The sequence below is a fragment of the Pinisolibacter sp. DMC19 genome (genome assembly GCF_056313985.1).
The window spans coordinates 112,490-951,031 of record NZ_JBQUZF010000001.1 but is presented as its reverse complement, the minus strand read 5'-3'; the positions used below and the strand labels follow the sequence as shown (position 1 = coordinate 951,031).

743 protein-coding genes, 11 tRNA genes, 1 other RNA gene, 4 pseudogenes and 3 riboswitches (1 of these 762 running past the window's edge) are annotated in these 838,542 nt (G+C 69.1%); of the genes and pseudogenes, 370 read left to right on the top strand and 389 right to left on the bottom strand.

All coding sequences use genetic code 11. From position 1 onward, the window contains the following. Window positions 1-98: 98 nt before the first annotated feature. The 3 genes from ACT53U_RS04315 (at window position 99) to chrA (ending at window position 3,926) form a co-directional block, all read left to right on the top strand. A complete protein-coding gene (locus ACT53U_RS04315; RefSeq protein WP_476153021.1) occupies window positions 99-332 on the top strand; it encodes a hypothetical protein in 234 nt (77 codons plus the stop codon). A 342-nt stretch (window positions 333-674) separates the two neighbouring features. Beyond that, window positions 675-2,654: a methyl-accepting chemotaxis protein gene (locus tag ACT53U_RS04310; RefSeq protein WP_476153019.1), complete on the top strand. Its 1,980-nt coding sequence runs from the start codon at window positions 675-677 to the stop codon at window positions 2,652-2,654. Window positions 2,655-2,717: 63 nt separating this feature from the next. Next, on the top strand, window positions 2,718-3,926 hold the full coding sequence (gene chrA / locus ACT53U_RS04305) for a chromate efflux transporter (protein ID WP_476153018.1): 1,209 nt from the start codon (window positions 2,718-2,720) through the stop codon (window positions 3,924-3,926). A gap of 45 nt (window positions 3,927-3,971) precedes the next feature. On the opposite strand, the gene ACT53U_RS04300 is transcribed toward chrA, so the two are convergent. The 3 genes from ACT53U_RS04300 to ACT53U_RS04290 are packed head-to-tail and all read right to left on the bottom strand — an operon-like array spanning window position 3,972 to window position 6,080. Then, window positions 3,972-4,406: an NUDIX hydrolase gene (locus ACT53U_RS04300; RefSeq protein WP_476153016.1), complete on the bottom strand. Its 435-nt coding sequence runs from the start codon at window positions 4,404-4,406 to the stop codon at window positions 3,972-3,974. Next, the gene (locus ACT53U_RS04295; RefSeq protein ID WP_476153014.1) at window positions 4,406-5,407 is read right to left on the bottom strand and encodes an inorganic phosphate transporter; all 1,002 of its coding nucleotides are present in this window, start codon (window positions 5,405-5,407) and stop codon (window positions 4,406-4,408) included. Before ACT53U_RS04295 ends, ACT53U_RS04300 begins: the two co-directional genes overlap by 1 nt. A 28-nt stretch (window positions 5,408-5,435) precedes the next feature. Further along, window positions 5,436-6,080 carry a DUF47 domain-containing protein gene (locus ACT53U_RS04290; RefSeq protein ID WP_476153012.1) on the bottom strand — a complete coding sequence of 215 codons (645 nt, stop codon included), beginning with the start codon at window positions 6,078-6,080 and terminating at the stop codon, window positions 5,436-5,438. Between the two features lie 208 nt (window positions 6,081-6,288). On the opposite strand from ACT53U_RS04290, the gene ACT53U_RS04285 reads away from it, so the two are divergent. From ACT53U_RS04285 to ACT53U_RS04275, 3 genes are all read left to right on the top strand, one after another. Beyond that, window positions 6,289-7,347, top strand: coding sequence for an AbrB family transcriptional regulator (locus ACT53U_RS04285; RefSeq protein WP_476153010.1), 1,059 nt, complete (start codon window positions 6,289-6,291; stop codon window positions 7,345-7,347). A gap of 71 nt (window positions 7,348-7,418) precedes the next feature. Further along, window positions 7,419-8,816, top strand: coding sequence for an FAD-binding oxidoreductase (locus ACT53U_RS04280; RefSeq protein WP_476153008.1), 1,398 nt, complete (start codon window positions 7,419-7,421; stop codon window positions 8,814-8,816). A 22-nt stretch (window positions 8,817-8,838) separates the two neighbouring features. Next, complete coding sequence (locus ACT53U_RS04275; RefSeq protein ID WP_476153006.1) at window positions 8,839-12,201, top strand: AsmA family protein; 3,363 nt, start codon at window positions 8,839-8,841, stop codon at window positions 12,199-12,201. 39 nt (window positions 12,202-12,240) lie between these two features. On the opposite strand, the gene ACT53U_RS04270 is transcribed toward ACT53U_RS04275, so the two are convergent. The 5 genes from ACT53U_RS04270 to ACT53U_RS04250 form a co-directional block, all read right to left on the bottom strand. Then, a complete protein-coding gene (locus tag ACT53U_RS04270; RefSeq protein ID WP_476137788.1) occupies window positions 12,241-12,453 on the bottom strand; it encodes a ribbon-helix-helix domain-containing protein in 213 nt (70 codons plus the stop codon). A 16-nt stretch (window positions 12,454-12,469) separates the two neighbouring features. Then, window positions 12,470-12,688 carry a DUF4169 family protein gene (locus ACT53U_RS04265; RefSeq protein WP_476153004.1) on the bottom strand — a complete coding sequence of 73 codons (219 nt, stop codon included), beginning with the start codon at window positions 12,686-12,688 and terminating at the stop codon, window positions 12,470-12,472. 24 nt (window positions 12,689-12,712) lie between these two features. Further along, the gene (locus ACT53U_RS04260) at window positions 12,713-13,273 is read right to left on the bottom strand and encodes an SspB family protein (RefSeq protein WP_476153002.1); all 561 of its coding nucleotides are present in this window, start codon (window positions 13,271-13,273) and stop codon (window positions 12,713-12,715) included. Window positions 13,274-13,374: 101 nt separating this feature from the next. Beyond that, window positions 13,375-13,738, bottom strand: a transfer-messenger RNA (tmRNA) gene (gene ssrA / locus ACT53U_RS04255). A 27-nt stretch (window positions 13,739-13,765) separates the two neighbouring features. Next, window positions 13,766-14,065 carry a hypothetical protein gene (locus ACT53U_RS04250; RefSeq protein WP_476153000.1) on the bottom strand — a complete coding sequence of 100 codons (300 nt, stop codon included), beginning with the start codon at window positions 14,063-14,065 and terminating at the stop codon, window positions 13,766-13,768. A gap of 173 nt (window positions 14,066-14,238) precedes the next feature. On the opposite strand from ACT53U_RS04250, the gene ACT53U_RS04245 reads away from it, so the two are divergent. Beyond that, entirely contained in the window at window positions 14,239-15,174 is a 936-nt protein-coding gene (locus ACT53U_RS04245) for a LysR substrate-binding domain-containing protein (RefSeq protein ID WP_476152998.1), read from the top strand. A 25-nt stretch (window positions 15,175-15,199) separates the two neighbouring features. Here ACT53U_RS04245 and ACT53U_RS04240 read toward each other — a convergent pair whose 3' ends face one another. Beyond that, window positions 15,200-15,586 carry a VOC family protein gene (locus tag ACT53U_RS04240; RefSeq protein ID WP_476152997.1) on the bottom strand — a complete coding sequence of 129 codons (387 nt, stop codon included), beginning with the start codon at window positions 15,584-15,586 and terminating at the stop codon, window positions 15,200-15,202. Between the two features lie 189 nt (window positions 15,587-15,775). Here ACT53U_RS04240 and ACT53U_RS04235 point away from each other — a divergent pair, with 189 nt between their 5' ends. The 7 genes from ACT53U_RS04235 to ACT53U_RS04205 all read left to right on the top strand — a co-directional run bounded on the left by ACT53U_RS04235 (window position 15,776) and on the right by ACT53U_RS04205 (window position 21,627). Further along, on the top strand, window positions 15,776-16,570 hold the full coding sequence (locus ACT53U_RS04235) for a thymidylate synthase (protein WP_476152995.1): 795 nt from the start codon (window positions 15,776-15,778) through the stop codon (window positions 16,568-16,570). Then, window positions 16,567-17,061, top strand: a complete 495-nt coding sequence (locus ACT53U_RS04230; protein ID WP_476152993.1) for an N-acetyltransferase family protein — start codon at window positions 16,567-16,569, stop codon at window positions 17,059-17,061. The genes ACT53U_RS04235 and ACT53U_RS04230 overlap by 4 nt, the downstream gene beginning before the upstream one ends. After that, window positions 17,058-17,591, top strand: coding sequence for a dihydrofolate reductase (locus ACT53U_RS04225; RefSeq protein ID WP_476152991.1), 534 nt, complete (start codon window positions 17,058-17,060; stop codon window positions 17,589-17,591). Before ACT53U_RS04230 ends, ACT53U_RS04225 begins: the two co-directional genes overlap by 4 nt. Before the next feature lie 146 nt (window positions 17,592-17,737). Further along, window positions 17,738-18,889: an FtsH protease activity modulator HflK gene (gene hflK / locus ACT53U_RS04220; protein ID WP_476152989.1), complete on the top strand. Its 1,152-nt coding sequence runs from the start codon at window positions 17,738-17,740 to the stop codon at window positions 18,887-18,889. Next, the gene (hflC, locus tag ACT53U_RS04215) at window positions 18,889-19,779 is read left to right on the top strand and encodes a protease modulator HflC (RefSeq protein WP_476152987.1); all 891 of its coding nucleotides are present in this window, start codon (window positions 18,889-18,891) and stop codon (window positions 19,777-19,779) included. Before hflK ends, hflC begins: the two co-directional genes overlap by 1 nt. Before the next feature lies 1 nt (window position 19,780). After that, a complete protein-coding gene (locus ACT53U_RS04210; RefSeq protein WP_476152985.1) occupies window positions 19,781-19,984 on the top strand; it encodes a DUF2065 domain-containing protein in 204 nt (67 codons plus the stop codon). A 65-nt stretch (window positions 19,985-20,049) separates the two neighbouring features. Then, window positions 20,050-21,627 carry a DegQ family serine endoprotease gene (locus ACT53U_RS04205; protein WP_476152983.1) on the top strand — a complete coding sequence of 526 codons (1,578 nt, stop codon included), beginning with the start codon at window positions 20,050-20,052 and terminating at the stop codon, window positions 21,625-21,627. Between the two features lie 60 nt (window positions 21,628-21,687). On the opposite strand, the gene ACT53U_RS04200 is transcribed toward ACT53U_RS04205, so the two are convergent. Beyond that, window positions 21,688-22,779, bottom strand: coding sequence for an FUSC family protein (locus ACT53U_RS04200; RefSeq protein WP_476152981.1), 1,092 nt, complete (start codon window positions 22,777-22,779; stop codon window positions 21,688-21,690). A gap of 29 nt (window positions 22,780-22,808) precedes the next feature. Then, the gene (serB, locus tag ACT53U_RS04195; RefSeq protein WP_476152979.1) at window positions 22,809-23,699 is read right to left on the bottom strand and encodes a phosphoserine phosphatase SerB; all 891 of its coding nucleotides are present in this window, start codon (window positions 23,697-23,699) and stop codon (window positions 22,809-22,811) included. A 48-nt stretch (window positions 23,700-23,747) separates the two neighbouring features. Here serB and miaA point away from each other — a divergent pair, with 48 nt between their 5' ends. Further along, entirely contained in the window at window positions 23,748-24,677 is a 930-nt protein-coding gene (gene miaA, locus ACT53U_RS04190; RefSeq protein WP_476152978.1) for a tRNA (adenosine(37)-N6)-dimethylallyltransferase MiaA, read from the top strand. A 22-nt stretch (window positions 24,678-24,699) separates the two neighbouring features. On the opposite strand, the gene ACT53U_RS04185 is transcribed toward miaA, so the two are convergent. Beyond that, window positions 24,700-25,554, bottom strand: a complete 855-nt coding sequence (locus tag ACT53U_RS04185) for a ParA family protein (RefSeq protein WP_476152977.1) — start codon at window positions 25,552-25,554, stop codon at window positions 24,700-24,702. A 518-nt stretch (window positions 25,555-26,072) separates the two neighbouring features. Here ACT53U_RS04185 and ACT53U_RS04180 point away from each other — a divergent pair. From ACT53U_RS04180 to ACT53U_RS04165, 4 genes are all read left to right on the top strand, one after another. Beyond that, complete coding sequence (locus tag ACT53U_RS04180) at window positions 26,073-27,833, top strand: acetolactate synthase 3 large subunit (RefSeq protein WP_476152976.1); 1,761 nt, start codon at window positions 26,073-26,075, stop codon at window positions 27,831-27,833. An 82-nt stretch (window positions 27,834-27,915) separates the two neighbouring features. Then, the gene (gene ilvN / locus ACT53U_RS04175) at window positions 27,916-28,452 is read left to right on the top strand and encodes an acetolactate synthase small subunit (protein WP_476137805.1); all 537 of its coding nucleotides are present in this window, start codon (window positions 27,916-27,918) and stop codon (window positions 28,450-28,452) included. Window positions 28,453-28,498: 46 nt separating this feature from the next. Beyond that, window positions 28,499-29,419 carry a hypothetical protein gene (locus ACT53U_RS04170; protein ID WP_476152975.1) on the top strand — a complete coding sequence of 307 codons (921 nt, stop codon included), beginning with the start codon at window positions 28,499-28,501 and terminating at the stop codon, window positions 29,417-29,419. 114 nt (window positions 29,420-29,533) lie between these two features. Then, window positions 29,534-31,168, top strand: coding sequence for a hypothetical protein (locus tag ACT53U_RS04165; RefSeq protein WP_476152974.1), 1,635 nt, complete (start codon window positions 29,534-29,536; stop codon window positions 31,166-31,168). Window position 31,169: 1 nt separating this feature from the next. On the opposite strand, the gene ACT53U_RS04160 is transcribed toward ACT53U_RS04165, so the two are convergent. Next, complete coding sequence (locus tag ACT53U_RS04160; RefSeq protein ID WP_476152972.1) at window positions 31,170-31,640, bottom strand: protoglobin domain-containing protein; 471 nt, start codon at window positions 31,638-31,640, stop codon at window positions 31,170-31,172. Between the two features lie 384 nt (window positions 31,641-32,024). Here ACT53U_RS04160 and ACT53U_RS04155 point away from each other — a divergent pair, with 384 nt between their 5' ends. Then, window positions 32,025-32,708 (top strand): TetR/AcrR family transcriptional regulator, encoded by a 684-nt coding sequence (locus ACT53U_RS04155; RefSeq protein ID WP_476152970.1) that lies wholly within the window; start codon window positions 32,025-32,027, stop codon window positions 32,706-32,708. A 58-nt stretch (window positions 32,709-32,766) separates the two neighbouring features. Next, window positions 32,767-33,786, top strand: a complete 1,020-nt coding sequence (gene ilvC, locus ACT53U_RS04150) for a ketol-acid reductoisomerase (protein ID WP_476152968.1) — start codon at window positions 32,767-32,769, stop codon at window positions 33,784-33,786. Window positions 33,787-34,062: 276 nt separating this feature from the next. On the opposite strand, the gene ACT53U_RS04145 is transcribed toward ilvC, so the two are convergent. The 5 genes from ACT53U_RS04145 to ACT53U_RS04125 all read right to left on the bottom strand — a co-directional run bounded on the left by ACT53U_RS04145 (window position 34,063) and on the right by ACT53U_RS04125 (window position 37,685). After that, window positions 34,063-34,572, bottom strand: coding sequence for a hypothetical protein (locus ACT53U_RS04145; protein WP_476152966.1), 510 nt, complete (start codon window positions 34,570-34,572; stop codon window positions 34,063-34,065). After that, entirely contained in the window at window positions 34,569-35,066 is a 498-nt protein-coding gene (locus tag ACT53U_RS04140) for a hypothetical protein (RefSeq protein ID WP_476152965.1), read from the bottom strand. The genes ACT53U_RS04145 and ACT53U_RS04140 overlap by 4 nt, the downstream gene beginning before the upstream one ends. 65 nt (window positions 35,067-35,131) lie before the next feature. Continuing rightward, window positions 35,132-35,674, bottom strand: coding sequence for a hypothetical protein (locus ACT53U_RS04135; RefSeq protein WP_476152963.1), 543 nt, complete (start codon window positions 35,672-35,674; stop codon window positions 35,132-35,134). A gap of 54 nt (window positions 35,675-35,728) precedes the next feature. Continuing rightward, the gene (pgi, locus tag ACT53U_RS04130; RefSeq protein WP_476152961.1) at window positions 35,729-37,372 is read right to left on the bottom strand and encodes a glucose-6-phosphate isomerase; all 1,644 of its coding nucleotides are present in this window, start codon (window positions 37,370-37,372) and stop codon (window positions 35,729-35,731) included. Between the two features lie 76 nt (window positions 37,373-37,448). Further along, window positions 37,449-37,685 carry an Lrp/AsnC ligand binding domain-containing protein gene (locus tag ACT53U_RS04125; RefSeq protein WP_476137815.1) on the bottom strand — a complete coding sequence of 79 codons (237 nt, stop codon included), beginning with the start codon at window positions 37,683-37,685 and terminating at the stop codon, window positions 37,449-37,451. A gap of 244 nt (window positions 37,686-37,929) precedes the next feature. Further along, window positions 37,930-38,034: riboswitch (TPP riboswitch) on the top strand. Between ACT53U_RS04125 and thiM the strand changes: the two genes are divergently transcribed. The 6 genes from thiM to ACT53U_RS04095 all read left to right on the top strand — a co-directional run bounded on the left by thiM (window position 38,023) and on the right by ACT53U_RS04095 (window position 43,385). Beyond that, entirely contained in the window at window positions 38,023-38,826 is an 804-nt protein-coding gene (gene thiM, locus ACT53U_RS04120; protein WP_476152959.1) for a hydroxyethylthiazole kinase, read from the top strand. (Overlaps the previous riboswitch by 12 nt.) Beyond that, window positions 38,823-39,482, top strand: coding sequence for a thiamine phosphate synthase (gene thiE / locus ACT53U_RS04115; protein WP_476152957.1), 660 nt, complete (start codon window positions 38,823-38,825; stop codon window positions 39,480-39,482). The genes thiM and thiE overlap by 4 nt, the downstream gene beginning before the upstream one ends. 44 nt (window positions 39,483-39,526) lie before the next feature. Continuing rightward, window positions 39,527-40,336: a bifunctional hydroxymethylpyrimidine kinase/phosphomethylpyrimidine kinase gene (thiD, locus tag ACT53U_RS04110; protein ID WP_476152955.1), complete on the top strand. Its 810-nt coding sequence runs from the start codon at window positions 39,527-39,529 to the stop codon at window positions 40,334-40,336. 25 nt (window positions 40,337-40,361) lie between these two features. Then, window positions 40,362-41,441 (top strand): TRAP transporter substrate-binding protein, encoded by a 1,080-nt coding sequence (locus ACT53U_RS04105; RefSeq protein WP_476152953.1) that lies wholly within the window; start codon window positions 40,362-40,364, stop codon window positions 41,439-41,441. A gap of 91 nt (window positions 41,442-41,532) precedes the next feature. After that, window positions 41,533-42,345 (top strand): UDP-2,3-diacylglucosamine diphosphatase, encoded by an 813-nt coding sequence (locus tag ACT53U_RS04100; protein ID WP_476137820.1) that lies wholly within the window; start codon window positions 41,533-41,535, stop codon window positions 42,343-42,345. Continuing rightward, on the top strand, window positions 42,342-43,385 hold the full coding sequence (locus ACT53U_RS04095; RefSeq protein WP_476152952.1) for a glycosyltransferase family 4 protein: 1,044 nt from the start codon (window positions 42,342-42,344) through the stop codon (window positions 43,383-43,385). Before ACT53U_RS04100 ends, ACT53U_RS04095 begins: the two co-directional genes overlap by 4 nt. Window positions 43,386-43,453: 68 nt before the next feature. Here the strand turns inward: ACT53U_RS04095 and ACT53U_RS04090 are convergent, their stop codons facing one another. Then, window positions 43,454-44,569, bottom strand: coding sequence for a protein phosphatase CheZ (locus tag ACT53U_RS04090; protein ID WP_476152950.1), 1,116 nt, complete (start codon window positions 44,567-44,569; stop codon window positions 43,454-43,456). Between the two features lie 140 nt (window positions 44,570-44,709). Here ACT53U_RS04090 and ACT53U_RS04085 point away from each other — a divergent pair, with 140 nt between their 5' ends. Further along, on the top strand, window positions 44,710-45,888 hold the full coding sequence (locus ACT53U_RS04085) for an MFS transporter (protein WP_476152948.1): 1,179 nt from the start codon (window positions 44,710-44,712) through the stop codon (window positions 45,886-45,888). A 39-nt stretch (window positions 45,889-45,927) separates the two neighbouring features. Here ACT53U_RS04085 and dgcA read toward each other — a convergent pair whose 3' ends face one another. Beyond that, entirely contained in the window at window positions 45,928-46,914 is a 987-nt protein-coding gene (gene dgcA / locus ACT53U_RS04080) for an N-acetyl-D-Glu racemase DgcA (protein ID WP_476152946.1), read from the bottom strand. Between the two features lie 2 nt (window positions 46,915-46,916). Next, window positions 46,917-47,930, bottom strand: coding sequence for an N-acetyltransferase DgcN (gene dgcN, locus ACT53U_RS04075; RefSeq protein WP_476152944.1), 1,014 nt, complete (start codon window positions 47,928-47,930; stop codon window positions 46,917-46,919). 220 nt (window positions 47,931-48,150) lie between these two features. Between dgcN and ACT53U_RS04070 the strand changes: the two genes are divergently transcribed. From ACT53U_RS04070 to msrP, 5 genes are all read left to right on the top strand, one after another. Next, window positions 48,151-49,314: an ABC transporter permease gene (locus ACT53U_RS04070; protein WP_476152943.1), complete on the top strand. Its 1,164-nt coding sequence runs from the start codon at window positions 48,151-48,153 to the stop codon at window positions 49,312-49,314. A gap of 2 nt (window positions 49,315-49,316) precedes the next feature. Then, window positions 49,317-50,150, top strand: coding sequence for an ABC transporter ATP-binding protein (locus ACT53U_RS04065; protein ID WP_476152941.1), 834 nt, complete (start codon window positions 49,317-49,319; stop codon window positions 50,148-50,150). 1 nt (window position 50,151) lies between these two features. Next, complete coding sequence (locus tag ACT53U_RS04060) at window positions 50,152-51,225, top strand: MlaD family protein (protein WP_476152939.1); 1,074 nt, start codon at window positions 50,152-50,154, stop codon at window positions 51,223-51,225. After that, window positions 51,222-51,830: an ABC-type transport auxiliary lipoprotein family protein gene (locus ACT53U_RS04055; RefSeq protein ID WP_476152937.1), complete on the top strand. Its 609-nt coding sequence runs from the start codon at window positions 51,222-51,224 to the stop codon at window positions 51,828-51,830. The genes ACT53U_RS04060 and ACT53U_RS04055 overlap by 4 nt, the downstream gene beginning before the upstream one ends. Before the next feature lie 103 nt (window positions 51,831-51,933). Beyond that, the gene (msrP, locus tag ACT53U_RS04050; RefSeq protein WP_476152936.1) at window positions 51,934-52,890 is read left to right on the top strand and encodes a protein-methionine-sulfoxide reductase catalytic subunit MsrP; all 957 of its coding nucleotides are present in this window, start codon (window positions 51,934-51,936) and stop codon (window positions 52,888-52,890) included. A gap of 37 nt (window positions 52,891-52,927) precedes the next feature. Here the strand turns inward: msrP and ACT53U_RS04045 are convergent, their stop codons facing one another. From ACT53U_RS04045 to ACT53U_RS04035, 3 genes are all read right to left on the bottom strand, one after another. Next, the gene (locus tag ACT53U_RS04045) at window positions 52,928-53,818 is read right to left on the bottom strand and encodes a LysR family transcriptional regulator (RefSeq protein ID WP_476152933.1); all 891 of its coding nucleotides are present in this window, start codon (window positions 53,816-53,818) and stop codon (window positions 52,928-52,930) included. Window positions 53,819-53,870: 52 nt separating this feature from the next. Beyond that, window positions 53,871-54,818: a thioredoxin-disulfide reductase gene (trxB, locus tag ACT53U_RS04040; protein WP_476152932.1), complete on the bottom strand. Its 948-nt coding sequence runs from the start codon at window positions 54,816-54,818 to the stop codon at window positions 53,871-53,873. Between the two features lie 89 nt (window positions 54,819-54,907). Next, window positions 54,908-55,813 (bottom strand): lysophospholipid acyltransferase family protein, encoded by a 906-nt coding sequence (locus ACT53U_RS04035; RefSeq protein ID WP_476152930.1) that lies wholly within the window; start codon window positions 55,811-55,813, stop codon window positions 54,908-54,910. Window positions 55,814-55,989: 176 nt separating this feature from the next. On the opposite strand from ACT53U_RS04035, the gene rfaD reads away from it, so the two are divergent. From rfaD to ACT53U_RS04015, 4 genes are read left to right on the top strand one after another with little or no spacing between them, the layout of a single operon-like run. Further along, window positions 55,990-56,934: an ADP-glyceromanno-heptose 6-epimerase gene (gene rfaD, locus ACT53U_RS04030; RefSeq protein WP_476152928.1), complete on the top strand. Its 945-nt coding sequence runs from the start codon at window positions 55,990-55,992 to the stop codon at window positions 56,932-56,934. Then, complete coding sequence (gene waaF, locus ACT53U_RS04025; protein ID WP_476152926.1) at window positions 56,910-57,911, top strand: lipopolysaccharide heptosyltransferase II; 1,002 nt, start codon at window positions 56,910-56,912, stop codon at window positions 57,909-57,911. The genes rfaD and waaF overlap by 25 nt, the downstream gene beginning before the upstream one ends. Then, window positions 57,908-58,927 (top strand): lipopolysaccharide heptosyltransferase I, encoded by a 1,020-nt coding sequence (waaC, locus tag ACT53U_RS04020; RefSeq protein ID WP_476152924.1) that lies wholly within the window; start codon window positions 57,908-57,910, stop codon window positions 58,925-58,927. Before waaF ends, waaC begins: the two co-directional genes overlap by 4 nt. Further along, the gene (locus ACT53U_RS04015; protein ID WP_476152922.1) at window positions 58,924-59,673 is read left to right on the top strand and encodes a glycosyltransferase family 2 protein; all 750 of its coding nucleotides are present in this window, start codon (window positions 58,924-58,926) and stop codon (window positions 59,671-59,673) included. The genes waaC and ACT53U_RS04015 overlap by 4 nt, the downstream gene beginning before the upstream one ends. Before the next feature lie 183 nt (window positions 59,674-59,856). Here the strand turns inward: ACT53U_RS04015 and ACT53U_RS04010 are convergent, their stop codons facing one another. From ACT53U_RS04010 to carB, 3 genes are all read right to left on the bottom strand, one after another. Next, window positions 59,857-60,222, bottom strand: a complete 366-nt coding sequence (locus tag ACT53U_RS04010; protein WP_476152920.1) for a diacylglycerol kinase — start codon at window positions 60,220-60,222, stop codon at window positions 59,857-59,859. Between the two features lie 74 nt (window positions 60,223-60,296). Then, window positions 60,297-60,770, bottom strand: a complete 474-nt coding sequence (gene greA, locus ACT53U_RS04005; RefSeq protein WP_476137839.1) for a transcription elongation factor GreA — start codon at window positions 60,768-60,770, stop codon at window positions 60,297-60,299. A 301-nt stretch (window positions 60,771-61,071) separates the two neighbouring features. Beyond that, window positions 61,072-64,548 (bottom strand): carbamoyl-phosphate synthase large subunit, encoded by a 3,477-nt coding sequence (gene carB, locus ACT53U_RS04000; RefSeq protein ID WP_476152918.1) that lies wholly within the window; start codon window positions 64,546-64,548, stop codon window positions 61,072-61,074. Between the two features lie 583 nt (window positions 64,549-65,131). Here carB and ACT53U_RS03995 point away from each other — a divergent pair. The 3 genes and pseudogenes from ACT53U_RS03995 to ypfJ all read left to right on the top strand — a co-directional run. Next, window positions 65,132-66,700: pseudogene (locus ACT53U_RS03995) on the top strand (methyl-accepting chemotaxis protein); the annotation flags it as partial. 312 nt (window positions 66,701-67,012) lie between these two features. Beyond that, window positions 67,013-68,689 carry a methyl-accepting chemotaxis protein gene (locus tag ACT53U_RS03990; protein WP_476152916.1) on the top strand — a complete coding sequence of 559 codons (1,677 nt, stop codon included), beginning with the start codon at window positions 67,013-67,015 and terminating at the stop codon, window positions 68,687-68,689. A gap of 82 nt (window positions 68,690-68,771) precedes the next feature. Continuing rightward, a complete protein-coding gene (gene ypfJ, locus ACT53U_RS03985) occupies window positions 68,772-69,737 on the top strand; it encodes a KPN_02809 family neutral zinc metallopeptidase (protein ID WP_476152914.1) in 966 nt (321 codons plus the stop codon). On the opposite strand, the gene ACT53U_RS03980 is transcribed toward ypfJ, so the two are convergent. After that, window positions 69,718-70,620, bottom strand: a complete 903-nt coding sequence (locus tag ACT53U_RS03980) for a DMT family transporter (RefSeq protein ID WP_476152912.1) — start codon at window positions 70,618-70,620, stop codon at window positions 69,718-69,720. The genes ypfJ and ACT53U_RS03980 overlap by 20 nt on opposite strands. Before the next feature lie 125 nt (window positions 70,621-70,745). On the opposite strand from ACT53U_RS03980, the gene ACT53U_RS03975 reads away from it, so the two are divergent. Next, complete coding sequence (locus tag ACT53U_RS03975) at window positions 70,746-72,143, top strand: aminotransferase-like domain-containing protein (RefSeq protein WP_476152910.1); 1,398 nt, start codon at window positions 70,746-70,748, stop codon at window positions 72,141-72,143. Between the two features lie 176 nt (window positions 72,144-72,319). On the opposite strand, the gene carA is transcribed toward ACT53U_RS03975, so the two are convergent. Further along, entirely contained in the window at window positions 72,320-73,519 is a 1,200-nt protein-coding gene (gene carA / locus ACT53U_RS03970; protein WP_476152908.1) for a glutamine-hydrolyzing carbamoyl-phosphate synthase small subunit, read from the bottom strand. Between the two features lie 289 nt (window positions 73,520-73,808). Here carA and ACT53U_RS03965 point away from each other — a divergent pair, with 289 nt between their 5' ends. From ACT53U_RS03965 to ACT53U_RS03950, 4 genes are all read left to right on the top strand, one after another. After that, a complete protein-coding gene (locus tag ACT53U_RS03965) occupies window positions 73,809-74,279 on the top strand; it encodes a GatB/YqeY domain-containing protein (protein ID WP_476152907.1) in 471 nt (156 codons plus the stop codon). A gap of 69 nt (window positions 74,280-74,348) precedes the next feature. After that, window positions 74,349-75,890 carry an acid phosphatase gene (acpA, locus tag ACT53U_RS03960; RefSeq protein WP_476152906.1) on the top strand — a complete coding sequence of 514 codons (1,542 nt, stop codon included), beginning with the start codon at window positions 74,349-74,351 and terminating at the stop codon, window positions 75,888-75,890. A gap of 319 nt (window positions 75,891-76,209) precedes the next feature. Continuing rightward, a complete protein-coding gene (locus ACT53U_RS03955; protein ID WP_476152904.1) occupies window positions 76,210-77,205 on the top strand; it encodes a cytochrome-c peroxidase in 996 nt (331 codons plus the stop codon). Window positions 77,206-77,566: 361 nt separating this feature from the next. After that, entirely contained in the window at window positions 77,567-78,040 is a 474-nt protein-coding gene (locus tag ACT53U_RS03950) for a Fur family transcriptional regulator (RefSeq protein ID WP_476152902.1), read from the top strand. 44 nt (window positions 78,041-78,084) lie between these two features. On the opposite strand, the gene ACT53U_RS03945 is transcribed toward ACT53U_RS03950, so the two are convergent. Next, window positions 78,085-78,444 carry a BrnA antitoxin family protein gene (locus ACT53U_RS03945; RefSeq protein WP_476152900.1) on the bottom strand — a complete coding sequence of 120 codons (360 nt, stop codon included), beginning with the start codon at window positions 78,442-78,444 and terminating at the stop codon, window positions 78,085-78,087. Next, entirely contained in the window at window positions 78,398-78,709 is a 312-nt protein-coding gene (locus ACT53U_RS03940; RefSeq protein WP_476152898.1) for a BrnT family toxin, read from the bottom strand. The genes ACT53U_RS03945 and ACT53U_RS03940 overlap by 47 nt, the downstream gene beginning before the upstream one ends. 236 nt (window positions 78,710-78,945) lie before the next feature. On the opposite strand from ACT53U_RS03940, the gene dnaG reads away from it, so the two are divergent. The 4 genes from dnaG to panD all read left to right on the top strand — a co-directional run bounded on the left by dnaG (window position 78,946) and on the right by panD (window position 84,158). After that, window positions 78,946-80,910: a DNA primase gene (dnaG, locus tag ACT53U_RS03935; protein WP_476152896.1), complete on the top strand. Its 1,965-nt coding sequence runs from the start codon at window positions 78,946-78,948 to the stop codon at window positions 80,908-80,910. Window positions 80,911-81,318: 408 nt separating this feature from the next. Beyond that, on the top strand, window positions 81,319-83,307 hold the full coding sequence (gene rpoD / locus ACT53U_RS03930; RefSeq protein WP_476152895.1) for an RNA polymerase sigma factor RpoD: 1,989 nt from the start codon (window positions 81,319-81,321) through the stop codon (window positions 83,305-83,307). Window positions 83,308-83,379: 72 nt separating this feature from the next. Further along, window positions 83,380-83,670: an HlyU family transcriptional regulator gene (locus ACT53U_RS03925; RefSeq protein ID WP_476152894.1), complete on the top strand. Its 291-nt coding sequence runs from the start codon at window positions 83,380-83,382 to the stop codon at window positions 83,668-83,670. A gap of 137 nt (window positions 83,671-83,807) precedes the next feature. Continuing rightward, window positions 83,808-84,158 carry an aspartate 1-decarboxylase gene (gene panD, locus ACT53U_RS03920; RefSeq protein ID WP_476152892.1) on the top strand — a complete coding sequence of 117 codons (351 nt, stop codon included), beginning with the start codon at window positions 83,808-83,810 and terminating at the stop codon, window positions 84,156-84,158. A gap of 4 nt (window positions 84,159-84,162) precedes the next feature. Here panD and ACT53U_RS03915 read toward each other — a convergent pair whose 3' ends face one another. Then, entirely contained in the window at window positions 84,163-84,531 is a 369-nt protein-coding gene (locus ACT53U_RS03915; protein WP_476152891.1) for a hypothetical protein, read from the bottom strand. Between the two features lie 179 nt (window positions 84,532-84,710). Between ACT53U_RS03915 and ACT53U_RS03910 the strand changes: the two genes are divergently transcribed. Further along, the gene (locus ACT53U_RS03910) at window positions 84,711-85,106 is read left to right on the top strand and encodes an acyl-CoA thioesterase (RefSeq protein WP_476152889.1); all 396 of its coding nucleotides are present in this window, start codon (window positions 84,711-84,713) and stop codon (window positions 85,104-85,106) included. A gap of 58 nt (window positions 85,107-85,164) precedes the next feature. Next, window positions 85,165-85,779 (top strand): LysE family translocator, encoded by a 615-nt coding sequence (locus ACT53U_RS03905; RefSeq protein WP_476152888.1) that lies wholly within the window; start codon window positions 85,165-85,167, stop codon window positions 85,777-85,779. A 61-nt stretch (window positions 85,780-85,840) separates the two neighbouring features. Here the strand turns inward: ACT53U_RS03905 and ACT53U_RS03900 are convergent, their stop codons facing one another. Together ACT53U_RS03900 and ACT53U_RS03895 are read right to left on the bottom strand one after the other, a co-directional pair. Continuing rightward, window positions 85,841-86,422 carry a septal ring lytic transglycosylase RlpA family protein gene (locus tag ACT53U_RS03900; protein WP_476152886.1) on the bottom strand — a complete coding sequence of 194 codons (582 nt, stop codon included), beginning with the start codon at window positions 86,420-86,422 and terminating at the stop codon, window positions 85,841-85,843. Between the two features lie 287 nt (window positions 86,423-86,709). Beyond that, a complete protein-coding gene (locus ACT53U_RS03895; protein ID WP_476152885.1) occupies window positions 86,710-87,489 on the bottom strand; it encodes an SIMPL domain-containing protein in 780 nt (259 codons plus the stop codon). A 331-nt stretch (window positions 87,490-87,820) separates the two neighbouring features. Between ACT53U_RS03895 and ACT53U_RS03890 the strand changes: the two genes are divergently transcribed. Continuing rightward, window positions 87,821-87,896: transfer RNA gene (locus ACT53U_RS03890), tRNA-Ile, on the top strand. 22 nt (window positions 87,897-87,918) lie between these two features. On the opposite strand, the gene ACT53U_RS03885 is transcribed toward ACT53U_RS03890, so the two are convergent. After that, window positions 87,919-88,167 (bottom strand): hypothetical protein, encoded by a 249-nt coding sequence (locus tag ACT53U_RS03885; RefSeq protein ID WP_476152884.1) that lies wholly within the window; start codon window positions 88,165-88,167, stop codon window positions 87,919-87,921. Between the two features lie 14 nt (window positions 88,168-88,181). After that, window positions 88,182-89,162 carry a hypothetical protein gene (locus ACT53U_RS03880; protein WP_476152883.1) on the bottom strand — a complete coding sequence of 327 codons (981 nt, stop codon included), beginning with the start codon at window positions 89,160-89,162 and terminating at the stop codon, window positions 88,182-88,184. A 229-nt stretch (window positions 89,163-89,391) separates the two neighbouring features. Between ACT53U_RS03880 and ACT53U_RS03875 the strand changes: the two genes are divergently transcribed. Then, window positions 89,392-90,414 (top strand): adenosine deaminase, encoded by a 1,023-nt coding sequence (locus ACT53U_RS03875; protein WP_476152881.1) that lies wholly within the window; start codon window positions 89,392-89,394, stop codon window positions 90,412-90,414. A 203-nt stretch (window positions 90,415-90,617) separates the two neighbouring features. Here the strand turns inward: ACT53U_RS03875 and ACT53U_RS03870 are convergent, their stop codons facing one another. Beyond that, window positions 90,618-91,346, bottom strand: coding sequence for a FadR/GntR family transcriptional regulator (locus ACT53U_RS03870; RefSeq protein WP_476152880.1), 729 nt, complete (start codon window positions 91,344-91,346; stop codon window positions 90,618-90,620). A gap of 220 nt (window positions 91,347-91,566) precedes the next feature. On the opposite strand from ACT53U_RS03870, the gene ACT53U_RS03865 reads away from it, so the two are divergent. The 3 genes from ACT53U_RS03865 to ACT53U_RS03855 all read left to right on the top strand — a co-directional run bounded on the left by ACT53U_RS03865 (window position 91,567) and on the right by ACT53U_RS03855 (window position 95,102). After that, window positions 91,567-93,297 (top strand): L-lactate permease, encoded by a 1,731-nt coding sequence (locus ACT53U_RS03865; protein ID WP_476152879.1) that lies wholly within the window; start codon window positions 91,567-91,569, stop codon window positions 93,295-93,297. An 88-nt stretch (window positions 93,298-93,385) separates the two neighbouring features. Beyond that, a complete protein-coding gene (gene lldD / locus ACT53U_RS03860; protein WP_476152877.1) occupies window positions 93,386-94,516 on the top strand; it encodes an FMN-dependent L-lactate dehydrogenase LldD in 1,131 nt (376 codons plus the stop codon). Between the two features lie 286 nt (window positions 94,517-94,802). After that, entirely contained in the window at window positions 94,803-95,102 is a 300-nt protein-coding gene (locus ACT53U_RS03855) for a hypothetical protein (RefSeq protein ID WP_476152876.1), read from the top strand. A 115-nt stretch (window positions 95,103-95,217) separates the two neighbouring features. Here ACT53U_RS03855 and garD read toward each other — a convergent pair whose 3' ends face one another. The 4 genes from garD to garL all read right to left on the bottom strand — a co-directional run bounded on the left by garD (window position 95,218) and on the right by garL (window position 99,502). Then, window positions 95,218-96,765 carry a galactarate dehydratase gene (gene garD / locus ACT53U_RS03850; RefSeq protein ID WP_476152875.1) on the bottom strand — a complete coding sequence of 516 codons (1,548 nt, stop codon included), beginning with the start codon at window positions 96,763-96,765 and terminating at the stop codon, window positions 95,218-95,220. A gap of 40 nt (window positions 96,766-96,805) precedes the next feature. Further along, entirely contained in the window at window positions 96,806-97,651 is an 846-nt protein-coding gene (locus tag ACT53U_RS03845; RefSeq protein WP_476152873.1) for an aldo/keto reductase, read from the bottom strand. Between the two features lie 106 nt (window positions 97,652-97,757). Next, the gene (gene glxR, locus ACT53U_RS03840; RefSeq protein ID WP_476152871.1) at window positions 97,758-98,639 is read right to left on the bottom strand and encodes a 2-hydroxy-3-oxopropionate reductase; all 882 of its coding nucleotides are present in this window, start codon (window positions 98,637-98,639) and stop codon (window positions 97,758-97,760) included. 83 nt (window positions 98,640-98,722) lie between these two features. Beyond that, window positions 98,723-99,502, bottom strand: a complete 780-nt coding sequence (gene garL / locus ACT53U_RS03835; protein WP_476152870.1) for a 2-dehydro-3-deoxyglucarate aldolase — start codon at window positions 99,500-99,502, stop codon at window positions 98,723-98,725. A gap of 394 nt (window positions 99,503-99,896) precedes the next feature. Here garL and ACT53U_RS03830 point away from each other — a divergent pair, with 394 nt between their 5' ends. After that, complete coding sequence (locus ACT53U_RS03830; RefSeq protein ID WP_476152868.1) at window positions 99,897-100,637, top strand: FadR/GntR family transcriptional regulator; 741 nt, start codon at window positions 99,897-99,899, stop codon at window positions 100,635-100,637. Between the two features lie 34 nt (window positions 100,638-100,671). On the opposite strand, the gene ACT53U_RS03825 is transcribed toward ACT53U_RS03830, so the two are convergent. From ACT53U_RS03825 to gudD, 4 genes are all read right to left on the bottom strand, one after another. Continuing rightward, window positions 100,672-101,751: a LacI family DNA-binding transcriptional regulator gene (locus tag ACT53U_RS03825; RefSeq protein WP_476152866.1), complete on the bottom strand. Its 1,080-nt coding sequence runs from the start codon at window positions 101,749-101,751 to the stop codon at window positions 100,672-100,674. A gap of 168 nt (window positions 101,752-101,919) precedes the next feature. Next, entirely contained in the window at window positions 101,920-102,996 is a 1,077-nt protein-coding gene (locus tag ACT53U_RS03820) for a mannonate dehydratase (RefSeq protein ID WP_476152864.1), read from the bottom strand. A gap of 76 nt (window positions 102,997-103,072) precedes the next feature. Next, a complete protein-coding gene (locus ACT53U_RS03815) occupies window positions 103,073-104,431 on the bottom strand; it encodes an MFS transporter (protein WP_476152862.1) in 1,359 nt (452 codons plus the stop codon). Window positions 104,432-104,948: 517 nt separating this feature from the next. Further along, on the bottom strand, window positions 104,949-106,301 hold the full coding sequence (gudD, locus tag ACT53U_RS03810; RefSeq protein WP_476152860.1) for a glucarate dehydratase: 1,353 nt from the start codon (window positions 106,299-106,301) through the stop codon (window positions 104,949-104,951). Window positions 106,302-106,711: 410 nt separating this feature from the next. On the opposite strand from gudD, the gene ACT53U_RS03805 reads away from it, so the two are divergent. Both ACT53U_RS03805 and ACT53U_RS03800 read left to right on the top strand, forming a co-directional pair. Continuing rightward, window positions 106,712-110,596: a caspase family protein gene (locus ACT53U_RS03805; protein ID WP_476152858.1), complete on the top strand. Its 3,885-nt coding sequence runs from the start codon at window positions 106,712-106,714 to the stop codon at window positions 110,594-110,596. A gap of 78 nt (window positions 110,597-110,674) precedes the next feature. Continuing rightward, window positions 110,675-111,217: a YcxB family protein gene (locus ACT53U_RS03800; protein WP_476152856.1), complete on the top strand. Its 543-nt coding sequence runs from the start codon at window positions 110,675-110,677 to the stop codon at window positions 111,215-111,217. Here ACT53U_RS03800 and ACT53U_RS03795 read toward each other — a convergent pair. The 3 genes from ACT53U_RS03795 to ACT53U_RS03785 are packed head-to-tail and all read right to left on the bottom strand — an operon-like array spanning window position 111,201 to window position 113,829. Then, on the bottom strand, window positions 111,201-111,710 hold the full coding sequence (locus ACT53U_RS03795) for a GDYXXLXY domain-containing protein (protein WP_476152854.1): 510 nt from the start codon (window positions 111,708-111,710) through the stop codon (window positions 111,201-111,203). The two genes, ACT53U_RS03800 and ACT53U_RS03795, sit on opposite strands and share 17 nt — an antisense overlap. Then, on the bottom strand, window positions 111,707-112,813 hold the full coding sequence (locus tag ACT53U_RS03790; protein WP_476152853.1) for a DUF4401 domain-containing protein: 1,107 nt from the start codon (window positions 112,811-112,813) through the stop codon (window positions 111,707-111,709). Before ACT53U_RS03790 ends, ACT53U_RS03795 begins: the two co-directional genes overlap by 4 nt. Then, window positions 112,810-113,829: a DUF2157 domain-containing protein gene (locus ACT53U_RS03785; protein ID WP_476152852.1), complete on the bottom strand. Its 1,020-nt coding sequence runs from the start codon at window positions 113,827-113,829 to the stop codon at window positions 112,810-112,812. The genes ACT53U_RS03790 and ACT53U_RS03785 overlap by 4 nt, the downstream gene beginning before the upstream one ends. Before the next feature lie 71 nt (window positions 113,830-113,900). Between ACT53U_RS03785 and ACT53U_RS03780 the strand changes: the two genes are divergently transcribed. Beyond that, window positions 113,901-114,443, top strand: a complete 543-nt coding sequence (locus tag ACT53U_RS03780; RefSeq protein ID WP_476152850.1) for a hypothetical protein — start codon at window positions 113,901-113,903, stop codon at window positions 114,441-114,443. A 193-nt stretch (window positions 114,444-114,636) separates the two neighbouring features. Here the strand turns inward: ACT53U_RS03780 and ACT53U_RS03775 are convergent, their stop codons facing one another. Continuing rightward, window positions 114,637-115,320 carry a hypothetical protein gene (locus ACT53U_RS03775; protein ID WP_476152849.1) on the bottom strand — a complete coding sequence of 228 codons (684 nt, stop codon included), beginning with the start codon at window positions 115,318-115,320 and terminating at the stop codon, window positions 114,637-114,639. Window positions 115,321-115,462: 142 nt separating this feature from the next. Beyond that, window positions 115,463-116,089: a hypothetical protein gene (locus ACT53U_RS03770; protein ID WP_476152847.1), complete on the bottom strand. Its 627-nt coding sequence runs from the start codon at window positions 116,087-116,089 to the stop codon at window positions 115,463-115,465. A gap of 274 nt (window positions 116,090-116,363) precedes the next feature. On the opposite strand from ACT53U_RS03770, the gene ACT53U_RS03765 reads away from it, so the two are divergent. From ACT53U_RS03765 to ACT53U_RS03755, 3 genes are read left to right on the top strand one after another with little or no spacing between them, the layout of a single operon-like run. Continuing rightward, window positions 116,364-117,722 carry a S1C family serine protease gene (locus tag ACT53U_RS03765; protein ID WP_476152845.1) on the top strand — a complete coding sequence of 453 codons (1,359 nt, stop codon included), beginning with the start codon at window positions 116,364-116,366 and terminating at the stop codon, window positions 117,720-117,722. A gap of 15 nt (window positions 117,723-117,737) precedes the next feature. Further along, window positions 117,738-118,424, top strand: a complete 687-nt coding sequence (locus ACT53U_RS03760) for a response regulator transcription factor (protein ID WP_476152843.1) — start codon at window positions 117,738-117,740, stop codon at window positions 118,422-118,424. Beyond that, window positions 118,421-119,803, top strand: a complete 1,383-nt coding sequence (locus ACT53U_RS03755; protein WP_476152841.1) for a sensor histidine kinase — start codon at window positions 118,421-118,423, stop codon at window positions 119,801-119,803. The genes ACT53U_RS03760 and ACT53U_RS03755 overlap by 4 nt, the downstream gene beginning before the upstream one ends. A gap of 198 nt (window positions 119,804-120,001) precedes the next feature. On the opposite strand, the gene ACT53U_RS03750 is transcribed toward ACT53U_RS03755, so the two are convergent. Continuing rightward, on the bottom strand, window positions 120,002-122,335 hold the full coding sequence (locus ACT53U_RS03750; protein WP_476152839.1) for a caspase family protein: 2,334 nt from the start codon (window positions 122,333-122,335) through the stop codon (window positions 120,002-120,004). Between the two features lie 204 nt (window positions 122,336-122,539). On the opposite strand from ACT53U_RS03750, the gene ACT53U_RS03745 reads away from it, so the two are divergent. Then, window positions 122,540-124,036, top strand: a complete 1,497-nt coding sequence (locus tag ACT53U_RS03745; RefSeq protein WP_476152837.1) for a patatin-like phospholipase family protein — start codon at window positions 122,540-122,542, stop codon at window positions 124,034-124,036. Between the two features lie 7 nt (window positions 124,037-124,043). Here the strand turns inward: ACT53U_RS03745 and ACT53U_RS03740 are convergent, their stop codons facing one another. Further along, a complete protein-coding gene (locus tag ACT53U_RS03740; protein WP_476152835.1) occupies window positions 124,044-125,045 on the bottom strand; it encodes a glycosyltransferase family 2 protein in 1,002 nt (333 codons plus the stop codon). 116 nt (window positions 125,046-125,161) lie between these two features. On the opposite strand from ACT53U_RS03740, the gene ACT53U_RS03735 reads away from it, so the two are divergent. Then, window positions 125,162-126,331, top strand: coding sequence for a hypothetical protein (locus tag ACT53U_RS03735; protein ID WP_476152833.1), 1,170 nt, complete (start codon window positions 125,162-125,164; stop codon window positions 126,329-126,331). Further along, window positions 126,328-126,951: a hypothetical protein gene (locus tag ACT53U_RS03730; RefSeq protein ID WP_476152831.1), complete on the top strand. Its 624-nt coding sequence runs from the start codon at window positions 126,328-126,330 to the stop codon at window positions 126,949-126,951. The genes ACT53U_RS03735 and ACT53U_RS03730 overlap by 4 nt, the downstream gene beginning before the upstream one ends. Before the next feature lie 6 nt (window positions 126,952-126,957). Here ACT53U_RS03730 and ACT53U_RS03725 read toward each other — a convergent pair whose 3' ends face one another. Beyond that, window positions 126,958-127,866 carry a LysR family transcriptional regulator gene (locus tag ACT53U_RS03725; protein WP_476152829.1) on the bottom strand — a complete coding sequence of 303 codons (909 nt, stop codon included), beginning with the start codon at window positions 127,864-127,866 and terminating at the stop codon, window positions 126,958-126,960. Window positions 127,867-128,189: 323 nt separating this feature from the next. Between ACT53U_RS03725 and ACT53U_RS03720 the strand changes: the two genes are divergently transcribed. Further along, window positions 128,190-129,491 carry a Glu/Leu/Phe/Val family dehydrogenase gene (locus ACT53U_RS03720; protein ID WP_476152827.1) on the top strand — a complete coding sequence of 434 codons (1,302 nt, stop codon included), beginning with the start codon at window positions 128,190-128,192 and terminating at the stop codon, window positions 129,489-129,491. Between the two features lie 194 nt (window positions 129,492-129,685). Here the strand turns inward: ACT53U_RS03720 and ppc are convergent, their stop codons facing one another. The 8 genes and pseudogenes from ppc to ACT53U_RS03680 form a co-directional block, all read right to left on the bottom strand. Next, a complete protein-coding gene (gene ppc, locus ACT53U_RS03715; RefSeq protein ID WP_476152825.1) occupies window positions 129,686-132,433 on the bottom strand; it encodes a phosphoenolpyruvate carboxylase in 2,748 nt (915 codons plus the stop codon). A gap of 211 nt (window positions 132,434-132,644) precedes the next feature. After that, the gene (gene yjfF, locus ACT53U_RS03710; protein ID WP_476152823.1) at window positions 132,645-133,616 is read right to left on the bottom strand and encodes a galactofuranose ABC transporter, permease protein YjfF; all 972 of its coding nucleotides are present in this window, start codon (window positions 133,614-133,616) and stop codon (window positions 132,645-132,647) included. Next, window positions 133,613-134,579 (bottom strand): annotated as a pseudogene (locus tag ACT53U_RS03705) (ABC transporter permease). Before ACT53U_RS03705 ends, yjfF begins: the two are co-directional and overlap by 4 nt. A gap of 109 nt (window positions 134,580-134,688) precedes the next feature. Then, window positions 134,689-136,194 (bottom strand): sugar ABC transporter ATP-binding protein, encoded by a 1,506-nt coding sequence (locus tag ACT53U_RS03700; RefSeq protein ID WP_476152821.1) that lies wholly within the window; start codon window positions 136,192-136,194, stop codon window positions 134,689-134,691. Window positions 136,195-136,318: 124 nt separating this feature from the next. Further along, window positions 136,319-137,269, bottom strand: coding sequence for an ABC transporter substrate-binding protein (locus ACT53U_RS03695; protein ID WP_476152819.1), 951 nt, complete (start codon window positions 137,267-137,269; stop codon window positions 136,319-136,321). A 700-nt stretch (window positions 137,270-137,969) separates the two neighbouring features. Continuing rightward, the gene (locus ACT53U_RS03690) at window positions 137,970-139,712 is read right to left on the bottom strand and encodes an HAD-IIIC family phosphatase (RefSeq protein ID WP_476152817.1); all 1,743 of its coding nucleotides are present in this window, start codon (window positions 139,710-139,712) and stop codon (window positions 137,970-137,972) included. 95 nt (window positions 139,713-139,807) lie between these two features. After that, window positions 139,808-141,100 carry a glycosyltransferase family 87 protein gene (locus ACT53U_RS03685; protein ID WP_476152815.1) on the bottom strand — a complete coding sequence of 431 codons (1,293 nt, stop codon included), beginning with the start codon at window positions 141,098-141,100 and terminating at the stop codon, window positions 139,808-139,810. A gap of 100 nt (window positions 141,101-141,200) precedes the next feature. Continuing rightward, window positions 141,201-141,662, bottom strand: a complete 462-nt coding sequence (locus tag ACT53U_RS03680) for an Lrp/AsnC family transcriptional regulator (protein WP_476137890.1) — start codon at window positions 141,660-141,662, stop codon at window positions 141,201-141,203. 49 nt (window positions 141,663-141,711) lie between these two features. Between ACT53U_RS03680 and ACT53U_RS03675 the strand changes: the two genes are divergently transcribed. From ACT53U_RS03675 to ACT53U_RS03625, 11 genes are all read left to right on the top strand, one after another. Continuing rightward, the gene (locus ACT53U_RS03675; RefSeq protein WP_476152813.1) at window positions 141,712-142,554 is read left to right on the top strand and encodes an aspartate/glutamate racemase family protein; all 843 of its coding nucleotides are present in this window, start codon (window positions 141,712-141,714) and stop codon (window positions 142,552-142,554) included. Window positions 142,555-142,580: 26 nt separating this feature from the next. After that, window positions 142,581-143,885, top strand: a complete 1,305-nt coding sequence (locus tag ACT53U_RS03670) for an NAD(P)/FAD-dependent oxidoreductase (RefSeq protein ID WP_476152811.1) — start codon at window positions 142,581-142,583, stop codon at window positions 143,883-143,885. Window positions 143,886-143,905: 20 nt separating this feature from the next. After that, complete coding sequence (locus ACT53U_RS03665; RefSeq protein WP_476152809.1) at window positions 143,906-144,418, top strand: L-2-amino-thiazoline-4-carboxylic acid hydrolase; 513 nt, start codon at window positions 143,906-143,908, stop codon at window positions 144,416-144,418. A 46-nt stretch (window positions 144,419-144,464) separates the two neighbouring features. Further along, window positions 144,465-144,971, top strand: coding sequence for an L-2-amino-thiazoline-4-carboxylic acid hydrolase (locus tag ACT53U_RS03660; protein ID WP_476152808.1), 507 nt, complete (start codon window positions 144,465-144,467; stop codon window positions 144,969-144,971). Between the two features lie 67 nt (window positions 144,972-145,038). Continuing rightward, window positions 145,039-146,154 (top strand): ABC transporter substrate-binding protein, encoded by a 1,116-nt coding sequence (locus ACT53U_RS03655; protein ID WP_476152806.1) that lies wholly within the window; start codon window positions 145,039-145,041, stop codon window positions 146,152-146,154. A gap of 290 nt (window positions 146,155-146,444) precedes the next feature. Beyond that, window positions 146,445-147,359 carry a branched-chain amino acid ABC transporter permease gene (locus ACT53U_RS03650; RefSeq protein WP_476152804.1) on the top strand — a complete coding sequence of 305 codons (915 nt, stop codon included), beginning with the start codon at window positions 146,445-146,447 and terminating at the stop codon, window positions 147,357-147,359. A 13-nt stretch (window positions 147,360-147,372) separates the two neighbouring features. Further along, a complete protein-coding gene (locus ACT53U_RS03645; RefSeq protein WP_476152802.1) occupies window positions 147,373-148,371 on the top strand; it encodes a branched-chain amino acid ABC transporter permease in 999 nt (332 codons plus the stop codon). After that, window positions 148,368-149,120, top strand: a complete 753-nt coding sequence (locus tag ACT53U_RS03640; protein ID WP_476152800.1) for an ABC transporter ATP-binding protein — start codon at window positions 148,368-148,370, stop codon at window positions 149,118-149,120. The genes ACT53U_RS03645 and ACT53U_RS03640 overlap by 4 nt, the downstream gene beginning before the upstream one ends. Before the next feature lie 2 nt (window positions 149,121-149,122). After that, window positions 149,123-149,857: an ABC transporter ATP-binding protein gene (locus ACT53U_RS03635; RefSeq protein WP_476153057.1), complete on the top strand. Its 735-nt coding sequence runs from the start codon at window positions 149,123-149,125 to the stop codon at window positions 149,855-149,857. Next, window positions 149,854-150,339, top strand: a complete 486-nt coding sequence (locus ACT53U_RS03630) for an L-2-amino-thiazoline-4-carboxylic acid hydrolase (protein WP_476152798.1) — start codon at window positions 149,854-149,856, stop codon at window positions 150,337-150,339. The genes ACT53U_RS03635 and ACT53U_RS03630 overlap by 4 nt, the downstream gene beginning before the upstream one ends. Beyond that, a complete protein-coding gene (locus tag ACT53U_RS03625) occupies window positions 150,336-151,511 on the top strand; it encodes a M20 aminoacylase family protein (RefSeq protein ID WP_476152796.1) in 1,176 nt (391 codons plus the stop codon). The genes ACT53U_RS03630 and ACT53U_RS03625 overlap by 4 nt, the downstream gene beginning before the upstream one ends. Before the next feature lie 228 nt (window positions 151,512-151,739). Here ACT53U_RS03625 and ACT53U_RS03620 read toward each other — a convergent pair whose 3' ends face one another. The 12 genes from ACT53U_RS03620 to ACT53U_RS03565 all read right to left on the bottom strand — a co-directional run bounded on the left by ACT53U_RS03620 (window position 151,740) and on the right by ACT53U_RS03565 (window position 163,439). After that, on the bottom strand, window positions 151,740-153,191 hold the full coding sequence (locus tag ACT53U_RS03620; RefSeq protein ID WP_476152795.1) for a heterodisulfide reductase-related iron-sulfur binding cluster: 1,452 nt from the start codon (window positions 153,189-153,191) through the stop codon (window positions 151,740-151,742). Window positions 153,192-153,286: 95 nt separating this feature from the next. Continuing rightward, a complete protein-coding gene (locus tag ACT53U_RS03615) occupies window positions 153,287-153,595 on the bottom strand; it encodes a hypothetical protein (protein WP_476152793.1) in 309 nt (102 codons plus the stop codon). Then, window positions 153,592-154,356 carry a HesA/MoeB/ThiF family protein gene (locus ACT53U_RS03610; protein ID WP_476152791.1) on the bottom strand — a complete coding sequence of 255 codons (765 nt, stop codon included), beginning with the start codon at window positions 154,354-154,356 and terminating at the stop codon, window positions 153,592-153,594. The genes ACT53U_RS03615 and ACT53U_RS03610 overlap by 4 nt, the downstream gene beginning before the upstream one ends. Window positions 154,357-154,359: 3 nt before the next feature. Continuing rightward, entirely contained in the window at window positions 154,360-154,584 is a 225-nt protein-coding gene (locus tag ACT53U_RS03605; RefSeq protein WP_476137903.1) for a MoaD/ThiS family protein, read from the bottom strand. A gap of 45 nt (window positions 154,585-154,629) precedes the next feature. Beyond that, window positions 154,630-156,360 carry an aldehyde ferredoxin oxidoreductase C-terminal domain-containing protein gene (locus ACT53U_RS03600; protein ID WP_476152789.1) on the bottom strand — a complete coding sequence of 577 codons (1,731 nt, stop codon included), beginning with the start codon at window positions 156,358-156,360 and terminating at the stop codon, window positions 154,630-154,632. Between the two features lie 431 nt (window positions 156,361-156,791). After that, window positions 156,792-157,529, bottom strand: coding sequence for an energy-coupling factor ABC transporter ATP-binding protein (locus ACT53U_RS03595; protein ID WP_476152788.1), 738 nt, complete (start codon window positions 157,527-157,529; stop codon window positions 156,792-156,794). After that, on the bottom strand, window positions 157,526-158,290 hold the full coding sequence (gene cbiQ / locus ACT53U_RS03590; RefSeq protein ID WP_476152786.1) for a cobalt ECF transporter T component CbiQ: 765 nt from the start codon (window positions 158,288-158,290) through the stop codon (window positions 157,526-157,528). The genes ACT53U_RS03595 and cbiQ overlap by 4 nt, the downstream gene beginning before the upstream one ends. Further along, window positions 158,287-158,952 carry a cobalamin biosynthesis protein CbiM gene (locus tag ACT53U_RS03585; RefSeq protein ID WP_476152785.1) on the bottom strand — a complete coding sequence of 222 codons (666 nt, stop codon included), beginning with the start codon at window positions 158,950-158,952 and terminating at the stop codon, window positions 158,287-158,289. Before ACT53U_RS03585 ends, cbiQ begins: the two co-directional genes overlap by 4 nt. Window position 158,953: 1 nt before the next feature. Continuing rightward, window positions 158,954-159,574, bottom strand: a complete 621-nt coding sequence (cbiM, locus tag ACT53U_RS03580; protein WP_476152784.1) for a cobalt transporter CbiM — start codon at window positions 159,572-159,574, stop codon at window positions 158,954-158,956. A 16-nt stretch (window positions 159,575-159,590) separates the two neighbouring features. Further along, window positions 159,591-160,370 carry a DUF4198 domain-containing protein gene (locus ACT53U_RS03575; protein WP_476152783.1) on the bottom strand — a complete coding sequence of 260 codons (780 nt, stop codon included), beginning with the start codon at window positions 160,368-160,370 and terminating at the stop codon, window positions 159,591-159,593. Between the two features lie 337 nt (window positions 160,371-160,707). Beyond that, window positions 160,708-162,009, bottom strand: coding sequence for a sigma-54-dependent transcriptional regulator (locus ACT53U_RS03570; RefSeq protein WP_476152782.1), 1,302 nt, complete (start codon window positions 162,007-162,009; stop codon window positions 160,708-160,710). After that, the gene (locus ACT53U_RS03565) at window positions 162,006-163,439 is read right to left on the bottom strand and encodes a sensor histidine kinase (RefSeq protein WP_476152779.1); all 1,434 of its coding nucleotides are present in this window, start codon (window positions 163,437-163,439) and stop codon (window positions 162,006-162,008) included. The genes ACT53U_RS03570 and ACT53U_RS03565 overlap by 4 nt, the downstream gene beginning before the upstream one ends. A 219-nt stretch (window positions 163,440-163,658) precedes the next feature. Here ACT53U_RS03565 and ACT53U_RS03560 point away from each other — a divergent pair, with 219 nt between their 5' ends. From ACT53U_RS03560 to ACT53U_RS03480, 17 genes are all read left to right on the top strand, one after another. Then, window positions 163,659-164,189 (top strand): invasion associated locus B family protein, encoded by a 531-nt coding sequence (locus ACT53U_RS03560; protein ID WP_476152777.1) that lies wholly within the window; start codon window positions 163,659-163,661, stop codon window positions 164,187-164,189. Between the two features lie 465 nt (window positions 164,190-164,654). Next, window positions 164,655-164,978: a hypothetical protein gene (locus tag ACT53U_RS03555; protein WP_476152775.1), complete on the top strand. Its 324-nt coding sequence runs from the start codon at window positions 164,655-164,657 to the stop codon at window positions 164,976-164,978. A 225-nt stretch (window positions 164,979-165,203) separates the two neighbouring features. Beyond that, window positions 165,204-165,449 carry a hypothetical protein gene (locus ACT53U_RS03550; protein WP_476152773.1) on the top strand — a complete coding sequence of 82 codons (246 nt, stop codon included), beginning with the start codon at window positions 165,204-165,206 and terminating at the stop codon, window positions 165,447-165,449. A gap of 45 nt (window positions 165,450-165,494) precedes the next feature. After that, on the top strand, window positions 165,495-165,623 hold the full coding sequence (locus ACT53U_RS03545; RefSeq protein ID WP_476152772.1) for a hypothetical protein: 129 nt from the start codon (window positions 165,495-165,497) through the stop codon (window positions 165,621-165,623). 13 nt (window positions 165,624-165,636) lie between these two features. Then, complete coding sequence (gene otsB, locus ACT53U_RS03540; protein ID WP_476152770.1) at window positions 165,637-166,413, top strand: trehalose-phosphatase; 777 nt, start codon at window positions 165,637-165,639, stop codon at window positions 166,411-166,413. Further along, a complete protein-coding gene (locus tag ACT53U_RS03535) occupies window positions 166,410-168,197 on the top strand; it encodes a glycoside hydrolase family 15 protein (protein WP_476152768.1) in 1,788 nt (595 codons plus the stop codon). The genes otsB and ACT53U_RS03535 overlap by 4 nt, the downstream gene beginning before the upstream one ends. After that, window positions 168,194-170,458: an alpha,alpha-trehalose-phosphate synthase (UDP-forming) gene (locus tag ACT53U_RS03530; RefSeq protein WP_476152767.1), complete on the top strand. Its 2,265-nt coding sequence runs from the start codon at window positions 168,194-168,196 to the stop codon at window positions 170,456-170,458. Before ACT53U_RS03535 ends, ACT53U_RS03530 begins: the two co-directional genes overlap by 4 nt. A 182-nt stretch (window positions 170,459-170,640) precedes the next feature. Then, window positions 170,641-171,240: a Crp/Fnr family transcriptional regulator gene (locus tag ACT53U_RS03525; protein ID WP_476152765.1), complete on the top strand. Its 600-nt coding sequence runs from the start codon at window positions 170,641-170,643 to the stop codon at window positions 171,238-171,240. A gap of 439 nt (window positions 171,241-171,679) precedes the next feature. Continuing rightward, window positions 171,680-173,866 (top strand): TonB-dependent siderophore receptor, encoded by a 2,187-nt coding sequence (locus ACT53U_RS03520; RefSeq protein WP_476152763.1) that lies wholly within the window; start codon window positions 171,680-171,682, stop codon window positions 173,864-173,866. A gap of 51 nt (window positions 173,867-173,917) precedes the next feature. Then, window positions 173,918-174,952 (top strand): ABC transporter substrate-binding protein, encoded by a 1,035-nt coding sequence (locus ACT53U_RS03515; RefSeq protein ID WP_476152761.1) that lies wholly within the window; start codon window positions 173,918-173,920, stop codon window positions 174,950-174,952. Beyond that, entirely contained in the window at window positions 174,949-175,593 is a 645-nt protein-coding gene (locus ACT53U_RS03510) for a MotA/TolQ/ExbB proton channel family protein (protein WP_476152759.1), read from the top strand. The genes ACT53U_RS03515 and ACT53U_RS03510 overlap by 4 nt, the downstream gene beginning before the upstream one ends. Then, window positions 175,590-176,075, top strand: a complete 486-nt coding sequence (locus ACT53U_RS03505) for an ExbD/TolR family protein (protein WP_476152757.1) — start codon at window positions 175,590-175,592, stop codon at window positions 176,073-176,075. The genes ACT53U_RS03510 and ACT53U_RS03505 overlap by 4 nt, the downstream gene beginning before the upstream one ends. Continuing rightward, the gene (locus ACT53U_RS03500) at window positions 176,072-176,887 is read left to right on the top strand and encodes a TonB family protein (RefSeq protein ID WP_476152755.1); all 816 of its coding nucleotides are present in this window, start codon (window positions 176,072-176,074) and stop codon (window positions 176,885-176,887) included. The genes ACT53U_RS03505 and ACT53U_RS03500 overlap by 4 nt, the downstream gene beginning before the upstream one ends. A 34-nt stretch (window positions 176,888-176,921) precedes the next feature. Next, window positions 176,922-178,019: a FecCD family ABC transporter permease gene (locus tag ACT53U_RS03495; protein WP_476152753.1), complete on the top strand. Its 1,098-nt coding sequence runs from the start codon at window positions 176,922-176,924 to the stop codon at window positions 178,017-178,019. Further along, entirely contained in the window at window positions 178,016-178,810 is a 795-nt protein-coding gene (locus ACT53U_RS03490) for an ABC transporter ATP-binding protein (protein ID WP_476152751.1), read from the top strand. The genes ACT53U_RS03495 and ACT53U_RS03490 overlap by 4 nt, the downstream gene beginning before the upstream one ends. Before the next feature lie 222 nt (window positions 178,811-179,032). Beyond that, the gene (locus tag ACT53U_RS03485; protein WP_476152749.1) at window positions 179,033-179,947 is read left to right on the top strand and encodes an AraC family transcriptional regulator; all 915 of its coding nucleotides are present in this window, start codon (window positions 179,033-179,035) and stop codon (window positions 179,945-179,947) included. Between the two features lie 134 nt (window positions 179,948-180,081). Continuing rightward, the gene (locus ACT53U_RS03480; RefSeq protein WP_476153055.1) at window positions 180,082-180,831 is read left to right on the top strand and encodes an SDR family oxidoreductase; all 750 of its coding nucleotides are present in this window, start codon (window positions 180,082-180,084) and stop codon (window positions 180,829-180,831) included. Window positions 180,832-181,051: 220 nt separating this feature from the next. Here the strand turns inward: ACT53U_RS03480 and ACT53U_RS03475 are convergent. After that, window positions 181,052-181,128: transfer RNA gene (locus ACT53U_RS03475), tRNA-Arg, on the bottom strand. 182 nt (window positions 181,129-181,310) lie between these two features. Next, entirely contained in the window at window positions 181,311-181,607 is a 297-nt protein-coding gene (locus ACT53U_RS03470) for a hypothetical protein (protein ID WP_476152748.1), read from the bottom strand. 169 nt (window positions 181,608-181,776) lie between these two features. Between ACT53U_RS03470 and ACT53U_RS03465 the strand changes: the two genes are divergently transcribed. Beyond that, entirely contained in the window at window positions 181,777-182,169 is a 393-nt protein-coding gene (locus ACT53U_RS03465; protein WP_476152746.1) for a rhodanese-like domain-containing protein, read from the top strand. A 93-nt stretch (window positions 182,170-182,262) separates the two neighbouring features. Here the strand turns inward: ACT53U_RS03465 and ACT53U_RS03460 are convergent, their stop codons facing one another. Next, window positions 182,263-183,483, bottom strand: a complete 1,221-nt coding sequence (locus ACT53U_RS03460; protein ID WP_476152744.1) for a 6-phosphofructokinase — start codon at window positions 183,481-183,483, stop codon at window positions 182,263-182,265. A gap of 387 nt (window positions 183,484-183,870) precedes the next feature. Here ACT53U_RS03460 and ACT53U_RS03455 point away from each other — a divergent pair, with 387 nt between their 5' ends. Further along, on the top strand, window positions 183,871-185,694 hold the full coding sequence (locus ACT53U_RS03455) for a DEAD/DEAH box helicase (protein ID WP_476152742.1): 1,824 nt from the start codon (window positions 183,871-183,873) through the stop codon (window positions 185,692-185,694). A gap of 173 nt (window positions 185,695-185,867) precedes the next feature. Here ACT53U_RS03455 and ACT53U_RS03450 read toward each other — a convergent pair whose 3' ends face one another. Further along, window positions 185,868-186,932 carry a glycosyltransferase gene (locus tag ACT53U_RS03450; RefSeq protein WP_476152740.1) on the bottom strand — a complete coding sequence of 355 codons (1,065 nt, stop codon included), beginning with the start codon at window positions 186,930-186,932 and terminating at the stop codon, window positions 185,868-185,870. Window positions 186,933-187,025: 93 nt separating this feature from the next. Here ACT53U_RS03450 and ACT53U_RS03445 point away from each other — a divergent pair, with 93 nt between their 5' ends. The 3 genes from ACT53U_RS03445 (at window position 187,026) to ACT53U_RS03435 (ending at window position 190,342) form a co-directional block, all read left to right on the top strand. Beyond that, complete coding sequence (locus ACT53U_RS03445; protein ID WP_476152738.1) at window positions 187,026-187,451, top strand: hypothetical protein; 426 nt, start codon at window positions 187,026-187,028, stop codon at window positions 187,449-187,451. Window positions 187,452-188,058: 607 nt separating this feature from the next. Continuing rightward, on the top strand, window positions 188,059-190,149 hold the full coding sequence (locus tag ACT53U_RS03440; RefSeq protein WP_476152736.1) for a carbon starvation CstA family protein: 2,091 nt from the start codon (window positions 188,059-188,061) through the stop codon (window positions 190,147-190,149). Next, complete coding sequence (locus tag ACT53U_RS03435; protein ID WP_476152735.1) at window positions 190,115-190,342, top strand: YbdD/YjiX family protein; 228 nt, start codon at window positions 190,115-190,117, stop codon at window positions 190,340-190,342. The genes ACT53U_RS03440 and ACT53U_RS03435 overlap by 35 nt, the downstream gene beginning before the upstream one ends. 62 nt (window positions 190,343-190,404) lie before the next feature. Here ACT53U_RS03435 and ACT53U_RS03430 read toward each other — a convergent pair whose 3' ends face one another. Beyond that, window positions 190,405-190,902, bottom strand: coding sequence for a hypothetical protein (locus ACT53U_RS03430; protein ID WP_476152733.1), 498 nt, complete (start codon window positions 190,900-190,902; stop codon window positions 190,405-190,407). 128 nt (window positions 190,903-191,030) lie between these two features. Between ACT53U_RS03430 and ACT53U_RS03425 the strand changes: the two genes are divergently transcribed. Continuing rightward, window positions 191,031-191,363: a (2Fe-2S) ferredoxin domain-containing protein gene (locus tag ACT53U_RS03425; protein ID WP_476152731.1), complete on the top strand. Its 333-nt coding sequence runs from the start codon at window positions 191,031-191,033 to the stop codon at window positions 191,361-191,363. Window positions 191,364-191,444: 81 nt separating this feature from the next. Here the strand turns inward: ACT53U_RS03425 and ACT53U_RS03420 are convergent, their stop codons facing one another. From ACT53U_RS03420 to ACT53U_RS03395, 6 genes are all read right to left on the bottom strand, one after another. After that, window positions 191,445-191,945, bottom strand: coding sequence for an Hsp20/alpha crystallin family protein (locus ACT53U_RS03420; RefSeq protein ID WP_476152729.1), 501 nt, complete (start codon window positions 191,943-191,945; stop codon window positions 191,445-191,447). A gap of 167 nt (window positions 191,946-192,112) precedes the next feature. After that, the gene (locus ACT53U_RS03415) at window positions 192,113-193,414 is read right to left on the bottom strand and encodes an ammonium transporter (protein ID WP_476152727.1); all 1,302 of its coding nucleotides are present in this window, start codon (window positions 193,412-193,414) and stop codon (window positions 192,113-192,115) included. 119 nt (window positions 193,415-193,533) lie between these two features. Beyond that, the gene (locus ACT53U_RS03410; RefSeq protein WP_476152725.1) at window positions 193,534-193,872 is read right to left on the bottom strand and encodes a P-II family nitrogen regulator; all 339 of its coding nucleotides are present in this window, start codon (window positions 193,870-193,872) and stop codon (window positions 193,534-193,536) included. 303 nt (window positions 193,873-194,175) lie between these two features. Beyond that, a complete protein-coding gene (locus ACT53U_RS03405) occupies window positions 194,176-194,325 on the bottom strand; it encodes a hypothetical protein (protein ID WP_476152723.1) in 150 nt (49 codons plus the stop codon). 100 nt (window positions 194,326-194,425) lie between these two features. Then, a complete protein-coding gene (locus tag ACT53U_RS03400) occupies window positions 194,426-195,637 on the bottom strand; it encodes an MFS transporter (protein ID WP_476152721.1) in 1,212 nt (403 codons plus the stop codon). After that, window positions 195,634-196,194, bottom strand: a complete 561-nt coding sequence (locus tag ACT53U_RS03395; RefSeq protein WP_476152720.1) for an N-acetyltransferase family protein — start codon at window positions 196,192-196,194, stop codon at window positions 195,634-195,636. The genes ACT53U_RS03400 and ACT53U_RS03395 overlap by 4 nt, the downstream gene beginning before the upstream one ends. A 107-nt stretch (window positions 196,195-196,301) precedes the next feature. Between ACT53U_RS03395 and ACT53U_RS03390 the strand changes: the two genes are divergently transcribed. Then, the gene (locus tag ACT53U_RS03390; protein ID WP_476152719.1) at window positions 196,302-197,234 is read left to right on the top strand and encodes a LysR family transcriptional regulator; all 933 of its coding nucleotides are present in this window, start codon (window positions 196,302-196,304) and stop codon (window positions 197,232-197,234) included. On the opposite strand, the gene ACT53U_RS03385 is transcribed toward ACT53U_RS03390, so the two are convergent. The 3 genes from ACT53U_RS03385 to ACT53U_RS03375 all read right to left on the bottom strand — a co-directional run bounded on the left by ACT53U_RS03385 (window position 197,192) and on the right by ACT53U_RS03375 (window position 201,678). Beyond that, complete coding sequence (locus ACT53U_RS03385; protein WP_476152718.1) at window positions 197,192-197,656, bottom strand: DUF4442 domain-containing protein; 465 nt, start codon at window positions 197,654-197,656, stop codon at window positions 197,192-197,194. The two genes, ACT53U_RS03390 and ACT53U_RS03385, sit on opposite strands and share 43 nt — an antisense overlap. A gap of 370 nt (window positions 197,657-198,026) precedes the next feature. Beyond that, window positions 198,027-199,499 carry an HlyD family type I secretion periplasmic adaptor subunit gene (locus ACT53U_RS03380; protein WP_476152717.1) on the bottom strand — a complete coding sequence of 491 codons (1,473 nt, stop codon included), beginning with the start codon at window positions 199,497-199,499 and terminating at the stop codon, window positions 198,027-198,029. 1 nt (window position 199,500) lies between these two features. Continuing rightward, window positions 199,501-201,678, bottom strand: a complete 2,178-nt coding sequence (locus ACT53U_RS03375; RefSeq protein WP_476152715.1) for a type I secretion system permease/ATPase — start codon at window positions 201,676-201,678, stop codon at window positions 199,501-199,503. Window positions 201,679-201,984: 306 nt separating this feature from the next. Here ACT53U_RS03375 and ACT53U_RS03370 point away from each other — a divergent pair, with 306 nt between their 5' ends. Then, on the top strand, window positions 201,985-205,356 hold the full coding sequence (locus tag ACT53U_RS03370) for a C2 family cysteine protease (protein WP_476152713.1): 3,372 nt from the start codon (window positions 201,985-201,987) through the stop codon (window positions 205,354-205,356). Window positions 205,357-205,490: 134 nt separating this feature from the next. Here the strand turns inward: ACT53U_RS03370 and ACT53U_RS03365 are convergent. The 9 genes from ACT53U_RS03365 to ACT53U_RS03325 all read right to left on the bottom strand — a co-directional run bounded on the left by ACT53U_RS03365 (window position 205,491) and on the right by ACT53U_RS03325 (window position 211,288). Beyond that, window positions 205,491-205,566: transfer RNA gene (locus ACT53U_RS03365), tRNA-Phe, on the bottom strand. Between the two features lie 212 nt (window positions 205,567-205,778). Beyond that, window positions 205,779-205,964 carry a DNA gyrase inhibitor YacG gene (gene yacG, locus ACT53U_RS03360; RefSeq protein ID WP_476152712.1) on the bottom strand — a complete coding sequence of 62 codons (186 nt, stop codon included), beginning with the start codon at window positions 205,962-205,964 and terminating at the stop codon, window positions 205,779-205,781. A 2-nt stretch (window positions 205,965-205,966) separates the two neighbouring features. Next, a complete protein-coding gene (locus ACT53U_RS03355) occupies window positions 205,967-206,602 on the bottom strand; it encodes a Maf-like protein (protein WP_476152711.1) in 636 nt (211 codons plus the stop codon). A 99-nt stretch (window positions 206,603-206,701) separates the two neighbouring features. Then, window positions 206,702-207,148 carry an arsenate-mycothiol transferase ArsC gene (locus ACT53U_RS03350; protein WP_476137947.1) on the bottom strand — a complete coding sequence of 149 codons (447 nt, stop codon included), beginning with the start codon at window positions 207,146-207,148 and terminating at the stop codon, window positions 206,702-206,704. Between the two features lie 5 nt (window positions 207,149-207,153). Next, window positions 207,154-207,645, bottom strand: a complete 492-nt coding sequence (locus ACT53U_RS03345; protein ID WP_476152709.1) for a UPF0262 family protein — start codon at window positions 207,643-207,645, stop codon at window positions 207,154-207,156. A 54-nt stretch (window positions 207,646-207,699) separates the two neighbouring features. After that, window positions 207,700-208,992: a histidinol dehydrogenase gene (gene hisD / locus ACT53U_RS03340; RefSeq protein WP_476152708.1), complete on the bottom strand. Its 1,293-nt coding sequence runs from the start codon at window positions 208,990-208,992 to the stop codon at window positions 207,700-207,702. A 123-nt stretch (window positions 208,993-209,115) separates the two neighbouring features. After that, complete coding sequence (locus ACT53U_RS03335; protein WP_476152706.1) at window positions 209,116-209,550, bottom strand: DUF2948 family protein; 435 nt, start codon at window positions 209,548-209,550, stop codon at window positions 209,116-209,118. A gap of 76 nt (window positions 209,551-209,626) precedes the next feature. Beyond that, window positions 209,627-210,928: a UDP-N-acetylglucosamine 1-carboxyvinyltransferase gene (gene murA, locus ACT53U_RS03330; RefSeq protein ID WP_476152705.1), complete on the bottom strand. Its 1,302-nt coding sequence runs from the start codon at window positions 210,926-210,928 to the stop codon at window positions 209,627-209,629. 189 nt (window positions 210,929-211,117) lie between these two features. After that, window positions 211,118-211,288, bottom strand: a complete 171-nt coding sequence (locus ACT53U_RS03325; protein WP_476152703.1) for a hypothetical protein — start codon at window positions 211,286-211,288, stop codon at window positions 211,118-211,120. A gap of 266 nt (window positions 211,289-211,554) precedes the next feature. On the opposite strand from ACT53U_RS03325, the gene ACT53U_RS03320 reads away from it, so the two are divergent. After that, window positions 211,555-211,629, top strand: a tRNA-Thr gene (locus tag ACT53U_RS03320). A 117-nt stretch (window positions 211,630-211,746) separates the two neighbouring features. On the opposite strand, the gene ACT53U_RS03315 is transcribed toward ACT53U_RS03320, so the two are convergent. Continuing rightward, complete coding sequence (locus ACT53U_RS03315; protein ID WP_476152701.1) at window positions 211,747-212,913, bottom strand: nucleotide sugar dehydrogenase; 1,167 nt, start codon at window positions 212,911-212,913, stop codon at window positions 211,747-211,749. Between the two features lie 241 nt (window positions 212,914-213,154). Here ACT53U_RS03315 and ACT53U_RS03310 point away from each other — a divergent pair, with 241 nt between their 5' ends. After that, window positions 213,155-214,120, top strand: a complete 966-nt coding sequence (locus ACT53U_RS03310) for a UDP-glucuronic acid decarboxylase family protein (protein WP_476152700.1) — start codon at window positions 213,155-213,157, stop codon at window positions 214,118-214,120. 215 nt (window positions 214,121-214,335) lie between these two features. On the opposite strand, the gene ACT53U_RS03305 is transcribed toward ACT53U_RS03310, so the two are convergent. Both ACT53U_RS03305 and ACT53U_RS03300 read right to left on the bottom strand, forming a co-directional pair. Next, window positions 214,336-215,421: a glycosyltransferase family 61 protein gene (locus ACT53U_RS03305; RefSeq protein WP_476152699.1), complete on the bottom strand. Its 1,086-nt coding sequence runs from the start codon at window positions 215,419-215,421 to the stop codon at window positions 214,336-214,338. Window positions 215,422-215,638: 217 nt separating this feature from the next. Then, window positions 215,639-220,381, bottom strand: a complete 4,743-nt coding sequence (locus ACT53U_RS03300; RefSeq protein WP_476152698.1) for an apolipoprotein A-IV repeat region-like domain-containing protein — start codon at window positions 220,379-220,381, stop codon at window positions 215,639-215,641. Between the two features lie 479 nt (window positions 220,382-220,860). Here ACT53U_RS03300 and ACT53U_RS03295 point away from each other — a divergent pair, with 479 nt between their 5' ends. The 3 genes from ACT53U_RS03295 to ACT53U_RS03285 all read left to right on the top strand — a co-directional run bounded on the left by ACT53U_RS03295 (window position 220,861) and on the right by ACT53U_RS03285 (window position 222,880). Continuing rightward, window positions 220,861-221,226 carry an Hpt domain-containing protein gene (locus tag ACT53U_RS03295; RefSeq protein WP_476152696.1) on the top strand — a complete coding sequence of 122 codons (366 nt, stop codon included), beginning with the start codon at window positions 220,861-220,863 and terminating at the stop codon, window positions 221,224-221,226. 164 nt (window positions 221,227-221,390) lie between these two features. Further along, window positions 221,391-221,711, top strand: coding sequence for a 2Fe-2S iron-sulfur cluster-binding protein (locus ACT53U_RS03290; RefSeq protein WP_476152694.1), 321 nt, complete (start codon window positions 221,391-221,393; stop codon window positions 221,709-221,711). A gap of 140 nt (window positions 221,712-221,851) precedes the next feature. Continuing rightward, on the top strand, window positions 221,852-222,880 hold the full coding sequence (locus tag ACT53U_RS03285) for an NAD(P)/FAD-dependent oxidoreductase (protein ID WP_476152692.1): 1,029 nt from the start codon (window positions 221,852-221,854) through the stop codon (window positions 222,878-222,880). Between the two features lie 275 nt (window positions 222,881-223,155). Here ACT53U_RS03285 and ggt read toward each other — a convergent pair whose 3' ends face one another. Beyond that, window positions 223,156-224,907 (bottom strand): gamma-glutamyltransferase, encoded by a 1,752-nt coding sequence (gene ggt / locus ACT53U_RS03280; RefSeq protein ID WP_476152691.1) that lies wholly within the window; start codon window positions 224,905-224,907, stop codon window positions 223,156-223,158. Window positions 224,908-225,040: 133 nt separating this feature from the next. Between ggt and ACT53U_RS03275 the strand changes: the two genes are divergently transcribed. The 4 genes from ACT53U_RS03275 (at window position 225,041) to ACT53U_RS03260 (ending at window position 229,832) form a co-directional block, all read left to right on the top strand. Continuing rightward, window positions 225,041-225,589: a cysteine hydrolase family protein gene (locus tag ACT53U_RS03275; RefSeq protein ID WP_476152689.1), complete on the top strand. Its 549-nt coding sequence runs from the start codon at window positions 225,041-225,043 to the stop codon at window positions 225,587-225,589. Between the two features lie 33 nt (window positions 225,590-225,622). Then, window positions 225,623-226,990, top strand: coding sequence for a tetratricopeptide repeat protein (locus ACT53U_RS03270; RefSeq protein ID WP_476152688.1), 1,368 nt, complete (start codon window positions 225,623-225,625; stop codon window positions 226,988-226,990). A 6-nt stretch (window positions 226,991-226,996) separates the two neighbouring features. Then, a complete protein-coding gene (locus tag ACT53U_RS03265; protein WP_476152687.1) occupies window positions 226,997-228,172 on the top strand; it encodes a vWA domain-containing protein in 1,176 nt (391 codons plus the stop codon). A 70-nt stretch (window positions 228,173-228,242) separates the two neighbouring features. Then, window positions 228,243-229,832: a hypothetical protein gene (locus tag ACT53U_RS03260; RefSeq protein ID WP_476152686.1), complete on the top strand. Its 1,590-nt coding sequence runs from the start codon at window positions 228,243-228,245 to the stop codon at window positions 229,830-229,832. A 3-nt stretch (window positions 229,833-229,835) separates the two neighbouring features. Here ACT53U_RS03260 and ACT53U_RS03255 read toward each other — a convergent pair whose 3' ends face one another. Next, window positions 229,836-230,912: a DUF707 domain-containing protein gene (locus ACT53U_RS03255; RefSeq protein ID WP_476152684.1), complete on the bottom strand. Its 1,077-nt coding sequence runs from the start codon at window positions 230,910-230,912 to the stop codon at window positions 229,836-229,838. A gap of 172 nt (window positions 230,913-231,084) precedes the next feature. Between ACT53U_RS03255 and ACT53U_RS03250 the strand changes: the two genes are divergently transcribed. The 3 genes from ACT53U_RS03250 to rfbH are packed head-to-tail and all read left to right on the top strand — an operon-like array spanning window position 231,085 to window position 233,875. After that, window positions 231,085-232,017, top strand: a complete 933-nt coding sequence (locus ACT53U_RS03250; RefSeq protein WP_476152682.1) for an NAD-dependent epimerase/dehydratase family protein — start codon at window positions 231,085-231,087, stop codon at window positions 232,015-232,017. Continuing rightward, window positions 231,996-232,568, top strand: coding sequence for a dTDP-4-dehydrorhamnose 3,5-epimerase family protein (locus tag ACT53U_RS03245; RefSeq protein WP_476152681.1), 573 nt, complete (start codon window positions 231,996-231,998; stop codon window positions 232,566-232,568). Before ACT53U_RS03250 ends, ACT53U_RS03245 begins: the two co-directional genes overlap by 22 nt. Continuing rightward, a complete protein-coding gene (rfbH, locus tag ACT53U_RS03240) occupies window positions 232,565-233,875 on the top strand; it encodes a lipopolysaccharide biosynthesis protein RfbH (protein ID WP_476152680.1) in 1,311 nt (436 codons plus the stop codon). The genes ACT53U_RS03245 and rfbH overlap by 4 nt, the downstream gene beginning before the upstream one ends. 43 nt (window positions 233,876-233,918) lie before the next feature. Here the strand turns inward: rfbH and ACT53U_RS03235 are convergent, their stop codons facing one another. From ACT53U_RS03235 to ACT53U_RS03210, 6 genes are all read right to left on the bottom strand, one after another. Further along, on the bottom strand, window positions 233,919-234,971 hold the full coding sequence (locus tag ACT53U_RS03235) for an NAD-dependent epimerase/dehydratase family protein (protein WP_476152678.1): 1,053 nt from the start codon (window positions 234,969-234,971) through the stop codon (window positions 233,919-233,921). A 28-nt stretch (window positions 234,972-234,999) separates the two neighbouring features. Continuing rightward, on the bottom strand, window positions 235,000-235,770 hold the full coding sequence (gene rfbF, locus ACT53U_RS03230) for a glucose-1-phosphate cytidylyltransferase (RefSeq protein WP_476152676.1): 771 nt from the start codon (window positions 235,768-235,770) through the stop codon (window positions 235,000-235,002). Window positions 235,771-235,905: 135 nt separating this feature from the next. Further along, window positions 235,906-236,331: a universal stress protein gene (locus tag ACT53U_RS03225; protein WP_476152674.1), complete on the bottom strand. Its 426-nt coding sequence runs from the start codon at window positions 236,329-236,331 to the stop codon at window positions 235,906-235,908. Window positions 236,332-236,525: 194 nt separating this feature from the next. After that, entirely contained in the window at window positions 236,526-237,563 is a 1,038-nt protein-coding gene (locus ACT53U_RS03220) for a YcjF family protein (RefSeq protein WP_476152672.1), read from the bottom strand. Then, a complete protein-coding gene (locus ACT53U_RS03215) occupies window positions 237,560-239,152 on the bottom strand; it encodes a YcjX family GTP-binding protein (RefSeq protein ID WP_476153053.1) in 1,593 nt (530 codons plus the stop codon). Before ACT53U_RS03215 ends, ACT53U_RS03220 begins: the two co-directional genes overlap by 4 nt. 170 nt (window positions 239,153-239,322) lie before the next feature. Continuing rightward, complete coding sequence (locus ACT53U_RS03210; protein ID WP_476152671.1) at window positions 239,323-239,880, bottom strand: SixA phosphatase family protein; 558 nt, start codon at window positions 239,878-239,880, stop codon at window positions 239,323-239,325. Window positions 239,881-240,055: 175 nt separating this feature from the next. Here ACT53U_RS03210 and ACT53U_RS03205 point away from each other — a divergent pair, with 175 nt between their 5' ends. Beyond that, window positions 240,056-240,286: an FmdB family zinc ribbon protein gene (locus tag ACT53U_RS03205; protein ID WP_476152670.1), complete on the top strand. Its 231-nt coding sequence runs from the start codon at window positions 240,056-240,058 to the stop codon at window positions 240,284-240,286. Window positions 240,287-240,333: 47 nt separating this feature from the next. Here ACT53U_RS03205 and ACT53U_RS03200 read toward each other — a convergent pair whose 3' ends face one another. Both ACT53U_RS03200 and ACT53U_RS03195 read right to left on the bottom strand, forming a co-directional pair. Continuing rightward, a complete protein-coding gene (locus ACT53U_RS03200; RefSeq protein WP_476152668.1) occupies window positions 240,334-240,564 on the bottom strand; it encodes a helix-turn-helix domain-containing protein in 231 nt (76 codons plus the stop codon). Window positions 240,565-240,572: 8 nt separating this feature from the next. Continuing rightward, complete coding sequence (locus tag ACT53U_RS03195; RefSeq protein ID WP_476152667.1) at window positions 240,573-241,133, bottom strand: DUF2975 domain-containing protein; 561 nt, start codon at window positions 241,131-241,133, stop codon at window positions 240,573-240,575. 83 nt (window positions 241,134-241,216) lie between these two features. Here ACT53U_RS03195 and ACT53U_RS03190 point away from each other — a divergent pair, with 83 nt between their 5' ends. Then, window positions 241,217-241,858 carry a hypothetical protein gene (locus ACT53U_RS03190; protein WP_476152665.1) on the top strand — a complete coding sequence of 214 codons (642 nt, stop codon included), beginning with the start codon at window positions 241,217-241,219 and terminating at the stop codon, window positions 241,856-241,858. A 4-nt stretch (window positions 241,859-241,862) separates the two neighbouring features. Here the strand turns inward: ACT53U_RS03190 and ACT53U_RS03185 are convergent, their stop codons facing one another. Next, a complete protein-coding gene (locus ACT53U_RS03185; protein WP_476152663.1) occupies window positions 241,863-242,708 on the bottom strand; it encodes an AAA family ATPase in 846 nt (281 codons plus the stop codon). Window positions 242,709-242,936: 228 nt separating this feature from the next. Here ACT53U_RS03185 and ACT53U_RS03180 point away from each other — a divergent pair, with 228 nt between their 5' ends. From ACT53U_RS03180 to ACT53U_RS03160, 5 genes are all read left to right on the top strand, one after another. Further along, window positions 242,937-244,277: a flagellar hook protein FlgE gene (locus tag ACT53U_RS03180; protein WP_476152662.1), complete on the top strand. Its 1,341-nt coding sequence runs from the start codon at window positions 242,937-242,939 to the stop codon at window positions 244,275-244,277. 40 nt (window positions 244,278-244,317) lie between these two features. After that, entirely contained in the window at window positions 244,318-246,111 is a 1,794-nt protein-coding gene (gene flgK, locus ACT53U_RS03175) for a flagellar hook-associated protein FlgK (RefSeq protein WP_476152661.1), read from the top strand. 14 nt (window positions 246,112-246,125) lie between these two features. After that, window positions 246,126-247,628, top strand: a complete 1,503-nt coding sequence (locus ACT53U_RS03170) for a hypothetical protein (RefSeq protein WP_476152659.1) — start codon at window positions 246,126-246,128, stop codon at window positions 247,626-247,628. A gap of 100 nt (window positions 247,629-247,728) precedes the next feature. Further along, a complete protein-coding gene (locus tag ACT53U_RS03165; RefSeq protein ID WP_476152657.1) occupies window positions 247,729-248,556 on the top strand; it encodes a hypothetical protein in 828 nt (275 codons plus the stop codon). A gap of 15 nt (window positions 248,557-248,571) precedes the next feature. Further along, window positions 248,572-249,435, top strand: coding sequence for a hypothetical protein (locus tag ACT53U_RS03160; RefSeq protein WP_476152655.1), 864 nt, complete (start codon window positions 248,572-248,574; stop codon window positions 249,433-249,435). 83 nt (window positions 249,436-249,518) lie between these two features. Here the strand turns inward: ACT53U_RS03160 and ACT53U_RS03155 are convergent, their stop codons facing one another. Both ACT53U_RS03155 and ACT53U_RS03150 read right to left on the bottom strand, forming a co-directional pair. After that, a complete protein-coding gene (locus ACT53U_RS03155) occupies window positions 249,519-250,706 on the bottom strand; it encodes a flagellin (protein ID WP_476152653.1) in 1,188 nt (395 codons plus the stop codon). 274 nt (window positions 250,707-250,980) lie between these two features. Then, window positions 250,981-251,145 carry a hypothetical protein gene (locus tag ACT53U_RS03150; RefSeq protein ID WP_476152651.1) on the bottom strand — a complete coding sequence of 55 codons (165 nt, stop codon included), beginning with the start codon at window positions 251,143-251,145 and terminating at the stop codon, window positions 250,981-250,983. Between the two features lie 449 nt (window positions 251,146-251,594). On the opposite strand from ACT53U_RS03150, the gene ACT53U_RS03145 reads away from it, so the two are divergent. The 3 genes from ACT53U_RS03145 (at window position 251,595) to flaF (ending at window position 253,651) form a co-directional block, all read left to right on the top strand. After that, window positions 251,595-252,788: a flagellin gene (locus ACT53U_RS03145; protein WP_476152649.1), complete on the top strand. Its 1,194-nt coding sequence runs from the start codon at window positions 251,595-251,597 to the stop codon at window positions 252,786-252,788. A 121-nt stretch (window positions 252,789-252,909) separates the two neighbouring features. After that, on the top strand, window positions 252,910-253,293 hold the full coding sequence (locus ACT53U_RS03140; protein ID WP_476152647.1) for a flagellar biosynthesis repressor FlbT: 384 nt from the start codon (window positions 252,910-252,912) through the stop codon (window positions 253,291-253,293). Further along, window positions 253,286-253,651: a flagellar biosynthesis regulator FlaF gene (flaF, locus tag ACT53U_RS03135; protein ID WP_476152645.1), complete on the top strand. Its 366-nt coding sequence runs from the start codon at window positions 253,286-253,288 to the stop codon at window positions 253,649-253,651. Before ACT53U_RS03140 ends, flaF begins: the two co-directional genes overlap by 8 nt. Window positions 253,652-253,806: 155 nt before the next feature. Here the strand turns inward: flaF and ACT53U_RS03130 are convergent, their stop codons facing one another. From ACT53U_RS03130 to ACT53U_RS03120, 3 genes are read right to left on the bottom strand one after another with little or no spacing between them, the layout of a single operon-like run. Beyond that, complete coding sequence (locus tag ACT53U_RS03130; protein ID WP_476152643.1) at window positions 253,807-254,304, bottom strand: hypothetical protein; 498 nt, start codon at window positions 254,302-254,304, stop codon at window positions 253,807-253,809. Next, on the bottom strand, window positions 254,301-254,627 hold the full coding sequence (locus tag ACT53U_RS03125) for a rod-binding protein (protein ID WP_476152641.1): 327 nt from the start codon (window positions 254,625-254,627) through the stop codon (window positions 254,301-254,303). The genes ACT53U_RS03130 and ACT53U_RS03125 overlap by 4 nt, the downstream gene beginning before the upstream one ends. After that, the gene (locus tag ACT53U_RS03120) at window positions 254,627-255,751 is read right to left on the bottom strand and encodes a flagellar basal body P-ring protein FlgI (protein WP_476152640.1); all 1,125 of its coding nucleotides are present in this window, start codon (window positions 255,749-255,751) and stop codon (window positions 254,627-254,629) included. The genes ACT53U_RS03125 and ACT53U_RS03120 overlap by 1 nt, the downstream gene beginning before the upstream one ends. 220 nt (window positions 255,752-255,971) lie before the next feature. On the opposite strand from ACT53U_RS03120, the gene ACT53U_RS03115 reads away from it, so the two are divergent. Together ACT53U_RS03115 and dksA are read left to right on the top strand one after the other, a co-directional pair. After that, window positions 255,972-256,403, top strand: a complete 432-nt coding sequence (locus ACT53U_RS03115; RefSeq protein WP_476152638.1) for a flagellar assembly protein FliX — start codon at window positions 255,972-255,974, stop codon at window positions 256,401-256,403. Between the two features lie 179 nt (window positions 256,404-256,582). Then, on the top strand, window positions 256,583-256,996 hold the full coding sequence (gene dksA / locus ACT53U_RS03110; protein ID WP_476138842.1) for an RNA polymerase-binding protein DksA: 414 nt from the start codon (window positions 256,583-256,585) through the stop codon (window positions 256,994-256,996). A 349-nt stretch (window positions 256,997-257,345) separates the two neighbouring features. Here dksA and flgH read toward each other — a convergent pair whose 3' ends face one another. From flgH to flgF, 4 genes are read right to left on the bottom strand one after another with little or no spacing between them, the layout of a single operon-like run. Continuing rightward, window positions 257,346-258,107: a flagellar basal body L-ring protein FlgH gene (gene flgH / locus ACT53U_RS03105; protein ID WP_476152636.1), complete on the bottom strand. Its 762-nt coding sequence runs from the start codon at window positions 258,105-258,107 to the stop codon at window positions 257,346-257,348. Further along, the gene (flgA, locus tag ACT53U_RS03100) at window positions 258,107-259,183 is read right to left on the bottom strand and encodes a flagellar basal body P-ring formation chaperone FlgA (RefSeq protein WP_476152635.1); all 1,077 of its coding nucleotides are present in this window, start codon (window positions 259,181-259,183) and stop codon (window positions 258,107-258,109) included. Before flgA ends, flgH begins: the two co-directional genes overlap by 1 nt. An 11-nt stretch (window positions 259,184-259,194) precedes the next feature. Beyond that, a complete protein-coding gene (flgG, locus tag ACT53U_RS03095) occupies window positions 259,195-259,980 on the bottom strand; it encodes a flagellar basal-body rod protein FlgG (RefSeq protein ID WP_476138818.1) in 786 nt (261 codons plus the stop codon). 14 nt (window positions 259,981-259,994) lie between these two features. Continuing rightward, entirely contained in the window at window positions 259,995-260,729 is a 735-nt protein-coding gene (gene flgF, locus ACT53U_RS03090) for a flagellar basal-body rod protein FlgF (RefSeq protein WP_476152634.1), read from the bottom strand. Window positions 260,730-261,005: 276 nt separating this feature from the next. On the opposite strand from flgF, the gene ACT53U_RS03085 reads away from it, so the two are divergent. From ACT53U_RS03085 to ACT53U_RS03065, 5 genes are all read left to right on the top strand, one after another. Beyond that, the gene (locus tag ACT53U_RS03085) at window positions 261,006-261,518 is read left to right on the top strand and encodes a flagellar basal body-associated FliL family protein (RefSeq protein ID WP_476152633.1); all 513 of its coding nucleotides are present in this window, start codon (window positions 261,006-261,008) and stop codon (window positions 261,516-261,518) included. A gap of 9 nt (window positions 261,519-261,527) precedes the next feature. Beyond that, on the top strand, window positions 261,528-262,757 hold the full coding sequence (gene fliM, locus ACT53U_RS03080; RefSeq protein ID WP_476152632.1) for a flagellar motor switch protein FliM: 1,230 nt from the start codon (window positions 261,528-261,530) through the stop codon (window positions 262,755-262,757). Continuing rightward, entirely contained in the window at window positions 262,754-263,260 is a 507-nt protein-coding gene (locus tag ACT53U_RS03075; protein WP_476152631.1) for a DUF6468 domain-containing protein, read from the top strand. Before fliM ends, ACT53U_RS03075 begins: the two co-directional genes overlap by 4 nt. After that, on the top strand, window positions 263,257-264,024 hold the full coding sequence (locus ACT53U_RS03070) for a MotE family protein (protein WP_476152630.1): 768 nt from the start codon (window positions 263,257-263,259) through the stop codon (window positions 264,022-264,024). Before ACT53U_RS03075 ends, ACT53U_RS03070 begins: the two co-directional genes overlap by 4 nt. Before the next feature lie 101 nt (window positions 264,025-264,125). Then, window positions 264,126-267,953, top strand: coding sequence for a tetratricopeptide repeat protein (locus ACT53U_RS03065; RefSeq protein ID WP_476152629.1), 3,828 nt, complete (start codon window positions 264,126-264,128; stop codon window positions 267,951-267,953). A gap of 31 nt (window positions 267,954-267,984) precedes the next feature. Here ACT53U_RS03065 and fliP read toward each other — a convergent pair whose 3' ends face one another. Together fliP and ACT53U_RS03055 are read right to left on the bottom strand one after the other, a co-directional pair. Next, complete coding sequence (gene fliP / locus ACT53U_RS03060) at window positions 267,985-268,764, bottom strand: flagellar type III secretion system pore protein FliP (RefSeq protein ID WP_476152628.1); 780 nt, start codon at window positions 268,762-268,764, stop codon at window positions 267,985-267,987. Next, window positions 268,761-270,275 carry a hypothetical protein gene (locus ACT53U_RS03055; protein WP_476152626.1) on the bottom strand — a complete coding sequence of 505 codons (1,515 nt, stop codon included), beginning with the start codon at window positions 270,273-270,275 and terminating at the stop codon, window positions 268,761-268,763. Before ACT53U_RS03055 ends, fliP begins: the two co-directional genes overlap by 4 nt. A gap of 320 nt (window positions 270,276-270,595) precedes the next feature. On the opposite strand from ACT53U_RS03055, the gene flgB reads away from it, so the two are divergent. The 7 genes from flgB (at window position 270,596) to cckA (ending at window position 276,606) form a co-directional block, all read left to right on the top strand. Next, window positions 270,596-271,012, top strand: coding sequence for a flagellar basal body rod protein FlgB (gene flgB / locus ACT53U_RS03050; RefSeq protein ID WP_476152625.1), 417 nt, complete (start codon window positions 270,596-270,598; stop codon window positions 271,010-271,012). Between the two features lie 18 nt (window positions 271,013-271,030). Further along, entirely contained in the window at window positions 271,031-271,447 is a 417-nt protein-coding gene (gene flgC / locus ACT53U_RS03045) for a flagellar basal body rod protein FlgC (protein ID WP_476152623.1), read from the top strand. A 23-nt stretch (window positions 271,448-271,470) separates the two neighbouring features. Continuing rightward, window positions 271,471-271,779 (top strand): flagellar hook-basal body complex protein FliE, encoded by a 309-nt coding sequence (gene fliE / locus ACT53U_RS03040; RefSeq protein ID WP_476152622.1) that lies wholly within the window; start codon window positions 271,471-271,473, stop codon window positions 271,777-271,779. A gap of 33 nt (window positions 271,780-271,812) precedes the next feature. Next, entirely contained in the window at window positions 271,813-272,079 is a 267-nt protein-coding gene (gene fliQ, locus ACT53U_RS03035; protein ID WP_476152620.1) for a flagellar biosynthesis protein FliQ, read from the top strand. 5 nt (window positions 272,080-272,084) lie between these two features. Continuing rightward, complete coding sequence (gene fliR, locus ACT53U_RS03030; RefSeq protein WP_476153052.1) at window positions 272,085-272,849, top strand: flagellar biosynthetic protein FliR; 765 nt, start codon at window positions 272,085-272,087, stop codon at window positions 272,847-272,849. A 3-nt stretch (window positions 272,850-272,852) separates the two neighbouring features. After that, window positions 272,853-273,923, top strand: coding sequence for a flagellar biosynthesis protein FlhB (gene flhB / locus ACT53U_RS03025; protein ID WP_476152619.1), 1,071 nt, complete (start codon window positions 272,853-272,855; stop codon window positions 273,921-273,923). A 106-nt stretch (window positions 273,924-274,029) separates the two neighbouring features. After that, window positions 274,030-276,606, top strand: a complete 2,577-nt coding sequence (gene cckA, locus ACT53U_RS03020; RefSeq protein WP_476152617.1) for a cell cycle histidine kinase CckA — start codon at window positions 274,030-274,032, stop codon at window positions 276,604-276,606. Window positions 276,607-276,654: 48 nt separating this feature from the next. On the opposite strand, the gene ACT53U_RS03015 is transcribed toward cckA, so the two are convergent. Beyond that, window positions 276,655-278,745, bottom strand: a complete 2,091-nt coding sequence (locus ACT53U_RS03015) for a hypothetical protein (protein WP_476152615.1) — start codon at window positions 278,743-278,745, stop codon at window positions 276,655-276,657. Between the two features lie 344 nt (window positions 278,746-279,089). Between ACT53U_RS03015 and ACT53U_RS03010 the strand changes: the two genes are divergently transcribed. The 4 genes from ACT53U_RS03010 to ACT53U_RS02995 all read left to right on the top strand — a co-directional run bounded on the left by ACT53U_RS03010 (window position 279,090) and on the right by ACT53U_RS02995 (window position 285,990). Next, the gene (locus ACT53U_RS03010) at window positions 279,090-280,538 is read left to right on the top strand and encodes a tryptophanase (RefSeq protein ID WP_476152613.1); all 1,449 of its coding nucleotides are present in this window, start codon (window positions 279,090-279,092) and stop codon (window positions 280,536-280,538) included. A 223-nt stretch (window positions 280,539-280,761) separates the two neighbouring features. After that, entirely contained in the window at window positions 280,762-281,841 is a 1,080-nt protein-coding gene (gene recA / locus ACT53U_RS03005; RefSeq protein ID WP_476138782.1) for a recombinase RecA, read from the top strand. Between the two features lie 227 nt (window positions 281,842-282,068). Continuing rightward, a complete protein-coding gene (alaS, locus tag ACT53U_RS03000) occupies window positions 282,069-284,732 on the top strand; it encodes an alanine--tRNA ligase (RefSeq protein ID WP_476152611.1) in 2,664 nt (887 codons plus the stop codon). 22 nt (window positions 284,733-284,754) lie between these two features. Beyond that, on the top strand, window positions 284,755-285,990 hold the full coding sequence (locus tag ACT53U_RS02995; protein ID WP_476152609.1) for a cyclic nucleotide-gated ion channel: 1,236 nt from the start codon (window positions 284,755-284,757) through the stop codon (window positions 285,988-285,990). Here the strand turns inward: ACT53U_RS02995 and ACT53U_RS02990 are convergent, their stop codons facing one another. Continuing rightward, the gene (locus tag ACT53U_RS02990; protein WP_476152607.1) at window positions 285,991-287,670 is read right to left on the bottom strand and encodes a hypothetical protein; all 1,680 of its coding nucleotides are present in this window, start codon (window positions 287,668-287,670) and stop codon (window positions 285,991-285,993) included. A 104-nt stretch (window positions 287,671-287,774) separates the two neighbouring features. Continuing rightward, window positions 287,775-288,221, bottom strand: a complete 447-nt coding sequence (locus ACT53U_RS02985; protein ID WP_476152605.1) for a hypothetical protein — start codon at window positions 288,219-288,221, stop codon at window positions 287,775-287,777. 308 nt (window positions 288,222-288,529) lie between these two features. Here ACT53U_RS02985 and ACT53U_RS02980 point away from each other — a divergent pair, with 308 nt between their 5' ends. Then, on the top strand, window positions 288,530-288,907 hold the full coding sequence (locus ACT53U_RS02980; protein WP_476152603.1) for a hypothetical protein: 378 nt from the start codon (window positions 288,530-288,532) through the stop codon (window positions 288,905-288,907). A 168-nt stretch (window positions 288,908-289,075) separates the two neighbouring features. Here ACT53U_RS02980 and ACT53U_RS02975 read toward each other — a convergent pair whose 3' ends face one another. Continuing rightward, entirely contained in the window at window positions 289,076-290,296 is a 1,221-nt protein-coding gene (locus tag ACT53U_RS02975; protein WP_476152602.1) for an NADP-dependent isocitrate dehydrogenase, read from the bottom strand. Between the two features lie 237 nt (window positions 290,297-290,533). Between ACT53U_RS02975 and ACT53U_RS02970 the strand changes: the two genes are divergently transcribed. The 6 genes from ACT53U_RS02970 (at window position 290,534) to rpsD (ending at window position 296,703) form a co-directional block, all read left to right on the top strand. Beyond that, a complete protein-coding gene (locus ACT53U_RS02970) occupies window positions 290,534-292,180 on the top strand; it encodes a DNA methyltransferase (protein WP_476152600.1) in 1,647 nt (548 codons plus the stop codon). 57 nt (window positions 292,181-292,237) lie between these two features. Then, on the top strand, window positions 292,238-293,050 hold the full coding sequence (locus ACT53U_RS02965) for an RNA methyltransferase (protein WP_476152598.1): 813 nt from the start codon (window positions 292,238-292,240) through the stop codon (window positions 293,048-293,050). Window positions 293,051-293,252: 202 nt separating this feature from the next. Further along, the gene (gene murI, locus ACT53U_RS02960) at window positions 293,253-294,098 is read left to right on the top strand and encodes a glutamate racemase (RefSeq protein WP_476152597.1); all 846 of its coding nucleotides are present in this window, start codon (window positions 293,253-293,255) and stop codon (window positions 294,096-294,098) included. 370 nt (window positions 294,099-294,468) lie between these two features. After that, on the top strand, window positions 294,469-295,086 hold the full coding sequence (locus tag ACT53U_RS02955) for a TetR/AcrR family transcriptional regulator (protein WP_476152596.1): 618 nt from the start codon (window positions 294,469-294,471) through the stop codon (window positions 295,084-295,086). Window positions 295,087-295,088: 2 nt separating this feature from the next. Beyond that, on the top strand, window positions 295,089-295,856 hold the full coding sequence (locus tag ACT53U_RS02950; protein ID WP_476153051.1) for a VOC family protein: 768 nt from the start codon (window positions 295,089-295,091) through the stop codon (window positions 295,854-295,856). A gap of 229 nt (window positions 295,857-296,085) precedes the next feature. Continuing rightward, on the top strand, window positions 296,086-296,703 hold the full coding sequence (rpsD, locus tag ACT53U_RS02945; protein WP_476152594.1) for a 30S ribosomal protein S4: 618 nt from the start codon (window positions 296,086-296,088) through the stop codon (window positions 296,701-296,703). A gap of 170 nt (window positions 296,704-296,873) precedes the next feature. Here rpsD and ACT53U_RS02940 read toward each other — a convergent pair whose 3' ends face one another. Further along, window positions 296,874-297,089, bottom strand: a complete 216-nt coding sequence (locus ACT53U_RS02940; RefSeq protein ID WP_476152592.1) for a hypothetical protein — start codon at window positions 297,087-297,089, stop codon at window positions 296,874-296,876. Window positions 297,090-297,566: 477 nt separating this feature from the next. Here ACT53U_RS02940 and ACT53U_RS02935 point away from each other — a divergent pair, with 477 nt between their 5' ends. Next, window positions 297,567-298,082 carry a Fur family transcriptional regulator gene (locus tag ACT53U_RS02935; RefSeq protein ID WP_476152590.1) on the top strand — a complete coding sequence of 172 codons (516 nt, stop codon included), beginning with the start codon at window positions 297,567-297,569 and terminating at the stop codon, window positions 298,080-298,082. A 19-nt stretch (window positions 298,083-298,101) separates the two neighbouring features. Here the strand turns inward: ACT53U_RS02935 and ACT53U_RS02930 are convergent, their stop codons facing one another. The 7 genes from ACT53U_RS02930 to purC form a co-directional block, all read right to left on the bottom strand. Then, window positions 298,102-299,685: a hypothetical protein gene (locus tag ACT53U_RS02930; protein WP_476152589.1), complete on the bottom strand. Its 1,584-nt coding sequence runs from the start codon at window positions 299,683-299,685 to the stop codon at window positions 298,102-298,104. Between the two features lie 152 nt (window positions 299,686-299,837). Next, window positions 299,838-300,164, bottom strand: a complete 327-nt coding sequence (gene grxD, locus ACT53U_RS02925; protein ID WP_476138752.1) for a Grx4 family monothiol glutaredoxin — start codon at window positions 300,162-300,164, stop codon at window positions 299,838-299,840. A 60-nt stretch (window positions 300,165-300,224) separates the two neighbouring features. Beyond that, window positions 300,225-300,458 carry a BolA family protein gene (locus ACT53U_RS02920; RefSeq protein WP_476138750.1) on the bottom strand — a complete coding sequence of 78 codons (234 nt, stop codon included), beginning with the start codon at window positions 300,456-300,458 and terminating at the stop codon, window positions 300,225-300,227. 81 nt (window positions 300,459-300,539) lie between these two features. Next, window positions 300,540-302,759 carry a phosphoribosylformylglycinamidine synthase subunit PurL gene (gene purL / locus ACT53U_RS02915; RefSeq protein ID WP_476152587.1) on the bottom strand — a complete coding sequence of 740 codons (2,220 nt, stop codon included), beginning with the start codon at window positions 302,757-302,759 and terminating at the stop codon, window positions 300,540-300,542. 99 nt (window positions 302,760-302,858) lie between these two features. Continuing rightward, on the bottom strand, window positions 302,859-303,545 hold the full coding sequence (gene purQ / locus ACT53U_RS02910; protein ID WP_476152586.1) for a phosphoribosylformylglycinamidine synthase subunit PurQ: 687 nt from the start codon (window positions 303,543-303,545) through the stop codon (window positions 302,859-302,861). A 67-nt stretch (window positions 303,546-303,612) separates the two neighbouring features. Further along, window positions 303,613-303,852: a phosphoribosylformylglycinamidine synthase subunit PurS gene (purS, locus tag ACT53U_RS02905; protein ID WP_476152585.1), complete on the bottom strand. Its 240-nt coding sequence runs from the start codon at window positions 303,850-303,852 to the stop codon at window positions 303,613-303,615. A gap of 245 nt (window positions 303,853-304,097) precedes the next feature. After that, window positions 304,098-304,895, bottom strand: coding sequence for a phosphoribosylaminoimidazolesuccinocarboxamide synthase (gene purC, locus ACT53U_RS02900; protein ID WP_476138742.1), 798 nt, complete (start codon window positions 304,893-304,895; stop codon window positions 304,098-304,100). 384 nt (window positions 304,896-305,279) lie between these two features. Between purC and ACT53U_RS02895 the strand changes: the two genes are divergently transcribed. Both ACT53U_RS02895 and ACT53U_RS02890 read left to right on the top strand, forming a co-directional pair. Then, window positions 305,280-305,600: a DUF1476 domain-containing protein gene (locus ACT53U_RS02895; RefSeq protein WP_476152584.1), complete on the top strand. Its 321-nt coding sequence runs from the start codon at window positions 305,280-305,282 to the stop codon at window positions 305,598-305,600. A 75-nt stretch (window positions 305,601-305,675) separates the two neighbouring features. Beyond that, on the top strand, window positions 305,676-306,479 hold the full coding sequence (locus tag ACT53U_RS02890; protein WP_476152582.1) for an HpcH/HpaI aldolase family protein: 804 nt from the start codon (window positions 305,676-305,678) through the stop codon (window positions 306,477-306,479). Window positions 306,480-306,507: 28 nt separating this feature from the next. Here the strand turns inward: ACT53U_RS02890 and ACT53U_RS02885 are convergent, their stop codons facing one another. From ACT53U_RS02885 to purB, 4 genes are all read right to left on the bottom strand, one after another. Then, window positions 306,508-307,050, bottom strand: coding sequence for a hypothetical protein (locus ACT53U_RS02885; protein ID WP_476152580.1), 543 nt, complete (start codon window positions 307,048-307,050; stop codon window positions 306,508-306,510). Between the two features lie 19 nt (window positions 307,051-307,069). After that, window positions 307,070-307,573, bottom strand: coding sequence for a hypothetical protein (locus ACT53U_RS02880; RefSeq protein ID WP_476152578.1), 504 nt, complete (start codon window positions 307,571-307,573; stop codon window positions 307,070-307,072). Beyond that, entirely contained in the window at window positions 307,570-308,517 is a 948-nt protein-coding gene (locus tag ACT53U_RS02875; protein WP_476152576.1) for a minor capsid protein, read from the bottom strand. The genes ACT53U_RS02880 and ACT53U_RS02875 overlap by 4 nt, the downstream gene beginning before the upstream one ends. Before the next feature lie 171 nt (window positions 308,518-308,688). After that, window positions 308,689-310,011 (bottom strand): adenylosuccinate lyase, encoded by a 1,323-nt coding sequence (purB, locus tag ACT53U_RS02870; protein WP_476152575.1) that lies wholly within the window; start codon window positions 310,009-310,011, stop codon window positions 308,689-308,691. 189 nt (window positions 310,012-310,200) lie between these two features. Here purB and ACT53U_RS02865 point away from each other — a divergent pair, with 189 nt between their 5' ends. Together ACT53U_RS02865 and ACT53U_RS02860 are read left to right on the top strand one after the other, a co-directional pair. Next, window positions 310,201-311,451: an NAD(P)/FAD-dependent oxidoreductase gene (locus tag ACT53U_RS02865; protein ID WP_476152573.1), complete on the top strand. Its 1,251-nt coding sequence runs from the start codon at window positions 310,201-310,203 to the stop codon at window positions 311,449-311,451. Beyond that, window positions 311,448-311,828, top strand: a complete 381-nt coding sequence (locus ACT53U_RS02860; RefSeq protein ID WP_476152571.1) for a hypothetical protein — start codon at window positions 311,448-311,450, stop codon at window positions 311,826-311,828. Before ACT53U_RS02865 ends, ACT53U_RS02860 begins: the two co-directional genes overlap by 4 nt. A 115-nt stretch (window positions 311,829-311,943) precedes the next feature. Here the strand turns inward: ACT53U_RS02860 and ACT53U_RS02855 are convergent, their stop codons facing one another. Then, complete coding sequence (locus tag ACT53U_RS02855; protein ID WP_476152570.1) at window positions 311,944-312,423, bottom strand: Lrp/AsnC family transcriptional regulator; 480 nt, start codon at window positions 312,421-312,423, stop codon at window positions 311,944-311,946. Between the two features lie 203 nt (window positions 312,424-312,626). On the opposite strand from ACT53U_RS02855, the gene ACT53U_RS02850 reads away from it, so the two are divergent. Continuing rightward, window positions 312,627-316,124, top strand: coding sequence for an indolepyruvate ferredoxin oxidoreductase family protein (locus tag ACT53U_RS02850; protein WP_476152568.1), 3,498 nt, complete (start codon window positions 312,627-312,629; stop codon window positions 316,122-316,124). A 23-nt stretch (window positions 316,125-316,147) separates the two neighbouring features. On the opposite strand, the gene ACT53U_RS02845 is transcribed toward ACT53U_RS02850, so the two are convergent. The 7 genes from ACT53U_RS02845 to ACT53U_RS02815 all read right to left on the bottom strand — a co-directional run bounded on the left by ACT53U_RS02845 (window position 316,148) and on the right by ACT53U_RS02815 (window position 323,165). Further along, window positions 316,148-317,197, bottom strand: coding sequence for a P1 family peptidase (locus ACT53U_RS02845; protein ID WP_476152566.1), 1,050 nt, complete (start codon window positions 317,195-317,197; stop codon window positions 316,148-316,150). Window positions 317,198-317,337: 140 nt separating this feature from the next. Continuing rightward, entirely contained in the window at window positions 317,338-318,453 is a 1,116-nt protein-coding gene (locus ACT53U_RS02840) for a branched-chain amino acid ABC transporter substrate-binding protein (RefSeq protein ID WP_476152564.1), read from the bottom strand. A 432-nt stretch (window positions 318,454-318,885) separates the two neighbouring features. Then, a complete protein-coding gene (locus ACT53U_RS02835) occupies window positions 318,886-319,233 on the bottom strand; it encodes a DUF6867 family protein (protein ID WP_476153049.1) in 348 nt (115 codons plus the stop codon). 17 nt (window positions 319,234-319,250) lie between these two features. Continuing rightward, complete coding sequence (locus ACT53U_RS02830) at window positions 319,251-319,976, bottom strand: ABC transporter ATP-binding protein (protein WP_476152563.1); 726 nt, start codon at window positions 319,974-319,976, stop codon at window positions 319,251-319,253. Then, window positions 319,973-320,884 carry an ABC transporter ATP-binding protein gene (locus ACT53U_RS02825; RefSeq protein ID WP_476152561.1) on the bottom strand — a complete coding sequence of 304 codons (912 nt, stop codon included), beginning with the start codon at window positions 320,882-320,884 and terminating at the stop codon, window positions 319,973-319,975. The genes ACT53U_RS02830 and ACT53U_RS02825 overlap by 4 nt, the downstream gene beginning before the upstream one ends. Continuing rightward, window positions 320,884-322,245, bottom strand: a complete 1,362-nt coding sequence (livM, locus tag ACT53U_RS02820; protein WP_476152559.1) for a high-affinity branched-chain amino acid ABC transporter permease LivM — start codon at window positions 322,243-322,245, stop codon at window positions 320,884-320,886. Before livM ends, ACT53U_RS02825 begins: the two co-directional genes overlap by 1 nt. Before the next feature lie 2 nt (window positions 322,246-322,247). Then, on the bottom strand, window positions 322,248-323,165 hold the full coding sequence (locus ACT53U_RS02815; RefSeq protein WP_476152557.1) for an ABC transporter permease subunit: 918 nt from the start codon (window positions 323,163-323,165) through the stop codon (window positions 322,248-322,250). A gap of 525 nt (window positions 323,166-323,690) precedes the next feature. Here ACT53U_RS02815 and ACT53U_RS02810 point away from each other — a divergent pair. Together ACT53U_RS02810 and ACT53U_RS02805 are read left to right on the top strand one after the other, a co-directional pair. Beyond that, window positions 323,691-324,230, top strand: coding sequence for a flavin reductase (locus ACT53U_RS02810; RefSeq protein WP_476152556.1), 540 nt, complete (start codon window positions 323,691-323,693; stop codon window positions 324,228-324,230). An 83-nt stretch (window positions 324,231-324,313) separates the two neighbouring features. Then, complete coding sequence (locus ACT53U_RS02805; RefSeq protein WP_476152555.1) at window positions 324,314-324,643, top strand: c-type cytochrome; 330 nt, start codon at window positions 324,314-324,316, stop codon at window positions 324,641-324,643. A gap of 13 nt (window positions 324,644-324,656) precedes the next feature. Here ACT53U_RS02805 and ACT53U_RS02800 read toward each other — a convergent pair whose 3' ends face one another. From ACT53U_RS02800 to groES, 3 genes are all read right to left on the bottom strand, one after another. After that, the gene (locus tag ACT53U_RS02800) at window positions 324,657-326,264 is read right to left on the bottom strand and encodes a multicopper oxidase domain-containing protein (protein ID WP_476152553.1); all 1,608 of its coding nucleotides are present in this window, start codon (window positions 326,262-326,264) and stop codon (window positions 324,657-324,659) included. Between the two features lie 400 nt (window positions 326,265-326,664). Continuing rightward, on the bottom strand, window positions 326,665-328,299 hold the full coding sequence (groL, locus tag ACT53U_RS02795) for a chaperonin GroEL (RefSeq protein ID WP_476152552.1): 1,635 nt from the start codon (window positions 328,297-328,299) through the stop codon (window positions 326,665-326,667). A gap of 62 nt (window positions 328,300-328,361) precedes the next feature. Then, entirely contained in the window at window positions 328,362-328,649 is a 288-nt protein-coding gene (gene groES / locus ACT53U_RS02790) for a co-chaperone GroES (protein WP_476152551.1), read from the bottom strand. A gap of 410 nt (window positions 328,650-329,059) precedes the next feature. Here groES and ACT53U_RS02785 point away from each other — a divergent pair, with 410 nt between their 5' ends. Then, on the top strand, window positions 329,060-329,341 hold the full coding sequence (locus tag ACT53U_RS02785; protein WP_476152549.1) for an usg protein: 282 nt from the start codon (window positions 329,060-329,062) through the stop codon (window positions 329,339-329,341). 438 nt (window positions 329,342-329,779) lie between these two features. Next, window positions 329,780-331,459, top strand: a complete 1,680-nt coding sequence (locus tag ACT53U_RS02780; RefSeq protein WP_476152547.1) for a methyl-accepting chemotaxis protein — start codon at window positions 329,780-329,782, stop codon at window positions 331,457-331,459. A 79-nt stretch (window positions 331,460-331,538) separates the two neighbouring features. On the opposite strand, the gene ACT53U_RS02775 is transcribed toward ACT53U_RS02780, so the two are convergent. The 4 genes from ACT53U_RS02775 to ACT53U_RS02760 form a co-directional block, all read right to left on the bottom strand. After that, complete coding sequence (locus ACT53U_RS02775) at window positions 331,539-332,282, bottom strand: proteasome-type protease (RefSeq protein ID WP_476152546.1); 744 nt, start codon at window positions 332,280-332,282, stop codon at window positions 331,539-331,541. A 126-nt stretch (window positions 332,283-332,408) separates the two neighbouring features. Next, the gene (locus ACT53U_RS02770) at window positions 332,409-333,221 is read right to left on the bottom strand and encodes a transglutaminase family protein (protein WP_476152545.1); all 813 of its coding nucleotides are present in this window, start codon (window positions 333,219-333,221) and stop codon (window positions 332,409-332,411) included. Between the two features lie 44 nt (window positions 333,222-333,265). Next, entirely contained in the window at window positions 333,266-334,210 is a 945-nt protein-coding gene (locus tag ACT53U_RS02765) for an alpha-E domain-containing protein (RefSeq protein WP_476152544.1), read from the bottom strand. 72 nt (window positions 334,211-334,282) lie between these two features. Next, window positions 334,283-335,761, bottom strand: a complete 1,479-nt coding sequence (locus ACT53U_RS02760) for a circularly permuted type 2 ATP-grasp protein (RefSeq protein WP_476152543.1) — start codon at window positions 335,759-335,761, stop codon at window positions 334,283-334,285. A gap of 341 nt (window positions 335,762-336,102) precedes the next feature. Between ACT53U_RS02760 and ACT53U_RS02755 the strand changes: the two genes are divergently transcribed. From ACT53U_RS02755 to ACT53U_RS02740, 4 genes are all read left to right on the top strand, one after another. Continuing rightward, window positions 336,103-336,414, top strand: a complete 312-nt coding sequence (locus ACT53U_RS02755) for a hypothetical protein (RefSeq protein ID WP_476152541.1) — start codon at window positions 336,103-336,105, stop codon at window positions 336,412-336,414. Window positions 336,415-336,505: 91 nt separating this feature from the next. Beyond that, complete coding sequence (locus tag ACT53U_RS02750) at window positions 336,506-337,195, top strand: RNase A-like domain-containing protein (protein ID WP_476152540.1); 690 nt, start codon at window positions 336,506-336,508, stop codon at window positions 337,193-337,195. A 10-nt stretch (window positions 337,196-337,205) separates the two neighbouring features. Next, the gene (locus ACT53U_RS02745) at window positions 337,206-337,517 is read left to right on the top strand and encodes a hypothetical protein (RefSeq protein WP_476152538.1); all 312 of its coding nucleotides are present in this window, start codon (window positions 337,206-337,208) and stop codon (window positions 337,515-337,517) included. A gap of 81 nt (window positions 337,518-337,598) precedes the next feature. Next, window positions 337,599-338,309 carry a hypothetical protein gene (locus ACT53U_RS02740; protein ID WP_476152536.1) on the top strand — a complete coding sequence of 237 codons (711 nt, stop codon included), beginning with the start codon at window positions 337,599-337,601 and terminating at the stop codon, window positions 338,307-338,309. On the opposite strand, the gene radC is transcribed toward ACT53U_RS02740, so the two are convergent. From radC to ACT53U_RS02705, 7 genes are all read right to left on the bottom strand, one after another. After that, window positions 338,257-338,982: a RadC family protein gene (radC, locus tag ACT53U_RS02735; RefSeq protein WP_476152534.1), complete on the bottom strand. Its 726-nt coding sequence runs from the start codon at window positions 338,980-338,982 to the stop codon at window positions 338,257-338,259. The two genes, ACT53U_RS02740 and radC, sit on opposite strands and share 53 nt — an antisense overlap. A 47-nt stretch (window positions 338,983-339,029) precedes the next feature. Next, complete coding sequence (gene map, locus ACT53U_RS02730; RefSeq protein WP_476152532.1) at window positions 339,030-339,857, bottom strand: type I methionyl aminopeptidase; 828 nt, start codon at window positions 339,855-339,857, stop codon at window positions 339,030-339,032. A gap of 105 nt (window positions 339,858-339,962) precedes the next feature. Continuing rightward, window positions 339,963-340,670 carry a DNA/RNA nuclease SfsA gene (gene sfsA / locus ACT53U_RS02725; protein WP_476152531.1) on the bottom strand — a complete coding sequence of 236 codons (708 nt, stop codon included), beginning with the start codon at window positions 340,668-340,670 and terminating at the stop codon, window positions 339,963-339,965. Between the two features lie 21 nt (window positions 340,671-340,691). Continuing rightward, window positions 340,692-342,284 (bottom strand): glycosyltransferase family 39 protein, encoded by a 1,593-nt coding sequence (locus ACT53U_RS02720; RefSeq protein WP_476152529.1) that lies wholly within the window; start codon window positions 342,282-342,284, stop codon window positions 340,692-340,694. 127 nt (window positions 342,285-342,411) lie between these two features. Continuing rightward, entirely contained in the window at window positions 342,412-342,747 is a 336-nt protein-coding gene (locus ACT53U_RS02715) for a rhodanese-like domain-containing protein (protein WP_476152528.1), read from the bottom strand. A 181-nt stretch (window positions 342,748-342,928) separates the two neighbouring features. Then, window positions 342,929-343,813, bottom strand: coding sequence for an aldose 1-epimerase family protein (locus ACT53U_RS02710; protein WP_476152526.1), 885 nt, complete (start codon window positions 343,811-343,813; stop codon window positions 342,929-342,931). Between the two features lie 10 nt (window positions 343,814-343,823). Continuing rightward, complete coding sequence (locus ACT53U_RS02705) at window positions 343,824-344,129, bottom strand: monooxygenase (protein WP_476152524.1); 306 nt, start codon at window positions 344,127-344,129, stop codon at window positions 343,824-343,826. 178 nt (window positions 344,130-344,307) lie between these two features. Here ACT53U_RS02705 and ACT53U_RS02700 point away from each other — a divergent pair, with 178 nt between their 5' ends. From ACT53U_RS02700 to ACT53U_RS02690, 3 genes are all read left to right on the top strand, one after another. After that, a complete protein-coding gene (locus ACT53U_RS02700; RefSeq protein WP_476152522.1) occupies window positions 344,308-344,697 on the top strand; it encodes a CidA/LrgA family protein in 390 nt (129 codons plus the stop codon). Beyond that, window positions 344,694-345,407, top strand: coding sequence for an LrgB family protein (locus ACT53U_RS02695; protein ID WP_476152520.1), 714 nt, complete (start codon window positions 344,694-344,696; stop codon window positions 345,405-345,407). The genes ACT53U_RS02700 and ACT53U_RS02695 overlap by 4 nt, the downstream gene beginning before the upstream one ends. 95 nt (window positions 345,408-345,502) lie before the next feature. Next, on the top strand, window positions 345,503-346,105 hold the full coding sequence (locus ACT53U_RS02690; protein ID WP_476152519.1) for a hypothetical protein: 603 nt from the start codon (window positions 345,503-345,505) through the stop codon (window positions 346,103-346,105). A 7-nt stretch (window positions 346,106-346,112) separates the two neighbouring features. On the opposite strand, the gene ACT53U_RS02685 is transcribed toward ACT53U_RS02690, so the two are convergent. After that, window positions 346,113-346,197: transfer RNA gene (locus ACT53U_RS02685), tRNA-Leu, on the bottom strand. A gap of 232 nt (window positions 346,198-346,429) precedes the next feature. On the opposite strand from ACT53U_RS02685, the gene ACT53U_RS02680 reads away from it, so the two are divergent. Next, complete coding sequence (locus tag ACT53U_RS02680; protein WP_476152517.1) at window positions 346,430-347,611, top strand: vWA domain-containing protein; 1,182 nt, start codon at window positions 346,430-346,432, stop codon at window positions 347,609-347,611. A gap of 266 nt (window positions 347,612-347,877) precedes the next feature. Further along, on the top strand, window positions 347,878-348,600 hold the full coding sequence (locus ACT53U_RS02675) for a nucleotide-binding protein (protein ID WP_476152515.1): 723 nt from the start codon (window positions 347,878-347,880) through the stop codon (window positions 348,598-348,600). A gap of 92 nt (window positions 348,601-348,692) precedes the next feature. On the opposite strand, the gene ACT53U_RS02670 is transcribed toward ACT53U_RS02675, so the two are convergent. The 5 genes from ACT53U_RS02670 to ACT53U_RS02650 form a co-directional block, all read right to left on the bottom strand. Then, window positions 348,693-349,046 carry a hypothetical protein gene (locus ACT53U_RS02670; RefSeq protein ID WP_476152513.1) on the bottom strand — a complete coding sequence of 118 codons (354 nt, stop codon included), beginning with the start codon at window positions 349,044-349,046 and terminating at the stop codon, window positions 348,693-348,695. Window positions 349,047-349,117: 71 nt separating this feature from the next. After that, complete coding sequence (gene gpt / locus ACT53U_RS02665) at window positions 349,118-349,621, bottom strand: xanthine phosphoribosyltransferase (protein WP_476136224.1); 504 nt, start codon at window positions 349,619-349,621, stop codon at window positions 349,118-349,120. A 4-nt stretch (window positions 349,622-349,625) separates the two neighbouring features. Further along, the gene (locus ACT53U_RS02660; protein WP_476153048.1) at window positions 349,626-350,348 is read right to left on the bottom strand and encodes a competence/damage-inducible protein A; all 723 of its coding nucleotides are present in this window, start codon (window positions 350,346-350,348) and stop codon (window positions 349,626-349,628) included. Between the two features lie 181 nt (window positions 350,349-350,529). Then, window positions 350,530-351,720, bottom strand: a complete 1,191-nt coding sequence (locus tag ACT53U_RS02655) for an FAD-dependent monooxygenase (RefSeq protein ID WP_476152512.1) — start codon at window positions 351,718-351,720, stop codon at window positions 350,530-350,532. A gap of 84 nt (window positions 351,721-351,804) precedes the next feature. Beyond that, a complete protein-coding gene (locus ACT53U_RS02650) occupies window positions 351,805-352,056 on the bottom strand; it encodes a zinc-finger domain-containing protein (RefSeq protein WP_476152510.1) in 252 nt (83 codons plus the stop codon). A 209-nt stretch (window positions 352,057-352,265) separates the two neighbouring features. Here ACT53U_RS02650 and ACT53U_RS02645 point away from each other — a divergent pair, with 209 nt between their 5' ends. Further along, entirely contained in the window at window positions 352,266-353,033 is a 768-nt protein-coding gene (locus ACT53U_RS02645; protein WP_476152508.1) for an alpha/beta fold hydrolase, read from the top strand. A gap of 26 nt (window positions 353,034-353,059) precedes the next feature. Here ACT53U_RS02645 and ACT53U_RS02640 read toward each other — a convergent pair whose 3' ends face one another. Together ACT53U_RS02640 and ACT53U_RS02635 are read right to left on the bottom strand one after the other, a co-directional pair. After that, window positions 353,060-354,823 (bottom strand): ABC transporter ATP-binding protein, encoded by a 1,764-nt coding sequence (locus tag ACT53U_RS02640; RefSeq protein WP_476152506.1) that lies wholly within the window; start codon window positions 354,821-354,823, stop codon window positions 353,060-353,062. Window positions 354,824-354,963: 140 nt separating this feature from the next. Beyond that, on the bottom strand, window positions 354,964-355,785 hold the full coding sequence (locus ACT53U_RS02635; RefSeq protein ID WP_476152505.1) for an enoyl-CoA hydratase: 822 nt from the start codon (window positions 355,783-355,785) through the stop codon (window positions 354,964-354,966). Between the two features lie 124 nt (window positions 355,786-355,909). On the opposite strand from ACT53U_RS02635, the gene cysE reads away from it, so the two are divergent. Both cysE and ACT53U_RS02625 read left to right on the top strand, forming a co-directional pair. After that, on the top strand, window positions 355,910-356,728 hold the full coding sequence (cysE, locus tag ACT53U_RS02630; RefSeq protein WP_476152503.1) for a serine O-acetyltransferase: 819 nt from the start codon (window positions 355,910-355,912) through the stop codon (window positions 356,726-356,728). A gap of 150 nt (window positions 356,729-356,878) precedes the next feature. Next, window positions 356,879-357,091 (top strand): DUF3126 family protein, encoded by a 213-nt coding sequence (locus ACT53U_RS02625; protein WP_476136237.1) that lies wholly within the window; start codon window positions 356,879-356,881, stop codon window positions 357,089-357,091. Window positions 357,092-357,128: 37 nt separating this feature from the next. On the opposite strand, the gene ACT53U_RS02620 is transcribed toward ACT53U_RS02625, so the two are convergent. Then, on the bottom strand, window positions 357,129-357,794 hold the full coding sequence (locus tag ACT53U_RS02620) for a hypothetical protein (RefSeq protein ID WP_476152501.1): 666 nt from the start codon (window positions 357,792-357,794) through the stop codon (window positions 357,129-357,131). A 139-nt stretch (window positions 357,795-357,933) separates the two neighbouring features. Here ACT53U_RS02620 and ACT53U_RS02615 point away from each other — a divergent pair, with 139 nt between their 5' ends. Continuing rightward, complete coding sequence (locus ACT53U_RS02615) at window positions 357,934-358,263, top strand: DUF6949 family protein (protein WP_476152499.1); 330 nt, start codon at window positions 357,934-357,936, stop codon at window positions 358,261-358,263. A gap of 191 nt (window positions 358,264-358,454) precedes the next feature. Beyond that, entirely contained in the window at window positions 358,455-358,982 is a 528-nt protein-coding gene (locus ACT53U_RS02610; protein WP_476152497.1) for a gamma carbonic anhydrase family protein, read from the top strand. 390 nt (window positions 358,983-359,372) lie between these two features. Here ACT53U_RS02610 and ACT53U_RS02605 read toward each other — a convergent pair whose 3' ends face one another. Further along, complete coding sequence (locus ACT53U_RS02605) at window positions 359,373-359,987, bottom strand: PilZ domain-containing protein (protein ID WP_476152495.1); 615 nt, start codon at window positions 359,985-359,987, stop codon at window positions 359,373-359,375. 92 nt (window positions 359,988-360,079) lie between these two features. Next, window positions 360,080-360,775 (bottom strand): PAS domain-containing protein, encoded by a 696-nt coding sequence (locus ACT53U_RS02600; RefSeq protein WP_476152493.1) that lies wholly within the window; start codon window positions 360,773-360,775, stop codon window positions 360,080-360,082. Between the two features lie 335 nt (window positions 360,776-361,110). On the opposite strand from ACT53U_RS02600, the gene ACT53U_RS02595 reads away from it, so the two are divergent. Together ACT53U_RS02595 and ACT53U_RS02590 are read left to right on the top strand one after the other, a co-directional pair. Continuing rightward, window positions 361,111-361,821 (top strand): rhomboid family intramembrane serine protease, encoded by a 711-nt coding sequence (locus ACT53U_RS02595; RefSeq protein ID WP_476152491.1) that lies wholly within the window; start codon window positions 361,111-361,113, stop codon window positions 361,819-361,821. A gap of 184 nt (window positions 361,822-362,005) precedes the next feature. After that, window positions 362,006-362,437: a CBS domain-containing protein gene (locus tag ACT53U_RS02590; RefSeq protein WP_476152490.1), complete on the top strand. Its 432-nt coding sequence runs from the start codon at window positions 362,006-362,008 to the stop codon at window positions 362,435-362,437. Window positions 362,438-362,517: 80 nt separating this feature from the next. Here ACT53U_RS02590 and ACT53U_RS02585 read toward each other — a convergent pair whose 3' ends face one another. From ACT53U_RS02585 to ACT53U_RS02570, 4 genes are all read right to left on the bottom strand, one after another. Continuing rightward, window positions 362,518-363,474, bottom strand: a complete 957-nt coding sequence (locus ACT53U_RS02585; protein ID WP_476152489.1) for a patatin-like phospholipase family protein — start codon at window positions 363,472-363,474, stop codon at window positions 362,518-362,520. Between the two features lie 174 nt (window positions 363,475-363,648). Further along, entirely contained in the window at window positions 363,649-364,170 is a 522-nt protein-coding gene (gene hisI, locus ACT53U_RS02580) for a phosphoribosyl-AMP cyclohydrolase (RefSeq protein ID WP_476152487.1), read from the bottom strand. A gap of 80 nt (window positions 364,171-364,250) precedes the next feature. Continuing rightward, a complete protein-coding gene (gene parE / locus ACT53U_RS02575) occupies window positions 364,251-366,308 on the bottom strand; it encodes a DNA topoisomerase IV subunit B (protein ID WP_476152486.1) in 2,058 nt (685 codons plus the stop codon). Window positions 366,309-366,495: 187 nt separating this feature from the next. Beyond that, the gene (locus tag ACT53U_RS02570; protein ID WP_476152485.1) at window positions 366,496-367,113 is read right to left on the bottom strand and encodes an HD domain-containing protein; all 618 of its coding nucleotides are present in this window, start codon (window positions 367,111-367,113) and stop codon (window positions 366,496-366,498) included. Window positions 367,114-367,216: 103 nt separating this feature from the next. Between ACT53U_RS02570 and yidD the strand changes: the two genes are divergently transcribed. Next, window positions 367,217-367,648, top strand: a complete 432-nt coding sequence (yidD, locus tag ACT53U_RS02565; RefSeq protein ID WP_476152483.1) for a membrane protein insertion efficiency factor YidD — start codon at window positions 367,217-367,219, stop codon at window positions 367,646-367,648. Window positions 367,649-367,724: 76 nt separating this feature from the next. Further along, on the top strand, window positions 367,725-369,731 hold the full coding sequence (gene thrS / locus ACT53U_RS02560; protein WP_476152481.1) for a threonine--tRNA ligase: 2,007 nt from the start codon (window positions 367,725-367,727) through the stop codon (window positions 369,729-369,731). A 282-nt stretch (window positions 369,732-370,013) separates the two neighbouring features. Here the strand turns inward: thrS and ACT53U_RS02555 are convergent, their stop codons facing one another. Beyond that, complete coding sequence (locus ACT53U_RS02555; RefSeq protein WP_476152479.1) at window positions 370,014-370,448, bottom strand: iron-sulfur cluster assembly scaffold protein; 435 nt, start codon at window positions 370,446-370,448, stop codon at window positions 370,014-370,016. Between the two features lie 265 nt (window positions 370,449-370,713). Here ACT53U_RS02555 and folE point away from each other — a divergent pair, with 265 nt between their 5' ends. Continuing rightward, complete coding sequence (gene folE / locus ACT53U_RS02550) at window positions 370,714-371,346, top strand: GTP cyclohydrolase I FolE (protein WP_476152478.1); 633 nt, start codon at window positions 370,714-370,716, stop codon at window positions 371,344-371,346. 78 nt (window positions 371,347-371,424) lie between these two features. On the opposite strand, the gene ACT53U_RS02545 is transcribed toward folE, so the two are convergent. Next, window positions 371,425-372,222: an enoyl-CoA hydratase gene (locus ACT53U_RS02545; RefSeq protein ID WP_476152476.1), complete on the bottom strand. Its 798-nt coding sequence runs from the start codon at window positions 372,220-372,222 to the stop codon at window positions 371,425-371,427. Window positions 372,223-372,351: 129 nt separating this feature from the next. Here ACT53U_RS02545 and ACT53U_RS02540 point away from each other — a divergent pair, with 129 nt between their 5' ends. From ACT53U_RS02540 to bluB, 8 genes are all read left to right on the top strand, one after another. Then, window positions 372,352-372,819 carry a PaaI family thioesterase gene (locus ACT53U_RS02540; RefSeq protein ID WP_476152474.1) on the top strand — a complete coding sequence of 156 codons (468 nt, stop codon included), beginning with the start codon at window positions 372,352-372,354 and terminating at the stop codon, window positions 372,817-372,819. Between the two features lie 233 nt (window positions 372,820-373,052). After that, entirely contained in the window at window positions 373,053-373,514 is a 462-nt protein-coding gene (rplM, locus tag ACT53U_RS02535) for a 50S ribosomal protein L13 (protein ID WP_476136271.1), read from the top strand. A 2-nt stretch (window positions 373,515-373,516) separates the two neighbouring features. After that, complete coding sequence (rpsI, locus tag ACT53U_RS02530; protein WP_476152472.1) at window positions 373,517-374,002, top strand: 30S ribosomal protein S9; 486 nt, start codon at window positions 373,517-373,519, stop codon at window positions 374,000-374,002. A gap of 209 nt (window positions 374,003-374,211) precedes the next feature. Further along, window positions 374,212-375,096, top strand: a complete 885-nt coding sequence (locus ACT53U_RS02525; protein ID WP_476152470.1) for a hypothetical protein — start codon at window positions 374,212-374,214, stop codon at window positions 375,094-375,096. 44 nt (window positions 375,097-375,140) lie between these two features. After that, window positions 375,141-376,124: an agmatinase gene (gene speB / locus ACT53U_RS02520; RefSeq protein ID WP_476152468.1), complete on the top strand. Its 984-nt coding sequence runs from the start codon at window positions 375,141-375,143 to the stop codon at window positions 376,122-376,124. Window positions 376,125-376,212: 88 nt separating this feature from the next. Next, a complete protein-coding gene (gene argC / locus ACT53U_RS02515) occupies window positions 376,213-377,256 on the top strand; it encodes an N-acetyl-gamma-glutamyl-phosphate reductase (RefSeq protein WP_476152466.1) in 1,044 nt (347 codons plus the stop codon). 368 nt (window positions 377,257-377,624) lie between these two features. Further along, entirely contained in the window at window positions 377,625-378,950 is a 1,326-nt protein-coding gene (locus ACT53U_RS02510) for a dicarboxylate/amino acid:cation symporter (RefSeq protein WP_476153046.1), read from the top strand. A gap of 92 nt (window positions 378,951-379,042) precedes the next feature. Next, window positions 379,043-379,232: riboswitch (cobalamin riboswitch) on the top strand. 134 nt (window positions 379,233-379,366) lie between these two features. Then, window positions 379,367-380,080 carry a 5,6-dimethylbenzimidazole synthase gene (gene bluB / locus ACT53U_RS02505; RefSeq protein WP_476153044.1) on the top strand — a complete coding sequence of 238 codons (714 nt, stop codon included), beginning with the start codon at window positions 379,367-379,369 and terminating at the stop codon, window positions 380,078-380,080. On the opposite strand, the gene ACT53U_RS02500 is transcribed toward bluB, so the two are convergent. Together ACT53U_RS02500 and phaC are read right to left on the bottom strand one after the other, a co-directional pair. Then, a complete protein-coding gene (locus ACT53U_RS02500; RefSeq protein ID WP_476152464.1) occupies window positions 380,035-381,513 on the bottom strand; it encodes a hypothetical protein in 1,479 nt (492 codons plus the stop codon). The two genes, bluB and ACT53U_RS02500, sit on opposite strands and share 46 nt — an antisense overlap. A 147-nt stretch (window positions 381,514-381,660) precedes the next feature. After that, window positions 381,661-383,463, bottom strand: a complete 1,803-nt coding sequence (gene phaC / locus ACT53U_RS02495) for a class I poly(R)-hydroxyalkanoic acid synthase (protein ID WP_476152462.1) — start codon at window positions 383,461-383,463, stop codon at window positions 381,661-381,663. Window positions 383,464-383,674: 211 nt separating this feature from the next. On the opposite strand from phaC, the gene ACT53U_RS02490 reads away from it, so the two are divergent. The 6 genes from ACT53U_RS02490 to ACT53U_RS02465 all read left to right on the top strand — a co-directional run bounded on the left by ACT53U_RS02490 (window position 383,675) and on the right by ACT53U_RS02465 (window position 390,239). Then, window positions 383,675-384,127 carry a hypothetical protein gene (locus ACT53U_RS02490; RefSeq protein WP_476152461.1) on the top strand — a complete coding sequence of 151 codons (453 nt, stop codon included), beginning with the start codon at window positions 383,675-383,677 and terminating at the stop codon, window positions 384,125-384,127. A 263-nt stretch (window positions 384,128-384,390) separates the two neighbouring features. Further along, on the top strand, window positions 384,391-385,608 hold the full coding sequence (locus ACT53U_RS02485) for an LL-diaminopimelate aminotransferase (protein ID WP_476152459.1): 1,218 nt from the start codon (window positions 384,391-384,393) through the stop codon (window positions 385,606-385,608). Window positions 385,609-385,682: 74 nt separating this feature from the next. After that, window positions 385,683-387,008 (top strand): homoserine dehydrogenase, encoded by a 1,326-nt coding sequence (locus tag ACT53U_RS02480; protein ID WP_476152457.1) that lies wholly within the window; start codon window positions 385,683-385,685, stop codon window positions 387,006-387,008. Window positions 387,009-387,052: 44 nt separating this feature from the next. Further along, window positions 387,053-388,060 (top strand): class II fructose-bisphosphatase, encoded by a 1,008-nt coding sequence (glpX, locus tag ACT53U_RS02475; protein WP_476152455.1) that lies wholly within the window; start codon window positions 387,053-387,055, stop codon window positions 388,058-388,060. A gap of 94 nt (window positions 388,061-388,154) precedes the next feature. Next, entirely contained in the window at window positions 388,155-389,978 is a 1,824-nt protein-coding gene (gene recJ, locus ACT53U_RS02470; RefSeq protein WP_476152454.1) for a single-stranded-DNA-specific exonuclease RecJ, read from the top strand. A gap of 102 nt (window positions 389,979-390,080) precedes the next feature. Further along, window positions 390,081-390,239 (top strand): hypothetical protein, encoded by a 159-nt coding sequence (locus ACT53U_RS02465; RefSeq protein WP_476136290.1) that lies wholly within the window; start codon window positions 390,081-390,083, stop codon window positions 390,237-390,239. A gap of 78 nt (window positions 390,240-390,317) precedes the next feature. Here ACT53U_RS02465 and ACT53U_RS02460 read toward each other — a convergent pair whose 3' ends face one another. Continuing rightward, window positions 390,318-390,533 carry a hypothetical protein gene (locus tag ACT53U_RS02460; RefSeq protein WP_476152453.1) on the bottom strand — a complete coding sequence of 72 codons (216 nt, stop codon included), beginning with the start codon at window positions 390,531-390,533 and terminating at the stop codon, window positions 390,318-390,320. A 9-nt stretch (window positions 390,534-390,542) separates the two neighbouring features. Next, window positions 390,543-391,934, bottom strand: coding sequence for an aspartate aminotransferase family protein (locus ACT53U_RS02455; protein ID WP_476152451.1), 1,392 nt, complete (start codon window positions 391,932-391,934; stop codon window positions 390,543-390,545). Window positions 391,935-392,362: 428 nt separating this feature from the next. Between ACT53U_RS02455 and fliK the strand changes: the two genes are divergently transcribed. Next, entirely contained in the window at window positions 392,363-394,849 is a 2,487-nt protein-coding gene (gene fliK, locus ACT53U_RS02450) for a flagellar hook-length control protein FliK (protein WP_476152450.1), read from the top strand. Between the two features lie 7 nt (window positions 394,850-394,856). Continuing rightward, window positions 394,857-395,126, top strand: a complete 270-nt coding sequence (locus tag ACT53U_RS02445) for an EscU/YscU/HrcU family type III secretion system export apparatus switch protein (RefSeq protein WP_476136296.1) — start codon at window positions 394,857-394,859, stop codon at window positions 395,124-395,126. Window positions 395,127-395,315: 189 nt separating this feature from the next. Here the strand turns inward: ACT53U_RS02445 and argE are convergent, their stop codons facing one another. The 3 genes from argE to ACT53U_RS02430 form a co-directional block, all read right to left on the bottom strand. Next, window positions 395,316-396,476, bottom strand: coding sequence for an acetylornithine deacetylase (gene argE / locus ACT53U_RS02440; protein WP_476152449.1), 1,161 nt, complete (start codon window positions 396,474-396,476; stop codon window positions 395,316-395,318). A gap of 105 nt (window positions 396,477-396,581) precedes the next feature. Further along, window positions 396,582-398,996 (bottom strand): hypothetical protein, encoded by a 2,415-nt coding sequence (locus ACT53U_RS02435; protein WP_476152447.1) that lies wholly within the window; start codon window positions 398,994-398,996, stop codon window positions 396,582-396,584. Then, entirely contained in the window at window positions 398,993-400,015 is a 1,023-nt protein-coding gene (locus ACT53U_RS02430) for a glycosyltransferase family 2 protein (RefSeq protein ID WP_476152445.1), read from the bottom strand. The genes ACT53U_RS02435 and ACT53U_RS02430 overlap by 4 nt, the downstream gene beginning before the upstream one ends. A 192-nt stretch (window positions 400,016-400,207) precedes the next feature. Between ACT53U_RS02430 and ACT53U_RS02425 the strand changes: the two genes are divergently transcribed. Beyond that, on the top strand, window positions 400,208-401,059 hold the full coding sequence (locus tag ACT53U_RS02425; protein ID WP_476152443.1) for a ChbG/HpnK family deacetylase: 852 nt from the start codon (window positions 400,208-400,210) through the stop codon (window positions 401,057-401,059). Between the two features lie 2 nt (window positions 401,060-401,061). On the opposite strand, the gene ACT53U_RS02420 is transcribed toward ACT53U_RS02425, so the two are convergent. From ACT53U_RS02420 to ACT53U_RS02410, 3 genes are all read right to left on the bottom strand, one after another. After that, the gene (locus tag ACT53U_RS02420; protein WP_476152441.1) at window positions 401,062-402,384 is read right to left on the bottom strand and encodes a GGDEF domain-containing protein; all 1,323 of its coding nucleotides are present in this window, start codon (window positions 402,382-402,384) and stop codon (window positions 401,062-401,064) included. Window positions 402,385-402,524: 140 nt separating this feature from the next. Next, window positions 402,525-404,249, bottom strand: coding sequence for an AMP-binding protein (locus tag ACT53U_RS02415; RefSeq protein WP_476152439.1), 1,725 nt, complete (start codon window positions 404,247-404,249; stop codon window positions 402,525-402,527). Further along, on the bottom strand, window positions 404,246-405,985 hold the full coding sequence (locus ACT53U_RS02410; RefSeq protein ID WP_476153043.1) for an extracellular solute-binding protein: 1,740 nt from the start codon (window positions 405,983-405,985) through the stop codon (window positions 404,246-404,248). Before ACT53U_RS02410 ends, ACT53U_RS02415 begins: the two co-directional genes overlap by 4 nt. 502 nt (window positions 405,986-406,487) lie before the next feature. On the opposite strand from ACT53U_RS02410, the gene ACT53U_RS02405 reads away from it, so the two are divergent. Together ACT53U_RS02405 and ACT53U_RS02400 are read left to right on the top strand one after the other, a co-directional pair. After that, a complete protein-coding gene (locus tag ACT53U_RS02405; protein WP_476152438.1) occupies window positions 406,488-407,300 on the top strand; it encodes an invasion associated locus B family protein in 813 nt (270 codons plus the stop codon). A gap of 204 nt (window positions 407,301-407,504) precedes the next feature. Further along, a complete protein-coding gene (locus ACT53U_RS02400; RefSeq protein ID WP_476152436.1) occupies window positions 407,505-408,005 on the top strand; it encodes a DUF4405 domain-containing protein in 501 nt (166 codons plus the stop codon). 220 nt (window positions 408,006-408,225) lie between these two features. On the opposite strand, the gene urtE is transcribed toward ACT53U_RS02400, so the two are convergent. The 5 genes from urtE to urtA form a co-directional block, all read right to left on the bottom strand. Further along, the gene (urtE, locus tag ACT53U_RS02395) at window positions 408,226-408,921 is read right to left on the bottom strand and encodes an urea ABC transporter ATP-binding subunit UrtE (protein ID WP_476152434.1); all 696 of its coding nucleotides are present in this window, start codon (window positions 408,919-408,921) and stop codon (window positions 408,226-408,228) included. A gap of 3 nt (window positions 408,922-408,924) precedes the next feature. Continuing rightward, window positions 408,925-409,686 carry an urea ABC transporter ATP-binding protein UrtD gene (gene urtD / locus ACT53U_RS02390; protein WP_476152432.1) on the bottom strand — a complete coding sequence of 254 codons (762 nt, stop codon included), beginning with the start codon at window positions 409,684-409,686 and terminating at the stop codon, window positions 408,925-408,927. A gap of 231 nt (window positions 409,687-409,917) precedes the next feature. Further along, window positions 409,918-411,057 carry an urea ABC transporter permease subunit UrtC gene (gene urtC, locus ACT53U_RS02385; protein ID WP_476152431.1) on the bottom strand — a complete coding sequence of 380 codons (1,140 nt, stop codon included), beginning with the start codon at window positions 411,055-411,057 and terminating at the stop codon, window positions 409,918-409,920. Further along, complete coding sequence (gene urtB / locus ACT53U_RS02380; RefSeq protein ID WP_476152429.1) at window positions 411,054-412,664, bottom strand: urea ABC transporter permease subunit UrtB; 1,611 nt, start codon at window positions 412,662-412,664, stop codon at window positions 411,054-411,056. Before urtB ends, urtC begins: the two co-directional genes overlap by 4 nt. Before the next feature lie 108 nt (window positions 412,665-412,772). Continuing rightward, a complete protein-coding gene (gene urtA, locus ACT53U_RS02375) occupies window positions 412,773-414,059 on the bottom strand; it encodes an urea ABC transporter substrate-binding protein (RefSeq protein ID WP_476152427.1) in 1,287 nt (428 codons plus the stop codon). Window positions 414,060-414,383: 324 nt separating this feature from the next. On the opposite strand from urtA, the gene ACT53U_RS02370 reads away from it, so the two are divergent. The 4 genes from ACT53U_RS02370 to ACT53U_RS02355 all read left to right on the top strand — a co-directional run bounded on the left by ACT53U_RS02370 (window position 414,384) and on the right by ACT53U_RS02355 (window position 420,519). Then, window positions 414,384-414,794 carry a methylglyoxal synthase gene (locus ACT53U_RS02370; RefSeq protein ID WP_476152425.1) on the top strand — a complete coding sequence of 137 codons (411 nt, stop codon included), beginning with the start codon at window positions 414,384-414,386 and terminating at the stop codon, window positions 414,792-414,794. Window positions 414,795-415,098: 304 nt separating this feature from the next. Then, window positions 415,099-418,509 carry a hybrid sensor histidine kinase/response regulator gene (locus ACT53U_RS02365; protein WP_476152423.1) on the top strand — a complete coding sequence of 1,137 codons (3,411 nt, stop codon included), beginning with the start codon at window positions 415,099-415,101 and terminating at the stop codon, window positions 418,507-418,509. After that, on the top strand, window positions 418,499-419,419 hold the full coding sequence (locus ACT53U_RS02360) for a response regulator (RefSeq protein WP_476152421.1): 921 nt from the start codon (window positions 418,499-418,501) through the stop codon (window positions 419,417-419,419). Before ACT53U_RS02365 ends, ACT53U_RS02360 begins: the two co-directional genes overlap by 11 nt. A 77-nt stretch (window positions 419,420-419,496) precedes the next feature. After that, window positions 419,497-420,519 (top strand): SLAC1 family transporter, encoded by a 1,023-nt coding sequence (locus ACT53U_RS02355; RefSeq protein WP_476152419.1) that lies wholly within the window; start codon window positions 419,497-419,499, stop codon window positions 420,517-420,519. 73 nt (window positions 420,520-420,592) lie between these two features. Here ACT53U_RS02355 and hspQ read toward each other — a convergent pair whose 3' ends face one another. Together hspQ and ACT53U_RS02345 are read right to left on the bottom strand one after the other, a co-directional pair. Continuing rightward, on the bottom strand, window positions 420,593-420,934 hold the full coding sequence (gene hspQ, locus ACT53U_RS02350) for a heat shock protein HspQ (protein WP_476152417.1): 342 nt from the start codon (window positions 420,932-420,934) through the stop codon (window positions 420,593-420,595). Between the two features lie 240 nt (window positions 420,935-421,174). Further along, entirely contained in the window at window positions 421,175-422,227 is a 1,053-nt protein-coding gene (locus ACT53U_RS02345; protein WP_476152416.1) for an HpcH/HpaI aldolase/citrate lyase family protein, read from the bottom strand. 248 nt (window positions 422,228-422,475) lie between these two features. On the opposite strand from ACT53U_RS02345, the gene ACT53U_RS02340 reads away from it, so the two are divergent. Further along, a complete protein-coding gene (locus ACT53U_RS02340; protein ID WP_476152414.1) occupies window positions 422,476-423,438 on the top strand; it encodes an AEC family transporter in 963 nt (320 codons plus the stop codon). A 15-nt stretch (window positions 423,439-423,453) separates the two neighbouring features. Here ACT53U_RS02340 and ACT53U_RS02335 read toward each other — a convergent pair whose 3' ends face one another. Continuing rightward, window positions 423,454-424,689 (bottom strand): UbiH/UbiF family hydroxylase, encoded by a 1,236-nt coding sequence (locus tag ACT53U_RS02335; RefSeq protein WP_476152412.1) that lies wholly within the window; start codon window positions 424,687-424,689, stop codon window positions 423,454-423,456. Window positions 424,690-424,987: 298 nt separating this feature from the next. On the opposite strand from ACT53U_RS02335, the gene ACT53U_RS02330 reads away from it, so the two are divergent. From ACT53U_RS02330 to ACT53U_RS02320, 3 genes are all read left to right on the top strand, one after another. After that, the gene (locus ACT53U_RS02330) at window positions 424,988-425,431 is read left to right on the top strand and encodes a DUF4440 domain-containing protein (RefSeq protein ID WP_476152410.1); all 444 of its coding nucleotides are present in this window, start codon (window positions 424,988-424,990) and stop codon (window positions 425,429-425,431) included. Window positions 425,432-425,554: 123 nt separating this feature from the next. Continuing rightward, window positions 425,555-426,508 (top strand): DUF2182 domain-containing protein, encoded by a 954-nt coding sequence (locus tag ACT53U_RS02325; RefSeq protein WP_476152409.1) that lies wholly within the window; start codon window positions 425,555-425,557, stop codon window positions 426,506-426,508. Between the two features lie 28 nt (window positions 426,509-426,536). Further along, window positions 426,537-427,301, top strand: a complete 765-nt coding sequence (locus ACT53U_RS02320; protein WP_476153041.1) for a TerC family protein — start codon at window positions 426,537-426,539, stop codon at window positions 427,299-427,301. Between the two features lie 414 nt (window positions 427,302-427,715). Here ACT53U_RS02320 and ACT53U_RS02315 read toward each other — a convergent pair whose 3' ends face one another. Next, window positions 427,716-429,389: a SulP family inorganic anion transporter gene (locus ACT53U_RS02315; protein ID WP_476152407.1), complete on the bottom strand. Its 1,674-nt coding sequence runs from the start codon at window positions 429,387-429,389 to the stop codon at window positions 427,716-427,718. A 225-nt stretch (window positions 429,390-429,614) separates the two neighbouring features. On the opposite strand from ACT53U_RS02315, the gene ACT53U_RS02310 reads away from it, so the two are divergent. The 3 genes from ACT53U_RS02310 (at window position 429,615) to ACT53U_RS02300 (ending at window position 431,990) form a co-directional block, all read left to right on the top strand. Then, entirely contained in the window at window positions 429,615-430,592 is a 978-nt protein-coding gene (locus ACT53U_RS02310) for a quinone oxidoreductase family protein (protein WP_476152405.1), read from the top strand. 121 nt (window positions 430,593-430,713) lie between these two features. Beyond that, a complete protein-coding gene (locus ACT53U_RS02305; protein ID WP_476152403.1) occupies window positions 430,714-431,334 on the top strand; it encodes an alpha/beta hydrolase in 621 nt (206 codons plus the stop codon). A gap of 65 nt (window positions 431,335-431,399) precedes the next feature. Further along, complete coding sequence (locus ACT53U_RS02300; RefSeq protein WP_476152401.1) at window positions 431,400-431,990, top strand: TMEM175 family protein; 591 nt, start codon at window positions 431,400-431,402, stop codon at window positions 431,988-431,990. Window positions 431,991-432,202: 212 nt separating this feature from the next. Here the strand turns inward: ACT53U_RS02300 and rimO are convergent, their stop codons facing one another. Genes rimO through ACT53U_RS02285 form a run of 3 tightly spaced genes read right to left on the bottom strand, consistent with a single transcriptional unit; the run spans window position 432,203 to window position 436,095 of the window. Further along, window positions 432,203-433,534, bottom strand: coding sequence for a 30S ribosomal protein S12 methylthiotransferase RimO (gene rimO / locus ACT53U_RS02295; RefSeq protein WP_476152399.1), 1,332 nt, complete (start codon window positions 433,532-433,534; stop codon window positions 432,203-432,205). Window positions 433,535-433,592: 58 nt separating this feature from the next. After that, on the bottom strand, window positions 433,593-434,330 hold the full coding sequence (locus ACT53U_RS02290) for a sirohydrochlorin chelatase (RefSeq protein WP_476152397.1): 738 nt from the start codon (window positions 434,328-434,330) through the stop codon (window positions 433,593-433,595). Between the two features lie 52 nt (window positions 434,331-434,382). Next, a complete protein-coding gene (locus tag ACT53U_RS02285; protein WP_476152396.1) occupies window positions 434,383-436,095 on the bottom strand; it encodes a hypothetical protein in 1,713 nt (570 codons plus the stop codon). A 223-nt stretch (window positions 436,096-436,318) separates the two neighbouring features. Here ACT53U_RS02285 and ACT53U_RS02280 point away from each other — a divergent pair, with 223 nt between their 5' ends. Further along, a complete protein-coding gene (locus tag ACT53U_RS02280; RefSeq protein WP_476152395.1) occupies window positions 436,319-437,050 on the top strand; it encodes an alpha/beta hydrolase in 732 nt (243 codons plus the stop codon). Between the two features lie 71 nt (window positions 437,051-437,121). Here ACT53U_RS02280 and ACT53U_RS02275 read toward each other — a convergent pair. Further along, window positions 437,122-437,197: transfer RNA gene (locus tag ACT53U_RS02275), tRNA-Asn, on the bottom strand. Window positions 437,198-437,373: 176 nt separating this feature from the next. On the opposite strand from ACT53U_RS02275, the gene cobU reads away from it, so the two are divergent. The 8 genes from cobU to ACT53U_RS02235 all read left to right on the top strand — a co-directional run bounded on the left by cobU (window position 437,374) and on the right by ACT53U_RS02235 (window position 446,315). Beyond that, entirely contained in the window at window positions 437,374-437,913 is a 540-nt protein-coding gene (gene cobU, locus ACT53U_RS02270; RefSeq protein ID WP_476152394.1) for a bifunctional adenosylcobinamide kinase/adenosylcobinamide-phosphate guanylyltransferase, read from the top strand. 132 nt (window positions 437,914-438,045) lie between these two features. Then, window positions 438,046-438,330 (top strand): hypothetical protein, encoded by a 285-nt coding sequence (locus tag ACT53U_RS02265; protein ID WP_476152392.1) that lies wholly within the window; start codon window positions 438,046-438,048, stop codon window positions 438,328-438,330. A 123-nt stretch (window positions 438,331-438,453) separates the two neighbouring features. Then, a tRNA-Cys gene (locus ACT53U_RS02260) sits at window positions 438,454-438,527 on the top strand. A gap of 176 nt (window positions 438,528-438,703) precedes the next feature. Further along, window positions 438,704-439,342 carry a protein-L-isoaspartate O-methyltransferase family protein gene (locus ACT53U_RS02255; RefSeq protein ID WP_476152390.1) on the top strand — a complete coding sequence of 213 codons (639 nt, stop codon included), beginning with the start codon at window positions 438,704-438,706 and terminating at the stop codon, window positions 439,340-439,342. 322 nt (window positions 439,343-439,664) lie between these two features. Then, a complete protein-coding gene (locus ACT53U_RS02250; RefSeq protein WP_476152388.1) occupies window positions 439,665-440,993 on the top strand; it encodes a TolC family outer membrane protein in 1,329 nt (442 codons plus the stop codon). A gap of 154 nt (window positions 440,994-441,147) precedes the next feature. Then, the gene (locus ACT53U_RS02245; protein WP_476152386.1) at window positions 441,148-441,843 is read left to right on the top strand and encodes a PopZ family protein; all 696 of its coding nucleotides are present in this window, start codon (window positions 441,148-441,150) and stop codon (window positions 441,841-441,843) included. Window positions 441,844-441,985: 142 nt separating this feature from the next. Then, entirely contained in the window at window positions 441,986-444,829 is a 2,844-nt protein-coding gene (locus tag ACT53U_RS02240; protein WP_476152384.1) for a valine--tRNA ligase, read from the top strand. Window positions 444,830-445,349: 520 nt separating this feature from the next. Further along, window positions 445,350-446,315: a tetratricopeptide repeat protein gene (locus tag ACT53U_RS02235; protein WP_476152382.1), complete on the top strand. Its 966-nt coding sequence runs from the start codon at window positions 445,350-445,352 to the stop codon at window positions 446,313-446,315. A gap of 310 nt (window positions 446,316-446,625) precedes the next feature. Here the strand turns inward: ACT53U_RS02235 and ACT53U_RS02230 are convergent, their stop codons facing one another. The 5 genes from ACT53U_RS02230 to ACT53U_RS02210 form a co-directional block, all read right to left on the bottom strand. Beyond that, window positions 446,626-447,084, bottom strand: coding sequence for a GFA family protein (locus ACT53U_RS02230; RefSeq protein WP_476152380.1), 459 nt, complete (start codon window positions 447,082-447,084; stop codon window positions 446,626-446,628). A 13-nt stretch (window positions 447,085-447,097) separates the two neighbouring features. Further along, window positions 447,098-447,880 (bottom strand): exodeoxyribonuclease III, encoded by a 783-nt coding sequence (gene xth / locus ACT53U_RS02225; protein WP_476152378.1) that lies wholly within the window; start codon window positions 447,878-447,880, stop codon window positions 447,098-447,100. 144 nt (window positions 447,881-448,024) lie between these two features. Continuing rightward, complete coding sequence (locus ACT53U_RS02220; RefSeq protein WP_476152376.1) at window positions 448,025-448,288, bottom strand: hypothetical protein; 264 nt, start codon at window positions 448,286-448,288, stop codon at window positions 448,025-448,027. Between the two features lie 47 nt (window positions 448,289-448,335). Further along, complete coding sequence (locus ACT53U_RS02215; RefSeq protein WP_476152374.1) at window positions 448,336-448,566, bottom strand: hypothetical protein; 231 nt, start codon at window positions 448,564-448,566, stop codon at window positions 448,336-448,338. Between the two features lie 50 nt (window positions 448,567-448,616). After that, window positions 448,617-448,847, bottom strand: a complete 231-nt coding sequence (locus ACT53U_RS02210) for a hypothetical protein (protein WP_476152372.1) — start codon at window positions 448,845-448,847, stop codon at window positions 448,617-448,619. A 270-nt stretch (window positions 448,848-449,117) separates the two neighbouring features. Here ACT53U_RS02210 and ACT53U_RS02205 point away from each other — a divergent pair, with 270 nt between their 5' ends. Then, window positions 449,118-449,936 carry a hypothetical protein gene (locus ACT53U_RS02205; protein WP_476152370.1) on the top strand — a complete coding sequence of 273 codons (819 nt, stop codon included), beginning with the start codon at window positions 449,118-449,120 and terminating at the stop codon, window positions 449,934-449,936. Window positions 449,937-449,970: 34 nt separating this feature from the next. Here ACT53U_RS02205 and erpA read toward each other — a convergent pair whose 3' ends face one another. After that, window positions 449,971-450,309 (bottom strand): iron-sulfur cluster insertion protein ErpA, encoded by a 339-nt coding sequence (gene erpA / locus ACT53U_RS02200; RefSeq protein WP_476152368.1) that lies wholly within the window; start codon window positions 450,307-450,309, stop codon window positions 449,971-449,973. A gap of 181 nt (window positions 450,310-450,490) precedes the next feature. Between erpA and ACT53U_RS02195 the strand changes: the two genes are divergently transcribed. From ACT53U_RS02195 to nifA, 12 genes are all read left to right on the top strand, one after another. After that, entirely contained in the window at window positions 450,491-451,723 is a 1,233-nt protein-coding gene (locus tag ACT53U_RS02195) for a deoxyguanosinetriphosphate triphosphohydrolase (protein WP_476152366.1), read from the top strand. A gap of 203 nt (window positions 451,724-451,926) precedes the next feature. Then, a complete protein-coding gene (argS, locus tag ACT53U_RS02190; protein WP_476152364.1) occupies window positions 451,927-453,687 on the top strand; it encodes an arginine--tRNA ligase in 1,761 nt (586 codons plus the stop codon). Window positions 453,688-453,759: 72 nt separating this feature from the next. Beyond that, window positions 453,760-455,832 (top strand): SPOR domain-containing protein, encoded by a 2,073-nt coding sequence (locus ACT53U_RS02185; protein ID WP_476152362.1) that lies wholly within the window; start codon window positions 453,760-453,762, stop codon window positions 455,830-455,832. An 88-nt stretch (window positions 455,833-455,920) separates the two neighbouring features. Then, complete coding sequence (nagZ, locus tag ACT53U_RS02180) at window positions 455,921-456,940, top strand: beta-N-acetylhexosaminidase (protein WP_476152360.1); 1,020 nt, start codon at window positions 455,921-455,923, stop codon at window positions 456,938-456,940. A 25-nt stretch (window positions 456,941-456,965) separates the two neighbouring features. Next, on the top strand, window positions 456,966-457,868 hold the full coding sequence (locus tag ACT53U_RS02175) for a segregation and condensation protein A (protein WP_476152358.1): 903 nt from the start codon (window positions 456,966-456,968) through the stop codon (window positions 457,866-457,868). Then, window positions 457,865-458,584 (top strand): SMC-Scp complex subunit ScpB, encoded by a 720-nt coding sequence (scpB, locus tag ACT53U_RS02170; RefSeq protein ID WP_476152356.1) that lies wholly within the window; start codon window positions 457,865-457,867, stop codon window positions 458,582-458,584. The genes ACT53U_RS02175 and scpB overlap by 4 nt, the downstream gene beginning before the upstream one ends. Window positions 458,585-458,704: 120 nt before the next feature. Continuing rightward, window positions 458,705-458,932: a twin-arginine translocase TatA/TatE family subunit gene (locus ACT53U_RS02165; RefSeq protein ID WP_476136382.1), complete on the top strand. Its 228-nt coding sequence runs from the start codon at window positions 458,705-458,707 to the stop codon at window positions 458,930-458,932. 135 nt (window positions 458,933-459,067) lie between these two features. Next, window positions 459,068-459,649, top strand: a complete 582-nt coding sequence (gene tatB / locus ACT53U_RS02160; protein ID WP_476152354.1) for a Sec-independent protein translocase protein TatB — start codon at window positions 459,068-459,070, stop codon at window positions 459,647-459,649. After that, on the top strand, window positions 459,646-460,461 hold the full coding sequence (tatC, locus tag ACT53U_RS02155) for a twin-arginine translocase subunit TatC (RefSeq protein ID WP_476152352.1): 816 nt from the start codon (window positions 459,646-459,648) through the stop codon (window positions 460,459-460,461). The genes tatB and tatC overlap by 4 nt, the downstream gene beginning before the upstream one ends. Window positions 460,462-460,521: 60 nt before the next feature. Beyond that, the gene (gene serS, locus ACT53U_RS02150; RefSeq protein WP_476152350.1) at window positions 460,522-461,799 is read left to right on the top strand and encodes a serine--tRNA ligase; all 1,278 of its coding nucleotides are present in this window, start codon (window positions 460,522-460,524) and stop codon (window positions 461,797-461,799) included. A gap of 669 nt (window positions 461,800-462,468) precedes the next feature. Next, on the top strand, window positions 462,469-463,230 hold the full coding sequence (locus ACT53U_RS02145; protein ID WP_476153039.1) for an SDR family NAD(P)-dependent oxidoreductase: 762 nt from the start codon (window positions 462,469-462,471) through the stop codon (window positions 463,228-463,230). A gap of 336 nt (window positions 463,231-463,566) precedes the next feature. Beyond that, a complete protein-coding gene (gene nifA / locus ACT53U_RS02140; RefSeq protein WP_476153038.1) occupies window positions 463,567-465,336 on the top strand; it encodes a nif-specific transcriptional activator NifA in 1,770 nt (589 codons plus the stop codon). A 106-nt stretch (window positions 465,337-465,442) separates the two neighbouring features. Here nifA and ACT53U_RS02135 read toward each other — a convergent pair whose 3' ends face one another. Together ACT53U_RS02135 and cobA are read right to left on the bottom strand one after the other, a co-directional pair. Further along, complete coding sequence (locus tag ACT53U_RS02135) at window positions 465,443-466,771, bottom strand: cobyrinate a,c-diamide synthase (RefSeq protein WP_476152348.1); 1,329 nt, start codon at window positions 466,769-466,771, stop codon at window positions 465,443-465,445. Further along, the gene (cobA, locus tag ACT53U_RS02130; protein WP_476152346.1) at window positions 466,768-467,592 is read right to left on the bottom strand and encodes a uroporphyrinogen-III C-methyltransferase; all 825 of its coding nucleotides are present in this window, start codon (window positions 467,590-467,592) and stop codon (window positions 466,768-466,770) included. Before cobA ends, ACT53U_RS02135 begins: the two co-directional genes overlap by 4 nt. A 63-nt stretch (window positions 467,593-467,655) precedes the next feature. On the opposite strand from cobA, the gene ACT53U_RS02125 reads away from it, so the two are divergent. Next, complete coding sequence (locus ACT53U_RS02125; protein ID WP_476152344.1) at window positions 467,656-468,774, top strand: cobalt-precorrin-5B (C(1))-methyltransferase; 1,119 nt, start codon at window positions 467,656-467,658, stop codon at window positions 468,772-468,774. A 308-nt stretch (window positions 468,775-469,082) separates the two neighbouring features. Here the strand turns inward: ACT53U_RS02125 and cobM are convergent, their stop codons facing one another. Genes cobM through cbiE form a run of 3 tightly spaced genes read right to left on the bottom strand, consistent with a single transcriptional unit; the run spans window position 469,083 to window position 471,629 of the window. Next, entirely contained in the window at window positions 469,083-469,853 is a 771-nt protein-coding gene (gene cobM, locus ACT53U_RS02120; RefSeq protein ID WP_476152342.1) for a precorrin-4 C(11)-methyltransferase, read from the bottom strand. 43 nt (window positions 469,854-469,896) lie between these two features. Beyond that, window positions 469,897-470,301 carry a cobalamin biosynthesis protein gene (locus tag ACT53U_RS02115; RefSeq protein ID WP_476152340.1) on the bottom strand — a complete coding sequence of 135 codons (405 nt, stop codon included), beginning with the start codon at window positions 470,299-470,301 and terminating at the stop codon, window positions 469,897-469,899. After that, window positions 470,298-471,629: a precorrin-6y C5,15-methyltransferase (decarboxylating) subunit CbiE gene (gene cbiE, locus ACT53U_RS02110; RefSeq protein WP_476152338.1), complete on the bottom strand. Its 1,332-nt coding sequence runs from the start codon at window positions 471,627-471,629 to the stop codon at window positions 470,298-470,300. The genes ACT53U_RS02115 and cbiE overlap by 4 nt, the downstream gene beginning before the upstream one ends. 23 nt (window positions 471,630-471,652) lie before the next feature. Here cbiE and ACT53U_RS02105 point away from each other — a divergent pair, with 23 nt between their 5' ends. Further along, the gene (locus ACT53U_RS02105) at window positions 471,653-472,402 is read left to right on the top strand and encodes a cobalt-precorrin-6A reductase (protein ID WP_476152336.1); all 750 of its coding nucleotides are present in this window, start codon (window positions 471,653-471,655) and stop codon (window positions 472,400-472,402) included. Window positions 472,403-472,632: 230 nt separating this feature from the next. Here ACT53U_RS02105 and cobJ read toward each other — a convergent pair whose 3' ends face one another. The 7 genes from cobJ to ACT53U_RS02070 are packed head-to-tail and all read right to left on the bottom strand — an operon-like array spanning window position 472,633 to window position 481,126. Continuing rightward, on the bottom strand, window positions 472,633-473,403 hold the full coding sequence (cobJ, locus tag ACT53U_RS02100) for a precorrin-3B C(17)-methyltransferase (protein ID WP_476152334.1): 771 nt from the start codon (window positions 473,401-473,403) through the stop codon (window positions 472,633-472,635). Continuing rightward, complete coding sequence (locus ACT53U_RS02095) at window positions 473,400-474,131, bottom strand: precorrin-2 C(20)-methyltransferase (RefSeq protein WP_476152332.1); 732 nt, start codon at window positions 474,129-474,131, stop codon at window positions 473,400-473,402. The genes cobJ and ACT53U_RS02095 overlap by 4 nt, the downstream gene beginning before the upstream one ends. Before the next feature lie 2 nt (window positions 474,132-474,133). Continuing rightward, window positions 474,134-474,793, bottom strand: a complete 660-nt coding sequence (locus ACT53U_RS02090) for a precorrin-8X methylmutase (RefSeq protein WP_476152330.1) — start codon at window positions 474,791-474,793, stop codon at window positions 474,134-474,136. A gap of 10 nt (window positions 474,794-474,803) precedes the next feature. Then, window positions 474,804-476,114, bottom strand: coding sequence for a precorrin-3B synthase (gene cobG / locus ACT53U_RS02085; RefSeq protein ID WP_476152328.1), 1,311 nt, complete (start codon window positions 476,112-476,114; stop codon window positions 474,804-474,806). Next, window positions 476,111-479,665: a cobaltochelatase subunit CobN gene (gene cobN, locus ACT53U_RS02080; RefSeq protein ID WP_476152326.1), complete on the bottom strand. Its 3,555-nt coding sequence runs from the start codon at window positions 479,663-479,665 to the stop codon at window positions 476,111-476,113. Before cobN ends, cobG begins: the two co-directional genes overlap by 4 nt. A 10-nt stretch (window positions 479,666-479,675) precedes the next feature. Further along, complete coding sequence (gene cobW / locus ACT53U_RS02075) at window positions 479,676-480,713, bottom strand: cobalamin biosynthesis protein CobW (protein ID WP_476152325.1); 1,038 nt, start codon at window positions 480,711-480,713, stop codon at window positions 479,676-479,678. Beyond that, entirely contained in the window at window positions 480,710-481,126 is a 417-nt protein-coding gene (locus ACT53U_RS02070; protein ID WP_476152324.1) for a DUF1636 family protein, read from the bottom strand. The genes cobW and ACT53U_RS02070 overlap by 4 nt, the downstream gene beginning before the upstream one ends. A 34-nt stretch (window positions 481,127-481,160) precedes the next feature. Then, a riboswitch (cobalamin riboswitch) is annotated at window positions 481,161-481,373 on the bottom strand. Between the two features lie 558 nt (window positions 481,374-481,931). Here ACT53U_RS02070 and ACT53U_RS02065 point away from each other — a divergent pair. The 7 genes from ACT53U_RS02065 to ACT53U_RS02035 all read left to right on the top strand — a co-directional run bounded on the left by ACT53U_RS02065 (window position 481,932) and on the right by ACT53U_RS02035 (window position 495,922). Beyond that, on the top strand, window positions 481,932-483,500 hold the full coding sequence (locus ACT53U_RS02065; RefSeq protein WP_476152323.1) for an acetyl-CoA hydrolase/transferase family protein: 1,569 nt from the start codon (window positions 481,932-481,934) through the stop codon (window positions 483,498-483,500). Window positions 483,501-483,661: 161 nt separating this feature from the next. Next, the gene (locus ACT53U_RS02060; protein ID WP_476152321.1) at window positions 483,662-486,139 is read left to right on the top strand and encodes a glycogen/starch/alpha-glucan phosphorylase; all 2,478 of its coding nucleotides are present in this window, start codon (window positions 483,662-483,664) and stop codon (window positions 486,137-486,139) included. A 124-nt stretch (window positions 486,140-486,263) separates the two neighbouring features. Continuing rightward, window positions 486,264-488,477: a 1,4-alpha-glucan branching protein GlgB gene (glgB, locus tag ACT53U_RS02055; protein ID WP_476152320.1), complete on the top strand. Its 2,214-nt coding sequence runs from the start codon at window positions 486,264-486,266 to the stop codon at window positions 488,475-488,477. A gap of 55 nt (window positions 488,478-488,532) precedes the next feature. After that, entirely contained in the window at window positions 488,533-489,819 is a 1,287-nt protein-coding gene (gene glgC, locus ACT53U_RS02050; RefSeq protein ID WP_476152318.1) for a glucose-1-phosphate adenylyltransferase, read from the top strand. Window positions 489,820-489,843: 24 nt separating this feature from the next. After that, the gene (glgA, locus tag ACT53U_RS02045) at window positions 489,844-491,307 is read left to right on the top strand and encodes a glycogen synthase GlgA (RefSeq protein WP_476152316.1); all 1,464 of its coding nucleotides are present in this window, start codon (window positions 489,844-489,846) and stop codon (window positions 491,305-491,307) included. A gap of 49 nt (window positions 491,308-491,356) precedes the next feature. Beyond that, complete coding sequence (gene glgX, locus ACT53U_RS02040; RefSeq protein ID WP_476152314.1) at window positions 491,357-495,577, top strand: glycogen debranching protein GlgX; 4,221 nt, start codon at window positions 491,357-491,359, stop codon at window positions 495,575-495,577. Window positions 495,578-495,712: 135 nt separating this feature from the next. After that, on the top strand, window positions 495,713-495,922 hold the full coding sequence (locus ACT53U_RS02035) for a TOBE domain-containing protein (protein WP_476152313.1): 210 nt from the start codon (window positions 495,713-495,715) through the stop codon (window positions 495,920-495,922). Window positions 495,923-496,016: 94 nt separating this feature from the next. Here ACT53U_RS02035 and ACT53U_RS02030 read toward each other — a convergent pair whose 3' ends face one another. After that, window positions 496,017-496,586: a DUF2087 domain-containing protein gene (locus ACT53U_RS02030; RefSeq protein ID WP_476152312.1), complete on the bottom strand. Its 570-nt coding sequence runs from the start codon at window positions 496,584-496,586 to the stop codon at window positions 496,017-496,019. A gap of 351 nt (window positions 496,587-496,937) precedes the next feature. Between ACT53U_RS02030 and ACT53U_RS02025 the strand changes: the two genes are divergently transcribed. After that, the gene (locus tag ACT53U_RS02025; RefSeq protein WP_476152310.1) at window positions 496,938-497,756 is read left to right on the top strand and encodes a molybdate ABC transporter substrate-binding protein; all 819 of its coding nucleotides are present in this window, start codon (window positions 496,938-496,940) and stop codon (window positions 497,754-497,756) included. Window positions 497,757-497,759: 3 nt separating this feature from the next. Here ACT53U_RS02025 and tyrS read toward each other — a convergent pair whose 3' ends face one another. Beyond that, window positions 497,760-499,007: a tyrosine--tRNA ligase gene (gene tyrS / locus ACT53U_RS02020; RefSeq protein WP_476152309.1), complete on the bottom strand. Its 1,248-nt coding sequence runs from the start codon at window positions 499,005-499,007 to the stop codon at window positions 497,760-497,762. 111 nt (window positions 499,008-499,118) lie between these two features. Here tyrS and ACT53U_RS02015 point away from each other — a divergent pair, with 111 nt between their 5' ends. Together ACT53U_RS02015 and ACT53U_RS02010 are read left to right on the top strand one after the other, a co-directional pair. Continuing rightward, window positions 499,119-500,234 (top strand): anhydro-N-acetylmuramic acid kinase, encoded by a 1,116-nt coding sequence (locus ACT53U_RS02015; protein WP_476152308.1) that lies wholly within the window; start codon window positions 499,119-499,121, stop codon window positions 500,232-500,234. Between the two features lie 3 nt (window positions 500,235-500,237). Then, entirely contained in the window at window positions 500,238-500,603 is a 366-nt protein-coding gene (locus tag ACT53U_RS02010) for a hypothetical protein (protein WP_476152307.1), read from the top strand. 4 nt (window positions 500,604-500,607) lie between these two features. On the opposite strand, the gene dapB (ACT53U_RS02005) is transcribed toward ACT53U_RS02010, so the two are convergent. The 3 genes from dapB (ACT53U_RS02005) to ACT53U_RS01995 form a co-directional block, all read right to left on the bottom strand. Beyond that, window positions 500,608-501,414, bottom strand: coding sequence for a 4-hydroxy-tetrahydrodipicolinate reductase (gene dapB, locus ACT53U_RS02005; protein WP_476152306.1), 807 nt, complete (start codon window positions 501,412-501,414; stop codon window positions 500,608-500,610). Between the two features lie 106 nt (window positions 501,415-501,520). Further along, the gene (locus tag ACT53U_RS02000) at window positions 501,521-502,177 is read right to left on the bottom strand and encodes an alpha/beta hydrolase (protein WP_476152305.1); all 657 of its coding nucleotides are present in this window, start codon (window positions 502,175-502,177) and stop codon (window positions 501,521-501,523) included. A gap of 210 nt (window positions 502,178-502,387) precedes the next feature. Further along, on the bottom strand, window positions 502,388-504,982 hold the full coding sequence (locus tag ACT53U_RS01995; protein ID WP_476152304.1) for an Rne/Rng family ribonuclease: 2,595 nt from the start codon (window positions 504,980-504,982) through the stop codon (window positions 502,388-502,390). A gap of 831 nt (window positions 504,983-505,813) precedes the next feature. Between ACT53U_RS01995 and ACT53U_RS01990 the strand changes: the two genes are divergently transcribed. The 3 genes from ACT53U_RS01990 to bla all read left to right on the top strand — a co-directional run bounded on the left by ACT53U_RS01990 (window position 505,814) and on the right by bla (window position 510,495). After that, entirely contained in the window at window positions 505,814-506,791 is a 978-nt protein-coding gene (locus ACT53U_RS01990; RefSeq protein WP_476152303.1) for an N-acetylmuramoyl-L-alanine amidase family protein, read from the top strand. A 293-nt stretch (window positions 506,792-507,084) separates the two neighbouring features. Beyond that, on the top strand, window positions 507,085-509,559 hold the full coding sequence (locus ACT53U_RS01985; protein WP_476152301.1) for a penicillin-binding protein 1A: 2,475 nt from the start codon (window positions 507,085-507,087) through the stop codon (window positions 509,557-509,559). Window positions 509,560-509,625: 66 nt separating this feature from the next. After that, a complete protein-coding gene (gene bla, locus ACT53U_RS01980) occupies window positions 509,626-510,495 on the top strand; it encodes a class A beta-lactamase (RefSeq protein WP_476152299.1) in 870 nt (289 codons plus the stop codon). A gap of 203 nt (window positions 510,496-510,698) precedes the next feature. On the opposite strand, the gene ACT53U_RS01975 is transcribed toward bla, so the two are convergent. After that, window positions 510,699-514,442: an AAA family ATPase gene (locus tag ACT53U_RS01975; RefSeq protein ID WP_476152298.1), complete on the bottom strand. Its 3,744-nt coding sequence runs from the start codon at window positions 514,440-514,442 to the stop codon at window positions 510,699-510,701. A gap of 1 nt (window position 514,443) precedes the next feature. Further along, the gene (locus ACT53U_RS01970) at window positions 514,444-515,682 is read right to left on the bottom strand and encodes an exonuclease SbcCD subunit D (RefSeq protein ID WP_476152296.1); all 1,239 of its coding nucleotides are present in this window, start codon (window positions 515,680-515,682) and stop codon (window positions 514,444-514,446) included. A 186-nt stretch (window positions 515,683-515,868) separates the two neighbouring features. Between ACT53U_RS01970 and ACT53U_RS01965 the strand changes: the two genes are divergently transcribed. The 12 genes from ACT53U_RS01965 to tenA all read left to right on the top strand — a co-directional run bounded on the left by ACT53U_RS01965 (window position 515,869) and on the right by tenA (window position 526,518). Continuing rightward, the gene (locus ACT53U_RS01965; protein ID WP_476152294.1) at window positions 515,869-517,488 is read left to right on the top strand and encodes an FMN-binding glutamate synthase family protein; all 1,620 of its coding nucleotides are present in this window, start codon (window positions 515,869-515,871) and stop codon (window positions 517,486-517,488) included. Window positions 517,489-517,600: 112 nt separating this feature from the next. Further along, window positions 517,601-517,858 (top strand): hypothetical protein, encoded by a 258-nt coding sequence (locus tag ACT53U_RS01960; protein WP_476152293.1) that lies wholly within the window; start codon window positions 517,601-517,603, stop codon window positions 517,856-517,858. A 105-nt stretch (window positions 517,859-517,963) separates the two neighbouring features. Beyond that, the gene (locus tag ACT53U_RS01955) at window positions 517,964-518,221 is read left to right on the top strand and encodes a PilZ domain-containing protein (protein WP_476152292.1); all 258 of its coding nucleotides are present in this window, start codon (window positions 517,964-517,966) and stop codon (window positions 518,219-518,221) included. A gap of 89 nt (window positions 518,222-518,310) precedes the next feature. After that, a complete protein-coding gene (locus ACT53U_RS01950) occupies window positions 518,311-519,474 on the top strand; it encodes a cysteine desulfurase family protein (RefSeq protein ID WP_476152290.1) in 1,164 nt (387 codons plus the stop codon). 131 nt (window positions 519,475-519,605) lie between these two features. Then, a complete protein-coding gene (sufB, locus tag ACT53U_RS01945; protein WP_476152288.1) occupies window positions 519,606-521,075 on the top strand; it encodes a Fe-S cluster assembly protein SufB in 1,470 nt (489 codons plus the stop codon). Window positions 521,076-521,142: 67 nt separating this feature from the next. Further along, on the top strand, window positions 521,143-521,715 hold the full coding sequence (locus tag ACT53U_RS01940; RefSeq protein ID WP_476152287.1) for a hypothetical protein: 573 nt from the start codon (window positions 521,143-521,145) through the stop codon (window positions 521,713-521,715). 30 nt (window positions 521,716-521,745) lie between these two features. Further along, complete coding sequence (gene sufC / locus ACT53U_RS01935) at window positions 521,746-522,501, top strand: Fe-S cluster assembly ATPase SufC (RefSeq protein WP_476152285.1); 756 nt, start codon at window positions 521,746-521,748, stop codon at window positions 522,499-522,501. A gap of 10 nt (window positions 522,502-522,511) precedes the next feature. Beyond that, window positions 522,512-523,849, top strand: a complete 1,338-nt coding sequence (gene sufD / locus ACT53U_RS01930) for a Fe-S cluster assembly protein SufD (protein ID WP_476152284.1) — start codon at window positions 522,512-522,514, stop codon at window positions 523,847-523,849. Beyond that, a complete protein-coding gene (locus ACT53U_RS01925; protein WP_476152283.1) occupies window positions 523,846-525,081 on the top strand; it encodes a cysteine desulfurase in 1,236 nt (411 codons plus the stop codon). The genes sufD and ACT53U_RS01925 overlap by 4 nt, the downstream gene beginning before the upstream one ends. Before the next feature lie 11 nt (window positions 525,082-525,092). After that, window positions 525,093-525,479 carry an SUF system Fe-S cluster assembly protein gene (locus ACT53U_RS01920; protein WP_476152282.1) on the top strand — a complete coding sequence of 129 codons (387 nt, stop codon included), beginning with the start codon at window positions 525,093-525,095 and terminating at the stop codon, window positions 525,477-525,479. Window positions 525,480-525,493: 14 nt separating this feature from the next. Beyond that, window positions 525,494-525,856 carry a HesB/IscA family protein gene (locus ACT53U_RS01915; protein WP_476152280.1) on the top strand — a complete coding sequence of 121 codons (363 nt, stop codon included), beginning with the start codon at window positions 525,494-525,496 and terminating at the stop codon, window positions 525,854-525,856. Then, window positions 525,856-526,518 (top strand): thiaminase II, encoded by a 663-nt coding sequence (gene tenA, locus ACT53U_RS01910; protein ID WP_476152279.1) that lies wholly within the window; start codon window positions 525,856-525,858, stop codon window positions 526,516-526,518. Before ACT53U_RS01915 ends, tenA begins: the two co-directional genes overlap by 1 nt. A 52-nt stretch (window positions 526,519-526,570) precedes the next feature. Here the strand turns inward: tenA and ACT53U_RS01905 are convergent, their stop codons facing one another. Continuing rightward, window positions 526,571-528,637 carry a methyl-accepting chemotaxis protein gene (locus tag ACT53U_RS01905; protein ID WP_476152277.1) on the bottom strand — a complete coding sequence of 689 codons (2,067 nt, stop codon included), beginning with the start codon at window positions 528,635-528,637 and terminating at the stop codon, window positions 526,571-526,573. Between the two features lie 283 nt (window positions 528,638-528,920). On the opposite strand from ACT53U_RS01905, the gene ACT53U_RS01900 reads away from it, so the two are divergent. The 3 genes from ACT53U_RS01900 to ACT53U_RS01890 all read left to right on the top strand — a co-directional run bounded on the left by ACT53U_RS01900 (window position 528,921) and on the right by ACT53U_RS01890 (window position 530,516). Beyond that, window positions 528,921-529,559 carry a LysE family translocator gene (locus ACT53U_RS01900; RefSeq protein WP_476152275.1) on the top strand — a complete coding sequence of 213 codons (639 nt, stop codon included), beginning with the start codon at window positions 528,921-528,923 and terminating at the stop codon, window positions 529,557-529,559. 4 nt (window positions 529,560-529,563) lie between these two features. Next, window positions 529,564-529,926, top strand: coding sequence for a TfoX/Sxy family protein (locus ACT53U_RS01895; RefSeq protein WP_476152273.1), 363 nt, complete (start codon window positions 529,564-529,566; stop codon window positions 529,924-529,926). Window positions 529,927-530,039: 113 nt separating this feature from the next. Then, entirely contained in the window at window positions 530,040-530,516 is a 477-nt protein-coding gene (locus ACT53U_RS01890) for a peptidylprolyl isomerase (protein WP_476152271.1), read from the top strand. Window positions 530,517-530,587: 71 nt separating this feature from the next. Here ACT53U_RS01890 and ACT53U_RS01885 read toward each other — a convergent pair whose 3' ends face one another. After that, window positions 530,588-531,220, bottom strand: coding sequence for a LysE family translocator (locus ACT53U_RS01885; RefSeq protein WP_476152269.1), 633 nt, complete (start codon window positions 531,218-531,220; stop codon window positions 530,588-530,590). Between the two features lie 129 nt (window positions 531,221-531,349). Here ACT53U_RS01885 and queA point away from each other — a divergent pair, with 129 nt between their 5' ends. Together queA and tgt are read left to right on the top strand one after the other, a co-directional pair. Further along, entirely contained in the window at window positions 531,350-532,432 is a 1,083-nt protein-coding gene (gene queA / locus ACT53U_RS01880) for a tRNA preQ1(34) S-adenosylmethionine ribosyltransferase-isomerase QueA (RefSeq protein ID WP_476152267.1), read from the top strand. Beyond that, the gene (gene tgt, locus ACT53U_RS01875; protein WP_476152265.1) at window positions 532,429-533,577 is read left to right on the top strand and encodes a tRNA guanosine(34) transglycosylase Tgt; all 1,149 of its coding nucleotides are present in this window, start codon (window positions 532,429-532,431) and stop codon (window positions 533,575-533,577) included. The genes queA and tgt overlap by 4 nt, the downstream gene beginning before the upstream one ends. 94 nt (window positions 533,578-533,671) lie before the next feature. Here the strand turns inward: tgt and ACT53U_RS01870 are convergent, their stop codons facing one another. The 5 genes from ACT53U_RS01870 to ACT53U_RS01850 form a co-directional block, all read right to left on the bottom strand. Next, window positions 533,672-534,262, bottom strand: a complete 591-nt coding sequence (locus tag ACT53U_RS01870; protein WP_476152263.1) for an acetate uptake transporter — start codon at window positions 534,260-534,262, stop codon at window positions 533,672-533,674. A 290-nt stretch (window positions 534,263-534,552) separates the two neighbouring features. Then, window positions 534,553-535,020, bottom strand: coding sequence for a hypothetical protein (locus ACT53U_RS01865; protein ID WP_476152262.1), 468 nt, complete (start codon window positions 535,018-535,020; stop codon window positions 534,553-534,555). Window positions 535,021-535,116: 96 nt separating this feature from the next. Next, window positions 535,117-537,402: a glucans biosynthesis glucosyltransferase MdoH gene (gene mdoH, locus ACT53U_RS01860; protein WP_476152261.1), complete on the bottom strand. Its 2,286-nt coding sequence runs from the start codon at window positions 537,400-537,402 to the stop codon at window positions 535,117-535,119. Window positions 537,403-537,430: 28 nt separating this feature from the next. Then, on the bottom strand, window positions 537,431-538,954 hold the full coding sequence (locus ACT53U_RS01855; RefSeq protein WP_476152259.1) for an OpgD/OpgG family glucan biosynthesis protein: 1,524 nt from the start codon (window positions 538,952-538,954) through the stop codon (window positions 537,431-537,433). 314 nt (window positions 538,955-539,268) lie between these two features. Beyond that, window positions 539,269-539,709 (bottom strand): BA14K family protein, encoded by a 441-nt coding sequence (locus ACT53U_RS01850; RefSeq protein ID WP_476152257.1) that lies wholly within the window; start codon window positions 539,707-539,709, stop codon window positions 539,269-539,271. Between the two features lie 140 nt (window positions 539,710-539,849). Here ACT53U_RS01850 and ACT53U_RS01845 point away from each other — a divergent pair. Beyond that, window positions 539,850-540,056 (top strand): annotated as a pseudogene (locus ACT53U_RS01845) (preprotein translocase subunit SecA); the annotation flags it as partial. 245 nt (window positions 540,057-540,301) lie between these two features. Next, entirely contained in the window at window positions 540,302-542,698 is a 2,397-nt protein-coding gene (locus ACT53U_RS01840) for a hybrid sensor histidine kinase/response regulator (protein WP_476152256.1), read from the top strand. Here the strand turns inward: ACT53U_RS01840 and ACT53U_RS01835 are convergent. Continuing rightward, window positions 542,680-543,378, bottom strand: coding sequence for a response regulator (locus ACT53U_RS01835; RefSeq protein WP_476152254.1), 699 nt, complete (start codon window positions 543,376-543,378; stop codon window positions 542,680-542,682). The genes ACT53U_RS01840 and ACT53U_RS01835 overlap by 19 nt on opposite strands. A 163-nt stretch (window positions 543,379-543,541) precedes the next feature. Here ACT53U_RS01835 and ACT53U_RS01830 point away from each other — a divergent pair, with 163 nt between their 5' ends. The 4 genes from ACT53U_RS01830 to mobB all read left to right on the top strand — a co-directional run bounded on the left by ACT53U_RS01830 (window position 543,542) and on the right by mobB (window position 548,628). Further along, a complete protein-coding gene (locus ACT53U_RS01830; RefSeq protein ID WP_476152252.1) occupies window positions 543,542-544,705 on the top strand; it encodes a NapC/NirT family cytochrome c in 1,164 nt (387 codons plus the stop codon). After that, window positions 544,702-545,376 (top strand): TorD/DmsD family molecular chaperone, encoded by a 675-nt coding sequence (locus tag ACT53U_RS01825; RefSeq protein WP_476152251.1) that lies wholly within the window; start codon window positions 544,702-544,704, stop codon window positions 545,374-545,376. The genes ACT53U_RS01830 and ACT53U_RS01825 overlap by 4 nt, the downstream gene beginning before the upstream one ends. A 35-nt stretch (window positions 545,377-545,411) precedes the next feature. Next, window positions 545,412-547,883, top strand: coding sequence for a trimethylamine-N-oxide reductase TorA (gene torA, locus ACT53U_RS01820; RefSeq protein ID WP_476152250.1), 2,472 nt, complete (start codon window positions 545,412-545,414; stop codon window positions 547,881-547,883). Window positions 547,884-548,100: 217 nt separating this feature from the next. Continuing rightward, window positions 548,101-548,628: a molybdopterin-guanine dinucleotide biosynthesis protein B gene (mobB, locus tag ACT53U_RS01815; RefSeq protein WP_476152249.1), complete on the top strand. Its 528-nt coding sequence runs from the start codon at window positions 548,101-548,103 to the stop codon at window positions 548,626-548,628. A gap of 185 nt (window positions 548,629-548,813) precedes the next feature. On the opposite strand, the gene ACT53U_RS01810 is transcribed toward mobB, so the two are convergent. Genes ACT53U_RS01810 through ACT53U_RS01795 form a run of 4 tightly spaced genes read right to left on the bottom strand, consistent with a single transcriptional unit; the run spans window position 548,814 to window position 552,430 of the window. After that, complete coding sequence (locus tag ACT53U_RS01810) at window positions 548,814-549,536, bottom strand: ABC transporter ATP-binding protein (protein ID WP_476152247.1); 723 nt, start codon at window positions 549,534-549,536, stop codon at window positions 548,814-548,816. A gap of 1 nt (window position 549,537) precedes the next feature. Next, window positions 549,538-550,674, bottom strand: coding sequence for an ABC transporter permease (locus tag ACT53U_RS01805; protein ID WP_476152245.1), 1,137 nt, complete (start codon window positions 550,672-550,674; stop codon window positions 549,538-549,540). Next, window positions 550,671-551,840 carry an efflux RND transporter periplasmic adaptor subunit gene (locus ACT53U_RS01800; protein ID WP_476152244.1) on the bottom strand — a complete coding sequence of 390 codons (1,170 nt, stop codon included), beginning with the start codon at window positions 551,838-551,840 and terminating at the stop codon, window positions 550,671-550,673. Before ACT53U_RS01800 ends, ACT53U_RS01805 begins: the two co-directional genes overlap by 4 nt. After that, on the bottom strand, window positions 551,837-552,430 hold the full coding sequence (locus ACT53U_RS01795) for a TetR/AcrR family transcriptional regulator (RefSeq protein WP_476152242.1): 594 nt from the start codon (window positions 552,428-552,430) through the stop codon (window positions 551,837-551,839). The genes ACT53U_RS01800 and ACT53U_RS01795 overlap by 4 nt, the downstream gene beginning before the upstream one ends. A 548-nt stretch (window positions 552,431-552,978) precedes the next feature. Between ACT53U_RS01795 and ACT53U_RS01790 the strand changes: the two genes are divergently transcribed. Both ACT53U_RS01790 and ACT53U_RS01785 read left to right on the top strand, forming a co-directional pair. Next, on the top strand, window positions 552,979-553,548 hold the full coding sequence (locus ACT53U_RS01790) for a sigma-70 family RNA polymerase sigma factor (protein WP_476152240.1): 570 nt from the start codon (window positions 552,979-552,981) through the stop codon (window positions 553,546-553,548). After that, a complete protein-coding gene (locus ACT53U_RS01785; RefSeq protein WP_476152239.1) occupies window positions 553,545-554,213 on the top strand; it encodes a ChrR family anti-sigma-E factor in 669 nt (222 codons plus the stop codon). Before ACT53U_RS01790 ends, ACT53U_RS01785 begins: the two co-directional genes overlap by 4 nt. Window positions 554,214-554,286: 73 nt before the next feature. Here the strand turns inward: ACT53U_RS01785 and ACT53U_RS01780 are convergent, their stop codons facing one another. The 12 genes from ACT53U_RS01780 to phnG all read right to left on the bottom strand — a co-directional run bounded on the left by ACT53U_RS01780 (window position 554,287) and on the right by phnG (window position 564,668). Continuing rightward, the gene (locus ACT53U_RS01780; RefSeq protein ID WP_476152238.1) at window positions 554,287-555,084 is read right to left on the bottom strand and encodes a DUF1365 domain-containing protein; all 798 of its coding nucleotides are present in this window, start codon (window positions 555,082-555,084) and stop codon (window positions 554,287-554,289) included. Then, window positions 555,081-556,436 carry an NAD(P)/FAD-dependent oxidoreductase gene (locus tag ACT53U_RS01775; protein WP_476152237.1) on the bottom strand — a complete coding sequence of 452 codons (1,356 nt, stop codon included), beginning with the start codon at window positions 556,434-556,436 and terminating at the stop codon, window positions 555,081-555,083. Before ACT53U_RS01775 ends, ACT53U_RS01780 begins: the two co-directional genes overlap by 4 nt. 420 nt (window positions 556,437-556,856) lie before the next feature. Continuing rightward, on the bottom strand, window positions 556,857-557,552 hold the full coding sequence (locus tag ACT53U_RS01770) for a DUF1045 domain-containing protein (RefSeq protein ID WP_476152236.1): 696 nt from the start codon (window positions 557,550-557,552) through the stop codon (window positions 556,857-556,859). A 17-nt stretch (window positions 557,553-557,569) separates the two neighbouring features. Then, entirely contained in the window at window positions 557,570-558,169 is a 600-nt protein-coding gene (gene phnN / locus ACT53U_RS01765) for a phosphonate metabolism protein/1,5-bisphosphokinase (PRPP-forming) PhnN (RefSeq protein ID WP_476152234.1), read from the bottom strand. Then, window positions 558,169-559,356, bottom strand: coding sequence for an alpha-D-ribose 1-methylphosphonate 5-triphosphate diphosphatase (locus ACT53U_RS01760; RefSeq protein WP_476152233.1), 1,188 nt, complete (start codon window positions 559,354-559,356; stop codon window positions 558,169-558,171). Before ACT53U_RS01760 ends, phnN begins: the two co-directional genes overlap by 1 nt. Beyond that, window positions 559,353-559,997 (bottom strand): DapH/DapD/GlmU-related protein, encoded by a 645-nt coding sequence (locus tag ACT53U_RS01755; protein ID WP_476152231.1) that lies wholly within the window; start codon window positions 559,995-559,997, stop codon window positions 559,353-559,355. The genes ACT53U_RS01760 and ACT53U_RS01755 overlap by 4 nt, the downstream gene beginning before the upstream one ends. Next, window positions 559,994-560,710, bottom strand: a complete 717-nt coding sequence (phnL, locus tag ACT53U_RS01750; RefSeq protein WP_476152230.1) for a phosphonate C-P lyase system protein PhnL — start codon at window positions 560,708-560,710, stop codon at window positions 559,994-559,996. Before phnL ends, ACT53U_RS01755 begins: the two co-directional genes overlap by 4 nt. 8 nt (window positions 560,711-560,718) lie before the next feature. Continuing rightward, window positions 560,719-561,495 carry a phosphonate C-P lyase system protein PhnK gene (phnK, locus tag ACT53U_RS01745; RefSeq protein WP_476152229.1) on the bottom strand — a complete coding sequence of 259 codons (777 nt, stop codon included), beginning with the start codon at window positions 561,493-561,495 and terminating at the stop codon, window positions 560,719-560,721. Continuing rightward, window positions 561,492-562,388, bottom strand: a complete 897-nt coding sequence (locus ACT53U_RS01740; protein WP_476152227.1) for an alpha-D-ribose 1-methylphosphonate 5-phosphate C-P-lyase PhnJ — start codon at window positions 562,386-562,388, stop codon at window positions 561,492-561,494. The genes phnK and ACT53U_RS01740 overlap by 4 nt, the downstream gene beginning before the upstream one ends. Then, on the bottom strand, window positions 562,385-563,542 hold the full coding sequence (locus ACT53U_RS01735; RefSeq protein WP_476152225.1) for a carbon-phosphorus lyase complex subunit: 1,158 nt from the start codon (window positions 563,540-563,542) through the stop codon (window positions 562,385-562,387). Before ACT53U_RS01735 ends, ACT53U_RS01740 begins: the two co-directional genes overlap by 4 nt. Further along, window positions 563,542-564,174 (bottom strand): phosphonate C-P lyase system protein PhnH, encoded by a 633-nt coding sequence (gene phnH / locus ACT53U_RS01730; RefSeq protein ID WP_476152223.1) that lies wholly within the window; start codon window positions 564,172-564,174, stop codon window positions 563,542-563,544. Before phnH ends, ACT53U_RS01735 begins: the two co-directional genes overlap by 1 nt. After that, complete coding sequence (gene phnG, locus ACT53U_RS01725; protein WP_476152222.1) at window positions 564,171-564,668, bottom strand: phosphonate C-P lyase system protein PhnG; 498 nt, start codon at window positions 564,666-564,668, stop codon at window positions 564,171-564,173. The genes phnH and phnG overlap by 4 nt, the downstream gene beginning before the upstream one ends. Window positions 564,669-564,791: 123 nt before the next feature. Between phnG and phnF the strand changes: the two genes are divergently transcribed. Then, a complete protein-coding gene (gene phnF, locus ACT53U_RS01720; protein ID WP_476152220.1) occupies window positions 564,792-565,532 on the top strand; it encodes a phosphonate metabolism transcriptional regulator PhnF in 741 nt (246 codons plus the stop codon). Between the two features lie 193 nt (window positions 565,533-565,725). On the opposite strand, the gene phnE (ACT53U_RS01715) is transcribed toward phnF, so the two are convergent. The 4 genes from phnE (ACT53U_RS01715) to phnC form a co-directional block, all read right to left on the bottom strand. Beyond that, on the bottom strand, window positions 565,726-566,655 hold the full coding sequence (phnE, locus tag ACT53U_RS01715; RefSeq protein ID WP_476152218.1) for a phosphonate ABC transporter, permease protein PhnE: 930 nt from the start codon (window positions 566,653-566,655) through the stop codon (window positions 565,726-565,728). After that, the gene (gene phnE / locus ACT53U_RS01710) at window positions 566,652-567,548 is read right to left on the bottom strand and encodes a phosphonate ABC transporter, permease protein PhnE (protein WP_476152216.1); all 897 of its coding nucleotides are present in this window, start codon (window positions 567,546-567,548) and stop codon (window positions 566,652-566,654) included. Before phnE (ACT53U_RS01710) ends, phnE (ACT53U_RS01715) begins: the two co-directional genes overlap by 4 nt. Before the next feature lie 85 nt (window positions 567,549-567,633). After that, a complete protein-coding gene (gene phnD / locus ACT53U_RS01705; protein ID WP_476152214.1) occupies window positions 567,634-568,548 on the bottom strand; it encodes a phosphonate ABC transporter substrate-binding protein in 915 nt (304 codons plus the stop codon). Window positions 568,549-568,616: 68 nt separating this feature from the next. After that, on the bottom strand, window positions 568,617-569,444 hold the full coding sequence (gene phnC / locus ACT53U_RS01700) for a phosphonate ABC transporter ATP-binding protein (protein ID WP_476152212.1): 828 nt from the start codon (window positions 569,442-569,444) through the stop codon (window positions 568,617-568,619). Window positions 569,445-569,699: 255 nt separating this feature from the next. Here phnC and ACT53U_RS01695 point away from each other — a divergent pair, with 255 nt between their 5' ends. Continuing rightward, entirely contained in the window at window positions 569,700-570,866 is a 1,167-nt protein-coding gene (locus tag ACT53U_RS01695) for an alpha-D-ribose 1-methylphosphonate 5-triphosphate diphosphatase (RefSeq protein WP_476152210.1), read from the top strand. Between the two features lie 19 nt (window positions 570,867-570,885). Here the strand turns inward: ACT53U_RS01695 and ACT53U_RS01690 are convergent, their stop codons facing one another. Together ACT53U_RS01690 and ACT53U_RS01685 are read right to left on the bottom strand one after the other, a co-directional pair. Next, a complete protein-coding gene (locus tag ACT53U_RS01690; protein WP_476152208.1) occupies window positions 570,886-571,524 on the bottom strand; it encodes an NrsF family protein in 639 nt (212 codons plus the stop codon). Continuing rightward, window positions 571,521-572,078 carry a sigma-70 family RNA polymerase sigma factor gene (locus tag ACT53U_RS01685; protein WP_476152206.1) on the bottom strand — a complete coding sequence of 186 codons (558 nt, stop codon included), beginning with the start codon at window positions 572,076-572,078 and terminating at the stop codon, window positions 571,521-571,523. The genes ACT53U_RS01690 and ACT53U_RS01685 overlap by 4 nt, the downstream gene beginning before the upstream one ends. A 207-nt stretch (window positions 572,079-572,285) precedes the next feature. Between ACT53U_RS01685 and ACT53U_RS01680 the strand changes: the two genes are divergently transcribed. The 5 genes from ACT53U_RS01680 (at window position 572,286) to ACT53U_RS01660 (ending at window position 575,142) form a co-directional block, all read left to right on the top strand. Then, on the top strand, window positions 572,286-572,561 hold the full coding sequence (locus ACT53U_RS01680) for a BufA1 family periplasmic bufferin-type metallophore (protein ID WP_476136557.1): 276 nt from the start codon (window positions 572,286-572,288) through the stop codon (window positions 572,559-572,561). Window positions 572,562-572,586: 25 nt separating this feature from the next. Further along, on the top strand, window positions 572,587-572,877 hold the full coding sequence (locus ACT53U_RS01675; protein WP_476152204.1) for a BufA1 family periplasmic bufferin-type metallophore: 291 nt from the start codon (window positions 572,587-572,589) through the stop codon (window positions 572,875-572,877). Window positions 572,878-572,943: 66 nt separating this feature from the next. Then, window positions 572,944-573,843, top strand: coding sequence for an MNIO family bufferin maturase (gene bufB, locus ACT53U_RS01670; protein WP_476152202.1), 900 nt, complete (start codon window positions 572,944-572,946; stop codon window positions 573,841-573,843). Continuing rightward, window positions 573,833-574,624, top strand: a complete 792-nt coding sequence (locus tag ACT53U_RS01665; protein WP_476152200.1) for an HvfC/BufC family peptide modification chaperone — start codon at window positions 573,833-573,835, stop codon at window positions 574,622-574,624. Before bufB ends, ACT53U_RS01665 begins: the two co-directional genes overlap by 11 nt. Then, window positions 574,621-575,142, top strand: a complete 522-nt coding sequence (locus ACT53U_RS01660; protein WP_476152198.1) for a DoxX family protein — start codon at window positions 574,621-574,623, stop codon at window positions 575,140-575,142. The genes ACT53U_RS01665 and ACT53U_RS01660 overlap by 4 nt, the downstream gene beginning before the upstream one ends. Here ACT53U_RS01660 and ACT53U_RS01655 read toward each other — a convergent pair. From ACT53U_RS01655 to ACT53U_RS01610, 10 genes are all read right to left on the bottom strand, one after another. Next, a complete protein-coding gene (locus tag ACT53U_RS01655) occupies window positions 575,124-576,377 on the bottom strand; it encodes a molybdopterin molybdotransferase MoeA (RefSeq protein ID WP_476152196.1) in 1,254 nt (417 codons plus the stop codon). The genes ACT53U_RS01660 and ACT53U_RS01655 overlap by 19 nt on opposite strands. 37 nt (window positions 576,378-576,414) lie before the next feature. Next, the gene (locus ACT53U_RS01650) at window positions 576,415-577,260 is read right to left on the bottom strand and encodes an ABC transporter substrate-binding protein (RefSeq protein ID WP_476152194.1); all 846 of its coding nucleotides are present in this window, start codon (window positions 577,258-577,260) and stop codon (window positions 576,415-576,417) included. A gap of 19 nt (window positions 577,261-577,279) precedes the next feature. Continuing rightward, the gene (locus ACT53U_RS01645) at window positions 577,280-578,008 is read right to left on the bottom strand and encodes an ATP-binding cassette domain-containing protein (RefSeq protein WP_476152193.1); all 729 of its coding nucleotides are present in this window, start codon (window positions 578,006-578,008) and stop codon (window positions 577,280-577,282) included. A 4-nt stretch (window positions 578,009-578,012) separates the two neighbouring features. Next, complete coding sequence (locus ACT53U_RS01640; protein WP_476153037.1) at window positions 578,013-578,708, bottom strand: ABC transporter permease; 696 nt, start codon at window positions 578,706-578,708, stop codon at window positions 578,013-578,015. A 136-nt stretch (window positions 578,709-578,844) separates the two neighbouring features. Beyond that, window positions 578,845-579,384 carry a DUF2478 domain-containing protein gene (locus tag ACT53U_RS01635; protein ID WP_476152191.1) on the bottom strand — a complete coding sequence of 180 codons (540 nt, stop codon included), beginning with the start codon at window positions 579,382-579,384 and terminating at the stop codon, window positions 578,845-578,847. 248 nt (window positions 579,385-579,632) lie between these two features. Next, complete coding sequence (locus tag ACT53U_RS01630) at window positions 579,633-579,944, bottom strand: hypothetical protein (RefSeq protein ID WP_476152189.1); 312 nt, start codon at window positions 579,942-579,944, stop codon at window positions 579,633-579,635. A 1-nt stretch (window position 579,945) separates the two neighbouring features. Next, entirely contained in the window at window positions 579,946-580,245 is a 300-nt protein-coding gene (locus ACT53U_RS01625; protein WP_476152187.1) for a MoaD/ThiS family protein, read from the bottom strand. Between the two features lie 30 nt (window positions 580,246-580,275). Next, window positions 580,276-581,589, bottom strand: coding sequence for an NAD(P)/FAD-dependent oxidoreductase (locus ACT53U_RS01620; RefSeq protein ID WP_476152186.1), 1,314 nt, complete (start codon window positions 581,587-581,589; stop codon window positions 580,276-580,278). 121 nt (window positions 581,590-581,710) lie between these two features. Continuing rightward, window positions 581,711-583,558: an aldehyde ferredoxin oxidoreductase family protein gene (locus ACT53U_RS01615; protein ID WP_476152185.1), complete on the bottom strand. Its 1,848-nt coding sequence runs from the start codon at window positions 583,556-583,558 to the stop codon at window positions 581,711-581,713. A 19-nt stretch (window positions 583,559-583,577) separates the two neighbouring features. Next, a complete protein-coding gene (locus ACT53U_RS01610) occupies window positions 583,578-584,054 on the bottom strand; it encodes a 4Fe-4S dicluster domain-containing protein (RefSeq protein ID WP_476152183.1) in 477 nt (158 codons plus the stop codon). A 348-nt stretch (window positions 584,055-584,402) separates the two neighbouring features. On the opposite strand from ACT53U_RS01610, the gene ACT53U_RS01605 reads away from it, so the two are divergent. Then, on the top strand, window positions 584,403-584,774 hold the full coding sequence (locus tag ACT53U_RS01605) for a winged helix-turn-helix domain-containing protein (protein WP_476152181.1): 372 nt from the start codon (window positions 584,403-584,405) through the stop codon (window positions 584,772-584,774). Between the two features lie 24 nt (window positions 584,775-584,798). On the opposite strand, the gene ACT53U_RS01600 is transcribed toward ACT53U_RS01605, so the two are convergent. Further along, window positions 584,799-586,718, bottom strand: coding sequence for a molybdopterin biosynthesis protein (locus tag ACT53U_RS01600; protein WP_476152179.1), 1,920 nt, complete (start codon window positions 586,716-586,718; stop codon window positions 584,799-584,801). A gap of 22 nt (window positions 586,719-586,740) precedes the next feature. Continuing rightward, on the bottom strand, window positions 586,741-587,877 hold the full coding sequence (locus tag ACT53U_RS01595; protein WP_476152177.1) for a hypothetical protein: 1,137 nt from the start codon (window positions 587,875-587,877) through the stop codon (window positions 586,741-586,743). Window positions 587,878-588,076: 199 nt separating this feature from the next. Here ACT53U_RS01595 and ACT53U_RS01590 point away from each other — a divergent pair, with 199 nt between their 5' ends. Next, window positions 588,077-588,427, top strand: coding sequence for a MoaD/ThiS family protein (locus tag ACT53U_RS01590; protein WP_476152175.1), 351 nt, complete (start codon window positions 588,077-588,079; stop codon window positions 588,425-588,427). 83 nt (window positions 588,428-588,510) lie between these two features. Further along, complete coding sequence (locus ACT53U_RS01585) at window positions 588,511-589,272, top strand: EAL domain-containing protein (protein WP_476152173.1); 762 nt, start codon at window positions 588,511-588,513, stop codon at window positions 589,270-589,272. A gap of 64 nt (window positions 589,273-589,336) precedes the next feature. On the opposite strand, the gene ACT53U_RS01580 is transcribed toward ACT53U_RS01585, so the two are convergent. Both ACT53U_RS01580 and ACT53U_RS01575 read right to left on the bottom strand, forming a co-directional pair. Further along, complete coding sequence (locus ACT53U_RS01580) at window positions 589,337-590,590, bottom strand: pilus assembly protein TadG-related protein (RefSeq protein WP_476152171.1); 1,254 nt, start codon at window positions 590,588-590,590, stop codon at window positions 589,337-589,339. Continuing rightward, window positions 590,587-591,036 (bottom strand): response regulator, encoded by a 450-nt coding sequence (locus tag ACT53U_RS01575; protein ID WP_476152169.1) that lies wholly within the window; start codon window positions 591,034-591,036, stop codon window positions 590,587-590,589. Before ACT53U_RS01575 ends, ACT53U_RS01580 begins: the two co-directional genes overlap by 4 nt. Window positions 591,037-591,216: 180 nt before the next feature. On the opposite strand from ACT53U_RS01575, the gene ACT53U_RS01570 reads away from it, so the two are divergent. Both ACT53U_RS01570 and ACT53U_RS01565 read left to right on the top strand, forming a co-directional pair. Continuing rightward, window positions 591,217-593,916 (top strand): ATP-binding protein, encoded by a 2,700-nt coding sequence (locus tag ACT53U_RS01570; RefSeq protein ID WP_476152168.1) that lies wholly within the window; start codon window positions 591,217-591,219, stop codon window positions 593,914-593,916. 391 nt (window positions 593,917-594,307) lie between these two features. Beyond that, entirely contained in the window at window positions 594,308-598,975 is a 4,668-nt protein-coding gene (locus ACT53U_RS01565) for a 2-oxoacid:acceptor oxidoreductase family protein (protein ID WP_476152167.1), read from the top strand. 45 nt (window positions 598,976-599,020) lie between these two features. Here the strand turns inward: ACT53U_RS01565 and ACT53U_RS01560 are convergent, their stop codons facing one another. Next, on the bottom strand, window positions 599,021-600,250 hold the full coding sequence (locus tag ACT53U_RS01560) for a cyclin-dependent kinase inhibitor 3 family protein (protein ID WP_476152165.1): 1,230 nt from the start codon (window positions 600,248-600,250) through the stop codon (window positions 599,021-599,023). A 175-nt stretch (window positions 600,251-600,425) separates the two neighbouring features. On the opposite strand from ACT53U_RS01560, the gene ACT53U_RS01555 reads away from it, so the two are divergent. Further along, window positions 600,426-601,094 carry a response regulator gene (locus tag ACT53U_RS01555; protein ID WP_476152164.1) on the top strand — a complete coding sequence of 223 codons (669 nt, stop codon included), beginning with the start codon at window positions 600,426-600,428 and terminating at the stop codon, window positions 601,092-601,094. Next, on the top strand, window positions 601,091-602,470 hold the full coding sequence (locus tag ACT53U_RS01550; RefSeq protein ID WP_476152163.1) for a sensor histidine kinase: 1,380 nt from the start codon (window positions 601,091-601,093) through the stop codon (window positions 602,468-602,470). The genes ACT53U_RS01555 and ACT53U_RS01550 overlap by 4 nt, the downstream gene beginning before the upstream one ends. 60 nt (window positions 602,471-602,530) lie before the next feature. On the opposite strand, the gene ACT53U_RS01545 is transcribed toward ACT53U_RS01550, so the two are convergent. From ACT53U_RS01545 to deoC, 10 genes are all read right to left on the bottom strand, one after another. Then, complete coding sequence (locus ACT53U_RS01545) at window positions 602,531-603,397, bottom strand: ABC transporter permease (RefSeq protein ID WP_476152162.1); 867 nt, start codon at window positions 603,395-603,397, stop codon at window positions 602,531-602,533. A gap of 10 nt (window positions 603,398-603,407) precedes the next feature. After that, complete coding sequence (locus ACT53U_RS01540; RefSeq protein WP_476152160.1) at window positions 603,408-604,223, bottom strand: ABC transporter ATP-binding protein; 816 nt, start codon at window positions 604,221-604,223, stop codon at window positions 603,408-603,410. 93 nt (window positions 604,224-604,316) lie between these two features. Further along, complete coding sequence (locus ACT53U_RS01535) at window positions 604,317-605,318, bottom strand: ABC transporter substrate-binding protein (RefSeq protein ID WP_476152159.1); 1,002 nt, start codon at window positions 605,316-605,318, stop codon at window positions 604,317-604,319. A 238-nt stretch (window positions 605,319-605,556) separates the two neighbouring features. Continuing rightward, on the bottom strand, window positions 605,557-606,477 hold the full coding sequence (rbsK, locus tag ACT53U_RS01530; protein ID WP_476152157.1) for a ribokinase: 921 nt from the start codon (window positions 606,475-606,477) through the stop codon (window positions 605,557-605,559). A 16-nt stretch (window positions 606,478-606,493) separates the two neighbouring features. Further along, a complete protein-coding gene (locus ACT53U_RS01525; protein WP_476152155.1) occupies window positions 606,494-607,576 on the bottom strand; it encodes an aldose 1-epimerase family protein in 1,083 nt (360 codons plus the stop codon). Window positions 607,577-607,639: 63 nt separating this feature from the next. After that, entirely contained in the window at window positions 607,640-608,638 is a 999-nt protein-coding gene (locus ACT53U_RS01520; protein ID WP_476152154.1) for an ABC transporter permease, read from the bottom strand. Window positions 608,639-608,653: 15 nt separating this feature from the next. Beyond that, window positions 608,654-609,631, bottom strand: a complete 978-nt coding sequence (locus ACT53U_RS01515; RefSeq protein ID WP_476152152.1) for an ABC transporter permease — start codon at window positions 609,629-609,631, stop codon at window positions 608,654-608,656. Between the two features lie 8 nt (window positions 609,632-609,639). Next, window positions 609,640-611,184 (bottom strand): sugar ABC transporter ATP-binding protein, encoded by a 1,545-nt coding sequence (locus ACT53U_RS01510; protein ID WP_476152150.1) that lies wholly within the window; start codon window positions 611,182-611,184, stop codon window positions 609,640-609,642. Window positions 611,185-611,257: 73 nt separating this feature from the next. Beyond that, window positions 611,258-612,310 carry a substrate-binding domain-containing protein gene (locus ACT53U_RS01505; RefSeq protein WP_476152148.1) on the bottom strand — a complete coding sequence of 351 codons (1,053 nt, stop codon included), beginning with the start codon at window positions 612,308-612,310 and terminating at the stop codon, window positions 611,258-611,260. Between the two features lie 112 nt (window positions 612,311-612,422). Next, the gene (gene deoC / locus ACT53U_RS01500; RefSeq protein WP_476152147.1) at window positions 612,423-613,079 is read right to left on the bottom strand and encodes a deoxyribose-phosphate aldolase; all 657 of its coding nucleotides are present in this window, start codon (window positions 613,077-613,079) and stop codon (window positions 612,423-612,425) included. 230 nt (window positions 613,080-613,309) lie between these two features. On the opposite strand from deoC, the gene ACT53U_RS01495 reads away from it, so the two are divergent. Beyond that, complete coding sequence (locus tag ACT53U_RS01495) at window positions 613,310-614,077, top strand: DeoR/GlpR family DNA-binding transcription regulator (RefSeq protein ID WP_476152145.1); 768 nt, start codon at window positions 613,310-613,312, stop codon at window positions 614,075-614,077. Between the two features lie 155 nt (window positions 614,078-614,232). Here ACT53U_RS01495 and ACT53U_RS01490 read toward each other — a convergent pair whose 3' ends face one another. Beyond that, window positions 614,233-617,928, bottom strand: coding sequence for a vitamin B12-dependent ribonucleotide reductase (locus ACT53U_RS01490; RefSeq protein WP_476152143.1), 3,696 nt, complete (start codon window positions 617,926-617,928; stop codon window positions 614,233-614,235). A gap of 632 nt (window positions 617,929-618,560) precedes the next feature. Here ACT53U_RS01490 and ACT53U_RS01485 point away from each other — a divergent pair. The 3 genes from ACT53U_RS01485 to ACT53U_RS01475 all read left to right on the top strand — a co-directional run bounded on the left by ACT53U_RS01485 (window position 618,561) and on the right by ACT53U_RS01475 (window position 620,713). After that, window positions 618,561-619,259, top strand: a complete 699-nt coding sequence (locus ACT53U_RS01485; protein ID WP_476152141.1) for a response regulator — start codon at window positions 618,561-618,563, stop codon at window positions 619,257-619,259. Window positions 619,260-619,391: 132 nt separating this feature from the next. Beyond that, complete coding sequence (locus ACT53U_RS01480; RefSeq protein ID WP_476152140.1) at window positions 619,392-619,802, top strand: NADH:ubiquinone oxidoreductase subunit NDUFA12; 411 nt, start codon at window positions 619,392-619,394, stop codon at window positions 619,800-619,802. 116 nt (window positions 619,803-619,918) lie between these two features. Further along, complete coding sequence (locus tag ACT53U_RS01475; protein ID WP_476152139.1) at window positions 619,919-620,713, top strand: DUF2155 domain-containing protein; 795 nt, start codon at window positions 619,919-619,921, stop codon at window positions 620,711-620,713. A gap of 215 nt (window positions 620,714-620,928) precedes the next feature. On the opposite strand, the gene aat is transcribed toward ACT53U_RS01475, so the two are convergent. The 5 genes from aat to ACT53U_RS01450 all read right to left on the bottom strand — a co-directional run bounded on the left by aat (window position 620,929) and on the right by ACT53U_RS01450 (window position 625,003). Further along, entirely contained in the window at window positions 620,929-621,624 is a 696-nt protein-coding gene (aat, locus tag ACT53U_RS01470; protein WP_476152137.1) for a leucyl/phenylalanyl-tRNA--protein transferase, read from the bottom strand. 73 nt (window positions 621,625-621,697) lie between these two features. Continuing rightward, window positions 621,698-623,047 (bottom strand): acetyl-CoA carboxylase biotin carboxylase subunit, encoded by a 1,350-nt coding sequence (accC, locus tag ACT53U_RS01465; RefSeq protein ID WP_476152135.1) that lies wholly within the window; start codon window positions 623,045-623,047, stop codon window positions 621,698-621,700. A gap of 20 nt (window positions 623,048-623,067) precedes the next feature. After that, a complete protein-coding gene (gene accB, locus ACT53U_RS01460) occupies window positions 623,068-623,556 on the bottom strand; it encodes an acetyl-CoA carboxylase biotin carboxyl carrier protein (protein WP_476152133.1) in 489 nt (162 codons plus the stop codon). A gap of 8 nt (window positions 623,557-623,564) precedes the next feature. Further along, the gene (gene aroQ / locus ACT53U_RS01455) at window positions 623,565-624,041 is read right to left on the bottom strand and encodes a type II 3-dehydroquinate dehydratase (RefSeq protein WP_476152132.1); all 477 of its coding nucleotides are present in this window, start codon (window positions 624,039-624,041) and stop codon (window positions 623,565-623,567) included. A gap of 203 nt (window positions 624,042-624,244) precedes the next feature. Then, window positions 624,245-625,003 (bottom strand): DsbA family protein, encoded by a 759-nt coding sequence (locus ACT53U_RS01450; RefSeq protein WP_476152130.1) that lies wholly within the window; start codon window positions 625,001-625,003, stop codon window positions 624,245-624,247. Window positions 625,004-625,234: 231 nt separating this feature from the next. On the opposite strand from ACT53U_RS01450, the gene ACT53U_RS01445 reads away from it, so the two are divergent. After that, window positions 625,235-626,182 (top strand): 2-hydroxyacid dehydrogenase, encoded by a 948-nt coding sequence (locus ACT53U_RS01445; RefSeq protein WP_476152128.1) that lies wholly within the window; start codon window positions 625,235-625,237, stop codon window positions 626,180-626,182. Window positions 626,183-626,239: 57 nt separating this feature from the next. After that, window positions 626,240-627,409, top strand: coding sequence for a pyridoxal phosphate-dependent aminotransferase (locus tag ACT53U_RS01440; RefSeq protein ID WP_476152126.1), 1,170 nt, complete (start codon window positions 626,240-626,242; stop codon window positions 627,407-627,409). A 16-nt stretch (window positions 627,410-627,425) separates the two neighbouring features. Here the strand turns inward: ACT53U_RS01440 and ACT53U_RS01435 are convergent, their stop codons facing one another. From ACT53U_RS01435 to ACT53U_RS01425, 3 genes are all read right to left on the bottom strand, one after another. Further along, a complete protein-coding gene (locus tag ACT53U_RS01435) occupies window positions 627,426-628,580 on the bottom strand; it encodes a YbfB/YjiJ family MFS transporter (RefSeq protein ID WP_476152124.1) in 1,155 nt (384 codons plus the stop codon). Between the two features lie 339 nt (window positions 628,581-628,919). After that, window positions 628,920-629,771 carry a 2-oxoacid:ferredoxin oxidoreductase subunit beta gene (locus ACT53U_RS01430; RefSeq protein ID WP_476152122.1) on the bottom strand — a complete coding sequence of 284 codons (852 nt, stop codon included), beginning with the start codon at window positions 629,769-629,771 and terminating at the stop codon, window positions 628,920-628,922. Beyond that, on the bottom strand, window positions 629,768-631,507 hold the full coding sequence (locus tag ACT53U_RS01425) for a 2-oxoacid:acceptor oxidoreductase subunit alpha (RefSeq protein WP_476152120.1): 1,740 nt from the start codon (window positions 631,505-631,507) through the stop codon (window positions 629,768-629,770). Before ACT53U_RS01425 ends, ACT53U_RS01430 begins: the two co-directional genes overlap by 4 nt. A 381-nt stretch (window positions 631,508-631,888) precedes the next feature. Here ACT53U_RS01425 and ACT53U_RS01420 point away from each other — a divergent pair, with 381 nt between their 5' ends. Both ACT53U_RS01420 and ACT53U_RS01415 read left to right on the top strand, forming a co-directional pair. Continuing rightward, window positions 631,889-632,170 (top strand): hypothetical protein, encoded by a 282-nt coding sequence (locus ACT53U_RS01420; RefSeq protein WP_476152119.1) that lies wholly within the window; start codon window positions 631,889-631,891, stop codon window positions 632,168-632,170. A gap of 97 nt (window positions 632,171-632,267) precedes the next feature. Continuing rightward, complete coding sequence (locus ACT53U_RS01415) at window positions 632,268-633,134, top strand: phosphatase PAP2 family protein (RefSeq protein ID WP_476152118.1); 867 nt, start codon at window positions 632,268-632,270, stop codon at window positions 633,132-633,134. Here the strand turns inward: ACT53U_RS01415 and metC are convergent. Then, window positions 633,122-634,348, bottom strand: coding sequence for a cystathionine beta-lyase (gene metC / locus ACT53U_RS01410; protein ID WP_476152116.1), 1,227 nt, complete (start codon window positions 634,346-634,348; stop codon window positions 633,122-633,124). The two genes, ACT53U_RS01415 and metC, sit on opposite strands and share 13 nt — an antisense overlap. Window positions 634,349-634,620: 272 nt before the next feature. Here metC and ACT53U_RS01405 point away from each other — a divergent pair, with 272 nt between their 5' ends. The 4 genes from ACT53U_RS01405 to ACT53U_RS01390 all read left to right on the top strand — a co-directional run bounded on the left by ACT53U_RS01405 (window position 634,621) and on the right by ACT53U_RS01390 (window position 638,878). After that, window positions 634,621-635,637, top strand: a complete 1,017-nt coding sequence (locus tag ACT53U_RS01405; RefSeq protein ID WP_476152114.1) for an amino acid ABC transporter substrate-binding protein — start codon at window positions 634,621-634,623, stop codon at window positions 635,635-635,637. A gap of 86 nt (window positions 635,638-635,723) precedes the next feature. Beyond that, window positions 635,724-636,932 (top strand): amino acid ABC transporter permease, encoded by a 1,209-nt coding sequence (locus tag ACT53U_RS01400; protein ID WP_476152112.1) that lies wholly within the window; start codon window positions 635,724-635,726, stop codon window positions 636,930-636,932. 4 nt (window positions 636,933-636,936) lie between these two features. Then, a complete protein-coding gene (locus tag ACT53U_RS01395; RefSeq protein ID WP_476152111.1) occupies window positions 636,937-638,076 on the top strand; it encodes an amino acid ABC transporter permease in 1,140 nt (379 codons plus the stop codon). A 19-nt stretch (window positions 638,077-638,095) separates the two neighbouring features. After that, window positions 638,096-638,878: an amino acid ABC transporter ATP-binding protein gene (locus ACT53U_RS01390; RefSeq protein ID WP_476136665.1), complete on the top strand. Its 783-nt coding sequence runs from the start codon at window positions 638,096-638,098 to the stop codon at window positions 638,876-638,878. Between the two features lie 157 nt (window positions 638,879-639,035). Here ACT53U_RS01390 and gltA read toward each other — a convergent pair whose 3' ends face one another. Both gltA and gltX read right to left on the bottom strand, forming a co-directional pair. Continuing rightward, entirely contained in the window at window positions 639,036-640,328 is a 1,293-nt protein-coding gene (gene gltA / locus ACT53U_RS01385) for a citrate synthase (protein WP_476152110.1), read from the bottom strand. 306 nt (window positions 640,329-640,634) lie between these two features. Beyond that, on the bottom strand, window positions 640,635-642,059 hold the full coding sequence (gltX, locus tag ACT53U_RS01380) for a glutamate--tRNA ligase (RefSeq protein ID WP_476152108.1): 1,425 nt from the start codon (window positions 642,057-642,059) through the stop codon (window positions 640,635-640,637). A gap of 106 nt (window positions 642,060-642,165) precedes the next feature. Between gltX and ACT53U_RS01375 the strand changes: the two genes are divergently transcribed. Further along, complete coding sequence (locus ACT53U_RS01375; RefSeq protein ID WP_476152107.1) at window positions 642,166-644,829, top strand: ComEC/Rec2 family competence protein; 2,664 nt, start codon at window positions 642,166-642,168, stop codon at window positions 644,827-644,829. A 102-nt stretch (window positions 644,830-644,931) separates the two neighbouring features. On the opposite strand, the gene lexA is transcribed toward ACT53U_RS01375, so the two are convergent. The 6 genes from lexA to ACT53U_RS01345 all read right to left on the bottom strand — a co-directional run bounded on the left by lexA (window position 644,932) and on the right by ACT53U_RS01345 (window position 650,274). After that, complete coding sequence (gene lexA / locus ACT53U_RS01370; RefSeq protein WP_476152106.1) at window positions 644,932-645,660, bottom strand: transcriptional repressor LexA; 729 nt, start codon at window positions 645,658-645,660, stop codon at window positions 644,932-644,934. A gap of 460 nt (window positions 645,661-646,120) precedes the next feature. Continuing rightward, a complete protein-coding gene (locus ACT53U_RS01365) occupies window positions 646,121-647,335 on the bottom strand; it encodes a molybdopterin molybdotransferase MoeA (RefSeq protein ID WP_476152104.1) in 1,215 nt (404 codons plus the stop codon). 4 nt (window positions 647,336-647,339) lie between these two features. Continuing rightward, the gene (gene moaC, locus ACT53U_RS01360; RefSeq protein WP_476152103.1) at window positions 647,340-647,828 is read right to left on the bottom strand and encodes a cyclic pyranopterin monophosphate synthase MoaC; all 489 of its coding nucleotides are present in this window, start codon (window positions 647,826-647,828) and stop codon (window positions 647,340-647,342) included. 4 nt (window positions 647,829-647,832) lie between these two features. Further along, window positions 647,833-648,624: an indole-3-glycerol phosphate synthase TrpC gene (trpC, locus tag ACT53U_RS01355; protein ID WP_476152101.1), complete on the bottom strand. Its 792-nt coding sequence runs from the start codon at window positions 648,622-648,624 to the stop codon at window positions 647,833-647,835. Window positions 648,625-648,632: 8 nt separating this feature from the next. Then, window positions 648,633-649,646, bottom strand: coding sequence for an anthranilate phosphoribosyltransferase (gene trpD / locus ACT53U_RS01350; protein ID WP_476152099.1), 1,014 nt, complete (start codon window positions 649,644-649,646; stop codon window positions 648,633-648,635). A 22-nt stretch (window positions 649,647-649,668) separates the two neighbouring features. After that, window positions 649,669-650,274, bottom strand: coding sequence for an anthranilate synthase component II (locus tag ACT53U_RS01345; RefSeq protein WP_476153035.1), 606 nt, complete (start codon window positions 650,272-650,274; stop codon window positions 649,669-649,671). 228 nt (window positions 650,275-650,502) lie between these two features. On the opposite strand from ACT53U_RS01345, the gene ACT53U_RS01340 reads away from it, so the two are divergent. Both ACT53U_RS01340 and ACT53U_RS01335 read left to right on the top strand, forming a co-directional pair. Then, on the top strand, window positions 650,503-651,216 hold the full coding sequence (locus tag ACT53U_RS01340; protein ID WP_476152097.1) for a hypothetical protein: 714 nt from the start codon (window positions 650,503-650,505) through the stop codon (window positions 651,214-651,216). Between the two features lie 122 nt (window positions 651,217-651,338). Beyond that, window positions 651,339-652,640: a TadE/TadG family type IV pilus assembly protein gene (locus ACT53U_RS01335; protein WP_476152095.1), complete on the top strand. Its 1,302-nt coding sequence runs from the start codon at window positions 651,339-651,341 to the stop codon at window positions 652,638-652,640. Between the two features lie 54 nt (window positions 652,641-652,694). Here the strand turns inward: ACT53U_RS01335 and ACT53U_RS01330 are convergent, their stop codons facing one another. From ACT53U_RS01330 to ACT53U_RS01320, 3 genes are read right to left on the bottom strand one after another with little or no spacing between them, the layout of a single operon-like run. Continuing rightward, window positions 652,695-653,249 carry a hypothetical protein gene (locus ACT53U_RS01330; protein WP_476152093.1) on the bottom strand — a complete coding sequence of 185 codons (555 nt, stop codon included), beginning with the start codon at window positions 653,247-653,249 and terminating at the stop codon, window positions 652,695-652,697. A 15-nt stretch (window positions 653,250-653,264) separates the two neighbouring features. Beyond that, window positions 653,265-654,782 carry an anthranilate synthase component I gene (trpE, locus tag ACT53U_RS01325; RefSeq protein WP_476152091.1) on the bottom strand — a complete coding sequence of 506 codons (1,518 nt, stop codon included), beginning with the start codon at window positions 654,780-654,782 and terminating at the stop codon, window positions 653,265-653,267. 16 nt (window positions 654,783-654,798) lie between these two features. Beyond that, complete coding sequence (locus tag ACT53U_RS01320) at window positions 654,799-656,694, bottom strand: peptidylprolyl isomerase (protein WP_476152089.1); 1,896 nt, start codon at window positions 656,692-656,694, stop codon at window positions 654,799-654,801. A 237-nt stretch (window positions 656,695-656,931) separates the two neighbouring features. On the opposite strand from ACT53U_RS01320, the gene ACT53U_RS01315 reads away from it, so the two are divergent. Further along, the gene (locus tag ACT53U_RS01315) at window positions 656,932-657,432 is read left to right on the top strand and encodes a hypothetical protein (RefSeq protein ID WP_476152087.1); all 501 of its coding nucleotides are present in this window, start codon (window positions 656,932-656,934) and stop codon (window positions 657,430-657,432) included. A 126-nt stretch (window positions 657,433-657,558) separates the two neighbouring features. Further along, entirely contained in the window at window positions 657,559-658,299 is a 741-nt protein-coding gene (gene tpiA / locus ACT53U_RS01310; protein WP_476152086.1) for a triose-phosphate isomerase, read from the top strand. 282 nt (window positions 658,300-658,581) lie between these two features. Here tpiA and ACT53U_RS01305 read toward each other — a convergent pair whose 3' ends face one another. Next, window positions 658,582-658,992 (bottom strand): DoxX family protein, encoded by a 411-nt coding sequence (locus ACT53U_RS01305; RefSeq protein ID WP_476152084.1) that lies wholly within the window; start codon window positions 658,990-658,992, stop codon window positions 658,582-658,584. A 353-nt stretch (window positions 658,993-659,345) separates the two neighbouring features. On the opposite strand from ACT53U_RS01305, the gene secG reads away from it, so the two are divergent. The 5 genes from secG (at window position 659,346) to kdsA (ending at window position 663,799) form a co-directional block, all read left to right on the top strand. Next, complete coding sequence (secG, locus tag ACT53U_RS01300) at window positions 659,346-659,762, top strand: preprotein translocase subunit SecG (protein WP_476152082.1); 417 nt, start codon at window positions 659,346-659,348, stop codon at window positions 659,760-659,762. A gap of 160 nt (window positions 659,763-659,922) precedes the next feature. Further along, window positions 659,923-661,551 (top strand): CTP synthase, encoded by a 1,629-nt coding sequence (locus tag ACT53U_RS01295; protein ID WP_476152080.1) that lies wholly within the window; start codon window positions 659,923-659,925, stop codon window positions 661,549-661,551. 22 nt (window positions 661,552-661,573) lie between these two features. Continuing rightward, the gene (locus tag ACT53U_RS01290; RefSeq protein ID WP_476152078.1) at window positions 661,574-661,993 is read left to right on the top strand and encodes a DUF350 domain-containing protein; all 420 of its coding nucleotides are present in this window, start codon (window positions 661,574-661,576) and stop codon (window positions 661,991-661,993) included. 29 nt (window positions 661,994-662,022) lie between these two features. Continuing rightward, window positions 662,023-662,925, top strand: a complete 903-nt coding sequence (locus ACT53U_RS01285) for a VOC family protein (RefSeq protein WP_476152076.1) — start codon at window positions 662,023-662,025, stop codon at window positions 662,923-662,925. A gap of 43 nt (window positions 662,926-662,968) precedes the next feature. Then, window positions 662,969-663,799 (top strand): 3-deoxy-8-phosphooctulonate synthase, encoded by an 831-nt coding sequence (gene kdsA / locus ACT53U_RS01280; RefSeq protein ID WP_476152074.1) that lies wholly within the window; start codon window positions 662,969-662,971, stop codon window positions 663,797-663,799. A gap of 201 nt (window positions 663,800-664,000) precedes the next feature. On the opposite strand, the gene ACT53U_RS01275 is transcribed toward kdsA, so the two are convergent. Continuing rightward, window positions 664,001-664,519 carry a CinA family protein gene (locus tag ACT53U_RS01275; protein WP_476152072.1) on the bottom strand — a complete coding sequence of 173 codons (519 nt, stop codon included), beginning with the start codon at window positions 664,517-664,519 and terminating at the stop codon, window positions 664,001-664,003. Between the two features lie 11 nt (window positions 664,520-664,530). Next, complete coding sequence (locus ACT53U_RS01270; RefSeq protein WP_476152070.1) at window positions 664,531-665,730, bottom strand: bifunctional 2-C-methyl-D-erythritol 4-phosphate cytidylyltransferase/2-C-methyl-D-erythritol 2,4-cyclodiphosphate synthase; 1,200 nt, start codon at window positions 665,728-665,730, stop codon at window positions 664,531-664,533. A gap of 287 nt (window positions 665,731-666,017) precedes the next feature. Here ACT53U_RS01270 and ACT53U_RS01265 point away from each other — a divergent pair, with 287 nt between their 5' ends. The 9 genes from ACT53U_RS01265 to hflX all read left to right on the top strand — a co-directional run bounded on the left by ACT53U_RS01265 (window position 666,018) and on the right by hflX (window position 677,131). Beyond that, window positions 666,018-667,004, top strand: a complete 987-nt coding sequence (locus ACT53U_RS01265; RefSeq protein ID WP_476152069.1) for a tRNA dihydrouridine synthase — start codon at window positions 666,018-666,020, stop codon at window positions 667,002-667,004. Continuing rightward, entirely contained in the window at window positions 667,001-668,140 is a 1,140-nt protein-coding gene (locus ACT53U_RS01260; RefSeq protein ID WP_476152067.1) for a two-component system sensor histidine kinase NtrB, read from the top strand. The genes ACT53U_RS01265 and ACT53U_RS01260 overlap by 4 nt, the downstream gene beginning before the upstream one ends. Window positions 668,141-668,162: 22 nt before the next feature. Beyond that, window positions 668,163-669,605 carry a nitrogen regulation protein NR(I) gene (gene ntrC, locus ACT53U_RS01255; RefSeq protein WP_476136723.1) on the top strand — a complete coding sequence of 481 codons (1,443 nt, stop codon included), beginning with the start codon at window positions 668,163-668,165 and terminating at the stop codon, window positions 669,603-669,605. A gap of 21 nt (window positions 669,606-669,626) precedes the next feature. After that, window positions 669,627-670,253, top strand: coding sequence for a LysE family translocator (locus ACT53U_RS01250; protein ID WP_476152066.1), 627 nt, complete (start codon window positions 669,627-669,629; stop codon window positions 670,251-670,253). Between the two features lie 143 nt (window positions 670,254-670,396). Continuing rightward, on the top strand, window positions 670,397-672,778 hold the full coding sequence (locus ACT53U_RS01245; protein WP_476152064.1) for a sensor histidine kinase NtrY-like: 2,382 nt from the start codon (window positions 670,397-670,399) through the stop codon (window positions 672,776-672,778). 6 nt (window positions 672,779-672,784) lie between these two features. Then, the gene (ntrX, locus tag ACT53U_RS01240; protein ID WP_476152062.1) at window positions 672,785-674,152 is read left to right on the top strand and encodes a nitrogen assimilation response regulator NtrX; all 1,368 of its coding nucleotides are present in this window, start codon (window positions 672,785-672,787) and stop codon (window positions 674,150-674,152) included. Window positions 674,153-674,172: 20 nt separating this feature from the next. Beyond that, a complete protein-coding gene (locus ACT53U_RS01235) occupies window positions 674,173-675,036 on the top strand; it encodes a D-amino-acid transaminase (protein WP_476152060.1) in 864 nt (287 codons plus the stop codon). A gap of 249 nt (window positions 675,037-675,285) precedes the next feature. Continuing rightward, a complete protein-coding gene (gene hfq / locus ACT53U_RS01230) occupies window positions 675,286-675,525 on the top strand; it encodes an RNA chaperone Hfq (RefSeq protein WP_476136733.1) in 240 nt (79 codons plus the stop codon). 196 nt (window positions 675,526-675,721) lie between these two features. Then, entirely contained in the window at window positions 675,722-677,131 is a 1,410-nt protein-coding gene (gene hflX / locus ACT53U_RS01225; protein ID WP_476153033.1) for a GTPase HflX, read from the top strand. On the opposite strand, the gene ACT53U_RS01220 is transcribed toward hflX, so the two are convergent. From ACT53U_RS01220 to ACT53U_RS01190, 7 genes are all read right to left on the bottom strand, one after another. After that, window positions 677,113-677,598, bottom strand: coding sequence for a hypothetical protein (locus ACT53U_RS01220; RefSeq protein ID WP_476152058.1), 486 nt, complete (start codon window positions 677,596-677,598; stop codon window positions 677,113-677,115). The two genes, hflX and ACT53U_RS01220, sit on opposite strands and share 19 nt — an antisense overlap. 103 nt (window positions 677,599-677,701) lie before the next feature. Then, the gene (locus tag ACT53U_RS01215) at window positions 677,702-679,489 is read right to left on the bottom strand and encodes an acyl-CoA dehydrogenase (RefSeq protein WP_476152056.1); all 1,788 of its coding nucleotides are present in this window, start codon (window positions 679,487-679,489) and stop codon (window positions 677,702-677,704) included. 171 nt (window positions 679,490-679,660) lie between these two features. Beyond that, the gene (locus tag ACT53U_RS01210) at window positions 679,661-681,289 is read right to left on the bottom strand and encodes an acyl-CoA synthetase (protein ID WP_476152054.1); all 1,629 of its coding nucleotides are present in this window, start codon (window positions 681,287-681,289) and stop codon (window positions 679,661-679,663) included. 171 nt (window positions 681,290-681,460) lie between these two features. Then, window positions 681,461-682,183 (bottom strand): response regulator transcription factor, encoded by a 723-nt coding sequence (locus tag ACT53U_RS01205; RefSeq protein WP_476152053.1) that lies wholly within the window; start codon window positions 682,181-682,183, stop codon window positions 681,461-681,463. Then, window positions 682,183-685,050 (bottom strand): cache domain-containing protein, encoded by a 2,868-nt coding sequence (locus ACT53U_RS01200; protein ID WP_476152052.1) that lies wholly within the window; start codon window positions 685,048-685,050, stop codon window positions 682,183-682,185. Before ACT53U_RS01200 ends, ACT53U_RS01205 begins: the two co-directional genes overlap by 1 nt. A gap of 167 nt (window positions 685,051-685,217) precedes the next feature. After that, complete coding sequence (gene actP, locus ACT53U_RS01195; RefSeq protein WP_476152050.1) at window positions 685,218-686,885, bottom strand: cation/acetate symporter ActP; 1,668 nt, start codon at window positions 686,883-686,885, stop codon at window positions 685,218-685,220. Next, window positions 686,885-687,196 (bottom strand): DUF485 domain-containing protein, encoded by a 312-nt coding sequence (locus ACT53U_RS01190; protein ID WP_476152049.1) that lies wholly within the window; start codon window positions 687,194-687,196, stop codon window positions 686,885-686,887. The genes actP and ACT53U_RS01190 overlap by 1 nt, the downstream gene beginning before the upstream one ends. Before the next feature lie 648 nt (window positions 687,197-687,844). Between ACT53U_RS01190 and ACT53U_RS01185 the strand changes: the two genes are divergently transcribed. Beyond that, the gene (locus ACT53U_RS01185; protein WP_476152047.1) at window positions 687,845-688,246 is read left to right on the top strand and encodes a group II truncated hemoglobin; all 402 of its coding nucleotides are present in this window, start codon (window positions 687,845-687,847) and stop codon (window positions 688,244-688,246) included. A gap of 127 nt (window positions 688,247-688,373) precedes the next feature. On the opposite strand, the gene ccoG is transcribed toward ACT53U_RS01185, so the two are convergent. Continuing rightward, the gene (gene ccoG / locus ACT53U_RS01180) at window positions 688,374-689,843 is read right to left on the bottom strand and encodes a cytochrome c oxidase accessory protein CcoG (protein ID WP_476152045.1); all 1,470 of its coding nucleotides are present in this window, start codon (window positions 689,841-689,843) and stop codon (window positions 688,374-688,376) included. 396 nt (window positions 689,844-690,239) lie between these two features. Here ccoG and ACT53U_RS01175 point away from each other — a divergent pair, with 396 nt between their 5' ends. Then, entirely contained in the window at window positions 690,240-690,950 is a 711-nt protein-coding gene (locus ACT53U_RS01175; protein WP_476152043.1) for a DUF502 domain-containing protein, read from the top strand. Here ACT53U_RS01175 and ACT53U_RS01170 read toward each other — a convergent pair. The 6 genes and pseudogenes from ACT53U_RS01170 to mfd all read right to left on the bottom strand — a co-directional run bounded on the left by ACT53U_RS01170 (window position 690,892) and on the right by mfd (window position 700,020). Beyond that, window positions 690,892-691,638: a DUF1003 domain-containing protein gene (locus ACT53U_RS01170; protein ID WP_476152041.1), complete on the bottom strand. Its 747-nt coding sequence runs from the start codon at window positions 691,636-691,638 to the stop codon at window positions 690,892-690,894. The two genes, ACT53U_RS01175 and ACT53U_RS01170, sit on opposite strands and share 59 nt — an antisense overlap. Before the next feature lie 17 nt (window positions 691,639-691,655). Next, window positions 691,656-693,761 carry an ATP-dependent DNA helicase RecG gene (gene recG, locus ACT53U_RS01165; protein ID WP_476152039.1) on the bottom strand — a complete coding sequence of 702 codons (2,106 nt, stop codon included), beginning with the start codon at window positions 693,759-693,761 and terminating at the stop codon, window positions 691,656-691,658. Between the two features lie 103 nt (window positions 693,762-693,864). Then, complete coding sequence (locus tag ACT53U_RS01160) at window positions 693,865-694,242, bottom strand: nuclear transport factor 2 family protein (RefSeq protein WP_476153032.1); 378 nt, start codon at window positions 694,240-694,242, stop codon at window positions 693,865-693,867. Between the two features lie 66 nt (window positions 694,243-694,308). Then, window positions 694,309-695,076 (bottom strand): annotated as a pseudogene (dapB, locus tag ACT53U_RS01155) (4-hydroxy-tetrahydrodipicolinate reductase); the annotation flags it as partial. A gap of 131 nt (window positions 695,077-695,207) precedes the next feature. Further along, window positions 695,208-696,266 carry a histidinol-phosphate transaminase gene (gene hisC, locus ACT53U_RS01150; RefSeq protein ID WP_476152038.1) on the bottom strand — a complete coding sequence of 353 codons (1,059 nt, stop codon included), beginning with the start codon at window positions 696,264-696,266 and terminating at the stop codon, window positions 695,208-695,210. A gap of 70 nt (window positions 696,267-696,336) precedes the next feature. Continuing rightward, entirely contained in the window at window positions 696,337-700,020 is a 3,684-nt protein-coding gene (gene mfd, locus ACT53U_RS01145) for a transcription-repair coupling factor (protein WP_476152036.1), read from the bottom strand. A gap of 234 nt (window positions 700,021-700,254) precedes the next feature. Between mfd and ACT53U_RS01140 the strand changes: the two genes are divergently transcribed. After that, the gene (locus ACT53U_RS01140) at window positions 700,255-701,049 is read left to right on the top strand and encodes an SH3 domain-containing protein (RefSeq protein WP_476152034.1); all 795 of its coding nucleotides are present in this window, start codon (window positions 700,255-700,257) and stop codon (window positions 701,047-701,049) included. Between the two features lie 20 nt (window positions 701,050-701,069). Here the strand turns inward: ACT53U_RS01140 and ACT53U_RS01135 are convergent, their stop codons facing one another. Together ACT53U_RS01135 and ACT53U_RS01130 are read right to left on the bottom strand one after the other, a co-directional pair. Further along, a complete protein-coding gene (locus ACT53U_RS01135) occupies window positions 701,070-701,351 on the bottom strand; it encodes an FAD assembly factor SdhE (protein ID WP_476152032.1) in 282 nt (93 codons plus the stop codon). A 212-nt stretch (window positions 701,352-701,563) separates the two neighbouring features. After that, window positions 701,564-702,004, bottom strand: a complete 441-nt coding sequence (locus ACT53U_RS01130) for a hypothetical protein (protein WP_476152030.1) — start codon at window positions 702,002-702,004, stop codon at window positions 701,564-701,566. A 273-nt stretch (window positions 702,005-702,277) separates the two neighbouring features. Between ACT53U_RS01130 and ACT53U_RS01125 the strand changes: the two genes are divergently transcribed. Next, a complete protein-coding gene (locus ACT53U_RS01125; protein WP_476152029.1) occupies window positions 702,278-703,363 on the top strand; it encodes a type I restriction endonuclease in 1,086 nt (361 codons plus the stop codon). Here ACT53U_RS01125 and mazG read toward each other — a convergent pair. After that, a complete protein-coding gene (mazG, locus tag ACT53U_RS01120) occupies window positions 703,357-704,193 on the bottom strand; it encodes a nucleoside triphosphate pyrophosphohydrolase (protein ID WP_476152027.1) in 837 nt (278 codons plus the stop codon). The two genes, ACT53U_RS01125 and mazG, sit on opposite strands and share 7 nt — an antisense overlap. Window positions 704,194-704,306: 113 nt before the next feature. On the opposite strand from mazG, the gene arfB reads away from it, so the two are divergent. Further along, window positions 704,307-704,741, top strand: coding sequence for an alternative ribosome rescue aminoacyl-tRNA hydrolase ArfB (gene arfB / locus ACT53U_RS01115; RefSeq protein ID WP_476136766.1), 435 nt, complete (start codon window positions 704,307-704,309; stop codon window positions 704,739-704,741). Between the two features lie 34 nt (window positions 704,742-704,775). On the opposite strand, the gene ACT53U_RS01110 is transcribed toward arfB, so the two are convergent. Then, entirely contained in the window at window positions 704,776-705,447 is a 672-nt protein-coding gene (locus ACT53U_RS01110; RefSeq protein WP_476152026.1) for a DUF1345 domain-containing protein, read from the bottom strand. Between the two features lie 625 nt (window positions 705,448-706,072). Between ACT53U_RS01110 and ACT53U_RS01105 the strand changes: the two genes are divergently transcribed. Further along, complete coding sequence (locus tag ACT53U_RS01105) at window positions 706,073-706,603, top strand: hypothetical protein (protein ID WP_476152024.1); 531 nt, start codon at window positions 706,073-706,075, stop codon at window positions 706,601-706,603. Between the two features lie 24 nt (window positions 706,604-706,627). Here the strand turns inward: ACT53U_RS01105 and ACT53U_RS01100 are convergent, their stop codons facing one another. From ACT53U_RS01100 to ACT53U_RS01065, 8 genes are all read right to left on the bottom strand, one after another. Further along, the gene (locus ACT53U_RS01100) at window positions 706,628-707,437 is read right to left on the bottom strand and encodes an MBL fold metallo-hydrolase (protein WP_476152022.1); all 810 of its coding nucleotides are present in this window, start codon (window positions 707,435-707,437) and stop codon (window positions 706,628-706,630) included. A 35-nt stretch (window positions 707,438-707,472) separates the two neighbouring features. Then, window positions 707,473-708,264 carry a TatD family hydrolase gene (locus ACT53U_RS01095; RefSeq protein WP_476153030.1) on the bottom strand — a complete coding sequence of 264 codons (792 nt, stop codon included), beginning with the start codon at window positions 708,262-708,264 and terminating at the stop codon, window positions 707,473-707,475. 16 nt (window positions 708,265-708,280) lie between these two features. Further along, window positions 708,281-709,849: a methionine--tRNA ligase gene (gene metG, locus ACT53U_RS01090; RefSeq protein WP_476152020.1), complete on the bottom strand. Its 1,569-nt coding sequence runs from the start codon at window positions 709,847-709,849 to the stop codon at window positions 708,281-708,283. A gap of 103 nt (window positions 709,850-709,952) precedes the next feature. Then, on the bottom strand, window positions 709,953-711,023 hold the full coding sequence (locus ACT53U_RS01085; protein ID WP_476152018.1) for a DNA polymerase III subunit delta': 1,071 nt from the start codon (window positions 711,021-711,023) through the stop codon (window positions 709,953-709,955). 2 nt (window positions 711,024-711,025) lie between these two features. After that, entirely contained in the window at window positions 711,026-711,721 is a 696-nt protein-coding gene (gene tmk, locus ACT53U_RS01080; RefSeq protein ID WP_476152016.1) for a dTMP kinase, read from the bottom strand. Continuing rightward, a complete protein-coding gene (locus tag ACT53U_RS01075) occupies window positions 711,718-712,950 on the bottom strand; it encodes a D-alanyl-D-alanine carboxypeptidase family protein (protein ID WP_476152014.1) in 1,233 nt (410 codons plus the stop codon). The genes tmk and ACT53U_RS01075 overlap by 4 nt, the downstream gene beginning before the upstream one ends. A 142-nt stretch (window positions 712,951-713,092) precedes the next feature. After that, complete coding sequence (locus ACT53U_RS01070) at window positions 713,093-714,193, bottom strand: septal ring lytic transglycosylase RlpA family protein (RefSeq protein WP_476152013.1); 1,101 nt, start codon at window positions 714,191-714,193, stop codon at window positions 713,093-713,095. A gap of 186 nt (window positions 714,194-714,379) precedes the next feature. Continuing rightward, complete coding sequence (locus ACT53U_RS01065; RefSeq protein ID WP_476152012.1) at window positions 714,380-714,982, bottom strand: TetR/AcrR family transcriptional regulator; 603 nt, start codon at window positions 714,980-714,982, stop codon at window positions 714,380-714,382. A 101-nt stretch (window positions 714,983-715,083) separates the two neighbouring features. Between ACT53U_RS01065 and ACT53U_RS01060 the strand changes: the two genes are divergently transcribed. Then, window positions 715,084-716,034, top strand: coding sequence for a CE1 family esterase (locus ACT53U_RS01060; RefSeq protein ID WP_476152011.1), 951 nt, complete (start codon window positions 715,084-715,086; stop codon window positions 716,032-716,034). A 33-nt stretch (window positions 716,035-716,067) separates the two neighbouring features. Here ACT53U_RS01060 and ACT53U_RS01055 read toward each other — a convergent pair whose 3' ends face one another. The 6 genes from ACT53U_RS01055 to ACT53U_RS01030 all read right to left on the bottom strand — a co-directional run bounded on the left by ACT53U_RS01055 (window position 716,068) and on the right by ACT53U_RS01030 (window position 719,127). Then, a complete protein-coding gene (locus ACT53U_RS01055; protein ID WP_476152010.1) occupies window positions 716,068-716,361 on the bottom strand; it encodes a HigA family addiction module antitoxin in 294 nt (97 codons plus the stop codon). Window positions 716,362-716,383: 22 nt separating this feature from the next. After that, complete coding sequence (locus ACT53U_RS01050; protein WP_476153028.1) at window positions 716,384-716,662, bottom strand: type II toxin-antitoxin system RelE/ParE family toxin; 279 nt, start codon at window positions 716,660-716,662, stop codon at window positions 716,384-716,386. Window positions 716,663-716,852: 190 nt separating this feature from the next. After that, window positions 716,853-717,410 carry a hypothetical protein gene (locus ACT53U_RS01045; protein WP_476152009.1) on the bottom strand — a complete coding sequence of 186 codons (558 nt, stop codon included), beginning with the start codon at window positions 717,408-717,410 and terminating at the stop codon, window positions 716,853-716,855. Between the two features lie 130 nt (window positions 717,411-717,540). Next, window positions 717,541-717,630, bottom strand: a tRNA-Ser gene (locus ACT53U_RS01040). A 172-nt stretch (window positions 717,631-717,802) separates the two neighbouring features. Next, the gene (locus ACT53U_RS01035) at window positions 717,803-717,937 is read right to left on the bottom strand and encodes a hypothetical protein (protein WP_476152008.1); all 135 of its coding nucleotides are present in this window, start codon (window positions 717,935-717,937) and stop codon (window positions 717,803-717,805) included. A gap of 26 nt (window positions 717,938-717,963) precedes the next feature. After that, window positions 717,964-719,127 (bottom strand): hypothetical protein, encoded by a 1,164-nt coding sequence (locus ACT53U_RS01030; RefSeq protein ID WP_476152006.1) that lies wholly within the window; start codon window positions 719,125-719,127, stop codon window positions 717,964-717,966. Window positions 719,128-719,315: 188 nt separating this feature from the next. On the opposite strand from ACT53U_RS01030, the gene ACT53U_RS01025 reads away from it, so the two are divergent. Further along, entirely contained in the window at window positions 719,316-720,902 is a 1,587-nt protein-coding gene (locus tag ACT53U_RS01025; protein ID WP_476152005.1) for a helicase HerA domain-containing protein, read from the top strand. A gap of 401 nt (window positions 720,903-721,303) precedes the next feature. Here ACT53U_RS01025 and ACT53U_RS01020 read toward each other — a convergent pair whose 3' ends face one another. From ACT53U_RS01020 to ACT53U_RS00915, 22 genes are all read right to left on the bottom strand, one after another. Further along, window positions 721,304-721,894: a hypothetical protein gene (locus tag ACT53U_RS01020; RefSeq protein ID WP_476152004.1), complete on the bottom strand. Its 591-nt coding sequence runs from the start codon at window positions 721,892-721,894 to the stop codon at window positions 721,304-721,306. A 104-nt stretch (window positions 721,895-721,998) separates the two neighbouring features. Beyond that, window positions 721,999-724,101: a molybdopterin oxidoreductase family protein gene (locus tag ACT53U_RS01015; protein ID WP_476152003.1), complete on the bottom strand. Its 2,103-nt coding sequence runs from the start codon at window positions 724,099-724,101 to the stop codon at window positions 721,999-722,001. 106 nt (window positions 724,102-724,207) lie between these two features. Then, the gene (locus ACT53U_RS01010) at window positions 724,208-724,477 is read right to left on the bottom strand and encodes a DUF1467 family protein (protein ID WP_476152002.1); all 270 of its coding nucleotides are present in this window, start codon (window positions 724,475-724,477) and stop codon (window positions 724,208-724,210) included. 134 nt (window positions 724,478-724,611) lie between these two features. Continuing rightward, the gene (gene mce / locus ACT53U_RS01005; RefSeq protein WP_476152000.1) at window positions 724,612-725,016 is read right to left on the bottom strand and encodes a methylmalonyl-CoA epimerase; all 405 of its coding nucleotides are present in this window, start codon (window positions 725,014-725,016) and stop codon (window positions 724,612-724,614) included. Window positions 725,017-725,278: 262 nt separating this feature from the next. Further along, window positions 725,279-726,961 carry a ribonuclease J gene (locus tag ACT53U_RS01000; RefSeq protein WP_476151999.1) on the bottom strand — a complete coding sequence of 561 codons (1,683 nt, stop codon included), beginning with the start codon at window positions 726,959-726,961 and terminating at the stop codon, window positions 725,279-725,281. Between the two features lie 2 nt (window positions 726,962-726,963). After that, a complete protein-coding gene (locus ACT53U_RS00995; RefSeq protein ID WP_476151998.1) occupies window positions 726,964-727,764 on the bottom strand; it encodes a biotin--[acetyl-CoA-carboxylase] ligase in 801 nt (266 codons plus the stop codon). After that, entirely contained in the window at window positions 727,764-729,188 is a 1,425-nt protein-coding gene (gene nuoN, locus ACT53U_RS00990) for an NADH-quinone oxidoreductase subunit NuoN (RefSeq protein WP_476151997.1), read from the bottom strand. Before nuoN ends, ACT53U_RS00995 begins: the two co-directional genes overlap by 1 nt. A 127-nt stretch (window positions 729,189-729,315) precedes the next feature. Beyond that, window positions 729,316-730,827, bottom strand: coding sequence for an NADH-quinone oxidoreductase subunit M (locus tag ACT53U_RS00985; RefSeq protein WP_476151995.1), 1,512 nt, complete (start codon window positions 730,825-730,827; stop codon window positions 729,316-729,318). Then, window positions 730,827-732,923, bottom strand: coding sequence for an NADH-quinone oxidoreductase subunit L (nuoL, locus tag ACT53U_RS00980; RefSeq protein ID WP_476151993.1), 2,097 nt, complete (start codon window positions 732,921-732,923; stop codon window positions 730,827-730,829). Before nuoL ends, ACT53U_RS00985 begins: the two co-directional genes overlap by 1 nt. A 7-nt stretch (window positions 732,924-732,930) precedes the next feature. Continuing rightward, a complete protein-coding gene (gene nuoK, locus ACT53U_RS00975; protein ID WP_476136811.1) occupies window positions 732,931-733,239 on the bottom strand; it encodes an NADH-quinone oxidoreductase subunit NuoK in 309 nt (102 codons plus the stop codon). A gap of 144 nt (window positions 733,240-733,383) precedes the next feature. Next, window positions 733,384-733,992 carry an NADH-quinone oxidoreductase subunit J gene (locus ACT53U_RS00970; RefSeq protein ID WP_476151991.1) on the bottom strand — a complete coding sequence of 203 codons (609 nt, stop codon included), beginning with the start codon at window positions 733,990-733,992 and terminating at the stop codon, window positions 733,384-733,386. A gap of 44 nt (window positions 733,993-734,036) precedes the next feature. Continuing rightward, window positions 734,037-734,525, bottom strand: a complete 489-nt coding sequence (nuoI, locus tag ACT53U_RS00965) for an NADH-quinone oxidoreductase subunit NuoI (protein WP_476151989.1) — start codon at window positions 734,523-734,525, stop codon at window positions 734,037-734,039. Window positions 734,526-734,579: 54 nt separating this feature from the next. After that, on the bottom strand, window positions 734,580-734,819 hold the full coding sequence (locus ACT53U_RS00960; RefSeq protein ID WP_476151988.1) for a hypothetical protein: 240 nt from the start codon (window positions 734,817-734,819) through the stop codon (window positions 734,580-734,582). Window positions 734,820-734,841: 22 nt separating this feature from the next. Continuing rightward, complete coding sequence (gene nuoH / locus ACT53U_RS00955; RefSeq protein ID WP_476151986.1) at window positions 734,842-735,891, bottom strand: NADH-quinone oxidoreductase subunit NuoH; 1,050 nt, start codon at window positions 735,889-735,891, stop codon at window positions 734,842-734,844. Between the two features lie 13 nt (window positions 735,892-735,904). Then, window positions 735,905-738,004: an NADH-quinone oxidoreductase subunit NuoG gene (nuoG, locus tag ACT53U_RS00950; protein WP_476151985.1), complete on the bottom strand. Its 2,100-nt coding sequence runs from the start codon at window positions 738,002-738,004 to the stop codon at window positions 735,905-735,907. Window positions 738,005-738,013: 9 nt separating this feature from the next. Further along, window positions 738,014-739,300 carry an NADH-quinone oxidoreductase subunit NuoF gene (nuoF, locus tag ACT53U_RS00945; protein ID WP_476151984.1) on the bottom strand — a complete coding sequence of 429 codons (1,287 nt, stop codon included), beginning with the start codon at window positions 739,298-739,300 and terminating at the stop codon, window positions 738,014-738,016. Window positions 739,301-739,383: 83 nt separating this feature from the next. Next, window positions 739,384-740,043, bottom strand: coding sequence for an NADH-quinone oxidoreductase subunit NuoE (gene nuoE, locus ACT53U_RS00940; protein ID WP_476151983.1), 660 nt, complete (start codon window positions 740,041-740,043; stop codon window positions 739,384-739,386). After that, the gene (locus ACT53U_RS00935; protein ID WP_476136827.1) at window positions 740,040-740,300 is read right to left on the bottom strand and encodes a hypothetical protein; all 261 of its coding nucleotides are present in this window, start codon (window positions 740,298-740,300) and stop codon (window positions 740,040-740,042) included. The genes nuoE and ACT53U_RS00935 overlap by 4 nt, the downstream gene beginning before the upstream one ends. Next, window positions 740,297-741,487, bottom strand: coding sequence for an NADH-quinone oxidoreductase subunit D (locus ACT53U_RS00930; RefSeq protein ID WP_476151982.1), 1,191 nt, complete (start codon window positions 741,485-741,487; stop codon window positions 740,297-740,299). The genes ACT53U_RS00935 and ACT53U_RS00930 overlap by 4 nt, the downstream gene beginning before the upstream one ends. Before the next feature lie 76 nt (window positions 741,488-741,563). Next, entirely contained in the window at window positions 741,564-742,166 is a 603-nt protein-coding gene (locus tag ACT53U_RS00925) for an NADH-quinone oxidoreductase subunit C (protein ID WP_476151981.1), read from the bottom strand. Window positions 742,167-742,255: 89 nt separating this feature from the next. Beyond that, on the bottom strand, window positions 742,256-742,837 hold the full coding sequence (locus ACT53U_RS00920; RefSeq protein ID WP_476151980.1) for a NuoB/complex I 20 kDa subunit family protein: 582 nt from the start codon (window positions 742,835-742,837) through the stop codon (window positions 742,256-742,258). Further along, complete coding sequence (locus ACT53U_RS00915) at window positions 742,828-743,193, bottom strand: NADH-quinone oxidoreductase subunit A (protein ID WP_476136834.1); 366 nt, start codon at window positions 743,191-743,193, stop codon at window positions 742,828-742,830. Before ACT53U_RS00915 ends, ACT53U_RS00920 begins: the two co-directional genes overlap by 10 nt. 549 nt (window positions 743,194-743,742) lie before the next feature. Here ACT53U_RS00915 and ACT53U_RS00910 point away from each other — a divergent pair. Then, window positions 743,743-743,819, top strand: a tRNA-Asp gene (locus ACT53U_RS00910). A 164-nt stretch (window positions 743,820-743,983) separates the two neighbouring features. On the opposite strand, the gene ACT53U_RS00905 is transcribed toward ACT53U_RS00910, so the two are convergent. Beyond that, window positions 743,984-744,760 (bottom strand): sulfite exporter TauE/SafE family protein, encoded by a 777-nt coding sequence (locus tag ACT53U_RS00905; protein WP_476151979.1) that lies wholly within the window; start codon window positions 744,758-744,760, stop codon window positions 743,984-743,986. 345 nt (window positions 744,761-745,105) lie between these two features. Here ACT53U_RS00905 and ACT53U_RS00900 point away from each other — a divergent pair, with 345 nt between their 5' ends. After that, window positions 745,106-745,891 (top strand): class II glutamine amidotransferase, encoded by a 786-nt coding sequence (locus ACT53U_RS00900; RefSeq protein ID WP_476151978.1) that lies wholly within the window; start codon window positions 745,106-745,108, stop codon window positions 745,889-745,891. Between the two features lie 143 nt (window positions 745,892-746,034). After that, window positions 746,035-747,276 carry a glycosyltransferase family 4 protein gene (locus ACT53U_RS00895; protein WP_476151977.1) on the top strand — a complete coding sequence of 414 codons (1,242 nt, stop codon included), beginning with the start codon at window positions 746,035-746,037 and terminating at the stop codon, window positions 747,274-747,276. Here ACT53U_RS00895 and ACT53U_RS00890 read toward each other — a convergent pair. The 3 genes from ACT53U_RS00890 to ACT53U_RS00880 form a co-directional block, all read right to left on the bottom strand. Then, entirely contained in the window at window positions 747,262-748,632 is a 1,371-nt protein-coding gene (locus ACT53U_RS00890; RefSeq protein WP_476151975.1) for an aspartate aminotransferase family protein, read from the bottom strand. The two genes, ACT53U_RS00895 and ACT53U_RS00890, sit on opposite strands and share 15 nt — an antisense overlap. A 322-nt stretch (window positions 748,633-748,954) precedes the next feature. After that, window positions 748,955-749,644 carry a CDP-alcohol phosphatidyltransferase family protein gene (locus ACT53U_RS00885; protein ID WP_476151974.1) on the bottom strand — a complete coding sequence of 230 codons (690 nt, stop codon included), beginning with the start codon at window positions 749,642-749,644 and terminating at the stop codon, window positions 748,955-748,957. Between the two features lie 149 nt (window positions 749,645-749,793). Further along, window positions 749,794-750,045 (bottom strand): hypothetical protein, encoded by a 252-nt coding sequence (locus tag ACT53U_RS00880; protein WP_476136844.1) that lies wholly within the window; start codon window positions 750,043-750,045, stop codon window positions 749,794-749,796. A gap of 145 nt (window positions 750,046-750,190) precedes the next feature. Here ACT53U_RS00880 and ACT53U_RS00875 point away from each other — a divergent pair, with 145 nt between their 5' ends. The 12 genes from ACT53U_RS00875 to ACT53U_RS00820 all read left to right on the top strand — a co-directional run bounded on the left by ACT53U_RS00875 (window position 750,191) and on the right by ACT53U_RS00820 (window position 763,069). After that, window positions 750,191-751,858: a sensor histidine kinase gene (locus tag ACT53U_RS00875; protein WP_476151972.1), complete on the top strand. Its 1,668-nt coding sequence runs from the start codon at window positions 750,191-750,193 to the stop codon at window positions 751,856-751,858. Window position 751,859: 1 nt separating this feature from the next. Continuing rightward, on the top strand, window positions 751,860-753,218 hold the full coding sequence (locus ACT53U_RS00870) for a sigma-54-dependent transcriptional regulator (protein WP_476151970.1): 1,359 nt from the start codon (window positions 751,860-751,862) through the stop codon (window positions 753,216-753,218). 171 nt (window positions 753,219-753,389) lie between these two features. Then, window positions 753,390-754,739, top strand: a complete 1,350-nt coding sequence (locus ACT53U_RS00865) for an ABC transporter substrate-binding protein (RefSeq protein ID WP_476151969.1) — start codon at window positions 753,390-753,392, stop codon at window positions 754,737-754,739. A 6-nt stretch (window positions 754,740-754,745) separates the two neighbouring features. Further along, window positions 754,746-756,056 carry an ABC transporter substrate-binding protein gene (locus tag ACT53U_RS00860; RefSeq protein ID WP_476151967.1) on the top strand — a complete coding sequence of 437 codons (1,311 nt, stop codon included), beginning with the start codon at window positions 754,746-754,748 and terminating at the stop codon, window positions 756,054-756,056. Between the two features lie 98 nt (window positions 756,057-756,154). Further along, the gene (locus ACT53U_RS00855; RefSeq protein ID WP_476151965.1) at window positions 756,155-757,054 is read left to right on the top strand and encodes a branched-chain amino acid ABC transporter permease; all 900 of its coding nucleotides are present in this window, start codon (window positions 756,155-756,157) and stop codon (window positions 757,052-757,054) included. 2 nt (window positions 757,055-757,056) lie between these two features. Beyond that, window positions 757,057-758,004 carry a branched-chain amino acid ABC transporter permease gene (locus tag ACT53U_RS00850; RefSeq protein ID WP_476151963.1) on the top strand — a complete coding sequence of 316 codons (948 nt, stop codon included), beginning with the start codon at window positions 757,057-757,059 and terminating at the stop codon, window positions 758,002-758,004. Continuing rightward, window positions 758,001-758,771 carry an ABC transporter ATP-binding protein gene (locus ACT53U_RS00845; RefSeq protein WP_476151962.1) on the top strand — a complete coding sequence of 257 codons (771 nt, stop codon included), beginning with the start codon at window positions 758,001-758,003 and terminating at the stop codon, window positions 758,769-758,771. Before ACT53U_RS00850 ends, ACT53U_RS00845 begins: the two co-directional genes overlap by 4 nt. Then, the gene (locus ACT53U_RS00840; RefSeq protein ID WP_476151960.1) at window positions 758,768-759,415 is read left to right on the top strand and encodes an ATP-binding cassette domain-containing protein; all 648 of its coding nucleotides are present in this window, start codon (window positions 758,768-758,770) and stop codon (window positions 759,413-759,415) included. The genes ACT53U_RS00845 and ACT53U_RS00840 overlap by 4 nt, the downstream gene beginning before the upstream one ends. 17 nt (window positions 759,416-759,432) lie before the next feature. Beyond that, complete coding sequence (locus ACT53U_RS00835) at window positions 759,433-760,569, top strand: iron-containing alcohol dehydrogenase (protein ID WP_476151959.1); 1,137 nt, start codon at window positions 759,433-759,435, stop codon at window positions 760,567-760,569. Between the two features lie 7 nt (window positions 760,570-760,576). Next, window positions 760,577-761,017 carry an acyl-CoA thioesterase gene (locus tag ACT53U_RS00830; RefSeq protein ID WP_476151958.1) on the top strand — a complete coding sequence of 147 codons (441 nt, stop codon included), beginning with the start codon at window positions 760,577-760,579 and terminating at the stop codon, window positions 761,015-761,017. 50 nt (window positions 761,018-761,067) lie between these two features. Then, entirely contained in the window at window positions 761,068-762,222 is a 1,155-nt protein-coding gene (locus ACT53U_RS00825) for an iron-containing alcohol dehydrogenase (protein WP_476151957.1), read from the top strand. Window positions 762,223-762,568: 346 nt separating this feature from the next. Continuing rightward, complete coding sequence (locus ACT53U_RS00820) at window positions 762,569-763,069, top strand: GNAT family N-acetyltransferase (protein WP_476151956.1); 501 nt, start codon at window positions 762,569-762,571, stop codon at window positions 763,067-763,069. A gap of 66 nt (window positions 763,070-763,135) precedes the next feature. Here ACT53U_RS00820 and ACT53U_RS00815 read toward each other — a convergent pair whose 3' ends face one another. The 3 genes from ACT53U_RS00815 to glmU form a co-directional block, all read right to left on the bottom strand. Further along, on the bottom strand, window positions 763,136-764,200 hold the full coding sequence (locus ACT53U_RS00815; protein ID WP_476151955.1) for a DMT family transporter: 1,065 nt from the start codon (window positions 764,198-764,200) through the stop codon (window positions 763,136-763,138). Between the two features lie 49 nt (window positions 764,201-764,249). Further along, the gene (gene glmS, locus ACT53U_RS00810) at window positions 764,250-766,079 is read right to left on the bottom strand and encodes a glutamine--fructose-6-phosphate transaminase (isomerizing) (RefSeq protein WP_476153026.1); all 1,830 of its coding nucleotides are present in this window, start codon (window positions 766,077-766,079) and stop codon (window positions 764,250-764,252) included. A gap of 147 nt (window positions 766,080-766,226) precedes the next feature. Further along, on the bottom strand, window positions 766,227-767,582 hold the full coding sequence (glmU, locus tag ACT53U_RS00805; RefSeq protein ID WP_476151953.1) for a bifunctional UDP-N-acetylglucosamine diphosphorylase/glucosamine-1-phosphate N-acetyltransferase GlmU: 1,356 nt from the start codon (window positions 767,580-767,582) through the stop codon (window positions 766,227-766,229). A gap of 181 nt (window positions 767,583-767,763) precedes the next feature. Between glmU and ACT53U_RS00800 the strand changes: the two genes are divergently transcribed. Next, entirely contained in the window at window positions 767,764-768,810 is a 1,047-nt protein-coding gene (locus ACT53U_RS00800; protein WP_476151952.1) for an SPOR domain-containing protein, read from the top strand. Window positions 768,811-768,858: 48 nt separating this feature from the next. On the opposite strand, the gene ACT53U_RS00795 is transcribed toward ACT53U_RS00800, so the two are convergent. Further along, entirely contained in the window at window positions 768,859-769,593 is a 735-nt protein-coding gene (locus ACT53U_RS00795) for a cytochrome c biogenesis CcdA family protein (protein ID WP_476151951.1), read from the bottom strand. 220 nt (window positions 769,594-769,813) lie between these two features. On the opposite strand from ACT53U_RS00795, the gene ACT53U_RS00790 reads away from it, so the two are divergent. Further along, a tRNA-Lys gene (locus ACT53U_RS00790) sits at window positions 769,814-769,888 on the top strand. 63 nt (window positions 769,889-769,951) lie between these two features. Here the strand turns inward: ACT53U_RS00790 and ACT53U_RS00785 are convergent. After that, window positions 769,952-770,092, bottom strand: a complete 141-nt coding sequence (locus tag ACT53U_RS00785; protein ID WP_476151949.1) for a hypothetical protein — start codon at window positions 770,090-770,092, stop codon at window positions 769,952-769,954. Window positions 770,093-770,274: 182 nt separating this feature from the next. Between ACT53U_RS00785 and hldE the strand changes: the two genes are divergently transcribed. Further along, window positions 770,275-771,714 carry a bifunctional D-glycero-beta-D-manno-heptose-7-phosphate kinase/D-glycero-beta-D-manno-heptose 1-phosphate adenylyltransferase HldE gene (gene hldE / locus ACT53U_RS00780; RefSeq protein WP_476151948.1) on the top strand — a complete coding sequence of 480 codons (1,440 nt, stop codon included), beginning with the start codon at window positions 770,275-770,277 and terminating at the stop codon, window positions 771,712-771,714. A gap of 86 nt (window positions 771,715-771,800) precedes the next feature. Here the strand turns inward: hldE and serA are convergent, their stop codons facing one another. Next, on the bottom strand, window positions 771,801-773,039 hold the full coding sequence (gene serA, locus ACT53U_RS00775; RefSeq protein ID WP_476151946.1) for a phosphoglycerate dehydrogenase: 1,239 nt from the start codon (window positions 773,037-773,039) through the stop codon (window positions 771,801-771,803). Window positions 773,040-773,274: 235 nt separating this feature from the next. Between serA and ACT53U_RS00770 the strand changes: the two genes are divergently transcribed. Then, a complete protein-coding gene (locus ACT53U_RS00770) occupies window positions 773,275-776,514 on the top strand; it encodes an autotransporter outer membrane beta-barrel domain-containing protein (RefSeq protein WP_476151945.1) in 3,240 nt (1,079 codons plus the stop codon). A gap of 30 nt (window positions 776,515-776,544) precedes the next feature. Here the strand turns inward: ACT53U_RS00770 and ACT53U_RS00765 are convergent, their stop codons facing one another. Both ACT53U_RS00765 and ACT53U_RS00760 read right to left on the bottom strand, forming a co-directional pair. Continuing rightward, window positions 776,545-777,354 carry a TrmH family RNA methyltransferase gene (locus tag ACT53U_RS00765; protein ID WP_476151943.1) on the bottom strand — a complete coding sequence of 270 codons (810 nt, stop codon included), beginning with the start codon at window positions 777,352-777,354 and terminating at the stop codon, window positions 776,545-776,547. A 123-nt stretch (window positions 777,355-777,477) separates the two neighbouring features. Further along, window positions 777,478-783,531: a fibronectin type III domain-containing protein gene (locus ACT53U_RS00760; RefSeq protein ID WP_476151941.1), complete on the bottom strand. Its 6,054-nt coding sequence runs from the start codon at window positions 783,529-783,531 to the stop codon at window positions 777,478-777,480. 518 nt (window positions 783,532-784,049) lie between these two features. On the opposite strand from ACT53U_RS00760, the gene ACT53U_RS00755 reads away from it, so the two are divergent. The 4 genes from ACT53U_RS00755 to ACT53U_RS00740 are packed head-to-tail and all read left to right on the top strand — an operon-like array spanning window position 784,050 to window position 786,325. Then, window positions 784,050-784,559 (top strand): phage tail protein, encoded by a 510-nt coding sequence (locus ACT53U_RS00755; RefSeq protein ID WP_476151939.1) that lies wholly within the window; start codon window positions 784,050-784,052, stop codon window positions 784,557-784,559. A gap of 47 nt (window positions 784,560-784,606) precedes the next feature. Then, complete coding sequence (locus ACT53U_RS00750) at window positions 784,607-785,143, top strand: phage tail protein (protein ID WP_476151938.1); 537 nt, start codon at window positions 784,607-784,609, stop codon at window positions 785,141-785,143. A gap of 46 nt (window positions 785,144-785,189) precedes the next feature. Next, window positions 785,190-785,726 (top strand): phage tail protein, encoded by a 537-nt coding sequence (locus ACT53U_RS00745; RefSeq protein WP_476151936.1) that lies wholly within the window; start codon window positions 785,190-785,192, stop codon window positions 785,724-785,726. Between the two features lie 59 nt (window positions 785,727-785,785). After that, window positions 785,786-786,325, top strand: a complete 540-nt coding sequence (locus ACT53U_RS00740) for a GNAT family N-acetyltransferase (RefSeq protein WP_476151934.1) — start codon at window positions 785,786-785,788, stop codon at window positions 786,323-786,325. 106 nt (window positions 786,326-786,431) lie between these two features. On the opposite strand, the gene ACT53U_RS00735 is transcribed toward ACT53U_RS00740, so the two are convergent. Together ACT53U_RS00735 and ACT53U_RS00730 are read right to left on the bottom strand one after the other, a co-directional pair. Further along, a tRNA-Glu gene (locus tag ACT53U_RS00735) sits at window positions 786,432-786,506 on the bottom strand. Window positions 786,507-786,624: 118 nt separating this feature from the next. Continuing rightward, the gene (locus ACT53U_RS00730; protein WP_476151932.1) at window positions 786,625-787,563 is read right to left on the bottom strand and encodes a LysR family transcriptional regulator; all 939 of its coding nucleotides are present in this window, start codon (window positions 787,561-787,563) and stop codon (window positions 786,625-786,627) included. Between the two features lie 97 nt (window positions 787,564-787,660). Here ACT53U_RS00730 and ACT53U_RS00725 point away from each other — a divergent pair, with 97 nt between their 5' ends. The 7 genes from ACT53U_RS00725 (at window position 787,661) to rpe (ending at window position 796,177) form a co-directional block, all read left to right on the top strand. Continuing rightward, window positions 787,661-789,133 carry a form I ribulose bisphosphate carboxylase large subunit gene (locus ACT53U_RS00725; protein ID WP_476151930.1) on the top strand — a complete coding sequence of 491 codons (1,473 nt, stop codon included), beginning with the start codon at window positions 787,661-787,663 and terminating at the stop codon, window positions 789,131-789,133. Between the two features lie 89 nt (window positions 789,134-789,222). Continuing rightward, window positions 789,223-789,618, top strand: a complete 396-nt coding sequence (locus ACT53U_RS00720) for a ribulose bisphosphate carboxylase small subunit (RefSeq protein WP_476136907.1) — start codon at window positions 789,223-789,225, stop codon at window positions 789,616-789,618. Between the two features lie 238 nt (window positions 789,619-789,856). Further along, window positions 789,857-790,771, top strand: a complete 915-nt coding sequence (cbbX, locus tag ACT53U_RS00715; protein ID WP_476151928.1) for a CbbX protein — start codon at window positions 789,857-789,859, stop codon at window positions 790,769-790,771. Between the two features lie 93 nt (window positions 790,772-790,864). Next, window positions 790,865-791,923 (top strand): class 1 fructose-bisphosphatase, encoded by a 1,059-nt coding sequence (locus ACT53U_RS00710; protein ID WP_476151926.1) that lies wholly within the window; start codon window positions 790,865-790,867, stop codon window positions 791,921-791,923. Between the two features lie 62 nt (window positions 791,924-791,985). Further along, complete coding sequence (locus tag ACT53U_RS00705; protein ID WP_476151924.1) at window positions 791,986-792,861, top strand: phosphoribulokinase; 876 nt, start codon at window positions 791,986-791,988, stop codon at window positions 792,859-792,861. Between the two features lie 292 nt (window positions 792,862-793,153). Further along, window positions 793,154-795,166: a transketolase gene (tkt, locus tag ACT53U_RS00700; protein ID WP_476151922.1), complete on the top strand. Its 2,013-nt coding sequence runs from the start codon at window positions 793,154-793,156 to the stop codon at window positions 795,164-795,166. A gap of 318 nt (window positions 795,167-795,484) precedes the next feature. Beyond that, entirely contained in the window at window positions 795,485-796,177 is a 693-nt protein-coding gene (gene rpe, locus ACT53U_RS00695; protein ID WP_476153024.1) for a ribulose-phosphate 3-epimerase, read from the top strand. Between the two features lie 200 nt (window positions 796,178-796,377). Here the strand turns inward: rpe and ACT53U_RS00690 are convergent, their stop codons facing one another. Continuing rightward, window positions 796,378-797,298, bottom strand: coding sequence for a glycosyltransferase family 2 protein (locus ACT53U_RS00690; RefSeq protein ID WP_476151920.1), 921 nt, complete (start codon window positions 797,296-797,298; stop codon window positions 796,378-796,380). A gap of 491 nt (window positions 797,299-797,789) precedes the next feature. Here ACT53U_RS00690 and ACT53U_RS00685 point away from each other — a divergent pair, with 491 nt between their 5' ends. The 9 genes from ACT53U_RS00685 to ACT53U_RS00645 all read left to right on the top strand — a co-directional run bounded on the left by ACT53U_RS00685 (window position 797,790) and on the right by ACT53U_RS00645 (window position 809,960). Beyond that, window positions 797,790-798,668 (top strand): hypothetical protein, encoded by an 879-nt coding sequence (locus ACT53U_RS00685; RefSeq protein ID WP_476151918.1) that lies wholly within the window; start codon window positions 797,790-797,792, stop codon window positions 798,666-798,668. Then, a complete protein-coding gene (locus ACT53U_RS00680; RefSeq protein WP_476151916.1) occupies window positions 798,553-800,121 on the top strand; it encodes a Y-family DNA polymerase in 1,569 nt (522 codons plus the stop codon). Before ACT53U_RS00685 ends, ACT53U_RS00680 begins: the two co-directional genes overlap by 116 nt. 181 nt (window positions 800,122-800,302) lie before the next feature. Continuing rightward, window positions 800,303-803,566 carry an error-prone DNA polymerase gene (locus ACT53U_RS00675; protein ID WP_476151914.1) on the top strand — a complete coding sequence of 1,088 codons (3,264 nt, stop codon included), beginning with the start codon at window positions 800,303-800,305 and terminating at the stop codon, window positions 803,564-803,566. A gap of 97 nt (window positions 803,567-803,663) precedes the next feature. Further along, window positions 803,664-804,023, top strand: a complete 360-nt coding sequence (locus tag ACT53U_RS00670) for a VHL beta domain-containing protein (protein ID WP_476151912.1) — start codon at window positions 803,664-803,666, stop codon at window positions 804,021-804,023. Window positions 804,024-804,072: 49 nt separating this feature from the next. Then, on the top strand, window positions 804,073-805,278 hold the full coding sequence (locus tag ACT53U_RS00665) for a TMEM43 family protein (RefSeq protein ID WP_476151910.1): 1,206 nt from the start codon (window positions 804,073-804,075) through the stop codon (window positions 805,276-805,278). A 161-nt stretch (window positions 805,279-805,439) separates the two neighbouring features. Beyond that, window positions 805,440-806,726 (top strand): 4-aminobutyrate--2-oxoglutarate transaminase, encoded by a 1,287-nt coding sequence (gene gabT / locus ACT53U_RS00660; RefSeq protein WP_476151908.1) that lies wholly within the window; start codon window positions 805,440-805,442, stop codon window positions 806,724-806,726. Window positions 806,727-806,855: 129 nt separating this feature from the next. Further along, on the top strand, window positions 806,856-808,337 hold the full coding sequence (locus ACT53U_RS00655) for an NAD-dependent succinate-semialdehyde dehydrogenase (protein WP_476151906.1): 1,482 nt from the start codon (window positions 806,856-806,858) through the stop codon (window positions 808,335-808,337). Window positions 808,338-808,614: 277 nt separating this feature from the next. Next, on the top strand, window positions 808,615-809,073 hold the full coding sequence (locus tag ACT53U_RS00650; protein WP_476151904.1) for a hypothetical protein: 459 nt from the start codon (window positions 808,615-808,617) through the stop codon (window positions 809,071-809,073). Between the two features lie 626 nt (window positions 809,074-809,699). Then, on the top strand, window positions 809,700-809,960 hold the full coding sequence (locus ACT53U_RS00645) for a hypothetical protein (RefSeq protein ID WP_476151902.1): 261 nt from the start codon (window positions 809,700-809,702) through the stop codon (window positions 809,958-809,960). A 19-nt stretch (window positions 809,961-809,979) separates the two neighbouring features. Here the strand turns inward: ACT53U_RS00645 and ACT53U_RS00640 are convergent, their stop codons facing one another. Continuing rightward, window positions 809,980-810,390, bottom strand: coding sequence for a DUF2147 domain-containing protein (locus ACT53U_RS00640; RefSeq protein WP_476151900.1), 411 nt, complete (start codon window positions 810,388-810,390; stop codon window positions 809,980-809,982). 159 nt (window positions 810,391-810,549) lie between these two features. Next, on the bottom strand, window positions 810,550-812,313 hold the full coding sequence (locus ACT53U_RS00635) for a methyl-accepting chemotaxis protein (RefSeq protein WP_476151898.1): 1,764 nt from the start codon (window positions 812,311-812,313) through the stop codon (window positions 810,550-810,552). A gap of 272 nt (window positions 812,314-812,585) precedes the next feature. Between ACT53U_RS00635 and ACT53U_RS00630 the strand changes: the two genes are divergently transcribed. From ACT53U_RS00630 to sseA, 5 genes are all read left to right on the top strand, one after another. Further along, window positions 812,586-814,025: a cryptochrome/photolyase family protein gene (locus ACT53U_RS00630; RefSeq protein ID WP_476151896.1), complete on the top strand. Its 1,440-nt coding sequence runs from the start codon at window positions 812,586-812,588 to the stop codon at window positions 814,023-814,025. A gap of 171 nt (window positions 814,026-814,196) precedes the next feature. Further along, window positions 814,197-815,783 carry an MFS transporter gene (locus tag ACT53U_RS00625; RefSeq protein WP_476151894.1) on the top strand — a complete coding sequence of 529 codons (1,587 nt, stop codon included), beginning with the start codon at window positions 814,197-814,199 and terminating at the stop codon, window positions 815,781-815,783. 143 nt (window positions 815,784-815,926) lie between these two features. After that, on the top strand, window positions 815,927-816,988 hold the full coding sequence (locus tag ACT53U_RS00620; RefSeq protein ID WP_476151892.1) for a cysteine synthase A: 1,062 nt from the start codon (window positions 815,927-815,929) through the stop codon (window positions 816,986-816,988). 39 nt (window positions 816,989-817,027) lie between these two features. Continuing rightward, window positions 817,028-817,762, top strand: coding sequence for an alanyl-tRNA editing protein (locus tag ACT53U_RS00615; RefSeq protein WP_476151890.1), 735 nt, complete (start codon window positions 817,028-817,030; stop codon window positions 817,760-817,762). 20 nt (window positions 817,763-817,782) lie between these two features. Continuing rightward, window positions 817,783-818,634 carry a 3-mercaptopyruvate sulfurtransferase gene (gene sseA, locus ACT53U_RS00610; RefSeq protein ID WP_476151888.1) on the top strand — a complete coding sequence of 284 codons (852 nt, stop codon included), beginning with the start codon at window positions 817,783-817,785 and terminating at the stop codon, window positions 818,632-818,634. Between the two features lie 212 nt (window positions 818,635-818,846). Here the strand turns inward: sseA and lpxB are convergent, their stop codons facing one another. The 13 genes from lpxB to rpsB form a co-directional block, all read right to left on the bottom strand. After that, window positions 818,847-820,052 carry a lipid-A-disaccharide synthase gene (lpxB, locus tag ACT53U_RS00605; RefSeq protein WP_476151886.1) on the bottom strand — a complete coding sequence of 402 codons (1,206 nt, stop codon included), beginning with the start codon at window positions 820,050-820,052 and terminating at the stop codon, window positions 818,847-818,849. Further along, on the bottom strand, window positions 820,049-820,894 hold the full coding sequence (locus ACT53U_RS00600; protein WP_476151884.1) for an LpxI family protein: 846 nt from the start codon (window positions 820,892-820,894) through the stop codon (window positions 820,049-820,051). Before ACT53U_RS00600 ends, lpxB begins: the two co-directional genes overlap by 4 nt. 7 nt (window positions 820,895-820,901) lie before the next feature. Continuing rightward, a complete protein-coding gene (gene lpxA / locus ACT53U_RS00595) occupies window positions 820,902-821,687 on the bottom strand; it encodes an acyl-ACP--UDP-N-acetylglucosamine O-acyltransferase (protein ID WP_476151882.1) in 786 nt (261 codons plus the stop codon). 97 nt (window positions 821,688-821,784) lie between these two features. Beyond that, a complete protein-coding gene (gene fabZ / locus ACT53U_RS00590) occupies window positions 821,785-822,255 on the bottom strand; it encodes a 3-hydroxyacyl-ACP dehydratase FabZ (RefSeq protein WP_476136956.1) in 471 nt (156 codons plus the stop codon). A gap of 64 nt (window positions 822,256-822,319) precedes the next feature. Further along, the gene (lpxD, locus tag ACT53U_RS00585; RefSeq protein WP_476151881.1) at window positions 822,320-823,369 is read right to left on the bottom strand and encodes a UDP-3-O-(3-hydroxymyristoyl)glucosamine N-acyltransferase; all 1,050 of its coding nucleotides are present in this window, start codon (window positions 823,367-823,369) and stop codon (window positions 822,320-822,322) included. 108 nt (window positions 823,370-823,477) lie between these two features. After that, complete coding sequence (gene bamA, locus ACT53U_RS00580) at window positions 823,478-825,829, bottom strand: outer membrane protein assembly factor BamA (RefSeq protein ID WP_476151880.1); 2,352 nt, start codon at window positions 825,827-825,829, stop codon at window positions 823,478-823,480. 286 nt (window positions 825,830-826,115) lie between these two features. Next, on the bottom strand, window positions 826,116-827,258 hold the full coding sequence (locus ACT53U_RS00575) for a M50 family metallopeptidase (RefSeq protein WP_476151878.1): 1,143 nt from the start codon (window positions 827,256-827,258) through the stop codon (window positions 826,116-826,118). 109 nt (window positions 827,259-827,367) lie between these two features. Beyond that, the gene (locus ACT53U_RS00570; protein WP_476151877.1) at window positions 827,368-828,219 is read right to left on the bottom strand and encodes a phosphatidate cytidylyltransferase; all 852 of its coding nucleotides are present in this window, start codon (window positions 828,217-828,219) and stop codon (window positions 827,368-827,370) included. Then, on the bottom strand, window positions 828,216-828,980 hold the full coding sequence (locus ACT53U_RS00565) for an isoprenyl transferase (protein ID WP_476151876.1): 765 nt from the start codon (window positions 828,978-828,980) through the stop codon (window positions 828,216-828,218). Before ACT53U_RS00565 ends, ACT53U_RS00570 begins: the two co-directional genes overlap by 4 nt. Before the next feature lie 38 nt (window positions 828,981-829,018). Beyond that, a complete protein-coding gene (frr, locus tag ACT53U_RS00560) occupies window positions 829,019-829,576 on the bottom strand; it encodes a ribosome recycling factor (protein ID WP_476151874.1) in 558 nt (185 codons plus the stop codon). Between the two features lie 132 nt (window positions 829,577-829,708). Continuing rightward, a complete protein-coding gene (pyrH, locus tag ACT53U_RS00555) occupies window positions 829,709-830,437 on the bottom strand; it encodes a UMP kinase (RefSeq protein WP_476151872.1) in 729 nt (242 codons plus the stop codon). Window positions 830,438-830,602: 165 nt separating this feature from the next. Then, window positions 830,603-831,532, bottom strand: a complete 930-nt coding sequence (gene tsf / locus ACT53U_RS00550; protein WP_476151871.1) for a translation elongation factor Ts — start codon at window positions 831,530-831,532, stop codon at window positions 830,603-830,605. A 187-nt stretch (window positions 831,533-831,719) separates the two neighbouring features. After that, window positions 831,720-832,490: a 30S ribosomal protein S2 gene (gene rpsB, locus ACT53U_RS00545; RefSeq protein ID WP_476151869.1), complete on the bottom strand. Its 771-nt coding sequence runs from the start codon at window positions 832,488-832,490 to the stop codon at window positions 831,720-831,722. Window positions 832,491-832,859: 369 nt separating this feature from the next. Between rpsB and ACT53U_RS00540 the strand changes: the two genes are divergently transcribed. Next, window positions 832,860-833,603, top strand: a complete 744-nt coding sequence (locus ACT53U_RS00540) for a hypothetical protein (protein WP_476151867.1) — start codon at window positions 832,860-832,862, stop codon at window positions 833,601-833,603. An 85-nt stretch (window positions 833,604-833,688) separates the two neighbouring features. Here the strand turns inward: ACT53U_RS00540 and ACT53U_RS00535 are convergent, their stop codons facing one another. Next, the gene (locus tag ACT53U_RS00535; protein WP_476151865.1) at window positions 833,689-835,425 is read right to left on the bottom strand and encodes a TIGR03768 family metallophosphoesterase; all 1,737 of its coding nucleotides are present in this window, start codon (window positions 835,423-835,425) and stop codon (window positions 833,689-833,691) included. 535 nt (window positions 835,426-835,960) lie between these two features. On the opposite strand from ACT53U_RS00535, the gene ACT53U_RS00530 reads away from it, so the two are divergent. Next, window positions 835,961-838,036, top strand: coding sequence for a putative bifunctional diguanylate cyclase/phosphodiesterase (locus ACT53U_RS00530; RefSeq protein WP_476151863.1), 2,076 nt, complete (start codon window positions 835,961-835,963; stop codon window positions 838,034-838,036). Between the two features lie 16 nt (window positions 838,037-838,052). Here ACT53U_RS00530 and ACT53U_RS00525 read toward each other — a convergent pair whose 3' ends face one another. Continuing rightward, window positions 838,053-838,542: the 3' portion of an SGNH/GDSL hydrolase family protein gene (locus ACT53U_RS00525; RefSeq protein ID WP_476151861.1), read on the bottom strand. 320 nt of this gene lie beyond the right edge of the window; the window shows 490 of its 810 coding nt (coding positions 321-810); its start codon lies beyond the right edge, outside the window; it ends in the stop codon at window positions 838,053-838,055.

The following is an 838,542-nucleotide window of genomic DNA, read 5'->3' as shown; positions in this document are numbered from 1 at the left end:
CCGCGCACCCCGCCCAACAAGGCAATCCCATCCGCCAGAGCGAACTCAGAACTGGATAAAACTTGGGGGCAACGTCAGAGGCCGCGAAACTCTATGCGGTGGCCAATTCGATCCCCTTCGTCGGGCCGCTGACCATCGACGGCGAGGTCAAGAAGTTCCTGTTCTGCGGGTCGCCGCCGCCGGCTCCCGCGGCCGGGGAGACCGCGCTCAAGCCTTGCATCCCGTTGCCGCCGGCCGCGTTGCAGGCGGCGACCATCGTCCAGAACCTCCTCTCCATCCTCCTCGTCTTCTTCATCGGCCTGGCGCTCAGGAACTATTTCCGGCTGAAGTGACGCTCGCGCCCTCGGCCCCTGCCGCCGCCCCCGGGAACCGACCACCGCGGCCCGTTGCGTCGGCGGGTCCCGTCGCCCCGCCACCCCGCGATCCACCGCGGGCGGGCCTCGCGGCGGAGGGGGTGATCATTCGTCGCGGTAACCCGCTACTGTCGCAATTTACATCGAATTTTACTGAGTGACGTTGCGTAATTGACTCTGATTTGGGCAGCTGCCGACGTATTCGGCGCAGACCCTCGGAAACATCGGAAGAAATCGGCTCACCACCGGGATTCGATTAACCGCGGATAAACCCGTTGGGCGTGTCATGAGGGCACCCAACAATGCTTCCCGGGGTCCGTCATGGCATTGCGTTTTTCCGATCTGCGGATCGGCTTCCAAGTTGCGTCGATCACGGCGGTGGCCGTCGCGGCCTTCGTCGTGGTGGCGACCGTCCAGGTGACCGGCAACAACGAGCGCGACGTCGCGCTGGTCGAGGCCGAGGCCAATCGGGCGCTCGCCGACGAGGTCGGCGGACTGGAGACGACGCTGCTCCAGCTCAGGCGCGCCGAGAAGAACTTCCTGATACGGCTCGACCAGAAGTCGCTCGAAGAACACGATGCCGGCCGCAAGGCCGCGATGGCGAACCTCACGCGCCTCGGCGAGTTGGTGAAGGAGGGCGAGCGCGCCCGTATCGCCGGGACGCTCACCGAGATCTCGACCGGCATCGCCAGCTATTTCGGCGCCTTCGACAAGCTGGTCTCGGCCAAGAAGAAGCTCGGCCTGACGCCGGAGAGCGGCTATCAGGGCGATCTGCGCCGCGCCGCCCACCAGACCGAGGCGGTGATCGCCGGTCTCGGCGCCGGTGCCGATCTCGAGACCATCCTCCTCAAGGCGCGTCGCCACGAGAAGGACTACATGATGCGCGGCGACGCCAAGTATCTCGAGGGCTTCGATCGCCAGCTCACCCTCATCGTCGACCGCGCCGAGTCGCTCGACCTGCCGCCGACGGAGCGCGACGATCTGGTGCGTCTGGCGACGATCTATCGCTCGGGCTTCAACGCCTGGGTCGCCGGCGCGAAGCGCGTGAACGACGCCGAGAACCAGATGGCGCAGGTCCATCGCGGCATCGAGCCGAAGATGGCGGAGATCGAGACCGCCGCCACCGCCCTGCGCAAGGCTTCCGAGACGCAGGCCGCCGCGATCGCCAAGCATGTCGAGCGCCAGATGCAGCTCACCCTGCTCGGCGCCGTGCTGGCGCTGGTCGGCCTGTCCTTCGTCATCGGGCGGGCGATCTCGCGGCCGATTTCCGGCATGACCGACGCCATGGGTCGTCTCGCCGGCGGCGATCTCGAGGTCGTGGTGCCCGGCCGCGACGCCGGCAACGAGATCGGCCGCATGGCCAAGGCGGTCGAGGTGTTCCGCGACAATGCCCGCGAGCGTCTGGCGCTCGAGGCGGCGCAGCGCGAGGCCGACGCCCATGCGGCGGCGGAGCGGCGCGCGGCGATGCTGGCGCTGGCCGATCGCTTCGAGGCGCAGGTCGGCGGCATCGTGACGACCGTCTCTTCGGCCGCGACCGAACTCGAGGCGGCGGCGAGCACGCTGTCGTCGTCGTCGGAAGAGGTGTCCGCCCAGTCGGTGGCGGTCGCAGCTGCCGCCGAAGAGGCCACCGCCAACGTCCAGAACGTGGCGGCGGCGACCGAGGAATTCTCCGCGACCGTGGCCGAGGTCGGCCGTCAGGTCGAACGTTCGGCCGCGACCGCGGCGGCGGCGTTGACGCAAGCCGAGGCGTCGACCGATCAGGTGCGCAGCCTCGCGGCGGCGGCCGATCAGATCGGCACCATCGTCCAGCTGATCTCCGACATCGCGGCGCAGACCAATCTCCTCGCCCTCAACGCCACGATCGAGGCGGCGCGCGCCGGTGAGGCCGGTCGCGGCTTCGCGGTGGTGGCGCAGGAGGTCAAGGGGCTCGCCGAGCAGACCGCCAAGGCGACCGGCGAGATCGGCCGGCAGGTCTCCACCATCCAGACCTCGACCCATCGCGCGGCCGACGCGATCGAGGCGATCGGCTCCACCATCAACACGATGAACGCCATCGCCGGATCGATCGCCGCGGCGGTCGAGGAACAGGGCGCGACCACGGTCGAGATCTCGCGCAGCGTCCAGGAAGCCGCCCATGGTGCTTCCGACGTCAGCGCCAACATCGGCGGCGTCAGCACCGCCGCCTCGTCGTCGAGCGCGGCTTCGACGCAGGTCCTGTCGTCGGCGGGCGAGCTCGCCCGCGAGGCGGAAGGGCTGCGTGCGGCGGTCGAGATCTTCCTCGCCGAAGTGCGCGCCGCCTGAGGCGAAGCGTTCACGCCGCCGTCGTCGACGGTCTATTCTCTCCCGCGAAGGGCGGGGGAGACCATGGGCGGGACGACGGATCGTGAGAAGAACCCCGAGGGACGGGTGGGCGAGGTCTTCCTCGCCTTCCTGCGTCTGGGGCTGACGGCCTTCGGCGGGCCGATCGCCCATCTCGGCTATTTCCGCGAGGAATTCGTCGTCCGCCGGCACTGGCACGACGATGCCACCCACGCCGATCTCGTCGCGCTCTGCCAGTTTCTCCCCGGTCCCGCCTCGTCGCAGGTCGGCATGGCGATCGGCCTCCTGCGCGCCGGACGGCTCGGTGCACTCGCCGCCTTCGTCGGCTTCACCCTGCCGTCGGCGCTGATCATGCTCACTGCTGCGGCCGGGCTCGGCCTCGCCGGGGCGGGCTCCGGCGGCTGGCTGCACGGGTTGGCGGTCGTCGCGGTGGCGGTGGTGGCGGTGGCACTCCTCGGCATGGCGCGGACGCTGGCGGCGACGCGCGAGACGGCGGCGATCGCCGTCCTCGGCATGGGGGTCGCGACGGCACTCGCCGGGCCGCTCGGCCAGATCGGCGCCATCGTCGTCGGCGGGGCCGCCGGAGGTCTCCTCGGATCGCGCATGCCGCGGCGGGGGGCTGGCGGCGATCTTTCGACACCGATCGGTCGGCGCGAGGCGATCGGCTGGCTGGCGCTGCTTCTCGCCGGATCGGTGCTGTTGCCGTCGTGGGCGACGGGCGGCGGCGTCGGCGCGCTGATCGACGGGTTCTGGCGGGCGGGAACGCTGGTCTTCGGCGGCGGTCACGTGGTGCTGCCGTTGCTCGAGGCGGGCTTCGTCGAGACCGGGCGGGTGGCGCCGGAGGCCTTCCTCGCCGGTTACGGCCTCGTCCAGGCGGTGCCGGGGCCGCTCTTCACCTTCGCAGCCTTCCTCGGATCGGTGGCGACGATCGGGCCGGGCGGCTGGCTCGGCGGCACGATCGCGCTTCTGGCGATCTTCGCGCCGTCCTGGCTGCTGGTCGCGGGGCTGCTGCCGTTCTGGCGCGATCTCCGGCGCTCGGCGCGGGTCGCGGCGGTCGCCGCCGGCATCGACGCGGCGGTGGTCGGTCTGCTCGCCGCCGCCTTCCACGATCCGGTCTTCACCGGTGGCATCCGGTCGAGCGGCGACGCGGTGATCGCGACGGCGGCCTTCGTCGCGCTGGCGGTGTGGCGGCTGCCGCCGTGGGTCGTGGTGGCGGCGGGGGCGGCGATCGGTGTCGTCCGGGGTTTCGCGTGAGGCCCGGGCGGCCGAGGCTCACGCCGGGTCCTGTTGTTGCGAGGCTCACGCCTCGGGAGCGAAACGGGCGATCAGCGTCGCCAGTTCCGGCTCTTCGACGAGGAGGCTCGCGTCGGCGACGGTGAACCAGCGCACGTCGCGTTCGCCCTTCTCCTTCCAGTCGTCGAGGGTCTTCGCCACCTTCAGCGCGTAGACCTCGACCCGCAGCAGTTCGAAGCGATCGATCAGTCGCTTGAAGTAGTCGAAGGTGCCGACCGGCGCCTTGCCCGGTCTGCCGGTGAGGCCGGCTTCCTGCTCGGCCTCGAGGCGGGCGGCGTCGCGGTCGGAGCGGTTGCGCATCGGCCAACCCTTGGGCACCGTCCAGCGGCGGGTCTCGCGGGTCGTCACCAGACAGACCTCGAGGCGGCCGTCGACGATCCGCCAGGGCAGGGCGGCGATCTGTCGGCGCGGAACGGTGGGTTCTGCCGACGCCTTCGCCATCAGAACAGCCCCACCAGCCACCAGGAGGCGGCCGAGATCGCGGCCGAGGCCGGGATCGTCACCACCCAGGCGACGACGATCGAGGAGGCGACGTTCCAGCGCACCGCGGAGGTGCGCCGCGCCGCGCCGACGCCGACGATCGAGCCGGTGATGGTGTGGGTGGTCGACACCGGAATGCCGAGCCAGGTGGCGAAGAACAGCGTCATCGCGCCGCCGGTCTCGGCGCAGAAGCCCTGCATCGGCGTCAGCCGCGTGATCTTCGAGCCCATGGTGTGGACGATCTTCCAGCCGCCGAAGAGCGTGCCCATGCCCATCGCCGCCTGACACGAGAGCACCACCCAGAAGGGGACGTGGAACTCGCCGCCGAGGTAGCCCTGCGACCAGAGCAGCACGGCGATGATGCCCATGGTCTTCTGCGCGTCGTTGCCGCCGTGGCCGAGCGAATAGAGCGAGGCGGAGAGGAACTGCAACGAGCGGAAGGAGCGGTCGACCGCGAAGGGGGTGAAGGGTCGGCAGATCCAACTGACGACCGCCACCAGCAGCAGCGCCAGGATGAAGCCGAGCAGCGGCGACAGCACGATCGCGGCGGTGGTCTGGAGAAAGCCCGACATGACGACGGCGGCGATGCCGGCCTTGGCGGTGCCGGCGCCGATCAGGCCGCCGACGAGGGCGTGCGACGACGACGACGGGATGCCGAGGAGCCAGGTGACGACGTTCCAGGTGATCGCCCCGGTCAGCGCGCCGAAGACGACGCGCGGGTCGATCACCGAGGCCTCGACGATGCCCTTGCCGAGCGTCTGGGCGACGTGCAGGCCGAAGAACATGAAGGCGATGAAGTTGAAGAACGCCGCCCAGAGGACGGCATACTGCGGCGACAGCACGCGGGTCGAGACGATCGTGGCGATCGAATTCGCCGCGTCGTGCAGGCCGTTCAGGAAGTCGAAGGCGAGCGCGACGGCGATCAGGCCGACGAGGAGGGGCAGGGCCAGCGTGGCGTCCATGGAACTCTCTTCGGTCTCGGCAGGTCGATCAGACGTGCTCGATGACGATGCCGGAAATCTCGTTGGCCACGTCTTCGAACCGGTCGGCGACGCGCTCGAGGTGGCTGTAGATCTCGGCACCGATCGTATAGGCCATCGGGTCGGAATTGCGATGGGCGACGAAGAGTTCCTTCAGGCCGCGATCGTGCAGCTTGTCGGCGCGGCCCTCGAGTTCGGTGATCTTGACCGCGTAGGCGTTCAGCTCGGCGACGTTGGCGCCGATCTTCCTGAGCAGTGGGATCGCCTGGACGGTCAGCTCGGCCGCCTCGACGGCGATCGCCGCCATCTCGCGCATCGACTCGGTGAACGCGGTCACCTCGAAGAGGAGGATCGCCTTGGAGGTCTGGTGCATCTGGTCGATGGCGTCGTCCATCGACTCGATCAGATCCTTGATGTCGACCCGGTCGAAGGGCGTGATGAAGGATCGGCGCACCGCCAGCAGGACCTCGGCCGTGATGTCGTCGGCGGCGTTCTCGTGGCGCTTCACCTCGGCCGCGGCGGCGGCGATGTCGGGGGCACCGGCGAGCAGGGTGTGCAGCGCCTTCGCGCCGTCGAGCAGAACACGGGCATGGGCCTCGAAGTGATCGAAGAACCCGTCTTCCTTGGGCATGATCGCCCGGAACCAGGACAGCATGGAGATGATCCGCGGTCGTTTCGTCGCGCGGAATTAATGACATTTCCGTGACGAAGGCGAGTCCGAAGTGCTGCCGATCCCCCGAGAAACGCGCCGAAGCGCGCCATGCGCGCCGCGAGGAGCTCCTCGACGCGCTGCGACGCTTGACCGCGGCGGAGCTTCGTGGTCGATCGCGGTCGCCCGCGACGGCGGGCGAAGGAGCGCGCGGATGACGGGTCCGAAGAGTTTGAACGGTGTTGCCGGCTGGGCGATCCTGGCGGCGGCGTCGCTCGTCGTGGCGCTCGGCTTCGAGGAGGCGCGGCTGCCCGCCTCCTTCCTGATCGGACCGCTGCTCGCGGCGATCGGCGTTCGCCTCGCGGGTATCGAACTCGCCGTGCCGCGGCGGGTCTTCCTCTCCTCCCAGGCGGTGGTCGGCGCCATGCTCGGCACCGCGCTGACGCCGTCGATCGTCGCCACCTTCCGGCACGAATGGCCGATCCTGCTCGGCGCCGTCGCGCTGATGGTGGCGACGGCGACGTTTCTCGGCTGGGCGCTGTCGCGCTTCGGCATCGTGCCGGGAACGACCGGCGTCTGGGGCTCCTCGCCGGGCGCGGCTTCGGCCATGGTGGTGCAGGCCGCCCACTACGGCGCCGACGTCCAGCTCGTCGCCTTCATGCAATATGTCCGCGTGCTCTTCGTCGCCTCGACGGCGTCCGTCGCGGCGCGGCTCTTCATCGGCGTCGAGGCGATGCCCGCCCCGCCGGTGCTGTTTCCACCGATCCATCCCGGCCCCTTCGCCCTGACGATCGCGCTGGTCGTGGTCATGGGCGTGCTCGGCGTGCTGTCGCGGGTGCCGTCGGGGGCGATGATCGGACCGCTGGTCGTCGGCGCGGTGCTGCACGGCTCGGACGTCTTCGCGATGGAACTGCCGACCTGGCTGCTGGTCACCGCCTATACCGGCCTCGGCTGGACGATCGGTCTCGGCTTCACCCGCGCCTCGGTCGTCCACGCGGCGCGCGCGCTGCCGTGGATCGCCGCGTCGATCGTCGTCCTGATGGCGGTCTCGGCGGTGGTGGCGCTGGAGCTTCACCAGCGGCTCGGCATCGATCCGCTGACGGCGTGGCTCGCCACCTCGCCGGGCGGCATGGACACGATCGCCGTCATCGCCGCCTCGACGCCGGTCGACGTCTCCTTCGTGCTGGCGCTGCAGGCGGTGCGGTTCTTCGTCCTGGTGGCGATCGGGCCGGCCCTGTCGCGCATGGTCGCACGCACGCTCGAGCGGGGCTGAGGCGCCGTCTCGACCTTTCGTCCGTCACGATCGGCTGATAGGGTCCGCCTTCCTTTTTCTCGGAGACGACGATGAGCGGACGCGTGCGCGACGAGGCGGCGATTTCGGCAGCGGTGACGGCCTTGCAGGCCCGGTTCGGCGAGCGGGTTTCGACCGCCGCCTCGATGCGCGAACAACACGGCCACACGCTGACCTGGATCCCCAATCAGCCGCCGGACGCGGTGGTCTTCGCCCGTTCCGAGGCCGAGGTGGTCGAGATCGTCAAGATCTGCGCCGCTCATCGCTGCCCGATCGTGCCCTTCGGTGCCGGCACTTCGCTCGAGGGTCATCTCAACGCGGCCTTCGGTGGCGTCTCGGTCGATGTCTCGGCGATGGACCGCATCGTCGCGGTCCACCCGGAAGATCTCGACGTGGTGGTCGAACCCGGCATTCGCCGCAAGGCGCTGAACGAGCAGCTGCGCGACACCGGCCTGTTCTTCCCGATCGACCCCGGCGCCGACGCGACGCTCGGCGGCATGGCGGCGACGCGGGCGTCCGGCACCAATGCGGTGCGCTACGGCACGATGAAGGACACGGTGATCGCCATGCGCGTCGTCACCGCCTCCGGCGAGGTGGTCGTCACCTCGCGCCGCGCCAAGAAGTCGGCGACCGGCTACGATCTCACCCGCCTCTTCGTCGGTTCGGAAGGCACGCTCGGCATCATCACCGAGCTGACGCTGCGCCTCTCCGGCATCCCGGAGGCGATCTCGGGCGGCATCTGCCCGTTCCCGAACGTCGCGGCGGCGGCCGATGCGGTGATCGCCACCATCCAGTCGGGCATCCCGGTCGCCCGCATCGAGATCCTCGACGAGGCGCAGGTGAAGGCCTGCAACGCCTATTCGAAACTGTCGCTGCCCGAGACGCCGCTCCTCCTGCTCGAGTTCCACGGCACCGAGGCCGGCGTCGCCGAACAGTCGACCCGCTTCGGCGAGATCGCCGAGGACCTCGGCGGCGGGCCCTTCACCTGGGCGACGGTGGCGGAGGAGCGCACCAGGCTCTGGTCCGCGCGCCACGACGCCTATTGGGCGGGCATGGCGATGCGTCCGGGCTGCCAGACCTTCTCGACCGACGTCTGCGTGCCGATCTCGCGGCTGGCGGAGTGCATCGCCGAGACCAAGCGCGACATCGAGGCCTCGGGTCTCGTCGCGCCGATCGTCGGCCACGTCGGCGACGGCAACTTCCACGTCCTGCCGCTGTTCGATCCGAACGACGCCGCCGAGATCGACACGGTGAAGGCCTTCGTCGGCCGGCTCGTCGAGCGGGCGCTGGCGATGGAGGGGACGGCGTCGGGCGAGCACGGCGTCGGCACCGGCAAGATGAAGTATCTCGAAGCCGAGCACGGTCGTCCCGCCCTCGACGCCATGGCGGCGATCAAGCAGGCGCTCGACCCGCAGGGCATCATGAACCCCGGAAAGATCGTCACGATCTGATGCGGAACCGGCGGAGGGCGCGGTGAACTCGGCCTATATCGGCATCGGGGTCGCCATCATCCTGGCGCTGGTCGCAGCGCTGGTCGGGCCGCTCTTCGTCGACTGGAGCGCGCATCGCGCCGTGTTCGAGCGCGAGGCGAGCCGCATCGTCGGCGCCCCCGTCACCGTGCTCGGCGACGTCGACGCGCGTCTGCTGCCGAGCCCTCGCGTCCGTTTCGGCGACGTGGTGGTGGGCGACGTCGCCCGCCCGCTCGCCCGCGTCGGCCGGTTCGAACTCGATCTCGACGTCGCGGCGCTGACGCACGGCGACGTGCGCGTCGCCGAACTGGTGCTCGAACGCCCCGGGCTCGATCTGGCGATCGACGCGGACGGTCGCGTCACCGGTCTTCCCGCCGCCGGCGGCGATCTCGCCGGCATCGGCATCGAGACGGCGCGGATCGTCGACGGCACGCTGCGCCTCGCCGACCGCCGTTCCGGTCGGCAGGAGAGCGTGACGGCGATCGCCGGCCGCGGCCGGGTCGAAGGCAACGGCGGCCAGTGGCGGCTCGACGTCGAGGGCGATCACGGCGGCAGACATCTGCGGTTCGAAGTGGCGGCACGTCCCGACGGGGCGACGACACGGCTGCGGGCGCTGCTCGCCTCGCCTGCGGACACGGCGAGCGTTCTCCTCCTGGGCACGATCGACGGGGCCGACCGGCCGACCTTCGCGGGTACCGTGTCGCTCGAGCGTCGCGACGGCGGTGTGCCGGTCGCGAGTGCGACCGGGCGGCTCGAGGCCGACGTCTCCGGCGCGCGGGTCGAGGATCTGGCGCTGACGCTCGGGGCGGCCGGCGACGAGACCAAGTTCACCGGACGGCTGGCTGCGACGTTCGGCAAGAGCGCTACCTTCGAGGCGGTGCTGGCGACGCCGCGGATCGATCTCGACCGCGGCGAGACGGGAGGCGGCGCGCGGGCGCGCGTCGCGGCGTTGGCCGAACGGCTCGGCGGATCGCAAGCGCCGGTCGTGCTCCCGGCGGGCTTGCGGGTGACGCTCGGCGTCGACGCGCTGACGCTCGGCGGGCGGGTGCTCTCCGACGTTTCCGTCGAGGCGCGCGGGCGGCCGGGCGGGGTGGCGATCGATCGGCTCGCGGCGCGCCTTCCCGGTGGTGGAAAGCTCGATGTCTCGGGTCGGCTCGATCCGGCGGCATCGCGTTTCGACGGTACCGGCATGCTCGCCGTCGCCGAGCCGGAAGACCTCGCCGCCTGGTGGGCGGGCGAGGCGGCGGGGACGCGGCGGATCGGGGCGATCGAGGTCACCGGCCCCTTCGTCCTGTCGCGCGACGGTTTCTTCGGCCGTGATCTCGAGATCGCGGTGGGACCCGAACGGGCACGCGGGCGGATCGAACGGCGGGCCGACGGACTGACGCGGCTCGGGCTCGTCGCCGAGCGACTCGACGGGCGCCGCCTCTTCGGCCTCGCGGCGGCCGCGACCGCGGTGGGCGGGGCGCCGGGTGTCGAGCGGTCGATCGACGTCGATCTCGACGTCGCGGCCGTGACCCTCGGCGGGCCGACGGCGCGCGGGGTGCGCGCCGGGCTCAGGATCGCGCCGGGCGAATGGGCGATCGACCGGTTGGCGGTCGCCGACCTTCTGGGGGCGAAGCTGGAAGCTGGCGGGCGGATCGCCGACCCCTTCGCCGCGCCGCGCGGGCGGATCGAGGCGAAGCTCTCGGCGACCGACGCGGCCCGCACCGCGCGGGCACTCGCCGCCGCCTTCGCGCCGGATGCCGCCGATCCGTGGGAGGCGGCGGGCGCCGCCGCCGGTTCGTTCGACCTCGATCTCGTCGTCGAGGGCGCCGCGGCCGAGGCCGGCAGCCGGGTGAAGGCGACGCTCGCGGGCCGCGCCGCCGGCGGGCGGCTTTCCGGCGATCTCGATTTCGAAGGCCGCCCCGACGACGTCGCGAGCGGTCGCATCGACGGGCGGTTGGCGCTTTCCGACGCGCGCCTGGGCCGCGAGGCGACGAAGCGCTTCGGCCTCGCGGCGGGCGACGGCATCCGTCTGTCGGGCACGATCGCCGGGCGGCCGTCGGAGGGCCTGCGCTTTTCGCTCGACGCCGGCTTCGGCGATCGCCGTTTGACGATCGAGGGGCACGACGGGCGGGATGCCTCGGGCGCACGCGAATGGGCGGCGACGGGGCGGCTCGCCTCGCCGGATCTCGCCGCACTCGGCGCCCTCGTCGGCCGGCCGGGCCTCGCCTTCGAACGGCGCCTGCCGGTCGATGTCTCGGCCTCGGTTCGTGGGCACGGCGGGCAATGGCGGGTGGAGCAGGCCGAGGGCACGGTCGTCGGCATCCGCGCCACGGCGCAGGGGCTCGTCGACCTCACGGGCGTGCGGCCGAAGTTTTCCGGCGAGATCGGGATCGATCGCGGTGAGGCGGCGACGCTTCTCTTCGGCCTCGCCGGACTTCCCTTCGATCTCGAGGCGACGGCGCGGGCGGCGACGCTCGACGTCGGTGAGGCCTTCGCGCTGACCGGGCTCGCGGGCCGGGTGTCGAGCGCGGACGGGTCGGTGCGACTCGCCGATCTCGCCGCGACCTACGGATCGCTCGCGCTCACCGGCGGCCTCGAGGCGCGGCGGGCGGGCGACGGGCTGGCGCTGTCGGGACGGATCGCGGGGGAGGGCATCTCCCTCGTCGCGGGGACGGCGCGGCCGGCGCTCGAGGGGCGGCTTTCCGGCGAGGTCGCCTTCGAGACCCATGGCGCGAGCGGTCGCGACTTCGTGGCGCGGGCCGGCGGCAGCGGGCGGATGACGCTCGCCGCGGCGCGCCTCCTCGGCGTCGATCCGGCGGCGACGGCGCATCGGCCGGCGGGGCCTACGCTCGAGCCCGCCGAGGCGCTGGCGGCGATGAAGGGAAGGGCCACCGCCTTCGAGGCGACCGACGTGCCGCTCCTCCTCGACGGCGGGCAGCTGCGTCTGCCGCGGGTCGATCTCGCGGCCGGGGCGGTCCGGATCGGCGCGCGCGCCGGGCTCGACGTGGCGACGGGAAAGCTCGACGGGGCGATCACGGTGGAGCCCACGGGCGAGGCCGCGGTGCGGCTGGCGACGCCGATCTCGCGGGCGGTGCCGGCGGTCGACGTGGTGCTCGGTGGGAACGTCCTTTCGCCGCTTCTCTCCATCGACGAGGCGCCGCTCGCGGCGCATCTTCTGCTCGAGCGCACCGAACGCGAGATCGAGGCGAGCGACGTCGAACGCCAGGGGCGGATCGAACGGCTGCGCGCGCGCTCGATCCTCGACCGCATCGAGGCACGACGGCGCGCGCGGGAGGCGGCCGAGGCGGCGAAGATCATGCCGCCTGTGGCGCTTCCCGAGGCGAAGGCACCGGTCGGGCCGGCGGTCGGCGCACCGTGACGTCGAAGGCGGTCGGCGACGCGTGACGTCGCCGCGCCCTCAGGCGGCGCGTTGCATCCAGTGGGCCAACACGGCGACGCGAATGGCGGAGGCGAGGTTGCGGGTCGGGGTGCGTGTTCCGTCGATCTCGGCGACGAGCGCGGAGAGCGAGGAACCGCGTGCCGCGGCGATGGCTTCGAGTGCCGCCCAGAATTCGGGTTCCAGTGCGACCGAGGTGCGATGGCCGGCAATGGTCATGGAACGTTTGTCCATGGCAGCCTCCTCGGGATCAGCCGCGAGAGGCGTCGTCCTCCGATCGAGGCGGCGCAGGGATCTCTTCGCGGCGGTGGGAGTCGAGGCGGCGCTGGTCGATCCGGTCGATCATCGTGACGGTCTCGCGTTCGGAGCGCGTCCGGCCGAACTTGGCACGGTTCTCCTCGGCGCGGCGCTTGTCTTCCGCGCGGGCGCGTTCCTTGCGAGCCTTCGAGAGCGACAGGATTTCGGTCATGACCGCCTCATGCCCTCGAGCTGATCACTTCTTGCGGAACTTGTCGAGTGAGACAACCGTCGCTCCGGTATCAGACGGAGGCGCGGCCGGTTCGACAGCCGTTGCGGCGGGGGCGGCGGGCTTGTCCTCGACCTTGACGACGACCGGTTCGGGGGCCGGCGGGGTCGGGATGACCGAGGGCTCGACCGGCACCAGACGGGCACCGTCGGCGGCCTCCTCGCCGGCTTCCGAGATCACCTCGAACTGCAGGCCGAACTCGACCGAGGGGTCGACGAAGCCCTTCACCGAATTGAACGGCACGTGCAGCCGCTCCGGGATGCCGGAGAAGGACAGGCCGACCTCGAAATACTGGTCGTTGACCTCGAGGTCCCAGTACTGGTGCTGGAGCACCACCGTCATCTCGGTCGGATAGCGCTGACGCAGGCGGCCGGAGAGCCGCACGCCGGGGTGGCGCGTGTCGAAGGAGACGTAGAAGTGATGGTCGCCCGGCAGACCGGTCTTGGCGATCTCCCCCATGACCTTGCGGACGACACCGCGCAGGGCTTCCTGCACGAGAACGTCGTAACGGATGAGATCCTGGGTCATGGCGGTTCGCTTTCGGCTCGGCTCGTGCGGTGTCCGTCCTCTCTTCTAGCGCAAGACGCGCGGATTCGCCACGCGGGCGATCGGAGGGGGGCGGAGAAGGAAGTGAGGGCTTCTGTTGCCAGGTGCCCCCGAACCCCGCCTAGACGCTGCTACACGTCAGGACTTGTTGACCGGAGTCAGAGACCGCTCACGCGGCCACTGCAACCGGAGCATAGTTGTCGTTGGCAACTATAATTTTGACCCGATGACGGCGGTATCATGCCGAGCGAAAGACCGGATTTTAGACCCTCGTCGATCCTGGTTCGCCCCCGCCGGAACCCACCGCGGCTGGTCGCGATGGGCTCGGGTGGAGGCGCCGGGTACTGCCCCCGGGTCCGATAGGCTTATTGCGCCGTTCGTTTATCGCCATAGCCGCCTTGCGACGGCACGACGAATATAGGCGAGGGCGGAGCCTACGAAAAGACCCCGCCGTCGTTTCTCCCGAAGATCGGCTCACAGCGTCGGGCTCGCCCAGCGATCGGCGTGATCGGCGCGGCGCGCGCGGGCCCGGGCGGCGAGCGAACGGGTCGCGGCGCGCGGGTCGTCGTCGAGGCCGACGAGATCGTGCGGGGCGAGGCCGATGTCGGCGAGGCCGGTCGCGTCCAGGCTGCGCAGCACCGCCAGATCGGCCGCGGCGCGGCGACGGCCGAGCAGGGCTGCGAGGGCGTTCGTGACGGTCTCGGCGAAGCGGCGGCCGAGCGAGGGGGCCCAGTCGTCGCGACCGCGGGCGATTTCGAGTGCGGCGTCGCGCATGGCCGTGTTCTCCCGTTCGCGAAGGCGGTGGCCTTCGACGTTTCCGTGGTCCCGATGGTCGGGGATCGACCGCTCTCCGGCCGACGATGACAGGATGCGCGCGTCCAATTGATCAGACAAACGAAAAGGTCTAATCTCCCTCATCAGTGAGATTGAACATTCGAGGTGTCGTCATGGACGTGCTGCGGGATGGAGCGAACGCGGGCGGTGCCGCCCTGGGCGGTTCGGCGATGCTGGAGATCGACCTCCTCAAGACCTTCGCGGCGATCGCCCGCACCGGCTCGTTCAGTCGGGCGGCGCAGGCGGTGCATCGCACGCCCTCGGCGGTCTCGATGCAGATGAAGCGGCTCGAGGAGATCGTCGGGCGTCCGCTCTTCGCCAAGGACGGGCGCTCGGTGGTCTTCACGGAAGCGGGCGACGACCTGCTCGGCTATGCCCGGCGGATCCTGCGCCTCAACGAGGAGGCGTTGATGCGCTTCCGCTGCGCCGACACCGCCGGCATGGTCCGGCTCGGCACGCCCGACGACTACGCGACGCGCTTCCTGCCGCGCATTCTCGCTCGTTTCGCGGCGAGCCATCCGCTCGTCCAGGTCGACGTCGACTGTCGGCCGAGCACCGAGCTCGTCTCTCGGCTCGACGCCGGCCAGATCGACATCGCGCTGGTCTCGGCGGGGATGGGCTGCTCCGTTCCGTTCACCGGGACGATCGTCCATCGCGAGAAGCTGGTCTGGGCCGGCGTGCGCCACGGCGAGGCGCATCAGCGTCGGCCGCTGCCGCTCGCCGTCTCCGGCACGACCTGCTGCTGGCGGATGCGGGCGACCGACGCGCTCGATCAGATGGGCGTGCCCTACCGGGTCGCCTATTCGAGCCAGCACTACGTCGGTCAGATGGCGGCGGTGCTCGCCGATCTCGCCGTGGCGCCGCTGCCGCGCAGCGTCATCGACGGTGAACTGGTGCCGATCGACGAGCGCGACCTGCCGCCGATCGGGCACTACGAGGTGCAGATGATGCGCAGCCCGCGGGCGAACGGCGCGGCGGTCGACGCGCTCGCCGGCCACATCGTCCAGAGCTTCCACGAGGAAGAGATCGAGCAGATGGCGGCCGAGTGAGGCCGCACGCCGTTCGACCGAGTTCTCAGGCGACGATCTCCACCAGCGCCCCTTCGGGCGAGCGGGCGACCGCTTCGAAGTAGCCGTCGCCGGTGGTGCGCGGCGGCGAGATCAGCGCGTTCTCCGAGGCGAGCCGTTCGGCGGCGCTGCGCACCGCGGCTTCCGAGCCGAGCGAGACGGCGACATGGGCCCAGCCGATGCGCTCGCCGGGATCGGCCTTCTCGCCCTCGACCCAGGGACCGGTCATCAGTTCGAGCGCCGCGCCGGAGGCGAAGCGGACGAAGCGCGAGCGGAAGCCCGGGCGGTTGCGGCTGACGTATTCCTCCCCGACGGTCGCGCCGAAGTGGCGGGACCAGAAGTCGGCCGAGGCGTCGAGATCGTGCGTCCAGAGGGCGACGTGGGCGATGCACATGGCGGGCTCCCCGATTCGTTTCGTCCGCCGCTCCATCGCCCGGCATCGCGGCACGAACGTGGCGACGGCGGGGCGCATCGAAACCAGTGGATCGCTGGTATCATCGGCGAGTCGATCGCCCCACATGTGGTAGTCGTCGACGGTCTCCCCGAGGCGTCACGACCGGCGGCAGAGCGAGGATCGCGTCCGATGCAGCAATATCTCGACCTCATGCGGAAGATCCGCGACGAGGGCGCCACCAAGACCGACCGCACCGGCACCGGTACGCGCTCGATCTTCGGCCATCAGATGCGCTTCGATCTCTCGGCCGGCTTCCCGGCGCTGACCACCAAGAAGCTGCATCTGAAGTCGATCGTCCACGAGCTGCTGTGGTTCCTGAGAGGCGACACCAACATCGCCTATCTCAAGGAAAACGGCGTTTCCATCTGGGACGAATGGGCGGACGAGAAGGGCGATCTCGGCCCGGTCTACGGCCATCAGTGGCGCTCCTGGCCGACGGCCGACGGCGGCACCATCGACCAGATCGCGCAGGTCCAGGAGATGATCCGGCGTTCGCCCGACAGCCGGCGGCTGATCGTCTCGGCTTGGAACCCGGCCGACGTCGAGCGCATGGCGCTGCCGCCGTGCCACTGTCTGTTCCAGTTCTACGTCGCCGACGGAAAGCTCTCCTGCCAGCTCTACCAGCGCTCGGCCGACGTCTTCCTCGGCGTGCCCTTCAACATCGCCTCCTATGCGCTCCTCACCATGATGATGGCGCAGGCGACGGGGCTGAAGGCCGGCGACTTCGTCCATTCCTTCGGCGACACGCATCTCTATCTGAACCACCTCGATCAGGTGGAGACGCAGCTTTCGCGCACGCCGCGACGGCTGCCGACGATGAGGATCGACCCGAGCGTGAAGGACGTCTTCGACTTCCGCTTCGAGCATTTCGAGCTCGTCGACTACGATCCCCATCCCCACATCAAGGCGCCGGTGGCGGTATGACAGAGATCTCCATCCGTCCCGCCCGTCCCGGCGAAGCGGGCGTCGTCCTCGGCTTCGTGACGAAGCTCGCGGTCTACGAGAAACTCGAGCACGAGGTGCACGCCACCGAGGCGATGCTCGACGCGGCCCTCTTCGGGCCGAACCCGAGGGTCTTCTGCGACTTCGTCGAAGAGGACGGGGTGCCGGTCGGCATGGCGCTGTGGTTCTACAACTTCTCGACCTTCGAGGGGCGGCACGGGATCTATCTCGAGGATCTCTTCGTCGACCCCGAGAAGCGCGGGAAGGGCTACGGCAAAGCGCTGCTGGTGCATCTCGCCAAGCGCTGCGTCGCGGACGGCCTCGGGCGGTTCGAGTGGTGGGTGCTCGACTGGAACGCCCCGTCGATCGCCTTCTACGAGGCGCTCGGTGCGCGGCCGATGAACGACTGGACGGTGATGCGGGTCGACGGCGAGGCGCTCGTCCGGCTGGCGGCGGAGGGCGGTGCGCGATGACCATCGAGATCGTGGCGATCGTCGCGGCGGGGGCGAACGGGGTGATCGGCCGCGACGGCGACCTGCCGTGGCGCATTCCCTCCGACCTCAAGCACTTCAAGGCGCTGACGCTGGGCCGGCCGATGATCATGGGCCGGCGCACCTGGGCCTCGATCGGCAAGGCGCTGCCGGGACGAACCACCATCGTCGTCACCCGCGATCCCGCCTTCCGCGCCGAGGGCGCCGAGGTGGCGGCGAGCCTCGAGGCGGCGATGACGCGGGGTCGTGTGATCGCGGAGCGCGACGGCGTCGACACGGTCGCCATCGTCGGCGGCGGCGAGATCTATGCCCAGGCGCTGCCCCTGTGCGATCGCATCGAGCTGACGGAGGTGAAGCTCTCGCCCGATCCGGCGGGCGCCGTCTCCTTCCCCCGGCTCGATCCGGCCGTGTGGGTCGAGACCGCGCGGGTCGCCGGCGAAAGGGGGCCGCGCGACGACGCGGATTTCGATTTTGTTTCCCTCGCCCGACGGAAGACGGCGGTTCCGGGCTGATCGCGGCCAAATCGTCGCTCTGCGACGGGGCCGCGCGTTGAAACCATCCGACGCGATACCTATACAACGGGAAGTGCCATGGCGCGGCGTGGACGGTGAGGCCTTCGGGTCTCGCCGTCCGCGCGCGCATCAGACGAGGAAACCAGATGCCTTGGAGCAACCAGAACGGCGGTGGCGGATGGAAGGGCGGCGGCAACGGCGGCCCTTGGGGTCAGCCGCCGCGGGGCCCCTCCGGTGGCGGCAACCAGCCGCCCGATCTCGAGGAGCTGCTCCGGCGCAGTCAGGAACAACTCAAGAGCTGGCTGCCGGGTGGCGGCAGCGGCGGTGGCCGTGACGGTTTCGGCGCCAAGGGCGTGGCGCTCGGCGTCGTCGCCGCCGCGGCGCTGTGGCTGGCGACCGGCTTCTACCGGGTCGAGCCCGACGAACTCGGCGTCGAGCTGGTGCTCGGCCGCGTGATGTCGCAGACGACACCGGGCCTCAACTACAATCTGCCCTATCCGATCGGTCAGGTGTTCACGCCGAAGGTCCTCGCGGTGCGCGAAGTCTCGGTCGGCATGCGCGAGAGCGAGTTCGCGCGCGGTTCGGCGGGCCGCGATCAGGCCGACGAGAGCCTGATGCTGACCGGCGACGAGAACATGATCGACGTCGCCTTCCGCGTGCAGTGGAACGTCAAGGACGCCAAGGCCTATCTCTTCAACATCCAGAACCCGGAAGCGACCGTGAAGGCGGTGGCCGAGAGCGCGATGCGCGAAGTGGTCGGCCGCAACACGATCGAATACATCCTGACCGAGAACCAGCGCCGCATCGAGACCGACGTGCGCCAGTTGATGCAGAAGACGCTCGACAGCTATCAGGCCGGCGTCGAGGTGCGTCTGGTCAACATGTATCGGGTCAACCCGCCGACGCAGGTCATCGACTCCTTCCGCGACGTGCAGGCCGCCCGCATCGACGCCGAGCGTCTGCAGAACGAGGCGCAGGCCTATGCCAACCGGGTCGTCCCGGAAGCGCGCGGTCAGGCCGCCTCGATCACGGCGCAGGCCAACGCCTACAAGCGCCGCATCGTCGAAGAGGCGCGCGGCCAGGCCGACCGCTTCAACTCGGTGCTGACGGAATACAGGCTCGCCCCGGACGTGACGCGTGAACGGCTCTATCTCGAGACGATGGAACGCGTCTTCTCCGGCGTCGACAAGGTCCTCGTCGATCAGGGCAAGGGCGGGGAGGGGGCGATCCAGCCCTATCTGCCGCTCGATCAGCTCGGCCGCCGGCCGGCTGCCAAGACTCAGGCGGGAGGCCAGTGATGAAGAACGGATTTCTCGGCCTCGCCGGCATCGCGGTGGTGATCGTCATCGCCTTCGTCTCGGGCGTCGCCTTCGTCGTGACCCCCACCACCCAGGCGCTCGTGCTCCAGTTCGGTCAGGTCAAGCGGCCGATCGTCGAGCCGGGCCTCTATTTCAAGGTGCCCTTCGTCCAGAACGTCGAGTATCTCGACAAGCGCATCCTCGACATCGACCTCGACCCGCAGGAGCTCATCGCCTCCGACAAGAAGCGGCTCGTGGCGGACGCCTTCGCGCGCTACCGCATCGTCGATCCGGTGCAGTTCTACCAGTCGGTCCGCACCGTGGCGGGCGGCAATCAGCGCCTCAACACCTTCGTGTCGTCGGCGGTGCGCGCCGTGCTCGCCGACGCGACCTTCTTCGAGGTGGTCCGCGACGACCGCGCCGGCCTGATGGAGAAGATCCGCAAACAGGTCGACGAGGAGGCCAAGGGCATCGGCGTGCAGGTGGTCGACGTCAAGCTGCGTCGCGCCGACCTGCCGCAGAAGAACTCGGAGGCCGTGTTCCAGCGGATGCAGACCGAGCGCCAGCGCGAGGCGACCGAGCTGCGCGCCAAGGGCGGCGAAGAGGCGAGCCGCATCCGCGCCAAGGCCGACGCCGAGAAGGAGATCGTGCTGGCGGAAGCCGCGCGCGATGCCGACCGCTCGCGTGGCGAGGGCGATGCCGAGCGCATCAAGATCCTCGCCGAGGCCTACAACAAGGACGCGTCGTTCTTCGCCTTCTACCGCTCGATGCAGGCCTACGAGGCTTCGATGAAGGGCAACGACACCCGCGTCCTGGTGGCGCCGTCGTCGTCGGAGTTCTTCCGCTTCCTCGCCGATCCCAAGGGCGGCGCCGTGGCGGGAGCCAAGTGAGATGTCGCTCGCGCCGGGCGCGAGCGACTTCGTCACCGCGATCGGGCTCGTCCTCGTCATCGAGGGCGGGCTCTACGCGCTCGCGCCCGGCGCGATGAAGCGGATGTTCGAGGCGGCACGCGACTGGGACGAGGGCGCCTTCCGCAAGATCGGCCTCGGCGCCGCGGTCCTCGGGATCGTCGTCGTCTGGATGGTCCGCGGCTGAGCGCGACGGCGCCTTCGCACCCCGACATTCTTCCGCCGTGATCGATTGCACGATCCGGGACGGCAATGAACCGAAGAACGGCCCTGGTGCCGGACAAGGGAAGGACACTCTCCGCGATGATCATCCGCGCCTCCTCCGTGCTCTCTTCCGCGACGACCCGTCTGGCTCTGGCCCTGGTGCTCGCCGGCGGGGTCGCCGTCTCGACCGCCGAGGCCCAGCAGGCCCAGCCGCAGGCGAACGGCCAGACGACGACGTCGCGACCGACCCGTTCCGGGCCGGCCTCGGTCGCCGACCTCGCCGAACGGCTGCAGGACGCGGTGGTCAACATCTCGACCTCGCAGACGCTGCCGGCCGAGCGCAACATCCAGATGCCCAAGGCGCCGGACGGCTCGCCGCTGCAGGAGTTCTTCGACGAATTCTTCAAGCGCCAGCAGGGGCTCGGCGGCGGTCAGCCGCGCAAGGTCCAGTCGCTCGGCTCGGGCTTCGTGATCGATGCCTCCGGCCTCGTCGTCACCAACAACCACGTCATCGAAGGCGCCGACGAGGTGACGGTGATCCTCACCGACAACACTCGCCTCAAGGCCGAGGTGGTGGGTCGCGACAAGAAGACCGACGTGGCGTTGCTCCGCATCAAGCCGGCGAAGCCTCTCAAGTTCGTCGAGTTCGGCGACAGCGATCAGGCCCGTGTCGGCGACTGGGTGATGGCGATCGGCAATCCGCTCGGGCTGGGCGGTTCGGTGACGATCGGCATCGTCTCGGCACGCAACCGCGACATCCACGCCGGTCCCTACGACAACTTCATCCAGACCGACGCGGCGATCAACAAGGGCAACTCGGGCGGCCCGCTGTTCGACATGGACGGCAAGGTGGTCGGCATCAACACGGCGATCGCCTCGCCCAACGGCGGCTCGATCGGCATCGGCTTCGCCCTGCCGTCGAAGACCGCGATGGCGGTGGTCGATCAGCTGAAGCAGTTCGGTGAGACCCGCCGCGGTTGGCTCGGCGTGCGCATCCAGGCGGTCACCGACGACATCGCCGAGGGTCTCGGCCTGAAGGAGGCCAAGGGCGCGCTGGTCGCCGGCATCTCCGAGGGTGGCCCCTCGGCCAAGGCCGGCATCCAGGCGGGCGACGTCATCGTCAAGTTCGACGGCAAGGACGTGCCCAACGTCCGCGAGCTGCCGCGCATGGTCGCCGACACCGCGATCGACAAGAAGGTGCCGGTGACGCTGCTGCGCAAGGGCAAGGAAGTGACCGTCGAGGTCCAGCTCGGCCGCCTCGAGGAGGGCGAGAAGAAGGAAGCCGACAAGACCGGCAAGGGCGGCTCGACCGTCGCCCCGACCGCGAAGTCGGTCGCCGGCATGACGCTCGGCGCGCTCGACGGCGAGGCTCGCGCCAAGTTCAAGATCAAGGATCAGGTGGCCAAGGGCGTCGTCGTCACGGCGGTCGATCCGTCGTCCGCCGCAGCGGAGAAGAAGATCGAGCCGGGCAACGTCATCCTCGAAGTGGCGCAGGAGGAGGTTGCCTCCGCCGACGACGTCGCCAAGAAGGTCGAGGCAGCCAAGAAGGACGGGCGCAAGCGGGTGCTGCTGCTGGTCCAGTCGGCCGAAGGCGAGATGCGCTTCGTGACGATCGACGCCAACTGAGGCGGACCGAGATCCGAGACATGCGGGCGGCGCCGGAGCGATCCGGCGCCGTTCGTCGTTTCAGCCGACGGCGTGGCGGAAGCGCTTCGCCACTGCGCGGGCGGCATCGCCGACCGCCTTGCGGCAGCGCGGCGAATAGAGCACCACGGCGCCGAAGAGCCCGAGGAGCGAGCCCAGGCAGATGTCGACGAAGCGGGCGGCCAAGAGCGCCGTCGGCATGCCGCCGTGGCCGAGCGAGGTCGCGTCGGCGAGCAGGATGGTCAGCGGCGTGATGAAGACCGCGGCGAAGGCGTAGTGGCGGACGATCGCGGTCTCGATGACGAAGGCGAGCGACATCATCACCACGGCGATCGTCCACGGCTCGAGCGGCAGCGACAGGATCGCCACCGCGACGATCATGCCGAGCGCGGTGCCGAGGATGCGGTGGAGATGGCGCGTCCACACCGCGCGCAGCGAGGCGCCCTGGATGACGGCGAGGCAGCTGGTCGGCACCCAGTAGGCGCGATCCATCTGCAGGAACTGGGCGACAGCCATGGCGACGCCGACGCTGGCGCCGATGATCAGCGGCTCGAGGACGACGTCGTCGAAGTCGTCGTTGGGCGCCGGGATCGGCTGGGCCGGCCGACGGCGCAACGCGAAGAGGCTGTAGAAGAAGGCGATGACGGCGGCGAGGATCGTGCCCATCGCGAGCAGGCCGACCATCAGCGGGATGTCGGGAACCGGTGTCGGCGCGTAGAGCGCGATCGACGCCGCCATGACGAAGAACAGCGGACCGGGCGGCGCCACGCGGTAGAAGCGGCAGAGCATGGTCACCAGTGTCGTCAGCGCCGTCACCACCGGGATGACGAGAACGGGAACGTGGTGGCTCATGGCGCCGAGCGCGTAGCAGGCGGTCATGGTGAAGGCGAGCGCCATCAGCGCCGCCATGCGGTGGTGGAGCGCCGTCGCCGGCAGATAGAGGAACACCTGTCCGCCGAGCGCCGAGACGAGGCCGTAGTCGAGCCGGCCGAACCAGGCGCCGACGAAGAGCGGCAGGCCGGAGGAGAGCGCCGCGGCGAAGGGCATCTGCCAGGGACGATCGGACGCCCGCACGGTGACGAGGAGACGCCATTCCTCCTTCAGGAAGGCGGCGGCTCGTTCGAAGATCGACATCGGCATTCTCTCGGTGGCGCGGCCCGCCCTCAGCGGCTGACGAACTCGCTGCGGCGGTAGCCCTGGATGTAGAGCAGCGCGGTCAGGTCGCCGTGGTCGATGCGGGCATGGGCCTCCGCCGCGACCTTGGGCTTGGCGTGGAAGGCGACGCCGAGACCGGCCTCGCGGATCATGGCGAGATCGTTGGCGCCGTCGCCGACGGCGAGCGTCAGCGCCCGCGGCACCTTCTTGGTCGCCGAAAGTTCGCGCAAGGAAGCGAGCTTCGCCTCCTGGCCGAGGATCGGTTCGCCGACCGTGCCGGTGAGCTTGCCGTCCTGCTCGATCAGCGTGTTGGACCGGTGTTCGTGGAAGCCGATCATCTGCGAGATCGGGCCGGTGAAGACGGTGAAGCCGCCGGAGACGAGGGCGGCATAGGCGCCGTTCGCCCGCATGGTGCGGACCAGCTCGATCGCGCCGGGGGTGAGGCGGATGCGCTCGGCGATGACCTTGGAGACGACGTTGGCGGGCAGGCCCTTCAACAGGCCGACGCGCTCGCGCAGGGCGGATTCGAACTCGATCTCGCCGCGCATGGCGCGTTCGGTGATCGCGGCGATCTTCTCCTTCAGGCCGAGTTCGGCGGCGAGCTCGTCGATGCATTCCTGGCCGATCATGGTGGAATCCATGTCGGCGACGAGCAGGCCCTTGGCGCGTCCGTCGGCCTTCTGCACCACGACGTCGACCGGGGCGTCGAGGGCGATGCGCAGCTCTTCGGCGATCCGTTTCTCGTGGCCGACGTCGGCGGCGAAGCGGATGTCGGCGGCGACGCCGGTCGCCAGCCAATCGATCGTCGTGCCCGCGAGCCGGTCGCGCGCCGCCTCGGCGAGCTTGTCGGTCAGCGCCGGCGCGGTCGGGGACGAGATCAGGGTTGCAACATGGGTCATGACGGAGGACAAGCTCCCGATCGGGGACATCCGGAAGAGGTCGAGACGATGAGCGGATCGCCCGCGCGCGCGGTGCTTATCGCAGGACCGACGGCCAGCGGCAAGTCGGCGCTGGCGCTGCGCCTCGCCGAGCGGCTCGGCGGCGTGGTGATCAATGCCGACAGCATGCAGATCTACGACGGGCTGTCCGTCCTGACGGCACGGCCGACGGCCGAGGAAGAGGCGCGCGTCGCCCACCGGCTCTACGGCCACGTCGATCCCGCACGCCCCTTCTCGGTCGCCGACTGGCTCGCCGACGTGAACGTTCAACTGGAGGCACTTCGTCTTCACGAAGAGAGTCCACCGGCGATCTTCGTCGGCGGCACCGGTCTCTATTTCGAGAGTCTCCTCAAGGGGCTGGCTCCGGTTCCTCCGGTTCATGCAGAGATTCGGGCGCACTGGCGGGCGCGTGCCGAGGCGGTCGGAGCGGCCGAACTTCATCGTGAACTGCAACTCCGCGACCCCCTCATGGCGGAGCGCCTCGGGGCTACCGACACCCAGCGGCTGACCCGGGCGCTGGAGGTGATCGAGGCGACCGGGCGCTCGCTGGCCGACTGGCAGAACGATCCGCATTCGCCGCCGCTGGTCGATGGGACGCAAGCCGTCCGCATCGTGCTGGAGCCGGAGCGATCGGTGCTGCACGAGCGCATCGAACGGCGCTTCCATCTCATGGTCGAGGCGGGGGCGATCGACGAGGCGCTCGCCTTCGCCGCGCGCGGGCTCTCGCCGGACATGCCGGCGACGCGGGCGATCGGGGTGGCGGCGATGGTGGCGGTCGGGCGCGGCGAGATCGCGCTCGAGGAAGGCATCCGCCGGGGGATCGTCGAGAGCCGGCAATATGCCAAGCGTCAGTCGACCTGGTTCCGCGGCCGGATGGGAGACTGGCTGCGCGGCGAGGCCGATGCGCTCGAGGCGGCGGCGGTCGCGGCCTTCGGCTGACCGGACGGACGGCGAAGCGCCGTCACGACACCACGGCGCGCCTGAGCGAGACGGGGACGTGGAGTGCGGGCTCGGACGGTGTCGACGGCAGGTCGTGCGGCATGCAGCGGCGCAGAATCTCGTCGGCGAGCCGGGCGAAGTCGCCGACCGCGCGCGCCCGCGGCCGCCACGCCCGCAGCGGCATGTCGCGTCCGAAGGCCTCGGCGACCGCGACGTCGACGCGCACGCCGCCGGCGATCTGGCCGAGGCCGTGGCGACGGGCCAACTGGGCGAGGACCTCCTTCTGCATCGACGAGCGGAGATCGACCCGGCTGGGCACGATCAGGGCATCGGTCGCTCCGGTCCGGAGCTCGGCGACGACGCCGTGATAGGCACGCAGGAACTGGCCGACGCCGTCGAGCGAGAGATGGTCGAGGAGGGTGGGCACCAGCACCGTGTCGGCCGCCATCAGGCCGGCGATGATGATGCGCGGCGAGGAGGGTGGCGTGTCGATCAGGATCAGGTCGTAGCCCCGGGCGACCGGTGCCAGCGCCTTGGCGAGCCGGCGCGGGTCGGAGACGCGGACGTCGCCGTCGAAGAGACGGTCGGCGGGCGCCAGATCGATGCTGGTGTGGTCGGTCGGGACGATCGCCGCGGCGAGGACCGCCGAACCGGAGCGCAGGACGTCGTGGGCGGTGGCCGTGCGGGGCGCCGCGACGCGGCCGAGACCGAGGCCGGCGTGGCCCTGGGCATCGAGATCGACGACGAGGACGCGGCGACCGCGCGCGGCGAACTCGGCGGCGAGATTGACGACGGTGGTCGACTTGGCGGTGCCGCCCTTCTTGTTGGCGACGACCAGGACACGGGCACGGTCGGCGCGCTCGCACGCGTCTTCCACGGTCGTGAAGTCTCCTGCCGTCTCCTCGTACATCGCGGTCGAACTCTCCGGGAACGAATCGTCCGGTGGCCCGCAGACCACCGAAGACCCGTCGACGATAGCATCGAAATGCCGGCCGTGACGCGGCAATCGCTGCGACGAGACGCAGCATCCGCCGGATTCCATGGAGGAATTCCGGTTCCGTTACGGCATGTGGGGCACCCCCGATCCCGTGCCGGTGCGGCGCGTGGTCACGGTTTCGCGGCCGCCGTCGGACGTCCCCCTTGACCTGTCGAGCGGGCACGTCTAGTTTTCGCACCGACTTCATCCGAAAGGACTCGTGCCGCCATGTCGCGCACCAGCATTCTCGTACTCGTATCGCGCGCCGCTGCCGGAGCCTGACAGGCTTCGACAATCGACAGCGAGCGCGCGCACAGGCCCCCCACCGGGGCCTTTTTTATTGCCCGGAATTCAACGACGTACCCCGACAACCCGAGAAGATCGCGCGTCGAGAGCGGCGCCAGAAGCGGAGAAGACCGATGTCACGGCAGATGACCGGAGCGGAAATGGTGATCGCGGCCCTGCAGGATCAGGGTGTCGACGTGCTCTTCGGCTATCCGGGCGGATCGGTGCTGCCGATCTACGACGAGATCTTCAAGCAGGACAAGGTTCGCCACGTGCTCGTCCGCCACGAGCAGGGCGCGGTCCATGCCGCCGAAGGCTATGCGCGGTCGACCGGCAAGGTCGGCGCCGTCCTCGTCACCTCCGGTCCGGGTGCCACCAATGCCGTCACCGGCCTCGCCGACGCGCTGCTGGACAGCATTCCGGTCGTCTGCATCACCGGTCAGGTCCCGACCCATCTGATCGGCAACGACGCCTTCCAGGAGTGCGACACCGTCGGCATCACCCGTCCCTGCACCAAGCACAACTGGCTGGTGAAGCGGATCGAGGACCTGCCGCGCATCCTGCACGAGGCCTTCCACGTCGCGAAGTCGGGCCGCCCCGGCCCGGTCGTCGTCGACATCCCGAAGGACGTCCAGTTCGCCACCGGCACCTACGTCGGCCCGAAGAACATCGCCCACAAGACCTATCGTCCGAAGATCAAGGGCGACATGGCGGCGATCCGTCAGGCCGTCGACATGATCGGCAAGGCCAAGCGCCCGGTGTTCTATTCCGGCGGCGGCGTCATCAACTCGGGGCCCTCGGCGACGCAGCTGCTGCGTGAGATCGTCCGCTCGACCGGCCATCCGATCACCTCGACGCTGATGGGTCTCGGCGCCTATCCGGCCGACGATCAGCAGTTCCTGGGCATGCTCGGCATGCACGGGACCTACGAGGCCAACATGGCGATGCACGAGGCGGACCTGATCGTCTGCGTCGGCGCCCGCTTCGACGACCGCATCACCGGCCGTCTCGACGCCTTCGCGCCGCTGGCCAAGAAGATCCACATCGACATCGATCCCTCGTCGATCAACAAGATCGTCAAGGTCGACTGCGCCATCGTCGGCGACGTCGCGCACGTGCTCGAGGACATGATCCGCGTGCTGCGCGAGACCCAGCCCGCGATGGACAAGCCGGCGCTGGAGAAGTGGTGGAAACGGATCGAGACCTGGCGGGCGCGCAAGTGCCTCTCCTACAAGGCTTCGGACGAGATCATCAAGCCGCAGTACGCCATCCAGCGTCTCTACGAGCTGACCCGCGGCCACGACACCTACATCACGACCGAGGTCGGTCAGCACCAGATGTGGGCGGCGCAGTTCTTCAAGTTCGACGAGCCGAACCGCTGGATGACCTCGGGCGGCCTCGGCACCATGGGCTACGGCATCCCGGCGGCGGTCGGCGTGCAGATGGCCCATCCGAAGAGCCTCGTCATCGACATCGCCGGCGAGGCCTCGGTGATGATGACGATGCAGGAGATCTCGACGGCGGTTCAGTACCGTCTGCCGATCAAGATCTTCATCCTGAACAACCACTACATGGGCATGGTCCGGCAGTGGCAGGAGCTGCTGCACGGCGGCCGCTATTCGGAGAGCTATTCGGAGGCGCTGCCCGACTTCGTCAAGCTCGCCGAGGCGATGGGCGGCGTCGGCATCCGCTGCGACAAGCCGGCCGATCTCGACGCGGCGATCAAGCAGATGATCGACACGCCGAAGCCGGTGATCTTCGACTGCATCGTCGATCCGGCCGAGAACTGCTTCCCGATGATCCCGTCGGGCAAGGCCCACAACGAGATGCTCTTCGGCGAAGCGGTCGAGGACATCGGCAGCGTCATCGACGAGAAGGGCAAGATGCTGGTGTGACGCGAGGATCGAGCCGGTCGCCTGCGGGCCGCCGGCTCTCTTCGTGCCTTTCGATCACGCATCCAACACGACGGGTCTCCCCATGAACACCTCGCACTATCCCTCGCAGCACATCTTCCAGTCGGCCGAGACGCACACGCTTTCGGTGATCGTCGACAACGAACCGGGCGTTCTAGCCCGCGTCGTCGGCCTCTTCTCGGGCCGCGGCTACAACATCGAGAGCTTGACCGTCTCGGAGACCGAACACGAGGCGCACCTTTCGCGTATCACCATCGTGACGACGGGTACGCCGATGGTCATCGAGCAGATCAAGAACCAGCTCGCCCGTCTGGTGCCGGTGCACCGGGTCGTCGACCTGACCGTCAACGGCCGGGTGCTCGCCCGCGAGCTGGCGCTGATCAAGGTGAAGGGCAAGGGCGAGGCCCGCGTCGAGGCGCTGCGTCTCGCCGACGCCTTCCGCGCCCGGGTGGTCGACGCCAACACCGAGAGCTTCGTCTTCGAGCTCACCGGCAAGGGCGACAAGATCGACGAATTCGTCGGCTTGATGCGGCCGCTCGGCCTCGTGGAATATTCCCGCACCGGCGTCGCCGCGATCGCGCGCGGGCCGGACGCCATGTGACGATCGGCTCGCCCGGTCGAGGCGACGGGTCGAGATCGGGGACGGCATGATCGACTGGATGATCCGAGGCCTCGGCCTCTTCTGGTTCGTCGGCGGCGCCGTGGCCATTCGGGCCGCCGCCGAGGACCGTTTCTTCGATGCGGCAGGCGCCGCCCTCGGCGAAGGCTGGGGGCGGCGTCGGCGTGTCCGGGCCGGCGTCCGGGCGCTCGGCGCGCTGCTGACGACGGCGAGCGGAGCGGCCCTGCTGCTGCTCGATCGCGCCGCGCCCTGGCTGATGATCGCCAATCTGGTCGTCCAGACGGCGTGGCACACGGCGGCGCCGCGGCTCTTCCCGATCGACGACGAGAGCCTTCCGGGCCGGACACGCGAACGCAACGCGCTCGTCGTCTGGGGCGCGGCGACGGTGCTCCTCGTCGCGATGGTCCTCGACCGCGCGGTCGTGCTCGCGGGCAATCCGATGGCGGAGGCGGCGATCATGCTGGCGATCGTCGCGGGGATGGCGTGGCAGAGCCGCGAGATCCTCCATGGGGCGACGTCCTGGCGTCCACCGGAGCCTTCGGTCTCCATGGACGAGACTGCGGGCGCCGCGTCCATCGATGCGGAGGCCCAGGGCAACGGCATCGGGCCGCGGCGCTGGCTGATCGCGCCGACGATCGACGGTCTCTTCCTCGTCGACCTCGACGGCGAGGACAAGTGGTTCGTCGACGCGGTCGATCTGCCGGCGGCGCTGAAGGCGCGGCTCGAAGCCTTCGGGGCGGACGTGATCGCGCTGCTGGAGCCTCATCGTACGATCGCGGATCTGTGGGTGCTGCCGAGGACTGCGATCCCCGATCTGGAACGGCGGGCGGTGGAGCTCGCGACCGCGCTCGAGCCGCATGCGCGCGACGGCGAGGCGATGTGGTGGCTGCCGCCGGCCGCCGACGTCACGATCGAGGACCTCGAGCCGCCGCCCCATCCGGCGCTCTGATCCGCTTCCCGAAACGGCGGATCGGCTGCCGCGGTGTCGCCATCGTCTCGGGATTGTATCGCCGCGAGCCGCGCCGAGTCGCGGTGACGCCAACCGCCCGAGTGTTCCCCGTCCATGACCGAAGACCGTCCCGCCGCCGAGGGAGCGACGCCGTCGTCCCTCACCCGCGTCCTCGACTTCCTGCTCGAGCACGAGTTCGCCGTCGCCTTCTGGCTTATGGCGGTGCTCGTCATGACGCCGGTCTTCCTGGTCGACGTGCCGCCGCTCGCCGACTACGTCAATCACCTCGCGCGGATGCGGGTGATCGCGGTCGAGGGCGTCGATCCGTACCTGACCGAGTTCTACGAGATCCAGTGGCAGCTCATCCCCAATCTGGCGATGGATCTGGTCGTGCCGGTTCTGAACCGGGTGCTCGACATCTATCGCTCGGGGCAGGTCTTCACCGCGCTCACCATCCTCGCCATGGTGACCGGGCCGATGATCGTGCAGAAGGCGCTGTTCGGGCGGATGAGCGCCTTCTCGCTGGTCGCCTTCGTGGTCGTCTACAACGGCCTCTTCCTCTTCGGCATGATGAACTTCCTGCTCGGCGTCGGCCTCGCCATGTGGGGGCTCGCCGCCTGGATCGCGCTCTCGGAACGCCCGCTCGTGCTGCGCATGGTGGTGTCGGCGGCCTTCTGCTTCGTGCTCTACGTCTGCCATCTCTATGCCGTCGGCCTCTACGGGCTGGCGATCGGCTCGTTCGAACTGTGGGCCTGGGCGAAGCGCGGCTTCCGCGTCGATCGCGGCCTGGCGGGCGCGCTCGCGGCGCTGATCGTTCCGGTGCTGCCGGTGGTGCCGCTGCTGCTGGCCTCCTCGACGTGGGGGCTCGCCGGCGAATACGCCTGGCTGCCGCAGTCGAAGATGGACGGGCTGTCGCTGGTCTTCCGCACCTATTCCGACGTCCACGATCTGGCGCTGATGACGGCGGGCGGCGCGGCGCTGGGTTATGCGCTGCATCGCCGGCTGCTGTCGTTCCACGGCGCCATCCTGCCGCTCCTGGTGTTCGGCATGGCCGTCTTCCTGGCCATGCCCTACACGCTCTTCGGTTCGGAAATGGCCGACCAGCGCATGCCGATCGCCATGTTGTTCCTGGGGCTCGGCTTCGTCCGGTTCGAGCCGGAGGACCGCTGGACCAAGGCCGGCTTCATGGCGCTGGTGGTCGGCTTCACGCTGCTCCGGGTCGCCGACGTCGCCGTCGAGTGGAAGAAGATCGACACGATCTATGCCGACATGCGCAGGTCGCTCGCCACCGTGCCGCGCGGCGCCAAGATCCTGGTCGCCGTCGCCGACGAACCGAAGGGACCGGAGACCGAACAGGACGCGATCAGCCATGCGCCCTGCATCGCCATGATCGAGCGCTCTGCGCTGGTCTCCACGGCGTTTGCGGTCAAGGGCAAGCAGATCATGTCGGTGCGCCCCGCCTATCACGCCCAGGTCGACACCGAGGACGGCAACCCGCCGACGATCTCGCGTCTGGTCGCCTCCGCCTATGTCCACGACGACGCGCTGCCGCGCGACAATTTCTGGGACAAGTGGACGGCCGAGGACGACTACGTCATCGTGCTCCACACCTTTCGCGACGACGACAATCCGGACGTGGACGACCTCGATCTGGTCCACGACGGTCACGGCTTCCAGCTCTATCGGGTGAAGAAGGAAGCCCAGCAGGGTCAGCGTGCACCGATCGAGCCGCGTCGTCCGCCGGCGTGAGTCAGTCGACCAGCGTCGCCTCCCAGCCGAGCAGCGCGGTCGACATGTCGAGCATCACCAGACGCAGGGTGGCGGCGACGAGCAGGCTGCGCTCGGTCGGGTCGGCGATGTCGGCCCCGGCCAGATCGGCGGCCAGCCGCGCGGCGATCCAGCCGTAGCCCTGAATGTAGATCCGTGGGTAGATCTTCCGCTCGCGATGGACGATGCCGATGCGGGTGACCCGGCGGACGTAGTCGTCGTCGACGCCCTCCTCGAACAGGCGTCGCCAATGGTCCTTCTGGGTGCGGCGCAGGCGGTCGATGTCGACGCCGGCGAGGCGCGTCGCCGTCGGCCCGGTGAGGAGGTGGGCGTAGAAATCGTCGATCAGCGCATCGACCAGCGCGGAGAGCAGATCGGCATGGGCGCGCGCGCGTGCGACGTCGGCATCGGTCAATCCGACCGTGATCATGTTTCTTGCGACTTCGGTCTTCATCGGAACGCAAGCCTCGTTCTGTCACGGAAACTGCGGAGCGTTCATGTCGGCGTCGGCGCCTGCCAAGGCGAGGCCGGCGCCGACGCGTCCTCATGTACATCGGAACAATACAATGAATGGTTGATTTCCTCTACGGAACGTGCAGCTTTTCGCGGTCCGTGGACGCCGCCGCCGGCCGGTCCACCACCGTCTTTCGTTTCATGCGATGCGAGCGCCCTTGACCGCGTCGGACGGCGGCGGTAGGACAGCGATCGTGAGCCGTACCGTACAGTACGGTACGCTGCACTGCGGCAAGACGGCAGACCGCGCGAGCGGTTCGCGGGGCGCCCGGCGGCGGAACCTCATCACCGGCCGATCGCGGCCCGGCACCAGGAGACGACAGGCGTGACGTCGCAATCCCACCCGGAAGAGTTCGCCCCGACGGAGCGCCAGATCGGCGTTCTCGACGCGGTGCTGCGTCTTCTGGTCGAGGAGGGCGACCGCGTCACCACGACCGCGGTGGCGCGGGCGGCGTCGTGCTCCAAGGAGACGCTCTACAAGTGGTTCGGTGACCGCGACGGTCTGCTCGCCGCGACGGTGCGCTGGCAGGCGGCGCGGGTGCGGGTCGGGCCGATCGACCGGTCGCGGCTCGATCGCGACAGTCTTTCCGAGCGGCTCGAGGAATTCGCGGTCAACTGGCTGACGGTGATCGGTTCCGACACCTCGGTCGCGCTCAACCGCGTGGCGATCGGCGCCGCCGCCAAGGCCTCGGCCAAGGGCGGGCGGGGCGGCCGGCCGCTCGATCCGGCATCACTCGGGGCGATCGTGCTGGAGAACGGCCGTTTCGCCATGGGGCGGCGGCTGAAGCCGGTGCTCGAGGCGGGGCGCGCGGCGGGGCTCCTCGGCTTCGACGACACGGAAGAGGCCTTCCGCACCTTCTTCGGGCTCGTCGCCCGCGACGTCCAGATCCGGCTGCTCCTCGGCGATCGGATCGATCTTTCGCCCGACACGATCCGGCGCGACGCCGGCCGTGCGGTCGCACAGTTCCTCGCCCTTCACGGGGCGGAACGGGCGGGGTCCACCGCCTGACTTCGAGACCGGCGGGTTCGCCCGCCATGAGCCAGCCCAGCAGGGAAGGAAAAGGGAAATGCGCGTCTATTACGACTCCGATGCCGACATCAATCTGATCAAGGGCAAGAAGGTCGTCATCGTCGGTTACGGCTCGCAGGGCCGCGCCCACGCGATGAACCTCAAGGATTCGGGCGTCAAGGACATCCGCATCGCGCTCAAGGCCGGCTCCACCACCGCCGCCAAGGTGCAGGCCGACGGCCTCCAGGTCCTGACCGTGGCGGAAGCCGCCGCCTGGGGCGACCTCCTGATGATGGCGACCCCGGACGAGCTGCAGGCCGACATCTACAAGGCCGAGATCGCCCCCTACATCCGTGACGGCGCCGCGATCGCCTTCGCCCACGGCCTCAGCGTCCACTTCGGCCTGATCGAGCCGAAGAAGACCGTCGACGTCGTCATGATCGCGCCGAAGGGCCCGGGTCACACCGTGCGCGGCGAGTATCAGAAGGGCGGCGGCGTGCCGTGCCTGATCGCCGTCCATCAGGACGCCACCGGCAACGCCCACGATCTGGCTCTGTCCTACGCCTGCGGCGTCGGCGGCGGCCGTTCGGGCGTCATCGAGACCAACTTCCGCGAAGAGTGCGAGACCGATCTGTTCGGCGAGCAGGTCGTCCTGTGCGGCGGCCTCGTCGAGCTGATCCGCGCCGGCTTCGAGACCCTGGTCGAGGCGGGCTATGCCCCCGAGATGGCCTATTTCGAGTGCCTGCACGAAGTGAAGCTGATCGTCGACCTCATCTACGAGGGCGGCATCGCCAACATGAACTACTCGATCTCCAACACCGCCGAGTGGGGCGAGTACGTCACTGGCCCGCGCATCATCACGTCCGAGACCAAGGCCGAGATGAAGAAGGTGCTCAAGGACATCCAGACCGGTAAGTTCACCTCGGACTGGATGCAGGAGTATCGCGCCGGCGCCGCCCGCTTCAAGGGCATCCGCCGCGTCAACGACGAGCATCAGATCGAGGCCGTCGGCGCCAAGCTGCGCGCCATGATGCCGTGGATCGGCAAGAACAAGCTGGTCGACAAGGCGAAGAACTGAGCCTCTCCGCGCGAGAGACGACGAGGAAAGGCCGGGCGAGAGCCCGGCCTTTTCGCGTTTTCGGGGCAAGCCGATCGTGTGAACTCCAGACATCGGGCCTTTCGCAAAGGCCCTTCATGTCGAGGCGCGAGCGTCAGCGAGCCTCGAAACGCGAAGGGCCGAGTGGCACGGCCCGTCGACGACTTCGCCCTTCGAGGCCCGGCCTTTGGCCGGGCACCTCAGGGTGAAGCCGAACAGCGAGGGAAATGTGGGAGACTTTGTCGTTCGGGGCAGGTTTCACCCGTGGCGCAGATCGTCCCAGATGCGGTCGACGAGGCGGGCGGCGAGGTAGTCGACGCGGTCGCCGCGTTCCTCGTGGAAGCGGCCGCCGGCGTCGACGTCTAGGACGCGCTCGACCTGGGTGCGGCGCAGCGGACCGTGGCCGCCGGCGGCGGGCGCGAAGCGCCATTCGGCGACGGCGACGTCCTTCACCGGCTCGGGGCGGAAGGGACCCGAGGCGACCGCGGCCGGGCGCTCGGCGAGATGGAGCGCGACGAGCGCGATCTCGAGGCGGGGGAGGGACGGGTTACCGACCTCGACCGCGCGGGCGAAGACGTCGTCGACCACGATCCGCGCAGTCGCGGCGAAGCGGCGGCGGTCGGCCTCCTCGAAGGAGCCGGCGAGGCCGTCGGCGTCGATCGCCACCTCGCGGAAGCGATCGGCGATCATCGGCCGAAGACCGCCGACCATGCAGCCGGCGAGGGGCCAGGCGAGGAGGCCGGCGAGGACGCCGCGACGATGCATCATGGCTCGAATTCGCGGCGAGCCCAGCCGGCGGCGAGGCGGAGGAGATCGGCGAGACGGCGATCCTCGTTGTCCGGCGCGTTCCACGGGCCGGAGCTCGGTGGGCGCGAGACGTCGAAGCGGCGGGTCTCGCGCCGGCCGCCGACCGCGATCGAGATGCGACCGACGAACTGGTCTTCGGACCCGCCGGGGAAGAGGCTGTTGCCCTCCGACGTGTCGGAGGTCAGCAGGATCTCGTCGACGTGGAGGACGAGGTCGGCAGCGGCGGGGTCGCGCGGCGCCATGCGCTCGGCGAAGGCGTCGGCGAGGGCGCGCTTCGCCATCGCCTCGACCTTGACCGCGTAGTTCGGCAGGCCGCGTTCGACGAGGCCGGAGACGTCGGCGCGCACCGAGCGGTAGCGCGTCGCGGTGATCGGTCCGCCCTGGGCACGGGCGATGCCGGCGAGCGGCAGTGCGGCGGCGGCGAGGAGCAGGGCGCGGCGGGAAAGCGTCGTCATGGATCACTCCGAATGATCCGGCCGCCGTCTCGGCGACGGACGGCCGGACGTTCTCGCGGACGAGGTCAGGCGCCGAACTCGCGCCGCGCCCAGCCGACGAAGGCCTTGGCGACGGCATCGATGCGGCGCTGGTCGGCGTCGGGCAGGTTGCGCCCGCCGGCGGCCTCGGCCTTGGTGTTGGCCGAGACACGGCGGCTGAACGAACCGTAGACGAGACGCCCCTCGATCCAGTCCTCGTCGTCGGCGGCGCCGAAGGTGCCGAAGGGGATCGTGCGCCAGCGCCCGGCCAAGTAGACCGGGAAGTTGCAGGCATCGATGCGGATGGTCAGCACCGGCGCCTTGCGGTCGCGCGGGTCGACGAGATCGGCGAAGGCGGGACCGGCGGCGCGGCGCACCGCCTCGCCGACGCGGGCCGCCCAATGGGGTACGCCGGCGGCGGCCATCGGCGAAGTGTCGACCTTCACCGCGCGGAAGCGGCGGGTAGGCAGCCGCGACTCGGTGCCGAGCGCCTCGTCGACGGTCAGCCGTTCGGCGCAGCCGCCGAGCGGGGCCAGCGCGAGGGCCGCGACCAGCGCGCGGCGAGTGAGGGTCTTCGACGTGTCCGTCATCGTTTCGTCCTTCGTGTCATGACCGGTCTCGTCGCGACGCCTCCCCGCGTCGCGTCAGTCTTCGGCGCGCAGCATCTGGAAATGGTCGATCAGGCCCAGCGTCGAGCCGTCGCGACCGCCGGCGGGGATCTCGCCCTTGACCATCGGCAGCAGTTCGGTCGCCAGCTGCTTGCCGAGCTCGACGCCCCACTGGTCGAAGGAATTGACGTCGAAGATCACGCCCTGGACGAAGACCTTGTGTTCGTAGAGCGCGAGCAGACGTCCGAGCGTGAAGGGATCGAGCCGGCGATAGAGCAGGGTGTTCGACGGCCGGTTGCCGGGGAACACCTTGTGCGGCGTCAGCGCGTCGATCTCGGCCTTGGGGAGGCCGGCGGCGACGAGTTCGGCGCGCACCACGCGTTCCTTCTTGCCCTTCATCAGCGCCTCGGCCTGGGCGAGGCAGTTGGCGACGAGCTTGGCGTGATGGTCGCCCATCGCCTCGTTGGGCTCGGCCGCCAGCAGGAAGTCGACCGGGATGACGTCGGTGCCCTGGTGGATCAGCTGGAAGAAGGCGTGCTGGCCGTTGGTGCCGGGTTCGCCCCACACCACCGGGCCGGTCGGCCCTTCGACCGGACGGCCGTCGCGGCGCGTCTGCTTGCCGTTCGACTCCATGTCCAGCTGCTGGAGATGGGCGGCGAAGCGGGAGAGCCGCTGATCGTAGGGGATGACGGCCTGGGTCGGCATGCGCATCAGCGAGCGATACCAGACGCCGATCAGCGCCAGCAGCACGGGCAGGTTGCGCTCGAGCGGGGCCTCGAGGAAGTGGTCGTCCATCGCCGCGCCGCCGGCGAGGAAGGCGCGGAAATTGTCCGGTCCGATCGCGAGCATCACCGGCAGGCCGATCGCCGACCACACCGAATAGCGGCCGCCGACCCAGTCCCAGAAGCCGAAGATGCGGTCCTCGGCGATGCCGAAGGCCTTGACCTTGGGAATGGCGGTGGAGATGGCGGCGAAATGGTCGCCGATCGCCTTCTCGCCGAGGGCTGCGACCAGCCAGTCGCGGGCGGACGCCGCGTTGGTCATGGTCTCGAGCGTGGTGAAGGTCTTCGAGGCGATCAGGAACAACGTCGTCTCGGGATCGAGGCCCTTCAGCGTGTCGTGCAGATGGGCGCCGTCGACATTGGAGACGTAGTGGACGCGGGGGCCGTCGTGCCAGGGGGCGAGCGCCAGCGTCACCATCGCCGGGCCGAGGTCCGAGCCGCCGATGCCGAGGTTGACGACGTCGGTGAAGGCTTTGCCGGTGGCGCCGCGGATCGTGCCGCCGCGCACTGCGTTCGCGAAGGCCGTCATGGCGACGAGCACCGCCTCGACGTCGGCGGTGACGTCGCGGCCGTCGACCGCGAAGGGACGGCGGCGATCGGGGTTGCGCAGCGCGACGTGGAGGACGGCGCGGCCCTCGGTGGCGTTGATCTTCTCGCCCGCGAACATCGCGGCGCGGCGCTCGACCAGCTTGGAGGCGCGGGCGAGCGCCAGCAGCAGCTGCATCGTCTCGTCGTTGACGCGATTCTTCGAATAGTCGAGCAGCAGGTCGTCGTGGCGGGCCGAGAAACGGGCGAATCGGTCGGCGTCGGCGGCGAAGAGATCGACGATCCGGGCCGCGCGCATGGTTTCGGCGTGGGCGCGGAGAGCCTGGAAGGCGACGTTGCGCTTTTCGGTCATGGGGTGACCTCGTTCGAGGGCTCGCCGCAAGGGTGGGCGACGACGGGCGCCGGCGAGCGGACGCCCGTCCGGGACGTCAGAATGCCTTGAAGGTGATGACGGTCTTGGTGTCGACGATCCCCGGCACGGTCTGGACCTTCTGGTTGACGAAGTGACCGATGTCGGCCTCGTCCTCGACGTAGAACTTCGCGATCAGGTCGTGATCGCCGGCGGTCGAATAGATCTCCGAGGCGATCTCGGCATCGGCGATGGCGGTGGCCACCTCGTAGGATCGACCGAGCGCGCACTTGATGAGGACGAAGAAGGGTTTCATCTGTTTTTTCCGTTCCTTCGGATGTGGCGCCAGTCGACCAGATGCAGCCGGCGAGGGCAAGAGCGGAGCGCTGCGGATCGACGTCGCGGAGCCCTTCGTCCCCCGTCGCGGCCGGAAATGCGGTCGGCGCGATCATCGGCGGCGACATGGGCGAAGGCGTGGCGACGATGGTCGAACGGTCGTCGGAGCCGGGCTTTTTCACACCCCCTTGCCATCGCTCGATCGCCGGCTTAACTCTTTGGTACAAATCTCATCGGGGTGCCCGGCGCGTTCGGGCTGAGAGGCTCAGGCCAACCCATAGAACCTGATCCGGGTCGTGCCGGCGGAGGGACTTGAGATGTCGATGACGGATACCCATACCCTCTCTCCCGTCGGCAAGGCCAAGACGCTCGCTCCGCGACGCGTCGCCGAGATTCTCGCCCGTCTTCGCGAGCGCCGGCCGCGCATTCACGTGCTGACCTCGCCGGTCGCCCAGACCTTCACCGCCAACATGCTGCTGGCGGTCGGGGCCGAGCCGTCGATGACTTTCGCGCCCGAGGAGGTGCCGGCCTTCGTCGCGGCCTCCGACGCGCTGCTGATCAATCTCGGCATGCTCGACCGCGTGCGGCGCGACGCCTCGCTGACGGCGGTCGAGGTCGCCAAGGATTCGGGCGTGCCGTGGACGCTCGACCCGGTGAAGATCCAGATCTCGCCGTCGCGGCTCGAGTTCGCCCGCCGGCTGATCGATCTCGAGCCCGATCTCGTCCACGTCAATCACGCCGAGTTCGCCGGCCTCTCCGGCCTCGAGACCACCGACGAGAACGTCCGCGACTTCGCCGTCCACTTCGTCTCGACGCTCGCCGTCACCGGCGAGGTCGACATCGTCACCGACGGGACGCGGACGATCCGCGTCGCCAACGGCCATCCGCTGATGGATCGCGTCACTGCAATCGGTTGCGCGGGCTTCGCGGTCGCCACCGCCTTCCGTGCGGTCGAGCCCGATCCGGTCGTCGCCGGAGCGGCGGCGCTGGTGGCGATGGGGGTGGCGGGCGAGACGGCGGCCGCCGCGGCGCACGGGCCGGGCTCCTTCGCCGTCGAGATCGTCGACGCGCTGCACGCGCTCGACGAGGAAACCATCATCGCACGAGCCGAGATCCGATGACCGTCGACATCCGTTGTCATGCCATCCTCGATCCCGAACACGTGCGCGGGCGGGATCTCGCCGATCTGGCGCGCGCCGCGGCTTCGGGTGGGGCGACCATCGTCCAGCTGCGCGACAAGCACGGCACGACCCGCGAGATGGTGGCGCGCGCCCGCGCGGTCGTCGCCGCGCTGGAAGGCACCGGCGTGCCGCTCATCGTCAACGACCGCGTCGACGTGGCGCTGGCCTCGGGTGCGGCGGGCGTCCACGTCGGCCAGGACGACATGGCGGCGGAGGATGCGCGCCGGCTGCTCGGGCCCACGGCGATCGTCGGCCTGACGGTCAAGAACGAGCGCCATGCCGAGACGGTGCCGGTCGCGGCGGTCGACTACGTCTGCATCGGCGGCGTCTTCGCCACCGTTTCCAAGCACAATCCGGATGCGCCGGTCGGCCTCGACGGGCTGGCGCGGCTGGCATCGATCGTGCGGCGGATGCGGGGCGATCTGCCGGTCGGGGCGATCGCCGGCATTCGCGCCGACAACGCCGGCGAAGTGATCGCCGCGGGTGCCGACGGCGTCGCGGTGATCTCGGAGATCTTCATGGCCGACGACCCGCAGGCGGCGACGGCACGACTGGCGGAGGAAGTGGCGGCGGCTCTGGCCGTGCGCCGCCGGTGACGGATGGAGACCGCGGCACCTGCCGCGGTGGGGGAGGAAACGACGTGACGGCCAAGGCACTCACCATCGCCGGCTCGGATTCGGGTGGCGGTGCCGGCATCCAGGCGGATCTGAAGACCTTTTCGGCGCTCGGCGTCTACGGCGCCAGCGTGATCACCGCGCTGACGGCACAGAACACCCGCGGCGTCACCGGCGTGCACGACGTGCCGGTCGACTTCGTCACGGCGCAGATCGACGCGGTCTTCTCCGACATCGGCTTCGATGCGGTGAAGATCGGCATGTTGTCGCAAGGTGCGGTGATCCGCGCCGTGCGTGCCGGGCTCGACCGCTGGCGGGCGTCGAACGTGGTGCTCGATCCGGTGATGGTGGCGACCTCGGGCGATCTGCTGCTCGCCGAGGACGCGGTCGCGACGCTGCGCGAGGTGCTGCTGCCGCGCGCCACGGTGATCACGCCCAATCTCGCCGAGGCCGCCGTGCTGACCGGAAGGCCGCGGGCGACGAACCGCGACGAGATGGTCGATCAGGGCCGGGCGCTCGTCGCCATGGGGGCGCAGGCCGTGCTGGTGAAGGGGGGCCATTTCGAGGGCGAGGCGGCCGACGACGTGCTGGTCGATGCGCGCTCGGCGCAGTGGTTCTCGGCACCGCGCCACCACACCCGCAACACCCACGGCACCGGCTGCACGCTCTCCTCGGCCATCGCCGCGGGGCTGGCGCAGGGGCTCGATCTCGGTCAGTCGGTGCGCGCCGCCAAGGCCTATCTCACGGCGGCGATCCGCACCTCGGATCGTCTCGGCGTCGGTCAGGGCCACGGCCCGGTCGATCATTTCCACGCCTGGTGGTCGGACCGCGCCTGAGGCGGCCGACGAGACGGAGCCTTCGATGACCGGATCTTCTCCCACCCGCCGCGCGGCGCTCGGCGCGCTGGCGCTCTCCGCCGGTGCCGGCCTCGCCCGCCCGGCGATCGCCCGCGGTCTCGTCGAATGGCGGATGGTCACCTCCTGGCCGAAGAACCTGCCGGGGCCGGGCGTCTCGGCGGAACGGCTGGCGCGGTCGATCGAGCGGCTCTCCGACGGGCGGCTGACGGTCAAGGTGCTGGCGGCGGGCGAACTGGTGCCGGCGCTCGAGGTGTTCGACGCGGTCTCCGGCGGTACCGCCGAGATCGGCCACACCGCGGCGATCTACTGGGCCGGCAAGATGCCGGCGGCGCCGATCTTCACCTCGCTGCCCTTCGGCCTGACGCCGCTCGAGCATCTCTCCTGGCTGGAGCAGGGCGGCGGACAGGCGCTGTGGGACGAGCTCTACGCCCCCTTCGGGGTGAAGCCCTTCGTTGCCGGCAACACCGGCGTGTCGATGGCGGGCTGGTTCCGGCGCGAACTCGCCACACCCGACGACGTGCGCGGCCTCAAGATCCGCATCGTCGGCCTGGGCGCCGAGATCTGGCGGCGCATGGGGGCGACGCCGGTGGCGCTGGCGCCGGGCGAGGTGTTCCAGGCGTTCCAGTCGGGCGTGGTCGACGCGGCCGAGCTGCTGGCGCCGGCCTCCGACCTCGCCGTCGGCCTGCACCGGCTGACGCCGCACTACTACGGCCCGGGCTTCGACAAGCCGAACGGCGCGGGCGAGGCGATCGTCTCGATCCGCGCGCTCGAGGCGCTCGATCCCGACCTCAGGGCGATCGTCGCGGCGGCGGCGCGCGAGGAACACGCCGCCGCGCTCGCCCAGGCCGAATGGGCCAATGCCGTGGCGCTCGAGGCGATGATCGCGCAGCACCGGGTCGCGGTGCGCTCGGTGCCCGAGGCGATCGTCTCGGCGGCGCGCGGCCACGCCGAGGCGATCGTCGCCGAGATCGGCGCCAAGGACGCGCTGTCGGGCCGGATCGTCGCCTCCTACGGCGCGGGCAAGGCGCGGGCGCGGCTGTGGGCGCGGGCCAACTGGGCACCCTTCATCGAAGCGCGGGCCTGACGCGCCGATCCCGAATGCGACGGACCGTCATGAAACCGTGACGGGACTCTGGTTCTTCGAAGTCGAACGTGACGAAGACCGGAGCCGAGCCATGACGGCAGGGGCAGAACCACGGCGCTCGAAGGCGCTGTTTCTTTCGGACATCCATCTCGGCACCCGCGGGTGCCGGGCGGATCTGCTGCTCGACTTTCTCAAGCATCACGAGGCCGACACGATCTATCTGGTCGGCGACATCGTCGACGGCTGGCGCCTGAAGCGTGGCTGGTACTGGCCACAGGCCCACAACGACGTCGTGCAGAAGCTCTTGCGCAAGGGTCGCAAGGGCGCCCGCATCGTCTACGTGCCGGGCAATCACGACGAGTTCCTGCGCGACTATCTCGGCGTCCACTTCGGCGTCGTCGAGGTGATGGACCACGCCATCCACGTCGGTGTCGACGGGCGGCGCCATCTCGTCATGCACGGCGATCAGTTCGACGTGGTGGTGCGCAATGCCAAGTGGCTCGCCCATCTCGGCGACGGCGCCTACACGCTGGCGCTCGGCATCAACACCGCACTCGACGCCGTGCGGCGTCGCCTCGGTTTTCCCTACTGGTCGCTGTCGGCCTGGGCCAAGCTCAAGGTCAAGAACGCGGTCGACTTCATCGGCCGCTTCGAGGACACGCTGGCGGCGGAGGCCCGTCGGGTCGGCGCCGACGGCGTGGTCTGCGGCCACATCCATCATGCCACGATCGGCGAACGAGGCGGCGTCTCCTACATGAACACCGGTGACTGGGTGGAGAGCTGCACGGCGCTCCTCGAGAACGACGACGGCTCCTTCGAGATCGTCACCTGGCGCCAGCGCGGCACCGACATCGCCGACGACGCGTCGGACGAGGCCTCCGAGGAGGCACTCGAGGCGGCATGAGCAGAATTCTCGTGGTGACGGATGCCTGGCGTCCGCAGATCAACGGCGTGGTGCGCACGCTCGAACGGTTGGCCGACGAACTGGCGGCGCTCGGTCACGAGGTGGTCTTCCTGACGCCGCTCGACTGGCGCACCCTGCCGTGCCCGTCCTATCCCGAAATCCGGCTGTCGCTGACGACGCCCGGCGCGGTCCGGCGCAAGATCGCGGCGCTGGCGCCCGATCACGTCCACATCGCCACCGAGGGGCCGCTCGGCGTCCTGGCGCGGCGGGCGGTTCTCGCCGGGGCGGCGGACGGGTTCACGACGAGCTATCACACCCGCTTCCCCGAATACGTCGGCTCGCGCTGGCCCTTCGTGCCGATCGGACCGATCCGGCGCTGGCTGCGCAGCTTCCACGAGGCGGCGGACGCCTGCATGGTGGCGACGGAGAGCCTGAAGCGGGAACTGACCGAGCAGGGCCACACCAATCTGGTGATCTGGTCGCGCGGCGTCGACACCACGATCTACCATCCGCGCGACGACCTCGACGAGGTCTATGCCGGTCTGCCGCGGCCGATCTTCCTCAACGTCGGGCGCGTCGCGGTCGAGAAGAACCTCGAGGCCTTCCTGGCGCTCGACCTGCCGGGCACCAAGGTGGTGATCGGCGACGGTCCGGCGCTCGACGGGCTGAAGGCGAAGTTCCCGGCGGCCCGTTTCCTCGGCGCCAAGGTCGGCGAGGATCTGGCGCGGCACTATGCGGCGGCAGACGTCTTCGTCTTCCCCTCGCTCACCGACACGTTCGGCAACGTCGTGGTCGAGGCGCTGGCCTCCGGCCTGCCGGTCGCCGCCTATCCGGTGACCGGGCCGATCGACATCCTCGGCGGGACCACCGGCGGCGTCCTCCACGAGGATCTGCGCGAGGCGGCGCTCGCGGCGCTGACGATCGACCGGGCCGAAGCCGTGGCGCTCGCCCGTCGCTTCGACTGGGCGACCTCGGCCCATCAGTTCGTCGATGCGATCGAGGCCAAGGAACGACGCGCGCGCGAACTCGCGGCCGAGTGATCGGCGAGATGCACGAAGACCCTCGGTCGATCGCTCGGCCGAGGGTCTTCGTCGTTCGAAACCTGGGATCAGCCGAAGGTGATCAGCCGGTGGGCGGTGGAGAACTCGGCGACCGGGTCGACCGACGGCACCACGGCGAGGGCGACCTCGGCGTCCTCGACGGCCAGTTCGACGGCGCCGGTCTCGACCACCATCATCGTGTTGCCGACCGCGACCATCGTCGTCTCGGCGAAGACCTCGTCGTCGGCGAGCGCGGTCTCGCCCATCGGCACGGCCCGATCGGCGCCCTGCGGCATCGGGGCGAAGACGTTGGCGGCGACGCGCTCGACCGCGTCGGAGGCGAAGACGTCGGCACCGGCGAAGACGTCGGCACCGTCGGTGATCGCCTCGTCCTCCGCCTCGTCCGCCGCGAGGTCGAACATGTCCGCCTCGATCGCCTCGTCCTGCGTCGTATCGCCCATCAGCTCGTCGACGCCGCCCTGGTCGACGCCGCGGCCGTGCAGCTGCGGGCCGTTGAGGAGGTGGGCGTCGGGCCGCTCGTCCATCGGGTCGAAGGGCTGGTCGGCGCGCTCGACATCCGCCATGACGTCGGCGAGCGCCTCGCCGAGACCCCAGATGTCCATCATCGCGTTGATGCGGCTCTCGAGGTAGCGCAGCACGGTGACGACCTTGCGGGTCCGCTGGCCGGTGAGGTCCTGGAAGGAACAGGCGGTGTAGATGTCGGTGGCGTGGACGTCGAGCTTCTCGCAGAGCTCGTCGGCGGCGCCGGCCTCGCGCAGGGTCCAGGCGGCTTCCTGGATGCCTTCGGCGGCGTGGAGGATCTCGTTGGTGGCGGTCTCGGTCTGGTCGACGATGGCGTCGAGCTCGTGGCTGGCGTCGGCGAAGCGGCCGCCGTGTTCGGTGTCGAGCTTCATCTGGGCGATTTCCTGCTTGGTGCGGGAAATCGCCTCGGCCATGTCGGCGAGGTCGAGACGGATACGGTCGATGTCGGGCGCGGCGCGTTCGCGACGGATCGTCTTCTCGATGCGGTCGAGCGAGGCGAGGACGATCTCGGTGTCGCAGTTGCGATTGCGACGGGCATGTTCTGCGAGGAACCAGCGGCCACGCTGGGTTTCCATCACCGCGGCTTCGATCGCGTCGTAGTCTTCGATGGCGAGAGGAGTGACCGGCGCGGGCGTCGACATGGTGGCGTGCTCTCGGGGGCTTGCGCGTCGTCGAGGGGGCGATCCGCCGGGAGGGCAGACCGGGCGAGACCATCCCCCCGTCTTAGCTCGCGAATCTCTCGGGATCAGTTTATGGGTTCGTGAAAATCTGAGCAATCGTGATGAAATCGTCTTCCACTCCGTTCCTGATCTCGACGTTCTACGCGGCATCCTTCGTGCCCATCGGCGTGCATCTGCCGTTCTATCCCGTCTTGCTGGCGGCGCGCGGGCAGGATGCGGCGGCGATCGCCGTCATCACGACGCTGCCGATCGTGCTGCGCGTCACCACGGCCTCGGCGCTCGGCGCCTTCGCCGACCGGATCGGCGACCGCCGGCTGGCGCTGATCGTCTATTGCGCGGTGGCGCTGGCGGGGGCGCTGCTGGTCGGCGCGATCGGCGGGTTCTGGGGCCTGCTGGTCGCGACCCTCGTCATGAGCGCCCCGTGGAACGGCGTCCTGCCGGTCTCCGACGCGCTGGCGACCGGCGCGGTCCGGCGCGGCGAGGCGGTCTACGGACGGATGCGGGTGTGGGGCTCGATCTCCTTCGTCGCCGTCAATCTGGCGGCCGGCTGGGTGGCGACGCGCCACGGCGCCCACGGGATCTGGCTCTTCCTCGTCGGCGGCATGGGTCTCCAGTTCGTCGCCGCCTTCTTCCTGCCGCGCGACCGGGCGGAGAAGAGCGAGGCGAGGCCGGCCGGCCCGAGCATGCTCGGCGCCATGCGGGAACTCGCCGGCGACCGGGTGCTGATGGCGGTGCTGATCGGCGTCGCGCTGATGCAGGGCAGCCACGCCATGCTCTACGGCTTCTCGTCGATCCACTGGGCCTCGCTCGGCTTCTCCGGCGACGAGATCGGCGCGCTGTGGGCGCTCGGGGTGATCGGCGAGATCGCGCTCTTCGCCGCCTCGGGCAAGGTGCTCACCCATGTCTCGCCGCGCATGCTGGTGGCGATCGGCGGCATCGGCGGCACGGTGCGCTGGACGCTCTTCCCGCTGCTCGACGGCACCTTCTGGCCCTGGATCTTCCTGCAGACGCTGCATGCGGCGAGCTTCGCCGCCGTCCACCTCGGCGTCATGACGGTGATCGCCCGCCGCGTCGAGGACGGCCGCGCCGCCACCGTGCAGGGCATGATGGTGTCGGGGAACGGATTCACGATGGCGCTGGCGACGCTGGCGAGCGGGCCGCTCTACCAACACTTCGGCGGCGGCGGTTTCGCCGCCATGTCGGTGCTGGCCGCGGTCGGCGGCGTCGTACTGGTCCGCGCGACGGGGGCGGTGCGGCAGGGACAGCCCCACCGCGCCTGACGTCCGGAGATCGACCTCGGGCGCGGAGCGCCCGGGGGCTCAGCCCCAGAGCGCCGACACGGGCGGGTAGACCAGCGAGCCCTCGTAGGTGAGGCCGCCGTCGCGGTCGCGGGCGAGGAGCAGCGGCCCGTCGAGATCGACGACGTCCGCCCCTTGCGCCAGCAGCACGGCCGGGGCCATCGCCAGCGACGAGCCGACCATGCAGCCGACCATCAGCTTGAATTTGCGCTCGCGCGCCGCCCGCACCAGCCGCAGTGCTTCGGTGAGGCCGCCGGTCTTGTCGAGCTTGACGTTGATCGCGGCGTAGCGTTTCGCCAGCGCGTCGAGGTCCTCGACGGTGTGGAGGCTCTCGTCGGCGCAGATCGGGATCGGGCTCGAAAGCCCCTCGAGCGCGTCGTCGGCGCCGGCCGGCAGCGGCTGTTCGATCAACTCGACGCCGGCCTTCACGGCGGCGGCGAGATTGGCGGGAAGCGTCGCCTCGCGCCAGGCCTCGTTGGCGTCGACCACCAGACGAGAGTTCGGTGCGCCCTCGCGGACGGCGGCGATGCGCTCGGGGTCGCCCTCGCCGCCGAGCTTGACCTTGAGCAGCGGTCGGGCGGAGGCGGTCTTCGCGGCATCACACATGCTCTCGGGCGTGCCGAGGCTCAGCGTGTAGCAGGTGACGAGTGGGCCGGGCTCGGGCAGCCCCGCCGCGACGCGGACGGGGATGCCGGAGCGCTTGGCCTCGTAGTCCCACAGCGCGCAGTCGAGCGCGTTGCGGGCGGCTCCGGCGGGCAGGAGCGCCTGGGCCTTCGCCCGGTCGAAACCGGGGGCGGCGACCGCGGCGGCGCATTTCTCCAGCTCGGCGACGACGCCCTCGACGGTCTCGCCGTAGCGGGCATAGGGCACGCATTCGGCGCGGCCGGTCGCGGTGCCGTCGCTCACCGTGGCGGTGACGACGACGGCCTCGGTGCGGCTGCCGCGCGAGATGGTGAAGGCGCCGGCGATCGGGAAGCGTTCGACGGCGACGGTCAGGGCGAGGGCCATGATCAGCCCGCGGGGAAGAGTTCGAGGAGACGATCGACGATCGGTCCGACGCCGAAGCGCACCGGGTCGGAGGCCGGCAGCGCATGGAGCCGGGCGGCCGATTCGCAGACGCTGCGGGCATCGGCGTCCGACAGGTGCTCGGTGTTGATGGCGATGCCGACCGGGCGGATGCCGGGGTTGGTCAGCTTGCCCATGGCGATGGTCGCCTCGATCACTTCGGAGATCGTCGGCAGCGGGTGTTCGACGCCGCGCATCTTCGAGCGGGTCGGCTCGTGGCAGATGACGAAGGCATCGGCCTGGGCGCCGTGCAAGAGGCCGAGCGACACGCCGGCGAAGCTCGGGTGGAAGAGCGAGCCCTGGCCCTCGATGACGTCCCAATGGTGGGGGTCGGCGGCCGGGGCGATCCATTCGACCGCGCCGGAGATGAAGTCGGCGACGACGGCGTCGATCGCCGCACCGCGGCCGGAGATGAAGACGCCGGTCTGGCCGGTGGCGCGGAAGTCGGCTGAAAGGCCGCGGGCGCGCATCTCGCGCTCGAGCGCGAGGGCGGTGTACTTCTTGCCGACCGAACAGTCGGTGCCGACGGTGAGGAGCCGCAGGCCGGGGCGCTTCGTGCCCTTGCCGGTGGCGAAACGCTCGGAGGTGTGGCGGACGTCGTGCAGCTTGCGGCCGGTCTTGGCGGCGGCCTCGGCGATCGCCGGGATCGAGGCGAGGCGGACATGCAGGCCGGTCGCGACGTCGAGGCCGGCCTCGAGGGCGGCGACGATGGTCGAGATCCAGTGCTCGGGCAGCACGCCGCCGGCGTTGACGACGCCGACCACCATGGTCTTCACGCCGGCCGCGACGGCCTGCGCCACGGTCATGTCCGGGATCTTGGCATCGGCGGCGCAGCCGGGCAGGCGTAACTGGCCGAGGCACCACTCGGGGCGCCAGTCGACGATGCCGAGCGCCGTCTTGGCGGCGAGCGCGTCGTGGACGTCACCGAGGAAGAGGAGATAGGGGCGGGCGATTTCCATGGACGATCTCCTCGCGATCGGCGTCGCATCCTGGTCACTCTACGGTGACAAAAGCTTCGCCGTGCTTGCGGACCCCGGTCTCGGGGCGGCACACTTCGACGTCGATTCATAAGTGGCCTCGACGCCGCCCGACAAGTCTCCTCGACGGGGGCGGGCCATGCGTCAGACGCCGAGGAGAGGGCCGATCGCCGACATGGGTCGCGATCCGCCGGGAGCGGGAATGAACGAGGCCTCGGCCGCCGACAGCTGGACGGGAACACTGCCGACGCTCGCCCTCGAGCCCGGTGCGGGGCGGCTCGTCGTGCGCCCGGCGGGCGACTGGACGATCCGCACGGTCGGCGCGATCGAGGCGGAGGTCGACGAGGCGGCGGCACATCTGGCGGCCGGGAGCGATGCGTTGCTGCTCGATCTCTCCGCCGTCGGACGACTCGATACCGCCGGCGCGCTGTTCTTCCACCGCATCGCCGAAGCGGTGCCGGACGAGCGGCGGACGATCGAGGGGCTCGACGCCACGCGGCGGGTGCTCTGCGACGAGGTGGCGCAGGCCGATCGCAAGCCGCCGCCGCCGGCGCTCGGGCCGGGGCCGGTGATCTGCGCGCTGACCGATCTCGGTCGGCTCGGCGTCTCCTTCTGGCGCGAGCTGCGCGAGGGGCTGACGTTGCTCGGCGGCATCGCCACGGTGATCGGGCGGACCGTCGTCGAGCCGCGGAGGATGCGTTTCATCCCCTTCGTGCATCAGGTCCAGCGCACGACGATCGACGCGCTGCCGATCATCGCGCTGATGAGCTTCCTGATCGGCTGCATCATCGCCCAACAGGGCGCCTTCTATTTCCGCCGCTTCGGCGCCGACATCTATGTCGTCGACATGGTCGGCGTGCTGACGCTGCGCGAGATCGCGGTGATCCTGACCGCGGTGATGGTGGCGGGCCGCTCCGGCTCGGCCTTCACCGCCGAACTCGGCTCGATGAAGATGCGCGAGGAGATCGACGCGCTGAAGGTCACCGGTCTCGATCCGGTCGAGGTCCTGGTGGTGCCGCGGGTGCTGGCGCTGATGCTGGCCCTGCCGATCCTGGTCTTCGTCGCCGATCTGGCGGCGATCTTCGGGGCGGCGATCGTCTGCAACGCCTATGCGGACATCCCGACAGCCACCTTCCTCAACCGGCTGCACGGCGCGGTCGGCTTCAAGACCTTCTTCGTCGGCGTCACCAAGGCGCCGTTCATGGCGATGATCATCGCCATGGTCAGCTGCCTCGAGGGGCTGCAGGTCGCCGGCAGCGCCGAATCGCTCGGCCGCCACACGACGATGGCGGTGGTGAAGTCGATCTTCATCGTCATCTTGGTCGACGGCATCTTCGCCATGTTCTACGCCTCGGTGGGGGTATGACCATGGCCGGAACCGGGCGCGACGAACCGATCATCCGCTGCCGCGGCGTGACCGTGGGCTTCGGCGACAAGCTGATCCTCGAGAATCTCGATCTCGACGTGAAGGCGGGCGAGATCCTCGGCTTCGTCGGCGGCTCGGGCACCGGCAAGTCGGTGCTGATGCGCACCATTCTCGGCCTCAACCGACGCCGTGCCGGCACGATCGAGGTGATGGGCCACGACCTCGACCGGGTCGAACCTTCGGTCAAGATGCAGGTGGAGCGCTCCTGGGGCGTCCTCTTCCAGCACGGCGCGCTGTTCTCCTCGCTCAACGTGCTGCAGAACGTCCAGGTGCCGATGCGCGAGCACATGCATCTGTCGCAGCGGACGATGGACGAGCTGGCAAGGCTGAAACTCGCGATGGTCGGCCTGCCGCCGGACGCGGCGGACAAACATCCGTCGGAATTGTCGGGCGGCATGATCAAGCGCGCGTCGCTCGCCCGCGCACTGGCGCTCGATCCGGCGATCGTCTTCCTCGACGAACCGACCTCGGGTCTCGACCCGATCGGCGCCGGCGATTTCGACGATCTGATCGCCAAACTGCGCGATACGCTGGGATTGACGGTCTTCATGGTGACCCACGACCTCGACAGTCTGCGGTCGGTGTGCGACCGAATAGCTGTGCTCGGGAATCGGCGCGTTCTCGTGGAGGGGCCGCTCTCGACCATGCTGACCTTCGACCATCCGTGGGTGAAGGCCTATTTCCGGGGTGCCCGGGCGCGCGGGATCGTCGATACGCCCGATGTGCATGACGGATTGGCGCACGGCACGGCCGAAGCGCCGGGGGGAACCGAGTGAGATGGAGACCAGGGCCAATCTCGTCGCCGTCGGCCTCTTCGTGCTCGCGTTGATCGCGGCGGGCTTCGGCTCGGCCTTCTGGCTGCTCAAGGGCTCGGATTCGACCGGGCGGGCCGGGATCACCGTGGTCTTCCCCGGCTCGGTCTCCGGCCTGGTCACCGGCGCCAACGTCACCTTCAACGGCATCAAGGTCGGCGAAGTGTCGCGGCTCTCCTTCTCGCCCGACGATCCGGAGCGGGTGGTGGCGCGCGTCACCGTCGACACGACGACGCCGATCAAGGTCGACAGCCACGTCTCGCTCGGCTACCAGGGCCTGACGGGCGCCTCCTTCGTGCAGATCTGGGGCGGTTCGGCGGCGGCCAAGGCGCTGTTGACGATACCCGACAACGACCGGGTGATGCTGGCCGAGCGCTCCTCGGTGCAGGACATCATGGAAGGTGCCCAGCGGGTGCTCGCCCGCGTCGACAGCGCGGTCGGCACCATCGACCAGCTGGTCAAGGACAACGCCAAGTCGGTCGAGACGACCACGCGGAACATCGAGGCCTTCTCCAACGTGCTCGCCGAGAACAAGGACGGCGTGCGCGACTTCATGGCCTCGGTCGGCAAGGCGGCGGACGTCCTGACGAAGATCTCCGCCCGCGCCGAGACGCTCGTCGCTCATGTCGACGACCTCGTCGTGTCGGTCGACAAGAAGAAGGTCTCATCGATCGTCGACCACGCCGACGCCACCATGGCGCGGCTCGACGAGGCCTCCAAGCGGGTCGACGGCATCCTCGCCAAGCTCGATGGGCTGGCGGGCTCCGACGAGGGCAAGGGGCTGGCGGTCAAGGCGACGGACTTCCTCACCGAGGCCAAGGAGGCCGCCAAGGCGATCCGCGAAGCGGCGACCGCCTTCCAGGGCAAGGCCGGCGACATCGGCGCCGGCGTGCGCGACCTGCGCGACCTCGTCTCCGACGGCCGCCGCGCCATCGGCACGATCGACCGGGCGGTGGGCAATCTCGATCGCGATCCCAAGCGGTTGATCTTCGGCGGTCCGGGGGGCAACGTGCCGGAGTATTCGGGGAATCGTCGATGAATTTCGTGGCGGGGGCAGACGGCATGGCGAAGACGGTGCGCTCGCTCGCGGGCGTCGCGCTGGCGGCCGTCGTGCTCGCCGGCTGCTCGGCGCTCGGCTCCTCGGCGCTCGACACCTACGACCTCACCGCGCCGACCGTCGCGGCCCGCGCCAAGGGCCGCACCCTTCAGGTTCTGGTGCCCGAGCCGGTGGTCGACCGCGCCTACGACACCGAACGGCTGCTCGTCCGGTCGAGCCCGACGGAGATCGCCTATTTCTCCGGCGTGCAATGGTCCGACCGCCTGCCGCGGCTGGTCCAGTCGCGCCTCGTGCAGACGCTCGAGCGCTCGGGCCGCTTCCGCGCCGCAGGACGACCGGGGCAGGGGCTCGCCATCGATCGCCAGCTGGTCGTCGACATCCGCGCCTTCGACTATCGCCCGAACGAGGGCAAGGTGGTGGTGGCGCTCGGGGTCAAGACGATGGACGACCGCAGCGGTCGCGTCCTCTCGACGATGGAACACGCGGCCGAGGAACCGGCAGGCGGCGATGCCAAGTCGGTCACCGCGGCCTTCGACGCGGCGCTCGGACGCGTGCTGACGGCGATCGTCACCGGCGCCGACGGTTGATGCGATCACGTCAATTCGATCGATCGTGATCGAGAAAATTGCAACGAATATGCGTCAATCTCCGTAGGACGTCGCGTGGGGGCGACATCCCGAGGAGAACGACATGCGCTTCCTGAAGCGACCGTGGGAACTGGGCGAGAACGACGTCACGCCCGAGACGCTCTTCGTCGAGCGGCGGAAACTGCTCGGCGGTGCGGCCGGCGCGCTGGCGGCGGGCCTCGTCGGCCTGCCGCGAATGGCGACGGCGGCGGTGCCGACGATCGAGAAGCTGCTGCCGGCCAAGGCCAACCCGGCCTTTCCGGCGACCGAGCAGATCACGCCGGAATTCGACGCGACCAATTACAACAATTTCTACGAGTTCGGCTTCGACAAGGCGATCCAGCCGGAGGCGTCGAAGCTCAAGGTGTCGCCCTGGGCGATCATCGTCGACGGACTGGTCGACAAGCCCTTCAAGATCGACATCGACGATCTCCTGAAGAAGGTGACGCTCGAGGAGCGGATCTATCGCCATCGCTGCGTCGAGACCTGGTCGGCGGTGGTGCCGTGGACCGGCTTCCCGCTCGCCGAACTCGTCGCCATGGCCTCGCCCAAGGCGGAGGCGAAGTTCCTCCAGATGGAGAGCTTCTCGGCGCCCGACGTCGCCCGCCAGCAGCGTGCGGCGCGCTATCCCTGGCCCTACACCGAGGGCCTGTCGATCGCCGAGGCGAAGAACGACATGGCCTTCCTGGCGGTCGGCATGTACGGCAAGCCGATCCCCAACCAGAACGGCGCGCCGATCCGGCTGGCGGTGCCGTGGAAGTACGGGTTCAAGGCGGTGAAGTCGATCGTCCGCTTCTCCTTCGTCGCCAAGCGGCCGCGCACCTTCTGGGAGGACCTGGGGCCGCAGGAATACGGCTTCTGGGCCAACATCAACCCCAAGGTCGCCCATCCGCGCTGGAGCCAGGCGACGGAACGCCGTCTCGGCACCAACGAGACGGTGCCGACGCTGCTCTACAACGGCTACGAGGCGCAGGTCGCCGAGCTCTACAAGGGGCTCGAGAAGGAACGGATCTTCTACTGAAGCGAAGGGCCGCGGCGATGATCGCCGCGGCCCTCGTTCAGAACGTCCAGCGTTCCGCCTTGGAGATCAGGAAGTCGCGGAAGACCTTGACGCGGGCGGTGTTCCGCATCTCCTCCGGATAGACGAAGTAGCAGTCGAAGGCCGGGACGTCGGCTTCCGGGATCAGCTGCACCAGATCCGAATTGGCGTCGATCAGATAGTCGGGCAGAAGCGCGACGCCGACGCCGCGCTGCACCGCGCGCTTGATCGCCAGCACCGAATTGATCTTCAGGCACGGCCGGCGCGGCGCGTTGAGCGGACGGCCGGCGGTCTCCAGCCAGTTCATGTCGCGCAGGTAGACCGGGGCCGACGAGCCGAAGGTGATGATGCGGTGGTTGTCGAGCTCCTCGATCGTCTCGGGGTTGCCGTGGCGCTTGAGATAGGTCGACGACGCGTAGAGATGATAGTGGATGGCGAAGAGCTTGCGCTGGATCAGGTCCGGCTGCACCGGCTGGCGCACGCGCAGCGCCACGTCGGCCTCGCGCATGGCGAGGTCGAGTTCCTGATCGTCGAGGATCAGTTCGAGTTCCACTTCCGGGTAGAGCTCGACGAACTCGTGGATGCGCGAGGTCAGCCACGAGGTGCCCAGCCCGACGGTCGTGGTGACGCGCAGCGTGCCGGTCGGCTTCTCGCGGGTCTCGACGAGGCGGGAGCGCGCCTGCTCGAGCTTCAGCATCACCTCGCGGGCGGTACGGAAGAGCAGCTCGCCCTGTTCGGTCAGGATCAGGCCGCGGGCGTGGCGGTGGAACAGCGGCACGCCGAGGTCGGTCTCGAGCGCCGAGACCTGACGGCTGACCGCCGACTGGCTCATCTCGAGGAACTCGCCCGCATGGGTGAAGGAACCCGCGTCGGCGGCGGCGTGAAAGATCCTCAGCTTGTCCCAATCCACGGCACTTCCCCCCAATTCTCGTCCCGTCCGGTCGGGCGTCTTCGACGCCTCCTCAGGCGCCGTGACCGGCCAGGTACTTTTCCGCCTCGAGAGCGGCCATGCAGCCCATACCGGCGGCGGTGACCGCCTGGCGATAGACGTCGTCGCAGACGTCGCCGGCGGCGAAGACGCCGGGGATCGTGGTCCGCGACGTGCCCGGTTCGACCCAGAGATAGCCCGAGGGTTTCAGCTTCAGCTGGCCCTCGAAGAGTTCGACCGCCGGCTTGTGGCCGATCGCCACGAAGAAGCCGTCGCAAGCGACGTCGCGCTTCGCGCCGGTCGTCACGTCCTGGATGCGGACGCCGGTGACCGACGGCGGAATGCCGGGGGTGCCGAGAACCTCGTCGACCGCGGCGTTCCAGATCACCTCGATCTTCGGATGCGCGAAGAGGCGCTGCTGCAGCACCTTCTCGGCGCGGAACGAATCGCGGCGATGGATGATCGTGACCTTCGAGGCGTGGTTGGTGAGGTAGAGCGCCTCTTCGACGGCCGAATTGCCGCCGCCGACGACCACCACTTCCTTGCCGCGGTAGAAGAAACCGTCGCAGGTGGCGCAGGCCGAGACGCCGAAGCCGCGGAACTTCTCCTCCGACGGGATGCCGAGCCACTTCGCCTGGGCGCCGGTGGCGATGATCAGCACGTCGCAGGTCCAGGCGGTGCCGCTGTCGGTCTCGAGCCGGAAGGGGCGAGACGAGAGATCGGCCTTGGTCACCGTGTCGGTGACGAATTCGGTGCCGCAGTGCTCGGCCTGGAGCCGCATCTGCTCGACCAGCCAGGGGCCCTGGATCGGTTCGGCGAAGCCCGGATAGTTCTCGACCTCGGTCGTGACGGTCAGCTGGCCGCCGATCTGGATGCCGGCGATCAGCACCGGTTCCAGCATGGCGCGGGCGGCATAGATGGCGGCGGTATAACCGGCCGGGCCGGAACCGATCACGAGAACACGGGCGTGACGAGAGGACATCGAATCTCCACCGGGAGCGAAGAAGGCAGGCATCCCGTCACATATAGTCCGAAAGGATGATAAACCCAAACCCCCGGATGAAAAAAGCTCTATGTTCCCCACCATTTGCGGTGCGCCCACATCCACTGGGCGGGGTATTCGCGAATCCAACGCTCGTAGACGTCGTGGATCGCCTGCGTCGTCGCCTGGATGTCGGCCTTCTGGTCGTCGCTGCGCGTGACGTCGATCTCGACCGCGTCGATCTCGAAACGGGCGCCGTCGCGGCGGATGGTGCGGGCGACGACGATCGGCAGGCCGAGCTTGCGGGCGAGCATCGCCGGGAAGGGATTGGCGTGGGCGTCGCGGCCGAAGAAGGAGACGGTGATGCGGGTGTCGTCGCGCAGGTCGCCGAGGACGGCGAGGGTGGCGCCCGACTTGGCGGCGCTCATCATCTTCAGCGCCACGGTGCGGTCGAGCGGCATCAGCCCGTCGCCGTAGAGGGCGCGGCGGCGTTCGACCAGCCAGCGCTCGACCGCCGGGTTGCGCAGCGGCTTGTAGACGGCGCGCAGGTCGACGCCGGCGCGGGCGAGCGGCACCGAGACGACCTCCCAGTTGCCGGCGTGCAGCGACACGAAGAAGGCGCCGTGGAGGGCCTTGTCGATGATGCCGTCGTGATCGGTCCAGGCGACGCGCTCGGGCTCGGCGAGGAGCTGCGGCAGCAGGATGGTCTCGGCGGCGGTGCGGCCGAGGTTCTCCCACATGTCGCCGAGCACTTCGCGCCGCTTGTCGGCGCTCCAGTCGGGGAAGGCCATCGCCAGATGGCGGTCGGCGCGGGCGTGGCGGGAATTGAGCGGGGCGAAGAGGCGCCAGGCGCGACCCATCAGCGCGGAGGCGCGGTCGACCCCGAGGCGGCCGAGCAACCAGGCGATCGCCACCAGCGCGCCGTGCTGCAGCGCGTGGGAGAGACGGCGGCGACCGTCGCGGTCGAAGAGGTCGGCGAAGACGTTGGTCGTCATGGCACTCGCGGATTTCGGGCGCGGGCGCGCCGCGGATGGCGGAATACTCCAGGAACGACGCGCCGACAAGGCGAGGGGTTTTCCGGCTCTCGCGCGCCGCGGTGGACCTCGTGGCCGGGCTCGTCTAGAGAGGGAGCGAAATGCGAGGGCGCGATGCCCCTTCCCGGAGAGGTCCGATGATCGTGGTGACGGGCGGAGCCGGAATGATCGGCTCCAATCTGGTGATGGCCTTGAACGCGGAAGGCCGCGACGACATCCTCGTCGTCGACGATCTGACCGACGGCACCAAGTTCGTCAATCTCGTCGAAGCCGACATCGCCGACTATCAGGACAAGGACACGTTCCTCGCCCGCATCCTCGCCGACGAGGACATGGGCATCGAGGTGATCTTCCATCAGGGCGCCTGCTCGGCCACCACCGAGTGGAACGGCAAGTTCGTGATGGAGGTCAACTACGCCTATTCCCAGGCGCTGTTCCTCTACTGCCAGAAGCGCAGGATCCCCTTCCTCTACGCCTCGTCCGCCGCGACCTACGGCGGCGGTTCGGTCTTCCGCGAGGAGCGCGAGTTCGAGGCGCCGCTCAACGTCTACGGCTGGTCGAAGAAGCTCTTCGACGACTGGGTCCGTCGGCGCTGGGACCGCCTCGAGGCGCCCGTCGTGGGCCTGCGCTACTTCAACGTCTACGGGCCGCGCGAGGGCCACAAGGGATCGATGGCCTCGGTCGCCTTCCACCTCTTCAACCAGGTGAAGCGCGGCGAGAACCCCAAGCTCTTCGGCGCCCACGACGGCTACGGTCCGGGCGAGCAGAGCCGCGACTTCGTCCATGTCGAGGACGTGGCGGCCGTCAACCTGTGGGCCTGGCACGCCGGCGCCTCGGGCATCTTCAACTGCGGCACCGGCCGGTCGCAGCCCTTCCGCACGGTGGCCGAGGGCGTCATCGAGGGGCTCGGGCAGGGCGCGATCGAATACATCGACTTCCCCGACCATCTGAAGGGGCGTTACCAGAGCTTCACTGAGGCCGACATCTCGAAGCTCAGAGGGGCCGGCTACAACGGTGCGTTCCGCGACGTGGAGACCGGCGTTCGGGAGTATGTGGCATGGCTCGCCGCCAGATCCTCGTGATCGGCCCGCGCTGGGTCGGCGACATGGTCATGGCCCAGTGCCTGTTCACGGCGCTGAAGCAGCGCGATCCGGACTGCGACATCGACGTCGTGGCGCCGACCTGGGCGACGCCGCTGCTCGACCGCATGCCGGAAGTGCGCACCCGCATCGACGCACCCTTCAAGCCGAAGGAATTCGGTCTCGGCGTGCGCTGGCGGCTGGGGCGTTCGCTCTCGGGCCTCTACGACGAGGCCTATGTCCTGCCGGGGTCGTGGAAGTCGGCGCTGGTGCCGTTCTTCGCGCGCATCCGCTACCGGGTCGGCTATCGCAAGGAGATGCGATACGGCCTGCTCAACTGCATGCCGGACCTGCCCAAGGCGATCAAACGCAAGACGGCGGAGACCTATTTCCGCCTCTCCGGCGTCGACGGGCCGCGCCCGGTGCCGAAGCTGACGGTCGACGAGGCCAACCGCGACCGGCTCTTCGCCGAACACGGGCTGGCGGCGGGAGCCTACGTCGCCTTCATGCCCGGCGCCGAATACGGCCCGGCCAAGCGGTGGCCGTCGCGCCACTATGCGGCGCTGGCGCGCGAGCGGATGGAAAAGGGCGACCGCGTCGTGCTGCTCGGCAGCCCGAAGGATGCCGAAGTCGGCGCCGAGATCGTTTCCCTCGCCCCCGGGGTGATCGACCTCACCGGCAAGACCCGGCTCGAGGACGCGATCGACATCCTCTCGGCGGCGCGTTTCGCGGTCTGCAACGACAGTGGCCTGATGCATGTCGCCGCCGCGGTCGGGACGCCGGTCGTCGCGGTCTATGGTTCGACCTCGGCGGAGAACACGCCGCCGCTCTCCGATCGCGCCGAGATCGTGTCGTTGAAGCTTCCCTGCTCGCCCTGCCACCAGAAGATCTGCCCGCTCGGCCATCTCGACTGTCTCGAAAAGCTCGAGCCGCCGGCGGTCGCCGCCGCGGCCGAACGGGTGTCGGGGGCGGGCGCATGAAGGTGCTGCTGGTCAAGACCTCGTCGATGGGCGACGTCATCCACACCTTCGCGGCGGTGACGGACGCGCTCGCGGCGCTGCCGGATCTGACGATCGACTGGCTGGTCGAGGAGGGCTTCGCCGACATCGCGCGGCTGCATCCGGGCGTGCGCCGGGTGGTGCCGGTGGCGGTCCGACGCTGGCGCAAGGCGCTGCTCGCCGCCCAGACGCGGGCCGAGATCGGCGCGGTGAAGAACCTGCTGCGGCACGAGACCTACGACGTCGTCCTCGACGCGCAGGGCCTCGTCAAGAGCGCCTGGCTCGCCCGTTTCGCCCGGCGGCCGATCGAGGGGTTCGACGGCAGTTCGGCGCGCGAATGGCCGGCGAGCCTGGTCTATGCCCGGGCGCATCCGGTTTCCCGCGAGGCACATGCGGTGGAGCGCACCCGGCGGCTCTTCGGCGCGGTGCTCGGCTATGAACCCGATCTTGCGCATTTCGCCTCCGGCCTCGAGCGGGCGGGGGAGGGCAGTGCGGACGTCTTCCTGCTGCACGGCACGACCTGGGCGACCAAGCGCTGGCCGACGGTGCACTGGATCGAGCTCGCCCGCCTCCTCGTCGCCCGCGGTCTGACGCCGGTCGTCACCCAGGCGGACGCGGCGGAGGAAGTGGTCGCGACGGCGATCGCGGCGGCGGTCCCGGGCGTCGTGCATCTGGCGAAGACCAAACTCGGCGTGCTCGCCGAACGCATCGCCGCGGCGCGGGCGGTGGTCGGCGTCGACACCGGGCTGACGCATCTCTCCGCCGCCTTCGGCGTGCCGACGGTGGCGCTCTTCTCCTCGACGGCGCCGGGGCTGACCGGTCCGGTCGGGCAGGCGACGGACGTCGTCGCCAGCACCGCCGACTGCGCCCCCTGCCGCGCACGCACCTGCCGCATCACGCCGGGCGCCGCGGTGCTGCCTTGTCACGACACGATGCGGCCGGCCCGCGTCGTCGAGACGCTCGACCGGCTGATCGCCGCGAGAAAGGTCGCCCCATGAGCGCCGAACCGCGGCTTTCCGCCATCCTGATCACCAGGAACGAGGCTTCGGATCTGCCCGATTGCCTCGCCTCGCTCGCCTTCTGCGACGAGATCGTGGTGGTCGACAGCGGGTCGACCGACGAAACGGTCGAGATCGCGCGTGCCGCCGGCGCGGTGGTGATCGAGACCGCGGACTGGCCCGGTTTCGGGCCGCAGAAGCAGCGGGCGCTGGAGCGTGCCACCGGCGACTTCGTGCTCTCCATCGATGCCGACGAGCGCATTCCGGAAGGTCTCGCGAGCGAGATCCGCGCGGCGATCGGCGGCGGCGGCGTCCATGGCTGGCGGATCAACCGGCGTTCGAGCTTCCTCGGACGGTTCCTCATGCACGGCGGTTGGTACCCCGACCGGATCCTGCGGCTCGCCCGGCGCGACGTCGCCCGCTTCACCCCCGACCGGGTGCACGAGCGGATGGAGGTCGCGGGCGCGGTCGGCGATCTCGCCGCCGACATGATCCACCATTCCTACCGCTCGATCGACGAGGTGCTCGACAAGGGCCGGCGCTATGCGCTGGCGTCGGCCGCCGAGCGTCGCGCGCGGGGGAAGACGGGCGGGCTCGCCTCGGCGATCGGCCGCGGGCTCTGGGCCTTCGTCAGGCACTACCTGTTGAAGCAGGGCTTTCGCGACGGGACGCACGGCTTCGTCGCCGCGCTCGCCAAGGCGCAGGAGACCTTCTGGCGCTGGCTGGCGGTCGGCTGGGAGAAGTGACGCGGTCTCGGGTGTGGAGTCGGCGTCCGTGCGCGATGCTTCGAGACGCGGGTCTTCGACCCGCTCCTCAGCATGAGGCGCTTTTCATATTCGATACAAACACATACGCCTCATGCTGAGGAGCGCCGAAGGCGCATCTCGAAGCATCGCGCACCAAGGCACGGCCCGGCGCGCCCCGCTGCCTCACAGCAGCACGAGGGCCCAGACCGCGGCGGCGAGGACGAAGGACATCAGCACGGCGAGCGAGCCGAGGTCCTTGGCCATGCGGACGTTGTGGTTCTCTTCCGCCGTGACGGCGTCGCAGGCGCGTTCGATCGCGGTGTTGGCGATCTCGACCACCAGGATCAGGATGAGGACGCCGACCAGCAACGCACGCTCGACGCGGCCGTGGCCGAGCCACAGGGCGAGCGGCGTCGCCGCGACGACGAGAGCCAGTTCCTGGACGAAGGCGGGTTCGGCGAGCGCCCAGCGCAGGCCGGCCATGGAATTGCGCGCCGCCGCGAGGATGCGGCTCGGGCCGAGACTGCGGTCGGGCTCGTGAAAGGCCATGGAGAGCATCCGGCGGGCAGGGAGAGCGCGGGCGGCAGGGCCGGGCGCGCGGGACGCGCGCCCGTGGGCAGGGATCAGGCGAAACGGACGCCGATGATCTCGTAGGAGCGGGCGCCGCCGGGGGCCATGACCTCGACGGTGTCGCCGACGTCCTTGCCGATCAGCGCGCGGGCGATCGGCGAGGAGATCGAGATCTTGCCCTGCTTCACGTCGGCCTCCATGTCGCCGACGATCTGGTACTTCTTCTCTTCCTCGGTGTCCTCGTCGACGAGGGTGACCGTGGCGCCGAACTTGACCTTGGTGCCGGTGAGCTTGGCGACGTCGATGATCTCGGCGCGGCCGAGCTTGTCCTCGAGCTCCGCGATGCGGCCCTCGTTGAGGCTCTGCTGCTCCTTGGCGGAGTGATACTCGGCGTTCTCCGAAAGGTCGCCGTGGGCGCGCGCTTCCGAAATCGCCTGGATGATGCGCGGGCGCTCGACCTGCTGACGGTGCTTCAGCTCGGTCTCGAGAGCGGCATGGCCGCCCGCGGTCATCGGGATCTTCTCCATCGTCTCGGACTTCCTCGTTCGCGTTTCTCGGGCGTTCACGATACGGAGCAGCCGGCCTCGGGCACGGGCGCTCACAAAAGAAAAGCGCGAGCCCCTCGCGGAGCCCGCAACTTCAAACGAAAACGCAACGCGATCATAACCGCGCGAACGTCTCGCTTCAAGCACCGCACCGGCGGCCGATGGCCGGGTTCCCCGCGACTTTTCGGCTAGGTGGGGCTTCGTCGTCGAACATCGGGCATTCAACGAAAACGCCCGCCGGGAGGTCCCGACGGGCGCATCGCGTGTCGGAAGGATCGGCCGATCAGGCGGGTTCCTTGAAGTAGTCCTGCAGCGGGCGGACCGTCAGCTCGCCGGCGGCATAGGCGACGATCGCCTCCGCCGCCGCCATCGCGCCGGCCAGCGTGGTGTAGTAGGGCACCTTGTGCAGCAGCGCGGCGCGACGCAGCGAGCGGCTGTCGGCCAGCGCCTGGGCGCCCTCGGTGGTGTTGATCACCAGCTGCACGCCGCCGTTCTTGATGACGTCGACGATATGCGGGCGACCTTCCAGCACCTTGTTGATCTTCGCCGCCGGCACGCCGTGGTCGTTGAGATGACGCTGGGTGCCCGAGGTGGCGATGATCTTGAAGCCGGCATCGACGAGGGCGCGCATCGAGGCGACGATGCGGTCCTTGTCGTCCTCGCGGACCGAGACGAAGACCGTGCCGGCGGTCGGCACGCGGGTGCCGGAGCCGAGCTGCGACTTGGCGAAGGCGGTGGCGAAGTCGGTGTCGAGGCCCATGACCTCGCCGGTCGACTTCATCTCCGGACCGAGCACCGTGTCGACGCCGGGGAAGCGGGCGAAGGGGAAGACCGCCTCCTTCACCGCGATGTGCTTCAGGTTCTTCTTCTTCAGGCCGAAGGAGGCGAGCGCCTCGCCGGCCATGACGCGGGAGGCGATCTTGGCGACCGGCTCGCCGATGGTCTTGGCGACGAAGGGCACCGTGCGGGAGGCGCGCGGGTTGACCTCGAGGATGAAGACCACGCCGTCCTTGACCGCGTACTGCACGTTCATCAGGCCGCCGACGTCGAGCGCGAGCGCGAGTTCACGGGTCTGACGCTCGATCTCGGCGACCACGTCGGCCGGCAGCGTGTGGGTCGGGAGCGAGCAGGCCGAGTCACCCGAATGGATGCCCGCCTCCTCGATGTGCTCCATGATGCCGGCGATGTAGACGTCCTTGCCGTCGGCGAGCGCGTCGACGTCGACCTCGATCGCACCCGACAGGTAGCGGTCGAAGAGCAGCGGCGACTTGCCGAGCACCATGTTGATCTGGCCGGTCTTGTCGTTGGGGTAGCGCGCCTTGACGTCGGCGGGGACCATGCCGGGGAGCGTGCCGTTGAGATAGGCGTCGAAGCCGACCTCGTCGCGGACGATCTCCATGGCGCGGCCGCCGAGCACGTAGGACGGACGGACCACCAGCGGGAAGCCGAGCTTCTCGGCGACGAGACGCGACTGCTCGATCGAATAGGCGATGCCGTTCTCGGGCTGGCGCAGGCCGAGCTTGTCGAGCAGGCGCTTGAAGCGGTCGCGGTCCTCGGCGAGGTCGATGGCGTCGGGCGAGGTGCCGAGGATCGGGATCCCGGCCTTCTCCAGCGCCTCGGCGAGCTTCAGCGGCGTCTGGCCGCCGAACTGGACGATGACGCCCTTCAGCGTGCCGTTCTGCTTCTCCGTCTCGAGGATCTCGAGCACGTCTTCCGAGGTCAGCGGCTCGAAATAGAGGCGGTCGGAGGTGTCGTAGTCGGTCGACACGGTCTCCGGGTTGCAGTTGACCATGATGGTCTCGTAGCCGACGTCACGCAGCGCGAAGGAGGCGTGGCAGCAGCAGTAGTCGAACTCGATGCCCTGGCCGATGCGGTTGGGGCCGCCGCCGAGGATGACCACCTTGGTGCGCTCGGACGGGCGCGCCTCGTCCGCCGGGGCACCGGCGAAGGGCATCTCGTAGGTCGAGTACATGTAGGCGGTCGGTGCGGCGAATTCGGCGGCGCAGGTGTCGATGCGCTTGAAGACCGGACGCACGCCGAGGCCGCGACGCAGCGCCTTCACGTCCGCCTCGGTCTTGCCGGTGAGCTCGGCGAGGCGGGCGTCGGAGAAGCCCATGGCCTTGAGGCCGCGGAAGGAACCGGCGGTCTTGGGCAGGCCGTGGGCACGGATCTTCGCCTCGGTGTCGACGATGCCGCGGATCTGCTCGAGGAACCACGGGTCGATCTTGCACGAGGCGTGGATCTGCTCGTCGGAGACGCCGACGCGCATGGCCTGGGCGACGTGGCGCAGGCGGTCGGGCGTCGGCGTGCCGAGGGCGGCGCGCACGGCGTTCTTGTCGTCGCCCTGGCCGAGGCCGGGGATCTCGATCTCGTTGAGGCCGGAGAGGCCGGTCTCGAGACCACGCAGCGCCTTCTGGAGAGACTCCTGGAAGGTGCGGCCGATCGCCATGACCTCGCCGACCGACTTCATCGCGGTGGTCAGCGTCGGCTCGGCGCCGGGGAACTTCTCGAAGGCGAAGCGCGGGATCTTCGTCACGACGTAGTCGATCGTCGGCTCGAAGGAGGCCGGGGTCGCGCCACCGGTGATGTCGTTGGCCAGTTCGTCGAGCGTGTAGCCGACGGCGAGGCGGGCGGCGACCTTGGCGATCGGGAAGCCGGTCGCCTTCGACGCCAGCGCCGAGGACCGCGACACGCGCGGGTTCATCTCGATGACGATCATGCGGCCGGTTTCGGGGTCGATGGCGAACTGCACGTTCGAACCGCCGGTCTCGACGCCGATCTCGCGGAGAACCGCGATCGAGGCGTCACGCATGATCTGGTATTCCTTGTCGGTCAGCGTCAGCGCCGGGGCGATGGTGATCGAATCGCCGGTGTGGACGCCCATCGGATCGACGTTCTCGATCGAGCAGATGATGATGCAGTTGTCCGCGCGGTCGCGGACCACCTCCATCTCGTATTCCTTCCAGCCCAGCACCGATTCCTCGACCAGAACCTCGTTGGTCGGCGAGGCCTCGACGCCCGACATGACGCAGTCGTAGAGCTCTTCGAGCGTGTAGGCGATGCCGCCGCCGGTGCCGCCCATGGTGAAGGACGGGCGGATGATCGCCGGCAGGCCGGTGACCTTGAAGGCCTCGAGCGCCTGGAGGCGGGCGGTCAGATTGTATTCCTCGCGACGCGCCTGTTCGCCGGCGGCCCACTGGCCCTCGAAGGTCGCGAGCGCCTTGGCGCGGGCTTCCGGATCGACGACCGCGGCGGCGGCCGAGCGGCCGGCCTCGTGCTCGGCGCGGAACTTCTGCTTCAGGGCGGAGGTGTTGACGAAGGCGGCGCGCGGCGTATCGAGGCCGATCTTGGTCATCGCCTCGCGGAACAGCTCGCGGTCCTCGGCCTTGTCGATGGCTTCCGCCGTGGCGCCGATCATCTCGACGCCGTACTTCTCGAGCACGCCCATCTTGCGCAGGCTGAGCGCACAGTTCAGCGCCGTCTGGCCGCCCATGGTCGGCAGCAGCGCGTCGGGGCGCTCCTTCTCGATGATCTTGGCGACCACTTCCGGGGTGATCGGCTCGACGTAGGTCGCGTCCGCCAGTTCCGGGTCGGTCATGATCGTCGCCGGATTGGAGTTGACCAGGATGATCCGATAGCCCTCGCTCTTCAGTGCCTTGCAGGCTTGCGTGCCCGAATAGTCGAACTCGCAGGCCTGTCCGATGACGATCGGGCCGGCGCCGATGATGAGGATGCTCTTGATGTCGGTTCTCTTGGGCATGCGTGCTCGCGACCATGCCGACGCGATCGCAGCGGCTGCGGCTCGCGTCGGTTCGTTGTGACGGGTCAAGTCGGAAGTGCGTCCAGACCGGGCCGGTATATAGGGGAAAGCACGTCGCGAGGGAAGGGGCGAGGCGTGCCGATCGGGGTTCTCCCACCGAAACCCGGTCACGCGCCGCCGCGAACCGGCATGACGGCGCCTTCGAGGTATTCGGCTACGTAACGTCAGGCCGTTCTTCTGCCCTGCGGACGGTTCCGCGGTGAATCTATTGACGGATTGCATATCGCCGGACGCTCATTAATCGGTGATTTACCGACTTCGTTCATTTGTTTCTCGAACGCTTTCGTTTCGGCGATCGCGCGACGACATCGATTGCACGCGATGCGTGTCGAAAGGCCATCGCCGCGGGGCGGCGGGATTGCCGGACGACAGGCTCGTCACGACGACTGCATCGGAGAAACGCATGTCGAAGCTCCATTCCATCTCGTCCAAGATCTACTTTCTCGTCGCTCTGGCGATGGTGGCGATCGCGGGCATCGGCTATGCCGCCCACGTCAATCTCACGGCCTCGCTCTACGGCCAGAAGGAACTCGAGCTCAAGCACGAGGTCGAGACGGTCGCGGCGATGGTCAACGGCTTCCGGACGCGCGCCGACAAGGGCGAGATGACGCAAGAAGCAGCCCGCGCCGCCGCCAAGGAGGCGATCCGGCCGATCCGCTTCGGCGATGACTCCAACTACTTCTTCCTCTACGAGCTCGACGGCACCAACATCCTGCTGCCCGGCAAGCCGGAACTCGAGGGCAAGAACCTCATCGGCATGAAGGACCCGACCGGGCGACTGGTCATCGCCGGCCTGATCGACACGGCCAAGCGCGGTGGCGGCGTCTTCGTCTACGAGTGGGTGAAGCCCGGCGACAAGGACGCCACCACCAAATTCGCCTATTCCGCCAAGATCGAAGGCTGGAACTGGATGCTCGGCACCGGCTTCCACGTCGCCGACGTCGAGGCGAAGCTCGCCTCCGATTCGCGCATCCTGACGCTGGCGATCGTCGCCGGCATCGTCCTGATCGGCCTCGTCGCCTTCGTGGTGACGCGCGGCGTGACCAAGCCGCTGGCGGCCCTGACCGCCTCGATGAACCGGCTGGCCGGCGGCGATCTCGACGCCGAGGTTGCGGGCGCGGCGCGGCGCGACGAGATCGGCCTGATCGCCCGGGCGGTGGCCGCCTTCCGCGATCTCCTGAAGCGTCGGGTGGCCGAGGACGCCGCCGCCGAGGCACGGGCGCGGGCGGATGCCGAACGGATGCGGCGCGAGGCACTCGCAGGCCTCGCCAGCGATCTCGAGGGCACCGTCAAGCTCACCGCCGGCGGTATCGAGAAGGCGGCGACCGGCTTCGAAGTCGCGGCGGGGGATCTGTCGCGGGTGTCGGATCTCACCCGTCGCCAGGCCGAGACCAGCGCGTCGGCGGGCCGGTCGGCGCGCGACAACGTCCAGGCGGTGTCGAGTGCGGCGGAAGAACTCTCAGCCTCGATCGCCGAGATCGTGGCGCAGGTCGACCATGCGGCCGCGCTGTCGAGCGGCGCGGTGCGCCACACGGCGCATGCGACCGAGGTCATCCACGGGCTCGACGCGGCCTCCGCCGAGATCGGCCAGGTGGTGGCGCTGATCGAGGAGATCGCGTCGCAGACCAATCTCCTCGCGCTCAACGCGACGATCGAGGCGGCGCGTGCCGGCGAGGCCGGCCGCGGCTTCGCGGTCGTCGCCTCCGAGGTCAAGGCGCTGGCGGGGCAGACCTCCAAGGCGACCGAGGAGATCTCGCGCCGCATCGGCGTCATCCAGCAGGCGACGCGCGAGGCGGTCGAGGCGACCGGTTCGGTCGGCGACAGCATCGGGCAGGTGAGTGTCATCTCGACCTCGATCGCCGGCACGCTGGAACAGCAGAACGCCGCCGTCGCCGAGATCACCCGCGCCATCTCCGGTACGCTCGCCGCCGTCGGCAATCTCGCCGAGGACATGGAGCGGCTGATGAGCGACGCGGCCACCGGCGACGGAAAGTCGCGCGAGGTGGCGGACGCGGCGCGACGGATGCGCGGCGACACCGAGACCCTGCAGGGTCAGGTCGACCGCCTGATGCGCGAGCTGCGCGCCGCCTGACCGGCGACGATCACCGCGAGACGACGTTTCACCCGAGGGGCCATCCGGCCCCTCGGGTTTTTTGTCCTTTTCCCGAGACGACATGTCGCAATGATGCCCATCGTGTCGCAATAAAATACATCTATTCTCATGTCGAAATTTGCGACACATGCGCTTTCTCTGAAATGATGACTTTTGCATTGCATCTGTAATTTCGATAAAATCTACAATGTCATTGAAAATTCATTTTCAAGCGATTTGAATTTAACGTTCGATTAGGGCGCTGTCTGAGACTTTCGTCGCACTCGAATACATCAGATGAGGTGTGGTGCGATGCGGATCGGACTGTCGGCCAAGCTCGTCGTCACGGCGTCGTTGACGGGCATCGTGGCGATCGCGGTGGCGGCCTTCGCCGTGGTGCGGATCGACGCGGAGGTGCTGCGTTCCCGCGAGATCGAGGCGGAGTGGGCGCGGGCCCTCGCCGCGGAGACGATCGGGCGCGAGATCGAGCACGTGGCGGCGATCGGGGCTTCGGCCTTCACCGCGAGCGAGCCGGCGGCGGGACGGCGGGCCCTGGACGCCACGGGTGCGGCGGTCGACGCCCTGGCGCGTCGTCGCGGCGATCTCGTCGCGGCGCTCGGCGGCGAGGCCGATCCGCGCATCCGCAAGGCGGCGATGCGTTTCGACGACTTCGTCGCGTTCCAGAAGGACACGGTCGACCTCGGGCGGACACTGTCGCTGAAGGCGGCGGCGCTGCAGGCGGCCGACCCGTCGACGCAGGCCAACCGCGAGGCGATCCTCGCCGAGATCGGCGACGTCGTCGGCCGGCTCGGCCGCGAGGCCCAGACGCGGACGCAGGCGGCGGCCGTCGTCCGCGAGGAGACCCGCGACATCCTGATCATCGGCCCGGCGCTCGCCATCGCGCTCGCCTCGGCGATCTGCTGGTATCTGATCCTCTGCCAGATCCGCCTGCCGCTCGAGCGGCTGCGACGGTCGATGGCGGCGATGGCCGGCGGCGATCTCGACGTGGCGCTGCCGGGGCTCGGCCGGCGCGACGAGATCGGCGAGATGGCCGGCGCGCTCGCCGGCTTCCGCGACGGGCTGAGGGCGGTCGAGGAGATGCGGGCGGTCGAGCGCGACCGTATCGACGGTGAAGTGGCGCGCCGCGCCGTCTTCGAACGCGAGACCGCGGCCTTCGAGGCCGGCGTGCGCGGCGTGGTCGAGGAGGTCTCGACCGCCGCCGCGCGGCTCGAGGCGGTCGCCACCGAGATGGCGGCGGCGGCGGAGACGACGCGGAAGCGGTCGCACGACGTGTCGGCGGCGGCGGACGAGGCCTCGCGCGAGGTCACCAGCGTCGCCACGACGACCGATCGGCTCGCCGCCTCGATCGCGACGATCGGCGAGCGGGCGGCGGAATCGGCGGCGATGGCGCGGCGGGCGGCCGATCAGGTCGAACGATCGGTCGAGGCGACCCGGTCGCTCTCGACCGAGGCCGAGCGGATCGGCGAGATCGTCGACTTCATCGGTACGATCGCGGCGCAGACCAATCTCCTCGCCCTCAACGCGACGATCGAGGCGGCGCGTGCCGGTCAGGCCGGCGTCGGCTTCGCGGTCGTCGCCAACGAGGTCAAGCAGCTCGCCAACCAGACGGCGGACGCGACGGCGCGCATCGCCGCGCAGGTCGGCGCCATCCGGTCGTCGACCGAAGGATCGGCGGCGGCGGTGGGCGACGTGTTGGCGACGATCCGCTCGCTCGACGGTGCGGCGGAGGGCATCGCCGGTGCGGTCGAGACCCAGGGCGTGGCGACGCGCGACATCGCGCGCTCGGTCTCGCGCGCCGCAGCGGAAGCACGCGCGGTCGGCGACGGTCTGACCGCGGTCGAGGCGGCGGGCGAACGCAGTGCCTCCGCCGTCGCCGACGTGCTCGACGCCTCGCGGGCGCTGGCCGGCAGCGCCGAGCGCATGTCGCTGGAGATCGGCGCCTTCCTCGGACGCGTGCGCCGCGCCTGAGCGCTTTCGCCGGGCGCGTGGCCTGCGATATAAGGAGGGGCGGCGCGTCGCACCCTGCGGCCCGCACCATCGGGAGACGGCGATGCGCTGGGACGGGCACCGCGAGAGCGGCAACATCGAGGATCGGCGCGACGACGGCGGCCTCAGTGGCGACGATACGGGCTCCGGCGGTGGCGGCTATTCCGGCGGCGGCTTCGGCGGTCTGCCGATCAACATCGGCGGCGGCGGCATCGGAACCATCGTGATCATGCTGATCGTCGCCTGGGTGCTCGGCATCAATCCGTTGACGCTGCTCTCCGGCATGCCGGTCGGGCCGGGGACGTCGTCCTCGTCCTATCGCGCTCCGCCGCCCCAGCCGCGCCAGACTGCGGCGCGCAAGGACGAACTCACCCGCTTCGTCGCCGTGGTGCTCGGCGACACCGAGGACCGCTGGAAGGAGATCCTGCCGGCGCAGGCCGCCGATCTCAATCCGCGCGCCGCCGGCATGCGCTACGAGGAGCCGAAGCTGGTGCTCTTCTCCGGCGCCACGCGCTCGCCCTGCGGCCAGGCGGACGCCTCGTCCGGTCCGTTCTATTGCCCGTCCGATCGCAAGGTCTACATCGACCTCGCCTTCTACGACGAGCTCAAGACGCGGTTTCGCGCGCCGGGCGACTTCGCCCAGGCCTATGTGATCGCCCACGAGATCGGCCATCACATCCAGAACCAGCTCGGCATCCTGCCGGCCTTCAATCAGGCCCGCGCCCGGATGAGCGAGCGCGAGCAGAACCGCGCCTCGGTGAAGGTGGAGCTGCAGGCCGACTGTTTCGCCGGCGTCTGGGCGCACTACGCCCAGAAGGAGCGCGACTTCATCGAGCCGGGCGACATCGACGAGGCGCTGAACGCCGCCAGCCGCATCGGCGACGATTCGATCCAGAAGACCATGACCGGCCGCGTCGTGCCCGACAGCTTCACCCACGGTACCTCGGCGCAGCGCCAGCGCTGGTTCAAGGCCGGTTTCGAGGGCGGTCGCCTCGGCGCCTGCGACACGTTCAAGGCGCCGACGCTCTGAGTGCTTCGGGCGCCGGCTTCGGCCGCGCGGCGGCCATGCGGGCGCCGACGATGCAGCCGACGACGGCGACGGTGGCGGCGATCAGGCCGAGGCCGATGGTCTCGCCGAGCAGGAGCCCTGCGAGAATCAGCCCGAGGAAGGGCTGGAGCAGTTGGAGCTGCGACACCGCCGCGACGCCGCCGCGCTCGAGGCCGCGATACCAGAAGACGAAGCCGAGCCACTGGCTGATCGCCGCCGTATAGGCGAGGCCGCCGATCGACGAGGTCGGAACGAGGCTCCAGTCGGGCCACGCGCGCAGCGTGCCGACGAGCGCCCAGGGCAGGGCGAGGATCACCGCCCAGGAGATCACGCGCCAGCCGCCGAGCCGGGTCGAGAGGCGCGCACCCTCGGCGTAGCCGAGGCCGGCCGAGACGACCGCCGCCATGATGAAACCGTCGCCGCGGAGCGTGCCCGAGAGCGAGCCGGAGAGGGCATAGGTGGCGACGACCGCGCTGCCGGCCAAGGCGAAGAGCCAGAAGGTGGGCCGTGGCGCGGTCGCGCCGCGGGCGATGGCGAAGGCGGCGGTGAAGAGCGGCAGGAGGCCGATGAAGAGGGTCGCCCGTCCGGCGCCGATCTCGCGCAGCGCCAGCGCCGAGAACAGCGGGAAGCCGACCACCACCGTCGCCGCGACGATCGCCAGCGCCACGAACTCGCGCGGGCGCGGCAGCGGCTTCGGCGCGACGGCCAGCGCGATGCCGGCGAGGAGCGCGGCACCGGTGGCGCGGGCGTGGGTCGAGAACAGCGGATCGAGCCCGATCACCGCGAAACGGGTCGCCACAAGCGATCCGGAAAACATCGTCACGCCGATCAGTCCGTCGATCAGCCCGGCCCTACGCCCGTCCATCTGCCTCTCCATGCCTGCCGCACCTCTCGCGGCCGGTCCCATAATGGCGTGACGGGCGCGGGCGATCGAGGTACGATCGCAGTACGGTTGATCAAACCGTACCGGTACATTCGGCAGGACGGTCCATGGACATCGGTATCGACAGGGACGCGCATCCGACGCTGGTGGCGGCCGTGGTGGCGGCGGTCGAACGGGCGATCGACGAGCGGCGGCTGACGCCGGGCGCGCGGCTGCCGTCGATCCGGCGCTTCGCCGAGGCGCAGGGCCTGTCGAAATCGACGGTGGTCGAGGCCTACGACCGGCTGGTGGCGGCGGGCCGGGCGGTGTCGCGGCCGGGCTCGGGCTTCACCGTGGCGGCGGCGCAGCGCGCGATGATCGAGCCGGGACCGATCGTCGATCGCGACATCGACCCGTCCTGGGTGATGCGGCAGTCGCTCGAACTCGATCCGTCGGTGCCGAAACCCGGCTGCGGCTGGTTGCCGAGCGAGTGGCTGGAGGAAGCGGGCATCCGCCGGGCGCTCCGGGCGGTGGCGCGCGATCCCGCCGCGCGGCTGGTCGACTACGGCCATCCGCTCGGCCATCCGGGCCTGAGACGTCAGATCGCCATCCGCCTCGGCGAACGCGGCATCGCGGTCGAGCCGTCGCAGCTGCTGCTGACGGCCGGGGCCTCGGCGGCGGTCGATCTGGTGCTGCGGCGTCTCGTCGAGCCGGGCGACACGGTCTTCGTCGACGACCCCTGCTACTACAACTTCCGCGCCAAGCTGAAGCTGCACCGGGCGCGCGTCGTCGGCATCCCCTTCCATGCCGACGGGCCGGACCTCGAGGCCTTCGCCCGCGCGGCGGCGGTCGAACGGCCGAAGGTCTATCTGACCAATTCCGGGCCGCACAATCCGACCGGCGGGCGGATCGGGCCGGCGACGGCGCATCGGCTGCTGAACCTCGCGGCGACCCACGACTTCGCGGTGATCGAAGACGACGTCTTCTCCGACTTCGAGGGCCGGCCGTCGCCACGCATGGCGGCGCTCGACGGGCTGGAGCGGGTCGTCCACGTCGGCTCCTTCTCCAAGACGCTGTCGTCGGCGATCCGCATGGGCTGGATCGCGGCGCGGCCGGGGCTGATCGAGGAACTGACCGAGATGAAGCTCGCGACGTCCTTCACCAACGACGATCTGGCGGCGCAGGTGATCCATCGCCTGCTCGCCGACGGCAGCTATCGCCGCCACGTCGAGGGCCTGCGTCGCCGCATCGCCGAGGCGCGCGGACGGGTGGTGCGGTCGCTCGAGCGGGTGGGGCTTCGCCCGCGCGGCGGGGCGGAGGAGGGGATCTTCGTCTGGGTGGAACTGCCCGAGGGCATCGACGCGGCGGAGATCTCGAAACGGGCGGCGGCGGCCGGCATCGTCTTCGCGCCGGGCAACGTCTTCTCGCCGTCGCTCTCGGCCGGCCGTTTCCTGCGCTTCAACGTCGCCCAGTCGAGCGATCCACGCATCTGGACCTTCCTGCGTGGGGCGCTGGAAGGGCGGTGAGGCCGCGGCTCGGGCGTGGGTGCGCGATGCTTCGAGACGCGGGCCTGAGGCCCGCTCCTCAGCATGAGGCGCTTTTCATGGTTTTCACAAACGACATACGCCTCATGCTGAGGAGGGCGCCCACAGGGCGCCCGTCTCGAAGCATCGCGCACATGATCGCCGCGAGGGCTTGCCCGTCAGGCCCGCTCGGGCAGCTGGTTCTGGCCCTTCTTCGCCCGGATCAGGTTCATGAAGCGGGTGAAGAGATAGTGGCTGTCGCGCGGGCCGGGCGAGGCTTCCGGGTGGTACTGCACCGAGAAGATCGGCTTCCCCTCGACCGCGATGCCGCAGTTCGATCCGTCGAAGAGCGAGACGTGGGTCTCCTTCACACCGGCCGGCAGCGTGTCGCGATCGACCGCGAAGCCGTGGTTCATCGAGGTGATCTCGACCTTGTCGGTGGTGAAGTCCTTCACCGGATGGTTGGCGCCGTGGTGGCCCTGATGCATCTTCATGGTCTCGGCGCCGAGCGCCAGGGCGAGCATCTGGTGGCCGAGGCAGATGCCGAAGGTGGGCACGCCCGCGTCGATCACCGCCTTGATGGTGGGAACGGCATATTTGCCGGTCTCGGCCGGGTCGCCCGGGCCGTTCGACAGGAAGACGCCGTCGGGCTTCAGCGCCAGGACCTCGTCGGCCGAGGCGGTCGCCGGCAGCACCGTGACCTTGGCGCCGGCATCGGCGAGAAGGCGCAGGATGTTGCGCTTGACGCCGAAGTCGAGGGCGACGACGTGGTGGAGCGGCGCATCCTGCTTGCCGTGACCCTTGCCGAGCGACCAGGTGGTCTCGTCCCAGGTGAAGGCGGCCTTGGAGCCGACCATCGGCACGAGGTCCATGCCGAGCAGGCCCGGCCAGGCGGCCGCTTCCTTCTTCAGCGCCTCGAGGTCGAAGACGCCGTCGGGGGCGTGGGCGATCACCGCGTTGGGCATGCCCTTTTCGCGGATGAGGGCGGTCAGCGCGCGGGTGTCGACGCCGGCGATGCCGACGATGCCGCGGGCCTTCAGCCAGGCGTCGAGATGCTGTTGCGAGCGCCAGTTGGACGGCTCGGTGATCGAGGCCTTGAGGACGACGCCGCAGGCGCCGCGCACCCGATCCATCTCGACCGTCTCGATGTCCTCGCCGTTGACGCCGACGTTGCCGACGTGCGGGAAGGTGAAGGTGACGATCTGGCCGGCGTAGGAGGGGTCCGTCAGGATCTCCTGATAGCCGGTGATGGCGGTGTTGAAGCAGACCTCGCCGACCGCGTGGCCGACCGCGCCGAGGCCGACGCCTTCGATCACGGTCCCGTCGGCCAGCACCAGGAGTGCGGTCGGCTTGGCTTCCGCCCAGACGTCGTCGGTCATGTCGTTCGTCCCGAAATGGGGTCCGGTCGGAGGGCGAGCGTGCGCGGGCCGCAGGCTCGTCCGGGCGCGCGACGTCCGACCCCGCGAAGGTCGCCGCTCGCTCGTTCCGGCGGGATATAGGGGGAAGGCGGAAGCCGGTCAACCGAGAAGGGGCGCGGGGCAGCCAGTCGGGCGGCGGCGTGTCCGCCTCGCCGGGGGGGCGCCTTTCGCGAAGGGCGTGCCATCGTCGCGCGGAATGCGCTAGAGAGAGGCGACGACGCGCCCGAAGGCGCGGTTCCGATCTCGGTGAATGCAGGAGAAGACGATGCGCGAGGAGATCAACGCGGCGGTCAAGGCCGCCATGAAGGCCGGCGAGAAGGCGCGCCTGACCACTCTGCGCATGATGGGTGCCGCCATCAAGGACAAGGACATCGCGGTGCGCGCCGACGGCCGGGCCGACGGCATCGGCGACGGCGAGATCGCCGAGCTCTTCGCCAAGCTGGTCAAGAGCCGCGAGGATTCGGCCAAGCTCTACGACGACGGCGGCCGTCCCGAACTCGCCGCCAAGGAGCGCGAGGAGATCGCCGTCATCCGCGAGTTCATGCCGCGTCAGATGGACGAGGCGGAGGCGAAGGCAGCGATCAAGGCGCTGGTCGCCGAGCTCGGCGCGGCCGGGCCGAAGGACATGGGCCGCGTCATGGCCGCGCTCAAGGAGCGGTTCTCCGGCAAGATGGACTTCTCCAAGGCCTCGGGTCTGGTGAAGGCGGCGCTCGTCGGCTGAAGACGCCGTCTTGGTGGTGTCACCGGGGCGTGCTCCGTAGGCGGTCGAGTCCGTTCCAGGAGGCATCCCATGAAGCCGTCGTTCACGTCTTCCGCGTTCTTCGCCGCCGTCTGCGGGGCGGCGGCGTCGCTGCCCGCAGCGCCCGCCGTCGCCGCTCCGCCCGGTTGGGACGCCATCCGCACCGTGGTGGTGATCTATGCGGAGAACCGCAGCTTCGACAATCTCTACGGCACCTTCCCCGGCGCCGACGGGGTGACCGCGGAGGTGCGGGCCAAGGCGACGCAGGTCGATCGCGACGGCAAGCCGCTCGCCAAGCTGCCGCCGACCTGGGGCGGCATGACGCCGAAGGGCGTCGCGCCCGAGATCGCCGAGGCGAAGACCGCGGATCTTCCCAACGGCGTCTTCGCCCTCGACGATCCCAAGGGCTTCGCTCTGCCGATCGACGTGCGCACCCGCGACCTCGTCCATCGCTTCTACCAGAACCAGATGCAGATCGCCGGCGGCAACGCCGGCTTCGCCGCCTGGTCGGACGCCGGTGGTCTGGTGATGGGCACCTACGACGGCTCGAAGCTGCCGATGTGGGACGTGGCGCGGAAATACGTGCTGGCCGATCGCTTCTTCCAGGGCGCCTTCGGCGGCTCGTTCCTCAATCACGTCGAACTGATCTGCGCCTGCGCGCCCTATTATCCCAACGCCGACCAGAGCCCCGCCAAGGGGCAGCTCTCGGCGGTGAAGGCAGACGGCGTGACGCTGGAGACGGCGCTCGATTCGCCCGCCTCGGCGCTCTCCGGGGCGCCGAAGTTCCTCAAGGACGGGGCGCTGACGCCCGACTTCTACGCCGTCAACACCATGCAGCCGCCCTATCAGCCGAGCGGCGTGCGCCCGGCGCCGGGCGGCGACCCGGCCTTCGCCGACCCCGCCGCCGCGCCGGTCCTGCCGCCGCAGACGATGGCGAACATCGGCGATCTCCTCTCGGCCAAGGGCGTCGACTGGGCGTGGTATGCGGGCGCCTGGGGCGACGCGCTGGCGGGCGGCGTCGCCAAGCCGCCGGCGGTCTTCCAGTTCCACCACCAGCCGTTCAACTATTTCGCCTCGACGGCGCCGGGTACGCCGGCGCGCGCCGCGCATCTGAAGGACGGTGGCCTCGCCGGCGCCGACTTCCTCGCCGACATCGATGCCGGTCGCCTGCCGGCGGTGACCTTCTACAAGCCGCAGGGCTCGCTCAACGAGCACCCCGGCTATGCCGAAGTGGCGAGCGGCGACGCCCATCTCGCCGACATCGTCGCCCATCTCGAGAAGAGCCCGCAGTGGCCGGGCATGCTGGTCGTCGTCACCTATGACGAGAACGGCGGCTTCTGGGACCACGTCGTGCCGCCCAAGGCCGACCGTTTCGGTCCGGGCACCCGCGTGCCGGCGATCATCGTCTCGCCCTTCGCCAGGAAGGGCACCGTCGACCACACGCCCTACGACACGACGTCGATCCTGCGCTTCGTCACCAAGCGCTTCGATCTGCCGGTGCTCGACGGTCTCGCGGCGCGCGACGCGGCGCTGAAGGCGGCGGGCGAGCCGCCGCTCGGCGATCTCTCGGCGGCGCTCGACCTGCCGAAGTGACGGGACGGGTGGGCGGCGCCGTCCGCCCACGGGTGAGGGAACGGGTGGGCGCTACGCCCGCCCACCCCGTCGCCCTCGGCTCATCCGCCCGCATTCGCTCGGCTTTTCGGCCGTGTGCGGCAGAACGACACGCGCGGCACATATGTCGCAGACGGTTTTGATCTGGAGCAAGTCTTAGACCGCGTCCAAATGGCATCACGCGTCCAGATCGGACCGACGCGTCGGCTTCTCTGGACGGAGAGGGCAGGCACAAGAACATCGGACGATCCCGGGAGGAGGGGCCGCCGGAGCTTTCCGGCTATCCGATGGAGTTCGTCTCATGACGCGCCCGATGTCTCTGATCTTCGCATCCCTAGCCGCTCTCGCGACGTCGACCGTCGTCGCGCGCGCCGAAGAACCGATCCAGCCGATCCCTCCGGCCAAGATCACCAACGCCGCCCTCGTCGAGCTCGGCAAGAAGCTCTATTTCGACCCCCGCCTGTCGAAGTCGGGCTTCATCTCCTGCAACTCGTGCCACAACCTGTCGATGGGCGGCACGGACAATCTGCCGACCTCGATCGGCGACCACTGGCAGCAGGGGCCGATCAACGCCCCGACCGTGCTGAATTCGAAGATGAACCTGGCCCAGTTCTGGGACGGCCGCGCCAAGGACCTCAAGGCACAGGCCGGCGGGCCGATCGCCAATCCCGGCGAGATGGCCTTCACCCATGCGCTGGCGATCGAGGTGCTGGAATCGATCCCGGCCTATGGCGCCGAGTTCGAGAAGGCCTTCGGCAAGCCGGGCATCGACATCGACCGGGTGACGACCGCCATCGCCGCCTTCGAGGACACGCTGGTCACGCCGAATTCGCGCTTCGACAAGTGGCTCGGGGGCGACAAGAAGGCGCTCTCCAAGCAGGAACTCGCCGGCTACGAGCTGTTCAAGGACAGTGGCTGCATCGCCTGCCACAACGGCCCGGCGGTCGGTGGCGCCTCGTTCCAGAAGATGGGCGTGGTCGCGCCCTACCAGACCAAGAGCAAGGCCGAAGGCCTCTCCGCCGTCACCGGCAAGGATGCCGACCGCTTCAACTTCAAGGTTCCGACGCTCCGGAACGTCGAGATGACCTATCCCTACTTCCACGACGGCGCCTACTGGAGCCTGACGGACGTCGTCGACCTGATGGGTCGCCTGCAGCTCGGCAAGACCTTCACGGCGGAAGAGAACGCCTCGATCGTCGCCTTCCTCAAGACGCTGACCGGCGATCAACCGGACTTCAAGCTGCCGATCCTGCCGCCCTCGACCGACAAGACGCCTCACCCGAAGCCCTTCGGCTGAGGACGAGAGACGACCCGGCCGAAGCCCCTCGGCCGAGGACGATGGAAGACCCGGCCGAAGCCCTGCGGTCGAAAATCGTGATCGATCCCGGCGCGCGAGCGTGCCGGGGTCCGAGTGAAACGGCCGACGCGCACGCCGCCTCTTTCCGCGTGTCGGCCGTATCCTTCCGCCGGCCGGCCGGCGCTCGCTCGGACGGGGAGCGGGGCCGCCGCCGACGGGATCTTCCGGGCCGGCGTCGGACGGAAGAACGCGAAGGGACGGGGCTTCGACACTCGTTCTAAGGGATTGACCTCATCTACCGGCGAGAACTTCGACGTGCCATCCTGAAATTCTTCGCCGCCGCAATCGGGACTTCGAGATCATGGGACGTGCTTCCTTCCTTTCGCCGCTGCTGACCGAGATCATGCTTCCCGAGACGCAGCGCAACGGCGAAGTGGGCGACGAACTGCTCGCCGATCGGCTGCGCCGCGCCGGTATCGCGCTGACGCTGCAGCGCCTCGTCATCGCCCGCGTGCTGCTCGCCCATCCGATCCACCTGACGGCGGATCAGGTCTGGGGTCGGGCGAAGGAACTGATGCCGGAGATCAGCCGGGCGACGGTCTACAACACGCTCGATCTCTTCGAGCGCTCCGGCCTGCTGCGCCGCCTGATCATCGATGCCGACAAGGTGGTCTTCGATTCGAACACCCAGCCGCATCACCACCTCTACGACAGCTCGACCGGCGAGGTGTTCGACATCGCCCCCGGCGAGATCAAGGTGATCGGCATGCCGAGCCTGCCGGCCGGCGTCGAGCTGGAAGACGTCGACGTGGTGGTCCGCGTCCGCCGTCGCTGACGTCGACGAGGGCAGGGCGCCGAGCGTCCGCCCACCGCGACACATCATTCCGCCGCGTCGGGCTTGCGCCTGGCGCGGCGTTTCTGCGTGTGCGCCATGTAGGAGCGCAGCACGGCGTTGATCCGCTTCTGATAACCGGGGCCGGCCTCCTTGAAGAAGGCGAGCACGTCGTCGTCGAGGCGGATCGAGATCGGCGTCTTGGACGGGGGCACGACGAGGACGGCGTTGTCCCAGTCGGGGTCCATGTCCTCCTGCCAATCGGGATCGGACCGCATCGCCTTCTCGATGTCGGCATCGGTGAGCGCGTCGACGCGCGCCCAGTCGGTCTTGCCCTTCAGTTCGCCGGCGGCGTGCTTCTCACGGATCTCCGCGAGCGAATAGCGCACGATACGCTCGTTCTTCATTCTTCCTCGCTCTTCGCGCCGAAATGATCCGGATGGCGTTGCCGCGCAGGGTGTAGATCACCGCGACGAGGCGCCCTCCGACGAGACCAGTCGCCTGACGGCGCGGCTCGGCCCTGTATTTCAACGCGAAATCCAAATGCGGCTCGAGGAAGATCGCGAGCACGTCCTCGAAGTCGAGGCTGTGCTTGTCGATGTTCGACAGCCGCTTCTTCTCGTCCCACTCGAAGCCGTCGGCATCGAGGGCTGTATCGTATTGGTCGCTCATACGAACTCCCTAGGGGAGATCGACGCTCCAAATTGTGGAGCGCTACTCCCGATTCCGGTTGTCATTCATGGCGTACGCTCTCCTCTGTTCAATCAATCCATCCATCATCTGTGCGTCGTCATCGGCACGCCACCGTGATGAGATATATTTGTATATACAAATTTGGATGTCAATAGGCTCCCCTCCGTGATGGAGCGACGGTCGCTTCCCATCACTCCATCCCCTATACTCCCCCCATGAAATACCCGCCGCACGTCCTCGATGAGATCCGGGCGCGGCTTCCGGTTTCGGAAGTCGTGGGGAGGCGCGTGCGCCTGAAGAAGCAGGGGCGGGAATTCGCCGGTCTGTCGCCCTTCAATCCGGAGAAGACGCCGTCCTTCTTCGTCAATGATCAGAAGGGCTTCTATCACTGCTTCTCGTCCGGCAAGCACGGCGACGTGTTCCGTTTCCTGATGGAGACGGAGGGCCTGACCTTCCCCGAGGCCGTCGAGCGACTGGCCGGCGAGGCGGGCGTCAGCCTGCCCAAGCCCGACGTGCGCGAGGAGCGGCGCGAGCGCCATCGCGCCAGCCTCGCCGACGTCTGCGAGATGGCGGCGCGCTTCTTCGAGGAGAACCTGCGGCTCGGTCCCGGCGCCAACGCGCGGGCCTATGTCGAGAAGCGCCGGCTCGAGGCGCGCACGGTGCGCGAGTTCCGCGTCGGCTATGCGCCGGCCGAACGCGAGGCGCTGAAGCGGCATCTGCTGGCCAAGGGCGTCGACGAACCGTCGATGGTCGACGCCGGCCTCCTCATCAAGCCGGACGACGGTCGGCCGACCTACGATCGCTTCCGCAATCGGCTGATGATCCCGATCCAGGACGAGCGCGGTCGGGTGGTCGCCTTCGGCGGCCGGGCGCTCACCAGCGAGGACAATCCGAAGTATCTCAACTCGCCGGAGACCGAGCTCTTCCACAAGGGTTTCATGCTGTTCAACGGCCACCGCGCGCGGGCGGCGGCCTATGATCAGGGCTCGGTCATCGTGGTCGAGGGTTATCTCGACGCCATCGCCGTCTGGCAGGCCGGCATTCCGGCGGTGGTGGCGACGCTCGGCACCGCCTTCACCGAGGACCAGATCCAGCGCATGTGGCGCTTCGCCGCCGAGCCGCTCGTCTGCTTCGACGGCGACCGCGCCGGCATCAAGGCGGCGCATCGGGCGATCGACCGCATCCTGCCGCATCTGAAGTCGGGCTTCTCGTTCAACTTCGTCTTCCTGCCCGACGGCAAGGACCCCGACGAACTCGTCCAGTTGGGCGGGGCGGAGGCCTTCCGCGCCGAGATGGCGCGTGCCGTGCCGCTCGCCGACGTGCTGTGGGACCGCGAGACGCAAGGCGCGGCGATCGACACGCCGGAGCGCAAGGCGGCGCTCGAGAAGCGGCTCGAGGACCTCGTCCACGAGATCAAGGACCCCCGCGTCCAGCGCGCCTATCAGCTGCGCTTCCGGCTGAAACTCTCCAATCTGTTCTGGACCAGCGAGCGCGGCGAGAGCCGCGGTGGCGGCGGCTGGCAGGGCAAGGGCGGCCGCGGGACCCAAGCCCAGCAGACGATGCCGCCGATGACCGGCGGCGATCTCGTCGGCATCGAACGGGTGGTGCTCGGCCTCTGCGTCGCCTTTCCCGACCTCTTCGAGGTGGCGGCGGAGCGGGTGCTGGCGCTCGACTTCGGGCTCGAGCCGCACGAGGCCTTCAAGCGCGAGCTGCACCGGATGGCGACGGAGGTCTCGGAGATCTCCGTCTCGTCCTTCTACGAGGGGATCGACCCGCGCTTCTTCTTCCTGCTCGAGGAGCTGCACGGCTCGGAAGTGGTCGATGCCGAGGGGCGGGTGATCGAGCCGAGCGGCGGGCGGCTCCGGTCACGCTTCAAGGTGCTCGCCCATCACCCGCCGGAGACCTGGGTGGAGGGCTGCCTCTGGCACTTCCTCGACCGGCTGGAGCTTCGACAGATGGAACGCGACCTCGACCGCGAGGTGGCGATGATCGGCGCCGACGCCGACGAGACGGTGGAGGCGCGCATCCTCGGCATGTCGCGCGACATCGCCCGCCGCAAGGAGGAATACGCCCGCCGCGAGCAGGAGCTGGCGGAAGAGGCGAAGGAAATCCGCCGTTCGCACGGCGAGCTGGTGCCGGCCGGCGGCATCTCGGCCGGCGGGACCCCGCGCGGGCGGTGAGGCCCGGGTCCGGGAAGGTCCGCAGTGGCGGTTTTCGGCGAACCTCGTATGGGCATGATTCGCCTCGATCGAAGAATCATGCGACGAATCACCCTTGCGCAAAGTGATTCGCCCGTTACATATCCCCGTGGATTTCTCTCGCATCGGCGCCGCAATGGATGTGCGCGGGCGGACGGGATCCGGAATTGCGGGCGTTTCCCGTGACTTGCCTCTCTTGCCGCCGGTTGTCCGGAGGCCGGTGGGGCCGGGTGCGTCGGTCGAACAGTGTCAATCGGAGCTTAACCCGAGCACCGTAATCCAACCCTTCGGCGCGTCGAACGCGATCGCTCCCCTCCGGTTTCGTCGATGACGAGGCCGTCGAGGGCGGGGCATCCGTCGGCGGGCAACGGCAATTCCAGGAGACCATCGATGGCAACCAAGGCAGGCGAGACGGAAGAGACCGAGGCCCAGGCCCCCGAGACCCAGGACGGTCCGCTTCTCGATCTCTCGGATGCCGCCGTCAAGCGGATGATCAAGCTCGCCAAGAAGCGCGGCTTCGTCACCTATGACGAACTCAACGAGGTGCTGCCCTCCGAGCAGGTCGCCTCCGAGCAGATCGAAGACATTCTCGCGATGCTCAACGAGATGGGCATCAACGTCGTCGAGACCGAAGAGGCCGAGGCGGAAGAGGGCGAGGGCAAGGCCGAGGACGAGGAGGCCGAGGGCGGCGATCTCGTCGAATCGACCGGTGCCTCGGTGCCGGCGCGTGCCGCCGCGCGCGAGCCGGCCGACCGCACCGACGATCCGGTCCGCATGTATCTGCGCGAGATGGGCTCTGTCGAGCTTCTGTCGCGCGAGGGCGAAATCGCCATCGCCAAGCGCATCGAGGCCGGTCGCGAGGCGATGATCGCCGGCCTCTGCGAGAGCCCGCTGACGCTGCAGGCCGTCATCTTCTGGCGCGACGAGCTCAACGACGGCAAGATCTTGCTGCGCGACATCATCGACCTCGAGGCGACCTACGCCGGTCCCGACGGCAAGAACGCCGGCGGACCGCCGATGGTGCCCGTCGACGGCGAGGAGACCGAGCCGGAAGAGGAGGCCGCCGCCGCCGAAGGCGAGGCCGAAGACGGCGAAGACGACATGGAGGGCAACGTCTCCCTGTCGGCGATGGAAGCGGAACTGAAGCCGAAGGTGCTGGAGATCTTCGATCTCATCGCCGACGACTACAAGAAGCTCGCCCGTCTGCAGGAGCAGCTGGTCGAGGGCCGTCTCAAGAGCGAGACGCTGTCGCCCTCCCAGGAGCGCCGCTACAAGAAGCTCAAGGAAGACCTGATCCTCCAGGTCAAGAGCCTGTCGCTCAATCAGGCCCGTATCGACAGCCTCGTCGAGCAGCTCTACGACATCAACAAGAAGCTGATGGGCTTCGAGGGTCGCCTGCTGCGCCTCGCCGAGAGCTATCGCGTCGGTCGCGACGACTTCCTCAAGAACTATCAGGGTTCCGAACTCGATCCGCATTGGCTGCGTCGCGTCGCCAACCTCGGCACGCGCGGCTGGCGCGAGTTCGTGAAGTCGGAAGGCGACACGATCAAGGAATTCCGCACCGCGATCCAGAACCTCGCCTCCGAGACCGGGCTCGAGATCGTCGAGTTCCGCCGCATCGTCCACATGGTGCAGAAGGGCGAGCGCGAGGCGCGGCAGGCGAAGAAGGAAATGGTCGAGGCGAACCTGCGTCTCGTCATCTCGATCGCCAAGAAATACACCAACCGCGGCCTGCAGTTCCTGGATCTGATCCAGGAAGGCAACATCGGCCTGATGAAGGCGGTCGACAAGTTCGAGTACCGCCGCGGCTACAAGTTCTCGACCTATGCCACCTGGTGGATCCGGCAGGCGATCACCCGTTCGATCGCCGACCAGGCCCGCACGATCCGCATCCCGGTCCACATGATCGAGACGATCAACAAGATCGTCCGCACGTCGCGCCAGATGCTGCACGAGATCGGCCGCGAGCCGACCCCGGAGGAGCTGGCCGAGAAGCTCGCCATGCCGCTCGAGAAGGTGCGCAAGGTCCTCAAGATCGCCAAGGAGCCGATCTCGCTCGAAACGCCGATCGGCGACGAGGAAGATTCGCACCTCGGCGACTTCATCGAGGACAAGAACGCGATCCTGCCGATCGACGCGGCGATCCAGTCGAACCTGCGCGAGACGACGACCCGCGTTCTGGCCTCGCTGACGCCGCGCGAAGAGCGCGTGCTGCGCATGCGCTTCGGCATCGGCATGAACACCGACCACACTCTGGAAGAGGTCGGCCAGCAGTTCTCGGTGACGCGTGAACGCATCCGTCAGATCGAGGCGAAGGCGCTCAGGAAGCTGAAGCACCCGTCGCGGTCGCGGAAGCTCCGGTCGTTCCTCGACAACTGATCGAACCCGCGATCGGCCCCGGCAAGTCCGGGGCCGATCCGTTTCTGCCCCCGAGCAGGCGAGGTGTTCCCGATGTCCCTCCTCAAGCGTCTCTTCGGTCTCGGCGGCGGTGCGGCGGCCTCGAAGGCCGAGCCGGAAGCGCCGGCGGTCGAATGTGCCGGTCACGTCATCCGCGCCACGCCCTACAAGGACGGCGGCCAGTGGCAGCTCTGTGGCGTGATCTCCAAGACGATCGACGGCGTCGCCAAGGAGCATCGCTTCGTCCGTGCCGATCGTTTCGTCGACCGCGACACGGCGATCGAGATGGCCTTCGTCAAGGGCCGCCTCCTCGTCGAACAGCTCGGCGATCGGCTCTACGACTGAGAAATACGGCGGAAAACCGCTGCTGTCGGACGGTCGTCCGGGAGGCTTTCGGGCTGGCCATCACGGCCGCGAAGGTTTAGAAGCCCAATCCCCGGAGACGCCTCGACGGCGTCGCGACCGACCGAAGGGCCCCTCCCATGCTTCTCACGATGATGCGCGCGAAACTCCACCGCGCCACGGTCACCCGTGCCGATCTCCATTACGAGGGCTCGATCTCGATCGATCGCGACCTGATGGATGCGGTCGGGTTTCTCGCCAACGAGCAGGTCGACGTGCTCGACATCGACAACGGCGCCCGCTTCACGACCTATGTCATCGAGGCGCCGCGCGGGTCGAAGGTGATCGGCGTCAACGGCGCGGCGGCGCGCCTCGTCCAGACCGGCGACAAGGTGATCGTGCTCTCCTACGCCCAGATGACGCGCGAGGAGGCGGAGGCCCACGTGCCCACCGTCGCGCTGATGGACGAGGGCAACGTCATCAAGGGGTGAGGCCTCACACCAGCCCGGCGAAGCCGAGGCCGGCGACCACGGAAAACAGCGTCCACTGCGGGAATTCGCCGAAGCCGAGGCGGTGGCGGACGACCATGACGATGTTCCAGGCCGCCGAGGCGAGCGCCATCGCCGTCGCCGCGACCGCCAGCTCCGGCCCGCGCCCCGTCACGGCCGGCCAGAGATAGAACGCCGCCAGCGCCACGAGCTCGATGGAGACGAGGTGCCAGCACAGGTGGGCACCGTATTTGATCTGTCGATCGTCGATCGCCGACGCCATCAGCGGCCGGTCGATGTCGCGCCCGCCAAAGACGACGTGCACGGCGGCGGTGAAGGCGGCCGCGAGGCCGGCGGCGATCCACCAGAGGTTCATGCGTTCTCCCCATCTTCCATCCGAAGGTGTGGCCATCATGGCGAGCGCGAGAGACACGCGCGAGACGGGTGCGTGAGACCCGGTGTCGCAGCTCCGACGTTCGCCATGGTGACGGCACGACCGTTTCTTCCCGGCGGCGACTTGCTCTAACCTGTCGGTGAGAGAGGAGCCCGTCGCGCATGACCGAAGAGACCGAGATCGAGAACCCTCGCGGCGAACTCACCGTCCGCGTCATCGCCATGCCGTCGGACACCAACGCCAACGGCGACATCTTCGGCGGTTGGGTGCTGTCGCAGATGGACGCCGCCGGCGGCATCCGCGGCGTCGAGCGGGCGCAGGGCCGCGTCGTCACCATCAAGGTCGACACGTTGACCTTCATCCGGCCGGTGAAGGTCGGCGATGTGCTCTGCGTCTACACCGACGTCGAGGGCATCGGCCGCACCTCGATGAAGATCCACATCGAGGCCTGGGCGCGCCGCTTCCTCACCGCCACCCGCGAGAAGGTGACGGACGCGACCTTCACCTTCGTCGCGGTGGACGACGACGGCCGGCCGCGGCCGATCCCGGTATCGTGATTTCGAAGGCGTCGTCGCGGCGTGGCAGTCTGCCGGCTCGACACGCGGAGACCTCGCCATGTTCGGATGGGAATTTCTTCTGACCACGCTGATCGTCGTCGCTTCGCCCGGCACCGGCGTCGTCTACACGCTGGCGGTGGCGCTGGGCGCGGGGCGGCGGGCGAGCATCGTCGCCGCCTTCGGCTGTACGCTCGGCATCGTGCCACACCTCTTCGCCGCCCTCGTCGGGCTCGCCGCGCTGCTGCACGCCTCGGCCGTGGCCTTCGCCGCGGTGAAGTGGGCGGGCGTCGGTTACCTGCTCTACATGGCGTGGCGGACGCTGCGCGACGGCGGCATGCTGCGGGTCGAGGCCTCCGGCCCCGTGCGGTCGGATCGGGCGATCGTGCGCGACGGCATCGTGCTCAATCTCCTGAACCCCAAGCTCTCGATCTTCTTCGTCGCCTTCCTGCCGCAGTTCATGAAGGCGGACGATCCGACACCGATCGTCACCATGCTGGGGCTCGGCGGGGTCTTCATGGCGCTGACCTTCGCCGTCTTCGCCGTCTACGGCGTCTTCGCCGCGGCGATGCGCGACCGGGTCGTCTCCAAGCCCTCGGTGATGCGGGCGCTGCGCGGCTCGTTTGCCGCCGCCTTCGTCGGCCTCGGCGCCAAGCTCGCGCTGACCGAGCGCTGAGAAGACGAAAAGGCCCCGGACGATGCCGGGGCCCTTCGATCTTCGTCGGTCGCGAGTCGCGTCAGTTGGCGGCGCGATTGCGGTTCACGAGGTAGGCGTCGCGCTCCTCGAGCGCGACCTTGACCTCGTCGCTCTGGGCGGCCGTCGCCTCGGCCGGCTTCGCGGCGTGGCGGTCCTTGCGGCCGGTCGGGACGGAGCCGGTGGTCTCCGGCTCCTCGGCGGCGGCGACACGGGTCGACGCGGCGTTCTCGCCGGCGGTGACCGTCTCGAGCGATACGCGGGTCAGGCCCGAACCGACGAAGCCGAGTTCGCTCGCGGCCGCCTGCGACAGGTCGATGATGCGACCGCGGACGAAGGGGCCGCGATCGTTGATGCGAACGACCACCGTGCGGCCGTTCTTCAGATTGGTGACACGCATGTGGGAGCCCAGCGGAGCGGTCCGGTGGGCGGCCGTCATGGCATGCATGTTGAAGCGCTCGCCCGAGGCGGTGGGACCGCCATGTTCGGAGCGACCGTAGAACGAAGCGACACCTTCGGCCGCACCGGCCGGCAGCGACGCCGCGAAGAAGAGAGCGCCGCCGAGGAACGCCGAACGCACGACTCCACGCTGCCGCGATGCGGCATCGTCACGGGTGATGATCATTCCGATTTCTCCAAGTCACGGAGCGGACCGGGCGCATGCGCCTACTCGTCCTGCTCGCGGCGACGGCGGGAACCGGGGACGCGCCCCAAGCCGTTCCATCAGACCGTCTGTCAAGACCGGCACCGACCCTCATTTCTCGACGGGTGGTACATGCCGGCTCGCGGGACGCCGGACGACGTATCGGACGTCGGCCGGTGCCGTGATTCCCGGCGCGGCGCCTCTCGCTGCCACGATCCGGGTTATCCCCCGGCGTCTCGCACCGACGCCCTCGGGGGGAATTCCGATGTCTACTTCGTCTCGCGCGGTGCCAGTTCCCAGGTGATGGTCACGGTCGCGGAGATCGACCGGCTGCCGGCCTCGACGGGCACGGCGCGGTCGGAAGCCATGGCGGCCTTGGCGAAGACGCGCGGCATCATCGGCCGGTCGGACGGCTGTTCGCCGATCGACAGGACGCGCACCAGACGCTCGCCGGCGGCGCCGGCCAGAAGCTCGGCGCGCGCCCGCGCGGCGGCGACGGCGGCGAGGCGGGCCTCGTCGCGGCGCTTGTCGGCGTCGGAGACGTCGAAGGCGATGCCGGAGACGGAGTTGGCGCCGCGAGCGACGAGGCGCTCGAGCAGCGGGCCGAGGTCGGCGAGGCGGCGGACCTTCAGCGAGAACTGGTTGGTGACGGTGTAGCCGGTGATGCGGGCGGAACCGGACGAGGCGGTCGACGACGCCCAGACGGGCTGGACCGAGAAATCGACGGTGGCGACGTCGGCCTTGTCGAGACCGGCGGCGCGGGCCTCGGCGACGAGCGCGCCCGCCGCCTCGTCGGCCTTCTTCATCGCCTCGGCGGTGGTGCGGCCTTCCGAGACGATGCCGACCGAGACGTCGGCGATGTCGGGCGTGGCGGACACTTCGCCGGTGGCGGTGACGACGAGGGTGGGGACGACCGGTTCGGCGGCGATCGCGGGACGCGTCAGGGCGAGCGCGGAGAGAAGTGCGATGGTGCCGGCCCGCATCCGATGGATACGTTCCGTCTTGGTGAGCGGCACTTCCTTCGACGTTGCGACGTTCGCGATCTTCAAACCGTGCGACCTCTCGGCTCCGAAACAAAAGCCGCTCGCATGAATCCCTCCACGCAAACGGCTCGACCTGAGGAGATTGCTCAGAAAAAAATGTTCACAAAGTGGCAAGCCGTCTTGCGCAGCCGGCGGCACCCTCCGTGAGGGGCGAGTCGGGGCCGCTTCGACGCCGTCTCGGTGACGCCCGGGGGCCGTCGGCGCGACCACGCGCCACCGCCGGAGCGTGCGTCTCGTCGTCGATGCATCTTGTCAGTCCGCGGTCGATCTGCGAAGACGGCGGCACCCTCGAGGACGGCGGTGTGGCGCCGCCCGCGAGGCCGGCGACCCGGTCGTCGGGCCCGTAGCTCAACGGTCAGAGCTGGCCGCTCATAACGGCTAGGTTGGGGGTTCGAATCCCTCCGGGCCCACCACCCCCCCATCCACGGCCGCGTTTCATCGACTCGAACCGGTGCTGCCGCCCGGGTCGGAGATGTCGATGATCCACGGCCGTAGCGCAGGATGTTCCTCGGCGATCGCCTGGAGTTCGCGGATCGTCGATTTGCTGACCGTAACCCGCAGCTTCCCGGCCGCGGCGGCCTCCTGCAGAGCTTTGTCGATCGCGGGCTCCGCATGGACGTTGCGAAAGAAGTCGGAAAAACGGGCGAGCGCTACGCCCGAACGCCCGGTGGTCTTCGTCGCCATGGTTCAGTCCTCCCTCAGCGCACCAATTGGAAGCGGATCTGTCTGCCGAGATAGCTCGACAGGCCGAAGCGCGCGGCGGTTTCGGCATCGATTCTCGCAGGCCTCACGGCCGGCGCAGCAAAGGTGGAGCGGTTCCATGACTCGAACACGAGTTGCTGCAGTGCTTCCCGATCGCCGGCCGCCGTCAGGTTGACGGTCAACTTGTGGACGTCCGACCGCGAGTTGTCGGACTTCAGCGACGCCTTGGTCAGCGTCACCGGCGCGTTGACGGGCGTATAGGTTATCGAGGGTTCGAAGCCGCCACCGACGTCGGTGGTGAACACCAGTTGCTCGGTCATGGTCGACGAGGTCGAAGCGCGCTTGGTGACCGGTGCGTCGGTCAGCGTCAGGTCGAAGAATGCCCGGACGGTGCGGTTCAGGCCGACGTTTCCGGCAATCGGGTAGACCTTGTTGTCGATCGTCGTGTCGATCTCGTCGCAATAGCGCGGTTGCAGGTCCCAGAGCTTTTCGAACGTGTCGGACGTGTCGAAGGTGCGAATGTTCTGCCGGCTGCGGTTGGCATGGGCGGTCAGACCGAGCGCACCGACGGAGCTGGCCAAGGCGCGGGTCAGTCCGATGTCGGCCGACAGGTCGTTGGTTTCGGTGATGTCGAACTCGAAGTTGTAGGCGAGGCCGGCCTTCATCGTCGTCTCGAAAACGGTGGAGAAGCCGGCGAGGCGCGGTTCGCGCTTGAGTTCGGCCCGAACGACTGGAAGCGAGCGCGGGTCGTCCTTCAGGCGCCGCCCGAAATCGTGCAGCATGGCGACGCCGGGAGCCGAATTCGGATCGGCCGAATGACGGGCGAGCAGCCAATCGCCGAGCACTTCGGCAACGGCATCGCGGGCCTCGCAGCGGACGTGGCGGACGATGTTGTGCGTGCTGACACCGGTGAAGTCGATCGGATCGGGATGCGTGGTGCATCCGGACAGAACGATGACGGAAGCCGACGCGAGCAAGACGGACGATCTCATGGCTCTTCCCCCCGGAAAGTCTGGAATTCCCCCGGATCGGATTGAACCACCGACGCTCTCTGCGAGCAATGAAAAGGTTAAACAACCATTTACTTTCTCGCCATACGGGAAATGTCGTCTGTCGGACTTGTGACCGCGGAAGGGGGCGCCGACCGAGCGTCGACAGGCGTCTCCGATCCGGCGATGATCGCGCGACCCGCCTTCGGAGATTCCCATGCCCGCGCTCGATCCCGCCTTCGCGTCCTTCCTCGTCGGCCTGCCCAAGGCCGAGCTCCACGTCCACATCGAGGGGACGCTCGAGCCCGAGACGATCTTCGCGCTCGCGATGCGCAACGGCGTGGCGCTCGCCTACCCAAACGTCGAGGCGCTCAGGGCGGCCTATGCGTTCCATGATCTCCAGTCGTTCCTCGACATCTACTACGCCGGGGCGAGCGTCCTGCTCACCGAGGACGACTTCCACGACATGGCGAAGGCCTATCTCGACCGGGCGCTCGCCGACGGGGTGGCGCGGGCCGAGATCTTCTTCGATCCGCAGACCCACACGGCGCGCGGTGTCGCCATGGGGACGGTGATCGCCGGGCTGACCCGGGCGCTCGAGGGGGCGCGGGCGAAGGGCCTGTCCTGCGACCTCATCCTCTGTTTCCTGCGGCATCTCTCGGAGGAAGACGCGATCGCGACGCTCCAGGCGGCGCTGCCGTTCCGTGAGGCCTTCATCGGCGTCGGGCTCGACAGTTCCGAGGTCGGTCACCCACCGGAGAAGTTCGCCCGCGTCTTCGCCGAGGCGCGGCGGCTGGGGCTGCGCATCGTGGCGCATGCCGGCGAGGAGGGGCCGCCGGCCTACATCCGCTCGGCGCTCGACGTGCTCGGCGCGGAGCGCATCGACCACGGCGTGCGCTGCCTCGAGGACGCGGAGCTGGTCGCGCGGCTCGCGGCGGAACGGGTGGCGCTGACCGTCTGCCCGTTCTCCAACGTGCGGCTGAAGGTCTGCGAGCGGCTCGAGGATCATCCGCTGCGGCGGATGCTCGAGGCGGGGCTCGCGGTCACCATCAACTCCGACGATCCGGCCTATTTCGGCGGTTACGTCGCGGCGAACTGGCTCGACACCTTCGCCGCCCTCGGCCTCGACCGGGCGGCGGCGATCACCATCGCCCGCAACGGCTTCGATGCCGCCTTCGTCGACGAGCAGGAGCGGGCGCGGCTGAACGGCCTGCTCGACGCCTACGTCGCGGCGGCGTGAGCGCGCCCGGGTCGTCGGTTCCATCGGGTCTTCGTGCAGAGGCCCTTCATCCTGAGGTGCCCGGCTCCGCCGGGCCTCGAAGGGCGAAGGGCCGAGTGGCACGGCCCGTCATGGCTTCGTGTTTCGAGGCTCGCTTCGCTCGCACCTCGACATGAAGCCGAACAGGCGAGCGGCGTTCGCGCGCTCCCTGTTTGGCGTGAGCCTCAGCGGCCGAGCACTTCGGCGCGGCCGAAGCGGCGGAGCGCGCGGCCGATGCGCATCTCCTCGTCCTGCAGGCGCTGGAGCGTCTCGGCGGTGAAGCGGATGTGCTCGGTGGCGTGATGCTCCGCCGCGGCGACGTCGCCGGCGATCACCGCCTCGCCGATCGCCAGATGCTGGGCGAGCAGCACGTCACGGGCGCCGGGCGCGATGTAGAGTTTGCGGCGGCTGTAGAAGACGTCCGAGCGCAGCAGCTCGGAGAAGGCCCGCATGACGTGCAGCACCACGAGATTGTGCGAGGCCTCGTAGATCAGCATGTGCAGATCGGCGTCGCTCTCGGTCTCGGCCGACGGGTCCTCCAGCTCGTGGTTGCGCTTCAGCGCGTCGAGACAGGCGCGGATCGCCTGACGGTCGAGCTCCGTCGCGCGCTCCGCGGCGTGGCGGGCGGCCGGGCCCTCGACGATGGTGCGATATTCGAAATAGTCGGTGACGACGCGGGCATTCGACTGCAGCAGCGTGGCGAGCGGGCTGGTCAGCGGCGTCATGAACTGGGCGACGTGGGTGCCGGCGTGGCTGGTCACCAAGAGACCGCGCGTCGCCAGACGGTCGATCGCCTCGCGCAGCGACGGGCGCGACACCTCGAGCCGTTCGGCCAATTCGCGTTCCGGCGCCAGCCGTTCGCCGGGCCTGAGTGCGCCCTCGAGAATCAACTGCTCGATGTGATCGGCGATCACGTCGGCAAGTTTCTGATTTCGCACAGGTTCCAAATTCGCCTCCCGACGCGGCCGCTTTCTGTCGATCGAACCGGTTCGACCCTACACGGGCGCTCGGTGCGATGCAGCCTTGCAAATCGTATGAAAAACCACTAAGGCGGCTTGGACAAGTTTTTTGTCCACGAAATGAAGTCGGTCAAACCGACCGTGGGGAGCGGAGACCGACAGGGAGGGAAATCACATGGTATGGAACCAGATCTATGACCCGCTCGGCAGCGCGGTGCTGTCGACGCTCGCCGCCGCCCTGCCGGTGGTGGTGATGCTGATCGGCCTCGGCCTCTTGCACATGAAGGCGCACACGGCCGCCATCGCCGGCCTCGTCGCGGCGCTCGGCGTCGCGGTCTTCGCCTTCGGCATGCCGGTCCAGAAGGCGAGCCTCGCGGCCGGCATGGGCGCGGCCTACGGCCTGCTGCCGATCGGCTGGATCGTGCTCAACATCATCTTCCTGCATCGCCTGACGGAAGAGAACGGTCTCTTCGCGGTGTTGCAGCGCTCGATCGCCGGCATCACCGACGACCGCCGGCTCCAGTTGCTGCTCATCGCCTTCTCCTTCGGCGCCTTCTTCGAGGGTGCGGCGGGCTTCGGCACGCCGGTGGCGGTGACCGGCGCCATCCTGATCGGCCTCGGCTTCTCGCCGCTCGCGGCTTCCGGTCTGGCGCTGATCGCCAACACCGCGCCGGTCGCCTACGGCGCGCTCGGCACGCCGGTGATCGCGCTCGCGGCGGTGACCGGGCTCGATCTGATGGATCTGTCGGGCATGATCGGCCGTCAGCTGCCGTTCTTCTCGATCATCGTGCCGTTCTGGCTGATCTGGGCCTTCGCCGGCTTCCGCGGCATGATCGCGATCTGGCCGGCCATCCTGGTCGCCGGCGCCACCTTCGCCGTGCCGCAGTATCTGATCTCGAACTTCCACGGCCCCTGGCTGGTCGACGTCGTCGCCGCCATCGTGTCGATGGTGTCGCTGATCCTCTTCCTCAAGGTCTGGTCGCCGGCGCGGATCTGGACCTCGACCAAGCTCCAGGGTCACGACGAGGACGCCTCCGTCGCCGCCGTCGCCAAGCCGCACGGCGCCATCGTCGGCATCGACTACGACACGATCGACGCCGACACCGGCACGGTCTCGGCCAAGGAACTGGCGAGCCGCCCCGATCGCGGCCTGCTGGTCAAGGCCTGGCTGCCCTGGGCCATCCTGACGGTCTTCGTGTTCCTGTGGGGCATTCCGGCGGTCAAGGGTTGGCTCGACGGCCTGTCGATCCTCAAGTTCCCGCTCGCCGGTCTCCACAACGAGATCGCCAAGGTGCCGCCGGTCGTCGCCAAGGCGTCGCTCGAGCCCGCCGTCTACACGCTCAATTGGCTGTCGGCCACCGGCTCGGGTATCCTCGCGGCGGCTGTCATCGGTGGCCTGCTGATGGGCTATTCGCCGCTGGCGCTGGTGAAGGCCTATGGCCGCACCATCTGGCGGGTGCGCTGGTCGCTCCTGACCATCGCCGTCATGCTGGCGCTCGGCACGCTCACCAAATACTCCGGCATCGACGCGACGCTGGGTCTCGCCTTCGCGCACACCGGCTGGGCCTATCCGCTGTTCGGCACGCTGCTCGGCTGGCTCGGCGTGGCGCTGACCGGTTCGGACACCGCCTCCAACGTGCTGTTCGGCGGCCTGCAGAAGACCACGGCGACGCAGCTCGGGCTCAATCCGATCCTGATGGCGGCGGCCAACTCGTCGGGCGGCGTCATGGGCAAGATGATCGACGCCCAGTCGATCGTCGTCGCCTCGACCGCCACCGGCTGGCAGAACGGCGAAGGCCCGATCCTGCGCTACGTCTTCTTCCACTCGATCGCGCTGGCCGTGCTCGTCGGCATCCTGGTGATGCTGCAGGCCTACGTCCATCCGTTCACCCTGCTGGTGCACTGATCGAACCCGAAGAGCCGGGGGATGGTCCTCCCCCGGCTCTTCGTCCATCATCCGCCTTCAGGCTCTTCGACAGAAAAGGGTACCCGCGATGATCATCTCGTCGGCCTCCGACTATCGCGAGGCGGCGCGCCGCCGGCTGCCGCGCTTCCTGTTCGACTACATCGACGGTGGCGCCAATGCCGAGCACACGCTGAGGGCCAACGTCGGCGATCTCGAAGGCGTCGAGCTGCGCCAGCGGGTCTTGAAGAACGTCGAAAATCTCGATCTCACCACCGAACTCTTCGGCGAGACGCTCGCCATGCCGGTGATGTTGAGCCCGGTCGGGCTCACCGGCATGTATGCCCGGCGCGGCGAGGTGCAGGCGGCGCGGGCGTGTGCGGCGCGCGGCGTGCCCTTCATCCAGTCGACCGTCTCGGTCTGCTCGATCGAGGAGATCTCGGCGGCGGTCGCCAAACCGATCTGGTTCCAGCTCTACGTGCTGAAGGACCGCGGCTTCATGAAGAACGCGCTCGACCGCGCCATGGCCGCCGGCATCACCAAGCTCGTCTTCACCGTCGACATGCCGACGCCGGGCTCGCGCTACCGCGACGCCCATTCCGGCATGTCCGGCCCCTTCGCCGCCCAGCGCCGCATCCTGCAGGCGATGACCCATCCGTTCTGGGCCTTCGACGTCGGCGTCATGGGCAAGCCGCACGATCTCGGCAACGTCTCGAAATACCTCGGCAAGGCGACCGGCCTCGCCGACTACGTCGGCTGGCTCGGCAACAACTTCGACCCGTCGATCGGCTGGTCGGATCTCGAATGGATCCGCGACTTCTGGAAGGGCGACATCGTCATCAAGGGCATCCTCGACGTCGAGGACGCACGCGAGGCGGTGAAGTTCGGCGCGAGCGGCATCGTCGTCTCCAACCACGGCGGCCGCCAGCTCGACGGCGTGCCGTCGACGGCCCGCGCCCTGTCGAAGATCGCCGAGGCGGTCGGTTCCGATCTGACGGTGCTGGTCGACGGCGGCGTGCGCTCCGGTCTCGACGTGGTGCGCATGTTGGCGCTCGGCGCCAAGGGCGTGCTGCTCGGCCGCGCACCGACCTATGCGCTGGCCGCCGAGGGGCAGCGGGGGGTGGAGAACCTCCTCGACATCTTTGCCAAGGAGATGCGCGTCGCCATGACGCTGACAGGCACCACGAAGATCGCCGATCTCGATCGGTCGATCCTGGTGTGAAACGGAGGGGAGAGCCGTTCTGATCGGCTCTCCTGTTCGGCTTCACCCTGAGGTGCCCGGCTGACAGCCGGGCCTCGAAGGGCGAAGCCTCGACGGGCCCTGCCTCTCGGATCCTTCGCCCTTCGAGGCTCGCTTGCGCGAGCACCTCAGGATGAAGGACCTCTGCACGGCGCGGCGACGAGTGCCCTCGAAAGCCGCGCTTTGCGTTTTCCTCGACATTCTCGCGATCTCGGCAAGGGTTTCTCGAGGGTTCGCGGTGCAGGGTCGGGGCGGAGGTTTCCCGCCCTTGTCCCTTTCCGTCTCCTCGATCGCCCTTTCCGGCATGAACGCCGCGTCGCGCCGTATGGAAGCGGCGAGCGTGTCGATCGCCGACATGACGACGTCGATGTCGTCGGGGTCGACCGCCACGACGGTCGCCGCGTCGTCGGGCGGGGCGAGCGTGCCGGGGCTGTTCACGACCTCGGTCGAGGATCCCGCCGCGGCGCTCTCCGACATGCTCGGCGCCAAGATGGCCTATGCGGTGGCGGCGAAGTCGATGAAGGTCGATCGCGAGAACATGCAGGTCCTGCTCGACGCCATGGCGTGATCGCCGCGCTGCACCGGCAGACATGAAAACGGCGGCCCTGCGGCCGCCGTTTCCGCTTGCGTCGCCGGGTGGGTCAGACCACGGCGGCGGGCGGTAGGGAGTTTCGGTGTGCCGATCAGGTCACCGGCGCCGGGTTGAAGAGGGCGAGCGAGTTGCGCAGACCCCAGCGGTCCGACCACGGCTTCTTGCCGCTGGCGACGTCGAGGATCTCGCGGAAGATCCGCCAGCCGACTTCCTCGACCGTCTCGTGGCCGGTGGCGATGGTGCCGGCGTCGATGTCCATCAGGTCGTGCCAGCGCTTGGCGAGATCGGTGCGGGTGGCGACCTTGATCACCGGGGCGGCGGCGAGCCCGTAGGGCGTGCCGCGGCCGGTGGTGAAGACCTGGACCGTCATGCCCGAGGCGAGCTGCAACGTGCCGCAGACGAAGTCCGAGGCCGGCGTCGCGGCATAGATCAGGCCCTTGGTCACGGCGCGCTCGCCGGGGGCGAGGACGGCGCCGATCTGCGACGAGCCCGACTTGATGATCGAGCCGAGCGCCTTCTCGACGACGTTGGCGAGGCCCCCCTTCTTGTTGCCGGGCGACGGGTTGGCGGCGCGATCGGTCTCGCCCGAGGCGAGGTAGCGGTCGTACCAGGCCATCTCGCGCAGCATGGCGCGGCCGACCTCTTCGGTGGCGCAGCGCGGGGTCAGCAGATGGACGGCGTCGCGCACCTCGGTCACTTCCGAGAACATCACGGTGCCGCCGGCGCGCACGATCAGGTCGGCGGCGAAGCCGACCGCCGGGTTGGCGGTGACGCCGGAGAAGGCGTCGGAGCCGCCGCACTGGACGCCGACCACCAGGGCGGAGGCGGGGCAGGGCTCGCGGCGGCGCTCGTTCAGCACCTTCAGGCGGGCTTCCGCCATCTCGAGGATGCCGTCGACCATCGCCTGGAAGCCGACGAAGCGCTCGTCCTGCAGCGACAGGATGTTGGCGGCGGCGTCTTCCTTGGAGAGGTTCGGCATCAGCCGTTCGGGCTGGAGCTTCTCGCAGCCGAGACCGACGACCAGCACCTCGCCGCCGAAGTTCGGGTTCTGCGCCAGGTTCTGCAGGGTGCGGATCGGCACGATCGCGGCGGGGGCGTTGATCGCCACGCCGCAGCCGTAGACGTGGCCGAGGCCGACGACGTCGTCGACGTTGGGGTACTTGGGCAGGAGCGTCTCGCGAATGATCGCGACGACATGGTCGACCACGCCGGCGACGCACTGGACGCTCTCGGAGATGGCGAGGATGTTGCGCGTGCCGACCGAGCCGTCGGCGTTGCGATAGCCCATGAAGGTGAAGCCTTCGAGCGGCTCGTGCTTCGGCGCGGGGCGGGTGGCGAGCGGCAGGGTCTCGAGCGCCGGGGCTTCCGGCAGTTCGATGGCGAACTCGTCGACCCACGAGCCTTTGGGCAAAGGCCGCACGGCGTGGCCGAGGATCTCGCCGTAGCGGATCACCGCCTCGCCGACGGCGACGTCGCAGAGCGTCACCTTGTGGCCCTGCGGCACGTCATCGACCAGCGTCAGGCCGTCGTCGAAGACGGTGCCCTTCTTCAGGCCGCCGGAGTTGACGACGATGGCGACGTTGTCGCGGGCGTCGAGGAAGATTCTGCGGGGACGGTCGGCGGTGTCAGTGGTCGTCATTTCGTGGTCCTCCCGGCGCGTTTCCCCGCGCCTCGTGTTCTCACAACATTTCCAGCGGCGTCGCCCGGTGGGGCGGCGGGAAGGCGCGATCGAGGGCGGCGCGCAGATCGGGCGTCATGCGGATGTCGAGCGCGCCGAGGTTCTCGGCAAGGCGCCGGCGACTGGACGCCTTGGGAATGGCGATGACGTTGCAGGCGTCGATCACCCAGGCGAGTGCCAGCTGCGCGGCGGTGACGCCGTGGCTCTCGGCGATCGCCTTCAGTTCGGCATCGAACAGCAGACGGGCCTGTTCGAGCGGCGAATAGGCCATGATCGGCAGGTTGACCGACCGCGCCCAGGGCAGCAGGTCCCATTCGACGCCGCGGCGCGACAGATTGTAGAGGATCTGGTCGGTGGCGCAGGCGGCGCCGCCGGGAACCGACATCAGCTCGCCCATGTCGGCGAGGTCGAGGTTGGAGACGCCCCAGCGGCGGATCTTGCCGGCCTTCCTCAACGCCTCGAAGGCCGCGACGGTCTCGGCGAGCGGGTGTTCGCCGCGCCAGTGCAGCAGATAGAGGTCGAGCCGATCGGTGCGCAGCCGCTTCAGCGAGGCTTCGCAGGCGGCGATGGTGCCGGCCCGCGAGGCGTTCCAGGGATAGACCTTGGAGACGAGGAAGACCCGGTCGCGGCGGCCGGCGATCGCCTCGCCGACCAGTTCCTCGGAGGCGCCGTCGCCGTACATCTCGGCGGTGTCGATCAGCGTCGCGCCGCGGTCGATGCCTTCCTGGAGGGTGGCGATCTCCTCGGCGCGACGGCGCCGATCCTCACCGATCATCCACGTGCCCTGACCGATGGCGGGCACGACGGTGGCATCGAGCAGGCGGACGGTTTTCATCGGACGTCTCACGAGTAGCCCGACGGCGGGCGGAGGATCGTGCGGTGCATTCCCGTGAAGGGGCCCCGGCGACCGTGGAGCGGTCGCCGGGGTGGTCGAACCGGCGGGGCGAGCCGGTTCAGGCCACTTCGTGGTTGGCCAGGAGCTCGAGCGCCTTGACCATGGCGGAGTGATCCCAGCCCGAACCGCCGCGAGCGGCGCAGGCGTTGAACAGCTCCTGGCAGGTTGCGGTGTTCGGCAGGGCGACGCCCATGGCCTTGGCCGCGCCGAGGGCGAGGTTGAGGTCCTTCTGGTGGAGCGCGATGCGGAAGCCCGGATCGAAGGTGCGCTTGACCATGCGGTCGCCGTGGATCTCGAGGATCTTCGACGAGGCGAAGCCGCCCATCAGCGCCTCGCGGACGCGCGCCGGATCGGCACCCGCCTTAGAGGCGAAGAGGAGGGCTTCGGCGACCGCCTCGATGTTCATGGCGACGATCATCTGGTTCGCCACCTTGGCGGTCTGGCCGGCACCGACGCCGCCCACCAGGGTGATGTTCTTGCCCATCAGCTCGAACAGCGGGCGGATCTGGGCGAAGATCTCGTCCTTGCCGCCGACCATGATCGACAGGGTGGCGTTCTTGGCGCCGACTTCGCCGCCGGAGACCGGGGCGTCGAGATAGTCGCAGCCGAGCGCCTCGATCTTCGCGGCGTACTGCTTGGTCTCGATCGGCGAGATTGACGACATGTCGACGACGATCGAGCCCTGCTTCAGGCCTTCGGCCGCGCCGTTCTCGCCGAACAGCACCGCACCGACGTGCGGGGTGTCGGGGACCATGACGAAGAAGATGTCGCAGGAAGCGGCGACGTCCTTGGACGAGGCGCAGGCCTTCAGGCCCTTGGCGACCAGCTCTTCCGGCAGCGGCTTCTGGTCATAGGCATAGACGGTGTGGCCGGCGGCGAGGAGATGGCCCGCCATGGGGGTGCCCATGATGCCGAGACCGACGAAACCCAACGTGGACATGTGCTTGCTCCGATTTCCGCGGATGCCGCCCGAGGCCGTGCATCCGTCGCGTGAGGAAGGGGAAAGGGGGCGGGTGCCCGGATTCAGCGGTATTTCTCGCGCAGGCCCAGCGTCGCGGCGCGGAAGGCGCCGAGATCGGAGCCGACGGCGATCATGCCGACGCCCTGGTCCATGTAGCGGCGGGCATCGGCCTCGACGGGCGCGAGGATGCCGGACGCCTTGCCGGCCTTCTCGGCGGCGGCGAAGACCTTGGCCATGGCGGCCTGCACGTCGGGATGCGCCGGGTTGCCGAGGTGGCCCATGGCGGCGGCGAGGTCGGACGGTCCGATGAACAGGCCGTCGACACCGTCGACCGCGGCGATCTCGGCGGCGGCTTCGACACCGGCGCCGTTCTCGATCTGCACCACCACGGCGATGTTGGCGTTCACGGTGCGGAAGTAGTCCGCCACCGTGCCGTACTTGTTGGAGCGCTGGGCGACCGACACGCCGCGCACGCCTTCGGGCGGATAGCGGGTGGCGGCGACCGCGGCCTTCGCCTCTTCGGCCGACTGGACGAAGGGGATCAGGAAATTGTGGAAGCCGGCGTCGAGCAGGCGCTTGATCAGCACCGTGTCGTTCCAGGCCGGGCGGACGACCGGGGCCGAGGGGCTGTCCTTCAGCGCCATCAGCTGCGGGATCAGCGACAGGACGTCGTTGGGCGCATGCTCGCCGTCGAGCAGGATCCAGTCGAAGCCGGCGAGGCCGAGCACTTCGGTGGAGATCGGATTGCCGAGCGAGCACCAGACGCCGATCAGGCGCTCGCGCTTCTTCAGCGCTTCCCGGAAGCTGTTGGGAAAGGCCGTGTAGGGTCGATCGTGGGTCATCGCTGCGAAACCTTCCGTGGGGCGCGGTCGCGCCGTCCTCGCATCGGCGAGGGAGGCATCCGGCTCGCCTTGTCGTTAGTCATCATATGACATGGCCGGACTATAGCCGACTCTTATGATGACACAAGGTGGTTTCGTCGCTGCGGCGCATCACGGGTTTTGACGGACGATCTTGCACAACGTATTGAAACGACGTGTTGTTGCACTGCAAATCGAGGAGACCTGCGCGGATCTCCGTACTTGCCCCGATGTGGTATGATGTCATACTTTGTGGAGAGTGAAGGTCGCCGCTTCGCGGACGAGTCGTCCGTGGCGCGACGAATGCCTTCGCCGTCATCGTTCGTCGATCGCGCGCGGTTCCCCGCGTGCTCGGGCGAACCGAACAGAGGCCGTCATGCCGCCAGCCCGGACGTCGCCACGTCGCCGCTCGCTCGCCGAGGGGATCGTGGACATTCTCTCCGCCCGCATTCGTTCCGGCGATCTCGCGCCGGGCACGCGTCTTCCCACCGAACCGGAGATGACCGCCGAACACGGCGTCAGCCGCACCGTGGTGCGCGAGGCGATCTCGCGGCTGCAGGCTGCCGGGCTCGTCGAGACCCGGCACGGCATCGGCACCTTCGTGCTCGAACCGTCGCCGCGCTCGCGGCTGGACGCCGGCGTGGTGCTGACCATCCGCGACGTGCTGGCGATGCTCGAGCTGCGCATCAGCCTCGAGACCGAGGCGGCGGCGCTCGCCGCGCGGCGGCGCGACGTCGACGATCTCCTGGCGATGCGGACGGCGCTCGACGACTTCGCCGCCGACGCCGGCCTCGGCCAGAGCGGCGTCGAGGCCGACTTCCGCTTCCACATGAGCATCGCCAAGGCGACGCGGAACCGCTGGTTCGAGACCATCTTCCACGATCTGGGCACGACGACGCTGCCGCGCACGCGGCTCGATCTCCGGGCACTGCCGGGCGACTTCGGCCCGGACTATCTCAGGCGGACCAATCTCGAGCACGAGGCGGTGCTGGCGGCGATCGAACGCCGCGACGCCGAGGCGGCGCGGGCCGCCATGCGCATGCACCTCACCAACAGCCGCGAGCGGCTGAAGCGCATCGACGAGGCGGTCTCGGCGGAGCTGGCCGGGCCGATGTGATCGGAACGTCGATCGTGCGGGAACCGTCGCGCGGTCAGGTCGTCTCGCGTTCGACAACCGAGAAGCCGACGTCGACGACCGGATCGGCGACCGGCTTGCCGGCGAGCCGGGCGAGCAGCATGTCGGCGGCGGTGTCGGCGATCTTGCGGCGATCGACGAAGACCGAGGAGAGGCGCGGCGAGGTGTTGGCGGCGTAGTCGAAGTCGCCGAAACCGACGACGGCGACGTCGTTCGGCACCGAGAGACCGCGTGCCTGAACCTCCATCACGATACCCAGCGCCAACGCGTCCGACGAGCAGAAGACGGCGCCGCGGAAACCACCGTCGAGCATCTCGCCGATCGTCTCGCGCCCCATCTGCACGTTGCTCGGGGCCGGCGTGAGGTGGTTCTCGGGCACCCGGCCGGAGAGCTCGGTCACCGTGGTGACGAAGCCGTCGCGTCGCATCATGGCGCGTTCGTCGCCGGCCGAGATCGTGGCGTAGCGACGATGGCCCTTGGCGACCAGCAGCCGGGCGACCGCCTCGCCGACGGCGCGATGGGAGAAGCCGACCGCCATGTCGATCGGCTTGCGCGACAGGTCCCAGGTCTCGACGATCGGGATGCGGGCGGCGCGCAGCACGCGGCGTGTGACGGCGGAGTGGAACGTGCCGGTCAGGTAGAGCGCATCGGGGCGGCGCGACAGCACGGCGCGCACCAGCTCCTCTTCGCGCACCGTCTCCGGATAGCCGGAGAGCCCGAGCAGCACCTGATAGCCTTCGGCCGCCAACCGGTCGGCGGCATATTGCACGGTGGTGGAGAACATCATGTGGGCGAGCGTCGGCACGATCGCGGCGATCAGCCTGGTGCGCGACGAGGCGAGGCCGCCGGCCAGCATGTCGGGGACGTAGCCGAGTTCGTCGACGGCGGCGCGGACGCGTTCGCGCACGTCGGGCGAGACCGTGTCGGGCTGGTTGAGGACGCGGCTCACCGTCATCGCCGAGACGCCGACCCGCTTGGCGACGTCCGACAGTGTCACCCGGCCGGAGCCGGCGCGCGTGCCGCGGCGACCGCGCGTCGCCGGATCGGCGGCGTCGTCGGCATCGTCGGGGGCTTTCGGGGGCGTCTGGTGGTTCACGATCGGCCTCGATCGGTCATGCCGTCTGGGGTGGTGGTGGCGGCGGGCGGAATCGGCCGTCGCCGCGACGCATCATGGTGGAACATTGGCCGATCGCGTCGGCCGTGAAAAGAGCGACGGCGGCGGGACCTCCGCCCCGCCGCCGTCGCATCGTCGTCGTCGCTCGGATCAGGCGGCCTGGATCAGGGCCTGGGTGTAGCCGAGGCAGAAGGCGAAGAAGCGCTCGCGACCGGGGTCGACGTCGGAGAGCGGCACGTGGTCGGGGCACAGCACGCCGTCGTAGCCGACCTCGCGATAGGCCCGGATCGCCGCCGCCATGTCGACGCTGCCCTCGTCGGGCATCGCCTCGCGGAAGTCCAGATAGCCGCCCTTGATGTTGCGGAAGTGGACCATGAAGATCTTCTTCTCGCGGCCCAGCTCGCGGATCGCCTCGAGGACGATCGCGGTCGGGTCCTTCGACATCTCGGCGATCGTGCCCTGGCAGAAGTTGAAGCCGTGGTACGGGTTGCCGGGGGCGAGGGCGAGGAAGCGGCGCAGGCCGTCGAGCGAGCCCAGCACGTGGTGGACGCCGTTGAGACCACCCGGCGGATAGGCCGGATCGTGAGGATGGCAGGCGAGCCTGACTTTCGCCTCCGTCGCCGTCGGCAGGATGGCGTTCACCAGATACTCGATCGCCGCCCAGCCCTCGGCCTCGGAGATGCCGCCGGCTTCCGACGCCATGATCTGGCCGCCGGCCTCCGCCGTCTTCATCAGCGCCTTCGGGGTGTGGGTGGTGCCGTGACCGTCCTCGGGCAGCACCGTGCCCCAGTAGGAGAAGGCGGCGTCGGCTTCCGGCGCATATTCCTCGGCCTTGAAGGTCGAGCACTTCATGCCGCCGCGACCGTCGGTGACGCCGGTGCGGGTGATGCCGACCATGGCGACGGTGTATTTCACCATCGGAATGCCGGCCTCGCCCGCCGCGCGGATGTTCTGGCGCAGGCGTTCGGCGGTCTTCTCCGCCTTCGGCCGGTCGCGCAAGCTGTCGAGCAGGATCGAGCCGACGTCGAGGGCGAGGCCCTCGAGCTTCATGCCGAAGCTCTCGATGCGCGCCTTCTGCGCCTTCAACCGCTCCACGTCCCAGGTGCCGTCGTCGTTGCAGACGTCGCGGTTGGGGCGGGTGTCGACGACGATGCCCTTGGCGCCGAGCTGGGCTGCGAGCCGGAGGCGGTCGTCGGTCGGGGCGATCAGCTGTTCGCCGATGTACATGATCGAAGTCCTCGGTCGGGAGAGGTCGGTCGGAAGGGACGGGGCGGGCGGGGGACGAGCCCCCGCCCGAGGGTGGTCACTTCTTCAGTTCCATGCGCTTGATCTCGCCGACGATCAGCAGATAGCTCGCCGCCGCGACCAGACCGTTGGCCGCCACGAAGACCAGGGCGCCGTTGAACGAGCCGGTGATCTGGACGATGTAGCCGATGATGATCGGGGTGGTGATCGACGAGATGTTGCCGCACATGTTGAACACGCCGCCGGCGAGGCCGGTGATCTCCTTGGGCGCGGCATCCGACATGACGGCCCAACCGAGCGCGCCGATGCCCTTGCCGAAGAAGGCGAGAGACATGAAGAACACGACCAGCGGGATGTTGTCGGTGTAGTTGCAGAAGACCATCGCCATCGAGAGCAGCATGCCCATGACGATCGGGGTCTTGCGGGCGAGCGACAGCGAACCGCCGCGACGCAGGATCCAGTCGGAGATGATGCCGCCGAGGATGCCGCCGGTGAAGCCGCAGATGGCGGGGATCGAGGCGATCATGCCGGCGTTGAGGATCGACATGCCGCGTTCCTTCACCAGGTACACGGGGAACCAGGTGATGAAGAAGTAGGTCAGGGCGTTGATGCAGAACTGGCCGATGAAGATGCCGCTCATCATGCGCGAGCCGAACATCTGGCGGATGTAGTCCCACTTGGCGCCGCCATCGTCCGACTTGGCGGCCGCGACGGGGCTGTCCATGTTCACCAGACCGCCACCTTCGGCGATGTAGGCGCGCTCGGCGTCGTTGACCGACGGATGGATGGCCGGGGCCTTGATCACCTTCAGCCAGATCGCCGAGACGATGATGCCGAGGGCGCCCATGAAGCCGAAGGCCCAGGGCCAGCCGGCGGCATGGGTGATGTAGCCCATGATCGGGGCGAAGATGACGGTGGCGAAATACTGGGCCGAGTTGAAGATCGCGGCCGCGGTGGCGCGTTCCTGACGCGGGAACCAGGCGGCGACGACGCGGCTGTTGCCGGGGAACGACGGGCTCTCGGCGATGCCGACCGCGAAGCGCAGGGCGAAGAGCACCAGGACGGCGGTGGCGCCGGCGAAGAAGCCGACGAAGCCCTGCATGATGGTCACCAGCGACCAGATGAAGATCGACAGCGCATAGACGACGCGGCTGCCGAAGCGGTCGAGCAGCCAGCCGCCCGGCAGCTGTGCCAGCACGTAGGCCCAGCCGAAGGCGGAGAAGATGAAGCCCATCTGGGCCGAATTGATGCCGAGTTCCTTGGAGAGTACGGGGCCGGTGATCGCGAGGACCGCACGGTCGGCGTAGTTGATCGACGTGACGACGAACAACATCACGACGATCCACCAGCGGAAGTTCGTCCTCTTCACCGCATCGGCGGCGGCAGATGCCGTTTCGTTGATTGAGATGCTGGACATACGGGCTCCTCCTTCGAATGTCGCGGGAGCGGGGGCCGGCGTCACGCAATTTCTGCGACCGGGCGCTCCGATGTTTTGATAGCGCTCACATCCGACACTTCTGTTAGCGCTAACTATCGATTCACGCAAGAGTGCGAGCGGCGAATTCTTCTGCGTGCCAACGCGTATCTGCGGAAAAGCTGGTGATGGCGGCCATTTCGATGACAATCGGTCGCGGTAGAAATACAGATCGCAGAAAATGCAATACTGAATTACTGGGCATTCCGAATTTGCATGTCACGGGCGCCGAGCGAATACGATCGCGGACTTGCCGCGTGTGCGAATGATCGTTTTGCAGTGCAAACAACGGGTGAGGGCGGCGAGGCGCGACGAGGCGTGCCGCGGGTGGGTGCGGCCGACCGGAGCGGGCGTCGTCGTGGGGCCGTGCCGAACGACGAACGCCCGGCACGGGGCGCCGGGCGTCGGATCGGTCGTTCGAGGGTGGCGGCGCCGTCGTGTCGCCGGCGCCGCGGCTTCGTCAGCGCACCAGACAGGGCTTCTTGTTGTCGAAGGTCCAGCCGGGGATCAGGTACTGCATCGCCATGGCGTCGTCGCGGGCGCCGAGGCAGTGCGCGACATAGAGCTCGTTGGCCTTGGCGACCTGATCGAGGTCGATCTCGATGCCGAGACCGCCCTTCTTCGGCAGGGCGAGCTTGCCGCCCTGGATCTTGAACGGCGCCTTGGTGAGGCGCTGGCCGTCCTGCCAGATCCAGTGGGTGTCGATCGCGGTGACGTTGCCCGGCACCGCCGCCGCCACGTGAGTGAACATGGCGAGCGAGACGTCGAAGTGGTTGTTGGAATGCGAGCCCCAGGTCAGGCCGAAGGCATCGCACATCTGACCGACGCGGACCGAGCCCTGCATCGTCCAGAAATGCGGGTCGGCGAGCGGGATGGTCACCGACTGCAGCATGATCGAATGGGCCATCTGGCGCCAGTCGGTGGCGATCATGTTGGTGGCGGTCGGCAGGCCCGTGGCACGACGGAACTCGGCCATCACCTCGCGGCCGGAGAAGCCGCCCTCGGCGCCGCAGGGGTCCTCGGCATAGGCGAGGATGCCGTGCTTGTCGCGGCAGAGGCGGACGGCCTCCTTCAGCGACCACGCGCCGTTCGGGTCGAGGGTGATGCGGGCGTTGGGGAAACGCTCGTGGAGGGCGACGATCGCCTCCATCTCCTCGTCGCCGGAGAGCACGCCGCCCTTCAGCTTGAAGTCTTCGAAGCCGTAGAGCTCGTGGGTCGCCTCGGCGAGACGGACGATCGATTCCGGCGTCAGCGCCTCTTCGTGGCGCAGGCGGAACCAGTCGTTCTCGGCGTCGGGCTCGGAACGATAGGCGAGATCGGTCTTGTTGCGGTCGCCGACGTAGAAGAGATAGCCGAGGACCGACACTTCCTCGCGCTGGATGCCTTCGCCGAGAAGGGCGGCGACCGGCACGCCGAAGAACTGACCGACGAGGTCGAGCAGCGCCGCCTCGACCGCGGTCACCGCATGGATGGCGATGCGCAGGTCGAAGGTCTGCAGGCCGCGGCCGCCGGAATCACGGTCGGCGAAGGCGGCACGCATCTTGTTGAGGATGGTGTTCCAGGTGCCGATCGAGGCGCCGACCACCAGCGGGATGGCGTCTTCGAGCGTCTTGCGGATCTTCTCGCCGCCGGGGACCTCGCCGACGCCGGTGTTGCCGGACGAATCGGTCAGGATCACCAGGTTGCGGGTGAAATAGGGGGCATGGGCGCCCGAGAGATTGAGCAGCATGCCGTCGTGGCCGGCGACGGGGATGACGCGCATCTCGGTGACGACCGGCGTCGAGCCGGCGAACTGCTGGGCGATCTGGTTCATCGAGGTCTCCTCCGGCGGGATCGCTTGGGGTCGTCCCGGCCGTGTGATCGTTGGATAGAGCGGCCGGAGCGACCCGGCGCGAAACTGGAGAACATGATCGACGGCGGTGGATGAGGCCGCGCTTGCGATCGAACACCGTATGTTAGCGCTATCACGATCGGTGTAGCGCGAGTTGACGGGAATTTCCAGCATGGAATCGCACATCCGTGTCTCTGCGCATCGAGGCGAGGCGGATCCACGGGGGGCGCTCGGGCGCCGTACTTCGGGAAAGGGGCGGCGTCCGCGGTGCTGCTTCGACCAAAGAAGAGTCGGTTCGACCGCGGGTGACGGCATTCGTAATCGTTGCGGCGATTGACCGCCGACGGCGCGGTACCCGATCATTCCGGCCTCAAACCGACGAGGTTCGCCCGATGCGCCGTGTCTTCCACAATGCCCTTCTCGCCGCCACGCTTCTCGCCGGCATCGACGGGGCCGCGGCCGCCGACCGGGTGGCGCTGGTGATCGGCAACTCCGCCTATCGGACGCAGAGCCCGCTGCCGAACCCGGTCAACGACGCGGCCGACGTCGGCGCCATGTTCCGCCGGCTCGGCTTCGACGTGGTCGAGGGCACCGATCTCGACGGTGCCGGGCTCAAGGCCAAGCTCAAGGAGTTCCGCGACCGCCTCGACGGCGGGTCGCTGGCGCTCTTCTACTATTCCGGCCACGGCGTGCAGATCGACGGGCGCAACTATCTCGTCCCGGTCGATGCCAAGATCGACAAGCCGGACGACGTGAAGCTCGAGACCGTCGACATGGACCTCGTGCTGCAGATGATGCGGGCCGAGGACCGCGTCTCGGTCGTGGTGCTCGACGCCTGCCGCAACTCGCCCTTCGCCCGGTCGCTGAAGCGCGCCTCCAAGGGCGGTGCGACGCGGGCGGCGGAGAGCGCCTACGGCGGTCTCGCCGAGATCAAGAGTTCGGTCGGCTCGGTCATCGTCTATGCCACCGACCCCGGCAACGTGGCGCTCGACGGCGAGGGGCGCAATTCGCCCTTCACCGAGGCCTTCCTCAAGAACGCGCCGCAGCCCGGGCTCGAGATCTCGCGGATGATCAAGCGCGTCCGCCTCGACGTGGTGCAGTCGACCGGTTCGCGGCAGGTGCCGTGGGACAGCTCGACGCTGGTCAACGACGTCTATCTCGCCGGCGGAGCGCCGGAGGAGACCCGCGTCGCCCTCCACACGCCCGAGCCGCCGGCGGCGCCGGATGCCGGTACCGCGGCGGGCGCACCGGTCGAGACGCGGGCGTCGATCTCGCCGACGCTCGCCCCGAAGCTCGACGCGCCGGCTGCCGGGGCCCCACCCGCGGCGCGGCCGGAGAAGCCGGCCGAGGCGAGTGCGGGCGTGCTCTGCGATCGGCTCGCCTCCGACCGGCAGGACACGCTGCGCGATCCCAAGGTACCGCCGGTGCGCACGGTCGACGTCGAACGGGCGATCCCGGCCTGCGAGAAGGCGGTCGCCGAGAACCCGAAGGAGCTGCGCTATGCCAACCAGCTGGGGCGCGCCTACTCGCGGGCCGAGCGCTGGCCGGACGCGCTGCGGGTCTTCAAGGAGGCGGCGGGGCGCGGCTCGCCCTATGCCACCGGCGAGGTCGGCTATCTCTACTATCGCGGCTTCGGCGGCGTGACGAAGGACTATGCCCAGGCGCGGCCGTGGTTCGAGAAGGCGGCGCAGCTCGGCGTGCCGATGGCGATGACCAATCTCGCCTTCATCTACACCCACGGCATCGGCGTCGAGAAGGATCTCGACAAGGCGCTCTCGTGGCTCCGTCGCGGCGAGGCGATCGGCTTCTCCGGCGCCATGACGACGCTCGGCGAGCACTATATCCAGGGCCTCGGAGTGCCCAAGGACGTGGCGCGCGGGCTGGAGCTGATCAATCGCGCGATCGAGATGGAAGACCCGGAGGCGATGGTCGAGCTCGCCCTGCTGCATCAGCGCGGCATCGGCGTGGCGCAGGACTACGACGCGGCGCGGCGGTTGCTCGAGAAGGCGGCGGCGTTCGATTCGCCCAACGGCATGTACAATCTCGGCTTCTACTATCTGAAGGGCGACGGCGGCGTGCCGCGCGACTATGCCATCGCCCGCGACTGGTTCGCCCGCGCCGTCCGCCACGACGGTTCGGATTCGATGCTGGCGCTCGCCCACATGAAGCTCGAAGGGCTCGGCGAGCCGGTCGACGCCAAGGGCGCGCGCGCCCTGCTCGAGCGGGCGGCGGCCTACGACAATGCGGTCGCCATGGTCTATCTCGCCCGCAAGCTGCGCGACGGCGTCTTCGGCGAGATCGACGAGGCGGCGGCGCGCGACTGGCTGAAGCGGGCGATCGCGCTCGACAGCGACGAGGCGCGGGCGCTCGTCGCCGAGATGGACCGGCCGGAGACGCCCGGCCAGACCTGCGACCGGCTGGCGGCGATCGAGAGCGATCCGCTTCGCCCGCGCGAGGTGAAGGGGCTGAAGTCGTCGGCCGAGATCGTCCATGCCCGCGCCGTCCCGGCCTGCGAGGCGGCGGTGAAGGCGGCGCCGGCGACGCTGCGCTATGCCGATCAGCTCGGCGCATCTTATGTCTCGGCCGAACGCTGGGCCGACGCACGGCGCGTCTTCGAGGCGGCGGCGAAGAAGAAGTCGCCCTTCGCGGCGTTGTGGATGGGCAACTTCGCTGCTCGTGGCCTCGGCGGGGCGAAGGATCAGGGCGCGGCCAGGACGTGGTGGGAACTCGCCGCCTCGCTCGGCTCGCCGGACGCGATGTTCAATCTCGGCGTCGCCCATGCCGATGGGCTCGGCTCGCCGAAGGATCTCGCCAAGGCCTTCCGGTGGTACGAGAAGGCCGCCGCTGCCGGTCACGTCGACGCCGTCCACGAGGTCGCCGAAGCGCACTACTTCGGCCGCGGCGTGGCGGAGGACAACGCGAAGGCGCGGCAGTGGTTCGAGAAAGCGGCGGACCTCGGCGTCGCCGCCGCCAAGCGGCGGCTCGGCGAGATCTGGCTTGAGGGCCAGGGCGTCAAGGCCGACCCGGTCGCGGCGCGGCGCTGGTTCCAGCGCGCGGCGGCCGACGGCGACACGGGCGCGATGCGGCGCCTCGCGGCGCTCTATCTCGACGGCAAGGGCGGCGACCGCGAGCCGGCCAAGGCGCGCGGCCTGCTCGAACAGGCGGCCGACGGCGGCGACGTCGCGGCGATGACGACGCTCGCCCAGTATCTGCTGGCCGGCACCGTCGGCGACAAGGACGAGGACGGCGCGCGCGGCTGGTACGAGAAGGCGGCGGAGGCGGGCGACGATGCGGCGAAGACCTGGGTCGCGGTGCATGCGCCGACGGCGGCGCCCGACATCGCCAAGGGCGAAATCTGCGACGCGGCGGCGAGCACCGCCGAGGACCCGCTGCGCTCGGTCGAACATCCGCCGGTGGAACAGGTCGATGCTCGGACCGCGATCCCGGCCTGCGAGGCGGCGCAGGCGGCCGATCCGGCGAACCTGCGATGGGCCGATCAGCTCGGCCGCGCCTATCTCGCCGGCGACCGGCAGATCGACGCGCTGCGGGTGTTCCGGCAGGCGGCGGAGGCGGGCTCGGCCTATGCGGCGCTGTGGGTCGGCAACTTCCACGACCGCGGTCTCGCCGGGCTGACGGCCGACGCCGACGCGGCGCTGACCTGGTGGGAGAAGGCGGCGGCGCTCGGTTCGCCCAACGCCATGCACAATTCCGGCGTCACCCATTGGGACCGCGCCAAGGAGGGCCGCGAACCGGCGACCAATTTCCCCGCGGCGAAGGCGTGGTTCGAGAAGGCGGCGGCGCTCGGCGAGCCGACGTCGATGCTCTATCTCGCGCTGATCCATCGCGACGGCGTCGGCGTGGCGGCCGACCGGGCGCGCTATCGCGACTGGCTCCGGCGCGCGGCCGAATTCGGCCAGCCCAACGCCATGCGCATGCTGGCGGTCGACCTGCACAACGGCACCGACATCGCGGTCGACGACAAGGCGGCGCGCGGCTGGCTGGAAAAGGCGGCGGCGACCGGCAATGTCGGGGCCCTCGCCAATCTCGGGCTCTTCCTGCTCGAGGGCTGGGGCGGGCCGAAGGATCTCGCCCGCGCCCGCACGCTCTTGGAAAAGGCGGCGGCCAAGCAGAGCGTCGATGCCATCACGCTGCTCGCCAAGGCGCACGAGACGGGCGCCTTCGGCAAACCCGACCGCAGCGAGGCCAAGCGCCTGTGGCGGCTCGCCGCCGACCTCGGCGACGAGGACGCGAGCGCGGCGCTGCAGCGGCTGAAGTGACGGCGCCTGCCGCAGAACCCGTGATTTTCCCGCCGCGCCGGCCCCTCGGCGCGGCGCTTCTTCGAAAGGTCGCTACCCGTGACGCTGACGTCTCTCCCCCATCGGCTGACCGCCCACGATCTCCGCGCCGCCGGGCCGAACCTGCCCGGCGTGAGCCTGTCTATGACGCGCTTCGCCGGGATGGTCGCGGTGCTCGCGGGTTTCGCCGGATCGCTCGTCGGGCTGGTCTTCGGCCGCCATGTCGACGGCGGATCGCTCGTCGGCTTCGCCGCGCTCTCCGGCTCCTCGGCCTTTGCCGCGCTCGCGGGCCTCCAGCTGTGGTTCGCCCGCAAGCAGGACGCCGCCGTCGCGGCGGCCGTGCCGGAGACCCTGCCGGAACAGGTCGCGGTGATCGACGAGGACGGCATTCGCCTGCGCTCGGAGCTCGGCGAGACCTTCACCCGCTGGGCGGCGATCGAGCGGGCCGAGCGGCGCGGCGACGACCGTGTGCTGATCGGGCGCAACGGCATCCGCCATGCGGTGCCGGCCCGCGCCATGCCGGATGCCGACTGGCGCGCGTCCTTCGACCGGGCGGTCGAGGCCGGGCTCGCCGGCAGCCGTTCGCTCAGCGAGCCGGCGTAGTCGGGGCGGGCGTCGGTGGTTCGATGCGGCGGGCGTTCTCGTCGGCGAGGCCGACGAGCAGGTGGCGGCCATCGGGGGCGACGCGGAAGATGCCGTATTTCGCCTTGGCCCAGACTTCGGCGGTGCCCTCCTGGAAGAGGAACGAGTGCGGCTCGACCGAGAGGCCGCCGCCGCGGGCGCGGGCGACGCGGAAGGCGATCTCGCCGGGCCCGGGGGCGCCTTCGCTCGCGTGGCGGACGAAGGTGCCGGTGCGTCGGTCGTCGAGGGCGAGGACGATGGTTCCGCTGCCGCCGCCCGTGACGTCGGTCGAGGTCCGTTCGATGTCGAAGCGCAGGCGCATGTAGTCGCCCTGCATCAACGAGCGCGGGTCGACCGGGGCGAGCGCCAGCAGCACCTCGTCGCCGGAAGCGATCAGCGCCTCGGCGCGCCAGACGTTCCAGCCGAGGGCGGCGAAGACGAAGATCGCGAGGAGGGCGTGGAGGGTCCGTCTCATGGCGTTGTCTCCCGATCCCAGCCGGCGCGGTGCATGACCCAGCGCGCGGCGAGCAGCAGCAGGCCGGCGGCGATCAGCGCGGCGGACTTCTCCATCAGCGTCATGTCGCGGCCGTAGTACCAGAGCGCCAGGAAGCCCGGCAGCGCGAGGATGCCGGCGATACGGGTCGGCGTGTCGTGGCGGGCATGGCCGAGGACCAGCAGGCCGAGCGCGAAGACGAGGCCGGGGGCGCCGGCGAGGCCGAGCGCGGCGATGCCGAGGCAGGCGGCGGCGAGCGGCGGCCGGGCGAGGCGGTCGAGCCCGCCCGCCGCCCAGGCGACGAGGCCGACGAGCGACAGCGTCAGCAGCGCCTCGATCGGGCGCGGGTCGAAGGCGCGGGGCGACGCCCGGAAGCCGAGATCGTGGCCGGCGGCGACGATCGCGACGACGGTGCCCATCGCCCCGAGCGCGGCGAGGCCGATCGGCCGCAGCACCGTCGGCACCCGGTGCGGCAGCAGCAGGGAGCCGGCGACCACGGTCGCGGCGAGATGGTAGAGCGTCAGTCCGGCGGTGCCGGCGCCGCCGTCGCGGAAGAGCTCGAAGAGCGCGGCAGCGGCGACGGCGTAAGGCGACAGCAGCCGGTCGAGCGAGGAGCCGGAGACCGGGTAGGTCACGACGGTGACGACGAAGAGCGCCGCGGTGGCGACGCCGGTCGTCCGCTCGCCCCAGACCGTCAGCGCGCCGCCGACGAACAGCACCTTGCCGAGCGCCATGGCGACGAAACTCGTCTGGGCGAGGAGATCGCGGCCGATGCCGACCTCGGCGCGCCGCGTCGCGAAGGCGAGCGCGATGCCGGCGGCGAGGAAGACGGTCCCCGAGACCATCATGTTCGGACCGTCGTCGAAGGAGATGATCCGCGCCACGCCGAGGAAGGCGAGGAAGAAGGCGGTGGCGATGGCGGTGCCGATCGCCGTCAGGATCTTGAGGTGGAGCGGCGGCTCGCCGTCGCGTGCCTCGGCTCGGATCGCCGCGGCGAGGGTGGGGGCTTCGGCCTCGCTCACCAGACCGGCGTCGCGCCAGCGGGAAAGGAGGGTGGTCGCGTCGATCCGCGAGGTCTCGCTCATCGGCCGGCCTCCATCGTGCGGGCGACGCCGCGCAGCCAGGCGACGGCGCCGGCGAAGAGGCCGAGGGTCGCGAGGCCGAGCAGGAAGAAGGTGCCGATGTCGTCGCCGTGCCGGCCCGAGGTCAGCAGGTGGAACAGTGCGATGTCGACGACGCAGCAGGCGGCGATCGCCGTCGCCGAGAGCACCGCGAGATCGGGCAGGCGGCGGCGATAGACGACGAGGAAGGCGACGAGCGTCGCCGGGGCGACGACGACGGTCGTCCAGTCGACGCGATCATAACCATAGCGGGCGCCGATCAACTCGAGCATCGCCATGACGATCGCGACGAGGATCGGCAGGGCGAGGTAGAAGCGCGTCCAGCGCGCCGCCGGCCAGCGGTGACCGCGGGCGACGAGGACCTCGCGCAACGCCAGCAGGGCGCCGTCGAGCAGGATCACCGCGAGATGGAGCGCTGCGGACTGAAGGCCGTCGGGCCGTGCCTCGTCCCACCAGGTGATGAGCGCGACGTTGGCGACGGCGATCCACAGTGCCCAGGCGGCGGCGGAGCGCAGGGTCAGCGCCCAGCCGAGTGTCAGCGCGGCCCAGCCGGCGAAGAGCTGCCAGGCGTCGGCGCCGGTCTGGTGGATCTGGCCGTCGACCGCCATGAAGACGCCGACGAGCAGCACCGAGGCGGTGCCGGCGACGTCGGCCGACAGGCGATCGAAGCCGCCGACCAGCACCATGGCGACGGCGGCGGCGAGCAACACCGCGATGCCGGCGAGTTTGGCGAGCGGCGGGATGGCGTTCCAGTTGAAGGCGAAGAACCAGACGATGCCGGCGAGCACCATGGCGGCGCCGAGGACGGTCATCAGCCGCGCCGCCCACAGGCCCCAGCGGCGCGGCGGCTCGATCAGCTCGAGGCCGGCGTCGCGCGCCGCGGCCGAGATCAGGCCGAGGCCGGCGAGCCGGTCGAGCAGGCGGCGATCGACGACGATCGTCCCCGTGCCCCCGCGAGCGTCGATTACATCTTCCGTCATCGCGCCTTCCTCGTCTTGCCCACCCTCTCGCGTCGCGTCAGCATCGCATGAAACGACCGAAGGGTGCAGACATGTTGCCGTACCGCCCGAATGCCACTGCCATTGCCGCCGTCGCGCTGCTCCTCGGCCTCGCCGGCCCCTCGCGCGCTGCCGACTGTCCGCTCGATCGCGCGGTCTACACGCCGCTCGACGCCGACGACGACTGGGGCGCCGAGGAGGGCAAGACCAACCTCTGGGAGATCGTCCATGTCCGCCGCGACGGCGGGCCATCGGATCGTCCCTGGGTGCTGCGCCTCGCCGAGGGGCGGCAGAAGCTCTCGGCCGAGTTCGCGGTCTCCCATCCGCCGGGCTTCGGTCAGGCCCACGTCTTCATGACGCGGCCGCCGGGCGGGGCGGCGGGCCCGCGCTTCGAGGCGAAGGGGGCGCCGTCGGCGATCCTCTACTATTTCGGCGAGGACCTCCGCCGGCTCGATCCCGACGCCGAGAGCGCGGCCAAAGCACCGCCCTACGTCCAGCTTCCGGGGCTCTCCAAGGCCTTCTGGGACTGGAAGCGCGACGGGCGTCGTTTCGTGCCGCCGGACGGGATGTGGAAGCTCGCGCGCTGTGCGGGGTGAGACGCGAAGGGACGAGAACCCGATTCTCATCCCTCCGTTCGGCTTCATGTTGAGGTGCTCGCGTCAGCGAGCCTCGAAACACGAAGCCTCGACGGGCCGTGCCTCTCGGCCCTTCGCCCTTCGAGGCTCGGCTTCGCCGAGCACCTCAGGATGAAGGGCCTCTGCGAGAGGCTGCAACCCGTGCGGCTTTCGATCAGTTGGTCTCGAGCCGGTAGTGGGCGAGCGAGCCGCCGTTGTTGTGGACCTTCACGGTGAAGGAGCCGGTCCAGGCCGGGGTGAAGCGGCAATAGGCCGGGTCGGTGTCGCGGCAGATCAGATGACCGCCCTCGTCGAAGACCTCGAGCATGATGTCGTTGGTGTCGGTGCCGACGGCGGCGATCTCGGCGGTCTGCTTGGCGCGGAAGTCCATCGAGCGGGTGTGGATGGTGCGGCCGGTGATCTGGCCGAGGCTGACGATGCCGCCGCCGACGCGGCCCTTGGTGGCGGCTGCCTTCACGTCGTCGGCCAGCGCGACGATGGTCTTGTCGTTCTTCGCGAGCGCCTTGGCCTCGTCGAGCAGGGCGGCGACCACGTCGGTCGCGGCCGGCGCCGGGGCGGCTTCGCCCTCGGCCTTGCGCTCGACCACCTTGGTGCCGACGCCCTGGCGGATCTGGGCGGCGACCACCAGCGACAGCGGGTCCTTGTTGGCGCGGCCCCAGGCGGCGAGCTGTTCGGAGAGGTGGAGCTGGGCGACGGGCAGCGCCTCGCCGGCCTTCGGGGCCTCGGCCGAGACGTTCGACTTCGTCTTGTCGGCCGGCGCCGCCGTCTGGGCGGACGCGTGGGCCACGAGACCGAGGGCCGCCGCGACGGCGAGGGGGGCGAGCATGCGGATCTTCATCGGACACTCCTTGTCGACCGTCCGCGGGCGCGGAATCGGGGTTGGTTCGGCGGCCGCAGGGCCGTCGTGTTTGGTCTGGCGGCCTGGCGGCCGCCGGGGGGGCAGGTCCGGCGCCGCGTCGGGCGCCGAAGGGGGGAAACCGTCAGTTGGTGAACATGCGGTAGGGGACGGCGACGGCGGAGCGGTTCTCCACCTTGACGTCGAACTTGGCGGTCGAGCTCGGCACCCAGCCGCAATAGGCGACGGCGGACGGGTTGGGGTCGCGGCAGACGAGGTTGCCGGCCTCGTCCCAGACCGAGATCTGGACGTTGCCCTGGCCGGCGATCTCGACATAGGCCTCCGCGTAGCGGGTGCCCTCGAAGCCGAGGCGACGGTACCAGTCGGTGCCGGCCGGCCGGAGCGTGGCGCGCGACACGCCGGCGCCCTGGACGAGGCCCTTGGAGGCATTGCCGCGGACGTCGTCGGCCAGCGCCGCGACGGTCGCGTCCTTGCCGGCGAGCGCAACGGCCTCGGCGAGCAGCGCCTCGACGCTCGCCTCGCCCACGGGGGCGGTGGCAGCGGCGGCGGCCTCGCCGGTCTGTTCCGGCGCGCGCTCGATCGCCTTGGCGCCGACGCCCTGACGGATCTGGGCGGCGACGATCAGCGCCAGCGGGTTCTTGTCGGCGCGGCCCCATTCGGCGAGCCGGGCCGACAGCGCGAGGCGGCCGAGCGGCGCCGGGGCTGGGTCGGCTGCACCTGCCGTGCCGGCGGCGAGAAGGCTCGTCGCCAAGAAGAACGCCGTCGTGGCGCGACGAGGCGAAGACATGAGGGACGACGGCGGCATCGAAGATCTCCCGTTCGACGACCCGCGACGCGGAACCCTGTCCGTGCATCGCGTCGCCTTCATTCGAAGTCTTGCAGATGCCCGGCGGTGCGACAATAGCGCGCAAGATGACGAATGCCGTCATGTTGGCCGTTGCGCACTCGATGACGGCTTTCGTAACGCGGGAAACCGCGCGGCACGGCGCATAGCTGGGGCACGAAACCCACGCGAGGAACCGTCCGTGCCCGCTGCTCGTCGCTTCGCCTGCCTCCGCCGCCTCGATCCCGTCATTCTGATCCTCGGTCTTCTCGCCGCGTCGTGGCCGGCCTCCAGCGGCGTCGGTCTCGCCTCCGGCGCGCCCGAGGCCGCCGCCGACTTCGCCGCCGCCGCCCGCGTCGTCGATCGCTCGGTCGTCGGTGTCGTCGGCCAGACCGGGGGCTCCGACCGCGATCGCGGCGCCGGCTTCGTCTGGCGGTCGGGTGGGCTCGTCGTCACCGCCGCCCATGTCGTCTCCGGCGAGACGACGATCGCGGTGCGGCTCGCCGACGGACGCGAGCTGCCGGCCCGCCTGATGGGCGCCGACGACGTCGCCGACGTCGCGGTGCTGCGGATCGACGACGATCCGCCGGTCGCCGAGGTCGCGCCCGGCGACGGCCTGCGACGCGGCGATCCCGTCGCGGCGATCGGCGATCCGCTGGGTTTTGCCGCGACGCTCACCGTCGGTCACGTCTCGAGCCCGGCGCGCCCGCTCGACGAGGCCTCGCCCTTCGAGGTGATCCAGCACGACGCCGCGCTCAATCCCGGCTCGTCGGGCGGGCCGCTGATCGACCGTCACGGTCGGGTCGTCGGCATGAACGTGGCGATCGCCGACGGGGCGCGTCGGCATGTCGGCATCGGCTTCGCCCTGCCGGTCGCGGCGGTCGAGCGCGTCGCCGATCGGCTGGCGCGCGACGGGGCGATCGATCGCCCGCGGCTCGGCGCGCGGTTTCGGGCCGCCCGTTCGTTGCGCCCGGCGATGCCGGGGCTCGGCGACGGGCTGGTGGTCGAGGCGGTCACGCCCGGATCGCCGGCCGAGGCCGCGGGGCTCGAGGCCGGCGACGTGGTGATCGCGGCGGAGGGGCAGCCGCTCGCGGTGCCGCGTGATCTCGCCCGCGTGCTCGAGACCAAGCGGCCGGGCGAGGCGCTGGCGCTCGAGGTTGCGACCGGCGGCGAACGGCGGGCGGTGGTCGTGCCGCTCACGGCGATGCCGAAGCGGACGTCGGCGACGCGCGCGGTGGTCGCGAGGGCGCCCTTCGCCCTCGGGTTGGTGCTCGCGGCGGGCTCGCGCCGCATCACCGAGGTGGCGCCGGAGGGGCCGGCGGGCGGGCTCGGTCTCGCGCCCGGCGACGAGATCCTGGCGGTGGGCGAGACGCGGCTCTCCGACACGGCCGCGGCCGCCGCGATCGCCGCCGCCGAGGCGCGGGCCGGGGCGGGCGGCGTCGCTCTTCTCGTCCGCCGGGGCGAGACGACGCGCTGGTTGGTCGTCGGTCCGCGCGGACGCCTCGACGGCGAGGCGCCTTTCGGCTCCAATGCCGAAGCGCGGACGAGTCATCCGTTCTGAGCCGGGGAGCGAGCGATGGCGATGGAAGCCCTGATCATCGAGGACGACGCCACCATGGCCGCCCACATGGCGGCACTGCTCGAGAGCCGCGACTTTTCCGCCGAGATCGTCGCCGACGGCGCCGAGGGCCTGCGGATCGCCGCTGCACGGCCCTGGGACCTGATCGTCACCGACCGGATGCTGCCCGGCCTCGAGGGGCTCGACGTGGTGGCGCGCCTGCGCGAACTCGGCGTGCCGACGCCGGTGATGGTGGTCTCGGCGCTCGGGCTCACGGGCGACCGCGTCGAGGGGCTCGAGCGCGGCGCCGACGACTATGTCGCCAAGCCCTTCGCCGACGACGAGTTTCTCGCCCGCGTCCATGCCCTGTTGCGCCGCGCCCGACCGGAGCCGCATCCCGAGATCCTGCTGGTCGGCGAGGTCGAGATCCGGGTGAAGGCGCGCACGGTGCATCGCGCCGGTCGCCATGTGGCGCTGTCGCCGAAGGAGTTCGAGCTCTTGCGCTGCCTCGCCGAACACGCCGGGCGCTACGTGCCGCGGTCGCTGCTGCTCGAGCGGGTGTGGAACCTGCGCTTCGATCCGCAGACCAACGTCGTCGACGTCCACGTCTCGCGGCTGCGCGGCAAGATCGACGAAGGCTTCGCCGGCTCGATCATCCGCTCGGCGCGCGGCGAGGGCTACATGCTGGCGACGGAGCCGGCATGAGCGCTGCCGCCCGGCTCTCCCGCCTCGCGCGGTCGTCGACGTTGCGGTTGGTCGCGACGATCGTCGCGGTGTTCCTGGCGGCGGCCATGGTTCTGGCGGCGCTCGTCTGGACCTCGGTCTCGGCCCATGTCGAGCGCTCGATCCTCGACACGATCCGCACCGATGCCGCCGGTCTCGAAGCCGTCTGGCGCGACGGCGGCACGGCGGCGCTGGCGCGGGCGGTCGACCTCCGACGCGGCGAGACCGGGCCGGACGGGCATCGCCGCGTCCATGTCGTCGTCTCGGCCGAAGGCGACAAGATCGCCGGCGACTTCGATGCCTTCCCCAACGACGTCGCCCCCGACGGCGAGACGGTGCGCTTCCGCGATCCCGCCGGCACCGCCTATTCCGGCATCGTGCGGCGGATCGCCGGCGGGCCGGACCTGCTCGTCGCCCACGACCGGGCCGAACACGACGCGGCGATGGCGCGGCTGGCGCGCGAACTGGCCTTGCCGATCGTCGCGGCGCTGTTGATCGCGCTCACGGTCGCCTTCCTCGTCGGCGGGCGGTTGATCGACCGGGTCGAACGGGTCAACGCCACGGCGCGGGCGGTCGAGGCGGGCGATCTCTCGGCCCGCGTCGTCATGGCCGGCGACGACGAGTTCGGGCGGTTGGCGGCCCACGTCAACGCCATGCTCGACCGGATCGAGGTGCTGATGCGCGGCGTCCACCATCTCTCCGACCAGATCGCCCACGAGACGCGGACGCCGCTCGCCCGCCTGCGCGCCCGGCTCGAGCGGGCGCGGCGCGAGGCGGAGGCCGATCCCGCGAGCCGCGGCGCGGTCGCGGCCTTCGACGACGCCATCGCGGAAGCGGCCGAACTCATCGCCGTCTTCTCGGCGCTGCTCGACATCGCCCGCACGGAAGCAGCCGCCGGCGACGCGCGCGGGCTGGCGCATGTCGATCTCGCGAGCATCGTCGCCGACGTCGTCGACCTCTACGAGGCGGTGGCGGAAGATCGCGGCGTGACGATCGCGGTCGAGGTGGTTCCGGCGGTGGTCCTCGGCGAGCGCACGGCGCTGACGCGGATGCTCGCCAATCTCGTCGACAACGCCGTGAAGTTCTCGCCCGCGGGTGGAGCGATCGACGTCGGCGTCGCGGTTTCCGGGCGCTCGGTCACCCTTTCGGTGCGCGACCGCGGTCCGGGTCTGCCGGAGGGCTTCGAGACGCGGGCCTTCGAGCGTTTCACCCGCGCCGAGGCGACGGCCGACGTGCCGGGCCACGGGCTCGGTCTGCCCTTCGTCCGCGCGGTGGCGCTGCGGCACGGCATGAAGATCGCGCTGGAACGCGCCGAGCCGGGGCTGCGGGTGGTGGTCCGCGGTGAGATCGCGGAAGGGTGAGGGGGTTGACGGCGTACGGGTGAGAGCCGTTCCGACTCTGCCCTCTGTTTGGCTTCATGTTGAGGTGCCCGGCGCAGCCGGGCCTCGAAACACGAAGCCACGACGGGCGGTGCCTCTCGGCCCTTCGCGCTTCGAGGCTCGCTTCGCTCGCACCTCAGCATGAAGGGCCTCTGCAATGGGGTTGGCCTTCGTAGGCCCTCACTTCCCCCCGTCCGGCGCGACCACGCGCCAGCCGAAATCGAGGATGCCGGCGGCGCCGAGGCTGGCGGGCGTGGCGGCGGAACGGGTGGCGGTCCCGCCGAAGGCCGCCGCCTCCATCAGGCCGCGGAAGGTGCCGGGCGCCGCGCCGCCGCGGGTGGCGACGGTCGAGGGGGCGGGCTGCGCCAGATAGCGGAAGTCGGCGGGGAGCGCCGTGCGGCCCTCGACCTCGACGGCGACGAAGAGCAGACGCTCGCGACCGATCGGCAGCGGCGCCTTGCGCGCCCGGCTCCAGGTGACGATGCGCAGCGGCACCAGGCGGCCGGCGACGCCGGGCTCCAGCCGGATGCCCTCGGGCGGCCCCATGTAGGCGATGCCGCCGGCGCCGTCGACATAGAGCGGCGTCACGTCGATCGGCTTTCCTCCGGCGTTCGAGAGGCGGAAATAGAGCGCGTCGCAATGGCCGAGGTCGGGGACGCTCTCGCCGATCGGCCGCGCCGTGTCGGGCAGGCGGTCGAGCGTCAGCGTCGGGCAGGGGCGGTCGTCGTCGGCGAGGGCGCCGGGGGGCGGCGCGCCGTCGTCGGCGAGGAGGAAGGGCTCGACGGTCAGCGCGCTCGCCACCGGACCGGCGCCGACGAGGCCGGCGACGCGCACCAGATTGCGGGCCTTGGCGTGGGCGGAGAGCGCGGCGCGCAGGGCCTTCGTCGTGGCGGCGGCATCGCTCCCGAGCGGCATCGACGGGCTCGCCTCGCGGCCGCTCGTCGCCAGCGTCGCACCGTCGGCGACCCACCACAGCCGTTCCTCGGCGACGTGCAGGCGCAGATCGGCCGGTTCGTCGGCGCCGACGAGGCGGATCGCGGCTTCGGTCTCGGACGCAAGCGCGGCGAGGGCGGCGTCGAGCGCGTCCGCCTTCGAGCCACTGCCGATCGTCGCGGGGCGGGCGACGGCGAGGCGGAAGTCGGCGCCGCGCTCGACCAGCGTCGCGAGCAGGCTGTCACGGGCGAGCGTGGCATCGAAGGCGAGGCCGTCGCGCGCCACCGGTTCGGCACTCGCGCGGGCAGGGCCGGCCTCGACGACGCGGGCGAAGGCGCGCGGCGTGTCGGGGGCATCGGTCGTGGCGAGGGCGACGATCGCGCCGGCGGAGAGGCCGTCGACGGCGCCGCCGGCAAGGGCGATGCGGCCACCCTCGACGGTCGCGGGCCAACGCATCCGGCCGCCGGCCGCACCGCCGGGGACGGGGGCGGCGAGGTCGCCCTCGAACATCGGCGTCGGCGACTGGCCGAACTGGTCGTAACCGGCCATCACCTCGTGGGCGACATCGCGGAAGGTCGAGACCCGGCCCTCGCGCAGCGCGCGGGCGAGGTAGAAGGTGAGGACGCCGTGCGGCCGTCGCTCGCCGGCGCCGTAGCCGCGCGGCAGCGCCTTCTGCAGCGCCACCTGATCCGGCCAGGCGGCGAAGAAGGCGACGTAACCGCCGGGTTCGACCGCGGCGGCGGGCGTGGCGGGGCGAGGTGCCGGGAGGGCCGGTGCCTCGGGCTTCGCCGAGAAGAGTGCGCCGAAGCCCCAGCCGGGCGTCGTCGGGCGTGGTGTCGCCACCCGTCCGCGGGCGGCGGCCTGTTTCTTCGCGCGCGCCTCCTCGGCGGCGCGGGCCTTGGCGAGCGCGGCGTCGGGGATGCCGAGCACGGCGGGCGGCACCTGTTTGGCGACGTCGCCGCCGGCGGCGCGCGTCATCGTGCCGGAATGGCAGGCGTCGACCACGACGAAGACGCGCGCGCCCTTGGCGCGGATGGCGGCGACGGCGCGGCCGAGTTCGTGGTCGACCAGCGCGTTCTTCACCGCGCCGAGCGAATCCTCCCACGGGCCGATGTCGATCGGCAGGAAGATCTCCTCGAGCCCATCGGCCTTGGCGACGGTGTGTTTCGACGGGTCGACGATCGGTTGCTGCGAGCCGTGGCCGGAGAGGTGGACGAGGACGAAGTCGCCGGGGCCGGACTTGGCCGCGAGGTCGTCGAGCCCGGCGAGGATGGCGGCGCGGGTCGGCAGGCCGTCGGCGGGCCGGCCGGCGGTGGTGCGTTCGAGCCCGTCGGCGAGGACGCGGATGTTCTCGTCGCGAAAGCCGATCACCTTCAGCGTGTCGAGCATCAGCGCGACGTCGTTGCGCGGACCGGCGAGCTGGAGATCGCCGACCGTCTCCTTCGGGTAGTCGGAGACGCCGACGAGGAGCGCGCGGCGCTGCGGTTCGGCGGCCCCGGCGGCGGTGAGGCCGAGGGCGACGATCGCGGCGGCGAGCGACGGCAGCAGCAGACGGGCGAGGAGGCGAAGGACGAGCGGCATCGGCAGGATCCGGCGAGCACCACCCGGCGGGCGACGCGACGGAAGGAGCCTGCCAGAGCCGGCGCGCGCGGTAAACGTGCGGCGCGGCCGATGACGGCATTCGTAATGGCCGAGGCGCGATCTACGGCCTTCGGCCCTCTCGACAAGACCGGTTCGTTTCCGGAGAGTGACGTCAGGCAACCGCACCATCGATCGGGGCTCTCGATGTCGTCGCTTCCACCCAACCGCCACGGCCGCGGACGGGCGCTCTTCGGCCTCGCCGGTGCGCTCCTCCTCGGCTCCTGTGCCTCGCTCGACGATGCGCCGATCAATGCCGCCGTCGAGGGCGGCGGGATGGTGGAGGCGTCGGCCGCGGTCTTTCCCGACGACGGCGACGGCGAGACGCTGATCGGCCTCAACTTCTCGGGCGGCGGCACGCGCGCGGCGGCCTTCGCCCACGGCGTGCTCGAGGCCTTCGCCGAGACCGAGATGCCGGGGCCGGGCGGGCGCATGGTCAATCTCGCCGACCGCATCGACTTCGTCTCCGGCGTCTCGGGCGGATCGGTGACGGCGGCGTGGTTCGGCCTCGAGGGGCGGCGGGGGCTCGGGGCGTTCCGCGAGAAATTTCTGCTGAAGAACGCCGAGGAGAACCTCTCCGACAATCCGCTGAACCCGGCGACGCTGGCCAAGGTCTACGCCGGCGGGGCAAACGACCGGTCGAACCTGCCGCAATGGCTCGACGCCAACCTGTTCGGCGGGGCGACCTTCGCGCGCCTGCTCGAGAAGAAGCGGCCGACGGTGTGGCTCAACGCCTCCGACATCGCCAATCACGCGCCCTTCGTGTTCGAGCCCGCCACGTTCCGCGCCTTCTGCTCGGATCTCTCGGCGCTGCCGATCTCGGAAGCCGTGGCGGCGTCGGCCGCGGTGCCGGTGATCTTCGCGCCGGTGTCGCTCGAGACCTTCCCCGAGCGCTGCGCCTGGGAGATGCCACGCTGGGCGCGCTTCGCCTCGGAACACGCTTCGGCGCCGGCGCTGCTCAAGGCCAATGCCCGAGCGCTCGCCGCCTATCGCGATCCGGCGAAGATGAAATACATCCGCCTGCTCGACGGCGGCCTCACCGACAATTTCGGCCTCGCAGGCCTCACGATCGCGCGGGCCGCCGCCGAGACGCCGCATGCGCCGCTCACCGCGCGGCAGGCGGCGCGGCTGAAGCGGGCGATGTTCCTCGTCGTCAACGCCGGCCGCGCCTCGGAGACCGACTGGGCGCGCACGCGGCAGGGGCCGACGGTGACGCCGCTCCTGATGGCGGTGATCGACACCGGCATCGACGCCTCGGTGCGGCAGGGGTTCGACGCGTTCCAGCTCACCGTGGCGCGTTGGCAGCAGGATCTCGTCGAGTGGCGCTGCCGTCTCACGCCGGCCGAGGTGACGCGGCTGGTCGGCACCACGAAGGGCTGGAACTGTCGCGACGTGAAGTTCCTCTCCGGCGAGGTCGCCTTCGACCAGCTGCCCGACCGGCGCGAGAAGCTGCAGAAGATCGCCACGCGCTTCGTGCTGCCGGCCGACGAGGTCGATCTGCTGATCGGCGCCGGGCGCGACGCGACGCTCGCCAATCCGGTGTTCAACGGTTTCCTGCGCACCGCCCGTCCGCCGGGCGTCGCAGCCGGACGCCCGCTCGCGCCGCAGGGCGGGGCCAAGGTGACGCTGACGCCGAGTCGATGAGAGCGGGCTATCGCCGCGCGGGGCCGGCGGGGGCCTGCCGGTCGGCGAAGGTGGTGGTGTCGACGAGGTAACGCGGGCGGCGTTTGACCTCCATGTAGATCTTGCCGACGTACTCGCCGACGATGCCGAGGGCGAACAGCGTCACGCCGTTCAGCATGTAGAGCGGTACGGCGAGCGAGGTCCAACCCTCGACGACCTGTCCGGTTGCCTTGCGCACGAGGGCATAGAGGGCGGCGGCGGTGGCGGCGAGGAAGACCAGCGCGCCGGCGAGGGCGACGAGCCGCAGCGGCGCGATCGAGAAGGACGTGATGCCGGTCCAGGCCAGCGACAGCATGCGGCGCAGGGTATATTTGCTCTCGCCGGCCCTGCGGGGCGCGCTTTCGAAGTGGACCGTCTCGATCCGGCCGTGCAGGAGCTTCTGCAGACCACGCAGGAAGAGGTGGTATTCCGAGAAGGCCGTCAGGTTGCGCATCGCGGCATGCGACATCAGGCGGAAGTCGGCGTGGTGCTTGACGAGGTCGACGCCGAGCAGGCGCATGACTTCGTAGAAGGCGGCGGCGGTGGTCCGTTTGAAGACGCCGTCGCCTGTCCGGGCGGAGCGCACGCCGAGCACGATCTCGGCGCCGCGGCGGTAGGCCTCGAGCATCGGCTTCAGGGCCGCCGGGTCGTCCTGCAGGTCGGCATCCATGGAAATCGTGACGTCGACGCGGTCCGCCACCGCCTCGAGACCGGCGACCAGCGCGCTCTGATGGCCGGCATTGACCGCCAGCCGCACGCCCTCGACGCGTCGTCCGTCGTGATGGGCTGTCTCGACGATCGACCACGTCGCGTCGCGCGAGCCGTCGTCGACGCAGACGACGAAACTGTCGGCGGTGCACAGGCCGGCGGCGGTCAGCCGTTCGATCTCGGCGGTCAACGCGTCGAGCGTCGAGGGCAGAACCTCTTCCTCGTTCCAGCAGGGAACGACGACGGCGAGACGCGGGGTGGGGCGCGAAACCTCTGGCTGCATGGCGCGGTCCTCGTCCAGTGGACGTAGCGTCATCTTCACAGCACGGGCGCGACCGCCTATCAAGGGGGCGGACCGTCCGAAAGCGGCTAAAATTCGCCCTGTTCGAGGAATCGAGAATGACCGAGACGATCGCAGGACCTTCCGCATCGATCGGCGAACCGGCCGGAGAGCGCGGCATCGCGCGCAGGCTCGGCTGGATCCTCCTCGTCTTCGTGGCGACGCGGGCGATGATGGTGATCGTCGGGGCGCTGACGATCGGCGCGATCGCCGACAGGCCGATCCGTCTCGTCGACATCTACGAGCTCGGCCTGCGCTGGGACGCCTTCTGGTACGTCGGCGTGATCGAGCACGGCTATTCCGAGATCTGGCCGCACGACAAGTTCGCGATGACGAACTTTGCCTTCTTCCCGGTCTACCCCCTCGCGGTGCGCGGGTTGATCGCGGTGACGGGGCTGCCGACCGTCGCGGCGGGCCTGATCGTCGCCAATCTGTGCTTCGTCGCGGCCCTGTGGCTGATCATGCGTCATGTCGAGGCGCTCGGCTTCTCGGCGACGGTGGAGCGGGCGATCGTCGCGGTGCTCTGCCTGCTGCCCGGCGGCTACGCCTTCTCGGCGATCTACACCGAGAGCGCCTTCATGATGCTGCTCGCGGCGACGATGCTGGCGATACGGCTCGATCGGCCGTGGCTGGCCGCGGCGACGGCCGCCACACTGTCGGCGACGCGGTCGATCGGCGTCCTCGTCGCCGTCTACGCCGTCGCCCGTCACGTCGAGCGGCACGGCCGGGATTGGCTCGGCGCCTATCTGCGCGATCCGCGTCAGGCGCTTCCGATCGTCTGCGCGCCGGTCGGACTGGTGTTCTTCTGGTGGTTCTGCTGGCAGACGACGGGGGATGCCTTCGCCCAGATGTCTTCGGTCAAGGCCGGCTGGGGCTGGACCGTCAGTCCGCCGGGGACGAACCTGTGGTTCGGCCTGACCAGTCGCAACGTCGGCGGCGTCTTCTTCGCCGCCTCGAGCCTGGTCGCCTCGACGCTGATCGTTGCGCTGCTGCGGATGCGGCTGTGGTCGGAGGCGCTCTTCTGCGCCGCCTGTTTCCTGCTCTACTGGTCGGGAACGACGTCGAACTCGCTGCTGCGCTACGCCATCGTGCTGTTCCCGCTGTCGATCCCGCTGGCGCGGCTGGCCGAGACCCGGCCGGTCCTCTTTGCGACCGTCGTCGCGACACTGGCGATGCTCGGCGGCATGCTGATGGCGGCCTGGACGCTCGATCGGGGGATCACGATATGACGCCGCCGCTCGCCGCTTCGTTCCGTCGGCTCCTGTCCAGTCCCCGCGATCTCGCGGTGGTCGGCTTCATGGCCGCCGTCTCGACCTTCGTCCTGGGGTCGTGGGCCTTCCTCTCGGTCGAGAGCCACAACTTCGTCCAGCGCCGTGTCGCCGAGCTCGCCGCGCAGCCGATCATCGGCGCGCCGGCCTACCGTTGGGGTGAGGTGGTTCGTCCCGGTGTCGCGATGGACAATTTCCACGACGGCTGGTCGCGGCGCGAGAGCTGGGGCGTGTGGAACGAAGGACCGCGCGCCCGCATCGCTTTCGCGCCGGTCGAGCCGGCGAAGGGTGACGTCCTCGTGCGGGTCGTGGCGCGCGGCGCCGTGCGCGCAGTGGGGCGGACGCAGGATGTCGAGGTCCGGGTCGGCGGCGAGACCGTCGGGCACTGGTCGTTCGATCGCGACAACGCCCTGGTCGAACGCACGGCGACCTTGCCGGCGCGCCTCGTCGGCGGCGCCTCGCCGTTGGTGATCGAACTGCTGATCGCCGATCCGGTCGCGCCCTACGAGAAGCGGCAGTTCGCCGACATACGGCCGCTCGGCATCGGCATCGCCGAGATCGCGCTGACGCCGGTCGAGTGAGGCTCGTCAGGACGTCGCCGAATAGTCGCCCTGGAGGGCGGTCCAGAAGCGCTCGACCAGCGGCCGGCTCTTCTGCGGCGAGCGGAAGAGGCGGATGTCCATCGTCGCCTCGGGCATCTCGGGGATCGCCACCAGCGTGCCGTGGGCGAGTTCGGCGGCGATCGATCCGGCCGGAAGCCAGGCGATGCCGTGGCCGAGCTGCGCCATGGCCTTGAGCGCGTCGGCCATCGGGTTCTCGAACACCGGCGTCAGCCGCTCGCGGCCCGCGAAGCCCGCGAGCGTCACCTCGGTCAGGCGGCCGAGGAAGGATTCCGGCGTGTAGGCGAGGAAGGGCAGGTCGCCGTCGCCTGTCCGCGGATCGATCACCGGGCGGCCGTCGGGGCCGGGGGCGGAGACCGCCACCAGCCGGTCGGTGCCGAGCGCCAGCGAGGGATAGCGCAGCGGATCGAGCAGCACCGGCACCTTCGGGTGCGTCATGGTCAGCATGAAGTCGACGGCGCCGTCGACCAGCGCCTGGATGGCGTCGTGGAAATTCTCGACCCGCAGGCGCGGCCAGACCGCGCCGTGGCGGGCGATGACGCCCTTCAGCCAGCCGGGGAAGAAACTCGTCGTCAGAACGTGCAGCGAGACGATCGAGATCGAGCCCTCGCCGCGGGCGCGTCTGGCGCGCAAGAGGGCGCGTTGCTGGCGCAGCGCCCGCACCACCTCGTCGGCGGTCTCGCGGAACTCGCTGCCGGCGGCCGTCAGGGTGGTCGGATAGACCGAGCGGTCGACGAGGTCGACGCCGAGCCATTGCTCGAGCTGGCGGATGCGGCGGGAAAAGGCGGACTGGGTGACGTTGCGCTCCTCGGCCGCGCGCGAGAACGAATGCGTCTCGGCGAGCACCAGGAAGTCCTCGAGCCACTTCAGTTCCATGCCGATCCCCTTCGTCGCGAGCGAAACTCTAGGTGGCGGCGTCGGCGCCGTCGAGGCGATGGGTGACGTTATTCCGAAATTGCATAACCCATTCCGTCTTTGGTGTTGGGTCGGGGCGGGAAAAATGTCAAGTCTATAGAGGTCGGACACGATCTTCCGGTTACCGGGAGGATCCGGGGAGCACGGAGCTTTCCCGGATCGAGGCGCCGACGAATACGTGATCGATACGAAGGCCGAGCATCGGATTCGGCGAGCGCATCGGGCGAATACGCTCGCGGCGACGCCAGACTCATGTCCTCGGCCGTTGGAGGAACGTCGACATCATGAATACCGCGTTTCGCATGCCGGTTTCGCTGCCCGCCGCCACCACGCTGATCAACCCCGATGTGGCGCCCTGGGCGATGTTCCTCGAACAGATCGATCGCATCGAGCCGCATCTCGGGCCGCTGGCGCGCTGGACGGAGACGCTGCGGCGGCCGCGCCGGATGCTGACCGTCGACGTTCCCGTCCGTCTCGACGACGGCCGCATCGCCCATTTCGAGGGCTGGCGGGTTCATCACAACACCTCGCGCGGACCGGCCAAGGGCGGCGTGCGCTATCACCCCGACGCCTCGCTGGCGGAAGTCGCGGCGCTCGCCGGCTGGATGACGCTGAAGAACGCGCTGGTGAACCTGCCCTTCGGCGGCGGCAAGGGCGCGGTCCGGGTCGATCCGGCGCTGCTCTCGCTCGGCGAACTGGAGCGGCTGACGCGACGCTACACCAGCGAGATCGCCGTCCTGCTCGGCCCCGACAAGGACATCCCGGCGCCGGACGTGAACACCAATCCGCAGGTCATGGCCTGGATGATGGACACCTATTCGGCGACCGTCGGCCACATGACGACCGGCGTCGTCACCGGCAAGCCGGAATCGCTCGGCGGTTCGCTGGGCCGGAGCGAAGCGACCGGGCACGGCGTCTTCATCGTCGGTGCGCGGGCGGCGGAAAAGCTCGGTCTGGCGATCGAGGGCGCCGCGGTCGCGGTGCAGGGCTTCGGCAACGTCGGCGGCGCCGCGGCGCGGTTCTTCCATGCGGCGGGGGCCCGGATCGTCGCGGTGCAGGACGTCCACGGCACGCTGATTTCGCCGGCCGGCATCGATCCGGTGGCGCTCACGGCGCATCTGGCGAAGGGCGGCCTGTTCGCAGACTTCCGCGGCGCCGAGTTCGCTTCGCGCGAGGCCTTCTGGCGGGTGCGTTCCGACATCCTGGTGCCGGCGGCGCTCGAGAACCAGATCACCGAGGAACTGGCGGCGACGATCCAGACCCGTCTGATCGTCGAGGGCGCCAACGGCCCGACGACGCCGGCCGCGGACGATGTTCTGGCCGATCGCGGCATCGTCGTGGTGCCGGACATTCTCGCCAACTCCGGCGGGGTGGTCGTGTCCTACTTCGAATGGGTGCAGGACTTCTCGTCGTTCTTCTGGGGGCTCGAGGAAATCGACGGGCGGCTGCGCACCATCCTCGACCATGCCTTCGAGGCGACCTGGGCCGCCCACGAGGAGACCGGCCTGCCGCTGCGCTCGGCGGCGCAACTGCTGGCCTGCCGTCGCGTTCTGGCGGCGCGCGAACAGCGCGGCATCTATCCGTGAGGATGGGACGGGTGGACCGGTGAAGCCGGGCGTTCCGGCCCTCTGTTCGGCTTCACCCTGAGGTGCCCGACGAAGTCGGGCCTCGAAGGGCGAAGCCTCGACGGGCCTTGCCTCTCGGCCCTTCGCCCTTCGAGGCTCGCTTCGCTCGCACCTCAGGATGAAGGGCCTCCGCGAGAGGCTCGCCGCCTCCGCCCTCAGCCCGTGTTCCTGAGACCCGCGGCGATGCCGTTGATGGTGATCAGGATGCCGCGCTGGGTCTTCTCCTCGCGCGAGCCGGCTCGCCAGCGGCGCAGCAGCTCGACCTGGAGATGGTTGAGCGGCGCGATGTAGGCGAAGCGGTGGGCGATCGAGCGGGCGAGCGTCCGGTTGTCGGCGAGCCGTTCCGCCGTCCCGGTGATCAGCGTCAGCGCGTCGACGGTGCGGGTCCACTCGGCGCGGATCTCGGCGAAGACCTTTTCCGCCAGCGCCCGGTCGGGCACCAGTTCGGCGTAGCGCTGGGCGACACGGAGGTCGGCCTTGGCCAGCACCATGTCCATGTTGGAGACGAGGGTGCGGAAGAACGGCCACTCGACGTACATCCGCTTCAGGAGCGCGCCGTTCACCTCCGGATCCTCGGCGAGGATGGCGGCGATCGCCGAACCGAAGCCGTACCAGCCCGGCAGCGTCACGCGGCTCTGACCCCAGGAGAAGCCCCAGGGAATGGCGCGCAGATCCTCGATCGCCCGCGTCGCCTTGCGTGAGGCGGGGCGCGAGCCGATGTTCAGCTGGGCGATCTCGGCGATCGGGGTGGCGGCGAAGAAATAGTCGACGAAACCCTCGGTCTCGTAGACCAGCGCGCGATAGGCGGCGCGGCTGGCGTCGGACAGGCGCGCCGCGAGGTCGAAGAACTCGCTCGGCGCGGTCTCCTTGCGCTGTAGGAGCGAGGCCTCGAGGGCGGCGGCCATCAGCGTCTCGAGATTGCGGCGGCCGATCTCCGGGTTGGCGTATTTGGCGTTGATCACCTCGCCCTGTTCGGTGAGGCGGATCTGGCCCTTCACCGTGCCGGGCGGCTGGGCGACGATCGCCTCGTAGGACGGGCCACCGCCGCGACCGACGGCGCCGCCGCGGCCGTGGAAGAGGCGCATCGCGATGCCGGGCTTTCCCTCGAAGACGCGGGCGAGCGCGGTCGAGGCGCGATAGAGCTCCCAGGTCGAGGTGAAGTAGCCGCCGTCCTTGTTGCTGTCGGAGTAGCCGAGCATGATGTCCTGCTCGGCGCCCGACGAGCGCACCATCGCCTCGATGCCGGGCAGGTCGTAGAAGGCGCGCATGATCGGTTCGGCGGCGCGCAGGTCGTCGATGGTCTCGAACAGCGGCGCAACGATCAGATCGACCACGGCACCGGCCCCGACCGTGCCGCGCATCAGGCCGCATTCCTTCTGCAGCAGCAGCACTTCGAGCAGGTCGGAGACGGTCTCGGTGTGGCTGATGATGTAGTGGCGGATGGCGTCGGGGCCGAATTCGGCACGCAGACGCCGCGCCGTCTCGAAGATCTCGAGTTCGCCGGTGGTCAGCGCCGAATAGGTGGTGTTGGGCACGCGAAGCGGGCGCGGATCGGCGAGGAGCTTCATCAAGAGCGCCTGCCGGGCGGCCTCGTCGAGGGCGAGATAGTCGGCTTCGACCTTCGCGGTCGCCAGCAGTTCGGCGACCACCTGTTCGTGCTGGTCGGAGCTCTGGCGCAGGTCGGTGGTCGCCAGATGGAAGCCGAAGACCTCGACGGCGCGCACCAGCGGCGACAGCCGGATCGGCAAGAGCAGCGCGCCGTGATGGCGGCGCAGCGAATCCTCGACGATGCGCAGGTCGGCGAGGAAGGCGGCGGCACTCGGATAGGGTTCGACGACGGCGATGACGCCGCGCGGCGCCTTCTTGCCGACGAGCTTCTCGTAGGTCGCGGCGAGGCGCGAGTAGATGCCGACGAGGGCGCGGCGATAGGGCTCGTCGCTGCGCTGGGCGTTCTTGTCGGGCGAGGCCTCGGCGAGAGTGTGCAGCTCGGCCGAATGGGGCACCAAGATGCCGGAGACCGAGAGTTCGCGCCCCAGGTGGTGCAGTTCCTCGAGATAGTGCTCGAAGGCGACGTCGGCCTGGCTGGTCAGCGCCTTGACCAGGGTCGGCGCGGTGACGTTGGGGTTGCCGTCGCGATCGCCGCCGATCCAGTTGCCCATCCGGAAGAAGGGGGCGACCGGCTTGCCGAGCAGGTCCTCGAGATCGGCATAGAGCTTGGGGATCTCGGTCAGGAAGGTCGAGCGGTAGTAGCCGAGCGCGTTCTCGATCTCGTCTTCGACCGTCAGCTTGACGAAGCGCAGGATGCGGGTCTGCCACAGCTGGGCGATGCGGGCGCGGATCTTGGTGCCGTTGGCGGCGAGGTCGCGCGGGTTCTTCAGCCGGTCACGTTCGGCCAGAAGCGCGGCGATGGCGCGTTCGGCATCGAGGATCGCCTGACGCTGGACCTCGGTCGGGTGGGCGGTCAGCACCGGCGAGACCCAGGCGCGCTGGAGGGCGCGGGAGACCGCGGCGGCGTCGATGCCGGCCTCCTGAAATCGATCGAAGGCGCGGGTGAGACTGCCGTTGCGCTTCTCGTCGCGCTCGTGGTGGACGGCGCGGCGGCGCAGGTGGTGGCAGTCCTCGGCGAGGTTGGCGAGGTGTGAGAAGTAGGTGAAGGCGCGGATCACCGACACGGTCTCGGACGGCGACAGGCGCTGCAGCAGCGCGTCGAGATTGCTGGCCGCCACCGGATCGGCGTCGCGCTCCCAGGCGACCGAGAGGCGGCGGATCGCCTCGACCACCTCGAAGGCGGCCTCGCCGTCCTGTTCGCGCACGATGTCGCCGAGGAACTGGCCGAGCATGCGGATGTCCTCGAAGAGCGGCGCGTCCTTTTCCTGTTCGGCGATGGCGTCGGTCGTGGTCATGGGTGGGGTCTCCGACGGTGGACGGGCTCTACGAACCGATGTGAACACGAATCTCGCCCGGCTGGCAATGATGCCGCGGCATCAAGAAATTGCATTTTCGCTATGCGTGTCGATCACTTGTCCGTGCCGACGGTGAAACGCATTCGCCCGGCGCATGGCCGGGCGAGGCGAGGGAGGTGGCGTCAGGCGGCAGGCGGTTTCGCCGCCGCGCTCAGGCGTGGGCGGTCTCGTCGACGCCGCGGACCGAGCTCATGATCAGCTTCTGCATCAGGATGAAGACGAAGAGCAGGGCGCCGACGACGATGCGGATCCACCAGCTGTCGAGCGAGCCGTCGAAGACGATCAGCGTCTGGATCAGGCCCTGGATCAGCCCGCCGAAGACCGTGCCGGCGACGAGGCCGACACCGCCGGTCAGCAGCGTGCCGCCGATCACCACCGAGGCGATGGCGTCGAGTTCGACACCGGTCGCAGCGAGCGGATAGCCCGAGGCGGTGTAGAGCGCGTAGGTCGCTCCGGCGAGGGCGCCGAAGACGCCGTTCAGCGCGTAGACGCCGACGATGGTGCGCCGGACCGGCACGCCGAGGAGGAGCGCCGAGGTGGCGTCGCCGCCGACGGCGTAGATGTCGGCGCCGAAGCGGGTGCGATGGGCGATGAGCAGCGCCACCGCGAGGGCGGCGAGCATCATCAGCGCCGGTCCGGAGATCCAACCGTCGCCGGGCAGCGGGATCTGGAACTCGGAGAAGGCGTCGACGAAGGGGTGTTTGATCGGGATCGAGTCGAGGCTGATGACGAAGCACAGGCCGCGCAGCATGAACATGGCGGTCAGCGTCATGATGAAGGGTTGGATCTGGAAGGTGGCGATGGCCCAGCCCATCGCCGCGCCGAGCACCAGGCCGAAGACCAGCATCGCCGCGATCGCCGCCAGCGGATGCCAGCCGTGGGCGATCAGCGTCGCCATCGCCAGACCGACGAAGCCGATCATCGAGCCGACCGACAGGTCGATGCCGCCCGACAGGATGACGAAGGTCATGCCGAGGCCGGCGATGATGACGAAGGCGTTGTCGGTCAGGAGGTTGCCGAAGACGCGGGACGACAGGAAGTGATCGAACCACAGTCCGCCCGCGCCGTAGAGCAGGACGAAGACCACGATCGTCGCGAAGATCGGGAGCCGGCGTTCTCTCATGGCGTGACCTTTCGACGGGCGACGAGGCGGCGCAGCTCGGCACGCAGCGCCGGGGCCTGGAGCAGCAGGACGGCGAGGATGACCACGGCCTTGACGACGAGATTGTATTCCGGCGGCAGGCCGCTCATCAGGATCGAGGTGGTCAGCGACTGGATGATCAGCACGCCGACCAGCGTGGTGGCGAGGAAGATGCGTCCGCCGTTGAGCGAGGCGCCGCCCAGCACCACGGCGAGGATGGCGTCGAGTTCCGACCACAGGCCGGCGGTGACGGCATCGGAGGCGCGCACGTCGCCGGTGATGACGACGCCGGCCAGCGCCGCGGTGACGCCGCAGATGGCATAGGCCCCGAGCGTCACGGCGCGGGTGCCGACGCCGGCGAGCCGGGCGGCGGGGGCATTGGCGCCGACCGCCTCGACGAAGAGACCGTAGGCGGTGCGCCTGAGCAGCAGCCACAGCACGAAGACGACGCCGGCGACCAGGAACAGCCGCGACGGGATCACCCAGACGCGGCCGGTCGCCAGCGCCGAGAAGAACTCGGAGCGGAAGGTCGGAATGCGGCCGCCGTTGATCATCTGGGCGATGCCGCGGCCGGCGACCATCAGGATCAGCGTGGCGATGATCGGCTGGATGCCGAGGACGGCGACGAGGAAGCCGTTCCACAGGCCGCAGAGCAGACCCACGCCGAGCGTGGCGGCGATCACCAGCCAGGGATCGACCCCGGCATGGATGAAATGCGCCATCACCGCGCCTGCGATGGCGATCACCGAGCCGACCGACAGGTCGATGCCGCGGGCGCCGATCACCACGGCCATGCCCAGCGCCACCAGGGCGATCGGCGTGCCGCGGTAGAGGATGTCGATCGTCGAGCCGTAGAGCCGCCCCTCGACCAGACGGATCGAGAAGAAGCTCGGCGAGATGAACCAGTCGACCACCAGGATCGCCGCCAGCGCCAGGAGCGGCCAGACGGCGGCGGGGATGGCGCGACGTTCGGGACGGGCGGCACCGGGCGGCGTGGCCGCAGGGGCGGCGGGTCGGGGGTCGTCGGACGGGGTCGGGGTCATGGTCGTCTCGGTCATCTGCTGGCGATCGCCTCCACGATGGACGACCGCGTCACCGCGTCGCCGGTGATCTCGCAGACCTTGCGGCGGTCGCGCAGGACGACGACGCGATGGGAGAAGGCGACGATCTCGTCGAGTTCGGACGAGGCGACCAGCAGCGCCAGTCCCTCGCCGCACAGACGGCGGATCAGGGCGACGATCTCGGCATGGGCGCCGATGTCGATGCCGCGGGTCGGCTCGTCGAGGATGAGGAGGCGCGGCTCGGCGGCCAGCCAACGGGCGAGGATCACCTTCTGCTGGTTGCCGCCGGAGAGCTGGCCGACCGGCTTCTCGGCGTCGGGTGTGGCGATGCCGAGGGCGGCGATCATCTCGCGGGCGAGGCGGTCCTGCTCGGCGGCGCCGATGCGGTTCCACCAGCCGCGGCGGGACTGCAGCGCCAGGATCAGGTTCTCGCGCACGCTGAGCTCGAGAATCAGGCCGTCGTGCTTGCGGTCCTCCGGGCAGAAGCCGAAGCCGAGGCGGATCGCCTGACCGGGCGAGCGCAGGGAGACGGGCTCGCCCGCCACCCGGAGGCGGCCGCGATCGGCGCGCACGGCGCCGAAGATCAGTTTCGCCGTCTCGGTACGGCCCGAGCCGAGCAGGCCGGCGAGGCCGACGACTTCGCCGGCGCGGACGGAGAGATCGATCGGCTCGATCCAGCGCGCCTTGCCGAAGCCGTCCGTCGCCAGGACCGGTTCGGAAGCCGGGTCGAAGTGGGCTTCGGGGCGGCCCGCTTCGATCTCGGTCGCCAGCGCGCGGCCGAGCATCAGGGTGACGAGGCGCATGCGCGGCATCGCCGCGACCGTGTCGGAGCCGGCGAAACGGCCGTTCCGCAGCACGGTGATGCGGTCGCAGACGGCATAGACCTGTTCGATGAAGTGGGTGATGAAGACGATCGCGATGCCCTTGGCGCGGATGTCGCGCAGCACGCCGAACAGGCGCTCGACCTCGGCGGCATCGAGGCTGGCGGTCGGCTCGTCGAGGACGAGGACGCCGGTCTCGCGGTCGAGGGCGCGGGCGATGGCGACCAGTTGCTGGATCGCCAGCGAATAGGAGCCGAGCGAGCGGTCGAGATCGAGATCGAGGCCGAGGCGGGCGAGCGCGCCGCGGGCGCGTTCCCGGGCACCCTTCCACGACACGAGGCCGAAGCGGGTCGGCTGGCGACCGAGGGTGAGGTTCTCGGCGACCGTCATGGTCGGGACGAGGTTGACCTCCTGATAGACCGTGGCGATGCCGAGGTCCTGAGCCGCGGCGGGGCTCTCCGGGCGAATGGTGACGCCGTCGAGTTCGATGGTGCCGGCATCGGCGGGATGCACCCCGGTCAGCACCTTCACCAGGGTCGACTTGCCGGCGCCGTTCTCGCCGAGCAGGGCATGGATCTCGCCCGGCGCGAGCGTGAAGTCGACGCCGTCGAGCGCCCGCACGCCGGGAAACGTCTTGGTGATGCCTCGCATGGCGATGCGTGGCGTCGCGTCCGTCATCGTGTCACCCCTTCGCTCGTCGTCCGTCGGGACCGACAGGGGTCGTTCCCGGCTCGCAGTCGTCTCCGCGCGGGAGGCGAGGGGGCGTTCCGGCGCCCCGCCGCTTCCCGCGCGAAGTCGGGGTTCACTTGATGCCGCGCTTGGCGATCTGGGCGGCGGCGTCGGCCTGGGTGTGGAGGTCGCTGTCGATCTTCACCCACTTCGGCCAGTCGTGCTTGCCCTTCAGATAGGCTTCGACGACGTTGTAGATGTCCTTGCCGATGTCGGAGCGCAGCTCGACCGAGGCGTTCGCCTCGCCGGCCGCCATCGCCTTGAACATGTCCGGCACGCTGTCGACCGAGACCATCAGCACGTCCTTGCCCGGCTTCAGACCCGCTTCCTTCATCGCCTGGATGGCGCCGAGGAGCATGTTGTCGTTGTGGGCGTAGACCGCGCAGATGCCCTTGAAGCCGTCGGTCGCCTTGATGAAGCTCTCGGCCACTTCCTTGCCTTCGGCGGTGGTGAAGTTGCCGGACTGCGACTTGACGATCTTCATGTCCGGGAAGTTCGAGGTGATCGACTCGAAGCCCTTCTTGCGCTGGATCGCCGGGGCCGAGCCGACGGTGCCCTGCAACTCGGCGATGTCGCACTTGCCCTTGGTCGCCTGGGCGAGCCAGGCACCGGCGAGACGACCCTCGAGGTTGAAGTCGGCGGAGATGCGGGTGACGAACAGGTCCTTGTCGCTGTCGACGTCACGGTCGGCGAGGAAGACCGGGATCTTGGCCTGTTTGGCTTCCTTCAGGACGGCGTCCCAGCCGGTGACGACGACGGGGGCGATGATGATCGCGTCGACCTTCTGGGCGATGAAGGAACGAACCGCCTTCAGCTGGTTCTCTTCCTTGCCCTGGGCGTCGGAGAACTTCAGGTCGATACCGCGCTTGGCGGCCTCGTCCTTCATGTCCTTGGAGAAGGCGGGACGCCAGTCGCCTTCCGAGCCCACCTGCGAGAAGCCGATGGTCAGGGCGGACGCCGAGCCGGACGCGAATGCGAGGCCGAGCCCGAAGGTCACGGCGGCGAGCAGATCGAATTTCTTCATCGTTCCTCCTACCGGCCTTCCGGCCGATCATCGCCGAGGGAGGAGACGAATGCGTCGTGAGGCCCTTCCGAACCACGGCCGACCGTGAACGCCGGCGACCTCTCCCGACCGAGGAGAAGCCGTGCGCTCCCCTACCGGAGCGCGGCTCACGCGTTCGGCTCGTGGTGCGATGCCGGCGCGCTCGGGTGGGACGAGCGGCGGGGACGGCGGACCGCCCCCCGACGGCATCATGGACGTTTCGTCGACGAACCCCGATGTCCCTCCCTGCGGAGGAATGTCAGGGATGTGTACAATCCGACCCGTATGCCGACCAGAGAAGCTCGGCATTCGTCTTTCGTCGAAGTGTGCTGTCGAGCGTTCGGACGTCCTTCAGAAAAGAATCTCGGGCATTCGCGCTGTTCCTCCGCCGGTTCATCCAATGGACGACTGTCACGGGTCGGCCGGGTTGTTTTATTGCTTGGCCGACCATTGACACCTGCAGGGCGAGACGCCTTGCAAGGGCAGTGAAATGGTACCTCTTGCGCGAGCGGTCGCAACGAGTCGATTTGGCTAATTACATGGACGATCCTGTCGCAAAGCTGCGACGATCGCACGCATCGGATGCGTCGACGAAATGGTTTCGGCCGCTCGGTCGCGTCGTCGGAGGTCGACGAAGGGCGTCTCGCCGCTGCCGCGGGCGGCCCGTCACGGTCACGTCACGTCAACCGGCGCGGAGCGCGATCCAGTCCGGCACGCGGGTCGGCGTCGCGACGCGCCAGCGGCCGTCGGCCTCGACCATGCCGTGGTCGGCGGGGAAGGCGGCGCAGGTCTTGTTGCGGCCGGTGTCGACCAGCAGGGCCGCTTCGACGCCATGGGTCTCCTCGAGACGGGCGAGGAAGGCGGTCTCGATGCCGAGGCCGAAGACGCGGCAGGAGAGCACCATCTGCTCCAGCACCCGGTCGCGCAGCACGGCGACGGAGACGAGGCCGTTGTCGCCGAATCGGTCGGAGGCGCGCAGGCCGACGAGCGTGCCGCCGGCGGCGAAGAAGGCGCCGATCTCGGCGTCCGACCAGCGCCTGCCGGTGGTGTTGAACTGGTTGGTCTTGTTCAGCAGCTCGAAGGCGCGGGCGAAGTCGGGATCGCTCTTGGCCGCGATCGGGCGGATCGCGACGGCGACGGCGAGATCGCGCAGCCAGTCCTCGCGCGACTGGCCGGCGGCGGCCTCGTCGCGCTTCTGCTTGGCGGCGATCAGCGCCGTGCGGGCGGTCGATTCGGCCGTCACCGCGGCGACCTGGGTGTGCGGCGAATGGAGAATGTGGGCGCGCCACAGGCTCTCGTCGCCGCTGAGCGTCCGGATCTCGGGCAGCGCGCGCGTCACCTCGTCGATCTCGCGCGGATTGTCGTCGACGAAGAGGACGTTGCCGGGCAAGAGGTTGGTCGCAGCCAAGATGCGGCGGATGCTCTCCGACTTCGGGCCCCAGTTGATCTCGAGGGCGCAGAAGTCGTCGATCCTCAGGCGATCGCCCCAGACCCTGGCGAAGCGGGCGACAGTCTCGTCGTGGTCGTTCTTGGAGGCGATCGCCAGAAGGCCGCCGCGGCGCTTGAACTCGAGCAGTGCCTCGGCATAGCCGAGCGGCCAGCCCTCGACGTGTTCGTGCGGCACGATCTCGTCGAACTCGGCGAGGACGCCCTTCCACAGCGTGTTGTCGAGGTCGGTGACGATCAGCTTGATCGGCCGGGGCTGCGCGAGCACCACGAGGGCGCGGTGGAGGCGGACGACGAGTGCGGTGTGGAACTCGTCCGACAGCCGGCCCTTGATGCCGCCGTGGGTGAAGTGGTTGGTCCAGCCGTCGCTCAGGTCGCGGTCGCCGAGATGGTGCAGGACGTCGTTGAGCTCGAGGTAGTGACAGGTCGGATCGGCCTCGAGCGCGTCGGCCATGGCGTCGTTCAGCAGCGTGACGGCGCGGTGGAGCGAGCGGCGGCGGCCGTTCAGCAGCAGGCCCTGATAGGTGCTCGGCGGTTCGATGAAGCCGACGACGAAGACCGGCGCGCGGCCGGCGACGACGGCCGAGATGTCGGCGACGATGCGCTCGACCCCGGCACGGTGGGCGGCGACGAAGGCGTCGAAGGCGGCGTCGTCGGCGATGCGGGCATGGGCGAGGTCGTCGCCGAAGAGGCCGCGCAGATTGGGGGTGACGACGACCGCGTCGAAGCTCGCCCAGTCGAGATCGGGAAATCCGGCGGCCGGGTGGCTCGAATAGAGATGGCTCTCAACGGTGTCGCCCGCCGCCTCGAAGGCGCGGGAGAGCTTGTCGGTCATGCAGGTGCCGAGGAGTGCGACGCGCAGCGGCTTGGCGAAGGCCTCCGGGCAGCCCTCGCGGGTGATGCCGAGATGGTCGTGGCGCATCGCGCCGACGTGGCGGCGAAGCCAGCGCGACAGCCTGATCCTGAGCCGCTGCAGCATGTCGTTTCCGTCGTCCGATCGATCGCCGCGCGGGCGGCCCCGCGGCGATGGTTACAGCATGGCGTCGGGCCTGCCAATCGAGCGGGCCGATCGGCTCACGCGGCGGCGCGTGGACGCAGGAGCGCCGCCAACGCGCCGAGCCAGAGGGCGACCAGCGCCGCCGTGGCGATGCCCGACCAGAGGGCGAAGTCGTAGAGCACGCGGCCGACGAGGTCCTTGTTGACGGCGATTGCCACGACCACCGCAACGGCGAGGGCCGCGGCCGAGATCCGGTCGCCGGCACGCACCGCCCGGTGGGCGAGAAGGACCGCGGCGGGGGCGACGATCGGGAAATGGGCGAGGCCCGACATCAGCGAGAAGGCGAGCATCAAGAGCGGCACGATCGCCAGTTCGGCGGCCCGTGCCTCGCGCTCGGCGGCCTCGCCGGCGCCCGCCGCGCGGCGGTTGCGCGCGGCGATCCAGGAGACGACGAAGGTCGCCACACCCATGGCGCCCATCACCGCGTAGGTCGCGAGCTTCAACGGCCGGGCCTCGACCATCGCTGCGGCGGCGGAGACGACGGCCTCGCCGCCGGCGACCGAGAAGCGGGTGTTGACCAGCCGCTGGATCGTGCCGCCGAGCGACTGGTTGTAGATGTTGTGGGTGGCGGTGGTCGCCCAGGCGCCGAGCGTGGCGTTCACGTCGGCTGCGGGCAGGATGTAGCGCTTCAGCCAAGTGACGAGCCAGGTGCCTTCCGGCGCCGGGTGAACGAGATCGGGCAGCAGCGCGGCGACGGCGACGGTCACGAGCAGCGCCATCGTCGCGCGGGCGTCACGGCGCCACAGGAAATAGACGAGGAAGAGCAGCGGCGGCCCCTTGATCGAGGCGCCGAGCCCGATCAGCACGCCGGCGAGGAGCGAGCGGCCGCGCCAGTGGGCGAGCATGCCGGCGGCGACGAAGGCATCGATCAGGAGATCGGCCTGTTGGTGCAGCACGGTGTTCCAGGCGTAGGGGGCGGCCGCGATGACGCCGAGGGCGGCGATCGTCCAGGCGGCGCGATTGTCGGGCGTCGGATCGCCGAGGGTGGTCTCGCCGGCGAGCCGCCAGGAGACGAGGGCGACGACGCCGATCGCCGCGACGTTGACGGTGTAGAAGGCGAGGCGCGTCGCCCATTCCGGCAGCGGCACGAAGGGCAGGCCGAGGATCGTCCCGAAGGGCGGATAGAGGTAGAGCGTGCCGACGTGGTAGAAATCCTCGCCGCGGACGAGCTGGCGCGAGGCGAGGACGAAGACCTGCGCCCATTCGGCGTCCGGCCGGATCACCATCATCGCCGCCATCACGACGAAGGCGATCGCCCCGATGCCGCCGGCGAGCGGCTTCCACCGCGTCGCGATCCACCCGAAATCCATCACGCTCGTCCTCCCGGGTCGTCGCCCACGGCCATCCGCGACATGGGCTTATCATCCCGCGGCGCCGGAGCAATCCCCCTCGGCGGCGGCGTCCGGTCGCTCACGCGTAGCGCAGCGGCACGGCGGTGGTGAACTTCATCTCCTCCATGGCGATGAAGGAGGTGATGTCGGTGAAGTCGAGGCGGGTGATCAGCTGCTTGTAGACCGCGTCGTAGATCTCGACCGAGGGGACGACGAGGCGCAGCAGATAGTCCATCTCGCCGGTCAGGCGGTAGGCCTCGACGATCTCGGGAATGTCGGAGATCGCCTTGCGGAAGGCCTCCAGCCATTCGATCGAGTGGCGCGAGGTGCGCACGCCGACGAAGACGGTGGTGCCGACGTTGGCGCGGCGACGGTCGATCAGCGCGACGCGGCGCGAGATCAGCCCGTGGTCCTCGAGCGCCTTGATGCGGCGCCAGCAGGCCGAGACCGAGAGGCCGACCGTGTCGGCGAGATCGGCCACGGCGACGGTGGCGTCCTCCTGAAGCTCCTCGAGAATTCTCCTGTCGCGAATGTCGAGCACGGCGCGCTCCATTTGTGTGCATGGCGAGTTATGTGCAAATCAGTGTCGCATGTTTTCGATATCGTGCAACAAGTTTGCGTCGATGCCGGTTGTTTGTGCAAACGACGCGCATTCTCCGCATCGCTCCTGCGCTACCGTTTTTGCGTCGAACCCAAGACGGAGCAGGAAAGTGTCTCGCATCATCGGTCTGATCGGCGGTATGAGCTGGGAAAGCACCGCGACCTACTATCGTGAAATCAACGAGATGGTGCGCGACCGCCACGGCGGCCTCGTGTCCGCCGACATTCTCCTGCGCTCCGTCAACTTCGACGAGATTGTCGCCCTGCAGAAGGCCGGCGACTGGGTCGGCGCCGAGGCGCGCCTCGCCGAGGCCGGTCGTGGTCTCGCCGGTGCCGGCGCCGGCTGTCTCCTCATCTGCACCAACACGATGCATCTCGTCGCCGACGGCGTCGAGCGCTCGGCCGGCGTGCCGCTGATCCACATCGTCGACGTGGTCGGGCGTGACCTGGCGGCAAGCGGGGTGAAGGCGCCGCTGCTTCTGGCGACCCGCTACACCATGGAACAGAATTTCTGGAAAGATCGTCTGCGGCGAAAGTTCGATCTCGACGTCATGGTCCCGGAAGAGCAGGATCGCGCCGTCGTCCACGATGTGATCTTCGACGAGCTCTGTCGTGGCGTGGTCAAGGAAACCTCCCGCCGTAGTTACATCACCATCATCGAGGCAGCCAAGGCGCGCGGTGCCGACAGCGTGATCTTCGGTTGTACCGAAATTGGACTTCTCATCAGTTCCGCCGATACCGATCTGCCGGTATTCGATTCCACCAAACTCCATGCCCGCGCCGCAGCCGATTTCTTCGACGGCCACCTCGACATGGATCCCGTCGCCGCCTGACGACGCCTCTCCAGGACAAGCCGGTCATGCCCGTTCACGCCCAGCCCTTCCCGCCCTCGCTCTGGTCCGCCGTGACCCCGGACCGCTCCCCGGCGCCGGCACTCGCGGGCGACGTGCGGGCCGACGTCGCGATCGTCGGTGGCGGCATCACCGGCCTGTCCACCGCCCTCGAACTCGCCTCGCGCGGACGCTCCGTCGTCCTCGCCGAGGCGGCTTCGGTCGGCTGGGGCGCCTCGGGGCGCAACAACGGTCAGGTCATCCCGACCATGACGGGCGCCGAACCCGACGTCATGGCGGTGCGCTTCGGCGAGACGGGCGAACGCTTCGCCCAGCTCGTCAGCGACAGCGCTACTCACGTCTTCGATCTGATCCGCCGCCACGGCATCGACTGCGAGGCGGTGCAGAACGGCTGGTTCCAGCCGGCCCATTCGCCGGGCCGGGTGAAGCTGTCGGCCGCCCGCGTCGAGGCCTGGGGACGGCGTGGCGCGCCTGTCCGTCTGCTCGATGCGGCCGAGACGGCGGTGCTGGTCGGCTCGAAGGAATGGTACGGCGGCATGCTCAATGCCTCCGGCGGCCATCTCAATCCGCTCGCCTATGTCCGTGGTCTGGCGAAGGCGGCGGAAGCCGCCGGTGCCCGGATCTTCGAGGGCACGGCGGTGACCGGTCTCGAGAAAGCCGGCGACGGCTGGCGGCTGAACACGGCGGGCGGCGCGATCGTCGCCGACCGGGTGATGCTCGCCTCCAACGGCTACACCGACTGGTTCGCCCCCTCGCTCGCCCCGAAGATCGCCCATTCGCTGATCCCGGTGCTCTCCTGGCAGATGGCGACGGCGCCGCAGTCCGAAGCCGTCCGCGCCACGGTCCTGCCGGGGCTCCAGGCGCTTTCCGACACCCACGGCGACCTGCGCTTCTTCCGCTGGGACGCGCGCGGCCGGCTCGTCTCGGGCGGCGCGATGATCGTGCCCTTCGACGGCGCGCGGCGGCTGAAGGCGCTGATCGGCAAGCGCCTCGCCGGCATCTTCCCGCAGATGGGCGTGCCGTCCTTCGACTTCGTCTGGAACGGCCGGATCGGCATGACGCACGACCGCATGCCGCGGTTTCACCGGCTGGCCGACGGTCTATGGACATGGGAGGCCTGCAACGGCCGCGGCGTGGCGCTCGCCTCCGCCCTCGGCCCGGTCTTCGCGGACGCGCTCGACGGCAGGCCGGAGAAGGACCTTCCCGTGCCGCTGACCGAGGTGCGGCCCTACGCATTCCACAAGCTCGCCACCCTGGTGGCTCCGAGCCTGCTCGCTCACTACCGCTGGAAAGACGGCCGCGAGCCGGCGTGATGTCAGAGAGGAAGAGAACGATGTCCGAAGTCAGCCGGTCCTCGACGATGGTTCCGATCGAGACCCTTCGCGCCGCCTTCAACGCCCGCGCCATGGCCTATGCCCAGGTCTTCGACGTCATCCGCGAGAGCGACGGCGTCGAGCGTGCCGTCGAGGTGCTCGGCGAGGCGACCCGCCGGATGGGTGCGATCGCCGGTGTCCGTTACTCGGATCTCGCGCCGGGCAATCTCGCCGAACTCAAGGACCGCTTCCTCGGCGACGTTCCGGCGGTCGAGGAGATGTTCGCTCCCGAGATCGTCCAGTTGGACGACGAGCGTCTGGTGATCCAGTTCCATCGCTGCCCCCTGCGCGAGGCGTGGCAGGCGATGGGCCGTTCGGAGGAAGACGTCGAACTGCTCTGCAAGGCCGGATCGATGGTCGATCGTGGCGTGTTCGAGGCCGCCGGTTTCGGCTTCGAGGCGGAGAACTGGCATCCCGGATGCGGCGACCGCTGCTTCCTGAAGATCTCGCCCGGCGCGGCCAAGGCCGCCTGAGGCGACGCGTCCACCGTTCACGAACCATCGACGAGGATCGCCGATCATGACCGACACATCCCCCTCCGGCCGCATGGTGCCGATCGAGTGGCTCCAGGGTGCCTTCACCATGCGCGCCGCGGCCTATGCCAACATGTTCGACGTGCTGCGCGATGCCTTCGGCACCGACAAGGCGGTCGAGCTGGTCGGCGAGGCGACCCGCCGCATGGGCGTGACCATGGGTGCCAAGTTCGCCGATCTCGGCCCGGCCAATCTGGTCGGTCTCAAGGATCGCTTCATCGGCGGCATCCCGGCGGTCGACGAGATCTTCGCCCCGGAGATCCGCCAGTGCGACGACGAGCGTCTCGAGATCAAGTTCCACCGCTGCCCGCTGAAGGAGGCCTGGCAGGCGATGGGGCTTTCGGAGGAAGATCTCGAACTCCTGTGCAAGGCCGGCGGCGCCATCGACGGCGGCCTCTTCAAGGCGGCCGGCTTCGTCTTCAAGGGCGAGACCTGGAAGCCGGGAGAGGAAGGTTGCTGCCGTCTGGTGGTCGAACCCGGCACCGCCGCCTGAGGCGTGGCCCCGCAGTTTCGGAAATAGGCACCCCATCGGCCCCCGGGCCCTCGAGTGGAGAGAGAGCATGACGTTCACCCGCAGGACCATCGTCGGCTTCGCGCTGATCGCCCCCTTCGCCGCCGCGCCGGCCTTTGCCGCCGACGCCATCCGTCTCGGCTACCAGCTGCCGCTGACCGGCAACACGGCGCAGTACGGCCAGGACTTCAAGACCGCCGCCGAGATCGCGCTCGAGCGCTTCAACGCCTCCGGCCGTCTGCCGGTCAAGGTCGAGATCGTCTTCGAAGACAGCCGCTCGGACGCCAAGGAAGGCGTGGCGATCGCCCGCAAGTTCGTCGACGACGAGAAGATCGTCGGCGTGCTCGGCGACTTCACCTCGGGCGTGTCGATGGCGGCGGCGCAGGTCTACAAGGAGGCCGGCATGCCGCAGCTCTCCCAGACCGCCTCGCACCCGGACTACGCCAAGATCTCGGAATGGCAGTTCCGCAACATCACGACGCAAGCCGGTGAGGGGCCGTTCAATGCCGACTGGATGCTCTCCAAGGGCATCAAGAAGGTCGCGGTGGTCGCCGAGCAGACCGACTGGGGTCAGTCCGTCACCAAGTACTTCAACGACGAACTGACCGCCAAGGGCGGCACCGTCGTCCTGACGGAGTACTTCAACCGCGGTCTGCCGGACTTCCGTTCGCTGCTCACCAAGATCCAGCGCGAGAAGCCCGATGCGATCTACACCGGCTTCTTCTACGAGGACGGTGCCAACTTCCTGAAGCAGGCGAAGCAGGTCGGCCTCAACGTGCCGATCTGGTCGACGTCGGCGGCGCACAACCAGAAGATCATCGAGCTCGCCGGCGCCGATGCCGATGGTCTGTCGCTCACCACCAACTTCCTGCCCAACAGCCCCAGGCCGGAAGTGAAGAGCTTCGTCGAGGCCTGGGTGAAGGCGCGCGGTGCCGAGCCGGGTCAGTTTCCGGCGCAGGCCTTCGACGCCGTCAACATCATGCTCGAGGCGGTGGTGAAGACCTATCCGAAGACCACCCGCGCCTCGGTGCGCGACGCGCTCGCCGCCACCAAGGACTTCCCCGGCGTGACCGGCAAGACGACCTTCGGCCCGGACCGCGAGCCGGTGAAGTCGCTCTCCAAGGTGCGCGTCGTCGGCGGCGTCTTCACGCCGGTCGAGGAGTGATCGAGCGGGGAGGGGAGACTTCGGTCTCGCCTCTCGGGCGACCGGCGTTGTCGTGACGCCCTCGCATCCGGTCCTCTCCTCCCTCGAGGGGGAGAGACAGAGAGGGGGGGAGGGCTTCCCCTCGATCTCGGAGTGTGAGGGCACGCCGCTGCCCCCCTCCCTGTCCCTCCCCCTCACGGGGGGAGGGGACGATGGGGCGGCGATCATCGACGCATCGCCGCTCGGACGAGACGTCTACGCATGCCGGGCGACCGGCGACCGTTCATCGACACGACGCGAGGGGCTCCAGCGTGATCGATCCCTATTACCTGCAGCAATTGGCCATCGGCCTGTCACAGGGGGTGATCTACGCCCTGATGGCGATCGGCTTCACGCTGATCTTCGGCGTGCTCAACGTCGTGAACTTCGCCCATGGCGAGGTCTACACGATCGGCGCCTTCGTCGGCCTGATCGTCGTCACCGCCTTCGCGCCGCCACTGGTCGTGGTGCTGCTGATCGTCATGGCGGTCGGTGCGGCGCTCGGCTTCGGGCTCGAACGCATCGCCTTCAAGCCGTTCCGCCGCTTCTCCGACGAGGCGTCGCTGAAGTCGCGGGCGATGCGGGAATCGACGCTGATGTCGTCGCTGGCGGTGTCGATCGTCGCCCGTGAGGGTCTCGAGATCGCCTTCGGCTCGCAGATGCAGACGCTGCCCTTCGCGGCGCTGATCAACAAGCCGATCGCGCTCGGACCGGTCACCATCGTCACCGGCGACCTGATCATCCTCGCCGTCGCCGCGGTGATGCTCGGCTCGCTGCAGTATCTCCTGACGCGGACGCGGGCCGGTCTCGCCATCCGCGCCGTCTCGGCCAATCCGCTCGGCGCCAAATACGTCGGCATCGACACCGACCGCACCATCCTCTTCACCTTCGCCATCGGCTCGGCGATGGGCGCGGCGGCCGGCATCCTGGTCGGGCTCTACTACGGGGCGATCTTCCCGGCGATGGGCTTCGTGCCCGGCATCAAGGCCTTCGTCGCCATGGTGATGGGCGGGCTGTCGTCGATCCCCGGCGCGGTGATCTGCGCGCTGCTGCTGGGTCTCTCCGAAGGCATCGCCACCACCTTCGTCTCGTCGAACTGGGCCGACATGGTCGCCTACGGCTTCCTCGTCGTCACCCTGATCTTCTTCCCGCAGGGGCTCTTCGGAGCGGGGAGGGAACGTGTCTGAGATCTCGAAAAAGATGTCGCGCTCGGCTCTCGTGCCGCTCGCGCTCGTCCTCCTCGTCTTCGCCGTCGCGCCCGCGACCCTCGCCTTCTTCGGCAAGGGCTACTTCTTCCAGGTCGCCAATCTGGTGCTGATCTTCGCGCTGCTCGCCGCGTCGCTGCATCTGGTGACCGGTGTCGGCGGACTGCTCCACCTCGGCCATGCCGCCTTCTACGGTATCGGCGCCTATGTCGCCGCGCTGATGGGCTCGGAGCTGAAGCTCGGCTTCCTCTGGGGCCTGCCGGCCGCCGGCCTCGTCGCGGGCCTCCTCGCCTTCGTGGTGGCGCTGCCGACGATGCGGCTGGTGTCGATCTATTTCGCGGTGGCGACGCTCGCCATCGGGCAGATGATCAACACGGTGCTGCTCAACTGGGTTGCGGTCACCAAGGGCCCGAACGGGGTGATGCTGTTCTCCGGCATCAAGCTCTTCGGCTGGTCGGTGAAGGGTGGCCTCGCGGTCTACTTCGTGGTCGCGGTGGTGGTCGGCCTGTCGATCTGGGCGCTGCATCGCCTCACCCACTCCTACTGGGGCAACGCTCTGCGAGCCCTGCGCGAGGACGACCAGTGCGCCGACGCCATGGGCATCGACACGGTGCGGCTGAAGATCGAGGTCTTCACGCTGTCGGCCTTCTTCGCCGGTCTCGCCGGTGCGCTGTGGGCCTACACCACCGGCTACGTCTCGCCCGGCGACTTCAACTTCTCCAACTCGATCCTGATCCTGGCGATGGTCGTCGTCGGCGGTCTCGGCTCGCTGCCCGGAGCGATCGTCGGCGCGGTGCTGCTCATCCTCCTGCCGGAGGTGCTGCGCTCGCTCGGTGATCTGCGCAACGTGATGGTCGGCCTCGTGATGTTCGTCTCCATCCTCTTCCTGCCGAAGGGTCTCTTCGGCGAGGTCCCCGCGCTCACCTTCGCCCGTCGGGCGCTGGGTCGGCGGTGGGCGGCTGCACCGGGTGAACGGGAGGTCGGCTGGAAATGACGCTGGTCGAAATCGAAAACGTCACCCGTCGCTTCGGTGGCCTGGTCGCGGTCGATGCCGTCACCACGAAGGTCGAGGCGGGCGAACTGGTCGGCCTGATCGGTCCCAACGGGGCGGGCAAGACGACGCTGTTCAACCTGATCTCGGGCTTCACCACGCTGTCGGAAGGCGTCGTCCGCTTCAAGGGCGAGGAGATCCAGGGCCTGAAGCCCTACGTGATCGCCTCGCGCGGCATGTCGCGGACCTTTCAGAACCTGCGCGTCTTCCCCAACATGTCGGTCTTCGACAACGTCTCGGTCGGCGCCGTCGGCAAGACGGGGATGTCGGCGGGCCGCGCGATCCTGGGCGGCGGCGGCCGTTCGGAGGCGATCTCGAAGGCGACCTGGGAGGCGCTGGAACGCGTCGGGCTGACGGAAGTCGCCGGCGAACTCGCCGCCAACCTCTCCTACGGCAAGCGCAAGTATCTCGAGATCGCGCGGGCTCTCGCGATGAAGCCCGACTTCCTGATCCTCGACGAACCCGCCGCCGGCCTCAACGACAGCGAGACGGCGGAACTCGCCCGCTTCATCCGCTCGCTCAACGCCGACGGCCTCGCCGTCATGCTGGTCGAGCACGACATGAACCTCGTCATGAGCATCTGCTCCCGCGTCGTCGTCCTGGCGTCGGGGCGCAAGATCGCCGATGCCGAACCCGACGTGGTGCGCGCCGATCCGGCGGTGCTCGAAGCCTATCTGGGGGTCGAGGAATGAGCCTGCTCGAAATCCGCGGCCTGACCGTCACCATGGGCATCCAGGAGATCCTGCACGGCGTCGACCTCGACGTGCCGGAGAAGGGCATCGTCGCCGTGCTCGGCTCGAACGGCGTCGGCAAGACGACGCTGATGCGGGCGATCTCCGGCATCTATCGGCCGAAGTCCGGTTCGATCCGCTTCCGCGGCGAGGAGATCTCGAAGCTGAAGAGCCACGACATCGTCGCTCTCGGTCTTCTCCAGTCGCCGGAGGGCCGTCAGATCTTCTCGTCGATGAGCGTGCGGGAAAATCTCGTGCTCGGCGGCGGGCGGCACGGCACGTCCGAGCTCGACCGCGTGCTGGCGCTCTTCCCCAAGCTCGGCGAGCGCATGGCGCAGACGGCGGGCTCGCTCTCGGGCGGCGAACAGCAGATGCTGTGCATCGCCCGGGCGCTGATGGCCAAGCCCTCGCTCCTCCTCCTCGACGAGCCGTCGCTCGGTCTCGCGCCGAAGTTCGTCAAGGGCATCTTCGACCTCGTGTCGCAGATCCGCGCCGAGGGCCTGTCGATCCTGATCGTCGAACAGAATGCGAAGGCTGCCCTGCGTATCGCCGATCGTGCGGCGGTGATGGAATCGGGCAAGATCGCGCTCGAAGGGGCCGCCGCCGACCTCGCCGGCGATCCGCGCATCGTCGAGGCCTATCTCGGCGGCCATGTCCACGAACAGCCGGCGCCGGCCGGCACGGGAGAGGGTGCATGAACCTGCCGATCATCGAACGTCGCCGCATCGAGGCCGAGATCCTCGGCCACGTCTACGCGGTGCTGAAGGCGCGATCGGGTGAAGACGAGGCGAAGGCGGTGATCGGCGAGGCGGTGTCGCGCTCGGCGATCGAACAGGGCGCCCGCTTCCGCGATGCGCTCGGCCGCGATCCCGACCTGTCGGACTTCGGCGCCATCCTGCCGAACTGGACGACCGGCGGCTCGCTCGAACTGGAGGTGCGCCACGCGAGCCCCGACCGGCTCGACTTCGACGTCACCCGCTGCCGCTACGCCGAGATGTATCGCGAGATGGGGCTGGGCGAGATCGGCCATCTCCTGTCGTGCAATCGCGACGGCGATTTCTGCGTCGGTTACAATCCGAAGATGGAGCTGACCCGCACCGAGACCATCATGGGCGGGGCGAAGCGTTGCGACTTCCGCTATCGCCTCGATGACGCGACGCCCGAGGAGGATCGCCCGTGAACGCCCCCGTCACCCGCTTTTCCTGCGAAGAGATCGACGAGGCCGTCGCCTGGCGGCGCGAGCTGCACCAGATGCCGGAACTGGCCTTCGCGGAGCATCGCACCTCGGCCTTCGTCGCCGAGCGGCTCGCCTCCTTCGGGTTGCAGGTCGCGACCGGGATCGGCGGCACCGGCGTGGTGGCGACGCTCTCGCGTGGCACGTCGTCTCGCGCCATCGGCCTGCGCGCCGACATGGATGCGCTCGCCATCCACGAGGCGACGGGGCTGACCTATGCCTCGAAGAACGTCGGGCGGATGCATGCCTGCGGCCACGACGGCCACACCGCCATGCTGCTCGCCGCGGCGCGGTCGCTGTCGCAGAGCACGACGCTCGACGGCACGGTGCATTTCGTCTTCCAGCCCGCCGAGGAGAACGAGGGCGGCGCCGAGAAGATGATCGCCGACGGGCTCTTCGAGCGCTTCCCCGTCGAGGCGATCTTCGGCATGCACAACTGGCCGGCGCTGCCGGTCGGGCGGGCGGGTCTGACGACCGGTCCGATGATGGCGGCCTTCGGCATCTTCGAGATCGAGGTCAAGGGCCGCGGCGCCCACGGCGCCATGCCGCATCAGGGGGCGGATCCGGTCGCGGCGGTGTTCCAGATCGGCTCGGCGCTGCAGACCATCGCCGCGCGCAACGTCTCGCCGATGTCGTCGGCCGTCGTTTCGGTGACGACGGTGCACGGCGGCGACGCCTGGAACGTCATTCCCGACGCCTGCAAGATGTCCGGCACGGTGCGCTGGTTCGCGCCCGAGATCGGCGATCTGATCGAGACGCGGCTGAAGGCGATCGTCCACGGCATCGCCGAGGCGATGGGCTGCGAAGCGACGATCGACTATCAGCGCCGCTATCCCGCGACCATCAACGACGCGACCGAGGCCCGTTTCGTCCAGGGCGTCATCCGCGGCATGGCGCCGACGCTGGTGCTCGAGGAAGACATCGAGCCGAGCATGGGGGCGGAGGACTTCGCCTTCATGTTGCAGGAGAAGCCCGGCGCCTATGTCTGGGTCGGCCAGGGGCGTGGCACGGGCGACGCCGGTCTCCACTCGCCGCGCTACGACTTCAACGACGCGGCGCTGCCGATCGGTGCGGACCTCTGGGCACGCATCGCCGAGGCGCGGCTCGCGGGGGCGTGAGGTTCGAGCCTTTCGACTCGATCGGACTGTGCGGAGGCCCTTCATCCTGAGGTGCCCGGCAACGCCGGGCCTCGAAGGGCGAAGGGCCGAGTGGCACCGCCCGTCGTGGCTTCGTGCTTCGAGGCCCGGCCTTTCGGCCGGGCACCTCAGCATGAAGCCGAACAGGGTGAAGATCAGAGACGTCTCGCCACGAGCACGAGGCCCGGCGCCGCTGCGCCGGGCTTTCTCTCACGCCTTCTCGCCCACCTTCTCCGCCGCGTAAGCCGCGGCGAGGATCTCGACCGGGTGGCTCACCGGGATCGGCTGCATCTGGTTGAACTGGACGCGGCAGCCGAGGCATTCGGTGACGACGCGGTCGGGGTTCGCGGCCGCCGTCCGCGCCATCAGCCCGCGCCCCATGGCGAGCGAGGCGTGGTGGAAGGTCTTCTTGAAGCCCATGATGCCGCCGAGGCCGCAGCAGTCGTCGGCACGGCCGACGGTCTCGACCGCGGCACCCGGCATCTCGGCGAGAAGCTCGGCCCAGGGCCGGCCCATGTCCTGTTCGCGCAGGTGGCAGGGCGGGAAATAGCCGAGCCTCTCCTGCGGGATGCCGTCGACCGGCTTCAAGGCGCCCTCGGCGGCGAGCGCGCGCAGATATTCGCCGAGTTCCCAGGTGTGGGAGGCGACGGCGATGCGCAGATTGGCGTCGATGTCGGAGAAATAGCCGTCGTCGATGCCTTCGCCGGCGTGCTCGTGGACGGCGATGTGGTTGATCACCCAGGTCTCGTGGAAGTCGGCGGCGGCCGATCCGGCGTGGCCGGTCGGCGCCAGCGTCTCGGCGATCAGACGGTCTCGTACCTTGCCGACGTCGCCGCCTTCCTCCGCCAGCATGGCGACGATCTTGGTGCGGCGTTCGGGCGCGAAGCGGGCGCCGCGCGCCAGCGCCGTCTTGAAGGCGAAGCTGCAGGTGGGACAGGCGGTGACGACGTCGTAGCCCCGGTCGATCGCATCCGAGAGGACCGCGAGATTGTGCTCGGCGAGGCGGTAGGTGAAGGGCCGGTCGCCCTCGAGATAGGTCGGCATGCCGCAGCATTCCTGCGGCGGCACCCAGACGCCGATGCCGTTGGCGCGCAGCACCGCGACGGTGGCGATGGCGACCTCGGGGAAATAGTGCCGCGCCGTGCAGCCGACGAAATAGGCGACCTTGCGGCCGTTCCCTTCGACATGGTCGGTCAGCCCCTCGCGCTTCGCGAAGGCGTCGAAGCTCTCCTCGGGGATCTTCGGCATCTGCCGTTCGGGATGGATGCCGAAGGCGCTCTTCAGCCAGCCGGCGACCGGCTCGGTCTTCATCAGCGCGTTGGCGACGCTCGGCATGGTGCCGCAGAGGCGACCGACGAGGCGGACGTTCTCGACCAGACGGACGCCGAGCGGCATGCCGTCGCGGGCGACGAAACCGTCCTTGGACTCGCGGATACGGGTCTGGATCGGTGCGCAGGGGCACTGGCCGCAGGAGTTGCACAGGTCGATCAGATCGAGCAGCTCGCGGCTGGTCGGCGCCTCGCCGCCGGCGGTCTTGCGGTCGGCCAGCATGTAGAGCCGCGGGAAGAACTGGCAGGGCGCCTCGCCGAGCAGCTCGCGACACTGGTCGCAGTTGGCGCAGATGTCGAGCACGTCGAGGGCGATGTCTTCGGGCGTTTCCATCTTCATGGTTCTTGCTTTCGTGGCGTCACGGTCTTCACGCTCGCGGCCTCGATCGGTCCGCGTCGTGTCTTCGGGGCGTCGGGCGGGGCGGGGCCTCAGGTCGTGGGTTTCTGCCAGATCCCGAGGCTGTAGCGGTGCGGGCCGGGGACACCGGGCGGCACCAGCGCGACGCGGTCGCCGGGGCGGATCACCGCCGCCGCCACGCCATGGGCGAAGTGGTTGACGAAGAGGCACTCGACGGCGGCGGCGTCGACGTCGAGGAGGCGCAGCAGCGTCGGCCCGTCGATCGGTGCCTCGAGCGGCAGGCGATGGGGCGAGGTCCAGCCGCGGGCGCGGAAGAGCGTCGCCAGATCCATGAAGCCGACGATGTCGACAGTTGCGGGGGCGGTGGGCGCCTCGGTCATGGCGGGCCTCCGTCGTCGTCGCCGCGCTCGTAGTCGATCATGTCGAAGCTCATGTCGCGCAGGTCGACGTTGAGCATCCGCCGGATCAGCGGTTCGCCGATGCCGGCGACGAGTTTCAGCACCTCGGTGGCGGCGAGCGTGCCGAGGACGCCGGGGACGACGCCGAGGATGCCGACCTCGGCGCAGGTCTGCATGCGACCTTCGGCCGGGCGGCGCAGGATGTCGGCGAGGGCGGGGTTGGCGCGGCCGTCGGGGCCGGTCTCCCACGGCTTCAGCACGGTGACCCAGCCGTAGAAGGTGAGGACGCCGGCGGTGACGAGGGGCTTGCGGGCGGCCTCGCAGGCGTCGGCGACCAGGAAGCGGGTCTCGAAATTGTCGACGCCGTCGACCACCAGGTCGAAGGCGCCGACGATCTCGGTGACGTTGGACGCATCGAGACGGACAGGGAAAGCCTCGACGCGGACATGCGGATTGATGCGGGCGATCGCCTCGGCGGCGCTCTCGACCTTGAGTCGTCCGACGTCGGCCGTGCGATGGACGACCTGACGCTGGAGGTTGGAGAGCGAGACGCGGTCGTCGTCGACGATGCCGATGGTGCCGATGCCGGCGGCGGCGAGATAGAGCAGGACCGGCGATCCCAGACCGCCGGCTCCGACCACCAGGACGCGCGCGGCCTTGAAGCTCTGCTGTCCCGGTCCGCCGACGTCACGCAGCACGATGTGGCGGGCATAGCGCTCGGTCTCGTCGGCTTCGAAGCCCATGACCTAGCCTCCGCCGACCAGCGGGAAGATCGCCAGCGCCTCGCCGGGCTGGAGCACCCGGTCGGGTTCGACGTGGCGTCCGCGCACGAACAGGGTGCCGACCTCCTCCTCCTCGATGTCGAGGGACTTCAGGATGTCGGCCACCGTCGTACCTTCGGCCACGTCGCGCTCGGCGACCCGAAAACGCCCCTGCCGGAACGTCGCGAACAGTTTGATCGTGATCATCATGCCCGTGTTGCTCCGGCAGGGGTAAGTCGACTGCGCATTCCTCCCTCAGAAGCTCCAGAAGGACTCGAGCTCTTTGGGATTCATGTCCCACGTGACGTTGTGGGGAGTGAGCGGCTCGAGTTCGAAGAACTCGGGCAGACGATCGGTCTCCGGCCCGAGGCCGGCGGCCAGGTTGAACTCGTGCTCGACCTTGAGCACGTGCTTGCCGAGAGCCACGACGTCGTCGCCGGTCAGCGCGATGCCGTAGCGGGCGTTCAGCATCTCGACCACCGAGGCGAGGCAGGACGGGATGTCCAGCGCCGGGAAGGCGATGAACAGGCAGAGGCCCGTCGAGTCGACAGCCGCCGTGGCGATCTGCAGGTTGCGGGACAGTTCGACCTGACCCTCGTTCTGCAGCGGATCGACCTTGCCGCCGACATTCAGGATGTTGGTGGCGATGGCGTAGCCGGCCGTGTGGTCGGCACCCTGGGTGGTGGTCGCGTAGGTGACGCCGATGCCCTTGATCGCGCGCGGGTCGTAGGCCGGGATCGCCTGGTTCTTGACGACCGGGATGCGGGTGAGGCCGAAGGCACGGCCGACCGCACCGGTGCCGGCGCCGAGCAGACGTCCGAGCGGCGTGGCCTTGGCGATGTCCTCGTGCAGGATCTGGAGCATGCGCTTGCCGTCGCCCCAGGGCAGGACACCGGCTTCCATCGCCACGGCGAACATCACCGGGGTCTCGATCGAGTCGACACCGAGGTCGTCGAAGACATTGTCGATCTCGGCGCAGACGTCGAGGTCGGTGATCATGCCGTCGGCGCCGAGCGCCCAGAGGGTCTCGTATTCGAAGCCGGACGTCAGGTACTTGCCGTCCTTGTCGTTGTAGACCTGCGAGCACTGGATCTGGCAGCCCGGCGAGCAGGGATGGCTCGGCTCGCCGCCACGGGCGACGATGCGGTCGTACATCTCTTCACCGGAGATGAGATCGTGATGCTCGCACTGGCCGGCGGTGAAGTTCTTGGTCGGCAGGCCGCCGGCCTCGTTGATGATGTTCACCAGAACGGCGGTGCCGTACTTCTTCAGGCCCTGGCCGGAGACCGGATGGTCCTGCAGGGTCTTGGTGAAGGTGCGGTTGGCTTCCTTGAACTTGGCGTTGTCGGCGATCGGAAGGTTGGAGACGCCTTCCGGATTGATGGCGATGTACTTGATCTTCTTCGATCCCATGACGGCGCCGAGGCCACCGCGGCCGAAGCTGCGGATCTTGCCCTCGGGGTCCTTCACCGAGATGTTGGAGATCGCCATCAGGTGTTCGCCGGCCTGACCGAGCGTGATCACGCCGTAGTCTTCACCGTAGCGCTCGGCGACCTTCTCGACGACGCCGAAGGTGCCGACGCCGAGGGTCTCGGTCTCGGGTACGAACTGGACGCTGTCCTTGCCGATGATCAGCGAGTACCAGCCGTCGCCGGCCGGCTGGCCTTCGACGATGATCGCCTTGAAGCCCAGGCGCGCGATGATGCGCGAGGAGGTGCCGCCGGCGGAGCTCTCCTTGATGCCGCCCGTCAGCGGGCTCTTGGCGCCGCAGGAGAAGCGGCCGGCGTTCGAGGCCGCCGTGCCCGACAGGAGACCGGGCGCGAAGACCAGCTTGTTGTTCGGACCGAGGGCGTGGCAGGTCGGCGGGACTTCGGCGGCGACGATGGTCGACGTCAGAGCGCGGCCGCCCAGGCCGGCCCAGGCCTCGGGAACCGGACCGATCGCGTAGGTCAGATCGGTCATGTTGATGCGAAGAATCTTGTCCATGTCGGACTCCCGTCTCGGCTTGCCCATCGAGGGTTCGATCTTTTCCACGTCGACCCGACGTGGCGCGTCCCTCGGATGCCTGGATTCAATCCCGTCGGGCCCCGAAAGGTAATTCGCACGATCTACTATTATGTCTGACCGAGCATAACCGGTTCTGTCAAATCATCGATCCGGAACGTCTCGAGGTGGTGAATGGACGGTTCGACGACTTCTCGGAATCGGCTTTTGCGAGTGACGAGATCAGTTTTGCGACTGCTTTCGGCATTTCTGTCGCAGGCTGCGACACTTTCCGTCGCACGAGGCGATCGTGCGCCAGAGTGTCACGGGGAATGCGCATCGTCTTGGCCGAATGTGCCGCGCGGCGCGCGCAGATGCGGCCGAAAGCGCGGCGAAAAGGCCGCTCGACGGGGGAGGGAGGCGTCGCGCCCGGATCAGTCGTCGCCGTCGTGCCGGTGCTCGTGCTCGTCGTCGACGCCGTGGATGTGGACGTGATCGTGGACGTGGACGTGGCGGTGGAGCGCCGCGGGGGCGAGTCGCCCGTCCTTCAGCGCCAAGGCGCGGGTGGCGTGGTGCTCGAGGAAGTGGCGATCGTGGCTGACGATCACCATGGCGACGTCGAGGCTCGCCAGAATCCCGGAGAGCCGCGCCAGATGGGTCTCGTCGAGGGCGTTGGTCGGCTCGTCGAGGAGGAGGGCGTGCGGCTCCATCGCCAGCACGCCGGCGAGGCTGACGAGGCGCTTCTCGCCGCCCGAGAGCCGGTGGGTGATGCGGCGCGCGAGATGGGCGAGCGCCAGGCGTTCCAGCGTCGCCTCGGCGCGGGCGGTCGCCTCACGCGGGGAAAGTCCGAGGTTGAGTGGACCGAAGGCGACGTCCTCGATCACCGTCGGCGAGAAGAGCTGGTCGTCGGGATCCTGGAAGAGATAGCCGGCGCGGGCGCGGACCTCGCGGAAGTCCTTCTCGACCTTGCGTTCTGCGCCGAAGGCGACGATCCGGCCCTCGATCGGCCGTTCGAGCCCGACGAGGGTTCTGAGCAGCGTCGTCTTGCCGGCGCCGTTCGCCCCGATCAGCGCCAGGCGCTCGCCCGGCTCGAGGCGGAGGCTGACGCGGTCGAGCACGCGGCGGCCGGCGCGTTCGACGGTGACGTCGGCGAGATCGAAGAGAGCGGTCAAATCAGTCGGTCCACCAGGATGGCGAGCGCGAGGCCGAACGCGAGCCCGGCGGCGAAGATCGCATCATAGGCGGAGACGCGCTCCTCCGCGACCAGCGCGAAGCGGCCGGCGAAGGCGCGGCAGCGCATCGCCTCGTCGACCCGTTCGGCGCGCTCGAAGGCGCGCACCAGCAGTTGGCCGACGAAATGGCCGAGCGTCGATAGGCCGTGGCGCGAGGTGGTGGCGCGGAAGGCACGGGCGCGCAGGGCGTCGTGGAGACGGCGGGCCTCCTCGCGCACCAGCGCCACCCAGCGGGCGGTGAAGAGCAGCACGTGGACGAGCTTCTCCGGCACGCCCATCCGCGCCAGCGCGTGGCCGAGGCGGATGGGCTCGAGCCCGGCGACGAGGATCAGGATCGCCGTGGCGGCGAGATTGACCCGGAGCAGGATCAGGATCGCCCGGTCGAGGCCGGGGCGCGAGAGCTCGATCGGGCCGATCGCTGCCCAGGTCGGTCCCGGCACGGTCAGCGGCAGGAGGACCGCGAGGACGATCAGGAAGCCCTCGACATGGGCGAGGCGGCCGGCGAGATCGCGCAGCGTCACGCCGCAGGCGAGCGCCGCGACGAGCGCCACGGGCAGAAGGCCGGCGAGGACGAGCGGCGAGCGGATCGCCAGGAGGGCGACGACGGTCGCCAGCGTCGCGACGATGCGGACGCGGGCGTCGAGCCGGTCGAGGACGGGGCGGGCGTCGGCCTCGCAGCCGCAGAAGACGGCGTCGCTCATGCGGTCCCTCCGTCGCGGCGGCGACGGGACGTCGCCCACAGGCCGGCGCCGGCGAGGCCGACGATCATGCCGATGCCGCCCATCACGTCGTTGAGGCGGATGCGGCCTTCCGCTTGATCGTAGGCTTCGATCAACGGGCGGAGCTGGCGGGCGACGGCCCTGTCGACCTGAGCCTCGACGATCTTGGCCAGTGCCGCCGGATCGATCGGCGCCGGGCAGGCGAGGGCGGGCGCGGACGCCGTGGCGATCGGGCTCGCGGCCGGAGCGGTGGCCTCGGATGCCGGTGTCGGCGCGGCGGGCGTCTCCGCGGTGGCGACGGACCCCAGCCGATCGGCGGCGATGGTGCCTTCGATCCAGTGGCCGTCGCCGGCATCGACGGTGATGGCGTAGTCGGCGGCGACGCTCGGGCGCCAGCGGAAGTTGCCCTGATCGTCGGTCTTGCCGCGGAAGACTTCCGCGCCCTTGGCGTCCTTGACGACGAAGTCGACGCCTTCGGGCCGGCCGCCGCCGATGAAGAAGGCATAGCCGGAGATCTCGCCGTCCTCCGCCGTCACGAACATCTTGAGGCGATGGGCCTCGGCGCTGCCCGGTGCCGTGAAGATCAGGGCGAGCGCCACGGCGAGAGCGGCGAGGGGGCGGCGGAGGGGGGCCGTCGGGTTCATCTCAGATCTCCCGAACCGGGGGAAGGCCGAGCACCTCGGGCTTCACCTTGGTGAGGTAGGCGACGACGAAGCCGGTGACGACCGCCTCGACGAGCGCCAGCGGGACGTAGGTCAGGGCGACGATGCGCAGGCTCGGCAGGTAGTCGGCCGAGGACAGCGCCAGGGCGGTCGCGACGCAACCGGCGGTGCCGAGCACCGCCAGCGCCGCGACGCCGCCGCCGATCGCGGCGACCCGCGCCGGCGAGGCCGACGCCAGCCAGGGCCGCGCCAGCACGCCGAGGATCACGCCGGGAAAGGCGATGTCGACGACGTCGACGCCGAGCGAAGTCAGGCCGCCGAAGCCGAACAGCACCGCCTGGAGGAGCAGGCCGACGAAGACGGCCGGGATCGCCCGGGTGCCGAGCACCAGCCCCATCAGGCCGGAGAGCAGCAGATGGATGCTCGACGGGCCGAGCGGCACCGCCACCAGCGAGGCGGTGAAGAAGACGGCGGCGAGGATCGCCGTCTTCGGAATGTCGGCCTCGTCGAGACGACGCAGGCCGAGGGCCAGCCCCCCGACGGCGAGCACGGCGCCGCCGATCAGAACGGGTGCGGAGAGGACGCCGTCGGGGATGTGGGCCATCGGTCTCGCGCTCCGCTCACTTGGCCGGGGCGGGGGCGGCGGCGCCCATGTCGGTCGCCTTCACCCAGATCAGGCCGCCGAGTTCGGTCTTGGCGGCCTCGCCCTTCGGGCCCTTGGCGTCGGGTCCGTCGACGAGGGCGGCGAAGCCCCACCAGCCGGCGCGCGGCATGGCATAGGCGAAGACACCGTTGGCGTCGGCCTTGATCACCTGGGTGACGAAGGCCTCGTTCGGCGCCTTGACCGACCCGTCGTTCGCCCATTCGACCTCGACCTCGGCGAAGGGCACCGGCTTGCCCTCGGCGCGGACGAGGCCGCGGAAGAGGTTGCCGGTCCACAGGCCGGTCGGACGCGACAGCGGCTCGATCTCGACCGGCAGGCCGACGAGCGTCGCCCAGCCCTCGCCCGAGGCGAAGCCGTCGACGATCACCTTGGCGTAGTGGACGATCCACTTCTTCTCGGCCTGTTCCCAATAGGGCTGCGGCTCGACGAAGAAGATCGCCGCGCCCGGTCTGTCGAGCTTGGAGGAGACCGTCCAGGTCGTCTTGCCGTCGATCTTCTTCTCGGCGAGGGCGGCGGCGAGATCGGTCGTCTTGTCCTGCCAGACGACGCCGACCCGCTTCGGCCTAGCCATTTCCATGACCGGCCCGCGCTCCATCGGATGGGTGAAGACCAGATCGAGCTTCACCTCACCGCCGTCCGACAGCACGTCGGCGGAGGGGATGATCTCCTGGAAATGCGCGAAGGCCGGCGCCGTGGCGAGGACGAGCAGGGCGGGGATGGCGAGGAGGCGACGCATCGGGTTTCTCCGAGTTCGAGGTCACGATAGGATGAATTTCAAAAATAGTCATACGCAAAACGCCGCGGATGGTGCCTTTCCATGGGCGTGGCGGATGTCGATGCCGATTCCCGCGACGAAGCGGTGCGGGTTGGAGACGGGCGAGGCGGCGAGACGCCGGGTGGCGTCCCATGGATCGGGAACGCCGTCGGTCCGCAATCACACGATATGATGAAATATACGAAACATCATATTTTACGTTCCGGCAATGCGTCATTTGCGCCGATGGCCGTCGGTCGTTCGTGGGGTGCTCGCCGGTGGACGGCGGGCGTCCTCCGGCGCCTCCTTCGGGCGGGCCTCACGGCTTGGCGATGCCGAAGCGCCGCATCTTCGACCACAGCGTCACTCGCGACACGCCGAGGGCCTTCGCCGTTTCGACGATCCTGCCCTGGTTCTCGGCCAGCGCCGCCTCGATCGCCTGACGCTCGGCGTCGCGGCGGGCGGCGTCGAGCCGGAGTTCCTGGGGCTGGTCGTCGACCGACCGATCGGGGAAGAGATCGGCGGCCTCGATGGGGCCGCTGCGACGGGTCAGTGCCGCTCGGACGATGCGGTTGCGCAGTTCGCGGACATTGCCGGGCCAGTCGTACGCCTCGAGCGCGGCGAGCGCGTCGCCCGAGAATTCGGTCGGCCCGTCTGCGGCCGTCGCGGTCTCGGCGTCGAGAAGGTGGCGCGCGAGCCGACGGATGTCCTGCGGCCGCTCGCAGAGCGGCGGCACGCGGATCGCGATCGTCGCGAAGCGATCGAAGAAGTCGGCATGTTCGCCGCCGTCGGCATCCATCTTCGAGGCGGTCGCGGTGCCGACGATCCGCCCCTCGAACAGACGTTCCACCGAGGCGCCGATCGGACGATAGCGCCGCGTCTCGACGAAACGGGCGAGCCGCCCGCGCGCCTCGGCCGGAATGTCCTCGATGCGGGAGATCGACAGGGTGCCGTCGCCGATCTCGTCGAGGAGCCCGTCGATCTCGGCCGTGGTTCCGTCGCGGACGCCGAAGAGCAGACGTTCGCCCCGATCGGCCGTCAGGGCGCCGCCGTCGATCTCGACGAAGCGGGCGGCGGTGCCGTGGGCCGAACGTCGATGGATCCGTTCGGCGAGAAGGCGCTTTCCGACGCCGGGTTCGCCGACGAGCAGGACGTTGTGGCGCGTCGCGGCGGCGCGATCGGCGAGTTCGACGGCCTCCGCCATCCGGCGCGACGTGGCGAAGATCGTGTCGTCCGGCCCGGCGGCGCGACGGTCCATGCCGGTGACGCGGCGCAGCCGCGTGACCAGCTCGCCGACGTCGTGCGGTTTGGCGAGATAGTCGACCGCCCCGAGCCGGACCAGCCGCACCGCCTGTTCGATCTCGCCGTAGGCGGTGGTGAAGATCGTCGGCGTCATGGCGAAGCGCGCCGGCTGCGACCAGAAGATCTCCTCGCCCGAACCGTCCGGCAGGCGGATGTCGCTGACCACGGCATCGAAGCCGCGGGTGTCGAGCAGCGCCAGCGCCTCGGCGCAACTGCCCGCCGCGATCGGCTCCATGCCCTCGAGCCGCAGCCGCGTGACGAGGGATTCCGCCAGGATCGCGTCGTCCTCGACGACCAGGATGGTGGGGCGTTCGCTCATGACTTCGCCTCTTCGTCGAGCACCGGCGGCAGCGGAATCGCCAGCCGGACGGTCGTGCGGCGTGGGGTGGCCGAATGTCGGACCTCGATCGTGCCGTCGAGCGAGGCGACCGCCCGTACCACGACGGTGAGGCCGATCCCCTGTTCGGTCGTGTCGAGCCAGTCGAGGTCCAGCCCCTCCAGGCGGCGGACCGTCTCTTCGGGAAGCCCGTCGCCGTCGTCGGTCACGGTGATCTCCAGCCGCCGCGCCACCGCGGTGACGACGACCGACACGGCACCGGGACTGCGCGCCGCCTGGACGGCGTTGATCGCCAGATTGAGCACGATCTGGCGCACCAGCGCGCAGTCGACCGGCACCGCGGTCGTGAGGTCGGTCCGCCAGTCGAGCGCGACCGAGCGGCGCGCGGCGAGGGGCGCCACCAGCTTCTCGAGATCGGCGACGTCGACGGGGGCGAGCGGGTTGCCGTGAACCGGCGTGCGATGGAACGACAGGGTCCGGTCGACGACCGTGCCGATGGCGTGCAGGCCGCGTTCGATCAGCGCGAGCGAGCCGGCGACGGTCTCCCGATCGTCGGCGAAGCGGCGAGCGGTGTCGACGGCGTTGAACATGCCGGCGAGGGGGTTTCTCACCTCGTGCGCGACGGTCGCCGCCAGCCGGCCGAGGGCCGCGGTCCTGAGGTATTCGGCGCCGGCGATCCGCGCCCGGCTGCGTTCGCGCAGGGCCGCCGCCATGCGGTTGTAGGTCGCCACGAGATGGCGGACGCGGGGGCTGGTGACCGCCTCGCCGCGCAGGTCGATCGCCTTCGGTTCGCCGTCGGTGGCGCGTTCGAGGGCGCGTTCGAGCAGCCCGATCGGACGCAGCAGGCGCCCGATCAGCCGGTGGCCGACGAGTGCGAAGCTCAGCGCCAGGACGATGTTGACGACGAACGACTTGAGATCGGTCCGCTGCCCTTCGTCGCGGATCGGCTTCAGATCGAGCTGCGCCGACAGGACGATGTCGTCGGAGCCTTCGAGGCCGCGCTGGATCCAGACGCGGTTGCGATCGGAGGTGGTCGACAGGACGAGCTCCGACGTCAGGGCCGGGAGCGGTGCCGCGGCGGCGATCTCGTCGCGCGTGAGATCGCCCAGGACGATGCCTTCGGCATTGCGGACGACGATGCGGACTTCGCGGACGCCGTCGTGATAGCGCGCCACGCGCTCCAGAGCGGCACGCAGGTCGCTCTCGCGGCCGACGCGGGCGTGCGGGGCCACGGCGGCGGACAGGCCGTCGAGATAGACTTCGCCCAACCGCTGGATCAGCGCCGCCTCGGTGCCGCGTTGCATGTAGACGGCCACGCGGGAACCGACGACGGCGACGAAGAGAATGAGAACGGCGCCGACCACCGTCGCCAGTGTCGTCTGTCGGAATGTCGTCCTGGAACCGTCGCGCATCGTGATCGTCCATTGCCTGCCGCGAGCCGCGATCGGGCCTTCGCCGTCGCCATCGCCGCGAAAATGTATTTCACCATCCGAACCGCGTAAAGATCAGCGTATTTCCATGTAAATAACGCTTAACATTGATGTTAAGCCAATTTTACATTGACTTGATCGGCGGGATCGTGGTGTCGTCTCGGCGCTGATTTGCCAATATGATCCGCAAGAAGACGTGAGATGATGCAGTTAATTCGAGTTCGATATTTGAATTCACGGATCATTCCGTGGATTGCTGCGGCGATATGTCTTTCGACCGCGAGCGAAGTCGGTGCGGCGCAGAAGATCTTGACGACATCGGGCGCGTGGCAGGCCGTCGAAGCCGCGACCGACGGCAAGACGCTCTGCTATGTCGTCTCCGCACCGACGGTGCGACTTCCCCCCGACCTGAAGCGCGATCCCGGCCACCTCTTCGTGACGCTCGTGCGCGGCGCCAAACGGACCGAGGTATCGCTCGAGTTCGGCTATCACCTGGCATCGACCGAGCATCGGGCGTCGACCGGCGATCGGGCCTTCGCCCTCGTCGCCCAGGGCGAGAACGCCTGGCTGCGCGACGACGGACAGGAGGACGACTTCCTCGCCGCCCTGAAGGCGGGGCGCGAACTGACGGTGACGGCGCGATCGGCGCGCGGCAACGACACGACCGATCTCTATTCGCTGATCGGATTCGGTGCCGCCTACGCCGCCCTCGTCGGACAATGTCGTCCATGAGCGCGGCGACCCCGATTTCGGCGAACGCCACGGCGGAGGCCCTTCGGTCTCTGCTCGGAACGATCCGGCATCGGCTGTTCGTCGTCGTGCCGGAGGAGGCTCTGGCGCGTTGCGACGAGCCGCCGAGGTCGGACGAGGCCGTCGAGGAGACGACGCGTCTTCTCGCCGCGCTCGCCGAACGATCGGGCGGTGGCGTCGTCGTCTTCTCCGACCGTCCCCTGAACGAGGTGGATCGTCTGATGCCCCCCCCTGCGCTTGCCGGGGTGCGGCTGCGGCGGCCTCGAGACGCGCGGGGCGGACGGCCGGACGACGCGGCGACGCCTCGCGGCCGACCTCGATCCGGTGCGGCGTCTCCTCGAGGCGCGCGTCGTCGGCCTTCCCGATTTCGAGATCCGCGACGAGGGTCTGACGATCGTCCTGGCGCACACGGCCGATGCCGGCTGCGGCGCGGAGGCGCGGGCGATCGTGCGCGACGCGGTGGCCCTGGCGCCGGCGGTCTTCCGGGGGCGTCTCGAGCGGACGGAGGCGCGAATCTCCTTCGTCTGCGAGAGCCGGGCGGCCGCCCTGGCGCGGCTGCTCGACGACGACGCGCATCTCGAGCGCATTCCCCTCCTCGTCGGCGCACCGGCGAACGAACCGGACCTGGCGGGCGTCGCCCACTCGTTCGGCGGTTCGACGATCGCCGTCGGTGGAACCGCAACGGCCGGTGACGTGTTTCTACCGGGAACCAACGACGTGCGTTGGATCCTGCGCGAGACACTGGCCCGGTTCGATGAAGATGCAGGGTGAACGTTTTCGGATCGCAGGTGTCGGCGACGGACGTCGCGGACACGGTGCGACACGCGTTCTCGGCTTCCCGCCCCCCGGGAGCCGCCGCGCAGAGGTGTCCGTTTCACGGGGATCTCTCGCTCGGTGCCGAGCCGAGAACCGGCCGCCACGGTGCGGTCGCCCTGCCCCGGCGAGGAGCGGATCGCCGGGGCAGGGACCTTTTTTCGACCATGAAGGAGGCAGACGATGAACGAGACGCTGACCGACAGACTGAGGACTCTCGTGGGTGAGGACACCGACGTGGTGCTCGACGATCCGCTCCGTCCGACCACCGTGAACTTCGATCGCGTCGATCGGATCGCCGAGCCGCTGGTGCGCGATGCGATCCATCGTGTTCGTTCGGAGTTTCCGGAAGAAACCCGGGCGATCGAGACCGTGTTCGTCAGCTTTCGTGATGGACGAGACCGGACCCGCCGTCGTGTCGACGTCTGACGTCGGTGTGTGGGTCGGGAACGTCCAACGGCGAGGGGCGACGTCATGACGAAGAGAGACGACGGGCGGCGTCGGGACGAAGAGCCGCTCGACGCGAAGGCCTTCCTGCCACCGGCCTATTTCGTCGGCGCGGTGCTGTTCTTCCTGTTGGCGCTGCTGGCGACATTTCTGTGACGAGGTCGATCGCATGGAACGAACCGAATCCCTCGCGCTCGGGGGAACCCCTCTCGACTGGCTGGACACCGACCGATCGATCGCCCTGTTCCTCGATCTCGACGGAACGCTGATCGACGTCGCCGCGACGCCGGAGGCGGTGATCGTGCCGCGCGGGCTGGTCGACTTCCTCGGTGCGCTGCACGGGGCGCTCGACGGCGCGCTGGCGATCGTCACGGGCCGTTCGATCGTCGACGTCGACCGCCTCCTCGCCCCGGCCCGCTTCGTCATGGCCGGTCAACACGGTGCCGAATATCGGACCGACGAACGCGAGACGGTCCGACGTGTGGCGCCGACGCTGCCGCTCGACCTCGCCGCCCGCCTGCAGGCGCTGGCCGCGAGCGTGCCCGGCAGTCGCTACGAGGACAAGGGCGTCTCGGTCTCGCTGCACTGGCGGGCGGTGCCCGAGACGGCGGAACATCTCGCCGTCGAGATGGAGGCGATCGTCGCCGATTTCGGTGGCGACTTCGTCGTTCGGCCGGGGCGCTGCGTCTGGGAGGTCGGCTCGGTCCATGTCTCGAAGGGGGCCGCGGTCGAATGCCTCGCCGGGCTCTCGCGCTTCGAGGGGCGGATGCCGATCGCCATCGGCGACGACCATGCCGACGCGCTCGCCATCGCCGCGGCCGAGCACCTCGGCGGTGTCGGTTTCCGCGTGGCGGGCGAGACCTGGAGCCCGGCGGAGGCCGACTTCGCCTCGCCGCGTGCGGTGCGCGAATGGCTTTCGCTCCTCTTGGAAAGGATCAGACGATGAAGCTGCCCCCCTCGCTCGAACTCGGCGTCGTCGGCAACGGATCGGTCGCCGGACTGATCGACGAGCAGGGCACGATCGTGTGGTGTTGCTGGCCCCGCTTCGACGGCGATCCGGTGTTCTCGGCGCTGGTCGACGGCGAAGCACCGGACGGCGGCTTCTTCTCGATCCGGTTCGACGAGGTCGGCACGATCGAGCAATCCTACGAGCGCAACACCGCGATCCTGCGGACGATCCACCGCGACGGCGCCGGCAACGCCTTCCGCGTCACCGACTTCGCACCGCGCTTCCGCCAGTTCGGCCGCCTGTTCCACCCGACGATGATCGTACGCATCGTCGAACCGCTCTCCGGCATGCCGCGCATCCGGGTGCGCATGCGACCGCGCTCGGGCCTGGGGGCGGAATGCCCGCGTCCGGTGATCGGCTCCAGCCATCTGAGCTATGCCGGCGACGACGGCGTGCTGCGGCTGACGACGGACGCCTCGATCCATCACGTCGCCGAGGAGAGTGCCTTCGTGCTCTCGCGTCGGCTGACCTTCGTGCTCCATCCCGACGAGACCCTGAACGACCAGCCGGCGCGCGTCGGTCGCGACTTCCTCGAGAAGACCGCCGTCTGGTGGCTCGACTGGGTCCGTTCGCTCAACGTGCCCTTCGACTGGCAGGAGGCGGTGATCCGTGCCGCGATCACGCTGCAGCTCTGCGCCTTCGAGGACACCGGCGCCATCGTCGCGGCGCTGACCACGTCGATCCCGGAATCGCCCCACGACAGCCGCAACTGGGACTATCGCTTCTGCTGGATCCGCGACGCCTACTTCACCGTCCACGCGCTGAACCGCGTCGGTGCGACGGCGACGATGGAGCACTTCATCGAATACGTCACCAACATCATCGCGCTCGAGCGCGGTCCCTCGCTGAAGCCGCTCTATGCCATCGTGCCCGAGCGCGTGATCGAGGAGACCATCGCCGAGACGCTCGACGGCTACCGCGGCATCCGTCCGGTGCGCATCGGCAACGCCGCCCGCGATCAGGCACAGCACGACGTCTGGGGCAGTGTGGTCCTCGCCGCCTGGCAGATGTTCTTCGACGAGCGCCTGCCCAAGCGCGGCGACGACGCGCTCTTCGATCTGTTGCAGCCGCTCGGCCTGTGCGCGCTGCGCCACGCCCTGACGCCGGATGCCGGCATCTGGGAATACCGTGGCCGCGAATGCGTCCATACCCATTCGGCGACGATGTGCTGGGTCGCCTGCGACCGGCTCGCCCGCATCGCCGAGAAGCTCGGCCGCAACGCCGACGCCGACCGTTGGCGGGTGGCCGCCGACGAGCTGCGCGAGACCATCCTCGCCCGCGCCTGGTGCGACAAGGGCTGGTTCGCCGGCAGTCTCGACGGCGAGGAGCTCGATGCGGGCGTGTTGCTGATGCACGAGTTCGGCATCGTCGAGGCGACCGATCCGCGCTTCGTCGCCACCGTCGAGGAGATCGGCCGCCGCCTCGGCGCGGACGGTCTGCTGATGCGCTACGACGCCCCCGACGACTTCGGGCGGCCGACCGTCGCCTTCACCATCTGCTCGTTCTGGCAGGTCGATGCGCTCGCCGCCATGGGGCGGATGGCCGAGGCCCGCACGCTGTTCGAGACGCTGCTCGCGCACCGCACCCGGCTCGGCCTCCTCTCGGAGGACATCGATCCGCACACCGGCGCGCTGTGGGGCAACTTCCCCCAGACCTATTCGATGGCCGGCCTCGTCGTCGCCGCCATGCGGCTGTCGCGCGGCTGGGAGGAGGTGCGATGACCGGGCTGCCCTTCGCGACCGATCGGGTCGCCGGTATCGGTGCGCGGATCGGCCGGGCCTTGAAGACCGGCTGGGTCCGCTGGGCGCTGGTGGTGGGTGCGGCCTGCCTCGTGCTGGCGGTGACGCTGGCACCGCTCGCCGCCGTGCTGGTCGAGAACTGGGCGCGCCAGGACGTCGACCTCCGGTCGCGTTTCGTCGCCCGCACCGTCAAGGACCGGCTCGCCGGGCTGCCGGCTTCGGTCGAGCCCGACCTCTCGGCCTTCTTCGCCCATCTCACCGAAGACGAACGCCTGCTCGCGGTCGGCTTCTGCGACCCCGACGATCGACTGCGCTGGGTGGCCGGCCAGATGCCCGCGGCGATCGACTGCCACGCCCTGCCGGGCCGCAAGGTCGACGCCGTCTTCACGCGACGCCTGGGCGGCATCCATGCCCATGTCGGCGTCTATCCGATGCGGATCGGGGCAGTCGACGGGCGTCTGCTCGTGCTGCACGATCTCGCCTACGTCGACGATCGCGCCGGGACGGTCCGGCTCTACACGATCTTCGCGCTCACCAGTGCCTTCGCCGGCTTCGGCGTGGTCGGCGGCGCGCTGGCGGCGCTGGTCTTCCGCGGCTGGAACCGGCGTCTGGGCAGGCCGTCGGCGATGCCGCCGCGTGCCGAGGAGAACGCGCCGCAGCCCTCGGCATTGACCCGCGAGTTTCGCTCTCTGATGCGCGAGCTGCGCTCCGACCGCGGCGGCAGCGAGGGACTGCACGTCGACTGGTCGCCCGAGACGCTGCGCCGTCTGCTGGTCGAAGAACTACCGGGCGTCGAGGTCCTCGTCGTCTCCAACCGCGAGCCCTACATCCACAATCGCGGCAAGGACGGCGAGATCGAGCTGCAACTGCCGGCGAGCGGTCTCGTCTCGGCGCTCGAGCCGGTGATGCGGACCTGCGGCGGCACCTGGATCGCCCACGGCTCGGGCAGCGCCGACCGCGACACCGTCGACGAGAACGACCGCATCGCCGTGCCGCCGGCCAAGCCGGAATACCGGCTGCGCCGCGTCTGGCTCTCCGACGACGAGGTCGAGGGCTACTACTACGGCATGGCCAACGAGGGGCTCTGGCCGCTCTGCCACATCGCCTTCGTGCGACCGACCTTCCGCGAGGCCGACTGGGAACGCTATCGCGCCGTCAACGAGCGTTTCGCCGACGTGGTCGTCGCCGAGGCGGGGCGCGAGGACCCGATCGTCCTCGTCCAGGACTATCACTTCGCGCTGCTGCCGCGGATGATCCGCGAGCGCCTGCCCAAGGCGACGATCGTCACCTTCTGGCACATCCCCTGGCCGAACGCCGAGACCTTCGGCATCTGCCCCTGGCGCGAGGCGATCATCGACGGTCTGCTCGGCTCGTCGATCCTCGGCTTCCACACCCGCCAGCACTGCAACAACTTCCTCGAGGCCGCCGATCGCTTCATCGAGAGCCGGATCGACCGCGAGCACGTCTCGATCACCCTCGCGGGCAGCGACACGCTGATCCGGCCCTATCCGATCTCGATCGAATGGCCGCCCTCGGCGCTCGCCGGGCAGAAGCCGATCCCCGAATGCCGCGCCGCGGTGCGCCGCGACCACGGCTGGAGCGACGATGTCCGCCTGATCGTCGGCATCGAGCGTTTCGATTATACGAAGGGCATTCTCGACCGCATGCGGGCCGTCGACGATCTCCTCGTCCGTCATCCCGAATGGTGCGAGAAGCTGGTCTTCCTCCAGGCCGCGGCGCCGACCCGCTCGACGCTGGCCGCCTACGAAGGGCTCCAGGGCGAGGCGACGAAACTCGCCTTCGAGATCAACGAGCGCCATCGCACCGGCACCTGGCGGCCGATCGAACTGGCGGTGCGCCATCACGACCAGCGCGAGGTCTACGAGCTCTTCCGCGCCGCCGACGTCTGCGTCGTGTCGAGCCTGCACGACGGCATGAATCTGGTCGCCAAGGAATTCGTCGCTGCCCGTGACGACGAGCGGGGCGTGCTGGTGCTGTCGAGCTTCGCCGGCGCCTCGCGCGAACTCGGCGAGGCACTGATCGTCAACCCCTACGACACCCGCGCCATGGCCGATGCGCTCGGTACCGCCCTCGCCATGCCGGAGGCGGAACAGGCGGATCGCCTGTCGCTGATGCGCGAGACGGTGCGGCGTCGCAACGTCCACCGCTGGGCGGCGCAGATGCTGCTCGACGCCGCGACCATGCGCAAGCGCGACCGGATCAGGTCGGCTCCGACGGAGTGAGCGACGACCGGTCGCCGACGTCGGCGACCGGCCGGTGGTCGCAATCGCCGCACCCGTCTGGAAGACGCGGCCTCGTTGCGCAATGATCGCGCCGGCTGCTCCGCCGTCCCGCGGAGCCGGTCCGGACGCGCGCCTCCCGAGGTGGCGGCCGGAGATGCCGATGCCACCCGGGGGTCGGAAGAATGGCGACGACACCAGAACAGTGCCTCAATGCGATCGTCCCCACCGGCGGCATGAACCAGTCGCTGAGGGCACGCGAGATCCTGTTCCATGCCGGAGACGAGACGGTCGGCGTCTATCTCGTGGTGTCCGGCCGCATCCGTCTGGTGCGTTTCGTCAACGACGGCGGCCGGGAGAGCGTGCTCTTCATCGCTCGCCCCGGAGATGCCTTCGCGGAAGCCTCGGTGTTCTCGCCGGTCTACCATTGTGCGGCCGTGGCGGAAACGGATGCGGTGGTCCGGCGATATCCGAAGGCGGCCCTGCTGTCGGCATTCTCGGCGAACATCGAATCGGCGATGGCCTATGCGGCCATGGTGGCACGGCAGCTCATGGCGACGCGGGTCCGCATGGAGCGACGTTCGATGCGATCGGCCGCCGATCGCATCCGCCACTATCTGCTGGTGGAGGGCGGCGACGAGAAGTCCGTCGAAATCGCCGGTTCGCTGCGGGACTTCGGCGCCGAACTCGGCCTGACCGAAGAGGCGCTCTACCGGACGCTGGCCAAGATGGTGAAGGACGGCGTGATCCGGCGGACCGCGACCGGGCTCGCGCTCGTCGAGTGACGGCTGCGAAGTCTCATCGGAAACGAGCCGAGCCCACGCCGGTCGAACCCTGCCGGCCGCCGCCCGCGCGAACGTCATTCATATAGTTTCAGGTTATAGCGACAAACGACCGTCACTGAAAAATTTCAAGACCTGATCGCAATCATAGCGCTCCGTTCGAGAGATCGTATAATTTCGTCAGACCTTTGGCCGTGTGTCGGTTCTCGGAGGCATGCGCGAAATGGTCCGGACAGGGGGCGGACTTGCGGCTCTCGGGGCTTTTTGCGCCCATCGTTATGTATGCAAAATATATAACGATGGGCATGCGGGTTTCCGAGTGCGGTCGCGTGACACGAGAGGCGGACAGGTTCGGATCACGTTCGTGGGGGAATTTTCGATGTTTCATGACAGTCCGGAGGGCTTTGAGCCCATTCGCGCGTTCGCGACGAGCGTTTCTCTGTTGGCGCTCTGTGTCGCGGCTGGGCCGGCGTGGGCGGACGACACCGCCGTCGAACAGGTGCCGCCGGTCCAGGTCGAGAGCGGCAAGTCGGTCGTCCCGATCGGCGAACCGGCCGATGCCGAGGGGCATGCCGACTACATCGTCACGCGATCGCGCACCGGCAGCAAGACCGATGCGCCCAACAGCTCGGTTCCGCAACACGTCACGACCGTCCCGAAGAAGGTCATCGACGAACAGAACGACGCTTCGATCCAGGAGACGCTGAAGAACGTCGCCGGCGTGACCAACACCTATCCGCAGTACTATCCGCTGGATCAGTGGTCGAGCTCCTACATCCGCGGCTTCCCGGTGAGCATGACGCTGGTCGACGGGCTGTGGGATCCCACCCCCTTCGGCAATGCCTGGATGGGCAACGTCGAGCGCGTCGACGTGCTGAAGGGGCCGTCGGGCCTGCTCTACGGTGCCTATTCCGGCGGAATCGGCGGCGTGATCAACGTCGTGACCAAGCGTCCGAAGCAGAAGCCCTCGATCTCGGCATCCACCACCGTCGACAGCTGGGGTTCGAAGAGCGTCACCGTCGATGCCTCCACCCCGATCTTCGGCAATCCCAATTGGCTGGTGCGGGCGATCGGCAGCGTCGGCGACTTCAAGTCGTTCTACGACAACTCGTCGAAGAAGAAGGGCGACTTCCAGTTCGCCGTCGACGGCCGCCCGACCGACGACGACGCGGTCAACCTGACCTACGAATATCGCTGGCAGCGGGCGTTCCCCTACAGTGGGCAGCCCGGCTACGGGGTCGTCGGTTCGGGCACGTCGGCCTATCTGAAGTCGTTCGGGTCGTACGATCGGAACGTCAACGTCTACGATCCGCGCTCTTACTGGTCCTATCAGAGCAACACGCTGCGCGCGTCGTGGGAGCACCGGTTCAACGAGGATTGGAGTTTCAAGACCTCCAACCAGTTCACGGTGACGCAGCGCGACGCCTTCTCGATCACCGCGACGCCGAGCTTCTCGTCCGGGGTGACGCGATTCACCCAATCGGCTCAGGACATCCTGATGGGGCCGGTCTACGGCTTCGACAGCGACAACATGATCCACGGCCGGTTCGGGACCTTCGGCCTCGAGCACGACCTGATCTTCGGCGAGCGCTATGCCGCGGTCGACTACAACATGAACATGGCGCGGCCGACGCCGTATTCCTTCGGGTCCTACTATTTCTACGACCCGAATGCCGCCGGTTGGGGCCGGCCGCTGAACAACGTCAAGCAGTACATGTATGGTTATTCGAAGACCTATCAGTACAACACCTACATCAACGACACGATCTCGCTGACCGACAAGCTGCGGGTGGTGGGCGGCATCGATTGGGTCGACTACTCGACCTATTCGCGCTCGGGCATGAATCCGGCGTCGCTCGGCAGCAGTTCGACCTCCGGGCAGGGTGCCGCCTGGCGCGTCGGTGCGCTCTACGACGTCGTGCCCGGCGTGACGCCCTTCGTCGACTATTCGACGACCTTCAAGCCGCAGGGCACCAACACCACGACCGACGGCACCATCCAGACCTTCGATCCGCTGACCGGCAATCAGATCGAGGCGGGCGTCAAGATCGACTTCGCCGATCGCGCGTCGATCACCGCGTCGCTCTATCAGATCGAGATGTCGAACGTGACGCAGACCGATCCGGATGCGACGCGCGGGTCGCTCGGTTATCTGGTCCAGACCGGCAAACAGCGGTCGCGCGGCTTCGAAATCGACGGCAGCTACAAGATCCGGCCGGGTTGGAATGCGCTGGTCGCCTACGCCTACACCGATGCGGTCTACGTCAGCGACGGCACCTATCTCACCGGCTCGGGCGTTCCGAACGTGCCGCGCCACTCCTTGCGCCTCTGGAGCTTCTACGAGGTGCAGGACGGTCCCCTCCAGGGGCTCGGCTTCGGCGGCGGTATGACCGCGGCGTCGTCGCGGCAGGCCGCGCTCGTCACGAAGGCGATGCCCAACGTCGATCTGCGTCTGCCCGGCTACGCCACCTTCGACGCGGCGGCGACCTATTCCTGGAAGAACGCCAAGCTCAGCCTCAACGTGAAGAACATCTTCGACCACGAGTACTGGGAAGGGTCGAACGGCTACACCTGGCTCTACCAGGGCGAACCGCTCAACGCGTCCCTTCGGCTCGACGTGAGCTTCTGATCTCGCGGGGGCGGCCGTCCGTCGCCCCCGACCGTCCGTCTCGGAGGTCCGATGTCCATCATCCGCGCCCTTGTCCTGCTCTTCGCCGCCCTCGCGGCCACGCCCGCGACCTCCCGCGACATCGTCGACATGGCGGGTCGCACGGTCACGATCCCCGACCGGATGGGCAAGGTCTATTCCTCGTCGCATCCGGTCTCGCTGCTCCTCTACGCGCTGGCGCCGGATCTCCTCACCGGCATCAACTTCACCGTCCGCGAGGAGGTGAAGCCCTATCTGCCGAAGGAGGTGGTGGAACTGCCGGTCATCGGCGCCGTCATGGGGCACGGCGGGCAGATGGATCCGGAGGAGGTGCTGCGCCTCCATCCCGACTTCGTCCTGGTCTGGCTCGACCGCTTCTCCGACAACGACCGCATCCTGGCCCAGTTCACCAAGGTCGGGCTGCCGGTGATCTTCGTGAAGCTCGACACGCTCGCCGATCATCCGGCGGCGCTGCGTTTCCTCGGCGAGGTGCTGCAGCGTCCCGAGCGGGCGCGGCAACTCGAGACCTACGTGTCGACGGTGCTCGCCCGTCTCGGCGACACGGTCGGGCGCCTGCCGCCGGAAAGACGGCGCAGGGTCTACTACGCCGAGGGCGCCGACGGGCTCGCCACCGAATGCGATCGCTCCTGGCACGCCGAGGCGGTGACGCTCGCCGGCGGCGACAACGTCCACCACTGCGAACAGTCGAACCACGCCGGCTTCGAGAAGATCAGCCTCGAGCAGGTCATGCTCTACCGGCCGGACTTCATCCTGGCGCAGGATCGCCGGTTCACCGAGGCGGTGTTCCGCGACGGCGCCTGGCGGGGCATTCCGGCGGTGGAGAACAAGGCGATCACCTTCGTGCCGCGCCTGCCCTTCAACTGGATCGACCGGCCGCCGAGCTTCATGCGGGCGCTGGGGGCGCAGTGGCTCGCCAACGCGCTCTATCCGGATCTCTATCCGTTCGACCTCAGGGCCGAGACCCGGCGCTTCTACGCCCTGTTCCTGAACGTCGAGCTCTCCGAGGCGCAGATCGACGCCGTCCTCGGCACCGGGGTGGGCAAATGAACGAGATCTCGCTGTCGCCGGTCGCCCTGTTCTGGTCCGCCGGTCCGGTCGGACGTGTCGTGATGGGGCTGCTGTTCGTCGCCTCGATCTGGTGCTGGGTGCTGATCCTCGAGGGGATCGTCTTCTCGACGCGCCTCGCGCGCGCCCTCGCGGCGGCGGGGACTTCGGGCGCGAGGCCGGCGTTGCTCCTTCCCGTGTTCGCGGCCGGACGCGCGGAGGCCGAGATGACACTCGCGACGGAAACCCATGCCGACCGGCGCGCCCGGATCGTCGGGACCATGCGTGTCGCGGCGGATCGCGTTCTGCAGTCCTGTGAGGGCGGATTCGCCAATCTGGCGGTGATCGCCTCGGTCGCCCCCTTCGTCGGCCTCTTCGGCACCGTCTGGGGCATCATGACGAGCTTCGTCGGCATCGCCGCCGCCAAGGACACCAGCCTCGCCGTCGTCGCGCCCGGTATCGCCGAGGCACTGGCCGCCACTGCCTGGGGGCTGGCGGCGGCCATTCCGGCGTCCATCGGCTACACGCGTCTGGGCGCGCGCTTCGCCCGGCTCGGCGGCGAATGCGAGGCGCTGATCGCTCGGGCGGCGACCGAGATTCTCGGCGCGCGGCCGGCGATCTCCGAGGGGACGGACGAAGGATGATCCGGCCGCTCGCCTCGGGCCGTGCCGCCCGCCATCGGCCGCTCGCCGACATCAACGTGACGCCGCTCGTCGACGTCATGCTGGTTCTGCTCGTCGTCTTCATGATCACCGCGCCGATGCTCGCGGCGGGGCTTCCCGTCCGCCTGCCGCAGGCGAGCGCAGTGCAGCCGGTCGAACCGCGTCCGCCGGTGGTGATCACCGTCGCCGCCGACGGCGGTCTGACGATCGGCGACGAGCCGGTGACGCTGGCGACGCTGGCCGCGGCGGTCGATGCCCGGCTCGGCGGCGATCGGGGCCGCGCCGTCAACCTGCGGGCCGACCGCGCCGTCGACTACGGCACCATGGTGGAGATCATGGACCGTCTGGCGACGAACGGGATCACCCGGATCGCCTTCCTCGCCGATCGGCAGCCGTCGCAGACCGGCTCGACGATCCCGGCCGCGTCCGTGGCGACGACGGAAGGCGAGGGAGCACGGCCGTGATCGGTGCTCCGGTCGGCGGCGAGGCGGGGCCGGTCGCGGCGCGGCGGCGGGTCCGGCTGATCGGGTTCCTGGTCTTCGGCGGGATACATGCCGCCTTCCTCTTCGCCTTCCGCGTGGTACCGCCGGCCGTCGACGTGCCGGCGCCGGTCGAAATCGAGATCGTGCCGAGGGGCGACGCCGCCGTCGAGCGCACCGCCACCGAGGCGATCGTCGCCGCCACCGTGCCGACGGAGCCGGCCGCCGACCGGGCTGCCGAGGCCGCGCCCGACGAACCGCCGCCCCCGCCGCCGGTCGAGACGCCGGCGCCGATCGCGGCCGCCGGGCCGGGCGAGACGGTTCGGGTCGACCATCCGGCGATGGTCGCGCCCGAGCCGCGCCTGCGCCCCGAACGCCCCCGCCGCGAACGCCCCGCCAAACATCGCCCCCCGGCCGCGCCGAAACCCGCTCCCGCGTCGACGAGCACGCGCCCGCCGGCACCGGCATCCGCCGACGTCCGGACCGCCGGAGTCGTCTCCGGGCGGGAGGATCTGCACGCCGGCCGCGCCAGTTACGGTGCGCTGATCTCCGCCGAGATCAACCGCCACAAGCACTATCCGACGGCGGCGCGGGAGCGGGGCGAGACCGGCAGCGTCGCCATGACCTTCGTCGTCGGGCCATCGGGAAGCATCGTCTCTCATGCCCTGCGGCGGTCGTCCGGTTCGTCCGCGCTCGATGCCGCCGCGGCCGCCATGCTGGAGGCGAGCCGCGCACCGCCGCCGCCGGGCGGGCAGTTCCACGGCAGTATCGACATCAACTTCGCCATCGGACGGTGACCCGTCCGTTCGGCTCTTCGCAAGGAAGGTCACCATGCAGATCGATCGGCCGACGCCGGCCCCACTCGCCGCGCCGAGCGTGGCGTCCGACCGCGTCCGGCAGGCGTGGGGGAGGCAGGCGATCTTCGAGATCGTCGGCCCTCTGGTCCTGCCCCTCTGCCTGGCGGCCCTCGTCGTCTTCGCACTGACGCTCGGCCGGTATCCCGTCGGTCTCCCCGACATCGCGGACCGGATCGGTGCCGCCCTCGGATGGACCACGCTCGAGCCCGATCGGCTCGCGCTCCTCGATCGGGTGCTCCTGGAGATCCGTCTGCCGCGGATCCTGGCCGCCGTTCTCGTCGGCGCGGCGATCGCCTCCTCGGGCTCCGCCTTCCAGGCGGTCTTCCGCAACCCGCTGGTGTCGCCGGGCATCCTCGGCGTGCTCGGCGGTGCGAGTTTCGGAGCGGCGCTCGGCATCCTGCTGTTCGGCGACTGGCTGCTGGTGCAGATCTGCGCCTTCGCCATGGGGCTTCTGGCCGTGATGGTCGGTGCCTTTCTGGCCCGTCTCTTCGGCGACGGCTCGATGCTCGCGCTGGTGCTCGGCGGCATGATCTCCGGCGCCTTCTTCGCCTCCGCCCTAGCGATCGTGAAATATGTCGCCGACCCCTACGAGCAGCTTCCGGCGATCGTCTACTGGATGATGGGCAGCCTCGGCGGGGTGAACTGGACGCAGATCGATCTGGCCGCCGGGCCGATCGCGGTGGGGGTCGGAGTGCTCGCGTTGTCGGGCCGCGCCCTCGACGCGCTCTCGATGGGCGACGACGAAGCGCGCGCGCTCGGTGTGCCGGTCGGCTTCGTGCGCTGCGTGGTGATCGCCGCCGCGACGCTGATCTCGGCGCTGTCGGTGTCGCTCGCCGGGATGATCGGCTGGCTCGGTCTCGTCGTGCCGCACGTCACGCGGCTGCTGTTCGGTCCGGCCAACACGCGGCTGGTGCCGGCGAGCGCACTGGTCGGCGCGATCTTTCTCGTCGGCGCGGATTGCCTCTCGCGGACGCTGACATCGGCCGAAGTGCCGATCGGAATCCTGACCGAGCTGCTCGGCATCCCGATCTTCGTGATCGTCCTGGGACGGGCGAGAAAGGGTTGGGCATGAGCCGCGCCGCATGCCTGCGCGCCGTCGGGCTCTCCTATGCCCGCGGCACCCGCACCGTCCTCGAGGCGATCGACTTCGCCTTCGCGACCGGCGAGGTCGTCGCTCTGCTCGGCGCCAACGGGGCGGGCAAGAGCACGCTGTTTCGGCTGCTGCTCGCCTTCGACCGCCCCGGCGCCGGGCGTGTCGAACTCGACGGCGACGACGTCGTGCGCCTCGGCCGTCGAGAGATCGCCCGCCGGATCGCCTATGTGCCGCAGATCCACGTCGCGCCCTTTCCCTATCGGGTGCGCGACGTCGTCATGCTCGGACGGATCGCCGAAACCGGGCTGCTGCGCGCGCCCGGCCCCGCCGATCGGAGGATCGTCGACGCGGTGATCGAACGTCTCGGCATCGGCCATCTGGCGGCTCGCCCCTATACCGAGATCTCCGGCGGCGAACGGCAGCTGACGTTGATCGCCCGCGCACTCGCGCAGGGCGCGCGTCTGCTCGTCCTCGACGAGCCGACGACGGGGCTCGACTTCGGGCATCAGGCGAAGCTGCTCGACCATCTGCGTTGCCTCGCCGCCGACGGCCACGGCGTGCTCTTCTCCACCCACCATCCGGAGCAGGCGACGCTCTCGGCGGACCGTGTCTGTCTCCTCGCGGGCGGACGGTTGGTCGCCGACGGCCGGCCGGCCGACGTGGTGACGCCGGCGACCCTCGAGCGGCTCTACGGCGTCGCCGTGGTGCCGTCGGTCGATCGGCATGGGCGAACCGTGTTCCTGCCGCCGCCGCCCGGCCCGCCGCGCTGACGCGGCGGTCGTCGCCGTGCCCGACCCGGTGAGGAGTTCGGCGCACCGCGCCGGGTGGAGGCGAGAACCACGTCTACGCCACAGCCCTCGGAGTGAGATCCTCCGTTGCCGGAAGGCCCGATTGGCACTGGTCTCACCGCCAGGAAGCCCGGCTTGGGCGCTGGACTCGTATTTCTGGACGATACATGATGTTTCCTGTCGAGTGATCCATGGATCGTCCAGATGGACCCGCTCAGCGATGTGATCGCCCTGCTTCGGCCGAACACGGCCATCTCGAAGCCCATCTCCGGTCGGGGGGCCTGGTGCGTGCGTTATGCCGCCCATGACGCCCCCGGCTTTACGATCATTCTGAAAGGCAAGTGCTGGATTGCTTTCGAGGGCGAGCAACCTCTGACGCTGGAGACGGGGGCATTTCTGCTGCTGCCCTCGACCCCCGCCTTCACCTTGAGCAGTCGCCCCGGCATGGCCAGGACGCCGAGGGACCCGATGGATGCGCCCATTCGCCATGGCGAGCAGGAGGGCGAGGCGGATTTCGAGGCGCTGGGCGGCACGTTTCGTATCGAGGCGGCGAATGCGCCGCTGCTGCTCGCCCTGTTGCCGCGCCTGATCCATGTTCCGCCGTCGGAAGGGCGATCGGCACGGCTCGGCCGGTTGATCGATCTCATCGCGGAGGAGTGCCGTGGCGACGAGCCGGGGAAGGATATGATCCTCCAGCGCATGCTCGAGGTCCTTCTCGTCGAGGCCTTGCGCTGGCATGGCGCGGCAATGGACGAGGACCGCGCCGGCCTTCTTCACGGCATGCGCGATCCGGCTTTGGCGCGTGTGCTCGCGGCCATGCATGCCGATGTGCGCGCCGACTGGACGGTGGCAGGCCTTGCCCGCATCGCCGGCCAGTCGCGTTCCGCCTTTGCCGCACGCTTCGGTGCCGTGCTCGGCTGCGGCCCGATCGAATATCTCGCCCGTTGGCGCATGGCGCTGGCCAAAGACGCGCTACTGCGCGGCGCAAAGACGCTCGATCGGATCGCCGATGACATCGGCTACGAATCCGCCAGCGCCTTCAGTACGGCTTTCCGCAAGCGGCTCGGCTGCCCGCCGGGACAATTTGCCCGGATCAACGGCGTGGCCGACCGCGTCTGAGACCGAATGGGCCGGCTGTCACTCCGCAGGCTGCACTGGTTTGGACGATTGATAATATAAATAGGACTGTAAATTATATATCATCCAGCCCATCGAAGCTATCGAGGAACCATCCGAAACGAATGGAGGTTCCCATGCAAACGATCCTGATCACCGGCACATCTTCCGGCTATGGCCTGGAAACGGCCCGCCACTTCCTCGACAAGGGCTGGAACGTCATCGCCACGATGCGCCGCCCCGACGCCGGTCTCCTCCCGGCCTCGCCCCGGCTGCGTCTTCTGCCGCTCGACGTCACGAGCGACGAGAGCATCGCCGCCACCGTGGCGGCCGCCGGGCCGATCGACGTGCTGGTCAACAATGCCGGCATCGGCGTCGTGGGCGCGTTCGAGGCGACGCCGATGGCGCATGTCCGCAAGGTCTTCGCCACCAACACGTTCGGCGTCATGGCGATGTGCCAGGCCGTCATACCGCAGATGCGCGAACGCCGGTCCGGCGTGATCGTCAACGTGACCTCGAGCGTGACGCTGGCCGCCATGCCGCTGGCGGCGGCCTACACCGCCAGCAAGCAGGCGATCGAAGGCTTCACCGGCTCGCTCGCGCATGAACTCGGCTATTTCGACGTCCGCGCCAGGCTGGTCGAGCCCGGCTATGCTCCGACGACGCGCTTCGCACAGAATACGGATGTCCGGATCGAAGACCTGATCCCGCCGGCCTACGCGGCTTTCGCGACGCCGATCTTCGCGGAATTTGCGCACCCCGCCATGACGACGAAGGAAACGGATGTCGCCGAGGCCGTCTGGGCCGCCGTTCACGACACGACGGGACGGCTTCAGTTTCCGGGTGGTGCCGACGCGGTCGCGCTCTACGAGGCCCGACGGGGATGAGCCGGAAGATTCTCGAGCATCACAGGCCGATCACGGCGTGGCATTGGTTCTCCGACCGGTGCCGCCCACTCGTCGATCAGTGAGGCCATCCGGGGAACGCGAACGTCTCTCTGCCGAATACCGCCGTTTCCCTCGTGGATCGAGAGGGTTCATCGCCGCGTGCGCAGTCGGGCGCATGATTGCCAGCTATCGCGGATCGTAGCGTGGAACCGGCGGAAAATGGCGCACCCGACAGGATTCGAACCTGTGACCTTTGCCTTCGGAGGGCAACACTCTATCCAGCTGAGCTACGGGTGCATCCGTGTCGTGATCGAAGATCACGTCTCGCGTCGAGCTACGCTCGGGACGGGTTCCTCATAGCCCATGCGGTCGGGGGGAGCAACCGTCGAAGATGGCGCCGGTGAGGTTGCCCACGGATCGCGGCGGCGGGCGCCGTCGCACGACCGTCGCATCGCCGGTCCAAGGTCTCTCGCGGGTGCTCAGCCCGAGCGGCCGGTACGGCGGCGTGGCCAGCCGAACATCGTGCCGTAGGGCGAAAAGGCGCCGAAGGGCGAGAGGAACGCGGGGCGCGACTCGCGCGCGGCGGGCTCGCGCGCCGGCTCGGCCGGCGATTCGGTCTGATCGATCTGGTCTTCCAACCAGGCTTCGAGGTCGGCTGGTCCGAGCATGGCGCACTCCGATGGGGTCTCGTATCTCGCTTCCGCGTCCTGCGAAGAGCGAAACGGTCTGCGTGACTGCCATACGAACGAATTGATCCGGTCTTCTTCGATTTCCATCGATTGAAGTCGGTTCGACAACCCCACCACTTTCGCAGTGCAGTGTCAATGGTGCGGTGCATCCTCCCTTCGGTCGGATCGTCGCACCGATCAGGCGCCGTTTCCGGTGGACAGGCATTTTGTTCGATGGCACGTCCATGTTCGATGCGAGCAAACGGGAGGCGTCTCGATGTGGTGGGGGAAGACGGCGGCGATCGTCGCGGCGGCGGCGTGGGTGGCGATGACCTGGGCGGCGCCCGCGTCGGCGGCGGGCAGGATCACCATGGACGAACTCAGGGCCGGGCTCGACGCCGGGCGGGTGGTGCTGGTCGACGTGCGTGAGCCGGACGAGTTCACCGCCGGTCACGTGCCCGGCGCGGTCAACGTGCCGGTGTCGCGCATGTCGCTCGCCGCGCTGCCGCCGACCGGCGACAAGACGATCGTCGTGATGTGCCGCTCGGGCAACCGCTCGAGCCGTGTCCAGGCGGCCGCGGCGCAGGCCGGGCGGACCGATCTCGTCGACTATGCCGGCAGCATGATCGAGTGGACCGCCAAGGGCGGACCGATCGTCAAGGGTCCCTGAACGAAGGAGGGGCTGAGCCGGCGGCCCGGAAAAGACGAAGACGGCGGAGGGGCTCCGCCGTCTCGATCGTCGTCGTCTCGCCGGTGAACGGCCTCAGCCGCCGGCGTTGAGGATCTTCGGCACGCGGTTGTCGCGCAGGCGATAGGCGTCCGGCATCTTCGAGCCGAGCAGCGGCCTGAGATAGAGGCGGAAGGCGTCGGTGACGTCGTTGCCGGAGGCCGAGATGTATTCGTCCGGCATGTGGCGGGTCTTGCCGGCGACGCTCTCCAGCGGCGACAGCTGATAGTCGACCGAATAGAAGCCGGTGCGATGGATCGTCACCGAACCGTCGGTCTGACCCCACATGGCGTATTGCACCGCCTTCTCGCCCACCTCGCGCGCCTCGCGCTGGTCGACGTCCGACACGCAGCCGATGAAGGAGCGCTGGAGATAGCCGAAGGTGTCGCCGCGGACGCGGGAGATCTTCAGCTTCTTCTTGATCTCGTCGCAGAGCAGGTCGGCGAGTGCGCCGGTGCCGGAGAGCTGGATGTTGCCGTGAGCGTCGCGTTCGACCTCGGTCGTGAGCTTGGTGATGATCGGCACGCCCTTTTCGTCGTGGATGCCTTCCGAGACGGCGACGACGCAGCGGCCGTATTTCTCGTAGGTCGCCTTCACGTCGGCGAGGAAGCGGTCGATGTCGAAGGCGCGCTCGGGCACGTAGATCAGGTGCGGGCCGTCGTCGGGGAACTTCTTGCCGAGCGCGGAAGCCGCGGTGAGGAAGCCGGCGTGGCGGCCCATGACGACTGCGACGTAGACGCCGGGGAGCGCGGCGTTGTCGAGATTGGCACCCATGAAGGCCTGCGCCACGAAGCGCGCCGCCGAGGGGAAGCCGGGGGTGTGGTCGTTGACCATCAGGTCGTTGTCGATGGTCTTCGGAATGTGGATCGAGCGCAACGGATAGTTCGCCTTTTTCGCCTCTTCGGAGACGATGCGCACCGTATCGGAAGAGTCGTTGCCGCCGACGTAGAAGAAATAGCCGATGCCGTGTGCCTTCAGGACCTTGAAGATCTCCTGGCAATACTTGAGGTCGGGCTTGTCGCGGGTCGAGCCGAGGCCGGAGGAGGGCGTGTTGCCGACCATCTCGAGATTGTGGCTGGTCTCCTGGGTGAGGTCGAGGAATTCCTCGTCGACGATGCCGCGCACGCCGTGCCAGGCGCCGTAGACCAGTTCGACGTTGCGGAACTTGCGGGCTTCCAGCACCGCGCCGACGATCGACTGGTTGATGACGGCGGTCGGACCGCCTCCTTGCGCCACGAGGACCTTGGTCTGAGACATTTTCTCGTTTCCCATCAGAGCAGCGGAGGCACCGACGCGCGCCCCCGCGTCGCCATCCTGACCAGACCGGAGACGATCTCAAGCGCTTTGTGACGTCGGGCGCGTCGATTTTCGGGGGGGCCGCGCTTTTCCTGCGCCGTCGGTCGAACAACTTGCGACGACGCCGGATCGTTGCAGCAAGAACGCATGACTATCCACCGAAGACCTGCGTTTCGAACGGGGCGACGGGGAAGGGGAGAATCGATCGGCGGCGCTTTCGGGGGAGCGGAGGCGGGGTGCGGCGGGGTGTTGCGCGCGCGGGGCATCGACCGCGGGCGGCAAACCGTGTATGTCGGCACCAACCCGAGGCGTCGAAGCATCCGCCTCCCACGATCCGGAGCATCTCCCTTGGCCTTTCCCCACGCGAGCCCCGCGCTCGATCGCGCATTGGCGCGCCGCAACTACGAAGAACCGACACCGGTCCAGGCGGCCGTCCTCGAGGAGGCGACGCGGGCACGTGATCTGCTCGTCTCGGCCCAGACCGGTTCGGGCAAGACCGTCGCCTACGGCCTCGTGCTCGGCGCCAATCTGCTCGGCGAGGAGGAGACCTTCGCGCCGCCGACGGTGCCACGGGCACTGATCGTCGCGCCGACGCGCGAACTCGCTCTGCAGGTCGAGCGCGAGCTCTCCTGGCTGTTCGAAGAGACCGAGGCGCGGATCGTGCCTTGCGTCGGCGGCATGGACCCGCGCGCCGAACGGCGTCGGCTGGGACAGGGCGCCCATCTCGTCGTCGGCACGCCGGGCCGTCTGCGCGACCACATCGAACGCGGCGGGCTCGACGTGTCGCAGCTCGAGGCGGTGGTGCTCGACGAGGCCGACGAGATGCTCGACATGGGCTTCCGCGACGATCTCGAGTTCATCCTCGACGCGACGCCGGCCGACCGGCTGACGCTGCTGTTCTCGGCGACGCTGCCGAAGCCGATCGTCCAGCTCGCCGGGCGCTATCAGCGCGAGGCGCTGCGCATCGCTGTGGCCGGCGCCGAGCGCGGCCATGCCGACATCGAGCATCGTGCCATCCGCGTCGCTCCCAACGAGATCGAGGCGGCGATCGTCAATCTGCTGCGCTACCACGAGGCGCCGACGTCGATCGTCTTCGCCAACACGCGCGAGACGGTGCGCCACGTCCACGCCTCGCTACGCGAGCGCGGCTTCTCGGCGGTGGCGCTGTCGGGCGAACTCGGCCAGCACGAGCGCAACCAGGCGCTCCAGGCGCTGCGCGACGGCCATGCCCGCGTCTGCGTGGCGACCGACGTCGCCGCCCGCGGCATCGACCTGCCCAATCTCGACCTCGTCGTTCATGCCGAGCTGCCGCACGACCGCGAGGTTTTCCAACACCGCTCCGGCCGTACCGGCCGCGCAGGACGCAAGGGCGTCTCCTGTCTCCTGGTGCCGGTCAACCGTCGCCGCAAGGCCGAGCGTCTGCTCGACGAGGCCGGCATTCGCCCCGAATGGTCCGGCCCGCCGACCTTCGAGGCGGTGCGCGATCTCGATCGTGGCCGGTTCCTCGCCGATCCGATGTTCGACGACGCGCCCGGCGAGGAAGAGGCGGAACTCGCCCGCATGATCCTCGAGAGCCGCGGGCCGGAGTCGATCGCCGCGGCACTCGCCACGCTGTGGCGGCGCGGTCGGCCGGTCGCCGAAGAGGTGGTCGATCCGGTCGGCGACCGTGGTCGGCGCGAGCGTCCGACGGGTCCCGCCGCGGGGCCGATGGGCGTGTGGTTCCGCTGCGACGTCGGTCGTCGCCAGAACGCCGATCCGAAGTGGCTGCTGCCGATGCTCTGCCGCCGTGGCGGCATCGAGCGGTCGGAAGTCGGTGCGATCCGCATCTTCGACCGCGAGACGCTGGTCGAGGTGGCGGAAGGCGCCGCCGCCCGCTTCTGGGCGAACGCCAAGCGTCCCGACGAGGAACAGATCCGCTTCCTGCCGGCCGACGGTGCTCCGGAAGGCGGCGCCGACGAGGGGCGTGGCGAACGGCGCAGCCGTCCTCCGCGCGGCGAAGGCGGCGATCGTGGCGAGCGTGGGGATCGGCCGCAGGGCCGGCCGCATCGCGGCGGCTTCAAGGGCGGCCCCGGTGGTGGTCCGAAGGGGCCGCGCGGTCCGGGTGGCCCCGGCGGTCCGGGCGGCAAGCCCTCCGGCAACGGCCGACGCAGCCGCGGCCCGCGCGAGGGCTGAGGGCGGGACTTTCCGCCCCCGTGCAGAGGCCCTTCATCCCGAGGTGCTCGGCGAAGCCGAGCCTCGAAGGGCGAAGGGCCGAGAGGCGCGGCCCGTCGTGGCTTCGTGTTTCGAGGCTCGCTTGCGCGAGCACCTCAACATGAAGCCGAACAGGGTGGTAGGAGGCGCGCGCCTCAGCGGGCGAGCGCTTCCAGTTCGGCGATGAGCGCGCGGGTGGCGATCGGCTCGGCGCGGGCGGCGACCGAGGCGCGGATCGCTTCCGCCTCCAACCTTCCCGCATCGATGTCGGCCTTCGCCGCGACGATCGCCTCGACGAAGTCACCGGCGGTCCAGCCGGCGGCGAAGCGTACCGACGGGTTGTCGCCATAGGCCGACGTCAGCGTCGGCAGGCGCGACAGCACGTAGGGTCGACCGCAGGCGAGCGTCTCCACCACGATGAAGGGCGAGCCCTCGCCGAAGTGCGAGCACATCAGCCCCATGTGGCATTCGCCGATGGCGCGGGTGAGCGAGGCCGCATCGAGTAGCCCGGTGCAGGCGACGACGTCGGAAAGCCCGGCCTTCTCGATCTCCTCGACGTCCCTGCCGAAGTAGCGGAACGCGATCGCGTCTCCCATCCGGGCCTTGGCCTCGCGGATGGTGGCGAAGATCATCTCCGGGTTCTTCTGTTCGACGATGCGGCCGGCGTAGAAGACGATGGTCTTCTCCGACTTCGGCAGCGGCGTCGCGGTGAAGCGATCGGCGTACCAGGCATCGACATGGGCGAGGCGTGGCCCGAGGCGCCGAATGACGCTCGCCGACAGGCCCGAATCGTCGCGCCCGACTACCTGGACGCGGTCGGCGACGAGGGGCAGGAACCAGCAGGCGACGTCGTGGATCAGCCGCTTGGCGCGTTCGCCGGCGCCGGGGCCGGTGCCGTGGATGGTGAAGACCTTCGCGCCGGGGAAGATCCAAGCGAAGGCGACGTATTCAGGCCGGGAGAACTCCAGCACGCGGTGCGGCGCGGCCTTCAGTCGCGCCCGGATGGTGCCGGCGTTCCGCAACACGGCGAGCGCGAAGGGGATCCACTTCGGTCCGGGCCACTTCGGCAGGGCGACGCCGAGGCGGTTTTCGGCCGGGCGGGCGGGTGTCTCCGACACCAGCAGGCCGTCGCGGCCGGCGGCGGAGACGAGCGTGTCGACATAGCGCTCGATGCCGCCCTGGGCGTCGGTCACGTCGTTCTGATGGAAATGGACGAGCATCCGGTCTATCCGGTCGATGGAACCGCATGCAGTCATAGGCGAGCGATCTGAAGATCGCGTTGACGCTGCGGCGGGCGAGGAGAGGTGGGCGAGATGGAACAGGCGACGATCGGACGGGCAAAGGCGGTCGCGATGGCCATGGCGGCGAATGCGGTCGCCCTGGTCGTGGCTTGGGCGATCGATCGCCACGTCCTGCCGGGAAGCCTCTCGGGGGGCGGGCGGACGGCGGTTCTCGTCGGTCTGTGGGTGGTCGTCGTCGCAGCCCTCCTCGGCGGGCCGTTCGCCGGTGCGGTGGCGCCGATCGCGGGCTTCGGCAGCCGCGCGCGGACCATCCTCCGGGCGGGCCTCTTCGGCTACGTCGGCTGCGGCATCGTCCAGGCCGGCATCGCTTTCCGCGAGATCCTCGTCGACCCGTCCGACATCGCCGACATCGCCTTCCTCAACGTCGTCATCAAGGCGATCGAGGTCGGCGCCCAGTGGCCGGTGCGGCTCGCCGGGTTCCTCTCCTCACTCCTCTGACGGCGTTCTCCGACGTGGACGCCCGCCCGCGTGGACGGCCGAAGGGCCGACATCCACAGGATAGGTATTGCCGCGCGGCTGCGTGACGTGGTCGCAGGCCACGTGCGTGCACGCGTCGGCCGGTGATCGCAGCGCGGTGAAAAATTCCTTTCGCATCGCGATGTTCGGCCCTTCGGGGAGGGAAATTCCCGATCGTAGTTGTTCGGAACGTATTGCAACGCTCCGGTAGAGATGTGGACGAGCCATGCGAAAACGCCTGTTCACCTTTGGTAGACCAAGGCGTAGGGAGCGACAGTGGAACCTCAGACGAAGGTCGGGGGTACTACCGTAGACGAGGCTGTCCAACCCATGACGGTCGCAGACCCGAGATCGATTTCGCCGATGCCGCAAGACGCGGAAGCGCAATCCCGTCGGGTTCAATCATCTCATACTTTCGTCGAGCACGATGGCCGCGTCTCTCCGCGCCGATCGTCGGCGGCGGAAGGCTGAGACGAGCGGGGGGAGGACGAGACGCGCGGGGAGCGCGGTCTCGTCCGGCTCGTGGGGGGAGGGGCTCGGTCTGCATTCGGCAAGAACAATTCGAACCAGACGTTCCCCGGAGAGAACAATGTCCGACGAAGTCGTTCGTGGCCGCTCGCCCTACGAGTGGCTGGCATGGGTGGGGGTCGCCGCACTCGGCGCCGTCTCGCTCGGTGTCGTCGCGCTGAAGCGCGGCGAGACCATCAACGCGCTGTGGCTGGTGACGGCCGCGGTCGCCGTCTATTTCATCGCCTTCCGCTTCTACGGTCTCTTCATCGAGAAGAAGGTGCTCGGCATCGATCCGGCGCGGCGCACGCCCGCCCAGCGCCACAACGACGGCCTCGACTACGTGCCGACCGAGAAGTGGGTGCTGTTCGGCCACCACTTCGCGGCCATCGCCGGCGCCGGTCCGCTGGTCGGCCCGGTGCTCGCGGCGCAGATGGGCTATCTGCCCGGCACGCTGTGGCTGCTCGCCGGCGTGGTCTTCGCCGGCGCGGTGCAGGACTTCGTCATTCTCTTCGCCTCGACCCGCCGCGACGGCCGTTCGCTCGGCGACATGATCAAGACGGAACTCGGACCGGTGGCGGGCGTCTTCGCCTCCTTCGGCATCCTGATGATCATGATCATCCTGCTCGCGGTGCTCGCGCTCATCGTCGTCAAGGCGCTGGCCGGCAGCCCGTGGGGCACCTTCACGGTCTTCGCCACCATCCCGATCGCCATGCTGATGGGCATCTACGGCCGCTTCCTGCGTCCACACCGCATCGGCGAGATGTCGGCGATCGGCGTCGTGCTGCTGCTGCTCGCCATCGTCTACGGCCGTGACGTCGCCCATTCGGAGACGCTCGCTCCGCTCTTCACCTACAAGGGCGAGGCGCTGGCGCTGATCCTGATCGGCTACGGCTTCGTCGCCTCGGTGCTGCCGGTGTGGTTCCTGCTCGCGCCGCGCGACTATCTGTCGACCTTCCTCAAGATCGGCACGATCATCGGTCTGGCGCTGGGCATCGTCTTCGTCCGTCCGGACCTGTCGATGCCCGCGGTGACCAAGTTCATCGACGGCACCGGCCCGGTGTTCTCGGGCGATCTCTTCCCGTTCCTCTTCATCACCATCGCCTGCGGCGCCTGCTCGGGCTTCCATGCGCTGATCTCTTCGGGCACCACCCCGAAGATGGTGGAGAACGAGAACCAGCTCCGTCTCATCGGCTACGGCGCGATGCTGATGGAGAGCTTCGTCGGCGTCATGGCGCTGATCGCCGCCTCGGTGCTCGATCCGGGCGTCTACTTCGCCATGAACACGGCGCCGGCGATCCTCGGCACCACCGCCCAGTCGGCCGCCGCCGCGATCGCCAACTTCGGCTTCGTGATCTCGCCCGACACGCTGACCGAAGTGGCCAAGAACGTCGGTGAGGCGACCATCCTCAGCCGCGCCGGCGGCGCGCCGACGCTGGCCGTCGGCATGGCGCAGATCCTGTCGAGCGCCATCGGCGGACAGGCGATGATGGCCTTCTGGTACCACTTCGCCATCCTGTTCGAGGCTCTGTTCATCCTGACCACGGTCGATGCCGGCACGCGCGTCGCCCGTTTCATGATCCAGGACCTCGTCGGCACGGCGATCCCGGCCTTCAAGAAGACCCACTCGTGGGGCGCCAACCTCGCCGCGACCGGCATCGCCGTCGCCGCCTGGGGCTACTTCCTCTACCAGGGCGTGGTCGATCCGCTCGGCGGCATCAACACGCTGTGGCCGCTGTTCGGCATCGCCAATCAGATGCTGGCCGCCATCGCGCTCGCCTTCGCCACCGTCATGCTCTTCAAGATGAAGCGTCAGTCGGCGGCGTGGGTCACGGTCGTGCCGTTGGTGTGGCTCGCCATCTGCACTCTGACCGCCGGCTGGCAGAAGCTGTTCGACGCCCGTCCGGCCGTCGGCTTCCTCGCCCAGGCCGATCGCTTCGCCGCGGCTGCTGCCGAAGGCAAGCTGCTCGGACCGGCCAAGAGCGTCGAGCAGATGGGCCGGATCATCCTCAACAACCGCATCGACGCGGGCCTCACCGCCCTCTTCATGCTGGTGGTGATCGTGATGCTGGGCTTCGGCGCCAAGGCGGCTCTCGCCGCGCTCAAGGCCGATGCGCCCACCACCAAGGAGATCGGCGATGACGTGCCGGATCTGCGGGCTCACGCTGCCTGACGGAAAGGCCTTCGGACGGGCGGTCGCCAAGACCGCCCGGCTGATGGTCGGCGTGCCGGACTACGACAACTATGTCGCCCACCGGCAGGCCAATCACCCCGACCAGCCGGTGATGACGCAGACGGAGTTCTTCCGCGAGCGTCAGGACAAGCGCTACGGCGCGGGGCCGAACGGCACGTTCCGCTGCTGCTGAGGCAGGCGAACACGAACATGCGAGGCGCGGCGATCCGGAGGGATCGCCGCGCCTTCGCGTCTTCACGTCGTGGCACCGCGCCAGATGGCGTCGACCACCGAGCCGCCGACGGCGTCGGTCGGATCGAGCCGGGCGAGCGCGTCGAGCACGGCGCGCGCCTCCGCCCCCTCGTCGCGGCGCAGGCGGATGAAGGCGAGGGCCTTCAGCGTGTAGAGTGCGAAGCGGCCGGGGCCTTCGAGCGAGATCTCTTCCGTGCCCCAGAGTCGCCAGTCGGGCGCGAGATTGGCGGCACGCGCCGCCTCGCGCAGGCCGCCTTCGGCCGCTTCGAGGGCGGCGTCGAGATCGCCGGAATAGGTGTGGATCTTGTAGAGGCAGAACCAGGTGGCGAGTGCGCGCGGGTCGAGCGCCAGGGCTTCGCGGAAGGCGGCGTCGGCGGCGGCACGATCGGTGCGGTAGGCGACGACGCCTCTTTGTAGGATTTCGTTCACGTCGTCCGACACGTCGCCGAAGTCGATCGCGTCCTCGATCCGCCGGCGCTGTGCGCCCCGTTCACTCGACATGTCGGCTTTCCTCGCATTTCAGTGCTTTCCCCGGCGTCAAGGCAAGAATCACGCCGGGGGCTGGACGTGGCGGCACGGGGCTTGAATAAGGACAAACACCGATCGTCCACGGCCACGAGGAGCAGACGATGTCGTCGGAAATTCCGCAGGTGTTCAAGCATCACGTCTTTGCCTGTTTCCAGAGCCGGCCGCCGGGCCATCCGCGCGGCTCGTGCGGGGCGCAGGGTGCCGAACCGCTGTGGAAACGCCTGCAATGGGGTGTCGAGTCGCTGCAGAACCCCGAGGTCGCGATGACGGCGACCGGTTGCCTCGGCTTCTGCCGGGCCGGGCCGTTGATGGTCGTCTATCCGCAGGGCGTGTGGTACGCGCCCAAGACCGAGGCCGACGTCGACGAGATCGTCGACACCCATCTCGTCAATGGCGAGATCGTCGAGCGGCTGGCGATCGTTCCGAAGGTGTGAGCATCCGAAGTCGCGACGGCGCGCGTCGGCGCGTCGGTCCGTCGCCGCCTTCGCCGGAGGGGCGAAGGCCGGCGCGGGAGATCACGCTGCCCGCGTGACGATCTCCCGCGCCGAAGACGCCTTCGGCATCGTCTTGTGGAGCGTGACGACCAGCGTGTCGCCGCGCAGTTCGGCCGTGACGGTGGCGCGGTCGACGTCGTCGGGCAGGTGGAAGGCGCGGACGAAGGAGACGCCGTGCGTCTCGATCGACGCCGCCGTCTCGTGCCGGGCGGACCGGTTGCCCGTCAGGGTGACGAAGTCGCCGGAGACGGCGACGTCGAGCGTTTCGGCGGTGAAGCCGGGCACCTCGCAGGTGATCACCCAGGCGCCGTCGCGTTCGACGAGGTCGACCGAGGGCAGCCAGGTTCGCCGCGTTCCGGCGACACGTTGCGGGATCGGCGCTTCGACCCGGCTCGGATCGGCGAGGTCGAAGACGCGGTTCACCTCGTGCGCGAGGTCGGTGACCTGCGGCCAACCGATGTCGCGGAGAGTTTCGTCGTTGCCGGCGACACGGACGGGAAGCTTGTCGGACTTCTTGGCCATGACTTTTCCTCCACGAACGTGCGGGAGGTGTCGGGACCCGTTGTCCCGACCGGAGGAATTCTACCACGTCCGGTATTCGGTGGCACCACGGGAAATCTACAGAGGGCCGAACGACGGCGGTTTTTCGCCGTCGTTCGCGGTTTTCCGGCGATTTGTATGACGTTGCGTCAGGCGTGCAGCGTCTCGCCGTGGAGAGCGAGGTCGAGACCTTCGCGTTCCTGGTCGGGCGCGACCCGCAGCGGGGCGATCAGTCCGGCGATCTTCAGCGCGACCCAGGTGCCGACGACGCACCATGCGGTCACCGCGGCGACGGCGACGAGCTGGGCACCGAGGAGCTTCCAGTTGCCGTCGACGAGGCCCGCCTGGGCGGCGTCGCCGGTGACCGAGGCGGTGGCGAAGACGCCGACCAGCGTGGTGCCGATCAGACCGCCGACACCGTGGACGCCGAAGACGTCGAGGCTGTCGTCGTAGGCGAGCCGCACCTTCAGCCAGGTGCAGCACCAGTAGCAGGCGAACCCGCCGACGAGGCCGATGACCAGACCCGCCCAGGGCTCAATGTAGCCCGAGGCCGGGGTGATCATGCCGAGGCCGGCGATGGCGCCCGAGATCATGCCGAGCACCGAGGGCTTGCCGCGGTGGAGCCATTCCAGCGTCGTCCAGGCGATGGCGCCGGCGCAGGCCGAGAGGTGGGTGGCGACGATGGCGTAGACGGCGCGCGAGGAGGCGGCGAGCGCCGAACCGCCGTTGAAGCCGAACCAACCGACCCACAGGAGGCCGGTGCCCATCACGGCCAGCGACATGTCGTAGGGCGCGAGATTCTCGCGGCCGTAGCCCATGCGCTTGCCGACCATCACGGCGGCAACCAGACCGGCGATGCCGGCGTTGATGTGGACGACCGTGCCGCCGGCGAAGTCGAGGGCGCCGAGCTTTGCCAGGAAGCCGCCGCCCCACACCCAATGGGCGGAGGGCACGTAGACCAGGAACAGCCATACCACGCAGAAGGCGAGGAAGGCGGCGAAGTTCATGCGGTCGGCGACGGCGCCGCCGACCAGGGCGCAGGTGATGACCGCGAAGGTCATCTGATAGGCCATGAACAGCAGTTCCGGGATGGTCGGCGCCGCGGCGATCGTGGTCGTCGGGGCGATGCCGTGGCCGAACAGGCGGGCGAAGTCGCCGATCATCGCGCCGTCGCCGGAGAAGACCAGCGAATAGCCGAAACCGAACCACAGGATCGAGACGATCGCGGTGGCGGCGACCGACTGGGCCATGATGGCGAGCAGGCTCTTCTTGCGCACCATGCCGGCGTAGAAGAGCGCCAGACCCGGCAGCGTCATCATCAGCACGAGGGCGGTGGCCACCATCATGAAGCCGGTATCGGCGGCGTCGATGCCGCCCTCGGCGGCGCGGGCGGCGGAGCCGAGGCAAAGGAAGAGCATCGCCCCGGCGAGGGACGTCGCGAGTTTCGACATGGGCGTGGGTTCCGGTCGAGAGGATGAACGATCGCGACCTTCCCCCGGTCGCGTTCGATCGATGGTCAGCCCGACCGGCCCACCCGCGTCACGGGCTCGCCGGCCGGACGGGGGTGTGTTCAGAGGGCGTCGTCGCCGGTCTCGGCGGTGCGGATGCGCATGGCCTGTTCGATCGGCAGGACGAAGATCTTGCCGTCGCCGATCTGGCCGGAATGGGCGGCGGTGCGGATCGCATCGACGGTGGCCTCGACCAGACCGTCGGGAACGGCGGCTTCGAGGCGGACCTTGGGCAGGAAGCTGACGACGTATTCGGCGCCGCGGTAGATCTCGGCGTGACCCTTCTGGCGGCCGTAGCCCTTCACTTCGGTGATGGTCATGCCGTGGATCCCGAGCTTGGTCAGCGCGTCGCGGACCTCGTCGAGTTTGAACGGCTTGATGACGGCGACGACGAGCTTCATGCGAACCCCCGGGTGCGGAATTTCGATGCGAATTGGCGAAATCGTGAGCAAGTCACGTGCCAATTCTGCTCATTCACCGATCAACGAGCAAGCGTCTCGAGCAGAGACGTTGGTCTCGGTGACGAAACGTCACGATTGCCTGCGTATCGTGCAGGCCATGGCTCAAATCATGAGCATTCGGCTCGAGAAATGATCATTCGCCGTATCGCCGCCCGTGTCGGTCGGGTCCATGACCGAAAGCCCCGGCCTCCGTGGAGGGTGCCGGGGGAACGAGAACGCGTCGGGTGGACGGCGGCGGACGTGTCAGCGGGACGCGGAGAGCGTACCCAACGAGGCCTGCGCAACGGCGGGATTGGCCGCCGGGCGCGGTGCGCCGGTGATGTTCGGCAGTACGAGGGACACGATCGCGGCCACGACGAAGGTCGCGACGAGCAGGGGCATGGACGTCTTCATCTGCGGCTTCCCTCCCGAGGAAGTCTCTCTTGTTTCCGGGGAGTATTGCACAGAATTCGGGCTCTGCCCATGGCGCCGAGGCGACGCGAGGGAACGTGGTTCAGAGGTGGTTTCCGGGCTTGCGCGCCGCGATCCGGGCGCCGAAGCGCAGGCGCAGGAGGAGTGCCGCACCGGCGGCGGCCAGCGCCGGGACCGCGAGGGCGGCGAAGGCGGCGTTGGGGCCGAAGCGATCGAGGATCGCGGCGACCGTCACCGGCGCCACCGCCGAGGCCCAGAAGGCGGGGGCGCCGAGGCGGCCGGTCAGCGAGCCGTAGACGGCGGGGTCGAAGAGCACCAGCGGCAGGGCGCCGCGGGCCACGGTGACGAGGCCGTTGCCCATGCCGCCGCCGATCGCGAAGGCGAGGGCGGCGGCGTAGGAGAGGCCGGCGAAGGGGGCGAAGGCGAGCGTCACGGGCAGGAGCGCACAGGAGAGCAGCGTCAGGTCGACCGGATGCAGGCGGCTGCCGGATGCGAGTTCGGCGAGGCGGGCGGCCGACTGGCCGACGCCGCGGGTGGTGGCGACGAAGACGGCGGCAGAGCCGGCGAGGCCGACGGCGGTCATCAGCGGGATGATCTGGGCGGCGAGTGCGGAGGCGAGCGTCGAGACGGCGACGATCATCGTGGCGAAGAGGAAGGCGGCGACGCGGCGTTCCTCCGCGGTCTCGGCGAGCGGCGGGGCGAGGGGCTTCGCGTTCGGGTCGACGTGGAGGTGCTGATCGGCGGCGGCGGCCGGCAGCATCCAGTGCAGCGGCAGGGTGAGCGCGGCGAAGCCGGCGAAGGCGCCCATGGCGACGCGCCAGCCCCAGTGGACGGCGAGGAATTCGCCGACCGTCCAGAACACCGTCGAGGCGAGACCGCCCGACAGCGCCACGGTGGAGAGCGCGCGGCGGGCGTCGGCGGGATCGATGCGGACCAGCGCGGCGAAGGCGGCGTCGTAGAGCGTCATGCGCATCGAGACGCCGAGGATCGCCCAGCCGGCGAACCAGGCGATCTCCTCGTGCGACAGCGCCAGCACGGCGAGGCCGAGCGCCGAGAGCGCCGAGCCGATGGTCATGGTCATGCGGCCGCCGGCGCGGTCGATGGCGCGGCCGACGGCGGGCGAGACGAGGCCCATCACGACGAGGGCGAGCGAGAAGCCGCCGTGGACGGTGGTGAGGGAGAGGCCGGTATCGGCGACGATGCGGCCGGAGAAGAGGCCGACGGCATAGAAGGTGACGCCCCAGCCGATCAGCTGCGAGGCGGAGAGCGCGACGATGACCCTGCGCGAGATCATGCGGTCGTGTCCGCCGGCACGCGATCGGCCGGCGGAGTGACGTCGCCGTCCCCGAGGGGGCGCTGCATCAGCACGCTGTCGAGCCAGCGGCCGTGTTTCCAGCCGACCGAGGGCAGGACGCCGGCGGGCTCGAAGCCGAGCGCGGCATGGAGGCCGATCGAGGCGGCGTTGCCGCTGTCGCCGATCACCGCGATCATCCGGCGGAAGCCCATGGCCTCGGCGCGGGCGAGGAGCTCGACCATCAGCGCCCGGCCGACGCCGCGGCCCTTGGCGTCGGGGGCGACATAGACCGAGTTCTCGACGGTGAAGCGATAGGCCGGCCGGGTGCGGTAGAAGCCGAGATAGCCGTAGCCGAGGACGCGGCCCTCTTCCTCCGCCACCAGCCAGGGAAAGCCCTCGGCGGCGATCTTGTCGCGGCGGGCGAGCATCTCGGCGAGGCTCGGGGCGTCGAGTTCGAAGGAGGCGCAACCGGTCTCCACGGCGTGGGCGTAGATCGCGCGGATCGCCGCGAAGTCGGCGGTCGCGGCGGGGCGGACGTGGAGCGTGGCGGCGGACATCGGAGATCCTTCGTGGGCGGCACGAGCCGCGCGGCTCTCTTCTTGCGGGATGGCTCTCCTTCGATCAAGCTCATGACAATTGTGCAAAGCATGAGAAAAAATCATCGATGATCAGCCCTGACCTCGACGCGCTCTTCGCCTTTCGCGCCGTCGCCACCGCCGGCGGCTTCACCCGCGCGGCCGACGAACTGGGACTGACGCAGTCGGCGATGAGCCTGAAGGTCCGGCGGCTGGAGCGCGAACTCGGCGTGCGTCTGCTCGAGCGGATCGGGCGACGGGTGACGCCGACCGCCGCGGGGGTGGAGCTCCTGGTGCATGTCGAGCGGCTGCGGGCGGCCCATGCCGCGGCGATCGCCGCGATCGCCCCGCATCGCGAGGGAACGACCGGCCGGGTGGCGATCGGCACCGGAGCGACGGCCTGCCTGCATTTCCTGCCCGGGCCGCTCAGGCGTCTACGCGGCGCCTTTCCCGGTCTCGAGGTCATCGTGCGCACCGGCGACACCGCCGACATGCTGGCCGAGCTCGAGGCCAACCGCCTCGACATCGCGCTCGTCACCCTGCCGGTGTCCGGCCGTGTCTTGGAAGTGGAGGAACTGCTGGTCGATCCGATGGTGGCGGTGCTGCCGGCCGGTTCGGAGCCGGAAGGCGGCGGGCTCGGCGCCGTCGAGCTCGCGCGCCATCCGCTGATCCTCTACGAATCGCGCGGGTCGACCCGCCGCATCGTCGACGACTGGTTCACCGCCGGCGGTGTCGCGGTCAGGCCGGTGATGGAACTGGCGAGCGTCGAGACGATCCGTCAGTTGGTCGGTGCCGGGCTCGGGGTCGCGGTCCTGCCGGCGCTGGCGTTCCCGGTCGACGCGCGGGCGGAGGGCCTCGACATCCGCTCGCTCGATCCGCCGCTCGAACGTCGGCTCGGCATCGTGCGACGGCGGGACAAGGTGCAGGAGCCCGGCATGCGGGCGATGGTCGCGGCGCTGCGCGAAGCCGCCGCGACGCGTCAGGCGGAGGCGGGCGAGGCTTCGCGCTTGCGGCGGACGTAGAGGGTGCGGTCGACGGTGGCGACGAGGCGGCCCTCGGTGTCGGTGATCTCGCAGCGGAAGGTCGGCAGCACCCTGGCGCCGTCGGCCCCGGCGGCGCGGATCTCGTCGAGGCGGGCCTCGTCGAGGCGGAAGCGGGCGGTGACGGTACCGCGGCCCGGCGAGACGTAGTCGATCTTCGCGCCCTTGTCCCAGACGACCCAGTCCCTGCCGAGATTCTTCAGCACCATCAGCATGTAGAACGGATCGGTCATGGCGAAGAGCGAACCGCCGAAATGGACGCCGACGTAGTTGCGGTTCCACCAGCGCAGCCGCAGCTCGACCTCGGTCTCGCGGAAGTCGTCGGAGATGTGCGTGCAGCGGATGCCGGTGAAGAGAAACGGCGGCCACAGATTCATCAGGCGGCGGAACACGGACGGACGCATCGGAAGCCTCGCACGGCGGTCTCGGGATGCTGAATAGGGAAGGATCTTTCCGTAATCGTCAATGCGGCGATGGTGTGGGGCTGGGATGTGTGTGGGGGGCGAGGCGGGTGGTCGAGGGCGGGGCTAGGCGGTGCGGCGGGGGCCACTCTCCCCTCCGCGGGCCTTTGCATGAGGCGGTCGGGCCGTGTTCGATGCCATGCGCGATGCTTCGAGACGGGCGTCTTCGACGCCCTCCTCAGCATGAGGCGTTCGTGTTTGCCGCGGCAATCTCCGGAACCTCATCCTGAGGAGCGCCGCAGGCGCGTCTCGAAGGATCGCGCACGGACGTCGATCCGAAACGCCTCGGCGTTGCGCCTCGCCTCGTCCCGCCTCAGCGCTCCCTGAGCGCCTCCGACGAGACTTTGGCGATGGGCGAGAAGACGTAGTCGATCACCCGGCGGCTCGACGTCTTGATGTCGATGACGACGGTCATGCCGGGGGTGAGCGGCATGGTCTTCTCGTCGACGCGGATGGCGGTGTCCTTCAACGCCACGGTGACCGGGAAGACGAAGCTCTGCGGCACGCCCGGCGCGGCGCCCACCGCGGCGGCGCCGGCGGCGGGCGCGGTCGCATTGGCGAGGGTGCGCTTGGCCTCCGCCTCGTCGACCGCTTCGGTGGCGATCTTGACCACCTCGCCGCGCAGCGTGCCGTAGCGGGTGAAGGGGAAGGCGTCGACCTTGACCGCCACGTCCTGGCCGACCTCGACGAAGCCGACGTCGAGGTTGGAGACCAGCGCATCGATCAGCAGCGGCCCCTGGTCGGGGGTGACGACGAGGAGCTGCTGACCGGTCGTCACCACTTGGCCGATGGTGGTCACCGCCATCTTCTGGACGACGCCGTCGATCGGCGCGACGAGGCGGGTGCGGTCGAGGTGGACGCGGGCCTTGGCGAGCATCTGGCGGGCCTCGTCGGCCTTGCGGGCGGCGTCGGCGATGTGGTTCTCGTCCTCGGCGATCGACTGCGACAGCACCTTCTGCTTCTCGGCGTGGAGCTGGACGATCGAGGCGTCGGTCTCGATCAGCTGACCCTGGTCGGCGGCGAGCGAGGCCTGGGCGCGGTCGAGCGATTCCTGCGCGTCGTAGAGGTTGATCTTGGTGCCGACCTTCATGTCGATCGCCTGCTGGCGGGTGTCGACGCGGCCGAGCACGGTGTCGATCAGGCGGCGGTCGTTGGCCATGGCCATCTCGAGGCGGCTGCGGGTCGCCTGTTTCTGGACGACCTGCTTGTCGATGGCTGCGAGCGCGTCGGCGAGGCGGCCGAGTTCGGCGGCGAGCACCGCGGTCTCGCGACGGCGCGCGTCCTCGGGAATGGCGGCGTCGAAGGGGATCGGACCGACGTCGGTGAAGAGGGTGTCGATCGTCGCTGCGGCATCGGTGCGGGCGACGCGACGCTGAGCGGCGCGGACCACCTCGGTCGAGAAGCGGCGGCGGGCGACCTCGGCGAGGCTCGAATCGAGCCGGTCGGCGCTGGTGCGCTCGTCGGCGAGGGCCTCCGAGGCGTCGAGCTCGATCAGCAGGTCGCCGGCCTTCACCCGCGAGCCGTTCTCGACCCGGATGGCGACGACACGGCCGGGCTCGAGCGGCTGGATGATCTTGGTCGACTGGCTCGACACGACCTTGCCCTGTGCCACCGCATGGACGTCGAGCCGGCCGAAGAACGACCACAGGATGGCGACGAGGGCGAAGGCGCAGATCGTGCCCATGATCGCCATCGGCAGGGGCGCCGGCGGCGTCTCCTGGATCTCGAGCGCGGCGGGGAGGAACTCGCGGTCGGTTCCGGCGATGCGGGAGAGGATCGACTTCATCTCACGCCTCCTTCGCCGCCGACTGGAGCGACCACAGCCGGGCGTAGAGGCCGTCTGGCCGAGCCAGCAGTTCCTCGTGGCTGCCGACCTCGACGATCTCGCCGGCCCTCATGCCGACGATCCGCGTGCAGGGGCGGACGGCGGCGAGGCGGTGGGCGATGACGATGACGGTGCGGCCCTTCACGATCGCCTTCATGTTGTCCTGGATGATGCGCTCGCTCTCGTAGTCGAGGGCGGAGGTCGCCTCGTCGAGGATCAGGACGCGCGGGTTGGTGGCGAGCGCCCGGGCGATGGCGATGCGCTGGCGCTGGCCGCCGGAGAGGTTGGCGCCGCGTTCCTCGATCATCGTGTCGTAGCCGCGCGGCATCTCGCGGATGAACTCGTCGGCGCCGGCGAGGCGGGCGGCTGCTAGAACCTCGGCGCGGCTCATCGCCGGGTTTCCGAGCGCGATGTTCTCGTGGATGGTGCGGTTGAACAGCATGTTCTCCTGCAGCACCACGCCGATCTGGCGGCGCAGCCAGCCGGGGTCGACCTGGGCGACGTCGACGCCGTCGACCAGGATCTGGCCGCGGCCGGGCATGTGGAGGCGCTGGATCACCTTGGTCAGCGTCGACTTGCCGGAGCCCGAGGGGCCGACGATGCCGATCACCTCGCCGGCGGCGATGGAGAGATCGACGTTCTTCAGGACCTCCGGCGCGTCGGGGCGATAGCGCAGGGATACGCCGCGCAGCTCGATCGCGCCCTCGAGCGGCTTCATCGACACCATGGCGGGCGGGGCGGGCTCGGGCGGCGCGAGCAGGATGTCGCCGAGGCGTTCGACCGAGACCTGGACCTGCTGGAAGTCCTGCCACAGCTGGGAGAGGCGCAGGATCGGCTGGACCACCTGACCGGCGATCATGTTGAAGGCGATCAACTCGCCGACCGTCATCTCGCCCGCCATTACCGCCTGGGCGCCGACGAAGAGGACGAGGGCGGTGGTCGCCTTGGAGACGAACTGCACGAGGTTCTGGCCGACGGCGCCGAGCATCGAGGCGTCGAAGGAGGTGCGCACATAGGCGGCGAGCCGTTCCTCCCACTGCATCTGCATGATCGGTTCGACGCTCGCCGCCTTCAACGTCTGGGCGCCGACGACGCTCTCGACGAGGAACTGCTGGGAACGGGCGCCGCGGTTGAACTTCTCGGCGATCTGGTCCTGGAGCAGGGGCCTCAGCACCGCGGCGATCACCAGATAGACCGGGATCGAGGCGAGGACGACCAGCGTCAGCATCGGCGAATAGACGAACATCACCGCGAAGAAGACGATGGTGAAGACGAGATCGAGCAGCGACGTCAGCCCCTGTCCGGTGAGGAAGGAGCGGATGGTCTCGAGTTCGCGCATCCGCGCCACCGTCTGGCCGGCGGCGCGCGTCTCGAAATAGGCGAGCGGCAGGCGGAAGAGGTGGGAGAAGAGGCGGGCGCCGAGCTCGACGTCGATGCGGTTGGTGGTGTGGTTCAGCGCATAGGTGCGCAGGAACTGCAGCAGCGTCTCGAAGACGGCGAGCAGCACCATGCCGGCGACGAGGACGACCAGCGTCGACAGACCCTTGTGGACGAGCACCTTGTCGACCACCAGCTGGAAGAACATCGGCGTCAGCAGGGCGAAGAACTGCACGAAGAGCGACGCGATCACCACCTGGATCAGCGGCTTGCGGTAGCGCACCAGCGACGGCAGGAACCAGCGGAAGCCGAAGGTCTCCGGATCGATGCCGCGGCCGCGGAAGCGGCGGGTGACCTGGACGGCACGGCCGGTCGAAAGCCCGATCGCCTCGGTGAGGGAGATCTCGCCGGCGCCGCGCTCGTAGGGGTCGATCAGGCGGATCTTGCCGTCGGGGGCGCCGGGGGCGAGGATCGACCACGAACCGTCCTTCAGCTCGAGCAGCGCCGGCAACGGGATGCGACCGAGGCGGTCGGCATCGACGCCCTCGGCGACGCGGGCCTTGAGGTCGAGCAGGCGGGCGGCGCGGACGATGTCCTGCGGGCCGGCGGCGCGACCGACGAGCGCCAGTTCGTGGCGCAGCTGGGCGCCGTCGGACGGGATCTGAAAATGGCGAGCGAGCCGGACGAGACCCTCGATGCCGGTGTCGACGGCCGGGGTCGCGGGCCCGGCCGCGTCGGGTCGGGCGGTGGCGGTGTTCTGCATGGTCCGGGCCGGGTCCCCTGACGGTCTGGACATCCCGCGCCCCCCGCGGATCCGTCGACCGATCTCGACATCGACGATGCACGCAAACGGTTGGCGGAACGTGAACGAAAATCGGCCGTTCTCCGCGCTCTTCCCGCAATGTCGAGCAGACCGGGAAGTTCGGATGAGAAACGTTCAGGAAATTTTAGCGACACAATCAAGATACGCGTTGCCCTTCATTGCTTTGGAAAGGGTCGCGGCCTTTTCATCCTCGGCATTACAACGCCGGACCTCGTGTCCGCCGTGTCGCGAGGATCGACCCGAGCCATGCCGAACAGCGCACCGACCCTGACCGCCGCCAATCTGAGCGTCGACGCCAACAAGGCGATCTCGGGCTCCGCCCTCGTCGCCTCGGTCCGCGACGCCGACGGCGACGCGGTCACCCAATATCGCTTCGTCGACAACGGCTCGAGCGGCGGATACTTCCTGCTCGACGGGCGGAAGATGGCGGCGGGCCAGTGGTTCACGGTGACGCAGGCGCAACTGGCGAGGCTGACTTACGTCGGCGTCGGCGCCTCGGGCTCGGAGACGTTCCAGGTCCAGGCCTACGACGGCAAGGCGTGGTCGAGTTCGGCGGTCGGCACGCTGACGACGGTCAATCACGCGGCGACGCTGGCGACCACCGATCTCTCGATCAATGCCAACAAGTCGGTCGCGGCGGCCGCGCTGATCAAGTCGGTCGGCGACGCCGACGGCGACAGGATCACCCAGTATCGCTTCATGGACAACGGCGCGAACGGCGGATACTTCGTGCTTTCCGGCTCGAGGATCGCCGCCGGCCAATGGGTCACGGTCACCGCCGCGCAGCTCGGCAAGCTCTCCTACGTCGCCGCCGGCGGCACCGCGACGGAGACGGTGTCGATTCAGGCCTTCGACGGCAAGGTCTGGTCGGGAAGCGTCGACGCGACGATCGGCACGGTCAATCACGCCGCGACGGTGGTCGCCGGTTCCGCCACGATCAACGCCAACAAGTCGATCGCCGCCTCGGCGCTGATCAAGTCGACGGCCGACGTCGACGGCGACAAGATCGCCCAGTACCGCTTCATGGACAACGGTTCGACCGGTGGCTACTTCGTGCTCTCCGGCTCGAGGGTCGCGGCCGGGCAGTGGGTGACGGTCAATGCCGCCGATCTCGGCAAGCTCACTTACGTCGCCGTCGGCGGTTCGGCCTCGGAGACCTTCTCGGTCCAGGTGTCGGACGGCAAGGAATGGTCGGCGACGTCGGTCGGCACGCTCGCGACGGTGAACCATGCCGCCGTGCTGGCGGCCAACGGCGCCAAGCTCAACGCCAACCAGAGCATCGCCGCCTCGGCGCTGATCAAGTCGGTGAAGGACGCCGACGGCGACGCCATCACTCAGTACCGTTTCATGGACAACGGCACCGGCGGCGGCTACCTCCTCTACAACGGGCAGAAGGTCACGGTGGGCGAGTGGGTGACGGTCGCGGTGTCCGACCTCTCCAAGCTCTCCTATGTCGCCAAGGGCGCTTCGGGGGCGGAGGCGATCTCGATCCAGGCCTACGACGGCAAGGAGTGGTCGGCGGCGGTCGCCGGCACCGTCACCACGGTCGATCATGCCGCGGTGGTCACCGCGAACGGCGCGACGCTCAACTCGAACCAGACGATCGCCGCCGCGAGCCTGATCCGGTCGGTGACCGACGTCGACGGCGACGCGATCACCCAGTACCGCTTCATGGACAACGGCGCCGGCGGCGGCTCCTTCGTGCTGAACGGGCAGAAGATCGCCTCCGGTCAGTGGGTGACGATCGCCGCGGGCGATCTCTCCAAGCTCTCCTACGTCGCCGCCGGTGCGACCGGCTCGGAGACGGTGTCGATCCAGGCCTACGACGGCTCCGTCTGGTCGGCCTCGGCGGTGTCGACGATCCAGATCGTCAATCACGCCGCCACCGTCACCACCAACTCGGCGACGATCAACGCCAACCAGGTCATCGCCGCCTCGTCGCTGATCAAGTCGGCGACCGACGCCGACGGCGACGCGATCACCCAGTACCGTTTCATGGACAACGGTGCGGGCGGTGGCTACTTCATGCTCAACGGGCAGAAGATCGCCTCCGGTCAGTGGGTGACGATCGGTGCGGGCGATCTCTCCAAGCTGACCTATGTCGGCGGCGTGGCCTCCGGCGCCGAGAGCTATTCGGTGCAGGCCTACGACGGCAAGGTGTGGTCGGCGTCGGTCAACGGCACGCTGACCACGATCGAGCACGCGCCGGTGGTGGCCGCGTCGACGACGACGCTCGATGCCGGCGCCAGGATCGCCGCCTCCAGCCTGATCAAGTCGGTCTCGGACGCCGACGGCGACGCGATCAAGCAGTATCGCTTCATGGACAACGGCTCGGGCGGCGGCCATTTCGAGCTGAACGGCGTGACCATCGGCTCGGGCCAGTGGATCACCATCAACGCCGCCGATCTCGCCAAGCTCACCTATGTCGCCGGCGCGACGTCGGGTGCCGAGACCTTCTCGCTGCAAGCCTCCGACGGAACGCTGTGGTCGGCGATCTCGACCGGCACGATCACGTCGCAGTCGGTCTGGACCGGCGTCACCGACGCCGGCATCGCCGCCGACCTGCAGACGCAGGTCAAGAACGGCGCGATCGGCTACGACGGGCTCCTGAAGATCCTCAAGGACGCGGCGGTCGGCGGCATCACGGCGGCCGAGTTCGCCTCGCTGCAGGCGGTCGACACGATGGTCGCCTCGTCGGGCGGGGCGATCTCGACCTCGTCCTATCTCGACGGGATCTTCCACGACCTCGTCGGCGGCAACAAGGCGAACGCCTGGTGGAACGGCGGCGGATCGCAGGTCGCGCTCGGCAACATGGCGTCGGGCACCACCGAGGTCAACGCCAACCGCCTGATCGGCAAGTGGTTCCTCGGCACCGACCTGCCGTCGATCGATCCGAGCTACGGTTCGACCTACAAGGCGACCAGCCTGACGCTGTGGAACGCGGGCGGCACGCCGTCCTACATGGACGTCAACCAGGGCTATGTCGGCGACTGCTATCTGATGTCGTCGCTGGCGGAGATCGCGATCCACGATCCGAGCGTCATCAAGTCGATGATCGTCGACAACGGCAACAACACCTGGGGCGTGCGCTTCCTCGACAATTCCGGCGGCGCCCACTGGGTGACGGTCGACAACGAGCTGCCGACCTTCGGCAACGTGTCCTGGGCCAACGGTTCCAAGCTCGAGTATGCCAACGGCAACGTCGGTTGGGTCGAACTGGTCGAGAAGGCCTATGCCCAGTACAACGCCGAGGGCTATCTGCCGCGCGTGGCGGCGAACTCCTACGCGGCGATCGCCGGCGGCTGGGGCGACCCGATCACCGAGATCACCGGCAAGGCGGTCTCCTATTATTCGCCCGGCTCCAAGGCGATCGTCGATGCCTACAACGCCGGCCAGGAGATCATGCTGGCGACCTCGGGTTCGGTGTCCGGCAACCTCGTCGGCAATCACATGTACGAGGTGATCGGCTACGACACGTCGAACGGCAACGTGCATCTCCACAATCCGTGGAACACCGCGGTCTCCAACCCGGCAATCGTCGATCTGTGGGTGTCGTCCTCGACGCTCGCTTCGGCCGGCTGCACCTTCGTGGTGGCCTCGGGCAAGGCGACGGTCTGATCGATCGGTCTCACGCATTCGACCCCGTCGCGGCGCCTGTCCGGGCCCCGCGGCGGGGTCGACGCGTTTTCGGGCGCGCGAAGGCGACGCGGTGAAGCGCGGTCGAGACGGAGGCGAAACGGGGGAGGGGGAAATGGTGCCTGGGGACGGATTTGAACCGCCGACACGCGGATTTTCAATCCGCTGCTCTACCAACTGAGCTACCCAGGCGACCGGGCGAGGAGGGCGGCGTGACCGCCACCTCGTTGGTGAGGCGCCTTATAGCGAGAGGTCGGAGGGCTGTCCAGAGGGGAGGGCGCGAAAAGATCGATCGGCACTTCGACCTGTGGGCAACGGGGCGGGCGGCCTCGTCCCGGGTCTCCGCGCGAGGCACCAAGATCCTGCCTCGCATGGGGAATTCGCCTTCGTCGCGGGCGCGGACGTCAGTCGTCGCGGTCCTCGGCGCCGTCTTCCTCGACCACCGGGACGGCATAGGAGCCGTTCAGCCAGCGGTGCAGGTCGACCTGACGGCAGCGCGGCGAGCAGAAGGGGCGATGGGCGGCGACCGCCGGCTTGCCGCAGATCGGGCAGGGGCGGGCGGTGATCTCGGGAGCGGCGGTGCGGGCCATGGTCAGACCGGCACCGGCGGGTTCGCCCACTGGGCACGGACCGGATAGCCGGCGCCCTCCAGCATCGCCATGACCTCGGCGAGCGGCAGGCCGACGACGTTCGGATAGGAACCGATCAGCCGCACCACGAAGGCGCCGGCGAGGCCCTGGATGGCATAGCCGCCAGCCTTGCCGCGCCACTCGTCGGAGGCGAGATAGGCGTCGATCTCGGCGCGGCCGAGGCGCTTGAAGCGCAGACGGCTCTCCACCAGCCGCGTCTTCACCGCGCCCGAGGGGGTGACGAGACCGATGCCGGTCCACACGCGGTGGCCGCGGCCGGAGAGGAGCTTGAGGCATTCCTCGGCCTCGTCGCGGGTCTCGGCCTTGGGCAGGATGCGGCGGCCGACGGCGACGACGGTGTCGGCGGTGACGATGTGGCTGCCGGTCCAGGCGGCGTCGCGCTTCGACCAGGCCAGCGCCGCCTCCGCCTTGTCCTTGGCCAGCCGCTGGGCGAGCTGGCGCGGCAGTTCGCCGGGAAGCGGCGTCTCGTCGACGTGCATCGGCTGGAGATGATCGGGATCGAGCCCCATCTGCTGCAACAGCCCCAGCCGGCGCGGCGAGGCGGAGGCCAGCACGAGTTTGGGACGTTCGGCGGTCATGGGGATCTCTCGGGCGATTGGCGAATTCGCGCGCAAGCTAGCGGATCGGGGCGGGAAAGGGAACCCGAACCGGGTGTGCGCGGGCGGATGGATCGCGGATCAGCTGCCGCCGCCGGGCTTCCAGTCGAGGCGGGTGCGGATGCGGCGTTCGAGGCCGTCGCGGACCTGGCGGTAGGTGTCGAGGATCTGGTCGCGCGAGCCGGTGGCGAGCTGCGGATCGGGGGTCGGCCAGTATTCGACGTCGGCGGCGAGCGTCCGCGTCATGTCGAGCGCCTTGTGGTGGGCTTCCGGCGCCAGGGTGATGATGAGGTCGAAATTGTCGTCCTCGAGATCTTCGATCGTGTGCGGCCGGTGTTTGGCGATGTCGAGGCCGACCTCCTCCATCACTTTGACCGAGAAGGGGTCGAGCTCGCCCTTCCGGACGCCGGCGGACTGGATGTAGATCGACTTGCCGAAGAGGCGGCGGGCCAGCGCCTCGGCCATCGGCGAGCGGACGGCGTTGAGGCCGCAGACGAAGAGCACGGAGGTCGGCCGCGTCCCGCCCATGCGCCTCAGCCTTTCCAGTGCAGGGCACAGATCAGGGTGAAGAGACGGCGGGCGGTGCCGAAGTCGACCGCGACCTTGTCGGTCAGGCGATCCATCAGCACCTGCGAGCCGTCGTTGTGCAGGCCGCGGCGGCCCATGTCGATCGCCTCGATCTGCGACGGCGTGGCGGTGCGGATGGCGGCGAAATAGCTCTCGCAGACGAAGAAATAGTCCTTCACGATCTTGCGGAAGGGCGTCAGCGACAGGAGATGGGCGGCGACCGGGGTGCCGTCCTCTTCCTTGATCTCGAAGGCCATGCGGTTCTCGACCAGCCCGAGGCGCAGCCGATAGGGGCCGCCTTCGTGGCCGACCGGCGCGAAGGAATTGTCCTCGATCAGGTCCCAGATGGCGGTGGCGCGTTCGTGTTCGACGTCGGCGCTGGCGCGGGCGATCGAGGCCTCGTCGATGTCGACGGCGACGAGGCGGGTGCGGGGCTTCGCGGGGCTGGCGTTGGGCATGGGATGCGTGCGGCCCTCCCGAGGCGACCGAGCGTCACGGGAGGGGTCCCGTGGTCAGAGGTTGAGGCGGATGGACACCGAGCGGCCGTGCGCGTCGAGCCCTTCGGCCTCGGCCAGCAGCATCGCCGCCGGCCCGAGCGCGCGCAAGCCCTCGGCGTCGAGTTGCAGGATCGAGGTGCGCTTGACGAAGTCGAGCGTCGACAGGCCCGACGAGAAACGCGCCGAACGCGCCGTCGGCAGCACGTGGTTCGAGCCGCCGACATAGTCGCCGATGGCCTCCGGCGTGTGGTGGCCGAGGAACAGGGCGCCGGCATTGCGCACGCGTGCCGCCAGAGGCGCCGGATCGTCGAGGGCGATCTCGAGGTGCTCGGCGGCGATGCGGTCGGCGAGCGGCACCGCCTCGTCGAGGGTGCGCACGAGGACGATGGCGCCGTAGTCGCGCCAGCTCGCCCGCGCCGTCTCGGCGCGCGACAGGGTCGTCAGCTGCTTCTCGACCGCCTCTTCGACCGCGTCGGCGAGTTCGGCCGAGGTGGTGATCAGGATCGACTGGGCGGCGGCGTCGTGCTCGGCCTGGGCGAGCAGGTCGGCGGCGAGCCAGTCGGGATCGTTCTTCTCGTCGGCGATGATCAGCACTTCCGACGGGCCGGCGATCATGTCGATGCCGACCTTGCCGAAGACGCGGCGCTTGGCGGCGGCGACGAAGGCATTGCCGGGGCCGACGATCTTGGCGACCGGGGCGATGCTCTCGGTGCCATAGGCGAGCGCGGCGACGGCCTGGGCGCCACCGATCTTCCAGATCTCGTCGACGCCGGCGAGGTCGGCGGCGGCGAGGACCAGCGGGTTCAACTTGCCGTCGGGTGTCGGCACCACCATGACGAGGCGATCGACGCCGGCGACCTTGGCCGGCACGGCGTTCATCAGCACCGAGGAGGGATAGCTCGCGGTGCCGCCCGGCACGTAGAGGCCGACCGACTCGAGTGCCGTCCACTTCGAGCCGAGCGTCACGCCGATCTTGTCGGTGTAGACGTCGTCCTTCGGCAGCTGGCGGGCGTGGTGCGAGCGGATGCGGTCGCGGGCGAGTTCGAGGGCTGCCATCAGCTCGGGCGCGACGGCGGCCTTGGCGGCGGCGATCTCGTCGGCCGTGACGCGCAGGCCGGTCGGGCGGAGGTCGACGCGGTCGAACTTCGCGGTCAGATCGTAGAGCGCCGCGTCGCCGCGGGCGCGGACCTGCGCGATGATGTCGGCGACGGCGCGGTCGACGTCTTCGGAGACCTCGCGCTTCATGTCGAGGAGATCGGCGAAGCGGCGCTCGAAATCGGCGTCGCGCGTGTCCAGACGGATGGCCAAGAGGAGAGCCTCGGATGCGGGTGGGCGGCGGGGAGGGTGGTCCCCGTCATCTGGTGCGGTGGTAGCGGATCGTCGAGGGCGGGGCAAGGAATTGCCGCGTCGCAGGCGGCGCAGGGCCGCCGCTCACGCCTCGTGGTTGGGGCAGCTCGCGGTCGACCAGGCGGCGCCGAGATCGCCGAGGCCGACTTCCAGGCATTCGACCTCGGCACGCAGGGTGGCGCCGCCGGCGAAGACCAGTTCGACGAAGCCCGAAGGCTCGTCGGTCGGGGTGAAGCGCACGGCGAGGAGCTCCAGCACTGCGTCGGGCTTGCCCGGCGAGAGGTGCTGCGCCTGGACGCGGGTGACGCGCGAGAGATGGAGCACGGCGCGGCGGCGCTCGAAGGTCCGGGTGCGGGTGCCGAGCGCGCTCTCCCAGACGAAGCGGTTGAGCGCCACCAGGAGGCGCTTCTCGTCGGCGCGCCAATGGATGTCGCCGACCTTGAGGACGGCGTCCTGCACCTGCGCCGAGACGATCTCGAGATCTTCGGCGTCGAGGGCAACGATCTTCAGCTCGGGCATGATCGGTTTCCGGTATCGGGAGCGCGGGGGTCTCCGGCCGATATGGGGACGGAGACCGCCACGCGCAACCCGACGATCAGCGCATGCCCTCGCCGGAGACGCGTTCGACGATCGCGCCGCAGCGGCCGAGCTTCTCCTCGAGGCGTTCGAAGCCGCGGTCGAGGTGGTAGACGCGGGAGACGAGGGTCTCGCCCTCGGCGACGAGGCCGCCGATGACCAGCGACACCGAGGCGCGCAGGTCGGTCGCCATGACGGGCGCGCCGACCAGGCGCGGCACGCCGGTGACCTTGGCGGTGCGGCCGTCGATCTCGATCTTCGCACCGAGGCGGGCGAGTTCGGCGACGTGCATGAAGCGGTTCTCGAAGATCGTCTCGGTGATCTTCGACACGCCGTTCGACCGCGTCATCAGCGCCATGAACTGGGCCTGGAGATCGGTCGGGAAGCCGGGGAAGGGCTCGGTCGTGACGTCGACCGGCAGGATCGGCCCGTCGCCGCGGGCGATGCGGATGCCGTCGGCGCGCACCTCGACCGTGGTGCCGGTGGCGGCGAGCACGTCGAGGGCGTTCTGCAGGAGGTCGGCCGAGGTGTCGGTCAGCAACACGTCGCCACCGGTCATCGCCACGGCCATGGCATAGGTGCCGGTCTCGATGCGGTCGGGCACGACGCGGTGGGTGGCGCCATGCAGGCGCTCGACGCCCTCGATGCGGATGGTCGAAGTCCCGGCGCCGGTGATCTTCGCGCCCATGGCGACGAGGCAGGCGGCGAGATCGACCACTTCCGGCTCGCGGGCGGCGTTCTCGAGCACGGTCTCGCCCTTGGCCAGCGTCGCCGCCATCATCAGCGTGTGGGTGGCGCCGACCGAGACCTTGGGGAAGACGTAACGGGCGCCCTCGAGCCCGCCGGGGGCCTTGGCGACGGCATAGCCGGCCTCGATGTCGATCTGGGCGCCGAGCGCCTGCAGGCCCTCGATGAAGAGATCGACCGGGCGGGTGCCGATGGCGCAGCCGCCGGGCAGCGACACCTTGGCCTCGTGGCAACGGGCGAGCAGCGGGCCGATCACCCAGAAGGAGGCGCGCATCTGGCTGACCAGCTCGTAGGGCGCGCGGGTGTCGACGATGTGGCGGGCGGTCAGATGAATGGTCTGGCCGGCGAGGTGATCCTCGCCCGGGCGCTTGCCGTTCAGCGAATAGTCGACGCCGTGATTGGTGAGGATCCGGGTCAGGAGTGAGACGTCGCGCAGGCGCGGCACGTTCTCGAGGGTCAGGCGCTCGTCGGTGAGCAGCGAGGCGATGATCAGCGGCAGCGCCGCGTTCTTGGCGCCCGAGATCGGAATGATGCCTTCGAGCCGATTGCCGCCGACGATGCGGATCTTGTCCATGTGACCTGTCCTTCGCGTGTGCGCGGGAATGTCTGCCGCCGCCGCGGCGCCTCGCGCCTCGCGCTCCTCCTGCGTGGGCTTCCCTTAATGCTTCCCGGATCGGGGGGCAAGCGAAGCACGGCCGGCAAAGCAACGGGCGCCAAGGTCGTGGTGAATTCCGGCGAGATCGTGGAGGCCGCCCGCGACCGATCAGTCGGCGTCGGAGGCGTCGTTTGCGGCCGCCTCGCCCACCGCGTCGCGTCTGCCGCGCGCCTGTTCCTTGCGACGGCGCAGGTTGGCGCGCAGTTCGGCGGCGAGGCGCTCGGCGCGCAGTTCGGCGGCCGTCGGGGCGGGGCGGGTCTTGTCGGTGTCTTCGGACATGGCCGCATCCTGCCCGAGGCGCGGCGCGGCGGCAAGCCGGGCGAAGCGGGGCGTGGGACGACGGGTGTGGGGCCTTCGCGGCCGTGCCCGCATACGGACGCCGAGGGGCCGCCGTGTTTTCCACCGATGAAACGGCGGCCTGCGCCGGCATTTCGCGACGCGACGATTTCGCGTGGCGGGAGGCTTGCAACGGGGGAGCGGCTGTGGCACATAGCGGGCCGCGCGAGGTCGCCGGGCGGAAACGCCGCTTCCTCGAACGACGGTACGCTGCGGTAGCTCAGTGGTAGAGCACTCCCTTGGTAAGGGAGAGGTCGAGAGTTCAATCCTCTCTCGCAGCACCATCTCCCTTCCCGACGATCACGACTTCGCCCACGCATCCCGCGTTCGTGGACGCATGACCGTTTGCGCGCGGGTTCGCGGCGCGGCCGGCTCGGCGCCTCGCTCTCCCGATTCGGCCCTCAATCCCGGCCGAACAGATCCCGTGTGAAGATCTTGTCGGCGACGTCGTCGAGGGCGGCGTCGCGGCGGTTGGCGACGATGACGTCGCAGCGCGCCTTGAACTCGGCGAGGTCGCGCACCACCGGCGAGTTGAAGAAGGTCGGCTCGGTCAGCGTCGGCTCGTGCACCAGCACCTCGATGCCCTTGGCCTTGATCCGCTTCATCACGCCCTGCACGGCGGAGGAGCGGAAGTTGTCGGAGGCCGACTTCATCGTCAGGCGGTAGATGCCGACGGTGCGCGGGCGGCGGGCGAGGATCTCGGAGGCGATGAAGTCCTTGCGGGTCGAGTTGGAATCGACGATCGCCCGGATCAGGCTCTGCGGCACGTCGCGGTAGTTGGCGAGCAACTGCTTGGTGTCCTTGGGCAGGCAGTAGCCGCCGTAGCCGAAGGACGGGTTGTTGTAGTGGTCGCCGATGCGCGGATCGAGGCCGACGCCGGTGACGATCGTCGCGGTGTCGAGGCCGCGGGTCAGCGCGAACGTGTCGAGCTCGTTGAAGAAGGCGATGCGCATCGCGAGATAGGTGTTGGCGAAGAGCTTGATCGCCTCCGCCTCCGTCGAGCCGGTCAGCACCACGGCGACGTTCTTCTTCTCGGCGCCCGCCTCGAGTAGGCCGCCGAAGGTGCGGCCGATCTCGCCGCGGTCGCCGACGACGATGCGCGAGGGGTGGAGATTGTCGATCAGCGCGCGGCCCTCGCGCAGGAACTCGGGCGAGAAGACGATCGCCTCGGTGCCGTGCAGGCGGCGCATGCGCTCGGTGAAGCCGACCGGGATGGTCGACTTGACGATCACCGCGGCATGCGGCGCGCGGTCGCGGGTCTCGGCGATCACCGCCTCGACGGTCGAGGTGTCGAAATGGTCGTTGACCGGATCGTAGTCGGTCGGCGTCGCCACCACGACGAAGTCGGGGGCGTCGTAGGCGACGGCGGCGTCGGTGGTGGCGGTCAGGCGCGGGATGCCGGCGGCCAGCGCCGCCTCGACCTCGGCGTCGCGCAGCGGCGACTGGCCGGCGGCGATGCGGGCGATGCGGGCGGCGTCGACGTCGAGCAGCACCACGTCGGAGTTGCGGGCGAGCAGAATGGCATTCGACAGGCCGACGTAACCTGCCCCCACGACGGTGATCTTCATGCGTGATCCTTCCGGCTGCGTCCCTTGCCGAACCTTCACCGCAGCCGTAATGAGTGCGCGTGACGGAACCGTGTCGGACGGGTGCGGCACGAACGGACGGCTGCGTTGCGCGTTCGTTCGGCGCGCCCTCCCGTCGGCGCCGGCGGCTCTCGTTTAGCCGCGAAACCGTGTCTCGTCGAGGCGCGGGGCCTCAGCCATCGAGACCAGGGCGGGCGGGTGCTCGCGGAACGGACGTGAAGCCATGACCAGACGCATCCTCGTGACCGGCGGCGCCGGCTTCCTCGGCTCCCATCTGGTGGAGCGCCTGCTCGAGCGCGGCGACGAGGTGCTCTGCGTCGACAACTTCTACACCGGCACCCGGCGCAACGTCGAACATCTGCTCGGCCATCCGCGCTTCGAGCTGATGCGCCACGACGTCTGCTTCCCGCTCTACGTCGAGGTCGACGAGATCTACAATCTCGCCTGTCCCGCCTCGCCGGTCCACTATCAGCACGATCCGGTGCAGACGACCAAGACGTCGGTGCACGGCGCGATCAACATGCTCGGCCTCGCCAAGCGGCTGCGCGCCAAGATCCTCCAGGCCTCGACCTCGGAGGTCTACGGCGACCCGGCGGTCCATCCGCAGGTCGAGGGCTACTGGGGCAACGTCAATCCGATCGGCATCCGCTCGTGCTACGACGAGGGCAAGCGCTGCGCCGAGACGCTGTTCTTCGACTATCACCGCCAGCACAAACTGCGGATCAAGGTCGTCCGCATCTTCAACACCTACGGGCCGCGGATGCACCCGAACGACGGTCGCGTCGTCTCGAACTTTATCGTCCAGGCGTTGCGCGGTGAAGACATCACCATCTTCGGCGAGGGGCTGCAGACGCGCTCCTTCTGCTATCGCGACGATCTGATCGAGGCGATGATCCGGATGATGGACACCGGCGACGCCGTCACCGGGCCGATCAACATCGGCAATCCGGGCGAGTTCACCATCCGCCAGCTGGCCGAGCAGGTGATCGAGCTGACGGGCGCGAAGTCGAAGCTGCTGTTCCAGCCGCTGCCGCAGGACGATCCGATGCAGCGCCGGCCGGACATCACGGCGGCGCGCGAGACGCTCGGCTGGGCGCCGACGATCGACCTGCGCGAGGGCCTGACGCGGACGATCGCCTATTTCGACGCGCTGCTGAAGGGCTCCCCCGCCGACGCGCTGCCGCGCTGAGGGGCAGGTCTCATACCGAACCCACGAAGTTCCGACCCTCTCGGTCTGTCGCGGAGGTCCTTCATCCTGAGGTGCTCGCGAAGCGAGCCTCGAAGGGCGAAGGGCCGAGTGGCAAGGCCCGTCGACGACTTCGCCCTTCGAGGCCCGGCTTTCAGCCGGGCACCTCAGGGTGAAGCCGAACAGAAGCAAAGGGTTGGAGCGCCGTACGCCGGGTGTCACCCGCGGTCGAACGCCTCGAGCACGGCGGCGAAGCGGGCGGGATCGGCGACGTAGTTCGCCAGATGCGCCGAGGAGCCGGCGTCCGGCGCGCCGGGCGAGGCCGACCAATGGCGGTGGCCGCAGGCGGCGGCGAGGGCGACGAAACAGTCCGGGTTCTCGGGCACGCGGAACTCGAGAACCGAGGCGCCGGCGGGCATGAACATCATGTTGGTCAGCCCCGCGCCGTGCATCGAGACGAGGTGCGAGGCGTTCGCCAGCGTCAGCACCTGATCTTCGAACGACAGCTTCTCCATCTGCACGACGGCATAGCCGGCGGCCGAGAGCGTGCCGACGATCGCGTCCTCGTTGACGAACTTGCGCTTGTCGGCGGCGGCGCGGCTGACGAAGACCTTGCTCTTCGGCGCCTCGGGGACGTCGGCGAGGCCGCGTTCGCGGCGCACGGCGGCGGCGATACGGCCGCCGATGACGCCCATCAGATCGGCGCGCTGGCGGGCGCTGGGGGCGAGTTCGGTCGGCACCGAGAGACGGGCGACCTTCAGCGAGCGGCCGGCGGGGACCCAGATGACGTCGTCGATGCCGAGGAGGCGCAGCGAGGCGCCGACGAAGACCCATCGGGCAAGGCCCTGCGGCAGCAGGATCGGCAGGTCGGGTTCGAACTCCTTCAGGAGCAGGATCTTCGGCAGGACCTCGCAGAACCAGTGGTAGTAGTTCGCCGCCCAGCCGTTGGTCGCCCAGCCGCCGCGGGTCTGCGGGCTGGTGTCGAAGAGCGAGCGCAGGCTCGCCTTCATCGCGGCGCGAAAATAGGACCAACGCACGCCGAGGATCGCCTCGGCGAGGTTCGACCAGTCGAGGCCGACGTGGTTCTTCGCGGTCAGGCGGGCGCCGACGCTCGATTCGACCATCGGCCGGAAGCCGCGGAAGAGGAAGCCCTCGCCGGTCGCCTTCACGCCGCGATAGGTGCGGATCTCGCCTTCGGAGACGAAGTCGCCGGCGGGACGCGCGAACAGCGGGGCATCGTCGAGACGACGGGATTCGGCGACCGTGAAGGTCTCGGTCGGAAGGACGTGGCGCTCGAAGGACATCCGCGGTTCAGCTCTCGTGCCTCGGCCGCAATCGGCCGGCGGCGCGGACCCGCCCGCGCCGAACGCGGCGCAGGATAGGGAGCGGTCGGCGAATGGCAAGAGGGGCCGGAGAGGGGGCGCGTCGTCGCGGCCGCGTGATCGCCGCAGGGGCCCGAAACGAAAGAGGGAGGGCACCGGGCCCTCCCTCTCGATTTCATGGCGTCACCCGTCGTCGCGCTCAGCCGAGGCGGCCGGCGACGTGGGCGAACATGGTGTAGACCTTGCCCGTGTCCGAGGCGAGGTAGGTGCGGGCGACGTCGGGATCGCGCGAGCGGCCGGCATCGTCGAGCAGCGTCTCGAAGTCGCCGACGTAGCGGTCGACGGCGGTGCGGAAATCGGTGTCGCGCTGGTACTTGCGACGGATCTCCTCGAAGGTCTGCTGACCCTGCACCGTGTAGAGACGGCGGGAGAAGGCGGCGCGTTCGCCGCGATCGTGACGTTCCCACGCGTCGGCATAGGCGGCATCGTCGATGCCGCGAGCGATGTCGCCGGCGAGCGCGTTCAGATTGTCGCCGGTGGAGGCGGCGCCGCCGCGACCCCAGGACTGCGCGGCCGGCTCCTCGTCGCGCGAGGCGCGGCGCAGCAGGTCGGAGACCCAGCCGCCGCGACCGGCCTCGACCGGCTCCTCGGTGGCGGGTGCCGGCGTCGGGGCGGGAGCGGTGCGGGCGTAGCTGCCGTAGGCCGGCGGCTGCGGCGCGGGCGCCGGTTCGGCACGACGCGGCTCGGCCCACTGGTTCTCGGCGACCGCCGCGGCGGCGGGACGGCGCGGGGCCTCCCAGCGCGACGGTTCGGCCACCGGGGCGGGGGCCGGCGCCGCGGCGGGCGCCGCGGCACGGGGCGCCGGCGCGGCGGCGCTGCGCGAGACGTCGAGATGGGCGTTCTGACGGCCGACGAGGCTCGACAGTTCCGACAGGGCGCGCAGCTGGTCGGTGACGATGCGGCGCAGGTTGGCGGTCGACTTCTCGGTCTCTTCCGGCAGTTCGAGGACGCCGCGACGCAGCTCGCCGCGGGTGGCCTCGAGTTCGGCCTGCATGATGCGGGCGGCCTCGCGCATCTTCTCGGTGGCGTCGGCGAAGCGGGCGGTGGTCTCGGAGACCGCACGCGTCATCTCGCCGATCATCGCCTCCTGGGCGGTGCGCAGGGCCTCGGCCGAGCGCTGGCCCTCGGTGCCGGCGGTGTCGCGCATCGTCTCCAGCTGCGAGACGACGCGATGCATCGCCTCGTCGGCCGAGGAGGTGAGGGCGGCACCGACGTCGCGGGCACGCGCCTCGGCGGTGTTCAGCGTGTCGGCGATGAGGCTGGTGAAGCCGTTCATCAGGCCTTCGACCGAACGGGTCTTCTCGAACAGGCCGGCGGCGAGGCTCTCCAGCGCCTGACGACGCTCCTCGACGGTGGTCTCGAGCGCGCGGTTGGCGTCGCCGATGAGATGGACGGCGTCGTTGAGCGTGCGGGTCTGGGTCTCGAAGCGCAGGGCGAGCTCGGAGACGTCGCCCATCACGCTGTCCTTCAGCGTGGCGATCTGGCCGGCCATCGCCTCGGTCACGCTGCGGGTCTCGCCGAGCGTGCGCTCGAGCACCATGCGCGCCTCGTCGGTGCGGCCGCCGAGGTTCTTCTCGACGAGGTCGAGGTTCTCGGCCGCGCGGTTCATCACGCCGTGCAGCGTGAGATTGGCTTCGGTCAGGCGTTCCAGCAGGGTGCCGACGTCCTGGCTCAGACGCTCGCGCACGTCGGAGACGACGCGGGTGGCCTCGATGCCCTGGCGGGCGACGGCCTCGGTGAGGTCGCGGCCCTTGCGGTCCAGCGCCTCGACGATGATGCCGCGGGCCTGATCGATGCGCTGCTCGATCTCGCCGACCTTGCCGTCGATCGCCTGCGACAGCAGGTTCGAGGCGCTCTCGGCGCGACCGGCGAGTTCGGCGGTGCGCTGGGCGAGGGTCTCGGTGAGCTGACCGCCGCGGGTCTCGACCAGTTCGGCGATCGCCTGGGTGCGGGCGTCGAGCTCGCCGACGATGTCGCCGGCGCGGCCGACCACGACGTGCTCGAGCGCCTGGGTGGCGTCGGCGACGTGGCGGGCGGCGCCTTCCAGCGTGCCGGCGATCTGGTGGGTGATGCGCTGCGATTCCTCGGCGAGCGCCGAGGCGACGCCCTCGAGGCGGTCGCCGACGATGCGGTCGAGGTTGGCGGTGCGGGCGTCGAGGGCGGCGGTCGCCTCCGCGGTGGTGCGGCCGATGGTCTCGGCGATGAAGGCGGTGCGTTCGTCGAGGACGGCGGTCGCCTCGGCCGCGGTGCGGCCGATCGCCTCGGCGACGTGCGCGGTGCGCTGGTCGAGGGCGGCGGTCGCCTCGGCGGTGGTGCGGCCGATCTGGTCGGCGATCGCGGCGGTGCGTTCGGTGGCGATGGTCTCGATACGGCGGGCGCTCTCGTCGAGCGTGCCGGAGACTTCGACCAGACGGGCCCCGAGCGTGCCGTTGATCTCGGCGACACGGTCGGCGAGGTGGCTGCCGACCTCCTCGGCGCGGGCCGCCAGCGTGCGGCCGACGTCGGACAGACGGTCGTCGAACACCGCGGAGATCTGCGCCTGACCGTCGATGAAGGTCTGGGCGATGTCGCGGGTGCGATCCATCAGGTTGCCGGCGATGATGCGACCGCGCATGTCGAGCGCTTCGTCGATCTTGCGGGCGCGGCCGTCGAGCGTCTCGCCGAGTGCGGTGGCGCGCTGGTCGAGGTCGAGGGTGACACCCTCGATGCGCTCGCCGATGGTGCGGCCGGCGGCCTCGATGCGGCCGTCGATCATCTCGGTGAGGCCCTCGATCTTGCCGTCGAGCACGTCGGTGGCGGTGGTCAGGCGGTTCTCGACGATGTCGCGGATGCTGTCGGTGCGGCTGCCGATGGCCTCCACCAGACCGGCGGCGCGGACGTCGACGATGTCGCGCAGGCTGTCGACCTGACCGGCGATGGTCTGGCCGACGTCGGCCATGCGCTCGGCGACCTGTTCGCCCTGGCCGGCGACCAGATGGGCGGCCTCCGTGCCGGCGCGCACGAGGCGCTCGGCGAGGTCGGCGGTGCGGCCGGCGAGGTCGGAGCCGACCGAGGTCAGGGTCGACTCGAGGCTGGTCTTGAAGTTGGCCGACTGGGTCGCCAGCAGGCCCTCGATCTCGCGGCCGGTGCCGGCGATGCGGTTCTCGAGGTCCGAACCGTGGACGACGATCGACTGGTAGATCTTCTCGCCGGTCTCCGACAGACGGTCGGCGAGGTCGCCGCCGCGGGTGGAGATGGTCTCGGCGATCTTGGAGCCGGTCTCGTCGAGACGGTCGGTGATCTCGGCGCCGCGCAGCGACATGTCGACGACCAGCGACTGGCCGGTCGACTTCAGCGCGTCGGCGACTTCCGCCGCGCGCTCGGAGATCGAATCGACCACCTCGCCGCCGGTCTGCGACAGGCGCTCGCCGATCTCGACGGCCGAGACCTTGAGCGCCTGGTTCACCGCGTCGCCGCGGGCGGCGATCGTCTCGGCGATGACGTTGCCGGTGGCCGACAGGCTGTCGGTGAGGCTGGAGCCGGTCGCCGAGAGGTTCTCGACCAGCGTCGCGCCGGTCTTCGACAGATTGCCGGTGACCTGCTCGGAATGCGCAGCCAGCGTCGTCACCAGATGGTCGGTGCGGTCGGCCAGCGTGACCGACAGCGTGTCGCCCATCGAGCGGACGGTCTCGGTCAGCAGTTCGGTGCGGTCGGTCAGGTTGGCGATCAGCTCGTCGCCGGTGCGGTTGAGCGTGTCGGTCAGCTCGAAGCCCTTCACCGACAGCGTCTCGGCCGCCATCTGGCCGGCGGAGGCGATGGTCTCGGAGACCGAACGGCCGGTCGATGTCAGCGTCTCGATGACGCGACCGGACTGGCCGCCGAGCTGCTCGACGACGTTGCCGACGGTCTTCTCGAGCGTCGCGTTGATCTCCTCGGACTTGGAGCCGAGGTTGGAGAGCAGGTGCTGCGAAGCTTCGGTCGCGGCCTCGACGATGCGCTCGCGGGTCGACAGCAGGTCGCCCGACAGGCCCTCGTGGGCGCCGGTGATGGCGGCGCGGACGCGCTCGGAATTGTTGACGATCGCCTCGCGCTGGTTGACCAGCTCCTCGATCAGCGAGCGGATGCGCAGCTCGTTCTCGCCGTAGGCGCGCTCGAGCTGGGAGACTTCGTTGTGCACCAGCACCTCGATCTCGCCGGCGCGGGCGACGACGCGCTCGAGGCCGTCGCCGACCGCCGCCATCTCGCGGCGGATGGCATGGCCGACCGACACGACGGCTTCCTGGGCGTTGGTCTCGGGCTCGGCGAGACGCAGGGCGATCTCGGTCATCGAGCGGGCGGTCATGCGCAGTTCCTGCGCGCGGCGCACCAGCGTGGCGAAGGCGAAGACGAGCAGGACCGGCAGGACGATGCCGGCGACCGCGGCGATGGCGCGCGGATCGCGCAGCGTCGCGCCGCCTTCCGCCGCCGGGACCGACGAGAGGAAGGACCAGAACAGCCAGCCGGCGACCGCGATCCAGACGATCGAGACGAGGGCGGCGAAGACGAAGGGCGTGTTGGAGGGGCGACGGTCGAGCGCCTGGGCGATGGTCAGCGTGGTGCGACGATCGTCGTTGGCGGCGGCGCGCGGCTGCGACAGGCCGGGGGTGGCCTGAGGCGCGGCCTCGGCGGTGCGGCGCGGCTCGGCGACCTGACGGGCGGCCGGGGCGGGTTCTTCGAGGGCGGCCTCCAGCGAGCGGCCGAGGCGTTCGGCAGCGGCATCGGCGCGCTGCTCCGGTTTGACCACCGGTGCGGCGCTGCTGCTCGCGTTCTCGCCGAGATCGACGAGATCGTTCTTCAGCGCCTCTTCGACCGCCGAGAGTGCCGCCTCGACGGGGTCGATCGACTTGTTGGGAGTGGTGCCCATGATGGTCAGTGCCTCGTTTCCGTACGCCGTACCTGCCGGACCCCGGTCGCCCGCGCCGCCGCGGACGTTCCGGGCAAGGTCTCGGTCGATCGCCTTTGACCGATCCGGGTCGAGCATCCGCTCCGCTCGTCCCGTTCCGGTCGCGTCTTCCGGGGTCGAAGAAAGTCGCCCCCGCTCGAGTGGGGACGCGCCTCTCCAGAGTCCATGCCGCATCTGAATGGTAACGGGACATTAACGAATAGGAAACCGCCGCCGGGGTTTTTTGCCCATCAGGGTTAACGCCGACCATGCAATCCGCGGCCCGGAGCAGTGGATGACGCGAAACGGCCGGGATCTGCCGTCGGGTAAGCGCGTCAACCTCGCGTTTACTTCGTTTCCGATCGGTTGCCCCGGGGTGGTGTCGCGGCCTCTCGATTTAACCCGGCGGCGGCGAATGTGGGGGCATCCTTTCGGCAGGGCGAGGAGCCGGAGGGACGATCATGGCGATGGAAGCGGCGGTGCGCGAGGCGGCGTTCACGGGCGAGAGGCGTTCCACGCACCGGACCGCGCCGATCGATCTCGTCCATCTGGCCCGTCAGACCTTCGGATCGGAAGCGCTCGAGCGCGAGATCCTGCGCCTCTTCGTCGCCCAGTCGCGGGTGCTCATCGAGACCATCGCCGCCTCGGACGCGGACGAGCGGCGGGCGCTCGCCCATCGGCTGAAGGGGTCGGCGCTCGGCGTCGGGGCGGGGCGCATGGCGCGGCTCGCCGACGCGATCGAGAGCGACGCGGACGCAGGCCGCGCGATCGGCGAACTCGCCGAGGCCTTCGAGGAGGTCCGCGCCTTCGTCGCCGCGATCGCCTGAGGGATTTCGGGGACCGCACGGCGGTTCGACCGGCTGCGACGCGCCGCTTCGACTTGACGGGCGGGCGTGATCCGGCCATGTGGGAACGCGCGCCGCCGAAGACATCCGAAAATGCAGCGATTTCGGCCGGCGCAGGCCCCATCCGACGCTGCGCCGAGACCTTCATGACCAAGATCACCTTCGTTCCCTATCGTCAGGAAGAGATCACCGTCGAGGCGGAGATCGGCGCGACCGTCATGGAGACGGCCGTGCGCGCCGGCGTGCCCGGCATCGAGGCGGAATGCGGCGGCGCCTGCGCCTGCGCCACCTGCCACGTCTATGTCGACGAGGCCTGGTACCCCCGCACCGGCGATCCCCAGCCGATGGAAGAGGACATGCTCGACTTCGCCTGGCAGGTGCAGCCGACGTCGCGCCTGTCCTGCCAGATCAAGGTCACCGAGGACCTCGACGGTCTGATCGTGCACGTTCCCGAACGGCAGGCGTGACATCGGCGGAGCATGGCTTTCGCCGCCACGGGCCTCGCGTGGAAACGCTTTCCTTGTCAGGTGCGCGCGACGGGGACTAGGAAGACGACGAACATCCGTCTTCCCGCCGTCGCGGCCCGCAAACCTCACGGAACCGACCCATGTCCGAACGCATCACCACCGACGTCGTCATCATCGGAGCGGGCCCCGTCGGCCTCTTCGCCGTGTTCGAGCTGGGTCTGCTCGACCTCAAGTGCCATCTGATCGACATTCTGGACAAGCCCGGCGGCCAGTGCGCCGAGCTCTATCCGGAGAAGCCGATCTACGACATCCCGGCCTATCCGACGATCGGCGCACTGGAGCTGATCGAGAAGCTGCAGGAGCAGATCCGCCCGTTCGGCCCGACCTTCCACTTCGGCCAGCAGGTCGAGAAGCTGGAGAAGCAGGCCGACGGCTCGTTCCTGGTCGGCACCGATGCCGGCACCGAGTTCTCGGCCAAGGTGGTGGTGATCGCCGCCGGCGGCGGCTCGTTCCAGCCCAAGCGGCCGCCGGTGCCCGGCATCGAGAGCTACGAGGGCACCTCGGTCTTCTATTCCGTGCGCAAGATGGACGCCTTCCGTGACCAGAAGATCGTCATCGTCGGCGGCGGCGACTCGGCGCTCGACTGGACGCTCAATCTCCAGCCGATCGCCGAGCGGGTGACCATCGTCCACCGTCGCGACGAGTTCCGCGGCGCGCCCCATTCGGTCGAGCAGATGCGCAAGCTGGTCGCCGAGGGCAGGCTCGACATGGTGATCGGTCAGGTCTCCGGCCTCGAGGGCGACGGCACGAACCTCTCGGGCGTGGCGGTCAAGAAGAACGACGGCGAGACGGTCACCGTGCCTGCGACGCGGATGATGCCGTTCTTCGGCCTCACCATGAAGCTCGGCCCGATCGCCAACTGGGGTCTGAACCTCACCGAGAACCTGATCGCCGTCGACACCGAGAAGTTCGAGACCAACGAGCCCGGCATCTTCGCCATCGGCGACATCAACTGGTATCCGGGCAAGCTGAAGCTGATCCTCTCGGGCTTCCACGAGGCGGCGCTGATGGCGCAGGCGGCGAAGAAGATCGTCGATCCGTCGAAGCGCATCGTCTTCCAGTACACGACCTCGTCGACCTCGCTGCAGAAGAAGCTCGGCGTGCAGTGAGGGGCGAAGGCCCGGACGTTCCGACGTTGTGATCATCGAGAGGCCGCCCTCGGGGCGGCCTCTTGCGTTTCGAGGTGAATCTCGAGGCTTCGGCTCGCTGCTCTCTGTTCGGCTTCATCCTGAGGTGCCCGGCCACCGGCCGGGCCTCGAAGGGCGAAGCCATGACGGGCCTCGCCACTCGGACCTTCGCGCTTCGAGGCCCGACGTTGTCGGGCACCTCAGCATGAAGGTCCTCCGCGACAGGTTCGACCTACCGGGACCGCCGGTATCCGACCTCACTCCGCCGCCGCCGCACCCGCCGGCCTACGGTCGTCGCTGGCGCCGTAGACGCGGCCGGGGGTGAGCGCCCCCGACAGTGCCGCGTCGTTGCCCGAAGACGCCGTCGCCGCTTCGCCCTCCGTCGGGGCGATCTCGATCAGGCCGGCCGCGCCCCAGGGCGACTGCGCCGTCAGCGTGTAGCCGCGCGCCTTCAGGATCGCGATCGTATCGGGCGACAGCGCGAAGGGCTCGTGGACGATCGTGTCGGGCAGCCATTGATGATGGATGCGCGGTGCGTTCACCGCCTCGCGCGGGCGCATGCCGAAGGTCGCGACGTTCAGGATCGCCTCGAGCACCGTCGTCGGGATGCGCGAGCCGCCGGGCGAGCCGAGCACGAGGAAGAGCCGGCCGCTCTTCGTCACGATGGTCGGCGTCATCGACGAGAGCGGGCGCTTGCCGGCCGCGATGGCGTTCTTCGCGCCCTGGACGAGGCCGAAGAGATTGGCCGCACCCGGCTTCACCGTGAAGTCGTCCATCTCGTCGTTGAGGAGGAAGCCGGTGCCGGGCGCCACCACGGCGGCACCGAAGAGACCGTTGACGGTGTAGGTCACGGCGACCGCGTTGCCGGCGGCGTCGACCACCGAATAATGCGTCGTCTCCGGCTTCTCGTGCGGGGCGGAGGCGTCGCCGAGGTTGGCGGAGGGCTCGACGCCCTTCGCCTCGATGCGGGCGCGAAGCGCAGCGGCATAGTCCTTGGACAAGAGCCGCTCGGCCGGAACCGCGACGTAGTCCGGATCGCCGAGCAGGCGGTTGCGGTCGAAATAGGCGTGGCGCATCGCCTCGACCATGCGGTGGACGGTCTCGGCGCCGTGCCAGCCCGACGCGGCGAGGTCCCAGCCCTCCAGCACGTTCAGCATCAGGCACAGCGTGAGGCCGCCCGAGGACGGCGGCGGTGCGGTGATCAGTTCGAGGTCGCGATGGGTGCAGCGGACGGGCGCGCGCTCCTTGGCGGCATAGGCGGCGAAGTCGGCGGCGCGCAGCGTGCCGCCGTTCGTCACCATGGCGCGCTCGACGGCGGTGGCCACGGGGCCGCGATAGAAGGCGTCGGGGCCGTCCTTCGCGATGGCCTCGAGCGTCGCGACGAGATCGGGTTGGGTCAGGCGATCGGCGGGGGCGAGCGGGCCGCCGCCGGGGGCGAGAAAGATGCGGGCGGCTTCCGGATCGGGGGCGAGCCGCGGGGCGCCGCGGGCGAGGATGTCGGCGCGGGCGCGGCCGACGACGAAGCCCTCGCGGGCGAGCCGGATCGCCGGCGCCATGACCCTGTCGCGCGGCAGTGTGCCCCAGCGCGTCAGCGCGTGGTCGAGGCCGGCGACGGTGCCGGGCACGCCGCTCGCCCGCCAGCCGTCGAGGCTCGCGGCCTTGATGGGCTCGCCGCTCGCGTCGAGATACATGTCGGCATGGGCCGCGGCCGGGGCGGTCTCGCGGAAGTCGAGGAAATGGGCGGTGCCGTCGGCGAGCCGCAGCGTCAGGAAGCCGCCGCCGCCGATGTTGCCGCAGCAGGGGTCGACGACCGCCAGCGCATAGCCGACCGCCACCGCCGCATCGACGGCGTTGCCGCCCGCCGCCAGGATGTCGCGTCCGACCGCGGAGGCCAGCGCATCGGCCGAGACGACCATGCCGCGCGTGCCCTCGACCGCCGGCAGCGAGGCGGCGCCGGCGGGCGTGCCGGCGAGGAGGACGGCGAGGAGGAGAGGGGCGAGCTTGCGCATGGCTTTCCTTCGGGATGTCGGTCCAACATGGCGCGGCGGCGGGGCAAGGGGAAGGGGCGCGTCTGCCCTGCACGCGGACGGTCGCCGCGCGGCGCGGGTCGCGCTAGTCTTCGTGCGAGACGAGGAGATCCCAATGTTCGACTTCGACGGCGCCGTGCTTCTTCCCATCGACATGCAGAAGGCGATCGACCTGCCCGGCCGGCCGCGCCGCGGCAATCCGGCGCTCGACGCCAACGGGCTGAAGCTCCTGGCGCTGTGGCGGGAGAAGGGGCTGCCGATCGTCCACGTGCAGCATGCCTCGGTCGAGCCGGAGAGCTGGTTCCGCCCCGGCCACGAAGGCTACGCGCTGCGCCCCGGCTTCGAGCCGCGCGAGGGCGAGGCTCTGGTGGTGAAATCGGTCAATTCCGCCTTCATCGGCACGGATCTCGACCTGCGTCTGCGCCGGCTGGGCGCCAAGCGCGTCGTCTGCTTCGGCTGGGCGGCCGACATGTGCGTCTCGACCACCATCCGCACCGGTGCGAACATGGGCTGGGAGATGGTGATGGTGGCCGACGCCTGCGACTGCTCCGACCTCCCCGACGCGCTCGGCGGCGGGATCATCCCGGCGGAAGAGATCTTCCGCGCGCATGTCGCGACGCTGGCGGCGGATTTCTGCCGGGTGGTGAAGGTGGGGGACTTGTAATATTATTCAAAATGAATTTCCAAGGATACGGCCATGATGAAGTACTTTTTTGAGCTCGTGGATGCTGCGAGAGATGTTGTTGGCTTTTCGCGATTTGAAATAATTTCCTCCGTTGCAGCTGTATTTGTATTTATTGTTGGTGTTATTTTAAAGATCTCGACGAGAAATTCTTCTGGAAACGTAATAAATGTGAACAATCACTCCCCGGGCTCGTATATGAGCTTGAGCGAGTATGAGGAGCGGCTGAAGGCGCGGGAAGTTGAGATCGAAAAGAAAATAAGGCAATCGATTGATGCGGATAATTCCTCTTTAGTTAAAGAGAGAGACAGCTTGCTTCTGAGACTTTCGGATGTGCAGAAATCTTATGAAGAAATGCGAGGTAATTTTGAGAGATTGTCAGCTCAGGCTGGGGCTGTCGACGATGATTTGAAGCGAGATGCTTTAACGCAAGCGGTTGATGATCTTAAAAATGGGAACCTTGATAGGGCGGAGCTCCAATTTAAAGAGCTGATTCATAAGCCAGCTAGCGGTGTTTCTGCCATCGCGAGCGCTTATTATGGCCTTGGGATTTTGTACGGTCAACGCGGGGATATGCGAAGAGCAGCAAGAGCATACGCTATTTCTGCATACATTTCCCCGGAAGAAGATTCTCTGCGAGTTGCGGCAAATGCGCTTTCTATCGCGGGTCTTTTTGATGAGTCATTTTCTTTGCTCAATGATTTGTGTGATCTTGTCGTAAAGTCGCACGGCAGGGAATCAATCGAATATGCGCGTTGCATTTCGAGCATTGGCGCTATTCAGTATAATTTGGGTGATTTAGTTTCTGCCAGAGCAAATTTATTAGATGCTCAACGCACTATTTCTGCTCTTGGAGCTCGCAATTCAAGTGACTATATCGTCACTCTGATTTGTATTGCAAACTGTGATATTGTTGAGCGGAACTATTCTGCCGCTGAGGTCCGGTATCGGGACGCGTTGGCGATCGATGGCGGCGACACGGATTCATCTGTGTACTCCTACTTGCTAAATGGACTTGCTGAGTCTCTAAGATTGAACGGTAAATTTGAAGAGTCTCGTGTTGTATTTGATAGTTTAATCGACTATGATAAGAAAAAATATGGCGAAAAACATAACTTTGTTGCAAGAGATTTGAATTTCTATGCAAAATTATTGATTGATATTGGTGATTTTCATAAGGCAATGGCCGTTCTTGAAGAGAGTTTTGATATTAACTCTTCATCTGTTGGATATTTTCACGATAACACGATCGGCATAGTTGTTAATATTTTACTTTGTCTCAGGGAAATTAAAGATCGGTCACTCTATGAGAATTGGGCACGCCGCCTTCGGAGCACATATGGAGGGATGTTCGACGATGTTATCAATTCGGCGGATGAGTGACTTGATATGTTCATCACCTTCTTCACCGAACTGAAGTCGGCCGGGATTCCCGTTTCCTTGCGGGAATATCTGACGCTCATGGAGGCGTTGGAGAAGGATCTCGCCGAGAAGCGGGTCGAGGATTTCTACCATCTCGCCCGCGTCTGTCTGGTCAAGGACGAGAAGTTCCTCGACCGGTTCGATCGCGTCTTCGGTCACGTCTTCAAGGGCCTCGACCTGATGTCGGAAGCGACCGAGGCCGAGATCCCGGAGGAGTGGCTCCGCAAGCTCGCCGAACGGTTCCTGACCGAGGAGGAGAAGGCGAAGATCCAGGCGCTCGGCGGCTTCGAGAAGCTGATGGAGACGCTGAAACAGCGGCTCGCCGAACAGAAGGAGCGCCATCAGGGCGGCAACAAGTGGATCGGCACCGCCGGCACCTCGCCCTTCGGTGCCCATGGCTACAATCCCGAAGGCGTGCGGATCGGGCAGGACACGTCCCACCACCGCCGCGCGGTGAAGGTCTGGGACAAGCGGGAGTTCAAGGATCTCGACGCCTCGATCGAACTCGGCACGCGCAACATCAAGGTGGCGCTCAAGCGCCTGCGTCGTTTCGCCCGCACCGGCGCCCACGACGAGCTCGACCTCGACGGCACGATCAAGGCGACGGCGGAACACGGGTTCCTCGACGTGCAGATGCGGCCGGAGCGGCGCAATGCGGTGAAGCTGCTCGTCTTCTTCGACGTCGGCGGCTCGATGGACGACCACGTGCGCGTCTGCGAGGAGCTGTTCTCGGCCGTCCGCACCGAGTTCAAGACCATGGAGTGGTTCTATTTCCACAATTGTCTCTACGACTTCGTGTGGAAGAAGAACGAGCGGCGCAGTTCCGAGAAGATCGACACCTGGTCGGTGCTGCACAAATATGCCGCCGACTACAAGGTGATCTTCGTCGGCGACGCGTCGATGAGCCCTTACGAGATCTCGCACCCGGGCGGCTCGGTCGAATACTGGAACGAGGAGGCGGGTGCCACCTGGATCGATCGGGTGACGACGGTCTATCCCAAATGCGTCTGGCTCAACCCGACCGCCGAGGACTGGTGGGGCTACACCCCGTCGATCGGCATGGTGAAGCGGCTGATGGGCGATCGCATGTTCCCGCTCACCCTCGAGGGGCTCGACCGGGCGGCGCGCGAACTGGTGCGGTGAGCCGCGATCTTTCCGACCACCCGCGCCGCTTCGCTCTAGACTGCCCGAAACGCGATTCGGGAGAGCGGTCTTGAGCGAGACGAACGGAACCACGGGCACGGTCGCCGTCCCCCGCGTGTTGGTGATCACCGCCTACTACAAGGAAGAGCGCGCCCTCATCGAGCGCACCATCCGGTCGGTCGCGGCCCAGACGGCGGCGGCGAAGGGGCGGGCGATCGTCGATCACATGCTGGTCGCCGACGGCCACCCGCAGGACTGGATCGACGGCGCGGGCGTGCGTCACGTCCGCCTCGATCGCGGCCACGGCGACTACGGCAACACGCCGCGCGGGGTGGGCTCGGCGCTCGCCATCGTCGAGGGCTACGACGCCTTCTGCTACTGCGACGCCGACAACTGGTACGAGCCGGGCCACGTCGAGGCCTGTCTCGACGCGGCGGAGAAGGGGGCGCAGGCGCGCGGCGAGGCGGTCGACTACGTCATCGCCCGGCGCACCATGCGGCGGCCGGACGAGAGCGTCATCAAGATCGCCGACGAGCCGATCGAGAACCACGTCGACACCAACTGTTTCTTCTTCCTGCCGGGGTCGTTTCCCCTCGTCCATCACTTCGCGGCGATCCCGCGACAGATGTCGATCATCGGCGACCGGCTGTTCTTCGCCGTGCTCAAGGGGGCGCGGCTCAAGGTGGCGGTGGTGGGCTTTCCGACCGTCGCCTATCTGTGCCTGTGGGAGGCGATCTACCGCGCGATCGGCGAGATGCCGCCGGCGGATGCCAAGCCGTCGGCCGACTATTCGGTGGTCGACCGCTGGCTGAGGACGCTGACCGACCGCGAGCGCCTCCTGGTGTCGCGCCGGGTCGGCATTCCCTTCCGCCGGCCGGAGAACGAGCCGGAGCCGCTGCCCTCGCGGGTCGGGCCGCCGCGGGTGCTGGTGATCACCGCCTACCACAAGGAAGACCGGGCGATGATCGAGAAGGCGATCGCCTCGGTCCGCGCCCAGACGGCGGCGGCCAAGGGGCTCGCCATCGTCGAGCAGATGCTGGTCGCCGACGGGTTCCCGCAAGCGTGGATCGACGAGGCGGGGCTTCGTCACGTCAAGCTCGACCGGGCGCATGGCGACTACGGCAACACGCCGCGCGGGGTCGGGTCATTGCTGGCGATCTCCGAGGACTGGGACGCGATCTGCTGGCTCGATGCCGACAACTGGCTGGAGCCGAACCACGTCGAGGCCTGTCTCGCGCGTGCCGCCGAGATCGGGCAGGACTGCGACTGGGTGATGGCGCGGCGGATCTATCGCCGGCCGGACGGGTCGCTGATCCCGATCCGGGTCAGTGAGACCGACATCGACACCAACTGCTTCTTCTTCCTCGCCGGTTCCTACCACCTGCTGCACCATTTCGCGGCGCAGCCGAAGGAGATCGCCGTCGCCGGCGATCAGGTCTTCCATCAGGTGCTGACGGCGGCGGGGCTGAACGGTGGCAGGGTCGAGGACCACACGGTCGACTATCTCTGCCTGTGGGAGAACATCTACCGGCTGATCGGCGAAGAGCCGCCGGAGGGCGCGCGACCGCTCGCGCCGCTCTCCGATCTCAAGGTCTGGCTCGACGGGCTGGAACCGACGCGCCGCCGCGTGGTCGGGCGGCTGATCGGCATCGACCGCTGAGGTTCAGATTCGTGCGCCGGCCTGCAGGCCGCCGAGGACGGTGGGCGTCAGCGACTTGCGATAGGCCTTGAGCATTCCGTTCATCTCGGCGAAGGCCGCCTCGCGGCTGTAGAGACCGCCGACGGGACGGGTGTGCGTCACCGTGACGTCGTCGACGATGGCGATGCGGGTGCCGCCGACGCCGACCAGCGACGGCCAGATCGCGTCGAGGCCCCAGCTCGACACGGTCGAGCGAAAGCCGTCGATGCAGGTCGCCAGCGCGTCGCGCGAGAAGACCGGGCACATCACCTCGACGAAGTTGGTGAAGCGCAGGGCGAAGCGCGGGTCGCGCTTGGTGATCGGATAGGTGAGGTGCGAGGCATCGTCGAGCGCCGGCTGGGCGAGTTCGATGCGGTTGCGCCGGCAGATCTCGAACAGGCGGTTGATCGCACTGCGGGTCACCATCAGGTCGTCGTCGGGCAGCCAGATCTGGCGGTAGTCCCAGAAGTCGGGCCGGGTGGCGAAGATCTGGTGGAAGGCGGCGAACTTGCGCACGTCGCGCTGGATCGTCAGGTACTCGACCGCGTCGGAGGGATCGGGCTCGGCATCGTCGTACCAGGAGATGCAGAGATCCCAGTTGCGGTCGGCGTCGGCGAGATCGCGTGCCCACTTGCCGTGGAGCGACGAGGCGCCGGCGCGCAGGATCACCAGATTGTCGCGCTTCTTGCCGCCGGTCACGTCGACGAAGTTCGACACCGTCTCGGCGTGCGGCGGCAGGCCGATGTCGAGACCCGAGGGAAGCGCGATGCGTTCGAGCGCGAGACCGGCGGGCGCAGGCCCGGCGACACCGCCGACGAGCTTCTTCGCGGTCGCCGGATCGCCGCCCATGAAGATCAGCCGGGCGACGCCGTCGCCGTCGAGGATGACGAGACGGCCGTCGCGCATCACCCAGCGGCGGGCGCCGGCATCCTCGACGCCGCCGATCGCGCCGTCGGGGCCCAGGATCAGCACGGGGGCGATCGCCTCGCCGTTCGCGCGCGTCAGCCGCCAGACGGTGCCGGTCGGATCGGAATGGGGCGCAGCGTTCTCGGGGGTCGACATCGAATCCGTCCTCGGTCGGTGATTTGGCGCCGACACTAGACCCTGCGGCGGGGCGCCACCAGCGCGGGGCACATGCCGGTTCGCCGCGCTCCTCATGGACGAGGCACGAGAAACCTCCCATCAAGGGTAAAGCCGTGCGGGCGCGATTCGCCGCGACGGCGGGAGCCGATCGATGGAAGGGACGCGCGGAGCGATCGACAGGGACGCGGTTCTGGTCAGCGGAGCGACCGGCTTCGTCGGCGCGCGCCTGCTCGCCCGGCTCGTCGCCGACGGCCGCCGGGTCGCCGCCGTGGTGCGGCCGGGCTCGGACCGCGCCGCTCTCGAGGCCCTCGGTGTCACGATCATCGTCGACGACGGCACGGCGGAAGGGCTCGCCCGCGCCGTCGCCGAGATCCGACCGACCACCGTCTTCCACCTCGCCGCCAAGTTCACCGCGATCCACGCGACGGCCGACGTCGATGGTCTGATCGAGGCCAACGTCGCCTTTGCCACGCGGCTCGCGGAAGCCGCTTCGCGGGCCGGTACCACGCGTTTCGTCACGGCGGGGACGTCGTGGCAGGTCGACGAGGCGGGCGCGGAGCGGGCGAACTCGCTCTATGCCGCGACCAAGGCGGCCTTCGAGGCGATCCTCGGCCATTATGCCGCGAACGAGGGGATGCGCGCCCTGTCGCTGCGCCTCTACGACACCTGGGGGCCGGGCGACACGCGGCGCAAGCTGCTGCCGTTGCTCCTCTCGGCGCGGGCTTCCGGAGCCCATCTCGGCCTGTCGCCGGGCGATCAGCGGCTCGATCTCGTCCATGTCGACGACGTCGCCGCCGCCTTTCTCATCGCCGAGGCGCGGCTCGCGGCCTCGCCCGCCGGGACCTTCGAGCGTTTCGCCCTGCGATCGGGGCGTGCCGTCTCGGTCAAGGAACTGGTGGCGATCATGGAGCAGGTCTCGGGCCGTCCGATGCCCGTCGCCTTCGGCGAGCGGCCCTACCGGGTCGGCGAGGTGATGGCGCCGTCGCCGGGCGAGATCCTGCCGGGCTGGCGGGCGCGGATCTCGCTGGAAGAGGGGCTTTCCGCCCTGATCGGAGGGGACGCATGTTCGACCGCGAAGCCCTGAGCCTGACGGGCTGTTGCCTGCTGCGTCGCCCGATCGGCACCGACGCGCGCGGCAGCTTCCGCAAGATCGTCCATGGCGACGCCTTCGCCGCGATGGGGCTGCGGACCGACTTCGTCGAGCAATATGTCTCGACCTCGGCGCCGGGCGTGCTGCGCGGCATGCATTTCCAGACGCCGCCGCACGACCACGCCAAGCTCGTCACCGTGCTCTCCGGCCGCATCCTCGACGTGATCGTCGACCTGCGTCCCGGTCCCGACTACGGCCGCCACGCTTCGGTCGAGCTCGACGGCGCCGAGGGCGTGTCGCTGTGGCTGCCGAGCGGCATCGCCCACGGCTTCCTGGCGCTCAAGGCGGCGACCGTGCTCTACGACGTCACCTCGGTGCACGCCCCGGCGAACGACGCCGGCATCCGCTACGATTCGTTCGGCTTCGACTGGCCGATTGCCGCGCCGATCCTGTCGGAGCGCGATCGCGCGCTGCCGCCCTTCGCCGACTTCGTCACGACCTTCCCGCCGGCCGCCGGCCGCACGCCTCCCGAGGACAGACCATGACCACGAAAGACGCGCTCAAGGCGCAGATCCTCGAACTCGTCGCGCGCTACAACGAGCTCGCCTCCGAGCCGGCGCCGTTCCGCCCGGGCGAGACCATGGTGCAGAACTCCGGCAAGGTGATCTCGGGCCGCGAGCGCGAGCTGATGGTGGAAGCCTCGCTCGACGCCTGGCTGACGACCGGCCGTTTCAACGCCGCCTTCGAGGCGAAGCTCGCCAAGTGGCTGGGCGTCAAACACGTCTCGACGGTCAATTCCGGCTCGTCGGCCAATCTCGCCGCCTTTTCGGCACTGACGTCGCCGACGCTCGGCAAGCGCGCGGTCGGCGAGGGCGACGAGGTGATCACGGTCGCCGCCGGCTTCCCGACGACCGTCAACCCGATCCTCCAGCAGGGCGCGGTTCCGGTCTTCGTCGACATCGACGTGCCGACCTACAACATCGACGTCTCGCTGATCGAGAAGGCGATCACGCCCAAGACCAAGGCGATCGTCATCGCCCACACGCTCGGCAACCCGTTCGACGCGCCGGCGGTGAAGAAGATCTGCGACGACCACGGCCTGCTGCTGATGGAGGACTGCTGCGACGCGCTCGGCGCGACGATCGCCGGCGCCCGCGTCGGCACCTTCGGCGACGTGGCGACGCTGTCCTTCTATCCGGCGCATCACATCACCATGGGCGAGGGCGGCGCCGTCTTCACCAACGACAAGACGATCCGCCGGGCGGCGGAGAGTTTCCGCGACTGGGGTCGCGACTGTTTCTGCGAGCCGGGGCAGGACAACACCTGCAACAAGCGCTTCGGCTGGCAGCTCGGCACGCTGCCGCACGGCTACGATCACAAGTTCACCTTCGCCCACATGGGCTTCAATCTGAAGATCACCGACATGCAGGCGGCCTGCGGCCTCGCCCAGCTCGATCGGCTCGACGAGTTCGTCGCCAAGCGGCGGGCGAACTTCGCCTATCTGAAGGCGCGGCTCGAGGGCGCGAGCCGCCATCTCGTGCTGCCGCAGGCGACGCCGGGGTCGGATCCGTCGTGGTTCGGTTTCCCGATCACGCTTTCCGACGATGCGCCGATCTCGCGGCGCGACATGACGGTCGCGCTCGACAAGGCGAAGATCGGCACGCGCCTGCTCTTCGGCGGCAATCTGACGCGCCAGCCCTACATGCAGGGCCGGAACTACCGCGTCGAAGGCTCGCTCGAGCGCACCGACCGGGTGATGAACCAGACCTTCTGGGTCGGCATCTACCACGGCCTCGATACGCCGCAGCTCGACTGGATCGCGGAGAGCATCCTGGCGGCGTTGAAGGGGTGAGGGACGCGCCCGCCGCGGGGCGGGCGTCTTCCCGGACCTAGCCTCAGCCGCGATCGCGCCAGCGCAGGTCTTCGCCGAGGCGCCCGGAGGCGATGTGGCGCTCCAGCGTCTTCAGACGCATGAAGGGCGAGTTGCGGAAGTCGGCGTCGGCGAAACCCATGTGGCGCAGGCCGGCGAGCAGGCGGTCGATCGAGGCGTCGAGCGAGACCTGTGGCTGATGGGCCGGGGCGAGTTCGCGGTAGAGAGCGAAGTCGACCCGGTAGGAGCGCTTGTCCGGCGGTGCGTCGGTGGCGATCGACACGCGCGTGCCCGGCACCTTGGCGGCGACGGCATGGGCGAGGTCGCGCACCTGGACGTTGGCCTCGTCGCGGCCGGTGTTGACCGCCAGGAACGAGCCGCCGTTGTCGGGCGTCCGGTCGATCGCCCAGTCGATGGCGCGGGCCATGTCGGCGACGTCGATCAGCGGGCGCCAGGGCGAACCGTCGGAAAGCACGGTGATCTCGCCGGTCGTGACCGCGCAGGCGACGAAGTCGTTGAGGACGAGATCGAGGCGCAGGCGGTCGGAGAAGCCGCAGGCGGTGGAGAAGCGCAGGCTGGTCAGCGTCGTGGCGCCGTTCGCCAGCCGCTTCCAGCCCTCTTCGGTGCCGATCTTGGAACGGGCATAGGCGGTCAGCGGGTTGGTCGGGTCGGTCTCGCGCTTGGCCGAGCCGTCGGCCGAGCCGTACATCGAGCAGGACGAGGCGAAGACGACGTTCTTCACCCCACGCGCCGCGGCGATCTCGGCGATGCGCACCGAGGCGTCGCGGTTGATCGCCTCCGTCACCGCCTCGAAGCGGTTGCCCATCGGGTCGTTGGAGACGGCGGCGAGATGGACGACGGCGTCGACACCGTCGAGCAGCTCGGGCGCGAGGTCGCGCACGTCACCGAAGATCTGGCGGTCGAGCCGGCTCTCGGGCAGGCGATCGGACCCGGTCAGCGAATGGCCGAAGAAGCCGGTGTCGTAGCCGATCAGTTCGGCCGTCGGACGCGTCTCGCGCAGATGGCGCACGAGGACCGGGCCGACGTAGCCCATGTTGCCGGTGACGAGGATGCGCATCGATCGTACTCCGTCGGGGCCTTGCGGCTCACCAGATCTTCCAGGGTGGGGTCCCCGTGGCCCAGAGGTCTTCGAGGAAACGCTTGTCGCGCAGCGTGTCCATCGGCTGCCAGAAGCCGCGGTGGTGATGGACGCCGAGTTCGCCGTCGCGGGCGAGCCCCTCGAGCGGCTCGCGCTCGAAGATGGTCTCGTCGCCGGCGATGCGCTCGCCGACCTTCGGCGACAGCACGAAGAAGCCGCCGTTGATCCAGCCGCCGTCGCCGACCGGCTTCTCGAGGAAGCCGGTGACCTTGTCGCCCTCGGTCTTCAGCGAGCCGAAGCGGCCGGGGGGCTGGACGGCGGTGACGGTGGCGAGGCGGCCGGCGCGGCGGTGCAGGTCGATGACGGCTGAGATGTCGACGTCGCCGACGCCGTCGCCGTAGGTCATGCAGAAGGCATCGTCGTCGGCCACGTGCGGCAGGATCCGCTTGATGCGGCCGCCGATCATCGTGTGTTCGCCGGTGTCGATCAGGGTGATGCGCCAGGGTTCGGCCGCGGTCTGGTGGATGTGGATCGTGTTCTCTCGCAGGTCGAAGGTCACGTCCGACGAGCGGATGAAATAGTTCTGGAAATATTCCTTGATCACGTGGCCCTTGTAGCCGAGGCAGACGATGAAGTCGTTCACGCCGTGGGCGGAATAGATCTTCATCACATGCCAGAGGATCGGCTTGCCGCCGATCTCGATCATCGGCTTGGGCTTGAGTTCGGTCTCCTCGGCGAAGCGCGTGCCGAGACCGCCGGCCATCAGGACCGCCTTCATGGGTCTCACTCCGATCGGGTCGGCAGAATCGATCACCGCGACCCCTCGAGGGAGGCTAGAGAGGCGGGTCGGGAGCGTCAAATGGACCGCTCGTCCCACCCGTGTGACGGCGGGACGAGCGGGCGCGCGGCGCGATCAGCTGCGCAGCACCAGCACCGAGCAGGTGGCGTGGCGGACGATCTTGGCGGCGTTGGAGCCGAGCAGATAGGTCGACATCACCGGACGGTGCGAGCAGACGACGATGGCGTCGGCGCCCCAGTCCTTCGATTCGTCGATCACCTCGTGGTAGACCGAGCCGGTGCGCATGACGACGCTCGACTTGTCCGCCGGGATGCCGGCCTCGGCGGCCAGCGCGCCGACGCGGTTGTCGGTTTCCTTCTCGAGGGCGACTTCGTAGTCGGCCGGCAGAAGCTCGGAGACATAGCCGTTCATCACCGGCAGAACCGCGACGAGGCGCACTTCGCCGCCCGATTGCGCGATCAGATTGGCGGCGGCCTCGACGGCCGGCTTGGCGAATTCGATCTCGCTGGGGTCGACGGGTACGACGATCTTCTTGAACATCTGAGGTCTCCTCCTCGGCCCGCGGCATTTCACGGCCCTGCGGGACATGATGCGACTTTCTTGTCGGCCTTCCAGCAGGTTTGCGCATTGCGGGAGGTCAAGCAAGCCCGTCTCGCATGGCCGACCCGCAACGAACGGGGGATGACCGACCCGCCGCGACCGCTCGCGCGGTTACCGCATGGGGGCGGGGTGCCTCACTTCGCCTGCGTGTCCTCGTCCATGCCGGTCGCCGAGCGGGTCAGCGCCTTCATCATGTCGCCGAAGGCGGGACGGGGCAGGGCGTCCCAGGGCAGCGGTCGGACGACGTCGAGTGCCGCCAGCCCGAGCCGGGCGGTGAGGAGGCCGTTGACCACGCCCTCGCCGAGCTTGGCGGAGAGGCGGGCGGCGAGGCCTTGGCCGACCAGCTGCTGCACCAGCGTGTCGCCGAGCGCCATGCCACCGGTGACGCCGAGGTGGACGAAGACCGCGCCGACGAGTTTCAGGAAGCCGAGGTTGCCGGGCCGGCCGCCGTAGAGGTCGGCGAGGCGGCGCATCAGGCGCAGGTTCTCGAAGGCGACATAGGCGATGTCGACGAGGGCGCGCGGGCTGATCGCGGTGACGACCGAGACGCGCTTCGCCGCCTCGAGAATCAGCGAGCGGGCGGTGGCGTCGAGGTCGCCCATCAACTCGCGCTCGGCGATGCGGACGAGGTCGGCGCCGTCGACCACTTCGGCGCGGTGGTCGGCGAGCCGGGCGCGCGGTCGGGCGAGGTCGGGGCGGGCGGCGTAGAGCGCGTCGATCTCGGCAACCAAGGGAGCCGCGGCGGCGCGGTCGCCACCGGCGAGGAGGGCGCTCGCACGGTCGCGCAGGGTGCCCACCAGGGCGAGGCGCGACAGGCCGCGCCATTCGCGCACCGCGATGGCCAGCAGTGCGAGGACGACCAGGGCGAGGCAGGCGAGGCCGACCCAGCCCAGCCATTCGGCGCGCGACCACAGATCCACGATCAACCGATCGACGGCGAGGCCGAGCGCCAGCGAGACGAGACCGCCGAGGCCGACGACGAGCACCCGACGCCAGGGGAAGCCGCGGGCGGGGGGCAGGGCGGCCTCGGCCGAGGTGACCTCGGCGAAGGGTTCGGTCGCCGGCACGATCACGGTGCGGGTGCCGAAGCGGGTGGAGGCGCCCTCGGGGGCGACGACCACGTCGGGGGCATCGACGCGGAAGGCGCGGGGGCGACGCGGGGCCTCGCTCATGTCAGGCGATCTCCGATCAGGAACTGCAGGACCCGGTCGAGCCGGACGTGCGGCAGCGACAGGGAGAGGCCTTCGGCGGTGCGCTCCAGCCGGGGCGGGCGCAGGCGGACGAAGGCGAGGTCGGGGGCGGCGGGGGCGAAGCTCCGCGCGAGATTCCGCGGGCTGGCCGAAGTCGTTGCGCGAGAATCGGAATTCGCCGCCGGTTCACGTTTCGAATCCGCGACCTCATGTGACGATTCCGGACGTTCGTGTGGAGAATCCGCGGCTTCACGCGCCGATTCTGGTCGTTTTTCCTCACGTTTCGATTCCGCGGCGTCTTCAAGTTCAGATTCCGATTCGACCGCCTGGAAAAGTGATTCCGGATCTTCGGGCAAGTCGCCGGGAAAGAAGGCGAATTCGGAATTCGGGTCGAGCGCGACGCCGTCCATCTCCTCGCCCGGCAGGGGCGTGCCGAGGATGGCGGGGAGCGTCTCGCCGTCGTGTTCGACGATCGCCTCGCGGGTGGCGCGGACGGCGGCGAGCGCCACCACGTCGACCTCGGCGCCCGACATTTCGGCCCGCTCCATCGCCTCGTCGACGAGGCGGCGGAGGATGTTCTCGAGCCGGTCGTGGGAGGTGCGGTGGAGGTGGTCGGCCTTGGTGGCGGCGAAGACGATGCGGTCGATCCGCCGCGTCAGGATCGACGACAGCCACGAGGTCTTGCCGGGGCGGAAGCAGCCGAGGATGCCGGCGAGCGCCTCGCGCAGGTCGGCCACCGCCGCCGGACCGGCGTCCAGCGCGGCCAGCGCGTCCACCAGCACGATCTGGCGATCGAGACGGGAGAAGTGGTCGCGGAAGAAAGGACGCACCACCACGTCCTTGTAGGCCTCGTAGCGGCGCTCCATCATCGCGGCGAGCGACTTCGCAGGCGCCGCCGTGCCGGGGGGGACGGCGAGCGGCGCGAAGGTGAGGGCGGGCGAGCCCTCGAGATCGCCGGGCATCAGGAAGCGGCCGGGCGGCAGCGTCGAGAGCGCATGCTCGTCGGCGCGGGCGGCCCGCAGGTAGTCGGTGAAGAGGGCGGCGAGGCGGCGGGCGGTCGCCTCGTCCTCGGGGGCGAAGGGATCGACCGCGCGGGTCGCGGCGAGCCATTCGCCGGCGATCGCGGCATGACCGCCGCGCGACGAGCGGGCGATCGTCTCGGCCGACCATTCCGACCACGTCTTCGTCAGCAGCGGCAGGTCGAGCAGCCATTCGCCGGGATAGTCGACGATGTCGAGATGCAGCCGGCCCCGGCCGAAGGCGCGGGCGAAGAGCGAGGTCGAGGCGAATTCCAGCGTCAGCCGCAGCTCGGAGATGCGGCGGGTCGACGACGGCCACAGGCGTTCGTCGACGAGGCGGGCGACGTGGGCCTCGACGTCGAAGCGCGGCACGGCGTCGTCGGGCTGGGGCTCGAGATCGGCGCGCACCAGGCGTCCGCGGGCGGCGGCCTCGAACAGCGGCAGGCGGCCGCCGTTGATCAGATTGTGGACGAGGGCGGTGATGAAGACCGTCTTGCCGGCACGCGAGAGGCCGGTCACGCCGAGCCGGAGCGTCGGCGTCGCCAACCCCATGGCGAAGTCGCCGGCATTGGCGAGCGCGTTGCGGGCCTGATCGAGGAACGACAGTTCGGGCAGGGTCGTGGGCGACATGCGGGCGGGGCTCCCTCCGGGTCACCCCCCATGTAGGCATCCCGCGCGCCCGGCGCAAAGGGCGCATCGGGCGAAGCGTCGCGGACGAGGCCTCAGTCGGCCTCTTCCTCCTCGACGGCAGCGGCGATCTCCTCGACGAGGTCGATGGTGCGCGGCCGCAGGAAGGCGACCAGCCGGCCGCTCTTCGGCTCGACGTCGACCCAGCGCACGGCGGGGAAGTCGACGACGGCGACGCCGCAGGTCGGGAACTTGGTCTCGAGATCCTCGAGCAGAGTCGGGTGACCACCACCGATCAGGGCGAGGGCGGTCTGGGTCAGGCCGGGCTCGTGGCCGATCACCATCAGCGTCGCGGCCGTGCCGCCGTGACCGCGGATGGCGTCGATCGTCTCGTCCTCGCCGGCGAGGTAGAGGTCGTGGTCGAGGCGGATCTCGCAGTCGGCGGCGAAGTGGGGCATCAACGGCGCCAGCGTCTGGCGCGAGCGCAGCGCGGAGGAGGCGAGGATGCGTCCCGGCACCAGACCGAGCTTGGCGAGATGGCGGCCCATCCGCGGTGCGTCCTTCTCGCCGCGATCGGAGATCGGGCGCTCGAAGTCGTCGATGGTCTCGTCTCGCTCCGATTTCGCGTGACGCATCAACAGGAGGCGGGGCATACGGGGTCTCGACGCTGTTTCCGACGGTCGGGAATTAGCACGTGGTCATGCATGTTACCATGACAGCCATGTGACGGTCGTGACATCTCAGTGTGACGGCTACCGCCATCGCGGGCTTCACCGACTTGCGCGGCGGCGGCGATCGGTTCATTTCAGGATCCAGGAGGTCTTGCCGATGCCGATCTACGCCTACGAGTGCCGTGCCTGCGGCAAGGAGTTCCAGACGCTGGTGCGTGGCGGCGAGACGCCGGAATGCCCGGCCTGCGGCGGTGTCGAGCTCGAGCGGCAACTGTCGCTGGTCGCCTCGACGCTCAAGAGCGGCGATGCCGAGCCGATGGCGGCCTGCGGCGTGCCGATGGGCGCCTGCGGTGCCTCCGCCTGCGGCTGCCCGGCGCTGGCGGACTGACGAACGGGTTCGGGCGACGCGACGGAAGCGGCGATCGGTCGCGCCGTTCAGTCGCCGCCCTCGCGCGCCGGCGGATCGGGGCGCCATTCGAGCAGGTCGCCGGGCTGGCAGTCGAGTTCGCGACAGATCGCCTCGAGCGTCTCGAAGCGGATGCCCTTCACCTTGCCGGACTTGAGCAACGAGACGTTCGGCTCGGTGATGCCGATGCGCTGAGCGAGGTCGCGCGAGCGCATCTTGCGGCGGGCGAGCATGACGTCGAGGTTGACGACGATCGGCATGGGGCTCCTCAGACGATGGCCGCGTGATCTTCGGCGATCTCGGCGGCGACCCTGAACACCTGGGCGAGGGCGAGAAGCCCGCCGAGGAACATCAGGTTCAACAGATCGCCGGGCTGGAAGAAGATCGCCATGTAGCGCGATCCGGGCGGCATGTGCAGTGTCGAGACGATAACCACCAGTGGACGGCTCAGAAATTCCGCGACCATCGCCGCGATGCCGGCGACCGCCGTGCAGCGCAGCCGCGTCGTCGCCGCGAGCGTGAAGACGTCGCCGGCGAGGAAGCCGGAGAAGAGGCGCCACAGGTGCCAGCAGGCGGCCGACAGCAGGGCCCAGCCCGGAAGCTGCAGCAGGAAGGCGTAGAGCCGGCCGGTCGGCGGGATCTCGGTGATGGGCGCGCGGGCCCAATAGGAGACCGAGGCGGTGGCCTCGGTCGGGTTCGACCAGTGCATCGCGAGCAGGATCAGCACCCACAGCGCATAGATCGGCGCGGCGAGGCGGAGGACATGGCAGAGCCGGCCGATACGGGCCCGAAGGGCGGCGACGGCCGGAGAAACAGCGGTGTCGATCATGACGGTCTCCCGAGTGATGGGATCATTTGACACGTGATTTTTTTAATGTCAAACGATAAAAACTTTTCGTCTTGGAGGTTGCCATGTCATCCGCATCCCGTCTTGTCCGCGCGTTCGCCGTCGCCGTCGCCCTGTCGGGGGCGGCGGCGCTCTCCGGCTGTTCCCATGTGCCGGTCGGCACGATCTGGGCGCTCCGGTCGTTCGACCCGGCGACCACCGATCTGGCGAAGCTCCGCGCCGCGGTGGCGATGCCGGCCGAGGCGATGCCGAGCCGGGGTGGAGCGAAGCTGGTGTTGAAGCAGGCGCGCCGCGACGGGACGGAGGCCGAGGCGCTGGAAGTCGTGCTGGAGGAGGTGCCGCTCGCCGGTGAAGCCGGCGCCGAGGCGGTCCGGGCGAAGCCCGGGCAGGTGGCGCGGGCCTTCCGCGTGCCCCTCGCCGATCTGCCGCGGCTCGCCGAGGCGCGGGCGAGGGCGCGCGAGCGCTCGGTCAAGGAGCCGGGCGCCTTCGTCGGCTCGTTGGCGGTCGGCGTCGACGGTTGCCGCGCGCCGGATGCGCCGGTGCCGACGGTGTTCCGCGTCTCGACCTGGATGAAGACCGCCGACACGCCGGCCTATCTGACGGTGCTCGACGACGTCGACCTCGTCGCGATGATCGGCCGCGAGAAGTTCGCGGCCGAGGCGAAGGTGTGCGATGCCAAGGACGCCCCGCGCGCCGCGGCGCCGTGAGGCCTCAGCGCCCCTCGCGGCGTGAAATGAAGGCCAGCCGCTCGAACAGATGGACGTCCTGCTCGTTCTTGAGCAGGGCGCCGGCGAGCGGCGGGATGGTCTTCTTCGGGTCGGACTGACGCAGGACCTCGTCGTCGACGTCCTCGTTGAGGAGCAGCTTGATCCAGTCGAGCAGTTCCGAGGTCGAGGGCTTCTTCTTCAGCCCCGGCACGTCGCGGACGGCGAAGAAGATGCGCAGCGCCTCCTCGAGCAGGCGCTTCTTCAGGCCGGGGAAGTGGACCTCGACGATCTCGGCCATGGTCTCGGCGTCGGGGAAGCGGATGTAGTGGAAGAAGCAGCGGCGCAGGAAGGCGTCGGGCAGCTCCTTCTCGTTGTTGGAGGTGACGATGACGACGGGGCGGCGCACGGCGCGCACGGTCTCGCCGGTCTCGTAGACGTGGAACTCCATCCGGTCGATCTCCAGGAGAAGATCGTTGGGGAACTCGATGTCGGCCTTGTCGATCTCGTCGATCAACAGCACCGGCCGGGTTTCGGCGGTGAAGGCCTCCCACAGCTTGCCGCGCTTGATGTAGTTGCGGATGTCCTTGACCCGTTCGTCGCCGATCTGGCCGTCGCGCAGGCGCGACACCGCGTCGTACTCGTAGAGGCCCTGCTGCGCCTTGGTGGTCGACTTCACGTGCCATTCGATCAGCGGCATGCCGAGTGCGGTCGCGACCTCGTGGGCCAGCACCGTCTTGCCGGTGCCGGGCTCGCCCTTGACCAGCAGCGGACGCTCCAGCGTGATCGCGGCGTTGACGGCGACGCGCAGATCTTCGGTGGCGACGTAGTCGGTGGTTCCGGTGAAGCGCATGCGGTCTCCTCGTCGGTCGTTCGGCCGGATCGTCGGTCGCCCGGAATCTTCCGCCGGGTTCGGCAAAAGATTCCGCCCGCCCGGTCGAAGCTGCCCGGCGAGGACGGCAGAATAGCGGTCTCCGCCTCGAAAAGGCCAGCGAAATCAGCGTGATCGAATTGGCACGCGACTTGCGAACACTTCCCCGAACGAGCCCGACGGCTCAGGTATCGATCGTGGGAGTGAACCATGGGTGTCTATGACGCAATGAGCAACGCGGTGGTCGGCCTCCAGGCCCAGGCCTATGCGCTGCAGAACATTTCCGGCAACATCGCGAACTCGTCGACGACCGGTTACAAGTCCGTCGAGACCGCCTTCCAGGATCTCCTGACCTCGTCCGGCACCACCTCGACGTCGCAGAACTCGGCGGCGGTGCAGGCCTCGTCGGTCCTCACCAACACGGTGCAGGGCAACATCTCTGCGACGTCGGTCGCCACCAACATGGCGATCTCCGGCGACGGCTATTTCCAGGTCCAGTCGAAGACCGGCGAAGTCGACGGTCAGGTCGTCCTGTCGGGGACGAACTACTACACCCGCCAGGGCGACTTCACCATGAACGCCGACGGCTACATGACCAACACGTCGGGCTTCTTCCTGACCGGTCTGCCGATCGATCCCACCACCGGCAATCCCTCCGGCTCGACCGCCGAACCGATCAAGATCGACACCGGCATCATCCCGGCCAAGGCCACGAGCTCGATCGCCTACGAGGCGAATCTGCCGTCGGCCTCGTCCGTCGCGACGCTGGCGGCGAGCGATCTGGGCAGTTCTTCGACGATCGCGGGCACGATCGCGGCCAACGACAATGCCACCTTCCTCTCCAAGTCGCTCGCGGGCGGTTCCGTGACGGCCTACGACGCGCAGGGCAACCAGGTCACGCTCAACCTGCGCTGGGCCAAGACGGGCACCGATGCCACGACGGGCGCCAACACCTGGAACCTCTACTATCAGAGCGACTCGGCGGCGACCGGTACCGCGGCGGAATGGACCAACGTCGGCACCAGTTTCGTCTTCGACACCAACGGCGTCCGGACCTCGCCCGCCGCCGACTCGACCTCGCTCTCCGGCGTCACCGTGAACGGCACCACGCTGCCGACGATGGCGTTCAGCTACGGCTCGAAGCTGACCCAGTACAATTCGGGCACCACGGTCACCCAGACCGACATCACCCAGAACGGCTACAAGGCCGGCACCTACACCGGCCTGACGATCAACTCGGAAGGCACGATCACCGCGTCCTATTCGAACGGCAAGACCGTCAACCTCTACAAGGTCGGCATCTACTCGTTCGACGGCGACAGCGAACTGTTGGCGATCTCCGGCAACGCCTATCAGCAGACCAAGGGGTCGGGCTCGCCGTATCTCTCCAGCGCCGCCAAGATCACCGGCTCGGCGCTCGAGGCTTCGAACGTCGACATCACCGACCAGTTCTCGAAGATGATCGTCACCCAGCAGGCCTATTCGGCCAACTCGAAGGTGATCTCGACCGCCAACAGCATGATGCAGGACGTGCTGAACATCATCCGCTGATCGGGCGGATGGGCGCTAGGACCGTCGAAGGAGTAGTGTCATGGGTCTCGGCACGGCGGTGGGCATCACGGCGAGCGGCCTCAAGGTGACGCAGGCGGCGACGTCGCTGGTGTCGGCGAACATCGCCGGCGCCTCGACCGACGGCTACACGTCGAAGCGCTCGACGACGCAGGCGATCTATGCCGACACCGGCCTGATCGGCTTCACCACCACCGTGTCGCGGGCCTTCGACCAGGAGGTCTTCGACCAGCTCTCGACCTCGACCTCGACCTCGTCCTATCTCGACGCCAAGAACGGCTATCTCGACCAGATCAACTCGCTGATCGGGTCGACCACGAACGGCGCGGTGCTGCCCACCGCGCTGGCGACGCTCACCACCGACCTGCAGACGCTCGCCGCCCAGCCCAACAACGCCGCGGCTCAGATTCAGGTGTCCAATTCGGCCAATGTCGCCGCCCAGACGCTGAACTCGCTCTCCTCGACGGTGAGCGACATCCAGAAGTCGGTCGACGAGGCGATCAGCGAAGGCGTCTCGCAGGTCAATTCGTTGACGACCGAGATCTCGGACCTCAATCAGAAGATCCAGCAGGCGGGCGGAACCGGATCGGACACCACCGGCCTGATGGACCAGCGCGATCAGGCGGTGCTGAAGCTCGCCTCGCTGATCGACGTCAACGTCAAGCAGCAGTCCGACGGCACCATCCGACTGGCGACGGGCTCGGGTCTGACGCTGGTCGACAGTTCGCACGCCACCCAGTTGAAGCTCGACGACAACGGCCGGCTGCGCCTCGACGACGGTTCGAACAACGGACCGGAAGTGATCGGCAACGGTCTGGCGACTTCCGGCTCGCTGGCCGGCCTCTTCGAGGTGCGCGACACGGTCCTGCCGCAGGTCCAGAACCAGCTCGACCAGATCGCCGCCGGCCTCGCCACCGCCTTCTCCGACACGACGACGGCCGGCACCGCCGTCACCTCGGGCTCCTCCAAGGGCTTCGATCTCGACCTCTCCGACCTCGCCGCCGGCAACAAGGTCACGCTGAACTGGACCGACACGGCGACCGGCCAGACGCACACCGTCTCGCTGATCAAGGGCAACTCCGCCGCCATCTCGTCGATCGGCAACGACGCGACGCTCGATCCGAACGACCAGGTGATCGGCATCGACTTCTCCGGCGGCATGTCGTCGGTGGTGTCGCAGATCCAGGCGGCGCTCGGTTCCAACTTCGCGGTCTCCAACACCTCCGGTTCGACGCTCCGGGTGCTCGACGACGGCACCGGCGCGGTGACCATCGGTTCCGCCTCCAAGACGGTCTCCGCGACGGCCGAACAGACCGGCTCGACCGCGCTGCCGCTGTTCACCGACGGCACCGGCTACTACACCGGCTCCTTCGACGGCGGCTCGCAGATGAACGGCTTCGCGTCGCGCATCAGTCTCAACGCCGCGGTCGCCAGCGATCCGTCTCTGCTCGTCGACTATTCCTCGACCACCCAGAGCGGCGATGCGGCGCGACCGCAGGCGCTCTATTCGTCGCTGGTCGACACCAAGTCCGCCACCGTGCTCGGCAACGGTACCAAGGCCGCCCAGTCGACCGTCGCGGGCTTCGCCAATTCGATGGTCTCCTACTGGGCCGGTCAGGCCGAGACCCAACAGACGCTGGTCGACAATCAGTCGGTCATTCAGTCCAACCTGCGCAGCCGCATGAGCTCCACGTCGGCGGTCGATACCGACACCGAGCTGACCAAGCTCATCCAGCTGCAGAACTATTACTCCGCCAACGCCCAGGTGCTGTCGACACTGCGCGACATGCTCAACACGTTGGTCAACGCGATCTGATCGGGGCTCCGGCCATGGACATCAAGGCCTTCTCCTACACCGGCATCAACGGGCAACTGGCGTCCCGGCTGAGCAATCAGCGCGCGAAGCTCGCCGACCTGACGACGCAGGAGACCACCGGCCTCAAGTCGACGACCTACGAGGGCATCGACAACCGGACGCTGACCCTGTCGTGCCAGTCGAAGATCGCGCAGATCAACGGCTACAAGTCGACGATCTCGGCGATCGACACCCGGCTCCAGTTGATCGGCAATTCGATCGACTCGATGAACGACCTGTCGCACACGCTGTCGAGCAACCTCGGCACCAACGGCTACCAGCTGACCTCGTCGGGCAAGACGTCGGAGCAGATCGCCGCCGGCAATGCGCTCGATGGCTATGTCTCGACGCTGAACACCGAGATCGACGGCACCTATCTCTTCGCCGGCAAGGCGAGCGACGTCTCGCCGGTCGTCGACACGAACACGATGATCGAGGGCGCCGGCACGCGCGCCGGCTTCAAGCAGGTGATGGCGGAACGTCTCGAGGCCGATCTCGGTGCCGACGGGCTCGCCCGGCTCTCGCTCTCGTCGAGCGGCTCGACCGTGACGCTGGCCGAGGACGGCTCGCATCCCTTCGGCATGAAGCTGTCGGGTGCCACCTCGACGCTGTCGGGCGCCACCGTGACCGGCCCGACCGGCACGCCGTCGTCGCTGTCGGTCGCCTTCGCCTCGCAGCCCGGGACGGGGCAGAAGCTCGAGCTGACGATGACTCAGCCGGACGGGACCAAGACCTCGATCACGCTGACCGCCGGCGACTCCAACGACACCACCAAGGGCACCTTCGCGATCGGCGCGACGCCGGCGGACACCGCGGCCAATCTGCAGACCGTGATGCAGGCGCGGCTCGAGACGGTCGCCAAGACCGACACGACGGCGGCCTCGGCCTCGGCGGCGGCGAACAACTTCTTCGACACCGCGGGCGGCGCCTCGCCGATGCGGGTCGCCGGCACGTCGCCGTTCTATGCAGCGACGTCGCTCGTCGCCGGCACTTCGGCGAACACCGTGACCTGGTATCGCGGCACCAACGACGCCGACACGCCGCGGCTCGATGCCGAGGCGCGGGTGGGCGACGGGCTCTCGATCCACTACGGCGTTCGCGCCAACGAAGCGGCCTTCACCTCGCAGATCAAGCAACTGGCGATCGTCTCGACGATGGACGTCTCCGACGGTGACGACACCGCCAAGGCGCTGTGGTCGTCGGTCGTCGACCGCACCAAGGGAACGCTCGCGGCGACCACCGGCTCCAACACGCTGCAGTCGGTCGCCGCCGAGATCGCCGGCGCGCGCAAGACCGCCTCTTCGGCGAGCGACCGCATGACGATCGCCGCCAACACCTATCAGGACACGGTCGACAAGTCGCTCAACGTCGACGACACCGAACTCGCGGTCCAGATCACCACGCTGAACACCCAGATCGAGGCGAGCTACAAGGCGTCGTCGATCCTCTACAAGCTGTCGCTGACCAACTACCTGTGACGGCGTCGATCTTTCGAGAGGGCAGGGCGGGATCGATTCCCGCCCTGTTTCCTTTTGGGGCCGGTTGGCGTCCAATGGCGCGGCAACGGGAGATTCGACGATGAAGGTTCTGATCGCGACGCCGGTCTACGGCGACACCATTTCGACGGGGTGCCACCTGTCGATCCTGGAGACGATCGGTTTCTTCGCCAAGGAGTTCCCTCACATCGAATTCCAGAGCCGGGTGCTGTCGACCTCGTTCTTCCCGCACGCCCGCAACGCGTTGGTGTCGCAGTTCCTCAACGACGAGAGCTACAGCCACCTGCTCTTCGTCGACAGCGACATGGGCTTCACGCCCGAGCTCGTCGCCAAGATGCTCGCCTTCGGCAAGCCGGTGGTCGGTGCGATCTATCCGGAGAAGTCGCGCAGCTTCGACGCCTTCCGTCGGCTCCTCCAGCAGGACAGCAACGCGATGCGGGCGCAGCTCGCCTCGGTCGACTACGTCTACGGCGGCGATGCGCTGGTCACGACGAAGGCGCGCGACGGCGTCGAGGAGATCGAGGTGATCGACGGCTTCGTCCGGGTGACGCGGGCGGGCACCGGCATCCTGCTGGTCGCGCGCGAGGCGGTCGAGAAGATCCGCGATCGTTTCCCCGAACTGTGGACCGCCGAGCCGACCGATTGGGTACGCTCGACCGGGCACATGGGCGGCGGTCTGTTGCAGTGCTTCGCGGTCATCCCGAGCGACGACGGCGTCGAGATCGGTGCCGACATCGCCTTCTCCAAGCGCTGGGTCGAGGGTTGCGGCGGCGAGATCTGGTCCTGCGTCGACGAGGCGATCATCCGCACGGGTTCCGAGAACTACGTCGGCCAGTTCCTCGGCCATCTCAAGGTGACGGAGACGAGCGAGCGCCGGGTGGTGGAGCGCAAATCGACGCCGACGGCCTGATGGAGGCGACCCACGATGAAGATCCTCATCGGCACGCCGGCCTACGGCGATCGGGTGATGACGGGCTATCACGCCTCGATCGCCGACCTCGTCGTCAGCTTCGCGCAGGCGGCGCCGGGCATCGAGTTCGTCCACAAGGTGATCGACGTGCCGGTGCTGGCCACCGCGCGCAACATCCTGGCGAGCATCGTGCTCGACGATCCGAGCTACACCCATCTGCTGTTCGTCGACGCCGACATGGGCTTCTCGCCCAACCTGATCGCGCGGATGCTGGCCTTCCGGAAGCCTTTCGTCGGCTCGATCTATCCGGCCAAGACCGACAGTTTCGAGGCCTTCATGGGACTGGCGGCGAAACATCCCGGTGCCTCGACGTTGCAGCTCCGGTTGGCGGCGTCGGAATACATCTGCGGCGGCGAGCTGGTGCTGCGCAACGTGGTGGGCGGCGGCAAGGGCGTCGAGGTGATCGACGGCTTCACCAAGGTCACGGCGTCGGGCACCGGCATCATGCTGATCGAACGCGGTGTCTTCGAGCATCTGCGCGACACGCTGCCCGACATGTGGATCGACGATCCGGGGCCGGCGGTGCGCGAATGGGGGCTCGAGCGTGGCGGGCTCTTTCGTGGCTTCGACACGATCGTCAACCAGCAGGGCTATCACGTCGGCGAGGACATCGCCTTCTGTCTGCGCTGGACGCTCGGCGGTGGCGAGATCTGGGCGGCGATCGACGAGGCGATCGTCCATTCCGGCCTCGCCTACTATCGCGGCCACGCGCTGACGGCACTGAAGACCGAGACGCGACGGGTGCGTGAGACGTACCGCCGGTCGAAGGGTCGCAAGGATCCCTGGTACATGAAGGTGCTCGCCGGCCGGAAGAAGTGACCGGACACGCGACGCGACCTCCACAAGAAAACGGCGGCGAACCGAGGTTCGCCGCCGCTTCGTTTCGTCCGAGAGCCGTTCGATCAGAACAGCTGGAGGATGCTCTGGTCGGCCTGGTTGGCCAGCGACAGGGCCTTGGTCGACAGGCTCTGGCGGGTCTGCAGGGCGAGCAGGTTCGCGGATTCCGCGTTGGTGTCGGCCGCCACCAGCTGATCGGCGCCGGTGTTCAGGGTCGAGACCATGTTGTTGGTGAAGTCCTTGCGGGCCTGCACCATCGACAGGTTCGAACCGAAGGTCGACGACTGGGTGCGCAGCGAAGTCAGAGCCGAGGTCAGCGTGTCGAGGACGCGGTTGACCTGCTTGTTGTTCTGGAAGTCGCCGGTCGAGAGCTTCTCGAGGCCGAGGCCCGACGAGTTGAACACCGTACCCGAGATGTTCATCTTGGACTGGTCCGTACCGGTCTTCTCGTTGAAGATCGTGGACAGGTCGTTGCCCATCAGCAGGTTGATGCCGTTGTAGCCGGAGTCCTTCGCCATCTGGTCGATCTGGTCGAGGATGTCGTTGAACTGCTGGCGGAACGAGTCGCGGGTCGACGAGGTCGAGGCGGTCGCCGTCAGGTTCGACGAGCCGAAGCCCATCGAGGTGAGCGCGGTGGTGCCGGTCGAGGAGATCGCCAGATCTTCGCCGCCGGTCTCTTCGAAGGCGATCTCGCCATTGGAGTCGAGGGTGGCGGTGACGTCGAGCGACGAGTTGTTGACGGCCTTGAGCAGGTCGCCGACCGTCGAATATTCACCGGCACCCGAACCGATGGTGAAGGAGACGGCCTTGGTGTCCGTTCCCGTGCCCGAGGTCAGGGTGATGGTGTCGCCCTGCGTGAAGCCCGGACCGGAGGTGGTCGAGATCAGCGAGGTCGAGCGCTTGAGATCGGAGACCGAGCCCGACAGGGTGGCGTCGGATTCGCTGTCGGCGGTCTGGAGCGCCTGCTTGGCGGCCGACTGGGCGTTCTTGACCAGCGCGGTGATCGACTCGATGCCGTTCGACGCAGCCTGCAGGGTCTGGACGGAGTTCTGGACGCCGTCGAGCAGGTTGGTCAGGTCGCCCGAGCGGTCGTTGAGGGCCGCCGAGGTGAAGTAGTTGACCGGGTTGTCGAGCGCCGAGTTGACCTTCTTGCCGGTGGCGAGGCGGTTCTCGGTGGCCGTCTGCTGGGTCTTGATGGACTGCAGCGAGTTGAGGTTCTGACGGACGCCGGTCGAGAGAATCGTCGTGGACATGGTCTGCTACCCTTCTGGGAACTGGTTGACCCCCTCGTTCTGAGGAGTGAGGCGAGCATGCCGCCGGGCGCGTTTCGCAAATGTTAATTCGGTCCCGAAAAGCGCAACCATCTCCCATTCGCCACTTGACCCCACGTTACATGGTGAACGAAGGGTGATTCGAACCGCCGACGTCTTCGTCGGGGCACGGACGCGGACGCTGACGCTGACGCGCGGAAGCGCGGCGCCGGGCGGCACCGCGTTCGTCGAGAACAGGGCAGGGTGGCGAACGATCTCAGGCGAGGATGTCGGCCGCCGCGTTCGTCGTCTCGGCCTGATCGGCATGGACGGCGGCGGTCATCACCTGGGCGAGCCGCAGATAGGCCTCGGTCGGCAGCTGCGCCACGACCTGGCCGGTGTCGACGTCGAAGGTGCGCACCACGGTCAGCCCGCTCTTCACGTCGAACAGGACCTCCTTGGGGCGGTCCGTCGGTGCGGGCGTCGGGGCGGTGGCCGCGGGCGCAGCATCGTGCCGCGTGCGGTCGACGTGGGCCGACGGCGTGATTCTCGAGACGTCGTTTTCGCGAGTCGTTGGGGGGCCCGAGACGGGGGCGACACTGATCGTCATGGCCTGGCATCGCCTGCTGGAGTTGTCGATACCGCCAGTACTAAAGCGGAGGTGTAAAGGTCGGGTTGAAATTCGCCGAGTGTTTCGATTCGAAACTGATGCGTATGCTCCCGGTTTTCTGCCGAAATTTCACGGTTCGAGGCGCCGCGCGGGTACGCGCGAAGCGTTTTTTATCGCGTACGCGCGTACGCACGCGAGAGCGTTAAGGCGTCATTAACCCTAATGCCCGTTAATGATGTCAACGCAGCCCGTGAAACACGCCGTTTCCGATGGAGTACACCATGGCCTCCACCCCGATCCTTTCGACCGGTGTCCGACAGAATCTCAACTCTCTGCAGTCCATCAAGGCGCAGCAGACCGCCACCGAGAACCGTCTCGCCACCGGCAAGAAGGTCAATACGGCGCTCGACAACCCGGTCAACTACTTCACCTCGGCGGCCCTCAACGACCGCTCGGGCGACCTGACCAACCTGCTCGACGGCGTCCAGAATTCGGTTCAGACCCTGCAGGCTGCGTCGAACGGCATCGAGTCGATCACCGCGCTGGTCAAGAACGCCCAGTCGGCCGCCAAGCAGGCGCTCCAGACCGCCGACAGCGAATCCGACGCCACCCTGTCGGGCTCGGTCTCCGATCTCAAGCGCTCGACCTCGCTGATCTCGACCACCTCCGGTCCGGGCTTCACGCAGGGCGACACCATCACCCTGACCTCGGGCACGGGAACGGACACCAAGGCCGTCTCCTTCACCATCGGTTCGGGTGCCGGTGAATATTCGACGGTCGGCGACCTGCTCAAGGCCGTCAACAACTCGTCGCTCGACGTCACCGCCACCCTCGACTCCAATGGCGAGATCGGCTTCGAAGAGACCGGCGGCGAAGATCTGGCGATCTCCTCGACCGGCTCGACCGCTCTGACCTCGATGGGCTTCGGCTCGTCGAACCTGACGGCGACCGCCTCGACCTCGCAGACCCGCGACTCGTTCCGCCAGCAGTTCAACGACATCCTCGACCAGATCGACTCGATGGCGAAGGACTCCGGCTACAACGGCATCAACATCCTGATGGGCAACGATCTGGCGACGATCTTCAACGAGAAGACCGGCACCGATCAGTCCAAGATGACCATCGCCGGCGTCGTGTTCAATGCTTCCGGCCTCGGCCTCGAGAAGCTGTCGGTAGGCGACTTCCAGAACAACAAGCAGGTCAACCGTATCCTCGACACGCTGACCTCGGCTCTGACGACGCTGCGCACCCAGGCCTCGAACTTCGGTTCGACGCTGTCGATGGTGCAGGCCCGCAAGGACTTCACCAACAACATGGTCACGACGCTGAACACCGGCGCCGATCAGCTGGTGGCGGCCGACACCAACGCGGAATCCGCGAACCTGCTCGCCCTGCAGACCCGCCAGAGCCTGTCGACCAAGGCCCTGTCGCTGGCCAACCAGGCCGACCAGAGCGTGCTGCAGCTGTTCGGCTGACGCTCGGCGGCGACCAGAACGAGGAACGGGAGGCGGGCGCGACGGAAAGAAGCGCCCGCTTCGTCGTTTCGGAAGACAATCGCAGCGGCGCGAGGCGCCGGCGACAAGTGGAGAGAAGGCGATGACGCTCAAGGTCGAGATCAAACCCGGAGAGCGCATCATCATCGGCGAGAGCCTGATCACCAACGGGGGATCGCGCGCCAAGCTCTTCATCGAAGGCGATGCGCCGATCCTGCGCGAACGCGACGTCATGCCGGCTCGCGAAGCCGACACGCCGGCCAAGCTGATCTATCTCGCCGTGCAGCTGATCTATCTCAAGCACGGCAACGAGGTCGTGCTGGAAGACTACAAGGCACTCGCCCGCGAGTTTCTCGACGCCGCACCGGGCGCTAGAGACATTGTCGAGGCCATCGATAACTGCCTGTTAAACGGTGAATTCTATAAAGGCGTCAAGCACGCGAAGCGTCTCATCGAATACGAGGAGCAGCGGATCAACCATGTATAACAATCATGCCGCAGTCGCCTACCAGCAGACGCGTCGAACCGTCGCCACCGGGCGCGATCTCGAGTCGATGTTGCTTCTCAAGGCGGCCCGCCAGCTCCAGGTGGTCCGCGACAATTGGGAAGAGAAGAGGGGCGACCTGCTCTCGGCCCTGACCTACAACCGCAAGCTCTGGACGGTGCTGATCGACCTCATCCTGCGCGACGACAACCCGCTGCCGCAGGAAGACAAGAACAACCTGTTCAACATCTCGCTCTTCATCTTCCGTCACACGATCGAGATCCAGGCGGCTCCCGAGGCCGAGAAGCTCGCGCCGCTGGTCGACATCAACCGTGCCATCGCCGAGGGCCTGCGCTCCTGAGCGCCGGCCCCCGTGGCACCCGACGACGAACGAAAGAGGCCGCCCTTCCGGGGCGGCCTTTCTGCATTTCGGGGGAGAGGGGAGGCGGGGAGAGGCGCGGGGAGCGAACAGGGGGAAGAGAAGAGGTCGACGGGCACGCGGCCCGCCGCCGGGCCTCACATGCGGCGGTCGATCGACAGGCCGCGGGCGATGGACTGGGCCTGTGCAACCGGCATCGCGGCGTTGCGACCGTAGGTGCGCGGGGCGGCCTGACGGCCGACGGCGGCGGAGACGTTGCGGACGATGCCTTCGGCGACTTCGCGGGCGATGGCGAGCGCGCCGAGATTGGCGCGGATCTTCTCGATCGCCGCGACATGATCGGCGCGCATGCGCTCAAGCCGCTCGGGCAGCAGCTTCGAGAGGGTGGCGAACTCGCGCTTCAGGCGGGTGCGGGTCTGGAGATAGCGGCCGAGCTGGGCGTTCTTGCGCGAGACCACGTCGGTGGCGTCGAAGAGCTTGCCGGCGCGCACCAGCGCGGTCTCCTCCTCGATGGTCGCGATCAGACGCGCCATCGACTGTTCGAACTCGTCGAGGAAGGCGGCGGCCTCCTCCGGGGTGCGCAGGGCGCGCTCGACGGGCTCGGCGCCCTGGAGGGCCAGGAGATCGAGGGTCATTTCGAAGCACCTTCCTGTATGCCGATCAGGTCGCGATAGACCATGTCGGAAATGCCGATGCCGCCCGCCTTCTGCATGGTGGCGGCGTATTGGTCGACGAGCAGGCCGCGCCAGGATTCCTCCGCCTGGCCGCCGCCGAACGGCGCCTCGGTGGAGAGACCCGAGAACATCTGCTTCATCATGGTGGAGAGATAGACCTGCTCGAACTGGTCCGCCTGGGCGCGGGCCTTCTGCTCGCGCGTGGCGTTGCGGCCGGGGCCTTCCTGCATCTGGTGCAGCGCCGGCGTGCTCGTGGCGAGGGAGATCGTCGCGTCGTAACCCATCACATCACCTCGATCTCGGCCTGGAGGGCGCCGGACGCCTTGATGGCCTGGAGGATGGTGATCATGTCGCGGGGGCCGACGCCGAGAGCGTTGAGGCCGTCGACCAGCTCGCGAAGGCTGACCGTCTGGTTGACGATGCCGAGCTTCTTCTTGGAACTGTCGTCGACGGTCACTTGGGTGCGCGGCACCACCTTGGTCTCGCCGTTGGAGAAGGGGTCGGGCTGGCTCACCTCGGGCGTCTCGGTGACGGTGACGGTGAGGTTGCCCTGGGCGACGGCGACGGTGGAGACGCGCACGTCCTGGCCCATGACGATGATGCCGGTCGCCTCGTCGATCACCACCTTGGCCGGCAGATCCGGCTCGACCGAGAGCTGCTCGATGTCGGTGATGAGGTCGACGATGTTGCCGTTGAACTTCTGCGGCAGCGTCAGGCGGACGGTCGAGGGATCGATCGGTTCGGCCGAGGGCGTGCCGATCAGGTCGTTGATCGCCATGGCGATGCGGCGCGCGGTCGTGAAGTCGGGGTTGCGCAGCGCCAGACGCACGGCGCTCTGGGCGCCGAGCTTGAACTCGACCTCGCGTTCGACGATGGCACCGTTGGCGATGCGGGCGGCGGTGGGGACGCCCCGGGTCACGGAGGCCGCGTCGCCCTTGGCGGTGAAACCGCCGACGGCGAGGGCGCCTTGCGCGATCGCATAGGCCTCGCCGTCGGCACCGATCAGCGGCGTGACCAGCAGCGTGCCGCCCTGCAGCGACTTGGCATCGCCGAGCGCGGAGATCGCGACGTCGATGCGGGTGCCCTGGGTGGCGAAGGGTGGCAGGTTGGCGGTCACCATGACGGCGGCGACGTTCGCGGTGCGCATGTTGGCACCGCGCGTGTTGACGCCCATGCGTTCCAGCATGGCCTGTAGCGACTGCTTGGTGAAGGGCGCGTTGTTGAGGCTGTCGCCGGTGCCGTTGAGGCCGACGACGATGCCGTAGCCCACGAGCTGGTTCTCGCGGACGCCTTCGATCGAGGCCAGATCCTTGATGCGCGAAGCGGCGGCATGGGTCGGAACGGATTGTCCGACGACCAGGGCCGCGACCAGTGCGCAGCGGACGAATTTGCCCAAATGAAACTTCATCGATGGAGATCTCCCCAAATCTCGACCTTCTCCTTTGCGAGCGGCGTGCCAAGTCGGACGGCCTCGGATACGATCCGGCAACGCATTGGCGGTGAAGGGTTATTCGAGAATTCCGGGGGATGGCCCGGGTGCCCGATGTGCCGTAGGGGCAAATCGTGCCGATTCATGCTAGAGAGAACGGGACGCGTCCCGGCAATTCCTGCCGGGAAGGAGAGACGACGTGGCGATCAGGATCGATGGACCGGGCCGCACCGGCGGCATCCAGGGAACCGGGACGACCCGGCGCGCGGAAGGCACCGGCGCGACCTTCCGTCTGCCCGAGCAGGAGCAGGCGAGCCGCTCGTCGGTCGTCGGCGGGCCGATCGGGGCGACGGACGTGGCGAGCCTGTTGGCGCTGCAGTCGATCCCGTCGCAGGACCCGCGCGAGAAGAGGCGCAAGGCGGTCAGGCGCGGCCTCGACATCCTCGACGTGCTCGAGGGGGTGAGGCTCGACCTGCTCGGCGGCGGCGTCTCGCCCGACCGGCTGGAACGCCTCGTCGGCCTGATGGGCGGGCGCGAGCCGACCGGCGACGAGCGGCTCGACGACCTGGTCGCCGACATCGAGCTCAGGGCGCGGGTCGAGCTCGCCAAGCTCGGGCGCTTCCCCGACTGATCGATGCCCGCGGCGACCGGCCGCGGATGTGGTCTGCCTCTTTCCGGGGACTGCCGACATTTTGTCCACCTCCGTCACGCTTTCTTCGTGACCTTTTCGTTCCATCGTTGTATTGGGGCGCCGCGGCGCGCATCACCGCCTTCGCCGCCCGGACCAACGTGGACCTGGAAGGGAGCATGATGTCGGTCGAAGTCACTGATTATCGTCCGTCTGACGACGAACCCTTCATGAACGAGCGTCAGCGCGAGTACTTCCGTAAGAAGCTGCTCGACTGGAAGGACGACATCCTGAAGGAATCGCGGGAAACGCTGCAGCATCTCGCCGACGAGAGCCAGAACCATCCCGATCTCGCCGATCGCGCCTCCTCGGAGACCGATCGCGCGATCGAACTCAGGGCGCGGGATCGCCAGCGCAAGCTGATCTCCAAGATCGACGCCGCATTGAAGCGTCTCGACGACGGCAGCTACGGCTATTGCGAGGAGACCGGCGAGCCGATCTCGCTGAAGCGCCTCGATGCCCGGCCGATCGCCACGCTCTCGATCGAAGCCCAGGAGCGCCACGAGCGCCGCGAGCGCGTCTATCGGGACGACTGACGCGCCGAGCGCGTCGGCAGCGACGACCGACGCGGAATTCGCATCCGAACGAACGAGACCGAACGCCGGTCGACCCTCGGGTCGACCGGCGTTCGTCGTTTCGGCGTCCTTCTGGACGATGGAGAGGCGCGGCTCCCGGGGAGAGGGAGCCGCGCCGTCTGCCGTCGCCGCCACCGCCGGGGAGGGCGGGGGGAAGGCGGCGATCGAACCCTTCGGCATTCTCGACGCCGCTCTGGGGAGAGCGCGGACGGCGAGAGGGGGGAGGCTTCGGGGTTCGGGAGGGGGATGCGGGGAGAGGAACGGCGGGTCGCGAGAGCCGGGCGGCGGGGAGAACCGCCCGGCGTCTCGGTCAGAAGGGCATCAGCACGTCGAGCACCTGGGTGCCGTAACGGGCTTGCTGGACGTCGGTGATCTGGCCGCGGCCGCCGTAGGAGATGCGGGCCTCGGCGATCTTGGCGCTCTCGATCGTGTTGTCGGAAGCGATGTCTTCCGGCCGGACGACGCCGGCGACGATCAGTTCGCGGATCTCGTTGTTGACCCGGACCTCCTGACGCCCCTCGATCGCCAGGTTGCCGTTGGGCAGGACCTGGGTGACGAGGGCGGCGACGTTGGTCGACAGGGTCTCGGACCGGTCGACCGAGCCGGTGCCCTGCTGCGAGGTCTTGGTCGAGTTGTTGATCAGGTTGGAGGCCGGGGCTTCGCCGGGCAGCAGCAGACGATCGGCCAGGGCGCCGGGCAGACCGCCGACGGAGGTCGCATCGGTCTCGGTGCGCGAGCGGCCGGTCGAGTTGTCGATCTTGGCCTTGTCGGTGATGACCACGGCGACGGTCAGGATGTCGCCGACGCGGCGGGCGCGCTGGTCCTTGAAGAAGGCGCGGCTGCCCTTCGACCACAGCGAGTTGGGCGCATAGGCGACCGGCTCGGCGGAGGGCATCGGCATCGAGACGGGCTTGTAGCCGGCCTGGGCGGTCGGGTCCTCGACGGCGGAGAGCTTCGGCGCCTTGCCGACGTTCTCGAGCCTGTCGAGGGCGTTGGCGCAGCCGGAGAGGGCGACGGCGACCGTCAGGAGGGATGCGACGCGGCGGGCGGTGGAGTACGAGGAACGGGTCATCACTGATCGACCTTCGCGAGAGCAACGGCGGCGGGGGCGGCGACGATCTCGACGAGACCGGGGGCGGTGACCGTGCCCTGCAGGGTGCGCTTGGACTGGGGATTGAGGACGGAGACGGTGTCGCCGACGGCGGCGGCGGCGAGTGCCTGACCGCGGGTCGTCACCCTGAGCGCCTTGGCGCGGAAGATCACGGTGACGGTCTCGCCGCGGCCGATCACCTGCGGCCGGGCGAAGTCTGCTGCGGCGACCACCTGGCCGGCGCGCATCGAACGGCGGGCCTGGCGGCCGACGATCTCGGCGGGTTCGACGACGGTGGAACGGCCGTAGGCGCGGTTGCGCGGCTGGCGGTCGACGCGGATGTCTTCGGCGGAGACGAGATCGCCGCGCGACAGCGATCGGTTCAGCACCGTCACCGACACGGTCTCGGTCAGGACGCCGCGCAGGTGGATGCGGTCGGTGCGTTCGCCCTGATCGATCTGGACGAGGGCGTCGAAACGGCCGTTCTGCGGCACGACCGACAGCGAGACGATGCGGATCGGCTCGTGCGAGCGGACGTCGGCGGCGCGCGGGGCGACCGGGCCGTCGAAGACGATCTCGAGGTCGTCGAGGGTGGTGTCGGCGGCGAAGCCGGGACGGCGCAGCGCTTCCTGCGCGATCAGGCGGGCGATCTCGGCGCTCTCGACCGAGCGGGCGAGGCGGGAGACCGAGACTTCGACGAGGCCGCCGGTCTCGGCCCCGGCGAGGCCGGCGGCGCGGGCCATGTCGACGACGCGGGCGGCGGAGACCGGGCCGGCGGTGCCGAGGTCGGGGGCGCGGAAGAGCGGGCGTTCGGCGAGCGAGCCGGCGTTCTCGAAGAAGTCGCCGATGGTGACGACGTCGGCGGCGACCGAGACGGAGGCGCGCAGCGCCGAGGTCTCGCCGGACTGGGCCGGGGCGGGAGCGATGACGGCGAGCAGCACCGAGGCGAGGATCGCGAGGCCCGCGGCGCCGAGCAGCGAGCGCACGAGGCGCTCGCCGGCTTCGCCGGTGAAGGTCACGAGACCGGGGCGGGGGCGACGCAGAGATTCGTACTTCATGGCCCTCCTCCTCACTTCGGCGACACGGTGGCCGACATCATCTCGTCGGCGGCGCGGATCACGCGGGAGTTCATCTCGTAGGCGCGCTGGGCGGCGATCAGGTCGGAGATCTCGGTCACCGAGTTGACGTTGCCCTGCTCGAGCTGGTTCTGCAGCAGCGTGCCGAAGCCTTCGTCGCCGGGGTTGCCGGTCTGCGGCGCGCCCGACGAGGCGGTCTCGAGGTAGAGGTTGTTGCCCATCGGCTCGAGGCCGGACTTGTTGATGAAACGGGCGAGCTGGAACTGGCCGATGGTGGTCGGCGAGGTCGCGTTGCCGACCGTCACCTGCACCGAGCCCTGGGCGTTGACGGTCAGGCCGGTCGAGTTGGACGGGACGGTGATCTGCGGCTCGATCGGATAGCCGTCGGCCGTGGTGATGCGGCCCTGGCTGTCGATCTCGAAGGAACCGTCGCGCGAGTAGCTGGTGCGGCCGTCGGGCAGCAGGACGCGGAAGAAGCCCTCGCCCTTGATGGCGACGTCGGTCTCCTTCTCGGTCGAGGACAGCGTGCCCTGCGACATGACGCGCGGCGTGGCGGCGACGCGGACGCCGGAGCCGATCTGCACGCCGGTCGGCAGGATGTTGCCGTTCTCCGACGTCGCGGTGCCGACCCGGCGCATGTCCTGGTAGAGCAGGTCCTGGAAGTCCGCACGCTGGCGCTTGAAGCCGGTGGTGCGCATGTTGGCGATGTTGTTCGAGATGAGCTCGACGTTCAGTTCCTGGGCCGCCATTCCGGAGGCGGCGATGTGCATGGCCTTCATGACTCGTTCTCCCCTCAGGCGACCTGGGCCAGCTTCTCGATGGCATTGCGACGCTGATCGTCGACCTTGCTCATCCAGGAGCTGACGGACTCGTAGGAGCGACCGACCTCGATCAGACGGGCGATCTGCTCCACGGCGCGAACGTTGGACTTCTCGATCTGGCCCTGGACCAGACGGGGGAACTGAGTGGGCTGGGGGTCGGTCCCGGTGAAGAGGGTCTCGCCGACCTTCTTCAGGGAGCCGGTATCGGCGAAGTCGACGACGCGCAGCTTGCCCCGCACGCCCTGGGACGTGGAGATCGTGCCGTCGGCGGCGACGGTGACGCGGGTCTCGCTGGCCTGGAGCACCAGCGGGCCGCCCTCGGTCAGGACCGGGTTGCCGTCACGGGTGACGAGCGTGCCGTCGGGCGACAGCGCGAAAGAGCCGTTGCGGGTGTAGCGCTCGCCCTGCGGCGTCTGGATGGCGAAGAAGCCCTTGCCCTCGATCGCCACGTCGAGATCGTTGCCGGTCTGGAGCATCTGACCGGGGCGGAGGTCGTAGCGATTGGCGTCGTCGAGGACGAAGCTGACCGGACGGTCCGAGCGCTTGAATTCGAGCTCGGCGGCCGGCGGCATCTTCTGTTCCTTGAACATCAGAGCCTGGGCCTTGAAGCCGTTCGTCTCCACGTTGGCGACGTTGTTGGCGATCATGTCGAGCTCGCGTCGCAGGACGAGTTGTCGCGACAGGCCGACGAGTTGCGCATTTTCCATTTCCACTGCTCCCCAGCGATCGCCCCTGCTCCCCAGCCGGTGCGATCGAGAGAAGTTTCGCAAACCCCGTGCCATATGGTTAACCATTGAAAAATCAATGGGTTGCCGAAAGTCGCCGATGGCGGACGATGGGCAGGAACTGCCGGGTGGCCGGAATGGACCGGCAGGGTTTACCGGCGTTTACCTCCGTTACCGAAAGGTTGAGATTCACCAGTCGTTAACCATTCCCTCTTTAGATCTTGAGGACATGGACTCGCATTCGATCAGGGGAGATCGATGGCCAAGAAGCCCGCCGAGAAGACCGAAGCCGAACCCGGTGCCGAAGGCGCCGAGGGTGAGGTTGCGGGCGGCAAGAAGAAGCTCTTCGTCATGATCGGCGCGGGTGTGGCCCTGCTCGCCGTTCTCGGTGGCGCGGCCTTCTTCTTCCTCGGCTCGAAGCCGAAGCCGGCGGACGCCGGGCACGACGCCCACGCGCCGGCGAAGACCGTGATGTATGTCGATCTGCCCGACATGACCGTGAACCTCTCGGCGGTCGACGGGCGGGCGACCTATCTGAAGGTGAAGGTGGCGCTCGAAGTTTCCGACAAGGCGACGGTGGACAAGATCACCCCCGTCCTGCCGCGCGTGCTCGACGCCTTCCAGATCTATCTGCGCGAGTTGCGCGTCACCGACCTCGACGGGTCGGCGGGGCTCTACCGCGTCAAGGAAGAGCTGCAGCGGCGGATCAACACCGCGATCGCGCCGGCGCACGTCGATGCGGTGTTGTTCAAGGAAATCCTGGTTCAGTGAGGCGTTGGTATGGCCGGTGAAGCCGAAGACCTCGAAGATCTGGATGCGGCCTGGGGCGCGGCGCTCTCGGAGCAGAAGGGCACGGACGGCGGCGAAGACGACGATCTCGCCGCGGACTGGGGCGCGGCGTTGGCCGAGCAGGGTGTCGAGGGCTCCGACGAGCTCGCCGCCCAGATGGCCGGCTTCGACGACGCCGACTTCGATCTCGACACCGCCACCCGCGGCGGCGACCGCATCCTGAACCAGGAGGAAATCGACAACCTCCTCGGTTTCGACGTCGACGAGCAGTTCACCAACGATCAGTCCGGCATCCGCGCGCTGATCAACTCGGCCATGGTCTCCTACGAGCGTCTGCCGATGCTCGAGATCGTGTTCGACCGCCTGGTGCGCCTGACCACGACGTCGCTTCGCAACTTCACCTCCGACAACGTCGAGGTCTCGCTCGACAGCATCACCTCGGTGCGCTTCGGCGACTATCTGAACTCGATCCCGCTGCCGGCGATCCTCGGCGTCTTCAAGGCCGAGGAATGGGACAACTTCGGGCTGGTGACGGTCGATTCGAGCCTGATCTACTCGATCATCGACGTGCTGCTCGGCGGCGGGCGCGGCACCACGCCGATCCGCGTCGAGGGCCGCCCCTACACGACGATCGAGACCAACCTCGTGCGCCGCATGATCGAGGTGGTGCTGACCGACGCCGAACAGGCCTTCGCGCCGCTGTCGCGGGTCCGCTTCAACCTCGAGCGTCTCGAGAACAATCCGCGCTTCGCGGCGGTGTCGCGGCCGGCCAATGCCGCGATCCTCGCAGAGTTCCGGATCGACATGGAAGATCGCGGCGGCAAGATCGAAATCCTCATACCCTACGCGACGCTGGAGCCGATTCGTGACCTTCTGCTCCAGATGTTCGTGGGCGAGAAGTTCGGTCGCGACCCGATCTGGGAAGGGCATCTGGCGACCGAGATCCATGCCGCCGAGATCGCCGTCGACGCGGTTCTGTTCGAGCGCGAGATGTCGCTCGGCCAGGTGCTCGATCTGCAGATCGGGCAGACGCTGGTCTTCGACGTCGGTCCGCGCGATCCCGTCACGCTCAAGTGCGGACCGGTGTCCCTCACCGAGGGGCGCATGGGACGTTCGGGCGAGAATATTTCGATCATGGTCGACCGCAATCTGCGGCGGCCGAAGATGACGCTCGCGGCCTTCGAGAAGGCGGCGACGAAGAAGGAGATGCAGGCGCCATGACGACCCACTGGATCGATCTCGCCGTCGAAGGGCTGGTGGCCGTTCTCCTGATCACCACGATCGCCTACTGCATGGTGCTCGATCGTCGGCTGAAGCGGCTTCGTGCCGACGAGGCCAATCTCAGGGCCACCATCTCCGAACTGCTCACCGCCACCGAGATCGCCGAACGTGCCATCGTCGGCCTCAAGGAGACGGCGGCGGACTGCGACAAGTCGCTGGCGCAGCGCCTGCGCGAGGCCGAGTTCTTCTCCCAGGAGATCGGTCGCGAGCTGGGCGAGGGCGAGAAGCTGCTGAACCGCATCATCCGCATCACCGAGGCCGCCCGCGGCGCCGCCGAGGCGGTGCCGGTCGCGGCCGTCGAGCCCGCCCGTCCGGCCATGCCGCCGCGCAACCATCCCTCGGCGACGCCCGAGCAGACGACCCGTCTCGGCGATCTGCGCGCCCGCGCCGACGAAGCCTCCGAACGGCTGGGCCGTCTGAGGGCGAGAGGGGTCGCCGCATGATCCGTGTCCGACTGCTTCCGCTCGTCGTCTGCGCCGCTCTCGTGCTGCTCGGCCTCAAGGTCGTGCAGTTCGGGCTGGGCGATCGCGACGTGCACGAAGTGGTCGCGCGGGAAGTGGTCCGGGTCGATCCCGCGACCGGACGGGAAGTCGACATGATCGCCACCGGCTCGTCGGGTGGCGGCGAGGAGAAGAAGGCGGAAGAGGGCCACGGCGCCCCCGCCACCGCGGACGGCCACGGCGTCACGCCGTCGAAGGTCGACACCAAGGTCTCGGGCGACAAGCCGAGCGAGGCCAAGCCGGTTCCCGGCCAGGAGCTCCTCTCCGAGATCGAGATCCTGCAGAAGCTCGCCGAGCGTCGCAAGCTGCTCGAGGAGCGCGAGCGGCAGTTGCAGATGCGCGAGGATCTGCTGCAGGCCTCCGAAGGCCGCATCGCCAAGCGCATCGACGAGCTCAAGGGTCTCGAGGATCAGATCGGCACCGCCGAGAAGACCAAGGAAGATTCCAAGAAGCAGGAACTGGCCGACCTCGTGAAGATGTACGAGGCGATGAAGGCCAAGGACGCGGCGCGCGTCTTCGACAAGCTCGACATCACGCTGCTCGGCGAGATCGCCCGGCAGATGAACCCGAAGAAGCTCGGCGACGTGGTCGCCAAGATGGCGCCGGATCAGGCCGAGAAGCTGACCGTCGAGCTCGCCAACCGCCGCCCGAAGGAACAGGTGCGGCCGACCCAGTCCGAGCTTCCCAAGATCCAGGGCCGCAGCTGAGCGATCGGCGACGCGAAGCGCGGGCGGAACGGCGACTTAACTCGGCGTTCACCGCGTTCTCTTAGGGTCGGAGGTCGAAGTCTCCCACCGGATCGTCGGCCGTGCACCTCATCGCTCCCCCAGAACGTCGCAGCGACGCCGCCGTCGGCACCGGGCGGAGCGTTCGGCCGCGCGCGCGCCTGCTGCTCGGCGTGGCGCTGGCGTTCCTGATGGCGACCGGCACGATCGCGCCTGCCTTCGCCGAGGTGGTCAAGGCCGAGGCCGAGGTGCGTCAGGAGAAGGGCTTCGGCCGTCTCGTGCTGACCTTCAAGGATCGCACGCTGATCCCGCAGTATTCGACCAAGCAGGGCAACGGCGTCGTCGTCCTCGAGTTCGAGGACGAGATCGACGTCGGCGTCGACCAGGTGGCGACGCGGCTCGCGCCCTACGTCTCGGTGGTGCGGCGCGATCCGGAAGGCAAGGCGCTGCGCATCGCGCTCGCCCGGCAGGTGCGCGTCAACACGATGGAGGCGGGCGAGAAACTCTTCGTCGACTTCCTGCCGTCGAAGTGGACCGGCAATCCGCCGTCGCTGCCGCAGGACGTGATCGAGGCGCTGGCCAAGCGTGCCGAGGCCGCGATCAAGGCGGCGCGCGACGCCGAGATGGCGCGGGTGGGCACGCGCGTCCAGCCCAAGCTCGACTTCAAGATCGGCCGTCTGCCGACCTTCACCCGCTTCTCCTTCGGCTGGAACGTGCCCTTCGACACGCGGATGACGCGCGAGGGCGAACGCGTCACGCTGACCTTCAATCGCGTCGCCAAGATCGACTTCTCGCAGATCGACGTCGATCCGGTGCCGGGTCTCGTCGACGTCTTCGCCGATCCGAACGACGAGACGATGAAGGTCGTCTTCACCGTCGCCCCCGATGCCGACGTGCGTGCCTTCCGCGAGAAGGACGCCTACGTGCTCGATCTGGTGAGGCCGTCCGCGCCCGCCAATGCCGGCGAGGCGGCGATCCGGCCGCTCCTGTCGTCGCCGGCGGAAGGGCGCGACCGCGTCTCCGCACCCGGCCGCTCCGACGCGGTCGTCGGTGCGCCCGCCCCGGCGCCGGTCGCCGCGCCGCCCGCGGCCCCGGCTGCGGCGATGCCCGTCGTTCCGGCTCCCGTCGTTCCGGCGCCCGTCGCCGCCGCACCGGCTCCTGCCCCCGCGCAGCAGGCCGCGGCTCCGGCGCCCGTGCCGGTCCAGCAACAGGTCGCGCCGGTGCAGGTGCGCGAGACGCCGCTCGAGGCGGCGCAGGACGCCCCGGCCGCGCCACCGGCTCAGCCTGCGGAGAAGCCCGCCACGCCCACCCCGGTCGCCGTCGACGTGCCGTCGGGCGAGAGCCCGCCTTCCGCGACGCGGCAGCGTTCGGTCACCGACATCGGCACCGTCAAGGTCGAGGCCAAGCGCATCGGCGACGTCGTCCGCATGGGCTTCCCCTTCGCCGAGAAGGTGCCTGCGGCGGCCTTCATGCGCGGGCAGACGCTGTGGGTGGTGTTCGATTCGCAGCGCGACATCGACATCTCCACCATCGCGCCGAACCTCGGTCCGCTGGCACGCGGCGTCCAGGCGATCCGGGCGCGCAACTGGACGGCGCTGAAGATCGATCTCGCCGAGCCGCTGCTCACCACGCTGTCGCCGGACGGTACCGGCTGGGTGCTGTCGATCGGCGAGATGGTGCTCGAGCCCACCAAGCCGCTGACGCTGCGCCGCTTCATCCGCGGCGACGGCAATCGCAGCCTCAAGGTCGACCTGCCGGAGGGCGGGGCGGTGCGCGAACTCGTCGACCCCGAGGTCGGCGACCGCATCGTCGTCGTGACCGCCCTGGCGCCGTCGCGCGGGCTGGTCAAGCCGCAGAGCTTCGTCGATCTCGACACGCTCGCCTCGGCGCACGGCGTCGCGCTGGTGCCGCACGGCGACGACGTCGTCGTGACCTACGAGAACGGCGAGGTGAAGATCGGGCGCGAGCGCGGCCTGTCGCTGTCGAACGGCGGCGCCGAGGAGCGGGGCGCGATCGACGCGCCCGTGCCGCGGACGCAGCCGGTGCTGCACCGCATCCGCATCGATCCGGCGACCTTCCGCCCGAACGGCGCCGGCGATCTGCTCGAGCGCTCGCGAGCCCTGCTCGACGCGGTGATCGAAGGGTCCGACCAGCCGCATCGTCAGGCGCGCGTCGACCTCGCCGAATTCTACATCGGCCACCGTCTCGCACCGGAGGCGCTGTCGCAGTTGCGCCTGCTGTCCGAGGAAGAACCGGCGGTGACCCGCGATCCCGGCTTCATCGTGCTGTGGGGTGCGAGCCAGGCGCTGGCCGGGCGTGCCGCCAAGGCGCGCGAGTCGCTGATCCGCTCGGAGGTGGCCGAGAGCCCCGACGCGGCGCTGTGGCGTACGATCGTCGCCAACGACCTCTCCAAGTGGGACGAATCGCGCGAGAACGCCCTCAAGGCGACCCCGGTGATCGGTGCCTATCCGCGGCCGATCCAGTCGCTGTTCAACATCTCGGCGGCCGAGAGTGCGATCGAGCTCAACGACGTCGGTCTCGCCCAGACCCGTCTCGCCGAGATCGAGCCGGAGTTCCTCGACAACGATCTGGTCGGCCGGTTCGAGATCGCCCAGGCGCGGCTCGCCGATCGGGCCGGGCGCCCCGAGGACGCGATGGCGCGCTTCGAGCGGGCGAACGCGACCGGCGACCGCCACGTCCAGGCGATGGCCGAGTATCATCTCGTCCGCAGCCTCGTGCGCGACGGTAAGCTCGACAAGGAACAGGCGATCGAGCGGATGCGCTCGCTCTCCTTCGGCTGGCGCGGCGACGAGACCGAACTGCGCACCCTGCGCTTCCTCGCCGGGCTGCTGGCCGACACGGGGCGTTATCGCGAGGCCTTCCAGGCGATGCGCTCGGCGTTGCAGGTGTCGCCGGACTCGCCCACCACGCGGCTCCTCCAGGACGAGATGGGGCGGCGCTTCCTCGCCATCTATCTCGACGACGCCGACAAGGCGATGAAGCCGCTCGACGCGCTGACGCTCTACTACGACTTCCGCGAACTGGTGCCGATCGATCGGCGCGGCGACGAGGTGGTGCGCAAGCTCGCCGACCGGCTGGTCGGTGTCGACCTGCTGCCGCAGGCGGCGGAGCTCCTCGGCTATCAGGTCGACAATCGCCTGAAGGGCGCGGCGCGTGCGCAGATCGCCGCCGATCTGGCGGTCGTCCATCTGCTCGACCGCAAGCCGGAAAAGGCGATCGCCGTCCTCAACAAGACGCGCCAGAGCACGCTGCCGCTGTCGCTCGAACGCCAGCGCCGGCTGGTGGAGGCGCGCGCCATGTCGGAATCCGGCCGTGCCGAGACGGCGCTCGAGCTGCTCGCCACCATGACCGGCTCGGACGTCATGCGCCTGCGTGCCGACGTGCTGTGGAAGGCCAAGCGCTGGCGCGAGGCGGGCGAGCGGCTCGAGGCGACGCTCGGCAACCGCTGGCAGGATGCGCTGCCGCTCGACGATCAGGAGCGCCAGGACGTGCTGCGGGTGGCGATCGCCTTCGCGCTCGCCAACGACCAGCTGTCGCTCGACCGGCTGCGCGGAAAGTTCCGCACCAAGATGGCAGCGAGCCCGCAGGCGCGGACCTTCGACGTCGTCACCCAGCCGATCCAGAGCCAGGGCGGCGAGTTCCGCGAGGTGGCGCGCGAGATCGCCTCGATCGACACGATGCGCCAGTTCCTGCAGGAATATCGCGCCCAGTATCTCGACCCCAAGGGGCGCACCGTGGTGCCGGAGGCGCCGAAGGTCGACGACAAGGCCAAGCCCGGGCCGCAGTCCAAGGCCGCGACGCCGGCGCCCGCCAAGGTGGCGCAGGCCGAGACCGCGGCGCCGGAGAAGGCGGCGGGCGACAAGCCGGACGCCAAGGCCGCCGGTCACTGACGACGAGAGCGTCGCGCCGTCGCGCGGCGCCTCACGTCCCGAAGGAACGGACGAGCGAGCCCGCGACGAGGCTCCAGCCGTCGACCAGCACGAAGAAGATCAGCTTGAACGGCAACGAGATCGTCGCCGGCGGCAGCATCATCATGCCCATCGACATCAGGATCGAGGCGACGACGAGGTCGATCACCAGGAAGGGCAGATAGATCAGGAAGCCGATCTCGAAGGCGCGGCGCAGCTCGGAGATCATGAAGGCCGGGATCAGCACGCGGAAGCTCAGGTCCTGCGGCGTCGCCGGCGTGGGTTCCTTGGCGAGGTCGAGGAACAGCGCGACGTCCTTCTCGCGGACATGGTTGCGCATGAACTCGTGGAAGGGCGGGCCGCCGCGCTCGATCGCCTGTTCGAGCTCGATCGAGCCGTCGGAGAGCGGCTTGATCGCGTCCTCGTAGGCGCGGTTGAAGGTCGGGGCCATGACGAAGGCGGTGAGGAACACCGCCAGCGAGATCATCACCGCGTTGGGCGGCGCGGTCTGCAGGCCGATCGCCGAGCGCAGCAGCGACAGCACCACGACGATGCGGGTGAAGCTCGTCACCATGATGGCGATCGACGGGGCGATCGACAGCAGAGTGATCAGCGCGAAGAGCTGCAGCGCGCGTTCGGAGACGCCGGTGGCGCCGCCGAAGTTGACCGAGATGTCCTGCGCCGTCGCCGGCGCGGATCCCATGACGACCGCCGCCGCGATCACGGCGATCCAGCCGGCGGCGAGGCGCAGGCGGGAACGACGGAGGGACGGCGCGCGGTCGGGCGTGGTCATCGCCGGGTCTGGCCCGAGAGTTCGGAGAGAAGCCGGGCCATCTCTTCCTCGAGCTCGTCGACGGTGGCGTGATGCTCGCCCGTCCGATGCGACGGTCCGGGCGGCGCCACCTCGGGGATCGGCGCGAAGGGCTCGTCGGCGACGACGGGTTCGACGAGGACCGGTTCCGCGAAGCTCGGCTCGGCGTGGACCACCTCGGGAGCGGACGGTTCCGGCAGCACCGGCTCTGGCCGCACGGGCTCGACGACGGGCGCCGGGGCGGGAGCGATCGCGATCTCGGGGATCGTCTCCGGTTCCGGCTCGGGTTCACGCACCGCCACGACCGGCGGCGGAGGAGGCGGAGGGGGGACCACCAGGGGAGCGGGCTCCGGCTCCACGGGGTGCGGCGGCTCGAAGGCCAATGTCGGCTCGACGCGCGGCACGGGGGCGACCGACTTGCGGCCGAGCTCCGGCTCGAGCATCGGGGCGAAGTCGAAATCGAAGTCGAAGTCCGACTTCGCGGCCTCGACCGGCTGCGCGACGGGCGCCTCGACGATCACCGGCTCGACCGGCGGCAGGGGCGCCTCGACGGCAGCGACTTCGGCCGGCGGCGGCTCGACCACGGGGGCGGGAGCCGGCGGTGCCGGCACGGGGTCGACGCGAACGGCTTCGGCATGGGTCCGCTCCGGACGCGGCTCGAACCAGACCGACGCGGCGCGCGGCTCGACCCGCACCGGTTCGAGGACCGGCGGCGTCGGCGGCGGCACCGGGCGGGGTGCCGGCGGCGGCAGCGGATCGGCGATGTCGGCGAAGAGGTCGAGATCGTCGAGCGCACGCGGCGCCGGCGTCTCGACGCGCGGCGGTTCGAAGCGAGGGGCGGGCGTCGGTTCGACGCGGGCGGGCGGTTCGGCCACGACCCGGTCGCCGGCGACGGCGGGAGTGACGGGCGCGATGCCGGGCGCCGGGGCGTCGAGATCGATCGGCGGCGGCGCGACGGGCGCCACGTCGGCGGCGCGGCCGAGGGGCGCGTCGAAGGCCTCGTCGAGGGTGCGGCGTTCGGGTACGGCCGGTTCGCTGCGTGCGACGCGCGAGCGCAGCAGTGCACCGGCCGAGGCGACCGCGGCGGCGACGCCGGCGGCACCGGCGACGACGCGCGTCTTTACGACGGTTTCGTCTGCTGCGGGCGGCGGGGCGACGGCCGGGGTGGGCTCGGCGTCCTCGACCACGTCGGCACCCTGCGGACGCGGCACGATCTGCGGGCCGACGGCGGGGCGTCCGGCGAGCACCGGCGGTGCCTTGAGGATGCGGCTCTCGACCAGCACGTCGTTGGGGCCGCCGACGAGGACGAGATGCTCGACCTCGTCGCGACGCACCAGCAGCAGCCGGCGGTGGTGATCGACCACGGCGGAATCGACCACGCCGAGGCGCGAGGAGCGCCCGCGATGCATCGGACCGTCGAACAGACGGCGGAAGAGCCAGGTGATCGCCAGGATCAACAGGACGACGATGAGCAGCGAAATGAGCACCTGCATGCCGCGTCCTCCGTCCGATCCGAACAGGGCGTTCAACCACTCCCGGAAGGCGCTCATCGGGTCTTCTCCTCTTCGGTGGAACGCGCGGCCGTGCGCCCCCGAATCTCTCACATCGCCGTCATGTTAAACGATCTCGGCAGAAACTGCCGTCACGCGGCCCCGCCTTTACCGGAACTTCATGAAAATGGCGAGATCGCGACGGTCGGCGCCGGACCCGGTGCCGAGACGGGACGGTGGATTAACCCTTCGTTAACCATGGAGTGGGAACAATCTGCCCGGTGACGTCGATCTCGGGATCGGCGCGCCGAGAGGGCTGGCCCATGGGCATCGGTGATCTGAGCACGATGAACGCACTGCGGACGCGGATGCAATGGCATCAGGCGCGCCAGCGGGTGCTCGCGGAGAATGTCGCCAATGCCGACACGCCGCGCTTCAAGGCGAAGGATCTCGCTCAGCCGAAGATGCCGGCCGCGGGCCGCGCCTCCGCCTCGAGCGGCGTCGTGGCGCCGTTCGTCACCATGGCGATGACCGAGCCCGGCCACATCGCCCCGCGCGGCGGCACCGGCGCCTTCAAGGCCGGCGACAAGCAGAATTTCGAGGTCACGCCGTCGGGCAACGCGGTGGATCTCGAGGAGCAGATGACCAAGTCGGCGGAAAACCAGCTCGACTATCAGACCGCGGCCTCGCTCTACCAACAGTCGCTGTCGCTGCTGCGCATCGCGCTCGGGCGCAAGTAACCACGAGGGAGGAGAGCCATGAGCTCCGAATTCAACCAGTCCCTCAGGATCGCCTCGTCCGGCCTCAAGGTGCAGAACGGCCGCATGCGGGTGATCGCCGAGAACATCGCCAATGCCGACTCCACCGCGCGGACGCCGGGGCAGGATCCCTATCGCCGCAAGGTGCCGACCTTCGTCTCCAAGTTCGACAAGGAACTGGGGGCCGCCACCGTCCAGATGGGGCGGGTGCAGAAGGACCAGTCGGACTTCAAGCGCCGCTACGAGCCCGGCCATCCGGCCGCCGACGCCGAGGGATACGTCAAGTATCCCAATGTCGACGCCCTGGTGGAGACCGTCGACATGCGCGAGGCGCAGCGCTCCTACGAGGCCAATCTCAACATCGTCACGGCGACGCGCCGGATGATTTCCCGCACCATCGACATCCTCAAGGCCTGAGCCGCAGACGCAGGAGACGCCTCATGACCCCCGCCGCTCTCGCCGCAAACGCCTATCGTTCGGCTCAGGCCCTCGCGAATCGCGACGAACCGAGGCAAGTTGCTTCGATCGGCGGTTCGAACTTCTCCGACGTGCTGGCCAAGGCGGTCGGCGAAGTGTCGCAGGCGGGCCGGGCGATGGACGACAAGTCGATGGCCTATGCCTCCGGCAAGGCCGACGTGGTCGACGTGGTCACCGCGGTGGCCGAGACCCAGGCGACGTTCGAGACCGTGGTGGCCCTGCGCGACAAGGTCATCTCGGCCTACGAAGAGATCATGAAGATGCCGATCTGAGGCCCCGCCCGATCGGCGAGGGGAGTGGCCGGGATGACCGGAGCGGACATCTTCGACATCGCGCGCGACGGCATCGTCACGCTGGTGCTCACCGCCGCGCCGGTCATGCTGGTCGGACTGACCGTCGGCGTGATCGTCGGCCTGCTGCAGGCGATGACGCAGATCCAGGAAGCCACCCTCGTCTACGTGCCGAAGATCCTGGCGATCTTCGCCACCATGCTCCTGACCTTCCCCTTCATGGGGTCGCAGCTCACGGGCTACTTCACACGGATGATGGAACGGATCGCGAGCAGCGGGTGACGCGCATGGTCGTCCGACTGCTGCCCGAAGCGGCCCTTCTCTACATGCTCGCCTTCGCCCGTCTCGGGGCGATGGTGATGCTCGTGCCCGGTTTCGGCGAATCGACCGTTCCCGCGCGGATCCGGCTCTCCTTCGCGCTGTTCCTGACGCTGGCGCTGCAGCCGCTGATCGCCAAGACCTATCCGGCGGGGCTGTCGAAGAACTTCGTCGGGGCGATGACGATACTCGGCGGCGAGTTGGCGATCGGGCTCTTCATCGGCATGACGACGCGGCTGCTGCTCGCCGGCGTGCAGGTGGCGGGCGCCAACATCGCCACCCAGCTCGGCCTCGGCTTCGCCATGACGGTCGACCCGACGCAGGGACAGCAGGGCGTGATCGTCGGCAACTTCCTGTCGATGACGACGGTGACGCTGATCTTCGTGATGGATCTCCATCACGTGGCGATCGCCGGCATGTCGTCGTCCTTCTCGATGTTCCCGCCGGGTCAGTGGATCCCGAGCGGCGACTTCGCGGCGGCGGCGGTGAAACTGGTGGCCGAATCGTTCATGGTGGGCGTGCAGATCTCGGCGCCGTTCCTCGCCTTCGGCCTGGTCTTCAACCTCGGGCTCGGCATGCTGCAGAAGATGATGCCGCAGTTTCAGATCTACTTCGCCGCCATGCCGCTCTCGATCGGCCTGGGACTGCTCCTCTTCGGCTTCGTCCTCGCCTCGATCCTCGGCTGGTACATGGATCACGTGCGCGACGGGCTCATGCGCCTCGTGGTGGGGTGAGCCATGGCCGAAGAAGACGACGACGAATCCAAAACAGAAGAACCGTCACAGAAGAAGATCGAGGACTCGATCAAGCGCGGCGAGGTGGCCAAGAGCCAGGAGCTCGCCACCTTCTTCGTGCTCGCGTCGGCGACCGTCTTCGTCGCCTTCATGTCGCAGGGGGTGGCGCGCGACCTCGCCCGATCGCTCGCCGCCTTCATCGACCATGCCGACACGATGGCGACCGACACGCGCGCCATGGAGGGTGTGGCGCTGCATCTGATCGTGCTGGTCGGCAGCGTGCTGGCCCTGCCGGCGCTGCTCTTCTTCGTCGCGGGCGTCGGCGGCAATGCCATTCAGCACCGGCTGCTGTGGACCTACGAGCCGCTGATCCCGAAACTGTCGAAGGTCTCGCCGCTCGGGGGGATGAAGCGCATCTTCTCGATCGACGCGGTGATGCAGGGCATCAAGGGGGTCGCCAAGATCTTCGTCGTCGGTGCCGCCATCTGGATCGCGTTGTCGCCCGAGATCGTCCACCTGCAGGGTCTCGTGGCGGTCGATCCGCTCGGCCTGCTCGAGATCACCCGGCGCGCCGCGGTGCGGCTGATGGGCGCAGTGCTGATCGTCATGGCCTTCATCGGCGGCCTCGACTACCTCTTCCAGCGTCATCGCTGGATGAAGAAGCTGCGCATGACGCGCGAGGAACTCAAGGAAGAGTTCAAGCAGACGGAAGGCAGCCCCGAGATCAAGGGCAAGATCCGCCAGATCCGCATGGCGCGCGCCCGCAAGCGCATGATGGCGGCGGTGCCGACGGCGACCGTGGTCGTCACCAACCCGACCCACTTCGCCGTCGCGCTCAAATACGACGCCGGCATGCGGGCGCCGACCGTGGTGGCCAAGGGCACCGACGACGTGGCGCTGAAGATCCGCGAGATCGCCAATCTCAACGACGTGCCGATCGTCGAGAACCCGCCGCTCGCCCGCGCGCTCCACGCCAGCGTCGACATCGACCGCGAAGTGCCCGAGGAACACTACCGCGCCGTCGCCGAGGTCATCGGCTTCGTGATGCGGCTCAAGGAAAAGCGTCGACGGTGATTTCTCTTGTCCGGCCGGCCGGTTCGGGCAACGCTGACGCGCGAGTGGCGTGGGATTCGGGCTGCCCCCCGGGGGGAGGCGCGCGCCGGTTCGGGGTTCGGACGCGATGGAACGGGACGACGTGGAACAGGACGATGTCGGCCAGGGTCGGCTGCCCACGATCGACCGTGCGGCGCGATCGGGCAGCATCGGCCTCCTGGTGGCGCTGGCGCTGTCCTTCGTGGTGGCGGCCGGCGTTCTCGCCGTGGTCAAACCGGAAGAGGCGGCGCCCTTCGTCCAGATCATTCTCGGCCTGCTCGCCGTGGTCGGCGTCTTCGCGCTGTTCGCCGGCGCCATCGGTCTGGTGCGCTTCGGCGCCCGCCGGCAGGGGCCGACGCTGGCCGACGTCTTCCTCGACAGTTTCGTCGAGGGCGTGCTCGTCACCGACGATCAGGGCCGCATCATCTATTCGAACCCGGCCTATGCCCGGCTGACCAAGGCGACGACCGCCAACGACCTCAGGACCGTCGAGCGCGTCTTCGCCGCCAACCCGGACGTCGGCGAAGAGATGTTCCGCATCGGCGAGGCGGTCAGGTCCCGCAAGCCCGCCGAGGCCGAACTGCGCACCCGTACGCCGATCGTCTCGGGCGAAGAGGGCGCGCGGTGGTATCGCATCCGCGTCGAGCCGCTGCCGCGCGTCGAGGAGCGCGACGACGGCGATCGGCTGACCGCCTGGCGCATCCTCGACGTCACCCGCGAGCGGGAACGTCAGGAATCGAGCTTCCAGGAGCTGCAACAGGTCGTGACCTTCCTCGACCATGCGCCGGCCGGCTTCTTCTCGGCCGACGCGACCGGCCGCATCACCTATCTCAACGCCACGCTCGCCGACTGGCTCGGCTGGGACCTCGCCAAGTTCGAGGCCGGGTCGATCCGCCTCAAGGACATCGTCCAGGGCCAGGGCATGGCGCTGATCCAGGACGCGGCGGCGGACGGGCGCACGACGGTGCTCGACCTCGACTTCGTCAAGCGCAACGGCCAGTCGCTGCCGGTCCGCCTGCTGCACAAGGTGCCGCAGGGTGCGCCGGGGCGGCCGGGCGACAGCCGGACGCTGGTGATCAACCGCTCGTCCGGCGAGGACGCCGCAGACGCGCTGCGCGCCGTCGAGGTGCGCTTCCAGCGCTTCTTCAACAACACGCCGATCGCCATCGCCGCGCTCGGCCGGGACGGCTCGATCGGCCGCACCAACGCTTCCTTCCTCGAGCTCTTCGGCGGGCTCGCCCGCGCCGACGCGACCGGGGCCCGCGGCACGCTGATCGAGACGGTCGCCGTCTCCGACCGGCCGAAGCTCGCCGCGGCGCTCGCCGCCGCGCTCTCGGGCCAGGGAGACATCGACCCGGTCGACGCCCAGTTGGTCGACGACAGTCCGAAGAAGCGCTCGGCGCGGTTCTTCGTCTCGGGCGTCGAGGAGGGCACCGGCGAGGGCGAGGCGGCGATCGTCTACGCGCTCGAGACCACCGAGCAGCAGGAGCTCGAACAGCGCTTCGCCCAGTCGCAGAAGATGCAGGCGATCGGCCAGCTCGCCGGCGGCATCGCGCACGACTTCAACAACGTGCTGACGGCGATCATCGGCTTCTCCGACCTGCTGCTCGCCTCGCACCGGCCGACCGATCCGTCCTTCCAGGACATCATGAACATCAAGCAGAACGCCAACCGCGCCGCCGCCCTGGTGCGGCAGCTCTTGGCGTTCTCGCGGCGCCAGACGCTGCGCCCGGAGGTGATCCAGTTCGGCGACACGCTGGCCGACCTGCAGATGCTGCTCGGGCGCCTGCTCGGCGAGAAGGTGTCGCTCGAGGTGATGCACGGCCGCGACCTGTGGCCGGTCAAGGCCGACACCAGCCAGCTCGAGCAGGTGATCGTCAATCTGGCGGTCAACGCCCGCGACGCCATGCCGAACGGCGGCAAGGTGCGCATCGCCACCCGCAACGTCGGGCCGGACGAGAAATACGCCTACAAGACGCCGGGCATGCCGGCGGGCGAATACGTCCTGCTCGAGGTGACCGACACCGGCACCGGCATCGCGCCGGACGTGCTCGAGCACATCTTCGAGCCGTTCTTCACGACGAAGCCGGTCGGCCAGGGCACCGGCCTCGGCCTCTCGACCGTCTACGGCATCGTCAAGCAGACCGGCGGCTTCGTCTACTGCTCGTCGGAGCTGGGTGAGGGCACGACCTTCCACCTCCTGCTGCCGCGCCACGTCGAGACGGCGGAGGAGGCGGCCCGCGCCGCGGAGAACGCCAAGCCCGACCAGCCGCAGTCGGCCGGCACCGATCTGACGGGTTCGGCGACGATCCTCCTCGTCGAGGACGAGGAGGCGGTGCGCGCCTTCGCCTCCCGCGCGCTCGCCTCGCGCGGCTACACCGTCCACGAGGCCGGCACCGGCACCGAGGCGCTCCAGGTGATGGAGGAGACCGGCGGCGCGGTCGATCTCGTCGTCTCCGACGTGGTGATGCCGGAGATGGACGGGCCGTCGCTGCTGCGCGAACTGCGCAAACAGCGGCCGGACCTGAAGATCATCTTCGTCTCGGGCTACGCCGAAGACGCCTTCGCCAAGAACCTGCCGGAAGGCGAGCAGTTCCACTTCCTCCCCAAGCCCTTCACGCTGAAGGCACTGGCCACCGCCGTGAAGGACGCGCTCGGGCGGTGAGGGGGGCAGGGGCGTAGCGACGCCCCGCCGTCCCGTGCCTGCGAGGCCTCAGTCGCGACGGATGACGCCGGTGACGGCGCCGAGGAGGAGGCCGGAGAGGACCCAGCCCAAGAGGATGAGGACCCATTCGAGGAAGCGGGCGACGTAACCCCACCCCCATGTCGCGTCCTGCCACAGCGGCGCGATCACCTCGCCCTTCGCGTCGGTGACACGTGGCGACCAGTCGTTCTCCTGCCGCAGATCGACGATCGGCAGCAGCACGTCGAGGGCGTAGGCGAAGGGCGAGAAGGTCGAATATTCCGACGGCGCACGGCGGGGGCAGATCGCGCTCCATTCAGGCGGATAGGGCGGTCCGACAGTGTCGTCCAGTGCAAGCCCGGAAGCCGGGGCCTCGGCGGCACGGCGGGAAAGATCGTCGGGGCGGGGCAGCGGCTGCCAAGCGATCCAGTCTGCCCGACACTCGGCGGGAATCGACGGGGAGAGATAGACCAGCGCGTCGGCCGGCGCCATGACCCCGGGGGGCAGTGTGGCGTAACCGACACCGGCGAGGCCCCAGAGGCCGAGCAGCCCGGCCACCGCCTTCATCGGCCGACGACCGTATCCGGTCGTCAAATCGAGGACGAAGTCGCCGAAGACCGCCGGCAGTTTGGCGAACTTCGCCGCGACACGGCCGGCATGAAATCCGGCCCGGGCCGCGAGGATGCGTCGGGTGAGGGCGCCGCAGCGCCTCTTTCGCCGCCGCGTGATCCAGACGAGAAACGCTCGCCGGAGGGCGTCTCGCGATCCGGCGGTCTTGACCCGATGCCATTCGAGCCAGCGCATTCGCCGCCGCTTCTCGATTCGCAGGACGCGCGCATCGCGCTCGTGGCCCATCTCTGCGAGGACCTTCGCACACTGCTCCCAGGGCTGGGGGCGAAAGTCGTGCGTGAGATGGTCGGTCGGTTGGCAGTCGAGCCAGCGCAGGCGCGCGGCGGCATTGACCGGCGCGTCTCCGGCGAAGCGGTGACAGGTGAAGCCGTCGAGGTGGAGCTTCCCCGACGTCCATCCCGCCCCATCGTCGACAAGGCTGGCGACGGTGAGATCTTCAAGGTCGACTATGCCGGAGGCGCGGAAGCCTCCGTCGAAGTAGAGCGATCCGCTGATCTCGGCTCGTTCAAGGACGAGGGAGAATTCGCCTTCGAACGCGCCCTCCCGACAACCGAGATCGCCGCCGATCACGGTACCTATGAGCCGGACTGTGCGCTTGGCGAGGAAGCCGCCGTCTAGGTAGATGGAACCTGAGATCTTCGCGCTGTCGAAGGAGAGAGCGTCACCTTCACTCGCTGCGAAGTGCCCGTTCGAACAATCGAAATCGCCGCCGATGCTCGCGCCGGCGAAGCGGACGGTACCCTTGGCAACGAAGCCATCGTCCAGGTAGACACCGCCGGCAACCTTCGTGTGATCGAAGAAGAATGCGTCACTTCTGGTTGCCTCGAATTGGCCACCCGAGCAAATGAGAATGCCACCGATGGAGGCATTGAGCAGGCGAACTGTTCCTTTTGCGATGAATCCTTTGTTCATCAAGACTGAGCCCGAGATCTTCGCACCGTCGAAGGAGAGGGCGTCGTCTTCGTTCTCCTCGAAACGGCCTCCAGAGCAGTCGAGATGGCCGCCGATGGTGGCGCCGAGGAGGCGGACTTCGTGTTCGGCGACGAATCCACCGCGAAGGAAAACACCGCCATCGCAGCGTAGACGGTCGGCTGAGATCGCCTTGCAGCGCGATCCGCCGAACATGAGTTGCTTGGCGGCGGCATCCAAGAGGACGATGTCGCCGTCGAAAACGGAGTGACCAAAGCTAATCGGTCGCGGCAGGTTGCAACCTGCGAGATTGAGATCGCCGTCGATCCACGCGCCGACGAGCCGGATGCCGTGTTCATGCACCGGCGCGTCGGGGTCGAGGCCGAGGCAGAAGACGCGGAGGACGGCGGCGCGGATGCGGTCGTCGGCTTCGGGCGCCGTCTCCGGCCGTTTTCCGTCGCCGATCACCGCATAGTCGCCCTCACGGCATGCTCGGCGCAGTTCTTCCTCCGCTTTCGTCAGTGGCATGAAATCCGTGAGATGGCGGCCTCTGGGTACCGGGGCGTTCTTGGCAGGCGACACGGGCGGCTGTTCTCCACGGGCGAGATGCTAGGCTCAATCCCAAGTTGGCAAATTCCGCGCCGCGCGTCATCCCGTGACACACGCCTTTCGTCGAGCCTCCGCCCGTCCAGTCGCCGCCGCCCCGGCCGTCCTTCTCCGCGTACCCCCCGCGGAAATCCCCACCGATCCGCGCCTCCCGCTCCGCCGCCGCACCGGCATCCCGCTACAACTCCGACTTTCGTAACCCCGTGTCGCAACGCCGCATGTCGGGTTCCTGCGGACGTCGGTCGCGCGCGGGGCGGAAACACTCCTGACGCAGGGTGATGCCCACGATCACCGGACACCATCACCGGACAGGGGGAACAATGGCGAAGGTCAGGTTCGCGAGCGGCGAGAACGTGCCGCTGGAAATGCACAAGGTCCGCATCGTCCAGAAGCTCGAGCTGCCGCCGATCGAGGCGCGGCTCGCCGCCGTCTCGGAGGCCGGCAACAACACCTTCCTGCTCAGAAACAGGGACGTGTTCATGGACATGCTGACCGATTCCGGCGTCAACGCCATGTCCGACCAGCAGGTCGCGGCGATGATGGTGGCCGACGACGCCTATGCGGGCTCGGCCACCTACGAGCGGCTCGAGGCGAAGCTGCGCGAGATCTTCGGCCTGCACTACATCCTGCCGACCCATCAGGGGCGGGCGTGCGAGAACATTCTGGCGCAGGTGCTGGTCACGCCCGGCTCGATCGTGCCGATGAACTACCACTTCACCACCACCAAGGCGCACATCGTGCTGAACGGCGGCGCGGTCGAGGAGATCATCGCCGACGCCGGGCTCGAGGTGACGAGCGACGTGCCCTTCAAGGGCGACATGGACATCGCCAAGCTCGAAGGCCTCGTCGCCACCCACGGGGCGGAAAAAATCGCCTTCGTGCGCATGGAGGCGGGCACCAACCTGATCGGCGGCCAGCCGATCTCGCTCGGAAATCTGGCGGCGATCCGCAAGGTCTGCGACGCCAACGGGCTGATCCTGGTGCTCGACGCGAGCCTGCTCGCCGACAATCTGTGGTTCATCAAGACGCGCGATCCCGATTGCGCCGATCTCACCATCCGCGAGATCACGCGGAAGATCGCCGATCTCTGCGACATCATCTACTTCTCCGCCCGCAAGCTCGGCTGCGCGCGCGGCGGCGGCATCTGCATCCGCGACGAGGGGCTCTATCGCCGCATGCGCGGCCTGGTGCCGCTCTACGAGGGCTTCCTCACCTACGGCGGCATGTCGGTGCGCGAGATCGAGGCGCTGACCGTCGGGCTCGACGAGACCATGGACGAGGACATGATCTCGCAAGGGCCCCAGTTCATCGCCTACATGGTCGACGAACTGGTGAAGCGCGGCGTGCCGGTGATCACCCCGGCGGGCGGCCTCGGCTGCCACATCGACGTCATGCGCTTCCTGCCGCACGTCCCCCAGGCGCAGTATCCCGCCGGCGCGCTCGCCTCGGCGCTCTACATCGTCTCGGGCGTGCGCGGCATGGAGCGCGGCTCGCTGTCGGAACAGCGCAATCCCGACGGGACGGAGGTCTATTCCAACATGGAACTCCTCCGGCTCGCCATGCCGCGGCGCGTCTTCACCCTGTCGCAGGTGAAATACGCCATCGACCGGATCGACTGGCTCTACCGGAACCGCGAGCTCGTCGGCGGCCTGACCTTCGTCGAGGAGCCGGAGATCCTGCGCTTCTTCTACGGCCGGCTGGCGCCGATCGGCGATTGGCAGGAGAAGCTCGTCGCCAAGTTCCGGGCGGATCTCGGCGACAGCCTGTGAGGGACGGGCGCGGGAATGCGAATCGCCGACGCGGGGAGGTCCTCGCGTCGGCCGGTAGCGGGCTCGGCGCGCGCGGGCCCGGCCGCCATGAACACCGCGCGAACACTCATCCGATTTCGTAATTGAATCAAATTGATGGACGGGGCTTTACGAGCGAGAACAAAGTGTGTACATTGGCCTGACTTTGAACGACAGCCGAACGCGTGCGACAAGGAGCAGGACGATGGCACAGGCTTCACTTCGCCTCGTCGAAGGGGATGGTATGGACAGGACCAAGGCTTTGGACGCGGCGCTCCAGCAGATCGAGCGCAACTTCGGCAAAGGGTCGATCATGCGGCTCGGCCAGGGCAAGGTGGTCGAGATCGAGACGGTGCCGACGGGTTCGCTCGGGCTCGACATCGCGCTCGGCATCGGTGGCCTGCCGCGCGGTCGTGTCGTCGAGATCTACGGTCCGGAATCCTCGGGCAAGACGACCATGGCGCTGCACTGCATCGCCGAGGCCCAGAAGAAGGGCGGCGTCTGCGGCTTCATCGACGCCGAGCATGCGCTCGACCCGATCTATGCCCGCAAGCTCGGCGTCAATCTCGACGACCTGCTGATCTCCCAGCCCGATGCCGGCGAACAGGCGCTCGAGATCGCCGACACGCTGGTGCGTTCCGGCGCGCTCGACGTGCTGGTGGTCGACTCGGTCGCGGCGCTGACGCCGAAGGCGGAGCTCGAGGGCGAGATGGGCGACAGCCTGCCCGGTCTCCAGGCGCGTCTGATGAGCCAGGCGCTGCGCAAGCTCACCGCCTCGATCTCCAAGTCGAAGACCATGGTGATCTTCATCAACCAGATCCGCCAGAAGATCGGCGTGATGTTCGGCAACCCCGAGACCACGACGGGCGGCAACGCGCTGAAGTTCTATGCCTCGGTGCGCCTCGACATCCGCCGCATCGGCGCGATCAAGGACCGCGACGAGGTGATCGGCAACCAGACCCGCATCAAGGTCGTCAAGAACAAGATGGCGCCGCCCTTCAAGGAGGTCGAGTTCGACATCATGTACGGCGAGGGCGTGTCCAAGGTCGGCGAGCTGATCGACCTCGGCGTCAAGGCCGGCGTGGTCGAGAAGTCGGGCTCGTGGTTCTCCTACGAGAGCCAGCGCATCGGCCAGGGCCGCGAGAACTGCAAGCAGTTCCTGCGCGACAATCCGACGGTCGCCAACCGGATCGAGGCGGCGATCCGCCAGAACGCCGGTCTCATCGCCGACAAGATCATCCCGACCGGCACCGCCGAGGACGAGGACGGTCCGGTCGCAGACTGAGCCGGCGAGGACCGGGGCGGGCTCGGGGCGGGGTGTTTCTCGCCGTCGGACCGGCCGGGACCGTCGCGGTTGTCGTCGGAGGCCTCCCTACCCATCTGATCAGAGCCGCGATCTTCACGATCGCGGCTCTTTTCATGGCCGATCATGCGGCACGCACATGGACAGGCGGGCGGTCGACCGTTAAAACCTGCGACCTGAGTTCAGACCCGAGAGGACCCAGTTCCGACATGAGTGGCGTCAACGAGATCCGCGCGACCTTCCTCGACTATTTCGCCAAAGCCGGCCACGAGGTCGTGCCGTCGAGCCCGCTCGTCCCGCGCAACGATCCGACCCTGATGTTCACGAACGCCGGCATGGTCCAGTTCAAGAACGTCTTCACCGGTCTGGAGCGTCGCGAGATCCCGCGGGCGGCCACGTCGCAGAAGTGCGTCCGCGCCGGCGGCAAGCACAACGACCTCGACAACGTCGGCTACACCGCGCGTCACCACACCTTCTTCGAAATGCTGGGGAATTTCTCCTTCGGCGACTATTTCAAGGAAGAGGCGATCACGCATGCCTGGACGCTGATCACCAAGGAGTTCGGGCTCGATCCGAAGCGCCTGCTGGTCACCGTCTATGCCGACGACGACGAGGCCTTCGAGCTGTGGCGGAAGATCGCGGGCTTCTCGGACCGCAAGATCATCCGCATTCCGACCTCGGACAATTTCTGGCAGATGGGTGACACCGGCCCCTGCGGCCCGTGCTCGGAGATCTTCTTCGACCACGGCGACCACATCTGGGGCGGCCCGCCCGGCTCGCCCGAGCAGGACGGCGATCGCTTCATCGAGATCTGGAACCTCGTCTTCATGCAGTTCGAGCAGACCGCGGAGGGGCGCTCGCCGCTGCCGAAGCCGTCGATCGACACCGGCATGGGCCTCGAGCGCGTCGCCGCGGTGCTGCAGGGCGTGCACGACAACTACGACATCGACCTGTTCAAGGCGCTGATCGGCGCCTCGGTCGAGGAGACCGGCGTCAAGGCCGAGGGCGACGCCCGCGCCAGCCATCGCGTCATCGCCGACCATCTTCGCGCGATGAGCTTCCTCATCGCCGACGGCGTGCTGCCGTCGAACGAGGGTCGCGGCTACGTCCTGCGCCGCATCATGCGCCGCGCCATGCGTCACGCCCACCTGCTCGGCGCCCGCGATCCGCTGATGGCGCGTCTGGTGCCGACGCTGCTCGGCGAGATGGGCCGCGCCTATCCCGAACTCACCCGCGCCGAGGCGCTGATCACCGAGACGGTCGACCTCGAGGAGCGTCGCTTCCGCCGCACGCTGGAGCGCGGCCTCGGCCTGCTCGACGACGCGACGCGCGATCTGAAGGCCGGCGACATGCTCGACGGCGAGACGGCGTTCAAGCTCTACGACACCTACGGCTTCCCGCTCGATCTGACGCAGGACGCGCTGCGTCGCCGCGACATCCACGTCAACATCGACGGCTTCCAGGACGCCATGGCGCGCCAGAAGGCCGAGGCGCGCGCCTCCTGGGCGGGCTCCGGCGAGGCGGCTTCGGCCGCGGTGTGGTTCGCCATCAAGGACAAGGTCGGGCCGACCGAGTTCCTCGGCTACGAGACCGAGACGGCCGAAGGCGTCGTCGCGTCGCTGGTCGCCGGCGGGGCCGAGGTCGCGAGCCTCGAGGCGGGTGCCGAAGGCGCGATCGTCGTCAACCAGACGCCGTTCTATGCCGAATCGGGCGGCCAGATGGGCGACACCGGCGTCATCCAGGGCGACGGCTTCCTGTTCCGCGTCGAGGACACGACCAAGGAAGGCGAGGGCGTCTTCGTCCATCGCGGTCGGGTCGAGGCGGGGTCGATCGTCGTCGGCGTTCCCGTGGCGCTGCGTGTCGACGCCGAGCGTCGTCGGGCGATCCGGGCCAACCATTCGGCCACCCACATTCTCCACGAGGCGCTGCGCGAGGTGCTCGGCGATCACGTGGCGCAGAAGGGCTCGTCGGTCGATGCCGACCGGCTGCGCTTCGACTTCTCGCATCCGAAGCCGATCACGGCGGAGGAACTCGCCCGCGTCGAGGAGATCGCCAACGACGTCGTGCTGCAGAACGCCGAGGTCGTGACGCGCCTGATGTCGGTCGACGATGCGATCGAATCCGGCGCCCGTGCGCTCTTCGGCGAGAAGTACGGCGAAGAGGTCCGCGTCGTGTCGATGGGTCGGCAGGGCGACGGCAACCGCGCCGGCCGGGCCTTCTCGGTCGAGCTGTGCGGCGGCACCCACGTGTCGCGCACCGGCGACATCGGCCTCGTCACCATCCTCGCCGAGAGTGCGGTCGCCTCGGGCGTCCGGCGTCTCGAGGCGCTGACGGCGCGCGGCGCGCGGCGTCATCTCGGGCTCCAGGATCGTCGCGTGCGCGATCTCGCCAGCACCCTCAAGGTGCAGCAGAGCGAGGTCGTCGAGCGCGTCGAGGCGATCGCCGATGACCGCCGCAAGCTCGAGCGCGAGCTCGGCGAAGCCAAGAAGAAGCTCGCCATGGGCGGCGGCGGCGCGGCGCCCCAGGCGGCGCGCAAGATCGGCGCCTTCGAATATGTCGGTCGTGTCGTCACCGGCATTTCGCCCAAGGATCTCAAGGGGCTGGTCGACGAAGCGAAGAAGTCGATCACGGTCGGCGCGGTCGCCATCGTCGGCCTCGCCGAGGACGGCAAGGCGGGCATCGTCGTCGGTCTCGCCGGCGATGCGGCCGGCCTCAACGCCATCGACCTCGTCAAGGTCGGTTCGGAGATCATGGGCGGCAAGGGTGGCGGCGGCCGCCCCGACATGGCGCAGGCGGGTGGTCCCGACGGCGCCAAGGCGGATGCCGCGATCGAAGCCATCGCCGAGAAGATCGCCGCGCTCGCGGCGGTCTGACGGGGGACGTGGAGCCTTCGGGATGCCCGGTTCGACGAAGGCGACCTGGAAGCGGCGGATCTTCGAGATCCTCGAAGTTTCGCCGATCGGCGACCGCGTCGCCACCGCGGTCGAGCGGGCGATCGTGCTGCTGATCGTCGTCAACGTGACGTCGGTGGTGCTCGAGACCGTGCCGGAGCTGCGCGCGCGCTACGGGCCGGTGTTCCTGGCGATCGAGGTCTGGACGGTCGTCCTCTTCGCGCTCGAATACGGCCTGCGTGTCTGGGTGTCGGACGAGCACGTGCCGCTGAAGCGCTACGGGCGGATCGGCGCGCGGTTGCATTATCTGATGGCGCCGACCGCCGTGGTCGACTTCCTCGCGGTGGCGCCGAGCCTCGTCGGCTTCGCCTTCGGTGTCTACGACGTCGGCGTCTTCGCCGTCTTCCGCCTGCTGCGCTTCCTCAAGCTCGCGCGCTATTCCGCCGGCATGAGCTCGCTCTTCAACGCGGTCGCGTCGGAACGGCGGGCGCTGGCGGCGAGCGCCGTCATCATGATGGGCCTGATCGTCACCGCGGCGTCGCTGATGCACGCGATCGAAGGGTCGATCCAGCCGGACCGCTTCGGCTCGATCCCGGTCGCGATGTACTGGGCGGTGACCACGCTGACGACGGTCGGCTACGGCGACATCGTGCCGGTGACGGCGGCCGGTCGCGCGCTCGCCGGCATCGTCATGCTGTTCGGCTTCTGCATGTTCGCGCTGCCGGTCGGCATCATCGCCACGGCCTTCGCGCGCGAGATCCACAGCCGCGACTTCGTCGTGACCTGGGGCATGGTGGCGCGCGTGCCGCTGTTCTCGCAGCTCTCGGCGGCCGAGATCGCCGACGTGATGCGGCTCCTGCGCGCCCAGACGGTGGAGGCGGGGACGATCGTCACCGCGTCGGGCGAGCCGGCACATTCGATGTATTTCATCGCCTCCGGCACGGTCGAGATCCATCTGCCGAGCGAGAAGGTGAAGCTGTCGGAAGGCACGTTCTTCGGCGAGATCGCGGTGTTGCGGCGGGCGCGGCGCTCGGCCGACGTGGTGGCGCTGACCCACACGCGCCTCCTCGTGCTCGATGCCGACGACCTGCAGTATCTGATGCAGAAGAACGTCGGCATCGCCGCCCACATCCGCTCGGTGGCGCGCGACCGGGTGTCGCGCGAGGCGGTGACACCGCGCGGCGACATCGCGCTCGAAGAGATCGACGAGACGCCGAAGTCGACCGACGAGATCGTCTGATCAGCCGATCGGGCCGCTCTTCCAGATCTCCTTCAGAGCCGCGAACTTCGCCTTCCACGTCAGTTTCTCGTTGGCGAGACTGTCGAGGAAGAAGGCGAGGCGGCGCGCCTTGAGCACGGTGTAGAGGGTCACCAGCGCGGAGGGGATGGCGACGGCGAGGAAGATGCCGAGCTTCTCCAGCGGTTCGGCCTCGGCCCAGGCGAAGATGTTCATGCCGAGGAAGCCGGTCGCCAGCATGCCGATCTGGCTGAAGAGCGTGACGACGGTCAGCTGCAGGATGGTGACCGCCTGCCGGCGCAGGAGGTCGGTCTCGAGATAGCCCGCCATGTCGGAGATCTCCTCGCGCAGCTCCTGATAGAGCCGCTCGGTGCCGAGCTGGCGCGTCCACAGGCGGAAGACCTCGCGGATCGGCGCCTGATCGGAGATTTCCGAGAAATAGTAGCGGTGGGTGAAGCGCAGGAAGACCTCGAGCGTGGCGCGGATGTCGTGGCGGAAGCGCCCGACGGATTCGCGGCGGCGCGGATCGAGGCGGTTCATCGTCGTCACCAGCCGGTCCTGAAGCATCAGGAGGCTCGCCCGATGGAAATGGGCGATCAGGCCGGCGAGGAAGAACTGGTGGCGGAACTGGGAGAGAAAGCCGCGTTCGGCGTCGAGGAAGAAGCGGCTCGCCCCATCGCCGACCGCGACGAAGGCCTGGCCAGAGCACATCAGCCGCGTGTCGCTCCAGCCGTCGCGGCGGCTGGCGTCGTGGAAGCGGTCGAGGCAGTGCTCGCGCTCGAAGTCGGCGAGGAATTCGGTGCCGTAGGGCAGCTCGTCGGGGCGACCGGGGGCGGAGGCGAAGGCGAGGCGCATGGTGTCCGGGCGCGACAGGGCGCGGGGGTCGTCGAGCGCCAGGAAGGCCATCATCGGCATGCGATGGAACTCGAGCTGGCGATAGGCGGCGACCGCCGGATCGCGCGTCGGGTCGAGCGACAGGGGCGCCAGCAGCCATTCCCAATGGGCGGAGAGCGCGGTCGTCTGGTGGCGGCAGACGGCGGCCATGAAGCGGCCGCGGGCGTCGTCGTCGGAGGTCGCGAGCACGCTGCCGTCGGCGGCGAGCCATTCCACCGTGCGCAGGCAGTTCATCGGCCGCCCGGCCTCGTCCCAGCCGGCGGGATAGGCGCGGCCGAAGCGGTAGACGATCTCCTGGGCGTCGGCGAGCGACAGGTCGCGCGCCTCGATCTCGATGACCGGGATCACCACGTCGACGTCGTAGAAGAAGTAGAGGTCGACGTGGACGAGATCGAGCTCGATGACGCGGCCGTCGTCGGGCAGCGTCACGCGGACGCGCGCCACGTCGGTGCGGCGGAAGATGCGGATCGGGCTCTCGCCGTAGGTCGTCTGGCCCGACGACGTCGCCCGCTCGCCGTAGAGGAAGCGGCGGACGTGGGGGAGAAAGGCGACGAACTCGCGATAGTGCCGCTCCTGATAGAGGCTCGGATCGGCGGGAAAATCGTCCTGCAACTCGGACCAGGGGCCATCCGCCTCGATCAGGCGTTCCCACGGTGGGCGGTCGTCGCCCTCGCGTGGCATCAGTTGCAGCGGCCAGATGACGATCTGGCGGAAGGCATCGACCCGCGGACGGCCGTCCGTCGTGTCGCTCCCATCACCTGCGCGCGCGTCTTCCTCGCGTCCGTTCATGCCTCGTCTGCCTCCCCGGCGTCTCCCCGTCGCGAGAGTGGCCCGACGCGTCGGGAGGGGCAAGCCGTTCGAAGGGTGGGGGAGCGGGAAGGCGGCGCGCGCCGTCAGGCGTCGACGCCGAGCTCGTAGTAGCCGCGGCCGGAACGCATCAGCCGGCCGCTCGCCGCCATCCGGCTCATGCGGGTGATCAGGCTGGCGCGCGGTTCGCCGAGCGACAGGGCGACGAGATGTTCGAGCACGTCGTCGATCGTCACCGGCTTGCCGGTGTCGGCGATGAAGGCGGCGATCTCGCTCTCGATGCGCTGGGCGCGGTTGGCGCCGCCGGTGGGCAGCGGTACGGGCAGGGGGGCGTCGCGCTGCAGCAGGATCTCGGCCCGGCCGATGCGCGCGTCGAAGGCGTGGCGCATGCGGCGCGCTCGCTCCGGGTCGAAATAGCAGGCGTTGGCATAGAGCAGGGCGGCGAGTTCCAGCCGCTCGTCGAGGTCGGCGAAGAGGCGCTCGACCACGGCGGAAGACGCCGGGCGGCCGGCGGAGTGCTCGTACTCGGACATGGCGGCACTGCCGAACTGTTAACTTGTTATAAACATATCGAGAGGACCGGCCCGCCGTCAACAGGCGCGCGGACCCGCACTGCGCGCTCGGGTGGCGGGAATGCGGCAGAAATGCAACGCGACTGGCGAAAGTGCGGCGAGTCCGCCTTCATTGCTTGTTAACCATGATCGGCGATGGCAGTGTTAGTTTGTTACGAACGCTCTGGGGGTCGGGGATGTTGGTGAAGGGTTCCTGTCCGGAAGGTCGCGCCCATCGTGGCGTAGGGTCGGTTCCAGCGGGCCTGGGGCACGAGAAACCGGCGACGCAGGTGATCATCGCGGCCACGGCCTGGGGGCTGGCGGCGCTGATCGGTCGGATCGCCGGGCCGGATGCCGCGGCGATGGTCGGTGCGGCGCCGGAAGCCATGGCGGCGGCGGCCTTCCCGATCCTGTGGGGGGCGAGCGACATGTTGCGCCGGGCCGGCGTCGTCGACGGGCTGCGCTCGGCCTTCGCCGGTGCGACCGGCGAGGGACTGGTGGCGGGCGAGGGCGCGACGATGCGGCGTCGACAGATGGTCCGGCGAGCGATCCGCGTCGGCGATCGCGGCCGCGAGACGACGAGCGCGGTGCTCGAGGCGCGGGGACGCGGCCGCGAGGCGAGCGATCCGTCGATCACCTATTGGGTTCGGGCGGCGCGGCGCGGCTGACACGCGCAACGCCGTCCAGAGGGGGCCGGCGCGGCCGGGCGATGCCGTGGGGTGGCGTCGTCCGGCGGCGTCGGACATCTCGCAGCCCGCGGGACATCTCTTCGCCCACGGGCACAAACGAAAACGGCGGGGTTTCCCCCGCCGTTTCGCGTTTCCGGATCGATCCGATCAGGCCCAGGTGGCCATCTCGGCTTCCATGTTGGCGGCGACCTTCTCGAGGAAGCCGGTGGTCGACAGCCACTTCTGGTCGGCGCCGACCAGGAGCGCGAGGTCCTTGGTCATGAAGCCGGCCTCGACGGTGTCGACGCAGACCTTCTCGAGGGTCAGCGCGAACTTGGCGAGCTGGGCGTTGTCGTCGAGCTTGGCGCGATGGGCGAGGCCACGGGTCCAGGCGAAGATCGAGGCGATCGAGTTGGTCGACGTCTCCTTGCCCTTCTGGTGCTCGCGGTAGTGGCGGGTGACGGTGCCGTGGGCGGCCTCGGCCTCGACGATCTTGCCGTCGGGCGTCAGCAGCACCGAGGTCATCAGGCCGAGCGAGCCGAAGCCCTGGGCCACGGTGTCGGACTGGACGTCGCCGTCGTAGTTCTTGCAGGCCCAGATGTAGGCGCCGGACCACTTGAGCGCCGAGGCGACCATGTCGTCGATCAGGCGGTGCTCGTAGGTGATGCCGAGGGCGACGAACTGCTCCTTGAACTCGGCCTCGTAGACTTCCTGGAAGATGTCCTTGAAGCGGCCGTCATAGGCCTTGAGGATCGTGTTCTTGGTCGACAGATACACCGGCCACTTGCGCAGCAGACCGTAGTTCAGCGAGGCGCGGGCGAAGTCGCGGATCGAATCGTCGAGGTTGTACATGGCCATGGCGACACCGGCGCCGGGGGCCTTGAACACTTCCTTCTCGATCACCGCGCCGTCTTCGCCGACGAACTTGATCGACAGCGTGCCCTTGCCGGGGAAGCGGAAGTCGGTGGCCTTGTACTGGTCGCCGAAGGCGTGACGGCCGACGACGATCGGCTGGGTCCAGCCGGGGACGAGGCGCGGCACGTTCTTGCAGATGATCGGCTCGCGGAAGATCACGCCGCCGAGGATGTTGCGGATGGTGCCGTTCGGCGACTTCCACATTTCCTTGAGGTTGAACTCCTTCACGCGGGCTTCGTCCGGCGTGATGGTGGCGCACTTGATGCCGACGCCGTGCTTCTTGATGGCGTTGGCGGCGTCGACGGTGACCTGATCGTTGGTGGCGTCGCGGTTCTCGACCGACAGATCGTAATATTCGATGTCGAGGTCGAGATAGGGCAGGATCAGCTTGTCCTTGATCAGCTGCCAGATGATGCGGGTCATCTCGTCGCCGTCGAGATCGACGACCGGGTTCGCCACCTTGATCTTCGCCATATGCGTGTCCTCTCTGGACGCTTCCGGTCTCCGACGCGGATGGTCGGAGCACTGCCACCGGGAGCGTTGAATTGTCGCGGGGCTCCTTACCATGGCGCGGCGAAACGCGCCAACCCTTGCCTTCGACGAAGGGGCGGAAAAGTGCGCTCCGGCCTCGACCGGCCGGTTCGCGACGGCTAGGATTCGCCGCGTTGCGACGGACATGGAATCGCGCGTGGCGCGAACCTCGGGGGCGGGATGATCAAGAGCGGTGCGCCGAAGGCGGCGGCGAGCAAACTCTTCTACGGCGACAATCTCGGCGTGTTGCGCGACCACGTCGCCGACGAGAGCGTCGATCTCGTCTATCTCGACCCGCCGTTCAACTCGAACGCCACCTACAATCTGCTGTTCAAGGCGCCGGACGGCGAGGCGAGCCAAGCGCAGATCGAGGCTTTCGGTGATACCTGGCACTGGAACGAGACCGCCGAACGCGCCTTCGACGAGGTGGTCCATTCGGGCAATTCCGACGCCTCGAACATGCTCGCGGCGATGCGCACGTTCCTCGGCGAGAACGACATGATGGCCTATCTCGCCATGATGGCGGTGCGGCTGATCGAGCTGCACCGCGTGCTCAAGCCGACCGGCAGCCTCTATCTCCACTGCGATCCGACCGCCAGTCACTATTTGAAACTTTTGCTGGATGCAGTGTTTGGGAAAGAATTCTATCGAAACGAGATTACATGGAAGAGGACGACGACTCACTCGGATAGCAAGACATGGAGTCGCGTTTCTGATATTATTTTCTTCTATACGAAGAGTGACATTTTTACATGGAATACACCAAGGGAAAAGCATGGTGATGACTATGTAGGTGCAAAATACCGATATGACGACGGTGATGGCCGGAAATATATGTTGGACAATATGCTTAGTCCAAATCCTCGACCCAACATGATGTATGAGTGGAAGGGATTTAAGTCTCCGCCGATGGGTTGGAGGTATAAGTTAGAGACAATGTCAAAATTGGATGCTGAGAACCGTATTTATTATCCAAGACTATCGGATGGCAGTTTTGACACAACAAAGCGACCACGGATAAAGAGATATCTCGATGAAATGGAAGGGGGAGTAATGGGTGTTGTCTGGACCGACATCCCTCCCATCAATTCTCAAGCCCAAGAACGCCTCGGCTACCCGACTCAGAAGCCGCTCGCCCTGCTGGAGCGCATCCTCTCCGCCTCGTCCAACGAGGGCGACGTGGTGCTCGATCCGTTCTGCGGCTGCGGCACCACGGTGCATGCGGCCGAGAAGATGAAGCGGCGGTGGATCGGCATCGACGTCACCCATCTCTCGATCGGCCTGATCGAGCGGCGTCTCAAGGATGCCTTCCCCAAGGCCGACTTCGAGGTGCTCGGCGTGCCGAAGGACCTCGAGGGTGCGCGCGAGCTCGCCAAGGCCGACAAGCACCAGTTCCAGCTGTGGGCGCTGTCGATGATCGAGGCCCAGCCCTACAAGGGCGGCAAGAAGGGCGCGGACGGCGGCGTCGACGGCTACATCTGGTTCAAACCTGACGGCAAGGCGACGGAAAAGGCCGTCGTCTCGGTCAAGGGCGGCGGCAACGTGTCGGTGCCGATGATCCGCGATCTGATCGCCACGATCGAGCGGGAGAAGGCGAAGATCGGCATCTTCCTCACCCTCGAGGAGCCGACCAAGCCGATGAAGTCCGAGGCCGCCTCGGCAGGGCTGTGGGACAGTCCGTTGCACGGCAAGAAGCCGCGCATCCAGATCCTCACCATCGCCGATCTCTTCGACGGCGATCGGCCGGACATCCCCTGGGTCGATCCCACCGTCTTCAAGAAGGCCAAGCTCGAGAAGACGAGCCATCAGAGCGAATTCGATCTGTGATCGACAGCACGGGCGGTTTGCGTTAACTCGCCCTCGTCGAACGCGAGGGAACCCGGAATGAACGATGCTGCGGACTTGGGTCTGCGCCCCCCGGTGATCGTGCTGGTCGAGACGCAGATGGGCGAGAACATCGGCGCGGCGGCGCGCGCGATGGCGAACTTCGGCCTGCGCGAACTGCGCCTCGTCAAGCCGCGCGACGGCTGGCCGAACGAGAAGGCGCGGGCGGCGGCGAGCCGCGGCGACATGATCATCGACGAGGTGCGGCTCTTCGACCGGCTCGAGGACGCGATCGCCGATCTCGAGCTGGTCTTCGCCACCACGGCGCGGCCGCACGACATCGCCAAGGAGGTCGAGAGCCCGGCGGTGGCGGCGCATTCGCTGATGCAGGCGGCGCGCGACGGGGCGGCGACGGGCCTCGTCTTCGGCCGCGAGAAGTGGGGGCTGACCTCGGACGAGGTGGGCCTGTGCGATCGGATCGTGACGATCCCGGTCGATCCGATCTTCGCCTCGCTCAACATCGCCCAGGCCGTGCTGGTCAACGCCTACGAGTGGCGGCGGCAGGTGGTGGGCGATCCGTCGTGGACGCCGTTCGGCGAGAAGGAGCGTTCGCCGCAGGCCTCCAAGGGCGACGTGCTGTCGTTCTTCGATCATCTCGAAGGCGCGCTCGATCAGGTCGAGTTCTTCCGGCCGGCAGCCAAGCGGCAGCTGATGGTGCGCAACCTGCGCCAGATCTTCCAGAAGGCGCGGCTCTCCGAACAGGAGGTGCGGACGCTGCGCGGCGTGATCGCGGCGCTCGAGCGACGGCCGACGCGGCTCGATCAGGCGCGCGCCGAACTCGAGGCGAAGCGGCGCGAGGGTGACGCGACGTGATCCGGAAACGGGACGGAAGTCCTTACCCGACCTTCATTTTTCGTCAATCTTTCCTCAACTTCGCCTTAACCCTGCTCGGCTATTTCTCTTTGCGGGGCCGGGCGCTGTCAGGTTTTGCGTCTCGCTCGCGCCCTCTTTTTTCCCTCTCCTTGTCGCGCATCACCGAGACGCCGCTCCGCGGCGTCGGGCCGAGGGGACGTCGATGAACGACGGCGAGATCGCCGGTGCGCGCCGGATGGACGCGGACGAACGCGGCGTCGACCGCCTGGGGCGGCGCGCCCGCATTCTGGTCTTCGACAGCGGGGTGGGCGGCCTGTCGGTGCTGCGCGAGATCCGCGCGGCGCGACCGGACGCCGAGCTGATCTATGTCGCCGACGACGCCGGCTTTCCCTATGGCGACTGGGAGGAGGCGGCGCTCACCACGCGGATCGTCGATCTCGCCCGCGGCCTCGTCGAGACCCATGCGCCCGATCTCTTCGTCGTCGCCTGCAACACCGCCTCGACGCTGGTGCTGCCGCATCTGCGCAATGCTTGTCCCGCGACCTTCGTCGGCACGGTGCCGGCGGTGAAGCCGGCGGCGGCGGCGACGAAGACTGGCCTCGTCTCGGTCTTGGCGACCCCGGGCACGGTCAAGCGCGACTATACCCATGCCCTCGTCGACACCTACGCCAGCCACGTCGACGTGACGCTGGTCGGCTCGACGCGTCTCGCGCGCCTCGCCGAGACCTTCATGGCGGGCGGCGCGATCGCGGACGCCGACGTCGCCGCCGAGATCCGCCCGTGCTTCAGGAAGAAGAAGGGGCGGCAGACCGACCACGTCGTGCTCGCCTGCACGCACTATCCCTTCCTGATCGACCATTTCCGCCGGCTGGCGCCGTGGGACGTGACATGGATCGACCCGGCACCGGCGATCGCCCGGCGGGTCGTGCAGCTGATCGGCCCGGCGACGACGACCGGGGCGGGCGGCGGACGGGCGATCTTCACCTCTGGCAGGGCGCCGGCCCCGGCGCTGGCGGCCTTCGTCGCGGGGTTCGGGCTGAAGGTGTGAAGGGCGGGGGGCTTCGTACCCCGTGACGGCCTCCGGCTCCGCACGCCGCGGCGTCCTTCGGCTCCACGCGCCGTAGCATCCCCCGGCCTTCCCATGCTGCAGCGTCTCGCGGCCTCCTCGCGCCCAAGCGTTCCCGATTTCCGGTCTCTCGGTCCTTCCGCTCCCCCGTGACGAGAATCGACTTGGCAACATACCGACTAGTCGGTATGTTGCGTGAAAGGCGGCGTGAGACGGGGAAAGCAGTCGAGGGTAGGTGTTCCTGGGGACCTTTGGGGAGCAGGAACTGGCCCGGACCCGGATACCGGATCACTCGGCGTTCGGCCGAAGAATACGCGCTCAGCGCCACTCACATCCGCATCGAGGACCCACGATGAAACCCGACGGACGCACCAAGATCCTCGATGCCGCGCTCACGGTGATCCGCACCAAGGGCTTCGAGGCGACGCGGGTCGAGGACGTCTGTGCCGCGGCGGGCGTGTCGAAGGGCGCGTTCTTCCACCATTTCGACAGCAAGGAAGCGCTGGCGATCGCCGCGGCCGACCATTGGTCGGCGATGATCGGCGGCTTCTTCGAGACGGCCGAGTTCCACGCCCACGCCGATCCGGTCGACCGGATCCTCGCCTATCTCGATCTCCGGATCGCGCTGGTGGAGGGGGGCGAATTGCCGTTCTCCTGCCTCGCCGGAACCATGGTGCAGGAGACCTTCGTGACGCGACCGGCGGTGGCGGAGGCCTGCGGCCGATCGATCTACGGCCATGCCGGAAGCCTCGTCGCCGACATCGCCGAGGCCCGCGCCGCCTACGCTCCGGAGGCCGACTGGACGGCCGAGAGCCTGGCGCTGCACACGCAGGCCGTCATCCAGGGCGCCTTCATCGTCGCCAAGGCGGGCGGCGGGGCGGCCTCGGCGGTCGAGAACCTGCGTCATCTGAAACGCTACGTCGCCATGCTTTTTGGTCGGACGGTTCCGACCGTAGGAGGGAAGCCATGACCATGAATGCGGACTTCGTCTGGTACGAATACCTCGCCGAGGACCTCGAGGCCGCCGCCGCCTTCTATGCGAAGGTGGTGGGCTGGAAGGCCTGCGACAGCGGCATGCCGGGGCATGCCTATACGATCCTCTCGGCCGGCGATCGGGCGATCGGCGGCATGATGGCGCTGACGCCCGAATTGAAGGCGGCGGGCGTGCCGACCTGCTGGACCGGATATGTCGGCGTCGCCGACGTCGACGCGGCGGTGGCGAGCCTCGTCGCGGCGGGTGGCGGCGTGCGGCGGCCGGCGATGGACATTCCCGACGTCGGCCGTCTCGCCGTCGTCGCCGACCCGACCGGGGCGGCCTACGTCCTCTTCGCGCCGTCGAACCCGCCGCCGCAACAGCCGCGCCTGCCCGAAGGGACGTCCGGCACGATCGGCTGGCACGAGCTTCTCGCCGGCGACATGGAGAAAGCCTTCGCCTTCTATGCCGATCAGTACGGCTGGGCGAAGGACACCGACATGCCGATGGGTGATCTCGGCGTCTATCGCATCTTCAAGATCGGCGATCGTCAGGCCGGCGGCATGATGACGAAGATGGCCGAGATGCCGGTGCCGTTCTGGCTGTTCTATGTCTCGGTCGAGGCGCTCGGCGCGGCCGAGGATCGGGCGAAGGCGGAGGGCGCGCGCACCGTCCACGGGCCGATGGAAGTGCCCGGCGGGGCGTGGATCGTGCAGATGATCGATCCGCAGGGCGCGCTCTTCGCGATGGTGTCGCAGAATCGCTGAATTCGGGCGGTTTCCCCGTCACGGGTTTGACATTCGGCGCCCGAGGATCTAAACGACAGCCAACTTCGCGGGCCGAAAGGTCCGCGAAGTCATTTCACGTGCTCCCGTGGATCCCGCCGAAACGCTCGGACGTGGAACCTGTCGGCCCTCGAGAGGGGGCAGAGGAGGGCGCGCTCACACAGAAACAGCGGTCGGGCTTCCCTTCCGCGCCAACAAACGTGAGACCGCGATGTCCAAGCGTCATTCCGCGAAGTACAAGATCGATCGCCGCATGGGCGAAAACATCTGGGGCCGTGGCAAGTCCCCGGTCGCCAAGCGCGAGTACGGCCCGGGCCAGCACGGCCAGCGCCGCAAGGGCAAGCTCTCGGACTTCGGCCAGCAGCTGAAGGCCAAGCAGAAGCTCAAGGGCTACTACGGCAACATCTCCGAGAAGGCGTTCAAGCGCACCTATCAGGAGGCCATGCGCCTCAAGGGTGACACCTCGGAGAACCTGATCGGCCTGCTCGAGCGTCGTCTCGACGCCGTGGTCTATCGCGCCAAGTTCGTCCCGACCGTGTTCGCCGCCCGCCAGTTCATCAACCACGGCCACGTGAAGGTGAACGGTCGCCGCGTCAACATCGCGTCGTTCCGTCTCAAGGTCGGCGACGTGGTCGAGGTGAAGGACGCCTCCAAGCAGCTGGCCCTGGTGCTCGAGGCCGCCCAGTCGGGCGAGCGCGACGTGCCGGAGTACATCGAGGTGGACCACAACAAGTTCGTCGCCAAGTTCGTCCGTATCCCGGGCCTGTCCGACGTGCCGTATCCGGTCCAGATGGAGCCGAACCTGGTCGTCGAATTCTATTCGCGCTGATCGGTTCGACCGCAGACATTCGAAGGCCGCCGGAGCGATCCGGCGGCCTTTCGCTTTTCGGGGTGGGCCGTGCGACCGCGTGGCGCGGCGGCGGCCGGACATGCGGAAACGCCCGCGCGAGAGGGCTCGCGCGGGCGTCTCAATTCAGGAAAACCGGGTCGGTCGATCGATCAGGCGCAGCGGCAGGGAGCGGTCCAGGGACGCTCGGCGGCCAGCCGGCCGGCCTGATGGCGCAGGAAGGACTCGACGTTCTCGCGACGCAGTTTGTCGGAACGGAATACGAGCTCCATCATCGGATCGGCGAGGATTTCGTTCAGCGTCGGCTCGATGCAGGGATCGGTCCAATCACGCCGGTCGATGGTCTCAAAGGTGGCAGAGGTGTTCATCGCACTCCGTCCCATGGGAACCTCCTTTTTCGCCGGTCGGGAAACTCGTGTCCCGACGCGCTCGCGACAACTCCTTCCGAAAGAATCTCCCCGCCCTTGGGCGAGGCATTGCGTTCGAGTGACTGACGAGCCCTCGATAGACCCCCTTCGTGACGAACCGATGACCGAGATCGGGCGATTCGTGGGTCGAGGGGAAAGGGCGGGAACACTCCGATGAACCGCTCAGGGAACCGAACGTTCTTCGGATGAAATCAGGATGTCATCCTTTCGGCGGAGTGACAACCAAAAATGTCGCCCAAAATAACGTCAGGGCAGCGAGTCCTTGCCTCGATAGGCGCGATTCGCCGAAAATTTTCCGCAAGTCCGTGTGTGGGGGACGGATCTTGCATCCGAGGGGCCGCTTCGCGCGTGTGACGCTGACGCGGAGGCCGGAATGGCCTAGTCTGACGAGGTCGGCAGGATCGAAGGAGCGACGAGATGGCGCGGACCGGCGCGGCGACGGACGATGCGGTGATGGAGGCCCTCACGGCGGCGGAGACGCCGATGAGCGCCTATCAGCTGCTCGATCGGCTGCGGCCGCGCGGCATCCAGTCGCCGCCGGTGGTCTATCGCGCGCTCGATCGCCTCGAGAAGGCCGGGCGAATCCATCGCCTCGAGGGCCTCAACGCCTATTTCGCCTGCTGCGGCCGCGACCATGCCAAGGGCACGGTCTTCGCCGTCTGCACCGCGTGCAAGCGGGTGGAGGAATGGTCGGCGGAAGGCATCGACGCGATCGTCGCGGCGCAGGCGGCGCGCTCGGGATTCGCCGTCGAGGGCCGGACGATCGAGATTCGCGGCCTGTGCGCCCAGTGCCGCGCCGAAGCTGGCGAGACCGTCGCGGCCCGAGGGCACGACCACGCGGGCCACGATCACGATCACGATCACGGGCATGATCACGGGCTGAGCAGCCACGGACCCGGCTGCGGCTGTTCGGGCGAATCGCACCAGGACTGATCTGCCGGGTGGTTCTGCCTCAGCCGCGCGCGGGGCAGTGGGCGGCGGGCAGTATGCGCCAGATGTCGAGACCGGGTGTCGACGAGAGCCTTTCCAGCCGCGGATCGGCCGGTAGGCTCGGCTCGTCGTCACGCAGGTGGACGACAACGTCGAAGTGGCAAGACCAGCCGGCGAGCCACGGGCGCGAGCGACGCAGTTCGGGCGCCAGCCGGTCGAAGGCGTCGTCCGCCCGTATCAACCAGTCCGCATCGGCCGGGCCGTCCTCGTGGGTGAAGGCGGCGCCGATCGCCTCGACGGCCGGGGTGCGGCGGACGATCTGCAGGCCCGGTAGGGCGAAGAAGGTCGGCGTGAAGGCGCCGATGTCGGTGACCGCATAGTCGACCCAGTGCGAGCGGCGCAGCGCGGTGGCGCCCTCGCTCGACTGGACCGGCAGGATGCGCGCGCCGTGCGGCACGACGCCGGCGACCGTCCTGCGGACGACCGCGAGATCGGCCTGGTCGGCGCGCCAGTTGCCGGTGACCTGCCACGCCTGTCCGGCGGCGATCGCGAGGCCGAGCGCCAGCACCGCTCCGGCGAGGCGCGGGGAGCCGACGAAGCGGAACACGCCGGCGCAGCAGAACCAGAAGATCGCCGACACCCGCAGCGGAACGAAGGCGCCGTTGCCGACGCTGAGCGGTGCGATCAGAGCGAGGACAAGGAAGCCCGCGGCGATCCAACCGGCGTTCGGGTGGGGGACGACGACGCGCGGCATCAGGCGGAGCGCCATGGCGGCGACGAGCGCGAGGGTGACGACGAGCGGCAGGAGCACGATCGGTGAGGCGGCGAAGGTCCCGTCGTCCGCCGCGCCCAAGATGAAGCCGAGCCGCCGGCCGATCGGCATGAAGTCGAGCGGTGCCGAGGCCGGCACGCGATAGGCGAGAGCGAGACCGACGAGCCCGGGCAGGAAGGGCAGGGCGATCTCCAGCGCGCGGGCGGCGAGCCGCTTCGGCGCGAGATCGCGGGTTCGCACGGCGTACGACAGTTCGTAGAGGCCGATCGCCAGGCCGAGCAGCAGGAAGGGCAGGCCGTGGCAGAGCCAGACGAGGCTCGTCATCGCCGTCATGGCGAGGAGGCGACGGCCGCGGCGGTCGGCCATGGCGATCCAGACGGCGAGGGCGACGAGCAGGAGGCCGGCACCGGCGGCGGCGTTGTAGAAGCCCAGCACCAGCGGCCAGTTGAAGACGGCGGCGGTGGCGAGGACGATCGTCGCGGTCACCCGGCCGAAGAGTGCGCGTTGGAGCAGGACCGCGCCGACGACCGGCAGCAGCGCGATGACCGAGATCACGATGCGGAAGGCGAGGTCGACGCCGAGGAGGAGCGCCAGCGGCGGCACCGCGAGGTCGATCGCCAGATTGGGCACGAGATGGAAGTCGACCCGCCAGAAGGGCGAGGCGAGCCTGCCGGCCAGCGCGTCTGTCAGGATCTGCATCCGCGCGTAATGGGCGGGATGATCGAGCCCCGGGATGGCGGCGACCAGCCAGAAGGGCAGCAGTGAGATCGCCGACGCCAGCACGACGACCGCGATCGTCAGCCGTTCCTGCCGAGCCCCGTCGCTCGCCGCCATGGATCGATCCGCCTCTTCTTCCGGTGGTTTGCCGTAGAGATAACGGTAGGCCGTTAACGCGAGGAAAACCACGAAGGCGGTTCCACGGCCGGAAACGACGACGGCCGGGGATCGCTCCCCGGCCGCCGAAAGGATGGATCGAGCGACGCCGATCAGGCGGCGATCAGGCCCTTTTCCTTGAGCAGCGTCTGCAGCTCGCCGGCCTGGAACATTTCGCGGGTGATGTCGGCGCCGCCGACGAACTCGCCCTTGACGTAGAGCTGCGGGAAGGTCGGCCAGTTGGAATAGTCCTTCACGCCCTGACGCAGCTCGTCGGACTCGAGGATGTTGACGCCCTTGAAGGGCACGCCGAGGTGGGTGAGGATCTGCACGACCTGACCGGAGAAGCCGCACATCGGCATCTTCGGGGTGCCCTTCATGAAGAGCAGCACGTCGTTGGACTTCACTTCGGCATCGATGGCGGTCTTGACGTCGGACATCGGGGCTTCCTTCTCTTCGCCGGCTTCAAGGGCCGGGGGTGGAACCGAACTCGAATGGGATCACGCCGGCGCGCGGGTGGTCAAGGACAAGGCGTGCAGCGGACCGGCCAGCGCCTCCTTCAGCGCCGCATTGACCAGCTGGTGCTGCTGGACGCGCGACTTGCCGGCGAACTCCGGGCTCACGACTTCCGCCGCCCAGTGATCGCCGTCGCCGGCGAGGTCGGTGATGGTCACCTGAGCAGCCGGGAAGGCGTCCTTGATCAACTTCTCGATTTCCTGAGCGGTCATCGCCATGCGCGTCGTTCTCCCTTTCGCGCGAGGCCGACGGATTGTCGGCTTCGCGACGCAAACACCACATGCCGAACCGAGATCCGATCAGGCGGCGCTCATGTAGTTCGGCATCCAAGATTCGTGCCGCTGACGTAGGGCGTCCACCGAAACCGTCAAGTGGCCGGGGACGACGAGCTCGTTTCCACCGACCTCGCCGATCGCCGTGATCGCCACGCCGGCCGCGGCCGCATCGACGATCAGCTTGGCGGCTTCCTCGGCCGAGGCGGTGACGACGTAGCGGGCCTGATCCTCGCCGAAGAGGAAGGCATGGAGGGCGACGTCGGTCTCCGGCAGCAGGATGCGGGCACCCTTCTTACCGGCCATGGCCATCTCGGCGAGCGCGATCAGCAGACCGCCGTCGGAGAGGTCGTGGGCGGCCGTCAGACGGCCGGCGATCACGGCTTCGCGGACGAAGTCGCCGTGCTTCTTCTCGGTGGCGAGATCGACCGGCGGCGGGGCGCCTTCCTCGCGGCCGTGGAGTTCGGCGAGATAGGCCGACTGGCCGAGCCAGCCGGTGGTCTCGCCGATCAGCAGGATCACGTCGCGGTTCTCGGCGAAGCCGAGGCCGACGGTCCTGGTGACGTCGTCCATCAGGCCGACGGCACCGATGGTCGGGGTCGGCTGGATCGCCTCGCCGTTGGTCTCGTTGTAGAGCGAGACGTTGCCGGAGACGATCGGCATGTCGAGCGCGATGCAGGCCTCGCCGATGCCCTTCAGGGCGAAGACGAGCTGGCCCATGATCTCGGGACGCTCGGGGTTGCCGAAGTTCAGGTTGTCGGTGATGGCGATGCCACGGGCGCCGACGGCGGAGAGGTTGCGCCAGGTCTCGGCGACGGCCTGCTTGCCGCCCTCGAAGGGGTCGGCCTGGACGTAGCGCGGCGTGACGTCGGAGGTGAAGCCGAGGCCCTTGGCCGTGCCGCCGTTCGGGCGCTCGACGCGGACGACCGCGGCGTCGCCACCCGGGCGCTGCACGGTGTTGCCCTGGATCAGATGGTCGTACTGTTCCCAGACCCAGCGGCGCGACGACAGGTTGGGCGAGCCGATCAGATCGAGCAGCGCCTTGGCGTAGTCGGCGGGCGCCGGCACGGCGGCGGTGGCGAGCACCGGCAGCGGCGTCGGGGCGACCCATGGACGATCGTATTCGGGGGCCTGATCGCCGAGATCCTTGATCGGCAGGTCGGCCATGACCTCGCCGTGGTGCTCGACGACGAAGCGCAGCGTGTCGGTGGTGTAGCCGACGATGGCGAAGTCGAGACCCCACTTGCGGAAGATGGCCTCGGCCTTCTCCTCGAGGTGCGGATGGAGGACCATGAGCATGCGCTCCTGGCTCTCCGACAGCATCATCTCGTAGGCGGTCATGCCGGGTTCGCGGGTCGGCACCTTGTCGAGGTTCAGGGTCAGGCCGAGGTTGCCCTTGGCGCCCATCTCGACGGCGGAGCAGGTGAGGCCGGCCGCGCCCATGTCCTGGATGGCGATGACGGCGCCGGAGGCCATCAGCTCCAGCGAGGCCTCGAGCAGCAGCTTCTCGGCGAAGGGGTCGCCGACCTGGACGGTCGGGCGCTTCTCGGCCGAGTTCTCGTCGAATTCGGCCGACGCCATGGTGGCGCCGCCCATGCCGTCGCGGCCGGTCTTGGAGCCGAGATAGACGACCGGCATGCCGACGCCCTTGGCTTCCGACAGGAAGATCTTGTCGGCATCGAGCAGGCCCGCGGCGAAGGCGTTGACCAGGCAGTTGCCGTTGTAGCTCTTGTGGAAGCGGACCTCGCCACCCACCGTCGGCACGCCGAAGGAGTTGCCGTAGCCACCGACGCCGGCGACGACGCCGGAGACGATGTGGTGGGTCTTGGGATGGGACGGCTCACCGAAGCTCAGCGAGTTCATCGCGGCGATCGGCCGCGCACCCATGGTGAAGACGTCGCGCAGGATGCCGCCGACACCCGTCGTCGCGCCCTGATAGGGCTCGATGTAGGAGGGGTGGTTGTGGCTCTCCATCTTGAAGACCACGGCCTGACCGTCGCCGATGTCGACCACGCCGGCGTTCTCGCCGGGGCCGATGAGGACGCGCTCGCCCTTGGTCGGCAGCTGCTTCAGCCACTTCTTCGAGGACTTGTAGGAACAGTGCTCGTTCCACATGGCCGAGAAGATGCCGAGCTCGGTCAGCGTCGGCTCACGACCGATCAGGTCGAGGATGCGCTGGTACTCGTCCGGTTTCAGGCCGTGGTCCTTGACGAGCTGGGGGGTGATGGCGATGTCGTTCTTCAGCATCGTGTCGTTCCTTCGTCGCCTCGGCCTTGCGGCGGGCACCGTCCCTCAGCCGGCGGGGGAGAGGGAGAGCCGGGCCGCGCCCGGCGCATTGCGCTTCGATCAGGCGACCTTGGCGAGGCTCTCGAACAGGCCGCGGCCGTCGATGCCGCCCTGCAGCGCTTCGATCAGGTTCTCCGGGTGCGGCATCATGCCGAGGACGCGGCCGTGCTCGTCGGTGATGCCGGCGATCGAATTGATCGAGCCGTTGACGTTGGCTTCCGGCGTCAGCGCGCCCTCGGCGTCGCAGTAGCGGAACACCACGCGGCCCTCGCCCTCGAGGCGCGCCAGCGTCTCGGCGTCGGCGAAGTAGTTGCCCTCGCCGTGGGCGATCGGGCAGCGGATCACCTGACGATCGGTGTAGGCCGAGGTGAAGGCGGTCTTCGCGTTGTCGACGCGCAGGTTGATCTCCTTGCAGATGAACTTCAGCGAGGCGTTGCGCATCAGCGCGCCGGGCAGAAGGCCGATCTCGGTGACGATCTGGAAGCCGTTGCAGATGCCGAGCACGTAGCCGCCGCGGGCGGCGTGGCGGCGGACCGCCTCGATGATCGGCGAGCGGGCGGCGATGGCGCCGCAGCGCAGATAGTCGCCGTAGGAGAAGCCGCCGGGGATGGCGACCACGTCGACGTCCGGCAGTTCGGTCTCGGTGTGCCAGACCATGTGCGACTTGACGCCGGACACTTCGTGGAAGGCGCGGGCGAGATCGTTTTCGCGGTTGATGCCGGGGAAGACGAGAACGGCGGACTTCATGGGCTCATCCTTGCGGGCCGGGGGCGGCCCTCGCGAGAGACGGGAAGGGCGAACGAGAGGCGAGGCCTCAGATCAGTTCGATCCGGTAGTTCTCGATGACGGTGTTGGCGAGGAGCTTCTCGCACATGTCGGTCAGCTCGGCCTGCGCCTTGGCGCGGTCGGCGGTGGCGAGCTCGAGCTCGATCAGCTTGCCCTGGCGGACGTCGTCGACGCCGTCGAAGCCGAGGCTCTTCAGAGCGCCCTGGATGGCCTTGCCCTGCGGATCGAGAACGCCGTTCTTCAGGGTGACGGTGACGCGGGCTTTCATGGGGGCAACCTCGGCTTTGACGGGGATCGGGTCCGGCGAAAACGGCGGACGCGCCCCGGACGACGGCGTCCGGGACGGTCACGCCCGATGGCCCCGCGCGTAGCACGCGAGGGCGCGGGGGGCAAGGGAAAGCGGCGTTTTCCAACGGCGCGGCCGGCGCGGCGCAGCCATGCCGTCACCCGAAACGACGACGGCCGCCCCGAGGGGCGGCCGCGTGAATTCGTGTGTCCGATCGCTCGGGTCGATCACTCGACGACGGTCGGCGCGGCGGGAGCCGGGCCGTTGTTGTCGTTGAGGATGCCGAGACGACGGGCGACTTCCTGATAGGCCTCGAGCATGCCGCCGAGGTCGCGACGGAAGCGATCCTTGTCGAGCTTGTCGCCGGTCGACTGGTCCCACAGACGGCAGCTGTCGGGCGAGATCTCGTCGGCGAGCACGATGCGCATCATGTCGCCTTCCCAGAGCCGGCCGAACTCGATCTTGAAGTCGACGAGACGGATGCCGACGCCGAGGAAGAGGCCCGAGAGGAAGTCGTTGACACGGATGGCGAGCGCCATGATGTCGTCGATGTCCTGCGGGGACGCCCAGCCGAAGGCGGTGATGTGCTCTTCCGACACCATCGGGTCGTTGAGCTCGTCGTTCTTGTAATAGAACTCGATGATCGAGCGCGGCAGCTGCGTGCCCTCGGGGATGCCGAGGCGGGTCGACAGCGAGCCGGCGGCGACGTTGCGTACCACCACCTCGAGCGGAACGATCTCCACTTCGCGGATCAACTGCTCGCGCATGTTGAGTCGCTTGATGAAGTGGGTCGGCACGCCGAGTGCGTTCAACTGGTTGAACACGAACTCCGAGATCCGGTTGTTCAGCACGCCCTTGCCGTCGATGACGGCATGTTTCTTGGCGTTGAAGGCGGTCGCGTCATCCTTGAAGTGCTGGATGAGCGTTCCCGGCTCCGGGCCTTCATAGAGGATCTTGGCCTTGCCTTCGTAGATGCGACGCCGACGATTCATGGGTACGTACCGTGACTTCGAGAGAAAATCCATTGGGCCGAAGGCCTCCTTGGAAGCCGGCGCCCGATACGCGACACGCGGGCGACGACTCTTGCCCCCTGCGGACGGGTGCCCGAAGGGGAGGCGGCGTTCGTTCCGGGAACACGCATCGCAAGATGCGGGAACCGCACGAAGAACGACGCGCGGGATGGAAGAAGCCGACGCTTCCTGCACCCGCGCGCTGGTCGCGGGCACCCTAGCCGAAACGTCGCCTGATCTCAACGTGGCATGACGAACGATGCCGGCCCGTTCGGGTCGTCGCGCCTACGTCCATCGGACGAACGTCGCGTTGATCGGAACAGAGCCGGCCGCTATTCATTCTGCCGTTCAGGCTCCCTATATGGGATCCAGGGGGAAATTTCCAGGAGAATCGAAGACATGACGACCTTCGACAAGCGTGAAGATGCCTTCGAGAAGAAGTTCGCCCACGACGAGGAGCTTCAGTTCAAGGCTGCCGCGCGGCGCAACAAGCTCCTGGGCCTGTGGGTCGCCGAAAAGCTGGGCCTCTCCGGCGACAAGGCCGAGGAATACGCCAAGTCCGTGGTGATCGCCGATCTTCAGGAGGCCGGCGATCAGGACGTGATCGCCAAGGTCCTCGCCGACTTCGCAGCGGCCGGCATCGAGCAGTCGGAGCACCAGATCCGCCGCACGATGGACGAGCTGATGCCGGTGGCGATCGAGCAGATCAAGAAGGCCTGATCCTCGCCCGACGGGTTTCGAGATGCGGCGCGTGTGCCTTAAGGTACGCGCGCCGTTTCTCTTTCGGAGGCTCCGATGCCGTCCACTTCTTCGGTCCAACCGCTCGCTCCCGCCTTCCGTCTCGCCGATCGTCTCGCGGAAGGCCGGCCGCTCCTCGCCGGCTGGGTGAGCTTCGCCGACCCGCTCTTCGCCGAGATCGTCGCCCGCTCCGGCCTCGAGGCGGTGGTCTTCGACATGCAGCACGGGCTCTTCGGCATCGACGCGGTGCCGGGCCTCGTCGGCGCCGCGGCGGCGGCCGGATGTCCGGCGATCGTGCGCGCGCCGGTCGAGGACTTCGCCTCGCTCGCCCGCGCGCTCGACTGCGGCGCGGCCGGCGTGATCGCGCCGATGATCAACTCGGCCGCCGACGCGCGCCGGCTGGTCGAGTTCACCAAGTTTCCGCCGCGCGGCCGCCGCTCCTGGGGGCCGGGACGGGCGATGGCGCTCGCCGGCATCGCCGCGGGGCCGGACTATTTCGCCCGCGCCGACGGCTTCTCGGTGGTGCTGGCGATGATCGAGACGCGCGAGGGGCTCGCCGCCCTCGACGAGATCCTGGCGGTCGACGGCATCGACGGCGTCTTCGTCGGGCCGAACGATCTCTGCATCGCGCTGACCGACGGCGGGCTGCTCGACCCCGAGGCGGCGCTGCTCGACGAGCCCCTGGCGCGGATCGTCGCGGCCGCGGCGCGCACGGGCAAGATCGCCGGCATCTTCGGCGGCTCGGGCGCGCGGGCGGGCGAAATGGCACGGCGCGGCTTCCACCTCGTCACGGTCGGCCACGACGCCGCCTACGTGAAGGCCGGCATCGAGGCGATGGCGGCCGCCGCGCGCGAGGCGTGACAAAGAAGAGCCCCGCCGGAGCGAGCCCTCACCGACGGGCGTCTTCGCTGCGCGGCTTCGCTCCCAGGGGCGACGAGATCCGGTCGGGATGACGGAGGATCAGTTCTCCGCCGACGTAGCCACCGGACAGGCCGAAGCAACCCGGTGAATTCCGCAACAGACTCGAGGCTCGTACGCGCGGCATGTAATCCGGACTTTCCGAGGTCAAGGCTTTCTCTTCCCCCTTGGTCCAAAGGAAGGAACCGACGCCATAGGCGGTCCAGTCGGGGCGTCTGATCGAGTCGGAGAAGCCTTCGATCGTCGTCTCGTCCCAGCAGATCATGTCGATGTCACGGACGAGCAGGGGGCCGTCGCGGGAGGCCCAGAGATCGGCGCGGGGATGGAGTCTCCAGTCGAAGGCGCGGGCGACGACCGCGCCGTTCGGCAGTTCGACGGTCATGGTCGCGAAGGTCAGGAGACCGACGGTCCAGTTGAGCATCAGGACCGCGACGACGAGGAGGACGAGGCCGGCGAGCCCGAGCCCGAACCAGCGCAGGCCGCGCAGGATCATCGTGCTCAGGGGCTTCGGCATGGTCGGCGACCTCGGTTCCTCACCAGGCGCCCGAACGAGGCTTCTGGTCGGGCTTCGCCCGCTGCCAATCGAATTCAGGGTATCTCAAGAGAAGTTCCGCGCCGAGGTAGCTCCCGAAGTATCCCAGGCATCTCCCATCGCCCCCGTTCAATCCGCTCTCGCGCAGCACGTCCTTGTAAGCTTTGTCGTCGCCCCGGGTCGGTTGAGCGTCTCCGCCCAGCCAGACGAAGCTGCCCGACCTCACGGTGGTTCCTTCGATGGCTTTTCGATCGAAACAAACGTCATCGACATCGCGGACCAAGAGTTCGCCGTCCCAGGACCGAAGCAGATCGATGCGAGACCATTTCTTCCAGTCGAAGACACGAACGAGGACTGCACCCTTGGGAAACATATAGTATTGATCAAAAGGGATGAGAACGATGATCGTGGGATATATGACGCAGAAGGCCGCGAGGACCCCGAGCGTGATCCGAGTTTTACGCATCCATTTTGGTTCAGGATCGGACGGGGGTGCCGATTTCATCTATGGTTTCCCGACTTGTAGTCGCTCGATTCCGGATCTCTAAAAACATCGGCTCGAAACGAGGCTGTCCAGTCTTCGAAGATTTCATAGCGCGTGCCGCCGACCTCGGAAATGAAGCGGAAGATGCTGGATACGTCCTCGACATCGACCTTCTCGAAAAAGCCGGGGGGTAGTGGTGCCACTCCCGATACGGCGTAAGCAACTTGTATCAAGTCTACCAGCCGCCAAAAAGACAACGGATTCGCCTTGAGCCAAGCAGAAAACTGCCGCAGATCCAGCGGATCGGTGAAGACGTCTCTGAAATGGAACTCGGACTCTCCTTCGATCGAGAGCATGTCTCCTCGCTGTACGACCGTTCCTTCGAAAGCTCCGTAGACACTCGAATACCCGTGGGAGAACGCCACGTCGCCGAAGTCGTAGGCCCTGCCGAAATCGACATGCACGCTCCCTGAAGACGAATTTCGTGCCTTTTCGGCAATCTGATCCGACAGTCGACGGAAGGCGCCTTCGGTACCCGTCTCGTAGGCGTAGACTTCTGCGATGTCGAGGAGATGTCCGATCTCACTCAATGTGACCGTGCGTCCACCACCCGTGAAGAAGTGCCAGACGAAATCGCTGTCGTCCCAGCGCTCATGAGACGATGCGAGGTCGGACGTGAACGTGTGGTACGCGAACTCCGTTTCGCCGGGGCGATAGGGGATGGCCTCGCAGCGGCAGTTCGGCTCTTGGCCGGGATGCCCGGTCTCGGGTGGGCTATCCCAAGAGAAGACTCGGCCATCGTTGGCGCGATGGGACGGGCGAACTTTCTCGTCGTGGCGGGAGCGCCAGACATAGCGGTCGGTCGTGTGCTCGTCCTTGCGCTCGATGGGCAAGACGATCGGCGTTCCGAACCTCAGATAGCGATCGAAATGGATGCGGTAGAGATCGGAGCGATGCAGGTTCACGGGTCATGTCCTCGATGGTGTCGCCATCGAGGATACGACTGTTTCGGCCGATGAGAACAAAACGTGATTTATCCTCGGGGGGCGCCAAGGGCCACACTGCTGCCTCGGACGACAGAGCCCCGCCGGATCGCTCCGACGGGGCTCTGTCGTTTCGCGGGATCGGGGCCGTGATCAGCCGAAGATGCGGGCGAAGATCGTGTCGACGTGCTTCATGTGGTAGCCGAGGTCGAAGCGCTCGCGGATCTGCTCTTCGCTCAGCGCCTTGCGCACCTCTTCGTCGGCCAGAAGCTCGGCGAGGAAGTCGACGGTCGCCTGACCGGTCCGCTGATAGCTGTCCCACACCTTCATCGCGTTGCGCTGGACGAGGCGATAGGCGTCCTCGCGGGAGACGCCGGCCTGGGTCAGCGCCAAGAGGATGCGCTGGGAATGCACGAGGCCGCCGAGGCGGTTCATGTTCTGCGCCATGCGCTCGGGATAGACGACCAGCTTCTCGATGACGCCGGCGAGCCGGTTCAGCGCGAAGTCGAGGGTGATGGTGGCGTCGGGGCCGATCATGCGCTCGACCGAGGAGTGCGAGATGTCGCGCTCGTGCCAGAGCGCCACGTTCTCCATCGCCGGGATCGAATAGGCGCGCACCATGCGGGCGAGACCGGTCAGGTTCTCGGTCAAGACCGGGTTGCGCTTGTGCGGCATCGCCGAGGAGCCCTTCTGGCCGGGGGAGAAATACTCCTCGGCCTCGAGCACTTCGGTGCGCTGGAGGTGGCGGATCTCGATCGCGACGCGCTCGATCGACGAGGCGACGACGCCGAGGGTGGCGAAATACATCGCATGGCGGTCGCGCGGGATGACCTGGGTCGAGACCGGCTCGAAGGTCAGGCCCATCTTGTCGGCGACATGGGCTTCGACGCGCGGATCGATGTTGGCGAAGGTGCCGACGGCGCCGGAGATGGCGCAGGTGGCGATCTCGGCACGCGCCGCGACGAGGCGGGCGCGGTTGCGCTCGAACTCGACATAGGCTTCGGCGAGCTTCAGGCCGAAGGTCACCGGCTCGGCGTGGATGCCGTGGCTGCGGCCGATGGTGGGCGTGTGCTTGTGCTCGATGGCGCGGGTCTTCAGCGCGGCCAGCACGCGGTCGACGCCGGCGATCAGGATGTCGGTCGCGCGGGCGAGCTGGACGGCGAGGCAGGTGTCGAGCACGTCCGACGAGGTCATGCCCTGATGGACGAAGCGCGCCGAGGGGCCGACGATCTCGGCCAGATGCGTCAGGAAGGCGATGACGTCGTGCTTGGTGACGGCCTCGATCTCGTCGATGCGGGCGACGTCGAAGGTGGCGTCCTTGGCCTTGGCCCAGATCTCGGCGGCGGCCTCCTTCGGCACCACGCCGAGCTCGGCGAGCGCGTCGGTCGCGTGCGCCTCGATCTCGAACCAGATGCGGAAGCGGGACTGCGGCTCCCAGACGGAGACCATCTCGGGACGCGAATAGCGCGGGATCATCGGAGCACCTCGTGAGGACAGGGTCGCGCGGGCTCGCGCGGCATTGACGAAATTCAGGCTCGCCACTTAGCAGACCCCGCGCCGACGCTCAACGCGGGCGGGCGAAATGCGCTATCAAACGAGTCGCGCGCGGCTCGGTCGGGAGCCGGCGCGACCGGCCGCAACGGCGGCGCATCGACGAGGATGGCGATGACACACGACGTGATCGTTCTGGGCGCGGGCATGGTGGGTACCTCCGCCGCGCTGCAACTGACCGAGAAGGGGCGTCGTGTGGCGCTGGTCGATCGGCGCGGCATCGGCGAGGAGACGAGTTTCGGCAATGCCGGCGTGATCGAGCGCGAGGGTCTGGTGCCGGTCGGCATCCCGCGCGACATCGTGCGGCTGTTCCGCTACGCGCTGAACCTCGCGCCGGAGGCGAACTATCACGTCGGCTTCCTGCCGAAGATCGCGCCCTGGCTGTGGAAACTGTTCGAGGCCTCCGACAAGGCCGGCATCGAGGCTTTCGCCCGCGCCACCGACGCGCTGTCGCGCTTCGCCATCGTCGAGCATCGACGGCTGGCGGCGGCGGCGAACGTCTCCGACCAGTTCCGCGAGACCGGCTGGCTGCGGGTCTATCGGACGCCCAAGGGCCTCGCCGGCGAGAGCGACCTGCACGAGATCGCCGATCGCTTCGGCATCGAGCACCGCCTGCTCGACCGCGACGCGCTGCACGCCTTCGAGCCCGATCTCGCGCGCATTCTCCATGCCGGCGTGTTCTGGCCGGAGACCCAGACGGTCGCCTGGCCGGAGGCCGTCACCAAGGCCTACGGCGACCGGTTCGAGGCGCTCGGCGGCACCTTCGCGCGCGGCGATGCGCGCTCGCTCCGGCGGATCGACGAGCGTTGGTTCGTGACGACCGAGACCGGCGAGGTCTCGGCGCCGACGGTGGTGGTGGCGCTGGGGCCGTGGTCGAACGACCTGCTCGATCGCTTCGACCTGTCGTTCCCCTTCGCGGTGAAGCGTGGCTACCACATGCATTTCGCCGCCGAGCGCGGCGCGCGGCTGGCGCGGCCGATCGTCGACGTCGAGATGGGTTACTGCCTGACGCCGATGGCCAAGGGCTACCGCCTGACGACCGGCGTCGAGATCGCCCACCGCGATGCCGATCCGACGCCGCGCCAGCTCGAACAGTTGAAGCCGATCGCCCGCGAACTCTTCCCGCTCGGCGCCGAACTCGATCCGGAGCCCTGGCTCGGACGGCGGCCGGCGCTGCCGGACGGGCTGCCGATCATCGGCCCGGCGCCGGGCGTGCCGGACATGTGGCTCGACTTCGGCCACGGTCATCTCGGCTTCACGCTGGGGCCGATCTCCGGCCGGCTGATCGCCGAGAGCATCGTCGGCGAGCCGACGCTGGTCGACCTGACGCCCTTCCGGGCGGAGCGCTTCGGAGGTCAGCGATGAGGGAGACGCGGGGTCGGGTCCGGCTCGCCGCGCGCCGCGAGGGCGGCCGCCGGCCGCTGCCGATCGTCTTCGCCTTCGTCGGCATCGTCGTCGTCACCTTCGCCCAGGCGGTCGAACGCGGCATGATCGACGGCGTGAAGATCGAATGGCCGGTCTATCTCTTCGGCGGGGCGATGATCGCCATCGGCATCTTCGGCATGGCGCGGCGCAACGATCCGGAGCCGGTGGAAGACGAGAGCGGGCCGATCCGCGAATCGGGCCGGGCGCCGAACGAGCGCGATCCGGTCGACGAGCTGCGCGAGACGCTCGACCGGATGCAGGGGCGCAAGCCCTGGGACACGACGGGTTCGGGATCGGGGCCGGGCGGCGGGGCGTGACGGAAGTCTGGCCAGCTCTCTGTTCGGCTTCACCCTTCGAGGCTCGCTTCGCTCGCACCTCAGGATGAAGGGCCTTCGCACGAGGCTCGCCCTGTCACGGGCTACGCGCTCGACGTCAGGTCTCGCGCAGCGGCAGGGCCGGGGTGTCCTTCACCGTCGCCACCACGATGTGGGACTGGACGTCGGTGACGAGATTGTTGTCGAGGAGCTTCGAGCGCAGGAAGCTGTCGTAGGCCTTCATGTCCTCGGCGACCACCTTGATCAGATAGTCGACGGCGCCCGTCACGCGCTCGCAGGTGATGACCTCGGGCCACAGACGCATCATGCGGTCGAACTCGGTCATGTTGTCGTTCGACGGCACGCCGAGTTTGACGAAGGCATAGACGACGAATTCGAGCCCCACCGCCTCGCGGTCGACCAGCGCGGCGATCTGCTTGATGATGCCGGAGTCCTTCATCCGCTTGATGCGACGCCAGCACGGCGTCTGGCTCATGCCGGCTTCCTTGGCGACGTCGGCGATGGCCAGAGAGGCATCGCGCTGGAGAATGCGCAGGATGCGCACGTCATGCGGATCGAGGAGAATCTTTTCCGCCATCCCTTGTCACCTGAAACAAATCGACGTGAAACGCTGTTTGGGGCGCCAAGTTAGCATGAAATTCGACTGATGGAAGGTGTATTCTGTCCCCTCGACGAAAGCTGAACGACGTCGCGTAATCCGGTCGTCCCCGTCCAGAATGGCACGAAGAACGATGTCATGGGGCCTCCGAACCGCCGTCGCAGTGGTCGAGGGAGACGCTCATGAACGACTTCACGCCGTGGCCGACGCGGCCGCCGAAGCTTTCCGACAAATACGACCTCGATCGGGGTCGCGTCTATCTCACCGGTATCCAGGCACTGGTTCGCCTGCCGATCGACCGCGTCCGTCTCGACCGGGCGGCGGGGGTGAAGACCGCCGGTTTCATTTCGGGCTATCGCGGTTCGCCGCTCGCCGGCTACGACCAGCAGCTCGTCGCGGCACGCGCCGAGCTCGCCGCCCACGACGTGCGCTTCACGCCGGGCGTCAACGAGGAATTGGCGGCGACCGCCGTCTGGGGCTCGCAGAAGACGGTCTCCTCCGGCGCCGGCTCCGACTTCGACGGCGTCTTCGGCATCTGGTACGGCAAGGCGCCCGGCGTCGACCGCTCCACCGACGTCTTCAAACACGCCAACGCCTCCGGCACGTCCCGCCTCGGCGGCGTGCTGGCGATCGCCGGCGACGATCATCTGGCGAAGTCCTCCACCGTCGCCTGTCAGAGCGAATTCCAGTTCGCCGACTGCGAGATCCCGGTGCTGGAGCCGGCCGATCTGCAGGACGTCGTCGACTACGGCCTGCTCGGCCTCGAGATGTCGCGCTATTCCGGCCTGTGGGTGGGCATGATCGCGCTCGCCGACACGATGGATTCCTCCGGCGTGGTCGACGTCTCGCTCGCTCGCCACACCTTCCGCCGGCCACGGCCGGAGTTCGATCCCCGCGCCCGCACCGACGTCGACCGGCCGATGCTCCTGAAGCACCGGCTCGACAACGAGGTCTCGGTGCGCGAGATCCGCATTCCGGCGGCGCGCGCCTTCGCCCGGGCGAACGGGCTCGACGCCCAGGTCTTCGGTGCCAGCCGGCCGCGCATCGGCTTCGTCGCCACCGGCAAGGCCTATCGCGATCTGCGTCAGGCCTTCGCGATCGTCGGCATCGACGAGCAGCGGGCGCGCGATCTCGGCGTCGCCATCTTCAAGGTCGGCATGAGCTGGCCGCTGGAGCCGATGGCGATCTCGACCTTCGCCCGCGGCATCGAGCGTCTCGTCGTCGTCGAGCACAAGCGCTCGCTGATCGAGGCGCAGATCAAGGAACTGGCCTATCACTGGCCCGACGGCCAGCGCCCGGCGATCTGGGGCAAGACGACGCCGACGGGCGAGCCCTTCTTCGCCGCGGTGCGCGAACTCGCCTCCGCCGACATCGTGCCGGCGCTGATGGCGGTGATCCCGCAGCTTTCCGAAGACTCCCGCGCCCGCGACGCGGCCGATGCGCTGGTGCGTCAGGCGATGTGGGCGGCGGGCCATGCGTCGGACGCGCGGCGTTCGCCCTATTTCTGCGCCGGCTGCCCGCACAACACCTCGACCAGGACGCCGGAGGGGTCGCGCTCGATGGCCGGTATCGGCTGTCACGCCATGACCGAACTCGCCGAGCGCACCACCGACGGCCTCTCGGCGATGGGCGGCGAGGGCGTGCCCTGGGTCGGTCAGGCGGCCTTCTCGCGCGACACCCACGTCTTCGCCAATCTCGGCGACGGCACGTGGTTCCATTCCGGCACGCTCGCCGTCCGCCAGTCGGTCGTCGCGGGGGTGAACATCACCTACAAGATCCTCTTCAACGACGCCGTCGCCATGACCGGCGGGCAGAAGGTCGACGGTGGCGCGCTGACCGTCGGGCGCCTCACCCGCAGCCTCGAGGCGGAGGGTGTCGCGAAGATCGTCGTCGTCGCCGACGAATGGGAGCGTCATGTCGGATCGCCGGAACTCGCGGCCGGCGTCACCGTTCGCCCGCGCGCCGAGCTTCTCGACGTCGAGTGCGAACTCGCCGCCACGCCCGGCGTGACGGTGTTGGTCTACGACCAGACCTGCGCGGCGGAGAAGCGGCGGCGGCGCAAGCGCGGGCTGATGGCCGACGTGCCGAAGCGGCTCTTCGTCAACGAGCGCGTCTGCGAGGACTGCGGCGACTGTTCCAAACAGTCGAACTGCGTCGCCGTCGAGCCGATCGAGACCGCCTTCGGGCGCAAGCGGCGGATCAGTCAGGCGAACTGCAACAAGGACTTCTCCTGCGAGAGCGGCTTCTGCCCGTCCTTCGTCGAGGTGATCGGCGGCAGGCTGAAGCGCGAGGGGCGGCGGATCGATCCGGCAGCACTGCTCGACGGCCTGCCCGCCCCGATGCGCGCCGGGCTCGAGGCCAAGACGCTCGATCTCGTCATCGCCGGCATCGGCGGCATGGGCGTCACCACGGCGGCGGCGGTGCTGGCCATGGCGGCGCATGTCGACGGGCTCGACGTGTCGACGCTCGACATGACGGGCCTCGCCCAGAAGGGCGGACCGGTGACGAGCCATGTCCGCTTCTCCACCTTCGCCCGGCCGATCGAGGGGCCGCGGGTGCCGAACGCCTCGCTCGACGTGTTGATCGCCGCCGACATGGTGGTGGCGGCCGGCGGCGACGTGCTCGCCATGGCCGACCCGGCCCGCACCGCGACCTTCGCCGACGCCAAGCCGCAGCCGACGGCGGAATTCGTGCTGCGCCAGACGCAGTCCTTCTCGGCGAACCGGCTCGCGGGGCTCCTCGGCGAGGCCTCGGCGGTGTTCCGCAGCTTCGCCGCCGGCGAGATCGCCGAGCGGCTGTTCGGCGACACGCTCGCCGTCAACATGATCCTGATCGGCGCCGCCCTTCAGGACGGGCGGCTGCCGATCTCGGTCGGGGCGCTGGAGACGGCGATCCGGCTCAACGGCGCTTCGGTCGAAGCCAATCTCGCCGCCGTGGCGCTCGGGCGGGCGCTCGCCGCCGCGCCCGAGCGGGTGACGGCGCTGGTGGCGCCGCGTGCCGTCGTCGACGTCGCCGCCGTGCCGCTCGACGAACGCATTTCCTTCCTCGCCGACGAGCTCGTGCGTTGGGGCGGTCTGGCGGTCGCGACCGACTTCCGCACCCGCATCGCCGCGGTACGCCGCGCCGAAATGGATGCGACGGGCGAGGAGAGCGTGACGCGGCGGGTCGCCGAACGGCTCTATCGCCTCACCGCCATCAAGGACGAGTGGGAAGTGGCGCGGCTCCACGCCGATCCGGCCTTCGCCGCAAGGCTCGCCGAGACCTTCGAGGACGTGTCGCAGATCCGCACCGTGCTCGCCCCGCCGTTCCTGGCGAAGCGGGACCCGGCGACCGGGCGGCCGAAGAAGCTCTCCTTCGGTCCTTGGATCCGGCCGCTGCTCGGGCTGATGGCGAAGGCGCGGGTGCTGCGCGGGACCATGCTCGACCCGTTCGCCTGGACCGACGAACGGCGCGAGGAGCGGGCGCTGCGGGACCTCTACCGCGACGACGTCGCGCGGATCGCCGAGCGTCTCGCCGCCGGCGTCGCGCCACGCGTGCTCGACGGGTTGATTTCTTGGCCGGAGACGGTCAAGGGCTACGGCCCGATCAAGGACGCGGCGATGAAGGCGGCGCGGGAGAAGCGCACGGCGGTGCTGGCGGACCTCGACGCGGCGCCGGTCGAGGCGATGGCGGCGGAGTGATCGGAAACAACGGGCGCTCCCTGTCAATCCTCTGCCGCCGGCGGCGCGGCCGGTTCGGCGAAGCGGTCCTGCCAGGTCGGCAGGTTGGCCCAGCCCTTGTGGGCGGCGGCGTGGACGCCGCGGGCGATGGCGCGGGCGGTGACGTTCACCGCGGCGATGCCGAGCGCCACCATGTCGGCGAGCGGTTCGCCGAGCGGCTTCTCACCCGTCGCCAGGGTGAAGACGATGTCGCCGTCGAGCGACGTGTGGGCCGGCCACAGGGCACGGGCGAAGCCGTCGTGCGCCTGGATCGCCAGCCGCTTCGCCTGAGCCTTGGAGAGCACCGCGTCGGTCGCGACGATGGCCAGCGTCGTCGCCGTGCCGGTCGTCGGTGCGGCAGGCGCCGCGACGCCCTTGAGGCGCGGGATGGTCGCGTCCGCCGGCCAGGGTGAGGGCAGGCCGAGGCCACCGAACTCGCCGTCGATCTCGAAGGGCGCCGCCCAGAAATGCGGCCCGTCGCCGATCGTCGCCGAGCCGACGGCGTTGACCGCGACCAGGGCCGCGATGGTGTGGCCCGAGGGCAGGACGATCGAGGCGGTGCCGAGCCCGCCCATCAGCGTCGCGGTGGTGGCGCCGTAGCCGACGCCGGTGGCGCCGCAGGCGAAGGGTTCGCGGTTGGCGTCCTCCGCCGCGGTGAAGCCGAGGTTGCGATAGGGCGGGAAGCGGCCCCAGTCCTTGTCGCCGCCGTTCAGCAGGTCGAAGAGGATGGCGCCCGGTACGATCGGCACCCGTGCCGTCCCGACGGCGAAGCCGCGCCCCTGTTCGGCGAGATGCGCCATGACGCCCGACGAGGCGCCGAGCCCGTAGGCGGAGCCGCCGGAGAGGACGATGGCGTCGATCCGCTCGACGGTTTCTTCCGGCGCCAGCAGATCGGTGTCGCGGGTCCCCGGCGCGCCGCCCATGACATGGGCGGAGGCGACCGCGGGGCGATCGGCGACGACGACCGAGACGCCGGAGGCGAGGCGATGATCGACCGCATGGCCGACTGCGAGGCCGGCGACGTCGAGGATCGAGTTCATGGGGCCGGGGCGCATGGCGTCTCCTGAGTGTCCGAGTCCGAGAGTAATCTAGCGCGCCGCGAAGACGAAGAAACCGCCGCGAGCGAACTCGGCGGCGGTTTCCGTAAAGACGGGAGGGGAGGGACGCGCGAGGCGCCCCTCCGATCGCGCTACGATCAGTTCTGCTCGTAGACGATCTTACCGTCCTTGTCCTTCTTCCAGGTGTACATGACGTAGTCGACGTCCTTGCGGTCGCCCTTCTTGTCGTAGGCGAGGTTGCCGAGCACGGTCTTGAAGGTCTTGCCGGAGTGGATGACGTCGGCCATCTTCTTCGGGTCGAGCGACTTCGCCTCTTCGGCGGCCTGCTTCATGATCTCCACGGCGGCGTAGGAGTAGAGGGTATAGGCCTCCGGCTCGTACTTCTTGGCGCGGAACTTGTCGATGACGCTCTTGGCGGCCGGGTTCTTGAGCGGATCCGGGCCGAAGGACATCAGGGTGCCGACCACGCCGTCGCCGCCGATGGTGGCGAATTCGGCCGAGGTGATGCCGTCGCCCGAGAGCATGACGGTGTTGAGGCCCTGGTCGCGCATCTGACGGATGATCAGACCGCCTTCGGTGTGGAGACCACCCCACATGATGACGTCGGCGCCGGCGGCCTTCAGCTTGGAGACGAGGGCCGAGTAGTCCTTCTCACCGGCGTTGACGCCTTCGTAGAGGACTTCCTTGATGCCGTCGGCGTTCATGAAGCCCTTGGCGGCGTCGGCGAGGCCCTGACCGTAGGTCGTCTTGTCGTGGACGATCGCGATCTTCTTGCCCTTCAGGTTGGTCTTGGCGTATTCGGCCCAGAGCTTGCCCTGCTGGTCGTCACGGCCGCAGGTGCGGAAGATGTTCCACAGGCCGCGCTCGGTGATCTTCGGGTTGGTGGCCGACGGGGTGATCTGCAGGATGCCGTTCTCGGCGAAGATCTCCGAGGTCGGCATGGTCACGCCCGAGTTGAAGTGACCGACCACGAGCTTGACGCCCTCGCCGACGAACTTGTTGGCGACCGACACGCCCTGCTTCGGGTCCGACACGTCGTCGCCGACGGTCATGACGATCTTCTGGCCGAGGATGCCGCCGGCGGCATTGATGTCCTCGACGGCCTGCTCGGTGCCGTTCTTGAGCTGGGCGCCGAAGGCGGCGTTCGGGCCGGTGATCGGGCCGGCGACGCCGAGCTTGACGTCGGCGAGCGCAGCGCCGGACCAGGCGAGACCCGCGGCGAGCACCAGACCGGTCATCCACTTCTTCTGCATCGGATTACTCCTCTCCATCGTTCGTCTCTTCGAACGTCGATCTCTGTCGCGCGCCCCGCACCCGGCGTGGGTCGAGCCGAGGCTGCGTTTTTCCGTTGCATCCCTCTCGGGGAGAGAGGGAACCCCGCCGGTCATCGATGCGAACAAGAACATTCCTGTGATCGACCCTGCGGGGAGCGTTCCGTTCTCGAGCGACCGTCACGCTTTCCGGTGGGCACACTCTCCAACGCTTCCGCGTCGTTGTCATCCCCTTTCTTGCGCAATATTTGGTCGCATGAAGCACACGCCGCATCATTGTGCAGTGCGAAACGATTCGCATCTCACACGAAAACGGCCACAAACAGCTTTTCCGTCGTCCGACCGAGGTCGAACGACGGTAACCATGTTCGAAAATGCTGCCACCGCGTATGCGACGACTTCAGACGTGCGCGGTCAGGCGCGGTCCTTCCAGAAGAAGGGGCCGTCGGCGACGTGGAGCCAGCGGTACTTGTCGATCATCTGGCCGACGCGGGTGGTGCGGTATCCGATCGCTCCGATGATCTGCACGACGATCGTGTCGACCACGTAATAATGGAGCGACACGAGTGTGCCGCCGAACAGGGCGAAGTGGATGAAACGCACCGCCGCGCCCAGAATCAACAGATAGCCGATGAGATGCAACGAGGAACGCCAGGTCGAAGCCATGGCGCGACCGGTCATCCAGGCCGCCCATCCGCCCATCACGCAGGTGACGAACAGGAAGAGCCAGATCGAGGGTTCCTCGTGGAGAATGCCCTGCAACATCGTTCGGTCCTCGATCAGTGATGACCGCCTTCGAGATAGGCGGCGCGGACTTCGGGGCTGGCCAGCAGTTCGGCGCCGGTTCCGCTCATGGTGATGGAGCCGTTGACCATCACGTATCCGCGATGGGCGAGCTTCAGGGCGTGGAAGGCGTTCTGTTCGACGAGGAACACCGTCAGGCCTTCCGAGCGGTTGAGCTCGGCGATGGCGTCGAAGATGCCCTTGACCACCAGCGGCGCGAGACCGAGCGAGGGCTCGTCGAGCAGCAGCATCTTGGGCCGCGACATCAGAGCGCGGGCGATCGCCAGCATCTGCTGTTCGCCGCCCGACAGCGTGCCGCCGCGTTGGGCGATGCGTTCCTTGAGGCGCGGGAAGAGGGCGAAGACCTTCTCGAGGTCCTCGTCCACATGGGCGAAGCCGTCGATCGCCGCGCCCATCTGCAGGTTCTCGAGAACCGTCATGCGCGGGAAGATGCGGCGACCTTCCGGCGACTGGGCGATGCGCATGCGCGCGATCTCGTGCGTCGGCATCTTGGTGATGTCGGTGCCGGCGTAGGTGATCTTGCCGGCACGGGCGCGGGGCGCACCGAAGATCGTCATCATCAGCGTCGACTTGCCGGCGCCGTTGGCGCCGATCAGGGTGACGATCTCGCCTTCGTGGACGTCCATGTCCACGCCCTTCAGCGCGATGATGTTGCCGTAGAACGTCTGGACGCCACGGACGGAGAGGAGGGGTTCGCTCACGACGCCACCTCCGCTTCGGCTTCTTCGACCTCGTCGTCGGCGACGCCGAGGTAGGCCGCGATGACCTTGGGATCGTTCTTCACCTCGTCCGGCGTGCCGTCGGAGATCTTGGTGCCGTAGTCGAGCACCACCACGTGGTCGGAGATTTCCATGACCACGGACATGTCGTGTTCGATGAGCAAGACGGACGTGCCTTCGTCGACTCGAATGGAACGCAGCAGCTTGTTGAGCTCGAGGCTCTCGCGCGGATTGAGGCCGGCGGCCGGCTCGTCCAGGCACAGGAGCACCGGGTCGGTGCACATGGCGCGGGCGATCTCGAGCCGGCGCTGGTCGCCGTAGGGCAGGTCGCCGGCGGGGTCGTCGGCGCGATCGGTGAGACCGATCTTCTCCAGCCAGTACTTCGCCTTCTCGACCGAGGCGTCGGACGAGCGGCGATAGTTCGGCAGGCCGAAGATGCCGGCGATCGAGAAGATCGACGCCGCCATCAGCGGGTTGTGCTGGGCGACCAGCAGGTTCTCCAGAACCGTCATGCCCTGGAACAGGCGGATGTTCTGGAAGGTGCGGGCGACCTTGGCGTTGGCGGAGACCTCGAAGTCGGGCATCCGCTCGAGCAGCCACAGCGAGGAGCCGCCCTTCGACCACTTGCGCCCGGGGGCGCGGGTGGCGGCGGGCAGTTCCGACCAGATCGACTGCTCGCCGTGGCGCAGCGCGATACGGCCCTCGGTCGGCTTGTAGAAGCCGGTGATGCAGTTGAAGACGGTGGTCTTGCCGGCGCCGTTGGGGCCGATGAGGGCGGTGATGTCGCCCTCGCCGACGGTGAAGGAGAGGTCGTTGATCGCGACCAGGCCGCCGAAGCGCATGGTCAGGTGCTCGACCTCGAGCAGGGGTTGGGTCTGCCAGCGGGCCATCAGCCGTGACCCTCCGAGACGTGGGAACCGGACACGGTCTTGCGTTCCTTCAGGAAGGCGGTGGGCTCGCGGGTCGAGACGAGACCGCGCGGCTTCCAGAGCATGATGATCACCATGGCGGCGCCGAACAGCAGCATGCGGTACTGCGTCGGATCGAAGTCGTTGCCGAACACGATCTTCAGGAAGTCGAGTTCGCGCATGATCTCGAAGCCGCCGACCAGCGCCACCGAGGCGATGACGACGCCCCACAGCGAGCCCATGCCGCCGAGGACGACGATCGCCAGGATCTGCGCCGATTCCATGAAGGAGAAGCTCTCGGGCGAGATGAAGCCCTGGCGGGCGGCGAAGAACGAACCGGCGAAGCCGCCGAACATCGCGCCGGTGGCGAAGGCGGAGAGCTTGGTCAGCGTCGTGTTGATGCCGAGCGAGCGGCAGGCGATCTCGTCCTCGCGCAGCGCTTCCCAGGCCCGGCCGATCGGCAGGCGACGCAGCCGCGTCGTGACGAAGGCGGTGAGCAGCGCCAGCAGCAGGATCAGGTAGTAGAGGAAGATCGTTCGGTGGTTCGGCGTGAACTCGAGCCCGAAGGTCGCAGCGAACCCGCTGTCGGAGGCATTGAAGGGAATGCCGAACAGGGTGGGCCGCGGAATGCCCGAGATGCCCGCGTAGCCGCCGGAGAAGTCCACCCAGTTGATCAGGATCAGGCGGATGATCTCACCGAAGGCCAGCGTCACGATGGCGAGGTAGTCGCCGCGCAGGCGCAGCACCGGGAAGCCCAGGATGATGCCCCAGAACGAGGCGAGGATGCCGGCGAGCGGCAGCAGCACCCAGAAGGACAGGCCGAAGTTCTTGGCCAGCAGCGCGTAAGAATAGGCGCCGACGGCGTAGAAGGCGACGTAGCCGAGGTCGAGCAGGCCGGCGAGACCGACCACCACGTTCAGGCCCCAGCCGAGCATGATGTAGATCAGGATCTGGATGCCGTAGTTGTCGACGTATTTGGCGATGTTGCCGCCACCGGCGACGTAATAGACGATCGCCGGGAAGGCGAAGAGGAAGCCGATGAAGACCGGGCCGGCGCCGGCGGCGATGGCCGGCGGCACGATCGTCGGCTTGGATACCTTCTTCGGGCGGTTCCAGACGAAGAGCGTCAACAGGAGACGGGCGCCGACGATGACGCCGACGAGGGCGGCGAGGAGCGGCCAGCGCGTCTCGAGGACGAGCTTGTGCTCCATGTTCTGCACCGTCACCAGGCCGATGAACGGACCGAGGATGGCGAGAAGCACGATCGTGGTGACGAGCGCGTCCTTCAGGGCGGCGCCCCAGGGGATGGCCGGGGCGGCGGGGGAGGAGGTCGTGTCGGTCATGATCACACCTTCTCCACTTCGGGTTTGCCGAGGAGGCCCTGGGGCATGAAGATCAGCACCACCACCAGGATCGAGAAGGCCGCGACGTCCTTGTAGTCGATCGTGAAGTAGGCCGACCAGAAGACCTCGATCAGGCCGATCAGCAGACCGCCGATGACCGCGCCGGGCAGTGAGCCGATGCCGCCGAGCACCGCGGCGGTGAAGGCCTTCACACCGGGGGTGAAGCCGTCGGAGAAGCTGACCACGCCATAGTAGACCATGTACATGACACCGGCGACGGCGGCGAGCGCGGCGCCCATGACGAAGGTCAGCGAGATCGTCTTGTCGACGTCGATGCCGAGGAGCGAGGCCATCTTGCGGTCCTGCTCACAGGCGCGCTGGGCGCGGCCGAGCGGCGTCTTCTGGACGACATACCAGAAGCCGGCCAGGAGAACGGCCGTCACCACCCAGATCATCAGCTGCTTGTAGGAGATCGTCACCGGGTAGGTCGACGAGTGCACCAGCGTGATCACGTCGGTCAGCATCGGCTGGACCGGCTTGTTGCGCGGGCCCTGGGCGACCTGGACGAAGTTCGACAGGAAGATCGACATGCCGATGGCGCTGATCAGGGGTGCGAGACGGAAGGAGCCTCGAAGCGGCCGATAGGCCACCCGTTCGATCGCCCAGTTCCAGACCGAGGTCAGAACCATCGAGACGATCAGACAGATGAACAGCACCACGGCGATCGATCCGATCCCCGCCCACAAGGTGAGGGCGAGGAATGTGATCACGGCGATGAACGCCGACACCATGAACAGGTCGCCGTGGGCGAAGTTCACCATGCCGATGATGCCGAAGACCATGGTATAACCGATGGCGATCAATCCGTAGATCGATCCCAGAGTTATCCCGTTGATGAGTTGTTGCAGAAAAACTTCCATCGGGGACAGACGCTCCCATCGAGGTCCGGACAGGTCGAAACGCGACCAGTGTCGGAATGCCGCAAGGCACTCAAGTTGCTGCCCGGCGATTGGGCATGCCCCAAAACCGCCGGGTTCGTGGAACGCACCTTAAGATGAGACAATTCGCGCCGTCAAATCCCCCCGGTAAAAGTTTTTTCATCCGGTTTTGATCGCCGGGTGGGATGGATTTTCCGATTTCTGGTTGTATGCGATATATGAGAGAACCTGCGTTCCATGCATGGCTCCATTGCTTGCAGGCGCTGGCGGGCGTGGCCACGAGGCCGAATGCACAGGAATCGTACGACGAAGGTCGCGGATCAATTTTTCACCTTCCGCCCGGAAGGCGCAGGAACAATGGTCATCCGGTCCATTCCGTAGTCCGAGCCACGGTGCCGCGGTGCGGCCGTCGTCCACGCCTTAGGAGTTTCTATATTGTGCCGTGAGACGATGGAGCTTCGAAGTCGTCGCCACGGGCGGCGCACGGAACGCGAAGGACGAGGACGGATGCAGGCTCTCCAGAAGATCACCGAAGCCCCGGCGGCGACGGCCGAGGCGGTCGACGGGCCGGACTATCGCGAAGCGATGAGCCGCATCGCCGGCGCCGTCCACGTCATCGCCACCGACGGCCCGGGCGGCCGCGGCGGGGCGACGATGACCGCCGTCACGTCCGTCACCGACGCGCCGCCGACCCTGCTGATCTGCCTCAACCGCTCCGGCCGGCTAAACGCGCTGCTGCGCCAGAACGGCGTCTTCTCGGTCAACACGCTGGTTTCGGGCGCCGAGGATCTCGCCGGCGTCTTCGCCGGCGTCGGCGGTATCGACCATGCCGACCGCTTTTCGACCGGCACCTGGGCGACCGCCGTGACCGGCGCGCCGTTGCTGGCGAGCGCCCGCGCCGCCTTCGACTGCCGCATCACCGAGGCGACCGACGTCGGCTCGCATACGGTGTTCCTCGGCGTCGTCGAGGCGGTTCGGCTGGGGCCGAAGGAGCCGGCGCTGCTCTATCTCGACCGTGCCTATCGCAGCGTCCCGACGCTCGACTGAGGGTCCGCGCGCGTCCGACGCGAGGCGGATTGCCGGTTTTCGCGAATCGGTCCATCCCGAGAGTGCCCTCGGGGAACCTTTCCATGATCCAGCGCCTCGTCTTCGCCGCCGCCCTCGTCGCCGGTCTTTCCGCCGGCATCGCGTCGGCGGGCGAACGCGAGACGATCGCCCGCGGCGCCCGCATCGCGCGGCATGCCTGCGCGGCCTGTCATGCGATCGGCGCGACGGGTGAGAGCCCGAAGGCGGAGGCGCCGCGGTTTCGCGAGCTCGGGCGCAAGTATCCGGTCGAGAGCCTCGAGGAGGCGCTGGCGGAAGGCGTCGTCGTCGGCCATCCCGGCATGCCGCAGGTCAAGATGACGGCGCGCGAGATCGAGGCCTTCATCGCCTGGCTGAAGACGATCCAGACGCCGTGACGGTCGCTGCCCGTCAGGTGACGGTGAAGGCGCCCATCATGCCGCCGTCCTCGTGCTCGAGCAGGTGGCAGTGGTAGACGAAGGGCGCCGAGGCGTCGGCCTTGCGGTGGAAGGTCACCAGGATCTCGGCACTGTTGTCGACGAGAATGGTGTCCTTGACACCGCCGTTCCACAGTTTCGCCCGTTCGCCGTCCTCGCTCAGCACACGGAAATGTGCCCCGTGGAGATGGAACGGATGCGCCATCTCCGGCGAGACGATCTCCCAGACCTCGGTGGCGCCGAGGGTGACCTTCTCGTCGATCCGGCCCATGGCGAAGGACTTGCCGTTGATCGTCAGCATCGGGGCGGGCAGGGCATCGGCGGCCGCCGGTTGGTCGCCGCCGCCGTGGCCGACGTGGCCCTCGACCGGGTGCATCATGTGCTGGGCGTGACCGGGCATGCTCATGGCGGTCTCCGCGCCCGGCACGACGCGCAGCTCGAAGCGGCGGCGGGGGAGGCCGATGGTCGACTCCGGCAGGGCGGCGAGCGGCACCAGCGCCTTCGGCACGGTGTGCGCGGCGACCGCGTCCTGCTTCACCTCGAAGTCGAGCACTCTGGTCGGCTGGGGGAGCACGTCGGGCAGGTTCATCACCTCGCGACCGGCGCGATGCTCGTGGGTGTCGGGGTCGGTCATCAGCGACGAGGCGCCGGCGGTGAAGTCGACCAGGATCTCGGCGCGCTCGCCCGGCGCCAGCGGCAGGAACGACAGTTCCACCGGCGCGGCGAGGAAGCCGCCGTCGCCGGCGATCAGGCGGAAGGTGCGGCGATCCTCGAAGGCGAGGCGGAAGGTGCGGGCACCGGAGGCGTTGAGGAGGCGCAGGCGCACCAACCGCTCGGGCACGCGGGCGCGGGCCTCTGCGACGCCGTTGACGATCGGGGTATGACCGCGGAAGCCGTGTTCCAGCGAGGTGGCGAGCGGCGGCAGGACGGGCCTGCCGTCGGCGTCGAAGTCGCGGTCCTGGAGGACCAGCGGCAGGTCGTCGACGCCCCAGGTCGCGGGCAGGCCGAGGCCGGCGGTCTTGTCGTCCTCGACGATCAGCAGGCCTGCGAGGCCGTCGTGGACGTCGCGCGTCGTCGAGCCGTGGACATGGGCGTGGTACCACAGCGTCGCGGCGGGCTGGTCGACGGCGAGGCTCGCCTCCCAGGTCTCACCGGGGGCGATGCCGGGGTGGGTGCCGCCGTCGAAGCGGCCTTCGACCAAGAGGCCGTGCCAATGGACGTTGGTCGGACGGTCGAGCCGGTTGACGAGGCGGACGCGGGCGGTGGTGCCGCGCCTCAGGCGGAGCGCCGGACCCATGTAGGTGCCGCCGTAGCCGATCGCGGCGACCGGCTTGTCCTTGACGAAGGCATGCGTGGCAGGCTGGGCGACGAGGTCGTAGACGTCCGAGGCGCCGACGTCGACCAGCGGCGGATAGGGGATCTGCACGCCGGGCTGCGTGGCGGCGGCCTTCTTGGCACTCGACGCCTGCTTCTTGGCGGCGACGGCGGTGCCGAACGGGGCGAGGAGCCCGAAGGCAGCACCGGTCAGCAGGGCACGTCGAGAAAGGCGCGAGAAGACCATCGGCAGCGGTTCCATCGGCATGAGACGAAGGCCGGCACCGGCCGGGACATCGGCGGTGTCGCGGCGCGGAGCGGCGAAATCGAGGCAGTCGTGCGGCGAAAATGGGGCGGGCAATGCGGAGGAACTGCGCAAAACGGCGGTTTTCCGTGCGGAATCGACGTCGCTCCCTTCTTCGTCACGGCGATCACGAACGCGAAAGAGGCGGCCCGAGGGCCGCCTCTCGCGAAGTCTGGGAGGGCGAATCGCCCCGGTATCCGGAATGGCCTTCCGATCTCTCTTGCGCCGGCGCCGATCCGAAAAGTCTGCAACTCTTCGGGCGCAGGCGCAGTGGATCAGAAGTCCATGCCGCCTCCGAAGTCGGGCTTGCCCGACTTCGGCACTTCTCAGTGATGGGCGGCCTTCATGGCCTTCCGATCTTCGATCAGAAGTCCATGCCGCCCATGCCGCCGGCCGGCATGGCCGGAGCGGCGTCCTTCTTGGGCTTGTCGGCGATCATCGCCTCGGTGGTGATCAGCAGGCCGGCGACGGAAGCCGCGTCCTGCAGGGCGCAGCGCACCACCTTGGCCGGGTCGATCACGCCGAAGGCGAACATGTCGCCGTACTTGCCGGTCTGGGCGTTCCAGCCGAAGGCCGGATCGGTGTTCTCGAGGATCTTGCCGACCACGATCGAGCCGTCGTCGCCGGCGTTGAAGGCGATCTGACGCGCCGGGGCGGTGATCGCCTTGCGGACGATGTCGACACCGGTCTTCTGGTCGGCGTTGGCATACTCGACGTGCTCGAGCGCGGGGAGGGCGCGCAGCAGGGCGACGCCGCCGCCCGGCAGTATGCCTTCCTCGACCGCCGCGCGGGTGGCGTGCATGGCGTCGTCGACGCGATCCTTCTTCTCCTTGACCTCGACCTCGGTCGCGCCGCCGACGCGGATGACCGCGACGCCGCCGGCGAGCTTGGCGAGACGCTCCTGGAGCTTCTCACGGTCGTAGTCGGAGGTGGTCTCCTCGACCTGCGCCTTGATCTGGGCGACGCGGGCCTCGATCTCGGCCTTGGTACCGACGCCGTCGACGATCGTGGTGTTTTCCTTCTCGATCACCACCTTCTTGGCGCGGCCGAGCATGTCGAGCGTCACGGTCTCGAGCTTGATGCCGAGATCTTCCGACACGACCTGACCGCCGGTCAGGATGGCGATGTCCTTGAGCATGGCCTTGCGGCGATCACCGAAGCCCGGCGCCTTGACGGCCGCGACCTTGAGGCCGCCGCGCAGCTTGTTGACCACCAGCGTCGCCAGAGCCTCGCCCTCGACGTCCTCGGCGACGATGACCAGCGGACGGCCGGTCTGCACGACCGCCTCGAGCACCGGCAGCATGGCCTGGAGGTTCGACAGCTTCTTCTCGTGGATGAGGATGTAGGGGTCCTCGAGCTCGGCGCGCATCTTCTCCGTGTTGGTCACGAAGTAGGGCGAGAGATAGCCGCGATCGAACTGCATGCCCTCGACGACGTCGAGTTCGGTGACGGCGGTCTTGGCCTCTTCGACCGTGATGACGCCCTCGTTGCCGACCTTCTGCATCGCCTGGGCGAGGAAGGCGCCGATCTCGGTGTCGCCGTTGGCGGAGATGGTGCCGACCTGGGCGATCTCGTCGTTCGAGGTCACCTTCTTGGCGCGCTTCTCGAGATCCTTGACGATGGCGGCCACCGCGAGGTCGATGCCGCGCTTCAGATCCATCGGGTTCATGCCGGCGGTCACCGCCTTGGCACCTTCCTTGACGATGGCCTGGGCGAGCACGGTGGCGGTGGTGGTGCCGTCACCGGCGAGGTCGTTGGTCTTCGAGGCCACTTCGCGCACCATCTGGGCGCCCATGTTCTCGAACTTGTCCTCGAGCTCGATCTCCTTGGCGACGGTGACGCCGTCCTTGGTGATGCGGGGCGCACCGTAGGACTTCTCGATGACGACGTTGCGGCCCTTGGGGCCGAGGGTGACCTTCACCGCATTGGCGAGAATGTCGACGCCGCGCAGCATCTTCTCGCGCGCATCGATGGAGAACTTGACGTCCTTGGCTGCCATTTCGGTCTACTCCGGGTGGAATGGAAACTGATGTCGAGGGTGCGGAACTGTTCCGGGAAGCGTCAGGCGACGATGCCCAGAATGTCGCTCTCCTTCATGATCAGGAGGTCCTGACCGTCGATCTTGATCTCGGTGCCGGACCACTTGCCGAACAGCACCTTGTCGCCGGCCTTCACCTCGAGGGCGACGACGGCGCCCTTCTCGTCACGGGCACCGGGGCCGACGGCGACGACTTCGCCTTCCTGCGGCTTTTCCTTGGCGGTGTCCGGAATGATGATGCCGCCGGCGGTCTTCTGCTCGGCTTCGATGCGCTTGACCACGACGCGGTCGTGCAGCGGACGGAACTTCATGGATCTCATCCTCCGATAGGGACAGAGAGTTGGTTTCGGGACCCTGCGGGGCTCCCTGCCGGCCGGTCCGTCGTGCCCATGGAATGAACAGCGTCTGCCGGAGGGCAGAGCACGGAGCCGGTGCGGCTCATCTGGGCAGTGGCGTCGGCGGCTTCAAGAGGGGGCGTGAAAAAAGTTGGCACTCCGTGGATGGGAGTGCCAGACGGCGGCGTCGAGGCGCGAAACGGCCGTGCCCGGCGGATGGTTCCGAAAGGCCGGCGCGGTGCGCTCGGCCATCGTCGACCGATCTGGCAGCACTCTCGCCACGATGCTGCCAAGTGTATGATTTCAAACACTATTAACTGGTATCGGCGTTGCATGGAAGAGGGGGCGACGTTCTGTCCGCGTCGCCACAGCGAGGAGGGTCCACCATGCCGCAACCGATCGTCGACGATGCCTTCCGCCGTCAGCTGGAAGGCTATTCGCTCACCACCGCCCACATCCTCTATCGGATGCCCGATCGTCCGCTCCTGCTGCAGAGCTACCTCTGGCAGGACTACGACATGGCACCGAGGTTTCCCGAGCTCGAGAAGTTCCTCGACTTCTGGGAGCGCGAGCTCGACGGACCGATCCACTCGGTCGAAGTGGCCCACACCAAGATGATCGCCGCGTCCGAATGGAAGCGCGTCGACGGGATCTTCCGCCTGCATTGATGCTCGAACGACACGACAAGAGCCCCCCGACGCGGTGCGCCGGGGGCTTTCTCTCTTGACGGTCCGCAGAGACGTACCGGTGTCGAATCGGCGGTCGTCCGGCACGCCCCGGATGACCACAATGCCCGTCACGTAATCTTGGTTGCAGAGAATTTCTACTGCCTGATTGCCCTGACATTCCGCAACGTCAGGCGGTTTTAACGATGACGATCGCCGAATTAGCAATCTGTTAACGCTGCGCGACCGATTGTTTCTCGTCGAAAGAGTTTCGTCCCGAAAGTCGATCACGCCGATCTCGGCACTCGCCGTCGTGAAGACCGCGAGGCTCCGCGGTCGCGCGTTCGGAAGCTGATGCGAAGACGCGCGCAGCGTCGGCGCTCCGGGACGTCGTGTTCCACGAGCCTCCACCGCGAGAGCATGGAAACCTGGGGAAGTGCCATGAAGAACATATCGATCGCGCAGAAACTGATCGTCGCATTCGGCTTGTTGATCTTCGTGTCGATCGCGCTGAATGCGGTCGTGTTCTTCAACAAGCGGACACTCGAGCAGACCAGCGAGTGGACGTCGCACACCTATCAGGTGCTCGAGCAGGCCAACGACGTGATGGCGGCGATGGTCGATCAGGAGACCGGCTTCCGCGGTTATCTGATCACCGGCAACCCCGACAATCTCGGCCCCTACAAGTCCGGCCGGGAAGAGTTCAAGACCGCCATGGCCAAGATCAAGGCGCTGACGTCCGACAATCCGGCGCAGCAGAAGCGGCTCGACGACATCGCCGCCGCCGCCGAGCAGTGGAACGGCGACGTCGCCTCGAGGGGCATCCAGCTGATGGGGGCCGAGGCGACCCGGTCGACGGCGCGCGAACTCGAGGTCGTCGGCGCCGGCAAGAAGGCGATGGACGGTATTCGGGTGAAGATTGCCGAGGTCACCCAGGGCGAGCGGGCGCTGCTGGCGTCGCGCGAGGCCGCGCGTGTCGAGGCACTGTCCTCGATCACCCTGGCGATCGTCGCCAGTGCGGCGATCATGCTCGCCGTCGCCGTCGCCTGCATCTGGGCTCTGGTGAAGGGGGTTTCCGCGCCGATCAAGGACATCACCGGTGCCATGGGCCGCATCGCCGGCGGCGATCTGCAGACCGCCGTGACGCATCAGGACCGCAAGGACGAGATCGGCTCGATCGCCCAGGCGCTGCTGAGGTTCCGTGACAGCCTCCAGGTGGCGGAACAGGCTCGTCGTGATCAGGCGGCGCGCGAGGAGAACGAGCGGCGTCTGCTCGCCCGGCGCGAGAAGCTCGCCAACGACTTCGTCGGCCGCATGCAGGGGCTCGCCGCGAGCTTCACCCAGTCGTCGGGCGAAGTCGCCGATGCCGCCAAGAACCTCTCGGCCACCGCCGAGGAGACCTCGCGGCAGGCCCAGGCCGTCGCCGCCGCGGCGGAAGAGGCCGCCTCGAACGTCCAGACCGTCTCGGCGGCGTCCGAAGAGCTCGCCGCCTCGGTGCGCGAGATCGGCGGTCAGGTCGGCCATTCGGCGCAGGTCGCCGACACCGCCTACGGCGAGGCCGAGACGTCGAATGCCCGCATCGGCCAGCTCGCCACGGCGGCTGCGGCGATCGGCGACGTCGTCAATCTGATCCGCGACATCGCCGGCCAGACCAATCTCCTCGCCCTCAACGCCACGATCGAGGCGGCACGCGCCGGCGAGGCGGGCAAGGGCTTCGCCGTCGTCGCGGCGGAGGTGAAGCAGCTCGCCGACCAGACCTCGAAGGCGACCGGCGACATCGGCGCCAAGGTGCTGGAGATCCAGAAGGCGACCGGCGAGAGCGTCACCTCGATGAGCGAGATCCTGCGGATCGTCGGCGACATCAAGGAGATCTCGACCGCCATCGCCTCGGCCGTCGAGGAGCAGGGGGCGGCGACCGTCGAGATCGCCCGCAACTGCCAGCAGGCGGCCTCGGGTACCAATCAGGTGACGGAGAACATCTCCGGCGTCGGCCAGGCGGCCGAGATGACGGGTGCGGCCTCGACCCAGCTGATGACGCTGTCGACCGGCCTGTCGGGCCAGGCGGTGGATCTGAAGCGGGTGGTCGAAGACTTCGTCCGCGACTTCGCCGCCGCCGCCTGACGAACGACCGTCCCACGAAACGAAGAAGCCCCCGACGCGGCGCGCCGGGGGCTTTCTCTATTGGCGGTCCGCAGAGACGTCAGGCGACGTCGTAGGGCGGGCGCGGGATGTCCTGATGGGCCTTGCGGAGTGCGGCCGACCAGCGTTCGCGCAGGTCGTGGAAATAGGGCTCGCCCTGTTCGATGCGGTGGCTGAGCTCGGCGCAGATGGCGTCGCGGCGGATCACCGCCAGATCGATCGGCATGCCGACGCCGAGGTTCGAGCGCATGGTCGAATCCATCGAGATCAGGCCGAGCTTCAGCGCATCCTGCAGGCTGTAGTCGAAGTTGACGGCGCGATCGAGGATCGGCTTGCCGTATTTGTGCTCGCCGATCTGCAGATAGGGCGTGTCGGTCGTCGCCTCGATGAAGTTGCCGGCGGCATAGACCATGAAGAGGCGCAGGCGCCCGCCGGCGATCTGGCCGCCGAGCAGCATGGTGACGTCGAAGCCGAGGTTCTTGCTCTCGAGCATCTTGCCGTCGATGCGCCAGACTTCGCGGATGGCGCGGCCGAGCAGCTGGGCGCAGCGGAACATCGAGGTCTGGGTCCAGATGGTCTCGATCTCGCCGGTCTCCGGGTTCTCGAGGCCCTCCGTCACCAGCGAGATGACCGACTGGGAGATGGCGAGATTGCCGGCGGTGGCGATCGTCACGATGCGATCGCCCGGACGCTCGAAGACGTTGAGCTTGCGGAAGGTGGCGATGTTGTCGAGGCCGGCGTTGGTGCGCGTGTCCGCGATCATCACCATGCCGTCACGCACCAGAATTCCGACGCAGTAGGTCATCGCTTCACCCTCGGGGGATCCTCGTTGGGGTCGCGCCGCGGGCGGGCGCGGGGAGACCATAGGGAAGGGGCGGGAACGGCGCAACCGCGCGGGCGCGCGGTGCGACGTCGCGCGGGATTTCCTGGTTCAGGCGCGGGCGATCTCGCGGATGACGATCCGCGTCGTCGACGTCTCGGCGCCGAAATGGGTGCGCACGCCACGGATCGGCTGGGCATCGAGCGTGTCGAGACCGGCGGCGAGCCGGACCCAGCGATCGGTCGGGCAGGCGTTGGCGATCGCGTCGAAGCCGACCCAGCCGAGACCGTTGCCGAGATAGGTCTCGATCCAGTAGTGCGGCGCTTCGCGCTCGGGCAGGTCCTCGTCGTGGAGGTAGCCGGAGACGCAGCGCGCCGGCATGTCGAGGGACCGCACGGCGGCGGCGAAGAGATGGACGATGTCCTCGGTACCGGCTGCCCCGCCCGCCAGCACCTCGTGCGGCCGCCGCGGCTCGGCGGCACGGTCGAAGGGGATCGATTCGTGCAGCCGGCCCATCATCAGATGCAGCGCCGACAGAGGATCGCCGGCACTCTCGGAAAGCGCGGTGCGGGCGAAGTCGCGCACGGTGCCTTCGATCGGTGTGCGGTCGGTCGCCCGGCGGAAGACGGCGAGCGGCAGGCGCTCGCGCGTGGCGTGGAGAACGCCGGCGGTGTCCTCGGTCACCACCTCGCCGGAGGCGACGATCGACAGTTCGTCGATCGGCCCGTCGATCGAGAAGGAATGGGTGAGGTTGCCGAAGGCGTCCTCGACCGGCGACAGGCGGCAGTCCTGCGACACGTCGATGCGCCAGCTGTCGACCAGCTGGGCCTCGGTGGTGCGGGGCGTCAGGCGCAGCGTCTGGATGGCGCGGGTGGCGGGGTTTTCGAAACGGTAGACCGTCTCGTGAATGATGGCGAGGCGCATGGCTCGGGACCGGGTGGGAGGCGGGGTTCGGGGACCGGCCGCCGTCAGAGCAGATACTGTTCCGTGATCAGGCCGCCGAGGCGGCTGTTCTCGGTGATGAAGTCGGACAGGAACTCGTGTAGCCCGCCGGCGATGATCGTGTCGATGTCCGTGCCCACGAGCTTGGTGTAGATCGCCCGCGCCGCGCGCTGCGACGAGCCCTGGCGACCGTAGACCTGCGCGATCTGGTCGAGATTGCGCGTCAGGCTCTCGTAACAGGCGGCGAGCGAGCGCGGCATCTGGGTGTTGAGGATCATCAGGTCGGCGACGAGCCAGGGTTTCAGGCTCTGGCGATAGACCCAGTGATAGGAGGTCTGGGCGGAGACCGCACGCAGCACCGCCGACCACTGGAAATAGTCGACGCCGCCGCCGACGAGGGTCTCGGGCGGAAGGAGCACGTGGTACTTCACGTCGAGGAGCCGCGCCGTCGCATCCGAGCGCTCGATGAAGACGCCGAGGCGGGAGAACCAGTAGGCGTCGTTCCTCAGCATCGTGCGATAGGCCGAGCCGTCGAAGGCGAGCGACGTGCGTTTGACGAAGCGCAGGAAGTCGGCAAGCTGGGCGAGGTCGAGTTCGCCCGGGCCGTAGCTCTTCAGTTCGAGCCAGGCGGAGTTGATCGTCTCCCACATCTCGGCGGTCAGGGCGGTGCGCACGGCGCGGGCGTTGAAGCGCGCGGTCTCGAGGCAGCTCTTGATCGACGACGGATTGAGCGGCGAAAACGCGAGGAAATCGACTGCGGATTCGGCCGTGGGCTCCTCGCCGTAGACGTCGTGGAACGCCGCCAGACAGCCGGTGGCGGCGAGCGCCGATTCCCATTCGTTGGTCGAGGTGCCGTAGCCCGAGGGCAGGGTGGCGAGGCGCGAGGCGGCGTCGATGATGCGCGCGGTGTTCTCGGCCCGCTCGATGTAGCGGGAGAGCCAGAAGAGACTGTCGGCGGTGCGGCTGAGCATCGGTTCGGTCCTGCAGATCGGCCGGAGGCGGCCGTGGTCGGCGCGGGGCGAAGCGCGCCGGAGGAGGGCGGATCAGCGGCGGGCGGTCGCCTGCTGCTGCTGTTGCTGCTGGGCCATGCGGGCATCGGGTAGCGGATCGACCACCCAGGTGTCCTTGGTGCCGCCGCCCTGGCTCGAGTTGACCACCAGCGATCCCTCGGTCAGCGCGACGCGGGTGAGGCCGCCGGGGACCAGACGCACGCCGTCGGCGCCGTTCAGCACGTAGGGGCGCAGGTCGACGTGGCGCGGCGCCACGCCCTCGTCGACGAAGGTCGGGCAGGTGGAGAGCGCCAGCGTCGGCTGGGCGATGAACTTCTCGGGATGGGCGAGGAGCTTCTTGCGGAAGGTCTCGATCTTGGCCTTGTCGGCCTTGGGGCCGACCAGCATGCCGTAGCCGCCGGAGCCGTCGACCTCCTTCACCACCAGTTCTGGCAGGTGGTCGAGGACGTGCTTCAGCGCCTCGGGCTCGCGGCAGCGCCAGGTCGGCACGTTCTTCAGGATGGCGTCCCTGCCGGTGTAGAAGCGGATGAGCTCCGGCATGTAGGAATAGACCGCCTTGTCGTCCGCGACACCGGTGCCGACCGCATTGGCCAGCGTCACGTTGCCGGCGCGATAGGCCGAGATCAGGCCGGGCACGCCGAGGATCGAATCCGGTCGGAAGGCGAGCGGGTCGATGAAGTCGTCGTCGATGCGGCGATAGATGACGTCGACGCGCTTCGGACCCTCGGTCGTGCGCATGTAGACGACGTTCTCGCGGACATAGAGGTCGGAGCCCTCGACCAGTTCGGCGCCGAGCTTGTCGGCGAGGAACGAGTGCTCGTAATAGGCCGAGTTGAAGGGCCCGGGCGTCAGCAGGCAGACGGTCGGGTCGGCGGAGGCCGAACGCGGGGCGATCGACTTCATCGTCGCCAAGAGCTCGTCGGCATAGTTCTCGACCGGCGCGATGCGGTGGCGCGAGCAGAGCTCGGGGAAGAGGCGCAGCATCACCTCGCGGTTCTCCAGCATGTAGGAGACGCCGGAAGGGGTGCGGGCGTTGTCTTCCAGCACATAGAACGTGTCGGGATCGACGCGGACGAGGTCGATGCCGGCGATCGACACCCAGATGTCGTGCGGCAGCTGGATGCCCTGCATCTCGGGCCGGTAGCAGGGGTTCTGGTAGACGAGGTCTTCCGGAATGACGCCGGCCTTGACCACCTCACCCTTCGAATAGATGTCCTTGAGGAACATGTTGAGCGCGGTGACGCGCTGTTCGAGGCCCTCGGCGAGGCGGTCCCACTCGGGTCGGGTGATGACGCGCGGCACGATGTCGAAGGGGATCAGGCGCTCCTCGCCCTCGGCGTCGCCATAGACGTTGAAGGTGATGCCGATGCGGCGGAACAGCAGTTCGGCCTCGTGCTGGCGCTGCGTCAGGAGGTCGGGGGGCGTGTCCTTCAACCAACCGGCGACGATCTCGTAACCGGATCGGACATCCGATCCGAAGGCGGACATTTCGTCGAACGCCGAGGCCACCATACCGTCTGGTCTCCTTTTCCGAACATGTGCCGAAGCACCACGGTGGATTCATATTCGGCTGCCTCGCAAAGAGGCGCAAGCAGCTTGCGGCGGCAGGAAAATGCGTATTTCGGCCGACTTTGCATAAGCTTGGGGCGCGATGCCCAAGTTGTGGGCGGAATTCATGGTTTCAACCGTGGCGGCAAAGGAGGCAGCGGCGGGGGCGGGGCGGGCGCGGAGGGGCGGCGGCGAGGGGCTGCACGTGTGGATAAATCGGAAGTTGTCCCGCGCGGTTGAATCGCGTGTGATGGAGAGGGCGCCGATCACTGTTCTCGCGGCATCCCGCGAGCGAGGAGGTTTCGATGAAAATCCCTCCCTGGTTCCAGCTTGCCTCCGAAGGCTTCTATCAGGGTGCCTTGGAGTACGGCGGCCACACGGTCGAGGATTGCGTCGGTTTCGGCGTCGGAACCGTCCCTCAGAGCCAGTGCCCGGCGCTGCTCGAATGGCTGGACTTTCTGATCGCCTCGCCGCCGGAGGTGGTCTCCGATGCATGGTCGTCGCTCAGATGCGAGTACGATTGGGAAGACCCGGAGTTCATCCGCTCCATCCTCCGCCTGATGCGCGAGCGCGTCGCCGAGCGGGTGGCGACGGGCGGCGGCGGCATGCCGGGGTGAGGCGAGGATGGTGGACAAATCAGAAGTTGTCTTCTGGGTTTGAATCGCGTGTCATGATGATGCGGACGGGTTCCAACCGAGGACCATTCGCATGAGACTGGAAGACCCCCGAGACCTCGAGACACGGGTTCGCGCGCTGCGCTGCGAACTCGCCGGCGACAGGGTGATCCTCGCCGGCATCCGTGTCCTGCTCGCGCTCGAACGGCGCGCGCACTTCGACCCGGCGCAGCCGCGCGACGAGCTCGGACGATGGGCGGAAATCGGCCGCTCGACGACGTATCCCATCACCGATCCGAATGCCGAGACCGATCCGGCGCCGAAGGACGAGCGGATACGGGTGGCCGGGCCGTTCGACTGGGGGCCGATCGATCTGAGATACGAGGAGGGCATCAGTGATGCGCACGCCTTGGAATTCCACGTCGGGATGACGGACGATCAGCTCGCGGCGCAAGCCGTCGCCAAGTTGTCGACGTCCATGGCTCGCAAGAGAGGCGAGGCGCGGGCCGGTACGTTCGATACGATCGAAAGTGCCAATGCGTTCGTCAACGCTGCGGTCGGATCCGATAGGGAGGGAGTTCTCAGTGTTTCTTCCGGCATTGCCCGGTTATATCCGATCTATGCGGAAATGGGGCGTGACACTGGTAGAGAAGTTGTTGCCTCACTGAGCAAAAGGAAACTGTCTTCCCGAAAGACGACTGGCTTATGCGTCGTCCTTATCCACGATCCGGGCCGCGTCCGTGGGTTCAGAGTCCACACGGCTTATCCAATGAACTTCGACTGAGGATTCGAGAATGAAAATCCCTCCCTATTTTCAACGAGCATCGGAGTGCTTCTATCGGGGTGCACTCGAATCCGGTGGTCACACGGTCGAGGATTGTGCCCGCTTCGGCGTCGAGATCGTCCCTCAGAGCCAGTGCCCGGCGCTGCTCGAATGGCTGGACCATCTGATCGCCTCGCCGCCGGAGGAGGTCTCCGATGCGTGGTCGTCGCTCAGATGCGAATACGACTGGGAAGACCCCGAGTTCATCCGCTCCATCCTCCGCCTGATGCGCGAGCGCGTCGCAGAGCGGGTGGCGACGGGCGGCGGCGGCATGCCGGGGTGAGGCGGAGCCTTCCTCATGGTTGCGGGGCTGCAACCTTCGGTTCATTCTGGGCCGCGACGGCGATCCGATCGGCGAGGCGACATGTGGCGGACGGCGACATTCGACGCGGTGGCGCGGGTCCTCGGGCCCGCGGGGCTCGGTCGGCGTGACCGGCGCGATCTCGCCTTGCCGTTGATCGGCCGGGCGGTCGCGATGGTGCCGACGGACGAGGCGGCCGAGGTCGTCGCCGCGATCGACTGGCTGATGGCGGCGCCCGAGACGGTCGCGCGGCGCGAATGGGCGGCGACGCGCGCCGCCGTGCCGTTCGAGGATTTCACCTGTCTCCTCGCCATGCTCAACGAGGTCCGCATGGGTCTCTCGCTGCGTGCGGGGATCGACGCGCCGGTGCCGGGTCGCCGGCCTGCGGTCTGGGCGCATGTCGTCGGCGCTCTGTGCTTGAATCGCGATGGCGGCGACCAGACCTGGCCGGAGATGTGTGAGGAGGGCGCCAGGAGGGCATTCGACGACGGCGAACCCGGCGCGCATCTCTTCCTCGATCGGCTCGCCGCGCTCGAAGCCGAGGGCGAAGCGGCGATCATGGCCGAATGGAACGCGGTCTGGAGCCTGTCCACGCTCCGGAGCCCGTCGGAGACGCTCCGGTCGGAAGTCGTCCTCGCCTACCTGCGAGAGGTGCGGCGGCTGATTGCGGAGCGGCTCGAGCGGACACCGCGTTCGCACGTCCGTCCCGATCGCGACGACCTCAGATCAGCTGCAGCCCCCGCAGGCTCGCGTGGCCGTCGCGGCCGACGATGACGTGATCGTGGACGAGGATGCCGAGCGGCTTGGCGATGTCGACGATCTGGCGCGTCATCTGGATGTCGGCGGTCGAGGGTGTCGGGTCGCCGGACGGGTGGTTGTGCACCAGGATGATGGCCGAGGCCGAGAGCTCCAGCGCCCGCTTGACGATCTCGCGCGGGTAGACCGGCGTGTGGTCGACCGTGCCGGTCTGCTGTACCTCGTCGGCGAGGAGGCCGTTCTTCTTGTCGAGGAAGAGGATGCGGAACTGCTCGCGCGTCTCGAAGGCCATGGCGGAGCGGCAGTAGTCGATCACCTGGCTCCACGAGCCGAGCACCGTCTTCTTGCGCACCTCGCCTTTCATCATCCGGAGGCCCGCGGCGCGCACCAGTTTCAGGTCGGTCGCCACCGCCTCGCCGACGCCGGGCACCTCGCGCAGGCGCTCGACCGGCGCGCCGAGCACTTCGGCAAACGAGCCGAAACGGCGGATCAGGTCCTTGGCGAGCCCCTTCACGTCGCGGCGCGGGATCGAGCGGAAGAGCAGCAGCTCCATCAGCTCGTAGTCGGCAATGGCGTCGGAGCCGGCGTCGCGGAAGCGCGCCTTCAGCCGCTCGCGATGGCCGTGGCGATGGTCGGCCTCGGCCTCCTCGGGCTCCGGCGTGCCTTGCGACATCTCGTCGAAACCGCTCATCTCGCCCCTCGCGCGTCGAACCGGCGATTCCCGCCCTGCGGGTATCCTCAGACGAGGTAGGGGGGCTTGTGAAGTCCCTTCGGCGAGAAGGTGAAGACCTCGCAGCCGGTGTCGGTGACGCCGAGCATGTGCTCGAACTGGGCGGAGAGCGAGCGGTCGCGCGTCACCGCGGTCCAGCCGTCGGCGAGCACCTTCACGTGCGGGCGGCCGAGGTTCACCATCGGCTCGATGGTGAAGACCATGCCGGGCTTCAGCTCGACGCCCTCGCCGGGCTCGCCGTAGTGCAGGATGTTCGGCGTGTCGTGGAACAGCCGGCCGATGCCGTGGCCGCAGAAGTCGCGCACCACCGAGCAGCGTTCGGCCTCGACGTAGGACTGGATGGCGTGGCCGATGTCGCCGGTGGTCTTGCCCGGCTTCACCGCGGCGATGCCGCGCAGCAGGCTCTCGTAGGTGACGTCGATCAGGCGTTCGGCGGCGCGGGCGACCTTGCCGACCGGGTACATGCGAGAGCTGTCCCCGTACCAGCCGTCGACGACGAAGGTGACGTCGATGTTGACGATGTCGCCGTCGCGCAGCGGCTTGTCGTTGGGGATGCCGTGGCAGACCACGTGGTTGATCGAGGTGCAGACCGACTTGTTGTAGCCGCGATAGTTCAGCGTCGCCGGATAGGCGCCGCGATCGACCGCGAACTTGAAGACGAAGTCGTCGATCTCCTGCGTCGTCACGCCGGGGCGGGCGAGATCGGCGACCGCGTCGAGGCATTCGGCGGCGAACTGGCCGGCCTTGCGCAGGGCCGGGAAGCTTTCGCGGCCATAGAGGCGGATGGCGCCCGTGTTCTTGAGGGGCGCGGTGGCGTCGTCGACGTAGGAGACCATGGACCGTCCGGAAACAGAGTGGCGCGGCCGGCGGTCGCGCGTCGTTACCCCTATTTATAGCCTTCCGCGTCGCTTTCCAGAAGGAATTCGCATCGCGGGCGCGCGTCAGGCGGCGAAAGGCACGATCCCGCCGACGGAAATGCCCTCCGGCGTGGGCGTCGCGGCGAGGGCGATCGCCTCGACGCCGGCTTTGCGGGCCGCCTCGAAACCCGCCGCATAGGCCGGGTCGATGTCGGCGGCCAGCTTCATGCGGGCGCAGTCGGGACGGTTCACCAGATAGACCATCACGGCGCGGTCGCCGAGGGCGACCTGGGCGGCGAGTTCGTCGAGATGCTTGGCGCCGCGCGTCGTCACCGCGTCGGGGAACTCGGCCAATCCCGGAGTGCGCATCAGTGTGGTGTTCTTCACCTCGACCCAGGCGCGGCCCTTCGTCGGGTCCTCGAGCAGGATGTCGATGCGGGAGTTCTTCCCGTACTTCACCTCGCGGCGGAGGCTCGCGAAGCCTTCGAGGCCGGGGACGGCGCCCGCGGCGATCGCCTCGGCGACGAGGGCGTTGGGGAGGGACGTGTCGACGCAGACGCAGTCGCCGGCTTCCGTCTCCTCCAGCACGAAGCTCCAGGCGAGCTTGCGCTTCGGGTCGGCGGAATGGCGCAGCCAGACGCGGGCGCCGGGGCGGGCGAGCGACAGCATCGAGCCGGAATTGGCGCAATGCGCCGTCACCGTCTCGCCGGTCGCATCGATCACGCAGTCGGCGAGGAAGCGCTTGTAGCGCTTCACCAGACGGGCGGCGGCGAGGGGCTCGGCGAAGCGCATGGGCGGATCTCTTATGTCGCGTCAGCGGGCGCGCGCGCCGCGCTTCGGATAGGGCAGGACGGGCGGCGTCGCGAGGCCGCGGCCGACGGCGACGTCGATCTCGACCAGCGGCCGGCCGCCGAGGCCGACGCGGATCGGCGGCTCGGCATCGATCCGGGCGAAGCGGGGGGCATTTTCGGCGATCCCGCGGGCGAAGGTGTCGGGACGGCCGATCAGCACGACGTCGCGACCGGTGAAGCTGGCCGGGTCGGCGAGGAAGGCGAAGCCGCGCGGGTCGTCGTCGAAGACCGCGACGATCGCGCGCGGACCCAAGGCCTCGCCGAGGCGGGCGGCCTCGATCCAGCGGAAGGCGACGACGATCGGTTTGCGTCCCTCGGCGTCGACGCCGAGAAGGCCGCGCGCCTCGAGCGCCTGCGCCAGCCCGGTCCAGGACGTCGCTTCCGCGAGCGGCTTCTCGAGGCGGAAGCGGGCGACGGTCTCCGGGCTCGGCGGCAGGAGGCGCAGGGCGCCGACCGCGAGCGCCGCGAGCGCCAGCAGCACGGCGGTGAGGATCGCGAAGCGGCCGGCCCAGCGCGGGATCGCGGCGGGGCCGGTTTCTTCGGCGCGGGCGATCCAGCGGCCGAGGAGCGGCATCAGGAAGAGCCAGCCCGGCATCTGCCAATGGGGCAGGCTGTCGCCGCCGAAGAGCGGCACGGCGGTGAAGATCGTGATCGGCAGGACGGCGAGAGTCGTGAGGAAGGCGGCGGGGCCGTCGCGGCGGGCTTCGTTCTTCAATGCCGAGGCGGTGGCGACGAGGGCGGCGAGCGCGGTCCAGGGTGCGAGGTAGCCGATCTGGCCGGCGAGCGCGCGGCCGAAGCCGATCCACGACGGTCCGCCGCCGCCGCGTCGGCCGGCCTGGAAGGCGAAGGAGACCCAGTCGTTGGCGGCGTTCCAGATCACCACGGGAGACACGACCACGAGCGCCACGACGACGGCGATCCACGGCCAGGGGCTCGCGAGAAGGCGGCGATGCGGCGTCGCCACCACGAAGGCGAAGGCGGCCAGCGCAAAGAGGACGGCGTGGTATTTCGCGAGGCCGGCGAAGCCGAGCGCCAGGCCGAGGCCGAGCCACAGGCGGCGGGCGCGGGCGGGCTCGGGGGCCTCGAAGAGCAGGATCGCCAGTTGCCGGGCGGCGAGCGCCAGGCCGAGGACGAGCGGTCCGTCGGGCACCATCCACGAGCCGGCCGACACGAGGAAGAAGGGCGCGAGCGTCAGCGCGACGAGCGCCCAGAGCCCGGCACGGGCACCGTAGAGTCGTCGGGTGAGATCGAAGAGCGCCCAGCCGGTGACGGTGAAGGCGGCGACGAAGGGGAGGCGCGTGACGACGGCCGGCACGTCGGCGCCGAAGAGCGGCGCGGCCGCCCAACGCATCGCGCCGACCCACCAGAAGGTCATCGGCGGGTGGTCGAACCACGACAGCTGCCGGAGATTGGCGACCGCCAGCGCATAGGCCTCGTCGAGGCCGGGCTCGACGACGATCGCCAAGATCAGTCGCGCCAGCGTGCCGGCGACGAGAAGCGCCGCGACGAGGCGCGTCGTCGCGGCGTCGGAACTCGTGGGGCGCGGGTCGGACATCGGCTTCCTCGGTCTCTGGTCGCGCCTTTCATACCGCTTCGCCCCGAAAAGTGGGAACCGGTTTTCGGAAAAGGCGAAGCGATCGAGCGTCGAAGCCGGCGCGGCCGGGGACCAGAGGGGCGGGCGATCAGTGGCCGACGGGCAGGCCGTGCATGCGCCAAGCGCCGATGCCGCCGCCCATGTGGGTGTCGTGCGGCAGGCCGAGACGCTTGGCGAGCTGCACCGCCTGAGCCGAACGGCCACCCATGGCGCAGTAGAAGATCACCGGCTTGTCGGTCGGGATCGTCTTGGCCGCCTCGGCGAAGCGCGACAGCGGCGCATGGAAGGCGCCGGGCACGTGGCCGCCCGCCCATTCGCCCGGCTCGCGCACGTCGACCAGCAGAGCCTTGCCGGCCGACGCCAGCTCGTGGGCTTCCTGCGGGGTCACGGTCTTGATGGAGGAACTTCCGAACAGGCCGAACATTGCACGTGTCTCCTCGGGGCGCGCCGATCGCGCAGCCGGATATATGAGGGTGTTCACATATACCGGCCGGCGCCGCTTCGCAACTGCGAGACGGAGATGGGGCGCACGGCGCGTCGGGCAAGGCGGCGCCGCGAACTCCCCCTTCTCCCCCACAAGGGGGGAAGGGACGGGCGCCGCCGGCTCAGCGCGTCAGCGCGACCGACATGGCGAAGCGATGCGTCTCGCCGGGGAGGATCGCCACCGTTCCCGGCTTTTCCGCGAGCGTGCCGACAAAGCCCGCCGGGTCGGAATGACCCTGCCACGGCTCGATGCAGAGGAAGGGCGCCCCGGGTTTCGACCACAGGCCGAGATGCGGCATGCCGTCGAAGGCGACGGCGAGGCGGACGGCGTCGGTGCCGAAGGTCAGGCTCCGGCTCGCGAGCGCATCGAAGATCAGCGCATCCTCGACGAAGAGCGCGTCGTCGATCGGCAGACGGTCGCCGATCACCGGCGTCGGCCGCGGGGCGGGGTCGACGAGGCCGTCGGCGTCGAGGCGACGGACGGGGGCGGGCTCGGGCTTCTCGAAGCGGACGACGTGGTCGACCGCGGGGCCGGCGCCGGGCAGCGGCCGGCGGAAGGCCGGGTGAAAGCCGAAACTCGTCGGCATCGCCTCGTCGGAGAGATTGGTCACCGCCGCGGTGGTGGTCAGCCGCGCGCCGTCGAGGGCGTGGGTGACGTCGAGGCGGAAGGCGAAGGGCCAGACGGCGCGGGTCTCGTCGCTCGCCTCCAGCCGCAGGGTCACCGCGCCGGCGTAGCGATCGACGACGGTGAAGCGCGAGCGGCGGGCGAAGCCGTGGCGGGGGAGGGCGTAGTCGCGGCCGCCGTGGCGGAACCGGCCGCCGGCGAGCGTGCCGACGATGGGAAAGAGCAGCGGCGCACGACCGGTCCAGAAGGCCGGGTCGCCGTTCCACAGCAGGCTCTCGCCGGCCTTGGTGTCGAGGCGGACGAGTTCGGCACCGAGGAGGGCGATTTCGGCCTGGAGTTCGGCCGAGGCGATGGAAACGGTGTCGGCGACGGTCTCGGACAAGGGGGACACCTCAGATCAGCGTGTGGGTGACGTTGTCGACGCCGACCGGGCTCTCGTACCACTCGATTTCCGGCTCGACGCCGTAGAGCACGCGGACGCGGTCGCCCCAGTCGCCGGCATAGCAGTCCTCGGCGGCGGCGCGGTCCTTCCAGACGTAGACGCCGCCGACCGTGTAGCCGTCGTCGGAGCGGATGTAGTGCTTGCGGATCAGCCCGTGCAGGCCGAGGTACTTCGGCGCCGACAGGGCGAAGCGGCGGGCCGCCTCCTCGAGCGTCACGGGATGGGGCAGGCGAAAACGGACGATCGTCAGGATCATGGGACACTCCGGGGCGAGGAGGCCATTGTGCCGCCGTCGGGGGAGCCTGAAAAGCCCGCGTCGTCGACGGCGGAGATCCGCCATTTTCGGGACGCGGCTTCCCGTTTCGGGGCACTCGACCGGGCGGAGCGCCTCGGGCAATCTCCGCGCCCATCGAAAAGACCCGCGGGAGGTCGCCGTGATCGCAGGTTTCGCCGTCTTGTTGTCGCTCCAGCTCGTCGGGGAGGTGGTCTCGCGCGCGCTCGGCCTGCCGGTGCCGGGGCCGGTGCTGGGCATGGCGTTGCTGGTCGTCGCGCTGGCGCTGTGGTCGAAGACCGATCGGCCCGACCCGCTGGAAAAGGGGCGCCCGCTGGAGCGCGCCGCCGACGGGCTGCTCGCCTCGCTGTCGATCCTGTTCGTGCCGGCCGGCGTCGGCGTCGTGCAGTATCTCGACCTGATCGAGGCGGAGGGGCTGCCGATCGTCGCTTCGATCGTCGTCTCGACCGCGCTGGCGATGCTTGCGACGGTGGCGACCTTCCGGCTGGTGAAGCGCCTGCAGGGGCGCGCCGAAGAGGAGACCGAGGCATGAACGGCGTCGCGCTCTGGGTCTATCTGTCGGCTTCACCGCTGTTCTGGCTGTCGGTGACGGTCGTCGTCTTCCTCGCCGCCGATCATGTCGCGCTCGCCTGCGGCCGTCATCCGTTGGTCAATCCGGTGCTGATGTCGCTCCTCGCCATCGGCGCGCTGCTGAAGGCGACGGGCACGCCCTACCGCACCTATTTCGACGGCGCGCAGTTCGTCCACTTCCTGCTCGGCCCTGCGACGGTGGCGCTCGGCGTGCCACTGTGGCGCAACCGGGCGGTCGTGGTGCGCGAGATCGTGCCGATGGCGGCGGCGCTGGTGGTCGGTTCGATCGTGGCGATCGTCTCGGCGGTCGGCGTGGCGCGCGTCCTCGGCGCGCCGGGTCAGGTGGTGGCGTCGTTGGCACCGAAGTCGGTGACGGCGCCGGTCGCCATGGCGATCTCGGAGACGATCGGTGGCCTGCCGTCGCTGACGGCGGGTCTCGTCATCATCACCGGCATCCTCGGGGCGATCATGGTGACGCCGACGATGAATGCGCTCCGCATCCGCGACTGGGCGGCGCGCGGCTTTGCGGTCGGCCTCGCCTCGCACGGCATCGGCACGGCGCGGGCCTTCACCGTCCACCCGATCGCCGGCGTCTTCGCCGGCATCGCCATGGGGCTCAACGCGGTGGTGACGGCGATCCTGGTGCCGCTGCTGATGACGCTGCTGCGCTGAGCGCGGAGAGAAAGCGGAAACCATCTTTCGCTACGCTTCCTTCGGGGAGCGCGCCCGGCCGAGACGGCGAAGGGCGGGCGCGAGGGATGGATCGGATGCGTCATCGACTTTTCGCGGCAGCGGCTCTGTCTGCCGGTGCCGCCGTGCCCGCGCAGGCGGCGGGCACCTGCGGCCTCGACTATCTGTGTGCCGCACCGGCGATCGCGACGTCGGGGCCGGCCAACGTCGAGACGGCGGTGACGGTCGGGGTGCAGTGGAACTTCGCCGACTTCAATCCGGAACTGGTCGTCGGCGTGCGGCGTACCCGCACCAATCCTGCCGGCATGGTGGTCGGCGCCAAGGCCGACGTCGCGGTGCCGGTGAGCGTGCTCAACTTCTACAAGCCGACCGTCCGCGTCATGGGCATCGCCGGCGGCGAGTACGTCCAGGGCGAGGCGGGCGTCGGATTCAAGGCGGTCGACTGGCGGCCGGTGCTGGCGGTCGGCGCCCAGGGTCCCTTCGTCAACGCCGGTCTCAACTGGGAGGTCGGCGGCTGGGTGAAGCCCTATGCCGGCGTCAACAGCCAGTACCGCACCCACCGCCCGGGCTCGGGCGGGGCGAGCTGCGCGGCGGGCTACGCGCTGGTCGCGCCGGTGTCGCTGTCGCTGTCCGGCGCCCCGACGGTCGGCGGCAAGACCTGCGCGAAGCTGGTGCCGTGAGGGGGCATGGTGCGGGCGGCGGGGGTCGAACCCGCACGCCTTGCGGCGCAAGATTTTAAGTCTCGTGCGTCTACCGGTTTCGCCACGCCCGCTCCGCCTTCACCGGTAGCGACACGCGGGCGGGCGATCAAGCGCCTCCTCGTGTTCTCCACGTCCTGCGACACTCGCTTCCTCCGCCACGACAAGGGTCCGCAAAGGACGAAATTCCGCCACGGTCCCGCCGAGGGGCGGGCACGATCGCGGGCGAGCCTTGGTCTCGGCCCTTCCGGAGCGGTCGTGATCGTGGGGATCGCGGCGGGCGACGGCGAGGGTGGGGAGATCACCATGAACAGGCTCATCCTGGCGTCCGGCCTCGCGACGGCGCTCGTCGTCGCCATCACCAATGCCTCCGTCGGACAGGAGACCGCGCCGCAGGGCGCCGCCGTCGTCTCCGAGCCGGGGCGCGTCGCCGGTACCTCGGCCGCCGACATCGCCTCGCCCAAGCGGATCGAGATCGCCTTCGTGCTCGACACCACCGGCTCGATGGGCGACCTGATCGACGGCGCCAAGCGCAAGGTCTGGGCGATCGCCGACGAGGTGCGCAAGCAGCACCCGAACGCCGAGATCCGCATCGGCCTCGTCGGCTACCGCGACCGCGGCGACGTCTACGTCACCGACAAGTGGGACCTCTCCACCGACATTTCCGCCGTCTACGGCAAGCTCCTCGAGTATCGCGCCCAGGGTGGTGGCGACTGGCCGGAATCGGTCAACGAGGCGCTCGCCGTGGCGGTGAACAAGCTCGCCTGGACCGAGGGCAAGGACACCCGCCGGCTGATCTTCCTGGTCGGCGACGCCCCGCCCCACATGGACTATCCGCAGGACGTGCCCTTCACCGACACGCTGAAGATCGCCGCCGACAAGGAGATCGTCGTCGACGCGCTCCAGTGCGGCAAGGCGCAGGACACCGAACTCGCCTGGAAGACCATCGCCCAGCTCGGCAAGGGGCACTACGTGCAGATCCCGCAGTCGGGCGGCGTGGTGCAGATCCATACGCCCTACGACGACGAGATCCTGCAGATCCAGATCCGCCTCAACAAGACGATCGTGCCCTACGGCTCGCAGCGCCGGCAGGCCGACGTCAAGGAGAAGGCGATGCGCGCCGCCGCCGCGCCGGCGCCCGCCGCCTCGGACATGGCGAGCTACAACATCCGCGCCAAGTCGGAGGCCGAACGGGCCAAGGTCGTGACCGGCGAGGGCGATCTCGTCGCCGACGTGCTGGCCGCCCGCGCCGAGCCGGAGAAGGTCGATCGCAAGGATCTGCCGGAAGAGCTGCAGAAGCTCTCGGCGGCCGATCTCAAGATCGCGGTCGAGGCCAAGGTCGCCGAGCGCAAGCGCCTGCAGAGCGATCTCGGCGCCCTCGTCGCCAGGCGCGACGCCGCCGTCGCCGCCGAGAAGATGAAGACGCCGGCGGGCAAGGACGGGTTCGATCGGGTGGTCGAGGACCTGCTGCGCGAACAGACCCGCTGACGCGTCGAGTTGCGTCGTGCCTTCCTCTGCGTCATCGGCGAGCGTCGGATCGAAGATCGGTCCGGCGCTCATCCGTCTTCGACGTTCACCACGCGTGAAAAACGCGGCAATTGGAGCCTTGACCTCGGCGAGAACCTTCGTGCCTTATCGTCGCGCCGCATTATGATGCGGTCGCAATGCATATCGGGGGATTCGCGGCCACGGCCGCGACGCGACGGGGCTTCGCGGGGGCGGAGCCGGCAACCGGCCTGAAGGGACATGAAGCCATGGCGAAGCAACCCGTGATCAAACCGACTCTGGTGATCGTGGCCGCGCAGAAGGGCGGCGTCGGCAAGACCACGACGGCGCGTCTGCTCTGCCACTGGCTCGCCGACACCAAGCGCCAGCATGCCGCCTTCGACGCCGAGTTCCCGGCCGGTTCGCTCGCCCGCTTCTATCCCAAGGTCACCGAGGTCGTGGACACCGCCAAGGTCGCCGACCAGGCCCGCATCTTCGACACGCTCGCCGATGCCCGCGAGGGTACCGTGCTGGTGCTCGACCTGCGCGCCGGCACCTTCTTCGACGTGCTGACGCTGATGGAAGACCTCCACATCTTCCGCGACGCGCGCGAGGGCGCCTATCGGCTGGTCTTCCTGCACGTGATCGGCTCGTCGGTCGAGTCGGTCGCCGAGATCGACGAGACGCTGAAGCGCTTCTCCGGCGCCACCCACGTGGCGGTGCGCAACGTCGCCTCGGGTGCCTCGATGGCGCGCTGGGACGCCAGCCGCACCCGCGAGGAGTTCCTCGCCGGCGGCGGCGTCGAGATCGAGATCCCGCCGCTCGACCCGATGGCCTATCAGGCCGTCGACGACACCTCGGCGACCTTCCGCGACTTCGTCGAGAACAAGAATGCCGACGGCTCGGACGCCGCCAACTCCTACACGCTGCGCGCCTACGTGCGCCGCTGGCTGCTGCTCGCCATGACGCAGCTCGATCGCCTCGGCCTCTGAGGCTGCGATCTCGATAAAGACATGAAGACCCCGGCGGAACATCCGCCGGGGTCTTCGTTTTTCATCCATGGTGACGACGCGAACCGTGGTGCTCAGGCGTCGCCGCGCGGGGTCTCGTCGGCTTCCTCGAGAGCGGCGAGCGTCTCCTCGACGAAGGTCTTCGCCGACTTCTTGGCCTCGCGGATGAGGTCGGAAATGTCCTTGGCGAGGCGGTCGAGTTCCATCTGCAGGCCCCCGGCGGAGGGCTTCTCGGTCGACATGACGTAGCCCGACATGGCGATCGACAGCGCGATCTCCATCAGACCGAAGACGGCGGTGCCTTCGTCGACGTCGTTCTCGTCGAGGTAGTCGAGGACCATCTCGCGGATGGCCTCGGCATGGGCCTCCTGCTCGTCGTCCCAGCTTTCCATGTCGGCGTTGTCGTTGTCGTTGGTGTGATCGTTCACGGGCTGTCGCCTTTCGTTGTCGGGGTAGGGGCGCTGTCGGGTGCGCCGCTGCGATCGAGGAGGGCGGAGCCTCAGGCACCGCCCTCGCGAATCGGGGGCTGGAAGGTGAGGCCCATGTCCCAGGGGAAATAGATCCAAGTGTCCTGCGACACTTCCGTGATGAAAGTGTCGACGAGAGGGCGGCCCTGCGGTTTGGCGTAGACGGTGGCGAAATGCGCCTCCGGCAGCATCTCGCGCACCACGCGGGCGGTCTTGCCGGTGTCGACGAGGTCGTCGACGATCAGGATGCCCTTGCCGTTGCCGCCGGCCTTGGCGGTCAGGTCCTCGGCGACGCCCTTCATCACCTTGAGCTCGCCCTGCGTCGTGTAGTCGTGGTAGCTCGCCACGCAGATCGTCTCGATCAGGCGGATGTCGAGCTCACGCGCGACGATCGCCGCCGGCACGAGGCCGCCGCGGGTGATGGCGACGATCGCCGAGAACGGACCCGAGCCGCTGAGGCGCCACGTCAGGGCGCGGGCGTCGCGGTGGAACTGGTCCCAGGAAACGGGGAAGACTTTCGGCTGCGGACCCGACATGGGTTCATCTCCGAGGTGAGGTGGAACGGACGTCGGCGAGCATCGCCTCGACGGCGGCGACGGCGGCGGCGAGCGCCTCCGGGTCCCGCGAACGGACGACGACGTTGGTGGCGAAGCGGCCGTCGCGCTCGTAGGGGTACGAGCCGATGACGGTCGCCGGATGGGCCTTCTGGACGGCACCGAGCGGTGTGGCGATGAGGCCTTCGCCGACACCGGCGTCGACGCTCTCCGACAGCATCGGACGGCCGCCGGAAAGGCGCGAGACGACGGCCTTCACCATCGCCTCGAAGACGCTCGGCACGCCGGCCATGACGTGGACGTTGCCGATGCGGAAGCCCGGCATGCCGTTGTCGACCTCGATCAGATCGGAGCCCACCGGCATGCGCGCCATGCGCAGGCGGGCCTCGTTGACGGTGAAGCCGCGTTCGAGCGAGCGCTGCTCGAGGATGGCGACGGCGCGCGGGTCATGGTCGATGGCGACCTCGAAGGCGGCGGCGACCGCGTCTGCGGTGATGTCGTCGTGGGTCGGGCCGATGCCGCCGGAGGTGAAGACGAGGTTCCAGCGCGCCGACAGGGCACGCACCGCCTCGACGATCATCGCCTCCTCGTCGGGGACGATGCGGACTTCGCGCAGATCGATGCCGATCTCGGTCAGCCGATCGGCGAGGAAGCCGACGTTGCGGTCCTTGGTGCGGCCGGACAGGATCTCGTCGCCGATCACCAACATGGCGGCCGTGACGATCCCGTCCGTCGTACCGGCGGAAGGGGCGGGGGAGGTGTCGATGTCGCTCACGGTGTCGCGCTTCTCCCGTCTCGGGCTCGCCGCTTTCCGCTTCGATAGCGCGAAGCCGCCGCCCTCTCAAGGCGGAGCGCCGAGATGCCCACCGCAGATGCGCGCGATCGGCGCCTCAGGAGGGGCGCCAACCGTAGATCCAGGCCATCCGGTCGATCAGCCGGGCGCCGAGGCCGAGACGCAGCGCGGTGTCGCGGAAGAAGGCGAGGCCGTCCGGCATGTGGTAGATGCGGCCGTTCTTCACCGCCCGGTCGACGATGGCGCGGGTGCGCGGCTTGCGGATCGCCTCGTAGGCGCGGAAGGCGGCGGCGACGTTGGGGGCGCCGGCGAGCGTGCGGGCGAGCACCTCGGCATCCTCGATCGCCATGCCGCCGCCCTGGGCGGCGAAGGGCAGGGTGGCATGCGCGGCGTCGCCGAGCAGCGTCACCGCGCCGGAGGTCCATTCGAAATTGCCGTCGAAGCCGCAGAGCGCCCACTTGGTCCAGTTGGCGGGAGTCGCCAGCAGCTTGCGGGCGAGCGGCGGCCAGCGGTCCTTGGCGAGGCCGAAGACACGGGCGACCTCCTGGCGGTCGGCGGGGACCGACCAGCTCTCGTCGTGCCAGGCGTCCTCGACGATCGCCACGATGTTCCATTCGCGGCCGGCGCGGATCGGATAGTGGACGATGTGGGCGCGGGTCGAGAACCACAGGCCGGTCGAGCGGCGGATCTCTTCAGGCACGGCGTCGATCGGCAGGGTGGCGCGATAGGCGGTGCGGCCGGTGTAGCGGGCGGGCGGGCCGCCGCGCACGCCGACGCGGACGCGCGAACGCACGCCGTCGGCGCCGATCAGGCCGTCGGCGTGGAAGTCGCGGGCCTCGCCGTCGACGGTGGCGTGGACGGTGATCTCGCCGGGTTCGGCCGAGACGTCGCGCAGGCGCGCGCCGAGCACCAGTTCGATGCCGGGCGTCCGGCGGGCGGCTTCGGCGAGGACGCCGAGCAGGTCGGCGCGATGGATCACCCAGAAGGGCGCCCCCCAGCGCTCGAACGGGATGTTGCCGAGCGGCGTGCGGCCGACCTCGGCACCGGCGCGGGTCGAATAGATGCGGATGTCGTCGGGCGTCACCGCGAACCGGGCGAGGGCGTCGCCGAGGCCGAGATCGATCAGGATGCGCGAGGCGTTGGGCGAGAGCTGGATGCCCGCACCGACCTCGGCGAGTTCGGAGGCCTGCTCGAGCACGGTCACGCGATGACCGTCGCGCGCCAATGCGAGCGCGGCGGTCACGCCGCCGATGCCGCCTCCGGCCACGATGAGCGCATGGCGAGACATGGTGTCACCGATTCTCCTTCCGATCCCGCGGGCGCGAGGCCTGCGGATCGGTGGCGGGGGCCGCGAAGCGGCGCCCCGTCCGCGTCATTCGGCGGCGGCGGCGGGGTGCCACTCGGCTTCGGCGGGTACCGCCTGGGTCGGCTTCAGGCTCTCGTCGAAGACGTAGAGCGTGCCGCACCAGGGGCAGAGCTTCTCGGCATCGCCACCCATGTCGAGATAGACGTGCGGGTGGTCGAACGGCGGCTTGGCGCCGACGCACATGAACTCGCGCGCACCGATTCGGATCTTGTCGATGCCGCCGTCGTTGGCGAAATGGGGAACCGCGGCGTCCGCCATGGAATATCCTCGTGCTCTCTTCCGAAGGCCGGCACCATACCCACCACGCGGCGCCGTGGGTAGAGGGAAATGAGGAGCATATGCGCCCTCGAGGGCGGCACACGTCGTCGCGGGCGATCGGGGCTTTTCGCCGCCCTTCGGGGCGGTTAGCTTCGCACCCCATGAAGCTCGTCCCTCTTTCCCGTTCCCCCGCCCGATCGGTGCCGCCCATGCAGTCCTTCTCGTCCGACGGCGTCCGCATCGCCTATCTCGATACCGGCCCGGCCGAGGCGACGCCGATCGTGCTGGTGCACGGTTTCGCCTCCAACACCCGGGTCAACTGGGTGTCGACCGGCTGGGTCGACACCCTGACCGGGGCGGGCTACCGCGTCGTCTCGATCGACAACCGCGCCCACGGCGCCTCGGAAGGGCCGCACGACCCGGAAGTCTACGGCACCGGCACCCACATGGCGGAGGACGTCCGCCGGCTGATGGATCATCTCGGCATCGAAAAGGCCCATGTCATGGGCTACTCGATGGGCGCCTGGATCACAGGGCATCTCGCCGTGCGCCATCCCGAGCGGCTGCGCTCGGCGATCTTCGGTGGCCTCGCCTATGCGATGGTCGAGGGGCTGAAGGGCCAGACCGCGATCGCCGAGGCGCTGGAGGCGGAGAGCGACGCCGACGTGACGAGCAAGAAGGCGCTCGCCTATCGCGCGTTCGCCAAGCAGACGGGATCGGATCTCCTGGCGCTCGCCGCCTGCATGCGCGGCTCGCGCCAGCCGGTCGAGCGGACCGGGCTGATGGCGCTCGATCTGCCGGTGCTGATCGCCGTCGGCACGCGCGACGACGTCGCCGGCTCGCCCGAGGCGCTGGCGGAACTGATCCCGGGGGCGGAGTACCTGCCGATCCCGGATCGCGACCACATGCTGGCGGTCGGCGACAAGGTCTACAAGCAGGGCGTCCTTGCCTTCCTCGCCGCGGTCGACCGGGGCTGAGGCATCGGCCGCTCGGCGGCGCGGCGTCAGACGAAGTGGGCGCGGTGGAGGGCGGCGTAGCGGCCGGCGGCGGCGATCAGTTCGTCGTGGGTGCCGCGTTCGACCACCCGGCCGCCTTCGACGACGCAGATCGCATCTGCCTTCTCGATGGTCTGCAGGCGATGGGCGATGACCAGCGTGGTGCGGCCCTTCGACAGGTCCTCGAGCGCCTTCTGGATGGCGCGTTCGCTCTCGGTGTCGAGCGCGGCGGTGGCCTCGTCGAGCAGCAGGATCGGCGCGTCCTTGAGGATGGCGCGGGCGATGGCGATGCGCTGGCGCTGGCCGCCGGAGAGCTGGGTGCCGTTCTCGCCGACCTGGGTCGCGTAGCCGTCGGGGAAGGCCGTGACGAAGTCGTGGGCATAGGCGGCGCGTGCCGCGTCCTCGACCTCGGCGGTGGTGGCGCCGGGACGGCCGAGGGCGATGTTCTCGCCTATCGTGCCCTCGAACAGGAAGACGTCCTGGCCGACATAGGCGATGGCGCTGCGCAGCGAGCGGCGCGACACGGTGGCGATGTCGATGCCGTCGATCGCGATGCGGCCGGCGGTCGGGTCCCAGAAGCGCAGCAGCAGCGACAGCGTCGTCGACTTGCCGCCGCCGGACCTGCCGACCAGCGCGGTGGTTCGGCCCGCCTCGGCGACGAGCGTCAGGCCACGGAGCACCGGCTCGTCGGGGCGATAGGCGAAGGAGACGTCCTCGAAGGCGACGCGGCCGCCCGAAACCGTCAGGGCGGGATAGTCGGCGTCGTCGCCCTCGGGCGTCGGTTCGGCGAGCAGGTCGTACATCATCTTCACGCCGACCAGATGCCCCGACAGGTCGACGTGGATGCGCGCCAGCCGCTTGGCGGGCTCGTAGGCGAGCAGCAGCGCGGTGATGAAGGACATGAAGGTGCCGGGCGTCTCGCCGGCCTCGATGACGCGCCAGCCGCCGTAGAGGATGACGCCGGCGACGGCGAAGCCGGCGAGCGTGTCCATCAGCGGCGCGGTGCGGGCGGCGACACGGGCGAGCTTGTCGGCCTGGGCGCGGACCTCGGAGACGGCGGCGCCCATGCGGGCGCGCTGATGGTCTTCCAGGGCGAAGGCCTTGACGACCTTCATGCCGTGGACGGTCTCCTGGTTGAGGCCGGTGACCACCACGGACTGGCTGTAGCTCGTGCGCATGATGGTGCGGGCGCGGCGGACGAGCTTCTGCACGCCCCAGATCGCGCCGGGCATCACGACCACGGCGGAGAGCGACATCAGCGGGTTCTGGATCAGCATGACGACCGCCAGACCGATCACCGACAGCAGGTCGCGGCCGAGCGAGGTGACGATCAGGTTCAGCGCCTGGCCGGCGGAGTTGGCGATGAAGCCCTGACGGGTGATGACCTCGGCCGAGCGCTGGCTCGAGAAGTCGGCCATCGACTGGCGCAGCAGATGGTCGAACAGGCGCGTCTGGACGGTGGCGACGACGGCATTGGCGATGCGCGACAGCGTCACGATCTGGCCGTAGGTGGCGAAGCCCTTGACCAGATAGAGGCCGACGACGGCACCCGACAGGATCCAGATCGCCCAGACCTGCTTCTCCATGAAGATCTTGTCGACGACGTCGCGCATCAGCCAGGCCGAGGCCGCCGTGGTCACGGCGATCAGGCCGAGGCAGACGAAGGCGAAGGCGTAGGACCAGCGGTGGCGGGTGCCCTGATCGGCGGCGAGGCGCCGAATCAAGTCGACGGTCTCGCCGTTGATGACGCTGCCGATCGTGGGTTTGGACACCTTGAACTCCGAATACTGCGGTCGGCCGCGGGAGGCCCCTCGTCGCGCGATCGCGCCGAAGGAGCCTCAATGGACAAAATCGCGGACGGGCGCAAGCGCGGCGACGCCGCGTCAGGGGGCGTTCCGCGGCGGTCCGCCGCTCAGCGGCCCTCGAACTTCGCCTCGCGCTTGTCGAGGAAGGCGGTGCGGCCCTCGGCGAAGTCGGCGGAGGCGAAGCAGGCATCGGTCAGGGCGACGAGCTTGTCGCGGCGTTCGGCGAGCGCCCCGTCGACCACGGCGTCGATCGCCGCCTTGGCGGCGCGGATGGTCAAGGGCGCGTTGTGGGCGATGGTCGTCGCGAGGTCCGTCGCTTCGTTCTCCAGCGCCTCGACCGGGTGGACGGCCGAGACGAGGCCGATCGCCAGCGCCTCGGCGGCGGTCAGGCGGCGGGCGGTGAAATAGAGTTCCTTGGCGCGCTGCGGGCCGACCGCGGCGACGACGTCGGCGATGCAGTCCGGCGGATAGCCGACGCCGAGGCGGGCGGCGGGGATGCCGAAGACGGCGTCGTCGGAGGCGATCCTGAGGTCGCAGGCGACGGCGAGCCCCATGCCGCCGCCGAGGCAGAAGCCGCGAATCATCGCGATGGTCGGCTTGGCGGCATGACGCAGCGCGGCGAAGGCCTCGGCGTTCGAGGCCTCGTAGGCACGGGCAGAGGCCGCGTCCTTGCGCACGGTGGCGAATTCGGAGATGTCGGCGCCGGAGACGAAGGCGAGGGCGCCGTCGCCGCGCACCACGATCACCCGGACCGCCTCGTCGGCGACGAGGGCATGGACCGCGCCGGGGATCGCCTTCCACATGTCGAGCGAGACGGCGTTGCGGCGCGCCGGGTTGGCCACGACGATGCGGCCGATCGGGCCCTCGACCTCGACGCGGATGCGGGCATCGCTCGACGGCAGCTGGCGGAGGGGGGCGGTCTCGGTCATGGCGGGTCTCCTCGGGAAAGGGCACGACCGCTATCGGCCCGCCTCGCGTCGTCGTCAATTGGATATTCACGGGAGAAGTACTATGTTCGGGGACCCGCGCGGACCCCCGCCGAAGGACGAAGAGATGGCCAAGACCCAGAAGATCCCGGCGCAGGGCGCCGCTTCGCTCGACCCGATCTGGACGCGCGTGCGCGCCGAGGCGGAAGCGATGGCGGCGTGTGAACCGGCATTGGCGAGCTTCGCCTGGGAGACGGTGCTCAACCATTCCCGGCTCGAGGACGCGATCGTCCACCGCGTCGCCGAACGGCTCGGCCATCCGACCGTCAAGGAGGCGCTGATCCGCCAGACCTGGGAGGAGGCGCTCGCCGACGCCCCCGAGATCGGCGAGATCTTCCGCGTCGACCTCCAGGCGGTCTACGACCGCGACCCGGCCTGCGAACGGCTGATCGAGCCGATCCTCTACTTCAAGGGCTTCCACGCCATCCAGACCCATCGCCTCGCCCACTGGCTGTGGACGAAGGGGCGGCAGGAGTTCGCGCTCTATCTCCAGAGCCGGTCGTCGGAAGTGTTCCAGGTCGACATCCATCCGCAGGTGCCGCTCGGCCGTGGCCTGTTCTTCGACCATGCGACCGGCATCGTCATCGGCGCCACCGCGACGATCGACGACGACGTCTCGATCCTCCAGGGCGTGACGCTCGGCGGTACCGGCAAGGAAACCGGCGACCGTCACCCCAAGATCGGCCGCGGCGTGCTGCTCGGGGCCGGCGCCAAGGTGCTCGGCAACATCGTCGTCGGCCATTGCGCGCGGGTCGCGTCGGGCTCGGTGGTGCTGCATCCGGTGCCGCCGCGTACCACGGTCGCCGGCGTGCCGGCCCGCGTGGTCGGTGAAGTCGCCTGCTCCGAGCCGGCGCGGGCGATGGACCAGATGCTCGCCGACGACTGAGTGCGGGCGGCCTCTCGCCGCGATCGGGACCGGACGCCCGTCTTTCGGGCAGTGGAGCCCTTTGACTGGGGCGGCGGCGCGTGCCAAAAGCTGCCCCCCGGAGCCGCCGCCCGCGTCGGGCGCGGCCCATCAACACGATCGGAGCCTACCGTGGACAAGACCGAACTCGCCAAGCTGCAGACCTACCTTCGGGGCAAGTTCGAACTCGACACGATCAAGGTCGTCGCCCGTCCGAAGAAGAAGGACTCGGCCGAGGTCTTCATCGGCGACGAGTTCGTGGCGGTGATCTATCGCGACGAGGAAGACGGCGAGATCTCCTGGAACCTCCAGATGGCCATCCTCGAGATGGACCTGGAAGGCTGATACCCTCGATCTCCGCCCGGCGGTTCGCCGCGGCGCCTCATCGATCGGGGGCGATCCCCCAGTCGGCGAGGCGGGCGGCGAGGCCGTCGCGGATCTCGCGCCAGCGGCCCAGCGCCGCGCGCGAGAAGCGCTTCTCCACCAGGAGCGGCCCGATCTTCTCGTCGCCGATGCAGGTCGCCGGCGGCGCGTCGGGCGCCAGCGGATAGCAGCGCACCGCGAAAGGGCGGACCACGCCCGGTTCGAACCACACTTCCTCCCCCGCATAGCCGGCCTTCGGCGACAGCCTGCGTCCGACGAGCCCGAGATCGGGATCGGCGGCGAGCGGCTCGTCGACGAACAGGCGCGCATGGACCGTCGCCAGCCGTTCGGCGGAATCCTGCGTCTCGCCGGCCGGGCGGATTGTCACCCAGACCACGTCGGAGCTCTCCGCGGGCGCGTCGAAGCGCTCGGCGTCGGCGGCCGTGCGGCCGGTCCAGGTCGGCGGCAGCAGCGCGAGGTCGAGGCGTTCCTGCACACCGGCGCGGCGTTGGGCGGGGAAGCGGACGGCGTTCTTCGGCACCTGAAGCGTGCGGCCGGCGATGGTGACGGCGATCGGCTCGGGCGAGGTCTCGGTCGTCTCGCGGCCGAGATCGGCGCGCCAGAGGGCGAGGCCCACGGCGAGGAGGGCGGCGACGGCGGCGGAGATCCAGGTGGTCCTCGTCATCGCGGCGGCGGTTCCGGCGGGCGGCGCGCAAGTTAACCCTGATGCGAAGTCGCGAGCCTCGAGCCCGAGACGAGGGGCGACGAAACGAGAGGGGCGTGGTAGACGTTAATAAAGCGTTAACTCTGCGTATCGAGGCACCATGTTGTTCGAGTTGGCGATCGCGGCCTATGCGACCACCTGCGGCTTCGTCGCCGCCGGCCTCCTGTCTTCGTTCTACACCCTGGTGACCGATCGTCCGGTCAGCTTCGCGGGGGAGTTGAGCAACCTCTGGCGCGGTGTGGTCAACATCGTGCTGTGCGCCTTCACCGGGCCCTTCATCATCATGCGCAACGCCATCCGCGGCCGCATGATCGAGCAGCGCCCGGTCGGCTGGCTGGTCGCCTCGACCGCCATCGCGGCGGGCTGGAGCCTGTGCTCGGGCATCGTCGTGGTGCAACTGGCGCTGGCGATGCGCAACGGTCTCCTCTGAGACCGACGAACACGGCAATCGACGACGCGACGCGAAGCGGCCCTCGGGCCGCTTTTTTCGTCTGCCCGACGCGTCGATCTCCGAAGGGCGGGCCGCGAGGCCGCTGACGCCTTCGCCGTCTTTCCCGCTTGCGGGGGAAGCGCCCGCCCCGCACTCTCGCCCCCGTCGCGATCGGACGAGGAGCGAGAGACATGACGATTTGGAAGCTCGACGGCATCACTCCGGAACTGGCGCCGGACGGCACGGCCTGGGTGGCGCCGTCGGCGGAGCTGATCGGGCGGGTGCGGCTGAAGTCGCGGGCGAGCGTGTGGTTCGGCGCGGTGCTGCGCGGCGACAACGAGTGGATCGAGATCGGCGAGGGCTCCAACGTCCAGGACCAGTCGGTGCTGCACACCGACATGGGCTATCCGCTGGTCATCGGCGCGAACTGCACCATCGGTCACCGGGTGACGCTGCACGGCTGCACCATCGGCGACAACACGCTGATCGGCATGGGCGCGACCATCCTCAACGGTGCGAAGATCGGCGCCAATTCGCTGGTCGGCGCCGGGGCGCTGATCACCGAGGGCAAGGAATATCCCGACAACTCGCTGATCGTCGGCGCACCGGCCAAGGCGATCCGCACGCTCGACGCCGAGGCGGCGGCGCGGATCGGCAAGTCGGCCGAGGGCTACGTGCGCAACGCCGCCCGCTTCGCGGCGGGGCTCGAGAAGGCGTGAGACATGCGAATCGGGCCGGCATCGGGGAGATGCCGGCCCGTTCGTTGCGGACCCGATCGACTGGGGACGGGGAGGGTGGGGACGCGACCGGACCCGCGCTAGGAAACTCTTCCTCTCCTCGTGTCTCCGGGGCCGGGGCTCTTGGCCGCTCGTCTCCTTCGACATGAGGGAGAATGGCAGGGCCGTCTTGCGGGCGGTTGAAGATCGGGCGGGGGTTTTTCGACGAATTCGCCTCAAATGCGACGGATCGTCGGACGCCGCCGCATCGCTCCGGTTATGTCCATGTCTTTCAATGACTTGCTGTGATGTGTGACAAGCGAGAAGACCGCCGGTGACGTCGGGTCTCCGGCGGTCTTCGTGAATGAAGTGCTGCTGCGGGCGGCGCAATCGTCAGGAGAAGAAGGTCCTGAGCGTCTCGACCTCGTGGACGATCGAGAACTCGATCGCCACGCCCTCGTCGAAGGAGCGCACGACGCGGCCGCGCATGACGCCGAGGATGACCGGCGTGCCGACCTCGACGCGTTGCTCGAGATGGACGGCGGCGCCCGACGGCGAGACGTCGATGATGCGGCAGCGCAGCTCGGTGCCGTCGGCCAGTACCAGCTTGGAGAAGGGGTTGCGCGGGCTGAAGCGCTCGTGGCGACGATCTTCGGGCAGGTTGAGGATGTGGCGGTTGGCGAGCCAGGTCAGCTGGTTGGCGAGCTTGTCGCGCTTGCGGTCGGTCATCGACATCGTCATGGCGAAGCCGCCGTCGATGAGGCGGGCGACGCGGCCCTCGACCCGACCGATGTGGTCGAGATAGGCGACGACGCGCTCGCCCAGGCGTGCCACCGCCGGGATCATCACGGCGGCACCGCCGGGCGACATGTCGACCACCTGGCAGGGGAATTCGCGACGATCCTCGAGCATGCAGCGGCCGAGGACGTTCACCTTGACCCGCTGATGACGGCGGCGGTCGGTGACCGCAGCCGGCTCTTTACGGATCGAAGGGTTGGCGGAGCGCATGGGCGGCCTCGGCGACAGCGTGTTTCGCCAACGACCTTAGGCTCGGGTGGTTAACCGGGGGTTGCCTTTGGGCAGCAATATCTGCCCTCGAGTCAATCGTTCATCGACTTTCCGCCGTCGAGCACGACGAGATGGCCGACGCGGCGTTCACCGGCGAGCGAGATCGGCGGAGGCGCCATCGGACGGAAGACGGTCGGCGGACGGTCGCCGCGGGTGGGCGCGACGAAGTCGACGGCGTCGTGAAGGACCGAGCCGCGATCGACCTGGTCGCCGCGCAGCAGGAAGGTCGGGCGCTCGTCCGGCCAGATCAACCGCAGGCTCGACAGCTTCTGCGTCATCAGCGGGTGGATGCCGATCCAATAGGGGTCGCTCATCGGCGCCAGCGAGCCGAGAACGCGGGTGAAGCCCTCGCCCTTCTGCCGGATCGGCAGGAGCAGGGCCTCGCAGGGCAGGGTGCGGTCGTGGGCGGAACGGCCTTCGAAACCGAAGACGGCGGCGGCGGCATCCTGCGACACGGCGGCGAGCAACGTGGCGATCGCCTCGCGGTCCTTGCCCTGGAAGAAGTCGAGGAAGTCGCGGCCCTTCAGCTCACGGCCGAAGAGCGCGCAGACGCGCGTGCCGGCGAGGCGGAAGGTGTAGCCGTCGCGGCGGTCGGCCTCGAGGATGAAGGTGTCGCCGAGGATGCGACGCATGTCCGAGGGTTCGATCTCGGTACGGTCGGGCGCCGGCCGGCTGCCCCGCAACCGCTGCCAATAATCGTAGAGTTCCCGCGTGGCGGCATGCTTCATTGCAATCCCCCTGTCGGCCGTCGGTCCCCGATCGAGACGCCTGCCCCAGGACGGGACGGGTGGCTTCGAAAGGAACGTCGTCGGTTCGCCGACCGATGACGGCCGATTTCCCGGCGCTCCCGCATCGTCGTGGCCGATACGGCACGGATCGCTGTGCCGAAACGGGACGAAAACGCGTGTTGCGCATTCACTTCTCGTCAACACTTGCGAAGGTCGTGCCGGTTTGCCCGGTTCGAAACGAAACGCCGCTTGCCGCGGGCGCGCGCGCGGCCCATATCGGCTGAGACGAAGGGCGGAGCCGGGCATCGGCCGGCCGCATCCGGCGAGGAGACGACATGGCGAGCGACGGCGGCGAAGGCTTCGGGCGCGGGACGGCGGGCGAACCGGTCTTCCTGTTGCCGCGGCTCCTGGTGATCATGTCGCTGGTCCCGATCGCGATCACGGCGATCCGGATGTTCGTCGACCCGCGGCTCGACGAGTGGCTTGTCTATGCCTTCGCCTTCGTGCCGCTGCGCGAGATCGAACCCTCGGGCTGGCCGGGCGGCGAGGGGGCGGCGGTGTGGTCGCTCCTCACCTACGCGCTGCTGCACGACGGCTGGGCGCATGTGCTGCTCAACGTCGCGATGATCGCGGCGGTCGGCCGGGCGGTGCTGGCCCGGCTCGGGTCGGGGCGCTTCCTCGCCCTGTCGGCCTTCGCGACGGTCGGCGGCGCTCTCGGCCATCTCGCCGTCGAATGGGCGTCCGACGGGCCGATGATGGGGGCATCGGGGCTCGCCTCCGGGCTTCTCGGCGCGCTGCTGCGCTTCGTCTTCCAGCCGGCGTGGATGCCGACGCCGGGGATCGTCGAATCGATCGCCAACCCCCGCGTGCGCGGCACCGTCGCGGCGCTGGTGATCGCCAATCTGGTGCTGGTCTTCGGCGGTGCGAGCATCGTCGGCGCCGAGGGCGGTGTCGCCTGGGGCGCCCATCTCGGCGGCTTTCTGGCGGGTTTCCTCGGCTTTTCGCTGTTCGAGCGGCGGCGCCGGCTGCCCGTCGACGTGGCGTGAGGTCGCGCGACGTCGTGACCTCGAATTGCAGCGCCATGGCCGTCTTGCCCCTTGCATGGGGGGGCAGGTGGAAGCATCATGACCGCATGCCTCCGGACGAACCGATCACATGCCCCGTCAGAGGGCGGCGCCGGAGATCGATCTAATCGGTTCGAATGCGAACCCGTTCACGGGAGGAACGTTCATGACGGTTCAAGCCATTCTGGCGCGCAAGGGGCGCCAGGTCGTCACCATGGGTCCGAAGCAGCCGCTGCGCGAGGTCTGCGAGACGCTCGCCGAGCACAAGATCGGCGCCGTGGTGCTGATCGACGCGCACGGGCGGATCGCCGGCATCATGTCGGAGCGCGACATCGTGCGGGCGCTGGCCACCGAGGGCGCCGCGGCGCTCGACCGGCCGGCGGACGTCTACATGTCGACGAAGGTGGTCACCTGCTCGGAGGGCGAGACCACCGATCAGGTGATGGCGCGGATGACCACCGGTCGTTTCCGCCACATGCCGGTGGTGCGCGAGGATCGGCTCATCGGCGTCGTCTCGATCGGCGACGTGGTGGCCCGGCGCATCGAACTCGCCGAACGCGAGGCGGCCGAGATGCGGGCCTACATCGCCACGGCGTGAGGCGGCCCGACGAAACACGAGGGGCGCGGCGGGATCTCCGCCGCGCCCCTCGTCGTTTCCGGGTGGTCGGCTCCGGGTTGTCAGCGCGCCGCTTCGGCCGTCATCGCGGCGATGTCGGAGAGGGCGCGATCGGCGGCGGCGGCGCCGATGTCGATCGCCTCGCGGGCGCGGTGGAAGTCGAAGAGGCCGATGTGGCCGAGCCGCGGCGCGATCATCACGTCGGGCGGATCGCCGGCCAGCCGCGAGCGGGTGATGCGGTCCTGGATGATGTTGAAGCTCTGCATCATCACGCCGGTCAGGCCGGGGCGGTCGTCGCCGGCGCCGAACATGCGGCGGAAGAGGCTCTGGCCGAGGCTCTCGCTCGGCTCGGGCAGCGGCGTCGCCATGTCGGCGGGCAGCGACTGGACGACGGTGCCGCGGGCGATGGTGTCGGTCGACAGGTTGGCGGCGATCACCACGTCGGCGCCGAGCGCGCGGCAGACCGAGACGGGCACCGGATTGACCAGTGCGCCGTCGACCAGCATGCGCTTGCCGATGCGCACCGGCTCGAAGATGCCGGGCAGGGCGTAGGAGGCACGCAGCGCATCGATCAGCCGGCCGGAGGACAGCCAGATCTCGTGGCCGGTCGCCAGTTCGGTCGCCACCGCGGTGAAGGGGCGCGGCAGCGCCTCGACGCGGATGTCGTCGATGTGGGAGAGCAGCAGATCGGCGAGCCGCCCGCCGCCGACCAGACCCGAGCCGCCGAGGTGGACGTCGAGCAGCGAGAAGACGCGGCGCGGCGTCAGGCGGGTGGCGAAGTCCTCCAGCGTGTCGAGGCGGCCGGCGAGGTCGCAGGCCCCGACCACGGCACCCATCGAGGTGCCGGCGACGACGTCGGGGACGATGCCGGCCTCCCTCAGGCGTCGGACGACGCCGATCGCCGCCCATCCGCGGGCTGCGCCGCCACCGAGTGCCAGACCGATCTTCGGCCGCCGCGGCGGCGGCAGCGGCTCGGGGCCGCCGTCGTTGCCGTTGGTGCCGAAAAGACGCCTCGTCACACCTTCGAGCATGTGATCCTCCTTCGGATCTCTCCTCGATGTGGAGATTAAACGATTTGATTCAATGAAAGATGAAGACAGCCCTTGGTCGAAGACGGGGCCGAATCCGGGCGTCTCGACGGCCGATGCAGGGTGTTCTTCGGGCAGGGAGGCGCGTCGGCGCGTGCGCGCCGATCAGCCCTTCTTCGTCCCGTGGTCCTCGCCGCAGTCGCAGCCGGGCGGGTGGGGGGCGTGGCCGGAACTCGTGCCGTAGACCGCGGTCGGGTCGAAGGCCGGCGCCGCCTCGACGAAGGCGAGGGGGCCGCCGGCCGAGCCGATCGGCACCTCGCGGTAGAAGCAGGAGTGGAAGCCGCGGTGGCAGGAGGCGCCGTGGCCTTCGACCTCGACCTCGAGCACGACGGCGTCCTGGTCGCAGTCGACCCTCAGGCGCTTCACCAGCTGGCGGTTGCCGGAGGTCTCGCCCTTGACCCAGAGCGCCCGGCGCGAGCGGCTCCAATAGGTGGCGACGCCGGTCTCGATCGTCCTGGCCAGCGCCTCGGCGTTCATGTGCGCCAGCATCACCACGTCGCGGCCGATCGCGTCGACCACCACGGCGGTGACGAGGCCGCCGGCGTCGAAGCGCGGGGAGAGCGTCGTGCCCATCTCGAGCGCGTCGGCGTCGGAGGAGGGCGCGGGGAAGGGGGCGTTCTCGGTCATGGATCGTCGATAGGCGCGACCGGGCGGGCGGTCAAGCGGCGGGCTCCGTCGCCCGCGTCGCCCGCCGCCGAGTCCCGCGGTCAGATGTCGAGCACCGCCTCGTCGGCGAAGGCGGCGCGCTCCTGGATGAAGGCGAAGCGGGCCTCGGGCTTGTTGCCCATCAGGCGCTCGACCGAATCCGCCGTCGGCTCCTCGGTCTCGTCGAGGATGGCGACCTTGAGGAGCGTCCGCGAGCGCGGGTCCATGGTCGTCTCCTTGAGCTGGCCGGGCATCATCTCGCCGAGACCCTTGAAGCGGCCGATGTCGGGCTTCTTGCCCTTGAACATCGTCCGCATCAGCTCGTCGCGATGGGCTTCGTCGCGGGCATAGGCGGTCTTGGCGCCGTGGGTGATGCGATAGAGCGGCGGCACCGCGAGATAGAGATGACCGTTGCGCACGAGATTCGGCATCTCGCGCCAGAAGAACGTGACGAGCAGCGAGGCGATGTGGGCACCGTCGACGTCGGCATCGGTCATGACGATGATCTTGTCGTAGCGCAGGTCCTCGTCGCGATAGTGCCCGCGCATGCCGCAGCCGAGCGCCTGGACGAGATCGGAGAGGAGCTGGTTGGCGGCGAGCTTGTCGCGCGTCGCCGAGGCCACGTTGAGGATCTTGCCGCGCAGCGGCAGCACCGCCTGATTGGAGCGGTTGCGCGCCTGTTTGGCCGAGCCACCGGCCGAGTCGCCCTCGACGATGAAGAGTTCGGACCCTTGCGCCGCCGAATTGGAACAGTCGGCGAGCTTGCCGGGAAGCCGCAGCTTGCGCACGGCCGTCTTGCGCTGGACTTCCTTCTCCTGGCGCCGGCGCAGCCGCTCGTCGGCGCGCTCGATGGTCCATTCGAGGAGCTTCGCGGCATTGGCCGGCGAGGCGGCGATGAAATGGTCGAAGGCGTCCTTGATGGCGCCGTCGACGATGCGGGTGGCTTCCGCCGTCGCCAGCTTGTCCTTGGTCTGACCGACGAACTCGGGTTCGCGGATGAAGACCGAGAGCATGGCGCCGGCCGACGTCATCACGTCGTCGGTGGTCAGCTGTGCCGCGCGCTTGTTGCCGACGAGATCGGCATAGGACTTGAGCCCGCGCAGCAGGGCGAGGCGCAGGCCCGCCTCGTGAGTGCCGCCCTCCGGCGTCGGAACCGTGTTGCAGTAGGAGGAGACGAAGCCGTCGCCGGCGAACCAGGCGACCGCCCATTCGACCGCGCCGTGGCCGCTCGTCTGCGCCGTCTTGCCGGCGAAGACGTCCTCGACCACCAGCCGCTCGCTCTCGAGGCGCTCGCGCAGGAAGTCCTTGAGGCCGCCGGGGAAGTGGAAGACCGCCTTGTCCGGCACCGGATCGGCGGCCGAGACGCATTCGGCCGCGCAGGACCAGCGGATCTCGACGCCGCCGAAGAGATAGGCCTTGGAACGGGCCATGCGGAAGATCCGCTCGGCCTTGAAGCGGGCGCCCTCGCCGAAGATCTGCTCGTCGGGGCGGAAGCGCACGGTGGTGCCGCGGCGGTTCATCACCTCGCCGAGGTCCTCGAGACCGCCCTGCGGCAGGCCGCGCGAGAAGCGCTGACGCCACAGGTGGCGGTTCTTGGCGACCTCGACCTCGAGGCTGGAGGACAGCGCGTTGACCACCGAGACGCCGACGCCGTGCAGGCCGCCGGAGGTCTCGTAGGCCTTGCCGTCGAACTTGCCGCCCGAGTGCAGCATGGTCATGATGACTTCGAGGGCGGATTTCCCCGGAAACTTCGGGTGCGGATCGACCGGGATGCCGCGGCCGTTGTCGACGATGGTCAGCGTGCCGTCGGCGTCGAGGCGGACCTCGATGAAGGTGGCGTGGCCGGCCACCGCCTCGTCCATCGAGTTGTCGATCACCTCCGCGAAGAGATGGTGCAACGCCTTCTCGTCGGTGCCGCCGATGTACATGCCGGGGCGACGGCGAACCGGCTCGAGGCCCTCGAGCACCTCGATGTGGGAGGCGTCGTAGTCGCTCTCGCCGGGCGTCGTGCGCTTGACCGCGGTCGACAGCGCCGCCTTCACGGCCAGGGCCTTGGCGTTCGCCGTCTCGCGCTTCGCCGCGGGCGCGGCCGCACCACCGAAGAGATCGTCGCTCGCCATGTCCACTCTTGTCGGTCGGGTCGTGTCGGTCGGTTTGGGGCGGATCGCCCCCCGAATCACCGGGCATCATGGCACGGCGGGAGCCGCACCGGAAACTCTGTTCACGCCCCGTTCACGCGGTCGTCCACATGCCGTCCACGGAAAAGCACGGGTGCGCGGCGATTTTCGGGCAAGGGTGCCCGAGCGATCACGCCGTGCGGCTGGCCTGTGCCGCGATCGGCTCGATGCGATAGGCCTCGGCGGCGACCGCGTGCGCTTCCCAGAACACGCTCTCCAGCCCGGCGTCGACCGGGCCGCAGGCCTCGACCACAGCCGCCGCCCAGGCGACGTAGTCGGCGAGCCGGGCGAGGTCCCAGCCCTTCGGCGGCGTGCGGACGAGGGCGCGCAGGTTGGAGGTCTTGTCGGCGATCTTGATCAGCTTGGCGTCGCGCGGCAGGCCGGGGGCGTGCTGGATCTGCCGCCACTTGCGCACGTCCTTGGACTGCGTCTTGTCGTCGGTGACGTGCATCACCAGGGTGGCGACGCGGGCGCCGAACTCGGCGACGAGATCGGCCTCGGTGACGCCGACGTCCTCGACCGTATCGTGGAGGAGGGCGGCGATCGCCACCTCGACGTCGCCGGGGTCGTCGGCATGGAGGACGAGCTCGGCCACCTCGAGCAGGTGGTTGACGTAGGGCTCGGCGTCGATGCCCTTGCGCTGCTGGTCCTTGTGGGCCGCCGCCGCCCAATGGGCGGCATGGGCGAGCCGCGCGAGCGGCGTGAGAGGGCGCCCGGTGCGATCCGGGCTCGTCGGCGACGGCGTCATGGGATAAGTCTCGACGAACGACAATCTGTCATGGTGCAGTGCAGCATACTGAACCGTTCCGCCGTTTTCCGCAACCGTCGTTTCCCTTAGGCCAGAACGTCGCATGTGCCACCTCTGCCGGATCCCGCTTCGATACGCCGCTCCCGACGAGCGCTCCGCCGCCGCGGAGGGCTCCGGCGCGGGCGAAGGTGCGCCGCCGAAGGCCGAGCCGTTGCCGCCGCTCGCGGCGTCGTGGCGACGGCCGCACGTGCTTCTCGCGCGGTTGATGGTCCGGGCCTATCGGCTGACCTTCTCGGCCTTCATGGGCCGCACCTGCCGCTATTTTCCGACCTGTTCGGAATACACCGAAGAGGCGATCGCCCGTTTCGGCCTGTGGGCCGGGTTCTGGATCGGGCTTTCGCGGATTCTCCGATGCCACCCCTGGGGGCCGAACGGCTGGGACCCGGTTCCGACCGTGTTGCCGCCCGAATCCCGCTGGTATAGACCGTGGCGCTACGGCCGCTGGACCGGCCGTCACATCACGACGCGGCTCTGAGGCCCGCGTCCCATCGTACCACCCCCTCGCTTACCCGGGCTCGTATCCGGGAGTGAGCCTCGAGGAGAGAAGAAGAATGATCTCGATCACCTTCCCCGACGGCGCGTCGCGCCAGTTCGAGCCGGGCGTCACCGGCCTCCAGATCGCCGAATCGATCGCCAAGTCGCTGGCCAAGAAGTGCCTGGCGATGGTCGTCGACGGCGTCGAGACCGACCTTTCCGACCCGATTTCCCGCGACGCGACGTTGCGCTTCGTCACCAAGGACGATCGCGCCGAGGCGCTCGAGCTGATCCGCCACGATGCCGCGCACGTCATGGCCGAAGCGGTGCAGGAGCTCTTCCCCGGCACGCAGGTGACCATCGGCCCGTCGATCGAGAACGGCTTCTATTACGACTTCTACCGGGTCGACGAGGCGGGGGCGCCGAAGCCCTTCACCGTCGACGATCTGCCGGCGATCGAAACCAAGATGCGCGAGATCATCGCGCGCAACGCCCCCTTCACCAAGGAGGTGCTGCCGCGCGAGGCCGCCAAGGCGCGCTTCGCCGCGCTGGGCGAGAAATTCAAGGTCGAGCTGATCGACGCCATTCCGGGCGACGAGCCGATCAAGATCTACAGCCAGGGTGGGTGGTTCGACCTCTGCCGCGGCCCACATCTGCCCTCGACCGGCCTGATCGGCACCTCCTTCAAGCTCATGAAGGTGGCCGGCGCCTATTGGCGCGGCGATGCCAACAATCCGATGCTGTCGCGCATCTACGGCACCGCGTGGCTGAACGACAAGGACCTCCAGTCCTACCTCACCATGCTGGAGGAGGCCGAGAAGCGCGACCATCGCCGGCTCGGCCGCGAGATGGATCTCTTCCATTTCCAGGAGGAGGGGCCGGGCGTCGTCTTCTGGCACGCCAAGGGCTGGTCGCTGTTCCAGAGCCTCACCGCCTACATGCGTCGTCGCCTCGCCGAGGACTATCAGGAGGTCAACGCGCCTCAGGTCCTCGACAAGTCGCTGTGGGAGACCTCGGGTCACTGGGGCTGGTATCAGGAGAGCATGTTCGCGGTGAAGTCGGCCTATGCCTTCACCCACGAGGACGATCCGGAAGCCGACGCGCGCGTCTTCGCGCTGAAGCCGATGAACTGCCCCGGCCACATGCAGATCTTCAAGCATGGCTTGAAGTCCTACCGAGAACTGCCGATGCGGCTTGCAGAATTCGGCATGGTGCATCGCTACGAGGCGTCGGGCGCCATGCACGGTCTGATGCGCGTGCGCGGCTTCACCCAGGACGACGCGCACATCTTCTGCACCGACGACCAGATGGCCGACGAGTGCATGAAGATCAACGACCTGATCCTCTCGGTCTATTCGGACTTCGGCTTCGACGAGATCGTCGTCAAGCTGTCGACCCGGCCGGAGAAGCGTGTCGGTTCCGACGCGCTGTGGGATCGCGCCGAGACGGTGATGACCGAGGTGCTGAAGACCATCGAGGCGCAGTCGGGCGGCCGCATCAAGACCGGCATCAACCCGGGCGAGGGCGCCTTCTACGGTCCGAAGTTCGAATACACCCTGCGCGACGCCATCGGCCGTGAATGGCAGTGCGGCACCACACAGGTCGACTTCAACCTGCCGGAGCGCTTCGGCGCCTTCTACGTCGATGCCGACGGTTCCAAGAAGGAGCCGGTGATGATCCATCGCGCCATCTGCGGCTCGATGGAGCGCTTCCTCGGCATCCTGATCGAGAACTACGCCGGTCACTTCCCGCTGTGGCTGGCGCCGACGCAGGTCGTCGTCACCACCATCACCTCGGATGCCGACGCCTACGCGGCCGAGGTGCACAGGAAGCTGCGCAAGGCCGGCTTCCGCGCCGAGGTCGATCTCAGGAACGAGAAGATCAACTACAAGGTCCGCGAACATTCGCTGGCCAAGGTCCCGGTCATTCTCGTCTGCGGCAAGCGCGAGGCGGAAGAGGGCACCGTCGCGGTGCGTCGTCTGGGTAGTCAGGCGAACACCGTGAAGTCGCTCGTCGACGTCATCGCCGAGCTGAGGGAAGAGGCGACCCCGCCGGACGTGAAGCGCGAGCGGGACGCCGACTGAGGCGCGAACCGATCGGAGAATGCAGAAGGGCGCCGAGAGGCGCCCTTTTTCGTTCGTGTCGCATTTCGCCGGGGCTGTCCATGCCTCGCGTGGAGGCCCTTCATCCTGAGGTGCCCGGCGAAGCCGGGCCTCGAAGGGCGAAGGGCCGAGTGGCACGCCCGTCGCGAGTCTCTGGTCGGACGCGGCACCGCCCGTCGTCGGCTTCGCGCTTCGAGGCTCGCTTCGCTCGCACCTCAGCATGAAGCCGAACAGGGGGAGATGTGGCGCGAGAGTACGCCTCTCTCAGCCCCGCGCCGCCTCGATCTGTTCGATCGCCTCGACGGTCGCGTCGAAAGGAAGCAGGGTCGAGGTGTGGCGGGCCTTGTAGTCGCGCACCGGCTCGAGCAGGGCGAGGTCGGCGAAGCGGCCGGTCGGCACCGGGCCGTTCTCCTTCAGCATGGCGGAGAGCGCGTCGCGGGCCTCGCGGATCTCGGCCGTGGTGGCGCCGATGACGTGGCGGGCGAGGATCGAGGCGGAGGACTGGCCGAGCGCGCAGGCCTTGACCTCGTGGGCGTAGTCGACCACCCGATCGCCGTCGAGCACCAGATCGACGGTGATCTTCGAGCCGCACAGGCGCGAATGGCGCGAGGCGGTCGCCTGCGGCGCGGGAAGCCGTCCGATGCGCGGAATGTCGAGGGCGAGGGCCAGGATCTGCTTGTTGTAAACGTCGTCGATCATGAAGTTCCCTGCCTCGTCGTCCGCACCCGCGCTCCCGGCGGATGGCTGGTCCGCATTCGTCGAACGGACCATCGTGAAAAACCGTCGCAGCCCGCCCCTGTCGAAAGGCGGAAGTTTCATTATATAGTCTGAAACGGTGGTCGTGGCAGGATGTCCAATCGGGGCCTCTGCCACGCGTCGGAGAGAATCCCCAGATCCGGTGATCCGGACAGTGAGCGGAACCGTAGATTTGGGTGAAGTGGTCCACCACAAGGAGATCGCATCCATGGATGCCGTCGTCGACGCCCGCCGCGAGGCGGGCTCCGCGAAGTTCGCGCCGGTCGCAAGACCCAGCCGCGAAGACGCCGAAGCTGCCGTCAAGACCCTGCTTCTGTGGGCCGGAGACGATCCGGACCGCGAAGGCCTGGTCGACACGCCGAAACGGGTCGTGAAGGCCTTCGAGGAGCTCTACAAGGGCTACCGCGAAGACCCTGCCCACGTTCTCGACCGCGTGTTCGAGGAAGTCGAGGGCTACGGATCGATCGTGCTGGTGCGCGACATTCCGTTCTATTCCCACTGCGAGCACCACATGGTGCCCTTCGTCGGCAAGGCGCACATCGCCTATTACCCGAAGAACGGCGTCGTGGGTCTGTCCAAGCTCGCCCGTCTGGTCGACGTCTATGCCCGTCGCCTGCAGACGCAGGAGAGCCTGACGGCGCAGATCGTCTCGGCGATCGAGGAACATCTCGATCCGCGCGGCGTCGCCATCATGATCGAGGCCGAGCACATGTGCATGTCGATGCGCGGCGTGCAGAAGGCCGGCGTCTCGACGCTGACGACCGAGTTCACCGGCGTCTTCAAGGAAGACTCGGCCGAACAGGCGCGCTTCATGATGATGGTGCGCGGCTCCGGTCGCTGACGGCGCGAACCCACAGAATTCCCGAAGGCCGCGGAGCGATCCGCGGCCTTCGTCGTCTTCGGGTCTCCCGGTCGGGCCTCAGCGGCCTTCCCAGGTCGGGTGGCGCTTCTCGACGAAGGCGGAGATGCCTTCCTCGGCGTCGCGCGCGAGGAGGTTCTCGACCATGACGCGGGCGGCGTGGTCGTAGGCGTCCGCGAGCCCCATCTCGATCTGGTCGTAGAAGGCCTCCTTGCCGATCTTCAGCGTCAGCGGCGACTTCGAGGCGATGACGCGGGCGAGCGTCTCGGTCTCCGCCGTCAGAGCCTCGGGTGCGACGACACGGTTGACGAGGCCGATGCGGGCGGCCTCCTCGGCGCCGACGGGGGCGCCGGTCAGCAGCATCTCCATGGCGTTCTTGCGCGGCACGTTGCGCGACAGCGCCACCATCGGCGTCGAGCAGAAGAGGCCGATGTGGACGCCGGGCGTGGCGAACTTCGCTCCGCTCGAAGCCACCGCCAGATCGCAGGAGGCGACGAGCTGGCAGCCGGCGGCGGTGGCGACGCCCGCCACCTCGGCGATCACCGGCTTCGGACAACGCACGATCGCCTGCATCAGGCTCGCGCAGGTCTTCATCGTCTCCTCGAAGAAGGCGCGGCCGCGGTCGGGGTTCGTCCGCGCCGCCGTGATCTCCTTCAGATCGTGGCCGGCGGAGAAGGCCGGGCCCTCGGCTGCCAGAATCACCATGCGGACGCTTCCGTCGGCTCCGGCATCGGCGATCGCGGCGGCGAGCGCCGTCATCATCCGCATCGACAGCGCGTTGCGGCGGGCGGCGTCGACGAGCGTGATCCGGCGCAGGCCGTCGGCGTCGGTGATGGTGATCGGCGCGGTGTCGGACATGGGTGTTCCTCTCCTATAGGGCTTCTTCTTTTCGTTCACGTCGGTCTATTCTAATCGATGAGACGAGCCGGTCGACCCGGACGGAGGTCGAGCCTCGAACAATCGAGCACCGAACAGGGGGAGGGGGGAATGACGACAGCTGCGACGCGTGCCGCACGGCCGAAGGGCGTGATGAGCGCGACCGAGGTCGCCGCCTTCATCGAGCGCGAGTTTCCGCAGGTGGCCGACGGCGTCGGCAAGTTGACGATCGAGGAGGCGGACGGCGCCCGCGCCCGCGTGCGGCTCGGCGTCGACGGGCGGCATCTGAGGCCCGGTGGCACGGTGTCGGGGCCGACGCAGTTCTACCTCGCCGACGTCGCCGCCTTCATCGCGGTCCTCGTGGCGATCGGGCCGATCGGGCTCGCGGTCACCACGTCGGCCAACATCAACTTCCTGCGCAAGCCGACGCCGGCCGACCTCGTCGCCGAGACGCGGATCCTCAAGCGCGGCAAACGGCTGGTGGTGGTCGACTGCCTGATCTTCTCCGACGGAGAGGCCGAGCCGGTCGCCCATGCGGTGCTCACCTACTCGATTCCGAGGAGCGACGATGCGGTATGATGTTACCATGATATGCGCAACATGATACCACATCAGGCAAGTCACGGAATTCATTGTCGAATTTCTTCGCTCGCGATTTTCATTTCGCGAAAATCCGCTTGACCGGCTGCATGACCTCGCTTATGAGGACACCCGAGGCGGCGGTCCGGAAGGGCCGCCCTCGTCTTTTACGGTTTCGGAGCGGGCGACAGGATCGCCGGTGCCGGGCCGATCGACCGGCACGAGGTAAGACAATGAAGACTTTCTCCGCCAAGCCGGCTGAGGTCGAAAAGAAGTGGGTGATCATCGACGCGAAGGGTCTCGTCGTCGGTCGCCTGGCTTCGCTGATCGCCATGCGTCTGCGTGGCAAGCACCTGCCGACCTTCACGCCGCACGTCGATCTCGGTGACAACGTCATCGTGATCAACGCCGACAAGGTGGTTTTCACCGGCAACAAGTACGAAGACAAGGTCTACTACTGGCACACCGGTTATCCGGGCGGCATCAAGGAGCGCACCGCGCGCAAGATCCTCGAGGGCCGTTTCCCGGAGCGCGTGCTGGAGAAGGCCGTGCAGCGCATGCTGCCGCGCGGGCCGCTCGCTCGCAAGCAGCTGACGCACCTCAAGATCTATGCTGGCGCCACGCATCCGCACGAGGCGCAGCAGCCGGCGGCTCTCGATGTCGCCGCTCTCAACCGCAAGAACGCGAGGGTCTGACAATGGCCGAGATTCAGTCCTTCGAGGAACTGGGCGCCGCCGTCGGTGCCGCCAAGGCCGAAGCCGTCGCGGCTCCGGTCCACGAGCGCAAGGTCGATCAGTACGGCCGCGCCTATGCCACCGGCAAGCGCAAGAACGCGGTCGCCCGCGTCTGGCTGACCCGCGGCACCGGCAAGATCACCGTCGACGGCAAGGACTTCAGCGCCTACTTCGCGCGTCCGGTCCTCCAGATGCTGATCCTGCAGCCGATCCTCGCCGCCGATCGCGACGGCCAGTTCGACATCATCGCCACCTGTGAAGGCGGCGGTCTGTCGGGCCAGGCGGGCGCTCTGCGTCACGGCATCTCCAAGGCTCTGACCTATTTCGAGCCCGAGCTGCGCGGCGTGCTCAAGCCCTACGGCTTCCTCACCCGCGACAGCCGCGTGGTCGAGCGCAAGAAGTACGGCAAGCGCAAGGCTCGTCGTTCGTTCCAGTTCTCCAAGCGCTGATCGCGCGGACGAGTTCCGGATTTCGAAAGGGCGGCCTCCGGGCCGCCCTTTCTGCGTTTGGGGGTTCTTTCCACATGTACGGAGTTGGATGATGGAAAAATCCGCCGTTGCCAGCGGGACTCGTATCGACCTTACTGCTTGATTGAGGGTATATTTATTATATGCATGTCCAGATCCGTTGAATTTTGACGTAATAGAGGGTGGCGCAAATGTTCGATGATGTTTGTGCTTATTTCTATAACAATATTGCTGTCTTGCTGGATCGATACATTGATGCGAGGGGGGCGAATAAGTTTGGACGTGATGACCTATTGCGATCTTCGCTTGAGTTCGCTGCAGGTTTGTTTCATTTTCGTGAACATTTGCCTGTTGAGTTGGCAGGTTCTCGTGCGGACGTCGAGGCTGTATGTCCGGAATATCGTCTGGTGGCCGACGCTGTTAATGCATCCAAGCATTCAAGGGTCACGAGGAAGACACCACAGGGTGAGAGTTTAATTTCTTCTTCACTTGATATATATGAGTCTATTGTATCCGTAATTTATAGAGATGATCTCGGTTCGTATTCTGATTCTCAAAATTTTGTCCTGGCTAACTGCAGTGATGAAGTGATTCGGTATCTTGATGGTGCGCTTATATCTGTTTTTAATTATTGGTCGAACATGCTTCATGATGCCGGTATTCTGAGTTATCCATGTGCATTGGCTGCGCAACTTCCTGGTAGTTGCTATGTCTCTCGATCAAATGTTCGAAAGGTCGATATTGTCATCCTCAATACGATGCGATTTCGTTCGGTATTTAGGATTCTTGAGTATGATGATCGCGCGGGGGCAGCTGTCCCGCTTGATACCCAAGGTAAGAAATTTCCGTTTCGAGCTCTGAAGATTCCAAACGTTGTTGATGTTACAGGTTTCATTCCTGGATTTGGCGAGGTAACTGTTGATGTGACGCTTTCTGATGACCATGCCAAAACTCTTCATTTTGCGGTTGATGAATCTCATAGAAATGAACTCTTGAAGGAATTTTTTGAAATTTATAGAGCTGAGATATTTGAGAAGGTGAGAGCTAAGATCGGTCTATCCTTGGCCAAAAGCTGACTGTGTGATTGGGTGCTAGCTAGCAAGATGCCTGCGGAGTTCTCATGGCTACTGGAACCGGTGATCCCCTTCGGCCGCGGCCGACCGACAATGCCGTGTTCGGCCCGCTCTCCGGCGGGGCGGCGGAGCCGACCTATGGCGGGGTGCTCTCCTTCATGCGGCGGCGCTATTCGCGCGCGCTCGAAGGCGTCGACGTCGCCATTCTCGGCATTCCCTTCGATGCCGCCGTCTCCAATCGGACGGGCTCGCGCTTCGGGCCGCAGGCGATCCGGCGGGCCTCGGCGATTCTCGACGGCGATCCGCAGTATCCGTTCCGGTTCGACCCGTTCGAGGTCCTGAACGTCGTCGATCGCGGCGACGTGTCGTGGGACTACGCCCGGCCGTGGGAGGCGCACGACTGCATCCATGCGCAGGCGGCCGAGGTGGTCGCCTCGGGCGCCAAGCTGTTCTCGCTCGGCGGCGATCATTCCGTCACCTATCCGCTCTTGGTGGCGCATGCCGAGAAGCACGGGCCGCTCGCCATCGTCCATTTCGACGCCCATCAGGACACCTGGGGCGACGAGGGGCAGGCGGGGCCGGGGCACTGGACCGATCACGGCGCCTTCGTGCGGCGCGGCGTCGAGGCGGGCGTGATCGACGCGTCGCGCTCGATCCAGATCGGCATCCGCACCCATGCGCCGCGCGACTGCGGCGTCGAGATCGTCTGGGGCTACGAGCTCGAGACGCTGTCGATCGCCGAGATCGTCGCGCGGATCTACGCCCGCGTCGGCGACGCCAAGGCCTACATGACCTTCGACATCGACGCGCTCGATCCGGCCTTCGCGCCTGGGACGGGGACGCCGGTCGCCGGCGGGCTCACCTCGCGCGAGGCGTTGGCGATCCTGCGCGAGCTCGGCCGCATCGACTTCGTCGGCGGCGACGTCGTCGAGGTTGCGCCGCCTTACGACCACGCCGACCTCACGGCGATCGCCGGCGCGGCGGTCGCCCAGACCTGGCTCGGGCTCGAGGCGGAGAAGCGACGACGCTGACGGCAGGGCGGCCGAGCGCGCCGCCGTCTTCCCCTCGTCGTCGAAATCCGTCATACGTCCCGACCAGTCTTCCGAGGATCGAATTCCCATGTCCGACACGATCAACGTCGCCATTCTGGGTGCGTCCGGCTACACCGGCGCCGAGCTGCTGCGGTTCCTCTTGAACCATCCGAAGGTCCGCATCGCCGCGCTCACCGCCGACCGCAAGGCCGGCACCACCATCGCCGAAGCCTTCCCGCAGTTCGTCGGTTGCGATCTGCCGCGCCTGATCACCATCGCCGAGGTGGACTGGGCGGGCGTCGATCTCGTCTTCTGCGCCTTGCCGCACGCCACCACGCAGGAGGTGCTGAAGGCGGTGCCGTCGCGGATCAAGATCGTCGATCTCTCCGCCGACTTCCGCCTCTCCGATCCGGCCGCCTACGAGTACTGGTACGGCCACGCCCATCAGGCGCTGGAGCTGCAGAAGGAGGCGGTCTACGGCATCACCGAGTTCGCGCGCGAGAAGGTGGCGAAGGCCCGGCTCGTCGCCAATCCGGGCTGCTACACCACGTGCTCGCAGTTGCCGGTGATCCCGCTGATCGAGGCGGGTGCGATCGATCCGGACGAGATCGTCATCGACGCCAAGTCGGGCGTCACCGGCGCCGGGCGTTCGTTGAAGGAAGCGAACCTCTATTGCGAGGTCGCCGACGGCTTCCACGCCTATGGCGTCGGCCATCACCGCCACATGGCGGAGCTCGAGGAGGGCTTCTCCCGCGCCGCCGGCCGGCCGGTCCTCTGCTCCTTCACGCCGCATCTGGTGCCGATGAACCGCGGCATGCTGGCGACCGTCTACGTCAAGTTGACGGGCGGGGCGACGCCGCAGTCGGTCTCCGAGATCCTCGAGAAGCGCTTCGCCGGCGAGACCTTCGTGCACGTGCTGCCCTTCGGTACCGTGCCGCAGACCCGCCACGTGCGCGGCTCCAACCGGGCCTACATCGGCGTCTTCGCCGATCGGCGGCCGGGCCGGGCGATCGTCATGTGCGTCATCGACAATCTGGTGAAGGGGGCCTCGGGGCAGGCCATCCAGAACATGAACTGCATGATGGGTTGGCCGGAAGATCTCGGCATCGAGACGGTCGGCATATTCCCCTGATCGAAGCCCCTGTGCGACGTCATCGAAGGGCCGGCGGCGACGCCGGCCCTTCTTCGTCCGCATGGCTGGACGCGATCCAATTCAATCGATCAAACTTTCGTCTTAGACCGTTGGTCGATCGTGGAAAGCCGCAAGTCTCCAGCGGTTTGGGCCAATCCGTTGATATTTCCCGAAGATTTCGCGCGCCGCCGTCGCATCTGTGGAAACCCGCAATTGTAGGCATCCCGCGCGATCCTTAAGGCGACTTCCCATGCGCGACACGCGGAGCGGACCTCGTCCTCTCACATGCGTCCAGACGGCCGAGAGGGCCGCAGGCGACGCCGTCGCGGGGTGACGACCGAGAGGGGGAGACCTACATGCAGATCCACATGCCCGATCACATCCTGCCGGAGATGCCGCAGGAGGTGCGCAAGAGCTGGCACCAGATCCTCTATGTCCAGGTGCTGATCGCGATCGTGCTCGGCGCGGTCGTCGGCTGGCTGTTTCCGGCCTTTGCCACCAACGAGTGGATCAAGGCGATGGGCGACGGCTTCATCAAGCTGATCAAGATGGTGATCGCGCCGATCATCTTCTGCACCGTGGTGTCGGGCATCGCGCACATCGACGACGCCAAGAAGGTCGGCCGGGTCGGCGTCAAGGCGCTGGTCTACTTCGAGATCGTCTCGACCTTCGCGCTCGCCATCGGCCTCATCGTCGGCAATCTCGTCGGCCCGGGCCACGGCTTCCACGGCACCGGCAACGCCGCCGCCATCGCCCAGTACACCTCGCCGGAAAAGCAGATGAAGTCGGTCGACTTCGTGATGCACATCATTCCGGACAGCGTCGTCGGCGCCTTCGCCAACGGCGACGTGCTGCAGGTCCTGCTGTTCTCGATCCTCTTCGGCTTCGCGCTGATGGCGTTGGGCGAGAAGGGCAAGCCGGTCCGCACCCTGATCGACGACGTCGCTCTCGGCGTGTTCGGCGTCATCGGCATCGTCATGAAGGCCGCTCCGGTCGGTGCCTTCGGCGCCATGGCCTTCACCATCGGCAAGTACGGCCCGCAGGCGCTCGGCAACCTCGCCGGCCTGATCGCCACCTTCTATCTGACCGCCGCACTCTTCATCGTCCTGGTGCTCGGCACCATCGCCCGCATCGCCGGCTTCTCGATCTTCAAGTTCCTCGCCTACATCAAGGACGAACTGCTGGTCGTGCTCGGCACCTCGTCGTCGGAGAGCGCCCTGCCGCAGCTGATGGCGAAGCTCCAGCGCGCCGGCTGCTCCAAGCCGGTGGTCGGTCTGGTGGTCCCGACGGGTTATTCCTTCAACCTCGACGGCACCAACATCTACATGACGCTGGCGACGATCTTCATCAGCCAGGCGCTCGGCTTCGATCTGTCCTTCGGCCAGCAGATCACCATCCTGATCGTCGCCATGCTGACCTCGAAGGGGGCCTCGGGCATCACCGGTGCCGGCTTCGTGACGCTCGCCGCCACCCTCGCCGTCGTCGATCCGCGCCTCGTGCCGGGCATGGCGATCGTCCTCGGCATCGACAAGTTCATGTCGGAGTGCCGTGCGCTCACCAACATCGTCGGCAACGGCGTCGCCACCGTCGTCGTCGCCTGGTGGGAAGGCGAGCTCGATCGCGACAAGCTCCACGCCGCGCTGAACCCCTCCACGGCGGTCGCCGCCCCGGCCGACGCCGCTCCGGCGGAGTGATCGGACCCGCGATCGTCGCGAACAGAGAGCCCGCCCGGGCCGATCCGGGCGGGCTCTTTCGTTTCCCGCTTTCGCGCACGGCGCGGACGTGGCATCTCCGATGTCGGTTCGGTGCCCGCCCGCGCGGGAGAATCGGGAACGCGGTGGAAGTCCGCGACGTGCCCAACACCGTGTAGGGGGACTGCTCCGACACCCCGCGAGGGGAGAGCCACCGGGCGACCGGGAAGGCGTCGGAGCGGGGTGATCCTCAGTCGGGAGACCGGCCGAGCCGAAGAGGTCCCAGCGTCTGGTCGGCGCCGGGTCGCGTCGACACGAGGGGATCATCGATGTCGCGCCACACCTTCGAGCCCGCCGCAGCGGGCGATCATGCATCGTCTCTGCCCTCCACCGTCCCGCCCGAGACCGCCGGTCTCGCGATGGCCGAGTTCTCCGCCTTTGACGAGGCCGACCGCGCCGCCGTCTACCGCGCCATCGCGACACGGCGCGACGTGCGTGGCGAGTTCCGGCCCGACCCGATCGATCCGGTGGTGCTGCGGCGCCTGCTCGAGGCGGCGCACTGGGCGCCGTCGGTCGGCTTCATGCAGCCGTGGAACTTCCTCGTCCTGCGCGATCCTGCGGTGCGGGCCCGCCTCCACGACGCCTTCCTCGAGGCGCGCGAGCGCGAGGCGGCGCTCTTCCCCGACGACCGGGCGGCGATCCATCGCCGGCTGAAGCTCGAAGGGCTGCGCGAGGCGCCGGTCGTCGTCGTCGTCACCTGCGATCGCGATCGGGCCGGACCGGTGGTGCTCGGGCGCAGCGCCGATCCGGCGACGGATCTCTACAGCTGCGTCTGCGCGGTGCAGAACCTGTGGCTGGCGGCGCGGGCCGAAGGAATCGGCGTCGGCTGGGTCTCGATCATCGACAAGGGGCGGGTGCGCGGCCTGCTCGGCATTCCCGAAGAGATCGAGATCGTCGCCTGCCTCTGTCTCGGAAGGGTCGATGCCGCCTTCGCCTCGCCGGAACTGGAGCAGCGGGGGTGGCGCCGCCGGCTGTCGCTCGACGACCTCGTCTTCGAAGAGGCGTGGGGGCAGCGCGCCGCCGGTGATCAGGGCACGACGCGGGCGTGGACCACGGCGACGTCGTCGCCGTAGACGCGGCGCCAGCCGGGGGTGCGGTCGAGGAGATCGTTCGCCGCCATGCCGGTGGCAAGCAGGGTCCAACCGATCTTCGGATCGGAAAAGACCTCGTCGAAGGCCGAGAGCCCCTGCAGCGACACCGCCTTGCGATAGAGCGCGACGCGCTTGCCGCCGTAGAGCTCGGTGCGGCCGTCGATGTAGGTCGGGACCCCTCGCGCGATCAGGAAGCCGCCGAAGCCGTAGTCGTTCATCACCGCGCCGGTCACGCCGGCGGCGCGGGCGGCGGCGAGGGCCTCGGCGGGGGCGTTGTCGCGCGGCGGGGCGACGTCGCGCAGCGGCAGCGTGGCCGCGACGAGGAGAGCGAGGACGAGGGCGCCGATCGTCAGCGCCCGCGGCGGGGCGGGAGCCTCGGTGTCCGGCCGGCCGATGCGGGCGGCGACAGGCTCGATCGCCACCAGCGTGCCGACCAGCGTCAGCAGCGCGGTGTGGCGGACGTGGGCGAGCGCCATGTGGAAGAGGAGGAGGAGGAGCAGCAGCCGCGCGAGCGGGATGCGCGCACCCGCGGTGGCGAGCAGTGCGATCACCGGCAGCAGTATCGCTTCGAGCGGGTTGAAGCCGGCGAAGCTCTGCGGCCGCCATTCCACGATCGAATCCTGTAGCCCCTCGATGCCGATCACCGAGAAGGCGGCCTTCCAGGTGCCCCAGCCGTAGGGATGCACCAGCGTCGCCAGCGCCGCGGCGAGACCGAAGAGGCCCCAGCGGACGGCGAGACCGCGGCGTTCGGCTGGATCGGCGCGCATCAGCGCCTCGAGCGCGACGATCGGCACCACGCCGAGGCCGAAGAGCCAGGAGGCGTGGAGATTGGCCCAGACCACCATCACGAGGAGCAGGGCGGGGCGCGGGGCGCGGGCCTCTTCCGCCGCGTGGAGCAGGCCGAGCGTCCACAGGACGGTCGGCAGCCAGGCGAGCGCATGCGGCCGGGCGAGGAGCTGGCCGGCCATCAGCATGTAGACCAGGGCGAGCACCAGCGGCGCCACCAGCGCCGGCAGGCGGGCGAAGGCCTCGCGCGCCAGTACGAGCACGGCGGCGGTGGCGACCGCGGCGGTCAGCGCCACCACGCCGGCCCAACCGGCGAGGCGGAAGGCGAGGGCGAAGAGCACCTGGCTCAGCCATTCCTTGGCGATCCAAGGCTCGCCCACGACCGTGTGCGACCACAGGTCGACGGTCGGGAAGGCGCGGTGCGTCAGGATCCAGTCGCCGATCGTGGTGTGCCACATCGAATCGGGATCGCCGAGGACGCGCGATCCGCTCGCCGCCAGCAGCGCGAAGACGAGACCGGCGGTCGCGAGAAGCGTCGCCGTCGGCACCTTGGCGCGCGGCAGGGGCGGCGCGAGCACGGCGAGCGAGCGCAGGAAGGCGAGCACGGGCGAGGAGGCGTGATCGGGCATGGCGGGCCGGCTTGCGAGAGGCGAGAGGCGAGGGGCGCGACGGCGTCGCGGCCCGAAACCCGGAGGGGCTTCGAGCCGCGAGCGTGTCACGATCCACCTTGCGATAGTCTCAACGCCGGCGTGTCTCCGGGCGGGCGCCTTGCGAGATCACGCCTTGACGCGGACGTAGGAGCCGGGGGCGTCCTCGATGATCTTCAGCTTGCCGCCACCGGGCTCGCGCGCCGGCACCCTCTCGGGGGCGAGCGAGAACAGCCAGTCGCGCCAGTGCGGCCACCAGGTGCCGGGGTGCTCGGTCGCCTTCTTGTACCAGTCCTCGATGGAGCCCTCGACCTTGGGGCCGGTCCAGAACTGGTACTTCGGCTTGTCGGCCGGGTTGACGACGCCGGCGATGTGGCCGGAGCCGCCGACCACGAACTGCACCTCGCCGCCGAAGAACTTCGAGCCCTCGAACACCGATTTCGCCGGGGCGATGTGGTCCTCGCGGGCGGCGAGGTTGTAGACCGGGATCGTCACCTTGGAGAGATCGAGCTTCACGCCCGCCAGCTCCATCTTGCCCTTGGTGAGGTTGTTCTCGAGGTAGCAGTTGCGCAGGTAGTAGCTGTGGTTGGCCGCCGGCATGCGCGTACTGTCGGAGTTCCAGTAGAGCAGGTCGAAGGGGAAGGGCTCCTTGCCCTTCAGGTAGTTGTTGACGAAATAGGGCCAGATCAGGTCGTTCGAGCGCAGCATGTTGAAGGCCGTCGCCATCGAGCGGCCCTCGAGATAGCCGTGCTCGGCCATCTTGGCCTCGACGATGCCGATCTGGTCCTCGTCGACGAAGACCATCAGCTCGCCGGCATGGGTGAAGTCGACCTGGGTGGTGAAGAGCGTCGCCGACTTGATCCGGTCGTCGCCGGTCGCCGCGCACCAGGCCAGCGTCACCGACAGCAGCGTGCCGCCGACGCAGTAGCCGATGGTGTCGACCTCGCGCTCGCCGGTCGCCTTCTCGATGACGCCGATGCTCTCGAGAATGCCTTCCTTCATGTAGTGTTCGAAGGACTTCTTGGCCTGATGCTCGTCCGGGTTGACCCAGGAGACGACGAAGACCGTGAAGCCCTGCGCCACCGCCCAGCGGATGAAGCTCTTCTCGGGGTTGAGGTCGAGAATGTAGAACTTGTTGATCCACGGCGGCACGATCAGCAGCGGGCGCTTGCGCACCGTCTCGGTGGTCGGCGTGTACTGGATCAGCTGGCAGACGTCGTTCTGCCAGATCACCTTGCCGGGGGTCATGGCGAGGTTCTCGCCGACCTTGAAGCGGCTCGGATCGGACTGGCGGATCTTCAGATCACCGCCGCCGGCGACGATGTCCTCGGCGAACATCCGCATGCCGCGCACGAGGTTCTCGCCGTTCGAGGACAGCGTCTCGCGCACCAGCTCGGGGTTGGTGACGAGGAAGTTCGAAGGCGCCAGCGCCGCCGTGATCTGGCGCATCCAGAACTCGGCCTTGGTGCGGGTCCGCTCGTCGAGATCGGCCTGCTGGACGAGGTCCTCGGCCCAGCGCGAGGTGATCAGGTAGAACTGCTTCAGGAAGTCGAAGAAGGCGTTTTCCTGCCACTCCGGATCGGCGAAGCGCTTGTCCTTGGGATCGGGCGAGGCGACCGGATCGGGATTGTCGCCGGACATGCGGCGCAGCGTCGCCGACCACAGGTCCATCCAGCCGCCGACCAGACGGGTCTGTGCCTCGATGGTGCGGGCGGGATCGGCCAGCCACCATTCGCCGACATGGGCGAGGGTCTTGGTGACGATCGCCAGCTCCTCGGCGAGGTCGGACTTCAGCTTGCCCTGCTCGCGCGGCTCGATATAGGCGGCGGCGGCGCGCCCGGCCTGTTCGATCGCGCGCGCGATGTTCGTGGCGAAGGCGTCCGGGTTGTTCACGAAATAGCGCAGAAGCGGATTCTGCTCGTTTTCGGCCATGAACGTCTCTCTTCCCTTCCGACGGTCGATCTGCTTTTTTCCGTGGCCGGGCCGTCGGAACCCATTGTTCACCACGTCGGGCCGTCTGCGACCTCTGGTTCTGGTGACATGTGTCGCCGAACGAGTATGATCGCATGGAACCCTTGTCTGAACGGGATGCTCGCAGGTCGTGACGAAACGGGCAACGCAGAATCTCATAGCACAAAGACGAGTGCCGATCGTCGCGCTCGGCGCATCTCTGATCGCCGGTCTCGTCGCGGGCTGCTCCTCCGGCGACTACGTCGTCGGCTCGTCTTCGGTGCCCGCGCCGACGACCCGTACGGCCGTGGCCGCGCCGGCCGCCGTGCCGCAGGTACCGGGCGGCGCGCCGACCACGGCCTTCGTCCACACGCCCGGGAACGCCAATGCCGGTCTCGCCAGCGCGACCGGCCAGGACGGCTATCCCAACATCAACGTCGACACCGCGCGCCGCCTCGGCACGCCGGTGCGCGACGCCGCCGGTCAGGACAAGCTCGAGGCGGAGCTGCTGGCGCTCGGTGCGCGGCAGCGCGCCGGTGCCGATGCCTCGGCGCCGTCCTCGGTGATCGGCGAGCTCAAGGATCTCGGGCGCCGCTCCAAGACCGACGCCGAGAAGCTGATCGAATCCGGCGCCGTACCGGAATGACGCCCGAACCGTATGCGAGGGCGTCGTGCTCTTCGCGCGCGGAGGCGACATCGGCGGGTGCCAAGTTCATCGACATCTGCTAAAAGGCGATCCCCTCGCCGGGCAGGACGCCCGGTCGGGGCGCCGCGAATCGTGCCGGTTCGCCGGGGCAGGAGGCCTCGCGCGAGCTGATCGGCACGGACGGACGTGACGACGTGACTTCGTCGTCCGCGCGCCGAAGACACATGGGCGACGCGACGACGCCGACGAGAAGGTCAGGACCGATGGACGAGTTTCACAAGATCCGGCGACTGCCGGTTTACGTCTTCGAACAGGTCAACCGTCTCAAGGCACAGGCACGAGCTCGTGGCGCCGACATCATCGATCTCGGCATGGGCAACCCCGACCTGCCGACCCCGCGCTTCATCGAGGAAAAGCTGATCGAGACGATCGGCAAGCCGCGCACCAACCGCTATTCGACCTCGAAGGGCATTCCCGGTCTGCGGCGCGCCCAGGCGCACTACTACGAGCGCCGTTTCGGCGTGAAGCTCAATCCCGACACCCAGATCGTCGCGACGCTGGGCTCGAAGGAAGGCTTCGCCAACATGGCGCAGGCGATCACCGCGCCGGGCGACGTGGTGCTGTGCCCGAACCCGTCCTATCCGATCCACGCCTTCGGCTTCCTGATGGTCGGTGGCGTCATCCGCTCGATCCCGATCGAGCCGGGGCCGGAGTTCTTCCGGGCGATGGAGCGGGCGGTCGTCCACTCGATCCCCAAGCCGATCGCGGTGATCCTGTGCTACCCGTCGAACCCGACGGCGGTGACGGCCGATCTCGACTTCTACAAGGACGTGATCGCCTTCGCCAAGAAGCACGAGCTCTTCGTGCTGTCGGATCTCGCCTATTCCGAGATCTATTTCGACGACACGCCGCCGCCCTCGGTGCTGCAGGTGCCGGGCGCCATGGACGTGGCGGCGGAGTTCACCTCCATGTCGAAGTCCTTCTCGATGCCGGGCTGGCGCATGGGCTTCGCCGTCGGCAACGAGCGGCTGATCGCGGCGCTGACGCGGGTCAAGTCCTACCTCGACTACGGCGCCTACACGCCGATCCAGGTGGCGGCGTCCCATGCGCTGAACTCCGGCGACGAGTGCATCGCCGAGATCCGCGAAGTCTACAAGAAGCGCCGCGACGTGATGGTCGAGGCCTTCAACGCCGCCGGCTTCCCGATCCCGGCGCCGAAGGCGTCGATGTTCGCCTGGGCCAAGATCCCGGAGAAGTTCCGTCACCTCGGCTCGGTGGAGTTCTCCAAGCTCCTGATCGAGAAGGCCGACGTGGCGGTGGCGCCGGGCATCGGCTTCGGCGAGCAGGGCGACGAATACGTCCGCGTCGCGCTGGTGGAGAACGAGCAGCGCCTGCGTCAGGCGGCGCGCAACATCCGCCGCTTCTTCGAGACGGCCGATCAGACGCTGCACAACGTCATCCCGCTGAGCGCGAACGGCTGATCGACCGCGCTCGTCAAGATCTCGACCCGGGTGGCGGTCGCCGACCGCCCCCGGCCCCTCGATGGAAGCCGAACATGCAATCCTCTCTCCGTCTCGGCATCGCCGGTCTCGGCGTCGTCGGTGCCTCCGTGGTCGGCGTGCTGCAGAAACACGCCGCCGATCTGTCGCAGCGCTGTGGTCGCAAGATCACGGTGCGCGCCGTCTGCGCCCGCGACCGCACCAAGGATCGCGGCGTCGACCTCTCGGGCATGAACTGGTTCCAGGACCCGGTGAAGCTCGCCGAGAGCCCCGACATCGACGTCTTCGTCGAGCTGATGGGCGGGGCCGGCGGCGCGGCCGAGGCCTCGGTGCGCGCGGCGCTCGCCTCCGGCAAGCACGTCGTCACGGCGAACAAGGCGCTGCTCGCCAAGCACGGCGTCGAACTCGCCCGTCTGGCCGAGGAGAAGGGCGTCAGCCTGAACTTCGAGGCGGCGGTCGCCGGTGGCATTCCGATCATCAAGACCCTGCGCGAGAGCCTCGCCGGCAACCGCGTCGATCGGGTCTTCGGCATCCTCAACGGCACCTGCAACTACATCCTGACGCGGATGCAGGCTGAGCGGCTGACCTTCGACGTCTGCGTCAAGGAAGCCCAGCGGCTCGGCTATGCCGAGGCCGATCCGACCTTCGACGTCGGCGGTTTCGACACCGCGCACAAGCTGGCGCTGCTCACCTCGCTCGCCTTCGGAACCCAGATCGACGCAGATCGGATCGCGATCGAGGGCATCGAGACGATCACCCTCGACGACATCGAGAAGGCCGACGAGCTCGGCTACAAGATCAAGCTGCTCGGCATCGCCGAACGCGCGGCCGGCGGCGGCATCGAGCAGCGGGTCCATCCGACCATGGTGCCGAAGTCCTCGGCCATCGCCCGTATCGACGGCGTGCTCAACGCCGTCGCGGTCGAAGCGGACTATGTCGGCAAGCTGATGCTGGTCGGCCCGGGTGCGGGCGGCGACGCCACCGCCTCGTCGGTCGTCTCCGACATCGCCGACATCGCCCGTGGCACGGCGCTGTCGACCATGGGCAAGCCGTCCGAGCACATGGCGCCCTATCTGTCGTCGAACGGCTCGGGCCATTCCGGCGGCTACTACGTCCGCCTCGAGGTCCACGACCGTCCCGGCGCCTTCGCGGCGATTGCGACGCGGATGGCCGAGCGCGGCATCAGCCTCGAATCGATCGTCCAGCGCGCCCGTCGCCCTTCCGCCGACGCGCCCGACGCGGTTACGCCGAACGAGCCGCAGCCGGTCATCATGCTGACCTACCGGACCACCGAGACCGCCATTCGCGCGGCGCTTTCGGACATCGAGGGCGACGGTCACGTCGCCTCGCCGCCGCGCTTCATCCGTATCGAGACCTTCTGAACGAGGCTCGACGCCCGCCGAGGCGGGAACAGGGGAGACAGCCGATGCCGTCGGCCAAGACGAAGACGCACAGGCCCGAAGAGGCCGTGGCGCTCGATCGGATCCTGACCTTGGAACTGGCGCGCACCACCGAGCGCACCGCCGTCGCCGCCGCCCGCCTGCGCGGCCGCGGCGACGAGATCGCCGCCGACAAGGTGGCGGTCGCCGCCATGCGGCACGAGCTCAACCGCCTGCCGATCGAGGGAACGGTCGTCATCGGCGAGGGCGAGCGCGACGAGGTCGAGGAGCTGTGGATCGGCGAGAAGGTCGGCACCGGCAGAGGCCCGGCGGTCGACATCGCCGTTGTGCCGCTCGAGGGCACGACGATCTGCGCCAAGAACCTGCCGAACTCGATCTCGGTCGTCGCCGTGGCCGAGGCCGGCAGCCTGCTCAAGGCGCCCGACGTCTACATGGACAAGATCGCCATCGGTCCGGGCTATCCGGCCGGCCTCGTCGGGCTCGACCGCACGCCGGCCGAGAACATCCGGCGGCTCGCCGAAGCCAAGGGCGTGCCGATCTCCGAGATCACCGCCTGCATCCTCGACCGGCCGCGCCATGCGCGTCTGATCGAGGAGGTGCGGGCGGTCGGCGCCTCGATCCGGCTGATCGGCGACGGCGACGTCGCCTCGGTCATCCACACGACCGACCCGGACGAAACCGGCATCGACATCCATCTCGGCATCGGCGGCGCGCCCGAGGGCGTACTGGCGGCGGCGGCGCTGCGCTGCATCGGCGGGCAGATGGAAGGCCGGCTGATGCTCGATCGCCCCGACAAGATCGCGCGGGCCCGCGACCTCGGCATCACCGATCCGCACAAGGTCTACGGCCTCGAGGAGATGGTCAGGGGCGACGTGCTCTTCGCCGCCACCGGCATCACCGACGGCAACTTCCTCAACGGGGTGAAGTTCGGCCGTGGCCAGATCACCACCCACACGGTGGTGATGCGCTCGTCCTCCGGCACCGTGCGCTGGATCCGGGCGCGGCACATGCACTTCGACAAGTTCGAGGCGTGACCGGGTTCCGCCGTCGGGCGTGCCGCGGACTTTCCCGCGACGCGGCCGCGCGGCAGGATCGGGGGCGACGCAGATTCTCCGCGGGACACGAGCCATGCGACTGACCGGGTTTGCCGAGGAAGACGACGCGCGCGCCGTGCTCGGCGTGACGACGTCCGCATCCGGCCGTGCCTGGCGCGACCGGCTCGACGTCGCCGGCGCGCAAGCCGCGCTCGGCATGGCGCAGCGGCTCGACCTGCCGGAGATCGTCGCCCGCGTGCTCGCCGGTCGCGGCGTCGGGGTCGACGAGGCGCGCGACTTTCTCGATCCGACCGTCAAGGGTCTGATGCCCGATCCTTCGACCGTCACGGCGATGGACGAAGGCGCGGCGCGGCTCGCCGATGCGGTCGAACGCGGCGAGCAAATCGCGCTCTTCGCCGACTACGACGTCGACGGCGCAACGTCGGCGGCACTGGTGAAGCGTCATCTGGTCCGCCTCGGGCTCGAGCCGCTGGTCTACGTGCCGGATCGGCTGATCGAGGGCTATGGGCCGAACGCCGAAGCCATCGAAGGGCTGGCGCGGGCCGGCGCGCGGCTCCTGGTGACGCTCGACTGCGGCTCGACCAGTTTCGAGGCGCTGGATCACGCCCGCGCCCTCGGGCTCGAGACGGTGGTGATCGACCACCACCAGTGCGGCGTCGAGCTGCCGCCGGCGCTGGCGGTGATCAATCCCAACCGCCACGACGATCTCTCCGGTCTCGGCCACCTCTCCGCCGTCGGCGTTGCCTTCGTCACGATGGTGGCGCTGTCGCGCGAACTGAGGCGTCGCGGCTTCTTCGCGGGGCGGAAAGAGCCCGATCTCCTGACGCTGCTCGACCTCGTGGCGCTCGGCACGGTCGCCGACGTGGTGCCGCTCCTCGGCCTCAACCGCGCCTTCGTGGTCAAGGGCCTGCAGGTGGCGCGCAAGCGCGGCAACGTCGGGCTCGCGGCGCTCGCCGCCGTGGCGCGGGTCAACGGGCCGCTGTCGCCCTATCACCTCGGCTTCCTGATCGGGCCGCGCATCAACGCCGGCGGGCGCATCGGCGATGCCGGCCTCGGCTCGCGGCTGCTCGCCACCGACGATCCGGTCGAGGCCGAGCGCATCGCCGCCGAACTCGACCGGCTCAACAAGGAGCGGCAGGTGATGGAGGCGGCGATGGTCGAGGAGGCCGACGCCCAGGTCGTCGCCCGCCACGGCACCGATCCCGGCCCGATCGTCGTCGTCGGCTCGCCCGACTGGCACCCCGGCGTCGTCGGCCTGATCGCCTCGCGCCTCAAGGAACGCTGGCATCGCCCGGCGCTCGCGGTCTCCTTCGATCGCGGCGATCTCGGTACCGGCTCGGCGCGCTCGGTCGCTGGCGTCGATCTCGGCGCGGCGGTGCGCGCCGCGGTCGAGGCGGGGCTGGCGGTCAAGGGCGGCGGTCACAAGATGGCGGCGGGCCTGACGGTCTCGCGCGACCGGCTCGACGCGGTGCGCGACTTCCTCGCCGAGCGGATCGCTTCGGGCGTCGAGGCGGCGCTGGAGCGGCGCGATCTCGCGATCGACGGTGCGCTGACCGCGGCGGGCGCGACGGTGAACCTCGTCGAGACGATCGAGCGGGCCGGGCCCTTCGGCGCCGGTCAGCCCGAACCGCTCTTCGCCTTCCCGGCGCACCGCGTCACCTTCGCCGACGAAGTGGGGCAGGGGCACGTGCGGGCGACGCTGGCGGCGGGCAACGGCTCGACCCTCAAGGCGATCGCCTTCCGCGCGGCGAACGAGCCGATCGGTCGCACCATCCTCGATGCGCGCGGTGAGACCCTGCACGTCGTGGGTGCGCTGGGTCTGGACCACTGGCAAGGTGATGCAAGAGTGCAACTACGCATCGTCGATGTCTGCCGACCCCGGATCGGGGGCTTGTGATGCCCGAATTATTCCCCTTTCTGGGGCCAGAGATTCACCGTTCGGTAACGTGAAGGATTCGATGCTGTCGTTGCCGTGTGTTGCCGAATTCGAGGGTTTTTCATGTCTGTCATCGGGGAAGGCGTCGTCGTGAGCATGGTCGACAGCGGAGAGAAGATTCGGGTTTCGCGGCGGGATCGCCGCCTCGTTCGTGCCGCGTTGGCGATCATCGCCGTGCTGGCCGTGACCGACGCGGTTCTCTATCTCGGCCAGATCATCTGATCGCGTCCGGCGCCTCCGGGCGCCGCGATCCGTCGAAAAAAGACGCCGCCCTCGGGCGGCGTCTTTTTCATGTCCGCCTCATTTCGGGCGGTCGCCGCGGTCCCGCCCGAGCCACCAGCCGGCGGCGAGCAGCGCGGCGAGGACACCCGCCGCCACCAGCACGAAGAGACCGAACTCGCCGTCGCGGGCCGCGCCGACGCCCTGGCGGGTGACGATCGCCACGAGGGCAAGCGCCAGCGCCATGGCGCCGAGACGGCCGGGTTCGCGCAGGAAGGAGCGGGGATCCTTCGCCATGAAACCTCCTCAGCCGCCGGTGAGTTCGCCGAGCAGCACATCGAGTGCGCCGACGAGGGCATCGACGTCAGCGTCGGTGGTCGACGGCGCGATCAGCATCATGTTGTGGAAGGGCGTGATGACGAGGCCGCGCTCGATCAGGGCGAGGCGCAGCGCACCCTCGATCTCGCCGTCGCCGATCAGCGCCGCCTCGCCGCCGGTGCGGGGTCGCGTCGGCGACAGCATGAATTCGACCCGGGCGCCGACCGAGGTGACGACCCAGGGCAGCCCGTGCCGGGCGATGACGCCCTCGAGGGCGCGCGCGAGGCGGCCGGCGCGGGCGATCATGCCGGCGTAGGCCTCCGCCGTCATGACCTCGGCGAGGTTCGCCCGCATGGCGGCGAGGGCGAGTGCATTGGCGGTCAGCGTCGTGCCCATGCCGGAATAGCCCGGCGTGGCGGCACGGGCGGCGCGCATGGCGCGTTCGACCTCTTCCGTGAAGCCCCAGACCGCGGCGGGCAGACCGCCGGCGATCGGCTTGCCGACGACGAAGAAGTCGGGTTCGAGCCCGTGGGCGCGGGTGTAGCCGCCGGGACCGGACGAGATCGTGTGGGTCTCGTCGATGGCGAGCAGCGTGCCGTGGCGGCGGGTGATCTCGCGCAGGCGTTCGTGATAGCCCGGTTCGGGCAGCACCATGCCGATGTTGGTCATCACCGGCTCGGCGAGCACCAGCGCCACCGAGCGGTCGGCGAGCGCTGCCTCGAGGGCGGCCTCGTCGTTGAACTGGACGACGCGGGTGTGTTCGGTGAGTGGCCAGACCTGACCCATCAGGCCGGGGCGCAGGATCGGCTTTCCGTCCTTCAGACGGACGTGGGTGTCGTCGACCGCGCCGTGATAGGCGCCGTCGAAGATCAGGATGTTCGGCCGGCCGGTCGCGGCGCGGGCCCAGCGGATCACCGAGCGGTTGGCGTCCGACGCCGTCATGGTGATCTGCCAGCGCGGCAGGCCGAAACGCTCGGCGAGCATGCGGCCCACCTCGGGGACGAGGGCCGAGGGCATCATCGCCGTCATGCCGCGCGCCGCCTGACGCTCGATCGCGGCGACGACGGGAGCGGGCGCATGGCCGAACATCGAGCCGGTGTCGCCGAGGCAGAAGTCGATGTGGGCGATGCCGTCGACGTCGGTGAGGGTCGAGCCGTGGGCCTCCGCCACGAAGAGCGGGAAGGGCAGACCCCAGTCGGTCATCCAGTGGAGCGGTACGCCGTCGAGCCAGTGGTCGGCCGCCTCGCGGGCGAGTTCGGCGGAGCGGGTGCGGCGCTCAGTGAAGCGGGCACGTTCGCGCGCGGTCAGCGCGGCGAGGCGTGAAAGGTCGATGCCGTGGCGGCGGCCGGAGGCCGGGAACTGGGTCTCGCTGGTCGTCATGTCGTCCTCGATCGCGACGGGGCACGAAACTGTGCGATCGCTCGAGGAGGAAGGCAAGCGGCCTCAGCGCAACGACAGCGCCGCCAGCGTCATGCCGATGAGGCAGACGAGCACGAAGGCGTCGAAGCCGGTGATCGAGGGCAGGCGAGACAAGAGACGAGACAGAGCGGTCATGCCGAACATCCCGATACGCGACGGAAACCGGAGGGTGCGTGTTGGAAACACGAGAATCGTGACAGGGACGTGACGAATGTCGAGCCGCCGGCCGCACACACGAAAATTTGTTCGTGTGACGGGGGGTGCTGTCGCTCGTGCGGCGTCTCCGGCACACTCGAATCCCACGGCCCGAACGATTCGTATGCGCCTCCTCTTGTCGTCGGGACGACGGCGAGCCAGATTTGACGAGGGACGGGTCAGAGGAGACGCCCATGGTCGTCGATTCCTCCCGAACGATCGGCCCCGCCACCGGCGCGGCGGCGAGCGGTCTCGATCTGTCGAGCCTGTCCACCGGTCGCCAGCTCGAGGCGCGGGTGACGGCGCTCGCCGGTCAGATGGCGACGCTGGCGAGCCGCCACGGCACGCTCGAAGTCGATCTCGGCAAGGCCAGGGTCGCGGTCGGCGACGTGCTGCGCTTCGAAGTGCAGGCGGTGCCGGGCGGCGACGGCAAGAGCGGCATCCGCCTCGAACTCCTGCCGAACGAACAGCAGACGGCGGCACAGACAGCGACGGCTCCCGCGGTCGATCCGGCGCGTGCGGCGCTGGGGCGGGCGGTGGCGCGGGCGGTGACGGCGCAGAGCGGTCTGGCACCGCTCTACGGTGCGCTGTCGGGCCTGTCGAGCGCGCCGTCCGGCAACGTGCCCGATCAGGTCCGCACGATCGTCGACCAGATTCTCGGCGGGCGGTTGGCCGCGTCGGGGCCGGTCTCGGCGGCCTCGGTGGCGGCGGCCTTCCGCAATTCCGGGCTCTTCACGGAAGCGACGCGTGCGGCGTCCGGTGGTGCGGCCCTGCCGGCCGGCGATCCGGACCTCAAGGCGGCCTTCACCGCGCTGCGCGACGCGCTCACCAAATGGGTCGGCAACGCCGCCCCGAACGCATCGTCGACCGCGACTGCCGGCACGGGTGCCTCGGCGACGCCGTCGCCGACGGCCGGCAATCCCTCGGCCGGGCAGGCGGGGGCGACGGCTCAGCGTCCGGCGACGGGCGGAGAAGCGCCGGCCTCGGCGAGCGGTCTCGCGGTGCGCGCGGCCTATGGCGGGGCGGGGCCTCCGGCTCAGCCGCAGACGTCCGGTTCTGCCCCGCAGGCCGCCACCGTCTCCGCCGGCCAGCCGCAGACCCGACCCGCGCCGACGCCGGAGGGTCAGCAGGACGGGCGCGGTCGGCTGGCCGCCGCCGCCTACGGCGCGCCGGTGCCGACCACGCGTGCCGGTGTGCCGCCCGTCGCGGGACAGGCGCCGACCGTTTCGACGCCCGGAACCGGGCCGAGCGGGGCTGCCGCGCCGACGCCGCAGGGGGCCGCAGCCGCGCCCCCGCAGGCCACCGTCGTTCCGGCTCCGCCGACGCCGGCCGCGGGCTCGCCCGTGTCGCCGAACGCGGCTGCGCCGGCCGCCGTCGCGACGCCTTCGACGGCGACGACCGCGAGCGCGCCGACGTCGCCGAACGCGCCGCCGCCTTCGCCGGCGCAATCGACCGCGACGGCTCCGTCGCCGGCGGGTGGAGCTGTCTCCTCGTCGCCGGTCGCGGCGGGTGGCCCCGCCACGGCGACGGCGGCGCTCGCCGCGCCGCAGGTTTCGCCCCCCACGCAGGCGGCGACGCCTTCCTCCACACCTCCCGCTGCACCGGCGCCCGGCCCGGCGGCTGCGCCGAGCGCCGCCGGGGCGAGTGCGGTGCCGGTCACGGCGTCCGCGGCATCGACACCGAGCGCCGCGGTGGCCGCTTCCCCGACGCCGACCGCAACGTCGGCCGCCGGGACGTCTCCGGCTCCGTCGGCCCAGTCCCTGCCGGCGGGTGCGACGGCGGCGCCCGTGTCACCGTCTCCTCATCCCACCGTGACGATCGCCGGGCCGACGGGTGGCGCCATGCCGATTCGCGACGGCGGTCCGCTTCCCGCTACCGCGGCCGAGGGAGCCGCCCGGCCGTCGGAGACGGTCGCGGCCGGTCCCAACGTCGTCGTGGTGCCGCCGGCGGCCGAGGGCGACGAGCAGGCGCTCGCTGCGGCCTTTCGGCTGGTCAGGGCGGTCGCCGCCGATCTCGGTCTCGCGGAAGGCGCGGCCGACGAGGCGGCGGCGCTCGGGGCGGGGATCGCGGCTTCCCCGCGCGAGCGCGCCGGCAAGGTGCCGCCGCCGCGCAAGGGGGCGGCGCCGATCGCCCAGGACCCGTCGGTCGGCGAGCGCGCCGATACGGCGGAGGCGGTCGAGCAGTTGGCGCGCAAGACGCTGGAGCGGGCCGACGGGGCGCTGCAGCGCATTCTCCTCGAGCAATGGGCGGTGCTCGACACCTCGGGCGAGGCGGCTGCCTCGGTGCAGCGCGGCGGCAAGGAATGGACGGCCGAGCTGCCGCTCGCCACCCGCGACGGCACCTCGATCGTGCAGATGACGGTCGAGCGCGACGGCAAGCAGGGCGGCAAGGCGGGCGAGACGGCGAAGGTCGGCTGGCGGGTACGCTTCGCCCTCGACGTCGAGCCGATCGGCCCGGTCCATGCACAGATCGGGCTGTCGGGCGAGCATCTCTCGGTCGGGCTGTGGATCGAGCGGCCGGAGATGGCGGAGAAGCTCGCCGCCGACATCGGTTCGCTCACTTCGGCGCTCGCCGACGGTGGCAGTGTGCTCGAAGCGGTCCACGTCACGGCGGGCGAGCCGCCGGCGACGCGGGCGGACGTGCAGAGCACGTCCGGTCACTTCATCGACGTCAGTCTCTGAGGGCTCCATGGCGAACGAGACCGACGACAAGAAGCTGGCGGTGGCCCTCAAGTGGGAGGGTCAGGGCGTCCCGACCGTGGTCGCCAAGGGCGAGGGCCACGTCGCCGACCAGATCGTCGCGCGCGCCGAGGAGGCGGGCGTGGCGGTGGAGGAGAACCCGCTGCTCGCCAAGGCGCTGTCTGCGGTGGAGCTCGACCGTCAGATCCCCGAGACGCTGTTCAAGGCGGTCGCCGAGGTCATTTCCTTCGTGCTGCGCTCGTCGGGCAAGATGAAGTGAGGCGGGGGTGGGCTGTTCTCTGTTCGGCTTCACCCTGAGGTGCCCGGCAACGCCGGGCCTCGAAGGGCGAAGCCGTCGACGGGTGGTGCCTCTCGGCCCTTCGCGCTTCGAGGCCCGACCCGAGGGTCGGGCACCTCAGCATGAAGGTCCTCCGCACGGAGATCGGCTCAAAGCCGTCCGCATCCCCGCTCACCCCCGGCAATGGGCGATCAGCCGGTCGACGAAGGTGCCGCACTTGTCGAGCTCGGCCTTCTCGATGAACTCGTTGGGGATGTGCGCCTGGCCGATCGATCCGGGGCCGACCACCACGGTCGGCATCCGCCCCATGGCGACGAAGAGGCCGGCCTCGGTGCCGTAGGCGACCTTGGTGTGGTCGTTGCGGCCGGCGAGCCGCTTGGCGAGCACCGTCGCGTCGGCCTCGGGCGGCGTGTCGAAGCCGGGGAAGCCGTTGACGCGCTCGATCGTCACGCCGGTCTCCGGCGCCCGCGCCTTCATCCAGGGTTCGATCACGGTCGCCACATGGGCGCGCAGCGCGTCCTCGAAGGGCTGGTGGTCGACACCGGCGAGCATGCGGAACTCGAATTCGAACGAACAGTGCTCCGGCACGATGTTCAGCGCCGTGCCGCCGTGGATGGTGCCGACGTGGGAGGTCGAGAAGGGCACGTCGTAGAGCGGATCGCGCGGGCCTTCGGTCTCGAAACGACGGCCGATCGCGCGGATCTCGGCGATCACCTCGGCCGCCGCCTCGATGGCGTTGACGCCGGAGGGCGCGAGCGAGGAATGGCACGAATGCCCGCGCACCGTCACCCGATAGGACCACTTGGCCTTGTGGGCGACGACGACGGCCATGTTGGTCGGCTCGCCGACGAAGGCGGCGAGCGGGGTCGCCGGCGCCAGCTCGTCGATGCGGGCGAGGGCGTTGCGCACGCCGATGCAGCCGACTTCCTCGTCGTGCGAGAGGCAGAGGTGGATCGGCTGCTTCAGGGGGGCGGCGACCATCTCGGGCAGGCGCGACAGGCAGACGGCGGCGAAGCCCTTCATGTCCGAGGTGCCGCGGCCGTAGAGGCGCGAGCCGATCTCGGTCAGCACGAAGGGATCGGTCGCCCAGTCCTGATCGTCGACGGGGACGACGTCGGTGTGGCCGGAGAGGACGTAGCCGGGGACGTCGCGCGGACCGATCGTCGCCCACAGGCAGGCCTTGGTGCCGGTCGGATCGAGCACCCGCTCGAAATGCACGCCGTGCTCGGCGAGCATCGCCTCCACCCACTCGATCAGCGGGAGGTTGGAGTTGCGGCTCGTCGTGTCGAAGGCGACGAGGCGGGCGAGGATCTCGGTGGCGGTGGGCTTCATCGGGCGCGGGTTGTCCGGTCGAAAAAGGGAACCGCCGCCTCGTGAGGCGGCGGCGAGAAGCGGTCAGTCTACCGGGTTTCGGGGGCTCCGTGGAACCCCCGATGTTCACTCGAAGAGGCTGCGCATCAGTCCGGGGAAGTCCCGCCACGCCCCTTCGAAGGGGTGGAAGGTGAAGCGCAGGCGGTGGTGGCCGGCGGGCACGGCGACGGCGCGGAAGAGCAGGTTGGCGCGCACCACCTCGCCCGGCTTGCCGTCGATCTCGACCTTCCACCAGCGATGCCAGGAATCGTTGAGGACGAGGAAGCCGTCGCGCGCCATGTCGGCGTCGATCACGACTTCCGAGTTGAGATACTTGGCGATGGTGGCGGTGCCGGCGGGCGTGGCGTCGGCGGTCGCCGCCGGCAGCGGGCCATCGATGGCGCCTTCGCCCGAACGGGCGACGAGGACTTCGCGGCGCGGGTCGAAGCCGTCCGGCCAACGCCCTTCGGCGAGGATCTGGTCGAAGGCGACGGCGCGGGCGCGGTCGACCACCAGCACGCGGGGAAGCGCGCGCGGGTTCTCGTAGATCCGCGTCTCCGGCCGACCGGGCGCCGGGTAGATGCCGGGGATGGCGGGGAAGCGGGCGACCTCGGTCAGACGGCCGGGCGGGAGCTTCGGATCGATCTTCTCGATCGGCAGCGGCGTCGCGATCCAGCGCAGGCCGAGCATGTCGACGAGGAGCGAATCGTAGCTCGGATTCAGCGCCGAGAAGGTCTTCTGCTCGGGGATGGCGATGTGGTCGATCGCGCCGGTCGCCTGGGCATATTCGGCCATGCGCAACGGGTTGTAGCCGAGCGTGTGCTCGAGGCCGTGGACCATGCCGAGGTTCGGCCAGTGGAAGCCTATGCCGACCAGTTCGACGCGGTCGCGACGGTCGCCGTGATCGTTCTCCGCCACCTGCTTCTTGAGGAAGGCGACGACCGGATCCTTGGTCGCGGTGTCGAGCGCGTCGAAGGTGGCGGACGGATAGGCGGTCGATTCGTTCGGTGCGTTGTTCCAGGCGAGGTCGACCGTGGTGAAGAGCGCGAGGAGCCCGACCGCCAGCACGCCGCCGCGGGGCGAGCCGTCGCGCACGAAGGCGCGGGCGATGAGCAGCACCAGGAGCGCGAGGCCGGAGAAGGCGAGCGCCGTGACCAGCGGCTTCCACACCAGTGCGAGGCGGTCGGCGTGGAGACCGAAGGCGACCGGGAGTACGCCGAAGACGACCGCGAGGAGCGCGATCTGGACCGCGATCACCGCGACGGGTGCGCGCGGGCGGCGCGGCTCGGTGAGGAGTCGGTGGGTCAGCCAGCCACCGAGCACCGCGATCGAGAAGCCGATCATGAAGGTGGCGTCGGCGGGACGGCGGTAGAGGTCGACGCCCGGCATCAGGTCGTAGAAGACGCGGAAGGCGGGGGTGTACCAGCCGACGGCGTAGAGCACGAAGAAGACCGCGGCGATGGTCTGCCAGCCGATCTCCTTGACGAAGAGCCGGCCGCGGGCGAGGCCGGCGATCATGATGGTCAGGATCGGGATCGCGCCGGCGTAGACCGCACCCATGTTCTGGGCGAGGAAGACGTCGGTGTAGCCGAAGGCGGGCGAGGGCGGACCCCAGTAGTCGACGTCCTGCGCGCCCTGGCCGAAGAGATCGGCGATCGCCACCGAGATCAGCGCCTCGGGCGGCAGCGAGCCCTTGCCGGCGCCGATGAAGTCGATCTCCGGCCGGTTGGAGTGCTCGGCGAGAAGCAGCGTCATGACGACCGGCACGACCACCACCAGCAGGCCGCCGATCACCACGGCGAGGCCGGGAACGATGGTCGCGCCGAGGTGGCGGACCGGCTTCTCGTGGGTGAAGATCTCCCACAGCGCGTGGCCGGCGAGGAAATAGAGCGACAGCAGCGCGATCTGGTCGCGGCCGAGCGCCAGCAGGCCGGCGGCGATGCCGGTCCACAGGCCCCAGGCGATCGAGCGGCGGGTGATCATCCGGTCGACGCAGAAGAGCACGATGGGCAGCATCGCGTAGCTCATCACCTGCCCGGTGTGCTGCAGCCGCCAAGCGGCCGAGCCGCCGAAGGCGAAGGAGAGCGCCGCGACGACCGCGCCGCCGGCGTGCCAGCCGCGATCGCGGAACCACAGCGCCAGCGCCAGCCCGCCGAGGCCGAGCTGGGCGAAGACCGCGGCGTCCATCGCCTGGGCGCTCGGATCGGGCACCAGCAGGGCGAGGACGAAGAAGGCGGGGACGAAGATCAGCGACTGGGGGTCGGAGATCTGCGGCCAGCCGGCGAAGATCCACGGGTTCCAGGTGATGCCACGGCCTTCGTGGATCGAATGGGCGAGGAAGCCGAGCTGGGCGCGGAAATGCGCCTCCGCGTCCCACGGCACGGTGAACCCGCCGAACAGCCACGGCCGGGTCAGGAAGACCCAGGCCAGCACCAGGACGACGAAGACGACCCGGAGGCCCGGATCGGCGGCACGGCGGCCGGCGGGATCGACGGCGGTCAACGGCGGATCTCCACCGTGGGAGCGGCGGCGGCGGCGACGTGCGTCTCGTCGAAGCCGATCGCCTCGCGGACGAAGTAGAGCGGCCGGCGCTTCACCTCGGAGAAGACGTGACCGAGATACTCGCCGATGATGCCGAGGCCGATCAGCTGGACGCCGGAGAAGAACAGGATCGCCACCATCAGCGACGGGAAGCCCGGCACGTCGGCGCCGAAGATCAGCGTCTTGGCGACGACATAGGCGCCGTAGAGCAGCGACGACAGCGACACGAAGGAGCCGATCACCGCCCAGATCTTCAGGGGCAGCGTGCCGAAGGAGGTGATGGCGGCGATCGCCAGACGCAGCAGCTTGAAGAAGCCCCACTGCGAGGTGCCGGTGGTGCGCTCGCCCATGGTGACCGGCACCGTGGTGGTGCGGAAGCCGGCCCAGGCGAAGAGGCCGCGGTTGAAGCGGTTGCGCTCGGGCATGGCGAGGAAGGCGTCGATGACCTTGCGGTCGTAGGCGCCGAAGTCGCCGACCTCGCGGTCGATCGGCACGTCGGACATGAATTCGAACGACTTGTAGAAGGCGGTCGAGAAGGCCGAGCGCAGCAGCGACTGGTGGTCGAGATCGACGCGGCGGGCGTTGACGGCGTCGTAGTCGCCGGTCGCCCACAGGCCGATCAGCTCGGGGATCGCCTCCGGCGGATGCTGGAGGTCGCTGTCCATCACGACGACGACGTCGCCACGGGTGTGGGCGAGGCCGGCGGTGACGGCGATCTCCTTGCCGAAGTTGCGCGAGAAGGTGATGACCTTGAGGCCGGGCACGGTGGCGCGCGCCGCCTTCAGCCGGGCGAAGGTGTCGTCGCGCGAGCCGTCGTCGACGGTGACGATCTCGAAGGGCACGCCGAGGCTCTCGAGCACGGGCACGAGGCGGGCGAAGAGCGGAGCGATGCCCTCGCTCTCGTTGTGCATCGGCAGGACGACGCTGACCAGGGAGGCGGAGAGGGCGGAGCGCTCGAGGGTCTCCGGCGCGGACGTCATGGTCGAAATCCTTTCAAGGACGCGATGGGTCGTGTATGCGATGAACCCGGCGCTCGGCGAGAAGACTTCGCCTCAATCTCGCGGGGCGTCAATGGCGAAGACGGGCAGGCTTCGCGCGAGGGCAAACGGATCGACGGTGGGTCAGACCGTCGTGCTGACGACCGCGGGGCGAGGCCGCGGTTCGGAGCAGGAATGACAGGCAAGCGGTCCTTCGTCCTCTGCGCCGACGATTTCGGGCTCTCCGAAACCATCGATCGCGGCATTCTCGAACTCGTCGCGCTGGGCCGCCTCGGTGCGACCGGCTGCATGGTGACCGGCCCGGCCTTCGAGGCCGACGCCGCGAAACTCGCGGCGATCGCCGACCGGATCGACGTGGGTCTGCACTTCGCGCTCACCGATCTCCCGCCCGTCCAGCCGGTCCCGTCCATCGATCCCGAGGGTCGGCCCGTCTCGCTCGGACGGGTGCTCGGCCGCTCGCTTCTCCTGCGTCTCGACTACGAGGAGATGACGGCGGAGATCGGGCGTCAGGTCGCCCGTTTCAGGGCGGCCTTCGGGCGAGATCCAGACTTTTTCGACGGGCATCAGCACGTCCAGATCTTCCCCGGCGTGCGCAGGGCCGTCTTCGCGGCCTACGACCGCGGCATCCTCGATGCGACGAAGACCTGGCTGCGCGACAGCGGCGAGCGGCCGGGACGGATCGTCGCGCGCGGCATCGAGACCGGCAAGGCGCTGTTCATCACCGCGCTGGCGAGCGGATTCGCGCACGCCGCGCGGGCCCGCGGCATCACCGTCAACGAGGGATTCGGCGGTATCACCGCCTTCGAGCCCGAGCGTTTCCCGGAGGTCTTCCCGACCTTCCTCGACCACCTCGGGAACCGCCCGCTGGTGATGTGCCATCCCGCCCACCCGGACGGACCGGCGGACGCCGCCGACCCGATCGACCGGGCGCGGCGGGCGGAATTCGCCTTCCTTTCGAGCGACACCTATGCGGCCGCGCTCGCGGCGGCGGGCGTCGACGTGGTCCGGATGCGGGCGCTCGACTGAGATCAGACGACGGGGCCGAAGGCGCGGGCGAGGATCGCGGCGGCGTCCTCGTCGTCGTCGGGCTCGACGATGGCGACGTCGAGCGTGATCCACACCGGGCCGGGGGCGCCGGGGACCGAGAAGGCGGTGGTCTCGAGAATGCCGGCGATGCGGTTGGCGACGGGACGGGCGGTCTCGACGTCGGTCGCCGGCAGGGCGATGGCGAGCCGATCGCCGCCCGCTCGCGCCGCGGTGTCCTCGCCGCGCACCAGACGGGCGATCATCCGGCCGACCTGCGCCAGCAGGTGATCGCCGGCGGCCCAGCCCCATTCGGCATTGATCTCGGCCAGTTCGGCGAGGCGGAAGCCGACGACGGCGAGCGGTTCGTCGTGCTCGCGGGCGTCGTCGATCAGCGCCGTCAGATGTTCCATCAGGAAGGCGCGGCGATAGAGGCCGGTGACGGAATCGAGCGTGCGGTCGTGGCGGGTGTCGCCATAGGCGGACTTCAGCGTCGCCCGCAGGCGATGCTCGGTCATCGCCGCCTCGACCCGGTCGGAGAAGACCTTCTCGCTCTCGTCGGCGAAGACGAGGTCGGTGGCGCCGGCGGCGTGGACCGCCTCGACGAGGCGCGGCTCGGTCTCGCCGGTCAGGACGACGGCGGGCAGGGCGAAGGTGTCGGGGTTGCGGCGCAGCACCTCGAGGAAGTCGATGGCGTCCTCGAGCGGCAGGTTGACCACGACGGCGTCGAAGGCGCGGCGTTCGAGATAGTCGACGGCGGTGTCGATGGTGAAGGCGCCGATCAGCGTCGAGCGCTTGGACAGCGCGCGCTCGATGGTGAAGTAGCGGATGCCGGCGCCGACCACCAGGACATGGGCGTCGGCGAGACCGGCGCCGAGGTCGGGCTCGGTGCGCGACAGGCCGAAGCGCGAGGCGGTGTCGAGCCGGCGCAGGATCTCGGCGCGCATGGTGGCGAGCCGGGCGAGCGAGCCGAGGCGGGCAGAGACGTGGCCGACCGACCAGGGCGCGCGCAGCACGTCGGAAAGCCCGATCGGACGCTCGTCGGGGTGGACCTCCTCGTCGACGGCGACGACCGGCAGGCGGCGGGCGCCGCGCAGCATGGTCATGCGGGCGGCGGCGTCGAGATAGCGGGTGCGGTCGACCTCGCCCTCGGTGCCGGCGAAGTTCAGCACCACCACGTCGGGATGTTCGACGGCGCCGCGATCGAGCGTGCGGGCGAGCGGCAGGGCGCGGACGTCCCAACCGTCGGCCCGGATCCCGTCCCAGAGACGACGGGTCTCCGGGCGGGGCGTTTCTTCGATGACGAGGACGCGGCCGCGATAGGACATGAGTGAGGATCTCCGAATGGCGGAATCCTCGCACGAACGTGGTTTACGAGATGTTAAGAGATCGCCGTCGTCGGGGCGAAGGGATTGCCCCGACACGGAGATCGGACGTCGAGAGGGCGGGGCGGCGTCCCCGTCGCCCGTCAGTTGCGATGCAGCAGGTGCTGGACCATGCCGGCGCGCAGCACGCGTCCCGACGGGCCGCGGGCGATGGCCGGCACGCGGAAGACCTTCACGGGGATCTCGGCGAGGCCGACGCGGGCGTTCTCGACGGCGGCGCGGAACAGCGTCTCGTCGAAGCGCCTGCCGGGCTCGGGCACCACGGCGGCGGCGACGGCGGTGCCGGTCTCGGCGGTCTCGACCAGGAGAGCCGCGGCATCCGCCACGCCTTCGACGCCGCGATAGAGCTCGTCGAGGGCGGCGAGATCGTAGAGCGCCTGACCGATGCGGACGGCGTCGTCGACGCGGCCGGCGAGTTCGAAGGTCGGCGGTTGGGCGGTGACGACACGGGCACCCAGCCCGGTGGCCATCCAGCCTTCCGGATCGCGCGGGCGGTGGCGGCGCTCCTGGGCGGTGGTCGGCCAGTTGAAGTGCGGCACCATGGCACCGCGCAGCTGCAGCTCGCCGCCGAGCGGGCGACCCTGCGCCATCTGCGCCGCGGTCTGGGCGATCGCCTTGAGGCGCATCTCGATCAGGATCGGTGCCGAGGGCGTGCCGACGGGGGCGCCGCAGGCGCCGATCGGCAGGGCGACCGGGCCGCTCGGCTCCTTGCGGCGGCGGGCGACGAGGCCGTAGGCGCCGAGCGGCGTCACGTCGACGACGTCGACGCCGGAAGGCATCGGGCGGTCGTGCGGCTCGTCGTCGGCGATCGCCAGCAGGGTGGGGGCGACGCGGCGCATCGACAGCCGGTCGGAGAGACGGGCGGCGAAGCGGGCGGGCACGAGGACATGCGTCGCCTCGCGGGTGGCAGCCTCGCCGGCGAGCCCGTCGATCGAGCGCGGCAGGCCGAGCACCAGCGTCGCGCCGGCGACGAGCCACGGCACGACGGCGACGCCGATGCCGGTCGATCCGGACAGCGAGAAGGGCGACAGCACCACCGAATCGGAGCCGATGCCGGCCTCGAGCAGGGTCATCAGGCCGGTGGCGATCCAGTGATTGTGCGAGCGCGGCAGCGGCATCATGCGGCCGTTGTCGCCGTCCGCCTCCGGGCGTGCCGCGGCGGTGGCCTCGGCGACTTCGGCCGGCATGGCGACGACCTCGACGGTCAGCGCATGGTCGGCCGGGTTGCCCTTGCGGCCGATGTCGGGGGCGGCGCCGAGCGAGGCCGCCTCCTCGAAGACCATCGACAGGTCGACCAGCCCGTCGGGCAGCTCGCCGCCGGCGCCGAAGACGAAGCGGATCTGGAACAGTTCGGCGGCGACGTCGCGCATGCGCTCGCCGTGGGTCTCGGTCTCGGTGCGGGCGACGGTGACGATGGCGCGGGCACCGAGGCGGCGGGCGAGCACCATGGCGTCGGCCTCGCGGGCCGAGAGCGGCAGCGGCGCGACGATCAGGCCGGCGCGCGAGGCGGCGAGGAAGGTGACGACGGCATCGACCGTCGGCGGCATCTGGGAGACCAGCACCTGATCGGGCTGCAGGCCGACGGCGGCGAAGAAGGCGGCGAGCGCCTCGACACGGGTGTTGAGCGCGCGCCAGGTCAGGCTCTCGGCGGCACCGCCGGTCCAGTCGGGACGGTCGGAGACGTCGACGACGGCGACCTTGTCGCCGCGGGTCTCGGCGTTGCGGGCGACGATCTGGTCGAGCGTCACGCGGCCCCAGGCGCCGGTGGCGGCATGAGCGCGGGATTCGTCCTCGCGTGCGACGATCATGGCTTCGACCCTTCTTGCCTCTCCCCGGCGCGGACCCACCACGCGGGCAGATGCCAACCCGATCCCGGAGTCTTGGACGGATGTTCGATTCGCGTCCAGTGGGCGACCCACTGTCCAGGTGGATGAAACAGTGGAACGACGAAGAATCCCGACATCAGCACCCGGTCGAGGACGCGTGCGGCGGCGACGAGGTCGTCGCGGGTGCGGGCGCCGATCAGCGCGGTGATCGCCGCGTCGGCGGCCGGGACCCGCACGCCGGGCAGATTGAACGATCCCTCGTCGTTCGCCGCGCGCGACGACCAGCGGTGGATCTGCTCGTTGCCGGGCGAGGCGGAGGCGGCCCAGACCCACATCGTCACGTCGAAGTCGAAGGTCTTGCGCCGCATCTCGTATTGCGCCGCGTCGACGGTGCGGATGCGGGCGTCGATGCCGAGCGTCGCCAGGGTGCGCTGCCAGCCCATGGCGAGGCGCTCCTGCTCGCGGGTCTGGGTCAGGATCTCGAAGGCGAAGGGGCGGCCGCCCTCGTCGACCAGCCGGGCGCCGTCGAGCCGCCAGCCGGCCGCCTTCAGGAGCTCGAGCGCGGTGGCCAGCGCCTTGCGGTCGCGTCCCGAGCCGTCGGTCTTCGGCATCCGCCAGGTCCCGTCGAGGAAGGCGGGGGCGACGGCGTCGGGGAAGGGGGCGAGCAGTGCGGCCTCGCGCGCGTCGGCGGGGCGGGCGTAGGCGGAGAGCTCGGAGGCGTCGAAATAACCGACCTGCCGCTCGTAGAGCGAATAGAACAGGTTGCGGTTGGCCCATTCGAAGTCGAAGAGCCGCGTCAGCGCCTCGCGCACGCGGCGGTCGGCGAAGAGCGGGCGGCGGGTGTTGAGGGCGAAGCCGGTCATGCCGCGCGGCAGGTCGAGGCCGAAGGTCTCCTTGAGCACCCGTCCGTCGGTCACCGCCGGGAAGGCATAGGCATTGGTCCAGCGCCCCGGGTCGGTCTCGACGGCGAGATCGAGCAGGCCCTTCTTGAAGGCCTCGATCATGGTGTTGCGGTCGCGGAAATACTCGAAGCGCAGCTCGTCGGCATTGTAGAGGCCGCGGCGGACCGGCAGGTCCTTGGCCCAGTAGTCGGGATCGCGGGCGAAGACGACGCGGGCGCCCGGTTCGACCACCGTGACCCGGTAGGGGCCCGAGCCGATCGGCGGGTCGAGCCGGGTCGCCTCGAACTCGCGGTCCTTCCAGTCGTGCGCCGGCAGGACCGGCATCAGGCCGAGGATCAGCGGCAGTTCGCGGTTCTCCGCCGACTTCAGGCGGAACCGCACGGTGCGGTCGTCGACCTTCTCCACCGCGCTCACGTCGCGATAGTTCGCGCGCATGTAGGGCAGGCCCTTCTCGCGCAGCGTCTCGAAGGAGAAGACGACGTCGTCCGGCGTGACGGGGGTGCGGTCGGAGAAGCGGGCCTCGCGACGCAGGCGGAAGGTGACGGTGGAGAGATCGTCGGCGACGTCGATCGTCTCGGCGATCAGGCCGTAGAGCGCGAAGGGCTCGTCGAGGCCGCGCTCCATCAGGCTCTCGTAGACGTTCGACCCTTCGGCGCCGCCGCGGAAGCCGGCGGCCGGGTTGCCCTTGAAGACGAAGGGGTTCAGCGAATCGAACGAGCCGATGACGCCGAGCGTCACCCGTCCGCCCTTGGGGGCTGCCGGGTCGGCATAGGGAAAATGGTCGAAGCCGGGGGGAAGCGCCGCCTCGCCGTGCATGGCGATCGCGGCGCGCGGGGCGGCATCGGCCGACGGCGCGAGGGCGGTGCCGACGACGGCGGCGAGGAAGGCGAAGGCGAGTGCCGACGCCTGCGACCACCGCCGCGGGCGTCGGGACCGGTCATCCGGCGCTGATTTCGGGCCGATCAAGGCGTCGTGTCTCCGACCGTCGGGCGATTCTTCGGCGTGATGCTAGCACGGTCGCGGCGCGTCCCCGTGCCGCCGTGCGTCGGGGCGGCGGAAAGCGCCGGGGATCGCCTCGCGGAGGGTGGAAATCCCGCGTGCGAGCGGCTATGGATCGTGCGACGCCGGGCGGACACGCTTTCGCCCAGATCGACCGGCATTCCCGCCGGCGAACCGTCGTCACGCCGGGAGCCGTCCGACACGGTTTCGGGGCGAGGCCGACGGATGAGGGATTGTCGTCGTCGTCGGTCGGGGGTATCGGATCGCACCGATCTCTTCCCGTGCCGTCGCGACGGATCATTTCGAGGATGTGGTATCCATGGCTGAAAGCACCCTTCGTTCGGCTCTCTCCACGCTGCGCGGTGGCGTCGCGGCCGGCGTGATCGCCGCGCTCGCGCTCGTCGCGGTGCCGTCGATCGCGGCGGCGCAGGCGGAAGGGGAAGCCCCGGCCGCGGCGCCGAAGCCCGCGGCGGCGCCGAAGCCGGCCGCCCCCAAGCCCGCCGCTCCGAAGCCGGCTGCCGCCGCTCCGAAGCCGGCCGCTCCCGCTGCCGCCGCTCCGGCCAAGGAAGCGCCGAAGGAGGCTCCCAAGGACGCCGCCGCGGCGCCCGAGGATCCGCTGCCCTGGGTCAAGATCTGCTCCAAGGACGCCGAGAAGAAGAACGTCTGTCTCGTCGCCAAGGAAGTGCGCTCGCAGGAGGGCCAGCTGGTCGCCTCGGTGGCGCTGCGCGAGATCGAGGGTGACCCCAAGAAGGTGCTGCTGATCGCCGTGCCGCCGGTGGTGCTGATCCAGCCGGGCATGCGCGTCCAGGTCGACAAGGGCAAGCAGCTCGAGGCCAAGTACACGATCTGCTTCCCCAACGCCTGCTACGCCGAGATGGAAGTGGCGGACGCGATGGTGGCCGAGATGAAGAAGGGCAAGGCACTGATCGTGACCTCGCTCAACATCCAGCAGAAGCCGATGTCCTTCCCCTTCGTGCTGTCGTCCTACAAGACGGCCGCCGAAGGTCCGGGCGTCGACCCGACCGCCAGCCAGAAGAGCCAGGAAGAACTCCAGTCCGAGCTGCAGAAGCGCGCCGAAGAGGCCGCCAAGAAGCTCGGTGGCGAGGCGCCGGCCGAGGCGCCGAAGAACTGATCGCGACGCGGACGCGCGCGACGGAGTTGCGACATCGAGACGCGCGTCGGGCGACCGGCGCGCGTTTTTCGTGCGTTTTTCAGGGGCGCGGCGGAGCCGTCGCCAACCTTTCCGCGAGTTCATTTGATCTCGCGTGATCGCGGGCGCATCCCGGGGGTACGGGCCGTCTTCCGGCGGTTCGAACGTTCATTCGAGGTGTCCACCATGTTCCGCGATTGGGTCAATCGTTACGCGACCCCCTTCACCACCGGTCTCTTCGTCGTCTCGCTCGTCTCGGGCGTGGCGCTGTTCTTTCACGTCGGCCAGGCCGCGTTCCGTGGCATGCACGAGTGGCTGAGCATGGTGCTGATCGTGCCCTTCGTGCTGCATGTCTGGAAGAACTGGTGGCCGCTGGTCGGCTACATGACGCGCGGTTGGCTGGTGTGGCCGCTGGCGGCTTCGCTGGTGGCGGGTGCCGCCTTCGCAGTGCCGGCCCTGATGGAGGGCAACGCCGGTGGCAATCCGCAGCTGGCGATGTACCGCGCCATCGCCGAGGCGCCGATCTCGGCGGTCGCGCCGGTGCTGAAGACCACGCCCGACGCGCTGATCGCCAAGCTGAAGGCGGCCGGCGTCGAGGCCAAGGCCGAGCAGAGCCTCACGGAAGCCGCCCAAGCCGCCGGCAAGGAGGCGCGTGCGGTGATCTTCGGGGTGGCTCTGGCGAAGTGAGGGCGTAGGCCGTCCGAGCGGACTCGTCGCAGAGGCCCTTCATCCTGAGGTGCGAGCGTCAGCGAGCCTCGAAGGGCGAAGGGCCGAGAGGCACCGCCCGTCGTGGCTTCGCCCTTCGAGGCCCGACTTCGTCGGGCACCTCAGGGTGAAGCTGAACAGAGAAGAGAAGGGCCGGAGAATCGTCCTCGGGCCCTTCGTCGCATCTCGGTCCCGGGCCCGTTCACACCGCGATCTTGGCGCGCACCGCTTCGGCGTCGACGTCTGCCGCGGGGCCTTCGATCACCACTTCGCCGCGGTCGAGCACGGTGTAGTGGTCGGCGAGTTCGCGAGCGAAGTCGAAATACTGTTCGACCAGCACGATCGCCATCGTCCCCTTGCCGCGCAGATAGGCGAGTGCCCGGCCGATGTCCTTGATGATCGAGGGCTGGATGCCTTCGGTCGGCTCGTCGAGGACGAGGAGGCGGGGGCGCGTCACCAAGGCGCGGCCGATGGCGAGCTGCTGCTGCTGGCCGCCGGAGAGGTCGCCGCCGCGCCGGCGCAGCATGTCGCCGAGCACGGGGAAGAGTTCGAAGACCTCGTCGGGGATCTCGCGCTGGTGGCGCGGCAGGGCGGCGAAACCGGTCTGGAGGTTCTCCTCGACGGTCAGCAGCGGGAAGATCTCGCGGCCCTGCGGCACGAAGGCGATGCCGGCGCGGGCGCGGTCATAGGGCGCGCTGCGGCCCAGATCCTTGCCCTCCCAGGTGATCGAGCCGCTCGCGATCGGCTGTTGGCCGACGATGGCGCGCATCAGCGAGGTCTTGCCGACGCCGTTGCGGCCGAGGACGCAGGTGATCTTGCCGATCTCCGCCCTGGTCGAGACGCCGCGCAGGGCCTGCGCCGCGCCGTAGAAGAGATCGACGTTGTCGACGTTCAGCATGGCTCAGCGCCCCAGATAGACTTCGATGACGCGGGGATCGTTCGCCACATGGTCGATCGACCCTTCGGAGAGGACGCCGCCCTCGTGCAGCACGGTGACCTTGACGCCGAGCTCGCGGACGAAGGCCATGTCGTGCTCGACCACGACCACCGACTTGCCCGAGGCGTTGATCTCGCGCAGCAGGGCGGCGGTCTGCATGGTCTCGGCGTCGGTCATGCCGGCGACCGGCTCGTCGACGAGGAGAAGGCGCGGCTCCTGGGCGAGAAGCATGCCGATCTCCAGCCACTGCTTCTGGCCGTGCGACAGGTTCTTCGCCAGTTCCGCGCGGCGGTCGGCGAGCTTGACGGTCGCCAGGATCTCGTCGATGCGGGCCGCCTCGGCGCCGGAGAGGCGATGGAACAGGGTGGCGAGCGGGCCGCGATCGGCCTTCAGCGCCAGATAGATGTTGTCCTCGACCGTGTGGCTCTCGAAGACCGTCGGCTTCTGGAACTTGCGGCCGATGCCGAGTTCGGCGATCGCTGCCTCGTCGAGCGTCGTCAGGTCGGTCGCGCCGCGATCCCACAGGACCTCGCCCTCGTCGGGGCGGGTCTTGCCGGTGATGCAGTCCATCATCGTGGTCTTGCCGGCGCCGTTGGGGCCGATGATGGCGCGCATCTCGCCCGGTTCGATGACGAGGCTCAGGCCCTTCAGCGCCTTGAACCCGTCGAAGGAGACCTTGACGTCGTCGAGATAGAGCAGCGCCTGGGAGGCGACTTCATGAGCCATGGCGGGTCCTCGCGGGCGGGAAGATTGCGCCGTTCGTCCGTGTGCGGAGGCCCTTCATCCTGAGGTGCGAGCGCAGCGAGCCTCGAAGGGCGAAGGGGCGAATGGCACGGTCCGTCGTGGCTTCGCCCTTCGAGGCCCGCCCTTCGGTCGGGCACCTCAGGATGAAGCCGAACAGGGGCTGGCCGGCGGGTGAGCACGCGTGCGGTATTTCTGATGTCACCGTCATCGCCGTCACTCCGCGGGTGCGGCGACGGGCGTCGCCGGCGGGGTGGGCGTCGCCTTCCGGCGCGCGTTCCAGTCGGCGATGGTGCCGACGATGCCCTTGGGCAGGAACAGCGTGACGAGGACGAAGAGGGCGCCCAGCGCGAAGAGCCAGAGCGAGGGCAGCACCGCGGTGAACCAGGTCTTGCCCCAGTTGACCGCGACGGCGCCGACGATCGGGCCGATCAGCGTGCCGCGACCGCCCACCGCCACCCAGATCACCGCTTCGATCGAGTTGGCGGGCGAGAATTCGCCCGGGTTGATGATGCCGACCTGCGGCACGTAGAGGGCACCGGCGAGGCCCGCCAGCATCGCCGAGACGACGAAGACGAAGGTCTTGTAGGCGGCGACGCGGTAGCCGATGAAGCGGGTGCGGCTCTCGGCATCGCGGATGGCGACCAGCACCAGCCCGAGCTTCGACTTGACGATCGCCGCCGACAGCCACAGCGCCAGCGCCACCGTCAGGCAGGACAGGGCGAAGAGGGCCGAGCGAGTGCCGTCGGCCTGGACGTTGAAGCCGAGGATGTCCTTGAAGTCGGTGAGGCCGTTGTTGCCGCCGAAACCCATGTCGTTGCGAAAGAAGGCGAGCAGCAGGGCGTAGGTCATCGCCTGGGTGATGATCGACAGATAGACGCCGGTCACCCGCGAGCGGAAGGCGAGGCCGCCGAAGACCAGCGCCAGGAGGCCCGGCACCAAGATCACCATCAGCAGGGCGAAGGGGAAATGGTCGAAGCCGGACCAGTACCAGGGCAGTTCCTTCCAGTTCAGGAACACCATGAAGTCGGGCAGGATCGGGTTGCCGTAGACGCCGCGGGTGCCGATCTGGCGCATCAGATACATGCCCATGGCGTAGCCGCCGAGGGCGAAGAAGGCGCCGTGGCCGAGCGACAGGATCCCGCACCAGCCCCACACGAGGTCGAGCGCCAGGGCGAGCGCCGCGTAGCAGGCGTATTTGCCGAAGAGCGTGACGAGGTAGGTCGGGACGTGGAAGGGCGAGCCCTCCGGCACGGCGAGGTTCAGCACGGGCACCAGCACGGCCACGGCGAGGATCGCCAGGAGCGCGAGCGAGACGCGGCGGTCGAGGGCCTTGACGAGAAAGTTGGTGATCATGCTTCCACCGCCCGTCCCTTGAGGGCGAAGAGGCCCCGCGGACGCTTCTGGATGAACAGGATGATGAAGACCAGCACCAGGATCTTGCCGAGCACGGCACCGGCGAAGGGCTCCAGGAACTTGTTGACGACACCGAGCGTCAGGGCGCCGACGAGGGTGCCCCAGAGATTGCCGACGCCGCCGAAGACCACGACCATGAAGCTGTCGATGATGTAGCTCTGGCCGAGGTTGGGCGAGACGTTGTCGATCTGGGAGAGCGCCACGCCGGCAATGCCGGCGATGCCGCAGCCGAGGCCGAAGGTCAGCGCGTCGACCATCGGCGTGCGGATGCCCATCGCCGCCGCCATGGCGCGGTTCTGGGTGACGGCGCGCATCTGGAGACCGGCGGAGGTCTTCTTCAGGATCAGGATCAGGCCGAGGAAGACGGCGAGCGAGAACACGATGATCCACATGCGGCCGGAGGTCAGCGTCAGCGGGCCGAGGTCGATCGAACCCGACATCCAGCTCGGCGCGCCGACTTCGCGGTTGTTGGCGCCGAAGATCGAACGGACGGCCTGTTGCAGCGCCAGCGAGATGCCCCAGGTGGCGAGCAGCGTCTCGAGAGGGCGGCCGTAGAGCCAGCGGATGACGGTGCGCTCGATCACGACGCCGACCGCGCCGGAGACGAGGAAGGCGAGCGGAATGGCGATCGCCAGCGACCAGTCGAAGAGGCCGGGCGCATGGGTGCGGATCGTCTCCTGCACCACGAAGGTGGTGTAGGCGCCGAGCATCACCAGCTCGCCGTGGGCCATGTTGATGATGCCCATGACGCCGAAGGTGATGGCGAGGCCGATCGCGGCGAGCAGCAGCACCGAGCCGAGCGACACGCCGTAGAGGGCGTTCTGCGCCGAGTTCCACAGCGCCAGTTCGGTCTCGATCGACTTGGCGGCGCTCTGGGCCGCGTCCTGCACGCGCTTCGGCGTGTCGGGGGCGAGCGAACGCAGCAGCGACACGGCCTCCTGATCGCCGCGCTGGCGGACGGTCTGGGCGGCGTCGACGCGGGCGTCTTCGGTGGCGTCGGCCTTCGTCAGGACGATGGCGGCGCGGGCGACCTGGAGGGCGGTGCGGATGCGGCCTTCGGGTTCCTTGGCGATCGCCGCCTCGAGGGTGGGGAGTGCCGCCTGATCGCGCGACTTGAAGACCGCCTCGGCGGCGTCGCGGCGCTTCACCGGATCGGGCGACATCAGCGTCAGCGCGCCCATGGCGGCGGCGATGGCGCCGCGGACGCGGTTGTTGACGCGGACCGGCGAGAGGCCGGCGGGCGGCGTGGCGACGGTCGTGCCGGTCGCGGCGTCGACGACCTTGTCGCCGGCGCGGATGACGACGGTCTTCGTCGCCGCGTCGAATTCGAGCGTGCCGTCGCGGAGCGCCTCGACGATCGTCCCGGCGCGCGGGTGACCGGAGGACGAGAGCAGCGCGATCGCCTCGCCGGTGTCGGCGTAGCTGTCGGTCGCGAGCCGGGCGAGAGCGGCGGAGATGTCCTGCGCGGCGGCCGGAAGGACCGAGCCGAAGGCGAGCAGCAGGAGAACGAGGCCCGTGCGGGCGAGGCGGCGGACGTGGGCGGTCATTCGTCTCGCTTCCGTGGTGGGGAGGAGAAGGAAGCACCCGGGCCGTGGCCCGGGTGCGTGTCGGGGCGATCGTCGAAGGGGAACATCACGACGACCGCGGGACGGGGATCAGCCGCCGCACTTCTTGGTGACGGTGTTGTAGTTGCCGCACTTGAGCGTGACCCAGTCGGCCTCGAGGTCCTTGGAGCCGGGCAGGAAGTCGGTCCAGGCGTCGCCGGGGACGAGGTCCTTGGTCTTCCACACCACGTCGAACTGGCCGTCGGCCTTGATCTCGCCGATCAGCACCGGCTTGGTGATGTGATGGTTCGGCAGGACCTTGGCGATGCCGCCGGTCAGGTTCGGGGTCTCGATGCCCGGCAGGGTGTCGATGACCTTGTCGGTGTCGACGGTGCCGGCCTTCTCGACCGCCTTGACCCAGGCGTTGAAGCCGATGACCGAGGCTTCCATCGGGTCGTTGGTGACGCGCTTCGGGTTCTTGGTGAATTCCTTCCACTTGGCGATGAAGGCGTCGTTCGCCGGGTCCTTCACGCTCTGGAAGTAGTTCCACGCGGCCAGATGGCCGACCAGCGGCTTGGTGTCGATGCCGGCGAGCTCTTCCTCACCGACCGAGAACGCCACGACCGGGATGTCGGTCGCCTTGATGCCTTGGTTGCCGAGTTCCTTGTAGAAGGGAACGTTGGCGTCGCCGTTGATGGTCGACACGACGGCGGTCTTCTTGCCGGCCGAGCCGAACTTCTTGATGTCCGAGACGATCGTCTGCCAGTCGGAATGACCGAACGGCGTGTAGTTGATCATGATGTCTTCTTTGGCGACACCCTTGGAGATGAGGTAGGCCTCGAGGATCTTGTTGGTGGTGCGCGGGTAGACGTAGTCGGTGCCGGCCAGCACCCAACGCTTCACGTCGCCACCGTCCTTCGACATCAGATAGTCGACGGCCGGGATCGCCTGCTGGTTCGGAGCGGCGCCGGTGTAGAACACGTTGCGCTCGGACTCTTCACCCTCGTACTGGACCGGGTAGAACAGGATCGAGTTCAGCTCCTTGAAGACCGGCAGCACGGACTTGCGCGACACCGAGGTCCAGCAGCCGAAGACCACCGAGACCTTGTCCTTGGCGATCAGCTCGCGCGCCTTCTCGGCGAAGAGCGGCCAGTTGGAGGCCGGGTCGACGACGACAGCCTCGAGCTTCTTGCCGAGGACGCCGCCCTTCTTGTTCTGCTCGTCGATGAGGAAGAGGATCGTGTCCTTGAGCGTCGTCTCCGAGATCGCCATGGTGCCGGAGAGCGAGTGCAGGACGCCGACCTTGATGGTGTCGGCGGCATTGGCGGACGAGGCGAAGGCACCGGCCGAAATGGCGGCGCCGACGATCGCGCCCAGAAGCTTCTCGTTCAGAGTCATGAATATCTCCCCCGGGATGAAACCCTGTTCGGATCACGGAGCCCGCCGTCGGGTCCGCTCGGGAGGGGAGTTGAACGCGGGTCGGCAAAACGGCCCATACGTCATATGACGCAGGTTCTGCCCGATCGGCCGGCATGCGATGAATTGGTGCAGACTGCTGCCCTTTTGCTGGGCAGGAGGGTGGAATTCCAACGAGATCCGCGCCGCGCGGCGATCGGGGCGGCGTCGCCGAGACTGGTCGAGGCCGTGCGGATCGCGTATCAGTCTTCCGACGAAAGTCGCATGCGGCGATCCGGCCGCCTGCCGCCGAACCGACGAGGTCCCATGTCGCTCACGATCGCCGTCATCGCCCACGACGAAAAGAAGCCCGCCCTGGTGGATTGGGTGGTGCGCAACGCCGAAGCCCTGCGCCCGCACCGGCTGATCGGCACGGCGACGACCGGCTCGCTGGTGAGGAAGGCGCTGCCCGACATGGATCTGAGCACGGTCAAGTCAGGCCCGCTCGGTGGCGACCAGCAGATCGGCGCGATGATCGCCGAAGGGGAGATCGATCTCCTCGTCTTCTTCCCCGACCCGCTGACGCCGATGCCGCACGACGTCGACGTCAAGGCGCTGCTGCGTCTTGCGCTGGTCTACGACGTGCCCTGCGCCTTCAATCAGGCGACGGCCGATCTGATGGTCGTGTCGGGCTTCCTGAAGGGCGACCACGTCAAGCGCGCCGCGCACACCGCCTGAGGGGCGACGCGGGGACCTGATCTCTTCCTCCCGTTCGGCTTCACCCTGAGGTGCCCGGCAGCGCCGGGCCTCGAAGGGCGAAGCCACGACGGGCAGTGCCCCTCGGCCCTTCGCGTTTCGAGGCTCGGCTTTGCCGAGCACCTCAACATGAAGGGCCTCTGCGCGAAGTCGTGCCCGGAAGCTCGCACGATTCTTGCTCGCTTCCGCGCTGCCCACGTCCGCGTCTCGCCCGGTCTCTCGACCGCGGCGCCCGCGCGTGCGACACCGGGCGTGACGCATCGCGGCGAGGGGGAACGCGGAGAGCATGGCCGGTCGACAGCGCATCCTTCCCGTCCGTCGCGACTACAATCGCTGGGTCGCCGACCAGACGCTCGAAGACTATGCGCTGCGCTTCACCGCCAAGAGCGCCCGGCGCTGGTCGGCGCCGCGCGTCGCCCAGACGGCGATCGGCGCCATCTCCTTCCTGGCGCTCGAGGCGATCGGCGGCGCCATCACGCTCGCCCACGGCTTCGTCAATGCCGCCGCGGCAATCGTCGTCGTGTCGATCGTGCTGCTCGTCACCGGTTTCCCGATCGCGCGGGCCGCGGCGAAGTGGGGCGTCGACATCGATCTGCTGACCCGTGGCGCCGGCTTCGGCTACATCGGCTCGACGGTGACGTCGCTGATCTACGCGAGTTTCACCTTCATCCTCTTCGCCATCGAAGCCTCGATCATGTCGTCGGCGCTGGAGCTCGCCTTCGGCTGGCCGCTGTGGCTCTCCTACATCCTGTCGGCGCTCGCGGTGATCCCGCTCGTCGTCTACGGCATCACCGCGATCTCGCGCTTCCAGCTGTGGACGCAGCCGTTCTGGATCGTGCTCAACGTCGCCCCCTTCGCCTTCATCCTGTGGAAGGACCCGGCGCAGATCGCGGCGTGGTGGCAGTTCGGCGGCGTCCATGCCGGTGGCCAACCGGGATCGTTCCTCGAGAGCTTCGACGTCGTGCGCTTCGGCCTCGCCTCGTCGGTGATCCTCGGGCTGATGCCGCAGATCGGCGAGCAGGTCGACTTCCTGCGCTTCCTGCCCGCCCGCGTCGAGAAGGCCGGCCGCGCCCACCGCATCGGCACGTTCTTCGCCGGCCCCGGCTGGATCGTGCTCGGTGCGCCGAAGCTCTTCGCCGGATCGCTCCTCGCCGTCGTGGCGCTGCGCATGGGTGTGCCGGAGAGCCATGCGGGCGAGCCCGCGTGGATGTACGACGTCGCCTTCTCATACATGCTGCCGTCGAAGGAGGCCGCGGTGGTGCTGACGGCGGCCTTCGTCGTCGTGTCGCAGCTCAAGATCAACGTGATGAACGCCTATGCCGGGTCGCTGGCGTGGTCGAACTTCTTCTCGCGCGTCACTCATTCCCACCCCGGCCGCGTCGTCTGGCTCGTCTTCAACGTGGCGATCGCGCTGCTGCTGATGGAGCTCGGCATCTACGAGGCGCTGGAGAAGACGCTCGGCCTCTTCGCCATCGTCGCCGTCGCCTGGCTCGGTACCATCACCGCCGATCTCGGCATCGCCAAGCCGCTCGGCCTCGCCCCGCCGGGGATCGAGTTCAAGCGGGCGCATCTGCCGGACGTCAATCCGGTCGGGCTCGGCTCGATGGGGCTCGCGACCGCGCTGGCGCTGATCGCCGTCACCGGCCATTTCGGGGCGATCGCCCAGGCCTTCGCCCCCTTCGTGGCGCTCGCCACCGCGCTCGTCGCGGTGCCGTTCCTCGCCTGGGCGACCGGCGGGCGGTGGTATCTCGCGCGCGAGCCGGAGAAGGACTGGGCGAGCCGCTCGACCATCCGCTGCTCGGTCTGCGAGCACGACTTCGAGCCCGAGGACAGCGCCCATTGTCCGGCCTACGACGCGCCGATCTGCTCGCTGTGCTGCTCGCTCGACGCCCGCTGCCGCGACCAGTGCAAGCCGCAGGCGCGGATCTCGGCGCAGGCGCGGGAATGGACGCGGACGCTGCTGCCCGAGCCGATCGCGCGGCGACTGTCGCCGCGCCTCCTCGAATACGTCGCCATCCTGTCGCTGATCGTCGCGGCGATCGGCCTCGTGCTGCTGGTCATCCACTTCCAGTCCGACCCGCGCGATCCGGCGATCGAGGCGGCGCTGACGCGGGCGCTGTGGGCGGCCTTCTTCGTGCTGATCATCGTCGCCGGCGTCGTCGCCTGGTTCTTCGTGCTGGCGCACGAGAGTCGGCGCGTCGCAGAGGAGGAGTCTGCGCGCCAGACCGGCCTGCTGCTCGACGAGATCGAGGCGCACGAGCGCACCGACGCCGAGCTGCAGAAGGCGAAGGAGGCGGCGGAAGCGGCGAATTTCGCCAAGAGCCGCTATCTCGTCGGCCTCAGCCACGAGTTGCGCACGCCGCTCAACGCCGTGCTCGGTTACGCCCAGGTGCTCGAGCGCGACGCCGGGCTGTCGGAGGGCCGCGCCCATTCGGTCAAGGTGATCCGCCGTTCGGCCGAGCATCTCTCCGGCCTGATCGACGGGCTCCTCGACATATCCAAGATCGAGGCCGGGCGGCTCGAGCTCGCCCGCGACGAGATCCGCTTCGCCGAGTTCCTCGAGAGCCTCGTCGAGATGTTCCGGCCGCAGGCCGAGGCCAAGGGCCTCGCCTTCCGCTTCACCCGGCCGACGAAATTGCCCGACGTGGTGGCGACCGACGAGAAGAGGCTCCGGCAGGTGCTGGTCAATCTGCTCTCCAACGCGGTCAAGTTCACCTCGCACGGCGAGGTCCATTTCGACGTCGCCATGCGCCACGAGATTGCGACCTTCACCGTCACCGACACCGGCATGGGCATCGCCGAGGGCGAGATCGACCGCATCTTCGATCCCTTCGAGCGCGGCGCCGCGGCGGCGAAGAAGCCGGGGTTGGGGCTCGGGCTCACCATCACCAAGATGATCGTCACGGTGATGGGCGGCGACGTCCGGGTCGACAGCCGGGCGGGGGAGGGCGCGCGCTTCCGCGTCCGCATGCATCTCTCGGTCGTCGCCCGGCCGGTGGCGCTGCCGGCGGTGCCGACGGTCACCGGCTACGAGGGACGGCGGCGGTCGATCCTGGTGGTCGACGACAACGACGATCACCGCGATCTGCTGAAGCGCGTCCTCGTGCCGATCGGCTTCGAAGTCTCTGAAGCGGTCGACGGGGCGGCCTGTCTCGACGCCGTGCGGAAGGCGCCGCCCGATCTCATCCTCCTCGACATCTCGATGCCCGGCATGACCGGTTGGGAGGTGGCGGTGGCGCTGCGCGAAGAGGGCTACGGCGGGCGGATCGTCATCCTCTCGGCCAACGTCGGCGACAGCCGGCCGCCGGAGGTGGAAGTGGCGCCACACGACGACGTGGTGGCCAAGCCCTTCGACCTCTCGCGTCTGCTCGATCGGCTGCAGCTCCACCTCGATCTCGTCTGGCGCGAGGCGGGGGAGGAGCCGGCCGCCGCGCCGGCCGTGACCGCGTCGGCGCCCGCCGTTGCCACGACGCCTCCCGCCGACGACCGGCCGACGGCGGCGGAGGCGAACGATCTGCTGCAATGGGCGCGGATCGGCTATGTTCGCGGCGTGGCGGGCAGGCTCGCGGCGATCGAGGCGGAGATCCGTGCGGCGGGCGGCGAGCCGGGGCGGCGGATGGTCGATCTGGCGCGGGCCGCCGAGACCTTCGACATGGCGCGGTTCGTCGCGCTGCTGGAGACCGACGATGGCTGCTGACAGACCGGCGGAGAGCCGCGACATCGTCCTCGTCGTCGACGACAATCCCGACACGCTCGGCTTCCTCACCGAGACGCTGGAGGGGCAGGGCGCCATGGTGCTGGTCGCCACCGGCGGCGAGCAGGCGCTGGCGATCGTCGAACGGATCACCCCGGACGTCATCCTGATGGACGCCGTCATGCCGGACATCGACGGTTTCGAGACGACGCGGCGGCTGAAGCGGCTGGCCGCCACCGCCGATGTCCCGATCATCTTCATGACCGGCCTCTCGGAGACCGAACACATCGTCGAGGGGCTGGAGGCGGGTGGCGTCGACTACGTCACCAAGCCGATCGTCCTCGACGAACTGACGGCGCGCATCCGCGTCCATCTCGCCAATGCCCGGCGCGAACGCTCGGCGCGGCTGGCGCTCGACGGGGCGGGACGCTTCCTGCTCGCCACCGACGCGACCGGCCGCATCGCCTGGGCGACGCCGCAGGCGGTCAAGCTGATCGGCGAGATCGGCGGCGAGGCCGGTGGCCTTCCCATGGCGGTGCGCGAACGGCTGGTCGCGGCGATGGCGGCGGGCGCGGCGGCGGCCGATCTCGTGCCGATCGGCGAGAGCGGCAACCGCCGCATCCAGCTCACCTCGCTCGGCCGCGCCGGCGAGGACGAATGGCTGTGGCGGCTGATGTGCGACGCGGTCGGCGGCGACGAGGCGGCGCTGCGCCGTCGCTTCGGCCTGACGGCGCGCGAGGCCGAAGTCTGCCTCTGGGTGGCGCGCGGCAAGCCGAACCGCGACATCGCCGACATCCTCGGCCTCTCGCCCCGCACCGTGAACAAGCACCTCGAGACGGTCTTCGCCAAACTCGGCGTCGAGAACCGCGCCTCCGCCGCCGTCATGGCGCTGAAGGCGATCGAGGCGGGGTAGGGGCGGGGCGACGACTGGCGCAGAGGCGGCGAAATGCCTATGAGAGGTCACGCATGTCCTCTCGCGCGAGATCCGCCATGACCGACGCCGCCGCTTCGCCCGTTTCTGCTCCTTCGCCGGCGCCCGCCGCCCCCTTCGTCGCCCGTGTGCCGACCGCGTTCTTCGGCGCGGTGCTCGGCCTCGGCGGTCTCGCCAACGGCTGGCGGGTGGCGGCACGCCTGTGGGGCTTGCCGGTGCTCGTTGCCGATGCACTGGCGGTGGTCGCCGTCCTCGTCTGGGCGACCATCGTGACGCTGGTCGTGCTGAAGTGGCTGAAGGCGCGCACGGCGGCGCGGGGTGAACTGGTGCATCCGGTGATGGGCGGCTTCGTCGCGCTCGTCGGTGTCGCCACCATGGTCGCCGGCATCGCCATCCAGCCGGTCGTCGCGCCGCTCGGCATCGTCCTGATGATCGTCGGCCTCGTCTTCCAGGGCCTGTTCGCGACGTGGTTCGTCGGCCGGCTGCTGCAGGGCGGGCGCGACGCCGCGGGCGCGACGCCGGTGCTGTTCCTGCCGACGGTCGGCGGCGCCTTCGTCGCCGGCATGGCGTTGGCGGCGCTGGGCTTGCGCGACGCCTCGGCCATGGCCTTCGGCGTCGGCTTCGTCACCTGGCTGGTGATCGAAGCCGTGATCTGGCAGCGGCTGCTGCACGGACCGGCGCTGCCTGTGCCGTTGCGCGCGTCGATGGGCATCGAGATGGCGCCGCCGGCCGTCGGCCTCGTCGCCTATCTGGCGGCCAACGGCGGCAACGTCGACATCCTCGCACTGGTGCTCTTCGGCGTGGCGCTGTTCTGGGCCGCGGTGGCGATCCGCAACTTCGGCTGGGTGTCGGAACAGCCCTTCGGCGCGCCGTGGTGGGCGTGGTCGTTCGGCGTCTCGGCGCTGCCGACGGGGGCGATGCGGCTGGCGGAGGCCGGTGCGCCGACCGCGGCGCTGCTGGCGCCGGGGCTGTTCCTCGTCGCCAACCTGATCATCGGCCTCTTCGCCGGACGGTCGCTGGCGATGATCCTGCGCGGCACCTACGTGCCGCCGATGCCGCCGGCGCCTCCGCCGGCCGTGTGAGCCACGCCCCGACACGACGACGCCCGAAGGCAGGCCTTCGGGCGTTCCTGTCTTCGGCGATCCGATCGTGCCGTCAGTTCACCGGCTGGTGACGGACGTGGAGCGAGCCGTCGTCGGCCTCGAAGAACGTCTCCTCGACCTGCGGATGCCTGAGCGGCATGCCGGTGTCGTCGGGGACGAGGTTCTGCTCGGAAACGTAGGCGACGTATTCGTTTTCCGCGTTTTCGGCATAGAGGTGGTAGAACGGCTGGTCCCTGGACGGACGGACGTCCTCCGGGATCGCTTCCCACCATTCCTCGGTGTTGCAGAAACTCGGATCGACGTCGAAGACGACGCCCCGGAACGGGTACACGCGGTGGCGAACCACCTGACCGATGCCGTACTTGGCGACGCGGATCTTGGAATCGACCGTCAACGCATCACTCCCGCTCGCCTCGGCGCCCTCGAGGGGGCCGCGCGCGCTCTACGCGAATTTGCGCAGGAAAAACTTCACGAGGGGCGCGCGAGAGTCAAGCGCTCGGCGTGATGCGAATGCGTCTCAATCGATTGAAATCAGAAATTTCTTGCAGCGGACGTATGAAATTACCCCGTCCGAGGGCTCGGGCGGGGTGAAAATGCGCTCGGCGTGATGTTTGCCGGCGTATGACGCTGCGTCTCACAGGCCGTAGGCGGCGGCGAGTTCCGGGTCCTTGGAGGCGACGAGCTTCGCCAGATCGACGATGACCTTGGCCTGCTTCCAGGTGGCGTCGTCCTGCATCTTGCCGTCGATCATCACCGCGCCGGTGCCGTCGGGCATGGCATCGAGGATCTTCTTGGCGAAGGCGACCTCGCCCGGATCGGGCGAGAACACCCGCTTGGCGATGTCGATCTGGGTCGGGTGCAGCGACCAGGCGCCGAGGCAGCCCATCAGGAAGGCGTTGCGGAACTGCGCCTCGCAGGCGGCGAGGTCGGCGAAGTCGCCGAACGGGCCGTAGAAGGCCTTGATGCCGGCCGACTGGCAGGCGTCGACCATCTTGGCCACCGTGTAGTGCCAGAGATCCTGCTGGAAGCGGGTGCGCGGGGCGTCGCCGTTCGCATCCTGCAGCACCTGATACTCGGGATGGCCGCCGCCGACGCGGGTGGTCTTCATGCCGCGCGAGGCGGCGAGATCGGCAGGTCCCAGGCTCATGCCGTGCATGCGGGGGGAGGCGGTCGCGATCTTCTCGACGTTCTTGACGCCCTCGGCGGTCTCGAGGATGGCGTGGATCAGGATCGGCTTCTTCATGCCGTGCTTCGCCTCGAGCTGGGCGAGCAGCTGGTCGAGGAAGTGGATGTCCCACGGTCCCTCGACCTTCGGCAGCATGATGACGTCGAGCTTGTCACCCAGTTCGGCGACGATCTCGGTGACGTCGTCGAGCACCCAGGGCGAGTTCAGGCAGTTGATGCGGGTCCAGAGGCCGGTGCCGAGGGCGGCGAAGTCCGTCGCCTTGCCCATCTCGATGAAGCCCTTGCGGGCGGCGATCTTCTGGTCCGCCGGGATGGCGTCCTCGAGGTTGCCGAGCACCACGTCGACCTTGGCGGCGAGCTCCGGCACCTTGGCGCGGACCTTCTCCATGTGCGGCGGCACGAAGTGGATCATGCGCTCGAGCGTCACCGGCAGCTCGCGGAAGGGCTCCGGCGCGCCGATGGCGAGGGGCTTGAAGAAGGCTTTCGGGGTCTTCTCGGTCATGGCGGCGTCCTCCGGATCAGTCTCTTGCTGCGCTGCAATGCGAAACGTTTGAATGGTCCTAGATCGGTCCGATGCGTCGCACAACTGACTGAAAGTCTGATAGGCGCGCCGCGCATGGGTCGGAAGGGGCTTTCGGGCTGCGGCGGCGTTGACAGGGGCGGGGGCGAAACGCCATCGTCGCGGCTCGGTCCATGGCGGGAATGCCGGCGACCCGCGCCGAATTGTCCACATTTCCCCGCCGGAGCCCCATGGAACAGGTCGTCAATCTCGCCATGCCGTTCTTCGGCCTGATCTTCATCGGCTGGGCGTGCGGCAAATTGCGCGTGCTGCCGGTCGAGGGGCTGGGCTGGCTCAACTTCTTCATCGTCTACGTGTCGTTGCCGGCGCTGTTCTTCCAGCTCCTGTCGCGCACGCCGGTCGAGCAGCTGACGCGCTGGAGCTTCGTGGCGACGACGACCGCCTCGACCTTCGCGATGTTCTGCCTCGCCTTCGTCGTCGGCATGCTCTTCAACAAGGGCGACATGCGCGCCGCCGCGATCACCGCGACCGGCGGGGCCTATTCCAACATCGGCTACATGGGACCGGGCGTGACGCTGGCGACGCTCGGGGCGCAGGCGACGGTGCCGACCGCGCTGGTCTTCTGTTTCGACAACGCGATCTTCTTCATCATGGTGCCGCTGCTGATGGCGATCTCGGGCGAGCGGCAGAGCCCGTGGTCGACGGCGCAGATCATCGCCAAACGCATCTTCCTGCACCCGTTCATCCTCGCCACCATCGTCGGCGTCGCCGCGGCGGTGACGGGGCTGCGCCCGCCGGTCTTCGTCGACAAGATGCTGACTTCGCTGATGCAGGCGGCCGCTCCTTGCGCGCTCTTCGCCATGGGCGTGACGGTCGGTCTGCGCCCGCTCGAGCGGATCACCGCGGAGATCCCGGTGGTGCTGACGATCAAGCTGGTGCTGCACCCGATCGTCGTCTTCACGGCACTGTGGTGGATCGGCGGGATCGATCCGATCTGGACGATGACGGCGCTGCTGATGGCCAGCCTGCCGCCGGCGCTCGGCGTCTATGTGCTCGCCCAGCAGTACCATTCGCACGTGCCGACGGCCTCGGCGATCGTGCTGATCGGCACGCTGGTGTCGGTCGCGTCGCTGACGGCGGCACTGTGGTTCGTCACCCACGACCCGCTGGGGATCGGCGTCGTCGGGCACTGAGGTCGACGGACGGCCTCACGCCTTCGGCAGAGCCCCGCCGCGCATCATCGCCGGGGCGATCAGGCTCGGCGTCAGGCCCTCGCGCATGACGAGGCGACGCAGCGGGCCGACGCGGGCGGCGAGGAAGAAGCCCAGCGCACGCGCCGCCTGCACCGGCAGGAGATCCGACATCAGCGCCCGGTTGGCGACGTCGACGCCGCGGGTGCGGGTCTCGACGTCGAGGCGGCGGGCGCGTTCGTAGCGGCCGAGCATGGCGTCGCCGCCGAGGTCGTCGCCCTCGGCCAGCGCCTTGGCGGCGCATTCGCCGAGGCTCGCGACGTCGCGAAGCGTCAGATTGAGCCCCTGGGCGCCGATCGGCGGGAAGGTGTGGGCGGTCTCGCCGATCAGCGCGATGCGGCGGGCGCCGTAGCGCTCGGCGATGAGCGAGGCGAGCGGCCAGACCTGACGGCCGGGCTCGACCGCCATCTTGCCGTAGGCGGACCGCGAGCGGCGCTCGAGCTCGCGTGCGAGCTCCGCGTCGGGCATCGCCTTCAGCCGTTCGGCCTCGTCCGGCGTCTCGATCAGCACCACCGAGGAGCGATTGCCGCCGGGCAGCGGCACCAGCACGAAGGGGCCGGTGCGGGTGTGGAATTCGGTCGAGACGTCGCGATGCGGCACCTCGTGGGAAAGGTTCAGCACCAGCGCCGACTGGGGATGCGCCCAGGTCTTGGTGCCGATGCCCGCCGCCTCGCGCAGACGCGAATGCTTGCCGTCGGCGGCGACCGCGAGGCGGGCGGAGACGGTGACGCCCGAGGGCGTGACGAGTTCGACCCGGTCGACGAGCGGGCGGACGGTCTCGACCGGCTCTTCGATACGGGCGATTCGCGCGTGGCCGGCGATCTTCTCGTCGAGGATGGCGGTCAGATCGCGGTTGACGATGTTGACGCCGAAGGAGGGGCGGTCGATCTCGCTCGCATGGAACGTCGCCTCCGGCGCGCGGATCAGGCGGTCGGTCGCATCGACGAGGCGCATGGTGGCGAGATCGGCGCCGGCGGCGGCGATCTTCTCCCAGACGCCGAGGGTCTCGAGGAAGTCGACCGAGCCGCCGAGCAGCGCCGTGGTGCGGACGTCATCGGGCCGCGTCGGCGGGGCGAGAAGCGCGGTGACGAGCCCCATCTCGGCGAAGAGCGCCGCGGCGGCGAGGCCGGCGGGACCGGCACCGACGACGGCGACGTCGAAGAGGCGGTCGGCGGCGGGGGCGGGGCTCGTCATGGTGGGTCTCTCGAGGGTCGATCGGGCGGCGGAGCATGCGGCAGGGCGGGGATCCACGCAAGCGGCGAGGGACCTCGGCGGGCGTGGCGGCGTCGGCGAGCGGGCCGCGGCGACGGTCGACGTCGGCCGCGGGCCTGCGACGAATCGCGCGCAATCCGGGCTTTCATCTTTGAATGTTCATGATATGTTCCAGGCAAGCAGGCAAGCAGGCAAGCAGGCAAGCAGGCAAGCAGGCAGCGCGCGGACGCGGCGCGGTGCGTGGGTGCCACGCTGCGCTCGGACCGGGAAGGAGAGAGCGATGGACACGACCGTCGTCGAGTGGGGCGCCGTCGAGCAAGGCGTCGTCGAGCGGGTCGGGGCGAGCGAGGATCTCGCGCGCGAACTGGTGGCGCTCGAGATGCGGGCGCTCGAGCGATGGTGCCGGGGCGATCCTTCCGGCTTCCTCGCGATCTCCGATGTCGACGTCGGCTATTTCGAACCCTTCGTCGAGGCGCGGTTCGACGGGCTGGCGGCGCTCACCGACCATTACGAGGCGCTGCGGGGCAAGATCTCCGCCGATGCCTTCGCGATGACCGCGCCGCGCGTCGTCGCCTGGGGCGATGCGGCGGTGCTCTCCTACGGCTTCCGCTCGTCGAACGGCGGTGGGCCGGAGATGCGCTGGCAGGCGAGCGAGACGTGGCGTCGCCGCCCCGAGGGCTGGCGGATCGTCCATACCCACTGGTCGCTGCCCAGGGTCGGATGACGCGGGGCGGACCTCGCGACGAACCGGACCGCGGGGAGCATCGCGCCGGCGTGGCGCCGTCGCGACCCGACGACGCGGCGAGAATTTCGCACCGGGGACTTGCGTCGCCGCCGCGAAACGATCATGTCGTCGAGGATGACGACGACGGGCGCAGACGGCGGGACGGATCGGACGACGGGTACGGGGGCTCCCGCTCCGGCCGGGGGAACGCGCCTCTTCGCGCGTCCGGGCTTCGCCGTCGCCGCCTTCGTGATCGTCGCCTTCGGGCTCGGCTGGGTCTGGATCGGCGCGATGGTCGCCGGCATGCTCGCCACCACCGACATGGCGACGCTCGGCCCCGGCATGGGCTTCTTCAACCGCCTCAACGGTCTCGCCGGCCTCTCTGCGGAGACGCGGGCGGCTCTGACCGTGCTGTGCGCGCCGATCGGTGCGTCGTGGTCGCTCGCCGACTGGGCGATCGTCTTCGCCATGTGGGTCGCCATGGTGATGGCGATGATGGTGCCGACCGCGGTGCCGGTCTTCTCCGCCTATGCCGCACTCGGCACGGAACGGGCGGGGCGGGGCGAACGCGTCGTCACGCCGGTCGCCCTCGGGCTCGGCTATCTCGCGGTGTGGATCGTCTTCGCCGGTCTCGCCACCGTGGCGCAGGGGCTGCTGACCCAGGCGCGCCTGCTGACGCCGGCAGGCCTTCCGGCCTCGAGCGTGCTCGCCGGCACGACGATGATCGCCGCCGGTTTCTACCAGTTCACGCCGCTGAAATGGGCCTGCCTCTCGCGTTGCCGCACGCCGCATCCCTTCTTCGCCGACAACTGGACCAACCGCTTCTCGGGCGTCCTGCGTCAGGGCATCGCGCAGGGGCTCGACTGCCTCGGCTGCTGCTGGGCGCTGATGGTCGTGATGTTCGCGGTCGGCGTGATGAACGTCGTGTGGATCGTCGTGCTCGGCGCGGTGATGACGATCGAGAAGGTGACCAACTCGGTGTGGGTCAGCCGGATCGTCGGCCTCGTCTTCATCGCCTGGGGGCTCGGGCTGATCGCGGCATCGCCCGTCGGCACGGCACTCCTCGCCCGCTTCTGATCATCCCCGACGAGGAAACGACATGACCATCATGGCCCTGCTCTCCGATCCCGCCGCCTGGGCGTCTCTGGTGACGCTGACGGCGCTGGAGATCGTGCTGGGCATCGACAACGTCGTCTTCCTGTCGGTGGCGACCGCCCATCTCGCCAAGGCCGACGCGGCGCGGGCGCGCCGGCTCGGCATGGCGCTGGCGCTTCTCTTCCGCATCGCGCTGCTCTTCGCCATCTCGTGGATCGTGTCGCTGAAGGACCCGGTGGCGACGCTCTTCGGCCATCCCCTGTCGGTCAAGGACCTGATCCTGATCGGCGGCGGCGGCTTCCTGATGTACAAGGCGGTCAACCACATCCACGAGGAGCTCGAGGAGGAGGTGCCGGCGGAGATGGCGCGTGCCGCCTCGGCCGCCTTCTCGCTGGTGGTCGGCCAGATCATCGTGATCGACATCGTCTTCTCGCTCGACAGCATCATCACCGCCGTCGGTCTCGCCCAGCAGGTCGAGGTGATGATCGCCGCGGTGATCATCGCCGTCGGGGTGATGTATGTCGCCTCCGGCCCGGTCTCGGCCTTCGTCAACGCCCACCCGACCACCAAGGTGCTGGCGCTCGCCTTCCTGCTGCTGATCGGCGTGTCGCTGGTCGCCGACGGCATGGGCTTCCACATCGAGCGCGGCTACATCTACGCGGCGATGGCCTTCTCGGCCGGCGTCGAGGCGATCAACATCACCGCCAAGAAGCGCAAGCAGCGCGCCCGCGCCGAGGCCGAAGCCCGCGCGGCGGGGCAGGGCGAGGGCGTCTGAGGGCGCTTTCCCGCGAGGAACGAGGTCACGGTCCGGCGGCGCGGGTCACAGCCTCGATTGCCGGTCACAGATCCCGATTGGCGGCTTACTTCCCCCCTCCCATCAGGGGAGGGGCAGGGGGTGGGGTGTAGTGCGCCCGATGGGGTGAACCGACCCGGCGACTTGTGCCCACGTGAAAGCCGCCCGTTCTTCCGCTTGCCGAAGCGCCGAACCCCACCCGCCTCGCAAGGCTCGGCACCCTCCCCTGAGGGGAGGGTGAAGGCGCTGCGACGCTTCGGGAAATCGCCGGCTCGGGTTCCGACTGAAAGGTCCGGCGCGACGCGCCGATCGACGTGCTCGTCACGGCAAAGGCGTCGGAAGGGCCTTTCGGGTCCATCCGCCGGAGCGACGAGCGCCGGAGCGCCCTCCCATCGCTCACACGTGCGGCAGCAGTCGCTTGCCGCCGCCGTCGACGGAGTCCTCGAGCAGGCCGCCGCGACGGGCACGGTCGAGGGCGATGGCGACGGACGGGGCGGTCGCGACCTGGACGTCCGGCCGCTTGATGCCGTAGCGCACCAGGATGCGGCGGACGGGGCGGTTCATCGCCGCGAGGATGACGACGGTGTTGCGTTTCGTCATCTGCTCGATCACCGAACGCAGCGCCGTGGCGCCGGTGGTGTCGACCAGTGGCACGCCGTCGAAGTCGAGCACCAGGAAGCGCGGCCGATCGCCGATGCGGCTCAGCGTCTGGGCGAGCTGGTTGGCGGCGCCGAAGAAGAACGGCCCGTGGATGCGGTAGACCACCACGTCGTCGTGGATGTCCGAGGTGTAGCCCGGCCGCACGCCCGGTTCGTCGGCGACGTCGCGCTCGAGGAGCTTCCCGCCGGTCAGCAGGCGGGCGCCGGTGCGGGCCTCGACCTCCACCGCCTCGGCCATGTTGTGCATGAACTGGATGGCGGAGAGCACCACGCCGACCTCGATCGCCACCGTCAGGTCGACGAAGACGGTCAGCAGCAGCGTCGCGACGAGCACCAGGCGCTCGCCCCAGTCGGCGTTGCGCAGCAGGTGGGAGATCGCGTGGACCTCCGACATGTTCCAGGCGACGATGGCGAGGATCACCGCCAGCGAGGCGAGCGGCACCCACCAGGCGAGCGGGGCTGCGACGATGACGAAGACGGCGAGGAAGGCGGCGTGGAGGATGCCGGAGATCGGACCGGCGGAGCCCGAACGGATGTTGGTGGCGGTGCGGGCGATGGCGCCGGTCGCCGGAATGCCGCCGAAGATCGGCGAGAAGACGTTGGCGATGCCCTGCGCCACCAGCTCGCAGTTGGAACGGTGACGCCGGCCGGTCATGCCGTCGGCGATGACGGCGGAGAGCAGCGACTCGATGCCGGCGAGCAGCGCGATGGTCACCGCGTCGGGCAGGATGGCGATCAACTTGCTCCACGTCGGCATCGCCAGCGCCGGGGCCGGCGGCGTGCGCGGGATGCCGCCGAACTTCGAGCCGATGGTGGCGACGTCGAGTTGGAGGATCGCGACCGCCAGAGCCGCCGCGACGACCGCGAAGAGCAGGCCCGGCAGCTTCGGCTTCCACCGCTTCAGACCGACGATGACGCCGAACGAGAGGACCGACACCGCGACGGTGGCGCCGTTCCAGGTCGGCAGCGCGTGCCACAGCACCTCGATCTTGTCGAGGAACTCGCCGGGGAGCTTGCCGGTCTTGAGGCCCAGCAGGTCGGCGACCTGGGAGACGAAGATGGTGACGCCGATGCCGGCGGTGAAGCCGATCGTCACCGGATGCGGGATGTACTTGATGTAGGTGCCGAGTTTCAGCAGGCCGATGGCGATCAGGATCAGGCCGGCGATGAAGGTCGCCAGCGCCAGTCCGTCGTAGCCCTGGGTCTCCACCACCCGATAGACGACGACGATGAAGGCCGCCGTCGGTCCGCCGATCTGGAAGCGCGAGCCGCCGAGTGCCGAGATCAGGAAGCCGGCGATGATCGCCGTGGTCAGACCGCGCTCGGGCGAGACGCCGGAGGCGATGGCGATGCCCATGGCGAGCGGCAGGGCGACGATGGCGACCGTCAGGCCGGCCACGATGTCGGCCATGAAGCGTTTTCGATCGTAGCCTTCCCGCAGAACCGTAACCAGTTTGGGCGTGAACAGATCGGTGTAGGACTCGTTTGCGGGAGGCATCGAGGACTCGGCGTGTTTTGCGATGGGAGCCATGAGGCTAACATGCTTGAACGACGGCGATCCAACCCAAATAGTACGCCGAGCGAACGATTGGCGCGGGTCTGCCGCGCACAGAGCGCACATTCGAGGAGCACGACCATGGTGAAGGCGATCCGCATCCATCAGACCGGCGGTCCCGAGGTTCTCACCTACGAGGACGTCGAGATCGGCTTGCCCGGTCCGGGTCAGGCGCTGGTGCGCCACGCCGCGATCGGGCTGAACTTCATCGACTGCTACTTCCGCTCCGGCCTCTATCCGGCGCCGGGTGGTCTGCCGCTGATCCCCGGCAACGAGGGCGCCGGCACGGTGGTGGCGATCGGTGACGGCGTGACCGAGGTCGCGGTCGGCGATCGCGTCGCCTATGTCGTCGGACCCGGCTCCTATGCCGAGGAACGGCTGGTGCCGGCCGATCGGCTGGTGCAGCTGCCCGATGCGATCTCCTTCGAGGTCGGCGCGGCGGCGATGCTGAAGGGCATGACCGTCCGCAATCTGCTGCTGCGCACCCACAAGGTCGGCCCGGGCACGACGCTGCTCTTCCACGCGGCCGCGGGCGGCGTCGGCCAGATCGCCGGCCAATGGGCGAAGCATCTCGGCGCCACCGTCATCGGCACCGCCGGCGGGGCGGAGAAGGTGGCGCTGGCCAAGTCGCTCGGCTACGACCACGTCATCGACTACAAGAAGGACGACTTCGTCGCCGCGGTGAAGGACATCACCGGCGGGCGCGGCGTCGACGTGGTCTACGACTCGATCGGCAAGGACACGTTCCCGAAGTCGCTCGACTGCCTGCGTCCGCTCGGCCTCTTCGTCTCCTTCGGCAACGCGTCGGGCCCGGTCCCGCCGTTCTCGCTGCAGGAACTGGCGTCGCGCGGCTCGCTCTTCGCCACGCGCTCGACGGTGTTCTCCTACATCGCCCAGCGCGCCGATCTCGAGGCGTCGGCCGCCGACCTCTTCGCGGTGCTGACGAGCGGGGCGGTGAAGATCCCGGTCTCGAATTCCTGGAAGCTCGCCGATGCCGCCTCGGCCCATCGGGCGCTCGAGGCCCGTGCCACCACCGGATCGGCCGTGCTGATCCCGTGACGACCACGCGCGGCCCGCACCGTTCGGCAATCTCGAACGGTGCGGTGCGGCGGCGCGATCTGGTCGTGGGTCGCCCGGCGCGACATGTTCGGGCGACGATCCATCGTTCCCCGAGGTTGCCATGACCGCCGACGCCTCCACCCGCCACCTCGATCTCGTGCTCTTCCTGCACGGGGTCGGCGCGCGCGGGCTCGATCTCCTCGATCTCTCCGACGACTGGAAGGGGATGCTTCCCGGCGTCGCCTTCGCCGCGCCCGATGCGCCGTACCCGTTCGACGGCGGCCCCTTCGGCCGGCAGTGGTTCTCGGTGCTCGGCGTGACGCCGGCCAATCGGGCCGAGCGGATCGCCGCGGCGGTCTCGGCCTTCGACGCGGTGGTCGATCTCGAGATCGCGCGGGCCGGTACGGTCGCCGAGCGGACGGCGCTGGTCGGTTTCTCGCAAGGTTCGATCATGGCGCTCGACGCCATCGGCCGCGGCCGGCGCTTCGCCGGTGTTCTCGCCTATTCCGGCCGGCTCGTCCGCCCGGCGGCGAGCGGCTTCTCGGCGACGCCGGTGCGTCTCGTCCACGGCGAGGCCGACGCGGTGATCCCGGCATCCGAGAGCGTCGCGGCGGAAGCGGCGCTGAAGGCGGGCGGCGTCGCGGTCGATCTCCATCTGAGGCCCGGGCTCGGCCACGGCATCGACCTGGCGGGCATCCGGCTCGGCGCCGACTTCCTCTCGCGGATCGCCGCGGGCGGTTGAGCGGGTTGCGCCGGCCGGCGGCGACGTGCACCATTGCGAAGGGTTCGCGAGAGGGGCGGCACGGCATGCACAAGGGACGGCTCGAGGCCTTCAGCGACGGCGTGCTCGCCATCGTCATCACCATCATGGTGCTGGAACTCAAGGTGCCGCACGACGCCGGCTTCGCGGCGCTGGCGGCCTTGTGGCCGGTGTTCCTGTCCTACGTGCTGAGCTTCGTCTACGTCGGCATCTACTGGAACAACCACCACCACATGATGCAGGCGGTGAAGACCGTCGACGGCGCGGCCCTGTGGGCGAACCTGCACCTGCTGTTCTGGCTGTCGCTGATCCCCTTCGCCACCGGCTGGATGGGCGAGAACCACTTCGCCTCGGCGACGGTGGCGCTCTACGGCGTGGTGCTGATCGCCGCGGCGCTGGCCTACACCATCCTGGCGCTGGTGCTGCGCCGCCGCCATCCCGACGGCACGGCCTTCGCCCGCGCCTTCGGCTCGGGCCGCAAGGAGACGGTGTCGCTGGCGCTCTACGCGCTGGCGATCGGCCTCGCCTTCATGGTCTCGTGGGCGCCGCTGGTGCTCTATGCCGCGGTCGCGGTGATCTGGCTGGTGCCCGATCGCCGCTTCGAGAAGGCGCTGGCGGAACTGACCGGCGGCAACTGAGGGCGAAGGGGCGACGATGGGATCGTTGCAGCCCGTCGCGGAGGTCCTTCATGCTGAGGTGCGAGCGTCAGCGAGCCTCGAAGCGCGAAGGACCGAGTGGCACGGCCCGTCGTGGCTTCGTGTTTCGAGGCCCGGCTCACGCCGGGCACCTCAACATGAAGCCGAACAGTGAGACAATTCGGAACCGTGTGCGCTCGTCTCGAGTCCGCCGCTCAGTCGACCGCCGTGCCCGCCAGATCGTAGGCGTCGGTCTTCTCGATCTTCACCGTGACGATCTCGCCGGCCCGCAGCGGGCGGCGCGAGGCGACGTGGACCACGCCGTCGATCTCCGGGGCGTCCCACTTCGTCCGCCCCTTGGCGACGGAGGGGCCGACCTCGTCGATGATCACCGGCACGCGCCGGCCGACACGGGCCTTCTGGATCTTGTCGGCGATCCCCTGCTGATGCGCCATCAGCCGGTTCCAGCGTTCCTGCTTGACCTCTTCCGGCACGGCGCCGGCGAGTTCGTTCGCCGCGGCACCCTTGACCGCCTCGTATTTGAAGGCGCCGACGCGGTCGAGCTTCGCCGCCGAGAGCCAGTCGAGCAGGTCCTGGAAGTCCTGTTCGGTCTCGCCGGGGAAGCCGACGATGAAGGACGAGCGGATGGCGAGATCCGGCACGGTCTCGCGCCACTTGGCAAAGCGGTCGAGGGTCTTCTCCTGCGCCGCCGGGCGCTTCATCGCCTTCAGAACCGGGGTCGCGGCGTGCTGGAGGGGGATGTCGAGATAGGGAAGGATCTTTCCTTCCGCCATCAAGGGCAGCACCTCGTCGACGTGCGGGTAGGGGTAGACGTAGTGGAGGCGCACCCAGACGCCGAAGTCGCCGAGTTCGCGCGAGAGATCGAGGAACCGGGCGCGGACCTCGCGGTCCTTCCACGGGCTGGCGGCATAGCGCAGGTCCTGGCCGTAGGCGGAGGTGTCCTGCGAGATGACGAGGAGTTCCTTGACGCCGGCCTTCACCAGCTTCTCGGCCTCGCGCAGCACGTCGGCCGCCGTCCGCGAGACGAGGTCGCCGCGCAGATGCGGGATGATGCAGAAGCTGCAGCGGTTGGAGCAGCCTTCCGAGATCTTGAGATAGGCGTAGTGGCGCGGCGTGAAGCGGACGCCCTGTGGCGGCACCAGGTCGACGTAGGGATCGTGGGCCGGCGGCACGGCGGAATGCACCGCCTCGATGACGCTCTCGTAGGCCTGCGGCTTGGTGATCGCCACGAGATTGGGGAACTGCGCCTCGATCTCGCCGGGCTCGGCGCCCATGCAGCCGGTGACGACGACCTTGCCGTTCTCGGCCATGGCCTTGCCGATCGCCTCGAGGCTCTCGGCCTTGGCGCTGTCGAGGAAGCCGCAGGTGTTGACCACGACGACGTCTGCGCCGGCGTGGGACTTGGTCAGTTCGTAACCTTCGGAGCGCAGGTGCGTGACGATGCGCTCGCTGTCGACCAGCGCCTTGGGGCAGCCGAGCGAGACGAAGGAGATCTTGGGGGCGGTTTGCGCGGTGGTGTCGTTCATGGCGGCCACATAGAGGGCGCAGGGCGCCGATTGCAAGGGTTTCGGCGCGCAGACCCGCTCAGCCGCGGACGGGACCGGCCGCCTCGATCGCCCGCTCGACCAGATCGGCGACGCCGGCATCGCGGCCGATCGCCTCGACGTGGTGGAGGATGCCGGGGGTCTTCGCGACGAGGGCTGCGACGTCGTCGAGCGCGTGGGTGCCGGTCGAGACGAAGAGGCCGACGACGATCCGCGGCCGCCACGTCGGGATGACGTCGTGGAAGAAGGGCTCTTCCTCGATGAAGGCGACGCGGATCGGCGCGGCGAGGCGCTCGGCGAGCGTTGCGGCGATCGCTTCCGTCGAGAGCCGGCTGCCGGCGTCGCCCGAGGCCGAGCCGTGGGCGACCAGCAGGGTCGGAAGGTCCGCCGGCGTGGCCCCACCCTGCATCGAGGCGATGGTGCGCAGGCGCTGCGCGATCAGATCGACGAGGCCGGGGTCGAGGCCGAACACGGGGAGGCGGCGGTGCTCGCCGAAACCGCGCTCGGCGAGGACCGCGGGCAGTTTCGTCCGGACGAATCGCCCCTCCGCCATGAAAAGTGGATAGACGTCGACCGGACCGGGCGTGGCGTCGCCGAAGAAGGCGCGGCGGGCGTCGTCGAAGCTCTCCGGCCGCTTCAGCACGCCCCAGGCGACGGAGCGGTCGCCGCGTCGCGCCAGCCGCTCGGCGAGGAGCCGCACGGTCTCGTCGCGCGGGTCCGCACCGCCGTCGCCGTGGGCGACGAGAAGGAGCGGACGGGCGGCGTGGTCTCGCGTCATGAGCGCTCCGTGGCGGCGGCGCGAGGGGCGGTGAGGCCCGTCGCGACCGGCGTCATTCTTCTTCGGCGTCCAGGGCCTTCTTGACCGACGATTTGGTCGACGACTTGGAGCCGCCCTTGGCGGCCTTCTCGTCGAACTTCCGCTTGATGGAATCGGTGTCGGAATCGCCCATCGGGTTGTCGCCGGCCTTGTAGGTCGGCGCCTTGGTCGAACCGGACGAGCCCTGCTTGCCGGTCGAGAGCGGCGTGGTCACGGGGGCCGGGTCGGCCTTCTTGGTGCCGGGCGAGACCTCGCGGCCGTTGATCGAGACGCGGTCGCCCGCGAAGTCGATGCGCCAGACGGCGGCGCCGTCCTTCTGCTCGGCGAGCGACAGGGCGAGGGCGAGCTGGTCGGCGGCCTGCTTGCCGCTGTCGCCGGCCTTGGGATCGCGCAGGGCGGCGATCGCCTGTTCGAGGCCGGTCGCGCGTGCCGTGACGGTGCCGGAGGCGCCGGCCGGTCCGGCGGTCATGCGGCCGTCGAGCTTCAGATCCCATTCCTTGGCGGCGACGCGATTGCCCTCGAAGACGATGTCGACGACGCCCTTGGGCAGGGCCTTCGCCACCATCTCGGCGGCGACCTCGTCGGAGAGCGGCTTGTCGGCGGCGAAGTCGGCGCGGTCGAGGAAGATCGCCAGCGGTGCCGCGGCGTTCCAGCCGGTGGCGCGACCGCGAATCTCGAGATCGCTCGGGATCAGCCGCCCCGCCCAGGCCGGGATGAAGAGCGAGCCGACCTTCAGCCCCGAGAGCGTGGTGCGGAAGTCGACGGTGCCGTCGGTCGTGGCGCCGGTCGCCACCATCGCCACCTCGACGCGGCCGAGCGTGGCGAAGCCGACGGGAGTCTCGAGCTCGACCGTGTCGAAGGTCGCGGTGTGGTCGAGGCGCTCGAACAGCGGCCCCAGATCACGCAGTCGCGCCTTGAACTCGGCCTGCCCCGCGGTGAAGTCCGTCTTGTCGTGATGGGCGACGAGATGGCGCCACAGCGCCAGGAAGGCCGGATTGCGGAAGCCGGTCAGTTTCGCTTCGGCCCGCGCGGCACCGACCTTGAGCGTCGCCTCCATGTCGGGCACGCCCTTCGCGGTGCCTTCGGAGAGCGCGAAGGTCTCGGTGATCGAGCGCAGCGTCTGGGTCGCGGTGACGTCGAGGCCGTCGCCGGAGGCGCTCGCGATGGCGGTGCCGGAGAAGTCGAGTTGCTCGTCGGTGCGGCGGACGTCGATACGCGGCGTGTCGCCGGCGGCGGGCACGGACTGCTCGCTGACCACTCGGTCGACCTTCATGGTCTGGCGGGTGAAGGACGTGAGCGCGGGGTCGAAGACGCCGTCGGCGCGGAAGCCCTCGAAGGCGAGCCGGCCGGTCTGGCCGCCGGCCGCCCAGGTCCAGGGGGTGAACGAATCGACCCGCCAGGCCCAGGTGCCGTCGGGCTTCGGCGTCAGCCGCGACACCGAGCGGCCGAGCGTCGCCTCGACGCCGAGCTTCTTGATCGGCGCGGCGAGGCGGTCGAAGTCGATGGCGACCTCGTAGTCGTCGCCGACCGGGGTGACGGTCACCACCGGCGTCTCGCCGGCCGCCGGGCGGCCGACATAGTCCTCGACCAGCGCCTTCAACCGGTCGGCGCCGGCCTGATCGGCGGGCGCGGCGGCGGCTGCGAGCGGGGCGGCGAGGAGGGCTGCGGCGGCGAAGCGGCCGACGCGCGAAGCGGAGGTGAGAAGGCGACGTCTCGACGCGACCATGGTGCGGCTCCCGACCGGTCGTTGCGGAAGCGACGACGATAGTCGAGCCGACGCGGCACGGGGAGGGGGAGCATCGTCGTAGGGGAAACAATTCGTCCCTCACGGGCAGGCGAAAGCCCTCCGTCACGCGATCGTGGTTCACGATCGGTCAAATCCGCTCGACGCGTCTCCGATCCGAGGGCACGATCGGACATGCCGGCGTTCAAATCCGAAGGAGGGCACGATGAAACATGTGATCGGGTCGTCGGGAGTGGTTCGGGGTCTGGTCTTCGCCGCGATGGTGGCGTCGCTCACGCCGGTCTGTGCGGTTTCGGCGGCGGCGGCCACCGTGTCGGGCGTTTCGATCGGCGGAACGCGGGCGTCGCTGTTGATGCCGGCACGGCCGCACGGTGCGATCATTCTACTGGCCGGCGGGGACGGGGAAATCGGCGTGGGAGCCGACGGCTCGATCTCCCGCGAGGGCAATCAGCTGGTGCGGACACGGGCCGCCTACGCGTCGCGCGGCTTCGCGGTCCTCGTTCCCGACGCCGGTGTCGACGTGGCGGCGGCGGTCGAATCGATGCGGCAATACGGCCATGTCACGTTGGTGGGGACCAGTCGCGGCACGCAGCGTGCGGCGCGCGGCATCGCCGCCGGCGCCCGACCCGACCGGCTGGTGCTGACGTCCGGTTTCCTGTCGGACGCCTCCGGCGACGGCGACAACGTGATGGCGATCCTCGGATCGGCGGCCTATCTGCCGCCGACGCTGGTGATCCACCACAGGCACGACGGTTGCGCCAGGACGCAGCCTGCCGGCGTGGCCCCGTTCCAGGCATGGGCGGGCAAGCGCGCGCGGGTGACGTGGCTCGACGGCGGGAGTGACGACGGCAACGCCTGCCAACCGCGGGCCCATCACGGCTTCGCCGGGATCGACGGAGCGGTCGTCTCGGCGGTCGTGGGTTTCGCCCAGCGCTGAAGAACGCTCCCCGGCGAGCCCGGAAAACGAGAAGAGGCCCGACGACGACCGTCGGACCCCTTCAGGGAAACTGGCTCCGCGAGCAGGACTCGAACCTGCGACCATTCGATTAACAGTCGAACGCTCTACCAACTGAGCTATCGCGGAATGCGTCGGCGCCGTGGCGTCGCTGCGGGCGGGTCTATAGCAAGCTCGCTTCCTCTTGCCAAGCCCTCGGACGACGACATGTGGACGATCGCGTCGCGAGCCTCTATCGAAGGGCGGAAAACCGCGCCGAACGCGCGGTTCACGTGGTTCGCCGACTTCTCCCGAAAGGCCCTTTCATGACCGTTTTCGCCCTGCCTCGCGTCGATTTCGTGCTCGGTGGCGCGCGTTCCGGCAAGACCGGGGTGGCGCTGGCACGGGCCGAGGCGAGCGGCCTGTCGCCGGTGATGGTGGCGACCGCGCAGGCCCACGACGCCGAGATGGAAGCGCGCATCGCCGCCCATCGCGCCGAGCGCGGGGCGGCCTGGGGGCTGGTCGAGGAACCGCTGGCGCTCGCCGAGGTCGTGGTGCGCGAGGCGGGCGAGGGGCGGGTGCTGGTGGTCGACTGCCTGACGCTGTGGCTCTCCAACGTGCTCTTCGCCGATCGCGACGTCGAGGCCGAGATCGCGATGCTTGCCGCCGCCCTCGAACGGGTCGGCGGCGCGGTGATTCTGGTCTCCAACGAGGTCGGTCTCGGCATCGTCCCGGAGAACGCGCTCGCCCGCCGTTTCCGCGACCTCCAGGGCCGTCTCAATCGCGAGATCGCCCGCCTCGCCGACCGGGTGACGCTGGTCGTCGCCGGGCTGGAAGTGCCGGTCAAGCAATCCGGTACCCGATGACCGAATGGCGGTTTTCCTCGTCGGTGTGGCTACGCATGGGGGCGTTCCCAATTCTCGAGGGCGGGTCGAACGTGGTTTGATTCCACCCGTGCCGGCATTCGCCGACGCTACGCGCGAAGGTCGAGGTCGCCGATGTCGTCAGGACCCGCCGATACAGCTCCGACACCAACGGCCGTCACCACGACGGCTTCTCCCGACGGGCCGACCGTCGTCGCTCCGGCGTCCGTCGGCGTCGATTGCCGCTCCTGTGCGCTCCGGCCCGGGTGCATCTCCTACGGCTGGCGCTCGCCGGGCGGGGTGTGGTTCGAGAACATGGTGATCCTGCGCCCGAAGCCCGGCTGTCGCGGCTTCGTCGGGCGGGGTGGCGACATCCGCTCGCATTTCGAGGCCGAGGAAGATCCCGCGTCGACGCATTGAAGCGGCGCAGGGCGCGCGTGGCGCCGGTCCGCCGCGCGACGAAGCGCGCCGGCGAAAATTGCTGGATGATCGAAACGGGCGCTTGCTCGAGCGGATGAACCCGGCTAGAGAAACGCCCCGTGAGGCCTCGTGGCGGAGTGGTTACGCAGCGGACTGCAAATCCGTGTACTCCGGTTCGAGTCCGGACGAGGCCTCCATTCTCCTTCCCGACATCGCCGAATTTCCGCGCAGCCCGTGCCGATGCACGGGTCGGTTCGTCGCGTGATCACCTCATTCCGGCGAAGGTTCCTATTGTCTCGCCCGGACGAGCGGATTAAGGAAACCCGACGACCGGCCGCGCCGGTCGAGACGCCGACAGCGAGCGGGGGAAACGATGGCCGAATTCGCCATTCAGCGCAGGACGATGGTCGACAACCAGATCCGCACCGTGGACGTGACGGATCACGGCGTGATCGCCGCGTTCCTCTCGGTCGGGCGCGAGGCCTTCGTGCCGGCGGCGCTGCAGGATCTCGCCTATCTCGACCGCCCGGTCGAACTCGGCAAGGGCCGCCGCCTGATGCAGCCGGCGCAGCTCGCCAAGCTCGTCCAGCTCGCTGCGCCCAAGGCCGGCGAGAAAGTGCTCGTGGTCGGCGGTGCCACCGGCTACACCGCGGCGATCGTCGCGGCGATCGGCGCCACCGTGACGATGGTCGAGGAAGACGCCGACCTCGCCGCCGCGGCCAAGGGGGCACTTCCGGGCGTCGACGTGGTCGTCGGCCCGCTGACCGCCGGCGCGCCTGTGGGGGCGCCCTACGATCTCGTCCTCTTCGACGGTTCGCTCGAGGATCTGCCCGAAGCGATCGCCGATCAGGTGGTCGAGGGCGGTCGCATCGTCTTCGTGCGCGGTTCGGGCAACGCGGCGCGCGCCACGGTCTGTGTGCGCGCATCGGGAAAGCTCTCCGAGCGCACCGCCTTCAATCTGCCGGGCCATCTGCTGCCCGGCTTCGCGCGTCCGGCCGCCTTCGCGCTCTGAGCCGGAACGCCCGACGAATCCGCGACCCGCGGCCGGTGACGGCGGCGGGTCGTTTCGCGTCTCGCTCTCGTGCGCGGGCGCGCTCGAGGCTTCGTGAATGTTGCCCGGCGGCCTCATTCGACGAAAATGCGTGGATCGAGGGCGTCGAGGCGGCGATCTCGGTTTGCATTCGAGAGGCTTTGAATGTTCGTTAAGACATTCGTTCGCTGTCGGCGATGAGAGCGCGCCGCCGATTCGTGAGTCGATTTCCGGGAGTAGCGTCGTGTCGTTCAGCCGTTCCGCCGTTTTCGCGCTCGTCGGGGCCTTGGGCCTGACGACGCATGTGGGCGTTTCCCGGGCCGAGTCTCTCTCGGAAGCCCTGGCGCTCGCCTATTCGAACAATCCGCAGCTGAACGCCGCGCGCGCCCAGACCCGGGCGGCGGACGAGGGCGTCGGCATCGCGCAGGGCGCTGCCCGGCCGAGGATCAACGGTTCGGCCTCGATCGGCCGCACCTACACGGCCTACGGCTACCAGAACTATCAGAACGCCGGCGCCAACGTCGATTTCTACAACACCGCGTCGAACTTCGGCATCCAGCTGGTGCAGCCGATCTATACCGGCGGCCAGATCACCGCCGGCATCGATCAGGCGCAGGCCGCGGTTCGCGCCCAGCGCGAGGTGCTGCGCTCGGCCGAACAGCAGGTTCTGCTGTCGGCGGCGACCGCCTACATGGACGTGATCCGTGACACCGCGCTGGTCTCGCTGCAGGAGAGCAACGTCAAGTTCCTCACCGAGCAGGTGCGCGCCGCCAAGGATCGCTTCAACGTCGGCGAGGGCACCCAGACCGACGTGGCACAGGCCGAGGCCTCCTATCAGCTCGCCGTGTCGCAGCTCAACGCCGCGCGGGCGCAGCTCAACGCCTCGCGCGCCGTCTATCGTCAGGTGATCGGCAAGGAGCCGGGCAAGCTCGGCGCCACCGGCGGGGCCGACGGGCTGTTGCCGAAGACGGTCGAGGCCGCCGTGCGCGCCGCCCAGAGCGAGAGCCCGCAGATCATGGCGGGCATCCACAACGTCGACGTGGCGCAGCACAACGTGAAGTATCTCGAGGGTGCGCTGCTGCCGCAGGTGTCGGCGCAGGGCTCGGCCTCGCGCGCCTTCGACAACCCGACCTACAAGACCGCCAACAACGCCGCGGTGTCGCTCAACGTCACCGTGCCGATCTATCAGGGCGGCGTCGAGTACGCCAAGATCCGCCAGGCCAAGGAACAGCTCGGCGCGGCGCGTCTGCAGGTCGATCTCACCCGCGACACGGTGCGCGCCAGCGTCGTCTCCGCCTGGGGCATGCTGCAGGCCGCCAATGCCTCGATCACCGCCTACAGGGCGCAGGTCGAAGCCTCGCAGCTGGCGCTGAACGGCGTCATCGAGGAGCAGCGGGTCGGCCAGCGCACCACACTGGACGTCCTCAATCAGCAGACGATGCTGATCACGGCGCGGTCGAACCTCGTCAACGCCGAGCGTTCGCGAGTCGTCGGCTCGTTCCAGCTCGCCGCCGCGGTCGGTCGCCTCGACGTCGAACACATGAAGGTCAGGGTGTCGATCCAGGACCCGGAAGAGCACGCCGAGGCGGTTCGCGACAAGTGGATCGGTCTCCGGACCCCCGACGGTCAGTGATCGGGGCGGAAATGCGGACGTGATCGGGGATAACTCCCGATCGCGACGCGGGGTGCGCTTCACGGCGTCGTGGATCCATCTATAGTAGGTACGACGACGATCACCGACATCATGTCGATGTCGGTGGACGTCACGCATTCGTCGGAGTGTTTCCATGGCCAAGGCGCAAGCGCAGGAACCCTCGATGGAGGAGATCCTGGCCTCGATCCGCAGGATCATCGCGGACGAGGAGACGGCTCCCAAGAGCAAGGCCGCCGCGCCGCCGCCCGAGCCGGAGCTCTCCTCCGCCGCCGACGAGACCATCTCCGAAGACGATCTCGACAAGCTCTTCGCCACGGCCGACGATCCGGAAGACGACGCGGCCGAGGACGACGACGTGCTCGATCTGACCGAGGAACTCGCCGAACCCGAGAGCGGCCCGCCGCTGGTCGAGGGCATGAGTGAGACCTCCGATCTCGCCTTCGCCGACGTCGCCGAGGTGGAAGAAGCCGTCGAGGAGCCGGAACCCGAGCCGGAGCCGATCGTCGCACCCGTCGCCGCCGCTCCGATCGCCCCGCCCAAGCCGACCCCGGCACCCGCACCCGCCCCGGCGCCGCGTGCCTTCGCGCCCGAGCCGGCCGCGGTCGAGGCCGCCGTGGCGCCGCTGATCTCGCACGCCAGCGAGGGGATGATCGCCTCGGCCTTCGCCGATCTGTCGATGACGGTGATCAACCGCAACGCCCGCACCCTCGACGATCTCGTCCAGGAGATGCTGCGGCCGATGCTGCAGCAGTGGCTCGACCACAACCTGCCGACCATGGTCGAGCGGATGGTCCGGGCCGAGATCGAGCGCGTGACTCGCGGTCGCTGAGGCGGCGTTCTCGCGCGCGAATCCCCGATCGGCGCCGCGTCCGCATTGACAGGCGCGCCGCCTTCGCCCCTTATCGCGGCACGTTTTCACGCCGGTCCCGTCGGGGTCCGGCGACGTTCGCACATCACATCCGGAAGCCGTCATGCTCGAAAAGACCTACGAGGCCGCCGCCGTCGAACCGCGCATTTCCGCCCAATGGGAAGAGGTCGGGGCGTTCCGCGCCGGTGCCGGCGCGAAGCCGGGCGCCGAGCCCTATTCGATCGTCATCCCGCCGCCGAACGTCACCGGCTCGCTGCACATGGGCCATGCGCTCAACAACACGCTGCAGGACGTGCTGGTCCGCTTCGAGCGCATGCGCGGCAAGGACGTGCTGTGGCAGCCGGGCACCGACCATGCCGGCATCGCGACGCAGATGGTGGTCGAACGCCAGATGGCGGCGCGCGGCGAGCCGGGCCGCCGCGACATCGGCCGTGCCGCCTTCCTCGAGAAGGTCTGGACGTGGAAGGCCGAATCGGGCGGCACCATCGTCAACCAGCTGAAGCGGCTGGGCGCGTCCTGCGACTGGTCGCGCGAGCGCTTCACCATGGACGAGGGCCTGTCGCAGGCGGTCCTCAAGGTCTTCGTCGCGCTGCACCGCCAGGGCCTGATCTACCGCGACAAGCGGCTGGTCAACTGGGACCCGCATTTCGAGACCGCGATCTCCGATCTCGAGGTGCTGCAGGTCGAGGTGAAGGGTCACTTCTGGCACTTCAAGTACCCGATCGAGGGCATGCCGGGTCGCTACGTCACGGTCGCGACGACGCGTCCGGAGACGATGCTCGGCGACACCGCCGTCGCGGTTCACCCCGAGGACGAGCGCTACGCCGATCTGGTCGGCAAGTTCGCCATCCTGCCGCTGGTCGGCCGGCGCATTCCGATCGTGGCGGACGAATATTCCGACCCGGAGAAGGGCACCGGCGCGGTGAAGATCACCCCGGCGCACGACTTCAACGACTTCGAGGTCGGCAAGCGTCATGGGCTCGCGCAGATCAACATCCTCGACCGCAAGGCGAAGATCGATCTCGTCGGCAACGAGGCCTTCGGCCTCGACATCGGCCATGGGCTCGATCTCTTCGGCGCGCCGGAGGCGGGCGAGGGTGAGGAGCCGCTCGCGCCGGTCGCCCAGGTCATGGCGCTCGGCGAGCTCGAGGCGCTGCTGCACGGGCAGGACCGTTTCGAGGCGCGCAAGCGCGTCGTCGAGGCGATGAAGCGCTGCGGCCTGCTCGACAAGATCGAGCCGAACACCCACACGGTGCCGCACGGCGACCGCTCGAACGTCGTGATCGAGCCGTTCCTGACCGACCAGTGGTACGTCAACGCCGGCGAACTGGCGAAGGAAGCGCTCGCCGCCGTCCGTGACGGCCGCACCACCTTCGTGCCGAAGAACTGGGAGAACACCTATTACCAGTGGATGGAGAACATCCAGCCCTGGTGCGTCTCCCGTCAGCTGTGGTGGGGCCATCAGATCCCGGCGTGGTACGGGCCGGACGGCGAGGTCTTCGTCGCCCACGACGAGGCCGAGGCGCTCGATCAGGCGATCCATCACTACCTCACCCGCGGCGACATCGACGCGGCGCGGGCGGCCGAACTGCGGGCGGCGGGCGCGGCGGGCTTCCTGACCCGCGACGAGGACGTGCTCGACACCTGGTTCTCGTCGGCGCTGTGGCCGTTCTCGACGCTCGGCTGGCCGGATGAGACGCCGGAACTGGCGCGCTACTACCCGACCTCGGTGCTGGTGACCGGCTTCGACATCATCTTCTTCTGGGTCGCCCGGATGATGATGATGGGCCTCAACTTCATGAAGGACGAGGCCGGCAATCCGGTCATCCCCTTCAAGGACGTCTACATCCATGCCCTCGTCCGTGACGAGAAGGGGCAGAAGATGTCGAAGTCCAAGGGCAACGTCATCGATCCGCTCGAACTCGTCGACGAGTTCGGCGCCGACGCGCTGCGCTTCACCCTGACCGCGATGGCGGCGCAGGGCCGCGACATCAAGCTCGCCAAGGCGCGCGTCGCCGGCTATCGCAACTTCGCGACCAAGCTGTGGAACGCCGCGCGCTTCGCCGAGATGAACGGCTGCGTCACCGTCGGCGACTTCGAGCCGGCGGCGGCGAAGGGCACGCTCAACCGCTGGATCGCGACGGAGCTCACCCGCGCCATCGCTGACGTCACGGCGGCGATCGAGGCCTATCGCTTCAACGACGCGGCGGGGGCGGCCTATCGCTTCGTCTGGAACTCGTTCTGCGACTGGTATCTCGAACTCGCCAAGCCGATCTTCATGGGCGAGGATCAGGCGCTGAAGGACGAGACGCGGGCGACCTGCGCCTACGTCCTCGACGAGATCCTGAAGCTGCTGCATCCCTTCATGCCCTTCATCACCGAAGAGCTGTGGGCGAAGACCGCCGCCGAGGCGGGGCTCGCGCGCGCCGCCATGCTGGTCACGACCGAATGGCCGCGCGGCGCGGTGCGCCACGAGGCGGCGGCCGACGAGATCGACTGGCTGGTCGGCCTCATCACCGAGGTTCGCTCGGTGCGCTCCGAGATGAACGTGCCGGCCGGCGCCCAGATCCCGCTCGTCGTGGTCGGCGCGTCGGACAAGACCCGCGGCTGGATCGCCACCCACGAGGCGGCGATCCTCCGTCTCGCGCGCATCTCGGAGATCGGTTTCGCCGATGCCGCGCCTGCGGCCTCGGCGCAGATCGTGGTGGGCGAGGCGACCTTCTGCCTGCCGCTCGAGGGCGTGATCGACGTCTCGGCCGAGAAGAGCCGCCTCGCCAAGGAGGTGGTCAAGCTCGAGGGCGAGATCGGCCGCATCGACAAGATGTTCTCCAACCCGCAGTTCATGGCCAAGGCCAAGGAAGAGGTGGTCGAGGAGAACCACGAGAAGCGCGAGGAATACGTCGCCCGTCTCGCCAAGGTGCGCGAGGCGCTCGCCCGGCTGGGGTGAGTGCGACACGTCGTCACGAAAAGGCCTTTGCGACGGGCCGGTTCGCCTCTTCGGCGGACCGGCCCGTCCATTTTCGTGTCGCGCCTGCAACAGTGCCGGCCAATGCGCGCGGGCCTTGATCGAGGTCGACGCATTTGCCCCGCTTCCGTCACAAATGAACACGAGCGTGCGAGCCGAAGAACGAGGCCTCTGCGCTGTCGGAGCGAGTTGCGTGTCGGGTACGGACGAGATGGAACGAGTGGGTGAGTTTGCGATCGGCGGATCAGGGCCGATCGTCTTCGATTCCGCTCCCGCCGTCGCCATGGTCCGGGAATTGCCCGGCGATCGCCGTAATCCGGGGCCGATCGGCCCTGTTGTCGCCGAATTGGCGTGGGATGGTTCGCTCATGGATCCGCGGGGCTCGACCCCGGCGGGTCGGGATGGCAAGAGCGATCGCACGCGGCCTTCGGCCGAAACGTCGATCGCGACGCTCCGGGCGCCGATGCGCTCACCATGGAGCGGTGACGTCGCGAGAACGGTCATGCGGACTGGTTGGTATCTTCGCGTCGGCTGCGCCGCCGCGATGCTGTTCGGTACGGCGCTGTCGGCCGCCGCCTTCGATCCGGGCCACGACGGTCCGGGCGAGGACGCGCCGCTCTCCTCCGACATCCGGGCTCTCGCCCCGCTGCCGGCTCCGGTGCGTCCGTCGCCGGCCGCCATGGCCCCGGCCGCGCTCACGGCGCCGCCCGGCGTCTCGGCGCGTCTGCTGCCGGGTCCGGTGGTGCCGCCGTCGGCCAATGCCTCCGCCGAGGATGCGTTCCGCGACGGGACGCGCCTCTACTACGCCGGCGATCGCAAGGCGGCGCTGGAGCAGCTGAAGCGGGCGGCCGAGCGCGGTCATCCGATCGCCCAGTGGAAGCTCGGCAAGATCTACGAGACCGGCGACGGCGTCCCGGTCAACGACGCCAAGGCCTTCGAATTCTATCGCGAAGTGATCGACAATCACGCCGACGATGCGCGCGGCACGCCGCAGGCGGCCTTCGTGGCCTCGGCCTTCGTGTCGCTCGGCTCCTACTATCTCAAGGGCATCGAGACCACGGCGATCCGGCCGAACGTCGATCGCGCCCGCGAGCTCTACACCTATGCCGCCTCGATCTTCGGTGACACCGAGGCGCAGTACCGGCTCGGCCGGCTCTATCTCGAGGCCGACAGCAGCGAGCGCGATCCGCGTCAGGCGGCGCGTTGGCTGACGGTGGCCGCCAAGAAGGGTCATGTCGGCGCCCAGGCGATGCTCGGTCAGCTGCTCTTCACCGGCGACGAGGGGCTGCAGCGGCGCCCGGCGCAGGGGCTGATGTGGCTGACGATCGCCCGCAACAACGCGACCAACGCCAAGGACGACTGGGTTCGCGAGGTCCAGGAGCAGGTGTTCTCGGTCGCCAGCGAGAACGAGCGCCGTCGCGGCGTCTCCGAGGCGCAGGAATGGATCGCCAAGGGCGGCAACAACTGATCGATCGGTCGCTCCGACAGGAGTACTGACCCATAATGGTCGTGACGGAACGAGGCGCGGAGCGATCCGCGCCTTTTTTGTTCGGCGATTCGAAGCCTTGAAAATCAAGGGGTTGAGTGGGTGTTCTCATCTTCTCGAGGAAGATGCGCAAATTCCACAGATTTCCAAAGAAATAAGTTTAACTAATTGATTTTCAATTAGAATCACCAGAAATTCGTCGTCGGCGACGTCAGACTGTCGCATGTCGTGGTTAACGACGGGTTAATACTGATGACGTTACGTCGCCTCGCTTCGTGTTTTCGCGCGGCGATCACGACATGTCGGGGCCTTCGTCAGGGTAGTCGGGCAGCGTCGCGTCGAAGCCGTGCAGGAAGGCGCGACGGCTGCCGACCCAGATGTTGCGGGTCGGTCGACAGAGATCGGGTTCGTCGAGGGCGACGACGGCGACGTCGATCGTCTCGGTGGCGCCGGTCGGCAGGTCGTCGCGATGGTCGGCGGCGTCCGCCTCGAAGGCGAAGAAGAGCTGTGTGCCGCAGGTCGGGCAGAAGCCGCGTTTCGCCGCCGCCGAGGAGGCGTACCACGCCGGCTCGCCCTCGACCGTCAGGTCTTCGCGCGGCACCGTCGCCCAGGTGAGGAAGGCGGCGCCCGACGAGCGCTGGCAGATGCGGCAATGGCAGTGGCCGACGTCGGTCGGCACGCGGGCGAGGCGAAAGCGTATGCCGCCGCAGAGGCAGCCGCCGGAAGGTGCGTTCTCGCGCGCATCGCTCATCGGCCGGTCCTCCTCAATCGACGTCGAGATCGACCCAGACGGGGACGTGGTCGGAGGGCTTGTCCCAGCCGCGGACGTGCTTGTCGACGCCGACGGCGCGGAGGCGGTCGGCGGCCTGCGGGCTCATCAGGACGTGGTCGATGCGGATACCCTCGTCGCGCTGCCAGCAGCCGGCCTGATAGTCCCAGAAGGTGAAGACCTGGGCGTCGGTCGAGGCGCGCAGCGCATCGGTGAAGCCGAGGCCGAGCAGGCGGCGGAAGGCGGCGCGGCTCTCGGGCTGGAACAGCGCGTCGCCGAGCCAGGCCTTCGGGGTCTTGGCGTCGATCGGTTCGGGAATGACGTTGTAGTCGCCCATCAGGAGGAAGGGTTCCTCGAGCGCGAGGCGGCTGCGGGCATGGGCCTCGAGCCGCTCCATCCAGCGGAGCTTGTAGGGGAATTTCTCGCTGCCGAGCGGGTTGCCGTTGGGCAGATAGAGGCCACCGACACGCACGACGCCGGAGGGCACCGAGACGACCGCCTCGATATACCGCGCCTGCGGGTCGTCGGGATCGCCGGGGAGGCCGCGCGAGACGTCCTCGAGGCGGTGCTTCGACAGGATGGCGACGCCGTTGAAGCCCTTCTGGCCGTGGGTGGCGACGTGATAGCCGAGGCGCTCGAATTCGGCCGCGGGGAAGCCCTCGTCGACCGACTTGATCTCCTGGAAGCAGACGAGATCGGGGTTCGCCTCCTCGAGCCAGCGAAGGGCGGTTTCGAGGCGCGCCTTGACGCCGTTGATGTTCCAGGTGGCGATCTTCATGGGGAGACTCGGGGCCGGTTGATCCGTCGCCCCACGATAGCGGTCGCCGGCTTCCGGCGCACCGGTCTTTCGCCGCGAGGCGTCCCCGAGGACGTCCGCCGGGGGAGTGGCGGGCATCCTGCGGGGAGCGCGTCGGGCTCGGTCTCAGTTCTCGCCGCCGACGTTGTGCATCTCGATGTAGCGGTCGGCGTCGGTCTGCGCCTGGACCGGGGCCTGGATCTGCATCGCCTCGGCGGGCTTGGCGATGCGGGCGGCCTGACGGCCCTCGATCACGGTCGCGCTCGCAGCCGGGGTCTGGAGCGCCTTGTAGAAGGCCTGGTGGTCGTTGGCGACGCCGTCGGCGGCCTGAGCGGCACCGATCGAGGCGAGGAGGGCGGCCGCGGCAAAGATGTGCTTGGCGTAGGTCATGGTCGTTTCTTTCTGCTCGGGGGGATTGTCGTGGGCAGGCCGCGCGATCAGCGCGCCGAACCGGAGGTGCGGGTCTCGAGGTAGCGATCGACGGCCGCCTGCGGGGCGGTGGCGATCGGGGCGGCCTGGCGGCCCTCGATCACGGTGGTGGCCGCGGCCGGGGTCTGGAGCGCCTTGTAGAAGGCCTGATGGTCGTTGACGGCGCCGTCGGCGGCCTGGGCGGCACCGAAGGAAGCGACGAGGGCGGCGGCGGCGAGGATGGTCTTGGTGTAGGTCATGGTCTTGTCTTTCTTTCCGGGGGGAGGAAGTCGCGTGTCGGTCGGCCGGGTCAGCGGGCCGAACCGGAGGTGCGGGTCTCGAGGTAGCGGTCGACCGGCGCCTGCGGGGCGGTGGCGATCGGGGCGGCCTGGCGGCCCTCGATCACGGTGGTGGCCGCGGCCGGGGTCTGGAGCGCCTTGTAGAAGGCCTCGTGATCGTTGACGGCACCGTCGGCGGCGTGGGCGGCACCGACGGAGGCGAAGAGCGCGGCGGCGGCGAAGACGTGCTTGGCGTAGGTCATGGTCTTTTTTCCTTTCTCGACGGGGGCGGGTCGCTCGGGGCCCGTCCGATGAGTGGAAGATGGCCCCGACCCGGCGCGGTCGGTAGCCACCTAAAAAGCAACGGATTGTGCTCGTAGTGTGGACAGTACCGGCGAGTTTACCTTCATTGTTCATTCCGTGAATGGAATGTGAGATTTCGTGATGTCGTCGCGCCGTCGCGCGCGTTGCGAAACGGGGCGTGCGGCCGCATGCTCGAAGGACACGGTGGGGCTCTCTCGGAGAAGGTCGAGATGACGGATCATCGGACGGGACAGGCGACGCGTGGGACGCGTCCGGGACGCAGCGGTGCCGGCGGGCGATCGCTCGTCGCCGTCTTCGTCTTTCTGGCGTCGGCCGGGACGGGTCAGGCGATCGAACGCCGGGTGGTGATCGAACGCGACGGCCGCGGGCCGCTCTCGACCGTCGCCACCGGCCTCGCGGCGACGCGCTTCGCGGCGACCGGCGTGGTCGAATGCGGCGGCATGCGCGGCGTCGGCCAGCTGACCGGGGCGCGCGACGTCGTCACCTCGGCGGCGCATGTCTTCTTCGACGAGGAGGGACGGCCGCGGGCCGAGCACGGCGAATGCGTCTTCGTGGTCGACACCACGGCGGGGCGTCAGCGCATTCCTCTGGTGGCGGACAAGGCGCTGTGCGGCTCGACGTCCCCTTACGGCGCCTCCGGCCGCCACGACTGGGCGGCGGCGCGGCTCGCCCGGCCGGTGCCGGGGATTGCGGCCTATGCGGTCGGGCCCATGCCGAAACCGGGCGATCCGATCGCCGTCGTCGCCTTCGAACACGGACACAAGACCGTCGATCTCTGCCGGGTGCGCGACGTGCTGCCGGGCGAGGACGGCGCCGACGAGATTCGCACCGACTGCGTCGGCTTCGACGGCCTGTCGGGGGCGGCCTATCTGTCGCTCGCCGACGGTCGGGCTCCGCGCGTGGTCGGCGTCCACGTCGGCTTCCGCTCGAGTTCGCCGGACGAGGTGCAGCCCTATTCGGCGCGTCACTACACCTTCGGCACGTCGATCGGACGAGCGCTGCGCAGAGCGCTCGAGGCAGCGCGCTGAGCGCGCCGGGCCCTTCGGGCCGAACGTCGAGGACTCACATCGCGAAGGAGGTACCGCAGCCGCAGGTCGCGGTCGCCTGCGGGTTCTTCATCTTGAAGGCCTGACCCATCAGGTCGTCGACGAAGTCGAGTTCGGAGCCGGCGAGATATTCGGCCGAGACCGGATCGACCACCACGGTGGCGCCGTCCTTCTCGATGACGAAGTCGTCGTCGGCGCGCTCGGTCGTCAGCTCGAAGCCGTAGGAAAAGCCCGAACAGCCGCCGCCCTTGACCGAGATCCGCATGACGGTGCCTTCCGGCTCGTCGGAGACGACGAAGAGGATGCGCTTGGCCGCGGCGGCGGTCACGGCGATCGGGGTGGTCGTATCGGTCATGGTCGATCCTCGAAATCCTGTGCGTCGTGCTGAGGAGCCGCGCGTGGGACGCGCCGCCGTCATTCGCTTGAAACGCTTCCGTCGTCTCGATCAAATGCGATCACGCCCGCGAGAATCAAGTCCGCTCGCCGGGCAGTCGGCCCGAATAGGGGGCAGGGCGCGGATTTCGGAGGTCATTGTGGTGCATTTTTCGGAACGGGTCGGGCTCGGTGGCGAGGCGCGGGCGATCTTCGCGGTCGATCCTGCAGCGACGCGCGGGCGTCTCGTGCCCGAACCGGCGAGCCCGACGCGCACGCCCTATCAGCGCGATCGCGACCGCATCATCCATTCGACCGCCTTCCGCCGTCTCGCCCACAAGACGCAGGTGTTCCTGCCGCACGAGGGCGATCATTTCCGCTCGCGCCTCACCCACACGATCGAGGTGGCGCAGATCGCCCGCGCGCTCGCCCGCGCGTTCCGCCTCGACGAGGACCTCGCCGAAGCGCTGGCGCTCGGCCACGATCTCGGTCACACGCCCTTCGGCCATGCCGGCGAGCGCGCCATGGAGCGCGCCATGGCGGCGCACGGCGGCTTCGACCACAATGCCCAGACCCTGCGCATCGTCACCGGGCTCGAGCGGCGCTACGCCGACTTCGACGGGCTGAACCTGTCGTGGGAGGCGCTCGAGGGCCTCGTCAAGCACAACGGACCGCTCACCGACGGGGCAGGGCGGCCGCTTCCCCCCGCCCACGGGCAGCATCCGACGCCGGCGGAACTGCCCTTCGCCATCCGCGACTATGCGCGGCGGCAGGACCTCTGGCTCTCGACCTGGCCGAGCCTCGAGGCGCAGTGCGCGGCGATCGCCGACGACATCGCCTACGACGCCCACGACATCGACGACGGGCTGCGCGCCCGGCTGATCGAGATCGACGATCTCGCCGAGCTGCCGATCGTCGGCGACGCCATCCGCACGGTGCGTGGCCGCCATCCCGGGCTCGAGCGCGGTCGCCTCAAGCAGGAGGTGATCCGGCGCGTCATCACCGCCATGGTCGAGGACGTGATCGGCGAGACGCTCGCCCGGCTGGAGGACCAGTTGCCCTGCTCGGCCGACGAGGTGCGCCGGGCGGGCCGGGCGCTGGTCGCCTTCTCGGGCGCCACCGCGGCGGCGGACGTGGCGATCAAGACCTTCCTCTTCGCCCGCGTCTATCGCGCCGACTTCGTCATGACCAAGATGCGGGCGGCCGAACAGGTGGTGGAGGAGCTCTTCGCCGCCTTCATGGCCGATCCGGGCGCGCTGCCGGAGGAATGGCGCGGCGCCGATCGCGGCGATCCGGAGCGGCTCGCGCGGCGGATCTGCGACTACATCGCCGGCATGACCGACCGCTACGCCGTCAACGAACACCGCCGGGTGGTCGGCGGCACGCCGGAGCTGTGAGGGCGGGCGCACGGGCGGTCGGACAGGGCAGGACGGCGCGGCATACGCCTCCCTTCTCCCGCAGGGGGAGAAGGGAAGAAGCGGCCTCGGCGTTTGACGCTTCCGACGAATTGCGATAGCTCCCGGCGGCATGATTGCGCGCGTGTCGCGCGGGCTTTTCCGGCTTTCCCCGGCGAGGCCGACCAGAAAGAACGGTCGATACCATGGACATCTTCGCGGACTTCTCGGCGCGTGTGCGCGCGACCATCGAACGGCTCGGGTGGAAGGCCGCCGACGGCTCGGCGCTCGACCTCTCGCGCGTCGTCGTCGAGCCGCCGCGCGACGCCGCCCACGGCGATCTCGCCGTCAACGCCGCGATGGTGCTGGCGAAGCCGATGGGCCAGAACCCGCGCCAGCTCGCCATCCAGCTGATGGGCGAACTCGCCGCCGATCCCGACATCGCCGAGACCGAGGTCGCCGGCCCCGGCTTCCTCAACCTGCGCCTTGCGCCCGGCTACTGGGCGGGTTTCCTCGCCGGCGTGGTGCGCGCGGGCGACCAGTTCGGCCGCGGCGCGGCGGGCAAGGGCAAGGTCAACGTCGAATACGTCTCGGCCAACCCGACCGGGCCGATGCACGTCGGCCATTGCCGCGGCGCCGTCGTCGGCGACGCGTTGGCCAACATCCTGGCCTTCGCCGGCCACGACGTGACCAAGGAATATTACATCAACGACGCCGGCGCCCAGGTCGACGTGCTCGCCCGCTCCGCCCATCTGCGCTACCTCGAAGCGCTCGGCCGCGACATCGGCGAGATTCCGGAAGGGCTCTATCCCGGCGACTATCTGAAGCCGGTCGGCGCAGCGCTCGCCGCCGAGTTCGGCACCGCCTTCGAGGGCAAGCCCGAGGCCGAGTGGCTGGCGACCGTGCGCCAGAAGGCCATCGACGCGATGATGGCGATGATCCGCGAGGATCTCGCCGCCCTCAACGTCGTCCACGACGTGTTCTTCTCGGAGAAGAGCCTGCAGACCGGCCCCGAGGGCGACCGGGTGGCGCGCGCCATCGACACGCTGACCGCCGCCGGCCTGATGTACGAGGGCCGGCTCGAGCCGCCGAAGGGCCAGCTTCCCGAGGACTGGGAAGATCGTGAGCAGACGCTGTTCCGCTCGACGCAGTTCGGCGACGACGTCGATCGGCCGCTGAAGAAGTCGGACGGGTCCTATACCTATTTCGCTTCCGACATCGCCTATCACCTCGACAAGTACCTGCGCGGCTTCGCCAACCAGATCGACATCTGGGGTGCCGACCACGGCGGCTACGTCAAGCGGATGCAGGCGGCGGTCCGGGCGATCTCGGGCGACAAGGCGGCGCTCGACGTCAAGCTCTGCCAGCTGGTGAAGCTCTTCCGCGCCGGCGAGCCGGTGAAGATGTCGAAGCGCTCGGGCTCCTTCGTGACGCTGCGCGACGTGGTCGAAGAGGTCGGCGTCGACGCGGTGCGCTTCATGATGCTCTTCCGCAAATCCGACGCGCCGCTCGACTTCGACTTCCAGAAGGTCACCGAGCAGTCGAAGGACAACCCGGTCTTCTACGTCCAGTACGCGCACGCCCGCGTGCACTCGGTGATGAAGCAGGCGGCGGAGCAGCTGCCGGGCCTCGATCTTGCCGACGCGGGGCTGGCGGCGGCCGACCTGACGCTGCTGAACGACGCCGGAGAACTGGGCCTTCTCAAGAGGATCGCCCAGTGGCCGCGTGTCGTGGAGGGTGCGGCGGAAAGTCACGAACCGCACAGAATCGCGTTCTTCCTGCACGATCTGGCGTCCGATCTTCATGCCCATTGGAACAGGGGCAAGGATCTGCCACAATTACGCTTTGTTAACGTTGACGATCCATTGTCGTCCCATGCCCGACTGGCGATGGTGAAGGCCGTCGCCTCGGTTCTCGCGTCCGGGCTCGCGGTTCTCGGTGTCGGCGCTCCGAAGGAGATGCGCTGAGGAATCGGCGGTCGGGACGACGACAGGGGGGATGGCGGACCGCCGTCCCCGTCGACGAAAGGTGCCCGATCGATGTCCGATCCGCTGCGTCAGCCCCCCGCCTCCGGCCAGCGCGCGCCGACCGATCTCGGTCGCGGCGGGCGCAACGGCGTCGCCGACGAGGATCCGCTGGCCGAACTCGCCCGTATCCTCGGCGAGACCATGCACCCGGTGCGGCCGGAGAACCTCGTCGAGGTCGGCCGCCGCTCGCTGCCGCAACGTCCGGCGCCGCAGCAGGTCTCCGAACTCGAGGCCGAACTGTTCGAGACGCTGCGTTCGTCCGTCGCGCCCGAGGAGCGGGTGCGCGGGTCGTTCGAGCGCGAGGTCGCGCCGGTCATCCCGCAGCATCCCGTCGACGATCACGACATCGCCTCGATCGGCGCCTGGGCGGCGCCCGAACCCGAGCCGCAGCCGGTGGCGATCGTCCGCGAGGCGCCGCGCGCCACGCCGCAGCCGGTTCGGTCGGCGCAGGTGCCGGCGAGCGAACGGCTGCCCGAGGCCTATTTCCAGCAGGCCCGCATGATGCAGGCCGCCGCCGCGCCGGTCGCCCCGCCGCAGCCGCCGGTGGCGCAGGCTCCGGTCCCGACCCCGGCGCAGGTCCGTACGCAGACCGAGGCCGCCGATCCGCGTTGGGCCGACTACTACGCCTACGACGACGGCATCTCGGCCGGCAGCTACGATCCGGCCTTCGATCATCCGGCGCCCGCGCCGGCGGTCGATCTCGATGCGGCCTTCGCCGCCGAGATCCGGCGCAATCGTGACGTCCCCGGCCGCGAGGCGGCGGCGCGCGAACCGACCTTCGACGACTTCGATCAGGCGGCGATCGCCGCCGCGGCGCGCGAGGCCTCGCCCTATGCGGCCGAAGGGGCGGTGATCCGTCCCCATTCCGACCGCGAGGAATACGCGGTGCGGCAGATGCCGCGCGAGGGCGGTGGCAAGGGCTTCCGCATCGCCGCGACGCTGGTCGGCCTGATCCTGCTCGGCGGCGGCGGTCTGGCGGCGTGGAAGACGATGGGATCGGGCGGCGTCGGTGCGCCGACGGTGATCCTGTCGGACGGCAAGCCGCTCAAGATCCTGCCCGATCCGACCAAGGCGGCGCCGGGCGACGACGAGATCACGCTGAAGCGCGACACCTCGGTCGCCGGCTCCAAGATCGTCAGCCTGCAGGAAGATCCGGTCGAGCATGTCCCCGGCCGCACCTCCGACGGTCGCGAGGTCCGCGTCATCAATCCCGGCGCGCCGCGTGCGGCGTCCGCCGATCAGCCCCATTCGGTGAAGACCGTGGTGGTGCGCCCGGACGGCTCGATCGTCTCCGACGAGCCGCCGAAGCCGGTCGTGACATCGGTGCCGATCGTCTCGGCGATGCCGCCGCAGGCCGAGCCGCCGATCACGGCGACCCCGCCGACGCCTACACCGCCGAAGGTCTCGGCCGTGCCGCCGGTCGCCGCCCAGCCGCCCGCCGCGGCGCCTTCGTCGGCGCTGCCGCCGGTGCCGCGGGCCTCGCCCGATGCGCCGGCGCCGATCAAGACGGTGACGGTCACGCCGGTCCAAGTCGCGCCGCCGACCCCGGCGCCGGTGCCGAAGGTCGCGCCGGTCCCGACGGTGCCGCAGGCTGCCCCGCCGCTGCCGCCGACCCATGCTGCGGCACCGGTCAAGACTGTGGCGACCACCCCGATCGTACCGCCCAAGCCCGCCACGCCGCCCAAGCCGGCGACGACGAACGCCTCGACGGGTGCGCCGATGGCGCTCGGCGCGGTGCCGCCGAAGCTCGCCTCGGCCCAGCCGCCGCAGGCGACCCCGCCGAAGCCCGTCGCGCCGCCGCAGCAGCTCGCCCCGCCGCCGGCGCCCGCCGCTTCGGGTGGTGGCGACTGGATGGTGCAGCTCTCGGCCTCCGGGTCGGACGCCGCCGCGCGTTCGTCCTTCGCCACCGCGCAACGCAAGCATCCGGCGCTCGCCGGCAAGGCGGTCGACGTCCAGCGCGCCGATCTCGGCGCCAAGGGCGTCTACTTCCGGGCCCGCGTCGCCGCCGGTTCGCGCGAGGCCGCGGTCGCGCTGTGCCAGCAGATCCAGTCGCAGGGCGGCCAGTGCATGGTGACCCGGCGCTGATCGATCCTCGACGTCGCACATCCCGGGCCGGCCGCGGCATTCCCACGACCGGCCCGTATCGTCTCTCGCCCACCGAGATTTCAGCCAGATGCCCGTTTCCGCCTTCATCACCGGCTGCGCCGGTACCACGCTTTCGGCCGAGGAAGTCGCTTTCTTCCGCGAGACGCGGCCGTGGGGCTTCATCCTGTTCAAGCGCAACTGCGAGACGCCGGAGCAGATCCGCGCCCTGACCGCGGCGCTGCGCGAAGCGGCCGACCGGCCCGATGCGCCGATCCTGATCGATCAGGAGGGCGGCCGCGTCCAGCGGCTCGGGCCGCCGCACTGGCCGGCCTATCCGACGGGCCGCACCTTCGGCGAACTCTGGCAGCGCGATCGCCGCGCCGGCCTCGCCGCGGCGCGGCTCGGTGCCCGGCTGATCGCCGCCGATCTCTTAGAGCTCGGCATCGACGTCGACTGTCTGCCGCTGCTCGACGTGCCGGTCGAGGGCGCCCACGACGTCATCGGCCATCGCGCCTACGGGCTCGCTCCCGACGTCGTCTCGCAACTCGGCCGCGCCGCCGCGACAGGTCTCCTCGACGGCGGCGTGCTGCCGGTGATCAAGCACATTCCCGGCCACGGCCGCGCCGGCGTCGACAGCCATCTGGCGCTGCCGGTGGTGACGACCGACCGGGCGACGCTGGAGGCGACCGACTTCGCGCCGTTCAAGTCGTGCGTCGACCTGCCGCTCGCCATGACCGCCCACGTCATCTACGCCGCGATCGACGCGGAGAGGCCCGCGACCACCTCGAAGACGGTGATCGACGAGGTGATCCGCGGCCACATCGGCTACGACGGCTGTCTGATGTCGGACGACGTCTCGATGCAGGCGCTCTCCGGCACGATCGGCGAACGCACCGCCGCCTCGCTCGCCGCCGGCTGCGATCTGGTGCTCCACTGCAACGGCAAGCTCGACGAGATGCGCGAGGTCGCCGTCCATTGCCGGCCGCTCGAGGGCAGGGCGCTCGACCGGGCGCTCCGGGCCGAGGCCATGCGTCGCAGACCGGACGGATTCGACCGCGAAGCGGCGCGCGCGGAATTCGCCCGATTGACGGGAGCCCCCCTGGTCTGAAACATCCCCGTCGGGGGCGACGGGGATGGACGTGACGGGCAACGACAGCGACGCGAGGGCCGACGACGGCATCGCCGACGGCGACGACTGGTCGAAGCCGCCGCGCCTCGACGTGTCGGAACGCGCCGAGACGGACGAAGCGGCGCCGCTTTCCGACGAGGCGCTGCACGTCGACCTCGACGGGTTCGAGGGGCCGCTCGACCTTCTCCTCACGCTGGCGCGCAATCAGAAGGTCGATCTGGCGCGGATCTCGATCCTGCAACTGGTCGACCAGTATCTCGCCTTCGTCGAACGGGTGCGGGCCAAGCGCCTCGAGATCGCCGCCGACCATCTCGTGATGGCGTCGTGGCTGACCTATCTGAAATCGCGTCTTCTGCTGCCCAAGCCGCCGGAAGACGACGAGCCGAGCGGCGAGGAACTCGCCGCGCTGCTCGCCTTCCGCCTGCGCAAGCTCGAGGCGATGCGAGCGCGATCGACCGAACTCCAGGCGCGGCCGCAGGTCGGGCGCGACGTCTTCCTGCGCGGCATGCCGGAGGCGACCGTCGCGGTCGTCCGGCCGGCGTGGGAGGCGAGCCTGTTCGATCTCCTGTCGGCCTATGCCGGTTTCCGCCAGCGCTCGCTCGTCAACGAGGTCCGGGTCAAGGCGCGGCACGTGTGGTCGCTGGTCGAGGCCCGCGCCATCCTCGAGCGGCTGATCGGGCCGCTCGTCGACTGGGTGCCGCTCGACCGGCTCGTCGCCCTCGACGTCGAGCCGGAGGCGCGCGCCGGGGTGATCGCCTCGAGCTTCGCCGCCAGCCTCGAGATGGTGCGCGAGGGCGTCATCGACTTGAGCCAGTCCGAGGCCTTCGCGCCCCTGATGTTGCGTCCGCGCGAGGCGGGGGCAGGGGGCGACGAGGCCGAGGACGATCAGAACGGAGAGGTCGCATGAGCGACGACATCGACGATCTCGACGACGAAGAGGGCATGCCGCCGCCCGGCGACGTGCTCGCATCCTTGCGCGAACGCGACGCGGCGCGGCTGATCGAGGCGGCGCTCTTCGCCGCCGCCGAGCCGGTCTCGGCCGAGGCGCTGGCCGATCTGGTCGGGCCGGGGATCGACGTCGCGGCGGTGCTCGCGGCGCTGGTCGAGGACTATCGCGGCCGCGGCGTCGAACTCGTCCGCGTCGCCGAGAAATGGCTCTTCCGCACCGCCGCCGATCTCGCGCCGCGGCTGACGCGCGAGGAGAGCGAGCCGCGCAAGGTCGGCCGTGCGGCGCTCGAGGTGCTGGCGATCGTCGCCTATCACCAGCCGGTGACGCGCGCCGAGATCGAGCAGATCCGCGGCGTGTCGATGTCCAAGGGCGTGCTCGACCAGTTGCTCGAAGCCGGCTGGATCCGCATGCGCGGCCGCCGACGGACGCCGGGGCGGCCGATCACCTGGGGGACGACCGACGGGTTCCTCGTCCATTTCGGCCTCGAGAGCGTGCGCGATCTGCCCGGTCTCGAAGAGTTGAAGGCGGCGGGTCTGCTCGAGGGGCAGATCCCGGCCGGCTTCCACCTGCCGATGCCGGTCGAGGGCGAGGCGCTGACGGCGGACGAGGACCCGCTGGAAGAGGGAGATCTCGCCCTGCTGCTCGCCGAGGTGGAACCCGACGAAGACGGTTGACGCGGGGGCCGGGATCACCATGTCCACAGAGCCCGCGGCCGGTTGCGGGGGTGGGGGCTTTTTGCAATAGTGCCCCCGCCGCAGTCCGGGGCGCGAGGCGTCCCACTTGGAGAGTTCGACATGGGTTCCTTGAGCATCTGGCACTGGCTGATCGTCCTGGCGGTCGCCCTCCTGTTCTTCGGCGGCAAGGGCAAGATCTCCGACCTGATGGGTGATTTCGCCAAGGGCATCAAGAGCTTCAAGAAGGGTCTTCAGGACGACGACGTCGCCCAGACGCCGCCGAAGGCGATCGACGCCAAGGCCGGCGAGACCGTTCCGACCGAAGACAAGTCCAAGACGGCGGGCTGATCGCGGTAGGCTCCCGCAGGCGCGGGAGCCCATCGTTCGACGCGGCTTCGTGCCGCTCTCCGGCCGGGGCTCGTCCCCGGTCCGTCTGCCAGACCGGGGCCGCGTGAGGCCCACGGTCCCCCAGAGGCGTTCACGATGCTCGGGCTGGATTTCTCCGAAATCATCATCATCGGCGTGGTGGCTCTGGTGGTCGTCGGACCCAAGGAGTTGCCGCAGATGATGCGCACCGCCGGTCAGTGGATCGGCAAGGCGCGTCGCATGGCGGCCGAATTCCAGGGGCAGATGAACGAGGCGATCCGCGAGGCGGAACTCGACGACGTCCGCAAGAGCGTCGACGACCTGCGTTCGCTCTCGCCGAAGAACCTCATCGCCGAACAGTTCGCCTCGGTGTCGCAGACCCTCGACGAGGTCAAGCGCGACACCGACGCCCAGATCGCCGACATCAACGCCTCCGCCCAGTCCTTCGCCGCCGCGCAAGTCGCCGCGGAGCCCGATCCGGCCGCCGAGGCCGAGGTCGCCGCGCGTATCGACGACATGGCGAGCGTGCAGAGCTACGAGCCGGCGCCGCTCGACCTGACGGCCTTCGCGGCCCCGGCCGCCGAGGCCGAGCCGGTGGCGGTGGCCGCGGCGGAGACGCCCGCGGAAGAGGCGCCGGCGAAGCCGAAGCGCGTGCGCAAGAAGAAGACCGAGACAGTCGCGGAGACCGGCGAGGCATGAGCGACATCGACGACATCGAATCCTCGCGTGCGCCGCTGATCGAGCACCTGATCGAGCTCCGGTCGCGGCTGATTCGCGCCCTCCTGACGCTGGTCGTGGCCTTCTTCGTCTGCTTCGCCTTCGCCAAGCCGATCTACAACTTCCTCGTCTGGCCCTACGATTTCGTCATTCGGCGGATGACGGGCAAGGCGGCGACGATGATCTTCACTGCGCCGCAGGAATTCTTCATCACCCAGATCAAGGTGGCCTTCTACGGGGCGCTGATCATCGCCTTCCCGATGATCGCGACGCAGCTCTACAAGTTCGTCGCGCCGGGGCTCTACAAGCACGAGAAGCGGGCCTTCCTGCCCTATCTCGTCGCCACGCCGGTGTTCTTCCTGCTCGGCGCCGGCCTCGTCTACATCCTCTTGCCGATGGTGCTCGGCTTCTTCGCCGGCATGCAGCAGGTCGACGGCGACGGCATCAAGATCGAGCTCCTGCCGAAGGTCTCGGAATATCTGTCGCTGATCATGTCGCTGACGGTCGCCTTCGGTCTCGTCTTCCAGCTGCCGGTCGTGCTGACGCTGCTCGGCCACATCGGGGTGGTGACCTCCAAGGGGCTGCGCGAGAAGCGGCGCTGGGCGATCCTCATCGCCTTCGTCGTCGCGGCGGTGCTGACGCCGCCCGATCCGATCTCCCAGATCTCGCTTGCGGTGCCCACCATCCTCCTCTACGAACTCACCATCTTCGCCGTGAGGATGGTGGAGCGTCGGAAGGAAGAGCCGGAAGAACGGCTCGAATCCTCGGGTACGGACATCGTGCCGCGCGACTGATCCCTCCGGCTTTCGACCGGCGCCACGCGCGTCGGTCGCCCCGGCCCTGAGGACAGTCCCATGCACGACATCAAGTGGATCCGCGAAAACGCCGAAGCCTTCGACGCCGCGCTCGCCAACCGCAACAAGGCGCCGCTGTCGGCCGAGGTTCTGGCGCTCGACGAGAAGCGCCGCGCCCACCTCACCCGTCTGCAGGAGCTCCAGGCCAAGGCCAACGCCTCGGCCAAGGCGATCGGCATGGCGATGGGCAAGAAGGACCTCGCCACCGCCGAGGCGCTGAAGGCCGAGGTCGCGGCGATCAAGTCCGAGATCCAGGCGGGCGAGGCGGAAGAGCGCACCATCGAACAGGCCGTCACCGATCTGCTCGCCGGCATCCCCAACGTTCCGGCGAGCGACGTGCCGGTCGGCAAGGACGAGGCCGACAACGTCGAGATCCGCCGCTGGGGCACGCCGAAGAGCTTCGACTTCGCCCCCAAGCAGCATTTCGAGATCGGCGAGACGCTCGGTCAGATGGACTTCGAGGCGGCGACCAAGATCTCGGGCGCCCGCTTCGTGCTTCTGAAGGGCAAGCTGGCGCGGCTCGAGCGGGCGCTCGGCCAGTTCATGCTCGACCTCCACGTCGACCACCACGGCTACACCGAAGTGAACCCGCCCTTCCTGGTGAAGAGCGAGTCGGCCTACGGCACCGGCAACCTGCCGAAGTTCGCCGAGGATCTGTTCCGCACCGAGAACGGCTTCTGGCTGATCCCGACGGCGGAAGTCCCGGTCACCAACATCGTCCGCGACGAGATCGTGGAAGAAGCAAAGCTCCCCTTCCGCTTCACCGCCTGGACGCCGTGCTTCCGTTCGGAGGCGGGTTCGGCCGGTCGCGACACGCGCGGCATGATCCGGCTGCACCAGTTCCCCAAGGTCGAGATGGTGTCGATCACCACGCCGGAGACCTCGGAGGCCGAGCACGAGCGCATGACTCAGGCTGCCGAAGACGTGCTGCAGAAGCTCGGGCTGCCCTATCGCACCATCGTGCTCTGCACCGGCGACATGGGCTTCTCCTCGCGCAAGACCTACGACATCGAGGTCTGGCTGCCGGGGCAGGACGCCTATCGCGAGATCTCGTCCTGCTCCAACTGCGGCGACTTCCAGGCCCGCCGGATGAACGCCCGCATGCGTCCGACCGAGGGCAAGGGCACGCGCTTCGTCCACACGCTCAACGGCTCGGGCGTGGCGGTCGGCCGCTGCCTGGTGGCTGTGCTGGAGAACTACCAGAACGCCGACGGCTCGGTGACGGTGCCGGAGGTGCTGCGCCCCTACATGGGCGGGCTCGAGCTGATCACGCCCTGAGGCAGGGGGCGGCCTTCCTTCTCCCCTTGCGGGAGAAGGTGCCCGAAGGGCGGATGAGGGGTGTCGCGCGTCAGCGCGAAGCCTCGCCGCCTCGTGGAGCGGGCTGACGCCCGCGCCCCCTCATCCGGCGCTTGCCGCGCCACCTTCTCCCGCGAGGGGAGAAGGGAAGGGCCTCACGTGCGGCGATGTCGTCGCCCTGCGAACGAATCGGCGGATGGGACGCGGCCCCGCGTCCGACGCCTTGTCGGGGGCGGAGGGGGACACTACGTTTGCCTCGCCGTCACCGCTCCGGTGCCGAAAACGAGGGATTCGCCCATGTCCGCCGATCATCCGACCGACGACCGCTCAAAAAATGAGCACGGCGCTTCCGCCGGAGCGGCGGGTGCGGGGCGTTATCCGCCGGGTTACGACCCGGTCACCCACACCTACACGCCGCCGATCGGTCCCGACGGCAAGCCGATCTATCCGCCGGGTTACGATCCCGTCACCCACACGTTCAAGCGCCCCGAGGCGCCGGCGGGGCAGGGTGCGCAGGGCCACGGTGCGCCGGGGCACGGCGGCCAGGGCTACGGTGGTCAGAGCGGTTACGGCGGCTACGGCGGCGAGCATCGGGCCGAGGCGATCGAGGGCTGCCCGATCGATCACGAGCATCTCCATGCCTACCAGCACGTGCCGCCGGCGCTCGATCAGGACGGCGATCGCCGCACCATGATCGTCACCGGTGCGAGCCGCGGCATCGGCCATTCGATCGTGCGCAAATTCGCCGATCAGGGTTGGCGCATCATCACGATTTCCCGCCACGCCTTCGAAGGAAACCGCTGTCCGTGGGAGGCGGGGCCGGAAGATCACGTCCAGTGCGACCTCGGCGACCGCGAGCAGGTGCCGTTGGCGATGATCGACATCAAGCGCCGCATCGGCAACGGCAAGCTGCATGCGCTGATCAACAACGCCGGCATCTCGCCCAAGGGACCCAACGGCGAGCGGCTGAACTCGCTGACCACGCCGATGATGAGCTGGATGCAGGTGTTCCACGTCAATCTGCTGGCGCCGATCATGCTCGCCAAGGGCCTGTTCGACGAGCTGAAGGCGGGGCGCGGGTCGGTCGTGAACATCACGTCGGTGGTCGGCAGCCGCGTCCATCCCTTCGCCGGCACCGCCTACGCCACCTCCAAGGCGGCGCTGACGGCGCTGACCCGTGAGATGGCGAACGACTATGCGCCGCACGGTATTCGCGTCAATGCGATCGCCCCGGGCGAAATCATCACCGACATCCTGTCGCCGGGCACAGAAGAAAAATTCCTGCCGCTCATCCCGATGAAACGTCTGGGGCGGCCGGAAGAAGTGGCGGAACTCGTCCACTTCCTCTGCTCGGAAGCTTCGTCCTACATCACTGGCGAACAGATCAACATCAACGGTGGCCAGCTTCTCTGATAGACCACGTTGCTGCGGCGCAGCAAACTATCGTATACGAAACGATAGACTTGGCCTTGCGTGTTTCCGCGTAGGGCTTTTTGGAATTAATGCAATTCGTTTGTGCAATCCGACCGGAATCATGACGCCAAAAGCGGCGTGACATTTCGGCGGTCGGCGCGCAGCATCTTTCCGTTCCAGCAGATCTTTCGAGGTTCGCCGTCGCGATCTTCCGAAAGAGATCTGACGAGGAGACGGACGATGGGTATCGCGACCGCTGCCGCTTTCGGCCCGGATCGTCAGGATGCCGGGCCGGTCGGAGGACCGAAGCCGACCTACGCCAAGGCCAATGCCGAGATGGCGCTCTTCGGGATCTACGAGATCTCGAAGATCCTGACGACGCCTGCGCGCCTCGAGATGACGCTTTCCAACGTCGTCAACGTGTTGACGTCGTTCCTGCAGATGCGCCGCGGCATGATCGTCGTGCTCGACGACGTCGGCGACGTCGAGATCGTGGCGACCGCCGGCTGGGCCGAGCAGGGGCCGAAGCGCGGCCGCGCCATCGACAGCCTGCCACGTGCGGTGATCGATCGCATCGTCGCCACGACGACGCCGGTCGTCGCCCAGGACATTTCGCGCGATCCGCTGTTCGAGACCGCCGACGGGCTGCTCGCCGAAGAGGCCGGCATGCGCGTCTCCTTCATCGGCGTGCCGATCAAGGCCGACAACAAGGTGGTGGGGACGCTCTCCATCGACCGCGTGTGGGACGGCCGCACCCAGTTCCGCATCGACGACGACCTGCGCTTCCTGTCGATGGTGGCCAACCTCACCGGTCAGACGGTGAAGCTGCACCGCATCCTCTCGGCCGATCGTCAACGCCTGCTCGACGAGCGCTCGAGCCTCGAGAAGGCGCTCGGCAACGAACTCGCCAACCGGGTGCCGCGGGCGACGCCGAAGGTCGAGGGCATCGTCGGCGAGAGCGTGGCGGTCAAGCGCGTGCTGCAGACGATCGCCGTCGTCGCCAAGTCGAACTCGACCGTGCTCTTGCGCGGCGAGAGCGGCACCGGCAAGGAACTCTTCGCCCGGGCGATCCACGATCTCTCACCACGCAAGTCCAAGCCCTTCGTCAAGCTCAACTGCGCCGCGCTGCCCGAGAGCGTGCTCGAGAGCGAGCTCTTCGGCCACGAGAAGGGCTCCTTCACCGGTGCCGTCGGCCAGCGCGCCGGCCGCTTCGAACTGGCGAACGGCGGTACGCTGCTGCTCGACGAGATCGGCGAGATCTCGGCCTCGTTCCAGGCCAAGCTCCTGCGCATCCTGCAGGAGGGCGAATTCGAGCGCGTCGGCGGCACCAAGACGCTGAAGGTCGACGTCCGCCTCGTCTGCGCCACCAACAAGAACCTCGAGGAGGCGGTCGCCAAGGGCGAGTTCCGCGCCGACCTCTACTATCGCATCAACGTGGTGCCGGTGTTCCTGCCGCCCTTGCGTGAACGTCCCGGCGACATTCCGCACCTCGCCCGCGCCTTCGTGACGCGTTTCAACGAGGAGAACGGGCGCAAGATGGCGATCTCGCCGGGCGGTCTCGAGCTGCTGTCGCGCTGCTACTTCCCCGGCAACGTGCGCGAACTCGAGAACTGCGTCCGCCGCACCGCGACGCTCGCCCACGGCGAGACGATCATGCCGGACGACTTCGCCTGCCACACCGGCAACTGCCTGTCGGCACTGCTGTGGAAGAGCGCGCCGAAGAAGCCGGGCATGCCCGACCCGATCGCCATGCTCGCCTCCGGCCAGCCGGTGGTGGCACCGACGCCGAACCACGGTGCCGTGCCGGCCGTCTTCCCCGTCGGCGGTGTCGCCGAGGCGCCGATGCCGTCGCCTGCCGGTCTGCCGCCGATGGCCGCTCCGGCGCCGCTGCCGGCCGAGGTCACGGGTGGAGCTTCGGGCCTCTGTGAACACGCCGATGCCAACTGTCCGGCGCTCGGCGGGCGACCGAGCGAGCGCGACCGGCTGGTCGACGCGATGGAGCGCTCCGGCTGGGTGCAGGCCAAGGCCGCCCGCATCCTCGGCCTGACGCCGCGCCAGATCGGCTATGCCCTGAAGAAGCACAACATCGAACTCAAGCGGTTCTGACCACGCCGCTGGAGAGTGGGAAGCACATCGCAGTTCCTCCTGCAAAGACCCACTGACGGCCCGGAGCGATCCGGGCCGTTTTTCCTTTCGGTCGCGCTCTCGCGAATCAGACGCGTCGCGCCACTGCGTGGAAGAAGCTGCCGGTGACGGTGCCGCGGCGGCCGCCGGTGGGCGTCGGCTCGTTGCCGTAGGCGTCGCCGGCGAGCGCGAAGGGCCTGTCGTCGCCGCGGGTCACGACACTGGCATAGTGGAACTCGTGGCCGGCGAGGCGCGATCCGGCCGGCCCCAGCAGGCCGTCGGCGAGAAGCTCGATCTCGCGATAGCCGAGCTGCATCTTGCGCTTGGCGAAACTCGTCTCGACCCCGAGCAGGCCGGCCATCGGGTGGACCACCCCGTCGGCGTCGGTCAGTGCGCGGCCGAGCACCATGTAGCCGCCGCACTCGCCGTGGACCGGCCGCGTCTCGGCGAAACGGGCGAGGCCGGCCTTGAAGCCCTCGGCCGTCGCGAGGCGGCCGGCATGGAGTTCCGGGTAGCCGCCCGGCAGCCAGCAGACGTCGGCGGTCGCGTCCGGCGCCTCGTCGGCGAGCGGCGAGAAGAAGGCGATCTCGGCGCCCGCCGCCCGCCAGCCCTCCGCCAGATGCGGATAGAGGAAGGTGAAGGCGGCATCGCGCGCCACGGCGATGCGGCCGCCCGGCGGCGGGATCGCGGCCGCCGTGTCCTCGGCGATCGGCGCCATCGGCCGCGCCGCAGCGAGGAGGCGGTCGAGGTCGACGTGGGCCTCGACGAGGTCGGCCATGCGGTCGAGCAACGCCTCGAGATGGGCGATCTCGCCGGCCTGGACCAGCCCCAGATGGCGCTCCGGCAGGACGACGTCGGGCGTGCGCGGGATGGCGCCGAAGACGTCGACGCCGAGGGCGCGGATCGCGTCGGTCACCAGGCGGGTGTGGCGCTCCGAGCCGACCCGGTTCAGCACCACGCCGGCGAGCGCGAGGTCGGGCGCATAGGCCCTGACGCCGGCGACGATCGCCGCCGCCGACTGCGACTGGCCGGAGACGTCGAGCACCAGCAGCACCGGCAGGCCGAGCGTGCGGGCGACGTCGGCGGAGGCGCCGGAGCGGCCGGGTTCCGCCGGCACGCCGTCGAAGAGGCCCATCAGCGCCTCGGCGACGACGACGTCGGCGCCCTGCGCGGTGCGTGCTGCCAGCGCGCCGATCAGGCCTGGCGTCATCGCCCAACCGTCGAGATTGAGGCTCGGCCGGCCGGTCGCCACCGCGTGGAAGGCGGGGTCGATGTAGTCCGGCCCGCACTTCGCACCCGAGACCGCGAGGCCGCGGCGGGCGAGCGCCCGCAGCAGGCCGAGCGTCACCGTGGTCTTGCCCGAGCCGGAGCGCAGCGCCGCCACCATCAGGCCGCGCGGGCGGGCGGGCGCCGTCATTGCGGCGCCTCGAGCCGGCCGTCACCGTAGCCGAGGATGGCGCGCAGCGGCACGATCGAGCCGAGCACGGTGATGGTCGGCGCCTCGATCTTCGCCGCGGCGACGTCGTCGAGACAGCGGCCGAGCGTCGTCACCAGGACGCGCTGCTCCGGCGTCGTCGCCTTGTTGACGAAGGCGACGGGCGTGTCGGCGGCCATGCCGGCCTTGGCGAGTTCGCCGACGATCGCCGGCAGATTGTTCATCGCCATGTAGAGCACCAGCGGCACGCCGGTGCGCACGAAGGCGGCCCAATCGATCGCCTCGGGGCCCTGCACGGCATAGTGCCCGGTCATCAGCACGATCGCCTGGTTGGTGTCGCGCGTCGTCGCCGGGATGCCGGCCGCCGTCAGGCCGCCGAGACCGGAGGTGATGCCGGGGACGACATGGAAGGGGACGCCGGCGGCGTGAAGCGCGCGTGCCTCCTCGCCGCCGCGGCCGAAGACGAAGGGATCGCCGCCCTTCAGCCGCAGCACGCGGTTGCCGTCGCGGGCGAGTTCGATCAGCCGCTCGGTGATGTCGCCCTGCTTGGCCGACGGCTTGCCGCCGCGCTTTCCGGCGAATTCGCGCGTCGCGCCGGGGTGGGCGAGATCGAGGATCTCGGGGGCGACGAGGGCGTCGTAGACGATGACGTCGGCGGTCGCCAGCGCGTGGATGGCGCGGGCGGTCAGCAGCCCGGGATCGCCGGGGCCGGCGCCGACGAGCCAGACGGAGCCGGGCGCGAAGTCCGGCATGTGGCGGGCGAGGGGGCCGAGATCGACCTGAGGCATCGTCGCGTGTTCCATGTCTCGTCGGGCCGCGAATAGCGATGGATCGCGGCGGATGCTCATGAGATACCAACTCTCGCCATGAATGACGACGCCGCTTCACCGAAAAACGAACATTCGCCCGACCTGCGTCGGGGATGGACGACGGGCACCTGCGCCACGGCGGCGGCGACAGCCGCGGCGAGCGCTCTTCTCGGCGGCGCCTTCCCCGATCCGGTCGTGGTGCGGCTGCCGCGCGGGCAGGAGCCGGCGTTTTCGCTCGCCACGGCCCGGCTGGACGGAGATGTCGCCGAGGCCGGCGTCGTCAAGGACGCCGGCGACGATCCCGACGTCACCCACGGCGCGCTGGTGATCGCCCGCGTGGCGCGCGGCGCGCCGGGCACGGGCATCGTTTTCCGTGCAGGAGAAGGCGTCGGCACGGTGACGCGGCCGGGGCTTCCCGTGCCCGTCGGCGAGCCGGCGATCAACCCGGTGCCGCGGCGGATGATGAGCGAGGCGCTCGCCCGCGTCGCCGAAGCGGCGGGCGCGCCTTGCGACTTCGTCGTCGAGATCGGCGTGAGGCACGGTGAGAAGCTGGCGCTGAAGACGCTCAACCCGCGCCTCGGCATCCTCGGCGGCCTGTCGATCCTCGGGACGACGGGCATCGTCGTGCCGTTTTCCTGCGCCGCCTGGATCCACTCGATCCATCGCGGCATCGACGTGGCGCGCGCCTGCGGCCTCGATCACGTCGCCGGATCGACCGGCAACACCTCGGAGAAGGCCGTCGCGGGCCTCCACGGGCTTTCCGAGCAGGCGCTGATCGAGATGGGCGACTTCGTCGGCGGTATGCTGAAGTATCTGAAGACGCACCCGGTCGCCCGCGTCACCATCGCCTGCGGCTTCGCCAAGTCGGTGAAACTGGCGCAAGGGTTGACCGATCTCCATTCCAAGCGCGGTTCGGTCGACCACGCCTTCCTCGCCGAGGTCGCCGCAAGCGCCGGGGCGAGCGCCGAGGTCGTCGCGCGGGTGGGGGCGGCGAATTCCGCGCTGGAGGTGCTGGAGATCGCGCGGGCGACCGGCTTCGACCTCGGCACGCCGATCGCGGCGGCCGGCTGGCGGACGGCGGCGGCGATGATCGTGGGAAGTGGCATCGCGCTCGAGGTCGCGATCTTCGACCGTCAGGGCGGGCTGGTGGCGTCGAGCGGGTTTCGGGTGGCGTGAGCGGGAAGGGGCTGGCCGGAAGATTCAGGCCCTGTCCCTCCTGCTGCGCCCGATGGAACCCGAGGCGGCGCCGCCGTTCCACCCTCCCATCAGGGGAGGGTGCCGAGCATCGCGAGGCGGGTGGGGTTCGGCGCTTCGGCTTCCGACGAGCGCGTGATCGGTCGGACAACCGCCGACGGCTTGCTCTGCCGCATCGGCCGTTCACCCCACCCCTGCCCCTCCCCTGAGGGGAGGGGTAGACCTCGCCGCATCGGGCTGGTCGGCTCCGAACCGAACGGGCGATGATCCGGCGAAGTGGCGGCGGTGACTCACTCCGGCCTTCCGTCTCTTCCCCGGAACCGGCGTTGATAGGCGGCGTCGTAGAGGGAGGATTCGCGGAAGTCGCGCGCCGCCAGCGCCGGGCCGATCAGGATCAGCGCGGTGCGTTCCATCGGCTCGGCGGCGAGCTGCGCGACGATCGACGACAGCGTCCCCCGCACCACCCGTTCGTCCGGCCAGGTGGCGCGGAAGACCACCGCGACCGGGCAATCGGCGCCGTAGAACGGGGTCGCCTCCGCGACGACCTTCTCCAGCACGTGGATCGAGAGATGCACGGCGAGCGTCGCCCGCGTCGCGGCGAAGGCGGCGATGGTCTCGCTCTCGGGCATGGCCGAGGCACGGCCCGAAGTGCGGGTCAGCACCACGGACTGGGTCACTTCAGGCAGCGTCAGCTCCTGGCGCAGCACACTCGCGGCGGCCGCGAAGGAGGGCACGCCCGGCGTCACCGTGTACGGAATGCCGTGGCGCTCGAGCCGGCGGATCTGCTCGCCCATCGCCGACCACACCGACAGATCGCCGGAATGAAGCCGGGCGACGTCTTCGTTCGCCGCTTGGGCGCGGACGAATTCGGCCTCGATCTCGTCGAGCGACAGCGGCGCGGTGTCGACGATGCGTGCGTCGGGGCGGCAGTGGACGAGGAGGTCCTTCGACACGATCGAGCCGGCCCACAGCACCACGGGGCAGGCTGCGATGAGGTCGCGCCCGCGCACGGTGATCAGGTCCGCCGCGCCGGGGCCGGCGCCGATGAAATGGACGGTCATGGATTGGGCCTCGGCATGAAGGGGCGCTGCGGAAGGGCGGTGATCACGGCGTGCCGCCTCCCTCGCCGGAGATCGCGACGGCCACGGTTGCGCCGCGGGCCGCCTTGCGGGGGACGAGGAGGCGGCCGTTCGCCCCGGCGCCGGCGAGCGCCGAGCCTTCGGCGATCGAGGGGACGCCGAAGAGTTCGATCACCTTCTCCGAGCGGATCGTCACCCGGTCGGCGACCGATTCGAGAGCCAGGCGTGGCAGATGAACCAGCGGGAAGCCGAGCAGCGCCGCGGCCTGCGCGATGCCGGTTTCCGACTGTTTGTCGGCCACCGTGAAGAGGGCGACGGGGAGGGCCTCCTCGCCGGTCTGGGCGAGGGCCTCCTCGATCAGATCGACGATCGCTTCGGTGGCTACGCCGGCGCGGCAGCCGATGCCGACGGCGAGGAAACGCGAGGTCATGAACCGTTTTCCCCCAGGTCGTCCCCATGGTCTTGCACCATCTGCGAGGCGGGTCTTCCACCGTTCGTCGACAGGTCATCCACAGGGTTTTCCACAGGATCGCCGGCCGGCTTCTCCCAAACCCACTGTAGGATCGGCATCGCCGGGCGGAAACCGTGGAAGCGGCCGACGGGGCTGGCGCGGGCCACCGAGATCTGGACGAGATCGCCGCCCATCGCGGTGAAGCGGGCGATGACGTCGGCCTGGGTCTCGATCGTCACCGCATTGGCGACGAGGCGGCCGCCGGGGGCGAGGCGGGCGGCGAGGTGCGCCACGAGGTCGGCATCGACACCGCCGCCGCCGAGGAAGATCGCGTTGGGCGTCGGCAGGCCCTCGAGCGCCTCGGGCGCGCTGCCTTCGATCGTCACCAGATCCGGCACGCCGAAGAGCGCGGCGTTGCGGGCGACGCGGGCGAGGCGGTCTGGTCGGGGCTCGATGGCGATGGCGCGATTGCCGGGCGAGGCGAGCATCCATTCGATCGAGATCGAGCCGGTACCGGCCCCGATGTCCCACAGCAGTTCGCCGTGGCGCGGCGCCAGTTTCGACAGCGTCGTGGCGCGGATCTCGCGCTTGGTGATCTGGCCGTCGTTCTCGAAGAAACTGTCGGGAATGCCGGCGGCGAGCGGCAGGATGCGGGCGTTCGCATCCGCCACCACCTCGATCGCCACGGTGTTCAGGGGATCGAGGTCGGAGCGAACGAAGTCCTTCGCCAGCGAAGCATTGACCCGTTCGCGCGCGCCGCCCATGGCTTCCAGCACGATCAGCTTCGAGCGGCCCATGCCGTTGGCGACGAGGTGTTCGGCGAGGCGGGCGGGCGTCGTGCCGTCCCATGAGAGGACGAGGATACGCCGGCCGGGCTGGAGATGCGGCACGATCTTCTCGAACGCGCGGCCGTGCAGCGTGATGAGGGCGCAGTCCTGCACCGCCCAGCCGACGCGGGCGGCGGCCATGGAGAAGGCCGAGGGCGCCGGCAGCGTCACGTATTCGTTCGGCGGCACGTGGCGGGCGAGAAGCGAGCCGACGCCGTAGGAGAAGGGGTCGCCGGAGGCGAGCACGGCGACGGGGTGGCCGCGGCGGGCGAGGATCGACGGGAAGGCGTCGGTGAGCGGCGACGGCCAGGCGAGCTTTTCCGCCGGTGTGTCGCCGACGAGCGCCAGATGGCGCTTGCCGCCGACGACGAGTTCGGCCGAAAAGAGGAGCCGACGCGCGGCGGGCGTCAGGCCGTCGAGCCCGTCCTCGCCGAGGCCGATGATCGCCAGCCAGGGGGTGGTCACGGTCTGATCGATCATCGTGAAGGCTCCCGGAGGGTCCGATGCGCATTCTGGTTCTCGGCGGCACCACCGAGGCGAGCCGTCTGGCGAAGGCGCTGGCCGACCGCCCCGACATTGCCGCGACGCTGTCGCTCGCCGGGCGAACGGAAGCGCCGGCGGCCCAGCCGATCCCGACCCGCGTCGGCGGTTTCGGCGGCGCCGAGGGGCTGGCGGCCTACCTGCGCGATCATGGCATCGCGGCGCTGGTCGACGCCACCCATCCCTTCGCCGCGCAGATCAGCCGCAACGCCGCCGAGGCCGCGCGGGCGACCGGCACGCCGATCGTCGCGCTGGTCCGGCCCGCCTGGGCCCGCGAGGCGGGCGACGACTGGCGCGAGGTCGCGACGCTGGAGGAGGCGGCGCTCGCCATCGGCGAGGCGCCGAAGCGGGTGCTGCTGACGACCGGCCGGCTGGGGCTCGCGAGCTTCGCGGTGGCGCCGCAGCACCACTACGTGATCCGCACCATCGATCCGCCGGAAGCGGAGGTTCTGGCGCGGCTGCCCGACCACGTCATGCTCTACGATCGCGGACCCTTCGACCTCGCCGCCGAGCGCGATCTGATGGTGCGCGAGGGGATCGAGGTGGTGGTGACCAAGAACTCCGGCGGAGCGGCGACCTATCCGAAGATCGTCGCGGCACGGGAACTCGGCCTGCCGGTGGTGATCCAGCAACCGCCGACGCGGCCGGATGTGCCGCAGGTCCACGACGTGGCGGGGGTCTTCGCCTTCCTTGAGCGCGTGCGGGGCGGGTGAGGGGTCAAGACCGGGCTTGGAGACACCGATGGCGTCGAGCGGAGCCCCTTCATCCTGAGGTGCGAGCGTCAGCGAGCCTCGAAGGGCGAAGGGGCGATGGGCAGGGCGTGGCCGGTGATCGCCGCGCCGCCCGTCGCCGGCTTCGCCCTTCGAGGCCCGCCCTTCGGTCGGGCACCTCAGGGTGAAGCCGAAGAGGGGGGGCTTGCGATCGGTCGCGCCCGCCATCGCGCTCATCCTTCGACCGAGCGGGGCGAATGCACCCAGGGTTCGCGGCCCGGCCCACGACCGACGAGGCGCGTGTCCGGATTGCCGACGATGACGCAGGTCGCCATGTCGACGAGGCCGAGATCGACGTCCGCCAGCGTCGCGATGGTCACGCGTTCGTCGGGGCGGCCGATGGCGCGGGCGAGCACCACCACCGTCTCGGGGCGGGCGACGGCCCGCAACACGGCGAAGGCGTCGAAGATCTGGCGTGGGCGGGCCTTCGAGGCGGGGTTGTAGAGCGCGATCACGAAGCCGGCGTCGGCGGCGGCGGCGAGGCGCTTCTCCACCACGCTCCAGGGCTTCAGATTGTCCGACAGGTTGATGGCGCAGAAATCCGCCCCCAGAGGCGCGCCGAGACGGGCGGAGGCCGCCTGCATCGCCGAGACGCCGGGATGGACCGTCAGATCGAGGGCGCGCCATGCGGCCGGCCCGCGCTCGATCGCTTCCATCACCGCGGCGGCCATGGCGAAGACACCGGGATCGCCGCCGGAGACGACGGCGACGCGGGCGCCGGCGGCGGCGAGTTCGAGCGCATGGGCTGCGCGGTCGAGTTCGACGCGGTTGTCGGAGCCGTGGCGGGTCTGGCCGGGGCGTTCGGGGCAGCGGGCGACGTAAGGGGCGTAGCCGACGAGATCGGTCGCCGCCGCGAGGATGGCGGCGGTCTCGGGCGTCATCCAATGCGCCGGGCCTGGGCCGGTGCCGACGACGCGCAGCCAGCCGGCGGACGTCGCACTCATGGCCGGCGACCCTCGCCCGGGATCAGGATCAGCGAGAAATAGGGCGCCGAATCGTCCGCCTTGTCGGCGAGCGGCAGGACGAGTTCGCCCGCCATGGTGCCGCGCTCGACATAGGTGGCGCGCTCCAGCAGCCCGGCGCGGGCGATGGCGCGGCGGACCTTCGGGAAGTTGGTGCCGAGCTTCATGATCACGGCGGCGTCCGTGCCCTCGAGGGCACGCACGAGGTCCTCCTCGTGCATGGTGCCGGCGATCACCGAGAGCTTGTCGTCGCCCCAGGTCATCGGCAGACCGGCTGCGGCCCAGCAGCCGGCCATGCCGGTGACGCCGGGGGTTATCTTCGTCGGATAACGGTCCTTCAGGCGCACGTAGAGGTGCATGAAGGAGCCGTAGAACATCGGGTCGCCCTCGCAGACGAGGACGACATCCTTGCCCATGTCGAGCACGTCGGCGATCGCCTCGACCGAACGCTCGTAGAACTCGCGCAGCGCGTCGACGTAGGCGGTGTCGCCGAAGTGGCATTCGGTCGTCATCGGGTACCAGAGCGGCAGCTCCGGCTTGCCCTTCGGCATCCACTTGTCGACGATGGTGCGGGCGTTGCCGCGCTTTCCCTTCTTGGCGAAGTAGGTGACGAGGCCGGCGCTCTCGACCAGCTTCACCGCCTGGACGGTGAGGAGATCGGGATCGCCCGGCCCGAGGCCGACGCCGTGGAAGGTGCCCTTCTGGGTCATGATCACTCCTTGGCGCTGGCGAGCGCGTTGACGGCGGCGGCGGTCATGGCGGAGCCGCCCTTGCGGCCGCGCACGACGATCCAGGGGGCGCGGCCGTCCTCGATCAGCGCTTCCTTGCTCTCGGCGGCGCCGACGAAGCCGACCGGCATGCCGACGATCGCCGCCGGCAGGGGCGCGCCCTCGTCGAACATCTCGAGAAGGCGGAACAGCGAGGTCGGGGCGTTGCCGATGGCGACGATCGATCCGGCCAAATGCTCGCGCCACAGTTCCATCGCCGCGGCTGACCGGGTGGTGCCCATGGCTTTCGCGAGATCCGGCACGCGCGGGTCGTTCAGCGTGCAGATCACGGCGTTGTCGGCGGGAAGCCGCGAGCGGGTGATGCCGCGCGCCACCATCTCGGCATCGCAGAGGATCGGCGCCCCGGCCTTCAAGGCCGCTTCCGCCGCGGCGGCGGCACCGGGGGCGAAGGCGACGTCGGCGGCGACCTCGACCATGCCGCAGGCGTGGATGACGCGGACGACGGTGCGTTCCTCGACCGGATCACGGAAGCGGGCGAGGTCGGCCTCGGCGCGGATGATGCGGAAGGAGCGCTCGTAGATCGCCGCGCCGTCCTTGACGTAGCTCTCGCGGGTGGCCGGTCCGTCGGATCGTTTCGAGGGCAAAGCGGGTTCCTCAGAGGGGCGCGAGGTCGGAGATGGCGGAGGCGGCTTCGGCGAGCGTCAGGCCGGAGAGCCAGGGCGCGTCCCAGGCGCGGCCGTCGCGCACCAGATCGTAACGACCGTCGCGGCCGGTCAGCGTCAGCGGAGCCGGGCCGGGGTGGGCGCAGCCCTTCTCGCAGCCGGAGACGTGGAGCGTCAGGCCGGTGCGGGCGAAGCGGCGGGCGAGGGGGGCGAGTTCCGCGCCGTCGAGACGGGCCTCGACCGAGCCCGAGCGGCAGCCGCTGGCGCCGGCACAGGAGACGACGGCGAGGCGCGGATCGTCGGGCGAGAAGACGAACTTGCCGGCGGCGATCCACGGGCGGATGCGGCCGAGCTTCTCCGGTTTGATGCCGGGGATCAGCATCACCCGCCACGGGGTGAGGCGCAGTTCGCCCATGCCGCGTTCGCCGGCGAGTTCGCCGAGCAGCGCCATCTGGTCGGCGGTCAGCCGGCCGAAGGGGGCGCCGACGCCGATGAAGGCGCCAGGGCCGGCGGTGTGGTCGCCGATCACCGCCTCGGCGCCGAAGGCGCGCGGCAGGGTGGTGACCGCCGCCATGGTCTCGCCGAAGCCGGCCGCGCGGAAGAGGGCGGCGAGGCCGACGCGGGCGACGACCTCGTGCATGCGACGCGGCGCATCGGGGATCGAGGCGCGCAGGCGGATGACGGCACGGGCGAGCGCCACGGCGCGGACGGGGGCATCCTCGACCGCGACGACGGCGATCGGCTGGTACTTGGCGAGGCCGGTCGCCACCGAGACGACGACGCGCGGGCCTTCGCCCATGCGGATACCGGTGAACTTGACGTCGACGGCGACGTCGTCGAGCGCGATGCGGCCGCCCTCGTCGACGACGAAGCCGAACTTGCCGGGCAGGGCATGGACCGAGCGATCCGCGGTCAGCGTCTGTTCGAGGGCGGCGCACAGCGCGCGGCCGTCGATCGCGGCGGAGGGGTCGAGGCCGGAGAGCGGCGAGGGCACGATGTTGCGCACGGCTTCCGCCTCGGCGTCGCCGTCGAGCACGCCGAGGGTGGCGAGGTGGGCCTGGAGAGGCGCGAGTTCGTCGACCTCGACGCCGCGCAGCTGGAGATTGCCGCGCTGGGAATAGTCGATCAGCCCGTTGCCGAAGCGACGGGCGCAATCGGCGATCTCGCCGGCCATGTCGGCGGTCAGGATGCCGGCCGTGAGGCGGACGCGCACCAGGAAGCCGTCGGCGGATTCCATCGGGCGCAGCGCGCCGGGGCACCAGCCCTTCACCAGCTTCGGGTCGGGCTTCTCACTTCCGCTCATCGTTCGGCCTCCAGGATTTCCGCTATTCGTCCAGCGACGGAATTGCGCCGGCTCGCCCACAGTCCCCGACGGAGGGCCTCGTCGAAGGCGCGGGCGGCGGCGGTGGCGGCGCGCGGGTTCATCTCCTTCATGAAGGCATGGACCCGCTCGTCGCCGAGCGTCGCGTCGAATAGCAGATCGAAGGCCCTCGGCGCCACCGTGTCGGTGGTCGCGGCGAAGGCGAGGAGATTGCCGACCGTCTCGGCGATTTCCGCCGCGCCGCGGTGGCCATGGCGCATCTGGCCGGCGATCCAGCGCGGATTGGTCGCGCGGGCGCGCACCACGCGGGCGATCTCTTCCGAGAGCGTGCGGACGCGCGTCCGATCGGGCCGCGTCGTGTCGACGTGCCAAAGCGCCGGGCGATTGCCGGCGGCCTCCGCCGCGGCGGCGAAACCGCCCTCGTGTTCGGCATAGGCGTCGGCGTCGAGCACGTCCTGTTCGGCGCTGTCCTGCGAATGGACGAAGGCATCGACCGAAGCGAGCCGGTCGACGAAGGCCTCGCGCGCCGCGATGCCGTCGGCGTTGCGGCCGAAGGCGTGGGAGGAGGCCGCGACATAGGCCTCGGCGAGGTCGGCGCGGGTCGCCCATCCACCGGTCGCGACGGTGGTGGCGATACCGACGCCATAGGCGCCGGGCGCCGCGCCGAAGACGCGGAAGAGGGCGGTGTCGTCCTCGGCCACACGGCGGGCGGCGGCGAGGGGATTGTCCTCGTCGTCCTCGTCGAGGGCGGCGACGGCGCGGACGGCCGCGTCGAAGAGGGCGATCTGGCGCTCGAACACGTCGCGGAAGAGGCCGGAGATGCGCAGCGTGACGTCGACGCGCGGGCGGCCGAGCTTCGCCGGCACCAGGATCTCGAAGCCGGTGACGCGGGCGGTCGCCGGGTCCCAGGTCGGGCGGCAGCCCATCAGGGCGAAGGCTTGCGCCAGGTCGTCGCCGCCGGTGCGCATGGTGGCCGAGCCCCAGAGATCGAGCACCACGGCGCGCGGCCAGTCGCCGTGGTCCTGCGCATGGCGGGTGACGACCTCTTCCGCCGTGCGGCGGCCGATCTCCCAGGCGGTGCGGGTCGGCACGGCGCGCGGGTCGACGGCGTAGAGATTGCGCCCCGTCGGCAGCACGTCGAGACGGCCGCGCGAGGGGGCGCCGGCCGGTCCCGGCATGACGAAGCGTCCGTCGAGGGCGGCGATCAGCCCGTCGCGCTCGGCCGCGGCGCAGGCTTCGAGTGCACCCTCGAGGGAGGCGCGGGCGGTCGCGTCGGCGTCTTCCGCCAGCGTCGCGGCGGCGGTCTCGCGCAGGGCCGGGGAGGTCGCTCGGGCGAAGACGTGGAGCCCGTCGGAGATGCGGGCGTCCTTGAGATCGCAGAGCCAGGCATCGAGCCGGGTCAGCGCCTCGGCCGCGTCCATCTCGGGGGCGATGCCGCTCTCGGCGTCGAGGCCGGTCTCGCGGGCGCGTTCGAGGATGGTCTCGGCGAGCATGCGGGCGCGGCGGGCGTCGAGCGTCTGGGCCTGGGAGAACTCGTCGAGCAGCGCCTCGATCTCGGCGGCGGCGCCGTGGCTGCCGGCCTTGGTCAGCGGCGGCGTCATGTGGCCCAGCGCGATCGCCGAGAGCCGGCGCTTCGCCTGTGCCGCCTCGCCGGGGTTGTTGACGACGAAGGGGTAGACGATCGGCGTCGCGCCCAGAAGGAGCGTCGGGGCGCAGTCGGCGGCGGGGGCGGCGGCCTTGCCGGGCAGCCATTCGAGCGTGCCGTGGGTGCCGAGGTGGATCATCGCGTCGATGCGCGCGCTCGCCCGGAGCCACAGGTAGAAGGCGACATAGGCATGGCGCGGCGGGCGCGAGGCGTCGTGATAGGCGTCCTTGCGATCGGCGGCGAGGCCGCGATCGGGCTGCACCGCGACGAGGAGGTTGCCGAGCGCCAGCGTCGCGAAGGGGAAGGCGCCGTCGACGAGCGCCGGGTCCTCGGTGGGCGGCCCCCAGGCGGCGAGGACGGAGGCCCGAAACGTCTCGGGGAGAGCCGCGAAGAGGGTTTCGTAGGTCGCGAGCGGGAGGGTGGATGTCGTGTCGTGGGGCCGAGCGGCGATCTCCCCCTTCTCCCCTTGCGGGAGAAGGTGCCCGAAGGGCGGATGAGGGGGCGCAGAGGCAGCCTCGGGCGCGGGCGCCGCGGAGAGGGGGACACCCCTCATCCGGCGCTGCGCGCCACCTTCTCCCGCAAGGGGAGAAGGGAGGGCCGTGGCGGCGCCGTGCCCCGTCCGCCCTTCGAGCATCGCCATGATCTCGTTCGCCTCGGGCGGTGGGGTCACCGCATAACCCGCCGTCGCCAGATCCTCGGCGATGGCGACGATCGATGCCGGCGTGTCGAGGCCGACGGCATAGGCCGTGTGGCCGCCCTTGGCCGGATAGTTGGAGACGATCATCGCCAGCCGGCGCGCCGCGCGCGGCGTTTCCGCCAGATGCACCCAGGCGGCGGCGAGATCGGCGACCGCCGCGATGCCGGTGTCGTCGGGGACGTGGCGGGCGGGGGCGTGTTCCAGCGTCGCCGACCGTTCGTCGCGGCCCTTGAAGGAGATCGCGCGCGTGGCGATGCGGCCGTCGACCTCGGGCAGCACCACGTTCATCGCGAGATCGGAGGCGCCGAGGCCACGGCTGGACGCGCGCCATGCCTCGCGATCGGAGGTCGCCAGCACCGCCTGCAGCACGGGCACGCCGGCGCGGTCGAGCACCGAGGTGCCGTCGTCGAGCCGGGCGGAGAAGGCGGTGGTGTTGACGACGATCGAAGGCTTCACCGTCTCGATCAGGCGCGAGAGCCCTTCGACGACGCGGCCGTCCTTGAGGCTCGTCGCCCATTCCGCCCTGACCGAGAGGCCGCGGGCGGCGAGCGCATCGGCGAGAGCGGTGATCGGCGCGGTGTCGGCGGCGGCCCAGATCGAGCGGTAGAGCGTGATCAGCGCCAGCGGGCCGGGTCCCTCGCGCCGGGCGGCGGCGAACTCGCCGTGGGCGGGGAGCGGCCGGGGCTCGTCCCAGGTCGCGGGGCGACCGAGACGGGCGGCGATCCACGAGAGCGCCGAGCCGACATTGTCGGGGCCGCCTTCCTGGAACCACGCCCAGAGGCGGCGGAGGTCGTCGACGGGGATGGTCGAGGCGGCGTCGAGGCGGTCGTCGGCGCGGGCCTCGCCGGGGACGATCGCCAGGGCGATGCCGCGATTGCGGGCGGCGACGGAGAGTTCGTCGACGCCGTAGCGCCACCAGTCCATGCCGCCGAGGAGGCGGACGAGGACGAATTTCGCGTGGCGTCCGACCTGCTCCAACCACAGGTCGATCGAATAGGGATGGCGCAGGTCGGCGAGCGAGGCGAGGCGCAGCGACGGCAGTGCGTCACCGCGTTCCTCGGCGAGGCTCGCGACCAGTCCGAGGTCGCTGTCGGAGAAGGAGAGGAAGGCGACCTCGCCCGGCGTCTGGGCGAGGTCGACGGCGCGCGCGGTCTCGTCGAGCGATCGCACCTGATCGGCGACGAGATGCATGGAGCCCTCCTCAGGACGCGAGTGCGGCGCGGACGGCGGCGGCGTCGAGGCCCTTCTCGGCGATCACCACGAGACGGCCGGCGCGCGTCTCGTCGCGCCGCCACGGGCGGTCGAAGGCATGACGGAAGCGGGCGCCGACGCCCTGCACCAGAAGCCGCATCGGCTTGCCGGTCACCTCGACGAAGCCCTTGATGCGCAAGACGTCATGCGCCTCGGCGACGGTCTTCAGTCGTGCGACGAGGCTCTCGGCGTCGGGCGTGGCGGCGACATCCACGACGATGGTCTCGAAGTCGTCGTGGTCGTGATCCTCGCCCTCGGCCTCGTGGTGCGAGGGGCGGGCGGCCAAGTCGTCTTCCGCGGCGGCGAAGAGGCCGAGGGCGACGGTCGGGTCGACCCGGCCTTCGGTCGCGCGCACCACCTTCACCGCACGGGGCACCGCAGCGCGGATCTCGGCTTCGATCGCCGCGAGGTCGGCATCGCCGAGGAGATCGGCCTTGTTGAGCACGACGAGATCGGCGGCGAGAAGCTGGTCCTCGTAGACCTCTTCCAGCGGATTGTCGTGATCGATCGCGGCGTCGGCGGCGCGCTCTGCGGCCAGCGCCTCGGGATCGTCGGCGAAGCGGCCGTCGGCGACGGCGGCGGCATCGACCACGGCGACGACGCCGTCGACGGTGAGCTTCGCCCGGATCTCCGGCCAGTCGAAGGCCTTCACCAGTGGCTTGGGCAGGGCGAGGCCCGAGGTCTCGACCACGATGTGCTCGGGCCGGTTCGGCAGCGCCAACAGGCTCTCGATCGCCGGCATGAAGTCGTCGGCGACGGTGCAGCAGAGGCAGCCGTTGGTCAGTTCCACCACGGCGGCGGGGCGGCAGCTGTCGTCGCCGCAGTCGGAGAGCAGCGTGCCGTCGACGCCGACGTCGCCGAACTCGTTGACGAGAATGGCGATGCGGCGGCCGCGGGCGTTCTCGATCAGGTGGCGGACCAGCGTCGTCTTGCCGGCGCCGAGGAAGCCGGTGACGATGGTGACGGGGATCTTGGCGAAGGCGGTCACGGGCGGCCCTCCGGATCGGCGGTGGCGACCGCGAAGGGCGGGATGCGGCCGACGACGCCGCGGCGGAAGGCGACCGGGCGGCTCTTCCAGGCGATCAGACCGTCGTCGGTCTCGCCGTAGAGGCGGGCGGTGGCGACGATCTCGTCGGCGGCGGTCTCGTCGAACTCGCCGTAGAGATAGGTCCACTTGGCTTCGTCGGCGAAGCCTATGGTGACCGGGCGCTTGCACACCGACAGGCACTCGACGCCGACGACGCGGATGTCGTCCTGTGTCTCGGCGCGGGCGGCGAGGGCGTCGTGCAGGCGGCGGCCGGCGCGCGGGGCGTCCTCGGCGTCACCCTCGCGGCGGCAGTTGACGCAGACCAGCACCGTCGTCGGACGGGTGGTTTCGGGACGGGATACGGGTGTCGTCACGGCATGCTCTCCTTCTCCGCCCCTCCGGCGGTCGGGGATTTCGGGCGCGACGGCAGGTCTCCTGGCTCGCGGATCGATCGCGTCGGCGCCGCCTTCCCGGGGAAACCCAGTGGCATTCGGCGTCGGCACTCTCCGCTCACAGTTGCGGGGGCAGCCGCGGCTTGGAGCTTCTCGGGTGCGAGAGGCTCGACCGCATTCCCTCTTCGCCCGCGGGAGTGCCCGCGGGACCGTCGACCGGGCGAGATAAGGGGCGTTTCACACGACTGTCAAGGAAAGCGGCCGGCAAACCGCCTCGCAGACCGCCGATTTCCGGCCGAAAACGGTCGGATCGCCCGCCGTCTCGTCCGAAGGTCGCAGACGCGGGGCTCTGTGCGCGAGACATGCGATTTTCGCATACATGTGCGGTGCAGCAATGCGCGAATGCGAATATTCGGTAACATACTCCGAATTTTGTGAGCAATCGATCGCAAGGCATTGAAAACGCCGAATCGGCCCTGCGGCGCATCTGTCGTCGCGATCCATGCTGCACTGCTTTCAAATGCTTTCGTATGGGTTCGAGCCGGGGCTCTTGCTCGTTATTTCAATCGACGAGATCGAAAGACGCGGCTCGTTCGTCGCAGGGCAAGGGCGAGAGAGGGCGCGGGGCTTCGGTCGCGAGCATGTTCCGGGCGGATCGGGGCGATCCGTCCGAGATGAACCTGCCGAACCATGGATCGCCGTGACCGGCCGACCGATTGCCGTCGGTTCGCCGGAGAAGGCGGTTCGTCGCCGAAGACTGGCGACGGTGCCAAAGGGCCTCCCCGAGATGAACGTTGCGACCAAGCCTTCCCGGATTCTCGATCCCCGTCTCTTCTCCAAGGTCATGACGGCGGCCCAGGCCGCTGCCCTGATCCCGGACGGTGCGACCGTCGGCATGAGCGGTTTCACCGGCGCGGGCTATCCGAAGGCGGTGCCGATCGAACTGGCCAAGCGGATCGACGCGGAGCACGCGCAGGGTCGGCCCTTCAAGGTCAAGGTGTGGACGGGTGCCTCGACGGCGCCGGAACTCGACGGCGCGCTCGCCAAGGTCGACGGCATCGAGATGCGGCTGCCCTATCAGTCGGATCCGATCTGCCGCAAGCGCATCAACGCCGGTGAGATGGAGTACATCGACATCCACCTCTCGCACGTCGCCCAGACGGTGTGGTTCGGCTTCCTTGGCAAGCTCGACGTCGCGGTGGTCGAGGTCGCCGGCATCACCGAGGACGGGCTGCTGATCCCATCGTCGTCGATCGGCAACAACAAGACCTGGCTCGACTGCGCCGACAAGATCATCCTCGAGGTGAACTCCTGGCAGAGCCTGGCGCTCGCCGGCATGCACGACATCTACTACGGCACCGATCGGCCGCCGCACAGGAAGCCGATCCCGATGGTGGCGGCGCACGACCGCATCGGTCAGCCGTTCTTCCGCGTCGATCCCGAAAAGATCGTGGCGATCGTCGAGACCGACGCCCACGATCGCAACACCGCCTTCACCGCCCCCGACGCGACGTCGAAGAAGATCGCCCATCACATCATCGACTTCCTCGACCACGAGGTGAAGATGGGGCGCCTGCCGGCCAATCTCCTGCCGTTGCAGTCGGGCGTCGGCAACGTCGCCAACGCGGTGATGGCCGATCTCGAGCACGGCCATTTCGAGGATCTGACCGCCTACACCGAAGTGCTCCAGGACGGCATGCTGAACCTGATCCGGTCGGGCAAGCTGACGCATGCCTCGGCGACGGCCCTGTCGCTGTCGGAGGAGGCGACCAGGGAGTTCCTCGACAACATCGACTTCTACCGCGAGCGGATCGTGTTGCGCCCGCAGGAGATCTCCAACCATCCGGAGGTCATCCGTCGCCTCGGCATCATCGCCATGAACGGCATGATCGAGGCCGACATCTACGGCAACGTCAACTCGACCCACATCATGGGTACGTCGATCATGAACGGCATCGGCGGCTCGGGCGACTTCGCGCGCAATGCCTATATTTCGTTCTTCATGACGCCTTCGGTGGCGAAGGGTGGGGCGATCTCCTGCATCGTGCCGATGGTCTCCCACGTCGACCACACCGAGCACGACGTCCAGGTGATCGTCACCGAACAGGGCCTCGCCGACCTGCGCGGCCTCTCGCCGAAGGCGCGCGCCAAGACCGTGATCGCCAACTGCGCCCATCCGACCTTCAAGCCGGCGCTCGAGGAATACGTCGACCGGGCGCTGCACTACTCGCCCGGCCGCCATACGCCGCACATTCTCGACGAGGCCTTCACCTTCATGCCGAACTGGATGGCGGCGCAGCGGGCCCGCGAGGCCTGGAAGGTCGAGAGCCTGGTGCAGGCCGACGCCTGGAGCTGAGAGCGCGGACCGAAGGTCGCTACCCGCAAGAACCCGTAGGCATCGTAATTGCTTTCGTCATCGGAAACGTGGCATCGATGCCTCGGGGGACCTGGCCGGAATCGCACGAGACGATCGTGTGATTCCGGTGCCTCCTCGGCGAACGGGAAGGAGCGGACGCGATGATCGAACTGGTCGGCAACTCGAACACCGAGACGAAGGGCACTCCCGTCACGGTCGAAGGCGTCCGCGCCGCGATCGTGGAGAAACTCACCTACGCGGTCGGCAAGAACGCCATCGCCGCCTCGACCCACGACTGGTTCGTCGCCACGACGCTCGCCGTGCGCGACATGATCGTCGGCGAGTGGATGCACTCCACCACCCAGACCTATCAGGACGACGAGAAGCGGGTCTATTACCTCTCCCTCGAGTTCCTCATCGGTCGCCTGCTGTTCGACGCGATGGGCAATCTCCAGGTCATCGACACGGTGCGCGAGGCGCTCGCCGGCCTCGACGTCGATCTCGACCTGCTGAAGGAGGTCGAGCCCGACGCCGCACTCGGCAACGGCGGCCTCGGCCGTCTCGCCGCCTGCTTCATGGAGAGCCTCGCCACCCTGTCGATCGCCGCCTACGGCTACGGCATCCGTTACGAGAACGGCCTGTTCCGCCAGCGGATCAAGGACGGCTGGCAGCTCGAATATCCGGAAGACTGGCTGACCTGGGGCAATCCGTGGGAGTTCCCGCGGCCGGAGGTCGCCTATCCGATCGGCTTCGGCGGTCGGGTCGAGGCGATGACCGAGCGCGACGGCACGGTGCGTCACGAGTGGCGCCCGGCCGAGACCGTGCTCGCGGTCGCCTACGACACGCCGATCGTCGGCTGGCGCGGCCAGCACGTGAACACGCTGCGCCTGTGGTCGGCCAAGGCCGCCGATCCGCTGCGGCTCGACGCCTTCAACGCCGGCGACCACGTCGGTGCTGCGGCCGCCCGCGTCAAGGCGGAGGCGATCTCCAAGGTGCTCTATCCGTCGGACGCGACGCCTGCGGGTCAGGAACTGCGGCTGCGGCAGGAGTTCTTCTTCGCCTCGGCCTCGCTGCAGGACCTGATGCGGCGCCACCTCAACCAGCACGCCGACATCACGACGCTGCCCAAGAAGGTGGCGATCCAGCTCAACGACACCCATCCGTCGATCGCCGTCGCCGAGATGATGCGCATTCTGGTCGACATCCACGAGGTGGAGTGGGCGAAGGCCTGGGAGATGACCCAGGCGACCTTCTCCTACACCAACCACACGCTGCTGCCGGAAGCGCTCGAGACCTGGCCGGTCGGCCTGATGGAGCGGCTCTTGCCGCGCCACATGCAGATCATCTACCTGATCAACGCGCTGCATCTCGACGAGATGAAGAAGAGAAGCTCCGACGGCGGGCTCCTCTCTGCGCTGTCGATCATCGACGAGCAGGGCAGCCGCCGCGTCCGCATGGGCCATCTCGCCTATATCGGCTCCCACAAGATCAACGGCGTGTCGGCGCTGCATTCTGACCTGATGAAGGTCACGGTGTTCCGCGACCTCAACAACGCCTACCCGAACCGGATCGTCAACAAGACCAACGGCATCACCTTCCGCCGCTGGCTCTACCAGTCGAACCCGGGGCTGACGAAGCTGATCGGCGACACGATCGGGCCGGCCTTCCTCGACGACGCCTCGAAGCTGACGGATCTCGCGCCCCATGCCGGCGACGCCGCCTTCCAGGAGAAGTTCGCGGCGGTCAAGTTCGCCAACAAGGAGCGGCTGGCGCGTCTGATCCTCGACCGCTGCGAGGTCAAGGTCGATCCGCGTGCGCTCTTCGACGTGCAGATCAAGCGCATCCACGAGTACAAGCGCCAGCTGCTCAACATCCTCGAGACCATCGCCGTCTACGACGCCATGCGCGCCCAGCCGACGCGCGACTGGATCCCGCGGGTGAAGATCTTCGCCGGCAAGGCGGCGGCCTCCTATGCCCAGGCCAAGCTGATCATCAAGCTCGCCAACGACGTCGCCAAGGTGGTCAACACCGACCCGACGCTGCGCGGCCTGTTGAAGGTGGTCTTCCTGCCGAACTACAATGTCAGCCTCGCCGAGCGCATCATCCCGGCGGCCGATCTGTCGGAACAGATCTCGACCGCGGGCATGGAGGCTTCCGGCACCGGCAACATGAAGTTCGGCCTCAACGGTGCGTTGACCATCGGCACGCTCGATGGCGCCAACGTCGAGATGAAGCAGTGCGTCGGTGACGACAACATCTTCATCTTCGGCCTGACGGCGGAAGAAGTCGAGGCACGGCGCGCCCAGGGTATCGACGCACGAGAGACGCTCGCCAAGTCTCCGATTCTGGCGGAAGTACTGGAGTCGATCGGGTCGGGTGTGTTCTCTCCGGGCGAACCCGATCGGTACAAGCCCTTGGTCGACGCTCTGACCTATCACGACTATTTCTTGGTGACGGCGGACTTCGAGAGCTATTATTCGACGCAACGGGCCGTGTTCCGCAAGTGGCGGGACCAGCCGGCGTGGCGTCGGTCGGCGGCTCTCAACACCGCCAACATGGGGTGGTTCTCGTCGGATCGGACGATCTCCGAATATGCCGAGGACATCTGGAACGTTCCCGTCAATCCGCCGCATGCCTGAGGCGGACGGGCGGGGGCGCTGCCCCCGCCCACCGCAAGGCCGCCGGCAGACGCGGCCGGGAGCGATCGGGGACAAGGCAGGGTTTCGGCCGCCCACGGACCGGAGCCTGCCGAAAGGAGGCGCGATGAGCGACCTGACCACGGGGGCGAACTGGACCGCTCGGCAATCGGACGTCGACGCGATCGTCGCAGGGCGCCACGGCGATCCCTTCGCCGTACTGGGGCCGCACGAGACGCCCGACGGGCGGGTGATCCGCGCCTTCGTTCCGCACGCCGAATTCCTCGACGTGACGGACCTTTCCGGCAAGGTGCTCGCACGACTGACGCGACGGCATGACACCGGCTTCTTCGAGGGATTGGTGCCGGGTGCGGCGATCGGCGACCGCGACTACGCACTGAAGGCGTCGAACGCCTCGGCGTCGTGGACGCTGCGCGATCCCTATTCCTTCCCGGCCTATCTCGGCTCGACCGACGACTATCTGCTGGTCGAGGGGACGCATCGCCGGCTCTTCGAACGGCTCGGCGCGCAGGTGGTCGTCCATTGCGGCGTCCACGGCGTCAACTTCGCGGTCTGGGCGCCGAACGCCGCGCGCGTCTCGGTGGTCGGCGACTTCAACGCCTGGGACGGCCGACGCCATCAGATGCGCAAGCGCATCGACAGCGGCATCTGGGAGATCTTCGCCCCGGACGTCGGCGTCGGCACCAACTACAAGTACGAGATCGTCGCGGCCGACGGCCGGCTCCTGCCGCTCAAGGCCGATCCGCTCGGTTTCGGCTCGGAGATGCGGCCCTCGACCGCCTCGGTGGTGGCGCGCACCGACAATTTCGTCTGGTCGGACGACGAGTGGATGGAGCGCCGCGCCGGCGACGACCGGCGGCGGCCGATGTCGATCTACGAGGTGCATCTGGGCTCGTGGGCGCGGGTGGACGGCTGGCGCTATCTCACCTGGGACGAGCTCGCCGAGAGCCTGATCCCCTATGCCGTCGACCTCGGCTTCACCCATCTGGAACTGCTGCCGATCTCGGAACATCCGTTCGACGGATCGTGGGGCTATCAGCCGATCGGCCTCTTCGCCCCGACGCGGCGCTTCGGCGAGCCGGAGGGCTTCGCCCGCTTCGTCGACAAGGCGCACGCGGCCGGGCTCGGCATCATCCTCGACTGGGTGCCGGCGCATTTCCCGACCGACGAGCACGGGCTTCGCGAGTTCGACGGCGGGCCGCTCTACGAGCACGCCGACCCGCGCCGCGGCTTCCATCCCGACTGGAACACCGCGATCTACGACTTCGGCCGGCAGGAAGTCGTGTCGATGCTCTGCGCCAACGCGCTGTTCTGGCTCGAGCGCTATCACATCGACGGGCTTCGGGTGGATGCGGTCGCCTCGATGCTCTATCTCGACTATTCGCGCAAGGAGGGCGAGTGGCTGCCCAACGAGGACGGCGGGCGCGACAATCGCGAGGCCGTCGCCTTCCTGCGCAAGGTCAACGAGCTGGTCTATGCGGAGGGCCGCGGCGCCATCACTCTGGCCGAGGAATCGACCGCCTGGCCGGGCGTGTCGCATCCGACCTCGACGGGCGGTCTCGGTTTCGGCTTCAAGTGGAACATGGGCTGGATGCACGACACGCTCGACTACATGTCGCGCGAGGCGATCCATCGGCGCTGGCACCACGACCAGCTGACCTTCGGCCTGCTCTATGCCTTCGCCGAGAACTTCGTCCTGCCGCTCAGCCACGACGAGGTGGTGCACGGCAAGGGCTCGCTGATCGGCAAGATGAGCGGCGACCACTGGCAGAAGTTCGCGGCGCTCCGGGCCTACTACGGCTTCATGTGGGGGCACCCGGGCAAGAAGCTGCTGTTCATGGGTCAGGAGTTCGGCCAGTGGGCCGAATGGAACCACGACAAGGGGCTCGACTGGCATCTGACCGAACAGGCCGAGCATGCCGGGCTCCAGGCGCTCATGCGCGACCTCAACAAGGCCTATCGCACCTGCCCGTCGCTGCATGCGCGCGACTGTGAGCAGGAGGGCTTCCGCTGGATCGTGGTCGAGGATCGCGACCAGTCGATCTTCGCCTTCGCCCGCTTCGGCGAGTGGGGCGACCCGCCGGTGGTGGTGGTGTCGAACTTCACGCCGGTGCCGCGCGACGGCTATCGTCTCGGCTTCCCCTGCAAGGGGCGCTGGCGGGAGGCGATCAACACCAACGCCGGCTGCTACGGCGGCTCGAACCTCGGCAACGGCGGCGAGATCCGCGTCGGCGAGGGCGAGAGCCACGGCATGCCGGCCCATGCCGAGATCCTGGTGCCGCCGCTGGCCACCGTGATCTTCGAATATCTGGGCGACTGACCCCGCGACGACGGGACGCCCGACGACACGACCCTGCCAGGGGAGGATGGACGGAATGAACGAGAAGAAGCCGAACCCCAAGGCCCCCGCCGACCGCGAGCCGCTCTCCCGCCATGCCATGGCCTACGTGCTCGCCGGCGGGCGCGGCTCGCGTCTGATGGAACTGACCGATCGCCGTGCCAAGCCCGCCGTCTATTTCGGCGGCAAGTCGCGCATCATCGACTTCGCCCTGTCCAACGCGCTGAATTCCGGCATCCGCCGCTTCGGCGTCGCCACCCAGTACAAGGCGCATTCGCTGATCCGCCACCTGCAGCGCGGCTGGAACTTCCTGCGCCCCGAACGCAACGAGACCTTCGACATCCTGCCGGCCTCGCAGCGCGTGTCGGAGGAGGCGTGGTACGCCGGCACCGCCGACGCGGTCTATCAGAACCTCGACATCATCAAGGACTCCGATCCCCGCTACATGATCATTCTGGCGGGCGATCACATCTACAAGATGGACTACGAGAAGATGCTGCGGCAGCACGTCGAGGCGGGTGCCGACGTGACGATCGGCTGTCTCGAGGTTCCCCGCGAAGAGGCGACCGGCTTCGGCGTCATGCACGTCGACAAGGACGACCGCGTCATCGCCTTCATCGAGAAGCCCAAGGACCCGCCGGCGATGCCGGGCAAGCCCGACAAGGCGCTCGCCTCGATGGGCATCTACGTGTTCGAGGCGCAGTTCCTGTGGGACCAGCTCGAGCGCGACGCGGCCGATCCGCACTCCAGCCGCGACTTCGGCAAGGACATCATCCCCTACATCGTCAAGCACGGTAAGGCGGTGGCGCACCACTTCTCGAAGTCCTGCGTCAAGTCGCGCTCCGAGGCCGAGCCCTACTGGCGCGACGTCGGCACGGTCGATGCCTATTGGGAGGCCAACATCGACCTCACCGACGTGGTGCCGGAACTCGACCTGTTCGACAGCGACTGGCCGATCTGGACCTACGGCGAGATCACCCCGCCGGCGAAGTTCGTCCATGACATCGACGGCCGGCGCGGTTCGGCGGTGTCGTCGCTGGTGTCGGGCGGCTGCATCGTCTCGGGCGCCTTCCTCAAGCGCTCGCTGTTGTTCACCGGCGTCCGGGTCAACTCCTACTCGATGGTCGAGAACACGATCATCCTGCCGCAGTCGCACGTCGGGCGTGGTTGCCGGCTGAGCAACGTGGTGGTCGACGCGCGCGTGAAGATCCCCGACGGGCTGGTCGTGGGCGAGGATCCCGAACTCGACGCGGCGCGCTTCCGCCGCACCGAGAAGGGCATCTGCCTGATCACCCAGCCGATGCTCGACCGCATTGCCGACTGACGTGAGCCGGGCAGGGGGCGCCACATGGGTACGACGAAGGTTCTCTCGGTCGTCTCCGAGGTCTATCCGCTGATCAAGACCGGCGGGCTCGCCGACGTGGCGGGGGCGTTGCCTGCCGCGCTCGCCGGCGAGGACGTCGAGATGCGCACGCTGGTGCCGGGCTATCCGGCGGTCAAGGCGGCGCTCGAAAAGGCGGAGAAGGTCGACAGGGTCGTCAAGAAGAAGGCGCTGTTCGGCGGCCCGGCGACGGTGCTCGCCGCCCGCGTCGCCGGTCTCGACCTCTTCGTCCTCGATGCGCCGCATCTCTTCGATCGGCCGGGCAATCCCTATCACGACGCCGAGGGCGTCGACTGGCCGGACAACCCATTCCGCTTCGCGGCCCTCGCCCGCATCGGCGCCGACATCGGCCTCGGTGCGGTCAAGGGCTTCGTGCCGGACGTGGTCCATACCCACGACTGGCAGACGGGTCTCACGCCCGCCTATCTCGAATACGACGGACGGCGGCGGCCGGGCACGGTCGCGACCGTCCACAACCTCGCCTTCCAGGGCCAGTATCCGCAGGAACTGCTGGAGCCGCTCGGCCTGCCGCCGCATGCCTGGGGGGTGGACGGCGTCGAGTATTACGACACGATCGGCTACCTCAAGGCGGCGCTGCGCATGTCCGACCGGGTGACGACGGTGTCTCCGACCTATGCCGCCGAGATCCGCACCGGCGACGGCGGCATGGGGCTCGGCGGTCTGCTCGCCGGTCGCTCTTCGGTCGTCTCGGGCATCCTCAACGGCATCGACGTCGACGTCTGGAACCCGGCGACCGATCCCTTCCTCGCCGCCCGCTACGACGCGACGACGCCCTCGGCGCGGCGGCCCAACAAGGCTGCGCTGCAGCGGCGTTTCGGCCTCAAGGTCGACAAGAAGGCGATGGTCTTCGCGGTGGTGTCGCGGCTCTCCTGGCAGAAGGGCCTCGACATGGTGCTCGAGGGGATCGAGACGATCCTCGCCGTCGGCGGCCAGCTGGTGCTGCTCGGCTCGGGTGACCGCGAGCTGGTCGACGGCTTCCGTCAGGCCGCGGCCGCCCATCCCGGCCGGGTCGGCGTGGTGATCGGCTACGACGAGACCCTCGCCCATCTGGTCCAGGCGGGCGCCGACGCGCTGCTGGTGCCGTCGCGTTTCGAGCCCTGTGGGCTGACCCAGCTCTGCGCGCTGCGCTACGGCGCCATCCCGATCGTCACGCGGGTCGGCGGCCTCGCCGACACGATCATCGACGCCAACGAGATGGCGCTGGAGGCGGGGGCGGGCACGGGTGTCGTCTTCACGCCGCCGACGGCCGAGATGTTCCGCGCCGCGATCGAGCGGGCGGCGGGGCTCTTCGCCGAGAGCGACGTCTGGAAGAGACTGGTGAAGAATGCGATGCGCACCGACGTCTCGTGGGGACGATCGGCGGCGCGATATGCCAAACTCTATCGCGATCTGGTCGCCGAGAGGGGTTGATCGGTACGAGACGGGAACGCGAGGGGCGCGTTCGGCGGGGGAGCGAGGAATGCCGGCAGGACGGGCCGTACCGGGAGGGGCGGAGCCGCTGGGCGTGGTCCCGGTCGAGGGCGGCGTGCACGTGGCGGTCGCCTCGGCGCACGCGACGGCGGTCGACGTCTGCTTCTTCGACGAGGCCGACGTCGAGATCGCGCGCCATCGCCTGACCGAGCGCACCGACGACGTCTTCCACGGCTTCATCCCCGGCATCGCACCCGGCGCCCGCTACGGGTTGCGCGTCACCGGCCCCTGGGCTCCCGATCGCGGCCATCGCTTCAATCCGCACAAGCTTCTCGTCGACCCCTATGCTCGGCGGCTCGACCGACCGTTCCGCCTCGCGCCGGAACTCTTCGACGCCCGTATCCACGGCGCGGCGGAGGACCATGTCGACAGCGCCGCCTTCGTCCCCAAGGCGATCGTCGAGGCGGCGCCCGAGCCTCTGCCGATCGAGCGGCCGGCGATCGCGCCCGAGAACCGGGTGATCTACGAGTGCCACGTCAAGGGCCTGACCGCGCAGCACCCGGAGGTGCCGGAGGCGATCCGCGGCACCTTCGCGGCGCTCGGCCATCCCGCGGTGGTCGAGCATTTCGTCCGCCTCGGCGTCAACGTGGTCGAGATCATGCCGATCTGGGCGGGTCTCGACGAACGCCATCTCGGGCCGCTCGGGCTGAGGAACTACTGGAACTACAATCCGATCGTGCCCTTCGCCCCCGATCCGCGTTTCGCACCGGGCGGCTGGAGCGAAATTCGCGCCGCCGTCGACGCACTGCACGCCGCCGGCATCGCCGTGATCCTCGACGTCGTGCTGAACCACACCGGCGAGAGCGACCATCTGGGTCCCACGGTGTCGCTGCGCGGCATCGACAATGCGCTCTACTATCGCCTCCGGCCGGACGATCTCTCGCGCTACATCGACGATTCCGGCTGCGGCAACGGGCTCGAGCTGACGCGCTTTCCCGTCCTGTCGCTCGGCATCGGGGCGCTGCGCCATGCGGCGCTGGCCGGCGGTTTCGACGGCTTCCGCTACGATCTCGCCACCGCGCTCGGCCGCCGGCCGGAAGGATTCGATCTCGACGCGCCGTTCCTCTCGGCGGTGCGGTCCGATCCGATCCTGTCGCGGCTGATCCATGTCGCCGAGCCCTGGGACATCGGGCCGGGCGGCTATCAGGTCGGCGGATTCCCGGCCGGCTGGCCGGAGTGGAACGACAGGTTCCGCGACGCCGTCCGCCGCTTCTGGCGCGGCGACCGCGGCATGGTCGGCGAGATGGCGACGCGGCTCTCCGGCTCGACCGACATCTTCGGCGGACGCCGTCGCTGCACCTCCGACGGCGTCAACTTCGTCACCGCTCACGACGGCTTCACGCTGGCCGACCTCGTCTCTCACGCGGTCAAGCACAACGAGGCGAACGGCGAGGGCAATCGCGACGGCACCGACGCCAACAATTCCTGGAATCACGGCGTCGAGGGGGCGAGCGACGATCCGCGCGTCGTCGCGGCGCGCGGCCGCGACGTGCGCGCGCTCCTCGCCACGCTGATGACGGCGCGCGGCGTGCCGATGCTGTCGATGGGCGACGAGGCGGGGCGCAGCCAGAAGGGCAACAACAACGCCTATGCCCAGGACAATCCGCTCTCCTGGTTCGACTGGGACGGCGCCGACCAACGGCTGATCGACTATGTCGGCGCGCTGGTGCGGCTGCGGCTGACGCATCCCGCCTTCACCGACGACCGCCCACCGAGCGGCCGACCGATCGGCACCTCCGGCGTCCTCGACGTCGAATGGCGCCGTTTCGACGGCCGCGGCTTCGCGGTCGACGACTGGCACGACCCGGAGAACTATCGCCTCGTCGCGGTTCTGGCCGCGCCGGCGCGAGACGGCGTCGACCGGGTGATGGTCGCCCACAACGTCGATCCGCGCCCGGCCGTGCTGGTGGCGCCGCCGGCGCGACCCGGCATGCGCTGGCGTCTGGTGATCGACAGCGCCCACCCCGACCGCGAGCCGCTGGCGAGCCCCAAGTTCGCGATCGACGGTCGCTCGGTGACGATCTTCGTCGAGGAGGAGGCCCCCGACGAGCACCGCTCACGGCCGGTCGATCCGCGCACGCTCGATCTTCTCGCCCGCTCCGCCGGCATCACGCCGGACTGGTGGGGTCTCTCGGGTCGCAACGTCCAGGTCGGCGACGACACCAAGCGGTCGATCCTCGCCTCGATGGGCCTTCCCGCCGCCACGCTCGGCGATGCGCAGGAGAGCCTCGAACGGCTCGCCGCCGAGACCTCGCTGCGCGCCCTGCCGCTCGCCGCGACGCTGTTCGAGGGGCGCCCGCGCGAGATCGCCATCGGCGGCGACGAGGCGCTGTCGGGCGGGCGGCTCAGGCTCGAGCTCGAACTCGAGGACGGCACGCGACGAGCGGTGACGATCGAACCGGGCGAGGGGCGGACCGAGACGGTCGCCTTCGCCGACGAGCGACGGATGCCGCGCCGCATCGTGACGTTGCCTGAGCTGCCCTTCGGCCGTCACCGGCTGCGGCTCGCCGGCCGCGAGGTCGCCTGCCGCCTCACCGTGGCGCCGGCCACCTGCCATTTGCCCTACGGTGGCGAGGGGCGGCGGATCTGGGGCCTGTCGGGCCATCTCTACACGTTCCGCCACGACGGCGATCTCGGCGTCGGCGACTTCACCACGCTCGGAGGGCTGGCGCGCGAGGCGGGGGCGCGCGGTGCCTCGACCATCGGGCTCAACCCGCTGCATGCGCTCTTCCCCGGCGATCGCGAGCGGGCGAGCCCCTATTCGCCCTCCGACCGGCGCTTCCTCGATCCGATCTACGTCGACCCGACGCGGCTGCCCGAACCTCTGCTCGCGGCGGTCGCCACCGAGATGCCGCGGGCCGTGCTCGAGGGCGGGCGGCTCTCGGGCCAGCCGCATGTCGACTGGACGGCGGTCTGGGAGGTCAAGGCCAAGGTGCTGCGCGCCGCCTTCTCCGCCTTCGAAGGGCTCGACGAGAGCCATCCGTTGAAGGTGGAGTTCGCACGGTTCGCCGCGCGCGGCGGCACGACGCTGACGAACTTCGCCACGTTCGAGGCGATCGCGGCGGTGCACGGGGCGGCGACCTCGTCGGGCTTCCCGGCCGATCTTGCGACCTGTGACGCGCCGGGCGTCGATGCCTTCGTCGCCCGTCACGGCCGGGCGATCCGCCATTCGATGGTGCTGCAGTGGCTCGCCGATCGACAATTGGCGGAGGCTGCGGCCGAGGCGGGGGCGTCCGGCCTGACGCTCGGCTTCTATCGCGATCTCGCGGTCGGCTGCGCACCGGACGGCGCGGAGGCCTGGGGCGCCGGGCGACGGCTGATGCACCGCGTCTCGGTCGGGGCACCGCCCGATCCCTTCGCCGCCGATGGTCAGGTCTGGTCGCTGCCGCCGCTCAACCCGATCGAGAGCGCGCGCCTCGGCCACGCCCCCTTCGCCGAACTGATCCGCGCCAACATGGCCCATGCCGGGGCGTTGCGCATCGACCACGTGCTCGGCCTGCGCCGGCTCTTCGTCGTGCCGGACGGCGCGCGCGGCTCGGAAGGCGCCTATGTCGACCAGCCCTTCGAGGACATGCTCGGGCAGTTGGCGCTCGAGAGCCGGCGGGCGGAATGCGTCGTCGTCGGCGAGGATCTCGGCACCGTGCCCTGGGGCTTCCGCGAGCGGATGGCCGAGGCGAAGGTGCTGTCCTATCAGGTGCTGTGGTTCGAACGCGAGGGCGAGGGCTTCCGCTCGCCGCACGCCTATCCGGCGCTGGGCACCGCGGTCGTCGGCTCGCACGATCTCACCACGCTCGAGGGCTGGTGGCGGGGCGAGGACATCGCCGAAGACCTGCGTCTCGGGCGTGCGACGGCCGAGGACGCGGTGCGGGCCCGCGAGGCGCGCGCGAGAGAGAAGCGCATCCTCGTCGACACGCTGATCGCCGCCGGGGTGATCGCGGCGGGCGATGCCGAGGCGCCGCTGCCCGAAGCGCTCACCGACGATCTCGTCGCGGCGATCCATGCCTATGCGGCGAGCGGCCGGTCGATGCTGGCGCTGGTCCAGGCCGACGATCTCTCCGGCGAGGTCGAGCGCCTCAACCTGCCGGGCACCGACCGCGAGCGGCCGAACTGGCGGCGGCGCCTGTCTGTCGGGGTCGAGGGCCTGCTCGAAACGGCGCGGGCGAAGGCGGTCGTGGCGACGCTCGGAGATCGCTCGGCGCGGCGGCCCTGAGGGGCGCGCAGCGAGAGCCATGCGTCTGCCGCCGATCTCGGCGTCGTGCATAGAATTTACACGACGGCTTCGGTGCGCACGCGCTATGGTCGGTCGACGCCGGATCCCACCACCGGCTCTCGGAGACCCATTGCCATGAAGATTTCTGCCCGCAACCAGCTTTCCGGTACCGTCGTGTCGGTCAAGCTCGGCGCCACCACCGCTCACGTCACCGTCGACATCGGCGGCGGCAGCCTCGTCACGTCCGCGATCACCAACGAGTCGGCGGCCGAACTCGGCCTCGAGGTCGGCAAGAAGGTCGTGGCGATCGTGAAGTCGTCCGACGTGATGATCGCCGTCGACTGATCGGCGAGAATGCCGGGCGGGCAGGGCCCGCCCGGGGTTTTCATGCCTGGTCGCTCTTGCGACCGGGGCGGGCAGGGCCCGCCCGGCAATACGGTCACGCCGCGGCGCGGCGGACCCGTTCAGCCAACAGCCGGATCAGCTGCTCGGCCTCCGGCGGCGGCGAGCGTTCGAGCCGGCGATAGTCGCGGCCGTCCTGCGTCCGCTGCATCCAGCCGCCGTCGACCAGTTCGCGGCGCAGGAGCGCGTGGTCGCCGAAGAGATGTTCGGCGGCGAGGCGTTCGCTGACCTCGCGCTCGTGCATCGAGGTCCGCGCCGGCAGCCGCGACCACATCACCCAGAGACAGTCGACACGGTGGTTGGCCTTGCCCGGCCAGCGGATCAGGCGACCACGATCATCGAAATAGCCGGCGATCTTGGCGAGCCGTTTCAGGTCGACCGGCGGCGGCGTCGGGGTGACGCGGGCGGCGAGATCGGTGAGTGCCTCGCTCTGGGCCTTGAAGTGCTGCCAGTTGCGATACTCGGCGGCGCGCGCCAGCATGTTCAAGAGGTCCTGATGACCGGGCGGGGCGGCATGGGCCTCGGCATGGGTCGAGAGCTCGCCGGCGAGTGCGCGGGCGAGGGCGGAGACGTCATCGACGCCATAGGGCAGGGGTGTTCTGGACATCGCTCTTCCTCGTGCGATGTGCCGCGCGTCCGAAACGGACTTCGATGGTCGCCCTTGTCGATGCGGCACGAGGAGACGTGTCGGATCTGCTCGAGATGAAGCGGCAGGTTCAGCTTGCCCCTCGCGGGGCGGCGACGCCTCGGTTCTGCCGACCGTGGAGAGGCGGATACACCCGCGACGGCGGCGTGGCAAGGGGCGGCGCCCAGCGTCGTTCTTTCGGCCGGTTTCGCGACGCTCGGCGAAAGTGCGGATGAGAGGCGCGCGAAACGGGGCTACGTTGCGTCCATCGAAACACAAGGAAGCGGCCTCCCGATTCCCACGAGGGACCGCTCCTCGTCGAGGGTCTCGTCGATGAACCGCATCACGCCTTTTCTGCTCGCCGTCCTTCTCGCCGGTCCCGCCGCCGCCGAGGAGACGATCGCCCATGCCTCCGCCGGCAGCCTCAAGACCGCGCTGACCCAGGCCGCCGCCGCCTTCACCAAGTCGACCGGCATCCGCGTCGAACAGACCTGGGGCCCCTCGGGGGTGTTGCAGAAGGAGATCGCGGCGGGCGCCAAGGTCGACGTCTTCACCTCGGCCAACATGGAGCACCCGATGGCGCTCGCCGCATCGGGCAAGATGGGGCCGGTGGTGCTCTTCGCCCGCAACGAACTCTGCGCCTTCGCCATGCCGAAGGCCGGCGTCGCGGCGGACGGCGGCGATCTCATCGCACGCATGCTCGATCCGGCGGTGAAGCTCGGCACCTCGACGCCGAAGGCCGATCCGGCGGGCGACTACGCGCTCGAGGTCTTCGCCAAGGGGGAAGCCGTGAAGCCCGGCGCCAAGGCGGCGCTGGAGGCGAAGGCGCTGCAGCTGACCGGCGGGCCGACCTCGGCGCAGCCGCCGGCCGGGCGCAACGTCTATGCCTGGGTGCTGTCGAGCGGGCAGGCCGACCTGTTCCTCGCCTATTGCACCAATCGCAAGGCGATCGCCAAGGAGACGCCGGAGGCGCGCGCCTTCGCGCTGCCGGCGAGCCTCGCGGTCCGGGCCGACTACGGCCTCTCCGTGGCGCCGGGCGCGTCGGTCGCGGCCCATCGCTTCGCACTGTGGCTGTTGTCGCCGGAGGGCCAGATGATCCTGGCCGAGGCCGGTTTCGCCGCGCCGACCCTGCCGGCCGCGACGAAACCGTGAGGCTCAGACGGGCTTGAGGAGCACGTGCTTCTTCTTGCCCTGGGACAGCTTGATCACGCCCTCGCCGGTCAGGTCGGCGGGGGTGAGGCGCATCTTGTCGTCGGCGACGGCGACGTCGTTGACGCGCAGGGCGCCGCCCTGGACGGCGCGGCGGGCTTCGCCGTTCGACGCCGCGAGGCCGACACGCACGAAGGCCGCGAGCACGCCGAGGCCCTCGGCGAGTTCGGCCGAGGCGATCTCGACGGTCGGCAGCGAGGCGGCGAGCGCGCCTTCCTCGAAGGTCTTGCGGGCGGTCTCGGCGGCGGCGTCGGCCGCGGCACGGCCGTGGACGAGGGCGGTCGCCTCGGTCGCCAGGATCTTCTTGGCGTCGTTGATCTCGGAGCCGCCGAGGGCTGCGAGACGGGCGATCTCGTCCATCGGCAGCTTGGTGTAGAGCTTGAGGAAGCGCTCGACGTCGGCGTCCTCGGTGTTGCGCCAGTACTGCCAGTAGTCGTAAGGCGACAGCAGGTCGGCCTCGAGCCAGATCGCGCCGTTGGCGGTCTTGCCCATCTTGCCGCCCGACGAAGTGGTCAGCAGCGGCGAGGTGAGGGCGAAGAACTGCGTCCGCTCCATCTTGTGGCCGAGTTCGATGCCGTTGACGATGTTGCCCCACTGATCGGAACCACCCATCTGCAGGATGCAGCCGGTGCGGCGGTAGAGCTCGACGAAGTCGTAGCCCTGCAGGATCATGTAGTTGAACTCGAGGAAGCTCAGCGACTGTTCGCGGTCGAGGCGGAGCTTGACCGAGTCGAAGCTCAGCATCTTGTTGACCGAGAAGTGGCGGCCGACGTCGCGCAGGAACTCGACGTAGTTGAGGTGACGCAGCCAGTCGGCATTGTTGATCATCAGGGCGCGGCCGCTCTCGAAGTCGAGGAACTTCGAGAAGATGCGCTTGATGCCCTCGAGATTGCTGTCGATGTCCTCGACCGAGAGGAGCTTGCGGGCCTCGTCCTTGAAGGACGGGTCGCCGAGCATGGTCGTGCCGCCGCCCATCAGGGCGATCGGACGATGGCCGGTCTCCTGCATCCAGTGCAGCATCATGATCTGGATCAGCGAACCGGCGTGCAGCGAGGGCGCGGTCGCGTCGAAGCCGATATAGGCCGTCACCGGACCCTTCGCGAAAGCGGCGTCCAGACCTTCCGGATCGGAGATCTGGTGGATGAAGCCACGCTCGGAGAGCACGCGGAGAAAATCGGACTTGAATGCGGTCATGATCGGCGAAACCCTGAGTACGTCGCGACGGTGCGCGTCGGGGGCTCATAGCATCTCGCGCGCGAGAAGGCACCCCCCGAGGGGTGCGGCGGCGTCGACATCGGAGGCGAAATGAACGCGGTGCGGCTGGCGATCGGCCTGATGAGCGGAACGTCCATGGACGGCGTCGACGTGGCGGCGATCCGCAGCGACGGTCGACGCGTCCACGACTTCGGGCCGACGCTGTTCCGCCCCTACGACGACCATGAACGTGCGGCGATCCGCGCCGCGGTGGCGGCGGGCGCGTCGATCGCCGACCGGTCGGCGCGGCCGGAGGCGCTCGAGACGGCGGAGCGAATCGTCGATGCCGCCCATGCCGATGCGGTCCGCGCCTTCCTCGACACCAACGGGCTCTCGCCCGCGGACGTCGACGTCGTCGGCTATCACGGCCAGACGGTGTTCCACGCGCCCGATCGGCGGCTGACGGTGCAGCTCGGCGACGGGTTGGCTCTGGCGCGGGCGATCGGCATTCCGGTCGTCTACGACTTCCGCGCGGCCGACGTCGCGGCGGGCGGCGAGGGGGCTCCCCTGGTGCCGATCTGGCATGCCGCGCTCGCCGCGGCGACCGATCTGCCGCGCCCGCTGGTCGTGCTCAACATCGGCGGCGTCGCCAACCTCACCCACGTGCCGGCGGGCGACGACCCGGCCGGCCTCGTCGCCTTCGACTGCGGCCCGGGCAACGCGGCGCTCGACGACTGGCTGCTCGCCTGTACCGGCCGGGCGATGGACGAGGACGGGCGGCTCGCCGCGACCGGAAAGGTCGACGAGGGGCGCCTCGCCGGCCTTCTCGCCCATCCGTTCTTCGCGCTGCCGGCGCCGAAGTCGCTCGACCGTAACGCCTTCACCGCCCAGTCGGTCGCGGGCCTCTCGCCCGCCGACGGTGCGGCGACGCTGACGGCGCTGACGGCGCGGGCGATCGCCAAGGGGCTGGCGATCCTGCCGGAGGCGCCGAAGACGGTGATCGTGGCGGGTGGCGGGGCGCACAATCCGACCATGCTCGCCATGCTCGGCCGGGCGACTAACGCCGAGGTGGTGACCGCGGCCGACGTCGGCTGGTCGACCGACTTCATGGAGGCGCAGGCCTTCGCCCATCTCGCCGTGCGCCATCTCCTGCGCCTGCCGCTGTCGTTCCCCGGCACCACCGGCGTGCCGCGGCCGACCTGCGGCGGCGTGCTGGCGGTGGGGTGAGCCATGGGTCCGGGCGCGATCTTTCGCCGACTGAACGCCCTCGCCGAACGGCGGCCGAAGTTGATCGGGGCGATCGGCTTCGGCCTCGTCGCCGAGGGGGCGCGGGTGATATGGGGGCTGAAGACCGGGAGCGCGGTGATGCTCCTCGGCCATTCGGGGCTCACCACCTACGACGTCGTCGCCGATCGGCCGTTCCTCGCGGCCTATGCCGGCTGGGTGGCGGTGGCGGGGATCGTCGTCCTCTCCTTCGCCCGGCGCGGTGCGCGGGCGGCCGAACGGAAGGCGCGCGCGGCCCGGCTCGCGGCGCTGCGCGAGGCGGGGCCCCCGGGGACCCCGCACCGGCCCGTGGCCGAGCGGCGTCCGCGCTGAGGCGTCAGTCGAGCAATCCGTCGAGGCCACGGACCAGGCCCTCGAGGCCCATGACCCGGCGGGCGGCGAGGAGCGTGCCGGCGACATAGGGCTCGGGCGACGATCCCGCGTCGTGGCGGATCACCAGGCGCTCGTCGGGGGCGCCGAAGATCGCCTCGCAGGCGAGCACGTAGGACGGCATGCGGACCGAATGGACCTGGATCGGCGTCGGTTCGGCGATGGTCGCGCCGCGGGTCGCCTTGAGGCCGGAGAGTTCCTCGACCGGCTTCGACGTCGCCGGGCGGCGGACGGCGGAGAGGCTCTCGGCGAGTTCCCGGCCCGTGCCCGAGGGCGTGTCGGGCTTCTTGGCCGAGGCGTAGTCGATGATCTCGACGTCGGCGACCCATTTCGCCGCCTCGAGCGCGAACTTGCGCAAGAGCGTCGCGGTGATCGAGAAATTGCCGGCGGCGACGACGCCGAGACCCTTCGCACGGGCGAGGGCGTCGATCTCGGCATAGTCGGCGGAGCCGAGCCCCGAGGTGCCGATCACCACGCGGCGGCCGGCGGTGAGCGCCGTGCGGGCGTGGGCGGCGACGACATGGGGCTTGGTGTAGTCGATCACCACGTCGGAGGGGGCGGCGAGCGCCTCGTCGAGCGTCGCGGCCAGCGCCACGCCGAGGGGCGAGATGCCGGCGGCGGTGCCGGCGTCCTCGCCGGCGTGCGAGCGGGCGACGGCACCGACGAGTTCGAGATCGGCGGAGGTGGCTATGGCCCTGACGAGAGCGGCGCCGACCCATCCGGTGGCGCCGGCGACGACGATGCGGAGCGACATGATTCTTCCTCGCGTGACGTTCGAGCGCGAGGATAGGGAAGACGAAAACGGCCGGTCCAGCAAAATCCGGACCGGCCGTTCGTTCAATGCATTCGATCGATCGCGATCAGACCGTGTCGGCCGACATGGCGAGGCGCATGTCGACGTAGTCCTCGCAGTTGCGCAGCAGCTCGTCGGCCTTGTTCTCGAAGAAGTGGTTCGCTCCTTCGATGACGCGCTGGTCGACGATGATGCCCTTCTGGGTCTTGAGCTTGTCGACGAGGGCCTGGACGTCCTTCAGCGGCACGACCTTGTCGACGTCGCCGTGGATGATCAGGCCCGAGGACGGGCAGGGCGCCAGGAACGAGAAGTCGTAGAGGTTGGGCTGCGGCGCGATCGAGATGAAGCCCTCGATCTCCGGCCGGCGCATCAAGAGCTGCATGCCGATCCAGGCGCCGAAGGAGAAGCCGGCGATCCAGCACGAACGGGCGTCCGGGTGGATCGTCTGCACCCAGTCGAGCGCCGCGGCGGCATCCGACAGTTCGCCGGCGCCGTGGTCGAAGGCGCCCTGCGAGCGGCCGACGCCGCGGAAGTTGAAGCGCAGCACGGCGAAGCCGCGCTTCGCGAACATGTAGAAGAGCTGATAGGTGATCTGATTGTTCATCGTCCCGCCGAACTGCGGGTGGGGATGAAGAATGAGGGCGATCGGGGCGTTGCGCTGCTTCGCGGGCTGGAAACGGCCTTCGATGCGGCCGGCCGGTCCGTTGAAGATCACCTCGGGCATGGTGCTCTGCGTCCTGATTGGTTCTGCCGGGGGCGACCCGGATCTGCGCGGGGCCGGGCGCTACCCGGCTGGGGTGGGCCACTGTTGGCACGAACAGCGCGCGGATTTCAAGAAATTCCGTGCGTTGCGCCCGAAGGTCTCGCCGGGCGACGAATAAAAAGGGCCGGGATCGCTCCCGGCCCTTCGATGTCTCTCGCGTCGGATCGCCGATCAGCGCTTCGACCACCAGCCGGACTTGCGCGGCGCGTCGGGCGGCAGCTCGGTCGAAACCAGCGTCGGCTTGGCGGGCGCCTCCTCGACGACCTCTTCCGCCGGGGCGGAGGTGTCGTCGGTGGTCTCGACCGGGGTCACGACCTCGGGCTCGACGACCGGAGCGGCGGCGGCTTCCGCCTCGGCGGCCTTGGCCTTGGCCGTCTTGCGCGGCGCGCGGGCCCGCTTCGGCTTGGGCGCGGGCTCTTCGGCCGGAACCTCGACGACGACCTCGGCCGGCGATTCCGCCGCGGCGGCCTCGATCGCCTCGATCTCGGCGACGAGCGTCTCGCGATCGATCACCAGCACGTCGTCGCCGCTGGCGGCATCGACCACGTCCTCGGCGTCGTCGTCATACGAGCCTTCCGAACCGTTCTCGGTCTCGGAGCCGTTGCCGCCCTCGTTGCCCTCGCCGCCCTCGGCGCGGTTGCGACGACCGCCGCGACGACCGCGACGGCGACGGCGGCGCGGAGCCTCCTCGCCACCGGCGTCGTTGCCGGCGTTCTCGGCACCGTCGTTGCCCTCGGCGCCGTCGTCGTCGTTGCCGACGTCGTCACCCTCGTCCGAACCGTTCTCGAAGCCGTCGCCGGCCTCGCCACCCTCGCGACCGCCGTCTTCCGGACGGCCCCGACCGCGACGCCGACGGCGACGACGGCGGCGACCGCCGTTCTCGTCCTCGCCGCGCGCCTCACGACGCTCGCCGCGCTCTTCGCGACGGGCTTCGGTCTCGGTCTCGGCCTCGTTCTCGTCCTCGTCGATCTCCTCGACGATGTCGTCTTCCGGCTCCTCGATCACCACGGGCGCGGAGACGAGTTCGGGACGGTCGGCGCGCGGGACGACGGGATCGCCCTTCTCGACCACGAAGAGGTGGCCGGCCTGGGAGGCGTGATCGTCGGCGAGCACGGTGATCTCGAGGCCGAAGCGGTTCTCGAGGTCGGCGAGGTGCCGGCGCTTGTTGTTGAGAATGTAGAGGGCGACGGCGGCGCGGGTGCGCACGATCAGGTCGTGCGTGACGTTGCGCAGCAGCGCCTCTTCGAGCGAGCGCAGGACGTGGAGCGCGACCGACTCGGTCGAACGCACCATGCCGGTGCCGCCGCAGTGCGGGCAAAGCACCATGGAGCTTTCCAGCACGCCGGTGCGGATGCGCTGGCGGCTCATCTCCATCAGGCCGAAGTGCGAGATGCGGCCGACCTGGATGCGGGCGCGATCGTTCTTCAGGCAGTCCTTGAGGCGACGCTCGACCGCACGGTTGTTGCGGTTCTCCTCCATGTCGATGAAGTCGATCACGATGAGACCGGCGAGATCGCGCAGGCGGAGCTGACGGGCGACCTCTTCGGCCGCCTCGAGGTTGGTGGCGAGCGCCGTGTCCTCGATGTTGTGCTCACGGGTCGACTTGCCCGAGTTCACGTCGATCGAGACCAGCGCTTCGGTCGGGTTGATGACGATGTAGCCGCCCGAACGCAGGGTGACCTGCGGCGAGAACATCGCGTCGAGCTGGCTCTCCACCGCGAAGCGGGTGAAGACCGGGGTCGGCTCGCGGTAGGCCTGGACGTTCTTGGCATGGCTCGGCATGAGCATGCGCATGAAGTCCTTGGCCTCGCGGTAGCCGTCGTCGCCGGCGACCAGGACTTCGTCGATGTCCTTGTTGTAGAGGTCGCGGATCGAGCGCTTGATCAGCGAGCCTTCCTCGTAGACCAGCTTCGGCGCGGTCGACTTGAGGGTCAGTTCGCGGACGTTCTCCCACAGGCGCAGGAGATACTCGAAGTCGCGCTTGATCTCGGCCTTGGTGCGGGCCGCACCGGCGGTGCGGACGATGACGCCCATGCCTTCCGGAACCTCGAGCTCCTGGGCGATGGTCTTCAGGCGCTTGCGGTCGGTCGGCTGGGTGATCTTGCGGGAGATGCCGCCGCCGCGCGCGGTGTTGGGCATCAACACCGAATAGCGGCCGGCGAGCGACAGATAGGTGGTCAGCGCCGCACCCTTGTTGCCGCGCTCCTCCTTGACGACCTGGACGAGCAGCACCTGACGGCGCTTGATCACTTCCTGGATCTTGTACTGGCGGCGCAGGCGCTGCTGCGGGCGACGCTCGGGGAGTTCCTCGAGCGCGTCCTCGGAGCCGACGCTCTCGACGGTCTCTTCCTCGCCGTTCTCGCCACCGGCGTCGCCGGCCTCGGAGATCTCCTCACCCTCGACGCCTTCGCTCTCGGCCTTGGCCTTCGGCCTCGGCTTGCGGCGCGGACGGTTCTCCTCGCGCTCGGCGTCGGCGTGCATCCGCGCCTCCTCCTCGAGGAGGGCGAGACGGTCGGCCGTCGGGATCTGGTAGTAGTCGGGATGGATCTCGGAGAAGGCGAGGAAGCCGTGCCGATTGCCGCCGTAGTCGACGAAGGCGGCCTGGAGCGACGGCTCCACGCGCGTCACCTTCGCGAGATAGATGTTGCCGCGCAGCTGCTTACGGTTGGCGGCCTCGAAGTCGAATTCCTCGACTCGGCTGCCGCGAACCACCACGACCCGGGTTTCCTCCGGGTGGGTGGCGTCGATGAGCATCTTGTTGGCCATGAGGCGAAAACTCCACGCCCGGACCATGCACGGCCTGCCCGAGGAGGCAGGCGGCGCGGCCGCGAGCGGAACGTGGGAAGAAGAGGGGCGAGGAGGGGGCGAACGATCCGGGCGCGGCGGTCCCGAGCGGGCGGAGACACGAAAGCGCCCGGCGATCCGCCGTCCGCTCCGTCATCGTCTTCCGTCCCGTCGTCGTCGGCATGGCCGTTCGTTCGACCCGTCTTGTTGTCACGATCGGCCGGCGAACCGGCGATCGGATCTCGTTGCGATCGGATGGAAACCATCGATCGGGAGCGGAACATCCGGGCGAAATCGCGAAACACGACGAAACCCGAGACGACCGCCGTGAGGCGTGGCGCGAGGCCTGAACCCGGATTGCCCGACGACCGACCTCGTGTCGTCGACGCATCCCCGTGTTCCGGAACGTCTTCCCGCACCGCGCCGAAAGCGCCCGCGAGACGATCCGTCCGTCGCTCGGGTCCGATCGGGCCATACGCGCCGCGCATCGGACGATCCCGTCGCTCGTCCCGGTGAAACGCGAGACGGACCCGGGGCCGAACCCTCCGTCGCGCCGCGGAAATCCGGGCGATCGACGAAAACGGACGAACCGTACCGCCGAACGGACCCGCGATGCTGGGCACCGAAAGATTCGTCGGCAGAACGAATTCCTCGCGCCCATACTTACGGGTGCGACCCGGTGTTTGCAAGTCGCGTGCGTGTCGGGCGGTCTCGTCAGATCGACCGATCCGCGAAGCGTCAACGGCGGGTTAACCGGGCGGGCGCGATGGTTTATCCTCGGGCGTGGCGCATGGCTCGCCGAGGGAGACCTTCTTGATCCGTTCCGACAGCGAACAAGCGGCGGCGTCGCCGTCTCCGCGCGATCGCCGCGCGCGGCGCGGGCCCTGGCTTGCGGTGGCGGTCGGGGCGGTGCTCATCGGCTTCGGCGCCTTCGACCTGTTCGGCCGCCACGGTTCCGACGCCGCCGAGACCACCGGCACGGTGGTCGCCGCCGGTGACCGGGCCGCCGTCAAGGGCGATCGCGCCGCCGTGCCCTCGCTGCGCGAGGTCGGCCCGCCGCCCGCCGTCGCCCGACCGGTGGTGATGGTCGACGCCGGCCACGGCGGCGCCGACGGCGGCACCCATTCGCCGGCGACCGGCATGCTCGAGAAGACCGTGGTGCTCGACATGGCGAAGGTGCTGGTCAAGGCACTCGAGGCGACCGGGCGCTACGACGTGCGCACGACACGGACGACCGACGTCTTCGTGCCGCTCGCCCGGCGCGTGGCGATCGCGCGCGAGGCGAAGGCCGATCTGCTGGTCTCGGTCCACTGCGATGCCGAGTTCGACGCGACCGTGCGAGGCGCCACCGTCTATACGCTGGCCGAGAAGGCGTCCGATGCCCAGGCGGCGGCGCTCGCCGCCAAGGAAAACGCCGCCGATGCGGTCGCCGGCCACGTCGCGCCGGAGACCGAGGACGCCGTCGGCGACATCCTCGCCGATCTGACGCTGCGCGAGACCAAGCGCTTCAGCCAGCTCGTCGCCCGCGACATCCTCGAGGAGTACCGCCGCAACGGCCGGCTGGTGAAGGGGGCGGCGCATCGGCAGGCGAGCCTCAAGGTGCTGCGTGCCCACGACGTGCCCTCGGTTCTGGTGGAGATCGGCTTCCTCACCAACAAGGAGGACGAGGCGCTGATGACCTCGCCCACCTGGCGCGAACAGACGGCGAAGTCGCTCGTCGCGGCGATCGACCGTTTCTTCGCCGGACGCGGGGTTCCGGGAGCCGCACGCGCGGCGGAAGGGTCACGCTGAGGAAAAAGCGTCGTCGATCGACCGTCCGCCGCAGCTTCGCCTCACTTGAAAAAGAAAGTGCGTCGTCCTAAAGCACGCGGACCGGTCACGGTGCCTCGTCCGGCGTGCGCGGCGGCACCGACGGGACGAGCAATTCCGGGCGAGGGCGGCCATGGTCGACCCTCTCGGGCGGGAGGCCTCCGGGCCCGGCGCGACGATGTCCGACGCACTCCTCGACGGAGAGTGTGGGCGGGTCCGCCCACGAGGTCGAACGCGGCGCCGGTCGCCGCAGCATTCTGGGAAGATCGGGCGGCATGTTCCTTCTGCGGTTCTTGGGCTATCTGTTCGGCATCGGCACGGTCGCGGTCCTCGCGATCTCGGCGGGTGTCTATCTCGCCTACAAGCACGCCTCCTCCGATCTGCCGGACTATACCGCGCTCAAGAACTACGAGCCGCCGGTGATGAGCCGCGTGCATGCCGGCAACGGCGAACTGGTGGCCGAATACGCCTCCGAGCGCCGGCTGTTCCTGCCGAGCCAGGCAATCCCGCAGATGCTCAAGAACGCGTTCCTGTCCGCCGAGGACAAGAACTTCTACGAGCACACCGGTCTCGATCCCGAAGGCATCGTGCGCGCCGCCATCGTGACGGTCCAGAACAAGCTCGCCGGTCGCCGGCCGCAGGGCGCCTCGACCATCACCCAGCAGGTCGCCAAGAACTTCCTGCTCTCCAACGAGCAGACCTTCGAACGCAAGATCAAGGAAGCCATTCTCGCCGTCCGCATCGAGGCCGCCTACACCAAGGAGGAGATCCTCGAGCTCTACATGAACCAGATCTATCTGGGCATCGGCGCCTACGGCGTCGCGGCGGCGTCGCTCCTCTATTTCGACAAGTCGGTGCACGAGCTGACCATCGCGGAGGCCGCCTATCTGGCGGCGCTGCCGAAGGGCCCGAACAACTATCACCCCTTCCGCCACGCCGATCGCGCGATCGAGCGTCGCAACTGGGTGATCGGCCAGATGGTCGCCAACGGCTTCATCACCGCCGATCAGGGCGAAAAGGCCAAGAAGGATCCGCTGAAGGTGGTGCAGCGCACCACCGGCCCGCACATCTTCGGCGCCGACTACTTCGCCGAAGAAGTCCGCCGCCAGCTGATCGAACGCTACGGCGAGCGCGGCCTCTATCAGGGCGGCCTGTCGGTGCGCACCTCGCTCGATCCCAAGATTCAGCAGTATGCCCGCAAGGCGCTGATGCACGGTCTGCTCGCCTATGACCAGAGCGCCGGCTGGCGCGGGCCGGTCGCGCGGCTGACGTGGTCGGGCGACTGGGGTCCGGCGCTGGCCGAGGTCAAGGCGCTGTCGGACGTGCCGGAATGGCGGCTCGGCGTGGTTCTGTCGGTCGCCGATCAGGAGGCCGTCGTCGGTCTGCAGCCGCGGCGTCTGCCGGCCGGCGAGATCTCGACCGAGCGCGAGCGCGCCGTGGTGCCGCTCGATCAGGCCAAGTGGGCGAGTCGTTGGGCCGAAGGCGCCAAGCGCACCTCGGCGATCGGCCGCGGCATGGCCGGCATCGTCGCGGTCGGCGACGTCGTCTATGTCGAGAAGGTCGCGGGCGGCACGGCCGATCGGTCGATCCATCGTCTGCGTCAGGTGCCGGAGATCTCCGGCGCCATGGTGGTGATGGATCCGCACACCGGCCGCGTCCTGGCGGTGACCGGCGGCTTCTCCTTCGCCGAGAGCGAGTTCAACCGCGCCACCCAGGCCTGGCGCCAGCCCGGTTCGTCGTTCAAGCCCTTCGTCTACGCCGCAGCCCTCGACAACGGCTACACGCCGTCGTCGCTGGTGCTCGACGGTCCGATCGAGATCAATCCAGGGCCCGGCCAGCCGATCTGGAAGCCCGAGAACTATTCCCAGAAGTTCTACGGTCCCTCGACCCTGCGTGTCGGCATCGAGCAGTCGCGCAACACGATGACGGTGCGGCTGGCCAAGGACATGGGCATGCCGCTGGTGGTCGAATACGCCAAGCGCTTCGGCATCTACGAGGATCTCGGCGCCTACCTGCCGATGTCGCTGGGCGCCGGCGAGACGACGGTGCTGCGTCTGACCGCGGCCTACGCGACCATCGCCAACGGCGGCCGCCGGGTGACGGCGAGTTTCATCGACCGCATCCAGGACCGTTGGGGCAAGACGATCTTCAAGCACGACAAGCGCATCTGCGAGAACTGCGACGCGCCGAAATGGGCCGACCAGCCCGAGCCGGAGCTGATCGACGAGCGCGAACAGGTGCTCGACCCGATGACCGCCTATCAGATCACCTCGATCATGGAAGGCGTCATCCAGCGCGGCACCGGCACCGCCCTCGCCGATCTCAAGCGGCCGGTCGCCGGCAAGAGCGGCACGACCAACGAGGAAAAGGACGCCTGGTTCATGGCCTTCACGCCGGATCTCGTGGCCGGCGTCTATCTCGGCTACGACAAGCCGCGGCCGATGGGACGCGGCATCTCGGGCGGCCACACGGCGGCGCCGGTGGTGCGCGAGCTCTTCGCCGATGCGCTGAAGGACAAGCCGCCGGTGCCCTTCCGCGTGCCGCCGGGCATCCGCTTCATCGCGGTCAGCCATCACTCCGGCATGAAGGCCGCGCCCGGCGACACCGACACGATCATGGAAGCCTTCAAGCCCGGCACGGCGCCGCCCGACACCTATTCGGTCATCGGCTACGACACCGAGGAGTTCGGCAAGGCCAACAAGGTCACGCCCGAACAGGAACGCGGCCTGCAGCAGGGCGGCCTCTACTGATCGACGAACGGCGCCCGCGGGGCGCCGTTTCGCCGTCTTCCATCCTTCCAGATCAAGAGAAGCGCCATGAGGGCGACGCGACGGACGATGCTCGGGCTGATCGGCGGAGCGGCGGCGCTCGGCTTCGCGGGGCCGGCACGGGCCGGCGACGCGCTCGACGAGACGCTGGCGGCGGTCGCCGCGCGGATCGGCGGCCGGGTCGGTCTCGCCATCCGCGCCGAGGGCCGCGAGATCCGCGGCTTCCACGGCGACGAGCGCTTCGCCATGTGTTCGACCTTCAAGGCCTCGGCCGCGGCGGCTCTGCTGGCGCGGGTCGATCGCGGCGAGGAGAGCCTCGATCGCCGCGTCGCCATCGGCCGCGGCGACCTGATCGAATGGTCGCCGGTCACCGAGAAGCGGATCGGTCCGGGCGGCGTGCCGCTCGGCGAGCTGTGCGAGGCGGCGATCGCCTGGTCCGACAACACCGCCGCGAACGGCATCCTCGAGGCCATCGGCGGACCGGCCGGGTTGACGGCCTTCCTGCGCGGCATCGGCGACGACGTCACCCGGCTCGACCGCAACGAACCGACGCTGAACGAAGCGACGCCGGGCGATCCGCGGGACACCACCACGCCCGCCGCCATGGCCGCGACGCTGGAGCGCCTCGCCTTCGCCGACGTGCTCTCGCCGGCCTCGCGGGCGCGGCTCCTCGGCTGGATGCGCGGCGACCGGGTGGCCGACGGCCTCTTCCGTGCCGGCATGCCGAAGGACTGGGTGATCGCCGACAAGACCGGCTCCGGCGGCAACGGCGCCCGCGGCATCATCGCCGTGGTCGAGCGGCCGAAGGGACCGACGCTGACGATCGCGCTCTATTTCGCCGAGACGAAGGTCGACATGGCCGCCCGCAACGCCGCCATCGCCGAGATCGGCGCGGCGATCGCCCGCGTGGTGGGGTGAGGTCGACGATCCGATCCTTCGACCTTTCGGCGTCCTGCGGAGGCCCTTCATCCTGAGGTGCCCGGCGCAGCCGGGCCTCGAAGGGCGAAGGGCCGAGTGGCACCGCCCGTCATGGCTTCGCCCTTCGAGGCTCGCTTCGCGAGCACCTCAGGGTGAAGCCGAACAGGGGGCCATGAGGCCGGCGTCTCATCCCCGGCGACGCCTCACCCCCGTCCATCGTCGATCTCGACGCGGGAACGGCCGAGGCCGGCGCGGCGGATGCGGATCTGCACCGGCACGCGGCGTTGCAGCGCCGGCACGTGGCTGATCACGCCGACCCGGCGGCCCTCGCTCTGCAGGCTCTCCAGCGCATCGATGGCGACGTCGAGGGTGGCGGCGTCGAGCGAGCCGAAGCCTTCGTCGACGAAGAGCGTGTCGACGAAACCGCGCCGCCCTTCCAGCCCCGACAGCGCCAGCGCCAGCGCCAGCGAGGCGAGGAAGCGCTCGCCGCCCGACAGCGAGCGGGTGGAGCGGGTCTCGTCGCCCATGTCGCGGTCGACGATGGCGAGGCCCAGCCCTTCGGTGCGTTGCAGGCGGTAGCGCGGGGCGAGCGTCGCCAGATGGCGGTCGGCCAGTGCCGCCAGCCGATCGAGCGTGATCCCTTGCGCGAAGCGGCGGAACTTCGCCCCGTCGGCCGAGCCGATCGCCACCTCGACGGCGGCATGGATCGCCGCCTCGTCGGTCAGTTGCACGATCTCGGTCTCGATGTCGCCGGCCCGGCGGCGGGCTTCGTCGTCGGCGGCGAGTGCCTCGCCCAAGGCGCCGAGCTCGCGGTTGAGCGTCTCGCCGAGGGCGCGGGCGGCGGCGAGATCGTCGGCGGCGACGGCGCGGTCGGCGGTCTCGGCGGCTTCCGCCTCGAGGGCGAAGAGATCGCGGCGACGGGCGGCGGCCTCGGTCGCGGCGGCGCGGGCGGCCTCGTCGATGGTGCGCAGACGGGCGGCGAGGGTCTCGACCTCGTCGGCCGGCAGGGCGAGCAGCGTCGCGGTCTCGGCGAGGTCGAGATCGGCGGCGGCGAGCGCGTGGTCGCGGATGGTCGCGGCCTGCGAACTCTCGTCCTCGAGGCCGATCAGGACCTCCTTGCGCTCGGTGACGCGGGTGATCGCCTCGTCGTGTTCGCGGCGGGCGGCGTCGAGGGCTGCGACGGCGCGGTCGCGCGCCGCCTCGGCCTCGGCGCGGCGGCGGTCGCGTTCCTCGCGGTGGATGGCGGTGGGCGTGCCGTCGAGCAGGCCGGCGCGCTCGGCGACGTAGCGCGCGTGTTGGGCGCGCGCCGCGGCGAGCGTCGCCTCGGCGGTGGCGAGCGCCCGTCCGGCTCGCTCGAGCGCGGCGGCGGCGACCAGAGCGTCGCGCTCCAGCCCCTGTTCCTCCTCGGCGAGGCGCGCGGCTTCCGCCGCGGCGGCGCGGCGGGCGACGGTGACCTCGTGCAGCCGACGGCGGATGGCATCGCCGCGGGCGTCGAGATCGGCGGGGCCGAGGTCGAGCGGTTCGAGATGGAGCGCGAGACGGGCGTCGATCTCGGCGATGCGGTGGGCGGCATCGCCGATCGTCGCCTCGGCCACCGCACGGCGGCGTTCGGCGTCGGCGGCGGCCTCGGCGAGGCGGGTGCGTTCGGGCGCTTCCGCCTCGCGGGTGCGGTCGAGCGCGGCGAGGCGCGTGCCGGCGGCGTCGAGCGCCAGGCGGGTGGCGTCGGCGCGGGCGCGGGCCTCGGCGAGGGGTGCGCGAGCGGCGTCGATTCGCGCGGCGAAGCTCGTCCAGCGCGCCTCCGAGCCGGCCTCTGCGTGGGGATCGAGGCCGTCTTCGGGGCGGAGCGCGGCGATGCGGGCTTCCGCCGCGGCGAGCGCCGAGGCGGCGGCGTCCGTCCGGGCACGGGCGTCGGCGAGATGGGCGGCGAGCGTTTCGCGGCGGGTCTCGGCGGCGGAGCGGCGGCGATCGAGATCGGCGACGGCGCCGTCGAGGGCGGAAAGCCGTTCTTCCAGCCCGCGACGCTCGGCGCGCAGCGCCTCGAGCGCGGTCCGGATCGACGGATCGGTCAGGATCGGATGGTCGGTGGCGCCGCAGACCGGGCAGGGGGTGCCCTCGACCAGCGTCTCGCGCAGCGCTGCCGCATGGGCGTCGTCGAGCGCGTCGGCGAGGCGGCGGGCGGCCTCGCCCTCGGCGAGCCGGCGCTGGATGGTCTCGCGTTCGCCGACGAGGGGCGGCAGGGCGGTCGCGGCGGCTTCGGCCTCGGCGCGGGCGGCCTCGGCCTCTCCGGAGAGACGATCGGCGAGCGCGGTCGCGGCGGCCGTCTCGCGGGCGAGCGGCAGGAGGGCTGCGACCTCGGCCGCGAGCCTTGCGAGACCGGCGTCGCGGGCGGCGGTCTCTTCCATGCGCAGGCCGGCGAGTGTGTCGCGCAGACGCACCGTCTCGGCCTCGAGCGTCGCGCGCTCGTCGCGGCGGGCGGATGCGGCGGCGTCGAGGGCGGCGAGCACCTCGGCGGCGGCGGTGGCGTCGGCGATCGCTCGGTCGCGACGGGTCTCGGCGTCGAGCCGGCGGGTGCGGACGGCCGCGCGCTCGACGAGCCGTTCGTCGACGGCGTCGAAGGCATCGACCAGGGCAGCGACCGCCGGACGCCGCTCGGCCTCGGCGCGCAGGGTCGCCAGCCGCCCGACGACGTCGGCGCGGCGGGCGGCGAGGTCGGCCATGCGGGCGGCGGTCTCGTCGCGTTCGGTGCGCGCGGCCTCCGCCGGGGTCTCGGCCTCGGTAACGGCGCGGGCGGCGCCGAGGATGCGTTCGTCGAGGGCGGCGGCGGCGGTCCAGGCCGGTTTCAGCGCCTCGATCTCCTCGACCACGGCGCGGACGGCGGCATTGGCGGCGTCGCGGGTGGCGCGGGCGTCGCCGTAGAGGGGCGTCGCGACCTCGAGGCGCTTGCGTGCCTCGGCGAGCGCCTCGACGGCGCGGGCCTCGGCGCGGCGGGCGGCGGCGAGACGATCGAAGACCGGGCGCAGCGTCGTGGCGCGGCCGATCGCCGAGAGCCGCATGCGTTCGGCCCGCGTCGCCTCGATCTCCGCGGTGGCGCCGGCCGCCTTGGCGTCGGCCTCCGCTGCGGCGGTGCGGGCGGCGTCGCGGCGGTCGTGCAGGGCGAGCGCGGCCGTGGCGGCGGCGAGACGGGTGTCGAGGGTGGCCAGTTCGGCGAGGATGGCGTCGCGGCGGGCGAGTTTCTCCTCGCGGACGGCGGATTCGAGCATACCGACGTCGGCAAGGCGTTCGCGGGCGCGTTCCACCGCCTCGCGCGCCGTCTTGGCGACGTCGAAGGCCTCGCGCGACAGGCGGGCGTAGATCTCGGTGCCGGTGATCTTCTCGAGCAGATCGGCGCGTTCGGCCTCGTTGGCGGCGAGGAAGGCGTCGAATTCGCCCTGCGCCAGCACGACGGTGCGGCGGAACTGGTCGAAGGTGAGGTCGGTCAGCCCCTCGACCGCGGCGGTGACGGCGGTCTTCTCGGCGATCGGTTCGGCCGCCGCGCCGTCGGGCGCGAGCTTCACCAGGAGGCGCGTCGCCGCCTGCAGCCGGCCGTCGGCGCGGCCGCGGGCGCGGTTGACCGACCACGTCGCGCGATAGCGGGCGCCGTCGAGGCCGACGAAGTCGACCTCGGCCGAGCCGCGCGCCGCGCCGCGCCGCAGGATGTTGCGGGCGTCCTTGGCCTTGATGGTCTCGACGCCGACGTCGGGCAGCGTCTGGTCGGAGCCCTCGGAGACGCGCGGGAAGTCGCCGTAGAGGGCGAGGCAGAGCGCGTCGAGCAGGGTCGACTTGCCGGACCCGGTCTCGCCGGTGATGGCGAAGAGACCGGCACCGGCGAGCGGTTCGGCCTCGAGGTCGATCTCGAAGGGTTCGGCGAGGCTGGCGAGGTTGTGGCCGCGCAGGGCGAGGATGCGCATCTCACACCTCCTCGTTCTCGACGCGACCGACGAGGCGGTCGAAGGCCTCGACGTGGCGGGGCTCGGGATCGCAGCCGTGGGCGCGACGGAAGGCGGCGGCGAAGAGATCGACCGGGGCGATCTCGGAGAGATCGAGCATCGGCGCGACGGGGGCCTCCTCGACGATCGGGCGTTCGACCTGATGGCCGATCAGGCGGACCGGATGGGCGGCGGCGATGCGGTCGAGTTCGGCCTTGAGGTCGGGCGCGGGGCCGTCGAGGCGGATCACCGGCTGGACGAAGGGGCGCAGCTCGACCGGGGTCTCCGGATCGAGGCCGAGGGCGGAAAGCGCGTCGTCGAGTTCTGCCAGAGCCATGGCGCTGCGATCGGGCAGGCGCAGGAAGGGCAAGGGCCGCGGGATCGCGACATGCTCGACCCGGGTAACGCCCGCGTCGATCTCGACCAGCGAGACGCCGTGGGCATAGCCGCGCTCGGTCGCCGACAAGGGGAAGAGCGAGCCGGAATAGCGGACGGTCTCGCGGCCGACGCTCTGCGGCTTGTGGAGATGGCCGAGCGCGACATAGGCGAGGTCGGCGGGGAAGAGATCGACCGGCACGGCGTGTTCGCCGCCGATCAGGATGCGGCGCTCGGCGCCCTCCGATTCGAGGCCGCCGGCGAGCGTCAGATGGCCGGTGACGACGAGGGGCGCGTCGCCCACCCGGGCGCGGGCGGCGGTGATCGCCTCGGCGTGCAGGGTGCGGACGGCGCGGACGATCGGCGAGCCGGGCCGCTCGTCGCGGCGGTCGAAGGGCGGCAGGCTGGCCGGCCCGAGATGGGGCAGGGCGAGGACATGGACCGTCGGGCCGCCGTCCGCCGGGGCGAGCGAGACGAGATGGCGGTCGAGATCGAAGGCCTCGTCGCGGCGGCGGACGCGGCCGACGACATGGACGCCGAGTTCGGCGAGCAGCGGGCGCGGCGCCTCGATGCGGCCGGCGGGGTCGTGGTTGCCGGCGACGATCACCACGGCGACGCGGGGCAGGCGGCGGCGCAGCTCCACCAGCGTGCGGAAGAGCAGGGCTTCGGCGCGTTCGCTCGGGTTCTGGGTGTCGAAGACGTCGCCGGCGACGATCAGAGCGTCGATCGCGCGAGCCTCGGCGACGTCGAGAAGGCTCGCCAGCGCGCGGGCGTGTTCCTCCTCCCGCGACCAGCCCATCAGCGTCTGGCCGAGGTGCCAATCGGCGGTGTGGAGGAGACGGATCACGGACGGCTCCGATTCTGGTGACTGGCGACGGATCGAGACTAACCCGTTGCCGAGGCGTGCGCACCCGGCGTGACGACGGCGCGGCCGCGGCGCAGACTGCGACGGACGAATCGATCCGTCGCGGCCGTCATCGAACCGATGCGGATGAGGAACGCAATTGGCGGATCGATCCTCGGGAGGCAGGCGATGCGGTATCTCGGACTGGCCCTTTCGCCGCGCTACGTCGCGTTGACGCTGGCGCTGGCGCTGACGGCGCTCTTCTTCGGCCTCTACGTCGCCCATCCGGCCGACCACTGGCTGATCGGCCTGCCGCTCGTGCTCTTCGCCGGCCTCTCGATCCTCGGCATCCGCGACCTGGTCCAGACCCGCCACGCGGTGCTGCGCAACTATCCGATCTCGGCGCATCTGCGCTTCCTGCTCGAGGAGATGCGGCCGGAGATGCGGCAGTATTTCTTCGAGGACGAGAAGAACGGCATGCCGTTCTCGCGCGATCGCCGCGCCGTCGTCTATCAGCGCGCCAAGAGCGAGCTCGACAAGCGCCCCTTCGGCACCCAGCACGACGTCTATGCCGAAGGCTACGAGTGGATGCGTCATTCGTTCGCCCCGCGCAGCGTCGATCCCAAGGCGCTCAGGATCGACGTCGGCGGGCCGTCGTGTTCGCAGCCCTATTCGGCCTCGGTCTTCGCCATCTCGGCGATGAGCTTCGGCGCACTCTCGGCCAATGCCATCATGGCGCTGAACGGCGGGGCGAAGGACGGCGGCTTCCACCACGACACCGGCGAGGGCGGCATCTCACCCCATCACCGGGTGAACGGCGGCGATCTCGTCTGGGAACTCGGCTCGGGCTATTTCGGCGCGCGCAATCTCGACGGGTCCTTCTCGCCGGAGCGCTTCGCCGAGACGGCGTCCGATCCGCAGGTGAAGATGATCGAGGTGAAGCTGTCGCAAGGAGCGAAGCCCGGCCACGGCGGCGTGCTGCCGGCGGCCAAGGTCTCGGCCGAGATCGCGGCGACGCGCGGGGTGCGCGAAGGCGAGGACTGCATCTCGCCGTCGGCGCATTCGGCCTTCTCGACGCCGATCGGACTGCTCGAGTTCGTCGCCTCGCTGCGCCAACTCTCCGGCGGCAAGCCGGTCGGCTTCAAGCTCTGCGTCGGCCATCCGTGGGAGTTCCTCGGCGTGGTCAAGGCGATGGTGGAGACCGGCATCCTGCCCGACTTCATCGTCATCGACGGCAAGGAGGGCGGGACCGGTGCGGCGCCGATGGAATTCATGGACCATCTCGGCATGCCGCTGCGCGACGGGCTCGACTTCGTCCACAACGCGCTGGTCGGCGCGGGGCTCAGGGGCGCGATCCGGATCGGGGCCTCGGGCAAGGTCGTCACCGCCTTCGACGTCGCCCGGACGATGGCGCTCGGCGCCGACTGGTGCAATGCGGCGCGGGCCTTCATGTTCGCGGTCGGCTGCATCCAGTCGCAGAGCTGCCACACCGACCGCTGCCCGGTCGGCGTCGCGACCCAGGACCCGACCCGCTCGCGCGCCCTGGTGGTGGCCGACAAGCGCAAGCGGGTGGCGAACTTCCACGCCTCGACGCTGCATGCGCTCGCCGAACTGACGGGTGCCGCCGGTCTCGACCATCCCGGCCGCTTTGGTCCGGCGCATTTCTCACGGCGGATCTCGGCGCAGGAATCGGTCGGTTTCGACGCGCTCTACCCGGCGCTCGGCCACGGCGAACTCCTCGCCGGCACCGACGATCGCCGCTTCCGCGACGCTTGGGCGATGGCGCGGGCGGACCGCTTCCAGCCGTGACCTCGGGTCAACCGTCATATTAACGAACAATTCACCGACAGCTTTCGGTTGTCGGTGTGGTCGGCTATCCCTCTTCCTCCGATTGCAGATCGAGGCGAAAGGGATTGCGACCATGAACGTCGTTCGTTTCGAACGCCGCAGCCATCAGCGACGACGCACGCTGCTCAGCGGGCTCGTCGTCTTCGGCGGCGGATGGAAGTCGATGGACTGTCAGGTCCGGGGGTGGTCCGAGGGCGGGGCGCTCTTGCGTTTCGAAGGACCGACCATCCTGCCGACCATGTTCGAGCTGCGCCTCAAGGAGCGCGGCGACAAGCGGCGGGCGCGCTTCGTGTGGGCGCGCAGCGGCGACGTCGGCGTCGCCTTCGAGTGAATTGAGACATCCTTCACCGCGTTTCGAGGTTCCGCTGGCGGGAATTCGGAGGGAGCGTATGCTTTTTCTTCGAATTGTCGTGTCTTTGCAGCATCGGAGCGTTCCATGTCGGAAGAATTCGTCGAGCGCCGCAGCGAGGCGCGTCGTCGGGGACTGTTGCGCGGCAGCGTCGTCTTCGCCGGCGGCAAGGCGTCGATGGACTGTACCGTGCGCAACATCACCTCGAAGGGCGCCAAGCTCGAATTCGGCGACAACGCCATCGTGCCGAGCGAGTTCGAACTGCGTCTCCTCGACCGCGGCCGCAAGATGACGGCGCAGAAGGTCTGGGTGCGCGGCAAGGAGATGGGCACCAGCTTCGAGTGACCAGTTACTGCCCTTTGCGGGGCGGCGCCGGATGTGCCAATCAGGGGGCGACCGATCCGACGATCGGGCGCCCTTTCTCGTTTCTCGCGATGCTCATGCCCTCGCCCCGTCTCTTCCTCGACCACAATGCCGGCGCGCCGGTGCTGTCCGACGCCCTCGAGGCTGCGGTCGCGGCGGCGCGGGCGGGCGGCAATGCGTCCTCCGTCCACACCGAAGGCCGTGCCGCGCGGATGCGGGTGGAGGCGGCGCGCCGGGCGGTCGCTTCGCTCGCAGGTGCCGCGCCGGCCGGTGTCGTCTTCACCTCGGGGGCGACGGAGGCGAACGTCTTCGCGCTGTCGCCCGCGCTCAGGATCGGTTCGACCGACGTCCGCCTCGATCGCCTGCTGATCGGCGCGACGGAGCACCCATCGGTGCTGACGGGCGGACGCTTCGCCCCCGACCGGGTCGAACGGATCGGCGTCGACGGCGAGGGACTGCTGCGGCTCGACTGGCTCGAGGCTCGGCTCGCGACGATCGCTGCCGCCGGTGAGCGGGCGATGGTGTCGGTGCAGCTCGCCAACTCCGAGACCGGGGTGATCCAGCCGGTGGCCGAGATCGCGCGGATCGCGCGGGCGCACGGAGCGATCGTCCACTGCGACGCCGTTCAGGCGGCGGGGCGGCTGGCGCTCGACGTGCCGGGGCTCGACGTCGACATGCTGTCGCTCTCCGCCCACAAGATCAGCGGCCTGCCGGGCTCGGGCGCGCTGGTGCTCAGGAACCCGGACGTGGTGCCGGCGGTGCTGATTCCGGGCGGCGGGCAGGAGGGGAACCGGCGGGCCGGCACGCAGAACGTGCCCGGCATCGTCGCCTTCGGCGTCGCCGCGGAGGTCGCCCGGTCTCGGATTTCGACCTTCGGAGGAATGCAGACCCTGCGGGAACGGCTCGAAGAGCGGTTGCTTTCTCATTCTTCCAATGTGAAAGTTCTGGGAGCGGGCGCGCCGCGGCTCTGCAACACCACCATGGTGGCGCAGGCGGGCGTCTCGGCGGAGACGGCGGTCATCGCCTTCGATCTCGAAGGCGTCGCTCTCTCGGCCGGCTCGGCCTGCTCCTCGGGCAAGGTCGGCCCGAGCCACGTGGTGGAAGCCATGGGGCTCGATGCGGATCTCGCCCGTTCCGCCCTCCGCGTGTCGCTGGGCACCGAGACGAGCGTCGACGACGTCGACCGTTTCGTCGAGGTCTGGCGGCGGGTGATGGGGCGGCTCGCCAAGGGCTGAAGGCCGGGCACGTCGAAGACGGGCCTGCTCGAAAGCCTTGCCGTGGAGGGTGCACCGCACCACTTCCTCGGTATGGAATACGGATTCTCGAACCCGCGGGCCTTGAACCCGCGTTGCGAAGAGAGAACGACATGGCTGCAGTGAAAGAAACGGTCGACCAGGTCCGGGCGATCGACGTCGACCAATACAAGTACGGTTTCGAGACCGCGATCGAGTCCGACATGGCCCCCAAGGGCCTGTGCGAAGACACCGTCCGGTTCATCTCCGCCAAGAAGAACGAACCCGAGTGGATGCTCGAATGGCGGCTCGCGGCCTATCGCCGTTGGCTGACCATGGAAGAGCCGACCTGGGCGCGCGTCTCCTATCCCAAGATCGACTTCCAGGATCTCTACTACTACGCCGCGCCCAAGACCGCGGCGGGGCCGAAGAGCCTGGACGAGGTCGATCCGGAGCTGCTGCGGACTTACGAAAAGCTTGGCATCCCCTTGAAAGAGCAGGCGGTTCTCGCCGGCGTCGAGGGTGCGCGGGTGGCGGTCGACGCGGTGTTCGACAGCGTCTCCGTCGTCACGACCTTCCGTGACGAGCTGGCCAAGCACGGGATCATCTTCTGCTCGATCTCCGAGGCGATGCGCGAGCACCCCGATCTGGTGAAGAAGTATCTCGGCACCGTCGTTCCGGTCTCCGACAACTACTATGCGACGCTGAATTCGGCGGTCTTTTCCGACGGGTCCTTCGTGTGGATCCCGGAAGGGGTGCGCTGCCCGATGGAACTGTCGACCTACTTCCGTATCAACGAGAAGAAGACCGGCCAGTTCGAGCGCACGCTGATCATCGCCGAGAAGGGCTCCTACGTGAGCTATCTCGAGGGCTGCACCGCGCCGCAGCGCGACGAGAACCAGCTCCATGCGGCGGTCGTCGAACTGATCGCCCACGAGGACGCCGAGATCAAATACTCGACCGTCCAGAACTGGTACCCCGGCGACAAGGACGGCCGCGGCGGCATCTACAACTTCGTGACCAAGCGCGGCGACTGCCGCGGCGACCGTTCGAAGATCTCGTGGACGCAGGTCGAGACCGGCTCGGCGATCACCTGGAAATATCCGAGCTGCATCCTGCGCGGTGACGACAGCAAGGGCGAGTTCTACTCGATCGCGGTGTCGAACGGCCATCAGCAGGTGGATTCGGGCACCAAGATGATTCATCTGGGCAAGAACACCACCTCGCGGATCATCTCCAAGGGCATTTCGGCGGGCCACTCGCAGAACACCTATCGCGGCCAGGTCAAGGTCAACCGCAAGGCGGAGGGCGCACGCTCCTTCACCAACTGCGACAGCCTGCTGATCGGCCACGACTGCGGCGCCCATACCGTGCCCTATCTCGAGAGCGGCAATCCGCGCGCCAAGGTCGAGCACGAGGCGACCACCTCGAAGATCTCCGACGACCAGCTGTTCTACTGCATCTCGCGCGGCCTGCCGGCCGAGGAGGCGGTGGCGCTGATCGTCAACGGCTTCGTCCGCGACGTGCTGCAGCAACTCCCGATGGAGTTCGCCGTCGAGGCGCAGAAGCTGATCGGCGTCAGCCTCGAGGGGAGCGTTGGGTAGCTTTACGGTATCCATCTTGCCAGATACAACCAAGAATATGCTTTTTGGGTTCGTATCGGAGATGGACATGTTCGGAAAGCTCGGACGGGTATTTCTCGCAATGGTGCTCGGCTTGTTTGGTTGGTTGCTGCCGGCACGAGCAGCAGAGCGGGGCGCTCAAGACAAGGTCCAGGAGATTCAAGCCCGACTGCTCAGGACGAATCCGGTCTACGGGCCGTCCAACGACCTGCTCGATCGCTCCAAGCTCGACTATTCGTTGGAAAGTCTGAAGGTCGTCGATGATTTTCTGGTCTTTTCGGGTCAGTTGGTCTTTCAGCGGAACGCGTCAGGGAAGTTGGTTCACGTCGATGAGACTGCCCTGAGCAATATCACGCTCTTACTGGGGACTTACTTCGGCGAAGTGCTCCGCAAGCAGAGTGAAGGGAAACTCGAGTGGTGGTCGCATCAGGAGTGGCTGTCGAAGAACCCCGAGATGGTTCAACTCGTTGGTGGCAAGGCCGATGTTTCCAACGCGCTGATCCTCGCGCAGGGTAAATCGCTTCTGCTTCCGCTGAACAAGGTTGGAAAGATGCTGCAGAATGGGAGAGAGGACAGCCTCTATGCCATGGCAGTCGTGATCAAAGACAGACTTGCAGAGTAACGCGGCCAAAGGGCCGCGCAGGAGAGTTCGATGCTCGAAATCAACAACCTCCATGCCGAGATCGAGGCCGACGGCCGCGAGATCCTGCGCGGGCTGAACCTCACCGTGAAGCCGGGCGAAGTGCATGCCATCATGGGGCCGAACGGCGCCGGCAAGTCGACGCTCTCCCATGTGCTCGCCGGCAAGCCCGGCTACCGCGTCACCGACGGCACCGCGACGCTCGACGGCGTCGACCTGCTCGACATGGACCCGGCGGCGCGGGCGGCCAACGGCCTCTTCCTCGCCTTCCAGTATCCGGTCGAGATCCCGGGCGTCGGCAACATGACGTTCCTCAAGGCCGCTCTCAACGCCCAGCGCAAGCAGCGCGGCGAGGAGGAGATCTCGACGCCCGACTTCATGCGGCTCGTCCGCACGGAAGCCGGCAAGCTCAAGATCACCCAGGACATGCTCAAGCGCCCGGTCAACGTCGGTTTCTCCGGCGGCGAGAAGAAGCGCAACGAGATCCTGCAGATGGCGATCCTCCAGCCCAAGCTCGCGATCCTCGACGAGACCGACTCCGGCCTCGACATCGACGCGCTGAAGGTCGTCTCCGAGGGCGTCAACGCGCTGCGTTCGCCCGAGCGCGGCTTCGTCGTCATCACCCACTACCAGCGCCTGCTCGACCACATCCGTCCGGACATCGTCCACGTCCTGTCCAAGGGCCGGATCGTCAAGACCGGCGGGCCGGAACTGGCGCTCGAACTCGAGGCGAAGGGCTATGCCGACTTCGCCGAAGAAGCGGCGTGAGGAGGCGGTGATGAACGACGTCACCATCGTTCCCGAGCGGCGCCGGACGAAGGCCGAGATCGATCTCGGCACCGCCTTCGCCGACCGTTCGGGCGACCTGCCGGGCGATTTCGCGCCGCGCGCCGCCGCCTTCGCCCGTTTCGAGGCGAAGGGGCTGCCGCATCGGCGGATCGAGCCCTATCACTTCACCGACCTGCGCACGCTGCTGACCGCCGCTCCGGCTCCGGCCGAGCGGCCGACGGGCAAGGTCGCGGTTTCGGCCGACGTCTTCGCCGGCCTCGAGGCGGCGCGGGCCGTCTTCGTCGACGGCTGGTTCGCCGCCGATCTCTCCGACCTCTCCGGTCTCGGCGAGGGCGTGAGCGTCACGACCATCGCCGAAGGGCTGGCGAAGGGTGACGGCGCGCTGGTCGAACTCGGCCGCCGGGTCTCGGTGGAACGCGACGCGGATGCCGATCCGATGGTGGCGCTGGCCTCGGCCTTCTACACCGACGGTCTGGTGGTGCGCGTCGCGGAAGGCGCCAAGGCTGCCCGGCCGCTGGTGATCCGCCATGTTTCGCGCGGGGTTTCGGTCTCGGCCTTCGTCCGCCACGCGGTTTCGGTCGGCGAGGGCGCGTCCCTCACCGTGATCGAGAGCCACGAGAGCCCGGACGGTGTCGAGATCCATGCCCATGCGCTCGTCGAACTGACGGTCGGCGCCGGGGCGGACGTGACCTGGGTCGATCATCAGCGCGAGGGCGATGCCGCGGCGCGGTTGTCGACGCTGGTCGTCGACGTCGCCGATGGCGGCAAGGTCGACCATTCGCTGGTGACGCTCGGGGCGAAGCTCGCCCGCACCCAGATCTTCGCCCGGCTCGGGGCGAACGTCGACTTCACCACTCGCGGCGCGACGCTGGCGAAGGGCAGGGCGCATGCCGATGCCACGCTCGCCGTGACGCATGCGGCGCCGAATTCGGTCAGCCGCGAACTCTACAAGTCGGCGGTGGACGACGAGGCCAAGTCGGTCTTCCAGGGCCGGATCTCGGTCGAGAAGGCGGCGCAGGGCACCGACGGACGGATGGGGGCGCACTCCGTGCTGCTCTCCGACCGCGCCGAGGCGTCGGCCAAGCCGGAACTCGAGATCTTCGCCGACGACGTCGCCTGCGCCCACGGCGCGACGGTCTCCGATCTGTCCGACGATCTGAAATTCTACCTGATGAGCCGCGGCATTCCGGCGGCCGAGACCGAGAAGCTCCTCATCCGCGCCTTCCTCGGCGAGGTGACGGACGCGATCGGGCCCGAGGTCGTCCGCGAGGCGATCGAGGGCGAGCTCGAGGCCTGGATCGACGCGCGCGGGGGGAAGGCCGCATGAACGCTCCCATGACCAAGCCCTACGACGTCGAGGCGATCCGCCGCGACTTCCCGATCCTCGAGACGCAGGTCTTCGGGCATCGGCTCGTCTATCTCGACAGCGGCGCCTCGGCGCAGAAGCCGCGGGCGGTGATCGACGAGATGGTCGACGTGATGGAGCATCGCTATGCCAACGTGCATCGCGGCCTGCATCACCTCGCCAATGCCGCGACGGAGGCCTACGAGGGCGCGCGCGAGATCGTCCGCGACTTCCTCGGCGCGCCGTCGCTCGACGAGATCGTCTTCACCAAGTCGTCGACCGAGGCGCTGAACCTCGTGGCGTCGTCGCTCGGGCAGGACCTCGTCGCCGGCGACGAGGTGGTGATCTCGATCCTCGAGCATCACGCCAACATCGTGCCCTGGCACTTCCTGCGCGAGCGCAAGGGCGTCGTGCTGAAGTGGGCGCCGATCGCCGAGGACGGCTCGTTCCTCCTCGACGAATTCGAGAAGCTGCTGACGCCGCGCACCAAGATCGTCGCCGTAACCCACATGTCGAACGTCACCGGCACGGTGGTGCCGATCGCCGAGGTCTCGCGGATTGCCCACGAGCGCGGCATCCTGGTGGTGGTCGACGGGTCGCAGGGCGCGGTCCACATGCCGGTCGACGTGAAGGCGCTCGGCTGCGACTTCTACGCCATCACCGGCCACAAGCTCTACGGCCCGACCGGCATCGGCGCGCTGTGGGGCCGCCACGAACTCCTGTCGCGCATGCCGCCCTTCCTCGGCGGCGGCGAGATGATCCGCGAGGTGACGGAGGACATCGTCACCTACGGCGAGCCGCCGCATCGCTTCGAGGCGGGCACGCCGCCGATCGTCGAGGCGGCGGGGCTCGGCGCCGCGCTCGCCTACATGATGAAGGTGGGCCGCGAGGCGATCGCCGCCCACGAGGCCGACATCGGCGCCTATGCCCACGCCCGGCTAGGCGAACTCAATTCTGTCCGGATCTTCGGCAAGGCGCCGGGCAAGGGAGCGATCGTCGCCTTCGAGGTGGCGGGAGCCCATGCCCACGACGTCGCGACGATCCTCGATCGCTACGGCATCGCGGTGCGTGCGGGCACCCACTGTGCCCAGCCGCTCCTGAAGCGTTACGGGGTGACGTCCACCTGCCGGGCGTCCTTCGCCATGTACAACACGCGCGACGAGGTCGACCGGTTGGTCGAGGGCATCGTCAAGGCGCAAGCCTTCTTCGCCTGAGGAGTTCGACAATGGAGAGCACGGCACCGGCGTTTTCCGAAGGTCCCGCCCAGGTCGCGACCTCGGGGGGCTCGGCCATTCCGCCCGAGGAACTGGAGCGTCTGACGCAGGACATCATCTCCGCGCTGAAGACGGTCTACGACCCCGAGATCCCGGCCGACATCTACGAGCTCGGGCTGATCTACAAGGTCGACATCGACGACGATCGCAACGTCAAGGTCGACATGACGCTGACCGCGCCGGGCTGCCCGGTGGCGGGCGAAATGCCGGACTGGGTGCAGAACGCCATCCGCTCCGTCGCCGGCATCAACGAAGTCAGCGTCAGCATGGTCTTCGATCCGCCATGGACGCAGGATCGCATGTCCGACGAGGCGCGCATCGCGCTCGACATGTATTGAGAAGGAGTACTCCCATGGGTCTCTTCGGCGACATGCCCGTCGTTAAGCTGACGCCCGCCGCGGTCGACCGCGTGCGCGCGATCATCGCCAATTCGTCGACGCCGCTCGCCGGCCTCCGCCTCGGTCTCGACAAGGGCGGTTGCGCCGGCATGACCTACAAGTTCGAGATGGTCGCGGCGGCCGATCCCAAGGACGACGTGGTCGAGGTCGACGGCGTCACCGTCTTCGTCGATCCGGCGGCGACGCTCTATCTCCTCGGCACCACGGTCGACTTCAAGACCGACAAGATGGCCTCGACCTTCGTGTTCGAGAACCCGAACCAGATCTCGGCCTGCGGCTGCGGCGAATCCGTCTCGATCGAGCCGGCGAAGGTGTGATGGATCTCTTCGATCGCCTCGTCGCCGCCCGTCCCGAGGCGTGGCGCGCCTATGTCGACCATCCCTTCGTCCACGGGCTCGGCTCGGGCGAGCTGCCGGAGGCGGCGTTCCGCACCTATCTGGTGCAGGACTGGCTGTTCCTGATCCAGTTCGCCCGCGCCTATGCGCTCGCCGTCTTCAAGGGCCGCGATCTCGCCGAGATGCGCGCCTCCTTCGCCGGGCTGAAAGGGCTGCTCGACACAGAAATGGGGCTGCACGTGCGGCTCTGCGAGGCGCGCGGCATTCCGCTGTCGGTGCTCGACACGACGCCGGAACACCGCGCCACGGTCGCCTATACCCGCTGGGTGATCGACACCGGGCTCAGGGGCGATCTCCTCGACCTCCACGTCGCGCTCGCCCCCTGCGTCGTCGGCTATGCCGAGATCGCCAAGACCCTCGCGGCGCGGCCGGGGGCGCTCGACGCATCCAACCCTTACGCCGCATGGATCGCCGAATATGCCGGCGAGGCCTATCGGGAGATCGCGGCCGCCGCCTGCGCTCATCTCGATCGGCTGGCGGAACGCTCGCTGACGCCCGCGCGCTTCGACGATCTCGCCGAGATCTTCGCCACGGCGAGCCTGCTCGAGGCCGACTTCTGGTCGATGGGGCTCGAGGGCGCGTGACATGCGAGGGGCGGCCCTCGCGGACCGCCCTCCCTGTCGTTCCGCGATCCGATCAGGCGGCGCGGATGCCGGCGACGAAGTCGTCGATCTCGCGGCGCAGCGCCTCGGACTGGCGGCTGAGCTCGACCGCGGCGTCGAGCACCTGGCGCGAGGCCTCGTCGGACTGGGCCAACGCGACGTTCACGTCCTCGATGTTGCTCGACACCATCGCCGTGCCCTGCGCCGCCTCCTGCACCGAGCGGGCGATCTCGCGCGCCGCCTCGCCCTGGCCGCCGACGGCGCCGGCGATGTCGGCGGTGATCTCGTTCATGGTGCGGATGGTGTCGCCGATGCCGGCGATGGCGTCGGCGGTCTGGCCGGTGGCGACGCGGATGGCATCGACCTGGGCCGAGATGTCGGCGGTCGCCTTGGCGGTCTGATCGGCGAGCTGCTTCACCTCCGCCGCAACCACGGCGAAGCCCTTGCCGGCCTCGCCGGCGCGGGCGGCCTCGATCGTCGCGTTGAGGGCGAGGAGGTTGGTCTGGCCGGCGATCTGGGCGATCAGGCCGACCACCGAGCCGATGTGCTGGGCGGCGTCGGCGAGACCGGCGATGCGCCGGTTGGTGGCGTCCGCCTCGGCGACGGCGCGGGTGGCGATCTCGGCGGAATGGTCGACCCGGCGCGAGATCTCGCCGACCGACGACGACAGTTCCTCGGTCGCGGAGGCGACGGAGGAGACGTTGGCGGTCGCCTCTTCGGCGGCGCTGGCGACGGTGGTCGAGCGCTCGGCCGTCGCCGCGGTGGCACTCGTCATGGTCTCGGCCGAGGCGCGCAGCTCGGTCGCGGCGCTGGCGACGCCGCCGACGATGCTGCCGACGGTCGCCTGGAAGCGATCGGCGAGGGCGTTGCGGTCGGCACGGCGCTGGGCGGTCGCCTGACGGTCGCGGTCGGCCTCGGCGCGGCGCAGGGCCTCGGCCTCGCCGAGCTTGTCCTTGAAGACGGCGAGGGTGCGGCCGAGCGCACCGATCTCGTCGCCGCGCTCGACATAGGGCACCTCGACCGCGAGATCGCCGTCGGCCATCGTCATCATCCGATCGCCGATGGTCTTCAACGGCACGACGACACGGCGGTCGACCATCACCAGGAAGCCGAGCGAGGCGATCGCGGCGCCGACGAGTAGGGCGACGTCGACGATCAGCGTGAGGCGGGCGTGGGCGTGTTCTTCGGTTGCGCGGGTGCGGGCGACGGCGAGCGCAGCCTCGGCGACGCCGAGCACCGCCGCCTGACGCGGCACCATGAAGTTGCTCCAGCCGGCGCTGTCGAAGTCGACCTTGCGGCCGGCGGCGAGCGCTTCGGCGGTCTCGGCCTGACGGGTCAGCACGTCCTTGGTGAAATACTCGCGTTCGGCGCGTTCGACGGCTGCGTGGAAGACCGGCGGCATGTCGAGGCCGGCGACGAGATCGCGCGCCGCCGACCACGACGCCTCGGCGCGGGCCATCTGGCCGGCGAAGCCCTGGCGGAAGTCGGGGGCGAGCGTCAGGCCGGCGACGCCGGCGGAGACCATGGCGGAGGCCTCGCCGACGGCGGAACGGGTCTGCCAGACCAGTTGCTTGACGTCGAGCAGCTTGTCGATCATCGGGTCGGCGAGTTTGACACCGATGCCGATCGAGCGCGACGTCGCCTCGAGCCGGTCGACGAGCCCGTTGGTGGTCTTCAGGAACTCGTCGAGAAGACCGGCGCGGCGCTCGGCCTTCGGCCGGCGGATCGCGGCCTCGGCCTCGGTGTGGAGCGCGGCGAGGCGCTCGGCGTCTTCGGCCAGCGCCCGCGCGGCGGCGGTCATGTCGTCGGAGCCGATCGCCGTCAGAGTGGCGACGGAGCGCGCGATCGCGGCGAGTTCGGCGGTGCGGGCGGCGAGCGCCTGCTGCGTCGAGGCGGCGGAGGGCTGGTCCCTGCGCAGGTCGCGGGTGGTGCTCGACCGGTCGACGCGCAGATTGTGCAGGGCGGTGAAGAGGTGTTCCGTCACCTCCGCCGCGACCACGGTGCGCTGCGTCGCCGCCGACTTCTGCCACATCGTGCGCGCATTGTCGCCGAGCAGGAAGAGCAGGGACAGCACCAGAATTCCGGTCGAGACGCGAAGCATCGTTCGGATCGATAAGTTCATCTCGGCGCCCTCTTTGGCGTGATAGCGCTACCATCGGTAGCGGTGGAAGGTTAAGGAATCTCTATGAACCGAGATGTCGACAGCCGAATGCAGCGTTGCACGAAGCATTTCTCGAGATCAGTTCGACGGCTAGGTACAATCGTCGGGGCGAGCGACCCATTGCGTTACGTCATCTGTGACCGTCGCGCGTGCGTCTCGGGGGGTGAACCGCGACGCGGTCGCGGGTAGGATCGCGGCTCTTCCTCGAATCGAACCGAGGCCCATGCCGATCCCGTTTCTCGACCAACTCGTCGCGCTCTTCGTCTTCGCCTGCATCGGCGCCTTCACGCCGGGGCCGAACAACGTGATGCTGCTCGCCTCGGGCGTGAACTTCGGTTTCCGCCGGACCCTGCCGCACATCCTCGGCGTGGCGATCGGCTTTCCGGTGATGACGGCGCTGGTGGCGCTCGGCCTCGGCTTCGTCTTCAAGACCCAACCGTGGCTGCACGTGGCGATCGAGATCGTCGGCGTCGTCTATCTCTTGTGGCTTGCGGCGAAGATCGCCTTCCAGCCGGTCGAACGCGGCATCGGCGTCGTCGCCTCGACGGCGAAGCCCTTCGGCTTCTTCCAGGCGGCGGCGTTCCAATGGGTCAACGTCAAGGGTTGGATCATGGCGGTGTCGGGCGTGTCGGTCTACGTGCCGGACGGGCTGACGCCGACCGCGGGGGCGCTGGTGCTGGCGGGCGTGTTCCTCGTCACCGGCATCGGTTCGGCCTCGACATGGGCGGCCTTCGGGACGATCATCGCCCGGTTCCTGCACGAGCCGCGGCGGTTGCGTCTCTTCAACTGGACGATGGGCGCGCTGCTCGTCCTGTCGCTGTGGCCGGCCTTCGTCGACTTCGTCGGCTGGATGCGAGGGTGAGGCCGTGAGCGACGTCGAATTCTATCGCGATCTCTGCCGGCCGCTCGGCGGCGTCACCATGAAGGCGATGTTCGGTGGGTTGTGCCTGTGGCACGACGGCCTCGCCTTCGCGCTGGTGATCGACGATCAGCTGTTCTTCAAGGTCGACGGCGAGAACGGCCCGGCCTTCGACGAGCGCGGCCTGCCGCGCTTCTCCTACACGACCAAGACGGGCCGCACGACGGTGATGTCCTATGCGCGGGCGCCCGAAGAGGTGTTCGACGACCCGGACGTCTTCGCCGAGTGGGCACGCGGTGCCATCGCCGCATCGCGGCGGGCGGCGGCGGCCAAGCCGGCACCGAAGGCGCGCCGGCCCAAGAAGGCGTGAACGCGTCGGTTCATTCCTGCGTTGCCTCGGCGGCCGTTTCGGTCGATAAGGCGGGTGACCTTCGGGACACGAACGCGGCTCCCGAACCGTTCACGCAAGACGAAAGAGATCCCATGAGCGCGCTCGATCCGGAAAACACCCTCGTCATCGAAACCACCCAGGGCAAGGTCGTGATCGCCATGCGTCCGGACCTGGCGCCGGGCCACGTCGACCACATCAAGAAGCTGGCGCGCGAGGGCTTCTACGACGGCATCGTCTTCCACCGCGTCATCGAGGGCTTCATGGCCCAGACCGGCTGCCCGCACGGCACCGGCACCGGCGGCTCGAAGTACCCGGACCTGAAGCAGGAGTTCAACGCCGAACCCCACGTCCGCGGCACCGCCTCGATGGCCCGCGCCCAGAACCCGAACTCGGCCAACTCGCAGTTCTTCATCTGCTTCGACGACGCCCGCTTCCTCGACCGTCAGTACACGGTGTGGGGCAAGGTCGTGGAAGGCATGGAGAACGTCGACAAGATCAAGCGCGGCGAGCCGGTCAAGAACCCCGACAAGATGGTCTCGGTGAAGGTGATGGCCGACATCGCGGGCTGAGACCGTCGCACGACGACATCCGTGGACGGCCGGGGCGAAAGCCTCGGCCGTTTCGCATTTCGGGGTGTCTCTCAGCGGCGCGCTTCGACCAGCATCCGGACGGCGAGGCCGGCGAGCACGGTGCCCATCAGCCAGCGCTGCACGACCGCCCACATCGGCCGGCGTGCCAGAAGGGCGGCAATCGACCCGGCGGTCACCACGATCATGGCGTTGACGCTGACGCTGATCAGGATCTGCAACGAGCCGAGCACCAGCGACTGGGCGAGTACGCTCCCTTCGGCGGGATCGATGAACTGCGGCAGCAGCGCGAGATAGAGCACCGCGGCCTTCGGATTGAGCAGGTTGGTGAAGAGGCCCATGGCGAAGAGGCGCCACGGCCGGTGCGCGGCGAGCGGGGCGACGACGAAGGGCGAGCGGCCGCCGGGTCGCAGCGCGCTCCAGGCGAGCCACAGGAGATAGAGCGCGCCGGCGAAGCGGATGGCGTCGTAGGCGTAGGGCACCGCGAAGACCAGTGCCGTGAGCCCGAGCGTGGCCGAGACCATGTAGAAGCAGAACCCGAGCGCGACGCCCGCGAGCGACACGAGGCCTGCCGCCGGTCCCTGCGAGATCGATCGCGAGATCAGATAGATCATGTTGGGCCCGGGGGTCAGCACCATCCCGAGCGCGACGAGGGCGAAGGCGAAGAGGTGGGTCGCAGACGGCATCGGGTACCTCCTCCGAGGAGCTTAAGCGGTCGGGCAGGGGCGGGGCAACGCGAATTCGCGATCGTCGCGGGTCGGCTCCGCCGGTCAGGCCTCTGGCCTTTCGATCCTCGTTCGGGCTAAGAAGCCCCCATGCGCGTCGATCTCTTCGATTTCGAACTCCCTGCCGAAAACATCGCCCTGCGTCCCGCGTCCCCGCGCGAGAGCGCGCGGCTGCTCGTGGTCACGCCCGGCGAGGCGCCCGAGTTCACCGACGCCACCGTCGGCGATCTCCCCGATTGGCTGCGCCCCGGCGACGCCCTCGTCTTCAACGACACCAGGGTGATCCCGGCCGAGCTCCACGGCATCCGCATCCGCGACGAAGCCCGCACCGCCGTGACCTTCAATCTGATCGAGCGTAAGGGCGCCGCCCATTGGCGTGCCTTCGCCCGGCCGGGCAAGCGGCTGAAGCCGGGCGACCGCGTCCTCTTCGGCGAGGCGGGGCGGGCCTGTTTCCTCGGCGAGGTCTGGGCGCGCGTGACCGCCAAGGGCGACGACGGCATCGTCGATCTCTCCTTCGATCTCTCCGGCCCGGATCTCGACATCGCCATCCACGCGGTCGGTTCCATGCCGCTGCCGCCCTACATCGGCGCGAAGCGGGCGGCCGACGCGCGCGATGCGACCGACTATCAGACGATCTACGCCCGCGAGGACGGCGCCGTCGCCGCGCCGACCGCCGGACTGCACTTCACGCCGGAGATGATGAATCGCCTCGATGCCCTGGGTGTCGAACGCCATTTCGTCACGCTTCACGTAGGGGCAGGGACGTTCCTGCCGGTGAAGGTCGACGACACGGCCGACCACGTCATGCATTTCGAGAGCGGCGTGCTTTCGGCCGAGACGGCGGAACGGCTCAACGCCGTGCGCGCCCGTGGCGGGCGGATCGTGGCGGTGGGGACGACGTCGCTGCGCATCCTCGAGAGCGCCTGCGACGAGGCCGGCCGGCTCGCGGCTTTTTCCGGCGCCACCGACATCTTCATCACGCCGGGGCGGGTCGTGCGCTCGATCGACGCCCTGATGACCAACTTCCACCTGCCGCGCTCGACGCTCTTCATGCTGGTCTCGGCCTTTTCCGGGCTCGAGCGGATGAAGGCGGCCTATGCGCATGCGATCGCGGCGGGCTATCGCTTCTATTCCTACGGCGATGCGTCGCTGCTCTTCCCGGACAGGCCATGACCGAGACATCCGACACGACGCCGGCCTTCGGCTTCACCCTGCACACGACCGACGGCATGGCGCGCCGCGGCACGGTCGCGACCGCCCACGGCGAGATCCGCACGCCCGCCTTCATGCCGGTCGGCACGCAGGCGACGGTCAAGTGCATGTATCCCGATCAGGTGCGCGCGCTCGGCGCCGACATCATCCTCGGCAACACCTATCACCTGATGCTGCGCCCGGGTGCGGAGCGGGTGGCCCGCCTCGGCGGCCTCCATAAGCTCATGAACTGGCCGCATCCGATCCTGACGGATTCCGGCGGCTTCCAGGTCATGTCGCTCGCCCAGCTCCGCAAGATCACCGAGAAGGGCGTGACCTTCTCCTCCCACATCGACGGGGCGAAATACGAGCTGACGCCGGAGCGCTCGATCGAGATCCAGGGGCTGCTCGGCTCGAACATCCAGATGCAGCTCGACGAATGCGTCAAGCTGCCGACGACGCGGCCGGACATGGAACGCGCCATGGAACTGTCGCTCCGCTGGGCCGAGCGGTCCAAGGCGGCGTTCTTCGGCAAACGCGGTCACGGCATCTTCGGCATCGTCCAGGGCGGCGACGATCTGGAGCTGCGCGCGCGTTCCGCCGCCGGGCTGACGGCGATCGACTTCCACGGCTACGCGCTCGGCGGCCTCGCCGTCGGCGAGCCGCAGGATGTGATGCTGCGGGTGATCGAAGCGACGGCGCCGCTGCTGCCGGCCGACAAGCCGCGCTATCTGATGGGGGTGGGCACGCCGCACGACATCGTCGAGGCGGTGGCGCGCGGCATCGACATGTTCGACTGCGTGATGCCGACGCGGGCCGGTCGTCACGGCCAGGTCTTCACCGCGCGCGGCCGGGTGAACCTCAAGAACGCCCGCCATGCCGACGATCCCCGGCCGATCGACGCGGAGAGCCCGGAGCCGGCGGCGCGCGAGTGGTCGCGGGCCTATCTGCATCACCTCGTCCGCACCGGCGAGGCGCTCGGCGCCATGCTGCTGACCCGGATCAATCTCGGCTACTACCAGACCCTGATGCAGGGCGCGCGCGACGCCATCGAGGCCGGGCGCTTCGCCGACTGGAAGGCCGAGACCATCGCCGGCTGGGCGGCGGGCGACATCGATCCGGTGTGATCGGGCGCAGCATCGATCGAACGAGAAAGGCCCCGGATCGCTCCGGGGCCTTTGCGTTTTGGTGGTTGGGCGTCGTTTCGGCGGACGTCGTCGCTCAGGCGTGGGCGACGGCGCCGAGCGGGCAGACGGTGCGGCCCCAGACCTCGTTCAGCACCTGGGCGAGGCCGGTGTAGATCGCCGCGGCGCCGCAGAAGAGGCCTTCGTAGCCGGCAATGTGCGTCAGCGCCTCGTTGCCCGTCGCGTCGGCGATCGCCAGCAGGGCGAAGAGCACGGTCAGCGAGCCGAACACCACCTGCAGGGCGCGGTTGAGGCGCAGGGTGCCGACGAAGAGGACGGCGGTGAAGACGCCCCACATGCCGAGGAAGGCCGGCATGGCGGTGGCCTTGGCCGGGCCGGCGATGCCGATCGGCGCGTGTTCCAGCACGATCAGGCCGACCAGCGACAGCCAGAACATGCCGTAGCTGGTGAAGGCGGTGGCGGCGAAGGTGTTGCCCTTCCGCCATTCCATGACGCCGGCGATGATCTGGGCGAAGCCGCCGTAGAAGATGCCCATCGCCAGGATCATCGTGTCGAGCGGATAGAGCCCGGCATTGTGGAAGTTCAGCAGCATGGTGGTCATGCCGAAGCCCATCAGCCCGAGGGGGGCGGGATTGGCGGTCGTGTCGTGGTCGTGCGCGGCGCTCATGTCCGGATCCATTGGTCGTTGCTCGGCGACGGCTCGGGGGCGCACCGCCCCTCCGGGTGGGCGGTCGAAGGACGGACATGGGCGCGCCGTCCGCTCGTGCCGAGCCGTCGGCTCTTCCTAAGGGAAGGCCCGGGCGATGACCAGTTGGACCCGCTTTCGGGTCAAGTCCTTGAAATGGCTAGATCTAATCGAGTTATACGAAAGTTGCATACCGCTATGGTGTCGATATGTCGCAAGCGCATGGCAAGGCGCGGCGGCCGCGGTGATGGCCGCGGGCCGACCGCGCCGGCTCACTCGTCGATCAGCCGGCAGGCGATGTCGAGCGGCTTCGGAATGGTGTCCAGGGTGCTGTTCCAGAGTTCGCATTCGAGCAGATTGTCGTCGGCGACCATGCGGGCGGAATAGACGTTGATCAGCATCCGGGCGGTGCCGGGTTTCACCCACTTGAGGTCGGCCGTCTTGAAGCCCTTGCCGACGAAGGAATAGGTCGTGGTGGCGGCCGGCTTGCGGGTGACGTTCTCCTCGCCGAGATTGATCTCGCCCTCGATCGCCTTCTTCTCGCCGGCCCTGGTCGGCTCGCCCGAGTACATGGCGGCGACGGTGACCTGCTCGCCCATGCCGACGAGCTTCTTCAGCGCGGCCGGCGACAGCGTCAGCGCGACGTCGAACTTCGGCGGGGCATCGGCGGCGAGCGTCGCGGTCGCGCCGGCGACGAGGCCCGCGAGCGCCGAGAGGCAGAGACGGGTGGTGCGGCCCATGGGCGTTCTCCTGTCGGTTCGGTTCCGAGTCGGCCGACAGTGTGCCACGAGAGCCGTGCGGCGGCGACGGGGGCGGGGCCCCCGCCGTCACGGGCTTCAGGCGGAAGACTTCACGCCGTCGTTGGCGGCCTCGACCACGGCGAGGTCGTCGGGACGGACGGCCTCGTGGGCGTTGGGCGGGACCTCGGCGGGAAAGGGCTGGATGCGCCGCTCCTCGATCGCCACGAGGTCGGGCGCCGGCTCAGGCTCGACGATCAGATGGTCGATCGACTTGATCAGATGCGGCTCCGAGAGCACCGCCATGCGCTCCTTCGGGCCGAGCCAGGCGAGAACCTCGGCGAAATGGGTGGCTTCCGCGATCTTGGCGGCGGCCATCACCGGCTCGAGCTCGGGCTTGCCACGGGACCGCAGCGGCACCGGCAGGTGCATGTGGGCGTGGACGGCGCGGGCGTGCGGGTCCTCGACCACGGTGGTCAGGCCGTCCTCGACCTCGGGCAGCTCGGCGGCGGCGCGTTCCTTGGCGATGCGGGCGCGCTCGAGGATCGCCGGCGGGTCGGTCTCCTCCGGGATGAGGAGGAGGTGGATCTTCTTCAGCGCCAGGCCGGCGGCGAGTGAGCCGGAAGCCCAGGACAGCGGCACGGCGAGCATCAGGCCGATCACCGTCGGCGACATCCAGGCGAGGATGGCGGGCGAGATGACGTAGGCGGCGAGCGTCATGACGACGCCGATCATCGCGTGCTGCCAGTGATGGCGGATGACCTCGGCGAGCGGGATGCCGCCGTCGTCGCGGCGCTGGGTCTTCCAGCCACTGTCGCGGCCGAGCAGGATCTCGGCGACGTGGCGCGACTGGAGCAGCATCATCACCGGGGCGACGAGCGCCGAGATCAGCGTCTCGAGGATGGTGCCGAAGACGATGGCGATGGCGCCGCCCGAGCGGCGGCGGATGCGCGAGCGGAAGATCGACTCGATCACGCCGAGCACCTTGGGCAGCAGCAGCACGCCCATGGTGACGAGGAAGAGATCGAGCGCGCGTTCACTGTCGAACCGCGGCCAGGCCGGATAGAGCGAGAATTCCTTGGAGAAATACTCCGGTCGGATGAACTTCGCCTGCAGGGCGAGGGCGAGGCCGACCATCAGCAGCATCAGCCAGATCGGCGAGGCGAGGTAGCTCATGATGCCGGTGGCGAAGTGGACGCGCGAGGGCCAGCGCAGGCCGGCGGTGCCGAGCAGCGCCATGTGCTGCAGGTTGCCCTGCGCCCAGCGGCGGTCGCGCATGGCGACGTCGAGCAGCGACGGCGGGCTCTCCTCGTAGGAGCCCGACAGCCACGGCACCATGTAGACGCCCCAGCCGCCGCGGCGGATGAGGGCCGCCTCGACGAAGTCGTGGCTCATGACGTGGCCGCCGAAGGGCTTGCGACCGGGCAGATCCGGCAGACCGCAGGCCTCGGCGAAGGCCCTGGTGCGGATGATCGCGTTGTGGCCCCAGTAATTGCCGTCGCGACCGTGCCAGACGGCGAGGCCGCGGGCGATGACCGGGCCGTAGATCGTGCCGGCGAACTGCTGGAGACGGGCGAACAGCGTGTTGCGGTTCACGATCACCGGCAGCGTCTGGATGATGCCCGCCTTCGGGTCGTCCTCCATCAGTCGGGCGAGGGTGACGATGGTCTCGCCCATCATCAGACTGTCGGCATCGAGCACCAGCATCTGATCGTAGCGGCCGCCCCAGCGGGTGACGAAGTCCTGGATGTTGCCGGCCTTGCGGGCGACGTTCTTGTGGCGGCGGCGATACCACACCGCCATGCGGTCGCCGAGACGGCGGCGCAGGCGGTCGATCGCCAGTTCCTCCTCGACCCAGACGGTCTGGTCGGTGGTGTCGGAGCAGACGAAGATCTCGAAATGGCTGCCTTCGCCGCGTTCGACGATCTCTTCGGCCATCGCCTCGAGCGCGCCGATCGTGTTGGCCGGGCTCTCGTTGTAGACCGGCATGACCAGCGCGGTGACGACCGAGAGCGGCCGGTCGAGGTCCTTCGGGCGGCGCTCGAAGAAACCGGCGAAGAAGCCGGCGATGCCGGAGGCGGCCGACAGAGCGATCCACGAGAAGGTCAGCGCGAAGAAGCCGATCAGCGGCCATTCCAGGCCGACGATGCCGCCGGCCGAGACGACGCCCACCATCTCGTTGACGCCGTAGGCGGAGATGACGAAGGCGAGGCCGAAGACGAAGAGGCGGGCGAGTACCGTCCGCGGCGGAATGGCGCCGTCGACGCGGGTGGCGTCGGGTCCGTCCCAGCGGCCGAGCTTCTGCACCGGCATCGCCATGGGCGCTTCCGGCGGAACCGGCGGCGGCAGGGCGGAAGGGGCGAGCGATTGGAAGTCGACGGTCACGGCGTTGCTGTTCCGGTCCGGGGGGTGATCAGGCGGCGACCCAGCGATGAAGCCAGGTTTCCGTGACGGGTTTGTTGGCGGCGTCGACCAGCTGGACGCGCAGCTCGACGAGCGGTGCGTTGCCGGGATCGAGCTCGAAGGTCACGCGGGTGCCTTCCTCGCCGGGCAGCGGCATCGCCATCGGCGCGACGATGCGGCCGGCGGAGCCGGAGACCATCGGCTTGATGGCGGCGGCCGGCGGCATCGGGCCGACGAAGTCGACGGCGAAGCGGCGGCGGGTGCCCTCCGAGCCGCGACCCTCGCGACTGGAGAAGACATGGGCGAGGCCCGAGGGCTCGAGCCCGCTCGCCTGCCAGTGGAGACGATAGGCGGCGGAGAACTCCTGCCCGGCCTTCAGCTTGGCGGCGGGGCGCCAGTAGGCGACGATGTTCTCGTGGATCTGGCTCTCGGACGGGATCTCGACCAGCACGACCGAGCCCTTGCCCCAGTCGCCGATCGGCTCGACCCAGGCGGAGGGACGCATCTCCCAGCGCTGCTCGAGGTCCTCGAAGTCGGAGAACTCGCGGGCGCGCTGGGCGAGGCCGAAGCCGAGCGGGTTCTCGTCGCCGAAGGCCGAGATCTGCAGCACGGTCGGATTGGCCAGCGGCCGCCACAGGCGTTCACCGGCGCCGGTGCGCACCGCGAGGCCGTCGGAGAGATGCACCGCCGGGCGGATGTCGTCCTGGCGCGCGCGGCCGATCGAGCCGTAGAGGAACATCGAGTTGAGCGCGCCGAGGCCGACGTGATCGAGATCGACGCGCGGATAGAGCGTCATCTCGACGTCGGAGGCGGTCTCGGCGCCGCGACGCAGCGTGACGCGCCAGGCACCGGTCACCGAGCGGCTCTCGAGCAGCGCGTAGATGCGGATCGACTGGGCGTTCTCCTCCGGCTTCTCGACCCAGAAACGGGTGAAGGCCGGGAACTCCTCGCCGTCGGGCGAGGCGGTGTTGATGGCGAGGCCGCGCGCGGTCAGGCCGTAGCGCAGGTCCAGCGTCGTCGCCTTGAAATAGCTGGCGCCCTGGAAGACCGCGAATTCCGGCCAGCGGTCGCCGTCGGCCGGGCGGTGCAGCTTGACGCCGGAGAAGGGCAGGGTGACGCCCTCGTCGGGCGGGGCGACGCGGCCCCAGTCGAAACTGTCGCGGTCGAAGGCGATCGGCAGGGCCTGGCCGTTGTCGATCAGATAGACGTCGACGCCGAGGTCGTAGACCGAACCGGCCGGCAGCGGCTCGACGGCGTAGCCGCGATTCTCGTTGCGCCAGATCTGCAGATCGCGCTTCCAGCGGATCTCGCGATACTGATCGAAGGGGAGCTGGGCGAAGGGCTGCGGCACGCGGCTCTTGGCGACGACCTGCGGCTTGGCGGCGAGCGCACGCGCCTCGTCCTTCAGCGTGCCCCAGTCGAAGGCACGCGGCTCCGGTGCCGCGGGCGCGCCGTCGGCGGCCGTGGTGGGAGCGGCGAACGCGACGGCGGCAGCCGAGACGAGCGAGGAGATCAAGAAATCACGACGATCCATGGACGCGTTCCGTCGGCCCGAAAGCGGTCGAAATTACGGCGGGAAGCCTACGGCGATCGTGACCCGGCGCGCGGGCGGCGAGGGCATCGCCGAACACGCCCGACCTTCCGGAGGGACGGTCGACCATAGCTCATCATGTCGACGGGTCAATGACTTCTCGGTCTTTCCGGACATGCGGCGACGGCGACGTCGGGGAAGGCGGGTCAGGCCTTCGCCGAGCACCCGAGCGGCCGATCGACGCCGGATGCGCGAACGGCGCGCCGGAGGGCGCGCCGTCCATGGCCGACACCGTGCAGGATGCCGGCTTCACCGCGTCACAGGCGGCAGCGGCGGGTGTTGCCGTGGCGGTCGACGAAGGTATCCGAGTCCGGATCGTACGACCGGTAGGTCCGCGAGCAACGTGCGACGTGGCCGTTGCCGGACGCTGCTCCGGCGATCATGGCGCCGGCCGCCAGACCGACGATGCCGGCCGCCAACGCGGCACCGCCGTCGTCGTCATGGCGATAGTAGCGCGGGCCGCCGCCGTAGTAGCGAGGGCCGCCACCGTAGTAGCGCGGGCCGCCGTTGTAGTGGCGCGCGGGACCGCCGTAGTGGCGGTTGCCGTATTGCGGGCCGGGGCCGCCCTGTTGCCGGCGCCAGTCGAGGTTGCCGGTGCTCTGGGTGGCGGGGAAGCGGGATTGCGCCTCGGCGATCGAGGGCAGGGCGCCGACGACGAGCGTGAGCGCGACGGCGGCGATACGACCGAAGACGTGCATGACGTACCTCCTTCGGATCGCCGGGCCGATCCGATGTCATAGCCCGGGGAGCGCAGACCATCCCGACATCGGGTCGGCCGGGCGCTCCAAGTCCTGTTTTAAATGTCGTGAGCCGGGTAGGGTTCCGGCAATGAGTATTTATGCGTATGTTCAGCACGAAGGGCCGATACTTTCGACGCGAGCAGCGTCGCGGGGCCTACCGGAGGCGTCGGCCGAGCCCCAGGGTGGCGGCGCTCGGGGGCCGGCATCTCGTCACGACCGAGCACCACGCCGCCGCCCGGATCGGCCGCCGGCTCGCCGGCCGCTCGGCGCGTCAGGGCGATCCCGACTCCTTCGTCGCGCTGCCGTCGCTCGACGACGCGCGCGCTTCCCGATGCGGCGGGTGCAGAAGGCGTCGGTTCCGGAACATGCGGCGATCCGACGGGCGCTCCTCGCCTCGGACGACGGGCTCGACCACGCGCTCGCCACCACCGGCACGCCGGAGTGACGGCGCGCACCGTGGCATGTCCGGGTCGGGAACGTTCCTGACGGCGCGGGCCGCGAGATCGACTATGATCGCCGCTCCGAGCCAGGAAGCCTAGGGCGGGACGACATGAACGCGACGAGGCGTCTCCACGACGTCATTGCCGACAACGAGGATCGCCTCACCGCGGGGATCATCGAATACGCCAAGGCGCGCGGCTACACGCCCTTCACCTCGACGCTCGAGCAGGCGTGGCGGGCCTCGATCCACGGGCTGTCGGCGCCGCTGCTCGCCGCGCTCGCGGAAGGGCGGTCGTGCACCGCGGTCGTGGCGGAGGTCGAATACGGCCGCGATCCGATCGCCTTCTACGGCATCGAGGCGGCCCGGCGGCATCGCACCCGCGGCATCACGCTCGGGCTCTTCCTCGGCCTGATGAAGAGCTATCGCCGGACCTATCTCGATCTCGTCGACGACGCGGCGGCCGACGAGGCGGAGCGGCGGGCCTGGGGCGACGTCGTCGACAACTTCTTCGACCGGATGGAGGTCGGCTTCTGCGACGAGTGGGCGAACCGCTCGCAGGACGAGGACGCCGAGCAGCTCCGGGTGCAGAATCGGCACGTCACCAACGAGAAGAACCGCTATCTGACGATCTTCGAGAGCCTCAACGACCCGGTCTTCCTGGTCGGGACCGACGGACGGGTCGAGAACATGAACCACGCCGCGGCGCGGCTCTTCGACGTCCGTCAGGCGCCGGGGGCCGGCTACTACGGGGCGGAGGAGGTCCATCTCGCCGATCTCATCGGCTTCGACGTCGAGACCTGCCGCCTGGAAGTGTGCGAGCGCGAGCTCGACACGCGGCTCGGCCGACGCTGGTTCGACATCCGCAAGCAGCGGATGCTCGACGTCTCGGAAAAGTTCCTCGGCACCGTCGTCATCCTGGTCGACGTCACCGAGTACCGGAAGGCCAAGGAAGAGGCCGAGGCCGCCAATCGGGCGAAGTCGACCTTCCTCGCCACCATGAGCCACGAGATCCGCACGCCGATCCACGGCATCCTCGGCGTCTCGGAGCTCCTTCAGGCGAGCCCGCTCGACGAGACGACGCTGAAGCGGGTCGAAGCGGTGTCGCGCTCGGCGGAGATCCTGTCCTCGGTGGTCGCCGACATTCTCGACTATTCCAAGATCGAGGCGGGCGTGCTCGATCTCGAACACGTCGAGTTCTCGGTCGGTGCCGTGATCGAGGACGTGGTCGGGTTGATGCGGCCGATCGCCCGGCGCAAGCCCGATCTCGACATCGCGGCGGAAGTCCCGGACCTGCCGACGGTGGTCGGCGATTCCGGCAAGCTCAGGCAGGTCCTGCTCAACCTGGTCGGCAACGCGGTCAAGTTCACGCAGGCCGGCACGATCTCCGTCTCGGTCGAGGAGGTGCGCGGGCCGGGCGAGGCCTGGGCGTTGGAATTCGTCGTCGCCGACACCGGCATCGGCATTCCGGCCGACCGGCGCGAGGCGATCTTCGAGCCCTTCACCCAGTCGGACGGGTCGGTGGCACGGCGCCACGGCGGTACCGGGCTGGGGCTCGCCATCTGTCGTCGACTGGTCGATCTCGTCGGCGGGTCGATGGCGCTGCAGTCGATCGAAGGCGTCGGCAGCCGCTTCTCCTTCACCGTGCCCTTCGCGCGCGGCACCCGGCCGGCGGCGGGGGCGGCGGGCGAGGGCAATCCCGGCGCCGTGCCGGCCCGCGCGCTCGACGTGCTGGTGGTCGAGGACAACGAGGTCAACGCGCTGGTCGCCCGCGGTCTGCTCGAGCGCGCCGGCCATCGCCCGGTGATCGCGCCGACCGGCGCGGCGGCGGTCACGGCGGCGGCGAACGGTGGCTTCGACATCGTGCTGATGGACGTCCGCCTGCCCGACTTCGACGGGCTCGAGGCGACGCGACGGATCCGCGCGCTCGCCGATCCGCGTCGGGCGAACGTGCCGATCGTCGCGCTGTCGGCGCAGGTGCTGCGCGACGACATCGAGGCCTGTCTCGCCGCCGGCATGAACGACTTCCTCGGCAAGCCGTTCCGCGCCGAACGGCTCGACGCGGTGTTCCGCCGCCAGCTCGGCGTGGTCTCGCCGGGGCCGGTCAAGCCGGCGGCGCGGACCAGGGCGAAGGCGGGGGAGGGCGTGGCGGTCGATCGGCGGGTGCTCGACGAACACGTCGCGGCGCTGGGCCTCGCCGGGGCCGAGAGCATCGTCGAGACCTGGCGGCGGTCGACGGCAGCGACGCCGGACGCCCTGACGCGGGCGCTCCGGAGCGGTGCGCGCGGCGAGGTGGTGGAGATCGCCCATCGGCTGAAGAGTTCGTCGCGACACGTCGGGCTCATCGGCCTGTCGGATCGTGCCGCCGTGGTCGAACGGCTGGCGCGCGACGCCGGGGCCGCCTTCGAAGGGCCGGTGCGCGACCTCGCCGCCGCGCTCGTCGCCTCGCGGCCGGTGCTCGACGCGACCTGGGCGGAGCTGGCGCGGCCTCAGCCGGCGAAGACGTAACCGATGCCGTGAACGGTGATGATCAGCCGCGGATGGGCGGGATCGATCTCGATCTTGCGCCTGAGGCGGCCGATCAGCACGTCGATGGTGCGATCGAGCGGGTCGCGGTCGCGGCGGCTGACCTGATCGATCAACGCGTCGCGGGTGAAGATGCGGCCGTGGTGGGAGACCAGCGTCGCCAGCAGCTCGAATTCCGCCCGCGTCAGCCGCACCTCGCGGCCCTCGGCGTCGGTCAGGCTCCAGCGCGGGATGTCCATTCGGTAGCCGGCGAAGAACTTCGTCGATTCGTCCTCGCGCACGAGGCGTGCGGCGGCGACGCGGCGGGCGAGGTTCTTCACCCGAGGCAGGAGCTCGCGCATGTCGTAGGGCTTGGTGACGTAGTCGTCGGCGCCGAGTTCGAGCGCGACGATGCGATCGACCTGATCGTCGCGGCCGGTCACCATGATGACGCCGACTTCCGACTGTCGCCGCAACTCCCGCAGGAGGGAGAGGCCGTCCTCGTCGGGCAGGTTGATGTCCAGCAGAACGACGGCGACGTCGCCACCGGCGAAGACACGGCGCATCGCCTCGCCGTTTTCCGCCTCGGAAACCCGGTGGTTGTCCTTGCGCAGATAGGCGGCGAGCGTCTGGCGACTGACCGGATCGTCTTCGACGACGAGAACGTGCTGGATCCTGCTCATACGACTACAAGAACGATGTTCCGTGGCTCGGCGTCAAGACGTCGCGGGCCGCGTTCACACCGGTTCACAATTCTCTACACCGCGTTCACCGGCGGCGCGAAACCCGTTCACCGCACCGGTCCATCGTCCTCCTCGACAAGAATCCGACGAGGGGAACGGTCCCGTGTGGAACAAGGCAATCTCGCTCCTGAAACGCCCCGTGGCACTGGGGCTCGCCGGCACGGTCGGCATCGCCGTCGGCGTCATCGGCTGGGGCGGTTTCAACACCGTCATGGAGGCGACCAACAGCCTCGAATTCTGCACCTCGTGCCATGAGATGCGGAACACGGTCTTCGAGGAATACAAGAAGACCATCCACTATTCGAACCCGGCCGGCGTGCGCGCGATCTGCTCGGACTGCCACGTGCCGAAGGACTGGACCCACAAGATCATCCGCAAGGTGCAGGCCTCGGGTGAGGTGTGGGGCAAGATCACCGGCACGATCGACACGCCGGAGAAGTTCGAGGCGAAGCGCCTCGAGCTCGCCAAGCACGAATGGGCGCGGATGAAGGCGGCCGACAGCCGCGAATGCCGCAACTGCCATTCCTTCGAGGCGATGGACTTCGTCCATCAGAAGAAGAAGGAAGCCTCCGACCTTATGCAGAAGGCCTGGAAGGAAGGCGGCACCTGCATCGACTGTCACAAGGGCATCGCCCACAAGCTGCCCGACATGACGACCGGCTACAAGGCGCTCTACGACGAGCTCGCCGCCGCCGCGATCTCGGATGCCCCGAAGACCGGCGACAAGCCGACGACGCTCGCCACCAAGGGCTTCTGGCTGGCCAAACCCGCCTCCGACACGGCGACGGTCGACGGTCGCATCCTCGCCCCGACCCCGGTCGAGGTGGTGGCGACCGACGGTGCCTATGTCCAGGTCAAGGTCGGCGGCTGGCAGCAGGAAGGCGCGGAGCGGCTGCTCTATGCCCAGCAGGGCAAGCGCATCTTCGTCGCGGCGCTCGGCGCCGACGCCGTCGACAAGGTCGCCCGCGGCCAGACCGTGACCGACCCAGACACCGACCAGAAGTGGACCGAGGCGACGCTGACGGCGTGGGTCAAGGCCGACCTGATGGTCAAGGACGCCGCCAAGGTCGATGCCTACGGCTCCGAGATGTTCAACGCCTCCTGCGGCCTGTGCCATGCCGCGCCGCAGACCGGGCACTATCTCGCCAATCAGTGGATCGGCGTCCTCAATGCCATGAAGCGCTTCGTCTCGCTCGACGACGAACACTTCCGCTTCGTCCAGAAGTGGGTGCAGCTCCGGGCCCAGGACACGGGGGGCAGACATTGACCCCCGCCGCCGCCCCCGCCCGCGACGTCCGTGACGACGTCGCCCCCTCGACCCGGTCCGACGGCCACGGCCGTCGCGACCCCCACGACGCGGCCTTCGCGGCGATGACCTGGGGCTGGCTCTCGGCCCTGTTCGCCCGGCCGCCGAGCGCCACGGCGCTCGCCGCCCACCGCGTCGGCCCGCTCGCAGCCCTCCTCGCCGATCTCGCGACCGACCCGGCCCTCGCCCCGTCGATCGTGGAGCTCGGGGCGGTGATCGCGGACGCCGACGAGGCGGCGGCCCGCCGTGTCGCCGTCGCCCACGGCCGGCTCTTCGACGGCATCGGCGGCCCGGAGACGGTCCCGCTCCACGAATCCGCCCATGTCGGCGACGGACGGCTGTTCGGGCCGGCGGTCTCCGACATGGAACGGCTGCTCGCCGCCCACGACCTCTCGGTCAGCGGCGAGGCCCACGAACCGGCCGATCATCTGGCGATCGAACTCGCCCTGATGGCCCGGCTGGCCGCCTCCGACCATCCCGACCGCACGGTTCTCGCCGCGCGGCTCGCCGGCTGGGTCCCCCGGTTCGCCGACGCCTGCGAGGTGCACGATCGCTGCGGTTTCCATGCCGCCGCGGCCCGCCTCCTCGCAACGCTGGTCGAACGCGAAGCATCCGGCCTTCCACTCGCGTGAGACGAGAAGACCCACAAAGGCAACAGGAGAAGACAATGACCATCGTCTCCGACAAGGAATTCCGTGCCGAATTGTCCCGCCGCAGCCTGCTGCGCAGCGGTATCGCGCTGGGCGCCGCCGGCTTCTTCGGCCCGTCGCTGCTGTCGCAGGGCGCCCGCGCCGCGGGTGCCGACGGTGAAGTGCTGACCGGCAGCCACTGGGGCGCCTTCCGCGCCAAGGTCGAAGGCGGCCGCATCGTCTCGGTCAAGCCGTGGGAGAAGGACCCGGCGCCGAGCCATCAGCTCGCCGGCGTGCTCGACAGCATCTACTCGCCGACCCGCATCAAGTATCCGATGGTGCGCCGCGCCTGGTTGGAGAAGGGCCCGGGCGCCTCGCCCGAGACCCGCGGCACCGACGACTTCGTCCGCGTCACCTGGGACCAGGCGATCGATCTCATCGCCAAGGAACTCGTCCGCGTCGAGAAGACCTGGGGTCCGACCGGCACCTTCGCCGGCTCCTACGGCTGGAAGAGCCCCGGCCGTCTGCACAACTGCCAGAGCCTGCTGCGCCGGATGATGAATCTGAAGGGCAACTTCGTGAACGCCTCGGGCGACTATTCGTCCGGTGCGGCGCAGGTGATCATGCCGCACGTCGTCGGCACGCTCGAGATGTACGAGCAGCAGACGGTGTGGCCGGTCGTCGTCGACAACACCCAGCTGATGGTGTTCTGGGGCGCCGATCCGATCATCACCAACCAGATCAGCTGGACGATCGGCGATCACGGCGGCTACGAGGGCATGAAGGCGCTCAAGGCCAAGGGCACCAAGGTCATCTGCATCGATCCGGTCAAGACCGAGACCTGCGACTACTTCGGCGCCGAATGGATCGCGCCGCGGCCGCAGACCGACGTCGCCCTGATGCTCGGCATCGCCCACACGCTCTACGTCGAGAAGCTCCACGACGAGAAGTTCCTCAAGGACTACACCACCGGATTCGACAAGTTCCTGCCCTATCTGACGGGTGAGACCGACAAGACGCCGAAGTCGGCCGAATGGGCGTCGCAGATCTGCGAGATCCCGGCCGACAAGATCAAGGAACTGGCGCGTCTCTTCGCCAAGAACCGCACCATGCTCGCCGGCGGCTTCTCGCTGCAGCGGCAGCACTACGGCGAACAGCGCCACTGGATGCTGGTGACGCTCGCCTCCATGCTCGGCCAGATCGGTCTGCCGGGCGGCGGCTTCGGCTTCTCCTACCACTATGCCAACGGCGGCGCTCCGGCGGCCGATGCTCCGGTGCTGACCGGCATCACCGACGGCGGCAAGGTCAAGGAGGGTGCGGCCTGGATGACGGAAGCCGGTGCGGCGACCATCCCCTGCGCCCGTATCGTCGACATGCTGATGAACCCGGGCAAGGACTTCGACTTCAACGGCAAGAGGGCGAAGTATCCGGACGTCAAGATGGCCTACTGGGTCGGCGGCAATCCGTTCGTCCACCATCAGGACCGCAATCGTCAGGTCAAAGCCTTCCAGAGGCTCGAGACCTTCGTGGTGCAGGACTTCCAGTGGACGCCGACCGCGCGTCACGCCGACATCGTGCTGCCGGCAACCACGTCCTACGAGCGCAACGACATCGAGTCGGTCGGCGACTATGCCGGCTCCGCCATCCTGGCGATGAAGAAGGTGATCGACCCGGTCTACGAATCGAAGACCGACTACGAGATCTTCGCGCTGATCTCCGAGAAGCTCGGCAAGGGCAAGGAGTTCACCGAGGGCAAGTCGGAGATGGAGTGGATCAAGTCGTTCTACGACGCGGCTCTGACCCAGGCCAAGGCGAAGAAGATCGCCATGCCCGACTTCGACACCTTCTGGAACGGTGCCGGCGTGGTCGAATTCCCGATCACCGAGGGCAAGACCTTCGTCCGCTACGGCAAGTTCCGCGAGGACCCGCTGCTCAATCCGCTCGGCACGCCGTCGGGCCGGATCGAGATCTACTCGAAGAACATCGAGAAGATGGGCTACGACGACTGCGGTCCGCATCCGATGTGGTACGAGCCGGTGGAGCGCCTCGGCGGTCCGACGACCAAGTACAAGCTGCACATCGCCACCAGCCACCCGAAGAGCCGCCTCCATTCGCAGCTCTGCGGGACCAAGCTGCGCGAGACCTACACGATCTCGGGCCACGAGCCCTGCCTGATCAACCCGAAGGACGCGGAAGCCCGCGGCATCAAGGACGGCGACGTCGTCCGCGTGTTCAACGACCGCGGCCAGATCCTCGCCGGTGCCAAGGTGAGCGACCACATCCGTCAGGGCGTGATCCGGGTCAACGAGGGCGGCTGGTACGATCCGCAGGAAGGCGGCAAGGTCGGCACGCTGTCGAAGTACGGCGACGCCAACGTCCTCACCGTCGACATGGGGACCTCCAAGCTGGCGCAGGGCAACTGCGGTCACACCGCGGTGGGCGAGGTCGAGAAATACACCGGTCCCGCCGTCACGGTCGGCGCCTTCACTGCCCCGAAGGGTGCGGCCTGATGCCGAAGGCCGGAGGTGCTCGCGCACCCGGCCTTCGAAGAAACGCGAATTTCTCGTCTGCATCGGCGGCATGAGAAATTCGCGTCCGGAATGCCGCCGGTCGTCTTCGACGTCCGACGTCATGCCGCGTGCCGCGGCCGGGGCGCCGCCAATCGCCCCGGTCGCCATCTCGCCGGAGGGGATCAGTCCCCTCCGGCCCTTCTCCCGGAGACCGATCATGAAGATCTTCGCGCTCGTCGGACGCAGCGGTTCGGGCAAGACCACGCTGATGGAACGCCTCCTGCCGCATGTCCGCGCCCGGGGCCTGACGGTCTCGACCGTCAAGCACGCCCATCACGGCTTCGACATCGACAAGCCCGGCAAGGACTCCTGGCGTCACCGCGAGGCGGGGGCGAAGGAGGTGTTGCTGATCTCGGGCGGTCGCTGGGCGCTGCTGCACGAGGTGCGCGAGGCGGCCGAGCCGGTGCTCGAGGATCTGCTCTCCCGCCTCGCGCCGGTCGACGTCGTGCTGGTCGAGGGGTTCCATTCGCACGGTCTGCCGTCGATCGAGGTCCATCGCCCGAGCGAGGGCCATGCGCTGATGTGGTCGCCGGGATCGTCGATCGTCGCCGTCGCCTCCGACGAGCCGCTCTCCGGTGTCGGCGTGCCGTGCCTCGATCTCGATCGTCCCGAGACGATCGCCGCCTTCATCCTCGACCGTCTCGCCGCGACCGACCCGGCCGAGAAGCTCCGCGCCGCCGAGTGATACGGGGCTTCCGCGTCGTCGACCGTCTCCTTCCGTTCGGCTTCACCCTGAGGTGCCCGGCCGGAGGCCGGGCCTCGAAGGGCGAAGCCACGACGGGCTTTGCCTCTCGGCCCTTCGCCCTTCGAGGCTCGCTTGCGCTCGCACCTCAGGATGAAGGGCCTCTGCCTCCGCTCTGAGACCTCTCGTCAGCCAGCTTCCACTCGCGGCGTCTCGGTGGTGACGATCCGCCCGTCGCGCAGCGCGAAGATGCGGTCGAAGCGATCCCAGATCTTCTCGTCGTGGGTGACGACGACCACGGTGGCCGACTGTTCGGTCGCCACTTTCCGCAGGAGATCCATGACGATGCCGGCGCGCTCGCCGTCGAGCGCGGCGGTCGGCTCGTCGGCGAGGATGATGCGCGGCCGGTTGGCGAGCGCCCGGGCGATGGCGACGCGTTGCGCCTCGCCGCCCGACAGAGAGGACGGCGTCGCCGTCTTGCGATGGCCGACCTCGAGATAGTCGAGCAGTTCGTGCGCCCGGGCGAAGGCGGCATCGGGGGCGACGCCGGCCATGTCGAGGACGAGGGCGACGTTCTCGCTCACGTCGAGAAACGGCAGCAGGTTGTGGAACTGGAAGATGAAGCCGATCTTCTCGAGCCGCAGCGAGCGGAGGTCGGGGCGGAGCCAGCGGCCGTCCCACGCCGTCTCGCCGTCGAGCCGCATGGTGCCCGCCGAGGGCTCGACGATGCAGCCGACGAGGTTGAGGAGCGTCGTCTTGCCCGAGCCCGAGGGGCCGATGAGGCCGACCACCTCGCCGGGGAAGAGCGCGAGATCGACCGCCCTCAGCGCGTCGACACGGGTCTCGCCCTCGCCGTAGTGCTTGGCGAGGCCGACGAGTTCGATCAGCGGGCGGCGGGTGTCGTCGGTCATGTCAGCCTCCCAGCGCCTTGGCGGGATCGACCCGGAGGGCGAGGCGCACGCCGAGGCCGCTCGCCAGCAGACAGACCACGACGACCACGAGGGCCAATGCGGCGACGTCCTCCGGCTGCATCACGACGCGGCGGGGGAAGTTGTCCTTGACCGAGACGATCAGCGTCGCGCCGAGGGTGAAGCCGATGGTGCCGAGCGCCAACGCCTGCTGCACGATCAGCCCGACGATGCGGCGATCGGGGGCGCCGATCAGCTTCAGCGTGGCGATCTCGCGGATCTTGTCCATGGTCATGGTGTAGATGATCAGGGCGATGATCACGGTGGAGACGACGAGCAGCACGGTGGTGAAGAGACCGATCTGCTGACGGGCCTTCTCGACCACCGAGCGGGTCAGGATGGTCTCCTGCTCGGCTTGCGTCATCGCCGCGAGATGCTTCCACCGCTTGGCGGCATCGACGACGCTCTCGGCGGGGACGTTCTCCGAGATCCGAGCGACGACGGCGTTGATCGTGTCGGGCGTGCCGCTCGCGGTGGTGCCTCGGGCGGCCTCGCGGCGGGCGGGGGCGGGCGCCAGGCGGAACTGCAGCTCCTGGGAATCGCGCAGCGTCATCCACACCACCGGGTCACCGCCGGAGGCGACGGCGCCGCGCGTTGTGCCGACGACGGTGAAGGTGTCGTTGCCGAGGACGATGCGTTCGCCGAGGACGAGGCCGGTCTTGGCGTCGGCGACGAGTTCGAAGCGGCTGCGGGCGATGCCGCGACCCGAAACGATTTCGGGCGGTCCGCCGAGGCGGCCGAGCTCGTAGCCGACGACCTGGAGGCGGAGCTTGCGCTCGCCGTGGGTCGCTTCGAGCGCCTGGAAGGAGAGGGCGCCGGTTTCGGTGACACCGGCGAGGCGGGCGATGCTCTCGCGGGTGTCGCCGGGGATGCGCGAGCCTTCGGCGAAGGGGCCGCGGGTGCCGGTTTCCACCACCCAGACGTCGGCGCCGGGCGCGCGCACCAGCGCCAGCGCGTCGGCGACCAGCCCGCGATAGATGCCGATCATCGACAGCACGACGCCGAGCAGCAGGCCGAGGCCGAGGGCCGTCACCAGGAAGCGGCCGAGATGGTGGCGGATGTCGCGGGCGGCGAGGTTCATGGCCGTTTCTCCGTCGGCTCGGCGACCGTGGCGCGGCGGCCGGCGCGGAAGGCGGCGACGTCGCCGGAGACGACGGGAAGCGCACCGTCGGCGAGCCCACCGACGATCTCGACGCGGCCGTCGAGGAGGCGTGCGCCGATCGTCATGCGGGTCTCGGCGAGGCGGCCGTCGGCGACGGTCCAGCCGATCGCCTCGGCCGGGCCGACCATGCGCAGCGCGGTCTGCGGCACGAGGAGGGCACGGGCGAGACGGCGGGTCGTCACCTCGACCTCGGCCTGTTCGCCGAGGTGGAAGTCGGCCGGGCAGGTCTCGCAGGCGACGAAGACGCGGCGTTCCTCGCCGACGCGGTCGTTCTCGAGGCCGACGCGGGCGACGCGGCCGCGGAAGGTCTCGCCCGGACGCGAGCGCAGGCGCACGTCGGCCGGCTGGCCTTCGACCAGATCGCCGGCGCGGGCCTCGTCGACGAAGGCCTGGATCCAGACGGACGAAGGATCGACCAGACTGAACAGCGCCTCGCCCGGGTTCATCACCGAGCCGAGTTCGCGCAGGCGGGCGGTCACCACGCCGTCGAAGGGTGCGAGAAGGCGCAGCCGTTCGAGCAGCACGCCGTCGAGCGTCTCCTGGGCGCGGGCGGCGGTGAGATTGACGCGGGCGACGTCGACGTCGCGCAGGGCGACGCCGCCGTCGGCCTCGGCGACGCGGGCATCGAGTTCGGCGGTCTCGGCGGCTTCGACCGAGACGGTCTGGCGTTCGACCAGTGACCGGCGGCGCTCGTCGACGCGGCGCTTCTGCTGCGCGACGACGCGGCTGCGCTGGGCGAGCGCCTCGGCCTTGGCGAGCGCGGCTTCCGCCGCGGCGACCCCGGCACGCGACTTCTCCAGCCGGGCGCGGGCCTCGCCGTCCTCGATGCGGGCGAGGAGGGCGCCGGCCCTCACCCGATCGCCGTGGTCGGCGCCGAGCGTCACGAGCTGACCGCCGGTCTCGAAGCCGAGCCGGGTGGCGATGCGGGCCTCCTGGCTGCCGAGGCCGAAGACGCGGACCGCGACGTCGGTCTCGGCCCGGGCGACGGCGACCTCGACCGGGCGCGTCACGACGTAGACGCGGGCGGCGACCGCCACGGCGACGACGACGGCGGCGATGCGAAGCGACTTGGGGATCTTCTTCATGGCGCGTTGCCTTCGCGGTCGAGGAGGCCGGCGAGCTGGACGTCGAGGAGACGCGCGGCCTCGGCGACGAGATCGAAGGTGCGGCCGACCAGCGACCAGCGCAAGGCCGAGCTCTGGACGAGGCCGAGCACGAGGAGGGCGCCGTCCGGCGGGGCGACGCGGGCGCGCGGTCCGGCGGCGCCGAAGGCGGCGGCGAGGCGCTTCGCCAGTTCCCCCATCAGGCCGCGGAAGACCTCGGCGAGGGCGGCGTTGCCGACCCGGAGTTCGTGGGAGAAGACGATCGCCAGGATCGACGGCTCGGCGGCGACGAGGGCGGCCTGGGCGGCGATCAGCCGACGGATACGGTCGGCGGGACCTTCGGCGGTCGCCTCCGCCGCGTCCCAGGCCCGGCGCATACGGGCGGCGACGACCTCGGCGACGCCGATCCACAGCGCGTCGCGATTGGCGAAATGGCGGAAGACCGCCGGTTGGGTGATGCCGACCGCGTCGGCCACCGCCTGGATGGTGAGGCGATCCGGCCCGACCTCGATCGACAGCCGCAACACCGCCTCGACGATCTCGGCGCGCCGGACATCCGACGATTTCCGCATCGGTCGCTTCCCTTGGTTAGTTATCACGTACTAACTAACATGAGGCAGGGGGAGCGGCAAGCGAGGGGAAGGACGGATGGGGGGCAGGGGGAGTGGGGGTGGGGGAAGGTTCGGAGGGTTGAGGTGGAGATCACCCGCCGCCGCTTCACACCGCTGGTGCTGCCGGCGTATGGGCCTCGAAGTCCGAAGGCGACCGGCGCGTCGCTTCTCCGGCGAGACGACCTCCGCGCGGCTCGGTGGAGCCGTGGTCGACGCCGTGCGCGATGCTTCGAGACGGCGTTCTTCGAACGCCTCCTCGGCATGAGGCGCTTGTCTTTGCCGGGAAGTCCTTCGGAGCCTCATCCCGAGGAGCGCCGCAGGCGCGTCTCGAAGGATCGCGGAGGGCCTCGATCCACACCTCTTCGAAGAGGCATCGATCTTCGCGACGATCTTCGCCGCCCGGTGATCCGTGCGGCATCCTCTTGCGTATCTTGTTTCGGAACACGAAGAAGCGGTAGGGAAGGATGGCGATCATCACGGCTCTGCGGCGGGGAGGGCACTCGAGCGACATGTCTCCGGGAACCCGCCTCGCGGACATCGATCCGGACGGCCCCGAAGCCTCGATCCTCGCGGTCGCGGCGCAGCGGGATCGCGCGGCCTTCGCGCGGCTCCACGCGCAGTTCGCACCGCGACTCCTCGCCTTCCTCGCGCGCAGCGGCACCATCGATGCCGAAGCGGTCGTCCAGGAGACGATGCTCGCCGTCTGGCGCAAGGCCGAGCTCTTCGATCCGACCCAGGCGAGTGCCGCGACCTGGATCTTCACCATCGCCCGCAACCAGCGCATCGACGCGCTGCGGCGGGTCGGTCGGGCGACCTTCGTCGACGTCGCCGACCACGACGAGATCGACGACAGCCCCGACGGGGAGGCGCTGGTTCTGGCCGGCGAGCGCGAGGCCCGCGTTCGTGCGGCGCTGGCGGCGCTGCCCCCCGATCAGGCGGACGTGGTGCGCATGACCTATTTCACCGACAAGCCGCAGGTCGAGATCGCCCTCGATCTCGGCATTCCGCTCGGCACCGTCAAATCGCGGCTGCGTCTGGCGGCGAACCGCCTGCGCGCCCTGCTGGAGGCCGATCGATGAGCCCCCGCCATCACCCTTCCGACGCCACGCTGATGGCCCATGCCGCGGGAACGCTGTCGGCCGGGCCGCGGCTGGTCGTCGACATCCATCTCGACGCCTGCCCGCACTGCCGCGCCGCGGTCCGCGCCTTCGAGGCGGTCGGCGGCGCCCTGCTCGAGGCGATCGAGCCGGCGCCGATGGCGGCGGGCGCGCTCGACGCGCTCTTCGCCCGGATCGATGCCGAGGACGCCGCGGGTGTCGCCGGTTCCTCGATCGAGACGCCGCCGGAACCGGTCGCCCCGACGACGCCCGACGGCATCGTCCTGCCGGCGCGGCTCGCCGCCCATCGGGTCGGCCGCTGGCGGCGGATCGGCTCGGCGCTCGCCTTCGCGCGGGTCGAGATCGACGGCGACGCGGACGCCAACGTCATCCTGCTGCGCATTCCCGCCGCCGGCGGCGCGCCGCGCCACGGCCACACGGGCCGCGAGTTCACGCAGGTGCTGGTCGGTGGCTTCTCCGACGGCCGCGACGCCTACGGGCCGGGCGATCTGGTGGAGGCCGACGAGCACATCGACCATCGGCCGCAGGTCGACGCCGACGGCGAATGCATCTGCATCGCCGCGGTAGAGGGCCGCCTGCGCATCCACGGCATCGGCCGCCTGCTCCAGCCCTTCGTGGGGTTGTGACGGCGGGCGAAGGTTGGACGAGAAACGGGGGCCGATCGGCCCCCGTCTTCATGTCGTCTCCTCGTCGTCGCCCTCACTCCGCCGGCTTCGTCCGCGGCTCGGGCAGCACGACCGTCACCGCCTGCTCCGGCACCGGCGGGCGGGCGCGCAGGCGCAGCCCTTTCAGCCAGAGTTTCAGCGCCTCCCAGTGGATGGCGCCGACGACGCCCAGCGCTTGGAGCGGCGTGGTCAGGGCGATGCGCAGGAAGGCGGCGTCGCTCGCCTCGACGCGGTGGGCGAGATGGCGAGCGGTGAACATCGGGCCTTCCGCGTCGGAGACCTCGATTACCAGCGAGAAGGTCTCGCCGGGCGGGCTCACGCGGAAGCGGTAGGCGAGATCCATGTCCATGAAGGGCGAGACGTAGAAGCCCTTGTCGCAGGACTGGCGGATCTCGCCCTCGGTGCCCGCCTCGACCGGGATCAGGTAGCCGTGGCGCTCGCCGAAGGTGTTGTCGACCTCCCACAGGATCGCGGCGATCGACCCGTCGCGACGGTGGCAGAAGAAGACCGACAGCGGATTGAAGGCGCGGCCGAGGATGCGCGGCATGGTGAAGAGGCGGATCGGCCCGCCGTCGGGTTCGATCCCGGCGGCGCGCATCTCCGCCTCGATCGTCTCGCGCAAATGCCCCGAGCCGTCGCCGCGATCGGTCGGACGGAAGGACACGAGATTCGCCCGGCCGGCCGAGAAGAAGCGGAAGCGGCGATCGAGCGCGTCGAGTTCGTCGAGATCGATCAGCATCGACCAGATGCGCGAGGCGAGGCGATGCTCGCGCGGGCGCGTGCGGTGGTGGGTGACGTGGCCGCGATAGAGGCCGGAGGCGAGCGCGGTCATTCCGCGGCCTCCGCACGCGGGTGAGGCGCCGGCCGGGGCAGGCGATGGATGCGACCGTCGGCGTCGGCGACGCGCCAGGGGCGGATGACGTCGCCCGCCTCTTCGGCCGCCGCGAGGCCCGCCTGAAGCCCGTCCTCGTGGAAGCCGGCGCCGAAATGGGCGCCGCAGAACCAGGTGTCGCGCACGCCCTGCAGCGACCAGATCTCCTTCTGTGCCCGGAAGGTTCCGACGTCGAAGAGCGGGTGATCGTAGGCGATCTCGGCATGGACGGCTTCGCGGCGCGGTTCGCGCAGCGGGTTCAGCGTCACGAAAAGATCGGGCGTCTCGTCCCCGAGCGGCTGGAGGCGGTTCATCCAGTAGGTCACCGACAGGCGGCGATCGTGGCCGCGGCCGTCGGAGAGATAGTTCCAGCTCGCCCAGGCGCGACGGCGGCGCGGCATCAGGTCGGTGTCGCCGTGCAACACCGCGGTGTTGCGCGAATAACGGAAGGCCGAGAGGATGCGCCGCTCCTCGGCCGAGGGATCGGCGAGCAGCGCCAGCGCGCGGTCGGCATGGGTGGCGATCACCACGCGGTCGTAGCGTCGCGCGATGCCGGAGGCGTCGACGATCTCGACGCCGGCGGCGTCGCGGCGGATCGAGACGACGGGGCTCGCGACGCAGATCCTGTCGGCGAAGGGGGCGGCGAGGCGGGCGACGTAGTTGCGGCTGCCGCCGACCACGGTGCGCCAGACCGGCCGGCCGGTCACCTTCAGAAGGCCGTGGTTCTCGCAGAAGCGGACGAAGGCGGCGACCGGATAGCGGCCGACCTCCATCGCCGGGGTCGACCAGATCGCCGCGGCCATCGGATAGAGGTGATCCTCGCGGAAGGCGGCGCCGTAGCCGCGGGCGTCCAGCCAGTCGTCGAGGCTCTCCTCGCCCATCGTTGCGAGCGCCGCCGGGGCCTCGCGATAGAAGCGCAGGAGGTCGCGCATCATCGACCAGAAGCGCGGCCGGGCGACATTCGACGGCTGGGCGAGGAGGCCGGCGAGGTCGGTGCCGGCATATTCCAGCCGTCCCCGGTCGAGCGACACGGCGAAGCTCATGTCGGTCGCCGTGGTCTCGACGCCGAGGTGGTCGAAGAGCGCCGTCAGGTTGGGGTAGCAGGGCTCGTTGTAGACGATGAAGCCGGTGTCGACGGCGACGCGGCGGCCGGCGATCTCGACCTCGACGGTGTTGGAATGACCGCCGATGCGGGCATCCGCCTCGAAGACTTCGACGTCGTGGGCGCGGGAGAGCAGCCAAGCGGCCGAGAGGCCGGAAATCCCGGTGCCGATCACGGCGATGCGGCGGCGGTGGCGGGTGGTTTCGGTCATCGCGCGGGTCTCCCACGGCGCGGCGGAAACGCGGCGCCTTCGGAAGGTCTACGCACGGGAGGTGCGCGCGGATCGCCCGAGGGGGACGGGAGCGTGAAAAATATCAGTGAACGTGCGCAGGACGCCGAAGCTGGTCTCGTCGACCGGCACCGAGCTTCACGACTTCCGGCGCTTTGCCGAGCGTCGCGGCTGATCTCCCCTCCCATCAGGGGAGGGGTAGGGGGGTGGGGTGAACGGCGGTTCGTCTCGGCAAAGGCGGCCGCGGATCGTGCGTCGGCCGAAGCCGGCGCCTCGTTCGCGGCACTGCCGAACCCCACCCGCCTCGCTTCGCTCGGCACCCTCCCCTGAAGGGAGGGTGAAGCTGCCGCGACGCCGATGTTTCCATTGCCCGCGGCCTGCGTGGCGGCGAGCTCCCCCGCCTCAGGCGCCGGCGAAGCGGCAGCGTTCGACGAGGCGGAAGGGGGCGGTGTGGTCGTCCTGGCGGAAGATGGCGATGGCATCGACGCGGATGGTGCGGGCGGCGGCGCCGACCAGGGTCGCGAGCGCGGCGCGGATCGGCTCGCGGCGCTCTTCCGGCAACGGGCCGGTCAACGTCATGTGGAAGCGGAAGTCCTCGAAGACCCAGGGGTAGCCCCAGCGATCGACCGAGGCGACGTGGCGCGGTTCGGTGAGACCGGCGACGCGGCGCGCGCGCTCGGCCTCCGACAGGGGCGCACGGAAGGGCTCGAACAGCACGACGCAGTCGCCCGCCAGCCGGTCGAGCGCGGTCGAGCTGGCGCTCGGCACGATGGCGGTGAAGGCCTTCACCGTCGCGACCTCGAGGCCGGGCACGTCGAAGGGGCGGCTGGTCGCGGCGAAGCTGCGGGCGGCGTCGACGAGACCTGCCTCGGTGGTGCCGTCGGCGAGTTCGAACGGCGCCTTGAGCGTGGCGTGGAAACCGTAGCGGCGCGGTTCGGCGGTCAGATCCGCCCAGTCGGCGGCGTCGCAGGGCGGCGCGTCGGGGAAGGGCAGGGCCTCCCCCGTCACCGCGTCGCGGCCGATCACGGCCGAGGCGAGCTGCCACAGGGCGGTGTCGGCCGCCGGGGCGAAATAGACGGCATGGCGCGGCTTCGTCACGGGGGCTCTCTCCGACCTCAGGCGAGCGCGATGGTGCGCAGGAAGGCATCGACCGCCGCGCCGAGATCGCCGCCGTTGTCGATGGCGACGTCGGGCGGCGGCAGGTCCTCGGCCTCGAAGCGGCGGGCGAGACGGTCGCCGCTCGCCGCGTCGCTGCCGCGGCCGCGCGCCGCGATGCGGCCGGCGAGCACCTCGGCCGGGGCCGAGACCTCGACCACGGTGACGTCGGGCCAGCGGTCGCGCGCCTCGCGGACGATGGTGCGCGAGACGTTGACCACAACGGTGCGGCCCTCGGCGAGATCGGAGACGATGCGGGCCGGAATGCCGTAGCGGTGGCCGTGCGCCTCCCAGGCGAGGGCGAAGCCGCCGAGATCGGCGATCGCGGCGAATTCCGAAGCGCCGGCGGCGATGTTGTCCTCCGCCGCGCTCGCCGGCCGGGTGACCACCCGGCGCGGGAAGGCGTAGCGGGGATCGTCGCCGAGCCGCTCACGGGCGGCGGCGATCAGCGTGTCCTTGCCGGCCCCCGACGGGCCGACCACCAGCACCAGCCGGCCGGGCAGCACCTCGGTGGTGGTCTCGGCGGGCCGATCGCGGCGACGAGTCGACGGTTCCTGCATCACGACACCCTGCGGCCGAGACGGAAGACCTCCCGTACCACGGGATGGCGATCGAGGAGACGGACGCGGACGAGGTCGCCGCGTTTTCCCCGCGCGATTTCGCCGCGGTCGGTCATGCCGGTGGCTTCCGCCGGGTTCTTCGACACGGTGCGGATGGCGCCGGCGAGGCCGCCGATCGCCGCCACGTCGGCGAGGCCGAAGGCACCCTCGATCAGGCTGACGGGGACGTAGTCCGACGACAGGATGTCGAGATGGCCGGCCTCGGCGAGCGCGATCGCCGAGACGTTGCCGGAATGCGAGCCGCCGCGCACCACGTTGGGCGCGCCCATCAGCACGGCGAGGCCGGCGGCATGCGAGGCGGCGGCGGCCTCGAGCGTGGTCGGGAACTCGGCGACCTGGACGCGGTCGGCGACCGATTCCTCGACGTGCTCGACCGTGGTGTCGTCGTGGCTCGCCAGAGCGACGCCGCGGGCATGGCCGATGTCGACCAGGGCGCGGCGATGGACGACGCCGTAGCGCTCGTGCAGGCGGACGCGCTCGGCGAAGAAGGCGTCGAGCTCTGCCTCGCTCATGCCCTTCTTCTTGCCGCGGTAGTAGTCGCGCAGCTTCTCGGCGTCGCGGAACTGGCGCTGGCCGGGCGTGTGGTCCATCAGCGACAGGAGGCGCACGTCGAAGCGGCCGAGATATTCGCGCGCCTGATCGAGCACGTCGGCGGCGCAGATCTCGCAGCGCAGGTGGGTGTGGTGATCGACCCGCAGCAGGCCGGTCGCCTTGGCCTTCTCGATCGCGTCGCCGAGTTCGAAGAGCCGGGCGCCGAGCATCGAGCTGTCGCCGTCGGAACCGGCGCGCAGGCTGTCGAAGACGGTGGTGATGCCGGCCGCGGCGATCTGGGCGTCGTAGGAGAAGACGGCCGAGAAGGGCTCCCAGAACACTTTCGGGCGCGGCGAATAGTGCGGCTCGATGTGGTCGGTGTGGAGTTCGACCAGACCGGGGACGAGGATGTCGTCGCCCCAGTCCTCGGCTTCCTCGAGGATGCGATCCTCCTCGATGGCGACGATCACGCCGTTCTCGACCACGACGGTGCCGGGGACGACCCGGTCGGCGAGGACGATCGAACGGGAGGCGACGGCGAGCGAGCCGACCGGCTCGGCGACGGCGGAAGCGGTCACGGGTTCGACGATGGTCATGGCGTCTCGTGCTTTTCCAGGAAGGCTTCGATCGAAAGGTCGCGGAAGTCGGATACCGCCTGCTCGAGACGGTCGTGTGACCAGTCCCACCAGGCGAGCCGAGTCATCCGCTCCGCGAGGTCCGGCGCCATGCGGCGACGGATTTCCTTGGCCGGCACGCCGCCGACGATGGTGTAGGGGGCGACGTCCTTCGCCACCACCGCGCCGGCCGCGATCACCGCGCCGTCGCCGACGGTGACGCCGGCGAGCACGGTGACGCCGTGGCCGATCCACACGTCGTTGCCGATGCGGGTGCGCGCGGCACGGCGGTCGGCGAAGAAGGCGTGGTCGCGGATCTCCGCCGGGAAATAGTATTCCGGCGTGTAGGACAGGCGATGGATGGTCGCCCGGTCGAGCGGGTGGTTCGGCGGGCCGATGCGGCAGTCGGCGGCGATCGCGGTGAAGCGGCCGATGTCGGCATCGGCGACCGCCGAGCGCTGCATCACGTAGGACCAGTCGCCGATCGTCGCATATTCGACGTGGACGTGGTCGCCGAGTTCGACGAAGCGGCCGACGGTCGTCTCGCGCAGGCGGACGTCGGTGCCGAAGAGGCCGGCCTCGCCGATCTTGCCGTGAGCGGCCTTGGAAACGGGAGCGTTCATGCGGCGACCCTCCGTTCGGCGAAGGCGGCGACGTCGACGATGCGGCTGGCGACCCGGTCGCGCACGTCGGCGTCGTGGAAGATGCCGAGAAGGGCGGTTCCCGCCGCCTTGCGCGCCTCGATCAGCTCGACCACGGCGGCGCGGTTCTCGGCGTCGAGCGAGGCGGTCGGCTCGTCGAGGAGCAGGAGCCTCGCGTCGGCGACGAGGCCGCGGGCGATGTTGACGCGCTGCTGCTCGCCGCCCGAGAAGGTCGCCGGCGGCAGCAGCCACAGGCGCTCGGGAACATTGAGCCGGCGAAGCAATGCTTCCGCTCGGTCACGCGCGTCCTCGGCCGAGTGGCCGCGGACGAGGGCCGGTTCCATCACCACGTCGATGGTGGCGACGCGCGGGACGACGCGGAGGAACTGGCTGACCCAGGACATGGTCGAGCGGCGCAGCGCGATGACGTCGCGCGGCGCGGCGGTGGCGACGTCGACGGTGCCGTCGGGCGTCTTCACGCGGATCGCGCCGCGGTCGACGCCGTAGTTGCCCCAGACCATCTTGAGGATCGACGACTTGCCGGCGCCCGAGGGGCCGCCGAGCACGACGCATTCGCCGGCATGGACGTCGAAGGCGACGTCGTCGACGACGGGAATGGTCAGGCCGCCGCGCAGATGCATGGTGAAGTGCTTGGCGACGTCGCGGACCGCGAGGATCGGATCGGTCTCAGTCATGGTCGGCCTCACGGTTGCAGGATCGAGGAGACGAGGAGCTGGGTGTAGGGCGCCTGCGGATCGTCGAGGACGCGATCGGTCAGCCCTTCCTCGATCACCCGGCCGGCGCGCATCACCATGATGCGGTCGGAGAGGAGGCGGGCGACGGCGAGGTCGTGGGTGACGACGATCACCGCCAGCCCCATGTCGGCGACGAGGCGGCGGACGAGATCGAGCAGGCGCGCCTGCACCGAGACGTCGAGGCCGCCGGTCGGCTCGTCCATGAAGACGAGGCGGGGGGCGGTGACGAGGTTGCGGGCGATCTGCAGGCGCTGGCGCATGCCGCCGGAATAGGCGGTCGGCTTCTCGTCGATGCGGGTCGGGTCGATCTCGACGCGGTCGAGCCAGTCCTCGGCCTTGGCGCGGATGTCGCCGTAGTGGCGGGCGCCGACGGCCATCAGCCGCTCACCGACGTTGCCGCCGGCCGAGACGCCCATGCGCAGGCCCTGCGCCGCGTCCTGATGGACGAAGCCCCAGTCGGTGCGGAAGAGATGGCGGCGTTCCGCCTCGGTGAGGGCACCGAGATCGCGGGTCTCGCCGTCGCGCAGCCGATAGTGGACCTCACCGGAGGAGGGCGCGAGGCGGCCGGAGAGCAGCGACAGCAGGGTCGACTTGCCGGAGCCGCTCTCGCCGACGATCGCCAGGACCTCGCCCTCGCGGATGTCGAAGGAGACGTCGCGACAGCCGAGCCGGTCGCCGTACCAACGGGTGAGGCCGCGGGCCTCGAGCAGGAAGGGAGCGGTCACGGGCGTTCCTCCGGGGTTTCGACGGCCAGCATTTCGCCGACATGGCCCGCGGCGCGGCGGTCCTCGCAGTGGTCGGTGTCGGAGCAGACGAACATCCGGCCGCCGCGGTCGTCGATCACCACCTCGTCGAGGAACGAGTCGGTGGCGCCGCAGAGCGCGCAGGGGGCGTCGAACTTGGTGCGTTCGAAGGGATGGTCGTCGAAGTCGAGGCTCTCGACCCGGGTGAAGGGCGGCAGCGCATAGACGCGCTTCTCGCGGCCGGCGCCGAAGAGCTGCAGCGCCGGGCTCATGTGGAGCTTCGGGTTGTCGAACTTCGGGATCGGCGAGGGGTCCATCACGTAGCGGCCCTCGACCTTGACCGGATAGGCATAGGTCTTGGCGATGTGGCCGTGGGTGGCGATGTCCTCGTAGAGTTTCACCTGCATCAGCCCGTAGTCGGCGAGCGCATGCATCACCCGCGTCTCGGTCTCGCGTGGCTCGAGGAAGCGCAAGGGTTCCGGGATCGGCACCTGGAACACCAGGGTCTGACCGGCGACGAGCGGCTTTTCCGGGATGCGGTGACGGGTCTGGATCACCGTCGCCTCGGCGGTCTTCGTCGTCGTCGCGACGCCGGCGGTCTTCTCGAAGAAGGCGCGGATCGACACTGCGTTGGTGGTGTCGTCGGCGCCCTGGTCGATGACCTTCAGGACATCGTCGGGGCCGAGGATGGCGGCGGTCACCTGGATGCCGCCGGTGCCCCAGCCGTAGGGCATCGGCATGTCGCGCGAGGCGAAGGGGACCTGATGGCCGGGGATCGCCACCGCCTTCAAGAGCGCCCGGCGGATCATCCGCTTGGTCTGCTCGTCGAGGTAGGCGAAGTTGTAGCCCTGGACGGTACGGCTCGGCGCGTTCATTGGGCGGCCTCCGCGAGTGCGATCTCATCGTCCGCCGCGTGGGCCGCGGCGCGTGCTTCGTGTTCGGCCCGCATCTGGCGGACCAGCGCCAGCTCGGCCTGGAAGTCGACGTAGTGCGGCAGCTTCAGGTGCTCGACGAAGCCGGTCGCCTGGATGTTGTCGGCGTGGGAGAGGACGAATTCCTGATCCTGCGCCGGGGCGATGACCTCGCCGCCGAGCTCTTCGGTGCGCAGCGCCCGGTCGACCAGTGCCATCGCCAGCGCCTTGCGCTCGGACTGGCCGAAGACCAGGCCGTAGCCGCGGGTGAAGGTCGGGGCGACCGAGGCCGATCCGGCGAACTGGTTGATCATCTGGCACTCGGTGACGGCGATGCGGCCGAGCGGTACGGGGAAGTCGAGTTCGGGCACGTCGATCTCGACCTCGACGGCTCCGAATCTTATTTCGCCGGCGAAGGGATGGGTCGATCCGTAGCCGCGCTGGGTCGAATAGCCGAGCGCCAGCAGGAAGCCCTCGTCGCCGCGGGCGAGCTGTTGCAAGCGGACGTCGCGGGTGGCGGGCACCCGCAGCGGGGCGCGGGTGAGGTCGCCGACCGGGGCGTCGTCGGCGCCCGGCGTCTCGTCCTCGACCAGGCCTTCGAGCGCGAGAAGCTCGGTGACGCGCGGGACGGCGCCGATCGCGGCTTCCGCAATCGTTTCGGATGCCGCCGGTTCGGCCCATTCGAGCGTATGGTCGACCGTTTCGGTTTCTCCGGCTTCGAGACCGAAGTCGATCAGGCGATGGGTGTAGTCGAAGGTCGGTCCGAGGATCTGGCCACCGGGCAGGTCCTTGTAGGTCGCCGAGATGCGCCGTTCGATCGCCATGGCGGCGGTGTCGATCGGCCGCGAGGCGCCGAAACGCGGCAGCGTGGTGCGATAGGCGCGCACCAGGAAGGCGGCCTCGACCAGATCGCCGCGTGCCTGCTTGATGGCGAGCGCGGCGAGGCGGCGGTCGAAGAGCGAGCCTTCGTTCATCACCCGGTCGACGGCGAGCGCCAGCTGGTCGTCGATCTGGGCGGGGGCGATTTCGGCGACGTCGCGGGGGCCGCGGCGGCGATCGGCGAGCAGCGCGTGGGCGCGGCGGATGGCGGCGGCGCCGCCCTTGACCGAGACATACATCAGCCGATCTCCTCGATCCGGGTGGTGCGGGGCAGGGCCATGACCGCGGTCGGGCCGGCCAGCACGAGGTCGATGCCGCGCGGGAAGAGCGCGCGATTGGCGGCGCCGCGAGCGGCGAGATCGGCCGGGGCTCCGGCGATCGCCACCTCCCGCACCGTCTCGATGCCGGGGCCGGAGAGGCGCCAGCGGCGGGCGCCGGGAAGCGTCTCGTCGAAGCCCGCGACCTGAAGGATCGCGGTGGTCGAATGCGACGGGTCGACGTCGGTGCCGACGGCGAATGTCTCCCAGCCGGGCACGGCGCTCGCGTCGGCGATCACGGCGAAGGCGGCGGAACCGGCGTCTTCGGAGAGCGGCGCGCCGGTGTGGAAGGCGATCCAGGCGGCGGTGGCCTCGGTCGAGAGCGCCGCGTCGCGCCACACGGTCGTCTCGAAGTCGGCGAGCGTCGCCACCACGGCGGCGGCGACCGGCGAGAGCGGCGCCGGCGCGTCCTTGATGCCGGCGACGGCGATCACCCGGCCGGGTTCGGCCATGGCGTCGAGGACGGCGCGGAAGACGTCGCGGGCATCGCGGACCGGATCGGCGAAGCCGGGGGCGAGGGTTGCCGCCGCGGTGCGGGGGGCGGGCGCGTTCATCGGTCTTCTCCGCGGACCATGGTGAAGAAGTCGACCCGGGTGCCGGCGACCGCCGCCGCGCGGGCGGTCTCTTCGGCCTCGAGGCGGGCGGCGAGGGGCGTGAGCACGCGGGCGTCGAGGGTGGCGCGGGTGTCGCCGCCCTCCTGCCACAGCGCGTCGAGGATGGCGGCGTCGCGCGCCGCCCGACCGTCGCGGCCGAGGCGATGGGCGAAGCCGACGGTGCCGGAGGGCAGGCGTACCGCGGCGCGGGCGACGGTCGCCTCGCCGAGGTTGAAGGGGGCGCCGGTGCCGCCCATGCGGCCGCGCAGCATGACGAGGCCGATCTCCGGGGCGCGGAGGTCGACGATTCCTTCCGGCGCCAGCGCGCGGACGGGGGCGAGGTCTTCGGCCTCGGCGCGGGCGGCGAGCGCCATGACGGCGCGGCGGGCGGCGTCCGCGGGGGCGATGTCGCGCCCGCGATCGGTCTCGGCAGTGGGCTTGTCCTGGGTGGCCATGGGGTGCCTCGTCGGTGGTCCGTGTCGAGTTGTCTATAGATCTAGATGTTTATACTTTTGTGACGGAACCGTGGTAAAGCCCTTTTCGTCGATCCGATGGAACGACGAACGGGAGACGAGGACGTGACGGCGGAAACGAAGAGCGCGGGGCTCGCCCGTGGGCGCGGCATCGCGGTGTGGCGGCAGGTGACGGAACTGCTCGAGGCGAAGATCGCCGACGGCGAGTGGGCGGCCGGCACGCGGCTGCCGACCGAGGCCGAGCTGGCGCTGCGCTACGGCGTCAACCGCCACACGGTGCGTCAGGCGCTGCGCGATCTCGCCGAACGCGGCATGGTGCGCGCCGTCCAGGGCTCGGGGACCTATGTGGAGCGGGCGCCGCTCGCCTATCCGATCGGACCGCGCACGCGCTTTTCCGACATCGTGGTGGCGCAGGCGCGCGAGCCTTCGGGCGAGCTGCTGTCGGCCACGCGCGAACTCCCGACCGCGCCGATCGCCGCGGCGCTGAGGCTCGCGTCGGGCGAGGAGATCGTGCGGCTCGAGACGGTCCGGCGCGCCGACGGCGTGCCGATCTCCTGGGCGCTGACGGCGGTTTCCGCGACACGCTTTCCCGACGTCGCCGAGATCTATGCGCGCACGGGGTCCTTCACCGCCGCCTTCAAGGCCGGCGGGGTCGAGGACTATTGGCGGGCGGAAACGCGGATCGGCGCGCGGATCGCCGACGATCTCGATGCCCGACGGCTGGAGATCGCGGTCGGGCGTCCGGTGATCGAGATCGACTGCATCAACTCCGACCTCGAGGGCCACCCGATCCAGTGGGCGCGGGCGCGTTTCGCCGGCGACCGGGTGCGGGTGACGGTCGGGTGATCGGAGGCGGGGTGTGAGTACCCCGTCGGCCTCGTGCAGAGGCCTTCACCCTGAGGTGCCCGGCCCTGCCGGGCCTCGAAGGGCGAAGGGCCGAGAGGCACCGCCCGTCGACGGCTTCGTGTTTCGAGGCTCGCTTCGCTCGCACCTCAACATGAAGCCGAACAGAGGAAGACGGAGACCTCTCGGAGGGTGATCACGTCTCGATGCGGCGTTCGCCGATGATGGCGAAGCGGATGCGGGCGGAGATCTGGTCGATCGCCGCGACGGTCGCCAGAACCATCAGCACCAGGAGCGACACCTGCGCCCATTCCAGCGTGCGGATCGCTTCCGACAGCCACAGGCCGATGCCGCCGGCGCCGACGATGCCGATGATCGTCGCCGAACGGGTGTTGCTCTCGAAATAGTAGAGCACCTGGCCGGCGATCACCGGCAGGATCTGCGGCAGGATGCCGAAGCGGATCTGGGCGAGGCGCGAGCCGCCGGAGGCCGCGATGCCCTCGACCGGCTTGTTGTCGACCGCCTCGATCGCCTCGGAGAACAGCTTGCCGAAGGCGCCGAAGTCCGAGGACATGATGGCGAGGATGCCGGCGAAGGGGCCGAGGCCGACGACGTTGATCCAGATCAGCGCCCAGATCAGCGTGTCGACGCCGCGGATCGTGTCGAGGAAGCGGCGCGTCAGGAAATGCGGCAGGCGGAAGCCCATGACGTTGCGCGCCGCCATGAAGCCGAAGGGAAAGGCGAGGACCGCCGCGGCCAGCGTACCGAGCAGCGCGATCGCCACCGTCTCGGCGAGCCCGTTGACGAAGAGGCCGAAGCGCGCCCAGCTGCCGGCGGACGGCGGCACCATCAGCGTCAGGAAGTGACCGAGCTGGGTGAGCCCCGAGCCGATGCGGGCGAAGGAGAATTCGAACCGCCACAGCGCGAAGACGAGGAGTGCCGCGAGGCCGACGACGATGCCCACGCCGATCGCGCGGGCGGCCGGGTCGCCGCGGAAGACCTGCGGGTGGCGCTTCTCGAGGTCGGCGCGGTTGGCGCGGGCCGCGGGGCCGAGGGCGGCGCGGATGCGGCGGGTCTGCGACAGCACGCCGTCGAGATCGCTCGGAGACTTGACGACGACGCTCATGCCCGAGCCTCCCCGGAGACGAGACGATGGCGGATCCGCTCGGTGACGAGATCGATCAGCATCACCGTGGCGATGATCACGACGAGGATCGCCGAGACGTCGGCGTAATAGAACTTGCGGATCGCCTCGATCAGGTCCTGACCGATGCCGCCGGCACCGACGAAGCCCATGACGGCGGCGCCGCGCACGTTGATCTCGAAGCGCAGCAGCGCGTAGCTGGCGAAGTTGGCCGCGACCTGCGGCACGGCGGCGAAGCGGACGGTCTGCCACCAGGTGCCGCCGGCGGCGAGCGTGCCCTCGACCGGGCGCATGTCGATGTTCTCGACCACCTCGCAGAACATCTTGCCGAGCGCGCCGGCGGTGTGGATGGCGAGCGCCAGCACGCCCGGCATCGGGCCGAGGCCGAAGGCGATGACGAAGATCAGCGCGAAGACCAGTTCCGGCACGGTGCGGCAGAATTCGAGCAGGCGCTTGACCGAGAGGCGCACGGCGGCATGGCGGCCGAGGTTCTTCGCCGCCATGAAGGAGAAGAAGAAGGCGGCGATCGCCCCCATCAGCGTGCCGGCATAGGCGATCAGCAGCGTATCGCCGATGAGGCGGGCCCAGCGGACGATGCCCCACATCCATTCGCCCGGCGCAACGAAGACCGGCCGGCCGGTGTAGGCGCCGGTGTCGAAGACGAAGATGCGGCCGAAATAGTCGCCGATCGAGCCGATGCGCGCGAACATCCGCGCCGGATCGACCCCGGCGAAGACACCGGAAGCCACGACGACGACGACGAGCACGGCGAAGGCCGCGAGCGTCGTGTTGCGCCGCGCGCGGGTCGCCTCGGCATGGGCGCGGGCGAGCTCGGCGAGGCGGTCGGCCGGCAGGCGGGGCAGGGTGGTCGGCAAGGGCGCGCTCGCAGGTGTCGAGGGAGGGGAAGATCGGACGCGGGAAGCCCCGCCGGGGTCACCGGCGGGGCGTCGAGCGGTTCGATCACGAACCCTTCTTCTTGCGCAGGTCGTCGACGAACTTGTTGAGTTCGACGATCGGCTTGTAGGCGTCGTGGGTGACGGCGACCCAGGGCAGCTGCTTGCCGTCGGTCATCTTCTTGAAGGCTTCCGGCTCCTTCTCGGGGAAGGAGAGGATGGCGGCGGTGAGCGCCTTCTTCAGGTCGGGCGGCAGGTCGGAGAGGATGGCGATCGGCGAGTTCACGATCTGCTCGGACTTGAAGATGATCCGATAGTCGTCGTACTTCGCGAGCCCCTTGCGCTCCATGCGCTTCAGCATGGATTCGTTCTCGTCGTTCCACCAGTTGGCGACGACGTCGACGGTGCCCTGGCCGAGCGCGATGACGGCGTTCTCGTGGGAGCCGGTGTAGACCACCTTCGAGAAGTAGGTCTCCGGGTCGATGCCCATCTTGGACAGCGAGAAGCGCGGCACGTTGTTGCCCGAGGTCGAGTTCGGGTCGACGAGGCCGAGGTTCTTGCCCTTCAGGTCCTCGATCTTGTGATAGGGGCTGTCCTTCTTCACGTAGAAGACGGAGTAGTAGCCCTTGGTGCCGTCCGAGTTCACCTCGATGGCGACCGGCTCGATCTTGGCGCCGACCATGGTGGCGCGGGCGTAGGAGGCGGGGCCGTAGTAGCCGATGTGGATCTGGCCGGCGCGCTGGCCCTCGATCACCGCGGCGTAGTCCTGGGCGACGCGCAGCGTCACCTTGGTGCCGATGGCCTTCGACAGATAGTCCATGAAGGGCTGGTAGCGGTCGACGGTGCCCGAGGCGTTCTCGTCCGGGATCTTGCCGAAGACGATCTCGGGATACTTCGCCTTCCAGTCCTCGGCCTGGGCGCCGGTGGCGGAGAAGGCGACGGCGGCGACGGCGAGGCCGAGGACGCTGCGACGGTCGATCATGGGAGGTCTCCTGTGGATCGCGACGGTCCTGTCACTCGCCGTCGCGGGATGGGGATGGGAAAGGGGCGTCAGACCGGGTCGAGCGCGTGGGCGGCGTCCCAGGCGGCGCGGATGTCGTCCGGCGTCGGATCGCCGGTGCCGGGGATGTCCACCACCTCGACGGCCTCGAGGCCGTAGAGATCGCGCACCACCTCGTCGGTCAGCTCGCGGGGCGTGCCGTCGAAGACGACGCGGCCCGCCTTCATGCCGATCAGGCGGTCGCAATAGCGCTTGGCCAGATCGATCGAATGAAGATTGGTCAGCACGGTGATGCCGAAGTCGCGGTTCACTCGGAGCAGCGCATCCATCACCACCTTGGTGTTGCGCGGGTCGAGCGAGGCGATCGGCTCGTCGGCGAGGATGACGCGCGGCTCCTGCACCAGCGCCCGGGCGATCGCCACGCGCTGCTGCTGGCCGCCGGACAGCGCGCCGGCACGATTGGCGGCGAGGTTCGCGATGTCGAAGAGTTCGAGCGCGGAGAGCGCGATCGCCTTGTCCTCGCCGGTCCACAGCTTGAGGAACGAGCGCCACTCGGCCATGTGGTCGAGGCGGCCCATCATGACGTTGGTCAGCACGTCGAGCCGGTCGACGAGGGCGAACTGCTGGAAGACCATGGCGCAGTCGCGCCGCCAGTGGCGCAGCGAGGCGCCCTTCAGCGCTGTGATCTCGCGGCCTTCCCAGAGGATGCGGCCGGAGGTCGGTTCGACCAGGCGGTCGATCATGCGCAGGAGCGTCGACTTGCCGGCGCCGGAGCGGCCGATGACGCCGACCATCTGGCCGACCGGGATCTCCAGATCGACGCCGTCGACCGCGACGAATTCGCCGAAGCGGCGCGTCAGTCCCTCGATCGTCAGCATGTCGGTCTCCCTTGGCCGCGCCGCGTCCCGCGCACTTCCGTCGGAAGGCGATCGCGTGGCTTCGGGAGACCGCTCTAGATGACGTTCGCAAAGCTTCCGCGACGGCTCGATGAAGAGTCCGTGACGGTGCGACGGAGGGGGCTTGTCGTCGCCGTCGTCCAAACGTCATCGTCGGCGGCTAGCCGGTGCGGGAGGAGGCGGCGCGCGCGACGCGGGACCGCCGGACGGGTTTCGCGCCGAGGATCGGAGACCGCCATGAACGACAGTGCAGACCGCGCCGGCTGGCGTCTCCAGGGTGGCCGGGTTCTTCGCGGCGGCGCGCTTTCGGCGGGCGACCTCGCCTTCGTCGACGGCCGCATCGTCGCGGGCGAGGCGCCGGGCGCCCGCGTCTTCGACGCGCGCGGACTGTTCGTGCTGCCGGGGATCGTCGACGTCCACGGCGATGCCTTCGAGCGGCAGGTGATGCCGCGGCCGGGCGTCTCCTTCGACCTCGTCACGGCGTTGATGGACAGCGACCGCCAGCTCGTCGCCAACGGCATCACCACGGCGTTCCACGGCGTCACCCGTTCGTGGGAGCCGGGGCTGCGTGGCGCCGAGAACGCCCGCGAGCTGCTTTCGGCGATCGAACGGCTCGCCGGCCGGCTCGCCGCCGACACGCGCTATCACCTGCGCCACGAGACCTTCAATCTCGACGGCGAAGCGGAGATCCTCGAATGGATCGCCGCCGGGCGGATCGGTTGCCTCGCCTTCAACGACCACATGGCCTCGACGCTGCGCGACCGCGCCAAGCCCGAGAAGATCGGCAAGATGATCGAGCGCTCGGGGCTGGAACGTGCAGACTTCATGCATCTGGTCGAGGTCGTCGACGGCCGTCGCGACGAGGTCGGCCCGTCGATCGAGCGGCTGGCGGCGGCGGCGCGGGCGGCCGGCATCGCCATGCTGTCGCACGACGATCGCGATCCCGAGACGCGGCGCTGGTTCCGCGAGCTGGGCGTGGCGGTCGCGGAGTTTCCGCTCGACGTCTCGACCGCCACCGAGGCGGTGACGGCGGGCGAGGCGACGGTCTTCGGCGCGCCCAACGTGGTGCGCGGCGGCAGCCACACCGGTTGTCCCTCGGCGACCGAGATGGTGCGGCAGGGGCTCTGCTCGATCCTCGCCTCCGACTACTACTATCCGGCGTTGGCGCTGGCGCCGTTCCGGTTGGCGAAGGAGGGGGCGGCGACGTTCGAACGGGCCTGGGCGCTGGTCTCGACCAATCCGGCGGCGGCGATGGGGCTCGCCGATCGTGGACGGCTCGACGCCGGGCTCCGCGCCGACGTGATCGCGATCGACCCCGAGGGCCTCGACGGCAAGCCGCGGGTGGTCGCGACCTTCGTCGCCGGCCGGCCGGTCCACGTGGCGGAGGCCGGCCGCATTCGATGACGATGCGCCGCCGCCCGCCTCACCACGCCAGTAGACGGCGGCCGATCGCGGCGCCGATCGCGGCGGTCGCGGCGATGGCGAGCGGGTACCAGACGGCGACGAACAGCGGGCTGTCGTCGGTGCAGTTGGCGGCATAGAAGAAGGCGCCGATCGCGCCTGCGAGAAGGCCGATCGCAGCGCCGGCACGAGTCGGTTCGCTCGGGGCGCCGCGCCGCGCCGCCGCCAGCAGCACGGCGATCGCCGGCATCGCCAGGAGCGGCACCAACGTCAGGCAGTGGAACCAGTTCGTCCCGACGACGCGGGCGCCCCATTCGGCGCGCGGCACCACGAAGGCCTCGATCGCCACGGCGAGCGCGACGGCGGCGGCGACCGCGATCACCGCGGTGCGGCCGACCGCCGGATCGCCGGCGGGGCGCAGCAGGGCGAGCGCCAGATGGCCGGCGGCGGCGGCGAGCGCGGCGCATTCGACGAACTTCAGCACGAAGCGCGGCGTCGTCACGGCGACGGCGAAGTCGGGGCGCGGTCCGAGTGTCGCGAAGAACAGCGCGGCGGAGAGTGCGGCGCCGACGACGCCGGCGAGCACGAAGCCGCGGGCGAGCGGTGCGGTCGGGGTTTCGGCGTCGAGCGCCAGGGCTCCGATCAGATCTTCGGTCTTCATGTCATGCTCCCGGAAAGCGCTGCGAGCGCCTTCAAACCGCGGTGGAGGGCGACGCGGACGGCGCCCTCGGTCATGCCGAGCCGATCGGCGGTCGAGGCGATCGAACACTCCTCGACGGTGATCGACCGGACGATGTCGCGCTGGCGCGGCGCCAGCCGTCCCAGCAGGCGTTCGACGTCGCCGGCCTCGGTCGGGTCGCGCGCCTCGGGGGCGGCGAGCACCGCCTCGAAGTCGTCGACCGGCACTTCCGTCCGCCGGCCGCGACGGCGCAGGCCGTCGATCAGCTTGTGGCGGGCGATGGTGACGACCCAGGGCATCAGCGGCTGGGTCCGATCCCAGGTGTGGCGCTTCAGATGCAGCGCCAGCAGCGTCTCCTGCACGATGTCCTCGACGTCGGCGAGGCCGGCGCCGGCACGGGTCAGCCCGCGCGCGGCGACGGCGCGCAGCACCGGCGTCAGCGCCTCGAGCAGGCGGCGATAGGCTGCTGCGTCACCGGCGAGGGCGGCGCGCATCCAGTCGCTCCAGGTGTCTTCCATCGCGGCTCGGCCGATCATGGCGCCCCTGTTGGTCTCGCCGTCTCGCCTGCTCTACGCGGGCGGACGCGCCTTCGTTACGGTCTCGATCGAGCGATCACGGATCCGTGATCTCTCGGTGGTCTCCGATCACGGATGCGCGAGCGGCGTAACGAAGGCCGGGCGACATCCGAAGACCGATACGAGCCGGACGAACCGGTTCGAAATCGAGCTCAAGGAGATCGTCCCATGAATCGTCGCACCGTCAACCTCGCCGTCCTCGGTTCCCTCGCCGCCGCCCTCGGTGGCGCCGTCCTCGCCGGGCCTGCCGCCGCCGCCGAACAGGAGAAGTGCTACGGCGTCTCGATGAAGGGTCAGAACGACTGTGCCGCCGGCAGCCACGACTGCAAGGGCCATTCGAAGGTCGACTATGACCCGGCGTCGTTCAAGCTCGTGCCCAAGGGCACCTGCACCATGATGAAGACGCCGAAGGGCATGGGCATGCTCGAGCCGGGCAAGATGTGATCGGCGCGAAGAGGAGAGCACGCCCATGAACCGTACCGCCATCGCCCTGTCGCTCGCCGCCGCGCTCGGCGCAACCCTTTCGGCCGCCGCCGCGCGCGCCGAGGACGCGCCGCAGGAGAAGTGCTTCGGCGTCGCCCTGAAGGGTCAGAACGACTGTGCCGCCGGCGTCGGCACCACCTGCGCCGGTACCTCGCGGGTCGACTACCAGGGCAATTCCTGGAAGCTCGTGCCCAAGGGAACCTGCGCGACCACGAAGCTGCCGGGCGACCGTATGGGTTCGCTGGCGCCGCTCACCCGCGACGTGCCGAAGGGCTGATCGCCGATCATGGAAGGGCCGTCGCCGTCGGTGACGGCCCTCTCCAAAACGTTTCGGGAGACCGTCATGTCGGATGCTTCGTCGTTTTCGCCGGCCGGCTCGTCGTCGTCGGTCTCGGCTCTGCCGGCCACCTGCGGCGTCGGCTTCAAGCCGCGGCACTTCGCCGAGATCCTCGCGGATCCGCGTGGTGTCGGCTTCTTCGAGGTCCATGCCGAGAACTATTTCGGCGCGGGCGGCCCGCCGCACCGCCAGCTGACCGCGCTGCGCGAACGCCACCCGCTGTCGATCCACGGCGTCGGCCTGTCGATCGGCGGGGCCGGGCGGCTCGATCGCGACCATCTCGACCGTCTTGCCGCACTCGTCGCGCGTTACCAGCCCGAGGCGGTGTCGGAACATCTCGCCTGGTCGAGCCACGGCGGGTTCGGCTTTCCCGACCTGCTGCCGCTGCCTCTGACCGAGGAGACGCTGGCGCGGGTGATCGCCCATGTCGACGAGGCGCAGGCGGCGCTCGGCCGCACCATCCTGCTCGAGAATCCTTCCACCTATTTCCGCTTCGCCGAGAGCACCATTCCCGAGACCGAGTTTCTCGCCGAGGTGGCGCGGGCAACCGGCTGCGGCCTGCTGCTCGACGTCGCCAACGTCGACGTCTCGGCGACCAACCACGGCTACGATCCGCGTGACTATCTGGCGGCATTCCCGATCGAGCGGGTCGGCGAGATTCATCTCGCCGGCCGCTTCGAGACCATCGACGACGCCGGCCTGCCGTTCTTCGTCGATGCCCACGACAGTCCGGTCGCCGATCCGGTGTGGACGCTCTTCGCCGAGACGATCGTGCGGCTCGGACCCGTTCCGACCCTGATCGAGCGCGACGAGGCGATCCCGTCTTGGGTGGAGCTCGCTGCGGAGGCGGGCCGGGCCGGGACGATCCTCGAGCGGGCGCGGGGAGGGCGGCGCGATGCGGCCTGAACCGGCTTCTTCCCACGCCGATCGGCAGGCGGCGATCGCCGCGGCGCTGCTCGATCGTTCGCTCGCCCCGCCCGAGGGGCTGATGGCGCCCGGCGGCGGGCCGATCGGCCGGCGCTTTGCCGTCCATCGCGCCACCGCGACGCTCGGCCTCGTCTCGGCGCTGGCGACGCGACACCCGGTGCTCGAACGCATGCTCGGCGCCGAGACCTTCGCCGATCTCGCCCGCGCCTTCGTCGCCACCGACCGACCGCGGACGGCGCTGCTCATCGACTGGGGCGGCGGCCTGCCGGACTTCGTCGCGGCCCATGCGGACCTCGCCGACTGGCCGTGGCTCGCCGACGTGGCGCGGCTCGAAGTGGCGTGGAACGAGGCGCATCACGCCGCCGAGGCAGTACCGGCGACGATCGCCGCACTCGCCTCGCTCGATCCGGAAGCCCTCGCCGGTGCGCGGATCGTGGCCCATCCGAGCCTGCGGCTCGTCGAGACCGCATGGCCGGTCGCGGCGCTGTGGGCGGCGAACGGCGAGGCGGAGGCGATCGCGCCGGGGGCGGAGTTCATCCTCGTCCTGCGGCCGGACGCCGACGTCACGGTCCATCCGGTCGACCGCGCCGGCCATGCCTTCGCTGCGGCGCTGGCGGGCGGCGCGACGATCGCCGAGGCGGCCGAGGCGGCGCTTTCGATCGACGAAGCCTTCGACGTCGGCGCCCGCCTCGTCGCCCTGGTGCGGCTCGGTGCCGTCGCCGCCATCCGTTGCGATCGTCCCGAGGAGGACATGCCATGACCGAAATCGATTTGGACGCGATGTCCTCCCGCCCCAACGCGCTCTTCCGGCTGCTCGCGCTGCCCGAGACGCTGGTCGCCCGGACCGGCGGGCTCGCCCGCGACGCGGCGCTGCTCGCGACCCGGTTCGCACTCGCCGTGCCGTTCTTCTTCTCCGGCCTCACCAAGTGGGACGGCGTCGGCCGGCTGTCGGCGGGGGCGCTCTACCTCTTCCGCGAGGAGTTCCGCCTGCATCTCTTCGGCGCCGAGATCGCCTATCCGTTCCCGGCGGTCATGGCCTTCGCGGCGGGGACGGCGGAGATCGTTCTGCCGATCCTGCTGGTCTTCGGCTTCGCCACGCGCTGGGCGGCGCTCGGGCTCCTGGCGATGACGGCCGTGGTGCAGCTCACCGTGCCGGACGGCTGGGCGAACTTCCATCTGCCCTGGGCGGCGATGGCGCTGGTGCTGGTCGTCTTCGGCGGCGGACGGGCGGGCGTCGACGCGCTTCTGCCCGGCGCGGCTCAGAAGATCAGCCGGTAGTCGAGATAGGGCACCTCGTCGCCGGGCGCGATCTTCGTCGTCTCCTCGGAGAGTTCGACGAGACCGTCGGTGCGGGTGAGTGAGGTCAGCACGCCGGCGCCGTCGACCGGGTATTTCTCGGCGACGGTGTGGCCGTCGCGGGTGGCCAGCGAGACGCGGACGTATTCGCGCCGGCCGGCCTTCTTGGCATAGGCGAAGTCGGCGACGATCGTCTGGCGCGGAACGGCTGCGACATGGGCGCCGGCGAGCGCCGCGACGATCGGCCGGAGCACGTGGGCATAGGTCACGAAGACCGCGACCGGGTTGCCGGGCAGGCCGACAAAGGCGGCGCCGGCGATGGTGCCGATCGCCACCGGGCGGCCGGGCTTGATCGCCAGCCGCCAGAAATGCAGCGCGCCGCGGGCCTCGACGGCGGCCTTGACGTGATCTTCCTCGCCGGTCGAGACGCCGCCCGAGGTGACGATCAGATCGTGGCCGGCGGCGGCATTGCCGAGGCGTTCCGCGGTGGCGGCGAGATTGTCGGGCAGGATGCCGAGGTCGGTGACGTCGCAGCCGGCGCGGCGGAGCAGCGCCATCAGCGAGAAGCGGTTGGAATCGTAGAGCGACGCCGGGCCGAGCGCGGTGCCGGGATTGCGGATCTCGTCGCCGGTCGAGAAGACCGCGACGCGCGGGCGACGGCGGACCTCGATGCGATCGACGCCGAGGGCGGCGAGCAGCGCCACGTCGCGGGCGTCGCAGCGGCGGCCGGCCTCGAGCACGGTCGTGCCGCGCGCCACGTCCTCGCCGCGCGGGCGGGTGTTGGCGCCACGCTTCAGCCCTTCGGGCAGGCGGACGGAGCCGTCGTCGAGGACGACGACGTCCTCCTGCATGAAGACGGTGTCGCAGCCCTCGGGCATCGGCGCGCCGGTGAAGATGCGGACGGCGGTGCCCGCGGCCGCGTCGTGGCCGGCGCCGTGGCCGGCGGCGATGCGGCCGGAGACCGGCAGAACGCTCGGACCGGTCGCGGCGAGCGCGCCGTGGGCGACGGCATAGCCGTCCACGGCGGAGTTGTCGAAGGGCGGCAGGTCGATCGGGGCGACGAGGTCGGCGGCCAGAACCCGGCCGTCGACCGCCTCGAGCGTCACCGTCTCGGTCTCGGCGATCGCGGGCACGCGCGCGGCGACGCGGGCGAGCGCCTCCTCGATGCGCATGAGGTCACCGCCGAAGGCGAAGGCGTCGTCCGAGAGTTGAGCCATCCGTCGTCCCTGTCGTGATCGTGAACGTTCCGGCCGATCAGGCGCCCGGCTGGTCGGCGTTGGGGAAGAACAGCTGCTGGCCGCCGATCTTGTAGGCGGCGATCGCCTTCTGGCCTTCCGCGCCGGTCAGCCAGTCGACGAAGGCCTGCGCCTCCTTGGCCTTGACGTGCGGGAACTTCTCCGGATTCACCGCCATCACGCCATACTGGTTGAACAGGCGCTTGTCACCCTCGACCGAGACGACGAGATCGCCGCGGTTCTTGAAGCCGAGCCAGGTGCCACGGTCGGTGAGGGCGTAGCCGTTCATCGCCGAGGCGGTGTTGAGGGTGGCGCCCATGCCCTGGCCGATCTCGCGGTACCAGTCGCCGCGCGCCGCCGCGAGGTCGATGCCGGCGGCCTTCCACAGGGCGAGCTCGGCCATGTGGGTGCCCGACTTGTCGCCGCGCGAGACGAAGGGCGCCTTCTTGGTCTGGATCGCCGTCAGGGCGGCGGCGATGTCCTTGGTGCCGCCGACGCCGGCCGGGTCGGCCTTCGGACCGACGAGGACGAAGTCGTTGTACATCACGGGCTTGCGCGCCTTGGCGAAACCTTCGGCGAGGAACTTCTCCTCGGCCGCACGGGCGTGGACGAAGACCACGTCGGCATCGCCGCGGCGGCCGGTGTCGAGCGCCTGGCCGGTGCCCTGGGCGACCACCTTGACGGCGATGCCGGTCTTGGCGGTGAAGAGCGGCAGGAGATACTCGAAGAGGCCGGAATCCTGCGTCGAGGTGGTCGAGGCGACGACGATCGAGGCGGTCGGCGCGGCCGTCTGGGCGCCGGCGAGCGCCGGCACGGCGGCGAGCGCGAGACCGGCGAGAGCGATGCGGCGGGTGATGGCGTTCATCGGAATTCCTCCTCTGCGATCAGATCACGAGATCGCCGGCGAGAAAGGCTCTCGCTTCCGGCGTCGCGGGTTCCTTGAAGAACTGTTCGGCGGGCGCGTCCTCGTGGATGCGACCGCTCATGACGAAGAGCACGCGGTCGCCGAGACGGCGGGCCTGTCCGAGGTCGTGGGTCGCCATGACGATGGTGCGGCCCTCGGCCTCCATCATCGCGATGGTCTCCTCGATCGCCCGCGTCGCGGCGGGATCGAGCGCCGAGGTCGGCTCGTCGAGGAACAGGGTCTCGACGTCGAGCGCCCAGGCGCGTGCGATGGCGAGGCGTTGCTGCTCGCCGCCCGACAGTACACGGGCGGGGCGGTCGGCGAGATGGTCGAGCCGGAAGCGCTTCAGCGCCTCGTCGGCCCGCGCGTTGCGCTCGGCTCGGCCGCGGCCGACGGCGGTGAGCGCGTGCAGAAGATTGGCGCGGACCGTGCGACGCAGCATCACCGGCTTCTGGAAGACCATGGAATGGGCCTTGACCCCGGCGCGGCGGCCGTCGGCGACGTGCCAGTGCAGCGTGCCGGCGGTCGGGACGACGAGGCCGTGGCAGAGCCGCAGCAGGAGCGACTTGCCGGCGCCGTTGGGGCCGATCAGCACTGTGACGCCGCCGGGCTCGAGCGTCAGGTCGACGCCGGCGACGAGCGGCTGACCGTCGATGGCGAAGGTCAGACCCTCGAGCTTCAGCGGCATGATGGAGGCGGTGTCGCGCATCGGTTCACCCCGCGTTCCGGGCGCCGATACGGCCGATGCCGAAGGCGGTCGCATTGAGCACGAGGGTCAGCATCAGCAGCGCCGCGCCGAGGCCGAGGGCCAGCGGCAGGTCGCCCTTGGAGGTCTCGAGCGCGATCGTGGTGGTCATGGTGCGGGTGTGGCCGACGATGTTGCCGCCGACGATCAGCACGGCACCGACCTCGGCCGAGGCGCGGCCGAAACCGGCGAGAAGGGTGGTGATCAGCGAGAAGCGGGCGTCCCACAGCAGGGTGGGCACGGCACGCCGGCCGACGAGGTCGAGCGAGGCGAGATGCTCGGCATATTCGCGCCACAGGTCCTCGATGGTCTGGCGCGTCAGCGCCACGACGATCGGGAAGACGAGCAGGGCCTGGGCCAAGACCATCGCTCGGGGGGTGAACAGCCAACCGAGACCGCCGAGCGGGCCGGAGCGCGACAGCAGGAGATAGATCGCCAGACCCGCGACCACGGGTGGCAGACCCATCAGCGTGTTGATGGCGACGACGACGGCGGTGCGGCCGGGAAAGCGCGAGACGGCGACGAGTGCGCCGATCGGCAGGCCGATCAGGGCGGCGAGCGAAACGGCGGTCAGCGTGACCCCGAGGCTGAGCCCGACGATCGGCCAGAATCCGGGCGTGTCGGCGCCGAAGGCCTGGGCCAATTCGCCGAGAACGTCGACGATCACCATTCGCTGCTCCTGCGCATTCCCGCCGGATGTTCCCGGTCTTGCAAAGGCGTTATGTTTTCATAAACATCACGACCAGTCAGGATGTTAGCACCGTTATGTCCGGCCCGCCTCCTCCTTTGGTAGAAGACCGTCAGGCGGCGCGGCCGGTCGCGGCGAGAGCCCAGCCGACGATGGCGTCGACGTCGGGGGCGAGCTTCGTCCAGTCGTCGCCGGCGAAGGCCTCGAAGGCTTCGCGCTGAGCCTCGCGCATCACCACGAGCGTCGGGATGCCGGCGGCCATGGCGTCGCCGATCTCGGAGCGGACGCCCTGGCCGGCGGCCTCCTGCTTGGCGAACTTGCCGACGAAGACGAGGTCGCAGCCGGCCTCGATCGCCCGCGAGATCGACAGGCGGGCGCGGGCGAAACCGTCGGGATCGAGGATGCAGCTGTCGGCCTCGGCGCCGAGTTCCTGCGAGATCTGGGTGACGCCGTCGGAGGCGAGGTCGCGCAGCAGCATCTCGTGGCGGCCGTTGGAATGCAGGCCGCCCCATTCGGGCAGCACGCCGCCGAGGGCGAGATCGCCGCGTGCGGAGAGGCGGGCGCGGACCTCGGCCAGCGTCGGGGCGATGTCGAAGCCCGATTCGTAGACGACGACGGCGAGCGGCAGGACTTCGGAGGCGGACGACGGCATATGAAAACTCGGTTCTGCTCGGGGGGGACTGCGGCGAGGGTAGGCTCCTCGTCGCGGTCTTGTCCATCGTCTCCTCGGCCGCGCCTCAGAGCCTGTCTCGGAAGTCGGCGGCGGAGGATCGGCGAGGGATTTTTCGCGCTCGCCAGGAGGAGAACGAAGCCGATATCGAGATATCGGCGAGATTTCCGACGCCGCGAGTGCGGAAAAGACCCGGCGAGCCGACCCATCCGGGCTTTCGAGACAGGCTCTCAGCCGCCGCCCTTGCGGAAGACGGTGTGAAAACGGGCGAGGAAGCGGCGAGCGAGTTCGTCGTCGGCGCCGTCGATCTCGACCCGGACGTCGGCGATCGGAAAGCGGACGAGGCCGATCCGGCGTTCGCGCGGGGCGGTGAGGGCGAGGCGGAAGGTCGCCGTCGCGAAGCGGCCCTCGACAGTCGATCCCGCGACGCGGATGGGCTGCGCGGGATCGAGGTGGGCGGCGATGCGGGCGAGTTCGGCCGCATCGATCGCCATCTCGAAGTCGTGGACGCGCGCCGGCGACCCGGCGGCGGGGGCATCCATCTCAACCACCGGCGATCGGCGGCCAGATCGACAGGACCTCGCCGGGGGCGAGCGACCGCGTCGCGCGCGTCTCGTGGTCGACGAAGCGGCCGTCGACCAGCACGATGGCGCAGAGCGCCTCGGGCAGGTCGAGGGCGGTCACGATGTCGGCCGGCGTGGTGCCGACGGGTACCGCGACGCGCGCCTCGTTGCGCCGGGTTCCCTCCGGCAGCCACCGCTCCAGCATGGCGAAGAGCTTGAGCGTGATCTCGATGGTCTCGGTCCCGGCGGGCGTGCCCTTGGGGGCGATCACGTGGATCATGCGGATCTCCTCTCGCTCGTTCCGCCCGCCTCAGGCGAGCGACAGGGCGCGCGCCAGATAGGCGTCCATGAACTTGTTCGGGTCGGCCTTGAGCTTGGCCTTCCAGTCGTCTCCGAGCGGTGCACCGGTCTGGATCAGGCCGCGCAGCGCGCCGATGTGGTGCGTGCGTCCGACGACGGTCGCGCCGATGACGCGGTCGTCCTTGAACTCCAGACGAATGTAGTTGTGAGCGGCCTCGTCGACCACCTCGACATGATCGCCGCCCTCGGCGCCCCACCACTGACCGTAGGAGGTCGAGACCAGGCCGAAGGTCTCGAGCACGTTCATGCGCAGGCCGCCGCGGGTGCGGGCGTCGCCGCCGGCCATGTTGGCACCGGCGACCAGGGCCTGATCGGCGGCGTTGGGCTGGATGGCGTTGACCATGTGCTCGCCGGTCGAGAAGTCGACAGATTCCGTGCAGTCGCCGGCGGCGTAGACGTCGGGGGCGGTCGTCTGCATGCGGTCGTCGACGACGATGCCGCCGAGGCTGCCGATCTCGACGCCAGAGCCGCGCAGATAGTCGATCGCCGGGGCGACGCCGGTGGCGCAGATAACGAAGTCGAAGAGCCGCGACGTGCCGTCGCCGAAGGTCACCTTGACCTTCTCGCGGGTGTTCCTGGCCTTGAAGACCAGCGACAGCAGGCCGCCCTGGGGGACATTCGCCTCGATCGCCGCGACCTTGGTGGAGGTCAGCACCTCGACGCCCGACTTCTCGCTCCACGAGCGGATCAGGGCCGAGGCCTTGGGCGTCATCATGCGGGGGACCATGCGGTCGCCCATCTCGACGACGGTCAGCGACCCGCCGGTCTTGCCGACGGTGTTGGCGATCGCCTCCATGATGATGCAGCCGATGAAGCCGGCGCCCATCTGCAGCACCTTGGCGCCCGGCCGCAGCCGGTCGAGGATGGCGCGGGCGTCCTCGAGCGTCCAGCAGGACACGACGTCGGGCAGGTTCATGCCGGGGATCGGCGGGCGCACCGGGCGCGAGCCGGTGGCGAGCAGGAGCTTGTCGTAGGGCATGGTCTCGCCGTTCGACAGCGTCACCGTCTTGGCGGCGGTGTCGATCGTCGAGGCGCGGGCCTCGGCCAGCTCGATGCGGTGATTGATCCAGTGGTTGCGGTCGTGCCGCAGCAGGGTGCCCGACTCGGCGATCTTGCCCTCGAGCAGATAGGGGATCGCCATGCGGGAATAGGGGCGCTCGTGCTCGTCGCCGACCACGACGATCTCGTCGTGCGGGCGGGCCTTGCGGATGGCTTCGGCGGCGACCACACCGGTCGGACCGTTGCCGAGAATGACGTGTCTCATGGGAACCCTCGCGGCAATTCGGGGCCCGTACGCGCCCGCCGCCGATCGCGCGGACGGGATCGGAGGCGAGCGGGCGATGCGGGAGAGGGGACGGCCGCGCGGGCGGCCGTCCGGGTTCGGATCACAGGCCGAGGCGGGCGCGCGTCTCGGACGTCGGGATACCGTCGGAGGTCCAGCCGCGTTCGGCGTAGTACTCGGGCAGCATCTTGGCGAGACCGTTGACCAGACCCTTGGCGGGGCCGGTCTGGGCCGGTTCCGTCGTCAGGCGCTTGGGCAGGCAGTCGTCCTTGGCGGTGAAGCCGGCGGCGTTGTTGAACATGCGCTCCATGTTCCAGATGCGCTCGCCGACGACGTTGAGGTTCTCGAGGCTCCAGTCGCCCTCACAGGCCGCCTGGAGCTGCGGCGCGACGTCCACGAGGCTCCACGCGAAGGAGGTGAAGAGGCAGACGCCGGCGCTGTCGAACACCGCGGTCGCGTCCTGGAACGCCTTGACGAGACCCGCCTTGCCTTCGGTCGCCAGCGGATCGGTCTTGATCGGGATGCCCAGCACTTCCGAGGCCACGGTGTAGCTGCGCAGGTGGCAGGCGCCGCGGTTGGAGGTGGCGTAGGTCAGGCCCATGCCCTGGATGCCGCGGCTGTCGTAGGCCGGGAACTCCTGGCCCTTGACCGACATCGAGAGCTCCGGATGGCCGTACTTCTCGCAGAGCCGCTTGGAGCCGAGACCCATCTCCTTGCCGAAGCCCTCGCCGGTGGCGGTCTTCTCGGCGAGGAAGGTCAGCGCCCGGGCGGAACCGAACGGCGCCTCGATGCCGATCTGCTCCTTGGTGAGGACGCCCATCTCGTAGAGTTCCATCACCGCGCCGACCGTCGCACCGAAGGAGATCGGGTCGAAGCCGTCCTCGTTGCAGAGGAAGTTGGCGTAGGTGAGCGCCTCGAGGTCGTTCACGCCGTTGGCCGCGCCGAGCGCCCAGGCCGCCTCGTATTCGAGACCGCCGGAAGCACCCCAGTACTGCGGGCGGTTCTCGACCGTGTAGTGGCCGTTGTCGAGCTGGGAGATGCGGCCGCAGGCGATGGTGCAGCCGAAGCAGGCCTGGTTGGTGACGAGGTTCGCCTTGCCGTCGGTCGGGCGCTTCTCGCGCATGGCCTCGGCCGAGATGTCGCGCGCTCCCTCGAACTGGACGTCCTTGTGGTTGCGCGTCGGCAGGGCGCCGATCTCGTTGATGACGTTCATCAGCACCTGGGTGCCGTAGGTCGGCAGGCCCTGGCCGGTGACGGCGTTGTCGGCGAGCACCTTCTTGGCGGCCTTGGTGGCGGTCATGAAGGCCTTCGGGTCACGCACGGTGCCGACGCCCTTGGTGCCGCGCACGGCGATCGCCTTGAGGTTCTTCGACGCCATCACGGTGCCGACGCCGGAGCGGCCGGCGGCGCGGTGGAGGTCGTTGACGACCGCGGCGTAGAGGCAGCCCTGTTCGGCCGAACGGCCGATCGAGGAGACGCGCATCAGCGGGTCCTGATGGCGGGCCTTCAGGTGCTCCTCGGTGTGCCACACGGTGTGGCCCCACAGGTCGCTCGCGTCCTCGAGGGTGATCTCGTCGTCGCGCACCAGCAGGTAGACCGGCTTCGGGGACTTGCCCTCGAAGATGATCATGTCCCAGCCGGCCTGCTTCAGCTCGGCACCCCAGTAGCCGCCCGAGTTGGAGCAGGCGATGGCGCCGGTCAGCGCGCCCTTGGTGATGACGGTGTAGCGGCCGCCGGTCGACGCCATGGTGCCGGTCAGCGGGCCGGTGGCGAAGATCAGCTTGTTGGCGGGCGACAGCGGGTCGACGCCCGGGCCGACCTCGTCGACGAAATACTTCGTCCCGAGGCCGCGGGAACCGAGGTATTCCATCGCCCATTCCATGTTGAGCGGCTCGTTGGAAACGGTGCCGGCGGTCAGGTCGACGCGCAGAATCTTGCGTTGCCAGGACATGGGATTCTCCTCGTCTGCCTCAGGCGGTCTTCGTGGTGGTGTCGAGCTTCTCGGCCCAGTTCCTCATGCGATCGAGGCCGGTCCAGTTCGCGTCGACGAAGGTGATGGCGCCGGTCGGGCAGGCGTCGGCACAGGCCGGGGAGCCCGCGCAGAGGTCGCACTTCTGAACCTTGCCGGTGTCGGCCACGTAGTTGATCGTGCCGAAGGGGCAGGCGATCGTGCAGACCTTGCAGCCGACGCAAGTGGTCTCGTTGACCACCTTGGCGCCGAGAACCTTGTCCTCGTGGATGGCGCCGACCGGGCAGGCATGCATGCACCATGCTTCCGAGCACTGCGTGCAGGTGTAGGGGACCTTGCGGCCGGTCGTGTGGAAGTCGAAGACCTTGATGCGCGACTTCGAGGTGGCGAAGACGCCGTGGTTCTCGAAGGAGCACGCCATTTCACATTGCAGGCACCCGGTGCACTTCGATGCGTCGATGTGCAGTGAATTCATCATGGGCCTCTTCCTCCCTTGCGGTCGACGAACCGTTCGCACGCCCCGAGGAGAGGCGACGGTCCAGTTTTCGTTGTGTGTGGTAAAACAAAACGGCGAGACCGCCTTGTTTCACTCCCCGGTTTTCGTTATGATCGACAAAGCATTTCGCTATGCCGTCAGTATTTTTGCTTGGGCGGATCATCGATCGGCCCGTCCGAATTTGCAATTGTTCCAAAAGGCAATTTTGGAGCACTCGATTTCACGTCGGCGCGAGGGGCGGCGACTTGCTTCCGTCGACGAAAGGCAGTTTGCTCATGCGTGGGCGACGCCGCGTCGTGTCGCCGACCACCTCGGGTTCGGGAGCCGCCGATGATCGCCGTTCGTTTGTTCCTCAAGCTCGATTCCGACACGCGAATCGGCCACGGCAAGGTCGCCCTGCTCGAAGCGATCGAGGAGACGGGTTCGATCTCCGGCGCCGGTCGGGCGCTGGGGATGACCTATCGTCGGGCCTGGGAACTGGTCGACCACCTCAACAAGGCCTTCGGCCGCCCGCTCGTCACCGGCCAGACCGGCGGCGCCGGCGGCGGCGGAGCGCGGCTGACCGAGCTCGGGCGCGAGGTGGTGGTGCGCTATCGCGCGATCCTGACGGCGACAGAAGCCGCGGCCGCGCCGCATGTCGCGATCCTCGACGACCTGATGAAGACCGCCGATGCGCAGGACGGGGTCGACGACGGCTGCTGAGGCCGTCGCCGATGGTCGCCGCGATCACGCCGGGCGGAAGCCGATCTCGGCGAGGAGGGCGCGCATCGCCGGATCGGCGATGAGGTCGAGGAAGGCCCGGACCGCCGGTCGGTCCAGCCGCGACCGCGGGATCGCGAAGTCGTAGTGTTCTTCCCCATGAGGCAGGAAGGCGAGACCCTCGGCGCGGGCCGCGGGCTCGATCGTCATGCCCCAGTCGGCACCGCCGCGGGCGACCGCGACGACGACCGCGCCGTGCGAGCGCGGCTGATTCTGCCAGCCCTGCGGGCGGCGGCCGGCGAGCAGCCGGTCGATCAGGATGCGCGTTCCGGCACCCTGGTTGCGGTTGACCATGACGACGGACGGGTCGGCGAGCGCCGCCGCGACGGCTTCGGCGACGGTCGAGAGACCGGCGAATCGCGCATCGTCGGGGCGATGGACGAAGCCCTGCATGCGGCGCCAGCCTTCGTGCAGTTCGAGGCCGTCGTCGAGGAAGGGCTGGTTCCAGCCGCCGGTCGCCGCGTCCATCAGATGCATCGGGGCGACGTCGCATTCGCCGCGCCGCGCCGCCTCGAGGCCGCCGGTCGAGCCGAGCGCCAGAATGCGGACGTCGAAGCCGCGGTCGGTGAGGGCGTCGACGATCGGTTCGAGGCCGATGCAGTGCGATCCGGCGATCACCAGATCGGGCAGGCGGATGTCGGGGTCGAACAGCGTCACCTCGCAGTCCGAGCCCGCCGGCAGATGGTCGGCGAGCGCGTCGACGGCGACGAAGCCGTCGGCCTGGGCGAAGGCCGAGATCGAGCCGGAGCCCTTGAACACCGGATGGGCGACCACCTCTCCGGCGTCGCCCTCGGCGAGCGACACCATGACGTATTCGGTGCGGCCGCGGGCCGAGGGCACGCGCACCGGCACGGTCGCCTCGACGCTTTCGTCGGCGCGCGGCTTGAGGCCGGCGAGACGGCGCAGCGACGGCACGACGAATTCGTGGAAGGTGAACATCGCGGAGGCCGGGAAGCCCGGCAGGACGACCACCGCCTTGCCGCGGCAGACGGCGAGGCAGAGCGGCTTGCCCGGCTTCAGCGCCACGCCGTGGACGACGATGCCGGGTTCGCCGAGCTCCGCCACGAGGCGCGAGGTGTAATCGCCGGCGCCCTTGGAGGTGCCGCCGGAGAGCACGACCATGTCGCAGCTGTCGAGCGCGCGGGCGAGGGTCTCGCGCAGCGCCGCCTCGTCGTCCGGCACGCGGCCGAAGATCACCGGCTCGCCGCCGTTCTCGGCGACGGTCGCCGCGACGATCGGGCCGTTGGTGTCGTAGATGCCGGCCGGCGGCAGCGCCTCGCCGGCGGCGACCAGTTCGTCGCCGGTCGAGACGACGGCGACCTTCGGCCGGCGCCAGACCGGCACTTCGCCGATGCCGGAGGCCGCCATCATGCCGATCTCGCGCGAGCCGATCGGCGTGCCGCGGCGGATGAAGACCTCGCCGCGACCGAGATCCGACCCGGCGAAGGCGATGTTCTGTCCGCCCGCCACGGCGCGGCGGACGAGGATGGTGCCGTCGGCGGCCGGTTCGGTCCATTCGACCGGCACGACGGCGTCGGCGCCGCGCGGGATCGGGCCGCCGGTGGCGATGACCGAGGTGGCGCCGGGCTCGATCGCGATCTTCGGCAGACGGCCGCAGGCGATCTGCTCGCCGGTCGGCTTCAGGGCGATCGGGTTCTCCTCGGAGGCCGTGGCGACGTCGCTCGCGCGGACGGCGAAACCGTCCATGGTCGAGCGGTCGAAGGGCGGCACCTCGATCGCCGGCGACAGGCTGCGGGCGACGATGCGGCCGAGGCTCTCGCCGAGCGGCACCGTCTCGACCCCGACCGGCGCGGCGGCGAGCGCCGTCTCGAATCGCGCGAGCGCCTCGTCGCGCCCGAGAACGGTGAGAAACTGGTCCTGTTTCACGGCGGCATGCTCCGGATTGTCTTCAGAGAGTGGGGGCGAGCGCACGGACGGCGAGGGTCGTGCCGTCGGCGAAGCCTTCGCATTCGGGGCCGAGCTCGACCCAGGCGTCGGCGCGGGCGATCGCGGTCCAGGGCGGCCGGCCGGTCGAGAGCGGCTCCAGGGTGCCGTCCGGACCGAGCGCCAGAAGGGCGATCTCGGCGAGGCCGACCTCGGAGACGAGCTTGCGGGCGAGGCGGCCGGCCGTCGTGACGACCGGGGGCGTCCATCCGGCGAGCGCGGCGATCGTCGGCTCGAGGATCGCGAGGGTCGCGACGAAGAGGTCTTCGGGGCGGCCGGAGAGGAGCAGCGCCGGGTGCCCGGCGACGGTGCCCCAGGCGGTCGCCTCGCAGGCGGCGAGCGCCAGGCCACCACCCGCGATCGTACCGGCGGCTTCGAACCACGTCCGCGCCGGATCGGCGGCATCGAGATCGCCGCGGCCGAGGAGGAGGAGGAGATCGTTCTCTGTCGGATTGGCCCCGGCGAAGGTGGCGGTCTCGACGAGGGCCGGGCCGCGGCCGAGGAGGAGCGTCAGCGCGCGGGCGGCTTCGTCCGCCGCGTCCGAGCCGTCGTGGAGGACGGTGACACGCGGCCGGCGGACGGGGAGGGCGGCGATGCCGGCGCTCTCGGCGAGGAAGGCGAGGCGTTCGCTCACGACCGTGCCCGCGGCGGCGAGCAGGCTTCCCGCCCGGGCGCACCAGCCGTGCGGCAGGAGATCGGTCCCCGGCGCCACGACTTCGTGGAAGCGCGGTTCGCCGGCGACCTGCGGAACGCTCGCACGCGCCGCGACGGCGTCGAAGGGGGGCAGGACGGCCTCGCCCGGTTCGACCGCGACGAGGGCGGCGGGCGTCACCGGGGCATAGGGCGAGGCGCCGATCGTGTCGGTCGAGGCGACCGCCCAGCCGGCGCGCAGGGCGAGCGGCATCAGGGGGCGGTCGTAGGCGAAGACCAGATCGTCGGCGAGCACGGCGCCGATCGCCGCGCGCGGCGGCAGGCGGCAGGGCGCGACGGGGGCGGACGTGGCGACGGCCGACCGGCGGAACGCATCGAGCGAGGCGAGGGTGGTGCCGAGGGGGGCATCGGCCGCGGCCGGTCGTGATCGAGTCCTCTTGCCGAGTTTCACGCTCTTCGCGCTCCGTGGTCCGTCCCCGGGGTGACCTTGGCACAGAGCGCGTCGGCTTTCCATCACCCGGCGAGGGCGAGCCCCCTGCACGGGCCGGAACCCATACCAAGGAAGGAGGCCGATCTTGACGGCGATCAAGAAGCGGCGGGTGGGTGTGCGCGACCGTCGCCGACGGACGGGTCCTCGAGGGAAGGAAGCCATGGAAGACGCGAACACGACGATCGAGACGGGAATGATCGGCCACAACGCCACGGAAACGCCGATCACCGTCGAGGTGCGGCTCTTCAACAGCCTCACCCGCCACGGCGGCGGGCTCGGGCCGGTGCAGCGGCTGGAACTGACGGCGGGGGCGACCGTCGGCGACGTGGTCGATCGACTGCGTCTGCCGGTCGGCGACATCTTCCTCGTGCTGCGCAACGGCCGCGACGTGTCGCCCGGCCTCTACGGCGGCGGACAAGTCAACCGCGAGGCGGTGCTCGACGACGGCGACGTCGTCGCCTTCTCCGGTCCCGTGCCCTATTCCTTCGGCATGGGCGCGCCGGTGGTGTGAGGGCAAAACGCCGCGACCGCCATCAATCATTGCGAAACCAAGGTCTGCCATCGTCCAAATTCGAACCGCAAGTCGAGGGCGACATGACGGACCTTTCCGAGCGCGGCGTCTCGTTCGACGACCTGACGCTCCACTATCAGCCGCAGGTGGCCGCCGACGGATCGCGTATCGTCGCGGTCGAGGCGCTGTTGCGCATCATCCGTCCGACGCCGCGTCTGGCGACCCCGGCGGACGTGCTCGCCTGGTACGAGGCGCCCGACGACGCCGAGGCGCTCGACTGGTGGGTGTTCCGCCGCGCCGCGACGGACGCACTCCGCTGGCCGTCGATCACCGTGTCGATCAACATGACGGCCGATCGCTTCCGCGACCCGACCTTCGCCCGCCGGGCGCTCGAGGTGCTGGCCGAGATCGGCATCGACCCGAAGCGGATCGAGGTGGAGATCGTCGAGGGCGCCTACATCGGCGACTTCGAACGGGCGGTCGCCAACATCGAGGTGCTGCGCGCCGCCGGCGTCAAGATCGCGCTCGACGACTTCGGCACCGGCTTCTCGTCGCTGACCTATCTGCTGAAACTGCCCGTCGACAAGGTGAAGATCGACAAGTCCTTCGTCGACGGCGTCGGTCTCGTTCAGTCGGCGGCGATCGTCCATGCGGTCGTGGCGCTCGCCCGGGCGCTGGGGATGAAGATCACGGCCGAGGGCGTCGAGAGCGAGGACCAGTGGCGATTCCTGCGCGCCGCCGGCTGTCACTACATCCAGGGCTGGTTCTTCTCCAAGGCGGTGTCGGCCGAAGCGCTCGACGCCATGCTCGCCTCCGGCATCGTGCCGCGCCGCGACGCGGCGTGAGACCGCGCCCGGCCGCGTGCCGGGCGTCTCCCTTCCAACCATCCGTCGTCGCCGCGATCGCGCCTCACCTGGTGAGCGCGGTCTGGTTGGCGTTCGGGCCGACGCCGGTGGGAACCGGGATGTTGGTGGAGTTGTAGTTGGTGTTCAGCACCATGGTCGGGCCTTCCGACAGGGTGAACTGGTCGGCGACGACGATCGTATAGGCCGACTGGTCGGCGACCGGCCTGTTGGCGGCGACGTGCAGCCGGTTGCGCGGCAGATAGATCGTGCCGAGCAGCATGCGCGCATTGTCGGAATAGATCGTGTGGACCTGACCTGTCGGGGCGGAGCGGTCCTCGAAGACCAGCATGCCGGCCATGTCGCCGGTCTTCGGCGCCGTCAGCGACACGGTCGAGGCGGCCTCGAAGTCGATCACCGCACCGGTGCCGGTCATGAACAGGCCGACGTTGTTGCCGGAGAGAGAGGCGCCGCCGGTGACGACCAGCGGGCCGTTCTTGAAGGCGTAGATGCCCGGGTTCATCGTCACCGAGGCGCCGGTGTCGATGGTGATGCCGCCGCAGTAGGTGCCCGGATTGAGGACGGCCGAACCGCCGGAGATCACCAGCCCGGTCTGGGTGCAGCCCGGTGCCGTCGGCTGCGGCCGGGCGGCGAGCGGGTCGGAGAGCACCGGACAGTCGGTCTGCGGGTCGGGGTTGAAGGACCCCGGCCCCGGCGACGACTTGCCGCCGCCCGAGCAGATGAAGGCGGCCTTGATCACCGCGCTGTTCTTGGCCATCAGGCCGGTCGACTTGGTCGAGTTGGAATAGATCGAGCAGCCCGGCGCTTCGAGCCGAGACGACTTGTCGAGCAGCACCGTCGAGGGTGCGGACGCATTGAGGCCGATGACGCAGATCGGCGCGCCGCCGACGACGCGGGCGGTGGCGGCGACCTGGACGCGGGTCGAGGTGACGGCGCTCAGCACCCAGGTCTGGACATCGGCGGTGAGCGTCACCGTCACCGTCTTGGCGACGTTGTCGACGCTGGGCGTGACGTCGGTCGTGGTCGCGTCGGCGCCGAGCGACTTGCGGGCGAAGTTGGTGGAGACGCCGCCGACCACGTCGACGGCCGAGTTGCCGAGACGGAACTCCTTGGCGCCGGCGAGTGCGGCGCCGTCGGCGATCGCCTGCATGCGGGCGCGGCGGGCGGAAAGGTCGGCGAAGTCGACGGCGCCGCCGCCGACGACGACCAGCGCGCCGGCGGAGAGCGCGAAGGCGAGACCGACGTTGCCGCGGCGATCTCGCAGGAAGCGGGCGAGACGTCGGAACAGGGGCGTGATCACGGCGAGCCCTCCGATCCGGCGACGAGCGCGCGGTGGGCGCGCACCATGAACTTGATCTGATGGGCGAGCAGGCGCCAGTTGACCGGCTTGCACATGAAGGCGGTGGCACCGGCCTCGTAGGCGCGATCGATCGACACCATGTCCTCGCGGCCGGTGATGACCATGACCGGCAGACGGTCGAAGCGCGGATCGGCGCGCAGCACGCGCACCATCTCGATGCCGTTCATCCCGGGCATGTCGACGTCGACCAGAAGCGCCGCCCACGGCCGCGTCGGCAGGGCCGCGAGACCGGCCTCGGCACAGTCGGCAGTCTCGACCCGCACCGTCGGGGTCGAGAGATAGACCGAACAGAACTCGCGCTGAATCGGGTCGTCGTCGACGGCGAGGATGTCCATGTCCTCGGTCAACACATACTCGAATCGGGCGGTCGCGGCGGCGTGGGTCATCGGGTCATCGAAGGGGTTCGACGTGGGCGTCTCGGGCTTCTCGGTCGCGTCTCGGCGCAAGCCTCGAGGGATTTCTAACAGAGAGTTCCTAAAGATGGGTTCGTTTCATTCGCATGTCGTCATGTTTCCGTTTGCCCCGCCTTAACCATGGCGCGGCAGTATCCGGGCATGAAGCTCCCGGTGCCGTCGATCCGAACCCGCCTCCTGCTGCTCGTCGCCGCCGCCGTGGTGCTGGCTACCGCGGTGATGCTCGCGCTGACCCTCCGGCAGGAGACGCTGCGCTGGGGCATCGCCAAGCGCGACGGCCTGTTCTCGACGGCGCAGGTGATCGCGGCGGCCGCCGCACGCGCCACCGCCGAGGGCGACCGCTCCGGCGTGCACCGGGCGATCCGCTCGATGGGCCGCATCGACGGGCTGGTCTTCGCCGGCATCGACGCCGCCGACGGCACGCCGCTCGGCGACGTCGGGGCGACGGAGCAACTGGCGAGCGATCTCGTCCTGACCGATCCGGACGCCGACGTGTCGATCGGCCGGTGGATCGCCAGCCGCACCGTCGAGGTCCGCGTCGACATCGTCGACGAGGGTCGGACGGTCGGCGTGCTCCGGATCCTCGCCGACACGCAGGATCTCGCCCCCCGCCTCTGGGCGTCTGCCCGGGCGGCGGTGAGCGGCGCGGCGCTGGCGCTGGCGGTCGCCTTCGTCGTCGCCTTCCGCCTGCAGCGGCGCATCGTCGGGCCGATCGTGGCGCTGTCGGGCGCCATGGCGCGGGTGCGCGGCGCGCACGACTATTCGGTCGCGCTCGAGCCCGGCGGGCACGACGAGATCGGCACGCTGATCGACGGGTTCAACGGCATGATCGGCGACATCCGCGAGCGCGACGACCGGCTGGCCCGGCACCGCGAACGCCTGGAACAGGACGTCGCCGACCGCACCGCCGACTTCGCCCGTGCCGCCCGCGAGGCGGAGGAGGCGAACCGCGCCAAGTCGGACTTCCTCGCGACCATGAGCCACGAGATCCGCACGCCGATGAACGGCATCCTGGTGATGGCCGAACTCCTCGCCGCTTCCGACCTGCCCAACCGGTCGCGGCGGCAGGCCGAGGTGGTGGCGCGCTCGGGCGCGAGCCTCCTCGCCATCATCAACGACATTCTCGACCTCTCGAAGATCGAGGCCGGCAAGCTCGAGGTCGAGCATGTCGCGGTCGATCCGCACGAGGCGGTCGACACGGTGACGAAGCTCTTCGCCGATCGGGCGCGCACCAAGGGGCTCGATCTCGCCGCCCGGGTGGCGCTGCCGCGCGCCGCGCGGCTCGACGCCGATCCGACACGACTCGGCCAGGTGCTGGCCAATCTCGTCAACAACGCGCTGAAGTTCACCGAAACCGGCGGCGTGACCATCGAAGTCGAGGCCTTCGGCGACGACCGCGTCCTCTTCGCCGTCGTCGACACCGGCATCGGCATTCCCGAGGACAAGCTCGCCACCATCTTCGAGGCCTTCTCGCAGGCCGACCAGACGACGACCCGACGCTTCGGCGGCACCGGCCTCGGCCTCGCCATCGCCCGGCGACTGGTCGCGGCGATGGGCGGGACGCTCGAGGCGACCAGCGTCGAGGGACGCGGCACCTGCTTCTTCTTCACCCTGCCGGTGACCGAGCCGGCGACCGACGTCGCCCCCTGGGCACGGCTCGCGGACGGGCTGCCTTCCGTGGCGATCGTCGCCGTCGGCGGGCGGCAGACGGCGGCGGCGCTCACCGGTCATCTCGGCGATGCCGGCTTCCGGGCGATCGCGGCCGGAGACGGACCGATCGCGGCGGAAGGGGCGCGGCTGGCGATCGTCGATGCCGCACGGCTGCGCGCCGACGGTCGGCCGGCGCTCGGGGACGAGGGCGGCGTGGTCGTGCTGGCGGAGGCCGGCGACGACGTCTCGTCCCTGCTCGCGCAGGGTCTCGCCGACACGTCCGTCGCCTGGCCGGCGACGCGCGAGGAGATCGACGCGGTCGTCGCCTGTCTCGCCGCCGGACGGCCGCTCGCGACCCTCGAGGAGCGGGCGGCGCATCGTGTGGTCGAGCACGCGCGCTTCCCCGGTCTGCGGGTGCTCGTCGCCGACGACGTCGAGGTCAATCGCGAGGTCGCAGGCGCCGCGCTCGGCCGCCTCGGCATCGCGCCGGTCTTCGTCGTCGACGGACGGCAGGCGGTCGATGCGGTGATGCGCGACACCTTCGACCTCGTGCTGATGGACGGCTCGATGCCGGTCCTCGACGGTTTCGACGCGGCGCGCGAGATCCGCGCCTTCGAGGCGCGGGAGGGGCGGGGACGCACGCCGATCGTCGCGCTCACCGCCCATGTGGTCGGCACCGCGGCGGACGCCTGGCGTGCGGCCGGCATGGACGGCGTGTTGCACAAGCCCTTCACGCTGGCCGCCCTCGAGGCGACGATCCGTGCCCATGCGGCCAATCTGGTCGAGGGACCGGCGGAGGCGCCGGTCGCCGAGGTCGAATCGATCCCGGTCGCGGCGAATGCCTCGGACGAGGCGCCGGTGCTCGACGACAGTGTGCTCGACGATCTCGCGGCGATGGCCGGCGGGGCGACGGCGGTCGTCGATCGGGTCGTCCGGCTCTATCAGACTCAGGCAGTGGAGAAGCTGCGCGAGCTGCACGAGGCGGCGCGCGGCGGCGATCTCGACCGGCTCGGAGCGGCGGCGCATGCGCTGAAGTCGATGAGCTTCAACGTCGGCGCCCGGCGCGTCGCGGAGCGGGCGGCGGACATCGAACGGGCGGCGCGCGGCGACGGCCGGGCCGCGACTTCGGCCGACGTCGACCGGCTCGGCGACGACCTTTCGGCGGCCGTCGATGCCATCGCGGCGCGGGGCACGCGTGCATGATCCATGCGTACAAACACGAATACTAATCGGTTACTTGCGTTGTTTCGTCGCATCGCGATGCGAAAGGTGTCCGGACGCGATGATCGTGCGCTCTGGCAACACATTGGAAGATTTGAAATATTAGGAGATTTTCCGGGATCTGTCCGAGGGGGCTTGGATCGGCTTCACGAATCTGTGTCGATTGAAATGTCGGGTAGCCGACAGGATTGTCACAAGTCCAGCAGTAATGTCCCTCGACAACGGCGAGCCATACGTTAGTCTAATGCGCAAGCATAGGACAAACAACGTCTACGTATTCGACCTATCACGTACGTGACAAACACGATCCCGCGCCGTCGTATCCGCGCAGGTTGCCGTCGTCGTCACGTGCTCGATCAACGGAGATGGAACCATGGCTCGTGAATTCCCCGGCCTGCCGACGGTCATCAACGGCAACGGCGCGGTAGCCTACGTGGCGAGCCACGTCTGCGGCGGCGTCATCGGCTATCCGATCACGCCCTCCACCGAGATTTCGGAGAATTACGAGCGGTTCCGGGCGGCAGGCGGCGTCAACGTCTGGGGCCGGCATCCGTTCTTCTATGAGCCGGAGGGCGAGCACTCGGCCCAGAGCGGTGCGCTGGCGGCGGCGCTGACCGGCGGCAAGTACATCTCCAACGCTTCGTCCTCGCAGGGCATCCTCTACGCCCTCGAGTCGCACTACGTGACGGTCGGCAAGAAGGTCGGCGGCTTCGTGCTGCACGTGGCGGCGCGCGTCGTCACCAAGCATTCGCTCAACGTCATGGCCGGCCACGACGACGTCTACGCCCTGCTGCCGGCGGGCTACACCATCCTGTTCGGTGCCGATCCGCAGGAAGCGGCCGACTTCGCCGCGATCTCCTACCGGATCGCCGCCGATTCTCTGGTTCCGGTCGCCAACGCGATGGACGGCTTCGCCACCTCGCACATGACGAGCGAGGCGCTGCTGCCCGAACCGGAACTGCTCAAGCGCTATCTCGGCGATCCGTCCGAGCGCATTCCCTGTCCGACGCTGGCGCAGGAGGTGCTGCACGGCGCCAAGGGCCGCGTCTATCAGCTGAAGCAGTGGGTCGCCCGTCATGCCGACGCCTTCGCGCCGGCCGATCTCGCGAGCCTGCGCAATCTGCTCGACGAACGCGCCGACGTGATCGAGACCGATCGCGGTGGCGCGCTGATCTCGGCGACGGAAGCCTTCGTGCCGGCGGCGCTGATGCCGCGCTGGCGGCGGCTGTGGCTGAACGCCTGGGAGAAGGGCACGCGGATGCGCGTGCCGGCGCTGGTCGATCCCGACAATCCCGGCCTCACCGGCGCGGTGCAGAACCAGCCCGACTATCAGGCCGGTGTCGTCGACCATCACGTCCACTTCCTCGCCGACGTGCCGCGGCTCGCGGCCAAGGCCTTCGAGGAATACGGCGAACTGACCGGCCGCCGCTACGCGCCGGTGATGACCTATGCCTGCGAGGACGCCGAGACGGTGCTGATCGGCCTCGGCTCGGTCACCAGCGACGCCGAGGCGGTCGCCGAATGGATGCGTCGTCACGGCCGCAAGGTCGGCGTGGTGGCGATCAAGCAGCTCCAGCCCTTCCCGGAGGCCGAACTGATCGCCGCGATCGCCGGCAAACGGGCGGTGACGGTGCTCGAGCGGTCCGACGTGACGGCGCTGTCCGATCGCGTGTCGCGGGCGCTGGTCAAGGCGCGCGAGAACGCGGAGAGCGCGACGCCGCGCCATCCCGGCATCCCGGCGCTCGCCGTTCTGCCGCGCACCACCACGGCGATCTTCGGCCTCGGCGGCCACGATCTGCAGCCGCGCCATCTGATCGCCGCCTATGATGCGATGGACCGCGCCGACGCCGCGCCCTTCGTCTGGCTCGGCTCGCGCTTCACCGCGCCGAACGCCCCGGCGGTCGTCAACGATCTGCACCAGCGGCTCGCGGCCGCCTATCCCGAGCGGCTGACCAGCGTGCTCGAGACCGGTGACAACCCGTCCGACCTGCTGCCGGACGGTGCCATGCGCATCCGCTTCCACTCGGTCGGCGGCTACGGCACCGTGGCGACGGGCAAGCTCGCCACCGACATTCTCTCCGGTCTGCTCGGGCTGCACTCCAAGTCCGCGCCGAAATACGGCTCGGAGAAGTCGGGTGCGCCGACCAACTTCTACATCACCCTGTCGCCGGACCCGGTGAAGATCACCAATGCCGAGCTCGAGGACGTCGAGATCGTCCTGTCGGCCGACCACAAGGTGTTCTCGCACACCGATCCGCTGAAGGGCCTCGTGCCCGGCGGCACCTTCGTCTTGCAGACGAACCTGACGCCGCATGCCGCCTGGGAGGCGCTGCCGGCCAAGGCGCGGGCGGCGATCCGCGAGCGCGGGGTGCACTTCATGGTGCTCGACGCCTTCGCCGTCGCCGCGCGTCACGCCCCGACGCCGGAACTCGCCACCCGCATGATGGGCATCGCCTTCATCGGCGCGCTCGCCGGTCGGGTCGACCGGGTGGCGGCTGGTCTCGATCCCGAGGCCGTGGTCGCCCGCATCCGCAAGCAGATCGAGAAGAAGTTCGGCGCCAAGGGCAAGGCCGTCGTCGAAGGCAACATGCAGGTGATCCGCGAGGGTCTCGAGGCGACGCTCGAGGTGCCGTGGCGCGAGCCGGCCTACGAGGAGGCCGAACTGGTCGCGCTGGCGGCGCGGGCCCGCAGCGTCGACACCCGTCTCGCCGGCCTTTCGTCGCGGGCGGCACCGTCGGGCCTGTTCGACCCGATCTACTTCGACGCGATCGTCGGCAAGCCGATGCGCGACGGCTCGATCGGCGAAGCGCCGGTGATGCCGGGTACCGGCCTCTTCCTGCCGCCCGGCAGCGCCGCGGCGAAGGACAAGGGTCTGTTCCGCCGTCAGGTACCGGCCTTCGAACCGGAGAAGTGCACCGGCTGCCTCGAATGCACGCTGGTGTGCCCCGACGCGGCCCTGCCGGCCACCGTCCACGAGATCGCCGACCTGCTGGCGACCGCTGCCAAGGCGACGGCGCTGCCCGAAGGTCGTGCGGCGCGGCTCGCGGCCGTCCTGCCGGCGCTCGAGGCCAAGGTCCGCATCGCGCTCGTCGAAACGAGCGAGAAGCCTGCCCTGTCGGCGCTGGTCGCCGGTGCGGCGGCCTCGGTCGCGGCCGGTGACGGCGAACTCGCGAAGGATCTCGGCGCGCTCGCCGAGACGCTGTCGTGGCTGCCGGTCGCCCGCACCAACCTGTTCTTCGACCAGTTCGAGAAGAAGGCGGCCGGCTCGGGCGGTCTGCTCTCGATCGGCATCGACCCGTCGAAGTGCTCGGGCTGTCTCGAATGCCTGACCGTCTGCGGCGGAGAGGCGCTCAGCGAACAGGTCCAGGACGACGACCTCTACGACGAGATGCAGACGCGCTTCGCCCTGCTGTCGCAGACCCAGCCGTCGCCGCATCGCTTCGTCGGCAATCTCGCCGGCCCCGAGGCCAAGCGCTTCGTGCTCGATCGCGAGGCCTACTACGCCACGACCGGCGGTCACGGCGCCTGCCGCGGCTGCGGCGAGGCGACGGTGATCCGCCAGATCTCCTCGGCCGTCCAGGCGCTCGGCACCCGGCGGCTCGAAGGCGAGACGACGGCGATCGAGACCATGCTCGCCGATCTCGAGAAGGTCCGCATCGGTGCCGAGGGTGCTCGCGCCGAACGGATCGACCGGGCCTCGGCGGTGCTCGAGAAGCGGCTCTTCGCCCTCGAGAGCGGCCCGACCGGCGGTGGCCGTGCGCCGATGGTGGTTGCCAATGCCACCGGCTGTTCGTCGGTCTACTGCTCGACCTTCCCGGCCAACCCCTACCGGGCGCCGTGGGTCAACAGCCTGTTCCAGGACTCGCCGGCGGTGGCCAAGGGCCTGTTCGAAGGTCTCGCGGCCGATCTCGTCGAGGTGGTGCGCGCCCGTCGCATCGCCGCCCTCGAGCGCGACGGCGCCTACGATCCGGCCCGTCACGACAAGGCTCTCGCCATGCTGTCCTGGGCCGACTTCACCGACGAGGAACTGGCGCTGATGCCGACGATCCTGTCGGTCGGCGGCGACGGGGCCACCTACGACATCGGCTTCGGCGCGCTGTCGAAGCTGCTGACGACCCATACGCCGATCAAGGTGGTGGTGCTGAATACCGGTGCCTATTCCAACACCGGCGGACAGGCCTCGACCTCGAGCTTCCTCGGTCAGGACTCCGACCTCGCCAGCGTGGGCGCCGCCCATGCCGGCAAGACCGACGACCGCAAGGAACTCGGGCTGATCGCCGCCTTCCACCCGAAGGTGATGGTGGTTCAGTCGACCCCGGCGATGCAGGGCCACTTCCTGAAGAACGTGCTCGCCGCGCTCGACTATCGCGACGGCCCGGTGGTGATCGACGTCCACACGCCCTGCCAGGGCGAGAACGGCATCGGCGACGCGGTGGCGAGCGGCCATGCCCGTCTCGCGGTCCGCAGCCGCGTGTCGCCGCTCTTCGTCCACGACCCGCGGGTCGAGCCGTCGGCGCGGGCGCGCCTGTCGCTCGCCGGCAACCCGGACGCCGAGCAGGACTGGACCACGGTCGAGCTGGAATGGGACGACGAGAACGGCGTGACGCAGACGATGGAAGTGCCGCTGACCCCGGCCGACTTCGCCCTCGAGGAAGGCCGCTTCAAGAAGCAGTTCCAGCCGCGTCCGCTCGCCGACGACGTCGCCGGCGTGCCGATCCACGACTGGATCGACCTTCCGGCCGCCGAGCGCCAGGGCCGCGTGCCCTTCGTCTATCAGGTGCGCGATCGCAAGCTGGTCCGCTTCGTGGTGCCGGATCCGATCGTCCGCCTGGTCGAGGAGCGGCGGCGCAACTGGCGTCTGCTGCGTCACCTCGCCGGCCGCGACGCCGCCAAGGCGATGGCCGAACGTACGGCCGAGGCCGAGGCGATCCGCGCGCGCTACGACGAGCTCGCGGCGCGTCTGGCGACGCTGACGCAGGCGGCGAAGCCGGCGGAAGCGGCTGCGAATGCCGATCCGAACGGCCACGCGATCGGTGCCTGACCGATCGCCGATGTGAAGTACGGTGGGGAACGCGCCGGTCGGATGTCAGATCATCCGGCCGGCGCGGTCGTTCAGGTCGGCCTTGCGGGCGACGAGCTTGTCGGCGAGCGCCGGGCCGCCGCCGCCCTCCGCCACGACGCGGCGGATCGCGACGTCGGGGATGCGGGTCACGACCGCGATCGCCTTCACGATCTCCGCAGGCGTCATGTCGCCGAAGAGGCGCATGGCGTGCGGGTTGTCGGGGTTCGCCCGCAGGGTCTCGATCTCGCCGACGCTGCGGCCGAAGGCGTCGCCCTTGGGGTCGCCCTGAGCGCGGAATTCCAGCGCGCCGCCCACGTCGAGCGTCGTCGCGACGCCGTCGACCACGCCCTGGTTGTCGCCGTCGAAGCCGACGGCGTCCCAGTTGGCGGTCCAGGCATGGACGGCGAACCAGCGCCGCGCCTGCCGCCGTTCGGCCGGGTCGAAACGGGCGAGGCTGCGCTTGGCGAGGTCGACGAAGACGGTGGCGACATGGGCCTCGCCCACGACCGGCACATGCACCAGCGTCGGCGCGCCGGCGAGGCGATAGAGCGCCGCCGCCAGCCGTTCGTTGCGCGCCAAGGCCGGCGTCTCCGGCGTCTTGACGTAGTACCGTCGCCCGAGATCGTCCTCGTGGATGCCGCCGGGGTTGGAGCCGAGTTGGCCGCCGACCTTGCGCAGGCGCGCGACGTCGAGGCCTTCGGCCGAAATCTCCGTGGTGCGGCGGACGAGGGCGAGTTGGCCGTGCGTCTCGATCGCCCCCTTGCGGACGGCACGGACGTCGCGGATCGCCCGTTCGGGCTCGACGCCGAGTTCGGCGAGGAGGCGGGCGGCGATCATGCCGGCGCGGCCGAGGCCGCCCTTGCAGTGGACGACGACGTCCTCACCGGCGCGGAGCCGCGCCCGGATGTCGTGACCGTCGGCGAGCCAGCGGCGCTCGAAGGCCGGGGAGGGCACCGAGAAGTCGGGGATCGGCAGATGGCGCCAGTCGAGCCCGCGGGCGAGTGCCGCCGGGCCGAGATCGGCGACCTTCAGGGTGGAGAGCTCGGCCGGTTCGACCAGCGTCACGAGTGTCGTCGCGCCCCAGGCGGTGATCGCGTCGAGATCGGTCGAAAGATCCCGCGCCCAGGCGCCCGACATGGCGTCCATGTCCTGCTTGCCGGGGCAGAAGGTGATGCCGATGCGGCCGTGTTCCGGGCTCGCGCGCACCTCGGCGATCTGCAGCGGATGGGTGAGACTGGTGCGAGCGACGATCATTCCGGAGCCCCCGTGGCGACGCGGCCCAAGGTGCCACGGCGGGGCGTCCGTGTCTCCGTCTTCGGGCGACGGAACGATCCCTTGCCGGCGGTTGCCTGAGCGGGCCGAAGATGCTCACATCTCGGCCTGCGCCGTTCCGGCGCCGACCGACCGCGACGGTCGTACGGACCCGCCCATGCGCCTGCTTCTCGCCGAAGACAATGCCGAACTCGCCGAATGGCTCGCCCGTCTGCTCAGGCGCGAGAACTATGCCGTCGATCTCGCCGGCGACGGCGAGGAGGCGGAGGCGGCCCTGACGATCGGCGGCTACGACCTCGTCCTGCTCGATCTCGACCTGCCGCACATCGACGGGCTGACGGTCCTGAAGCAGTTCCGCGGCCGCAACACCTCGACCCCGGTGGTGGTGGTCACCGCCGACGACGCCGTCTCGGCCCGTGTCCGCGGCCTCGACAGTGGCGCCGACGACTATCTGGTCAAGCCCTTCGAGCCGTCGGAACTGCTCGCTCGCATCCGTGTCCAGCTGCGGCGGGCGCGGCCGGGCCGGGCGATGGAGATGCGTTGTGGTCCGCTCGTCTACGACGGCACGACGCGCGCCTTCACCCTCGCCGGTGCCGCGCTCGCCCTGACGCCGCGCGAGAGCGCCGTGCTCGAGGCGCTGATCCTCAAGGCCGGCAAGCCGGTGCGCAAGGAGGCGCTGTTCGAGACGGTCTTCGGCCATCACGACGAGGCCAGCGCCTCGACGATCGAGATCCACGTCCATCGGCTGCGCAAGAAGCTGGAGGGGTCCGGGGTGGCGATCGCGACGCTGCGCGGCCTCGGCTACCTCCTGGGCGAAGAACGATGAGCCGGCTCAGCCTGCGCGGCGATCTGCTGTTGCGGCTCGGCCTGCCGCTCGCCGCACTCGTGCCCTTCAACGTCTGGACGACGCGGCTCGATGCGATCTCCACCGCCGACATCGTGCAGGACCGGACGCTGACCGCCTCGGCGCGGGTGATCGCCGAGCGGATCGAGAGCGACGGCGTGCTGGTCGAGGCGACCATCCCGCCGGCGGCGCTCGAGATGTTCGCCTCCGAGGCGCGTGACCGGGTGGTCTATCGGGTGATCGGGCCGAAGGGCGAGCTCCTCGCCGGCTATCCCGATGGGCCGATGCCGCCGGATCGGCCGAAGGGGCTCCAACCGCTCCATTTCGACGCCGCCTTCGAGGGGCGGCCCGTGCGGGCCGTCGCGCTGGTCCAGCCGATCGTCATGGCGGAAGGCACGCGCGAGGGCATGGTGGTGGTCGGCTCGACGCTCGCCGGCCACGACCGGCTGGTCGCCGATCTGTGGTGGAAGGCGCTGCGCGATCAGGTTCTGCTGGTCGCCGCCGCCTGCGGCCTCGCCGCCTATGGCCTGACGCGCGGCCTCGCCCGGCTGACGCGGCTGCGCGACCGCATCATGGCGCGTGACCCCAAGCAGCCCGAACGGCTCGCCGACGACGACCTGCCGCACGAGTTCCGTCCGCTCGCCCGCGTCCTCGATCAGGCCTTCGAGCGGATCGAGGGCGACGTTGCGATCCAGCGCCGTTTCGTCGCCAATGCCGCCCATCAGCTGCGCACGCCGCTCGCGGTCCTGAAGACGCAGGTCGGCGTCGGTCTCGCCGAACCGGGCGACGGGCCGCAGCGCGAGGCACTCTCGGCCGTCGACCGCTCGATCGACGTGATGAGCCGGCTGGTCAACCAGCTCCTTTCGCTGGCACGGGCCGAACGCGGGGCGGCGGTGCGCAAGGATCGGGTCGATCTCGTCGCGCTGATCGGCGCCCGGCTCGACGATCTGGCGCTGCTGGCGGTCGAGCGGCGGGTCGACCTCGCCTTCGAACCGGCGGTCGATCGGCTGGAGCTCGAGGGCCATGCGACGCTGCTCGGCGAGATCGTCGCCAATCTGGTCGACAACGCGCTGCGGCATGCCGGTCGTGGCGGCGAGGTGGTGGTTCGCGTCGAGCGCCGCGAGGCGACGGCGGTCGTCGTCGTCGAGGACACCGGGCCGGGCATTCCGGAGAGTGAGCGCATGCGGGTCTTCGAGCGCTTCCATCGGCTCGATCGGTCGGACGGGAGCGGCACCGGGCTCGGCCTCGCGGTGGCGCAGGAGGCGGCAGCGGCGCACGGCGGACGGATCACGCTCCATGCGCGCGCCGACGGGGCATCGGGGCTCCGCGCCGAGGTCGTGTTGCCGATTGCGCCCTGAAATGCGACGACCCCGCCCGGCAGGACCGGACGGGGCCGCTTCGCGTCGATCGGCCGGGGGTCAGCCTTCGGCGCCGTGGGGCTGCGGCCGCCACTTGGCGAGCCGATGCTCGAGCTTCGACATCGCCCAGTCGGCGGTCAGCGCCACCACCATGATGACGACGATCGCCGCATACATGCCGGCCGCGTCGAACGAGCCCTTGGCGACGTTGATCAGCAGGCCGATGCCATATTTCGAGCCGACGAACTCGCCGACGATGGCGCCGACGATGGCGAAGCCGAAGGAGACGTGCAGCGAGGCGAAGATCCAGCTCATCGCCGAGGGCACGATCACCGAGCGGGTCAGCTGCCACGGCGAGGCGCCGAGGATCTGGGCATTGGCGATCATGTTGCGGTCGGCCTCACGCACGCCCTGGAAGGCGTTGGAGAAGACGACGAAGAACACCATGACGAAGCTCAGCGCCACCTTCGAGCCGAGGCCGAGCCCGAAGATCATGATGAAGATCGGCGCCAGCACGACGCGCGGGATCGAGTTGATCACCTTGATGTAGATCGAGAAGATGTCGGCGAGCATGCGGTTGCGGCCGAGCGCGATGCCGATCACCACGCCGGCGATGGCACCCGAGAAGAAGCCGGCGAGGCTCTCCTCCATCGTCACCCAGAGATGGAACCACAGCGGGCCTTCGGCGGTGCCCTCGGTGATCCATTCCCACAGGCGCTCGGCGATGGCCGAGGGCTGGGAATAGAAGAACGGGTCGATCCAGCCGCGCGTCGAGGCCAGTTCCCACCCGCCGAGGGCTGCGGCGAGGATGGCCCAGCGCCAGGCGAGGACCTGATAGCGGCGCAGGCGTGCGGCGCGGGCGCCGGGGGTCTCGCCGGCGCCCAGCGGCTCGGCGACGGCGGCGGGAAGCGTGGTGACGTCGGTCATGGGCGCCTCCTCAGGCCGCGCTGCGGGAATAGCCCGCCTGCACTTCCTCGCGCAGGTCGGACCAGATGGTGTGGGAGATCTCGATGAACTTCGGATCGTAGCGGATGTCGGCGACGACGCGCGGGCGCGGCAGATCGATGGTGTAGACCGACTTCACCGTCGCCGGGCCGTTGGTCAGCACGTAGACGCGATCGGCGAGCGCGATCGCCTCCTCGAGGTCGTGGGTGACGAAGATCACCGAGGCCTGGTTCTCCGACCAGAGATTCAGCAGTTCCTCGTGCATCACCACCCGGGTCTGGACGTCGAGCGCCGAGAAGGGCTCGTCCATCAGCAGGATCTTCGGGTCGTTGATGAAGGTCTGGGCGAGCGAGACGCGCTTGCGCATGCCGCCGGAGAGCTGGTGGGGATAGTGCTTCTCGAACTTCGACAGGCCCACCCGCTTCAGCCAGGCGCGCGCCTTGTCGTAGGCCTCGTCCTTCGGCCGGCCGCGGAAGATGGGGCCGGCGACGACGTTGTCGACGACGGTGCGCCAGGGGAAGAGCGCATCGGACTGGAAGACGTAGCCGATGCGCGGGTCGATGCCGGTGACCGGTTCGCCGAAGACCTCGACCCGGCCGAGCGTCGGCATCGACAGGCCGGAGACGAGGCCGAGCGTCGTCGACTTGCCGCAGCCGGTCGGACCGACGACGGCGACGAACTCGCCGCGGCCGACGGTCATGGAGAAGTCGCGGATCGCCGTCATGTGGCGCCCGTCGGGGGTGAGGAAGCGGCGCTCGACGTCGACGAGTTCGACGGCGGGGCCGGCGGCCTGCGGGGTTTCGGACATGCGAGGGCTCCTTCGCGCGGGCCGGGCCTCGCGCGGGCGTGTCGTGTCTGACGGGGGAGGGCGCGTGAGGCGCTCGGCCTCACGCGCGAGAGGTCACTTCGCGGCCTTCACGAACTCGGTCGTGTAGGTCTTGGAGAGGTCGATCTGCTTGCCCTTGACGTTCTTGGAGAAGCCAGAGAGCACGGCGAGCACCGTCGCCGGACCGTCCTCCGGCATGACGCCGTCGGCGGTGAACTGCTCCTTGCCCTCGGCGATCGCCTTGACGTAGAGCGCGCGGTCGCCGGCCCAGTAGTCCTTGGGCATCTTGTCGGCGATCTCCTCGGCCGAGTGGGTCGACATCCACTTCAGCGTCTTGACGAAGGCGTTGGCGAGCTTCTGCACTTCCGGCTTGTGGCCCTCGACGAAGGCGGTCGACATGTAGAGCGAGGCGGCCGGATAGGTGCCGCCGAGCGCGGCGCGGGTCTTCTCCGGCGTGCGCATGTCGACGAGGACCGCCGCCTCGCCGGTCTTCAGCAGGCGCGAGATGGTCGGTTCGGTGGTCATGCCGGCCTGGATCTTGTCCTGCTGCATGGCGGCGATGAAGGTGCCGCCGGCGCCGACCGGCAGGGTGGTGAAGGAGCCGAGCGGCACGCCGTTCTTCACCGCGAGATACTGGGTGAGGAAGTTGGTCGACGAGCCGAGGCCGGTGACGCCGAGCGACTGGCCCTTGAAGTCGGCCGGCGACTTGATCTCGGGGTGCTTGGTGGAGACGAGCTCGACCTCGCCGGGGGCGCGCGAGAACTGCACCACCGACATGACGAACTTGCCCTTGGCCTGCAGGTCGATGCAGTGGTCGTAGAAGCCGACCACGCCCTGCACGGCGCCGGCGAGCATCTCGTTCTCGGCGTCGACGCCGGCGGCCTCCGACAGGAGTTCGACCTCGAGGCCCTCGTCCTTGAAGAAACCGAGCTGCTCGGTGAGCTTGGCGGGCAGATAGATCTGCTTTTCGATGCCGCCCACCATGATGGTGATCTTGTCGGCGGCGGAAGCGGCGGTGATCGAGGCGGCGAGCGCGGACGTGGCCACGGTCGCAAGCACCCATGCCTTCACGGACATGCGTTTCTCCTGACGTTTCTTCAGGCCTTCCTCTCGACGCCCCAGGGCGGGAGAAGGCTCGACCGTGATCATGATCGATCCGGCTTTCATTCAGCTTTCAATCGATGCGACTTCGACGGAAGTGGCAAGGGGGTGGGAAAACGGCGGGTGGACCACGCGAAAACGGGGTCCGTCTCGCGACGGACCCCGTTTCATGGCGTTCTCCTGCCCCTCGGATCGTGCCCTCACGGGCGTCCGGTCATTCGGCCCCGCGCAGGGCCGCGAATTCCTCGGCCGTGGCGTAGGAGGTCTGGGTGCCGGGGCGGGTGATCGAATCGGCGGCGTAGCGGGCGGCGAGCTTCAGCGAGGCCTCGACGTCGCGGCTCTCGCCGTAGAAGCGGGCGAAGGAGCCGATGAAGGCGTCGCCGGCGCCGGTGGTGTCGACCGGCTTCACCGCGACCGGCGGGATGCGGGTGACACCCTTGCCGTCGACCAGCAGCGCGCCGCGCGAGCCGAGCGTCACCACGACGACGCGGATACCCTTGTCGACCAGCGACTTCGCCGCGACGATCGCCTCGACCTCGTCGCCGACCGGCATGCCGGTGAGGAGCGCGAGTTCGGTCTGGTTCGGGGTGAGGAAGGTCACCTTCGAGATGCGGGCGAGATCGAGCGCCGCCGCCGGGGCTGGGTTGAGCACGGTCTCGATGCCGTTCGCCGCGGCGAATTCGATCGTGTGATAGACGGTCTCGAGCGGCACCTCGAGCTGCATCAGGATGAGATCGGCGTGCTTCAGGTCCTCGCCGGCGCGGTCGACGTCGGCGGGGGCGAGATGGCCGTTGGCGCCCTTGATGATCAGGATCGAGTTCTCGCCCGACGGCTCGACGAAGATCGGCGCGACGCCCGAGGAGACGCCCGGCACCTTCTCGACGTGTTTCGTGTCGATGCCGAAGCGGCGGAAGTTGGCGATGGTCGTGTCGGCGAAGGCGTCGTCGCCGACCTTGGTGACCATCGTCACCTCGGCGCCGAGCTTGGCGGCGGCGACCGCCTGGTTGGCGCCCTTGCCGCCGCAGCCCATGCGGAAGTCCGGCGCCTCCACCGTCTCGCCGCGGTCGGGCATGCGGGTGATGTAGCTGATCAGGTCCACCATGTTGGAACCGACGACGGCGATCTTCACGGGCATGACGGTCTCCTCGGGATCAACGGAACTTGCCGATCTCGGCCTCGACGCGCGCGGCTTCCCCGCTGTCGAGATGGCCGAGACGGACGGAGAAGGCGGCGGTCTCGCCGGGCGCCAGCGAACGGACGTGGCCCTTGGCCTTCTCGGCGATGCGGCCTTCCGGCTCGCAGGTCGCGGGCAGGGCGAAGGCGGCGACCTGCTGATCGCCGTTGTCGAAGATCCAGCGCACGGTGTGCGGCAGGTCGTCGGGGTTCCAGGCGATGGTCAGCGCGTCGCCTTTCGGCGTGACCTGCATCATCGCCGTGCGCCCGTCGGCGCCGCGGCGAACCCCGCGGACGTAGAACACCTGCTCGGGATCGTAGCGCTCGGGCCGATCGAGGACGGCGGAGCTCGACGGATCGCGCGCCAGTTCCTCGATGAAGGCGAGATAGGCGGGCGTCGGCCGGACGTGGCCGGGGACGACCGAGCGCACCACCGTGTGCGCCGCGTCGAAGGGCGCGGGCTGGACGATGCGTCCGCCCTTCAGGAGCGCGAAATTGACGTGCGCCATGTACATCAGGTCCATCGGCGCCGAGGCGAGGTTCTCGACGCGGATGCCGAAGTCGAAGAGCGCGGTGCCCGGCCTGAGCACGATGCGCGGGCTGGCGCGATAGTGGTCGCCGAAGCCCATCACCCATTCGCGGGTGCCGGTCAGCGCCAGATAGGGGCCCTCGATGTCCTCGCCGATCTCGAGCGCCGCCGACTGCATCGGCGCGCAGGGCATCTCGCCGTGCAGCGGATGGGTGTCGGCGGGCGACGGGCAGCCGTTGCTCAAGAGCCCCGAGTGGAAGGCGAAGCAGCCGTAGGTGGCGGCGATGGACTCGGCGGGGCGCGGCTCGGCGAACATGTCCTTCATGCCGAGATCGACGCCGTCGAAGACCGCGTCCCAGATCATCTGGCCCATGAAGGGCAGCACGACGAGGTGGCCGCGGTCGTTGGCGAGCCGGATCGCCGCGATGCCGCTCGGATAGCGGAAGGGGCGGGCGGTGAGTGCGCCGGAGCGCAGCAACTCGTATTCGGCTTCGCCGAAATGGCTCTCGCGCAGCGTGACGGTGGTGGTCATGGCACCCTCTTCTGGTCGTCTCGCGTCCGTGCCGCGCCGCCGGAGGGGCGGCGCGGTCGGGGGTCAGCGGGTCCGGTTCTTGTAGGCGTTGATGGCGATCACCAGGAGCAGGAAGGCGCCCCAGATGAAGTCGATCAGGTGGTTGGAGAAGCGCAGGATCTGGAAGCCCGACGACAGCAGCATCAGCGCGATCACCGCGATCGAGACGCCCGCCACGGTGCCCTTGCCGCCGGCCGGATTGGTTCCGCCGAGCACGGCGATCAGCACCGCCTGCAACAGGTACGACGTGCCGTAGTCCGACTTCGCCGCGTTGGTGCGGCCCGACAGCATGATGCCGGCGATCGAGGCGAGGGTGCCGGTGAGCACGTAGCTCATGAAGACCATCTTCGCCCGGTCGAGACCGGCATAGACGGCGGCCTTCGGGTTGGTGCCGATCAGTTGCAGCGCCAGCCCGAAGGTGGTGCGCGTCAGCACGAAGGCGACCGCCAGGGCGATGAAGACGAACAGCACGAAGGGCACGGCGAGGCCGAAGATCTTGCCGTTGCCGATCCAGTCCCAGGCGGCAGGGAAGCCGACGATCGCCGGGCCGCCGGTCAGGACCAGCGCGATGCCGGTGAAGATCTGACCGGAACCGAGGGTGGCGAGGATCGGCGTCACCTTGAGGCGGGTGATGAGGAAGCCGTTGAAGGCACCCGCCAGCATGCCGACGCCCATCGACAGTCCGATGCCGCAGAGGATCCACAGGGTCTGGTCGCCGCCCGCCTCGGCGCCGCGGCCGATCATGCGGTGGAAGAAGAGGCCCGCGAGGATCGCCGAGACGTTGGCGATACCGATGATCGACAGGTCGATGCCGCCGGTCATCATCGCCACCAGCATGGCGATCGACAGCACGCCGAGCTCGGGGAAGAGATAGGTCAGGCTCTCGAAATTGTACCAGCGCAGGAACTTGTCGGGCGACAGCGCCGTCATCACGGCGAGGATCAGCACGACCATCACCAGCAGCTGGGCGATGTTGTTGTCGCGGTTGAAGAGCGAGCGGGGGTCGAAAGAGATCTTGTTCAAGGGGTCTCTCCTCGCTCAGGCCCGACGGCCGTGGTCGCGCCAGGCGCTGGCCGCGGTGGCGATGACGATGATCGATCCGACCACGACGAGCTGCCAGGTGGTGTCGACCTTCATGATGATCAGGCTGTTCTTGACCATGACCAGCATGAAGACGCCGAGCATGGTGCCGAGCACGCTGCCGCGCCCGCCGAAGATCGAGGCGCCGCCGAGCACCACGGCGGCGATGACCTCGAGGTCGGTGCCGACGAAGTCGCGCGGGTTGGCGAGCCAGATCATCGAGCAGTGGAGCAGGCCGGCGAAGCCCGCGAGCGCGCCCGCGAGGCAGTAGATGAAGAAGATCGTCTTCTTCAGGTCGAAGCCGACGCGGGTGGCCGCCTCCGCTCCGCCGCCGAGCGCGAAGATCGAGCGGCCGATCATCGTGTAGCGCAGCATCAGATGCACCGCGAGCGCCAGGGCGACGTAGATCAGGATCATCGCGGTCAGACCCGAATGGGTGCCGTCCGCCTTGGCGAGGGTGACGATCTCGGTCTTGGCGAAGTCGATCAGGACCGGCGGGAAGCGGTCGATGTTGATCATCGAGGTGCCGACCACGCCGAGCAGGAAGCCGCGCACCATCGAGCCGGTGCCGAGCGTCACGATCAGCGGGATCATCCGGAATTTCCAGACGAAGAAGGCGTTGATCGCGCCGCAGGCAGCCCCGATGGCGATCGCCATCAGGAACGGCACGAAGACGCCTTCGTAGCCGGTCGCCAACATCGCCTTGACGGTCAGATACATCGCCGCGACCGCGAAGGCCGGGAAAGAGACGTCGAAGCCGCCCGACAGCATCACCAGCAGGACGCCGAGCGCCATGATGCCGATGACGATGTTGGAGCGTAAGAGCGAGAACAGGTTGTCGATCTGCCAGAAGGCCGGATTGACGAGGCCGATGAGGATCATCGCGGCGATGAGAATGGCCGCGATGACGACCTCCGATCTATGGAAGAGAGCCATGGGTCACCTCACCGGAAGGACGTCAGGATGTCGGAGATCGCGTGCTCCGACGTCTCGGCGGTCTCGATCGTGTCGACGAAGCGGCCCCGATGGATCACCACGATGCGGTTGCAGTTCTGCACCAGCTCGAGGATGTCGTCGGAGATCATCAGCACCGAGACCCCGGTCTTCACCGCGAGGTCGCGGATGATGCGGTGGATCTCCGCCTTGGAGCCGACGTCGACGCCGACGGTCGGGCCGTTGAGGATCAGCACGCGGGCGTCGGTGAGGAGCCAGCGGGCGAGCACCACGCGCTGCTGATTGCCGCCGGAGAGCTGACCCACCGGCTTCTCGCCGGTCGGCGTGGCGATCTGCAGCGAGCGGATCGAGCCGGAGGCGAGTTCCGCCGCCTTCTCGCGGTCGACCACCGACCACGAGGCGATGCGGTCGTAGATCGTGGCGAGGATGTTGCGGTCGATCGACTGGGTGAGGAACAGGCCCTCGGTCAGCCGGTCTTCCGGCACATAGGCGATGCCGGCGTCGATCGCGGTCGAAACCCGGTCGAGCCGCACGTCCTTGCCGTCGACCAGCACCGAGCCGGTGTAGCCGGGCTCGAGGCCGAACAGCGTGTTGGCGACCTCGGTGCGCCCCGAGCCGAGCAGGCCCGAGAGGCCGACGATCTCGCCCGGCCGAATGGCGAGCGACAGATCCTCGTAGGCGCCGGGCAGCGTCAGGTTGCGGATCTCGAGGCGCGGCGGCACTTCCTCCGTCGGCGGCGTCCAGACGTAGCTCTGCGACGCGATGTCGTGGCCGGTCATGTGGCGGATGATCTTCGGCTCGTCGAACTCGGAGGTCGGCCCTTCGGCGACCTTCTTGCCGTTGCGGATGACCGAGATCCGTTCGGAGATCTCCAGCATCTCGCGCATCTTGTGGCTGACGAAGAGCACGGCGATGCCGCGGGACTGGATGTCGCGCACGATGCGGAAGAGGGTCTCGACCTCCTTGCGGGTGAGCGCTGTCGTCGGCTCGTCCATGATGAGGAGGCGCGGATCGGACATCAACGCGCGGGCAATGGCGACGAGCTGGCGCCCGGCTGTCGACAGATCGTCGACTTCCTTCGTCGGGTCGATGTCGACGCCGAGGCGTTCGATGGCTTCATCGGCGATGGACCGCACACGGCCCCAGCTGACCAGCCTGCGCTTGGCCTGGAGCTCGGTGTTGAGCGCGAGGTTCTCGGCGACGGTCAGGTTCCCGAACAGCGAGAAGTCCTGATAGATCACCTGGACGCCCTGGCGGATCGCCTCGATCGGGGTCAGATGCGGCAGATTGCGGCCGTTGATCAGGATCGAGCCGCCGTCGGGCCGATAGACCCCGGACATGATCTTGATGAGGGTCGACTTGCCCGAGCCGTTCTCGCCGGCGAGGCAGTGGATCTCGCCCGACCGTATGGTCAGCGACACGTCGTCGAGGGCGCGGACGCCGGAGAAGCGTTTCTCCACGTTGCGCAGGTCGAGGAAGACGTCGGCCGCGGCCGCCGGGGCAGGGGACGCCGGAGAGGCAGTGGGGAAGGGCATGGTGCTGACCCGCTTTCGAGTGGATGGGGCTCGGAAGAGGGAGGGCGTCGCGGACGACGCCCTCCGTATGGGGTCAGAAGTTGTAGTCGGCCATGTTGGCCTTGGTCACACCGACCCAACCGGCGCCGTAGAGCAGGTTCGGCGCGCCGCCGGCAGGCGTGGTCAGCTTGGTGTAGCCGGGCAGGCCGAGGTTGAGGCCGGCCTTGATCTCGCCGGCCTTCTTGGACAGCGCCATCGTGGCGACGACGTTCATGGCGTAGCCGGCGACCGCCGGATCCCAGAACTGGATGTACTGGATGTTGTCGTTCTTCAGGTACTGACCGGCGACGGAGACCAGGCCGGTGCCGGCGAAGAACAGCTTGCCGTTGAGGCCGCGTTCGGCGACCAGACGGCCGGCGCCGGCCGAGGTCGGCATCGGGCCACCGAGAATGCCCTTGAGGTCCGGATAGGTGGTCAGGACTTCCTTGAGCTTGGTGTAGTCGGTGTTGGCGTCGTCATAGGTCTCGAGCCGGGTCGTGACCTGCTGCATCTTCGGGAAGTGGGCCTTCTGGTACTCCACGCCGCCGTCGATCCACTCGTTCTGCGACTTGGAGGTCAGCGAGCCGACGGTGGCGACGTACTTGCCCTCGCCGCCCATGGCGGTGCCGAGCACTTCCATCAGCTTGGCGCCGTAGGCCTTGTTGTCGAAGGCTTCGAGCACGTAGTCGGCGTTCTTGATGTTCGAGGCCTCGTGGGCGACGACGACGATGCCGCGATCGCGGGCCTTCTTCAGGACGGGCTCGACCGCCTCGACCGAGAAGGGCACCACGCAGATGGCGTCGACGCCCTGCGCGATCAGGCTCTCGATGATCTGCACCTGGGCGGCCGCGTCGGCCTGGCTCGGTCCGAGCATCCAGGTGTCGTGGCCGGTGTCGGCCTTGAACTGCTTGATGCCGTCGCGCATGCGGTCGAACCACGCGATGCCGTCGACCTTGACGACGGTGGCGATGGTGAACTTCTTGCCGGTGGCGGAGGACACGATGTCCTTGCGGACCTGCGAGGTGTCGACGGGGCCGTTGCCGGCGGCGAAGGCGGAGCCGGCGACCAGCGCGGCGGCCGTCGCGACGGCGGCGATGAGCTTCTTCATGGCATTGTCCTCGTTTCTTGTCCCTGATGTCGATTCTTGATGTCAGACTTCCGAGAAAGGTAGAGCGGCTCGGGTCTCCTGTCGTCCGAGGGGGAGGGGATGGGGAAAGGGATCAGCCGGCGATGATCGCCAGGCTGGCGCTGGCGCCGATGCGCGAGGCACCGGCGGCGAGCATCTTCAGCGCGTCCTCGCGGGTGCGGACGCCGCCGGAAGCCTTGACGCCGATCTTCGGGCCGACCGTCCGGCGCATCAGCGCGATGTCCTCGGCGGTGGCGCCGCCGGTCGAGAAACCGGTGGAGGTCTTGACGAAGTCGGCCCCGGCCTCGACCGCGAGACGGCAGGCGGTGACCTTCTCCTCGTCGGTGAGGAGGCAGGTCTCGATGATCACCTTGAGGAGCGCCCGGCCGCTGGCGGCCTTGACGGCGGCGATGTCGGCCCGGACCCGGTCGGTCTCGCCGTCCTTCAGCGCGCCGACGTCGATCACCATGTCGACCTCGTCGGCACCGGCGGCGACCACCCAGGCGGTCTCGTTCGCCTTCACCGCGGTCGGGATCGCGCCGAGCGGGAAGCCGACGACCGAGCAGGTGGCGACGCCGGAACCCGCCAGCGCCTCGGCGACGGTGGGAACCCAGACGGGATTGACGCAGACGGAGAAGAACCGATTCTCACGGGCTTCGCGGCAGAAGCGCAGGACGTCGTCGCAACGCGCGTCCGGCTTCAGAATGGTATGATCGATGACACCGTGGAGGTCGGCTGCGGCGATGACCATGGGATTCTCCGGAGGACTGCGGCCATTCGGCCCATGTTTCGATTGTCACAAGCGGTGTTATCAGATTAACATTCTGTTGTGAAGACGCGTTCACGTGGAAGCTGGGGATGTCGCCGCGAGCGCCCGTCGCGGCACCGCTTCTCACCACCCGGGGCCCTGTCCCCGACCACCCCGAGATCCGTCGCGACGCGAAGGGCGCGCCACGACGATCGGACCGATCGGACGACGTGATGAGCCTGACCAGACCCCAGCGGATAGAGAGGATCTCCGAAGCGCTCGAGACGGCGGCATCGCTGCGGCTGAGCGACCTCGCAGGGGCCCTGGACGTCTCGGAAATGACCATTCGGCGCGACGTGGCGGCCCATCCGGAGCGCTTCAACTGCCACGGCGGCCACGTCATCGCCGCCCAGTCGACCGTCCCCAGCGCCGGTTACGTCTTCGATCGCGAGCGCGAGGCGCACGCGGCGGGCAAGCGCGCGGCCTGCGAGCTCGCCCTCGGCTTCATCGAGGCCGGCGACACGATCTTCATCGACTGCGGCACCACGACGCCACATCTCGCGCGGCGTCTGGGCGGCGTCGGCGAGATCACGGTGGTGTGTTACTCGATCAACATCGCAGAAGTGGTGCGACGGCTCGAAAACGTCTCGCTGGTGCTGCTCGGCGGCTTCTATCACCGCTCGTCCGCCTCGTTCGAGAGCCCGGAGGCCCTCGAAGTACTGAAGCGGGTGGGCATCAACAAGGCTTTCATCAGCGCCGGCGGGCTACACCCCGACCAGGGCGCGAGTTGTTCGAATTTTCACGAGGTCGCCTTCAAGCAGGAGGCGATTCGCCGCTCGATCGAGACCTATCTGGTGATCGATTCGAGCAAGTTCGACCGCGTCCGCTCGGCCTATTTCGCCGACATCGGCGACTTCGACGCGGTGCTGACCGATTCGAACGTCGACGCCGGCCTGCGCCGGCGGGTCGAGGAGAGCGGCGTCCGCATCGTCACCCGCTGACGTGCGACGTCCGGCGGCTCGTCGATCGCGGGCGAGGCGCAGGGGGTTCTCCGCCCAAAGAAAAAGGGTCTGTCTCGCGACAGACCCCGCTCTCGGCAACCAGACGAGTACCGAGCGAAGACCGTCCGCACGGACGGTCCTCGCCGATCACTCGCTCACGAGCAGCCGCTCGTGCTGCCGCAGGTGTCGCACTTCAGGCAGGTGCCGTTGCGCACCATGGTGAAGTTGCCGCATTCCGAGCAGTTCTCGCCCTCGTAGCCCTTCATCCGGGCTTCGGCGCGGCGGTCGGCGGCGGTCACCGGCTTGACCTCGGCGGAACCGGCCGTCGCCGGACGGATCTCGGCGGCGGCGTCCTGCTTCAGCGCCGTGGCGCCGAAGACCGCGTTGAGGGCGGTCACCGCCGACGTCGCCTGAGACACCGTGCCGGAGGGTTGGCCGGCGCTCGCCGGACGCGGCGAGCCTTCCACCACCTTCAGGCGCTCCGGGAGCTTGCCGCGGACGAGACCGCGGGAGATCGGCGTCTGCGGCTTCGCGGCTTCCCCGGTGCCGGACCCGACGGTCGTCGAGCCGAAGTCCTCGGGGTTGGCGTGGGCCAGATCGTGGCGACCGAGGTAGGAGACCGCCAGTTCGCGGAAGATGTAGTCGAGGATCGACGTGGCGTTCTTGATCGCCTCGTTGCCGATGACCATGCCCGCCGGTTCGAACTTGGTGAAGACGAAGGCGTCGACGAACTCCTCGAGCGGCACGCCGTACTGCAGGCCGACCGAGACCGCGATCGAGAACGAGTCCATCAGCGCGCGGAAGGCGGAGCCTTCCTTGTGCATGTCGACGAAGATCTCGCCGATGCGGCCGTCGTCGTATTCGCCGGTGCGCAGGTAGACCTTGTGGCCGCCGACGATCGCCTTCTGGGTGTAGCCCTTGCGGCGGTTCGGCATCTTCTCGCGTGCGCGGACGGTGCGCTCGACGATCCGCTCGACGATCCGCTCGGCCATCACCGTGGCGCGGCTCTGCGCCGGTTCGGACGAACGCATCGCCTCGATCGCGTCTTCCGCCTCGTCCTCGTCGTCGGCGATCAGCTGCGAGTTCAGCGGCTGCGACAGCTTGGAACCGTCGCGGTAGAGCGCGTTGGCCTTGAGCGCCAGACGCCAGGACAGCAGATAGGCGCTCTTGCAGTCCTCGACGGTGGCGTCGTTGGGCATGTTGATCGTCTTGGAGATCGCACCCGAGATGAAGGGCTGCGCCGCAGCCATCATGCGGATGTGGCTCTCCACCGACAGGAAGCGCTTGCCGGTGCGGCCGCAGGGGTTGGCGCAGTCGAAGACCGGCAGATGTTCGGCCTTCAGATGCGGGGCACCCTCGACGGTCATGGCGCCGCAGACGTGGATGTTGGCGGCCTCGATCTCGGCCTTGGGGAAGCCGAGCGCCGACAGCATCTCGAACGACGGGTCGTTCAGCTGCTCGGCGGTGAAGCCGAGGGTCTCGATGCAGAAGGCCTCGCCGAGCGTCCACTTGTTGAAGGCGAACTTGATGTCGAAGGCCGACTTGAGGCCGCCGGCGATCTTGGCGAGCGCCTCGTCGGTGAAGCCGCGCGCCTTCAGCGTCGTCGGGTTGATGCCCGGCGCCTGATCGAGCGTGCCGTGGCCGACGGCGAAGGCCTCGATCTCGGCGATCTCGCTCTCACGGTAGCCGAGAACGCGCAGCGCCGAGGTGACCGACTGGTTGATGATCTTGAAGTAGCCGCCGCCGGCCAGCTTCTTGAACTTCACCAGGGCGAAGTCGGGCTCGATGCCGGTGGTGTCGCAGTCCATGACGAGACCGATCGTGCCGGTGGGGGCGACGACGGAGACCTGGGCGTTGCGATAGCCGTGCTTCTCGCCGAGTTCGAGCGCCAGATCCCAAGCGCGCTCGGCGGCCTCGATCAGCGCCTTGTTCGGGCAGGAGGCATGGTCGAGCGGAACCGGGGAGACGGCGAGCTTCTCGTAACCGGTCGCCTCGCCGTGGGCGGCGCGACGGTGGTTGCGGATGACGCGCAGCATGTCGGCGGCGTTCGGGGCATAGCCCGGGAAGGGGCCGTGCTCGCCGGCCATCTCGGCCGAGGTGGCATAGGCGACGCCGGTCATGATCGCCGAGAGCGCGCCGCAGATCGAACGGCCTTCGGCCGAGTCGTAGGAGATGCCGGACGACATCAGCAGGCCGCCGATGTTGGCGTAGCCGAGGCCGAGGGTGCGGTAGTCGTAGGAGAGCTGGGCGATCTCCTTCGACGGGAACTGCGCCATCAGCACCGAGATCTCGAGCACCACCGTCCACAGACGGCAGGTGTGCTCGTAGGCGGCGACGTCGAAGCCGTTGTCGTCGGTGCGGTAGGGCAGGAGGTTGATCGAGGCGAGATTGCAGGCCGTGTCGTCGAGGAACATGTACTCGGAGCACGGGTTGGAGGCGCGGATCTCGCCGGACGCCGGGCAGGTGTGCCAGTCGTTGATCGTGGTGTGGAACTGGATGCCCGGATCGGCCGAGGCCCAGGCGGCGTGACCGATGTCTTCCCACAGGGCGCGGGCGTCGATGGTCTTCTTGATCTTGCCGTCGGTACGGCGGATCAGATCCCACTTGCCGCCGGTCTCGACCGCCTTCAGGAACGTGTCGGTGACGCGCACCGAGTTGTTCGAGTTCTGGCCGGCGACCGTCAGATAGGCCTCCGAATCCCAGTCGGTGTCGTAGATCGGGAAGTCGATGTCGGTGTAGCCCTGCTTGGCGAACTGGATCACCCGCTTGACGTAGTTCTCCGGCACGAAGGCCTTCTTGGCGGCGCGGATCTCGCGCTTCAGCGCCGGGTTCTTGGCCGGGTCGAAGCAGTCGTCGCCCGAGCCCGAGCAGTTGACGCAGGCCTTCATGATCGCCGAGAGGTGCTTGGCGACCGTCTTGGAACCGGTGACGAGAGCGGCGACCTTCTGCTCCTCCTTCACCTTCCAGTTGACGTAGGCCTCGATGTCGGGATGGTCGACGTCGACGACGACCATCTTGGCGGCGCGACGGGTGGTGCCGCCCGACTTGATGGCGCCGGCGGCGCGGTCACCGATCTTGAGGAAGCTCATCAGGCCCGACGACTTGCCGCCGCCGGCGAGCTTCTCGCCCTCGCCGCGCAGCCGCGAGAAGTTCGAGCCGGTGCCGGAGCCGTACTTGAACAGGCGCGCCTCGCGCACCCACAGGTCCATGATGCCGCCCTCGTTGACGAGGTCGTCGGCGACCGACTGGATGAAGCAGGCGTGCGGCTGGGGGTGCTCGTAGGCCGAGGCCGAGCGGACGAGTTCGCCCGACTGGTAATCGACGTAGAAGTGGCCCTGCGACGGGCCGTCGATGCCGTAGGCCCAGTGCAGGCCGGTGTTGAACCACTGCGGCGAGTTCGGGGCGACCAGCTGGCGGGCGAGCATGGCACGCAGTTCGTCGAAGAAGGCGCGGGCGTCCTCCTCACCGTCGAAATACTTGCCCTTCCAGCCCCAGTAGGTCCAGGTGCCGGCGAGACGGTCGAAGACCTGGCGGGCGTCGTGCTCGGAGACGAAGCGCTCGGCCTCGGGGAGGGCGGCGAGCGCGGCTTCGTCGGGCACGGAGCGCCACAGCCACGACGGCACGGTCTCTTCCTCGACGCGCTTCAGGCGCGAAGGCACGCCGGCCTTGCGGAAATACTTCTGCGCGAGGATGTCGGCCGCGACCTGGCTGAACGCCGCCGGCACCTCGATGCCGTCGAGCTTGAACACCACCGAGCCGTCCGGATTGCGGATCTCGGAAGTCGTGGTGCGGAACTCAATCGCCTGATAGGGCGACTGTCCTGCCGTCGTGTAGCGACGCTCGATGCGCATGTCTTCGATCCCCAGCCCGTCGTCGGTCGGCACGTCTGGGTGCCGCCGAACCCGTCTTCCCCGATGGCGGTTCGACCCGCCCGCTTCGCTCTCGCGACCGGTCTCCCGTCCGCGTCTTCCACCGGGGCGGATGGTGCCGCCTCGGTCCGATGATTCCCGGTGAATGGGAATATCTTGTGGCTACGGTCGTCGTAAATACCAAATATAGGGTTAACGACGCCTTTCGCACAGGGTCGTTCCGGAAGCTCCGGCGACCGAACGCACATCCCCGTCCCCCGTTTCCCGAAGGGGAGAACGTGGGCCGCGAGGGTCGAAACGCTGACGCTTTTTGAAGATCCGAGCCGGGTGGCGGGGAAACCCCGGACCGCTCGGTACCGAACCGAAACGACGCTAGTCCGAGTCCTCGGGGGGGTCAAGGACTTGGGGCAGGTGACGTTCCGTCGGCTAAATATGGTGTATGGCGGTGTGGAAAACGGGGACGAACGAAGGTCTGCGCGCAAGTGCCGACGGTGCCGAGGGAATTCGTTCCAATTCAAGTAAATTCACGGACGGCTCGGAAACGCGGTCTCGAGAACGGCATGTCAGTATCACTCCCGAGGGCCCGACGGATCGGGTGTGGGAGAATCGGTGACATGCGACAGAATCGAGCGATGGGGTGCGACCTGCGCGATCTCGACGTCGTCTTCGTCGACGACACGCGGCAGGACCAGGCCATCATGCGATCGATCCTGACGGGCGCTCGCGTGGGACGCATCCGCGGCTTCGCGTCCGCCGAGGAGGCCCATCACGCCATGTTGATGGAGCCGCCGCACGTCGTGATCACCGACTACGAGATGCCGGTCGCCGACGGGCTCGAGCTGGTGCGGTCGATGCGCGATCCGCGCGCCGGGCCGCTGACCGCGGTGCCGGTGATTCTGGTCGCCGGCACGCCGACCCGCAAGGTGGTCGAGCATTCGATCGCTCTCGGCGTCCATCACGTCGTCGCCAAGCCGCTGTCGCCGGTCGCCGTCCTGCGGCGGCTCGAGGCGATCGTACGCGACGCTCGCCAGTTCGTCCTCGACGAGATGACCGGCCGTTTCGTGCTGCAGGACTGCGACCGCCTGCTCGACGTCCAGCGCAAGCGCTGGAACGATCTGCTCGACGGCGTCAGGGCCTTCCCGAAGCGCCGCGATGCCGTGCCGCAGCGGCGCGACGCGCAGCCGCCGGTCGAGGAGGCGCTCGAGGAGCCGCGTCGTCGCGGTCCACTCCACGGGCTGGGCGCGCCGATGCGCCGCACGACGGGGGAACCCGTCGAAGGGGCGACTGGACAGCGGCTCGGACGCACGGCATAACGAGCGCGTCCGAGACGGTCTCGCGGGCGCGTGGCGCGCGTGCGAATCCTTATCCGTTTCGCCGAACAACGACCGCCCCCGTGCCGGGCGCCCTCCCGGGCGCATCGCGGGCCGGGGGCCGAGGGCGCGCCGATGAAGAAGCTGCTGTTGTTGATCCTCACCTGGTGGCAGGGCCAGACGGTCGGCGCCTGGTTGCACACCAAGCTTCACGGTGAGCTCGTCGGCGAGGACGAGGCCGGCAACAAGTATTATCGCACCAAGGGCGGCGCGATCGATCCGGGCCTGGGCTTCCAGCGCCGCTGGGTGATCTACAACGGCGAGGCGGAAGCCTCCAAGATCCCGCCGGGCTGGCACGGCTGGATGCATCAGCGCACCGACGTGCCGCCGTCCGAGGAGAAGGGCTACGCGCCCCATCCCTGGCAGAAGCCGCATCTGCCGAACCAGACCGGCACCGCGCATGCCCATCGCCCGCAGGGCTCGCTCCTCGGCAACGCCAAGCGCGCCGCCCAGGCCGGCGACTACGTGGCCTGGAAGCCGGAATGATCGGCGGGGGTCGGGGTTCCGCCTCGACTTCGCCACGAGACCGGTGCATCTCCATGGGCGTCCCTGCTTCGGCCGGGGCGCCTTCTTCGTCCTCGCGAGCCCCGTTCGATCCCGACATGACGCGTCGCCCGTCCCCTTCCGCCCGTCCGATCCTGCGCCGCCTCGTGCCGGTGCTGGCGCTGGGCGTCGCCCTCGTGCCCTCGCTCGCCGCGGCGCGCGACCTCGCGGCGCCGGCGCTGCCCGACGACGCCAACAAGATCGCCCAGCCGATCGCGGTCTTCTCCGGCCTCGACAAGATCACCGGGCGAATCATCTCCTTCGATGTGGCGATCGACGAGACGGTGCAGTTCGGCGCGCTGCAGGTGACGCCGCGTGCCTGCTACTCGCGGCCGCAGACGGTGGCGCCGTTGACCGATTCCTTCGTCGAGGTCGACGAGATCACCCTCGACAACAAGATCCGCCGCATCTTCTCCGGCTGGATGTTCGCCGACAGCCCCGGTCTCCACGCCGTCGACCACGCGGTCTACGACGTGTGGCTGACCGACTGCCACGGCGCCCCCGAGAAGGCCGCGGCTCAGGGCACACCCGCCGCTGCGCCGGGGGCTCCGGCCGCCAAGGCCGATGCCCCGAAGGCCGATACGCCCAAGAAGCCCGATGCGCCCGCTTCCGCGCCGAAGCCGCCGGCGGCGCCCAAGCCCGCCGCCGCCGCGCCGGTGCCGACGCTCGATCCGGCGAACCCGACGGCCGCCGTCGATCCGGCCGCCGCGCCGCCGAAGCCGCAACGTCCCAAGAAGCCGGCGCCCGCCGCCGTCGATCCCACGACCGGCGCGCCGATCCAGGCCGGTTCCGGCGCCGGTACCGCGCCGCGTTCGCAGCCGCCGTCGTCGGTGATCTTCCAGACGAACGACTGATACCGGACGTAGGACGTTTCGATCCTCGACTTCTGTTCGGCTTCACCCTGGAGGCGCCCGGCAACACCGTGCCACGGAGGGCGAAGTCACGACGGGGCCGTGCCTCACGAGGCTCGCTCACGCTCGCATCTCGGGATGAAGGGCCTCCGCGAAAGGCCCGCAAGGGTTCGGATTTCGTACGCGATGCTTCGAGACGCGTACCCGCGCTCGAACCGTCACAGGTCCGCGCCGTCCGCCTCGCCGAGGATCGCCGCCACCGCCGCCGCACCGGACGTCGGCTCGCCCGGCCGGCCGAAGCGGTGGAACGCGGCCACGACCGGGAGTGCCGCCGCCAGCCGCGCGCGGTAGGCGCGGCGAGGGATCTCGATCGCGCCGAAGCGGGCGAGATGGGCGGTGATGAACTGGGCGTCGAGCAGGACGAAGCCGCCGATCCTCAGGCGCGCCACCAGATGGACCAGCGCCACCTTGGAGGCGTCGGTCTCGCGGGAGAACATGCTCTCGCCGAAGAAGGCGCCGCCGAGCCTGACGCCGTAGAGCCCGCCGACGAGGTTGCCGTCGCGGCGGACCTCGACGGTGTGGACGTGGCCGCGGCGGAAGAGTTCGCCGTAGAGACGGCGGATCTCGGCGTTGATCCAGGTGCCCTCGCGCCCCGGCGCCGGGGCGGCGCAGCCCTCGATCACCGCCTCGAAGTCGGTGTCGCAGGTGACGGCGAAGCGCTCGGTGCGCACCGTGCGGGCGAGGCGGCGCGACAGGTGAAAGCCGTCGAGCGGCAGCACGCCGCGCTTTTCGGGCTCGACCCAGAAGAGCTCGGGATCGTCGGCGCTCTCGGACATCGGGAAGATGCCGCCGGCATAGGCGCGCAGCAGGAGATCCGGATCGAGGCGCGGCTCGGGCGGGCGCAAGGGCGTCACTCGCGAGGGGGATGGGAAAAGACCCCCGGCCGTCTCCGGTCGAGGGTCGCATTCGTCCGACGTCGCCGATCGATCAGTCGAAGGGCTTCGTCTCCAGGAACTTCTCCAGCCAATGGATGTCGTACATGCCGTTGGCGATGTCCTGGTTGTCGATCAGCTTGCGGAACAGCGGGATCGTCGTCTCGATGCCGTCGACGACGAACTCGTCGAGGCAGCGACGCAGCCGCATCAGGCATTCGACGCGGTTGCGGCCGTGGACGATCAGCTTGCCGATCAGGCTGTCGTAATAGGGCGGGATCCGGTAGCCCTGATAGACGCCGCTGTCGACGCGCACACCCAGACCACCCGGCGGGTGGTAGTAGGTCAGCAGGCCGGGCGACGGGGTGAAGGTCGCCGGGTTCTCCGCATTGATGCGGCACTCGATGGCGTGGCCCTTGAACTCGATGTCCGACTGCTTCACCGAGAGGCCGGCACCGGCGGCGACGCGGATCTGCTCGTTGACCAGATCGATGCCGGTGATCGCCTCGGTGATCGGATGTTCCACCTGCAGGCGGGTGTTCATCTCGATGAAGTAGAACTCGCCGTTCTCGTAGAGGAACTCGATCGTACCGGCGCCGGCATAGCCGAGGTCGGCGATCGCCTTCGAGCAGATCGAGCCGATCTTCTCGCGCGCCTCGGCGTTGAGGGCGGGGGAGTTCGCCTCTTCCCAGACCTTCTGGTGACGGCGCTGCAGCGAGCAGTCGCGTTCGCCCAGATGGATGGCGCCGCCCTTGCCGTCGCCGAGCACCTGCACCTCGATGTGGCGCGGGGTCAGCAGCAGCTTCTCCATGTAGACGGCGTCGTCACCGAAGGCGGCCTTGGCCTCGGAACGGGCGGTCTCGTAGGCCTCTTCGATGTCGTCGGCGGTCTTGGCGACCTTCATGCCGCGACCACCGCCGCCGGAGGATGCCTTGATCAGCACCGGGTAGCCGATCTCGGAGGCGAACTTCTTCGCCGCCTCGACCGTCTCGACCGCGCCGTCGGAGCCCGGAACGACCGGGATGCCGAGCCGCTGCGCGGTGCGTTTGGCCTCGATCTTGTCGCCCATGATGCGGATGTGCTCCGCCGACGGGCCGATGAACTTGATGCCGTGCGCCTCGACGATCTCGGCGAAACGGGCGTTCTCGGAGAGGAAGCCGTAGCCGGGGTGGACGGCCTCGGCGCCGGTGATCTCGCAGGCGGCGACCAGCTGCGGGATGTTGAGATAGCTCTCGGACGCCTTCGGCGGACCGATGCAGACGCTCTCGTCGGCGAGGCGGACGTGCATGGCGTCGGCGTCGGCGGTGGAGTGGACCGCCACCGTGCGAATGCCGAGCTCCTTGCAGGCGCGCAGCACTCTGAGAGCGATCTCGCCGCGGTTGGCGATCAGGATCTTGTTGAACATGGGGCCCCGCGCAGCTTTCGTCATTCGACGACGACGAGCGGCTCGCCGTATTCGACCGGGCTCGCGTCGTCGAACAGGATGGCGGTGACGGTACCCGACTTCGGCGCCGGGATCTGGTTCATGGTCTTCATCGCCTCGACGATGAGGAGCGTCTGACCTTCGCGCACCGTCGAACCGACCTCGATGAAGGAGGCGGCGCCCGGCGAGGGCGAACGGTAGGCGGTGCCGACCATCGGCGACTTCACGACGCCGGGGTGCTTCGACCAGTCGGTCTCACCCGTGGCGGCGGGAGCGGCGGCGGCGACCGGCGCGGCGGCGGCCGGCGCATGGGCCGGAGCGTGATGGGCCGGGGCGGCGACGGTGACGGGCGCCACCACCTGCACCGAACGCGAGACGCGGATCTTCAGGTCGCCCTGCGCCACCTCGATCTCGGAGAGATCGGTCTCGGCGATGAGATGCGCGAGATCGCGGATGAATTCGGTGTCGAAGGGTTTCTTGGGCGTGGCCATTGCTGGTCTTACTCGTCTCGGGTTCGAGTGGAGGGTGCCGCGTTTCGGGTCGCGACGATGCGAGCGAGCGCTTCGAGCGCCAACACGTATCCGTGGGTCCCCAGACCGCACAGGACGCCGGCCGCGACCGGCGAGACGTAGGAGTGGTGGCGGAAGCTCTCGCGCGCGAAGATGTTGGAGATGTGGACCTCCATCACCGGCAGCTCGACCGCCTTGATCGCATCGTGGAGCGCGATCGAGGTGTGGGTATAGGCGCCGGGATTGATGACGACGCCCGCGGCGGTGCCGCGAGCCTCGTGGAGCCAGTCGACGAGGGTGCCCTCGTGGTTCGACTGGCGGAACACGATCGAAAGGCCGAGCCGCTCGCCCGCCGCCCGGACCTCGGCCTCGACGTCGGCGAGCGTCGTCGATCCGTAGACCGCCGGTTCGCGCAGACCGAGGAGGTTGAGATTGGGGCCGTTCAGGACGAAGACGGTGTCGGGCATCTCGTGTTCCGGGCGGCGCCGATCGGAGATCGGCGGGCCTTGTGGGACGCGATCGACCGTCGACCGTCGTGCTCCGGGTGCTCGTCGAGCTTCCCCGAGGTCACGGACAGTCGCGCCGCGCGTCGCGCTTTATAGGCGCGGCCGGGCGCGGGAACAAGGCCCCGCCCGATTCCCGCATCCGATCGTCCCCAGGGGCTGCGTCGTCAGCACTTCTTGGTGGTGGCGCAACGCGCCTCGGCGACGCGGGCCTGCAGTTTGGACAGGCCGATCGCACCCGGCACCACGTCGGTGCCGACGACATAGGACGGCGTGCCGGAGAGGCCGAGCTTGCCGGCCAGCCCGTAGACCTCCTGCAGCGTCGCCTCGACCTCGGCGTCGCCGAGCGCCTTCTCGACCGCGGCGGCGGAGAGGCCGGCACCGGTGGCCGCCTCCATCGCCTTGGTCTTGTCGGCCTGACCGCGCGCCGAGAGCAGGCGCTTGTGGAACTCGAGATACTTGTCCGGGGCGATGCGGTTGACCGCGACCGCCACCTTCGCCGCCTCGGTCGAGCCGGGTCCGAGGACCGGGAACTCCTTCAGGACGATGCGGACGTTCGGATCCTTCTCGATCAGCGACAGCATGTCGGGCAGCGCGCGCTTGCAGTAGCCGCAGTTGTAGTCGAAGAACTCGACCACGGTGACGTCGCCCTTGGGATTGCCGAGCACGACCTGACGCGGGCTGTCCCACAGCTGCTTGGCGGCGGAGGCGATCGTCGCCTTCTGCTCGGCCGCCTGGTTCGCCGCCTGCTTGGTCTCGAGCGCCTGGATGGCTTCCGCGATCACTTCCGGATTGGCGATGAGATACTCGCGCACGATCTTCTCGACCGCGGCCTTGTCGAGCGGCGCCTCGGCCCGGGTCGCGACCGGCGCGGCGAGGCAGAGGAGGGCGGCGACGCCGGCGAGGAGAGTGCGCTTGATCGTCATGAAGTGTCGGTCCTCGTGGGCGCGCGTATGGCCGCGCGGAAACGTGCGTGCGGAATCGCTTTCCTCCTTATAGGGGAGCGGCCCGGCGAGACGAAGGCGCGCGGCGGCGAAATCCGTCACGATGTCGCGAGTGCGCGCCCCCGGTCGACGCAGATCGGTCGCGCGTCGGCGGTGCTTGCGGGGAAGGCACCCGCCGCGCCATCCTGCGCCCATCGACGAGGATCCCGCGCCATGACCACTTCGCAGACCGTCATCCTTCAGGCCACCTCCGTCAATCCCGACTTCGACGCCCGTCTCGCCACGCTCGGCGACGTGGTGCGCGGCTGGACCGACGAGGGCAGGGCGCGGCTCCCCACCGTCGCCGGCGAGGTCCGCATCGCCGTCACCTCGGCGCTCGGCGGCTTCGACGCGGCCGCCATGGCGGCCCTGCCGAAGCTCGAGGCGATCGCCAACTTCGGCGTCGGATACGACGCGATCGACACGGCCCATGCCCGCGCCCACGGCATCGCCGTCTCCAACACGCCGGCGGTGCTCGACGACTGCGTCGCCGATCTCGCCTTCGCCCTCGTCCTCGACACGATGCGCGGCACCGTCGCCGCCGACCGCTTCCTGCGCGCCGGCGGCTGGCTGACCGGCCGCTTTCCGCTGGCGACGCGCGTCTCGGGCAAGAAGCTCGGCATTCTCGGCCTCGGCCGCATCGGCAAGGTGCTGGCGCGGCGAGGCTCCGGCTTCGACATGGAGATCGGCTATCACAATCGGAAGCCCGATCCCTCCGTCGCCTACACCTATCTTCCCGACCTCGTATCGCTTGCGCGCTGGGCCGACGTGCTCGTGCTGCTCTGCCCGGGTGGCGAGGCGACGCGGGGGATCGTCAACGCCGAAGTGCTCGAGGCGCTGGGGCCGAAGAGCTTCCTCGTCAACGCCGCCCGCGGCAGCGTGGTCGACGAGCCGGCGCTGATCGCGGCGCTGAAGGCCGGTCACATCGCCGGGGCGGGTCTCGACGTCTATGCCGACGAGCCGAACGTGCCGGCCGAGCTGATGACAATGGAGAACGTCGTGCTGTTGCCGCACGTCGCCTCCGCGACGGTCGAGACGCGGCGGGCGATGGCCGACCTGACGCTCGCCAACGTCGAGAGCTGGATCGCCACGGGCACGCTGAAGACGCCGATCCCGGAGTGAGGTGCAAGCCGGGCGGACTTCGGCTAGAAGGACCTCCTCTCGCCACAGGAGCCGCCGATGTCGCCGTTCATGCCGTCCGCCCGTTCGCAGGTCGCGCCCTTCATCGCCATGGAGGTGCTGGCGGCGGCGGTGGAGCGCGAACGCGCCGGCCATCGGGTCGTCCACATGGAGGTCGGCCAGCCCGGTGCCAACGCACCCTCGCCGGTGATCGCGGCGGCCAAGCGCGCCCTCGACGGGCGCCTCGGCTACACCGAAGCCCTCGGCATCCGCCCGCTGCGCGAGGCGATCGCGGCGCACTACGCCCGGACCTACGGCGTCGAGATCGCGCCCGACCGGGTGGCGATCACCGCCGGTTCGTCGGGCGGGTTCAACCTCGCCTTCCTCGCCGCCTTCGCGCCGGGCGCGCGCGTCGCCATGCCGACGCCGGGCTATCCCGCCTATCGCAACCTGCTCGCCGCCCTCGGGCTCGAGGCGGTGGAGATCGAGTGCGGTCCCGAGACGCGCTGGGCGCTGACGCCGGAGATGCTGCGCAAGGCGCATGCGGAAAAGCCGCTCGCCGGCGTCCTCGTCGCCTCGCCGGCCAATCCGACCGGCACGATGTACACGCCTGAGGCGCTCGACGCGCTGGTGCGTGCGAGCGACGATCTCGGCCTGTGGTTCATCTCCGACGAGATCTATCACGGCCTCGTCTACAACGGCGCCCAGGCGACGGCGCTGACGTCGAGCCCGCGGGCGATCGTCGTCAACTCCTTCTCCAAGTACTACTGCATGACCGGTTGGCGCATCGGCTGGATGGTGATGCCGGAGGTTCTGGTCAAGCCGATCGACCGGCTGGCGCAGAACCTGACGCTCTCCAACAACGAGATCTCGCAGCGCGCGGCGCTCGCCGCCTTCGATCCGGCCTCGACCGCCGAGCTCGACGTGGTCAAGGCGGGATACGCCGCGAACCGCGCCTATCTGCTCGAGCACCTGCCGCGGCTCGGCTTCGACGACCTGCTACCGGTCGACGGGGCGTTCTACGCCTATGCGAGCATCCGCCGCTTCTCCAACGACAGCCTCGACTTCGTCCGTCGCATGCTGAAAGAGGCCGGGGTCGCGGCGACGCCGGGGCCGGACTTCGACGGTCATCGCGGTCACGGCTACGTCCGCTTCTCCTTCGCCGGCACCATGGCCGACATGAAGGAAGCGGTGGAGCGCATGGGGACGTGGCTGCCGAAGATCGGGTGAGGGCAGAGGGGCGCGTTCACGCCCGCGCCGTCTTCGGCCCGGCGAGCACCGCCACAGTGCCGATCACGAGGCAGGCCGCACCGACGGCGAAGAGCGCGAGGTACGACCCCGTCGCCGCCAGCAGGCGCGAGAAGGCAAGCGCTCCCAGCGCCTGGACGCAGGCGAAGGCGGCGGTCGCCAGGGCCCAGGCATGGGCGTGGCGGGCGGGGCCGGCGAGTTCGCCGGCGCGACCCGAAGCGAGCAGGGCGCAACCCGGCGTCAGGGCACCGACCACCATCGAGGATATGGCCAGAGCGACGAAGCCGTTCGCGACGAGCGGCAGGGCGACGCCGGCCGCCTTGATCGCGAGGCCCCCGGCGAGCGCGGTGCGGAAGCCGAAGCGGTCGGCGGCGCGGCCGGCCAGCATCGGCCCGGCCATGGCGCCGAGGCCGAAGAAGGTCCACTGGAGGCCGCCGGCAGCGAGGCCGCGGCCGAGATCGCGGGCGATCCAGTCGACCCAATAGACCGTGTGCGGCACGAAGCCGGCGGCGTCGGTGCAATAGGCGAAGGCGAAGAGCAGGAAGCCCTTCGGCAGGCCCTTGTCGTGCGGCGCGGCCGGGGCGACGGGCACGTCGGGCCAGGCCCGCCAGGTGAGGGCCGCGAGCAGGCCGGCGACGAGCGCGAGCACGCCCCAGGTGACGGCGACGCCGGCTTTCGCCAGGAGCGGCACGACCGTGCCCGAGGCGGCGATGCCGAGGCCGATGCCGGTGAAGACGATGCCGGCGACGGCACCGCGCTTGGCCGGATCGGCGAAGCGGAGAACGGTCGTCGGCGCCACCACCATCAGGATCGCCCCGCCGACGCCGGCGCCGAAGCGGGCGAGACCGAGGACCACGGCGCCGAGCGGCACCATGCCGGCGGCGAGCGACAGGGCGGTGGCGATCATCGTCAGCCGCAGCGTGGCGCGGGTGCCGAAGCGGCGGGCGAGCGGGGCGCCGAGGATGGCGCCGGCGAGGTATCCGGCGAAATTCGCCGCCGCCAGCGGCCCGGCGCCGGTCGGATCGATCCAGCCCTCGCCGATCAGCCCGGGCACCAGCGCGGTATAGGCGAAGCGGCCGAAGCCGAGGCCGACGAGCAGCGCGGCGAGACCGGCGGCGGAGCGGGGGGAGAGGACGGGGTCGCCGGTCGACAAGGAGCATCTTTCGCGATGTGCGGGAAGGTCAGGCTCCGACATGGGGCGGCGGCCACGCAAGTCCAGTTCCGCGAACAACGGGGCGGGGTGCCGTCGGCAGACGGGAGAATGGCGGGAGGCCGTGCGCGATGCTTCGAGACGCGGGCCTTCGACCCGCTCCTCAGCATGAGGCGGTTTTTGTTTTCGATACAAACACATACGCCTCATGCTGAGGAGGGCCGCCATCGGCGGCCCGTCTCGAAGCATCACGCACCCGATTCCGGCGCCCCGTGCTTCGTCCGAAACGAAAAGGGGCCCTCGCGGGCCCCTTCCGAAGTCTCGAACACGCCGACCGCAGCCTCACCCGACCACGAATTTCGCCGCGATCTTCTCGGCGTCGCCGTGGCCCGTCGGGGCCGCGCCGTAGGCGCCGCGGTCGCCCTTGAAGAAGATGCCGGTCGCCATCTCGGCGCCGCCGAGGATGGCGGCGGTGGCGGCGGCGCGGTCGGAGGTGGTCGTCACCACGTTGCGCTCGATCGTCTTCTTCCACTCCATCTCTTCCGGGCGGAAGGTGATGCAGGGCGACAGCACCTCGACGAAGGAGAAGCCGGGGTGGCGCACCGCCTCGACGATCATGTTCGCGAGCGGCTTGACGTCGAGGGCGAAGCCGCGGGCGACGAAGTTGGCACCGGCGGCGAGCGCGATGGCGAGCGGCGAGAAGGGCTTCACGCCGGTGCCGCCGGGGGCGGCGTCGCTGTCCCAGTCGGCTTCGGTCGTCGGCGACGGCTGGCCCTTGGTCATGCCGTAGACCCGGTTGTCCATGACGATGTAGGTCAGGTCGACGTTGCGGCGACAGGCGTGCAGGAAGTGGTTGCCGCCGATCGAATAGCCGTCGCCGTCGCCGCCGACCGTGATCACCTGGAGATCGGGCCGGGCGAGCTTCAGACCCGTCGCCGCCGGCAGCGCGCGGCCGTGGACGCCGTGGAAGCCGTAGGCGGTCGTATAGGCGGGAAGCCGCGACGAACAGCCGATGCCGGAGACGACGACCACCTCGTGCGGCGGCCGGCCGAGCTCGGCGAGTGCGCGCTGGAGCGACTGGAGGACGCCGAAGTCGCCGCAGCCCGAGCACCAGATCGGCTCGACCGAGGACTTGAAGTCCTTGAGGGTGAGGGCCTGCGACGGGCAGGCGTGGGGCGTTTCGTGCACGGTCATTCGGCGGCCTCGGCGGTCGGCTGGGCGAGATGGGCGACGATCTCGGCAGGGCGGAAGGGGGCGGGACCCGGACGGGCGAAGCTCTCGGCCAGCGAGGGCAGCGCGCGTTCGCCGAGCAGATGGCGGAAGAGCTGGCCCGAGGCGTTCTGCTCGATCACCACGACGCGGGAAGTCCCCGCGAGCGCGGCGCCGAAGGGCGTCTTCTGCAAGGGCGAGAGGAGCCGCAACGCGACGACCTTCGTCGGCTTGCCCGCGGCGGTCAGGCGGCGCGCCGCCTCCTTGGCCGGGCCGACGGTCGAGCCGAAGGCGACGAGGGCGACGGGTGCGTCGGCCGGGCCGTAGACCTCGCCCCAGTCGTCGCCCCAGTCGAAGTTCTCGAGCTTGCGCAGGCGCTTGTTCAGCTGGGCGACGTGGTCGGCGGCGGAATTGGAGGGATGGCCGCTCTCCTTGTGGGAGAGGCCGTCGGCGACCCACTGGGTGCCGGGGCGGCCGGGGGCGGGCATCGGCGAGACGCCGCTCTCGGTCAGGGCGTAGCGGCGGAAGTCGACGCCGTCGGCGAGCGGTTCCGTCACGCGCTTCAGCGGCGTCGGGCGCTTTTCGGGGATGTCGATGATCGCCTGAGTCTGGCCGATCGACTGGTCGGAGAGCAGCATCACCGGGGTCTGCAGCGCCTCGGCGACGTGGACGGAGCGTTCGGTCGTGGCGGCACAGTCGGCGATCGACATCGGCGCATAGACGACGCGGGGGGCGTCGCCCGGCGTGCCGCGCAGCGCGATGTCGAGATCGCCCTGGTCGGACTTGGTCGGAATGCCGGTCGAGGGGCCGACGCGCATGACGTCGACGATCAGCATCGGCAGTTCGGCGGCGATCGCCAGACCGATGGTCTCGACCTTCAGCGCGAGGCCGGGGCCGGAGGTGATGGTCATGGTCGGCACGCCGGCGAAGGAGGCGCCGCAGCACATGTTGATGGCTGCGATCTCGTCTTCGGCCAGCACGACGCGGCCGCCGTGTTCCTGCATCTCGACCGCCAGCCATTCGGTGACTTCGGTCGCCGGCGTGATCGGGTAGGCGGCGACGAACTCGATGCCGCCGCGCAGCGCGCCGAGGCCGACGGCGTCGTTGCCCGAGCAGAGCCAGAGCGGTCGGCGGGTGCCTTCCGGCAGCGCGAAGGAGGCGCCGGTCGCGGCGAGGGCCGCGGCACCGGCACGGGCGCCGGCGAGCGAGGCGGCGACCGCCTTCTCGCCCTTGGCGCCGATCTGGGCGCGCACGCCCGCCTCGATGTCGGCGTCGGCGAGACCGGCGAGACCAGCGGCGATGCCATAGCCCACCATGTTGAGGCGACCGCCCTCGACCGAGGCGGCGATCTCGGCGATCGGCAGCACGACGATGCGGGCGCCGGTCGCGGCGATCACCGGCGGCACGTCGCCCGCCTTGGGATCGGAGAAGACGATGCTGTCGGCGTCGAGCGGGATCTCGGGGGCGAAGCGGTCGATGTTCTGCCAGTCGAACGCGATCAGCGCGTCGAAGCGATCGGGCTGTGCCTCGATCGGATCGAGGCCGATCTCGATCAACGCCGCCGCCTCGCCGCCGCGCACCTGGGCGCCCGAGAGCTTGGTCATCAGGCCGTGGAGGCCGGCCCGGGCGGCCGTCGCCAGCAGCGTGCTGCCGGCGGTGATGGCGCCGGTGCCGCCGCTGCCGGCGATCACGATGGCCATCGACTTGCGCGTCTTCGACATCGACAACGATCCTCAGCTGGGCCGTCGGCCCGATATGGTCACTTTCGTTCCGGCGGAGCCGATTTTCCGCGTCCGCCGCCGAACCGTCTCGCACGAGGCGGCGGGGGGCTTCTTTGACATGGAACAAGAACGCGCCCGCATATTACACATTTTGCATGAAACTTTCAGCCGAGAGCAGCCGCCCTCGAGCCCGAGGGTTCACGTTTCGGTGTGCGGCGGGGACCGCGTTCAGATTCGGTCAACCAATCGATCAGATGGTAGCGCGCGCCGGCCAGAGATTAACGACTTCTTGATTCGATCCGTCGAATGTTCGGCACTCGATCGTCTTTCCACGAAGGCGGGCAGGCGCGGCGCCTCTCCGTCGACCGCAGGGATATCGTCATGTCGCTTTCCAAACTCCGCATGCGCCTCCTGGCGTCCGGTCTTCTGGCGGGTACGGCCGGTCTCCTCGGTGGATGTTCGTCGGGCAGCGTGTCGCATTTCGATTCCGACTACGTCTCGCCGATCGCCGCGACCCCGGCGCCGCAGCCGATCGTTCCGGTGTCGAGCACCGGTGGCCCCGCCCGACGCACCATGCCGCTCCTGCCGCCGGTTCCGGGCGAGGAGGCCTCGCACGGTCTGCCGCCGGTGTCGGTCGCCTCGCTGTTGCCTCCGGAGCACTGAGCGGAACGCGCCGCGCCGTCGGTTCTCACCGCAGCCTCTTCGCGCCATCGTCGCGACGTGATAGGTCGATCCGGCATTCACGACCGCCGAGGGACGATTGGCCGATCTCCGCTCCATCACGACGACCGCAGCCCGTACGGGCCTGACGATCGTGCGCCGGATCCTGTGCGGCGCGCGGCATGTCCTGCGCCGGCCGGCCGTGCCGTTCCACGGCGCCATGCCGGCGATCGAGCGGCCGAGCGTGGTGCTGGCGACCGGCCTCGTCGCGGCGCTCGCCGCCATCAAGATCTTCGATCCGCTGATGCGCCATCGCCCGGTGCCGACGCCTGGCGGCTTCGTCTACGGCGTGCTCGACTTCTTCACCTCCTTCGGTGAAGGCGTCGAGCTGCTGGTCGGTTCGGGCGTGCTGGTGATCGCGCTGGCGATCCTCGGCGGACTGCGTCTGCCGCGCGTACTGAAGCCGCGGCTCTTCGAGGCGGCGGCGACGTTCGGTTTCGTCTTCGTCGCGGTCGCCGGCTCCGGCATCGTCGCGGCGCTGGCCAAGAACCTGTTCGGCCGGGCACGACCGGAGCACCTCGTCGGCGATGCCGTCTTCCAGATCCACGACGCGGTCTTCGCCGCGAAATGGGCGGCCTTCCCCTCGGGTCACGCCACCACGGCGGGGGCGAGCGCGGTCGTGCTGGCGCTGCTTTTCCCGCGGATCCGCCGCCTCGCGCTCGGGCTCGGCGTCGCCATCGCGCTGACCCGGATCGGGCTCGGTGCGCATTTCCCGTCGGACGTCATTGCCGGCTTCGCGCTCGGGGCTGCCTTCACGCTCGCCTGCGCGCATGCTCTGGCGACGCGCGGACTGGTCTTCCTGCACGATCTCGACGGCAATCTCGTGCCCCGGCCGGACACCAGCCCGGCCGGATGGTTCGATCTGCTCGAGGATCTCCTCGAAGCACTCCGGCCTCAGCCGAGGTGAGCGGCGATCCGGTCGAGCCCGCGGGCGAGATCGGCCTTCAGATCTTCGACGTCCTCGAGGCCGATCTGCAGACGGATCAGCGGACCGGCAGCCTTCCACGGCACCGCCGTGCGGATCGACGTCGGCTCGGCGAGGATGGCGAGGCTCTCGAAGCCGCCCCACGAGTACCCCAGCCCGAAGAGCTCGAGCCCGTCGAGCAGCAGACCCACCGTCTCGAAGGAACAGGGCTTCAGCTCGAAGGCGAAGAGCCCCGACGAGCCGGCAAAGTCGCGCTTGAAGACGGCGTGATCGGGATGCGACGGCAGGCCCGGATGGAGCACGCGGGCGACTTCCGGCCGGGTCTCGAGCCAGGCGGCGAGGGCGAGCGCGCTCTCCTGATGACGGGCGAGACGCACGGCCATGGTGCGGGCGCCACGCAGCGCCAGATACATGTCGTCCGGCCCGGTCCACAGGCCGAGGTCGCCGTGGGTCGACTTGACCTGTTTCCAGGCACGCGGGCCGCAGGCGATGGTGCCGATCAGCGCATCGGAATGGCCGACGACATACTTCGTCGCCGCCATGATCGAGACGTCGACGCCGTGGTCGAGCGGCTTGAAGAACAGCGGCGTCGCCCAGGTGTTGTCCATCAGAACGATCGGGCGGTCGTCGCCGAGACCGTCCAGCGCACCGGTGATCGCCGGGATGTCGGGCATCTCGAAGGTGAGCGAGGCCGGGCTCTCGAGGAAGACGGCGCGGGTGTTCGGCCGGACGAGGTCGACGATGCTCGCGCCGACATGGGCGTCGAAATAGGTCGTCTCGACGCCGAAGCGCTTCAGGATACCGTCGAGGGCGTTGCGGGTCGGGCCGTAGACGCCGTCCATCGCCAGAACGTGATCGCCGGCGGAGAGCACCGACAGCAGGGCGGTGGCGCAGGCCGAGGCACCCGACGGGGTCAGCACGGTGCCGACGGCGCCCTCGAGATCGGTGATCAGGCCCTCGAGGCTCTCCGAGGTCGGCGTGCCGCGACGGCCGTAGGTGTAGCGCGCCGGCTTCTCCGACTTGCCCTTCATCTGGGCAACACTGTCGAAGAGCACGGTGGAGGCGTGGATCACCGGCGGATTGACGAAGGGGCTACCCTCGGGGCGACCACCGTGGGTGAGGCGGGTGGCGGGGGAAAGAGACGCGGCGTGATCCCGAGGGGCGCCCTCGGGTGACTGATTCCGGCTGTCGCGCATGGGAAGGTCCAATTGTTCTCCCCGGGGCGGGGAAGCGTAAATTTTTTGCATCGCAGTACGAAGTTCGACGTAAGCTTCCTCTTGACCGACCGTCAGGATCGGTTTGTGATGAGCCCCGCGTTCGCTCGCGACGGCACACTTTAGTCCAACAAGTCGTGCTTCGCGAGACGGGGGAGCGCTCGGCGGCGAAACGATCGCCACGACGCGCTCCGGGGCTCCGATCTCACCACCGGCGACCGCGGGGTCGACCGGCAACCATCAGGCGGGTTCAAATGAATAAGAAGACCATGGCGGCGACCTTCGGCGTCGCGCTCGCGGTATCCGTGTCCGGCGCCGTCGCCGGCACGCTCGACGACGTGAAGACCAAGGGCTTCGTCCAGTGTGGCGTCAACACCGGCCTCGCCGGCTTCTCGATCTCGGACGCTTCGGGCAAGTGGACCGGTCTCGACGTCGACTTCTGCCGCGCCGTCGCGGCGGCGATCTTCAACGACCCGAACAAGGTCAAGTACACGCCGCTCTCCGCCAAGGAGCGCTTCACCGCGCTCGCCTCGGGCGAGATCGACGTCCTGTCGCGCAACACCACCTGGACCATGTCGCGCGACACCAAGCAGGGCAAGTTCGCCGGCGTCACCTATTACGACGGCCAGGGCTTCATGGTGCGCAAGTCGCTCGGCGTGACCTCCGCCAAGCAGCTCAACGGCGCCACCGTCTGCACCCAGACCGGCACGACGACCGAACTCAACCTCGCCGACTGGTTCCGTGCCAACAAGCTCGAGTACAAGCTCGTGTCCTTCGAGAAGGACGTCGAGGTGGTCAAGACCTACGACGCCGGCGGCTGCGACGTGCTGACCACCGACGCCTCGGGCCTCTATGCCGAGCGCCTGAAGCTGGTCAACGCCGACGAACACATCGTTCTGCCCGAGATCATCTCCAAGGAGCCGCTCGGCCCGATGGTGCGCTCCGGTGACGACGCCTGGTTCAACGTCGTGAAGTGGACCTACTTCGCGCTGGTCCAGGCCGAAGAGCTCGGCCTCGACAGCAAGAACGTCGACGAGCAGCTGGCCAAGTCGGAGAATCCGGAAGTCAAGCGCATGCTCGGCAAGGAAGGCTCCTTCGGCGCCGACATCGGCCTGACCAATGCCTGGGCCTACCAGATCGTCAAGCACGTCGGCAATTACGGCGAGGTCTTCGAGCGCAACGTCGGCGTCAACACGCCGCTGAAGATCGCCCGTGGTCTCAACGCGCTGTGGACCAAGGGTGGTCTGCAGTATTCGCCGCCGATCCGCTGATCGCGACGAACCCGCGCCCTCGGACGGGGGCGCGGGTCCTTCGCCCGTCGGGGGACGGGCCGCGTGTCTGGTCGAGGGGAGGGAACATGGCCGCAAGCGAGGCTGATCGCCGAGGCGGAACGGGGGACGTCCCCCCGCGCGTCGTCTGGTACAACGATCCGAAATGGCGGGGCATCGTCTTTCAGGCGCTGACGCTCGCCGTCGTGGTGGGTATCGTCTGGAGCGTGATCCACAATACCGCCGTCAATCTCGAGAAGCGCCATATCGCGCAGGGCTTCTCCTTCCTGTCGACGACGGCCGGCTTCGACATCAACCAGACGCCGATCTCCTTCCCCAAGGACGCGTCCTATGGCCGGGCGCTCCTGGTGGGCGTGGCCAACACGGTGATCGTCGCGGTCATCGGCATCTTCTTTGCCACGATCATCGGCTTCGCCGTCGGCATCGGCCGGCTGTCGCGCAATCTCGTGGTCTCCTCGATCGCCACGACCTATGTCGAGACGCTGCGCAACATCCCGGTGCTGCTGCAGATCTTCTTCTGGTATTTCGCGGTTCTCGGCGTGCTGCCGGTGCCGCGGGCGTCCTACGAGCCGATCGCCGGCTGGGTCTATCTCAACAACCGCGGCCTCTACCTGCCGGAGTTCCGCTTCGGCGGCTTCGCCGGCACGGGCATCGTCGCCGGCATCGCGCTCGGCCTTCTCGCCGCCTGGGTGATCGCCCGCTGGGCGAAGGCGCGGCAACGCGAGACGGGGCAGGCCTTCCCGGTGTGGTCGACCGGCATCGGCCTCGTCGTCGGCCTGCCGTTCCTCGCCTTCGCCGCCTCGGGCTTCGACCTGACGCTGGTGGCGCCGAAGAAGTCGACCTTCAATCTCTCCGGCGGCATCGAGATCATTCCCTCGTTGATCGCCCTGACGCTGGCGCTGGCGATCTACACCGCGAGCTTCATCGCCGAGGTGGTGCGCGCCGGCATCCTCGCCGTGTCGCACGGCCAGACGGAAGCCGCGCGTTCGCTCGGCCTGTCGAACGGCCACACGCTGCGACTAGTGGTCGTTCCGCAGGCGATGCGGGTGATCCTGCCGCCGCTGACCAACCAGTATCTGAACCTGACCAAGAACTCGTCGCTGGCGGTGGCGATCGGCTATCCCGATCTGGTCTCGACCGGCGGCATCGTTCTCAACCAGTCGGGTCAGGCGATCGAGGTCATCGTCATCTGGATGGCGATCTATCTCGGCACGTCGGTCGTCACCGCCATGGTGATGGACGGCTGGAACCGCCGCATGGCGATCGTGGAGAGGTGAACCGATGACCTCGATTTCCCCCTCCGACGTCGCCTTCGTGCGCGAGACGCTGGCCGAAGCCCGGCCGGCACCGGTTTCCGCCCGCGGCATCGTCCTGCTGGTCAAGGAACGGCTGTTCGGCTCGGTCTTCGACGCGATCCTGACGGTCTTCGGCACGGCGCTCGCCGCCTCGATCATCTGGGCGATCCTCGACTTCGCGGTCATCCGTGCGGTGTGGACCGGCAACGACGGCGCGGTCTGCCGTGTCCAGGGCACCGGCGCCTGCTGGCCCTATGTCTCGGCCTACTGGAAGCAGTTCGTCTACGGACGCTATCCGGAAGACGAGCGCTGGCGGGCGACGCTGGTGTTCCTCGCCTTCTTCGTCCTGCTGGCGCCGCTGGCGACCCCCAAGGTGCCGTTCAAGCGCCTGAACGCGCTCCTCTTCTTCGTCGGTCTGCCGATCTTCGCCTATGTCATGCTGTGCGGCGGCTGGTTCGGCCTCGTGCCGGTCGAGACCACCCAGTGGGGCGGCCTGCTCGTCACCATGGTGGTGGCGGTGACCGGCATCGTCTGCTCGCTGCCGATCGGCATTCTCTTCGCCCTCGGGCGACGCTCGAAGATGCCGATCGTCCGGATGCTGTCGATCGTCTTCATCGAGTTCTGGCGCGGCGTGCCGATGATCACCGTGCTGTTCATGGCGTCGAACATGCTTCCGCTGTTCATGCCGGACGGGGTCGACGTCGACAAACTGCTGCGGGCGCTGGTGGGCGTCTCGATCTTCACGGCGGCCTATCTCGCCGAGACGATCCGCGGCGGCCTGCAGGCGATCCCCAAGGGCCAGTACGAGGGCGCCATGGCACTCGGCCTCGGCTACTGGCGGATGATGGGCCTGATCATCATGCCGCAGGCGCTGAAGCTGGTGATCCCGGGCATCGTCAACTCGTTCATCTCGCTCTTCAAGGACACGACGCTGGTGCTGATCGTCTCGATCTTCGACCTGCTCGGCATGATCCAGTCGTCGCGCTCCGACCCGCTGTGGGCGTCGCCGTCGACCGGCACCACCGGCTATCTGGTGGCGGCGGCGACCTTCTGGGTCTTCTGTTTCGGCATGAGCCGCTATTCGCAGTGGATGGAGCGTCGGCTCGCCACCGGTCACAAACGCTGAGCCCGACGAGGACAAGCGCATGAGCAACACCGACGCCAAACTCGCCGCTCCCGACGCGACGGTCGCCGAAGACCTCGCCGTCGAGATGATCGGCGTCAACAAGTGGTACGGCGACTTCCACGTCCTCAAGGACGTCGATCTCCGGGTGAAGAAGGGCGAGAAGATCGTCATCTGCGGCCCGTCGGGATCGGGCAAGTCGACGATGATCCGCTGCATCAACCGGCTCGAGGAGCATCAGGCCGGCCGCATCGTCGTCGACGGCATCGAGCTGACCGAGGACCTGAAGCGCATCGACGAGATCCGCCGCGACGTCGGCATGGTCTTCCAGCACTTCAACCTGTTCCCGCACCTGACCATTCTCGAGAACTGCACGCTGGCGCCGATCTGGGTGAAGAAGATGCCCAAGAAGGACGCCGAAGAGATCGCCATGCACTATCTCAAGCGCGTGCGCATCCCCGAGCAGGCGCTGAAGTACCCCGGCCAGCTCTCCGGCGGCCAGCAGCAGCGCGTGGCGATCGCCCGCTCGCTGTGCATGAGCCCGAAGATCATGCTGTTCGACGAGCCGACCTCGGCGCTCGACCCGGAAATGGTCAAGGAGGTGCTCGACACCATGGTCGGCCTCGCCAACGAGGGCATGACCATGCTCTGCGTCACCCACGAGATGGGCTTCGCCCGCCAGGTGGCCGACCGGGTGATCTTCATGGACGCCGGGCAGATCATCGAGGCGAACGAGCCCAACGCCTTCTTCGCGAACCCGCGCCACGAGCGCACCAAGCTGTTCCTCAGCCAGATCCTGCACTGAGGGAGGGCTTCCCGCGCGCCGCCGTCTCGGATCGAGGCGGCGGCGTTCGCATGTCCGCACGCGCGGTCGCTCGGTTGCCGAGTCATCCCAGGCCACGACGAAAAAGGGCGCCCGAGGGCGCCCTTGTCCGTTCGTGTTCCGGTCGATCGCTGCGCGATCAGCCGCGCTTCTCGATGTCGACGTAGTCGCGCATCGGGGCGCCGGTGTAGAGCTGACGCGGACGACCGATCTTCTGATGCGGGTCCTCGATCATTTCCTTCCACTGCGCGATCCAGCCGACGGTGCGCGCCAGCGCGAACAGCACGGTGAACATCGAGGTCGGGAAGCCCATCGCCTTCAGCGTGATGCCCGAATAGAAGTCGATGTTCGGGTAGAGCTTCTTCTCGATGAAGTACTCGTCGTGCAGCGCGATCTTCTCGAGCTCGACGGCGACGTCCAGCAGCGGATCGTCCTTGATGCCGAGAGCGCCGAGGACCTCGTGACAGGTCTTCTGCATGATCTTGGCGCGCGGGTCGTAGTTCTTGTAGACCCGGTGGCCGAAGCCCATCAGACGGAACGGATCGTTCTTGTCCTTGGCGCGGCGGACGTATTCCGGGATGCGATCGACGGTGCCGATCTCCTGGAGCATCTGCAGCGCCGCCTCGTTGGCGCCGCCGTGCGCCGGGCCCCAAAGGCAGGCGATGCCGGCCGCGATGCAGGCGAAGGGATTGGCGCCCGACGAACCGGCGAGACGAACCGTCGAGGTCGACGCGTTCTGCTCGTGGTCGGCGTGCAGGATGAAGATGTGGTCGAGGGCCTTGGCGAGGACCGGATTGACCTTGTACTCCTCGCACGGGATCGAGAAGCACATCTTCAGGAAGTTGGACGTGTAGTCGAGCGAGTTGTCCGGGTACACGAAGGGCTGGCCGATCGAGTACTTGTAGGCCATCGCCGCGATGGTCGGCATCTTGGAGATCATGCGGATCGACGCGACCATGCGCTGGTGCGGATCGGCGATGTCCAGGCTGTCGTGATAGAAGGCCGCCAGCGCGCCGACGGTGCCGACCATCACCGACATCGGGTGGGCGTCACGACGGTAGCCGGTGAAGAACTTCATCATCTGCTCGTGCACCATCGTGTGACGATAGACACGGCCCTGGAAGTCGGTGAACTGGGTCTTGGTCGGCAGATCGCCGTAGAGCAGCAGGTAGCAGGTCTCGAGGAACGAGCCTCTCTCGGCCAGCTGGTCGATCGGGTAACCGCGGTGCAGCAGCACGCCGGCGTCGCCGTCGATGTAGGTGATCTTCGATTCGCACGAGGCGGTCGAGGTGAAGCCCGGGTCGTAGGTGAAGGCACCCGTCTGGCCGTAGAGCTTGGTGATGTCGATGACGTCGGGACCGATCGTTCCGGACTTGACCGGGAACGATACGGACTTTTCGCCCAAGTTGAGAGTGGCAGACTTGTCGCTCATGCAGTTACCCCCGAACGCGGAAGATCACCCAGTGGCACGTGACTTTCCAACCGATTCGAAGGAACCGGACGGAAAGGCGAGACGATTTGTCTCGGTCCGTGCGTCCGGGTAGGAGGCGTAGCCCATTCCTCCCGGGTCGACAAGCACTTCCTACGGATGAGGCGGTGCAGAAACAGCTCAAAGAAGTATCATGTCAACCCCTTGCAGGGTCGAGAGAAGTCTGTTCTCGCACATGCGAAGGCCGCTCCGTCGGGCGGCGCGGCCTCGCGATTTCGTCATCGGCGCGGAGCCCTCCGCGACCGGGTCTCAGGCGGCAAGCCGATCGCGCAGACGGGCGATGGTCTCATCGCGTCCGAGCACCGCCAGGACGTCGAAGATGCCCGGCGAGGTGGTGCGTCCGGTCAGCGCGGCGCGCAGCGGCTGGGCCGCCTTGCCGAGCTTGAGGCCGGCTTCCTCGGCATGGGCGCGCACGACCGCCTCGGTCGCTTCCGCCGACCATTCGGCGACCGCCTCGAGGCGCGGCACCAGCGCGGCGATCACCGCGAGGCCGGCCTCGTCGAGGAGGGCGGCGGCCTTCTCCTCCATCGGCAGCGGCCGGGCGGCATGGATGAAGCGGCAGCCGTCGAGCAGCTCCACCAGCGTCTTGGCGCGCTCCTTCAGGCCGGGCATGGCCTTGCGGATCTTGGCCTCGAGGGCGTCGTCGAGCTTGTCGAGCAGGGCGCGGCCGTCCTCGGTGTGGGGCAGGAAGGCACGGAACGCCGCCCACAGGTCGTCGTCGCTCGTCTGGCGCATGTAGACGCCGTTGAGGTTCTCGAGCTTGGCGAAGTCGAAGCGCGCGGCGCCCTTGTTGATGTCCGAAACCTCGAACCAGCCGACGGCGTCCTCCATCGAGAAGATCTCGTCGTCGCCGTGGGACCAGCCGAGACGGGCGAGATAGTTCTTCAGCGCTTCCGGCAGGTAGCCCATGGCGCGATAGGCATCGACGCCGAGGGCGCCGTGGCGCTTGGAGAGCTTGGCGCCGTCCGCGCCGTGGATCAGCGGGATGTGGGCGAAGGCCGGCACGGTCCAGCCCATGGCGCGATAGATCTGGCTCTGGCGCGCGGCATTGGTCAGATGATCGTCGCCGCGGATGACGTGGGTGACGCCCATGTCGTGGTCGTCGACCACCACGGCCAGCATGTAGGTCGGCGTGCCGTCCGAGCGCAGCAGGATGAAGTCGTCGAGCACGTCGTTGCGGAAGGTGACCTTGCCCTGGACGAGGTCGTCGACCACCGTCTCGCCCTCCTGCGGCATCTTCAGGCGGATGACGTAGGGCGCGCCGGCGGGCGCCTCGGAGGGATCGCGATCGCGCCAGCGGCCGTCGTAGCGCGGCGGGCGGCCTTCCTTCATCGCGGTCTCGCGCATCTCCTCGAGCTCGGCCTGGGTCGCCCAGCACTTGTAGGCGCCGCCCTTGGCGAGCAGTTCCAGCGCCACCTCGGCGTGACGGTTCGCGCGGACGAACTGGAAGATCGGCTCGCCCTCGCCCTCGAGGCCCAGCCAGCGCAGACCGTCGAGGATCGCGTCGATGGCGGCATCGGTCGAGCGTTCCCGGTCGGTGTCCTCGATGCGCAGCAGCATCCGGCCGCCGGTGTGGCGAGCCCAGAGCCAGTTGAACAGCGCCGTACGGGCACCGCCGATGTGGAGGTAGCCGGTGGGGGAGGGAGCGAAGCGGGTGACGACGGTCTCGACCATGGTGGGGTCCGATCGGGAGGAAAAGGGGGATGCCCGCGGCGGCGATGGCGGCAGACGCGGGATCGTGTAGCATGTCGGGACGGCAAAGCGAACCGGAACCTCGTGCATGTCCGTCGACGCAGCCCCGCGGCGCCTCGGCGCCCCGCGCGTGCTCGATCGCGCGGAGGACGACCGGAGGTTCGCGCAGCCTCCGGGCGGCGGCTGGCGTCTGCGTCTCGGAGAGACGCTGCGCCGGCTGATCGACGGGGCGGAGAGCGATCTCGCCCGGGGTGCCGCGCCGCCGCTTCTCGCGGCCTGTTTCGCCGGCGGCATGGCGCTGTGGTTCACCCTGCCGGCCGAGCCGTCGGCGCTCGCGCTGGCGCTCCTCTTCCTCGTCGTCGCCGGATCGGCCGCCGTCTCACGGCGGCGCGGTGGGCGGGCGATCGGCCGCGTGGTCTTCGCCGCGGTGATCGCCGGCGGGCTCGTCGCCGCCTTCGGCTCGTGGCGCGCGGCGGCCCCCCGGCTCGACCACGAGCGCACCGTCGCCGTCGCCGGTCGCGTCGTCGATCTCGACGCCACCGCCAAGGGCGGCACGCGGCTGACCGTCGACGTCGCGCGCATGGAAGGCGGCGGGCTGGGACCCGAGACGACGCCGGCGCGCGTCACCGCGACGCTGGCGCGCGGCCGCACGGCGCCGGGCATGGGCGACGTGATCGCCTTCAAGGCACGGCTGAAGCCGCCGGACGGACCGGTGCTGCCCGGCGGCTACGACTTCGCCCGGCGGGCGTGGTTCGAGGGGCGAGGGGCGGGCGGTTACGTCCTCGGTGGCGCGCATCCGGGTGAGGCGGGCGAACCGGGGTGGCTCGATCGCCTCGTTGCGCCGATCGGCGATCTGCGCCACCACGTCGCCGAACGCGTCCGTGCCGGGCTTCCCGGCGGCACCGGGGCGATCGCCGCGGCGATCATGGTGGGCGAGCAGCGGGCGATCCCGGAGAGCGTCGGCGAGCCGCTGCGCGCCTCCGGGCTCACCCACATCGTGTCGATCTCCGGCCTGCACATGAGCCTCGTCGCCGGCGGTGTGATGATCGTGCTGCGCATGCTGCTGGCGCTGTCGCCGCGGCTGGCGCTCGACCATCCGATCCGCAAATGGGCGGCGGCGGCGGCCTTCGTCGCGGCGACCTTCTACCTGTTGATGTCCGGCATGCAGGTCGCGGCGTTGCGCTCGCACATCATGGTGTCGATCGCGCTCCTCGCGGTGATCGTCGATCGGCCGGCGATCACCATGCACACGGTGGCGGTGGCGGCGGTCGGCATCCTGCTCTTCGATCCGGAATCGGCGATGGAGCCGAGCTTCCAGATGTCGTTCCTGGCGGTGATCGCACTGGTCGCCTCGTGGGACCTGTGGCAGATCCGCGTCGCGGCGCGGCCGCCGCGGCCCGAGGCGCGCGGGCCGGTCGTCCATGCGCTGGTCGCCGCCTGGCATCACGCCGAGGGCCTCGCCTTTTCCTCGCTGATCGCCGGTCTCGCCACCGCGCCGGTGATCGCCGGCATCTTCTATCGCGGCGCGCCCTATTCGATCCTCGCCAACATGGTGGTGCTGCCGGTCGTCGGCATGGCGGTGATGCCGGCCGCCGTCGTCGCGTTTCTCGCCATGCCCTTCGGGCTCGAGGCGCTGCCGCTGTGGGTGATGGGGCTCGGCGTCGACTGGATGGTGGCGGTCGGGCGCTGGACCTCGGCGCTGCCGGGCGGCAGCGGCCTGCTTGGCACGCCGCACTGGGCGGCGATGCCGCTCGGCGTCGCCGCGGTGCTGTGGCTGTCGTTGTGGCGCTCGAGGATCCGCCTCTTCGGCCTCGTGCCGGGCGTGCTGTCGATCGTCCTCCTAGGCTGCGGGCCGCGGGCCGACGTGATGATCGGCCGCCACGGCTCGCCGGTCGCGGTGCGCGGCGACGACGGACGGTTGCACGTGCTGGCGACGAAGGACGACGCCTTCGACACGGCGATCTGGCTCGCCGCCGATGCCGATGCGCGCGATCCGAGGTCGCCCGGCATCGCCGACGGCTGGCGCTGCGACGCGATCGGCTGTGCCTTCGTCCGGGGAGACGAGGCGACGGGCGGCGACGCAGGCGGAACGGCGCCCACCGCGGGGCGTCTGCCCCTGCGGGTCGTGGTGGTGCGCCATCCGCGCGGCTTCGTCGAGGACTGCGGCCGCGCCGACATCGTGATCTCGGCACTCGCCGCCCCGCCGGGCTGCGCCGCGACGAGCCTGGTGCTCGACCGCGTGGCCCGGGCGAAGACCGGCGCGGTGACGATCGACGTGGCATCCGCGGCGAAGCCCGACGGCGTAGAACCGGCCGATGTGGGGGTGGATGGAGCGCTCGGGCGAGAGGCGTCCGCCGGCAAGACGAGGCGATCGATCGTCGGCCTCGATCCGACGGACGATGCCGCGCCGGAGGGTCGGGACGGCGATCCCGACCTGCGGCAGCCGGTTGCCGAAGCCCACAGCGACGGCAGTGCGCGAGGAAACGGTCCGACGCCTCCGACCGCCGTCGAAGAAGCGTCGCCGCCATCGGCCATCACCGGCGAAACATCACAGCCGCGACCGCGTCTCACCTTCTCCGTGACGCCGAGCCTGCCGGCGACGCCACGGGCCTGGACGCCGCGCGATCCGAACGCCGTCCGCGCGCTCGCCGAAGTAACGGCTGATCCGCCGGACGGCGGCGCATCCGCCACTCCCGATCACGAAACGCCCGAGACCGTCGAGCGTGGCGAGACGGCGGATCCCTTGCGCTGATGCCCGTGATCCGCGTGCGCGACGCGACGCCCAATCCGTCCGCGGGGGCGTCCTCCCGCCGTCGGTCGACACCGTCCGCGCCGTCGGCGGCCCGCGTGCCCGTCAGTAGCGGCGGATCAGGCCGACGAGACGGCCCTGCACCTTCACCCGGTCGGGGCCGAAGATGCGGGTCTCGTAGGCCGGGTTGGCGGCTTCGAGGGCGATCGATGCGCCGCGCTTGCGCAGGCGCTTCAGCGTCGCCTCCTCCTCGTCGACCAGGGCGACGACGATGTCGCCGGAATCGGCGTTGTCGCCGCGTTTGATCAGCACCGTGTCGCCGTCGAGGATGCCGGCGTCGATCATCGAATCGCCGCGGACCTCGAGGGCGTAGTGCTCGCCGCCGCCGAGAAGATCGAAGGGCACCGGAATGGCGTGGGTGTAGGTCTGGATCGCCGAGATCGGCGTGCCGGCGGCGATGCGGCCCATGACCGGGATCGACACGACCTCCGCCGTCTCCTCGCCGGTGGGACCCGGCATCGCGGTCGGACGCGGCTTGCCGAGAGTGCCCTGGATGACCGAGGGCGAGAAGCCCTTCGAGCCCGGCGCACGGGCGGGGCTGGCGAGGCCGGGCGTCATCGAATCCGGCAGACGCACCACCTCGAGCGCGCGGGCCCGGTTGGGCAGGCGGCGAATGAAGCCGCGTTCCTCGAGCGCGGTGATCAGGCGGTGGATGCCGGACTTGGAGCGCAGGTCGAGCGCGTCCTTCATCTCGTCGAAGGAGGGGGGAACGCCGTCCTCCTTCAGACGTTCGTGGATGAACATCAGAAGTTCGAACTGTTTGCGCGTCAGCATGACCCCGTTCCCTCGCCAGCCGGCGCGACACGATCGGCGTCCGCCCCGGCATGTTCCATCCCCGCGGGCCCCGAAGAAGCCCCGCACTCGAGCGTACCCGTCCGCACCATGCACTCCCACCGGCCTCTTCGGCCGGTCCGGCAGGCGACTCGCGATGGGTACAAATCACGAACTCACGCTACGCGTTCTGCGGATGTTCTGCAAGGGGGAAGCGTGAACGGTGGGGTTTCGGGGGCCTCGCCGCGTGCGCGCGGATCGCTTCGCCGTCGTTCCGATCGCCGCGAACGGCGAGCGACGGGGCTCCGCATGAGCCGGGAGGGCGATGCGGCGGCGCGTGCGCCGACCTGTACGGCGCGGCGCATGGGCCGGGTCTCGGCTCTTCGGGAGGAAGGTTCCGGCGCTCGCCGATCGAAGACGAGCGATGGTCCATCCGTCGGTCGCCAACGGGCGCTGAGCGCCCTCAGACGTGACGCAGACGGATGATCTCGACCGGTTCGCCGGCCTCGACTGCGCGGGCGTGGATCGGCCGGACGATCAGCGCGTCGGCGTCGGCGAAGCGCGAGAGCAGCGAGGAATCCTGACTGTCGAGCGGCATCGCCACCAGCCGGCCCTCGGCGTCGTGGCGCAGTGCGGCGCGCAGATGGTCGGCGCGTTCGTCGTTGGCGGGCATGGCGCGGCCGGCGATCGCGGTCTCGCGGGCGAGACCGGCGGCGCCGCGGCCGGCCAGAGCGGCGACCAGCGGCGCGACGAAGCGCAGGCCGCAGACCAGCGAAGCGGCGGGATTGCCCGGCAATCCGAGGACGCGGATCGGACCGCGGCGGCCGAACATCAGCGGCTTGCCCGGGCGCATCGCCAGCTTCCAGAAGTCGAAGGCGACGCCCTCGGCCTCGAGCGCGCGGTGGACGAGGTCGTGATCGCCCATCGAGGCGCCGCCCAGCGTCACCAGCACGTCGATCTCGGCGGCGAAGGCGCCGGCGATGGCGGCACGGGTGGCGGCGAGATCGTCGCGGACGATGCCGAGATCGATCATCATGCCGCCGGCGTCCTCGACCAGTGCGGCAATGCCGTAGCCGTTGGAGGCGACGATCTGGTCGGGGCCGGGCACGGCGCCGGGCGGCACCAGCTCGTCGCCGGTCGCCAGGATCGCCACGCGCGGGCGGCGGCGGACCGGCACCTCGGCATGGTTCGACGAGGCGACGAGGCCGAGATTGGTCCAGTCGAGCCGGGTGCCGGCGGAAAGGATCGGCTGGCCCTCGCGGAAGTCGATGCCGGCGGCGCGGACGTGGCGGCCGGGGGCGGCGGCGGCGGCGAAGACGACGTGATCGCCGTCGCGCGTCGCGTGCTCCTGCATGACGACGGTGTCGGCACCCTCCGGCATCGGCGCGCCGGTGAAGATGCGGATCGTCTCGCCGGCCCCGAGCGGCCGGTCGTGGGCATGGCCGGCAGCGGCCTCGCCGACGATCGTCAGACGGGCGCCGGGGGTGGTCGCGTCGCGCGCGGCGAGCGCCCAGCCGTCCATCGCGGCGGCGGTGAAGGGTGGTTGCGTGCGGCGCGCCGTGAGGTCTGCGGCGAGAACCCGGCCGTTGGCGGCGGCGAGCGCGACGTGTTCGACCGCGACGGGCGAAACGTCGGACAGGAGGCGCGTCAGCGCGTCGTCGACCGGGGTCAGGGCCATGGGATCACTCGGCCTTCCATTCGCCGGACTTGCCGCCGGACTTCTCGAGCAGGCGGACGCCGCCGATCACCATGCCACGATCGACCGCCTTGGCCATGTCGTAGACCGTCAGCGCCGCGACCGAGGCCGCCGTCAGCGCCTCCATCTCGACGCCGGTCTGGCCCTTGACGCGGGCGAGCGTGGTGATCCGGATCCCCGGCAGGCTCTCGTCGGGGACGAGATCGACGGTGACCTTGGTCAGCAGCAACGGATGGCAGAGCGGGATCAGCTCGTGCGTCTTCTTCGCCGCCATGATGCCGGCGATGCGGGCGACCGCCAGCACGTCGCCCTTCTTGGCGTTGCCGGAGAGGATCAGCGCCAGCGTCTCGGGCTTCATCGTCACGGTCGCCTCGGCCACCGCCGTGCGGGTCGTCTCGGCCTTGTCGCCGACGTCGACCATGTGGGCCGCACCGGTCTCGTCGACATGGGTGAGGCGGGAGCCGGGCGCGGTCATGGGATCACCTTGCAAGGAGTTCGCGGGTGGCAGCGGTCACGTCGGCCTTGCGCATCAGGCTCTCGCCGACCAGGAAGGTCGAGATGCCGACGGCCTCGAGCCGGGCGCAGTCGGCCGAGGTGAAGATGCCGCTCTCGCCGACCAGCAGACGGTCGTCGGGAACGAGCTTCGCCAGCCGTTCGGAGGTTTCGAGCGAGACCTCGAAGGTCTTGAGATTGCGGTTGTTGACGCCGAGCATCGGCGAGGCGAGGCGCAGCGCGCGCTCGGTCTCTTCCTCGTCGTGGACTTCGACCAGCACGTCCATGCCGAGTTCGAAGGCCGCGTCCTCGAGGGCCTTCGCCTCGTCGTCGGAGAGCGAGGCCATGATGATCAGGATGCAGTCGGCGCCCCAGGCGCGGGCCTCGAGCACCTGATAGGGCTCGAACAGGAAGTCCTTCCGAAGCGCCGGCAGCGACACGGCGGCACGCGCCGCGGTCAGATACTCCGGCGCACCCTGGAACGACGGCGTGTCGGTCAGGACCGAGAGACAGGCGGCACCGCCCGCCTCGTAGGCGCGGGCGAGGGCCGGCGGATCGAAGTCCGGGCGGATCAGCCCCTTCGACGGGCTCGCCTTCTTGATCTCGGCGATGAGACCGCGCTTGCCTTCGGCCTTCTTGGCCCTGAGGGCCGCGAGGAAGCCGCGCGGGGCGTCGACGTCGGCGATGCGGGCACGCAGCTCGGCCTCGGAGACGGCAGCCTTGGCGGCGGCGATCTCCTCGCGCTTGTAGAGCTCGATCTTCTTCAGGATGTCGGCCATCGTCGCTCTCAGACGTTGGAGGCGATGACGAGGGCATCGAGACGCGCCCGCGCCGAGCCGTCGTCGATCGCCTTGGCGGCGCGGGTCACGCCTTCGGCGAGCGTCGCCACCTTGCCCGCCACGACCAGCGCCGCGCCGGTGTTCATCAGCACGATGTCGCGATAGGCACCCGGCGCGCCGTCGAGCATGGCGCGCAGCGCCGCCGCATTGTGCGCGCCGTCGCCGCCCTTGAGGGCCTCGGCGGGGTGACGCGGCAGGCCGACGGCCTCCGGCGACACCACGAAGGTGGTGATCTTGCCGGCCTTCAGTTCGGCGACATGGGTCTCGCCGGTGACGGTGATCTCGTCGAGCCCGTCGGAGCCGTGGACGATCCAGGCGGCTTCCGAGCCCAACGCGGCGAGCGACTGGGCGATCGGCTCGATCCAGGCGCGGGCGAAGACGCCGGTCATCTGACGCTTGACGCCGGCCGGGTTCGACAGCGGTCCGAGCAGGTTGAAGGCGGTGCGGGTGCCGAGTTCGACGCGGGCCGGTCCGACGTGTTTCATCGCCGAGTGATGCGACGGCGCGAACATGAAGCCGACGCCGGTGTCGCGGACGCAGCGGGCGATGTCGGCGGGGGCGAGGTCGATCTTGATGCCGAGGCCGATCAGCACGTCGGCGGCGCCCGACTTCGACGAGAGCGCGCGGTTGCCGTGCTTGGCGACCGGCACGCCGCAGGCGGCGGTGACGAAGGCGGAGGCGGTCGAGACGTTCCACGAGCCGGAGCCGTCGCCGCCGGTGCCGACGATGTCGATGGCGTCGGCGGGGGCTTCGACCCGCAGCATCTTCTCGCGCATCACCTCGACGGCGCCGGTGATCTCGTCGACCGTCTCGCCGCGCACGCGCAGTGCCATCAGGAAGCCGCCGATCTGGGCGGGCGTCGCCTCGCCGGACATCATCACGTCGAAGGCGGTGCGGGCCTCGGCACGGGTGAGGCTGGCGCCGGTCGCCACCTTGGCGATGAGGGCCTTCAGATCGGTCATGGGACTACGGGCTCCGGACGGTTCAGGCGGCGCGGCGGTCGCGGGTGCGATCGTTGAAGTCGCGGGCGATCTCGAGGAAGTTGCGGACGAGCTTGGCGCCGTTCTCCGAGGCGATCGACTCGGGATGGAACTGGACGCCGTGGACCGGGTGCTCGACGTGCATCAGGCCCATGATCAGCCCGTCGTCCGACGAGGCCACCGGCGAGAGGCTGGCCGGCAGGCTCGAGCGCTCGACGATCAGCGAGTGATAGCGGGTGCCGGTGAAGTCGGCATTGAGGCCACGGAAGAGGCCGCGTCCGTCGTGGCGGATGGTCGAGGTCTTGCCGTGCATCAGGTGCGGGGCGCGGATGACCTTGCCGCCGTAGGCCTGACCGATCGCCTGATGGCCGAGGCAGACGCCGAAGATCGGCATGTGGGCGCCGAGCCGCTCGATCGTCTCGAGGCAGATGCCGGCCTCGTTGGGCGTACAGGGACCGGGCGACAGGATGACGCCTTCGGGATCGAGTTTTTCGACCTCGTCGACGGTGATCTTGTCGTTGCGCACGACCTTCAGCTCGACGCCCTCGGCGCCGATCAGATGGACGAGGTTCCAGGTGAAGCTGTCGTAGTTGTCGACGACGAGAAACATGCGGCCCGATGCCCCGGCAATGAACGTGGTCGAGAGATAGCCGGGGAGGGCGGCTTTGTCACGCACGAGGGTGCGGCTCGCGCACCGCCGCGACGGCCGGATCGCGTCGCGGGGAGAGAGGTGCGACTTTTCCGCACCCTTTGAAATCGCCGGCACAATGGTGGCATCATGCAACCGAGAGGTGATCCGATGTCGCTGTTCGGTGACGTCCCCGGGAGTTCGCGCGCCATGATCGGACGACTGCCGCGCATGGCCACCTACGCGCTCGTTTCGCTCGCTGCCCTGGCCGGCGTCGCAATCGCTGCGATCCTCGCCATCGATCGCTTCGCCGAGGAGTACCCCGACCGGTTCAGATATGTCGGCGTATGGATCGAGGACACCCTCGGCATCGGCGACCTTGCCGACCATTTCGCCGTGGCTCTCGAACTGGATCGGCCGGAAGCGCTGTTGCGCCGTCTGCTCCGCCACGACGGGGCGGTCGAGACCGAGATCGCCGGACACACGCTTCTCACGCTCGCCTTCGACTCGCCGCCGACGCGTGCCGTCTCTCCGCAGACGCTCGCCGTCATTCTCGAGGCGGGGGCCGATCCGAACCGACGCGACGCCGACGGCAGGCTGCCGATCGTCGAGGCGGGACGGTATACCGATCCGGCGCGCCTCGCACAGCTCCTCGATCACGGCGCCTCGGCCGACGGTCGCGATCATCGGGGGTATCATGCCGTCGACGTCGTCCGTTCGGGACAGAGCTCCGATCTGGGTGCGTTCGTCGGACTTCTCCTCGATCATGGCTTCGACCCTTGCGCCCTCGTTCGGCCGCCCCTGCCGGAATCCGCCGTCGCGAAACCACTCCGTGTGTGGCTGGCCGAGCGGAAGCTCCCCGACCTCGCCGCCCGCGCCGAGGTGGCCTGTGCGGCGAAGGGCGGGGGAGGGGCGGGGAAGTGACGGCGGGCGGAAACGTCGATCGAAGAACGATCGTCGGGCGCGTTCAACTGAAATTCAAGAAATGCGGTGGATGATCGTCGGCCTCGAGGGCGCGCGTGGTGGCGTCGAAAAGGGAATGCGACATGGTCGAATCCGTCGTCGGCATGCTGCGAGCCTTCGGGCGCGACGCGCGGGGGTCGGTCGCGATGATGTTCGCGGCGGCGCTTATCGGCATGCTCCTCGCGGTCGGCATCGTGATCGACTTCGGTTTCGTGATGTCGGCCCGCTCGAAGGCCCAGACCGCGGCCGATTCGGCGGCGCTCGCCGCATCGCGCGCGGCGGCGGTCTACATCGACCAGAACGGCGGATGGACGACGTCGAACATAGCCGCAGCCAAGACGCTCGCCGCCTCCACGGCTCAGACGGCCTTCACCAACAATCTCGGCTCCACCGTCTTCGTGGGGACGCCGACGCTCACCGTCACCACGACGGCGGTCGCCGGCCAGACCTTCACCACCGACCTGTCCGTCAAGGCATCGGTTCCCACCAGGCTGATGGGGCTCGGCGGCTTCGACAAGGTCGACATCGCGATCGGCTCCAGCGCCCAGACCGGCAGTTCCGTCAAATACTACCAGTTCGTCTTTCTCGTCGACGTCTCGGGGTCCATGGCGATCGGCGGTACGTCGAGCGACATCTCCAAGCTCCAGAGCGGATCGAAATACGGCTACTGCGCCTTCGCCTGCCACGACCCCAATCACTACTATTCGAAGACAGACTATCGGGTGGTGGCGAAGAACAACGGCGTCAAGCTGAAGATCGACTACGTGAACACCGCGATCCAGACCTTCTTCAGCTCGCTGTCGCCGGCGCTGACCTCGGCCGGGGCGGATTCGCGCTTCGCGATCTACACCTACGGGACGAATTTCTCGACGCTGCAGTCGAGCACGGCGTCGATCACGGCGGCGACCACGAAGGCGGCGACGATCGACATCGAGGCGATCGGCAATGCCGCTTCCAACTGGGGCTACACGCAGACGTCGAGCGCGCTCGGGTCCGTGAAGAGTGCGCTGACCAACGTCGGCGACGGCAGCAGTGCCGCGGCGCGCAAGACCTACGTCGTCTTCATCACCGACGGCATCGAGGATCTGCCTGCGCCCGGAACCACCTACGGTCGGTCGACCGATCTCGACTACGGCCCGGCCTGCACCACGCTCAAGGGGACGGGGGCGACGCTGATCGCCATCGAGGCGACCTATCCCTCGGTGACGGGCGATGCGCAGTACAATCAGATCGTCGCGCCGCTGGCGTCGTCGCTCGCGCCGACGCTGAAGACCTGTGCCACGTCGTCGAGCTGGTACTTCTCCGCCGACAACGGCCCCGCGATCCAGGCGGCGATGTCGAGCATCGTCACCCAGATCACCAGCGCCCTGCGCCTGACCAAATGACGAGACGTGATTGAAGGAGAATTTTTGTTTCGAAGTCTCGCATGGATATGATTTCTATTCTTCTTTGTGCCCGACTATTTTTCTTATGAATTCCAACTCTCTTTTTGACATTTCAATTAGTTTTTCATTTATTGTTGTATATTTCCCAAAAAATCTATATGCAGATGTTATGCATTTGTCAAAATCCTCATCGGATATACTTATATCCGAGTGTGGCTTTGGATGGGTTATCAAATCTCTTATCTTAAATAATTCATCAATATTCTTAATGTCACCCTTGCTTATATCGCTCTCATTGTTGCCGATGATCTTTTCTATGATCTTGAGTTTGGCGACTATCCGACCCCGTATTGGGACCTTGAGTTTTGCGCGTCTCTTTTCACCATCGTCTGTAATATGAATAATGTGGTCGTCTAAAATTGCACTGTCGAGTTCGCTAAGATCTTCTTGCGATCCTGGTGGGATATACATTTTCCAATCCGACAGCGCATATTCTATATATGCAGTCAACGATCTGACCAAGTTGCGCCTTGCCGTCTGTGTGTCTTTGGAGCTGACCTGAGACAGGTTGTGCGCGATGTCGGCGCTTAACTCATCGTTCGACGACATTGCCCCTTCCCCATATCACTGACCGCGCTTCGCACCTTGCGCGAAGCGGACGGCTTCTTCCGCGGCGCGGAAGAGGGCCTTGGCCTTGTTGACGCATTCGGCCTGTTCGGAGGCGGGGACCGAATCCGCCACGATGCCGGCGCCGGCCTGGACGAACATCTTGCCGTCCTTGATCACCGCGGTGCGCAGCGCGATGCAGGTGTCCATGGCGCCGTCGGCCGAGAAATAGCCGACGCAGCCGGCGTAGAGCCCGCGCTTCTCCTTCTCGAGCTCGTCGATGATCTCCATCGCCCGCACCTTCGGCGCGCCCGAGACCGTGCCGGCGGGGAAGCCCGCGGCCAGCGCGTCGAGCGCGTCGTGCGCGGAGGAGAGCCGCCCCGTCACGTTCGAGACGATGTGCATCACCTGGGAGTAGTACTCGAGGAAGAACTTGTCGGTGACCTTGACCGAGCCGATCTCGGAAACGCGGCCGACGTCGTTGCGGCCGAGGTCGAGCAGCATCAGGTGCTCCGACAGTTCCTTCGGATCGGCCAGGAGATCGGCCGCGTTGGCCTTGTCCTCGGAGGGCGTCTTGCCGCGGGGGCGGGTGCCGGCGATCGGGCGGATGGTGACCTCGCCGTCGCGCACGCGGACCAGGATCTCCGGCGAGGAGCCTGCGACGCAGAAGTCGCCGAAGTCGAGGAAATAGAGGAAGGGCGCGGGGTTCACCCGGCGCAGCGCGCGGTAGAGCGCGAAGGGCGGCAGCGTGAAGGGGGCCTCGAAGCGCTGCGACAGCACCACCTGGAAGATGTCGCCGGCCTTGATGTACTCCTTCGAGCGCTCGACCATGGCGCAGTATTCGTCGGCCGTGGTGTTCGACACCATGGGCACGTCGAGCGAGACCTCGCCGCTTTCCCAGGCCGACTTGTCGACCGGCTGGTCGAGCGCGTCGATCACCGCGGTGATGCGGTCGACGGCGCGGGCGTGGGCGCTTTCGGCCGAGACGCCGGGTTCCGGCGTGACGCGGGTGACGACCCAGATCTCGTCCTTGACGGCATCGAAGACCAGTTCGGTGCGCGGGCGCACCAGGATGGCGTCGGGCAGGCCGAGGACGTCGGGGTTGGGCGCCCCGATCTCCTCCATCTGGCGCACCATGTCGTAGCCGAGATAGCCGAACATGCCGGCCGACATCGGCGGCAGGCCCTCGGGCATCGCGAACTCGTTGGCGTGGACGAGGGTGCGGATGACGTCGAGCGCGCGGCCTTCGACCGGCTCGAAGGCGGTGCGGTCGACGGCGAAGCGACGGTTGATCTCGCCCGCCTCGCCCTTGGCCCGGAAGACCAGATCCGGGTCGAAGGCGATCATCGAATAGCGGCCGCGGACGGCGCCGCCCTCGACCGATTCGAGCAGGATGCAGTGGTCGCGGCCGCGGGCGATCTTGACGTAGGCCGAGACCGGCGTCTCGAGATCGCCCACCAGCGTGGTCCACACCACCGTCGGATGCCCCGCGTCGTAGCGTTCGGCAAGGGCTTCGAGCGAGGGTTCGATGCGCATCGGTTTTCCTCGATGATCAGTCGCGGATGCGGCCGGTGACGCGGTCGACGACCGACGGGTTCATGGTCACGCCGATGTCGGTGCGCACCTGTCCGAGCCAGGCCTCGAGCAGCGAGTTGCGCAGCGAACCGGAGATCCGGCTCGCCGCCGTCTTGGCTTCCTCGCTCTCGGCGAAGAAGGCGGGCGGCGTCACGTCGGCGACCTTGAGCAGCATGGTGTCGCCGCCCTCGAGGGTGACGGTGGCGACGTGGCCCTCGGGACCGGCGAAGGCGGCGGCGACGGCCTTGACCGACAGGCCCTCCGGCGGCTCGGCGCGCTTGAAGGCGGGCGACGTCTTCACCTCGAGCCCGGCCGACTTGGCGACGGTCTCGAAGTCCTCGCCCTTGGCGAGGCGATCGGCCAGCGACTTGGCGGTCTCGCCGAGGCGGCGGGCGATCTCTTCCGTCTTCCAGGCGGCGACGACGCGATCCTTGACCTCGTCGAGCGTCTGGTCGCGGGCCGGGTCGATCTTCGTCACCGCGTACCAGAGGAAGCCCTTGCCGCCGAGGTCGATGGCGTCGTTCTCGACGCCGACGTCGCTCTCGAAGGCACCCTTCAGCACGTCGTCCCAATGGGGGATGCCGTCGACGGTCTTGCCGTCGGAGAGGCGGCCCTGACGGTCGACGCCGTCCACGGCGCGGACCTTCATCGACAGGCGGGCGGCGACTTCCTCGATCTTGGCACCGCCGGCGAGGGCGTCCTCGATCTGGTCGTGACGCGCCAGAACGTCGTTCTCGGCGCGTCGGGCGGCGATCTCCTTCTTCAGCTCGGGGGCGACCTCGGCGAAGGGCTTGCTCGAGCCGGCGACGCGGTCGGCGAGCTTCAGGACGACCGGGCCGAACTTGCCTTCGACCACGCCGGAGAGGTCACCGACGGCCGGGATGTCCCAAGCGGCGTCGGCGATCGCCGGATCGGCGAAGGCGGAACGGGCGAGCAGGCCGAAGTCGATGTCCTCGGCCTTCTGACCGAGTTCGGCGGCGGCCTGTTCGAAGTCCTTGCCGCCCTTCACGGCGGCGATGAAGGCCTCGCCGGCAGCGGCGTCGGCGACGTGGACCTGGAACACGCGGCGCTTCTCCTCGACGGTGAAGCGGGCCTTGCGGGCCTCGTATTCGGCCTTGGCGTCGTCGTCGGAGACGTCCTCGGGACGGGCGATCGAAGCCGGATCGAGGACCAGCACCGACAGGGTGCGGCGCTCGGGCGCGCGGAAGGCGCGGGCGCGATCCGTGAAGAAGGTCTTCAGCGTCGCCTCGTCGGGCGGGGCGATCTCGCCGAGCCCGGCGGCCGAGAGAACGGCGTAGCGGATCGAGCGGGTCTCGTTGCGGAAGGTGTCGAGCGCTTCGACCAGCACCTTCGGCGCCGGCTGACCGCCGACCATGCCGTCGAGCAGTTGGGCGCGCAGCATGTCGGAGCGGCGGCGGGCGATGTAGATGTCCTCGTTCCAGCCGTTCGAGCGCAGCAGCTCGACGAAACGGGTGCGATCGAAGCTGCCGGCGGCGTTCTTGAAGTTCGGATCGCGCAGGATGTCCTCGCGGATCGTCGCGTCGGAGACCGCGAGCTTCTCCAGCCTCGCCGCCTCGCCGATCGTCGCGTCGGTGACGATGCGGGAGAGGATCTGCTGGCCGACGCCGGTCTTCAGCGCTTCGTCCTTGGTGAAGGGACGGCCGGCGCGCCGCGCGATCTGCTGGACTTCACGGTTGTAGTCGTGGTCGAGCTCGGCGACGCCGATCTCGCGGTTGCCCACGTGATAGGCGGTGTTCGAGCCGAAGCCGCGGAACACGTCGGCGATGCCCCACACGCCGAACGAGACGATCAGCAGGCCGAGGAGGAGCTTGGAAATCCAGGTGGAGGCGCCGCGGCGCAGGACGTCGAGCATGGGGGGCGTGGGTCCCGTGGGTACGTGTTCGAACCGCCGGGACGAGCCCCCGGCGCGGGCGGGCGGATCATAGGAACGCGCGTCGCGAGTGGCAAGGCGGCACGGTCGTCCGCGCCGAGAGGACGCGGACGGGTGATCGCATCGCACCTTCGGGGGGCTTGGGCAAGGGGCCGGTTCGGGCGAGACTGGCGTTCGTCGCCCGATCCTCGGGCCTCGATTCGCCCGCGGAGGCCCGCGATGCAGCCGACCGATCTGTCCGCCCATCCCGTCGTGCGGCTCGCCGCCGAGGACGTCCGGCGGGTGCCGATGATGGGCATCGCCGTCGGGATCGCCATCACCGCGACCGTGCTGTCGATCATCGAGAAGAGTGCGCTGATGCCGTGGCTCGTCGGCGTGATGTGGCTCGCCGTCGTCGGCATCGTGCTGGCGGTGCTGCCCTTCGCCAATTCGCTGACGCTGACGCCGGAGGGCTTCCGCATCCGCGTGCTCGGTTTCCTCGGTGGCTCGGTCGCCTGGTCGGAGGTCGAACGGATCGAGGCGGGCGAGGGTTGGGCGGGGGCGGCGGTCGTCGTGCATCTGCGCGAAGGGGGCGGGGATCGCTCGTTCCCCGGCCTGCCGCGCGACCCGACGCTGGGCGTCTCGTCGCTGGTCGACCACTACGGCCGCGACCCGGAGGAACTCGCCGGCGAGATGGAACGCCGCCGCCGCGCCGCCGCGGGGACGGCTTCGGGCGCGTGACGCACGCCTTCGTCATCCGTAATGCCGCGAGGTGAGGCATCGGCATGCCACCCTGCCGTTGCGGGGAGGCCGCCGCGTCTGCTACTTCGGCGCGGGGCAGAAACGATCGACATCGAGGAGAGCGCCATGAAGCCGCTCGTCGCAGGCAATTGGAAGATGAACGGAACCACCGCGTCGGTCGCGGAGTTCGAGGCGATGATCGCCGGCTACGGCGCGGATCTCGCCGCCAAGGTCGAGCTCGCGATCTGCCCGCCGGCGACGTTGGTCGCCCGTCTCGCCGCGGTCGGCGGTCCGATCCCGATCGGCGGCCAGGACTGCCATGCCAAGGTCTCCGGCGCCCACACCGGCGACATCGCCGCCGAGCAACTGAAGGACGCGGGCGCGACCTACGTCATCGTCGGCCATTCCGAGCGTCGCGCCGATCACGGCGAGACCGATGCGGTCGTCAAGGCCAAGGCGGAAGCCGCGGTGCGCGCCGGCCTCGTCGCCATCGTCTGCGTCGGCGAGACGGAAGCCGAGCGCAAGGCGGGCACCACGCTCGACGTCGTCGGCACCCAGATCGCCGGTTCGCTGCCGGCCGGCATGACGGGCGCGACGCTGGTCGTCGCCTACGAGCCGGTCTGGGCGATCGGCACCGGCCTCGTCCCGACGCTCGCCGACGTCAAGGAAGTCCACGACTTCATCCGCGCGAAGCTCGTCGGCCTCTACGGCGCCGAGGGCGAGAAGGTGCGCATCCAGTACGGCGGCTCGGTCAAGCCGTCGAACGCCAAGGAGCTTCTGTCGGTCTCCAACGTCAACGGCGCGCTGGTCGGCGGCGCCTCGCTGAAGGCCGCGGACTTCCTCGGCATCGCCGCGGCGTATCTCTGAGCGCGACGCGGTCCGACCGACGGCTTCGCCTGGTCGGACCTTCGCGGAGGCCCTTCATCCTGAGGTGCGAGCGTGAGCGAGCCTCGAAGGGCGAAGGGCCGAGAGGCACCGCCCGTCGTGGCTTCGTGCTTCGAGGCCCGGCTGCGCCGGGCACCTCAGCATGAAGCCGAACGGGACGGAAGTGCCCGGAGCGAGACGACATCGACCGAACACGACGAAGGCGGCCCCGAGGGCCGCCTTCTTTCGTTCTGGACGGGGATTTCGGAGAGATCGTTCTTGCGATCAGCCGCGCTTCTCGTCGAGCGAGAAAGCGCCCGGGCCGGCGAAGACGAAGTAGAGGAAGACGAACGAATAGAGCGCCGCCAGCTCGCCGCCGTTGAGGACCGGGTAGAAGCCCTGCGGGGCGTGGGCCATGAAATAGGCGACCGCCATGAAGCCCGACAGGACGAAGGCGACGGGGCGGGTGAAGAGACCGATCAGGATCAGCACCGAGCCGACCACCTCGAGGATCGCCGCGAGGCCGATCATCGAGAAGATCTGGCCGGAGAGGAGGTTCAGCCCCTCGAACATCTTCACCGCGGGGAAGTGGAAGAACTTGGCGAGGCCGTGCTGGAGGAAGAGCAGGGCGGTCACGACCCGCAGCGCGGCGAGGGCCTTCGGGGCGTGGGGGGCGAGCTTGTCGGCGAAAGACATGGGGGCAACTCCGTTCGATGATGCGTCTGATCCGAGGGTGCGGCCCAGGGGAAGGCCGCTTGCTTCGAGAATGACCATGACGCATGCGAACCACTCGCACGAGACGGCGCGCCGACGACGGATCGTCGTCACGGGTCGAACAATCGGTTGCGACGCGTGGTGATCGTTCGCTTCACGGCGTCGTGAAGAGCGCCGGTCGGATCGGCGTCTCGGTCACTGGCGCGGGCGGGCGCGATCGTGTATGAGGCTCGTCGAAATGCGGCGTCGGCTTCGGCGCCCGAACAATCCAGAACAGACGGCGCGGGGGATTTTCCCGGCGTCGTCGCGTTCGTTCGAAAGATCGGTCGGAATCGATGGAAACCGTCATCATCGTGATTCATCTGATGCTGGTCCTCGCGCTCGTCGGCGTGGTGCTCCTGCAGAAGTCCGAGGGCGGCGCGCTCGGCATGGGCGGCGGCGGCGGCGGCCTGATGGGCTCGCGCGGCACCGCCAACGTGCTGACCCGCACCACTGCGATTCTCGGCGCCGGCTTCTTCGCGACGTCGCTGATCCTGGCGATCCTCGCCGGCCGTCACGGCGACAAGCCGTCGTCGATCCTCGACGGCGCCGCGCCGGCCTCGCAGACCGCTCCGGCGGGTGCGCCGGCGGCTCCGGCCGCTCCGGCGGGCGGCAACGGCATTCTCGATCAGCTGAACCAGATGCAGAAGGGCGGCTCCACCGCCCCGGCTCCTCAGGCTCCGGCTACCCCGACGCCCGCTCCGGCCAAGTGACGGGGCGCCTTCGGGCGCACGCCTCGAACGGGACCGGGTGACGCAGCGTCTTCCGGTCCCTTCTTCGTTGGAAGGTCCTCGTGACCTTTCCGTGGACAGATCCAGGGCCGCACTTTTCCCACTCGCGAATCGGGTGGCCCCCGAAGTATGGTCGAATCCCATGGCGCGGTACGTATTCATCACCGGCGGCGTGGTGTCTTCGCTCGGCAAGGGGCTTGCGTCTGCGGCCCTCGGAGCGCTCCTTCAGGCACGTGGCTACAAGGTCCGGCTCCGCAAGCTGGACCCCTATCTGAACGTCGATCCGGGGACGATGTCTCCGTATCAGCACGGCGAGTGTTTCGTCACCGACGACGGTGCCGAGACCGACCTCGACCTCGGCCACTACGAGCGCTTCACCGGGCGGCCTGCCAACAAGCAGGACAACATCACGACCGGCAAGATCTATCAGGACATCATCGCCAAGGAGCGCCGCGGCGACTACCTCGGCGGCACCGTCCAGGTCATCCCGCACGTCACCGATGCGATCAAGGAATTCGTCGTTTCCGGCAACGAGGGCTACGACTTCGTCCTGATCGAGGTCGGCGGCACCGTCGGCGACATCGAGGGCCTGCCGTTCTTCGAGGCGATCCGCCAGCTCGGCAACGATCTGCCGCGCGGTCACGCCGTCTACGTCCACCTGACGCTGATGCCCTACATCCCGTCGGCGGGCGAGCTGAAGACCAAGCCGACGCAGCACTCCGTCAAGGAGCTGCGCTCGATCGGCATCGCGCCCGACATCCTGCTGGTGCGCGCCGATCGTCACATTCCGGAGAACGAGCGGCGCAAGCTCTCGCTCTTCTGCAACGTGCGACCCTCGGCGGTGATCCAGGCGCTCGACGTCAAGTCGATCTACGACGTGCCGGCCGCCTATCACAAGGAAGGCTTCGACACCGAAGTGCTCGCCGCCTTCGGCATCGACGTGGTGCCGGAGCCCGACATGCACCGCTGGGACGAGATCTCCGACCGGATCCACAATCCGGAAGGCGAGGTCACGATCGCGGTCGTCGGCAAGTACACCGAGCTGCTCGACGCCTACAAGTCGCTGATCGAGGCGCTGACCCACGGCGGCATCGCCAACCGGGTCAAGGTCAAGCTCGACTGGGTCGATTCCGAGATCTTCGAGAAGGAAGACCCGGCGCCCTATCTCGAGCACGTCCACGGCATCCTGGTGCCGGGCGGCTTCGGCAAGCGCGGCACCGAGGGCAAGATCAAGGCGGCCTCCTGGGCGCGCAAGTCGAACGTGCCCTATTTCGGCATCTGCTTCGGCATGCAGATGGCGGTGATCGAGGCGGCCCGCAACATGGCCGGCATCGAAGGCGCCAACTCGACCGAGTTCGGCCCCTGCGCCGCGCCGGTCGTCGGCCTCCTGACCGAATGGGTCCAGGGCAACGAGCTGCAGAAGCGCGAGGAGGGCGGAGCGCTGGGCGGCACGATGCGTCTCGGCGCCTACACGGCGCGGCTGGAGCCGGGTTCGAAGATCGCCGAGATCTACGGCAAGACCGAGATTTCCGAGCGTCATCGTCACCGCTACGAGGTCAACGTGTCCTATCGCGACGCGCTCGAGGCGGCGGGGCTTCACTTCGCCGGCATGTCGCCGTCGGGCGAGCTTCCCGAGACGGTCGAAATCGCGGATCATCCGTGGTTCATCGGCGTTCAGTACCACCCGGAACTGAAGAGCCGACCGTTCGAGCCGCATCCGCTGTTCACGTCGTTCATCGCGGCGGCGAAGGCGCAGAGCCGGCTCGTCTGATCGATCCTCAGGGAGGCAAGCGATGGACTTCACGCCGATCACCGAGAGCCTCGCCGGGCTCCCTGCCTTCCTGATCTGGATCGGGATCTCGATCGGCCTGATCGCGGTCTATGCCGCGATCTACATGCTGGCGACGCCGCACGACGAGATGGCGTTGATCCGGGCGAACAACGCCGCCGCCGCGGCCGCCTTCGCCGGGTCGATGATCGGCTACACGCTTCCGCTGGCGGTCGCCGCCCAGCATTCGGCGACGCTGCTCGTCTTCATCGTCTGGGGGCTGGTGGCGATCGTCGTGCAGGTGGTCGTCTACTGGTTCTTCCGCCTGCTGCTGCTCTCCGACGTCTCCGCCCGCATCGAACGCGGCGAGATCGCCACCGGCCTGATGCTCGGTACCGCCTCGCTCGCCGGTGGCATCGTCGACGCCGCCGCCATGGCGCTGTGAGGCGCCGACCCGCCGCCCGGAGGCCGGACTTGTCCCATCCCGTCAATGCCCCGCGCGGGCTCGACCACGTCGTCGCCGCGGTTCGCGATCTCGATGCCGCCGCCCGGACGTGGGAGCGGCTCGGCTTCCGCCTGACGCCGAAGGCGCGCCATCCCTGGGGCACCGAGAACCGCCTCGTCCAGCTCGCCGGCGCCTTCGTCGAGGTGCTGGCGGTCGGCGACGGCGCGGCGATCCCGGAACATGCGGGCGATGCCTTCTCCTTCGGCGCCTACAATCGCGACTTCCTCGAAAGCCACGCCGAGGGGCTCTCGATGCTGGTGCTCGAGGGTACCGATCCGGAGGTCGATCGCGCCGCCTTCGCCGCGGCGGGGCTGCGCACATACGCGCCCTTCGCCTTCGAGCGCGTCGCGGTGTCGCCCGAGGGCGAGGAGCGGCCCGTCGGCTTCGACCTGACCTTCACCGGCTTCACCGGGGCGGGGGACGCGGGCGAGCCCGACATGGGCTTCTTCACCTGCCGCCAGCGCTTCCCCGAGAACTTCTGGCGGGCGGAGTTCCAGCGCCACCCGAACGGTGCCAGCCGGCTCGAGGCGGTGATCCTGGTCGCGCCCGACCCGTCCGATTTCCACGAGGGGCTGTCGGCCTTCGCCGGGGTGCGCGACTTCCACGCGACCGGCGCCGGCCTCGTCATCCCGACCCCGCGCGGGTCGATCGAGGTGATGACGCCCGCGGCCTTCCGCTTCCGCCACGGTGCCGAGGCCTTGCGCGCCACGCCCGAAAGGCTCACCTTCGCCGGCCTTCGCTTCGGCGTCGACACCGTCGACCGGGCCGAGCGCCAGATCGTCGCCGGCGGCCTCACCGCGAGCCGCCGTCACGGGGCGCTGGTCGTCCCCGACGTCCACGGCGCGACCGTGGTCTTCGCCGAACACGCCTGATCCCCGACCATGCCGATCGCGCCGCGATCGAGGAGAGCGCCCCATGTCGCCCAATTCGGAAGTCGTCGTCGGTTCCGTCCGCTTCTCCAATACGGCGCCCTTCGCGCTGATCGCCGGCCCCTGCCAGATGGAGAGCCGGGCGCATGCGCTCGAGACCGCCGCGGCGCTGAAGGAGATCACCACGAAGCTCGGCATCGGCCTCGTCTTCAAGACCTCGTTCGACAAGGCCAACCGTACTTCGGCCACGGCGCAGCGCGGCGTCGGCCTTGCCGGTGCGCTGCCGGTCTTCGCCGAAATCCGCGAGAGCCTCGGGCTTCCCGTTCTCACCGACGTCCACGACGCGGCGCAGTGCGCGCCGGTGGCGGAAGTGGTCGACATCCTGCAGATCCCGGCCTTCCTCTGCCGCCAGACCGACCTCCTGCTGGCGGCGGCCGCGACGGGGCGGACGATCAACGTCAAGAAGGGCCAGTTCCTCGCCCCCTGGGACATGAAGAACGTGGTGGCCAAGCTCACCGGCGCCGGCAACCCCAACGTGCTCCTGACCGAGCGCGGCGCCTCCTTCGGCTACAACACGCTGGTCTCCGACTTCCGCGCCCTGCCGATCATGGCGGCGATGGGCGCCCCGGTGATCTTCGACGCCACCCATTCGGTGCAGCAGCCGGGCGGGCAGGGCACGTCCTCGGGCGGCCAGCGCGAGTTCGTCGCGGTGCTGGCGCGGGCGGCGGTGGCGGTCGGCGTCGCCGGCCTCTTCATCGAGACCCACGAGGATCCCGATCGGGCGCCCTCCGACGGCCCCAACATGGCGGCGCTGAAGGACATGCCGGCGCTGCTCGCCAAGCTCCAGGCCTTCGACCGGGTCGCCAAGGGGGCGTGAGGCGGTCGCTTCGGGCCGATGCGAGGTGCGGTGGCGGCGTGTTGCCATGGTGCGCGATGCTTCGAGACGGGCGCCGTAGGGCGCCCTCCTCAGCATGAGGCGCTTTGGATTTCATCGAAAAATTGCAAGCGCCTCATGCTGAGGAGCGGGCCGCAGGCCCGCGTCTCGAAGTATCGCGCACATTGCCAATATTGAATAATTTCAATCTTCAAGAAGAAATTCTTCGAGCAATTTCAGAGCCTGCTCCGCCGCCGCCAGGCGCACGTCGTCACGGCCGAGATCGCCGAAGCGGCGTTCGACGGGACGGGTCGGGCGGCTGGTGCGCGCCGCGGCGAAGTGGACGAGGCCGACCGGCTTTTCGGCCGATCCGCCGCCGGGACCGGCGATGCCGGTGATCGACACCGCGAGCGCCTCGCGCGCCGGGGCGGCGACCGTGGTGCGGCCGAGTGCGCCTTCCGCCATCGCCACGGCGACTTCCTCCGACACCGCGCCGACGCGCTCGATCAGGCGCGGCTCGACGCCGAGCATGTCGGCCTTGGCGGCGTTGGAATAGGTGACGAAGCCGCGGTCGACCACGGCGGAGGAGCCGGCGATCGAGGTCAGCAGCCCCGCGACCAGCCCACCGGTGCAGGATTCGGCGGTCGAGAGCATGACGCCGCGGGCGATCGCCCTCTCGATCACGCGGGCGGCGAGCGGCAGGAGCGGATCGAGCGCGAGCATGGGCGGTCTCCTCAGGCGGGCAGGCGGATGGTGGCGGTGGCGATCACGGCGATGCCTTCGCGCCGGCCGACGAAGCCGAGCTTCTCGTTGGTCGTCGCCTTGACGCCGATGCGGTCGATCGTCACGCCGCAGATCTCGGAGAGCCTCGACCGCATCGCCTCGCGGTGCGGGCCGACCTTCGGCGCCTCGGAAATGATCGTGACGTCGGCGTGCGCCAGCATGCCGCCGCGCTTCGCGAGCCGGTCGAGCGCGTCCTTCAGGAAGATCACGCTGTCGGCGCCGCGCCATGTCATATCGGATGGCGGGAAGTGAGCACCGATGTCGCCGTCGCCGAGCGCGCCGAGGATGGCGTCGGTCAGCGCGTGCAGCGCCACGTCGGCGTCCGAGTGGCCGTCGAGGCGGGCGACGTGGGGGATGTCGACGCCGCACAGCGTCACGTGGTCGCCGGGGGCGAAGGCGTGGACGTCGTAGCCGGTGCCGACGCGGACATCGGGCAGGCGGGCGTAGAGATCGAGCGACATGCGGGCCTCCGCGGCGGCGAAATCGTCGTTGGTGGTGAGCTTGACGTTGGCCGGATCGCCCTCGACGACGCGGACCTCGAGACCCGCCCATTCGGCGACGGCGGCATCGTCGGTGAAGTCGTCGCGGCCCTCGGCGGCTGCGCGGGCGTGGGCGGCGTGGAGCGCCGCCCAGCGGAAGCCCTGCGGCGTCTGGGCGGCGTGGGCGCGCTCGCGCGACACCGTCTCGACGATCCGGCCGCTCTCGTCGACCCGCTTCAGCGTGTCGACCACCGCGACCGCGGCGAGGACGCCGTCGGCGGTGTCGAGCCCGGCGAGCGTGCGATCGATCACGCCGGCCGAGACGAAGGGGCGGGCGGCGTCGTGGACGAGGACGCGGTCGGGGGCGATCGTCGCCAGCGCCTCGAGGCCGCGCCGCACCGAGATCTGCCGTGTCGCCCCGCCGTGAACCGGGGGGAGGAGCCGCGCGTCACTGGTGAGCCGCGCGACCGACTCGGCATAGAGATCGCCGTGCTCCGGCGAGATCGCCACGACGACGGCGTCGATCGCGGGATGATCGAGGAAGGCGGCAATGGTGCGGGTGAGCACGGGCAGGCCGCCGATCGGGCGATACTGTTTCGGCAGGGCATCGGCGCGGGCGGCGCGGCTGCCGGAGCCGGCGGCGACGATCAGGACGGCGGTCGAGGGCTTCACGGGAACGAGCGCTCCGAAGGGCGGCAAAACCGCTGGAAGGGTCTCTGGCGCGACGGCATGACGCTTCACGCGCGAGCTTCGCGCCGTCGACATGCCTGCCAATACACCATATCGGTCAATCCTGAGGCGAATGCCCCCGAGATTTTTCATCCGGGTTCTTGCTCTCCTTCGATTTTCTGCCATCTATGTGGTCAATGACCGATTTTGCCCAACGAATGAGCATGGCCGGGTCGGGCCTTTCCGACGAGTCGACATCCGCGGCGGCCCCCGAGGGCCTGCTCGGTGGATTGCTGCCATCCTCTCCCGTCTTCCTGGCGCCGATGTCCGGCATCACCGATCTGCCCTTCCGGCGGATCGCGGCGCGATTCGGCTGCGACGTGGTGGTGACCGAGATGGTCGCGTCCGACGAACTCACCACCGGCGGCGTCGACGCCTCGGTGCGTCTGGCGGGCGAGGGGCTGGGGCTCCACGTCGTCCAGCTCGCCGGCCGCAAGCCGGAGCCGACGGCGCGTGCCGCGATCATGGCGGTCGAGGCCGGTGCCGACGTCGTCGACCTCAACATGGGCTGCCCGGCCAAGCGCGTCTGCAACGGCCTGTCCGGTTCGGCGCTGATGCGCGATCTCGACCTGGCGATCTCGATCGTCAAGGCCGTCCGCGCGGCGACGCCGGATCGCATCCCCGTGACGCTCAAGATGCGGCTCGGCTGGTCGCGCGACAGCATGAACGCTCCGGAGCTGGCGCGTCGTGCCGTCGCCGAGGGCGTGTCGCTCGTCACCGTCCACGGCCGCACCCGCGATCAGTTCTACGAAGGCACCGCCGACTGGGCGGCGATCGCCGCGGTGCGCGAGGCGATCGACGTGCCGTTGATCGTCAACGGCGACATCGACGGCATCGACACGGCGCGCGCGGCCATGGCGACTTGCGGAGCGGACGGGGTGATGATCGGACGCGCCGCCTGCGGCCGGCCGTGGCTGCCGGGCGACGTCGCCCGTGCACTGCGCGGCGAGGCGGCGGTTGCGGCACCGACGGGCCGGGCGCTCACCAGGCTGATCGTCGAACATTTCGAGGCGATGGTCGCCCATCACGGCGTCCGCGTCGGGCTGATGGCGGCGCGCAAGCATCTCGCCTGGTACCTCGACGCGCATGTCGCCGGGGCGGGCGTCTCCGTCACCGATACCGCCCGCCGGGCGCTCCTGACCGCGAAGGAGCCGGCCGCGGTGATCGATCATGTCCACGCCATCTTCGGCGACAGCACACAGAGGCGGGCCGCATGAGCCAGACCGTTCCACGCCAACCGGGCGAGCCGCCCGCCGACCCGACCCCGGTCGCGGTGCTCGGCGCGTTGCCCCATCCGGTGATCACGGTCGACGGCGAGGGACGCATCGTCTCGGCCAACGACGCCGCCGAACACTTCTTCCAGGCCTCCGCCCCCTTCATGCGGCGGCACGAGATCTCGTATTTCCTGCCCTTCGGCTCGCCGGTGCTGGAACTGGTGGCGCAGGTGCGCGATCGGCAGGCGCCGGTCAGCGAATATCGCGTCGACATCGAGAGCCCGCGTCTGCCGGGCGAGAAGATGGTCGACATCTATGCCGCGCCGATCGCCGACAAGCCCGAGTACGTCGTCCTGATGTTCCAGGAACGCTCGATGGCCGACAAGATCGACCGTCAGCTGACCCATCGCGGCGCGGCGCGCACGGTGACGGGCCTCGCGGCGATGCTCGCCCACGAGATCAAGAACCCGCTGTCGGGCATCCGCGGTGCGGCGCAGCTGCTGGAACAGTCGGCCGATGACGACGACCGCACGCTGACCCGGCTCATCTGCGACGAGGCCGACCGCATCGTGAAGCTGGTCGACCGGATGGAGGTCTTCTCCGACGAGCGGCCGGTCGAGCGTGACGCGGTCAACATCCACGGCGTGCTCGACCACGTGAAGCGGTTGGCGCTCTCGGGCTTCGCCCGCTCGATCCGCATCGTCGAGGAATACGACCCGTCGCTGCCGCCGGTGCTCGCCAATCGCGATCAGCTGGTGCAGGTGTTCCTGAACCTGATCAAGAACGCCTCCGAGGCGATCGGCGATGCGCCCGACGGCGAGATCGTGCTCACCTCCGCCTATCGTCCCGGCGTCCGTCTGTCGGTGCCGGGTTCGAAGGAGAAGATGACGCTGCCGCTCGAATTCTGCGTCAAGGACAACGGCCCGGGTGTGCCGGCCGACCTCCTCGAACATCTCTTCGATCCCTTCGTGACCACCAAGACCAACGGGTCGGGGCTGGGTCTGGCGCTGGTCGCCAAGATCGTCCGCGACCACGGCGGCGTGGTCGAATGCGAAAGCCAGCCCCGCAAGACCGTCTTCCGCATCCTGATGCCGGCCTATACCGCGCATCGGGACGAGCGGGCGTTCTTCGGCTCCTGACCAACGGCGAGGACCTTCGATCATGCCATCGGGCAACATTCTGGTCGCCGACGACGACGCCGCCATCCGCACGGTGCTCAATCAGGCGCTGTCGCGGGCGGGTTACGAAGTCCGTCTGACCTCGAACGCGGCGACGCTGTGGCGCTGGGTGGCGCAGGGCGAGGGCGACCTCGTCATCACCGACGTCATCATGCCGGACGAGAACGCCTTCGACCTCCTGCCGCGCATCAAGAAGATGCGGCCGGATCTGCCGGTCGTGGTGATGAGCGCGCAGAACACGTTCATGACGGCGATCCGCGCCTCGGAGAAGGGCGCCTACGAGTATCTGCCCAAGCCCTTCGACCTGAAGGAGCTGATCTCGATCGTCGGGCGCGCACTCGCCGAGCCGAAGAACCGGCGGATGCCCGACCGCGTCGACGGCGACGGCGATGCCATCCCGCTGGTCGGCCGTTCGCCGGCGATGCAGGACATCTACCGCGTCCTCGCCCGTCTGATGCAGACCGACCTCACGGTGATGATCACCGGCGAGAGCGGCACCGGCAAGGAACTGGTCGCGCGCGCGCTGCACGACTACGGCAAGCGCCGCACCGGGCCCTTCGTCGCCATCAACATGGCGGCGATCCCGCGCGACCTGATCGAGAGCGAACTCTTCGGCCACGAGAAGGGCGCCTTCACCGGTGCGGCCAGCCGCGCCTCCGGCCGCTTCGAGCAGGCGGAGGGCGGCACGCTCTTCCTCGACGAGATCGGCGACATGCCGATGGACGCCCAGACGCGCCTGCTGCGCGTCCTCCAGCAGGGCGAATACACCACCGTGGGCGGCCGCACCCCGATCAAGACCGACGTCCGGATCGTGGCGGCGACCAACAAGGATCTGCGCCAGCTGATCAACCAGGGGCTCTTCCGCGAAGACCTCTATTTCCGCCTCAACGTCGTGCCGATCCGGCTTCCCCCCCTGCGGGAACGGTCGGAGGACATCGGCGATCTGGTGCGCCACTTCTTCACGCTCGCCGAGAAGGAAGGGCTGCCGGCCAAGCAGATCGAGACGGCGGCGCTCGACCGCCTGCGCCGCTATCGCTGGCCGGGCAACGTGCGCGAGCTCGAGAATCTGATCCGCCGCCTCGCCGCGCTCTATCCGCAGGACATCATCACCACCTCGGTGATCGAGACCGAACTCGCCCAGCCGGTGCTGGTCTCCGCGCCGGAGGAAAAGCCGGGCGAAGAGGGCATCTCGGCGGCGGTCGAGCGGCATCTGACCACTTATTTCGCCTCCTTCGGCGACAACCTGCCGCCGCCCGGGCTCTATCACCGGATCCTGCGCGAGGTCGAATACCCGCTGATCTCGGCGGCTCTGGCGGCCACCCGCGGCAACCAGATCAAGGCGGCGGAACTGCTCGGCGTGAACCGCAACACGCTGCGCAAGAAGATCCGCGATCTCGACGTGCAGGTGATCCGCTCGTCGCGCTGAACCGAACCGGAGAGAACGACGATGGACTGGACGATCCTTCCCGCCGCCGTTCTCGCCGGCATCGTCTACGTGGTGACACCCGGTCCGGCGACGCTCGCGGTCCTCGCCATCACCGCCGACAAGGGCCGGGGGCGGGGGCTCGCCTTCTTTCTCGGTCACGGGGTGGGCGACATGACGTGGTCGGCGCTGGCGCTCGCCGCGCTGATGGGGGCGAGCCGGCTGGGGCCGGATCTCTTCCGCCTGCTCGGGCTCGCCTGCGGCCTCTATCTCGTCTGGCTCGGCTTCCGCGCGATCTTCTCGCGCGGTGAGGGCGGGGCCACGACGGTGGTCGGCGACCGGCCGATCCGCGCCGGGCTGATGTTCGGCCTGACCAATCCCAAGGCCTACCCGTTCTCGCTCGCCATGTACGGCGCGCTGTCGGTCGGGGCGGGGCCGTCGCTCGATCTCGCCGGCGCCGCCATGCTCTTCGCCGCCACCACGCTCGGCATGGCGATCGGCGACGTCGTCACCGTCGCCTGGTCGGGGCTGCCGCAGGTCGGCCGGCTCTTCCTGCGCTTCCGCGGCGGGGTGACGCGGGCGGTCGGCGTGCTCTTCGTCCTGTTCGGGCTGAAGACCGCCTGGGACGCCGCGATGCCGCATCGGGCGTGACGCCAAACGCCGCAGCCTTCGTCCAAAAGCGTGGCGTGGTGGCAACAGTGCCGCAATTCGGCAACAATCCCGACCGATGACAGGAAGGTCAATCGCCGACTCGGCCTCCAAGAGGCGAGCGGGCGGCCAGACCGAGGGTGCGCGTGGATCAACAGACCATTCTGACCATCCAGAAGGCGACGGCCGTGCCGGTGGGCGATCGCTCGCGACCGGTTCGACGCATCGGTCTGGCGCTGACCGTGGCCGCGCTGGTCACCGTCGTGGTGTCCTTCGCCATCCTGACCGGCATGACGCGGATTGTCCCGACCGCCAAGACGGTCTACGCGACCTATGTCGTCAACGGCATCTTCATGTGCCTGCTGCTCGGGCTGATCGGCCTGGAGCTGGTCGGGCTGTGGCGGGCCTGGGCGGCCGGCCGGGCGGCGGCGCGGCTGCATCTGCGCGTCATCGGCGCCTTCACCGCGGTCGCCGCGGCGCCGGCGCTGCTGGTCGCGGTGCTCGCCTCGATCACCCTCGACCGCGGTCTCGATCGCTGGTTCGAGGAGCGCACGCGCCTGATCGTCGACAGCGCGGCGATGGTCGGCAACGCCTATCTCTCCGAACACGCCCGCGCCATCCGCTCCGACGCCATCGCCATGGCGACCGACGTCGCCCGCGCCAAGGAGCTCTACGACACCGAGCCCGACCGCTTCGACGGCGTGATGGTGGCGCAGGCGCAGGTCCGCGGCCTGCCCGCGGCCTTCATCCTGGAGAAGGACGGCACGGTGCTGACCCGGACCGTCATCGTCTCGGACTGGGCCGAGATCCAGATGCCACCGCCCGAGGCCTTCGCCCAGGCCGACGACGGCGAGCCGGTCGTCATCACCCCCGGCCAGACCAATCAGGTCGGCGTCATCATCAAGCTCGAGGGCTGGAACGACCAGTTCCTCTACATCACCCGGCCGCTCGATCCGAAGGTGCTGGGGCCGCTGCGTCAGGCCAAGGAGGCGGTCGCCGACTATCGCCAGCTCGACCAGACGCGTTTCGGCTCGCAGCTCGCCTTCGCGCTGATCTTCGTCGGCGTGTCGCTGATCTTCATGATCGCGGCGATCTGGATCGGCATCGGCTTCGCCAATCGCCTCGTCTCGCCGATCCGCCGGCTGATTCTGGCCGCCGACTACGTCTCCAAGGGTCATCTCGCGGTGCAGGTGCCGGTCCGGCGCAAGGAGGGCGATCTCGCCCATCTGGCCGAGACCTTCAACACCATGACCAACGAGCTGCGCGGCCAGCGCGCCGAGCTGATCGCCGCCAAGGACCAGATCGACAGCCGCCGTCGTTTCACCGAGGCCGTGCTGTCGGGCGTCACCGCCGGCGTGCTCGGCGTCGACGCCTCGGGCCGCATCACGCTGGTCAACCGCTCGGCCGAGAAGCTGCTCGCGACGATCGAGGAAGACCTGATGGGCCGCCGCCTCGTCGAGGCGGTGCCGGAGGTGGCGGTCATTCTCGAGGAGGCGCTCGACGAGCCGACCACGGCCATTCACCAGGGGCAGGTGTCGCTGCTCAGGGCCGGGCGCGAGCTGACGGTCAACGTCCGCATCACCTCGGAAGCCTCCGACCCCGCCGGCCGGCGCTTCGTCGTCACCCTCGACGACATCACCGACCTCGTCTCGGCGCAGCGGTCCTCGGCCTGGGCCGACGTCGCCCGCCGCATCGCCCACGAGATCAAGAACCCGTTGACGCCGATCCAGCTCTCGGCCGAGCGGCTGCGCCGGCGCTACGGCAAGGTGGTCGCCGACGACCACGAGGTCTTCGATCGCTGCATCGACACGATCATCCGTCAGGTCGGCGACATCGAGCGGATGGTCAACGAGTTCTCGTCCTTCGCCCGCATGCCCAAGCCGCAGCTGGTGCGCGCCGATCTGGTCGAGGCGCTGCGCGAGGCGGTGTTCCTGCGCTCGGTCGCCGCCGCCGACGTCGACTTCGTCACCCGTCTGCCCGACGAGCCGATCTGGGGTCAGTACGACCATCGCCTGCTGCTGCAGGCCTTCGCCAACCTCGTCAAGAACGCCTGCGAGGCGATCGAGGCGGTGCCCGACGACCAGCGCGGGCGCGGCACCGTCGAGGCGGCGATCCGGCGCGACGGCGAGATGGTGGTAGTCGAGGTGATCGACAACGGCATCGGTCTGCCGTCCGAGAACCGCCATCGCCTGCTCGAGCCCTATGTCACGACGCGGGAGAAGGGCACCGGCCTCGGCCTCGCCATCGTCCGCAAGATCCTCGAGGACCACGGCGGCCGCATCGAACTGGTCGACGCGCCGGCGGTCGCCCACGGCGGACGCGGCGCCATGGTGCGCCTGACGCTGCCGGCCGAACCCGAGACGGCGCGGGACGCCGTGCCGCTGCCGGAGATGCCGCCGCCGGAGGTCGCGCCGTCCGGGGAGGCCGCGGACGGGGCGGGGGCGGCGGCGCCCCCCGATCCGCCGCCCGACGGGCTCGACGCCTCGACGCAATCCGACATCGCGACAACGACAACGAAAACGAAGTGACCGGCCATGGCCTCCGACATTCTGATCGTCGACGACGAACGTGACATTCGCGAACTGATCGCCGGCATTCTCGAGGACGAGGGCCACGGCACGCGGCTCGCCTCCAACTCCGACGAATGCCTGGCGGCGATCGAGAACCGCCGGCCGACGCTGATCTTCCTCGACATCTGGATGCAGCAGAGCCGGCTCGACGGTCTGGCGCTGCTCGACGTGATCAAGCGCCAGCACCCCGACCTGCCGGTCGTCATCATCTCCGGCCACGGCAATGTCGAGACCGCCGTCTCGGCGATCAAGCGCGGCGCCTACGACTACATCGAGAAGCCGTTCAAGGCCGATCGCCTGATCCTCATCGCCGAGCGGGCGCTGGAAGCCTCCAAGCTCAAGCGCGAAGTGAAGGAACTGCGCGAACGCTCGATCGACACGCAGGAACTGCTCGGCAGCTCCACGACCGTCAATCAGCTGCGCCAGCAGATCGAACGGATCGCGCCGACCAACAGCCGGGTGCTGATCACCGGCCCGTCGGGCTCGGGCAAGGAACTGGCGGCGCGGCTGCTGCACCAGACCTCGCTGCGCGCCAAGGGGCCCTTCGTCGTCCTCAACGCCGCGGCGATCACGCCCGAGCGGATGGAGATGGAGCTCTTCGGCACCGAGCAGGACGGCGGCTCCAACCGCAAGATCGGCGCGCTCGAGGAGGCCCACGGCGGCACGCTCTACCTCGACGAGGTCGCCGACATGCCGCGCGAGACCCAGTCGAAGATCCTGCGGGTGCTGGTCGAACAGTCGTTCACCCGCGTCGGCGGTTCGGTGAAGGTGCAGGTCGACGTGCGCGTCGTCTCCTCGACCGCCCGCGATCTGCCGCGCGAGATCCAGGACGGGCGCTTCCGCGAAGACCTCTTCCACCGCCTCGCCGTGGTGCCGATCCGCGTGCCCTCGCTCGCCGAGCGGCGCGACGACATCCCCCATCTCGTCCGCCACTTCATGGAACAGCTGTCGCGCACGGCCGGTCTGCCGATCCGCAAGATCGGCGACGACGCCATGGCGGTGCTGCAGGCGCACGACTGGCCGGGCAACATTCGCCAGCTCAGGAACAACGTCGAGCGGCTGATGATCCTGACCCGCGGCGAGGAGGATGCGGTCATCACCGCCGACCTGCTGCCGGCCGAGATCGGTGCCATGCTTCCGGCGCTACCCTCGTCCACGGGAGGCGAGCATCTCATGAGCTTGCCCCTGCGCGACGCACGCGAGATCTTCGAGCGAGAATATCTGGTGGCGCAGATCAACCGCTTCGGCGGCAACATCTCGCGTACCGCCGAGTTCGTCGGCATGGAGCGCTCGGCGCTCCATCGCAAGCTGAAGTCCCTCGGCGTCAACTGACGCCCCGACCGGAGTGGATCATGACCCGCATCGCCTACGTGAACGGCCGCTACCTGCCCCACGCGAACGCCGCCGTCTCGATCGACGACCGCGGCTATCAGTTCGCCGACGCGGTCTACGAGGTCTGCGAGATCCGCGACGGCTTCGTCATCGACTCCGGGCTCCATCTCGACCGGCTCGAGCGCTCGCTGCGCGAACTGTCGATCCGCATGCCGATGAGCCGCGCCGCGCTGCTGATCGTCATGCGCGAGACCGCCAAGCGCAACCGCGTCAAGAACGGCGGCGTCTACGTCCAGGTCTCGCGCGGCGTCTGGCCGCGCGATCATGCCTTCCCGCCGGCCGACCTGCCGCCGACCGTCGTCATGACCGCCAAGCCGCACGACCGCTCCAAGGCGGAGGCCCAGGCCGAGAAGGGCATCGCCGTCGTCACCGTGCCCGACAACCGCTGGAGCCGCGTCGACATCAAGACCGTCGGCCTCCTGCCCAACTGCATGGCCAAGGAGACGGCCAAGCAGGCCGGCGCCAAGGAGGCGTGGTTCGTCGACGCGTCGGGCCTCGTCACCGAGGGTTCGTCGACCAACGCCTGGATCGTCACCAAGGACGGCAAGCTCGTCACCCGCCCGGCCGAGACCGGTATCCTGCGCGGCATCACCCGCACGGTGCTCCTCAAGGTCGCCGCGTCGCTCGGTCTGACGGTCGAGGAACGCGCCTTCGGCGTCGACGAGGCCAAGGCCGCCAAGGAGGCCTTCATCTCGGCGGCGACAACGCTGGTCATGCCGGTCGTGACGATCGACGGGGCGACCGTCGGCAACGGCCATCCCGGCGAGACCGCACTGGCGCTGCGCCGGGCCTTCCACGAATCGGTCGAGCGCGTGCCGCTCTGAGCTTCGGCCGCCGCCGGCCTTCCGCGCGGAAAGTCGCAACGTCACCCGTGGCATATGCGTCACAGGTGTGGCGGGGGCGACACCCATGCGCAAAGTTTGGTCATGCGGCGAGGCGTGGCACTGTTCGGGGCCGATCGGTTCCGTCTATCATGAACTGCAGACCCGAGGCGTCCGCGTCTTCCGACGCGGGCCTACCCGTTCGCCCACGAAGCGGGAGCCTCGCAACACCAAGAAAAGAGGTCACCAACTATGGCGGATCGCGCTCCCAATCTTCAGGACACGTTCCTCAACTACGTTCGCAAGAACAAGACGCCCGTGACGATCTTCCTGATCAACGGCGTCAAGCTCCAGGGCGTCGTCACCTGGTTCGACAACTTCTGCGTCCTGCTGCGCCGGGACGGTCATTCGCAGCTGGTCTACAAGCATGCGATCTCGACCGTCATGCCGGGTGGCCCCGTCCAGCTCTTCGAGCCGGCGGAAGAGGGCTGATCGCGGATTGTTCCCCGCCCCGCCGAATGGGGCTTGATCGGCGAAGCGCGTTGCGGGATCGTGCGCGCTTCCCGCGGCGGTTCCGCACCCCGAAGCGACGAGACACTTGATCGACATCGATGATGAAGACGGCCCCTTCGAGGGTGCCGGCGAAGACGACGGTCACGAGCCGCGCAATGCGCGTGCGCGCCGCAGTGTGGCGCGCGACAAGGCTCCGACCCGGACACTGGTGGTGGTGCCGTGGCGGTCCGAACGACCGGCGCGCGGGGAGGGGGCGGATGCGCCTTCCGCCACGCGGTCGCTCGACGCCCGTCGCGAGGAGGCGATCGGTCTTGCCCGCGCCATCGAACTCGAGGTGGTGAGCGATTTCCCGGTCAAGCTGCGCGAGGCACGGCCGGCGACGCTGCTCGGTCAGGGCAAGCTCGAGGAGGCCCAGGCCCTCATCGAGGCGGAGAAGATCGAGCTCGTCGTGGTCGATCACCCGCTGACGCCGATCCAGCAGCGCAATCTCGAGAAGGAATGGAAGGCCAAGGTGCTCGACCGCACCGGTCTCATCCTCGAGATCTTCGGCGAGCGCGCCCATACCAAGGAGGGCCGGCTCCAGGTCGAGCTCGCCCATCTCAACTATCAGAAGAGCCGCCTCGTCCGCTCCTGGACCCACCTCGAGCGTCAGCGCGGCGGCTTCGGCTTCCTCGGCGGCCCGGGCGAGACCCAGATCGAGGCCGACCGGCGGATGCTGACCGAGCGCATCGCCAAGCTCGAGCGCGAGCTCGAACAGGTCGCCCGCACCCGCGCGCTCCATCGCAAGAACCGCAAGAAGGTGCCGCACCCGGTCGTGGCGCTGGTCGGCTACACCAACGCCGGCAAGTCGACGCTGTTCAACCGGCTGACCGAGGCCGACGTCTTCGCCAAGGACCTGCTGTTCGCCACCCTCGATCCGACGCTGCGCAAGGTGCGGCTGCCGCACGGCGGCGACATCATCCTGTCCGACACCGTCGGCTTCGTCTCGGACCTGCCGACGACGCTGGTCGCCGCCTTCCGCGCCACGCTGGAAGAGGTGATCGAGGCCGATCTCGTCCTCCATGTCCGCGACATCGCCCACGAGGACACGGCGGCGCAGGCCTCCGACGTCGAGGGCGTGCTGTCGCAGCTCGGCATGGATCCGCAGAACCGCGATCGGATGATCGAGGTCTGGAACAAGATCGACAAGCTCGATCCCGACCATCGTGCGAAGCTGCTCGAGGAAGGCAGCCGCGACGCGCTCGACGCGCCGACGGCGCTGCCGGTCTCGGCGCTGAGCGGCGACGGGCTCGCCGCGCTGCTGGCGCTGATCGAGGATCGGCTCAACCGTGATCGCGCGGTCTTCCGCATCGAGGTGCCGGTGGCGGAGGGCGAGCTGGTCGCCTGGGTCCATCGCAACGCGGAAGTGATCGAACGGATCGACGGCGAGGAGTCGGTGTCGCTGCGCTTGCGGGTGCCCGACAAGACGCTGGACCATTTCCGCGCCCGCGCCGGCCGCTTCATCCGCGAGGTGCGTGGCCGCGTGGTCGAGCCCAGGCGCGACGAAGAGCGCCCGGCCTCCGTCCCCTACGACCCGCTCGCCTGAGACCGCCCGGCGGCATGGTCGCGCAGCAGCGTCTCGAAGGCGCTGCGGCGGGCGAGTTCGTCGGCGATGCGGGCCTCGATCCGTTCCATCAGCGCGACCGCGCGGGCGTGCGCGTCGCGGCCCTCGTCCTCGGCGACGGCGACGAGTTCGTCGAGCGTCGCCCCCATCCGCATCAGATCGCGGATCGCCGCGACGCGCGCCGCAGACCGCGCGTCGTGCGGCCAAGCCCGGCCGGTGCGCGCGCGACCGAGGAGGCCGCTGGCGCGCAGCTTGGTCATGGTCTGGCGATCGATCCGGAGCCGCGCGGCGAGCGCGTGGTCGGAGACCGCAGGGATCGCCCGGGAGCCGCGCGACGGCAGCGCCACGGCGAGGAGATCGAAGGGATCGAGCGGGCGGGCGTCCTCCCGCGTCACCGCCGGGGCGACACGGCGACGGGGCGCGGGGCGGACCGTTTCGACGAAGAACATGGCTTTCCCCTTCGCCGGCCCGGGCCGGGCGGCGTCACGATGAAGGACGGTCGGTGATCGTGCCGGGGCGGGGCCGAACGCGGCCACGCCCCGACGTCTCGTCTCAGAGTTGGCCTGCGTCGACCGCGAGCACCGCCGCGGACGACTGGCGGATCGTCGCCCATTCTGCGTCGACGCGCGGCAGCGTCTGGCCGCAATAGGCGCGTGCGATGGCGATGCGGCCGGCGTACCAGCCGTCGCCATCCTCGCCCGCGGTGATCTTCGCTTCGGCGGCGAGCGCGGCGCGGCCGAGCTGGAGGCCGCCGGCGAGCGTGCCGAAGGCCATCAGATAGGGCACCGAAGCGGCGAACGGCAGGCGGATGTCGGCCGCGGCCGCCTCGACCAGCCAGACGGTGGCGGCTCGGGTGGCGGTGAGCGCCGAGGCGAGCGCCTCGCCGATCTCGGCGAGCGCCGGACGGGCGAGGAGCGCCGCGGCGACGGCGTTCTGCGCCTCCAGCCAGGCGTCGACCGAGCGACCGCCGTCGCGCAGCACGGCGCGGCCGACCAGTGCGTTCGACTGGATCGCCGTGGTGCCCTCGTAGATCGTGGTGATGCGGGCGTCGCGCAGGTGCTGGGCGGCGCCCGTCTCCTCGATGTAGCCCATGCCGCCGTGGATCTGGACGCCGAGCGAGGCGATGTCGACGCCGGTCTCGGTCGACCAGCCCTTGGCGACCGGCACCAGCAGATCGACCTCGAACTGCGCCGCCTTGCGCGCCGCCTCGTCGGGGTGGGCATGGGCACGATCGCCGCTCGCTGCGACGGCATAGAGCAGGCCGCGCATCGCCTCGATGCGGCTCTTCATCGACACCAGCATGCGGGCGACGTCGGAATGGGCGACGATCGGCGGCACCTTCGCCTCGGTCCAGCCGACCGGCTTGCCCTGTACGCGCTCGCGGGCATAGGCGACGGCCTGCTGATGGGCGCGTTCGGCGATGGCGAGACCCTGGAGCCCGACGTTGAGGCGGGCGTGGTTCATCATCGTGAACATGTATTCGAGGCCGCGGTTCGGCAGGCCGATCAGCTCGCCGAGGGCGCCGCCCTTCTCGCCGAAGACGAGGACGGCGGTGGGCGAACCGTGGATGCCGAGCTTGTGCTCGATCGAGGCGCAGACGACGTCGTTCTTCTCACCGAGCGAACCGTCGTCGCCGACCAGCACCTTCGGTACCAGGAAGAGCGAGATGCCCTTCACGCCGGGCGGGGCGTCGGGCAGGCGGGCGAGAACGAGATGGACGATGTTCTCCGTCAGGTCCTGTTCGCCGTAGGTGATGAAGATCTTCTGGCCGGAGATCCGGTACCTGTCGCCCTCCGGCACCGCCTTGGAGCGGACGGCGGCGAGGTCGGAGCCGGCCTGCGGCTCGGTCAGGTTCATGGTGCCGGTCCAGGTGCCGGCGACCATGTTCGGCAGGTACTTGGCCTTCTGCTCGTCCGAGCCGAAGAGCTCGAGCGCATGGACGGCGCCTTGCGTCAGCATCGGGCAGAGGGCGAAGGCCATGTTGGCCGACTGCCACATCTCCTGCACCGCGAGGTTCAGCACATGGGGGAGCCCCATGCCGCCATGGTCGGCGGAGAAGGGCAGGCCGTTCCAGCCGCCTTCGACGAGGGCGTTCCACGCGTCCTTCCAGCCTTCGGCGGTCGTCACCTCGCCGTCGACCCAGACGGCGCCCTGCTCGTCGCCGACGCGGTTCAGCGGTGCGACGACGTCGGCGGCGATCTTGCCGGCTTCCTCCAGGATCGAGGCGACGAGATCGGGCGTCGCCTCCTCGAAGCCGGGAAGGTTCGCGAGGCCGGGGAGGTCGACGACGGAATCGAGCACGAAGCGGATGTCACGGATCGGCGCGGCATAGCCGGACATGGCTGTCTCCTGGGCGCAGGCCCTCGGGCGTGAGAAAGACGCGCCGGCGAAGACCGCCGGCGCGGATCGATCGGACGGGATGCCGGCGGCTTTCGGGTCCGCCGGCCGTCTCGATCGATCACGGGAGCTCGGAACCGGGGCGGCGACCGCCCCGGCGACGCGCGGTCGGCCTCAGATCTCCTTGGCCTGGTTGCGCAGCATGAATTTCTGGATCTTGCCGGTCGAGGTCTTGGGCAGCGGGCCGAAGACGAAGGTCTTGGGCACCTTGAAGCCGGCCATGTGGGCGCGGCAGAACTCGATCATCTGAGCCTCGGTCGTCTCGGCGCCGTCCTTCAGCATGACGAAGGCGCAGGGCGTCTCGCCCCACTTCTCGTCGGGGCGGGCGACGACGGCGGCCTCCAGCACGTCGGGATGCTTGTAGAGCACGTCCTCGACCTCGATCGAGGAGATGTTCTCGCCGCCCGAGATGATGATGTCCTTGGAGCGGTCCTTGATCTCGACGTAGCCGTCGGCGTGCCAGACGGCGAGGTCGCCGGTGTGGAACCAGCCGCCCTCGAAGGCCTCGCGGGTGGCCTTGGCGTTCTTGAGATAGCCCTTCATCACGTTGTTGCCGCGCATGAAGATCTCGCCCATCGTCCGGCCGTTCTTCGGCACCGGTTCGAGCGTCGTCGGATCGGCGACCATGACGCCCTCGAGCATCGGCCCGCGCACGCCCTGACGGGCCTTGATCGCCGCCTTCTCGTCGATCTCGAGGCCCTTCCACTCGTCCTTCCAGACGTTGAGCATGGTGGGGCCGTAGACCTCGGTCAGGCCGTAGACGTGGGTGACGTCCCAGCCCATGCGCTCCATGCCGGCGATGACGGCGGCCGGCGGCGCGGCGCCGGCGACCATCGCCTTGACGGAGTGGGAGACCTTCTCCTTGAGGGCGGCAGGGGCGTTGTTGATCAGGTTGAGGACGATCGGCGCGCCGCAGAAGTGGGTGACGCGCTCGGTGGCGATGGCGTCGTAGATGCGGTCGACGCGGACGGCGCGCAGGCAGACCGAGGTGCCGGCGACCACCGCCATGGTCCAGGGGAAGCACCAGCCGTTGCAGTGGAACATCGGCAGGGTCCAGAGATAGACCGTGTCGTCGCCGAGGTTCCAGGAGAGCGCGTTGGAGACGGCGTTCAGATAGGCACCGCGGTGATGATAGACGACGCCCTTCGGGTTGCCGGTCGTGCCCGAGGTGTAGTTCAGCGCGATCGCCTGCCACTCGTCGGTCGGGAAGGTCCACGGGGCCTCCGGATCGCCCTTCGCCAGCACGTCCTCGTAGGTCATCGAGCCGATCAGCTCGCCGCCCTCGTACTGTGGGTCGTCGATGTCGACGACGGTGATCGGACGGCCGAGTTCGGCGATCGCCGCCTTGGCGACCTTGGAGAACTCGCGGTCGACGAAGACGATCGGCGCCTCGCCGTGGTTCAGGATGAAGGCGATCGCCTCGGCGTCGAGGCGGGTGTTGATGGCGTTCAGCACGCCGCCCATCAGAGGCACGCCGAAATGCGCCTCGAAGAGCTCGGGCGTGTTGGCGGCGAGGAAGGCGATGGTGGTGCCCTTGGCGAAGCCCATCGCGGCGAGGCCGGAGGCGAGGCGGCGGCAGCGCGCGGCGGTCTCGGCCCAGGTGCGACGCAGGGTGCCGTGGATGACGGCCGTCCTGGTCGGCCAGATCGCGGCGGAGCGCTCGAGATAGGTGAGCGGCGACAGCGCCACGAAATTCGCGGCGTTCTGCTCGAGATCGAGCTCGTAGGGGTTGCGCGCGGTCACTCGGCTTTCCTCCTCGTTCTCCCGCTCGCGACCGGGGTCGACCGCGGGGATCCTCTTTGGTTCGGACGCTAGCAACGCGATTTTGCGCAATGCTGTCCGAATGTGAACCGATTGTTGCAACGGCCGGTCCATAGGTCTTAGACCGTCCGGCGCCCCCCGCCGGCCACGCGCTCAGCGCGTCTTCGACCAGCCGACGTCCTTGGCGAGCACATATCCTGCACCGTAGACCGTCTTGATCAACTGCGGCTTGCGCGGATCGATCTCGATCTTTTTTCGCAGACGCGAGATGCGGACGTCGATGGACCGTTCGTAGGGGAAGTCGTCGCCGTCGTCGCCGTCGGCCTGCAGCTGCTCGCGCGACAGAACCCGATTGGGCGCGCGGGCGAACATCAGCATCAGCTGCGCCTCGGCGGCGGTGAGGTTCTCGACCCTTCCGTCCTCGCGGGTCAGCGTCAGGTTGCCGACGTCGAAGGTCCAGGGGCCGAAGGTGGCGCGGGCCTGATCGGCGGAAGCGGCCGCCGTGACGAGCTGATCGTGACGGCGCAGCACGGCACCGATGCGGGCGACGAGTTCGCGCGGCTCGAAGGGTTTGACGATGTAGTCGTCGGCGCCGAGTTCGAGGCCGAGGACACGGTCGGAGACCTCGGCGCGGCCGGTCAACACGACGAGGCCGAAGCGGACGTCGTTCCAGCTCTCGCGGACGATGTCGAGGCCGTTCATGTCGGGCAGGGCGAGGTCGACGACCAGCAGATCGGGCGCCTCGCGGCGGATCGCCTGACGGGCGTCGCGGCCGGTGCCGAAGGTCGCGACCTGATAGCCGTAGGTCTCGAGCAGACCGCGCACGACCTCGCAGATGTCGGGATCGTCGTCGACCAGATAGATCCGCTTCTTCATCAGACGCGCTCCCTGTCGTCGTCGCCGCGGGCGCGGATGGCCGAGGCCAGCGCGTCGACGAGATCGGCCTTTTCCCAAGGCTTGGTCAAGATCGGAACGTCGGTGAGATCGGTCGGCGTCTCGCCGCGGGCATAACCGGTGACGAGGACGACGGCGATCTCCGGCCGCTCCTTGGTCAGCCGGCGGGCGAGGTCGAGGCCGGAGATCCCCGGCATCACCACGTCGGAGACGACCACCCGGATGTCGGCGATGCCGGAGATCAGGCTGAGGGCCTCCTCGCCGCTCTCCGCCTCGATCACCGAGAAGCCGAGGCCGATCATCTGCTCGAGCACCACGCGGCGGACGTCGTCGTCGTCTTCCACCACCAGCGCCATCATGCCGGGGAAGAGCGCCTCGCCGTCGGAGGCGGCGGCGTCGATCGGCGGCGCGTCGGGGGCGGGGTCGGTCTCGGCGAAGAGCATGGCGACGGTGGCGCCAGCGCCCTTCTCGGAGCGGATGCGGATGTAGCCGTGGCTCTGTTTGACGAAGCCCCAGACCATGGCGAGGCCGAGCCCCGAGCCGGTCTTCTTGGTGGTGAAGAAGGGCTCGAAGGCATGGGCGAGCGCGCCTTCCGGGAAGCCCGCGCCGTCGTCGGCGACCGCCACCTCGATCCAGCGCCCGGGCGGCACCGGCTCGTCCCAGCCCTCGGTCTCGCCCTCGGGCAGACGGCGGCAGACGAGGCGGATGTGGCCGCCTTCGGGCATGGCGTCGCGGGCGTTGAGCGCCAGATTGACCACGGCGCGTTCGAGCTGGACGTGGTCCGACAGGATCCAGAAGTCGTGTCGGCCGCGTTCCGCCTCGAGCGCGATGTCGATGGTGTGGGGGAGCGAGCGGCGCAGCAGCGTCGTCGTCTCGGCCAGCAGCGAGGCGACCTCGACCCGCTCGGAGCGCAGCGGCTGGCGGCGGGCGAAGGAGAGGAGGCGCGAGGTGAGGTCGGCGCCGCGCCGCGCCGCGCGTTCGGCCGGCGCCACATAGGCGACGAAGCCGTCGACATCGGCGTATTTCTCGCGGGCGGTCGCGAGATTGCCGATGATGATGGCGAGCAGGTTGTTGAAGTCGTGGGCGAGCGAACCGGAGAGTTCCCCGATCGCCTTCAGATGCTCGGCCTCGAAGATGCGCCGCTCGGTCTCGCGCTCGTCGGTGACGTCGCGGGTCAGCACGAAGCAGCCGATCACCGCGCCGTCGGCGCCGATCTGCGGGATCAGCGTGTTGGCGGTGACGGTGCGGCGACCGTCGCGGGGGGTGAAGGCATATTCGAGCATCGCCACTTCACCCAGACGGGTGCGGGCGAGCGGTGCGGTGATCGCGGCATAGGCGGAGCGGCCGAGGATCGAGACCAGCGGCGCGCCGACGATCGCCTCCTTCGGGCGGCCCATCAGCTCGCTCCAGGCGCGGTTGACGAAACGGAAGGTCTCGTCGGCGTCGAGATAGGCGATCGCCGCCGGGATGGCGTCGAGGATCAACCGCTGGCGGGCCTCGACCTCGGCAAGGGCGGCGCGGCTCTGCTGTTCGGCGCTCGCGGACGCGGCGAGGCGGGTGTTGGCGCTCTCCAGTTCGGCGGTGCGTTCGCGCACCCGGCCTTCCAGCGCGCCGACGTTCTCGCGGACGCGGGCGACCATGGCGTCGAAGGCGGAGGCCAGCACGCCGATCTCGTCGGAGCGGCGGATGCCGGTCTCGACCGCGAGGTCGCCGCCGGAGACGCGCGCCGCGGTGTCGGCGAGGCGGCGCAACGGCTCGACCAGATGCCAGATGCCGAAGCCGGCGACGAGGGCGGCGATGAGGGCGACGCCGGCGGTGATCGCCAGAATACGGCGCGACAGGACCACGGACGAGGACTTCAGCTCCTCCACGTAGACCGAGGAGGCGATGTACCAGTCGAATTCCTTGAAGTGCCGGACCCAGGAGATCTTCTCGTAGACGTAGTTGCCTGGGTCGGACGGCTTGTCCCAGAGGTAGTGCAGCGGCCTGTCGGCGTCGGCGACGGCGCGCAGTTCCTCGGCGATCGGCCGCCCCGTCGCCGGATCGTTGCGGGCGGTGAACTCCGTCCCCTCGATGTTGGCGTTGGGGTGGATGATCATGTTGTTCGACGCGTCGAAGATGTAGGCGTAGCCGGTGCGGGCGATGCGGATCTCGCGCAGCGCACGGCGCATGTCGTCGATCGCGCCGACGCGGCGGCGTTCGACCTCGGCGTCGATGTCGTCGAGCCAGGCGCCGGCGCCGACGACGATGCCGAGTGCCGGCAGATCGCGGAAATAGGACAGTTTGCGCGACGGCTTGGTCGCCCCGAGGCGGGTCCAGTCGTAGATCGTCGAGCCTTCGCCGGCATGCCGCGCCACCTCGATGACGCGCGGGATGATGGTCTCTCCGGTCTCGTCTTTGACGTCGGCGACGCTGCGGCCGTGCCAGCGCGGATCGGGGTGGGAGAGGATGCGCGAGGCGTAGTCCGACACCCAGATGTAGTCGTCGTTGCCCCACTTGATGGTGCGCAGCGTGTCGAAGGCGAGGCGACCGGCCTCGGCGGCGGAGATCTCGCCGCGGGCGCGGCGGGCCTCGACGCCCTCGATCAGCGCGACGGCGAGCGACACGGCGGCGCGCAGCTGGCCTTCGAAGGACTTCAGCGTGATGTCGCGGGTCTCGTCTAGGCGGCCGGCCATCTTGGAGGCCATCTCGAAGACGTTGTCGAGGATGGTGCGACCCGCCGCCATCTCGATCTCGTAGGCCTTGCGCTCGACCATCGGCACGGTGAAGAGCCACACCGCGCCCGCGAGCACGGCGACGACCAGCATCAGCGCCGAAAAGATCTCGAGGAACAGGCGGGACTTGACCATGACACCTTCCGGGCGCGGTCGGGGGGAGGCGGCCCGGCGCTCACCATGACGGCGGGGCGGCGGGGGTGCAAGGGCGGTCGGGCGGGACAGGGGGCCCTGCCTTCGAGGAACGACCGGCGCGAGGAACCCCGCGCCGGCCGATGGCGTCGTGCGGACGGAGCCGCCGATCAGTGCAGGCTCGCCGAGGCGGCGCCGATGCCGGTCTCGGCACGGACGTCCTGCTCGTCGAAGGCGGCTGCCTCCGCCTTGGCGGCGGCCGAGTTGTCGAGCTTCGACACCACGAAGGCGACGAGGAAGGCCGCGGTCATCGAGAACAGCGCCGGATGGTCGATCGGGAAGATCGCACTCGCGTTGCCGAGCACCTTGACCCACACTGCCGGCGACAGGATCACCAGCGTCACCGCCGAGACGAGGCCGGCGATGCCGCCCGCCAGAGCGCCGTTGGTGGTCAGGCCGCGCCAGTACATCGACAGGAGCAGCACGGGGAAGTTCACCGAGGCCGCGACGCCGAAGGCGAGCGCCACGAGGAAGGCGACGTTCTGGTCCTTGAAGGCGATGCCGAGGAAGATCGCGACGATGCCGATGGCGACGGTCGAGATCTTGGAGATGCGCATCTCCGAGGCTTCCGTCGCCGTGCCCTTGGCGATGACGCCGGCATAGAGATCGTGGGCGATGGCGGACGCACCGGCGAGCGCGAGACCCGCGACCACCGCCAGGATGGTGGCGAAGGCCACCGCCGACAGGAAGCCGAGGAAGACGTCGCCGCCGAGCGCCTTGGCGAGGTGCATGATCGGCATGTTGGAGCCGCCGATCAGCTTGCCGCCGACCTTGCCGCCCTCGAAGAACTGCGGGTCGGTGCCGACGATCGAGACGGCGGCGAGACCGACGGTGCAGACGATGAGGAAGAAGAAGCCGATCAGACCGGTCGCGACGAACACGGACTTGCGGGCCTCCTGCGCGTTGGGGACGGTGAAGAAGCGCATCATGATGTGCGGCAGGCCGGCATTGCCGAAGACCAGACCGAGCGACAGCGACACCGCGGTCACCGGATCGGCCAGCAGCTTGCCGGGACCCATCAGCGCATCGCCGGCGACGCCGCGCGCGGCGACCGCCTGGGCGGCGATGCCGTCGATCGAGAAGCCGAGCTTGAACAGCGACAGGACGAAGAGGACCGTGCCGCCGAAGAGCAGCAGGCCGGCCTTGATGATCTGCACCCAGGTGGTCGCCACCATGCCGCCGAAGGTCACGTAGACGATCATCAGCACGCCGACGAGAACGACGGCGTAGTTGTAGGGCAGGCCGAACAAGAGCTGGATCAGCTGGCCGGCGCCGACCATCTGGACGATCAGGTAGAAGCACACCACCGTCAGCGAGCCGACGGCGGCGAAGGTGCGCACCTTGGTCTTGTCGAGGCGGTAGGAGGCGATGTCGGCGAAGGTGAACTTGCCGAGATTGCGCAGGCGCTCGGCGAGCAGGAACATGATCACCGGCCAGCCGACGAAGAAGCCGGTGGCGTAGAGATAGCCGTCGTAGCCCGACGAGAACACCATCGACGACAGGCCGAGCAGGGTCGCGGCCGACATGTAGTCGCCGGCGATCGCCCAGCCGTTCTGCATGCCGGTGATGCCGCCGCCGGCGGTGTAGAAGTCGGCCGCCGAGCGGGTGCGCTTCGACGCCCACCACGTGATGCCGAGCGTCATGAAGATGAAGGCGACGAACATGCCGATCGCGATCCAGTTGATCGGCTGCTGTTCGACCTTGCCCTCGATGCCCGCGGCGAGCGCGGGGAGGGTGGATGCCGCGAGAAGCGCGGCGGCGGTAAGGGCGCGGCGCATCACGACTTGGCCTCCTTCACGATGTCTCGGGTCAGGGCTTCGAACTCGCCGTTGGCGCGGCGGATGTAGACCCCGGTCAGGATCCACGAGCCGACGATGATGACGGCGACGATCGGGAAGGCGATCGACAGCGTCCAGCCCTCGCCGATCTTGCCGACGAGGCTCTTGGGTGCGAAGGCCACGACCATCATGAAGCTGTAGTAGGTGCCGAGAACGATGGCCGCGAGCGTCCAGGCGAAGCGCGCACGCTTCGACTTGAGCTCCTGGAATTTCGGATTCGCTCGGACCAATTCGGTAATCGAGCCGGACATGGCGTCCACTCCCCCGTTTGCAGGCGCACGGGATCGTCGACGGACGCGCGACCCGGCACCTTTCCTCCCGACGGGACGTCGTCCCGCCCTCCATGGCCGCACCCGCATCCCCCAAGAGACGATCGAGACCCTCCCGGTCGCGATCGTTCGGTCCGTTGCCGCTCGTCGGGACGAACGTCGTCCAGCCTCGGGCGGGGTGTGGCCGAGGGCGGGGTCGCATGAAAGTTTTGCGTCGGTTTTGCGAATTGCGAACGAATTGTTGCAGCCGCGGGCGGGGCCGACGGTCGACGCCGAGGCGGCGGTGACGGCCGGGAAGGAGCGACCGCGCGCGTCGGCGGATCGGGGCGAAGGCCGGGGCGGGGCGGGGCATCGGCGATGCGCTGCGTTTCCGTTTCATATCAAGGTATTGTCGGTGAAAGTGCGGGTCGGCAAGCGCGGGCGGTCGGCCTCCGCGGCGGCGTCCTTGCGGTAATGGAAGGCGCGCGATCGGCGCGTTCGGCGTCGAGTGCTGCGGCGGGTCTGGGCCTCGTTCCTTCGCAGCCCCCGACGAAGTGTCGAGAACCTCCTCGACGGGATTCGACCTACTTGCAGCGGAACGCGAACCGTGGTCGATGGTTCGAAACGTCAGCACGAGCCGGAGATCGCGCCATGTCGTCGGTCGAGACCACCCCGCAACCCAGCCTCTACGACCGTTTCGGCGGCGAAGACGGCATCCGGCGTTTCACCCGGCGCTTCTACGAGGTGATGGAAAGCGATCCGCAGGCGGCGGCGGCGCGGGCGATCCATCCCGAGAGCCTCGCCGACAGCGAGCAGAAGTTCTTCGAGTTCCTCTCCGGCTGGCTCGGCGGGCCGCAGCTCTTCGTCGAGAAGCGCGGCGCGCCGATGCTGCGCGCCCGGCACCTGACCTCGCCGATCGGCGAGGACGAGATCAAGGGCTGGATGCTGTGCTTCCGCACCGCGCTCGCCGACACGATCGTCGATCCCGACACCCGCGCCGCCATCCTGCCGCAGATCGAGATGCTCGCCCTCCACATGCGCAACCGCGGCTGAGGCCGCGGGACACGATCGGGGAGGGGCCTTTCCCGGTCGGTCGGCACCGCGAGCGTCCCCTCCAGAGACGAGAACGCCGCCCGCTCGGGATCTCCGAGGGGCGGCGTCTTCGTTTCGTGGGCGTCGATCAGGGCGCCTTGAAGAAGTCCTTGGCGGTCGCGGTGACCTTGTCTTCCTGCGAGGTGATGCGGAAGACGACGTCGTCGGACGTGCCCTTGATCTTGTCGCCGGAGACGATCACGGCGACGCGGACTTCGCGGGTCGTGTCGGCGCCGACGTGGATCAGCGGCAGACCGCCGACGTTCTGGTCGATGCCGACGACCTCGAGGCGGCTGCCTTCCGGCACGCCCTCGACGGCGAGGGTGAAGTTCCGTTCGTGGCCGACGCGGTTGAGCAGGCGCACGGTGTAGCCGTTGCGCACCGAACCGTCGGAGTTGGTCACGTAGAGCGGGTTGCGGTCGTGCAGGATGTTCACACCCGCGTTGCCGCGCATGATGAACGTGTAGGACATGAAGCCCAGCACGCCGGTGATCAGCACCGCGTAGAGGATCGTGCGCGCCCGGACGATCTGGTAGATCGGCGGCTGGCCTTCCTTGCGGCGGTCGAAGTTGATCGGCGTGTCGTAGGCGATGAGGCCGGTCGGACGATCGAGCTTCTCCATGATCGAGGTGCAGGCGTCGATGCACAGGCCGCACTGGATGCAGGAGAGCTGCGAACCCATGCGGATGTCGGTGCCGGTCGGGCAGACGGCGACGCACTGGTAGCAGTCGACGCAGTCGCCCACCGGCTCGCCGGCGGCGGCGAGCTTCTTGCCTTCCTTGACCGAGGCGCGCGGCTCGCCGCGATCGGCCCGGTAGGTGACGTTCAGCGCGTATTCGTCGGTCATCGCGGCCTGAATGCGCGGCCACGGGCAGACGTAGATGCAGGTCTGCTCACGCATCCAGCCGGCGAAGAACCAGGTCGTGAAGGTCAGGATGCCGATCCACAGATAGGCGATGAAGGGCGCCTGTCCGGTGAAGATCTGCTTCATCAGCGTCGGCGCATCGGCGAAATAGAGCACCCAGGCACCGCCGGTCGCCGCGGCGATCACGCCCCAGGACAGCATCTTCAGGATCTTCTTGCCGAAATAGGTGCCGTTCTTCGGGCCTTCGTCGAGCTTGATCCGTTCGCGTCGATCGCCTTCGATCAGGCGTTCGACGGCGAGGAAGAGGTCGGTCCACACCGTCTGCCAGCACAGATAACCGCACCACACGCGACCGGCGATCGAGGTCATCAGGAACAGCGTGAAGGCGGCGGTGATCAGCAGGCCGGTGAAGTAGTAGACTTCCTGAGGCCAGATCTCGACGAAGAAGAAGTAGAAGCGCCGGCCGGGCAGGTCGGCGAGCACCGCCTGGTTCGGCAGGCCGGGACCACGTTCCCAGCGGATGAAGGGCATGACGTAGTAGATGCCGAGCAGCGTCACCAGGATCGCCCACTTGACCTTCCGGACCGTACCATGGACGGCGGCCGGATAGACCTTGATGTGCTCCTGATAGTAGCTTTCTTCGAATGCATCCTTCGGCGGTGCGGGCTTCGCGAAGCCGGGACCCTTGGCCATCGAGATCGTCTCCGAACGTTTCGTGCCCCCGCGGGGCGGGGTGGTCGGGCGGACAGTGCAGGTTCGAACGATTCCGAGCCATGCGCCAGATCAAATATGTTGGACATAAAATCCAACTTTGACCGTGACACAAGTCACACCTTCGACCGACCCCTGCGACAGATGGGCTCGCGGGGCGGCGCGGGCCGTGAGACCGAGGCGGGCACCCCTCATCCGACCCTGCGGACCACCTTCTCCCGCGCAGGGGAGGAGGAAGACACGCCTTGTCCGCAGGGCTCCATTGCATCTCTGCGAGACCTCGTCCCCGGATCGCCGATCCGGGGTTCAATCCGGCGACGAAGGCGGCTAGGGTCGGCCCTGCGGCGGTTGCTTCGCCGGCACGGGGCGCGCTTGCCGATGAGCGAGAAATCCGACGACGCACCGATCCAGACGACGTGGCGGGCGCGACTGCGCAACCACTTCGTCACCGGTCTCGTCGTGGTCGGCCCCTTGGCGATCACCGTCTATCTGGCGCGTGGCTTCCTCGACTGGGTCGATGCGACGGTCAAGCCGCTGATCCCGGCGACCTGGAACCCCGACACCCATCTGCCCTTCGCCGTGCCCGGGTTCGGGCTCCTGGTGGCGATGATCGGCATCACCCTTCTCGGCGCGCTGACCGCCTCGCTGGTCGGCCGCACGCTGCTCTCCTACGGCGAGGATCTCGTCGGCCGGCTGCCCTTCGTCCGACCGGTCTATCGGACGCTGAAGCAGATCTTCCAGACCTTCGTCTCCTCGCGCGACCAGTCGTTCCGCGAGGTCGGGCTGATCGAATGGCCGCGGGCGGGCGTGTGGTCGCTGGTCTTCGTCTCGGGGCCGGCCAGGGGAGAGGTCGCCGAGCGGCTCTCGGCCGAGCGGCCCGAGGTCGGCATCGACGACTGGCTCACCGTCTTCATCCCGACGACGCCCAACCCGACCGGCGGCTACGTCATGTTCCTGCCGAAGGCGCAAGTGCGGATCCTCGCCATGAGCGTCGAGGACGGCGCCAAGCTGGTGATCTCCGGCGGCATCGTCACGCCCGAGCGGGCGGCTCCGGCTCGGGAGGTCGGGTCGCCTGCCGATCCTGCATGATCTCGATCTGCATCTGCTGGATCTCGGCGAGCCGCTGCCACTGGTGTTGCAGAATGTGGTCGAGCTTCTCGTGGAGATGGCGGATCTCCAGCTCGGCCTTGAGGTTGACCCGATAGTCGCTCTCCGACCGCATGCGATCCTTCGCCTCCTGCCGCTTCTGGCTCATCATGATGATCGGCGCCTGGACGGCGGCGAGGCAGGAGAGCACCAGATTCAGCAGAATGAACGGGTAGGGGTCGAAGGCGCGGGCGGAGAGTGCGGCGTTGAGGCCCATCCACACCACCATGACGGCGCCGAAGAGGGCAATGAAGGTCCACGAGCCGCCGAACGAGGCGACGACGTCGGCCATGCGTTGACCGACCGTGCGGACTTCGGCGAACTCGGCCGCGACATCGGAAGAGATCGTGTCGGCGCGGGCGATGGAGGCGGCGACCTGCGCCTCGAGTTCGTTCAGCTCGCCGTGTTCGGCCGTCAGCATGTCGCGGATGTAGCGATCGCGGCGCTCGGCGACGGCGGCGCGCGACAGCAGGGCATCGTGCGCGAGGCCGGGGCGCTCCCGCAGCAGCGTGTCGGCGAGGCCGGGGGTGAGGGAGAAGAACGGCACCAGATCGCCGCGCGGCAGGACGGCGTCGGTCAGAGCGCAGGTCGCGAAGGCAGCCGGATCTTCGGCAGGGGTACGTTCGGTCATGGTGGGCTTCCTCGGCGTCACCCGGCCTCGACGAGGCGAATGCCGCGGTCTTGATCGAAGAGATGGAGCAGAACCCGCAGCGCTTCACCCCGTGGCGAACGCAGGGCCGGGTCGCGGGCGAGAATCAGGCGCGCGTCGTCGCGCGCCGCCTCGAGCAGGTCGCCGTGGCGGTCGAGCCGGGCGATGCGGAAACCGGGGAGCCCCGATTGCCGGGTGCCGAGCACGTCGCCGCCACCGCGCAGCTTCAGGTCCTCCTCGGCGATGACGAAACCGTCGTCGGTCGAGCGCATGATCTCGAGCCGCGCCTTGGCGGTCTCGCCGAGCGGGCCCTTGTAGACGAGGAGGCAGGAGGAGGCCTCGCTGCCGCGTCCGACCCGGCCGCGCAACTGGTGGAGCTGGGCGAGGCCGAAGCGCTCGGCGTGTTCGATCACCATGATGGTGGCGTCCGGCACGTCGACGCCGACCTCGACGACGGTGGTGGCCACCAGCAGCCGCGTGTCGCCCTCCTTGAAGGCGCGCATGGCGGCGTCCTTCTCGTCCGCCTTCATCCGGCCGTGGACGAGGCCGACGACCGGACCGAGGGCGCGGGTCAGATCCTCGAAGCGCTCGGAGGCGGCGGCGAGGTCGGAGACCTCGCTCTCCTCCACCAGCGGGCAGATCCAGTAGATCTTCTGGCCGTTGGCGATGGCGCGGCCGAGGCTCTCGACGATCTCGCCCATGCGCTCCGACGAGGCGAGGCGGGTGGCGATCGGCTGGCGGCCGGCGGGCTTCTCCATCAGGCGCGACACGTCGAGATCGCCGAAGAAGCTCATCATCAGCGTGCGCGGGATCGGCGTCGCGGTCATCACCAGGAGATCGGTCGAGCGGCCCTTGGAGGTCAGCGCCAGGCGCTGATGGACGCCGAAACGGTGCTGTTCGTCGACGACCGCCAGCGCCAGATCGGCGAATTCGACCGGTCCCTGAAACAGCGCGTGGGTGCCGATCAGCACGTCGATCGTGCCGGCGGCGAGGCCGTCGAGGATCGCCTCGCGCTCCTTGCCCTTCTCGCGCGCCGTCAGGATCGCCCAGCGGATGCCGGCGGCCTCGGCGAGGGGGGCGAGCGAGCGGGCATGCTGGCGGGCGAGAAGATCGGTCGGCGCCATGATCGCGGCCTGACCGCCGGTCTCGACCGCCATCGCCGCCGCCATCACCGCGACCAGCGTCTTGCCGGCGCCGACGTCGCCCTGCAAGAGGCGCAACATGCGGTCGGGCCGGGCGAGATCGGCGCGGATGTCGGCGATCGCCGCCTCCTGCGCGCCGGTCGGCTCGAAAGGCAGGGCGTCGCGGATCTTGTCGGTGAGGGCGCCGGTGGCGATCCGCGGTTCCTTCGGCAGACGGCGGGCATCGGCACGCACCAGCGCCAACGTCAGTTGCTGGGCGAGGAGCTCGTCGTAGGCGAGGCGGTCGCGCGCCGGCGATGGCGCCTCGTCGTCGATGGCGCCTTCGGGGTGGTGGAGGGTCGCCAGCGCCGATCGGAAGTCGGGGTATCGTTGCTTGGCCAACCAATCCGCATCCTGCCATTCGGGCAGAGGGGCCAAGCGTTCGAAGGCGTGGGCGACCTGTTTGGCGATCTGACGCGACGAGATGCCTTCGGTCTGCGGATAGACCGGCTCGACCAGCGGCAGCGTCGCGAATTCGGCCTCGGTCGCGACGATGTCGGGGTGGACCATCTGCGGCGAGCGGTTGAACCACTCGATCCGCCCCGACACCCAGCGCTTCTCGCCCTCGGGGAAGAGCTTCGCCAGCCAGTCGGCGCGCGGCGAGAAATAGACGATCGTCATGTCGCCGGTGTCGTCGAAGGCGATCACCTTCCAGGGCGCACGACTGCCGCGCGGCGGCGGGCGATGCTGGGCGACGGTGACGAGGATGGAGGCGATCTCGCCGTCCGGTGCCTCGCCGATCTTCGGCGTCTTGCGGCGATCGATCACCGAGACCGGCAGGTGGAAGAGGAGATCGAGCACCCGCGCCTCGCCGCCGGCGACGTCCGCGCCGACCAGCCGGTTCCACAGCGGTGCCGTCTTCGGCCCGATGCCGGGAAGGCCCTTCAGGCCGGCGAAGAGGGGCGTCAGGATCTCGGGGCGCATGGAGCCTCGGGGGCGGTCGCGGTGGATTCTCGATATGTTCTAGCAGGAAGGGCGGACGGAGGGGAGGGGGCGATGCGGCCCCCGCCTCCCACGCGCGACCGCGTCAGCTCTGGTCGACGATCTCGGCGATCAGGCCGTTCTCGATGCGGAACGCCGAGGTCCCGGCGAAGTCGAGCGCCATGCCGGCCTTCCAGCCGTTGGGGAGATCCTGCGCGACGGTCGCGGCATAGGCGATCTCGACCAGCGTCCGGTCGGCCACGGTGATCGCGTGCACGACCGTCTGGCAGCGCTGCGAGAACGCCGTCGCACCGAAGGCGGCGAGGTCGGCGAAGGCCGCCTTGCCGGCGGTTTCGGCCGTCACGTCGCCACCGGAGAGGTTGCGGAAGACGACGTCGTCGCTCAGGCAGGCGAGCATTCCGGCGACGTCCTTGCGATTGTAGGCGTCGATGTAGGCGCGGATCGGGGCGGGCAGGTCGGACATCGGTTCGGTTCTCTGTGGTTCGGAATCGGCAGTCTCCGTCCCGTCGGCGACGGAGCCGTGACGCGGTGCGGTGCCGAGGACGTCCTGCATGTCGTAGGCGCCCGGCGCGCGGCCCACGACCCAGCGGGCCGCCGCGAGAGCGCCGCGGGCGAACATGCCGCGATCCGTGGCGGAATGCGACAGCGTCACCACCTCGTCTTCGGCGGCGAAGACGACGGAGTGCTCGCCGATCACGCCACCCCCGCGCAGCACGGCGAAGCCGATCTCGCCGACCGGCCTTTCGCCGCCGATGCCGTCGCGACCGCGTCGCTCGACCGCATCGAGGGCGACGTCGCGCCCCTCCGCTGCCGCCTCGCCGAGCATCAGGGCGGTGCCGGAGGGCGCATCGATCTTGCGGCGATGGTGCATCTCGACGACTTCGATGTCCCACGCCTCGGGCGGGAGCGTGCGGGCGACCTGCGCGACGAGGCTCGTCAGCAGGTTCACGCCGATCGAGAAGTTGCCGGAGCGCACGATCGGGATCCTGCGGGCGGCGGCGTCGATGCGGGCGATCTCGTCGGCTTCGAAGCCGGTCGCGCCGATCACCAGCGCCGGCCCGCCGCGCGCCGCGCAGAGCTCGGCGAGGTCCACGGCGGCGGCGCCGGTGGTGAAGTCGAGGACGACGTCGGCGGTCGCGAGCGCCGTCGCGCGATCGATCACGCCGTCGCCGGCCTGCCCGTCACGGCCGAAGCCGCCGAGGAAGGCGACGTCCGGCTCCTTCGCCAGAACCTCGGCGAGCGTACGGCCCATGCGGCCGCGAAGGCCGGCGACGGCGATCCTGACGGGTGGCTTCAAGGGATGGTCCTCGTGGCGGGGCGGGGGTGGGCGGTGCGGTCCGGCGCGACGGTCGCACGCCGCCCCGGTCGCTGTCGACGTGAGAAAACGCCGTCTCGCGCCTCCGGGGGGCAGCCCCCCCGGCCCCCCGATCATCCCGGGATCTGCGTCAGCGCCGCCACCAGCCGATCGCATTCGTCGTCGGTGCCGATCGAGATGCGCAGGAAGTCGCCGATGCGGTCCTTGGCGAAGTGGCGGACGAGAATGGCCCGTTCGCGCAGCCGCGCGGCGAGATCGGCGCCGGCGCGCGTCGAATGCCGCGCGAAGACGAAGTTCGCCGACGACGGCAGGACGTCGAAGTCGAGCCGCCGCAGGGCGATCGCCAGACGCTCGCGGCTGGCGACGATGCGATCCCGGTGATCGCGGAACCACGCCTCGTCGCGCCAGGAGGCGAGCGCGCCGGCGAGCGCCAGCCGGTCGGTCGGATAGGAGTTGAAACTGTCCTTGACCCGCTCCAGCGCGTCGATCAGCGGGCGCTGGCCGACGGCGAAGCCGACGCGCAGTCCGGCGAGGCCGCGCGACTTCGAGAAGGTCTGCACAACGAGCAGATTCGGGTGGGCGGCGACCAGCGGGATCGCGCTCGCCGCGCCGAAGTCGACATAGGCCTCGTCGACCACCACCACCTGATCGGGATGGTCGCGGAGCAGCGTCTCGATCGCGTCGAGCGGCAAGGCGATGCCCGTCGGCGCGTTGGGATTGGCCAGAATGATCGCGCCGCAGGGTCGGCGGTAGTCTTCGATGCGGATCCGCATGTCGGCGTCGAGCGGCACCGGCTCCGCACGGATGCCGTAGAGGCGGCAGTAGGTCGGGTAGAAGCTGTAGGTGATGTCGGGGAAGAGCAGCGGCGCGTCGTGGTTCAGCAGGGCGTGGAACGTGTGCGCCAGGACCTCGTCGGAGCCGTTGCCGACGAAGACCTGATCCGGCGCCAGCCCATGGCTCTCGGCGATCGCCGCCCGCAGCCCCGACGCGGTCGGGTCGGGGTAGAGCCGCAGCCCGTCGTTCGTCGCCGCGGCGATCGCCGCCAGCGCGTGGGGCGAGGGACCGTAGGGGTTCTCGTTGGTGTTCAGCTTGATCAGCCCGTCGATGACGGGTTGCTCGCCCGCCACATAGGGGGTCAGCGTGTGAACGAGGGGGCTCCAGAAACGGCTCATCGTCGTGTTCCTCTCGACGGCGGCGCCTGTCGCCGTGGTCCTGTCCGGGGTTCGTCGTCGCGTCGCGATCTCAGCGTTTCCAGCCGCCGCCACCGCCAGTCGGCCATTTCGACTTGTTGCGGTTCTTGAGGCTGTCGAGGCTCGGATAGCGGCCCATCTTCTTCTGCGGCGGGGGCGGGGGAGGCGGGGTCGGCTCGAGCCGGAGCTTCTTGGGCTCGGCCGCTTCCACCATGCCGGAGGTCAGGGTGATCGGGCCCTCGTCCTTGCGCTCGGCGATCTTGACGAGCTGGGTCAGCACCACCGCCGCGCCGCGCAGGCGATCGGCCGGCTCCGGCCAATCGCGGGTGAGCACGATCTTCTGATCGGGGCGGATCTTCGCCATCGAGCCCTGTTCGGCGATGAAGCGGACGAGACCGGCCGGATTGGCGAAGGAGCCGTCGCGGAAGGAGACGACGACGCCCTTGGGGCCGGCCTCGATCTTCTCGACGTTCGCCCGGCGGCACAGCGCCTTGACCCAGACGATCTTCAGCAGCTGCTCGACCTCCTCCGGCATCGGGCCGAAGCGGTCGATCATCTCGGCGCCGAAGGCCTCGATCTCCTCGAGGCTCGCGAGGTCCGACAGGCGCTTGTAGAGGCCGAGGCGCAGCGCCAGATCGGCGACGTAGTCCTCGGGGATCAGCACCGGCGTGCCGACGGTGATCTGCGGCGACCACTTCTCCTCCGGCATCGCCTCGTCGCCCGACTTCAGCGCCGCGACGGCCTCTTCCAGCATGTGCTGGTAGAGTTCGTAGCCGATCTCCTTGATGTGGCCGGACTGTTCCTCGCCGATCAGGTTGCCGGCGCCGCGCAGGTCGAGGTCGTGCGAGGCGAGCTGGAAGCCGGCGCCGAGGTTTTCCAGCGACTGCAGGACCTTGAGCCGCTTCTCGGCCTGGGTCGTCAGCTTCTTCTCCGCCGGGGTGGTGAAGAGGGCGTAGGCGCGCACCTTCGACCGGCCGACGCGGCCGCGCAGCTGGTAGAGCTGGGCGAGGCCGAACATGTCGGCGCGGTGGACGATCAGCGTGTTGGCGGTCGGGATGTCGAGGCCCGACTCCACGATCGTGGTCGAGAGCAGCACGTCGTACTTGCCCTCGTAGAAGGCGTTCATGACGTCTTCGAGTTCCGTCGCCGGCATCTGGCCGTGGGCGACGCAGACCTTGACCTCCGGCACGACCTTTTCCAGGAACTCCTTGCGCTCGGCGAGGTCGGAGAGGCGGGGGCAGACGTAGAAGCTCTGGCCGCCGCGCCAGTGTTCGCGCATCAGGGCGTCGCGCACCACCAACGCATCGAACGGCGAGACGAAGGTGCGGACCGCCATGCGGTCGACTGGCGGCGTGGCGATGATCGAGAGTTCGCGCACGCCGGTGAGCGCCAGCTGCAACGTGCGCGGGATCGGCGTGGCGGACAGCGTCAGGACGTGGACGTCGGCCTTCAGCTCCTTCAGCCGCTCCTTGTGCTTGACGCCGAAGTGCTGCTCCTCGTCGATGATCAGCAGGCCGAGATCCTTGAACTCGATGCCCTTGGCGAGCAGCGCGTGGGTGCCGACGACGATGTCGAGCGTGCCTTCCGCCAGCTCCTTCTTCACCGCCACCATGTCCTTGTGAGAGACGAGGCGCGAGGCCTGGGCGACGCGCACCGGCAGGCCCTTGAAGCGGTCGGCGAAGGTCCGGTAGTGCTGGCGCGACAGAAGCGTGGTCGGCACCACGACCGCCACCTGACGGCCGGCCGCGGCGACCGCGAAGGCGGCGCGCAGCGCCACTTCGGTCTTGCCGAAGCCGACGTCGCCGCAGACCAGACGGTCCATCGGGCGGCCGGCGGCGAGATCGTCGAAGACGCTCTCGATCGAGGCGAGCTGGTCGTCGGTCTCCTCCCACGGGAAACGAGCGCGGAACTCGTCGTAGAGACCTTCCGGCACGGTGTGGCGCGGGGCGGTCTTGAGGAGGCGCTGCGCGGCGGTCTTGATCAGCTGATCGGCGATCTCGCGGATCCGCTTCTTCATCCGCGCCTTGCGAACACCCCAGGCGACGCCGCCGAGCTTGTCGAGCTGGGCGTCGCTCTCGTCGGTGCCGTAGCGGGTCAGGAGCTCGATGTTCTCGACCGGCAGATAGAGCTTGTCGCCGCCCTGATAGACCAGCTCCAGGCAGTCGTGCGGGGCGCCGGCGGCGGTGATCGTCTTGAGGCCGGTGAAGCGGCCGATGCCGTGGTCGACGTGGACGACGAGATCGCCCTCGGCGAGGCCGGCGACCTCGGTGAGGAAGTCCGAGCCCTTGGGCTTGCGCTTCTTGGCCCGGATCAGACGCTCGCCGAGAATGTCCTGCTCGGCGACGACCGCCAGATCCTCGATCTCGAAGCCCTGTTCGAGGCCGAGGACGGCGAGGCCGATCTCGCCCTTTTCCAGCAGGCCCGCCTCGGGGAAGGTCTCGATCCGCTTGGTGCGGCCGAGGCCGTGGTCCTCGAGCACCTGGCGCAGGCGATCGAGCGCGCCTTCCGACCAGCCGGCGACGACGACCTTGCGGTCGCCCGCCCGCAGCTCGGAGAGATGGGCGATCGCCGCGTCGAAGACGTTTACGCCCTCGGCGGCTCGTTCGGCGGCGAAGGATCGACCCTGCCGACCCTCGCAGTCGACGACGTCGAGCCGGTCGCCGGGGAGCGCGAAGGGGGTGAGGCGGGTGGTCTGGGCATCGACCAGCCGGGCCGTCCATTCTTCCACCGTCAGGTTGAGGAGGGCGGGCTCGAGCGGCTTGTAGGGAACGGAGCCCGACTGGGCCTCCTCCATCGCCTCGCGGCGGGCGGCGTAGTGGTCGGCGACGTCGGCGATGCGCTCCTTCAATCCGTCTTCGACGTGATCGTCGAGGACGACGCGGGCGCCGTCGCAATAGTCGAAGATGGTCTCGAGCCGGTCGTGGAAGAGCGGCAGCCAGTGCTCCATGCCGGCGTAGCGGCGGCCCTCGGAGACGGCGGAATAGAGCGCGTCGTCGCGCATCGCGGCGCCGAAGGTCGCGAGATAGTTGCGGCGGAAGCGCGAGACGACGTCGGGCGTCAGCGTCACTTCCGACATCGGCACCCATTCCAGCCGCTTCAACTGGCCGGTGGTGCGCTGGGTCTCGGGATCGAAGCGGCGGATCTGCTCGATCTCGTCGCCGAAGAAGTCGAGACGCACCGGCGTCTCCGAGCCCGGCGCGAAGAGGTCGAGGATGCCACCCCGCGTCGCGTATTCGCCGGTGTCGCGCACCGTCGAGGTGCGCTCGAAACCGTTCGATTCCAGCCACTCGACCAGCTTCTTCATGTCGGCGCGGCCGCCGGCCTGGGCGGCGAAGGTCTCCTTCGCCACGCTGTCACGGGTCGGCAGGCGCTGGGCGGCGGCGTTGACGGTGGTCAGCACCACGATCGGCTTCTTGCGCTCGCGGGGGGAGGCGAGGTGCGAGAGCGTCGTCATGCGGCGGGCGACGACGACCGGGTTGGGCGAGACGCGGTCGTAGGGCCGGCAATCCCACGAGGGCAGCGCCAGGACGTGGACGTCGGGGGCGAAGAAGGCGAGCGCCGCCTCGAGCCGCTGCATGCGTACGCCGTCGCGGCAGATCACCAGGAGGCTCGCCCGCCCGTCGCGGGCGCCGGCATCGCGGGCGAGATCGCCGATCACGAGGCCCTCGGCGCCGTCGGGGACGCGCGACAGGGTGACGTGGATGCGGGTGCGGAAGAGACCCTGGAGCTTCTTCAAGACGGCATGTCCCGGTGATCGGCGCGTGGCCGGCGGAAAACGGAAAACGCCCGCGAGGGACTTTTCGTGCCCGCGCAGGTGCCCGTCCCTTGAACAGGATTCCGTGGCCTCCCGCCAGCGAAATCGGCGTGAACGGGCGGGGCCGGCGGCCGGATTGCAGCATTCGTCATGGGCCGGGCGATTGCGGGCGAACGGGACGAGGCGCATCATCGAGCACCATCGGGAGATCGTGCCATGACCCGTCTCGCCCGCCCGTTCGCCGTCGCTCTCGCCGTCCTCGTTGCACCCACCGTCCTCGCCGCTTCGGCCCCGGCGGCCGAGCACAAGCCCTACACGCCGCTCGCCGCGACCGTCGGCAAGCCGCTGAAGGCGCCGCCCGATCTCGTCGCGGCGGCGGAAGCCGTCCGCGCGGCGGCGGCGGCCGGTGATCGCGACGCGGTCTATGCCGGCATCGCCGACGACGTGATCTTCGTCGACACCGGCATCACCCCGACCGTGCCGCGCAAGGCGGAGAAGCGCAGTTTCGACGGCGCCGAGGCGGCGCTCGAGGCGATTGGCCGTGCCTTCACCGAAGGCGAGCCGGTCGGCCCCGGCGGCGGGCCGCTCGACCTGAAGGATGCCCGCATCGCCACGGCGCTCACCCGCATCGCCGAGGATCTGAAGGCGCCGCACTGGGCCTCCGACCCGCTGGTACCGGGCGGCCATTGCACGCGGGTCGGCGCGCGCTGGGATGCGGCGGCGGCGGCGAAGGCGAAGTTCGAGACCCAAGCCGTCTTCGTGCTCGAGCCGACCGACGCGCGGGCATCGCCCTCGGCGGGCGCGAAGTCCGTGACACGGCTTGCCCCGTCGAGGCTCTACGTCGACGGCGGTGCCGGCGAGGGCGGATGGAACCGCGTGACGCTTCCCGACGGCAAGACCGGCTGGGTGGCGCCGGGCAGGGCGCTGCCGGCGCAAGCGTGGGGCTTCTGTTTCCTACCCAACGTCGCGGGCGGCTGGCTCCTCGCCGCCGTCGTCTCGGCGCTGAACTGAGGCCGCCGCGGGACGGGCCGTCAGCCGCCGTTGGCGTCGGTGAAGGTCTTCATCGCCCGCCACACCGGCTTGTCGTGGATCGGGTCGACCGGCTCGGTGCCGACCACCCAGGCGAAGAGCTCGCGGTCGGAGACGTCGAGCAGGTGCTCGAAGTCGGCCAGATCGGCGTCCGACATCGTCGCCAGATGCGCATCGGCGAAGCGACCCATGACGAAGTCCATCTCCTTGGTGCCGCGATGCCAGGCGCGGAACAGCGCCTTCTTGCGCCGCGGTTCGAGGCCGTCGCTGGTGATGGTGCTCATGGGGGTCTCCTTCGGCCCGATCGGCGCGGGCGGTTCCGCCCATGCTCTAGCGATCGGCGCGGCGCTTGTCACCGCGTTCGTCCGTCGTAGTCGGGTGGGGAAGGGGCTCACCCGGATGGTCGAGGGCGTGGAGCGCTCGTCTCGACGGATGGCGCGGCGGCGCCTCGATCGATCGCGACGTCCGGGCGACGGGCGATCGTGGGATGCGTCCTTCAGACGAAGGAGACCGACAGCGGAGGTCCGCGCAGCGTGCCGTGGCGCAGCGCCGGGCGGCGATCGAGGATCGCCTCGGCGACGACGGCGGCCGGAGGGGTCGCGCGGGCAGCGAGCGGGAGTTCGTCCACGACAGGGGCAGTCGGGGCGACACCGTTGCTCGCGGTCGCGGCGAGGGAGCAGAGCACGCAGTCGTTGGCGCGGTCTGCCGGGAAGCCCTGTGGGCCGGTGGCATCGAGGGGGCTGGTCTCTCTGCCGCCGCACAGGGCGAGAAGACCGAGCGCGGCATCGGAGGCGACCGTTCCGGACGCCCGTGCCGCGACCGCGCCGAGGTGATCGGTCGACAGCACCACCTGGAACAGGATGAGCGCGATCGCCGCGAAGCCGCCGGGGCGGCTCCTGCGCATCGTCTCGAAGATCCCGTCCGTCCGGTGGTTCATCGCCGCCCTTCGTCGCGCACGCGCTCGATCTGGCCAGCCGGTGAGGGGGGGACTTCGCCGACGGGCCGCGCATCCTACGACGCGGTGGGCGTGGTGGAAAGGCGTCGCCTCGGAGCCCCGGAAACATCCGGATGCCGCCCACGTCGGTGCGACCGGAACCGGGTACCATATGCACGCAATACGGCAACCACCGAATATGGACAACCGTATTGCAGAGTGTCTCACTGGACGCGCCGCGCACGGATGACGCGCGCCGGGCCGGGGAGAGTGGCCATGAGTGTAGACGAGAAGATTGCAGCGCTCGCGCAGAGGATTTCCAAGCTCAGGGATTCGGTGGAGACCGAAGAGGCGACCAAGAATGCCTTCATCATGCCGTTCATCGGCGCGCTCGGGTACGACGTCTTCGATCCGAACGTCGTGATCCCGGAGTTCACCGCCGATGTCGGGGTGAAGAAGGGGGAGAAGGTCGACTACGCCATCAAGCGCAATGGCGAGATCGCCATCCTGGTGGAGTGCAAGCCCTGCCGCTCGGCGCTGTCGGAGGCGCACACGTCGCAGCTCTACCGCTATTTCTCGGTCACGGCGGCGCGGTTCGCGGTGCTCACCAACGGCATCGTCTACTGGTTCTATTCCGACCTCGACGAACCCAACAAGATGGACGCCAAGCCGTTCTTCGAGTTCGACATGGCCAATTTCCGGCCGGCGCAGATCGAAGAGCTCTCCAAGTTTTGCAACGAGAACTTCGACGTCGACTCGATCCTCGTCACCGCCAGCGATCTGAAATATCGGTCGCAGCTGATGAAGGAGTTCGCCGCCGAGCTCGAGAAGCCCTGCGACGAGCTGTGCCGGATGCTGGTCGGCCGCGTCTACGACGGCAAGCTGACGGCCAATGTCATGGGCAAGTTCGCGCCGCTGGTCGAACGCGCCATCCGCGACACGATCCGCGAGCTGGTGAACCAGAAACTCTCCTCGGCGATCGACGACACCGCGCCGTCGCCGCTGCCGAGCGCCGGCGACGGGGCCAAGGAGGTCGCCGGTGCCGCGACGGCGGAGACGATGGCCCCGGTCGACGACATCGTCACCACGGCGGAGGAACTCGACGGCTTCAACATCGTGCGGGCGATCGTGCGCGAGGTGATCCCGGTCGATCGGGTGTTCATGCGCGACGCCAAGAGCTACTGCGGCATCCTGATCGACGACAACAATCGCAAACCGCTCTGCCGGTTGCACTTCAATCGCAGCGTGAAGTTCATTGGCCTGTTCGATGCCGAGAAGAACGAGGAGCGCGTCGACATCGAACGGCTGGAGGACATTTTCCTGCACGCCGCGCGTCTGAAGGAGACGGCGCTGCGTTATTGAGAGCCAGCCTCCGTGCCCTTCGCCTCGACCCACAGCGCTTCCATCTCGTCGAGGGTCGCCTCGGCCGGCGTGCGGCCGGTCTCGGCGAGGCGGGCCTCGATGTGGGCGAAGCGGCGGCGGAACTTGTCGTTGGTGCCGCGCAGGGCGGTCTCCGGGTCGATCGCGAGGTGGCGGCCGAGATTGGCGACGGCGAAGAGCACGTCGCCGAGCTCGTCGGCCTGACGGGCGGGAACCGGGGAGGGGGTGTCGATCTCGGCTTCGATCTCGTCGAGTTCCTCGCGGATCTTGGCGATCACCGCCTTCGGATCGTTCCAGTCGAAACCGACGGTGCCGGCCTTCTCCTGCAGCTTCACCGCGCGCGTCAGCGCCGGGAGGCCGAGGGCGACGCCGTCGAGCAGGCCCTTCTTCGGCTCGACGCGGCCTTCCGCCGCGAGGCGGGCGGCGCGCGCCGCCTTCTCCTCGGCCTTGATGCGGGCCCAGGCGTCCTGCGCCACCGCGACCTCGCGGGTGTCGAGGGTGCCGAAGACGTGGGGGTGGCGGCGGATCATCTTGGCGGTGATCGCCTCGACCACGGCGCCGAAGTCGAAGCTGCCTTCCTCCTCGCCCATGCGGGCGTGAAAGACGACCTGCAGCAGCAGATCGCCGAGTTCGTCGCAGATGTCGTGGGCATCGCCACGGCCGATCGCCTCGGCCACTTCGTAGGCCTCCTCGATCGTGTAGGGGGCGATGGTCGCGAAGGTCTGTTCGAGATCCCAGGGGCAGCCGGTGCCGGGCGTGCGCAGCCGCGCCATGATCTCGAGGAGACGGGCAATGTCGCGGGACGGGGTCATCGGCGGGTCCTCGAAGAGCGCGCGGCGCGGGGCCGCGATTCGGCCGCAGGATAGCAGAGGCCGTCAGCCTTCCGGGGGAGACCGGGGCAGGGCGGCCATGCTATGGGAAGCCCATGCCGCCCTTCATCCCCGTCACCCGCTCCTTCGCCATCGATGCCGACGAGATCGTCGAGAATTTCGTGCGCGCCTCGGGGCCGGGCGGACAGAACGTCAACAAGGTGGCGACGGCGGTCGACCTGCGTTTCGACGTGGCCAACTCGCCCAACCTGCCGGAACGGGTGCGCGAGCGGCTGCCGGCGATCGCCGGGCGGCGGTTGACCAACGACGGCGTCGTCGTCATCCGCGCCGATCGCTTCCGCACCCAGGAGCAGAACCGCGCCGACGCGCTGGAACGGCTGCTGGCCATGCTGCGCGAGGCGGCGCTGCCACCGCCGCCGCCGCGCAAGGCGACGAAGCCGACGCTCGGATCGAAGATCCGTCGGCTCGAGGGCAAGAAGAAGCGCGGCGCGGTGAAGAGCCTGCGGCAGGGCCGGCCGTCGGTCGACTGACGGGGAAGGGCGTGCACCCTCCGATCCCGCGCCCTCAGATCAGGCCGGCGGCGATGTTGATCGTCAGCGCGAGCACGGTGGCGTTGAAGAAGAAGGCGAGTGTGGCGTGCGCCGTGCCGATGCGGCGCTGGGCCTTGGAGGTGAACTCGACGTCCGCCGTCTGGCCCGAGGTGCCGACCGAGACGGCGACATAGAGGAAATCCCAATAATCCGGAGCATCTTCGCCGGGAATGTTCATGCACCGTGGCAAGCCGGAATCGGCGGCGATCACCCAGGAATGGGCATAGTGGACGGCGAAGGAGGTCTGGATGAAGGTCCAGGCCGAGACGACCGTCAGCGTGGCGAGCGCGACGTGGCCGGCCTTGGCGAGCCCCGTGAGGTCCTTGACCACGGCGAGTTCCAGCACGATCGCCAGAAGGCTCGCGGAAGCGGCGAGGGCCGAGATTGTCAGGATGACCCGCGCCGTCTGGTCGAGCCGCCGGGCGCGGCTCAACGTACGGGCGGCGTCCGACGTTGCCATCATGTGAAATGTCAGCGCCAGATGCAGTCCGACGCCGACGTTCCAGGCGACGAGGAGAATGGTCGGCCACTGCCAGGAGACGAGCAGGGGCAGGACGGCGGCGACGAGCACGCCCAGTGCCGCCGAGGCCGTCAGGCGCGGGCGGACCAGCGAGCCGGCGAGCCGGCGGGCGACGGTGTTCGACATGAAGCGCGACCTCGCGGGCGAATCGAAGGATCTCAGTGTGCCTCGAGCGGCGGTGGCGGGCGAACGCCGGCGGGAGGTGGGCGGCCGATGACGCCGTCGGAGGGAGTGCCGATCGGAGACCCGACGTCGGATCGTGGCGCTGCGATGTGGCGCATCCGTGGTGGGACGGCGACGAGATCGAAGGCTCACGATCGACGCTCGCGAGGCCGGGGAGACGGCCGTCCGCCCATAGCGTCCCACCCATGTCCGTGATTCGCATAAGACGGATTATGGAACATAAAAGATGGCACGGGACCGTGAAACGGCGCAGGAAACGGTGATTCTCACCCCGCGTGGCTCGGTTACGCTCCACGCCATGATCCAGTGTGGAGGCTCGCGCGTGAGCACGAGCACCACCGACTCGACGCTACGTTTGTGCCGTCCTGTAAGGATACGCGATGCGGCTCCCCCATGCAGCGCCCAGCGCGAACCGTGTGGCGCGGTCGTCGCCCCGTCGGCGATCTCGGATGCCGCGCTTCGTCGCATCCCGGCGATTTCCCGTGCCCGGTGATTGCGGCGGACCGCATGGCGCGCGACGATCTCCGGGCGTCGACGGGCTTCCGTCCGCGGCGCCGGAGGCTTCGTCATGTCGCTTCGCCAGATCTTCCTGTCGTCCGTCGTCGTCGTCGCACTCGCCGCGAGCCCGGACCTCGCCGCGGCGCAGTCCGCGCCGGCCCCCGCCGAGGCCGCACGCGCCGGCGAGTTCGTCGGGCTCGAATACAATTCGGCGTCCGATTTCCACGTCGGTCGTGGCATCGAGTACCGCGCCGGCGTCTGTCTCGCCGACTGCGCCTTCGCCTACGAGAAATGGCGCGTCGGCGGCCGCGACCTCCTGGTGCTGAACCGCGGTGTCTCGCACGACGACAAGGGCAACGCGGTCTGGCGGGTGATCGATGCGATCGTCCTGCCGCGGAGCGACGGCATGGAGACGGGTGCCTGCCGGCTCGCCGGCGAGAAACGCGACTTCGTCGCCTTCGGCAAGATGCTCCACGACAAGAAACGTCAGGTCTTCCGCCTCTCGCCGGTCACGCAGGCCTTCGCCTTCGATCTCGCGGCCGGCCGCATCGTCGCCCTTCCGACCCGCGGGATCGAATGCACCGAGGAAGAGATCGACTGAACCGCCCTCTCCGCTCGTGACATTTCACGCCGGCAGGACGATCTCCAGCCCGTCGAAGGCCGGTTCGACGCCGGCCGGCAGGCGGGCCTTCAGCACCTCGTAGTCGAGCTCGTTGTGCAGATGGGTCAGCACGGCGCGCTTCGGCTTCTTGCGGTCGATCCAGCCGACGGCCTCGTCGACGCTGAGATGGCTCGGGTGTGAACGCGTCCGGAGCGCGTCGAGGATCCAGAGATCGAGCCGGTTCAGGTGTGGCAGGCTCTCGGGCGGGAAATCGCTGACGTCGGTCGAATAGGCGACGTCGCCGAAGCGCAGGCCGAGGCTCTCGGTGTCGCCGTGGATCTGGCGGAACGGCATCACCACGATGGCGCCGCCCTCCCCCTGGATCGACACCGCATGGCCGGCGACCAGCCGATGCTCCTCGAGGATCGGCGGATAGGCCGAGCCCGGCGGCGAGCGGAAACAGTAGTCGAAGGCCTCGTGCAGCCGCTTCGAGGTCCGCTCGTCGGCCCAGACGTCGACCAGACGGCGGCCGTGGAGATAGAGCGCGCGCAGATCGTCGATGCCGTGGATGTGGTCGGCATGGGCATGGGTGAAGACCACGCCGTCGACATGACCGACACCGGCGTCGAGCATCTGTTCGCGCAGGTCCGGACCGGCGTCGACCAGCACGCGCGTCACTTGGCCGGCCGAGTCGGTGCGGGTGACCAGCAGGCTGGCGCGGCGACGACGGTTCTTCGGGTTCTTCGGGTCGCAGGCGCCCCAGTCGTTGCCGATGCGCGGATTGCCCGGCGACGAGGCGCAGCCCAGAATCCGGAAGCTCATGGTCGCCGACATGGGGATCCCCTTGGAATTTCAGTGCGTCGCCTCGTTCAGGTGGGCGACGTGTCCCTTGGTACCTTCGAAAACAGGCGATGGAAATTGGCCGTGGTGATGGCTGCGATGTCCTCGACGGACTTGCCCTTCACCGCGGCCAGCACCTTCGCCGTCTCGGCGACATGCGCCGGCTCGCAGCGCTTGCCGCGGTGCGGCAGCGGCGCGAGATAGGGCGCGTCGGTCTCGAGCAGCAGGCGGTCGAGCGGCACGTCGGCGGCGACCGCCCTCACTTCCTCGGCCTTCTTGAAGGTCAGGATACCGGAGAACGACACGTAGCCACCGAGCGCCAGCGAGCGGCGGGCGAGGTCGGGACCCGAGGAGAAGCAGTGGAGGAGATGGGGGAAGGCCCCCGCCTCCGTCTCTTCTTCCAGAATCCGCGCCATGTCGTCGTCGGCCTCGCGCGAATGGATCACCAGCGGCAGGCCGGTCGTCCGCGCCGCGGCGATGTGCATGCGGAAGCCTTGTTCCTGCAGGTCGCGGGGGGCGAGGTCGTAGTGGTAGTCGAGCCCGGCCTCGCCGATCGCCACGCATTTCGGGTGGGCGGCGAGGCGCAGGATCTCGTCGAGCGTCACGTCGGCCTCTTCGGCCGCGTTGTGACAATGGGTGCCGACCGAGCAGTAGATCTGCGGGTGCGCCTCGGCGATGGCGCGCACCTGCGGGAACTTCCGCACCCGCGTCGAGATCGTCACCATCTTGGCGACGCCCGCCGCCTTCGCCCGCGCCAGGATCCCGTCCATGTCGCCGGCGAAGTCGGGGAAGTCGAGATGGCAGTGGCTGTCGACGAGGATCGGCGCCGTCATGGTGTCAGGCCCCCTTCCCCGCCGGCGCGTCGGCCGTCGGCTCGACCCACTTGGGGAAGACCGGGGTCGGCGCCGGCAGCGCGAGGCCGGCCGCCAGGCGCTTGGCGACCGCGGCGAAGTTGCGGTCTTCCGGCGCCTGGGCGAGCGCGTCGAGGAGCTTGCCGGCGGCGGTCGGGACGACCGGCTGGGCGAGCAGCGCGACGATGCGGATGACCTCGGCCGTCACCCACAGGACGGTCTCCATGCGCGCCGGATCGGTCTTCTTCAGCGCCCAGGGGGCAGCGGCGGTGAACCAGCGGTTGGCATCGGCCACCACGGCCCAGATCGCCTCGAGGCTCTTGTGGATCTCCTGGCGGTCGTAGGCGGCGCGCGAGGTCTCGAGCAGCGCGTCGGCGGAGGCCAGCATCGCCGCGTCCTCGGGGGCGAGCGCGCCCGGCGTCGGAACCTTGCCCTCGCAGTTCTTGGCGATCATCGACAGCGAGCGCTGGGCGAGATTGCCGAGATCGTTGGCGAGATCGGCGTTCATGCGGCCGACGATCGCTTCGTGGCTGTAGGAACCGTCCTGGCCGAAGGGCACTTCGCGCAGGAAGAAGTAGCGTACCGCCTCGGTGCCGTAGTCCTCGGCCAGCGTGAAGGGGTCGACGACGTTGCCCGTCGACTTCGACATCTTCTCGCCCTTGTTGAAGATGAAGCCGTGGGCGAAGACGCGCTTGGGCAGCGGCAGACCGGCCGACATGAGGAAGGCCGGCCAATAGACCGCGTGGAAGCGGACGATGTCCTTGCCGATCACGTGGAGATCGGCGGGCCACCACTTCTTGTACTCGGCACTGTCTTCCTTGGGGAAGCCGGCGCCGGTGATGTAGTTGGTCAGCGCGTCGACCCAGACATACATCACGTGGCCGGGCGAGTTCGGCACCGGGATGCCCCAGTCGAAGGTGGTGCGGCTCATCGAGAGATCCTCGAGACCGCCCTTCACGAAGCTGATCACCTCGTTCTTGCGAGAATCCGGACCGATGAAGTCGGGGTTCGCCTCGTAATGGGCCAGCAGCCGCTCCTGGAAGGCGGAGAGGCGGAAGAACCAGCTCTCTTCCTCGTTCCACTCGACCGGTGTGCCGGTGGGCGTGGCGCGGCGGACGCCGTCGTCGCCGACTTCCGTTTCGGCCTCGGTGTAGTAGGCCTCGTCGCGGACCGAGTACCAGCCGCCGTATTTGGCCATGTAGAGGTCGCCGGCCTTCTCCATCCGGCGCCAGATCTCCTGCACCGAGGCGTGGTGATCGGCATCGGTGGTGCGGATGAAGCGGTCGTAGGAGACGTCGAGCGCCGCGTCCATCTCCTTGAACACGGCGACGTTGCGATCGACCAGCTGGCGGGGCGTCAGGCCCTCCTTCGCCGCGGTCTGATGCATTTTCAGGCCGTGCTCGTCGGTGCCGGTCAGGAAGAAGACGTCGAAGCCGTCGAGCCGCTTGAAGCGGGCGAGCGCGTCGGTGGCGATCTTCTCGTAGGCATGGCCGACGTGGGGCCGGCCGTTCGGGTAGTCGATCGCCGTGGTGATGAAATACTTGGGCGCGGTCATCGGTGTTCCTTGGAGCGCGGAGGGCGATCGGCGTCCGATCGCACGCGCCTGTTTCGCGGATGTGGCCGGAGGGCCGGAAATCCTCGTCGTCACCGAGGCATACTCAATTCCGCGCCGCCTCGGCAAGGGCTCGCAGCGCGGCGAGGACGGCCGCCTTGCGATCGAGGTTGAGCGCTTCGGAACGCGCGAAGATCTCGCCGATCTCGCGATGGGCCTGCGCCGCGGCGGCCGCGGCGGCGAGGCCGCGGGTGGCGAGCGCCTTCTCGGCCGCGTCGCGGGCGACGTCGCCGATGAAGTCGACGGCGATGTCGAAGGCATCCTCCGAGCCCCTCACCGCCACCTTGTCGGCGAAGGCATGGGCGGCGGCGGGGTCGAGATCGGGCGCGCGGGCGACGATGGCGTCGAGCGCCCGCCGCAGGGCGACGCCGTCGGCGGCGACGAGTGCCGCGGCGCGGCGCAGCGATCCGTCGGCGAGTTCGGCGGCGGCGGCGAAATGGGACGGATCGCCGTCGATGCCGATCGCCGTCAGTCCGTCGGCGATCGCATGCGGGCTGAGGGGCGCGAGATCGAGCCGCCGGCAGCGCGAGCGGATGGTCGCCATCAGCCGGCCGGGGGTGTGGGAGATCACCAGGAACAGCGAGCGCGGCGGCGGCTCCTCCAGGATCTTCAGCAGCGCGTTGGCGGCCGAGGCGTTCATCTCGTCGGCCGAATCGACGATGGCGATACGCCAGCCGCCGGCACCCGCGGTCGAGCCGAAGAAGGAGACGGTGCGACGGATCTCGTCGACCGGCAGCTCGGTCTTGAAGCGCTTGGCCTTCTCGTCCCAGGGACGGCGCAGGTGCAGGAGATCGCCGTGGGCGCCGACGGCGATGCGGCGGGCGACCGGGTGATCCTCGGGCACGGAGAGGTCGCGTGCGGCCATGACCTGCGGCGCGCGCGGATCGGGATTGGCGAGGACGAAGCGGGCAAAACGAAAGGCGAGCGTCGCCTTGCCGATGCCCTTCGGCCCGCCGAGGATCCAGGCGTGGTGGATGCGGCCGGAGCGATAGGCGTCGAGCAGCGTCGCCTCCGCCTGACCCTGGCCGAAGAGGTCGGAGCGCTCGCGCGGCAGGGCGACGCCGTCGATGGCGTCGACTTCCGGAGCTCCGTCCTGGGCGACCGGCGCGCGTGCCATGCTCAGCCCTCCCCGCCCGGCGGACCGAGGCGATCGACGACCGCCTGCCAGATCGCATTCGCCACAGCCGGCGGCACGTCGGTGGCGTCGACCACGACGAAACGGGCCGGCTCGGCCCGTGCCAGTTCGAGGAAGGCGTTGCGGCGGCCTTCGTGGATCTCGACGCCCTCGCGCTCGAAACGGTCGGCGGCGGCATTGCCACGCCGCGCGCCGGCGCGCGCCAGACCGATCTCGGCCGGCACGTCGAGCAGGATGGTCAGATCGGGGCGGACGTCGTCGACGGCGACATCCTCGAGCAGACGCAGGATCTCCGGCTTCACGCCGGCGCCGCCCTGATAGACGCGCGAGGAATCGTAGAAACGGTCGCACAGCACCCAGGCGCCGTCGCGCAGCGCCGGGCGGATGGTGCGGTCGACGTGGTCGGCGCGGGCGGCGGCGAAGAGACAGGCCTCGGCGACCGGGCCGAAAATCTCGCCGGCGCCGCCGAGCAGCACGTGGCGGACGCATTCCGCCCCCGGCGAGCCGCCGGGCTCGCGGGTCTGCACCACTTCGAGGCCGCGACCGCGCAGGCGCTCGGCGAGCGTCGTGATCTGGCTCGACTTGCCGGCCCCCTCCCCGCCCTCGAAGGTGACGAAACGGCCGCGCGTCGGCGGCGGAGCATCACGATCGCGGATACGGGGGCGGACGGAAGGCGTCATCGCCGCAGCAGTCCGATCAGGAGTTCACGGGTACCGTCGAGGGCGCGACGGCCGATGCCGCCGAGCGGCACGGCCTCCGTCGCCACCACCGGGAACTCGGTCAGCGGCCGGTCCTCGATGGTGAAGACCAGACGGCCGATCGGCTGACCGGGTTCGATCGGCGCCTTGATCGGGCCGGTGTAGATCACCTTGGCGCGGACCTGCTCACGCGAGCCGCGCGGCACCAGGATATCGACGTCGTCCTTCGCCGCGACGCGCACCGCGGTCTGCTCGCCACCGAAGACGGTCGCCTGGCCGATGACCTCGCCGGCCTTGTAGATCCGCGCGGTCTCGAAGGAGCGGAAGCCCCATTCGAGCAGCTTGCGGGCGTCTTCGCCGCGGTCCTTCTCGGTCGGCGCGCCGCCGATGACGACGATCAGCCGCTGGCCGTTCTGCACCGCCGAGCCGACCAGATTGTAGCCGACTTCCTTGAGATAGCCGGTCTTCATGCCGTCGGTGCCGGGCACCGTGGCGAAGAGCGGATTGCGGTTGAGCTGGCGGATCTTGTTGTAGGTGAATTCGCGCTCGGCCCAGATCTTGTAGATGTCGGGGTGCTCGAAGATCAGGTGGCGGGAGAGCTTCGCCAGATCCTGCGCGGTCGTGACGTTGTCGGCGCCGGGCAGGCCGGACGGATTGCCGAACTTCGTCCCCGTCATGCCGAGATCGGCGGCGCGGCGGTTCATCAGCTCGGCGAAGGCGGCCTCGGAGCCGGCGATGCCCTCGGCGATGGCGATGGCACCGTCGTTGGCCGAGAGAATCATCGTGCCGCGGAAGAGATCGGCGATCTTCACCTTGGAATTCACGGGGGCGAACATCGTCGAAGTGTGCGACGGCGCGCCGCCGGTGCGCCAGGCGTGTTCCGACATGGGGAACTCGCCGTCGAGCGACAGGCGGCCCTGCTTCAACTCCTCGGCGGCGACCGCGATGGTCATCATCTTGGTGAGGCTCGCCGGCGCGAAGGGCTTCGACGGGTTCTTCACCCACAGCGTGGCGCCGGTCGCGGCGTCGGCGAGCAGCGCCACGTCGGCCTTGACCTCGAGCGCATCGGACTTGGCGGCAGCACCGCCCTTGCCCGGCGCCGGGGCATTGGGCTTGCCTGCGGCGACGAAGGCGAGGCACAGCAGCGCTGCGGCGACGCGCACGACCGTCGGCCGCGCCGATCCGGTCATTCCGGCGATACTCACGCGCATGGCCACCCTCTATCTCCGTCGGCGACGCCATATCGCGCCGCATCCATTCCTGCCCGACGAATCGGGCAAAGTATGGAACGACGCGGAGGCCGAACCAACCGCGTGAGCGGACGGGCTGCCCCTCGGACGGCGGCGCCTCGCCTCAGTCGACGAGATCCGACATCGCGTCGCCGGCGCCGAAGCGGGCGAAGGTCGCGGCCGCGTGGTGCGAGGCGGCATGCCGTTCGGCGGCGAAGGACGAGCGTGCGTCGACACCGGCGGGGCCGACCTGCCAGCCCGGCGGGGTGGCGGGCGCGGAAACGGGCACCAGCGCCATCGGGGCACCCGAGGCGCCGGGCATCTCGGCCTCGATCACTTCCGCCACCGTGGTGGCCGGCTTCGGCATCGCCGCGATCATCTCGCGCGACTTGCCGACGCCGACGCCGGCGAGTTCGAAGGCGGTCGGGTCGGAGGTGCCGACCAGCGCGCGCGCCGACGACGGCAGGCTCGGACGAGCGGGCGCGAGCACGTTGGCGGGGGTGACCGGCGCGCTCGGCGAGGCGGAGGCGAGCTGTGTGCCGCCCTGCGGCAGCGCGTTGCGACGCGGGCCGGCGCCGAGGTCGGCGGCGGCGACCAGCGTGCGGTCGTCCGGACCGGGGCCGATGCCCGGGCCGCGCAGCGAGGCCATCAGCGTCTTCTGGTCGGAGCCGGCGAGGCCGGCCTTGCCGACATACTGGATGCGGATCTTGGAGACGCCGCGACCCTTGATGTCGAGCAGTTCGGCGGTCTTCTCGGAGAGGTCGACGATGCGGCCGCGGGCGAAGGGGCCGCGATCGTTGACGCGGACGATGATCGAGCGGCCGGTCGCCAGCGACGTCACGCGGGCATAGGACGGCAGCGGCATGGTGCGATGGGCGGCCGTGATCGCGGTGCGATCGACCACCTCGCCGTTGGAGGTGCGGGTGCCGTGGTGATAGGCGCCGCCGTACCACGAGGCCATGCCGGTCTCGTCGAGATGGGGGTCTTCGCGCGGGACGTAGGTCTGACCGCCGATCGAATAGGCCTTGCCGACCTGATAGCGCCCGCCACCCGGCTTGACCGGGTCGTTCGGGCCGACGACGCGCTCGAGCGGTTCGGCACCGGCGAGACGATTGGGCTGGATCGCGGAACAGCCGGCGAGCGAGACCGCCGACACCGCCACCAACGCGCCCCAGACCCCTGCACGCGTGAACGCGCGCCGCCGAGCCGCACCGGAATTCGCCATGCCATTTCTCCCTGCCGCCATGCGGCTCGTCCCGCGAAGCCGACCACAGCCGGCTCCACGAGATTCGATCATCGTCACACGCGGTTACTCCCTGGTGAATCTATACGGTAAACGAATGGTTTGGAAAAGTCGGTGGCTTTGCGGGGGCACGGCGACCTCCTCCCCCCTCGGCAAGGCCGCAGACTCTCAGCCCGCCGGCGTGCCCCACCACGCCCGCGTCATGGCGCGGACGCTCGTTGCCAGCCAATCGAGGAAGGCGGGCTCGCGGTCCGGATCGCCCGCGTCGAGCCAGCCGAGATAGGCATCGAGCAGGAAGTCCGAGACCATCCGCGCGAGAAGCCGCGGATCGCCCGGCATCGCACCCGGCACGCCGAGCGCCGCTTCGATCCGCTCGATCGTCCGGTCGGCCAGCACCGACTGGAGCCGTTCGAGGTGGCGGCCGAAGCGGGGATCGTGCGGCGCCTGACGCAGCAGGATCCGCAGGGCGGCGCGCTTGGTTCGGGCGAGCGCCAACGTGTGGGGCAGCCGTTCGGTCCAGACCTCGGCCGGCATGGTGTCGACCGCCAGCAGCGCCTCGACCATGTCGTCGAGGACGGCGTCGATCAGCGCGTCCTTCGAGCCGAAATAGCGATAGAGCACCACCTTGGCGATGCCGGCGCGTTCGGCCATCTGGTCGATGGTGACGGAGCGCAGCCCATTGACATCGATCGCCTCCGCCGCACGGGCGAGCAACACGGCGCGCCGTTGCGTCCGGTGGTCTTCGAGCATGGCCGCGTAGGTGTCGCTCATGGCACGATCCTATTCATGGACCGTTCAGACACAAGGTGTCACCACTCGGTAACAGCACCGGGCGGCCGGTGCGGACGGGTCGACGAGAGGAGCCGTACGACATGAACGGGGTGAGACTGATCCTGAGCTGCGGCCTCGTCGCCGCGACCATCGGCATGACGATCGTCGCGGGTGCCGAGGCACGGCCGCGGTTGCTCGAGCGGCTGCGCGGCGAGACGCCGGCCTCCGAGGGCGGCGCGGTGACGAAGACGCTGCGGGTCGGCGGGCTCGAGCGGAGCTATCTCCTCCTCGACGCCCGGCGCGGCGAAAGGCCGGCTCCTCTGGTGATCGTGCTGCACGGCGGCGGCGGCAATCCGGAGACGATGATTCCGCGCTGGGCCGACAAGGCACGCGCCGAGGGTCTGGTGATCGCCGCGCCCAAGGGGATCGGCCGCAACGACCGCATGGGCACCTGGAACGCGAGCGGCTGCTGCGGCGAGGCGGTGGCGCGCGGGGTCGACGACGTCGGCTTCGTCGCGGCGGTGATCGACGACGTCGAGAAACAGGTCCCGATCGACCGGCGCCGCGTCTACGTCACCGGCTTTTCCAACGGCGGCATGCTGACCCATCGCATCGCCATCGCGCTCGGCGAGAAGGTCGCGGCCGCCGCGGTCGTCTCGGGCGCGGTCTTCGGCAACGAGGCGGCGGCACGCGCGCCGGTGCCGATGCTGATCATCCACGGCGAGAAGGACGACGTGGTCCCCTTCACGGGCGGCAAGAGCCCGACCGGCTTCGTGGCGCGGTCGCAGACCCTCCCCTTCCAGCCGGTCGCCCGCGCCGTCGACTTCTGGCGCACCGCCGACGGCTGCACCCGCCCGCCGACGGTGACGCGCGCCTCGGGCGTGACGACCGAGACGAGCACCGGCTGCCGACGCGGTTCGGAGGTGGTCTTCGTCGACCTGAGCGAGGGCGGGCATGCGTGGCCGGGCTCAGCCGGCCGGCGCGGCGGCGGTGAGGCACCGATCGACGCGACGGAGACGATCTGGGCGTTCTTCGCGCGGCATGGGAGGTAAGGGGGGGCGTCCGGCTGGCCGGCGGTTCGCTTATCAGGCGGCCGCACGGGGCTTGATCCCCGCGAGCGTGGTGGCGAGACTTTCGGCTTCGGTCGCCAGGTCATACTTCGCCTGCATGTTCATGAACCATTGCGGGTCCACGTCGAAGAAGCGTCCGAGACGCAGAGCGATGTTGGCGGTGATGCCCTGGCGACCGTGGCAGATTTCATTGATGCGACTGCGGGGAACGCCGATCGCCTTGGCGAGCGCATAGACCGACAGCCCCATCGGCTCCAGAAACTCCTCGCGGAGGATCGCTCCGGGGTGTGGCAGCGAGAGTTCGCGCATGGGTTTGGCCTCCTTCAACCGATCAATGGTAGTCACAGAGTTCCACGTCGTAGGCGTCTCCGCCGTTCCACACGAAGCACAGGCGCCATTGATCGTTGACGCGGATGGAGTGTTGCCCGGCGCGGTCTCCGGCCAGTGCTTCCAAGCGGTTGCCGGGCGGCACGCGCAAGTCTTCGATACGTGTCACCGTGTCGAGTAGAAAGAGCTTGGCAACCGCCCGTTTGAGCACATCGGCCGGGAACCGACGAACGGCCTTGCCTTCGTGGATGTCGGCCGTGTCACGGTCTCTGAAGCTCTTTATCGTCGCCGAGAATCGTACTAATAAATGGTACGCTCGTCAACATTCCAATGTCCCGACACGAATGCGGCGGTCCGTCTCTCGACCTTCCGCCGTTCCATCGTGACGGCGCTTCCGCCGCAGGTCCGAGTTGTCTAGAGAGATTAGGATCGCACCGTTTATTTTCGGTTCTACAACCTCTGAGGTGGGCGACTTAAGAAGCCAGTTCCCCCCAGAAACCAATCATCTTTGGTGTTCCTGAGTTGTTATCGAATTCCGGCATTTTATACTCGTTCGCAAGATAGTTTTCTAAATTCACTCCATAGAAAATTATGTCACCCTGACAAACGGAGTAAACTGGGTTTCCTGGTTCGCATGGAGTGCTGGAAATATAACGATGCCCAAATATCGGAATTAATACTGGAGCATTAGATTTGTAAAATTCCGTAAATAAAACGATTTTATCAACGAGATTATCAGGCTTTTTACCCCAGCTATCAAGCCATAGGTTATTGTGCTCAATATCGAAACATAAACCTTCACGTGGCCAATTTAGTGCGCGTTGAAGATGGTCATCGGATATTTTTTCCCAATCAATAAAATGTCCGTCATCAATTGCGATATTGGACAACAAAAAGATTAGATCAGGGGGAAATTTTGCTCCGCATTTACTTTCGGCTCTTTCAATAACCGAGCTGGAAATGCCATTCTTAAATGGTATTTTCTGGGCAGTAAGGTGTTTTTTAAATTCTTCTAAAAATTTGTCATTCATTCCCTATCCCTTGCGAATTTCTTTTTGATTATATTCCTCAACTGGATGGGCTCAAGAACAATACTTTCGAGCCGATCTAACCTGATACTGAGATTCGAACCCAGAGGTTTTTGACAAACCCAACTGAAAATGGCGGACGGGGTGGGATTCGAACCCACGGATGGCTTCCACCATCGGCGGTTTTCAAGACCGCTGCCTTAAACCACTCGGCCACCCGTCCGGTCGCCCTTCAATGGCGAGAAAGTCGCGCCGTGACAAGGGGTGGGGTGGAAAGGCGTCTTCGTACGGCTCCGCCGTCGCCTCTTCGCGGCCCCCGGGGGCGCGGCGAGGCGGGACCGAGATCGGGCAGTGACTCCGGTGCGCGAGGCGGAGCGGCCCTCCGCCCCTCCCCGTCAGTCGCCGAGGCCGCCGCCGATCACCGAGGCGATCAGGATCAGCGTGCCGGCGATCAGCGCCAGAATCAGCATCCCGAACATGTCTCGCTTCTTGGCGAGGCGTTCTTCGTGGTCGGCGCCGGGGTTCTGCATGATGGGTTCCGATCCTCTGCGCCCGTTCAACGGACGTGTTCAAGCGTCTCGTCGAAGACGATCTCGTGTTTGCCGACGTTGTCGCGCACCACGGCGCGGATGCGATAGATACCCTTCGGATCGGCCTTCGTGAACCACAGAGTGGCGAAGCCGCGGGCGTCGAAGACACGATGCCGCATCGGCGTACGGCCCTTCAGCCCCTCGAGGCCGATCAGGTCGGGGCCGGACCACGGCCGCCCGCGCGGATCGGTGATCACCACGTCCCAAGTCACGTCGCTGGTCAGCTTCTCGTCGAGCTGCTGGCCCATGAAGAAGGCCTTGACCACCACCTTGCGGTCGGTTCGTGCGCGGGTGGTGCTGGTGAAGGGCATGACGTCGCCGGGCTCCTTCGCGGCTGCGGCGAGCGCGGCGATGTCGGAGACCGCGACATGGGCGGAGAAATCGCCCGCCGTCTTGGGGAAGGAGCCGGCGTTCGCCCGTGCGCCCGCCAGGAGCGCGACGATCAGCTTGGCGGCCTGCGGCGGCCGGCGGCGCGCCTCCTCGATCAGGACGCGCAGCACCACCTCGTGCTGGATGGCCGTGGTGGCGAAGGCGGCGGCGGCGGCCTCGCGCGTCGCCCGTTCCGCCGTGCGGTCGTCGGTGAGCGCCACGGATTCGTCGATCGCGTCGACCAGACGGCGGACCGCCGCGGGATCGCCGGTCGCCATGAAGGTCGACCACAGCGCGTCGACGTCGGCGGGCGACGCCGGCGGCCGTGCCGCGACGGCGGGCGGGGTGGCGATCGCGAAGTCGGGCAGCGTGCCGAAGATCTCGCGCGCGGTCTCGGCCCTGCCGGCGAGCCAGAGGGCGCGGATCGTCATGTCGCGGGTCTTGTCGTCGAGCCGGTCGGCGCGCACGCGGTCGCGGATCTTGTCGGGCTCGGCGGCGAAGATCGGCGCCAGGAAGGCGGCGACCGAGGCGATCGAGGCCGGCCGATCGGCGAGTACGCCCTCGGCCGACAGCCAGACGAGGAAGTCCGGGATGCGCTCGGGCTGCGGCGTCACGTAGTACCAGGCCATCCATTCGGCGACCGGCGCCGTCGGTCCCGTCGGCGGGTGCACATCGCCGCCGGTGGCGGCGGCGGCGGGCGCCAACGCGAGCACAGCGCCGACAAGGAGGCCGCCGAGACGGGACGAAAGAGATCGACGCATGGAAGCTCCGGCAGATGTTGCCCCACTCTAGCGCGGATCGCTCCCGACGCGTACCCGCTTCGCGCGCCCGGCCGGTCACTTTCCCGTCTTCCGCCATTCCCTGTGGAGAGGCGTCCCGTGACGGGTCGCTCGCGGCGGTCGGCGTGATAGGGTCGCGACCTTCGAGGCGAGGCGGAATCGGGTCGGACATGAAGGTCGGAATCGATCTGGGCAACACCGGCGGAGGCGAGGCGGCACGTCTCGATCTCGAGGAGCTGCTCTCCACTCGCCTGTTGGTGCAGGGCAATTCGGGCTCGGGCAAGTCGCATCTGCTGCGTCGCCTGCTCGAACAGTCCGCCCCCCACGTGCAGCAGGCGATCATCGATCCGGAAGGCGACTTCGTCACGCTGGCCGAGGCCTTCGGCCACGTCGTGGTCGACGCCGAGCGCTCGCCGGCGGAGCTCGCCCGCATCGCCGATCGCATCCGCCGCCATCGCGCCTCGGTCGTGCTCACCCTCGAGGGTCTCGACGCCGAGGACCAGATGCGGGCGGCGGCGGCCTTCCTCAGCGGCCTGTTCGATGCCGATCGCGACTACTGGTATCCGATGCTGGTGGCGGTCGACGAGGCGCAGCTCTTCGCCCCGGCGATTGCCGGCGAGGTGTCGGACGAGGCGCGCAAGATCTCGCTCGGCGCCATGACCAACCTGATGTGCCGCGGCCGCAAGCGTGGTCTCGCCGGCATGATCGCCACCCAGCGCCTCGCCAAGCTCGCCAAGAACGTGGCGGCGGAAGCCTCGAACTTCCTGATGGGGCGCACCTTCCTCGACATCGACATGGCGCGCGCCGCCGATCTCCTCGGCATGGAACGGCGCCAGGCGGAAGCCTTCCGCGATCTCGTGCCCGGCCAGTTCGTGGCGCTCGGCCCGGCGCTCTTCCGCCGGCCGACGCCGATCCGCATCGGCACGGTCTCGACCCGCGGCCGCTCCGGCCGGCCGGAGCTGATGCCGCTGCCCGAGATGGCGCGTGAGGCGCTGGAGGATCTGATCTTCGCCCCGGCGACGCCGGAGGAGGTGATCGCCCGCCCTGCCCCGCCGCCGCGGGCGCCGAAGCTCGGCACCAACGAACTCCTGGCGCAGGTCGCGGCCTCGCGCCCCGCGGCCACCGAGCCGGAAGCGGCGGAAGAGAGCGTGCCGCGTCTGCCGCCGGAGGAGATCGAGAAGGCGCTCGACGAGATCTTCGCCGAGATCCTCTCCGACCCCGAGGCGGCGTTCCGGCCGGTACCGGTGGTCTATCAGGACTTCGCCTTCCACTGCCGCCTGCGTCGGCTGGGCGACGTCGCCGCCGACATGCCGAGCTTCCGCCGCCGGCTGGCGCTGGCGCGTGCCGGGATCGGTGCGACCGACGGCGACGAGGACTGGCAGGCGGTGCTCGAGGCGGCCGACGATCTGCCGGAAGAGATGCAGGGCGTCTTCCTGATGGTGGCGCGCGCGGCGCGCGAGGCCGAGACCTGTCCCGGCGACGACGTTCTGGCACGGGCCTACGGCAGCCATTCGCCGTCGCGCGGGCGTTGGCTCCTCTCCTACATGGCGGAGCGCGGCAAGATCGTCTCCGAGGTCGACTTCCGCGGCAACCGCACCGTCGTCGTGGTGGCGACCGGCTGGCGCACCAAGACCGGCGGCACCGGCGTCGGCCCGCGCGCCGGCGAACGGCGCGGCGCGGCGCGGGCGGCGCGTCTCGGCGAAGTGCTGCTCGGCGAGAGGCCGAGGAGGCCGCCGCGGTTGCCGGGCGAGGCGTGACGGCAAGCGGGGCGACCCGGGTGCGGCGCTGCCGCTCGTCACCCTCCCCTCGGGGACTTTGTGCATTGCATGAGAAGCGGCTTCGACGTCGTGCGCGATGCTTCGAGACGGGCTGCCGCAGGCAGCCCTCCTCAGCATGAGGCGTTTGTTTTGTTCTGAAAATTGAAAGCGCCTCATCCTGAGGAGCGCCGCAGGCGCGTCTCGAAGGATTGCGCACTGCAGTGAGGCGCCGCCACCCCTGCCCCTCCCCTGATGGGAGGGGTAGATCCGTCGCGGCGCGATGCCGCGTGCCGGTCGATCGCGTCGCGTCCCTGCCCGGCGAAGCGCGTTCCGCCGATGCCCAGACAAACAGAAAAGCCGGCGAGATCACTCTCGCCGGCCTCTTCAAATCGTCGTGCCGATCAGCGCTTGCAGGTCGCGTAGGCTTCGGTCGTCGCCTGATACCAGGCGTCGGGGACCTGACGGTTCTCGTCGACCTTGACGATGTCCTCGTCCTTGATCGGCTTGATCGCCTTGGTCGAGGCGCACTGGCAGGCGTCGAGGATCTTCTGCTGCTTGGCGGAGAGCTTGTTGGCCTTGACCTCGGGCTTCTCGGCCTTTTCCGCCTTCTCGGGCTTTTCCTCGGTCGCGGCGTCTTCCTTGGCGTTCTCCTGATAGACGCAGGCGTCGAGCAGGACGCGGCGGAGCAGCTCACGCGAGGCCTTCGACGGCGGCGGCGTCACCACCGGAGCGGCGGCCGGAGCCGGCGCAGCTTCGGCCTTGGCGTCCGGCTTCGCCTCGGTCTTCTCCTCGGCCTCGGCCTTCTTGGCCTTCTTGGCCTTGTGCTTGACCGGTGCGGCCTCCTCGGCGGCAGGCTTCTCGGCCTGGGCGACCTGCGTCGCCGGGGCGGTCGGCGGCTCCGTCACATCGGTCGTGGCGGCGAAGGCCGCACCGACGGCGAGGGTGGCGGTGGCGAAGACGGCAGCACGGAGAACGGCGACGGCACGGGTCATATGTGGGAACTCCCAGAACGGGCGAAGCCGCGACGCTGCGCCGCGGCATGAAAGGAACGCCCTCCCGATAGACCCTCGCCGCCCGGGGCTCAAGTGCGCTTCGGTTACACCTCCGACGGAATCCACTTTTCCACGCGAACGCGCGAATCGTGGAAGGCGGCACCACCGAAGGGCGCCGGCTGATCGGCCCCGGTCAGCGTGTTGATGCCGCGCCCGTCCGCGTGCGCGCCGTTGGGGTGAATGCCCTCGACGACGATCACGCCGCGACGCACCCCGTCGAAGGCCTCCGCCGGCAGACGCACCGCACCGCGGGCGTTGACGAGGCGTATCTCCTCGCCGTCGGAGACGCCGAGGCTCGCGAGGTCGTCGGGGTGGATCTTGGCGCGGGGGCCGCGCTCCTTGGCCTTCGAGGTCGTGGTCTCGGTGAAGGACGAGTTGAGGAAGTTGCGCGCCGGCGGCGTCACGAGGCGGAACGGGTGGTCGGCGTCGACGCCCTCCGTGACGTTCCACTGGTCGGGCAGGCGCGGCAGATCTTCGAACGGGCCCATCGGCCCATCGTTGTCCACCACGACCGACGCCCAGTCGGGGGCGAAGCGGAAGCGCCCGTCGGCATGGCCGAAGCCGTCGAGAAAATGGGCGCGCTCGAAGGGCGGCTGACAATCGACCAGCGGCCGGTCCTTCAGCTCGTCGAAGGTGCCGTAGCCGCCCTTGCGCAGCATCCAGTCGACGTGCTCGCGTGCCGTCATCTCGAAGCCCTGATGGGTGACGCCGAGGCGCTTCGCCAGTTCGCAGATGACGAAATGGTTCTCCCGCGCCTCGCCCGGCGCCTCGATCAGCTTCGGGCCGACCAGGACGTACTGGTTGCCGCCGCCGCGATAGAGGTCGTCGTGCTCGAGGAACATCGTCGCCGGCAGGACGATGTCGGCCATCGCCGCGGTGTCGGTCATGAACTGCTCGTGGACCGCCACGAAGAGGTCTTCGCGGGCGAAACCGGCGCGCACCTTCTCCTGTTCGGGCGCCACCGACATCGGGTTGGTGTTCTGGATCAGCATGGCGGTCACCGGCCCGCCCTCACGCAGCGCCGCGGCATCGCCGGTCAGCACGCGGCCGATCTGGCTCTGGTCCAACCGGCGCACGGTCGGATCGCGCAGGTCCTTGCCTTCGACCAGCGACTTGTCGATGCGGTAGATGCCGCCGTTGTTGTGGAAGGCGCCACCGCCTTCGTGGCGCCAGGAACCGGCGACGACCGGGATCGAACTCACTGCGTGCATGGCGACGGCGCCGTTCCTCTGGCGGGTGAAGCCGTAGCCGATGCGGAAGAAGGTCTTCGGCGTGCGGCCGATCATCCGCGCCAGCGCTTCGATCTCGGCCGCGGGCACGCCGCAGATCGCCTCCGCCCATTCCGGCGTGCGGCTGGCGAGATGCGCCTCGAGTTCGGCCGGCACGTCGGTGTGGCTCTCGAGGAACGGCCGATCGGCCCAGCCCTCGCGGAAGAGCACGTGCATCACGGCGCAGGCGAGCGCCGCGTCGGTGCCGGGGCGTACCATCACGGCGACGTCGGCCTGATCCATGGTCGGCGTGCGGTAGACGTCGACGACGACGATCTTGGCGCCGCGTTCCTTGCGGGCCTTGACCGCATGGGTCATCACGTTGACCTGGGTCGAAACCGCGTTGGTGCCCCAGATCACGACGAGATCCGACTTCGCCATCTCGCGTGGATCGGCGCCCGTCAGCCGACCGTGGCCGGCGATCCAGCCCGGCCAGGCGAGCGCGGTGCAGATCGTGTCGTATTCCTCGGAATATCTCTTGGCGTGGCGCAGGCGGTTGATGCCGTCGCGCTGCACCTGCCCCATGGTGCCGGCGTAGTAGTAGGGCCAGACGGCCTCGGCGCCGTGCGCCTTCTCGGTGGCGAGGAAGGCTTCCGCCACGCGGTCGAGCGCCTCGTCCCAGCCGATCTCGCGGAACTGGCGCGAGCCCTTCGGCCCGGTGCGCAGGAGCGGCTTCAGGAGGCGGTCGGGCGAGTGGACGCGCTCGGCATAGCGGGCGACCTTGGCGCAGATCACGCCGGCCGTGTAGGTGTTCTCGGTCGATCCGCGCACCCGGCCGATGGTGCGATCGTCCAGCACCTCGACCTCGAGGCTGCAGGTCGAGGGACAGTCGTGCGGACAGGTGGAGCGCGCGGTGCGGACGGGTACGGTCTGATTCATCGACGGGCCTCGATCGAACGGGCGCGGAGTATCGCAGGTCGCCCCGCCTCTCGGGAGGGGGTGAGCCATGAAATTCACCGATCGAACCGATGAACGCCGTCGATCGTCAGTGTCCGGAGAACTTGGGCAGGAAGGGGATGTCGTCGAGCCCCAGGCTCGAATTCTTCAAGGCCAGGAAGCCGGCGAAGACGATCGCAGCGACGACCGTGGTGATCGCCGCCTTGAGGAGAAGGCGCGGCCGGGTCGGCGCCGAGGCCGAGGTGCCGGGCACTACCTCGCCGGCTTCTCCTTGCGTCGTCAGCTTCAACGGCAGAACGGCGAAGAGCACCGTCCACCAGATGACGAAATAGATCGCGATCGATGTGCCGATGCGCATGGGGCCTCCCCGCCTTTTCCGCGATGATAGGGCCTGGCCGCGGCGCGGGGAAGCGGCGAGGGAAAACGAAAAGAGCGCCCGGCTCGTGCGGGGCGCTCTCTCGGGGATCGTTCCGAAACGTTTCGGATGATCGCTCAGACCTGCTCGAGCTCGACCAGCGTGCCGCAGAAGTCCTTCGGGTGGAGGAACAGCACCGGCTTGCCGTGAGCGCCGATCCTGGGCGTGCCGTCGCCGAGCACGCGGGCGCCGGCGGCCTTCATCTGGTCGCGGGCGGCGAGGATGTCCTCGACCTCGTAGCAGACGTGATGGATGCCGCCCGAGGCGTTCTTCTCGAGGAAGCCGGCGATGGTCGACGTCTCGCCGAGCGGCTCGAGCAGCTCGACCTTGGTGTTGGGCAGTTCGACGAAGACGACGGTGACGCCGTGTTCGGGCTGCGGCAGCGGGGCCGACACCTTGGCGCCGAGCGTGTCGCGGTAGACGGCGGTCGCCGCCTCGAGGTTCGGCACCGCGATCGCCACGTGGTTCAGCCGTCCGATCATCCGTCTTCCCTCCGTCGGTTCGAAACGTCAGGCGGACATAGCCCGGCGGCGGCAGCGCGGCAATTCGCCTTGCGTCGGGCTCTGGGGCGGGGCGACGTGCGTTCCTCGCTCATGGTTCGAGGCTCGCCTTCGGCTCGCACCTCACCATGAAGCCGTGATGTGTGGAGAGGTCGCTTCAAACCGCAGCTTCATGGTGAGGTGCCCGGCAACGCCGGGCCTCGAACCATGAGCGGGGGCACGAACCCGCGCCCCCTCCCCGACTTCACACCACCTGGACCGTCACCTCGACGATCGGCTTCTTGCCCCAGCGCTCGTTGACGGCGGCGCGCACGGCGCGCTTGACAGCGTCGGCGACCAGCGCCGTGTCCTTGCGCTTCGGCCGCGGCAGGCCGTCGAGGGTGAGCGAGGCGGTCGTCTCGACGGTGTCGAGGAAGGTGCGGCCGCGATCGTCCTCGTCCGGCAGGCCGATCAGCACGGCCGACGGGTCGACGAGCGCGTTGCCCTTGGCGTCAACCACCAGCGACACGACGACGACGCCGGCGAAGCTCGCCTTGCGCCGCGCCGCGGCACCCGACTGGTCGGGCGTGACGAGCAGCGAGCCGTCGCGGAAGAGACGGCCGGTGAAGACCTCGTCGACTTCGGCCACCGGTCCCGGTGCGAGGCGGAGCATGCGGCCGTTCAACGCGTGGCCGATCTTCGGCACGCCGAGCGAGCAGGCGAACTCGGCGTGGACGGCGAGATGCAGCGCCTCGCCGTGGACCGGAACGGAGATCTCGGGGCGGACCGCCTCGTAGAGCATGGTCATCTCGCCGCGGCGCGGGTGGCCGGAGACGTGGACCAGTGCGTCGCGGTCGGTGACGATCTTCACGCCCTTGGCGGCGAGCGCGTTCATGATCGTGTTCACCGACTTCTCGTTGCCGGGAATGGTGCGCGACGAGAAGATCATCATGTCGCCGGGCGACATGGCGACCTGCCGGTGCTCGCCGGAGGCGATGCGGGCGAGCGCGGCGCGGGCCTCGCCCTGCGAACCGGTGAGCAGCGTCACCACCTTGTCGCGCGGCAGGTAGCCGTAGGCATCGTCGTCGAGGAAGGGCGGCAGATCGTCGAGGAGGCCGCATTCCTTCGCCACGTCGAGGGCGCGGCGCATGGCGCGGCCCATGACGACGACGTTGCGATCGGCCTTGGCGGCGGCTTCGGCCACGGCGCGCAGGCGGCCGACGTTGGAGGCGAAGGTCGTCACCGCGACGCGATGCGGCGCCGCCTCGATGATCTCGGCGAGGCTCGCGGCGACTTCCGTCTCCGACGGGCTCGAGCCGTCGCGCAGCACGTTGGTCGAATCGTTGACCATCGCCAGCACGCCCTCGTCGCCGATGGCGCGGAAGCGGTCGAAGTCGGTCGACCAACCGATGACCGGGGTCGGATCGACCTTCCAGTCACCGGTGTGGATCACGGTGCCGAGCGGCGTGCGGATGGCGAGGGACACGGCTTCCGGGATCGAATGCGACACCGCGATCGCCTCGACGTCGAAGTCGCCCATCGTCCAGCGTTCGCCGGCGGTGAAGCGCGTCACCGGGATGTCGGAGGCGCCGCCGTCGGCAGCCCCCTTGGCCTCGAGCAGGCCGGCGGCGAAGGGCGTCATGTAGACCGGCACCTTCAGCTTCGGCCACAGCGTCGACAGCGCGCCGAAATGGTCCTCGTGGGCATGGGTGATGACGATGCCGACGAGGTTCTTCCGCTCCTCTTCGATGAAGCGGATGTCGGGGAAGATCAGGTCGACGCCCGGTTCGTCGTATTCCGAGGCGAAGGTGATGCCGCAGTCGACCATCAGCCAGCGCCGATCGTCTTCCGGCCCGAAGCCGTAGAGACCGAGATTCATTCCGATTTCGCCGACGCCACCGAGCGGCAGGAACACCAGTTCGTCGCCCTTGCGGGACTTCTTCGCCATGATCACTCCTCGGAGACCTTCTCCGGACGCGGGAAGAAGACGTCTCCCGCGGAAATCTTGCCATGTGTGCCGTCGGGCCGGGCGAGGCGCAGCAGCCCCGCCTCGTCGATGCCCTCGAAGATGCCGGTGTCCTCACCGTCGACGAGGCGCACCCGGATCGGTCCGCCGATGCCGACGGCCCGCTTCAGCCAGGCCGCGCGGATCGCGGGAAAACCAAGGCCCGACGCCCATTCCTCGACGCGGGCTGCGAAGGCCGAACGGAGCGCCTCGAACAGGCGCTCGGGCAGGACGTCGTGGCCCTCGGTCAGAAGGCTCGTCGCCGGGGTCTCGGTGGCGAGCGGAAAGTGGCGGCAGTTGACGCCGATGCCGACGGCGACCGCGGTGCGGCCGGCCGGATCCCGCGTGGTTTCGAGCAGGATTCCGGCGCATTTGCGGCCGGCGATCATCAGATCGTTCGGCCACTTGATGCCGGGGACGAGACGCCCGCCCGTCGCTTCCGCCACAGCGTCGGCGGCCGAGACGGCGGCGACGAAGGGAAGTTCGGGCAGATGGCGCGGCAGACCGGGGTCGATCAGCAGCGCCGAGGCGTAGAGATTGCCTCTCTCGGAGGTCCAGCTACGGCCGCGGCGGGCGCGTCCGCCTTCCTGTCGGTCGGCAACGACCCAAACCCGCCCCGGGTCACCGGAGCGGGCGAGATCGAGCGCGTCGATGTTGGTCGATTCCGTCGTCGGCTTGGCGATCACCCGCCAAGGGGCGCCGGCGGAGGCGGAGGCCCGCTCCCCGCCGGGACTGCCGGTCGCCATCAGAACAGCGACTTGGCGGCGGCGGTCGCGGCGACGGTGAGGCCGTTGCCGAGGACGAAGAACAGGAGGACGAAGATCGACGCCGCGGCGAAGACGAACTTCTGCTCGATGGTCGCCGCGTCGAGATCGGCCGCCGGCTCGTCGAAGTAGATCACCTTGACGATGCGGATGTAGTAGAAGGCGCCGATCACCGAGGCGACCACGCCGAGCACGGCCAGCCAGTAGAGCTGGGCATGGACGGCCGCCTGGAAGACGTAGAGCTTGCCGAAGAAGCCGGCGAGCGGCGGAATGCCGGCGAGGCTGAACATCAGCATCGCCAGACCGAAGGCGGCGAGCGGGCTCGAACGCGACAGACCGGCGAGATCGGTGATCTGTTCCACCGGCTTGCCGTCGCGGCGCATGGCGATGATCATCGCGAAGGCGCCGAGCGTGGTGACGAGATAGATCGTCAGGTAGATGCCGACGCCGGTGATGCCGTCGACCGTGCCGGCGGCGAGGCCGACCAGCGCGTAGCCCATGTGGCCGATCGAGGAATAGGCCATCAGGCGTTTGATGTTGGCCTGACCGATACCGGCGAAGGCGCCGAGCACCATCGAGGCGATGGCGATGAAGGCGACGATCTGCTGCCACGACGGGCCGATCGAGCCGAAGGCCTCGACGCAGACGCGGATGATCAGCGCGAAGGCGGCGACCTTGGGGGCGGCGGCGAAGAAGGCGGTCACCGGGGTCGGCGAGCCTTCGTAGACGTCGGGCGTCCACATGTGGAACGGCACGGCGGAGATCTTGAAGGCGAGACCGGCCATCATGAAGACGAGGCCGAAGACGACGCCGAGCGACGGGGCATGGCCCTTCAGCGCCGCGGCGATCGGGGCGAAGCCGGTCTGGCCGGTGAAGCCGTAGACCAGCGAGGCGCCGTAGAGCAGCATGCCCGAGGACAGCGCACCGAGGACGAAATACTTCAGGCCCGCTTCGGTCGAACGCACGTTGTCGCGATCCATCGCGGCGACGACGTAGAGCGCCAGCGACTGGAGCTCGAGGCCGAGGTAGAGCGAGATCATGTCGTTCGCCGAGATCATCAGCAGCATGCCGGTGGTGGCGAGCACGACCAGGACCGGGTACTCGAAGCGGCCCCAGCCGTCGACCCGGGCGGGGCCGGCCGACAGGATCACCGCGACGATCGAGCCGATCAGCGCCAGCACCTTCATGAAGCTGGAGAACGGGTCGATGACCAGCGCGCCGCCGAAGGCGGAGGCGGCCTTCGGCCCGGCCAGCACGGCGACGAGGGCCAGGGCGAGAAGGGCGACGGCCCCCCAGCCGACCACGCCGGTCGACTTCTCACCGGCGAAGACGCCGAGCATGAGAAGCGCGAGCGCGCCGATCGCGAGGACAATCTCCGGCAACACCGGCATCAGATCGAGTGTCATGGACTTGGTCTCGGCCCCAGAAGGTCTGACAGCGTCAGGTCTTTCAACAGTCGGGTCTGGCCGGCCGGATCGGTCGGCGAGACGTCGGTCGTGCGCGATCGGACCGGGGTCCGACCGCACCGTCGCATCAGTTGGCGATCAGCGCCACCTTGGTGCCGGCGGCGATCGCCGCGGCCACCTTGGCGAGCATCGCCTGCACGGACGCCTCCGAGGCGTTCAGGATCGGCATCGGATAGACACCGTAGAACACCGTCACCAGCATCAGCGGAATGAGGATCGCACGCTCGCGCCAGTCCATGTCGAGGATGCCCTGAAGCGAGGGCTTCTCGAGCTTGCCGTTCATGACGCGGGCGAGCAGGTAGAGCGCATAGGCCGCCGACAGGATCACGCCGGTCGCCGCGAAGAACGCCACCCAGGTGTTGGCGCGCCAGGCGCCGAGCAGGGTGAGGAACTCGCCGACGAAACCGGAGGTGCCCGGCAGGCCGACGTTCGCCATCGTGAACAGCATGAAGGCGACGGCATACCACGGCATGCGGTTCACGAGGCCACCGTAGGCGGCGATCTCGCGGGTGTGCGTGCGATCGTAGATGACGCCGACGCAGAGGAAGAGCGCGGCGGAGACGAAGCCGTGGGAGACCATCTGGAAGATGGCGCCCTGCACGCCCGCCTGGTTCATCGTGAAGATGCCCATGGTCACGTAGCCCATGTGGGCGATCGACGAATAGGCGATCAGCTTCTTGATGTCCTCCTGCGCCAGCGCCACCAGCGAGGTGTAGATGATGGCGATGATCGACAGGGTGAAGACGAAGGGCGCGAACGCCTCGGACGCAACCGGGAACATCGGCAGCGAGAAGCGCAGGAAGCCGTAACCGCCCATCTTCAAGAGGATGCCCGCCAGGATCACCGAACCGGCGGTCGGCGCCTCGACGTGGGCGTCCGGTAGCCAGGTGTGGACCGGCCACATCGGCATCTTCACCGCGAAGGAGGCGAAGAAGGCGATCCAGGCCCAGGTCTGCAGATGGACGGGGAAGTCGTGCTTGAGCAGCGCCGGGATGTCGGCCGTGCCCGCCTGCCAGTACATGGCGAGCATGGCGATCAGCATCAGCACCGAGCCGAGCAGCGTGTAGAGGAAGAACTTGAAGGAGGCGTAGACGCGACGCGGTCCACCCCACACGCCGATGATGATGAACATCGGGATGAGGCCGGCTTCGAAGAAGACGTAGAAGAGCATCAGGTCGAGCGCGGTGAACACGCCGATCATCAGCACCTCGAGGACGAGGAACGCGATCATGTATTCCTTCACGCGGTTCTGCACGCTCTGCCACGAGGCGAGGATGCAGAAGGGCATGAGGAAGGTCGTCAGCAGCACGAAGGCGACGGAGATGCCGTCGACACCCATGTGATAGCTGAAGACGTTGCCGAGCCACGCGCCCTTCTCCTCGAGCTGGAAGCCGGGGTTCGACGGGTCGAACTTGGCCCAGATCAGGAGCGAGAGCAGGAAGTCGACGATGGTCGTGAGAAGCGCGATCGTGCGGATGCGCGACTTCGCCACGTCGTCGTCGCCCTTGACCAGCGCGGCGAAGACCACGCCGACCAGCGGCAGAAACGTGACGATCGTGAGCAGCGGCCAGTTGCCCATCACCGAACTCCCCCGAACATCACATAGCTCACCAGAGCGGCCACGCCGATCAGCATGGCGAAGGCGTAGTGGTAGAGATAACCAGACTGCAGCGCGACGACCTTGCCGGTGATCGCGACCACGCGGGCCGACACGCCGTCCGGGCCGAACCCGTCGATGACGCGACCGTCACCCTCCTTCCAGAGGAAGCGGCCGAGCTTCTTCGCCGGCTGCACGAACAGGTAGTCGTAGAGCTCGTCGAAGTACCACTTGTTGAGCAGGAACTCGTAGAGGCCCTTCTGCGAAGCGGCGAGCTTCTCCGGGATCTTCGGGTTCACCACGTAGAACACGTAGGACGTCACCAGACCGACCAGCATCGCCACGAAGGGGGCGAACTTCACTGCCGTCGGCACATGGTGCATGTGCTCGAGGACGTGGTTCTCCTTGCCCGTGAAGAGCGCAGTCTTCCAGAACTCGCCGTACTCGTGGCCGATGAAGGAACCGGCGAAGAGCATGCCCGCGACGACCGCGCCGGTGGCGAGCACCATCAGCGGAACCGTCATGACGAGCGGGCTCTCGTGGACATGATCCATGACGTCCTTGGAGGCGCGCGGCGCGCCCCAGAAGGTCTTGAAGATCAGGCGCCACGAATAGAACGAGGTGAAGAGCGCGGCGATGACCAGCAGGCCGAAGGCGAGGCCCGAGAAGGCGTTCTCACCGACATAGGCCGCCTCGATGATCGCGTCCTTCGAGTTGTAGCCGGCGAAGCCGAACTCGGTCATCGGGATGCCGACGCCGGTCAACGCCAGGGTTCCGACGATCATCATGGCGTAGGTCAGTTTGATGTGACCCTTGAGGCCGCCCATGTTGCGCATGTCCTGCTCGCCCGAGACGGCGTGGATCACCGAGCCGGCGCCGAGGAACAGGAGCGCCTTGAAGAAGGCGTGCGTGAACAGGTGGAACACACCCGCGCCGTAGGCACCGACGCCGAGGGCGACGAACATGTAGCCGAGCTGCGAGCAGGTCGAGTAGGCGATGACGCGCTTGATGTCGTTCTGCACCAGACCGACGGTCGCGGCGAAGAAGGCGGTCACGGCGCCGACCAGCGTCACCACGGTGAGCGCGGTGTGGCTGAGCTCGAACAGCGGCGACAGACGCGCCACCATGAAGACGCCGGCGGTGACCATGGTCGCCGCATGGATGAGGGCCGAGACCGGGGTCGGGCCTTCCATCGCGTCGGGAAGCCAGGTGTGCAGCAGGAACTGCGCCGACTTGCCCATGGCGCCGAGGAACAGCAGCAGGCAGATCACGGTCATGGCGTCGAACTGCCAGGACAGGAAGTGCAGCTGCTTGCCGGCCATGGTCGGGGCATTGGCGAAGATCGCGTCGTAGTCGACGGTGCCGAAAAGCCAGAACACGCCGAAGATGCCAAGCACGAAGCCGAAGTCGCCGACACGGTTGACGACGAAGGCCTTGATGGCGGCGGCGTTGGCCGAGGGCTTCTGGAACCAGAAGCCGATCAGCAGGTAGGAGGCGAGACCGACGCCTTCCCAGCCGAAGAACATCTGCACCAGATTGTCGGAGGTCACCAGCATCAGCATGGCGAAGGTGAACAGCGACAGATAGGCGAAGAAGCGCGGCCGATCCGGATCGTGGCTCATGTAGCCGATCGAATAGAGATGGACGAGCGCCGAGACCGTGTTCACCACCACCAGCATCACCGCGGTCAGCGTGTCGACGCGGATCGCCCAGTCGACCGAGAGGCCGGCGGTATGCAGGAACGGCAGGATGTTCACCTTCATCACGCCGGCGGGATGCCCGAGGCCGATCTGGAAGAAGGTCACCCAGGACAGCGCCGCGGCGATCATCAGGAAGCTCGTGGTGACGAGCTCCGCCGGACGGGCCAGCGGCTTTTCTTCGTGATGGTCGCCATGGCCGTGGCCGTGGTCGTCGTCATGGGCCGTGGCATGCGCGTCGGCGGGACCGTGGTCGTCGTGACCATGGTCGCCGTGGCCGAGATTGGCGGCCCCGTTCGGCGCGACCGGATGCGCGAAGAGCGTCATCGCGCCCGCGATCAGGAAGCCGAGGAGAGGGAGGAAGACGATCGCCGTGAACATGGATCGATCAACCCTTCATCACGTTGACGTCTTCCACCGCGATGGAGCCGCGGGTGCGGAAGAACACGACCAGGATCGCGAGGCCGATGGCGGCCTCGGCGGCTGCCACCGTCAGGACCAGCAGGGCGAAGATCTGCCCCACGAGGTCGCCCAACGCGGTGGAGAAGGCCACGAAGTTGATGTTGACGGCGAGAAGGATCAGCTCGACCGACATCAGGATGATGATGACGTTCTTCCTGTTCAGGAAGATGCCGAACACCCCCAGCGTGAAGAGTATCGCGGCCACCGAGAGGTAGTGCGACAAGCCGATTACCATGACTTCCCCCGTCTCATCCGAGGTTTGCGGGATCACCGACGCGCGACGTCGATCACCCCGACCATTCTTCCGCAGCGAGCCCCCTCGCCCACCGCGGCCTTGGGTTTCCTCGCGGCGCCCATCGAGGGCGGCCGCGTCATGCGATCACGACAGGCCCTTGCCGATCTCGACCTTGACCACCTCGATGGCGGTGGCCGGGCCGCGGGCGACCTGTTCGGAAATGTTCTGCCGCTTGACGAAGGCCTTGTGGCGCAGCGTCAGCACGATCGCACCGATCATCGCGACCAGCAGGATCAGGCCGGCAGCCTGGAAGAAGAAGATGTACTTGGTGTAGAGCACCAGACCGATGGCCGCGACGTTCGAGGTCGCCGCATCGATCGGGTTCGCCCCGTGGCCGACCACGTGCGGGTCGATCACCCAGCCGCCGACCACCATCAGCAGTTCGGCGAGCAGGATGCCGCCGATCGCCATGCCGATCGGGGCATATTCGAGCAGCCCCGTCCGCAGTTCGGCGAAGTCGACGTCGAGCATCATCACGACGAAGAGGAACAGCACCGCCACCGCGCCGACGTAGACGACGACCAGCAGCATGGCCAGGAACTCGGCGCCCATCAGCACGAAGAGCCCCGCCGCATTGAAGAAGGCGAGGATCAGGAACAGCACCGAATGCACCGGATTGCGGGCCGAGATGACCGCGAAGGCCGAAGCCACGGTCACGGCGGCGAAGACGTAGAAGAAGAAGGCCTGGATCATCGGTCGTCCTCGACACCCGCCGGCTGGGCCGGCGTGGCGTTCGGTCAGCGGTAGGGTGCGTCCAACTGGATGTTGCGGGCGATCTCGCGCTCCCAACGGTCACCGTTCGCGAGCAGCTTCGCCTTGTCGTAGAAGAGCTCTTCGCGGGTCTCGGTGGCGAATTCGAAGTTCGGTCCCTCGACGATGGCATCGACCGGGCAGGCTTCCTGGCAGAAGCCGCAGTAGATGCACTTCACCATGTCGATGTCGTAGCGGGTGGTGCGGCGGGTCTGATCGTTGCCGCGCGGCGCTGCCTCGATGGTGATCGCCTGAGCCGGGCAGATCGCCTCGCAGAGCTTGCAGGCGATGCAGCGCTCCTCGCCGTTGGGATAACGGCGCAGCGCGTGTTCGCCGCGGAAGCGCGGGCTGATCGGCCCCTTCTCGAAGGGGTAGTTCAGGGTCGCCTTCGGCGCGAAGAAGTAGCGCATCGACAGGAAGAATGCCGATACGAACTCCTTCAGCAACAAGGACTTCGCCGCCCGATCGAGTCTCATCACGTCTACCCTTCCGTTGACCCCGCGAGACATGCCCGAGGGTCTGGGTCCTGTTCAGTTCGCCCCGCTCAACCCGGTCATCGCCGTGCCGAACCACCATCCGAGGCCGGCGAAGACGAAGAGGTTGACCGCGAAGGCCCCCTTCAAGATCAGCTCCCGTCGCGCGGTGAGGACCGCGTCGCCGGGTTTCTTTTCCCAGGCTCGCCGCAGGAGACCCGCGACGATGCCGAAATCCATCACGCCCACCACGGAGCCCATGAAGGCTCCGATCAGGCCGGGAAGAGAGATCTCCATGCGAGCCCCCTTCCCTTCGCGCTCACGGCGCCCAGCCGGTCGCCTGCAGCACGCCGGCGACGATCACCACCATGCCGAGCGAGATCGGCAGGAAGACCTTCCAGCCCAGACGCATCAGCTGGTCGTAGCGGTAGCGCGGCACGAAAGCCTTCACCATCGCGAACATGAAGAACCAGAACAGGATCTTCAGCACGAACCAGAACACGCCGGGGATCCAGTTGAACGGCGGCAGATCGATCGGCGACGCCCAACCGCCCATGAACAGGATCGTCAGCATGGCGCACTGCAGCACGATGGCCACATATTCGCCGAGCATGAACAGCATGTAGAGCGACGACCCGTATTCGACCATGAAGCCGGCGACGAGTTCGGACTCGGCTTCGGCCAGATCGAAGGGCGGGCGGTTGGTTTCCGCCAGCGCCGAGATGAAGAAGATCGTCATCATCGGCAGCAGCGGCAGCCAGAACCAGTTCAGGAAGCTCAGCCACGGCACGCCCAGCATGGTGGCGAGGCCGTGATCCTGGGCGCGAACGATCGCCGAGAGGTTCAGCGAGCCGACGCAGAGCAGCACGGTGATGATCACGAAGCCGATCGAGACTTCGTAGGAGACCATCTGCGCCGCCGAGCGCAGCGCCGACAGGAACGGGTACTTCGAGTTCGAAGCCCAGCCGCCCATGATCGTGCCGTAGACGCCGAGCGAGGAGATCGCCAGCACGTAGAGGATGCCGACGTTGATGTCGGAGATCACCCAACCGTCGGCGACCGGGATCACCGCCCAGGCCGCCAGCGCCACCATCGTGGCGAAGAACGGCGCGACGATGAAGATGCCCTTGTTGGCACCCGCCGGGATGATCGGCTCCTTGAAGACGAACTTCAGCATGTCCGCGAAGGACTGCAGCAGGCCCCAGGGTCCGACGACGTTGGGACCACGGCGCATCTGCACCGCTGCCCAGATCTTGCGGTCGGCATAGATGACGTAGGCGACGCCGATCAGCAGAACGACGAGCAGTGCCAGCGATTCCAGAACGATGATCAGGAGCGGCCAGAGGTAGTCGACCCACAGTGCGTACATCGGGCTCTCTCCCTCATTCCGCCGCGGCGGCCGTCGCGCGGGCGGCTGCCAGCGCGGAGCATTCCGCCATCGTCTTGGACGCCCGCGCGATCGGGTTCGTCAGATAGAAGTCCGTCACCGGCGACACGAAGTCGTCGGCCGCGAGCGAACCGGCCCCGGTGGCGAGCTTCGCGACGTCTTCATGGGACGTCGGAGCGATCGCGTCGAGCCCGGCGTAAGTCGGATGCGCGGCGACGAGCGCGGCGCGCAGTTCGCCGAGGCTGTCGAAGGGCAGCGTCCGGCCGACCAGAGCCGACAGCGCCCGCAGCACCGCCCAGTCCTCGCGGGCCTCGCCCGGCGGGAAGGCGGCGCGGGAGGCCAGCTGGATGCGGCCTTCGGTGTTGGCGAAGATGCCCGACTTTTCGGTATAGGCGGCGCCCGGCAGGATGACGGAAGCCGCATGCGCGCCCTTGTCGCCGTGAGTGCCGAGATAGACCACGAAGGCGGAGGCGAGCTTCGAAGTGTCGATCTCGTCGGCGCCGACGAGGATCACCACCTCGATCGCGCCCGAAGCGGCACCGTCGAGGATCTCCCTGGTCGACTTGCCGCCGGCCGCCGGCACGACGCCGAGGTCGAGGGCCGCGACGCGGCTCGCCGCGGTGTGGAGCACCGAGAAGCCGTTCCATTCGGCCGAGACCGCGCCGATCGTCGCGGCGATCTCCGCCACCTTGGCCAGGACGGCGGCGCCGTCGGCACGGGTGGTGACGGCGTTGCCGACGATGACCAGCGGCTTCTTGGCCGCCTTCAGAACTTCGAGGAAGCCGTTCCGGCCGGAGGCGAGCGCCTCGAGGCCGGCGGTGCCCTCGCCGAGGAAGTTGTAGGCGTAGGTGAGATCGGCTTCCTCGCCGATCACGCCGATCTGGAGACCACCACGGCGCCAGCGCTTGCGGATGCGGGCGTTGAGGACGGGCGATTCGAGGCGCGGGTTCGAGCCCACGATCAGGATCGCATCTGCCTCTTCGATGCCGGCGACGGTGGCGTTGAAGACATACGAGCCGCGGCCGGCCTTGCCGTCGAGGCAGGAGCCGTCGGCGCGGGCGTCGACCGAGGCGATGCCGAGCGAGGCGGCGAGCGTCTTCACCGCGAAGAGCTCTTCGGCGCTGGCGAAGTCGCCGACGACGATGCCGATCTTGTCCGACGCGGTCGCCTTGATCTTCTCGGCCACCGTCTCGAGCGCCTTCGCCCACGACGCGGTCGTCAGCTTGCCGCCGACGCGGACGTAAGCGCGATCGAGACGCTGGGTCTTCAGGCCGTCGACCACGTGGCGGGTCTTGTCCGAGATCCACTCCTCGTTCACCGCCTCGTTGAGGCGCGGCAGGATGCGGACGACCTCACGGCCGCGCACGTCGACGCGGATGTTGGAGCCGAGCGCGTCCATGACGTCGATCGATTCGGTCTTGGAGAGTTCCCAGGGACGGGCCTTGAACTCGTAGGGGCGCGAAGTGAGCGCGCCGACCGGGCAGAGGTCGACGACGTTGCCCTGCAGCTCCGAGGCCATGGCCGAGCCGAGATAGGTGGTGATCTCGACGTCCTCGCCGCGCGAGATGAGGCCCATGTCCGCGGTGCCGGCGACTTCCGCGGTGAAGCGGACGCAGCGGGTGCACTGGATGCAGCGGGTCATCACCGTCTTGACCAGCGGACCGATGTCCTTGTCCTCGACGGCGCGCTTGTTCTCGGCGAAACGGCCGGCGTCGCCGCCGAAGGCCATCGCCTGGTCCTGCAGGTCGCACTCGCCGCCCTGATCGCAGATCGGGCAGTCGAGCGGATGGTTGATCAGCAGGAACTCCATCACGCCCTCACGGGCGCGCTTGACCATCGGGGTGGTCGTGAAGACTTCCGGCGGCTCGCCGTTCGGGCCGGGACGCAGGTCCTTCACCGACATGGCGCAGGAGGCCTGCGGCTTCGGCGGTCCGCCCTTCACCTCGACGAGGCACATGCGGCAGTTGCCCGCCACCGACAGGCGCTCGTGGAAGCAGAAGCGCGGAACTTCCGCTCCCGCCTGCTCACAGGCCTGGAGAAGGGTCGCTTCCGGGGCGACGTCGATCTCGGTGCCGTCGATCTTGATCTTGGCCATGCCCGTTCCTCACTCCGCCGCCGCGCGAACGCCGGCCTTGCGGGCGGCGATGCGTTCTTCGATGACCGGGCGGAAATTCCTGATCAGCGCCTGCACCGGCCATGCGGCCGCGTCGCCCAGCGCGCAGATGGTGTGGCCCTCGACCTGCTTCGACACCTGGAAGAGCATGTCGACTTCCTTCGGGTCGGCATCGCCCGTCACCAGACGCTCCATCACCCGCCACATCCAGCCGGTGCCTTCGCGGCACGGCGTGCACTGGCCGCAGCTCTCGTGCCGGAAGAAATAGGAGATGCGGGCGATCGCCTTGATGACGTCGGTCGACTTGTCCATGACGATCAGGCCTCCGGTGCCGAAGCTCGACCCGATGCCGCGCATGCCGTCGAAGTCCATCTGCGCGTCCATGATCTGGTCGGCACGGACGATCGGACACGAGGCCCCGCCGGGGATGACGGCCTGGAGATTGTCCCAGCCGCCGCGAATGCCGCCGGCGTGCTTCTCGATCAGGTCCTTGAACGGGATGCCCAGCTCCTCCTCGACGACGCACGGCTTGTTGACGTGGCCGGAGATCATGAAGAGCTTGGTGCCGTTGTTGTTGGCGCGGCCGATGCCGGCAAACCAGGCGCCGCCGCGACGCAGGATGGTCGGCGCCACCGCGATCGATTCGACGTTGTTGACCGTGGTCGGGCAGCCGTAGAGGCCGACGTTCGCCGGGAACGGCGGCTTCAGGCGCGGCTGGCCCTTCTTGCCCTCGAGAGACTCGAGCAGCGCGGTCTCTTCGCCGCAGATGTAGGCGCCGGCGCCGTGGTGGACGTAGAGATCGAACGGCCAGCCGTGGATGTTGTCCTTGCCGAGGAGCTTGGCGGCATAGCACTCGTCGATCGCGGCCTGCAGCGCCTCGCGCTCGCGGATGAACTCGCCGCGGACGTAGATGTAGGCGGCATTCGCCCCCATCGCGAAGGAGGCGATGAGGCAGCCTTCGATCAGGTGATGCGGGTCGTTGCGCAGGATCTCGCGGTCCTTGCAGGTGCCCGGCTCGGACTCGTCGGCGTTGACGACGAGATAGTGCGGACGGCCGTCGGAGACCTTCGGCATGAAGGACCACTTGAGGCCGGTCGGGAAGCCGGCGCCGCCGCGGCCGCGCAGGCCCGAGGCCTTCATCTGGTCGATGATCCAGTCGCGACCCATTTCCAGGATCTGCTTGGTGCCGTCCCAGAGGCCACGCGACATCGCGCCCTTCAGGGACTTGTCCTGAAAGCCGTAGATGTTGGTGAAGATGCGGTCCTTGTCGTGGAGCATCGGTCTCTTCCCGCTCGCCTTTCGGCACCCCCCGGCTCGCGCCGGATGTCTCTACCGCGCCCCGAAGGGCACGGAATTCGAAATCACTTCGCCCCGCCGCCGGTCACGATGTTGACCCGGTAGGAGCCGTCCCAGAGGCCCGGATCGGTCAGCGTGGTGGCGCCGCCCTCGGCCTCGGCGCCGGTGCGGCTGTTCTGCGGACCCGGCTTCGGCGTCTCGCCCCGCTCGAAGGCGTCGAGCACGGCGTTGAAGCTCTCGGCCGTCAGGTCCTCGTAGGTGTCCTTGGCGACCGCGACCATCGGCGCGTTCACGCAGGCACCGAGGCACTCGACCTCTTCCCACGAGAACTTTCCGTCGGCGGAGAGCTCGTGGGCGTGGTGGGCGATCCGGTTCTTGCAGACCTTGATGATCTCGTCCGAGCCGCGGAGCATGCAGGGCGTGGTGCCACAGACCTGCACGTGGGCGACCGAACCGACCGGAGCCAGCTGGAACTGGGTGTAGAAGGTCGCGACCTCGAGGACGCGGATGTGCTTCATGCCCAGACGGTCGGCGATCGTCTCGATCGCGGCCTTGGAGACCCAGCCTTCCTGGTCCTGTGCGCGCATCAGGAACGGGATCACGGCCGACGCCTGCTTGCCCGCAGGGTAGCGGCCGAGCACCATCTGGGCCCAGGCCTCGTTCTCGGGCGTGAAGGCGAAGGAGGCCGGTTGGACCTCGGCGGGGGCGAGCCTGCGGACGCTCATGAAATCCTCGGCGGCTGATCGTTCATGTTCCAGACCGACTCGAAACAGGCGCCGCACATCACCTGCATGGCGTGCGGCGGTTTCGAACCTTGTTCCATCGCTCGCGCGCAGTCGTCACACAGCGCGCAGGCAATTCCGCGATCGTCCTCGTACCAGTGGAAACCGCGCGTCTCGCCGTCGAGCAGAGCGGCCGGGATGGCCGTGCAGGCGATGGCGACGTGCTGGCGTCCGTGGTTGGGACAATCGATCTCCTTCACCGGTCGACCTCGCCGAAGACGATGTCGAGCGAGCCCAGGATCGCCGCGACGTCGGCGAGCATGTGACCCCGGTTGAGGAAGTCCATCGCCTGCAGATGCGCGAAGCCCGGAGCCCGGATCTTGCAGCGATAGGGTTTGTTGGTGCCGTCGGCGACGAGGTAGACGCCGAATTCGCCCTTGGGCGCCTCGACGGCGGCATAGACCTCGCCGGCCGGAACGTGGAAGCCCTCGGTGTAGAGCTTGAAGTGGTGGATCAGCGCTTCCATCGAGCGCTTCATCTCGCCGCGCTTGGGCGGCACGATCTTGTGGTTGTCGGCCGAGACCGGTCCGCGATCGTGGCCGAGCAGGCGCTCGACGCACTGATGCATCAGGCGGGTCGACTCGCGCATCTCGAACATGCGGATCAGGTAGCGGTCGTAGCAGTCGCCGTTCTTGCCGACGGCGATGTCGAAGTCGAGCTCCGAGTAGCACTCGTAGGGCTGCGACTTGCGCAGATCCCACTTGGCACCCGAACCGCGCACCATGACGCCCGAGAAGCCCCACTTCCACGCGTCTTCCAGGCTGACGACGCCGATGTCGACGTTGCGCTGCTTGAAGATGCGGTTCTCGGTGAGGAGGCCTTCGAGGTCGTCGAGCACCTTGGGGAAGGTGTCGCAGAACGTGGCGATGTCCTCGAGGAGGCCGTCCGGCAGGTCCTGATGGACGCCGCCGACGCGGAAATAGTTGGCGTGCATGCGGGCGCCGCAGGCACGCTCGTAGAAGATCATCAACTTCTCGCGCTCCTCGAAGCCCCACAGCGGCGGGGTCAGCGCGCCGACGTCCATCGCCTGGGTCGTCACGTTGAGGAGGTGGGAGAGGAGACGGCCGATCTCGGAATAGAGCACGCGGATCAGCTGGCCGCGCTTCGGCACGTCGACGCCGAGCAGCTTCTCGGCGGCGAGGCAGAAGGCATGCTCCTGATTCATCGGCGCGCAGTAGTCGAGCCGGTCGAAATAGGGCGTCGCCTGGGCGTAGGTCTTGGACTCGATCAGCTTCTCGGTGCCGCGATGCAGCAGGCCGATATGCGGGTCGACGCGGGTCACCACTTCGCCGTCAAGCTCCAGCACGAGGCGAAGAACGCCATGCGCCGCAGGATGTTGCGGTCCGAAGTTGATGTTGAAGTTCCGAACGGTCGCTTCGGCGCCCATTGCGCGGCCCTCGTCTTCCAGTCCATCCCCCGGAGGGGCGTTTCGCCTCGGCGGCCGGCGTGCGGCCGCCCGCCGATCAGTTCGTCGCCTTCTCGTCGCCCGGCAGGACGCGATCCGGCCCTTCCCACGGCGAGAGGAAGTCGAAATTCCGGAATTCCTGCGCGAGCTTGACCGGCTCGTAGACCACCCGCTTCTCGACCTCGTCGTAGCGAACCTCGACGTAGCCGGTGGTGGGGAAGTCCTTGCGCAGCGGGTGACCGTCGAAACCGTAGTCCGTCAGGATCCGCCGCAGGTCGTGGTGACCCGAGAACAGGATCCCGTACATGTCGTAGGTCTCGCGCTCGAACCAGTCGGCGCCGGGGTAGATCGCGGTGGCGGACGGCACCGGCGTCACCTCGTCGGTCTGGACGCGCACGCGGACGCGGGCGTTCAGGGTCGGCGACATGAGGTGGTGGACGACGTCGAACCGCTTCTCGCGGGCGGGATAATCCACGCCGCAGGTGTCGGTGAAGTTGACGAACTTCAGGTCGGCGTCGCCGTAGAGCACCGAGAGCACGTCGATCAGCGCGGCGGGCGCGACCTCGAGCGTCACCATGTCGACGCCGACGGACCAGCCTTCCAGTTTGCCTGGGAGCTTCGCCGCGATCGTCTCGCCGAGAGACTGGAGCGTGTCGGACATCGCTTGGCCCTGACCCTTCGTCCCGACGCCTTTCGGCGTCCCTTCGTTTCAGCGGACCGGGGCAGGCCGACCGGCCCCGGGAAGCGCGATCAGCGCTCGATGGTGCCGGTGCGGCGGATCTTCTTCTGCAGAAGCAGAACGCCGTAGAGGAGCGCCTCGGCGGTCGGGGGGCAGCCGGGGACGTAGACGTCCACGGGCACCACGCGGTCGCAACCGCGCACCACCGAATAGGAATAGTGATAGTAGCCGCCGCCGTTGGCGCAGCTGCCCATCGAGATGACGTAGCGCGGCTCCGGCATCTGGTCGTAGACCTTGCGCAGAGCGGGGGCCATCTTGTTGGTCAGCGTGCCGGCGACGATCATCACGTCGGACTGACGCGGCGAGGCGCGCGGCGCGAAGCCGAAGCGCTCGACGTCGTAGCGCGGCATCGACAGCTGCATCATCTCGACGGCGCAGCAGGCGAGACCGAAGGTCATCCACATCAGCGAACCGGTTCGGGCCCAGTTGATGAGGTCGTCGGTCGCGGTGACGAGGAAGCCCTTGTCGGCCAGCTCGTCGTTGATCTGCAGGAAGAACGGGTCCTTCGCACCGACCGGTTCGCCGGTGTTCGGATCGATGATGCCCTTGGGGGCCGGAGCGACGAGCGGAGAGGTCTCGCGGATCAGTCCCATTCCAGGGCTCCCTTCTTCCACTCGTAGACGAAGCCGATCGTCAGGACGCCGAGGAACACCATCATCGAGGAGAAGCCGAACCAGCCGAGCTTGCCGAAGGCGACCGCCCACGGGAACAGGAAGGCGACTTCGAGGTCGAAGATGATGAAGAGGATCGACACCAGATAGAAGCGGACGTCGAACTTCATGCGGGCGTCGTCGAAGGCGTTGAAGCCGCATTCGTAGGCCGACAGCTTCTCGGGGTCGGGCTTCTTGTAGGCGACCAGGAACGGCGCGACCAGAAGCGCGAGACCGATGACGGCACCGAGCGCGATGAAGACGACGATCGGCAGGTATTCGCTGAGCAGGCCTTGCATGGCGATCCCGTTCCTCTCCCGATCCGAGGGCCGCGGCGCGTGGGTGCGTCGTCGGCGGCATTCGCCCCGGAGCCCGCGAAATGGAACGCGCCGAAGCGAATTTCGCAAGAGCCACAAGGGCGGCGAAACGCGACCGCAGGGTGCGACGTCTCGTCACGAGGCACGCTTAGCCCACCCCCGTGACCGAAGCAAGCACATTGGAAAGCCTCTTTGGTAGGAAGTGGAAATCCCTTTCGCGTGAGCGTCCCGCGCGGCGGGCGACGTTTCGCGTCGGGGGTGTCCGGGCGATCGATCGTCCCTCCCCGCGGTTCGCGGCGCTCTCGGCGGTGAATTGAAATTTCGGACGGTTCGACGGCGATGGTCGCGATCGTCGTTCGACGGTGAAAAACCCAACGCGGCGGCGGGCGGCACGAGGGAGACATGCGTGTTTTTCCACAGACGGCGGCGAAGGCTCGGAAAGAACGTCGAGTTTCGACGCTTGACAGGTCCGGCGGGGGGCCTTAAACGAGCGCCATCGCCGACGGGGTGCTGCCCCGGAAGCGAGACAGCGGGGGCGTAGCTCAGTCGGTTAGAGTGCCGGCCTGTCACGCCGGAGGTCGCGGGTTCGAGCCCCGTCGCTCCCGCCATTCTCTCTCTTCGGAGAGCGATGTGCCAAAAGACCGGTGCGCCGAAAGGCCGCCGGTCTTTCGCATTTCCGGCCTCGTTTCGAGCCGCCCTTCCCTGCCCGCGCCACGTCGCCCATCGATCGCACGAATCGAATCGTCGCGGCCGTTTCGACTCGGTGTGCGCGTCAGGCGTGGAAGAGAAACATCGCGGACATGGCGCCGCCCCAGGCGAGCACGGTGCCGCGCAGCAGGCGGGCGTCGACGGCGAGCGCGATCGCCGCGCCGATCCAGCCGCCTGCGACCGTGCCGGCGATCATCACCGCCGCCAGGGGCCAGGAGACGGCGCCGACCGAGACGAAGACCGCGACCGAGGCGCCGGTCATCGCCATGCCCAGCACGATCTTCAGGGCGGTCGCCAGCGCCAGGTCGGCGACGCCGAAGGCCTGGAAGGCGGCGACCATGGCGACGCCGCCGGCGGGGTTGAAGAAGCCCGTCAGGATCGACACCAGTCCATGGACCGCACCGCGCCAGCCGAAGACGTCGGAGGTTTCGCCGGGCGTCCAGGAATCGCCGCCGCCGATCCATTCGCGAATCCACGGCACGACGAGAAAGCAGACGGTGGCGGCGAGAATCATCCAGGGCATGGACGTCTCGAGCAGCCCGCGCGGCGCCAGAATCACCAGGCCGCCGCCGATCGCCCCGCCGATCGCCGACAGGACGGCGAAGGCGCGGACGCCGACGGCATGCGGGGCGAGGACGCTGCGGCAGCGCAGGGCGCCGCCGAGAAGGCCGCTCCAGGCGGCGACGGCATTGGTGCCGGAGGCCACCACGGGCGGCAGGCCGAGGCCGAGCAGCACCGGCAGGGTCACCAGCGAACCGCCGCCGGCGAGCGCGTTGACGACGCCCGCGGCGAGCGAGGCGACGAAGAGGACGGCTAGGTGCATCGGCTCGATCGACGGCATCGGCGTCTCCCTCTCGAAGGTATGCGTATTTTCCCTCAATCGGGCCGCAAAGTGCTTCCTGATTCTCCGGTGATTGCTGCATTGCGAGAACGTCCATGTGCAATCAGCGCCGAAACGGGAAGGAATTCACTCTTCGTATTGCGACGCGGCAAAATTCGTGTGGCGGTGCCGTTACGCTGATGCATCGGTCGGGACGGCGGCGCCATCGCCCGGAATCGCTTCGACGGAGAATGATTTTTCGCGTCCGTCGCCCAACACCGACCGCCCGCGTCTTGTGATCGGGGCTCGCTCGAGGCTTCCTTGTCGCGCCCGATCGACCCACCCACCGGAGCAGGATCCCGGACGATGTGCGAACTCCTCGGCATGAGCGCCAACGTGCCCACCGACATCCGCTTCTCCTTCGCAGGACTGGCGCGACGCGGTGGCGAGACGGGGCCGCATGCCGACGGCTGGGGCATCAGTTTCTACGAGGGGCGCGGCTGCCGGTCGTTCCACGATCCGGAGCCCTCGGCGAAGTCGGATCTGGCGCGGCTGCTGCGCGCCTATCCGATCAAGAGCCGGGTCGTCGTCGCCCACGTGCGGCGCGCCAATCGCGGCCGGGTGGCGCTGGAGAACACCCACCCCTTCACCCGCGAGCTGTGGGGCCGGCCCTGGACCTTCGCCCACAACGGCCAGCTCAAGGGGGTGAAGCGGCTGACGCTCGGCCGCTTCCGTCCGGTCGGCTCGACCGACAGCGAACATGCCTTCTGCTGGCTGCTCGGTCGAATCGAGGAGCGCTGGGCGACGCTCCCTGCCCCGCGCCGGCTCGACGCGGCGCTGCCGGCACTCTTTTCCGAACTCGGCACGCTCGGCGTCTTCAACGCGCTGCTCTCCGACGGGCGGACGCTCTATGCCCATTGCGGCAAGCGCCTGTCGCTGATCACCCGGCGGGCGCCCTTCGGCCGAGCGACGCTGCTCGACGAGGATCTGCAGGTCGACTTCTCGGCCGAGACGACGCCGAACGACGTCGTCTCGGTCGTGGCGACGCGGCCGCTCACCCGCGACGAGGCGTGGCGGGAACTGGTGCCGGGCGAGACGCTGGCGCTGCGCGACGGCGAGGTCTTCGACATCGGCCCCGTCCGCCGGCGTTGACCATCGCGCACATTCTCCGAACGACGACGCTTCGCCGCCGCTTCCTTTGCGGTAAGGTGCGACGACGCGCGTCGTCGGTCGGGAGGGGGATCGGCCGGCGGACGCCGCGGCCTTCGTGTCCCTTCGCGAGCCTCGACAGACCCTTGACCGCACTCGACATCCTGACGATCGGCCCCTTCCCCCGCGACGAAGCCCACGTCGAAGGTGGCATCCAGGCCTCTCTCCTCGGCCTCGGACGGCATCTCGTCGTCCATCCCGACATCGCTCGGCTGCGGGTCGTCGCCACGCCCAAGAAGGTCGGCGGCGGCATCGAGCGCGGCGCCGTCGCCGGGATCGAGACGATCTGGCTGGACGCGCCGTGGAAGTTCCAGGTCTCCTCGGTCGCCCGCGTGCCGATGGTGATCGGCATGCTGCGCCGCAGTCCGGGCTCGGTCGTCCATCTGCACGGTTCGGGCCTGTTCGAGCTCGGCGTGATGCTGGCGTGCCGCGTGCTCCGGCTGCCGCTGGTGTGGACGCTGCACGGCATCGTCGAGAAGGAGCTGCGCGATGCGCTCGCCCAGGGCGGCGGGCTCAAGGCGTGGCTGCGCTTCCTGCTCCATGCCGGCTGCGAGCGGGCACAGCTGAAGCTCGCGCGCCTGCTGATCGTCGACACGTCCTACGTGGCGCGCGCCGTCGAGGGACGCGCCGCCGTCCGGCCCTCGCCGATCCCTCAGGGGATCGACTTTGCCGAATTCGCCGCCGCACGCGAGGCCGAGCGGCCGACGCCGACGCTGGTGTCGGTCGGCGTCGTCCATCCGCGGAAAGGTCACGACCGCACCATCGCCGCCTTCGCGATCGTCGCCGCGAAGGTGCCCGAGGCGCGGCTCGAGATCATCGGCTCGCTCGCCTCGCCCGGCCATCTCGACGAGCTCCGCGCCCTCGTCGCCCGTTTCGGGCTCGAGGACCGCGTTGCCATCCACGTCGACGCGCCGCGCGCGGCGATCCTCGAGGCGCTCTCGCGGGCACAGGTCTTCGTGCTGCATTCCCAGGAGGAATCGCAGGGCATCGCGCTGTGCGAGGCGATGGCGGCGGGTCTGCCGATCGTGGCGACGCGGGTCGGCGGCATCCCCGACGTGATCGGCGAGACGGAAGCCGGCGTTCTCGTCGACTTCGACGATGTCGCCGGCTTCGCCGCGGCAATCGTCGATCTGCTCGGCGACGACGAGCGTCGCGCCCGTATGAGCCGGGCGGCGATCGGGCGCGGGCGCGACTTCGACTGGTCGAACATCGTGCGCGGCGTGATCGAGCGCTACCGGCTCGCCCGCGACGGTCGGATCAACCGTCGCGAGCCGCTCTATCCGGACGTCCGCGCACCGCGCGGCGGCGATCCGTCACAGACCGAGTGAGACCTTCGCCTCGTCGAGCGACGCGGCGAAGACGTCGACCATCGTGTCGACCTGGGCCTCGGTGATGATCATCGGCGGGCAGAAGGCGATCGCCTCGCCCATGGCGCGGGAGATCACGCCCTTCTCCTGCATGATGTTGGCAACCGTGCCGCCGAGCTTGCCGACCGGATCGAGCGCGGTCTTGGCCTTCTTGTCGACCACCAGTTCGACCGCGGCGATCAGCGCACGGCCGCGCACCTCGCCGACCAGCGGGTGACCGGCGAGACCGGCCAGACGCTTCTGGAGATGGGCGCCGACGGTCGCCGCGTTGGCGACGAGGCCGCGTTCCTCGATGATCGCGAGGTTCTCCAGCGCCACGGCGGCGGCGACCGGGTGACCGCCGGCGGTGAAGCCGTGGCCGAGCGTGCCGATACGGCCGGATTCCTCGGCGATCGGGCGGTAGACCTCCTCGTCGATCAGGATCGCCGACATCGGCATGTAGGACGAGGTCAGCTGCTTGGAGCAGGTGAGCACGTTCGGCTTCATGCCGTAGGTCTGCGAGCCCCAGAAGTTGCCGGTTCGGCCGAAGCCGCAGATCACCTCGTCGGCGACCAGCAGGATGCCGTACTTCTTCAGGACCGCCTGGATCTTCTCCCAGTAGGTCGCCGGCGGCACCACGACGCCGCCCGCGCCCATGATCGGCTCGCCGAACATGGCGCAGATGGTCTCCGGGCCTTCCTTCAGGATCAGCGCCTCGAGATCGTCGGCGCAGCGGGTGGCGAAGGCCTCCTCGGTCTCGCCGGGACGGCCCTCGCGCCAGTAGTGCGGCGCGGTCGTGTGGAAGACGCCCTCGATCGGCAGATCGAAGGAGCGATGGTTGTTGACCAGGCCGGTGAGGCTCGCCGAGGCGATGGTCACGCCGTGATAGGCCTTGATGCGCGAGATGAACTTCTTGCGCTTCGGCTCGCCCATGGCGTTGGCGCGATAGCGCAGCAGCTTCATCACCGTGTCGTTGGCTTCCGAGCCGGAGTTGGTGAAGAACACCTTCGACATCGGCACGGGGGCGAGCTGCACCAGCTTCTCGGCGAGGTCGATCACCGGGCCTTGGCTCTTGTGGCCGAACGTATGGTAGAACGGCAGCGTCTCGAGCTGGCGGGTCGCGGCCTTGACGAGGCGCGGCTCGGAGAAGCCGACGCCGACCGACCACAGGCCGGCCATCGCCTCGAGATAGCGCTTGCCGTGGATGTCGATGACATGGACGCCGTCGCCGCGCTCCAACACCAGCGGGCCGATCTCTTCGTGTCGGACGGCGTTGGTATAGCCGTGGAGGTGGTTGGCCACGTCGCGGGCTTCGGGCGAATTGGGCGCATGGGACATGGGTCTCGAGGTCCTCGTCTCGGTGGGAACGGCGGAATCTGCTGCGACGCCCCGACGGGGCGAAGGCAGGACCCTAACGCCGATCGAACGATCGCCCAACACGGAAAAGCGCCCGTGAGCGCCACTCGTTCGCTCGGCGAACGGAGGGAACGACAGAGCCGTCGCGGAGGCCCTTCATGTTGAGGTGCTCGGCGAAGCCGAGCCTCGAAACGCGAAGGGCCGAGTGGCAATGCCCGTCTTGGCTTCGCCCTTCGAGGCCCGGCATAGCCGGGCACCTCAGGGTGAAGCCGAACAGGAAGACGGACGGACTTGCCTGCCGCGTTCAGTCGTCCGCCCAGGGCGAGTGGCGGAAGAAGGGCAGCGCCAGGAAATAGCCGGCGACCGCGAGGAAGCCGAGCTTGATCGCCCAGCCGACCTGGAAGTTCGCCGCGATCGCCGCCGAGGCGATGCCGAACCAGCCCATGGTGACGACGATGGTCAGGGCGCGCAGCTTCACCACCCGGAGCGGGTGGACGAAGACGACCGGCACGAACATGCCGATGGTGCCGAGAATCAGGATCGCCGCACTCGCCTGCCACGGCAGACGCAGCACGAAGAGATAGAGCACCGCGACATTCCAGATCGCCGGGAAGCCGCGGAACCAGTAGTCGCGCGTCTTCATCGAGGCGTCGGCGAAATAGAGCGTCGAGGCGAGCGTGACGATCAGGCCGAGCCAGAACGACACCTGCGTCGGCATGAGGTCCGAGCGCCACAGCGCGATCACCGGCACCAGCACGTAGGTCAGAAAGTCGATGACGAGATCGAGCACCACGCCGTCGATGCGGGCGGCGGTCTCGGTGACCTTGGCGGCGCGGGCGAGCGTGCCGTCGATGCCGTCGATGAAGAGCGCGAGGCCGAGCCAGGCGAAGCAGGCGGCGAAGTCGCGTTCGATCGCGGCGTAGAGCGCGAGCAGCGCCACGGCGCCGCCCGAGGCGGTGAAGACGTGCACCGAAAAGCCGGCGGCGCGCCGCACGGATACCGGTCTGTCGTCCCAAGTCATGTCGTCACCCCGTTCGCCCCGGCACCGCCGGCCGTTCCCGTCGAAACGTGACAAAGCACGTCCCGGCGAGCGGGGCAACGGGGGGCCCGCTCGGAGCCCGTCCGCGCCGATGAAACGGACGCTCAGTCGAGGGCGACGGCGCGGCGCGTGGGGCCGTGAGCACCGTCGAAGGAGATCACGGCGCCGGCGACGGCGCGCATCTCCTCCGGGAACTCGTCGCGGGCCCGGGCGAGTGCCGCACGGACCAGATCGTCGGCGATCGGGTCGGGCCGATGGAAGCGGACGAGCGAGGGCCGCTCGGCATCGTCGAGCGTGACGGTGGCGTCGGCCCCGATCAGGCCGGCGAGGCGATCGGCGAGTTTGTCGAGCGACATGGGACCGTCCTCCTTCAGGGGCGAAAAGACACTCTTCGCCGTGGGCAGGATGGCACCGCCGCATGACGAGGCGACGACAGGCGGGGGAGCCCTGCGCGACGCGTCTTCCTTGCCGATCGTGCGAGAAAGCTGAAATGATGGCGCCATGGTCCGTACCAAGTCGCTCGTCTCGCGTTATCTCCTCGTCTCGCTGCTGGCGGCGGTCGTGCCGCTCGCCGTGGTCGGCCATCTCTACGACACCTATGCCCGCGACATGCTGGAGGCGCTGACCGGCCAACGGCTCTCCGCCCAGCTCGCCGCGTCCGCGAGCCGCATCGGCGCCTTCTTCGATTCGCGCATCTACCAGCTCGACACGCTGTCGAACTATCCCTCGATCCAGGGCGAGAGCGCCGCCGACAACGAGATCGCCGCGATCCTCAGGATCGAGGCCGACGTGCCGGACCTCTACGGCATCTGGTTCTTCGACCGGGTCGGCGGGCTCGACCGCGTCATCGCAGGGCAAGCGGCCTCCGGCGCGCCCTACTGGAAGGGAGCGGCGCCCGATCTCGTCGATCTGCCGCGCGCCCGCACCGGGGCGACGGAGATCGTCGGGCCCGTTCCGCCGACCAACGGCGCGCCGGGCTGGTTTCTGATGCGCCAGACGCTGCGCGATCCCGCGACCGGGGCCGAGAGCGGCAAGATCGCGCTCCACGTCCGTCTCGCATCGGTGACCGAGCTGATGGGGGCGTCGGAACTCGGCAATCTCGTCCAGCCGGTGCTGCTCGCCCCCGGCGGCATGCTGTTCGACACGGTCGGGCGCCCTGCCCGGCCGGTCGGCGATCTGATGTCGGGGCCGGAGATCGCGCCGGGCTGGCGGGTGGCGCTGGCGATCCAGCCCGAGGCGCTGCTCGGGCCGTTCAATCAGGCGCGCCGCTGGCTCTACATGTTGGTGGTGGGCTCGGCGGCGGCGCTGATCGTGCTGTTCCTGCGCCTCTCCAAACGTCTGCGCCAACGGCTGCGGCACCTCGTCGTCGGCGCCGACGCGGTCTCGGCCGGCCGGCTCGACTATCGCCTGCCGGAGCGCGGCGACGACGAGATCAACGTCGTGTCGCGCGCCTTCAACGCCATGTCGGAGAAGCTCGAACAGTCGATCGAGCGGATCGTCAGCGTCGAGAAGATGGCGGTGCTCGGCCAGTTCGCCACCGGTGTCGCCCACGAGGTGCGCAACCCGATGGCGGCGATCAAGACCTCGGTCCAGGCGCTCGCCCGCAACGAGAAGGTGCCCGAGCGCAAGGAGATCCTGACCGGCGTCTCGGCCGAGATCGACCGGCTCGCCCGCGTCATGGAGGACCTGCTCGAATACGGCCGGCCGCGCTCGCCGGAGACGACGCGCATCCCCGTCCGCGAGCTCTTCCGTCGGGTCGAGGCGCTGGTGACGCCGGAGATCGAGCGGCGCGATCTGCATTTCGCCGTGCTCGGCGAGGGCGATCTCGTGCTGCTCGCCGACCGCGACCACATGATGCAGATCCTGCTCAACCTGATCGTCAACGCCATGCAGGCCTGCGCGGCCGGCGGTGCGGTGACGCTCAAGGCGCAAGCCGCGGAGGGCGGCGTCCTCGTCGCGGTCTCCGACACCGGCGACGGCATCGCCGACGGCGATCTGCCGCACGTGATGGAACCCTTCTTCACCACCCGTTCCTTCGGCACCGGCCTCGGTCTGTCGATCTGCCGACAACTCGTCGCGGTCAACGAAGGAACGATCGACATCGCGAGCCGGCCGGGCGAAGGAACGGTGGTGACCCTCCTCCTGCCCCGCGCCGCCGACGGAGACTGACGTGTCCGACATTTCCGTCCTGATCGTCGACGACGAACAGCAACTGGTCCGCTCGCTCCTCTTCGCGCTGCGCGAGGAAGGGATCGCGGCGCGTGGCGCCCTGACGGCGGCCGAGGGCCTCGTCGAGATCGCTCGCGCCATGCCGGATCTGGTGTTGCTCGACCAGCGCCTGCCCGACATGACCGGCACGGAAGTGGTCGAGAAGCTCAGGCGCGAGCAGATCCAGGTGCCGGTGGTGATGATCTCCGCCCACGGCGACACCCGCGCCGCGGTGCAGGCGGTGAAGGCCGGGGCGTCGGACTATCTCACCAAGCCCTTCGAGCTCGAGGACCTGATCCACACGATCCGCTCCACCCTCGAGCGGGAGAAGCTCGCGGCGGAGGTGAGCTGGCACCGCGAGGCGATCCTCGGCGACGACGGCATGGTCGGCGACAGCGCGGTGATGCGCGATCTTTCCGAAACGATCCGCCGGGTCGCGGCGTCCGCCACGACGCGTGTGCTGCTGCTCGGCGAATCGGGTACCGGCAAGGGCCTCGTCGCCCGTTCGATCCACAATCGCTCGGCCCGCGCCAAGGGGCCCTTCGTCGAGGTCAACTGCGCCTCGTTGCCCGAGCAGCTGATCGAGGCGGAGCTCTTCGGCACCGAGAAGGGCGCCTTCACCGGCGCCCATCAGCGCCGCCTCGGTCTGGTGGCGCTCGCCGACGGCGGCACGCTGTTCCTCGACGAGATCGGCGAGATGCCGCTGGCGCTGCAGGCGAAGCTCCTGCATTTCCTCGAGAACGGCAGCTATCGGCCGATCGGTTCCGGTCAGGCGCGGATCGCCGAGGTGCGGGTGATCGCCGCCACCAACCGCGATCTCGCGGCCGAGGTGAAGGCCGGCCGCTTCCGCGAGGATCTCTACTACCGCCTCGCCGTCATCCAGCTGAAGTTGCCGGCGCTCAGGGAACGCGGCGGCGACATCGTCGCGCTGGCACGGCACTTCGCGGTGAAGCTCGCGGCCGAGAGCGGCGTCGCGCCGATCACCCTCGACGAGGCGGCGGTGCGGCTCTTCGAGCGCCACGGCTGGCCGGGCAACGTGCGCCAGTTGAAGAACCTCGTCGAGCGGCTGACGATCCTCCACCCCGGCCGCATCATCTCGCCGGCCGAACTGCCGCCGGAGATGACCGACGGGGCCGCCCGCGCGGACGCCGCCGCGCTCGACGATCGGCTCGACGCCTCCGAGCGGCACCTCCTCACCGACGCGCTGGCGCGGGCCGGCGGGCAGAAGGGCCGCGCCGCCGAACTCCTCGGCATCTCGCGTCATTCGCTGAAGCGCCGGCTGCAACGGCTCGGGCTCTCGAGCGAAAACCGCTCGTCCTGACGCGCGCCTCGAGCGGAAACCGCTCGAGCGCTCGGCCCCTCTCCTCTCGGCACCCGCACGCCGCCTCGTGGCCTCGACTGGCACGACGATTGCGAACCGATTTGTCGAGCGCCCTCGACGGCGTTCGGTTACGGAAGCGACGGATCAACCATCGCTCCGGGGGGAAGAAACATGCGTCCAGGCAGGGGGCCGCGACCGAACGCGTTCGGTCGTCTCGTCCGTATCGTCGTCGTCTCGTTCGCGGTGCTGCTGGCACCGGCGACGGCCGCTGCGCGGATGGAATTCGGCGTGCCGGCGGCCGAGGCCGACGTGGTGGTCGGCTGCATGTATCCGATGTCCGGGCGCTCTTCGATCTACGGCCGCGACAGCGTCGCCGGCATCCGTCTGGCGCTCGCCGATCTCGCCCGCGGCGCGATCGGGGCGCCGCCGCCGAAGATCCACGTGATCGTCGAGGACGACCGCTCCAAGGCCTCCTTCGCGGTGCGCATGGCGGAGGACTTTCTGCGTCGCGACAAGGCGAAGTTCTTCTGCGGCATGGTCTCCTCGGGCGTCGCCCAGGCGGTGCGCGAGGTGGCGAGCGCCCATTCGGTGGTGATGATCGGCACCGACCACGCCTCCTCGCGCTTCACGCTCGACGCCTTCGACCGCCACTATTTCCGCGTCACCAACGACAGCTGGGCGTCGAACGCCGCCGGTGCCCGCCATCTCGCGGCGCTGAAGAAGGAGACGGGCTGGAAGCGCATCGCCTTCATCGGCCCGGACTACGACTACGGCCACGTGTCGTGGAGCGACCTCAAGGAGAACTTCGCCCAGCTCGGCGTCGAGACCGAGGTGGTGGCGGAGCTCTGGCCGCGGCTCTACGAGCCCGACTATTCCGCCTACATCGAGGCTCTGATCGCGGCGAAGCCCGACGTCGTCGTGACCGCACTGTGGGGCGGCGACTTCATCGCCTTCCTGCGCCAGGCGGCCTCGACCTCGTTCTTCGACAAGATCCGGCTCGCCAATTTCGACACCGGCGGCAATTTCGACGTGATGGTGGCGCTCGGCGCCCATCCGCCGCCCGGCCTGATCCTGTCGGCGCGCCACCACAACAACTGGCCGGAGACGGAGGCGAACCGCCGGTTCGTTTCGGACTTCCACGCCATGGAGGGTCGCTACCCGACCTATGCCGCGGCGGGCGCCTATGCCGGCATCATGGCGATCGCCTCCGCCGTCGCCGCCGCCGGGCCGAACGGCAGCGCCGACGACCACATCCGTGCCCTCGAGGGTCTCCGGCTGCACACGCCGAAGGATCCGGAGGGCTTCACCTCCTACATCGACGCGAACACCCACCAGATCGTCCATCCGTTGGCGGTCGGTCGGGTCGTGCCGAACCGCGCATTCCCGCCGGCCGAGGTCATGCTCGGCGACTGGCGGGTCTATGCCGCCGAGGATCTCGTGCCCCCGCCCGACGTGGTGATGCGGCGACGGGGCTCCCAGGCCGGCCTCGAAATCGGAAATGCCCATAAAAACAGGGAGTGAAGACGCATGAAACTCGTGAAGCCACTGGTCGGCCGCCTGCTCGCCGGCGCGGTCCTCGGTCTCGTCGCCCTCGGTGCGACCGGCGTGTCGGCTGCCGAGAACGGCAAGTTCCGTCTCGGCATCGTGACCTTCCTCTCGGGCGGCGCCGCCGGTCCGTTCGGCGTGCCCTCGGCGCACGCCGCCGAGACCGTGATCGAGGCGCTCAACAAGGGCGGCCTGCCGGCTCCCTACGACAAGAAGGGCATCAACGGCCTCGAGATCGAAGCCGTGATCATCGACGAGAACGGCGGCGCGACCAAACAGGTCGAGGAGTTCCGCAATCTGGTCGAGCGCCAGAAGGTCGACGCGGTGATCGGCTACATCTCGTCGGGCGACTGCCTCGCGGTGTCGCCGGTGGCCGAGGAGCTGAAGATCCCGACCGTGCTCTACGACTGCGGCGCCTCGCGCCTCTTCGTCGAGAACAAGTCGCCGAAATTCGTCTTCCGCACCGGCCTCGACGCCGTCGTCGACAACGTCGGCGCCGTGCGTTACCTCGCCGACACCCGTCCGAAGGCGACCGCGATCGCCGGCATCCAGCAGAACTACGCCTGGGGTCAGGACAGCTGGGCCGACTTCACCGAAACGCTGAAGAAGGTGAAGCCCGACGCCAAGATCGTCGCCGAGCAGTTCCCGAAGATCTTCCAGGGCCAGTACGGCGCCGAGATCTCGGCCCTGTCGGTCGCCAAGCCCGACGTCATCCATTCGAGCTTCTGGGGCGGCGACATGGAGGCCTTCGTGCTCCAGGGCAACGCCCGCGGCCTGTTCGAGAAGTCGGCCCTGGTGCTGACCTGCGGCGAATCCGGCATCGACCACTACAAGGGTCAGGCGCCGAACGGCATGATCATCGGCGGCCGCGGTCCCTTCGGTGCCTTCGCGCCGAAGAACGCGCTCTCCGACTGGCTGCGTCAGGCCTATGTCGCCAAGTGGAACGAGCAGCCGATCTACCCGTCCTTCAAGATGGCCCAGGCGATCCTCGGCCTGAAGGCGGCGACCGAGAAGGCGGCCGGCGGCGCAGCCGGCAAGATCCCGACCGCCGACGCGATCACCGCGGCCTTCACCGGCCTCACCTTCGAGTCGGTCTCCGGCACCGTGAAGATGGCGCGCGCCGGCGGCCATCAGGCGATGCAGGGCATCGCCTACGGCGAGTACCACTTCGAGAACGGCAAGCCGATCCTGAAGAACGTGAAGTCCTACAAGGACACCTGCGTCACCCCGCCGGACGGCACCTCGGGTCAGGACTGGATCAAGGCCGGCATGCCCGGCGCCCAGTGCGACTGATCGCATCGCGCGAGACGTCCCGGCGGAGCCTCCGCCGGGACCCATCTGCTTGAGGAAACCCGGCGGCCCCGCCGCCGGGAAGCCCCACGGAGACACCGATGACCACCCTTCTCGCCATCCTGATGGACGGCGCCATCTATGCGTCGTGGCTCTTTCTGGTCGCGGCCGGACTGACCGTGATCTACGGCGTCATGCGCATCCTCAACATGGCGCACGGCAGCTTCTACGCCATCGGCGCCTATTCGGCCGCCTCGCTGGTCGGCTGGTGGTTCAACTCGGTCGGCGGCAATCCGTGGGTCGGCTACCTGCTGCTCGTCGCCGCGGCGCTGGTCGCCGGTCTGGTGGTCGGGCTCATCGTCGAATACGGCCTGCTCGGGCGGATGGTCGGGCGCGACGAGATCCTGATGGTGATCGTCACCTATGCGCTGCTCCTCATCCTCGAGGACGCGACCAAGCTGCTGTGGGGCGTCGATCCCTATTTCACCTACCAGCCCTATTCGTTCCTCGGCCGGACCTCGATCGGGGCGCTCGCCTTCGCCAACTACGATCTGGCGCTGGTCGCGGTGTCGGTGCTGGTCGGCGGCCTCCTCTGGCTGGTGCTCAACCGCACCCATCGCGGCAAGCTCCTCCAGGCGATCATCCACGATCGCGAGGTGGCGCAGGCCATGGGCGTCGACGTCAAGACGATGTTCGCCGTCACCTTCGCCGTCGGCACGATGCTCGGCACGCTCGCCGGCGCACTGACCGCCCCGGCGATCTCGGTGTCGCCGGGCATCGGCGTCGAGGTGATCGTGCTCGCCTTCGCCGTCGTCGTGGTCGGCGGCATGGGCTCGATCGGCGGTGCCGCCGCCGGTGCCGTGCTGGTCGGCCTGACCCGCGCCGCCGCGGTCCATCTCGCGCCGGAACTCGAACTCTTCGTCATCTACGGCGTCATGTCGGTGGTTCTCGCGGTGCGTCCGCAGGGCCTCTTCGGCCGCACGCTTGCCAGAAAGATCTGACGATGCGCCTCGATCGAACCGAACTCCTGCTTCTCGGCGCCGGTGTGGTGCTGGCGCTCGGCGCCTTCGTGCTGCCGAGCTGGCTCACCTTCCTGCTCACCATCGCCTTCGCCAAGGGTCTCGTCATCCAGGGCGTCGTCGTCCAGATGCGCGCCGGCCTCGTCTCCTTCGGCCAGGGCCTCTACTACTGCATCGGCGGCTACGTCGTCGGCATGGGCGGGCACTTCGCCAAGGTCTCCGACGCGGCACTCCTGCTCGCGGCGGCAGTCGCCGCGGCGATCGTCGTGGCGATGATCCTCGGGCTGCTGCTGACCCGCTATCGCGAGATCTTCTTCGCGATGCTGTCGCTCGCCTTCTCGATGATCCTCTTCGGCGTGCTGGCCAAGAGCCAGTCGCTGGGCTCGACCGACGGCTTCAACGTCCGCGCGCCGACGCTTCTGGGTTGGGCGCCGGCGGCCCATGCCAAGCTCTTCGTCTATGTCGCGACCTGCCTCGTCGCGGCGGTCGTCGCGGTGTTCCTGCATCGCTTCGCCCGCTCCGGCCTCGGCACGGTCTGCGAGGCGATCCGCGAGAACGAAGTGCGCGTCGAATATCTCGGCGTGTCGCCGCGCTGGACGCTCTACGCGACCTATGTGTTGGCGGCCGCCACCTCGGCGCTCGGCGGCGGTCTGACGGCGTTCGCCACCGGTCACGTCGATCCGGAGATGGCCTATTGGACGACCTCGGGCGAGTTCGTCTTCATCGCGCTCCTCGGCGGCACCGGCCACGTCGCGGCACCGTTCCTCGCCGCGACGCTCTTCTCCTTCGTGCGCACCTACGCGATCGAGTTCGTGCCCGACTCCTGGCAGATGATCCTCGGCTTCGTGCTGCTCGGCATCATCGTCTTCCTGCCGAAGGGCCTGTGGAGCCTCTTCACCCGCTTCTCCAACAAGGGAGCGCGCCCCGCATGAGCGAGATCCCCATTCTCCAGACCCGGGCGCTCCACCGCAACTTCGGCGCGGTGACGGCGGCCAAGAACGTCGAGGTGTCGATCCGCCGCGGCGAGGTCGTCGGCGTGATCGGCTCCAACGGCGCCGGCAAGACCACCTTCATCAACATGGTGACGGGCTATCTCGCCCCCTCCTCCGGCGAGATCGACTTCGACGGCCGCTCGATCCTCGGCAAGGCGCCGCGCCAGATCACCCGCATGGGCATGGCGCGGTCGTTCCAGGTGGCGCAGCTCTTCCCCGAGCTGACGGTGCTCGACAACATGCTGATCGCGCTGTCGGCCGCCGAGAGCCCCCGCCCGTCGTTCCTGAAGCCGCTCCGGACGCCCGCCCGCATCGCCCGGGCCGAGGCGGCGCTGGCCGAATTCGGCGTGCTGGAGATGCGCGACCGCACGGTCACGGCGGTGCCGCAGGGCACCCGCAAGCTCGTCGACATCGCCATGGCGCTGATCGGCGAGCCGAAGATGCTGCTGCTCGACGAGCCGACCTCCGGTGTCGCCGTCGAGGAGAAGTTCCCGCTGATGGACGCGGTGATGGCGGCGGTGAAGAAGCACGGCGTCACCGTGCTCTTCGTCGAGCACGACATGGAGATCGTCGCCCGCTACGTCGACCGGATCCTGGCTTTCTACGCCGGCGAAGTGATCGCCGACGGGGCGCCGGATGCCGTCCTCGACGACCCCCGCGTCCGCGAACTGGTGGTCGGCCACGGTCCGAAGAGGAAGGCGTCATGAGTCTCTCGATCCGCTCCCTCGACGTCTCGATCGAGAAGATCCCGATCCTGCGTGGCGTCGATCTCGACGTGCCGGACGGCACGATGATCGGCCTGATCGGCCGCAACGGCGCCGGCAAGACGACGCTGATCCGCTCGATCATGGGCCTCCTGCCGGCGCGCGCCGGGTCGATGACGCTCGACGACGTCGATCTCGCCGCCGAGCCCGCCCACCGCCGCGCCCCGCTCGGCGTCTCCTACATGCCGGAGGACCGGCGGCTGATCCCGTCGCTCACCGTCGAGGAGAACATCCGGATGCCGGCCTGGGCCAATTCGATCCCGGACGTCGAAGAGCGTCTGGAATGGATCTGGGAGATCATGCCGGAGGTCGCGACCTTCCGCGATCGCCGGGCGCTCCAGCTCTCCGGCGGCCAGCAGAAGCTCGTGTCACTCGCCCGCGCCCTGGTGCCGGGGCGGCGGCTTCTGCTCCTCGACGAGCCCTTCGAGGGCGTCGCGCCGGTCCTGTCGCGGCGTCTGACGGAAGTCATCGCCAAGCTGCGCTCGCTCGGACTTTCGGTCATTCTGTCGGAGAGCGACGACACGCATTCGGCCGATCTGGTCGATCGCGCCTATCGCATCGAACGCGGCGTGGTCAGCGCCGGCTGAAGCCTCGGGAGGAACCCATGATCGACTTCACCTTCGAGACGACGCCGCGCCTCGTCTGCGAGAACGGCGCGGCCGCCCGCCTCGCCGACTTCTGCGGCGAACTCGGCATCGGCCATGCCTTCGTCGTCACCGACAGGGGCCTCGTCGCCGCCGGTCTCCTCGCCCCCGTGGTCGCCGCCTTCGAGGCGGCGGGGCGGAAGATCACGCTCTTCACCGACGTCCTCGCCGACCCGCCGGAAGCCTCGGTCGAGGCGGCGGTCGCGGCGGCGCGGGCGGCGGGCATCGACGGTGTCGTCGGGCTCGGCGGCGGTTCGTCGATGGACACGGCGAAGCTCGTGGCGCTGCTCGTCGGCACCGACCAGAGGCTCCCCGACATCTACGGCATCGGCCTCGCCAAGGGCCCTCGCCTGCCGCTCGTCCAGGTGCCGACGACCGCCGGCACCGGCTCGGAAGTGACGCCGATCGCCATCGTGACGACGCCGACGCACGAGAAGAAGGGCGTCGTCTCGTCGCTGCTCTATCCCGATCTCGCCATCCTCGACGGGCTCATGACGCTCGGTCTGCCGCCGCGCATCACCGCGATGACGGCGATCGACGCGATGGTCCATGCGATCGAGGCCTATACGACCAAGCACAAGAAGAACCCGATCTCCGACGGGCTGGCGCTGAAGGCGATGCAGCTCCTGTGGGGCAATCTGCGCACCGTCATCGCCGACGGGCAGAACGCCGAGGCGCGCGCGGCGCTGCTGCAGGGTGCGGCGCTCGCCGGCATGGCCTTCGCCAATGCCCCCGTCGCCGCGGTCCATGCGCTCGCCTATCCGATCGGCGGGCATTTCCACGTGCCGCACGGGCTGTCGAACGCCCTCGTGCTGGTGCCGGTCATGGAGTTCAACATGGGCGCCGCCGGTCCTCTCTACGGCGAGATCGCCGCGGCGATCCTGCCGGGGAAATCGCGCGGCGAGGATCTGCTCGAAGCCATGCGCGGCCTCGTCGCCGACATGCCGATGGAGCAGCGGCTCAGCCAAGTCGGCATCGAGGAGAGCGATCTCGACCTCCTCGCCGACGACGCGATGAAGGTGACGCGGCTTCTGGTCAACAATCCCCGCGAGGTCACGCGTGCCGACGCCCGCGCGATCTACGCCTCGGTTCTGTGAGGTCCCGATGGAGCGCAAGAGCGAGACCCGCGCGGCCTATCCGCATTTCCTCATCGTGCCCACCCGCTGGATGGACAACGACGTCTACGGCCACGTCAACAACGTCGTCTATTACAGCTGGTTCGACACGGTGGTGAACCGCTTCCTGATCGATCGCGGCGTGCTCGACATCCAGGCCTCGCCGGTGATCGGGCTGGTGGTCAACACCCAGTGCAACTACTTCGCCTCGGTCGCGTTCCCGCAAGCCGTCGAAGGCGGATTGCGCGTCGCCCGGCTCGGCAAGTCGTCGGTCCACTACCAGATCGGCCTCTTCGTCGAGGGGCTCGAGACGCCCGCGGCGGTCGGCGACTTCACCCACGTCTATGTCGATCGCGCGAGCGGTCGTCCGGTGCCTCTGCCCGACGACCTGCGCGCCGCGCTCGAGACCATCCACCGCCCCACCGCGTGAGGGCGAACGACAAGAACGACGGCGAAGAGCCGACAGGGAGAGAATGAGCCATGGGCTTCGTGTTCCAGAGCGTCCCCAAGATAGTCTGCGAGGTCGGCGGTCTTTCGAAGATCGGCGCGGCGATGGCCGAGCTCGGCGCGAAACGCGTCGTGGTCGTCTGCGATCGCGGCATCCGCGCCTGCGGCTTCGCCGATCGCGCCGTCGCCTCGCTGGAAGCGGCCGGGCTCGCGGCGCATGTCCACGACGGCGTCGTCGCCGATCCGCCGGTCGCCTCGGTGCGTGCGGCGGCGGCCGCGGCCAAGGCCTTCGGTGCCGACGGCGTGGTCGGGCTCGGCGGCGGTTCGTCGCTCGACACGGCCAAGTTGGTGGCGTTGATGCTGAACTCCGATCAGCCGCTCGAGGAGATGTTCGGCACCGATCTCGCCCGCGGCACCCGTGCGCCCCTGATCCAGGTGCCGACGACCGCCGGCACCGGCTCGGAAGTGACCTGGACCTCGGTCGTCACCTCCGACGCCGGCGAGAAGAAGGCGATCTATGCCCGCCAGCTCCTGCCCGACGTCGCCCTTCTCGATGCCGAACTGACCGTCGGCATGCCGGCCCACGTGACGGCGGCGACGGCGCTCGACGCCATGGTCCATGCGATCGAGGGCTACACCAGCCGCACCCGCAAGAACGTCATCGCCGACGGCATCGCGGTCCGGGCGCTGGCGCTGCTCTCGGCCAATCTGCCGAAGGTCCTGGCGAACGGCGCCGACATCGAGGCGCGCGCGGCGATGCTGGTCGGATCGCTGCTGGGCGGTCAGGCCTTCGTCAACGCCTCGGTCGCGGCGGTCCATGCGCTCGCCTATCCGCTCGGCGCCCGCTTCCACGTGCCGCACGGCCATGCCAACGCTCTCGTGATGGGCGCGGTCTTCCGCTTCAACCTGCCGGAGGCAACCCGCGAATACGCCGAGCTCGCCGCCGTGCTGCTGCCGGGGAGAAGCTTTGCGAACGACGCTGCTGCGGCCGAGGCCTTCGTCGCCGAGATGGAGACGCTCTGCGCCCGCTACGGCCTCGAGACGCGGATGTCGGCCCTCGGCGTGAAGGCTGAGGACATCGACTCGATGGCGGAAGAAGTGGCCGTCGGCATCCGCCGGCTGATCGTCGCCAATCCGCGCGACATGTCGAAGGACGACGTCGCCGCGATCTATCGCGCGCTGCTCTGAGCGATGCCCGGAAGGCCGCCGTCGTGGTCTTCCGGGGTTGTCGTCGGGAGGGGTGGGGCCTAGTCTGACGGTGCGAGCGGTCGCGAGTGCGGCCTGCTCGATGGAGCCTGGATGTCAGAGCTTGTGTGATACGGCTCTCCGGTCGCGGAGAGCCTCGTGAAGTCCGGACCGCCGAGCGCGTCAGCGCCCGGCGCGTTTTCTCACGTTCATCACACGAGACATCCATCATGCATTCGAACAAGCAACGCACCACGTCGCACGCGCGCATCCGCGCCGGCGGCCGCTTCGTCACGCACCGCACCACGACCGCCTTCCCGGCACGCCACGGCGAACGGAGGGCTTCGTCATGCTGATCCGCGACGAGATCCCCACCGATGCCCCGGCGATCGGCCGGGTGGTGACCGAGGCGATGCGCCTCCTGCCGCAGGCGACCGGCACCGAGGCCGCCATCGTCGAACGGCTGCGGGCGGCCGGCGCCATGACGCTGTCGCTCGTCGCCGAGGAGGACGGCGCCGTCATCGGCCATCTCGCCGCTTCGGATGCGCGGGTCGGCGACGAAGACGGCTGGGGCCTGATCGGCCCGCTCGCCGTCACGCCGCCGCGCCGTCTCCAGGGCGTCGGCTCGGCGCTGATGGCGGAGGCGCTACGACGCCTGCGGAAGACCTGCCGCGGCGCGGTGCTGGTCGGTGACCCCGGCTACTACAGGCGCTTCGGCTTCCGGCCCTTCCCGCGGCTGACGGTCGAGGGCTGTCCGCCCGAGGTCGTCCTCGCCCTGCCCTTCGGCGACGGCGAGCCGGAGGGCGAGATGATCCATCATCCCGCCTTCGGCCTCGATCAGGAGGCGTGAAACGACATCGGGCCGCACCCTCGAGGGGTGCGGCCCGAACCGCTCCGTGCGCCGATCCGGTCCGTCTCAGTGGTCGTGGCGGTGATGGATGTCGGGATAGTGGACGTGGGCATGGACCAGCGCCGCGTGCCGATGCGGATGGCCGTGCGGTTCGCTCGTCGCGCCTTCGTGCGTGTGGTCGTGGTGCTCGTCGTGCGAATGGAGGTGATCGTGCTCGACGGCCTCGTGGGCATGGGCGTGTTCGTGCCGCTCGGTCAGATGCAGCCACAGGCCGATCGCCATCAGGATCGCCGCGAGGGCCAGGCGAAGCGTGACGGCCTCGCCGAGAACGACGATCGCGAGGAAGGCGCCGATGAAGGGCGCGAGCGAGAAATAGGCGCCGGTGCGCGCCGAACCGAGATGGCGCAGCGCCCGGATGAACAGAACGAGGCTGATGCCGACGGCGAAGAACCCGAGCAGGGCGGCGAGAGCGGCCTGTGTCGGCGGCGGCGGCGGGCTGCCGGTGGCGAGCGCCAGAGCGACGTTCGTCGATCCGGCGACGACGCCTTTCCAGATGGTGATGCGCACCGGGTTCGCGGCCGAGACGCGGCGCGTCAGGTTGTTGTCGATGCCCCAGGCGAGGCAGGCGCCGGCAACGAGGAGGCCGCCGACGTCGAGCGCGACGCCGTCTCCCCTCCAGGCGAGGACGACGGCGCCCGCGAGGATGGCGAGGGCACCGACCAGCAGGCGTCGGTCGACGTTTTCCCGAAAGACGATCCAGGCGATCGCCATGGTCGCCAGTCCCTCGAGATTGAGCAGGAGCGCGCCGCTCGAGGCCGTGGTGCGGGCGAGCCCCGCCATCAGCAGGACCGGGGCGACGATGCCGCCCGTGGCGATCGCCGCGGCCAGCCACGGCAGATCGGCCCGTGAGATCGGCGCCTCCTCGCTCCGTCCGCGTCCACCGAAGCGTGCCACGCCCTCGACGATCGTGAGCCCGAGCCCGGCGCCGAGATAGAGGAGCCCGGCGAGCAGGACGGACGAGAGATCGGTCAGCAGCAGTTTCGACAGCGGCGGCGTCGCGCCGAAGAGCACCGCCGAAGCGAGTGCCATCGGCACGCCGGGCCACAGATGGTCGAAACGGTCTGCGCTCATCGCCACGTCGTCCGATCTCCGGAAGCCTCGATCGGCGGTGGCCGTCGCCTCACTCGACGGTGACGGACTTCGCCAGATTGCGCGGCTGGTCGACGTCGGTGCCCATGAAGACCGCCGTATGATAGGCGAGCATCTGGACCGGCAGCGCATAGACCAGCGGCGCGATGATCTCCGGCACGTCGGGCAGCACGATCGTCTCGAGCGTGGCGACGTCGGTCTCCGAGGCACCCTTCTCGTCGGTGATCAGCACGATGCGGCCGCCGCGGGCGGCGACTTCCTGCATGTTCGACACGGTCTTCTCGAAGAGCTTGTCGTGCGGCGCGATGACGACGACCGGCATCGCCTCGTCGATCAGCGCGATCGGCCCGTGCTTCAGCTCGCCGGCGGCATAGCCCTCGGCGTGGATGTAGGAGATCTCCTTGAGCTTCAGCGCACCCTCGAGGGCGATCGGATAGTTCGAACCGCGGCCGAGGTAGAGCACGTCGGTGGCGCGCGAGATCTCGCGGGCGAGCTTCTCGATCTTCGGCTCGACGCGCAGCGCGCGCATGATCGCGCCGGGGAGATCGCCGAGCGCGCGGGCGAGCGCCACTTCGTCGTCGCGGGTGAGCGTGCCGCGGGCGCGGCCGGCGGCGACGGCGAGTGCGGCCATCACCGACAGCTGGCAGGTGAAGGCCTTGGTCGAGGCGACGCCGATCTCGGGGCCGGCGAGCGTCGGGAAGATCACCTCCGCCTCGCGGGCGATGGTCGAGGTCGAGACGTTGACGACCGCGGCGGTGTGCTGGCCGTGCTGCTTGCAGTAGCGCAGCGAGGCGAGCGTGTCGGCGGTCTCGCCCGACTGCGACACGAACAGCGCCAGGCCGTTCTTCGGCAGCGGCGGTTCGCGGTAGCGGAACTCGGAGGCGACGTCGATCTCTACGGGTAAGCGGGCGTAGCGCTCGAACCAGTACTTGCCGACGAGACCGGCGTAATAGGCGGTGCCGCAGGCGACGATCGACAGTTTGTCGAGGCTCGTCCAGTCGAAGGGCAGCGCCGTCGGCAGGCGGATCTGCTGGGCCGAGAGATCGACGTAGTGCGCCAGAGTGTGGCCGACCACCTCGGGCTGCTCGTGGATCTCCTTGGCCATGAAGTGGCGGTAGTTGCCGCGATCGACCTGGAAGGAGGCGGCCGAGACGGTGGCGATCGTCCGCGTCACCACGGCGTCGGTCTCGTCGTGGATGGTGGCGCCGGCCCGCGTGATCACCACCCAGTCGCCCTCTTCGAGATAGGCGATGCGGTCGGTGAAGGGGGCGAGCGCGATGGCGTCGGAGCCGAGATACATCTCGCCCTCGCCGTAGCCGACCGCCAGCGGCGAGCCGCGCCGGGCGCCGATGACGAGATCGTCCTCGCCGGGGAAGATGAAGGCGAGCGCGAAGGCGCCGGTGAGGCGCTTCAGCGTCTTGGCGACCGCGTCGGCCGGCGTGTCGCCGGCGGCCAGGCGATGATCGACCATCTGGGCGACCACCTCGGTGTCGGTCTCGGAGGCGAAGACGTGGCCGGCGGCCTCGAGCTCGTCGCGCAACACGCGGAAGTTCTCGATGATGCCGTTGTGGACCACGGCGACGCGGGTCGTCGCATGCGGATGGGCATTGGCCTCGGTCGGGGCGCCGTGGGTCGCCCAACGGGTGTGGCCGATGCCGATCAGGCCGGAGAGCGGGGCTGCGGCGAGCTTGACCTCGAGGTTCTTCAGCTTGCCCTCGGCGCGGCGGCGCGCCAGCACCGAGCCGGCCTCGAGGGTCGCCACGCCGGCCGAGTCGTAGCCGCGGTATTCGAGACGCTTCAGGGCTTCGACGAGGTGGGGAGCGACGGGCTCGCGCCCGACGATACCGATGATGCCGCACATGTTGGTCACACCCTGCGTTGATCCGTCGACGCCGCTTCTATCCGATCGACGACGGCGGATCGAAATCACATTCGATGTCGGTTTGTGACGCGACACCGCGGAAACCATCGTCGCTACACGCGAAAGACGGCGGAAAGGCGGGCCGGATCAGCCCTTCTTCTGGGCCTTGAGGCGGGCCATGCGCTCGCGGAACTTTGCCGCCCAGCCTTCGATCACCCGCTGGGTGCCGCGGGCGACGGCGAGCGAATCCGCCGGCACGTCCTTGGTCACGACCGAGCCCGAACCGACATAGGCGCCGTCGCCGATCTTGACCGGGGCGACCAGCGACGAGTTGGAGCCGACGAAGGCGCCGGCGCCGATTTCCGTCAGATACTTGCCGAAGCCGTCGTAGTTGCAGGTGATTGTGCCGGCGCCGATGTTGGCCTTGGGGCCGATGGTGGCGTCGCCGATGTAGGTCAGGTGATTGACCTTGGCGCCGGCCGCGACCTTGCCGTTCTTGATCTCGACGAAGTTGCCGACGTGGACGCCCTCGCCGAGCTCGGCGCCGGGGCGCAGACGGGCGAAGGGGCCGACGGTCGCGCCTTCGCCGACGCTCGCCCCCTCGAGATGGGAGAAGGCGCGGATCCGCGCGCCCCGCGACACCGTGACGCCGGGGCCGAAGACGACGTTCGGTTCGATCGTCACGTCGGGTTCGATCACCGTGTCGGCGGCGAAGACGACGGTCTCCGGCGCGGTCAACGTGACGCCCGAGGCGAGCACCGCGGCACGGCGGCGCTTCTGGAACACCGCCTCGCAGACTGCGAGCTGAGTGCGGTCGTTGACGCCCTGGAACTCTTCCTCGTCGCCCTCGACCGCGACCGCCTTCAGCCCACGCGAACGGGCGATCTCGACGGCGTCGGTCAGATAGTATTCGCCCTTGGCGTTGGCATTGCCGATCGCCTCGAGCAGGGCGAGCGCCTGGGCGCCGGAGAGCCCCATGATACCGGAATTGCAGAAGTTCACGGCGCGTTCGGCCTCGCTCGCGTCCTTCTCCTCGCGAATGGCGACGAGATCGGCACCTTCGGTCAGCAGGCGGCCGTAGCCCTTGGGGTTCGCGGTGCGGAAGCCGAGGACGACGACGCTCGCACCGGCAGCGAGTTCCGCCCGGACGCGGCCGATGGTCTCGGCGGTCACCAGCGGCGTGTCGCCGTAGAGCACCACGACGTCGTCGGCACCGCGCGCCAAGGCGGCGCGGGCCTGGAGCACGGCATGGGCGGTGCCGAGCCGGTCGGTCTGGGTGAAGATCTCGCCGGCGCCGGCCTTCGAGGCGACCGCGGCGACCGCGTCGGCGCCGGGTCCGACCACGGCGGCGACGCGCGTGGCACCCGCCGCCGTCGCGGCGCCGATCGTGTGGGCGACCATCGGCCGCGCCGCCACCTCGTGCAGCACCTTCGGCAGGCTCGAGCGCATGCGCGTGCCTTCTCCGGCAGCGAGCACGACGGCGAGGAAGGTACGATCGGACATGGACGGTCTCCTGGAGGGCGCGGGTGGCGCTCGGTCGCCCCCGTGGAAACTACGCCGCGGCGACGGGGTCAAGCCCGAAGGCGTCGAGCGCCACGGGCCGCAGTCCGAGCGCGGCGCGTCGACGAACGGGAAATGCTAGACTGTTTCAGCGATTCGACAGCCTTTCTCGCGAGATTCGACCTTGGCCGCCCGCAAGTCCATCGGCACAGCCACCTTCTATGACGAGGACCCGGCCCGCAACGGCGGGTTCGGACTCGTGATCTGGGGCTTCGCCACGGTCGCGGCGGTGGTGCTCGGCTTCGCATCTTGGCAGTTCGCGCCGCCGCGGGCCGACGGCGAAGGCGTGCGCATGGCCGGCGGGCCGAATGCCGACGAGATCACCGGATCGATCGTGCCGGGCGACAAGCCGGCGCCGCTGCCCTCGCGAGTGATCGCGCCGGGCAAGGTCGGGCCCCTGGTGCTCGGCGCCGATCCCAACGAACCGGCGGTGACGATCCGCGACATCGAGGTGCTGCGCGCCGATCTGCGCGAGCTGCAGCGGCGGATCGCCCAGATGGGGCTCTCCGGCGACGGCATGTCGCGCCGCGTCGATCGGCTCGAGGAACGCATCACCGTCATCGCTTCGTCGGTGCCCTCCCAGCCCTCGCCCGGCGAGACCGTCGCGGCGCGCGACGAGTCCGGCGCCAGCCAGACGGCCGGCCAGTCCATCCGCACCGCCGAGGCGAGCGCGACCCCGCGTCTGCCGCAACCGCGGCCCGAGGCCGATCTGCCGACGGTGACCGGTTCGGTGCCGCCCAAGGCCGCGACCACCGGTTCCGCCGGCAAGCTCGATCGCGAGGCGACGCCTCCCGCGCCCGCGCCCCAGGCCGCGGTCGCCGTGGCTCCGGCGCCTGCGCCGGCCGCAGCCGCGCCCGCTCCGGCAGACGCGGCGAAGGCCCAGCCGATCGGCGGTGCCGCGGTGGCGGCGATCGATCTCGGCGGCTACCGTTCGCTCGCCTCGTTGAAGAAGTCGTGGTCCGACATGTCGGATCGCTACGCCGAGTTCGGCCACGGCATCGAGCCGCTGGCGCGACTGCGCGAGACCGACAGCGGCATGGAGGCGCGGCTCGTCGCCGGCCCCTATTCGAGCCAGCAGGAAGCGGCCAAGGCCTGCATCCGCATGAAGGCCTTCGGCGTCTCCTGTCAGGTGACGGGCTACACCGGCCAGCCGCTCGCGGCGATCCGCTGAGATCGGCCTCGGCCGAGCTTCGAGAGAATCAGGCCGTCGAAGCCCGCTTCAGCCGAGCTTCGAGAGAATCGGGAACGTCTCGATCAGCCAGAACGACACGCGCTCGATGCCGCCGGTGAGGAAGGCGATGCCGGTCAGCACCAGCAGGCCGCCGGTGACCTTCTCCACCACGCCCATCTGGGCGCGGAAGCGGCGCATCAGCTTCATGAAGGGCTGCGAGAAGGCGGCGGCGACGAGGAAGGGTACGCCGAGGCCGGCGGCATAGACCGCGAGCAGGAAGGCGCCCTGCCCCACCGTCTCGCGGCTCGCGGCGACGCCGAGCACGGTCGCCAGCACCGGGCCGATGCAGGGCGTCCAGCCGAAGCCGAAGGCGAGGCCGATGACATAGGCGCCGAGTGCGCCCGCCGGCTTGCGCGCGACCTGGACGCGGGCCTCGCGATAGAGCAGCGGGATGCGGAAGAGGCCGAGGAAATGCAGTCCCATGACGATGATGGCGACGCCGGCGGCGGGCGCCAGCACGTCGAGATGGGCGCGCACGATCGAGCCGAAGACGGAGGCCGTCGCCCCCATCGCCACGAAGACCGACGCGAAGCCGGCGACGAAGGCGAGCGAGGCCAGGAAGATCCGCCGCCGCGCCGCCTCCCAGCCCGCCCCGGTCATCTCGTCGAGGCTCGCCCCGGCGATGAAGGCGAGATAGGGCGGCACCAGCGGCAGCACGCAGGGCGAGGCGAAGGAGAGCACGCCGGCACCGAACGTGCCGAGAAGGGTGATGTCGGAAGTCATGGGCCTGCGGTGGCTTTGCGGGGATCGGTGGCGCGTTCCTAACCCGAAACGCGATGACGACGAAATCACGCTTGCGGCAGAGGCTCATTGACGAATGTCGACGAAGCGATCGCCGGAGGCACCGCCGGGTGGGCATTTGCAGAGCCGGATGGGCCGGGAAAGCCCTCGCACGACGGCTTGACCGCCGCCGCGCCCTCCCCTTATGGTCCGCCCGCGCTGGGGGCCGGTAGCTCAGTGGTAGAGCACGTGACTTTTAATCATGTGGTCGCGGGTTCGATCCCCGCCCGGCTCACCAATGCCCTTCGACCGTGATCTTCGACGATGTTCGGGACGGATCTCGCCCGAGCGCGGTCGGACCTCACCGCATCTCGACCAGCTCCACCCGCCGGTTCTCGGTGTGGCCGGCGACGTCCTCGGCCGATGCCGCGTCGATGGCGAGTGCCGCGAGGCCGAAGAAGGCGGCGGTGACGAGCAGGAAGCGGACGATCACGGGATTCATGGGAGCCCTCCGAAGCGCGAGACCCGGTGCCGGCGGCGCCCCTCGCCGCCCGTATGCTCGTCGGTCGCGCCGCGACGGCGATCGGTTCAACGGCTTCGGTGTTTTTCCGGCGACATCGGGCCTGTGGACCGCAACCCCGAATGTGGGCTAGACACGGGGCCACGAAAGCCGGGACACCGCCGATGCATCGCCTCCTCAGCAATCTCGCCGCAAAGCGCGTCCTCCTCGTCGGCGACGCCATGCTCGATCGCTACATGGAAGGCCCCGTCGGGCGGATCTCGCCGGAGGCGCCGGTGCCGATCGTCAAGGTCGGCCGCGTCTTCGACCGGCCGGGTGGTGCCGCCAACGTGGCGCTGAACCTCGCCTCGCTCGGCGTCGCCGTCACCTTCGTCGCCCATGTCGGCAAGGACGCCGACGCGACCGCCCTGCGCGACCGGCTCGAGGAGGCCGGCGTCGTCACCCGTTTCGTCACGGCCGAGAACGCCCGTACCATCGTCAAGCTCAGGGTATTGTCGCAGCGCCACCAGCTGCTGCGGCTCGACTTCGAAGATTCCTTTGCCGACGAAGATCACGGGCCGCTGCTCGATGCCTATCGCGCGGCGCTCGCCGATCACGACCTCGTCGTGCTGTCGGACTACGGCAAGGGGACGCTGGAGAAGGTCGCCGATCTGATCGCGCTGGCGAAGGCTGCGAGCAAGCCGACGATCGTCGATCCGAAGGGCTCCGACTTCGCGCGTTATGCCGGGGCGACCGCCATCACGCCCAACGCCTCGGAATTCGCCACCGTCGCCGGTCGGGCCGCCGACGAGGCCGACTTCGGTACCCGCGGCTTCGCGCTTCGCGAGCAGCTCGGGCTCGCCCATCTCCTCGTCACCCGCGGCGAGCGCGGCATGACGCTCTTCTCCGAGGGCGGCTTCCGCCTCGATATCCCGACGGTGGCACGCGAGGTCTACGACGTCACAGGCGCCGGCGACACGGTGATCGCGACGCTGGCGGCGACCCATGCGGCGGGCGCCTCCTTCCCCGAGGCCGTGCGCCTCGCCAACCTCGCCGCCGGCATCGTCGTCGGCCGCATGGGCACGGCGGCGGTGACGCTGCACGAACTGGCGGAGGCTTCCGCGCCGATCGGCGCCGCCGACGACGTCGAGATCACGCTGCGCCGGATCGCAGAGGCCAAGGCGCGCGGCGAGCGCATCGTCATGACCAACGGCTGTTTCGACATTCTCCACGCCGGCCACGTCGACTATCTCATCCGCGCCAAGGCGCTCGGCCGTCGGCTGGTGGTGGCGCTGAATTCCGACGCCTCGGTGACGCGGCTCAAGGGCGAGAGCCGGCCGATCAACGGCTGGGCCGACCGCGCCGCGGTGCTGGCGGCGCTCGAGGCGGTCGACTGGGTGGTGCCCTTCGACGGTTCGATCGACGCCGAGGGCCGCCACTCCGATACGCCGCTCGACATCATCCGGGCGATCGGTCCGGACGTTCTGGTCAAGGGCGGCGACTACACGATCGAGACGATCGTCGGCGCCGAGGACGTGCTGGCGGCCGGCGGACGGGTCGAGGTGCTGCCCTTCCTCGAGGGCCGCTCGACCAGCTCGATCGTGGCGCGCGCCAAGGGCGACTGAGGGCGCAGCCGCATCGCCTCACCCAAGGAATCGAAAGGCCGGCGGATCGCTCCGCCGGCCTTCGTCGTATCTAGCCCGTCCGTCGCTCAGTAGAGCAGACGGCAGCGGATGGTGCCGTCGATGGCGCGCATCTCGGCCAGCACGTCGTCGGCGAAGTCGTCGGCGGCATCCGCCTCGATCACCACGTAACCGACGTCGCCCTCGGTCTGGAGGTACTCGGCCGCGATGTTGAGACCGCGGTTGGAGAACAGCGTGTTGAGGCGGTTCAGCATGCCCGGGCGGTTCTGGTGGACGTGCATGAAGCGCGTGCCGGCCGGACGGGCCGGCAGCTGGACCTGCGGGAAGTTGACCGCGCCGACGGTCGAGCCGATGTCCGACCAGTCGACCAGCTTGCGGGCGACTTCGGCACCGATGCGCTCCTGCGCCTCTTCGGTCGAACCGCCGATGTGCGGCGTCAGGATGACGTTCGGCAGGCCCTGGAGGGGGGAGACGAACTTCTCGGCGTTGCCCTTCGGTTCCTTGGGGAAGACGTCGACGGCGGCGCCGGCGAGGTGACCGTCCTTCAGAGCGGCCGCGAGCGCGTCGAGATCGACCACCTTGCCACGGGCGTTGTTGATCAGATACGCGCCCTTCTTCATGGCGCGGATTTCCTTCTCGCCGATCATCATGTGGGTCGACGCCGTGTCGGGCACGTGCAGCGACACGATGTCGGCCTGATCGAGCAGGATGTCGAGCGTGCCGGCGGGCTCGGCCATGCCGTGGCTGAGCTTGTCGGTGACGTCGTGATAGATCACGCGCATGCCCATGCTCTCGGCGAGGTTCGACAGCTGCGAACCGATGTTGCCGTAGCCGACGATGCCGAGCGTCTTGCCGCGCACCTCGAAGGAGCCGTTCGCCGACTTGTCCCAGCCGCCCTGATGGGCCGACACCGAGCGGTCGAAGATGCGGCGGAACAGCATCACGATCTCGCCGATCACCAGTTCGGCGACCGAGCGGGTGTTGGAGAAGGGCGCGTTGAAGACCGGGATGCCGCGCACGCGGGCGGCGGCGAGATCGACCTGATTGGTGCCGACCGAGAAACAGCCGACCGCGATCAGCTTGTCGGCCGCCTCGAACATCGCCTCGGTCATCTGCGTCCGCGAACGGATGCCGACCATGTGGACGCCCTGCAGCGCGTCCTTCAGCGCCTGACCTTCCAGCGCCGTCTTGAGATGGGTGACGTTGGTGTAGCCGGCCTTCTTCAGGAGGTCGACGGCGGTCTGGCTGATGCCCTCGAGGAGCAGGATCGAGATGCGCTCGCGCGGCATCGAGAGGCGTACGGTCATGACGTCACCCGGTTGGGGAAGGGAAAAGCCGGAATAGGCCGAACGGGTTTCCGGTTCAATGGCCGATTTGGACGAAATCCATGCGACGGGCGCGGACAAGGGGCCGCTCCGCGCCTTCACGCTGCGTCATCGAGCCTTCATTGACGACTGATTAACGGGAACGGTCATTCCGCTCGAGAGTAGGCCGACCATGTCCGCAGTTTCGCCGCGCAGCCGCCGCCTTCCGTTGCTCCTGATGTCCACCGCGCTCGTGGGGCTCTTCGCTTCGGCGGCCGGCGCGGCCGACTTCACCGTCGTGACCGGAACGACGGTGACCAGCACACAGACGCTCAACACGGCGGGCAACACCGGCACGGTCGACGGCACCCTGGCGGTCTCGTCCGGCAGCCAGGCGGTGACGCTCTCGGCGCCGAGCGGCACCGTGACGCTCAACAACAACGGCGTGATCTCGCAGGCGGGCAGCGGCCGCGCCATTCGCTACAACGTCTCGGGCGGCACCGCGAAGGTGGTGATCAACAATGCGCTCGGCGCCCTGATCTGGTCGACCGCCGACGACGTGGTGAAGGTCTCGTCCGCGGCGACCTACGCAATCGACAACCAGGGCACCATCTGGGCCAAGGGCTCCGGCACCGGTTCGGGCCAGGCGCTCGACCTGCGCGACGTCGCGACCAGCGGCAACTCGATCGTCAACGGGTCCTCCACCAACACGGCCGCGATCATCCGCGCCGACGGCGACGACGCATTGCGACCGGGTGCCAACACCACGATCACCAACTGGGGGACGATCGCGTCCTACGGTCGGGTCAACACCAAGTGCCCGGACTATCTCGGCACGGCGGCCTGCGCGAGTTCCAAGAGTGCGCACGACGGCATCGACCTCGGCGGCAACACCGGCGTCTCGATCGACAACTACGGCACGATCACCGGTCCGCGTCATGGCATCACCGCCGATACCGACGTCACCGTCCACAACTACGCGAGCGGCACGATCACCGGCCGGAACGGCTCCGGCGTCGGCTCGGACGGCACCGGCACGGTCTACAACTGGGGCACCATCGAGGGCACCTATGCCGGCGCCGGAAACGTCTACGAACAGACGAGTACGCCCGGCACGACGTCCTCCAACGGCGACGGCGACGGTGTCGACATCGACTATCTCGCCACGATCGAGAACCACGGCACCATCAAGGGCACCGGCGCGGGCGGCGTCGATTCGACCGGGCGGGCGAACCTCTCCGAAGGCATCTCGATCGGCGGCGGCACCGTCCACAACTATGCCGGCGCGACGATCTCGGGCTACGGCCGCGGCATCACGGTGACGGGCAACGACACGCTCAATCCCGATCTCTCGCAGGGGCCGACGCTGCTCGCGCCCTATGCCGTGACCATCGTCAACGAGGGCACGATCGAGGGTCTGGCGCTCGCGGCCGACGGCACGACGCCCGGCGCCGGCGGCGCGGCGATCCGCATCTATTCCGATCTGAACAACGCCATCACCAACTCCGGCACGATCTCGGGTGCCGGGTCGGAGGCGGCGATCTGGATCCTCGGCACCGGCGCCAACACCGTCACCAACTCCGGCACGATCACGGCGACGGGTACCGGCAAGGCCATCCTCTTCGGCTCGGGCAACGATCAACTGAACATCCGCTCCGGTTCGGTGATCACCGGCGTGGTCGACGGCGGCGACGGCACCGACACGGTCGATCTCGCCGGTACCGGCACCGCGGCCGCGCCGGGCGTCTTCGCCGGCGCCGTGAACTTCGAGGCGATGACCGTCTCGGCCGGCGTGTGGTCGCTCGCCGGCACGTCGCAGGCCTATGCGAACGGGATCTCGGTCGCCTCGGGCGCGACGCTGGAGGCGGCGGGCACGATCGCTTCGGCGGTGACCGTCCTTTCGGGCGGCACGCTCGCCGGCACCGGACACGTCGGCTCGCTCGCGCTCTCCGGCCGGCTGGCGCCGGGGTCCGTCGCCGGGTCGACCGGCACGTTGACGGTCGACGGCAATGCCACCATCGCCGCCGGCTCGACCGTGGCGATCGACGCGGACGCCGCGGGCGCGGCCGACAGGCTCGCCGTCGGCGGCACGCTGACGCTGCAGGGCGGTACGGTGCAGGTGACCGCGGCGGCGGGGTCCTATGCGCCGGCGACCGCCTATACGATCGCCACCGCGACGAGCGTGGTGGGCACCTTCGCGCAGGTCTCGACCGATCTCGCGTTCCTCACCCCCACCCTCTCCTATTCGGCGACCGACGTGACGTTGACGCTGACGCGCAACGCGACGCTGATCCGGTCGATCGGCCAGAGCGACAATCAACGCGCGGCGGGCGCGGCGATCGACGCGATGCCGACCTCGAGCCCGCTCTACATGGCCCTCGCCACCCAGACGGCATCTGGCGCGCGCAGCGCGCTCGCCAACCTGACGACGGGGTCCGCCACCGGGTCGAGCGCGCCGTCGATGACCACCGGTTCGGCCTTCTCCGGCCTGATGGGTCAGGCGGGAACGGGGGGTGGCGACGGCGGTCTCCAGGTCACGGTCGGCTCGACGGGCGGTGCGCTCGGCTACGCCGACGACGGCCGTGCGGCGAAGAAGCCGCGCATCGAGATCGCGGCGCCGGCCGAACGGGTCTGGCGCCTGTGGGGCCAGGGCTTCGGCGCGGCCGCCGATCGCTTCGCCGATGCGGGCGTCGGCACGGCGGCCTCGTCCTCGCGCGGCGGCGGCATGGCGATCGGCCTCGATCACCGCTTCGGCGGCATCGTCGTCGGCCTCGCCCTCGGCACGTCGCGCACGCTCTGGAGCGTCGCCGGCAGCGATGCCGCCGGCTCGATCGACGGCGTCCACGTCGGCCCCTACGCCTCCGTCGATCTCGGCGCCTTCCGCCTCGGCGGCTCGCTCGCCTGGTCGGGGTTCTCGGCGCGCGAACATCGGACCATCACCGTCGGCGGCACCAGCGAACGCGTCGTCTCCGACCACCATGACGACGAATGGCGCCTGCGGCTGGAGATCGATCGCACCTTCGCGCTCTTGCCCGAGACCCGCGTCACGCCCTTCGCGGCGATCGAGCCGGCGGTGCTGCGGCGTGGCGGCTCGACCGAACGGCTCGAGGCCGGCGGCGCCTCGACGCTGGGTCTGACGACGCTGTCGAGCACGACGCACTCCATGCCGCTCTTCGTCGGCCTGCGCGGCGAACATCGCTTCGTCCTGCCGGAAGGACGATCCGTCACGCCGTCGCTCGGCCTCGCCTGGGTGCACGAGTTCTCGCCCGACCGCAGCGGTACGGCGACCTTCGTCGCCGCGCCGTCCTCGGCCTTCGCCATCGAAGGCGCGCGTGCGGCCTCGGATTCGCTGCGGATCGATGCCGGTCTGAAGACCCGGATCACCGACGCCGTCGCCTTCGACGTCCAGGCGGCGAGCGAACTGTCGGATCGCGGCCGGTCGTTCTCCGGTCGCGGCACGCTGCGCGTCGCCTGGTGAGGCGGCCTGCCGGCGAAGGGTCGTGCCTCGTCAGGAGGCGCGGCGCGCCGTCAGGTGATGCAGCACGATGCCGGAGGTGGTGGCGACGTTGAGACTGTCGACGCCCACCGCCATCGGGATCGACACCCCCCGCGCCCGGGCGATCACGTCCGCCGGAAGACCCGGGCCCTCCGTGCCGAGCAGGATCGCCGTCCGGCCCCGCGGCTGCACGTCGATCAGCCGTTCGGTCGCCGAAGGTGTCAGCGCCAGGGTCTCGAAGCCGTGGGCGGCGGCGAGCGCCACCGGGTCGCGGCCGGCCTCGAGGCGTGCGTGCGGCACGCTCAGCACGTGGCCGACCGAGACGCGCAGCGCCTTGCGATAGAACGGGTCGCAGCAGGTGGTGTCGATCAGCACCGCATGGGCGCCGAAGGCGGCGGCGTTGCGGAAGAGACCGCCGATGTTGTCGTGATTGGCGATGCCCATGGCGATCACCACGACCGCATCGTCGGGCGCACGCGCCAACAGCGCCTCGGGGCTCACGGCCTCGCCCTTCATGCCGATCGCCAGGATGCCGCGGTGGAGCGGGAAACCGGCGATCGCGTCGAGCACGGCACGCGGCGCGGTCATCACCGGCACGTCGTCGTCGAGCTCGGCGAGGAGGCCGCCGAGGCTTTCGACGCGGCGCTCGTCGATCAGCAGCGACTGCGGCCGATGGCGCCGCGCGCGGACGAGGACGGTGAGGACGACCTCACCCTCGGCGACGAACAGCCCCTGTCGGCCGACGAGATCGCGCTCGCGCACGTCGCGATAGGCGGCGACGGCGGGATCGTCGGGCGAGGTGACGGGAACGAAGCGGGGCACGGCGGGGGTCTCGGGTGGGCGTCGCCGGTTCGCCTAGCACGAACGCGGGCGGTCGGCCACGGGCGATCGGCGGCGCGGGGAGGCTCCCCTCCCCGGCTGCCGCCTTCGCACCGCCCGCCGTCGTCAGAACGCGACGCGGACCGAGGCTCGGACCTGCTGGTTCTGCACCGCCTCGGCATTGGCGGTCAGCAGATACTCGAGATCGATCGAGATCCCGTCGAGCGTCATCATGCGGAGCGAGACGCCGCCGGTCAGGCTGTCGCGAACCGCCGGCGTGCCGGTGATGGCGTAGCCGGCGCCGCCGAGGTCGGCATAGCCGAGGCGCTGGGTGAAGCCACCCTCGAAGGCGTGGCGGTATTCCAGCCGCAGGCCGGGCGTCACGGTACCCCATTCGACCGGGATCGTGTAGTTCGCGCGCAGGCCGGCGACGCCGCTGACCGTCGTCGTCTCCAGCCGATCGTAGGCGAGCGCCCAGATCGCCGAGCCGGTCTCGCTGTAGGCGTCGAGGAACACCTTCACCACGTCGACCCGGCCATAGGACGAGAGCTTCAACGCGCCCCACTTTTCGGCGAAGGTCAGGCCGACCGAGCCGAAGATCTCGTGGCCGTCGCGCCGGCCGTCGAGCATGACGGAACCGGCCGGCGACCAGCGCCGCGTGTCGAAGCGCAGCGTGCCGTAGCCGCCGGTCACGTCGAGGAAGGCCTTGGGCGCCAGTTTCCAACTGCCGTAGAGCGTCGCCGTCCAGGCGGTTCCGTCCGAGCGGCTGCCGTCCGAGCCGAAGGTGGTGCGGTCCTGACCGTAGCCGAGCGCCAGACCGACCTTCAGCCCGTCCATGACGCGGCCGTCGATGCCGACCGTCAGGCCCGCCGTGGTGAAGTGGTTGTCGTAGGACCCGTCGATCTTCAGCCGACCGAAGTCGATCGAGCCCGCCGTCCACAGGCGGAAGGGCAGATCGGCCTTCTTCTGCATCACGGCGAAGGCCTGGGTGATCTTCTGGATGGCGCGGCCGGCGTCGTTCATCGACGCACGGTCGCGGCTGTCCTCGGGGGCGAAGGCGCGGACGGTGCCGTCGGCATCGATCACCGGACGGGGATCGGAGGCCGCCATGCGCAGCGTGCCGCCCGACGAGCGACCGCCGAGCTCGACCGTCGCCGTACCGCCGTTGCCGCGCGCCGCCGCGGTTCGGCCGCCGGAGGGGGTGGCGGAACCGCCTGCGCCCTGACCGGACGAGCCGTTGCCGCCCGGTCCCGCCGACCCGTCGTTGCCGCCGGTGTCGTCCTCCTCGTCGTGGATCTCCTCGAGGCGGCGGACGGTGTTGTCGATCTGGGTCTGAGCGAAGCGGGTGGCCGTCGTCACCTGCGAGGTGACGATGCCGCGCACCGTCGGATCGGCGGACGGATCGGGCCGCGACGACACCGTGACGGTGGTCGCCGACGAGGTGACTGCGAGGTTGTTGGCGTCGCCCGCGTAGGCGGCGGTGATGGAATGCGGTCCGATCGTCAGCGACGAGACCGTGGTGCTGGCCGAGCCGCCGGAGAGGGCGACGGTGGCGAGCGTCGTCGCGCCGTCCTTGAAGGTGACCGACCCGGTCGGCGAGACGCCGCCCGAGAGCGTCGCCGTCAGTGTCACCGGCGCGCCGAACGCCGGCGCGGCGTTGGACGAAGAGACCGTGATGGTCGGTGCGCCCTTGTTGACGGTGATGGTCACCGTCGCCGGCGCCGACGTGCCACCGAGATTGGTCGCGGTGTACTGGAAGGAATCCGCGCCGGTGTAGCCCGCCGTCGGCGTGTAGGTGATCGACGTGCCGGAAACCGAGGTCGAGCCGTGCGCCGGCGCGGTCGAGACGGCGACGCTGGTCGCGGAGCCGCCGGAGAGGGCGAGCGTGATCGGGTTGTTGCTCGAGTTGGGTTCGACCGTCGCCGAGACGGCGCCGGCGACCGGCGCCGCGACATAGGTGAAGCGGTCGCCCGCCCCGGTCGCCGAGGTGCCGCCGAGCGTCGTCACCGTCACGTCGACGGTGCCGGCCGAGCCCGCCGGAGCGGTCGCGGTGATCGACGTCGCCGAGGTCACCGAGAAGCTCGTTGCGTCCGTCGTGCCGAACTTCACCGCCGAAGCGGCGAGCAGGTCGGTGCCGGTGATGGTGACGACCGTGCCGCCACTCGTCGGACCCGAGGTCGGCGCGATCGACGTCACGGCGGGCGTCGTCGCCTGTACCGCGAAGCTGCGCGTCACCCGCGTCGCCGCGAGCCAGGCGCCGTTGCCGGCCTGATCGGCGTCGATGGTGCAGGTGCCGAGCGTGACGAAGGTCAGCGTTCCGCCCGAGGTGACGGTGCAGACGCCGGTCGTCGACGAGGAGAAGGCGACCGTCAGGCCGGAACTCGCCGTCGCCGACAGCGTCGGCGAGGTGCCGAAGGTCTGGGCGCCCGGATTGGCGAAGGTGATGGTCTGCACCCCCTTCGGCGTCACGCTGTTGGAGGCCGCCGACGCCGCGCCGGTGCCAGCCGTGTTGGTCGCCGTCACGGTGAACGTATAGGCCGTGCCGTTGGTGAGCCCGGTCACGGAGATCGGCGAGGTCGTCCCCGTTCCGGTGAAACCGCCGGGCGACGAGGTGACGGTGTAGCCGGAGATCGTCGCGCCACCGTTCGAGGACGGCGCCGTGAAGGTCACGCTCGCCTGGGCATCACCGGCGGTCGCCGTGCCGATGGTCGGGGCACCGGGCGCGACGGCATTGACCGCGAAGCTGCGGCTCACCCGCGTCGCCGCGAGCCACGCGCCGTTGCCGGCCTGATCGGCGTCGATGGTGCAGGTGCCGGCAGTGACGAAGGTCAGCGTCCCGCCGCTCGTGATGGTGCAGACGCTCGTCGTCGACGAGCCGAAGGTCACCGTCAGACCGGAGCTCGCGGTCGCCGAGAGCGTCGGCGTCGTGCCGAAGGTCTGCGCGCCGGGATCGACGAAGGTGATGGTCTGCGACGCCTTCGGCGTGACGCTGTTGGACGCGCCCGAGGCCGCACCCGTGCCGACCGTGTTGGTCGCGGTGACGGTGAAGGTGTAGGCGGTGCCGTTGGTGAGCCCGGTCACGGTGATCGGCGAGGTCGTGCCCGTCCCGGTGAAACCGCCGGGCGACGAGGTGACGGTGTAGCCGGTGATGCTCGCCCCGCCGTTCGACGTCGGCGCCGTGAAGGTGACGCTGGCCTGGGTGTCGCCGGCGGTCGCCGTGCCGATGGTCGGTGCGCCCGGTGCGACGGCATTGACGGCGAAGCTCTGCGTCACCCGCGTCGCCGCGGTGAAGGCGGCATTGCCGGCCTGATCGGCGTTGATGGTGCAGGTCCCGGTCGCGACGAAGGTCAGCGTGCCGCCGGACGTGATGGTGCAGACGCTCGTGGTCGAGGACGTGAAGGCGACCGTCAGCCCGGAGCTGGCGCTTGCCGAGAGCGTCGGCGCTGTGCCGAAGGACTGGGCGCCTGGATTGGCGAAGGTGATCGTCTGCGTCGCCGTCGGCGTCACACTGTTCGAAGCGGCGGAGGCCGCACCCGTGCCGGCCGTGTTGGTCGCGGTGACCGTGAACGTATAGGCCGTGCCGTTGGTCAGGCCCGTCACCGTGATCGGCGAAGTCGTGCCCGTCCCGGTGAAGCCGCCGGGCGAAGACGTGACGGTGTAGCCGGAGATCGTCGCGCCGCCGTTCGAGGCCGGCGCCGTGAAGGTGACGCTCGCCTGGGTGTTGCCCGCCGTCGCCGTACCGATGGTCGGGGCGCCCGGCGCGACGGCATTGACCGCGAAGCTGCGCGTCACCCGCGTCGCCGCGAGCCAGGCGCCGTTGCCGGCCTGATCGGCGTCGATGGTGCAGGTGCCGGCGGTGACGAACGTCAGCGCGCCACCGCTCGTGATGGTGCAGACGCCGGTCGTCGACGAGGAGAAGGCGACCGTCAGGCCGGAACTCGCCGTTGCCGAGAGCGTCGGCGAGGTGCCGAAGGTCTGGGCGCCCGGATTGGCGAAGGTGATGGTCTGCGCGCCCTTCGGCGTCACGCTGTTGGAGGCCGCCGACGCCGCGCCGGTGCCGGCCGTGTTGGTGGCCGTCACGGTGAACGTATAGGCCGTGCCGTTGGTGAGCCCGGTCACGGAGATCGGCGAGGTCGTCCCCGTTCCGGTGAAACCGCCGGGCGACGACGTGACGGTATAGCCGGAGATCGTCGCGCCACCGTTCGAGGACGGCGCGGTGAAGGTCACGCTCGCCTGGGCATCGCCGGCGGTCGCCGTGCCGATGGTCGGGGCACCGGGCGCGACGGCATTGACCGCGAAGCTGCGGCTCACCCGCGTCGCCGCGAGCCACGCGCCGTCGCCGGCCTGATCGGCGTCGATGGTGCAGGTCCCGGTCGTCACGAAGGTCAGCGTGCCGCCGCTCGTGATGGTGCAGACGCTCGTCGTCGACGAGGAGAAGGCGACCGTCAGGCCGGAGCTCGCGGTGGCCGAGAGCGTCGGCGTCGTGCCGAAGGTCTGGCTGCCGGGATCGGCGAAGGTGATGGTCTGCGCCGCCTTCGGCGTCACGCTGTTCGAGGCCGAGGACGCCGGCCCCGTCCCCGCCGTGTTGGTCGCGGTGACGGTGAAGGTGTAGGCGGTACCGTTCGTCAGTCCGGTCACGGAGATCGGCGAGGCCGTCCCCGTCCCGGTGAAGCCGCCGGGCGACGAGGTGACGGTGTAGCCGGAGATCGTCGCACCACCGTTCGAGGACGGCGCCGTGAAGGTGACGCTGGCCTGGGTGTCGCCGGCGGTCGCCGTGCCGATGGTCGGTGCGCCCGGTGCGACCGCGTTGACCGCGAAGCTCTGCGTCACCCGCGTCGCCGCGGCATAGGCGGCGTCGCCGGCCTGATCGGCGTCGATGGTGCAGGTTCCCGTCGTCACGAAGGTCAGCGCGCCGCCGCTCGTGATGGTGCAGACGCCGGTCGTCGACGAGCCGAAGCTCACCGTCAGGCCGGAACTCGCGGTGGCGGTCAGGGTCGGCGTGGTACCGAAGTTCTGGGCGCCGGGATTGGCGAAGGTGATGGTCTGCGTCGCCTTGGCGACCGACAGGGTCAGCGTGCCGCTGGTCTGCGAGAAGCCGCCGGTGCCGGTCGACGAATCCGTGACCTGAAGCGTGAAGTTGAAACTGCCGCCGGCGGTCGGCGTGCCGGAGAGCGCGCAGTTCGAGCCGATCGAGACGCCGCCGGGCAAGGCGCCGGAAGCGACCGAGGTGGCGCAGGTGTAGGGCGACTTGCCGCCGGTCGTCGCGATCGAATAGCCCGACAGCGCCGTGGCGGCGGTGGCACCGGAACCGGAGAGCGAGATTGAGAGCGTCGGATTGCCGACCGTGACGGTCACGGTGGCGGTGGCCGAATCGCCCGAGGCGTTGTGGGCGCGGATCTGGAACGTGTCCGAACCACGAAAGCCGACGACCGGCGTGTAGGAGACCACGCCCGCCGACGTCACCGACAGCGAGGCCCCGTTGGTCGAGGTGCCGGTGGTCGAGGTGCCCGACGAGCCGAGGTAGTAGGCGGTCGGCGCGTTGGTCGGCGAACCGAGCGCCACCATGTCGATCGACGTCGCCGAGGCCGAGCCGGTGTTGTAGGCGATCGTCGTCGAATAGGTCAGCGACGTCGAGGAGAAGGAGGGCGTCGCGAGCGGCAGATTCGACATCGAGATCGTGTCGAGCGTGTCGGTGATCGCGTAATAGTTACCCGTCGAGTTGTAGTAGGCACACGGGCTTCCCGCCTGGAACCATGTCTCCGGGCAGCTCTGCGATGCGTAGTAGAGGCTGACCGAGTCGGATGCCGACGTGCCGAGTTGCGTGAGCTTGAAGGTGTAGGACGAAAACGTGTTGTAGCCGTCGTTCGAGACCGGCGTGACGAGGAACTTGGCACCGTTCGGACCGGTGAGCGTCGCCGAGGTCGGCGTGCTGCCGGGCGAAGAGACTACCGGCAGGCCGGTCTGGCTGTCGAAGCCGTTGGTCGTGTAGAGGCCGGCCCGGAGCCCTTCGGAGCAGGACGAGACGTCGAGCGTCACCGTGTCGTTCAACACCTTGCCCGTGAAGTCGAGCGTGTTGCTGCAGGCCGCCGAGGCGGTGCCTCCGGATAAGACCTGTAGAATCAGACCGAGCACCGCGACCGCGACGCAACGTCCGAGCAGCCTCGCCCAGCCGCCGATCACGGGTGCGCGTCCGAGCGCACCGGAGCCTCGCGATCGCGTTCGTGCCGCGCGGCCGAAATTCGACGAACCAACGAACATGGATCCCCACCCTGCCCCATGAGACGCGCGCGATCTGCCGAAGACCGATCCGGCGCGTCGAGTGCGAGTAATGCACGAGTGTCTCGTCGGCACAACCGGACGAAATATTTTTTCAATATAGTCGGAAACATTCCGCGCCGTCCTCGCATACATCCCGTGCGTCATGGAGTCCAATCGAAACAATGATGTGCCGCATTGCGTCATGTGCGACGCCGGTAGACTCTGGTCGACACGGAAGATAGCGATATCGTCGTGCTGCGTTGCAATCATGATACAGGTCTATGCGAGGCTCTTCCGCGTCTACCTGTCATGACGAGAGTCGATGTCCCGTCAAGCAGCGTCACAATACAATGACGCTACGACAGACTTCTGTGACGCGCTGGACAGTTCGCCGGACCTATGGTTTGTTCGAAATGCCAAACAACCGGGAGTTTATAAGCATGGATACCTATCTGGGAACCATCATGCCGGTCGGCTTCGCTTTCGCTCCCAAGGGCTGGGCACTGTGCAACGGCCAGCTGCTGTCGATCGCGCAGAATCAGGCGCTGTTCTCGCTTCTCGGTACGAACTTCGGCGGCGACGGGCGCTCGACCTTCGGTCTGCCCGACCTGCGCGGGCGGACGCCGGTCGGCCTCTCGCAGTCTCAGCCGGGCCTTTCGTCGGGAACCGAGACGGTGACGCTGACGGCGAACCAGCTGCCGGCGCACACCCACTACGTCACCGCCACGACGGTGGCCGGATCCGGTCGCGGGACGTCCGCCGCCGGCAAGATCTTCGGGACCAACGGCGATGCCGCTGCGACGCTGTTCGCCCAGCCGTCGAACCAGGTCGCCCTGTCGCAGAGCAACGTCGGCCCGAATGGCGGCAACGCTCCCCACGAGAACATGCAGCCGTATCTCGTCGTGAACTACATCATTGCGCTTTCCGGCATCTTCCCCAGCCGCGGCTGAAGGATCGATCGGCCTGCGACGTTTCTCCGGCAACGAGGGATCGAGACATGGAACCCTATATCGGCACGATCATGCTCTTCGCCTTTCCCCGCATTCCCACCGGCTGGGCCGCCTGCGACGGATCGCTGCTGCAGATCTCGGAATACGAGGCGCTCTACGCGCTGATCGGCACCACCTACGGCGGCGACGGCGTCACCGACTTCGCCGTGCCCGACCTCAGGGGGCGCGTTCCGATCCATCAGGGGACCGGTCCCGGCCTCACGACGCGCGTGATCGGCCAGAACGGCGGCCACGAGATGGTGACGCTCGTCACCACGACGATGGCCGCCCACGGCCACCCGCTCACGGCGGCATCGACCACGCCGCCGGTCGGCGGCACCGCGACGCCCGATCCTTCCGTCGGCTTCGGGACCGGTGTCGGGCTGCTGCCCTACACGTCGTCGATCGCCGGGGCGACGCCGGAGGTCATGGCCTCCACGACGATCGGCGCCAGCGCCGGCGGACTGCCGCACGACAACATGATGCCGACTCTGATCGGCAACTACTGCATCGCGCTCTACGGGATCTATCCGTCGCAAGGGTGATTCCGCCGACCGTCCAAGATCGTCGAACGCGCTCCGGGAGGACCCCATGGACACCTTCTTCATCGGCACGATCATGCCGTTCCCGTACAATTTCGTCCCCTCCGGCGGGTGGATGGCCTGTAACGGCCAGCTGCTGCCGATCCAGCAGTACACCCCTCTGTTCGCGCTGATCGGCACGACCTACGGCGGCAACGGGCAGACCAACTTCGCGCTGCCCAACATCAACGGCACGACGGTCCGGGTGGTCGCCGGACAGGGCCAGGGACCGGGGCTCTCCGACTACACGATCGGCGAGAGCTTCGGTTTGGACGCCGTCACCCTGCTGTCGACCGAGATCCCTCCCCATTCCCATCCGATGACGGTCTACCGCGGCACCACCAACGCGGCGACGCCGACCGCCGGTGCGACGCTGGTCGACCCCGGCATGACCGGCTTCCTGCCGCAGGGCACCACGCCTGCGACCGTGCTGAACCCGTTGACGGTCGGCAACGGAGTGTCGAGCCAGTCGCATCCCAACGACCAGCCGACGCTGCAGTTGACGTACTGCATCGCCACTGCGGGCATCTACCCGAGCTTCCAGTGAGGCATGGACCGTCGACGCGGGTTCGCCCTGCGTCGACGGGACCCCGGGGAGGAACACCGATGCCGACGCGTTCCGCCGTCGAGGACGGCGACGCCCGCGCCGATCGTCCGGCGATCGCCCTGCGCTCGGTCGAGCCCTGTGACGCGGATTTCCTGCGCGCGCTCTTCGTCACCGATCGCCGCGCGCTCTTCGCCGCCGCCGCCCTTCCCGAGCCGATGCTGGCGATCCTGCTCGATCAGCAGTACCGCGCTCACGAGGCGGGCTCGGCGCAGGAGTTTCCCGATGCCGAACGCTCGGTGATCCTCGCCGACGGCGAAGCCGTCGGCCGTCTCGTGACCGCGCCCGATCGCCGCGCGAGCGGACGGACGCTGCGGATCGTCGACATCGTGGTCGCTCCGACCGCCCGCGGCCGTGGCATCGGCACGGCGGTTCTCGACGAGACGATCCGGTCGGCACGGGAGGCGGGATGGACCGCCCTGTCGCTGATGGTCGCCCACACCAATGCTCACGCCGCCCGCCTCTATCGGCGCCTCGGCTTTCGCCCGCTGGGCGAAGACGCCATCGGCACGACGATGGCACTGGCGCTGGACCCGGCGTGAGGCACCGATCGCGGTGTGGACGCCGATTGGTCTCGCGCGACGACAGCGCGCGAACACGGCACCGACGATCGGCGAAGCGTCTGGTCTTCAATGACGAGGGATTTTGTGGCGCGCCCTACGGGAGTCGAACCCGTCTTTGCAACGTGAAAGGCTGCCGTCCTAACCGATAGACGAAGGGCGCTCACGGGGCGGGTTCTTATAGTGCTTCGCGGTTACGGGCAAGCCCCTACCCGCCTCGGACGCAATGGCTTCGCCGAATTGTGGAAATCTCGCCGGCCGGCGCGTGTCTCCGCGCGCCGTCAGCCCTCGTTCGGGGCGTCCGGGATGCCGGGGATCTGCGGCAGGAAGGCGCCGCCGCGCACCCGCACGAAGTCGATCAGCGCCCGCGTCGCCGGCATCGCCTTCTTGCGCGCCAGCCGCACCACGTACCAGCGTCGCCACAAGGGCAGGCCGACGACGTCGAGCACCACGAGGCGATGGTCCTCGACTTCGGCCGCCACGGTGTGGGCGGAGATGAAGGTCAGGCCCAGGCCGGCGATCACCGCCTGCTTGATCGTCTCGTTGGAACCGATCTCCATGCCGATCTTCGGGTGGATGCCCGATCGCACCAGGAAGTGCTCCATCAGGGTGCGGGTGCCGGAGCCCGGTTCGCGCACCAGGAAGGTGCGGTCGGCGAAGCGGGCGGGGTCGATTCGGCGTTCGCGCGCCAGCGGGTCGGTCGGGGCGGCGACGACCACGTGGGGATGGGCGCCGATCAGCGCGCTCTCGACCGGCGCCTCCTCGGGCGGTCGTCCCATGATCGTCAGGTCGAGATCGCCCGCCTCGAACCGCGACACGATGTCCGACCGGTTGCCGACCACCAGCTCCAGCTCGACGCGGGGGTGCTCGCGGGCGAAGGCCGCCAGCAGCATCGGCGCGAAGTATTTCGCGGTCGACACCACGCCCACCGTGACGCGTCCGCCGTCGGGGGTGCGCAGCGCCTCGACGCTCGATCGCGCGTCGTCGAGGATCTTCTCCAAACGCCTTGACGCATCGAGGATTTCCCGCCCCGCAGCGGTCGGCGTCAGGCCCTGCGCGTCTCGCTCGAAGAGGGGGAGACCGACCTCCTCCTCGAGCAGTTTCATCTGCGCCGTGACCGCCGGCGGGGTCACGTGGGTGGCCTGTGCGGCGGCGGCGAAGGAGCGTCCTTCGACCGCGGCACGGAACATTCGGAGCTGCTTCAGGGTGACGTTTCGCATGGACTTCAGATTATCTGAATCTGGACGAAAAGAAATACGAATTTGCTTAATTCGAACGACGGCGCAGCATCCCTCCAACCAAGACGAGGGAACGCCCATGACCGTGATGGACAAGCCTGCCGCCGCCGCTCCGATGGATGCCAAGAAGCGCTACGGCGCGGGCGTGATGAAGTATGCCCAGATGGGCTACTGGGACGGCGACTACGAACCCAAGGACACCGACGTCCTCGCCCTCTTCCGGATCACGCCGCAGGACGGCGTCGATCCGATCGAGGCGGCCGCGGCGGTCGCCGGCGAGAGCTCGACCGCGACCTGGACGGTCGTGTGGACCGATCGCCTGACCGCCTGCGACAGCTATCGCGCCAAGGCCTACAAGGTCGAGCCGGTGCCGGGGCAGCCGGGCCAGTGGTTCTGCTGGGTCGCCTACGACATCATCCTGTTCGAGGAAGGCTCGATCGCCAACCTGACGGCGTCGATCATCGGCAACGTCTTCTCGTTCAAGCCGCTGAAGGCCGCCCGTCTCGAGGACATGCGCTTCCCGCCGGCCTACGTGAAGACCTTCCGCGGCCCGCCGACCGGCATCGTCGTCGAGCGCGAGCGCCTCGACAAGTTCGGCCGGCCGCTGCTCGGCGCGACGATCAAGCCGAAGCTCGGGCTCTCGGGCAAGAACTACGGCCGCGTCGTCTACGAGGGCCTCGCCGGCGGTCTCGACTTCACCAAGGACGACGAGAACATCAACTCGCAGCCCTTCATGCACTGGCGTGACCGCTTCCTCTACGGCCAGGAGGCAGTGATGAAGGCGACCGCCGCCACCGGCGAGATCAAGGGCCACTATCTCAACATCACCGCCGGCACGATGGAGGAGATGTACCGTCGCGCCGAGATGGCGAAGGAGATCGGCTCCTGCATCGTCATGATCGATCTCGTGATCGGCTGGACGGCGATCCAGTCGATGGCCGAGTGGTGCCGCGCCAACGACATGATCCTGCACATGCATCGCGCCGGTCACGGCACCTACACCCGGCAGAAGAACCATGGCGTGTCGTTCCGCGTCATCGCCAAGTGGCTGCGCCTGGCCGGTGTCGACCACCTGCATGCCGGCACCGCGGTCGGCAAGCTCGAGGGCGATCCGATGACCGTGCAGGGCTACTACAACGTCTGCCGCGAGGCGAAGAACGCCGTCGACTATCAGCGCGGCATCTTCTTCGAACAGGACTGGTGCGACCTGCGCAAGGTCATGCCGGTGGCCTCGGGCGGCATCCACGCCGGTCAGATGCACCAGCTGCTGCATCTCTTCGGCGACGACGTGGTGATGCAGTTCGGCGGCGGCACCATCGGTCACCCGATGGGCATCCAGGCCGGCGCCATCGCCAACCGCGTCGCCATGGAGACCATGGTTCTCGCCCGCAACGAGGGTCGCGACATCATGGCGGAAGGCCCGGAGATCCTGCGCGACGCCGCCAAGTGGTGCAAGCCGCTCGAGGCCGCGCTCGCGACCTGGGGCTCCGTCACCTTCGACTACGCCTCGACCGACACGTCCGACTTCGTTCCGACGGCGGCGGCGAGCTGAGCCTCCCTTCGGCCCGCCGCGCGGGAGGCGGCCGGTCCACCCTGAAACCGGCCGCCTCCCCCTTCTCATCCAGACCCGGAGTAGCCTCCATGCGACTGACCCAAGGCGCCTTCTCGTTCCTGCCCGACCTCACCGACGCGCAGATCTCCGCCCAGATCGAACATGCCCTGAACCAGGGCTGGGCGGTGAGCATCGAGGTCACCGACGACCCCCATCCCCGCAACACCTATTGGGACATGTGGGGCATGCCGATGTTCGACCTGCGCGACGCCGCCGGCGTGATGACCGAGGTGCGCGCGGCCCGCGAAGCCAACCCGGAGGCCTACGTGCGCATCAACGCCTTCGACAGCACGCGCGGTTGGGAGACGATCCGTCTCTCCTTCATCGTGCACCGGCCGTCGAAGGAACCCGGCTTCGTCCTCGACCGCATCGAGGAAGCCGGCCGCATCCAGCGTTACGCCGTGCGTCGTCGCTCGGCGGCGTGAGACCGCAGGCGGTTCGTTTCGATCGAGGCGGTCGCCCCGCCAGCCCTTCTCCCCTTGCGGGAGAAGGTGCCCCGCAGGGGCGGATGAGGGGTTCGTCCTCCCCACCCGCTCCTCATTCGAGATGAGAATGCCGCTGCGCGGCGCCCCCTCATCCGGCCTTCGGCCACCTTCTCCCACGAGGGGAGAAGGGTCGGCCTTCGGCCGAGCGACCGACGATCGACGCAGAAGAGGTCCGATCATGAACGCTCCGCTCATCCCAGACCCTGCGGCCGCGACCCCGGATCGGCTGGATCTCGCCGCCCTGTGGCGCGAGACCGAGATCGGGCCTCTGCTCGCCGAGCTCGACCGCGACCTGATCGGCCTCAAGCCGGTCAAGGACCGCATCCGCGAGATCGCCGCCCACCTGCTCGTCACCAAGGCGCGCAAGATCATGGGGCTCGAGACCTCGCCGCCGACGCTGCACATGGCCTTCACCGGCAATCCCGGTACCGGCAAGACCACCGTCGCGCTCCGGATGGCCTCGATCCTCCACCGCCTCGGCTATGTCCGGAAGGGCCATCTCGTCTCGGTGACGCGCGACGATCTGGTCGGCCAGTACATCGGCCACACCGCGCCCAAGACCAAGGAGGTCCTGAAGCGCGCCATGGGCGGCGTCCTCTTCATCGACGAGGCCTATTACCTCTATCGGCCGGAGAACGAGAAGGACTACGGTCAGGAGGCGATCGAGATCCTGCTGCAGGTGATGGAGAACCAGCGCGACGACCTCGTCGTGATCCTCGCCGGCTACGCCGACCGGATGCAGACCTTCTTTTCGGCAAACCCGGGCTTCCGCTCGCGCATTGCCCATCACGTCGACTTCCCCGACTATCGCGACGACGAACTGTTGCGCATCGCCGACGTGATCGCCGAAAAGGAGGGCTACCGGTTCGACGAGGGAGCCCGCGCCGCGCTCGCCGACTATGTCGTGGCACGCCGCACCCAACCCGATTTCGCCAATGCCCGGTCGATCCGCAACGCCTTCGACCGTGCCCGCCTGCGACAGGCCATCCGCCTCTTCGAAGAGGGGCGCGAGGTCGACGTGGCGGACCTGTCCACCATCACCGAGGCGGAGATCCGGTCCAGCCGGGTGCTCTCCAGGAACATCGATCCCTGAGCGCTTCCTCGATCGTCGGTTCGCATAGACCGAAAAAGGCACGAGCGGCGATCATCGTTCAGGGACAACAGGAAACACCGAGAGGTTAAAGTCATGCGCGAAGCATCGACGCCCCCCGATCTGAGTGCCCGGCTGGAGGCCTGGGCCGGCTGCGATCCGTCGCGGCTCGACATCGCCGCGACCGTCAACGCCATCGCTCGCGGCTGTGCCGAGATCGCCGGCCTGATCGCCCGCGGCCCGCTCGCCGGGGCGCTCGGCGCCTCGCGCGGCGCCGACAACGGCGGCGGCGACGTCCAGAAGGAACTGGACGTGCGCTGCGACCAGATCCTCTACGAGGCCTGCCGGTCGGCTCCGGTCGCAGCTCTCGCCTCCGAGGAGGCCGACCACGCCATGGCGCTCGACCCCGACGGACGGCTGCTGGTGGCGATCGATCCGCTCGACGGCTCCTCCAACATCGACACCGACGTCTCGGTCGGCACGATCTTCTCGGTCCGTCGTCGGGTCGAGGGCGTCGATCCGGGCACCGACGAGGCCTTCATGCGGCCCGGGCGCGAGCAGGTGGCGGCGGGCTACGTCGTCTACGGCCCGCACGTCGCGCTGGTGATGACGGTCGGCGACGGCGTCGATCTCTTCGTCCTCGATCCCGAGGCGCGGCGTTTCCGGCTGATCGAGGCGGGGCTCCGGGTGCCGGAGGAGGCGCGCGAGTTCGCCATCAACATGTCGAACTACCGTCACTGGGACGACCGGGTGCGCGCCTATGTCGACGATCTCGTCGCCGGCGGCGACGGTCCGCGCGGCGGCGACTACAACATGCGCTGGATCGCCTCGATGGTCGCCGAGGCGCATCGGATCTTCATCCGCGGCGGCATCTATCTCTATCCCGGCGACCAGCGGAAGGGCTACGCCAACGGCCGCCTGCGCCTCGTCTACGAGGCGGCGCCGATCGGCATGCTGATGGAACAGGCGGGTGGACGGGCGAGCGACGGCAAGACGCCCGTGGCCGACCTCGTACCGGAGAAACTGCACCAACGCGTGCCGCTGATCTTCGGATCGCGGCCCAAGGTCGAGCGCCTCGAGCGCTATCTCGCGACCAATTGGGGCAATTCCGAACGATCGCCGCTGTTTGCCCGACGCGGGCTGCTGACGGCCTGAGCCGTCGCCCGCCTCGCCCGATCCGACATCGCATCAGGGGCCACGCCCCGGAGGACGTCTCCATGTCCGTCAAGCATCCGATCATTTCCGTCACCGGGTCCTCGGGCGCCGGCACCACCTCGGTGAAGAAGACCTTCGACCAGATCTTCCGCCGCGAGGGCATCACCGCCGCCAACATCGAGGGCGACGCCTTCCACCGTCACGACCGCGCCGAGATGAAGCGCGTCATCGCCGAGCGGGCGGCGGCCGGCGACAACCACTTCTCGCATTTCGGCATCGAGGCGAACCTGCTCGCCGAACTGGAGGAGACCTTCCGCTCCTATGGCGCGACCGGCAACGGGCGGACGCGTTCCTACGTCCACGACGTCGAGGAGGCCGAGCGGCTCGGTTCGCCGTCCGGCACCTTCACCGAGTGGCGGAGCTTCGAGCCGGACACCGACCTGCTCTTCTACGAGGGTCTGCACGGCGCCGTCGTCACCGACGAGATCGACATCGCCCGCCACGCCGACCTGAAGATCGGCGTCGTGCCGGTGATCAATCTCGAATGGATCCAGAAGCTCCATCGCGACAAGAACACCCGCGGCTATTCGACCGAAGCGATCATGGACACGATCCTTCGCCGCATGCCGGACTATGTCCGCATCATCACGCCGCAGTTCTCGCAGACCGACATCAACTTCCAGCGCGTTCCGACGGTCGACACGTCGAACCCGTTCATCTCGCGTTGGATCCCGACGCCGGACGAGAGCATGGTGGTGATCCGCTTCAAGGACCCGCGCGGCATCGACTTCGCCTATCTGCGCACGATGTTGCACGACAGCTTCATGAGCCGGGCGAACTCGATCGTCATTCCCGGCGGCAAGCTCGATCTCGCCATGCAGCTGATCCTGACGCCGACGATCCTGAAGATGGTCGACCGCAAACGCCGCTCCGCCTGAGGCGGACGGCCCCGCGACACACGACGGAACGAGGCGCGAGCCTCCCGGCACGGTCCTCCCCCCCTCCCATCAGGGGAGGGGTCGGGGGTGGGGTGAGTGCGGCCTCGCGACCGAGCCGAACCCATCCGGCGGCGGAGCCCGTCGCGACGCCGAACCCCACCCGGCCCTGCGGGCCACCCTCCCCTGATGGGAGGGTGAAACCGCGGCACCGTCGGGAAGCATCACGAACGCTCACGAGGATGCGCTTCCGCCCTCTGCGCATTGCCCGAAGATCCAACCCGAGGAAAGACCGATGAACGCCCCCCTCTCCTTCGCCGGCACCCGTCCCGGCGCCCTCGACTGGCCGGTCACGGCGGCGCTGCGTGCGCTGGCGATGGATGCGGTCGAACAGGCCAAGTCCGGCCATCCCGGCGCGCCGATGGGCATGGCCGAGATCGCCGCCACCCTGTGGCGCGAGCATCTCCGCCACGATCCGAGCGATCCGCGCTGGCCCGACCGCGACCGTTTCGTGCTGTCGAACGGCCACGGCTCGATGCTGATCTACGCGCTGCTGCACCTGACCGGCTACGATCTCTCGATCGACGACCTCAAGGCCTTCCGTCAGCTCGGCTCCCGGACCGCCGGTCACCCGGAGGTCGGCCATACGCCCGGCGTCGAGACCACCACCGGGCCGCTCGGCCAGGGGCTGGCCAACGCCGTCGGCATGGCGCTGGCGGAGCGCACGCTCGCGGCGCAGTTCAACCGCCCCGGCCACGACATCGTCGACCATCGCACCTTCGTCTTCATGGGCGACGGCTGTCTGATGGAGGGCATTTCCCACGAGGCCGCCTCGCTCGCCGGCTCGCTCGGGCTCGGCAAGCTCGTCTGCTTCTGGGACGACAACGGCATCTCGATCGACGGGCGCTGCATCGAATGGTTCGCCGACGACACGCCGGCCCGCTTCGAGGCCTACGGCTGGCAGGTGATCCGCGGCGTCGACGGTCATGATCCGGCGGCGATCGACGCGGCGACCAAGGCGGCGCTGGCCGAGACGAAGAAGCCGACGCTGATCTGCTGCCGCACCGTGATCGGCCGTGGTTCGCCGGGCAAGGAGGGCACCGAGAACTGCCACGGTGCGCCGCTCGGCGCCGCCGAGATCGCCGCGGTGCGCGAGGCGATGAAGTGGCCGCATGCGCCCTTCGAGATCCCCGACGCGGTGCGTGCCGCCTGGGATGCCCGCGAGGCCGGCAAGGCGCGCTCCGCCGACTGGCGCCGCCGCTTCGCCGCCTATGCCGCGGCCCATCCCGAGCTCGCCGCCGAGTTCAAACGCCGCATCGCCGGCCTCCCCGCCCCCGGCTTCGATGCCGGCGCCGCCGCGGCGCTGGCTGCCTGCGAGGCGGCGGGATCGATCGCCTCGCGCAAGGCGGGGCAGCTGGCGCTCGCCGCCTTTGCCGAGCACGTGCCGGAGATCTTCGGCGGTTCGGCCGACCTCGGCCATTCCAACCTGACGGTCCACAAGGGCTCGAAGCCGGTCAGCCGCGATCCGGCGGGCAATCAGGTGTTCTTCGGCGTGCGCGAGTTCGCCATGGGGGCGATCTCCAACGGCCTGGCGCTGCACGGCGGGTTCATCCCCTTCTGCGCCACGTTCCTGGTCTTCTCCGACTATGCCCGCAACGCCATCCGCATGGCGGCGCTGATGAAGCAGCGGGTGATCTGGGTGCTGACCCACGATTCCATTGCACTGGGTGAGGACGGGCCGACGCATCAGCCGATCGAGCACGTCGAGAGCCTGCGGCTCATCCCCGGCCTCGACGTCTGGCGCCCGGCCGACGCCGCCGAGACCGCCGCTGCCTGGGGCGCCGCCCTCGCCCGCACCGACGGCCCCTCGGCGCTGATCCTGTCGCGTCAGAACCTCGCCCCGCAGGCCGGCGCCGTCGACGGGCGCGGCTATCGCACGCTGCGCGATCCGGCCGGAGCCTGCGCCACGCTGGTCGCCACCGGTTCGGAGGTCGGGCTCTCGGCGGCCGTCGCCGACGTGCTGGCGGCGGAGGGCAAGCCGGTGCGGCTCGTCTCGATGCCCTGCGTCGAGGCCTTCGAGCGGCTGGCGGCGGGCGAACGCGCTGCGGTTCTCCAGAAGGGCCTGCCGATCGTGGCGATCGAGGCCGGCACGACGCGCGGCTGGCGCGGCGTGGTCGGCGACCGCGGCCTCGTCGTCGGCATCGACCGCTTCGGCGAGAGCGGGCCGGAAAAGGCGCTGCTCGCCCATTTCGGCTTCACGGCCGAAGCGATCGCCGCGCGGGTGCGGGAGCATCTGGCGACGCTGTGAGGCGGCGGGAGGATTGGGCTCGGTGCAGAGGCCCTTCACCCTGAGGTGCTCGCAACGCGAGCCTCGAAGGGCGGAGGGCCGAGTGGCACGGCCCGTCGACGGCTTCGCCCTTCGAGGCCCGGCTCTGCCGGGCACCTCAGGGTGAAGCCGAACGAGAAGATCTCGCTCACAAGCAACTCTCTACGTCCCTGCAAAACGAGGAGGGACGTCCCCGGAGGCGGAGGCTCGCGTCGGCCCGCGCTTCTCCGCCTCCGGGACATCTCACGAGGCTCGGCCCCCTCGGCCGGAGCCTTCGACGAAACGGAAGCCCGGAGAGACATCATGAACCCGCTGGTCATCGCCCCCTCGCTGCTCGCCGCCGACTTCGCCCGGCTCGGCGAGGAGGTCCGCGCCGTCGAGGCGGCGGGGGCCGACTGGATCCATTTCGACGTGATGGACAATCACTTCGTGCCCAATCTGACCTTCGGCCCGATGGTGCTCGAGGCGCTGAAGCCGTGGTCGACGCTGAAGATCGACGCCCATCTGATGGTCGAGCCGGTCGACGCGCTGATCGAGGGCTTCGCCGCCGCCGGCGCCGATCTGATCTCGATCCACGTCGAGGCCTGCCGCCATCTCGACCGATCGCTGCGGCTGATCCGCCAGAAGGGCTGCGAGGTCGGCGTGGTGCTCAATCCGGCGACGCCGGTCGCGGCGCTCGACTGCGTCCTCGATCAGGTCGACATGGTGCTGCTGATGTCGGTGAACCCCGGCTTCGGCGGCCAGAGCTTCCTGCCGCACGTGCTCGACAAGATCGCCGACGTCCGCGCCCGCATCGAGAAGACCGGCAAACCGATCCGCCTCCAGGTCGACGGCGGCGTCGCCCCCGACACGATCGGCGCCGTGGTGGCGGCGGGTGCCGACACGGTGGTCGCCGGCTCGGCGATCTTCAAGAAGAAGGACTACGCCCAGGCCGTCCGCGACCTGCGCGCGGCGGCGGCCGCCGGCGTGACGCCGGTGCGGGCGAGCGCGTGAAGATCGGACGGGATACGGCTTTCGGCGTTCGGCCCTCTGTTCGGCTTCATGCTGAGGTGCCCGGCGCAAGCCGGGCCTCGAAGCGCGAAGCCATGACGGGCTGTGCCACGCGCCCTTCGCACTTCGAGGCTCGCTGACGCTCGCACCTCAGTGTGAAGGGCTTCCCGCAAGGCGCCCAGAAGCTCCTAGCCGCTGCTCCCTCAGCGCCGCGCGTCGTCGCCGATCCGCCAGTCCCATTCGGCCTTCGGGTTCCAGCCCTCGAGATCGTCGATCGGGTGGGCGGACTTCAGCGCGTAGAGCGCGCGGCGCAGGCGATCGGAGAAGGTCGCCGTCGTCGCGCCCTCGCCGCCGCGGGCGTCGCGGAAGCGCTTCCAGCGCAGGCCCCACTTGAGCAGGAACTGGCGGCTGCCCTTGTTCTTGCGGATGCGACCGGTCGACCGGCAGGCGAAGTGATAGACGCGGCAGGCATCGACCAGCCGGAACTCGCGGCAGCCGACCGTCCACAGCTTCATGACGAGATCGTCGTCGGTCGACATGCCGGGCGAGAATTCGACCGAATAGCCGCCGACCACCTGCCACAGCGTGCGGTGGATCATCGTCGGCTGGGAGAAGACGAAGCGCTCGTCGCCGCGCGTCAGATCACGGTAGTGCGCCAAGAGCTTGTCGCGATCGAAATTCTCCGGCCCCGTGCCGCAGTCGAGGATCATCGGGCGGGTGTCGCCGGTGTCCTTGGGCTCGATCAGGCGCGAGGAGAGGAAGATCCGGTCGGTCCCCGCCTTCTCGATCTCGGTGACGAGCGCCACGTCCCAGCCGGGGCAGACCCACATGTCGTCGTTGAGGTAGAGGAGCCACGGCTTCGTCGCCAGCGACGCGGCGAGGTTCACCGACACCGCCACACCGAGGTTCTTCGGCGCGAAGGAATGGCGCAGGCCCTTCTCGCGCACCCAGGCGAGCGTGCCGTCGGCGTCTTCGTTGACGTGGACGATGATCTCGTGGGCGTAGGCGGAATTCGCCTCGATCGAGGCGATGCAGAGCTTCAGATACTCGAGGTTGTTCCAGGTCGGAACGACGATCGAGAAGCCGAGATCGGCTCCGTGGGCGTTCTTCGGGGCATCCGCCATGTCGCGCGTTCCGCTGTCGAGGGGCCTTCTCGATAGCGCGCGCGGCCCCCGGGCTCAAGGGGCGGCAGGCACGCCCGGCCGCGGGCAGCCTTCCCTTCTCCCTCGCGGAAGAAGGGGGGCTGCGGCGGGTTTCGTGCGCGATCCTTCGAGACGCGCCTGCGGCGCTCCTCAGGATGAGGCTCCGGAGATTGTCTCTGCGAAAACAAACGCCTCATGCTGAGGAGGCGTTCGGAGAACGCCGTCTCGAAGCATCGCGCACGGCGTCGATTTCGGCTCGGGCCGAATTGTGCAACACCCCCTTGCGGGAGAAAGGGGAGCCCGCGACGGCTTTCGTGCCTTTCCCCGGTCCGAAACCCGCCCCTGCGTCCACGCGTTCCGTCTCGGAATCCCCGTCTCCTCACCCCGTCCTCCACCCGATTCTCCCCACCCCTCTTCCCCTCGCCGCGGCGTTCTGCTACAAAGAACAAACAAGGAACATGAGGAGTGGCGCGATGGCTCTCCACGACATGGGCTCCGTGCGACGCGGCTGGCACGGGGGCGAGACGTTGCGTGCCGCGGACGGGTTCGGGCTCGGCGTCGAGGCGATCGACGGGCGGTGCGGCGGGCTCGCGCGTGCCGCCGTCCACGAGATCCTCGCCGCCGGACACGACGACGCGGCGAGCGCCGCCGGCTTCGCGCTGGCGCTCGCCGAGCGGGCGACCCTCGCCGGCCCCGACGAAGGGTTCGGGCGCGATCTCTTCGGCCGGCCCCGCACCGCCGAGCGCGGCGCGATCTGCTGGATCGTCCAGGACTACCTCGCCCGCGAGGCCGGGGCGCTCCATCCGCCGGGCCTCGTCGGGCTCGGCATCGATCCGGCGCGCGTCACCCTGGTGCGGGTGCGCGACATGGCCGACGGGCTGCGCGCCGCCGACGAGGCAGCACGCTGCCGTGGGCTCGGCGCGGTGGTGCTGGCGATGCGCGGCGACGGACCGGCGGGGCGGATCGGAGCAAGCCGGATCGGTGGGGGGCCGCGCGACTGGGATCTGACGGCGAGCCGGCGGCTGGCGCTGGCGGCGTCGGCCTCGGGGGTGACGCTCTTCGTCGTCCGCGTCGCCGCCGGTGCGGTGGCGAGTGCGGCGTCGAGCCGGTGGCAGGTCCGGTCGGCGCCGTCGCGACCGGCATCGGCCAACGCGCCGGGCAATCCCGCCTTCCGGGTGGCGCTGCTGCGCCACGCCAGTCGCGGCATGGGGTCGGAATGGTCTGTGGAGTGGAATCGTGCGTACCGAGCCTTCGATCTCGTTTCCGACATCCGCGGGGCGGCGTCTTCTCGCCCTGTGGCTGCCCTTCCTGCCGACCGATCGGCTGCGGCGGACCTCCGCCGCACCGCCTGAGACGGCGCTGGCCGTGGTCGGCCGGCGGGGCGCGGCGCGGGTGATCGAGGCCTGCGACGCGCGGGCGCTGGAGCTCGGCCTGCGCCCGGGAACGGCCCTCGCCGACGCGCGGGCACGGTTTCCCGATCTGGTGATCGAGGAGGCCGATCCGGCCGGCGACGAGCGGTTGGTCGCCCGGCTCGCCGAGGCCTGCGAGCGTTTCACCCCGATGGTGGCGATCGATCCGCCGCACGGGCTGATGCTCGACGTCACCGGCTGCACCCATCTCTTCGGCGGCGAGGCGGCGCTGGCGGCGGAGATCGTGGCGCGCTGCGGCCGCTCGGGGCTCACGGCGAAGGTGGCGCTCGCCGACGGGCCGGCGACGGCGCGGGCGCTGGTGCGCTACGGCGACGGCGGCATCGTCGCGCCGGGGGCAAGCGAGGCCGCGGTCGGGCGCCTGCCGCTCGCCGCCCTCGAGGCCGGCGAGGAGACCCATCGCGCGCTGCGGCGGGCGGGCTTCCGCACCCTCGCCGATCTCGACGCCCATCCGTCGGTGCTCTTCTCCGCCCGTTTCGGCGAGGCGACGACGCGGAAACTCGCCGAGATCCTCGGCCGGGTCGACCGGCGCATCACGCCGCTGCGCCCCCTGCCCGACTGTATGGTCGAGCGTCATTTCCCCGAACCGCTGGTCCATTCGCCGTCGCTGCGCGAGACGCTCGTCCATCTCGTCGACGAGGCGGGCGAGATGCTGGAGCGGCGCGGTCAGGGTGGGCGGCTGTTCGAGGCGACCTTCTTCCGCTCCGACGGCGTGGTGCGGCGCATCGCCGTCGGCACCGGGCGGCCGGTGCGCGAGACCGCCGTGGTGATGCGGCTCTTCGACGAGCGCCTCGCGGCGCTGGCCGATCCGCTCGATCCGGGCTGGGGCTTCGACGCGCTGCGCCTGTCGGTGCCGGCCGGCGAGGCGCTGACCGCGCGCCAGCCGACGCTCGACGGGCGGGTGAACGAAGATCGGGCGCTGACCGATCTCCTCGACCGGCTGGTCGCCCGTTTCGGCCGCGACCGGGTACTGCGCTTCGTCGCCCGCGACAGCCATTGGCCGGAACGCGCCGCCGACGCCGTGTCGATCGCCGAAGAGGCGCCGCGCGAGGACGTCGCGTGGACCGCGCCGCTGCCGGGCGATCCGCCGGCACGACCGCTCACCCTGTTCGATCCGCCGCAGCCGATCGAGACGCTGGCGACCGTGCCGGACGGGCCGCCGATGCGCTTTCGCTGGCGGCGGGTGCTGCACGAGATCGTCCGCGCCGAGGGGCCGGAGCGGATCGCCCCGGAATGGTGGCGCGACGGGGCGGACGCGCCGACGCGGGACTACTACCGCATCGAGGACGCGGCCGGCCATCGCTTCTGGGTGTTCCGCAGCGGCCTCTTCGGCGAGGTCGAGACGCCGCGCTGGTTCGTCCACGGGCTCTTCGCATGAGAGCGGACGGCTCTTCGCGGAGGGCCTTCATCCTGAGGTGCGAGCGCGAGCGAGCCTCGAAGGGCGAAGGGCCGAGTGGCAAGGCCCGTCGTGGCTTCGCCCTTCGAGGCCCGGCCGACGGCCGGGCACCTCAGGGTGAAGCCGAACGGAGAAAGAAATCTCGCAACGCCGTGGGTTCGCCATGAGACCCTTCGCCCCCCCGCCGCGCTTCGCCGAGATGGTCGCGGCCAGCAACTTCTCCTTCCTGCGCGGCGCCTCGCCGGCGGAGGATCTGGTGGCGACGGCGCTGGCGCTCGGCCACGGCGGCATCGGCATCGCCGATCGCAACACGGTCGCCGGCGTGGTGCGGGTCCACCGCGCCCTCCTCGATCTGCGCGAGGCGGAAGACGAGGCCGTGGCGGCGGCGGCGAAGGCGTTCAAACTCGCGGCCGGGGCGCGGCTGGTCTTCGCGGACGGCGCGCCCGACGTGGTGGTCCATCCGACGACGCGCGACGGCTGGGGGCGGCTCTGCCGGCTGCTGACGCTCGGCAAAAGGCGGGCGGCGAAGGGCGCATGCACCCTCGTCCTCGACGATCTGATCGAGAGTTTTGCGATCGCCCCCGTCGATCTGGCGCTGATCGTGATGCCCGACCCCGAGGCGCCCGAAGCCGTCGCCGCGGCGCTGGCGCGGCTCACCGCGGTGTCGCGGACGGAGGTCCGGCTCGCTGCCGCCATGCCGCGCGGCGGGGCCGACCGGCGACGGCTTTCCGGGCTGATCGAGACGGCCAGCGCGGCCGGCGTTGCGCTCATCGCCACCAACGACGTGCTCTACGCCTCGCCGCAGGATCGCGACGTGCAGGACGTGTTGTCGGCGATCCGCGAGCGGGTGCCGCTCGCCGCCATGGGGCGGCGGCTCGAGGCCAATGCCGAGCGGCATCTGAAGAGCGAAGCCGAGATGCGCCGCCTCTTCGCCGATGCGCCGGGAGCGGTCGACGAGGCGGGGCGGCTCCTCGCGTCGATCCGCTTCGATCTCGGCGACCTCACCTACGAATACCCCGACGAGCCGGTGCCGGAGGGTTGGACGGCGCAGGCCTGGCTCGAGGATCTGACCCGCCGGCAGGCCGCCGAGCGCTGGCCGGCGGGCGTGCCGGAGAAGGTCGCGGCATCGCTCGCGAGCGAGCTGCGGCTGATCGGCGAACTCGACTACGCCCGCTATTTCCTCACCGTCCACGACATCGTCGCCTTCGCCCGCTCGCGCGGCATCCTGTGTCAGGGGCGCGGCTCGGCGGCGAATTCCGCGGTCTGCTACGCGCTCGGCATCACCTGCGTCGATCCGGCGGAGAACGACCTGCTCTTCGCCCGCTTCATCTCGGCGGAACGGCGCGAGCCGCCCGACATCGACGTCGATTTCGAGCACGAGCGGCGCGAGGAGGTGATCCAGCACGTCTACGAGAAATACGGTCGCCATCGCGCAGGCTTGGTGGCGACCGTCATCAGCTATCGCCCGCGCAGCGCCATCCGCGACGTCGGCAAGGCCTTCGGTCTGAGCGAAGACGTCATCCGCCGCCTCGCCGGCGTGCTGCGCGACGGGCGCGGCGGCATTTCGGCCGAGCGGGCGCGGCAGGCGGGGTTCGATCCCGACAATCCGACCATCGCGCGGGTGCTGACGATCGCTTCGCGCATCCTCGGTTTTCCCCGCCACCTGTCGCAGCACGTCGGCGGCTTCGTGCTGGCGCGCGGGCGGCTCGACGAGACGGTGGCGATCGGCAATGCGGCGATGGACGACCGCACCTTCATCGAATGGGACAAGGACGACATCGACACGCTGCGGCTGATGAAGGTCGACGTGCTGGCGCTCGGCATGCTGACCTGCATCCGCAAGGCCTTCGACCTGCTGCGGCTGTCGGGCGGGCCGGACCTCGGCCTCGCCGACGTGCCGCTCGACGATCCCGAAGTGTGGGCGATGCTGGGGCGGGCCGACACGATCGGCGTCTTCCAGATCGAGAGCCGGGCGCAGATGAACATGCTGCCCCATCTCGCGCCGAAATGCTTCTACGACCTCGTCATCGAGGTGGCGATCGTGCGGCCCGGGCCGATCCAGGGCGGCATGGTGCACCCCTATCTCCGCCGTCGGGCAGGGCTCGAGGACGTCGTCTTCCCCTCGCCCGCTCCCGAACACGGGCCGCCGGACGAACTCCACGGCGTGCTCGGCAAGACGCTCGGCGTGCCGCTCTTCCAGGAGCAGGCGATGAAGCTCGCCATGGTGGCGGCGAAGTTCACCGACGCCGAGGCGAACCGCCTGCGCCGTGCCATGGCGACCTTCCGCAATCTCGGCACGATCCAGCCCTTCGAGGAGATGATGGTCGGGCGCATGGTGGCGCGCGGCTACGATCCGGCCTTCGCGCAGGCCTGTTTCGAGCAGATCAGGGGCTTCGGCTCCTATGGTTTTCCCGAGAGCCACGCGGCGAGCTTCGCCAAGCTCGTCTGGATCTCGGCCTGGCTCAAGTGCCGCCACCCGGCGGTCTTCGCCTGTGCGCTGCTCAATTCCCAGCCGATGGGCTTCTATGCCCCGGCCCAGATCGTGCGCGACGCCCGCGATCACGGCGTGGCGGTCGGCGCGGTCGACGTCGCCCGCTCGACCTTCGACAACCGGCTCGGCGCCCGGCCGGACGGGACGATCGCCCTGCGCCTCGGCTTCCGGCAGGTCGACGGGCTGTCGCAGGCCGCCGCCGATCGCATCGCCGAAGTGCGTGGGGGCGGCTTTCTCTCGGTCGAGGATCTGGCGCGGCGGGCGCGGCTCGACCAGCGCTCGCTGCGGCTCCTCGCCGATGCCGACGCCTTCCGCTCGATGGGGCTCGACCGGAGGGCTGCGGCCTGGGCGATCCGGCGGCTGCCCGATGCCGAGGCCCTCCCCCTCTTCGCCGCCATGGGGGCGCCGGAACTGGCGGCGGAACCCGCCATCGCGTTGCCCGAGATGGGGCTCGCCGAACAGGTCGTCGCCGACTACCAGACCGTCCGCCTGTCGCTGAAGGCCCATCCGATGGCACTCCTGCGCGATCGTTTCGCCGCCGAGGGCGTGCTGACCACGGCGGATCTCGCCGCCGCCCGCGACGGGGCGTGGGCGAAGACGGCCGGCGTCGTGCTGGTGCGCCAGCGGCCGGGCAACGGCAAGGCGATCTTCGTCACGCTGGAGGACGAGACCGGCGTCGCCAACGCGCTCCTGTGGGCGCGCGAATTCGAGCGTTTCCGCGCCCAGGTGGTCGGCTCCCGGCTGATGCTGATCGAGGGCGTGGTGCAGAAGAGCCACAAGGGCGTCGTCCATCTGATGGGCCGGCGGGTGGAGGACCGCACCGCCCTGCTCGACGGCCTCGCCCTCGACGACGGCTCGGAGACGGACCCGACCGGCAACGCCGCCCGTCATCCTCGCGACGTGCGGGTGCTGCCGAAGTCCCGTGACTTCCATTGAGGTAGGCGACACGCCGCACCACGGACGCGCCGCAGTTGACAGGAGGCGGCCGGACCTGCCCCGATAGGGGTGACGCAACGAAACGACGGACGAGACGATGAAGACCCTGTTCGCCGCCGCCCTCGCGGCCGCCGCCGCGACCTTCGCCACGACGACCTTCGCCACCCCGGCGCTCGCCGCCGGCTGCCCGACGCCGGGCGACATCGTCTCGTTCAACTCGGACGATCCGGCGGCGATCATCTTCCTCAACGGGACGAACCGGCCGTTGCGCGTCCACTGGCTCGACTTCCGCGGAGACGCCAAGTTCTACCGCGAACTCCAGCCGGGCGAGGCCTATCGCCAGCAGACCTATCTGACGCATCCCTGGATCGGTGTCGATCCCGCCGGAAACTGCGTCGGCGGCGTCTTCATGGCGAGCCGGCCGGGCGACAATCGCATCACTTTCTCGGACCGCTGAGCGGTCGCGAGCCGGCGGTCGGGAGCCGCCGCAATCGGGGGGACGGACGATGAGCGACGACAATTCCAGCAGCGACGTGTCCTGGGCACCGACCGACGAGGCATCCGGCCCCGACGTGGTGGCGGCGCCGGAAGGCATCTTGTCCCGCATCGGCAATTCCTTCTCGGCGGTGCTGATCGGCATCCTCTTCGTGATCGGCTCGTCCATCGGCCTGTTCTGGAACGAGAACAACGCCGTCGAGGTCGCCAAGGCGCTGAAGGAAGGCGCCGCGACGGTGCAGACCGCCGCCACCGATCGGGTCGACGCCTTCCTCGACGGCCGGCTCGTCCATGCCTCCGGCGAGACGGTGAGCGCGCGCGGCGTCGCCGATCCCGATCTCGGCCTCGCCACCGCCGGGTTGAAGCTCGAGCGCAAGGTCGAGATGTACCAGTGGTACGAGACCGAGAAGGGCTCGGGCAGCGACCGCCGCTTCGTCTACGACCGCCAGTGGTCGACGAACCCGATCAATTCGGGGGGCTTCCATGCTCCTCAGGGTCATACCAACCCGCCGTTCCGGATCGAGCGCGGCGACTTCACGGCGCAGGACGCGCGCATCGGCGCGCTGGCGATCTCGCCGGCCGCGCTCGGCGAGTTGCCGACGGGCGACCGTTTCTTGCTCGACGACGCCGCGGTGGCGAAGGCACGGTCGGTGCTCGGATCGCGCACCCGCGCCGACATGGGCGGGCTCTACGTCGGCCAGGACCCGGCGAACCCGCACGTCGGCGATCTCCGCATCACCCACACGATCGCCCACGTCGGCCCCGCCTCCTTCGTCGGGCGCCAACAGGCGGGCGCGATCGTCGCCCACACAGCCTCGAACGGGCGTCAGATTCTGCTCGCCGATCGCGGCATCGTGCCGGCCGACGCGATGTTCAAGGAAGCGCAGGACGAGAACCGCACCTTCACCTGGATCATCCGCGGCGTCGGCCTCGCCTTCATGCTGATCGGCTTCACGCTGTTCTTCGCCCCCGTCCAGCTCCTCACCGACTGGATCCCGATCGTCGGCAGCCTCGTGCAGGGTGCCGTCTTCCTGGTGTCGCTGACGGCGACGGTGGTGCTCGGATCGATCGTCATCGCCGTCGCCTGGTTCGCGGCGCGGCCCTTGCTCGCGATCGGCGTGCTCGTCGCCGGCGGGGTGATCGCCTGGGGTCTCACGCGCCGGCGGGCGGCGAAGCAGGCGATGGCCGAAGGCCGAACAACCGCCGCCCGAGCATGAGATGCACCACGTGCGACGATCGAGAAGGCGCCGATTTCGGCGCCTTTTTCGTCATGGTGGTGACCTGAAGGCTCCACCATGGTGAGAACAAAGGGTCTCGCTCGACGGGGAAATGCGTAGCAGCATCGGGGCTTCTTCACCCACCGGGACAGAGCGCCATCATGACCACCAACGCCGATCTCCTCGCCCGCCGCGCCGCAGCCGTTCCGCGGGGCGTCGCCACTGCGACCCCCGTCTATGCCGATCGTGCCGAAAACGCCGAGATGTGGGACGTCGAGGGCAAGCGCTACGTCGACTTCGCCGGCGGCATCGCGGTTCTCAACACCGGCCATCGCCACCCGAAGGTGATCGCGGCGGTGGAGGAGCAGCTGAAGCGCTTCACCCACACCGCCTTCCAGGTCAACGCCTACGAGAGCTACATCGAGCTCGCCGAGAAGCTGAACGCGCGTGCGCCCTTCTCCGGCCCGGCCAAGACCATCTTCTTCACGACCGGCGGCGAGGCGCTCGAGAACGCGGTGAAGATCGCGCGTGCCCACACCGGCCGTTCGGGCGTCATCACCTTCACCGGCGCCTTCCACGGCCGCACCATGCTGACCATGGCGATGACCGGCAAGGTCCTGCCCTACAAGAAGAAGTTCGGCCCGATGCCGGCCGAGGTGTGGCACCTGCCCTTCCCGAACGAGGCCCAGGGCGTCACCGTGAAGCAGGCGCTCGATGCGCTCGGCTTCCTCTTCCGCGCCGACGTCGAGCCCGATCGCGTCGCCGCGATCGTGGTCGAGCCGGTGCAGGGCGAAGGCGGCTTCTACGAGACCCCGACCGAGCTGTTCCAGGCGCTGCGCAAGATCTGTGACGAGCACGGCATCGTGCTGGTCGCCGACGAGGTGCAGACCGGCTTCGGCCGCACCGGCAAGCTCTTCGCGATCGAGCACACCGGCGTCGAGCCGGATCTCATCACCATGGCCAAGTCGCTCGGCGGCGGCTTCCCGATCTCCGGCGTCATGGGTCGCGCCGCGATCATGGACGCGCCGGAGCCGGGCGGCCTCGGCGGCACCTATGCCGGCAGCCCGCTCGCCTGCGCCGCTGCGCTCGCCGTCCTCGACGTCATCGACCAGGAGAAGCTGCTCGACCGCGCCAACGCCGTCGGCGCCAAGATCAAGGGCCGTCTCGAGACGCTCGCGACCCGCAACGACATCGTTCCGATCACCGGCATCCGCGGCCGCGGCGCGATGATCGGCTTCGACATCGTCAAGTCGCACGGCGCCTACGAGCCGGATGCCGACGCCACCAAGCGGGTGACCGCCGCCGCCCTCGAGGCCGGCCTGATCCTGCTGTCCTGCGGCGTCTACGGCAACGTGATCCGCATCCTGGTGCCGCTGACCGTCTCCGACGCCGTCCTCGAGGACGGCCTGAAGGCGCTCGAGACCGCGCTGGTCGCCGCCCGCGCCTGATCCGGACGCCGATCGGGCAGATCGGCGTTCCCCGACACGACCATCGACGATCCCGGCACCGTGACCGGGATCGCCGCCGGTTCGTTTCCGCCATCGCGCAGCGGTCGGACGGGACCGCGAGGAGAAGCCATGAACATCGCCGTTTCCTTGAAGCCGCTGGCGGATCGCCTGCGGGATCCCTCCCTTCTGGCCACGCAGTGCTGGCTCGACGGCGCCTTCGTCGGTGAAGGCGTCGACCCGGTCGACGATCCGGCGACCGGCGCGCGCCTCGCCCTGGTGCCGCGTTTCGGCGCCGCGGAAGCGACCGCCGCGGTCGAGGCGGCCGCCGCCGCCATGCCGGCCTGGGCCGCCAAGCTCGCCAAGGAGCGTTCGAAGATCCTGCGCCGCTGGTTCGATCTCATCACCGAGAACCGCGACGATCTGGCGATGATCCTCACCGCCGAGCAGGGCAAGCCGCTGGCGGAAGCCCGCGGCGAGATCGACTACGGCGCCGCCTATGTCGAGTTCTACGCCGAGGAAGCCAAGCGTATCCGCGGCGAGACGCTGCCGACCCACCGGGCGGACGCGCGCGTCCTCGTCATCCGTCAGCCGGTCGGCGTGGTCGCGGCGATCACGCCGTGGAACTTCCCCTCGGCGATGATCACCCGCAAGGTGTCGCCGGCCCTCGCCGCCGGCTGCTCGGTGGTGGTCAAGCCGGCGCCGGAGACGCCGCTGTCGGCGCTGGCGCTCTGCGTGCTCGCCGAGCGCGCCGGCATCCCCAAGGGCGTGTTCAACGTCATCACCGGCGACGCCCCGGCGATCGGCGGCGTGCTGACGTCGCATCCGGCCGTCCGCGTCGTCGGCTTCACCGGCTCGACCGAAGTCGGCAAGCTCCTGATGCGCCAGTCGGCCGGCACGGTGAAGAAGGTCGCGCTGGAACTCGGCGGCAACGCGCCGTTCCTGGTCTTCGACGACGCCGACGTCGATGCGGCGGTCGAGGGCGCGCTGATCGCCAAGTTCCGCAACGCCGGCCAGACCTGCGTCTGCGCCAACCGCATCTATGCCCAGGCCGGCATCTACGACGCCTTCGTCGCCAAGCTCTCCGCCGCGGTGGCACAGCTCAAGGTCGGCGTCGGCACCGAGGACGGCGTCGTCCAGGGTCCGCTGATCAACGACGAGGCGATCGCCAAGGTCGAGCGTCACGTCGCCGATGCCCGCGCCAAGGGCGCGGCGGTGGTGACCGGCGGCAATCGCCATGCCCTCGGCCGGACCTTCTTCGAGCCGACCGTGCTCGCCGGCGTGACCGCCGACATGGCGGTGGCGCGCGAGGAGACCTTCGGTCCGCTCGCCCCGGTCTTCCGCTTCGAAACGGAGAAGGAAGCCATCGACGCCGCCAACGCCACCGAGTTCGGCCTCGCCGCCTATGTCTACACCCGCGACATCGGCCGGGTGTTCCGGGTCGGCGAAGGGCTCGAATACGGCATGGTCGGCATCAACTCGGGCATCCTCTCCTCCGAGCTCGCCCCCTTCGGCGGCATCAAGGAGAGCGGCAACTCGCGCGAGGGCTCGCACCACGGCATCGAGGAATTCCTCGAGAAGAAATACATGCTGGTGGCCGGTCTCGGCGCCTGAGAACGACCCGTTCCGGCCGCTCCCTCGAGGGCGGCCGGAACCGCTTTTCCTGACGTCGGGTGAGGTGCGAACCCCGGCTACGACGAACGTATGACGGACGCTTCGGGTCCATACGGGTTTTCGCCACGTTACGGACTGGAAAACTACACGAATCTCGTCGATGCTGCACCTCGCTCGACCTCTCGCGCGATCATGCGAGAGGGGGCCCGCCGCGTCATGCGGCGTGACAGTCTCGAGGGAGGCCGCAATGGTCCGTCGGTCCTTAGGAATTGGTTCCGTGTTCTTCGCTGCCGCCGTGGTCGTCGGTTCGGCTTCCGCGTTCGCCCAGGCGGACGTGATGAAGGCCTGCGGCGCCGAATGGCAGCAGCTGAAGGAATCCAAGCAGGTCAAGCCCGGCCAGACCTGGAACAGCTATCTCGCCGACTGCCGCAAGGCGAAGGCCGCGGCGCCCGCCGCTGCCGCCGCGCCCGCGACCCCGGCCAAGCCCGCTGCCGCTCCGGCCGCTCCGGCGAAACCCGCCGTCGCTGCTCCGGCTGCCGCCGGTGCGGCGAAGTTCCCGGCCGCGATCGACCCGAAGTACGCCAAGGAGAGCGCCGGCAAGCAGCGCATGCACACCTGCCTCGATCAGTACAACGCCAACAAGGCGTCCAACGCCAACGGCGGCCTGAAGTGGATCGAGAAGGGCGGCGGCTACTACTCGCAGTGCAACAAGGCGCTGGGCGGCGGCAACGGCTGATCGCCCGCGCCCGACCGATCTCGAAGGCCGGCAGTCTCGACTGCCGGCCTTTTTCGTCGGTGTTTCTATACCCTCCACACTACTCGCAATAATTGTGATATGCTCCAATTATGCAATCGTCGATTCGGGGAGGAAGGCCATGACGGACAGAGAATTTCTTTTTAGCTTTAGAAAGCTCCCAAATGGTATGTGGCAGTGCATTAAGCCTGTTCAAATCAGCAGCCCTAGCGGCAACATCGGGATAGGGCCCGGTATGTCTTTCGGACACGGAGTTGCATTCCTGGGCCGTAATTTGGCAGAGGAACTCGACCAACTTGCTTCAACCTATGGAAATCCTACCTAGAATAATGTATCAAGATTTTTGATCAAAATATATGAGATATATTGACGCCTAAATTGATCTTACAATGACATGTTACATATCCAGGAGCAGAGCCTCGCTGCTTTTGGATTGTCAATTTTGTCAGTGTCTAGGATGGACAGGCCCGACTCAGAAGTCTGGCTTGCTAACTCGTCTTTTGCGTCTCGGGTGCACGTGATGAATCGATTTCTGCGACGACACCGCACTTGCGAAAGGACGGGGTCGAGAAGAAATTTCGACGAACTAAATTCACGCGAGATTCGCCATGGACCTCTTCTACGACCTCGACGGCAAGCGCCTGCTCGGCCGGATGCCGGAGACCCTACCGCGGATCGGCGAGACCATGGTGATGACGCGCTACGGCCGGGTGCGGCCCGAGCGCTGGGTCGTCAAGGGGATCGACTGGATCCTGGCGCAGGAAGAGGGCGCTCAGCACTTCAACCGCCCGAAGACGGTCGTCATCCGGCTGGTCCAGGAGGCTGGGCCGGGCGGCGGTGCCGAGGCCGGACAGGGCGGGGAGACGTGACGCCTCCCCGCGGGGGCCGTCAGTTGGCGCGCGACCAGGTGTCCGACTTGCAGATCAGGCCGCCGAGCACGCAGCCCTGCAGCTTGAGCGAATCCGAGCCGGTCAGCGTCAGATAGCCGGTGTAGGTCTTGCCGTCCTCGGCATTGTAGACCTCGCCCTTCCAGCGATCGGCGCCGTCCGGCTTCATGCCGAGGATCACCTTGCGACCGGTGATCGGGTCGTTGCGCTTCGCCGGATCGGGATTGAACGTGTCCTTGCGCGGCGACTGTTCCCACACCACGGTGCCACAGAGCGCCGAGCCACACTTGTCGATGCGGATCTTCGACGAACCGCTGGCGCGCAGCCACGTACCGGTCGGTTCGGCAGCCTGGGCCGCACCCGCGGCGAGCAACAGGCCGCCGATGATCGATGCCGCGAAAAGGGTCTTCATGTCCGTCGTTTCCTCCACGGGTTATGGTTGACGTAATGGTACGTTCTTTTCCTGAAAAGTAAAGACGATGCCGGGGTACGCCGAGGCCGGCACAGAACGCGAAAGGGCGCAGGTTTCCCGGCGCCCCTGGCGATTTCGACAGGCCTCGAGCGGGCACCGTCACATGGCGTAGGCCGAGCGCAGGCCGCCCCAGTGACGCCCCTGGATCACCAGCGGAATGTCGATCTCCTTCATCGGCACGATCTTGCCGCCGCCGAGGTCGCGCAGATAGGACTGCACGAGGAAGGGCCGCGTGTTGCGGGCGGCGAGCAGGCCGGTGCGATCGTCGTAGATCCGGCGATTGCGACTGTTGGCGGTGTTCCACAGGACATCGCCGGGACGTTGCGGCTGCGAATAGATCCGGTTGTGGACCGGCAGCCAGCCGTTGATGTCGACGGCGGCGCAGAAGGCCATGCGGCCGTCCTCGGTGAGGACCGCCTCCTGCACCGGCGGCAGGATGCGATCGAGCGCGGCCAGCGCCGCGGTCTCGTACTGGACCGGCGCCGAACCGGGGATCTCGCGATAGTTGGTGTCGAAGAGGTCGGCGAGCGACAGTTCGCCACCCGCGACCGCCGCTTCGATGGCGCCGCGGATGCGGCCGGCGGCGCGTTCGGCGCGCTCGATCATCGGACGGAAATCGGCATCGAGGCGGGCGATCTCCGCCGCCAGACGCGTCTCCTGTTCGCCGCCGAGTTCGGAGAACCTGACGTGCAGTCCATTGGCCGAGCGGCCGACCAGTGTGCCGACGAAGCCGCCGAGACCGGAAACGTCCAGATCGAACCGCGCACCGATCGGCGCCGGCAGATCGCTTTCGGGAACGATCAGGGTCCCGCCGAGCGACAGATCGATGGTGCGGAAGCCGACGGTCCGGCCGGCGACGGTGACCCGGCCGCGCTTCTCGACCGGCCAACGGTCGTGGCGGCGGCGATCGGCCTCCGGCGTCTGGCGCAGGACCGTGACGAGCTGGCGGTTCATGCTCGCGACCGCGCCGTTCATCGTGTCGGTGGCGCCGGCGACGTCGCGGCCGAGTTCGGCGGCACGCGCCATGCCTTCGCTCATCTGACGGGCACGGTTCGCGACCTCTTCCGCGAAATGGACCGTCTCGTTGGCCGAGCGGCCGATCTCGGCGGTCGTGCCGATCTGCATGCGGACGGACTGGGAGACCTCGCCGAAGACCGGGCCGATCTCGCCGACCAGTCCGACGATGCGATCGACCGCGGCGATGTTGGCTTCCGCCGTGGTGCGCAGGCGGCCGATGGTGGAGCCGATCTCGCTCGTCGCCTTCTGCGTCTCGACCGAAAGCGCCTTGACCTCGGAGGCGACGACGGCGAAGCCGCGACCCGCGGCACCGGCGCGCGCCGCTTCGATGGTGGCGTTGAGGGCGAGGAGATTGGTCTGGCCGGCGACGTCGGAGATCAGTGCGACGACCGCCTGGATCTGTTCGATCGCCACCCGGAGTTCGGCGACCGAGGCGGCGGCGACCTTGGCGACCTCCACCGCGTCGTCGACGAGACGCTGCGAGGTCTCGGCGCGGCGGCCGATCTCCTCGGCGGTCTGATGCAGTTCGTCGAAGCCTTCGGCCAACATCGAGAGATTGTGCTTGGCGGTCTCGGTCTGGTCGACCAGACCTTCCGCCTCGTGGCGCAGGTCGTCGATGATGACGATCGCCTCGCCGACCCGTTCCTTGGTCTTGCGCCCCTCGCCTTCCATGCGGCGTCCGGCGCGGTGCAGGTCGGCCTCGAGCAGTTCGACGACGTCGCGCGTCGACGACTGCAGCGCGGCCGCGACCGCCTTCGCTTCGTCGATCGGGGGGTGCGCGAGTGGCGTTTCGGTCTTCAGGTCGTCGTCCCGGCGAGCCTTCGTCTTCGATCCGAAGTGAAACATGTCTCGACACCGTCCAGAGATCGTTTGTTCCTCCAGTGTTGCCTAGCTCCACGTTAGTGATTGGTTAAAATTCCAGAATTCGCGGCAATTTCGACCCAAAGTCGGAGGCCGCCCGGTGGTCCAAACGGATTTCCGTAACGTAAAATTCGACGACCTGAAATATCGCATGTGTCCGACGCCGTGCGAAGACGCCGTTGGACGGTCGTAACGCGATGATTTGCTCGACGCCGATCGACGATCCAGAGTGATCGTCGAGGCAAGGAGATTCGGACATGGGCGCCCGCCCCGCGATCGTCTGGTTTCGCGACGACCTGAGGCTCGACGATCATCCCGCACTGCAGCGTGCGGTGGCGAGCGGTCGGCCGGTCGTGGCGCTGTGGCTGCTCGACGAAGCGTCGCCCGGCCTGCGGCCACTCGGCGGCGCGGCGCGCTGGTGGCTCGATCGGTCGCTGCGCTCGCTCGCCCGGGCGCTCGAAGCGCGCGGCGGCCGCCTCGTCCTCCGGCGCGGGCCGGCGAGCCTCGTCGTGCCCGCCGTGGCGGCGGAGACCGGCGCCGAGGCGGTCTATTGGAACCGCCGCTACGGCGCGGCGGAGGTCGCCGTCGATCGCGAGATCGAGGCCGATCTCGACGCCCGCGGGATCACGGTCGCGCATTTCCACGGCTCCGTCCTCTTCGAACCGCACGCCACCCGCACCGGCACCGGCGGGCCCTACCGCGTCTTCACCCCGTTCTGGCGCGCCTGCCGAACGGGTGCACCGCCGCGTGCGCCTTACGAGGCGCCCGCGCGGATCGCCGCCCCTGCCCTGTCGATCGCCTCCGACGACCTCGACGCCTGGGGCCTGACGCCGACGGCGCCCGACTGGTCCGGTGGCCTCGCCGCGACCTGGGAGCCCGGCGAGGCCGGTGCCGCGGCGCGACTGGCGACCTTTCTGTGCAAAGGAATATATTCCTATGCTGAAGACCGCGACCGGCCCGACCGGGAAGCGGTGTCGCGGCTGTCGCCCCACCTGCGATTCGGCGAGATCTCGCCCTTCCGGGTCTGGGCAGCGGTCGATGCGGTGGCGGCCGAGCGGCCGACGGCGTCGGTCGAGAAGTTCCGCGCCGAACTCGGCTGGCGGGAGTTCTGCCATCACCTTCTCTTCCATTTCCCCGACCTCGAGGAGCGATCGTTCCAGCCGCGTTTCGACGCCTTCGCCTGGCGCGACGATCCCGCCTTCCTCGCGGCCTGGCGACGCGGGCGGACGGGCTATCCGCTGGTCGACGCCGGCATGCGGCAGCTGTGGCAGACGGGGTGGATGCACAATCGCGTGCGCATGGTCGTCGCCTCCTTCCTGGCCAAGCACGGGCTGATCGACTGGCGCCACGGCGAGCGCTGGTTCTGGGACACGCTGGTCGACGCCTGTCCGGCCAACAACCCGGCGGGCTGGCAGTGGGTGGCGGGCTGCGGCGCCGATGCGGCACCCTATTTCCGCATCTTCAATCCGATCACCCAGTCGGAGACCTTCGATCCCGACGGCGCCTACATCCGCCGCTACGTGCCGGAACTCGCCCGCCTGCCCGCTCACGCGATCCACGCGCCGTGGAAGGCGCCGGCCGCGGTGCTCCAGGGAGCCGGCGTGCGGCTCGACGACACCTATCCGCGGCCGATCGTCGACCATGCGACGGCCCGCGCCCGCGCCCTCGACGCCTTCGCCGCGACGGCGGCGGGGTGATCGGAAGACGGCTCACGAACCGCGGAATTCCGCGGATCGATTGACAGCGCGGCAACCGATGGGGCAAGTCTTGCGGGCCAGAAGCGGTGCGTCGCCCGAGGGTCCGAGGACCCGTCCGTCGGGCACGGTCGGAACCGACGACGAAAGCGAGCGAGATCCCCCGAGATGTCCGTGAAGAAATCCCCGGCGACGAACGCGAACGGTTCGTCGGAACTGGGCCTCGGCCGGCTCTTGGCCTTCGCGCTGCCGGCGCTGCCCGTCGCGGCCTTCCAGCTTCCCTTCGTGATCCTGGTTCCGAAATTCTACGCCGAGAACGTCGGCCTCTCCTTCATCGCGGTCGGGGCGATCATCACCATCGTCCGGCTGATCGACGCCTTCCTCGACCCGTTCGTGGGCTACTACGCCGACCACACCAGCCCGCGCTGGGGCCGGCGCCGGACGTGGTTCGGCCTCGCGGCGATCCCGACGACGCTGGGCGCGCTCTTCGTCTTCAACCCCTGGCCGATCATGCCGTTCGACAACGCATGGATCTCCGGCCTGTGGTTCTTCGTCTGGTCGATGATGCTGTCGGTCGGCTACACCGCGCTGTCGCTGTCGCATCTGTCGTGGGGCGCCGAGGTCTCGACCAGCTACTACGGCCGCAACCGCATCTTCGCCGCCCGCGAGGTCCTGGCGGTGATCGGCACGCTGGTGGCGACCGGTCTGCCCTTCGTGCTGTCGCGCGCCGGGTTCCACGGCGACACCTCGGTGCTGATCGCCCTGTCGGTCCTGGTCGCCGCGACGCTGCCCGCCTTTGCCGCCTTCACCGTCTTCTCGGTGCCCGAGCCCAAGCACGTGGCGCGCACCCATCTGAACTTCGTCGAGGGCCTCAAGGGCCTGCTCAAGAACGAACACTTCGTCCGCCTGCTCGGCGCCTACGCGCTCGCCAACATGGGCAACGGCGTGCCGGCGACGCTGCTGCTCTACTACGTGCGCGACTACGTCCACGGCAACGAAGAGACGCAGCGGCTGTTCCTGCTGCTCTACTTCCTGTTCGGCGTGCTCTCGACGCCGCTGTGGCTGTGGGTCTCCAAGAAGACCTCCAAGCACCGCGCCTGGAGCTTCGCCATGCTCACCGCCTGTACCGGCTTCATCTGGTCGCCCTTCGCCGGCCACGACGTGCTCGGCGAGAACGCCGTCTATGCCTTCGGCGTCATCATGATCCTCGCCGGCATGTCGGTCGGCGCCGATCTGATGCTGCCGGTGTCGATGCAGGCCGACGTCATCGACGTCGACACCGCGCGCTCGGGCGAACAGCACACCGGCTTCTATTTCGCCTCCTGGGCGCTCGCCAACAAGATCGCCCTGTCGATCGCGCTCGGCATCGGCTTCGTGCTGCTCGGCCTCGTCGGCTACGACAAGGGCGATCACGTCCCCGACACGCTGTCGAAGGCCGAGATCCACGTGATGACCCACGCGCCGACCGAAGGCGCCGTCGTCGCCCCCGCCGAGGTCGAAAAGCCGCCGGTGCCGCCGAAGAAGCGCAAGCACCATGCGCCCGACGCCGACAAGCCGGTCAAGCAGTCGCCGCTCGCCACCTGGACGCTGATCTTCCTCTACTGCGTCGTGCCGATCCTGCTGAAGCTCGCCGCCGTCCGCCTCGTGTGGAACTTCCCGATCGGCGCCGAGGAACAGGCCAAGCTGCGGGCCGAGATCGACCAACGCCTGCGCGAGAACGGCAACGGAAACGGAAACGGAAACGGCGCCGCCCACGGCTGAGCCGTAGGCGCCGGCCGCACTCGAGCATGGCATTCTTCCGAGGGGCCGGAATTCGGAACGGCATGCCTTCGCGCGCGCCCGTCGGCACGGCATGATCCGACGCGAGGCTGCGCGAGGGGCGCGGCCCGTCGAGGTATTCCGGCATGACTTCTCCCGCGTGGGTTCCGCCCGTCCGTCTCGACGTGATCGAGGCGATCGGCAACACGCCGCTGATCCGGCTCAATCGCGCCTCGGCCGAGACCGGCTGCGAGATCCTCGGCAAGGCGGAGTTCATGAACCCCGGCCAGTCGGTCAAGGACCGCGCGGCGCTGTGGATCGTCCGTGATGCCATCGCCCGCGACCAACTCCGCCCTGGCGGCACGATCGTCGAGGGCACCGCCGGCAACACCGGCATCGGTCTGGCGCTGGTCGCCTCGGCGCTCGGCTTCAAGACCGTCATCGTCATTCCCGAGACCCAGTCCCAGGAGAAGAAGGACGCGTTGCGGCTCGCCGGCGCCGAGCTCGTCGAGGTGCCGGCGGCGCCCTACAAGAACCCGAACAACTACGTCCGCCTCTCCGGCCGTCTCGCCGAGGAACTGGCGAAGACCGAGCCGAACGGTGCGGTCTGGGCGAACCAGTTCGACAACGTCGCCAATCGGCAGGCCCACATCGAGACGACGGCGGAAGAGATCTGGGCGCAGACCGCGGGCAAGGTCGACGGCTTCGTCGCCGCGGTCGGCTCGGGCGGCACGCTCGCCGGCGTCGGCCTCCGCCTCAAGGCCAAGCGCGCCGACGTGACGATCGCGCTGGCCGATCCGCACGGCGCCGCGCTCTACGAGTGGTACACCAACGGCGTCCTCAAGGCCGAGGGCTCGTCGATCACCGAGGGCATCGGCCAGGGCCGCATCACCGCGAACCTCGAGGGCGCGCCGGTCGATCGCGCCTATCGCATCGCCGACGACGAAGCTCTCCGCGAGATCTTCGACCTCGCCGAACACGAGGGTCTGGTGCTCGGCGGCTCGTCGGGCGTCAACGTCGCCGGCGCCAAGCGGCTCGCCCGCGACCTGGGCCCCGGACACACGATCGTGACGATCCTCTGCGATCACGGCGGGCGCTATCAGTCGAAGCTGTGGAACCCCGCCTTCCTCGCCGAGAAGGGGCTGCCCATCCCCGAATGGCTGGTCCGCAAGTCGCAAATCGCGGTTCCCTTCGCGCCCGTCTCGTGATCCCATCGCGCCTCCTGTCCGAGCCAATCGAGAGGCGCCATGTTTCCCGCGACCGAACCCGTCTTCCGCGACGATGCCTATGCGAAAACCTGCGAAGCGACCGTGATCGGCCGCGGCGAGAAGGGCGGCATCATCCTCGACCGGACGATCTTCTACCCGACCGGCGGCGGCCAGCCCGGCGACTGCGGTCGCATGGTCTGGGCCGACGGCACCGAGACCGGCATCGTCACCACGGTCTGGGAGGACGGCGGCAAGACGGCAATCGCCCATGTCGCGACCGAAGGCATGCCGCTGCCGGAACCCGGCACGAAGGTCACGCTCGAACTCGACTGGGACCGCCGCCACAAGCTGATGCGCATGCACACGGCGCTGCATCTCCTCTCGGTGGTGCTGCCCTATCCGGTCACCGGCGGTTCGGTCGGCGAGGAGGAGGGCCGGCTCGACTTCGACATTCCCGACGCCGATCTCGACCGCGACGCGCTCGACGCCCGGCTCGCCGAGCTGGTCGACGCGGATGCCCCCGTCACCTTCGACTGGATCACCGACGCCGAACTCGACGCCAATCCGGACCTCGTCAAGACCATGTCGGTCGCCCCGCCGCGCGGCTCCGGCCGGGTGCGGCTGGTGCGCGTCGGGCCGCCCGACGCCTCGATCGATCTCCAGCCCTGCGGCGGCACGCACGTCCGTTCGACCGGCGAGATCGGCCGCTTCTCGATCGCCAAGATCGAGAAGAAGGGCAAGATCAACCGCCGCGTCCGCGTCCGCTTCGTCTGACACTTCCGAGAAAGATCCTCATGACCGACCGTTCGAAGCTGCTGATCTCGACCGATGACCTCGCCGCGCGGCTGGGCACGCCGGGCCTCGTTATCGTCGACGCCTCCTGGTACATGCCGGCGGAGAACCGCTCCGGCCGCGCCGAGTGGGAGGCGGAACGCATTCCCGGCGCCGTGCATTTCGACCTCGACGCCATCGCCGATCATTCGACCGACCTGCCGCACATGCTGGCGGGCGCCGAAGCCTTCGCAGCGGCGGTTGGGGCGCTCGGGATCTCGGAGACGGCCGAGATCGTCGTCTACGACGGCGCCGGCTTCTTCTCCGCCCCGCGCGTGTGGTGGAACCTGACCGTCTACGGCGCGAAGAACGTCCGCATCCTCGACGGCGGCCTGCCGAAGTGGAAGGCCGAGGGTCGCCCGCTCGACACGGCGGCGCCCGAGGTGCCCGCGCCCGCGACCTTCCGTGTGATGATCGACACCGGCCGGATCGCCGATCTCGACGGCGTCGTCGAGGTGCTGTCGACGGGGTCCGCGACGGTGGTCGACGCCCGCTCGGCGGTACGTTTCGCCGGTGAGGCGCCGGAGCCGCGGGCGGGTCTGCGTGCCGGCCACATGCCGGGGGCGAAGAACGTGCCGCATTCGGCGATCGTGGCGGCCGGCCGTCTCGCCGACGAGGCGACGCTGCGCGCGGCCTTCGCGGCGGTCGATCTCGATCGGCCGATCGTGACGTCCTGCGGCTCGGGCGTGTCGGCGGCGATCCTGTGGCTGGCGCTCGAGAGCCTCGACGTCCCGCGTTCCAAGCTCGCGCTCTACGACGGTTCGTGGACCGAATGGGGCGGTTCGCCGAAGACGACGGTCGTCACCGGAGAGTGAGAGGGCGGATCCGGCGAGTTACGCTCAGGTTCCTTGCCCTCTGTTCGGCTTCACCCTGAGGTGCCCGGCAACGCCGGGCCTCGAAGGGCGAAGCCTCGACGGCGCCGTGCCTCTCGGTCCTTCGCCCTTCGAGGCTCGCTTCGCGAGCACCTCAGGATGAAGGACCTCCGCAAGATGTCGAAGATATCTCTCTTCCGGCGCTCCTTCGGCCGTCACCCCTCGCCGAGCAGCTCCAGCACGATGCGCGTCGCCGTGGCGCCGGGGGTCTCGGCGAGGCCCTCGCGCATCGTCGCGTCGAGCCGGGCGAAGGCGGCGATCTGCGCCGCCCGCGCGTTGCCCGGCGTCGCGAGATCGGCGAGACGGGCCGCGACCGTCTCCGGCACCAGAGCCTCGTCGATGAACTCCGGCACCACCAGTTCGCCGAGCACGATGTTGGGGAGCAGCGCCGTGCGCACCTTGGCCATCGCGCGCAGCGGCTTCGGGATGTCGAGGAAATGCTTGACGATCCGCCCGATGGCGTCGAGCCGGTAGCAGGCGACGTGCGGAATGCCGGCGAGCGCCAGTTCGAGCGTCACCGTGCCCGAGGCGGCGAGCGCCAGATCGGCGGCGCGGAAGGCCTCGAACTTCGCCGCCTCGCCCGAGACGATGCGGGGGACGACCGGCCAGTCGGCGACGCGGGCCTCGATCTCGGCGCGGACGTGGTCGACCGCCGGGATCGTCACCTCGAACGGGCCGATGCGATCGGCGAGGCCGCGCAGCACGTCGCCGAAGGGCGCCATCAGCCGCGTCACTTCCGAGCGTCGGCTGCCGGGCAGTACGAGCAGGTTCAGCGGCCGCGTGCCCGGTGCAGGCAACTCCGCACGATCGGGGCGGCGGACGGCATCGACGCGTTCGATGTAGGGATGGCCGACGTAGGACGTCGGCGGCCCGCCGAGGAGGCGGTGGACCTCCGGCTCGAAGGGCAGCAGTGCCAGCAGCCGGTCGGTGAAACGGGCGATCTTGCCGGCCCGCCCCGGACGCCAGGCCCAGACCGTCGGCGAGACGTAGATGACGATCTTCTGCTCCGGCCGCACCTTCTTCACGCGCTTGGCGACGCGGTGGCAGAAGTCGGGGCTGTCGATCAGCACCAGCACGTCGGGGCGCGCGGCTATCGCCGCTTCCGCCGTCTCGCGGATGCGCCGCAGGATCAGCGGCAGGCGGCGCAGCACCGGGCCGATGCCCATGACGGCGATGTCGGAGATCGGAAAGAGGCTGGCGAGCCCCTCCCCCGCCAGCGCCGGCCCGCCGACGCCTTCGAGCATCAGCCGATCGCCGAGCGCCTGCCGCAGCCCGTGGGCGAGACGGGCGCCGAGCAGGTCGCCGGAGGTCTCTCCCGCCACGACGAAGACGCGGACCGGGGGCTCGGGGACCTCGCTCATGCCGTGACCTCCTCGACGCCGAAGACGAAGACGCCGGTCTCGTCGGCGGCGCGCGCGACCTCGGTCCGGTCGGCGACCAGCGTCGCGCCGGCGACGACGGCGATGCCGGAGAGCCCGGCGGCGGCGGCGGCGCGCACCGTGGCGGGGCCGATCGCCGGCATGTCGAGGCGCAGATCCTGGATCGGCTTCGGGCACTTCACCAGCACTGCCGGCGGGTGCTTCTCGGCCCGCGCGGCATAGGCGGCGATCATCGCGTCGGTGCCGGACCAGTCCTCGGTGAGGACGACCGCGTCGCCCTCGAGGATCACGCCCTGGCCGACGTCGCCGAGCCCGTGGCGACGCGCGGCGGCGACGCCGACGGCGATCGCGGCGCGTGCCGGCTCGTCGGGGGCGACGCGGCCGAGCGGGCCGGCGGGCATGAGGAGTTCGGGCGCGGCCTCGGCGGCGCCGACGAGGCGCAGGCCGCGGCTCTCGAAGATGCGGCCGACGCGGCGCAGGATGCCGTCCTCACCGCCCGCCAGGATGCGCAGGCTGCGCAGCAGCACCCAGAGGTCGGCGAGATCGAACTCGCCCCAGCGCGGCAGGCGCTTGCCGACCGATCCGACGATCACCAGATCGCGGGCGCCGCGGTCGCGGGCGAGGCGGATCAGGCGGGAGACCTGGCCGAGCGAGATCCAGACGTGGTCGTGGGCCTCGATCTCGGCCGAGGCGTCGCCGCGGATGGCGGCGATGGTGACGGGGCGGCCGCGGGCGGCGGCGGCATCGGCGACGAGGCGCGGAAAGCGCCCGCCGCCGGCGAGCACGATCAGCGGACCTTCGCCCTCGTCGCGCCGCGCCGTCATCGCATCCTCACCGCGGCATGCAGACGCGGCGGTCACCGCCCTCGCGGATGAAGGACACCACGTCCATCACCAGCGGCTCGTCGGCGAACATCGTGGCGACGTCCTCGACGCGCTCGAGCAGCGTGCCCTCTTCCGAGAACAGCATGCGATAGGCGGCGCGCAGCTTGTGGATGCTCTCGCGCTCGAAGGCGCGGCGCTTGAGGCCGACGATGTTGAGACCGCCGAGGCGGGCGCGATCGCCGATCGCCGAACCGTAGGGGATCAGGTCGTTCTCGAGGCCCGAGAGGCCGCCGAGGAAGGAATGCGGCCCGATCCGCACCCACTGGTGCACGGCCGAGAGGCCCCCGAGGATGGCGTGGTCGCCGACGGTGACGTGGCCGGCGAGCGTCGCGTTGTTGACGAGGATGACCTCGTTGCCGACGTGGCAGTCGTGGGCGACGTGGGCGCCGACCATGATCAGGCAGCGATCGCCGATCGAGGTCAGCAGGCCGCCGCCCTCGGTACCGGGGTGGATCGTCACGTGCTCGCGGATGGTGTTGCCGGCGCCGATCGTCAGGCGGCTCGCCTCGCCGTGGTACTTGAGGTCCTGCGGCGGGTGGCCGATCGAGGCGAAGGGATAGATCTTGGTCTTGGGGCCGATCTCGGTCTTGCCGGCGACCGAGACGTGGCTCACCAGCTCGACGCCGTCGCCGAGCACCACCTCGGGGCCGACGACGCAGAAGGGACCGATGGACACGTCGGCGCCGACGACCGCGCCGTCCTCGACGATCGCGGAGGGATGGATCTTCGCCATGGGGACGATTCCTCGTCTGTGTTGTTCGCGTCCGTGGTCTATCGACCGGAAGGGCGCGAACGAAATCACTTCGTGTGTCGGTATGTGACGACGGGCGTCAGGCGACCAGCATGGCGCTGACTTCGGCCTCGGCGACGATCTTGCCGTCGACCTTGGCCTCGCCGCGGAACCACCACATGTTGGACCGCTGGCGCTGCTTGGCGACGTGGAACTCGACCGTGTCGCCCGGCACCACCGGCTTGCGGAACTTCACCTTGTCGACCGTCATGAAATAGACGACCGAGGGACGCGCGCCGCCGCCGGACTTCTTGCTCTTCAGCACGCACATCGCGCCGGCCGTCTGGGCCATGGCCTCGATCAGATAGACGCCCGGGAACACCGGCCGCTCCGGGAAATGGCCCTGGAACTGCGGCTCGTTGTAGGTGACGTTCTTGATGCCGACGCCGCGGTCGTCGCCGTCGATGTCGACGATCTTGTCGATCAGCAGGAAGGGATAACGGTGCGGCAGGAGCTCGAACAGCTCCTGGATGCCGACGGATTCGAGCGTGGTGGCGGGTTGGTCGGTCATCGCGCTCCTCTTTCCTCTCTCGTCTCGGTCCACGACGGCGCCGCAATTGCGCCGGTCGGGTCCATCAGTCCTTGGCGTCCGAACGGGCGGCGAGACGCGCCACCGCGGCCAGTTCGCGCGCCGCTTCCATGAAGGGCTTCGCCGGCGCGCCGACCCAACGGGCTCCGGCGGGGACGTCGGTGTGGACGCCCGAGCGCGCGCCGAGCTGGGCGCCCGCGCCGATCGTGACATGGCCGGCGATGCCGACTTGACCCGCCAGGACGACGAAGTCGCCGAGCTTGGTCGAGCCGGAAATGCCGACCTGCGAAACGATGACGCAGTGGCGGCCGATCTCGACGTTGTGGGCGATCATCACCAGATTGTCGATCTTCGAGCCCTCGCCGATCACCGTGTCGCGGTTGGCGCCGCGGTCGATCGTCGTGTTGGCGCCGATCTCGACGTCGTCCTGGACGACGACGCGACCGGTCTGCGGCACCTTCTGGTGGCCGCCGGCGCCCATGGCGAAGCCGAAGCCGTCCTGGCCGATGCGCACGCCGCCGTGGAGGATGACGCGGTTGCCGATCAGGCAGTGGATCAGCGAGGCGTTCGGGCCGACATAGGCGTTGCGGCCGATGCGGACGTCGTGGCCGATCACCGCGCCGGCGCAGATCGCCGTGCCGGTGCCGATCTCGGCGCGGGCGCCGATCACCGCGCCCGGCTCGACGGTGACGCCGGGTTCGAGCCTGGCGGTCGCGTGGACATGGGCGGCGGGCGAGACGCCCGGCTCGGCGCCGAAGACGCCCTCGGGGCGCAGGGCGGCCGGATAGAAGCGGCCGGCGACGGTCGCGTAGGCACGGTAGGGATCGCGCACGATCAGCGCGACGACGCCCTCCGGCACCTCCTTGGCGAAGCGCTCGGCCACCAGGCAGGCGGTCGCCCGGGTCGCGGCGAGCTGCGGCGCGTATTTCTTGTTGTCGAGGAAGGTCACGTCGCCGCGACCGGCACCGTCGAGCGGGCCGACGCCCTTGACGACGGTGGCGAGCGCCGTCTCGTCGGCGCAGGTGGCACCGGTCCAGGCGCAGACTTCGGCGATGGTCGCCGGCTTGGGGGCAGCGAAGAAGGACGGATCGCTCATCGCGATGGAACTCCGACACGGTCGAACGGTCGGGCAAATCCGGGTCCGTTCAAAGAAAAAGGGCCGCCGCACGGATGGCGGCGGCCCGATCGATGCGGTCGATCGACCTCAGAACTGGGTGCCGCCCGAGAAGCGGAAGACCTGCGTCTGGTCGTACTTCGACTTCGAGACCGGGATGCCGAAGTCGGCACGCAGCGGACCGAAGGGCGAGCGCCACAGGATGCCGACGCCGACCGAAGCGCGGACCTTGTTCTCGTCGACGTAGTTCAGACCGGCCGGAACCGAGCGCTTGTCGATGCTCCAGAGCTGGCCGGCATCGGCGAAGGCCGACATGTAGAGGCCGAACTCGTCCGGGGTGCCCGGAACCGGCATCGAGACTTCCGCCGTCGCCGCCCAGTAGTTGCGACCGCCGAGGGCTTCCGAATAGACGCCGCCGATGTCGCGCGGGCCGAAGCCCGAGGAGGCGAAGCCGCGGATCGTCTCGCCGCCGAGGAAGAAGTTGTCGATGATCTCGAGCTTCTTGCCGACGCCGGCGATGTTGCCCGCGCGGCCGCGGACCATACCGATCACGCCCCAGTCGGCCCACAGTTCGCGATAGTAGCGGGCGTCGAGCGTCGAGCGGATGTAGCTCGCGTCGCCGCCGGCACCGGCGAACTCTTCGGTCCACTTGGCGTAGATGCCGTCACGCGGGAACTGGATGTTGTCGACCGTGTTGTAGACCAGGCTGACGGCCGGGGTCGACACGATGCGGCTGCGCGACAGAACGCCGGCACCGGCGCAGTTCGCCTGACCGCAGATGTAGTACTTGTAGGCCAGCGAGGCTTCGCCGTTGGCGGGGTTGGTGTCCGCCTGGGTCGCGTCGAGCGAGATCTTCGACTGCAGCAGGGTGTAGCTGACGCCGAAGGTCAGATTCTCGGTGATCGGCAGGCCGAAGCGCAGCGTACCACCGGTGTCCTTCTGTTCGTAGTTGCGGTAGCTCGTGGTGAGCTGCTGCTTCTGGAACACGTCGAAGCCGGCCGAGATGCGATAGCCGAGGAAGTAGGGCTCGGTGAAGGAGAACTGCCAGCCGCGGGTGTGCTGACCGTACTGCACCGAGGCCTTCAGATACTGGCCGCGACCGAGGAAGTTCTTCTCGGAGAAGGACACGTCGCCGATGATGCCGTCGGCGGTCGAGTAGCCGGCGCCGAAGCCGAGTTCGCCCGTGGGCTGTTCCTCGACGTCCACGTTCACGACGACGCGGTCCGGGGCGGAACCCGCCTCGGTGTTGACCTTGACCGACTTGAAGAAGCCGAGACGGTTCAGGCGACGCTCGGCCTTGGAGACCAGCGCCTTGGAATAGGCATCGCCCTCGCCCATGTCGAACTCGCGACGCACCACGTAGTCACGGGTACGGTCGTTGCCGCGCACGTTGATGCGCTCGACGTAGACGCGCGGACCTTCCTCGACATAGTAGGTGATCGAGATGGTGCGGCCGGCATAGTCGCGCTGGGCGCGCGGACGCACCTGAGCGAAGGGATAGCCGGAGCGGCTGGCGGCCAGCGACAGCGCCTCGATGGTCTTCTCGACCTCTTCGGACGAATAGACCGAACCCGAACGGGTGCCGACTTCCGAGCGCAGCGCGGCGGCGTCGAGACCGGCGAGCGAGCTCTGGACGTCGATCTCGCCGTAGGAATACTGCTGACCCTCGTCGATGGTGAAGCCGACGAAGAAGACGTTGCGCTCACGGTCGAGGTCGGCCGTCGCGGAGACGATGCGGACGTCGGCGTAGCCGTTCTTCATGTAGAACTTGCGCAGCGCCTCCTGATCCTGCTGGAGGCGATCCGGATCGTAGGTGTCGGTCGAACGCAGCCAGCCGAGCAGACCGGTCTCGCGGGTCTTGACGACGTCGCGCAGGCGGCCGGCGGAATAGGAATTGTTGCCGGAGAACGAGATGCGGGTGACGGCGGTCTTGTCGCCCTCGTCGATCTCGTAGACCAGGTTCACGCGGTTGTCGGGCAGGTTGATCACCTTGGCCTCGACCTGGGCGCGATAGCGACCGTTGCGGCGATAGGCCTCGAGCAGACGCTGCACGTCGGACTGCACGTCGTTCTTCGACATGAAGCCGCGCGGCTTGGCCTGAATGACGCCCTTCAGCTGCTCGTCGGTGATGCGCTTGTTGCCCTCGAAGGCGATCTTGTTGATCTGCGGGCTCTCGGTCACGACCACGACGGTGTTGCCGCCCTCGCGGGTGACCTTCACGTCGGAGAACAGGTCGGTCGCATAGAGCGCCTTGAGGACCGCGTCGGTGTCACCGCCCTTGGCGTTCTGCACCACGTAGGAGCGGATCGTCTCGGTCTCGATTCGCTTGTTGCCACGCACGATCACGTCGGCCTTGGCAACGCTCGCCCCGAAGATTGCACCGTCGCCCATCGCGACGGGAACCACCGTCAGCAGCGCCGCCGCGAGGGCCGTCTTCTTCATCGTGCTCGCGAAGGAACTCATCGTATTTCGGCCCCGTTTCACTTCGACCCTCGACACCCTGCGACCTCCGCTGAACGCGGGACGCAGGCCCAACCCGGCGAGGATCGGAATCTCTTCGTCCGTACCGTGCTTTGTACAGCCTTTTGGCACATGTGCAACCCGACCGCCGGACTCTTCCGACGGGTTTGTGAGCGACCGTTGCCCGATCGCCACGTCATCGGCTCCCCACGGCTCGACCATACGCGATACTCCCCGAGCGTGAATGCGACACGACGCCTGCACCCCCTCAACCGCCGCTGCGCAGCGAGACGAGATGGAGGATGTCGTACCACGACGAAACCAGCGTCAACGTCAGAATCAGCCCCAGACCGATGCGGAATCCGATGTCCTGGGCGCGTTCCGACAAGGGTCGGCCGCGCACCGCCTCGGCGGCGTAGAAGACCAGATGGCCACCGTCGAGCATGGGAATCGGGAACAGGTTCAGAAGGCCGATCGACACCGACAAAAGTGCAACGAGATTGATCAGCGCCGGGAAGCCGAGCCCGGCGACCTCGCCGGAGATCTGGGCGACGCGCAGCGGGCCGCCGATCTGGTCGATCGATTCCCGGCCCGAGAACAGGCCGCCGACGTAGGACAGCGTCTTCTCGACGAAGAACCACGTCTCCTTGACGCCCTCGACGACCGCTTCGCCCGGACCGAAGGTCCTGAGGTGGCGATCGGCGGGATCGGTTGAGGCGCGGATGCCGACGAGACCGCGGCGCTGGCTACCGAAACGGCTCTTCTCCTCGAAGAGGCGCGGAGTCAGCGTCACGTCGACGCGCTGGCCGCCGCGGTCGATCTCGAATCGGGTCGTCTGGCCGGCGCGCTCGGAGACGATGCGCATCACGTCCATGAAGGTCGAAACCGGCTTGCCTTCGATCGTCATGATCAGATCGCCCGGGCGCACGCCGGCCTCGGCCGCGACCTCGCCCGGCGACACGTCGCCGACCTTGGGCAGCAGATCCCAGCGACCGCCGAAGAACAGCAGGCCGGAGAAGACGACGATGGCGAGCAGGAAGTTGGCAATCGGACCGGCGGCGACGATGGCGGCGCGGGCCCCGACCGACTTGGTCTGGAAGGAACGGTCGCGCTCTTCGACGCTCATGCCGTCGAGCGCCTCGCGATCGGACACCGAGGCGGCGTTCTCGTCACCGACGAAGCGGACGTAGCCGCCGAGCGGGATCATCGAGACGCGCCAACGGGTGCCGTGGCGATCGTTCCAGCCGAAGAGCTCGGGGCCGAAGCCGATCGAAAAGGTCACGACGCCGACGCCGCAGAAGCGGCCGACGAGAAAGTGCCCCAGTTCGTGAAAGAAGACCACGAGCGTGAGGACGAAGAGAAACGGCGGCACGTAGCCGACGAAACTCCACACGTCGTTGAGCACTTGCATCCACCACCCTCGACTACCGGCGATACGCCCCGGTTCCCCGAGTGTCGCACGCCAATCCTTTACGAATGTTCCACGGGATTCCGGCCGATTTCCGACCGGATCCGAGAACTCAACCCGCCGCGAAGAGCCCGCCGCGGACGACGACTAAGGCGGCGGCGACGAGAGCCGCCGTCACCAGACCGTCGACCCGGTCGAGCAGACCACCGTGGCCGGGAATGATCCAGCCCGAATCCTTCACCCCGAAACGCCGCTTGAGGCTCGACTCGAAGAGATCGCCGCCCTGCGAGGCGATCGACATGACGGCGGCGAGCAGCGCGATGGCGAAGAGCCCCTTGGCGCCCGCCACGGCCGCGGCGGCGACGCCGCAGATCGCGGCGGCGGCGAGCCCGCCGAGGGCGCCCGACCAGGTCTTCTTCGGCGACACCGCCGGCCACAGCTTCGGTCCACCGATCGCCCGACCGGTGAAATAGGCGGCGATGTCGGTCGCCCAGACCACGGCGAAGAGAAAGATCACCTGCGCGAGCCCGGAGGGGCCTTCGCGAAGAAGCTCGAGCGAGAGCGACGGCAGCACCGCGTAGAACGGTCCGAAGGGCGCCCAGCGGTCTGCCCCGGCGACGGTCCCTGCCCTCGCCTCGACGAAACCGACCGCGGCGGCGGCGAACATCGCGCCGGCCGAGAGCAGCACCGCGACCTTGCCCGCGGCCGGCACCAGCCCGACGCCGACCGCGACGGCGAGGCCGACCAGCGCCAGCTGGACGAGGCGCAGCGGCGCCCAGGAGCGGCCCATGGCGATGGTCGCCCATTCGGACGCCATGACGACGCCGCAGAGGACGACGAGGAGCGAGAAGGCCGTCCCGCCCGCCCAGGTGACACCGAGGGCGACGGGCGCGATCACCACGGCCGAGGCGACGCGCAGCTTCAGTTCGCGTGCCTTGTCGGAGGCCGGGTTCGCGTCGGTCATTTGGCCCCCAGGGAGACGCCGATGCCGCCGAAGCGGCGTTCGCGGCCGTTGTATTCGTCGATCGCCGCGTCGAAGGCGGCCTCGTCGAAGTCGGGCCAGAGCACGGGCGAGAAGACCAGCTCGGAATAGGCCGCCTGCCACATGAGGAAGTTGGAGAGCCGCTTCTCGCCCGAGGTGCGGATCAGTAGATCGGGATCGGGGATCCCGTCGGTCCACAGGGCATTGGCGAAGGCGTCGCGATCGATCGCGTCGGCCGAAATCTCGCCGCGGGCTACCCGCTCGGCGAGGATGCGGGCAGCGCGCACGATCTCGTCGCGCGAACCGTAGTTGAAGGCGATGATCAGGCGCAGGCCGGTGTTCGCCCGCGTCAGGTCCTCGGCCTCGGCGAGCAGCGCGGCGATGTCGGGAGCGAGGTCGCCGCGTTCGCCGATCACCGAGATGCGGACGTTCTCGGCATGGAGCTCGGCGAGGTCGCGGCGGATGAAGTACTTGAGGAGCCCCATCAGGAACCCGACTTCCTCCGCCGGCCGACGCCAGTTCTCCGAGGAGAAGGAATAGAGCGTCAGATGGCCGACGCCGCGCCGCGAGGCGTGGCGGATGATGCGGCGCACCGTCTCCATGCCGCGGCGATGGCCTTCGGTGCGCGGCAGGCCGCGAGCCTGCGCCCAACGGCCGTTGCCGTCCATGATCAGGGCGACGTGGTTCGGCACCTCGCCGGCGGCACCGGCGAGGTCGCGTTCGATCGAACCATCGGACGCCATGCTCATGTGCTCGGTCCCCGTCCCGTCCGTGACCCGGATCAGACCTTGGTGATGTCCTGCTCCTTGGCGGCGAGCAGCTTGTCGATCTCGACCACCGTCTCGTCGGTGAGCTTCTGGACGCGATCGGCGAGACGGGACTCCTCGTCCTCGCTCATGCCGTCCTTCACCGCCTTCTTCAGGCTGTCGATGCCGTCGCGGCGGACGTGACGGACGGCGACGCGGGCCGCCTCGGCATATTTGTGGGCGACCTTGACCAGCTCCTTGCGGCGCTCGGCGTTGAGCTCCGGGATCGGCACGCGCAGCGTCGCGCCTTCGGAGATCGGGTTGAGGCCGAGGTTCGCCTCGCGGATCGCCTTCTCCACCGCGCCGGCCATGCCGCGATCCCAGACCGAGACCAGCAGCATGCGCGACTCGGGCACCGAGACGGTGGCGACCTGCGACAGCGGCATGCGGGCGCCGTAGGCCTCGACCGTCACCGGCTCGAGCAGGTGGGTGGAGGCGCGACCGGTGCGCAGGCCCGAGAGTTCTTCCTTGTAGACGTGGACCGCCTGGCCCATGCGGCGCTTGATGTCTTCGATGTCGAACTTGTGTGCCATGGGGACTTCCTCGGAAAGCTTCCTCGGGATCGGCCCGGCCGGCGAGGCGATCGCTCGGAGCGGGCCCGGACGACACGGGGATCGGCCCCGGCGCCCGTGATGAAAAGCGTCTTGCGTCGCGGCGCGGGCCGGTCAGGCCTCGCGTCCGGCCACCAGGGTGGCGCGGCCGGAGCCCTTCAGCACCTCGATCAGGGCGGCGGGCTCCTCGAGCGAGAACACGATTATCGGAATAGCGTTGTCGCGGGCAAGTGCGAAAGCCGCCGTATCGAGCACCTTGAGATCGCGGCCGATCGCCTCGTCGAAGGTCAGACGATCGAAGCGGGTCGCCGTCGGGTCCTTCTTGGGGTCGGCGGTATAGACGCCGTCGACGTTGGTCGCCTTGAAGATGGCGTCGCAGCGCATCTCCGAGGCGCGCATCGCCGCCGTGGTGTCGGTCGTGAGGAACGGCGTGCCGAGGCCGCCGGCGAAGAGCGCGACGCCGTCGGTCGCCAACGCCTCGAGCGCGTGGCGCTGGGTGAAGTCGTCGGCGACGGCCGGCATCGACAGGCCGGAGAAGACCTTGGCCTTGAGCCCGCGGGCGCTCAGCGCCTCGCGCATGGTGAGCGCATTCATCACCGTCGCCATCATGCCCATGTGGTCGCCGGTGACGCGGTCGGTGCCCTGCTTCTGCAGCCAGGCGCCGCGGAAGAGGTTGCCGCCGCCGATGACGATGCCGATCTCGGCGCCGAGCGCCCGGGCGGCGACGATGGCGTCGGCGATGCGGCCGACCACGTCGGTGTCGATGCCGAGCGGCGCGCCACCGGCCAGCGCCTCGCCCGAGAGCTTCAGAAGGACGCGTTTCCAGGCGAGGGTCTCGGTCATTCGTGGCTCCTTCGGTCGGGCGGCGGGGCGAGTCGCGATGCGCCTCGCGCGTGCGGGCTGGCAATACACGAAGCACGGCGTTTCGTCATCAACCGGGCCTCAATAAGAGAAAAGGCCGCCCGCGGGTCTCGCGGACGGCCTTTCTTCAATCGTTCGATGCTCGGATCAGACGCCCGCGGCGGCGGCCACTTCGGCGGCGAAGTCCGAGGTCTCCTTCTCGATGCCCTCGCCGATCACCATGCGCACGAAGGCCTTGATGGTGACGGGGGTGCCGAGATCCTTGGAGGCCTGGGCGACGAGGCCCTCGACGGTCAGCTCGGGGTTCATCACGAAGTTCTGCTTCAGGAGGGTGACCTCCTCGTAGAACTTGCGGATGCGGCCCTCGACCATCTTCTCGACGACGGCGGCCGGCTTGCCGGACTCGAGCGCCTGAGCGGAGAAGATCTGACGTTCCTTCTCGACGATCGCCGGGTCGATCTCCTCGGTGCGCACGGCGGCCGGGGTCGGATCGTGGGCGGCGACGTGCATGGCGATCTGCTTGCCGAGGGCGGCGAGCTTGGCCTTGTCGGCGGCGGACTCGAGCGCGACGAGCACGCCGATCTTGCCCATGCCGTCGGCGACCTGGTTGTGGACGTAGGACGCGACCACGCCGTCGGCGACGGACAGCGCGGCCGTGCGGCGCAGCTGCATGTTCTCGCCGATGGTGGCCACCGCGTCGGTCAGGCTGTCGGTCACCGACTTGCCGGTCGACGGCAGGGCGGTGGCGGCGAGCTTGGCGACGTCGCCCTCGGCGCCGAGCGCCAGCTGGGCGATGCCCTTGACGACGGCCTGGAAGCCTTCGTTGCGGGCGACGAAGTCAGTCTCGGAGTTGACCTCGACGACGGCGCCGCGCAGGCCGTCGGTGGCGACGCCCACGAGACCCTCGGCGGCGGTGCGGCCGGACTTCTTGGCGGCCTTCGACAGGCCCTTCTTGCGCAGCCAGTCGACCGCGGCCTCCATGTCGCCGGCGTTCTCGGCGAGAGCGGCCTTGCAGTCCATCATGCCCGCGCCGGTCTTGTCGCGGAGTTCCTTCACCTGGGAAGCAGAGATGCTCATGTTGGCCTCTGGGGGGTGCTGTGATGAAAAACGGCCGAGGCGGAGGCCTCGGCGACGGACGGGAACACGGGGTACCGCGCCATCGGCACGGCCTGCTCGAACCATCCGCCTCTGACGTCATCGAAACGCGATTCGACGACGAGCGGGTGACGAACGGCCCGGAGAAGCCCCGGGCCGTCCGAAGGGATCACTGCGCGGCTTCTTCGCCCGACAGGATGGCTTCCTCGACCGGAGCGTCGGAGGCGCCGATGTCCACACCCATGTCGCCCTGAGCGCGCGACAGGCCGTCGATGGCGGCGCGGGCGATCAGGTCGGTGTAGAGGGCGATGGCGCGGCCGGCGTCGTCGTTGCCCGGGATCGGATAGGTGATGCCGTCCGGATCGCAGTTCGAATCGAGGATCGCGGCGACCGGGATGCCCAGACGACGGGCTTCCTGGATGGCGAGGGCCTCACGGTTGGTGTCGATCACGAAGACCAGATCCGGCAGGCCGCCCATGTCCTTGATGCCGCCGAGCGAACGGTCGAGCTTCACGCGGTCGCGGTCCATGTTCAGACGCTCCTTCTTGGTGAGGCCCTGGGCCTCGCCACCGAGCATCGTCTCGATCTTGCGCAGACGGGTGATCGAGTTGGAGATGGTCTTCCAGTTGGTCAGCATGCCGCCGAGCCAGCGGGCGTTGACGAAGTACTGGGCGGAGCGACGGGCCGCATCGGCGACCGGCTCCTGGGCCTGGCGCTTGGTGCCGACGATGAGCACGCGGCCGCCACGAGCGACGGTGTCGGACACCGCCTTGAGCGCCTGATGCAGCAGCGGAACGGTCTGCGCGAGGTCGATGATGTGGATGTTGTTGCGGGTGCCGAAGATGAACTGGGCCATCTTCGGGTTCCAGCGGTGCTTCTGGTGACCGAAGTGGACGCCGGCCTCGAGCAGCTGACGCATGGTGAAATCGGGCAGAGCCATGGCTCTCTTCTCCTTTACCGGTTGAACCTCCGCGGGGGCAGAATGTTTCTCGTGCGAGAAACACCGGTAGGACGCTTGACGGCCCCGAGACATCCTTCTCGGTACCGAGCGCCCGACCCCACGCGTGTGGAATGGCGCGGGACATAGGCGCGATGGCGGGAGATGTCAAGGTGGGAGGGGGATGTGGATGCTCCCCCCCCCTGTCCGACCGCGTCGCCGACCTCTGAGGCCGGGGCGACGATCGGCCCGCTTGCTTCCGTCCTCCGGACGTCTGGAATGGAGGATGCGAGAATCGGTGAGACGATCGGACAGGCGGCCACGATGTCGAAATTCGGAACGAATGCCAGGATCCCCGGGATCGCCGCGGCGATGCTCACCGTCACGATCGCCGCCGCGGAGGCCGGCCCGGCACGGCCGGCGGGAGCCGAGCCTGCCGGCTGGCAGATCGAGGTCACCAGCTACGGCTGGTTCTCGGGCTTCCACGGCGACACCGCCACCCTGCCGCCGCTGCCCGCAGCCCGGGTCGACATGGGCTTCGGCGACATCCTGTCGAAGCTCGACGGCGCGCTGATGGGCATCGTCTATGCCCGCAGGGATCGGCTGATCCTGTGGGGCGACGTGATGTATTCGAAACTTTCGGTCGACGAGCGCTTCGCGACCCCCGCCTCGTCCTCTCTGACCCTGTCGAGCTCGACCCTCGTCGTTTCCGGCGGCCTCGGCTGGAGGGTCGTCGACGATCGGGTCTGGAACCTCGACCTGATGGCGGGCGCCCGCCTCTACCGGGTGAAGACCGACGCGCAGCTGAGCCTGCCCGGCTTCGGCATCACCCGCTCCGGCGACACCGACGAGGTCTGGGTCGATCCGATGCTCGGCGCCCACGCCGGCTTCCGCCTCTCCGACCGCTGGTACCTGACTTCCTGGGCCCTCGCCGGCGGCTCCGACACCGGCTCGAAATTGTCGTGGGACGCCTTCGGCGGCGTCGGCTGGAAGTACGACGATCGCTACACGCTGCTCGCCGGCTATCGCGGTCTCGGCATCGACCATACCCATGGCGGCTACGTCTACGACATCGTCCAGCACGGTCCGATCGTCGGCGTGAAGGCCAGTTTCTGACACGAGCGCCCTCTGACACGACGACCCCGCCGGCTCGAGGCGAACCGGCGGGGCGCATGGGGGATGGTCGTGGTCGTCGTGCCGCTCACGGCGTCGGATGGAGCGCCTTCAGCCGCGCCGTCATCGCCGGATCGAGCTTCTTGATCAGCCGCGCGTTGTAGGACCCCGACGGCATCGGCGCGATGGTCGGATCCTTCGTCGGGTTGAAGGTACGGATGTCCGCCTTCACCAGCTGCTGTGCCGCCACCGCGTAACGGCGCGAGATCGCCGCCGGCGTTCCCTCCTCGACCGACGGGTCGACGTTGACCGTCTCGATGGTGATCGTGTGGTCGCGGTTGAGGAAGATCTCGAAGGTGCGCATCTGCTGCGGGAAGTCGCGCAGCGAGCAGGTCTCGACGTGCCAGAAGCCCTTCTCCGGCGCGCCGACCGGATCGGGCGAGACGAAGGCCTTCACCGTGTTGAGGTGACGGTGGCCGGCGAGCCACATCAGGAGATTGGGGTGGGAATGCAGCTCGGCGAGCAGGTCGGGCAGCGTCACGGCGTTCTGCGGATCGAGCCACCAGCTCATCTCCGAGCGCGGCTCGCTCGGCTCGACGCCGATCGGGATGTGGGCGGCGATGATCATCAGCTGACCGGCCGCATCGCCCGCCGCCAGTTCCTTCTTCAGCCAGGTCCAGCGCGCCTCGTCGAGGAAGCCGTGACCATGGATGTCGAGCGACTTGTCGTCGTCCTTCTGGGTGTCGTCGAGCGAGATCACCCGGATCGGTACGTCCGCCTTCGGTACGAAGCTGTAGCAGGCGAAGCCCTTCTCGGCGGCGGCCCGATCGAACCCGTGTCCGACCGGGTTCGACGTCGTCTCGAAGAACTCCTTCATCCACTCCGCGGTGGTCAGCGACCGCCGGTCCGGATCGGCGGCGACCTTCGGCGGCGTCGCGAACGCCCCGACCGGGCCGGCGAAGGCGAGATCGCCGTAGGGCTTCGATCCGTCGAACACGCCCATGTAGTAGGTGTGGTCGACGATCCGCGACGGGTCGGCGAGCACGTCGCCGGCGGCGAAGACCTCGTCGGAGACGTAGGAGGCCCGGAGGTCGGGCCGCGGGCCGTGATCGACCGAGACCGACCCGAGCCAGAAGTGGTCGTGGTTGCCGAGCACCTGATACCAGGGGATCGACTTGTCGAGCCCCACCGCCTTGAACGGCTTCTGGAACTCGATGCTGTCGGCGCCGAGATGGGCGCCCGAACTCGGCCGGATCTCCTTGCCGTCGAGCACGTCGATGTACCAGCGCAGCTCGTTGTACTGCGTGGAGTTGGCGACGTCGCCGAGCGACAGGCCGAAGTCGAAGGGCGCCTTCGCATGGAGCCGGTTGATCGTCTGCACCGCGGCGTCGAGCACATGCGTCGTGTAGAGCATCACGCCCGAACACAGCGACGCCGTCACCGCCAGTTCCGGATGCAGCCGCTGGAGATAGATGCCCTGATTGGGGGCCTCCTTGTCGGTGATGTGGATGTCGGAGATGGTGAAGAACTTGAGCAGACGGCGCTTCCCGTCGGCCGCCGCGGCATCCCAGCCGGTCGGCATCAGATCGAGCCGGGTCACCGGCGCTGCGCCCTTGCCCCAGGTCCAGTTACCGATGCCGAGCGCGTCGTATTTCGCCAGTTCGTAGACCTCGGCCTTGGCCGTGGGCAGCGCCCCCGGAACGATCGTCCGCTCGGTTGTCGTGACGACCTTCGGGCCGATCGGATACTCGCCGGCCGCGTTGCGCCCGACCGTCGCGGCGAAGGCCGCGCCGAGGCGGCCGATGCCGGTGGCGGCGACCGTCACGGCCCATACGCCCGCTCCGAATCCACGTCTGGTCAATGTGTTCACGGCGAGTCTCCTGCTCGTTCGTTGGGCCGAGGGCGGTCGTCACCCCGCACGAGAGGTGCGGAGAGGGCTCGATCCGATCCGGCGATGGGCACTGCGATCCGAGGAGGGCCGTCCGACGAGGCCGAGATCGGTGTGATCGCGGTGAGGGCGCCAGCGCTCTGTGACGGTCGGGAGGGAGCGAAGTGCTTCATGATCGACGGCGAGGATCGTATTGCCGGCGCGCTTTACGAACGGTTGCCGTCGCACCGCCAGAAGACACGGAAGTATTTCTGCGTAATCATCGGCGTGTCGCACGCCGATCTCGGTCGCGCCGCCGACACCCCGTCTCGCCCTTCCGGCACCGGTCGCTTCGCCTCGGGGGATACGACGGCCACAGTCGAAGAACCGTCTTCTTTTTTACCATTCGAAGACGACCTCGAGAAAAAGCAGCTGCGAATCATTCCCAAATCACTCAAGATCGGCAGAATCGGTCACTCGGCGAGGTACCGGCATGAAGCAGATCGAAGAACGCGATCCGGAAGACCTCATGCGGGCGATCCTGAGTCGCGCGCCGGTAGGGATCGCCGTCATCGACTACGACGGCGTCTACGTATCGGTGAACCCCGCCTATGCTGCCGTCTACGGTTACACCGTCGACGAGATGACCGGGAACAACTTCCTGATGGTGTTCCCGGCGCAGACCCACGACGCGGTGCTGGCGCGTCACAGGGGGTTCCTCGACCACGGCGGGCATCTCGGCGGCGAGTGGGACGTCATGCGCCGAGACGGCGCCCATCTCACGGTCTGGTCGGATTCGGCGCCGTTTCCCTCGGAGACCGGGCGACCGTACCGACTGGTCTACGTTCTCGACATCACCGAGCAGAAGAAGGCGCAGGAGCAGCAGCGCATCGCCGCCACGGTCTACGAGACGACGTCCGAAGCGATCCTGGTCGCCGATGCCGACCGCCGGATCATCGCCACCAACCCCGCCTTCACGCGCCTCACCGGCTATTCCTTCGCCGACGTCGAAGGGCGCTCGGTGCAGATGTTCAGGTCGGACCGCCACGACGAACGCTTCTACGAGGAGATCTGGGAAACGCTGTCGAAGGACGGCCTGTGGACCGGCGAGATGTGGGACCGGCGCAAGTCCGGTGAGTCCTACATCGAGGAGACGACCATCACGGTCGTGAAGGATGCCGCCGGCAACGTCCTCAACTACGTCTCCGTGGCCAGCGACATCACCGAGCGCAAGTCGGCCGAGGACATGATCCGCCGGCAGGCCAACTACGATTCCATCACCGGGCTGCCCAACCGGCACATGTTCCACGCACGCCTCCAACAGGGCGCGGAGCAGGCCGACGCGAACGGCTCGAAGATGGCGCTGCTGCTGATCGATCTCGACCGCTTCAAGGAAGTCAACGACACGCTCGGCCATTCTACGGGCGATCTGCTGCTCGCCGAAGTCGCGAACCGCCTGCGCGAGCATGTCCCCCCCGAGCACACGATCGCCCGGATCGGCGGCGACGAGTTCGCGCTCGTCCTCACCGACATCGCCGACGGCGGCGCGGCCGGGGCGATGGCGCAGGAGGTGCTGCAGCGCTTCGAGGCGCCCGCGACGATCGGTTACGAGCTGGTCTTCATGTCGGCCAGCATCGGCATCTCGATCTATCCCGACGACACGCGCTCGTTGGAGGATCTGTTCAAGAACGCCGATCAGGCCCTCTATGTCGCCAAGGCGTCGGGGCGCAACTGCCTGCACTACTTCACGCCGGCGCTCGAACAGGCGGCGGTCGACCGGATGCGGCTGGCCAACGACCTCCGCCGCGCCGTTGCGGAAGAGCAGTTCGTGGTCCATTTCCAGCCGATCATCGAACTCGCCACCGGCCGTATCACCAAGGCCGAGTCGCTGATCCGCTGGCAGCATCCGACCCGCGGCATGGTCAGCCCCGGGGCCTTCATTCCGCTGGCGGAGGAGACCGGCCTGATCGTGCCGCTGGGCGACTGGGTGGCGCGTCGGGCGATCGACGAGGTCGCCCGCTGCCGCAGCGAGTTCGACCCCCGTTTCCAGATCACGGTCAACCAGTCGCCGGCCCAGTTCCGCAGCAGCCACTTCGCGGAGATCGGCTGGATCGACGAATTGCCGGCGAAGGGGCTCGACGGCCGCGCCGTCGCCATCGAGATCACCGAGGGCCTGCTGCTCCACGCCGACCCGATCGCCAAGGCCAACCTGCTGGCCTTCCGCGACGCCGGGATCCAGATCGCCATCGACGACTTCGGCACGGGCTACTCGTCGCTCGCCTATCTCCGACGCTTCGACATCGACACCCTGAAGATCGACCGCTCCTTCGTCGCCGACCTCGAGGGGGTCGGTCTCGACATCTGCGAGGCGATCATCGTCATGGCGCACCGGCTCGGCCTCGAGGTCGTCGCCGAGGGCGTCGAGACCGAACGCCAGCGCGACATCCTGCGCGACATCGGCTGCGACTACGTCCAGGGCTTCCTCTACGCCCCCGCGCTGCCGGCCGACGCCTTCGAGGCGATGCTGCGAGCGCAGAACACCGTGCAGGCCGAGACCACGTCGGCCTGAGCCGCCCTCCCCGCGCTCAGCGGCCGACGGCCTGCCGTTCGGGCGCCCGGACGAGGGTCGCGGCGAGGAGCTTGGCCAGACAGCCGTAGCCCCAGTCGTTCATGTGCAGCCCGTCCGGGGTGATGAAGGTGGCGAAGTCGTAGTGCCGCCGCTCGCTCCAGCTCTTCATGATCGCGAAGCGGTCGAAGACGCCGACGTGCGTCTCGTGGCCGGCGACAGCCACCAGATCGAGCATGTCGGGGTGGTTCGGACGGGCGAGAACGGTCGGCGAATATTGCAGGTTCATCAGCAGGACGTCGGTGCCGATCGCGGCGAGGCGGCGGACGCCGGCGCGGACGTCGAGGAACACCGACCACATGTCCTGCCCCTTGAGCAGCGTGTTGGTCCCGACCTGCCAGACGACGAGATCCGGTCGCTCGGCGAGAACGTCGTGGTCGAAGCGCAGCAACTCGTCGCGCGTGACGTTGCCGTTGATGCCGCGGTTGATCACCGTGACGTTTCGCCCC

Excerpts from the sequence above, each read along its gene's own strand:
- ACT53U_RS00985 (WP_476151995.1), bottom strand. The coding sequence starts at position 730,827 with ATGGGCAACTGGCCGCTGCTCACGATCGTCACGTTTCTGCCGCTGGTC.
- ACT53U_RS03775 (WP_476152849.1), bottom strand. The coding sequence starts at position 115,320 with ATGAAGATCCGCATGCTCGCCCCCCTCGCCGTCGCGGCGGCCCTCGGT.
- ACT53U_RS00685 (WP_476151918.1), top strand. The coding sequence starts at position 797,790 with ATGGCTCTCCACGACATGGGCTCCGTGCGACGCGGCTGGCACGGGGGC.
- ACT53U_RS03730 (WP_476152831.1), top strand. The coding sequence starts at position 126,328 with ATGACGCCGCCGCTCGCCGCTTCGTTCCGTCGGCTCCTGTCCAGTCCC.
- urtA (WP_476152427.1), bottom strand. The coding sequence starts at position 414,059 with ATGACTCTGAACGAGAAGCTTCTGGGCGCGATCGTCGGCGCCGCCATT.
- ACT53U_RS03725 (WP_476152829.1), bottom strand. The coding sequence starts at position 127,866 with ATGGAACTGAAGTGGCTCGAGGACTTCCTGGTGCTCGCCGAGACGCAT.
- ACT53U_RS00755 (WP_476151939.1), top strand. The coding sequence starts at position 784,050 with ATGGATACCTATCTGGGAACCATCATGCCGGTCGGCTTCGCTTTCGCT.
- ACT53U_RS03955 (WP_476152904.1), top strand. The coding sequence starts at position 76,210 with ATGACGCGCCCGATGTCTCTGATCTTCGCATCCCTAGCCGCTCTCGCG.
- ACT53U_RS01605 (WP_476152181.1), top strand. The coding sequence starts at position 584,403 with ATGATCGCCGTTCGTTTGTTCCTCAAGCTCGATTCCGACACGCGAATC.
- ACT53U_RS01995 (WP_476152304.1), bottom strand. The coding sequence starts at position 504,982 with ATGGCCAACAAGATGCTCATCGACGCCACCCACCCGGAGGAAACCCGG.
- ACT53U_RS01835 (WP_476152254.1), bottom strand. The coding sequence starts at position 543,378 with ATGAGCAGGATCCAGCACGTTCTCGTCGTCGAAGACGATCCGGTCAGT.
- ACT53U_RS03805 (WP_476152858.1), top strand. The coding sequence starts at position 106,712 with ATGCGCCGTGTCTTCCACAATGCCCTTCTCGCCGCCACGCTTCTCGCC.
- accB (WP_476152133.1), bottom strand. The coding sequence starts at position 623,556 with ATGGCCACGCCCAAGAAACCCTTCGACACCGAATTCATCCGCGATCTC.
- hfq (WP_476136733.1), top strand. The coding sequence starts at position 675,286 with ATGGCGGATCGCGCTCCCAATCTTCAGGACACGTTCCTCAACTACGTT.
- rpsB (WP_476151869.1), bottom strand. The coding sequence starts at position 832,490 with ATGGCTCTGCCCGATTTCACCATGCGTCAGCTGCTCGAGGCCGGCGTC.
- ACT53U_RS03950 (WP_476152902.1), top strand. The coding sequence starts at position 77,567 with ATGGGACGTGCTTCCTTCCTTTCGCCGCTGCTGACCGAGATCATGCTT.
- ACT53U_RS03145 (WP_476152649.1), top strand. The coding sequence starts at position 251,595 with ATGGCCTCCACCCCGATCCTTTCGACCGGTGTCCGACAGAATCTCAAC.
- grxD (WP_476138752.1), bottom strand. The coding sequence starts at position 300,164 with ATGTCCGACGTCAAGACCGCCATCGATGCCGAAGTGAAGTCCAACGAC.
- ACT53U_RS03550 (WP_476152773.1), top strand. The coding sequence starts at position 165,204 with ATGAACGAGACGCTGACCGACAGACTGAGGACTCTCGTGGGTGAGGAC.
- ACT53U_RS01635 (WP_476152191.1), bottom strand. The coding sequence starts at position 579,384 with ATGCCGTCGTCCGCCTCCGAAGTCCTGCCGCTCGCCGTCGTCGTCTAC.
- ACT53U_RS01430 (WP_476152122.1), bottom strand. The coding sequence starts at position 629,771 with ATGACCGTGCACGAAACGCCCCACGCCTGCCCGTCGCAGGCCCTCACC.
- ACT53U_RS03655 (WP_476152806.1), top strand. The coding sequence starts at position 145,039 with ATGACGTTCACCCGCAGGACCATCGTCGGCTTCGCGCTGATCGCCCCC.
- ACT53U_RS01400 (WP_476152112.1), top strand. The coding sequence starts at position 635,724 with ATGGCCGCAAGCGAGGCTGATCGCCGAGGCGGAACGGGGGACGTCCCC.
- ACT53U_RS04240 (WP_476152997.1), bottom strand. The coding sequence starts at position 15,586 with ATGTGCATCGCCCACGTCGCCCTCTGGACGCACGATCTCGACGCCTCG.
- ACT53U_RS01440 (WP_476152126.1), top strand. The coding sequence starts at position 626,240 with ATGTCGCCGTTCATGCCGTCCGCCCGTTCGCAGGTCGCGCCCTTCATC.
- ACT53U_RS03510 (WP_476152759.1), top strand. The coding sequence starts at position 174,949 with ATGAACGAGATCTCGCTGTCGCCGGTCGCCCTGTTCTGGTCCGCCGGT.
- greA (WP_476137839.1), bottom strand. The coding sequence starts at position 60,770 with ATGGAGAAGATCCCGATGACCGCGGGCGGCCATGCCGCTCTCGAGACC.
- ACT53U_RS02010 (WP_476152307.1), top strand. The coding sequence starts at position 500,238 with ATGGGTCCGGGCGCGATCTTTCGCCGACTGAACGCCCTCGCCGAACGG.
- thiE (WP_476152957.1), top strand. The coding sequence starts at position 38,823 with ATGACCGTCGACATCCGTTGTCATGCCATCCTCGATCCCGAACACGTG.
- ACT53U_RS02805 (WP_476152555.1), top strand. The coding sequence starts at position 324,314 with ATGATCCAGCGCCTCGTCTTCGCCGCCGCCCTCGTCGCCGGTCTTTCC.
- ACT53U_RS00720 (WP_476136907.1), top strand. The coding sequence starts at position 789,223 with ATGCGACTGACCCAAGGCGCCTTCTCGTTCCTGCCCGACCTCACCGAC.
- ACT53U_RS03375 (WP_476152715.1), bottom strand. The coding sequence starts at position 201,678 with ATGCAGAACACCGCCACCGCCCGACCCGACGCGGCCGGGCCCGCGACC.
- ACT53U_RS02690 (WP_476152519.1), top strand. The coding sequence starts at position 345,503 with ATGCGTCATCGACTTTTCGCGGCAGCGGCTCTGTCTGCCGGTGCCGCC.
- ACT53U_RS00725 (WP_476151930.1), top strand. The coding sequence starts at position 787,661 with ATGACCGTGATGGACAAGCCTGCCGCCGCCGCTCCGATGGATGCCAAG.
- sufB (WP_476152288.1), top strand. The coding sequence starts at position 519,606 with ATGGCTGCAGTGAAAGAAACGGTCGACCAGGTCCGGGCGATCGACGTC.
- ACT53U_RS03720 (WP_476152827.1), top strand. The coding sequence starts at position 128,190 with ATGAATACCGCGTTTCGCATGCCGGTTTCGCTGCCCGCCGCCACCACG.
- ACT53U_RS01045 (WP_476152009.1), bottom strand. The coding sequence starts at position 717,410 with ATGAATGACAAATTTTTAGAAGAATTTAAAAAACACCTTACTGCCCAG.
- ACT53U_RS01160 (WP_476153032.1), bottom strand. The coding sequence starts at position 694,242 with ATGTCCGACCTGCCCGCCCCGATCCGCGCCTACATCGACGCCTACAAT.
- hflC (WP_476152987.1), top strand. The coding sequence starts at position 18,889 with ATGAAGAACGGATTTCTCGGCCTCGCCGGCATCGCGGTGGTGATCGTC.
- ACT53U_RS01680 (WP_476136557.1), top strand. The coding sequence starts at position 572,286 with ATGAATCGTCGCACCGTCAACCTCGCCGTCCTCGGTTCCCTCGCCGCC.
- ACT53U_RS02720 (WP_476152529.1), bottom strand. The coding sequence starts at position 342,284 with ATGTCCGACCCGCGCCCCACGAGTTCCGACGCCGCGACGACGCGCCTC.
- ACT53U_RS03160 (WP_476152655.1), top strand. The coding sequence starts at position 248,572 with ATGAAGATCCTCATCGGCACGCCGGCCTACGGCGATCGGGTGATGACG.
- ACT53U_RS03345 (WP_476152709.1), bottom strand. The coding sequence starts at position 207,645 with ATGCCCAACGCCAGCCCCGCGAAGCCCCGCACCCGCCTCGTCGCCGTC.
- ACT53U_RS02635 (WP_476152505.1), bottom strand. The coding sequence starts at position 355,785 with ATGACCGAGACCGCCCCCCTCCGCCAGCTGCCGTCGAGCGATGCCCGC.
- ACT53U_RS01560 (WP_476152165.1), bottom strand. The coding sequence starts at position 600,250 with ATGATCGTCGCTCGCACCAGTCTCACCCATCCGCTGCAGATCGCCGAG.
- cobM (WP_476152342.1), bottom strand. The coding sequence starts at position 469,853 with ATGACCGTCCATTTCATCGGCGCCGGCCCCGGCGCGGCGGACCTGATC.
- argE (WP_476152449.1), bottom strand. The coding sequence starts at position 396,476 with ATGAAGCCCACCGCCACCGAGATCCTCGCCCGCCTCGTCGCCTTCGAC.
- ACT53U_RS03385 (WP_476152718.1), bottom strand. The coding sequence starts at position 197,656 with ATGCGTCCGTCCGTGTTCCGCCGCCTGATGAATCTGTGGCCGCCGTTT.
- dapB (WP_476152306.1), bottom strand. The coding sequence starts at position 501,414 with ATGTCGCTCCGCATCGTCGTCGCCGGCGCCACCGGATGGGTCGGCGCC.
- ACT53U_RS01490 (WP_476152143.1), bottom strand. The coding sequence starts at position 617,928 with ATGCGCATCGAGCGTCGCTACACGACGGCAGGACAGTCGCCCTATCAG.
- phnE (WP_476152218.1), bottom strand. The coding sequence starts at position 566,655 with ATGAGCGTCGTCGTCAAGTCTCCGAGCGATCTCGACGGCGTGCTGTCG.
- ACT53U_RS03865 (WP_476152879.1), top strand. The coding sequence starts at position 91,567 with ATGGTATGGAACCAGATCTATGACCCGCTCGGCAGCGCGGTGCTGTCG.
- ACT53U_RS02620 (WP_476152501.1), bottom strand. The coding sequence starts at position 357,794 with ATGACGAGGACCACCTGGATCTCCGCCGCCGTCGCCGCCCTCCTCGCC.
- sfsA (WP_476152531.1), bottom strand. The coding sequence starts at position 340,670 with ATGCGCTTCGCCGAGCCCCTCGCCGCCGCCCGTCTGGTGAAGCGCTAC.
- cobJ (WP_476152334.1), bottom strand. The coding sequence starts at position 473,403 with ATGAGTGCGACGTCCGCCGGCTGGCTGCGCGTCGTCGGCACCGGCCCA.
- ACT53U_RS02895 (WP_476152584.1), top strand. The coding sequence starts at position 305,280 with ATGACGACCTTCGACAAGCGTGAAGATGCCTTCGAGAAGAAGTTCGCC.
- ACT53U_RS02865 (WP_476152573.1), top strand. The coding sequence starts at position 310,201 with ATGACACACGACGTGATCGTTCTGGGCGCGGGCATGGTGGGTACCTCC.
- ACT53U_RS02235 (WP_476152382.1), top strand. The coding sequence starts at position 445,350 with ATGCGGACTGGTTGGTATCTTCGCGTCGGCTGCGCCGCCGCGATGCTG.
- ACT53U_RS02105 (WP_476152336.1), top strand. The coding sequence starts at position 471,653 with ATGCGCATTCTGGTTCTCGGCGGCACCACCGAGGCGAGCCGTCTGGCG.
- ACT53U_RS01695 (WP_476152210.1), top strand. The coding sequence starts at position 569,700 with ATGAACGACAGTGCAGACCGCGCCGGCTGGCGTCTCCAGGGTGGCCGG.
- purL (WP_476152587.1), bottom strand. The coding sequence starts at position 302,759 with ATGCTGAAGAACGACATCGCCATCACCCCCCAGCTCGTCAAGGACCAC.
- ACT53U_RS04295 (WP_476153014.1), bottom strand. The coding sequence starts at position 5,407 with ATGGACGCCACGCTGGCCCTGCCCCTCCTCGTCGGCCTGATCGCCGTC.
- miaA (WP_476152978.1), top strand. The coding sequence starts at position 23,748 with ATGAGCGGATCGCCCGCGCGCGCGGTGCTTATCGCAGGACCGACGGCC.
- phaC (WP_476152462.1), bottom strand. The coding sequence starts at position 383,463 with ATGGCCGAAAACGAGCAGAATCCGCTTCTGCGCTATTTCGTGAACAAC.
- flgF (WP_476152634.1), bottom strand. The coding sequence starts at position 260,729 with ATGGAAAATGCGCAACTCGTCGGCCTGTCGCGACAACTCGTCCTGCGA.
- ACT53U_RS03440 (WP_476152736.1), top strand. The coding sequence starts at position 188,059 with ATGTCCGACGAAGTCGTTCGTGGCCGCTCGCCCTACGAGTGGCTGGCA.
- bla (WP_476152299.1), top strand. The coding sequence starts at position 509,626 with ATGAGGGCGACGCGACGGACGATGCTCGGGCTGATCGGCGGAGCGGCG.
- ACT53U_RS02715 (WP_476152528.1), bottom strand. The coding sequence starts at position 342,747 with ATGTTCGGCCTGTTCGGAAGTTCCTCCATCAAGACCGTGACCCCGCAG.
- ACT53U_RS03220 (WP_476152672.1), bottom strand. The coding sequence starts at position 237,563 with ATGAGCGAGGCCCCGCGTCGCCCCCGCGCCTTCCGCGTCGATGCCCCC.
- sufC (WP_476152285.1), top strand. The coding sequence starts at position 521,746 with ATGCTCGAAATCAACAACCTCCATGCCGAGATCGAGGCCGACGGCCGC.
- ACT53U_RS02600 (WP_476152493.1), bottom strand. The coding sequence starts at position 360,775 with ATGAAGCATGCCGCCACGCGGGAACTCTACGATTATTGGCAGCGGTTG.
- aroQ (WP_476152132.1), bottom strand. The coding sequence starts at position 624,041 with ATGCCCGACACCGTCTTCGTCCTGAACGGCCCCAATCTCAACCTCCTC.
- ACT53U_RS03130 (WP_476152643.1), bottom strand. The coding sequence starts at position 254,304 with ATGACCCTCGATCTCCTGGCCCTCCAGGGCGCCGAGCCCGTCGAGCGC.
- ACT53U_RS01515 (WP_476152152.1), bottom strand. The coding sequence starts at position 609,631 with ATGGCTCTCTTCCATAGATCGGAGGTCGTCATCGCGGCCATTCTCATC.
- nuoI (WP_476151989.1), bottom strand. The coding sequence starts at position 734,525 with ATGAGACTCGATCGGGCGGCGAAGTCCTTGTTGCTGAAGGAGTTCGTA.
- ACT53U_RS03275 (WP_476152689.1), top strand. The coding sequence starts at position 225,041 with ATGTTCGACTTCGACGGCGCCGTGCTTCTTCCCATCGACATGCAGAAG.
- acpA (WP_476152906.1), top strand. The coding sequence starts at position 74,349 with ATGAAGCCGTCGTTCACGTCTTCCGCGTTCTTCGCCGCCGTCTGCGGG.
- glgC (WP_476152318.1), top strand. The coding sequence starts at position 488,533 with ATGAACGAGAAGAAGCCGAACCCCAAGGCCCCCGCCGACCGCGAGCCG.
- ACT53U_RS01855 (WP_476152259.1), bottom strand. The coding sequence starts at position 538,954 with ATGGATCGTCGTGATTTCTTGATCTCCTCGCTCGTCTCGGCTGCCGCC.
- ACT53U_RS03155 (WP_476152653.1), bottom strand. The coding sequence starts at position 250,706 with ATGTCCACGACGATTCTCTCGACCGGCGTCCGTCAGAACCTCAACTCG.
- ACT53U_RS03610 (WP_476152791.1), bottom strand. The coding sequence starts at position 154,356 with ATGGGCTTCGAAGCCGACGAGACCGAGCGCTATGCCCGCCACATCGTG.
- ACT53U_RS00900 (WP_476151978.1), top strand. The coding sequence starts at position 745,106 with ATGTGCGAACTCCTCGGCATGAGCGCCAACGTGCCCACCGACATCCGC.
- ACT53U_RS03495 (WP_476152753.1), top strand. The coding sequence starts at position 176,922 with ATGCAGATCGATCGGCCGACGCCGGCCCCACTCGCCGCGCCGAGCGTG.
- ACT53U_RS01925 (WP_476152283.1), top strand. The coding sequence starts at position 523,846 with ATGAACGCTCCCATGACCAAGCCCTACGACGTCGAGGCGATCCGCCGC.
- ACT53U_RS00920 (WP_476151980.1), bottom strand. The coding sequence starts at position 742,837 with ATGGGACTGATCCGCGAGACCTCTCCGCTCGTCGCTCCGGCCCCCAAG.
- urtE (WP_476152434.1), bottom strand. The coding sequence starts at position 408,921 with ATGCTGAACGTCGACAACGTCGATCTCTTCTACGGCGCGGCGCAGGCC.
- ACT53U_RS02950 (WP_476153051.1), top strand. The coding sequence starts at position 295,089 with ATGAATGCGGACTTCGTCTGGTACGAATACCTCGCCGAGGACCTCGAG.
- ACT53U_RS01100 (WP_476152022.1), bottom strand. The coding sequence starts at position 707,437 with ATGTCGGCGACCATGAGCTTCCGGATTCTGGGCTGCGCCTCGTCGCCG.
- ACT53U_RS03780 (WP_476152850.1), top strand. The coding sequence starts at position 113,901 with ATGTTGCCGTACCGCCCGAATGCCACTGCCATTGCCGCCGTCGCGCTG.
- ACT53U_RS01985 (WP_476152301.1), top strand. The coding sequence starts at position 507,085 with ATGTTCCTTCTGCGGTTCTTGGGCTATCTGTTCGGCATCGGCACGGTC.
- actP (WP_476152050.1), bottom strand. The coding sequence starts at position 686,885 with ATGCGCCGCGCCCTTACCGCCGCCGCGCTTCTCGCGGCATCCACCCTC.
- serB (WP_476152979.1), bottom strand. The coding sequence starts at position 23,699 with ATGACCCATGTTGCAACCCTGATCTCGTCCCCGACCGCGCCGGCGCTG.
- ACT53U_RS03760 (WP_476152843.1), top strand. The coding sequence starts at position 117,738 with ATGGCGATGGAAGCCCTGATCATCGAGGACGACGCCACCATGGCCGCC.
- ACT53U_RS01445 (WP_476152128.1), top strand. The coding sequence starts at position 625,235 with ATGACCACTTCGCAGACCGTCATCCTTCAGGCCACCTCCGTCAATCCC.
- lldD (WP_476152877.1), top strand. The coding sequence starts at position 93,386 with ATGATCATCTCGTCGGCCTCCGACTATCGCGAGGCGGCGCGCCGCCGG.
- ACT53U_RS03165 (WP_476152657.1), top strand. The coding sequence starts at position 247,729 with ATGAAGGTTCTGATCGCGACGCCGGTCTACGGCGACACCATTTCGACG.
- ACT53U_RS01625 (WP_476152187.1), bottom strand. The coding sequence starts at position 580,245 with ATGATCCACGTGATCGCCCCCAAGGGCACGCCCGCCGGGACCGAGACC.
- ACT53U_RS03295 (WP_476152696.1), top strand. The coding sequence starts at position 220,861 with ATGGCGATGGAAGCGGCGGTGCGCGAGGCGGCGTTCACGGGCGAGAGG.
- pyrH (WP_476151872.1), bottom strand. The coding sequence starts at position 830,437 with ATGACCGAGACCCTCGCCTGGAAACGCGTCCTTCTGAAGCTCTCGGGC.
- cbbX (WP_476151928.1), top strand. The coding sequence starts at position 789,857 with ATGAACGCTCCGCTCATCCCAGACCCTGCGGCCGCGACCCCGGATCGG.
- ACT53U_RS01805 (WP_476152245.1), bottom strand. The coding sequence starts at position 550,674 with ATGAACCTCGCCGCCCGCGACATCCGCCACCATCTCGGCCGCTTCCTG.
- ACT53U_RS02775 (WP_476152546.1), bottom strand. The coding sequence starts at position 332,282 with ATGACCTACTGCGTCGGAATTCTGGTGCGTGACGGCATGGTGATGATC.
- urtD (WP_476152432.1), bottom strand. The coding sequence starts at position 409,686 with ATGGCTCATGAAGTCGCCTCCCAGGCGCTGCTCTATCTCGACGACGTC.
- ACT53U_RS02990 (WP_476152607.1), bottom strand. The coding sequence starts at position 287,670 with ATGAACGGACGCGAGGAAGACGCGCGCGCAGGTGATGGGAGCGACACG.
- ACT53U_RS02310 (WP_476152405.1), top strand. The coding sequence starts at position 429,615 with ATGGTGAAGGCGATCCGCATCCATCAGACCGGCGGTCCCGAGGTTCTC.
- ACT53U_RS01235 (WP_476152060.1), top strand. The coding sequence starts at position 674,173 with ATGACCCGCATCGCCTACGTGAACGGCCGCTACCTGCCCCACGCGAAC.
- sufD (WP_476152284.1), top strand. The coding sequence starts at position 522,512 with ATGAACGACGTCACCATCGTTCCCGAGCGGCGCCGGACGAAGGCCGAG.
- ACT53U_RS03560 (WP_476152777.1), top strand. The coding sequence starts at position 163,659 with ATGATGCAGTTAATTCGAGTTCGATATTTGAATTCACGGATCATTCCG.
- ACT53U_RS03820 (WP_476152864.1), bottom strand. The coding sequence starts at position 102,996 with ATGTACATCGGCGAACAGCTGATCGCCCCGACCGACGACCGCCTCCGG.
- ACT53U_RS02465 (WP_476136290.1), top strand. The coding sequence starts at position 390,081 with ATGTCTGTCATCGGGGAAGGCGTCGTCGTGAGCATGGTCGACAGCGGA.
- ACT53U_RS00745 (WP_476151936.1), top strand. The coding sequence starts at position 785,190 with ATGGACACCTTCTTCATCGGCACGATCATGCCGTTCCCGTACAATTTC.
- tatB (WP_476152354.1), top strand. The coding sequence starts at position 459,068 with ATGCTCGGGCTGGATTTCTCCGAAATCATCATCATCGGCGTGGTGGCT.
- ACT53U_RS01065 (WP_476152012.1), bottom strand. The coding sequence starts at position 714,982 with ATGAGCGACACCTACGCGGCCATGCTCGAAGACCACCGGACGCAACGG.
- fliQ (WP_476152620.1), top strand. The coding sequence starts at position 271,813 with ATGACCGGAGCGGACATCTTCGACATCGCGCGCGACGGCATCGTCACG.
- ACT53U_RS03980 (WP_476152912.1), bottom strand. The coding sequence starts at position 70,620 with ATGGACGGGCGTAGGGCCGGGCTGATCGACGGACTGATCGGCGTGACG.
- ACT53U_RS01055 (WP_476152010.1), bottom strand. The coding sequence starts at position 716,361 with ATGCGCGAACTCTCGCTGCCACACCCCGGAGCGATCCTCCGCGAGGAG.
- sseA (WP_476151888.1), top strand. The coding sequence starts at position 817,783 with ATGACCGACCGTTCGAAGCTGCTGATCTCGACCGATGACCTCGCCGCG.
- ACT53U_RS01390 (WP_476136665.1), top strand. The coding sequence starts at position 638,096 with ATGAGCAACACCGACGCCAAACTCGCCGCTCCCGACGCGACGGTCGCC.
- recJ (WP_476152454.1), top strand. The coding sequence starts at position 388,155 with ATGCGACTGACCGGGTTTGCCGAGGAAGACGACGCGCGCGCCGTGCTC.
- ACT53U_RS00835 (WP_476151959.1), top strand. The coding sequence starts at position 759,433 with ATGATCGACTTCACCTTCGAGACGACGCCGCGCCTCGTCTGCGAGAAC.
- ACT53U_RS00770 (WP_476151945.1), top strand. The coding sequence starts at position 773,275 with ATGTCCACCGCGCTCGTGGGGCTCTTCGCTTCGGCGGCCGGCGCGGCC.
- ACT53U_RS03515 (WP_476152761.1), top strand. The coding sequence starts at position 173,918 with ATGTCCATCATCCGCGCCCTTGTCCTGCTCTTCGCCGCCCTCGCGGCC.
- purC (WP_476138742.1), bottom strand. The coding sequence starts at position 304,895 with ATGGATTTTCTCTCGAAGTCACGGTACGTACCCATGAATCGTCGGCGT.
- ACT53U_RS00815 (WP_476151955.1), bottom strand. The coding sequence starts at position 764,200 with ATGAGCGCAGACCGTTTCGACCATCTGTGGCCCGGCGTGCCGATGGCA.
- lpxD (WP_476151881.1), bottom strand. The coding sequence starts at position 823,369 with ATGAGCGATCCGTCCTTCTTCGCTGCCCCCAAGCCGGCGACCATCGCC.
- tatC (WP_476152352.1), top strand. The coding sequence starts at position 459,646 with ATGAGCGACATCGACGACATCGAATCCTCGCGTGCGCCGCTGATCGAG.
- ACT53U_RS02770 (WP_476152545.1), bottom strand. The coding sequence starts at position 333,221 with ATGCGCCTCGCCATCATTCACGAGACGGTCTACCGTTTCGAAAACCCC.
- ACT53U_RS00730 (WP_476151932.1), bottom strand. The coding sequence starts at position 787,563 with ATGCGAAACGTCACCCTGAAGCAGCTCCGAATGTTCCGTGCCGCGGTC.
- argC (WP_476152466.1), top strand. The coding sequence starts at position 376,213 with ATGTCCGACACGATCAACGTCGCCATTCTGGGTGCGTCCGGCTACACC.
- ACT53U_RS02330 (WP_476152410.1), top strand. The coding sequence starts at position 424,988 with ATGGACACGACCGTCGTCGAGTGGGGCGCCGTCGAGCAAGGCGTCGTC.
- ACT53U_RS03425 (WP_476152731.1), top strand. The coding sequence starts at position 191,031 with ATGTCGTCGGAAATTCCGCAGGTGTTCAAGCATCACGTCTTTGCCTGT.
- ACT53U_RS01510 (WP_476152150.1), bottom strand. The coding sequence starts at position 611,184 with ATGCCCTTCCCCACTGCCTCTCCGGCGTCCCCTGCCCCGGCGGCCGCG.
- ccoG (WP_476152045.1), bottom strand. The coding sequence starts at position 689,843 with ATGGCCAAGGGTCCCGGCTTCGCGAAGCCCGCACCGCCGAAGGATGCA.
- ACT53U_RS03565 (WP_476152779.1), bottom strand. The coding sequence starts at position 163,439 with ATGCGCGACGGTTCCAGGACGACATTCCGACAGACGACACTGGCGACG.
- ACT53U_RS02615 (WP_476152499.1), top strand. The coding sequence starts at position 357,934 with ATGTTGTTCGAGTTGGCGATCGCGGCCTATGCGACCACCTGCGGCTTC.
- ACT53U_RS04250 (WP_476153000.1), bottom strand. The coding sequence starts at position 14,065 with ATGCGCGACGCCGCACTCGAAATCGCCCGCGGTCGCGACGACTGGGCC.
- rfbH (WP_476152680.1), top strand. The coding sequence starts at position 232,565 with ATGACCACGAAAGACGCGCTCAAGGCGCAGATCCTCGAACTCGTCGCG.
- ACT53U_RS01185 (WP_476152047.1), top strand. The coding sequence starts at position 687,845 with ATGTCGTCGGTCGAGACCACCCCGCAACCCAGCCTCTACGACCGTTTC.
- ACT53U_RS03400 (WP_476152721.1), bottom strand. The coding sequence starts at position 195,637 with ATGATCTCGCGCAGGGTCATCGTCGCGCTCTCCGCCTCGCAGCTGATC.
- cbiM (WP_476152784.1), bottom strand. The coding sequence starts at position 159,574 with ATGGCCCACATCCCCGACGGCGTCCTCTCCGCACCCGTTCTGATCGGC.
- ACT53U_RS01740 (WP_476152227.1), bottom strand. The coding sequence starts at position 562,388 with ATGAACGCGCCGAGCCGTACCGTCCAGGGCTACAACTTCGCCTACCTC.
- ACT53U_RS03355 (WP_476152711.1), bottom strand. The coding sequence starts at position 206,602 with ATGACCGCCGAACGTCCCAAACTCGTGCTGGCCTCCGCCTCGCCGCGC.
- ACT53U_RS01250 (WP_476152066.1), top strand. The coding sequence starts at position 669,627 with ATGGACTGGACGATCCTTCCCGCCGCCGTTCTCGCCGGCATCGTCTAC.
- glgA (WP_476152316.1), top strand. The coding sequence starts at position 489,844 with ATGGGTACGACGAAGGTTCTCTCGGTCGTCTCCGAGGTCTATCCGCTG.
- ACT53U_RS03405 (WP_476152723.1), bottom strand. The coding sequence starts at position 194,325 with ATGAAGACGTCCATGCCCCTGCTCGTCGCGACCTTCGTCGTGGCCGCG.
- ACT53U_RS04260 (WP_476153002.1), bottom strand. The coding sequence starts at position 13,273 with ATGACCCAGGATCTCATCCGTTACGACGTTCTCGTGCAGGAAGCCCTG.
- ACT53U_RS02695 (WP_476152520.1), top strand. The coding sequence starts at position 344,694 with ATGAACGGCGTCGCGCTCTGGGTCTATCTGTCGGCTTCACCGCTGTTC.
- gabT (WP_476151908.1), top strand. The coding sequence starts at position 805,440 with ATGACCACCAACGCCGATCTCCTCGCCCGCCGCGCCGCAGCCGTTCCG.
- carB (WP_476152918.1), bottom strand. The coding sequence starts at position 64,548 with ATGCCCAAGAGAACCGACATCAAGAGCATCCTCATCATCGGCGCCGGC.
- serS (WP_476152350.1), top strand. The coding sequence starts at position 460,522 with ATGCACGACATCAAGTGGATCCGCGAAAACGCCGAAGCCTTCGACGCC.
- msrP (WP_476152936.1), top strand. The coding sequence starts at position 51,934 with ATGCGCTTCCTGAAGCGACCGTGGGAACTGGGCGAGAACGACGTCACG.
- ACT53U_RS03390 (WP_476152719.1), top strand. The coding sequence starts at position 196,302 with ATGATCAGCCCTGACCTCGACGCGCTCTTCGCCTTTCGCGCCGTCGCC.
- ACT53U_RS00675 (WP_476151914.1), top strand. The coding sequence starts at position 800,303 with ATGAGACCCTTCGCCCCCCCGCCGCGCTTCGCCGAGATGGTCGCGGCC.
- ACT53U_RS02460 (WP_476152453.1), bottom strand. The coding sequence starts at position 390,533 with ATGGCGAAGGATCCCCGCTCCTTCCTGCGCGAACCCGGCCGTCTCGGC.
- trpC (WP_476152101.1), bottom strand. The coding sequence starts at position 648,624 with ATGGCCGACATCCTGAAGAAGATCGAGCTCTACAAGCGCGAGGAGATC.
- ACT53U_RS02305 (WP_476152403.1), top strand. The coding sequence starts at position 430,714 with ATGACCGCCGACGCCTCCACCCGCCACCTCGATCTCGTGCTCTTCCTG.
- ACT53U_RS01660 (WP_476152198.1), top strand. The coding sequence starts at position 574,621 with ATGACCGAAATCGATTTGGACGCGATGTCCTCCCGCCCCAACGCGCTC.
- trxB (WP_476152932.1), bottom strand. The coding sequence starts at position 54,818 with ATGTCCTCTCGTCACGCCCGTGTTCTCGTGATCGGTTCCGGCCCGGCC.
- ACT53U_RS02680 (WP_476152517.1), top strand. The coding sequence starts at position 346,430 with ATGAACAGGCTCATCCTGGCGTCCGGCCTCGCGACGGCGCTCGTCGTC.
- dgcA (WP_476152946.1), bottom strand. The coding sequence starts at position 46,914 with ATGGCCCTCGCCCTGACCGTCGCCGTCGAACGCTTCCCGATCGCCGGC.
- ACT53U_RS02175 (WP_476152358.1), top strand. The coding sequence starts at position 456,966 with ATGGACGTGACGGGCAACGACAGCGACGCGAGGGCCGACGACGGCATC.
- ACT53U_RS02285 (WP_476152396.1), bottom strand. The coding sequence starts at position 436,095 with ATGGTCGCGTCGAGACGTCGCCTTCTCACCTCCGCTTCGCGCGTCGGC.
- ACT53U_RS02965 (WP_476152598.1), top strand. The coding sequence starts at position 292,238 with ATGAACGATGCTGCGGACTTGGGTCTGCGCCCCCCGGTGATCGTGCTG.
- ACT53U_RS03695 (WP_476152819.1), bottom strand. The coding sequence starts at position 137,269 with ATGAAGAAATTCGATCTGCTCGCCGCCGTGACCTTCGGGCTCGGCCTC.
- ACT53U_RS03270 (WP_476152688.1), top strand. The coding sequence starts at position 225,623 with ATGATGAAGTACTTTTTTGAGCTCGTGGATGCTGCGAGAGATGTTGTT.
- ACT53U_RS04310 (WP_476153019.1), top strand. The coding sequence starts at position 675 with ATGGCATTGCGTTTTTCCGATCTGCGGATCGGCTTCCAAGTTGCGTCG.
- ACT53U_RS03420 (WP_476152729.1), bottom strand. The coding sequence starts at position 191,945 with ATGGCCAAGAAGTCCGACAAGCTTCCCGTCCGTGTCGCCGGCAACGAC.
- ACT53U_RS03225 (WP_476152674.1), bottom strand. The coding sequence starts at position 236,331 with ATGTTCAAGAAGATCGTCGTACCCGTCGACCCCAGCGAGATCGAATTC.
- ACT53U_RS01690 (WP_476152208.1), bottom strand. The coding sequence starts at position 571,524 with ATGAAGACCGAAGATCTGATCGGAGCCCTGGCGCTCGACGCCGAAACC.
- ACT53U_RS02445 (WP_476136296.1), top strand. The coding sequence starts at position 394,857 with ATGGCGAACGAGACCGACGACAAGAAGCTGGCGGTGGCCCTCAAGTGG.
- ACT53U_RS03745 (WP_476152837.1), top strand. The coding sequence starts at position 122,540 with ATGTCGTCGCTTCCACCCAACCGCCACGGCCGCGGACGGGCGCTCTTC.
- ACT53U_RS02340 (WP_476152414.1), top strand. The coding sequence starts at position 422,476 with ATGGAACAGGTCGTCAATCTCGCCATGCCGTTCTTCGGCCTGATCTTC.
- ACT53U_RS00705 (WP_476151924.1), top strand. The coding sequence starts at position 791,986 with ATGTCCGTCAAGCATCCGATCATTTCCGTCACCGGGTCCTCGGGCGCC.
- ACT53U_RS04245 (WP_476152998.1), top strand. The coding sequence starts at position 14,239 with ATGGACGTGCTGCGGGATGGAGCGAACGCGGGCGGTGCCGCCCTGGGC.
- ACT53U_RS02240 (WP_476152384.1), top strand. The coding sequence starts at position 441,986 with ATGCTCGAAAAGACCTACGAGGCCGCCGCCGTCGAACCGCGCATTTCC.
- ACT53U_RS02955 (WP_476152596.1), top strand. The coding sequence starts at position 294,469 with ATGAAACCCGACGGACGCACCAAGATCCTCGATGCCGCGCTCACGGTG.
- murI (WP_476152597.1), top strand. The coding sequence starts at position 293,253 with ATGAACGACGGCGAGATCGCCGGTGCGCGCCGGATGGACGCGGACGAA.
- ACT53U_RS04170 (WP_476152975.1), top strand. The coding sequence starts at position 28,499 with ATGATCGACTGGATGATCCGAGGCCTCGGCCTCTTCTGGTTCGTCGGC.
- ACT53U_RS02930 (WP_476152589.1), bottom strand. The coding sequence starts at position 299,685 with ATGGCGGCGAGCGACGGGGCTCGGCAGGAACGGCTGACGATCGCGGTC.
- ACT53U_RS03465 (WP_476152746.1), top strand. The coding sequence starts at position 181,777 with ATGTGGTGGGGGAAGACGGCGGCGATCGTCGCGGCGGCGGCGTGGGTG.
- ACT53U_RS01915 (WP_476152280.1), top strand. The coding sequence starts at position 525,494 with ATGGGTCTCTTCGGCGACATGCCCGTCGTTAAGCTGACGCCCGCCGCG.
- phnC (WP_476152212.1), bottom strand. The coding sequence starts at position 569,444 with ATGCTGACGATCGAGGGACTGACGCGCCGCTTCGGCGAATTCGTCGCG.
- thrS (WP_476152481.1), top strand. The coding sequence starts at position 367,725 with ATGATCTCGATCACCTTCCCCGACGGCGCGTCGCGCCAGTTCGAGCCG.
- glxR (WP_476152871.1), bottom strand. The coding sequence starts at position 98,639 with ATGTCCACGTTGGGTTTCGTCGGTCTCGGCATCATGGGCACCCCCATG.
- ACT53U_RS01900 (WP_476152275.1), top strand. The coding sequence starts at position 528,921 with ATGCCGATCCCGTTTCTCGACCAACTCGTCGCGCTCTTCGTCTTCGCC.
- cckA (WP_476152617.1), top strand. The coding sequence starts at position 274,030 with ATGGAACGGGACGACGTGGAACAGGACGATGTCGGCCAGGGTCGGCTG.
- nuoN (WP_476151997.1), bottom strand. The coding sequence starts at position 729,188 with ATGACACTCGATCTGATGCCGGTGTTGCCGGAGATTGTCCTCGCGATC.
- ACT53U_RS01650 (WP_476152194.1), bottom strand. The coding sequence starts at position 577,260 with ATGAACGCCATCACCCGCCGCATCGCTCTCGCCGGTCTCGCGCTCGCC.
- ACT53U_RS02165 (WP_476136382.1), top strand. The coding sequence starts at position 458,705 with ATGGGTTCCTTGAGCATCTGGCACTGGCTGATCGTCCTGGCGGTCGCC.
- ACT53U_RS02590 (WP_476152490.1), top strand. The coding sequence starts at position 362,006 with ATGACGGTTCAAGCCATTCTGGCGCGCAAGGGGCGCCAGGTCGTCACC.
- trpD (WP_476152099.1), bottom strand. The coding sequence starts at position 649,646 with ATGACCGATCTGAAGGCCCTCATCGCCAAGGTGGCGACCGGCGCCAGC.
- ACT53U_RS02845 (WP_476152566.1), bottom strand. The coding sequence starts at position 317,197 with ATGCGCCCCGGCCCCATGAACTCGATCCTCGACGTCGCCGGCCTCGCA.
- ACT53U_RS03300 (WP_476152698.1), bottom strand. The coding sequence starts at position 220,381 with ATGGGCACCACTCCCAACAAGTCGATCGACCCCGTCGAGGCGGCACTC.
- ACT53U_RS02030 (WP_476152312.1), bottom strand. The coding sequence starts at position 496,586 with ATGTCCAGAACACCCCTGCCCTATGGCGTCGATGACGTCTCCGCCCTC.
- ACT53U_RS03585 (WP_476152785.1), bottom strand. The coding sequence starts at position 158,952 with ATGAACCCGACGGCCCCCCTCCGCCGCCCCCTCGCCGCTCTCGCCGTG.
- ACT53U_RS02825 (WP_476152561.1), bottom strand. The coding sequence starts at position 320,884 with ATGGCCCGCTGGCAGACCCAACCCCTGCTCGAGGTCGAGCACCTGACC.
- ACT53U_RS03350 (WP_476137947.1), bottom strand. The coding sequence starts at position 207,148 with ATGGGCGGGACGCGGCCGACCTCCGTGCTCTTCGTCTGCGGCCTCAAC.
- phnN (WP_476152234.1), bottom strand. The coding sequence starts at position 558,169 with ATGCAGGAACCGTCGACTCGTCGCCGCGATCGGCCCGCCGAGACCACC.
- phnH (WP_476152223.1), bottom strand. The coding sequence starts at position 564,174 with ATGAACGCGCCCGCCCCCCGCACCGCGGCGGCAACCCTCGCCCCCGGC.
- ACT53U_RS03315 (WP_476152701.1), bottom strand. The coding sequence starts at position 212,913 with ATGAAGATCACCGTCGTGGGGGCAGGTTACGTCGGCCTGTCGAATGCC.
- ACT53U_RS02985 (WP_476152605.1), bottom strand. The coding sequence starts at position 288,221 with ATGTCCGAGTACGAGCACTCCGCCGGCCGCCCGGCGTCTTCCGCCGTG.
- ACT53U_RS03470 (WP_476152748.1), bottom strand. The coding sequence starts at position 181,607 with ATGGAAATCGAAGAAGACCGGATCAATTCGTTCGTATGGCAGTCACGC.
- ACT53U_RS01320 (WP_476152089.1), bottom strand. The coding sequence starts at position 656,694 with ATGCTCGACGTCCTGCGCCGCGGCGCCTCCACCTGGATTTCCAAGCTC.
- ACT53U_RS03305 (WP_476152699.1), bottom strand. The coding sequence starts at position 215,421 with ATGTCCTTCGAGCGCCACGTCCTTCCGACCGAGACCTTCACGGTCGCC.
- ACT53U_RS03310 (WP_476152700.1), top strand. The coding sequence starts at position 213,155 with ATGACCAGACGCATCCTCGTGACCGGCGGCGCCGGCTTCCTCGGCTCC.
- ACT53U_RS01785 (WP_476152239.1), top strand. The coding sequence starts at position 553,545 with ATGAGCCCCCGCCATCACCCTTCCGACGCCACGCTGATGGCCCATGCC.
- ACT53U_RS01215 (WP_476152056.1), bottom strand. The coding sequence starts at position 679,489 with ATGTCCGGCTATGCCGCGCCGATCCGTGACATCCGCTTCGTGCTCGAT.
- ACT53U_RS02880 (WP_476152578.1), bottom strand. The coding sequence starts at position 307,573 with ATGAAATCGGCACCCCCGTCCGATCCTGAACCAAAATGGATGCGTAAA.
- ACT53U_RS00860 (WP_476151967.1), top strand. The coding sequence starts at position 754,746 with ATGAAACTCGTGAAGCCACTGGTCGGCCGCCTGCTCGCCGGCGCGGTC.
- ACT53U_RS01610 (WP_476152183.1), bottom strand. The coding sequence starts at position 584,054 with ATGATGAATTCACTGCACATCGACGCATCGAAGTGCACCGGGTGCCTG.
- ACT53U_RS02255 (WP_476152390.1), top strand. The coding sequence starts at position 438,704 with ATGGCCGAATTCGCCATTCAGCGCAGGACGATGGTCGACAACCAGATC.
- ACT53U_RS02405 (WP_476152438.1), top strand. The coding sequence starts at position 406,488 with ATGGCTGAAAGCACCCTTCGTTCGGCTCTCTCCACGCTGCGCGGTGGC.
- ACT53U_RS02345 (WP_476152416.1), bottom strand. The coding sequence starts at position 422,227 with ATGACCGAGAAGACCCCGAAAGCCTTCTTCAAGCCCCTCGCCATCGGC.
- ACT53U_RS03195 (WP_476152667.1), bottom strand. The coding sequence starts at position 241,133 with ATGATCGACACCGCTGTTTCTCCGGCCGTCGCCGCCCTTCGGGCCCGT.
- ACT53U_RS01105 (WP_476152024.1), top strand. The coding sequence starts at position 706,073 with ATGTCGCTTCGCCAGATCTTCCTGTCGTCCGTCGTCGTCGTCGCACTC.
- ACT53U_RS02675 (WP_476152515.1), top strand. The coding sequence starts at position 347,878 with ATGGCGAAGCAACCCGTGATCAAACCGACTCTGGTGATCGTGGCCGCG.
- ACT53U_RS04095 (WP_476152952.1), top strand. The coding sequence starts at position 42,342 with ATGAGCAGAATTCTCGTGGTGACGGATGCCTGGCGTCCGCAGATCAAC.
- dksA (WP_476138842.1), top strand. The coding sequence starts at position 256,583 with ATGTCGGTCGAAGTCACTGATTATCGTCCGTCTGACGACGAACCCTTC.
- lpxB (WP_476151886.1), bottom strand. The coding sequence starts at position 820,052 with ATGAGCGAGGTCCCCGAGCCCCCGGTCCGCGTCTTCGTCGTGGCGGGA.
- gltX (WP_476152108.1), bottom strand. The coding sequence starts at position 642,059 with ATGGTCGAGACCGTCGTCACCCGCTTCGCTCCCTCCCCCACCGGCTAC.
- ACT53U_RS01130 (WP_476152030.1), bottom strand. The coding sequence starts at position 702,004 with ATGAACCACCGGACGGACGGGATCTTCGAGACGATGCGCAGGAGCCGC.
- ACT53U_RS03410 (WP_476152725.1), bottom strand. The coding sequence starts at position 193,872 with ATGAAGCTCGTCGTCGCCGTCATCAAGCCGTTCAAACTCGACGAGGTC.
- ACT53U_RS03605 (WP_476137903.1), bottom strand. The coding sequence starts at position 154,584 with ATGATGATCACGATCAAACTGTTCGCGACGTTCCGGCAGGGGCGTTTT.
- ACT53U_RS03125 (WP_476152641.1), bottom strand. The coding sequence starts at position 254,627 with ATGGGTTACGACGCGACGATCTCCCTCGCCACGAGCACGCCGGCGCTG.
- ACT53U_RS01345 (WP_476153035.1), bottom strand. The coding sequence starts at position 650,274 with ATGTTTCTCGTCGTCGACAACTACGACAGCTTCACCTGGAACCTCGTC.
- nuoF (WP_476151984.1), bottom strand. The coding sequence starts at position 739,300 with ATGCTCCACGACAAGGACCGCATCTTCACCAACATCTACGGCTTTCAG.
- ACT53U_RS04230 (WP_476152993.1), top strand. The coding sequence starts at position 16,567 with ATGACAGAGATCTCCATCCGTCCCGCCCGTCCCGGCGAAGCGGGCGTC.
- ACT53U_RS01450 (WP_476152130.1), bottom strand. The coding sequence starts at position 625,003 with ATGACGATCAAGCGCACTCTCCTCGCCGGCGTCGCCGCCCTCCTCTGC.
- ACT53U_RS01295 (WP_476152080.1), top strand. The coding sequence starts at position 659,923 with ATGGCGCGGTACGTATTCATCACCGGCGGCGTGGTGTCTTCGCTCGGC.
- purQ (WP_476152586.1), bottom strand. The coding sequence starts at position 303,545 with ATGAAGTCCGCCGTTCTCGTCTTCCCCGGCATCAACCGCGAAAACGAT.
- hisI (WP_476152487.1), bottom strand. The coding sequence starts at position 364,170 with ATGACCGAGAACGCCCCCTTCCCCGCGCCCTCCTCCGACGCCGACGCG.
- ACT53U_RS02325 (WP_476152409.1), top strand. The coding sequence starts at position 425,555 with ATGTCGTCGAGGATGACGACGACGGGCGCAGACGGCGGGACGGATCGG.
- ACT53U_RS04300 (WP_476153016.1), bottom strand. The coding sequence starts at position 4,406 with ATGGCGAAGGCGTCGGCAGAACCCACCGTTCCGCGCCGACAGATCGCC.
- ACT53U_RS02335 (WP_476152412.1), bottom strand. The coding sequence starts at position 424,689 with ATGACGAGCCCCGCCCCCGCCGCCGACCGCCTCTTCGACGTCGCCGTC.
- ACT53U_RS00795 (WP_476151951.1), bottom strand. The coding sequence starts at position 769,593 with ATGACTTCCGACATCACCCTTCTCGGCACGTTCGGTGCCGGCGTGCTC.
- ACT53U_RS03450 (WP_476152740.1), bottom strand. The coding sequence starts at position 186,932 with ATGCTCGTCCATTTCCATCAGAACGACGTGACCGACGCCCAGGGCGGC.
- ACT53U_RS00960 (WP_476151988.1), bottom strand. The coding sequence starts at position 734,819 with ATGGAGATCTCTCTTCCCGGCCTGATCGGAGCCTTCATGGGCTCCGTG.
- ACT53U_RS01545 (WP_476152162.1), bottom strand. The coding sequence starts at position 603,397 with ATGACCGACGTCACCACGCTTCCCGCCGCCGTCGCCGAGCCGCTGGGC.
- ACT53U_RS00905 (WP_476151979.1), bottom strand. The coding sequence starts at position 744,760 with ATGCCGTCGATCGAGCCGATGCACCTAGCCGTCCTCTTCGTCGCCTCG.
- ACT53U_RS03430 (WP_476152733.1), bottom strand. The coding sequence starts at position 190,902 with ATGTCGAGTGAACGGGGCGCACAGCGCCGGCGGATCGAGGACGCGATC.
- ACT53U_RS03085 (WP_476152633.1), top strand. The coding sequence starts at position 261,006 with ATGGCCAAGAAGCCCGCCGAGAAGACCGAAGCCGAACCCGGTGCCGAA.
- frr (WP_476151874.1), bottom strand. The coding sequence starts at position 829,576 with ATGGCACACAAGTTCGACATCGAAGACATCAAGCGCCGCATGGGCCAG.
- ACT53U_RS03905 (WP_476152888.1), top strand. The coding sequence starts at position 85,165 with ATGTTCGGATGGGAATTTCTTCTGACCACGCTGATCGTCGTCGCTTCG.
- cobU (WP_476152394.1), top strand. The coding sequence starts at position 437,374 with ATGACCGTTTTCGCCCTGCCTCGCGTCGATTTCGTGCTCGGTGGCGCG.
- ACT53U_RS03675 (WP_476152813.1), top strand. The coding sequence starts at position 141,712 with ATGTTTTCGATATCGTGCAACAAGTTTGCGTCGATGCCGGTTGTTTGT.
- ACT53U_RS01755 (WP_476152231.1), bottom strand. The coding sequence starts at position 559,997 with ATGAACGCTCCCGTTTCCAAGGCCGCTCACGGCAAGATCGGCGAGGCC.
- ACT53U_RS04010 (WP_476152920.1), bottom strand. The coding sequence starts at position 60,222 with ATGGCCTTTCACGAGCCCGACCGCAGTCTCGGCCCGAGCCGCATCCTC.
- rpsI (WP_476152472.1), top strand. The coding sequence starts at position 373,517 with ATGGCCGAGATTCAGTCCTTCGAGGAACTGGGCGCCGCCGTCGGTGCC.
- ACT53U_RS03325 (WP_476152703.1), bottom strand. The coding sequence starts at position 211,288 with ATGTCCGAAGACACCGACAAGACCCGCCCCGCCCCGACGGCCGCCGAA.
- hldE (WP_476151948.1), top strand. The coding sequence starts at position 770,275 with ATGCATCGCCTCCTCAGCAATCTCGCCGCAAAGCGCGTCCTCCTCGTC.
- nuoH (WP_476151986.1), bottom strand. The coding sequence starts at position 735,891 with ATGTACGCACTGTGGGTCGACTACCTCTGGCCGCTCCTGATCATCGTT.
- ACT53U_RS04070 (WP_476152943.1), top strand. The coding sequence starts at position 48,151 with ATGAACGAGGCCTCGGCCGCCGACAGCTGGACGGGAACACTGCCGACG.
- ACT53U_RS03945 (WP_476152900.1), bottom strand. The coding sequence starts at position 78,444 with ATGAAGAACGAGCGTATCGTGCGCTATTCGCTCGCGGAGATCCGTGAG.
- ACT53U_RS03190 (WP_476152665.1), top strand. The coding sequence starts at position 241,217 with ATGTCATCCGCATCCCGTCTTGTCCGCGCGTTCGCCGTCGCCGTCGCC.
- ACT53U_RS02935 (WP_476152590.1), top strand. The coding sequence starts at position 297,567 with ATGGCGCGGACCGGCGCGGCGACGGACGATGCGGTGATGGAGGCCCTC.
- ACT53U_RS03885 (WP_476152884.1), bottom strand. The coding sequence starts at position 88,167 with ATGGCGACGAAGACCACCGGGCGTTCGGGCGTAGCGCTCGCCCGTTTT.
- ACT53U_RS00640 (WP_476151900.1), bottom strand. The coding sequence starts at position 810,390 with ATGAAGACCCTTTTCGCGGCATCGATCATCGGCGGCCTGTTGCTCGCC.
- ACT53U_RS01505 (WP_476152148.1), bottom strand. The coding sequence starts at position 612,310 with ATGAAGAAGCTCATCGCCGCCGTCGCGACGGCCGCCGCGCTGGTCGCC.
- ACT53U_RS02570 (WP_476152485.1), bottom strand. The coding sequence starts at position 367,113 with ATGACGCCGTCGCCGACGAGCCCGGATCGCACCGGGCGCCCTCTCACG.
- ntrX (WP_476152062.1), top strand. The coding sequence starts at position 672,785 with ATGGCCTCCGACATTCTGATCGTCGACGACGAACGTGACATTCGCGAA.
- ACT53U_RS04100 (WP_476137820.1), top strand. The coding sequence starts at position 41,533 with ATGACGGCAGGGGCAGAACCACGGCGCTCGAAGGCGCTGTTTCTTTCG.
- rfbF (WP_476152676.1), bottom strand. The coding sequence starts at position 235,770 with ATGAAGGCGGTCCTGATGGCCGGCGGTCTCGGCACGCGCTTCGCCGAG.
- ACT53U_RS01890 (WP_476152271.1), top strand. The coding sequence starts at position 530,040 with ATGAGCGCGCTCGATCCGGAAAACACCCTCGTCATCGAAACCACCCAG.
- ACT53U_RS03900 (WP_476152886.1), bottom strand. The coding sequence starts at position 86,422 with ATGATCATCACCCGTGACGATGCCGCATCGCGGCAGCGTGGAGTCGTG.
- ACT53U_RS03200 (WP_476152668.1), bottom strand. The coding sequence starts at position 240,564 with ATGCCGATCGTCGTCAACCTCGACGTCATGCTCGCCCGCCGCAAGATG.
- queA (WP_476152267.1), top strand. The coding sequence starts at position 531,350 with ATGCGCGTCGATCTCTTCGATTTCGAACTCCCTGCCGAAAACATCGCC.
- ACT53U_RS01590 (WP_476152175.1), top strand. The coding sequence starts at position 588,077 with ATGGAAGACGCGAACACGACGATCGAGACGGGAATGATCGGCCACAAC.
- flgB (WP_476152625.1), top strand. The coding sequence starts at position 270,596 with ATGGGCATCGGTGATCTGAGCACGATGAACGCACTGCGGACGCGGATG.
- ACT53U_RS01960 (WP_476152293.1), top strand. The coding sequence starts at position 517,601 with ATGAACGTCGTTCGTTTCGAACGCCGCAGCCATCAGCGACGACGCACG.
- ACT53U_RS01260 (WP_476152067.1), top strand. The coding sequence starts at position 667,001 with ATGAGCCAGACCGTTCCACGCCAACCGGGCGAGCCGCCCGCCGACCCG.
- ACT53U_RS03445 (WP_476152738.1), top strand. The coding sequence starts at position 187,026 with ATGGAACAGGCGACGATCGGACGGGCAAAGGCGGTCGCGATGGCCATG.
- ACT53U_RS02065 (WP_476152323.1), top strand. The coding sequence starts at position 481,932 with ATGAACGTTGCGACCAAGCCTTCCCGGATTCTCGATCCCCGTCTCTTC.
- ACT53U_RS01940 (WP_476152287.1), top strand. The coding sequence starts at position 521,143 with ATGTTCGGAAAGCTCGGACGGGTATTTCTCGCAATGGTGCTCGGCTTG.
- ACT53U_RS03250 (WP_476152682.1), top strand. The coding sequence starts at position 231,085 with ATGGAAGGGACGCGCGGAGCGATCGACAGGGACGCGGTTCTGGTCAGC.
- ACT53U_RS00970 (WP_476151991.1), bottom strand. The coding sequence starts at position 733,992 with ATGATCCAGGCCTTCTTCTTCTACGTCTTCGCCGCCGTGACCGTGGCT.
- purB (WP_476152575.1), bottom strand. The coding sequence starts at position 310,011 with ATGATCCCGCGCTATTCGCGTCCCGAGATGGTCTCCGTCTGGGAGCCG.
- recG (WP_476152039.1), bottom strand. The coding sequence starts at position 693,761 with ATGCGCCCCGAGATCCTGACGCCCCTCTTCGCCGGCCTGAAGGGCCTT.
- ACT53U_RS02290 (WP_476152397.1), bottom strand. The coding sequence starts at position 434,330 with ATGACGCGAGACCACGCCGCCCGTCCGCTCCTTCTCGTCGCCCACGGC.
- ACT53U_RS01135 (WP_476152032.1), bottom strand. The coding sequence starts at position 701,351 with ATGAGCACCATCACCAGCGACGGCCTCGAACCGCGGCGCAAGAAGGCG.
- arfB (WP_476136766.1), top strand. The coding sequence starts at position 704,307 with ATGCCGCCCTTCATCCCCGTCACCCGCTCCTTCGCCATCGATGCCGAC.
- ACT53U_RS03660 (WP_476152808.1), top strand. The coding sequence starts at position 144,465 with ATGACCGACACATCCCCCTCCGGCCGCATGGTGCCGATCGAGTGGCTC.
- tmk (WP_476152016.1), bottom strand. The coding sequence starts at position 711,721 with ATGACGCCTTCCGTCCGCCCCCGTATCCGCGATCGTGATGCTCCGCCG.
- ACT53U_RS03140 (WP_476152647.1), top strand. The coding sequence starts at position 252,910 with ATGACGCTCAAGGTCGAGATCAAACCCGGAGAGCGCATCATCATCGGC.
- ACT53U_RS02015 (WP_476152308.1), top strand. The coding sequence starts at position 499,119 with ATGAACGCGGTGCGGCTGGCGATCGGCCTGATGAGCGGAACGTCCATG.
- ACT53U_RS04145 (WP_476152966.1), bottom strand. The coding sequence starts at position 34,572 with ATGATGCATCGTCGCGGCGTCCTCGCCGGCCTCCTCGCCTGGCCCCTC.
- ppc (WP_476152825.1), bottom strand. The coding sequence starts at position 132,433 with ATGACCACGACCGACGCCATCGCCGAACAGGAAAAGGACGCGCCGCTC.
- ACT53U_RS00740 (WP_476151934.1), top strand. The coding sequence starts at position 785,786 with ATGCCGACGCGTTCCGCCGTCGAGGACGGCGACGCCCGCGCCGATCGT.
- ACT53U_RS03185 (WP_476152663.1), bottom strand. The coding sequence starts at position 242,708 with ATGCGCTTCACCGGAACCACCGACTACGTCGCCACCGAAGATCTGCGC.
- kdsA (WP_476152074.1), top strand. The coding sequence starts at position 662,969 with ATGTCGCCCAATTCGGAAGTCGTCGTCGGTTCCGTCCGCTTCTCCAAT.
- ACT53U_RS00785 (WP_476151949.1), bottom strand. The coding sequence starts at position 770,092 with ATGAATCCCGTGATCGTCCGCTTCCTGCTCGTCACCGCCGCCTTCTTC.
- ACT53U_RS04160 (WP_476152972.1), bottom strand. The coding sequence starts at position 31,640 with ATGAAGACCGAAGTCGCAAGAAACATGATCACGGTCGGATTGACCGAT.
- flgC (WP_476152623.1), top strand. The coding sequence starts at position 271,031 with ATGAGCTCCGAATTCAACCAGTCCCTCAGGATCGCCTCGTCCGGCCTC.
- ACT53U_RS04270 (WP_476137788.1), bottom strand. The coding sequence starts at position 12,453 with ATGGACAAACGTTCCATGACCATTGCCGGCCATCGCACCTCGGTCGCA.
- tenA (WP_476152279.1), top strand. The coding sequence starts at position 525,856 with ATGGATCTCTTCGATCGCCTCGTCGCCGCCCGTCCCGAGGCGTGGCGC.
- ACT53U_RS03740 (WP_476152835.1), bottom strand. The coding sequence starts at position 125,045 with ATGCAGCCAGAGGTTTCGCGCCCCACCCCGCGTCTCGCCGTCGTCGTT.
- ACT53U_RS04210 (WP_476152985.1), top strand. The coding sequence starts at position 19,781 with ATGTCGCTCGCGCCGGGCGCGAGCGACTTCGTCACCGCGATCGGGCTC.
- ACT53U_RS01480 (WP_476152140.1), top strand. The coding sequence starts at position 619,392 with ATGAAGAAGCTGCTGTTGTTGATCCTCACCTGGTGGCAGGGCCAGACG.
- ACT53U_RS02705 (WP_476152524.1), bottom strand. The coding sequence starts at position 344,129 with ATGATCCTGACGATCGTCCGTTTTCGCCTGCCCCATCCCGTGACGCTC.
- ACT53U_RS02645 (WP_476152508.1), top strand. The coding sequence starts at position 352,266 with ATGCAGTCCTTCTCGTCCGACGGCGTCCGCATCGCCTATCTCGATACC.
- flgK (WP_476152661.1), top strand. The coding sequence starts at position 244,318 with ATGGGTCTCGGCACGGCGGTGGGCATCACGGCGAGCGGCCTCAAGGTG.
- parE (WP_476152486.1), bottom strand. The coding sequence starts at position 366,308 with ATGGCGAGCGACGATCTCTTCGGTGGTGCGGCCGCGCCCGCGGCGAAG.
- ACT53U_RS02060 (WP_476152321.1), top strand. The coding sequence starts at position 483,662 with ATGATCGAACTGGTCGGCAACTCGAACACCGAGACGAAGGGCACTCCC.
- pgi (WP_476152961.1), bottom strand. The coding sequence starts at position 37,372 with ATGACCGAAAAGCGCAACGTCGCCTTCCAGGCTCTCCGCGCCCACGCC.
- ACT53U_RS02115 (WP_476152340.1), bottom strand. The coding sequence starts at position 470,301 with ATGACCTCGCGTTTCCTCGCCGTCGGCATCGGCTGCCGCGCCGGCGTA.
- ACT53U_RS02745 (WP_476152538.1), top strand. The coding sequence starts at position 337,206 with ATGAAAATCCCTCCCTATTTTCAACGAGCATCGGAGTGCTTCTATCGG.
- ACT53U_RS00570 (WP_476151877.1), bottom strand. The coding sequence starts at position 828,219 with ATGACCGACGCGAACCCGGCCTCCGACAAGGCACGCGAACTGAAGCTG.
- ACT53U_RS03615 (WP_476152793.1), bottom strand. The coding sequence starts at position 153,595 with ATGACCGAGGCGCCCACCGCCCCCGCAACTGTCGACATCGTCGGCTTC.
- ACT53U_RS04285 (WP_476153010.1), top strand. The coding sequence starts at position 6,289 with ATGACGGGTCCGAAGAGTTTGAACGGTGTTGCCGGCTGGGCGATCCTG.
- ACT53U_RS01405 (WP_476152114.1), top strand. The coding sequence starts at position 634,621 with ATGAATAAGAAGACCATGGCGGCGACCTTCGGCGTCGCGCTCGCGGTA.
- ACT53U_RS01975 (WP_476152298.1), bottom strand. The coding sequence starts at position 514,442 with ATGCGCATCCTCGCCCTGCGCGGCCACAACCTCGCCAGCCTCGCCGAA.
- ACT53U_RS02265 (WP_476152392.1), top strand. The coding sequence starts at position 438,046 with ATGTCGTCAGGACCCGCCGATACAGCTCCGACACCAACGGCCGTCACC.
- ACT53U_RS03755 (WP_476152841.1), top strand. The coding sequence starts at position 118,421 with ATGAGCGCTGCCGCCCGGCTCTCCCGCCTCGCGCGGTCGTCGACGTTG.
- ACT53U_RS01920 (WP_476152282.1), top strand. The coding sequence starts at position 525,093 with ATGGAGAGCACGGCACCGGCGTTTTCCGAAGGTCCCGCCCAGGTCGCG.
- ACT53U_RS02420 (WP_476152441.1), bottom strand. The coding sequence starts at position 402,384 with ATGTCCTATCGCGGCCGCGTCCTCGTCATCGAAGAAACGCCCCGCCCG.
- ACT53U_RS01575 (WP_476152169.1), bottom strand. The coding sequence starts at position 591,036 with ATGACCCACGCCGCCGCGACCGCCCGATTCGAGTATGTGTTGACCGAG.
- ACT53U_RS04085 (WP_476152948.1), top strand. The coding sequence starts at position 44,710 with ATGAAATCGTCTTCCACTCCGTTCCTGATCTCGACGTTCTACGCGGCA.
- ACT53U_RS03530 (WP_476152767.1), top strand. The coding sequence starts at position 168,194 with ATGACCGGGCTGCCCTTCGCGACCGATCGGGTCGCCGGTATCGGTGCG.
- ACT53U_RS03010 (WP_476152613.1), top strand. The coding sequence starts at position 279,090 with ATGGCGAAGGTCAGGTTCGCGAGCGGCGAGAACGTGCCGCTGGAAATG.
- ACT53U_RS04060 (WP_476152939.1), top strand. The coding sequence starts at position 50,152 with ATGGAGACCAGGGCCAATCTCGTCGCCGTCGGCCTCTTCGTGCTCGCG.
- urtB (WP_476152429.1), bottom strand. The coding sequence starts at position 412,664 with ATGACCGCCCACGTCCGCCGCCTCGCCCGCACGGGCCTCGTTCTCCTG.
- ACT53U_RS03545 (WP_476152772.1), top strand. The coding sequence starts at position 165,495 with ATGACGAAGAGAGACGACGGGCGGCGTCGGGACGAAGAGCCGCTCGAC.
- fliR (WP_476153052.1), top strand. The coding sequence starts at position 272,085 with ATGGTCGTCCGACTGCTGCCCGAAGCGGCCCTTCTCTACATGCTCGCC.
- ACT53U_RS03380 (WP_476152717.1), bottom strand. The coding sequence starts at position 199,499 with ATGAAGTCGATCCTCTCCCGCATCGCCGGAACCGACCGCGAGTTCCTC.
- ACT53U_RS00690 (WP_476151920.1), bottom strand. The coding sequence starts at position 797,298 with ATGGCGGATGCCCCGAAGAACGCCCACGGAGCCGATCTCGGCTTCTCG.
- tpiA (WP_476152086.1), top strand. The coding sequence starts at position 657,559 with ATGAAGCCGCTCGTCGCAGGCAATTGGAAGATGAACGGAACCACCGCG.
- ACT53U_RS02000 (WP_476152305.1), bottom strand. The coding sequence starts at position 502,177 with ATGCCCGAGGTGATCTTCAACGGACCGGCCGGCCGCATCGAAGGCCGT.
- ACT53U_RS03570 (WP_476152782.1), bottom strand. The coding sequence starts at position 162,009 with ATGAGCGAACGCCCCACCATCCTGGTCGTCGAGGACGACGCGATCCTG.
- ACT53U_RS02510 (WP_476153046.1), top strand. The coding sequence starts at position 377,625 with ATGCCCGATCACATCCTGCCGGAGATGCCGCAGGAGGTGCGCAAGAGC.
- ACT53U_RS01020 (WP_476152004.1), bottom strand. The coding sequence starts at position 721,894 with ATGACCCGTGCCGTCGCCGTTCTCCGTGCTGCCGTCTTCGCCACCGCC.
- ACT53U_RS01535 (WP_476152159.1), bottom strand. The coding sequence starts at position 605,318 with ATGTCCGTGAAGGCATGGGTGCTTGCGACCGTGGCCACGTCCGCGCTC.
- ACT53U_RS03245 (WP_476152681.1), top strand. The coding sequence starts at position 231,996 with ATGTTCGACCGCGAAGCCCTGAGCCTGACGGGCTGTTGCCTGCTGCGT.
- ACT53U_RS03785 (WP_476152852.1), bottom strand. The coding sequence starts at position 113,829 with ATGACGGAAGATGTAATCGACGCTCGCGGGGGCACGGGGACGATCGTC.
- trpE (WP_476152091.1), bottom strand. The coding sequence starts at position 654,782 with ATGCGCATCGAACCCTCGCTCGAAGCCCTTGCCGAACGCTACGACGCG.
- ACT53U_RS02500 (WP_476152464.1), bottom strand. The coding sequence starts at position 381,513 with ATGCCCGATCACGCCTCCTCGCCCGTGCTCGCCTTCCTGCGCTCGCTC.
- flgG (WP_476138818.1), bottom strand. The coding sequence starts at position 259,980 with ATGAAGGCCATGCACATCGCCGCCTCCGGAATGGCGGCCCAGGAACTG.
- ACT53U_RS01025 (WP_476152005.1), top strand. The coding sequence starts at position 719,316 with ATGAAGGTCGGAATCGATCTGGGCAACACCGGCGGAGGCGAGGCGGCA.
- hisC (WP_476152038.1), bottom strand. The coding sequence starts at position 696,266 with ATGAGCCGTTTCTGGAGCCCCCTCGTTCACACGCTGACCCCCTATGTG.
- bamA (WP_476151880.1), bottom strand. The coding sequence starts at position 825,829 with ATGAAGAAGACGGCCCTCGCGGCGGCGCTGCTGACGGTGGTTCCCGTC.
- cbiQ (WP_476152786.1), bottom strand. The coding sequence starts at position 158,290 with ATGAGCGACGCCGTCTTCTGCGGCTGCGAGGCCGACGCCCGCCCCGTC.
- ACT53U_RS04090 (WP_476152950.1), bottom strand. The coding sequence starts at position 44,569 with ATGTCGACGCCCGCGCCGGTCACTCCTCTCGCCATCGAAGACTACGAC.
- folE (WP_476152478.1), top strand. The coding sequence starts at position 370,714 with ATGGATGCCGTCGTCGACGCCCGCCGCGAGGCGGGCTCCGCGAAGTTC.
- hflK (WP_476152989.1), top strand. The coding sequence starts at position 17,738 with ATGCCTTGGAGCAACCAGAACGGCGGTGGCGGATGGAAGGGCGGCGGC.
- ACT53U_RS03255 (WP_476152684.1), bottom strand. The coding sequence starts at position 230,912 with ATGTCGACCCCCGAGAACGCTGCGCCCCATTCCGATCCGACCGGCACC.
- ACT53U_RS03070 (WP_476152630.1), top strand. The coding sequence starts at position 263,257 with ATGATCCGTGTCCGACTGCTTCCGCTCGTCGTCTGCGCCGCTCTCGTG.
- ACT53U_RS01030 (WP_476152006.1), bottom strand. The coding sequence starts at position 719,127 with ATGCGTCGATCTCTTTCGTCCCGTCTCGGCGGCCTCCTTGTCGGCGCT.
- ACT53U_RS01850 (WP_476152257.1), bottom strand. The coding sequence starts at position 539,709 with ATGCACGTCTTCGGTCGTATCGCCGCCGTCGCGCTCACGCTCGTCGTC.
- radC (WP_476152534.1), bottom strand. The coding sequence starts at position 338,982 with ATGAGCGGTTTCGACGAGATGTCGCAAGGCACGCCGGAGCCCGAGGAG.
- ACT53U_RS03915 (WP_476152891.1), bottom strand. The coding sequence starts at position 84,531 with ATGAACCTCTGGTGGATCGCCGCCGGCCTCGCGGCCGCCTTCACCGCC.
- ACT53U_RS01810 (WP_476152247.1), bottom strand. The coding sequence starts at position 549,536 with ATGACCGACGACACCCGCCGCCCGCTGATCGAACTCGTCGGCCTCGCC.
- ACT53U_RS01315 (WP_476152087.1), top strand. The coding sequence starts at position 656,932 with ATGCAGCCGACCGATCTGTCCGCCCATCCCGTCGTGCGGCTCGCCGCC.
- ACT53U_RS04015 (WP_476152922.1), top strand. The coding sequence starts at position 58,924 with ATGAGCGCCGAACCGCGGCTTTCCGCCATCCTGATCACCAGGAACGAG.
- ACT53U_RS03940 (WP_476152898.1), bottom strand. The coding sequence starts at position 78,709 with ATGAGCGACCAATACGATACAGCCCTCGATGCCGACGGCTTCGAGTGG.
- ACT53U_RS01565 (WP_476152167.1), top strand. The coding sequence starts at position 594,308 with ATGGCTCGTGAATTCCCCGGCCTGCCGACGGTCATCAACGGCAACGGC.
- ACT53U_RS00575 (WP_476151878.1), bottom strand. The coding sequence starts at position 827,258 with ATGCAAGTGCTCAACGACGTGTGGAGTTTCGTCGGCTACGTGCCGCCG.
- ACT53U_RS01425 (WP_476152120.1), bottom strand. The coding sequence starts at position 631,507 with ATGTCGAAGACGCGCAAGTCGATGGCCATCGTGATCGCCGGCAGCGGC.
- ACT53U_RS01475 (WP_476152139.1), top strand. The coding sequence starts at position 619,919 with ATGACGCGTCGCCCGTCCCCTTCCGCCCGTCCGATCCTGCGCCGCCTC.
- mobB (WP_476152249.1), top strand. The coding sequence starts at position 548,101 with ATGAAGATCTTCGCGCTCGTCGGACGCAGCGGTTCGGGCAAGACCACG.
- ACT53U_RS04180 (WP_476152976.1), top strand. The coding sequence starts at position 26,073 with ATGTCACGGCAGATGACCGGAGCGGAAATGGTGATCGCGGCCCTGCAG.
- moaC (WP_476152103.1), bottom strand. The coding sequence starts at position 647,828 with ATGACCGCGCCCGGCTCCCGCCTCACCCATGTCGACGAGACCGGTGCG.
- secG (WP_476152082.1), top strand. The coding sequence starts at position 659,346 with ATGGAAACCGTCATCATCGTGATTCATCTGATGCTGGTCCTCGCGCTC.
- ACT53U_RS03965 (WP_476152907.1), top strand. The coding sequence starts at position 73,809 with ATGCAGGAGAAGACGATGCGCGAGGAGATCAACGCGGCGGTCAAGGCC.
- ACT53U_RS02940 (WP_476152592.1), bottom strand. The coding sequence starts at position 297,089 with ATGAACACCTCTGCCACCTTTGAGACCATCGACCGGCGTGATTGGACC.
- ACT53U_RS03910 (WP_476152889.1), top strand. The coding sequence starts at position 84,711 with ATGACCGAAGAGACCGAGATCGAGAACCCTCGCGGCGAACTCACCGTC.
- mce (WP_476152000.1), bottom strand. The coding sequence starts at position 725,016 with ATGATCGGACGGCTGAACCACGTGGCGATCGCGGTGCCGAACCTCGAG.
- accC (WP_476152135.1), bottom strand. The coding sequence starts at position 623,047 with ATGTTCAACAAGATCCTGATCGCCAACCGCGGCGAGATCGCTCTCAGA.
- ACT53U_RS02370 (WP_476152425.1), top strand. The coding sequence starts at position 414,384 with ATGTCGCTCACGATCGCCGTCATCGCCCACGACGAAAAGAAGCCCGCC.
- ACT53U_RS04265 (WP_476153004.1), bottom strand. The coding sequence starts at position 12,688 with ATGACCGAAATCCTGTCGCTCTCGAAGGCTCGCAAGGAACGCGCCCGC.
- ACT53U_RS02355 (WP_476152419.1), top strand. The coding sequence starts at position 419,497 with ATGACCGACGCCGCCGCTTCGCCCGTTTCTGCTCCTTCGCCGGCGCCC.
- ACT53U_RS01790 (WP_476152240.1), top strand. The coding sequence starts at position 552,979 with ATGTCTCCGGGAACCCGCCTCGCGGACATCGATCCGGACGGCCCCGAA.
- ACT53U_RS00645 (WP_476151902.1), top strand. The coding sequence starts at position 809,700 with ATGGACCTCTTCTACGACCTCGACGGCAAGCGCCTGCTCGGCCGGATG.
- ACT53U_RS01950 (WP_476152290.1), top strand. The coding sequence starts at position 518,311 with ATGCTCATGCCCTCGCCCCGTCTCTTCCTCGACCACAATGCCGGCGCG.
- ACT53U_RS00840 (WP_476151960.1), top strand. The coding sequence starts at position 758,768 with ATGAGTCTCTCGATCCGCTCCCTCGACGTCTCGATCGAGAAGATCCCG.
- urtC (WP_476152431.1), bottom strand. The coding sequence starts at position 411,057 with ATGATCACCAACTTTCTCGTCAAGGCCCTCGACCGCCGCGTCTCGCTC.
- nifA (WP_476153038.1), top strand. The coding sequence starts at position 463,567 with ATGGCGCTCTTCGGGATCTACGAGATCTCGAAGATCCTGACGACGCCT.
- rbsK (WP_476152157.1), bottom strand. The coding sequence starts at position 606,477 with ATGCCCGTGAAGATCGCCGTCGTCGGTTCCAACATGGTGGACCTGATC.
- ACT53U_RS03815 (WP_476152862.1), bottom strand. The coding sequence starts at position 104,431 with ATGTCCAGCATCTCAATCAACGAAACGGCATCTGCCGCCGCCGATGCG.
- ACT53U_RS02215 (WP_476152374.1), bottom strand. The coding sequence starts at position 448,566 with ATGACCTACACCAAGACCATCCTCGCCGCCGCCGCCCTCGTCGCTTCC.
- ACT53U_RS01800 (WP_476152244.1), bottom strand. The coding sequence starts at position 551,840 with ATGAAGAAGATCCCCAAGTCGCTTCGCATCGCCGCCGTCGTCGTCGCC.
- ACT53U_RS01540 (WP_476152160.1), bottom strand. The coding sequence starts at position 604,223 with ATGTCCGAAACCCCGCAGGCCGCCGGCCCCGCCGTCGAACTCGTCGAC.
- fliE (WP_476152622.1), top strand. The coding sequence starts at position 271,471 with ATGACCCCCGCCGCTCTCGCCGCAAACGCCTATCGTTCGGCTCAGGCC.
- nuoE (WP_476151983.1), bottom strand. The coding sequence starts at position 740,043 with ATGAGCGTCCGCAGGCTCGCCCCCGCCGAGGTCCAACCGGCCTCCTTC.
- ACT53U_RS02480 (WP_476152457.1), top strand. The coding sequence starts at position 385,683 with ATGCAATCCTCTCTCCGTCTCGGCATCGCCGGTCTCGGCGTCGTCGGT.
- ACT53U_RS00600 (WP_476151884.1), bottom strand. The coding sequence starts at position 820,894 with ATGACGGCGCGGCGCGACGAGGGCGAAGGTCCGCTGATCGTGCTCGCC.
- ACT53U_RS02785 (WP_476152549.1), top strand. The coding sequence starts at position 329,060 with ATGCCGCAACCGATCGTCGACGATGCCTTCCGCCGTCAGCTGGAAGGC.
- nuoG (WP_476151985.1), bottom strand. The coding sequence starts at position 738,004 with ATGGCCAAGATCAAGATCGACGGCACCGAGATCGACGTCGCCCCGGAA.
- ACT53U_RS02810 (WP_476152556.1), top strand. The coding sequence starts at position 323,691 with ATGCAGGCTCTCCAGAAGATCACCGAAGCCCCGGCGGCGACGGCCGAG.
- ACT53U_RS00855 (WP_476151965.1), top strand. The coding sequence starts at position 756,155 with ATGACCACCCTTCTCGCCATCCTGATGGACGGCGCCATCTATGCGTCG.
- glmS (WP_476153026.1), bottom strand. The coding sequence starts at position 766,079 with ATGTGCGGCATCATCGGTATCGTCGGGCGCGAGCCCGTCGCTCCCCAC.
- ACT53U_RS01655 (WP_476152196.1), bottom strand. The coding sequence starts at position 576,377 with ATGGCTCAACTCTCGGACGACGCCTTCGCCTTCGGCGGTGACCTCATG.
- ACT53U_RS01085 (WP_476152018.1), bottom strand. The coding sequence starts at position 711,023 with ATGGCACGCGCGCCGGTCGCCCAGGACGGAGCTCCGGAAGTCGACGCC.
- ACT53U_RS00630 (WP_476151896.1), top strand. The coding sequence starts at position 812,586 with ATGGGCGCCCGCCCCGCGATCGTCTGGTTTCGCGACGACCTGAGGCTC.
- otsB (WP_476152770.1), top strand. The coding sequence starts at position 165,637 with ATGGAACGAACCGAATCCCTCGCGCTCGGGGGAACCCCTCTCGACTGG.
- chrA (WP_476153018.1), top strand. The coding sequence starts at position 2,718 with ATGGGCGGGACGACGGATCGTGAGAAGAACCCCGAGGGACGGGTGGGC.
- ACT53U_RS02300 (WP_476152401.1), top strand. The coding sequence starts at position 431,400 with ATGCACAAGGGACGGCTCGAGGCCTTCAGCGACGGCGTGCTCGCCATC.
- murA (WP_476152705.1), bottom strand. The coding sequence starts at position 210,928 with ATGGACAAGATCCGCATCGTCGGCGGCAATCGGCTCGAAGGCATCATT.
- ACT53U_RS00540 (WP_476151867.1), top strand. The coding sequence starts at position 832,860 with ATGCTCACCGTCACGATCGCCGCCGCGGAGGCCGGCCCGGCACGGCCG.
- ACT53U_RS00670 (WP_476151912.1), top strand. The coding sequence starts at position 803,664 with ATGAAGACCCTGTTCGCCGCCGCCCTCGCGGCCGCCGCCGCGACCTTC.
- alaS (WP_476152611.1), top strand. The coding sequence starts at position 282,069 with ATGAGTGGCGTCAACGAGATCCGCGCGACCTTCCTCGACTATTTCGCC.
- ACT53U_RS03670 (WP_476152811.1), top strand. The coding sequence starts at position 142,581 with ATGCCCGTTCACGCCCAGCCCTTCCCGCCCTCGCTCTGGTCCGCCGTG.
- ACT53U_RS00655 (WP_476151906.1), top strand. The coding sequence starts at position 806,856 with ATGAACATCGCCGTTTCCTTGAAGCCGCTGGCGGATCGCCTGCGGGAT.
- ACT53U_RS02860 (WP_476152571.1), top strand. The coding sequence starts at position 311,448 with ATGAGGGAGACGCGGGGTCGGGTCCGGCTCGCCGCGCGCCGCGAGGGC.
- ACT53U_RS01010 (WP_476152002.1), bottom strand. The coding sequence starts at position 724,477 with ATGCGCATCGGCACATCGATCGCGATCTATTTCGTCATCTGGTGGACG.
- ACT53U_RS03460 (WP_476152744.1), bottom strand. The coding sequence starts at position 183,483 with ATGTCTCAGACCAAGGTCCTCGTGGCGCAAGGAGGCGGTCCGACCGCC.
- ACT53U_RS00845 (WP_476151962.1), top strand. The coding sequence starts at position 758,001 with ATGAGCGAGATCCCCATTCTCCAGACCCGGGCGCTCCACCGCAACTTC.
- nuoL (WP_476151993.1), bottom strand. The coding sequence starts at position 732,923 with ATGTTCACGGCGATCGTCTTCCTCCCTCTCCTCGGCTTCCTGATCGCG.
- ACT53U_RS02920 (WP_476138750.1), bottom strand. The coding sequence starts at position 300,458 with ATGGCGATGACCGCTCAGGAAATCGAGAAGTTGATCAAGGACGCCTTC.
- argS (WP_476152364.1), top strand. The coding sequence starts at position 451,927 with ATGGACATCTTCGCGGACTTCTCGGCGCGTGTGCGCGCGACCATCGAA.
- ACT53U_RS01495 (WP_476152145.1), top strand. The coding sequence starts at position 613,310 with ATGAGCCTGACCAGACCCCAGCGGATAGAGAGGATCTCCGAAGCGCTC.
- ACT53U_RS03435 (WP_476152735.1), top strand. The coding sequence starts at position 190,115 with ATGACGTGCCGGATCTGCGGGCTCACGCTGCCTGACGGAAAGGCCTTC.
- ACT53U_RS03055 (WP_476152626.1), bottom strand. The coding sequence starts at position 270,275 with ATGCAGGTGCTCATTTCGCTGCTCATCGTCGTCCTGTTGATCCTGGCG.
- ACT53U_RS01965 (WP_476152294.1), top strand. The coding sequence starts at position 515,869 with ATGCGGTATCTCGGACTGGCCCTTTCGCCGCGCTACGTCGCGTTGACG.
- yjfF (WP_476152823.1), bottom strand. The coding sequence starts at position 133,616 with ATGAGAGAACGCCGGCTCCCGATCTTCGCGACGATCGTGGTCTTCGTC.
- ACT53U_RS03640 (WP_476152800.1), top strand. The coding sequence starts at position 148,368 with ATGACGCTGGTCGAAATCGAAAACGTCACCCGTCGCTTCGGTGGCCTG.
- ACT53U_RS03535 (WP_476152768.1), top strand. The coding sequence starts at position 166,410 with ATGAAGCTGCCCCCCTCGCTCGAACTCGGCGTCGTCGGCAACGGATCG.
- ACT53U_RS03630 (WP_476152798.1), top strand. The coding sequence starts at position 149,854 with ATGAACCTGCCGATCATCGAACGTCGCCGCATCGAGGCCGAGATCCTC.
- ACT53U_RS02655 (WP_476152512.1), bottom strand. The coding sequence starts at position 351,720 with ATGTCTCGCCATGCGCTCATCGTGGCCGGAGGCGGCATCGGCGGCGTG.
- ACT53U_RS02840 (WP_476152564.1), bottom strand. The coding sequence starts at position 318,453 with ATGCAGAAGAAGTGGATGACCGGTCTGGTGCTCGCCGCGGGTCTCGCC.
- ACT53U_RS04165 (WP_476152974.1), top strand. The coding sequence starts at position 29,534 with ATGACCGAAGACCGTCCCGCCGCCGAGGGAGCGACGCCGTCGTCCCTC.
- waaF (WP_476152926.1), top strand. The coding sequence starts at position 56,910 with ATGGCTCGCCGCCAGATCCTCGTGATCGGCCCGCGCTGGGTCGGCGAC.
- flaF (WP_476152645.1), top strand. The coding sequence starts at position 253,286 with ATGTATAACAATCATGCCGCAGTCGCCTACCAGCAGACGCGTCGAACC.
- ACT53U_RS03600 (WP_476152789.1), bottom strand. The coding sequence starts at position 156,360 with ATGGACAAGATTCTTCGCATCAACATGACCGATCTGACCTACGCGATC.
- yacG (WP_476152712.1), bottom strand. The coding sequence starts at position 205,964 with ATGGCCCGCACCGCCGCTCCCGAGATCACCGCCCGCCCCTGCCCGATC.
- bufB (WP_476152202.1), top strand. The coding sequence starts at position 572,944 with ATGTCGGATGCTTCGTCGTTTTCGCCGGCCGGCTCGTCGTCGTCGGTC.
- ACT53U_RS02185 (WP_476152362.1), top strand. The coding sequence starts at position 453,760 with ATGTCCGATCCGCTGCGTCAGCCCCCCGCCTCCGGCCAGCGCGCGCCG.
- ACT53U_RS03075 (WP_476152631.1), top strand. The coding sequence starts at position 262,754 with ATGACGACCCACTGGATCGATCTCGCCGTCGAAGGGCTGGTGGCCGTT.
- ACT53U_RS01795 (WP_476152242.1), bottom strand. The coding sequence starts at position 552,430 with ATGCGGAAATCGTCGGATGTCCGGCGCGCCGAGATCGTCGAGGCGGTG.
- fabZ (WP_476136956.1), bottom strand. The coding sequence starts at position 822,255 with ATGACCGACCAACCCGCCACCACGCTCGAATCCGTCGGCATCCAGGAG.
- ACT53U_RS00750 (WP_476151938.1), top strand. The coding sequence starts at position 784,607 with ATGGAACCCTATATCGGCACGATCATGCTCTTCGCCTTTCCCCGCATT.
- ACT53U_RS01485 (WP_476152141.1), top strand. The coding sequence starts at position 618,561 with ATGCGACAGAATCGAGCGATGGGGTGCGACCTGCGCGATCTCGACGTC.
- ACT53U_RS01170 (WP_476152041.1), bottom strand. The coding sequence starts at position 691,638 with ATGACCGAACGTACCCCTGCCGAAGATCCGGCTGCCTTCGCGACCTGC.
- cysE (WP_476152503.1), top strand. The coding sequence starts at position 355,910 with ATGGCCAAGACCCAGAAGATCCCGGCGCAGGGCGCCGCTTCGCTCGAC.
- ACT53U_RS00710 (WP_476151926.1), top strand. The coding sequence starts at position 790,865 with ATGCGCGAAGCATCGACGCCCCCCGATCTGAGTGCCCGGCTGGAGGCC.
- lexA (WP_476152106.1), bottom strand. The coding sequence starts at position 645,660 with ATGCTGACGCGCAAACAGTTCGAACTTCTGATGTTCATCCACGAACGT.
- gltA (WP_476152110.1), bottom strand. The coding sequence starts at position 640,328 with ATGAGCGACAAGTCTGCCACTCTCAACTTGGGCGAAAAGTCCGTATCG.
- ACT53U_RS03645 (WP_476152802.1), top strand. The coding sequence starts at position 147,373 with ATGTCGCGCTCGGCTCTCGTGCCGCTCGCGCTCGTCCTCCTCGTCTTC.
- ACT53U_RS01340 (WP_476152097.1), top strand. The coding sequence starts at position 650,503 with ATGATCGGACGACTGCCGCGCATGGCCACCTACGCGCTCGTTTCGCTC.
- ACT53U_RS03700 (WP_476152821.1), bottom strand. The coding sequence starts at position 136,194 with ATGACGGACGCGACGCCACGCATCGCCATGCGAGGCATCACCAAGACG.
- groL (WP_476152552.1), bottom strand. The coding sequence starts at position 328,299 with ATGGCAGCCAAGGACGTCAAGTTCTCCATCGATGCGCGCGAGAAGATG.
- waaC (WP_476152924.1), top strand. The coding sequence starts at position 57,908 with ATGAAGGTGCTGCTGGTCAAGACCTCGTCGATGGGCGACGTCATCCAC.
- metC (WP_476152116.1), bottom strand. The coding sequence starts at position 634,348 with ATGCGCGACAGCCGGAATCAGTCACCCGAGGGCGCCCCTCGGGATCAC.
- ACT53U_RS03665 (WP_476152809.1), top strand. The coding sequence starts at position 143,906 with ATGTCCGAAGTCAGCCGGTCCTCGACGATGGTTCCGATCGAGACCCTT.
- ACT53U_RS03525 (WP_476152765.1), top strand. The coding sequence starts at position 170,641 with ATGGCGACGACACCAGAACAGTGCCTCAATGCGATCGTCCCCACCGGC.
- ACT53U_RS02650 (WP_476152510.1), bottom strand. The coding sequence starts at position 352,056 with ATGGCGGACGCCGCGGTTCCCCATTTCGCCAACGACGGCGGCATCGAC.
- xth (WP_476152378.1), bottom strand. The coding sequence starts at position 447,880 with ATGAAGATCGCCACCTGGAACATCAACGGCGTCAAGGCGCGCCTCGAA.
- ACT53U_RS03370 (WP_476152713.1), top strand. The coding sequence starts at position 201,985 with ATGCCGAACAGCGCACCGACCCTGACCGCCGCCAATCTGAGCGTCGAC.
- ACT53U_RS03235 (WP_476152678.1), bottom strand. The coding sequence starts at position 234,971 with ATGCGCATCCTCGTCACCGGCAACATGGGCTACGTCGGCCCGGTCCTC.
- gudD (WP_476152860.1), bottom strand. The coding sequence starts at position 106,301 with ATGAACCAGATCGCCCAGCAGTTCGCCGGCTCGACGCCGGTCGTCACC.
- ACT53U_RS01780 (WP_476152238.1), bottom strand. The coding sequence starts at position 555,084 with ATGACCGCGCTCGCCTCCGGCCTCTATCGCGGCCACGTCACCCACCAC.
- ACT53U_RS01955 (WP_476152292.1), top strand. The coding sequence starts at position 517,964 with ATGTCGGAAGAATTCGTCGAGCGCCGCAGCGAGGCGCGTCGTCGGGGA.
- glpX (WP_476152455.1), top strand. The coding sequence starts at position 387,053 with ATGCCGTCGGCCAAGACGAAGACGCACAGGCCCGAAGAGGCCGTGGCG.
- ACT53U_RS00635 (WP_476151898.1), bottom strand. The coding sequence starts at position 812,313 with ATGTTTCACTTCGGATCGAAGACGAAGGCTCGCCGGGACGACGACCTG.
- rimO (WP_476152399.1), bottom strand. The coding sequence starts at position 433,534 with ATGAACGACACCACCGCGCAAACCGCCCCCAAGATCTCCTTCGTCTCG.
- thiM (WP_476152959.1), top strand. The coding sequence starts at position 38,023 with ATGTCGATGACGGATACCCATACCCTCTCTCCCGTCGGCAAGGCCAAG.
- ACT53U_RS03690 (WP_476152817.1), bottom strand. The coding sequence starts at position 139,712 with ATGCTGCAGCGGCTCAGGATCAGGCTGTCGCGCTGGCTTCGCCGCCAC.
- ACT53U_RS01620 (WP_476152186.1), bottom strand. The coding sequence starts at position 581,589 with ATGAGACACGTCATTCTCGGCAACGGTCCGACCGGTGTGGTCGCCGCC.
- ACT53U_RS03290 (WP_476152694.1), top strand. The coding sequence starts at position 221,391 with ATGACCAAGATCACCTTCGTTCCCTATCGTCAGGAAGAGATCACCGTC.
- ACT53U_RS01870 (WP_476152263.1), bottom strand. The coding sequence starts at position 534,262 with ATGAGCGCCGCGCACGACCACGACACGACCGCCAATCCCGCCCCCCTC.
- tyrS (WP_476152309.1), bottom strand. The coding sequence starts at position 499,007 with ATGACCGCATTCAAGTCCGATTTTCTCCGCGTGCTCTCCGAGCGTGGC.
- ACT53U_RS02455 (WP_476152451.1), bottom strand. The coding sequence starts at position 391,934 with ATGACGACCAGCGAGACCCAGTTCCCGGCCTCCGGCCGCCGCCACGGC.
- tkt (WP_476151922.1), top strand. The coding sequence starts at position 793,154 with ATGAACGCCCCCCTCTCCTTCGCCGGCACCCGTCCCGGCGCCCTCGAC.
- ACT53U_RS00825 (WP_476151957.1), top strand. The coding sequence starts at position 761,068 with ATGGGCTTCGTGTTCCAGAGCGTCCCCAAGATAGTCTGCGAGGTCGGC.
- ACT53U_RS04135 (WP_476152963.1), bottom strand. The coding sequence starts at position 35,674 with ATGACGGACACGTCGAAGACCCTCACTCGCCGCGCGCTGGTCGCGGCC.
- ACT53U_RS00930 (WP_476151982.1), bottom strand. The coding sequence starts at position 741,487 with ATGGGCGCCGAAGCGACCGTTCGGAACTTCAACATCAACTTCGGACCG.
- ACT53U_RS04290 (WP_476153012.1), bottom strand. The coding sequence starts at position 6,080 with ATGCTGTCCTGGTTCCGGGCGATCATGCCCAAGGAAGACGGGTTCTTC.
- ACT53U_RS03925 (WP_476152894.1), top strand. The coding sequence starts at position 83,380 with ATGTCCCTCCTCAAGCGTCTCTTCGGTCTCGGCGGCGGTGCGGCGGCC.
- ACT53U_RS03795 (WP_476152854.1), bottom strand. The coding sequence starts at position 111,710 with ATGAGACGGACCCTCCACGCCCTCCTCGCGATCTTCGTCTTCGCCGCC.
- ACT53U_RS02125 (WP_476152344.1), top strand. The coding sequence starts at position 467,656 with ATGAATGACGACGCCGCTTCACCGAAAAACGAACATTCGCCCGACCTG.
- ACT53U_RS04200 (WP_476152981.1), bottom strand. The coding sequence starts at position 22,779 with ATGTCGATCTTCGAACGAGCCGCCGCCTTCCTGAAGGAGGAATGGCGT.
- ACT53U_RS04140 (WP_476152965.1), bottom strand. The coding sequence starts at position 35,066 with ATGACGACGCTTTCCCGCCGCGCCCTGCTCCTCGCCGCCGCCGCACTG.
- ACT53U_RS00915 (WP_476136834.1), bottom strand. The coding sequence starts at position 743,193 with ATGCAAGGCCTGCTCAGCGAATACCTGCCGATCGTCGTCTTCATCGCG.
- ACT53U_RS03120 (WP_476152640.1), bottom strand. The coding sequence starts at position 255,751 with ATGAAGTTTCATTTGGGCAAATTCGTCCGCTGCGCACTGGTCGCGGCC.
- ACT53U_RS01035 (WP_476152008.1), bottom strand. The coding sequence starts at position 717,937 with ATGCAGAACCCCGGCGCCGACCACGAAGAACGCCTCGCCAAGAAGCGA.
- ACT53U_RS04125 (WP_476137815.1), bottom strand. The coding sequence starts at position 37,685 with ATGAAACCCTTCTTCGTCCTCATCAAGTGCGCGCTCGGTCGATCCTAC.
- ACT53U_RS04235 (WP_476152995.1), top strand. The coding sequence starts at position 15,776 with ATGCAGCAATATCTCGACCTCATGCGGAAGATCCGCGACGAGGGCGCC.
- ACT53U_RS02970 (WP_476152600.1), top strand. The coding sequence starts at position 290,534 with ATGATCAAGAGCGGTGCGCCGAAGGCGGCGGCGAGCAAACTCTTCTAC.
- ACT53U_RS03875 (WP_476152881.1), top strand. The coding sequence starts at position 89,392 with ATGCCCGCGCTCGATCCCGCCTTCGCGTCCTTCCTCGTCGGCCTGCCC.
- ACT53U_RS01190 (WP_476152049.1), bottom strand. The coding sequence starts at position 687,196 with ATGTCCGGCTCGATTACCGAATTGGTCCGAGCGAATCCGAAATTCCAG.
- glgX (WP_476152314.1), top strand. The coding sequence starts at position 491,357 with ATGCCGGCAGGACGGGCCGTACCGGGAGGGGCGGAGCCGCTGGGCGTG.
- ACT53U_RS01290 (WP_476152078.1), top strand. The coding sequence starts at position 661,574 with ATGGACTTCACGCCGATCACCGAGAGCCTCGCCGGGCTCCCTGCCTTC.
- cobG (WP_476152328.1), bottom strand. The coding sequence starts at position 476,114 with ATGAGCGGAAGTGAGAAGCCCGACCCGAAGCTGGTGAAGGGCTGGTGC.
- ACT53U_RS00875 (WP_476151972.1), top strand. The coding sequence starts at position 750,191 with ATGGTCCGTACCAAGTCGCTCGTCTCGCGTTATCTCCTCGTCTCGCTG.
- deoC (WP_476152147.1), bottom strand. The coding sequence starts at position 613,079 with ATGGTCATCGCCGCAGCCGACCTCCACGGTGTCATCGATCATACCATT.
- ACT53U_RS03285 (WP_476152692.1), top strand. The coding sequence starts at position 221,852 with ATGTCCGAACGCATCACCACCGACGTCGTCATCATCGGAGCGGGCCCC.
- ACT53U_RS01675 (WP_476152204.1), top strand. The coding sequence starts at position 572,587 with ATGAACCGTACCGCCATCGCCCTGTCGCTCGCCGCCGCGCTCGGCGCA.
- ACT53U_RS01140 (WP_476152034.1), top strand. The coding sequence starts at position 700,255 with ATGACCCGTCTCGCCCGCCCGTTCGCCGTCGCTCTCGCCGTCCTCGTT.
- rpoD (WP_476152895.1), top strand. The coding sequence starts at position 81,319 with ATGGCAACCAAGGCAGGCGAGACGGAAGAGACCGAGGCCCAGGCCCCC.
- ACT53U_RS03210 (WP_476152671.1), bottom strand. The coding sequence starts at position 239,880 with ATGCCCCGCCTCCTGTTGATGCGTCACGCGAAATCGGAGCGAGACGAG.
- mazG (WP_476152027.1), bottom strand. The coding sequence starts at position 704,193 with ATGACCCCGTCCCGCGACATTGCCCGTCTCCTCGAGATCATGGCGCGG.
- ACT53U_RS02800 (WP_476152553.1), bottom strand. The coding sequence starts at position 326,264 with ATGCCGATGGAACCGCTGCCGATGGTCTTCTCGCGCCTTTCTCGACGT.
- ACT53U_RS02995 (WP_476152609.1), top strand. The coding sequence starts at position 284,755 with ATGCCCGGTTCGACGAAGGCGACCTGGAAGCGGCGGATCTTCGAGATC.
- flhB (WP_476152619.1), top strand. The coding sequence starts at position 272,853 with ATGGCCGAAGAAGACGACGACGAATCCAAAACAGAAGAACCGTCACAG.
- ilvN (WP_476137805.1), top strand. The coding sequence starts at position 27,916 with ATGAACACCTCGCACTATCCCTCGCAGCACATCTTCCAGTCGGCCGAG.
- ACT53U_RS01645 (WP_476152193.1), bottom strand. The coding sequence starts at position 578,008 with ATGCGCGACACCGCCTCCATCATGCCGCTGAAGCTCGAGGGTCTGACC.
- ACT53U_RS02755 (WP_476152541.1), top strand. The coding sequence starts at position 336,103 with ATGAAAATCCCTCCCTGGTTCCAGCTTGCCTCCGAAGGCTTCTATCAG.
- ACT53U_RS02025 (WP_476152310.1), top strand. The coding sequence starts at position 496,938 with ATGAACCGCATCACGCCTTTTCTGCTCGCCGTCCTTCTCGCCGGTCCC.
- ACT53U_RS01305 (WP_476152084.1), bottom strand. The coding sequence starts at position 658,992 with ATGTCTTTCGCCGACAAGCTCGCCCCCCACGCCCCGAAGGCCCTCGCC.
- tsf (WP_476151871.1), bottom strand. The coding sequence starts at position 831,532 with ATGAGCATCTCTGCTTCCCAGGTGAAGGAACTCCGCGACAAGACCGGC.
- phnL (WP_476152230.1), bottom strand. The coding sequence starts at position 560,710 with ATGACTGAGACCGATCCGATCCTCGCGGTCCGCGACGTCGCCAAGCAC.
- ACT53U_RS03490 (WP_476152751.1), top strand. The coding sequence starts at position 178,016 with ATGAGCCGCGCCGCATGCCTGCGCGCCGTCGGGCTCTCCTATGCCCGC.
- purS (WP_476152585.1), bottom strand. The coding sequence starts at position 303,852 with ATGAAAGCCCGCGTCACCGTCACCCTGAAGAACGGCGTTCTCGATCCG.
- ACT53U_RS02740 (WP_476152536.1), top strand. The coding sequence starts at position 337,599 with ATGTGGCGGACGGCGACATTCGACGCGGTGGCGCGGGTCCTCGGGCCC.
- ACT53U_RS01395 (WP_476152111.1), top strand. The coding sequence starts at position 636,937 with ATGACCTCGATTTCCCCCTCCGACGTCGCCTTCGTGCGCGAGACGCTG.
- ACT53U_RS03335 (WP_476152706.1), bottom strand. The coding sequence starts at position 209,550 with ATGCCCGAGCTGAAGATCGTTGCCCTCGACGCCGAAGATCTCGAGATC.
- ACT53U_RS03790 (WP_476152853.1), bottom strand. The coding sequence starts at position 112,813 with ATGAGCGAGACCTCGCGGATCGACGCGACCACCCTCCTTTCCCGCTGG.
- ACT53U_RS02885 (WP_476152580.1), bottom strand. The coding sequence starts at position 307,050 with ATGCCGAAGCCCCTGAGCACGATGATCCTGCGCGGCCTGCGCTGGTTC.
- ACT53U_RS01760 (WP_476152233.1), bottom strand. The coding sequence starts at position 559,356 with ATGACCATCGTCGAACCCGTGACCGCTTCCGCCGTCGCCGAGCCGGTC.
- ACT53U_RS02485 (WP_476152459.1), top strand. The coding sequence starts at position 384,391 with ATGGACGAGTTTCACAAGATCCGGCGACTGCCGGTTTACGTCTTCGAA.
- fliM (WP_476152632.1), top strand. The coding sequence starts at position 261,528 with ATGGCCGGTGAAGCCGAAGACCTCGAAGATCTGGATGCGGCCTGGGGC.
- ACT53U_RS02400 (WP_476152436.1), top strand. The coding sequence starts at position 407,505 with ATGTTCCGCGATTGGGTCAATCGTTACGCGACCCCCTTCACCACCGGT.
- ACT53U_RS02660 (WP_476153048.1), bottom strand. The coding sequence starts at position 350,348 with ATGTTGGTGATCGGCGACGAGATCCTGTCCGGCCGCACCAAGGACCGC.
- ACT53U_RS01865 (WP_476152262.1), bottom strand. The coding sequence starts at position 535,020 with ATGGGCCGCACCACCCGTCTCTGCCTCTCGGCGCTCGCGGGCCTCGTC.
- ACT53U_RS02850 (WP_476152568.1), top strand. The coding sequence starts at position 312,627 with ATGAACGACTTCACGCCGTGGCCGACGCGGCCGCCGAAGCTTTCCGAC.
- ACT53U_RS02360 (WP_476152421.1), top strand. The coding sequence starts at position 418,499 with ATGGCTGCTGACAGACCGGCGGAGAGCCGCGACATCGTCCTCGTCGTC.
- ACT53U_RS02245 (WP_476152386.1), top strand. The coding sequence starts at position 441,148 with ATGGCCAAGGCGCAAGCGCAGGAACCCTCGATGGAGGAGATCCTGGCC.
- ACT53U_RS01615 (WP_476152185.1), bottom strand. The coding sequence starts at position 583,558 with ATGTCCTGGCAACGCAAGATTCTGCGCGTCGACCTGACCGCCGGCACC.
- ACT53U_RS02780 (WP_476152547.1), top strand. The coding sequence starts at position 329,780 with ATGAAGAACATATCGATCGCGCAGAAACTGATCGTCGCATTCGGCTTG.
- ACT53U_RS03750 (WP_476152839.1), bottom strand. The coding sequence starts at position 122,335 with ATGCCGCTCGTCCTTCGCCTCCTCGCCCGTCTGCTGCTGCCGTCGCTC.
- scpB (WP_476152356.1), top strand. The coding sequence starts at position 457,865 with ATGAGCGACGACATCGACGATCTCGACGACGAAGAGGGCATGCCGCCG.
- ACT53U_RS01175 (WP_476152043.1), top strand. The coding sequence starts at position 690,240 with ATGAGCGAGAAATCCGACGACGCACCGATCCAGACGACGTGGCGGGCG.
- metG (WP_476152020.1), bottom strand. The coding sequence starts at position 709,849 with ATGACCGCGCCCAAGTATTTCATCACCACGGCGATCGACTACCCGAAC.
- ACT53U_RS00925 (WP_476151981.1), bottom strand. The coding sequence starts at position 742,166 with ATGTCCGACACGCTCCAGTCTCTCGGCGAGACGATCGCGGCGAAGCTC.
- ACT53U_RS01630 (WP_476152189.1), bottom strand. The coding sequence starts at position 579,944 with ATGGATGCCCCCGCCGCCGGGTCGCCGGCGCGCGTCCACGACTTCGAG.
- ACT53U_RS01330 (WP_476152093.1), bottom strand. The coding sequence starts at position 653,249 with ATGTCGTCGAACGATGAGTTAAGCGCCGACATCGCGCACAACCTGTCT.
- ggt (WP_476152691.1), bottom strand. The coding sequence starts at position 224,907 with ATGCGCAAGCTCGCCCCTCTCCTCCTCGCCGTCCTCCTCGCCGGCACG.
- ACT53U_RS03215 (WP_476153053.1), bottom strand. The coding sequence starts at position 239,152 with ATGGGGTTGGCGACGCCGACGCTCCGGCTCGGCGTGACCGGCCTCTCG.
- ACT53U_RS02230 (WP_476152380.1), bottom strand. The coding sequence starts at position 447,084 with ATGAGCGATGCGCGCGAGAACGCACCTTCCGGCGGCTGCCTCTGCGGC.
- ACT53U_RS03620 (WP_476152795.1), bottom strand. The coding sequence starts at position 153,191 with ATGGAAACGCCCGAAGACATCGCCCTCGACGTGCTCGACATCTGCGCC.
- ACT53U_RS01665 (WP_476152200.1), top strand. The coding sequence starts at position 573,833 with ATGCGGCCTGAACCGGCTTCTTCCCACGCCGATCGGCAGGCGGCGATC.
- ACT53U_RS04205 (WP_476152983.1), top strand. The coding sequence starts at position 20,050 with ATGAACCGAAGAACGGCCCTGGTGCCGGACAAGGGAAGGACACTCTCC.
- ACT53U_RS04055 (WP_476152937.1), top strand. The coding sequence starts at position 51,222 with ATGAATTTCGTGGCGGGGGCAGACGGCATGGCGAAGACGGTGCGCTCG.
- phnG (WP_476152222.1), bottom strand. The coding sequence starts at position 564,668 with ATGGCCACCCAGGACAAGCCCACTGCCGAGACCGATCGCGGGCGCGAC.
- ACT53U_RS00665 (WP_476151910.1), top strand. The coding sequence starts at position 804,073 with ATGAGCGACGACAATTCCAGCAGCGACGTGTCCTGGGCACCGACCGAC.
- flgA (WP_476152635.1), bottom strand. The coding sequence starts at position 259,183 with ATGAAGTACGAATCTCTGCGTCGCCCCCGCCCCGGTCTCGTGACCTTC.
- ACT53U_RS02280 (WP_476152395.1), top strand. The coding sequence starts at position 436,319 with ATGAAACATGTGATCGGGTCGTCGGGAGTGGTTCGGGGTCTGGTCTTC.
- ACT53U_RS01125 (WP_476152029.1), top strand. The coding sequence starts at position 702,278 with ATGAGTGTAGACGAGAAGATTGCAGCGCTCGCGCAGAGGATTTCCAAG.
- gpt (WP_476136224.1), bottom strand. The coding sequence starts at position 349,621 with ATGTCGGGTCCGCAGCCGAAAGTCTTCCCCGTTTCCTGGGACCAGTTC.
- ACT53U_RS02595 (WP_476152491.1), top strand. The coding sequence starts at position 361,111 with ATGGCGAGCGACGGCGGCGAAGGCTTCGGGCGCGGGACGGCGGGCGAA.
- ACT53U_RS01060 (WP_476152011.1), top strand. The coding sequence starts at position 715,084 with ATGAACGGGGTGAGACTGATCCTGAGCTGCGGCCTCGTCGCCGCGACC.
- ACT53U_RS00995 (WP_476151998.1), bottom strand. The coding sequence starts at position 727,764 with ATGGCGACCGGCAGTCCCGGCGGGGAGCGGGCCTCCGCCTCCGCCGGC.
- ACT53U_RS01335 (WP_476152095.1), top strand. The coding sequence starts at position 651,339 with ATGGTCGAATCCGTCGTCGGCATGCTGCGAGCCTTCGGGCGCGACGCG.
- ACT53U_RS03575 (WP_476152783.1), bottom strand. The coding sequence starts at position 160,370 with ATGCGTCGCCTCCTCGCCATCCCCGCCCTGCTCGTCCTCGCCACGGCG.
- ACT53U_RS00880 (WP_476136844.1), bottom strand. The coding sequence starts at position 750,045 with ATGTCGCTCGACAAACTCGCCGATCGCCTCGCCGGCCTGATCGGGGCC.
- ACT53U_RS03685 (WP_476152815.1), bottom strand. The coding sequence starts at position 141,100 with ATGGATTTCGGGTGGATCGCGACGCGGTGGAAGCCGCTCGCCGGCGGC.
- ACT53U_RS01365 (WP_476152104.1), bottom strand. The coding sequence starts at position 647,335 with ATGGCCCTGACCCCGGTCGACGACGCGCTGACGCGCCTCCTGTCCGAC.
- ACT53U_RS01905 (WP_476152277.1), bottom strand. The coding sequence starts at position 528,637 with ATGCTTCGCGTCTCGACCGGAATTCTGGTGCTGTCCCTGCTCTTCCTG.
- ACT53U_RS03485 (WP_476152749.1), top strand. The coding sequence starts at position 179,033 with ATGGACCCGCTCAGCGATGTGATCGCCCTGCTTCGGCCGAACACGGCC.
- cobA (WP_476152346.1), bottom strand. The coding sequence starts at position 467,592 with ATGGAACACGCGACGATGCCTCAGGTCGATCTCGGCCCCCTCGCCCGC.
- ACT53U_RS04280 (WP_476153008.1), top strand. The coding sequence starts at position 7,419 with ATGAGCGGACGCGTGCGCGACGAGGCGGCGATTTCGGCAGCGGTGACG.
- ACT53U_RS01885 (WP_476152269.1), bottom strand. The coding sequence starts at position 531,220 with ATGCCGTCTGCGACCCACCTCTTCGCCTTCGCCCTCGTCGCGCTCGGG.
- ACT53U_RS01220 (WP_476152058.1), bottom strand. The coding sequence starts at position 677,598 with ATGTTCTTCGTCGAAACGGTCCGCCCCGCGCCCCGTCGCCGTGTCGCC.
- ACT53U_RS00865 (WP_476151969.1), top strand. The coding sequence starts at position 753,390 with ATGCGTCCAGGCAGGGGGCCGCGACCGAACGCGTTCGGTCGTCTCGTC.
- ACT53U_RS00820 (WP_476151956.1), top strand. The coding sequence starts at position 762,569 with ATGCTGATCCGCGACGAGATCCCCACCGATGCCCCGGCGATCGGCCGG.
- ACT53U_RS02760 (WP_476152543.1), bottom strand. The coding sequence starts at position 335,761 with ATGGTGGCCTCGGCGTTCGACGAAATGTCCGCCTTCGGATCGGATGTC.
- cobN (WP_476152326.1), bottom strand. The coding sequence starts at position 479,665 with ATGCATCTCGTCGCCGATCAGGTGCGATCGCTCGACGAGACCGCGCGC.
- map (WP_476152532.1), bottom strand. The coding sequence starts at position 339,857 with ATGGTCTCCTACGTCGACGACGCCACCGCGCCCCTCAAGAACACGGGC.
- nuoK (WP_476136811.1), bottom strand. The coding sequence starts at position 733,239 with ATGGTAATCGGCTTGTCGCACTACCTCTCGGTGGCCGCGATACTCTTC.
- ACT53U_RS02975 (WP_476152602.1), bottom strand. The coding sequence starts at position 290,296 with ATGGCGAAGATCAAGGTGGCGAACCCGGTCGTCGATCTCGACGGCGAC.
- ACT53U_RS02525 (WP_476152470.1), top strand. The coding sequence starts at position 374,212 with ATGTTCGATGATGTTTGTGCTTATTTCTATAACAATATTGCTGTCTTG.
- ACT53U_RS02135 (WP_476152348.1), bottom strand. The coding sequence starts at position 466,771 with ATGACGGCGCCCGCCCGCCCGCGCGGCCTGATGGTGGCGGCGCTGCGC.
- dgcN (WP_476152944.1), bottom strand. The coding sequence starts at position 47,930 with ATGGAAATCGCCCGCCCCTATCTCCTCTTCCTCGGTGACGTCCACGAC.
- ACT53U_RS01110 (WP_476152026.1), bottom strand. The coding sequence starts at position 705,447 with ATGTCGAACACCGTCGCCCGCCGGCTCGCCGGCTCGCTGGTCCGCCCG.
- flgH (WP_476152636.1), bottom strand. The coding sequence starts at position 258,107 with ATGACCCGTTCCTCGTACTCCACCGCCCGCCGCGTCGCATCCCTCCTG.
- ACT53U_RS03990 (WP_476152916.1), top strand. The coding sequence starts at position 67,013 with ATGCGGATCGGACTGTCGGCCAAGCTCGTCGTCACGGCGTCGTTGACG.
- ACT53U_RS03975 (WP_476152910.1), top strand. The coding sequence starts at position 70,746 with ATGGACATCGGTATCGACAGGGACGCGCATCCGACGCTGGTGGCGGCC.
- ACT53U_RS02430 (WP_476152445.1), bottom strand. The coding sequence starts at position 400,015 with ATGACGTCCGCGCCGGAGACCCTCGAGCGCTCCGCCCTCTCCGCCTCC.
- ACT53U_RS03830 (WP_476152868.1), top strand. The coding sequence starts at position 99,897 with ATGCCGCCAGCCCGGACGTCGCCACGTCGCCGCTCGCTCGCCGAGGGG.
- ACT53U_RS01075 (WP_476152014.1), bottom strand. The coding sequence starts at position 712,950 with ATGCGCGTGAGTATCGCCGGAATGACCGGATCGGCGCGGCCGACGGTC.
- ACT53U_RS03395 (WP_476152720.1), bottom strand. The coding sequence starts at position 196,194 with ATGTCCGCCGCCACGCTCCACGTCCGCCCCGCCGCGACCGCCGACTTC.
- ACT53U_RS02555 (WP_476152479.1), bottom strand. The coding sequence starts at position 370,448 with ATGATCGACGACGTTTACAACAAGCAGATCCTGGCCCTCGCCCTCGAC.
- glgB (WP_476152320.1), top strand. The coding sequence starts at position 486,264 with ATGAGCGACCTGACCACGGGGGCGAACTGGACCGCTCGGCAATCGGAC.
- garL (WP_476152870.1), bottom strand. The coding sequence starts at position 99,502 with ATGACCCACGATCGACCCTACACGGCCTTTCCCAACAGCTTCCGGGAA.
- ACT53U_RS01420 (WP_476152119.1), top strand. The coding sequence starts at position 631,889 with ATGTCGCTTTCCAAACTCCGCATGCGCCTCCTGGCGTCCGGTCTTCTG.
- ACT53U_RS01775 (WP_476152237.1), bottom strand. The coding sequence starts at position 556,436 with ATGACCGAAACCACCCGCCACCGCCGCCGCATCGCCGTGATCGGCACC.
- recA (WP_476138782.1), top strand. The coding sequence starts at position 280,762 with ATGGCACAGGCTTCACTTCGCCTCGTCGAAGGGGATGGTATGGACAGG.
- ACT53U_RS00620 (WP_476151892.1), top strand. The coding sequence starts at position 815,927 with ATGACTTCTCCCGCGTGGGTTCCGCCCGTCCGTCTCGACGTGATCGAG.
- ACT53U_RS02890 (WP_476152582.1), top strand. The coding sequence starts at position 305,676 with ATGCCGTCCACTTCTTCGGTCCAACCGCTCGCTCCCGCCTTCCGTCTC.
- ACT53U_RS02220 (WP_476152376.1), bottom strand. The coding sequence starts at position 448,288 with ATGACCTACGCCAAGCACATCTTTGCCGCGGCCGCCCTCCTCGCCTCG.
- ACT53U_RS02855 (WP_476152570.1), bottom strand. The coding sequence starts at position 312,423 with ATGGCGGAAAAGATTCTCCTCGATCCGCATGACGTGCGCATCCTGCGC.
- ACT53U_RS02365 (WP_476152423.1), top strand. The coding sequence starts at position 415,099 with ATGGCCGGTCGACAGCGCATCCTTCCCGTCCGTCGCGACTACAATCGC.
- ACT53U_RS03505 (WP_476152757.1), top strand. The coding sequence starts at position 175,590 with ATGATCCGGCCGCTCGCCTCGGGCCGTGCCGCCCGCCATCGGCCGCTC.
- ACT53U_RS01070 (WP_476152013.1), bottom strand. The coding sequence starts at position 714,193 with ATGGCGAATTCCGGTGCGGCTCGGCGGCGCGCGTTCACGCGTGCAGGG.
- ACT53U_RS02410 (WP_476153043.1), bottom strand. The coding sequence starts at position 405,985 with ATGCACGGCGAGGCGGCGCTTCCCCCCGGCTTCGACCATTTTCCCTAT.
- panD (WP_476152892.1), top strand. The coding sequence starts at position 83,808 with ATGCTTCTCACGATGATGCGCGCGAAACTCCACCGCGCCACGGTCACC.
- tgt (WP_476152265.1), top strand. The coding sequence starts at position 532,429 with ATGACCGAGACATCCGACACGACGCCGGCCTTCGGCTTCACCCTGCAC.
- nagZ (WP_476152360.1), top strand. The coding sequence starts at position 455,921 with ATGCCCGTTTCCGCCTTCATCACCGGCTGCGCCGGTACCACGCTTTCG.
- fliK (WP_476152450.1), top strand. The coding sequence starts at position 392,363 with ATGGTCGTCGATTCCTCCCGAACGATCGGCCCCGCCACCGGCGCGGCG.
- ACT53U_RS01015 (WP_476152003.1), bottom strand. The coding sequence starts at position 724,101 with ATGAATCAGACCGTACCCGTCCGCACCGCGCGCTCCACCTGTCCGCAC.
- ACT53U_RS04225 (WP_476152991.1), top strand. The coding sequence starts at position 17,058 with ATGACCATCGAGATCGTGGCGATCGTCGCGGCGGGGGCGAACGGGGTG.
- ACT53U_RS01205 (WP_476152053.1), bottom strand. The coding sequence starts at position 682,183 with ATGAAGAAGCGGATCTATCTGGTCGACGACGATCCCGACATCTGCGAG.
- ACT53U_RS03265 (WP_476152687.1), top strand. The coding sequence starts at position 226,997 with ATGTTCATCACCTTCTTCACCGAACTGAAGTCGGCCGGGATTCCCGTT.
- ntrC (WP_476136723.1), top strand. The coding sequence starts at position 668,163 with ATGCCATCGGGCAACATTCTGGTCGCCGACGACGACGCCGCCATCCGC.
- ACT53U_RS00615 (WP_476151890.1), top strand. The coding sequence starts at position 817,028 with ATGTTTCCCGCGACCGAACCCGTCTTCCGCGACGATGCCTATGCGAAA.
- ACT53U_RS03735 (WP_476152833.1), top strand. The coding sequence starts at position 125,162 with ATGACCGAGACGATCGCAGGACCTTCCGCATCGATCGGCGAACCGGCC.
- cbiE (WP_476152338.1), bottom strand. The coding sequence starts at position 471,629 with ATGATCGATCAGACCGTGACCACCCCCTGGCTGGCGATCATCGGCCTC.
- rfaD (WP_476152928.1), top strand. The coding sequence starts at position 55,990 with ATGATCGTGGTGACGGGCGGAGCCGGAATGATCGGCTCCAATCTGGTG.
- ACT53U_RS02545 (WP_476152476.1), bottom strand. The coding sequence starts at position 372,222 with ATGTCCGACACCGCGCCGATCACCATCACCGACGCCGACGGCCTGCGC.
- ACT53U_RS01000 (WP_476151999.1), bottom strand. The coding sequence starts at position 726,961 with ATGGCGAAGAAGTCCCGCAAGGGCGACGAACTGGTGTTCCTGCCGCTC.
- ACT53U_RS01550 (WP_476152163.1), top strand. The coding sequence starts at position 601,091 with ATGAGCCGGCTCAGCCTGCGCGGCGATCTGCTGTTGCGGCTCGGCCTG.
- ACT53U_RS02415 (WP_476152439.1), bottom strand. The coding sequence starts at position 404,249 with ATGATCGTCGCACGCGAGGACGAATCCCGCGCTCATGCCGCCACCGGC.
- ACT53U_RS02315 (WP_476152407.1), bottom strand. The coding sequence starts at position 429,389 with ATGGCCGACATCGTGGCCGGCCTGACGGTCGCCATCGTCGCCCTGCCG.
- ACT53U_RS03480 (WP_476153055.1), top strand. The coding sequence starts at position 180,082 with ATGCAAACGATCCTGATCACCGGCACATCTTCCGGCTATGGCCTGGAA.
- ilvC (WP_476152968.1), top strand. The coding sequence starts at position 32,767 with ATGCGCGTCTATTACGACTCCGATGCCGACATCAATCTGATCAAGGGC.
- torA (WP_476152250.1), top strand. The coding sequence starts at position 545,412 with ATGACCATCGTCTCCGACAAGGAATTCCGTGCCGAATTGTCCCGCCGC.
- ACT53U_RS01685 (WP_476152206.1), bottom strand. The coding sequence starts at position 572,078 with ATGATCGGCCGAGCCGCGATGGAAGACACCTGGAGCGACTGGATGCGC.
- ACT53U_RS01200 (WP_476152052.1), bottom strand. The coding sequence starts at position 685,050 with ATGGTCAAGTCCCGCCTGTTCCTCGAGATCTTTTCGGCGCTGATGCTG.
- ACT53U_RS03170 (WP_476152659.1), top strand. The coding sequence starts at position 246,126 with ATGGACATCAAGGCCTTCTCCTACACCGGCATCAACGGGCAACTGGCG.
- ACT53U_RS02605 (WP_476152495.1), bottom strand. The coding sequence starts at position 359,987 with ATGCGCTCCGCCAACCCTTCGATCCGTAAAGAGCCGGCTGCGGTCACC.
- speB (WP_476152468.1), top strand. The coding sequence starts at position 375,141 with ATGGCTACTGGAACCGGTGATCCCCTTCGGCCGCGGCCGACCGACAAT.
- ACT53U_RS02425 (WP_476152443.1), top strand. The coding sequence starts at position 400,208 with ATGACAGGCAAGCGGTCCTTCGTCCTCTGCGCCGACGATTTCGGGCTC.
- ACT53U_RS01735 (WP_476152225.1), bottom strand. The coding sequence starts at position 563,542 with ATGTATGTCTCGGTCAAGGGCGGCGCCGCCGCCATCCGCCGCGCCCAC.
- phnD (WP_476152214.1), bottom strand. The coding sequence starts at position 568,548 with ATGATCGACCGTCGCAGCGTCCTCGGCCTCGCCGTCGCCGCCGTCGCC.
- ACT53U_RS00830 (WP_476151958.1), top strand. The coding sequence starts at position 760,577 with ATGGAGCGCAAGAGCGAGACCCGCGCGGCCTATCCGCATTTCCTCATC.
- ACT53U_RS04105 (WP_476152953.1), top strand. The coding sequence starts at position 40,362 with ATGACCGGATCTTCTCCCACCCGCCGCGCGGCGCTCGGCGCGCTGGCG.
- ACT53U_RS01585 (WP_476152173.1), top strand. The coding sequence starts at position 588,511 with ATGACGGACCTTTCCGAGCGCGGCGTCTCGTTCGACGACCTGACGCTC.
- rplM (WP_476136271.1), top strand. The coding sequence starts at position 373,053 with ATGAAGACTTTCTCCGCCAAGCCGGCTGAGGTCGAAAAGAAGTGGGTG.
- ACT53U_RS01555 (WP_476152164.1), top strand. The coding sequence starts at position 600,426 with ATGCGCCTGCTTCTCGCCGAAGACAATGCCGAACTCGCCGAATGGCTC.
- ACT53U_RS03180 (WP_476152662.1), top strand. The coding sequence starts at position 242,937 with ATGGGTGTCTATGACGCAATGAGCAACGCGGTGGTCGGCCTCCAGGCC.
- dnaG (WP_476152896.1), top strand. The coding sequence starts at position 78,946 with ATGAAATACCCGCCGCACGTCCTCGATGAGATCCGGGCGCGGCTTCCG.
- ACT53U_RS02210 (WP_476152372.1), bottom strand. The coding sequence starts at position 448,847 with ATGACCTACGCCAAGCACGTCTTCGCCGCCGCCGCGCTCTTCGCCTCC.
- serA (WP_476151946.1), bottom strand. The coding sequence starts at position 773,039 with ATGACCGTACGCCTCTCGATGCCGCGCGAGCGCATCTCGATCCTGCTC.
- ACT53U_RS02765 (WP_476152544.1), bottom strand. The coding sequence starts at position 334,210 with ATGCTCAGCCGCACCGCCGACAGTCTCTTCTGGCTCTCCCGCTACATC.
- ACT53U_RS00890 (WP_476151975.1), bottom strand. The coding sequence starts at position 748,632 with ATGTCCCATGCGCCCAATTCGCCCGAAGCCCGCGACGTGGCCAACCAC.
- livM (WP_476152559.1), bottom strand. The coding sequence starts at position 322,245 with ATGACCGACACGACCTCCTCCCCCGCCGCCCCGGCCATCCCCTGGGGC.
- ACT53U_RS01525 (WP_476152155.1), bottom strand. The coding sequence starts at position 607,576 with ATGACCACCACCGTCACGCTGCGCGAGAGCCATTTCGGCGAAGCCGAA.
- ACT53U_RS01275 (WP_476152072.1), bottom strand. The coding sequence starts at position 664,519 with ATGCTCGCGCTCGATCCGCTCCTGCCGCTCGCCGCCCGCGTGATCGAG.
- ACT53U_RS00530 (WP_476151863.1), top strand. The coding sequence starts at position 835,961 with ATGAAGCAGATCGAAGAACGCGATCCGGAAGACCTCATGCGGGCGATC.
- garD (WP_476152875.1), bottom strand. The coding sequence starts at position 96,765 with ATGACGACCACTGACACCGCCGACCGTCCCCGCAGAATCTTCCTCGAC.
- fliP (WP_476152628.1), bottom strand. The coding sequence starts at position 268,764 with ATGACCACGCCCGACCGCGCGCCGTCCCTCCGTCGTTCCCGCCTGCGC.
- ypfJ (WP_476152914.1), top strand. The coding sequence starts at position 68,772 with ATGCGCTGGGACGGGCACCGCGAGAGCGGCAACATCGAGGATCGGCGC.
- erpA (WP_476152368.1), bottom strand. The coding sequence starts at position 450,309 with ATGACCGATACGACCACCCCGATCGCCGTGACCGCCGCCGCGGCCAAG.
- ACT53U_RS03205 (WP_476152670.1), top strand. The coding sequence starts at position 240,056 with ATGCCGATCTACGCCTACGAGTGCCGTGCCTGCGGCAAGGAGTTCCAG.
- bluB (WP_476153044.1), top strand. The coding sequence starts at position 379,367 with ATGGCCGAGTTCTCCGCCTTTGACGAGGCCGACCGCGCCGCCGTCTAC.
- ACT53U_RS04035 (WP_476152930.1), bottom strand. The coding sequence starts at position 55,813 with ATGACGACCAACGTCTTCGCCGACCTCTTCGACCGCGACGGTCGCCGC.
- ACT53U_RS02540 (WP_476152474.1), top strand. The coding sequence starts at position 372,352 with ATGACGACAGCTGCGACGCGTGCCGCACGGCCGAAGGGCGTGATGAGC.
- ACT53U_RS02610 (WP_476152497.1), top strand. The coding sequence starts at position 358,455 with ATGACGATTTGGAAGCTCGACGGCATCACTCCGGAACTGGCGCCGGAC.
- carA (WP_476152908.1), bottom strand. The coding sequence starts at position 73,519 with ATGACCGACGACGTCTGGGCGGAAGCCAAGCCGACCGCACTCCTGGTG.
- ACT53U_RS00565 (WP_476151876.1), bottom strand. The coding sequence starts at position 828,980 with ATGGCGTCCGATGGTTCGATCGAACGCGACCTCGCCGGTGCCGCCGGC.
- ACT53U_RS02750 (WP_476152540.1), top strand. The coding sequence starts at position 336,506 with ATGAGACTGGAAGACCCCCGAGACCTCGAGACACGGGTTCGCGCGCTG.
- ACT53U_RS04065 (WP_476152941.1), top strand. The coding sequence starts at position 49,317 with ATGGCCGGAACCGGGCGCGACGAACCGATCATCCGCTGCCGCGGCGTG.
- ACT53U_RS02095 (WP_476152332.1), bottom strand. The coding sequence starts at position 474,131 with ATGACCCAGAAGGGCACCTTCCACGGCGTCGGCCTCGGGCCGGGCGAT.
- ACT53U_RS03415 (WP_476152727.1), bottom strand. The coding sequence starts at position 193,414 with ATGTCGAAACTCGCGACGTCCCTCGCCGGGGCGATGCTCTTCCTTTGC.
- ACT53U_RS02035 (WP_476152313.1), top strand. The coding sequence starts at position 495,713 with ATGAAGATTTCTGCCCGCAACCAGCTTTCCGGTACCGTCGTGTCGGTC.
- glmU (WP_476151953.1), bottom strand. The coding sequence starts at position 767,582 with ATGTCCGATCGTACCTTCCTCGCCGTCGTGCTCGCTGCCGGAGAAGGC.
- ACT53U_RS01840 (WP_476152256.1), top strand. The coding sequence starts at position 540,302 with ATGAACGCGACGAGGCGTCTCCACGACGTCATTGCCGACAACGAGGAT.
- groES (WP_476152551.1), bottom strand. The coding sequence starts at position 328,649 with ATGAAGTTCCGTCCGCTGCACGACCGCGTCGTGGTCAAGCGCATCGAA.
- yidD (WP_476152483.1), top strand. The coding sequence starts at position 367,217 with ATGTGCCACCTCTGCCGGATCCCGCTTCGATACGCCGCTCCCGACGAG.
- ACT53U_RS02815 (WP_476152557.1), bottom strand. The coding sequence starts at position 323,165 with ATGGAAGTTTTTCTGCAACAACTCATCAACGGGATAACTCTGGGATCG.
- ACT53U_RS00850 (WP_476151963.1), top strand. The coding sequence starts at position 757,057 with ATGCGCCTCGATCGAACCGAACTCCTGCTTCTCGGCGCCGGTGTGGTG.
- ACT53U_RS02205 (WP_476152370.1), top strand. The coding sequence starts at position 449,118 with ATGACGGATCATCGGACGGGACAGGCGACGCGTGGGACGCGTCCGGGA.
- lpxA (WP_476151882.1), bottom strand. The coding sequence starts at position 821,687 with ATGGCGAAGATCCATCCCTCCGCGATCGTCGAGGACGGCGCGGTCGTC.
- ACT53U_RS01375 (WP_476152107.1), top strand. The coding sequence starts at position 642,166 with ATGTCCGTCGACGCAGCCCCGCGGCGCCTCGGCGCCCCGCGCGTGCTC.
- rpsD (WP_476152594.1), top strand. The coding sequence starts at position 296,086 with ATGTCCAAGCGTCATTCCGCGAAGTACAAGATCGATCGCCGCATGGGC.